The sequence below is a fragment of the Bradyrhizobium sp. Bra64 genome (assembly GCF_024519875.1).
In the GTDB taxonomy this organism is placed as follows: Bacteria; Pseudomonadota; Alphaproteobacteria; order Rhizobiales; family Xanthobacteraceae; genus Bradyrhizobium; species Bradyrhizobium japonicum_G.
Genome location: NZ_JALJRD010000001.1, coordinates 228,435 through 926,856 on the forward strand (window position 1 = coordinate 228,435; position 698,422 = coordinate 926,856).

667 protein-coding genes, 2 tRNA genes, 2 other RNA genes and 14 pseudogenes (1 of these 685 running past the window's edge) are annotated in these 698,422 nt (G+C 64.6%); 368 read left to right on the forward strand and 317 right to left on the reverse strand.

The genetic code is table 11. The features are described from left to right. From NR187_RS01060 to NR187_RS01105, 10 genes are all read left to right on the forward strand, one after another. Positions 1-88: the end of an ABC transporter ATP-binding protein gene (locus NR187_RS01060; RefSeq protein WP_211386233.1), read on the forward strand. It extends 728 nt beyond the left edge of the window; 88 of the gene's 816 nt are visible here — the last part of the coding sequence; the start codon falls outside the window, past its left edge; it ends in the stop codon at positions 86-88. Next, positions 85-903, forward strand: a complete 819-nt coding sequence (locus NR187_RS01065; protein WP_256805523.1) for an ABC transporter permease — start codon at positions 85-87, stop codon at positions 901-903. The genes NR187_RS01060 and NR187_RS01065 overlap by 4 nt, the downstream gene beginning before the upstream one ends. Next, positions 903-1,892: a 2-hydroxyacid dehydrogenase gene (locus NR187_RS01070; RefSeq protein WP_211386235.1), complete on the forward strand. Its 990-nt coding sequence runs from the start codon at positions 903-905 to the stop codon at positions 1,890-1,892. Before NR187_RS01065 ends, NR187_RS01070 begins: the two co-directional genes overlap by 1 nt. After that, positions 1,892-2,599 (forward strand): AprI/Inh family metalloprotease inhibitor, encoded by a 708-nt coding sequence (locus NR187_RS01075; RefSeq protein ID WP_211386236.1) that lies wholly within the window; start codon positions 1,892-1,894, stop codon positions 2,597-2,599. Before NR187_RS01070 ends, NR187_RS01075 begins: the two co-directional genes overlap by 1 nt. A gap of 320 nt (positions 2,600-2,919) precedes the next feature. Then, positions 2,920-3,294 (forward strand): hypothetical protein, encoded by a 375-nt coding sequence (locus NR187_RS01080; protein WP_256805524.1) that lies wholly within the window; start codon positions 2,920-2,922, stop codon positions 3,292-3,294. Positions 3,295-3,536: 242 nt separating this feature from the next. Then, the gene (locus NR187_RS01085) at positions 3,537-5,237 is read left to right on the forward strand and encodes a S8 family peptidase (protein ID WP_211386238.1); all 1,701 of its coding nucleotides are present in this window, start codon (positions 3,537-3,539) and stop codon (positions 5,235-5,237) included. An 11-nt stretch (positions 5,238-5,248) separates the two neighbouring features. Further along, on the forward strand, positions 5,249-6,562 hold the full coding sequence (locus NR187_RS01090) for a hypothetical protein (protein ID WP_211386239.1): 1,314 nt from the start codon (positions 5,249-5,251) through the stop codon (positions 6,560-6,562). A 60-nt stretch (positions 6,563-6,622) separates the two neighbouring features. After that, positions 6,623-8,851, forward strand: coding sequence for an HAD hydrolase-like protein (locus tag NR187_RS01095; RefSeq protein WP_256805525.1), 2,229 nt, complete (start codon positions 6,623-6,625; stop codon positions 8,849-8,851). Further along, on the forward strand, positions 8,851-9,711 hold the full coding sequence (locus NR187_RS01100) for a hypothetical protein (protein ID WP_256805526.1): 861 nt from the start codon (positions 8,851-8,853) through the stop codon (positions 9,709-9,711). The genes NR187_RS01095 and NR187_RS01100 overlap by 1 nt, the downstream gene beginning before the upstream one ends. 107 nt (positions 9,712-9,818) lie before the next feature. Continuing rightward, positions 9,819-10,124 carry a YMGG-like glycine zipper-containing protein gene (locus NR187_RS01105; RefSeq protein WP_256805527.1) on the forward strand — a complete coding sequence of 102 codons (306 nt, stop codon included), beginning with the start codon at positions 9,819-9,821 and terminating at the stop codon, positions 10,122-10,124. A 23-nt stretch (positions 10,125-10,147) separates the two neighbouring features. On the opposite strand, the gene NR187_RS01110 is transcribed toward NR187_RS01105, so the two are convergent. The 4 genes from NR187_RS01110 to NR187_RS01125 all read right to left on the reverse strand — a co-directional run bounded on the left by NR187_RS01110 (position 10,148) and on the right by NR187_RS01125 (position 14,014). Beyond that, on the reverse strand, positions 10,148-10,936 hold the full coding sequence (locus NR187_RS01110) for a DUF4239 domain-containing protein (protein ID WP_211386243.1): 789 nt from the start codon (positions 10,934-10,936) through the stop codon (positions 10,148-10,150). A gap of 27 nt (positions 10,937-10,963) precedes the next feature. Next, complete coding sequence (radC, locus tag NR187_RS01115; protein ID WP_211386244.1) at positions 10,964-11,677, reverse strand: DNA repair protein RadC; 714 nt, start codon at positions 11,675-11,677, stop codon at positions 10,964-10,966. Positions 11,678-11,770: 93 nt separating this feature from the next. Next, positions 11,771-12,589, reverse strand: coding sequence for a type I methionyl aminopeptidase (map, locus tag NR187_RS01120; protein WP_211386245.1), 819 nt, complete (start codon positions 12,587-12,589; stop codon positions 11,771-11,773). A 108-nt stretch (positions 12,590-12,697) separates the two neighbouring features. Further along, positions 12,698-14,014 (reverse strand): mechanosensitive ion channel family protein, encoded by a 1,317-nt coding sequence (locus NR187_RS01125; protein WP_256805528.1) that lies wholly within the window; start codon positions 14,012-14,014, stop codon positions 12,698-12,700. A 211-nt stretch (positions 14,015-14,225) separates the two neighbouring features. Between NR187_RS01125 and NR187_RS01130 the strand changes: the two genes are divergently transcribed. After that, entirely contained in the window at positions 14,226-16,019 is a 1,794-nt protein-coding gene (locus tag NR187_RS01130; protein WP_256805529.1) for a potassium/proton antiporter, read from the forward strand. A gap of 55 nt (positions 16,020-16,074) precedes the next feature. On the opposite strand, the gene NR187_RS01135 is transcribed toward NR187_RS01130, so the two are convergent. From NR187_RS01135 to NR187_RS01155, 5 genes are read right to left on the reverse strand one after another with little or no spacing between them, the layout of a single operon-like run. Then, the gene (locus NR187_RS01135; protein WP_211386248.1) at positions 16,075-16,986 is read right to left on the reverse strand and encodes a polysaccharide deacetylase family protein; all 912 of its coding nucleotides are present in this window, start codon (positions 16,984-16,986) and stop codon (positions 16,075-16,077) included. Between the two features lie 4 nt (positions 16,987-16,990). Next, complete coding sequence (locus tag NR187_RS01140) at positions 16,991-17,788, reverse strand: ABC transporter permease (protein WP_211386249.1); 798 nt, start codon at positions 17,786-17,788, stop codon at positions 16,991-16,993. Further along, positions 17,788-18,651 carry an ABC transporter permease gene (locus tag NR187_RS01145; protein WP_211386250.1) on the reverse strand — a complete coding sequence of 288 codons (864 nt, stop codon included), beginning with the start codon at positions 18,649-18,651 and terminating at the stop codon, positions 17,788-17,790. The genes NR187_RS01140 and NR187_RS01145 overlap by 1 nt, the downstream gene beginning before the upstream one ends. After that, complete coding sequence (locus NR187_RS01150; protein ID WP_256805532.1) at positions 18,648-19,727, reverse strand: ABC transporter ATP-binding protein; 1,080 nt, start codon at positions 19,725-19,727, stop codon at positions 18,648-18,650. The genes NR187_RS01145 and NR187_RS01150 overlap by 4 nt, the downstream gene beginning before the upstream one ends. Beyond that, positions 19,724-20,758 carry an extracellular solute-binding protein gene (locus tag NR187_RS01155; protein WP_256805533.1) on the reverse strand — a complete coding sequence of 345 codons (1,035 nt, stop codon included), beginning with the start codon at positions 20,756-20,758 and terminating at the stop codon, positions 19,724-19,726. Before NR187_RS01155 ends, NR187_RS01150 begins: the two co-directional genes overlap by 4 nt. Positions 20,759-20,948: 190 nt before the next feature. On the opposite strand from NR187_RS01155, the gene NR187_RS01160 reads away from it, so the two are divergent. After that, positions 20,949-21,695, forward strand: coding sequence for a GntR family transcriptional regulator (locus NR187_RS01160; RefSeq protein WP_372702961.1), 747 nt, complete (start codon positions 20,949-20,951; stop codon positions 21,693-21,695). Positions 21,696-21,805: 110 nt separating this feature from the next. Here the strand turns inward: NR187_RS01160 and modC are convergent, their stop codons facing one another. The 4 genes from modC to mepA form a co-directional block, all read right to left on the reverse strand. Further along, positions 21,806-22,468, reverse strand: a complete 663-nt coding sequence (gene modC / locus NR187_RS01165) for a molybdenum ABC transporter ATP-binding protein (RefSeq protein WP_211386254.1) — start codon at positions 22,466-22,468, stop codon at positions 21,806-21,808. Positions 22,469-22,470: 2 nt separating this feature from the next. Beyond that, positions 22,471-23,166, reverse strand: coding sequence for a molybdate ABC transporter permease subunit (gene modB, locus NR187_RS01170; RefSeq protein ID WP_211386255.1), 696 nt, complete (start codon positions 23,164-23,166; stop codon positions 22,471-22,473). A gap of 27 nt (positions 23,167-23,193) precedes the next feature. Beyond that, the gene (gene modA, locus NR187_RS01175; RefSeq protein WP_256805535.1) at positions 23,194-23,976 is read right to left on the reverse strand and encodes a molybdate ABC transporter substrate-binding protein; all 783 of its coding nucleotides are present in this window, start codon (positions 23,974-23,976) and stop codon (positions 23,194-23,196) included. A 518-nt stretch (positions 23,977-24,494) separates the two neighbouring features. Then, positions 24,495-25,439 carry a penicillin-insensitive murein endopeptidase gene (mepA, locus tag NR187_RS01180; protein WP_211386257.1) on the reverse strand — a complete coding sequence of 315 codons (945 nt, stop codon included), beginning with the start codon at positions 25,437-25,439 and terminating at the stop codon, positions 24,495-24,497. Between the two features lie 220 nt (positions 25,440-25,659). On the opposite strand from mepA, the gene NR187_RS01185 reads away from it, so the two are divergent. Together NR187_RS01185 and NR187_RS01190 are read left to right on the forward strand one after the other, a co-directional pair. Continuing rightward, a complete protein-coding gene (locus NR187_RS01185) occupies positions 25,660-25,899 on the forward strand; it encodes a hypothetical protein (protein ID WP_256805536.1) in 240 nt (79 codons plus the stop codon). A gap of 44 nt (positions 25,900-25,943) precedes the next feature. Beyond that, positions 25,944-28,112: an EAL domain-containing protein gene (locus NR187_RS01190; RefSeq protein WP_256805537.1), complete on the forward strand. Its 2,169-nt coding sequence runs from the start codon at positions 25,944-25,946 to the stop codon at positions 28,110-28,112. A 47-nt stretch (positions 28,113-28,159) separates the two neighbouring features. Here the strand turns inward: NR187_RS01190 and NR187_RS01195 are convergent, their stop codons facing one another. After that, entirely contained in the window at positions 28,160-28,822 is a 663-nt protein-coding gene (locus tag NR187_RS01195; protein ID WP_256806191.1) for a hypothetical protein, read from the reverse strand. On the opposite strand from NR187_RS01195, the gene NR187_RS34940 reads away from it, so the two are divergent. Beyond that, positions 28,727-29,086 carry a hypothetical protein gene (locus NR187_RS34940; protein WP_256806221.1) on the forward strand — a complete coding sequence of 120 codons (360 nt, stop codon included), beginning with the start codon at positions 28,727-28,729 and terminating at the stop codon, positions 29,084-29,086. The two genes, NR187_RS01195 and NR187_RS34940, sit on opposite strands and share 96 nt — an antisense overlap. A gap of 34 nt (positions 29,087-29,120) precedes the next feature. Here the strand turns inward: NR187_RS34940 and NR187_RS01205 are convergent, their stop codons facing one another. Both NR187_RS01205 and NR187_RS01210 read right to left on the reverse strand, forming a co-directional pair. Then, positions 29,121-30,275 carry an acyl-CoA dehydrogenase family protein gene (locus NR187_RS01205; RefSeq protein ID WP_256805538.1) on the reverse strand — a complete coding sequence of 385 codons (1,155 nt, stop codon included), beginning with the start codon at positions 30,273-30,275 and terminating at the stop codon, positions 29,121-29,123. A 116-nt stretch (positions 30,276-30,391) separates the two neighbouring features. Beyond that, positions 30,392-30,844, reverse strand: a complete 453-nt coding sequence (locus NR187_RS01210) for a GNAT family N-acetyltransferase (protein WP_256805539.1) — start codon at positions 30,842-30,844, stop codon at positions 30,392-30,394. A 229-nt stretch (positions 30,845-31,073) separates the two neighbouring features. Here NR187_RS01210 and NR187_RS01215 point away from each other — a divergent pair, with 229 nt between their 5' ends. Then, positions 31,074-31,466 carry a VOC family protein gene (locus NR187_RS01215; protein WP_211386262.1) on the forward strand — a complete coding sequence of 131 codons (393 nt, stop codon included), beginning with the start codon at positions 31,074-31,076 and terminating at the stop codon, positions 31,464-31,466. Between the two features lie 47 nt (positions 31,467-31,513). Here NR187_RS01215 and NR187_RS01220 read toward each other — a convergent pair whose 3' ends face one another. Next, a complete protein-coding gene (locus tag NR187_RS01220) occupies positions 31,514-31,783 on the reverse strand; it encodes a hypothetical protein (RefSeq protein ID WP_211386263.1) in 270 nt (89 codons plus the stop codon). Positions 31,784-31,985: 202 nt separating this feature from the next. Here NR187_RS01220 and NR187_RS01225 point away from each other — a divergent pair, with 202 nt between their 5' ends. Both NR187_RS01225 and NR187_RS01230 read left to right on the forward strand, forming a co-directional pair. After that, positions 31,986-32,675, forward strand: coding sequence for an aspartate/glutamate racemase family protein (locus NR187_RS01225; protein ID WP_211386264.1), 690 nt, complete (start codon positions 31,986-31,988; stop codon positions 32,673-32,675). Positions 32,676-32,897: 222 nt separating this feature from the next. Beyond that, a complete protein-coding gene (locus NR187_RS01230) occupies positions 32,898-34,151 on the forward strand; it encodes a serine hydrolase (protein ID WP_249129467.1) in 1,254 nt (417 codons plus the stop codon). A gap of 222 nt (positions 34,152-34,373) precedes the next feature. On the opposite strand, the gene NR187_RS01235 is transcribed toward NR187_RS01230, so the two are convergent. Both NR187_RS01235 and NR187_RS01240 read right to left on the reverse strand, forming a co-directional pair. Further along, positions 34,374-35,147: a Crp/Fnr family transcriptional regulator gene (locus tag NR187_RS01235; protein WP_211386298.1), complete on the reverse strand. Its 774-nt coding sequence runs from the start codon at positions 35,145-35,147 to the stop codon at positions 34,374-34,376. A 218-nt stretch (positions 35,148-35,365) separates the two neighbouring features. Then, positions 35,366-35,560: a hypothetical protein gene (locus NR187_RS01240; protein WP_211386266.1), complete on the reverse strand. Its 195-nt coding sequence runs from the start codon at positions 35,558-35,560 to the stop codon at positions 35,366-35,368. Positions 35,561-35,787: 227 nt separating this feature from the next. Between NR187_RS01240 and NR187_RS01245 the strand changes: the two genes are divergently transcribed. Then, on the forward strand, positions 35,788-37,023 hold the full coding sequence (locus NR187_RS01245) for a sensor histidine kinase (protein WP_211386267.1): 1,236 nt from the start codon (positions 35,788-35,790) through the stop codon (positions 37,021-37,023). An 80-nt stretch (positions 37,024-37,103) separates the two neighbouring features. Here the strand turns inward: NR187_RS01245 and NR187_RS01250 are convergent, their stop codons facing one another. From NR187_RS01250 to lepA, 3 genes are all read right to left on the reverse strand, one after another. Next, positions 37,104-38,333: an MFS transporter gene (locus NR187_RS01250; RefSeq protein WP_256805540.1), complete on the reverse strand. Its 1,230-nt coding sequence runs from the start codon at positions 38,331-38,333 to the stop codon at positions 37,104-37,106. Positions 38,334-38,476: 143 nt separating this feature from the next. Continuing rightward, positions 38,477-38,782 (reverse strand): antibiotic biosynthesis monooxygenase, encoded by a 306-nt coding sequence (locus NR187_RS01255; RefSeq protein WP_256805541.1) that lies wholly within the window; start codon positions 38,780-38,782, stop codon positions 38,477-38,479. Between the two features lie 178 nt (positions 38,783-38,960). Continuing rightward, entirely contained in the window at positions 38,961-40,772 is a 1,812-nt protein-coding gene (gene lepA, locus NR187_RS01260) for a translation elongation factor 4 (RefSeq protein WP_211386270.1), read from the reverse strand. Between the two features lie 114 nt (positions 40,773-40,886). Between lepA and NR187_RS01265 the strand changes: the two genes are divergently transcribed. Beyond that, positions 40,887-42,512 (forward strand): glycosyltransferase family 39 protein, encoded by a 1,626-nt coding sequence (locus tag NR187_RS01265; RefSeq protein WP_256805542.1) that lies wholly within the window; start codon positions 40,887-40,889, stop codon positions 42,510-42,512. A gap of 17 nt (positions 42,513-42,529) precedes the next feature. Here the strand turns inward: NR187_RS01265 and NR187_RS01270 are convergent, their stop codons facing one another. The 5 genes from NR187_RS01270 to NR187_RS01290 all read right to left on the reverse strand — a co-directional run bounded on the left by NR187_RS01270 (position 42,530) and on the right by NR187_RS01290 (position 46,517). Beyond that, positions 42,530-42,847 carry an HPr family phosphocarrier protein gene (locus NR187_RS01270; RefSeq protein WP_256805543.1) on the reverse strand — a complete coding sequence of 106 codons (318 nt, stop codon included), beginning with the start codon at positions 42,845-42,847 and terminating at the stop codon, positions 42,530-42,532. Beyond that, positions 42,844-43,245 (reverse strand): PTS sugar transporter subunit IIA, encoded by a 402-nt coding sequence (locus NR187_RS01275; protein ID WP_007597752.1) that lies wholly within the window; start codon positions 43,243-43,245, stop codon positions 42,844-42,846. The genes NR187_RS01270 and NR187_RS01275 overlap by 4 nt, the downstream gene beginning before the upstream one ends. A 133-nt stretch (positions 43,246-43,378) precedes the next feature. Further along, positions 43,379-43,903 carry an HPr kinase/phosphorylase gene (locus NR187_RS01280; RefSeq protein WP_211386273.1) on the reverse strand — a complete coding sequence of 175 codons (525 nt, stop codon included), beginning with the start codon at positions 43,901-43,903 and terminating at the stop codon, positions 43,379-43,381. Then, on the reverse strand, positions 43,900-45,699 hold the full coding sequence (locus NR187_RS01285; RefSeq protein ID WP_211386274.1) for a sensor histidine kinase: 1,800 nt from the start codon (positions 45,697-45,699) through the stop codon (positions 43,900-43,902). The genes NR187_RS01280 and NR187_RS01285 overlap by 4 nt, the downstream gene beginning before the upstream one ends. Before the next feature lie 116 nt (positions 45,700-45,815). Then, complete coding sequence (locus NR187_RS01290; protein ID WP_007597749.1) at positions 45,816-46,517, reverse strand: response regulator transcription factor; 702 nt, start codon at positions 46,515-46,517, stop codon at positions 45,816-45,818. A 239-nt stretch (positions 46,518-46,756) separates the two neighbouring features. On the opposite strand from NR187_RS01290, the gene NR187_RS01295 reads away from it, so the two are divergent. The 3 genes from NR187_RS01295 to NR187_RS01305 all read left to right on the forward strand — a co-directional run bounded on the left by NR187_RS01295 (position 46,757) and on the right by NR187_RS01305 (position 52,070). Then, complete coding sequence (locus NR187_RS01295; RefSeq protein WP_256805544.1) at positions 46,757-47,491, forward strand: HugZ family protein; 735 nt, start codon at positions 46,757-46,759, stop codon at positions 47,489-47,491. Positions 47,492-47,565: 74 nt separating this feature from the next. Beyond that, positions 47,566-50,160: a CHAT domain-containing tetratricopeptide repeat protein gene (locus tag NR187_RS01300; RefSeq protein ID WP_256805545.1), complete on the forward strand. Its 2,595-nt coding sequence runs from the start codon at positions 47,566-47,568 to the stop codon at positions 50,158-50,160. A gap of 293 nt (positions 50,161-50,453) precedes the next feature. Further along, positions 50,454-52,070 carry a phosphoenolpyruvate carboxykinase gene (locus NR187_RS01305; protein WP_256805546.1) on the forward strand — a complete coding sequence of 539 codons (1,617 nt, stop codon included), beginning with the start codon at positions 50,454-50,456 and terminating at the stop codon, positions 52,068-52,070. A 167-nt stretch (positions 52,071-52,237) separates the two neighbouring features. Here NR187_RS01305 and NR187_RS01310 read toward each other — a convergent pair whose 3' ends face one another. Next, positions 52,238-53,053: an acyl-CoA thioesterase II gene (locus NR187_RS01310; protein WP_256805547.1), complete on the reverse strand. Its 816-nt coding sequence runs from the start codon at positions 53,051-53,053 to the stop codon at positions 52,238-52,240. Positions 53,054-53,147: 94 nt separating this feature from the next. Beyond that, complete coding sequence (locus NR187_RS01315) at positions 53,148-55,664, reverse strand: glycogen/starch/alpha-glucan phosphorylase (RefSeq protein WP_256805548.1); 2,517 nt, start codon at positions 55,662-55,664, stop codon at positions 53,148-53,150. A 205-nt stretch (positions 55,665-55,869) separates the two neighbouring features. On the opposite strand from NR187_RS01315, the gene NR187_RS01320 reads away from it, so the two are divergent. Continuing rightward, positions 55,870-56,115, forward strand: coding sequence for a hypothetical protein (locus tag NR187_RS01320; protein WP_256805549.1), 246 nt, complete (start codon positions 55,870-55,872; stop codon positions 56,113-56,115). Between the two features lie 62 nt (positions 56,116-56,177). On the opposite strand, the gene NR187_RS01325 is transcribed toward NR187_RS01320, so the two are convergent. Further along, positions 56,178-56,357 carry an RNA polymerase sigma factor region1.1 domain-containing protein gene (locus NR187_RS01325; protein ID WP_211386281.1) on the reverse strand — a complete coding sequence of 60 codons (180 nt, stop codon included), beginning with the start codon at positions 56,355-56,357 and terminating at the stop codon, positions 56,178-56,180. A gap of 155 nt (positions 56,358-56,512) precedes the next feature. Here NR187_RS01325 and NR187_RS01330 point away from each other — a divergent pair, with 155 nt between their 5' ends. Continuing rightward, complete coding sequence (locus NR187_RS01330; RefSeq protein WP_211386282.1) at positions 56,513-56,944, forward strand: hypothetical protein; 432 nt, start codon at positions 56,513-56,515, stop codon at positions 56,942-56,944. A gap of 118 nt (positions 56,945-57,062) precedes the next feature. On the opposite strand, the gene NR187_RS01335 is transcribed toward NR187_RS01330, so the two are convergent. Both NR187_RS01335 and pyrE read right to left on the reverse strand, forming a co-directional pair. Further along, a complete protein-coding gene (locus NR187_RS01335; protein WP_211386283.1) occupies positions 57,063-57,830 on the reverse strand; it encodes a DUF2865 domain-containing protein in 768 nt (255 codons plus the stop codon). A 188-nt stretch (positions 57,831-58,018) separates the two neighbouring features. Continuing rightward, positions 58,019-58,582 (reverse strand): orotate phosphoribosyltransferase, encoded by a 564-nt coding sequence (pyrE, locus tag NR187_RS01340; RefSeq protein ID WP_211386284.1) that lies wholly within the window; start codon positions 58,580-58,582, stop codon positions 58,019-58,021. A gap of 211 nt (positions 58,583-58,793) precedes the next feature. Here pyrE and NR187_RS01345 point away from each other — a divergent pair, with 211 nt between their 5' ends. After that, a complete protein-coding gene (locus NR187_RS01345; protein WP_211386285.1) occupies positions 58,794-59,420 on the forward strand; it encodes a glutathione S-transferase family protein in 627 nt (208 codons plus the stop codon). A 138-nt stretch (positions 59,421-59,558) separates the two neighbouring features. On the opposite strand, the gene NR187_RS01350 is transcribed toward NR187_RS01345, so the two are convergent. The 4 genes from NR187_RS01350 to NR187_RS01365 form a co-directional block, all read right to left on the reverse strand. Continuing rightward, positions 59,559-60,194 (reverse strand): LysE family translocator, encoded by a 636-nt coding sequence (locus NR187_RS01350; protein WP_211386286.1) that lies wholly within the window; start codon positions 60,192-60,194, stop codon positions 59,559-59,561. Between the two features lie 117 nt (positions 60,195-60,311). Continuing rightward, positions 60,312-61,163 carry a hypothetical protein gene (locus tag NR187_RS01355; protein ID WP_256805550.1) on the reverse strand — a complete coding sequence of 284 codons (852 nt, stop codon included), beginning with the start codon at positions 61,161-61,163 and terminating at the stop codon, positions 60,312-60,314. Positions 61,164-61,271: 108 nt separating this feature from the next. Further along, positions 61,272-64,319, reverse strand: coding sequence for a DNA polymerase I (gene polA / locus NR187_RS01360; protein ID WP_256805551.1), 3,048 nt, complete (start codon positions 64,317-64,319; stop codon positions 61,272-61,274). 92 nt (positions 64,320-64,411) lie between these two features. Next, positions 64,412-65,476 carry an acyltransferase family protein gene (locus NR187_RS01365; protein WP_256805552.1) on the reverse strand — a complete coding sequence of 355 codons (1,065 nt, stop codon included), beginning with the start codon at positions 65,474-65,476 and terminating at the stop codon, positions 64,412-64,414. 194 nt (positions 65,477-65,670) lie between these two features. Between NR187_RS01365 and NR187_RS01370 the strand changes: the two genes are divergently transcribed. From NR187_RS01370 to NR187_RS01385, 4 genes are all read left to right on the forward strand, one after another. Beyond that, entirely contained in the window at positions 65,671-66,987 is a 1,317-nt protein-coding gene (locus NR187_RS01370) for a UDP-glucose/GDP-mannose dehydrogenase family protein (RefSeq protein ID WP_256805553.1), read from the forward strand. Between the two features lie 142 nt (positions 66,988-67,129). Next, complete coding sequence (hrpB, locus tag NR187_RS01375) at positions 67,130-69,604, forward strand: ATP-dependent helicase HrpB (protein WP_256806192.1); 2,475 nt, start codon at positions 67,130-67,132, stop codon at positions 69,602-69,604. A 128-nt stretch (positions 69,605-69,732) separates the two neighbouring features. Continuing rightward, complete coding sequence (locus NR187_RS01380) at positions 69,733-70,245, forward strand: TIGR02281 family clan AA aspartic protease (protein ID WP_256805554.1); 513 nt, start codon at positions 69,733-69,735, stop codon at positions 70,243-70,245. 188 nt (positions 70,246-70,433) lie between these two features. Beyond that, a complete protein-coding gene (locus NR187_RS01385) occupies positions 70,434-71,933 on the forward strand; it encodes a phosphomannomutase/phosphoglucomutase (RefSeq protein WP_256805555.1) in 1,500 nt (499 codons plus the stop codon). Between the two features lie 14 nt (positions 71,934-71,947). Here NR187_RS01385 and NR187_RS01390 read toward each other — a convergent pair whose 3' ends face one another. The 3 genes from NR187_RS01390 to NR187_RS01400 all read right to left on the reverse strand — a co-directional run bounded on the left by NR187_RS01390 (position 71,948) and on the right by NR187_RS01400 (position 73,418). Beyond that, positions 71,948-72,787, reverse strand: coding sequence for a sterol desaturase family protein (locus tag NR187_RS01390; RefSeq protein ID WP_256805556.1), 840 nt, complete (start codon positions 72,785-72,787; stop codon positions 71,948-71,950). A gap of 9 nt (positions 72,788-72,796) precedes the next feature. Next, a complete protein-coding gene (locus NR187_RS01395) occupies positions 72,797-73,120 on the reverse strand; it encodes a cysteine rich repeat-containing protein (RefSeq protein WP_211381884.1) in 324 nt (107 codons plus the stop codon). A gap of 76 nt (positions 73,121-73,196) precedes the next feature. Then, on the reverse strand, positions 73,197-73,418 hold the full coding sequence (locus NR187_RS01400) for a hypothetical protein (RefSeq protein ID WP_211381885.1): 222 nt from the start codon (positions 73,416-73,418) through the stop codon (positions 73,197-73,199). A 187-nt stretch (positions 73,419-73,605) separates the two neighbouring features. Here NR187_RS01400 and NR187_RS01405 point away from each other — a divergent pair, with 187 nt between their 5' ends. Both NR187_RS01405 and NR187_RS01410 read left to right on the forward strand, forming a co-directional pair. After that, entirely contained in the window at positions 73,606-74,328 is a 723-nt protein-coding gene (locus tag NR187_RS01405; protein WP_256805557.1) for a response regulator, read from the forward strand. Next, a complete protein-coding gene (locus tag NR187_RS01410; protein ID WP_256805558.1) occupies positions 74,328-75,677 on the forward strand; it encodes a cell wall metabolism sensor histidine kinase WalK in 1,350 nt (449 codons plus the stop codon). Before NR187_RS01405 ends, NR187_RS01410 begins: the two co-directional genes overlap by 1 nt. A 3-nt stretch (positions 75,678-75,680) precedes the next feature. On the opposite strand, the gene NR187_RS01415 is transcribed toward NR187_RS01410, so the two are convergent. The 9 genes from NR187_RS01415 to NR187_RS01455 form a co-directional block, all read right to left on the reverse strand. Next, positions 75,681-76,190, reverse strand: a complete 510-nt coding sequence (locus NR187_RS01415; RefSeq protein WP_166068044.1) for an Lrp/AsnC family transcriptional regulator — start codon at positions 76,188-76,190, stop codon at positions 75,681-75,683. A gap of 70 nt (positions 76,191-76,260) precedes the next feature. Then, positions 76,261-77,211: a sugar kinase gene (locus NR187_RS01420; RefSeq protein ID WP_256805559.1), complete on the reverse strand. Its 951-nt coding sequence runs from the start codon at positions 77,209-77,211 to the stop codon at positions 76,261-76,263. Positions 77,212-77,219: 8 nt separating this feature from the next. Beyond that, positions 77,220-78,158, reverse strand: a complete 939-nt coding sequence (nudC, locus tag NR187_RS01425) for an NAD(+) diphosphatase (protein ID WP_256805560.1) — start codon at positions 78,156-78,158, stop codon at positions 77,220-77,222. Positions 78,159-78,168: 10 nt separating this feature from the next. Further along, positions 78,169-78,588 carry an HIT domain-containing protein gene (locus tag NR187_RS01430; RefSeq protein WP_211381890.1) on the reverse strand — a complete coding sequence of 140 codons (420 nt, stop codon included), beginning with the start codon at positions 78,586-78,588 and terminating at the stop codon, positions 78,169-78,171. A gap of 152 nt (positions 78,589-78,740) precedes the next feature. Then, complete coding sequence (locus tag NR187_RS01435; RefSeq protein ID WP_256805561.1) at positions 78,741-79,868, reverse strand: muconate cycloisomerase family protein; 1,128 nt, start codon at positions 79,866-79,868, stop codon at positions 78,741-78,743. After that, a complete protein-coding gene (locus NR187_RS01440) occupies positions 79,865-80,620 on the reverse strand; it encodes an SDR family NAD(P)-dependent oxidoreductase (RefSeq protein ID WP_211381892.1) in 756 nt (251 codons plus the stop codon). Before NR187_RS01440 ends, NR187_RS01435 begins: the two co-directional genes overlap by 4 nt. After that, positions 80,620-81,414, reverse strand: a complete 795-nt coding sequence (locus NR187_RS01445) for an amino acid ABC transporter ATP-binding protein (RefSeq protein WP_211381893.1) — start codon at positions 81,412-81,414, stop codon at positions 80,620-80,622. The genes NR187_RS01440 and NR187_RS01445 overlap by 1 nt, the downstream gene beginning before the upstream one ends. Further along, positions 81,411-82,073 (reverse strand): amino acid ABC transporter permease, encoded by a 663-nt coding sequence (locus NR187_RS01450; protein WP_211381894.1) that lies wholly within the window; start codon positions 82,071-82,073, stop codon positions 81,411-81,413. Before NR187_RS01450 ends, NR187_RS01445 begins: the two co-directional genes overlap by 4 nt. A gap of 174 nt (positions 82,074-82,247) precedes the next feature. After that, complete coding sequence (locus NR187_RS01455) at positions 82,248-83,102, reverse strand: transporter substrate-binding domain-containing protein (protein ID WP_211381895.1); 855 nt, start codon at positions 83,100-83,102, stop codon at positions 82,248-82,250. Positions 83,103-83,284: 182 nt separating this feature from the next. On the opposite strand from NR187_RS01455, the gene ffs reads away from it, so the two are divergent. From ffs to NR187_RS01480, 5 genes are all read left to right on the forward strand, one after another. After that, an RNA gene (gene ffs, locus NR187_RS01460) (signal recognition particle sRNA small type) lies at positions 83,285-83,381 on the forward strand. A 94-nt stretch (positions 83,382-83,475) separates the two neighbouring features. Then, the gene (locus NR187_RS01465; protein ID WP_211381896.1) at positions 83,476-85,290 is read left to right on the forward strand and encodes a DNA polymerase III subunit gamma/tau; all 1,815 of its coding nucleotides are present in this window, start codon (positions 83,476-83,478) and stop codon (positions 85,288-85,290) included. Between the two features lie 24 nt (positions 85,291-85,314). Then, on the forward strand, positions 85,315-85,635 hold the full coding sequence (locus NR187_RS01470; RefSeq protein ID WP_211381897.1) for a YbaB/EbfC family nucleoid-associated protein: 321 nt from the start codon (positions 85,315-85,317) through the stop codon (positions 85,633-85,635). 1 nt (position 85,636) lies between these two features. Continuing rightward, positions 85,637-86,239: a recombination mediator RecR gene (gene recR, locus NR187_RS01475; RefSeq protein ID WP_211381898.1), complete on the forward strand. Its 603-nt coding sequence runs from the start codon at positions 85,637-85,639 to the stop codon at positions 86,237-86,239. A 27-nt stretch (positions 86,240-86,266) separates the two neighbouring features. After that, positions 86,267-86,704, forward strand: a complete 438-nt coding sequence (locus NR187_RS01480; RefSeq protein WP_211381899.1) for a hypothetical protein — start codon at positions 86,267-86,269, stop codon at positions 86,702-86,704. A gap of 65 nt (positions 86,705-86,769) precedes the next feature. Here the strand turns inward: NR187_RS01480 and NR187_RS01485 are convergent, their stop codons facing one another. Continuing rightward, positions 86,770-88,134, reverse strand: a complete 1,365-nt coding sequence (locus NR187_RS01485) for an MFS transporter (RefSeq protein ID WP_256805562.1) — start codon at positions 88,132-88,134, stop codon at positions 86,770-86,772. A gap of 74 nt (positions 88,135-88,208) precedes the next feature. After that, positions 88,209-89,408: a DNA recombination protein RmuC gene (locus NR187_RS01490; RefSeq protein ID WP_211381901.1), complete on the reverse strand. Its 1,200-nt coding sequence runs from the start codon at positions 89,406-89,408 to the stop codon at positions 88,209-88,211. 171 nt (positions 89,409-89,579) lie between these two features. Here NR187_RS01490 and def point away from each other — a divergent pair, with 171 nt between their 5' ends. From def to truA, 3 genes are all read left to right on the forward strand, one after another. Next, entirely contained in the window at positions 89,580-90,104 is a 525-nt protein-coding gene (gene def, locus NR187_RS01495; protein WP_211381902.1) for a peptide deformylase, read from the forward strand. Between the two features lie 205 nt (positions 90,105-90,309). Next, on the forward strand, positions 90,310-91,245 hold the full coding sequence (gene fmt, locus NR187_RS01500; RefSeq protein ID WP_211381903.1) for a methionyl-tRNA formyltransferase: 936 nt from the start codon (positions 90,310-90,312) through the stop codon (positions 91,243-91,245). Then, positions 91,245-91,982, forward strand: coding sequence for a tRNA pseudouridine(38-40) synthase TruA (gene truA, locus NR187_RS01505; RefSeq protein ID WP_211381904.1), 738 nt, complete (start codon positions 91,245-91,247; stop codon positions 91,980-91,982). The genes fmt and truA overlap by 1 nt, the downstream gene beginning before the upstream one ends. Before the next feature lie 43 nt (positions 91,983-92,025). Here the strand turns inward: truA and NR187_RS01510 are convergent, their stop codons facing one another. The 4 genes from NR187_RS01510 to NR187_RS01525 all read right to left on the reverse strand — a co-directional run bounded on the left by NR187_RS01510 (position 92,026) and on the right by NR187_RS01525 (position 96,857). After that, a complete protein-coding gene (locus NR187_RS01510; protein WP_211381905.1) occupies positions 92,026-93,087 on the reverse strand; it encodes an MBL fold metallo-hydrolase in 1,062 nt (353 codons plus the stop codon). 182 nt (positions 93,088-93,269) lie between these two features. Continuing rightward, positions 93,270-95,423 (reverse strand): methyl-accepting chemotaxis protein, encoded by a 2,154-nt coding sequence (locus tag NR187_RS01515; RefSeq protein WP_211381906.1) that lies wholly within the window; start codon positions 95,421-95,423, stop codon positions 93,270-93,272. Between the two features lie 165 nt (positions 95,424-95,588). Next, positions 95,589-96,314, reverse strand: a complete 726-nt coding sequence (locus tag NR187_RS01520; RefSeq protein WP_211381907.1) for an outer membrane protein — start codon at positions 96,312-96,314, stop codon at positions 95,589-95,591. A 222-nt stretch (positions 96,315-96,536) separates the two neighbouring features. After that, complete coding sequence (locus tag NR187_RS01525; RefSeq protein WP_211381908.1) at positions 96,537-96,857, reverse strand: hypothetical protein; 321 nt, start codon at positions 96,855-96,857, stop codon at positions 96,537-96,539. 122 nt (positions 96,858-96,979) lie between these two features. Between NR187_RS01525 and NR187_RS01530 the strand changes: the two genes are divergently transcribed. Beyond that, positions 96,980-97,321, forward strand: coding sequence for a hypothetical protein (locus NR187_RS01530; RefSeq protein ID WP_256805563.1), 342 nt, complete (start codon positions 96,980-96,982; stop codon positions 97,319-97,321). Positions 97,322-97,443: 122 nt separating this feature from the next. Next, a complete protein-coding gene (locus NR187_RS01535) occupies positions 97,444-97,728 on the forward strand; it encodes a hypothetical protein (RefSeq protein ID WP_211381910.1) in 285 nt (94 codons plus the stop codon). A 29-nt stretch (positions 97,729-97,757) separates the two neighbouring features. On the opposite strand, the gene NR187_RS01540 is transcribed toward NR187_RS01535, so the two are convergent. From NR187_RS01540 to NR187_RS01565, 6 genes are all read right to left on the reverse strand, one after another. Then, complete coding sequence (locus NR187_RS01540; RefSeq protein WP_256805564.1) at positions 97,758-98,699, reverse strand: AEC family transporter; 942 nt, start codon at positions 98,697-98,699, stop codon at positions 97,758-97,760. 89 nt (positions 98,700-98,788) lie between these two features. Continuing rightward, positions 98,789-98,998, reverse strand: a complete 210-nt coding sequence (locus NR187_RS01545; RefSeq protein ID WP_211381912.1) for a hypothetical protein — start codon at positions 98,996-98,998, stop codon at positions 98,789-98,791. A 336-nt stretch (positions 98,999-99,334) separates the two neighbouring features. After that, positions 99,335-100,954 (reverse strand): ABC transporter ATP-binding protein, encoded by a 1,620-nt coding sequence (locus NR187_RS01550; protein ID WP_256805565.1) that lies wholly within the window; start codon positions 100,952-100,954, stop codon positions 99,335-99,337. Between the two features lie 2 nt (positions 100,955-100,956). Next, positions 100,957-101,796, reverse strand: coding sequence for an ABC transporter permease (locus tag NR187_RS01555; RefSeq protein ID WP_211381915.1), 840 nt, complete (start codon positions 101,794-101,796; stop codon positions 100,957-100,959). Beyond that, a complete protein-coding gene (locus tag NR187_RS01560) occupies positions 101,793-102,764 on the reverse strand; it encodes an ABC transporter permease (protein WP_211381916.1) in 972 nt (323 codons plus the stop codon). Before NR187_RS01560 ends, NR187_RS01555 begins: the two co-directional genes overlap by 4 nt. 202 nt (positions 102,765-102,966) lie before the next feature. Then, entirely contained in the window at positions 102,967-104,517 is a 1,551-nt protein-coding gene (locus NR187_RS01565) for an ABC transporter substrate-binding protein (protein ID WP_256805566.1), read from the reverse strand. 215 nt (positions 104,518-104,732) lie between these two features. Here NR187_RS01565 and NR187_RS01570 point away from each other — a divergent pair, with 215 nt between their 5' ends. The 3 genes from NR187_RS01570 (at position 104,733) to NR187_RS01580 (ending at position 106,890) form a co-directional block, all read left to right on the forward strand. Continuing rightward, a complete protein-coding gene (locus tag NR187_RS01570; RefSeq protein WP_211381918.1) occupies positions 104,733-105,371 on the forward strand; it encodes a TetR/AcrR family transcriptional regulator in 639 nt (212 codons plus the stop codon). Positions 105,372-105,625: 254 nt separating this feature from the next. After that, positions 105,626-106,288 carry a DUF3313 domain-containing protein gene (locus NR187_RS01575; RefSeq protein ID WP_211381919.1) on the forward strand — a complete coding sequence of 221 codons (663 nt, stop codon included), beginning with the start codon at positions 105,626-105,628 and terminating at the stop codon, positions 106,286-106,288. A gap of 32 nt (positions 106,289-106,320) precedes the next feature. Beyond that, positions 106,321-106,890 carry a DUF2147 domain-containing protein gene (locus tag NR187_RS01580; RefSeq protein WP_211381920.1) on the forward strand — a complete coding sequence of 190 codons (570 nt, stop codon included), beginning with the start codon at positions 106,321-106,323 and terminating at the stop codon, positions 106,888-106,890. A 3-nt stretch (positions 106,891-106,893) separates the two neighbouring features. On the opposite strand, the gene NR187_RS01585 is transcribed toward NR187_RS01580, so the two are convergent. Next, positions 106,894-107,205: a hypothetical protein gene (locus NR187_RS01585; RefSeq protein WP_256805567.1), complete on the reverse strand. Its 312-nt coding sequence runs from the start codon at positions 107,203-107,205 to the stop codon at positions 106,894-106,896. Positions 107,206-107,386: 181 nt separating this feature from the next. Here NR187_RS01585 and irr point away from each other — a divergent pair, with 181 nt between their 5' ends. Continuing rightward, entirely contained in the window at positions 107,387-107,869 is a 483-nt protein-coding gene (gene irr, locus NR187_RS01590) for a Fur family transcriptional regulator Irr (protein ID WP_256805568.1), read from the forward strand. A gap of 18 nt (positions 107,870-107,887) precedes the next feature. Here irr and NR187_RS01595 read toward each other — a convergent pair whose 3' ends face one another. Next, positions 107,888-109,438: a winged helix-turn-helix domain-containing tetratricopeptide repeat protein gene (locus NR187_RS01595; RefSeq protein WP_211381922.1), complete on the reverse strand. Its 1,551-nt coding sequence runs from the start codon at positions 109,436-109,438 to the stop codon at positions 107,888-107,890. 133 nt (positions 109,439-109,571) lie between these two features. Here NR187_RS01595 and mddA point away from each other — a divergent pair, with 133 nt between their 5' ends. Together mddA and NR187_RS01605 are read left to right on the forward strand one after the other, a co-directional pair. Next, positions 109,572-110,360 (forward strand): methanethiol S-methyltransferase, encoded by a 789-nt coding sequence (mddA, locus tag NR187_RS01600; RefSeq protein ID WP_211381923.1) that lies wholly within the window; start codon positions 109,572-109,574, stop codon positions 110,358-110,360. Positions 110,361-110,565: 205 nt separating this feature from the next. Next, positions 110,566-110,988 carry a GFA family protein gene (locus NR187_RS01605; protein ID WP_211381924.1) on the forward strand — a complete coding sequence of 141 codons (423 nt, stop codon included), beginning with the start codon at positions 110,566-110,568 and terminating at the stop codon, positions 110,986-110,988. Between the two features lie 55 nt (positions 110,989-111,043). Here the strand turns inward: NR187_RS01605 and NR187_RS01610 are convergent, their stop codons facing one another. After that, complete coding sequence (locus NR187_RS01610) at positions 111,044-112,597, reverse strand: winged helix-turn-helix domain-containing protein (protein WP_211381925.1); 1,554 nt, start codon at positions 112,595-112,597, stop codon at positions 111,044-111,046. A gap of 404 nt (positions 112,598-113,001) precedes the next feature. Between NR187_RS01610 and pcaB the strand changes: the two genes are divergently transcribed. Continuing rightward, positions 113,002-114,363 carry a 3-carboxy-cis,cis-muconate cycloisomerase gene (gene pcaB, locus NR187_RS01615; RefSeq protein ID WP_256805570.1) on the forward strand — a complete coding sequence of 454 codons (1,362 nt, stop codon included), beginning with the start codon at positions 113,002-113,004 and terminating at the stop codon, positions 114,361-114,363. Positions 114,364-114,475: 112 nt separating this feature from the next. Then, positions 114,476-115,732: an aminopeptidase gene (locus NR187_RS01620; RefSeq protein WP_211381927.1), complete on the forward strand. Its 1,257-nt coding sequence runs from the start codon at positions 114,476-114,478 to the stop codon at positions 115,730-115,732. A gap of 9 nt (positions 115,733-115,741) precedes the next feature. Here NR187_RS01620 and NR187_RS01625 read toward each other — a convergent pair whose 3' ends face one another. Further along, entirely contained in the window at positions 115,742-116,296 is a 555-nt protein-coding gene (locus NR187_RS01625; protein WP_256805571.1) for a hypothetical protein, read from the reverse strand. A gap of 237 nt (positions 116,297-116,533) precedes the next feature. Between NR187_RS01625 and NR187_RS01630 the strand changes: the two genes are divergently transcribed. Further along, positions 116,534-116,989, forward strand: coding sequence for a cupin domain-containing protein (locus NR187_RS01630; protein ID WP_211381929.1), 456 nt, complete (start codon positions 116,534-116,536; stop codon positions 116,987-116,989). Between the two features lie 70 nt (positions 116,990-117,059). On the opposite strand, the gene NR187_RS01635 is transcribed toward NR187_RS01630, so the two are convergent. The 6 genes from NR187_RS01635 to NR187_RS01660 all read right to left on the reverse strand — a co-directional run bounded on the left by NR187_RS01635 (position 117,060) and on the right by NR187_RS01660 (position 122,372). Further along, complete coding sequence (locus tag NR187_RS01635; protein WP_256805573.1) at positions 117,060-118,112, reverse strand: amidohydrolase; 1,053 nt, start codon at positions 118,110-118,112, stop codon at positions 117,060-117,062. Between the two features lie 114 nt (positions 118,113-118,226). Beyond that, complete coding sequence (locus NR187_RS01640) at positions 118,227-118,748, reverse strand: hypothetical protein (protein ID WP_211381931.1); 522 nt, start codon at positions 118,746-118,748, stop codon at positions 118,227-118,229. A gap of 65 nt (positions 118,749-118,813) precedes the next feature. Continuing rightward, positions 118,814-119,626 (reverse strand): MBL fold metallo-hydrolase, encoded by an 813-nt coding sequence (locus NR187_RS01645; protein WP_256805574.1) that lies wholly within the window; start codon positions 119,624-119,626, stop codon positions 118,814-118,816. Between the two features lie 70 nt (positions 119,627-119,696). Further along, entirely contained in the window at positions 119,697-120,056 is a 360-nt protein-coding gene (locus NR187_RS01650) for a type II toxin-antitoxin system VapC family toxin (RefSeq protein WP_256805575.1), read from the reverse strand. Positions 120,057-120,099: 43 nt separating this feature from the next. After that, positions 120,100-121,626 (reverse strand): permease, encoded by a 1,527-nt coding sequence (locus NR187_RS01655; protein ID WP_256805576.1) that lies wholly within the window; start codon positions 121,624-121,626, stop codon positions 120,100-120,102. After that, positions 121,623-122,372, reverse strand: a complete 750-nt coding sequence (locus tag NR187_RS01660; protein WP_211381934.1) for an ABC transporter ATP-binding protein — start codon at positions 122,370-122,372, stop codon at positions 121,623-121,625. Before NR187_RS01660 ends, NR187_RS01655 begins: the two co-directional genes overlap by 4 nt. 263 nt (positions 122,373-122,635) lie before the next feature. Here NR187_RS01660 and NR187_RS01665 point away from each other — a divergent pair, with 263 nt between their 5' ends. The 6 genes from NR187_RS01665 (at position 122,636) to NR187_RS01690 (ending at position 129,490) form a co-directional block, all read left to right on the forward strand. Continuing rightward, on the forward strand, positions 122,636-123,511 hold the full coding sequence (locus tag NR187_RS01665) for a branched-chain amino acid ABC transporter permease (protein WP_211381935.1): 876 nt from the start codon (positions 122,636-122,638) through the stop codon (positions 123,509-123,511). A 5-nt stretch (positions 123,512-123,516) separates the two neighbouring features. Then, positions 123,517-124,668, forward strand: coding sequence for a branched-chain amino acid ABC transporter permease (locus NR187_RS01670; RefSeq protein ID WP_256805577.1), 1,152 nt, complete (start codon positions 123,517-123,519; stop codon positions 124,666-124,668). Then, positions 124,665-125,423 (forward strand): ABC transporter ATP-binding protein, encoded by a 759-nt coding sequence (locus NR187_RS01675; RefSeq protein ID WP_211381937.1) that lies wholly within the window; start codon positions 124,665-124,667, stop codon positions 125,421-125,423. The genes NR187_RS01670 and NR187_RS01675 overlap by 4 nt, the downstream gene beginning before the upstream one ends. 4 nt (positions 125,424-125,427) lie before the next feature. Continuing rightward, positions 125,428-126,216 carry an ABC transporter ATP-binding protein gene (locus tag NR187_RS01680; RefSeq protein ID WP_211382420.1) on the forward strand — a complete coding sequence of 263 codons (789 nt, stop codon included), beginning with the start codon at positions 125,428-125,430 and terminating at the stop codon, positions 126,214-126,216. Between the two features lie 94 nt (positions 126,217-126,310). Continuing rightward, positions 126,311-128,149, forward strand: coding sequence for a long-chain fatty acid--CoA ligase (locus tag NR187_RS01685; RefSeq protein WP_211381938.1), 1,839 nt, complete (start codon positions 126,311-126,313; stop codon positions 128,147-128,149). Between the two features lie 141 nt (positions 128,150-128,290). Continuing rightward, a complete protein-coding gene (locus NR187_RS01690) occupies positions 128,291-129,490 on the forward strand; it encodes an ABC transporter substrate-binding protein (protein ID WP_211381939.1) in 1,200 nt (399 codons plus the stop codon). Positions 129,491-129,661: 171 nt separating this feature from the next. Here NR187_RS01690 and NR187_RS01695 read toward each other — a convergent pair whose 3' ends face one another. Both NR187_RS01695 and NR187_RS01700 read right to left on the reverse strand, forming a co-directional pair. Continuing rightward, positions 129,662-130,786 carry a hypothetical protein gene (locus NR187_RS01695; RefSeq protein ID WP_306235213.1) on the reverse strand — a complete coding sequence of 375 codons (1,125 nt, stop codon included), beginning with the start codon at positions 130,784-130,786 and terminating at the stop codon, positions 129,662-129,664. A 131-nt stretch (positions 130,787-130,917) separates the two neighbouring features. Next, positions 130,918-131,649, reverse strand: coding sequence for a transglutaminase-like cysteine peptidase (locus tag NR187_RS01700; RefSeq protein ID WP_211381940.1), 732 nt, complete (start codon positions 131,647-131,649; stop codon positions 130,918-130,920). A gap of 736 nt (positions 131,650-132,385) precedes the next feature. On the opposite strand from NR187_RS01700, the gene NR187_RS01705 reads away from it, so the two are divergent. Then, complete coding sequence (locus NR187_RS01705) at positions 132,386-140,434, forward strand: FecR domain-containing protein (protein ID WP_372702962.1); 8,049 nt, start codon at positions 132,386-132,388, stop codon at positions 140,432-140,434. A 124-nt stretch (positions 140,435-140,558) separates the two neighbouring features. After that, positions 140,559-142,790, forward strand: a complete 2,232-nt coding sequence (locus tag NR187_RS01710; RefSeq protein ID WP_211381941.1) for a CHASE2 domain-containing protein — start codon at positions 140,559-140,561, stop codon at positions 142,788-142,790. A gap of 177 nt (positions 142,791-142,967) precedes the next feature. Here NR187_RS01710 and NR187_RS01715 read toward each other — a convergent pair whose 3' ends face one another. After that, on the reverse strand, positions 142,968-144,563 hold the full coding sequence (locus NR187_RS01715; RefSeq protein WP_256805580.1) for an ABC transporter substrate-binding protein: 1,596 nt from the start codon (positions 144,561-144,563) through the stop codon (positions 142,968-142,970). Positions 144,564-144,776: 213 nt separating this feature from the next. Here NR187_RS01715 and NR187_RS01720 point away from each other — a divergent pair, with 213 nt between their 5' ends. The 12 genes from NR187_RS01720 (at position 144,777) to NR187_RS01775 (ending at position 157,971) form a co-directional block, all read left to right on the forward strand. Then, complete coding sequence (locus NR187_RS01720; RefSeq protein ID WP_256805581.1) at positions 144,777-146,432, forward strand: ABC transporter substrate-binding protein; 1,656 nt, start codon at positions 144,777-144,779, stop codon at positions 146,430-146,432. Positions 146,433-146,622: 190 nt separating this feature from the next. Then, the gene (locus NR187_RS01725) at positions 146,623-147,576 is read left to right on the forward strand and encodes an ABC transporter permease (RefSeq protein ID WP_211381944.1); all 954 of its coding nucleotides are present in this window, start codon (positions 146,623-146,625) and stop codon (positions 147,574-147,576) included. A gap of 210 nt (positions 147,577-147,786) precedes the next feature. Further along, positions 147,787-148,689 (forward strand): ABC transporter permease, encoded by a 903-nt coding sequence (locus NR187_RS01730; protein ID WP_211381945.1) that lies wholly within the window; start codon positions 147,787-147,789, stop codon positions 148,687-148,689. A 2-nt stretch (positions 148,690-148,691) separates the two neighbouring features. Then, entirely contained in the window at positions 148,692-149,753 is a 1,062-nt protein-coding gene (locus NR187_RS01735) for an ABC transporter ATP-binding protein (RefSeq protein ID WP_256805582.1), read from the forward strand. After that, positions 149,750-149,947, forward strand: coding sequence for a hypothetical protein (locus NR187_RS01740; RefSeq protein WP_018321359.1), 198 nt, complete (start codon positions 149,750-149,752; stop codon positions 149,945-149,947). The genes NR187_RS01735 and NR187_RS01740 overlap by 4 nt, the downstream gene beginning before the upstream one ends. Continuing rightward, on the forward strand, positions 149,944-151,359 hold the full coding sequence (locus tag NR187_RS01745) for an amidase (RefSeq protein WP_256805583.1): 1,416 nt from the start codon (positions 149,944-149,946) through the stop codon (positions 151,357-151,359). The genes NR187_RS01740 and NR187_RS01745 overlap by 4 nt, the downstream gene beginning before the upstream one ends. Further along, positions 151,356-152,333 (forward strand): ABC transporter ATP-binding protein, encoded by a 978-nt coding sequence (locus NR187_RS01750; RefSeq protein WP_211381948.1) that lies wholly within the window; start codon positions 151,356-151,358, stop codon positions 152,331-152,333. Before NR187_RS01745 ends, NR187_RS01750 begins: the two co-directional genes overlap by 4 nt. Positions 152,334-152,427: 94 nt before the next feature. After that, positions 152,428-152,697, forward strand: coding sequence for a GlsB/YeaQ/YmgE family stress response membrane protein (locus NR187_RS01755; protein ID WP_256805584.1), 270 nt, complete (start codon positions 152,428-152,430; stop codon positions 152,695-152,697). Positions 152,698-152,960: 263 nt separating this feature from the next. Then, positions 152,961-154,706 (forward strand): type I secretion system permease/ATPase, encoded by a 1,746-nt coding sequence (locus NR187_RS01760; RefSeq protein WP_211381950.1) that lies wholly within the window; start codon positions 152,961-152,963, stop codon positions 154,704-154,706. Further along, a complete protein-coding gene (locus NR187_RS01765; protein WP_211381951.1) occupies positions 154,703-156,037 on the forward strand; it encodes an HlyD family type I secretion periplasmic adaptor subunit in 1,335 nt (444 codons plus the stop codon). Before NR187_RS01760 ends, NR187_RS01765 begins: the two co-directional genes overlap by 4 nt. Before the next feature lie 111 nt (positions 156,038-156,148). Then, entirely contained in the window at positions 156,149-157,618 is a 1,470-nt protein-coding gene (locus tag NR187_RS01770) for an AMP nucleosidase (RefSeq protein ID WP_211381952.1), read from the forward strand. Between the two features lie 77 nt (positions 157,619-157,695). Next, complete coding sequence (locus NR187_RS01775; RefSeq protein WP_211381953.1) at positions 157,696-157,971, forward strand: DUF1488 family protein; 276 nt, start codon at positions 157,696-157,698, stop codon at positions 157,969-157,971. Between the two features lie 12 nt (positions 157,972-157,983). On the opposite strand, the gene NR187_RS01780 is transcribed toward NR187_RS01775, so the two are convergent. Then, a complete protein-coding gene (locus tag NR187_RS01780) occupies positions 157,984-159,072 on the reverse strand; it encodes a Zn-dependent alcohol dehydrogenase (RefSeq protein ID WP_211381954.1) in 1,089 nt (362 codons plus the stop codon). A 45-nt stretch (positions 159,073-159,117) separates the two neighbouring features. Beyond that, on the reverse strand, positions 159,118-160,902 hold the full coding sequence (locus tag NR187_RS01785) for an acyl-CoA dehydrogenase family protein (protein ID WP_211381955.1): 1,785 nt from the start codon (positions 160,900-160,902) through the stop codon (positions 159,118-159,120). A 222-nt stretch (positions 160,903-161,124) separates the two neighbouring features. Between NR187_RS01785 and NR187_RS01790 the strand changes: the two genes are divergently transcribed. Both NR187_RS01790 and NR187_RS01795 read left to right on the forward strand, forming a co-directional pair. Next, complete coding sequence (locus tag NR187_RS01790) at positions 161,125-161,826, forward strand: SDR family NAD(P)-dependent oxidoreductase (protein ID WP_211381956.1); 702 nt, start codon at positions 161,125-161,127, stop codon at positions 161,824-161,826. A gap of 115 nt (positions 161,827-161,941) precedes the next feature. Further along, positions 161,942-162,772, forward strand: a complete 831-nt coding sequence (locus tag NR187_RS01795; RefSeq protein ID WP_211381957.1) for an enoyl-CoA hydratase — start codon at positions 161,942-161,944, stop codon at positions 162,770-162,772. Positions 162,773-162,835: 63 nt separating this feature from the next. On the opposite strand, the gene NR187_RS01800 is transcribed toward NR187_RS01795, so the two are convergent. Together NR187_RS01800 and NR187_RS01805 are read right to left on the reverse strand one after the other, a co-directional pair. Then, positions 162,836-163,459, reverse strand: coding sequence for a GNAT family N-acetyltransferase (locus tag NR187_RS01800; protein WP_256805585.1), 624 nt, complete (start codon positions 163,457-163,459; stop codon positions 162,836-162,838). A gap of 80 nt (positions 163,460-163,539) precedes the next feature. Continuing rightward, a complete protein-coding gene (locus tag NR187_RS01805) occupies positions 163,540-163,743 on the reverse strand; it encodes a DUF1127 domain-containing protein (protein WP_211381959.1) in 204 nt (67 codons plus the stop codon). A gap of 110 nt (positions 163,744-163,853) precedes the next feature. Between NR187_RS01805 and NR187_RS01810 the strand changes: the two genes are divergently transcribed. Continuing rightward, positions 163,854-164,753, forward strand: coding sequence for a transcriptional regulator GcvA (locus NR187_RS01810; protein WP_256805586.1), 900 nt, complete (start codon positions 163,854-163,856; stop codon positions 164,751-164,753). Between the two features lie 143 nt (positions 164,754-164,896). After that, positions 164,897-166,222, forward strand: a complete 1,326-nt coding sequence (locus NR187_RS01815; protein ID WP_211381961.1) for an MFS transporter — start codon at positions 164,897-164,899, stop codon at positions 166,220-166,222. A gap of 66 nt (positions 166,223-166,288) precedes the next feature. On the opposite strand, the gene NR187_RS01820 is transcribed toward NR187_RS01815, so the two are convergent. From NR187_RS01820 to NR187_RS01830, 3 genes are read right to left on the reverse strand one after another with little or no spacing between them, the layout of a single operon-like run. Continuing rightward, on the reverse strand, positions 166,289-166,702 hold the full coding sequence (locus NR187_RS01820; protein ID WP_256805587.1) for a Rieske (2Fe-2S) protein: 414 nt from the start codon (positions 166,700-166,702) through the stop codon (positions 166,289-166,291). A gap of 27 nt (positions 166,703-166,729) precedes the next feature. Continuing rightward, positions 166,730-167,839: an amidohydrolase family protein gene (locus NR187_RS01825; RefSeq protein ID WP_211381963.1), complete on the reverse strand. Its 1,110-nt coding sequence runs from the start codon at positions 167,837-167,839 to the stop codon at positions 166,730-166,732. A gap of 24 nt (positions 167,840-167,863) precedes the next feature. Beyond that, positions 167,864-168,922 (reverse strand): amidohydrolase family protein, encoded by a 1,059-nt coding sequence (locus NR187_RS01830; protein ID WP_211381964.1) that lies wholly within the window; start codon positions 168,920-168,922, stop codon positions 167,864-167,866. Positions 168,923-169,090: 168 nt separating this feature from the next. Here NR187_RS01830 and NR187_RS01835 point away from each other — a divergent pair, with 168 nt between their 5' ends. Further along, positions 169,091-169,573, forward strand: a complete 483-nt coding sequence (locus NR187_RS01835; RefSeq protein ID WP_211381965.1) for a CinA family protein — start codon at positions 169,091-169,093, stop codon at positions 169,571-169,573. Positions 169,574-169,640: 67 nt separating this feature from the next. Here NR187_RS01835 and NR187_RS01840 read toward each other — a convergent pair whose 3' ends face one another. From NR187_RS01840 to NR187_RS01875, 8 genes are all read right to left on the reverse strand, one after another. After that, positions 169,641-171,113, reverse strand: a complete 1,473-nt coding sequence (locus tag NR187_RS01840; protein WP_211381966.1) for an amidase — start codon at positions 171,111-171,113, stop codon at positions 169,641-169,643. A 90-nt stretch (positions 171,114-171,203) separates the two neighbouring features. Beyond that, positions 171,204-171,734 (reverse strand): cytochrome b, encoded by a 531-nt coding sequence (locus tag NR187_RS01845; protein WP_211381967.1) that lies wholly within the window; start codon positions 171,732-171,734, stop codon positions 171,204-171,206. Positions 171,735-171,951: 217 nt separating this feature from the next. Beyond that, complete coding sequence (gene mbfA / locus NR187_RS01850; protein WP_211381968.1) at positions 171,952-172,923, reverse strand: iron exporter MbfA; 972 nt, start codon at positions 172,921-172,923, stop codon at positions 171,952-171,954. A 67-nt stretch (positions 172,924-172,990) separates the two neighbouring features. Continuing rightward, entirely contained in the window at positions 172,991-174,139 is a 1,149-nt protein-coding gene (locus NR187_RS01855) for an alpha/beta fold hydrolase (RefSeq protein ID WP_306235040.1), read from the reverse strand. 132 nt (positions 174,140-174,271) lie between these two features. Continuing rightward, complete coding sequence (locus NR187_RS01860; RefSeq protein ID WP_256805588.1) at positions 174,272-175,141, reverse strand: MBL fold metallo-hydrolase; 870 nt, start codon at positions 175,139-175,141, stop codon at positions 174,272-174,274. 105 nt (positions 175,142-175,246) lie between these two features. After that, positions 175,247-175,858: a glutathione S-transferase family protein gene (locus tag NR187_RS01865; RefSeq protein WP_211381971.1), complete on the reverse strand. Its 612-nt coding sequence runs from the start codon at positions 175,856-175,858 to the stop codon at positions 175,247-175,249. Positions 175,859-176,001: 143 nt separating this feature from the next. Beyond that, entirely contained in the window at positions 176,002-176,844 is an 843-nt protein-coding gene (locus NR187_RS01870; protein WP_256805589.1) for a fumarylacetoacetate hydrolase family protein, read from the reverse strand. A 197-nt stretch (positions 176,845-177,041) separates the two neighbouring features. Then, a complete protein-coding gene (locus tag NR187_RS01875; RefSeq protein WP_256805590.1) occupies positions 177,042-177,893 on the reverse strand; it encodes an MBL fold metallo-hydrolase in 852 nt (283 codons plus the stop codon). Between the two features lie 133 nt (positions 177,894-178,026). On the opposite strand from NR187_RS01875, the gene NR187_RS01880 reads away from it, so the two are divergent. Then, positions 178,027-178,458 carry a DUF3775 domain-containing protein gene (locus tag NR187_RS01880; protein ID WP_211381974.1) on the forward strand — a complete coding sequence of 144 codons (432 nt, stop codon included), beginning with the start codon at positions 178,027-178,029 and terminating at the stop codon, positions 178,456-178,458. Positions 178,459-178,461: 3 nt separating this feature from the next. Here the strand turns inward: NR187_RS01880 and NR187_RS01885 are convergent, their stop codons facing one another. The 3 genes from NR187_RS01885 to NR187_RS01895 form a co-directional block, all read right to left on the reverse strand. After that, positions 178,462-179,451 carry an NADPH:quinone reductase gene (locus NR187_RS01885; protein WP_256805591.1) on the reverse strand — a complete coding sequence of 330 codons (990 nt, stop codon included), beginning with the start codon at positions 179,449-179,451 and terminating at the stop codon, positions 178,462-178,464. Between the two features lie 84 nt (positions 179,452-179,535). After that, positions 179,536-180,318 (reverse strand): SDR family oxidoreductase, encoded by a 783-nt coding sequence (locus NR187_RS01890; RefSeq protein WP_211381976.1) that lies wholly within the window; start codon positions 180,316-180,318, stop codon positions 179,536-179,538. Positions 180,319-180,501: 183 nt separating this feature from the next. Continuing rightward, a complete protein-coding gene (locus tag NR187_RS01895; RefSeq protein WP_211381977.1) occupies positions 180,502-181,014 on the reverse strand; it encodes a CvpA family protein in 513 nt (170 codons plus the stop codon). Positions 181,015-181,132: 118 nt separating this feature from the next. On the opposite strand from NR187_RS01895, the gene NR187_RS01900 reads away from it, so the two are divergent. Beyond that, positions 181,133-181,894: an SDR family oxidoreductase gene (locus NR187_RS01900; RefSeq protein WP_211381978.1), complete on the forward strand. Its 762-nt coding sequence runs from the start codon at positions 181,133-181,135 to the stop codon at positions 181,892-181,894. 159 nt (positions 181,895-182,053) lie between these two features. Here the strand turns inward: NR187_RS01900 and NR187_RS01905 are convergent, their stop codons facing one another. Next, positions 182,054-183,646, reverse strand: coding sequence for a choline dehydrogenase (locus NR187_RS01905; RefSeq protein ID WP_256805593.1), 1,593 nt, complete (start codon positions 183,644-183,646; stop codon positions 182,054-182,056). 112 nt (positions 183,647-183,758) lie between these two features. Then, a complete protein-coding gene (locus NR187_RS01910; protein WP_256805594.1) occupies positions 183,759-185,228 on the reverse strand; it encodes a coniferyl aldehyde dehydrogenase in 1,470 nt (489 codons plus the stop codon). Between the two features lie 313 nt (positions 185,229-185,541). On the opposite strand from NR187_RS01910, the gene NR187_RS01915 reads away from it, so the two are divergent. The 3 genes from NR187_RS01915 to NR187_RS01925 all read left to right on the forward strand — a co-directional run bounded on the left by NR187_RS01915 (position 185,542) and on the right by NR187_RS01925 (position 187,898). Next, positions 185,542-185,618, forward strand: a tRNA-Met gene (locus NR187_RS01915). Between the two features lie 225 nt (positions 185,619-185,843). Further along, positions 185,844-186,812, forward strand: coding sequence for an FkbM family methyltransferase (locus tag NR187_RS01920; RefSeq protein WP_256805595.1), 969 nt, complete (start codon positions 185,844-185,846; stop codon positions 186,810-186,812). Positions 186,813-187,037: 225 nt separating this feature from the next. Beyond that, positions 187,038-187,898: a L,D-transpeptidase gene (locus tag NR187_RS01925; RefSeq protein WP_256805596.1), complete on the forward strand. Its 861-nt coding sequence runs from the start codon at positions 187,038-187,040 to the stop codon at positions 187,896-187,898. A gap of 334 nt (positions 187,899-188,232) precedes the next feature. On the opposite strand, the gene NR187_RS01930 is transcribed toward NR187_RS01925, so the two are convergent. After that, positions 188,233-188,724, reverse strand: coding sequence for a hypothetical protein (locus tag NR187_RS01930; protein ID WP_211381983.1), 492 nt, complete (start codon positions 188,722-188,724; stop codon positions 188,233-188,235). A 290-nt stretch (positions 188,725-189,014) separates the two neighbouring features. Between NR187_RS01930 and NR187_RS01935 the strand changes: the two genes are divergently transcribed. From NR187_RS01935 to NR187_RS01945, 3 genes are all read left to right on the forward strand, one after another. Beyond that, positions 189,015-192,068, forward strand: coding sequence for an AAA family ATPase (locus NR187_RS01935; RefSeq protein WP_256806194.1), 3,054 nt, complete (start codon positions 189,015-189,017; stop codon positions 192,066-192,068). A gap of 297 nt (positions 192,069-192,365) precedes the next feature. Beyond that, on the forward strand, positions 192,366-193,586 hold the full coding sequence (locus NR187_RS01940; RefSeq protein WP_256805597.1) for an OpgC domain-containing protein: 1,221 nt from the start codon (positions 192,366-192,368) through the stop codon (positions 193,584-193,586). 32 nt (positions 193,587-193,618) lie between these two features. Continuing rightward, the gene (locus tag NR187_RS01945; protein ID WP_211381985.1) at positions 193,619-194,107 is read left to right on the forward strand and encodes a DUF2059 domain-containing protein; all 489 of its coding nucleotides are present in this window, start codon (positions 193,619-193,621) and stop codon (positions 194,105-194,107) included. A 9-nt stretch (positions 194,108-194,116) separates the two neighbouring features. Here NR187_RS01945 and NR187_RS01950 read toward each other — a convergent pair whose 3' ends face one another. From NR187_RS01950 to NR187_RS01980, 7 genes and pseudogenes are all read right to left on the reverse strand, one after another. Then, positions 194,117-195,613, reverse strand: a complete 1,497-nt coding sequence (locus tag NR187_RS01950) for a sugar ABC transporter ATP-binding protein (protein ID WP_211381986.1) — start codon at positions 195,611-195,613, stop codon at positions 194,117-194,119. After that, positions 195,610-196,707 carry a hypothetical protein gene (locus NR187_RS01955; protein WP_256805598.1) on the reverse strand — a complete coding sequence of 366 codons (1,098 nt, stop codon included), beginning with the start codon at positions 196,705-196,707 and terminating at the stop codon, positions 195,610-195,612. Before NR187_RS01955 ends, NR187_RS01950 begins: the two co-directional genes overlap by 4 nt. Next, a complete protein-coding gene (locus NR187_RS01960; protein WP_211381988.1) occupies positions 196,704-198,827 on the reverse strand; it encodes an SMP-30/gluconolactonase/LRE family protein in 2,124 nt (707 codons plus the stop codon). Before NR187_RS01960 ends, NR187_RS01955 begins: the two co-directional genes overlap by 4 nt. Positions 198,828-198,904: 77 nt before the next feature. Further along, the gene (locus NR187_RS01965) at positions 198,905-199,921 is read right to left on the reverse strand and encodes a sugar ABC transporter substrate-binding protein (protein WP_256805599.1); all 1,017 of its coding nucleotides are present in this window, start codon (positions 199,919-199,921) and stop codon (positions 198,905-198,907) included. 40 nt (positions 199,922-199,961) lie between these two features. Then, the gene (locus tag NR187_RS01970) at positions 199,962-200,933 is read right to left on the reverse strand and encodes an ABC transporter permease (RefSeq protein ID WP_211381990.1); all 972 of its coding nucleotides are present in this window, start codon (positions 200,931-200,933) and stop codon (positions 199,962-199,964) included. A 19-nt stretch (positions 200,934-200,952) separates the two neighbouring features. Beyond that, positions 200,953-201,705, reverse strand: a complete 753-nt coding sequence (locus NR187_RS01975; RefSeq protein ID WP_211381991.1) for a TetR/AcrR family transcriptional regulator — start codon at positions 201,703-201,705, stop codon at positions 200,953-200,955. Between the two features lie 215 nt (positions 201,706-201,920). Continuing rightward, positions 201,921-202,648 (reverse strand): annotated as a pseudogene (locus NR187_RS01980) (ABC transporter substrate-binding protein); the annotation flags it as partial. Between the two features lie 247 nt (positions 202,649-202,895). Between NR187_RS01980 and NR187_RS01985 the strand changes: the two are divergent. Together NR187_RS01985 and NR187_RS01990 are read left to right on the forward strand one after the other, a co-directional pair. Continuing rightward, entirely contained in the window at positions 202,896-204,509 is a 1,614-nt protein-coding gene (locus NR187_RS01985) for an acyl-CoA synthetase (protein ID WP_211381992.1), read from the forward strand. Positions 204,510-204,524: 15 nt separating this feature from the next. Further along, positions 204,525-205,532 carry an NAD(P)-dependent alcohol dehydrogenase gene (locus tag NR187_RS01990; RefSeq protein ID WP_256805600.1) on the forward strand — a complete coding sequence of 336 codons (1,008 nt, stop codon included), beginning with the start codon at positions 204,525-204,527 and terminating at the stop codon, positions 205,530-205,532. 17 nt (positions 205,533-205,549) lie between these two features. Here NR187_RS01990 and NR187_RS34865 read toward each other — a convergent pair. Further along, positions 205,550-206,089 (reverse strand): annotated as a pseudogene (locus tag NR187_RS34865) (MFS transporter). Positions 206,090-206,232: 143 nt separating this feature from the next. Between NR187_RS34865 and NR187_RS02000 the strand changes: the two are divergent. The 4 genes from NR187_RS02000 (at position 206,233) to NR187_RS02015 (ending at position 210,694) form a co-directional block, all read left to right on the forward strand. Beyond that, a complete protein-coding gene (locus tag NR187_RS02000) occupies positions 206,233-207,036 on the forward strand; it encodes an MBL fold metallo-hydrolase (RefSeq protein ID WP_256805602.1) in 804 nt (267 codons plus the stop codon). 152 nt (positions 207,037-207,188) lie between these two features. After that, positions 207,189-208,205: an alpha/beta fold hydrolase gene (locus tag NR187_RS02005; protein ID WP_211381995.1), complete on the forward strand. Its 1,017-nt coding sequence runs from the start codon at positions 207,189-207,191 to the stop codon at positions 208,203-208,205. 13 nt (positions 208,206-208,218) lie between these two features. After that, the gene (locus NR187_RS02010; RefSeq protein ID WP_256805603.1) at positions 208,219-209,166 is read left to right on the forward strand and encodes a fatty acid desaturase; all 948 of its coding nucleotides are present in this window, start codon (positions 208,219-208,221) and stop codon (positions 209,164-209,166) included. A gap of 274 nt (positions 209,167-209,440) precedes the next feature. After that, positions 209,441-210,694, forward strand: a complete 1,254-nt coding sequence (locus NR187_RS02015) for an EAL domain-containing protein (RefSeq protein ID WP_256805604.1) — start codon at positions 209,441-209,443, stop codon at positions 210,692-210,694. 56 nt (positions 210,695-210,750) lie between these two features. On the opposite strand, the gene NR187_RS02020 is transcribed toward NR187_RS02015, so the two are convergent. Together NR187_RS02020 and NR187_RS02025 are read right to left on the reverse strand one after the other, a co-directional pair. Continuing rightward, complete coding sequence (locus tag NR187_RS02020; protein ID WP_211381998.1) at positions 210,751-210,984, reverse strand: hypothetical protein; 234 nt, start codon at positions 210,982-210,984, stop codon at positions 210,751-210,753. Between the two features lie 138 nt (positions 210,985-211,122). Beyond that, positions 211,123-212,103 carry a YafY family protein gene (locus NR187_RS02025; RefSeq protein WP_256805605.1) on the reverse strand — a complete coding sequence of 327 codons (981 nt, stop codon included), beginning with the start codon at positions 212,101-212,103 and terminating at the stop codon, positions 211,123-211,125. Between the two features lie 99 nt (positions 212,104-212,202). Here NR187_RS02025 and NR187_RS02030 point away from each other — a divergent pair, with 99 nt between their 5' ends. After that, positions 212,203-212,847, forward strand: coding sequence for a glutathione S-transferase family protein (locus NR187_RS02030; RefSeq protein WP_211382424.1), 645 nt, complete (start codon positions 212,203-212,205; stop codon positions 212,845-212,847). Between the two features lie 16 nt (positions 212,848-212,863). Next, a complete protein-coding gene (locus tag NR187_RS02035; RefSeq protein ID WP_211382000.1) occupies positions 212,864-213,298 on the forward strand; it encodes a DUF6157 family protein in 435 nt (144 codons plus the stop codon). Here the strand turns inward: NR187_RS02035 and NR187_RS02040 are convergent, their stop codons facing one another. From NR187_RS02040 to NR187_RS02055, 4 genes are all read right to left on the reverse strand, one after another. Beyond that, positions 213,299-214,084, reverse strand: a complete 786-nt coding sequence (locus NR187_RS02040; protein WP_256805606.1) for an enoyl-CoA hydratase/isomerase family protein — start codon at positions 214,082-214,084, stop codon at positions 213,299-213,301. A gap of 12 nt (positions 214,085-214,096) precedes the next feature. Further along, the gene (locus tag NR187_RS02045) at positions 214,097-215,206 is read right to left on the reverse strand and encodes a cyclic nucleotide-gated ion channel (RefSeq protein WP_256805607.1); all 1,110 of its coding nucleotides are present in this window, start codon (positions 215,204-215,206) and stop codon (positions 214,097-214,099) included. 102 nt (positions 215,207-215,308) lie between these two features. Then, the gene (locus NR187_RS02050) at positions 215,309-215,527 is read right to left on the reverse strand and encodes a hypothetical protein (protein WP_211382003.1); all 219 of its coding nucleotides are present in this window, start codon (positions 215,525-215,527) and stop codon (positions 215,309-215,311) included. Positions 215,528-215,649: 122 nt separating this feature from the next. After that, positions 215,650-217,083: a TAXI family TRAP transporter solute-binding subunit gene (locus NR187_RS02055; protein ID WP_211382004.1), complete on the reverse strand. Its 1,434-nt coding sequence runs from the start codon at positions 217,081-217,083 to the stop codon at positions 215,650-215,652. A 403-nt stretch (positions 217,084-217,486) separates the two neighbouring features. Between NR187_RS02055 and NR187_RS02060 the strand changes: the two genes are divergently transcribed. Beyond that, positions 217,487-217,834 carry a DUF3307 domain-containing protein gene (locus NR187_RS02060; protein WP_211382425.1) on the forward strand — a complete coding sequence of 116 codons (348 nt, stop codon included), beginning with the start codon at positions 217,487-217,489 and terminating at the stop codon, positions 217,832-217,834. Between the two features lie 276 nt (positions 217,835-218,110). After that, the gene (locus tag NR187_RS02065) at positions 218,111-218,509 is read left to right on the forward strand and encodes a hypothetical protein (protein WP_256805608.1); all 399 of its coding nucleotides are present in this window, start codon (positions 218,111-218,113) and stop codon (positions 218,507-218,509) included. Here NR187_RS02065 and NR187_RS02070 read toward each other — a convergent pair. Both NR187_RS02070 and NR187_RS02075 read right to left on the reverse strand, forming a co-directional pair. Beyond that, positions 218,506-218,829 (reverse strand): YkgJ family cysteine cluster protein, encoded by a 324-nt coding sequence (locus tag NR187_RS02070; protein ID WP_211382426.1) that lies wholly within the window; start codon positions 218,827-218,829, stop codon positions 218,506-218,508. The two genes, NR187_RS02065 and NR187_RS02070, sit on opposite strands and share 4 nt — an antisense overlap. A gap of 5 nt (positions 218,830-218,834) precedes the next feature. Then, entirely contained in the window at positions 218,835-219,533 is a 699-nt protein-coding gene (locus NR187_RS02075; protein ID WP_211382006.1) for a YafY family protein, read from the reverse strand. Positions 219,534-219,646: 113 nt separating this feature from the next. Between NR187_RS02075 and NR187_RS02080 the strand changes: the two genes are divergently transcribed. Continuing rightward, a complete protein-coding gene (locus NR187_RS02080) occupies positions 219,647-219,937 on the forward strand; it encodes a hypothetical protein (protein WP_211382007.1) in 291 nt (96 codons plus the stop codon). Between the two features lie 35 nt (positions 219,938-219,972). Next, positions 219,973-220,701, forward strand: a complete 729-nt coding sequence (locus NR187_RS02085; protein ID WP_256805609.1) for a glutathione S-transferase family protein — start codon at positions 219,973-219,975, stop codon at positions 220,699-220,701. A gap of 314 nt (positions 220,702-221,015) precedes the next feature. Here NR187_RS02085 and NR187_RS02090 read toward each other — a convergent pair whose 3' ends face one another. The 11 genes from NR187_RS02090 to NR187_RS02140 all read right to left on the reverse strand — a co-directional run bounded on the left by NR187_RS02090 (position 221,016) and on the right by NR187_RS02140 (position 230,462). Next, positions 221,016-222,167, reverse strand: a complete 1,152-nt coding sequence (locus NR187_RS02090; protein WP_256805610.1) for an ABC transporter substrate-binding protein — start codon at positions 222,165-222,167, stop codon at positions 221,016-221,018. Between the two features lie 90 nt (positions 222,168-222,257). After that, positions 222,258-222,677: a thioesterase family protein gene (locus NR187_RS02095; RefSeq protein ID WP_211382010.1), complete on the reverse strand. Its 420-nt coding sequence runs from the start codon at positions 222,675-222,677 to the stop codon at positions 222,258-222,260. Between the two features lie 10 nt (positions 222,678-222,687). Further along, on the reverse strand, positions 222,688-223,449 hold the full coding sequence (locus NR187_RS02100; protein ID WP_256805612.1) for an SDR family NAD(P)-dependent oxidoreductase: 762 nt from the start codon (positions 223,447-223,449) through the stop codon (positions 222,688-222,690). Positions 223,450-223,474: 25 nt separating this feature from the next. Further along, a complete protein-coding gene (locus NR187_RS02105) occupies positions 223,475-225,358 on the reverse strand; it encodes a feruloyl-CoA synthase (protein ID WP_256805613.1) in 1,884 nt (627 codons plus the stop codon). Then, positions 225,355-226,164, reverse strand: a complete 810-nt coding sequence (locus NR187_RS02110) for a crotonase/enoyl-CoA hydratase family protein (protein WP_211382013.1) — start codon at positions 226,162-226,164, stop codon at positions 225,355-225,357. The genes NR187_RS02105 and NR187_RS02110 overlap by 4 nt, the downstream gene beginning before the upstream one ends. A gap of 128 nt (positions 226,165-226,292) precedes the next feature. After that, positions 226,293-226,691 (reverse strand): type II toxin-antitoxin system HicB family antitoxin, encoded by a 399-nt coding sequence (locus NR187_RS02115; RefSeq protein WP_211382014.1) that lies wholly within the window; start codon positions 226,689-226,691, stop codon positions 226,293-226,295. A 5-nt stretch (positions 226,692-226,696) separates the two neighbouring features. Then, positions 226,697-226,885, reverse strand: coding sequence for a type II toxin-antitoxin system HicA family toxin (locus NR187_RS02120; protein ID WP_256806195.1), 189 nt, complete (start codon positions 226,883-226,885; stop codon positions 226,697-226,699). Positions 226,886-226,929: 44 nt separating this feature from the next. After that, positions 226,930-227,391: a DUF3237 domain-containing protein gene (locus tag NR187_RS02125; protein ID WP_211382016.1), complete on the reverse strand. Its 462-nt coding sequence runs from the start codon at positions 227,389-227,391 to the stop codon at positions 226,930-226,932. A gap of 12 nt (positions 227,392-227,403) precedes the next feature. Next, positions 227,404-228,723, reverse strand: coding sequence for a TRAP transporter large permease (locus NR187_RS02130; RefSeq protein WP_211382017.1), 1,320 nt, complete (start codon positions 228,721-228,723; stop codon positions 227,404-227,406). Between the two features lie 2 nt (positions 228,724-228,725). After that, positions 228,726-229,235: a TRAP transporter small permease gene (locus NR187_RS02135; RefSeq protein WP_256805614.1), complete on the reverse strand. Its 510-nt coding sequence runs from the start codon at positions 229,233-229,235 to the stop codon at positions 228,726-228,728. Between the two features lie 210 nt (positions 229,236-229,445). Beyond that, on the reverse strand, positions 229,446-230,462 hold the full coding sequence (locus NR187_RS02140; protein WP_211382019.1) for a TRAP transporter substrate-binding protein: 1,017 nt from the start codon (positions 230,460-230,462) through the stop codon (positions 229,446-229,448). Between the two features lie 262 nt (positions 230,463-230,724). Here NR187_RS02140 and pobA point away from each other — a divergent pair, with 262 nt between their 5' ends. Together pobA and NR187_RS02150 are read left to right on the forward strand one after the other, a co-directional pair. Next, complete coding sequence (gene pobA, locus NR187_RS02145; protein WP_256805615.1) at positions 230,725-231,894, forward strand: 4-hydroxybenzoate 3-monooxygenase; 1,170 nt, start codon at positions 230,725-230,727, stop codon at positions 231,892-231,894. 244 nt (positions 231,895-232,138) lie between these two features. Continuing rightward, on the forward strand, positions 232,139-232,558 hold the full coding sequence (locus NR187_RS02150) for a PaaI family thioesterase (protein ID WP_211382021.1): 420 nt from the start codon (positions 232,139-232,141) through the stop codon (positions 232,556-232,558). A 2-nt stretch (positions 232,559-232,560) separates the two neighbouring features. On the opposite strand, the gene NR187_RS02155 is transcribed toward NR187_RS02150, so the two are convergent. Then, positions 232,561-233,445 (reverse strand): LysR family transcriptional regulator, encoded by an 885-nt coding sequence (locus tag NR187_RS02155; RefSeq protein WP_256805616.1) that lies wholly within the window; start codon positions 233,443-233,445, stop codon positions 232,561-232,563. Positions 233,446-233,567: 122 nt separating this feature from the next. Here NR187_RS02155 and NR187_RS02160 point away from each other — a divergent pair, with 122 nt between their 5' ends. After that, positions 233,568-234,203 (forward strand): pyridoxamine 5'-phosphate oxidase family protein, encoded by a 636-nt coding sequence (locus NR187_RS02160; RefSeq protein ID WP_256806196.1) that lies wholly within the window; start codon positions 233,568-233,570, stop codon positions 234,201-234,203. Positions 234,204-234,380: 177 nt separating this feature from the next. On the opposite strand, the gene NR187_RS02165 is transcribed toward NR187_RS02160, so the two are convergent. Genes NR187_RS02165 through NR187_RS02175 form a run of 3 tightly spaced genes read right to left on the reverse strand, consistent with a single transcriptional unit; the run spans position 234,381 to position 237,926 of the window. Next, positions 234,381-235,112 (reverse strand): ABC transporter ATP-binding protein, encoded by a 732-nt coding sequence (locus NR187_RS02165; RefSeq protein WP_211382024.1) that lies wholly within the window; start codon positions 235,110-235,112, stop codon positions 234,381-234,383. After that, positions 235,109-236,878, reverse strand: coding sequence for an ATP-binding cassette domain-containing protein (locus NR187_RS02170; protein WP_211382025.1), 1,770 nt, complete (start codon positions 236,876-236,878; stop codon positions 235,109-235,111). Before NR187_RS02170 ends, NR187_RS02165 begins: the two co-directional genes overlap by 4 nt. A gap of 7 nt (positions 236,879-236,885) precedes the next feature. After that, on the reverse strand, positions 236,886-237,926 hold the full coding sequence (locus tag NR187_RS02175; protein ID WP_211382026.1) for a branched-chain amino acid ABC transporter permease: 1,041 nt from the start codon (positions 237,924-237,926) through the stop codon (positions 236,886-236,888). A 177-nt stretch (positions 237,927-238,103) separates the two neighbouring features. Between NR187_RS02175 and NR187_RS02180 the strand changes: the two genes are divergently transcribed. Next, complete coding sequence (locus NR187_RS02180) at positions 238,104-238,649, forward strand: MarR family winged helix-turn-helix transcriptional regulator (protein ID WP_256805617.1); 546 nt, start codon at positions 238,104-238,106, stop codon at positions 238,647-238,649. Positions 238,650-238,744: 95 nt separating this feature from the next. Here NR187_RS02180 and NR187_RS02185 read toward each other — a convergent pair whose 3' ends face one another. The 9 genes from NR187_RS02185 to NR187_RS02225 all read right to left on the reverse strand — a co-directional run bounded on the left by NR187_RS02185 (position 238,745) and on the right by NR187_RS02225 (position 248,658). Next, positions 238,745-240,028 carry a glycerate kinase gene (locus NR187_RS02185; RefSeq protein WP_256805618.1) on the reverse strand — a complete coding sequence of 428 codons (1,284 nt, stop codon included), beginning with the start codon at positions 240,026-240,028 and terminating at the stop codon, positions 238,745-238,747. A 188-nt stretch (positions 240,029-240,216) separates the two neighbouring features. Further along, positions 240,217-241,446, reverse strand: coding sequence for an ABC transporter substrate-binding protein (locus NR187_RS02190; RefSeq protein ID WP_211382029.1), 1,230 nt, complete (start codon positions 241,444-241,446; stop codon positions 240,217-240,219). Positions 241,447-241,686: 240 nt separating this feature from the next. Next, positions 241,687-242,919 (reverse strand): ABC transporter substrate-binding protein, encoded by a 1,233-nt coding sequence (locus NR187_RS02195; RefSeq protein WP_211382030.1) that lies wholly within the window; start codon positions 242,917-242,919, stop codon positions 241,687-241,689. Positions 242,920-243,039: 120 nt separating this feature from the next. After that, a complete protein-coding gene (locus NR187_RS02200) occupies positions 243,040-244,275 on the reverse strand; it encodes an ABC transporter substrate-binding protein (RefSeq protein ID WP_211382031.1) in 1,236 nt (411 codons plus the stop codon). Between the two features lie 32 nt (positions 244,276-244,307). Beyond that, positions 244,308-245,324, reverse strand: coding sequence for a branched-chain amino acid ABC transporter permease (locus NR187_RS02205; RefSeq protein WP_256805619.1), 1,017 nt, complete (start codon positions 245,322-245,324; stop codon positions 244,308-244,310). 2 nt (positions 245,325-245,326) lie between these two features. Then, positions 245,327-246,205: a branched-chain amino acid ABC transporter permease gene (locus NR187_RS02210; RefSeq protein WP_211382033.1), complete on the reverse strand. Its 879-nt coding sequence runs from the start codon at positions 246,203-246,205 to the stop codon at positions 245,327-245,329. A 12-nt stretch (positions 246,206-246,217) separates the two neighbouring features. Further along, positions 246,218-246,931 (reverse strand): ABC transporter ATP-binding protein, encoded by a 714-nt coding sequence (locus NR187_RS02215; protein WP_008135694.1) that lies wholly within the window; start codon positions 246,929-246,931, stop codon positions 246,218-246,220. Further along, positions 246,928-247,725, reverse strand: coding sequence for an ABC transporter ATP-binding protein (locus NR187_RS02220; RefSeq protein ID WP_211382034.1), 798 nt, complete (start codon positions 247,723-247,725; stop codon positions 246,928-246,930). Before NR187_RS02220 ends, NR187_RS02215 begins: the two co-directional genes overlap by 4 nt. A gap of 66 nt (positions 247,726-247,791) precedes the next feature. Next, a complete protein-coding gene (locus tag NR187_RS02225) occupies positions 247,792-248,658 on the reverse strand; it encodes an IclR family transcriptional regulator (RefSeq protein ID WP_211382427.1) in 867 nt (288 codons plus the stop codon). A gap of 128 nt (positions 248,659-248,786) precedes the next feature. Here NR187_RS02225 and NR187_RS02230 point away from each other — a divergent pair, with 128 nt between their 5' ends. From NR187_RS02230 to NR187_RS02275, 10 genes are all read left to right on the forward strand, one after another. Then, the gene (locus NR187_RS02230) at positions 248,787-250,883 is read left to right on the forward strand and encodes a 3-hydroxyacyl-CoA dehydrogenase NAD-binding domain-containing protein (protein WP_211382035.1); all 2,097 of its coding nucleotides are present in this window, start codon (positions 248,787-248,789) and stop codon (positions 250,881-250,883) included. A gap of 158 nt (positions 250,884-251,041) precedes the next feature. After that, positions 251,042-252,724: a dicarboxylate--CoA ligase PimA gene (gene pimA / locus NR187_RS02235; protein WP_256805621.1), complete on the forward strand. Its 1,683-nt coding sequence runs from the start codon at positions 251,042-251,044 to the stop codon at positions 252,722-252,724. Next, positions 252,721-253,908, forward strand: coding sequence for an acetyl-CoA C-acyltransferase (locus NR187_RS02240; RefSeq protein WP_211382037.1), 1,188 nt, complete (start codon positions 252,721-252,723; stop codon positions 253,906-253,908). The genes pimA and NR187_RS02240 overlap by 4 nt, the downstream gene beginning before the upstream one ends. Before the next feature lie 16 nt (positions 253,909-253,924). Then, positions 253,925-255,115 carry a pimeloyl-CoA dehydrogenase large subunit gene (gene pimC, locus NR187_RS02245; protein ID WP_211382038.1) on the forward strand — a complete coding sequence of 397 codons (1,191 nt, stop codon included), beginning with the start codon at positions 253,925-253,927 and terminating at the stop codon, positions 255,113-255,115. A 177-nt stretch (positions 255,116-255,292) separates the two neighbouring features. Further along, entirely contained in the window at positions 255,293-256,435 is a 1,143-nt protein-coding gene (pimD, locus tag NR187_RS02250) for a pimeloyl-CoA dehydrogenase small subunit (RefSeq protein ID WP_256805622.1), read from the forward strand. 126 nt (positions 256,436-256,561) lie between these two features. Then, complete coding sequence (locus NR187_RS02255) at positions 256,562-257,335, forward strand: SDR family NAD(P)-dependent oxidoreductase (RefSeq protein ID WP_256805623.1); 774 nt, start codon at positions 256,562-256,564, stop codon at positions 257,333-257,335. 107 nt (positions 257,336-257,442) lie between these two features. Continuing rightward, entirely contained in the window at positions 257,443-257,736 is a 294-nt protein-coding gene (locus NR187_RS02260) for an endonuclease domain-containing protein (protein WP_256805624.1), read from the forward strand. Continuing rightward, the gene (locus NR187_RS02265) at positions 257,654-257,836 is read left to right on the forward strand and encodes a DUF559 domain-containing protein (protein WP_256805625.1); all 183 of its coding nucleotides are present in this window, start codon (positions 257,654-257,656) and stop codon (positions 257,834-257,836) included. The genes NR187_RS02260 and NR187_RS02265 overlap by 83 nt, the downstream gene beginning before the upstream one ends. A 293-nt stretch (positions 257,837-258,129) precedes the next feature. Then, positions 258,130-259,635, forward strand: a complete 1,506-nt coding sequence (glpK, locus tag NR187_RS02270; protein ID WP_256805626.1) for a glycerol kinase GlpK — start codon at positions 258,130-258,132, stop codon at positions 259,633-259,635. Positions 259,636-259,812: 177 nt separating this feature from the next. Further along, entirely contained in the window at positions 259,813-260,406 is a 594-nt protein-coding gene (locus NR187_RS02275; protein WP_256806197.1) for an N-acetyltransferase, read from the forward strand. A 222-nt stretch (positions 260,407-260,628) separates the two neighbouring features. Here NR187_RS02275 and NR187_RS02280 read toward each other — a convergent pair whose 3' ends face one another. Then, positions 260,629-261,042 carry a DUF6636 domain-containing protein gene (locus NR187_RS02280; RefSeq protein WP_256805627.1) on the reverse strand — a complete coding sequence of 138 codons (414 nt, stop codon included), beginning with the start codon at positions 261,040-261,042 and terminating at the stop codon, positions 260,629-260,631. A gap of 163 nt (positions 261,043-261,205) precedes the next feature. Between NR187_RS02280 and NR187_RS02285 the strand changes: the two genes are divergently transcribed. Then, positions 261,206-261,835, forward strand: coding sequence for a glutathione S-transferase family protein (locus NR187_RS02285; protein ID WP_256805628.1), 630 nt, complete (start codon positions 261,206-261,208; stop codon positions 261,833-261,835). Positions 261,836-261,851: 16 nt separating this feature from the next. Here NR187_RS02285 and NR187_RS02290 read toward each other — a convergent pair whose 3' ends face one another. The 4 genes from NR187_RS02290 to metF form a co-directional block, all read right to left on the reverse strand. Further along, the gene (locus tag NR187_RS02290; protein WP_256805629.1) at positions 261,852-262,859 is read right to left on the reverse strand and encodes a DUF3592 domain-containing protein; all 1,008 of its coding nucleotides are present in this window, start codon (positions 262,857-262,859) and stop codon (positions 261,852-261,854) included. 88 nt (positions 262,860-262,947) lie between these two features. Then, the gene (locus tag NR187_RS02295) at positions 262,948-263,715 is read right to left on the reverse strand and encodes a hypothetical protein (RefSeq protein WP_256805630.1); all 768 of its coding nucleotides are present in this window, start codon (positions 263,713-263,715) and stop codon (positions 262,948-262,950) included. Positions 263,716-264,189: 474 nt separating this feature from the next. Further along, on the reverse strand, positions 264,190-268,041 hold the full coding sequence (gene metH / locus NR187_RS02300) for a methionine synthase (protein WP_256805631.1): 3,852 nt from the start codon (positions 268,039-268,041) through the stop codon (positions 264,190-264,192). Between the two features lie 6 nt (positions 268,042-268,047). Further along, positions 268,048-268,968: a methylenetetrahydrofolate reductase [NAD(P)H] gene (gene metF / locus NR187_RS02305; RefSeq protein WP_211382047.1), complete on the reverse strand. Its 921-nt coding sequence runs from the start codon at positions 268,966-268,968 to the stop codon at positions 268,048-268,050. Positions 268,969-269,346: 378 nt separating this feature from the next. Between metF and NR187_RS02310 the strand changes: the two genes are divergently transcribed. Further along, complete coding sequence (locus NR187_RS02310) at positions 269,347-270,360, forward strand: LLM class flavin-dependent oxidoreductase (protein ID WP_256805632.1); 1,014 nt, start codon at positions 269,347-269,349, stop codon at positions 270,358-270,360. A gap of 107 nt (positions 270,361-270,467) precedes the next feature. On the opposite strand, the gene NR187_RS02315 is transcribed toward NR187_RS02310, so the two are convergent. After that, the gene (locus tag NR187_RS02315; protein WP_211382049.1) at positions 270,468-271,328 is read right to left on the reverse strand and encodes a prephenate dehydratase; all 861 of its coding nucleotides are present in this window, start codon (positions 271,326-271,328) and stop codon (positions 270,468-270,470) included. 21 nt (positions 271,329-271,349) lie between these two features. Next, positions 271,350-272,090, reverse strand: coding sequence for a 3-deoxy-manno-octulosonate cytidylyltransferase (locus NR187_RS02320; protein WP_211382050.1), 741 nt, complete (start codon positions 272,088-272,090; stop codon positions 271,350-271,352). Between the two features lie 218 nt (positions 272,091-272,308). Between NR187_RS02320 and NR187_RS02325 the strand changes: the two genes are divergently transcribed. The 7 genes from NR187_RS02325 to NR187_RS02355 all read left to right on the forward strand — a co-directional run bounded on the left by NR187_RS02325 (position 272,309) and on the right by NR187_RS02355 (position 281,090). Continuing rightward, complete coding sequence (locus tag NR187_RS02325; protein WP_211382051.1) at positions 272,309-272,863, forward strand: cytochrome c family protein; 555 nt, start codon at positions 272,309-272,311, stop codon at positions 272,861-272,863. 210 nt (positions 272,864-273,073) lie between these two features. Beyond that, positions 273,074-274,963 (forward strand): extracellular solute-binding protein, encoded by a 1,890-nt coding sequence (locus NR187_RS02330; protein WP_256805634.1) that lies wholly within the window; start codon positions 273,074-273,076, stop codon positions 274,961-274,963. A 14-nt stretch (positions 274,964-274,977) separates the two neighbouring features. Continuing rightward, the gene (locus tag NR187_RS02335) at positions 274,978-276,864 is read left to right on the forward strand and encodes an extracellular solute-binding protein (RefSeq protein ID WP_256805635.1); all 1,887 of its coding nucleotides are present in this window, start codon (positions 274,978-274,980) and stop codon (positions 276,862-276,864) included. A gap of 2 nt (positions 276,865-276,866) precedes the next feature. Next, a complete protein-coding gene (locus NR187_RS02340; RefSeq protein WP_256805636.1) occupies positions 276,867-277,976 on the forward strand; it encodes a microcin C ABC transporter permease YejB in 1,110 nt (369 codons plus the stop codon). Next, positions 277,976-279,154 (forward strand): ABC transporter permease, encoded by a 1,179-nt coding sequence (locus NR187_RS02345; RefSeq protein ID WP_211382055.1) that lies wholly within the window; start codon positions 277,976-277,978, stop codon positions 279,152-279,154. The genes NR187_RS02340 and NR187_RS02345 overlap by 1 nt, the downstream gene beginning before the upstream one ends. A gap of 4 nt (positions 279,155-279,158) precedes the next feature. After that, entirely contained in the window at positions 279,159-280,796 is a 1,638-nt protein-coding gene (locus tag NR187_RS02350) for an ABC transporter ATP-binding protein (RefSeq protein ID WP_256805637.1), read from the forward strand. A 96-nt stretch (positions 280,797-280,892) separates the two neighbouring features. Next, the gene (locus NR187_RS02355) at positions 280,893-281,090 is read left to right on the forward strand and encodes a hypothetical protein (RefSeq protein WP_256805638.1); all 198 of its coding nucleotides are present in this window, start codon (positions 280,893-280,895) and stop codon (positions 281,088-281,090) included. A 75-nt stretch (positions 281,091-281,165) separates the two neighbouring features. On the opposite strand, the gene NR187_RS02360 is transcribed toward NR187_RS02355, so the two are convergent. Together NR187_RS02360 and NR187_RS02365 are read right to left on the reverse strand one after the other, a co-directional pair. Beyond that, positions 281,166-282,020: a C40 family peptidase gene (locus NR187_RS02360; protein WP_211382057.1), complete on the reverse strand. Its 855-nt coding sequence runs from the start codon at positions 282,018-282,020 to the stop codon at positions 281,166-281,168. Beyond that, the gene (locus NR187_RS02365) at positions 282,013-283,386 is read right to left on the reverse strand and encodes a M17 family metallopeptidase (protein WP_256805639.1); all 1,374 of its coding nucleotides are present in this window, start codon (positions 283,384-283,386) and stop codon (positions 282,013-282,015) included. Before NR187_RS02365 ends, NR187_RS02360 begins: the two co-directional genes overlap by 8 nt. Positions 283,387-283,587: 201 nt before the next feature. Here NR187_RS02365 and NR187_RS02370 point away from each other — a divergent pair, with 201 nt between their 5' ends. Together NR187_RS02370 and NR187_RS02375 are read left to right on the forward strand one after the other, a co-directional pair. Beyond that, entirely contained in the window at positions 283,588-283,791 is a 204-nt protein-coding gene (locus NR187_RS02370) for a hypothetical protein (RefSeq protein ID WP_211382059.1), read from the forward strand. 228 nt (positions 283,792-284,019) lie between these two features. After that, a complete protein-coding gene (locus tag NR187_RS02375; protein ID WP_211382060.1) occupies positions 284,020-284,832 on the forward strand; it encodes a tetratricopeptide repeat protein in 813 nt (270 codons plus the stop codon). A 63-nt stretch (positions 284,833-284,895) separates the two neighbouring features. Here the strand turns inward: NR187_RS02375 and NR187_RS02380 are convergent, their stop codons facing one another. The 10 genes from NR187_RS02380 to NR187_RS02425 all read right to left on the reverse strand — a co-directional run bounded on the left by NR187_RS02380 (position 284,896) and on the right by NR187_RS02425 (position 293,820). After that, positions 284,896-285,870: a type II secretion system F family protein gene (locus NR187_RS02380; RefSeq protein WP_211382061.1), complete on the reverse strand. Its 975-nt coding sequence runs from the start codon at positions 285,868-285,870 to the stop codon at positions 284,896-284,898. A gap of 9 nt (positions 285,871-285,879) precedes the next feature. Continuing rightward, positions 285,880-286,857: a type II secretion system F family protein gene (locus tag NR187_RS02385; protein ID WP_211382062.1), complete on the reverse strand. Its 978-nt coding sequence runs from the start codon at positions 286,855-286,857 to the stop codon at positions 285,880-285,882. A gap of 16 nt (positions 286,858-286,873) precedes the next feature. Continuing rightward, positions 286,874-288,337, reverse strand: coding sequence for a CpaF family protein (locus NR187_RS02390; protein ID WP_211382063.1), 1,464 nt, complete (start codon positions 288,335-288,337; stop codon positions 286,874-286,876). Between the two features lie 20 nt (positions 288,338-288,357). Further along, positions 288,358-289,626, reverse strand: a complete 1,269-nt coding sequence (locus NR187_RS02395; protein WP_211382064.1) for an AAA family ATPase — start codon at positions 289,624-289,626, stop codon at positions 288,358-288,360. After that, entirely contained in the window at positions 289,623-290,357 is a 735-nt protein-coding gene (locus NR187_RS02400; protein WP_211382065.1) for a CpaD family pilus assembly protein, read from the reverse strand. Before NR187_RS02400 ends, NR187_RS02395 begins: the two co-directional genes overlap by 4 nt. Before the next feature lie 20 nt (positions 290,358-290,377). Next, entirely contained in the window at positions 290,378-291,853 is a 1,476-nt protein-coding gene (locus NR187_RS02405) for a type II and III secretion system protein family protein (protein WP_256805641.1), read from the reverse strand. A gap of 11 nt (positions 291,854-291,864) precedes the next feature. Beyond that, entirely contained in the window at positions 291,865-292,665 is an 801-nt protein-coding gene (gene cpaB, locus NR187_RS02410) for a Flp pilus assembly protein CpaB (protein WP_211382067.1), read from the reverse strand. Between the two features lie 128 nt (positions 292,666-292,793). After that, positions 292,794-293,318 carry a prepilin peptidase gene (locus NR187_RS02415; protein ID WP_211382068.1) on the reverse strand — a complete coding sequence of 175 codons (525 nt, stop codon included), beginning with the start codon at positions 293,316-293,318 and terminating at the stop codon, positions 292,794-292,796. A gap of 121 nt (positions 293,319-293,439) precedes the next feature. Next, entirely contained in the window at positions 293,440-293,586 is a 147-nt protein-coding gene (locus tag NR187_RS02420; RefSeq protein WP_211382069.1) for a hypothetical protein, read from the reverse strand. 69 nt (positions 293,587-293,655) lie between these two features. Next, complete coding sequence (locus tag NR187_RS02425; RefSeq protein WP_027544253.1) at positions 293,656-293,820, reverse strand: Flp family type IVb pilin; 165 nt, start codon at positions 293,818-293,820, stop codon at positions 293,656-293,658. 263 nt (positions 293,821-294,083) lie between these two features. Here NR187_RS02425 and NR187_RS02430 point away from each other — a divergent pair, with 263 nt between their 5' ends. Then, positions 294,084-294,911, forward strand: coding sequence for a sterol desaturase family protein (locus NR187_RS02430; protein ID WP_256805642.1), 828 nt, complete (start codon positions 294,084-294,086; stop codon positions 294,909-294,911). A 154-nt stretch (positions 294,912-295,065) separates the two neighbouring features. Next, the gene (locus NR187_RS02435; protein ID WP_211382071.1) at positions 295,066-295,557 is read left to right on the forward strand and encodes a pilus assembly protein N-terminal domain-containing protein; all 492 of its coding nucleotides are present in this window, start codon (positions 295,066-295,068) and stop codon (positions 295,555-295,557) included. A gap of 140 nt (positions 295,558-295,697) precedes the next feature. Here NR187_RS02435 and NR187_RS02440 read toward each other — a convergent pair whose 3' ends face one another. The 3 genes from NR187_RS02440 to NR187_RS02450 form a co-directional block, all read right to left on the reverse strand. After that, positions 295,698-295,910: a cold-shock protein gene (locus tag NR187_RS02440; RefSeq protein ID WP_007599788.1), complete on the reverse strand. Its 213-nt coding sequence runs from the start codon at positions 295,908-295,910 to the stop codon at positions 295,698-295,700. Between the two features lie 269 nt (positions 295,911-296,179). Further along, positions 296,180-296,467, reverse strand: a complete 288-nt coding sequence (infA, locus tag NR187_RS02445) for a translation initiation factor IF-1 (RefSeq protein ID WP_008131890.1) — start codon at positions 296,465-296,467, stop codon at positions 296,180-296,182. Between the two features lie 23 nt (positions 296,468-296,490). Next, positions 296,491-298,029 carry a DEAD/DEAH box helicase gene (locus NR187_RS02450; protein WP_211382072.1) on the reverse strand — a complete coding sequence of 513 codons (1,539 nt, stop codon included), beginning with the start codon at positions 298,027-298,029 and terminating at the stop codon, positions 296,491-296,493. Between the two features lie 521 nt (positions 298,030-298,550). On the opposite strand from NR187_RS02450, the gene urtA reads away from it, so the two are divergent. The 16 genes from urtA (at position 298,551) to NR187_RS02530 (ending at position 313,163) form a co-directional block, all read left to right on the forward strand. Continuing rightward, positions 298,551-299,873: an urea ABC transporter substrate-binding protein gene (urtA, locus tag NR187_RS02455; RefSeq protein ID WP_211382073.1), complete on the forward strand. Its 1,323-nt coding sequence runs from the start codon at positions 298,551-298,553 to the stop codon at positions 299,871-299,873. Positions 299,874-299,957: 84 nt separating this feature from the next. Further along, the gene (urtB, locus tag NR187_RS02460; RefSeq protein WP_256805644.1) at positions 299,958-301,565 is read left to right on the forward strand and encodes an urea ABC transporter permease subunit UrtB; all 1,608 of its coding nucleotides are present in this window, start codon (positions 299,958-299,960) and stop codon (positions 301,563-301,565) included. Next, a complete protein-coding gene (gene urtC / locus NR187_RS02465; protein WP_211382075.1) occupies positions 301,562-302,734 on the forward strand; it encodes an urea ABC transporter permease subunit UrtC in 1,173 nt (390 codons plus the stop codon). The genes urtB and urtC overlap by 4 nt, the downstream gene beginning before the upstream one ends. Before the next feature lie 6 nt (positions 302,735-302,740). Continuing rightward, the gene (urtD, locus tag NR187_RS02470; RefSeq protein WP_211382076.1) at positions 302,741-303,502 is read left to right on the forward strand and encodes an urea ABC transporter ATP-binding protein UrtD; all 762 of its coding nucleotides are present in this window, start codon (positions 302,741-302,743) and stop codon (positions 303,500-303,502) included. A gap of 3 nt (positions 303,503-303,505) precedes the next feature. Continuing rightward, on the forward strand, positions 303,506-304,201 hold the full coding sequence (urtE, locus tag NR187_RS02475; RefSeq protein WP_211382077.1) for an urea ABC transporter ATP-binding subunit UrtE: 696 nt from the start codon (positions 303,506-303,508) through the stop codon (positions 304,199-304,201). A 32-nt stretch (positions 304,202-304,233) separates the two neighbouring features. Next, the gene (locus NR187_RS02480) at positions 304,234-305,064 is read left to right on the forward strand and encodes an urease accessory protein UreD (protein WP_211382078.1); all 831 of its coding nucleotides are present in this window, start codon (positions 304,234-304,236) and stop codon (positions 305,062-305,064) included. A 24-nt stretch (positions 305,065-305,088) separates the two neighbouring features. Then, the gene (locus NR187_RS02485) at positions 305,089-305,391 is read left to right on the forward strand and encodes an urease subunit gamma (RefSeq protein WP_007605424.1); all 303 of its coding nucleotides are present in this window, start codon (positions 305,089-305,091) and stop codon (positions 305,389-305,391) included. Positions 305,392-305,401: 10 nt separating this feature from the next. Continuing rightward, positions 305,402-305,707: an urease subunit beta gene (locus tag NR187_RS02490; RefSeq protein ID WP_211382079.1), complete on the forward strand. Its 306-nt coding sequence runs from the start codon at positions 305,402-305,404 to the stop codon at positions 305,705-305,707. Positions 305,708-305,799: 92 nt separating this feature from the next. After that, complete coding sequence (locus NR187_RS02495) at positions 305,800-306,276, forward strand: endonuclease domain-containing protein (RefSeq protein ID WP_256805645.1); 477 nt, start codon at positions 305,800-305,802, stop codon at positions 306,274-306,276. Between the two features lie 196 nt (positions 306,277-306,472). Then, positions 306,473-307,012, forward strand: coding sequence for an HD domain-containing protein (locus NR187_RS02500; protein WP_256805646.1), 540 nt, complete (start codon positions 306,473-306,475; stop codon positions 307,010-307,012). 37 nt (positions 307,013-307,049) lie between these two features. Next, positions 307,050-308,765 (forward strand): urease subunit alpha, encoded by a 1,716-nt coding sequence (ureC, locus tag NR187_RS02505; protein WP_211382082.1) that lies wholly within the window; start codon positions 307,050-307,052, stop codon positions 308,763-308,765. 129 nt (positions 308,766-308,894) lie between these two features. Beyond that, positions 308,895-309,194 carry a putative quinol monooxygenase gene (locus NR187_RS02510; protein ID WP_211382083.1) on the forward strand — a complete coding sequence of 100 codons (300 nt, stop codon included), beginning with the start codon at positions 308,895-308,897 and terminating at the stop codon, positions 309,192-309,194. A gap of 14 nt (positions 309,195-309,208) precedes the next feature. Beyond that, on the forward strand, positions 309,209-309,829 hold the full coding sequence (gene ureE, locus NR187_RS02515; RefSeq protein ID WP_211382084.1) for an urease accessory protein UreE: 621 nt from the start codon (positions 309,209-309,211) through the stop codon (positions 309,827-309,829). Next, positions 309,810-310,538, forward strand: coding sequence for an urease accessory protein UreF (locus NR187_RS02520; RefSeq protein WP_211382429.1), 729 nt, complete (start codon positions 309,810-309,812; stop codon positions 310,536-310,538). Before ureE ends, NR187_RS02520 begins: the two co-directional genes overlap by 20 nt. Before the next feature lie 39 nt (positions 310,539-310,577). Continuing rightward, positions 310,578-311,201 carry an urease accessory protein UreG gene (gene ureG, locus NR187_RS02525; RefSeq protein WP_211382085.1) on the forward strand — a complete coding sequence of 208 codons (624 nt, stop codon included), beginning with the start codon at positions 310,578-310,580 and terminating at the stop codon, positions 311,199-311,201. 300 nt (positions 311,202-311,501) lie between these two features. After that, positions 311,502-313,163 carry an HWE histidine kinase domain-containing protein gene (locus NR187_RS02530; protein ID WP_211382086.1) on the forward strand — a complete coding sequence of 554 codons (1,662 nt, stop codon included), beginning with the start codon at positions 311,502-311,504 and terminating at the stop codon, positions 313,161-313,163. Here the strand turns inward: NR187_RS02530 and NR187_RS02535 are convergent. The 5 genes from NR187_RS02535 to NR187_RS02555 all read right to left on the reverse strand — a co-directional run bounded on the left by NR187_RS02535 (position 313,160) and on the right by NR187_RS02555 (position 317,293). Then, on the reverse strand, positions 313,160-313,768 hold the full coding sequence (locus tag NR187_RS02535) for a TetR/AcrR family transcriptional regulator (RefSeq protein ID WP_256806198.1): 609 nt from the start codon (positions 313,766-313,768) through the stop codon (positions 313,160-313,162). The two genes, NR187_RS02530 and NR187_RS02535, sit on opposite strands and share 4 nt — an antisense overlap. Positions 313,769-313,853: 85 nt before the next feature. Next, the gene (locus NR187_RS02540) at positions 313,854-314,996 is read right to left on the reverse strand and encodes an OpgC domain-containing protein (protein ID WP_211382087.1); all 1,143 of its coding nucleotides are present in this window, start codon (positions 314,994-314,996) and stop codon (positions 313,854-313,856) included. A gap of 187 nt (positions 314,997-315,183) precedes the next feature. Continuing rightward, positions 315,184-315,639: a hypothetical protein gene (locus tag NR187_RS02545; protein WP_211382088.1), complete on the reverse strand. Its 456-nt coding sequence runs from the start codon at positions 315,637-315,639 to the stop codon at positions 315,184-315,186. 91 nt (positions 315,640-315,730) lie between these two features. After that, complete coding sequence (locus NR187_RS02550; protein WP_211382089.1) at positions 315,731-316,102, reverse strand: YqjD family protein; 372 nt, start codon at positions 316,100-316,102, stop codon at positions 315,731-315,733. Between the two features lie 78 nt (positions 316,103-316,180). Further along, complete coding sequence (locus NR187_RS02555; RefSeq protein ID WP_256805647.1) at positions 316,181-317,293, reverse strand: AI-2E family transporter; 1,113 nt, start codon at positions 317,291-317,293, stop codon at positions 316,181-316,183. 207 nt (positions 317,294-317,500) lie between these two features. On the opposite strand from NR187_RS02555, the gene NR187_RS02560 reads away from it, so the two are divergent. Further along, the gene (locus NR187_RS02560) at positions 317,501-318,307 is read left to right on the forward strand and encodes a L,D-transpeptidase (RefSeq protein ID WP_211382091.1); all 807 of its coding nucleotides are present in this window, start codon (positions 317,501-317,503) and stop codon (positions 318,305-318,307) included. 17 nt (positions 318,308-318,324) lie between these two features. Further along, positions 318,325-318,978, forward strand: coding sequence for a DUF2865 domain-containing protein (locus NR187_RS02565; protein ID WP_256805648.1), 654 nt, complete (start codon positions 318,325-318,327; stop codon positions 318,976-318,978). 163 nt (positions 318,979-319,141) lie between these two features. Here NR187_RS02565 and NR187_RS02570 read toward each other — a convergent pair whose 3' ends face one another. Continuing rightward, complete coding sequence (locus NR187_RS02570; protein WP_256805649.1) at positions 319,142-321,235, reverse strand: methyl-accepting chemotaxis protein; 2,094 nt, start codon at positions 321,233-321,235, stop codon at positions 319,142-319,144. Between the two features lie 270 nt (positions 321,236-321,505). Here NR187_RS02570 and NR187_RS02575 point away from each other — a divergent pair, with 270 nt between their 5' ends. Continuing rightward, entirely contained in the window at positions 321,506-321,661 is a 156-nt protein-coding gene (locus NR187_RS02575; RefSeq protein ID WP_007599832.1) for a Thivi_2564 family membrane protein, read from the forward strand. Positions 321,662-321,731: 70 nt separating this feature from the next. Here NR187_RS02575 and NR187_RS02580 read toward each other — a convergent pair whose 3' ends face one another. The 3 genes from NR187_RS02580 to cysD all read right to left on the reverse strand — a co-directional run bounded on the left by NR187_RS02580 (position 321,732) and on the right by cysD (position 327,141). Next, positions 321,732-323,897 (reverse strand): malate synthase G, encoded by a 2,166-nt coding sequence (locus NR187_RS02580; RefSeq protein ID WP_256805650.1) that lies wholly within the window; start codon positions 323,895-323,897, stop codon positions 321,732-321,734. A 513-nt stretch (positions 323,898-324,410) separates the two neighbouring features. Beyond that, a complete protein-coding gene (cysC, locus tag NR187_RS02585) occupies positions 324,411-326,327 on the reverse strand; it encodes an adenylyl-sulfate kinase (protein WP_211382095.1) in 1,917 nt (638 codons plus the stop codon). Between the two features lie 19 nt (positions 326,328-326,346). Beyond that, positions 326,347-327,141 carry a sulfate adenylyltransferase subunit CysD gene (cysD, locus tag NR187_RS02590; protein WP_211382096.1) on the reverse strand — a complete coding sequence of 265 codons (795 nt, stop codon included), beginning with the start codon at positions 327,139-327,141 and terminating at the stop codon, positions 326,347-326,349. Between the two features lie 245 nt (positions 327,142-327,386). Here cysD and cysG point away from each other — a divergent pair, with 245 nt between their 5' ends. The 9 genes and pseudogenes from cysG (at position 327,387) to NR187_RS02635 (ending at position 335,081) form a co-directional block, all read left to right on the forward strand. Continuing rightward, the gene (cysG, locus tag NR187_RS02595; protein ID WP_256805651.1) at positions 327,387-328,823 is read left to right on the forward strand and encodes a siroheme synthase CysG; all 1,437 of its coding nucleotides are present in this window, start codon (positions 327,387-327,389) and stop codon (positions 328,821-328,823) included. Then, positions 328,820-329,137 carry a DUF2849 domain-containing protein gene (locus NR187_RS02600; protein WP_211382098.1) on the forward strand — a complete coding sequence of 106 codons (318 nt, stop codon included), beginning with the start codon at positions 328,820-328,822 and terminating at the stop codon, positions 329,135-329,137. The genes cysG and NR187_RS02600 overlap by 4 nt, the downstream gene beginning before the upstream one ends. 11 nt (positions 329,138-329,148) lie before the next feature. Continuing rightward, on the forward strand, positions 329,149-330,804 hold the full coding sequence (locus NR187_RS02605; protein ID WP_256805652.1) for a nitrite/sulfite reductase: 1,656 nt from the start codon (positions 329,149-329,151) through the stop codon (positions 330,802-330,804). Then, complete coding sequence (locus NR187_RS02610; protein ID WP_211382100.1) at positions 330,791-331,306, forward strand: DUF934 domain-containing protein; 516 nt, start codon at positions 330,791-330,793, stop codon at positions 331,304-331,306. Before NR187_RS02605 ends, NR187_RS02610 begins: the two co-directional genes overlap by 14 nt. Further along, positions 331,303-332,034, forward strand: coding sequence for a phosphoadenylyl-sulfate reductase (locus NR187_RS02615; RefSeq protein WP_256805653.1), 732 nt, complete (start codon positions 331,303-331,305; stop codon positions 332,032-332,034). The genes NR187_RS02610 and NR187_RS02615 overlap by 4 nt, the downstream gene beginning before the upstream one ends. A gap of 287 nt (positions 332,035-332,321) precedes the next feature. Next, a pseudogene (locus tag NR187_RS34945) lies at positions 332,322-332,444 on the forward strand (sulfate ABC transporter ATP-binding protein); the annotation flags it as partial. 90 nt (positions 332,445-332,534) lie between these two features. Next, complete coding sequence (locus NR187_RS02625) at positions 332,535-333,038, forward strand: CAP domain-containing protein (protein ID WP_211382102.1); 504 nt, start codon at positions 332,535-332,537, stop codon at positions 333,036-333,038. A gap of 77 nt (positions 333,039-333,115) precedes the next feature. Then, positions 333,116-334,291 (forward strand): patatin-like phospholipase family protein, encoded by a 1,176-nt coding sequence (locus NR187_RS02630; protein ID WP_211382103.1) that lies wholly within the window; start codon positions 333,116-333,118, stop codon positions 334,289-334,291. Between the two features lies 1 nt (position 334,292). After that, the gene (locus tag NR187_RS02635; protein ID WP_211382104.1) at positions 334,293-335,081 is read left to right on the forward strand and encodes a 3-hydroxybutyrate dehydrogenase; all 789 of its coding nucleotides are present in this window, start codon (positions 334,293-334,295) and stop codon (positions 335,079-335,081) included. Between the two features lie 57 nt (positions 335,082-335,138). Here NR187_RS02635 and NR187_RS02640 read toward each other — a convergent pair whose 3' ends face one another. The 3 genes from NR187_RS02640 to NR187_RS02650 form a co-directional block, all read right to left on the reverse strand. Then, positions 335,139-335,963 carry a sulfite exporter TauE/SafE family protein gene (locus NR187_RS02640; RefSeq protein WP_211382105.1) on the reverse strand — a complete coding sequence of 275 codons (825 nt, stop codon included), beginning with the start codon at positions 335,961-335,963 and terminating at the stop codon, positions 335,139-335,141. Positions 335,964-336,160: 197 nt separating this feature from the next. Further along, positions 336,161-337,528: an oligosaccharide flippase family protein gene (locus NR187_RS02645; protein WP_372702953.1), complete on the reverse strand. Its 1,368-nt coding sequence runs from the start codon at positions 337,526-337,528 to the stop codon at positions 336,161-336,163. A 128-nt stretch (positions 337,529-337,656) separates the two neighbouring features. After that, complete coding sequence (locus NR187_RS02650) at positions 337,657-338,496, reverse strand: protein-disulfide reductase DsbD domain-containing protein (RefSeq protein WP_211382107.1); 840 nt, start codon at positions 338,494-338,496, stop codon at positions 337,657-337,659. 142 nt (positions 338,497-338,638) lie between these two features. Here NR187_RS02650 and NR187_RS02655 point away from each other — a divergent pair, with 142 nt between their 5' ends. Then, entirely contained in the window at positions 338,639-339,283 is a 645-nt protein-coding gene (locus tag NR187_RS02655; RefSeq protein ID WP_256805654.1) for a YqgE/AlgH family protein, read from the forward strand. A 189-nt stretch (positions 339,284-339,472) separates the two neighbouring features. Here the strand turns inward: NR187_RS02655 and NR187_RS02660 are convergent, their stop codons facing one another. Together NR187_RS02660 and NR187_RS02665 are read right to left on the reverse strand one after the other, a co-directional pair. Continuing rightward, complete coding sequence (locus NR187_RS02660) at positions 339,473-340,360, reverse strand: TauD/TfdA family dioxygenase (protein ID WP_256805655.1); 888 nt, start codon at positions 340,358-340,360, stop codon at positions 339,473-339,475. A 98-nt stretch (positions 340,361-340,458) separates the two neighbouring features. Continuing rightward, the gene (locus NR187_RS02665; RefSeq protein WP_211382112.1) at positions 340,459-341,238 is read right to left on the reverse strand and encodes an SDR family NAD(P)-dependent oxidoreductase; all 780 of its coding nucleotides are present in this window, start codon (positions 341,236-341,238) and stop codon (positions 340,459-340,461) included. A gap of 112 nt (positions 341,239-341,350) precedes the next feature. Between NR187_RS02665 and NR187_RS02670 the strand changes: the two genes are divergently transcribed. Next, entirely contained in the window at positions 341,351-342,088 is a 738-nt protein-coding gene (locus NR187_RS02670) for an SDR family NAD(P)-dependent oxidoreductase (protein WP_256805656.1), read from the forward strand. A gap of 100 nt (positions 342,089-342,188) precedes the next feature. Continuing rightward, positions 342,189-342,563, forward strand: coding sequence for a CsbD family protein (locus NR187_RS02675; protein ID WP_211382115.1), 375 nt, complete (start codon positions 342,189-342,191; stop codon positions 342,561-342,563). Positions 342,564-342,727: 164 nt separating this feature from the next. Here the strand turns inward: NR187_RS02675 and NR187_RS02680 are convergent, their stop codons facing one another. Continuing rightward, positions 342,728-344,422 (reverse strand): SGNH family hydrolase, encoded by a 1,695-nt coding sequence (locus NR187_RS02680; protein ID WP_256805657.1) that lies wholly within the window; start codon positions 344,420-344,422, stop codon positions 342,728-342,730. A gap of 169 nt (positions 344,423-344,591) precedes the next feature. Then, positions 344,592-345,971, reverse strand: coding sequence for a lytic murein transglycosylase (locus tag NR187_RS02685; protein WP_256805658.1), 1,380 nt, complete (start codon positions 345,969-345,971; stop codon positions 344,592-344,594). Between the two features lie 195 nt (positions 345,972-346,166). Between NR187_RS02685 and NR187_RS02690 the strand changes: the two genes are divergently transcribed. Further along, complete coding sequence (locus NR187_RS02690; RefSeq protein ID WP_256805659.1) at positions 346,167-347,042, forward strand: UTP--glucose-1-phosphate uridylyltransferase; 876 nt, start codon at positions 346,167-346,169, stop codon at positions 347,040-347,042. A gap of 78 nt (positions 347,043-347,120) precedes the next feature. On the opposite strand, the gene NR187_RS02695 is transcribed toward NR187_RS02690, so the two are convergent. Next, on the reverse strand, positions 347,121-348,617 hold the full coding sequence (locus NR187_RS02695; protein ID WP_211382119.1) for a diguanylate cyclase: 1,497 nt from the start codon (positions 348,615-348,617) through the stop codon (positions 347,121-347,123). A 141-nt stretch (positions 348,618-348,758) separates the two neighbouring features. Between NR187_RS02695 and NR187_RS02700 the strand changes: the two genes are divergently transcribed. Beyond that, on the forward strand, positions 348,759-349,022 hold the full coding sequence (locus NR187_RS02700; protein WP_256805661.1) for a hypothetical protein: 264 nt from the start codon (positions 348,759-348,761) through the stop codon (positions 349,020-349,022). A 177-nt stretch (positions 349,023-349,199) separates the two neighbouring features. On the opposite strand, the gene NR187_RS02705 is transcribed toward NR187_RS02700, so the two are convergent. Continuing rightward, positions 349,200-352,076 carry an EAL domain-containing protein gene (locus NR187_RS02705; RefSeq protein ID WP_211382121.1) on the reverse strand — a complete coding sequence of 959 codons (2,877 nt, stop codon included), beginning with the start codon at positions 352,074-352,076 and terminating at the stop codon, positions 349,200-349,202. A 152-nt stretch (positions 352,077-352,228) separates the two neighbouring features. After that, positions 352,229-353,227: an NAD(P)H-quinone oxidoreductase gene (locus NR187_RS02710; RefSeq protein WP_256805662.1), complete on the reverse strand. Its 999-nt coding sequence runs from the start codon at positions 353,225-353,227 to the stop codon at positions 352,229-352,231. A 111-nt stretch (positions 353,228-353,338) separates the two neighbouring features. Here NR187_RS02710 and NR187_RS02715 point away from each other — a divergent pair, with 111 nt between their 5' ends. Beyond that, on the forward strand, positions 353,339-353,530 hold the full coding sequence (locus NR187_RS02715; RefSeq protein WP_211382123.1) for a DUF1192 domain-containing protein: 192 nt from the start codon (positions 353,339-353,341) through the stop codon (positions 353,528-353,530). Positions 353,531-354,096: 566 nt separating this feature from the next. Continuing rightward, positions 354,097-354,606 (forward strand): DUF1465 family protein, encoded by a 510-nt coding sequence (locus tag NR187_RS02720; RefSeq protein ID WP_211382124.1) that lies wholly within the window; start codon positions 354,097-354,099, stop codon positions 354,604-354,606. 162 nt (positions 354,607-354,768) lie between these two features. Here the strand turns inward: NR187_RS02720 and rpmE are convergent, their stop codons facing one another. Next, positions 354,769-354,996, reverse strand: coding sequence for a 50S ribosomal protein L31 (gene rpmE, locus NR187_RS02725; RefSeq protein WP_027530154.1), 228 nt, complete (start codon positions 354,994-354,996; stop codon positions 354,769-354,771). A gap of 206 nt (positions 354,997-355,202) precedes the next feature. Here rpmE and NR187_RS02730 point away from each other — a divergent pair, with 206 nt between their 5' ends. After that, a complete protein-coding gene (locus NR187_RS02730) occupies positions 355,203-357,029 on the forward strand; it encodes an ABC transporter ATP-binding protein/permease (protein WP_211382125.1) in 1,827 nt (608 codons plus the stop codon). A gap of 117 nt (positions 357,030-357,146) precedes the next feature. On the opposite strand, the gene NR187_RS02735 is transcribed toward NR187_RS02730, so the two are convergent. The 4 genes from NR187_RS02735 to NR187_RS02750 all read right to left on the reverse strand — a co-directional run bounded on the left by NR187_RS02735 (position 357,147) and on the right by NR187_RS02750 (position 359,943). Continuing rightward, positions 357,147-357,371 (reverse strand): hypothetical protein, encoded by a 225-nt coding sequence (locus NR187_RS02735; RefSeq protein WP_211382126.1) that lies wholly within the window; start codon positions 357,369-357,371, stop codon positions 357,147-357,149. Between the two features lie 70 nt (positions 357,372-357,441). After that, complete coding sequence (locus NR187_RS02740; RefSeq protein WP_256805663.1) at positions 357,442-357,888, reverse strand: GNAT family N-acetyltransferase; 447 nt, start codon at positions 357,886-357,888, stop codon at positions 357,442-357,444. Then, on the reverse strand, positions 357,888-358,916 hold the full coding sequence (locus tag NR187_RS02745; protein WP_211382128.1) for a peptidoglycan -binding protein: 1,029 nt from the start codon (positions 358,914-358,916) through the stop codon (positions 357,888-357,890). Before NR187_RS02745 ends, NR187_RS02740 begins: the two co-directional genes overlap by 1 nt. Before the next feature lie 4 nt (positions 358,917-358,920). Further along, complete coding sequence (locus NR187_RS02750; RefSeq protein WP_211382129.1) at positions 358,921-359,943, reverse strand: flagellar motor protein MotA; 1,023 nt, start codon at positions 359,941-359,943, stop codon at positions 358,921-358,923. 210 nt (positions 359,944-360,153) lie between these two features. Here NR187_RS02750 and NR187_RS02755 point away from each other — a divergent pair, with 210 nt between their 5' ends. The 4 genes from NR187_RS02755 (at position 360,154) to NR187_RS02770 (ending at position 367,085) form a co-directional block, all read left to right on the forward strand. Beyond that, the gene (locus NR187_RS02755) at positions 360,154-361,173 is read left to right on the forward strand and encodes a cyclopropane-fatty-acyl-phospholipid synthase family protein (protein WP_256805664.1); all 1,020 of its coding nucleotides are present in this window, start codon (positions 360,154-360,156) and stop codon (positions 361,171-361,173) included. 229 nt (positions 361,174-361,402) lie between these two features. Beyond that, positions 361,403-362,596, forward strand: coding sequence for an efflux RND transporter periplasmic adaptor subunit (locus NR187_RS02760; protein ID WP_211382131.1), 1,194 nt, complete (start codon positions 361,403-361,405; stop codon positions 362,594-362,596). A 6-nt stretch (positions 362,597-362,602) separates the two neighbouring features. Continuing rightward, the gene (locus NR187_RS02765; RefSeq protein WP_256805665.1) at positions 362,603-365,761 is read left to right on the forward strand and encodes an efflux RND transporter permease subunit; all 3,159 of its coding nucleotides are present in this window, start codon (positions 362,603-362,605) and stop codon (positions 365,759-365,761) included. Between the two features lie 196 nt (positions 365,762-365,957). Continuing rightward, positions 365,958-367,085, forward strand: a complete 1,128-nt coding sequence (locus tag NR187_RS02770; protein WP_256805667.1) for an AAA family ATPase — start codon at positions 365,958-365,960, stop codon at positions 367,083-367,085. Between the two features lie 32 nt (positions 367,086-367,117). On the opposite strand, the gene NR187_RS02775 is transcribed toward NR187_RS02770, so the two are convergent. From NR187_RS02775 to tkt, 8 genes are all read right to left on the reverse strand, one after another. Beyond that, positions 367,118-367,903: an inositol monophosphatase family protein gene (locus tag NR187_RS02775; RefSeq protein WP_211382134.1), complete on the reverse strand. Its 786-nt coding sequence runs from the start codon at positions 367,901-367,903 to the stop codon at positions 367,118-367,120. 84 nt (positions 367,904-367,987) lie between these two features. Further along, complete coding sequence (locus NR187_RS02780; RefSeq protein WP_211382135.1) at positions 367,988-369,064, reverse strand: tetratricopeptide repeat protein; 1,077 nt, start codon at positions 369,062-369,064, stop codon at positions 367,988-367,990. Positions 369,065-369,072: 8 nt separating this feature from the next. After that, positions 369,073-369,762: a thiamine phosphate synthase gene (locus NR187_RS02785; protein ID WP_211382136.1), complete on the reverse strand. Its 690-nt coding sequence runs from the start codon at positions 369,760-369,762 to the stop codon at positions 369,073-369,075. Between the two features lie 3 nt (positions 369,763-369,765). Then, positions 369,766-370,806: a class I fructose-bisphosphate aldolase gene (locus NR187_RS02790; RefSeq protein WP_211382137.1), complete on the reverse strand. Its 1,041-nt coding sequence runs from the start codon at positions 370,804-370,806 to the stop codon at positions 369,766-369,768. Positions 370,807-371,102: 296 nt separating this feature from the next. Continuing rightward, positions 371,103-372,170, reverse strand: coding sequence for a class II fructose-bisphosphate aldolase (gene fba / locus NR187_RS02795; protein ID WP_211382138.1), 1,068 nt, complete (start codon positions 372,168-372,170; stop codon positions 371,103-371,105). Between the two features lie 68 nt (positions 372,171-372,238). Further along, positions 372,239-373,435, reverse strand: coding sequence for a phosphoglycerate kinase (gene pgk / locus NR187_RS02800; protein WP_211382139.1), 1,197 nt, complete (start codon positions 373,433-373,435; stop codon positions 372,239-372,241). A 153-nt stretch (positions 373,436-373,588) separates the two neighbouring features. Further along, positions 373,589-374,596, reverse strand: a complete 1,008-nt coding sequence (gene gap / locus NR187_RS02805) for a type I glyceraldehyde-3-phosphate dehydrogenase (protein ID WP_211382140.1) — start codon at positions 374,594-374,596, stop codon at positions 373,589-373,591. A 156-nt stretch (positions 374,597-374,752) separates the two neighbouring features. Then, positions 374,753-376,738 carry a transketolase gene (tkt, locus tag NR187_RS02810; protein WP_211382141.1) on the reverse strand — a complete coding sequence of 662 codons (1,986 nt, stop codon included), beginning with the start codon at positions 376,736-376,738 and terminating at the stop codon, positions 374,753-374,755. Between the two features lie 388 nt (positions 376,739-377,126). Between tkt and NR187_RS02815 the strand changes: the two genes are divergently transcribed. The 5 genes from NR187_RS02815 to NR187_RS02835 all read left to right on the forward strand — a co-directional run bounded on the left by NR187_RS02815 (position 377,127) and on the right by NR187_RS02835 (position 379,814). Next, the gene (locus NR187_RS02815; protein ID WP_026232773.1) at positions 377,127-377,447 is read left to right on the forward strand and encodes a DUF4164 domain-containing protein; all 321 of its coding nucleotides are present in this window, start codon (positions 377,127-377,129) and stop codon (positions 377,445-377,447) included. Then, positions 377,444-377,827 (forward strand): cell division protein ZapA, encoded by a 384-nt coding sequence (locus tag NR187_RS02820; RefSeq protein ID WP_211382142.1) that lies wholly within the window; start codon positions 377,444-377,446, stop codon positions 377,825-377,827. The genes NR187_RS02815 and NR187_RS02820 overlap by 4 nt, the downstream gene beginning before the upstream one ends. Before the next feature lie 241 nt (positions 377,828-378,068). Beyond that, positions 378,069-378,230: non-coding RNA, 6S RNA (gene ssrS / locus NR187_RS02825), on the forward strand. 188 nt (positions 378,231-378,418) lie between these two features. After that, positions 378,419-379,012: a 5-formyltetrahydrofolate cyclo-ligase gene (locus NR187_RS02830; RefSeq protein WP_211382143.1), complete on the forward strand. Its 594-nt coding sequence runs from the start codon at positions 378,419-378,421 to the stop codon at positions 379,010-379,012. Continuing rightward, positions 378,990-379,814, forward strand: a complete 825-nt coding sequence (locus NR187_RS02835; RefSeq protein WP_211382144.1) for a TIGR00282 family metallophosphoesterase — start codon at positions 378,990-378,992, stop codon at positions 379,812-379,814. Before NR187_RS02830 ends, NR187_RS02835 begins: the two co-directional genes overlap by 23 nt. A 199-nt stretch (positions 379,815-380,013) precedes the next feature. Here NR187_RS02835 and NR187_RS02840 read toward each other — a convergent pair whose 3' ends face one another. The 5 genes and pseudogenes from NR187_RS02840 to NR187_RS02860 form a co-directional block, all read right to left on the reverse strand. Continuing rightward, on the reverse strand, positions 380,014-381,357 hold the full coding sequence (locus tag NR187_RS02840; protein ID WP_211382145.1) for a c-type cytochrome: 1,344 nt from the start codon (positions 381,355-381,357) through the stop codon (positions 380,014-380,016). Next, positions 381,354-383,522, reverse strand: a complete 2,169-nt coding sequence (locus tag NR187_RS02845; RefSeq protein ID WP_211382146.1) for a xanthine dehydrogenase family protein molybdopterin-binding subunit — start codon at positions 383,520-383,522, stop codon at positions 381,354-381,356. Before NR187_RS02845 ends, NR187_RS02840 begins: the two co-directional genes overlap by 4 nt. Before the next feature lie 8 nt (positions 383,523-383,530). Continuing rightward, on the reverse strand, positions 383,531-383,995 hold the full coding sequence (locus NR187_RS02850; RefSeq protein ID WP_211382147.1) for a (2Fe-2S)-binding protein: 465 nt from the start codon (positions 383,993-383,995) through the stop codon (positions 383,531-383,533). 702 nt (positions 383,996-384,697) lie between these two features. Then, positions 384,698-386,122 carry a methyl-accepting chemotaxis protein gene (locus tag NR187_RS02855; RefSeq protein WP_211382149.1) on the reverse strand — a complete coding sequence of 475 codons (1,425 nt, stop codon included), beginning with the start codon at positions 386,120-386,122 and terminating at the stop codon, positions 384,698-384,700. 190 nt (positions 386,123-386,312) lie between these two features. After that, positions 386,313-388,060: pseudogene (locus NR187_RS02860) on the reverse strand (methyl-accepting chemotaxis protein). 206 nt (positions 388,061-388,266) lie between these two features. On the opposite strand from NR187_RS02860, the gene NR187_RS02865 reads away from it, so the two are divergent. The 7 genes from NR187_RS02865 to NR187_RS02895 all read left to right on the forward strand — a co-directional run bounded on the left by NR187_RS02865 (position 388,267) and on the right by NR187_RS02895 (position 393,482). Continuing rightward, entirely contained in the window at positions 388,267-389,013 is a 747-nt protein-coding gene (locus NR187_RS02865) for a YebC/PmpR family DNA-binding transcriptional regulator (protein WP_211382151.1), read from the forward strand. Between the two features lie 141 nt (positions 389,014-389,154). Then, positions 389,155-389,682 carry a crossover junction endodeoxyribonuclease RuvC gene (gene ruvC, locus NR187_RS02870; protein WP_211382152.1) on the forward strand — a complete coding sequence of 176 codons (528 nt, stop codon included), beginning with the start codon at positions 389,155-389,157 and terminating at the stop codon, positions 389,680-389,682. After that, positions 389,679-390,296, forward strand: a complete 618-nt coding sequence (gene ruvA / locus NR187_RS02875) for a Holliday junction branch migration protein RuvA (RefSeq protein WP_211382153.1) — start codon at positions 389,679-389,681, stop codon at positions 390,294-390,296. The genes ruvC and ruvA overlap by 4 nt, the downstream gene beginning before the upstream one ends. Positions 390,297-390,316: 20 nt before the next feature. Continuing rightward, positions 390,317-391,351, forward strand: coding sequence for a Holliday junction branch migration DNA helicase RuvB (gene ruvB / locus NR187_RS02880; RefSeq protein ID WP_211382431.1), 1,035 nt, complete (start codon positions 390,317-390,319; stop codon positions 391,349-391,351). Positions 391,352-391,499: 148 nt separating this feature from the next. Beyond that, a complete protein-coding gene (locus tag NR187_RS02885; protein WP_256805668.1) occupies positions 391,500-392,417 on the forward strand; it encodes a metallophosphoesterase in 918 nt (305 codons plus the stop codon). A gap of 113 nt (positions 392,418-392,530) precedes the next feature. Then, positions 392,531-392,935, forward strand: coding sequence for a tol-pal system-associated acyl-CoA thioesterase (gene ybgC / locus NR187_RS02890; protein ID WP_249128908.1), 405 nt, complete (start codon positions 392,531-392,533; stop codon positions 392,933-392,935). A 79-nt stretch (positions 392,936-393,014) separates the two neighbouring features. Beyond that, a complete protein-coding gene (locus tag NR187_RS02895) occupies positions 393,015-393,482 on the forward strand; it encodes a nuclear transport factor 2 family protein (protein WP_211382156.1) in 468 nt (155 codons plus the stop codon). Between the two features lie 236 nt (positions 393,483-393,718). Here NR187_RS02895 and NR187_RS02900 read toward each other — a convergent pair whose 3' ends face one another. Continuing rightward, positions 393,719-394,435 carry a type 1 glutamine amidotransferase gene (locus NR187_RS02900; protein WP_211382157.1) on the reverse strand — a complete coding sequence of 239 codons (717 nt, stop codon included), beginning with the start codon at positions 394,433-394,435 and terminating at the stop codon, positions 393,719-393,721. 29 nt (positions 394,436-394,464) lie between these two features. Continuing rightward, the gene (locus NR187_RS02905) at positions 394,465-395,391 is read right to left on the reverse strand and encodes a LysR family transcriptional regulator (RefSeq protein ID WP_211382158.1); all 927 of its coding nucleotides are present in this window, start codon (positions 395,389-395,391) and stop codon (positions 394,465-394,467) included. Positions 395,392-395,542: 151 nt separating this feature from the next. On the opposite strand from NR187_RS02905, the gene NR187_RS02910 reads away from it, so the two are divergent. Genes NR187_RS02910 through NR187_RS02950 form a run of 9 tightly spaced genes read left to right on the forward strand, consistent with a single transcriptional unit; the run spans position 395,543 to position 404,346 of the window. After that, positions 395,543-396,499, forward strand: coding sequence for an N-carbamoyl-D-amino-acid hydrolase (locus NR187_RS02910; RefSeq protein ID WP_256805669.1), 957 nt, complete (start codon positions 395,543-395,545; stop codon positions 396,497-396,499). A gap of 49 nt (positions 396,500-396,548) precedes the next feature. Next, positions 396,549-397,376, forward strand: coding sequence for an ABC transporter substrate-binding protein (locus NR187_RS02915; protein ID WP_211382160.1), 828 nt, complete (start codon positions 396,549-396,551; stop codon positions 397,374-397,376). Further along, positions 397,373-398,230: an amino acid ABC transporter permease gene (locus NR187_RS02920; RefSeq protein ID WP_211382161.1), complete on the forward strand. Its 858-nt coding sequence runs from the start codon at positions 397,373-397,375 to the stop codon at positions 398,228-398,230. The genes NR187_RS02915 and NR187_RS02920 overlap by 4 nt, the downstream gene beginning before the upstream one ends. Further along, a complete protein-coding gene (locus tag NR187_RS02925) occupies positions 398,227-398,991 on the forward strand; it encodes an amino acid ABC transporter ATP-binding protein (RefSeq protein ID WP_211382162.1) in 765 nt (254 codons plus the stop codon). Before NR187_RS02920 ends, NR187_RS02925 begins: the two co-directional genes overlap by 4 nt. A 16-nt stretch (positions 398,992-399,007) precedes the next feature. Continuing rightward, on the forward strand, positions 399,008-399,823 hold the full coding sequence (locus NR187_RS02930) for an ABC transporter substrate-binding protein (protein ID WP_256805670.1): 816 nt from the start codon (positions 399,008-399,010) through the stop codon (positions 399,821-399,823). Further along, entirely contained in the window at positions 399,810-400,694 is an 885-nt protein-coding gene (locus tag NR187_RS02935) for a polysaccharide deacetylase (protein WP_256805671.1), read from the forward strand. The genes NR187_RS02930 and NR187_RS02935 overlap by 14 nt, the downstream gene beginning before the upstream one ends. Positions 400,695-400,702: 8 nt before the next feature. Further along, positions 400,703-401,359 carry an aspartate/glutamate racemase family protein gene (locus NR187_RS02940; protein WP_211382165.1) on the forward strand — a complete coding sequence of 219 codons (657 nt, stop codon included), beginning with the start codon at positions 400,703-400,705 and terminating at the stop codon, positions 401,357-401,359. Between the two features lie 33 nt (positions 401,360-401,392). Next, complete coding sequence (locus NR187_RS02945; protein WP_211382166.1) at positions 401,393-402,976, forward strand: ABC transporter substrate-binding protein; 1,584 nt, start codon at positions 401,393-401,395, stop codon at positions 402,974-402,976. Then, entirely contained in the window at positions 402,973-404,346 is a 1,374-nt protein-coding gene (locus tag NR187_RS02950; protein ID WP_211382167.1) for an amidohydrolase family protein, read from the forward strand. The genes NR187_RS02945 and NR187_RS02950 overlap by 4 nt, the downstream gene beginning before the upstream one ends. On the opposite strand, the gene NR187_RS02955 is transcribed toward NR187_RS02950, so the two are convergent. Beyond that, positions 404,336-405,250, reverse strand: coding sequence for a LysR substrate-binding domain-containing protein (locus tag NR187_RS02955; RefSeq protein ID WP_211382168.1), 915 nt, complete (start codon positions 405,248-405,250; stop codon positions 404,336-404,338). The two genes, NR187_RS02950 and NR187_RS02955, sit on opposite strands and share 11 nt — an antisense overlap. Before the next feature lie 275 nt (positions 405,251-405,525). On the opposite strand from NR187_RS02955, the gene NR187_RS02960 reads away from it, so the two are divergent. From NR187_RS02960 to NR187_RS03000, 9 genes are read left to right on the forward strand one after another with little or no spacing between them, the layout of a single operon-like run. Continuing rightward, complete coding sequence (locus NR187_RS02960; protein WP_211382169.1) at positions 405,526-406,560, forward strand: ABC transporter substrate-binding protein; 1,035 nt, start codon at positions 405,526-405,528, stop codon at positions 406,558-406,560. A 27-nt stretch (positions 406,561-406,587) separates the two neighbouring features. Beyond that, positions 406,588-407,628, forward strand: coding sequence for an ABC transporter ATP-binding protein (locus NR187_RS02965; RefSeq protein ID WP_211382170.1), 1,041 nt, complete (start codon positions 406,588-406,590; stop codon positions 407,626-407,628). Further along, on the forward strand, positions 407,625-408,500 hold the full coding sequence (locus NR187_RS02970; protein WP_211382171.1) for an ABC transporter permease: 876 nt from the start codon (positions 407,625-407,627) through the stop codon (positions 408,498-408,500). The genes NR187_RS02965 and NR187_RS02970 overlap by 4 nt, the downstream gene beginning before the upstream one ends. Then, a complete protein-coding gene (locus NR187_RS02975; protein WP_211382172.1) occupies positions 408,497-409,303 on the forward strand; it encodes an ABC transporter permease in 807 nt (268 codons plus the stop codon). The genes NR187_RS02970 and NR187_RS02975 overlap by 4 nt, the downstream gene beginning before the upstream one ends. 8 nt (positions 409,304-409,311) lie before the next feature. Beyond that, positions 409,312-410,448 carry an FAD-binding oxidoreductase gene (locus NR187_RS02980; RefSeq protein ID WP_211382173.1) on the forward strand — a complete coding sequence of 379 codons (1,137 nt, stop codon included), beginning with the start codon at positions 409,312-409,314 and terminating at the stop codon, positions 410,446-410,448. Between the two features lie 28 nt (positions 410,449-410,476). After that, positions 410,477-410,773, forward strand: coding sequence for a (2Fe-2S)-binding protein (locus tag NR187_RS02985; RefSeq protein WP_256805672.1), 297 nt, complete (start codon positions 410,477-410,479; stop codon positions 410,771-410,773). Further along, a complete protein-coding gene (locus tag NR187_RS02990; protein ID WP_256805673.1) occupies positions 410,770-412,188 on the forward strand; it encodes an NAD(P)/FAD-dependent oxidoreductase in 1,419 nt (472 codons plus the stop codon). Before NR187_RS02985 ends, NR187_RS02990 begins: the two co-directional genes overlap by 4 nt. Continuing rightward, on the forward strand, positions 412,185-413,306 hold the full coding sequence (locus tag NR187_RS02995; RefSeq protein WP_256805674.1) for an FAD-binding oxidoreductase: 1,122 nt from the start codon (positions 412,185-412,187) through the stop codon (positions 413,304-413,306). The genes NR187_RS02990 and NR187_RS02995 overlap by 4 nt, the downstream gene beginning before the upstream one ends. Before the next feature lie 20 nt (positions 413,307-413,326). Beyond that, a complete protein-coding gene (locus NR187_RS03000; protein WP_211382177.1) occupies positions 413,327-413,674 on the forward strand; it encodes a RidA family protein in 348 nt (115 codons plus the stop codon). Positions 413,675-413,778: 104 nt separating this feature from the next. On the opposite strand, the gene NR187_RS03005 is transcribed toward NR187_RS03000, so the two are convergent. Continuing rightward, on the reverse strand, positions 413,779-415,113 hold the full coding sequence (locus NR187_RS03005) for a dicarboxylate/amino acid:cation symporter (RefSeq protein ID WP_211382178.1): 1,335 nt from the start codon (positions 415,111-415,113) through the stop codon (positions 413,779-413,781). Between the two features lie 126 nt (positions 415,114-415,239). Here NR187_RS03005 and NR187_RS03010 point away from each other — a divergent pair, with 126 nt between their 5' ends. Beyond that, on the forward strand, positions 415,240-416,559 hold the full coding sequence (locus tag NR187_RS03010) for a solute carrier family 23 protein (RefSeq protein ID WP_211382179.1): 1,320 nt from the start codon (positions 415,240-415,242) through the stop codon (positions 416,557-416,559). Positions 416,560-416,631: 72 nt separating this feature from the next. Then, positions 416,632-417,468: an SDR family oxidoreductase gene (locus NR187_RS03015; RefSeq protein ID WP_211382180.1), complete on the forward strand. Its 837-nt coding sequence runs from the start codon at positions 416,632-416,634 to the stop codon at positions 417,466-417,468. A 7-nt stretch (positions 417,469-417,475) separates the two neighbouring features. Here NR187_RS03015 and NR187_RS03020 read toward each other — a convergent pair whose 3' ends face one another. Then, entirely contained in the window at positions 417,476-418,408 is a 933-nt protein-coding gene (locus NR187_RS03020) for an adhesin (RefSeq protein WP_256805675.1), read from the reverse strand. A gap of 447 nt (positions 418,409-418,855) precedes the next feature. Between NR187_RS03020 and NR187_RS03025 the strand changes: the two genes are divergently transcribed. The 8 genes from NR187_RS03025 to NR187_RS03060 all read left to right on the forward strand — a co-directional run bounded on the left by NR187_RS03025 (position 418,856) and on the right by NR187_RS03060 (position 428,415). Next, positions 418,856-420,016 carry a YadA-like family protein gene (locus NR187_RS03025; RefSeq protein WP_256805676.1) on the forward strand — a complete coding sequence of 387 codons (1,161 nt, stop codon included), beginning with the start codon at positions 418,856-418,858 and terminating at the stop codon, positions 420,014-420,016. 16 nt (positions 420,017-420,032) lie between these two features. Next, a complete protein-coding gene (locus NR187_RS03030; RefSeq protein ID WP_211382183.1) occupies positions 420,033-420,659 on the forward strand; it encodes a hypothetical protein in 627 nt (208 codons plus the stop codon). An 84-nt stretch (positions 420,660-420,743) separates the two neighbouring features. Beyond that, on the forward strand, positions 420,744-421,550 hold the full coding sequence (locus tag NR187_RS03035; RefSeq protein WP_211382184.1) for an NAD-dependent protein deacetylase: 807 nt from the start codon (positions 420,744-420,746) through the stop codon (positions 421,548-421,550). A gap of 140 nt (positions 421,551-421,690) precedes the next feature. Continuing rightward, complete coding sequence (locus NR187_RS03040; protein ID WP_256805677.1) at positions 421,691-423,775, forward strand: hydantoinase/oxoprolinase family protein; 2,085 nt, start codon at positions 421,691-421,693, stop codon at positions 423,773-423,775. A 2-nt stretch (positions 423,776-423,777) separates the two neighbouring features. Continuing rightward, positions 423,778-425,436 carry a hydantoinase B/oxoprolinase family protein gene (locus NR187_RS03045; RefSeq protein WP_256805678.1) on the forward strand — a complete coding sequence of 553 codons (1,659 nt, stop codon included), beginning with the start codon at positions 423,778-423,780 and terminating at the stop codon, positions 425,434-425,436. Positions 425,437-425,476: 40 nt separating this feature from the next. Beyond that, on the forward strand, positions 425,477-426,475 hold the full coding sequence (locus NR187_RS03050; RefSeq protein WP_211382187.1) for a TRAP transporter substrate-binding protein: 999 nt from the start codon (positions 425,477-425,479) through the stop codon (positions 426,473-426,475). Positions 426,476-426,485: 10 nt separating this feature from the next. Beyond that, positions 426,486-427,079, forward strand: coding sequence for a TRAP transporter small permease subunit (locus NR187_RS03055; protein ID WP_211382188.1), 594 nt, complete (start codon positions 426,486-426,488; stop codon positions 427,077-427,079). Between the two features lie 31 nt (positions 427,080-427,110). Beyond that, a complete protein-coding gene (locus NR187_RS03060) occupies positions 427,111-428,415 on the forward strand; it encodes a TRAP transporter large permease (protein WP_211382189.1) in 1,305 nt (434 codons plus the stop codon). Positions 428,416-428,462: 47 nt separating this feature from the next. Here the strand turns inward: NR187_RS03060 and NR187_RS03065 are convergent, their stop codons facing one another. Then, positions 428,463-429,107, reverse strand: a complete 645-nt coding sequence (locus tag NR187_RS03065) for a glutathione binding-like protein (RefSeq protein ID WP_211382190.1) — start codon at positions 429,105-429,107, stop codon at positions 428,463-428,465. Between the two features lie 115 nt (positions 429,108-429,222). On the opposite strand from NR187_RS03065, the gene NR187_RS03070 reads away from it, so the two are divergent. Beyond that, entirely contained in the window at positions 429,223-429,867 is a 645-nt protein-coding gene (locus tag NR187_RS03070) for a TetR/AcrR family transcriptional regulator (RefSeq protein ID WP_211382191.1), read from the forward strand. Between the two features lie 40 nt (positions 429,868-429,907). On the opposite strand, the gene NR187_RS03075 is transcribed toward NR187_RS03070, so the two are convergent. Further along, complete coding sequence (locus tag NR187_RS03075) at positions 429,908-431,875, reverse strand: methyl-accepting chemotaxis protein (RefSeq protein ID WP_256805679.1); 1,968 nt, start codon at positions 431,873-431,875, stop codon at positions 429,908-429,910. Between the two features lie 133 nt (positions 431,876-432,008). Then, a complete protein-coding gene (locus tag NR187_RS03080) occupies positions 432,009-432,974 on the reverse strand; it encodes a glyoxylate/hydroxypyruvate reductase A (protein WP_211382193.1) in 966 nt (321 codons plus the stop codon). A 144-nt stretch (positions 432,975-433,118) separates the two neighbouring features. Between NR187_RS03080 and NR187_RS03085 the strand changes: the two genes are divergently transcribed. The 4 genes from NR187_RS03085 (at position 433,119) to NR187_RS03100 (ending at position 435,953) form a co-directional block, all read left to right on the forward strand. Then, positions 433,119-433,487, forward strand: a complete 369-nt coding sequence (locus NR187_RS03085; protein WP_211382194.1) for a YciI family protein — start codon at positions 433,119-433,121, stop codon at positions 433,485-433,487. Beyond that, entirely contained in the window at positions 433,484-434,785 is a 1,302-nt protein-coding gene (locus NR187_RS03090; protein ID WP_211382195.1) for an RNA polymerase sigma factor, read from the forward strand. Before NR187_RS03085 ends, NR187_RS03090 begins: the two co-directional genes overlap by 4 nt. 176 nt (positions 434,786-434,961) lie before the next feature. Beyond that, positions 434,962-435,498 carry an SRPBCC family protein gene (locus tag NR187_RS03095; protein WP_211382196.1) on the forward strand — a complete coding sequence of 179 codons (537 nt, stop codon included), beginning with the start codon at positions 434,962-434,964 and terminating at the stop codon, positions 435,496-435,498. Positions 435,499-435,539: 41 nt separating this feature from the next. Further along, positions 435,540-435,953, forward strand: a complete 414-nt coding sequence (locus tag NR187_RS03100) for a VOC family protein (protein WP_211382197.1) — start codon at positions 435,540-435,542, stop codon at positions 435,951-435,953. A 99-nt stretch (positions 435,954-436,052) separates the two neighbouring features. Here the strand turns inward: NR187_RS03100 and NR187_RS03105 are convergent, their stop codons facing one another. The 5 genes from NR187_RS03105 to NR187_RS03125 form a co-directional block, all read right to left on the reverse strand. Continuing rightward, positions 436,053-436,406 carry a hypothetical protein gene (locus NR187_RS03105; protein WP_256805680.1) on the reverse strand — a complete coding sequence of 118 codons (354 nt, stop codon included), beginning with the start codon at positions 436,404-436,406 and terminating at the stop codon, positions 436,053-436,055. A 426-nt stretch (positions 436,407-436,832) separates the two neighbouring features. Next, entirely contained in the window at positions 436,833-437,222 is a 390-nt protein-coding gene (locus NR187_RS03110; RefSeq protein ID WP_256805681.1) for a hypothetical protein, read from the reverse strand. A 242-nt stretch (positions 437,223-437,464) separates the two neighbouring features. Next, the gene (locus NR187_RS03115) at positions 437,465-437,902 is read right to left on the reverse strand and encodes a hypothetical protein (protein ID WP_211382198.1); all 438 of its coding nucleotides are present in this window, start codon (positions 437,900-437,902) and stop codon (positions 437,465-437,467) included. Between the two features lie 34 nt (positions 437,903-437,936). After that, a complete protein-coding gene (locus NR187_RS03120) occupies positions 437,937-438,725 on the reverse strand; it encodes an SDR family NAD(P)-dependent oxidoreductase (protein WP_211382199.1) in 789 nt (262 codons plus the stop codon). A 189-nt stretch (positions 438,726-438,914) separates the two neighbouring features. Continuing rightward, complete coding sequence (locus NR187_RS03125) at positions 438,915-440,579, reverse strand: PAS domain-containing methyl-accepting chemotaxis protein (protein WP_256805683.1); 1,665 nt, start codon at positions 440,577-440,579, stop codon at positions 438,915-438,917. A gap of 327 nt (positions 440,580-440,906) precedes the next feature. Between NR187_RS03125 and NR187_RS03130 the strand changes: the two genes are divergently transcribed. The 6 genes from NR187_RS03130 to NR187_RS03155 all read left to right on the forward strand — a co-directional run bounded on the left by NR187_RS03130 (position 440,907) and on the right by NR187_RS03155 (position 444,241). Beyond that, on the forward strand, positions 440,907-441,269 hold the full coding sequence (locus NR187_RS03130) for a nuclear transport factor 2 family protein (protein ID WP_211382201.1): 363 nt from the start codon (positions 440,907-440,909) through the stop codon (positions 441,267-441,269). Positions 441,270-441,436: 167 nt separating this feature from the next. Beyond that, positions 441,437-441,841, forward strand: a complete 405-nt coding sequence (locus tag NR187_RS03135; RefSeq protein WP_211382202.1) for a YciI family protein — start codon at positions 441,437-441,439, stop codon at positions 441,839-441,841. 58 nt (positions 441,842-441,899) lie between these two features. Next, entirely contained in the window at positions 441,900-442,262 is a 363-nt protein-coding gene (locus tag NR187_RS03140; RefSeq protein WP_211382203.1) for a hypothetical protein, read from the forward strand. A gap of 94 nt (positions 442,263-442,356) precedes the next feature. Then, on the forward strand, positions 442,357-443,097 hold the full coding sequence (locus NR187_RS03145; protein WP_211382204.1) for a TetR/AcrR family transcriptional regulator: 741 nt from the start codon (positions 442,357-442,359) through the stop codon (positions 443,095-443,097). A gap of 121 nt (positions 443,098-443,218) precedes the next feature. Continuing rightward, the gene (locus tag NR187_RS03150) at positions 443,219-443,710 is read left to right on the forward strand and encodes a DUF2852 domain-containing protein (RefSeq protein ID WP_256805684.1); all 492 of its coding nucleotides are present in this window, start codon (positions 443,219-443,221) and stop codon (positions 443,708-443,710) included. A gap of 273 nt (positions 443,711-443,983) precedes the next feature. Then, the gene (locus NR187_RS03155; protein ID WP_211382206.1) at positions 443,984-444,241 is read left to right on the forward strand and encodes a hypothetical protein; all 258 of its coding nucleotides are present in this window, start codon (positions 443,984-443,986) and stop codon (positions 444,239-444,241) included. A gap of 101 nt (positions 444,242-444,342) precedes the next feature. Here NR187_RS03155 and NR187_RS03160 read toward each other — a convergent pair whose 3' ends face one another. Further along, positions 444,343-445,506, reverse strand: coding sequence for an acyl-CoA desaturase (locus NR187_RS03160; RefSeq protein WP_211382207.1), 1,164 nt, complete (start codon positions 445,504-445,506; stop codon positions 444,343-444,345). A 329-nt stretch (positions 445,507-445,835) separates the two neighbouring features. On the opposite strand from NR187_RS03160, the gene NR187_RS03165 reads away from it, so the two are divergent. The 11 genes from NR187_RS03165 (at position 445,836) to ftsH (ending at position 459,372) form a co-directional block, all read left to right on the forward strand. Next, positions 445,836-446,603, forward strand: coding sequence for a serine acetyltransferase (locus NR187_RS03165; RefSeq protein WP_256805685.1), 768 nt, complete (start codon positions 445,836-445,838; stop codon positions 446,601-446,603). A 301-nt stretch (positions 446,604-446,904) separates the two neighbouring features. After that, positions 446,905-447,621, forward strand: coding sequence for a protein TolQ (gene tolQ, locus NR187_RS03170; RefSeq protein WP_018641591.1), 717 nt, complete (start codon positions 446,905-446,907; stop codon positions 447,619-447,621). A 43-nt stretch (positions 447,622-447,664) separates the two neighbouring features. Then, on the forward strand, positions 447,665-448,114 hold the full coding sequence (tolR, locus tag NR187_RS03175; RefSeq protein WP_211382209.1) for a protein TolR: 450 nt from the start codon (positions 447,665-447,667) through the stop codon (positions 448,112-448,114). 3 nt (positions 448,115-448,117) lie between these two features. Beyond that, complete coding sequence (locus NR187_RS03180; RefSeq protein ID WP_211382210.1) at positions 448,118-449,074, forward strand: protein TolA; 957 nt, start codon at positions 448,118-448,120, stop codon at positions 449,072-449,074. Between the two features lie 41 nt (positions 449,075-449,115). Next, positions 449,116-450,465, forward strand: a complete 1,350-nt coding sequence (gene tolB / locus NR187_RS03185; RefSeq protein ID WP_211382433.1) for a Tol-Pal system beta propeller repeat protein TolB — start codon at positions 449,116-449,118, stop codon at positions 450,463-450,465. Positions 450,466-450,704: 239 nt separating this feature from the next. Beyond that, on the forward strand, positions 450,705-453,035 hold the full coding sequence (locus NR187_RS03190; RefSeq protein WP_211382211.1) for a bifunctional diguanylate cyclase/phosphodiesterase: 2,331 nt from the start codon (positions 450,705-450,707) through the stop codon (positions 453,033-453,035). A 191-nt stretch (positions 453,036-453,226) separates the two neighbouring features. Further along, the gene (locus tag NR187_RS03195; RefSeq protein WP_211382212.1) at positions 453,227-453,964 is read left to right on the forward strand and encodes a hypothetical protein; all 738 of its coding nucleotides are present in this window, start codon (positions 453,227-453,229) and stop codon (positions 453,962-453,964) included. Positions 453,965-454,257: 293 nt separating this feature from the next. Continuing rightward, positions 454,258-454,746 (forward strand): peptidoglycan-associated lipoprotein Pal, encoded by a 489-nt coding sequence (pal, locus tag NR187_RS03200; protein ID WP_211382213.1) that lies wholly within the window; start codon positions 454,258-454,260, stop codon positions 454,744-454,746. 207 nt (positions 454,747-454,953) lie between these two features. After that, positions 454,954-456,003 carry a tol-pal system protein YbgF gene (gene ybgF / locus NR187_RS03205; RefSeq protein WP_211382214.1) on the forward strand — a complete coding sequence of 350 codons (1,050 nt, stop codon included), beginning with the start codon at positions 454,954-454,956 and terminating at the stop codon, positions 456,001-456,003. Between the two features lie 82 nt (positions 456,004-456,085). Further along, complete coding sequence (gene tilS, locus NR187_RS03210; RefSeq protein WP_256805687.1) at positions 456,086-457,159, forward strand: tRNA lysidine(34) synthetase TilS; 1,074 nt, start codon at positions 456,086-456,088, stop codon at positions 457,157-457,159. Between the two features lie 290 nt (positions 457,160-457,449). After that, positions 457,450-459,372, forward strand: coding sequence for an ATP-dependent zinc metalloprotease FtsH (gene ftsH / locus NR187_RS03215; protein WP_211382216.1), 1,923 nt, complete (start codon positions 457,450-457,452; stop codon positions 459,370-459,372). A 312-nt stretch (positions 459,373-459,684) separates the two neighbouring features. On the opposite strand, the gene NR187_RS03220 is transcribed toward ftsH, so the two are convergent. Further along, the gene (locus NR187_RS03220) at positions 459,685-460,791 is read right to left on the reverse strand and encodes a hypothetical protein (protein WP_256805688.1); all 1,107 of its coding nucleotides are present in this window, start codon (positions 460,789-460,791) and stop codon (positions 459,685-459,687) included. A 532-nt stretch (positions 460,792-461,323) separates the two neighbouring features. Continuing rightward, on the reverse strand, positions 461,324-462,388 hold the full coding sequence (locus NR187_RS03225) for a transporter (protein WP_211382218.1): 1,065 nt from the start codon (positions 462,386-462,388) through the stop codon (positions 461,324-461,326). 267 nt (positions 462,389-462,655) lie between these two features. Between NR187_RS03225 and NR187_RS03230 the strand changes: the two genes are divergently transcribed. After that, a complete protein-coding gene (locus NR187_RS03230; RefSeq protein ID WP_256805689.1) occupies positions 462,656-463,681 on the forward strand; it encodes an acetylserotonin O-methyltransferase in 1,026 nt (341 codons plus the stop codon). A gap of 177 nt (positions 463,682-463,858) precedes the next feature. Here NR187_RS03230 and NR187_RS03235 read toward each other — a convergent pair whose 3' ends face one another. After that, entirely contained in the window at positions 463,859-464,107 is a 249-nt protein-coding gene (locus tag NR187_RS03235; protein WP_256805690.1) for a hypothetical protein, read from the reverse strand. Positions 464,108-464,435: 328 nt separating this feature from the next. Next, on the reverse strand, positions 464,436-465,926 hold the full coding sequence (locus NR187_RS03240) for a hypothetical protein (RefSeq protein WP_211382221.1): 1,491 nt from the start codon (positions 465,924-465,926) through the stop codon (positions 464,436-464,438). Positions 465,927-466,240: 314 nt separating this feature from the next. Between NR187_RS03240 and NR187_RS03245 the strand changes: the two genes are divergently transcribed. Continuing rightward, positions 466,241-466,405: a Flp family type IVb pilin gene (locus NR187_RS03245; protein ID WP_063201121.1), complete on the forward strand. Its 165-nt coding sequence runs from the start codon at positions 466,241-466,243 to the stop codon at positions 466,403-466,405. Between the two features lie 266 nt (positions 466,406-466,671). Here NR187_RS03245 and NR187_RS03250 read toward each other — a convergent pair whose 3' ends face one another. After that, positions 466,672-468,165 carry a hypothetical protein gene (locus NR187_RS03250; RefSeq protein ID WP_211382222.1) on the reverse strand — a complete coding sequence of 498 codons (1,494 nt, stop codon included), beginning with the start codon at positions 468,163-468,165 and terminating at the stop codon, positions 466,672-466,674. Between the two features lie 289 nt (positions 468,166-468,454). Here NR187_RS03250 and NR187_RS03255 point away from each other — a divergent pair, with 289 nt between their 5' ends. Beyond that, complete coding sequence (locus tag NR187_RS03255; protein WP_211382223.1) at positions 468,455-469,135, forward strand: TetR/AcrR family transcriptional regulator; 681 nt, start codon at positions 468,455-468,457, stop codon at positions 469,133-469,135. 151 nt (positions 469,136-469,286) lie between these two features. Here NR187_RS03255 and pyk read toward each other — a convergent pair whose 3' ends face one another. Together pyk and NR187_RS03265 are read right to left on the reverse strand one after the other, a co-directional pair. Continuing rightward, a complete protein-coding gene (gene pyk, locus NR187_RS03260) occupies positions 469,287-470,723 on the reverse strand; it encodes a pyruvate kinase (RefSeq protein ID WP_211382224.1) in 1,437 nt (478 codons plus the stop codon). Then, positions 470,720-471,307 carry a DUF1036 domain-containing protein gene (locus NR187_RS03265; RefSeq protein ID WP_211382225.1) on the reverse strand — a complete coding sequence of 196 codons (588 nt, stop codon included), beginning with the start codon at positions 471,305-471,307 and terminating at the stop codon, positions 470,720-470,722. The genes pyk and NR187_RS03265 overlap by 4 nt, the downstream gene beginning before the upstream one ends. Positions 471,308-471,488: 181 nt before the next feature. On the opposite strand from NR187_RS03265, the gene NR187_RS03270 reads away from it, so the two are divergent. From NR187_RS03270 to NR187_RS03285, 4 genes are all read left to right on the forward strand, one after another. Further along, positions 471,489-471,791 (forward strand): DUF1244 domain-containing protein, encoded by a 303-nt coding sequence (locus NR187_RS03270; RefSeq protein ID WP_211382226.1) that lies wholly within the window; start codon positions 471,489-471,491, stop codon positions 471,789-471,791. Positions 471,792-471,979: 188 nt separating this feature from the next. Further along, the gene (locus tag NR187_RS03275) at positions 471,980-472,252 is read left to right on the forward strand and encodes a DUF2312 domain-containing protein (protein ID WP_200295726.1); all 273 of its coding nucleotides are present in this window, start codon (positions 471,980-471,982) and stop codon (positions 472,250-472,252) included. A gap of 116 nt (positions 472,253-472,368) precedes the next feature. After that, on the forward strand, positions 472,369-474,135 hold the full coding sequence (locus NR187_RS03280; protein WP_211382227.1) for an adenylate/guanylate cyclase domain-containing protein: 1,767 nt from the start codon (positions 472,369-472,371) through the stop codon (positions 474,133-474,135). 47 nt (positions 474,136-474,182) lie between these two features. Beyond that, complete coding sequence (locus NR187_RS03285; RefSeq protein ID WP_211382228.1) at positions 474,183-474,602, forward strand: DUF1801 domain-containing protein; 420 nt, start codon at positions 474,183-474,185, stop codon at positions 474,600-474,602. Positions 474,603-474,718: 116 nt separating this feature from the next. Here NR187_RS03285 and NR187_RS03290 read toward each other — a convergent pair whose 3' ends face one another. The 3 genes from NR187_RS03290 to NR187_RS03300 all read right to left on the reverse strand — a co-directional run bounded on the left by NR187_RS03290 (position 474,719) and on the right by NR187_RS03300 (position 480,713). Continuing rightward, positions 474,719-476,341, reverse strand: coding sequence for a DUF882 domain-containing protein (locus NR187_RS03290; protein WP_256805691.1), 1,623 nt, complete (start codon positions 476,339-476,341; stop codon positions 474,719-474,721). Between the two features lie 287 nt (positions 476,342-476,628). After that, complete coding sequence (locus NR187_RS03295) at positions 476,629-478,854, reverse strand: L,D-transpeptidase family protein (protein ID WP_256805692.1); 2,226 nt, start codon at positions 478,852-478,854, stop codon at positions 476,629-476,631. 362 nt (positions 478,855-479,216) lie between these two features. Next, positions 479,217-480,713 carry a sigma-54 dependent transcriptional regulator gene (locus tag NR187_RS03300; protein WP_211382231.1) on the reverse strand — a complete coding sequence of 499 codons (1,497 nt, stop codon included), beginning with the start codon at positions 480,711-480,713 and terminating at the stop codon, positions 479,217-479,219. Positions 480,714-480,840: 127 nt separating this feature from the next. Here NR187_RS03300 and NR187_RS03305 point away from each other — a divergent pair, with 127 nt between their 5' ends. From NR187_RS03305 to NR187_RS03360, 12 genes and pseudogenes are all read left to right on the forward strand, one after another. Continuing rightward, positions 480,841-482,793, forward strand: coding sequence for a M3 family oligoendopeptidase (locus NR187_RS03305; protein WP_256805693.1), 1,953 nt, complete (start codon positions 480,841-480,843; stop codon positions 482,791-482,793). Between the two features lie 111 nt (positions 482,794-482,904). Further along, positions 482,905-483,129, forward strand: a complete 225-nt coding sequence (locus NR187_RS03310) for an AbrB family transcriptional regulator (RefSeq protein ID WP_211382233.1) — start codon at positions 482,905-482,907, stop codon at positions 483,127-483,129. Positions 483,130-483,141: 12 nt separating this feature from the next. After that, positions 483,142-483,534, forward strand: coding sequence for a type II toxin-antitoxin system death-on-curing family toxin (locus NR187_RS03315; RefSeq protein ID WP_211382234.1), 393 nt, complete (start codon positions 483,142-483,144; stop codon positions 483,532-483,534). 96 nt (positions 483,535-483,630) lie between these two features. Then, a complete protein-coding gene (locus tag NR187_RS03320; RefSeq protein WP_008546229.1) occupies positions 483,631-483,783 on the forward strand; it encodes an aa3-type cytochrome c oxidase subunit IV in 153 nt (50 codons plus the stop codon). Positions 483,784-483,917: 134 nt separating this feature from the next. Then, complete coding sequence (locus NR187_RS03325; RefSeq protein ID WP_256805695.1) at positions 483,918-485,045, forward strand: Re/Si-specific NAD(P)(+) transhydrogenase subunit alpha; 1,128 nt, start codon at positions 483,918-483,920, stop codon at positions 485,043-485,045. Between the two features lie 11 nt (positions 485,046-485,056). After that, positions 485,057-485,374, forward strand: a complete 318-nt coding sequence (locus NR187_RS03330) for a proton-translocating transhydrogenase family protein (RefSeq protein ID WP_211382236.1) — start codon at positions 485,057-485,059, stop codon at positions 485,372-485,374. Positions 485,375-485,412: 38 nt separating this feature from the next. Continuing rightward, on the forward strand, positions 485,413-486,810 hold the full coding sequence (locus NR187_RS03335) for an NAD(P)(+) transhydrogenase (Re/Si-specific) subunit beta (RefSeq protein WP_211382237.1): 1,398 nt from the start codon (positions 485,413-485,415) through the stop codon (positions 486,808-486,810). Positions 486,811-487,063: 253 nt separating this feature from the next. After that, a pseudogene (locus tag NR187_RS03340) lies at positions 487,064-487,468 on the forward strand (alpha/beta hydrolase); the annotation flags it as partial. Next, complete coding sequence (locus NR187_RS03345; RefSeq protein WP_256805696.1) at positions 487,422-488,903, forward strand: sodium:proton antiporter; 1,482 nt, start codon at positions 487,422-487,424, stop codon at positions 488,901-488,903. The pseudogene NR187_RS03340 and the gene NR187_RS03345, both read left to right, overlap by 47 nt. A 141-nt stretch (positions 488,904-489,044) precedes the next feature. Further along, positions 489,045-490,142 carry a calcium:proton antiporter gene (locus NR187_RS03350; RefSeq protein ID WP_211382239.1) on the forward strand — a complete coding sequence of 366 codons (1,098 nt, stop codon included), beginning with the start codon at positions 489,045-489,047 and terminating at the stop codon, positions 490,140-490,142. Positions 490,143-490,226: 84 nt separating this feature from the next. After that, positions 490,227-490,511, forward strand: a complete 285-nt coding sequence (locus NR187_RS03355) for a cupin domain-containing protein (protein WP_211382240.1) — start codon at positions 490,227-490,229, stop codon at positions 490,509-490,511. Positions 490,512-490,603: 92 nt separating this feature from the next. Then, positions 490,604-491,572: a hypothetical protein gene (locus NR187_RS03360; RefSeq protein WP_256805697.1), complete on the forward strand. Its 969-nt coding sequence runs from the start codon at positions 490,604-490,606 to the stop codon at positions 491,570-491,572. Between the two features lie 26 nt (positions 491,573-491,598). On the opposite strand, the gene NR187_RS03365 is transcribed toward NR187_RS03360, so the two are convergent. Both NR187_RS03365 and rpsU read right to left on the reverse strand, forming a co-directional pair. Further along, a complete protein-coding gene (locus NR187_RS03365) occupies positions 491,599-492,249 on the reverse strand; it encodes a tetratricopeptide repeat protein (RefSeq protein WP_211382242.1) in 651 nt (216 codons plus the stop codon). Between the two features lie 126 nt (positions 492,250-492,375). Continuing rightward, positions 492,376-492,678 (reverse strand): 30S ribosomal protein S21, encoded by a 303-nt coding sequence (gene rpsU / locus NR187_RS03370; protein WP_071909764.1) that lies wholly within the window; start codon positions 492,676-492,678, stop codon positions 492,376-492,378. A gap of 260 nt (positions 492,679-492,938) precedes the next feature. Between rpsU and aqpZ the strand changes: the two genes are divergently transcribed. Next, positions 492,939-493,661 carry an aquaporin Z gene (gene aqpZ, locus NR187_RS03375; RefSeq protein ID WP_211382243.1) on the forward strand — a complete coding sequence of 241 codons (723 nt, stop codon included), beginning with the start codon at positions 492,939-492,941 and terminating at the stop codon, positions 493,659-493,661. Between the two features lie 36 nt (positions 493,662-493,697). Here the strand turns inward: aqpZ and NR187_RS03380 are convergent, their stop codons facing one another. Together NR187_RS03380 and purE are read right to left on the reverse strand one after the other, a co-directional pair. Further along, positions 493,698-494,804, reverse strand: a complete 1,107-nt coding sequence (locus NR187_RS03380) for a 5-(carboxyamino)imidazole ribonucleotide synthase (protein WP_211382244.1) — start codon at positions 494,802-494,804, stop codon at positions 493,698-493,700. After that, complete coding sequence (gene purE, locus NR187_RS03385; RefSeq protein ID WP_256805699.1) at positions 494,801-495,289, reverse strand: 5-(carboxyamino)imidazole ribonucleotide mutase; 489 nt, start codon at positions 495,287-495,289, stop codon at positions 494,801-494,803. The genes NR187_RS03380 and purE overlap by 4 nt, the downstream gene beginning before the upstream one ends. 141 nt (positions 495,290-495,430) lie before the next feature. On the opposite strand from purE, the gene NR187_RS03390 reads away from it, so the two are divergent. Beyond that, the gene (locus tag NR187_RS03390; RefSeq protein WP_256805700.1) at positions 495,431-496,189 is read left to right on the forward strand and encodes a GGDEF domain-containing protein; all 759 of its coding nucleotides are present in this window, start codon (positions 495,431-495,433) and stop codon (positions 496,187-496,189) included. A 59-nt stretch (positions 496,190-496,248) separates the two neighbouring features. On the opposite strand, the gene NR187_RS03395 is transcribed toward NR187_RS03390, so the two are convergent. From NR187_RS03395 to NR187_RS03405, 3 genes are all read right to left on the reverse strand, one after another. Next, positions 496,249-496,500 (reverse strand): hypothetical protein, encoded by a 252-nt coding sequence (locus NR187_RS03395; RefSeq protein WP_211382247.1) that lies wholly within the window; start codon positions 496,498-496,500, stop codon positions 496,249-496,251. A gap of 20 nt (positions 496,501-496,520) precedes the next feature. Beyond that, positions 496,521-496,739 carry a hypothetical protein gene (locus tag NR187_RS03400; RefSeq protein WP_211382248.1) on the reverse strand — a complete coding sequence of 73 codons (219 nt, stop codon included), beginning with the start codon at positions 496,737-496,739 and terminating at the stop codon, positions 496,521-496,523. A 117-nt stretch (positions 496,740-496,856) separates the two neighbouring features. Beyond that, entirely contained in the window at positions 496,857-497,063 is a 207-nt protein-coding gene (locus NR187_RS03405) for a YdcH family protein (RefSeq protein WP_027553252.1), read from the reverse strand. A gap of 330 nt (positions 497,064-497,393) precedes the next feature. Between NR187_RS03405 and NR187_RS03410 the strand changes: the two genes are divergently transcribed. After that, positions 497,394-497,573: a YdcH family protein gene (locus tag NR187_RS03410; RefSeq protein WP_211382250.1), complete on the forward strand. Its 180-nt coding sequence runs from the start codon at positions 497,394-497,396 to the stop codon at positions 497,571-497,573. Positions 497,574-497,779: 206 nt separating this feature from the next. Here NR187_RS03410 and NR187_RS03415 read toward each other — a convergent pair whose 3' ends face one another. Beyond that, a complete protein-coding gene (locus NR187_RS03415; protein ID WP_256805702.1) occupies positions 497,780-498,883 on the reverse strand; it encodes an NAD(P)/FAD-dependent oxidoreductase in 1,104 nt (367 codons plus the stop codon). A gap of 202 nt (positions 498,884-499,085) precedes the next feature. Between NR187_RS03415 and NR187_RS03420 the strand changes: the two genes are divergently transcribed. From NR187_RS03420 to NR187_RS03440, 5 genes are all read left to right on the forward strand, one after another. Then, positions 499,086-501,773, forward strand: coding sequence for an EAL domain-containing protein (locus tag NR187_RS03420; protein ID WP_211382252.1), 2,688 nt, complete (start codon positions 499,086-499,088; stop codon positions 501,771-501,773). Positions 501,774-501,913: 140 nt separating this feature from the next. Further along, entirely contained in the window at positions 501,914-503,374 is a 1,461-nt protein-coding gene (locus NR187_RS03425) for a glycerol-3-phosphate dehydrogenase (protein WP_256805703.1), read from the forward strand. Between the two features lie 75 nt (positions 503,375-503,449). Further along, entirely contained in the window at positions 503,450-504,622 is a 1,173-nt protein-coding gene (locus tag NR187_RS03430) for an ABC transporter ATP-binding protein (protein WP_256805704.1), read from the forward strand. Beyond that, the gene (locus NR187_RS03435; RefSeq protein WP_256805705.1) at positions 504,619-505,533 is read left to right on the forward strand and encodes an ABC transporter permease; all 915 of its coding nucleotides are present in this window, start codon (positions 504,619-504,621) and stop codon (positions 505,531-505,533) included. The genes NR187_RS03430 and NR187_RS03435 overlap by 4 nt, the downstream gene beginning before the upstream one ends. Positions 505,534-505,537: 4 nt before the next feature. Further along, positions 505,538-506,350 carry an ABC transporter permease gene (locus NR187_RS03440; RefSeq protein WP_256805706.1) on the forward strand — a complete coding sequence of 271 codons (813 nt, stop codon included), beginning with the start codon at positions 505,538-505,540 and terminating at the stop codon, positions 506,348-506,350. Here NR187_RS03440 and NR187_RS03445 read toward each other — a convergent pair. The 5 genes from NR187_RS03445 to NR187_RS03465 all read right to left on the reverse strand — a co-directional run bounded on the left by NR187_RS03445 (position 506,283) and on the right by NR187_RS03465 (position 511,797). Next, positions 506,283-507,278 (reverse strand): hypothetical protein, encoded by a 996-nt coding sequence (locus tag NR187_RS03445; RefSeq protein WP_256805707.1) that lies wholly within the window; start codon positions 507,276-507,278, stop codon positions 506,283-506,285. The genes NR187_RS03440 and NR187_RS03445 overlap by 68 nt on opposite strands. Positions 507,279-507,387: 109 nt before the next feature. Then, a complete protein-coding gene (locus NR187_RS03450) occupies positions 507,388-508,239 on the reverse strand; it encodes a carbohydrate ABC transporter permease (protein ID WP_211382258.1) in 852 nt (283 codons plus the stop codon). Then, positions 508,236-509,108, reverse strand: coding sequence for a carbohydrate ABC transporter permease (locus tag NR187_RS03455; RefSeq protein ID WP_211382259.1), 873 nt, complete (start codon positions 509,106-509,108; stop codon positions 508,236-508,238). The genes NR187_RS03450 and NR187_RS03455 overlap by 4 nt, the downstream gene beginning before the upstream one ends. A 66-nt stretch (positions 509,109-509,174) precedes the next feature. Next, positions 509,175-510,560: an ABC transporter substrate-binding protein gene (locus NR187_RS03460; RefSeq protein WP_211382260.1), complete on the reverse strand. Its 1,386-nt coding sequence runs from the start codon at positions 510,558-510,560 to the stop codon at positions 509,175-509,177. A 253-nt stretch (positions 510,561-510,813) separates the two neighbouring features. After that, complete coding sequence (locus NR187_RS03465; protein ID WP_256805708.1) at positions 510,814-511,797, reverse strand: LysR family transcriptional regulator; 984 nt, start codon at positions 511,795-511,797, stop codon at positions 510,814-510,816. A gap of 118 nt (positions 511,798-511,915) precedes the next feature. On the opposite strand from NR187_RS03465, the gene NR187_RS03470 reads away from it, so the two are divergent. Beyond that, positions 511,916-512,989, forward strand: coding sequence for a 4-oxalomesaconate tautomerase (locus NR187_RS03470; RefSeq protein WP_256805709.1), 1,074 nt, complete (start codon positions 511,916-511,918; stop codon positions 512,987-512,989). 54 nt (positions 512,990-513,043) lie between these two features. Next, the gene (gene dctA / locus NR187_RS03475) at positions 513,044-514,429 is read left to right on the forward strand and encodes a C4-dicarboxylate transporter DctA (RefSeq protein WP_211382263.1); all 1,386 of its coding nucleotides are present in this window, start codon (positions 513,044-513,046) and stop codon (positions 514,427-514,429) included. Positions 514,430-514,505: 76 nt separating this feature from the next. Here dctA and NR187_RS03480 read toward each other — a convergent pair whose 3' ends face one another. Next, positions 514,506-516,434 carry an AsmA family protein gene (locus tag NR187_RS03480; RefSeq protein ID WP_256806200.1) on the reverse strand — a complete coding sequence of 643 codons (1,929 nt, stop codon included), beginning with the start codon at positions 516,432-516,434 and terminating at the stop codon, positions 514,506-514,508. 271 nt (positions 516,435-516,705) lie between these two features. Between NR187_RS03480 and NR187_RS03485 the strand changes: the two genes are divergently transcribed. From NR187_RS03485 to NR187_RS03495, 3 genes are all read left to right on the forward strand, one after another. Then, positions 516,706-517,413, forward strand: a complete 708-nt coding sequence (locus tag NR187_RS03485) for a CoA transferase subunit A (RefSeq protein ID WP_211382264.1) — start codon at positions 516,706-516,708, stop codon at positions 517,411-517,413. Between the two features lie 15 nt (positions 517,414-517,428). Continuing rightward, positions 517,429-518,079, forward strand: coding sequence for a CoA transferase subunit B (locus NR187_RS03490; RefSeq protein ID WP_256805711.1), 651 nt, complete (start codon positions 517,429-517,431; stop codon positions 518,077-518,079). Positions 518,080-518,454: 375 nt separating this feature from the next. Next, positions 518,455-519,651 (forward strand): hypothetical protein, encoded by a 1,197-nt coding sequence (locus NR187_RS03495; RefSeq protein WP_256805712.1) that lies wholly within the window; start codon positions 518,455-518,457, stop codon positions 519,649-519,651. Between the two features lie 132 nt (positions 519,652-519,783). Here NR187_RS03495 and NR187_RS03500 read toward each other — a convergent pair whose 3' ends face one another. The 3 genes from NR187_RS03500 to NR187_RS03510 all read right to left on the reverse strand — a co-directional run bounded on the left by NR187_RS03500 (position 519,784) and on the right by NR187_RS03510 (position 522,255). Then, positions 519,784-520,662, reverse strand: coding sequence for an SUMF1/EgtB/PvdO family nonheme iron enzyme (locus NR187_RS03500; RefSeq protein WP_256805713.1), 879 nt, complete (start codon positions 520,660-520,662; stop codon positions 519,784-519,786). A 54-nt stretch (positions 520,663-520,716) separates the two neighbouring features. Continuing rightward, positions 520,717-521,814 carry a copper-containing nitrite reductase gene (gene nirK / locus NR187_RS03505; protein ID WP_211382268.1) on the reverse strand — a complete coding sequence of 366 codons (1,098 nt, stop codon included), beginning with the start codon at positions 521,812-521,814 and terminating at the stop codon, positions 520,717-520,719. 234 nt (positions 521,815-522,048) lie between these two features. Then, complete coding sequence (locus tag NR187_RS03510) at positions 522,049-522,255, reverse strand: hypothetical protein (protein WP_211382269.1); 207 nt, start codon at positions 522,253-522,255, stop codon at positions 522,049-522,051. Positions 522,256-522,448: 193 nt separating this feature from the next. Between NR187_RS03510 and hemN the strand changes: the two genes are divergently transcribed. Further along, positions 522,449-523,801, forward strand: a complete 1,353-nt coding sequence (gene hemN, locus NR187_RS03515; RefSeq protein WP_211382270.1) for an oxygen-independent coproporphyrinogen III oxidase — start codon at positions 522,449-522,451, stop codon at positions 523,799-523,801. 75 nt (positions 523,802-523,876) lie between these two features. After that, a complete protein-coding gene (locus NR187_RS03520) occupies positions 523,877-524,074 on the forward strand; it encodes a DUF1858 domain-containing protein (RefSeq protein WP_211382271.1) in 198 nt (65 codons plus the stop codon). 111 nt (positions 524,075-524,185) lie between these two features. Here the strand turns inward: NR187_RS03520 and NR187_RS03525 are convergent, their stop codons facing one another. Further along, positions 524,186-524,896, reverse strand: a complete 711-nt coding sequence (locus tag NR187_RS03525) for a Crp/Fnr family transcriptional regulator (protein ID WP_256805714.1) — start codon at positions 524,894-524,896, stop codon at positions 524,186-524,188. A 128-nt stretch (positions 524,897-525,024) separates the two neighbouring features. Here NR187_RS03525 and NR187_RS03530 point away from each other — a divergent pair, with 128 nt between their 5' ends. After that, positions 525,025-526,236, forward strand: a complete 1,212-nt coding sequence (locus NR187_RS03530) for an NnrS family protein (protein WP_211382273.1) — start codon at positions 525,025-525,027, stop codon at positions 526,234-526,236. A gap of 2 nt (positions 526,237-526,238) precedes the next feature. Here the strand turns inward: NR187_RS03530 and NR187_RS03535 are convergent, their stop codons facing one another. Then, entirely contained in the window at positions 526,239-527,276 is a 1,038-nt protein-coding gene (locus tag NR187_RS03535; protein ID WP_211382274.1) for an AraC family transcriptional regulator, read from the reverse strand. Between the two features lie 205 nt (positions 527,277-527,481). Between NR187_RS03535 and NR187_RS03540 the strand changes: the two genes are divergently transcribed. Both NR187_RS03540 and NR187_RS03545 read left to right on the forward strand, forming a co-directional pair. Beyond that, positions 527,482-528,102, forward strand: coding sequence for a response regulator transcription factor (locus tag NR187_RS03540; protein ID WP_256805715.1), 621 nt, complete (start codon positions 527,482-527,484; stop codon positions 528,100-528,102). A 171-nt stretch (positions 528,103-528,273) separates the two neighbouring features. Then, the gene (locus tag NR187_RS03545) at positions 528,274-529,953 is read left to right on the forward strand and encodes a mucoidy inhibitor MuiA family protein (RefSeq protein ID WP_211382276.1); all 1,680 of its coding nucleotides are present in this window, start codon (positions 528,274-528,276) and stop codon (positions 529,951-529,953) included. Between the two features lie 56 nt (positions 529,954-530,009). Here NR187_RS03545 and NR187_RS03550 read toward each other — a convergent pair. The 7 genes and pseudogenes from NR187_RS03550 to NR187_RS03580 all read right to left on the reverse strand — a co-directional run bounded on the left by NR187_RS03550 (position 530,010) and on the right by NR187_RS03580 (position 537,503). Further along, a pseudogene (locus NR187_RS03550) lies at positions 530,010-531,364 on the reverse strand (esterase-like activity of phytase family protein). 109 nt (positions 531,365-531,473) lie between these two features. After that, positions 531,474-532,445 carry an MBL fold metallo-hydrolase gene (locus NR187_RS03555; RefSeq protein WP_256805716.1) on the reverse strand — a complete coding sequence of 324 codons (972 nt, stop codon included), beginning with the start codon at positions 532,443-532,445 and terminating at the stop codon, positions 531,474-531,476. A 127-nt stretch (positions 532,446-532,572) separates the two neighbouring features. Continuing rightward, positions 532,573-532,692 (reverse strand): annotated as a pseudogene (locus NR187_RS03560) (carbohydrate ABC transporter permease); the annotation flags it as partial. Positions 532,693-533,041: 349 nt separating this feature from the next. Further along, complete coding sequence (locus NR187_RS03565; RefSeq protein WP_306235220.1) at positions 533,042-533,884, reverse strand: carbohydrate ABC transporter permease; 843 nt, start codon at positions 533,882-533,884, stop codon at positions 533,042-533,044. Positions 533,885-533,933: 49 nt separating this feature from the next. Next, positions 533,934-534,890 carry a carbohydrate ABC transporter permease gene (locus NR187_RS03570; protein ID WP_256805717.1) on the reverse strand — a complete coding sequence of 319 codons (957 nt, stop codon included), beginning with the start codon at positions 534,888-534,890 and terminating at the stop codon, positions 533,934-533,936. 138 nt (positions 534,891-535,028) lie between these two features. After that, positions 535,029-536,372 (reverse strand): ABC transporter substrate-binding protein, encoded by a 1,344-nt coding sequence (locus NR187_RS03575; RefSeq protein ID WP_256805718.1) that lies wholly within the window; start codon positions 536,370-536,372, stop codon positions 535,029-535,031. Positions 536,373-536,459: 87 nt separating this feature from the next. Beyond that, a complete protein-coding gene (locus tag NR187_RS03580; RefSeq protein ID WP_211382282.1) occupies positions 536,460-537,503 on the reverse strand; it encodes a C-terminal binding protein in 1,044 nt (347 codons plus the stop codon). Between the two features lie 251 nt (positions 537,504-537,754). Between NR187_RS03580 and NR187_RS03585 the strand changes: the two genes are divergently transcribed. Then, positions 537,755-539,440 (forward strand): methyl-accepting chemotaxis protein, encoded by a 1,686-nt coding sequence (locus tag NR187_RS03585; protein ID WP_256805719.1) that lies wholly within the window; start codon positions 537,755-537,757, stop codon positions 539,438-539,440. Positions 539,441-539,573: 133 nt separating this feature from the next. On the opposite strand, the gene NR187_RS03590 is transcribed toward NR187_RS03585, so the two are convergent. Both NR187_RS03590 and NR187_RS03595 read right to left on the reverse strand, forming a co-directional pair. Beyond that, positions 539,574-540,551: a tripartite tricarboxylate transporter substrate binding protein gene (locus tag NR187_RS03590; RefSeq protein ID WP_256805721.1), complete on the reverse strand. Its 978-nt coding sequence runs from the start codon at positions 540,549-540,551 to the stop codon at positions 539,574-539,576. 163 nt (positions 540,552-540,714) lie between these two features. Further along, positions 540,715-541,650, reverse strand: coding sequence for a DMT family transporter (locus tag NR187_RS03595; protein ID WP_211382285.1), 936 nt, complete (start codon positions 541,648-541,650; stop codon positions 540,715-540,717). Positions 541,651-541,755: 105 nt separating this feature from the next. On the opposite strand from NR187_RS03595, the gene NR187_RS03600 reads away from it, so the two are divergent. Together NR187_RS03600 and NR187_RS03605 are read left to right on the forward strand one after the other, a co-directional pair. Further along, a complete protein-coding gene (locus tag NR187_RS03600; protein WP_211382286.1) occupies positions 541,756-542,145 on the forward strand; it encodes a DUF1330 domain-containing protein in 390 nt (129 codons plus the stop codon). 224 nt (positions 542,146-542,369) lie between these two features. Continuing rightward, positions 542,370-545,561 carry an adenylate/guanylate cyclase domain-containing protein gene (locus tag NR187_RS03605; protein WP_211382287.1) on the forward strand — a complete coding sequence of 1,064 codons (3,192 nt, stop codon included), beginning with the start codon at positions 542,370-542,372 and terminating at the stop codon, positions 545,559-545,561. Between the two features lie 3 nt (positions 545,562-545,564). Here NR187_RS03605 and NR187_RS03610 read toward each other — a convergent pair whose 3' ends face one another. From NR187_RS03610 to mgtA, 4 genes are all read right to left on the reverse strand, one after another. Next, the gene (locus NR187_RS03610) at positions 545,565-546,239 is read right to left on the reverse strand and encodes a class I SAM-dependent methyltransferase (protein WP_256805722.1); all 675 of its coding nucleotides are present in this window, start codon (positions 546,237-546,239) and stop codon (positions 545,565-545,567) included. Between the two features lie 8 nt (positions 546,240-546,247). Continuing rightward, positions 546,248-546,775 (reverse strand): hypothetical protein, encoded by a 528-nt coding sequence (locus NR187_RS03615; protein WP_211382289.1) that lies wholly within the window; start codon positions 546,773-546,775, stop codon positions 546,248-546,250. A gap of 265 nt (positions 546,776-547,040) precedes the next feature. Continuing rightward, positions 547,041-547,973, reverse strand: a complete 933-nt coding sequence (locus NR187_RS03620; RefSeq protein WP_256805723.1) for a DMT family transporter — start codon at positions 547,971-547,973, stop codon at positions 547,041-547,043. A 163-nt stretch (positions 547,974-548,136) separates the two neighbouring features. Then, positions 548,137-550,653 (reverse strand): magnesium-translocating P-type ATPase, encoded by a 2,517-nt coding sequence (mgtA, locus tag NR187_RS03625; protein ID WP_211382291.1) that lies wholly within the window; start codon positions 550,651-550,653, stop codon positions 548,137-548,139. 201 nt (positions 550,654-550,854) lie between these two features. Here mgtA and NR187_RS03630 point away from each other — a divergent pair, with 201 nt between their 5' ends. From NR187_RS03630 to NR187_RS03650, 5 genes are all read left to right on the forward strand, one after another. After that, entirely contained in the window at positions 550,855-552,123 is a 1,269-nt protein-coding gene (locus NR187_RS03630; protein WP_211382292.1) for an efflux RND transporter periplasmic adaptor subunit, read from the forward strand. Further along, positions 552,120-553,346, forward strand: a complete 1,227-nt coding sequence (locus NR187_RS03635) for an ABC transporter permease (RefSeq protein ID WP_211382293.1) — start codon at positions 552,120-552,122, stop codon at positions 553,344-553,346. The genes NR187_RS03630 and NR187_RS03635 overlap by 4 nt, the downstream gene beginning before the upstream one ends. Then, positions 553,339-554,022: an ABC transporter ATP-binding protein gene (locus NR187_RS03640; protein WP_211382294.1), complete on the forward strand. Its 684-nt coding sequence runs from the start codon at positions 553,339-553,341 to the stop codon at positions 554,020-554,022. The genes NR187_RS03635 and NR187_RS03640 overlap by 8 nt, the downstream gene beginning before the upstream one ends. 198 nt (positions 554,023-554,220) lie before the next feature. Continuing rightward, the gene (locus NR187_RS03645; RefSeq protein ID WP_211382295.1) at positions 554,221-555,513 is read left to right on the forward strand and encodes an adenylosuccinate synthase; all 1,293 of its coding nucleotides are present in this window, start codon (positions 554,221-554,223) and stop codon (positions 555,511-555,513) included. Positions 555,514-555,549: 36 nt separating this feature from the next. Continuing rightward, positions 555,550-557,166, forward strand: a complete 1,617-nt coding sequence (locus tag NR187_RS03650; protein ID WP_211382296.1) for a hypothetical protein — start codon at positions 555,550-555,552, stop codon at positions 557,164-557,166. Positions 557,167-557,240: 74 nt separating this feature from the next. On the opposite strand, the gene NR187_RS03655 is transcribed toward NR187_RS03650, so the two are convergent. The 3 genes from NR187_RS03655 to NR187_RS03665 form a co-directional block, all read right to left on the reverse strand. Continuing rightward, positions 557,241-557,516 carry a hypothetical protein gene (locus NR187_RS03655; RefSeq protein ID WP_211382297.1) on the reverse strand — a complete coding sequence of 92 codons (276 nt, stop codon included), beginning with the start codon at positions 557,514-557,516 and terminating at the stop codon, positions 557,241-557,243. A 261-nt stretch (positions 557,517-557,777) separates the two neighbouring features. Then, positions 557,778-558,008 (reverse strand): hypothetical protein, encoded by a 231-nt coding sequence (locus tag NR187_RS03660; RefSeq protein WP_256805724.1) that lies wholly within the window; start codon positions 558,006-558,008, stop codon positions 557,778-557,780. Positions 558,009-558,045: 37 nt separating this feature from the next. Beyond that, on the reverse strand, positions 558,046-558,288 hold the full coding sequence (locus tag NR187_RS03665; protein ID WP_256805725.1) for a hypothetical protein: 243 nt from the start codon (positions 558,286-558,288) through the stop codon (positions 558,046-558,048). A 145-nt stretch (positions 558,289-558,433) separates the two neighbouring features. Between NR187_RS03665 and NR187_RS03670 the strand changes: the two genes are divergently transcribed. Both NR187_RS03670 and NR187_RS03675 read left to right on the forward strand, forming a co-directional pair. Continuing rightward, positions 558,434-558,859, forward strand: a complete 426-nt coding sequence (locus NR187_RS03670; RefSeq protein ID WP_256805726.1) for a DUF5413 family protein — start codon at positions 558,434-558,436, stop codon at positions 558,857-558,859. 60 nt (positions 558,860-558,919) lie between these two features. After that, positions 558,920-559,462: a DUF4112 domain-containing protein gene (locus tag NR187_RS03675; protein ID WP_256805727.1), complete on the forward strand. Its 543-nt coding sequence runs from the start codon at positions 558,920-558,922 to the stop codon at positions 559,460-559,462. Between the two features lie 94 nt (positions 559,463-559,556). Here NR187_RS03675 and NR187_RS03680 read toward each other — a convergent pair whose 3' ends face one another. The 4 genes from NR187_RS03680 to msrA all read right to left on the reverse strand — a co-directional run bounded on the left by NR187_RS03680 (position 559,557) and on the right by msrA (position 561,524). Further along, the gene (locus NR187_RS03680) at positions 559,557-559,847 is read right to left on the reverse strand and encodes a hypothetical protein (RefSeq protein ID WP_211382302.1); all 291 of its coding nucleotides are present in this window, start codon (positions 559,845-559,847) and stop codon (positions 559,557-559,559) included. 214 nt (positions 559,848-560,061) lie between these two features. Beyond that, positions 560,062-560,226 (reverse strand): DUF3309 family protein, encoded by a 165-nt coding sequence (locus NR187_RS03685; protein ID WP_211382303.1) that lies wholly within the window; start codon positions 560,224-560,226, stop codon positions 560,062-560,064. 108 nt (positions 560,227-560,334) lie between these two features. Then, a complete protein-coding gene (msrB, locus tag NR187_RS03690; RefSeq protein WP_211382304.1) occupies positions 560,335-560,754 on the reverse strand; it encodes a peptide-methionine (R)-S-oxide reductase MsrB in 420 nt (139 codons plus the stop codon). A 59-nt stretch (positions 560,755-560,813) separates the two neighbouring features. Next, positions 560,814-561,524 (reverse strand): peptide-methionine (S)-S-oxide reductase MsrA, encoded by a 711-nt coding sequence (gene msrA / locus NR187_RS03695; protein ID WP_256805728.1) that lies wholly within the window; start codon positions 561,522-561,524, stop codon positions 560,814-560,816. Between the two features lie 246 nt (positions 561,525-561,770). Between msrA and NR187_RS03700 the strand changes: the two genes are divergently transcribed. Beyond that, a complete protein-coding gene (locus NR187_RS03700) occupies positions 561,771-563,468 on the forward strand; it encodes a tetratricopeptide repeat protein (RefSeq protein ID WP_256806201.1) in 1,698 nt (565 codons plus the stop codon). 87 nt (positions 563,469-563,555) lie between these two features. On the opposite strand, the gene NR187_RS03705 is transcribed toward NR187_RS03700, so the two are convergent. The 6 genes from NR187_RS03705 to napE form a co-directional block, all read right to left on the reverse strand. Next, positions 563,556-564,671 carry an ATP-dependent RecD-like DNA helicase gene (locus NR187_RS03705; RefSeq protein ID WP_256805729.1) on the reverse strand — a complete coding sequence of 372 codons (1,116 nt, stop codon included), beginning with the start codon at positions 564,669-564,671 and terminating at the stop codon, positions 563,556-563,558. Between the two features lie 267 nt (positions 564,672-564,938). Further along, positions 564,939-565,580, reverse strand: coding sequence for a NapC/NirT family cytochrome c (locus NR187_RS03710; RefSeq protein WP_211382308.1), 642 nt, complete (start codon positions 565,578-565,580; stop codon positions 564,939-564,941). Beyond that, positions 565,577-566,047, reverse strand: a complete 471-nt coding sequence (locus tag NR187_RS03715; protein WP_211382309.1) for a nitrate reductase cytochrome c-type subunit — start codon at positions 566,045-566,047, stop codon at positions 565,577-565,579. The genes NR187_RS03710 and NR187_RS03715 overlap by 4 nt, the downstream gene beginning before the upstream one ends. Continuing rightward, positions 566,044-568,557: a nitrate reductase catalytic subunit NapA gene (gene napA, locus NR187_RS03720; protein WP_256805730.1), complete on the reverse strand. Its 2,514-nt coding sequence runs from the start codon at positions 568,555-568,557 to the stop codon at positions 566,044-566,046. Before napA ends, NR187_RS03715 begins: the two co-directional genes overlap by 4 nt. Positions 568,558-568,573: 16 nt before the next feature. After that, on the reverse strand, positions 568,574-568,888 hold the full coding sequence (locus NR187_RS03725) for a chaperone NapD (protein WP_211382311.1): 315 nt from the start codon (positions 568,886-568,888) through the stop codon (positions 568,574-568,576). Positions 568,889-568,915: 27 nt separating this feature from the next. Further along, a complete protein-coding gene (napE, locus tag NR187_RS03730; protein WP_256805731.1) occupies positions 568,916-569,101 on the reverse strand; it encodes a periplasmic nitrate reductase, NapE protein in 186 nt (61 codons plus the stop codon). A gap of 280 nt (positions 569,102-569,381) precedes the next feature. Between napE and NR187_RS03735 the strand changes: the two genes are divergently transcribed. The 3 genes from NR187_RS03735 to NR187_RS03745 all read left to right on the forward strand — a co-directional run bounded on the left by NR187_RS03735 (position 569,382) and on the right by NR187_RS03745 (position 571,859). Next, positions 569,382-570,587: an LLM class flavin-dependent oxidoreductase gene (locus tag NR187_RS03735; RefSeq protein ID WP_256805732.1), complete on the forward strand. Its 1,206-nt coding sequence runs from the start codon at positions 569,382-569,384 to the stop codon at positions 570,585-570,587. A gap of 13 nt (positions 570,588-570,600) precedes the next feature. Next, entirely contained in the window at positions 570,601-570,960 is a 360-nt protein-coding gene (locus NR187_RS03740) for a DUF2200 domain-containing protein (RefSeq protein ID WP_211382313.1), read from the forward strand. Positions 570,961-571,076: 116 nt separating this feature from the next. Then, on the forward strand, positions 571,077-571,859 hold the full coding sequence (locus NR187_RS03745; RefSeq protein WP_256805733.1) for a helix-turn-helix transcriptional regulator: 783 nt from the start codon (positions 571,077-571,079) through the stop codon (positions 571,857-571,859). A gap of 227 nt (positions 571,860-572,086) precedes the next feature. On the opposite strand, the gene NR187_RS03750 is transcribed toward NR187_RS03745, so the two are convergent. Then, positions 572,087-572,740, reverse strand: coding sequence for a hypothetical protein (locus NR187_RS03750; protein ID WP_211382315.1), 654 nt, complete (start codon positions 572,738-572,740; stop codon positions 572,087-572,089). Positions 572,741-572,824: 84 nt separating this feature from the next. Further along, the gene (locus NR187_RS03755) at positions 572,825-573,421 is read right to left on the reverse strand and encodes a Crp/Fnr family transcriptional regulator (RefSeq protein WP_211382316.1); all 597 of its coding nucleotides are present in this window, start codon (positions 573,419-573,421) and stop codon (positions 572,825-572,827) included. A 281-nt stretch (positions 573,422-573,702) separates the two neighbouring features. Here NR187_RS03755 and NR187_RS03760 point away from each other — a divergent pair, with 281 nt between their 5' ends. From NR187_RS03760 to NR187_RS03775, 4 genes and pseudogenes are all read left to right on the forward strand, one after another. Next, on the forward strand, positions 573,703-574,869 hold the full coding sequence (locus NR187_RS03760; protein WP_256805734.1) for a cytochrome P450: 1,167 nt from the start codon (positions 573,703-573,705) through the stop codon (positions 574,867-574,869). Positions 574,870-575,033: 164 nt separating this feature from the next. Further along, positions 575,034-575,162, forward strand: a pseudogene (locus tag NR187_RS03765) (ABC transporter ATP-binding protein); the annotation flags it as partial. A gap of 31 nt (positions 575,163-575,193) precedes the next feature. Further along, positions 575,194-575,778 carry a flavin reductase family protein gene (locus NR187_RS03770; RefSeq protein WP_211382318.1) on the forward strand — a complete coding sequence of 195 codons (585 nt, stop codon included), beginning with the start codon at positions 575,194-575,196 and terminating at the stop codon, positions 575,776-575,778. Positions 575,779-575,863: 85 nt separating this feature from the next. After that, the gene (locus tag NR187_RS03775) at positions 575,864-576,019 is read left to right on the forward strand and encodes a hypothetical protein (protein ID WP_211382319.1); all 156 of its coding nucleotides are present in this window, start codon (positions 575,864-575,866) and stop codon (positions 576,017-576,019) included. A 104-nt stretch (positions 576,020-576,123) separates the two neighbouring features. Here NR187_RS03775 and NR187_RS03780 read toward each other — a convergent pair whose 3' ends face one another. Continuing rightward, a complete protein-coding gene (locus NR187_RS03780) occupies positions 576,124-577,272 on the reverse strand; it encodes a M20 family metallopeptidase (RefSeq protein ID WP_211382320.1) in 1,149 nt (382 codons plus the stop codon). A 595-nt stretch (positions 577,273-577,867) separates the two neighbouring features. Between NR187_RS03780 and NR187_RS03785 the strand changes: the two genes are divergently transcribed. After that, the gene (locus NR187_RS03785; protein ID WP_211382321.1) at positions 577,868-578,200 is read left to right on the forward strand and encodes a GYD domain-containing protein; all 333 of its coding nucleotides are present in this window, start codon (positions 577,868-577,870) and stop codon (positions 578,198-578,200) included. Positions 578,201-578,293: 93 nt separating this feature from the next. Here NR187_RS03785 and NR187_RS03790 read toward each other — a convergent pair whose 3' ends face one another. The 8 genes from NR187_RS03790 to NR187_RS03825 form a co-directional block, all read right to left on the reverse strand. Beyond that, positions 578,294-579,679 (reverse strand): sigma-54-dependent Fis family transcriptional regulator, encoded by a 1,386-nt coding sequence (locus NR187_RS03790; RefSeq protein ID WP_256805735.1) that lies wholly within the window; start codon positions 579,677-579,679, stop codon positions 578,294-578,296. A 54-nt stretch (positions 579,680-579,733) separates the two neighbouring features. After that, positions 579,734-580,084 (reverse strand): flagellar motor switch protein FliN, encoded by a 351-nt coding sequence (gene fliN, locus NR187_RS03795; RefSeq protein ID WP_211382323.1) that lies wholly within the window; start codon positions 580,082-580,084, stop codon positions 579,734-579,736. Between the two features lie 3 nt (positions 580,085-580,087). Further along, complete coding sequence (locus NR187_RS03800; RefSeq protein WP_256805736.1) at positions 580,088-580,711, reverse strand: FliH/SctL family protein; 624 nt, start codon at positions 580,709-580,711, stop codon at positions 580,088-580,090. Beyond that, positions 580,711-581,808 (reverse strand): flagellar motor switch protein FliG, encoded by a 1,098-nt coding sequence (gene fliG, locus NR187_RS03805; protein ID WP_256805737.1) that lies wholly within the window; start codon positions 581,806-581,808, stop codon positions 580,711-580,713. The genes NR187_RS03800 and fliG overlap by 1 nt, the downstream gene beginning before the upstream one ends. Before the next feature lie 18 nt (positions 581,809-581,826). Further along, positions 581,827-583,437: a flagellar basal-body MS-ring/collar protein FliF gene (fliF, locus tag NR187_RS03810; protein WP_211382326.1), complete on the reverse strand. Its 1,611-nt coding sequence runs from the start codon at positions 583,435-583,437 to the stop codon at positions 581,827-581,829. Between the two features lie 182 nt (positions 583,438-583,619). Further along, positions 583,620-583,895, reverse strand: a complete 276-nt coding sequence (locus tag NR187_RS03815; protein WP_002714638.1) for a DUF1153 domain-containing protein — start codon at positions 583,893-583,895, stop codon at positions 583,620-583,622. Positions 583,896-584,306: 411 nt separating this feature from the next. Beyond that, complete coding sequence (locus NR187_RS03820; protein ID WP_211382327.1) at positions 584,307-585,017, reverse strand: flagellar hook assembly protein FlgD; 711 nt, start codon at positions 585,015-585,017, stop codon at positions 584,307-584,309. A gap of 13 nt (positions 585,018-585,030) precedes the next feature. Then, positions 585,031-586,665 (reverse strand): flagellar hook-length control protein FliK, encoded by a 1,635-nt coding sequence (locus NR187_RS03825; RefSeq protein WP_256805739.1) that lies wholly within the window; start codon positions 586,663-586,665, stop codon positions 585,031-585,033. A gap of 344 nt (positions 586,666-587,009) precedes the next feature. Here NR187_RS03825 and mnmA point away from each other — a divergent pair, with 344 nt between their 5' ends. The 4 genes from mnmA to NR187_RS03845 all read left to right on the forward strand — a co-directional run bounded on the left by mnmA (position 587,010) and on the right by NR187_RS03845 (position 590,044). After that, positions 587,010-588,191 (forward strand): tRNA 2-thiouridine(34) synthase MnmA, encoded by a 1,182-nt coding sequence (gene mnmA, locus NR187_RS03830; RefSeq protein ID WP_211382329.1) that lies wholly within the window; start codon positions 587,010-587,012, stop codon positions 588,189-588,191. 239 nt (positions 588,192-588,430) lie between these two features. Further along, complete coding sequence (locus tag NR187_RS03835; RefSeq protein ID WP_211382330.1) at positions 588,431-589,069, forward strand: class I SAM-dependent methyltransferase; 639 nt, start codon at positions 588,431-588,433, stop codon at positions 589,067-589,069. Positions 589,070-589,340: 271 nt separating this feature from the next. Then, positions 589,341-589,700: a hypothetical protein gene (locus NR187_RS03840; RefSeq protein ID WP_211382331.1), complete on the forward strand. Its 360-nt coding sequence runs from the start codon at positions 589,341-589,343 to the stop codon at positions 589,698-589,700. Positions 589,701-589,967: 267 nt separating this feature from the next. Next, positions 589,968-590,044: transfer RNA gene (locus NR187_RS03845), tRNA-Met, on the forward strand. 219 nt (positions 590,045-590,263) lie between these two features. On the opposite strand, the gene NR187_RS03850 is transcribed toward NR187_RS03845, so the two are convergent. After that, the gene (locus NR187_RS03850) at positions 590,264-590,533 is read right to left on the reverse strand and encodes a hypothetical protein (RefSeq protein ID WP_256805740.1); all 270 of its coding nucleotides are present in this window, start codon (positions 590,531-590,533) and stop codon (positions 590,264-590,266) included. A 148-nt stretch (positions 590,534-590,681) separates the two neighbouring features. Between NR187_RS03850 and NR187_RS03855 the strand changes: the two genes are divergently transcribed. Continuing rightward, complete coding sequence (locus tag NR187_RS03855; RefSeq protein ID WP_256805741.1) at positions 590,682-590,993, forward strand: hypothetical protein; 312 nt, start codon at positions 590,682-590,684, stop codon at positions 590,991-590,993. Between the two features lie 157 nt (positions 590,994-591,150). Here NR187_RS03855 and NR187_RS03860 read toward each other — a convergent pair whose 3' ends face one another. The 5 genes from NR187_RS03860 to NR187_RS03880 form a co-directional block, all read right to left on the reverse strand. Beyond that, on the reverse strand, positions 591,151-591,384 hold the full coding sequence (locus NR187_RS03860; RefSeq protein WP_256805742.1) for a hypothetical protein: 234 nt from the start codon (positions 591,382-591,384) through the stop codon (positions 591,151-591,153). Then, on the reverse strand, positions 591,384-591,569 hold the full coding sequence (locus NR187_RS03865) for a hypothetical protein (protein WP_256805743.1): 186 nt from the start codon (positions 591,567-591,569) through the stop codon (positions 591,384-591,386). Before NR187_RS03865 ends, NR187_RS03860 begins: the two co-directional genes overlap by 1 nt. 327 nt (positions 591,570-591,896) lie before the next feature. Next, entirely contained in the window at positions 591,897-592,073 is a 177-nt protein-coding gene (locus NR187_RS03870; protein ID WP_256805744.1) for a hypothetical protein, read from the reverse strand. After that, positions 592,070-592,396 carry a hypothetical protein gene (locus NR187_RS03875; RefSeq protein WP_256805745.1) on the reverse strand — a complete coding sequence of 109 codons (327 nt, stop codon included), beginning with the start codon at positions 592,394-592,396 and terminating at the stop codon, positions 592,070-592,072. Before NR187_RS03875 ends, NR187_RS03870 begins: the two co-directional genes overlap by 4 nt. After that, positions 592,396-593,751 (reverse strand): AAA family ATPase, encoded by a 1,356-nt coding sequence (locus NR187_RS03880; RefSeq protein ID WP_256805746.1) that lies wholly within the window; start codon positions 593,749-593,751, stop codon positions 592,396-592,398. The genes NR187_RS03875 and NR187_RS03880 overlap by 1 nt, the downstream gene beginning before the upstream one ends. A 218-nt stretch (positions 593,752-593,969) precedes the next feature. On the opposite strand from NR187_RS03880, the gene NR187_RS03885 reads away from it, so the two are divergent. The 5 genes from NR187_RS03885 to NR187_RS03905 all read left to right on the forward strand — a co-directional run bounded on the left by NR187_RS03885 (position 593,970) and on the right by NR187_RS03905 (position 599,328). After that, on the forward strand, positions 593,970-594,437 hold the full coding sequence (locus NR187_RS03885; protein WP_256805748.1) for a ribbon-helix-helix domain-containing protein: 468 nt from the start codon (positions 593,970-593,972) through the stop codon (positions 594,435-594,437). A gap of 358 nt (positions 594,438-594,795) precedes the next feature. Further along, complete coding sequence (locus tag NR187_RS03890; protein WP_256805749.1) at positions 594,796-596,937, forward strand: hypothetical protein; 2,142 nt, start codon at positions 594,796-594,798, stop codon at positions 596,935-596,937. A 199-nt stretch (positions 596,938-597,136) separates the two neighbouring features. After that, positions 597,137-597,610 carry a hypothetical protein gene (locus NR187_RS03895; protein WP_256805750.1) on the forward strand — a complete coding sequence of 158 codons (474 nt, stop codon included), beginning with the start codon at positions 597,137-597,139 and terminating at the stop codon, positions 597,608-597,610. 354 nt (positions 597,611-597,964) lie between these two features. Continuing rightward, positions 597,965-598,243: a hypothetical protein gene (locus NR187_RS03900; protein WP_256805751.1), complete on the forward strand. Its 279-nt coding sequence runs from the start codon at positions 597,965-597,967 to the stop codon at positions 598,241-598,243. Positions 598,244-599,070: 827 nt separating this feature from the next. Next, a complete protein-coding gene (locus NR187_RS03905) occupies positions 599,071-599,328 on the forward strand; it encodes a hypothetical protein (RefSeq protein WP_256805752.1) in 258 nt (85 codons plus the stop codon). 624 nt (positions 599,329-599,952) lie between these two features. Here the strand turns inward: NR187_RS03905 and fetB are convergent. Genes fetB through NR187_RS03920 form a run of 3 tightly spaced genes read right to left on the reverse strand, consistent with a single transcriptional unit; the run spans position 599,953 to position 602,390 of the window. Then, entirely contained in the window at positions 599,953-600,759 is an 807-nt protein-coding gene (fetB, locus tag NR187_RS03910; protein WP_256805753.1) for an iron export ABC transporter permease subunit FetB, read from the reverse strand. Next, positions 600,756-601,352 (reverse strand): ATP-binding cassette domain-containing protein, encoded by a 597-nt coding sequence (locus tag NR187_RS03915; RefSeq protein WP_256805754.1) that lies wholly within the window; start codon positions 601,350-601,352, stop codon positions 600,756-600,758. The genes fetB and NR187_RS03915 overlap by 4 nt, the downstream gene beginning before the upstream one ends. Before the next feature lie 3 nt (positions 601,353-601,355). Beyond that, complete coding sequence (locus NR187_RS03920) at positions 601,356-602,390, reverse strand: Cj0069 family protein (protein WP_256805755.1); 1,035 nt, start codon at positions 602,388-602,390, stop codon at positions 601,356-601,358. Positions 602,391-602,957: 567 nt separating this feature from the next. Here NR187_RS03920 and NR187_RS03925 point away from each other — a divergent pair. The 7 genes and pseudogenes from NR187_RS03925 (at position 602,958) to NR187_RS03955 (ending at position 609,842) form a co-directional block, all read left to right on the forward strand. After that, positions 602,958-603,191, forward strand: a complete 234-nt coding sequence (locus NR187_RS03925; RefSeq protein ID WP_038949341.1) for a PepSY domain-containing protein — start codon at positions 602,958-602,960, stop codon at positions 603,189-603,191. Between the two features lie 17 nt (positions 603,192-603,208). Then, positions 603,209-604,111, forward strand: coding sequence for a DUF1259 domain-containing protein (locus tag NR187_RS03930; protein ID WP_256805756.1), 903 nt, complete (start codon positions 603,209-603,211; stop codon positions 604,109-604,111). A 27-nt stretch (positions 604,112-604,138) separates the two neighbouring features. Further along, a complete protein-coding gene (locus NR187_RS03935) occupies positions 604,139-604,801 on the forward strand; it encodes a hypothetical protein (protein WP_256805757.1) in 663 nt (220 codons plus the stop codon). Positions 604,802-604,828: 27 nt separating this feature from the next. Next, positions 604,829-605,329, forward strand: a pseudogene (locus NR187_RS03940) (heme-binding protein). Between the two features lie 174 nt (positions 605,330-605,503). After that, positions 605,504-607,972 (forward strand): family 16 glycoside hydrolase, encoded by a 2,469-nt coding sequence (locus NR187_RS03945; RefSeq protein WP_256805758.1) that lies wholly within the window; start codon positions 605,504-605,506, stop codon positions 607,970-607,972. Then, the gene (locus NR187_RS03950) at positions 607,969-609,369 is read left to right on the forward strand and encodes an alpha-amylase family glycosyl hydrolase (RefSeq protein WP_256805759.1); all 1,401 of its coding nucleotides are present in this window, start codon (positions 607,969-607,971) and stop codon (positions 609,367-609,369) included. The genes NR187_RS03945 and NR187_RS03950 overlap by 4 nt, the downstream gene beginning before the upstream one ends. After that, on the forward strand, positions 609,351-609,842 hold the full coding sequence (locus NR187_RS03955) for a hypothetical protein (protein ID WP_256805760.1): 492 nt from the start codon (positions 609,351-609,353) through the stop codon (positions 609,840-609,842). The genes NR187_RS03950 and NR187_RS03955 overlap by 19 nt, the downstream gene beginning before the upstream one ends. Before the next feature lie 293 nt (positions 609,843-610,135). Here NR187_RS03955 and NR187_RS03960 read toward each other — a convergent pair. The 3 genes and pseudogenes from NR187_RS03960 to NR187_RS03970 form a co-directional block, all read right to left on the reverse strand. Further along, positions 610,136-610,931: pseudogene (locus NR187_RS03960) on the reverse strand (IS5 family transposase). 133 nt (positions 610,932-611,064) lie between these two features. Then, positions 611,065-612,078 carry an acetylserotonin O-methyltransferase gene (locus NR187_RS03965; protein WP_256805761.1) on the reverse strand — a complete coding sequence of 338 codons (1,014 nt, stop codon included), beginning with the start codon at positions 612,076-612,078 and terminating at the stop codon, positions 611,065-611,067. 33 nt (positions 612,079-612,111) lie between these two features. After that, positions 612,112-613,071: a tripartite tricarboxylate transporter substrate binding protein gene (locus NR187_RS03970; RefSeq protein WP_256805762.1), complete on the reverse strand. Its 960-nt coding sequence runs from the start codon at positions 613,069-613,071 to the stop codon at positions 612,112-612,114. 113 nt (positions 613,072-613,184) lie between these two features. Between NR187_RS03970 and NR187_RS03975 the strand changes: the two genes are divergently transcribed. Further along, positions 613,185-614,732 (forward strand): winged helix-turn-helix domain-containing protein, encoded by a 1,548-nt coding sequence (locus NR187_RS03975; protein ID WP_256805763.1) that lies wholly within the window; start codon positions 613,185-613,187, stop codon positions 614,730-614,732. Between the two features lie 155 nt (positions 614,733-614,887). On the opposite strand, the gene NR187_RS03980 is transcribed toward NR187_RS03975, so the two are convergent. Next, complete coding sequence (locus tag NR187_RS03980) at positions 614,888-615,217, reverse strand: hypothetical protein (protein ID WP_256805764.1); 330 nt, start codon at positions 615,215-615,217, stop codon at positions 614,888-614,890. Between the two features lie 102 nt (positions 615,218-615,319). Here NR187_RS03980 and NR187_RS34950 point away from each other — a divergent pair, with 102 nt between their 5' ends. The 3 genes from NR187_RS34950 (at position 615,320) to mdoH (ending at position 619,486) form a co-directional block, all read left to right on the forward strand. Next, on the forward strand, positions 615,320-615,655 hold the full coding sequence (locus NR187_RS34950) for a CsbD family protein (protein ID WP_372702954.1): 336 nt from the start codon (positions 615,320-615,322) through the stop codon (positions 615,653-615,655). Between the two features lie 211 nt (positions 615,656-615,866). Next, positions 615,867-617,378, forward strand: a complete 1,512-nt coding sequence (locus tag NR187_RS03990; protein ID WP_256805765.1) for a glucan biosynthesis protein G — start codon at positions 615,867-615,869, stop codon at positions 617,376-617,378. Next, positions 617,366-619,486, forward strand: a complete 2,121-nt coding sequence (mdoH, locus tag NR187_RS03995) for a glucans biosynthesis glucosyltransferase MdoH (RefSeq protein WP_256805766.1) — start codon at positions 617,366-617,368, stop codon at positions 619,484-619,486. Before NR187_RS03990 ends, mdoH begins: the two co-directional genes overlap by 13 nt. 272 nt (positions 619,487-619,758) lie before the next feature. On the opposite strand, the gene NR187_RS04000 is transcribed toward mdoH, so the two are convergent. Further along, complete coding sequence (locus NR187_RS04000) at positions 619,759-621,057, reverse strand: Nramp family divalent metal transporter (RefSeq protein WP_372702955.1); 1,299 nt, start codon at positions 621,055-621,057, stop codon at positions 619,759-619,761. Between the two features lie 166 nt (positions 621,058-621,223). On the opposite strand from NR187_RS04000, the gene NR187_RS04005 reads away from it, so the two are divergent. The 3 genes from NR187_RS04005 to NR187_RS04015 all read left to right on the forward strand — a co-directional run bounded on the left by NR187_RS04005 (position 621,224) and on the right by NR187_RS04015 (position 623,569). Continuing rightward, entirely contained in the window at positions 621,224-622,603 is a 1,380-nt protein-coding gene (locus NR187_RS04005) for a carbohydrate porin (RefSeq protein ID WP_256805767.1), read from the forward strand. Positions 622,604-622,735: 132 nt separating this feature from the next. After that, a complete protein-coding gene (locus NR187_RS04010; RefSeq protein WP_256805768.1) occupies positions 622,736-623,074 on the forward strand; it encodes a DUF1236 domain-containing protein in 339 nt (112 codons plus the stop codon). 84 nt (positions 623,075-623,158) lie between these two features. Beyond that, complete coding sequence (locus NR187_RS04015; protein ID WP_256805769.1) at positions 623,159-623,569, forward strand: hypothetical protein; 411 nt, start codon at positions 623,159-623,161, stop codon at positions 623,567-623,569. Between the two features lie 78 nt (positions 623,570-623,647). On the opposite strand, the gene NR187_RS04020 is transcribed toward NR187_RS04015, so the two are convergent. Further along, positions 623,648-624,067 carry a hypothetical protein gene (locus NR187_RS04020; protein ID WP_038949329.1) on the reverse strand — a complete coding sequence of 140 codons (420 nt, stop codon included), beginning with the start codon at positions 624,065-624,067 and terminating at the stop codon, positions 623,648-623,650. A gap of 274 nt (positions 624,068-624,341) precedes the next feature. Here NR187_RS04020 and NR187_RS04025 point away from each other — a divergent pair, with 274 nt between their 5' ends. The 4 genes from NR187_RS04025 to NR187_RS04040 all read left to right on the forward strand — a co-directional run bounded on the left by NR187_RS04025 (position 624,342) and on the right by NR187_RS04040 (position 627,080). Further along, a complete protein-coding gene (locus NR187_RS04025) occupies positions 624,342-624,542 on the forward strand; it encodes a hypothetical protein (RefSeq protein WP_038949328.1) in 201 nt (66 codons plus the stop codon). A 12-nt stretch (positions 624,543-624,554) separates the two neighbouring features. Beyond that, positions 624,555-624,962, forward strand: coding sequence for a hypothetical protein (locus NR187_RS04030; RefSeq protein ID WP_038949327.1), 408 nt, complete (start codon positions 624,555-624,557; stop codon positions 624,960-624,962). 444 nt (positions 624,963-625,406) lie between these two features. Continuing rightward, complete coding sequence (locus NR187_RS04035; protein WP_256805770.1) at positions 625,407-626,447, forward strand: glycosyltransferase family 4 protein; 1,041 nt, start codon at positions 625,407-625,409, stop codon at positions 626,445-626,447. 120 nt (positions 626,448-626,567) lie between these two features. Beyond that, on the forward strand, positions 626,568-627,080 hold the full coding sequence (locus tag NR187_RS04040) for a PRC-barrel domain-containing protein (protein WP_038949324.1): 513 nt from the start codon (positions 626,568-626,570) through the stop codon (positions 627,078-627,080). Positions 627,081-627,347: 267 nt separating this feature from the next. On the opposite strand, the gene NR187_RS04045 is transcribed toward NR187_RS04040, so the two are convergent. Continuing rightward, the gene (locus NR187_RS04045) at positions 627,348-627,575 is read right to left on the reverse strand and encodes a hypothetical protein (protein WP_038949323.1); all 228 of its coding nucleotides are present in this window, start codon (positions 627,573-627,575) and stop codon (positions 627,348-627,350) included. Between the two features lie 205 nt (positions 627,576-627,780). Here NR187_RS04045 and NR187_RS04050 point away from each other — a divergent pair, with 205 nt between their 5' ends. From NR187_RS04050 to NR187_RS04070, 5 genes are all read left to right on the forward strand, one after another. Then, positions 627,781-628,890 (forward strand): DUF1236 domain-containing protein, encoded by a 1,110-nt coding sequence (locus NR187_RS04050; RefSeq protein ID WP_256805771.1) that lies wholly within the window; start codon positions 627,781-627,783, stop codon positions 628,888-628,890. A gap of 24 nt (positions 628,891-628,914) precedes the next feature. Beyond that, positions 628,915-629,235, forward strand: coding sequence for a hypothetical protein (locus NR187_RS04055; RefSeq protein ID WP_256805772.1), 321 nt, complete (start codon positions 628,915-628,917; stop codon positions 629,233-629,235). Between the two features lie 100 nt (positions 629,236-629,335). Next, entirely contained in the window at positions 629,336-629,470 is a 135-nt protein-coding gene (locus NR187_RS04060) for a hypothetical protein (RefSeq protein ID WP_256805773.1), read from the forward strand. A 57-nt stretch (positions 629,471-629,527) separates the two neighbouring features. Beyond that, positions 629,528-629,890, forward strand: a complete 363-nt coding sequence (locus NR187_RS04065) for a hypothetical protein (RefSeq protein WP_256805774.1) — start codon at positions 629,528-629,530, stop codon at positions 629,888-629,890. 504 nt (positions 629,891-630,394) lie between these two features. Continuing rightward, positions 630,395-631,219 carry a ribonuclease HII gene (locus NR187_RS04070; protein WP_256805775.1) on the forward strand — a complete coding sequence of 275 codons (825 nt, stop codon included), beginning with the start codon at positions 630,395-630,397 and terminating at the stop codon, positions 631,217-631,219. 28 nt (positions 631,220-631,247) lie between these two features. Here NR187_RS04070 and ligD (NR187_RS04075) read toward each other — a convergent pair. The 9 genes and pseudogenes from ligD (NR187_RS04075) to NR187_RS04115 all read right to left on the reverse strand — a co-directional run bounded on the left by ligD (NR187_RS04075) (position 631,248) and on the right by NR187_RS04115 (position 636,379). Continuing rightward, a pseudogene (ligD, locus tag NR187_RS04075) lies at positions 631,248-632,176 on the reverse strand (non-homologous end-joining DNA ligase). Positions 632,177-632,187: 11 nt separating this feature from the next. Further along, the gene (locus tag NR187_RS04080) at positions 632,188-632,751 is read right to left on the reverse strand and encodes an MOSC domain-containing protein (protein WP_256805776.1); all 564 of its coding nucleotides are present in this window, start codon (positions 632,749-632,751) and stop codon (positions 632,188-632,190) included. Further along, positions 632,751-633,089, reverse strand: a pseudogene (locus NR187_RS04085) (DNA polymerase/3'-5' exonuclease PolX); the annotation flags it as partial. The gene NR187_RS04080 and the pseudogene NR187_RS04085, both read right to left, overlap by 1 nt. A gap of 950 nt (positions 633,090-634,039) precedes the next feature. Then, positions 634,040-634,705, reverse strand: coding sequence for a hypothetical protein (locus NR187_RS04090; protein ID WP_256805777.1), 666 nt, complete (start codon positions 634,703-634,705; stop codon positions 634,040-634,042). A 13-nt stretch (positions 634,706-634,718) separates the two neighbouring features. Continuing rightward, on the reverse strand, positions 634,719-635,096 hold the full coding sequence (locus tag NR187_RS04095; protein WP_256805778.1) for a hypothetical protein: 378 nt from the start codon (positions 635,094-635,096) through the stop codon (positions 634,719-634,721). Position 635,097: 1 nt separating this feature from the next. Beyond that, positions 635,098-635,484, reverse strand: coding sequence for a hypothetical protein (locus tag NR187_RS04100; RefSeq protein WP_256805780.1), 387 nt, complete (start codon positions 635,482-635,484; stop codon positions 635,098-635,100). Next, positions 635,481-635,783: a hypothetical protein gene (locus tag NR187_RS04105; protein WP_256805781.1), complete on the reverse strand. Its 303-nt coding sequence runs from the start codon at positions 635,781-635,783 to the stop codon at positions 635,481-635,483. Before NR187_RS04105 ends, NR187_RS04100 begins: the two co-directional genes overlap by 4 nt. A 28-nt stretch (positions 635,784-635,811) precedes the next feature. Beyond that, the gene (locus NR187_RS04110; RefSeq protein ID WP_256805782.1) at positions 635,812-636,111 is read right to left on the reverse strand and encodes a hypothetical protein; all 300 of its coding nucleotides are present in this window, start codon (positions 636,109-636,111) and stop codon (positions 635,812-635,814) included. Next, positions 636,101-636,379, reverse strand: a complete 279-nt coding sequence (locus NR187_RS04115) for a hypothetical protein (protein WP_256805783.1) — start codon at positions 636,377-636,379, stop codon at positions 636,101-636,103. The genes NR187_RS04110 and NR187_RS04115 overlap by 11 nt, the downstream gene beginning before the upstream one ends. 168 nt (positions 636,380-636,547) lie before the next feature. On the opposite strand from NR187_RS04115, the gene NR187_RS04120 reads away from it, so the two are divergent. After that, positions 636,548-637,081, forward strand: a complete 534-nt coding sequence (locus NR187_RS04120) for a hypothetical protein (protein ID WP_256805785.1) — start codon at positions 636,548-636,550, stop codon at positions 637,079-637,081. On the opposite strand, the gene NR187_RS04125 is transcribed toward NR187_RS04120, so the two are convergent. Further along, a complete protein-coding gene (locus tag NR187_RS04125) occupies positions 637,041-637,352 on the reverse strand; it encodes a glucuronate isomerase (protein ID WP_256805786.1) in 312 nt (103 codons plus the stop codon). The two genes, NR187_RS04120 and NR187_RS04125, sit on opposite strands and share 41 nt — an antisense overlap. Before the next feature lie 143 nt (positions 637,353-637,495). Between NR187_RS04125 and NR187_RS04130 the strand changes: the two genes are divergently transcribed. The 8 genes from NR187_RS04130 (at position 637,496) to NR187_RS04165 (ending at position 640,222) form a co-directional block, all read left to right on the forward strand. Next, positions 637,496-637,825 (forward strand): hypothetical protein, encoded by a 330-nt coding sequence (locus NR187_RS04130; protein WP_256805787.1) that lies wholly within the window; start codon positions 637,496-637,498, stop codon positions 637,823-637,825. 123 nt (positions 637,826-637,948) lie between these two features. Beyond that, positions 637,949-638,176: a hypothetical protein gene (locus NR187_RS04135; protein ID WP_256805788.1), complete on the forward strand. Its 228-nt coding sequence runs from the start codon at positions 637,949-637,951 to the stop codon at positions 638,174-638,176. Continuing rightward, complete coding sequence (locus NR187_RS04140; RefSeq protein ID WP_256805789.1) at positions 638,173-638,370, forward strand: hypothetical protein; 198 nt, start codon at positions 638,173-638,175, stop codon at positions 638,368-638,370. The genes NR187_RS04135 and NR187_RS04140 overlap by 4 nt, the downstream gene beginning before the upstream one ends. Continuing rightward, positions 638,367-638,951 (forward strand): metallophosphoesterase, encoded by a 585-nt coding sequence (locus NR187_RS04145; protein WP_256805790.1) that lies wholly within the window; start codon positions 638,367-638,369, stop codon positions 638,949-638,951. Before NR187_RS04140 ends, NR187_RS04145 begins: the two co-directional genes overlap by 4 nt. Beyond that, positions 638,948-639,154 (forward strand): hypothetical protein, encoded by a 207-nt coding sequence (locus NR187_RS04150; protein WP_256805791.1) that lies wholly within the window; start codon positions 638,948-638,950, stop codon positions 639,152-639,154. The genes NR187_RS04145 and NR187_RS04150 overlap by 4 nt, the downstream gene beginning before the upstream one ends. Then, positions 639,151-639,513 (forward strand): hypothetical protein, encoded by a 363-nt coding sequence (locus NR187_RS04155; protein WP_256805792.1) that lies wholly within the window; start codon positions 639,151-639,153, stop codon positions 639,511-639,513. The genes NR187_RS04150 and NR187_RS04155 overlap by 4 nt, the downstream gene beginning before the upstream one ends. Further along, positions 639,510-640,040, forward strand: coding sequence for a hypothetical protein (locus NR187_RS04160; RefSeq protein ID WP_256805793.1), 531 nt, complete (start codon positions 639,510-639,512; stop codon positions 640,038-640,040). The genes NR187_RS04155 and NR187_RS04160 overlap by 4 nt, the downstream gene beginning before the upstream one ends. Beyond that, positions 640,040-640,222 carry a hypothetical protein gene (locus NR187_RS04165; protein ID WP_256805794.1) on the forward strand — a complete coding sequence of 61 codons (183 nt, stop codon included), beginning with the start codon at positions 640,040-640,042 and terminating at the stop codon, positions 640,220-640,222. Before NR187_RS04160 ends, NR187_RS04165 begins: the two co-directional genes overlap by 1 nt. Here NR187_RS04165 and ligD (NR187_RS04170) read toward each other — a convergent pair. Then, positions 640,219-641,094: a non-homologous end-joining DNA ligase gene (gene ligD / locus NR187_RS04170; protein WP_256805795.1), complete on the reverse strand. Its 876-nt coding sequence runs from the start codon at positions 641,092-641,094 to the stop codon at positions 640,219-640,221. The two genes, NR187_RS04165 and ligD (NR187_RS04170), sit on opposite strands and share 4 nt — an antisense overlap. A gap of 362 nt (positions 641,095-641,456) precedes the next feature. Here ligD (NR187_RS04170) and NR187_RS04175 point away from each other — a divergent pair, with 362 nt between their 5' ends. Genes NR187_RS04175 through NR187_RS04185 form a run of 3 tightly spaced genes read left to right on the forward strand, consistent with a single transcriptional unit; the run spans position 641,457 to position 642,794 of the window. Further along, positions 641,457-641,729 (forward strand): hypothetical protein, encoded by a 273-nt coding sequence (locus NR187_RS04175; RefSeq protein WP_256805796.1) that lies wholly within the window; start codon positions 641,457-641,459, stop codon positions 641,727-641,729. Continuing rightward, on the forward strand, positions 641,686-641,937 hold the full coding sequence (locus NR187_RS04180; RefSeq protein ID WP_256805797.1) for a hypothetical protein: 252 nt from the start codon (positions 641,686-641,688) through the stop codon (positions 641,935-641,937). The genes NR187_RS04175 and NR187_RS04180 overlap by 44 nt, the downstream gene beginning before the upstream one ends. Next, positions 641,937-642,794 carry a nucleotide-binding protein gene (locus tag NR187_RS04185; protein WP_256805798.1) on the forward strand — a complete coding sequence of 286 codons (858 nt, stop codon included), beginning with the start codon at positions 641,937-641,939 and terminating at the stop codon, positions 642,792-642,794. Before NR187_RS04180 ends, NR187_RS04185 begins: the two co-directional genes overlap by 1 nt. On the opposite strand, the gene NR187_RS04190 is transcribed toward NR187_RS04185, so the two are convergent. Next, positions 642,795-643,616 carry a hypothetical protein gene (locus NR187_RS04190; RefSeq protein WP_256805800.1) on the reverse strand — a complete coding sequence of 274 codons (822 nt, stop codon included), beginning with the start codon at positions 643,614-643,616 and terminating at the stop codon, positions 642,795-642,797. Between the two features lie 307 nt (positions 643,617-643,923). On the opposite strand from NR187_RS04190, the gene NR187_RS04195 reads away from it, so the two are divergent. The 5 genes from NR187_RS04195 (at position 643,924) to NR187_RS04215 (ending at position 645,570) form a co-directional block, all read left to right on the forward strand. After that, positions 643,924-644,202 (forward strand): hypothetical protein, encoded by a 279-nt coding sequence (locus NR187_RS04195; protein ID WP_256805801.1) that lies wholly within the window; start codon positions 643,924-643,926, stop codon positions 644,200-644,202. Positions 644,203-644,294: 92 nt separating this feature from the next. Continuing rightward, a complete protein-coding gene (locus NR187_RS04200; RefSeq protein WP_256805802.1) occupies positions 644,295-644,702 on the forward strand; it encodes a hypothetical protein in 408 nt (135 codons plus the stop codon). Positions 644,703-644,796: 94 nt separating this feature from the next. After that, a complete protein-coding gene (locus tag NR187_RS04205; RefSeq protein WP_256805803.1) occupies positions 644,797-645,039 on the forward strand; it encodes a hypothetical protein in 243 nt (80 codons plus the stop codon). After that, complete coding sequence (locus NR187_RS04210) at positions 645,039-645,302, forward strand: hypothetical protein (RefSeq protein ID WP_256805804.1); 264 nt, start codon at positions 645,039-645,041, stop codon at positions 645,300-645,302. The genes NR187_RS04205 and NR187_RS04210 overlap by 1 nt, the downstream gene beginning before the upstream one ends. 4 nt (positions 645,303-645,306) lie before the next feature. After that, positions 645,307-645,570: a hypothetical protein gene (locus NR187_RS04215; protein WP_256805805.1), complete on the forward strand. Its 264-nt coding sequence runs from the start codon at positions 645,307-645,309 to the stop codon at positions 645,568-645,570. Positions 645,571-645,611: 41 nt separating this feature from the next. Here NR187_RS04215 and NR187_RS04220 read toward each other — a convergent pair whose 3' ends face one another. Continuing rightward, the gene (locus NR187_RS04220) at positions 645,612-647,108 is read right to left on the reverse strand and encodes a hypothetical protein (protein WP_256805806.1); all 1,497 of its coding nucleotides are present in this window, start codon (positions 647,106-647,108) and stop codon (positions 645,612-645,614) included. A gap of 1,430 nt (positions 647,109-648,538) precedes the next feature. Between NR187_RS04220 and NR187_RS04225 the strand changes: the two genes are divergently transcribed. Together NR187_RS04225 and NR187_RS04230 are read left to right on the forward strand one after the other, a co-directional pair. Further along, on the forward strand, positions 648,539-648,745 hold the full coding sequence (locus NR187_RS04225) for a hypothetical protein (RefSeq protein WP_211382332.1): 207 nt from the start codon (positions 648,539-648,541) through the stop codon (positions 648,743-648,745). A gap of 215 nt (positions 648,746-648,960) precedes the next feature. Then, positions 648,961-649,050: pseudogene (locus NR187_RS04230) on the forward strand (aldehyde dehydrogenase family protein); the annotation flags it as partial. A gap of 4 nt (positions 649,051-649,054) precedes the next feature. On the opposite strand, the gene NR187_RS04235 reads toward NR187_RS04230, so the two are convergent. The 5 genes from NR187_RS04235 to NR187_RS04255 form a co-directional block, all read right to left on the reverse strand. Next, positions 649,055-650,020: an ABC transporter ATP-binding protein gene (locus NR187_RS04235; RefSeq protein WP_256805807.1), complete on the reverse strand. Its 966-nt coding sequence runs from the start codon at positions 650,018-650,020 to the stop codon at positions 649,055-649,057. Next, the gene (locus NR187_RS04240; RefSeq protein WP_256805808.1) at positions 650,017-650,991 is read right to left on the reverse strand and encodes an ABC transporter ATP-binding protein; all 975 of its coding nucleotides are present in this window, start codon (positions 650,989-650,991) and stop codon (positions 650,017-650,019) included. The genes NR187_RS04235 and NR187_RS04240 overlap by 4 nt, the downstream gene beginning before the upstream one ends. 3 nt (positions 650,992-650,994) lie before the next feature. Further along, positions 650,995-651,855, reverse strand: a complete 861-nt coding sequence (locus NR187_RS04245) for an ABC transporter permease (protein ID WP_211382335.1) — start codon at positions 651,853-651,855, stop codon at positions 650,995-650,997. After that, positions 651,852-652,796 (reverse strand): ABC transporter permease, encoded by a 945-nt coding sequence (locus tag NR187_RS04250; RefSeq protein WP_256805809.1) that lies wholly within the window; start codon positions 652,794-652,796, stop codon positions 651,852-651,854. The genes NR187_RS04245 and NR187_RS04250 overlap by 4 nt, the downstream gene beginning before the upstream one ends. A gap of 78 nt (positions 652,797-652,874) precedes the next feature. Beyond that, entirely contained in the window at positions 652,875-654,416 is a 1,542-nt protein-coding gene (locus tag NR187_RS04255; protein WP_211382337.1) for an ABC transporter substrate-binding protein, read from the reverse strand. 321 nt (positions 654,417-654,737) lie between these two features. Here NR187_RS04255 and NR187_RS04260 point away from each other — a divergent pair, with 321 nt between their 5' ends. Next, on the forward strand, positions 654,738-655,616 hold the full coding sequence (locus tag NR187_RS04260; RefSeq protein WP_256805810.1) for a MurR/RpiR family transcriptional regulator: 879 nt from the start codon (positions 654,738-654,740) through the stop codon (positions 655,614-655,616). 103 nt (positions 655,617-655,719) lie between these two features. On the opposite strand, the gene NR187_RS04265 is transcribed toward NR187_RS04260, so the two are convergent. Beyond that, positions 655,720-656,451 carry a DUF3750 domain-containing protein gene (locus NR187_RS04265; protein WP_211382339.1) on the reverse strand — a complete coding sequence of 244 codons (732 nt, stop codon included), beginning with the start codon at positions 656,449-656,451 and terminating at the stop codon, positions 655,720-655,722. Between the two features lie 122 nt (positions 656,452-656,573). On the opposite strand from NR187_RS04265, the gene NR187_RS04270 reads away from it, so the two are divergent. The 5 genes from NR187_RS04270 (at position 656,574) to NR187_RS04290 (ending at position 661,204) form a co-directional block, all read left to right on the forward strand. After that, a complete protein-coding gene (locus tag NR187_RS04270; protein ID WP_211382340.1) occupies positions 656,574-656,834 on the forward strand; it encodes a hypothetical protein in 261 nt (86 codons plus the stop codon). Between the two features lie 342 nt (positions 656,835-657,176). Further along, positions 657,177-660,305 (forward strand): DEAD/DEAH box helicase, encoded by a 3,129-nt coding sequence (locus NR187_RS04275; protein WP_256806204.1) that lies wholly within the window; start codon positions 657,177-657,179, stop codon positions 660,303-660,305. A 93-nt stretch (positions 660,306-660,398) separates the two neighbouring features. Next, positions 660,399-660,593 carry a hypothetical protein gene (locus NR187_RS04280; protein ID WP_256805811.1) on the forward strand — a complete coding sequence of 65 codons (195 nt, stop codon included), beginning with the start codon at positions 660,399-660,401 and terminating at the stop codon, positions 660,591-660,593. A gap of 41 nt (positions 660,594-660,634) precedes the next feature. Next, positions 660,635-660,901 (forward strand): hypothetical protein, encoded by a 267-nt coding sequence (locus NR187_RS04285; RefSeq protein ID WP_256805812.1) that lies wholly within the window; start codon positions 660,635-660,637, stop codon positions 660,899-660,901. 117 nt (positions 660,902-661,018) lie between these two features. After that, a complete protein-coding gene (locus NR187_RS04290) occupies positions 661,019-661,204 on the forward strand; it encodes a hypothetical protein (RefSeq protein WP_211382342.1) in 186 nt (61 codons plus the stop codon). A 498-nt stretch (positions 661,205-661,702) separates the two neighbouring features. On the opposite strand, the gene NR187_RS04295 is transcribed toward NR187_RS04290, so the two are convergent. Next, positions 661,703-663,490, reverse strand: coding sequence for a peptide ABC transporter substrate-binding protein (locus NR187_RS04295; protein WP_256805813.1), 1,788 nt, complete (start codon positions 663,488-663,490; stop codon positions 661,703-661,705). A 517-nt stretch (positions 663,491-664,007) separates the two neighbouring features. Next, the gene (locus NR187_RS04300; RefSeq protein ID WP_256805814.1) at positions 664,008-664,586 is read right to left on the reverse strand and encodes a TetR family transcriptional regulator; all 579 of its coding nucleotides are present in this window, start codon (positions 664,584-664,586) and stop codon (positions 664,008-664,010) included. A gap of 145 nt (positions 664,587-664,731) precedes the next feature. Between NR187_RS04300 and NR187_RS04305 the strand changes: the two genes are divergently transcribed. Then, complete coding sequence (locus tag NR187_RS04305; protein WP_211382345.1) at positions 664,732-666,177, forward strand: MATE family efflux transporter; 1,446 nt, start codon at positions 664,732-664,734, stop codon at positions 666,175-666,177. 6 nt (positions 666,178-666,183) lie between these two features. Here the strand turns inward: NR187_RS04305 and NR187_RS04310 are convergent, their stop codons facing one another. After that, on the reverse strand, positions 666,184-666,570 hold the full coding sequence (locus NR187_RS04310; RefSeq protein WP_211382346.1) for a hypothetical protein: 387 nt from the start codon (positions 666,568-666,570) through the stop codon (positions 666,184-666,186). Between NR187_RS04310 and NR187_RS04315 the strand changes: the two genes are divergently transcribed. From NR187_RS04315 to NR187_RS04365, 11 genes are all read left to right on the forward strand, one after another. After that, the gene (locus tag NR187_RS04315) at positions 666,569-666,757 is read left to right on the forward strand and encodes a hypothetical protein (protein WP_256805815.1); all 189 of its coding nucleotides are present in this window, start codon (positions 666,569-666,571) and stop codon (positions 666,755-666,757) included. The two genes, NR187_RS04310 and NR187_RS04315, sit on opposite strands and share 2 nt — an antisense overlap. 77 nt (positions 666,758-666,834) lie before the next feature. Continuing rightward, positions 666,835-667,617: a MetQ/NlpA family ABC transporter substrate-binding protein gene (locus NR187_RS04320; protein WP_256805816.1), complete on the forward strand. Its 783-nt coding sequence runs from the start codon at positions 666,835-666,837 to the stop codon at positions 667,615-667,617. 126 nt (positions 667,618-667,743) lie between these two features. Next, positions 667,744-668,778, forward strand: coding sequence for a putative FMN-dependent luciferase-like monooxygenase (locus NR187_RS04325; protein ID WP_211382349.1), 1,035 nt, complete (start codon positions 667,744-667,746; stop codon positions 668,776-668,778). Positions 668,779-668,815: 37 nt separating this feature from the next. Further along, a complete protein-coding gene (locus tag NR187_RS04330; RefSeq protein WP_211382436.1) occupies positions 668,816-669,415 on the forward strand; it encodes a CMD domain protein in 600 nt (199 codons plus the stop codon). A gap of 14 nt (positions 669,416-669,429) precedes the next feature. Beyond that, positions 669,430-670,014: an alkylhydroperoxidase domain protein gene (locus NR187_RS04335; RefSeq protein ID WP_211382350.1), complete on the forward strand. Its 585-nt coding sequence runs from the start codon at positions 669,430-669,432 to the stop codon at positions 670,012-670,014. 61 nt (positions 670,015-670,075) lie between these two features. Further along, entirely contained in the window at positions 670,076-671,233 is a 1,158-nt protein-coding gene (locus NR187_RS04340; RefSeq protein ID WP_256805817.1) for an ABC transporter substrate-binding protein, read from the forward strand. 56 nt (positions 671,234-671,289) lie between these two features. Beyond that, the gene (locus NR187_RS04345) at positions 671,290-673,113 is read left to right on the forward strand and encodes an ABC transporter permease (RefSeq protein WP_256805818.1); all 1,824 of its coding nucleotides are present in this window, start codon (positions 671,290-671,292) and stop codon (positions 673,111-673,113) included. After that, positions 673,113-673,961 (forward strand): ABC transporter ATP-binding protein, encoded by an 849-nt coding sequence (locus tag NR187_RS04350; RefSeq protein ID WP_256805819.1) that lies wholly within the window; start codon positions 673,113-673,115, stop codon positions 673,959-673,961. Before NR187_RS04345 ends, NR187_RS04350 begins: the two co-directional genes overlap by 1 nt. Then, entirely contained in the window at positions 673,958-674,698 is a 741-nt protein-coding gene (locus tag NR187_RS04355; protein WP_256805820.1) for an ABC transporter ATP-binding protein, read from the forward strand. Before NR187_RS04350 ends, NR187_RS04355 begins: the two co-directional genes overlap by 4 nt. Before the next feature lie 175 nt (positions 674,699-674,873). Then, complete coding sequence (locus NR187_RS04360; protein ID WP_256805821.1) at positions 674,874-675,953, forward strand: HoxN/HupN/NixA family nickel/cobalt transporter; 1,080 nt, start codon at positions 674,874-674,876, stop codon at positions 675,951-675,953. Continuing rightward, the gene (locus tag NR187_RS04365; RefSeq protein ID WP_256805822.1) at positions 675,934-678,246 is read left to right on the forward strand and encodes a TonB-dependent receptor; all 2,313 of its coding nucleotides are present in this window, start codon (positions 675,934-675,936) and stop codon (positions 678,244-678,246) included. The genes NR187_RS04360 and NR187_RS04365 overlap by 20 nt, the downstream gene beginning before the upstream one ends. A gap of 5 nt (positions 678,247-678,251) precedes the next feature. Here the strand turns inward: NR187_RS04365 and NR187_RS04370 are convergent, their stop codons facing one another. The 6 genes from NR187_RS04370 to NR187_RS04395 all read right to left on the reverse strand — a co-directional run bounded on the left by NR187_RS04370 (position 678,252) and on the right by NR187_RS04395 (position 686,363). Continuing rightward, the gene (locus tag NR187_RS04370; protein ID WP_256805823.1) at positions 678,252-679,763 is read right to left on the reverse strand and encodes an ATP-binding protein; all 1,512 of its coding nucleotides are present in this window, start codon (positions 679,761-679,763) and stop codon (positions 678,252-678,254) included. Positions 679,764-679,940: 177 nt separating this feature from the next. Continuing rightward, positions 679,941-681,005, reverse strand: coding sequence for a ketopantoate reductase family protein (locus NR187_RS04375; protein WP_211382358.1), 1,065 nt, complete (start codon positions 681,003-681,005; stop codon positions 679,941-679,943). A gap of 983 nt (positions 681,006-681,988) precedes the next feature. Beyond that, on the reverse strand, positions 681,989-682,636 hold the full coding sequence (locus NR187_RS04380; RefSeq protein ID WP_211387351.1) for a MarR family winged helix-turn-helix transcriptional regulator: 648 nt from the start codon (positions 682,634-682,636) through the stop codon (positions 681,989-681,991). 844 nt (positions 682,637-683,480) lie between these two features. Beyond that, positions 683,481-684,806 (reverse strand): flagellar protein export ATPase FliI, encoded by a 1,326-nt coding sequence (fliI, locus tag NR187_RS04385; protein ID WP_256805824.1) that lies wholly within the window; start codon positions 684,804-684,806, stop codon positions 683,481-683,483. 36 nt (positions 684,807-684,842) lie between these two features. Then, positions 684,843-685,571, reverse strand: coding sequence for a flagellar basal-body rod protein FlgF (gene flgF / locus NR187_RS04390; protein ID WP_211387349.1), 729 nt, complete (start codon positions 685,569-685,571; stop codon positions 684,843-684,845). Positions 685,572-685,574: 3 nt separating this feature from the next. Continuing rightward, the gene (locus tag NR187_RS04395) at positions 685,575-686,363 is read right to left on the reverse strand and encodes a DUF1217 domain-containing protein (protein ID WP_256805825.1); all 789 of its coding nucleotides are present in this window, start codon (positions 686,361-686,363) and stop codon (positions 685,575-685,577) included. A 142-nt stretch (positions 686,364-686,505) separates the two neighbouring features. On the opposite strand from NR187_RS04395, the gene motA reads away from it, so the two are divergent. From motA to NR187_RS04480, 17 genes and pseudogenes are all read left to right on the forward strand, one after another. Beyond that, a complete protein-coding gene (gene motA / locus NR187_RS04400; RefSeq protein WP_256805826.1) occupies positions 686,506-687,402 on the forward strand; it encodes a flagellar motor stator protein MotA in 897 nt (298 codons plus the stop codon). Next, the gene (locus NR187_RS04405; RefSeq protein WP_256805828.1) at positions 687,399-688,340 is read left to right on the forward strand and encodes a flagellar motor switch protein FliM; all 942 of its coding nucleotides are present in this window, start codon (positions 687,399-687,401) and stop codon (positions 688,338-688,340) included. The genes motA and NR187_RS04405 overlap by 4 nt, the downstream gene beginning before the upstream one ends. Beyond that, positions 688,321-688,635 (forward strand): hypothetical protein, encoded by a 315-nt coding sequence (locus tag NR187_RS04410; protein ID WP_211387345.1) that lies wholly within the window; start codon positions 688,321-688,323, stop codon positions 688,633-688,635. Before NR187_RS04405 ends, NR187_RS04410 begins: the two co-directional genes overlap by 20 nt. Positions 688,636-688,711: 76 nt before the next feature. After that, complete coding sequence (gene fliN / locus NR187_RS04415) at positions 688,712-689,092, forward strand: flagellar motor switch protein FliN (protein ID WP_256805829.1); 381 nt, start codon at positions 688,712-688,714, stop codon at positions 689,090-689,092. 2 nt (positions 689,093-689,094) lie between these two features. Then, positions 689,095-690,135 carry a flagellar motor switch protein FliG gene (locus NR187_RS04420; protein WP_211387343.1) on the forward strand — a complete coding sequence of 347 codons (1,041 nt, stop codon included), beginning with the start codon at positions 689,095-689,097 and terminating at the stop codon, positions 690,133-690,135. 13 nt (positions 690,136-690,148) lie between these two features. Further along, complete coding sequence (flhB, locus tag NR187_RS04425; RefSeq protein WP_256805830.1) at positions 690,149-691,234, forward strand: flagellar biosynthesis protein FlhB; 1,086 nt, start codon at positions 690,149-690,151, stop codon at positions 691,232-691,234. Positions 691,235-691,298: 64 nt separating this feature from the next. Then, entirely contained in the window at positions 691,299-691,700 is a 402-nt protein-coding gene (flgB, locus tag NR187_RS04430; protein ID WP_256805831.1) for a flagellar basal body rod protein FlgB, read from the forward strand. An 11-nt stretch (positions 691,701-691,711) separates the two neighbouring features. Continuing rightward, the gene (gene flgC, locus NR187_RS04435; protein ID WP_014492659.1) at positions 691,712-692,128 is read left to right on the forward strand and encodes a flagellar basal body rod protein FlgC; all 417 of its coding nucleotides are present in this window, start codon (positions 691,712-691,714) and stop codon (positions 692,126-692,128) included. A gap of 2 nt (positions 692,129-692,130) precedes the next feature. Then, positions 692,131-692,460, forward strand: coding sequence for a flagellar hook-basal body complex protein FliE (locus NR187_RS04440; protein WP_211387340.1), 330 nt, complete (start codon positions 692,131-692,133; stop codon positions 692,458-692,460). A gap of 17 nt (positions 692,461-692,477) precedes the next feature. After that, positions 692,478-693,266, forward strand: coding sequence for a flagellar basal-body rod protein FlgG (gene flgG / locus NR187_RS04445; protein WP_256805832.1), 789 nt, complete (start codon positions 692,478-692,480; stop codon positions 693,264-693,266). Positions 693,267-693,279: 13 nt separating this feature from the next. After that, a complete protein-coding gene (gene flgA / locus NR187_RS04450) occupies positions 693,280-693,756 on the forward strand; it encodes a flagellar basal body P-ring formation chaperone FlgA (RefSeq protein ID WP_256805833.1) in 477 nt (158 codons plus the stop codon). Next, complete coding sequence (gene flgI, locus NR187_RS04455) at positions 693,753-694,883, forward strand: flagellar basal body P-ring protein FlgI (RefSeq protein ID WP_211387337.1); 1,131 nt, start codon at positions 693,753-693,755, stop codon at positions 694,881-694,883. Before flgA ends, flgI begins: the two co-directional genes overlap by 4 nt. A gap of 67 nt (positions 694,884-694,950) precedes the next feature. After that, a complete protein-coding gene (locus NR187_RS04460; protein WP_256805834.1) occupies positions 694,951-695,718 on the forward strand; it encodes a MotE family protein in 768 nt (255 codons plus the stop codon). Next, positions 695,719-696,414 carry a flagellar basal body L-ring protein FlgH gene (gene flgH / locus NR187_RS04465; protein WP_211387335.1) on the forward strand — a complete coding sequence of 232 codons (696 nt, stop codon included), beginning with the start codon at positions 695,719-695,721 and terminating at the stop codon, positions 696,412-696,414. Between the two features lie 42 nt (positions 696,415-696,456). Then, the gene (locus tag NR187_RS04470; RefSeq protein ID WP_306235231.1) at positions 696,457-696,900 is read left to right on the forward strand and encodes a flagellar basal body-associated FliL family protein; all 444 of its coding nucleotides are present in this window, start codon (positions 696,457-696,459) and stop codon (positions 696,898-696,900) included. Then, positions 696,897-697,637, forward strand: coding sequence for a flagellar type III secretion system pore protein FliP (gene fliP / locus NR187_RS04475; protein ID WP_211387334.1), 741 nt, complete (start codon positions 696,897-696,899; stop codon positions 697,635-697,637). The genes NR187_RS04470 and fliP overlap by 4 nt, the downstream gene beginning before the upstream one ends. A gap of 242 nt (positions 697,638-697,879) precedes the next feature. Next, positions 697,880-698,422, forward strand: a pseudogene (locus NR187_RS04480) (flagellin); the annotation flags it as partial.

A 698,422-nucleotide genomic window follows, 5' to 3' on the forward strand; every position in this document is an offset into this window, starting at 1 on the left:
ATTTCGCACCTCGGCCGCCTATTCCGACTATTGCCGGCGGGTGTCGGCCGCGCTGGCGCCGTCCTATTCGGGGCAACTGGTGCTATGAACGCGCAAGCGACCGTCACCCCGAAACCGCCCGGCGCACGACGCGCGATCCGCTTCGTGCTCCCCGTCATGGTGTTCGCGGCGGGGCTTCTTGCCTGGGAACTCGTGGTCCGCATCAAGGAGATCCCGCCTTACGTGCTGCCGGCGCCCTCGATCATCTTCCTGACGCTGATCAAGGACTGGGCGGTGTTGTCACAATCGCTCGGCGCCACGCTCCTGACCACGCTTGAGGGTTTCGTCGCTGCCAGCATCGGCGGCGTCGCGCTGGCGCTGCTGTTCAACCAGTCGAAATGGGTGGAATATTCGCTATTCCCCTATGCCGTTGTTCTCCAGGTGACGCCGGTGATCGCGATCGCGCCGCTGCTCCTGATTTATCTGGAGCAGCAGACCGCGGTCGTCGTCTGCGCCTTCATCGTCGCCTTCTTCCCGGTGCTGTCCAACACCACGCTCGGGCTCAATTCGGTCGACCGCAATCTCGCCGGCCTGTTCCAGCTCTATGGCGCCTCGCCACAGCAGACCCTGCGCTTTCTCAAGCTGCCGGCGGCGCTGCCCTACATTCTCGGCGGCCTGCGCATTGCCGGCGGCCTGTCGCTGATCGGCGCGGTCGTGGCCGAGATCGCGGCGGGAACGGCCGGCGCGGGCTCCGGGCTCGCCTACAGGATCGCCGAATCCGGCTATCGATTGAACATACCCCGCATGTTCGCGGCGCTGCTGCTGTTATCGCTGGCCGGGATTGTCATCTATGGGGTGCTGGCGCTAGTTTCCCACCTCGTTTTACGGCGCTGGCATGAGAGCGCGCTTGGAAAGGAAAACTGATGACCACCGGTTCGATTTCGTCCGAAAAGATCGACCTTTTGATCTATGGGCCGGTGCGGCCGATCCTCGAGAACGGGTTTTCCGATCATTTCGTCGTGCACAAGGCCGAGACGCGCGGTGACCTCGAGCGGCTGACGCCGGCGATCCGCGAAAAGATCCGCGGCGTGGCGGTGACCTATCACACGGTGCGCGCCGACAAGGATTCGCTGTCGCAATTGCCGAAGATCGAGATGGTGGCGAGCTTCGGTGTCGGCTACGACCACATCGACGCCAAATACGCGGCCGAGCACAGCATCATCGTCACCAACACGCCCGACGTGCTGACCGAGGAGGTCGCCGACGTTGCGATGGGCCTTCTGATCTCCACCGTGCGCGAGTTCATCAAGGCCGACCGTTACGTGCGTTCAGGCCTCTGGCAGACCCAGAACTATCCGCTCAGCGTCGGCTCGCTGCGCGACCGCAAGGTCGGCATCGTCGGCATGGGCCGGATCGGCCAGGCCATCGCGCGCCGGCTCGATGCCTCGCTGGTGCCGGTGGTCTATCACTCCCGCAATCCGTCGAAGGACGTCTCCTACAAGCACTACCCCGATTTGATCGAGATGGCGAAGGCGGTGGACACGCTGATGGTGATCGTGCCCGGCGGCGCCGCGACCGAAAAGATGATCAACGCCGAGGTGCTCAAGGCGCTCGGCCCGCGCGGCGTGCTGGTCAACGTGGCGCGCGGCTCTGTGGTCGACGAGGCGGCGCTGGTCCAGGCACTGAAGTCCGGCACCATTCTCGCCGCCGGTCTCGACGTGTTCGCGGCCGAGCCGACCGTGCCGGACGAGCTCAAGTCCATGCAGAACGTCGTGCTGCTGCCGCATATCGGCTCGGCCTCGGTGGTGACGCGCAACGCGATGGACCAACTCGTGGTCGACAACCTCAAGGCCTGGTTCGGCGGCAAGGCGCCGTTGACGCCGGTGGCGGAAACGCCGTTCAAGGGACGCTGATGAGAGTTCTTCGGGTCGTCGCACTGGCTATCGCGGCATGTATTGCCGCGATCAGCCTTGCTCGGACGAGCCCTGCATTGGCGCAGGATACGACGACCCTGAAGAAGGAGATGCCCGGGCAGTGGGAGCTCTCGACCACCGAGCGCAGCAAGACCTGTGTCGTCACGCTCAAGGCTGACGCCGCCGCACAAGGCTTCAAGCTCGAACTGGAGCCGGCCTGCAAGGCCACGCTGCCTTTCACCAAGGACATCGTCGCCTGGAGCGTCAGGGGTCTCGACATCGTCCGTTTGCAGGATGCAACCGGTGAAGCCGTGATCGACTTCACCGAGGTCGAGGCCGGCATCTTCGAAGGCCTGCGCCAGGGCGAGGGCGTCTACATCCTGCAGGATCTTGCCGCCGCACGGTCGATGGCCAAGTCGATGGACCAGATGATCGGGGACTGGGCGATGGTGCGCGGCAACGGCCAGCCGGTGTGCGGGCTGACGCTGACCAACACGGAAGCCGGCCAGGACAATTTCCAGGTCTTCCTCAAGCCGAAATGCGATGCGGCCATCGCACAGTTCAATCCGACGCAATGGCGGCTCGAACGCGGCCAGATCATCCTGCTGTCGAAGTCCGGCGATGTCTGGCAGTTCGAGGCCGACGACAACGCGCAGTGGCGGCGCGTCCCCGACACCGCCGATCCCCTGATCATGCTGCGTCAGTAGGCGCCGCGAGCGTGCTCGGCCTGCCACGGTTCGCCCGGCAATGCAGAGCATCGTCCGGAGACGCGCGCTTTGGCGGGCTCCTCACCATGAGGGTCTGATATCTCGCCGCGAAACGCGACCTCATCCTGAGGGCCCCGCCGGAGGCGGGCGTCTCGAAGGATGGCCGCAGGTTATGTCGTCGGCTCGGCACATGTGAAGTGGGTTACAGCGTCGGCAGGAAAATCAGGGCAGGATCGGGACCGCAGGGCGACCGCGCGCGAGGGAACCGGGAGGAAGGCTCCTTCCGTTAGCGATGCGGGAAGTCCGGCAAGGAGTTTTGCATGAGCAGGCGCGTCCTCGCGATCGGCATCGAACCGGGCAATGCGGACTACAGCGCGTTCCCGCAAGTCACGCCCGAGCTCGTGCGCACCTACATCGATGCGCAATTGCTGCGCCTGCGCGATCTCGGCTACGAGGTCACGAGTTGCCTGATCGATCTCGACGCCACGGCGGAAGCCGGAGTCACGGCGGCGCTGCGCGACGAGAGCTTCGGCTGCATCCTGATCGGCGCGGGTCTGCGTGAGCCGAGGGAGCGCCTGCTGCTATTCGAGAAGGTGCTCAACCTCGTCCATCGCCTGGCGCCGAATGCGGCGATCTGCTTCAACACCTCGCCCGCCGACACCGCCGAAGCCGTGCAGCGCTGGATCTACACGTGATGGAGCACGGCGTTCACATCCTTGCAGCGACAGCGTTGGTTCCCGAAAACAGGATTGAAACGACTTGGCGTCCGTGCAATTGTAGCGTGTATCACGACGGGATATTGAGCGTCGCGACATCCGAATTGACATAAGCGGTTTTTGCTTTCGGTCGCCGAAGCGCCGGAAGCCTGATGAATTTCAAAAAGCGCGCGCTCCGCATGTGATGCGAGCACGTGTCTGGATGCGGGAGTAGTTTCCGTATGGTGCGCAAGAAGCCGGCGAGCGAAAAGGCTAGCGACACGAGTGCTAGCGACACAAGGGCTGGCGAGACAAAGGCTAATGCGGGCGATGTCAGGCGAGTCCTGACCAAGACCTCGATCGCGCCCGATCTGCTCGCCGTCATGGATGGCGGCCCGAAGAGGAAGACCGCAGCAAGAGCCGCTGCCGCGGAGCCTACGTTCAAGGTGATCATCGAATTCAACCGGAGTTTTCCGGGGGGAATCGGCGGCGCACGGCTTGTCTTGCTGTGGGCCTACAGCAAGGCGCGCGGGCTGGCGGACCCGGCGGTCCAGATGAAGCTTCTTCCCGCGTTCGGGCCCGCCGCATCCCGCTTCGATCCGTCGCTGATGGCCATGTTCGATCCGTCCGACGATATCGACATCGAGAAGTCGATGTGGACGGATAATTACGTTTTCGCAAGGCTGACCAGCAAGACGATCGGCACTCTCTCGGATTGCAAGCCGGCGGATGTGAGCAGTTCCCAATCGTCGGCAGCGGCTGAGAAGCCGATCGCGCTGATCTACAAGATCTGGCGAGATCACGAGATCAAGCGTTGCGTCTATGAGTCGGTGCGAACGATCAAGTGCGACGCGGCGTTCAATACCTTTCAAGCAGGCGGAAAGGGGATTGTCTGGGCGGTCGCCGATACCGGCATCGACGCAACTCATCCGCACTTCCAGTCGCTCGAAACCACCAAGCTTCCGGATGGGCTCCTGCACAAGGATTTTACGGAGCCGCATCCGAATGATCCCGATGCGTCCCAGGCCGCAGCTCTGACCGATCAGGACGGGCATGGCACACATGTCGCCGGCATCATCGCCGGGCTGACATGCCGCAAGCAGGACAACCTGCCCGGGATCGAGACGGCAATCGCGACAATAAGCATCAGGACGGAGGTCCGGGACAGCAAGGGGAATGTCAGCAAGGTCAATGTCGAGCATAAGAAGCCGATCGCGGGATTGGCGCGCGACTGCAAGCTCGTCAGTCTGAAAGTGCTTGCCGATGGTGAGTCGGGCGATCTCAGCAACCTGCTGGCCGCGCTCGGCTATATTCAGCGCTGCAACGACAACGGACGGAGCCTGAAGATTCACGGCGTGAATCTCAGCCTCGGCTATCCGTTCGATCCCGAATGGTTTGCGGCCGGGCAGAGCCCTCTTTGCGTCGAGGTCGACCGCCTTGTGCACTCGGGGGTCTGCGTGGTCGTCGCGGCCGGCAATGGTGGATACGGTGTCGTCAGCGGCTATTACGGGGCGGCCGAGCGCGCGGCGCACATGGGGACGATCGCGGATCCCGGCAATGCGAGCCTTGCGATCACGGTGGGATCGACCCATCGCGACATGCCCCACACGTTCGGTGTTTCGTTCTTCTCGGCCAAGGGCCCGACCTCGGACGGCCGGATGAAGCCCGATCTGGTCGCGCCGGGCGAGCGCATCGTCTCCTGCGCTTTGATGAAAGGCGCTGCCGCGAACGAGGCATTGTTTCGAGAGGATTCCGGGACCAGCATGGCCGCCCCCCACGTTTCGGGCGCGATCGCGGCCTTTCTGTCGGTCCGCAACGAGTTCCTCGGGCAGCCCGAACAGGTGAAGGACATCTTCGTCGCGGCTGCGACCAATATAAAGCGCCGGCCCGAATTCCAGGGGGCCGGCCTGCTCGATCTGCTGCGCGCTTTGCAATCCGTCTAGGGAGGACGCCCATGAGCAATGTTCCGTCGATTTGGCTGGAGTTTGACGAGAATGGTGCAATCGACGCGGGCATCGCAGCGCAGCTCACGGCATTGCTCGGCAAGCCGGGAATCGAGGACCTGGTGGTGATGTCCCACGGCTGGAAGAACGACAAGAACGATGCGACGAAGCTGTACGGGACCCTCTGGGCGAACGCCGCCGGCAATCTGCCGGCTGGCCGCGCGGACAAGATCGTCGTCGCCGGCGTGCTGTGGCCCGCCAAGGCGTTTCAGACCGACTTCGATGCCGCTGCGATCACGGATGTCGGCACGCCAGGCACGCTTTCCGCTTCCGGAGGCACTTCGGCTTCAGACCTGCCTCAGCAGGAGTTCGACGCGTTATTGGCGGACTTCGCCCGTTTCATGGGGCCGTCCGCGGCGCAGACCATCGCCGCCGCGCGCACCGCTGCCCAGCACTTGAACCCCGACGCCTCGCACGATCTTGCCAAGCAAGCCGCAGCAGCGGCCGGGGTAGATGCACACTCGCCCGACAAGGAACTTCGGGGCGATGCCACCCGTATAGCGCGCGCCGCCGCCGATCGTACCGAGGCACAGTTTCTGCTCGGCAGCCTTACCACGCCACCCGTGCTGAAGCTCGCGCCGAAGGTCGGCGGTGCCATGGGTCTCAGCAGTGCCGTGCATGGCTTTTTCACCGGCGCGCGCGCTGCTGTCGGCCGCTTCCTCAACCAGCTCACCTACTACGAGATGAAAAAGCGTGCCGGCGTCATCGGTGTCAGCCTGATCGACAAGGTTCTTGGAAAGCTCACGCCTTCGCATCCGATCAGGGTGCATCTGGTCGGCCACAGCTTTGGTGGGCGATTGGTCACGGCGGCCGCCAATCGCTGGGCTGCGGTGCCGAATCTGGAGCTGTTTTCGCTCACGATCCTGCAGGGTGCCTATTCCCACAATGCCATGTCTCATCAGGTCGCGGGAGCATTTCCGAACGTGGTCGGCAAGCCGACCGGGCCAATCGCGATCACGCACACCCACAACGACCTTGCGTGTACGCTCGCTTATGCGATCGCATCGCGTTTTTCGCGTGACACCACCCAAGGCGTCGGAGATGCGAGCGACGAGTTCGGCGCGATGGGTGCAAACGGGCCCCAGAAACTCGAGCCGGGCGCAAGCGAGCCCGACAACATCACCCAAGTGTTCGCGCCCAAGCGAGGCAAGGTCAACACGTTCCTGGCCGACGCATATATCCTCAAGACGAACCAAACGGACGCTCACAACAACGTCACCAATGCGGTCGTCGGGCAACTTCTTGCCAGTGTCATCCAGGCATGATCCTGCCGTGAGAAGCCTTGGCATTTTGCGTACGGTCATTCCGCGAAGGTAGGGTGTCTCATGCCAGCATCGCTGCGGGGCGTCATCCTTGATTTCGACGGGCCGGTCTTCGACGGCCGCGCCGCCAGCCAGAAGGCGCTGACAACAACTTTCGATCTGTATGAGCCGACGGTCGGACGGCCCGACATCGCGGTCAATACGTTGCCGCTTTACGGTCCCAATGCACTGATCGCGCTTGCCTACGCAGATATTCCCGCAGCTGCCGCGAAACTTACGGAAATCTGCGACTTCTATCGCAAGACGGTCAAAGCCTGCGAACGTCAGGGCAAGATCGTCAGCGGGGTTCAGACGCTTCTTCAGGATCTCAAGGGGCGTGACATCAAATGCGCGATACTCTCGTCGCGCGAGACGGCCGAACTGGTCGATCTGGTGACCCATTTCGGTCTGCACGGCGTCATCGACGAGATCTGGGGAAAAGATGCGCCGTCGGGCGCCAAGCCAAACCCCGAGGCGGTTCGGGCCCTGGCCGGAAAAATGAACGTCGCGCCGAATGAACTGGTCTACATCGGCGATTCCGATCGCGACTACGACGTCACCCAAGGCACCGGCGTCGCTTACTACCATGCCGCCTGGACCGGCGAGCCGAGCAGTCGCGCCTACACCGGCTGTCGTGCCTTGCTACGCAACGTCGCTGATCTCGAAGCTGTTCTGCGCGACACGCCCGCCCCACAGCTCGGGTCGCACCGGAACATGCCCTCGACCCTGAAGGGCGCCATCCGGGTCGATCGCCTGGTGTTCTATGCCGGCGCCGGAGTTTCCGTCCAATCCGGCATCGGCGGCTGGAATGATCACTACTTTCCGATCCTGCAACAGTTGAAAATGAGCCTGTGGGCGGGGCAAACGACGTACAGCCTGCCGCAATTGCTGCAACTGGTCGCCGCCGAATCGGCGCGCTCGCAAGACGTTTACGAGCGCTTCAAGCAGAGCTTTGCGAACCGCAAGCAAAAGCGGCCGAACGCCTATCATTATGCGATGATGCGGTCTGGTGCGTCGCGGATCTGGACCACCAATTATGATCAGTTGTTCGAAGCCGCATTGGCGAGCGGCAATTTCCCGCACTCCGTCGTGACGGACGACGGCACGCTGCTGGAGAATTTTGCCAACAGCCATCTGATCGTCAAGATGAACGGAGACTTCGAGCACTCCCGGTACGCCAACAATCTCGACTGGGATCTCGTTTTCCTGGAGGAGCAGTTCGATCTGGCCGAACGCCACCGCCGGGAGATATGGCGCCTGTTCGAGGACGATTACCGCAGCAGCTGCATGGTGTTCGTCGGCACCTCCTTCACCGACCCGGCCCTGCGCCGGCTTTTGTCCAGCGCCGCCAAGGCGGTGCCCCGTACCCGTTTCTGGCACCACCTTCTGGTGAAGGCGGCCGAGCATCCTGCCGACCGGATCGTCGAGGCCATGTATGTCGAGAATTTGAGACGCATGCGCATCGAGACGCACCTCTTCAAGGAGTATTCCGACATCGAACGCTGGGTGCGGCAGATCGCCGTGATCGCGAACAGGCCGATCGTCGGATTCGGCGGCACCGCCAAGCAGGAGGACGGTGTGCTGGTGCCGGATGGTGTCCTCGATGGCGGGACCATCACGACGTCCGACATCGGGACGCTCTGTGAACGGATGGGACGCGCCCTGGTGCGGCGCGACTTCCGGGTGACGTCCGGCCATGGCCCCGGCGTGGGCATTCCCGTGGTCGAGGCGGCCTTCGAGGAAAACCCGAGCGCCGCGCGATTCTACCTGCGCAAACGCGGCAGCAGCCAGTTCAGTCGCACCGCGCCGGCGGTGGTGGTGTCTGACGGAGATGCCGGTCGTCCCGACGGAGAGTTCGGTCGCATGCGGGAACGATTCGTCAGCGAGCTCGACGTGCTCGTCGTCATGGGCGGGCCGTCGCGCGAGGGAAAACCATCCGGGACGGAGACCGAGATCAACATGGCATTGGACCGGTCGATCCCAGTCGTCATTCTCAAGCAGGCCGGTGGAAGCGCCGCGCGGCGTAAAGCGGAGATGATGGGCAACCTCGGAGTGACGTATTCCGATCCGAAGGTCGCCAGCCTGGTCCGAAAGGTCAACGAGGAGCTCGATGCGGTCGCGCCCGGGGCATTGCCGGCCTATGTCGACACCACCCTCGTCGATCAGATCGAGGATCTGATCGCGGTCTCGATCGGCAGCGAGGGACGTCGCGCCGGCGATGACGACGGCGTTGCCGACCAGCGGAGATGGTGATGTCCGAGCCGGCGCGGAGCGATCTTGCGAGCGTCATCGCCGATCTCAAGGACTGGTTTCGCGCCTATTCCGTCCACCCGGCCTGCGTCGACGTCGCCTTCATCGGAAACACCAGCGGGCAATATCCATCGACGCCCGGATTGATGGTGGATTTCGACGCTTTTGTTTTCGTCGCGGCGATGAATGACGCGGCCGGCCAACCCCTGGCCGGGCTGCGTGAGCAATGGACCGGCATCTGCAACGCGCGAGGGATTGATTTCGAGCTGCGCATCGTCGAAGGACCCTACAAGCCGCCGGTCGCTGTTCTGCACCGGCCGGTCGTCGTGGTTCATCTCGGCGTCTTCACCGAGCAGCTCTATCTCGCCGCGCCGCCGCTCAAGCGCTGGGCGTGGCGAAAATACATCTGCGAGCGCGAGCCGGGACGTTTGGCCCGCATGGCACCGTCACAACCGACGCTTGCCGAGTTCGTCACCGGCCCCAAGGGCCTGCGCGAGCGATGCGCGGCGATCGAGGCCGGCTCCGTGACGATGACGGAATGGCTGCTGCCCGGCCTGCAAACCAGATCCTTCGTCGTCACGCAGGATGACGCCAACTTCGCCGAATGCTGCTTTGCCTATGCCGCCAATACGGCGCGAAATCACGCCCGGACGCTTGGCCTGGCCGAAGCCGATCAGCTTGCAAATTCCGAGTTCTTCCCCTGGTACGCCGAAGCGGTCTTTCGCTGTCCCGAGCTTGTCGATCTGATGAACGACAAGGCCGCCTGCCGGGATCGAGGCTTCGTCGTGGAGATCGCGCACGCGCGCAGCCTCGCCATCCGCTACATGAGGGCGTTGCAGCAGCATCTGACCCGAGGCGGCTAGCGGACATCTTCCGTCGGGCAGGGGCGGCTCCGCCGGCCATCGGCGATTGTTCTGGTTCGCCTGATCCGCCGCGGCTATGGTGGCCGCGGTGGACAGGAGGGTTGCGGATGCTTCGAGGATTTGGAATCGCGGCATGCCTGGCGGTAGCGATGGCGATGCCGGTGCATGAGGCGGTCGCCCAGGATGCCGTGGGCGGCGCCATCATCGGCGGTGTCGGCGGAGCGATCGTCGGCGGCGTGCTGGGCGGCGGCCGCGGCGCCGCAATCGGTGCCGTCGTCGGTGCCGGCACGGGCGCGGCAATCGCCTCCGAGGGCGAGCGCCGCCGCTCCGGCTATTACGCCTATCAGCGCGGCTGCTACATGCAGCGTCCCGACGGCCGCTATGTCCCGGTCGATCCGCGGTATTGCTACTGAGGCCCGGACGAGGCGCGCGCGCTTCAGCTTTTCGCCGCCGGCTCCGGCATGATCTGGAGCAGCGGCTCCGGCCGGATCGAAATCTGGCCGGCGAACGGCCGGTCATGCGCGGCGATCAGCAGGACCGAGGTGGCGACGCCGGTCGCGAACAGGCCCATCGCAATCGCCGATCCCAGGCGGTTGTCGCAATGAACGAGGCCGATCACCAGCAGCGCGCAGGCCGCCTGGAGATACAGGCACCACCATTTGACCGGATTCACGGCGGCGAGGCTGACGATGATCCGCTGCCGCCGCGCATCCAGCGCCTGCTCCAGCGTGGCGATGAGCTCGCGCTGCACATTCGCCTGACCCGTACCCTGCGGCGTCATCGTGACGACGAGCTGCAGGGCTTCGGCGAGCGGCGGCGGCGTCACCTTCAGCGACACCTCCTGATGCGCCATCATCGGCCATTCCAGCGCGACGGCCTGTTCGACATAGGCGCGCACCAGGCCGCGCAGCTTCGTTTCCTGCTCCGCCGGCAGGCCGGCGGCCAGCAGCACGGTGCCTCGCAGGGCGCTGGCCTCGCGGCTGACCGCGGCGCCGGCGCGGTCACCGTCGCCCCAGACCTGCGCGGCGGTAAAGGCGACGAACAGGCCGAAGATGATACCGAGCACCGGCAGCATGCCCGGCGATATCGCTTTCAGCGATGTCGCGCGCTCACCCGTCGCGGCCAGCGCGACGGCTGCGAAGATGGCCGCGCCCAGAAGATAGGTGAAGCCGAAGATGACCAGCGCCATCAACGGCAGCGGCAGATTGTGCAGCCAGTCGCTCATGCTGTTCTTGTCATGTGATTCGACGATCTAGATCAACCGCATCCCGCGCAAGCTGGCGTGGCCGCTTCTGCCGACGATGATATGGTCATGCACGGCAATCCCCAGCGGCTTGGCGATGTCGATGATGGCCTTGGTCATCTGGATGTCGGCCTGCGAGGGCGAAGGATCGCCTGAGGGGTGGTTGTGCACCAGGATCAGCGCGGTTGCCGAAAGCTCGAGCGCGCGCTTGATCACCTCGCGCGGATAGACCGGGGTGTGGTCGACCGTGCCGGTCTGCTGCACCTCGTCGGCGATGAGCTGGTTGCGCTTGTCGAGGAAGAGCAGGCGAAACTGCTCCTTGTCGGCGAACGCCATGCTGGAGCGGCAATAGTCGATCACCTCGTTCCAGGACGACAGCGCGTTGCGGCTGTTGACCTCGCCCTTGGCGACGCGGTGCGCCGCCGCGGCGATCAGCTTGAGCTGGTGGATCGCGGATTCGCCGATGCCGTCAACCTCGCGCAAGCGCGCGACCGGCGCATGAACGACTTCCGCGAAGGAGCCGAAGGTCTTGATCAGCATCTTCGCCAGCGGCTTGGTGTCGCGCCGCGGCAGGGCCGGAAACAACGCCATCTCCAGCAATTCGTAGTCGCTGAGCGCGTCCGCACCGGCGCTGTAGAAGCGCTCGCGCAGCCGCTCGCGATGGCCGAGATAGTGCGGCGCGTCCTCAGGCTTGCTCTTGTCGTGGTCGGTTTTGGCGGGCATCGGCCGCCAGCATTGCCGGGGACTATCGTTTTTGCAACCGTCAATTGCGGGGGGCAAGTCTGGTTCACGTCCCGCCGGCGAGCCTTTGCAGGCTCACCCGATCTGTTTCTCGCCGTGCCGTTCCGACAGCGTGAAGATCTCGACGCCGGTGGCGGTCACGCCCACCGAATGCTCGAACTGCGCCGACAGCGAGCGGTCGCGGGTCACCGCGGTCCAGCCGTCGGACAGGATCTTCACATGCGGCTTGCCGAGATTGATCATCGGCTCGATGGTGAAGAACATGCCGGGCTTGAGCTGCACGCCTTCGCCGGGCCGGCCGATATGGATGATGTTCGGCTCGTCGTGGAACATGCGGCCGAGGCCGTGGCCGCAGAAATCGCGCACCACGCTCATGCCCTGCGGCTCGACAAAACTCTGGATGGCGTGGCCGATGTCGCCGGTGGTGGCGCCGGGCTTCACCGCGGCGATGCCGCGCATCATCGCTTCATACGTGACTTCGATCAGCCGCTCGGCCTTGCGCGCGATCGGGCCGATCGCATACATCCGGCTGGAATCGCCATACCAGCCGTCGACGATGAAGGTGACGTCGATATTGACGATGTCGCCCTCCTTCAGTGGACGGTCGCCGGGCATGCCGTGGCAGACCACGTGGTTGAGCGAGGTGCAGGTGGAGTAGCGGTAGCCGCGATACATCAGCGTCGCCGGATAGGCATTGTGGCTGAAGGCGAAGTCGCGGACGAACTGGTCGATGCGCTCGGTCGGCACGCCGGGCCCGACGATGTCGGTGAGCTCGTCGAGGCACTTCGCCACTAGCGCGCCGGCCTTGCGCATGCCGGCAAAGGCGCTCGGCCCATGCAGCTTGATCTGTCCGGTCTTGCGCAGGGAGGTATCGGAGGCTTCGACGTAGCTCATGCGGGGCTGGTCTCGATGTCGGCGGAAAGGCTTGAATTCAGGCCCCAATCTAATGATTGCGGGCTTTCGCGCAAGCCAAGGTTCGCCGCCCTGTGCCCGAAAGCGGGCTCAATTCGGGACTTCTACGGTGGTTTCCACCGGCAGTGCGCCGCCGCGGATGCGGATTTCGCGGACGGGATAGGGAACCCGGATGCCCTCGCGCTTGAAGGCGTCCCACAGCGCCAGCATGACGTCGCTCTTGACGCCGTCCATGCCGTCGGGATCGGCGATCCAGAAGGTCAGCGAGAACTTCATCCCGGCTTCCGCGAACTCGGTCAGGATGGAATTCGGCGGCTTGCCCTTCTGCGCGCGCGGATGGGCGGCGGCGGTCTCTGCGGCGAGCTTGCAGACCAGTCTGGGGTCGGCATCGTAATTGGTGCCGAAGGCGATCTTCACCAGCGTGTTCTTGTCGGTATAGGTCCAGTTGACGACCTTCTGCGTCACCAGATCCTCGTTCGGCACCAGGAATTCGCGGCCGTCGCCGGCGGCGACGGAAATATAACGCGTCTTCATCGCGCTGATCCGCCCGGTATTGTCGCCGATGGTGACGAGGTCGCCCGGCTTCACCGATTTGTCGGCGAGCAGGATGATCCCCGAGATGAAATTGGCGACGATCTTCTGCAGGCCGATGCCGATGCCCACGCCGACCGCGCCGGAGAACACCGCGAGTGCCGACAGGTCGATGCCGACCGCGCCGAGCGCAATGACAATCGCGATGGCCAGAAGTCCGATGCGGATGATCTTGACCAGCAGCACCTGCACCGACGGCGTCAGATCGGTGGTCGAATTGATCCGGCTCTCGGCGAAATTGCTGGCGATGTTGGTGAGCCAGAGTGCGATGAGCAGCAGCGCGCCGGCCTTGATCACGAGCAGGGGTGTCAGCCGCAGGCCGCCGAGCACGATCGCGACGGAATCGAGCAGGTCGACCGTCGCATCGAGCTGGCCGACGATGGAGAGCGCCGCGATGAACCACGCGGTGATCGACACCAGCTTGACGATGAAGGCGTTGCGCAGCACCGAGGTCAGCAGCCGGATCGCGAGCCAGGCGAAGCCGAGCTTGGCGGCGACCATCAGGAGATAGCTCCGGCTCGGCCAGGTCGCGTGGTACATCACCACGCGCGAGACGATCACGAGCAGGGTGAACACCGCGGTCGAGGCGCTGGAGACCATCACCCGGACGAAGTGCCGGAGCGGCAGCGGCCAGCGCATGGCCAGCGACGTAATGTCGACGCGGCTGCGAACGGCGGCTTCCGTGGCATAGGCGATGCCGACCGCGGCCAGAATGAGGCCGAATTGCAGGTAGAACCAGGGTGAGGAGATTTCGGCGCCGACGCTGCGCGCGGTGGTCTGCACGAACTCCATGAAGTCTTTGAGGTCCATGTCCATCGGTCTCGTCGGGGAAGCGGGCGGAAGGAATTGATTCGAGGGAGCCGCAGAATCCCACAAAGGCAGCGGCCCGGCCACCGATACACTGCTAAGTGAAGTGCGTTAAGGCCGCAAAATACGGGCAGATTGCCGCGCGCGGGAGAAAATGGGTTGGCGCGCCGGTGTGGCGACGATAAGGATGCAATTCCAGCGATTTTTACCCGGAAGGTGGATGGCTTCCCTCGACTCCGTCAGCATCGCCATATTGCTCGGCGCCGTCCTCGTCATGGCGGGCATCCTGTCGAGCCTGCTTGCACTGCGCTTCGGCGCGCCCTTGCTGCTCGTCTTCCTTGCGATCGGCATGCTCGCCGGTGATTCCGGTCCCGGGCAGGTCCAGTTCGACGACGTCCGCACCACCTATCTGGTCGGCTCGGTGGCGCTCGCCCTGATCCTGTTCGACGGCGGCCTGCGGACACGCTTTGCCAGCATCCGCACCGTGCTCGCGCCGTCCGTGGTGCTGGCGACGGTCGGCGTGCTCCTGACCGCGCTGATCACGGCCCCGTTCGCGAAATACGCGCTCGACCTCAACTGGACCGAGTCGCTGCTGGTCGGTGCCGTGGTGGCCTCGACCGATGCTGCCGCCGTGTTCCTGCTGGTGCACACCCAGGGCCTGCGCCTGCGCCCGCGCGTCGGCGCGACGCTGGAGGCTGAATCCGGCACCAACGACCCCTTCGCGATCTTCCTCACGCTCATGCTGGTCGAATACATCTCGCTGGGGTCGAGCTCGGCCGGGCATGTGGCGATGGAGTTCATCCAGGAGGCGGTGCTGGGCGCCATCGTCGGCTTTCTTGGCGGACGTCTCGTCGTCATCGCGCTCAACAAGGTCGCGCTGCCGCAAGGCCTGCATGCGCCGTTCGTGACCACGGCCGCGCTCGTGATCTTCGGCGGCTCGCAGATCATGCACGCCTCGGGATTCCTCGCGGTCTATCTCGCCGGCATCATCATCGGCAACCGGCCGACGCGCGCGCATAATTCGGTGGTGGCTTTCCTGGATGCGGCGACCTGGCTGGCGCAGATCGTGATGTTCGTGCTGCTCGGCCTGCTGGTGTCGCCGAGCCGGCTCGGCACCAGCGTGCTGCCGGCGGTCGGTGTCGCATTCGTGCTGATGCTGGTGGCGCGGCCGATCGCGGTGTTCGTGTGCCTTTCGCCGTTCCGCTTCAACTGGCGTGAAAAGATCTTCATCGCCTGGACCGGCCTGCGCGGCGCCGTCGCGATCTTCCTGGCGTCGATCCCGATGCTGGTCGGCCTGTCGAAAGCCTATCTCTATTTCGACGTGGCCTTCGTCGTCGTCATCATCTCACTGTTGCTGCAGGGCTGGACGCTGGCGCCCGCCGCGCGCAAGCTGCACGTCGCCTTGCCGCGCGCCGAGCGCGGCCCGCGGCGTGTCGAATTGGACTTGCCCGGCCAGCTCGAGCAGCAGCTCGTCGGCTATCCGGTCCGGCCCAAGAGCCTGTATTTCCGCCGCGGCCTGATCCCGTCCTGGTCCAAGCCGACGCTGGTGATCCGCAACGAGAACATCCTGACGCCGCTGGAGGCCGATCCGATCGCGCCCGGAGACTACATCTATCTGCTGGCGCCGCCGGAAAAGGCCGAGTCGCTCGACCGCTTCTTCGTCGATATGCAGCCGAGCTCGACACCCGATCCGCATCTGCTCGGCGACTTCATGGTCTCCGGCGAGCACACGCTCGCCGAGCTTGCCGAAATCTACGGCGTGAAAGTCGGCGAGGACGACGGCAAGCTGACGCTCGCCGACTATTTCGACGTCCATCTCGACCGCGCGCCGAAAGAGGGCGCTGAGCTTGCGCTGGACGAGATCGTGCTGGTCGCACGCAGCATCTCCGGCGGCCGCGTCAGCGTCGTCGGCCTCCGCCTGCCGGAGGAAGAAGAGACGCCGGCGCCGCTGTCTCGCACACAGGCCCTGCGGCGCAAGCTGGCGGATTTGTGGACCTCGGTAGCGGGGGTTTAGCGCCGTCTTCACCCTCCCCCTCCGGGGAGGGTAAGAGCCGCCAATGCGGCACGACTCACACCCCAGCCGGCACCACTTCCTTCCAATGCCGCGCGATCGCCGCGCGCGGCGCGATCCACGCTGCGCCGCTTCCGGTGATATGCGTGAGAATCCGCTCCAGCGCGCCGATACGGCCGGGGCGGCCGATCATGCGCAGATGCAGGCCGATCGACATCATCTTTGGCGCCGTCTCGCCCTCGCGGCGAAGCCATTCGAAGGCGTCGATGACGTAATCGGCGAAATCCGCGCCGTTGAAGCGCGAGGCGTTGTAATACTGCATGTCGTTGGTGTCGAAGGCGTAGGGCAGCACGAGGTGCTGCTTGCCGGAGATCTCTTTGTAATAGGGCAGGTCGTCATTATAGGCGTCGCTGTCGTAGAGGAAGCCGCCATCCTCGACCAGCAGGCGGCGCGTGTTCGGCGAGGTCGCCGAGCGCGTGTGCCAGCCGACCGGGCGTTGTCCGGTGACGCGTTCGATCGTCGCGACCGTCCTCGCAATGACTTCGCGTTCGTCCGCTTCATCCATCCCGGCGTGGCTCTGCCAGCGCCAGCCATGCGCGGAGACTTCGTGGCCGCGCGCGACGGCGTCGCGCGCCAGCTCCGGCAAGCGCTCGACCGCACGGCCGCAGGAGCTCACGGTGACCTTGACCCCGTGCGCGTCGAACAGGTCCATGATGCGCCACCACGCGGCACGCGTGCCGTATTCGAAATGGCTGTCGATGCAGGAATCCGGGCCGTCGAGCCGATGCACGACCTCGTAGATCGCCTCGTTGCCGGCGTCGCCGTCGTTGACGGAGAACTCCGATCCCTCCTCGAAATTCACCACCAGCGACACCGCGACGCGCGCGCCGTTCGGCCAGCGCGGATTCGGCGGCGTGCCGCGGTATCCGGCGAAGTCGCGTCGTGAGAGAGGATGCTCTGCTTCGCTCATGGGATCAGTCCGAGGTTCCGGCCATGCGGTGCAGGCCGACGACGCGGTCGCTGACGACCAGCAGGATCACTGTGCCCGCGAGGATGAGGGTGGACAGCGCCGCCAGCGTCGGGTCGGGCGCCTCCTCGATATATTGCAGCATCCGGATCGGCAGCGTCTTGGTGCGGACGTCGGCGAGGAAGATCGACACCGGATAGTTGTCGAACGAGGCCAGGAAAGAGAAGATTCCCGCGATCAGGAATGACGGCGCCAGCGCCGGCACCATCACCCGCAGCACGCTGCCGGGATAGGTGCAGCCGAGCGTGCGCGCCGCCTCGATCAGCGTGAAGTCGAACCGCGCAAGCCCCGCGATCATGGTGCGGGCGACGTAAGGCAGCGTGATGACGAGATGAGCCACCAGCAGCGTCGCCCAGGGTGCGGTGAACCCGACGGCGCGAAAGCCCTGCAGCAGCGCGATGCCGAGCACGAGGCCCGGCATCATCAGCGGCGACACCAGCGCGGTCGCGAAGATGCCGGCGCCCGGCAGCTTTCCCCGTGCGATCGCGATCGCCGCGAGCGTGCCGCAGACCAGCGAGATCGCCGTCGAGAACAGCGCGATCTGCAGCGACAGCAGCAGCGACGGCCAGAAGCCGTCGAGCCGCGCGATCCGACCATACCATCGCGTCGATGCGCCCGTCAGCGGCAAATCAAATACCGGCGTCGGCGAGAAGCTCGCGGCGGCGATGACCAGCAGCGGGACGACCAGGAACAGCGCCAGCCCGATCGCCATCACCCAGCAGACGATGATTGCGGTTCGCGTCATCATTTCGGCTCCCGCGACAGGCGCGCGCTCAGCGCGACGATTGCGATCGCGATCGCCAGCAGCACGACGCCCGCCGCAGCGCCGAAGCCGGGTTCACGCGCCAGCAGATAGGCTTTTGCGATCGTGGTCGCGAGCGTCGGGTATTTCTCGCCGATCAGCAGCGTCGGCACCACATAGGCGGAGACCGAGAGCGAGAACACCAGCGCCACGCCCGCGATGATGCCGGGCAAGGTCAGCGGCAGGATCACGCGAAAGAACGTCACGACCGGCGAGGCGCCGAGCGTGGAGGCTGCTTCCGCATAACGCGGATCGAGCTGTGCGACGATCGCGTAGATCGGCAGGATCATGAAGGGCAGGAAGATGTTGACGGCGCCGACGATCAGCGCGGTTTCGGTGAAGATCATCCGGATCGGGTCTTCGATGATGCCGAGCGCCATCAGCGTCTCGTTGACGATGCCGTCGCTGCGCAGCAGGATCGTCCAGGCAAAGGCCTTGACGATGACGCTGGCCGCGAGCGGCAGGAACAGCGTCGCCAGCAGCACCGAGCGCAAAGGCCCGCGGGCGCGCGCCAGCGCGAAGGCGGCGGGGTAGCTGATCAGGAAGGCGATCAGCGTGGTCAAAAGGCCGAGCCGCAACGAATTCCAGATCACGCCGAGATAATAGGGCGTGCCGAGCAGGCGCTTGTAATGCGCAAAGGTCAGCCCGTTGGCGTCGACGATGCTGACGCCCAGCAGCAGCACCAGCGGCAGCGCGAACACGCCGGCGATGATGACGAAGGACGGCAGCACGAATCCAACTGCGGCGAGCCGCTCGCGGTCAACCGCGGGCGCCGACACCGGCGCGGGAAGGGCCGCCTCGGTCATGCCTGCGCCTCCATCGGAAACGCGAAGGTCTCGGCCACAGGCCAGCTCAGGCGAATCTCGTCATGCAGGCGCGGGATCGCGCCGTCACGCCCCGAGAGCTCGGCAAGCAGGCTTTCGCCGGCGCCGGCATCGACCTCGACCAGCGTACGCGAGCCCTGGAACACCACGGAGCGAACGCGCCCCGCCGCGGAGTTGGCTTCGCCCTGTTCGCCCAAGCGAAGCTGCCCGGGGCGCGCAGCGACGATGACGGGGGAGCCTGCCTGGAAATTGCCGAGCGCCGACAGGCGGCCGACCCTGGTCTCGACATCGACTTTGCCGTTGCCTGCCGCCAGGACGGTGCCCGCAATCCGCGTCGACAGCCCGACGAAGTTGAGCGCGAACAGGCTCGCGGGCCGCAAATACAGTTCGCGCGGCTCGGCGAGCTGCTCGATCCGCCCCTTGTTCATGACGGCGACGCGGTCGGACATGGTCAGCGCCTCGTCCTGATCGTGGGTCACGAAGATCGCGGTTGCCTTCACGTCCTGGAGCAGGCGGCGCAGCTCGACCTGCATTTCCTCGCGCAGCTTGCGATCGAGCGCGGAGAGTGCCTCGTCGAACAGCAGCACATCAGGCTCGACCGCGATGGCGCGCGCCAGCGCCACGCGCTGCTGCTGCCCGCCCGACAGCGCCGAGATGCGCCGTCCGGAGAGATGGCCGAGCTTGACCAGCGCCAGCGCGCGCTCGACCGCGATGTCGATCTCGCGCCTGGCCATGCCGCGCACTTTCAATCCGAACGCGACATTGCCGGCGACGGTGAGATGCGGAAACAGCGCGTAACTCTGGAACACCACGCCGACATTGCGCTTGTGCGGCGGCACGTTGGTGATGTCTCGCCCGGCGAGCTCGACCTTGCCGGTGTCGGGCTGTACGAGGCCGGCGATAGCGCGCAGCAGCGTGGTCTTGCCGCAGCCGGAGGGGCCGAGCAGCGTCACCAGCTCGCCGCGCCGGATGGTGAGGTCGATGTGGTCCAGAACCGTCGTCGGCCCGTAGCGCTTGGAGACGCCGCGGACGACGAGATGCGGGCTGCTCTCGCTCATGTCATCTCCTTGCTCCAGCGGTCGACCCACGCGGCGCGGTTCTTGGCGACGAACGCCCAGTCAGGCGCGAACAGCGAGGCGGGATCCGGGAAGCCGGCCGGCGTCGGCGTGCCCTTGTTGGTTGGCGCGACGAAGGCCTTGTCGGCGAGGATGGTCTGTGCCTCCGGGCTCAGGAAGAAGTCGATCACGGCATCGGCGAGATCGCCGGCCGGTGCGCCAGCCACCTTGGCAATGCCTGAGGGCATGGCAAAGCCGCCATCCTGTGGCACGGCGAGATCGACCGGCGAGCCTTCCGCCTTGCGGATCAGTGTGTAGGCGGAAAACTGTCCGCCGATCATCCAGGCCTCGCCCTGCTCCATCAGATTGATGGCCTGCGGCGCGTTGGTATAGACGTTGAGCAGGTTCGCCTTCAGCTCCTTCACCTTCTTGAAGGCGGCGTCGATCTCGTATTGCGCGTCCTTGTAGGGCTTGCCGGTTTCAAGACGCGCGGCCGCGAGCAGAGTCCAGAACCCTTCGGTGTTCGACAGCGACGGCACGATCACCCTCGAGGCATATTTCGCGTCCCACAGGTCCGACCATTTGGCGGGCGCCGTCTTCATGCGCTTGGTCGAGTAGGCGATGCCGGCCCAGGGCCGCTGGTAGTTCGCCCACATGCCGTCCTGATGCACCGAGCCGTCCACGAGCTTGCCGAGATTGGCGATCGACGAGGCCGACATCTTCGTGATCAGGCCGTCGCTGGCTGCCGGCAGCATCACCGGATCGTCCATGATGACCACGGAGATTTTCGGCGCGGCTTTGTCGGCCTGCATCTTCTGGAGATTGGTCAGCGAGTTGGTGCCCTCGTAGAGCACCTTGCAGTCGAGCTTCTTCTCCAGCACCGGAAACAGATCGGCGTTGAAATACTTTGCGGCGCCTGCGGGGCCGCCGATGACGATTTCCTTGGGCGCGGCGCGCAGCCGCGCTGGAGCTGCGATGATCGCGGCAAGGGCCGCGCCGGACTTCAAAACACTGCGTCGGGAGGGGGGGTGCATGGGCATGTCCCGTTTGTTGCGCGTAAAGCTTGCTCCGAGACAGCAGCAAGCACCATGCCAAATGTGCACATTTTTGAGTTCTATAATGAAATCAATGGTCTGAATCCAGGCATGGATTGCCGCCTGCACAGCGGCGCGACAAATGTGCACATTTTTTGGAGGTGACGCTGCGCATCCTTTGGGCCTAGCTATCGCCATGGCGACGCAGCGCAGGCGAGACGGCAAGGCAAACGGCAAGGCCAATCCGGCCGAGGACGAGGCGGTCTATCAGGCTATCCTGCACGCGCTCCTGGAGGGCAAGCTGAAGGCGGGCGTGAAGCTCGCCGAGCCGCCGCTTGCCGACATTTTTGGCGTCTCGCGTGAGCGCATCCGCAAGGTGCTGCACCGGCTGGGTGCGGAGCGGCGGCTGGAGATGATCCCCAATCGCGGCGCCCGCGTGCCACGCCCGACGCTCGACGACGTCCGCAGCGTCTACGAGGCGCACCGCGTGCTCGAAGCCGGCGTGCTGACGCAGCTCGTGCGCCATATCGACGACGCCTTGATCGACAGGCTGACCGCACATCTTGCCGAGGAACGCGCCGCCGCCACGCGCGGCGACCGCGCTGCCTCGGTGCGGCTGTCGGGCGCATTCCACGTCCATCTGGTCGAGGCGCTCGGCAATGCGGAGCTCACGCGCTTCCTCGCCGACCTGCTCAGCCGCTCCTCGGTGATGGTCTCGGTCTATGAGCCCGCCACCGATTCGATCTGCGCGGTGGACGAGCACGGCGCCATCGTCGAAGCGCTGCGCGCCCGCGATGTGGCCCGCGCCATCGCGGTGTCGCGCGAGCATTTCTTGCATGTGGAGAGCCGGCTGCATCTCGACGACGATGCGGCGCCAACGAGCGAGGATTTGGAAAGCGTATTCAGTGCAGTCAAGCCGAAGCGGCGGAAGCGCTGAACTCTCCACACGTCATTGCGATCGCAGCGAAGCAATCCAGTCTGCCGCCGCGAAAAGACTCTGGATTGCTTCACTGCGCTTCCAATGACGAGGATGGGCTACGGACCTTCTCACGTCAGCACCTTGACCCCGCCGAACGACGTCACGCGGCCCTGCTTCAGCATCACGATCTGCGTTGCGAGCTGGCGCAGCTCGGCGACGTCGTGGCTGACATAGACCATGGGGACGTTGGCCTCGTCCCGCAGCCGCACCAGATAGGGCAGGATCTCGAGCTTGCGGCCTTCGTCGAGCGCGCCGAGCGGCTCGTCGAGGAGCAAGAGGCGCGGTTTCGACAGCAGCGCGCGGCCGAGCGCGACGCGCTGGCGTTCGCCGCCGGAAAGTTTTCCGGGGCGGCGGCCCTGCAGCGCACCGATGTCGAGCAGGTCGATGACGCGCTTGTGCTGCGCTGGATCGGGCGCCAGGCGGTTCATCCGCCTTCCATAGTCGAGATTCTGCGCGACGTTGAGGTGCGGAAACAGCCGCGCATCCTGGAACACGTAGCCGATGCGGCGGCGCCAGGTCGGGACGTGGATGCCGGCCGCCGTATCGTCCACGGTCTCGCCGTCGATCACGATGGTGCCGCGGTCGGGCCGCAGCAGGCCGGCGATCATGTTGACCAGCGAGCTCTTGCCGGCGCCCGAAGCGCCGAACAGGCCGATGACACGGCCTTCGCTGGCGAAGGACGCGGACAGCGAGAATTCGCCGAGCTGCTTTTCGATGTCGACGCGCAGCATGGTCAGTTCCCGTGCAGGCGCTGCGTCGCGCGGCGGGCGAACCATTCGGCGGCAATCAGCGCGCCCAGCGCCAGGATCACCGAGACGATCACGAGCCGGCCCGCGGCGGCGTCGCCATCCGGGGTCTGGATCAGCGAATAGATTGCCGAGGAGATCGTCTGGGTCTCGCCGGGAATGTTGGAGACGAAGGTGATGGTCGCGCCGAACTCGCCGATCGCTTTCGCAAAGCCGAGCACCATGCCGGCGAGCACGCCGGGCAGCGCCAACGGCAGTGTCACCGTGAAGAACACCTTGAAAGGAGCCGCGCCAAGCGTCTCGGCAGCCTGCTCGAGCCGGCGGTCGACCGCCTCGATCGACAGCCGCATCGGGCGGACCAGCAGCGGAAACGACATCACGCCGCAGGCCAGCGCCGCGCCGGTCCAGCGGAATGCGAAGACGATGCCGAGATGATCGGCGAGGAAAGCGCCGACGAGGCCGCGGCGGCCAAACGTCAACAGCAGCAGATAACCGGTCACGACCGGCGGCAGCACCAGCGGCAGATGCACCAGTGCGTCGAGCACCGGCTTGCCCCAGAAATCGCGGCGCGCAAGCAGCCATGCCAGCGCAATGCCGAACGGCGTTGCCACCAGCGTCGCGATGACGGCGACCCTGAGCGAGAGCAGGATCGCCGTCCATTCGGCGGGAGAGATGTCGAGCATCAAGTCGTGAACATCAGGTCGCAAAAATCAGGTTGTCGGACTGACGAGGAATTTGAAACCATATTTTTCCAGAATGGTCTTGGCCGCGGTCGAGCGCAGGAAGGCGAGATAGTCGCTGGTCTCGCCCTTCGCGGTGGTGGTCGCGGCGACCGGATAGATGATCGCGGGGTGGGAATCCGCCGGGAAGGTGCCGACGATCTTAACGCCGGGCTCGACCTTGGCGTCGGTGGAATAGACGATGCCGAGCGCCGCCTCGCCGCGGGCCACCAGTGTCAGCGCGGCGCGCACGCTCTCGGCCATGGCGAATTTCGGCTCGGCGGCCTGCCAGGCACCGAGCTTCTCCAGCGCGGCCTTGGCGTATTTCCCAACGGGAACGGACTTGACGTCGCCGGTCGCGATCCTGCCGTCGCCGGCGAGTTTTGCGAGGTCGAAACCTTGCGCGATGGCGACGTTGTCGATCCCTGAATCCTTCGGCGCGATCAGCACGATGCTGTTGCCGAGCAGGTTGACGCGGCTCGGCTCGTCGATGGTCTTCTTGGAGGTCGCATAGTCCATCCAGTCGGTGTCGGCGGAGACGAATACGTCGGCCGGCGCGCCCTGCTCGATCTGCTTGGCGAGCACGGAGCTTGCGGCATAGCTGACGCTAAACTTGACGCCGGTCTTGGCGGTGTAGGCGGCGTCGACCTCGTCGAGCGCGTTCTTCATCGAGGCGGCCGCGAACACGGTGATGGTCTTGTCCTCGGCGGCGGCAGGCGAAAGGGCCGCGAGCAAGACGATGATGGCGGAAAAAAGCACGGAAAGGCGGGACATCGGGAGCGCTCCATGCGCGCATACGCGCGCCAATGGCGCACGCAAGACGGCGTTGGTTGAGTAAGGATTGCGACCGGCGGAAGCGCTGTTCCGACAAGCCCGACCGACTTACGGTCCGTCGGGATATCGCCGGGGAGACCATAACAGGCTGGCGGAACAGGTCAAAGCTGACCTTTGAGGTCAAAGCTGAGCTTTGAGGTCAAAGGAGACCTTTGGTCCCGCCCGGTCTACTCGCTGGGCAGGATCGCGATCGAGATCCCGGGATGCCGCGCGGCTTACGGCCCGGCGGCGGCAGGCAATCCTAGCGCATTTGGGGGTGCGAACCAGCCGTCGCCTTACGCACAAGCGTCGTCCTGGACACGCGAAGCGCTGATCCAGGACCCATAACCACAGGGATGTGTTTTACGAAGACGCGGAGTTACCACTTCGCCCAACAACTGCTCCCTGGAGCAATAGGTCCCCTGAGTTCACAAACGAGTGCAACACTCAAGAGAAGGCCTCTGCCGGGACGACAATGTTTACGGCTTCGCATCGCCCGCGCGCAGCACCACCTTGCAGGCCGCGGGCATCTGCGCCAGCGTCATCGGCGGCTTGGGTTTTGGCGGCTCCGGCGGCGGCTTGGGATGCAGCACCGCGTCGGAGAACCAATAGGCAAGATCGGCAGGCTTGCAGCCTTCGTCCGCGGATTGCGACGGCTGGCCCTCGCATTCGCCGGCGCCCGCCGGGCAGCGCATGCGGATGTGGAAGTGATAGTCGTGGCCCCACCAAGGCCGGATCTTCGACAGCCAGGAGCGGTCGCCCCTGGCCTCGCGGCACAGTGCCTTCTTGATCGCGGCATTGACGAAGATGCGCTGCACCGCGGGCTCCTGCGCCGCGTCGCGCAGCACCAGCACATGGCCCGGCGTGAAAACTTTCGGATCGATGTCGAGCCGGTCCTGCCGCACCATCATAACCGCCGACATCTCCTCGCGTTCCTCGCGCGAGAGCCGATGGTCCGGCATCGGCGTCAGCCAGATGTCGGCATCGAGGCCGATCTGGTGGCTGGCATGGCCGGACAGCGCCGGGCCGCCGCGCGGCTGGGCGATGTCGCCGACCAGGATGCCCGGCCATCCCGCGTCCTTGTGCGCCCTGGCCGCGAGCCGCTTGATCAGCGCGATCATCTGGGGGTGGCCGTAGCTGCGATTGCGCGACAGCCGCATCACCTGCCAATTGTCGCCGTTGACCGGCATCTGATCGGCGCCGCCGATGCAGCCCCTGGTGTAGGAGCCGATGACATGCGCCGGTCCCTTCGAGGGCAGCAGCTTTCGCGCGAACAGCTCCTTGGCGCCGATGGTGGGATCGTTGGGATTGGCAAGCGGCGGCAGCGGCTTCGGATTCATGCTGCCCTTGTCCTGGGCCAGCGCGTCGCCGGCGGCCAGGAGCGTCATGACGAGCAGCAGAGAGACAAGGCGGCGGGGACTCATGCTGACATCCTTATAGCCCAACCCCGCGTCAGGGTTAAGGATCCGGCCCTCGGCAATGCCAGGGCTATGCGAGTCCCCATGCGACCATCCCCATTTCCATGTCGATGTCCATCTCGTCATCCCAAAGTCGCATCCCTGCCGGCCGGTCTTTAAGTGCGCGATAACCCTGTTCCGCGTTGACCAAAATTCGTGCGCGCAGTGAGTAATGCGGACGGCCGGCATGCAATCCCTGGTGAATTCGGAAACGATTCAAAAGCACGCGCAATTTTGCGCCACATTCCTCTTCGATTGCGACGACGGGATGGTCTCGGCGCGCCCGCGGATGCCGGCCGCGCCTCGTAAAAAGGCAAAAAGGCCCGTGTTGAGGACGTTGCGCCCGGCCGCGGCGGCACCAGGATTACTTTTTTTTCAGACACTTGCTCCAAAACTTGCGGCCGCCGGGCGCGACTGGGACGAGTGAAGTTGAGTTTGGGGTCTCGAAAACCAAAAAAGCGAAAGCACAGCGTGTTTGCCAGGGCCGGCCAACGGCCACGCAAGCCGCGCTTCGCGCGCGCGCCTCATCTTCTGTCCGAACGCGACGAAGTTCTGCGCAGCCGCGCCGAGGCGGAAGCCGCGATCGCGGAAGCGCGCAAGGCCCATGAGCGCCTGCGCCAGGCCATCGAGATCCTGCCGCAAGGCATCGTGTTTCTCGATGCCGAGGGCCGCTACGTCCTCTGGAACAAGCAATATTCCGAGATCTACAGCAAGACCGCCGATCTGTTCGAAGAAGGCGCGCGTCTCGAAGACACGCTGCGCATCGGTGTCGCCCGCGGCGACTATCCGGAGGCTGCCGGCCACGAGGAAGAATGGATCGCCGAGCGGCTGCAAAAGCTCTATCAGCCCGGCGCGCGCCACGAGCAGAAGCTGGCGGACGGCCGCGTCATCCTGATCGACGAGCGGCTCACCGACGACGGCGGCGTGGTCGGCCTGCGCGTCGACATCACCGAATTGAAGCAGCGCGAGGCCTCGTTCCGCCTGCTGTTCGACGGCAATCCCGTCCCCATGATCGTCTGCGCCCTCGACGACGAGCGCATCCTCGGCGTCAACGACGCCGCGATCGCGCATTACGGCTACAGCCGCGCCGAGTTCGAGAAGCTGAAGATCCGCTCGCTGCAGGCCTTCGACAGCGAGCCGCCCTGGACGACCGATCCGACCGGCGAGGAGCAGGCCGGGCGTACCTGGAAGCACGTCAAGGCCGACGGCGCGCTGATCGACCTTGCGATCTATTCGCGCGAGCTGACCTATGCCGCGCGGCCCGCGGTGCTGCTGGCGCTGATGGACATCACCGAGCGCAAGCGCGCCGAGGCGCGGCTCGCCTTCATGGCCCAGCACGACGGGCTCACCGGCCTGCCCAACCGCAACCTCCTGCGCCAGCAGGTCGACGAGATGCTGCTGCACACGAGGCGCAGCTCCGACAGGGTTGCGCTGCTGATGCTCGGGCTCGACAATTTCAAGGCGGTCAACGACACGCTCGGGCATGCGGTCGGCGACAAGCTGCTGCGCGGTGTCGCCAAGCGGCTGCGTTCGACCTTGCGCGAGGACGACGCGCTGGCGCGGCTCAATTCCGATGAATTCGCCATCGTGCAGAGCGGTCTGACGCGTCCCGAGGACGCGGTGTTGCTGGCAAAGCGCCTGCTGGAGGCGATTGCCGATCCCTATCTGCTCGACGGCCATTCCGTGGTGATCGGCGCCTCCATCGGCATCGCGATGGCGCCCGGCGACGGCGATGATTCCGAAAAGCTGCTCAAGAGCGCCGACATGGCGCTGTCGCGCGCCAAGCTGGATGCGCGCGGCACGTTTGCGTTCTTCGAGGCCGCGCTCGATGCCAAGGCGCAGAGCCGCCGCAAGATCGAGGTCGAGCTGCGCGACGCGATCCAGAACGACGTGCTGCGGCCCTACTACCAGCCGCTGGTCGATCTTTCCAGCGGCCGCATCACCGGCTTCGAGGCGCTGGTGCGCTGGCCGCATGCCGAGCGCGGCATGGTCTCGCCGGCCGAGTTCATCCCGGTCGCCGAAGACACCGGGCTGATCAACCCGCTCGGCGGCCTGATGCTGCGCCGGGCCTGCCTCGACGCCGCGACCTGGCCGGACGACGTCCGCGTCGCCGTCAATCTGTCGCCGCTTCAGTTCCGCAGCGGCAATCTGCTTTCGGTGGTGACGGACGCGCTGAAGCATGCCGGCCTGCCGGCCCGGCGGCTCGAGCTCGAGATCACCGAGACGCTGCTCCTGGAGAAGAGCGCGCAGGTGCTGGCGACGCTGCATGCGCTGCGCGCGCTCGGCGTGCGCGTCTCCATGGACGATTTCGGCACCGGCTATTCCAGCCTCTCCTATCTGCGCAGCTTCCCGTTCGACAAGATCAAGATCGACCAGTCCTTCGTGCGCGATCTCGGCGCCAACCGCGAGGCCCAGGCGATCATCCGCTCCATCGTCAGCCTCGGCAAAGGGCTAGGCGTCACCATCACCGCCGAAGGCGTCGAGACCGAGTCTGAGCTGAGCTGCCTGCGCGCCGAAGGCTGCGACGAGGGCCAGGGCTTCCTGTTCAGCAAGGCCCGGCCCAACGCCGAGATCATCAGCCTGCTGGCGGCGCAGCGTGGCATCGAGGGGGACGACGAGGATGACGCGCTGGTGGCCTAGGGCGCGCGGATGTCGGCTTGCGTCTTGAGTTGCGCACGGTCGAAAGTTCAGTGACGGACAAGCGATACGGCCTTATGCCCCTCGGCAGCAGCGGTTTCATTGGACCGCACGAATACAAACCGGGATGCCACGGGGATCTGTGCGTCGGCGCTGCCATCCTGGCCGATGAGAATGAGTCCCGCTCCGCCATTGGCCACGTTCAGGATGACGGGGGCGCCCTGCCAGGTCCTGATCGGCTCCATTCCGATGATGAGAAATTCGCCGACCGGCTGGTCAAAATATTGAAGCCTCAGTTGTGGTCCGACTTCAGCCGCCGCCAGGCCGAAACCCAGCTGCTTGGCGCGCGCATAAATGTCCGCCAGCAACGCTGTATCGGTCTGAAAGCCAAGTTCAGCTGCCGAGACCGCAAAGAGCTCGACGCTTGTTTTCGTGGCGCTAAGGGTAAAGGTCGGTCGCGCGAGAATTTCGCCAGCCGAGTTTCCGATGCTGCAACCTGCCGCATCCAATGCGTTACTGAGAGCGAAGAAATTTGCGAACGTCCCGATTTTGACCGTCTTCCACGCGGGGACATCGACGGCGAATCTGATTGGGATTTGCGGCCTGTCAGAGGGAGCTTGCTTGAGCATCAGGTGATTCCGCAGGACATCTCGCGCCGAGCATTGAGCCAGGGCTTCGCTCGCGAACAGGAGCGTGCATGCGGTGCAGAGCATCACAATAATGAGAGTGCCACCATGGTGCCATCCCGGCGAATGACGCCGCACGGCATCGCAACTGACTTTCTCGCCAGCCGTTCGGCCCATAACGGACCTCTCTTGCGCGCATGCAGCGCGCTAAAAACAATTTTGAACGATCAATTCACTATGGTCGGCTCGGTTGACAGCGGAAAAGCTGTCGTTCCGGTGACTATAGAAATTGGTCCGGGAAAAGCCAAGATGGTTCATCGACGGAGGCGCCGGATGGCGAACTCGACATAGGTCAGCGTGGATGCACTTTCGCAACGGGTCGACGTCAGCGGTCCCCTGAAAGGATCATCCTGCCGACGTCCTCGTAATGCGTGTCGCGCGCCTGGATCTGCTGGGCGATGGCGTGCATGTCGCGAAAGCGCCGCTCGAACGGATTGCTGCGGAATACCGCGGTCGCGCCGGCCATGCGATAGGCGGTGTCGACCACGCGCGCTGATTGGTGGATGGTCCAGGTCGCGGCGAGCCTGACAGCGCTGCGATGCACCGCGCTGAACGCGCCGGTCGCAGACAGGTCTCGCCACATCGCGCTTGCGGTCGCATAGAGATACGCGCGCGCAGCGCGCAGATCGCCTTCGGTGCGGCCGATCATGCCCTGAACCGCCTGGTTGTCGCGCATGGCGCCTGCCGCCAGCGACTGATGCTTTCCACGCGCCAGTGCAATCGCGGCGTCCAGCGTGGCGCGCGCGACGCCGAGCGATACCGCGGCAAAGCCGAGGCTGAAGGTCGAGCCGGTGCCGATTTTGTAGAGCGGCCCCTTCTCGCGCAGCGCGGACGGCACGTCACGAAATGTTGTGAAGCGTTCGGGGACGAAGAGGTCGCTCACCTCGTAGGAATCGGTGCCGGTCCCGGCGAGCCCGATCGCCTGCCAGACGTCATGCAGGGTCGCGCTCGCGACCGGAAACAGGATGGTGCGCAGCTCCGGCGATCCGTCCGCATTCTTGCGCGGCGCTCCGTCGGAACCGACGATGCGGACATGCGCCCCGAGCCAGCTCGCCTGCCGCGAGCCCGAGGCGAAATCCCAGCGCGCCGTGACGCGATAGCCGCCCTCGACCGCACGCGCCTCGTGCGCCACCGCGCCCCAGGAGAGGATGCCGGGGGCTGCGTTGAAGATTTCATTCGCAGTGTCGTGGTCGAGTGAAGCCGCGATCATGGCGCAGACGCTGTTTTGGCCGAGACACCAGGCGGTCGACGCATCGGCCTTCGCGATCTCCTCCTGCATCTGCATGAAGATTTCGATGGGCGCCTCGGCGCCGCCCAGGCTCTGCGGCAGCAGCGCCCGGTAGAGCCCGTTGTCGATCAGCGCAGAGACGACGGCCGCCGTCAGCCGCCGGCTTCGCTCGATCTCATCCGCCTCGCCCGCAATCAGCGGTGCCAGTGCGCGGGCACGTTCGACCAGGCCAACTGCTGGAGTTGCGTTCATGCGCGTTTCCTCGCTCATTCTTGGTGTGAGCGGTAAGTGAGGCGATGGTGGTCTATCTGGCCGGAAGGATCAAGCTCACATCGTGGCGCCTGGCCCGTACCCCGTCCACTGACTATTCAGTGGAGCAATCGCTCCATGATGATCGTGCGTTCGTCACCATGATAGCTGTCGTGAACGGAGCTGAACCCAAGCCCGGCGTAGAATGTCTCGGCGGTGACCGAGGATGGAACGGTCAACGACGGGATGTTCCGCTCGCGCGCGGTACGCTCGATCTCGGCCATCAGCAGCTTGCCGATGCCGCGGGCCTGAACCTCGGGGGCGACGAAGACCGTGCGGACGACGCTTCCGTCGAGACTTGCGGTCGCAACGACGCGGCCGCGGAAGGTGGCGACGAAGACGGTGCGTTGTCCGATCAGCCGCCGCACGGCATCCGGGCTGAAGCTAAGCGCGATCCTTGCGATGATCTCGTTCGTATAGTCCTTCGCGTTGGTTTCCCGCAGCGCGCGCAAGATGACGGCGCTGATATCGGCGGCGTCGTCTTCAAGCGCAGGTCGGATCGTGTAGTCCATGATCAATCCGCTTGCTCAGCAGTCGCGCGGGTCCCGAGAGCTGCATTCATGTTTGCGTTTCCTCGCTCATTCTGCCGTGAGCGGTAAGAGAAGCGATGGTGATCTATTTGGTGGACAGGATCAAGGTGGTGCGGTCGTCATTGCGGGGGCGAGACGTCAGTGTCGAAACGCGGAATCTCACGCCGCAACCCGTTGCAGACCAAAACCGGCGGCGTAGACTGACCCGGACATGCCGCAGCACATTGGATACCTTTCTCTTCTGGTCCGCGACTACGATGAAGCCATCGCCTATTTCATCGGGCGGCTGGGCTTTGAGTTGGTTGAGGACACAGAACTCGGCAACGGCAAAAGGTGGGTCCTGGTTGCTCCATCGGGCTCCCTGGAGACCCGTATCCTCCTGGCGAAAGCGGTCACGGTGGAGCAAACGCAACGCATCGGCGATCAAACCGGCGGGCGGGTGTTCCTCTTCCTGCACACAGACGATTTCTGGCGCGACTACGAAGCCTACCGCTCAAGAGGCGTGGTGTTTCGGGAGGAGCCGCGCGTTGAGCCGTACGGAACCGTTGCGGTCTTTGACGATCTCTATGGAAATCGCTGGGATCTCTTGCAGCTGGCGCGATAGCTCGCTTGCAGGTCCATGGCAAGGTCCGGAGCGCCATCGCCGAATGCTCAGCCGTTCGGCAGCCACCATCCGAATATCGCAACGGCGAGGCACGCCACCAGGCAGATGGCCTGATGGCCCATTTCCATCCAGTACCGGACCGGCGCAGTGTCCCGCTGAAAAACCTGCCTCGACCAGTCCAGCAGCCAGACCACGATGTCAGGGCTGAAGGCCCTGATTTTCCTCTCGTTGTAGCCATCCCACAGCATGCGGCCGCAGTCGACGCACAGATAGATCGCGACGATTCGGGCGACGACCTCGCAAAGGAAAAACCGCATGTAGGCATCCGTTTCGTCGTAGCGCGTATCTGTCGGCGCGATACGACGGCCATTGCATTGGCGCGACCTGGTTTGGTGTAGCCGGGTTTGCCGTTGGTTCAATCGCAGCAACGATGCTTCTCAAGCCATTCGTTCCGCATCGTGATGGCAAGCCTCGATGTCTTCGTCTACGATCCGGTCGAGCTATCCGTGGAGCGACGCGATGCAGACGATTGGCCTGATTGGGGGCATGAGCTGGGAGAGCACCGCGCTCTACTACAAGCTCATCAACGAGCGCGTCCGCGACCGCATGGGCAAGCTGCATTCGGCTCCGTTGTTGATGTATTCCTACGACTTTCAGGAGATCAAGGAGATGCAATATGGCGGCCGCTGGGACGAGGCGGCGGCCAGCCTGTCGGAGATCGCGCGGCGTCTTGAAGGCGCCGGCGCGCGTGCGATCGTGCTGTGCACGAACACGATGCACAAACTGGCACCCGCCATCATGGCGAACGTCACCGTTCCCTTCATTCACATCGGCGACGCAACGGCAGAGCGCATTCGGTCGAAAGGCTATCGGCGGGTCGGGCTCCTTGGGACCAGGTTCACGATGGAGGAAGACTTCTACATCGACCGGCTGCGCGCGCATGATCTCGACGTCCTGGTTCCTCCCGCCGAGCCGCGGACCGACGTGAATCGCATCATCTACGACGAGCTGTGCCTCGGAATCGTCTCCGCTTCCTCCCGTGGCCGCTATCGGGACGTGATGGCTGCCCTCGTCGTCGCCGGCGCCGAGTGCATCATCCTCGGCTGCACCGAGATCACGATGCTGGTCGGGCAGGGCGACACGACAGTCGAGACGTTCGACACGACTGCGATCCACGCCGAGACGGCGGCTGATTTCGCGATCGGATGATGGATGTCTCGGTGGCGCGAGAGGTCCGTCATCTGAAGCGCGGAATTCGGCCGACGTCGGCGATCGGCCACATGCTGACACCCTCTACCCGTAATGATAGCATTCCTCTCATTAGCGCCTTGCGGGATTGTTCTCATAAAAGCACCCGCCAGAGCGTGAGAGGAGGCAGGTGCAATGAATTGGGGAGCTCTCAGCAAGCCCCGCGGTTGCCGGGGACTTTTCTTGCCTGTCCTTCTTGTCTCCGCACTCTGGACGTCCCTGGCCTGCGCACAGGACGTCCGAAGCTCGCCCAGCGAGGCAGGACCGGTCTTTTCGGAGAGCGGCCCCAATGCCGAGCTCTACGGCGCGGCGTCCGGCTATCCGGTCGGCACGCGGGGGACCACCACCCAGCTCGACAAGCTCGTCGGGGTCTACAGCCATTTCGGCGAGATCTTTCCCTCGCGCCCGATCGGTCGGGCGACGACGTCCTGGCACTTCAAGCGCGCGCCGGAGCCGGCGATCGCCTACAGTTTCGGTACGGAACGGTTGAGCATCGCGGATTACCTCAAACGCAACCCGGTGACGGGACTCCTGATCGCCAGGGACGACACGATCCTGTACGAGCACTATCAATACGCGCGGACCGACCACGACCGCTTTCTCTCGCAGTCCATGGCCAAGACGCTGGTGGCCATGCTGGTCGGGATCGCGGTCTCGGAGCGACGGATCAAGTCGATCGACGACCCGGTCTCGACCTACGTTTCCGGCCTTGCGGGAACGGAATATGGAAACACCTCCATCCGGGCCCTGCTGAACATGTCGTCGGGCGTCGAATTTTCCGAGGTCTATGACGGGCACGACGACATAGCCCGGCTTGGGCGAGCCTTGTTCGTTGAAGAGCCGAAAGATCCCGCCGTCGTCGTCGCACAATTCAATACAAGAACCGCACCGTCGGGGACCCGATGGCACTATGCCAGTGTGGAAACCGAGATCCTGGGCCTGGTCCTGCGCTCCGCGACGGGCACGCCGGTTGCCGACTATCTCCACGACCGGATCTGGGATGCTATCGGCACCGAAGCGGATGCCTCATGGGCGATCGACGGCAGCGGGCAGGAGATTGCCTTTTGCTGCTTCAACGCAGTCTTGCGCGACTATGCCCGCCTCGCACGGCTGCTCGCACATGACGGCGCCTGGGAAGGTCGTCAGTTGATCCCCCGGCAATGGCTGTTGGATGCCACGACCGTCAGACCAGGCGATAGTCATCTCGCTCCGCGAGTGGCAACACCCTATTTCGGCTACGGCTATCAGGTGTGGCTCCTCCCTGGCGAGCAGCGCAGATTTGCCCTGCTCGGCATCCGCGGTCAGGTCATCCTGGTCGATCCGGCCTCGAAGCTCGTCATGGTGCACACCGCCGTTCGCCAGAAGCCGTCCGAACCGGGAGCCCTCAGGGAGCCGCTTGCGTTGTGGTCCGCCGTGCTGGAACAGCTCGGGAAATGATCTGACAATGCCTTGGACCTCATGACCGCAAATTTGCTCGCTCTTCAGTGTGACGGGTTTGCTTTTTCTGGACATTCACGACACGACCATGTCGGCACGGACCGGTCTCGATCGCCGTTCGAGAGAAGTAAATTCTCGCGGGGCTCGCAAACACTTCGAATGGGGGCATAGCTGTTGATGGGGACCATGCGGAATGCATCGTGCCGAACAGGGCAGGCATACTCAGTCCTTTTCGTACTGGTCGCTTCGGCTTCTGTTGTGGCCCGGGACCGCGGTCGACGGCGGCGTGAGAAACGCGTCGAAGCGTTCTTGCACGATCGCGTAGCATTCGCACGACGCCTTCTCCAGGCCTGGACGATCCAGCACCTGAATCGTTCCCCGCCGATAGCTGATAAGACCCGCGGCCTGCATCGACTGCGCGGCAAGCGTCACGGATTTCCGGTTGGCACCGAGGATCTGAGATAGAAATTCGTGGGTGTAGGGAAGAGCTTCTCCCTCGGCCCTGTCGTGCATCATCAGGAGCCAGCGGCACATCCGCTCTTCCGTCGAATGCATCGCGTTGCATGCGACGGTCTGCTGGACCTGCGACAGCAGCGTTTCCGAATAGCTCACGAACAGATCGCGCACGTGCTCGCTGCTCTTGAATTCATGCTGCAACAGCTGGATGGGACAGCGGACCGTATGCCCCTCGAGTTGAACGATGCAACGGTTGAAGGAGACACGACTATACATGGCGGCGAACAGACCGAACGCGCCTTCGCGGCCGATATTCGCGGTCTCGATCGCCGCGCCATTTTCCAGCACGGTCAACAACGACAGCACGGAGCCTCGGGGAAAATAGGCGTGCTTGAGCAGGCCTCCCGCGTCGCAGACCATGTCGCCAAGCTTGAAATCGACGGGTTCCAGATGAGGATCTAACCGCCTGCGGCTGGCGGGCTCCAACGCGCCCAGCAGCCGATTGCTCCGCAGATCACGGTCCGTCTGCACCTTCGCCATGACAGCATGTCGTTCCGGTTCCGCTTCCTGCGCAATCCGGACAACGGGCATGTCGATGGGAGCGGGTAGGATCGGGATCATCACTTTTGTACTCATTCTGCGGGTGAGTCTGAGCAAAAGCGCTCACTTGCCGGTGTTGGATCACCGCGCTCGATTGAGATGGGTCGACCATCCGGTTCATCCTCAACGACAAGGACGACAGGCCGTGATGATGCTCGTCATTGATCTGAAGCGTCATCGACCCCGGTATCGTCCGTGGCTGGCTCATCCACCTCGCCAGACCAATGCTTCGCCATCCGCAGGCAAAGTTCCTTCAAATCCGGGTCGAGTGTTTCCTTGGCGAGTTGCATGAGGTCCGAAGCCAGGCGCAGGCACTCAAGCTCCAATTTACTATCGTTTTCCGAATCAGGCATGGTGTGCATCGACCTCCGAAACCGGAGGTGAGTGGTCGCACGCCGATGTTGCCGTTGTCGGTGGTCCAGACCACAGAGCCCAAGCCGTACGGGCAAGGACCGATTGGAACCCGGCAGGTGAGCAATTTTGCTCAGCTTCTCCGAAGAAAAGCGGCCACAGTTCCACCGGAGCGCATTGCGGGCTTCTGGCTTCATTGCCGGGCGCGACCGTGTTCGGAGCATCCGTTATGCATGAGGTTTTCATATCGGTCCCGGAGCCGATTGAAACTCCTTCCCGGCTCAGCCGGGACGAACTTGGCTATCGGCTGCGGCAACAGTCGCTGCTCGGCGAATTCGGTCGCACCGCCATGCAGACCCGCGACTTCCGGGAAATCCTGCAACGCGCCACCGAACTGTGCGCAATCGGATTGCAGTCTCCGTTCGCCAAGGTTCTGGAATATGAACCGGATGAAAAGCGTCTGATGGTGCGCGCGGGGGTCGGCTGGGCGCCGGGCACCATCGGTGCCGTCTCACTCGCCGCCGACGTTGGATCGCCGGCGGGCTACGCCTACCAGACCGGAATGACCGTCATTTCGAACCAACTGGAATCAGATGCCCGCTTCCGCACGCCCCGGCTGTTGGCGGACCACGGCATCAGGCGCGCCATCAACGTACTGATAGAAAAGGGCGGAGAAGGTAACGCCTTCTTCGGCGTGCTCGAAGTCGATAGTGCGGATCCCGGCCAGTTCGATCAGGACGACGCCAATTTTCTTGCCGGCTTTGCCGGCCTGCTCGGCATCGCAATCGAACGTCAGCAGGCCGACGCCAGACTTCAAGAGGCGCTCAAGCACCAGGCTTTGCTGACCCGGGAGATGAGCCACCGTGTCAAGAACAGCCTCACGTCAGTCGTGGGCCTGCTCCGAGTCCAGGCGCGCAGCGCGCCATCCAAGGACGTCAAAAATGCGCTCGAAGATGCCAGCTTGCGGGTCTCCACCATAGCCGAGGTGCACGATCATCTTTGGCGCAGTTCGCACATCGGCTATGTCGAACTTGCGGACTTCATGACCGAACTCTGCAAGAAGCTGCGGGGCAACATCGAAAGGCACACGCTGCACTGCCACGCCGATCCAATGCTGCTCGCGGCCGATCACGCAATTCCCCTGGGGCTTTTAATCAACGAACTGGTCACCAACGCGGTCAAATACGCTTATCCGGAAGGAGGCGGCGACATCGAAGTCTCGGCCCGGGACATAAATGGATATTTACACGTCGAAGTCTCCGACCATGGTGTTGGCCTTCCGGAAGCGTTCGATATCGATCAGCCGCGGGCAAGCCTGGGTTTCAAGGTGGTCACGGGCATGGTGAAGCAGCTTCAGGGCCACCTCACGCTTTCAAGAGATCGAAAGGGGACTCGTTTCCTGCTCGATCTGCCTATCCTGACCGGCCCAAAGCAACTCATGCCGAGCCAGCCCGGAGAGGCCTGATTGCAGTTGGTTCGATAGATACGGCAACGACCGACCGGTCACGCCCCGCGATGATGACATCATGCCGGTGTTTTGCCCCGTCAGACCGCGGCGCGGCCCAGGTCGAGCGATTGCCCGCGTTTGGTCGGGAAGCTCAGCGCCACAGCGACGGCGGCAAGTCCGATCGCGAAGGAGCCGGCGTGCAGCCATGTGTAGCGCTGGAAATTGTCGAACACGAGTCCACCGGCCCATGGCCCGAACGCCATGCCGAGGCTGGCAAAGGCTGACACAGCGCCGAACACGGTGCCCATGATGCGTGCACCGAAGAATTCGCGGACCAGCACCGCATAGAGCGGCATCACCCCGCCATAGGCGAGGCCGAAGACGACCGAGAGCGCGTAGAATTCCCCGAGCTGGGCCACGGCGAGATAGGTCGCGATGCACATCGCCTGCACGAACAGGCCGCCGACCAGTACCGGTTTTGCGCCGATGCGGTCGGCAGCAGCGCCCAGCAGCAGGCGCCCGCCGAGGCCGGCGACGCCGGCGACGCCGGCGACGCTGTAGACCGTCACCGCCGTGAGCGGAGCGATGCCGCACACCATCGCATAGGACACCATGTGGAAGATCGGGCCGGAATGCGCGGCGCAGCAGGCGAAATGCGCCGCCGCGAGCGTGATGAACTGCGGCGTGCGCAGCGCCTGCGCCGCGGTCAACTCGACGTCCGGTGCCGTGTCCGCAGTTGCGGGGCCGGCCGTGGCGGGCGCCGGACGCACCAGGAAGCAGGCCGGGATCAGCAGCGCCCATGCGGCGACGCCGATCACCAGCATCGCGGTGCGCCAGTCATAGGCCGTGATCAGCCAGCTTGCGGTTGGGGCGATCGTCACCGGCGACACGCCCATGCCGGCGGAGACAAGTGCCACTGCGAGACTGCGGTTCTTCTCGATCCACGCGCTCGCGAGCGCCATCATCGGCGCGTAGAAGCTGCCGGCGGCAATCCCTATCAGCGTGCCAAAGAAAAGCTGGAACTGCCACAAGCTTGCCGCCTGGCTCGCGGCCACGAGACCAAGGCCCAGCAAAATACTTCCAGCAAGGACCACGATGCGGGTGCCGTACCGGTCCGACAGCGTGCCCCAGAAGAACGCGGCAATGCCCATGCAGAGGAAATCCAGCGTCGCCGCCGCGGACACGCCGGCGCGCGACCAGCCCATCGATTCCGAGATCGGCTGCAGGAAGACCGCAAGCGACAGCATGGTGCCGAAGCCGACACAGGTCATCAGCGCGCCCGCGGCGACAACGACCCAGCCATAGTCGAAGCCTGATGGCTTGCTCATGCGTTTCCTCAGCGCTTTTTGTATTGTTGATGGTGCGCGCGGGGATGGTGACCCATCTGCCGGCAGAGGGCAAGGCTGCCGGCGGCGGGGTTGCGCGTCGCGGCATTTAGAACCCGTGCGGCATGCTGCGGCACTGCAAGATCTCAGTCGCTCTTGGGAGCGTCCGCCATCGGAAGCAGCTCCAGCTTCGCGGATGATTTTTCCAGCAGCCCGGCGTGCGCCGCACGCCGAGGATCATTCCGATAGCTTTGAAAGTCCGCATCGGATGCGAAGCTGACGATATGCATCTCGATGGTGTCGTCGAGATTTCGAAGCCGCCGCTCCAGATATCCGTTGAACTCGGGCAAGAGCGGCAGAACCGCATCCTCGTAGGCGCGAAAGTCCGCGACACCCTCTGCGGGGATTCGGGGGATGAGCACGAGCGTGACTGGGGTGGTTTTCATCGCCACCTGCCGACCGCTGCCATGATGCCACTATGCCAGTGTTTTGCCCGACGCTTCAAGTGCGATTTCGTAAAATCGAAAAACGTAATGCGGACAAGCCCCTCGCTACTGTGCATGGGGTTGTTTTCGCATTTCTTGTTCGAGCCGAGGCCTGCGCGGCCGGAGCGAGGCTCGCGGTGATGCCTCAGCTATCCACCTTCAGCGCGGCAATGAAGGCTTCCTGCGGGATGTCGACCTTGCCGAACTGCCGCATTTTCTTCTTGCCTTCCTTCTGCTTCTCCAGAAGTTTGCGCTTACGTGTGATGTCGCCGCCGTAGCACTTTGCGGTGACGTCCTTGCGCAGCGCGCGGACGGTTTCGCGTGCGATCACCTTGCCGCCGATCGCCGCCTGGATCGGGATCTGGAACATGTGCGGCGGGATCAGGTCCTTCATCTTCTCGACCATGGCGCGGCCGCGGCCTTCGGCGCGGGTCCGATGCACCAGCATCGAGAGCGCGTCGACCGGCTCGTTGTTGACCAGGATCTGCATCTTGACGAGATCCGCCGGCTTGTAGTCGGTCAGATGATAGTCGAACGAGGCGTAGCCCTTGGAGACCGATTTCAGGCGGTCGTAGAAGTCGAACACCACTTCGTTGAGCGGCAGATCGTATTTCACCATGGCGCGGGAGCCGACATAGGTCAGCTCCTTCTGCACGCCGCGGCGGTCCTGGCACAGCTTCAGTACGCTGCCGAGATATTCGTCGGGGGTGAGGATCGTCGCCTCGATCCAGGGCTCCTGGATCTCCGCGATCTTGACCACGTCGGGCATGTCGACGGGGTTGTGAATCGAAATTTCCTGACCGTCTGTCAGGCTCATCTTGTAGATCACGCTGGGCGCGGTCGCGATCAGGTTGAGATCGAACTCGCGCGACAGACGTTCCTGGATGATCTCCAGATGCAGCAGCCCGAGGAAGCCGCAGCGGAAGCCGAAGCCGAGTGCGGCCGACGTCTCCATCTCGTAGGAGAAGCTGGCATCGTTCAGGCGCAGCTTGCCCATCGCCGCGCGCAAGGTCTCGAAGTCATCGGCGTCGGCAGGGAACAGGCCGCAGAACACCACGGGGATGGCCGGCTTGAAGCCCGGCAGCATCTCGGTGACAGGCTTCCTGTCGTCGGTGATGGTGTCGCCGACGCGGGTGTCGGCGACTTCCTTGATTGCGGCGGTAATGAAGCCGATCTCGCCGGGACCGAGCTCGTCGACCTGGGTCATCTTCGGCGTGAAGAAACCCACGCGCTCGATGTCATAGGCCGCGCCCGTGCCCATCATGCGGACCCGGCTGCCCTTCTTCATGACGCCGTCGACGACGCGGATCAGCACGACGACGCCGAGATAGACGTCGTACCAGCTGTCGACCAGCAGCGCCTTCAGCGTCGCGTCGCGATCGCCCTTCGGCGGCGGCAGGCGGGTGACGATGGCCTCGAGCACGTCGGGAACGCCGAGGCCGGTCTTGGCCGAGATCATCACGGCGTCTGACGCGTCGATGCCGATGACGTCCTCGATCTGCTGCTTCACCTTCTCGGGTTCGGCCGCAGGAAGGTCGACCTTGTTCAGGACCGGAACGATCTCATGACCCGCGTCGAGCGCGTGGTAGACGTTGGCGAGCGTCTGCGCTTCGACGCCCTGGCTGGCGTCGACCACGAGCAGGGAACCCTCGCAGGCCGCCAGCGACCGCGAGACTTCGTAGGCGAAGTCGACATGGCCGGGCGTGTCCATCAGGTTGAAGATGTAGTCCTTGCCGTCCTTGGCGTGGTAGGCGAGCCGCACCGTCTGCGCCTTGATGGTGATGCCGCGCTCGCGCTCGATGTCCATGGAATCGAGCACCTGCTCCTTGCCGGCCATTTCGCGGTCGGTGAGCCCGCCGGTCATCTGGATCAGGCGGTCGGCCAGCGTCGATTTGCCATGGTCGATATGGGCGACGATGGAGAAATTGCGGATGTTGGAAATGGGGACGGTCGTCATGGGCGCGGGATACCACTCACATCCCCGTGCGGCAACCATATTGCTGTATTTTCAGGGGCTTTCTTCACGCCAAGCTGATTCCACGCGGGTCCAAAACGCGCTACGCAACGCCTGATGTCCACGACCTCAATCCCGTCCGCCAGGGCGCGCGCGAAAACCCGGGTGAGCTTTGGCCGCTTCCGGGCCTGGCTGGTCGCCTGCGCGACCCGCCCGGAGGCCCGCCTGTGGCTGGTGATCCAGTTCGCCATCCTGCATGCGGTGCTCTGGACCTTCATCCTGATCAATCTGAAGGCGGCGCAGGACGTTCACATGGACGTCGCAGAAGCCTGGGGCTGGGGCCAGAAATTCCTGCTCGGCTATGGCAAGCATCCGCCGCTGTCGGGCTGGGTGGCCGGGGTCTGGTTCATGGCATTCCCGGCGACGGACTGGGCGACCTATGCGCTGGCGATGGCGACCGTCGGCGTCGGCATGGTGATCTGCTGGCTGGTTGCCTTGCGCGTGGTGGACGCACGGCGCGCGTTCCTGGTCGTGGTGATGATCGCGCTCTACCCGATCTTCAATTTCAAGGGTTTCAAATACAACCCCGACCTGCTCCAGCTGGTCACGCTGCCGCTCGTCGTGCTCGCTTATCTCAACGCGTTCGAGAAGCGGAGCTGGCAGTCCGGAATCCTGCTTGGCCTTGCCGGCGCGCTGGCGCTGATGACCAAATATTGGGTACTGACCATGATCGGCGCCATCGGCCTCGCCGCGCTGATCCATCCGGAGCGGATGAGATTCCTGCTGTCGCCGGCGCCGTGGGCGGCAATCGCGACGATGATCGTTGCGATGATCCCGCACGTCGTCTGGCTGGCGCAGGCGCATTTCATGCCGCTGACCTATGCGGGCGATACCTACAGCCTCGAGGACAGCGGCCAGGTGCATGAACTCGTGGCCGGCTATGTCCTGCATAATGTTGCGCTGCTGGCGCTGCCGGTGGCGCTGGCCGCGCTCGCAATGGCGCTGGTGCCGCATTGGCTGCCGCTGCTCACGCGCGCCCCCTTGCGCCTCGTCACGCGCGCCTGGGCGCGTGGTCCCAATCCGGGCGTCAATGTTTCGCAGGCGCTGAACGTCTGGATGATCCAGATCATCGTCGCGGTCGGACCGCCGCTCGGTGCGCTGATCTTCAGCATCTACATGAAGACGGATTGGGGCATCTCGCTGTTCTTCCTAGTGCCTTTGGTGCTGGTCGCGATCCCCGCGTTGCGGGTGCAGAGTGCGGCCCTGTTCAACATCGCGGCGATCTGGCTCGTGCTCAGCGTCGCGACGCTCATGGCCTCGCCCTGGATCGCCGCGCGCGAGATGGCGGCCAATGCCGGCAACACGGCGACCTATGGCGCGCGCTCGGAGCTGGCGCGCGAACTGACGCAGGTCTGGCACGCGCGTTTTGCCTCGCGCTGGGCGGTCGTCGCCGGCACCATGGAATCGATCCAGCCGATGGTGTTCTACAGCCCGGATCATCCGGCCGCGCTGGTGCCGATCGAAGCCTGGGATTCCGGACTGACCTCGCGCGAGGACGTCAAGCGATACGGCTTCATCGGCGTGTTCGATCCGACCGACGGCCGTTTGCCTGCGTTCGAGAAATGGGTGGCCGAGGTCGCACCGAACGCCGAGCGCATCGTGATGACGACGCGCCGCTTCACCCACGGCAGGCCCGGCCCGTCGATGAGCTGGAACATCTACATCGCTGCGCCGGGGAAGTGATCGAGCGCTGCGGAGCGCTAAATCCCTTCCTCGTTGAACTTGCTTTCAACGAGCTCGGTGATCGCCGCGAGCGCAGCGTCAGCATCATCGCCCGCAGCCGCGACCGTGATCGTCGTGCCGGGACCGGCCGCGAGCATCATCAGGCCCATGATCGAGGTGCCGCCGACGGTCTCGCCGCCGCGCGTCACCCAGATCTGCGCATTGAAGCGCTCGACCATCTGAACGAACTTCGCCGAGGCGCGGGCATGAAGGCCGCGCTTGTTGATGATGAGGAGCTCTTTGGAGATCGCGCCCGCGGGCACGCCCGTCCCGGCTTGCGGCGCCTCCTCGCTCATTTGCCGGCGAGCACGCGGCTGGCGATGGTGACGTATTTACGGCCCGCTTCCTGCGCCATTGCGATCGCGTCGGGCAGCGGACGCTCCTCGCGCACCTTGGCAAGCTTCACGAGCATGGGAAGGTTGATGCCCGCGAGGACTTCGACCTTCGGCCGGCTCATGCAGGATATTGCCAGGTTGGATGGCGTGCCGCCGAACATGTCGGTGAGGATCGCGACGCCGTCGCCGGAATCGACGCGGTTGACCGCCTCGATGATGTCGCTTCGGCACAGATCGGAATCATCTTCGGCGCCGATCGTGATCGCTTCGATTTGCTTTTGTGGGCCCATGACATGCTCAAGCGCTGCCTTGAATTCGTCGGCAAGGCGCCCGTGGGTCACAAGTACTAGACCTATCATCGGAAAACTCCTCGCGGGCGCTTTTGGTGCACCGCACGAACGCGCCACTTTGACCATCCAGAGCCCCTGCGCAAGAGGGGATGTTGCGTATCTCCCTGAATCTAGACGGATGGATGAGGGGAGCTGCGCCGGTCTATTCGGTCGCGATAGTGGGGTTCATATGGTTACCATTTCCCTTCAAACAATCGCCTGAGGGGTTAACCGAAGATGAACTCTTGGTAGTGGTCAAGGCCGCAACAACCAGTGGGAGGGGCGAATAGTCGCGGCCGACCGGGATTCGCGGTATTTCGACACCTAAAATGCTTGTTTTCAGGGATTCGGCCGGCGGCAGCCGCTCCGCGTCCGCCGCGTCCAGATCGACCACGAGGCCGACGGTCGCATGCTCCACGAAGTCGCAGCTGCGGATTCCCAGTCCCCGTATCTCGATCAGGCCGGCCAGTATCGGTGCGGGGCGGACTTCAATTTCGCGGCCGACTGTCGCCAGATGGACACGGTCATCACCGACCAGAACGGCCCTTTCGACCACGCCGGTGCGTCCCGCCATGATCAAATCGAAGGCAAGGCGCGACTTGCCGGAGCCGGAGGGCCCGCGGATCAGCACCGCCAAAGTCCCGACCCTGACCGCGGAGGCATGAACGCTGGGGCCGCCGTCGCTCATAGCGCCGGCAGCCTCACCACGAAGCGCGCGCCGACGACGGTAGGCGCTCCGTCCTCGTCCGCCGGGCCGGCGCGGTTCTCGGCCCAGATGCGTCCGCCATGGGCGTCGACGATCTGCTTGGAGATCGACAGCCCGAGGCCCGAATTCTGGCCAAAGCCCTGATGTGGACGGTCGGTGTAGAAGCGCTCGAAGATGCGCTCCAGCGCGTCGTCGCGGATGCCGGGTCCGTCGTCGTCGACGACGATCTCGATCTCCGAGCGGACGCGGCGGCAGGTGAGGCGGACCTTGCTGCCGGGCTCGGAGAACGACTGTGCGTTGGAGAGCAAGTTCGAGACCACCTGCCCAAGCCGCGAATCGTGGCCGGTCACGGCGAAGGCGTCGGTCGGGCTGCGGCCCTCGAAGCGCGTCTCGACCGCGACGTCATGGCCGAGCTTGGTTTCATTGGCGACGGAGACGAGCGTCGTCAGCAGGCGGCGCAGGTCGACCGCGATCGCATCCTGACGCTGCAACTCGGCATCGAGACGGCTGGCGTCGGAGATGTCCGAGATCAGCCGGTCGAGCCGCTTGACATCGTGCTCGATCACCTCGAGCAGGCGCGCGCGGCTGGTCTCGTTGCGCGCCAGCGGCAACGTCTCGACCGCGGAGCGCAGCGAGGTCAGCGGGTTCTTCAATTCGTGCGCCACATCGGCGGCGAACATCTCGATCGCCTCGATGCGGCTGTAGAGCGCGCTGGTCATGTCGCGCAGCGCGCCGGAAAGATGCCCGATCTCGTCGCGGCGGCGCGTGAAGTCGGGAATCTCTATGCGGGCCTTGATGCGGCGGCGGACGCTCTCGGCGCTGTCGGCCAGCCGGCGCACGGGGCCCGCGATCGTGCTGGCCAGCAACAGCGACAGCATGATCATGACCGCGGCGGCGACGCCGCCCACTTTGAGGATGGCGAGGCGCTCGGCGGTGACCATCTGGTCGATGTCGTCGCCCTGCGTCGACAGCATCAGCGCGCCGTGGATGGCGCGCGAGCGCAGCACGGGGACCGCGACCGAGACGATCACCTCGCCGCGCGCATTGACGCGGACCATCGAGCGTTTCTGGCCCTGCAGCGCATCGCTCACTTCAGCATAGCCATTGCCGTTTTCGGGCCCGAGCTCGCGGTAGAGCGGCAGGTCGCCGCGGTTCAGCCAGGTGCGCACCGCGACCATGCCGCGCTCGACCACGCCGGGCTTCTCGGCGGACAGGGGTGGAAGCGGGAACCGCAACACGTTCTCGAGGTTGCGGCTGTCGAGCAGCAGGCTGCCGTTCGGATCGTAGATGCGGGCGCGCGTCTTGGTCGGCGAGATCAGCGTGCGCAGGACCGGCGCGACGCGCTCCGGATTGATAGGAAAATCCAGCGGCGAATAGTCGTCCGACCCGCCATAGGTCTCGCCCGGCTTGAGGTCGAGCAGCCGGTCGGGATCGATCGTGATGGCGTTGGTCTGCACCGTCGCGGAGGCCGCGATCGCGCCGGCGATGATCTCGGCCTGCACCAAGAGGCTCTGCGCGCGCGCGTCGATCAGGCCGGCGCGGAACTGCGACAGATAAAGGATGCTCGCGACCAGCGCGACGAGGCCGGCGAGGTTGAGCGAGACGATACGGCGGGTCAGGCTCGAGAAAGACAGCGCGAAGAAGAATTGCCCGGCGCGCTTCAGCCAGTTCAGTGGGCGCCAGCCTTGCGGCTTGTCTTCGGCGACGTGCTCCGAAACGCCGTCGGATGCGACATCCCCGGCGTTCTGGTTCTCGTCAGGCTGCGTTCGGTCAAGCAATGCTCATGCCCGCGTTAGGACAGCTCGTGCGAAGGTCCCCGCATCCTAGAGCTATCCCGGTCCCGATGGAACGAGAACCGGAGACGCTCTCGACGTTCGTGAAGGCGCGTCGCGCCTCAGGCTTCCTTGAAGCGGTAGCCGACGCCGTAGAGCGTCTCGATCATCTCGAACTCGTTGTCGACCACCTTGAACTTCTTGCGCAGCCGCTTGATGTGGCTGTCGATGGTGCGGTCGTCGACATAGACCTGGTCGTCATAGGCGGCGTCCATCAGCGCGTTGCGGCTCTTCACCACGCCGGGCCGGGTCGCGAGCGCCTGCAGGATCAGGAATTCGGTGACGGTCAGCGTCACCGGCTCGTTCTTCCAGGTGCAGGTATGCCGTTCCGGATCCATGCGCAGCAGGCCGCGGTCGAGCGCCTTGGCGTCGTTCTCCTTCGGCGTGACGGTCGGGTCCTTCGGCGCCGAGCGGCGCAGCACCGCCTTGACGCGTTCGACCAGCAGGCGCTGCGAGAACGGTTTGCGGATGAAGTCGTCGGCGCCCATCTTGAGGCCGAACAGCTCGTCGATCTCTTCGTCCTTGGAGGTCAGGAAGATCACCGGCAGGTCGGATTTCTGCCGCAGACGGCGCAGCGTCTCCATGCCGTCCATGCGCGGCATCTTGATGTCGAGGATGGCGAGATCGGGTTGGGTGGTGCGGAAACCGTCAAGCGCGGAGGCGCCGTCGGTGTAGGTCATGATGCGATAGCCTTCGGCCTCCAGCGCGATCGAGACGGATGTGAGAATGTTGCGGTCGTCGTCGACCAAAGCGATTGTGGGCATGAGCCTCTGCTTTCTGCTTTCCGTTTGGGTCGTGGCTTGAACGGCGAGCAATCCACTGATGCGCCGCATACATGGGTGCCGAATTGGCCTTCGAACCTTGTCACCGAGCAATGCAAGCTGGGCTGAAGTGTGACGAAGTTCCACGAAAGGCGGCAGATTCGCCGCATCTCGACCCATAACCGGGCCCCGGTTTACTCGAAAAAAGGCCCTCCTTGCAACCACCTGACCCGAGAAAGCCGATGCAACCAACCCCCGATTTCGACCCCGGAAAGCTCGCCAGATCGCTGCTCAGGCGGTCGCGGCAGGGCGCTCTCGCAACGTTGATGGTGGCCAGTGGTGATCCCTATTGTTCCCTGGTCAATCTGGCGAGCCATCCGGACGGCTCGCCCATCCTGCTGATCTCGGGATTGGCCGTGCACACCAGGAACATCCTCGCCGACAGCCGGGTCTCCCTGATGCTGGACGAACGGGCGGCGGGCGATCCCCTTGAAGGTGCCCGGATCATGCTGTCCGGCCACGCCGAGCAGGCCGATGCCGACAAGGATCTGCTCCAGCGACGGTATCTCAGTGCCCATCCGTCGGCAGAAGCCTTTGTTTCCTTTAAAGATTTCTCATCCTTCCGGATCCGGCCGACGGGAACCCATCTGGTCGCCGGCTTCGGCCGCATCGTCGATCTCAAGCCGGAGCAGTTCCTCACGGACCTCACCGGCGCCGAGGACCTGCTGGCGGCAGAGGAGGGGGCGGTCGCGCACATGAATGCCGATCACCGCGACGCCATGGGCCTCTATGCCACAAAACTGCTCGGCGCGGCCGAAGGCGACTGGCGCTGCACCGGGTGTGACCCCGAAGGCCTCGACATGCAGGACGGCCAGACCGCATTGCGGCTGGACTTCCCGGAGCGGGTGACTGATGGCACGGCGCTGCGCAAAATGCTGGTCCGCCTCGCCGGCGAGGCGCGCGCCAAGACAGGCTAGCGATAATTTGAACGCTCCCGCCCATCGCCGCGACCCAAATCCGTAATGGTTCGAGGTCGGCAGCGAGGGGGTTCATGACACGCCGTCGTTTGACGCTGATTGCGGGTTTGGCGCTCGCGATCGCTGCATCGCTGGCCACGCCAGGCTATGCCCAGAAGGGCGATCTGTCCACGCAGAGCGCGCGGATCAACGCGCTGAGAAGTGCCGGCAAATATTCGGAGGCGCTACCGCTGGCGCAGGCCATGGTCGCGAGCGTGGAGAAGACCAGCAACATCCGCGATCTCGCGGCCGCGCTCAACAATCTCGGGCAGATCCACGCAGATCAGGGACGCGACGACCAAGCCGAACCGCTCTACAAGCGCGCCATTGCGCTGATGGAGAAGGGGACAGGTCTCGATAGCGTCGAGATCGCGCCCCTGCTGACGAATCTCGCCGCGCTCGATCAGCGGCAGAGTCGTTATGCCGAAGCCGAGCCGCTGTTCAAGCGCGCGCTCGCCGTTCGCGAGAAGGGGCTGTCGCGCGAACATCCCGATGTCGGCCAGTCCCTCAACAATCTCGCCACGCTCTATGTGAAACAGCAGCACTATGCGGACGCCGAGCCGCTGTTTCAGCGGGCGCTCGCGATCTACCAAAAGGCCGCTGGCCCCGAGCATCCGGCGGTGGCAACCGTCCTGAACAACGTCGGCCAGGTCTATCGCGACCTCAACCGCGATGCGGACGCCGAGGCGCCGATCAGGCGCTCGCTCGCAATCCGCGAGAAGGTGCTGGGACCGGATCATCCCGACGTCGCGCGCTCGCTGAACAATCTCGCCGGCCTTTACGAGCATCAGCAGCGCTACGCCGATGCCGAGCCGCTTTATCGCCGCGCGCTCGTCATCCGCGAGCGTGCACTCGGTCCCGATCATCCCGACGTCGCGACCTCGACCAGCAATCTGGCCTATTTTCTCCACGTCTCCGGGCGGAACGCGGACGCGCTGCCGCTAGCGGAAAAGACGCTTCGGGGGGATCGCGCGCAGTTGCGCGTCGTGTTGCCGGTCCTGTTCGCAGCGCGGCAGCAATCGCTCCTGGCCGGCGACACGGCGCTTGACGAGGCCCTCGCCGCGATCCAGCGCGGCACGCAATCCTCCGCCGCTTCCGCCGTCAACAAGCTTGCGGTGCGCCTCGCTGCCGGCAGTGACCTTCTCGCGGAGCTGGTGCGCCGGGACCAGGATCTCGCGGCCGAGTCCGAGGCGCTCGACAAGGCGATCATGACCGCGGTTTCGAAGCAATCGGCCCAACGCGACGTCGCATCGGAGCAGCGCAACCGCGCGCGCATTGCGGCGATCGCGAACGAGCGCGCGGGCTTGCAGAAGAGGCTCGCGGTTGAGTTTCCCGATTACGCCTCGCTGTCCAATCCCCTGCCGCTCACGGTAAAGGAGGTTCAGCCTCTGCTGTCGGCCGACGAGGCGATGGTGCTCTACGCCGTCGTGGACAAGCAGAGCTATGTCATGGCGATCACGCGCGAGGGCGTCGACTGGAAGGCGATTCCACTCGGCGCGGATGCTCTGACGCAGAAGGTGACTTCATTCCGCAAGGGACTCGACGTCGGCAAGGCGCGTGATGCGTCCGGCAAATCCGGATTGTTCGATCTCGGGCTCGCCCACGAGCTCTATGTCGCGCTGCTCGGTCCGGTCGAGGCGTTGATCAAGGACAAGCGCAGCCTGCTGGTGGTGCCCTCGGCTGCGCTGACCGCATTGCCGTTTCATCTGCTGGTCACGGAGACGCCGCAGGCTGCGATCCCGGACACGCTCGAAGGCTATCGCGGCGCCGCCTGGCTGTTGCGGCGTCAGGCCGTCTCGGTGCTGCCGTCGGTGGCCAGCCTGAAATCGCTGCGCGCGTTTGCGCGCAAGGACCAGAGTATAAAGCCGATGACCGGCTTTGGCGATCCGGTCTTCAACCCTGCGCTCGAAGCGCCCGCCGACCGTCGTGCGGCGAGCGGCAAGGTCGCTGCGCGCAGCGTCGCGACGATTGCCTATACCGATTTCTGGCGCGGTGCCGGCGTCGACCGCGCGCGGCTGGCCCAGGCGCTGCCGCAACTGCCTGACACCGCCGACGAGCTGAACGCGGTGGCGAGGGACGTCGGCGCGGCCGAGGCCGACATCCATCTCGGCCGCGACGCCAGCGAAACGACACTCAAGCGTGCAGCGCTTGCTCAATACAGCATCATCTACTTCGCCACCCACGGCCTCGTTGCCGGCGATGTCAAGGGATTGGGCGAGCCCTCGCTCGCGCTCTCCATTCCCGATCAACCCACGGAGCTCGACGACGGTCTGCTGACCGCGAGCGAAGTCGCCCAGCTCAAGCTCAATGCGGATTGGGTTGTGCTGTCGGCCTGCAACACCATCGCAGGCGACAAGCCCGGCGCCGAGGCCCTGTCGGGACTGGCGCGCTCATTCTTCTATGCCGGCGCCCGCGCACTCCTGGTCTCGCATTGGGCAGTGGATTCGGAAGCTGCCACCCGCTTGACCACGTCGACTTTCGAGCTGCTCAAAAACGAACCAAAAATCGGCCGTGCCGAAGCCTTGCGCCGCGCGATGTTGACGTATGTTGATGACGCATCGTCGCCGCGCAACGCCTATCCCGCGATGTGGGGGCCGTTCGCGCTCATCGGCGAGGGCGAGGTACGATAGAACGGCCCGGCATTAGTCTCCGATTGTGCGTCGCAATAACCCTCGGAAACGCCGAAACAAGCGTTTGGTTGCGCGACCATTCGCAATTTTTTGATGCGCCTGCTCAGAGCTGTCATGCGCGACGTTTGGCGCGGTCCTTGAATAAACCAAATCCTGCGGGATCAGCTTGGCAACGCAAGCGTTCATCAGTATTAGGTCGTCCAACCGAGGCCGGGCGGCCTACTATTCACGGTGACCGCGGCGGCGCCAAAGCATGATCGCGCTGAGTGTCGCGGGTTCTAGGAGGATTTTTCGTGCAAGAGACGGGCGTGCGCAACGGTGCCTTCGGTGCCGACAAATTCGGCTTAAAGAATCTCAAACAGGTTCACTGGAACCTCGGCGCACCGCAGCTTTACCAATATTCGCTCTCCGCGGGCGAGGCGGTGCTCTCGGCCGACGGCGCGCTCTGCGCGGACACCGGTGAATTCACCGGCCGTAGCCCGAAGGACAAGTTCACGGTCCGCGACGCCACCACCGACAAGAAGATGTGGTGGGCCGGCAACCAATCGATCACCGCTGAGCAGTTCGAGACGCTGTACCAGGACTTCCTCAAGCACGCCGAAGGCAAGTCGCTGTTCGCGCAGGACCTGTATGGCGGCGCCGATCCGGCCTACCGGATCAAGACCCGCGTCTTCACCGAACTCGCCTGGCATTCGCTGTTCATCCGCACGCTTTTGATCCGCCCCGAGGCGATCGAGTTGTCGACCTTCATGCCCGAGCTCACCATCATCGACATGCCGAGCTTCCGCGCCGATCCGAAGCGACATGGCTGCAAGTCGGAGAACGTCGTTGCGATCGACTTCGCCCGCAAGATCGTGTTGATCGGCGGCTCCTATTATGCCGGCGAGATGAAGAAGTCGGTCTTCACCACGCTGAACTACTATCTGCCCGAGCGCGGCGTGATGCCGATGCACTGCTCGGCCAATGTCGGCGCCAAGGGCGATGCCGCGATCTTCTTCGGGCTTTCAGGCACCGGCAAGACCACGCTGTCGGCCGATCCGAACCGCACGCTGATCGGTGACGACGAGCACGGCTGGGGCCCGAACGGCGTCTTCAACTTCGAAGGCGGCTGCTATGCCAAGTGCATCAAGCTGTCGCAGGAAGCCGAGCCCGAGATCTATGCGGCATCGACCCGCTTCGGCGCGGTGCTCGAGAACTGCGTGCTCGACGAGGACACCCGCGTGGTGGACTTCGACGACGGCTCCAAGACCGAGAACACCCGCTCGGCCTACCCGCTCGACTTCATCCCGAACGCTTCGCGCACCGGCCGCGCGCCGCAGCCGAAGAACGTGGTGATGCTCGCCGCGGACGCCTTCGGCGTGCTGCCGCCGATCGCCAAACTGTCGCCTGCGCAGGCGATGTACCACTTCCTCTCCGGTTACACCGCCAAGGTCGCGGGCACCGAGCGCGGCCTCGGCAACGAGCCGCAGCCGGAATTTTCCACCTGCTTCGGCTCGCCGTTCCTCCCCCTCGATCCATCCGTCTACGGCAACATGCTGCGCGACCTGATCGCCCAGCACAATGTCGACTGCTGGTTGGTCAACACCGGTTGGACCGGCGGCAAGTATGGCACCGGCTCGCGCATGCCGATCAAGGTGACGCGCGCTCTGCTCACCGCCGCGCTCGATGGCTCCTTGCGCAACGTCGAATTCCGCACCGACAAATATTTCGGCTTCGCGGTTCCGACCGCCCTGCCGGGCGTTCCCTCCGAGATCCTCAACCCGGTCAACACCTGGAAGGACAAGGACGAGTTCGACAAGACCGCCCGCGCGCTGGTCGGCATGTTCCAGAAGAACTTTGCCAAGTTCGAAGCCCAGGTCGACGCCGAGGTCCGCGCCGCCGCGCCGGACGTGAAGCTCGCCGCTGAGTAAGGTCGCGCTGCTTGAAATGCGAAAGGGCGGCCGAAAGGCTGCCCTTTTTTGTTTCTTGCGATATCTTTCCGCCGTCATTGCGAGCGCAGCGAAGCAATCCAGAATCCCTTCGCAGTGACAGCCTGGATTGCTTCGCTGCGCTCGCAATGACGAGTTTGTGGAAGCACTCAGGCCTTGAAATACGCGATCTGCGTGCTCGTCGCTAGCAGCCTTCCGTTTGGCGACCACAGCTCTGCGTTCTGGTCGGCGTAGCTCTTGTGCATGATCTTCGAATCGGCGGTCGCGAGCACGCGCGTGATGTCCTCGGTGGCGAGCTCTTCGGCGTCGGTGTGGAAATACGTCGTCAGTGACACCGTGCCGAACGGCACCAGCTCGCGGCGGGCGTGGAAGATGCGGCCGAAGAAGGCGTCCGACATCGACATCAGCGACAGTATGTCGAGCTTGCGCGGCGTGCGGTCGCTGATCCAGATTTTCGAATAGGTGCTGGCGAGCTCGGCCTGCGGCGGACCGATCCGCATCTCGCCCTCGACGAAGCGGAATTCATACTGGTTGGCCCAGGACGCAGAAATCTTGGGGAACGGCAGCGTCTCTTCGAACGGCTTTGTATCCGGATATCGCGCGACCCTGTGCTCCCAGGATGGCCGGCGCTCGGCGAACACCGCGGTGGCGAGCGTCGCGACCTCGCCGCCGCCCTGCGACAGTTCGACGCTCCAGTGCTGGCTGGAGCGGTTGGCCTTCACCAGCCGCACGTCGAGATCGAACGGGCCCTTGGCGATCGGCGCGCAGTAGTTGACGGTCACGGCCAGCGGATCGCCGGCGGCTTGCGGATGGTCGATCAGCGCGCGCAAAATGGTCGCGGCGGTGGCGCCGCCGAACGGGCCGACAAAGGCCCAGTAGTCGTCGCTGGTGTGCCCCTGCCAGCTGGAGTCACCGGCGGTGACGCGGGTGGCGTCGTCGAAAGGGTGCGGGAGCTTGGCGTGCATTTTTCCATCCGGCTTCCAATGACGGACGTCATATCACGTCCGGCGCCGGCTTGTGCAATTACCTCTGGGGTAACCGGTTTCACGCCGCGGAAATTCAGCCCGCGATGTCGCGCAGATCGGGCAGCAACGGCGTGGTCGGATTGACCGGCACGTTCCAGATCTCCTCGGCATATTCGCGAATTGTGCGGTCGGAGGAGAACCACGCCATGCGCGCGACGTTGAGGATGGAGGCGCGCGTCCAGGCCGGCGGCACCTGCCAGCGCGCATCGACATTGCGCTGCGCCTCGTAATAGGAATCGAAATCGGCGCTGACCATGTAGTGGTCGAGATAGCGCAGCGCATGCGCGATGGATTCGAAGCGGCCGGGATCGCCGGGCGAGAACTCGCCGGCGCCGATCGCATTGATGGCGCGCTGGAGCTTCGGCGAATTGCGGATCGTGTCGGAGGCATCCAGCCCCTGCTTGCGCCGGATCATCACGTCGCCGGCTTCCATGCCGAAGATCGCGATGTTCTCTGCGCCGACATGGTCGCGGATCTCGATGTTGGCGCCGTCGAGCGTGCCGATGGTGAGGGCGCCGTTCAGCGACAGCTTCATGTTGCCGGTGCCGGAGGCTTCCATGCCGGCCGTCGAGATCTGCTCGGACAGATCGGCTGCGGGAATGATGATTTCGGCAAGGCTGACATTGTAGTCGGGCAGGAACACGACCTTGAGCTTGCCGCCGATCGCGGGATCGTTGTTGACGACTTCCGCGACGTCGTTGATCAGCTTGATGATCAGCTTGGCGTAGCGGTAGCTCGCCGCCGCCTTGCCGGCGAAGATCTTCACCCGCGGCACCCAATTGCCGTTGGGGTCGTCCTTGATCCCCTGGTACAGCGCGACCGTCTCGATGACGTTGAGGAGCTGCCGCTTGTATTCGTGGATGCGCTTGATCTGCACGTCGAACAGCGCGCTCGGATCGACCTTGATGCCGAGCCGTTCGCCGATCAGGCGCGCGAGTGCTGTCTTGTTGTGAAGCTTGACGCTGCGGAACTTCTTCTGGAATTCGACGTCGCTGGCACGCGCCTCGATCAGGCTGAGCTGGGTCGGATCGTCGAGCACGGCCTCGCCGCAGGTCTCACGCAACAAATCGGTCAGCTTCGGGTTGGCCAGCATCAGCCAGCGGCGGAAGGTGATGCCATTGGTCTTGTTGGTGATGCGGCCGGGATAGAGATGGTTGAGATCGTGGAACACAGTCTCGCGCATCAGGTCGGAATGCATGGCGGAAACGCCGTTGATGCGGTGCGAGCCGACGAAGGCGAGCTGGCCCATGCGTACGCGGCGTCCGCTTCTCTCGTCGATCAGCGAGACCGAGGCGCGGAAGTCGATGTCGCCGGGCGCGCGCGCTTCGGCCAGCGCCAGATGCTGCACGTTGATGCGGTAGATGATCTCGAGATGCCGCGGCAGCAGCCGCTCGAACAGCTCGACCGGCCAAGTCTCCAGCGCCTCGGGCAGCAGCGTGTGGTTGGTGTAGGACAGCGTGGCGACCGTGATCTTCCAGGCCTCGTCCCAGCGGAAATTGTGCAGGTCGATCAGAATCCGCATCAGCTCGGTGACGGCAAGACTCGGATGCGTGTCGTTGAGCTGCACTGCGACCTTCGACGACAGGCTGCGGAGCTGGCCGTCGGAGGACAAATGCCGCTTGATCAGATCCTGAAGCGAAGCGGAGACGAAGAAATATTCCTGGCGCAGCCGCAGCTCGCGCCCAGCGGGGCTCTCATCGTTCGGATAGAGGAATTTGCAGATCGCTTCGGCGCGCGACTGCTCGGCGCTGGCGCTGACATAGTCGCCCTTGTTGAAGGCGTCGAGCTTCAAGGGATCGGGCGAGCGCGCCGACCAAAGCCTGAGCGCGTTGACGTGCTGGCCGCGCCAGCCGACGATCGGCGTGTCATAGGCGAGCGCCTGCACGGTCTCGGCCGGATGCCAGATCGCGCGGTCGCGGCCCTTGTCGTCGACATGCTCGACGCCGCCGCCGAAATTGATGTCGTAGATGACTTCCGGCCGCTGCAATTCCCAAGGGTTGCCGAAGCCGAGCCATTCGTCCGGATATTCCTGCTGCCAGCCCTGATTGATGATCTGGCGAAACAGGCCGAAATCGTAGCGGATGCCGTAGCCGATCGCGGGGATCGACAGCGTCGCCATGCTTTCCATGAAGCAGGCGGCAAGCCGACCGAGGCCGCCATTGCCGAGCGCCGCATCCGGCTCGCATTTGCGCAGCTCAGGGAGCGACACGCCGAGATCGCCGAGCGCGACCTCGAAGATCTTCAGGAGCCCCATGTTGTTCAGCGCGTCGGTGAAGAGACGGCCGATCAGGAATTCAAGCGAGAGGTAGTAGACGCGCTTGCGTCCGGCATCGTAGCTGCGCTTCTCCGCGGACAGCCAGCGATGCACGATGCGGTCGCGCAGTGCCAGCGCTGCGGCCTGGTACCAGTCGTGCTTGGTCGCCATGCCCGCGTCCTTGCCGATGGCAAGGCGGAGCTTCGCCAGGATCGCGCCCTTGATCTCAGCCAACGCGAGTTCGTCGATGGGCTGCCCGGGGGCGGGGAAATTGGGCTGGAACGATGAATCTTGCAAAGCCGTCACTTCCTGGTCGAAGACTACTACTCACCCTACGCATCTTGGCCGTGCCCCGGAACCATCGCTGATGCGGCCGTGCACTGCGCTGGCGTAAAATTATGCAAGGAACGGGCCGATTTGGGAACCCGGAGGAGCACGGAGAAACGAGGATTTGCTGCTAGATTAGCGGCAAATTCAGCCATCAGTGTGGAGGAGACGTCCCATGAGACTTCTGATGCGACTGCCGATCGAAATCGCCGCCGCGGCCCTGCTCGTCGTCTGCATCGCCGCCCCCAGCGCTGCCTTAGCCGCCGGCAAGCAGGGCCGCAGCGCCGACGGCCTGAGCTGCGGCTTTGCCGTCCCGCAAAATGCATCTCCCGCCGCGCGCTGCGCCGCCATCAAGCGCCAGTGCGGTGGGAAGTTTTATGCGAGCGCGTGTGGGGATAGGCTGATGTCGGCAGCGAATTGAGAGAAAGGTCGCGCCAAATTGGCGACGCGACGACGGGCTGTCGGATCCGCGCAGTTGCCTTGCTACGATTGATCGTCCTCAATGAGGTTTATGCCTTCATCGCTCAATGCCTGCATTACGACTTCGATGTCCTCAGGCTCAGTCGTCGCTGACGGCAACAATTCGTTGAGCTGATCAAAGGTTACGGCTCCTGTCCGATGACCAAGCTCGATCGCCTTCCGGATCGCATCTTGCAGTCTCATTCCTCGATCTCCTGTCCCTTGCCTCTACTGAGAGGCGAGAGTCACCAGTTCATCGGAACAAATTAAGAACACTTTAGCAAGTCTTTGATATATCATTGTGATTCGGCGCGTTGCCGACACAATATCTAGGGTCTGTCAGACTTCGCGAGGACTACATGTCCACCATTGCCTTCGATCAGTTTGCCCTTACCAGGATCGCCGATTTCGCGCGGTCGTTGTCGCGGCTGCATCAGGCGGCGCGGCGCCATGCCGTCGATGACGACCAGTTCGACCGCGAGTTCAACGCGGTGTGCCAGTCGATCTGGGGCTACACCATCGACGACATCAGCGACGATCTGTTCGCGGCCGAAGACCATCTGTTCCTCGACACGCTGGACGAAGCGCAAGCGCGCATCTTTGCGGCAGAGCAGGGCTACGATCTCGTCGATGAGACGGGCATGCTCACCGACTGGTGGGGGTTCTGCTGGATGATTTTGGCAGAGAAGCGCGGCCTGCTGACTCAGGAAAACCGCGCTGCCGCGCGCGCGGCGATCGAGGAAAAATATCTGGCGGCGCCGAACGTGATCGGGGTGATCATCGGCAGGTGACCCACCATCCTCCGCCATTGCGAGCGTAGCGAAGCAATCCTGAGTCCTTCCGCGGAGGGATTCTGGATTGCTTCGTCGCAAGTGCTCCTCGCAATGACAGCTTTGTTGCAGACGCGCCTTAATCCAATGCCGCTCTCTTCGCCGGCTTCTGCGTCTTCGGCACCGTCACGTCAGGCAGCGTCTCGCGCACGATCTCCGTGGCCGGCGCATCCCCGGCGACCGTCTCTGCGCGCACCGGCGCCACCTTCATCTCGCCGAGGCGGGCACGGACCTGCGCGGTGAGGCCGGGATAGGAGGCGACCGGGGTGAAGTCCGCAGCCTGGTCGTTGCCGACGCGGATGCCGGTATAGGCAACGAGGCCGTCGGTGGTCGCGATCACGTCGCCGGCTTTGAGCGAGGAGTCCAGCGCCAGATCGACCGGAGCGAGGCCGACCGGCTCGCGGCCGTTGCAGGTGCAGTCGGCGCGCAGCGCCTTGCGGTAGGCGAACGCATTCTCGCTGTCGGCGTAGCGCTCGCCGGTCTGCGATGCGGCGCCGTCGATCGAGGAGCCGAAATAGACCTTCGTCGCGGTGGCAGGACAGAATGCCTGACACATCTGTGCGGGCGAGGCGAGGCCGCGCATCAGCGGAAAATATTTGCCGTCGCAGCTGCGCACGCAGAATGCGGGTCCCGAGCCGCCGGCCGCGGCCGAACGCGTCGGCGGGACGTATTGCGGGGCATTCTGCTGGCCGGTGAAGGGGTCGGCGTAGGAGTTCGCCTGCTGCGGCACCTCACGCTGCGGCCGCTGCTGCTGCATTCCGCCGAAGAAGAAGTCGAACAGGCCTTCGGCCGAAACCGGGGCCGGAGCCGCAAGCAGCGGTGCTGCCAGTGTGGCGGCCACAAGCATCGCGCGACGCCGCCGGCGCGAATGGGACATGACTGTACGCAACGCTTACTCCACCGGACGCTACCGAACCGGCCGGGACCATCAGGTCTCGGCACCGGATTCACCATAAAGCGGGATGGTAAATGAGCGGTTGAGGAGGCCGGTTTCGTGACCCCGGACGCTGCGTTGCACCCGCAACGCGACAGACGTCAGGCCTTCAAAAATTCCGACGCCTTGTAGAGCGAGCGGAACGGCAGGCCGGCCGCACCGAACGTGTCGGTGGCGCCTTCCTCGCGGTCGACCATGGTCAGCACGAGCACGACTTCGGCGCCGGTTTCGCGCACGGATTCCACCGCCTTCATCGCCGAGCCGCCGGTGGTGGTGACGTCCTCGACGATCACGACGCGCTTGCCGGCAAGCGTCTCGCCCTTGGGCAGGCCTTCGATGGCAAGCTTGGCGCCGTGCTCCTTCGGCTTCTTGCGCACGAAGAACGCCGCGATCGGATGGCCCTTGATCCAGGAGATCTGCGCCAGCGCGCCGGCCAGCGGCACCGCGCCCATCTCCAGCCCGCCGATGAAATCGAGCTGGTCATCCTTCAGCGTCTCATAGGTGAGCTCAGCGAGCAGGGTCGCGCCCTCCGGGTCGAGCATGGTCGGCTTGAGGTTGAAGTAGAAATCGCTCTTGCGGCCCGACGCGAGCGTGACATCGCCGCGGCCGAAGGAGCGCCGGCGGATGATTTCGAACAGGCGGGCGCGGGAGGCTGATTTCGACACGGCGGTCCCTCGGGAGCGTTTTTGGAAGTGGCGGAATTTATCCGCGACAGCCGGGACATTCCAGAGGGGGCGTCCCCCGTCAACAGGGATCGGCCATCCCGGTCCGCCGGTTGTGGGGGTGCAACCTTCTGGAGTAGGTGGATGCCGGATGTCTCGGGCAAGAAAACTGGGCAAGAGAACTGAGCAAGAAAACCGGCAAGGAAACGTGGAAATGACCATCGAGCTGCACACCTGGAACACGCCGAACGGCCGCAAGATCTCGGTCGCGCTGGAGGAAATGGGGCTGCCCTACAAGGTGATCCCGGTGAATATCAGCAAGGGCGAGCAGATGGCGCCGGAGTTCCTCAAGCTCTCTCCCAACAACAAGATCCCCGCGATCCTCGACCCCGAGGGGCCGGACGGCAAGCCCGTCAGCATCTTCGAGTCCGGCGCGATCCTGCTTTATCTCGGCGAAAAGACCGGCAAATTCCTGCCGAAATCGCTTTCAGGGCGCATCCCGGTCTACGAATGGCTGATGTGGCAGATGGGCGGCTTCGGCCCCATGCCCGGCCAGGTGCACCATTTCATCGCGCTCGAGAACGAGCAGGACCGCACCTACGGCCTGAAGCGCTACATGGCCGAGACCCGGCGGCTCTACGGCGTGCTGGACCGCCGGCTCGACGGCCGTGACTTCGTCGCCGGCGACCTCTCGGTTGCCGATTTTGCCATCCTGGGCTGGGCATGGCGCCATCCTCGCCACAAGGTTGACCTGGCCGATTTTCCCAACGTCAAGCGCTGGTATGAGGCGCTGATGGCGCGGCCTGCGGTGAAGCGGGGCATGGAAGCAAAGCTGGATTGAGCTGACGGCGTCATCGCCCGCCTTGCGCGCACTTGCGCACTGGGGCGGGCGATCCAGTACTCCAGAGACGGTTGAGTTAGAGCCGAGAAGCTGCGGCGTGCTGGATGCCCCGGTCAAGCCGGGGGACCGCGTCCCCCATCACACCTTCTTCGCTTCGACCACCATTCGCACCGCAAGCCCGGCCAATACCGTGCCCATCAGCCAGCGCTGCACCAGCATCCAGCTCGGCCGGTTTGCCAGGAACAGCGCGATCGATCCTGCCGCGAGCGCGATCATCGCATTGACGCTGACGCTGATCGCGATCTGGATCGCGCCCAGCACCACCGATTGCGTCAGCACGCTGCCGGCGGCGGGATCGATGAACTGCGGCAGCAGCGCCAGATACAGCATCGCGATCTTCGGGTTGAGCAGATTGGTGACGAAGCCCATCGCGAACAATTTGCGCGGGCTGTCGATCGCAAGCGTCTTGACCTGGAACGGCGAGCGTCCGCCCGGCTTAACCGCCTGCCAGGCGAGCCACAGCAGATATCCGGCGCCGGCAAAGCGCAGCGCGTCATATGCAAAGGGAATTGCGAGCAGGAGCGCCGTGATGCCAAAGGCCGCGCATAGCATGTAGAACACGAAGCCCAGCGCCACGCCGCCGAGCGAGACGATGCCGGCCGCCGGCCCCTGCGTGATCGAGCGCGAGATCAGGTAGATCATGTTCGGCCCCGGCGTGAGCACGAGACCGAGAGAGACGAGAGCGAAACCGAGCAGGGCGGAGGTATGGGGCATGATCGAACCGGTGCGGGGGATGGCACGGTTTTATTATGAGCGGGACGGTTGGGCCATCGCGCAATTGCTCGGAGGACAATTCGATTCCGCGCTGGCGCAGCACAGGCCCCGGAGCGCCTATTCCCCTGGGCCCGCCGGCGCCGCCTTGACCGCGCTTGTGCGGCTCTTCTGCCTGGCGGATTGATCGGCTCCGAGATAAGCGTCCATTCGTCCCGACGCGGCCTGGAACAGGCGATCGGAGAACGCGCCGGCGAGCAGGCAAAGAATTGTCACTTTCCAGAAATCGGTTTCGCCGCCGCCCTGGGTTGAATTGGCGAATATTGAAATGAAGCCGGTGAAGAAGAGCCCAATGACGACAACGGACGCGACGCCTCCAAACGCCATGGAAGCCCACATTCGTCCAATGAAATTGCTATCTTCGAGCAATCCCCGCTTCGTCGGGCTGGCAAGGAACTTTGCGATGATCGACATCAACGCTCCAATCGCGCCAAGCGACAACGCGCGTGCCACCACATAGATATTCGAAGTATCAGCCGCAGCAGTTTCAAGCTTCTTTCGGATGTCCAGCTGGTTGGAAACAACGAAGGCTTTCTTGTCCTTCAAATCCCCATATTCGCCATTGAGCTGATCCAATTCGCTGCTCAGCTCAACCATCCTGGTCGCAGCCTCGATCCCAACCTTTGCAATGTCCTCGGCAAGGGCACCGGCGATCTTCATGTTGGCTTGCTTCGCCGTCAACGTTGCCGACAACTCCTTCATGCTGCGCTCTTGCTTCGATATCTTCGTCCGAAGTTCTGCGAGTTTTATGTCGGTGTTGCTTGCGTCCTCGGACAGCGCGGCGAGCGGCCGGCCATATTGATGTAGCGCCAGCAGGTATTCTGGATTGACGACCTTGAAAAGGTTTGGTGTCGCAACGAATCCAACCAGCCCGAGAATGACAAATGTTACGGCGCAAATCGCGGCACGCATCGGTGGCCCCCCCTGGAATGACTGCATCATTCCATTGAATCAGGGCGGCAGCAACCTAGGGGCGTGGAGCAGGGGAGATAGATACTTACGCAGCGCACAATGCGGTGGTCAGTGCGCCTCGTCCCAATTATTCGCAGCGCGCGCGTCGACGTGAAGCGGCACCGAAAGCAGCACGGCCGGGAACGGCGCGTCCTGCATCACGTGCTGGACCACGGGCAGCGTCGCCTCGACCTCCGCGTCGGGTACCTCGAAGATCAGTTCGTCATGCACCTGGAGCAGCATCTGCGCCGACAGCCTCTTCTCGGCGAGCGCGTCCTCCACCCGCGTCATGGCGCGGCGGATAATGTCGGCGGCGGTGCCCTGGAGCCGCGCGTTGATCGCGGCGCGCTCGTTGAAGGCACGCACCGAGGCGTTCGAGGCCTTGATGTCGGGATAGTGGCATTTGCGGCCGAACAGCGTAGTGACGTAGCCGTGGCTCCGGCAGAAGTCCCGCGTCTCGTCCATGTAGGCGCGGATGCCGGGAAAGCGCTCGAAATATTTCTTGATGTAGGCGGACGCTTCCTCGCGTGCGATGCCGAGCTGATTGGCGAGGCCGAACGCCGAGATGCCGTAGATGATGCCGAAATTGATCGCCTTGGCGCGGCGGCGGATCTCGCTCGGCATGCCCTTGATCGGCACGCCGAACATTTCCGAGGCCGTCATCGCGTGAATGTCGAGCCCATCGCGAAACGCCTGCTTCAGCACGGGAATATCGGCGATCTCCGCCAGCAGCCGCAGCTCGATCTGCGAATAGTCGGCGGAGACCAGCTTGTGTCCGGGCGTCGCGATGAACGCGCGGCGGATCTTGCGGCCGTCCTCGGTGCGCACCGGGATGTTCTGCAGATTCGGCTCGTTCGAGGACAGCCGGCCCGTCGTGGTCGCGGCCAGCGCGTAGGTGGTGTGCACGCGATGGGTCTGCGGATTGACATAGGTCGGCAGCGCGTCGGTATAGGTCGACTTCAGCTTCGAGACCTGGCGCCACTCCAGAATCTTCCTCGGAAGATCGTGGCCCTGCTCGGCGAGCTCGTCCAGCACCTGGGCGGTGGTCGACCACGCACCGGTCTTGGTCTTGGTGCCGCCCGGCAGGCTCATCTTGCCGAACAGGATGTCGCCGATCTGCTTCGGGCTGCCGACATTGATCGGCTCGCCCGCGATCTCCTGGATCTCGGCCTCGACGCGGGCTGCGGTCTGGGCAAAGTCGCCTGACAGTCGCGACAGCACCTGGCGATCGATCGAGATGCCGCGCCGTTCCATGCGCGCGAGCACCGCGACTAGCGGCCGCTCCAGGGTCTCATAGACCGTGGTCATGTGCTCGGCGACGAGGCGTGGCTTGAGCACGCGCCACACCCGCAAGGTCATGTCGGCGCCCTCCGCCGACAGCGGCGCCGCCTTGTCGATCGGCACCTGGTCGAAGGTGATCTTGCCCTTGCCGCTGCCGAGCAGCTCGCCCTCCTTCAGCATGGCGTGTCCGAACCAGCGCTCGGCGAGCGATTCCAGCCCGTGCGAGCCGCGGCCGGCGTCGAGCACGTAGGAGATCAGTTGCGCGTCGTCGGTGTTGCGCAAGGTGATGCCGTGCTGCGCCAGCATGACGGCGGTGAATTTGACGTCGAAGCCGATCTTGAGGATGCCCGTCGATTCCAGCACCGGCCGCAGCGCCTCGATCGCGTCATCATGCTTGACCTGATCCGGCGCAAGGCCTGCATCGAACAGGCCGGCGCCGCCGCCGGACTGTTTGTGCGCGAGCGGCACATAGCAGGCATCGTTCGACGCCAGCGCCAGTGCGATGCCGCAAAAATCGGCCTGCATCGGGTCGATGGAGTTGGCGCGGATCTCGACCGCAACCTGGCCGGCATCGTAGATGCGCGCGATGAAGGCGTTGAGCTCCTTGAGCGACTTGACCGCCTGGTATTTGCCGCGGTCGATCGGGAGCTTGCGCAAAGCTTCCTCGCGCGCAGCGGCGAGCGAGATCGGCGCGCCCTTGAGGCTCGCTCCCTTGTCACCCTTGTCGCCGCCTTTGGCAGTTGCCGCAGGACTGGCGAAGAGATCGCCGGAGGCCTCAGGCGATTTAGTCCTGTCGGCGCCGTCGGAGGTCCCGCCGCGTGCTTCGCTGCTATTCGCCGTGTCGGCATCCACATTGGAAGGATCGATCTGCGAATAGTCGGCGACGCGGCGCGTCAGCGTCGTGAATTCCATCGCCTTCAGGAAGGCGATCAGCTTGCGCGCATCGGGCTCGTGCACGGCGAGGTCGTCCAGCGGCACCTCCAGCTCGACCTTGTCGTCGAGCAGCACGAGTTGCCGCGAGATCCGCGCCTTCTCGGCATTCTCGATCAGCGCCTCGCGCCGCTTCGGTTGCTTGATCTCGCCGGCGCGGAACAGCAGCTGCTCGAGGTCGCCATATTCGACGATCAGTTGCGCGGCGGTCTTGATGCCGATGCCGGGCACACCGGGCACATTGTCGGTGGAATCGCCGGCCAGTGCCTGCACCTCGACCACCTTCTCAGGCGGCACGCCGAATTTCTCGATCACCTCGGGAATTCCGATGCGGCGATCCTTCATGGTGTCGTACATGACGACCTTGTCGGTGACGAGCTGCATCAGATCCTTGTCTGACGAGACGATCGTCGTGGTCGCGCCGCGGTCGGATGCCTGCCGCGCATAGGTCGCGATCAGATCGTCGGCCTCGAAGCCGCCCTGTTCCAGGCAGGGCAGGTCGAAGGCGCGCACGGCTTCACGGATCAGCGAAAATTGCGGGATCAGATCATCCGGCGCCGGCGGCCGATGCGCCTTGTACTCGGGATAGATCTTGTTGCGGAACGTGACTTCCGACTTGTCGAAGACAATCGCCAGATGCGTCGGCCGGTTGTCGGCGGGCATGTCGCGCAAGAGCTTCCACAGCATGTTGCAGAAGCCGAGCACGGCGTTGACCTGCAAGCCGTCGGACTTGCGGTTGAGCGGCGGCAGCGCGTGATAGGCGCGGAAGATGTAGCCGGAGCCGTCGACCAGAAAGATGTGGTCGCCCTTGCCGGCCGCTTTGGCTGCGGCCGGTTTGGCAGCGGGCTTGTCAGCAGCGGGCTTGGTGTCGGCTTTGGCGGCGGTCTTCGAGGATGTCTTGGGCATGGCCGCAATGTATGAATTTTTGCGGGCTTTGACAGCCTTGGGAGGGCGATTTTTGGGCTGTTGGCGCGACTATCCCCCGCTGTGATTCCCCGCTATTCAGCCGCCTGCAACACGGGTCCGGCCTTCTTCGGCGCGATCCAGAATGCATCGGGCCGCTCGAACAGGAAATTGCCGCCGAGCCGCAACGCGAGCTGCCAGATCGCGAGCGCCCCGACCACGCCGACGATGGTGACGATCAGCGACACCGTGCCGATATCCGGTATGATTCCCGTGCGCAGCAGCAGCGTTCGCGTGGCGGCCATCGGCAGGAAGAAGGCGAGATAGATCACGATCGAATGCTCGCCGCAGAAGCGGAAGACATTCAGCCGCTGCGCTCGCGCGAGCAGCGTGCCCATCGTGATGATGGCGCAGGCACCGGCAAAGCCGAGCACGAGTGAGATGATCTTCCACTCGCTGGCCCCACACGCGACCAGGCCGGCATTGACCAGCGCCCAGGTCGTGAGCGTTGCGAGCGCCCATGCGGGATGGCTGCGCGCGCGGTCCGACAACGCGAACACGTAGGGCGCGAACAGATAACCGGAATAGAAATAGACGAAGCGCGCGCAGAACTCGTCGATCGCAGTCCAGCCGGTCGAGATACGCGCCGTCTCCAGCGCAGCAGCGACGAGCCAGATCGCAGGCGACGGGATTCCCCGTGTCAATTTTGTGACGACGAAGAAGATCGGCAGAAGGTAGATGAACCAGAGCGTGCCGAACGGCTCGACGAAGGATTCCAGGTACATGAGGCCGACATCGCGCCAGCCTGTTTCCGCCGCGAAGGCCGGGGCCTTGAAGCCGAACTGGATTGTCACCCAGACGACATAGAAATAGGCGAAATGCACCACCTTGCGGTCGAGATAGGTTCGCCATTCGCGGTCGATCACCAATGGCAGGAACAGGCCCGAAATCAGGAAGAAATCCGGCATCCGGAACGGCTTTGCGAAGGCTACGGCGACATGCATGAAACCGGTCTCGCCGGCGGCGAGCTCGACCCCCAATACCGAATGCATCATCACGACCATGACGATGCAGATGCCCTTGGCATAGTCGACCCAGTCGACACGTGCGGCAGTGGAAGCCTCGATGCCTCCGCTCGCGAATGTGCCTGATGGTGCCATGGTGTCCCTTTTCGAGGCGTGTTCCGCCCGGCTCTGTGTGGCTGCGGGGCAGTTTGGCGGCTTGCGGCTTACGATTTCTTTACCGGTACAATTCGTGTGCCGGCTTTTTCCGGGCAGACGGTTCCCTTGCACCGGGAAAATGCTAAACCGCCCCGAATTGGGGTTTCGTTAACCAAGCCAGAACAGGGATTTTCATGCGAATCGCGATGATCGGAACGGGCTATGTGGGACTGGTGTCCGGAGCCTGCTTTGCGGATTTCGGTCACGACGTCACTTGCGTCGACAAGGATGAGAAGAAGATTGCAGCGCTTCATCGCGGCGAGATCCCGATCTACGAGCCCGGCCTTGACGAATTGGTCGCAACCAATGTGAAGGCCAAGCGTCTCGACTTCACCACCGACCTGTCGAAGCCGGTTGCGGATGCCGATGCCGTGTTCATCGCGGTCGGCACGCCCTCGCGCCGCGGCGACGGCCACGCCGATCTGTCCTATGTCTACGCCGCCGCGCGCGAGATCGCGCAGTCGCTGTCAGGGTTCACCGTCGTGGTGACGAAGTCGACCGTGCCTGTGGGCACCGGCGACGAGGTCGAGCGCATCATCCGCGAGACCAATCCGAAGGCGGATGTCGTCGTCGCCTCGAACCCCGAATTCCTGCGCGAGGGCGCGGCGATCCGTGACTTCAAGTTCCCCGATCGCGTCGTCGTCGGCACCTCTGACGAGCGCGGCCGCAAGGTGATGGGCGACATCTATCGCCCGCTGTCGTTGAACCAGGCACCGCTGATGTTCACGGAGCGCCGCACCGCCGAGATGATCAAATACGCCGCGAACGCGTTCCTCGCGACCAAGATCACCTTCATCAACGAGATCGCGGATCTGTCGGAAAAGGTCGGCGCCAACGTGCAGGAAGTCGCGCGCGGCATTGGCCTCGACAACCGCATCGGCACAAAATTCCTGCATGCGGGTCCCGGCTTCGGCGGCTCGTGCTTCCCGAAGGACACCAAGGCGCTGATCAAGATCGCGCAGGACTACGACGTGAGCTTGCGCATCGTCGAATCCGTGCTGGCGGTCAACGAGAACCGCAAGCGGGCGATGGCGCGGAAAGTGAGCCAGGCGCTCGGCGGTAGCTTGCGCGGCAAGACCATCGCCGTGCTCGGGCTCACCTTCAAGCCCGACACCGACGACATGCGCGACGCGCCGTCGATCCCGCTCGTGACCGGCCTGATCGACATGGGCGCGAAGGTCAGGGCGTTCGACCCCGTTGGCATGGAGCAGGCCAAGGGTGAACTTCCCGCCATCACCTATTGCGACGACGCCTATTCCTGCGCGGAAGGCGCCGATGCTGTCGTCGTCGTCACCGAATGGGTGCAGTTCCGCGGGCTCGATCTCGACCGGCTGAAGAGCGTCATGGCTCAACCCGTCGTCGTCGACCTCCGCAATATTTTCCGCCCCGAAGACATGCGTGCCGCCGGCTTCACCTACGAGAGTGTCGGCCGCCCCTCCGCGCAGGGTTGATCGCGACATATGATTGTCATACCCCGCGAAGGCGGGGTATCCAGTAATCCCGATCTTCGCAATGATTGGGACCTCAGTTTACTGGATCACCCGTCCCGGCACGCAATCGCGCGCAAGGCGGGTGATGACGGGACCCAAATACTTGCCCCGCAGCTTCGACACGCCCCTCCCGATCGATGCCGTGCTCGACGATTTGTCGCGCACCCTTGATCAGCATAATGCCGCCGTGCTGGTGGCGCCGCCGGGCGCCGGCAAGACCACGCGCGTGCCGCTGGCGCTGCTCGATGCGCCCTGGGCCAGGGGCAAGAAGATCATCGTGCTGGAGCCGCGCCGCATCGCCGCGCGCGCCAGCGCCGACCGCATGGCCAAGTCGCTCGGCGAGCGCACTGGAGAGACCGTCGGCTATCGCGTCCGCTTCGGCTCGAAAATCTCGCGCGCAACCCGCATCGAGGTGGTAACCGAAGGCATCTTCACCCGCCAGATCCTCGACGATCCCGAACTCTCCGGCATCGCCGCGATCCTGTTCGACGAATTCCATGAGCGCTCGCTCGATGCGGATATGGGTCTCGCGCTGGCGCGCGACGCGCAACTCGGCCTGCGCGAAGATCTGCGTATCCTCGTGATGTCGGCCACGCTGGACGGCGCCCGTGTCGCCAAGCTGCTGGGCGATGCACCCGTCGTCGAGAGCGAGGGCCGCGCCTTTCCGGTCGAGACGCGCTATCTCGGCCGCAAGGCGGATGCTCCGATCGAGCGGCAGATGGCGGATGCGATCGCGTCCGCACTGCGCGCCGATGGCGGCTCGGTGCTGGCGTTCCTGCCGGGCGCCGCCGAAATCCGCCGCACCCAGAATTTCCTCGCCGAGCGCGTGCAGGATGCCAGCATCGAGATCGTGCCGCTGTTCGGCGCGCTCGATGCCGCCGTGCAGGACCGCGCCATCTCGCCGGCGCCCAAGGGTACGCGCAAGGTGGTGCTGGCGACCTCGATCGCGGAGACGTCGCTGACGATCGAAGGCGTGCGTATCGTGGTCGATTCCGGCCTTGCCCGCGTGCCGCGCTATGAACCGGATATCGGACTGACGCGGCTCGAGACCGTGCGCGTCTCGCGCGCGGCGGCGGATCAACGCCGCGGCCGCGCCGGCCGTACCGAGCCTGGCGTCTGCTACCGGCTCTGGGACGAGCCGCAGACCGCCTCGCTCACGCCCTACACCCAGCCGGAAATCTTGAGCGCCGACCTGTCTTCGCTGGTGCTCGATCTCGCGCAATGGGGCGTCGCCGATCCCGCGGCGCTGTCGTTCCTCGACCCGCCGCCCGCGCCGGCCTGGAAGGAAGCCAAGAGCCTTTTGACTGAGCTCAACGCCCTCGATGGCGACGGCCGCATCACCGCGGAAGGCAAGAGCCTGCGCGCATTGGCCCTGCCGCCGCGGCTGGCGCGCATGATCGTGGATTCGCATCGCGCCGGCGAGGGCGAAGCCGCAGCCGAGATCGCGGCCATCATCACCGAGCGCGGGCTCGGCGGCGACAGCGTCGATCTCGAGCACCGGCGCGACCAGTTCCGCCGCGACCGTTCGCCGCGCGCCGCCAGTGCGCGCGACCTGGCGCGGCGCTGGGCCGCGCAGGTGGCGGCGTCGGAAAAGGCGGGGCAGCAGGATGATCTCTCCACCGGCCTGATGCTCGCCTACGCCTTCCCGGATCGCGTCGCGCGCAACCGCGGCAACGGCAGTTTCGTGCTCGCCAACGGCCGTGGCGCTGCCGTGGAGCAGACCTCATCGCTCGCCCGCGCGCCGTACGTCGCAATTGGCGAAATGACCGGAACGGCCGCGAGCGGACGCATCCTGCTCGCCGCGCAAATCACCCAGGACGAGATCGAGCGGCATTTCGCCGGGCATATCGAGAGCGTCGTCGAAATCTCGTTCGATCGCGGCGCGATGGCACTGCGCGCGCGGCGCAAGCGCGCGCTGCACGCGATCACGCTGTCCGAGGCGACACTTGCCGTGTCGCCCTCGGAGGATACCGCGCGCATCTTCGCAGATGGGCTGATCGCCGCGGGCCTCGACCGGCTGCCCTGGTCGAAAGCAGCGAAACAATGGCGCGACCGCGTGATGTTCCTGCGCAAGACGGAAGGCGCGAGCTGGCCCGATCTCTCCGACGACGGGTTGATCGCGCGGCAAAATGATTGGCTGGTGCCGGCGCTCTACGACAAGATCGCGCTGAAGGAGATCTCAGCCGGCGATCTCTCCGACGCGCTGATGGCGCTGCTGCCTTGGGACATGCGCGCGCGGCTCGACCGCGAGGCGCCGACGCATTTCGAGGCGCCGACCGGGAGCGTGCTCGCGATTGACTACGAGGCCGAGCAGGGGCCCACCATCGCGGTCCGGCTCCAGGAGTTGTTCGGCCTCAACACCCATCCCTCGATTGCGGCGGGCAAGGTGCCGCTGGTGCTGGAATTGCTGTCGCCGGCGCAGCGCCCGGTGCAGGTGACCCGCGATCTCCCCGGCTTCTGGCGCGGCAGTTACGCGGCCGTACGCTCCGACCTGCGCGGCCGCTATCCGCGCCATCCCTGGCCGGAGGATCCCGCGAGCGCGCTGCCGACCCGGCGCGTGAAACCGCGCGGGACGTGAGGTTCGCGAAGGCGCATTAACCGTTCGCTCATCCTTTTCGTCAAAATGACACGGGCTTGGCCGTGGCTAAGCTCGCCGGCAGGCGTGTCGCGTGGTGAAATCGAGCTTTCGGGCTCGGAAGTGGTGTGATGCGTAACATAATGATCCTCGCGGCGATCATGATCGGCCTCGGCACCTTCATGGCGCAGATGGCGGACAAGATGAGCTCCGCGTCCGCCACCTCGGTGCCGCGCACGACGGTTGCGGTCGCGGCGAATGCGCCGACAGGCGGCCGCAGCCTGGCCATTTCCCGCGATGGCCGTGGCCACTTCCAGGCCGAGGGCCGGATCGAGGGCCAGCGGATCGGCTTCATGGTCGACACCGGTGCCTCCGTGGTGGCGCTGAACGAGACCTCGGCAGCGCGCTTCGGTCTGCGCCCCTCGCGCAGCGAGTACAACGCCACCGTCTCCACCGCCAACGGCACCATCAAGGCCGCCCGCACCCGCATCGCCATGCTCGACGTCGGAGGCCTCGTCGTGCGTGACGTCGACGCCATGGTGTTGCCGGACGAGGCGCTGTCCGAAAACCTGCTCGGCCTCTCCTTCCTGTCCCGCCTCAAGCGCTTTGAGTACGCCAACGGCCAGATGGTGCTGGAGCAGTAACGATCTCCCAAAGGCCGCTGAGCCCGTATATTTCAAGAAACGTCTCTATTTCGACTGCTCACGGTCGGATTTTGTCCGTTACCAAACTGCCGCAATTATAAGCCATAAGCTGCCATTCCCGCCTTCCGCTGCGGCCTGGCATTCGCTAAGGCTGCATCAATTCCCGCCATTTTCGCGAGACCGTCTCAATGTTCCCCAAGCCGAAATCCGTATTGCTGCCCAACACCTACGCCTTCGAATCCGAGCCCATGGTGAAGGCGACCGGTTTTCGCGAGTACGACGCGCGCTGGCTGTTTCAAAAGGAAATCAACCTGATGGGAATCCAGGCGCTCGGCATGGGGCTGGGCGCGCTGATTGCGGAACTCGGGGTCAAACAGGAGATCGTCACCGGCCATGATTTCCGCGGCTATTCGGCATCGATCAAATACGCGCTGATCTCCGGCCTGATGGCGGCGGGCTGCAAGGTGCACGACATTGGCCTCGCGGTCACGCCGATGGCGTATTTCGCGCAGTTCGACCTCGACGTGCCCTGCTGCGCCATGGTCACGGCCTCGCACAACGACAATGGCTGGACCGGCGTGAAGATGGGCGCCAACCGTCCGCTGACGTTCGGTCCGGACGAGATGACGCGGCTCAAGGAGATCGTGCTCAATGCCGATTTCAGGAACAAGGCCGGCGGCTCCTACCAGTTCCACGAGAACTATCCGGCGCGCTACATCGCCGATCTCACAACCCGTCCGAAGCTGACGCGCAAGCTCAAGGTGGTCGCGGCCTGCGGCAACGGCACTGCCGGGGCGTTCGCGCCGCAGGTGCTGGAAGCGATCGGCTGCGAGGTGATCCCGCTCGACACCGAGCTCGACTATACCTTCCCGAAATACAACCCCAATCCCGAAGACATGGAGATGCTGCACGCGATCCGTGACGCGGTGCTGCAGCACAAGGCCGATGTCGGTCTCGGCTTCGACGGTGACGGCGACCGCTGCGGCGTCGTCGACAACACCGGCGAGGAGATCTTCGCCGACAAGGTCGGCGTGATGCTGGCGCGCGACATGTCCGCGATCCACAAGGACGCGCATTTCATCGTCGACGTGAAGTCGACCGGCCTGTTCATCACCGATCCGGTGCTGCAGAAGCAGGGCGCGAAGACCACCTATTGGAAGACCGGCCATTCCTACATGAAGCGCCGCACTCACGAGGCGGGCGCGCTCGCGGGCTTCGAGAAGTCCGGCCACTTCTTCTTCAACAAGCCGTATGGCCGCGGCTATGACGACGGCCTGGTCTCTGCGATCGCGATCTGCGACATGCTCGACCGCGCGCCCGGCAAATCGATGGCCGATCTCAAGGACGCACTGCCGAAGACCTGGTCGTCGCCGACCATGTCGCCGCATTGCGCCGACGAGGTCAAATACGGTGTCATCGACCAGGTCGTGAAGCACTTCGAGGGCTTGCAGGCCAAGGGTGCCAAGATCGGCGGCCAGGCGATCCGCGACCTCGTCACCGTCAACGGCGTCCGCGTCACGGTCGAGGACGGAAGCTGGGGCCTGGTGCGGGCCTCCTCCAACAAGCCGGAGCTCGTGGTGGTGGTCGAGAGCCCGGTCTCCGAGCAACGCATGCACGACATGTTCGAGATGGTGAACAGCGTGCTGCGTACGCATCCCGAAGTCGGCGAGTACAATCAGAAGATCTGAGCGCCTGCGAGCGCTCAGATCCCCGGTGGGCCGAACAGGGCGCGGAGCTTCGCCCCTGGTCCGCGGGCCTTCCAGGCGTCGTCCAGCATCGCGATCCATTCGCCGAGCGCGATCCGGACCGGATTGAAGGACGGCGTGCCGCCGACCAGGCCGAAGCGGAGCGGCTGGTCCGACGGCCGCTCGGCAAATGTTCCGAACAGACGGTCGAACACGATCAGGATACCCCCGTAGTTCCGGTCGAGACACGGCTCGTTGCAGGCATGATGCACGCGATGATGGCTCGGCGTGTTGAGCAGCCATTCGAGCGCGCCGAGCCTTGGCAAGAATTCGCTGTGGATGAAGAACTGGTAGAACAGGTTGATCCCCAGCATTGCGATGATCGCGAGGGGATGAAAGCCGATCAGCGCCAGCGGCAGGAAGAAGAGGAAGTTGCCGGAAATGTTGCCGGTCCAGCCGAGCCGGATCGCCGCCGTCAGGTTCAGCCGTGTCGTCGAGTGATGCACCGCATGCGTCGCCCACATCCAGCGAATGCGATGCGAGGCGCGGTGCTGCCAATAGTAGAGAAACTCGCTGCCGATGAACAATCCGGCGAGCGCGGGCGGGCCGGCTTGAGCGAAGTCGAACAGGCGGTGCTCGTAGAGGAAGGCAAACGGTACGGCGAGAATGCCGGCTTCCACGGCGCGCAGCAGGTTCTGTCCCAGCGCAACGCCAAATGACGCGATGCTTTCGCGCCAGTCGTGGGTCTCGCGATGCGCGAGCCGGCCGATGCCGTATTCAAGCAGCATCAGGCCGATCGCCGTTGCCAGGATCACGCGCCTGAGCGTTGGATCGAGCAGGAGTGAAGCGTAGCCCACGGCATCCTCCTATTTCGGCGCCACGCCGGCGCTGACGGCGCTGTCCCGGAGCGCCTGTGCGCGTGGCATCGCCTGAGCGCAGGACGCCGCGAGCTGGCCGGCATGGGATTGCAGGCAGGCGAGGATGCGTCCGCCACCCGGCGTGACGTCGCTGCACAGGCGGTCATAGTCGGCGCGGCAGGCCTGCATGACGGCCCTAGCTTCGCTGCGCATTTGCGGCGTGATCTGCGTCTGCAGCTGGCTCTGGGCGAACGCAGAAGTCGAGGCCGCGACACCGAGGGCGACGATGATCGCGGCCTGCGGGACTGCAAGGAGACGGAAAGCCGATGGCATTGTGTTCATCCTTTCTGATCTGGTGGGATTGGCCGCCGCCGCGTGGGGCGGACGCGGCGACGGCCCGGCCCGCGACTCAGCGCGAGACCGTGCCGGTGCGGGTGTAGGTGTTGCCGGCCGGGCCGGTGCGGGTGACGTTGCGCGAGCAGCTTCCGTTGGCGCAGCTTCCCGTCGCAGTGACACTCGACGTGCCGCGGGGACCGCTCGACGTCGCCGACCGCGTCCAGGCATTGGCGTCCGCCGCTGTCGCGACCGAAAGCGCGCCGATGACGAGGGTGGAGAAAATTAGTTTGGTCATGGTCGTCGTCTCCTTGACGTGTGAGGGCTGCCGTGAGCGGGAGCCATGCAAGGAGACTGAGCATGCTGCGTCAGCGCCGCGTGGCCCGGGCGAAACGTTTGTTATGGCTTTGTCCGGCGTGTGTAACGTTGTGTAACAATGGTGCCCGCAGCCTTGCGCGGGCCGCGCGGTAAGCCAGAATGCGGCGATGAACGCGCATCCGGCCACGATCCTCATGGTGGAGGACGATCCCGAGATCAGCCGCCTCGTCGCCGATTTCATGCGGCGCGAGGGGTTCGAGGTTGCTTGCGTCGGCGACAGCAAGGCCATGGACGCGATGCTTCAGCGCCTACGCCCAGATCTCGTGATCCTCGACTTGATGCTCCCCGGCGAGGACGGTCTGTCGATCTGCCGCAGGCTGCGTGCCGACGACCAGATTCCGATCCTGATGCTGACGGCCAAGAGCGAGGAGATCGACCGCGTGGTCGGCCTCGAGATGGGGGCGGACGACTATCTCGCAAAGCCGTTCGGGCCGCGCGAATTGCTGGCGCGGATTCGCGCCATCCTTCGTCGTTCCAACGGCACGGCGGCAAAACCCCTGATCCGCCGCTTTGCGTTCGACCGCTTCGTGGTCGATCTCGATGCACGCAGCGTCGAGATGATCGAGACGGACGCCGCGGCCCCGCAGCTGACCAGTGCGGAATTCGACCTGCTCGGCTGTTTCGTGCAGCGTCCGCGCCGCGTGCTCACTCGCGATCAGATCCTCGACTGGACTCGCGGACGCTCGGCGGAGCCGTTCGATCGTACCGTGGACATGCTGATCTCGCGGCTGCGCAAGAAGCTCGACGGCGCAAGTCCGGGCTCCAATCTGATCACGACGGTACGCAACGGCGGCTATCTGTTCACTGCCACCGTCAAGCAGGTGTCGTGATGCTGCGCGTGACGCTCGCCGCGCGGCTCGCCCTGATCGGACTGATCGGATTTTCGGTGGTGGTCACGGTCGTGGTGGCGATTTTCTACCGGACCACGGTCCACGAGAACGAGCTGACACGGCCCTCGCCAGCGCGACTCGATGCGCTCGCGACGCTCGTCGAGCGCGCCACCTCCGATACGCGGCAGGCCGTGCTCGACGCGGTGTCGTCTCCGCAATTCATGGTGCGGATCGTGCCGTCGGCCGTGCCGGTCAGCGGCGAGACGCCGCCACAGCAACAACAATTGCGCGAGACCTATGCGGCCGGCCTTGCGGGCCGTCCGGTCGAGATTGTGTCGCCGCCCGATCGTCGCATGAGCCGGGTGTTTCCGCGGATCGCGCGGCTGATGGCCAATGCGATCGAGTTCCGTATCGGCCTGCGCAGCGGCGAGATGCTGATCATCGATGCCTATACCCGTCTGCCGGTCACACCGCTCGGGTTGCCCGTCGGCTTCGGCGCGGGCCTGTTCGGATCGATTGTGGCACTGCTGGCGCTGCTCGTGATGCAGCGCGAGACGCGGCCGCTGGCGCAACTCGCCGCGGCGGTCGATCGCGTCGACCTGTCGACCGATCCACCGCCGCTTCCGGACGCAAAGCGCAGCGCGCCGGAGATCCGTGCCGTTATTGCCGCGTTCAACCGCTTGCAAGGTCGGCTCGCTGAAATGCTGCGCGCGCGCATGACACTGGTTGGCGGCATCGCCCACGATGTCAGGACGTTCGCAACAAGATTGCGGTTGCGGGTCGAGCATATTCCCGATGATGCCGAGCGCCAGCGGGCGGTTGCCGATATCGACGACATGATCCGCCTGCTCGACGACGCGCTGCTGTCGACGCGTGCGGGCGCCGGAGGTCTGTCACAGGAGATGATCGAGCTTGCCGCCTTGATTGCTGCGGAAGTGCACGACCGGCGTGTCCACGGCGCAGCGGTCGATCTGGTCTCGGACGAGCGCGCGCAGACGAGCGTCGTGCTCGGCGACCGGCTGGCGCTGCGGCGGATCTTTGCCAATGTCGTCAACAACGCGCTCGCCTACGGCCGTGTCGCGCACGTGCGGACGGCCTTGAAGGATGGGGCGATTGTGGTGTCGATCGACGACGAGGGGCCGGGTATCCCCGCCAGCGAGCGACAGACCGTGCTGGAGCCGTTCCATCGGCTGGAGAAGTCGCGCAACCGCGCGACCGGCGGCGCCGGGCTTGGTCTGGCCGTGGTACGCAGCCTGGTCGAGGCCCATGGCGGAACCATCGAGATCGGCGCGGCCCCGGGCGGGGGCACGCGCGTCAACGTCACGCTGCCGGTGTTTCAACCGGCGTGAGTGTCAGGCGGCGACCACTGCCGGGATCGGCAGCGCGGTGACCGACTTGATCTTTTCCATCGCAAAGCGCGAGGTGACGTTCTTCAGCGGCACGGCGCTGATCAGCTTCTTGTAGAACACGTCATAGGCCTGCATGTCCGCGACCACGACGCGCAGCATGTAGTCGACGTCGCCGGCCATGCGGTAGAACTCCATCACCTCGGGCATCGCGCTGACGGCCTCGGCGAACTTCTTGAGCCAGGCGTCGGAATGATCGGAGCTCTCGACCGAGACGAACACGGAGATGCCGAGCCCGATCTTGTTCTGGTCGACCAGCGCCACCCGCTTCAGGATGACGCCGTCGGCCTCCAGGCGCTGAATCCGCTTCCAGCAGGGGGTCGAGGACAGGCCGACGCGATCGCCGATCTCGGCGACGGACAGGGAGGCATCGTCCTGGAGCACCATCAGAATCTTGCGGTCGATGGCGTCGAGGCGGCGGCTGGTCTCGGGGAGCTGGACAGCAAGATCAGTCATTTGAAGAACTTTGTTCCATTTTGACGGCTGCTTTTCCTCATATAGAGAAAATTCTTCTATATCAAGTCTATTATCTCGGTGGTCCCAGGGGCTTGCGTTCGGAAAGCGGTTGCAAAAGTCCTTCAACTTCAGTGCGTTGCGGGGCGGCCAGACCGCCGCCATGGCGGGTGCATTTCAGCGCCGCCGCTGCCGCGGCGAATCGCAGTGCCTCCCGCATGTCGCCGCCTTCGGCAAGGCGAAGCGTGAAGGCGCCATGGAAGACGTCGCCGGCGCCGAGCGTGTCGATGGCCTCGACCGGAAAGGCCGGCGTCTCTTCGAACTCACCCGCCTCGTTCAGCCAGATCGTGCCGCGCGGGCCGCGCGTGGCGGCCAGGAAGGCCGGCGTCAGCCCGGCCAGGCGCTTCAAGGCCTTGCCGTCGTCGGCGACGCCGGCAGTCTCCCGCACCTGTTCGCTGGCGAACAGCAGATGCGAGGCCGCCCTGAGCAGGTCGTCAGTCCGTGTCATCGCTCGGTCGACGCCGACGATGACCGGAATGCCGCGCCGTCGCGCCTCGTTGCAGAGGGAGGTCGCGAACGCGGCGCAGCGGCTTTCGACCAGAACCGCCGTGCAGTCGGTCAGCAGTACGTCGGCGTCAGGCAGCTTCACGCTCCACAGACCGGGATCGCGAAAGATGGTGAGCGTTCGCTCGCCGGAAGGGTCAATCAAGATTGCCGAGACCGGCGTCGTCAACCGCGGCATGAGCACGATATGCGCGGTTTCGATACCTTCGGCGGCCATCCTTTCGAGAATGAAGCTGCTCGACGTCTCGCCGGGATCGCCCATCGGCCCGGTGAACGTGACACGTCCACCAAGCCGGGCGATTGCGATCGCGGCATTGAGGGCATTGCCGCCGCAGATCTCCGCGAGATGGGTCGCATTCGCCTTGCTGCCACGCGCGGGCACGGCTTCGACACGAAAGGTGAGGTCGCGCACGGGAATGCCGATGCAGAGGATGCGCGGCGCGGTCTCAGGTGGCGCCATCGGCGGTCTCAGCTCTTGTCGTGCACCCATCGGCCAAGCAAATGATGGGCGATGGCGAACGGATGCGGGCCGGCGAGTCCGTCAGGATGCGTCCGTTTCAGCATCAGGGCGGCCTCCTCGCGCGTGAACCAGCGCGCATCCTCCAGTTCGGAATGATCGACGATGACATCCTCGTTCAGCGCCCGCGCGCTGCAACCGATCATCAGCGACGACGGATAGGGCCAGGGCTGGGTCATGTAATATTGCACGTCGGTGCAGCGGATCCCGGATTCCTCGAGGATTTCCCGACGCACCGCGTCCTCGATTGTCTCGGCGGCTTCGACGAAGCCGGCAAGGCAGGAATACATGCCGGGCGGAAACTGCTTCTGACGGCCGAGCAGGCATTTGTCGCCGGAGGAAACGTGCATGATCACGACCGGATCGGTGCGTGGAAAATGCTCGGCCTTGCAGCTCGGACATTCGCGCTTCCAGCCGCCTTCCTTCATCGCGCTGCGGGTGCCGCAATTGGCGCAATAGCCGTGGCGCTGGTGCCAGCTCACCATCGACTTCGCCATTGCGATCGCCGAGAGCTCATCGGGCGGAATCGCGCCCTGCATCGCCATGCCACGCAGCTCGGTGACGGTGTAATCGTCGCGGCCGATCAGCTTCTCGGCGGCGGCCTGCGACAGGCCCATCCCGAACATCGCGGCGCCGTCGCGCAGCCCCAGGAAGACCGTGCCGGGATTGGCGCCGCATTTCAGCGCCTCGTCGATCGACAGCAGCGCGCGCGCGCCTTCGCCCTCGCGCTTCACCAGCAGCGAGTCTCGGTAGACGACGTAGGCGCGCGAGGAGGGCTTCTGCTCCATCGCGAACAGCTTTTCATCGTCGCGGCGCAGATGCGCGGCGCGGTCGAGGATGTTGGTGACGAAGGCCGGCTGTCCCAGCGGAAACGAGTCGAATGCTGACATTCTTGTTCTTTCAACCCAACCAGATCTTGCGGCGAAGCGCGCTGATGAAATTCTGCACCTCGGTGGCGTCATGCGCCAAGGGCTGCATTACACCCCAGACCGGTCGCGGCCAGGCGGCGTCACTGGTGCGGCGCGCGATGATGTGGACGTGAAGCTGCGGCACGAGGTTGCCGAGCGCTGCGATGTTGAGCTTGTCGCATTTGGTGATCTCCTTCAGCGCGCGCGAGACGCGGGAGATCTCCGTCATCAACTGCGCCTGCTGCACCTCGTCGAGATCGATGATCTCGACAGCGTCCGCGCGCCGCGGCACCAGCAGCAGCCAGGGATAATGCGCGTCCTTGATGACCAGCACCTTCGACAGCGGCAAGTCGCCGATGTCGATGGTGTCCTCTTTTAGGCGGGAGTGGAGCGACCAGGCGGGATCGGACATATGGGTTTCCAGCTTGCCCGACGCGATCGGGCTTGTTTGGCCCGACCATACGATACCGAGTTTGATTGGGGAAGGATGAGGCTCCGCAGGGGCCGCATGCACCGTTGTCGTCCTGGCCTTCGACGGGACGACAGCGAATTAGTGGCGGCCTTTTACGCCTCCGCCAGCACCCGTGCATTGGCACGGATCGAGGCCTCGCTGACGCGGATGCCGAGGCCGGGGCCGTCGGGCACCACGACGTGGCCGCCGCGATTGGCGACGCGCTCTTCCAGCACGTCCTCCGTGAGCACGTGATGCGGCATGTAGAATTCGCAGCCCAGCGAGATGCCGGGCGTTGCCGCAATCAGCTGCGTGCCGGCGGCGAGCCCAATGCCGCCCTCCCACAGCGTGCCGCCATAGCCGGGCAGGCCGGCAATGTCGGCGATGGCCATGATCGCCTGCGCCTCGAACAGGCCGCCGGCCTTCATCAGCTTGATCGAGACGGCATCGGCCGCCTCCCGGCGCACCACCTCCATCATGTCGCGGCGATCAAAACAGCTTTCGTCGGCAAGCACGGGTGTTTCCAGCGCCGCGGCGAGCTGTGCCATGACATCGAGATATTTGCGCGGCACCGGCTGCTCGATGAAGGTCGGCGCGAATTCTTCGACATCTCGCAAAATCTTGATGGCACCGAACGGCGCGAGCGCCTGGTTGTAGTCGACGCGAAGATCGACCTTGTCGCCGAACTCCTTTCGGATCGCCTCAAGATGGTCGAGATCCTCGCGATGCGGCTTCACGCCGGTCTTGACCTTGTAGATGACATTGCCATCCGGAACCATTTTTCTCATCCGCTCCAGATCGGCAGCGAAATCGGGATCGGCGATCGAGAACGACAGCGGGATCGTGTCACGCACGCGGCCGCCGAGCAGGTCGGCAACTGAAAGTCCGGACGACTTGCCGACGATGTCGAGCAGCGCCATCTCGATCGCGACCTTGGCCTCGGCATGCCCGACCAGCGCGCGGTCGAGTTCGGCCAGCAGCGCGCGGATACGGCGCACGGGTTTGCCGAGCACGATCGGGCGCAAATAAATGTCGAGCGCGGAGAACGCGGCTTCCGGTGTTCCCGTGAACACCTCCCACGGCGCCGCTTCGCCCCAGCCGATCACGCCGTCGCTGGCCGTGAGCTCGATCAGCACGCGCTTTACCGTGCCCTTGACGTTGCCGACGCCCTGGAGGCGCGCCATCTTGATCGGGCTCTCGATCAGGAACAGCCTGAGACGTGCGACGGTTACTTCTGTCATGTCAGGCCTCCATTGACGTGCCAGACTTGGCCGGTGACGTAGGATGCTTTTGGCGATGCGAGGAAGGCGATGATTTCGGCCACCTCGTCCGGCCGCCCGCGGCGGCGCATCGGGATCAGCGCCTCGGTCGCTGCGATCTGTTCGGGCGACAGCCGGCTCTCGCTCGGCTTGTCCTTGACGATGAGACCCGGTGCGACCGCATTGACGGAGATACCCTCACTCGCGAGCTCGACCGCGGTCAACCGCACCAGAGCTTCGAGCGCGGAGCGGCTCGCGGCCGTCGCCGCGAAAGGCGCGAATTCGGGGCGGATCGCATGTGCCACGAAGGATGACACCGCCACGATCCGCGCGTCACGCCCTGCACGCAGCAACGGCAGCGCGGCGTCGACCAACCGCGTGAATGCCAGTGCGGATTCGTCCATCGCTTGGCGGAACTGATCCGCGGACGTGCCGATCGCACTGCCGCGACGGGCGTGGCCGCCGACCAGAATCAATCCATCAAGCCGGCCGAAGGCCGTTTGCGCGGCGGCGATGGCATCAGTCGCCGCGGCCTCTTCGGCGAGATCGCCGAGGCATTTTGCCACCACAGCGCCTAGCGCTTCGGCCTCCGCCGTAGTGGCGTCGAGTCCCTCTGCGTTCGAGCGCGTGTGCAGCAGCAGCGCAGTGCCGGGCGCCGCCAGCAGCTTTGCGGTGGCGCGGCCGATGCCGCTGGCGGCACCGGTGACGAGATAGGCACGATCGATGTTGGGCATCACGGTGTTGCGTTGGCCGGCGGCAATGCGCCGGTGCGGTGGAAATGGCTGAGGAACGCCCGCGTTGCGGCTTCCTGCGGATTGTCGATCACCTGACGCGCCGGGCCTTCCTCGACCACGACGCCGTCGCGCATGAAGATGAGGCGGTCGGCGACCTCGCGGGCGAAGGCGATTTCGTGGGTCACGATCACCATGGTCATACCCTCCGACGCCAGCTGCTGGATGACAGCGAGCACTTCGCCGACGAGCTCAGGGTCGAGTGCCGAGGTGGCTTCGTCGAACAGCATCACGTCCGGCTCCATCGCCAGCGCCCGCGCGATCGCGACACGCTGCTTCTGTCCGCCGGACAGCGTCGCCGGGTATTGGTCGGCCTTTTCCGCGAGCCCGACCTTGGCGAGCTGCGCACGTGCGAGCCTTTCGGCATCCGCCCTGGTCATGCGCCGCACCGTGACCGGCCCTTCCATCACGTTCTGGAGCGTCGTCATGTGCGGGAACAGGTTGAAATGCTGGAACACCATGCCGGTGGTGGCGCGGAATTTTGCCAGCGTCTTCACGTCGGGCAGCTTCGTGCCGTCACCGAATGCAAAGCGCGTGTCGCCGACGCGGACGCTGCCGCCGTCGGGCGCGACCAGCAGATTGATGCAGCGGAGCAGCGTCGATTTGCCCGAGCCGGAGGGGCCGATCAGCGCCACGACGCCGCCCTTGGCGACGTCGAGATTGATGTTCTTCAAGACCTCGTTGCTGCCGAAGCTCTTGCGCAAGCCGCGGATCTCGATCTTTGACGTCTCGCTCATTCGCTGACCGCCAGTCGCTTCTCGCCTCGCCGGACGAGGATGGTCAGGGGAATCAGGATCGCCGCATAGGCGACGGCGACCGCGGTGTAGGTTTCCAGAGGCCGGTAGCTGTCATGGGCGGCGACCTGGCTCTGGTAGACGAGGTCAGGCACCGCCAGCACCGAAACCAGCGAGGTGTTCTTGAACTGGATGATCGACTGATTCATCAGGGCCGGAATCATCCGCTTGATCGCCTGCGGCAGCACGATGCGCCGCATGCTTTGGCCAGGGGTCATGCCGAGCGCGGCGCCGGCCTCCGACTGGCCGCGGTCGATCGAGATGATGCCGCCGCGGATGATCTCCGAATAGAACGAACCGCCATAGAGCGAGAGCGCCAGCGCCGAAGCCGTGATCGGCGTCATCTCGACGCCGGCGAGGATCGGCAGCGCGTAGTAGAACCAGATCAGCTGCACCAGGATGGGCGTGCAGCGGAATGCCTCGATGAAGGTGAGCGCGAGCATGCGCACCGCCTTGAAGCGCGACAGGCTGCCGAACGCCCCGAACAGGCCGAAGACGACCCCGAGTATGACGATGACCACGGTGAAGCCGACGGTGACGCCGAGCCCGTTGAGAAAGAGCCAGCGATAGCTCCAGAGGATGCCGAAGTCCCACTGATACATGTGTTCTTTCTTGCTTCACCTCTCCCGCTTGCGGGAGAGGTCGCATCGCATCGAAGATGCGGTGCGGGTGAGGGCTCTCTTCCCACAGGGGTTCTCGATTGCGGAGACACCCTCACCCCGCCCCTCTCCCGCAAGCGGGAGAGGGGCGGAACGAGCAAGCCCTGATCTCATCGCTTACAATGAAACGCCAGGCGGAATGTCCGCCTCGGTCACGCCCACCAGCTCCATGTTGGTGATGATCGCATTGCGAATGAAGCCGAGGCCCTTGTTGAAGTCGATCCAGGTATTGACGTAATCGCGCCAGGTCTTGTCGGTCTCGCGGCGGAAGCCGGCGTTCGACGTGGTGGCGAAGATCGGCGTCGGCAGCACGAACTGGCCGAGCGAGGGGTTCTTCTTCAGCACGGTCAGCGACAGCATGGTGATCAGGCACTGGGCGTCGACGCGCCCGGTCTGCAGAGCTGCGGTGGCGTCGTCCGCGGTCTTCAGCCGCGAGATCTGCGCCTTCGGCGTCAGGCGGCTGACGACCTGGTCGTGCGAGGAGCCCTGGTCGACGGCGATCTTGACGTCGGGCGAGTTCAGCTCGGCCCAGCTCTTCGGCTTGAAGTCCTTCTTGCAGAGGATGCCGAAGGCGTTGTTGAAGACCGGCACCGAGAAGTCGATCACCAGCGCGCGTTTCGGGGTCGGGTTCAGGCCGAAGAAGATGTCGATCTTGTTGGACTGCAGGTCCAGCACCGAATTGCCCCAAGTGGTCTCGGTGATCTCGAGCTCGGCCTCCATGTCGTCGGCGAGCCCCTTGGCGATGTCGATGTAGAAACCCTTCCACTGGCCGCTGGCGAGATCCTTCATGTAATAGGGCGCGCCGCCGCCGACGGCGCCGATCCGCATCTTCTTGGTGCGGCGGATGCGGGCGAAGGTCGATTCGTTGGGATCGGCCGCCTGGGCAACGGCAGGCGACGCCAGCGCGCCCGCGGTCACCGCGCCAATGGCGCCAAGCCCGACAATCGATGCAACATCACGACGTGTAACCATTGGGATCAATCGCTTTTCTGGTTGGATGGGGTTCCGGCTGCGTTCATACCAAGGCAGCCTTGGCAGCGAAAGCACAGCCTGTCGGCTGGGCAGATCATGAATTGCCCGGATGCTGGGCAGGCCCCGGCCATGCGGGCGATACCCGCTTGCTTTCCGGCTCTTTTGGCCCCAAATAGGCACCGGGAGATTGGCGGTGGACGAGCCACTCGCCAACCGGGTCAGGTCCGGAAGGAAGCAGCCCTAACGAGGTCCGGATCGGGTCGCTCGTCAGTCTCCTACCTGTTTCTCCGAGCGAATTGCGCCGGCGGGTTTCCCGCCAGCGCGCTCCTTTCCGCAAACGCCGGCCGAAAGACATTTCATTGCGGATCGACCGATGACCGACGCTGGCGCCCCTCCCAATCCCGATAGCGCCGGCCAGGCTGGAACGCCCTACCGGGTCCTGGCGCGCAAATACCGCCCTTCGAGCTTTGACGATCTGATCGGCCAGGAGGCCGTGGTCCGGACGGTCTCGAATGCATTCGAGACCGGCCGCATTCCGCAGGCCTGGATTCTCACCGGCGTCCGCGGCGTCGGCAAGACCACCACTGCGCGCATCCTGGCCCGTGCACTCAACTACGAGATGCCGGATGGTTCGGTGAAGGGCCCGACCATCCACATGCCGACGCTAGGGGTGCATTGCCAGGCAATCATGGAAAGCCGGCACATGGACGTGCTGGAGATGGACGCGGCCTCGCACACCGGTGTCGACGACGTCCGCCAGATCAATGACAGCGTGCGCTACGCGCCGGCCAGCGCCCGCTACAAGGTCTACATCATCGACGAAGTCCACATGCTGTCGACGGCGGCGTTCAACGCCTTCCTGAAGACGCTGGAGGAACCGCCGGAGCACGCCAAGTTCGTGTTCGCCACGACCGAGATCCGCAAGGTTCCGGTCACCGTGCTGTCGCGCTGCCAGCGCTTTGATCTCCGCCGTGTCGAGGCCGACGTGCTGATGAAGCACCTCGCCAGCATTGCCGCGAAGGAAAACGTCGAGATCGAACCCGAGGCGCTCGGCATCATCGCGCGTGCGGCTGAAGGGTCGGTGCGCGATTCGCTGTCGCTGCTCGACCAGGCGATTGCGCATGCGGCCGGCGCCGTGAAGGCCGATGCGGTCAGGCAGATGCTGGGGCTTGCCGACCGCACCCGCGTCATCGACCTCTTCGATTCGCTGGCGCGCGGCGACATCGCGAGCGCCTTCAAGGAGTTCCGCGACCAGTACGACGTCGGGGCCGATCCCATCGTCGTGCTTTCGGACCTCGCCGAATTCGTCAACTTCGTCACCCGCGTGAAGATCGTGCCTGCGACTGCCGACAACGTCGCCTATGGCGAGACCGAGCGCGTGCGTGCGCGGGATTTCGCGTCGAAGATCTCGATGCGCGTGCTGTCGCGGATGTGGCAGATGCTGCTCAAGGGCATCACCGAGGTGCAGGCCGCGACGCGCCCCGCCGCGGCTGCCGAGATGGTGCTGGTGCGCATCGCCTATGTCGCCGACCTGCCGACGCCGGACGAAGCGATCAGGATGCTGGAGCAGAACGATGGCGGCGCGTCGGTCGTAAGCGGCGGCAGCGCCGCGCGCAGCGCGCCCGCCGCGCCGGTGGCCTCTGCGCCGCCTGTTCGCATGCCGACATCGTCGCCGTCCTCGTTCGGCGGTGGCGCCCGCCCACAGATGGCCGCGCCCGCGGCCGACCCGCAGGCCGCGGCACCGGCGCTTCGCATTGCGAGCTTCACCCAGCTCGTCGCGCTCGCCGGGCAGAAGCGTGACCTCATGACCAAGGGCGCGCTCGAAGGCGACATGCGTCTCGTCCGTTTCGAGGAGGGCCGGCTGGAAGTCGCGCTCGAGCCCAACGCCTCCAAGACCATGATCTCCGAGCTCGCGCGAAAATTCGAGCTGTGGACCGGCCGCCGCTGGACTGTGATCGTCTCCAACGAGCAGGGCCAGCCGACGCTGCGCTCGGTGAACCAGGCTGCGAAGCAGGAACATGCGCGCACCGCCGAGGCCGATCCGCGCGTACGGGAGGTGCTGTCGCGTTTCCCCGGAGCCAAGGTCGTCGAGGTCCGAAAGCTTGCGCCCGAGACCCCGGAATCCAATATAAACGCCGACTATGGCAGCGACGATCCGCCGGACGGTTCCGACGGCGACGATCTCTAGAGCCAGTTTCGAGGACAATCACCCATGGCTGATTTTCTAGGCATGATGAAGCAGGCGGCGCAGCTGCAATCCAAGATGCAGGAGATGCAGGACCAGCTTGCCAACGTCGAGGTCGAGGGCATCTCCGGCGGCGGTCTCGTCGCAGTGCGCATGACCGCGAAGATGGACGTCAAAGGCGTCAAGATCGATCCCTCGCTGATGAAGCCGGAAGAGAGCGAGGTTCTGGAAGACCTGCTCGTTACCGCCCTTGGCGATGCGCGCCGGAAGGCCGAGACTGCGATGCAAGAGAAGATGCAGTCGCTGACCGGCGGGCTCGGCCTGCCGCCGGGGCTGTTCGGCCAGTAATATGGGCGCGGTTGCAGGTCCTGAAATCGAGCGGCTGGTCCAGCTCCTGGCACGGCTGCCTGGCCTCGGTCCGCGCTCTGCGCGGCGCGCGGCGCTGCATCTGATCAAGAAGCGCGAGGCGCTGATGATGCCGCTGTCCTCGGCCATGCAGGTCGCGCTGGACAAGGTTCAGGTCTGCAAGACCTGCGGCAACATCGACACGCAAAATCCCTGCACCGTCTGCACCGACCCGAAGCGCGATCCTGCAATCATCGTCGTCGTCGCCGACGTGGCCGATCTCTGGGCGCTGGAGCGGGCAAATGCGACTCAAGGGCGCTACCATGTGCTGGGCGCGACATTGTCGCCGCTCGACGGGGTCGGTCCGCAAGACCTCACCATCGACGCGCTGGTCGCGCGCGCACATGACGCGCAGGTGCATGAGGTCATTCTCGCCCTCAATGCCACCGTCGACGGCCAGACCACGGCGCATTACATCACCGACCTGCTTCAGGACGCCAACGTGAAGGTGACGCGGCTCGCCCATGGCGTGCCGGTCGGCGGCGAGCTTGATTATCTCGATGAAGGTACGCTATCGGCTGCGATGCGGCAGCGCACCCTGTTCTAGCCATCCAGCCTTGACGGAACGGACGACATGACGAAACTTTTCGCCACACGATTGGCTTTGGTCGCGATGATGACGATGCTGGTGACGCCGGCCGTCTCCGCGCAGCAGGGCGACGAGGCGCCGCCGCCGTCCAAGCCCGGCAAGCCGATCAACACCGGCGATGTGCTGTCGGGCGAGTTGAATGCGATGAAAGTGCGCGACGTCAAGAACGCCGGCAAGCGGATTGCGATGTACCAGATCACCTCCGAGCCACGCCGCCTTCCAGCGCCGAACGGGCTTTGCAATCTCGAGACCGGGCCCGAGACCTTCCAGCTCGTTCCCAGCGGTAACGCGCAGGCCGCGCAGCTGAAGACGTTCGCCGGCAAGGAGATCTCGGTCAAGGTCGACGAGGTCGCCTGCGCCAACGATCCCGGCCAGATGAGCGAGGCCGTGATCACGAAGTGGAGCCTGATCAAGAAGCAGTAGGAGCGCGCGCTCCGCTCTCTGGATTGCTTCGCTTCGCTCGCAATGACGAAGGTGGAAGCGTCGACCTACACCCGCACCGGCCCCAGCGCCTCGAAATGCCCGCGTTTCTGCAGCCAGGCGAGCAGCACCAGGCTCGGGATCGCCACCAGCACGCAGATCATGAAGAACAGCGGCCAGCCCGTCGTGTCCGCCACGAAGCCGGCGCCTGATGAAAGATAGGTCCGCCCGACCGCCGCAAGCGCGGTGAGCAGCGCGTATTGTGTCGCCGTGTGCAGCGGGTTCTGGCACAGCGCCGAAAGGTAGGCGACGAAGATCACGGTGCCGATGGCGCTGGTGAAATTTTCGCAGGTGATGGCGAAAGCGAGCGCCCATTGACTGGTGCCGACGAATGCGAGCCAGGAGAACGAGAGGTTGGCGAGCGCCTGCACCACGCCGCCGATCCAGAGGCTGGTCGAAAGCGAATAGCGCCGCGCAACGAAGCCGCCGGCAAAGCCGCCGATCAGTGTTGCGGCGAGGCCAACGCCCTTCACGATCGCCGCATAGTCGTTTCGGGAGAAGCCGAGGTCGATCACGAACGGCGCCGTCATGGTGCCGGAGAAGGCGTCGGTAAATTTGAACAGCACGACGAAGGCGAGCGCGGCGAGTGCGTCCTTGCGCGTCAGGAATTCCGAGAAGGCGCCGGTCGCGGCGTGCAGCACGCGCACGAAGGCGGTCTCGGCCTTTGTCGCAGCTTCCGCCCGCACCGATTGCCCGGGCTCGGTTGCGACGAGCGCCGTGATCGTCCCGATCAGCACCATCGTCGCCATCACCACATAGCCCCACATCCAGGCCGACGTGCGGGCAATGCCGGTGCTCTCGAAGCCCGAGACGATAAACAGCGCGCCCGCGGTCGAGACCAGCATGCCGATGCGATAGGCCGCGACATATGATGCCATGCCGGCGGCCTGCTCGCTCTCCGGGAGGCTTTCGACGCGGAAGGCGTCGACCACGATGTCCTGCGTTGACGACATCGTCGCGACCAGCAGCGCGCCCAGCGCGACGTAGAACGGCGAGCTTGCGGGGTCGGTGAGCGCCAGCAGCAGGATCGCGATGATCAGCAGCAGTTGCGAGAACACCAGCCAGCCGCGCCGCCGCCCGAAAGCGCGGGTGAACAGCGGCACGTGCACCGCATCCACCAGCGGCGCCCACAGGAATTTCAGCGTGTAGGGCGTGCCGACCAGCGCAAATAGCCCGATGGTCTTGAGATCGACCCCGGCCTCCCGCATCCACACCAGGAGCGTCGATCCTGACAGCGCCAGCGGCAGCCCGGAGGAGAAGCCGAGGAACAGCACGATCAGCACCCGCGGTTGCAGGTAAACGGCAAGGCTGTCGCGCCAGGAGGTGGCGGGGGCGTCGGTGCCGGCGGGCGAGGTCGCGTCGGGTGCGGTCATGGGGTGGTGTTAGCAGATTCTGGGGGCGCTGCCTCTTTCCCTCGCCCCGTTCTTACGGGGGAGAGGGAAGTGCCTCACTCCCCCGCCTGGAGCTTCCTCGGGAACAGCTCCGGAGCACCTGTCGCCACCAGGTGCGGGCCTTCGGGCGCATCGGTCTTGCTGAAATCGAGCTCCTCGATTCTTCCTGCGCGCTTCTCGATCTTGTCGGCGGAGATCAGCACCTGGCGGACGTCCTCGTTGGCGTCGGCAAAGTGCTTCTGCAGTTTCAGCACGCGGTCGCGCAGGCGGCCGAGGTCGTCGCCGAGCTTGATCACTTCGGTGCGGATCTGGTCGGCCGCGTCGCGCATGCGCGCGTCCTTCATGATCTGCTGCATCACCTGGATCGCCAGCATCAGCAGCGAGGGCGACACCAGCACCACGCGGGCGCGGTAGGCCTTCTGGATCACGTCGTCGAAACCGTCGTGGATCTCGGCATAGACCGATTCCGACGGCACGAACATCAGCGCCATCTCCTGGGTCTCGCCGGTGACGAGGTATTTTTCCGCGATGTCGCTGACATGCTTCATCACGTCGCTGCGCAGCCGCTGCGCCGCGGTCCGCTTCTCCTCGTCGGTGCGGGCGTCGTGCAGCGCGGTCATCGCTTCCAGCGGGAATTTCGCATCGATGCAGAGCGGGCGCTGGTCGGGCAGGAACACAACGCAGTCGGGCCGCTTGCCGGTCGAAAGCGTGAACTGGAATTCGTAGGCACCCTTCGGCAGACCGTCCTGGACGATCGCCTCCATCCGCGCTTGTCCGAAGGCGCCGCGCGACTGCTTGTTGGCGAGCACATCGCGCAAGGTCGTTACCTGGGTGGTGAGGTCGGTGAGGTTCTTGTGGGCGCTGTCGATGATGCCGAGCCGCTCGTGCAGCGCGCGCAGGCTCTCCATGGTGTTGCGGGTAGAGTGCTCCATGGACTGGCCGACGCGGTGGGTCACCGAATCCAGCCGCTCGTTGACCGCGCGCGCCATCTCGGCCTGGCGGCCGGCCAGCGCCTGGGTCATGGCATCGACCCGGCCCGAGGACTCGCTCTGGGCGTGCAGCATCTGGCTGATGCGCTCCTCGAGCTCGTCGGCCCGGATGGCATTCGCCATCGCGAGTTCCGCGCCGCGCCGCCCTGACCTCGCGATCACGACCGCAATCATCACCAGCAGGATGAGGACCAGGACGCCGAAGCCGATCAGCGCATCGATGGTGCGCACCGGCCAGTCGCCGAGCATGAAAATGGTCTCGTTCATGCCTGTCCTTCTAGCCGATTCGCCTGGCGACACGAACGAATAGCGAACGTTTATGGTTAACTACCCCCTAATTTTCGTGGTTAACGAAACCTGAAGTTTTATGGTTAGCGGATCGTTAACGGAGTTCCCGGCCGGATTGACCGCATCCGGTGCGCAGCTTAAATCGCGGCCATGGCCCTCAGAGAAATCATCATCCTGCCCGACAAGCAGCTGCGTCTGGTCTCCAAGCCGATCGAGAAGGTCACGCCGGAGATCCGCAAGCTTGCCGACGACATGTTCGAAACCATGTACGACGCGCCCGGCATCGGCCTGGCGGCGATCCAGATCGCGCGGCCGCTGCGGCTCATCACCATGGATCTGGCCAAGCCGGACCAGGACGGCGAGACCAAGCCGGAGCCGCGAGTCTTCATCAATCCCGAGATCATCGCCTCCTCCGAGGATCTGTCGGTCTACGAGGAAGGCTGCCTGTCGATCCCCGAATATTACGAGGAGGTCGAGCGGCCTGCCAAGGTGCGCGTGCGCTTCACCGATCTCGACGGCAAGGTGCACGAAGAGGACGCCGAAGGCCTCTACGCCACCTGCATCCAGCACGAGATCGACCATCTCAACGGCGTCCTGTTCGTCGACTATCTGTCGAAGCTCAAGCGCGACCGCGTGATCAAGAAGTTCGAGAAGGCCGCCAAGCGGGCGGAGTGAGCGATTAGTAGCCAGGCACTCCACTCTGCTCCCTCCCCCCTTGCGGGGGAGGGCAGGGGAGGGGGGTAGACCAGCAAAAGGTGCTCCCGATCTGCGGAGTGCAAACAACAAGGCGCCCGCGCTCAAACCGAGAGAGCGCGTCGTGTGGCACCCCCCTCCCTAGCCCTCCCCCGCAAGGGGGGAGGGAACGTATCGAGTTCTTGTCATGCCCCTCCGTCTGATCTTCATGGGCACGCCCGATTTCTCCGTGCCGACGCTGCTCGAGCTCGTCGCGCATGGTCACGAGATTGCGGCGGTATATACGCGCGCGCCGAAGCCGGGCGGACGGCGCGGCCTGCAATTGCAGCCGACCCCCGTCGAGGAAGCCGCGCGAAAACTCGGCGTTCCCGTGCTGACGCCGAAGACGTTGAAGACGCCCGAAGCGCTGGAACAGTTCCGCGCCTTTGACGCCGACGCGGCCGTCGTCGTCGCCTACGGCATGATCCTGCCGCAGGTCATCCTCGATGCGCCAAAGCTCGGCTGCTACAATCTGCACGCCTCGCTGCTGCCGCGCTGGCGTGGCGCAGCTCCCATCAACCGCGCGATCATGGCGGGCGATGCCGAGAGCGGTGTCATGGTGATGAAGATGGATGTCGGCCTCGACACCGGCGACGTCGCCATGGCCGAACGGCTGGCGATCACCGACACCATGACCGCGGCCGATTTGCACGACCGTCTGTCCCGGCTTGGCGCCGATCTGATGGTGCGCGCGATGGCTGCGCTCGCCCGCGGCGGACTTCAGCTCCGGAAGCAGAGCGAGGACGGCGTGACCTATGCTGCCAAGATCGACAAGGCCGAGGCGCGGATCGACTGGACGAAGCCGGCGCGCGAGGTGCTGCGCCACATCCACGGCCTGTCGCCGTTCCCCGGCGCCTGGGCCGAGCTGGCCGGGCTGAGCGAAAATGTGCGCGTAAAAATCCTGCGGTGTGAACTCGCGAAGGGTTTTGGCGCGCCGGGAGCGGTGCTCGACGACCAACTGACGATCGCCTGCGGCGAGGGCGCCATACGCGTCCTCGAGCTCCAGCGCGAAGGCAAGGCGCGCATGCAGGCCGTGGACTTCTTGCGCGGTGTGCCTCTGAAGCCGCCGATGCGGCTGGCTTGATGCCCCGCTACAAGCTCACCATCGAATATGACGGCGCGCCGTTTTTCGGCTGGCAGGTGCAGGAGACGCTGCCGTCGGTGCAAGGCGCGCTGGAGGCCGCCGTGAAGGCGATGACCGGCGCGGATCTGCGCGTCCACGGTGCGGGCCGCACCGATGCCGGCGTGCATGCGCGCGGCCAGGTTGCCCATGTCGACATCGAGAAGCAGTTTCCGCCGGGCCGTTTTCGCGACGGGCTGAACGCGCATCTGCGGCCGCATCCGATCGCGGTGCTAGAGGCCGAGATCGTGCCTGATACATTCGAGGCCCGCTTCTCGGCGGTGAAGCGCCACTACCGCTACCGCATCGTTAACACCCGCGCCAATCTCGCGCTCGATATCGGCCACGCCTGGCGCGTGCCGCGCCGGCTCGACGCCGACGCGATGCACGCAGCGGCACAACACCTGCTTGGCAAGCACGATTTCACGACGTTCCGCGACACCGAGTGTCAGGCGAAGTCGCCGGAGAAGACGCTCGACCAGCTCGACGTGATGCGCGACGGCCGCGAGGTCACCGTCGTCACCTCGGCGCGCTCTTTCCTGCACAGCCAGGTGCGCTCGATGGTCGGCTCGCTGATGTGGGTCGGCGAAGGCCGCTGGACCGCGGACGATCTCTCGGCCGCGCTTGCCGCCCGCAACCGCGCCGCCTGCGGCATCGTCGCCCCTCCGGAGGGGCTGTATCTGATGAAGGTGGACTACTGACGCCTGGTCCCTCCCTGCAGGGAGGGAGAAACGAAGCCAGAGCTCAAGTCGTCCTGAACTGGAGCACGCCGTCCTTGGTTTCGGCCGTCAACCGGCCTTCGACGATCATGTAGTTGACGTGGGCGACGAGCTCGCCGGCGGCAAAACCCATCTGGTGCTCGTCCAACACGTGCTTGTTGAATACGACTGGCACCAGGGCCCGCGAGGTCTGCGGGACCTCGCGGCAGGCTTCCGCGATCAGGCGGCAACGCTCCTCGTGGTGATCGGCGAGCTGCTTGATGCGGGTCTTCAGTCCGTAGAACGGCACGCCGTGGCCCGGCAGCACCAGCACGTCATAGGGCAGCGTCGTGGTGAGGCTGGCGAGCGAGGCCAGATATTCGCCGAGCGAGTTCTGGTCGGGCTCGACCGCCCACACGCTGACGTTCGGCGAGATCTTGCTCAGCACCTGGTCTGCCGAGAGGAACAACTTGTCGTCGGCGCAATACAGCATCACCTGGTCGAGCGCGTGACCGCCGCCGGTGATCACCTTGAAGCGGCGCGTGCCAATCACGACGTCGTCGCCATGCGAGATGCGGCGATAGGACGGCGGCAGCACCGAGACGCGCTTGAGATAATCCTGGCCCCGGCCGAGCAGTTTTTCGGTGAGCGACTCGTCCATGCCGTGGCGGCGGAAGAACAAGCGCTGCGCCTCCTGCCGTTCCTCTGTGCCGCGGTTCTGGTGATAGACCGATTGCAGATACTCGACCTGCGACATCACCAGCGGGCAGCTGAACCGCTCGACGATCCACCCCGCCAGCCCGACATGATCGGGATGGGAATGGGTCACGATAAGGCGCGTGATGTTGACGCCCTTCAGCGGTCCGTCGAACAGCCTGGTCCAGGCCTCGATTGTCTCTTCATTGCCGAAGCCGGTATCGACGATGGCATAGCCGTCGCCGTCGGCGAGCAGGTAGATGTTCACATGGTTGAGGCGGAACGGCAGCTTCAGCCGCGCCCACAACACGCCCGGCTTCACCTCGACGACCTGTTCGGGGCCGGGATGTTGTTCCCAGGGGTAGCGCAGGGCCTCGGCGAAGGACTGCACAATGTCGCTCTTTGAGTTCATGCTACCGACTTAAACCCACTGGCTGCGGCGCGCCAGCCGAAAAAGGACGCGAGCTGGCCGCCGCATGGCGGTCATGCCGGACGGGTTTTTCCGCAGCCCGGATGGAGCGCAGCGCAACCCGGGCCTTTCTCGCTTGCGGCACTATCTCGGACTGCGCTCCGTCCGGGCCATGGGACGGCTGCTTACGCGGCCCGCATATTGTTGAGGAACGCGTCGATCTCTCCGCGCAGCATGTCGGCTTCGCGGCGGAGCGCGTCGGAGGCGCCAAGCACTTCGCTCGCCGCTGCGCCGGCTTCCGCCGAGGCGGTGGAGACGCCGACGATGTTGCTGGAAACCTCGCTGGTGCCGCCGGCCGCATGCTGGATGTTGCGGGCGATCTCGCGGGTCGCCGCGCCCTGTTCCTCGACCGCGGCCGCGATCGTGGTGGTGACGTTGTTGATCTCGCCGATGATCCGGCCGATGCCCTGGATGGCACCGACTGCCGAGGTGGTGACCTGCTGCATGCTGGCGATCTGGGCGCGGATTTCCTCCGTTGCCTTGGCGGTCTGGCTCGCCAGGCTCTTCACCTCGGAGGCGACCACCGCGAAGCCACGGCCGGCCTCGCCCGCGCGCGCCGCCTCGATGGTGGCGTTGAGCGCCAGCAGATTGGTCTGCGAGGCGATGGTCTGGATCAGGTCGACCACGACGCTGATGCGGCTGGCGCTGTCAGCGAGGCTCTGCACCGTGGCGTCGGTGGCGCCTGCCTCGTCGACCGCCTTTCTGGCGATCGCGGACGAGGTGACGACCTGCTTGCTGATCTCCTCGATCGAGGACGAGAGCTGCTCGGTGCCGGACGACACGGTCTGCACGTTGACCGACGTTTCCTCCGCGGCGGAAGCGACCGCGTTCACCAGCGCATTGGACTGGTCGGCGGTGTTCGACATGCTCTGTGCGGTCGTCTGCATCGAGTTGGCCGACTGCGCGAGATTGTCCAGCGCGGAGCGCACCGTGCCTTCGAATTCGGCGATCTTCGCCTCCATGCGTGCGGCACGCTCGGCCTTGGCGACGCGGTCCTTGTCCTGCTCGCTCGCGAGCGCGCGGGCCTCGATCATGCTGTCGCGGAACACGGTCAGCGTGTCGGTCATCGCGCCGATCTCGTCATTGTGCCTGGCGCGCGCGATCTCGGTGTCGAGATCGCCGGCCGAGAGTGACTGCATGGCGCGCTGCAGGCCGGTGATCCGGCGCAGGATGTTTCGTCCGACATAGAGCCAGACGAACAGGGCCGAGCCGACCAGCATGAGTGCGCCGAGGGCCAGCATCGCGGTCGTCGCCAGCGAGATCTCCTGCCGCGCCTGGAAGGTCGAAGCGTTGGTCTCCTTCTGCACGCCGTCGACGAGCTGCTGCACGCTGATGCCGAGGCCGACATTGAGCTTGCGGGTCTCGTCCAGGATGGTCTGGCCGTAGTCGATGGCGTCGAGCTCCTTCTGGCGGATCTTGAACACGCCCGTCTTGCCCTCGCCGAATCCGAACAGCTTTTGCACGGCGTCGCGCACCGCCTGCATCGAGGTCATGTTCGGCAGGTCCTCGAGGTTCGACTTGACGCGGTCGCGCGTCGCCTTGAACTCCTTCTCGATCGCCTCCAGCGTGTCGCTGTTGTTTGCCGAAAGCGCCGCCATCATGTCGGCGGCCATCAGATTGCCGTTGGTGGAGATCGTCGCGACCTGAGCGACGGTGCGGGCGGCCTCGGTGGCGTCATCGGCGGAAACTTCGGCTGCGCCGAGGATCGCGTTCAGGCGCGTCTGTGCGTCCAGCATCGCAGGACCGGCCGCGCCGACGAAGGTGAGCTGTGCCTTACGCAGCGCTTCATATTGCTTGTCATGCTGCGCGCCGGTATCGAGCCGCTCGCGCGCGGCCGACACCAGGCTCTGGGTCGCTTCGTCGATGCTCTTTGCGGTGTCGCGCAGCGCGGTCGCGATCTGCTTGTCGGCGCCGAGCTCGATGATCTCGCCGAGCTTGGCCATGGCGAGCTGCTGGATATTCTTTACGCTCTTGGTGCGCTCGTTCAGCGCCTCGTCCGAGGGCGATGCCAGCAGGCCCGGCCCCTGCGCCGCGAGCGTTGCGCTTTGCGATGCGAGTTGAAGGCTCGCGGAGAGGCGCGGAATGTCGCGCCCGCTCAGATCCATCATGGTGCTGCCGAGATGGTTGAACACGAAGCCGGCGCCGGCCGCGATCACGAGGCCCATGCCTGCGATCACCGCGAAGGCCGTGAACAGGCTGCCGCGCACGCCCCATTTCGGCATCTTGAAGCGAGGCCGGAAGCGGCTCACGAAACGGCCAGCACTGATACGGATCGCCATCGAAATTCCCCCACGCTCTTGCTTCTGTTCTGTGGCCGGCAGTATCGGCAGCGCCGGTTAAAAAATCGCAATTGGGGCAATTGCTTGGGTTCGTTCCGCACAGCGAAAAAAGAAGGGCCGGCAAACGCTGCCGGCCCCTCATCACGATAAGGTCTTGATAACCGTTCAGTAGCGCGCGGCGACCGGGCCGGCCCAATTGAAGCGGTAGTTGACGCCCGCCTTGATGGTGTGGTCGTCGGTGGTGAAGTTGCCGGTGCCCGCCAGCGGGCCTGCGGTGAAGTGCGCGTCGCCGAAATTATAGTACTGGTACTCGGCCTTGGCCGACCAGTTCGGGGCGAACATGTACTCGAGGCCGGCACCGACGGTGTAACCGTTGCGGTGATCGCCATCGATGATGAAGCCGGTCGGCACGCCGCCGACCGTCACCTTCTCGTTGTTGTCCGAATAGGCGTAGCCGCCCTTCACGTAGAGCAGGCCAGGACCCCAGGTGTAGCCGACCCGGCCGGTGATCGAGCCGAGGCCGCGCTGGTCGTTGGTGTAGGCGACGCCGCCCGGAAACACCGCGCCGACGCTGCCGGAGAGCCAGGAATACTGGCCTTCGACGCCGACCACGAAGTTCGGGTTGAACTGCCAGTCCGCACCGGCCTGCAGGCCGCCGAGGAAACGGCCATTGCCGTTGTTGCCGGTGGAGAGGCCGCTGAAATTGTTGTCGCTGGAGAACGCGCCACCGACATGCGCACCGAGGTAGAAACCGGTCCAGTTGTAGATCGGCGCGGCATAAGCCGGCGCGGGCGCCTTGTAGTAATTGCGGTTACCGAGATCGGCGCCGACGGCCGGCGCGGCAGCGCCCACCACGAGCAGCGCAACGGTCGCAAACAGAATCTTCTTCATAGTCCAAACTCCAACACTTAGGTCCCCGGCAGGCGCGCTTTCCGCGCCGTCGTTGGTTTTGCAGATAGCTCGCTTTTGACGAAAATGCTGTCACATGCATGGCACAGCGACAGCCAACCTAACTTATTGGGCTGTAAATGATTTTTGTGCTTAATGTCGGCTTAAGAAATGCTGAAGGAAGGCTTAACTTCGTGCCCCGCAGGTAACTTGTCGCGCCTCTTGTTAACCAAGGCGCCGACGCGCCTCATCGCGCATCTGTTCGCGAAAAGCCGCGCGCTTTGCGGGCCGGTCTTCCTCGCGTACGTCGTGACGATCGAAGATGTCGAACTTCTCCAGGATCGGATAGCGCTCGCTCGCCATCGCGAGCACGCGCAGCACCTTGGTCGCCGACGGCGTCGGGCCGCTCACCTCCCAGCGCCTGATGGTGTCGGCGCCGCCCTTCTCCGGCAATCCGCACAGCCTGGCCATGTCGACCGCGGTGAGCTTGCGCTCGAGGGCGTCGGAGAGGTCGGCGCGGAGTTGCTTCAGTTCGGGGCCGGTCATGCTGCTTGCGTCCAGGGAAGTCACTGAAGGCAATGCACTAGCGCTGATTCGGGTCGATCCGAAGACAGGCGTGATCATGATAGTGTGTCCCCGCCGGTCGAGCGTCAGCGAGGGGAAATGGCATGCCTGTTTTCAAGCTGCCCCTGTCGGGGGATGTCGTCCAGTCGATCTATCCATCGTTTTTCAGTCCTGCCGGCGGCCAGTTCGGCCTCGTCAACATCACGGTCGGGCAATCCTCGGCGCCCGATGTCGAGAAGGACGTGCTGTCGGACGTCGCCGGCTACGGCAAGCAGATCGGGCAAATCGCCGATGCGCTGCTGGCCGTGATCGAGCACCTGGAGGCGAGGCCAGATCAAGCGCTCGCTGACGACAAGGCGATCGCCGCATTCAAGGAACTCATGCATTCGGTCGCGACCGTGAAGGAGCGGCATGGCCGCCATGCCTGCCGGCCGAAGCGGCGGTAAACGCGGTGCGACCATGCTCCGGCACATTTGCGTTCGCACGGAGTTATGATCCTGTGCCCATGGAAATTGCCCGAGGAATGAGCACATGGCACGGGGGGCCGCTAGCAACCGAGGGATCAACCATGACAAGCCTCAAATTCGCCATTGCCGCGCTCATGACGGCCGGGCTGCTCGCCGCGCCGTTTGCGGCTGAAGCGAAGAAGGCCCGATCGAGCCGACATCACAGCACGAGCGTCGTGGCTCCGACCTATCGCGGCGCCGGCGCGCCGGCGGTGCAGCCGGGGGCGTCCTACGGGGCGTCCGGACAGACGGTCGGCACGGTCACAGCGCCGTCGGTCGGAACGTACAATTGGCCGTCGGTCGGCGTGACCAATTCGGTCCCGACCTGGAGCAACACCACGAGATAGAGAACACCTCTGGTGCGAGCCGATGCCGGTCAGCGCGGGCCGGTCGCGAGACCGGAGAGCAAATAGAGCGCGACCAGCAATGTCGCGACCGACAGCATCGTCGTGACCGAGACCGTAGCCGCAACCAGTTTCTCCTCGACCTTGTGCTCGTGTGCGAGCACGTAGACGGTCTTGGCCGTAGGCACCGCCGCGCACACGACCGCGGCGACCGTGTAGAGAGGGCTGAGGGCCAGGACCACACAGAGGCCGTAGACGATCGTTGGCATGATCACCAGTTTCACCGCCGCGAGCGCGAACGATGCCTTCAGGCTCGACCGCAGGCCCTCCAGGGACAGGCCTAGTCCGATCGCAAACAGCGCGCAGGGCGTGAGCGCCGCGGCAATCATGTTCAGGTAGGCCGCGACCGGTGCCGGAATCGGCAAGCCCGTGATCGCCCAGGCGAGACCAATCAGCGTCGACAGGACCATCGGATTGAGCAGGATCTGCTTCACCAGTCCGGCGGAGGACGCGGATGTCCCCCGCGCATCGCGCCTTTCCATCAGGATGACTGTGATCGGAAACATCACTGCCGCCACGAACACCGTCGCGACCGCGGCAGGCAGGACCGCAGGCTGGCCGTAGATCGCATGCAGGATCGGCAGTGCGACGAACCCTGTATTGGTCATCGCCGCCGCCATGCCATGGATGGTGCTGCTGGCGAGATCGTGGTTGCCGCCGGCGCGGACGGTCACGAAGACGAGCGCGAAGCAGATCAGGGAGCCGCCGCCGAAGGCGAGCAGGAAACGCCATTCCAGCAGATGGCGTGCCGGCTCCTGCGCAATCGTGACGATCAGCAGCGCCGGCATCGCCACGTTGTAGGCAAAATGCACCAGGGCATCGGCAAGCGAGCGGGAGAGATAGCCGAGCTCGCCGGCGAGCCACCCGGTGACGATGATCGCGAACACGGGAAGAACGAGGCTGGCGACCTCCATCCGGCATCCCCCTTAGCCAGTCAGCTCGATGCCATCCTAGCTGGGAGATGCGCCGTCGTCACGGTTCAACCGGATCGCAGCCTATGACCTCAGGCGCCCCTGCGGGCCTGTTGGCCGATCACGCAGCGCCATCCGGCGAGGCGCTCGGCCGGATGCTGGTTCATCCATTCGGCGAGCTGCGGCGCACCCATCAGGCACGATTGCATCGAAACGTCGGCGAAGTCGGACGTGGTGACGGTTAGCTCATGACAGTTCGCCGGAGAGGCGAGGTTGCAGAGCACGGCGATGATCTTGATCACGCGAGGTTGCCTCCGTCGCCGCGACGCGCGGTAGCTCCGCCCGACTGCTCGCTCGCCGGATCAGCAGGCGGGAAGATGCTGTCGTAGATCGCGCGCGCTTCTCGAATGAGGCGCTCTCGCTCGCGCTCGGATTTCGAGACAAACCGAATGACTTCGCCCATATTCGCTCCAAACGTTGAACGGCATCATTAGATGATGAATGTCATGCCAAGCATGTAGGATGCCGCTCGCGGCTTTGAAGCCGGAGCAGCGCTGTTGAAGCAATAACAAGCGCGTGACCGCCCCGTTCCTGCGGAAAATCGGCCGAATATCGGGTGCCCGGTAGAACCGGTTACCTCACGCTGCCGGCGCCCGTTCCTTCCGCCCGGGCACGGCCGCCAGCAATTCGCGGGTGTAGGGGTGCTCCGGAGATGCGAACAGCTGTGCGGTCGGCTTCAGCTCGACGATGGCGCCGCGCTGCATCACCGCGATGCGGTCGCAGATCTGGGCGGCGACACGCAGATCGTGGGTGATGAAGAGCATCGAGAGTCCGAGGCGCGCCTTGAGGTCTTCGAGCAGTTTCAGCACTTGCGCCTGCACGGATACGTCGAGCGCGGAGACGGCTTCGTCCGCGACGATGATCTCGGGCTCGAGTGCAAGTGCGCGCGCAATGCCGATACGCTGGCGCTGGCCGCCGGAGAATTCATGCGGATAGCGCTCGAGCGCGCCCGCGTCCAGGCCGACCATCTTCAGGAGATCGCGTGCGCGGTCGAACGCCACCTTCTGACCGGTGCCGGCGGCGATCGGGCCGTCGGCAATGATGTGGCCAACCTTGCGGCGCGGATTGAGCGAGGCAAACGGGTCCTGAAAGATCATCTGGATACGATGGCGCTCCGCACGCAGCGCCTTGCCCGAGAGCGAGGTAAGATCGGTCTCGCCGATCCGCACCGTGCCGCGATCGGCCTCGATCAGCCGCATCACCAGGCGCGCTACCGACGATTTGCCCGAGCCGGATTCGCCGACGAGGCCAAGCGTCTCGCCCTTGAGGATGTTGAAGTTGACCTGGCGCGCCGCATCGACGCGGCGGTCCTCGCGAAACCAGCCGCCCGAGGTGACGTAGGTCTTGTCCAGCCCGATCACCTCGACGGCCCTGGCTTGATCGTCGAGCGGCTGGCGTGCCGGCGGATCCATCGTCGGCACGGCGGCGAGCAACGCCTTGGTGTAGTCGTGCTGCGGCTCGTTGAAGACGGTCGCGGCGGGGCCTTCTTCCACGACCTTGCCATGCCTGAGCACCACGACCTGGTCGGCGATGTCGGCGACCACGCCGAAATCATGGGTGATGAACATCACCGCCATGTTGCGGTTGCGCTGGAGGTTGCGGATCAATTTGAGGATCTGCGCCTGCGTGGTGACGTCGAGCGCGGTCGTCGGCTCGTCCGCGACCAGCACCGCCGGTTCGAGTGCCAGCGCCATGGCGATCATGGCGCGCTGGCGCTGGCCGCCGGAGAGCTGATGCGGATAGGCGCGCACGATGCGCTCGGGGTCGGGAAGGCCGACCTCGCGCGCCAGCGAGAGCGCTCTTGCGCGCCGCTCCGTCGGCGTCAGCAGGCCGTGGGCCTCGAACATCTCCGCCATCTGGTCGCCGATCCGCATCAGGGGATTGAGCGCGGTCATCGGCTCCTGAAAGATCATGGCGAGCCTGCGGCCCCGCAGATCGCGCCAGCCGTCGTCATCGAGCTTGAGCAGGTCGCGGCCTTCGAACTGGATCTCGCCGGAGGCGACGTCGACCGTGTCCGGCAGGAGACCCATCAGCGCATGCGCACACATGGATTTGCCGGAGCCGGATTCGCCGACGACGCAGACGATCTTGCCGGGCCGCAAATCGAGCGAGATGCCGTCGACGGCGAAGTCTCGCTCGGCGCCCTTGGGCAGCGCGATGCGCAGGTTCTTGATGGAGACGGCGGGCGGGGCGGTCATCGTCAGCGTCCCTCCCGCGACAGGCGCGGGTTGAGCGCGTCGTTGAGGCCTTCGCCGATCAAATTGAGGCCGAGCACCGAGATCAGGATGGCGATGCCCGGAAACACCGTGATCCACCAGGCCTGGCGGATCACGGTGCGGCCGGCACCGACCATGTAGCCCCAGGAGATCAGATTGGGATCGCCGAGGCCGAGGAACGACAGCGAGGATTCCAGCAGGATCGCGGTCGCCACCATCAGCGACGCCAGCACGATTACCGGCGACAGCGCGTTGGGCAGGATCTCGCGCAGGATGATCCAGGCGTTGCTCTGGCCGGTGACCACGGCGGCCTGGACGTATTCGCGCGTGCGCAGCGACAGCACCTCGCCGCGCACGAGGCGGGCAACCGGCGGCCAGCTCACCACGGCGATCGAGGCCACGATCGAATAGATCGAGGGCTGCAGGATGGCGACCAGCACGATCGCGAGCGCGAAACTCGGAATGGTCTGGAAAAACTCGGTGAAGCGCATCAGGGCGTCGTCGACCTTGCCGCCGAAATAGCCGGCCATGGCGCCGATCGGCACGCCCACGACCAGCGCCACCAGGGTGGAGACCAGGCCGACCAGCAGTGAAACGCGTGCGCCAAAGATCATGCCGGCGAACACGTCGCGGCCGAGCGCATCGGTACCGAGCGGTACGGTCGAGAGCGTGAACGGCGGCAGGAACGGCCGCTGCACCATGCGCCAGGGCGAGTTCGGGAACAGCATCGGTCCGAACACCGCGACTCCGATCGCGAGCAGCAGGATGACGAGCCCGATGACGCCGCTCGGGCTCTTCAGCATCGATTTCCAGAACTGTTTCATGAGGTGAATTCGATGCGCGGGTCGACCAGGCGATAGACCAGGTCGGTGATGAGGTTGAAGGTCAGGACCATGGCGGAGCAGATCACGAACACACCGAGCAGCAGATTGTAGTCCCGCTGCAGCAGTGCGTCGTACATCAGGCGTCCGATGCCGGGCCAGGCGAACACGGTCTCCGTAATGACGGCGCCGCCGATCAGCGTGCCGGAATGGACGCCGGCGAGCGTCACGACCGGCAGCAGCGCGTTGCGCAGCACATGGCGGCGCTGGATCACGGCATCGGAAAGGCCCTTCGCGCGCGCGGTCTTGACGAAGTCGAGCCGTTTCACCTCCAGCATCGAGGCTCGCGTCATGCGGGTGTAGGTCGCCATGAAGAACAGGCCGAGCGTCATCGCCGGCATGATCAGATGTTTCGCGACGTCGACCACATGGCCAAGGCCGGAGAAATTGGCGCCGACCGTCTCGTAGCCGAAGCTGGGCAGCCAATCCATGGTGACCGAGAACAGCAGGATGCCCATCAGCGCCACCCAGAAGATAGGCATGGCGTAGAAGACCAGCGCGAAGATCGTGATCGCGGTGTCGAGCCAGGTCCCGGCAAAGCGCGCCGCGAAGGTGCCGAACAGGATGCCGAGCACCAGCGAGATCGCGAAGGCCGTCAGCGTGAGCAGGAGCGTCGCCGGCAACCGCTCCAGGATCAGCTTCGACACCGGCGCCTGCTGGCGGAAGGAGAAGCCGAGGTCGAGTGTCACGATGCCCTTGACGTAGATGAAGAGCTGCTCGGGTACAGGCTTGTCGAGGCCGAACTTCTCCCTGAGCTGCTGGACGAAGATCTGGTCGCTGGCCCCGGCCTCGCCCGCCATCACGACGGCGGGGTCGCCGGGCGCAAGCCGGATCAGGAAGAAATTGAGAACGACGATCGCGAGCAGGACGATCACGCCCTTCACGACACGCTGAGCGACGAAGGAGAGCATAATTAGATGGCGATCAGATCAGGTTGAACGCAGCCGCAATCGCGGTGCGCTCCCTCCCCCGCTGGCGGGAGAGGGCAGGGGAGAGGGTATTTCCGCAGAGAGGACGCCGAGTGGAGAGAGCTCTCTCCCGCCGCGCTCTGCGAGCGCGTCGACCTCCCCCGCATGCGAGGGAGGTGAAGCAAGCGTGCGGCGCGAATCATCGCTACTTGTCGAGCCATGCGTCCTTGAAACCGTCATTGACGCCGATGCCGGTGGTGATCAGGTTCTTGACCTTGCAGCGCATGATGGTTGGGAATTGCAATTCGAGCATCCAGGCCACCGGCACGTCCTCGACCAGGATCTTCTGCGCCTTCTCGTAGATCTCCTTGCGCTTGGAATCCGAGGTCGCGACGGCGCCATCGGCGAACAGCTTGTCGATCTCCGGGTTGGAGTAGCCCTCGACATTGTTGAACACCTGGCCCTTGGCGATGGCGCTGGAGACGTAGTTGCGCCCGACACCGAGGGCTGGATCGCCGTACTGGTAGAGATATGTGAAGGCGATGTCGTAGTCCCAGTCGCCGATCTTCTGGTTGCCGCCGGCAACGTCGGTGGCGATCGTCTCGATGTTCATGCCGACGTCCTGGAGGTTCTGCTTCACGGCTTCACCCCAGCGCTGCCAGGTCTCGCCATAGGCGAGCGGCAGCAGGCGGATCTTCTCGCCCTTGTAGCCGGCCTCCTTCAGCAGCGCCTTGGCCTTGGCCGGATCGTACGGATATTTCGGCACGTCGGCGGTGTAGTACTTGATGCTCGAGGCGGACGGGCCGGTCGCGATCTTGCCGAGCCCGTTCCAGATCACGTCCTTGGCGAAATCCCGGTCGATCGCATACATGATCGCCTGCCGCACCCGCTTGTCGGCGAGCGGGCCCTGGCGGTTGTTGAGCCACAGCCAGGCCAGCGGCGAGAAGAACTCCCAGCCGGCGCCGGTGACGCAAGTGTCCTTCAGCTTGGACAGCCGCGGCACGTCGAAGTTCTCGACCGAGCCGCCGGGCAGCACGTCGACCTTGCCGGTCTCGTAGGCCACCGAGCGCGCCGCAGCGTCGGGGATGATCTGCCAGTAGATCTCGTCGATATAGGGCTTGCCCTTTTCGTAATAGTTCGGGTTCTTGACCAGGCGAATGAACGAGCCCTTCTGCCATTCCTTGAACATGAAGGGACCGGTGCCCACCGGCGCGTTGTTGTAAGGGTTGGTCTTCCAGTCGGTGCCTTCATACAGATGCTTGGGCACCATCGGCATCGAGCCGACCTCGAAGATGCCGAGGAACGGGCCGAACGGCTGCTTCAGTGTGAACACCACCGTGTAATCGTCGGGCGCTTCGATCTTGTCGACCTGCGCGAGGTTGTTGCGGGCACGCGCATGCGTTTGCTTCAGCATCTCGACCGAGAACAGCACGTCGGCGGCGGTGAAGGGCTTGCCGTCATGCCAGGTCACGCCCTTCCTGAGCTTGAATGTGTAGGTTTTCGCGTCCTCGCTGACGCTCCAGCTCTCGGCGAGCTCCGGCTGCGGTTCGAGCTTCGGGCTGTAGCGAAGCAGGCCTTCGAAGATGTTGCCCGCCACCATCTGCACCGGGCCGTTCTGGACCATCGCCAGCATCAGGCCGGGCGGCTCGGGCTGGATCACGGCGTTGATCACACCCCCCGTTTTTGGCTCTTGCGCCAGCGCCGAGGCCGTGAGGCCGCAAGCCAGGAGAAGACCAAGCAACACTCGTTTTGGCATGTCGTATCTTTCTCAAACGAGGCCGGCCGCAAGCGCTTCGCACGTTGTGGCGCGCAAAGCTACGGCCGGCCCATCCCAGTCCCCATCCGAGATCGAGGCTCACATAGTCCCGTTCGGCGCCGCAAGATGAAAGTCTCGACAGTGTTCGCACAAAAAATGTACAGCGCGTCCTGTTTTCACTTGATTCATTCTCCTGTCACGGAGACAAGTCCGCCATGGACAATGCCACGCGCTCCGAACGGTCCCGCAACGCTGCGCTCGATGCGGCGACCAGGATCATTGCGCGCGACGGGCCCGGCCGGCTGACGCTCGATGCCATCGCGCGCGAGAGCGGTCTGAGCAAGGGCGGCGTCATGCACCAGTTCCGCACCAAGGAGGCCGTGCTCAAGGCGCTCCTGGAGCGGCAGATGGATCATTTCGAGGAGTTCTCGCTCCGTTATATGGCGAAGGTCAGTGGGACCTCGGCCAATCCCCACCTGGCGACGCAGCTTGCCACCGTACGCGAAGCGGCCACGTCGCCGAATTCCGCAGCGCTGGCGCTTGTTGCGGCCATGGTCGAAAATCCCGGCCTGATGGTGCTGCCGCGCGAGCGTGAGTTGAAGCGGGTGGAGGCGATCAAGGCGGAGGCCGCCGATCCCGAGCTCGCGCTGTTGCGCTGGGCCGCGGCGCGGGGACTGTTGTTGAGCTCGCTGTTCGGCATGTCGCCGCTTGGCAAGGACGAGCACCAGCGGCTGTTCGCGCGCCTGCTCGATGACGATCAGTGGCGTCCTCTCGAAAAGGCGGCGAAGGTCCGCACGGCCAAGTCCGGCGCAGCGCCGGCGGCAAAGGCCGCAACCCCGCGCAAGCGCGCCTGATACATCGTTAACGAATTCCGACCGGCGCCTGCCCAAAACCGCGCCTGCGGCCAAAGGTGCCAGACCGTCATTTTCGCACTTTACAAACCAACTGGTCGGTTTTATAAGCGGAAACACTGAGACGGCCCAAGGCTTCTGAAATGGCCCCGGACGATGCCTTGGGCCGGCAATGGTGAGCGCCGCAGCCGCGTCTGGTCCCAAAACGCGGCTGCGGTCCCCATAGCCCTTGCTGAAAGCCGCTAGAGGAGTCTGGAATGGATCGCTCGATCGCCCTGCGCGGTCCGGGAATGCTGGTGCTTTGCGCGGCCGCGGCCGGCTGCGCCTCGGTCGCGCCCGTGCCCTATTCGGAGATGGCGTCCTCGGCCTACATGGCCCCGGACAAATCGGACGCCTCCGGCCGCGTGCCCTACCGCTATTCCACCCAGGTGGACTGGCGCGCGTACCATAAGGTGATCCTCGATCCCGTCGTGGTCTACCGCGGCAAGGATCACCAGTTCGGCGACATGTCCGACAAGGACAAGGCGACGCTCGCCGCCTACATGCAGAATTCATTCGCCGAGCGGCTGCGCGGCCGTTTCGCGTTGGTGCGCGAGCGCGGACCGAACACGCTGCGGATCAGGCTGACGCTCACCGGCGCCGTCACCAACACGCCGGTGCTCGGCACGCTCTCACGCTTCGACCTCGCCGGCGCCGTCTACAACGGCGTGCAGGCCGCGCGCGACGGTGAGGGGACGATGACCGGCTCGGTCGTCTACGGCGTCGAGATCTTCGACGCCACGACCTCGCGCCTGCTCTCGGCCTACGTCACCAAGCAATACCCGGGCGCCTACGACATCAAGGCTACGGCCGGCTCGCTCGCCGCCGCCACCGCCGGCCTCGACAAGGGCGCCGACGCGCTGATGGCGCAACTCAACTGACGCCGCAATCCACCCAACGAAAGGTGCTGCCGATGAACTTCTTGCTTCGCTTCGTGCTGCGCGTCGCGATCACCGTCGTGATGATGATCATCGGCGGCCGCGCCGGCGCTGCCGCGCCCACTGATCCAAGCGGCACCTGGCTGGTCGAGGACGGCCGCGCCCGCATTCGGCTCGAACGCTGCGGTCCGTCGCGCGAGCGCATCTGCGGCTTCATCGTCTGGATGAAGGAGCCGGCCGACAAGCGCGGCCAGCCTTATCGCGACAAGGAAAACCCTGATGCAGACAAGCGCGCCCGCGCGCTGCTCGGCCACCAGCTCATCATGGGCCTGCAGGCGACGGCAGAGGGGCGGTTTGCCGGCGACATCTACAATGCCGAGGACGGCAAGTTCTACTCGGTCTCGCTGTGGCGCGAATCCCCCGACCGCCTCAAGCTCAAGGGATGCCTGATCAAGTTCCTGTGCCAGACCCAGACCTGGCAGCAGACTCTCGACGTCCAGCCCGGCCAGCTGGTCGGCCTGACCGGCGATCTCAACGGCCCCCGCGCCGACAAGGAATGGGCGCAAGTGCCGGCACCGAAGCCGGTACAGGCGAAGGGGAAGTAGTCTTCACGACGATCGCAGCGCCCGCCGCAACTCATCGAGGGCGTCTGCGAGTTGCTCGCGGTGCGCGATGTCATCCTTGGGGAGGGCAGCGACGCTGCCTGCGAGCTCGCGCAGGATGCTGGCGAGCAGGCCGAAGTTGATGTGCAGATGCACCGACTTGCGTTCGTCGGCCGCGCCCGGATGTTGCAGCACCAGCGCGACGCCGCTCCCGTCGAGCCGTGCCTCGAACCGCGATGAGTGCTCGAAGGTGCCGACATAGAACTTGTCGGGATATTCGAGCGCGATCTCTGCCTTGTCGGGAACCGGACGGGACATGTGAACCTCATCGATGCCTCTCATTTTGGCCGGGAATAAACCGGGCCGCCTTGCGATAGGTCAGAGGCGTCCGCTTCCGGATTTGATCCGGATCAAAGCCAAGTCGCCGTTTCTGCGATCGAGTGGCAACTGGCCGGACGCCGCGTTGCGTGCCCTGGTTCTTTCAGCCGTGAGACGATCGATGGATATGCAGGCCACGACTATCCCTGCGGGCGACGACAGCGGCCCGGACGTCGTCGCGCCGGAGCCGGATGAGGGCGTGCAGCGCTGCCTGCAATTGCTGGGCGATGCCGGTCTGCGCCCGACGCGCCAGCGCCTGGCGCTCGGCCAATTGCTGTTCCTGCGCGGCCACCGGCACGTCACCGCCGAGGGACTCCATGAAGAGGCGATGGCGGCGAACGCGTACCTGTCGCTCGCGACCGTCTACAACACGCTGAACCAGTTCACCGAAGCCGGCCTGTTGCGCCGGATCGCCGCCGACGGCATCAAGTCGTTCTTCGACACCGATACGTCCGTGCACCCGCACTTCTACCTCGAAGGCGAGGATCTGCTGGTCGACGTCGCCGACGGTCTGACCTTCACCAAGCTGCCCGAGGCGCTTCCCGGCCACGAGATCGCGCGGCTCGACGTCATCGTCCATCTGCGCCGGAAGCGCGCGACGTAGGGGCGGCAGGACGATGTTCTAGCGTAATCCGGCCCGCCGGAATCCCTCCAGATAGTGCTCCCGATCGGCCTCATTGGCCCACGGCAATTGCGTCGCGATCCAATGCAGCGAAATGCCCGGCTGGGTACGGCGGAGCTCGTCCAGCGCCGTCTCCGCAAGCATCCCGTCGCCGGTCATGCCGGCTGAAACCGCGAGCACGCGGTAAGCGCCGGTGAGATCGCCGCGGTGGCGGATCGCCTCGCGCGCGAGCGTGATGGCTTCGTCATAGCGCCGCTCGGTGAAGCGCGCGTAGCCGGCAATGCCGTAGTAGATCGCCAGCGACGGATCGCGCGGTGAGAGCCGGATCGCTCTTTGTGCTGCGTCGAACGATTCGCTTGATCGCCCGGCGTAGGACAGCGCCAGGGCGTAATAGCCCTGCGCCAGCGAGAAATTCGGGTTGAGCGCGAGCGCCTGCTCGAACTCGGATAACGCGTCGGAAAGCCTGCGCGTCGAGAAAAAGACGCTGCCGAGCGCGGCATGCGCCCAGGCATCCTCGTGGTCGCAGCGCACCGCGGCGAGCGCGGCAGCCTCTGCGATCGGCACCGTCGTGGCAAGCTCCGCCCAGCCGAGATGTACGCCGAACATGTGGCTTGCCGCGAGCACCGAGAGCGCCTGGCCGTAGTTCGAGTCGATGGCAATGGCGCGTTCGAGCAAGGTCTGTGCGGCCGCGTGATCCTGTCGCGTCACCCGCCAGTAATGCGACAGGGCGCGCATCAACAGGTCCCAGGCGTCAAGGCTTGCGGGAGGCTTACGGTCGGCGCGAAAATTCTCCGCCGCATGGATCTGCGGCTCGATCGCCGCGACGATCGCGTTGGTGATGTCGTCCTGCACGGCGAAGACGTCGCCGAGCTCGCGGTCGTAGCGTTCGGCCCAGAGATGACTGCCGGTGGTGGCGTCGTTGAGCTGTGCGGTGATGCGCACGCGATTGTCCGCCTTGCGCACGCTGCCTTCGACGATGTAACGGACGCCGAGCTCTTCGGCGATCTGCCTGATATGGACCGAGCGTCCCTTGTAGGTGAAGGACGAGTTGCGGGCGATCACCATGAACCAGCGTTGCTTCGATAGCGCCGTGAGAATGTCCTCGCTGATCCCGTCGCCGAAATATTCCTGCGCGGGATCGCCGCTCATGTTCTCGAAAGCGAGCACCGCGATCGCCGGCCGGTCGGTCACGACCCGTGAGGGAGCAGGGCCGGGTTCCTCTGGCGCAAGAGTTGTTGCCCCATCTTCCCGGGCTTCGCCGACGAAACGGAAGCCCTTGCGCGGAATAGTCTTGATCAGCCGCTGCGTTGCGCCGTCGTCGCCAAGCGCCTTGCGCGCGGCGTTGATCCGGCTGTTCAGCGCGGAGTCCGAGACGATGCGGTCGCTCCAGATCTCGCTGATCAGGTCATCCTTGCTGACCACACGGGCACGCTGCGCGACGAGGTAGAGCAGGAGATCGAACACCTGCGGCTGTAGCGGCACGGGGGTGCCGCCGCAGGTCAGCTCCCGCAGATCGCCGTCGAGCACGTTGTTTTCAAAGAGAAATCGCACGTTTCTGTCGTCTCAAGCAAAAATCAAAGTCGTCTCAGGCGAAAATCAACCATCCGCGAAAGCATGGGGACCTCCGAACCGGCATGGTGAGAAGACCAAATAGTGCCGATGCCTCGGCACAACGGAGCGTTCTATGACCCAATTTGAACATCAGGTTTATTCCATCGGCCCGGAGGTTGCGGGCTCACGCATTTTCAAGTTCATCGCCTTTCTATACGGAATTGCGGCATATCTCGTGTTTTTCGTCACTATTCTCTACGCCATCGGCTTCGTCATGGGGCTGGTGGTGCCGAAGACCATCGACACCGGAACCGACACGCCGACGGCCGAGGCCGTCATCATCAACCTGCTGCTGATGGCATTGTTTGCCGTTCAGCACAGCGTGATGGCGCGCCGGCAGTTCAAGGCGTGGTGGACGCAATTCGTCCCCAAGCCGGTCGAGCGCAGCACTTATGTGCTGTTTGCGAGCCTGTCATTGCTGCTCCTGTTCTGGCAATGGCGTCCGCTGCCATCGGTCATCTGGGATGTCGGAAATCCGGATCTTGCCGTGACGGTGGTCACGCTGTCCTTCGCGGGCTGGATCCTGGTGTTCACCTCGACGTTCATCATCAATCACTTCGAGCTGTTCGGATTGCACCAGGTCACCAATCATCTCGTCGGCAAGGAGGAGACGCCGCCACGCTTCAAGACGCCGCTGCTCTACAAGTTCGTCCGCCATCCGATTTATCTCGGTTTCATCGTCGCGTTCTGGGCGGCGCCGGTCATGACCGCAGGCCATCTGCTGTTCGCGGCCGTGACCACGCTCTACATCTTCGTCGGCATCGCGCTGGAGGAGCATGACCTCGTCGATCTCTTCGGCGACGAGTACCGGCAGTACAAACAACGGGTGTCGATGCTTATTCCCTGGCGCAGATCGATATAGCGCTCGCGTCGTTCCGTCGCGTCCGCCGAAAGGAGGATGCGCGGCGGAACGATGACGCGTAACGGACCTTGCCGGACTGCAGTCTTCACGTCCATCGGGGTGATTCCCCCTCATCCCGACGCCTCTCCCCGCATCCGCTTTGCCGAGTTATCGGCGGACAGGAGCGGGGAGAGGAATTCAACCCTTCATCAACGGAGACGACCCAATGAAACATGTCGGAAATTGCTTCTGTGGCGCGGTCACGATCGAGGTCACGGGTGCGCCGGAGGCGATGGGCTATTGCCATTGCCGTTCCTGCCGCTCGTGGTCGGGCGGCCCGGTTAACGCATTCAGCCTTTGGAAGCCCGAGGCTGTGCGCATCACCGAAGGCGCTCAGAACGTCGAGACGTTTGCCAAGACGCCGCTCAGCCAGCGCAAATATTGCCGGAAGTGCGGCGGCCATCTCATGACGAACCACCCGCCACTCGGCCTGGTCGACGTCTTCACCGCCACGATCCCCACGCTCGCATTCGCGCCCGGCGTCCACGTCAACTACGCCGAGACGGTTCTGCCGATGCGCGACGGCCTGCCCAAGCTGAAGGATTTTCCGGCCGAGTTCGGCGGCAGCGGCGAGATGATGCAGGAATAGACTTTCTTCGCCTCTCCCCGCAAGCGCACTGCAAACGGGGAGAGGGAGAAGTCGTTCACATCCCCGCGCGCCGAAACCCTTCCAGATAATGCGCGCGATCCTCGTCCCGCAGCATGGGCAGCTCGCGCGTGATCCAGGCGAGCGAAATGCCGGGTTGGGCGCGGCGCAGGCCTTCCAGCGCCGCAGCCGAGAGCGCGGTGTCCCCCGACATGCCGGCGGCGGCCGTCAGCACGCGATGTGCGCCGACGAAATCGGCGCGTTGTCGCATCGATTCCCGCGCCATCTGCACGGCTCCTTCGTAGTCGCGGCCTATGAATCGAGCATAGGCGGAAACGCCGCAATAGATCGCCGCGAGCGGGTCGCGAGGGCTCAGCCGCAGCGCGCGGCGCGCGGCGGCATCGCCGTCCTGCCACCGCCCCGCGTAGCACAACGTCACGCCATAGAAGGCGTGCGCCATCGCAAAATTCGGGTTGAGCTGCAGCGCCAGTTCGAACTCCGCCAGCGCGTCATCGAAGCGGCGGCGGAAAAGATAAGCATAGGCGAGGCCGTGATGGGCCCAGGCATCCTCGCGATCAGCCTCCACCGCGGCGAGCGCCGCGCGTTCGGCGAGCGGCACGGTCGCAGCCATGTCGGCCCAGCCCATATGCGCGCCGAAGATATGGCTGGTCGCGAGCAGGCCGAGCGCCTTGCCATAGGCGGGGTCGATCGCGACCGCCTTTTCGAGCAGGTCCTGCGCGGCGGCATTGTCCTCGCGGGTGATGCGCCAGTAACGCGACAACGCGCGCATCACGAGGTCCCAGGCATCCAGGCTGCCCGGTGGCTTCTGCTGGGCGCGAAAACTCTCGGCCGTATAGAGCTGCGGCTCGATCGCGGCGACGATCGCCTCGGTGATTTCGTCCTGCACGGCGAAGACGTCGGCAAGCTCGCGATCGTAGCGTTCGGCCCAGAGATGGCTGCCGGTCGAGACGTCGTTGAGCTGGGCCGAGATACGCAGGCGCTCGCCGCTCCGCCTCACGCTGCCTTCGACCACGTACCGCACCCCGAGCTCGCGCGCGACGTCGTGCATGTGCACGGCGCGGCCCTTGTAGACGAAGGAGGAATTGCGCGCGACGACGAAGAACCAGCGAAGTTTCGACAGCGCGGTGATGATGTCCTCGCTGATGCCGTCGGAAAAGTAATCCTGCTCGCGGTCGCCGCTCATGTTGGTGAAGGGCAGGACCGCGATTGCGGGCCGGTCGGGCAACGCGAGCATGGACTGAGTCTGCGCGACGCGGCCAAGATCCGAGGCGACCGCCCCAAGCTGCGTCTGGACATTGCCGACGAAACGAAAGCCTTTGCGGGCGATGGTGCGGATCAGCGCCTGGCTTGCGCCGCTGTCGCCGATCGCCTTGCGTGCCGCATTGATGCGGCTGGTCAGCGTGGATTCGGAGACACTGCGCCCATGCCAGATCTTGTCGATCAGCTCGTCCTTGCTCACCACCCGGTCGCGGTTTTCCATGAGATGGACGACGAGATCGAAGACCTGTGGCTCCACGGCAATGGGAACCTGCTCGCGGCTCAGCTCGCGCAGGTCGGTGTCGAGGAGATGATCCCGGAACAGAAACTGCACGTCGAAAACTCAGACCTCACAATAGGTTCGGCAATGATGAAATCAATATGGATTTCGACACGAAGTCTGTGAGTCTAACGAGAGGTCTGCCCGGTTCACCACGATCGCGTGATGGCAGCCATGCGGTTTTCGGAGGGAAATACAACCGCGACGAGAATGCGACGATTTGAGCCGGATGGCCGCGGGCTACGTACCGGATCGGATCTTCCTGTTCTTGCCGCCGTCACCCTGAGGTGGCCGCTTTCTTCAGCGGCCACCCCGGGATGACGGAGCTGACAACTCGACACGCGCCTGCGAGAGCATCGCACACCACTGAGTGTGCGCCGAACACTGAATGTCCTTTGCCGAACAGGGTGGCCTGCGTAAGCTACCCTTCATACAACACCAACCACGAAGAAACGCCCATGCCCGCTTTTTCCGCCGCGACCACCGTGATCGATTCCATGCTGTTCCGCGATGCCTTCGGCACGCCGCAGATGCGGGAGATATTTTCCGATGTCGCGACGCTCGCGCGCTATGCCGAGGTCGAGGTGGCGCTGGCGAAGGCGGAGGCGAAGTGCGGCGTGATTCCGCAGGAAGCCGCCGATCAGATCGCGGCGCGGACCGACGTTGCCGCGCTCGATTTCGATCTGCTGCGCCAGGAGACCGACGTGGTCGGCTACCCCATCCTTCCGCTCGTGCATCAGATGGTGAAGCAATGCGGCGATGCCGGCCGCTATGTGCATTGGGGCGCGACCACGCAGGACATCATGGACACCGCCGTGGTGCTGCAATTGCGCGCCGGGCTGGATATCGTCGCGCACGACATCGCCGAGCTGCGCAGGATCCTCGCCGAGCTCTCGAAGCGCTACCGCGACACGCCGATGGCGGGCCGCACCCATCTCCAGCAGGCGCTGCCGGTCACCTTCGGCTACAAGACCGCGATCTGGCTCGCGATGTTCGATCGCCATGCCGAGCGTCTGGCGCAATTGAAGCCGCGCGTCCTGGTCGGCCAGTTCGCCGGCGCTGCCGGAACGCTGGCCTCGCTCGGCGACAAGGGCTTCGAGGTGCAGGAGGCGCTCTGCGCCGAGCTGAAGCTCGGCGTTCCCGCCTCGACCTGGCATGTCGCTCGCGACGGCTTTGCCGAGGCCGTGAACTTCCTCGCGCTCGTCACTGGCTCGCTCGGCAAGATCGCGCTCGACATCATGATCATGGCTTCGACTGAATTCGCAGAGGTCTACGAGCCCTTCGTCAAGGGGCGCGGCGCCTCCTCGACCATGCCGCAGAAACGCAACCCGATCTCCTCGGAACTGATGCTCGCCGCGTCCAAGGCGGTGCGCCAGCACGCCGGACTCATGCTGGATGCCATGGTGCAGGATTTCGAGCGCGCCACCGGCCCCTGGCACGCCGAATGGATGGCGATCCCCGAAAGCTTCGTGCTGACGGCCGGCGCCCTGCACCAGGCGAAGTTCGCGCTCGCAGGCCTCGTCGTGGACGAAACAAAGATGAACGACAATCTCGCCATCAGTCGCGGCCTGATCGTGGCCGAAGCTGTCATGATGGGGCTCGCGCCGCAGATCGGGCGGCAGGAAGCGCATGACGTGGTCTATGACGCTTGCAGGCTCGCCAACGAGAAGGGTCTGACGCTGGCGGACGCGCTCTCGTCCGACGCCCGCGTCTCTGTCAGGATCGACCGTGCCGGGATCGAGGCGCTTACTTCACCGAAAAATTACCTCGGCCTTGCTCCCGCCATGGTCGACCGGGTGCTGAAATCGGCAACGCGTTGAAAACCAAAATGCGTGAAACTGCGTATCTCTCCGTGCCGCAAGGTGCTCGCGCACTTGCGCCTTGCGATGCTAGACTTAAATTGGACGAGAGAGCTTCGGCAGAGGACCCCGCATGACTGATCACCGCAATTCCACCACTCCCATCGATCCTGCGAAGCTCGACCGGCTGGCCGAGGTGGCGGTGAAGGTGGGCCTGGGCTTGCGGCCGGGCCAGGATCTGCTCTTGACGGCGCCCGCGATCGCGTTGCCGCTGGTGCGACGGATCGCCGTGCATGCCTACAAGGCCGGCGCCGGCATCGTGACGCCGATTCTCTCCGACGAGGAGATGACGCTGGCGCGCTATCGCCACGGCCACGACAACAGCTTCGATCGCGCCGCCAACTGGCTCTACGAGGGCATGGCCAAGGCGTTCTCGGACAACACCGCGCGGCTCGCCATCGTCGGCGACAATCCGATGCTGCTGTCGGGCGAGGATCCGTCCAAGGTGGCGCGAGCCAGCAAGGCCAATTCGATGGCCTATCAGCCGGCGCTGGAAAAAATCGTCAATTTCGACACCAACTGGAACATCATCGCCTATCCGAGCCCGTCCTGGGCCAGGCAGGTATTTCCCAACGATCCCGAAGACGTCGCGATCGGCAAGCTCGCCGATGCGATCTTCGCGGCTTCGCGCGTCGATCGCGAGGACGCGATGGGCAACTGGGCGAGCCACAATGCGGTGCTGCGCGAGCGCACCAACTGGCTCAACGGCCAGCGTTTTCGCGCGCTCCAATACGCAGGTCCCGGCATCGACCTCACCATCGGGCTTGCCGACGGGCACGAGTGGGAGGGCGGCGCCTCGCTGTCCAAGAACGGCATCAGCTGCAACGCCAACATCCCGACCGAAGAGGTTTTCACCACGCCGCATTGCCGTCGCGTCTACGGCCATGTCGTGAGCTCGAAGCCGTTGTCCTACCAGGGCACGCTGATCGACAACATCGCGGTGCGCTTCGAGGACGGCAGGATCGTCGATGCCAAGGCCTCGCGCGGTGCGGAGGTGCTGAACAAGGTGCTCGACACCGACGAGGGCGCGCGGCGTCTCGGGGAAGTGGCGCTGGTGCCGCATTCCTCGCCGATCTCGCAGAGCGGGCTGCTGTTCTACAACACGCTGTTCGACGAGAACGCGGCATCTCACATCGCGCTCGGCCAGTGCTATTCGAAGTGCTTCGTCAACGGCGCCCAGCTCACGCCGCAGCAGATCGCGGCGCAAGGCGGCAACCAGAGCCTCATCCATATCGACTGGATGATCGGCTCAGCCGAGACCGACATCGACGGCATTCTTGCCGACGGCAGCAAGGTGCCGGTATTCCGCAAGGGCGAGTGGGCGAAGTAGGATTTTTCCTCAGGCCGCCGCGTTGCGCCGCATCGGGCTGTTGTCGATGCTGAAGCGGTTGAATAGCGTCGTGAATGGGCTGCCGTCGGTGGCCCGCACGATGGCGTCGGAGGCAGCCACTGCGTCGTAGAGCGCGCCGACCGGATCGTTCGCCTCCGGCAGGTCGAGCGCGCTGCGGATTTCCTCGCGCGCCTCGTTGACGTCGTCCTCGTCGTCGAGTGTCGCTTCCAGCGCATCCGCCGCGCGCCGCATCTCGGCGAGATCGCCGCCGGTGGAGAATTTCAGGATGTCGAGCCAATAAGGTCGGGCGACGACGAGCTGGACCCACGCCTCGAAATCCTCCGCGATAATTCCCGCGCGGCCTTCCGACGAGACGTAGAGCACGTTCTGCGACGGGAGCAGCACGAACGCGCCGCCGGAGCCGTCACTGCCGATGTGCAGGGGGCTTTCGATGCCGTCGACGGTGAACCAGGTCTCCTCTTCGGCTGCGAAGGAGACATCGAGGCTGCCGAGCCAGGCGACGGCCTCGCTGTTGGCTGCGAGGACCTCGGGAGTGAGGGGCATCGGCATGGCTCCTTTCAGATCGTTCCGCGCATTTTGTCGCACCCCGGAAAAGACGGGTTCATCTGCGCGAAATTGCAGGGAAATCGCGACGTTAACCGCTTCGCATCTGCAACTTGCGGCTGATTGTCGGGGCCCGCGTAAGAAAGAATTAAAAGCCGGCTACTAGCGTTCCAAACATCTTTCGAAACAATCCGAGCCGAGACCCGGCCGGTCATATTATATCCCTTGGGGAGACAGATGTCGCGCGCATTGATTGAAATCAGTAGTTGCAACGTTGAGCTCGAGCTGCGGCCGATCGAGCCGTCCTGGATCATCGAGGGCAATCCGGTATCGCGCTCGCACATCCTGTCCACCAGCGCCGACGGCACCGCTTCGACCATCATCTGGGCCTGCACCGAAGGGCGCTTCAACTGGTATTACGACATCGACGAGACGATCATGATCATGGAAGGGTCGATCGTGCTCGAAAGCGACGGCATGCCGCCGAAGCGCTACGGTCCGGGCGACGTCATTTTCTTCCGCGATGGCGCGCATGCCAAATGGCATGTCGAGGGACACGTCAAGAAGATCGCCTTCTGCCGCAAGACCAATCCCGTGATGATCGGCTTCCTGATCCGCGTCGTCAACAGGCTCAAGCGGATGTTCGTCTCCGCCGGCGAACGCCGCCCCGCCTCGCTGATGGGGGCCGGCTAGTTTTTAAGGACGCTTCCCAGCGGCCACGACGGGAGAGGGGTCGGGATCAATATCCCGGCCCTTTTTCTCGTCATGACGGCCGTTCGAGCCGGTAGACATCGGTCGCGGTCTGTGAGAACAGCGCCGTCTTCTCGGCCTCACTCAAGGGCGCCGCGATGCGCTTGAAGGCGTTGAAGATCACCTGATAGCTGCACTGGCCCTTGTCCGGCGGGAAATTGCTCTCGAACATCGCCCGCGTGGGTCCAAACGCGTCGATGCAGGTCTCGACATAGGGTCGCCAGGCCGCAGCAAGCTCTTCGGATGACGGCGGCCTCTCGCGCAGATGGAAGTCGTAGCCGAGCAGGCACATCGCGAGCCCGCCGAGCTTCACCACCACGTTCTCACACTTCGCGATCTCCTGGATCGACGCGCGCCACTGCGGAAACACCTCCTCGCGCCGCCCCGCAAAGCGGCCGACGCCTGCCGGGCCGCCGCAATGGTCGAGCACGATCCTGGTGCCCGGAAAGGCGCGCGCGAGCCCGGTCAGCTCGTCGATCTGCGGATGGAACAGCCAGGCATCGAAGCTCAGATTCAGCGGTGCGAGGCAGGCAAAACCCTTGCGGAAGGTCGGGTCCTGCAACAGTCTCTTCGGCCGGTTCGCATACATGCCGGCGACGGCGGGATCCTCGTCCCAGGCCGAGGAATGCCGGATGCCGCGGAAACGGCCGTTGCCTGCCGCGATCTCGGCTTCCAGCACCGGCTTCGCTGCATCGCCCAGCAGCAAATTCACGTGGCTGACGATGCCGGCGCAGATCGCGGCCTTGCCGTAACCGCCGCTCGCGCTCATCGCGGCGACGCCATTGGCGAACTCGACCTCGCCGACGGGCTGGAATGCTTCGGGCCCGTGTGCGCGATACATCGAGCGGCAGTCGACGTAGACGGTGGCGACGATGTTGTGGCCCGAGGCGATGTCCGCCGCCATCTCCTCGATCAGATAGCGGTGCCCGCGATTCCAGAGGTGGTGATGGGGATCGACGATCGGCCGAGCCGAATCGATGATCTCCTCCTGATATTGCGCGAGCCAGTCCTCGCGCGGCTCGACGAACAGCCCGCTCGTATTGGCGGGCAGACCGCTTGCAGCCATCGGCGTTCGCTCCTTTTATTCTCTTGTGGTGGGAGCCTAGCACCTCATCTCTTTGCGCAGCAGCGCACGTTGCGCAACCGCGCTCCTCATCGCGAGCACAGCGGGGCGCCGTCGTCAGATACTCCGCCGCTTCGCCCTTACATCGACCACGAGCCGCCAATTGGCTGCGGCGGCCGGCTTGACCTCGCCGAGCCAATGGAAGGAATCGCCGGTGATCTCGGTAAACCTCCAGCGCGTCAGGTCTCCGGCTTCGGTGACGCCTTCCTGCACGATGTCCTCGCCCTGCGGGCGCCCGACCTGCTGGCGGAACACGCTGCGGCCGGGATCGAACCAGGAGATCCTCCACGCATCGATGGTCGGATCGTAGACCCGCAGCGTCGTGCCGTACCAGTTGCCGGCGATCGGCAACGCCGGGCTGCCCGCGAGGCGGGGGATGATCCAGACGTCCTGGACGGCGCGGCCCTCCAGCACCCAGCCAAAATGGATTTCGCCGGCCGCGGTGTGTTTCGTCCCGTCCGGACCGTGGGCGGTGATCTCGGCGTCCCAATCGCCGACGAAGCGGCCGTAAAGCTGCAGCGCCGCCGCGTGCTCTGGGTTCGGTCCGTCCGCGTGCAACAATCTCGCAAAGTCGGTCATGCCGATCTCCTGTCGTGGGGAGAGCAGCACGACCGGCCGGCTGCCGACTTGGAGAAAATTGCGCGTCAGACCCCGTCGAGGATGATCACAGTCGGCTTCGACGGCAGCGCATCCCGGGACATGCGGAAGGAGCGCTCGGTGCGGTGGTCGATCTCGAACTGCTGGCCGGTGCGGCGCATGAAGTCGTCGAGCGGGGTGGCGAAGCGATGCATCGGCAGCACCACCGAGGCGCGCAGCCGCCTGGTGATATCGGAGACGCCGTCGAGCGACATGGTGTAGGTGCCGTCGATCGGCACCATCACGATGTCGAGCCGCCCGATCTGGGCGAAATGGCTGTCGTCGAGCTTGTGGTGGAGATGACCGAGATGGCCGATGCAGAGGCCCGCGACCTCGAAGATGAAGATCGAATTGCCGTCGCGGATCATGTCGGCGCCGGCATCGTCGCCGACATAGCGGCGGATGTCGGTGGTGACGTTGCGGATGAAGGTGTCGCCGATACGTTCCGACACGATGGCCGGCTTGCCGTCCTCGCCCCAGCCATGCAGCACATGGGGAATGCGCTTGTCGGGATATAAGGAGTAGTGCGTGCTGTGCGCGCGGTTCATGGTGACGACATCGGGCAGCCGTCCGACCTGGTAGGCGCCGCTGTAGTCGGTGGCGATGCGCAAGCCGCCAGGCGTATCGATGAAATAGGTGGAGTGGCCGGCATAGGTGATCTCGACCTCGGCCGAGCTGGCGGCCTGCCGGAACGCGACCGGCATGGCGCGCGGCGCCGCATTCGCCATCGCCAGACACTCGCTGCGCTGTGGCTGCTGGGCGAGGGCAGGTGCGGCGACCCAGCCAAGAAACGCGAAGACCGCCAAGATTAGTCGATACATAGCAGACCGTCCGTCACTCAAGCAGCGATCCAGACAGTGTATCGTCGAATCCGGCCGCGGTCATGTCGCGCTAGGGCAGCCGCGCCAATCCGCCGCTTGCCTCGATCAATTTCACGGCCTTCTTGTCGAAAGACACGAACGTGTCGGCCCCAAGCCAGTTTCCTTCGTGGGCAATGACGCCATCGGCAAAATCGCCTCCGGCTTCGAGAAAGGCCAATCCAGCTTCGGCCAACGGGCGATTGACGGTCGCATTGGCGGTATTGAGAAAGTGCCGGATGGAAGCTGCGATATCGTCAGCGGAAATCCTGTAGCCTCGTGAGAGAACCCAGCTCAGCTCACAGAGTGCTGAGATCGAGATGGCCACCACGTCGGCCTTCTTGAGAATGGCTTCGGCTGCCTTGCTCTGCTCGGCATTATCTTCGTAAGGCAAAATGGCCTTACATTCAAGAGAAGGCAGATCTTCTGAAAGGCCCTCACTCCCGCCGCGGGCTGAATTTCCACGTGATGGCGACGAGCCCTGCGGTGATCAGGCCGCTGATGATGCCGGCAAGCGGCAGCGCGAGCAGAAGCGCGGCGCTGGCAGCCCAGCCGATGGAGGAGAAGGCTTCGGCAAACGTCGCAAGCCGCGACGAGGTCTGGCGGCGGCGGAATTGGCTGCGCCGGGCCTGGACCCGGAACCAGAGCTGGATCGCAGTGGCTGAGGCCGCGCTGATGACAACGGCACCGGCACTGACCGCGGCCTGGAGCGGCGAGGCAAGGGCGAGCGCCGTGACCAGCGGGCAGAAGATGACGGCGATCGCGATCAGCACCACCTCGATCTTGGCGCGGGTGACGCCGGATGGTGTCAACGGTGCGGTCGCGACCAGATCGGGCGCGTCCTCGCCCGAGATCGTCAGCCAGGCGAGCCCTCCTGCGAGCTGTCCCGCCGCCATGACGATAACCGGCGTAATCAACGTCAGCGCCGCGGAACTGTCGGCAAAGCTGCGCCAGAGCAGCAGCGCCGGCGGCACCAGATAGAGCAGCTGCATCAGGGTCTGCGAGACCAGCCAGGGATCACGCCAGAGCAGCGAAAATTCCTTGCGCCGCAGCGCCTGCTGCCGCGATCCGCCGCGGAACGGGCGTTCCTTCGCACCTTGGCGACCGGACTTGCCGTAAGCGGCGGCATCGATCGCAGTATCGGCGAAGCGGCCCGAGAAGATCGCCATGACGCTCCCGAGCAGCACGAGGCCGAGCGCCAGAAGCAGCAGCAGCGGCCCACCGTCGCCCATCGCCGCCCGCGCGGGCCACCACCAGAAGCTGTCGACGTCGGGGGCATGGTCAGCCACGCTACCCGAGGTCAGGATGGTGAAGCGCGACAGGGTGCCGTAGGACATGATTGCCGCGACCTGGAGCGCGATCACAAAGCCGGCGCCGATGATCGCGGCCAGGATCTGGGCTATGAGCCGCGTGCGCGCCGGGCCGATCAGCCGGAACAGCAGGATGGTGACCGCAATCGCGACCGCCGCGGCCGACAGGCCCATGGCGACGACGAGGCCGAACGCCGCAAGCCAGCGCGCGCCGCCCCCGAACACCAGCACGTCGATGAAGGGCATCGAGAACAGCAGCGCCATCACCGTGACGGAGAGCGCGATCGCGGCGATGCGCACCGAGAACAGATTGGCCAGCGTCGCGGGCGAGGACATGATGAGGTCGAGATCGGCACGGGCGTAAAACACCCGCGTCACCGATTCGATCGCCTGCGACACCATCAAGGTCCAGGCCAGAAAGATCGTCGCGGAGATCACGATCAGCGCGGATTTGTCGAGCGGCAAATACAGGTCGGCGAACCGGCCGATCACGGCCCAGGCGGGCACGTGCAGCAGCGCTGCGAAGAACAGCAGGCCGATCACCGCGGCACGCGTTCGCTTGCGCCGCCCCCCGGTCATCATGGCGAACCATTCGCGCCAGGCGAGCCGGAGCTCGTGGCGGGCAAACCAGGAGAGCGCGGTCGCCGAGCTCATGCGGCTTCCTGGAGCGTCACCAAGGCGATGAAGAGATCTTCCAGGCTGGTGTCGCCGTGACCGTTCTGCTGGCGCAGCTCGGTGAGCGTGCCCTCCGCAACCAGGCGGCCGGAGGCGATCACGCCGATGCGGTCGGCCATGCGTTCGGCAACCTCGAGGATATGCGTGGTCATGATGATGGTGCAGCCGGCCTTGACGCGCTCGCTCAGGAGACCCTTCACATGGCGCGCGGAGACGGCGTCGAGGCCGGTCAGGGGTTCGTCGAGAATGATGAGGCGGGGATCGTGCACGAGCGCGCCGGCGAGAGCGACCTTCTGGCGCATGCCCTTGGAAAAGCCCTCGCAGCGTTCGTGCCGGTGCGGCTCGAGCCCGAGCGAGCTCAAGAGCTCCTGCGCGACCGGTTCCGAGACCGATGGCGCGATGCCCCAGAGGCCGGCGACGAATTCGAGATATTCGAGCGGGGTGAGCTTGTCATAGATCATGGGCTCGTCGGACACCCACGCCATCACCTGCTTGGCGGCGACGGGATTCTGGAGCGCGTCGATGCCGAAGATCGAGACCGCGCCGGCATCGGGCCTGAGCAGGCCTGCAACCATGCGCAAAGTGGTGGTCTTGCCGGCGCCATTGGGGCCGACCAGCGCGTAGAATTCGCCGGCATGGATGGTGAGATCGAGGCTATCGACCGCCAGGCGGTCAAAACGCTTCGTTAACCCCAGGACTTCCAGCGCCGATCTGTCGGGCTTCATGACGGGCCACACCATCCGGTTTTGCATTGCTCGCGACCATGACCTGAAGATGTTTCGGCACGGTGAATCGCGTTGCCGCAAATTCCGTCATCCGGATTGGACTAAAGGCAAGTCACCGTTTGTTGACAGCGCTTGGCGGTTCAGGCTGAATTGGCGAAGGGACGAATGGCGCTAACGCAGCAAACGACTGCGTAGCGACTGGACACAAGATGCGGCAAGGCGGTCAGGAAGAACCGCCGGTTGTATCGGGAGGATGCGCGGCGATGCTGGATTTCGTTCAGCAGCTGGTCAGCGGTGTTGCGCTCGGCTGCGTCTACGGCCTGATCGCGCTCGGCTTCGTGCTCGTCTACAAGGCCACCGAGGTCGTCAATTTCGCCCAGGGCGATCTGATGATGCTGGGCGGCTTCTTCGCCTTCACCTTCATCGGCATGATGGGGCTGAACTACTGGGTCGGCTTTGCCGGTGCGGTGGCCGCGATGGCGCTGTTCGGCATGGTGGCGGAACGCGTGGTGGTGCGGCCGATCCTTGGCTATCCGCAATTCTCCATCATCATGGCCACGATCGGCCTCGGCTACTTCCTGCGCTCGATCGCCGGCATGATCTGGGGCACCGACGATCTCAAGATCGAGACCCCGTTCAGCCAGGGCGTGCTGCGCGTCGGTTCGCTGGTGCTCGCCCACGACAAGCTTTCGGTGATCGCGGCGACGGTCATCCTCTGCACGTTGCTGTGGCTGTTCTTCAACAAGACCACGCTCGGCACCGCGATGCGCGCCAGCTCCGAGAACATGCTGGCGGCCTATTACATGGGCATTCCGGTCAAGCGCGTGGTGTCGATCGTCTGGGCGATCAGCGCGGCGGTCGCGACCTGCGCCGGCGTGCTGCTGGCGCCGATCACCTTCATCCACTCCAATGTCGGTCTGGCGCTTGGCCTGAAGGCGTTCCCGGCGGCCGTGCTCGGCGGCTTCGGCTCGATCCCCGGCGCCGTCGTCGGCGGCGTGCTGATCGGGGTGATCGAGAGCATGGCCGGCTTCTATCTGGCGGAGGGCTGGAAGGACGTCGCGCCCTACATCGTGCTGCTCGCCGTGCTCTTGCTCAAGCCCGAAGGCCTGTTCGGCCTTCACGTTCGCAAGAAGGTCTGAACGCCATGCGCTTCCTGTTCAAGACGGACTATGAGGACGACATCAGGCTGTTTCCGCATTCGGGCTATTTCGTCTCCTATGGCCTGTTGCTGGCCGTGCTGCTGATAGCGCCCTACGTGCTCTCCAGCTATGTGATGAGCCAGCTCGTCTTCGTCTGCATCTATGCGACCGTCGGCGTGGCGCTGCTGATCTTGACGGGCTTTACCGGGCAGGCCTCGCTCGGGCATGCCGCGTTTCTGGCGATCGGCGCCTACACGGCGGCCTATTTGCAGAAATACAATGTGCCGTTCCCAATCTATTTCCTTGCCGCAGGTGTCCTGACCGGGTTGATCGGCGCGATGGTCGGCTTCCCGGCGCTGCGCTTGACCGGCATCTACCTCGTCATCGCTACCATCTCCTTTGCCCTGATCGTCGAAGAAATCCTGGCGCGCTGGGAAAGCGTCACCAACGGCAATGAGGGTATGCGGGTCAAGGCGGTGTCGTTGCTGGGGGTCACAGTCTCGCGCGACAGTCCGACCTTCTATTTCCTTTGCCTCGCCGTGCTGGTTTTGACCATCGTCGGCACGCTCAATCTGCTGCGCTCGCCCACGGGCCGCGCCTTCGTCGCCATCCGCGACAGCGAGACCGCGGCGCGCAGCATGGGCGTCAATGTCGCGCTCTACAAGGTAAAGTCGTTTGCGATCTCGGCGGCGATCACCGGCTTTGCCGGCGTGCTGTTCGCGCACAAGCTCTCCTTCATCTCGCCGGAGATGTTCACGCTGCAGCTTTCGATCGAGTTCATCATCGTGATCCTGATCGGCGGCACCTTCAGCCTGCACGGCGCGGTGCTCGGCGCGATCTTCATCGTGATGATCGATCCGTTCCTGACCTATCTGAAGGACGACATGCCCGGCATCATCGCCGGCGTCGCCGCGACGTTCGGCGCCGGCACACAGAGTGCCGCGAATGTGCAGTCCAAGGTCGCGGCCTTCGCTTCGCTTAACGGACTGAAGGGCGCGATCTACGGCATTATCATCGTGCTGTTCGTGCTGTTCGAGCCGCTCGGGCTCTACGGCCGCTGGCTCAAGATCAAGCTCTTCTTCCAGCTATTCCCGCTCTACAAGCGCGCCACCTTCAAGCGGCAGAAGATCTACGTGAAATCGGAGCGGAACCGATGAGCTATTTCCGCGCCGAGAATTTGTCGCTGCATTTCGGCGGCCTGAAGGCCGTCGATGCGGTATCCTTCGCGGTCGAGAAGGGCGAGATCCTCTCGATCATCGGTCCCAACGGCGCGGGCAAGAGCTCGATCTTCAACCTGATCTCGCGGATCTACCGGCCGACCTCGGGCCGCATCTTCTTCGAGGACCAGGACATCACCGAAGAGCCGCCCTACGACATCGCCAGGCTCGGCATCGCGCGCACCTTCCAGAACATCGAGCTGTTCGAGAATGCCACCGTGCTCTCCAACCTCCTGGTCGGGCGCCACCGCCATTCGACCACGCAGCTCTGGCAGGAGCTGCTGTTCCTGCCGAGCGTGCGCGCCAATGAGAAGGTGCATCGCCGTCGTGTCGAGCAGGTCATCGAGTTCCTCGATCTCGAGCCCTATCGCGACAAGCTGATTTCGGGTCTGCCCTACGGCGTGCGCAAGGTGATCGAGCTCGCGCGCGCGCTCTGCTCGGAGCCGAAGCTGATCCTGCTCGACGAGCCGTCCTCCGGGCTCAACGTCGAGGAGACCGACGACATGTCGTTCTGGATCCGCGACCTGAAGAACGAGCTCGGCGTCACCGTGCTCATGGTCGAGCATGACATGTCGCTGGTCAACCGCGTCTCCGATCGCGTCATCGCGCTGAACTACGGCCGGGTGCTGACCATGGGGTCGCCTGCCGAGGTGCAGCACCATCCCGACGTTGTCGCCGCGTATCTGGGAGCTTGAGGTGATGGATGCCGCGGTGACACCGGATATCATCCTGAAGCTCTCCAACATCGAGAGCTATTACGGGCCGATCATGGCGATCCGCGGCATCTCGCTGGAGGTGCCGCGCGGCCGGATCGTGACGCTGCTCGGAGCCAACGGCGCCGGCAAGACCACGGTGCTGAAGACCATCTCCGGCATTCTCGATCCGCAGAAGGGCGCGATCGAGTTCATGGGCAGGCCGATCCAGCGCATGGAGGCTGACCGCATCGTGCGGCTCGGCCTCAGCCACGTACCGGAAGGTCGCGAGGTGTTCCCGTTCCTCTCCGTGCGCGAGAACCTGATGATGGGGGCCTATCCGCGTAGGGATCGCGATGGCGTTGCGGAAGACATCGAGCGCGTCTATGGCTACTTCCCACGGCTGAAGGAGCGGATCAACCAGCCGGCCGGACAGCTCTCCGGCGGCGAGCAGCAGATGCTCGCGATCGGGCGCGCGCTGATGAACCGGCCGACGCTGCTGCTGCTCGACGAGCCCTCGCTCGGGCTATCGCCGATCCTGGTGAAGGAGATATTCACCATCATCCGCCGCGTCAACGAGGAGCAGGGCATGTCGATCCTGCTGGTCGAGCAGAATGCCAAGGTGGCGCTGGAGACCGCGCATTACGGCTATGTGCTGGAGATCGGCCGCATCGTGATGAACGATAGCTGCGACCGCTTGATGCATTCCCAGGACATCCAGGAGTTCTACCTTGGCGCCAAGGAAGCGGGCGCGCGAGGCGAGCGGCGCTGGAAAAAGAAGAAGACGTGGCGTTGAGGAAGAACTGGCGCTAAACGGGATTGCCCGTCCGCAACAATAGACCGCCGGCAAGGCAGGCAGTGGAGAGGGAAGCGACGAGGAGGGAACGCGGATGGATCGACCGGCGGTGCTGACGGTCGCTGACACGATCGCGAAGAGCTTTTTGCGCGCCGCTGAAACGCGGGGCGACAGGCCCGCGATCCGCGAGAAGAAATTCGGCATCTGGCAACCGACGAGCTGGCGCGAATGGCTGGAGATCTCGAAGGAGATCGCCTACGCGCTTCACGCCTGCGGCTTTGTGCCCGGCGACGTTGCCTCGATCATCGCCAACGCCGTGCCCGAATGGGTCCACGTCGACATGGGCATCCTGTGCGCCGGCGGCGTCTCGACGGGCATCTATCCGACCGATGCATCGACCCAGGTCGAATATCTCGTCAACGACTCCCGGACGAAAGTGATCTTTGCCGAGGACGAGGAGCAGCTGGACAAGATTCTGGCGTGCCGCGCGCGCTGTCCCTCCCTGCAAAGGATCATCGTGTTCGACATGGAGGGCCTCAGCGGCTTCTCCGACCACATGGTGATGTCGCTCGACGAGTTTCGCGCGCTCGGCCGCAATCACATGGTCGACCGCGAGGCGCTGTGGCAGGAGATGATCGACAGTCGCAGCGCCGGCGATCTCGCTGTGCTCGTCTACACCTCTGGCACCACGGGTCCGCCCAAGGGCGCGATGCACGCCAACCTCAGCGTCACCCATCAGATGCGGCACGCCAACGACTTCATCCCGGCGCGAGAGAACGATGACCGGCTGATCTTCCTGCCGCTCTGCCACGTCGCCGAGCGCATCGGCGGCTACTACATTTCGGTCGCGCTCGGCTCGGTGATGAATTTTGCCGAGAGCCCGGAGACCGTGCCGGACAATCTTCGCGAGGTGCAGCCGACCGTCTTCCTCGCGGTGCCGCGCATCTGGGAAAAATTCTATTCCGCCATCACCATCGCGCTGAAGGATGCAACGCCGTTCCAGCAATGGGTCTACCGCCGCGCGATCGAAATCGGCAATCGCATGGTCGATTGCAAGATCGAGGGTAAAGCGCCGCCGCTGTCGCTCCGTATCGCTAACGGCCTGGCTTATCAGGTCGCATTCCGCAACATCCGCCGCATGATCGGACTCGATCGCTGCCGCATTGCCTTCACCGGCGCAGCGCCGATCGCACCGGAGCTGATTCGCTGGTACCTCGCGCTCGGCATCGACATCCACGAGCTCTATGGCCAGACCGAGAATTGCGGTGTCGCGACCATGATGCCGTCGAAGCGGATCAAGCTCGGTTCGGTCGGCACGGCGGTGCCCTGGGGCGAGGTCGCGCTGTCGCCCGAGGGCGAGATCCTGATCAAGGGCGACTTCCTGTTCATGGGCTATCTGAACCAGCCCGAGAAGACCGCGGAGGCCATCGATCAGCGCGGCTGGCTGCATACCGGCGACGTCGGCACCATCGACAATGAAGGGTTCGTCCGCATCACGGACCGGATGAAGGACATCATCATCACCTCCGGCGGCAAGAACATCACGCCGTCCGAGATCGAGAACCAGTTGAAATTCTCGCCCTACATCTCGGACGCCGTGGTGGTCGGCGACAAGCGGCCGTACCTCACCTGCCTCGTGATGATCGACCAGGAGAATGTCGAGAAGTTCGCCCAGGACCACGACATCCCCTTCACCAATTATGCCAGCCTGTGCCGCGCGTCGGAGATCCAGGACCTGATCTGGCGCGAGATCGAAGGGGTCAACACCAATTTCGCCCGCGTCGAGACCATCAAGAGGTTTTTCCTGATCGAACGCCAGCTCACCCCGGAGGACGAGGAACTGACGCCGACCATGAAGCTGAAGCGCGGCTTCGTGAACAAGCGCTATGCCGCCGAGATCGACGCGATGTATCGCGAGCGCGCGGTGGCGTGACGTGCGCATGCTCCTGGAAGAGTGGGAAGTTTTTCCGACAAGAGGCATGCGCGGAAACAAAGGGATGTTCGTCTGAAGACAGCGAAGGAGTGATGGCCCCCGCCCTTCGCATAATACGGGCCCCAAGGAGAGGAGACGTCAATGTCGAGATCGATGAGAGCGTTCGGCCTTGCGGTGGGCGCGATGGCGCTCACCAGTCTGCCGGCCGCGGCGCAAACCAAGGTCACCAACGAAGGCATCTCGGGATCCGAGATCGTCATCGGCACCCATCAGGATCTGTCGGGCCCGATCAAGGGCTGGGGCGTGCCGGTCTCCAACGGCATGAAGATGGCGGTCGAGGAGGTCAACGCGGCGGGCGGCGTCAACGGCCGCAAGATTCGGCTGGTCGTCGAGGATAGCGGCTACGATCCGAAGAAGGCCGTGCTGGCTTCGCAGAAACTGATCGAGCGCGACAAGATCTTCGCGATGGTGGGAGCAATGGGATCGCCGACCGTGCTCGCCGCGCAGGATATCCTGCTCGATGCGGGGGTGCTTCAGCTCTTCCCGCTGACGGCGGCCGAGTTCACCTTCAAGTTCGATCCGGCCAAACCGCAGGAGCGGCTGAAGTTCAATAACCTGCTGCCCTATGTCGAGAGCACACGCGCGGCGCTGAAATACATGATGGAGTGGAAGAAATTCCAGAAGCCGTGCATCATGTACCAGGATGACGAGTACGGCAAAAACGTGCTCGACGGCTTCAGCCAGCAGCTCACCGCCATGAAGGTGCAGCCGGCCTCGATCACGAGCTACAAGCGTGGCGCCTCCGACTTCAGCGCGCAGATCGCCAAGATGAAGTCCGACAGCTGCGACCTCGTCGTGCTCGGCGCGATCCTCCGTGAGCCCATCGGCGCCATGACCGAGGCCAAGAAGCTCGGCTGGGAGGTTACCTTCCTCGGCGCCACGCCCACCAATGTGATGGAGGTGCCCATGCTCGGCAAGGAAGCCGTGGAAGGCCTCTACGCCGCCGCCCTCTTCGAGATCCCCTACGAGGACACGGCCAAGGGCAAGGTCAAGGACTGGCTCGCCACCTACAAGAAGATGTTCGGCACGGACGCCAACACCCAGGCCATCATCGGCTACAACGCGGTCATGACCTTCGCTTTCTACGCGCAGAAGGCCGGCAAGGATCTGACCGGTCAGAAGATGCTCGACGCGCTGGAATCCGGGGACAAGTTCGTCGACATCTTCAACTCGCCTCCGACGAAGTTCTCCAAGACCGACCATCTCGCCAGCACCATCACCCAGGTGCAACAGGTCAAGGGCGGCCGCTGGGTGCTGGTGAAGGACAATCTGATGTTCTGATCTCTCGCCGCAACGATGGTGCACCCTCTCCCCTTGTGGAAGAGGGTGGCATCGTGTCAGCGAAGCCGGGGGAGGGTCTCTATCCCCACGAACGGTCCTGCGAGTGGAGAGGACCTCTCATCCGGCGCTTCGCGTCACCTTCTTCCACGAGGAGAGAAGGGAAGAAAACACCTACGAGCCCCCGCCCGCAGTGCCCGAGCTCACCGGGGCCAGCGCGTCCTCCCGGCATCGCCAGCCGTCGGCGGCTTTCACGAAGGCGAAGGTTCGCTGGATCCTGAGGCGGCGCGTGACGTTGAAGGCGTCTGCGGAGCGCTCCTTGTTGCCGGCTCCCGGCTGCGGACGACCCGTTCCGGCGTCCCAGCAAGTGCCCGTGCAGATGGTCGCGACCCTGCTGCAGGTGGCGAACGGCGCCAGCACCGCCATTTCGATCTCGCCCGTGACCTGCGCCTCCTGCTCGGTCACATGGCTGTCGATGGCGTAGACGCGGGTGATGCGGAGGAAATTGCCACAGGAATTGGCCGCATGGATTCGCGCGGCGCAGAAGTCGACGGCGTCTGTGTCGGGCGAGCGGGCTGCGACCTGCCGGCCAAACACCTTCTTGGGATCGCCTTTCGCCGCGCCGATTTCGTCGGTCTTGTGCTTCAGATAGGCGGCGAGACAGTCCTCAGCGGATTCGAGCTCTCCGAGCGGGACGTTCTCCTTGCCGACAAGATTGCATTTGCGATCGCGCTCCCGCGTCCACCGGCCATATTCGGCAAAGGCAAAGCGCGACGCGGTCGAATCGAGTTTGCCGATCAAACCGAGCACCTGGCCGTTCAACTCGGTCTCGGCAAGCGCCAGCGACGGGTCCGCACAAATCACCGCGCCCGCGGCGGTGTTGGCCGCGAGACAGTCGAAATCCGGATCGCGCACGATCGCGGCGCGCTCCTCGGTCACCTTGAGTAGACATGCCTTCACCCGGTCGAAATCGCCGGTGCGGATCGCGGTCTGGCCGACGATGCCGCAACCGAGGTTGCGCTGGCGAACCCAGATCGCGTTTTCCTCGATCGCCGGCAAGCGATCGGGCAGGCGGCCAAGCCGCGCCTCGATTCCCGAGTTCAGCTTCTCGGCCGCAGCGGCAAGCTCGGGATCACCGCAGAACAATTGATTGCCGGGGTCGCGGATCTGCTGGCAGTTGTTCTGGGCGAATAGCGGCAGCCTGTCGGCGACGGAGCGGTCGGATGGGCCGGATTGCGCGAGGCCTGGTGCTGCCGGCAAGGCCAGCAGCGCAAGCACAGACAGCACGATGAACCGCATTCCCGTCGCCCCCAGTATGGCCGCGGCCATGCTAGCAGTTCCGGATCGCGCGGCGAAATGGGTTTGTGGTGGGTGGTCGGCACGGGCCTGCAGCCTGGATTCGCTGTGCTCCATCCAGGCTACCAGATCAATCAGCGTGCCTCGTCGGCGACCAGCGATATCCGCACCGGCTCGTCGACATATTTCATCACGGCCGACTGGAAGAGCACGAACAGCGGCTGGTAGCTCCGTGCGGCGTCGTCCTCGACCATTGCCATGCGGCGGTTGTCGAGCATCAGCCAGTGGCCCTCGAGCCGTGCGGCGACAACCGCATGCTCTTCCCCGGCGCGGGTGTCACGCACCACGACGATGCGGAGGTCATCGCTGGCAACGCCCGCGAGCCGCAACGCGGCGAGCTTGGCAATGGCATAGTCCTCGCAGTCGCCGGCGCCGCGCTCGAGGGTCGCGAGCGGCGAACTCCAGACATCCTCGGCACCGTCATTGGCTGCCCGGATGGCGAGGTTGATGGCGCGATTGGTTTCGCCGAGCCGGGCGCGGCCGTCACGGCTGCGGGCCTGGTCGACGATGGCGAGCAGTTTCAGTGCGGCGGGCGAAGCACAATTGTCCCGGTCGCCGTCGCACAGTGCGAGCTGCACCATGTCGTCGTCCAGCTTGGATTTCAGCGCGAGCCATTTCTGTTGCAGGCCGCCGCCGGAGATGGCGAAGGCGAACACGCCGAACGGCTCGGCGGATTTGCGCACGAGGATGCCGGCCCCCGGCGACAGCAGCGTGCCGGCGCGAAGTTCGGCGGCCGATCCGAGTAGGATCAATCCGCACAGGACAAGGATTGCGCGCCAGGCGCGCGAGCGAGCAGCGGTCTCCATCTGACATCCCCTTCCGGCTTCGTCAGGTCCCCCTCGACCTGTGCGTGCCGGGCTTTGTTGCTTTCGCGGAGATAGTGCGAGACGGGCCGTTTTGTTCTGCTTAACGCGCCCGGCTGCGGTCCCAAAACCGGGGGACAGGCTGAAACGGGCCTGCTCGAATTGCGTAAAGTTTTACGATTCGGGGGCTATCGGGGGCTAAGAGGGCACGGCTGCCGCGAATTCGCACCAATTGCAGGCAAAAGTTGCAGGGAACTTGGTTCCGTGCCGTATGGCTAACGACCCGCCATTTCACGGGTTCTGTTAGTTGGATCACAGATCTAGCTCCGTATTTGGCGCAAGATCCTGCGGGGAACCGCGAAAAAAAGATGACAAAAGTATCTATTGTAGAATTTCTACAATAGAACACATGGGGTGACTTGAAATGAGCGAGAATAAGTCCCGCTTTACTTTTCATTATTTCAAAAATTACTTTGACTTCTCTGCGGGTGCCCTGCCGCTTGGGAGCAACGACCGCTTGGTGATGCGAAATCACACAAGCAATAGATGGTTTCGCTAAGGACTTGGTAATGATATGCAAGTTTAGGCGAACGATACTTACTTAAATTTTAACCCTTTTTTTGGTGCCCGGTTGAATTACGCTGGCAAATTTGACGCCGCGATTTCCTTGGACGGCCTGGGTTCCCGCTCGCCCGCCGATGGCCATGTCGATTCCTTCATTGCCAAGGCTCATGGGCATGTGCCGGAAGGCGCGTTCGTCGTTCCCGATCCCAACCTGATCTTTCACGGTGAGTTCAAGCGCGCCGGCGCCGATCTGGTGCTGTCGCATGAGGGTCACGAGTTCGTCGTTCACGATTATTTCAGGGGCGACAAGCGCGCGGCGATCTCATCGCCCGATGGCGCCCATCTCACCGGCGACATCGTCAACGCGCTCACCGGCCACGTCCAATATGCGCAAGCCGCGTCGGGCATCGCCGCCGCGCAGGTCATCGGCCACGTCACCAAGCTCGCCGGCAGCGCCACGGCTATCCGCAACGGCGTCTCGGTCATCCTGAACAACGGCGACAATGTCGAGAAGGGCGATGTGGTCTCGACCGGTGCGGATTCGACGCTTGGCATCACCTTCATCGACGGCACCGTGTTCGGCCTGTCCTCCAATGCGCGGATGGTGCTGAACGAGATGGTCTACGACCCCAACGGGTCGAACAACTCCTCGCTGCTCAGCCTGGTCGCAGGCACCATCACCTTCGTTGCCGGCGAGACAGCCAAGCACGGCGACATGAAGGTCGACACGCCGGTCGCCACCATGGGCATCCGCGGCACGGCCGTGCTGAGCCAGATCAATTTCGTCGTTCCCGCCGGCGGCGGCGATCCGCAGCCGCAGGCGAGCTTCCAGGTTCTGGTCGAGCCGAACGGCACCACCGGCTCCTACATCCTGTTCGACAAGGTCACGCTGCTGCCGATCGCGACGGTCAATCAGGCCGGCCAGATGATCCAGATCAGCGGCGGCAACGTCTCGATCTCCAACGCGCTGATGTCGCCGGACATTCAGAAGCTGATCACGGACGTGTTCACACTGAAGTTCACCGACAACAACAGCAATACCAAGCTGACCACGAACTTCACCGATTCGATCACCCAGACCGGCAACATCGTCGTGATCAAGACGGACACCGGTGCCACCGCGACCGCGACCTTCACGAATCTGAATCAGCCGGGATCGCAGGGCCCCGGCCATGATCCGTCGACCAGCACCCGTGTTCCCGGCCCGCCCCTTTCCCGAAGTCTCGATGCCAACGGCAATGTGACGTCGGCGTTTGCGCTGACCGAGCGCGCGGACAAGACCGGCGACACCGTGGATTCCGACACGGTCTCCGGCCGAATCACCTTCATCGATCAAAACCTGGGCGATCGGCCGACGGTGAGCGTGGATCTCGCCGGTGCGCCGAACTACGTCTACAAGAGCGCCGGCCAGCAGGATGTCACCGGCACGCTCTCTGCGCTTCAGAAGCAGGACATTGCGGCGACGCAGATCCAGATCAACGTCGCCGCCGACGGTGGCAACAGCAACAATGGTTCGGCGGTCTGGACCTACACAATTCCGGACCACGTCTTCGACTTCCTCGCGGCCGGCGAAACCCTGACGCTGACCTACAAGGTCAGCATCAACAACAATTTCTCGGTCAACCCCGAAACGTCGTTCATCGACATCACCATCACCATCACCGGCACCAACGACAAGCCGGTGATTACCACCAGCGTTCCGACCATCACCTTCGAGGGCGGCACCAGCGTGCCGGGTGGCCCGCTCAGCAGCGAGGTGCCGACGACGGGCACGCTGAGCTTCGACGACGTCGATCTCACCGACAAGCATACGGTGTCGGTGGCGCTGACCAGTGCGACCCTGCCCGATGGCACGACTGTTCCGCCGGGTCCGCTTGCAGCGTTCCAGAACGCGATGTCGGTCGCGATCGCAGCCGGTGCCGACAGCACCGGGGACGGCACCGGCACCATCAACTGGTCTCTGGCCGACCTTCCCGTCTACCTTGCCGACTTCATTCCGAGGGGCGAGGTGCTGACGCTGATCTACACCGTGACGCTGACGGATTTGCAAGGCGCCACCTCGCAGCAGACCATCACCGTCACGATCACGGGCACCGATGCGCCTGCCGTGGTGTGGATCGCAACGGAGAAACCCGAGGCTCCCTCCGGAGGCTTCTGGAAAGATGCGGCAAACTGGGCAACCGGCACCGTTCCGACCATCGACGACGACGTCATCGTCATCACCGATCAATTGCACGGCCTGACGCCGTCTTTTCCGGCCACGATCGATGCGGCAGCCTATGCCAAGTCGGTCACGATGAATGATTTTGGCGGTCCACCGCCGCAGCTGATCAACCAGAGCTCGCTGACCATCGCGGGCTCGCTCGACATGAGTGCGGACTCGATCTTCACGAACGCCGCGACTGGCACGATGTCGGTCGGCGGCCTGGCCGAGATCCTGGACACCAGCGTACTCAGCAATGCCGGATACCTGACGCTCAAAGCCGGCGGCGATTTCGCCGTCGGCACCACGATCACCAATTCGGGCACGCTCGAACTATTTGGCGGCACGCTGAAGACGTTGGCCACGATCCACAATGCCGGCGGCACGCTGAAGACCGATGCCGGCGCGACGCTGATCGTCGATGGCACGACGGTCGATGGTGGCACCGTCACCATTCTGGGCACGCTGGAGCTCGAAGGCAGCAGCCTGATCGAGAACGGCACGCTGAACAATTCCGGCACGGTCAACGTCAAGGACACGGCGGAATTCGCCCACGAGACCGTCGCCAACACGCCAAGCGGAACGATCAAGGTGTTGGCGAATGGTTGGCTGATCATCGACCAGGGCTCCGGCGTCACCAATGCCGGCAACGTCACCGTCGATGCCACCGGCAAGCTGACGGTGAACGGCGCAACGATCAGCGGTGCCGGGACTGTCACAGTCAACGGCGAGATCGACCTGACGGGCAACGCCGTGCTGAGCGGCGGTATCCTGAAGAACAACACCACGTTCAATGTCAGCGGCACCGGCAATGCGCTGGATGGCGAAACCGTCACCAATGCCGGCACCATCGAAGTGCTGGCCAACGGTGCACTGACGATCGACCAGGGCTCGACCGTCGACAATTCGAGCGGCACTGTCATCGTTGACGGTAGTGCCGCGCTGATGCTGGATCATGCCACGATCAGCGGCGGCGCCGTCAACGGCAGCGGCACCATCGATGTCACCGGCGCCAGCAAGATCGACGGCGGCGCGACGCTGAGCACGAGCATCGTCACGGCGGACGCCAAGCTGACGCTGGACGGCGTCACGGTGTCGGGCTCGACGATCACCGACAATTCCAGCATCGAGCTGAACAACACCGTCAAGCTCAAGGACGGCGCCAAGATCCAGGGCGGCCCGATCAGCAACAACGGCACGCTGGAGATCGCCGGCGCGGCGACGCTGCTCAACGATGTCCTGACCAATACCGGCCACACCGTCACGGTCGACGATGGCCAGACGCTGACGCTGTCCGGAACCGAGATCACCGGCGGCACCATCAACAATTTCAGCGGCTCGGTCGGCGGTGCGATCGACGTCACCGGGAACAGCAAGATCGACGGCAATGCGACCCTGAACAAGGGCGCCGTCACGGTCGAAAACGGTGTCACGCTGACGCTCGATGATGCGACCGTTGCAGGGAGTGCGATCGCCAATCATGGTGCAGTCAAGGTCGATACGAGCAAGAAGCTGACGCTGTCGGATGTGGGCTTGACCGGCGGTGGGCTCACGATCTCCGGCACGCTGGATTCGTCCGGGGCGACCACGATCACCGATGCTGCCATCATCAACAACGGCCTGATTGAAGCGGTCGGCGGCCTGCTGACGCTTGCCACCGTCATTTCGGCCACCATCGCCAACGCCGGCACGCTTCAGGCCAATGGCGCCGAACTCGACATCGACCATGAGGCCGTCACCAACACCGGCACGCTGGCCGCGATCAATGGCGGCACGCTGAAGCTGATCTCGATGACGGTGACCAACGGCACCGGCGCGGTTTCGGTCGGGGCCGGCTCGACGCTCGATCTCGTCGGTGCAGTCATCGACGGCGGCACGTTGACGATCGCGGGCACGCTGGAATCGACCGGCACGAGCGCGATCAACGACGCCGACATCACCAACACCGGCACGATCACTGTCACCGGCGGCACGCTGACGATCGATCCGGTGACGCTGCACACCATCACAAATTACGCTCTGATCCGGGTGAGCAACGGCGAACTCGACGTCTCCGGCGACCTGATCGTGAATACGGCCGAGATCAAGGCGATCGACCACGGCGTCCTGAAGCTGACCGATGTCACGATCACCAATGGCGGCGGAACGGTCACGGTCGACGCGACGTCGAAGCTGTATCTGTCCGGTGTCACCTCGATCAATGGCGGGTCTCTGACCAACGCCGGCAATCTCTACGGGGTCTCCGGTCTCAACACGATCTCGGCCGCGGTCACCAACACCGGCGCCATCGAGGTCCAGGCCGGAACGCTCAACCTTTCCGGCGGCCTCAGCGGCGTCGGCTCGGTGACCATCGACGACGGCGCGACGCTGGAGCTCGCGGGGGCGACGGCCCAGACCATTACCTTCGCCGGCGGCGCTGATACCCTCCAGCTCGACAAGGCCGCGGGCCAGAGCTTCACCGGCACCATCGCCGGCCAGTCGACGACAGCCGGCACGTTCACAATCAAGGGCGCGGCCGATATCACGACATCGAGCGGCGACGCGCTCGACTTCACCGCGTCGGGCGGCACGAATGTCGCACCGGCCGATATCATGCTCGCACTCACCGGTAAGTTGACGGGCGCGGCGAGCGGCATTGTCGTCACCCAGAACGGCGCCGGCGACATTTCGCTGACGGCAACCGGCGGCGCCATTGGCGGCGCATACGGCATCGACGCGGTCACCCAGGGTGATGGCGACATCACCATCGACGCCGGCGGCATCATCACGGGCAGCGCGATCTACGGCATTCGGGTCCGCAGCTACGGCTCGGGCAGCGAGGCGGTCACGACCGAGGCCGGCAGCGTCATCACGTCGGGCAGCTCCGGCATCGTTGCAGTCAATCGGGCGACGTCCCTCGGCGCAGCGTCCGGCAGCACCATCACCATCAACGCCTACGGTACGATCAACTCCGGCAGCAGCCAGAACCAGAGCGGCAATGCGCCCGCCGGCATCCAGGCCGGCTACAACGGTGCCGCCACCGGCAGCAACGCCAACACCGGCGTGAACGGCTCGGTCGTCGTCAACAACCACGCGAACATCACCGCCGCGGCGGGTTACGGCATTCACGCATATAATTACGGGAATGGCGACGTCACGGTGAACGATGCAGCGGGCACCATGATCGTCGGTGCCGAGGAAGGCATCAGGGCGCAGGCGCTCGGCGGCGGCGCCGGCGACGTCAGCGTGACGCTCGGTGCCGGTGCGTCGGTGACGGGCACCACCAGCTACGGCATCCTCGCCTACAGCATCGATGCGGGCGACATCAGTGTCACCCTCGCAAACGGCGACAGCATCATTTCGGGCAGCTCGGGCATCGTGGCTGTCAATTATGCGACCGCGATTGCCGCCGACGTCGACAGCACGATTTCCGTCGTGGCGCATGGCACGATCCATTCCGGCCCGACCGCGAACTCCGACACCTCCATTCCGGGCGGGATCATCGCCGGCTATAAGCCGGGCGGCACCAGCGCCTTCTCCAACGCAGTCAATGGCGACGTCATCGTCACGAGTGACGCGACGATCGTCGCTGACGCCGGCTACGGCATCGAGGCGTTCACCTGGGGCGCCGGCGATATCACGGTCACGACCGGCGCGACGTCCTCGATCACCGCCGCCACGGGCACCGCGATCGGCGCCTTCGATCACGGCGGCGGCAACGTCAGCGTCACCAACGATGGCTCCGCCACCGGCGCGGTCGGTCTCGCCGCCGTTGCCACCGGTAATGGCGACGTCACCATCGTCAATCATGGCAGCATCACCAGCACGAGCCTGGCCGGCATCAGCGTCACGCAGAACGAGGCCGGCGCGGCCGGCTCGACCCACATCATCAATACCGGATCGATCGTGGCGCCGACCGCCCACGCCGCGATCTATATCCAGGAGAACACGGCCGGCGGCTCCGCGCTGATCGACAATTCCGCCACCGGAACGATCGGACCCGCCGTCGCCTCGACCGTGACCGCCATGACCTACGCCATTGTCGAGACCGGCGGCGCTATCACGATCAACAATGACGGCCACATCAACGGCAATATCTCAGTCGCCACCGCCACGTTCAACAACAAGTCGGGCGGTATCTGGACCGTCTCCGGCAGCAGCGTGTTCGGCAATCTGTCCTCGATCGGTAACGCCGGCGAGATCGATCTCCTCAATGGCGCCTCGGTTTCCGGCTCCGGCCTGAGCATCGCCAATTCCCACGACATCGACAGCTGGGGCACGGCGTCGATCTCCGGCACCATCACCAACACCGGCAGCATCGAGGTCCACACCGGAACGCTGACGCTGTTCGGTTCGCTGTCCGGCGCAGGCTCGGTCAAGATCGAGGCCAATGCGACCCTCGAGGTCAACGCCACGGTGTCGCAGACCGTGACCTTCGAAGGCGGCGGTGCCGAGCTCCAGATCGACACCACGAGTTTTGGCGGGTCGATCGCCGGCTTCGCCGCGACCGACAAGCTCGACCTGTCGACCATCACGTATGATAGCGGGACAACGGCGACCTACGACGTTTCGACCGGCGATCTCGCCGTGAGCGACACCCATGGGCATACGATCACGCTGCACCTCCTCGGCGACTACAGCGACGTCCGCTTCGTCACCAGCAGCGACGGAAGCGGCGGCACGAACGTCGAGCTGATTCCGACCGATCACTGGACCGATGCTACGGGCGGCACCTGGAATGACGCGTCGAACTGGAGCCTGGGCGTGCCTGCGGCCAATTACGACGTCAAGCTCGACGCGCCTGGGACCTATACCGTCGACAGCACGACCAGCGTCACGATCGAAGATCTCACCGTTGCCTCGGGCGTGACGCTGAAGACCGAGCCCGGCACCGTGTTCACGGTGAACGGTGACGTCGTCGACAATGGTCTGATCGAGGCCGGCCCGTTCTCCGGAAACGACGTTTCGAACATCGACATCAAGGGCGACGTCAGCGGCACCGGGGCGATCGAGATCTCCAACAAGGCCGTCGTCGAGATCGAGGGGTCTGTTTCGGGGACGCTGGTCGACGGATCGTTCTCGGGAATCGTCGTCTATTACGACAACGGTCTGGGCACGCTGATCCTGGACCACTCCAGGGATTTCCACGGGCTCATCTCGGGCTCGCCGGCCGGGGCTCCGCTCTCGTCCGGTAACGAGATCGACATGAAGGACCTCGCCTGGACGTCCTCGATGTCGGCGCAGGCACAGTACGATCAGGCCACCAACATCACGACCGTCGACTTCTACAACGGCGCGACCACCATCACCCTGTCGTTCCTCGGCAGGGACCTGAATTGGCACCTTGAGAGCGACGGTCATGGCGGCACCACCGTCTACGATCCGCTTGCCGATTCACCCATGACGATCGAGACCGGTTCGGTGCTGAACCTCAGCGAAGCTTCCGCCGAGGACGTGATCTTCGTCAACGGAACCGGAACCACCGGCACCTTCGCGATCGACCACGCCGCCGACTTCACCGGCGTCATCAACGGCTTTGCCGGTGACGGTACCCTCGCCAATTCGGATCTCCTCGACCTCAAGGACATCGGCTTCTCGAGCCTGACCGGGGTGACCTACACCGAGAACGCCGACCATCTGGGCGGCGTGCTGACGCTGAGCGACGGGACCGATACCGCGATCCTCAAGTTTGCCGGGAACTACAACATCGACAGCTTCGATTTCGCCAGCGACGGCAATGGCGGCACGCTGGTCGTCGATCCACCCACGGGACCAACCCTCGTCGGGACCGACGGGCAGGACCAGTTTACCTTCACGAATTCGACGCTTCCGGTTCAGAGCACGATCCTCGATTTCGAGCTGGGCCAGGACAAGATCGACCTGCAGAAGTTTGCCGGCATCCAGTCCTTCAGCGATCTCGGCATCACGCAACAGGGAGCCGACACTCTGGTCACGCTCGACGATCACCAGTCGATCCGCGTGAAGAATCTTGTGGCGAGCAGCCTGCACGCCAGCGATTTCATCGTCGCGAACCATGCCTGACGGCCATGCCCCCGGTTCGGCTGCGGCGCCTCGTCTGCGGCGGATTCCGGTATCAAAGACATAGCTGATTGCGTATTGTCGCCCGAACATCGGACGAAGGCGGGCTGCGGGAAATTCGGGCGATATGAAACGTCTAAAGATCCTCCGGCGGTGGTTTGCGCGGAAGCTCGGTTTTGCGCGGCTGATGTGCCTGGCGCTGCTGGTCGTGTTTGCCGGCGCTCGCCTATGGGATCCGCCGCCGATCCAGGAATTGCGGCTGCGCACCTTCGACATGTTTCAATTGATCGATCCGCGCCACAAGGCGGCGCGGCCGGTCGTCATCGTCGACATTGACGACAAGAGCCTCGCCAAGCTCGGTCAGTGGCCGTGGCCACGCACGCGGATCGCCGACCTGATCCTTAACCTCACGGCTCAAGGCGCGGTGGCGATCGGCTTCGACGTGGTATTCTCGGAGGCCGACCGGCTGAATCCAGATCTGGTGGCGGGCCAGATGCGTTATCTCGACGACGCCACCCGCGCCAAGCTGCGCGAATTGCCGAGCAACGATCAGATACTCTCCGAAGCGATCAAGCGCTCGCGCGTGGTGCTGGGCGAGACCGGGCAGCCGGCGATCTCGTCCGAGCTCGACAAGACGCTGCCGTTCACCGGTGTCGCGACGGTCGGCGAGGAGGGCGCCGAGCGCTTTCTGTTTGAATTTCCTGGCCTGCTACGCAACGTCCCCGTCATCGAGAAGGTCGCGGCCGGCCGCGGCCTGTTCACGATCAGGACCGAGCGCGACGGCCTGATCCGCCGCGTGCCGATGGTGATGCGAGCCCAGGGCAACATCATGCCCTCGCTCAGCCTCGAGATCCTGCGCGTCGTAACGGGCACGCCGACACTGCTGGTTCGCACCGACAAGACCGGCGTGCGGGCCGTGCGCCTCAAGGGCGTCGAGATTCCGACCGACAAGAACGGCCAGATCTGGGTGCATTACGCCCCCCAGGACCCCTCGATCTATGTCTCGGCGGCCGACGTGCTCGACAACACCGTGCCGCCGAACAAGATCGCCGGCAAGCTGGTGCTGATCGGCACCTCTGCCGTCGGGCTCAACGACATCAAGACCACGCCGGTGTCGCGGGCCATGCCTGGTGTCGAGATCCACGCCCAGGTGCTGGAAAGCGTGCTGAGCGGCGCGGTGATTTCGCAGCCGAACTACGCACTCGGCGTCGAGCTGCTCGCCGCCCTCGTCATCGGCCTGCTCGTCATCATTTTCACACCGAACCTTGGGCCCGTGCGGCTGGTGCTCGCGGGTGCGGCGTTTGCAGTCATCCTGGTCGGCGTGTCCTGGTTCTTCTACGCGCAGTACCGCTACCTCATCGACTTCACCTATCCGCTGCTGTCGACCACGGCGATCTATCTGACGCTGATCTTCGCGAGCTTCGTGCGCGAGCAACGCCAGCGCGTGCAGATCCGTGGCATGTTCGCACAGTACATGTCGCCGGTTCTGGTCGAGCAACTCGCGCAGTCGCCGGAAAAGCTCGTGCTCGGCGGCGAGGAACGCGAGATGACGATCATGTTCTCCGACGTGCGCGGCTTCACCACCATATCGGAAACCTACAAGCACGACCCGCAAGGGCTGATTGCGCTCATGAACCGCTTCCTGACGCCGCTGACCGACGTGATCATCGATCAGAAGGGCTATATCGACAAGTACATGGGCGACGCCATCATGGCGTTCTGGAACGCGCCACTCGACGACAAGGAGCACGAGGTCAACGCCTGCGAAGCCGCGATCCGGATGCTGGAGCGGATCGACGCGGTCAACAAGGAGCGCGAGCAGGAAGCCTCCGACGGCGGCCACGTCTACATCCCGCTCAACGTCGGCATCGGCCTCAACACCGGCATCGGCGTGGTCGGCAACATGGGCTCCGACCTGAAGAAGAACTATTCGGTGCTCGGCGACAGCGTGAACCTGGCCTCGCGCCTGGAGGGGCAGTCCAAGGAATACGGCTTTCCCATCATCGTCGGCTCCAGGACCGCGCTTGCCGCCAAGGACAAGTTCGCGATCCTCGAACTCGACTTCATCATGGTCAAGGGCAAGACCGAGCCGGAAGTGATCTACGCCATCGCCGGCCGCGAGGACGTGATGCTTTCAGGCGCCTTCCAGCGCCTGCGCAACGTCACCATCGAGATGCTCGGCTGCTACCGCGGCCGCGACTGGCAAGGCGCGCTGGACGCCATCGAGCGCGGCCGCAAGAGCGAGGATGCCGACACGCTGGAAAAGCTGTTCAAGCTTTACGAAGTGCGCATCAAGGAATTCCAGGTCAATCCGCCGGCGGAGGGGTGGACCGGGGCATATGCGCTGCTGACGAAGTAGGGAATGTGTGGCTGGATGGCAGCCACACACCCGGTGTCGTCCTGGCGAAAGCCAGACCCATTACCACCGACCGTTGTTTTGCGAAGGCCGGTGGTCAATAGCTTGTCGCCGCAACTACTCCCTGGGGAAATAGGTCCTGGCTTTCGCCAGGACGACGGCAGAGGGTTGCGTGCCCCCTCACTCCACCCCGATCGTGGTCAGGTCCTGGAACCAGTGCTGCGCCTGGACGAACTGCTTGATCTTGGGTGACAGCGCATGCGGGTTGGTGTCGTGGACGACCCACACCAGCGCGGCATCGTCCACGATCAGCGCGTGTGCCTGCGCGATCAGATCGTCCTGCTTGGCAGTGTCGAAGGTCTGCTTGGCCTCGTTGATCAGCGCGTCGACCTTCGGGTTCTTGTAGCCGCCCCAGTTGACGCCGACAGGCGCGATCTGGTCGGAGGCGAAGAAGCGGACGATGGCGTAGAGCGGGTCGGAGGTGACATAGGCGATGTTGTTGGCGGTGATGCCGGCGTTCATCTCGTCGGCCGCGCCCTTGCGCCAATGCGTATAGAGCGTCTCGAGCTCGACCACCTTGAAGTCGATGTCGATGCCGATCTCCTTGAAGCTCTGCTGCAGGAATTCGTTCATCGGCAGCGACAGCATCTGGCCGGTGCCGCCCTGCGCGATGATGAAGGTCGTCTTCAGTGGCTTGGCCTTCGAATAGCCGGCCTCCTCGACCAGCTTCTTGGCCGCAGCCAGATCATATTTCAGCTCGAAGCTCGGCTTGCCGAACCACGGGCTGGACGGATCGACCTGGCCCTTGGCGGGCTTGGCCAGACCGTTCATCAGGCCGACCACCGCCTCGCGATCGATCGCGAGGTTCAGCGCCTTGCGCAGGCGGATGTCGGTCCAGGGCGAGCCCGGCAGCACGCTGAGGTGATAGTTCCAGACATGCGGCGTGACGTTGTCGACGATCTTCATGCCGGCGGCCTTGAGCTGCGGCACGGCGTCCGGCGCCGGCGTCTCGATCAGGTCCACTTGTCCGGCGAGCAGCGCGTTGGTGCGCGTCAGCGCTTCCGGCATCGGCACCAGCACCAGCTTGTCGACCTTCGGAATGCGCTTCTTGTTCCAGTAGTCCGGATTCTTGGTCAGCTCCGCAAGCTCGCGCGGCACCAGCTTGGTCAATTTGAACGGGCCGGTGCCGGAAGGCTGGCTCGCGAACTTGTCCCAGTCCTTGCCGAGCTTCTCGTATTGCGCGGGACTCGACACCAGGAACCACAGCATCTGATAGGGAAAGAAGGAATCGACCGTCTTGGTGGTGATCTCCACCGTGAAGTCGTCGATCTTGGCGTAGCTCGCGACCGAGGGCAGGCGGGTCTTCACCTGCGCGCTCTGCCGCTTGTCGAATTGCGGCGCCTTGTCGTTGAGCACCTTGTCGAGATTCCAGATCACAGCGTCGGCGTTGAATTCGCTGCCGTCGTGAAACTTCACGCCTTTACGAAGAGCGAAGCGCCATTTGGTCTTGTCGGCCTCGTCCACCTTCCATTCGGTCGCGAGTCCCGGCACCAGCTTGCCGGGCCGATCGGATACGTCCATCTCCCAGGCGACGAGCGGATCGTAGATCGTGTAGGCCGTGAACTGATAGGCGCCGGCGCCGCGATCAGGCTGGCCCGTCGTCAGCGGAATGTCCGCCATCGAGATGCCGTAGCGCACCACCGTTTCGGCGCGCGCCGAGATTGCGGAAGCCGCCAGCGCAAGCACGGCGAGACAGATCGTCAGTCGGATACGCATGGCCCAAAGCTCCGAGGGAAAATTCGAGGGAGAAGTTGGAGCCAAACTTGCAATCTTGATGCCAGAATAGGCAGCGCGGTACTTTTGCCTGCGCTTGATCACAAGGACTTGTCGTCGCAGGGGCAATTCGCAGAATAAGTTTCCCCATTGGCACAGCCATTGCATACGATTGCATCAAAATTAATCATCGTAGGCCGGAAAAGGATTGAGTCGATGCTTATCAAGAAGACCACACGCGCGGCGTTGATTGCGGCGCTGGCTCTGACGAGTGCTGCCGCATGGCCGCGCGTGGCCAATGCCGACACCGTGCTGCGCATCGGCATGACCGCTGCTGATATTCCGCGCACGCTGGGCCAACCCGATCAGGGTTTTGAGGGCAACCGCTTCACCGGCCTCACCATGTATGACGCGCTGACCGGCTGGGACCTGTCTTCTGCCGACAAGCCGAGCGTGGTGATCCCCGGGCTCGCGACCGAGTGGAAGGTCGACGATGCCGACAAGACCAAATGGACTTTCAAGCTGCGCCCCGGCGTCACCTTTCACGACGGCTCGCCGTTCAATGCCGATGCCGTGGTGTGGAACGTCGAGAAGGTGCTGAAGCAGGACGCGCCGCAATTCGACGCCAGCCAGGTCGGCGTCACGGCCTCGCGCATGCCGACGCTGGCGTCCGCGAAGAAGATCGACGACATGACCGTCGAGCTCACCACCAAGGAGCCAGACAGCTTCCTGCCAATCAACCTCACCAACCTCTTCATGGCGAGCCCGGCGAAGTGGCAGCATTTTTACGACAAGGCGGAAGGCGCCGACGCCAAGGCGAAGTCGCAGGCCGCCTGGACCGCGTTCGCAAAGGACGCCGCGGGCACCGGCCCGTGGAAGATGGCGAGCTTCACCCCGCGTGAGCGGCTCGAGCTCGTCAAGAACGCGAGCTATTGGGACAAGGCGCGCCTGCCCAAGATCGACAAGATGGTGCTCTTGCCGATGCCGGAAGCCAACGCGCGTACCGCGGCGTTGCTTTCGGGCCAGGTCGATTGGGTCGAAGCGCCCGCGCCCGACGCGCTGCCCGAGCTCAAGCAGCGCGGCTTCAAGCTCTATGCCAACGAGCAGCCGCATGTCTGGCCGTGGCAGTTCTCGCGCGTGGAAGGCTCGCCCTGGAACGACATCCGGGTCCGCAAGGCGGCCAATCTCTGCGTCGATCGCGAAGGCCTCAAGGACGGCCTGCTCGCCGGCCTGATGGTGCCCGCGACCGGCACGTTCGAGCCCGGCCATCCCTGGCGCGGCAAGCCGACCTTCGAGATCAAATATGACAAGGCGGCCGCGCAAAAGCTGATGCAGGAGGCTGGCTTCGGTCCGAACAAGAAGCTGACGGTGAAGGTGCAGACTTCCGCCTCCGGCTCCGGCCAGATGCAGCCTCTGCCGATGAACGAGTATCTGCAGCAGGCGCTCGCCGAGTGCTATTTCGACGTGCAGCTCGACGTCATCGAGTGGAATACGCTGTTCACCAACTGGCGCCGCGGCGCCAAGGACCCCAGCGCCAACGGCTCGAACGCGACCAACGTCACCTATGCGGCGATGGACCCGTTCTTCGCGCTGGTGCGCTTCCTTCAGTCCGGCATGGCGCCGCCGGTCTCGAACAATTGGGGCTTCATCAACAACCCCAAATTCGACGAGCTGGTGAAGAAGGCGCGGCAGACCTTCGATCCCGCCGCGCGCGACGCGGCTCTCGCCGAGCTGCACGCGGCCTCCGTCGATGACGCAGCCTTCCTCTACGTCGCCCACGACGTCGGCCCCCGCGCCATCAGCCCGAAGGTCACGGGCGTGGTGCAGCCGAAGAGCTGGTTCATCGACTTCTCGCTGGTGTCGATGCAGTGAGGTGAGCACGCTGGTGGGGCTCCCCTCCCCCTCGTGGGGAGGGGTTGGGGAAGGGGGGCCACACGGGCGGTCCCCGTGTCGCCACCCCTCTCCCTAACCCTCCCCCACAAGGGGGGAGGGAACTCTCGCATCTCGCGTCCCTTACTCAAGCCCGCGCACCCAATCGTGCGACATCACGTCAGGTTAATCCGTGCTCGCCTATATCGCCAGACGCATCGTCTACGTCATACCGATCGTCATCAGCGTGGCGCTGGTGTGCTTTCTGCTCGTGCACATCACGCCGGGCGATCCGCTGGTCGCGGTGCTGCCGGCCGATGCCTCGCAGGAACTCGCGGCGCAGCTTCGCACCGCCTATGGTTTCGACCGGCCGCTGCCGGTGCAGTTCGGGCTTTGGCTGCTCCGTGCCCTTCATGGCGATCTCGGCAATTCCATCGCCACGGGCCGCCCTGTGCTCGCCGAGGTCATGCGCGCGGTCAGCAATACCGTGACGCTCGCGATTGCCGCCGCCATCATCGGCTTCACGATGGGCATCCTGCTCGGCCTGATCGCCGGCTATTTTCGCGAGACCTGGATCGACAAGCTCGCGACCTCCTTTGCGATCGCCGGCGTGTCGGTGCCGCATTACTGGCTCGGCATGGTGCTGGTCATCATCTTCTCGGTCCAGCTGAACTGGCTGCCCGCGGTCGGCGCCGGGCCCAACGGCTCAAACTCCTGGGCCTGGGACTGGGCGCACCTGAAATACCTCGTGCTCCCGGCGATCACGACCTCGGTGATCCCGATGGGCATCGTCACCCGCACGGTGCGCGCGCTGACTGGCGATATTCTCAGCCAGGATTTCGTCGAGGCGTTGCGTGCAAAAGGCTTGCACGAAACCGGCGTGTTCCGCCACGTCATCAAGAACGCCGCGCCGACGGCGCTCGCGGTGATGGGACTTCAGCTGGGCTACATGCTCGGCGGTTCGATCCTGATCGAAACCGTGTTCTCCTGGCCGGGCTCGGGCTTCCTGCTCAATTCGGCAATCTTCCAGCGCGACCTGCCACTGCTCCAGGGCACGATCCTGGTGCTGGCGCTGTTCTTCGTCTTCCTCAATCTGCTGGTCGACATCGCGCAAGCCGCGATCGATCCGCGCATCAAGCGGGGCTAGCCAATGAGCCCAGCCGTAGCCACACAAAAAGTGCGCTCCCTCCCCCGCTTGCGCGGGGAGGGTTGGGGAGAGGGTGTCTCCTCAATCGAGTATCCCCCAGAGGAGAGAACCCTCACCCGGCGCAGCGCGCCGACCTCTCCCGCAAGCGGGCGAGGTGCACTGCATCCTTGGCATGCACCTATCGAACCAACGTCCATTGGGAGCTAGCCGATGAGCGAGCTTCCGTTGTCTGCCACCAGCGATGCCGCGCTGCAGGCCGCGCCCGCGACCAAGGCGCGCGGCTATTGGGCGACCGTCGGCCGCCGCATCCGGCGCGACAAGGTCAGCATGGTTTGCGCGATGGTGCTGCTGCTGATCTTCCTGTCCGCGGTGATCGCGCCCTGGCTCGGGCTGGAGGACCCCTACAAGGGCTCGATGATCCGCCGCCTCCGCCACATCGGAACGGTCGGCTATCCGCTCGGCACCGACGAGCTCGGCCGCGACATGCTGGCGCGCCTGATCTATGGCGGACGGCTGTCGCTCCTCATCGGCATCCTGCCGGTGATCCTCGCCTTCGGCATCGGCACCTCGCTCGGACTCGTCGCAGGTTACGTCGGCGGCAAGCTCAACACCGCGATCATGCGCACGATCGATGTGTTCTACGCGTTCCCCTCGGTGCTGCTCGCGATCGCGATCTCCGGCGCGCTGGGAGCGGGTATCCTCAACTCCATCGTGTCGTTGACCGTCGTGTTCGTGCCGCAGATCACGCGCGTCGCGGAAAGTGTCACCACCGGCGTGCGCAACATGGATTTCGTCGAGGCTGCGCGGGCCTCCGGCGCGGGACCCTTCACCATCATGCGCGTGCACATCCTCGGCAACGTGCTGGGCGCGATCTTCGTCTATGCCACCAGCCTGATCTCGGTCTCGATGATCCTGGCCGCCGGTCTCTCCTTCCTCGGCCTCGGCACCAAGCCGCCGGAGCCGGAATGGGGCCTGATGCTCAACACGCTGCGGACCGCGATCTACGTCAATCCGTGGGTCGCAGCGCTTCCGGGCGCGATGATCTTTGCGGTCTCGATCTGCTTCAACCTGCTCTCGGACGGCCTGCGCAGCGCCATGGACATCAGGAACTAGCCATGAGCGATACCAACGCTTCCCTCGCCATGCTGGAGCCGATCGAAGACCTTGGCGGCGTCGCGCAGCCGCTGCTCCAGGTCAACGGCCTGACAAAACACTTCCCCGTGCGTGGCGGGCTCTTCGCCGCGAAGCGCACCGTGCGCGCCGTCGACAATGTCTCGTTTTCCGTCGCCAAGGGTGAGACGGTCGGCATCGTCGGAGAATCCGGCTGCGGCAAGTCGACCACCGCGCGGCTCCTGATGCATCTGATGCCGCGCGACACCGGCGACATCATCTATGACGGCATGGCCGTCGGTCAGTCCTTGTCGCTGCGCGAATTGCGCCGCGGCATGCAGATGGTGTTCCAGGATTCCTACGCCTCGCTCAATCCGCGCCTGACGATCGAGGAATCCATCGCCTTCGGCCCCAAGGTCCACGGCATGGCCGACGGCGCAGCACGTGCGCTGGCGCGCGAGCTGCTCGGCAAGGTCGGCCTGGTACCTGCAAACTTCGCCAATCGCTATCCGCATGAAATTTCCGGCGGCCAGCGTCAGCGCGTCAACATCGCGCGGGCGCTGGCGCTGTCGCCGCGGCTGGTGATCCTCGACGAAGCCGTCTCGGCGCTCGACAAATCCGTCGAGGCGCAGGTGCTCAACCTGCTTGCCGACCTCAAGCGCGAGTTCGGGCTGACCTATCTCTTCATCAGCCACGACCTCAACGTCGTGCGCTACATCAGCGATCGTGTGCTGGTGATGTATCTCGGCGAGGTCGTCGAGCTTGGTCCGGTCGACCAGGTCTGGGACCAGCCGGCCCATCCCTATACACGCGCACTTCTTGCCGCGATGCCGTCCTCGGACCCGGACAGGCGCACCGAGACGCCGCCGATCACGGGCGATCCGCCCAATCCGATCGATCCGCCGTCGGGCTGTCGCTTCCACACCCGTTGCCCGTTTGCGGAGCCGCTCTGCGCAAATGCGACACCAAAGCTCACAGCGCTCGATACAATGGGCCACGAGGCCGCGTGCTACATGGTAATTCCGGGTTCAGGCCACAGCCGCGCGCCCAGGGAGAAGACCGCATGACGAGACCGACACCAAAAGAGATCAAGCCGATCGCGCAAATCGCCGGCGTCCCCGTGGATGACGAGATCGCGACGCGCATCTCCAATTCCATCGGGCCGGCCTTCGAGGGCTTTGCGGCCATCGCCGGCACGCTGCCGTTCGATCTCGAGCCCGCGCTCTATCCGATCGCGCAGACGCAAAAGGTGTCGAAATGAGCACCGAGCCTGCATTGATGACGCTCACCGAGGTCGCGCGCGCGCTCGCGATGAAGCAGGTGTCCTCCCATGAGGTGACGCGCGCGCTGCTTCACCGCATCGCGCAATGGCAACCGCATCTCAACGCCTTCATGTCGATTGAATCAGAGGCAGCGTTGAAGGCCGCCGAGGTTGCCGACGCCGAGCTCGCCAAAGGCGAGGTTCGCGGGCCGCTGCATGGCGTGCCGCTCGCGCACAAGGATATGTATTATGACGCCGGCAAGGTCTCGACTTGCGGCTCGCTGATCCGCCGCGATTTTGTGCCGACCGTGACGTCCACCGCCTTGCAGCGGCTGAAGGACGCCGGTCAGGTTCGGCTCGGCACGCTGCATCTCGCCGAATTCGCCTATGGTCCGACCGGCCACAACGCCCATTACGGCCCGGTGCGCAATCCCTGGAACGTCGCGCATATCACCGGCGGCTCGTCGTCCGGCTCCGGCTCGGCGGTCGCCGCGCGGCTGACCTACGCGGCGCTCGGCTCGGATACCGGCGGCTCGATTCGCATGCCCGCGCATTTCTGCGGTGTCACCGGGCTGAAGACCACGGTCGGCCGCGTCAGCCGTGCCGGCGCGATGCCGCTGTCGCAATCGCTCGACACGGTCGGTCCGCTCGCCCGCACTGCCGAAGACTGTGCCCTGTTGCTGGCGCTGATGGCCGGCCCCGATCCTGCGGACTCGACCTGTAGCCACGAACCGCTGTCGGACTATGTCGGCGCGACCAGGGGGTCGCTCAAAGGCCTGAAGATCGGCGTGCCCGCGTCCTTCTATGTCGACGATCTCGACAGCGAGGTCGCGCGCGTGCTGGACGAGACCATCGCGGTGCTCAAGCGCGAGGGCGCCGACATCGTCACGGTCGAATTGCCGGACCAGCGGCAATTGTCGGCGGCAAGCCAGCTCGTGCTCGCGGCGGAAGCTGCCGCCTTCCACAAGCGCTGGATGATCGAGCGGCCCCAGGATTACGGCCCGCAGGTCCTGATGCGGCTCCAGAACGGGCTCGCGGTTCCCGCCATCACCTATCTCGAGGCGATGCGCTGGCGCGGCCCGGCGCTCGCCGCGCACAATGCGGCCACGGCGAAGGTCGACGCGGTGATCGCGCCGGCCTCGCCGGTGCCGGCGCCGACGATCGACGAAAGCGACGTCGGTGGCGGACCGAACGCGCCGGCGCTGTTGCAGCGGCTGACGCTGTTCACCCGCCCGGTGAACTTCCTCGGCCTGCCGTCGCTCACCGTGCCCTCGGGCTTCACCAAAAGCGGCCTGCCGATCGGCATGCAGCTGATCGGCCGCTCTTTCGATGAGGCGACCTTGCTCACCATCGGCGCCGCATTCCAGCGCGTCACCGACTATCACGACAGGCTGCCGAAACTCCCGTCATGACAAAGCTCGTCGAGATTTCAGGCCTCAACATCCGCTTCACCGGCGAACGCACGGTCTATGCAGTGAACGATCTCAGCCTCTCGCTCGGCGACGGCGAGGTGCTGGGCCTACTCGGCGAGTCCGGTTCGGGCAAGAGCGTGACCTTGCGCGCGCTGATGCGGCTGCTTCCGAAGAAGCGGACGCAGATTTCGGGCAAGGTCAATGTCATGGGCCGCGACGTGCTCGCCATGAACGACGAGCAGCTCTCGTCGTTCCGCGGCCAGACCGTGTCGATGATCTTCCAGGAACCCGCGCTCGCGCTCGATCCGGTCTACACCATCGGCGCGCAGATCGCCGAAAGCGTGGTGCGTCACGAAGGCAAGTCTTATGCGGAGGGCAGGGCGAGGGCGCTCGAAATGCTCGAGGTCGTGCGCATTCCCAGCGCGAAGCGTCGCCTCGACGCCTATCCGCATGAAATGTCCGGCGGCATGCGTCAGCGCGCGATGATCGCGCTGGCGCTCGCCTGCCGACCAAAAATCCTGCTGGCGGACGAGCCGACCACGGCGCTCGATGCCACCGTGCAGATCCAGATCCTGCTGTTGCTGCGCGAGCTTCAACGCGAGTTCGGCATGTCCGTCATCTTCGTCACCCACGACATCGGTGTCGCCATCGAGATCTGTGACCGCGTCGCGGTGATGTATGCCGGCCAGATCGTGGAGCAGGGGAGCTTGCGCGACATCGTCCGCAGCCCGGTGCACCCCTACGCCAAGGGCCTGCTCGCCTCCACCATCCACGGCGCCAAGCGGGGGCAGCGCCTCGAAACCATCCCCGGTACCCCGCCCTCGCTGGCCGAGAAGCCCCACAACTGCTCCTTCGCGCCCCGCTGTTCGGTGGCTCAGCCGCGCTGCCTGGAGCAACTGCCCGAGAACGTGGAGATCGGGCCGAGCCGGGCGGCACGATGTGTGTTGGCGGAGCCGGTCCCCGCGCTCTCCTGATACCTGGACGGCAATCTGGCAGCGGGGGAACATTCACACGTCATTCATCCCCGTTCCGGTTCCATAGGACGGTTCACGGAGAGGGACCTCACTTATGTACATTTCCAATGAAGGCCTGCTTGTCATCCTGTTCGTCGGCCTGGTCGCCGGCTGGCTGGCCGGCAAGGTAGTGCGGGGCGCGGGTTTCGGCATCATCGGCGATATCGTAATCGGCATTGCCGGCGCGTTTGTGGCCAGCTTCCTGTTCCCGAAGCTCGGCATTCGCATCGGCACCGGCCTGGTGTCCGAGATCGTCTATTCCGCGATCGGCGCGGTCATCCTGCTGCTGGTGGTGCGGCTGGTACGCGGCGGCGGCCGGTTGTAGCGGCGCCCCGGGTTCAATTGATCAAGATTTCGACCTCTCCCCGCCCGGGGAGGGGTGACATGTCTGCAAGAAAAAGCCGCAAGACTGTGTGATTCCGGACTTGCGCGCGGGGCCATCAGGGGGTGATGTGCCCCCACAGGGGATCGGATTGATTCAGCCGCGTTGGACGAGGGCCGAAAACGCGATGTTAATCCGGGTCGATTACTCCTGAAATTGCCTTTGAAATCAGGGGCTTTGGCCCCCACCCGAAAGAGATCAGACTGATGGCAGCCGTACCCGGCGTTCGTCGCTCAGAACTCGGTGACGCGCTGCGCGCTTGTCGCACGGCGTTTGTCGGCGTCGGCTTGATGAGCTGCATGATCAACCTGCTCTATCTGACCGGGTCGATCTTCATGCTGGAGGTCTACGACCGGGTGCTGCCGAGCCGCAGCATTCCGACCCTGGTCGGCCTGATCGTCCTCGCCAGCTTCCTCTACATGGCGCAGGGCGTGCTCGACATGATCCGCAACCGGATCTTGGGCCGGATCGGCACCGCGCTCGACGAGGCCCTGAACAGGCGTGTGTTCGACACCATCGTGCGCCTGCCGCTGCTTGTCGGCAACCGCAACGAGGGCCTTCAGCCGCTGCGCGATCTCGACAATGTCCGCTCCTTCCTCGGCGGCATGGGACCGAGCGCGTTCTTCGACCTGCCCTGGCTGCCGCTCTATCTCGCCATCTGCTTCGCCTTCCACGTCATGATCGGCGTCACCGCGCTGGTCGGCGCCGTCATCCTGGTCGGGTTGACGCTGGTCACCGAGTTCATGTCCCGCCAGCCGGCGCGCGACGCGATGGGGCTCGCCGCCCAGCGCAACGATCTTGCCCAGGCCAGCCGCCGCAACGCCGAAGTCATGGTGTCGATGGGCATGGCCGGCCGGATGAACCAGCGCTGGAGCGAGGCCAACGAAAAATACCTCGCCGGCAACCAGCGTGCGAGCGACGTCGCCGGCGGTCTCGGCGCGGTCGCAAAAGTGCTGCGCATGATGCTGCAATCGGCCGTGCTCGCGGTCGGCGCCTATCTCGTCATCCACCAGGAGGCGACCGCCGGCATCATCATCGCCGGCTCGATCCTTTCCGCGCGTGCGCTCGCGCCGGTCGATCTTGCGATTGCCCACTGGAAGTCCTTCGTCGCGGCCCGCCAGAGCTGGCACCGCCTGAGCCGTCTTCTGGAGCAGATGCCGGCGCAGACGATGCCGACCCAGTTGCAGGCGCCCACCAGCCGCCTCGCCGTCGAGGGCGTCGCCATGGTGCCGCCGGGCGACCAGCGCCTCATCGTGCAGGACATCACCTTTGCGCTCGAAGCCGGCAATGGACTTGGAGTGATCGGACCGAGCGGCTCCGGCAAGTCGTCCCTGATCCGCGCGCTGGTCGGCGTCTGGCAGCCGGTGCGCGGCAAGGTGCGGCTCGACGGCGCGGCGCTCGACCAGTGGTCGTCCGACATGCTCGGCCGCCACATCGGCTATCTGCCGCAGGACGTCGAATTGTTCGGCGGCACCATCGCGCAGAACATCAGCCGGTTCGACCCCGACGCCATCTCCGACGGCATCATCGCCGCGGCGAAAGAGGCCGGCGTGCACGAGATGATCATCAAGATGCGCGAGGGCTACAACACGCAGGTCGGTGAGCAGGGCACCGCACTCTCGGCAGGCCAGGCGCAGCGCGTGGCGCTGGCGCGCGCGCTCTACGGCAGCCCGTTCCTGGTCGTGCTCGACGAGCCCAATTCCAATCTCGACACCGAAGGCGACGAGGCGCTGACGCGCGCGATCCGCAGCGCGCGCGAGCGCGGCGCCATCGTCATCGTGGTGGCGCACCGCCCGATCGGCGTCGAGGCGGTCGACCAGATCCTGGTGCTGCGCGACGGCCGCATGCAGGCCTTTGGACCGAAGGAGCAGGTGCTCGCCCAGGTGCTCCAGCCGCGCGTGACCCCGCCGGCCCCGATCAAGATCGTCAGCGAAGGCGGAGCCAAGGCATGAGCACGATGGCCATCGGCGGCGCGAAGCCCGCAGCAAAGAGGACCGTGCGGGAATCCATCAGGTTTCACCTGTTTCTCGGCCTCGCGATCGTGCTGGTTCTGGCCGTCGGCCTTGGCGGCTGGTCATCGACCGTGCAGATCTCGGGCGCGCTGATCGCGCCGGGCCAGATCGTGGTCGAATCCAACGTCAAGAAGGTGCAGCATCCGACCGGCGGCGTGGTCGGCGAAGTGCGCGCCCGCGACGGCGACGTCGTCAAGGCGGGCGATGTCGTGGTGCGGCTCGACGACACCGTCACCAAGGCGAACCTCGCCATCGTCACCAAGAATCTCGATGCCGCCCTGGCGCGCACGGCGCGGCTCCAGGCCGAGCAGCGTGGCGTCGACAGGATCGAGTTCCCGCAATCGCTGCTCGATCGCGGCAACGATCCCGACGTCAAGAACCTTCTTTCCGCCGAAACCAAGCTGTTCGACGTCCGCGTCAACGGCCGCGCCGGCCAGAAGGCGCAGCTTCGGGAGCGCATCCAGCAGCTCAACGAGGAGATCGAGGGCCTCTCCGCGCAGGAGAGGGCCAAGGACAAGGAAATCTCGCTGGTGCAGCAGGAGCTCACCGGTGTCCGCGATCTCTACGACAAGCATCTGGTCCAGATCTCGCGCCTGACCACGCTCGAGCGCGACAGTGCCCGCCTCAATGGAGAACGCGCGCAATACATCGCATCGCGCGCGCAGGCCAAGGGCAAGATCACCGAGACCGAGCTTCAGATCATCCAGGTCGACAAGGACATGGTGAGCGAGGTCTCCAAGGATTTGCGCGAGACCAACGACAAGATCGGCGAGCTGATCGAGCGCAAGGTCGCGGCTGAAGACCAGCTTCGCCGCGTCGACATCCGCGCGCCGCAGGACGGAATGGTGCTGCAATCGACCGTCCACACGGTCGGCGGCGTCATCACCGCGGGTGACACCCTGATGCTGATCGTGCCGCAGGCCGACGACCTCCAGGTCGAGGCCAAGGTCAATCCCGTCGATATCGACAAGCTCCAGATCGGCCAGAAGACGCTGCTGCGCCTGTCCGCCTTCAACCAGCGCACTACGCCGGAGCTCAACGGCGTCGTCAGCCGCGTCTCGCCCGACGTCACCACCGACCAGCGCACCGGCCAGAGCTACTACACCATCCGCGTCTCGCTATCCGCGGAAGAGGTCGCCAAGCTCGGCGACTCCAAGCTGATCCCGGGCATGCCGGCGGAAGCCTTCGTCCAGACCGGTGACCGCACCATGCTGTCCTATCTGCTGAAGCCGCTGCACGACCAGTTCATGCGCGCCTTCCGGGAGAAGTGACGCGCTTGCCCTCCCCGGCCCTCCTGGGGAGGATAAGAAGAGCTCGCAATGACGACGCGGGTCTATTCTTGCTATAGTTCGACTCAAAGCCCAGCAACCCGGCGTCGAACCATGCAAACCCCGCCCTCCATCGCCACCGAATCCTTCTCCGACGCGGTCGCGGCGGTCGCCCGGCTCGAAGAGATCTACGAGCGCAACACGAAATTCCTGCGCGACCGGTTCGAGGCCTATGTCAACGGCGAAGCGATCACGGCGCGCATGCGGGCCTATTATCCCCTGGTCCGCGTCACCACCGCGACGCATGCGCGGCTGGATTCGCGTCTCGCCTACGGCTTCGTGGCCCGGCCCGGCGTGCATGAGACCAGCGTGACCAGGCCGGATCTGTTCCGGACCTACCTTACCGAGCAGATCGGATTGTTGATCCAGAATCACGGTGTGCCGGTCGAGATCGGCGAGTCCAGCGAGCCGATCCCCGTTCACTTCGCCTATCGCCGCGACATCAACATTGAGGCCGCCATCACCACCAGCGAGAACTCCGCCGTCACACGGTCGCTGCGCGATGCGTTCGACGTGCCTGATTTGGCCACCATGGACGATGCCATCGCCGACGGCACCTTCGCGCTCCAGCCCGGCGCGCCCGAGCCGCTGTCGCTGTTTCGGGCGGCCCGCGTCGACTACTCGCTGCGCCGGCTCTACCACTACACCGGCACGGACCCCGAATATTTCCAGAACTTCGTGATCTTCACCAACTACCAGTTCTATGTCGACGCCTTCGCGCAGCTCTGCCAGCAGCGGCTTCAGTCCGGCGAAGCCGGCCTCGACGCCTTCGTCGCGCCCGGCAATGTGATCACGCGCAGCGGCGGCGCCACAACGGGCATCGCGCCCGCGCGGACGCCGCAGATGCCGGCGTTTCATCTGGTCGAGCCCGGCTATCGCGGCATCACTCTCATCAACATCGGCACCGGACCGTCCAACGCGCGCAACGTCACGGACCACGTCGCCGTGCTGCGGCCCCATGCCTGGCTGATGCTCGGCCATTGCGCGGGCCTGCGCAACACGCAGCGGCTCGGCGACTACGTGCTCGCCCACGGCTATGTGCGCGAGGATCACGTGCTCGACCGCGAGCTGCCGCCATGGGTGCCGATCCCGGCGCTCGCCGAAATGCAGATCGCGCTCGAGGACGCCGTCGAAGACGTCACGGGCCTCGAGGGTTTCGAGCTCAAGCGCCTGATGCGCACAGGCACGGTCGCCAGCGTCGACAACCGCAATTGGGAGATCAGCGGGCCTGAGGTGATCCGCCGCCTGTCGCAATCACGCGCAGTTGCGCTCGACATGGAATCGGCCGCGATCGCCGCCAACGGCTACCGCTTCCGCGTCCCCTACGGCACGCTGCTATGCGTCTCCGATAAGCCGCTGCACGGCGAGATCAAGCTAGCGGGGATGGCCAGCGAGTTCTATCGCCGCCGCGTCGGGCAGCATCTCGAGATCGGCCTGAAGGCGCTGGAACGGCTCAAGCAGCAGGAATCGGAGCGGCTGCATTCGCGAAAGCTCCGCAGTTTTGCCGAAGTCGCGTTCCAGTAGGGACTAGTACCTCCTTGCGGCTGACAAGCCGGGGAATCCTGGGCATTGTCGGCGCGGGGCCGACCGGACCGTTTTCCATGCCGCTGATGCGCGACAAGATCATTGGTCATGATCTCGAACGGCTGGCCTTTCGCTTCACCATGCTGAGCGAGGGCGACGTCGTACAGTGCCAGATCAGCGACGCCGCGATGGACGAGCTTGCGGGCATGCAGGGCACCGAAAGCAGCGCGCGACAGGCGCAGTTCCTGTCGCTGCGCGAGTCCATCGAGCGGATCGCGTCAGACCTCTACGACGAGGCGCCGCGGGTCAGGGGCCATGTGGTGCGGATCTTTACCCGACATCTGGGACGGTGATCGCGGCGTGCTTTAGCTGTCGAACATGATCACGCTGCGCAGCGTCTTGCCGGCCTTCATGTTGGCAAAACCTTCGTTGATCTCGGAGAGCTTCAGCTTGGCCGAGATCCAGTCCTCCAGATGCAGCCGGCCGCGCAGGTAGAAGTCCACCAGCCGCGGCATGTCGACGCGAAAATGGTTGGAGCCCATCGACGAGCCCTGGATCCGGCGCTCACGCAGGAAGTCGAAGCCGTGCAGCTCGATCTTCTGGCCGAACGGGATCATGCCGACGATGGTGGCCGTCCCGCCCGAGGCGAGCATGCCGAAGGCCTGCTCGGCGGTCTCCTTGCGGCCGAGCACCTCGAAGGAATGGTGTACGCCGCCATTGGTGAGGTCGCGGACCTGCTTCACGACGTCGCCGTCGGCGGGGTTGATGATGTCGGTAGCCCCCAGCTTGGTCGCGAGCTGGAGCTTGGCCGGGTTGGTGTCGATGGCGATGATGCGGCCGGCGCCCGCGATCTGTGCGCCGTTGATCGCGGCCATGCCGACGCCGCCGCAGCCGATTACCGCCACGGTCTCGCCGGCGGTCACCTTGGCCGTGTTCACGACCGCGCCGTAGCCGGTGATGACGCCGCAGCCGATCAGCGCGGCGAGATCGAGCGGCATCTCCTTCCGGATTTTGACGATGGCGTTCTCGTGCACCAGCATCTGCTCGGCAAAGGAGGAGAGATTGAGGAACTGGTGCAGCTTCTCAGGTCTGGACCATTGCATACGATTGGAGACGCCCGGCAGCAGCTTCACCGTCGTGTCGGTGCAGAGCACCGTGCGGCCCGTGGTGCAATTGTCGCAGGTGCCGCAGAACACCGACAGGCAGGTGACGACGTGATCGCCCGGCTTCACGTAAGTGACGTCGGCGCCGACCTGCTCGACGACACCGGCCGATTCATGCCCGAGCACTGCAGGCAGCGGATGCGGGTAAAGGCCTTCCATGAAGTGCAGATCGGAGTGGCATAAGCCTGCGACAGAGGTGCGGATCAGGACTTCGCGTGGGCCCGGCCTCGGCAGGCTGACATCCTCGATGACCAGCGGCTTGTTGACTTCGTGGAGGACGGCGGCCTTCATCGAGCACTCCCTGTCGCGTTTTTTGGTTAGATCGTGGAGTGCAGCCTACGCTGCCAGAACCAGTTCGCCAACCTCGCTCATGCCGGCATCGCGCTCGCCGAGCAGCAGTGCCGCGATCTTCGCTTGCACCGCATTTTCCGTCAGCCGGAACGGATCGCTCGGCGACACCCGATGATCGATCACCAGACGCGACAGCAGCAGCCGGCGCGCATCGCCGCGCATGTCGTGGATGCGATGCGCCTCCCAGGCAAGCGCGACCGCGCTTGCGACATGGTAGAGCAGGCTGGTGGCGCGCCGCGCATCGGCCTCGTTGTCGGCCTTGCCCGCCACCTCGCGCGCAAAGCCGACTGCGCGATCGACGAGACCGCGCAGACGGTCGCGCCAGGCTTGCGGCACGGAGGCACTGTCGTCGAGCCGGGCATGCAGATCGGCCGCGAGCGCGGATTCGGCGCCGTGACGGCCGACCGCGCGCCGCAGCGCATCGATCGCGACGATGTTGCCGGTGCCTTCCCAGACCGAGCCGAGATGCGCATCGCGCAGCAGCCGCGCCGTCGCGAATTCCTCGATATAGCCGATGCCGCCGCGCATCTCGAGCGCATCGCCGCAGACCTTTCGCGCATCGCGCGTGGCGCGGAATTTCAGGGTCGGCGTCAGGATGCGCAGCAGCGCCGCCGCGTCCTGGCTGCCGCCCTCGGCGCGGTCGAGCGCGTCGGCCGTGAGGAAGCTCATCGACAGCGCCTGCTCGACCGGCAGCATGATCTTCAACATCTGCCTTCGGCCGAGCGGCAGGTCGATGATGCGGTTGCCGAACACCACACGGTTCATCGCCACGGTCATCGCGTCGTGGTAGGCCCGACGCATCAGCGCGGTGGATTTGACCCCGTTGGAGAGCCGCGACGAGTTCACCATCTCGGCCATCTGCACAAAGCCGCGGTCGAGCTTGCCGACCGCATAGGCGATCGCGCCTTCGAGCTTGATCTCGCCCGAGGCCATCGAGCGCGTGCCGAGCTTGTCCTTGAGGCGCACGATCCGGTAGTGATTCTGCGAACCGTCGTCGAGGAAGCGCGGCATCAGGAACAGGCCGACGCCGCGCGTGCCGGGGCCGGCGCCTTCGGGGCGCGCCAGCAGCATCACGACCTTGGCGTCGGCGTTCGAGCAGAACCATTTCTCGCCGTGGAGGCGCCAATGGTCACCCTCCTGCACCGCGCGCGTGGTCAGGGTGCCGACGTCGGAGCCGCCTTCCTTCTCGGTCATGAACTGACCGCCCTGCGTCAGCTTGCTCATGTCGGTCTGGGTCAGGCCGTCGAGATATTTTGCCTTCAGCGCCTCGCTGCCGAAATTCGCCAGCAGCTTTGCGCAGCCGTCGGTGACGTTGATCGGGCAGCCCATGCCGAATTCGGTCTGGTTGAACAGGAAGGTGAAAGCGTGCTTGGCGACGACGGGATATTTGTCCGGCCAGCCCATGATGCCCTTGCGGATCGAGAGCGCGTGGATGCCGAACTCGCCGAACGCGGCGTTCTCCAATTCACGATAAGCGGGGTGGTATTCGATCCACTGCACGTCGCGGCCGAACTTGTCGCGCTGGTGCAGCACCGGCGTGTGATGATCGGCGAGCCGCGCACACTCGTCGAGACGGCCGCCGGCGAGCTCGCCGAGTCGATCGAGATGCGGCTCGATGTGACGGAACAGCGCCTCCGGCAGATGGATGCGCAAGAGGTCGGTGAGTGCCGGATCGGCGCGATAGAAATTCATGCCGCTGGTATCGGGCGCTAGCAGTCCGGATGGTGCGGCCGCGACGTGTTTTGGCTGCGCTGGGACCGGCTTCTGCATGATCGTCCTCTTCGTTTCCGCCCGACGGCAATTCTTAACGCTTGCCGCTTGGGATGATGTCGATCATGCTCCAGTCGCGAAAGCGGATAAAGCCGCAAATTGTCGGGGAGGCATGATCGCCGTGAGGGAGCAATTCGCTCTGCGGAATTGTGATCGTCCCGGCTGGTTGTCCGCTCGGCGGATGCATAGATCAGCGGCTTCCCGTCTCCGAGAGATCAGGCCATGGAACACCCGAAATACAAGATCGCCCTCATCGTCGGCGCTGGCGAGGGCTTGAGCGCCTCGCTGGCGCGGCTGCTGTCCGCTCAAGGCATCCGCGTCGCACTGGCCGCGCGAAAGATCGAGAAGCTTGGTGCGCTCTGCAGCGAGACCGGCGCCAAGGCCTATGCCTGCAACGCCACCGAGCCTGAGGAGGTCGAGCGCCTGTTCGGCTTGGTCGAGCGCGAGATCGGCACGCCCGACCTCGTCGTCTACAATGCCAGTGGCCGCGCGCGCGGACCGTTCGTCGACCTCGTTCCGGCCGACGTCGCGAACGCGATCGCGGTCAGCGGCTATGGCGGCTTCCTGGTGGCGCAGCAGGCGGCAAAACGCATGCTGCCGAACAAGCACGGCGCAATCCTGTTCACCGGCGCCTCCGCCAGCGTCAAGGGTTATGCGCAGTCGGCACCGTTTGCGATGGGCAAATTCGCGCTGCGCGGCCTCGCACAGAGCATGGCGCGCGAATTGTCGCCGCAGGGCATTCATGTCGCGCATTTCGTCATCGACGGCGGCATCAAGAGCACGACGCGCACAGAGCCTGCCGACAAGCCGGACTCGATGCTCGATCCCGACGCGATCGCGGAGAGCTATTGGAACGTGCTGCAACAGCCGCGCAGCGCCTGGAGCTGGGAGCTTGAGCTGCGGCCGTGGGTTGAGAAGTTTTAAACGGGCTGCCGAGGGTGGGCGAAGGCGCAGCGCGCCGTGCCCGCCTTCGCGAACACCGGATGCGGAAATGGTGGGCACGCTTCACTTTGCCCACCCGACAAGAGTAGGGAGCGATATGAGCACGGAAACCACCATCGACACCGGCACCAGCGAACTCCTCTGTGTCATCCGCGACCGCGTCGCGGTCATCACGCTGAATCGGCCGGAGGCGCGCAATTCGCTGTCGGACCTGCTGACGCCGGCGCTGCGCACCATGATCCGGACCTGCGGCGAGAACCCCAATGTCGGCGCGCTGCTGCTCACCGGCGCCGGCGAAGCGTTCTGCGCCGGCGGCAACGTCAAGGGCATGGGCGCGCATCGCGATCCGAAGAAGCTGGAGATGTCGCTCGAGGACCGCATCGCCGATCTCCAGGAGCGGCAGCGGCTGCTCACCGGCGCGCTGGTGTCGGTGCGCAAGCCGACCATCGCCGCGCTGCCGGGGCCGGCGGTCGGCGCGGGTCTCGCCATCGCCATGGCCTGCGACATCCGCATCGCCGCGCAATCGGCCTTCGTTGCCACCGGCTATGCCCGCATCGCGCTCAGCGGCGATTACGGCATCGCCTGGCTGTTGACGCGCCTCGTCGGCACAGCGCGGGCGCGCGAATTGATGTTCACCGGCGATCGGGTCGATGCCGCGCGTTGCGAGGCCATTGGCCTCGTCAATCGCGTCGTGCCTGATGATAAATTGCAGGCCGAGGCCTTCGCCCTGGCCAAGTCCCTCGCCGAAGGCCCGCGCCTCGCGCTGCGCTACATGAAGGACAATCTCGACGAGGCCCTCCAGTTCGACTTCGAGACCGCGCGCGACCATGAAGCCGAACGATTGATCCGCCTGACCACGACCGCCGATCACAAGGAAGCCGTGCAGGCCTTCATCGAGAAGCGCAAGGCGGTGTTCACGGGGAAGTAGGGCTTCGCGGCCTGCGTGAGCACAAAAAATGCCCGGCCCTGGAGGACCGGGCTTGCAGTGGTGTCAGACCGAGGCTGAGGGGCTTTCGGCCTGACGGGAAAGGGCGGCGAGCCGCCAGCTCGCACAGGGAATGTCCTTTGGCGCGACCGTGATGTCCTTGTCGAAACGCACCAGCTTCCAGTCGTCCGGATGGTTGACGAAAGCAAAGCCGGAATTGCGGGCGAGCGAGATCATGGCTTCATTGGAGCGCAGCGTGTCGCCGAACATCTGCTCGGCGCCAAGCGCGGCTGCGCGGCATTCAAGATTCTTCATCAGCACGGTGGCGATGCCGTGGCCCTGCCAGCGATCGTCGACCGACAGGCCGAACTCGAGCGTCGCGGTCTCCGCATGCAGCGCATAGCGCGCTTCCGCGACGATGGTCTCGAATCCGTCGACCATCATTGTCGCGACCACGGTAAACCGGTCGCGCTCGCCGATCTCGAGGAACTCGTGCAGCAGGCCCTTCGGCAGCTCGCTGATGGCGCCGAAGAAGCGGTTGTAGCGGGAGCGGGTCGTGAGCGAGCGGAAATAATGCTGAAGCTCGTCGGTATCGCGCGGCTCGACGAAACGAACGCTCACCGCCTCGCCGTGCCGGGTGCGCAGCGCGTCCGAATATTGCTTCAAATCTTCCAGGCGAAGGGTGCTCATGACACGTGCCCCAAAGAGGACCTAACGAAAGAGGGACCGCCGGCGCCCCTGTGATCAGGCGGCGCCGGCCTGGCGGCCAATCAGGCCCGCCAGAAGGGCTTGTCGGCCTCATAGGCGATGTCGGTCCAGGACAGGCCGACATCGTGCAGGTCGCGCGCCGTCCAATTGCTGAGCTCGCGACGGGTCCGGTAGCGCTCATGCCAGACGTGAATCGTCTCGCCGATCTGCTGGAGCAGACCGGCCGCATGATGATTTGTCATCGAATTCTGGGTCAAAGTAGACATTTTCAGCTCCTTGAGCTAAGTTAACCGCTAATATCTGCTTCTCAGTGCGCTGCGACAAACGACAATTTGTACCCTTTCGCATGAAATAACGTCATGCATCCTGCTGCCAGATGACTGCCAGATTGCCCTCCCTGAACGGATTGCGGGCCTTTGAGGCCGCGGCGCGCCATCTCAGCTTCACGCTGGCCGCGTCGGAGCTGAACGTGACCCAGACCGCAATCAGCCATCAGATCCGCAGGCTCGAGGAGGAGCTCGGCATCCGCCTGTTCGTCCGGCAGAACCGCGCGCTGCAGCTGACGCCGGAGGCGCGCGACTATTTGCCGGGCGTCCGTGCCGCCTTCAACGACCTTCGCCTCGCCACCGACCGCCTGCTGCGGAAGGAGGACGACAAGGTGCTGACCGTCTCGACGCTGGCCTCGCTCGCCGCAAAATGGCTGCTGCCGCGGCTGACCGATTTTCAGGAGCAGCATCCCGGCATCGACGTCCGGATCACCACCTCCACCAGTCTCGTCGACTTCCAGCGCGACAATGTCGATGCCGCGATCCGCTACGGCCGCGGCCAGTGGCCGGGCCTGCGCGCCGACTGGCTGATGGCGGACGAGCTGTTTCCGGTGTGCAGCCCATCCCTCCTGCGTGGCGACAAGCCGCTGCGCTGCCCCGAGGATCTCAAGAGCCACATGCTGCTGCACACCTCCAACGCCAACAGCGACGACTGGCGGCTATGGCTGACGGCGGCGGGCCAGCCGGTCGACATCGCCAGGCAGCCCGGCATCACCTTCGACATGATCTTCATGACGATCCAGGCCGCGATCGACGGTATCGGCGTGGCGATGGGGCGGACGTCCTACGTCCAGGACGACATTGCCAAGGGGCGACTGGTGGTCCCCTTCAAGATCGCGCTGCCCGCCGATGCCGGGTTCTACCTGGTCGCGCCGGAGGGCCGCCGCGCGGCGCCGAAGCTCGCCGCATTCCGTGACTGGATGATCGCTGCGACGCGGAATAAAGCCTGAAAAATCATCAGCTTCCGTGGCAAAATCGATTGACTCGCAGCGCCCCGCGCGAGAAGGGGTAGGACAGATTGTCGCAGCAACAATCCGTCGCCTGCCGTGAAGTCAGTTCCCGGTCCGGCCGCATCTTCAAGGGGAGTAATGTCATGGCTGGACCAGCAACCAATCCGCCCGAGATCAAGTCGCGCATCGGCGCGATCCTGCGCGCCACATCGGGCAATTTCCTCGAGCAGTTCGACTTCTTCCTGTTCGGCTTCTATGCCGCCGCCATCGGCAAGGCGTTCTTCCCCTCGACCAACGAAACTGCGTCACTGCTCAACACCTTCGGCGTATTCTGGCTCGGCGCGCTGATGCGCCCTGTCGGCGCGATCGTGCTCGGGGCCTATATCGACCGTATCGGCCGCCGCCAGGGCCTGATCGTCACGCTCGGCATCATGGCCATCGGCACCGTCGTGATCGCGTTCTGCCCGAGCTACGCCACCATCGGGATCGCGGCGCCGGTCATCGTGCTGATCGGACGCCTGCTGCAGGGCTTCTCCGCCGGCGTCGAGCTCGGCGGCGTGTCGGTGTATCTCGCGGAAATCTCCACGCCCGGCAATCGCGGCTTCTACACCTCGTTCCAGTCGTCGAGCCAGCAGGTCGCGATCTTCGTGGCCTCGATCCTCGGCTTCATCCTGTCCGAGGTGATGCCGGCCGACATGGTGGCCGCCTGGGGCTGGCGCATTCCCTTCTTCGTCGGCTGCATGATCATTCCGCTGATCTTCTTCCTGCGCCGGACGCTCGAGGAGACGCCGGCGTTCCTGGCCATGAAGAAGCATCCGACGGCGAGCGAAGTGTTCGCCTCCGCGCTCGCCAACTGGCGCATCGTCCTCCTCGGCATGATGATCGCGATCCTGACGACGACGACGTTCTACTTCGTCACCGTGTACACGCCGACCTTCGGCAAGACCGTGCTGAAACTGTCGACGCAGGACGCGCTGCTGGTGACGCTGCTCGTCGCCGTGACCAATTTCTTCTGGAATCCGGTCGGCGGCGCATTGTCCGACCGCATCGGCCGCAAGCCGGTGCTGATCACCATCGCCTGCCTGTCGCTGGTCACCGCCTATCCGGCACTGCACTGGCTGGTGGCGGCGCCGAGCTTCGGCAAGCTGCTCGCGGTCGAGATGATGTTCTCGTTCTATTTCGGCGTCTACAGCGGCACCATGCTCGGTGCGCTGGTCGAGATCGTGCCGGCGCATGTGCGCACCACCTGCTTCTCGCTGGCGTTTGCGCTCGCGGCTGCGCTATTCGGCACCTTCACGCCATTCGCCTCGACCTTGCTGATCGAGCACACCGGCGACAAGGCCTCGCCCGGCTTCTGGCTGATGTTCGCGGCATTGCTCGGCATCATCGCGGCCTCGGTCGTCTATCGCGGCGGCGGCAGGGCGGTCCCGACGTATGATGCGGTGGTCGAGCCGGTCGCGGGACATTGATGGTCGCTTCGATCATCGTCGACCTTCACCCTCCCGCTCCAGGGAGGGTGTGAAACGTGCGGCTGGCTACAACTCCACCACCACGTAATCGCTCTCGACCCGCACCGTAACAGTCTCGGCGACATACGGCCCCCTCACCACGCTCGCACCCGGCTCGACATGGGCCGGGTACGCCTTCGCGCGGAAGCGGCGGGGATCGCAATAGGACTGGCCGGTGCGGATGTCGAACTCCCAGCCGTGCCAGGGGCAGCGGATGATCTCGCCGAGCCTGGTGTATTCGATCTCACCAGGGTCGCTGGATTGCGCGAGCCCCATCAGCGGGCCCTCGCACAGCGCCGCGCCCTGATGCGGGCAGCGGTTCATCAGGCCGAAATATTCGCCCTTGATGTTGAAGACCGCGATCGGCCGCCCGTCGATCTCCAGAAATTTTCGCGTGCCCGGCGGAAGCTCGTCGACGGGAGCGATGACGTGTCTTGCCATCAGGAACTTGCCATCAGGAACTTGCCATCAGGAAATGCCGTAGAGCTTCTTCGCATTGCCGAGATAAAACGCTTCGCGATTGGCTTCACTGACGCCCGCCGGCAGCACCCGCGACGGCTCGTCATAGTCCCAATGCGGATAGTCGGTCGCGAACAGCAGGCGGTCCCAGCCGATCCAATTGATGACGTCGAACAGATCCTCGCGCCGTTCCGGATCCTCCATCGGCTGCGTCGTCCACCACACCTGCTCGCGGATATATTCGGATGGCGGCCGTTTGACGTGCGGCACCTCGCTGCGCAGCCGCCGCCAGACCTTGTCGAGTCGCCACGCCAGCGACGGCGCCCAGCCGAAGCCGGCCTCGATCATCACCATCTTCAGTTTCGGGAAGCGCTCGAACACGCCCTCTAACACGAGGCTCGCCAGCGCGGATTGCTGGCACTGCGAATGGCCCACCATCTCCTCGATGTAATAGGAAGGCCAGCCCGACGGCGTGATCGGGTTGCCGCCGAAGCCGAAGGCGTGCACGCCGACGGGCAACCCCGCCTCTTCCGCGGCCTGATAGATCGGCCAGTAGCGGCGCTGGCCGAGCGGCTCGACGTTGCGGCTGAGCAGCAGCACCTGAACGAAATTCCTGTCACCGGCGCGCTCGCGGATTTCGGCGGCGGCGGACAAGCCGTCCTCATTGCCGACGACAATGGACGCCTTCAGCCGCTTATCCTTGCTGGTCCATTTGTCGATCTGCCAGTCGTTGACCGCGGAGCACAGCGCCGCCGAGAGCTCGTGGTTGCGGATTCCCTGCCCGGTGTTGAGCGGATTGAGCACGCCCAGCTGTACGTTGTTGGGATCGAGCAGCTGCTTCTGCATGAAGGAGAGCGATGAGCCCTGCGGCCCGCCCTCCGGCGGATAGGCGTCGCGGCGCGAGGCGTTGGGCTGGGCCTTCGGGTAGGGCGGCCCTTCCATCATGCCCTGATAGGCATGGACGCCGTAGACTTCGAGATGATGCTGCCAGCGTTTGGCGAGATAGGGATAGAGCTCGGTGCGGGTCGCGCGGGCCGGATGGATGTCGCAGTCCGCGATCGCGGTTTTGACGGTCAGTGGGGAAGCAGCTTCGGTGCTCTCGCGGAACTGGATATTCATCGCCTTGCCTCCTTTGGCAGCGGGCTAAGTCAGGCGGGGGTAGGTGGCATGCGGATTATCGATCATGATCTTGCGCACGAGATCGGGGGTGAGGCCCTCGGGCAGCGCGTCCTGGCCGTCGAACTGCCAGTGCGGATAGTCGGTGGAGAATAGGACCAATTCGTCCGACTGCATATGATCAAACAGGCGAATTAATGTCGCTTGATCCGGCGGCGCATCAAATGGCTGTAACGAGAAGCGGATGTTGCTGCGCACAATCTCGAGCGGCGCGCGATCGACCCAGGGCGTCTCCATCCGCACCCCGCGCCAGAATTTGTGCAGGCGCCAGAGATAGGGGGAGATCCAGGAGACGCCGGATTCCAGCATCACCATTTTCAGCCGCGGATATTTGGCGAAAACGCCCTCGACGATCAGGCTGGTGAGCTGGGTCTGGAACGCCTGGGCCTGACCGACATAGTCCTCGATGTGGTAGGAACCCCATCCGACCGAGGTCGGCGGATTGTGATAGGCGGAACCGGCATGAATGCCGATTGGGAGCCCCAGCCGTTCCGCGGCCTCGTAGATCGGCCACAGCGCACGCTTGCCCAGCGGCGTGTCGCCCATCACCAGCATCAGCACCTGCACGAAGCGCCTGTCCGGCGCGCAGCGCTCGATCTCGGCAACGGCCTTGTCGATGCTCTGCGTGGGAATCACGATCGAGCCGCGCAGCCGCGGGTCGCGATCGAGCCACTCCTTGGCGAGCCAGTCGTTCAGCGCGCGGCAGAAGGCGGCTTGCAGGTCTTCCGAAAACACCATCTGCACGCCGTAGAGCGGATTGCAGATGGCATGCGTGAACTGGAAGGGATCGAGCACATGGCGCTGCATGTCTTCCAGGCTTTCGCCCGGCTTGCCGCTTTCAGGGCGCCAGTCGGGCCGCGTCGTGATCGGCGAGTTCTGCGGATAGGATTGCGAGACGAGGTCGACCATGCCGCGCGTCGTCACCTGATCGCGCCAATAGTCGTTCAGATAGGGCAGCAGGCTGGTCAGATGCGGCACGGCCGGATGCAGATCGCAATCCACCCCGCCGGCGATCAGGGACGCCATGACGTCTCCTTCACGTTTCCTCGTCACGTCTTGTCGTGGGCGGCGCTCGGTCGCTCCGTCTTGTGGCGGCATTCAAGCAGGCCTGCCCGCCGCCCGCAACTCGGCCAACGGCGCTGTCATATGCTAGGAAGGCTGAGCTCGGTTGCGAGGGAATGAGAGGTCAAAGGCATGAAAGAGCTCGTCGGCATCGCGGAACAGGTCGCAGGCAGACTGATCGCGCGCAAACAGACCATTGCCGTGGCGGAATCCTCGACCGGCGGCCTGATCTCGGCCAGCCTGCTCGCGGTGCCCGGCGCCTCCGCCTATTTCCTCGGCGGCGCGGTGGTTTACACCCGCGATGCCAGACGCGTGCTGATGGATATTTCGGACGACGGCATGAAGGGCTTTCGGTCCTCATCGGAGCCCTACGCACAGCTGCTGGCCGAGCAGATGCGCAGCCGCTTCAACTGCGACTGGGGCCTGTCCGAGACCGGCGCGGCCGGTCCCACCGGCAACCGCTACGGCGATGCCGCAGGCCATAGCTGCATGGCGGTCGCCGGGCCCGCAGCGGAAGTGACGACGCTGGAGACGGGCAGCAACGACCGTTTCGCCAACATGCAGATATTTGCGGCGACAGCGCTGAAATTGCTGCTGAAGACCTTGGAGCGGTGACGTCGCGGCGCCCGCGAAACATCAAGCCCGGATCCAGCAGATATATTGCGCCGTCATTGCCAAGGAACTAGTCATCAAACATCTTCGGCGGCACGAACCCGCCGAACTCGCGTTCGATCAGCCCGGCGAGTTTCAGCGGCGTTCGGTCCTCGAGGAACGGCCCGATGATCTGAACGCCGACCGGCAGGCCGTCCTTCGACAGGCCGAGCGGAACGGCCGTTGCCGGCAGGCCCGGAAGCGTCGCAATGCCGGGCCATGCGAGCTGGTCGGAATAGGGGTAGTCCTTGCCATCGATGTTGATGGTTCGCAAGCGCTGCTCCGGCGAATGATCATGCGGATAGGCTGGCGTCGGCATGATCGGGCAGATCACCGCGTCGAAGCTGCTGAACAGCGCGCGCCATTGTGCGCGTAGGCCGGCGCGACCGCCGGCGTCGAGCACCCAGGCACGGTGACTTGCAGTGATGCCGCGCAGCCGCTCCGCGCCAAGGCTCTGGTCCTCCGGCGACAATTGGCTCGCTCGGGATTGCGAATCCGCCAGCACGTCGGGAAGGAAGAACGCGCCGAGGAACCCGAGCAGCATGCGCATATAAAGCCGCGACGTGTCCGCAAAATCCGGCAGCAGCGCGCTCTCGCGCGCGACCGTCACGCCGGCCTTCGTGAGATCGGTTGCGAGCCTGTCGATCGCGCCGCGCACATCCCGGTCAGTCGGCAGCAATGGATGGCTTTCGATCACCAGGACGCGAAAATCCCGCAGCGACTGATGCCGTGCAACAGGCAGATCGAGTTTGTAGGCGACGCCGGCTTCGAGCGGATCGGGTCCAGCCATAACGTCGAGCAGCAAGGGCAGATCCGCTGCCGTGCGCGCCATTGGCCCGATGACGGCGAGATCGTTGTCGCGCGGAAGGGCTGGAAACGGAGGCGGCGTCTCGCCGCGTGCCGGGCAGAGATTGATGGTCGGCTTGTGAGCGAAGATGCCGCAATGAAAGGCCGGCACACGCAGGGAGCCGCCGATGTCGGAGCCGGTGGCGAGCGCACAATAGCCTGCCGCAAGGGCTGCCGAAGATCCCCCGGATGATCCTCCCGGCGTGCGGTCGAGATCATAGGGGTTGTTCGTGGTGCCGTAGATGTCGTTGTAGCTCTGCCAGTCGCCGAGGCCTACTGGGACGTTGGTCTTGCCGAGGATCACGCCGCCGGCCTGCTTGATGCGTGCCACCGGTAGCGCGTCTTCCACCGGCTTGAAATTCTTCTGCGGAACGAACCCCCAGGTCGTGGGCAGGCCGGCGACGTTGAAGGATTCCTTCACCGTGACGGGCAGGCCGAGCAGCGGCTTCCGTTCGCCGCGCGCCAATGCGGCGTCCGCTTCGCGCGCAGCACCGAGCGCTCGGTCGAAATCCCTGACGCAAATCGCGTTGACCTTGCCGTCGTGTCGTTCGATGCGTTCGATCGCATCCTGCGTGAGCTCTACCGCGGAGACCTTCTTCGCGGTCAGTGCCGCCGAAAGCTCGACCGCGCTCTTGAAACTCCATTCCGATTTGGCCACGGCATTCTCCCGCGCTTTGCTGGACAGATGATGCGCAGTTTTACCTGATGTCGCAACCGCCGTTTGACAGCCGTTGACCTGTGACGAAAGCTACCTGGGCAGCATCCGCTGCATGACACGATCGCGATAGATGAAGATGTGTGCGAGCCCGGCTGCAACGTGAATACCGATGGTTACGACGAGCGCCAGTTCCATGGCCTGGTGCAGGCCGTCGATTGTCCGCCCGGCGGCAGCGTTGTCGGACGCGAGCATCGGCAGCGGCACAAGATAGAAGAGGGAAACAGACCATCCGCGGAAGGACGCAAACAGCCAGCCCGAAATCGTCGTGGCGAACACCAGCGCATAAAGCAGCCAGTGGATCGCCTCTGAGCTCACGCGTTGCCAGGCCGGGAGCGAGCTCTCCGGTGCAACGGGATGGGTAAGACGCCAGAAGAAGCGCAGGGCGGTCAGAGCCAGAACCGTCATTCCGACCGAGACGTGAAACGTCATCCCGGCACCGGGCGTCATGCCGCGGTGCAGGTCCGGCATCAGCCAGCCGATCGGGTATTGCACGACAAGCAGTCCGACAATAAGCCAGTGGAAGATCTTGGCCGGTGTCCCATAGTGAAGTTGGCCCGTCATGAAGTCGCCCGATCCTGCGACAAGTGTCGCTCGAGGGTTGGAAGCTGCATGCAAAGGCATGCGCGAAATGCGTAGCCGTTGATCATCTTCACCACGAGACGATCGGATGCGGGCGTGACGCGCGCGGCCGGCGTGACATCCGCCTCGCCATGGCGGCCGGAGCCGACGCCCATGATCGGATTGACGATGAACTCGTATTGCGCTCCGTCATCGCCGTCTACGCCGCCCCGATCAATATCCCCACCGCCAGCACGATGGCGCCGCCGAGCACGATCTGGAACACAGCCTGGAGGAACGGCGTGTCCATGTAGCGCGCGCGGATGAAGGCGATCGCCCACAATTCGAAGAACACGACGATGCCGGCGATCGCGGTCGCGATCCAGAACGCATTGGCCCACGTGTCCGGCACCAGATAGGGCATGGTGTGGCCGAGCCCGCCGAGCGTCGTCATCGCCCCGCAGGTGAGACCGCGCAGCCATGGCGAGCCGCGACCGGTGAGCGAGCCGTCGTCGGACAGCGCCTCCGCAAATCCCATGCTGATGCCGGCGCCGATGGAGGCGGCGAGGCCGACCAGAAAGGTCTGCCAATTCTGGTGGGTGGCAAACGCGGCCGCGAACAGCGGCGCCAGAGTCGAGACCGATCCGTCCATCAGTCCGGCGAGGCCCGGCTGCACGTATTGCAGCACGAACATGCGGCGGTTGGTGCGATCTTCCTCCGCGCGCACATCAGGGCTGAGGATCTGGTCCGACAGCTTTGCGGCCATCTCTTCGTGGCCTTTCTCCGCTTCGGCGAGATCGCCGAGCAAACGGCGAACGCCGACGTCCTGAGCCTGTTCGGCGGCCTTGACGTAAAAGCGCTCGGCCTGCATTTCCATGGTCTCGACCTCCCTGCGGATGGTGTCGAGCGACAGGTTCTTTGTGAGCCAGACCGGGCGGCGTCGCAGGAAGCCCTTGACGTCCTCGCGGCGGATGGGAGGCAGGTGCGGACCGAAACGCTGCTCATAGGTTTCCAGCAGCATGTGACGATGCCCGCGCTCTTCCTCGGCCATCTGCTCAAAGATCTTGGCGGAATCCGGATAACGCTCGCGGAGATCCTCGGCGAAGGTCATGTAGATGCGGCTGTCCTCCTCCTCGGAGGAGATCGCGACCGCGAGCACCTCGCGCTCGGTCAGATCGGAAAAGTTCTTCACGGCGGCCCTGCTTCCCAAGTTTAGAATAATTCTAAATTATATAGAATGCCGGGGTTCCCCGGTCAAATCACGCCGGGCCGCTCTTCGTCAGGAAGTCGAGCAGCAGACGGCTCACCTCGGCAGGCTGCTCCTGCTGCACCCAATGGCCGGCACCGTCGACGAGGTGGCAGCCGAGCATGTTCGTGCACCCGCGGCCCAGCATCGCTTCGAACACCCCGGGGCGCTGGTAGGTGCCCCAATCCTGCTTGCCCGAGATGAAGCAGGAGGGCACGTCGATGCTGCGACCGGAGAACAGCTGCATCTCGTTATTGAGCATGCCCGACGTGCCGTAGCGGTACCATTGCAGGCCACCCTGGAATCCGGTGCGGCGATATTCGGCGCTGTAATACGCAAGCTCGCTGTCCGGCAGCCATCGATTGGCGGCGATCGCGGCGGCCGAGGGCATCTCCTTCGCAACCGTCTCGGCCATGGTCTCGCCGGCGTCCATCACGTAGTAGGTCGGCAGTTTTGCGAGCTCGCTCGCCGACCATGATGTCAGCGGGTAAGGCTTGTTGTCGGCCCAGTCCGCGCTCTTGTGATGGTAGTAGGCGCGCAGGAAATCATGCACGCCTTGCGGCGCGTGCTGCATGTCGGCATTGGCCGGACGTGTCGAATAGTACCATTGATAGTGCTTGCGCGGACGCGGCAGCGCGGCAAGCTCGCGGTGAACGGGGTCTTCGACCGCAGGCTTCGCCGGCGCGTCGACCCTGCCAAACGGCAACGGCGGCGCGCCGCCGAACGGCGCGCTCATCATCGTCACCGAGCGAAACACGTCCGGACGTATCAGCGCGCACCAGGCCGCGACCGGGCTGCCGAAGTCATGTCCGGCCAGATCGACCTGCTCGTAGCCGAAGGCCGACACCAGGGCGAGCGCATCGTGCACCAGGTTGAGGAGAGAGAAGGGCGCAAGATCGCCGTCGTAATCGGCGCTCCATCCCGTGGTGCGGCCGTAGCCGCGCTGGTCCGGCGCGATCACGTGATAGCCGGCTTCGGCGAGCGCCGGCATCACCTTGCGCCAGGAGAAGGCGAGTTCGGGAAAGCCGTGCAGCAGCAGGATGCAGGGCCGGCCCCTGGTCTCGAAGCCTGCCTCCAGCACATGCATGCGCAGGCCGTTGATGCCGTCGACATAACGCGAGCGGATGCCGGCGGGCAATGGGACGTCGGGGAGATCGGCCATCGTTTCCTCCACTCGGGTGGAATCGCAGGGTGGGCAAAGGCGCGTTTTGCGCGCCGTGCCCACCATCTTTCTACACCGCGTTTGGCATGGTGGGCACGCTTCGCTTTGCCCTCCATACGAGTGCGGACTCTACTAAACCGCCGCGCAAACGAACCCGCTGCCCTTGCGCCGGATCTTGCCCACCGACGGCGACGGGAAATGCGCGGTGCAGCACAGCGTATCGGTGTCGCAATAGCGCTCCAGGAAACTGCGGCGCGTGGTTGCCGCCTTCGCCGGATCGACGTCGAACTTGATCGACAGTTCCGGATAAAGCGTCTGCAACGGCGAATGCATGAGGTCGCCGGAGAACACGGCGTCGTCCTTGCCGCGGCCCATCGTAACAGCGACATGGCCGGGCGTGTGGCCCGGTGTCGGCAGGATGCGGACGTGATCGCCGATCTGGTGGTCGTTGCCGACCACCTCGTGACGCTTGGCCTCGACCACCGGCAGCACGCTGTCGACGAAGGGGGCGACCTCCGCCTTCGCGTTCTGCTCGGTCCAGTAGTCGAACTCCTGCTTGGCGAACACGTAGCGCGCTTTCGGGAAGGTCGGCACCCAGCGGCCGTTCTCCATCCGCGTATTCCAGCCGACGTGATCGACGTGGAGATGCGTGCACATCACGAAGTCGATGTCGTCAGGCGAGAATCCGGCAGCGTTGAGTCCGCGCAGATAGGTGTCGTCGGTCTTCATGTTCCATTTCGGGCGCTGCGGCCGCGGCTTGTCGTTGCCGATGCAGCTGTCGACCAGAATGGTGTGGTGCGGCGTCTTGATCACATAGGACTGGAAACACAGGATCAAGACATCCTGCTCGTCCATCGCCTTCGCCTCACGCATCCATGCGCGGTTCTCGGCCAGCACCTCCGGCGTAAGACCGGGGATGAGCTCCAGCGCCGGGAGGAACGTCGTCTCCTGCTCGATGATGCGATGGATGGTGAGATCGCCGACCGAGTATTTCAGGCTCATGAGAATTCCTGCGAGTTACAAGCATGATCCGGAAAAGTGTGCGGCGGTTTTCCGAAAAGATCATGCTCGAACGGAAAGCTGAAGCGCGATGCGGATCATCGCGTTTTAGCTGGCCGGCGGCACCGAGATCTTGACGGAAGGCCGCTCCAGCATCTTCTGGTGGAAGGCGTCGAGCTTCGGATAGGCCTTGCGCCAGCCGCAATCGGCGAAGCGGAAGTCGGCATAACCGAGCACGCAGACGAGGCCGATCTGCGAGATGTCGAACGGGCCGTTCAGCACGTCGGGCATGTTCTCGAAGCGCGCCATGCCGGTCCAGGCCCGGTTCCAGTGGTCGTCCGACCATGCCTGCCATTGCAGGCCCTGCGGCCGCACCATCTTCTCGTAGCGGCACAGCAGCATGGAATCGAGCATGCCGTTGATCAGGGAATGATTGGTCTTGGCCTTCCAGCGCCGTGGGCCGTAGTCGGGGATCAGGCTGCCGCCGGCCATCTCGTTGAGATATTCGACGATGACGTAGGAGTCCAAGATGACGTCGCCGTCATTGGTGATCAGCACCGGCAGCTTCTTCAGCGGCGTGATGCGCGAATAATCCTCGTTGGCCGTGCCCGGCGCGACGGTCGCGGGCGTGAATTCGATCTTGTCGATCAGCCCGAGCTCGATCGCGGCGATGCGCACCTTGCGGGCAAAGGGCGAGGCTGGGGAGAAGGAGAGCTTCATGGCGCGTATCCAACAATGAAAGTTTTGCTTCGTCATTGCGAGGAGCGAAGCGACGAAGCAATCCAGAGTGTCGCCGCGGAGGGATTCCGGATTGCTTCGCTTCGCTCGCAATGATGTTGTGGCGGGCCGTCGTGGTCGGAGGCTTACGCCCCAATAATCTCCTGGCGCTGCTCGCCGAGGCCCTCGATGCCGAGGGTGACGACGTCGCCGACATTGAGGAAAGTCGGCGGCTTCATGCCGAGCCCGACGCCGGGCGGAGTGCCGGTGGTGATGATGTCGCCCGGCAGCAGCGTCATGAACTGCGAGACATAGGAGATGCACTTGGCCATGGAGAAGATCATGGTCTTGGTCGAGCCGGTCTGGCGGCGCTGGCCGTTGACGTCGAGCCACATCGACAGGTCCTGCACGTCCTTGATCTCGTCCTTGGTCGCAAGCCACGGTCCGACCGGGCCGAAGGTATCGTGCGACTTGCCCTTGGTCCACTGCCCCAGGCGCTCGGTCTGGAAGGCGCGCTCGGAGACGTCGTTGCAGACGCAATAGCCGGCGACATGGTTCAGCGCATCAGCTTCCGAGACATACTTGGCACGGGTGCCGATGATCGCGGCGATCTCGACTTCCCAGTCGAGCTTGGTCGAGCCGCGCGGCTTCTCGACCGCGTCGTTCGGACCGGACAGCGAGGTGTTCGCCTTCATGAAGATGATCGGCTCGGTCGGGATCGCCGCACCGGTCTCCTTGGCGTGGTCGCTGTAGTTGAGGCCGATCGCCACGAATTTCGAGATGCCGGTCACGGGCGCGCCGAAGCGCGGCTTGCCCGAGACGGCGGGCAGCGAAGCGGGATCGAGGCCCGCCAGCTTCTTCAGGGTATCAGGCGAATAGGCTTCGCCGGTGAGGTCCTCCACATGCGCCGACAGGTCGCGCAACTGGCCGGATTTGTCGATCAGGCCGGGCTTTTCCGCACCCTTCTCGCCATAACGAACAAGCTTCATTCTCGTTTCTCCCTTGGGATGGACTGATCGGTTAAATAGCTTCATGGAACAGGGCGGCGGGAAATTCAACCGCTCAAAGCGGGGCGCATTGCAGCCCCCGCAATTCAGGGATCGTAGGGCGGACAAAGGTGCGAAGCGCCGTGCCCTCCAATTCTCGTGGTTGCCCCGGGAATAGTGGGCACGCTCCGCTTTGCCCCCTACGATTGCAGCGCCACGAACCTGAACGCATCCCCGTCCCGCCGGATGTGCCCGGCCGAATAGTGCCCGCCGATCACCAGCGTCGGGCTGTCGGCAAAGCGCGAGAACAATTTGTGCCGGCTGGCCGCCGATTGAGCGGGGTCGGTATCGACGACCGAGCACCAGTCAAGATGCGCCATCTGGCAGGGGTGGTGGGCGACGTCGCCGGCGAGCAGCGCCTGCTCGCCGCCGGACTCGATCAGGACGCTCATGTGCCCGGGACTGTGGCCGGGGGTCGGGATCACGCGGATTTCCTCGCAGAGCCAGTGGTCGCTTGGGATCAACTCGGCCTGGCCGGCATCGACGACCGGCTTCACGGAATCGTTGAACACCGCGACCTTGTCCGGCTCGGCCGTGTAGCCGCGCCAATATTCGTATTCGGTCTTGCCGAACAGGTAGCGGGCGTTGGGGAAGGTCGGCACCCATCGACCGCCAGACAGCTTCGTGTTCCAGCCGACGTGATCGACATGAAGATGCGTGCACAGCACCGTGTCGATGCTGTCAGGGGGAAAGCCCGCCGCGGTCATGCTCTCCAGAAACGGGGTGCTGCGGTTGTTCCAGGTCGGCACGCCGCGGCCCTGCTTGTCGTTGCCAAGGCCGGTGTCGACCACGATGCGACGTGCCGGTGTCTCCACCACCAGTGAATGGATCGACATCTTCAGCCGGCCTTCATCCGTGGCAAAATGCGGCATCAGCCAGGGCAGCTTCCGGATTTCATCATTGGTCGCGGCCGGCAGGATGAAGCGGGTCGAGCCGACCGTCTCCATTTCGACGATCTTCGTGATCCTGACCTTGCCGACCGTCCACGACATGCCCTGCGCCCCCGGATTTTCTTGCTTTCGCGAAAGATGCGGCCTTCCGCGGTCGAACGCAATGGATCATCTGTCGCGATATCGCGTTATCCGAGGAACCCGAACCAGCCAAACGACACCCCAGGGGGAGCCCATGCCAGAGCTTGCCATTTCCGCCGACAAGGTTGCCTTCATCATCGAGAAGGCCCGTGAATTCGACGTCAAGGAAGCGGCGTCCGATCCGGATTCGGGGTCGAATCCGTCCGACGATGACGAGATCGACGTGCTGGAGGACAACGCGTCAGATCCGGTCGCTGGCGAGCTTGCGGGCTTCATCCGGGCGCTGAACGAGGACGAGCAGCTTGATCTCGTCACGCTGATGTGGCTCGGTCGCGGCGACGGTGACGTCGAGGAGTGGGACGATCTGCGTACCCGCGCCGTCGAGGCGCGCGCCGAATACAAGGCGCCCCGGCGCGAAGCGGTGCGGTATCTGCTGGGCGAGCCGATGTTGGGCGATCTGCTCGCCGACGGCATGGACGAGCTCGGTATCGACTGGTCCGACGAGCGGACCACGCCGGTCTCGTAGGACCTACTTGGCGCAATCGACGATCACGGTGCCGAGCTTGTCGCCCTTCTCGACGGCGAGATGAGCCTGCGCGGTCTCCGACAGCGCGAACTGCGCCGCGACATTGTGGATGCGGGGCCCTGCCGCCAGCCATTTCGAGATATCGGCCTGCGCAGCCGCAAGCAGCGCCGGCGGCAGTGCGAACAGCACGAGCGAACGAAGGGTAATGCATTTCTCCATCAGCTCGCGCATCGGCACTGTCGGCGTGCGGTTGCCATTGGTGGCGTAGACCGCGATCGTGGAATTGACGTCCATCAGCTTCAGCGTCGTCGCGATATTGCCTCCGAAATCGACATCGACGACACGGTCGACGCCGCGTCCGCCGGAAAAGGCCATTGCCTTGGCGGCGACGTCCTCGTCCTTGTAATTGACCACGAGATCGGCCCCCGCTTGCCGGGCCTGCTCCCCCTTCATCGCCGAGCTGACGGTTGCGATCACCTGCGCGCCGCCCCATTTGGCGAGCTGCACGGCATAGTGGCCGACCGCGCCGGCACCGCCGGTGACGAGCACGGTCTTGCCGACTATCGGTCCGTCCGCAAACAGGCTGCACCACGCGGTCATCGCGGGGATGCCGAGCGTTGCGCCTTCCGCGAACGAAAGATGATCCGGCAGCGGCGTCACCAGCTGCTCGGCAAGCGCAATATATTCCGCCGCCGTGCCGAAGGCGCGGCCGTTGCGCTGGCCGTTGAACAGCCAGACACGGTCGCCGATCTTGAAACGCGTCACGCCGTCGCCGACCTGATCGACAAACCCCGCGCCGTCGCTGTTCGGGATCACGCGGGGATATTCCATGGTCCGGTAGCTGCCGCCGCGCCGGCCGACATCGGCCGGGTTGACGCCGGAGGCTTCCAGGCGAATGCGAACTTCGCCTGGGCCCGCGACCGGCGTCGCCATCTCACCATAGGTGAGAACTTCCGCCGCCGGTCCTGCCTCTTCGTACCAGACCGCTCTCATCTGGATTGCTTTCTGAGTCTTGGGCAAGCAGGTGCGGCATCGGGAATCCACCTCTCCCCGCTGGGGAGAGGTGTAGCCCTGCCCTCACAGCGTGCCGGGGAAGGCGCCGCCGTCAAGCAGGAGGTTCTGGCCGGTGATGAAGCCGGCCCTCGCGCCGCAGAGAAAGGCGCAGGCATAGCCGAATTCGTCGGGATCGCCGAAGCGGCCGGCGGGATTGAGCTTGGCGCGCTCGGCCAGAACCTGGTCCGGCGTGATTCCGCGCTTCTCGGATTCCCCCTTCGCGGTACTGCGCAGGCGGTCGGTCTCGAACGGGCCCGGCAAGAGGCCGTTGATGGTGACGTTGTTGATCACGGTCTTGCGCGACAGGCCGGCGATGAAGCCGGTGAGGCCGGCGCGCGCGCCGTTGGAGAGGCCGAGGATGTCGATCGGCGCCTTCACCGCGGCCGAGGTGATGTTGACGATGCGGCCGAACTTGCGCGCCATCATGCCGTCCACGGTCGCCTTGATCAGCTCGATCGGCGTCAGCATGTTGGCATCGATCGCCTTGATCCAGTCGTCGCGGGTCCAGTTGCGGAAATCGCCGGGCGGCGGGCCGCCGGCATTGTTGATCAGGATGTCCGGCTCTGGGCAGGCCTTCAGCACGGCCTCGCGGCCGGCCGGCGTCGTGATGTCGCCGACGATCTCGGTGACGGTCACATCGGGATAGGCCTTGCGGATTTCGTCGGCCGTCTTCTTCAAGGCTTCGGCGCCGCGCGCGGTCAGCGTGACGTGAACGCCGGCTTCGGCCAGCGAGATGGCGCAGGCGCGTCCGAGGCCCTTGCTGGATGCGCAGACGATGGCGCGGCGACCTTTGATCCCAAGATCCACTGTTTCACTCCCGTAAATGGCAGGCAGGTTTTAAGACGGCGGCACTCTAGCCAACCTCGACGCCGCTGATAAGGGACGGGCTCGCACCAAAATGCATGCGCGTCGGCGCGGCGATGCAAATGTGCGGGCATGATCCGGAAAAGTGTCCGCAGTTTTCCGAAAAGTTCATGCCCAGACAATGAGCTAGATGCGCCGTTCCTGCTTGAGGCGGTCGATCGCGGAGGCCGCCTCCGGTGGCAGCGACTTGAAGCCCATCTGGCCGGCGGCCGAGAACAGCGGCCGCAGATGCGAGCCGGCGAGGAACGGCGGCTGGCGGTTGGCCGGCACGATCTGGTCGAACACCAGCACCAGCGTGGTGGCGACGAGGCCGACCCTGATCGCGCCGAGCGCGGCGCCGCCGAGCCGGTCGCCGATGCCGGCGTCGCGTATGGTGTCGCTCAGCGCCAGGCGGCCGATATATCCAAACAGCATGCCGACCACGACGAAGATGCCGAAGAACCAGATCCAGTTCTGAAACAGCGGTGGATTCGGATTGCTTGCGACCTGCGGGACGATCAGCGGCATCAGCGCGACGGCGATGGGGGCGGCGAGGAGATAGGCGAGGATGGTCATGGCGCTGCCGAGCAGGCCGGTCCTGAAGCCAAATCCGATTGCAACTGCGAACGCCGCATAGACCGCGAGATCGAAACTGTTCATTGCGAAAGCCCTGCCATGGAACGAATGAACGCTGAACCGATCGTTCCGGTTTCAGATCGTTAAAATCGTCTGTATTGATGGGCTCCAAAAGCGCGGGAACACGTCCAGGGAAATCGTCATGTCAGACCTATTCGACGTCAGTAAAGAAACCATCCTCGTGACGGGCGCGAGCCAGGGGCTGGGGCGGCAATTTGCCCGGGTGCTGGCGGCGCATGGCGCGGCCGTCGCGCTGGCGGCGCGGCAAACGGAAAAGTTGAAGAATCTGGAACAGGACATCCGCGGCAAGGGTGGCCGCGCCGCCGCGGTCGCGCTCGACGTCACAGATATCGCTTCGATTGCGAAAGCCGTCGATGCGGCGGAAGCCGCGCTCGGTCCGATCACGGTGCTGGTCAACAATGCCGGCATCGCGATCGAGAAGCTCGCAACCGAGCAGACCGAATCCGATTGGGATGCCGTAATCGGCGCCAATCTGAAGGGCGCCTATTTCCTCGCGACGGAAGTTGCGCGGCGCATGATCGCGCGCAAGCAGCCCGGCAACATCGTCAACATTGCCTCCGTACTCGGCACCGGCGTGCTGAAGGCTGTGTCGCCTTACGCGATCTCCAAGGCGGGCATCATCCAGGCGACCAGGGCGATGGCGCTCGAGCTCGCCGGGCAGAACATCCGCATCAACGCGCTCGCGCCCGGCTACATCGACACCGAGATGAACCACGCATTCTGGTCGACGCCGCCGGGCGAGCGCCTGGCCAAGCGTATCCCCCAGCGCCGCGTCGGCGCCGAGTCCGATCTCGACGGCGCGATCCTGCTGCTGGCCTCGCAGGCGTCGCGGTACATGACGGGGAGCGTGGTGACGGTGGACGGCGGGTTTCTGCTGAATTGAGCTCTTTCTTCACCTCGCCCCGCTTGCGGGGAGAGGTCGCACCGCATCGAAGATGCGATGCGGGTGAGGGGGAGCCTCCGCAGATTCAACTGCATCCGTCCTCGCGGAGACTTCCCCTCACCCCAACCCTCTCCCCGCAAGCGGGGAGAGGGAGAAGAGCTACCGCATCTCCGCCCGGATCATATCCGCCGCCTTCTCCCCGATCATGATGGTCGGCGCATTGGTATTGCCGCCGATCAGCGTCGGCATGATCGAGGCGTCGACAACGCGCAAAGCCTCGACGCCGTGCACCTTCAGCGACGGATCCACCACGGCCATCGCATCGGTGCCCATCTTGCAGGTGCCGACGGGGTGATAGACGGTGTCGACGCGATTGCGCAGGATGGCGCGGATGTCGTCGTCCGTTCTCACACCGGACGTGAACATGTCCTTCTTCTGCAACGCGCGCATCGCCGGTGTCTCCATCAGCCGTCGCGTGGTCTTGAAGCCCGCGACCATCGTCTCGAGATCCTCCGCCTCGCCCAGAAAGTTCGGATCGATCATGGGGGCAGCGAACGGATCGGTGCTTTTCAGCCACACGCTGCCGCGGCTCTTCGGCCTGAGCAGGCAGACATGGCACGAGAAGCCTGCCTCCTTGTGCTTCTTGCGGCCGTGGTCGTCGAGCATCGCGATGATGAAGTGGAGCTGAATGTCCGGCACGTCGAGGTGGGCCTGCGTCTTCAGGAAGCCGCCACACTCGGCGAAATTGGTGGTCATCAGGCCGCGTCGCTCGCGGCGGTACCGCTGGATGGCGCGGAGCAGGGATGGCAGCCGACCGAGCGATGAATGAACGAAGTGCGGATAGTCGGAGGCGTACACGAACACGAAGTCCGGATGGTCCTGCAGATTGCGCCCGACGCCCGGCAAATGATGCACGACGCCAATGCCGTGCGCGCGAAGCGCATCGCCATCGCCGACGCCCGACAGCATCAGCAGTTGCGGTGACTGGAAGGCGCCGGAGGCGAGGATCACCTCGCGGCGGGCGCGCAGCTGCTTGGTCTGCTTGCCCTGGACATATTCGATGCCGACCGCGCGTCCACCTTCGAACAGGATTTTCGTCGCCTGCGCCCCCGTCTCGACGCGCAGATTCGCGCGCCTGTCCATATGGGGCTGGACGTAGGCACGCGCCGCGCTCCAGCGCTCGCCATTGTGCTGCGTCACCTGGTAGCTGCCGAGCCCTTCGTGGTCCTCGGCGTTGAAGTCCTCGCGGATGCGGAATTGCGCCTCGCGCGCGGCCTGATGGAAGACGTCGTGGATCGGATTGTCCGAGCGTGGTTTGTTGACATGCAGCGGGCCCCCTTTGCCGTGATACGCGCCGTCGAAATCGGTGTTGTTCTCCGAGCGCTTGAAATAGGGCAGCACGTCGGCGTACGACCAGCCGGCATTGCCGAGCGAGGCCCAGTGGTCGTAGTCCCATTTGTTGCCGCGGATGTAGACCATGGCGTTGATCGCCGAGGAGCCGCCGAGGCCCTTGCCGCGCGGTTGATAGCCGATCCGGCCGTTCAATCCCTTCTGCGGCACAGTATCGAAGGCCCAGTTGGCCGCGCTGTATGGCAAAGCGAGCCCGAATGGCGTGGTGATCCGCCAATTGTCGTTTCGCCCGCCGGCATCGAGCAGTGCCACGGATGTCCCTGCATCCTCGGACAGCCTTCCTGCCACCGCGCAGCCGCCGGAGCCCGCGCCCACGACGACGAAATCGAATGTGTCAGTCACCTGGTTTCCCCCATTTGCTTTTTTTGTCGTCAGTGCGAGCGAAGCGAAGCAATCCAGTATCCCTCCGTGGTGACGGTCTGGATTGCTTCGCTTCGCTCGTAATGACGGATAGCTACGACATGAACCGCATCAATTTCTCCAGCCGTGCGATCTTGCCGCCGTAGGGCGGATAGAGGTCGGCGAGGCGGTTGAACCTGGAGCGGTAGAACACCGGCTTCAGCTTGCTGAACGTACGAAATCCCCATTCGCCGTGATAGGCGCCGGTGCCGGACGCGCCGACGCCGCCCATCGGCTGGTTGATTTGCGCGAAGTGGAACAGGCAGTCGTTGACGGTGACGCCGCCGGAGATCGTGCGCGTCAGCACCGTCTCGCGCGCAATCCGGTCCTTGCCGAACCAGTACAGCGCCAGCGGCCGGTCGCGGGCATTGATGAAGGCGATGGCGTCGGCCGGCTCGCGATAGCCGAGCACCGGCAGCACGGGACCAAAAATCTCCTCCTGCATCGCGGCCATCTCTCCGGTCGCTCCGACGATCAGCGTCGGAGGGAATTTGCGGTGCGCCTTCCAGTTCGGATCGTCTGCCTTCGCCGGTTGCAGGATCTTTGCGCCGCGGCTTGCGGCATCGGCGACCAGACCTTCCAGTCGCGCATAATGCCGGTCGGAAATGATGGAGGTGTAGTCCTTGTTGGCGGGGTCGGTGCCGAACATGCGCCGCATCTGCGCGCGCACTTTTTCGGCGAAGGCCTGCAATGCGTGCTCGGGCACCAGCACGTAGTCCGGCGCGATGCAGGTCTGCCCGGCATTGAGCAGCTTGCCATAGGCGATGCGCTCGGCCGCCTCTTCGAGATCGGCGGAGGCATCGATGATGGCCGGCGACTTGCCGCCGAGCTCGAGCGTGACAGGCGTCAGATTACGCCCCGCGGCCTCCGCGACCAGCCGCCCGACCCGCGTCGAGCCGGTGAAGACCAGATGATCGAACGGCAGGTGAGCGAAGGCTTTTGCGACCTCATCCTCCACGCTGGTGACGAGCAACTCGGTCGCGTCGAATCTCTGCCCGACCGTCTCCTTCAGCAGCGCGGAGAAGCTGGGGGCCAGCTCGCTCGGCTTGATGATGACACGGTTGCCGGCTGCGAGCGCGCCGATCGCGGGCGCGAGCGTGAGCTGGAGCGGATAATTCCAGGGCGCGATGATGCCGACGACGCCGAGTGCTTGCGGGATCAGCCGGTTGCGCGCGGGCAGGAATTGCAGCGCGGTGGCGACGCGTTGCGGCGCCATCCAGCTCTTCAGGTGCTTTGTGGCATGCCGGATCTCGCCGTAGACCATCATGGCTTCGGCGATGGTGGTCTCGACCGCCGAGCGGTGGCCGAAATCGGCCGAGATCGCCTGGCGGAAGCGTTCCTCGTTGTCGGCGACGACGGCGCGCAGCCGCGCCAGCCGGTCGAGCCGCTCGGCGAGGTCAGACGCCGGCTCGGTCCGCGACCGCGCGACCATGGCATGGAAGGCGTCCTCGAGGGCCAGCTGCGGGGCGCTCGCTGGCGAATTGTCCAAGGATTGGTTCAAGGCGCGATCCAGGGATCGGTCCATGGGCGTTCTCCCTCTTGAAGCGGCGTTCGCCCCTTGGTTTTGTTGCCGCAAGCTGGCCCTTTGTGGAACTTCTGGCAAGGGCGCGCCAAACCGACCCGAATTTGGTCCATCCGCCTGTCATAAACTCGAAAAAAACGTTCCCGCAGCCCTTTCCAAAGGCAGCCCGGGTTGATAGATACGCCCTGCACCCGACGGGCCTTGCCCGGGGTTGCCTTCCAAGGAAGCCTTTGGGACGGAAGAGCAAGCCACGCGTACAGCGCCGGCCCTCCATCCACCGTCTCCGGCATTTTCGCGAAGGCAAGGCAACGTTTAACGCGGGGTGGAGCAGCCCGGTAGCTCGTCAGGCTCATAACCTGAAGGTCATAGGTTCAAATCCTATCCCCGCAACCAAGATAAGGAAAAGCCCTTGAGAACATTATGTTTTCAAGGGCTTTTCTTTGATCTGATACCGTCAACATTCGCTTGTAGGCGTCCGAACTCAACCAATTGCCATCACTGTTGGAGACCAATCGCATGAAGGGTCTTCGGCATGCCTCGTTTACGCGCGCCACCGAGCCGTCCGACATATCGCGATGACGGCTCGTCGATGGTGGCGGAGGTTGAGGGGAGCGACGGTTGTGGGTCCTCAAACAGCCCCACACACTCCTTGACCGATGTCTGCTTTCCGGTCTGACCTTCACTTCACACGCGTCTATCTCTGTTTTCATGGCTTCACCGCATATGACCAGCAACGAACACGACCTTCTGAATGATCTCATCCAGCCGGCGCGGCTCACCTCGGTGGTCGACGTCGGGGCCAATCCGATTGATGGTGACCCGCCCTACAAGGCGATGCTGCAACGAAGGCTTTGCACCGTCGTTGGCTTTGAACCGCAGGACGCGGCGCTCGCCGAGCTCAACGCCCGCAAGAGCGACCTGGAGAGCTACTACCACTACGTCGTCGGAAACGGGCACAAGGCAAAGCTGCGCCTCTGCCGAATACCGGGAATGACGAGCCTGCTGCTCCCGGATCAGAACGCACTCTCGCATTTTGCGAAATTCGCCGAATGGGGCACCGTGGTCAGTGAACATCCGGTCCAGACCCGCAGGCTCGACGATATTGCCGAAATCCGGGACCTGGATTTCCTGAAGATCGACGTTCAGGGCTCCGAACTCGCCGTCTTCGGAAGCGGACGGCAGAAGCTGAAGCAGGCGGTCGCCATCCAAACGGAGGTCTCGTTTCTCTGCCTCTACAAGGAGCAGCCGACGTTCGGCGATATCGATGGGGAATTGCGCAAGCAGGGGTTCATTCCCCACGCCTTTACGGCGATCAATCAGCGAATGATCGCTCCATTGAGCGACCCGTCCAATCCCTATGCGGCGATGAACCAGTTGCTGGAGGCGGACATCGTCTACGTGCGAAACTTCATGCGGCCAGCCGACATGACGGTCGAGCAACTGAAACATCTCGCAATGATTGCTCATCATTGCTACCGCTCGTTCGACCTTGCCGCGAACTGCGTTCACCACCTGATTGCGCGCAAGGCGATCCCCGACCAGTCGATCCGCGACTACATGGCGTCCATCCAGCTTCCCAAAAGTTGAACCCGACTGCCTGTAAGTATCAGCTTTTGCACCCGGGGCTCTCGCCGTGCTGGTCATCCCCAACCGAACCTCAGGCAGGGCCCGGCATATCGAGACGATCATAGGTCGTCGGAATAAGAGTTCGGCGTTAACCACCGTTAACGGTTCCAGCCTGAGCGAGCTCGCTTCGAAGTTTCTTAAATCTTACTGGGTACCTCTTCCGGGCATAGTGATCCGGGGGAAGACATGGGCAAGCGGGCCAAACGTGGAAAGGCGGAGACGCTCGCACTGCCAATGGCCGGGAGAGTCGTTATTGGCGCCGTGGCCCTTGCCGCGTTGGGGTACGGTTTGCTGTCTCGCCCGGCGAGCGTGCAGCCGACACGGAAGCCGTCCGCGGCCCAGGCCCAGGCATCGTCAACTCCGGTCTACGTGGCAACTCCGGTTCATGCGTCGGCGCCAGCTCCGGCTCCGATTCCGGCGCCGGCCGCTCTGGTCGAACCGCCAAAAGCCGCTGACGGTCCCGGAGCATTGGTTCGGCAGGTGGTTGACTACGCCAGCCGCCAGACCCCGGGCACCGTGATCATAGATACCAAAAACACGTTCCTCTATTTCGTTCTGAACGACGCGCAAGCACTGCGCTACGGCATCGGTGTTGGCCGCGAAGGTTTCACGTGGTCCGGTGAGCAGACCGTGGCCCGTAAGGCAGAATGGCCGGATTGGCATCCGCCTGTGGAGATGGTTGTGCGTCAGCCTTATCTGCCGCGGTTCATGGCAGGCGGTCCCGGCAACCCGCTCGGCGCCCGGGCGATGTATCTGGGCGAGACCGAATATAGAATTCACGGCACCAACAAGCCCGATACGATCGGGAAGCGGGTTTCGTCCGGCTGTATCCGGCTGACCAATGAGGATGTCGTCGACCTTTATGAGCGGGTGAAAGTCGGAGCGAAAGTGATCGTGCTTCCGGCAACCGCTGCCCGCCGACCATTGCAGGGAACGCCGCCCGACGCCGCTTTCCGATCGCCGGACTCGGCATCGCCGTCGAACCGGCCCTCGGCAACTAGCGCGCAGATGCTGTCATCTGGACCGAAGATCGCCGAGGTCCAGTAACTCAGTCCTCCGTCCTCGGTCTGCAACCGGGGACAAGGAGGCAATTCAGGTCGTCGCGCCGGTCAGAACTGCTTGACCTCGATGGTGCCTTCGACCTCCAGCAGTCCAACGGGCATCGGCCGCTCCTGTCATGATTCAGGAGGCAGCGAATCGTACGACAGGCCCATGACGGAGATGGGACAGACGCGACGCGCGGCGACAGCCCTCGGCTGACGCGAAACTGACAGCGACGGTCTTGCCGTGGACCGCCTGAAACAAATGCCTCTCGCGTGCCCGTGAGCGCGCGAGAGGCGATGATGAGGATTCTCCTGATCGAGCCAAAGGCGGCCGAAGATCAGTCCCTGTGCGGACAGACCATCGTCAGATGGAGCAGCGTTGGCTTGTCCGCGCCCTTCTTGTACTCCCACTCCAGCCGGATCTCGTGCCGGTGGGCATAGGCATCGCTCGGCTCGTGGACGATGATGTTGGTCTTCATCGGGATCGGCGGCTCGGAGTTGAAGCATTTCCGGACGCAGGCATCGAGCAGATCGCATCGCGTCAGCGGAATGACGCCCGGCTCATCCCTGGACAGGGGCACCGTGTTCGGCTGGGTGCTGAGATCGAGACGAGCCCGGCCCTTCTCCTTGTGCCAGTACTTGGCGCTTCCCTGCGGCCAGGTCGATGCGGGGTTCAGAATCAGGTGGTACTGGCCGTATTCCAGGGTCGGCAGATCGATGTCGTCCGATGCCTTGAGCTTCGCCACGCTCTTCTTCATGTTCGCCAGCGGGTAGTAATTGCTGTTCATCAAATCCCTGAACGGCTTGCCGCTGTATGTCCTTCCACCCATCGCCTTGTCCTTCGATATGATCTAAGCCAATCAGGGTAACGTGCAGCCCAGCAAAGCTCGTTGGCCAGATCGAAAGCCTTCGGCGCCCCTAGAACGCGCGGCCCCATTCTCGCGCATGCAAAAGCTATCACTCGCGAATGTGCTTCGTCCAGAGAGCCACTGTTTGGTGATGCAGCCATGCTTCTGTGCAAGTTCGATTGCCATGCATTTCCCGATAGGTAATCTTGCGTCAAACTCCTCGCGTGCGCCGGTCGGCCGGGAACGACGCCGTGACCTCTGAAGGCACAGGAATGCACTGCGTCGCGTGTCAATCGACGATCGATCCGGGCGATAGCTGGTGTCCCAAATGCGGGGCGGCCGCACGACGCGCCGATCCTGAAAGCGAGCGCCGCTTCGTTACGATTCTCCGCGCCGACGTGGTCGATTCCACCGGGCTTGTTGCCGAGCTGGAGCCGGAGGAGGCCGTCTCGCGCCTGGAGCCGGCCTTGGCAGCCATGAGGGCCGCGGTACGTCAGTTTGGAGGCATCGTCAGCAAGGAGTTGGGCGATGGACTCGCAGCGGTGTTCGGCGCTCCGATCGCGGACGACAACCATGCGCCATTGGCCTGCCACGCGGCGATCGAGCTGGTCCGGCGGGTCGGAAGCCTCGGCGATCCCGGGCTGCAGGTGCGGGTCGGCCTCCATTCGGGACATGTGGTTGCCTACATGGTCGCCAGCGAGTTTTCCAAGGTCTACGAGATCGGCGGTGCCGCCCAGCATCTCGCCGCGCGGCTGGAGTCGGCGGCCGAAGCCAATCAGATCTACGTGTCGGAAGCCTGCCAGAGGCTTGCGGATGGCCATGTCCGGTTTGAATTTCTGGGCTGCAGGGCGCTGCGCGGCTTCAGCCAGCCGCTGCCGGTCTATCGGGTCGTCGGCGCCAGCGATCTCTCGAGCTGGCGCGTACGACGGGCACGCAGCATTTCAAGGTTCTTCGACCGCACGACGGAGCGGGCCCTGCTGGGCCGCGCCGCGGAATGCGTCGGTGCCGGCCGGCAGACCGTGCTGTTGCTGGGTGACGCCGGCATCGGAAAGTCGCGTCTCGCGCATGAGTTTGCCCAGCAGCTCAAGGCGGATGGCTGGCGCTTGATCGACGCCGAGTGCAGTCCGAACCTCCAGGGCGCGCCATTCAGTACGCTCAAGCGCCTGCTGCTCTCGATCCTGGATGCCGCCGGCAAGGATCCGGACGGTCCGTCTGACCCGCGAAAGGATCGGCCGCTGATCCAGCAATGCGCCCTCGATGCCGTGCTTGATCTGCCGATATCGGAGCCGCAGTGGAACGAGTTGGAGCCTCATGCGCGGGGACGCGCGATTTCCGATGCGAGTTGCGCCATCGTCGAGAGTGTGGCGGGCCGCCGCCGCACCGTGCTTCTGGTCGAGGACCTGCATTGGATCGATCGGGCCAGCGATACCGTCATCGCTGCGATTGCTTCGCTGCAAGTGCCAGGTCTTCTCGTGCTCCTCACCTCCAGGCCTAACGGCATGCCGGTATGGATTGCGCGCTGCCGCGCCGAGGTCGTCGCGATGCGACCTCTCGACGACGATTCGGGGCTGGCCATGCTGGCTGACATGCTCGGCCCCTCCGCGGCGAACGCCGATCTGAAAAGCCGGATCATTTCCCACACGGCCAACGTCCCCCTGTTCATCGAGGAGGTCTGCCGCGGGCTGAGGGACAGCGGAACGCTTCGCGGCCAGTGGGGCGATCTCGCGCTGGTGCGTCCCATCGATGAGCTTGGTATCCCCACCAGCATCCAGGGCGTGATCGCGGCGCGCCTCGATCGCGTGTCGAGGCAGGAACGTTCCGTCTTGCAGATGGCGGCGGCGCTCGGGCCGCGATCGCGTGCCGCAATGCTGCGCAAGCTCGTAGAGTTGCCCGAGAACGTCCTCCAGGATTGCCTTGCGGCGCTCGATCGCGCCGAGCTGCTGGTCAGGATCGACAGCGAGTTGGACGACGCGCTCGAGTTTCGGCACGAGATGGTACGTCAGGTGACGTATGATTCGATGGTTGAAAAGGTGCGCGAAGGCATTCACGCGCGCATTCTCGAGACCCTGGAGGGCGACGGAGCTTACGCCGATGAACCCGATACGCTGTGCTATCATGCGGTGCGGGCCAAGGATTGGCGCAGGGCGTTCGGTCAGGGCAGAAGTGCAGGACGAAAATGTTTGAGCCGCTCGGCCTTTGCGGATGCGGCCAACTATTTCGAGATCGCAATGGACGCGCTCGACAAGACTCCGATGGCTCCCTTGCGGGAGGCCGACGCCATAGATCTTCGCATGGAAGCACGCGCGGCGTTCATCGCGTCCGGTCAGATTGCCGAGTGGCTCGACCTTGGAAAAGAGGCCGAGCGGCGGGCCGACGCGATCGATGATATCGGACGCAAGGTCGCCGCCATGACGGTCAGAGCCGGTGCGCAGAACTTCTATGGAGCGCCGGTCGAAGCGGTTGCGGTCAATGAAGAGGTCGTCCGTCTTGCGGAGGGCTGGGACAATCTGGGCTGGCTCAACCTCGCACGATATGGTCTCGGGCAAGCCTATTTCCTCGCTGGTTGCTACAGTGACGCCGGGCAGACATTGGCACTGGCTCACGCCCAGCTGGCCGGGCCGCAAGCCAGTGCCCCGATCGGGACGACTCCAAGATATCTGCTGCTGCTCTGCTGCATGATGAAGAGCTTCACCCATACCGTCATGGGCGAATTGGATATCGCGGAGCAGCTCCAGCAAGAGGCTGCGGCGATCGCAGCGGAGACCAATCGGCCCTACGACCGCGTCGCGGCCGCCTATAGCGGCGGCTGGCTGATGCTCGGCCGCAACGAGCCGGCGGCGGCCGCTGCCGTTCTCGAGGACGGCTACGTGCTGGCGCAGAAGCACGGCATCCGGCTGTTCGTGCCGGTGCTCGCCTGCCATCTCGGCATCGCCTATCTGGAGCAGGGGCTGTTCGACCGCGCGCGCGGCATGCTGACTGAGGCGCGCGAGGAGGCCAAGGCGGTCGGCTATACCTCCGCGGTGTTGCGCAGCTCGATCTATCTGGCGCTCGCCACCTATCGCCTCGGCGATGTCCAGGCCGCGCAGAACATGCTGCGCGAGGCGCGCAACACGGCGCGGCAGCAGGGGTTTGCCGGGCTCGAGGCCGAGGCCCTGTTCGGCGAAGCCGTGGTGACGCCGTCCACGAGCGAGGAGAGCAGGGCGGCCATTCTCGCCGCCCTGCACGGCACGATCGCAATCGCCTCCGAAAGCGGCGCGCTGCCGCTCCAGCGCAAGGCCGAGGCGATGCTGAACGGGATGCTGGCGCGGGACGACGAGCTGACCTGACCCACTCCGGGCCGGCCGATATCGGCCCGATGCGCCAAATAAATCCCGCAGGCGACGCAGAGGGTTGGCTACTGTGCATGGGGTTGTTTTCGCTGTTTTTGAAGGGTCCGCCATTGTGCAGCGCAGAGGACGGCGCGCCTACGCTGCCTGCTCCGATGACAAAGCCCCTTGCGCGCCCACTAAGGTCGGCTACCGTTGGCCCTGGCCGCACGGCCAGGTGACTTTTGATTCAGTTTTTTTAGCATTCCATTTTGCCGGCGCCGCAACGGCGCGACGCTCACCGAACGAGGCGGGGCCATGATCATACGGGACCAGTCGGCTCTGCTTGCTCCGGTCGAGCGCGATCTGCGGCTCGATCTCTTCCGCGGCATCGGACTGTGGATGATCTTTCTCGACCACATCCCGCACGACGTCGTGGCCTGGCTGACGCTGCGCAATTACGGCTTCAGCGACGCCGCCGAGTTCTTCGTCTTCATCTCCGGCTATCTGGTCGGCTGGATCTACGGGCCGATCGTCGCCGGCGGCTGGTTTCTCGCCGCGCTGAAGCGGCTGTGGCGGCGCGCGGCCGAGATGTACGTCGCCCACATCATGCTGTTCCTGCTGTTCACCGCGCAGATCGCGCGTACGGTCAGGAGGTTCGACAACCCGATGTATGCGGACGAGTTCAACGTTCACAACTTTCTCGACCATCCGGACATCCTGATCGGGCAAGCGCTCTCGCTGCGCTACAAGCCGGTCAATCTCGACGTGCTGCCGCTCTACATCACGCTGGTGTTCGCCTCGCCCTTCATCGTGTGGTGCCTGGTGCGCCGGCCGAACCTGACGCTCGCGGCGTCCGTCGTGCTCCACGCGCTGTCGCGCTGGTTCGACTGGAACCTGGCCTCCTATCCGCCCGGCACGACCTGGTACTTCAACCCGTTCTGCTGGCAACTGATGTTCGTGTTCGCGGCCTGGTGCGGCATCGGCCAGGTCGAGAAGGTCGCCAAATGGGTCTGGTCGAGGACAGTGATGGGGCTGGCCGCGGCGTGGATCGCCTTCGCCCTCCTGATCGTGATGACCTGGCACATCCACGCACTCGAGGCGATGGTCCCGAAATGGATGATCAAGGCGATCTACCCGATCGACAAGACCGACCTCGACATGCTGCGCTTCACGCATTTTCTGGCGCTGGCGATCTGGGTGACCTATTTCGTCCCGCGCCACTGGAAGGCGCTGCATTTGAAATGGCTGCGCCCGGTCATCCTCTGCGGCCAGCATTCGCTGCCGATCTTCTGCCTGGGCGTGTTCCTGTCGTTCTCGGCGCATTGGATCCTGACGCAATACACGAAGGGCGTCTGGGAGCAGCTCGTCGTGTCCTTTGTCGGCATCATGATTCAGATCGGCGCCGCGTGGCTGCTCGACCGCGCCCGCAAGGTGCCGGAGCTGTTTGTGAAGGTGACGGAGGTCGAGGAGCCTGACGAGGTCACGCCGAACAGCGCGACGGCGGCGACCGCCGCCATGGCGCCTGCCAGCCGTTGAAGAAACGCGTCGCCCGCATCGTGGAGAGTTTCATGTCCAAACGTTTGTTGACGATCGCTGGTCTGCTTCTGCTCCTCGCCGGCGGCGCGTCCGCCGAGCCGCCGTCGCCGGAGGCGATGACCGCGGCGCGCAAGCTCGTGGTCACGCTGAGGATCGCGGACCAGTATCGCAACGCGCTTCCGCAACTGCTGCTCAAGCTCAGGCCCGTGGTCGCGCAGGACCGGCCGGAGATCGAGCGCGACTATGACTCGATGACAGCTCCCGGCGCCCAGATTTACGCCCCGTACGTCGCCGCGATGATCGATCAGATCGCCGCCGCTTATGCCGCAACCTTCACCACGGACGAGTTGCGCCAGATCGAGGCGTTCTATGCCCTGCCTGCCGGGCAGAAATATCTGGAGAAGGCGGATGCGCTGGCGCTGGCCAGCGCGCAGATCGGCCAGGACGTCAGCCAGAAGGCCACCGACGAACTGAAGCAGCGCCTCATCGAGGCGCTACGCCAGAAGGGGCGAAAGCCCTGAACAGCCGTTTTAGTGGATGGCGGCGTACATGATCCTCTCCTCCGTCGCGTCCAGCGCGGAGAATTCCTCCACGACCTTGCCCTGGCGCGAGACCAGGATGCGGTCGGAGAGCGCCATGATCTCCGGCAAATAGGACGAGATGACGACGACCGCCTTGCCATCGTCGGCGAGCTGGTTGATCAGCTCGTGGATCTCGACGATGGCGCCGACGTCGACGCCGCGGGTGGGCTCGTCGAAGATGATCAGGTCCGGCTCCTGCACCAGCGATTTGGCGATCACGACCTTCTGCTGATTGCCGCCGGAGAGCTCGACCACCTTGCCGTGGTCGCCGATGGCGCGAACCCTGAGCTTCTCGATCCAGGTCTTGCCCACCGTCTCGGCTTCCCGCCGCGACAGCATCATGCGTCCCCCGGGAAACTTCGACAGCAGGCCGAGATAGATGTTGCGCGCGATCGAGGACGTCTCGAAGAAGCCCTCGACCTTGCGATCTTCGGTGACATAGGCGATGCCGGCCTTGACCGCCGGCGCCGGCACCCGATAGCGCACCGGCTTGTCGTGCAGCAGGATTTCGCCGCCGTGAAAGAAGTCGCGCTTGAGCACGCCTGCGACGATCTTGAACGTCTCGGTGCGGCCCGCGCCGACGAGACCGAACACGCCGGTGATCTGCCCTGCGAAGACCGACAGCGAATTGTTCTTCACCATCGGCGCCATCTTCAAATTCTGCACCGTGAGCACGCGGGCGCCGGCCGGCCGCACGGTGCTCTTCCGCGCGCCGTAGAGTGTATTGGAGAGGTCGCGCCCGACCATGGCCTGCACGATGGCGGCACGGTCGAATTTGGCGGCATCATCGGTCACGACATGCTTGCCGTCGCGCAGGACGGTGATGCGGTCGGCCAGCAACAGGGCCTCTTCGAGGGCGTGCGAGATGAAGACGATCGAGACGCCGCGCTTCTTGAGATCGCGGACGAGGTCGAAGAAGTATTTCTTTTCCTCCGGCGTCAGCGACGCGGTCGGCTCGTCGAAGATGATGACCTTGGCGCGATGCAGGACCGCGCGCGCGATCTCGACCATCTGCTTCTTGGCGGCACCGAGGCCGCCGACGGTCGCAGTCGGCGTGACGTCGAAATTGAGCGATTGCAAAAACTGCTGCGCGGCGATGTAGATGCCGCGCAGGCGGTTGTAGAACCTCTCCTGCCCGAGAAACAGATTCTGCGCCACCGTCATGGTCGGCACCAGGCTGTTCTCCTGGAACACCATGGCGATGCCGAGATTGCGCGCCTCCAGCGGCGTCCGCGGCGCGACGTCCGCGCCATCGACCGTCATGGTGCCCGAGGTCAGCGTCACCACGCCCGCCATCACCTTGGTCAGGGTCGACTTGCCGGCGCCGTTCTCGCCGACCAGCGCGTGGATCTCGCCGCGGCGGAGGTCGAAATCCACCCCGTCGATGGCGGGCACACCGGCGTAGAGTTTCGTGGCCTTGCGCAGCGAGAGTGCGATGTCGCTCATGAGCAAAACTCCTCGGCAAGGCCGGACAGGGACAGTCGCAGCACGCGGCCCGGTCCCTTGGCGATCAGGACGAGATCGCCGCCCAGTTCGACCGCCGCAACGATGCCGTGGTTGACGCCGTCGACCCGGCTGTGCAGCGAATAGAGCGGCTGGCCATCCGCGTTGAGGCGGATGACGAGGCCATAGGACCGCGGCGGCGCCCACGGCTTGATGACACCCATGGTCTTGATGTGCGCGCCCTGCATCGGTTCCTTGAACGAGAGGCCCGAGCGCAGTCGAGGCGCGACCCAGTAGGCCGGATCGATCTCGGCCATCATGCGGCGGCGGTAACCCGGCTCGCGCAGCACGAACTCGATGAGCTGGGTGCGCGCGGTAAAGGCAGTGAGCCAGTAGCCGCCGCCCGCGGCTTTTGTCAGTCGCGACGGATAGACCGGCAGGTGAGCAAGCACGACCTTTGGCGATGCGCCCGGCGTCACCAGAACCAGGCGATGGCGCCAGCTCTCGCTGACCAGCGCGCCGTTGCCATGCGCACACGCGCCGAAGGCGTGGCCGAGCCCCTGCGCGAGAGGCGTCACGACCTTGCTGCCGGGATCCAGCCTGAACACGCGGCCGCTCAGGTTGAGCTCCATCAGGTCGCGCGCCCAGTCGTCGACGCCGCATGTCGCTGAGCCGTCCGTCGCAATCAGCGTGTTGTCGCCCGCCAGCGCGAGCGCGTTGATGGCGTTGAACGCCGTATCGGCGAACGTCACGCCTGGCTGCTCGGCCGACGCGTTTGCGTAGAGATGTACCTCGCGTCCGCCGAGGGCGACGGCGAGGCCGCCGCCGGGAAGGGCACACAGGGCCGAGATCGGCTGCTCGAAGCTCCGGACTTCCGATGCCTGGCCGCCAGTCAGGGACATCAGCCGCTGACCGTCCGCGATGTAGAGGTTGCTTCCATCCGTCGCGAGGTCCTCGGGCGCCTCGCAGGTCAGCAAGGTCTCGGCCGATTCCAGCTTCTGGTTGGGCTTCAGCGCGCCGTCGAAGGACGGCACGGTGATGGTGGCGTCGCCGCGTCCAAGAAAGCGGTTTGCGAACTCCCTGACGGCTGCGATCACGACTGCTTCCCCCACCGCTTGTCGTACTGGACGAAGTTCGGATCGGCATTGTCGAGCTTGTAGCGGCCGATCCGGTTGTTGAGGATGCCGCCGAGATAGAGATAGCCGCGATGCTCGCGCATCGAGGTGATCATCGGATGGTTCTCGCCGCGCAGGTCCCAGAAAGATTCGACGATTTTGCCCTGCTCGTTGAACTTGACCACACAGCCCGTGTTGATGTTGGGAAACAACCATTCGTCGACCGGCACGCGCTTGCCCATGCGGCGGCGGAAGCCGGGCATCTTCCAGGCGAGGTCGAGAGAGGGGCTGCGCATGCCGACCAGTGCCAGCCAGTAATTGCCGTCGGAGGCAAGGTTGATGTTGTCGGGGTAGCCCGGCAGATTGTCCATGACGACCTCGACCTTGCCCTTCTTCGGTCCGGCGAACCAATAGCGCTTGATCGAGCAGCCGAAGGTTTCGGCGAACAGGATCGATTGGCCGTCGCTGGCGACGCAGATGCCGTTGGGGAATTTGAGACCGCGCAACTCGGTGCGGGTCACGCCGGTCTTGGTGTCGTAGGAGATGATGCGGCCGTTGCCGCGCGCCTCGAGGCCGTCGATCGGCCACTCGTCCATCTCGTAACGCACGGTCGCCTCGGAGAAGAAGATCAGACCGTCGTCGGTGATGTCGAGGTCGTCGGCGAGCCGCAGGCGGCTGTCGTCGTTGACCGAGCGCATGCTGCGGTTGGTCTCGTCGGTGGCCTTTTCCACCGTGCCGTCAGGCGTGATGCGATAGAGTCCCATGCCGCCGATGCAGACATAGAGATTGTCCTCGCGGTCGAAGGCCATGCCGAGCGGCTGGCCGCCGATATGGGCGAACACCTCCATCTTCTGATAGTCGGGTGCGAGGAAGCGCATGATGTCGCCGTGACGGGATCCCGCATAGAGGTTGTCGTGGCGATCGAGGATGACGTCCTCCGGCGCCTCGATCCGGCCGAGGCCGATCGACTCGACGTTACGCAGCTTGTCGTTCTGCTCGAACGGGCCGCCTTGCCCGATTTCGGTCGGCGGTGGCGGCGGCAGCGCGTGATAGGTTGGCGCGACATAGACCTTGCTGATGATACGGGTGCGGTTCTTCTGCCAGCGGATATCGACCATGGCCGCGACGAGCAGGATGCCGGCGAGCGCCATCCGGTTGACGCCGCCGCGCGCATTCATGGTCGTCAGGCCGTTGGTGATCAGCAGCACGATCAGAACGCCGACTGCCGATTTTGCGACCGAGCCCTTGCCGCCGCCGAGCGTGATTCCGCCCAGTACCGTAGCCGTCAGCACGATCACCTCGAGCCCGACGCCGATGTCGCCGCCGACGGTGCCGAGCCGGGATGCGAAGAACAGCGCACCGATGCTGGTCAGCACGCCGCTTGCGACATAGCAGAGTGCAATCGTGCGGCGGACGGGAATGCCTGAATTGTACGCCGAACGGCGCGATCCGCCAATCGCCGTGATGTGCCAGCCCGGCCGGAGCCGGGTCATGAAGATATGGCCGACGATGGCGACGACGATATAGACCAGCGCCACGGTCGGAATGCCGAAGACGCTGCCACCGCCGATGAAATCCCAGGATGGGATATCTGGGAAGGCCGATGCGATCGCGTTGGAGTAGCGCTGGATCAGGAGATCGTAGGCCGAGCGGTAGATGATCAGCGTGATCAGCGTGGTGATGAAGGCGCGCAGCCGCAGATATCCGATCAGCACGCCGTTGACGGCGCCGAGCAGCGCACCGCAGAGCAGTGTGGCCGCCACCACCGCCGGGACCGGCCAGTCCAGCACGTCGAGCAGATAAAGCGCGCAGAAATCCGTCAGCGCGAAGATCGATCCGACGGACAGATCGATGCCGCCGACGATGACGACCAGCGCGAGCCCGAGCGCGATGAAGCCGATCTCTCCGGCCTGACGCGCGGTGTCGGCGAGGCTCGCCGGCGACAGGAAATTGTCGATGGATCGGCTGAGCGCGAGGCCGACGATCAGGAGCAGGATGACCGGGATGGCCGTCTCGGTCCATCGCTTGGACAGGATTTCACCGAGCAGATGATCGGGCCAGTAGCGGTAACGCAGGCTTGTCAGGGTGTCGCGCATCGGCATTCCAGAACCTTGCAAGTTTAGGGGCCGCGTCCCGGACGAGCGATCGTCCGGGACGCCTGGGTCTTGCGTCGCGACAGCTATTTCTTGAGGTCGCTGAGGTTCCAGCAGGCGGTCTGGCTGTCGGCGTTCTCCTTGGTGATCGGAATCAGCGTCGTGTATTCCGAGCCCTTGATCGAGCCGGGCTTGACGCCAGACGACAGCAGCCATTTGATCGTGCCCGCCATCTGCGCGGCCTGCGTCGGCACGTCGTAGCTCATGTTGAGATCGAACGCGCCTGATTTCACCAGCTCGCACGCGCCCTTGCGCTCGCCGCCGCCCGACGTCGCCACGAACACCTTGCCGGTGAGGCCGGCTTCCTTGACGGCCGCTGCGGTGCCGATGTCCATGCCGTCCCAGAAGCCGACGATGCCGCAGAGATCGGGATTCTGCTTCAGCACCGTCTGCGTGATCGCCTTGGCCTTGGCGGCGTCCCAATCGGCGGCCTGGCTCGACACCACCTTGATTTCAGGATGCTTGGCGAGCACGTTCTCGACGCCCTTGAGCGTATAGGCGCTCGCGGCCGCCGACAGCGCCCCCTGGATGATCGCGATCTTGTTCGACTTGCCCTCGCAGGCCTTGACCACGGCTTCGGTCTGGCGTTCGCCGATCTCGACCCAGTTGGCGCCAACGAAGGCGGAGCTGCGATAGGCCGAGCCCATGTTGATCTGGATGACGTAGATGCCCTCGTTCTCCGCGCGCTGCAGCAGCTTCGCATAGGTCTGCACGTCGGGATTATGGACCACCATCACCGCCGGCTTCTCCGAGATCAGCGACGTGACGGCTTGTGCGCCGGCATTGGTGTTCCAGTTGGCATCGCGGATCACGAACTTGACGCCGAACGGCTCGAGCTCCTTCTTCAATCCGGCATACCAGCCCTCGGTGAGGTCGAAGTTCATGGCGACCGGAACATAGGCGACAGTCTTGCCGGCCAGTGCCTCCTTGAACGGCTTCTGGAACGGCTCGTCCAAGCCCTGCTGGGCGAGGGCCGGTGCAGTCATGGCCGCAAGGCCCAGTGCGGCAAGGATGGCCTTGGTCGGGCTTCCGAAATGCTTCATTGCTTCCTCCTTGGTTGTGGTTGTCGTTGTTGTCGTTGGTTCAGATGTCGCCCTGTTGTGCGGTTTCTTCGTTGCGTGGATTCAGGAAGGAATCCGTGATGACGGCGAGCAGCAGGACCACGCCCTTGATCAGGTTCTGGCCGGCATAGGAGATGTCCATGATGGTCATGCCGTTGAGCATCGTGCCGATCACGAGCGTGCCGATGACGACGTTCAGCACGCCGCCGCGTCCGCCGGATAGCCCGATGCCGCCGAGCACCACGACCAGGATGACATCGTAGATCAGTGTCGAGTTGAAGACGCGGGTCGGCATCGAATTGACGGAAGCCGCCATCACGAGGCCGGCAAAGCAGCCAATCAGGGCGGTGATCACATATTGCAGGACGATGATCGGGCGGGCCGGGATGCCGGTCACGCGTGCGGCGTAGGGGTTGTCGCCGATCGCGTAGATATAGGCACCCCAGCGCGTCTTGCGCAGCAGGAACGCGACCACGATGCAGGCGATCGCGAACATCCAGATCGACGTCGGAATGCCGAGAACGGTGCCCTGTCCGAGCCGCTCGAAGCCGTCCATACCGGGACTCCACTGCACGACGTCGAGCTGGAACAGCGCAGCCTGCCCGAGACCGGCGAGGAGCAGGCCGGTTGCGAGCGTCGCAAACAGCGAGGGGACTTCGGCGTATGCGATCAGCCAGCCATTGACGAGACCGAAGGCGATCGTGAGCAGTACGGCGGTCAGCAGCGAAGCCGGCAGCGAGTGACCGTTCTGCACCATCTGCAAGACCAGCCCCGGCGGCACCGCCAGCGCTGCGATCAACGAGATGTCGATGCCGCGCCCGATCACGACGATCGCCATGGCAAGGCCGAGGATGCCCAGCACCGCGACGTTCTGGAGCAGCGTCAGCATGTTGTCTGCGGTCAGAAAGCCGCGCAGGAAGATCGAAAACACCAGAAACAGCAGCGCGAAGACGGCGAAGACGATCTCTTGCTGATTGAACCGGAAACGCTTCATCGTTTGGCCCTTCCTGGGACTATGGGTGCGCCATCTGCTTTGGCCTCGCACGTGCCCTGGCGGACGTGCGTCCGTTCGTGCGGTTGCCATTCGACAAGGCGGCGCTCAGGAGGTTGCCGACTCCATCGATGTAGCCGTCGATCGACGTGCCGCGCTTGCGATACTTGGCGCGTTTGACGTACCAGTCCTGGAGCAGCGGCTTGATCAATGACGCCGTGAGCTTGACATGGTCGATCGTGAAGGCGCCGCTGGCGACGCCCTGCCTGAGGACGTCGGCGATGATCTTCTCCGTCATGGCTTCCATGTCGATCGCACGCTGGCGTTCCGCTGGCGGAAAGGACTTCGCCTCCATGAAAGCGAAGACGAACCAGGGCTGCATCGCCTCGCTCATGCGGATGTGGGTCGCGATGATCCAGTCGAGGTGCTTGTGGGCGTCGTCCCTGACGTCGTCGGGGGGCGCTGTCAGCACCTCGGTCGTCGTTGCCGCGACTTCGTCGAGGATCATCGACAGGAGCCTGGGCTTGCTGTCGATATACGTATAGAGGCCGCCCATGCTCAGCCCGGAGGCTTCCGCGAGCTGGCGCAGCGTCGTGGCGTGAAAGCCCTGCTTGTTGGAGAGCGTGAGGGTTGCACCGATGATGCGCGCGAGATTTGCGACGGCGAGACGTGGCTTCTGGACGCGGATGGAGTCGCGATGACGCTCCAGAATGCGCGTGCACAGCGCTTCCGTCGAGAACGCGTTCGTCCAAGGTCGTCGGCGCGCGAGATTCACGCTGCCTCCCTAAATTTCTTCCCGGATCTTGTGGCGATGTTGTTGATCCAGGCGTGGGCTTTACACCCTTGTCGTCATTCCTAGCGCAGAGAGCAGCCATCGGGAAAGGGGGCGGACCAGAATTTTCTGAGAGAGCGCTCGCTCGTTTTTCCGTGCGATGCAATGTCGTGGACCCGCCCTGTCACGGAAGGCAGGTCCACAATGTGTGCAAAGCGTTACTTCACCAGTGGGCAGCCGCCGTCCTTCAGCGGCCGGACAGCCTGGTCGGCGGGGACTTCGGCGAGCAGCTTTTAATAATCCCGCGGACCCTTGGATTCCTCGGGCTTCTTGACCTGAAACAGGTACATGCTGTGCACCATCCGGCCATCATCGCGGAGTGTGCCGTTGTCGGTGAAGGCGTCCTTCACCGGCAGCTCGCGCGTCTTCGCCATCACCGTCTTGGTATCCTTGGTGCCGGTGGCCTGCACGGCTTTCAGATAGTGCAGCGCCGCGCTGTAGGTTGCGGCCTGGTTCATCGTAGGCATGCGCTTGACGCGCTCCAGAAAGCGCTTGCCGAAGCCGCGCGTCTTGTCGTTGAGGTCCCAGTAATAGGCCTCGGTGATGATCAGCCCCTGCGCGAGCTTCAGCCCGAGGCTGTGCACGTCGGAGATGAACATCACGATGGCCGCGAGGTTCTGGCCGCCGGCGACGATGCCGAACTCGCCGGCTTGCTTGATCGCATTGATGGTATCGCCGCCGTTGGCGAGCCCGATGATCTTGGCTCTGGAGGCCTGGGCCTGCAGCAGGAAGGAGGAAGGAGGAAGGAGGAAGGAGGAAGGAGGAAGGAGGAGAAGTCCGCGGTATTGAGCGGATGCTTGACGCTGCCGAGCACCTTGCCGCCCGCGGCCTTCACGACATCGCTGGTGTCGCGCTCGAGCGAATGGCCGAACACGTAGTCGGCGGTAGCCCGGCCGCAAAGGCGGCGCGCGCGATCCGATACATGACATTTCCCCCAATATTTATAGTTGGCGCGCCAGCCTAAAGTTGCCGCGGCGAGGATGCAATTCTTGCGTCATGACGCCAGCGCGCAGGAATTTGACGCAGCCGACAGCGCCGACTACGCTTCGCGCAACTCGAAAAGCGATGGAAGAGCCTGGCGGACGTTAGGGCTCGGAACGTCGCGTAAATTGCAGATCTTGAGGGGAATGGAAATGTCGAACGACACCGCAGCCACCATATCCAAAGCGCGCGAGCATTCCATCGGCGATCTCTTGCGTCGATCGGCGGGCCGCGAGCCGAACAAGCTCGCGGTGAGCTGCGGCAATATCAGCTGGACCTTTGCGGAGATGGACGCGATCTGCAACCGGCTGGGCCGCGGCCTGCTCGCTCTCGGCGTCAAGAAGGGCGACCGCATGGCCGTGCTCTCGCGCAATTCGCACGCTTTCGCCGCGTTGCGCTTCGCGCTGGCGCGGATCGGCGCGGTGCTGGTGCCGATCAACTTCATGCTCAATCCGGACGAGATCAATTTCATCCTGAAAAGCTCCGGAGCCAAGCTGCTCGCGACGGGGCCGGATTTCGTCGAGCCCGCACGCGCCGCAAGCGCGAGGGATTGCGCGGTCGAGAAGATCATCTGGCTGCCGGGCGAGGATCCCGCCACGGCGCCGTCGGGCCTGACCACTTTCGATGATCTTCTTGCCGCCGACGGCTCGTTCCTGGAAGCGTCCGTCGACAGCCGCGACCTCGCGCAGATCGTCTACACCAGCGGCACGGAGTCGCTGCCCAAGGGCGCGATGCTGACCCATGAAGCCGTGATGTGGCAGTACGTCAGCTGCATCATCGACGGCGGCATGAGCGTGGACGACAAGTTTCTGCACGCGCTGCCGCTCTATCATTGCGCGCAGCTCGACGTCTTTCTGGGGCCGCAGATCTATCTCGGCGCCTCCGGCGTCATCACGGGCAAGCCGACCGCCGACAACATTTTGGCGCTGATCCAGGCCCACAAGATCACCTCCTTCTTCGCGCCGCCGACGATCTGGATCGCGATGCTGCGCTCGCCGAATTTCGACAAGACCGATCTGTCGACGCTTCAGAAGGGCTATTACGGCGCCTCGATCATGCCGGTGGAGGTGCTGCTCGAACTGCAGCGCCGGCTGCCCGACGTCAAATTCTGGAACTTCTACGGCCAGACCGAGATCGCGCCGCTCGCGACCGTGCTGCGGCCGGAGGATCAGCTGCGCAAGGCCGGCTCGGCCGGCAAGCCCGTGCTCAATGTCGAGACGCGCGTGGTCAACACGGCGATGGAGGACGTGAAGGTGGGCGAGGTCGGCGAGATCGTGCACCGCTCGCCGCATCTGCTGTCCGGCTATTATAACGATCCCGTGAAGACCGCGGCCGCGTTCACCGGGGGCTGGTTTCATTCCGGCGACCTCGCCACGGTCGATGACGAGGGCCACATCACCGTGGTCGACCGCGTCAAGGACATGATCAAGACCGGCGGCGAGAATGTCGCGAGCCGCGAGGTCGAGGAGATGGTCTATCGCATTCCCGCCGTGTCGGAGGTCGCCGTCGTCGGTCTGCCCGATCCGCGCTGGATCGAGGCGGTGACCGCGATCGTCGTGGTCAAGAGCGGCGAGAGGCTCGACGAAGAGTCCGTCATCAGGCACTGCGCCGGCCAGATGGCGCATTTCAAGGTGCCCAAGCGGGTCATCTTCGTCGACGCGCTGCCCAAGAACCCGAGCGGCAAGCTGCTCAAGCGCGAGCTGCGCCAGCGGTTCGTCGGCGGCGAGACGCTCGACAAGGCGGTCCAGAAGAGCTTCGGCACCTGAGACGGAGCATTTGCCATGAAAGCCTGGCAGGTCGCGCGCGACTGGTCGATCGAGGGGATGGAGTTGGCCGATCTGCCCGAGCCCGCGCCCGGCCCCGGCCAGGTCGCGGTGCGGATGAAGGCGGCATCACTGAACTATCGCGATCTGCTCACGGTGCAGGGCAAGGGTGGAGTCACCAGATTGCCGCTGATCCCGTTCTCGGATGGTGCCGGCGAGGTGATCGCGGTCGGCGAGGGCGTTGCTCGCGTCGTGGTCGGTGATCGCGTCTGTCCGATGTTCTTCCAGTCCTGGATCGACGGGAAGGTCTCGGCGACCAGTCGCCGCTACGCGCTCGGCGGCACGCGGCCGGGTGTGTTGCAGGCGGTCATGCTGCTCGACGCCGAAGGGGTCAGCCGCATCCCTTCGCATCTTTCGTTCCAGGAGGCTGCGACGCTGCCTTGCGCGGGGCTTACGGCATGGCGCGCGCTGTTCGAGGAAGCCAATGTGAAGCCCGGCGACATCGTGCTGGTGCAGGGCACCGGCGGTGTATCGATCTTCGCGCTGCAATTCGCAAAGCTCGCCGGCGCAAGTGTGATCGTGACCTCGTCGAGCGACGAGAAGCTCGAACGCGCCCGCGCGCTCGGGGCTGACCACACCATCAACTACCGCTCGGTTCCGGAATGGGGCAAGGCGGCCTCGGACTGGACCGGCGGCGGCGTCGACCACGTTGTCGAGGTCGGCGGCAAGGACACCTTTGCGCAGTCGCTCGAGTCTGTCAGGGTCGGCGGGACCATTCTCGTGATCGGCGTGCTCTCCGGGTTCTCGCAGCAGATCGCGATCCCGAGCCTGTTCTCCAAGAATTTGCACGTCATCGGCCTCTCCGTCGGAAGCCGCCGCATGTTCGAGGGCATGACCGCCGCGATCGGGCGCAACGGGATGAAGCCAGTGATCGACCGCGTGTTCGGCTTCGATGCCGTGCCCGACGCACTGCGGCTGATGCAGCGGGGCGGACACTTCGGCAAGATCGTGGTGGAGTTCTCCTAGGAGCACGCAATGACGGTCTAATACTTCTTCACGTGCGTCCCGAACGCCAGCCACAGCGCCATCGACGCCAGCCCAAATCCGCCGAGCAGCAGGAAGGTCGGTCCGTATCCGATCCATTGCGCGATCCAGCCGCCGAGCGCGGACTAAGGCTCGCGCCGACGCCTTGCACAGTAACCACTGCGCCCTGGCCGAGATTGATGCGGCCGGTGCCATTGGGGGAGCGCGCGACCATGCCGGGGACGGCTACCGTCTGCAGGCCGGTGCCGATGCCGTCGAGCACCTGCATCGGCTCGACGCCCCACCATCCCGTGACGAAGAAGGCGAGCACGCCACAGCCGCTTGTTGCGGCTGGAATCGATGAAGCCGCCGATCGGCGTCGTGACCAGCATGCCCGCGACATTGCCGATCGTCATGGCGGTGCCGATCAATCCGCTCGCCCAGCCGCGCTCCTGAAGGAACACGCCGACGAACGGTCCGATGCCCGACTGCATGTCGGCCATGAAGAAGTTGACTGCGTACAGGGGCCAGAGACTGGGTGATGAAGGGCGCGATGTCATCGAGACGTTGAAAATGCTCCTGTCGATCAAATGGGTCTCGCGCCACGCGCAGACTGCCAGCCCATTGTGCCGGCGCTGATCGGAATCTAACCTGCCCTCATCGCGTTGGTTCCGACCGTATTTGCAACAGCTGGATGACGACCATGCCTCTGTGGACCTGCGAAACCTGCGGCGCGCAATTCCCGGACAGCGGAAATCCGCCCGCGTCCTGTCCGATCTGCGAGGACGAACGGCAGTTCGTCGGCTGGAACGGCCAGACCTTCATCACGCGCGAGACGCTCTCGGAACGTCACCGCGTGCTCTGGCGCGAGGATCTCGGCCTGTCCGGCATCGCGCTCGAGCCCAGCTTCGCCATCGGCCAGCGGGCGCTGCTGGTGCCGCTGGGAGGCGGCTGCGTCATGTGGGACTGCGTGCCGCTGGCGACACCGGAGGCGATCGCGCAGGTCCGCTCGCTCGGCGGGCTGAAAGCGATCGCGATCTCGCATCCACATTATTATGGTGCGCTCGCCGACTGGAGCGATGCCTTCGGCGGCGTGCCGGTCTACCTGCATGCGGACGACCGCGAATGGGTGACGCGTCCGCATTCATCGATCGTGCACTGGACCGGCGATCAGCATCGGATCTCGGACGATGTGCAGTTGCTGCGCACCGGCGGGCACTTTCCCGGCGCGACCATGCTGCATTGGTCGCGCGGCGCGGATGGCAGGGGCGCGCTGCTCACCGGCGATATCGCGCAGGTGACGATGGACCGCCGCTTCGTCAGCTTCATGTACTCCTATCCGAACTACATGCCGCTGAACGCCGCCGCCGTGCGACGGATTGCGGCTGCCGTCGAGCCGCTGGTCTTCGATCGCATCTATGGTGCCTGGTGGGGCCGCAACGTCGCGGCCGGCGCCAAGGCGGCATTCGCGGCGTCTGTCGCACGCTATCTGGCTGCCATCGCCTGAGCCGGTGCGATCGAATTCTTCTTGCCGGCCGTTAATAAATGGACTAAAAGTACAGTTATTAAGCGTGACGCAACGACGCGTCCGCGAGATCGGCACGATCGATGCATCGTCGGTTCGGCGGCGCGCTGTGCGGCCGCGTGGGAGTTGAACGCATGACGGCGGAGCGCGACTACGAGATTTTCGAGGCCGGAGACGTCACGCTCCAGTCCGGCGTCGTCTTTCCCGCGCTGAGCCTCGCCTACAAGAGCTACGGCACGTTGAACCCGAACAAGGACAACGTCATCCTCTATCCGACCTCGTTCAGCGCGCAGCACATCGATACCGAGTGGCTGATCGGGCCCGCCGGCGTGCTCGACCCCACCCGCTACTTCATCATCATCCCGAACCTGTTCGGCAATGGCCTGTCGTCCTCGCCGTCGAATACCGCCGAACCGTTTCCGCAAGTCACCTGTCACGACGCCATCGCGGTTCAGCACATGCTGCTCACCGAGCGGTTCGGTATCTCGAAGCTCGCCCTCGTTTATGGCTGGTCGATGGGAGCAATGCAGGCGTATCACTGGGCGGCGCTGCATCCCGACATGGTCGAGCGTGCCGCGGTCGTCTGCGGCAGCGCGCGGTGCGCGCCCTATAATTACGTCTTCCTCGAAAGCGTGAAGGGCGCGCTGACCGGCGATCCGGCCTTCCGCGACGGCCGCTTCGTCGAGAAGCCCGTCGCAGGCTATCGCGCCATGGGACGCGTTTACGCAGGTTGGGCGATGTCGCACGGCTTTTACCGCGACGAGGTCTGGCGCGAGGCAGGCTTCACCTCGCTGGAGGACTATCTCGTCCGTGCCTGGGACGCGGCGTTCGCGCGGCGTGACGCCAATGATCTGCTGGCGCAGATCGGCATCTGGCAGAACGGCGATATCAGCCGCTGCACGGCATTCGGCGGCGATTTCGATCGGGCGCTGGCCGCGATCAAGGCGCACATGCTGCTGATGCCGGGCGCGACCGATCGCTATTTCGACGTCCGCGACAACGAGGACGAACTCGGACGTCTCGTCAACGCCAGGTCGGCTGTGCTCCATCCCATTCCGTCACTGCACGGCCACCGGGCCGGCAACCCTGTCAACATTCCGCGCGATCAGGCCTTCATCAAGGCCGAGGTCGCGGAGCTTCTCGGCAAATAGGCGGGCATCGATCATGACCGACGCAACCGTTTCAGAGTCCGGCCATCGCCTGAAGCCGCTGAGCCCGGCAATGCTGCGCGAATTGTCGGTACGCTCCGATCTCAGGGGCGCCGCGCAGAGCCTTGGCCATTACGGCGTGATCCTGCTGGTCGGCGGGCTGATCTGGATGGTCGCCTCACGTCATGGCGTCCTGTGGGCGTTGCCGCTGATGGCTGTGCAGGGCTATGTCGTCGCCTTCCTGTTCATGGCGGTGCACGAGACGGCGCACAAGACGGCGTTCAGGAGCCGCGGCCTCAATCTCGCGGTCGGCTATCTCTCGGCCTTCATCATCGGATTGCCCTACGAATATTACTGCCTGTTTCACTGGGACCATCACCGCTACACCCAGGATCCGGAGAAGGACCCGGAGCTCATCGTCGGCGTCAGGCCGACATCCGACGCGCAACTCGCGATTGCCTATAGCGGCCTGCTCCAGGTTGCCGGCCGCCTCCGGCTGATGCTCGGCCATGCCGTCAGCGGCAAGGTCGTCGTGCCCTGGATTCCCGAGAACCGGCGCGCCATCATCGTGACCGAGGCGCGGGTCTATGTCGCGCTCTATGCGCTGCTGCTCGTGTTGTCGCTGTGGTTCGCCTCAGCGCTGCTGCTCTGGGTCTGGATCGTGCCGCTGATCATCGGGCAGTTCTTCCTGCGGCCCTATCTGTACGCCGAGCACACCGGCTGCGAGCGGACCCGCAGCGCTTTCCAGAACACCCGTACCACCTATACCGCCGCGATCGTCAAATGGTTGGCGTGGAACATGCCCTACCATGTCGAGCATCACGCCTATCCCTCGATCCCGTTTCACGCGCTGCCGAAGCTGAACGGGATCGTCGACGGCGAGATCGTCCATCGCGGCCGCGGCTACCTCAGAACGACGCGCGAAACCTGGGCCTGGTTTCGCAGGCAGCGGCAGGCTAGCTAGCAGCGCGGCCTCTCGCCAACGCCTTTTGCCGGCTTCCGATAGGAAGCTTTACCGCGGGTTCATCGCGCCCGCAGTTCGGGCGGGTCATTCCGATACCGTCTGGTCGATGGCTCCAGAATATTCAATATAATCAGCCGTTTGTAAGCCACAGAATCGTGGCTAATGAATTCTTCCAGATCGGGAAAGTTTTAGGAGTCTTGTATTCACGAGCCCGCGAAGCCCGTCGTTCTAATGTCGAAAGCATCAACGCAGCCGATGTCTGGAGTGATGGGTCATGAGCGCAACGAGAAGCCGCCTTCTGGTGGTTGACGACGATCTGGTGCAACGGGTTCTGATCGGCAAGATCGGGGCGAAACTCGGCTACGAGACCGTCGTCGCTTCCTCTTACGAGGCCGCAACCGAGCTTCTGGCGCGCGAAGCCTTCGAAATCATGGTCCTCGACCTGTCGCTCGGCGAACGCGACGGAGTGGAGCTGCTGCGTTTCGTGGCCGAGAAGAATTTCCGCGCGATGTCGATCGTCATCATCAGTGGCTGCGATGACCGCATCATGAAGGCGGCACGGCGGGTTACGAGCGCGTTGAAGCTGACGCTTGGCGGATGCCTGACCAAGCCGCTAGATCTAAGCCGCCTGCGCAGCGCGCTCGAACGGCCGCGGCGGTCGCCGCTGGCCGCGACGTCGGCCTCGCCGTCGCTCCTGGTCACACCGGAGAGAATTGCGCGAGGCCTCGCCGACCACGAGTTCTTCGTCGAATTCCAGCCGAAGATCGCGCTCCAGACCGGACGGGTCATAGGCGCCGAGGCGCTCGCGCGCTGGCGCACGGACGAGTTTGGCATCGTCTCGCCACTGGTCTTCATTCCAATCGCCGAGGGCGCCGGCCTCATGCGCGGGCTGACCGACTGCATCCTGTCCTCGGCGATGTCGCAGGGCCGTAAGCTGATCGAGCTCAATCCCGGTCTTACCATCGCCGTCAACATCTCGGGCTCGCTCATGTCGGATCTGACATTGCCTGACCGGATCGAGGGGACTCTGCGCCGCGAAAACGTCCCTCCGGCGTCGCTGATCGTGGAGATCACCGAGACCACGGCGATGGCCGACGTCGATCGCGCCAATGACATTCTGGTGCGGCTGCGGATCAAGAAGATCGGTACGGCGATCGACGATTTCGGCACCGGCTATTCGTCGCTCGCGGCCCTGGCGCGGCTGCCGTTCAGCGAGCTGAAGATCGATCAGTCCTTCATCAAGGGCTGCGAATCCGATGACGACATGATGAAGATCGTCGATGCCTCCGTCGCACTTGCAAGGGCGTTCAACATGAAGGTCGTGGCCGAGGGCGTCGAAAGCCAGGAAGCGCTCGAGGCCATACGCCGGATCGGTTGTGATGTCGCCCAGGGATTCTTCTTCGCCCCCTCGCTGCGGCGATCGCGCGCGGAACAATGGATATCGCAGCGCAATTCGCTTGCCGACGATCAGGCCGGATCGGTGACGCTGCAGCGCGGCGTGCCGGCGGCGAGAGCCCTGGCGTACTGAGACGACGAGCCCCGGTCGCGAAGCGACCGGGGCTGCGCCAGCCGATGCAGGCGTGTTCAGTAGATCCCGTACGCGCAGACGTTCACGACGCGGACGCGCAGGCCGTGGCGGGTCTGGACGACGCGCTCCTGGTAGCAATTGTTGACGCCGGTGTTGACATAGACGCCGCCGAAGCCCCAGCCGGGACCCCAGTGATGGTGGAAGCCGTGAGCGGACGCGGCGGTGGGCGCGAGAGCGGCAACGCCGAGCGAGCCGGCAGCGATCAGACCAAGTGCAAGCTTGCGAAACATCTTCATTCTCCAGTGTGGCGCAAAGGCCGTTGTTGTGTCCCTGCTTCTCGGTCGGACCGAAGCGCGAATGCGTTCACGGCGCGGACCGAGAATCGTGTTTCAGGACTGTTTCGTCGGCTGCGGCGAAATACGCCGATATCAGGCTTTACGCGCCGCGCGATACCGCGCGGCCATGGCCTGCGTCATCTCCGCCATCTTCTCGCGGAGGTCGGCGGGCGCCAGCACGTCGGCCTCGGGCCCGAGCCGCAGCAATTCGGCCGCCGCATGCCATGACGTCTTGCCGGTCGGCACTCTGGCGATGCGCCAGCCATCCGCGTCGGCCGTCTCTTCAAGCTGCGTGCGCGCCCTGACGTAAGGCTGGCTCAGCGCATCGAGCAGCTTGACGCCGAACGGTGACAACCGGACGACCGCGACATTGGGATGCATCTCGGCCTCGAGACGCAGCGTTGCGTCGCGCCAATAAGCGGCGAGATCGAAATTGGCGGGACGGTCGAAGCGATCGTCGAGCGCGGTGCAGTCGAGCACGCGCGCGACGCGATAGGTGCGCACGCTGCCGTCGACTTGCCCTGCGAGATACCAGCTGCCGCCCTTCAGCACGAGCCCGAGCGGCGCGACGCGGCGCTGCTTCTGCGCGCGCCAGCTCTGGTAGCGGATCTTGATCAGCGTTCCGCGCAGAGCCGCGCCGGCAATCGTGCGCAGATGCTTTGGTTGCTCCGCCTCGCCGAACCATCCGGGCGCGTCCAGATGAAAACGCTCCTGCATCCGCCCGGCGTCTTCGCGCAGATTTGCGGGCAGCGCGGCCATCAGCTTGTTCTGCGCAGCGATCATTGCCGCGTCGAGCCCGAGCGCCGCCGCCGGTCCCGGCAATCCCGTGAGGAACAGCGCCTCCGCCTCGCTCTGCGACAGTCCGTTCAGCCGCACGCGATAGCCGTCGAGCAGGCGATAGCCGCCCTCTGCACCGCGGTCGGCGTAAACAGGGACACCGGATGCCGCGAGCGCATCGATGTCGCGATAGATCGTGCGCACCGAGACTTCGCAGGCCTCGGCCAATTCGGGCGCGGTGACCTGCCCCTTGGCCTGCAGGGTGGTGAGGATCGACATCATCCGGTTCGCGCGCATGATCCCTTAAACCATACCTGACACAAGATGTCAGGTATGGTCCGCTACAACCGCCATCGCCAGCCGGCCAGATGGAGACCTGCCATGACCAGACCTGCCATGACCGATCCGAACCGCATCACGCTGTATTATTCACCCCAAACCCGCGCCACCGGCACGCGGGTGCTGCTGGAGGAGCTGGGCGCGCCCTACGATCTCCAAATCCTCAACATGAAGGCCGGCGAGCAGCGCGAGGACGCCTATCTCGCCATCAATCCGCTCGGCAAGGTGCCGGCGATCCGCCACCGCGGGGCGCTGGTGACCGAGCAGGTCGCGATCACCATCTATCTCGCCGATTTGTTTCCGCAGGCCGGGCTGACGCCCGCTCTGAACGATCCGCTGCGCGGTCCTTACCTGCGCTGGATCGCCTATTACGGCGCCTCGTTCGAGCCGGCCCTGATCGACAAGTTCATGCAACGCGAGCCGGCGCCGATCACGCAGTCGCCTTATGCCGATTACGACATCATGTTGGGCGCGCTCGAAGCGCAGCTGTCGAACGGGCCGTATCTGCTCGGCGAGCGCATGACGGCGGCGGATGTCCTGTGGGGTGTCGCGTTCAGCTGGACGATGATGTTCGGGATCGTGCCGAAAAAGGACGTCTTCGTCCGCTATGCCGAGCGCATGACGTCGCGGCCGGCTTTCCAGCGGATCACTGCGGCCGACGCCGAGATGGCCGCGCGGCATGCCGCAGCGGCAGTCGGATGAACGATCTGGATTGCGGATGACGAAGCCGATGCACACGACCAACTGCTTCAACACCTTCATCCGGGTCGCTGAAGACTGTCCCGCGCGTGCCGGCGAGGAACCGCCGCTGCGCGCGGGAAAGCCGACCGTGGCCGGCCTGCAATACGAGATGATCGCCAAGGCACCCTACAAGCACACGTCCGACGACGTGATCTTCGCGACGTCCGCGCCGGGACGCGAGCTCGATGTGAGGGCGACGAAGGCGGAGAAGCGTGCGGCACGTGAAGCGTTCTTCTCCCGGGGGCAGGCGTGCATGAGAGCGTCGAGCCTGGGCAAGCGCTTCGGCTGGGGCGTTCATGCCGACAGTGAGGGCCGGATCGCGATTTACGCCGTCGACAGTAAACGCTACCAGGCGCTCGTCCGCGATCCCAAGCTCACGCAGGTGCGCGCGATGCGGTCGAAGCGGGCGTGATCAGAACTTTGGCTCCCGCTTCTCCGCGAACGCCTTGATGCCTTCCTTGATCTCGTCACCGCGCATGCTGTCGCGGTGGCGCTGGTCGGCGGCTTGCTCATCGAGCTCGCCGCGGGCGAATTCGTTGATCGCCCGCTTCATGCCGCGCATCGCCTGCGGCGCATTGCCGGCGAGGACGCCGGCGAGCCTGTCGACTTCCTCGTCGAGAATCTCCTCCGGCACCATGGCGGTGAGATAGCCGATCCGCAGCATCTCCGGCGCGGTGATCTTCTGTGCCGTGAGAAACAGCTTCTTGGCATTGTCGACGCCGAGCCGCGTCACGTAACGCTTGATGCCGCTCCTGTAGTAATGCAGCCCGAGCCGCGCCGCCGGCATGAACATTTCGGCGGTGTCGATGCCGATGCGGAAATCGCAGGCAAGCGCAAGGTCGGTCGAGCCGCCATAGACGCCGCCATTGAGCCGGCAGATCGTGGGCACGCCGAGATCCTCCAGCCGGTTGACCACGACCTCGAACGCCGAGCCCGCGCTCTGCTGCTCGCTCGCGCTGACCGCGCGCTCGGCGACGGAGTTGAGATCATAGCCCGCCGAGAAGGCACGGCCGGTTCCGGTCAGCACCAGCACGCGGAGATCGGGATCGGCCTCGACCCGGTCGAACAATATTATCAGTTCGCCGAGATCTTCAGCCTGGAGCCGGTTGAGATGTTTGGGCCTGTTGAGGCGGATGGTGGCGCGTGCGCCGATGATTTCGAACACGGGGCCGGAGGCCGCCTCGGCGGTATCAGACATTCTCGTCTCCGTTTATTTGTTTTCGAGCGTGCGGCGCCTGGCTTCCGCATCGATGGTCTCGGCGAGATCAGGATGACGCGCCATCAGCATGCGGAAATCGACCAGGTCGAGCACCAGAAGCCGCGACACCTTGGTGGTCGAGACGTTGGCACCGCGCAGATTGTTGCCGAGCAGCGCCATCTCGCCGAAGAACGCGCCGTCGCCGAGCCGTACCTTCTTGCCGGGCAGGTCGACCTCGACCTCGCCGGCGGCGATGAAATACATGCAGTCGCCCTGCGCGCCCTTGCGGATGATCATGGTGCGCGCCGGCAGCTCCATGGTGCGCAGCATGTGGGTGACGTCGGCAATGGCCGCCGGCCCAAGCGCTGCGAAGAATGGCACCTTGCTGACGGATTCCCAGGTCTTCAGGAAATTGTCGCGCCGCGTTTCTGCCGCGAACCCGGTTGCCAGGATGCCGGTCCAGAGGCCGAACACGCCGAGGCCGGAGATCATCACCAGCGCCGCCACCATGCGGCCCAGCGGCGTCACCGGCACGACGTCGCCATAGCCCGTCGTCGTCAGAGTTACGACGGCCCACCACAGCGCGGCGGGGACGCTGCCAAACGTCTGCGGCTGCACGTCCCGCTCGAGGAAATATTCGGCGACCGAGGCCAGGAAGACCACCATCAGGAAGATCACGAGCACGCTGACCAGCGGCCCCGATTCCAGAACCAGTACGCGGCGAAGCTGCCGCAGGCCCGGGATGCCCGGCACCACCTTCAGCACCCAGAGAACGCTGAGCAGCCACGCCGTCCCGGGATCGGCGCCGAGCATCAGCGCGACCGGCACGGCCAGCGCCCCGACAGTATCGACCAGTCCGGCGGAGGAGGACATGTAGAGCGCAAGGCGCCCCGTTCGCGCCATGTGCCGCAGCCGCACCAGCCATTCGAACACGAAGTAGACGAGGCAGGCCCACAGCAGGGTATCCACCCAGCGGTGCGCGGTCTCGTAGGCTGGGCCAACCGTCAGCAGCACCATGCCGAGCACGCCGCCGGCGACGGCCACATAGGCCGCCTTGGTCATGTTGCGGCCGGCCGTGGCGGCCGCGAACTGGGCCAGAGCGGAGATCAGCGGCTTGGACATGCGGGAAGGCGGCTCGGTTTCGTCTGTTGGCGGTCCCGGCTGGAACCTCGGCGCCAAAGTGCCTGCCCGGGCCGGAGCCGTCAACGACGGGCGCGCGTGCCGTTACCTGAAATGCGGCGGCTCGTCATAGCCGCCACGGCTGCTGAAGAACAGCAGCACCATCAAGCCGATGCCGACAGCAATGGAAAATCCGGCCCCCAGCGCCAACGCAACATAGCCTTCCGTCGGAAGCGGCTCACCTTCGACCGCCATTGCCGAATAAGCGAAATATCCAGCTGCAACCAGCATTCCCAGAAGGATGATGATGAGGAGTGTACGCATGGCGCCTTCCCCGGTTGTATCCGGAACCAAACGGTTGCGGGCGGGGACGGTTCCGGGACCAGGCATGGTGACGTGCGGGACATGTCGGCAAGGCGCCGCCGTGTGACCTTTCTGTCGATAGGTCAGGCACTCTGAGCTGTCTTCACCACCACGAGATTGCCCTCGTCGTGCGGCGGCGGGGCTGTGTCCTGGGCGAGCTTCTCGGCCTCACCGGCATGGCGTTTGAGGTAGTCGCGGCGCATACCGATCTCGTCGCGGACGAATTCGTAGCCGAGCTTGAACGTGTCGAGCCCGTCGGTACTGATCGTGCCATCGCGCAAGCCAATGACGGCGCCGCGCAAAATGCCCTCCAGCTCGTCCTGGAGACATTCGAGCTGGTCCAGCGAGCGGGCGTGCTCGATACGCTCGCCGATGTCGAGGATCGCGGTGGCGAGCTCGCTCGCCTTCTCCGGCGCGATCCGTGTGATCTTGGCGTAGATCGCGGCGAAGATCGAGCCGATGACGCTGAGCGCGGCAGCGCCCAGATACATCAGGTCGCTGTACTTATCCATGAACGACTTGGTGTCGTCGTTGATGTAGTCGGCCGCCCCCTGATGCGCCATCACGAAGGAGTCCTTCTCGACGGAGGCAGGCTCGATGTGGGTCGCAAAGCCGTTGTCGAGGCCGAGCGCGGACTTGTTCTCGTAGATGGTACGCGCCAGCTCGCCCGCGGTGGTCGGGGACATCTTCGATTGCGTCACGAGCAGCCATTCCAGGCCGATCGTGTCGAGATCGTCGTCCGGGATTTCCGGCGAAGCCGACAGCGTGCCTGCCGTCAGCGTCTCGTCGGAAATGCCAGGGAATTTGCGCGCCAGCGCCTTGGCTTCGTCGATCGCGTTCAGCGTAAAGCCGCCGCGCCTGGCGGCCTGCGCATAGGCCTTGTCCCGCACCGCCTTCGAGGCGTGGACGACGGCGATCACCGCACCCAAGCCGCTTGCCGGCGCGAACAGCTTGTCGAGCGTTGCGCCCTGCGGCGCCATCTGGATCTTCGCCGCGTCCGGGCCGTCGGGGACGTCGAGGATGCTGCGGACGAAGGCCAGCGAGGATTCGCTTTCTGCGAGGACGGCGACCTTCTTCTTCTTCAGCTCGGCGAGCGACTTGATCTTCTTGGTACCGGGCCCGAGCAGGAGCACGAGATCGTGCTCGAGGATCGCGAGCGTGCGCGCCCGCAGCGGCACCTTGGCGTCGGTGCGCAGCACGGCGAGGTCGGCCTGCTTGCGGTCGAACTGGGCGAGCGCCTTGGCGTTGTCGGCGTTGTTGACGATCTTGATCCGGAAGCGCGAGGCGTTGTCCTTCAGGAGAGCGGCGAGCTTGGCCGCGAACAGCGCCTCGTCGCTGTTGGGGGCGCCGACGGCAAAAGTCAGCGTCTCCGAATTGTGCACCAGCGCGCGGCCGCCCCAGACGGTGGCAAGCGACAACAGCAGGGTCAGCACGACGTAGAGGAAGACCTGCTGCTGATTGGTCTTGATCACCTTGGGGCGTCGGGGCGGTGACGCGGTAGGGCCTTCAGTACTCATGGCAGCACTCTGGCCTTATTCCTTCGGTGGCGGGCGGCTCGCGGATGTGATCGCTGCGGGCGCCCCGTAATTCGTAAAGGTCTGAAAAAAGAACGATATTCTCTATCGGCAATGATAGCGCGCAGGTCACGGAATGCAAATTTCGAGCCGAAGGTAACCTTACTCGCTTCCGCCGCGGCGATTGGTCATCCTATCACCAGTTAGCCACAGTTGGCGATTTTCCGGTTCCCCCGGCTGCATTCCGTCTCGGGAGATGTCATAAATCGCGGGTCTCGGCGATTTGACCGGTCCAAGAAGAAGTTGCGCTGAACGCTCCAATTTTTCTTGTCACGTCAATGAGGGCGTCAGCTTGTCGTTTCCATCCATGTCATCGGCGATTCCGGTCGAAGCGCTCATTGGCTGGATGCTGCTGCTCACCTTCAAGCACGTCATCGCTGATTTCGTCCTCCAGACCGCCTGGATGGCGCACGGCAAGGACCAGAAGCACGGCTGGGCCTTGCCGCTTCTGGTGCACTGCCTGATTCACCTTGCGGTTGCGCTGCCGCTGATCCTGATCGTGGCGCCCAAATTCTGGTTCGTGGCCCTGATCGATTTCGTGATCCACATCACGATCGACCGTGCCAAGGGGTTTGTCTCCGCCAATTTCGGTGTCGATCTTGCGCATCCCTGGTTCTGGACCCTGATCGGTGTCGACCAGGCGCTGCACCATCTCACCGGATTCGGCCTGTCCATGTTCATGGCGGCGAACTGAGGGCGGCTTCCCGCGAAGCGGCTGCCCGGGCCTGCATGGTTCGAGACGGCGCTGCGCGCCTCCTCACCATGAGGGATAGAGTCCTTCAACAGCTCCAGACCTCATCCTGAGGAGCCCGCCGAAGGCGGGCGTCTCGAAGGACTGCCGCGACCGCAGTCCCGGCCGGCGCCTCTGATTCGTGGCCAGCGCGCAAGGACCCCGGGTGACTACCGGGCAGCGTGGTTAACCTTTCATTAGAGAATTGCGCTGCATCCTCGCCGTCGAGGGAGAACTGCAATGTTTTCAAGTCGTGACGCCTTTGAAAGCGATTTTTGCCCGGTCCGCGACGAACTCCTTGGCGAGATGTATCGCGCCAGCGAGAGTGGCCTGCCGAGGCTGGTTGAGAGTGTTTCCCCAGACGCGCGCGCGAAGCTGGCGCTGTTCTGCTATCGCCGCAGCCACCTGCATTCGCTGGCGGTCGCGATCGCAGGCAGCTGCAGCGAGCGCGACCTGATCGAGAACGGCGGCCGTGTCGGCTCGACGCTCTACGCGCTGTCGCGCGAGGGCTTGGTCAAATCCACGCCGTCGCTGTCGGGCGGCCGCAAGCCGATCACGCTGTCCACCAAGCCACTCTCGGTGCTTGCGCCGATCGACGACGAGCTCGACGACGAGATCGGCGAAGCCGTCCCCGCCTAAACGGTCTCGATCACCGGCAGCCCGAATTTCCGCCGCGCCATTGCGCATTCGGCATCGCCCGGCATGCAGGTGCGGCACACCTCCGGCCGAACCGCATAGATGCCGCACGCGGTCGCTTTTCCAATTTCGCCCTGCAAGGCCGAGCAGCGATCGCCCTCGCACCGCATGCCGGACTGGCGGTCGTTGACCATCGTTTCGGGAATCGCGGCAAGCTCCTCGTCGCTTTCGATCGAGAAGCGCGGCCAGTTCGCCGAATAGCCGCAGCAGGCGCCGCAACTCTGGCAACAGCTCGACAGGTCGATGGGGGAGGTCTCTTCCATCGTGCTCATGTGTCCTTTGGCGGGCCCCAGACCAGGCTCTGCCGCCATTTCGCCCGCAGCACGTCGCGACGCTCCGGATATCTCTCGTCGAGATAGCTCGCATCCACCACGCGGTCGGTGCGGAAGCTGCGGAAGTCGCCGCGCAGCTCGCACCAGGCCGCGAGCAGGCGCACCGCTTCGAGATAACCGACCGAGATCGGCCAGATCATGCGTTCGCTGGCGCGACCCTGCTCGTCGCGATAACGCAGCATGATCTTCTTGCCTTCGTGGATCTGGGTGCGCGTGCGCGCCATGTCGAGGCGGTCGGGCTCCCTGTTCCAGCTCGGCCGGGCGCGGCTCGCCGGCTCCAGCACGAAGGGACGCAGGCGCTCAGGCACGGTGTCGGCGATCTTCGCCATCAGATCTTCGGCGGCGCGCGCCAGTGTCGAGTCGGCATGGCCGGCGACCCATTGTGCGCCCAGCACCGCCGCCTCGATCTCGTCGGGTGTCAGCATCAAAGGCGGCAGGTCAAAACCCTTTTCCAGGATGTAGCCCATGCCGGCCTCGCCGCGGATCGGCACGCGCTGGCCGATCAGCGTCGCGATATCGCGATAGATCGTGCGCTTGGAGGTCTCGAGCTCGGCCGCGATCGCGTCCGCCGTCAGCGGCTTACGTGTGCGTCTCAGCACCTGGATGATTTGAAACAGCCGATCGGCGCGTCTCATGACGGATCTCTTGTCGGTGGTGTTTTCAGAAGGCGGCGCGCGGCTGCTGACAGGATGTTGGCAGCAGGGGAGTTCTATACCGGGACAACACATCGACTGAAGGGGATTTGTCCATGATCGTTCCAACCCATTTTGGCCCGGCCGCTCCGTTGTGGCGGACCCAGCCTCTCCAGCTCCAGGCTTTGCAAGTCCGAGCCTGGCGTGCTTGGGCGTTCAGCCGCCTCGTCTCCCTCGATCTCATGGTCGTCGACCTCCGCCTTGCGCTCGCGACCATGGTGGCTCGCTCGTTGGTTCAGGCTGTGGACGCGCTGGCCCGCCACGTCATGGCCCGCGCCTGGCGAGGGGCCCGCTTCGCAGAAGATATCACGGCTGCTGCCACCATGGTGGCAGCAGCCCGTCATTAGGTTCCGTCAACTTTCGCAGGTTCAGGAGAGCTCGCATGATCACGCTTTACGGCTTTGGCACCGGTTTCGGCCTGCCGGAAATCAGCCCATTCGTCACCAAGACGGAGGTGCAGCTCAAGATGGCGGGACTGCCCTACCGGAAGGAGCGCGCGATGCCGCCCGCTTCGCCCAAGGGGCAGCTGCCTTTCATCGACGATAGCGGCGAGGCGGTGGCCGATTCCACCTTTATCCGCGCCCATATCGAGCGCCGCTACGGCTTCGATTTCGACGCCGGCCTGTCACTGGCCGAGCGCGCGCAGGCCTGGGCATTCGAGCGCATGATCGAGCATCACGTCTATTGGGCGCTGGTCGGCGCGCGCTGGGTCGATCCGGTCAACTTCGCCAAGGGCCCGTCGCATTTCTTCGACGGCGCACCGGAGCACAATCGCGAGAAGCTGCGCGAGGATGCGCAATTCCGCGTCGCCGAGAATTACCTGCTCTCCGGCCTCGGCCGCCACGGACCGGATGACGATGTCGATCTCGCGGTGCGTTCGCTGTTCGCGCTGTCGGTGCAGCTCGGCGACAAGTCCTATCTGATGGGCACCAAGCCCTGCGGTGTCGATGCCACCGCATTCGGCGCGCTCGCCGGGATCCTGACGCCGTTCTTCGAATCCGGATTGCGGCAGCGGGCGGAAGGATTTGCCAACCTCACCGCCTATGTCGACCGCATGATGGACAGTTACTATCCAGAGTTCGCCTGGACCCCGCTGCGGCAGGCGGCTTGAAACTCGATGGGATGAGACCCGGCTTGCGCTCCGACAACGGTGCGTTCCCTCCCCCCTTGCGGGGGAGGGCTAGGGAGAGGGGTAGCCCAGGAAAAAGTGCCGGTTGTCGATGATGCGTCAAAGGGCGGGTGCACGACGGATGGAATCCCCGTGTGGCACCCCCCTCCCTGCCCTCCCCCGCAAGGGGGGAGGGAACGGAGAGAGCGGTGCTGTTGGCCGAACTCGATTCGATTTCACGCTGGACAATCTTAAAGCCAAAACAAAAGAGCCGGCCCATCGGGCCGGCTCTCGTCGTCTCGAAACTATCGCTGCGTCTACTTCACCAGCATGTACTTGCCGTTCTTCACCGTGAGCAGGATGCGCGAGCGCTGGTCGAGGCCGTAGCGGTCCTTTTCGGTGAAATTGTAGACGCCCTGGCTTGCGGCCAATTCCTTCTCGGACAGCAGCGCCTGGCGGATCGCTTCGCGGAATTCCGGCGTGCCGGGCTTGGCCGTCTTCAGCGCCACTGGGATGATGCGCTTGAGGATCTCGAACGCATCGTAAGAGTGACCGGCGAACTGGCTGCGGCTGTTCGGGCCGTACTTGGCTTCATAGGCCGAGTTGAGCGCGAGGCCCGGCTTCTTGGTGGCGGCCTCGTCCGGCTGATCTTCCGGGTCCATCACCGGGCCCGAAGCCATCAGCACGCCTTCCGCGGCTTTGCCGGCGATGCGGATGAAGTCCATGCTGGCGGCGCCGTGGGTCTGGTAGATCAGGCCCTGATAGCCGCGCTCGCGCAGCTCGGTCTGCGGCAGCGCGGCCGCGGTGCCGGAAGCGCCGACCAGGATGGCGTCGGGATTGGCGGCGACGAGCTTGAGCACCTGTCCGGTCACCGACGTGTCGGGACGTGCGAAGCGCTCCTCGTCGGCCAAGATCATGCCCATCGGCACGCCCTGGGCCTTGAAGTCGTTGAACCAGAGGTCGCCATAGCTGTCGGAATAGCCGATATAGCCGACCGTCTTCACGCCCTTCGACTTCATATGCTCGTACACAACCTTGCCCATGATCGGGATCGGCTGCGGCATCGACACCGACCATTTCGCGCGCTCCGGGGTGACCGGGAAGGGCGCAAGGCCGAAATGCGGGATGCCGGCTTCGTTGGCGACGTTCGAGACCGCAATCGTCGAAGGCGTAATCGATGAGCCCATGATGATGTCGGCCTTCGATTCGGTAACGAAGCGCCGCGCGTTGGTGGTGGCGGTGGTCGGATCGCCGCCGTCGTCGAGCACGATCACCTTCAGCGGCACGCCGCCGATCTCCTTCGGCACGAATTCCAGCGCGTTGCGTTCGGGAATGCCGAGCGCCGCGCCGGGACCCGTCGTGGTCACGCTGATGCCGATGGTAATGTCGCTGGTCTGGGCCAGCGCGGGCAGCGCCGGTAGAGCAAGCGTTGCCGCAGCGATGGCGGCGGTCAGGTAAAAGCGTTTCATTGATTCCTCCCTTTACGTGTTTCTTTGAAAGCAGAATTCGGGGGGTAATTCAGCCCCCTCTTTTGGCGATGCGGCGATTTAGCTCCAGACCTAGCTCCCCGTGAATTTGGCTACCATTTCCGCCGGGAACGGTGCCGATTTCAGCTTCTCGGGGTTAACGGGATCGCGGCCGACCAGAACGCGGGTCTCGAAACCCTCGATCGCCAGCGCCTCGCCCTTGTAGACGTTGTGCTTCACCTCGAAGCTCGAGCGCTTGATGCTCTCGATCCTGGTTTCGATGGTGATCCAGTCGCCATAGGTCGAGGGGATGTAGAACTTGGCCCGCGTGTCGACCATGGGAATGCCGACCAGGCCGTATTTGCGGACCAGGTCCTGCTTGGAGAACCCGGCGACCTCGAACAGGGTCGAGGTCGAATCGTCGAACATGCCGAAATAGCGCGGGTAGTAGACGATGTTGGCGGGGTCGCAATCGCCCCACTGGATCTGTACGTCGCGCTGGTTCACGAACATGCGTCGCGTCCTATTTCGGCGCCATGCGCAGCGAGCCGTCGAGGCGCACCACTTCGCCGTTGAGGTACGAATTCTCGACCATGTGCAGCGCCAGCGCAGCGAACTCGTCGGCATGGCCGAGCCGGCGCGGGAAGGGGATCGCGGCGGCGAGCGAATCCTGCGCCTCCTGCGGCAGGTTGGCGAGCAGCGGGGTGAGGAACAGGCCGGGCGCGATGGTCAGCACGCGGACGCCGAACTGCGCCAGCTCGCGCGCGATCGGCAGCGTCATGCCGACGATGCCGCCCTTGGAGGCCGAATAGGCCGACTGCCCGATCTGGCCGTCATAAGCGGCCACGGACGCCGTGTTGATGATGACGCCGCGCTCGCCGGTCGCTTGCGGCTCCAGCTTGGACATCTCGGTGGCGGCAAGGCGCAGCATGTTGAAGGTGCCGATCAGATTGACCTTGATCACCTTGTCGAAATCGGCGAGCGCCATCGGGCCGTCGCGGCCGACCACGCGCTTGGCAACGCCGATGCCGGCGCAGTTGACCAGCACGCGGGCCGGGCCGTGGGCCTTCGTGGCCGCGGCGATCGCAGCTTCGGCGGAGGCGGCATCGGAGACGTCGCAGGCCACGGCCACGCCCTTGATCTCGGCGGCAACGGTCTCGGCGAGCTTGGAATTGAGGTCGCACACCGCGACCCTGGCGCCCTGCGCCGCCAACTTTCGCGCGGTCGCCGCGCCCAGTCCCGATGCACCGCCGGTGACGATGGCTGCCTGATCCTTCAACAACATGGCGTTCTCCTGGTGCGATGGTTTCTTAGCCGACCGATATCACACGGTCCGATGGATTGGCAGCGTAGAGCTCCTCGATCAGCGCGCCGCGATGCTCGAGCACCGCGCGCTGGTTGATCGAGCCCTTGTCGGTGACCTCGCCCTTGTCGATCGAGAGCGGCGTGTCCAGCAGGATCGCGCGGGTGATCCGCGTCGAGGAGCCGGTGGCCGCGCCGAGAAAACGGGTCAGCCGTTCGCGAAAGGCTTCGCGCACCAGCCGGTCGCGCGTCGCGACGACGAGATCGTCGGCCGGCAGCGTCGGGTTGATCAGCCGGCAGCCGTCGAGGTCGAGCACGACGAGCGCGGAGACCTCGTCACGGTTGATGCCGGCGATGATGACGTCGCGCACCAGCGGTGCGCATGCCGCAACGAAGCGCGCGCGCAAGGGGCCGACGCTGACCCAGGTGCCGCTCGCGAGCTTGAAATCCTCGCCGATGCGGCCGTCGAAATCGAAGCCGGCGTTGAAATCGTCGGGGTCGGACGGCTTCAGCGCATCGCCGAGCTTGTAGAATCCCTCTTCGTCAAAGGACTTTGCGGTGATGTCGGGCTGGCGCCAGTAGCCGGGCATCACGTTCGGTCCCTTGCAGCGCACCTCGAGCTTGCCGTTGTTCGGCACCAGTTTTGCGTCATTGCCCGAGACGGGCAGGCCGACATGGCCGGAACGGCTGGTGCGCGGATTGACCGACATGAAGAACGGCGCGGTCTCGGTAGCGCCAAGGCCGGTCAGCATCGGCACGCGGTAGCCTTTTTCCTTCACCGCGAGCTCGTCGAGGCTGTTCCAGACGAACGGCGACAACGCCGCGCCCGAAAAGAACATCGCATGCAGCCGGTCGAAGAACTTTGCGCGCAGGCCCTGGTCGTCGCGCAAATAAGGCAGCAGCGATTCATAACCCTTGGGCACGTTGAAATAGACCGTCGGCGAAATCTCCTGGAGATTGCGCACGGTCTCCTCGATGCCGCCGGGCATCGGCTTGCCGGCGTCCAGATACATCGAGCCGCCATTGTAGAGCGTCAGCCCGATATTGTGGTTGCCGCCAAAGGTGTGATTCCAGGGCAGCCAGTCGATGATGACGGGCGGCTCGTCCTTGAGGAAGGCGAGCGTCTCGCGCAGCATCACCTGGTTGGCGCAGATCATGCGCTGGGTGTTGATGACCGCCTTGGGATTGCCGGTCGAGCCCGAAGTCAGCAGGAACTTCGCGATCGTATCGGGGCCGATCCGGCCATGGACCTCGTCGAGATCGGCGCGGATCGGCGTCGCCATGAGGTCGGCGAGCGTGGTGACGTCGCGCCCGGGCACGCGGCCGTAGGACGCGGCGATCTCGGTGCCGAGCGTGACGTTGGCCGCGAGCGCGTCCGCGAACCTGTCGGCGTCCTCGGCGAAGACGAGGCCGGGCGTCAGCAGCTTCATCAGGTAGGACAGCTTGCCGTAATCCTTCGACACCAGCGAATAGGCCGGCGACACCGGGCAGAACGGGATGCCGGCATAGTAGGCGCCGAACGCGAGCAAGGCGTGGTCGATCGAATTGCCGGAGAGGATGACGACCGGCCGCTCCGCCGACAGGCCGCGCGCGATCAGCGCGGAGGCGATGTGGCGGCTCGCGGCGAGCAGCTCGGCATAGGTGATCTTGCGCCAGAAGCGGCCGCCTTCGCGCTCGGCCATGAAGATTCGGTCCGGCGTCGTGTTCGCCCAATGATGCAGGCGGTCGGTGAGGCGGACGGGAAAGTCGCCGAGCGGCTGTTTGGGCCGCAGGTAAATCGTGCCGTCGTCGCGGCGCTCGATGTCGACGACGGGATCGCCGAACGAAATGGGCCGCAGCGGGAAAGTGCTCGCGCCGCGCTCCATGCTGGAAGAGGACGGCTGCGCACTCATGATTTCGGCTTCACCTTTGCGGTCTTGTGCTCGAGGAATTCCCGGATCCTGCGCTTGGCTTCCTTGTCGCTCTGCGCGACCGTCGCCATCAGCGATTCCATGAGGAGACCGGCCTGCGGATTGGCCTCCGCGATCATCGGCAACGCCTGGAGCACGGCGAAATTCGTCAGCGGCGCGTTGGAGGCGACCTTGGTCGCAAGCTCCAGCGCCTTGCCGAGGCCGTTGCCGGCTTCCGTCACATATTGCGCGAAGCCGTAGGAAGCGCCTTCGGTCGCGCTATAGACGCGGCCCGTCAGCATCATGTCCATCATCCTGGCGACGCCGATCAGGCGCGGCAGGCGCACCGAGCCGCCGCCGCCGACGAAGATGCCGCGCTGCCCCTCCGGCAGGGCGAAATAGGTCGAGGGCTCGGCGACACGGATATGCGCCGCGCAGGCGAGTTCCAGCCCGCCGCCGATTACCGCGCCCCTGAGCGCTGCGATGACGGGCACGCGGCTGTACTGGATGCGGTCGAACACCCGGTGCCACATCTGGGAGTGGAGAAGGCCGCCGGTGGCGTCGTGATCCTGCAGTTCGGACAGGTCGAGGCCGGAGGAGAAATGGTCGCCGATACCGTGGATCACGACCGCGCCGATATCCTCGGGCAGGGACGCAAAACATTCGCCGATTTCCAGGATGATGCCGTCGTTCAGCGCATTGCGCTTGGCCGGCCGGTTCAGACCCACGGTCAGCACCCGGTCCGCCCGCTCGATCCTCAAAAGCCCGGAGGCGCCCGCCTCGGCGGTCTCGGCGTTTCCCTGTGTCATTTGCGTCCTTGTCAGAATAGTTATGTTGTATAACGAATTCCGGGGGAGTCAAGAAGCTCCATCCTCGCAGTCGCGAGGGTGAACCGTCAGGCAATCGGTGCCACACGAGCGCAAGATGCGGAAATGCTTCAGGCGGCTTCAGTCATCAGCTTTTTTGCGGCCTGGGCAAGCAGGCCCGATCGTGTGTAGCCGTGGGCTTCAGCGTACTTATCGATCTGCTCCAGGACGTCACCGGGCAACGTGACATTGACGCGTACGATCTTGGGCTGGCCATCTTTCACCGACACCAGAATGGCGACGCCGGAGCGGTTCGTGGGATCCGACATGATGTCTTCGAGCGACGAAGGCTCGGGAATGGCCTCGCCGTCTTCTTCCAACCCTTCAAGATGAAACGCCAGCGCTTCTTCAGCCATGTCCCGCGCTTCATCCAGGGTGGTCCCTGCAGTCACAACGCCGGGCAGGTCAGGAAACGACACGCCGAAATCGCTGTCGGCATCCTTATGGATAAGACCAATATAGTGACGCATGGCGCTTACCTCAGTTTCAGTCCTGATTGCTGTTCAATGCTCTTCAACGTTCCGAGCGCGATGTCTCGCTTCGGATGAGGGACCGTCACGCGGCCCTTTTTGGTCGGATGCCTGAACTGGACGTGGCTGCCCTTCTGAGCCACTTGCACCCAGCCATCGCTGTGAAGGGCCGAAATAATGTCTCGACTATTTATGGTGTGTATTTATACACACTGTAGTGGCGGCGGTCAATGGGGCCTTACATCACCTGATGCACGTCGATCACCACCCGATCAGCATGCCGCGCGGCCGAGCCGACGAAAATGCGCTCCATCAGCCAGCGATACTTCTCATGCCCGGTCTCGAATTTCGGCACGGTGCGGAAATAGATCTGCTTCGGGTCCACCGGCTCGCCGCGCTTGAGTTTTTGCAGCAGCTCGACCGGGCCGAAGCGCATGCCCTTGTTCTCGACATAGACGACGGCGCCGTCGTCGGTCTCGAAGGCGTATTTCGCCTCGAGGTCGATCAGCTCGTTGGGGCGGATGGTCTGGAAATCGGCGCCGAACGGCAGCACCTTTCCGGTGATCGATCCCGTCACCTTGCCGCCGAGGATCGGAATGATGCGGCGAACGCCGATACCGGTCTCTCCGGCAGTGACGACGTCGCCGATTTTCGCGGTGATGGTGAAGACGTATCTGGTGTCGAGCGTGGGTGTGGTCATCGCTTCACCTCCTTATTGCGCCATCATCCGGGTCGGCAGCCAGGTCGCCAGCAGCGGGAAGGCGATCAGGATCACGAGGCGCACCAGGTCCGTCGCCACGAACGGGATCACGCCCTTGAAGATGGTGGAGAAGGAGACGTCCTTCACCACGCTTTTTATGACAAAGACGTTCATGCCGACCGGCGGATGGATCAGGCCGAGCTCGACCGTCATCACGATGATGACGCCGAACCAGATCGGATCAAATCCAAGATGCGTGATCACGGGGAAGATGATCGGCACGGTGAGGATGATCATCGCCATGGCGTCCATCAGGCAGCCGAGCACGAGATACATCACCATGATCAGCGCCAGCACCCCGTAGGGGCCGAGGCCGAGGCCGGTGAGGAATTCGGTGACCTTCTGCGGTGTCTGCGTCACCGTGAGGAAGTAGCCGAAGATCAGGGCACCGATCAGCACGGTGAACACCGCTGCCGCGGTGCGCGTCGCCTGCAGCAGCGACGCCAGGATCTTCTCGCGGTCGAGCCGGCCCGTCACCACGCCGATGATGAAGGCGCCGGCGGCGCCGACGCCGCCGGCTTCCGTCGGCGTGAAGCGCGGCAGGAAGGGCAGGCCGTAGAGGCCGCCGATGACGAACACGAACAGCAGCACCGGTGCCCAGATGTCCTTCAATCCGGCGAATCGCTCGCGCCACGGCAGCACCTTGCCCTTGGGCAGGAAGTCCGGCCGGAAATAGCCGATCAGGAAGATCGTGATCATGTACATGCTCATCGCCAGCAGGCCCGGGATGATGCCTGCGATGAACAGTTTTCCGATGTCCTGCTCGGTGATGATGCCGTAGACCGCGAGCACTGTGGAGGGCGGCAGCATCGCCCCCAGCGTGCCGCCGGCGGCGATCACGCCCGTGGCGAACGACTGCGGATAGCCGAAGCGGCGCATCTCGGGATAGGCGACCGCGGAGAACGTCGCGGCGGTCGCGACCGACGAGCCGCAGATCGCGGCAAAGCCGCCGCAGGCGCCGACGGTGGCGATGCCGAGCCCGCCGCGCAAATGTCCGACGAAACCGTTGGCGGCGCGGAACAGCTCGCGGCTCATGCCGGAATTGCTGACGAACGAGCCCATCAGCAGAAACATCGGGATTACGCCGAACGTGTAGTCGGTGACCGTGCGCATCGAGGTCTGGCCGACCAGCTTCAGCGCCGGCGTGGCGCCGACCAGATAGGAGAAACCGGACACGCCGACGAGGCCCATGGCCATGCCGACGGGCACGCGCAGCAGCATTAGGACGAAGAGGGAAACGAAGCCGAGAACGGCGACGGCATCGGTGCTCATGATTACTCCGTCGCCTTCAGCTTGGGGTCGTGCATGTCTTCGGGATGGAAGATCAACCGGTAGGTGCGGATCGCGATCAGCAGCACGGCGGAGACGTCGCCGATCCAGGCGACCGCGAAGAACGGCCAGGTCGGCATGTGCATGTCGAAGGTCTGGACGTTGTCGTTGTAGGTGCCGCGTACCTTGTCGAATAGCGTCCAGGTCTGCACGGTGACCACGAACAGCAGCACCAGCGTCGCGAACACGTCGATCCAGCGCTGATAGCGCGGCCCGACATTGCCCCAGACGAGGTCGACCGTGATGTGGGTGCCGCGATAGGAGGTGGCGGCGATGCCCCAGAAGATCAGGATGCCGAGCAGCATGCGGCCGATGTCGAAGCTGTCGGGGATCGCGTAGTTCAGCGTGTTGCGCAGCAGCACCGACAGGAAAATGTCGAGCGCGACGATGCCGACGAAGCCGGCCGCGATCCATTCGATCGTGTCGATCACGCGATCCATCCAGGAGCGCTTCATGCGGGAAGAGTCCTATCTAAATTCAGCGACGTTGGGTTCAGCTGTTACCGCGCCGGAGGTGCGCTCCCTCTCCGCTCGCGGGGGGAGGGCTGGGGTGGGGTGCATCCGCAATGAACAATCCCAAAGCGGAGAGAGCCACCACCCGGCGCTTCGCGCCGACCTCACCCGCAAGCGGGAGAGGTGCGGCGAGTGTGTGGCTGCAGCCGGGCGTCACTCCGCCAGCGCGTTGTACTTCTTCAGCGAAGCCTTGAGCTCCGCGAGCGCGGCGTCGGGATCGGCGCCGGCCTTCTTGGCGCCGTCGGACCAGGTCTTGACCAGCGGCTCGGCCGCCTTCTTCCAGGCGGCGGTCTGCTCGCCCGTCAGCTTGTAGACCTCGTGGCCTGCTTCCGCCTTCACCTTGTCGACGCCGGCATCCTCGAACTTGCCCCAGTGCTCGCCGACCACGCCGGCCATTTCGGTCGAGCAGTTCTTGTCGATCGCGGCCTTCTGCTTGTCGGACATCGCATTGTATTTGTCCTTGTTCATCACGAACACGAAGGTCGTGGTGTAGAGCGGCGCGTCCATGTGGTACTTAGTCACCTTGTCGATGCCGAACAGCACCAGCGAGCCCCAGGGGAAGGTGACCGCATCGGCAACGCCGCGCTCGATGATGTCGCGCACTTCGGGTGCGGACGACTGCACATTGGTGCCGCCGAGCGAAGTGACGAAATTCGCCATGGTGGCATGGGCCGGGCGGACCTTCATGCCCTTCACGTCCTCCGGCATCACGATCTTCTTGGTCTTGGAATGGAAGGAGGAGGGCGAGTGGACGAAGGCGAGGCAGTACTTGACGTCCTTCATCTCCTTCTCGGCGTATTTGCGGTACCAGGCGTCCAGGCCCATCGAGCCGCCCTTGGCGTCGGAGATCAGGAACGGCAGCTCGCCGGCGCCGATGATCGGGAAGCGGCCGGGCTGGTAGCCGGGATTGACATAGGTGACGTCGGCGATGCCGTCGCGCGCCATGTCGTAATGGTCGAAGGCCTTGCCCATCTGCTGGGCCGGAAATACCTTGCCCTTGATCGTGCCGCCGGAATCCTTCTCGACCGCGGCCGCCCAGTCTTCCAGCGATTTCTGCAGCGGATGCGAGGCCGGCACCCAATGCGAGATCTTCAAATCGAAGGTCTTGTCCTGCGCGAACGCAGGCGTCACGCTTGCTGCCAGCAGCAAAGCCAGACAGGCTTTTCTCATCACGCGTCTCTCCCTGTTTCGACGGCGGGCTTCGATGGCCCGGTCTCTTTAATTAACATGTTATCTAATTCGCCGGCGCGTTCAAGCCGGAACTGACGCGGCGTGCCGCCGCGCTGTCTACGTCAGCCATTTTGCATGGATTTGTCGCGATGCGGCGACGCGCTCTCCCCTTTTGCCCAACCGTTATATGATATAATTATCGTGCGCGGACGATCGCGACAAGCGACCGTGACGAACCCTACAGGATCGGAAGGAGCAAGTATTGCGGACAAAAGTCGCAATCATCGGGGCCGGGCCGGCCGGATTGTTGCTTGGGCAACTTCTGCACCAATACGGCATCGATAACGTCATTCTGGAGCGGCAGAGCCCGGATTACGTGCTGGGCCGCATCCGCGCCGGGCTCCTGGAAGAAGGAACAGTCGCGCTGCTCGACCAGGTCGGCGCCGGTGCACGCGCGCATGCCGAAGGCCTGCCGCATGAGGGCATCGAGCTCGCCTTTTCCGGCCGCCGTCATCGCATCGACATGAAGGCCGCGACCGGCAAGACCGTCATGATCTACGGCCAGACCGAGGTCACGCTCGACCTGATGAATGCGCGGAAGGCGGCCGGCCTGACTACCGTCTACGAGGCCAGGGACGTGCAGCCGCATGATTTCGACGGCAGTCACCCGCGCGTAACCTACGTGAAGGATGGCGTTGCCCACGCGATCGATTGCGACTTCATCGCCGGCTGCGACGGCTTTCACGGCGTCAGCCGCGCCAGCGTGCCGGCTTCGGCGATCGAGGAGTTCGAGCGGATTTACCCGTTCGGCTGGCTCGGTATTCTCTCGGATACGCCGCCGGTCAGTCACGAGCTGATCTATTCCAACCACGCCCGCGGCTTTGCGCTCTGCACCATGCGCTCGATGAAGCGCAGCCGGCATTACGTGCAGTGCTCGCTCGACGACCACGTCGACCAGTGGCCGGACGATCGCTTCTGGGACGAATTGAAGCGCCGGCTCGACCGGGAGGCGGCCGACAGCCTGATCACGGGCCCCTCGATCGAGAAGAGCATTGCGCCGCTGCGCAGCTTCGTCGCCGAGCCGATGCGCTTCGGCAGGATGTTCCTGTGCGGGGACGCCGCCCATATCGTGCCGCCGACCGGCGCCAAGGGGCTGAACCTCGCCGCGAGCGACGCGCATTATTTGTCGAGCGCACTTCGCGAGTTCTACGACGAGAAGTCCAATGCCGGGATCGATGCCTATTCCGCCAGGGCGCTGGCACGGGTCTGGAAGGCCGTGCGTTTCTCCTGGTGGATGACCTCGATGCTGCACAAATTCCCCGACAACGGCACCATCGGCGCGCGGATCCAGCTCGCCGAGCTCGACTACGTCACGCAATCGCAGGCCGCGATGACGTCGCTGTCGGAGAATTACGTGGGGCTGCCGTTCTAGGACGATGCCGTAGCGAGGTCATAGGGTGGGTTAGCCTCGCGAATGCGTGAAGCGCAGTTCGCTGGGCGTAACCCGCCACTTCTGCTGCCGCGGACACCAAACAGGTGGGTTACGCCTTCGGCGAACCCACCCTGCGGCACAGCCCGTTTCAAACACCCCCGCAAATTCCGTTTAAAACTTTGTAGGCGGTGAAACCGTCATCCACATCGCGTTCAATGGCCGCAGCCACCAACGCGAGACAGCCATGACCTCCACCGACATCCCCGCCGGCTTCGAGCCGCATTTCCGCAAGGCGCCGCTCACCGATCCGTGGGAGCCACTCTATTCCAAAAAGACCGACAAGGGCGTCACCGTGGGATTGCGGCTGGCGACGCCGCACACCAATGCGCGTGGGCTGATCCATGGCGGTCTGATTGCGGCGCTGGCCGATGCGGCCATGGGCTATAGCTGCGCGCAGGCGACGGGATGGACGACGTCGTTCGTCACGATCTCGCTGTCGGTCGACTACGTCGGTGCGGGCGAAATCGGCCAATGGCTAGCGATCGAGGGTGAGGCGATCAAGACCGGCTCTACGATCTGCTTCGCGCAGAGCCTGGCGAAGGCGGACGACACCGTGATCGCGCGCGCCAGCGGCACGTTTCGGGTGGTGCCGAAGAAGGCGTGAACCTACCCAAATCTCCACTCCGTCGTCTCCACCACGAGATCGACGAAGGCGCGCACCTTGGCCGAGAGCAGGCGCGAGGTCGGATAGACGATGTGGATCGGCAGCGCCGGCTGCTCGTATTTCGCCAGCACGATTCTGAGCCGCCCGCGCCGCAGGCCCTCGGCGGCCTGATAGGCCAGCACGCGCGTCACGCCGCCGCCGGCCTCGGCATATTGCAGGGCGGCGTCGGCGCTGTTGCTGGCGAAGCGCGGGTTCGGCGTCACCTCGATGTCGCGGCCGTCCTGCACGAAGCGCCAGTTCGCGGATGAACCGAATGCGATGGTCTGGTGCGTGAGCAGCGCCTCCGGCGTCTTCGGTTCGCCATGGCGCTTCAGATAGCCCGGGGTCGCCACGACGATCCGCCGCATCTCGCCGACCTGGCGCGCCACCAGCGTGGAATCGGCGAGATGGCCGATCCGCACCGCGACGTCAACGGCGTCTTCAACCAGATTGACGAGGTTATCGGACAGCCTGAGTTCGCAGGCGACCTCGGGATAGCGCTTGAGATAGGCGGTCATCACCGGCCCGACATGGAGCCGGCCGAAGCCGACCGGCGCCGACACCACGAGCCGTCCACTCGGCCGGTTGCGCTCCTCCCGCGCCGAGCCGTCGGCCTCCTCGACGTCGGCAAGGATACGCCGGGCGCGTTCCAGATAGCGCGTGCCGACGTCGGTCAGCCTGACCTGGCGGGTGGTCCGCTGCAGCAGCCGCGCGCCGAGATGCTCCTCCAGCGCCGCGATCAGTCGCGTCACCGCCGAGGGCGACAGCCGCAACTTGCGCGCCGCCGGGGCAAAGCCGCGCAGATCGGCGACGGTGACGAAGACATGCATGGCTTCGAGACGGTCCATCCTATTATTGCATATATTGCAATTATGAAGTGTCAATCGGAATGATTGTTTTAGCCGATGGAAGGTCCATTTTTTATGGCGAAAGACGCAGCAACGCGCCGGAATTTTCAGGAGATGTTCCGATGACCGCAGCCCACACATACGCCAGCGACGTGGCCTTCACGCCGGCAGTCAAGTCGATCCAGACCCGTAAGGGCTCGCGCGAGGCCTATGCCCGCGCCGAGCAGCACGGCTGGCGCACTGAGGTCGACGATAAGCTGGCCGGCTTCCTCGCCGAGGCCAACAGCTTCTATTTCGCCACCGCGTCAGCCGACGGCCAGCCCTATATTCAGCATCGCGGCGGACCGAAAGGGTTCCTCAAGGTGCTGGACAAACAGACGCTCGCCTTTGCCGATTACGCCGGCAACCAGCAGTTCATCACGCAAGGCAATCTGACGGAGAATCCCAAGGCGTATATATTTGTCATGGACTATGCCCACCGTCGCCGGGTGAAGATCTGGGGCGAGGCGCATGTGGTCGAGGACGACGCGGCGCTGACGCAGTCCCTTATGCCGAAAGGCTACCGGGCGCGGCCCGAGCAGGTGATCCTGTTCAAGATCGCGGCGTGGGACACCAATTGCCCGCAACACATTCCGCAGAAGTTCGATGCAACGGATGTGGCGACCGCGCTGGCGGCAAGAGATCAGCGGATCGCGGAGCTGGAAGCGGAGGTCGCGGCGCTGAAGGGGGAGGCGAGCTCACCATCCAACGAAAACTGAATCGGCGTGTACGGTGCACTCTCTCCCCTTGCGGGAGAGGGTGGATTCGATGCATTGCATCGAAGCCGGGTGAGGGGTTTCGATCCTCACGAGCGGTTTTGCGAGTTGAGAGAACCCCTCATCCGGCGCTTCGCGCCACCTTCTCCCGCAAGGGGAGAAGGGAAGTTGAGCGGGCGGTTACAACACACTCGCACCTTCGTGCTGGAAGCCGAGATAGCTTGCCGCGACCCGCTCATTCGCTGCGACGTCGCTGGCCTTGCCGCTGAGCACGAATTCGCCGAGCTCCATGACATAGGCCTGGTCGGCGATCTTCAGCGCGGCCTGCGCGTTCTGTTCGACCAGCAGCACGGAGACGCCGCTGGCGCGCAGCTCGGTGACGATGCGGAAAATGTCGGCGACGATGATCGGGGCGAGGCCGAGGCTCGGCTCGTCGAGCATCAGGAGCTTGGGCTCGCCCATCAGTGCGCGGCCCATCGCGAGCATCTGCTGCTCGCCGCCGGAGAGCGTGCCGGCGAGCTGCTTGCGCCGTTCCTTCAGCCGCGGAAACAGGCCGTAGACCCGCTCCATCGAGGCTTTCGCCTTGCTTCTTTCGATGCGGAAAGCGCCGAGCTCGAGATTGTCCTCGACATTCATGGTCACGAACAACTCGCGGTGCTCGGGGACGAGGCCGAGCCCCATCGCGACGCGATCCTCGATGTCGAGCCGTGACAGGTCCTGGCCGGCGAAGACGACGCGTCCCTTCAGCGGCAGAATGCCCATGATGGCCGACAGCAGCGTGGTCTTGCCGGCGCCGTTGGCGCCGACGATGGTGACGATCTGGTTCTGGCCGACCTCGAGCGAGACCGAACGCACGGCCTCGACCTTGCCATAGGCGACATGCGCGTCGGTGACGGACAACAGCGCGCTCATGCCGCCACTCCGAGATAGGCCTTGATCACTTCGGGATTGGTCTTGATCGTGGCGGGCGTTCCTTCGGCGATCTTGGTGCCGAAATCGAGCACCACGATGCGGTCGGCAAGATTCATCACGAAGCCCATGTCGTGCTCGACCAGCAGCACGCTCATGCCGCCGTCGCGCAAATCGCGCAGCAGCGATGCCAGCCGCTGCTTCTCCATGTGGCGCAGGCCGGCGGCCGGCTCGTCGAGCAGCAGCAGCATCGGATCGACGCAGAGGGCGCGGGCGATCTCGACGATGCGCTGCTGGCCGAGCGAGAGCGAGCCCGCAAGCTGGTGCATCTGGTCGCCAAGTCCGACGCGCTCGATCTGGCGGGCGGCCTCCGCGAGCAGCCTGGCCTCGTCGGCCCGGTCGAGCCGCAGCATGGAGGAGATGGGGCCGGAGTGACCGCGCAGATGCGCGCCGATCGCCACGTTCTCCAGCACGGTCATGTCGGGCACCAGCTTGACGTGCTGGAAGGTGCGGGAGATGCCGAGCTTGACGATCTCCTGCGGCGGCGCCTTGTCGACCTTGCTGCCGAGCACGGAGATCGAGCCTGACGTCGCCGACAGCACGCCGGTGATCAGGTTGAACGTGGTGCTCTTGCCGGCGCCGTTCGGGCCGATCAGCGCGACGATCTCGCGGGCCTGGACGTCGAAGGAGACGTTGTTGACCGCGACCACGCCGCCGAACTGTTTGCGCGCCTTTTCGACCTGGAGCAGGACGCTGGATTGTCCGGGCGAGCGGGGGCGCTGCTCCAGTTTCAGCGAGGTGTCGGGCTTCTTGCCGCTCCTGCGCTCGGGCAGCAGCGACATCAGCCAGGGCCAGACGCCGCCTGGTGCGAGTTGCAACAGCGCCACCAGCATGATGCCGAACACGATGGTTTCGACCTGGCCGGAGCCCGGCAGGACAAGCGGCAAATAGCTCTGCAGCACTTCCTTGAGGACCACGACGAGGGCCGCGCCCAGCACCCCGCCCCAGACATAGCCGGCGCCGCCGACCACGGCGATGAAGAGATATTCGATGCCGGCCTGCGCGCCGAACGGCGTCGGGTTCACCGCGCGCTGAAGGTGCGCGTAGAGCCAGCCGGAGAGGCCGGCGAGCACCGCGGCGTGGATGAACACCAGCATTTTCGCCCGCGGCGTGTGCACGCCGAATGCCTCGGCCGCGACGTGGCCGCGCCGGAGCGCACGGATGGCGCGGCCGGTGCGGGAATCCAGTAGATTCATGGTGAGCAGCGCCGAGACGATCACGGCAACCCAGATCGCGTAGTAGATCGAGCCGGGCGAGAGCATCTTGAACGCGCCGATCGACAGCGGCGGGATCGCCGAGATGCCGTCGTTTCGTCCCAGAAATTCCAGCTTGCTGAAGAGATAGAACAGGCCGAGTCCCCAGGCCAGCGTGCCGAGCGGCAGATAGTGGCCGGAGAGGCGGACGGTGACGAGGCCGAGCAGCACCGCCAGCAGACCGCTGACCAATAGCGACAGCGGCAGGGTCAACCAGGGCGACAGGCCGTAGGTCGTCGACAGCACCGCGGTGGTATAGGCGCCGAAGCCGACGAAGGCCGCCTGGCCGAACGAGGTCAGGCCGCCGACGCCGGTCAGCAGCACGAGGCCCATCGCGACCAGGGCAGCGAGGCCGATATTGTCGAGCAGCACGATCCAGAACGGCGGCATGCCGGGCACGAACGGGATCGCCGCCATGAGAAGCGCGAAGACGAGGATGGGAAGCCGGCTCTGCATCTTGGCGTCAGTCCTTCTCTTCCTCGACCGCAGGCGCGGCGAGCGAGCGCAGCAGCAGCACCGGGATCAAGAGCATGAAAACGATCACCTCCTTGTAGTTGGAGGCATAGAAGGACGAGAACGCCTCGACGATGCCGACGAACAGCGCCGCGACGGCGGTGAGCGGGTAACTGACGAGCCCGCCGATGATCGCGGCGACAAAGCCCTTCAGGCCGATCAGGAAGCCGGAGTCGTAATAGAGCGTCGTGATCGGAACGATCATGATGCCAGACAGCGCGCCGATGACCGAGGCCAGCAGAAAGGCGATCTGACCGGACAGCGTGGTGCGGATGCCCGCAAGCCGCGCGCCGAGCCGGTTCACGGCGGTCGCGCGCAGCGCCTTGCCGTAGAGCGTCAGGCCGAAGAACAGCCAGAGCCCGACGATGAAGGCGATGGTGATGCCGTAGACGGTGATGCTCTGGCCGGTAAAGCGCAGCGCGCCGGCGGTGAACGAGCCGGACAGCACGGCAGGTCCGCGCTGGCCTTCGGCGCCGAAGAACAGAAGGCCCAGTCCCTGCAGCGCGAGGTGGACGCCCACCGATGCGATCAGCAGCACCAGCACGGAGGTGTGTGCCAGCGGCTGGAACGCAATCCGATAGAGAAACAGGCCGATCATCGCCACGATCACCAGCGACAGCGCGATGCAGACCGCCACCGGCGGCTTCTGGGCGGCGAAGTAGACGGTCAGCGCCAGCACGATGGCCGGCAGCACGATGTTAGCGACGATGCTGCGCAGGATCAGGCGCCCGTGCAGCGCCTTGCGCGCAGCGAACAGGTCGAAGGCGAAGGCGCCGATGCCCAGCGCCAGCGCGAGCTTTGCCGTCCCCGGCATCTGGCCCGCGGCCAGCGAGGCATAGGTCAGCGCGCCGTAGGTGACGAACTCGCCCTGGGGAATGAGGATGACGCGGGTGACGGCGAACACCAGCACCAGCGCGAGGCCGAGCAGCGCATAGATCGCGCCATTGGTGATGCCGTCCTGCAGCAGGAACAGCATGATGGTGGTATTCAAGACCGGACGCTCCCCCTCGAAGATTAAGGACCGGTCCCCTGATTGTGGTGGATGGTCCGCTCACAGCCATTGAAATACGCTGACGATATTTGATATGGTCCATAACAATTATCAAATATAACTTCAAGGGTGGCGGGCGACCCGTCCCGAATTTAACGGGATTACGAGCACGAGGCGATGACCGTTTCCAAAACCGCTGAAAAGTCCTCTGAAAAGCCCGCCGATACGGCCAAGGGCCGCAAGGACGCGGCCGAGGCCCAAGTCCAGGTTCAGGGCCCGGGACCTGCCGAAGCCCTCCAGCTCGGGGAGCTCTCGGAGCAGCTCGGCTATGTACTGAAGCGGGCGCAGCTCAAGGTGTTCGAGAATTTCCTGCGCTGCATGGCCTCGCTCCAGCTCACGCCGGCGCAGTTCTCCGTGCTGCTGTTGGTCGACAAGAATCCGGGCCGTAACCAGACCGAGATCGCGTCCACGCTCGGCATCCTGCGCCCGAACTTCGTGGCGATGCTCGACAATCTCGAGAGCCGCGACCTTTGCGCGCGGATCCGCTCCACCAACGACCGCCGCTCGCACATCCTGGTGCTGACCGACAAGGGCAAGGCGGTGCTGGCCCGCGCCAAGAAGCTCGTCGCCACCAAGCACGAGGCCCGGCTGAACGAGCTGCTGGGGCAGTCCAATCGCGAGGCCCTGCTGGGGATGCTCTCGAAGATCGCCAACGAGTTTTGAGGCGGGGCTGTCATCGCCCGGCCTCGACCGGGCGATCCAGTACTCCGAGACGGCTGTGACTCATCGATAGGCCGCGGCGTACTGGATTCCCCGCATCAATCGACCAGGATCACCCTGATATCGTTGACGTTGGTCAGCGTCGGCCCCGGCAGCAGCAGATCGCCCGTCGCCTCGAAGAACGTGGTCGCGTCGTTGTTGTCGAGATAGGCCTGCGGCTGCAACTTCTGCGCCTTCATCTTCGCAAACGTCGCCGCGTCGATCAGCGCGCCGGCGGGGTCGGTGGGATTGCCGGCACCGCCGTCGGCGCCGTCGGTGTCGCCGGCGAGCGCGGAGATGTTTGGTGTGTCCTTCAGCAGGCCGGCGAGCGCCAGTGCGTATTCCTGGTTGGGACCGCCGCGCCCCTGGCCGCGCACGGTCACCGTGAGCTCGCCGCCGGAGAGGATGGCGACGCGCTTGCCCTGCGCGCGGGCCTGCAGCGCCAGCCGGACGTGATCGGCTGCGACCTCGCGGGCCTCGCCCTCGAGATCGGCGCCGAGATCGATCGTCTCGTAGCCGGCCTCTTTCGCGAGCTTCACCGCCGCGTCGAGCGACTGCTTCGGACGCGCGATCAGCTCGAACTGCGCGCGGGCGAAGGCGGCGTCACCGGGCTTGCAGCTCTCGTTGCGTTCATCGTCCAGCGCGCGGCGGACCGCATCGTCGACGTCGAGCTTGTACCTGGCGACGATGGCGCGTGCGTCAGCCAGCGTGGTCGGATCGGGCACGGTGGGACCGGAGGCGATCGCGGAGGGATCGTCATGCGGCACGTCGGAGATCGCCAGCGTCACGATCCCGGCGGCATTCTTGCCGGCGCGCGCCAGCCGCCCGCCCTTGATCCGCGACAGATGCTTTCGCACGACATTCATCTCGCCGATCGGCGCGCCGGAGCGCAGCAGCGCCTTGTTGACCGCCTGCTTCTGCGCGAAGCTGATGCCCTCCACCGGCGCGATCCAGTTCGCCGAGCCGCCACCGGTGAGCAGCACCAGAAGCAGATCGTCCGGCCCGGCCTCGCCAGCGAGCGCGAGCGTGTCGGCCGCGCCCTTCAGGCCGGCCTCGTCGGGCACGGGATGACCGGCCTCGACCACGCGGATGCGGCGCGTCGGCACGCCGTAGCCGTGGCGCGTGGTGGCGATGCCGACGAGGCGCTCCGGCGCGAGCTTGAGCGTATCGAGATAATGCCGCTCGGCGGCGGCGGCCATCGCGGCCGCGCCCTTGCCGGCGGCGAGGCAGATCACGCGCCCCCGTGGCGCGGGGCGCAGATGCGGCGCCAGAATTGTGCTCGGATGAGCGGCGGCGACCGCGGCGTCGTAGAGCGCGCGGAGCAGGGGACGTCGGTCGGTCATGACGAAAGGCCTTGGGCGGACAGAAGAGATCGGCGGCAAACGTTGCTCACATGCCTACCGCATCATGCGCCAGAGCGTAAGCCGGCTTTGCCATCATTCGATTGTGCAATCGCGTGATCATAATCGCTGCGCAAGCAAAAGCCCCCTGCGATGGTTCGCAGGGGGCCTGTTGTCGTCGTGTGAAGCGGTCAGCCGCCGACGTCGGCGCTGATCACGTCGCCGAACAGCTCCCACTTCTCGCCCTTGAATTTTTCCAGCTGAAGTTGGCTGATCGGTGCGAAGTCGGTCGGGGAGGTGTTGATCTGAATACCCGGCAGCAGCAGTTCGGTGCGGAAGTTCTTCAGGCCGGCCGCGTGCTTCATGACGTTCGCGCGGGTCAGATCGTCACCGCACTGCTTGAGGACCTGAACCAGCGTCTGCGCGACGGCGTAGCCGACGATGGTGCCCTTGTCGAGCTTGTCGCCCTCGGGGAAGTACTTGTTCATGAAGGCCAGGAAGTCCTTCATGCCCGGGTCGTTCGCCCATGCCGGATCCGACGCGTCCTTCAGATAATCGGCGGAGATGATATCCTGGCCGTTCTCGAAGCCGGCGGGCTTCATCACGCTGCCGACGTTGGCGGAGACGTTGTTGAGGAAGTGCAGCGGCTTCCAGCCGATCTCGGCATTCTTCTTGATCGCCTGCGCCGCGAATTTCGGCGTCGTGATGTTCATGAAGACGTCGGCGCCGGTCGACTTCAGCTTGACGATGTGGTTGTCGATGGTCGGCTCCGACGTCTCGTAGCTCTCTTCCATGACGATCATCGACGCGGCCTTGGCGCCGAGACCGTCCTTCAGGCCCTTGAGATAATCCTTGCCGTAATCGTCGTTCTGGAACAGCACGGCGATCTTGGCGTCCGGCTTGTTCTTCAAGAGCCACCTTGCGTAGATCTGCGTCTCGCTCTGGTAGTTGGGCTGCCAGCCCATGGTCCAGGGGAAGTCCTTCGGATCGTTCCACTTGGTGGCACCGGTGGCGACGAAGAGCTGCGGCACCTTCTTCGAGTTCATGTATTTGTGGATCGCCGAGTTCGGCGGCGTCCCGAGCGAGTTGAAGATTAACAGCACCTCGTCGCTCTCGACCAGCTTGCGCGCCTGCTCCACCGTCTTCGGCGGCGAGTAGGCGTCGTCGTAGCTGATGAAGTTGATCTTGCGGCCGTTGATGCCGCCCTCGTCGTTGATCTTCTTGAAATAGGCGGCTTCGGTCCGCCCGATGATGCCGTAGGCGGAAGCTGGTCCGCTGTAGGGCATGATGTTGCCGATCTTGATTTCGGTGTCGGTCGCGCCGGTATCGTATTTCTTCTGGGCCGATGCAGTGGAGGCCGTGGCCGCAATGAGCGCAAGCGCCATTGACGCGGCCGCAAGTTTGCCGGTGACAGCGGGCATTCCTATCTCCCTATTTTCTTGGTGTGTGTGCGCCCCTTTTCTTGTCTTGATCGTTTTTGGCGACGCTGCCCGCAATTCAATACGATTTGGCCAAGGCGTTCAACAGAAAGCCCCAGCGCCGGCGCCGCAGGGGCTGCTTCTTTAGTAGTCAGGAGGGGCGCCCGCCCGTGTGCGACTGCGAGAAGGCGCAGCCGTCTTGAGTTGATTAACCAAACGCCGGCGATTTTGAGTTGCGCCGCTTCAATGCCCGAGCTCGCTCGAGATGATATCGCCGAACGGCTCCCATTTCTTGCCCTTGAAGCGCATCATCTGGAGCTGCTCGATCGGGGCGAAATTGTCGGCTGTGGTGTTGATCTTGATGCCGGGCAGCAGCGTGTCGGGTTCGAAATCCTTCAAGGAAGCCGCCTGCTTCATGACGTTGTCGCGGGTGAGGTCGTCGCCGCACATCTGCAGCACCTTCACCATGGTCTGCGCGGCGGCATAGCCGAACACCACGGCGGCATCGAGCTTGTTGGCCTTGGGGTCGTATTGCGCGATGAAATTGTAGAACTTCTTCATGCCGTCGTCGGCATTCCACTGCGGGTCGGAGCCGTCCTTGGTGTAGCTCGCCGACAGGATGCCCTGGGAGATCTCGAGGCCCGCCGGTTCGAGCACGCCGCTGACCGAGGTCGAGACGTTGGAGATGATGTGGACCGGATGCCAGCCGATCTCGGCCGCTTTCTTGATCGCCTGTGCTGAGAATTTCGGTGTGGTGATGCTGATGAAGACGTCGGCGCCCGCGGCCTTCAATTTCACGACGTGCTCGTCGATCGCGGGCTCCGAGGTGTCGTAACCGTCTTCCAGCACGATCATCGAGGCCTTGGGCCCAAGGCCGTCCTTCAGTCCCTTCAGATAGTCCTTGCCGAAATCGTCGTTCTGGTAGAGCACGCCGATCTTGCCGTCCGGCTTCTCCTTCATGATGTACTTGGCGTAGATGCGTGCCTCGCTCGCGTAGCTCGGCTGCCAGCCCATGGTCCATGGATATTGCTTCGGATCGTTCCACTTCGAGGCGCCGCTCGCCACGAACAGTTGCGGCACCTTCTTCTCGTTCATGTATTTGCGGATCGCGCCGTTGGTGGAGGTGCCGAGCGAGCCGAAAATCAGCAGTACCCCGTCGCTCTCGACCAGCTTGCGCGCCTGCTCCACCGTCTTCGGCGGCGAGTAGCCGTCGTCGTAGGAGATGAACTTGATCTTGCGGCCGCCGATACCGCCCTCGGCATTGATCTTGTTGAAATAGGCTTCCTCGGCCTTGCCGATCGCGGCATAGGCGGAGGCCGGCCCGCTATAGGGCATGATGTTGCCGATCTTGATCTCGGTATCGGAAGCGCCGCTGTCGTATTTCTTCTGCGCCAGTGCCGGTGCCGGGCTGCCCATCGCAGTGCACAACGCGAATGCGGCCAGAACGGCCGCAACCTGAAATCGAACGGCAGTCATCTTTCTCCACCCGGAACGGATCGGCGCCGCATTGAACAAAATTGACGGCGGACGTCAACAAAAAGCCCCCGCGATCGTTCGCGGGGGCTTCTCGATGTGTTGGATTATTGCGTCAACGCGTCACTCGGTGGCGATGTCGCCGCTGATGATCTCGCCGAACAGTTCCCACCTCTCGCCCTTGAAGCGCTGCATCTGGAGCTGCGCGATCGGGGCGAAGTCGGTGGCGCCGGTGTTGATCTTGACGCCGGGCAACAGGGTGTCCGGCGTGAAATCCTTCAAGGACGCCGCCTGCTTCATGATGTTGGCCCGGGTCAGATCGTCGCCGCACATCTCCAGGACCTTGGCCAGCGTCGATGCTGCGCCATAGCCATAGATCATGCTGGTGTCGGATTTGTCCGCGCCCGCCATGTACTTGTCGACGAACTCGTTCCACTTCTTCATGCCGGGGTCGTTGTTCCACTGCGGGTCCGTGGAGTCCTTGGCATAGGCCGCCGACAGCACGTTCTGCGCAGCCTCGAAGCCGGCCGGCTTCATCACGCTGCCGACCGAGATCGACACGTTGGTGAGGATCTGCAGCGGCTTCCAGCTCAGCTCAGCGGTCTTCTTGATGGTCTGGGCCGCGAACTTCGGCGTCGCGTAGATCAGCAGCACGTCGGGATTGGCCGCCTTGATCTTGACGATGTGGCCGTCGATCGACGGCTCCGACACCTCGTAGCTCTCTTCCATGATGATCATGGACGCTGCCTTGGCGCCGAGCCCGTCCTTGGTGCCCTTGAGGTAGTCTTTGCCGAAATCGTCGTTCTGGTAGAGGATCGCGACCTTGGCGTCGGGCTTCTCCTTCAGAAGCCATTTCGCGTAGATCTGCGCTTCGCTCTGGTAGGACGGCTGCCAGCCCATGGTCCAGGGGAAGTTCTTCGGGTCGTTCCACTTGGTGGCGCCGGTGGCGACGAAGAGCTGCGGGATCTTCTTGGCGTTCAGGTACTTCTGGATCGCGCTGTTCGAGGGCGTGCCGAGCGGGTTGAACACCACCAGCACCTCGTCGCTTTCGACCAGCTTGCGGACCTGCTCGACGGCCTTCGGCGGCGAATAACCGTCGTCATAGGTGACGAAGTTGATCTTGCGGCCGTTGATGCCGCCCTTGTCGTTGATCATCTTGAAATAGGCTTCTTCGGTCTTGCCGATGATGCCGTAGGCCGACGCCGGACCGCTGTACGGCATGATGTTGCCGATCTTGATCTCGGTATCGGAAGCGCCGGTGTCGTATTTCTTCTGGGCGAGTGCTGCGCCGGAGGTGAAGGTGATGACCGCCGTTGCCGTGACCAGCGCAGCGGTTCGCAGTGTTCTTTCAAAAAGCAATTCGGGTCTCCTTGGCTTCAATTAACGGGTCGTCAGTTCTTTCTGAGCCGGCCGACGAGCTGCTGGCCCATGATCGCGACCTGCCTTGCGCCGTGCGGCACGAGGTAGATGACGAAGAACAGGAGGACGCCGAACACCGCACCGGAGAGGCCCTTCGAGATGCCTTCCGCGATATTCGGGACGAAGATGATGAAGGCGGCGCCGACGATCGAGCCGGGCAGCCAGCCGACGCCGCCGACGACCATACCGAGGAACAGCTGGATCGAGAGCGTGATGGTGAAGCTGTCCGGTGCCACGAATTGCACCGCGATTGCACTGAGGCCGCCGGCGACGCCGGTGATGCCCGCGGAGACGCCGAAGGCGAGCGTCTTGTAGAGCGCGACGTTGACGCCCATCGCGGAGGCCGCGATCTCGTTGTCGCGGATTGCCATGAAGGCGCGGCCCGAGCGGGAGCGCAGCAGGTTCACCGAGAAGATGTAGATCGCAAGCACGATCGCGAGCGTGAAATAATAGAGCCACATGTCTTGCGACATCGGCAGGCCGAATGGCGCGTCGGGCTTGGTCACAACGAGGCCCTGCACGCCGCCGGTCCAGTGCTCGAGAAAGTTCAGCTTCAGGAGCTGCGGCATGGCCGTGGCGAGCGCGAAAGTTGCGAGCGCGAGGTACACGCCGGACAACCGCAACGCCGGCTGGCCGAACAGGAAACCGAAGCCGAAGCAGAGCACGCCAGCGATCGGCAGGCAGAGCACGTAATTGATGTTGAACGCCTCCATCATGACCGCGGTGACATAGGCGCCAACGGCGTAGAACGCGCTCTGGCCGAGCGAGAACTGGCCGCTGCCGCCGGTCAGGATGTTCAATGCCAGTACGGCGAGCCCGAGATACAGCAACTGGGTCAGCTGGAAGATGATGAAGTTCTTGGCGAACAGCGGCACGGCCAGGAGCAGCAGCAACACCACAACCGAGGTGCCGGTGCCCAGAGTCATGGCCCGCTTCGGAACCGCCTCGATGGCCGGGGCTTCCGTGACGACGTCTTCTGCTGTGCTCATGATCAAACTCGCTTGACGATTTGCCGGCCGAACAGACCAGCGGGTTTGACGACCAGGACGGAGATGATCAGCGCGAGCGCGATCGGGAGTTTCAGCTCGTTGCCGACGCCGGGGATGTAGGTGCCGGCGAGGTTTTCGAAGATGCCGACGAGGAAGCCGCCGACCACTGCGCCGAACGGGCTGGTGAGGCCGCCGAGCACCGCCGCGGCAAAGCCGTAGATCAGCACGCCGCCCATCATGTTGGGCTCGAGGAACACGACCGGGGCGATCAGCATGCCGGCGATGGCGCCGATGGCGGACGCCATGCCCCAGCCGAGCGCGATCATCCAGCTCGTGTTGATGCCGACCAGGCGGGCCGACTCAGGCACCGAGGCGGCCGCGCGCATGGCGAGGCCGATCCGCGTGTACTGGAAGAAGAAATAGAGCGCGAGCAGCAGCAGCACGGTGACGCCGATCATACCGGCCTGGTGGGTCGAGATCAGCTGGCTGCCGAGGAACGGCGAGGAGCCGAACGGGGTCGGATACTGCTTGATGGTGAAGTCCCAGATCAGGCCGGCCGAGGAGTTGATGATCGCATACAGTGCGATGAAGCCCGCGACGTTGGTCAGCACCGGCGCCTTGGCGAGCGGCTTGAACAGGATTCGCTCGATCGCGATGCCGCCAATGAAGGAGAACACCAGCGCGATGATGAACGCACCCCAATAGGGTATGCCCCATTGCATCAATTGCCAGGAGATGAAGGTCGAGAACATCGCCATCTCGCCCTGCGCGAAGTTGAGATGGTCGATCGCCTGGTAGATCATGACCACGGCCAGCGCCATGCAGGCGTAGATGGCGCCGGTGGATATCCCGGCCAGCACCTGGTTGGTGAAAAGCTCCATCGTGCCGGCTCCTCAGTAGCCCAGATAGGATTTGCGGATTTCTTCGTTGTTCGCGATGTCCTTGGCATTGCCCGACATCACGATGCGTCCGGTCTCGATCACATAGGCCTGGTCGGCGAGCTCGAGCGCGAGCTGGGCGTTCTGCTCGACCACCAGGATCGACACCTTGTCCTCGCGGTTGATCTTGCCGAGGATGCCGAACAGGTCGCGCACCACGAGAGGCGCGAGGCCAAAGGACGGCTCGTCCAGCAGCATCAGCCGCGGCCGCAGCATCAGGGCGCGGGCGACCGCGAGCATCTGCTGCTCGCCGCCCGACAGCGTGCCGGCCTGCTGGGTGTGCCGCTGTTTCAGCACCGGGAAATGGGCATACATGCGCTCGATGTCGGAGACGATGCCGGCGCTGTCCTTGCGGGTGATGGCGCCGAGCTGGAGGTTTTCCTCCACCGTCATGGTGGTGAAGGTGCCGCGGCCCTGCGGCACGTGGGCGATGCCGAACCGCACGATGCTCTCGGTGGAGCGGTTGTTCAGCGGCTTGCCGTCGAACTCGATCCCGCCGGTCGAGCGCACCATGTTGCAGATCGCGCGCAGCGTGGTGGTCTTGCCGGCGCCGTTGGCCCCGAGCAGCGTCGTCAGCGATCCCTCGTTGAGCGAGAAGGACAGGCCGTGGAGCGCCTGGACCTGGCCGTAATAGGCGCGCAGGTCCTTGACGTTGAGCAGCGTCGTCATTGGTCCTTGCTCCCGAGATAAGCCTTGATGACGTCGGGATCCGCCTGCACCTGGGCCGGCGTGCCTTCCGCGAGCTTCTTGCCGAAGTTCAGCGCGACGACGTGATCGGCGATCGACATCACGAGGCCCATGTGATGCTCGACCAGCAGCACCGTCATGTGGCGGTCGTCCCGGATGCGGCGAATGAGGTCACCGAGCACATAGACTTCCTCATGGTTGAGGCCGCCGGCCGGCTCGTCGAGCAGCAGGATTTTCGGATCGGCCGCGAGCGCGCGCGCAAGCTCGACGCGCTTCTGCGTGCCGAAGGGCAGGCCGGACACGACGGTGTGGGCGACGTCCTCGAGTTTGAGATAGGCCAGGATCTCGTGCACCTTCTCGTTGACGCTGCTCTCGCTGCGCCGGACCCACGCGAGCCTCAGGGAGTCGCTGATGATGTCGCTGGAGGTCTTGGAATGGGCGCCGACGCGGACGTTGTCCATCACCGAGAGATTCGGAAACAGCGCCACGTTCTGGAAGGTGCGGCCGATCCCGATCTCGGCGATCCGGTGCGGCGGCCGCGACAGGATGCTCGCGCCTTCCATCAGGATGTCGCCAGACGACGGCTGGTACAGCCGCGAGAGGCAGTTGAAGAGCGTGGTCTTGCCGGCGCCGTTGGGGCCGATCAACCCGAGAATCTGGCCCTTGTGCATGTCGAAGGACACGCCGTTGAGCGCAATGATGCCGCCGAACACGACGCTGACGTCGTGAACCGCGAGCAAGGGCGATGTCCCCTGCGCGAGCTGTGCCTGCGTCATCTCGTCTCGCCCACACTGTTGAGTGGGCAAAGGGGCGGTGTGAACCGCTCCCGGCGACGACAAAGGCTATCTGATCCCCTCGGCCACACGCGCAACTTTCCCTCCTGATTTCAGCTTTTTGCTGACGTCTTTTTTGGAATGCGGCATCAGACCCCCAAGTGCCGCTTCGATGTTCCTTACCATCGCAAGCAGACGCGGTCCAATGTCGTTGATCAAACGCTCTTCCGTGAAACGGAATGCGGGCGCCCCGCAATTGAAGGCATAGGGTCCGGTTCCGTCGTTCAGCTTCAGCGCGACTCCGGCTGCGCCGATGTCGTCATGCCAGTCGCCGACCGAGATCGCGAAACCGTATTTCGCGACGGTTTCGCCGGAACGCTCCAGCCCATCGCGCATCTTGGGCCAGCGGCTGCCGTAATGTTCGCGCAGGACACGCGACAGTTCTGCGCGATCGTTTTCGTCGAGCGCCCAGAAATAGGCCCGGCCCATCGCGCTGGTTGCAATCGGCACACGGGAGCCGACGTCAAGTTGAACGCCGACCGTTTCGCTGCCGCGGCTTTGCCCGAAATAGATCATGCTGTGACGGTCGCGGCCGCCGACGGCAACGGCGCCTCCCGTCGAGCGCATCATGTCTTCGCGAAACGGTTCGGACAAATGCCGAACACCGAGATTGGCCAACGCAGCGTATCCGAGCGCCATCGCGGCCGGCGCGAGCTGATACTTCTCGAAGCGGGGAACCGGCGTCAGATAACCGAGCTTCGTCAACGTATAGGTCAGCCGCGAAACCGTCGGCTTGGGCAGATTGGTGCGGGCCGCGATTTCCTGGTTGCCGAGGAGACCGTCGCTGGGTTGAAATGCGCGCAATACGTCTAGTCCGCGGGAAAGCGCGACGACGAAATTCCGATCGGTCGCGGCCTTCTTTGCTGTACGCTTCATCCCTGATCTGCTTCTTGCGCGGAGTCGTTGACAAGTCACGTGCTTCAAAATAACCCTGCCGTCAAGATGCGGAATTAAATTCCGCAGTGCGAAATCGAACAAAAGTTACCCCACCAAGGAGGGACACCGTGAGCGAAGTGGTCAAGCTTGAGCGTCATGATGAAGTCGGGATCGTCACGGTCGACAGCCCTCCGGTGAATGCGTTGAGCGCTGCGGTCCGCGGCGGCATTTTGGAGTGCGTCAAGGCTGCGATTGCCGATCCCGCCATCAAGGGCATCGTGCTGACCTGCGCCGGCCGCACCTTCATTGCCGGCGCCGACATCACCGAATTCGGCAAGCCGCCGAAGCCGCCCGCCCTCAACGACGTGCTGTCCGAGATCGAGAACTCGCCGAAGCCGGTCGTGGCCGCGATTCACGGCACCGCGCTCGGCGGCGGGCTCGAAGTCGCGCTGGCCTGTCACTTCCGCGTGGCGGTCAAGGAGGCAAAGCTCGGCCTGCCCGAGGTGAAACTCGGCCTGTTGCCGGGCGCCGGCGGCACCCAGCGCCTGCCGCGTGCGGTCGGGCCGGAACTCGCCGTCAAGATGATCGTCGGCGGCGATCCCATCGGTGCGGCGGAAGCGCTCAAGAACGGGCTGATCGAGGAGATCGTCGAGGGGCCGGCCTCCGGCGGCGAAGCGTTCGTCCGCAAATTGCTCTCCGAGAAGCGTCCGCTGCGGCGCCTGCGCGACGACGATTCCAAGATCGCCGCCGCCAAGGCCGACCGCTCGATCTTCACCAATGCGGTCGCCGCGATGACCAAGAAGTCGCGCGGCCTGGAAGCGCCGTTCGCGGCGGCCGACGCCGTCGGCTACGCCATCGACCTGCCGTTCGACGAGGGCCTGAAGAAGGAGCGCGAGGGCTTCTTGAAGCTCGTCGCCAGCGACCAGTCCAAGGCGCAGCGCTATGCCTTCTTCGCCGAGCGCGAGGCCAGCAAGATCGCAGGCGTGCCTGAGGGCACCAAGTCGCGGCCGGTGAACCGCGTCGCCATCCTCGGTGCCGGCACCATGGGCGGCGGCATCGCGATGTCCTTTGCCAATGCCGGTGTTCCCGTCACCCTGATCGAGACCGGCGAGGAGCAGCTCAAGCGCGGCATGGGCATCATGCAGAAGAACTGGGAAGCGACCGCCGCGCGCGGCGGCATTCCCGCCGATGCGCCCGCCAAGCGCATGGCGCTGATCAACGGCGTCGTCGGCATCGAGAACGTCGGCGATGCCGACCTCGTCATCGAGGCCGTGTTCGAGACCATGGCGGTGAAGAAGGAAGTGTTCGGCAAGCTCGACCAGTACGTCAAGCCCGGCGCCGTGCTCGCCTCCAACACCTCGTATCTCAACATCGACGAGATCGCGAAGTCGACCAAGCGCCCGCAGGACGTGCTCGGCATGCATTTCTTCTCGCCGGCGAACGTCATGAAGCTGTGCGAGATCGTGCGCGCCGACAAGACCGCGCCGGATGCGCTGGTCACTGCCGTGACCATCGCGCGAAAAATCGCGAAGGTGCCGGCCGTGGTCGGCGTCTGCGACGGTTTCGTCGGCAACCGCATGCTGGCCCAGCGCGGCAAGCAGTCGGAAAAGCTGCTGTTCGAAGGCGCGCTGCCGCAGCAGGTCGACGCCGTCGTGACCAAATTCGGCATGCCGATGGGGCCGTTCGCGATGGGCGACCTCGCCGGCCTCGACATCGGCTGGCGCTCGCGCAAGGATCGCGGCATCAAGTCGGAGATCGCGGACGCGCTGTGCGAAGCCGGCCGCTTCGGCCAGAAGACCGGCAAGGGCTATTACAAGTACGAGGCGGGCTCCCGCTCGGCGCTGCCCGATCCGGAGGTCGAGAAGCTGATCGACGAGACGCTGCTCCGTCTCGGCCGCAAGAAGCGGGCCGTCAGCGACGAGGAGATCCTCGAGCGCATGATGTACCCGATGATCAACGAGGGCGCGAAGATCCTCGAAGAAGGCATCGCGGCGCGGCCCTCCGACATCGACGTGGTCTGGCTCTACGGCTATGGCTGGCCGATCTATCGCGGCGGCCCGATGTTCTGGGCCGACAGCGTCGGCCTCAAGCACATCGCCGATCGCCTCTCCTTCTACGCCAAGGAGACCAACGACAAGAGCCTCGAGCCGGCGCCGCTGCTGAAGAAGCTCGCGGCCGAAGGCAAGACGTTCGCCTCGCTCGCGGCCGCGTCGAAAGCGGCGTAATGGTCGCTTCGTCTCAACCTTCGTCATTCCGGGATGCGCCGCAAGGCGCAGGCCCGGAATCCATAACCCCAGTTGGCGATTATGGATTCCGGGCTCGCGACTTCGTCGCGCCCCGGAATGACGGTCTGTGTTAGTTGCTCGCTCAAGCAATCAAGAAAATGACCCATCCCGGCGAACAGTTTTATCCCGAGGGCGTGTGCTGGGACGACACCATCGTCCAGGGCTCGCTGCCTGATCTGCTGGCGAAGGCCGCGGCCGAGTACGGCCCGCGCGCCGCGCTGGAATTCCGCGACCGGCCGATCACCTATGCCGAGCTCGCCGCCATGGCCGGGCGTGCGGCCGCCGCGTTCCTGCGCGCCGGTTGCGGCAAGAACACCTCCGTCGCGCTGTTCCTCGGCAACACGCCGGACCACCCCGTCAATTTCTTCGGCGCGCTCAAGGCCGGCGCCCGCGTCGCGCATCTTTCGCCGCTCGACGGCGAGATCGCGCTGACGCACAAGGTCTCCGATTCCGGTTCGCGCCTGCTCGTCACCTCCAACCTCGCGGCGCTGCTGCCGACGGCGCTGAAGTTTCTCGAGAAGGGCCTGATCGATCGCCTGGTCGTCTGCGAGGACGACAATTGGGGCAAGGTCGGCACGCCGCAGGCGCCGATCCCCGATGATCCCCGCATCGTCACCTTCAGGACCTTCGTCGAGGGGGCGACCGCGCCGGCAGAGTGGCCGAAAGTGACCGCCGCCGACGTCGCGCTGCTGCAATATACCGGCGGCACCACCGGCCTGCCCAAGGGCGCCATGCTCACCCACGGCAATCTGACGTCTGCGGTGTCGATCTACGACGTCTGGGGCAAGCCGTCACGCGCGGCGCGCGGCGACGCCATCGAGCGCGTGATCTGCGTGCTGCCGCTGTTCCACATCTATGCGCTCACCGTCGTGCTGTTGTCCTCGCTGAGCCGCGGCCATCTGATCTCGCTGCATCAGCGCTTCGACGTCGAAGCGGTGATGCGCGACATCGAGGTCAAGCGCGCGACTTATTTTCCGGGCGTGCCGACGATGTGGATCGCGATCGCAGCCCTCCCTGATCTGGACAAGCGCGATTTCTCCTCGCTCGCCACCATCGGCTCCGGCGGCGCGCCGCTGCCGGTGGAGATCGCCAACTTCTTCGAGCGCAAGGTCGGCAAGAAGCTGCGCAGCGGCTGGGGCATGACCGAGACCTGCTCGCCCGGCACCGGCCATCCGCCGGTTGGCCCGGACAAGCCCGGCTCGATCGGCCTGATGCTGCCCGGCATCGAGCTCGACGTCGTCGCGCTGGACGATCCGACCCGCGTATTGCCGCCGGGCGAAGTCGGCGAGATACGCATCAAGGGCCCGAACGTCACCAAGGGCTACTGGAACAAGCCGGAGGGTTCGACTGATGCCTTCGTCGACGGCCGCTTCCTCACCGGCGACATCGGCTATGTCGATACCGACGGCTATTTCTTCCTGGTCGACCGCAAGAAGGACATGATCATCTCCGGCGGTTTCAACGTCTATCCGCAGATGATCGAGCAGGCGATCTACACCATTCCCGGTGTGCACGAGGTGATCGTGCTCGGCATCCCCGACCAGTACCGCGGCGAGGCCGCCAAGGCCTTCATCAAGCTGAAGCCCGGCGCAAAGCCGTTCTCGCTCGACGAGCTGCGCGCGCAGCTCGCCGGCAAGGTCGGCAAGCACGAGCTGCCGGCCGAGGTCGTGTTCGTCGACGATCTGCCGCGCACGCCGGTCGGAAAGCTGTCGCGCCACGAGTTGCGCCAGCAGCAGAAACCGTCACAATCCACGCCACTCGCATCAGGAGGTCGTTCTTGACCGACGCCGTCATCGTTTCCACCGCCCGCACCCCGATCGGCAAGGCCTATCGCGGCGCACTCAACGCCACCGAGGGCGCAACCCTGCTCGGCCACGCCATCGGCGAGGCCGTCGCGCGCGCCAAGGTCGACCCGAAGGAGGTCGAGGACGTCGTGATGGGCGCAGCGCTCCAGCAGGGCGCCACCGGCGGCAACATCGCGCGCAAGGCGCTGCTGCGTGCCGGCCTTCCCGTCACCGTCGCCGGCACCACGATCGATCGGCAATGCGCCTCCGGCCTGCAGGCGATCGCGCTCGCCGCGCGCTCGGTGATCTTCGACGGCGTCGAGATCGCGGTCGGCGGCGGCGGCGAGTCGATCTCGCTCGTGCAAAACGACAAGATGAACGGCTTCCACGCCCAGGACCCCGCTCTGCTCAAGATCAAGGGCGAGGTCTACATGCCCATGATCGACACGGCCGAAATCGTCGCCAAGCGCTACGGCATCTCGCGCGAGAAGCAGGACGAATATTCGCTGGAGAGCCAGCGCCGCACCGCGGCCGCCCAGCAGGGCGGCAAGTTCAAGGACGAGCTCGCGCCGATCACCACGCAGATGGCGGTCACCGACAAGGCGACCGGTGCCGTCTCGTTCAAGGAGGTGACGCTGTCGCAGGACGAAGGTCCACGCCCCGAGACCACGGCCGAGGGCCTTGCCGGCCTCAAGCCCGTCCGCGGCGAAGGTTTTTCGATCACCGCCGGCAATGCCAGCCAGCTCTCCGACGGCGCCAGCGCCTCCGTGATCATGAGCGACAAGGAAGCGTCCAAGCGCGGCCTCAAGCCGCTCGGCATTTTCCGCGGCTTCGTCTCCGCCGGCTGCGAGCCGGACGAGATGGGCATCGGCCCGGTCTTCGCGGTGCCGCGGCTGCTCAAGCGCCACGGCCTCACCGTCGACGACATCGGCCTCTGGGAGCTGAACGAAGCCTTCGCGGTGCAGGTGCTGTATTGCCGCGACAAGCTCGGCATCGACCCTGAGAAGATCAACGTCGACGGCGGCGCGATCGCGGTCGGCCATCCCTACGGCATGTCGGGCGCGCGCCTGACCGGCCACGCCTTGATCGAAGGCCGCCGCCGCAAGGCCAAATACGCGGTCGTCACCATGTGCGTCGGCGGAGGCATGGGCGCGGCGGGGTTGTTCGAGGTTTTGCAGTAATTCACAGGAGGATCCGATGGATCTCGCATTCACGAAAGAAGAGCAGGCGTTTCGCGAGGAAGTGCGGTCATTCTTCCGCGACAACGTGCCGCCGGACACGCGGCGCAAGCTGGTCGAGGGCCGCCACCTCTCCAAGGACGAGATGGTGACCTGGTGGCGCATCCTCAACAAGAAGGGCTGGGGCGTCAGCCACTGGCCGAAGCAATATGGCGGCACCGGCTGGACATCGGTGCAGCACTACATCTTCAACGAGGAGCTGCAGTCCTATCCGGCGCCGCAGCCGCTCGCCTTCGGCGTCAGCATGGTCGGCCCCGTCATCTACACTTTCGGCAACGAGGAGCAGAAGAAGCAGTATCTGCCGCGCATCGCCAATGTCGACGATTGGTGGTGCCAGGGCTTCTCCGAGCCCGGCTCCGGCTCCGATCTCGCTTCGCTCAAGACCAAGGCCGAACGCAAGGGCGACAAGTGGATCATCAACGGCCAGAAGACCTGGACCACGCTGGCCCAGCACGCCGACATGATCTTCTGCCTCTGCCGCACCGACAACAATGCCAAGAAGCAGATGGGCATCTCCTTCATCGTGTTCTCGATGAAGTCGAAGGGCGTCACCGTGCGCCCGATCCAGACCATCGACGGCGGCGCCGAGGTCAACGAGGTGTTCTTCGACGACGTCGAGGTGCCTGTCGAGAACCTGATCGGCGAGGAGAACAAGGGCTGGGATTACGCGAAATTCCTGCTCGGAAATGAGCGCACCGGCATCGCCCGGGTCGGCGTCTCCAAGGAGCGGCTGCGCCGCATCCGCGATCTCGCCGGCAAGGTCGAATCCGCCGGCAAGCCGATCATCCAGGACGCCGCGTTCCGCGAGAAGCTGGCGGCCTGCGAGATCGAGCTGAAGGCGCTCGAGCTGACCCAGCTGCGCGTTGTCGCCGACGAAGGCAAGCACGGCAAGGGCAAGCCCAATCCGGCCTCGTCCGTGCTGAAGATCAAGGGCTCCGAGATCCAGCAGACCACCACCGAGCTCCTGATGGAAGTGATCGGCCCGTTCGCTGCGCCCTACGATGTGCACGGCGACGACGGCTCGAACGAAGCCATGGACTGGACCGCCCAGATCGCGCCGAGCTACTTCAACAATCGCAAGGTCTCGATCTACGGCGGCTCCAACGAGATCCAGCGCAACATCATCGCCAAGGCCGTGCTGGGGCTGTGATCTTCTCCTCTCCGCGGAGGCGGGGAGGGCAATTCTTCCACCGTCATTCCGGGGCGCGACGAAGTCGCGAGCCCGGAATCCATAACCACCAATCGGGATTATGGATTCCGGGCCTGGCCCTTCGGGCCATCCCGGAATGACGACGCCAAATAGTCCGGGTACGAGGAACCAAAGAACATGGATTTTGATTTGAACGAGGAGCAGCGGCTTCTCAAGGACAGCATCGACGGCCTGCTGACCGATTCCTACGATTTCGAGAGCCGCAAGAAATACATGAAGGAAAAGGGCGGCTGGAGCAAAGCGGTCTGGGGCAAGCTGGCCGAGCAGGGCCTGCTGGGCCTGCCCTTCGCGGAAGCCGATGGCGGCTTCGGCGGCGGCGGCGTCGAGACCATGATCGTGATGGAAGCGCTGGGCAAGGCGCTGGTGCTCGAGCCTTATCTCGCAACCGTCGTGATCGGCGGCGGCTTCCTGCGCCATGCCGGCACCGATGCGCAGAAGGCGGCGCACGTGCCCGGCATCGTCGATGGCAGCAAGACGCTGGCGTTCGCCCAGCTCGAGAAGAACTCGCGCTACGATCTGTTCGACGTCACCACGACCGCCAAGAAGAAGGGCGAGGCTTACGTCATCGACGGCGAGAAATTCGTCGTGCTCAACGGCGAGAACGCCGACACGCTCGTCGTCACCGCGCGCACCAGGGGGGATCGTCGCGACAAGACCGGCATCGGCGTATTCCTGGTGCCCGCGAACGCCAAGGGCATCACCAAGAAGTCGTACCCGACCCAGGACGGCCTGCACGCCGCCGACATCAGCTTCACCGGTGTCGAGGTCGGCAGCGACGCCGTAATCGGCAATCCCGAGGACTCGCTCGCCCTGATCGAGCGCGTCGTCGACGAGGCCCGCATCGCGCTCTGCGCCGAGGCCGTCGGCCTGATGGACGAGTCGCTCAAGACCACGGTCGAGTACATCAAGACGCGCAAGCAATTCGGCGTCGCGATCGGCTCGTTCCAGTCGCTGCAGCACCGCGCCTCCGACATGTTCGTCGCCACCGAGCAGGCGAGATCGATGTCGATGTTCGCGACCATGGCCGGTGATTTCGAGAACGCCAAGGAGCGCGCCAACGCCATCGCCGCGGCCAAGGTGCAGATCGGCAAGTCGCTGAAGTTCGTCGGCCAGCAGGCGATCCAGCTCCACGGCGGCATCGGCATGACCATGGAGGCGAAGATCGGCCACTACTTCAAGCGCCTCACCATGATCGAGAACTCGTTCGGCGACACCGACTACCACCAGCGCCGCGTCGCCGATGGCGGCGGGTTGATCTAGGTCTCTCCACCGTCATCGCGAGGAGCACTGGCGACGAAGCAATCCAGACTTTCTCAGCGGAAAGATCCTGGATTGCTTCGCTCCGCTCGCAATGACGGAGTACGCGGCGTCAGCGAGGCAACAACAATGAAAAACACCCCGTTCGATCTCACCGGCAAGGTCGCCGTGGTCACCGGCTCCAGCCGCGGCATCGGCCGCTCCTCCGCCGAGCTGCTGGCAAAGCTCGGTGCCAAGGTCGTGGTGTCCTCGCGCAAGGCCGAGGCCTGCCAGGAGGTCGCCGACGGCATCAAGGCGGCCGGCGGCGATGCCGTCGTCATTCCCTGCAACATCGCCCGCAAGGCCGAAGTCGAGGCGCTGATCGCGGGCGCAACGAAACACTACGGCAAGATCGACATCCTCGTCTGCAACGCCGCGGTCAATCCCTACTACGGCCCACTGCTCGACATCACCGACGAGGCCTTCGACAAGATCATGGGCAGCAACGTCAAGAGCAACATCTGGCTCTCGGCGCTCGCGATCCCGCAGATGGCCGAGCGCGGCAATGGCTCCGTCGTCATCATCTCCTCGATCGGGGGCCTGCGCGGCTCCACCGTGATCGGCGCCTACGGCATCTCCAAAGCCGCCGACTTCGCGCTGTGCCGCTCGCTCGCCGGCGAATGGGGCCCGAAAGGCGTCCGCGTCAACTGCATCGCGCCCGGCCTCGTCAAGACCGACTTCGCCCGCGCGCTGTGGGAAGACGAAGCCAACCTCAAGCGCCGCACCGCCACCACGCCGCTCCGCCGCATCGGCGAACCCGACGAGATCGCCGGCGCCGTCGCCTACCTCGCCTCGGATGCGTCGAGCTTCATGACCGGCCAGACCATCGTCATCGACGGCGGCGTGACCACGGCCGCGGTGTAGCTCTCTTTCACTTGCAATTTTGCCGCGAGCGCGCTCCACTTTACTCTCCCCTGAAGGGGGAGGGTCGCTCGCGCGAAGCGTGAGCGGGGTGGGGTGAAGCCACGGCAATGGTCTCCACATCAATACGCCGCGCCGCCGCGAAGAGGTTGAGGGCAAATACGACGCCGCATGAACGGATGCTTTGGCGCGCCATCAAGGAAATGCCGATCGAAGGCTCGCACTTCCGACGACAAGCACCGATCGGTTCTTGCATTGTCGACTTCTTCTGCCCGGCAAAGCGCCTGATCATCGAACTCGACGGCGGACACCATAACGAAGATGAGACGGCCGACCGAGATCGTGCACGGCAGAGCTGGCTCGAGAACGAAGGGCTATCGCGTCATTCGCTTCTGGAATTCTGAGATCACAAGCGATCTGACCGCCGTGCTCGAACGCATCCATGTCGAACTCTACGGATCGCGTGAGGCGGAAACAGCGCCCCTGAAACATCGCCGAACATAATGTTTCGAGCCCGCTTCTCTTACCCTCCCCTGGAGGGGGAGGGTCGCTACGCATGCAGCGCAGCGAAATGCGTAGCGGGGTGGGGTGACGGTCTCTCCGCGTCGAAAGCCGCCCGTGTGGAGAGATCACCCCACCCCGTCTCACATTTCGGTTCGCTCAATGCGAGCTTACCCTCCCCCTCCAGGGGAGGGTAAGCGCCTCTCGGCTTGACCTTCCCCTGCCAATCCCCTTTTCTTGGCGCGACACAATGATCCCTCTCGGGACAACGCCAAGAAAACGCCAGGGTAGCTACCATGTCTTTCGTCCTCGCCATCGACCAGGGCACCACCTCCTCGCGCGCCATCGTGTTCCGCAGCGACATTTCCATCGCGGCCCGCGCGCAGCAGGAATTCCCGCAGCATTTCCCGGCCTCGGGCTGGGTCGAGCACGAGCCGGAGGACATCTGGACCTCGACCGTGATGGTGTGCCGCGACGCGATCGAGCAGGCCGGCATCGGCGCAAAGGACATTGCCGCGATCGGCATCACCAACCAGCGCGAGACCACCGTGGTGTGGGACCGCGCCACGGGCCAGGCCGTGCACCGCGCCATCGTCTGGCAGGACCGCCGCACCGCCGACATCTGCGCCAAACTGAAAGCAGAAGGCCGCGAGCCGGTGATCTCGCAGAAGACCGGCCTGATCATCGATCCCTATTTTTCCGGCACCAAGGTCGCATGGATCCTCGACCACGTCCCCGGCGCGCGGGCGCGTGCCGCGCGCGGCGAGCTGATGTTCGGCACCGTCGACTGCTATCTGCTGTGGCGCCTCACCGGCGGCAAGGTGCACGCCACCGACGCCACCAACGCCTCGCGCACGCTGCTGTTCAATATCCACACCGGACAGTGGGACGACGAACTCCTGGAGATCATCGGCGTGCCGCGCTCGATGCTGCCCGAGGTGAAGGATTCCTCCGCCCGCTTCGGCGAGAGCGTGCCTGATCTCTTCGGCGGCGCCATCGCCATCTCCGGCATCGCCGGCGACCAGCAGGCCGCGACCATCGGCCAGGCCTGCTTCCGCCCGGGCATGATGAAGTCCACCTACGGCACCGGCTGCTTCGCGCTGCTCAACACCGGCACCACGCCGGTCGTCTCGAAGAACAAGCTGCTCACCACGGTCGCCTATCAGCTCGCGGGAAAACGCACCTACGCGCTCGAAGGCTCGATCTTCGTCGCGGGCTCGGCGGTGCAGTGGCTGCGCGACGGCCTCGGCATCATCAAGCACGCCGCCGAGACCGGACCTCTTGCCGATCAGTCCGACTCGATGCAGAGCGTCTATCTGGTGCCGGCCTTCGTCGGCATGGGCGCGCCCTACTGGAATCCGCGCGTCCGCGGCGCGCTGTTCGGCCTCACCCGCAACACCGGCCCCGCCGAGCTCGCGCATGCCGCACTGGAGAGCGTCTGCTACCAGACCTTCGATCTCTGGGCCGCGATGCGCGCGGATTGGCCGAGCTCGGAGACCGCCAGCGTCGTGCTCCGCGTCGACGGCGGCATGACGGCGTCCGACTGGACCATGCAGCGCCTTTCCGATCTGCTCGACGCTCCGGTCGATCGCCCCGTGATCCAGGAGACCACGGCGCTGGGGGCCGCCTATCTCGCCGGCCTCGAGGCCGGCGTCTATCCCGAGCCGACCAAATTCGCCGACAACTGGCGCCTCGAGCATCGCTTCAAGCCGAACATGAGCCAGGCGACGCGCGAGCGGAAGCTCGCGGGCTGGGCGCGTGCGGTGAAGGGCGTGCTGGCGAGTGATGAGGGGGAGGGGTAGCGGCACACGCTCTCTCTCCCTGTCATTGCGAGGAGCCCTTGCGACGAAGCAATCCAGACTGCCGCCGCGGAGACAGTCTGGATTGCTTCGCTGCGCTCGCAATGACGGCGTGTGGCGCTGCTGCCGCTCCTCAAACGGCACCGTCCTTCGACCCAATACGAAGGGAAGCAACCAACCATGATCCTTCCCGATGGCTATTCCGACGTCCCCGCCGGCAAGATCGCCGCCGTCGTCACTCATCTGGAGATGACCGCGCGCCCCTCACGCCGTGACGATCCGCCAGGCGCGTGGACGCTGCGCAGGGCCGATGCCCCCGCGCTTCATTGGTATCGCGATCTCCATCGCCGTGTCGGCGAGGAGTGGTTGTGGTTTTCACGGGCGCGCATGAACGACGCCGAGCTCGCCGCAATCATCCATGCACCGGGCGTCGAGATCTATGCACTTGTCGTGGACGGCCGCGATGAAGGCCTGTTGGAGCTGGACTTTCGCGAGGCCGGCCAATGCGAGCTGGTCTATTTCGGCGTTACCGCGCCATTGATCGGGACGGGCGCGGCCCGCTTCCTGATGAACCGCGCGCTGGAGCTCGCGTGGTCACGCGACCTCCGCTGCGTCTGGGTGCACACCTGCACCTTCGACCATCCGTCCGCCGTTGCGTTCTATCAGCGCTCCGGCTTCCGCGCGTTCCGCCGCCAGATCGAGATCGCCGACGATCCGCGGCTTGATGGCACAGTGTCGCGCAATGCGGCGAGGCATGTGCCGATTATTGAATAGTCTGCGGCCTACCCCCTCACTGTCATTGCGAGGAGCCCTTGCGACCAAGCAATCCAGACTGCGCCCGCGGAGAGGTTCAGGATTGCTTCGCTACGCTCGCAATGACGGAATGCATTGCGGCCGCGCCGCCCCTCGACCCGACGGTATCGCAGCCCGGATGAGCGAAGCGACATCCGGGGCTACCGCGCCCACATGTCGCTCCGCTCATGTGTGCTTACAAACTCAAAACACGTCCTGCTTCGCCCTTGCCAGCGAAAATCCCCGCTGCATCGCGTTGAAGCATGTCAGCCCGGTCTGCTCCGACCGGCAGGTAAATCCGCCGCGTTGCCACACCTCGCCATAGGCGAGCACCGGCAACGACGGATCCATCACCGTGTCGCCGGCGCAGATGCGTCCCGCGGCTCCCTTTGCGCTCATCTCGAAGGCGTTGCCCCATTCGAGTTCGCAATCGGCGGGCCGGCGCGGGCGGCTTTCCAGGTTCATGATGTCGCAGCGAAGAACGCCCTGGCCGTTATCGGTGAAGAACTGGCAGGCGATGTTCTTCGACGGCGTCTGGAAGCCGATCGGGCGGTCCTGCGTATGGGCGATGGTTGTTGCGATCAAAAGTCCGGAAATGCCAGGCAGCAGATATCGCATGAGATCGCGCCTCGGTCCGAAATCGTCATGCCCGGACTTGAACCGGGCATCCATCCTTATCCTATAATGACCTTGTGAAGAAGATGGATTGCCGGGCCTTCGCCGCGCCGAAGGGGCTTCGGCCCGCAGGCGGGGCAAGCCCGGCAATGACGAGAGGTGACCCATGTTCCTGATCGGCCAATACGACTCCCCCTTCGTCCGCCGCGTTGCGATCGCGCTGAGGCTCTATGGGCTCGCCTTCGAGCACAGGCCGTGGTCGACCTTCGGCGATGCCGACAAGATCGCGCCCTATAATCCGCTGCGCCGGGTGCCGACGCTGGTGCTCGACGACGGCGAGTCACTGATCGAGAGCACGATCATCCTCGACTATCTCGACGAACTGGTAGGGCCAGAGAGGGCGATGCTGCCGCGAAGCGGCGCCGAGCGGCGGAAGCATCTGCGCATCTGCGCGCTCGCCTCCGGTCTCGGCGACAAGGCGGTGAGCCTGCTGTACGAGCGCGTGCTGCGGAAGGAGCAGCTTGCGCTGTGGGTCGAGCGCTGCGAGGCGCAGATCGCGGACGTTCTGAAAGCGCTGGAGGCCGAGCGCGCCAAGGTGACGACGCCGTACTGGCTGGGGATGCGCATCGGCCACGCCGATGTCGCGGTGGCCTGCGTCGTGCGCTTCACCCGCGAGGCGCACCCGCTTCTGTTCGAGGCCTCGTGCTATCCGGCGCTGTCGGCTCACGCCGACGCCTGCGAGGCGCTGGCGCCGTTCCGGGAGATCGTGCAGCCGCTGGCACCGCCGAAGGGGTGAGCCGCATCACACGCCGCTACGCGAACCCGACCTTGATCAGGATCGTCAGGAAAAGGCCGCCGACGATCGCGCAGACCGCGGCACCGATCAGCGGACCCAGCGCGCCTTCCCGGCTCGCAGGCTCCAGCACCGCCTGTCCCGGCTGGTCCGGATCGTAATAGACGTTGACCTTCTGCCCGGGACGATATTTCGCCGCGGCCTTTTCGGCGACCTCGCGCAGCCCGGAGATCATGGTGCCGCCCCAATCGACTTCGGTGCCGATGAAGTCGCGCTTGCCGACCCTGTAGGCGTAGCGCAGATCGATCTGATAGCGGTGTACAAGCTTTGACGTCGTCGGTTTATCGTCGTGGTCGGTCTTCTCCTCGATGATCTCCTCGATCACATCGCAATGCGTGACCCTGCCCGACGCGGTCGGCCAGCGCAGGCTGGCGCTCGCCAGCCGGCGCGTCCGGACATACTCGGCGACGCAGAACATGCCGCCCACGAGCACGATGATCGGCAGCGCAAACGCGAACAGCGGAACGCCGTTGTCGGCGTAGAGAACGTGGCCGGCGAGCGAATGCGCGGTCAGGGTGGCGGCGATGACGCCGAACACCATCGTGAACGCCACCAGCGCCGCGACGTTCTGCGCGGCAGCAGGTTCGAGCAGCGCCTCGGTCGGTTGCCTCGGATCGACATGGACGTCGACATGCGCGCCGACCGGATATCGTCCGGCCAGTTTTGCGGCCAGAACCCGCGTCGTGATGACGGGGCCGCCGACAAATATCTTGTCGCTTTCCAGCTCCTGGCCGCCGGCCTGATAGCGATAGCGGATGATGGGCCTGGCGTCGTTCCGATCGTCCGAGGCGTGCGCCGAGGGCTGGTCGACCCGGGAGACCGTGATGATGCCATCCACCTTGTCCCAGCTTCGCGCGGCTTGCATCCGGCCCCGCATGCGGACCAGGTTGAACAGCGTCAATCCAAACAGCAGCACGGCGATGCCGGCGGCGATCTGTGTCCACATCAATTGTTGGGCGTTCAGCATCCGATCCCCCTGATCTTCGGCGGCGACCGCCATTGGTCGCGGCGAGCGCGCGTTGCGTTCACGGCAGGGGTGAGGTGCGGCGTCGATCCTACTTCCGCGTACAGGGCTTGATCTCGCCCGTCGCGTTCTTCAGGACGATCGGGCTCGGCGACAGCCTGATGCCGAAGAACAATTGGGAGCCGGAGACCTTGTCGTCCGAGCCTTGGTGTGCCTCCAGGTCGAGCTTCGCCGCGATCTCGGAGGTCAGCTTGGCCTTCTCCTCCATCGAGATCTTGTTGTGGTATTTGATCTCGTAGACGACGTCGGCTTCCAGCACGGACCGCGTCTGGCAGACGACGCCCCCGCTCGAAATGTTCTGGGTGACCGCGTCCTCGCATTCGGCCTTCAGCAATGCATTCCGGGTCGAGATCAGCGACTCGTCGGAAATCAGCAGGATGTTGGCATTCTCGAGCTTGAGGTGGATCGAGTCGACCTGCTGCATGCCGGCGACGGCGGACAGCTTGTCCCTGACCTGCGCGGACACGTCGAGATTCTTCTCGAGCGACTGCTTGAGGTCGCGGTCCACGGTCGGTGATTTCTGGATCTTGCCGGTCAGCAGCGCGGGATCGACCTCGCAGGTCGGATGCAGCTCCAGCCGGCCGTTGGTGAGATATTCGATCGTGTTGATCGTGCCGGGGCCCCCGAACGTGCTCGGCGGCACCACCTCGAAATATCCGGTTTCGGAGAGGATCGCCGTGATCGTCTGCTTCTTTCGCGGAAATCCGACCCAGACCGCGACCATCACGAGGGCCAGCGCGACAAAGACTCCACTACCAAGCCAAAGCCATTTGCGGCTTGCTACTTGCCTGGGCAGCACAACTGACTTCGCTCGCCGCATGGCACGTAGCCTTTCGGACAGTCCGCCGAGGCAATCGTGGGCAGCACGACAAGAACGATCGCGGCGACGAAGAGTGCAATGAACTGCTTCATATGTTCGACCCCAAGCAAACCGTCGGTTTGAAGGTAGTAGACCGACAGCGTAGCGAATCAAGGTTGAGCGGACAAGTGATCGAGTTCACAAGCTGCGGGTTCCCGCGAGCGAAGTTATGTCTGTTGCTTGTGAGCCGGAGGTCCGGATGCCGCCACTTGCTCCGTCATTGCGAGCGCAGCGAAGCAATCCAGACTGTCGCCGTGGAATGCGTAACGGCCGCAGCAGGCGATGATGGAATATTACAGGTGTTTTGCCCGACGGAGCAAGCCGTTTCGGCAAGACCGAAAATCTATCGAGCTTTTTCAACCCGATCCCTACTGTGCATGGGGTTGTTTTCCCGCTTTTTGCCCTGGAGGCGGGCTATCCCGCCCCCGCGCGCTTTTTCTGCCAGACGAGATGCACCGCGCAGGTGCAGCCGGGCGGATGCGAGGCAAGCTCCTTCGACGTCTCGTCGTTCGCCGGCGTCGCCGTAAAGGCCTTGTCGGGCGCCTGCTGCGACGGGATGTAGTTCAAGACCGGCGCGAGCCAGCGCTCGGTCTCCGCCACACTCATGCCCTTGCGCGCGGCGTAGTCCTCGACCTGGTCGCGCTCGATCTTGCCGACGCCGAAATAATAGCTCTCGGGGTTCGCGAAATAGAGCCCCGACACGGAAGAGCCCGGCCACATCGCAAAGCTCTCGGTCAGCTTTACGCCGGCGGTCGCCTCGGCGTCGAGCAGCTCGAACAGCGTCGCCTTCTCGGTGTGATCGGGCTGGGCGGGATAACCGGGCGCGGGGCGGATGCCCTGGTACTTTTCGAGGATCAGATCGTCGGGCGACAGCGCCTCGTCCGGCGCATAGGCCCAGAACTCGCGGCGCACGCGGGCATGCATGCGCTCGGCGAAGGCCTCGGCGAGGCGGTCGGCCAGCGCCTTGCACAGGATCGAGGAGTAATCGTCGTTCGCCATCTTGAAGCGGTCGGCGACCACATCCTCGCCGATCCCCGCGGTGACGACGAAGCCGCCGACATAGTCGGGCACGCCCGCAGGCGCGACGAAGTCGGCGAGCGCGGCGTTGAAGCGGCCTTCGCGCTTCTCGAGCTGCTGGCGCAGCGTGTGCAGCGTCGCGATGCTCCTGGTCCGGCTCTCGTCGGCGTAGAGCACGACGTCGTCGCCGTCGGCATTCGCCGGCCAGAAGCCGACCGTCGCGCGTGCCCGGAACCATTTCTCCTTGACGATCAGGTCGAGCATTTTGCGCGCGTCGTCGTAGAGCGAGCGCGCGACCTCGCCGACCTTGGCATCGTCGAGGATGGCCGGAAAACGCCCGGCAAGCTCCCAGGTCTGGAAGAACGGCGTCCAGTCGATATAAGGCACGAGCTCGGCGAGATCGTAGTCGTCAAAGCTCCTGGTGCCGAGGAAGGTCGGCTTCACCGGCCTGTTCGCCGCGAAATCGACCGGCACGCGGTTGGCGCGCGCCGCCGCCAGCTTCAGCCGCTTCTTGTCGGCCTGCGCGCGCAGATGCGCATCCGAGATTTTTGCGTATTCGGCCCGCACCTCGGCGGCGTAGGCGTCGCGCTTCTCGGGCGACAGCAGCGAGGAGGCGACGCCGACGGCGCGGCTGGCGTCGTTGACATGGACGACGGGACCGGCGCGGTAGCTCGGGTCGATCTTCACCGCCGTGTGCACCCGGCTCGTCGTGGCGCCGCCGATCAAGAGCGGCAGCTTGAGACCTTCGCGCTGCAATTCGCCGGCGAAGAACGCCATCTCGTCGAGCGAAGGCGTGATCAGGCCGGACAGGCCGACGATGTCGGCCTTCTCCGCCTTCACGGTCTCGACGATCTTGGCGGCCGGCACCATCACGCCGAGGTCGATGACCTCGAAATTGTTGCACTGGAGCACGATGCCGACGATGTTCTTGCCGATGTCGTGGACGTCGCCCTTCACGGTCGCGAGCACGATCTTGCCGGCGGAGCTCGATCCCTCGGTGCCGATGCCGTTGGCGAGGTTGCGCGCCTTCTCCTCCTCCATGAACGGCATCAGCCAGGCCACCGCCTGCTTCATGACGCGCGCGGATTTCACCACCTGCGGCAGGAACATCTTGCCGTCGCCGAAGAGATCGCCGACCACGTTCATGCCGGCCATCAGCGGGCCCTCGATCACGTCGAGCGGACGCTTCGACGCCTTGCGGGCTTCCTCGGTATCCGTTTCGATGAACTCGGTGATCCCGTGCACCAGCGAATGCGACAGCCGCTTCTCGACCGGCCATTCGCGCCAGGCCAGATCAGCTTCCTTGGTCTGGGTCTTGTTGCCGCGGAATTTTTCCGCCAGCGCCAGCAGGCGTTCGGACGCGCCCGGATCGCGGTTGAGGACGACGTCTTCGCAGGTCTGGCGCAGCTCGGCATCGATGTCGTCATAGACGATCATCTGCCCGGCATTGACGATGCCCATGTCCATGCCGGCCTTGATGGCATGATACAGGAACACCGAATGCATGGCTTCGCGCACCGGTTCGTTGCCGCGGAACGAGAACGACAGATTGGAGACGCCGCCCGAGATGTGCGCGCCCGGCAGGTTCTTGCGGATCCAGCGCGTCGCCTCGATGAAGTCGACGCCGTAATTGTTGTGCTCCTCGATGCCGGTTGCGATCGCGAAGATGTTCGGATCGAAGATGATGTCTTCCGGCGGAAAGCCGACGCGGTCCACCAGGATGTCGTAGGCGCGCTTGCAGATCTCGGTCTTGCGCGCGAACGTGTCGGCCTGGCCGGCCTCGTCGAACGCCATCACCACGACGGCCGCGCCGTGGCGGCGGGCGATCCCGGCTTCGTGAATGAACTTGTCCTCGCCTTCCTTCATCGAGATCGAGTTGACGACCGGCTTGCCCTGCACGCATTTCAGGCCGGCCTCGATCACCGAGAATTTCGAGGAATCGACCATCACGGGGACGCGGGCGATGTCGGGCTCGGCGGCGACGAGGTTCAGGAAGGTCACCATCGCCGCTTCGGAATCGAGCAGGCCCTCGTCCATGTTGACGTCGATGATCTGCGCGCCGTTCTCGACCTGATCGCGCGCGACCTGCAGCGCGGCCGTATAGTCGCCGTTGGTGATCAGCTTGCGGAAGCGGGCCGAGCCGGTGACGTTGGTGCGTTCGCCGACGTTCACGAACGGGATGGCGTCGGTCAGGATGAATGGCTCGAGGCCGGAGAGCCTCAAGCGCGGCTCGATCTCCGGCACGATGCGCGGCTTGTGCGGCGCGACGGCTGCCGCGATCGCCGCGATATGCTCCGGCGTGGTGCCGCAGCAGCCGCCGACGATGTTGACGAGGCCGTCGCGCGCGAACTCGCCGACCAGGCGGGCCATGTATTCCGGGGTCTCGTCATACTGGCCGAATTCGTTGGGCAGGCCGGCATTGGGATAGGCGCAGACCAGCGTGTCGGCGACGCGGCCGATGTCGGCGATATGCGCGCGCAAATCTTCGGCGCCGAGTGCGCAATTGAAGCCGATGGTGACGGGTTTGGCGTGCCGCACCGAATTCCAGAACGCCTCCGGCATCTGGCCCGACAGCAGGCGGCCGGACTTGTCGGTGATGGTGCCCGACACCATCACGGGCACGTCGATGCCGCGCGCTTCGGTGATCTCGGCGATCGCATAGAGCGCCGCCTTGGCGTTCAGCGTGTCGAAGATGGTCTCGACCAGCAGCAGGTCGACGCCGCCGTCGAGCATGCCGTCGATCTGCTCGCCATAGGATTTGCGCAAGTCGTCGAAAGTAACGGCGCGGTAGCCGGGATTGGAAACGTCGGGAGAGATAGAGGCGGTGCGGTTGGTGGGGCCAATCGCGCCGGCGACGAAGCGCGGCTTGCCGTCCTCGGCCTCGACGCGCCGTGCGGCATTGCCGGCAAGGCGGGCGCCTTCGCGCGCCATCTCGTAGACGATGCCGGTGAGATCGTAATCGGCCTGCGCGATCGAGGTCGTGGAGAAGGTGTTGGTGGCGACGATGTCGGCGCCGGCGCGCAAATACGCGGCGTGGATGTCCTCGATCGCCTGCGGCTGGGTCAGGATCAAGAGATCGTTGTTGCCGCGCAGGTCGCGATGAAAATTCTTGAAGCGCTCGCCGCGGAAGGCGGCCTCGTCGAACTGGAGGTTCTGGATCATCGTGCCCATGGCGCCGTCGAGCACGAGGATGCGCTCGCGCGCGGCATTGAGCAGGGCGGTACGCTTCGGAGAGGTGGGTACGGTCATGTTGTCTTACGCCGCCTTCTGCGCGCTCTTGGCGCGGATGCCGAGCAAATGGCTGATCGCGAACACGAGATCGGCGCGGTTCATGGTGTAGAAATGGAAGGTGTCGACGCCGTGCTTGGCGAGCTTCTGCACCTGGCCGGCTGCGACGGTGGCAGCCACCAGCTTGCGGGTCTCGGCGTCGTCATCGAGGCCCTCGAATTTCGCGGCGAACCAGTCCGGCACGGAGGTGCCGGCACGGGTGACGAAGGCTCTGGCCTGCTTGAAATTGTGCATCGGCATGATGCCCGGCACGATCGGGATGTCGATGCCGCGGGCGCGGACGCGGTCGAGATAGCGGAAGTAAAGGTCGTTGTCGAAGAAGACCTGCGTGATCGCGCGCGCAGCGCCGGCGTCGACTTTGGCCTTCAGCGTGTCGATGTCGGCGTCGAAGTCGCGCGCCTCAGGGTGCTTCTCGGGGTAGGCCGAAACCGACACCTCGATGTCCGCGTGCCGCGTCTTGATGCCGGCGACGAGGTCTGCGGAGCTCTGATAGCCGTCGGGATGGCTCGAATAGGGCGTGCCGATGCCGCCGGCGGGATCGCCGCGCAAGGCAACGATGTGGCGGACGCCGACCTCGTGATAGCGGTCGACGATCTCGTCGATCTCGCCGCGCGAGGCGCCGACACAGGTCAGATGCGCGGCCGGCAGCAGCGCCGTTTCCTTGAGGATGCGCGAGATGGTCGAATGGGTGCGCTCGCGGGTCGAGCCGCCGGCGCCATAGGTCACCGAGACGAATTTCGGGTCGAGCGGGGCCAGCCGGTTGATGGTGTCCCAGAGATTGCGCTCCATATCTGCCGTCTTGGGCGGAAAGAACTCGAAGGAGATCGCAGGACGCTTCAGGTACCCGTCTTGCCCGTCGGCTTGGGCGGGAATCGTCGCGTTAGTCATGGCACCACTCACTCCAATTTCAGGCGACCGGCGGTCAGGTCCAGCTTCGAAGGTCCAAGATAGGGCAAAGGCGGCTTGATCGACAGCCCATCAATGATGGGAAGTGGCCCACTTCACACGTATTATGTTGAATTTTAGCTCCTATCCGCTATATCGTGGGATGGTCACCGATCCATAAATATATCAGTATTGCAATACTTTATTGGATCTTTGGATGCTTGACGAGGCAACTAAGGGTGTGGGCCACGTGAATTTCTGATGATTGAGAGGTCGCTTGTCCCAACCATTCGCTAAGGGCGAGCCGGCCTGCCGCCCGCACGTCAGATCTGCGCAGCCTGCCCATTGCCGCCGCGCTGCCCTCCACTACGTTAACGCGCGATGATCCCGCTCTCAGTCCTCGACCTCTCCGTCGTCACCACAGGCACCAAGCCCGCCGCGGCGCTGCGCAACAGCATCGATCTGGCGCGCCATGTCGACGGGCTCGGCTATGTCCGCTACTGGCTCGCCGAGCACCACAATCTCGCTTCCGTCGCGAGCCCTGCGCCCGACGTGATGATCGGGCAGATCGCGGCGGTGACGAAGCACATCCGCGTCGGCTCGGGCGGCGTGATGCTGCCCAACCACGCCCCGTTGGTCGTGGCCGAGCGTTTCAAGATGCTGGAGGCGCTGTTTCCCGGCCGCATCGATCTTGGCCTTGGCCGCGCGCCCGGCACCGATGGCGCCACGGCGTACGCGCTTCGCAGCCGGCTCGATCGCCGCGAGGGCGACGATTTCCTGGAGCGGCTGCACGAATTGATCCTGTGGCAGACCCGCGAATTCCCTGCTGGGCATCCCTACCACAACGTCGTCGCGATGCCCGACGACACGCCGTTGCCGCCGATCTGGCTGCTCGGCTCCAGCGATTATTCCTCGGAATTGGCGGCGCAAGTCGGCATGGGCTTCGCCTTCGCCCATCATTTCGCGTCCCACGACGCGATCGATGCGATGGTGCATTACCGCAATCGCTTCCAGCCCTCGGCCTGGAGTGCGAGCCCGCGCGCGATTCTCGCGGTCGCTGCTATCGTTGCCGATACCGACGAGGAGGCCGAAAAGCTAGCCACCTCGTTCGATCTCAACCGCCTGCGCCGCGACCGCGGCCAGTATCTGCCGTTGCCGAGCGTCGAGGAGGCGACGGCCTATCCCTATACGGCGTCCGAGCGCACCTCGATCCTGCGCAACCGCTCGCGCCTCTTCGTGGGCAATCCGGCGACGGTGCAGAAAAAGCTTCAGCCATTGATCGATGCCAGCAAGCCGGACGAGTTGATGGTGATCACGGCGGTCTACGACCACGACGCGCGAAAGAGGTCGTATTCGCTGCTGGCCGAGGCGTTCGGGCTCAGAGCGGCCGCGTAAACACTATCGTGCCCCGGACGCATCGCCCTTCAGCGGTGCGCCGCAGAGCCGGGGCCCATTGGAGCTTCTGGATCCCGGCTCGCGCTCCGCGCGTCCGGGACACGATTTCAATCCTGCTGCGTCTCGCTGAATGTCGCGCGGAACGGATGCCCCGGATACACGCCGACGATGCGGAATTCGCGCGAGAAGAATTTCAGTTCCTCGATGGCGAAGGCGAGGCCCTTGTCCTCGGGGTGGCCGTCGACATCGGCGTAAAACTGCGTGGCGAAGAAATTGCCGTCGACCATGTAGCTCTCGAGCTTGGTCATGTTGACGCCGTTGGTGGCAAAGCCGCCGAGCGCCTTGTAGAGCGCGGCCGGCAAATTGCGCACCCGGAACACGAAAGTCGTGACCAGCGGACCTGAGCCTTGCGCGGCCCATTTCGGTTCGCGCGCCAGCACCACGAAGCGCGTGGTGTTGTGCGCCTCGTCCTCGATATCCTCGGCGAGGATGTCGAGGCCGTAGATCTGTGCGGCGAGGCGCGAGGCGATCGCGGCGACGGTCTTGTTGTTGCGCTCGGAGATGTCGCGGGCGCTGCCTGCGGTGTCGGCGTGCACGATCGGCTTGATGCCGAGCTTGCGGATGATGCGGCGGCACTGGCCGAGCGCATGCACATGGCTCTCGACGCTCTTGATGTCCTCGAGCTTGGTCCCCTTCACCGCCATCAGCTGGTGCCGGACCGGCAAGAACCATTCGCCGATGATGAAGAGGCCGGAGGCCGGCAGCAGATGATGGATGTCGGCGACGCGGCCCGCGACCGAATTCTCGATCGGGATCATGCCGAGATCGGCCTCGCCCGAAGAGATCGCCGACAGCGCGTCTTCGAAGGTGGCGCAGGGCATCGGCTCGGCGTCGGGATAGGCTTCGACGATAGCGATGTGGGAATTGGCCCCAGGCTCACCCTGGAATGCGATTTTCATCTTGCTCATGCTCGGCTTTGTAACAGCGGCTCAGGATTTGGAAAGGATGCTGCGCGCGGTCTCAAGGTCCGCCGGCGTGTCGACCCCGCGGGGCACGGTATCGACGATGGTAAAGTCGATGCGCATTCCGGCTTCCAGGGCCCGGAGCTGCTCGAGCTTCTCCTGTAATTCCAGCGGCGAGGGCGGCAGCGAGACGTAGCGCTCTAGCGCGGCGCGGCGGTAGGCGTAGAGGCCGATATGGTGGTAACGCGGTCCGTCGCCGGTCGGCGCCGTGGCGCGGGTGAAATAAAGTGCGCGCATGCGCCTGCCACCGAGCGAGGTCCCGATCGCCTTCACGACGCTCGGTGCGAGGTCCTCCTCCTGGGTGTGGATCTGCGAGGCCAGCGTCGCGATGTCCACGGCCGGATCTTGCAGCGGCGGCAGCACCTCGCGGATGTTGTCGATCGTAATGGTCGGGAAATCGCCCTGGAGATTGACCACGATCTCGGCCTTGCCGTCCGGATCGAGCTTCTGCATGGCCTCGTGGATACGGTCGGAGCCGGAGGGGTGCTCCGGGCGTGTCATCACGGCCTCGCCGCCATGGGCAGTGACGACCGAGGCGATCTCGGCCGTGTCGGTTGCGACCGCCACCCGGCCGATTCGGGCGGCTTCGGCGCGGCGCATCACGTGCACGATCATCGGCAATCCCGCGATATCGGCGAGCGGCTTGCCGGGCAGGCGGGTGGCGGCCATGCGGGCCGGGATCAGCACCAGGATGCGGGGATCGGTCATCGGGTCAAGGGCCTGGAAACGGGGCGTTTTCCGCGCCGAGAAATGGGGTGGGGACGGGCCTGAAGCCCGCTCGCTTATACGGGTTGCCAGACCCCGGGCAAACCGATATCTCAATGGCAAAACTCGGGGAAACAATAAGGAATGTTTGATTCTCCCGAGGCTCGTCCTGGCGGCCGTTCGGCCGCTGTTCCTTCTTGCGGTGTGGGGCCTGGCCGGAAATGGACTCTTTCGAACTGAACAAGATTCTCGGTGCCGTGCTCGGCACCTGTCTGATTCTGCTGGTGACGAGCTTCACCGCGAGTGCGCTGTTCTCGCCCAAGATGCCGGAAAAGCCGGGCTTCGAGATCGCCGTGAAGGAAGACGCCGGCCACGGCAAGGAAGGCGGCGCTCCTGCCGCAGCCTCCGAGCCGATCGAGAAGCTGCTCCAGACCGCCTCGGTCGAAAAGGGCGCCTCCGCCGCCAAGAAGTGCGGCGCTTGCCATACATTCGAGAAGGGCGGCCCGAATCGCGTTGGTCCGAACCTCTTTGGCGTCGTCGGCGACCATGTCGGCGAGGGCCGTGGCGGCTTCAACTTCTCGGCCGCGATGAAGAGCAAGGGCGGCACCTGGGATTTCGATGCGCTCAACAAGTTCATCGCAAATCCCAAGGCGGCTGTCCCTGGCACTGCGATGGGCTTTGCCGGCATCCCGAAGGATAGCGAGCGTGCCGACGTGATCGCTTACCTGAACAGTCTCTCCGACAGCCCGAAGCCGCTGCCGACCGCGGCAAAGTAGGTTTCTCGGCATTGAGCTGGACTATGCGGCCAGGCTGAAAAGCCTGGCCGTTTTCATATCCGGGCCTCGCGGTGACGTTATCGGGGCGTTTGGCCGCATTGGATGGAGCGGCCGGGCTTCCAAGATGAGGAAAAAGCAACATATTCCGTCGAAACCTCGCCTATATTGGGACCTTAAAGGAGTAGCCTCCTTCAAGACAGGAATGTTGATTTGGCCATTACCCGACGCGATCTCCTGCTCACCGGCACTGCTGCCGCAGCGCTTCCCGCCCTCGGTGTTCCCGTTGTTGGATCGGCGCAGGCGCAGCCGGCGAGCGAACTCCCATGGCGCCACGCGCTGTCGCTATTCGGAAAGGTCAAGTACCCCGCCGACTTCAAGCGCTTCGACTACGTCAATCCGGAAGCGCCCAAAGGCGGCGTCGCGCGCCAGATCGCCGTCGGCACCTTCGACAATTTCAACATCGTCGTTTCGGGTGTGAAGGGGCAGGTCGCCGGTGCCGTGGCGTTCATCTACGAAACGCTTCTGACACCCTCGCTCGACGAAGTTTCGACCGAATATGGCGCGCTGGCCGAGGCCGTCAGCCACCCCGCTGATTTCTCCTTCGTCACCTATCGTTTGCGGCCGCAGGCCAAATGGCACGACGGCCAGCCGGTCACCCCGGACGACGTGATCTTCTCGCTCGATTCCTTTAAGAAGCACCACCCGATGTACTCGGCGTACTACAGCCATGTGGTGAAGGCCGAGAAGGTCGGCGAGCGCGAGGTGAAGTTCGTGTTCGATGCGCCGGGCAATCGCGAACTGCCGCAGATCGTCGGGCAGCTCACGGTCTTGCCGAAGCATTGGTGGGAGGGGACGGACGCGCAGGGCCGCAAGCGGGATGTCTCCGCCACCACGCTTGAAGTGCCGCTGGGTTCGGGTCCCTACAGGGTCAAGGAATTCGTTGCCGGACGGTCGATCGCGCTGGAGCGCGTCAAGGATTATTGGGGGCGCGACTTCGCCGCCAATGTGGGCCGCAACAATTTCGACGAGATGCGCTACGAGTATTTCCGCGATGCCACCGTCGCGATCGAGGCTTTCAAGGCCGATCAGGTGGACTGGCGCACCGAGAACAGCGCAAAGAACTGGGCGACGGCCTACGACTTCCCGGCCGTGAGCGAAAAGCGCGTGATCCTCGAGGAGTTCGCCAATCGCAGCTCGGGCGTCATGCAGGCTTTCGTGCCCAACCTGCGCCGCGCCAAGTTCAAGGATCCTCGCGTGCGTCGTGCGCTCAACTGTGCGTTCGACTTCGAGGAGATGAACAAGCAGATCTTCTACGGCCAGTACAAGCGCATCAGCAGTTATTTCGACGGCATCGACGAGCTCATGGCGACCGGCTTGCCGCAGGGCAAAGAGCTCGAGATCCTCGAGACCGTCCGCGCCGAGGTCCCGCCCGAAGTCTTCACGACGGCCTACACCAATCCGGTCGGCGGCAGTCCGGAAGCCGTGCGCGACAATCTGCGTGAGGCGCTGCGCCTGTTCAAGGAAGCCGGCTACGAGGTGCGCGACCGCAAGCTGGTCGATGTCAAGACCGGCGCTCAGTTCTCCCTGGAGTTGCTGAACTCGGATCCGAGCTTCGAGCGGATCACGCTGTTCTACAAGCCGTCGCTGGAACGGCTCGGCATCGCTGTCAGCGTGCGGACGGTCGACCCGACTCAATACGAGAACAGGACCCGCGAGTGGGATTTCGACATCGTCACCAATTCCTGGGGCGAGTCGCAGTCGCCGGGCAATGAGCAGCGCGAATTCTGGTCGTCGAAGTCGGCCGACATCCCGGGGTCGCGCAACATTGCCGGCATCAAGAATCCGGCGATCGACAAACTGGTCGAGCGAGTGATCTACGCCACGGGGCGCGACGATCTCGTCGCGGCAACCAAGGCGCTCGACCGCGTGTTGCTGTGGAACCACTACGTCGTGCCGCAATGGACCTATTCGAAGGTCCGCACCGCCCGCTGGGATCGTTTCGGTCGGCCGGCGGAGTTGCCCAAATACGGGCAGTCGGGCTTCCCGTTCATCTGGTGGTACGACGCAGACAAGGCGGCGCGGATCGCAAAGAAGTCGTGAAGGACATCCCCCGCATGACGCAGATGTCACGCCGCCATGTGCTAGCCTTCGGTGTCGGCGGTGCCCTCGGTGCGTCCCTTGGAGCGCCGCTGTTGCGCGGCGCGGCGGCGTCGGAAGCGGGGACCGAGGCGCACGGCATCTCGGCGTTCGGCGATCTCAAGTACCCGGCTGACTTCCGCCATTTCGACTATGTCAATCTCGACGCGCCGAAGGGGGGCACGTTCTCGCTGATTCCTTCCGTGCGCGCGTATAATCAGTCCTATCAGACCTTCAACTCGCTCAACGCCTTCATCCTGAAAGGGGATGGCGCGCAAGGCATGGACATGACGTTTGCGCCGCTGATGCTGCGCGCGAATGACGAGCCGGACGCGATGTACGGGCTTGCCGCCAGATCCGTGCGGATATCGCCGGACAGGCTGGTCTATCGCTTCACGATGCGGCCCGAGGCGAAATTCCACGACGGCGCCAAGCTCACTGCGCACGATGCTGCGTTTTCGCTGACCGCACTGAAGACCAAGGGCCATCCGCTGATCATCGTGCAGCTGCGCGACATGGTCAGCGCGGAAGCGATCGACGATGCGACGCTTGTCGTGACCTTCGCCAAGGGGCGAGCACGTGACGTTCCGCTCTATGTGGCGAGCCTGCCGATCTTCTCGAAAGCGTATTATGCGTCCCGGCCGTTCGACGAAACGTCTCTGGAGATCCCGCTGGGCTCGGGTCCGTACAAGGTCGGCAAGTTCGAGGTCAATCGCTACATCGAGTTCGAGCGGGTGAAGGACTGGTGGGCCGCCGATCTGCCGCCCTGTCGCGGTAGCTATAATTTCGACGTCGTGCGCTACGAATTCTATCGCGACCGCGATGTCGCCTTCGAGGGGTTCACCGGCAAGAATTATCTCTACCGCGAGGAGTTCACCTCCCGCATCTGGGCGACGCGCTATGACTTCCCCGCCGCGAAGGATGGTCGCGTCAAGATGGAGGTCGTGCCCGACGACACGCCGTCCGGTGCGCAAGGCTGGTTCATCAACACGCGGCGTGACAAATTCAGGGATCCTCGCGTACGCGAGGCCCTGATCGATGCCTTCGACTTCGAGTGGACCAACAAGACCATCATGTACGGTGCCTATGCCCGTACGGTGTCGCCGTTCCAGAATTCGGACCTCATGGCGAGCGACGGGCCGCCGTCACCGGAGGAGCTCAAGCTGCTGGAGCCTTTTCGCGGCCAGGTTCCCGACGAGGTGTTTGCCGCACCGTTCACGCCGCCGGTTTCGGACGGCTCCGGGCAGGACCGCAGCCTGCTGCGCAAGGCGCAGCAATTGCTGAGCGAGGCCGGCCTGCCGATCAAGGACGGCAAGAGGGTGCTGCCGAACGGCGAGATCTTCAGGATCGAATTCCTGTTGGACGAGGCTTCGTTCCAGCCGCACCATGCGCCCTACATCAAGAATCTTGCGACGCTCGGGATCGAAGCGAGCGTGCGCCTGGTCGATGCCGTGCAACACAAGGCGCGCCAGGAAGATTTCGACTTCGACATGACGATCCAGCGCTTCAGCATGTCGGCGACTCCGGGCGATGCCATGCGCGCGTTCTTTTCTTCGCAGGTCGCCGCAACCAAGGGCTCGTACAATCTCGCTGGCGTCGCCAGCCCTGCCATCGATGCCATGATCGAGAAGATCATGGCGGCCGACAACCGCGAGGAATTGACCGTCGCCTGCCGTGCCTTCGACCGACTGTTTCGCGCCGGCCGTTATTGGGTGCCGCAATGGTATAACAAGACGCACCGGCTGGCTTATTGGGATCAGTTCGGTCATCCGCAGAAGCTGCCGCGCTATGCCAATGGCGTCGGCGCCCCCGATATCTGGTGGTCCGACCCCGCCAAGGTCGCCAAGCTCGAGCAGGCAAAATAGCCATGAGCGCCTATATCGCCCGCCGCATTCTCCTGATGATCCCGACCTTGCTCGGGATCCTCTTCGTCTCCTTTGTCGTTGTGCAGTTCGCGCCGGGCGGCCCGGTCGAGCGCGTGATCGCGCAACTCTCCGGTGCCGACACCGGCGGCAGCTCGCGCATTTCGGGCGGCAGCGACTTTGCGCAGCGCGCCCCGGGGCAGTTAGGGGCCGGCGGCGATGCCATCAACTCGAAATATCGCGGTGCGCAGGGACTTGACCCCGATTTCATCAAGAAGCTGGAGGTGCAGTTCGGCTTCGACAAGCCGGCACCGGAGCGCTTCGCGCTGATGGTATGGAATTTCGCCCGCTTCGACTTCGGCAAGAGCTATTTTCGCGACGTCAGCGTGCTCCAGCTCGTCAAGGAAAAGTTGCCGGTCTCGATCTCGCTCGGCATCTGGCTGACGCTGCTGACCTATCTGATCTCGATTCCGCTCGGCATCCGCAAGGCGGTCAGGGACGGCACGCGCTTCGACACCTGGACATCGAGCGTGCTCGTGCTCGGCTATGCCATACCCGGCTTCCTGTTCGCGATCCTCCTGATCATCCTGTTTGCCGGAGGCTCGTTCTTCAACTGGTTTCCGCTGCGCGGACTGACCTCCGACGGCTGGTCGCAGTTTCCCTGGTACTGGAAGATCGTCGATTACTTCTGGCATTTGGCGCTGCCGCTGATCGCCATGGGGCTCGGTGCGTTCACCACCATGACGTTCCTGACCAAGAACTCGTTCCTGGACGAAATCCGCAAGCAATACGTCATGACGGCGCGCGCGAAGGGCTGCAGCGAGAACCGGGTGCTCTATGGCCACGTCTTCCGCAACGCGATGCTGATCGTCATCGCGGGCTTTCCCAGCACCTTCATTCACGCCTTCTTCTCGGGCTCGCTTCTGATCGAGACGATCTTCTCGCTGGACGGACTGGGGCTGCTCAGCTTCGAGAGCGTACTCAACCGCGACTACCCCGTGGTGTTCGGCACGCTCTTCATCTTTTCGCTCGTCGGCCTCGTGGTCAACCTCATCTCTGACCTGACCTACATGTGGATCGATCCGCGGATCGATTTCGAGGCACGGGAGGTCTGATGACGCTGACCGCCCCTACCCCGATCGAAACCACCGCGAAGTCGCCGCTCGGCGATGCGGTGCCGATCACGCGCAAGCCGTTCGTGCCGTCGCCGCTCAACAGGCGGCGCTGGCAGAACTTCAAGGCGAACCGGCGCGGCTTCTGGTCGCTCTGGATCTTCATGATCCTGTTCGTGGTGTCGCTGTTCGCCGAGCTGATCGCAAACGATCGGCCATTTCTGGTGAAGTATGACGGTCATCTCTACTGGCCGGCCTTCGTCACCTATTCGGAGACGACTTTCGGCGGCGATTTCGAAACCGCGGCCGACTACCGCGATCCCTATCTACAGAAGCTGATCAAGGACAAGGGCGGCAGCATCGTCTGGCCGCTGATCCGCTACTCCTACGACACCCACAACCTCGATCTGCCCACGCCGGCCCCCTCGGCGCCGACCTGGATGCTGACGGAAGCGCAGTGCAAGCCGGTCGTCGAGAAGAAGGGCCTGAAGAGCTGTCGCGACCTCGAATACAACTGGCTCGGGACCGACGACCAGGGCCGCGACGTGGTGGCGCGGCTGATCTACGGTTTCCGCATTTCGGTGCTGTTCGGCCTCTGCCTGACCATTGTCTCCTCCGTCGTCGGCATCGCAGCCGGCGCGGTGCAGGGCTATTTCGGCGGCTGGATCGACCTGCTGTTCCAGCGTTTCATCGAGATCTGGACCGCGATCCCTTCGCTCTATCTGCTGCTGATTCTGTCGTCAGTGCTCGTGCCGGGCTTCTTCGTGCTGCTCGGTATCCTGCTGTTGTTTTCCTGGGTATCGCTGGTCGGACTCGTGCGCGCGGAATTCCTGCGCGGGCGCAATTTCGAGTACATCCAGGCGGCGCGGGCACTCGGGGTTTCCAACGCCGTGATCATGTTCAAGCATCTGCTGCCGAACGCGATGGTCGCGACCATGACGTTCCTGCCGTTCATCGTCTCCTCGTCGGTCATGACGCTCACGGCCCTCGATTTCCTCGGCTTCGGATTGCCACCCGGCTCGCCGTCGCTCGGCGAGCTGCTGTCGCAGGGCAAGTCGAACGTGCAGGCGCCTTGGCTGGGTTTCTCCGGCTTTTTCTCGGTCGCGATCATGCTGTCGCTTTTGATCTTCATCGGCGAAGCCGTGCGCGACGCCTTCGATCCGCGCAAGACCTTCAGGTAAGTCGATGGACGCGATCAACCAGCCCCTGCTTGCCGTGCGCGACCTCTCGGTAGCCTTCCACCAGGGCGGCGCCACCACGCTCGCGGTCGACAAGGTTTCGTTCCAGATCAGGCGCGGCGAGTGCGTGGCGCTGGTCGGCGAATCCGGTTCCGGCAAGTCGGTCAGCGCGCTTTCGATCCTGAAACTGCTGCCCTATCCCAACGCGTCGCATCCCTCGGGCAGCATCCGCTTCAAGGGACGCGAGCTGATCGATCAGTCCGAGCGAGAGATGCGGGAGATTCGCGGCAGCGACATCTCCATCATCTTCCAGGAACCGATGACCTCGCTCAATCCGCTGCACACGATCGAGGCGCAGATCGGCGAGATCATCCAGCTGCACAATCCGACCAGCAATGCGCAGGCGCGCAAGCGGACGCTGGAACTGCTGACGCAGGTCGGCATTCCCGAGCCCGAGACGCGGCTGAGCAGCTATCCGCACCAGCTTTCCGGCGGCCAGCGCCAGCGCGTGATGATCGCGATGGCGCTCGCCAACGAGCCGGACCTGCTGATCGCGGACGAGCCGACCACCGCGCTCGACGTCACCGTGCAGGCGCAGATCCTGGCGCTACTCGCCGATATACGCGCGCGGCTCGGCATGAGCCTGCTCTTCATCACCCACGATCTCGGCATCGTGCGCCGCATCGCCGACCAGGTCTGCGTCATGAAGGGCGGCGAGATCGTCGAGCAGGGACCGGTCGAGCAGGTCTTCAAGACCCCGAAACACCCTTATACGCGCGACCTGCTCGCGGCGGAGCCGAAGCCGGATCCGGCGCCGCCGCAGCCGGACGCGCCCGTGGTGATGTCAGCCGACGATCTGAAGGTATGGTTTCCGATCAAGCGCGGCCTGATGCGCAAGACGGTCGGCCACATCAAGGCGGTCGACGGCGTCAGCCTCGCCGTGCGCAAGGGCGAGACGCTCGGTGTCGTCGGCGAATCCGGCTCGGGCAAGACGACGCTGGGGCTCGCACTGCTGCGGCTGATCTCCTCGAACGGACGCATCGTGTTTCTGGGCAAGGACATCCAGGGCCTTCGCTTCAAGGAGATGCGGCCCTTCCGGCGCGACATGCAGATCGTGTTCCAGGACCCGTTCGGCTCGCTCAGCCCGCGCATGTCGATCGCGGACATCATCGCCGAAGGTCTTTCCGTGCACCAGCCAAAGCTGTCGCGCGAGGAGCGCGAGACGCGCGTCGTCAAGGCGCTCGAGGATGTCGGGATGAAGCCGGACACCCGCTACCGCTATCCGCACGAGTTCTCGGGCGGGCAGCGCCAGCGCATCAGCATCGCGCGGGCCGTGGTGCTGGAGCCGGATTTCGTCGTGCTGGACGAGCCGACCAGCGCGCTCGACATGTTGTTCCAGGCGCAGATGGTTGACTTGTTGCGCGAGCTCCAGCGCAAGCGCGAGCTCACCTACATGTTCATCTCGCACGATCTGCGCGTCGTTGCCTCGCTTGCGAGCCATCTCATCGTGATGCGCGGCGGCAAGGTGGTCGAGGAAGGCCAGGCGGCCGAGCTGTTCAAGAACCCGAAGACCGATTACACGCGCGCGCTGTTCGCGGCGGCGTTCCGGCTGGAGACTGCTGGGAACGGGTCGGTCGCAACCTGATCCTGCGTGATCGCAATCACGGCGGCTGAGCGATCGCTGCGACATCCTGTGCGCATGGTCGTGAGACGGTCTCGCGGCAGCGACAGGAGTGCAGAGATGACATCCAGTGCAATCGACGCGCAAGCGACGTGTGAGCTATCCGCAGGCGAGCTCGAGCAGGTTGCCGGTGGCGGCGTATGGACGACAGGCCCCGGCCGGAACTACGAACCGCCCCCGCCGCTGCGCGTCGAGAATGCACCCCAAATGGGTGGTGGCGGCAATAAGCTGAACCTGCCGCACTTGCACGCATTCTAGTCTAGGAGGCATACGGTGAGATGGATGGAGCGGACGATGGACTTCGTTGCGCTTTACCCATCCTGCGGCATGACTCTACAGCCGCTTGATCGCGATGATTTCGCTGCCTGCCTGCTTGATTCGCGCGATCGCCGGTCCGATCGGCTCGATCGCAGTGGCCATGTGATGCGCGTTGGCGTGAACGATGGTGCTGCCATCGCGGACGATGGCGACATGGCCTTTCCAGAAGATCAGGTCGCCGCGTTGCAGCTTGCTGCGCTCATGCGGTTCCAGCGCGCGGCCGAGACCAGCGTGTTGCATGTCGCTGTCGCGCGGGCAGCCGATGCCCGCCGATGTCAGCGAGACCTGGACCAGACCTGAGCAATCGATACCGAAACTGCTCTTGCCGCCCCAGAGATAGGGGGTGCCGACAAAGCGCTCGGCGACTGCGACGAAATCCGGCTCGCGATGATCGAGCGGGGCGAGATGGGTCTTCGGCAGATATGCCCCGTCGCGCGTGACGGCGAAACTGCCGTCCTCGCGCGCGACCGCGATCTTCGATCCCAGCAGCAGCGTGCCGGCCGGTGGCAGCTTGATCGAGGGGCCGGGGAAGGCGAACGTCCGCAGCGCGCTGACCACGTGGGTCGGAGCGGCCGAGGGCTTCATGAGCGCCGCGTCCGGCAGCCAGCCGACATAGCCGTCATCGGAAAGCTGCCCCCAGGCCCAGCCTTCGCCGTTGCGATCGTAGACCGTGACCCGCTCGCCGCGTAGCGCCTCAGTCATCAGCATCGCGTTCGACGACGGCTGTTCGCGCATGGGCGCGATCGCCTCGACTATCTCGAACTCCTCGCCCGTGACGAAGCGATCGGCCGGCACCTTGCCTTCGAGATATTTCGCGGCGATGTCACCCCGCGCCGGTGTCAGCCTAGGATCGTTTCGTGGATCATGCATAGCGCTCGCTCAGCAATGTGTAGATAGCGCGCGCGGCCTGGCACTCGCCGCCCTCGGGACGCGCCGGCTTTGCCGATGGCGTCCAGCCATAAATATCCACGTGAAGCCAACTCTTGGCCTGCTCGACGAAGCGCTGCAGGAACAGCGCGCAAACGATCGAGCCGGCGAAGCCGCCCGAGGGCGCGTTGGTGATGGTGGCGGTCTTGGAGTCCAGCCACGCATCGTAAGCCGGCCACAGCGGCATGCGCCACAACGGATCGTTCTCCTTCGCCGCGCAGCGCGCGACGTCGGCGGCAAGCGTCTCATCATTGGTGTAAAAGGGCGGTAAATCAGGCCCTAGCGCGACGCGTGCGGCGCCGGTCAACGTGCCGAGATCGATCAGCAGGTCGGGGCTTTCCTCGTCGGCCAGTGCCAGCGCGTCGGCGAGCACCAGGCGCCCTTCCGCGTCGGTATTGCCGATCTCGACCGTGATGCCCTTGCGCGAGGTGAAGATGTCGAGCGGGCGGAAGGCATTGCCGGCAACCGCGTTCTCGACCGCCGGGATCAGCACGCGCAGCCGCAGCTTCAGCTTCGCATCCATCACCATCCGCGCCAGCGCCAGCACGTTGGCGGCGCCGCCCATGTCCTTCTTCATGATCAGCATGCCGCTCGACGGCTTCAGGTCGAGGCCGCCGGTATCGAAGCAGACGCCCTTGCCGACCAGCGTCACCCTGGGATGAGCCGGATCGCCCCAGCCGATGTCGATCAGCCGCGGCGCGCGGTCCGAGGCCATGCCGACGGCATGGATCAGCGGAAAATTCGCTTTCAAATCCTCGCCGATGGTGCAGGCGAAGCTTGCGCCGAATTCGGCGGCGAGATCCTGCGCGGCTGCGGCCAGCTCCTCCGGCCCCATGTCGTTGGCCGGCGTGTTGATGAGGTCGCGCGCCAGCATCGCGGCATCCGCCATGCGGTCGATCTCGGCCGCGTCGACGCCGTCGGGCGACACCAGGCGGACCTCGGGGCGATCCGCCTTGCGGTAGCGGGCGAACCGGTAGCTGCCGAGCGCGAAGGCGAGTGCGGCGAGCCGTGCATCGTGCGGTGCATTGGCGAAGCGATAGATGCCCGGCGGCAGCAGTCCGGGCAGGGCGCCCGGCCGGAACAGGTCGCGCGATCTTGCGGCCGCGTCCTCGATGCCGAACAGCACTTGCGCGATCGCGCCGTCGGGCGCGGGCAGGGCGAGATAGCCGCCCGGCTTGGCGGCAAAGGCGTTTGCTGCGGCGAACTGACGCTGCGCCGGCGGCAGCGTCTCGGCGACCTGATCCCAGCTCGACTTGGTGACGAAGGTGATCGGGGTGGCGGTGGACGACGTCTCGAAGACAGAAGGCATTGGCGGGTCCGGATCGTCAGATCAAACGGGTCATGCGAACGGACGAGACTTCGCAGAGTTTCGCGGCGGCCGCAATCGGCTTTGCTATCACCGCCCGGTGAGCCGCTACTCGCAGCAAGGGTGCCATGCTAGGTTCCGGCAACGGCCACAAGGCGCCAGATCGCCGGCGGCCGACGACGAAGCCGCCGGGGAGGGAATGCAATGGAATCTGTGTGGAGCATGGTCACATTCATCGGCCAGGCCGTCGAGGCGATTTTCGGCTATGTCGAGCACCATCATTGGATCTTCGCATTCCTTGCCGGTGGCTACGTCCTCTACCTCCACGACCGTTCCGTTCATGCGCGCTTCGATGCGCTCGACAAGCGCATCGACGAAATCCGCAAGCGGCTCGCCATCGAATATTGACTGGGCGAGAGCATCATCGGGCAGGCCAGTATCCATGTTGGGAACTGCCGTTCACGTGAGCGCGGCCACGGGACAATGTGCTCGGCCTCGATCCGGGGCTCCGCGGCGAGTCGCCGCCGCGCACGCCGCCATGACAGGCGCGGCCATCCGGCGTTAACCGGCCGTTAGGGTTAACAGTCTATTGCTGGCGCGTTCGGCTCGATCAATCGGCTCGAGAGTCAAAGCGTCATGCGTCAACGGTTCAGTCTTGCACGGCTTCTTGCGTCCACCTCGCTGGTCGCGGCGGTGGCCATGGGCCTCGGCGGCTGCACGGCGATGTCAAAACTGTCCGACGTCACGGGCTCGATCGGGCCGCATGCGGAGGCCGCTCCCGCCGATCCCGCACGCGCCGTCGACGTCTATGGCGAGCGCTACCGTGCCAATCCCAAGGACGCCGACGCGGCCCTCGCTTATGGCCAGGCCTTGCGCGCCAACGGTCAGCGCGCCCAGGCTGCCGCCGTGCTCGAGCAGGCGACCATTGCCAATCCCGGCAACAAGGCGCTGCTCGCCATGTACGGCCGTGCGCTCGCCGACAACGGCAATTTCCAACAGGCCTTCGACGTGTTGTCGAAGGCGCATTCGCCCGACAACCCGGATTGGCGCCTGCTCTCGGTGCAAGGGACCGCGCTCGATCAGATGGGCCGTCATGATGAAGCGCGTTCGTATTATGCGAGTGCGCTGAAGATCGCGCCCGGCGATCCCGGCGTGCTCTCCAATCTCGGCCTGTCCTATATGTTGTCGAGAGATCTGCCGAAGGCAGAAGACGCGCTTCGGCAGGCCTACGCCTCGCCGCGCGCAAACGCGCGGGTGCGTCAGAATCTCGGTCTGGTGGTCGGTCTCCAGGGCCGATTCGCCGAAGCCGAGACCATCGTGAAGGCGGACCTGCCGCCCGACCAGGCCGCGGCCAATGTGGCCTATCTCAAGGAAATGCTGACCCGCAGCGACGCCCCGCGTGGCGGGCCGAAGCGGACTCCGGTCGCCTCGCTCCGCCAGCCCGACTGATCACACCTGACCGTCTCGATCGTGGAGCCGCCGGCGCGAGCCGCGCGCGGCCCACGTTCTATGTCATTGCATCTCGGAGATCTTGATGCCGGTCGGTCCGAGAATGACGACGAACAGCACGGGCAGGAAGAACAGGATCATCGGCACCGTCAGCTTCGGCGGCAGGGCTGCAGCCTTCTTCTCGGCCTCGTTCATGCGCATGTCGCGATTTTCCTGCGCCATGACGCGCAGGGAATGCCCGAGCGGGGTGCCGTAACGCTCCGCCTGCTGGAGCGCGAGACAGACCGACTTGACGCCCTCGAGCCCGGTGCGCCGTGCCAGGTTCTCATAGGCGACCTTGCGATCCTGCAGATAGGACAATTCGGCCGTGGTCAGGGTGAACTCTTCCGACAGCGCGATCGACTGGCCCACGATTTCGGTTGCGACCTTCCGGAACGCCATCTCGACCGACATGCCGGATTCGATGCAGATCAGGAGAAGGTCGAGTGCATCGGGGAAGGCGCGCTTGATCGAGAGCTGTCGCTTGGAGATCGCGTTCCTGAGGAACAGCATCGGCGCCTGAAGGCCGAGATAGGCCGCGCCGACGCAGATGCCGATCTTGATCGGTATCGACTGCTGCATATGCGCAATCAGGAACACGTAGACGACGGACCCGACGAACAGCACCATCGGGGCGACCATGCGGGCAAACAGGAAGGTGACGTAAGGCGCCTGGCCGCGATAACCCGCCATGATGAGCTTGTCCCGCGCGGCTTCCTGCGCGAGCCATTTGGTGAGGTTGAAGTCCTCGACGACCTTCGAGACGAGTTGCTTCGGCGTCTGGCGCAGCGAGACCTTTTCGCTCTTGTGGAGGCGTTCGCGCTCGCGCTGCCGGATGCGCTCACGCTCGCTCGCCACGGCCTTCATGCGCTTGGAGAGGCCCTCGCCGGCGAATAGCGGCATCACCAGCGTGTAGACGGTGGCGCTGGCGGCGATGGCCGCCAGCAGCATGGTCATGAAGCGGACGTCATGTAGCTTCGAAACGAGAAACTCAACCATACTGCACCGTCAGAAATCGAAGTTGATCATCTTCTTCATCACCATGATGCCGATACCCATCCAGACGACACAGCAGACCAGCATGAGCTGGCCGGTAGGATGGGTCCACAGCATCGAGATGTAATGTGGCGTCGTGAGATAGACGAGGAACATCACGATCGGCGGCAGCGAACCGATGATGCCGGCCGAGGCCTTGGCTTCCATCGACATCGCCTGGATCTTTTCCTTCATCTTCTTGCGGTCGCGCAGCACCTTGGAGAGGTTGCCGAGCGCTTCGGAGAGATTGCCGCCTGATTTCTGCTGGATCGAGATGACGATGCCGAAGAAATTGGCCTCCGGCAGCGGCATGCGATCGTAGAGGCGCGAGCAGGCCTCGCCGAGCGGCATGCCGATCGCCTGCGTCTCGATGATCTGGAGGAACTCGCCGCGCAGCGGCTCCGGCGCGTCGGCGGCGACGACCTTGATCGATTCGAACAGCGGCAGGCCTGCCTTGATGCCGCGGACGATCACGTCGACCGCGTCGGGCAGCGCCTTCAGGAATTTGGCTTCGCGACGCTTCTTCAGGAAGCCAAGCGCCCAGCGCGGCAGGCCGAAGCCGCCGGCAAAGGCGAGGCCGGCGGCGCCGAGCAGGCCGCCGCCGACGAACATGGCGACTGCGAACAGCGCGCCCGCCACGACGGCGGACACGATCCAGAATTTCTGCGGCGTCCAGTCGAGCCCTGCCTGCGACAGCCGGACGTTGAGCGGAACGCTCTTCTCCTGCTGGCGCCGTGCCTCGAGGTCCTTGAGCGAGCTCTCGACCTGCTCGCGGCGCGAACGCTGGCTCTTCTCGCTCTGCTTGGCAGCGGGTGCGTCGGCGCGCGCGATCGAGGCGCGGCGACCTTCCGCCTTTCGCTCTCCGGACAGGAGCGGATAGAGGAACACCCAGGCGATGCCGCCGACGGCGGCGGTGGCGAGGAAGGCGAGGGCGAGGACCTGCATGTTCATGGCTGTGCTGACCTGCTCACGTCGTCGGCGCGACTTCCGCGGCGTCGAGCGCAGCGGCAAGGCGTTTCTCGTCGCCGTAATAGCGGGCGCGCTCCCAGAACTTCGGACGGCCGATGCCGGTCGAGCGGTGCCGGCCGATGATCTTGCCGTTGGCGTCCTCGCCGACCATGTCGTAGAGGAAGATGTCCTGCGTGATGATGGTGTCGCCTTCCATGCCCATCACCTCGGTGATGTGGGTGATGCGGCGCGAGCCGTCGCGCAGACGCGCCGCCTGGACGATGACGTCGATCGAGGCGCAGATCATCTCGCGAATTGTTCGCGACGGAAGCGAGAAGCCGCCCATCGTGATCATGGATTCGCAGCGCGACAGCGCCTCGCGCGGATTGTTGGCGTGCAGCGTGCCCATCGAGCCGTCATGGCCCGTGTTCATGGCCTGGAGCAGGTCGAACGCTTCGGGTCCGCGGACCTCGCCGACGATGATGCGTTCGGGGCGCATACGCAGGCAGTTGCGCACGAGCTCGCGCATGGTGACCTGACCCTCGCCCTCGATGTTGGGCGGCCGGGTTTCCAGCCGGACCACATGCGGCTGCTGAAGCTGGAGTTCGGCGGCGTCTTCGCAGGTGATGACGCGCTCGTCGTGCTCGATGTAGTTGGTCAGGCAGTTGAGCAGCGTGGTCTTGCCCGAGCCCGTGCCGCCGGAGATCAGCACGTTGCAGCGGACGCGGCCGATGATCTGGAGGATCTCGGCGCCTTCCGGCGAGATCGCGCCGAACTTGACGAGCTGATCGAGCGTCAGCTTGTCCTTCTTGAATTTGCGGATGGTGAGCGTGGGGCCGTCGATCGACAGCGGCGGCACGATGGCGTTGACGCGGGAGCCGTCAGCAAGGCGCGCGTCGCAGATCGGCGAGGATTCGTCGACGCGCCGGCCGACCTGGCTGACGATGCGCTGGCAGATGTTGAGGAGCTGCTGGTTGTCGCGGAAGCGGATACCGGTGCGCTGGATCTTGCCGGCGACCTCGATGTAGACGGTGTTGGCGCCGTTGACCATGATGTCGGCGATGTCGTCGCGTGACAACAGCGGCTCCAGCGGACCGTAGCCGAGGACGTCATTGCAGATGTCGTCGAGCAGCTCTTCCTGCTCGGCGATCGACATCACGATGTTCTTGATCGCGATGATCTCGTTGACGATGTCGCGGATTTCCTCGCGCGCGGATTCCGAATCGAGCTTGGCGAGCTGGGCAAGGTCGATGGCTTCGATCAGCGCGCCGAAGATGGTCGCCTTGACCTCGTAATAATTGTCCGAGCGGCGGGCATCCATGGTCGGCGCGGGCTTCGCCGGGGCAAGCGGCGGCGAGGCGACGGCCGGGGGCGGCGGCGCGCGCGACACCGCGGGCGCCGGAGCCTGGATAGGCTCTGGCGCCACGGCGCCGGGCTTCGGGGCCCGAGAGTCGGTGTCTGTTCCGCTACGCTTACCGAACACTTAACAGCTCCATGCGGCGGCTATTTTCCCCGCAACTTCTCAATCAGGGGTGAAAGCAGGGACGACTTTTGCTTCTTCGTCTCGCTGCGGCCGGTCAGCCGCTGGGCGATCTGAAGGAACATTTCGATCGACTTGTGGTTGGCCGAGATCTCCGCGATCATCTGGCCGTTATTGGCTGCCGAGCCGAAGATCTGCGGCTCGAACGGGATCGAGACGACCGGCTGGCTCTCGATCGCCTTGGCGAACTCCGCTGCGGCGATCTCGGGCCGTTTCGGCACGCCGACCTGGTTCAGGCAGTAGAGCGGCGGCCTGTCGTTGGGGCGCGCGGCCTTCAGGAGATCGAACAGGTTCTTGGTGTTGCGCAAATTGGCGAGATCGGGCGCCGCCACGATCAGAATGTCGTCGGCTCCGATCAGGGCGCGTTTGGTCCACCCGGTCCATTGGTGCGGAACGTCGAGCACGATGCAGGGCATCGTGGAGCGCAGCGTGTCGAATACGGCATCGAAGGCGTCGGTGCCGAAATCATAGACCCGGTCGAGCGTGGCCGGCGCCGCCAGCAGGCTGAGGTGGTCGGTGCATTTCGACAGCAGGCGGTCGATGAAGGCGGTGTCGACACGGTCGGGCGAGAACACGGCGTCGGCAATGCCCTGGGGCGGGTCCTGATTGTAGTCGAGCCCGGCAGTGCCGAAGGCGAGATCGAGGTCGGCGACGACCGCGTCCATCGCGAGATCGCGCGCGATCGCCCAGGCGACGTTGTGGGAAATGGTCGAAGCGCCGACGCCGCCCTTGGCGCCGACCACCGCGATGATGCGGCCGACCGCCTTGGCTTCGGGGGCCGAGAACAGGTTGCAGATCGAGCGCACGACGTCGATCGCGCCGACCGGCGCGAGCACGTAATCGCTGACGCCGCGGCGCACCAGCTCGCGGTAGAGCGTGACGTCGTTGATGCGGCCGATCACGACGACCCTCGTGCCGGCGTCGCAGACGGTTGCGAGGTGGTCGAGCCCGCCCAAGAGGTCGTTGCGCCCGTCGCTCTCGAGCACGATCACGTTCGGCGTCGGCGCCGAGCGGTAGGCTTCGACCGCGGCGGCCATGCCGCCCATCTGGATCTTCAGGTGGGCCTTGCCGAGACGGCGATCCTCGCCGGCCGACTGGACCGCGGCAGCAGTTTCCACGGTCTCGCAGAAGGCCTGGACCGAGACGCGCGGCGCAGGCGCAATATGCTCCTCGACCGGCGTGGGAGCCGCGTCCGGCTGCTCTTCGGGTGTCTGGCGAGCGTAGCTGATCATTTGCCGGTATCGCTGAGTTTGGCCCTGTCGGCTTCCGGATAGGCAACCGCCGTCGGCACGCCCTTGCGATATTTCTCGAACGCAGCGGTGCGCCGCGCCGTGTAGGACGGCGTTTCGGGACGCGGCTGCTCGAGGTCCGAGGGATTGTCGACCATGGCTGCGAGGTTGCGCTGATAGGCGCAGCCGTAATTGTAGTATTCCTTGTTCTCGAACCAGCCCTTGTTCTTCATCGAGGGGCCGATGTCATCCGGCCATAGGCCGCAGGGGCCCGCGACCGCGGCGATCTTGGAATAGGTCAGCCGGATCGGTGGCAGGAAGCGCTTGTCTTCCGGCTGATAGGGGCGGGCGATGATGCCACGTGGCGGAACCCCCGCCGCCGCCAGCATCGCCTGAATTTCATGCATCGACTCGGCGACCGGACGCGCGTTGGGCGTACCGGCCGGCACGTCGATATGGATGGCGCCGGTGCCCTCGTGCAGCCAGGACGATGCCACACCCATCACGTCGGCGCGCTGCGCCGCGGTCAACCCGCCGCGGGCGTGGCCGACGAAGACGACGATCGAGCGGTTCTGCTCCTCGATCGCGATCGGATGACGCTGCTTGTAGCTGTCGGGAATGGATGCCGTGACCGCTTCGTCGTGCTGGCAGCCGCCGAGCGCGAGCGCGATGCCGACGAGCGCGCCACCGAAGCCGATGGCGCGTCTGCGAATCTGGGGTGGTGTTGTGGTCATAACGAAGTCCCCGTTCCGCTTTAGTCGGTGATGAAGCCGTAGGTGCCGCGGTAGTTCCGGGCCGGTTCGGTCCGGCCAGGCACGCCGTAGATTCGGTTGATGTTGCCGAGCAGCTCGACTTGCGGATCGGGAGGCGCCGAGAAGCCGTCATCCGGCCGCGACAGATCCTTTTGCGCCACTGCGCGAACGATATAGGGCGTCACGATCACGACCAGCTCGGTCGCGTTGTTGACGAAGTCGCGGCTGCGGAACAGCGTGCCGAGGACCGGCAGCTGCATCAGGCCCGGCAGTCCGCTGATCGCCTGCTTGGTCTGCTGCTGGATCAGGCCGGCCATCGCCATCGCGCCGCCGGAGGGAATCTCCAGCGAGGTCTCGGCCCGGCGGGTCTTGATCGAAGGCACCGTGAGCGAGTTCACCGAGGTCGAGGTCACGGCCTGCGACAGTGTGATCGCATTCTCGTTCGACAGTTCCGAGACCTCGGTCATCACCCGCAGGCTGATCTTGCCTTCGGTCAGAACGACGGGGGTGAAGTTGAGCGAGATGCCGAACTTCTTGAAGCTGATCTGGGTGGTACAGACATGCGTCGTGGGATCGCACGCATAGCCCGCCGGCACCGGGAATTCACCGCCGGCGATGAAAGTCGCCGACTCGCCGGAGATCGCGGTCAGGTTCGGCTCGGCCAGCGTCCGGATCACGCCGGCGGTCTCCATGGCGCGCAGGGTAGCCTGCACCGACGGGGTCGCGCCGAACTTCGTGGTCAGACTGTTGCCGTCCACCAGATTCTTGCCGAGAGCGGTAAACGGGTTGGAATTCGAGAAGCTCACCACGGACGTGCCGTAGTTGAGGTTGGCGGTAAGGTCGATGCCGAGCTGCTTGACGATGTTGCGCGCGACTTCCGCGACCGTCACCTTGAGCATGACCTGGTCGCGGCCGCGGACCACGATCGAATTCACGACCTTGTCGGCGCCGCCGGCGAGGCGCGCGGCGACATCGTTTGCCTGCTGCGCTTCCAACGGGTTCGCCGCAGTGCCGGTCAGCACGATGCCTTCGCCGAGGCCGTCGATCTGGATGTCGGAATTGGGCAGGATCTGCTTCAGCGCGGCCCGCGCGCCGTTGAGGTCGCGCTTGACCGCGATGTCATAGGCCGCAATTTGCTGGCCGGCGGAATCGAAGAACACGATGTTGGTCTGCCCGACCGCGGCGCCGATGATGTAGGCGCGCTGCGCCGAGCGGACCACCGCATTGGCAATCTTGGGGTCGGCGACCAGCACGTCCTTGATGTCGCGCGGAAGGTCGATCACGATGGACTTGCCGATGCCGAGCGAGAGGAATCGCGCGTTCATCTGGCCGTCGGCCGCGACCGGCGCCGCGGGCCGGTAGTCGGCGGCGACCACGGGGGTCAACACCGGGTTGAGTGCCAGCGCGAAGGCGGCCGAAAACGACAGGGCGCGGACCATTGAGGTTCGCATCGTCGCAAGCTCAGCCCTGCATTTCATATCGCCTGTCCTCATCGTGTCTTCGCCGTCTGACTTGGAATGCCGTAGCGGATGATCGAGACGCCGTCGCGCTTCTGCGTGGATTCATCGAGCGTGATTTCGCTCATCTTGACGTCGACGATGCTGCGCAGTGCCAGCGTCAGCGTGCCGCTCTGGCGCGCGGCGGAGAGCGTCGCAGTCTGCGCGGGGTTGAGCTCGAGGGTGACGGTCTTGCCGACCACCGCATTCTGGCCGTCCTTCTCCTTCGGCGCCTGGTCGATGGCGAGGACGCGGATATTGGCCAGGATGATCTCGGACGTGACGAGATCGGGAGCGCCGCTGTTCTGGTCCGGATTCTTGAGACGGCGTGTCAGAAGCACGTCGACGCGGTCGTTGGGCAGGATGAAGCCGCCTGCACCGCTCTCGGGCGAGATCTCGGTCGAGATCGCCCGCATGCCGGTGGGAAGGATTGCCGCCATGAAGCCCGAGCCTTCGGCCTTGACCAGCTTCTGGTCGCGAATCGGCTCACCCTGGATGAAGGGCGAACGCGCGATCGAACCGGTCACCTGGGTCGCGCCCTCGGGACGCTCGTTGCGGCGGATGAAGGTGGCGCTGGCGGTCGCGGCCGGCCAGGTCTGCCATTGCACGTCGTCCGGTTTGACGGTCTGGCCGAGTCCGATGTCGTTCTTGGCCACCAACACGTCGACGGTCGGAAGCTGCGCGACCGGAGCCGCCGGAGGCGGCGCAGAATTGTCCGAGCCGCTCGCCAGGTACGCGGCGACGCCGCCGGCGCAGATGGCGACCGTCAGGACGACAATGCGTGCCCTATTCATACGCTTCACTTTCCAACTAAACGCCGCGACGCTGCCGCCGCCGTAATCGGCAGTTGACCAGCTATTCGTCAAAGCATGGTTAATGAGGCGTATCTAAATCGCCTTAACGCCGGGTTTACCCGATGCGTTCAGCGCAGTGCGAGATGGGCAAGGTCGATCGCCTTCACCCATTCGGTCTCCGGGTAAACCATCAGCGCGCTCATCGCGAGCGCGATACCGTAGGGAATGCCACTCTCCTTGGCGTGCAGCCGTGCGAGCCAGGCCTGGCCCGCCAGCCCGTAAGGCAGCGGCCATTGCCGGAACTGGAGCAGGAGCAGCGTCAGCGCCCCGCCGAACAGCGAGGCATAGAGCAGGAAGTTCATCAGCTGCGCGAAACCGAACCAGAGCGCGACGGATGCCGCGACCTTGGCGTCGCCGCCGCCGACCCAGCCCATCGCAAAACAGGTGAAGGCCGCGACCAGGACGAGCGCGCCTGCGCCGACATGGCCCAGCAGCTCGTAAGGTGCCATGCCACCGGCGAGCGCGAGCGCGAAGAAGCCGGCGACCAGCGCCAGCGACACGCGGTTCGAGATCGTCATCGTGAAGAGATCGCTCGCGGCGGCAAACGCGATCAGGGCAGGGAAGAGCAGAAGGCGCGCAAGGTCGAGGATCATGAGCTGCGTCTTGAGGCCTGGGTTTGCCTGGGAGCTGGCGTCGCCGGATGCTAGCCCGCAGTGCTAAATAAACCGACAACGGCGATGCGGTCTTGCGGGGCGGAACTCGCCGGTTGCGCGCTCACCAGAGGCTGGCAATGCGCGCGGCGAGCGCGGCCGTCGCAAGCAGAAGCGCAAGGCAGACCCAATAGGCCGGCGAGCCGGTCCGAGCGTCCTGCGCCTCGTTCGCCGCGACCGCGGCATCCGTTCTGTACTCGTGCAACGCCACTGGAACTTGCCGTCTTGAAAAACAAAGGCCCCGGGAGCTCCGGGGCTTTTGCCGTCGTTCGTCGGTCGCTTACTTCAGCGAGGTGCTGATCGAGGTGAACTTGGTGTTCAGCGTGGTGCCGAGATTGTTGACGACGGTGATGATGGCCAGTGCGATACCGGCGGCGATCAGGCCGTATTCGATGGCGGTGGCGCCGGATTCATCCTTCGCGAAACGCGCAATCAGGTTCTTCATGAACAAAACTCCGTCTGGGTTGGATCGCCTCGTTCGGCGCTGGACTTGACGGGATGAACATGAGAGCGAGCTCTTTCGGTAGAGTTAATTCGATCGGGCAAACCCCCTTGCTTCGCGGTGCTTTTGGCCAGAGTGAATTTCGCCTTAAGGCGGCGGTTGCAATTCGTTCCGGTTCCCGATGTGCAACAAGCGCAGTGCCGGCTTCACCGGTCCTTAAATTTAGCGGAGTACGCGTAAACCAGCCATTTGGAAGAGAGGCGACGATGTCGAGCCTGCCCATGCAAGTCGCCCTGATGCTCGGCGAGACCATCGCCAAGGTGATCCCCGTCACCTTCGTCCTCGCGATGGTCTTCACCGTGCTCGAGCATTTCTGGGCCTGCAATCCCGGCGCGCCCTGGTGGCGCAAGCGGGAGATCGTCACGGACATCTGCTACTGGTTCTTCGTTCCGGTGTTCGCACGCACCATGCGGATCGGACTTCTGATCGTCGGCGCGAGCCTTGTCTTCAACATCCATGATGCCGACGAGCTCATCGCCTTCTACGACAACGGTCACGGCCCGCTGTCGCTGTTGCCCCTCTGGGTTCAGGCCGCGCTGTTCCTGGTCCTGTCCGATTTCATGCTGTACTGGCTGCACCGGCTGTTCCACGGCGGCGGCTTCTGGAAGTACCACGCGATCCATCACTCCTCGGAGGAGATCAGCTGGATTTCGGCCGCCCGCTTCCATCCCGTCAATCTCGTGCTCGGCTCGATCGGGGTCGACGTCGTGCTGCTGATGGCCGGCATTTCCCCGAACGTCATGATCCTGGTTGCCCCGTTCACGACCTTCCATTCGGCCTTCGTGCACGCCAACCTCAACTGGACCTTCGGGCCGTTCAAATATCTGCTGGCGACGCCGGTGTTCCACCGCTGGCACCACACCTCGCTCGAAGAGGGCGGCGACACCAATTTTGCCGGTACCTTCCCGATCTGGGACGTGCTGTTCGGCACTTTCCGCATGCCCGAGGGGCAACTGCCGCAGGATTACGGCAAGGACGAAGCCACCATGCCGAAGGAAATCGCAGGGCAGCTCGCCTATCCGTTCCGCCGCTAGGGCTTTATCGAGAGCCACAAAACGCCGGTCCGTTCAAACAATAGTCCGCGAATTTGCGGAACGTTCACGAATTGAGGGCAGGTTAACCGGGTCGGGCACCGGCTCCGCTGTATCGAATCGTTCTGCCGGTTTGTGACGTCCCGGGAGTAAGAGTATGCGTAAAGAACTGCGCCGTCATGTGCGCGTCTGTCTTCTGGTTGCGACCGCGGTGCTGGCATCGCCGGCTGCCGGCCTTGCCGAATCCACCGCCGATACCATCGCCGTCAGTGTCGACCAGGCCAAGCTGGTGCGGCTGCCCGGGAAGGTGGCGACCATCGTGGTCGGCAATCCGCTGATCGCCGACGTCACGCTCCAGCCCGGCGGCATGATCGTCGTGACCGGGAAAGGCTACGGCGGCACCAATTTCATTGCGCTCGACCGGGGCGGCGAAATCCTGGTCGACCGCCAGATCCAGGTCGAAGGTCCGAGCGACCGGCTCGTCACCGTCTATCGCGGGGTCGAGCGCGAGTCCTATAGCTGTATGCCGACCTGCCAGCGCCGGGTCACGCTCGGTGACAGCGATGCCTACTTCAACAACACGATGAGCCAGGCCGGCACGTTGAGCAACAATGCCAGCGGCGGTGCCGGGGGCGCCAAGACGAACTGACACAAGACGAGCTGACAAGACGAACGAACGGGTCGTGCTGAATTCCGCGGGCAGAAACCGCAATGAAAAAGGCCGGGCATCGCGCCCGGCCTTTTCTTTTGACTTGTTCGCTCGAGCCGATCGGGGCCGAAAGCGGTAGCTCAGCCGGCCGAGCGGAGGTTGTCCGCTGCCGACTTGCCGGAACGGCGGTCGGCCACGATCTCGTAGGAGATCTTCTGACCTTCGCGCAGCGTGCCGAGGCCCGCACGCTCCACAGCGCTGATGTGGACGAACACGTCCTGGCCGCCGTCGTCGGGCTGGATGAAGCCGAAGCCTTTGGTCGCGTTAAACCACTTCACGGTTCCCATGCTCATGGGGGTAGTCCCTTCTCAGATAACACAATGTCAGAGCCCGCTCGCGCGGACAGGTTAGATCGAATTTTTGGAAGGGTCGTCAGCGTGTCTGAACCGGCTGTACCGGTGGATGCTAATGTCGTCCGGCCGAAAATCGATTAATTCATTTTATTGGAAACAGGCCCTCAAAACAATCCTGACGTGCACGATTTTTTGATCCGCCGTGGAGTCCACGGCGGATCAGCATACAGGTTAGAATTTTAATTCCGCGCTCGCGCGCCAAGGGGCCGTTAACGGCGGCGGAACTGGCCACCGCGCTGTCCGGGACGTGGAGGTCCGCCCACACCGCTCGGACGTTCGTCCTTGTGGCGGAAAATCAGCCGGCCCTTTTCGAGGTCATAGGGCGACATTTCCACCGTCACGCGATCGCCCGCCAGCGTCTTGATGCGGTTCTTCTTCATCTTGCCGGCGGTATAGGCGACGATCTCGTGTCCGGCATCGAGTTGCACGCGGTAGCGGGCATCGGGGAGGATTTCGGTGACCAGTCCTTCGAACTGGATCAGCTCTTCCTTAGCCATGAATTTCTCCAGGTCGTGGACGGCTAGTGCGAATGGGGTTTGCGGTTCGGTTGGCTGTTCGGCCGACTCTCGCGGCGCAAAAAGGCAACGCCTTGTATCCCATCAGGCGCCCCGGCGCTATGCGCGGAACGCTGTTCCGGACGGCCGTTTGGCGAAGAATGCGCCTTGCCGCCGGAGCGGCCGCGACGAGATGCCTTCGAGCCGTTGGGGCCACCGCCGGGGCGGCCGTCAACATGCCTGGCGTCGCCATGCCGTCCTTCGCCGGGCCTTCCGTCGCCCTGCTTGCCGGCACTGTGGTGGCGCCCGTCGGCATGCCTTTCGTCGGCGCGCCGTCCGTCACCGTGCCGAGCGCCTTGCGAACGCTGGCCGGGGCGGCCCGGCCGGCCCTGTCGTTGCTGCGCCGGGGGAGGACCTGCATCGCGGCGGCCGGCGTCGGTGCGATGATCCTCGCGCGACAGCGTCACCTTGATCAGCCGCTCGATGTCGCGGAGATAGCTGAGCTCCTCGCCGCCTGCGACCAGCGAGATGGCGGTGCCTTCGGCGCCGGCACGCGCGGTGCGGCCGATGCGGTGCACGTAGGTCTCGGGCACGTTGGGCAGGTCGAAATTGATGACGTGAGTGATGCCGTCGACATCGATGCCGCGGGCGGCGATATCGGTGGCAACCAGCGTGCGGATGTCGCCGGAGCGGAACTGGGCGAGCGTCCGTTCGCGATGGTTCTGCGACTTGTTGCCGTGGATGGCGCTGGCGGCGATGCCGGCCTTCTCAAGGGTTTTCACCACCTTGTCGGCGCCGTGCTTGGTGCGGGTGAAAACCAGTGCGCGGTTGACCGGCTCCTGTTTCAACAGCTGGGCGAGGAACGCCGGCTTCGCGGAGAAGTCGACCTGGATGATGCGCTGCTGGATGCGCTCCACGGTCGAGGACACCGGAGTCACCGCGACGCGGGCGGGATCACGCAGCATGGCGTCGGCAAGCTCGGCGATGTCCTTCGGCATGGTGGCCGAGAAGAACAGCGTCTGCCGCTTGATCGGCAGCTTGGCGACGATTTTGCGGATGTCGTTGATGAAGCCCATGTCGAGCATGCGGTCGGCCTCGTCGAGCACGAGGAATTCGACGCTTCCAAGCCTCAAGCCGTTGCTCTGCACGAGGTCGAGCAGGCGGCCGGGAGTGGCGACCAGCACCTCGACGCCCTGCATCAGTGAGCGGACCTGACGCCCCATCGGCACGCCGCCGATGGCGAGTGTCGAGGACAGGCGGACGTGGCGGCCATAGGCGTTGAAGCTGTCGAGGATCTGGCCCGACAGTTCGCGCGTGGGCGACAGCACCAGGACGCGGGCCGTCTTCGGCTGCGGCTTGATGCGGTTCTCGAGCAGGCGGTGAAGGATCGGCAGCGCGAAGGCCGCGGTCTTGCCGGTTCCGGTCTGGGCGATGCCGACGACGTCACGGCCGGTCAGCGCGGTCGGAATGGTCTGGGCCTGGATGGGGGTGGGGGTGACGTAGTTCTCGTCGGCGAGAGCACGGGAGATGGGTTCGGCGAGGCCGAAGTCCTGAAACGAAGTCAAAAGGGGGTTCTTTCCATGTCAAAAGCGGGCGCCCGGCGCATTCGGCGCGGCGCGCGCAAAAGGGTGTCGTGAAGACACCTGCGTGTTTGGGGTGTCGGATGGCTTGATGGGATGGGGCAAGCCAGACGCCCGTAAGGGCTTAAGAACACGCGGCTCGCAACGGTCTCTTGATTCGCAAGAGGCCTCGCGCTCCATATGGAACATCGAAGGGGCGCTTTCAAGGCAAGTCTGCCGCAAACCGCGATTGCGGTGCAGAAATAGTTATGCCGGAATTTTAGCCAGAGTCCGCAATTTGCTCATAAAATAATCTGCCTGCCGCTTTCGCATACATTTAAATTGCCCATCGTTTAGGCGAAGCGGTTGCGGCGAAACTTTGTTTTAGATCGATTTTATAAACAAAAACAATGGTTTGAGTGGTGTTTACTCCATGGCATGGTTCTTGCGAATCCGTTAATCGCAGGCGGCCGTGGGGCCGTTTCGCAGCGTCTTTTTCACGTCTGCGTCAGGGAGATGAGATACTCATGCTTAACAAATCCACTCACGATATAGCGGCGTCATTTAGCCGCCGCGGCGTGCTCGCCGCGACCGCCGGACTGATGCTCGGTCTGGCTTCATTGACCGGCGCCAAGGCCGCCGACGACACCATCAAGGTCGGCGTGCTTCACTCCCTCTCCGGCACCATGGCCATCAGCGAAACCACGCTGAAGGACACTATCCTCTTCCTGATCGATGAGCAGAACAAGAAGGGCGGCGTGCTGGGCAAGAAGCTCGAAGCCGTCGTCGTCGATCCCGCCTCGAACTGGCCGCTGTTCGCCGAGAAGGCGCGCGAGCTGATCACCAAGGACAAGGTCGCGGTCGTGTTCGGCTGCTGGACCTCGGTGTCGCGCAAGTCGGTGCTCCCGGTCTTCAAGGAGTTGAACAACATCCTGTTCTACCCCGTGCAGTACGAGGGCGAGGAGAGCGAGCGCAACGTGTTCTACACCGGTGCTGCGCCGAACCAGCAGGCGATCCCCGCCGTCGACTACCTGATGAAGGAAGAGAAGGTGAAGCGCTGGGTGCTCGCGGGCACCGACTACGTCTATCCGCGCACCACCAACAAGATCCTGGAAGCCTATCTGAAGTCCAAGGGTGTCGCCCAGGAAGACATCATGATCAACTACACGCCGTTCGGTCATTCCGACTGGCAGACGATCGTGGCCGACATCAAGAAGTTCGGCTCGGCCGGCAAGAAGACCGCGGTGGTCTCGACCATCAACGGCGACGCCAACGTCCCCTTCTACAAGGAGCTCGGCAACCAGGGCATCAAGGCGAAGGACATCCCGGTGGTCGCGTTCTCGGTGGGTGAGGAAGAACTCGCCGGCATCGACACCAAGCCGCTGCTCGGCCATCTCGCCGCCTGGAACTACTTCGAATCGATCAAGACCCCGGCGAACGAGAAGTTCATCAAGGACTGGCAGGCCTACACCAAGAATCCGAAGCGCGTGACCAACGACCCGATGGAAGCGCACGTGATCGGCTTCAACATGTGGGTGAAGGCCGTCGAGAAGGTGAAGTCGACCGATCCGGACAAGGTGATCGACGCGCTTCCCGGCATCGAAGCGCCGAACCTGACCGGTGGCGTGTCGAAGATGCTGCCGAACCACCACATCACCAAGCCGGTGTTCATCGGCGAGATCAAGGGCAACGGCCAGTTCGACGTGGTCTGGAAGACCCCGGGTCTCGTTGCTGGCGATGCCTGGTCGAAAGAGCTCGACGGCTCCAAGGACCTGATCGGCGACTGGGTCGGCAAGAAGTGCGGCAACTTCAACACCAAGACCAACAAGTGCCTCGGCTCGGGCTCCTGATCCGGACCTGACGCTCCGTTACACGATCGGAGAAGGCGGCGATCCCGCCGCCTTCTCCACTCCTTTCTGCCGGGGTCATTCACAGTGCCAGCCCATTTGTCCGCCCGTCTCTGCACCTTTGTCCTCTCGTTGTTCCTGATCGCGTTCGCACTGCCGGCCTTTGCCGGTCCGTTCGAGGACGCCGTCGCCAAATTCGCCAACGATGATTATTCCGAGACGGAAGAGGCGATCGGCGTGGTCGCGAGCAGCGGCAACAAGCTGGCCTTCCCCATCATCAGCGCGCTCCAGGACGGCCGCCTCATGGCCGATCCTGACAGCAAGAAGGTTTACGTCACCGGCGCCGACGGCAAGTCGATCGATGCCGCAACCGGCGAGCCGGTCGCCAGCGTTCCCGACAGCGCGAGCGCGGTCCGCCTCAACAACCGCCTGCGCCGCAGCGTCGACGCCGCGGTCGGCAGCCTGACGCTGCAGTCGCCGGATCTCGGAGTGCGCCTCCAGGCCGCGCAATCCGTCTTCAAGTCGCATGAGGAGACGGCGCTCGAAGCCGTCGACGGCGCGCTCGCCAAGGAAACCAACCGATCCGTCAAGGCCGCGCTGGTCGATGCCCGCGCGGCAATCCTGTTGTTCAAGTCCGACGCCACCGAGGTCGAGAAGCTCGAGGCGGTCGCCACCCTCAAGGCGCGTGGCGACCAGGAAGCGCTGGCGCTGCTCACCGGTATGGGCGACCAGCCGGCCTCGGTGACCAAGGCGGCCGCCAGCGCGATCGGCTCGATCCAGAGCTCGCTCGCGGTCTGGTCCATGGTTCAGAATGCCTGGTACGGCCTCTCGCTCGGCTCGGTGTTGCTGCTCGCCGCGATCGGCCTCGCCATCACCTTCGGCGTGATGGGCGTGATCAACATGGCCCATGGCGAGATGGTGATGATCGGCGCCTACACCACTTTCGTGGTGCAGGAGGTGATCCGCACCAGCTATCCCGGCCTGTTCGACTATTCGCTGCTGATCGCGGTGCCGCTCGCCTTCCTCGTCGCCGGCGCGATCGGCGTGCTGATCGAACGCAGCATCATCCGCTTCCTCTATGGGCGTCCGCTGGAGACGCTGCTCGCGACCTGGGGCCTGTCGCTGGTGCTGCAGCAGGCGGTGCGCACCATGTTCGGTCCGACCAACCGCGAGGTCGGCAACCCCTCCTGGATGAGCGGCGCGTTCGAGCTCGGCCAGATCACCATCACCTATAACCGCCTCTGGATCCTGGTCTTCACGCTCGCGGTGTTTGCGATCCTGCTCGCGATGCTGCGCTATACCGCGCTTGGCCTCGAGATGCGCGCGGTGACCCAGAATCGCCGCATGGCGGCCTCGATGGGCATCGCGACCTCGCGCGTCGACGCGCTGACCTTCGGGCTCGGCTCGGGCATTGCCGGCATCGCCGGCGTGGCGCTGTCGCAGATCGACAATGTCAGTCCCAATCTCGGCCAGAGCTACATCATCGACAGCTTCATGGTCGTGGTGTTCGGCGGGGTCGGCAATCTCTGGGGCACGCTGGTCGGCGCCTTCACGCTCGGCATCGCCAACAAGTTCCTGGAGCCGGTCGCCGGTGCCGTGCTCGGCAAGATCGCCATCCTTGTTCTCATCATCCTCTTCATTCAAAAACGCCCGCGCGGCCTGTTCGCGCTCAAGGGCCGTGCGGTGGAAGCATGACCCCTCACATGCTGACGCGATCGCTGGACCGCGGCGCGACCATCTTCCTCGCCATCGTCGTGGCCTGCGGCATCCTGATCCCGCTCTCCAACCTGCTGCTGCCCGCGGGCTCGTTCCTGCAAGTGCCAACCTATCTCGTCGCGCTCTGGGGCAAGTACGTCTGCTACGCGATCCTCGCGCTCTCGATCGACCTGATCTGGGGCTATTGCGGCATCCTCTCGCTCGGTCACGGTGCCTTCTTCGCGCTCGGCGGCTACGCGATGGGCATGTACCTGATGCGGCAGATCGGCACCCGCGGCGTCTACGGCAACCCGATCCTGCCCGATTTCATGGTGTTCCTGAACTATTCGAAGCTGCCCTGGTACTGGTACGGCTTCGACATGTTCTGGTTCGCGGCGCTGATGGTGCTGGTCGTGCCCGGCCTGCTCGCCTTCTGCTTCGGCTGGCTCGCCTTCCGCTCCCGCGTCACCGGCGTCTATCTGTCGATCATCACGCAGGCGATGACCTACGCGCTCCTGCTCGCCTTCTTCCGCAACGATTTCGGCTTCGGCGGCAACAACGGCCTCACCGACTTCAAGGACATCCTGGGCTTCAACGTCCAGGCCGAAGGCACCCGCGCCGCGCTGTTCGCGCTGAGCTGCCTGGCGCTGATCGCAAGCTTCCTGATCTGCCGCTCCGTGGTGTCCTCCAAGCTCGGCAAGGTCCTGATCGCAATCCGCGACGCGGAATCGCGCAGCCGCTTCCTCGGCTACCGCGTCGAATCCTACAAGCTGTTCGTGTTCACGTTGTCGGCCTGCATGGCCGGCGTCGCCGGGGCGCTCTATGTGCCGCAGGTCGGCATCATCAACCCATCCGAATTCGCGCCGGGCAATTCGATCGAAGCGGTGATCTGGGTCGCGGTCGGCGGCCGCGGCACCCTGGTCGGCGCGGCGCTCGGTGCGGTCGTCGTCAACTACGCCAAGACGTTCTTCACCTCGGGCATGCTGGCGCCGTACTGGTTGTTCATGCTGGGCGCGATGTTCATCCTGGTGACGCTGTTGCTGCCCAAGGGCATCGTCGGCACCTTCAACGCCTGGTGGGATCAGTCGAAGGAGAAGCGCGCCGCCGCCGCGACGACCGCGAGCGCAGCGGCGGAAGACGGCATCACCGAACCCAAGATGGCGGAGTAGCCGGTCATGAACGTCATGGACACCCGCGCGACCTCCGCGATGCTCTACCTCGACGGCGTGCACGTCTCGTTCGACGGCTTCCACGCCATCAACAATCTGTCGCTGACGCTCGCGCCCGGCGAGATGCGCGCCATCATCGGCCCCAACGGCGCCGGCAAGACCACGATGATGGATATCATCACCGGCAAGACCAAGCCCGACGAAGGCACGGTGCTGTTCGACGGCGTCACCGACCTGACGCGGCTCGACGAGACCCGTATCGCCGAACTCGGCATCGGTCGCAAATTCCAGAAGCCGACCGTGTTCGAGAGCCAGACCGTGCAGGACAATCTCCTGCTCGCGCTCAATGTCGATCACAGCGTCAAGGGCACGCTGTTCTGGCGCGGCAGCAGGCCGGAGTCCGAGCGCATCGACAAGGTGCTGGAGACGATCCGCCTCACCGAGGCGCGCAACCGCCTCGCCGGCAGCCTCAGCCACGGCCAGAAGCAGTGGCTGGAGATCGGCATGCTGCTCGCGCAGGATCCGAAGCTGCTGCTGGTGGACGAGCCCGTCGCCGGCATGACCGACGTCGAGACTCATCTGACCGCAGAGCTGCTGAAAGAGATCAACAAGACCCACACCGTGATGGTGGTCGAGCACGACATGACGTTCGTGCGCGAGCTCGGCGTCAAGGTCACCTGCCTGCACGAAGGCACGGTGCTCGCGGAGGGAACCATCGACCAGGTCTCGTCCAACGAGCGGGTCATCGAAGTGTATCTGGGGCGCTGAGCAATGCTTGAGGTCAAGGACATCAACCTGTTCTACGGCGCGGCGCAGGCGCTGCGCGGCGTCTCGATCGCCGCAGAGCCCGGCAAGGTCACCTGCGTGCTCGGCCGCAACGGCGTCGGCAAGACCTCGCTCTTGCGCGCCATGGTCGGGCAATATCCGATCTCCTCGGGTGCCATCGTGCTCGACGGCAGCGACATCACGGCCCTGAAGCCCTATGAGCGGGCGCGCAAGGGCATCGGCTTCGTGCCGCAAGGCCGCGAGATCTTTCCTCTTCTGACGGTCGAGGAAAACCTCAAGACCGGCTTCGGTCCGCTCAAGCGTGAGGACAGGCACATTCCGGACGACGTGTTCTCGCTGTTCCCGGTGCTGCAAAGCATGCTCGGCCGGCGCGGCGGCGATCTCTCCGGCGGCCAGCAGCAGCAGCTCGCGATCGGACGTGCGCTGGTGATGCGGCCAAAGCTGCTGCTGCTCGACGAGCCGACCGAGGGCATCCAGCCCTCGATCATCAAGGACATCGGCCGCGCCATCTCTTACCTGCGCAACCTCGGCAACATCGCCATCGTGCTGGTCGAACAATATCTCGACTTTGCCTGCGAACTCGGCGACAGTTTCGCCGTGATGGATCGCGGCGCGGTGAAATTCGCCTGCGATCGCTCCAATCTCGACCCGGCCGAAATCAGCCGCCAGATGGCCCTGTAGGCTATTTCTGCCGCGACCGGCTGGGGAGGCGGATGCGCAGCGACGTTTTAGTCACGTCTGGGGATTTCGAGGCGAACCGTGCCCGCGGCGCGGTGCATTTCGACGTGCATGCGCGCGATGGCGTGACGCGGCGCGGGACCTTGCATGAGTCCGGATCCCTGCGTGTGCGCTTTCCCTCGCCGGAAGGCGAGGGGCTCTCCGGCGTGTTCGTCAACACGGCCGGTGGCGTTGCCGGCGGCGACATTTTCGATGTCGACATCGTGGCGGGCGAGGGCTCGCGCCTGACATTGACTACGGCGGCGGCCGAGAAGGTCTATCGTGCGCCCGGGAATGCGGCGCAGCTCAGTATCGCCCTGAAGGTCGCTGCCGGCGCGCATCTCGGCTGGCTGCCTCAGGAGACGATCCTGTTCGATCGCGCCCGGGTTCACCGCAGCTTCGACATCGAGCTCGATGATTCCGCCTCGCTCGTGCTTTGTGAAATCGTCGTATTCGGCCGCACCGCCATGGGTGAGCGGATGGAGCAGGGCGAGTTTGTCGACCGCTGGCGGCTGCGTCGTGGTGGCAGACTGGTGTTCGCAGAGACCGTCAGGCTCGACGGCCATGTCGGCGCAAAACTCGGGCGGTCCGCCGTTGCCAGGGGTGGTGCTGCGATCGGAACGGCGCTGATCGCGCCCGGTGACGAGGCCCTGGTCGAGCGCATCCGCGAGGCGTCGGATTCCTTTTCCGGCGAGGTCGGAATCTCGGCCTGGAATGGATTTGCAATGGCGCGGTTCTGTGCCCAAGATGCGGCGCGCCTGCGGGCCGACATGATGGCCGTGCTGGCGCGCACCAGTGCGGCGCTGCCCCGGCTCTGGTTGAATTGAAGTGTTGAACGGAAGAGATTTCGCATGAACCTGTCTCCCCGCGAAAAGGACAAGCTCCTGATCTCGATGGCGGCCATCGTGGCCCGCCGCCGGCTGGATCGCGGCGTCAAGCTCAACCATCCCGAGGCGATCGCGATCATCTCCGATTTCATCCTCGAAGGCGCGCGCGACGGCCGCACCGTTGCCGAACTGATGCAGTCCGGCGCCCAGGTCCTCACGCGTGATCAGGTGATGCCGGGCATCCCTGAGATGATCCACGACATCCAGGTCGAGGCGACGTTTCCGGACGGCACCAAGCTCGTCACCGTGCACGAGCCGATCAGGTAGGAGCGAGAACATGATCCCCGGCGAACTCTTCATCCAGGACGGCGAGATCGAGCTCAACGCCGGCCGCAAGACCGTGACCTTGACGGTCGCCAACACCGGCGACCGCCCGATCCAGGTCGGCTCGCACTACCATTTCTTCGAGACCAACCCGGCGCTGAAGTTCGACCGCAGGAAAGCCCGCGGCATGCGCCTCGACATCGCCGCCGGCACCGCCGTCCGCTTCGAGCCGGGCCAGACCCGCGACGTCCAGCTGGTGGCCGTGGCCGGCAAGAAGACGATCTACGGATTTCGTGGCGACGTCATGGGGAAGCTGTAGGGCAGGTTGAGGCGAGCACAGTGATCTACAGTGAGGTGAGCACGGCTGTCTCGCTCCCTCCCCCCTTGCGGGGGAGGGTCGAGGAGGGGGGTATGCCACACGACGAGGTCTCTCCACTGCAAAGAACCCGCGCCAAACGACTGAGGCGCGAGATGACTCGCGCTGAGACGTTGCTGTTGCGTCACCTGAAGGCCGATCGTCTTGCGGGCCTGGCCTTTCGCCGTCAGACCCCCATGGGCAATTACATCGCCGATTTCGTCGCCCATTCATGCAAGCTTATCGTTGAGCTCGATGGTGAGAGCCATGTGTTCGAAGAACGTATCCGGCACGATGAACGGCGCGACCAATGGTTCGCGTCGCGTGGCTATCGTGTGCTGCGTTTCACCAATGACGACGTGATGAAAAATCTCGAGGGCGTCGTTCTCTCCATTCTCGAGGCAGCGGAGCCCGTGGCACCCCTCTCCCTAACCCTCCCCCGCAAGGGGGGAGGGAACCCTTCCACGGATGCGTCCCTAACTAGCGACGATATTTATCCTTCTGCTTCTCCACAGACTGAGGAGAAGCCATGACTCAACGTTGTGCGGCGTGTGCATTCGGTTGTCAGGCTTTCATTCGTGGTGAGGTGAGCACGCTATCCAGGCTCCCTCCGCCCTTGCGGGAGAGGGTTGGGGAGAGGGGTCTGCCCCGGGCGCTGACGGAAGCGACGGGGCAATTTCGTGCAGCGCGCATTTGCAGCGCGCGCGGACATGGAGTCCTGTGACCGCCATGCTGTCGCCAATCCGCCTCATCTCCGAAGCCGCCGAACTTGCCGCGCGCCGTCACAACGGAATGGCGCGCAAGGGGCGCGGCAACGAGCCCTACATCAACCATCTCGCGGAGGTCGCGAACCTGCTCGCGACCGCGACAGATGGTGCGGATGCCGAACTGGTCGCGGCCGGCTGGCTGCATGATTCGATCGAGGACACCGAAACCACGCGCGAGGAGCTCGCGCAGACATTCTCCGAACGTGTCGCCTCCCTTGTCGTTGAATGCACCGACGATATGAACCTGCCAAAGCCGGAGCGGCGGCGGCATCAGGTGCTCGATGCGCCTAAGAAATCGCCTAGCGCCAAGCTGATCAAGATCGCCGACAAGATCAGCAATATCGGCGCGCGCGTCCATTCCGATCCGACGGCCGAGGAGCGTGACGACCTCGTCGACTACACTGACTGGGCCGAGCAGGTTGTCGCCGGTTGCCGCGGCGGAAACTCCAGGCTCGATACGACATTCGACGATATTGTGCTCACAGCGAGGGCTTCACTGTGAGCGCCGAACGACAATTCAAACGCAAACGGGGCTTGTGATGTCCGTCAAGATCAAACGTTCCGTGTATGCCGACATGTTCGGCCCAACCACCGGCGACAAGGTCAGGCTCGCCGACACCGATCTCATCATCGAGGTCGAGAAGGATTTCACCACTTACGGCGAGGAGGTGAAGTTCGGTGGCGGCAAGGTGATCCGCGACGGCATGGGCCAGTCGCAGGTGACGAACAAGCAGGGAGCGGCGGACACCGTCATCACCAATGCCTTGATCGTCGATCACTGGGGCATCGTGAAGGCCGACGTCGCGATCAAGGACGGCATGATCGCCGGCATCGGCAAGGCCGGCAATCCCGATATCCAGCCGGGCGTCACCATCGTCATCGGCCCCGGCACCGACGTGATTGCTGGCGAAGGCAAGATCCTCACTGCTGGCGGCTTCGACAGCCACATCCATTTCATCTGCCCGCAGCAGATCGAGCACGCGCTGATGTCCGGCGTCACCTCGATGCTCGGCGGCGGCACGGGGCCGTCACACGGCACCTTCGCCACCACCTGCACCCCGGGCCCGTGGCACATGGGCCGGATGATCCAGTCGTTCGATGCGTTTCCGGTCAATCTCGGCATTTCGGGCAAGGGCAACGCCTCGCGCCCCGCGGCGCTGGTCGAGATGATCAAGGGCGGCGCCTGCGCGCTGAAGCTGCACGAGGACTGGGGCACGACGCCGGCCGCGATCGACAACTGCCTGTCGGTCGCCGATGATTACGACATCCAGGTGATGATCCACACCGACACGCTGAACGAATCCGGCTTCGTCGAGGACACCATCAAGGCGTTCAAGGGCCGCACCATCCACGCCTTCCACACCGAAGGCGCCGGCGGCGGTCACGCACCTGACATCATCAAGGTCGCCGGGCTCAAGAATGTGCTGCCGTCCTCGACCAACCCGACGCGCCCCTTCACCCGCAACACCATCGACGAGCATCTCGACATGCTGATGGTGTGCCACCACCTCGATCCCTCGATCGCGGAAGATCTGGCGTTTGCCGAGAGCCGGATCCGCAAGGAAACCATCGCCGCCGAAGACATTTTGCACGATCTCGGCGCGCTCTCGATGATGTCGTCGGACTCCCAGGCCATGGGCCGCCTCGGCGAGGTGATCATCCGCACCTGGCAGACCGCGGACAAGATGAAGAAGCAGCGCGGGTCGTTGCCGCAGGACAAGGGCAAGGACAACGACAATTTTCGCGTCAAGCGCTACATCGCCAAATACACGATCAACCCCGCGATCGCGCACGGCGTCTCGAAGCTGATCGGCTCGGTGGAGAAGGGCAAGCTCGCCGATCTCGTGCTGTGGTCGCCGGCCTTCTTCGGCGTCAAGCCCGACTGCATCGTCAAGGGCGGCATGATCGTCGCGGCCCCGATGGGCGATCCGAATGCCTCGATCCCGACGCCGCAGCCGGTGCACTACCAGCCGATGTTCGGCGCCTTCGGCAAGGCGCGTACGGCCTCCTCCGTCGTCTTCACCTCGAAGGCGGCGATCACGGGAGGACTCGCGCGCAAGCTCGGTATCGACAAGAAGCTCTATGCGGTCCAGAACACCCGCGGCAGGATCTCGAAGAAGAGCATGATCCACAACGACGCCACGCCCAAGATCGAGGTCGATCCGGAGACCTACGAGGTCCGCGCCGACGGCGAACTGCTCACCTGTGCCCCCGCCGAGGTGCTGCCGATGGCTCAGCGATATTTCATGTACTGAAATAGCGTCTCAACGCATGCCTCCGGAGGATGTCCCGGGGGCCGGCTTTTCCGGTTTTGCGTTCGATCCCGCATGGTCTAAGGTCCCGCCCGGTATCTTAATCCAGAAGAAAAGCCGGGAGGATTTCTCGTGATCTACGTCGTTGCCACCTTGACCATCAAGCCCGAAACGCGCGCCGAATTCATCGCAGCCGCTACCGCCTGCATCAAGGAGACGCGGAAAGAGCCCGGCAATATCGCCTATGATCTGCACGAGAGCGTCACCGATCCCGCCAGGATGGTGTTCGTCGAGCAGTGGGAAAACGCCGAGGCGCTGGTGCCCCATCGTGCCATGGAGCACATGAAGACGTTCGGCCGCGTCGCGGTGAAGTGTTTTACGGCGCCGCCGAAGATCGAAGTGATCACGCCCGAGAAGGTCGAGACACGGTAACGGGGTAAAAGCGCATGATCCGGGCAACGCAGGTCAGGGGACAGTACCGCTTCACGGAGGCGCCGGCTGATACGGTAGTGCTCGATTTCGACGATCGGCACCGCCGCCGCATGGCGATGACGGGAACGCGGGGGCTCGAATTCCTGCTCGACCTGGAGAACGCCGTCGCCTTGCGCGGCGGCGATGCGCTGGTGCTGGAGGACGGCCGGCTGGTCGAAGTGGTCGCCGCGCCCGAGCCGCTGCTCGAAATTCGTGGCCACGATCCGCACCACCTCATCCGCGTCGGCTGGCATCTCGGCAACCGCCATCTGCCGACGCAGATCATGGCCAAGGGCCTGCGCATCCGCCGCGACCACGTCATCGAGGCCATGGTGAAAGGCCTCGGTGCGCGTGTGATCGAGATCGATGCGCCGTTCGATCCCGAAGGCGGCGCCTATGCCGATGCCGGCCACGCGCATGGGCACGACGACCATGCCCATCACGACCACGATCACCACGATCACGGGCACGATCATCACCATCATGATCATGCCGCGCATGACCATGGCCACGATCATCATGCTCATGACCACGACGAGCATTGCGACCACGGCGACCATCACCACGGCCACAAGCATGCTCATGACCACAAATGAGCCGGCCGGCGCCGGTGATCTCGCAGAGCGCGAGGCGGCGGCGCTGTACCGGCTGATGACCTGGCTGTCGCCGGCGTTCCCCGTCGGCGGTTTCTCCTATTCCAGCGGCATCGAATGGGCGGTCGAGGCAGGCGACATCACCGACACCGCCACGCTGGCGGACTGGCTCGATGCGATGCTCGGCGATGGCTCGGGCTTCTGCGATGCGACGTTTCTGGTCCATGCCTATCGCGCCACTGAACTGGGCGAGGACGCCACCTTGAGCGATGTCGCCGAGCTCGCCGCCGCCTTCGTGCCGTCGCGCGAGCGGCAGCTGGAGACGACCTCGCAGGGACGCGCCTTCATCGACATCGCCCGCGCCGCGTGGGATGCGGAAGGGCTGGATGCAATGGTTGCGGCATGCCGCACGCCACTGGTCTACCCGGTGGCGGTCGGCGTCGTTGCCGCGATGCACGGCGTGCCGCTGGCGCCGACGCTGCACGCCTTCCTGCATGCGCTGGTCTCGAACTGGATTTCCGCGGCCAGCCGGCTCATTCCGCTCGGCCAGACCGACAGCCAGCGCGTGCTGGTGAGGCTGGAAGCGGCCGTCGCCGCGACCGCCAATCGGGCGCTGAATGCGGCGTTGGACGACCTCGGCAGCGCGACGTTTCGCGCCGATCTCGCCAGCCTGCGGCACGAAACGCAATATACGCGGCTGTTTCGATCATGAGCGGCATGGCCTAAAATCAATCAGGAGAGAGCGAGTTACATGTCTACTTCTCACGGCCCCTTGCGTGTCGGCGTCGGAGGCCCGGTCGGATCGGGCAAGACCGCGCTGATGGACCTGCTCTGCAAGACCATGCGCGAGCGCTACGACATCGCGGCGATCACCAACGACATCTACACCAAATGGGATGCGGAATTCCTCGTGCGCTCGGGCTCGCTGACGCCGGACCGCATTGCCGGGGTCGAGACCGGCGGCTGCCCGCACACCGCGATCCGCGAAGACGCTTCGATGAATTTGGCCGCGGTGGCGGACATGCGCGCGAAATTCCCCGGACTCGATCTCGTCCTGATCGAATCCGGCGGAGATAATCTCGCTGCCACTTTTTCCCCGGAGCTCGCCGACCTCACCATCTACGTCATCGACGTCGCGGCCGGCGACAAGATCCCGTCCAAGGGCGGCCCCGGCATCACAAGGTCGGACCTCCTTGTGATCAACAAGATCGACCTGGCGCCCCATGTCGGCGCTTCCCTGGAAAAGATGGAGACGGACGCCAGGCGCATGCGCGGCGAGCGTCCGTTCGTCATGACCAACCTGAAGAAGAGCCAGGGCCTCGACCGCATCATCGGCTTCATCGAGGCCAAAGGCGGCCTGAAAAGGGGCAGCTGACGGACGCGACGACTTAACGCAGGCGTTTCGCTTCGTTAACGCCCTGGCGGCAGTGCCGTCCACGGAACAAATTTTCGACACGGCGATTAACTACCTCCGGTGCCCGGGGAGCCAATCCGTCCCGGCCGGACCATCGGCCGGACGGATTAAGCTTCTCAGGCGACCCAAGTTGCGTACTGATGCCTCCTCCTTCATTATCTCCGCCACCGGGGGTCACCCTGTTTCGGCACCTGGCCGTTCGAACGGCGTTCATATGCTCCGTGCTTATTGCCGACCTCCTGCGTTCGCCTGAGTAGTCGCGTGGTCCGGCTGGGATTCATCATCGGCTTCATCGCTCTGCTCGGGGTCTTGCTCTCCGGGCTTGCGGCCTATCGCGTCCACGACCAGGAGCTGGCGCTGGACCGGATCGCGCTGGCGCGTGCGATCGACGTCCATGCGAGCCTGGTCCAGGACCGGCTGACCGAGCGCGAGCTGCTCGCACGGGTTGCTTCAGGCCTGTTCCGGGCGCCCTCGGTGCTCAAGCCGAACATGCTCGAGCCGCTGCGCTCGGCCATCTACGCCTTCAAGACCGATTTCGTGGTGGCCGGCTGGGTCGCTCGCCTGAAGCCGAACGAGCTTGCCGCGGCGCAGGCCGCCATCGCCAGCGCCGGTTTTCCCAATCCGCAGATCCGCAGCTATGACGACAAGCCGATCGACCCGGCGAGCGTCACCCAGCCGATTGACGTGCTGTTGGACCTCGAACCGCGCAGCAACGAGACCAAGGCGCTGCCTGGCCGCAGCTACGACCAGGATCAGGTGCGCAGCGCCATGCTGACGCGCGCCAGGGTCGAGAAGAGGTCGGTCGCCTCGGACCCGATTCCGCTGCTGCGCAGCGGCGGGCCGATCGGCGTCATCGTGGCCGCTCCCGTCATCCCCGAGGGTGCGACTGAGCCGGCAGGCTTCATCACCTTTTCCTACGAGCTCGCCTCCCTGATGCTGACCAACGACGACATGTCGCTGTTCTCGGTCGCGCTGAAGGATCCGCGCAGGGACGGCGGCGAGCTCGTCGCCAATGATCAAGGCGTTGTCTCGGACCGCATGACGGCGGCGGACGGACCGGCGCCGTCGGCGACGCGCACGGTGAGCTTCGGCGCTCGCGACTGGCAACTCGGCTATTACGCCAAGACCAACTCGGCGCGTCGCGCCGAGCAGACCGCGATCATCGTGGCGGCGATCGGCTTTGCGATCACCGCGATGGTGTGCGGCCTGTTCGGCTATGTCGCCTACAACAATCTGCGGCTCAGCCGGGAAATCCAGGTGCGGATCGGCTTCGAGCGCCGGTTGACGGCTGTGATCGACGAGCTCAACCACCGGGTCAAGAACATCCTGGCGGTGATCCAGTCGATCGTGACGCGCACGCTGCGCCACGGCTCGGACATCGACGTCGCGCGCGAGCTGCTGATCGGCCGCATCCACGCCATGTCCAACGTGGTCTCGCTGCTCAGCGAGAGCCAGTGGCAGGGCGTCAAGCTGAAGGGCCTGTTCGAGGCGCGCGCCATCCCGCATGCCGACCGCATCGCGGTCACAGGTCCCGACATCGCGGTCAGCGCGCGGGCGGCGCAGAGCCTGTCGCTGCTGTTCTTCGAGCTCGCCTCGCACTCCGATGAGGGCCTGTCGCTGGTCGGCAAGCACCCGCACATCACCGCGAACTGGACGGTGACGGGCGAGGGGACCGATGAGGTCTTCCATTTCCGATGGGAGGAGTTCAACACCAGCGAGGCGACGCGCCGCCCCGATTCCGATTTCGGCCTGATCCTGCTCGACCGCGTCGCCCCCGAGGCGCTCGGCGGCACCGCCAAGCGCTATTTCACCGACGTCTCCTACGTCTACGAGCTGACCGCGCCGATGGAGACGGTGGTCGACATGTCCGAACGCGACCGCACCGACAAGATCTCTGCACCGGTCCGGCCGGTGCGGAGCTAGCTCTTCGGCCGCAACACGAGGTCAACCAGAGCCCGCGCGTAGGCCGGCGTGATCGGCGCGATGCCGAAGACGTAGCGGTAGAACAGGCCGCCATAGATCGCGTCGTAGATATCCTGGGGCGGTCCTTCCGCGCTGATGCTGCCGTCGCTCTGGCCCGCGGCGATCATCTCGATCAGCGCGTCGCGGCGGAATTGCAGATAGCGGGCGTAGAACAGCTCCGCCGAGCCGGTCTTGGAGATGCATTCGGAGATGACGGCGAGCTGGACCTTGCCGAACTCGCCCTGCAGTGCTTCGGCGTAGGCCGCGGCATGGCGGCGTGCCCGCGCGGCGGGGCTGCCGGAGCTTGCTGGCGGCAGCGGCAGCATCTGCGCGGCATGATGGAGGAAGGCGTCGATCAGCAGCGCCTCGCGGGACGGCCACCATTTGTAGATCGTCATCTTGGAGACGCTGGAGTGCCGCGCGACCGCGTCGATGGTGGTGGCGGCAAGGCCGGTGGCGGCCATCAGCGCATAGGCGCTTTCGAGAATGGCGTTGGTGGTCTCGATCGATCGCGGCCTCCCGCGCCGGGGCGCGCTGTCAGCCTCGTCACCCCCGCTTTTCGCCATCGCCACGTCCGGTCTCCTCACGCAGAGTCACTCGGAATAGCGCAGCCACGGCCTTCGGCCTAGCAGAATCGCACGATTATGTGAGCTATGCCTGCTGCCGCAGCGCCGCAGGCAGGTCCTGCCGTCTGGACCAGGCGATGTAATAGGCGACCGCAGTCATCGCGGCGAAGCCAGCGATGCTCACCGCGATCTGCATCACCACCAGGTTCGGGCCTGTGATCAGGATGAGATGCCCGGCGAAGGACAGGAAAACGGCGGCGCAAAAGACGGCGAGCCATTCTTCTCCGCAAGTGATCACCGCCTGAAGCGGCTTCAATTGCAGGCCGGGATGATCGGCCGGAATGAGATGGGTCGCAAGGAAGGCGAGCGCGAGGAAGTGGACGATGCGGTAGGGCGCGAGGTTTTCCTTGTCGGTCGGCGCGATGCTGTCGAGGACGACGTCCGGCAGATAAACCGACAACGTCGGCGAATGCCGCATCAAGGTGAACGCCATCGCGAATACGAGATAGCTCCCCGCGAGGATCCGCAGCCAGGACATGCCGCGCAGCGCCCGCCCGGGCGCGCCCGTCACGGCGAACCAGCCGCCCAGCACCATCAGCATCTGCCAGCACAGCGGATTGAAGGTCCATTCCTGGTCCGGATAGACCCGGAAATTCCAGTCGAACCAGCGCGCGGCAAGATACAGCGCGACCGATGCGCCGAGCGTCAGGTTCGGCCACCGCAACAGCCCCCACAGCGCAAACGGAAAGAAAGCCATCAGCGGGATCATCAGCTGCAGCAGGTCGAGGTTCAGCGGTTCTTCCTGCAACACGAGGCCGCGGACCAGGGTGCGCAGCGGGTGGTCGAGAATGCCGGAGATGTTGTATTCGTGGATGATCTCGGGCGCCATCGATTGCGAGGCGACATAGGCGATGGTGTCGATATAGATCACGAACAGCACGACATAGGCGGCGTAGAGCCGCCAGACGCGGCGGAAGATTCGCGTTGCCGCGACGACATAGCCGCGCTCCAGCGCCATCCTGCCGTGGATGATCGCGACGCCATAGCCCACCACGAACACGAACAGATCGGCTGCCCCGCTGAAGCCGAAATTGCGCAGCGTCAGCAGGTTGACGACGTTGTTCGGGATGTGATCGACGAACACCGACCAGTTGGCGATGCCGAGCGTCAAATACAGCCTGGCGTCGTGATGGAATGCGGCGAGGTTCGCCTTGACGGACGGTTTCATTGAGTAAAATAGCTTTGGGAATCAGGGTGATGCTTTTACCGGCAACCACCTGCCTATCCGAGTAGCGTTTGCGTGAGCAGGGCCGGATTTGTCCCCGGTGGCGAAAAATTGCGCAGGCCCCCCCCCCGAACTTGCACGAACCCGCTTATTCGACGCTGCGGCGCAATTTTCAAACGCGCTCTGACCGCTACTCGGCGGGTTCAGCCGACGTCTCGTCGGGTACGCCGGCGCGGCTGGCCATGATTCCCAGGGCGACGCCGCCGATCGCCAGGATCGGCAGCAGCCGCTTGACCCCGATGGCGCGAGCGATCTGGAGTCCCGTTGCGAGCAGCATCGGGTCCGCGAGCATGCTCTGTGCCGCCGACTTCGCGGCGCGCTCGGCCGCGATGTGAGCTTGCTTGCGCAACTGACGCTTGTAAGCCCAATAACTCAGCGCCGCGGTCAGGGTCAGGAGAAAGAAGACGCCGGCACCGGCGAGGCAGGCCTGCACCGGACCATATTTTTCCAGCACCGAGATGAAGGCCGCTGCGCATAGAAAGCATGTGGTGATGAAGAGAGCGAACGCCGCGCCCGCAGCGAGCGAGGTCAGCCGCACGGTTGTGCCGGTAGATGCGCTGATCCCGTCGATGATGCGCTGAAACATGGCCTTGCTCCTCAAATCCCCACAAGCCTGGTCGTCGCAACCGAGCCCCGGCGGCGCCGCAGCGCCGCCGTCTCGAAATCGATTTGCGACCTCAGCGGCGCCAGACCGCGCCGATCAGGAATCCAATTCCGAGCGCAAGCCCGACGGTCGCGAGCGGCCGCTGCGTGATCGCGTCCTCCAGCGTCTCCTCGATCGAGCCGTAGGCCTCCTGTGCCGCGTCCATCATCGCGCTGCCGCGCTCCGACACGTCGTCGATCGCGGAATCCACGTTTTCGCGCGCCTGGCGGTAGCCGCGGCGGGCCTGCTTGCTGGAGGAGTTGGCAAAAGTATTGAGCGCGTCGGTGATCTGATCGGTGAGGGCGGCGATATCGCTTTTCACGGCTGCTACATCCTTCTCGAGGCGTTCTCTGGTGGCTTTGTCGGTCCAGTCTCTCATCCCGGCTTCGGCATTGGTCGTGGACATCAGGAGCTCCGAGCTGTTGACGGCTGAGATAGCCGGAAAACGTTTCGTCGTCGGGTAAGTTCCGTTCGCGGAAACCAGTCAGTCCTGCGGAAGCTGCGGCGAATCCTGCGGCAGCAGATGCTCCTTCAGGATCAGGGCGACGATCAGCAGCGGCGACGATAGAAACGCGCCCATCGGGCCCCACAGCCAGGTCCAGAACGCCAGCGCGAGCAGCACGGCGAGCGCGTTGAGCTCCAGCCGCCGGCCGATGATGGTCGGCGTGACGAAATGTCCCTCCAGGAAGGTAAGGCCGCCGAAGGCGAGCGCCGCCATCAGGCCGCCGCTGACGGTCGGGAAGGTGACAAGTCCCACCACGACCAGAATGACGAACATTGCGACCGGTCCGATGATCGGAATGAAATTGAGGGTGGCCGCGAGGGCGCCGAGGCCGGCCGGATTGGGCATGCCGGTGAGTGCGCAGACAATGCCGGCGGCGACGCCGACGCCGACATTGATGAGGGTCACGGTCAGGAGGTAGTTGCCGAGATGGACTTCGATCTCGTTGAGGATGCGCAGGGTGCGCAGCCGTGCGTCATGATCGCCGAAGGTCATGATCATCGCCCGCCGCAGATCGCGCCAGCTGGCGATGAACAGGATCAGGGTAACGAAAAACAGCAGGAATTCGGTAAAGGTCGGTGACAGGAATTCGATCGTCGGCTGCACCCACTCGAATTTCGGCATTTGAAGGCTGGGCAAACCCTCCGAGCCGCCGAGCATCGCCTGCAGCTCCCGCCACAGCGCCAGCGGCCGGTCGAACACGTGCAGCTTGTCCTTCAACTTCGCGCCGAGTTCGGGCAGGCGCGAGCTCCATTCCATCGCAGGCGAGGCGATCAGCGCGACGACGAAGCCGACCAGGGTGGTCACCGCGATCACGATCAGCGCGGCGGCGAGCCCTCGCGGCACTTTCCGCTTCTCCAGGAAGGTCGCCGCCGGCGAGAGCATCGTGCCGGTAACGAAGGCCATCACCACCGGCAGAAAGAACGCCCTTCCGACATAGAGCACCGTGACGATTGCGATGAGGAGCAGCCCGGCCAGCGCGAATGCGACGAATTCGGTGCGGCGGATCACCGGCGGAAGTTCGCCCGGTCTCTCGGGAAGCGGAGTGCCTTCGGCATTGCCGGGAATGGGACGTTCGCTGGGGAGGACGCGCACAATGCTTCTCCGGCACGGAAACTACGGTCGGCGCCCATCGACGCCTAAGGAACGTGCGAGCGCGGCTCCGGTTCCATCGCGGCTTCGTGAAGGGACGATCGCTTGACTGTGACGCGGCTGCCGCATCCCGCGGCGGAACTTGTAGCGGCTCGGCCGCGTTTGATGGAAAGCGCATCACCCTGATGCAGGCATCCTACGGGGCAGCCCATGACGAAGTTCTCTGCAGTCCGACGCCGCTTTTCGCCGCGCCGCATCTCCGCTCTCGCGTTCGCAACCGCCTTGCTGGCCGTGCCTTTCGGCGCCGCAAGCGCGCAGACCCTCGGCTATATGCCGATGCAGCCTCAAGCCTATTCGCCACAGGCCTATCCGCAGGATCAGGGCTATTCAAGCCAAGGTTATGCAAGCCAAGGCTATGCAAGTCAGGAATCGCAGGCGCCCGACGAGGATGCCGCGCTTCCCGATCGCCTGCGCAAGCAGATCGTCAGCTTCGACCGGAGCGAGCCCGCCGGCACCATCGTCATCGATACCAACAACACCTATCTCTACTACGTGCTCGGCCAAGGACGCGCCATTCGCTATGGCGTCGGCGTCGGCCGCGAGGGCTTCACCTGGTCGGGTGTGCAGAGCGTCAGCCGCAAGGCGGAATGGCCGGACTGGCATCCGCCGGCCGAGATGATCGCGCGCCAGCCCTATCTGCCGCGCTTCGTCGCAGGCGGCCCCGGTAATCCGCTCGGCGCGCGTGCGATGTATCTCGGTTCGAGCGAATACCGCATCCACGGCACCAACGATCCCACCACGATCGGCAAGTTCGTCTCGTCCGGCTGCATCCGCATGACCAACGAGGACGTCACCGACCTGTTCAGCCGCGTCAGTGTCGGCGCCAAGGTCGTGGTGCTCCCGAAGAACGCCCCGCTGATGGCGAAAGGCAGCGATCCCGTGCGCAAGCGCTCGCCGGTGACGACGCTGCCCTCGGGCCGGCAGGCTCTGAACATTTCGACGTCGGCCGTGAACTGAGAGTTGAGTGAGGTCACATGAAGAGACGTTCGATCGGCAGACTGGCCGGCGGCGCGGCGGCGTTCCTCGCCGTCGCCTCCTTCGGCCTCGCGCTGACGCCGCCGGCGCATGCGGAGGACTTTTTCTCGGCGCTGTTCGGCGGCTTCCGCGGGCGCCCGGCGCCGGAGATCCGCATGCCGTTCCCGACCGATGACATGCCGCGTTACGACACGCCGCGGCAGCGGACCTCCTATGGTGGCGGCACGGCCTATTGCGTGCGCGGCTGCGACGGGCGTTATTTCCCGGCGCAGGGGAATGATGCCGAGAGCAAGGCGCAGTCCTGCAAGAGCTTCTGCCCCGCTTCCGAAACCTCACTGGTCTATGGCAGCGATATCGACGACGCCACGACGGACAAGGGAAAATCCTACTCCGACCTGCCGAACGCCTTCCGGTATCGCAACGAGATCGTGGCGGGCTGCACCTGCAACGGCAAGGATCCGGCCGGGCTCGCCCAGGTCAAGATCGACGCCGATCCCACCTTGCGCAAGGGTGACATCGTCGCGGGCGCCGACGGCCTGGTGGTCGCCAGCCGCAATGCCAACGCCAGCCGCGGCGTCGCAATGAACTTCTCCCCGCTGCCGGATTCGGTGCGCGCAAGATTCCGCCAGGTGCCGGTGGTGGCGAAGGAGTAGGCCCCACCGTCGTCCGGGCGAAAGCCAGGACCAATTACCCGAATGCCGATGTGGCGCGACGCCGCTAACCACCAGCCTACCTCTTGCAGAGGATGGTGGTTATGGGTCCTGGCTTTCGCCAGGCGAAAGCCAGGACGACGCCGAGCGTGTCGCTGACGCAGCCCTACGCCGCGCGGATCTTGCCGAGGAAGTCGCTGACCTCATGGCCGAGCTGGCGGCTCTGGCTCTCCAGCATCTCCGAGGCGCTCTTCACGTTGTCGGCGGCAGCGGCGGCAGCGTCCGCATCGGCTTTGACGCCGGTGATGTTGTCCGAGACGTTCTTGGTGCCCTGCGCCGCAAACTGCGTGCTGCGGGTGATCTCCTGGGTCGCCGCGCCCTGCTCCTGCACGGCGGCGGCAATCGCGGTCGCGACCTCGTTGACCTCGCCGATGATGCCGCCGATGGTCTGGATCGCGTTGATGGCCTCGCCCGCGACCTTCTGGATGTCGGCGATCTGCTCGGAGATTTCCTCGGTCGCCTTCGCGGTCTGGCTCGCCAGCGACTTCACCTCGGAGGCGACCACGGCAAAGCCGCGGCCGGCTTCGCCGGCGCGCGCCGCTTCGATCGTGGCGTTGAGCGCGAGCAGATTGGTCTGCTGTGCGATGGTGTTGATCAGGCCGACCACCTCGCCGATGCGCCCGGCGGACTTCGCCAGGCCCTGCACGGTGCCGTCGGTCTCGCTTGCCTGCGTGACGGCGCGGCCGGCGATGCCCGCGGCATGCGCGGCCTGCTGGCTGATGTCGTTGATTGAAGCCGAGAGCTCTTCGGCGGCGGCGGCGACGCTGTCGACGCTCATGGAGGCGTCGTTGGAGGCCTTGCCGGCGACCTGGACGCGGTCGTTGGTCTGGCGCGGTACCGCGGACAGGTCGCCCGAGGTCTTGCGCATCTCGCCGGAAGCCTCGCTCAATTCGCCCAGCGTCTTGCGCACCGCGCCCTCGAATTCGCCGACATAGGCTTCGACCGCGCGCTGGCGCGCGACGGCGTCCGCATTGCGCTCGCGCTCGTGCTCTTCGATCTTGAGCTTGTCGGTCGCCTGCTGCTTGAAGGTCTCCAGCGCGCCTGCGAGCGCGCCGATCTCGTCGTTGCGGTCGAGATAGCCGCTGTCGACGGCAAGGTCGCCGCCGGCGACCTTCAGCATGGCGTCACGGATGGTGTTGAGCGGAGTGATGACGCGGCGGCTGACCAGCATGATCGCGCCGACGGCAAGGCCGATGGCGAGCGCCAGAAGTGCGAGCTGCATGACGAGTGCGCGTTGAGCTGCGTCGCGCTGTTCCAGCGTATGGCTCTTGGCGGCGTCGAGCGCGGTTTCGGCGACGGCAACCGCGGCGGCCAGACGGCCCACCGTCACCGGTGTCCATTGGTTCGCCGTCATCTCGGCCTTCTCACCCTTGGCAAGCGTATCGGCGAGGCGATCACGGAGCGCCAGATATTGCGGATCGAAATAGGCGGTCTTGACCGTCGCCAGGGCGGACGACAGTGCGGGCGGGAGCTGCATGCCCGACGCCGACAATTCCAGCGCCTTCCACATTGCGGCGGTTCCGCCGACGAATTGGGTATAGGCGAGGCGGGCCTCCGGCGCCATGCGGCCGGCGTTGAGTCCGGTCGAGATGATCAGCGACGCTTCGCCCCCGGTATTGCGCAACAGCCAGGCGCTCTGCTTGATCGACAGCAGCTGATCGATCGCCGCATCCTGGTGGTTGACGGTGGCGGCCAGGACGTTCGAGAGCTTGTCCAGTGTGTCCAGCAGGCCCTGCGTCGTCTCCATATACTCCTTCGGCAGGCCTGCGCGGCGCTGGTCCTTGGGCTTGGCGACGTCCTCCCAGAACTGCTTCTGCTCCTCGGTCAGCAATTTGAAGAGGCGCGCGAGCTCCGGCACCAGCGTGCCGGACTGCGGAAAGTCCATGGTCGGCAGCAGCTCGACCGCGCGTGCCATCGCCGGCATCTGGGCGTCCCGGATCGAGCGCAGATATTTCTCGATCTCGCCATCCATGGGCACGGTCGCGTTCAGCAGGCGGTTGGTGGTCGAGCGATCGGTGCGCAGATTGTGCATCGCCTTGAACAGATCGGCGGAGGCGTCCGCGATCCGCGAGATGCGATTGGCAGTCTGGAGGCGATCCCACGACTCATGGGCCGTCAGCGAGAGCGCGATCACCACGCAGATCGACGTAATCGCGATCACCGCCTTCAGCAGCACGGATACGGTCAGACGATTCAGCATCGAAGTCCCCCAAATTCCCATTGCAAAGTTCGTGAAGACGCCCGGCAACATCGACAAGCGGGGGCGCGGCAGATCGGCAATCGCATGCCGTTGCCCCTCGGGGGGCCAAACGGTTTCTGCATCTGAAAGGAAAAGGGTAAAGTTTTAGACAGTTGGGCTGGCGGTAGAAGTACGTATTTACCAAAAGTTGCAATGGGTTGCCCGAATGGAACCGGCGCGCGAGATAGGCGTTAGGATATCGTTAGCAATCTGCCTGAAGGGGGCCTCGCGATGCTGGTCGGCGTACTCGTCACCTTTCTCGTCGTCATTCTCGTGCTCTATCTCATCAACATGTTGCCGATGGACGGCCGCGCCAAGCAGATCGCGCGCGTTGTCGTCATCATCATCGGCATCGTGTCGCTGCTGAAATATCTCGCAGTGTTTTAGCGGGGCTTAGGGTCCCCAAACAAAAAAGCCCCGGCGTGAGCCGGGGCTTTTGGTGTTTGCGTATCCGGGCTTAACCCGCTGCCTTGGCCTCGCGGCGGCGGGCGGTCAGGATGTATTCGGTGTAGCCGTTCGGCTGCTCGCGGCCCTTGAAGATAAGGTCGCAGGCGGCCTTGAAAGCGACGCCGTCGAAGGCTGGCGCCATCGGCTTGTAGATGGCATCGCCGGCGTTCTGCTTGTCGACGACGACCGCCATGCGCTTGAGCGATTCCATCACCTGCGCTTCGGTGATGACGCCCTGGTGCAGCCAGTTGGCGAGATGCTGGCTGGAGATGCGCAAAGTGGCACGGTCTTCCATCAGGCCGACATCGTGGATGTCGGGCACCTTGGAGCAACCGACGCCCTGGTCGATCCAGCGCACGACATAGCCCAGAATGCCCTGGCAGTTGTTGTCGATCTCCTGCTTGACGTCATCGGGCGCCCAGTTCGACTTCGACACCGGAATGGTGAGGATGTCCGACAGTTTCGCCCGCGGCCCGCCCTTGGTCAGCTCCTCTTGGCGCGCGGTGACGTTGACCTGGTGATAGTGCAGGGCGTGCAGCGTCGCCGCGGTCGGCGAGGGCACCCAGGCGGTGGTGGCGCCGGCCTGCGGATGAGCGAGCTTCTGTTGCAGCATGTCCGCCATCTTGTCGGGCGCGGCCCACATGCCCTTGCCGATCTGGGCATGGCCGGGCAGGCCACAGGTCAGGCCCATGTCGACGTTCCAGTCCTCGTAGGCCTTGATCCAGGCCTGCGCCTTCATCTCGTTCTTGCGGATCATGGGACCGGCTTCCATCGAGGTGTGGATCTCGTCGCCGGTGCGGTCGAGGAAGCCGGTGTTGATGAACATGATGCGCTTGGAGGCGCGCTGGATGCAGGCCTTGAGGTTGACGGTGGTGCGCCGCTCCTCGTCCATGATGCCGACCTTGAGCGTGTTCTCGGGCAGGCCCAGCATCTTCTCGACACGGTCGAAGATCTCGCAGGTCAGCGACACCTCGTCCGGGCCGTGCATCTTCGGCTTGACGATATAGGCCGATCCCGTGCGGCTGTTCTTGGTCTTCGAGTTGCCCTTGAGGTCGTGGATCGCAAGCAGGCCCGAGACGGCGGCATCGAGCAGGCCTTCCGGAATCTCCTCGCCGGCTTCGTCCAGCACCGCGTCGGTGAACATGTGGTGACCGCAATTGCGCATCAGCAGCAGGCTGCGGCCGTGCAGCTTGACCTCGCTTTTGCCGTCCGGCGTCTTGTAGCTGCGGTCGGCGTTGAGCGCGCGCGTCAGCGTCTTGCCGCCCTTCTCGAAATCGGCCGACAGCGTGCCGTTCATCAGGCCGAGCGTGTTGCGGTAGACCAACACCTTGTCTTCGGCATCGACGGCGGCGACCGAGTCCTCCATGTCGAGGATGGTGGAGACCGCCGATTCCATGATCATGTCGGCGACGCCGGCCGGATCGTCCTTGCCGATCGTGCTGCTGCGGTCGATCTTCACTTCGATATGCAGGCCGTTATTGGCGAGCAGCACCGCGCTCGGCGCGGCCGCTTCGCCCTGAAAGCCGGCGAATTGTGCGGCGTTCTTCAGCGCGGTGGCGTTGCCGCTCTTGAGTTTCACCGCGAGCTGGCCCGCGACGATACTGTAGGCGGTGACGTCGGTGTGGCTGCCGGTCGCGAGCGGCACGGCGGCATCGAGGAATGCCTTGGCCTTGGCGATCACCTTGTCGCCGCGCGCCTTGTTGTAACCCTTGCCGCTCTCGGAAGGATCGTGCGCGATCGCGTCGGTGCCGTAGAAGGCGTCGTAGAGCGAACCCCAGCGCGCATTCGCAGCGTTCAGTGCATAGCGCGCATTGGTGAGGGGCACGACGAGCTGCGGGCCGCAGATCTTGCCGATCTCCTCGTCCACATTGGCGGTCTCGACCTTCTGCGTCGCAGGTTCAGGGACGAGATAGCCGATCTCCTTCAGGAAGGCGGTGTAGGCGTTGAGGTCGAACGCCTTGCCCTTGTTGGCGCGGTGCCAGTCGTCGATCTTGGCCTGCAGCGTGTCGCGGAATGCGAGCAGCGACCTGTTCTTCGGCCCCAGGTCCTTGATGATGGCGGCGAGTCCGGCCCAGAACGCATCCGGCGCGATCCCCGTTTTCGGGGCCGCTTCCTTGGCGATGAAATCGAACAGGACGGGAGCGATCTTCAATCCGTGGGCGTCGACGCGTTTCATGATGGTCTTTCTTGTTTGAAATGGCTGTTTTTGGCTGCTTTTGACCCGACAGCAGCAAAATGCGCCCACTGGGAGCGGCTTTCGGCCCTATTAGCCCCAAAATCGGGGCCGTGAGAAGGCCCCCGACGCCTGTCAAAATGTCAAGAAGGGGGTGGCCGGACCCGCGCTGCCTGCAGTTTGCGCACGGTGAATGCGGCTGAGCACACTCGGCTCCCTCCCCCGCAGGGTCAGGGCTATCGCCTATGACAGCGAGAGGTTTCCGAAAGAGCTCGGCCCGCATGGTTCGAGACACCCGCTTTGGCGGGCTCCTCACCATGAGGGTCTGATATCTCACCGCAGAACGCCACCTCATCCTGAGGGCCCGCCGTAGGCGGGCGTCTCGAAGGATGGGCCGCAGGCAAGCTGCCCGCCACGCTTTTCTTCATATGCGATAGCCCTGCCCCGCAAGGGGGGAGGGAACGCAGTTGAGCGTGCGGAGAATGCGCGATGTCGATCGAGGGAGCGTGCGCCCCCTCAAATATTGGCGGCGAGGTCCACGACCTCGTCGAACAGTACGCCGGTGGTCTTCAGCATCTGTTCGATCTCGTCCGCCGCCTCGGCGACCGTCCGCGACGACGTGTCGATCACGAGTTCGGCGGCCTGCGGCGCCTCGTAGTCGTTGCCGATGCCGGTGAACGAAGCCAGCGCGCCGGCGCGGGCCTTCTTGTAGTGGCCCTTGGGATCGCGCTCCTCGCAGATTTCGGCCGGCGTTGCCACGTGGATCTCGCGGAACGCGGTGTCGGCGATGCGGCGCGCGGTGGCACGGTCCTCGCGGGCCGGCGAGACGGCGGCGACGATGGCGACGTGGCCGTTGCGGGCCAGATGCGTCGCGACTTCGGCAAGACGACGGATGTTCTCGCTGCGGTCGGCGGCGGAGAAGCCGAGATCGCTGTTGAGCCCGGCGCGCAGCGTGTCGCCGTCAAGCAGGATCGGCGAGCCGCCATTGGTGAAAAGCCGGCGCTCCAGCGCCTTGGCCAGCGTCGATTTGCCGGAGGCGGGCAGGCCCGTGAGCCAGACCACGGCGCCGTTGTGCTGATAGCGCGCGGAGCGCTCATCCAGCCGCAGCGCGGATTCCACCGGCACGATGTCGACCGGCACGGCGCGCTGGCCGGCGTCGACCGACAGCACCAGGCCGCCGCCGGCGATACGGCCGGAGACCTCGATCACGAGGCGGCCGGTGCGCGGATTCTCGGTGTAGGGATCAGTTGCGATCGGATTGGACAGGGAAATGTCGATCTCGCCGACATGGTTGCGGCCGATCGCCTTGTTCTCGACGCTCGACAGCTCGCCGGGATCGACCGCCTTCTCGATCGCGACCACGGTGGCGCGACTTTCTTTCGGCCCGCAGCGAACCAGAAGCTGATCCCCCTTGGCGAGCGGCTTGTCGTGCAGCCAGAAGATCCGCGCGCGCAGCCGGCGCGTCTCGCGCGGGGCGGCGCTGGCATGGGCGATGATGTCGCCGCGCTCGACGAACAGCTCGCGGTCGAGCGTGATGCCGACCGAGCGGCCCGCACCCTGACGTCCAGCGACCGGCGTCACCGGCCAGCTCTCGACCGTCTTGATCTTGGCGATCTTGCCGGCCGGCATGATCACGATCTCGTCGCCGGCGGTGAGGCTGCCGGATTCGATGCGGCCCGCGACGATGCGGCGGTCGTCGAATTTGTAGATCGCCTGCACCGGCAGGCGCAGCGCCAGCGCTTCCAGCGGCCGCGCTGGCTCGAGCCGGTCCAGCGCCTCGACCACCGTCGGTCCGTTGTACCAGCCGATACGTTCGGTGCGCTCGGCGACACCGTCGCCGTCGCGGGCCGAGATCGGGATCACTGCCGTGGGCTTCACGCCGAGTCCCTGCAAATGCGCGGAAATCTCGTCGCTGATCTCCTTGAATCGCGCGGCGGAGAAATCGACGCGGTCCATCTTGTTGACGACGATCGCGACCTGCTTCACGCCCAGAAGATGCAGCAGATAGCCGTGCCGCCTTGTCTGGTCGCGCACGCCTTCGAGCGCGTCGATGATCAGCACCGCACCGTCGGCCTGCGAGGCGCCGGTGATCATGTTGCGCAGGAATTCGGCGTGGCCGGGCGCGTCGATCAGCACGATGTCGCGTGAATTGGTGCGGAAGCGGATCTGCGTGGTGTCGATGGTGATGCCCTGGTCGCGCTCGGTCTGGAGCGCATCGAGCAGGAACGACCATTCGAACGGCATGCCGCGCCGGGCGCTGACCGCCTTCAGCATTTCGAGCTTGCCGTCGGGCAGGCTGCCGGTCTCGTGCAGGAGGCGCCCGACCAGCGTCGACTTGCCGTGGTCGACATGGCCGACGATGACGATCCGGACCTGGGGACGCGTGGTGCCGTTCGGGGTGGCAGGCGAAGCGGGGGTGACGATCATGTTCATAGCCGCATTGCGTCCTTGATCAGAGATAGCCGGCGACGCGGAGGCGCTCGAAAGCGTCCTCGGTCTCGTGGTCGAGCGCGCGGCCGGCACGCTCCGGGACCTTGGTCTGTTCGAGCTCGATCAGGATCTCGTCGATGGTCGATGCGGTTGAAGCGACCGGATTGGTGATGTCCTGATCACCCAGCGAGCGATAGCGCTTGCCGTCCTTGGCGAGATACAGCGGGATGATCGGGATATTCTCGCGCTTGGTGTAGGCCCAGATGTCGGCCTCGGTCCAATGCAGGATCGGATGGATGCGCAAATGCGCACCCTGCGGCGGCGAGGCGTTGAAATGGTCCCAGAATTCCGGCGGCTGGTCGCGTACGTCCCAATTGCCTTCGAGCCCGCGCGGCGAGAACACGCGCTCCTTGGCGCGGGTCGCTTCCTCGTCGCGGCGGATGCCGGCGATCAGGCCGTCGAAGCCGTATTTGCTGAGCGCCATCTTGAGGCCCTCGGTCTTGCGCGCGGCGGAACGGGCGGCCGGCGGCAGCGTTGGGTCGACGGCATCGATGGGCGGGCAGGGCTCGACGCGCAGGTCGAGATCCCATTCCTTCCCGTAATGGTCGCGGAAGCGATACATCTCCGGAAACTTCTTGCCGGTGTCGACATGGAGGGCCGGGAACGGCAGACGGCCGAAGAACGCCTTGCGCGCCAGCCAGATCATGACGTTGGAGTCCTTGCCGAGCGACCACAGCAGGGCGATCTTCTTCAAGCGGGCAAAAGCCTCGCGGAAGATGTAGATGCTCTGGGCCTCGAGCTGGTCGAGATGGTCCATGCTCGGGGCAAGGTCAGCAGAAAATTCTCGCGCGTGCGCGCGCTCGGCCGGGGCCGGGCTGCTCAGTCCGCGAGCAGCGGGATTGTCCTTGAGAAGATGCATCTCTGCCACTTTGCGTTTGGAGGCGAAAATTCTATAGTTGCGATGCGAGAGAGAAGAAAAAATTTTCTCTTTGCGCGCTCGAAACGACACATATATAGAAAATAATTCCAGTCAACCCCGGATGTGGGGGAAGCGAGTATCGCATGCGGTTCTTGCCGGTGTTTCTCGATCTCAAGGCCGGTCCGGTGGTCCTCATCGGCGCGGGCGAGCTTCTGCGTGCCAAGCTGCGCGTGCTCGCCGCCGCCGGTGCGCGCATCCGCGTGCATGCGATCGACGGCAATCACGATCTGGGCCTCGGTCCTGACGATGCCGCGCGCATCGACATCGCGGCCGCCGATCCGCTGACCGCCGATCTCTCGGGCGTCATCGCCGTCGTCTGCGCCAGCGCCGGCGATGTCGGCGTTGCGATGTCAGTCCGCGCCAAGGCGCTCGGCCTGCCCGTCAACGTCATGGACGATCTCGAACATTCCAGCTTCATCTTCCCGGCGATCGTCGATCGCGGCGATGTCGTGGTCGCGGTCGGCACCGGCGGCACCTCGCCGGTGGTGGCGCGGCGCGTGCGCGAAAAGATCGAGGCGCTGCTGCCGGCGCGCATCGGCGAACTCGCCGAGTTCATCGGCGGCTTTCGCAAATCCATCAACGAGCGCATTGCCGAGTTTCCGCTGCGCCGCCGCTTCTGGGAGCGCGTCATCGACGGCCCGATCGGCGCTTCCGTGCTCGCCGGCCGCAAGGGTGAGGCGGATGCCGCGCTCAAGGCGATTGCCGATCCGTCTGCGTTCGCGCGTGCCGGCAAGCCGGAAGGCGCCGTCGCGCTGGTCGGCGCCGGGCCCGGCGATCCGGATCTGCTCACCATCAAGGCGCTGCGCGCGCTCCAGGATGCCGACATCGTCTTCCACGACGAGCTGGTCTCGCCTGAGATTCTCGACCGCATCCGCCGCGACACCACGCGCGTTGCGGTCGGCCGCCGCGTCGGCAAGCCCGGCATCGGCCAGGACGCCATCAACAAGCGCATGATCGAGGCCGCGCAATCCGGCCAGCGCGTGGTGCGGCTGAAGGGCGGCGATCCCTTCGTGTTCGGGCGCGGCGGCGAAGAAGTCGAAGCGCTGCGCGCAGCGGGTGTCGCCTATTCGATCATTCCCGGCATCACCGCAGGTCTCGGCGGCGCCGCCGATTTCGAGGTGCCGCTCACCTACCGCCATGAAGCGACCCGCATCACATTCCTCACCGCGCACAAGGCGCGCGACGCCGAAGTCGTCGACTGGTCGACGCTGAACGATTCCAGAATGACCGTCGTGGTCTACATGGGCATGACGGCTGCCCCCGCCATCCGCGCCGGCCTTTTTGCCGCCGGCCGTTCGCCGGAGACGCCGGTCGGCGTGTTCGCCCGCGTCACGCGCCCCGATGCGCAAGGCGCGATCGGCACGCTTCGCGACCTGCCCGAGCTCGTGCGCCGGACCCATGGTGGTCCCGCCATTCTCATCATCGGCGACGTGGTCCGGCATGCCGGTTCGCTTCGCCGCGAAACTTCCGAGAAAACCCCGAAGCAAATCATCTCTGACCTATTGGATGCAGCCGAATGACCTCCCCGCTCGAACAGAAGAAGATCAAGATCGCCGGCCCCTCGGTCGTGACCGCCAACCGCACCTGGGACGGCATCGTGGTGTACCGTACCGCCGCCAGGAGCTGGTCCGCGGAGCTCTCGGAAGCCGCGATCGTGCGCAACTCCGACGAGGCGAAAGCGTTGCTTGCCGAGTCGGTCGCCGATGACGTCGGTGCGATCGGTCCCTATATCGCACCGGTGCAGGTCGGCGCGGACGGCAAGATCGAACCCGGCAATCTGCGCGAACAGATCCGCCGCACCGGTGTGACCATCGGACAGCCGGCCCAGGTTTAAGGCATTCTCTTATGTACGCTTACGACGAAATCGACCGCACGCTCGTCAACGAGCGCGTTTCGGAGTTCCGCGACCAGGTGAAGCGCCGTCTCTCGGGCGAGCTCACCGAGGACGAGTTCAAGATCCTGCGGCTCCAGAACGGCGTCTATCTGCAACTGCACGCCTACATGTTCCGCGTCGCGATTCCCTACGGGACGCTGGCGTCGAACCAGTTGCGGGCGCTCGCCCACGTCGCGCGCAAATACGACCGCGGTTACGGCCATTTCACCACGCGGCAGAACATCCAGTTCAACTGGATCAAGCTCGCCGAACTGCCGGACGCGCTGGCCGATCTCGCCGAGGTCGGCATCCATGCGATGCAGACCTCCGGCAACAACATGCGCAACGTCACGTCGGACCAGTGGGCCGGCGTTGCGCCCGGCGAGATCGAGGATCCCCGCATCTGGTCGGAGCTGATCCGTCAGCACACCACGCTGCATCCGGAATTCTCGTTCCTGCCGCGCAAGTTCAAGATCGCGATCACTGCGTCGGACCACGACCGCGCCGCGATCAAGATCCACGACATCGGGCTGAAGCTGATCAAGAACGAGAAGGGCGAGACCGGCTTCGAAGTGCTGGTCGGCGGCGGTCTCGGCCGCACGCCGTTCATCGGCAAGACGATCAAGCATTTCGTCCATGGCCGCGATATTCTCAGCTATATCGAGGCGATCCTGCGGGTTTACAACCAGTACGGCCGCCGCGACAACATCTACAAGGCGCGCATCAAGATCCTGGTGCACGAGCTCGGCATCGAAAAATTTTCGCGCGAGGTCGAGGAGGAGTGGCAGCACATCCGCAACTCCTCGCTCCAGATCGACGACGAGGTGATCGAGGACATCCGCTCGCGCTTCACCTATCCCTCTTACGAGAAGCTGCCGCACAATCCCGACGAGCTGCGCCAGGCCGCGGCCGATCCGGATTTCGAGGCATGGCGCAAGAACTCGGTCGCCCCGCACAAGAACCCGGGATACTCCATCGTCACGATCTCGCTGAAGCCGATCGGGGCGCCTCCGGGCGATGCCACAGCCGAGCAGATGGACGCGCTCGCCGATCTCGCCGACAAATATTCCTTCGGTGAGATTCGCGTCGGCCACGAGCAGAACCTCGCACTGCCGCACGTCGCCAAGCGCGACCTGCCGGCGCTGTGGAAGGCGCTCGACAAGCTCGGGCTGGCGACGCCGAACGTCAATCTGATCACCGACATCATCGCCTGCCCGGGACTGGATTACTGCTCGCTGGCGAATGCGCGCTCGATCCCGATCGCGCAGGAGCTGACGCGGCGCTTCGCCAACCACGAGCTGGCCAATCTGATCGGCCGGCTGCACATCAACATCTCAGGCTGCATCAACGCCTGCGGCCATCACCATGTCGGCCATATCGGCATTCTCGGCGTCGAGAAGAACGGCGAGGAGGTCTACCAGATCACCATCGGAGGCCGCGCCGACGAGAGTGCCGCGCTCGGCAATCTGATCGGTCCCGGCGTCAAGTTCGACGAGGTCGCCGACGTCGTCGAGGACATCGTGGAAGCTTATCTGGCGCTGCGCGAGCGGCCCGAAGAGCTGTTCATGGACACGGTGAAGCGCCTCGGCGTCGAACCCTTCAAGGAGCGCGTCTATGCCACTCGTTAACGGCGGAAAGATCGCCGACGACAGCTTCGTCAAGCTCGCCGTCGACACGCCGCTGCCCGAGGGCGGCGACATTCTGGTGCCGGCCGAACGTTTCGTCGGCGAGGCGGATGCATTGCTCGAGCGGGCCGGCAAGGTCGGCGTGATCTGGCCGAACAATCGCGACATCGCCGAGCTGGTGCCCTATCTCGGCAAGATCGCCGTCGTCGCGCTGGTGTTCCCGACCTTCCGCGACGGGCGTGCCTACAGCCAGGCGCGGCTGCTGCGCGAGCGTTACAATTATCGCGGCGACTTGCGTGCCACCGGTCAGGTGCTGCGCGATCAGTTCGTGTTCATGCTGCGCGCCGGCTTCGATTCCTTCGAGGTCAAGAAGCAGGCCGATGCGGAAGCCTTCATGCAGACCGCCAAGCGCTATTCGGTGTTCTATCAGCCGACCGGCGACGGCCGCATCACCGCGCTGCACCGGCGCATGCAACTGCGTCACTCCGAAGGTGTCGGCACATGAACGCGATCGCACCTCCGGTTTCGTCGACATCCGTCTCTGCGCTGCCCTCGGCGGATGAGCTCGATCGTGCCCTGCGCGATGCCTCGCCCGCCGAAATCATCGCTGCTGCGCTCAAGACGGTCGGGCGCGACAAGCTGGCGCTGGTGTCGTCCTTCGGCACGGAATCGGCGACGCTGCTGAAGGTCATGGCCGACGTCGATCCTGCGATCCCGGTGATCTTCCTCGACACCGGCTGGCTGTTCGAGGAAACGCTGGCCTATCGCGATACGCTGATCGCGACGCTGGGCCTGAAGGACGTCCGCTCGATCAAGCCGGCAGAGGAGACGCTGTCGCGCGACGATCCCGACCGCGATCTCTGGTTCTCCGATCCCGACGCTTGCTGCCGCATCCGCAAGGTGGAGCCGCTGGCGCGCGCGCTGAAGCCGTTCGATGCGTGGCTCAACGGCCGCAAGCGTTTTCAAGGCAATGCGCGCGCCGACATTCCGGTCGTCGAGGACGACGGCGCGCGGTTGAAGTTCAACCCTTTCGCCAACGTCTCGCGCGAGGAACTCGAGGCTCTTTTCGTCCGCGCCAAATTGCCGCGTCATCCACTTGCGGCGTCCGGTTTTCGCTCGGTTGGGTGTATGCCTTGCACGAGCAGAACGACCGAGGGCGAAGACGAGCGCGCAGGTCGCTGGCGCGGCCGGGCCAAGACGGAATGCGGCATCCACACGATGAAGACTTCGTAGCAAAGTTGCGCTGCCGCGCCGCGAACAAGAAAATCCGGTTCCGTTGACTCGAGCGCGTTTCGACCCGAGTTATGCCTGCATGTCTTCGCTGACTCCAAGTCCTCGAAGTGAACGGAGATGGACAAGATACGTCGTATCGGTCCGCTCGCTGCAGGACTCCTCGTGACGGGTTTGCTGGCCGATGCCGACCTGCAATATTGGTATACCAAGGCAGGCCAGGAGATCGCGGCGCGCAACTTCTACCGGCCGCGCGATCCCGAGATCGCTAAAAACGCGAAAACTCCGTTGCCGAGGTCGCGCTGTCGGGCGGGGAGACCATCGAGATCGACGCCCCCCGCGGCCGGCAACTGCGCGCCGGCGACACGATCGGCCTGGAGCCCCGCCGCTACCGGATCTTTGCGGGCGCCTGAGCTGCCACGTTGGGTCGAATTTTCTTCAAAATTCACCTTTCAGCCACGGTTGGTATGCAACAACGGCCCCTCATTTGGGGGCTTCCGACCATGCGCGCTGCGGCCGCAATTCTCATCACTTTGCTGCTTGCCGGCTGCGCCGGCAATGAAGCGCCGGTCCAGCAACCCTCGATGTATGCCGACATGGCGGTTCCGGGCTCCAAGCTCGATGCACAGGCGGCCGCGATCATGATTTCGCAATACCGCCAGAACAACGGGCTCGGCACCGTCGTCGTCGACCCCGATCTGATGCGGCTCGCCGAATCCCAATCGCAGGCCATGGCGGCGGCCAACAAGATGGACCATGACGTGCGCGCGCCGCTGGCCAAGCGACTGGCCGCCGGCAGCTATCCCGCCACCGTGGCGGTCGAGAACGTCTCGGCCGGCTATCATACGCTGGCGGAAGCGTTTTCCGGCTGGCGCGACTCGCCCCCGCACCGCGCCAACATGCTCAAGAGCGGTGTCACAAAATTGGGCATAGCGGCGGGCTATGCTCCCGGCACCAAATACAAGGTGTTCTGGACCATGATCCTGGCCTCGACTGATCCCCGATAAGCCAGACTTGATCCCGGATGCATTGACGCCGCGGCGATCTGTCGCCACGGTCGCTCGCCATCTGCTATTGTTCCAGCATGATCGATCATAGCCCGGAAGTCGCAACAGTCCCCGCGAATGCGCAACGCGTCCTGGTTCTCCAGGGCGGCGGCGCGCTCGGCTCCTATCAGGCCGGCGCCTATCAGTCGCTGTGCCATTTCGATTTCGAGCCCGAGTGGGTGGCCGGCATCTCGATCGGCGCCGTCAACGCCGCGATCATTGCCGGCAACGAGGGCCCGACCCGCGTCAAGCGGCTAAAGGAATTCTGGGAGATGGTTTCCGCGCCGGTGCCGTGGAAACCGATCGGCAAGAGCGACCATAGCCGTGAACTGTTCAATTCGACCAGCGCGGCGCTGATCGCGACCTTCGGCGTGCCCGGCTTCTTCACGCCGCGCGTTCCGCCCGCGCCGATGTGGCCACCCGGGAGCCCGCAGGCCGAAAGCTATTACGACACTGCGCCGCTGAAGAAGACGCTGGAGCGGCTGGTCGATTTCGATCGCATCAACGATCTGAAAACGCGCCTGTCGGTCGGCGCGGTCGGCGTCACCTCGGGCAACTTCAAATATTTCGACAATTACGAGTTCAGGAAGCTCGGCAAGAAGATCGGCCCCGAGCACATCATGGCCTCGGGCGCGTTGCCGCCGGGCTTTCCGTCCGTCGTGATCGACGGCGAGCATTATTGGGACGGCGGCATCGCCTCCAATACCCCGCTCGATTACGTGCTCGATGCCGAGGTCGATCGCGACATGCTGATCTTCCAGGTCGATCTGTTCAGCGCGCGCGGCGATCTGCCGAATTCACTGCTCGAGGCCACCGAGCGCGAGAAGGACATCCGCTTCTCCAGCCGCACGCGGATGAACACCGACAAGAACAAGCAGGTGCACAACGCCCGCAGGGCGGTGCGCGACCTGATCGGCAAATTGCCGGATTATCTGAAGAACGACCCGTCCGTCGAATTCCTCGCCAAGATCTCGCGCGAAAGCACCGTCACCGTGGTGCATCTGATCTATCGCAGCAAGAACTACGAATCATCGTCCAAGGATTACGACTTCTCGCATGTCGCCATGGTCGAGCATTGGGAGGCCGGCGTGCGCGACGTGCATCTGTCGATGCGCCACAAGGATTGGCTCGAGCGGCCGCAGTCCGGCGAGACCATGGTGACCTACGATCTCACGGGGGACGTCACCGCGCCCCCGCCAAAAAGGAGCGAATAATATGGGTAGTCTGTCAGGCAAGAATGCCGTCGTGACCGGGTCGACCAGCGGCATCGGGCTCGCCTATGCGCGGGGCTTCGCCGGCGCCGGCGCCAACGTCGTCATCAACGGGTTCGGCTCGCCCGAGGACATCGAGAAGGAGCGCGCCAAGATCGAGTCCGATTTCGGCGTGAAGGCGGTCTATTCTCCTGCCGACATGACCAAGCCGGCGGAAATCGCCGGGATGATTGCCCTCGGCGAGAAGAGCTTCGGCTCGGTCGACATCCTCGTCAACAATGCGGGCATCCAGTTCGTTTCGCCGATCGAGGAATTCCCGCCGGAAAAGTGGGACCAGATCATTGCGATCAACCTGTCTTCGGCCTTCCATGCCATTCGCGCTGCCGTCCCCGGCATGAAGAAGAAGGGCTGGGGCCGCATCATCAACACGGCGTCGGCGCATTCGCTGGTCGCCTCGCCCTTCAAGTCGGCCTACGTGTCGGCCAAGCACGGCATCGCCGGTCTCACCAAGACCGTGGCTCTGGAGGTCGCGACCAACAAGATCACCTGCAACTGCATCAGCCCCGGCTATGTCTGGACGCCGCTGGTGGAGAAGCAGATCCCCGACACGATGAAGGCGCGCAATCTGACCCGCGAGCAGGTCATCAACGACGTGCTGCTCGACGCGCAGCCGACCAAGGAGTTCGTCACCTCCGAGCAGGTCGCAGCACTCGCCCTGTTCCTGTGCAGCGATGACGCCGCGCAGATCACCGGCACCAACCTCTCGATCGACGGCGGCTGGACCGCGGAGTAGGGCTTTCGGATCGGGTTACGAAAACGGCGGGAGCGCGATGCTCCCGCCGTTTTTCGTTCAATGGCTCCAGGCCAGCGCCGTCACGAACGCCGATGACAGGTTCAGCTCCGCGAAGATGATCTTGCCTGCGACCACGGCGAGCACGCAGGCAAGGGCGATGCGCAGTACCGTTTCCGGCACACGTGTCGCGCTGAAGCTGCCGACGATGATGCCGGGCAGCGAGCCCAGCAGCAGCACGCCCATGAGAGCCCAATCGACATCGCCAAGGGCCCAATGTCCGATGCCGGCGACCAGCGTCAGCGGCACCGCATGGGCGATGTCGGAGCCCACGATGGTCGCCATCGGCAGGCGCGGGTAGAGCAGCAGCAGCACGGTGACGCCGACCGCGCCGGCGCCGACGGATGAAATCGAGACCAGCACGCCGAGCACGATGCCGGTGATGACGGTCGCGATCGCGGTGGTGCGGTCATCGACCTGCTCGAGGCGCCGGCGACAGCGCTCCATGATCGACCTGCGGAAGATCAGCGAGGTCGCAGTCAGCAGCAGTGCGAAGCACAGCACGAGGTTGACGAGATTGCGCTCGGAATCGCTTTTGAGGTCGAGCTTCCACAGCACGAGCAGGGTCAGTGCGCTCGCCGGAATGCTGCCGCAGGCAAGCCGCAGCACCGCCGGCCAGTGCACGCTGCGCGACCAGCCATGCACGACGCTGCCGCCGGTCTTGGTGGCGGCGGCATAGAGCAGGTCGGTCCCGACGGCGGTGGAGGGATGGACGCCGAACAGCAGGATCAGCAGCGGCGTCATCAACGAGCCGCCACCCACGCCGGTCATCCCGACAAGCAGGCCGACGCCAAAACCGGAGGCGACATAGAGCGGATCAATCATGCCTTTTGAATCTTAGGTTTATCTCGTCGATTGGGCAATACGACGTAGAATGAACTTTCCCTGTGGCGCAACTGCTTGGGTGCAATAAGAAGAATCGTGCTGCCGCCCGTGAACAGGCAGGAGTTTCGCCGCGTTCATCGGCATGGCGCGAAACCGTTGTTCCCCAGGGCAAGCGCCGAAAGAGCAGTACGCTGGACCTATTTTCCGAACGCCAGCACGTGCAGGCCGAGCCGCTGCCGCACGATCCAGAACAGCAGCACCGTCTCGAAGCAAAGCGAGATCGAGGTCGCGGCCGCGGCGCCGTGGCCGCCGTAGCGGGGCACCAGCGCGATGCAGAGCACCAGGTTCATCACGAAGGCCAGCGCATAGGCCAGCGCGCAGATCTTCTGCTGGCCGAGCATGTTGAGCAGACGTTCCACCGGCCCGATCGCGGAGCGGACCACGAGGCCAATCGCGGCGACGAACATGATGTCGTAGCCGACGGTGAATTGCGGCCCGAACAGCCAGAGCAGTGGCTTGCCGAGCGCGAGCAAAACGATCGTCGCCGCCAGCGACGGCCAGAACGTCCAGTTGATGGCGTGCGCGACATAGGCGGACAGGCGGGCCTTGTCGCCGAGCGCATTGTATTCGGCAAAGCGGTGCGCGGTCGTCGCCGACATCGCGTAGTGGATGAACGACACCAGCGCCAGCGTCTTCACCACCGCGAAATAGACGCCAACCTCGTCGGAGGGGCGGAACTGCTGCAGCACCAGCACGTCGGTGTAGGACAGCAGCAGGTAGAAGCTCTCGACCAGCAGGATCGGCAGCGAAACGGCGAGCCAGCCGCGGATGTCGTAGGCCTTGGGGCCCTGCTCGATGTGATCGGCGAGCCTGCGGTTCAGCACGACCATCTGTCCGGTCATGGCGATCCACACCGCGCCGGCGCTCGCGGCCATCGCGGCGACCGCGCCCAGATGATAGCCGAGCAGGAAGGCGCTCGCCGTGATGCCGATGATCAGGGCCTGGCGGATGATGAATTGCGGCATCAGGCCGAGCTGCATCCAGTCATGCGAGCGCGCGATGCCGTCCTGGGTGTTGGCGACGACGAAGGCGGGCAGCGTCATGCAGCCGATATAGAGCGGCAGCACCTCGGCCGGATTGATCCAGGGCGACAGCAATTTGACGATGCCGGCGAGGCCAAGCGACACCAGCGCGGAGACAGCGAAGGTCAGCCAGCGGCTGCCGGAGAGAAAGCCGCGCAGCAGCGCATGCTCGCCGCCGGTACGATACTCCGGGATGATTTTTTGCGCGGAAGCGGAGATGCCGAAGTCCATCATGCTGCCGAGCAGCAGCACCCAGGTCCAGACATAGACATAGACGCCGTAGTCGGACGTGCCCATCCAGCGCGCGAGCAGGACCTGCGAGAAATACGCCAGGCCCGCGCTGATGACGCGGATGATGAAGATGGTGCCGGCCAGACGCCGCGTCAGCGACGCCTCGCTCGAGCCGCCCGTGAGCTTGGCCCGCAGCCGCGCGATCAGCCCGGCCGGTCCGGTCGTTGCGGGGTCTGCATCCATCACGGCCAATTCGAACAGTCCCCGGGGCGCACGCGCATGCCGCGGCAGGCTTGCCGCAGCAGCCTTTGGAATTAGCAACCATTCGTTAAGATTCTGTTGGGCGGGGCAATACCCCTCGCGCTAGGCCGGGACGACAACTACTCCAGATTCATATTGAATTCGTACGATTTCTCCGGCCCGACCAGCGTGAATTTCAGCGCCGCGCCGTCGGGCTTGGCGCCCGGCGGCAGCCCGTCGAGCTCGAACGAGAAACGCTTCACGCCGGGCGGGCTGGGCTCGACCGGCGCGGGAATCGGCAGCGACCAATCCGGCGTCGGGCCTTCCACGTACAAATTGACGCCGCGGCTGTCAGGCACGACCACGTCGACCACCACGTTCTTGGGTCCGTCGCGCCTGATGTCGCGGATGGTGAGCGGATTGGGATCGCCGACATTCGCGGGTTTCGGCACGGTGTCGAGCGCTGCACGCAGATTGGCGTCCTCGGTCGAGGCGACGTTGTTGAAACCAAGCTCGGCGCTGGCCTCGACAGGAATGCAGAGCTTCTCGCACACCGCGTAATTGATCTCGGCGCGCAGCGTCACCGGCTTGTCGGCGGCCTTGGCGACGATGCGCAAGGGCAGCACGATCTGGTCGTGATAGCCGATCGAATGGCCGCCTGCGCCGTCGTCGAACTTCTGCGGCGCCGGCCACATCACGGTCACCGCTTCGACATTGTCTGATTTCGAGAAGTCGAACCGTGGCGGGACGCCGGAATCGCCGGGCATGCGCCAGTAGGTTTTCCACCCCGGCTGGATCTGGAACGCGATACCGCCGAGCAGGACCGCGCCGCTGCGCGATCCTGCGAGCAACCGCACCGCGGAATGTCCGTCGCGCTGCCACGGCGAGGAGTCGTCGGCACGGGCTGCGATGGCCAGCGACGACGCAAGCAGGGTTGTCACGACGCCAACCGCCGCACGCAGGGGAACTCTTGTCAGCATGGCACGTCTTTACAGGGGCGTCCCGAGGCAAGCCATTGAATTGCTTGTGATGGATGCACTTCAATCAAGTCCCGGCAAGCCTTGATTTGACAGCCGCCCGGCCCGACATCAGGATAGGAATTGAAACCGGAGTGCTTCACCGATGGCTCCCACAGGCAAGAGGACGGGCGAAAGCACCCGCAAGCCGGCCCCCGCGCTCCCGAGTACGGCGGGTTACCTCGATGGACGGTTGCTGATCGCGATGCCCGTGATGGGCGACGAGCGCTTCGAGCGCTCGGTGATCTACCTCTGCGCCCACTCCGCCGAAGGCGCCATGGGCATCATCGTGAACCACCCGGCCGGCAGCATCGACTTCCCCGAGCTGTTGCAGCAACTCGGCATCATCAGGAAGGGCGAGCACATCAAGCTGCCGGAGAATGCCGAGAGCATGAAGGTGCTGCGGGGCGGTCCGGTCGATACCGGCCGCGGCTTCGTGCTGCACTCCAGCGATTTCTACATCGAGAACGCGACGCTCCGGATCGACGACGGCGTCTGCCTCACGGCCACCGTCGACATCCTGAGGGCGATCGCCAACGGCTCCGGCCCCAAGCACGCCATCCTCGCGCTCGGCTATGCCGGCTGGGCGCCGGGCCAGCTCGAGACCGAAATCCAGAGCAATGGCTGGCTGCATTGCGATGCGGATTCGGATCTGATCTTCGGCGACGACGTCGATGAAAAATACGGCCGCGCGCTGCGCAAGATCGGCATCGATCCCGGCATGCTCTCGAACGAGGCAGGGCACGCGTAGCTCTGTGGCTAGTGACGATCTCACGGCCGTCATTGCGAGGAGCGAAGCGACGAAGCAATCCAGAATCCTTCAGCGATGACAGTCTGGATTGCTTCGCTTCGCTCGCAATGACGGAGTTTGTTGAGGCGGTCCGCTCTCGTTGTCGGTATCCTCCGCTGTTGTCTCGGCCTTCGCCGGTGAATGCCGCCTCTACTCCGCCGCCTGCTGCTGCACCGTCGGCTCCGTCCCGGCCACCGTCGCGCGGCGCATGTCACGGGGCTGGGACTGATCGTAGCGGCGGACGCGGTGCATGGTCTGGCGGTTGTCCCACATCACGAGATCATGCAGCTTCCATTTATGCACGTAGACGAACTCGCCTTGCGTCGCGTGCTCGTTGAGGTCGCACAGCAAAAGGCGGCCCTCCGGCACGCTCATGCTGACGATCTTGCCGGCATGCGATGACAGATACAGCGACTTGCGGCGATGAACCGGATGGGTGCGCACGAGACGTTGCAGCACCGGCTTGAACATCTCCTTCTCGTCGTCGGTATACTCGGTGAAGCCGAGCGAGCCCCGCGAATACATCAGCGAATGCTCGCAGACGAGGTCCTCGATCTCCGTCTTGGTCTCGTCGTCGAGCGCGTCATAGGCGGCACGCATGTCGGCGAATTCGGTGTTGCCGCCCTTCGGGTTCACCACGCGCGCCGACAGCAGCGAGAATTTTGCCGGGATCGGGCGGAACGAGCTGTCGGAATGCCACAGGCAGTTGCCGAGGTTGAACAGATGCGCCCGGCTGTCCTTCGCCAGTGGCTTGCCGTCCTTGCCGAGATTGGAGACGTCGTTGAGGCCCGACTGGAGCCGGTAGTCCTTTTCCTTCGTGACCGTGCCGCCGCGTGCGTCCTCGCGCTGGCCGAAATTCAGCGCGAAGGCCATCTGCTGTTCGTCGGTGATGTCCTGGTCGTGGAACACCAGCACCGCATATTTGTCCATGGCGGCCTCGACTTCGCGGGCCTCGGCCTCGGTGAGAGGCTTTCGCAAGTCGAGGCCCGAAACCTCGCCGACAAAATGTTTCTGAAGCTGCCGGATGGCGATCGTCATGACGTTGTCTCCCGCGGACCGCGAGCGGTTGGTCCCGCTCTGTTGAGGAAAAAGCTACTCCGGCGGCCGGCGATGTCAACGCTCGGTGCGCATGGCTCTCACGCGTTGCGCGCCATCAGGCCGCCGTCAACCGGGATCACCGCGCCGGTGAGGAAGGACGCCGCCGGCAGGCACAGGCTCAGCGTCATATGCGCGACCTCCTCGGGATCGCCGTAGCGGCCGAGTGCAGTGCGGCGCTTGGCGTAGATGGTCTTGTGCTCCTCCGAGATGCGGTCGGTGATGGCGGTGCGGATCGGCCCCGGGCAGATGCAGTTCACGGTGATGCCCTCGCGGCCGAGCTCGACCGCGAGCGAGCGGGTAAGGCTTGCGACGCCGCCCTTCGCCGCGGAATAGGGGCTGTGCAACGCGGTGGCGCCGAGCGCCTCGGTCGAGGCGATGTTGACGATCCGCGCGCACTTCGATCGGCGCAGATGCGGCAGAGCGGCGCGGATGATGCGTGGATGCGCCGTCAGCATCACCGCGATGCCCCTGGCCCAGGCATCCTCGTAGGCCTCGTCGTCGATCGCGACGCGCACGGAGATGCCGGCATTGTTGACGACGACGTCGAGACCGCCGAAATGCGCGGCGACGTCGCCGACCACGCGCTTGATCTCGCCGGCGTCGGCAACGTCGAGCTTCCACGCCTTCGCTGCTCCGCCGGTTGCCGAGATCTCCTTGGCGACAGCATATGCGCCTTGCTCGTCATGATCGGTGACGGCGACGCTGGCGCCTTCGCTTGCGAACACGCGCGCGGTCGCGCGTCCCATGCCGCTGGCCGCGCCGGTGACGAGAACGGTCAGGCCCTTTACGGATCGGCTGAGCTCCTTGAAATCGGACATGCTGTTTCCTCGCGGCGTGCTTGTTCTTGTTATGATTGACAAGGCTGGCATCGATCCGCAGACAGGTCAAACAAGCGAGACAAAAGGCGCGCAGAACAAAAGGGAGGCCGCGATGACGAACGAGCTGGATTTCTCGGGCAGGCAGGTGCTGGTCGTCGGCGGTTCCAGCGGCATCGGCAACGGCATCGCGCAAGCCTTTCGTGTCAGGGGCGCAGCCGTTGCGGTCTGCGGCACACGCGCTCACGCAACGGAATATTCAGCCGAGGAAGGCTCCGATCTCACCGGTCTTTCCTACGCGCAGCTCGACGTCGCCAATGCCGGCGCGATCGAGGCGTTCAAGCCGTCCTTCGACAAGCTGGATGTCCTCGTGCTCGCGCAGGGCGCGGTGCTCTATCGCCGCGGCGAATTCGAGATGGATGGCTTCCGCAAGGTCGTCGAGGTCAATCTGATGAGCCTGATGGCCTGCGCCACGCGATTTCATTCCATGCTGCGGGATGCGCGGGGATCGCTGATCATGGTGTCTTCGACCGCGGCCTATCATTCCACCATGGGCAATCCCGCCTACAACGCCTCGAAGACCGGCGCGGTCGGATTGACGCGGACGCTGGGCGAGGCCTGGGCCGAGGACGGCATCCGCGTCAACGGCATCGCGCCCGGCCTCGTCGACACCAAGATGACGAAGGTGACGACCGACAATCCCAAGCGGCTCGAAGGCGCGCTGGCGCGCATTCCGCTGCGGCGATTGGGCACGCCGGCCGACATGGCGGGCGCGGCCCTGTTCCTGGCGTCGCCGCTGTCGTCCTACATCATCGGCCAGACACTGGTCGTCGATGGCGGGCTCATCCTGTAGCTCATCCGGCTAGACACTCACCCGCATTACACTTTCGCAAAGACTTGGAACTGTGCTGCTCCTGATCGGTTACTTGGGCTGACCCCGGAGGAGGAGCATCATGGATAAAGATCGGATCGTCGGATCGGCCAAGGAATTCGCTGGACGCGCGGAAGGCGCTGTCGGAGATCTGGCCGGCGATGCGCAGACACAGGCGTCGGGCAAGGCGCGCGAAGCCGCCGGCACCGTGCAGAATCTCTACGGCCAGGCCAAGGACGCCGTACGCGACGCCGGCGAAACGGCGGCCGGCTACGCCAAGGACGCCTACGAGAACAGCGGCGAGACTTTCCGCGACGGCACGCAGGCAATTAGCCAGAAGGTGCAGGACAACCCGCTTGGCTCGTTGCTCATCGCCGGTGGCATCGGGTTCGCACTCGCGCTGCTGATGTCGCGGCCCGCCCGCCGCCCGCCGCCGCGCTGGCGCTACTACGGCTAAGCCGACGCTCGATAACCAAAGGGCCCCGGACGCAGGGCGGCCTGGGCGATGCGTAGCATCGTCCGGAAACGCCGCATTGCTGAACCGGGGCCCATTCTTTTTGGGAATGCCGCATATGCCGGGTCCCGACTCTGCGCAGCAGCGTTGCGGCGCGTTCGGAACAATTACCTGAGCACTTCCGCCGATCGTCCGACATTGCCCGGTGGACGCGGGATCGCGGGGTTCGGATTGGGATTGCGCGGCCCCGGCGCCAGTTGACGCGGCGGGGGCGGCGGGGGCGGCGGGGAGCCGAAGCCGAAGAAATCACGCATCGATGGCGCCGCCTGCGCCGGCTGCTGCGGCACCGGCGGCTTCTTCGGCGCGAGCTTTGGCGGCGCGATCGCTGCGGCCGCACCCGGCGTGCCGCCGTCGGGCGTCGTCACGGCCATCGGCGTATCGCCCTTGGCCTGCTCGCGGCCGACTTCGCGGCGCGGCCAGGCATAATCGTCGGCGCGGCCAGCGGGCGGGGCCAGCGGCTCGCCCTTCACCATCGTCCTTGCGGCGAGCGCATCGACGGCGGCGGGACGCGAGCCCGGTCCGCCCAGCAATTGATCGGTCGAGATCGAGGCCGCAACCAGCGGCACGATCGGGCCGGCCAGCGGCCGCGGCGCCGGCTTGCCGGGCTCGGCGCTGGTGTCGGGCGTACCCGGTTCGCTCGGCAGCGCGATCGGGCCGGACCGTCCCGCGAGCAGGCGCGTGATCTCGCGCTCGACATAATGGGCGAGCTTGCGCGCGCCGGGCTTGGTGAAATAGACGCCGTCATAGCTGCGGAGCTGACGGATCTGGCCTTCGAAGTCCGGCCCCTTCTGCAGGAAGCGGCCGGCCTCGTCGACAAAACCGTCCCAGACGTCGACATAGGTGATGCCGGCCTTGGCCGCGCCTTCGCGATAGAGCGAATCCAGGAACAGCATGTCCGCCGTGCCCTTGGGACCGCGGATCGCGGGCAGGCCGACCCAGAGCACCGGCACGCCCCTGGCCTTGAGAACGTTGGCGAGCTCCTCGATCTTCTTGCCGTAGAGCTCGACCCAGCGCTCGTCGCGGAATTCGTAGAGACCGTTCGGGTTGCGCGCGGTCTTCTCCGGCGCGGTCGCAGGCGCGTCGGCGTTGTCGGCATCGTCCTGCGGCAGGTCGGTGTCGGCCGGCTTGTCGTCCGGCTTGGCGGCGGTGTCGGGCTTGGCATCGCCGGGCTTGTCCCCTGGCTTGCCTTGCGGCTTGGCGCGTGCGCCCTTGTCGTTCTTCTTGTCCTTGTCCGAGGCCTTGTCCGTTTTGTCGGGCGCAGCCTCGCGGATCGCGATGCGGTCGTTGAGGCCGAGCATGACGACGATGACATCGGGCTTCTCGGTTTCGAGAATGCCCTTGGCCGCAGCTGTCCAGTCCGAGGGCTCGCCCTTCGGCTGGTACTTGATCAGGCCTGAGGTGGTCCTGTGCTTGCGGATCACGCCCATGTCGGGCTGTTCGGTGTAGGCGTCTTCGAGTCCGTAGGCGAGCCAGTCGGCCATGGCGTCGCCGATCACGAGCACGTTCTTGTCGGGGATGGTGTCGCGCTTGGCCGGCGCCGGCGCGCGCGAAAAGTCCTGGCGCGGGGCTTGCGGCTGTTGCTGCTGGAACGGCGCGAAGAAGTCGCCGCCGAACCAGCCACCGCCACCTCCGCCGTTTCGTGGCGGCGGGGCAGAGCGCTGCGGCGGGCCGCCGAAGCCGGGGAAGTTGAAGAACTGCGCCGAGGCCGGTCCCGCGACCGACACCAGAATCGCAAGCGCCGTCCCCAGCGCGATCAGCGGGCCGGTCTCGGTCAGCGCCTTGAAAAGGGACTTCTTCGACATGCGATCTCGGGCACGCGCAATGGGGATTGGAAGCAGCTCGATATAATAACGGAATCAGGCGCCAAACGGGCAGATTCTCTTTCAGATTCTCGTTGATACACCGGGGAACAGTCGTCCCCGTCAAGGCTGCCGGCCAAAATCCCCGTTCAGGGTTACTTTCGGCGCGATTTTACCGCCCGCGCAGCCGGTCCAGCACGTCGGAGGAGGCAAAACCGTCCGCGGGGACCCCGATCGAGGCCTGGAAGTTGCGCAGGGCCTCCCGGGTCTGGCCGCCGAACTGGCCGTCCGGGGTGCCCTTGTAGAAGCCGCGCTGGGCCAGCAGTTGCTGGAGTTCCAGCCGCTCGGTGCGTGCCAGCTCCCGCTCCTGGCGCGGCCATGGCTGCACGAAGGGCTGCCCCCCGCGCAGGCGGTCGGCGAAATGCCCGATCGCCAGCGCATAGGCCTCGGCCGGATTGTACTTCATGATGACGCGGAAGTTCTGCAGCATCAGGAAGCCCGGCCCCTGCGCGCCGGCGGGCGCCAGCAGATAGGCTTTCTCCGCCGGGTGCGTGAACGGCTGGCCCGCCGGACGCTTGAGCCCGAGCTTCTCCCATTGCGCGAGCGTCATCGCCTTGGCGCGGTCGGCCAGCATGTAGTTGAAGCCCTGCGGCACCACGACCTCATAGCCCCAGGTCTGACCGGACTGCCAGCCGTCCTTCTTCAGATTGTTGGCGGTCGATGCGATCAGGTCGGAGGGATTGTCGACGACGTCGCGCCGTCCATCGCCGTCGCCGTCGACGGCAAAACGCTTGAACGCGGTCGGCATGAACTGGGTCGGGCCGAAGGCGCCGGCCCAGGAGCCGCGCATCTGTTCAGGGCGTAGATCGCCGCGATTGACGATCTCCAGCGCGGAGAGGAATTCGTCCTTGAAGTAAGCCTGGCGGCGGCCGATGCAGGCGAGCGTCGCCGTCGATTGCAGCACGCTGCGGTCGCCCATCTGCGTCGAGTAGTTGGATTCGATGCCCCAGATCGAGGCGACGATATAGCGGTCGACGCCGGTGGCCTTTTCGGTGGCGTCGAACTGCGCCTTGTACTTGGCGAGCACCTCGCGGCCCTTGGCGAGGCGGTTGTCGTTCACGAGGATGTCGAGATAGTCCCAGATCGACTTGGTGAACTCCGGCTGTGAATCCATCAGGTCCATGATGCGCAGGTCGGGGGCGAGCCCTGCGGTGAAGCGCTGGAAATTCTCCTGCGTGATGCCGCGCCGTGCGGCATCGGGCCACATCGCAGCGACGCAATTGTTGAAATTGCCGGCAGCCTCGCGGATCGCGGCGGCCGTCATCAGCGGATGGCCGGAAGCGCCGTCCTCGCCGCTCCAGGGTTGAGCGCCGCCCGGCGGAGCTTGCGCGGGAGCAGGGTTCGAGCCGGAGAAAATCCCGCCGAACAGGTTCGACAGGCCGTTCTGCGCCTGTGCCTGAGCGCAAGCCGGCAGCAGCAACGCGGCCGCGATCATCGCTCCGCTGGTCACAAATCCAGCACGTTTTGCCAGCCCTGCCATCGATTGCATCATGTCCAACCCGTCGACCTGAAAATCCGCCTTCAGGAGGCCCGGTTACGGTTGCCAATAGCTTAACAAAGGTGAAATTTTGGTGACGGGCTTTTTCTCAACTTCGCAAGGACGAGGCCCCACATCCGCCTTTGTTAGCGGCTGCAAACAAGCTAGCAAGATGCCATTGCTCCCTTCCTCAGGTATTCGATCGATCCCATGAAAATTCGCAAAGCCGTGTTCCCTGTCGCCGGCCTCGGCACCCGCGTCCTGCCCGCCACCAAGGCGATGCCGAAAGAAATGCTGACCATCGTCGACAAGCCGCTGATCCAGTACGTCTATGACGAGGCGAAGGAGGCCGGCATCGAGCATTTCATCTTCGTCACCGGCCGCAACAAGAACGTCATCGAAGATCATTTCGACAAGATGTACGAGCTCGACGCCACACTCGCCGCACGCGGCAAGAAGACCGAGCAGGAGATCCTGGCGCAGAACCAGCCGGAGGCCGGCGCCGTCAGCTTCACCCGCCAGCAGGCGCCGCTCGGTCTTGGTCATGCGGTCTGGTGCGCGCGCGACATCGTCGGCGACGAGCCGTTCGCGGTCGTGCTGCCGGACGAGCTCGTGCTCAACACGCCCGGCTGCCTGAAGCAGATGATCGAGACCGCGTCCGGGCTCGGCGAGAAATCCAACCTCATCGCGGTCGAGGCGGTGCCCGACCATCTCACCCATCAATACGGCATCTGCGGCGTCGGCAAGCGCACCGGCAAGATGTTCGAGGTCGACGGCATGGTCGAGAAGCCGGCCAAGGGCACCGCGCCCTCCAACCTCTCGATCACCGGCCGCTACATCCTGCAGCCGGAAATCTTCAAGATCCTGGAGACCCAGGAGCGCGGCGCCGGCGGCGAGATCCAGCTCACCGACGCCATGATCGGGCTGGCCAGGTCGCAGAAATTCTATGGCGTCGAATTCGAGGGCGAGCGCCATGATTGCGGCTCCAAGCCCGGCTTTCTCCGCGCCAACATCGCCTACGGCCTGAAGCGGCCGGAGCTGCGCGAGGGGCTGATCGCGGAGATGAAGAAGTATCTGGGAGAGTAGTGCTCGCTACATCCTCTCGTCATTGCGAGCGAAGCGAAGCAATCCAGAATGCATCCGCGGATGTGTCCGCGGAGAACCTCACGCCACCAGCGACAGCTTCGGCAGGGTCGCGATCACCGACTGGTTGCGGCCGCCGGCTTTCGCCGCATAGAGCGCCTTGTCGGCGGCGGCGACCAGGATCGGCCAGTCCGTGCCGCTCGCGGGAACGAAGCTGGCGACGCCGCAGGAAACCGTCGAACTGGTCTGGTCGTCGGACCAGCCCTGCACCTTGACGCGGATCGTCTCGGCGACCTTGAACGCGTCGGTGGCCGAAATGTTCGGCAGCAGCACGGCGAATTCCTCGCCGCCATAGCGCGCCGCGCAGTCGCCGGCGCGGCTCACCGAATCGGAAATGCAGATGGCGATGCCGACCAGCACCTGGTCGCCGGCCTGGTGGCCGAACGTGTCGTTGTAGGCCTTGAAGTGATCGGCGTCGATCATCAGCAGCGCGACCGGCGTCTTCTGGCGCATCGCGCGGCGCCATTCGACGTCGATGACCTGGTCGAACTTGCGGCGGTTCCTCAGTCCGGTGAGCGCGTCCGTCGTCGCCATCTCCTCGAGCTTGCGCTCGGCCTCGGCGCGCCGGCCGATCTCGCGGGCGAGCACCAGCGTCGAGGCCAGCATGAACAGGATCAGCGCCAGGACCACGGCACCGATGCGAACGGCTTCCTTCTGCCAGAGCTCGAACACGGCCGCCAGCGGCTTGCCCGCCACCACGAACAGCGGGCCGGAGCCAGTGCTGCGCACGTAGAGGCGCGGCGTCGCGTCCACCGGGCCTTGGCCCTCATAGGCTCCGCCGGCCTTGAGATTGTCGGCCTTCCAGCTTTGCAGCGCCGCGAGATTCTTGCCGATCACGTCGAGGTCGAACGGCCGCCGCATCATGATGGTGCGGTCGCGCTTGAGCACGGTGATGGTGTCACTGGGATCGAGGTTCAGCCGCTCGAACAATTCGTGGAAATAGCTGAAGCGGATCGAGCCGGCGACGACGCCCATGAAGCCGCCGTCGGCGTCGCCGATGCGCCGGCTCAGCACGATCGAATAGGCCCCCCGGAACAGCATGGGCCGGCTGATGAAGAGCCCGGCTTCGGGATTGTCGCGATGGACCTTGAAGTAGTCCTCCTCGCTCCGGTTCTCCGGCGAGGGATCGAGCGTGGAGGCATCGACGGTCAGCCTGCCCTCGGCGTCGAACACCTGGATCGCGCCGAAATGCCTCGCCGTCGTCGCATGGTCGAACAGGATCAGGTGGCGGATCGACTTCGAGACCGTGGCGAGCTCCGGCAGCAGCATGCCGCTGGCGACGGCCTTCAGGGACAAATCATAGATCTCGATGTTGCGGCTGATGTCGGAATCGATGGTCGTCGCCAGGTTCTCCAGCGTCTGGCGGGCAAGCGCCTCCTCGCCGCGGCGCATGTCGAGCATCACGTTGACGCAAATGGCGGAAAAGCCGATCACCGTCACCACGGACGAGATGATCAGCAGCTTCGCCGAAATCCGCCACGGCCGCCGGGCCATGGCGTCGCGCCATCCAGACAACATCGTTTGCTCCCGACATTAGTGGATGCGCCCGAAAGCTTGAGTAGTGTTTAAGGCGGGACGACGCTGCCGCAATGAGTTAAGAAACGGTTTATGAGACCCACGGTTTTAGGCAGTCTCATGCGAGCGGACGAGAGGACGGTTGTGAACGACTACGACGCCTTGCGCGATTATCTGATGCGGCAGAAGCAGGCGGAATTCGTGCTGACCTATGAACAGATCGAGGAGATCATCGGCGCGGCCCTGCCGCGCGCGGCGAATCGTGCCTCCTGGTGGGACAGCCTGCGCAGCCCCGACGTCCAGATGCCGCAGCGCGAAGCCTGCCTCGCCGCGGGCTTCGTGGCGATGCGGATGCCGGACGGCCAGAGCGTGCGGTTCACGAAGCGGAAGAGCGACCGGCGGCGGTGATATTGATGAGGTTCGCTCTTCCCCTCTCCTCGTGTGGGAGAGGGTGGCTCGCCGCGAACCGGCGAGACGCGTGAGGGGTCTCTCTCCGCAAGCCAGCCTCTAACCTCTGAATTTGCCGATACCCCCTCATCCGGCGCTTCGCGCCACCACAAGGGGAGAAGGGAAGAGAGAGCGAGGCTAGCTCGCTGCTTCCAGCCGCACTTCCGTCAGCAGGCGCATCGCGGCGTCCGCGTCCATCGGCTCGCCGAAGGCGAAGCCCTGCGCGTATTCGCAGCCCATCTGGTAGAGCTCGACCGCGTCGGAATCGGTCTCGGCGCCTTCGGCCACCACGTCCATGCCGAGGTCGTGCGCGAGCGCGATGATCGACTTCAGGATCACCGGACGGGTGCCGCGGTTGGTGGTGCGCACGAACGACTGGTCGATCTTGATGGTGTCGAACGGGAAGCGCTGGAGATAGGCCAGCGAGGAGTGGCCGGTGCCGAAATCGTCGAGCGACAGGCCGGTGCCGAGCTCGCGGATGCGCGTCAGCATCTGCGCTGCATGCTCCGGATTCTCCATCACCAGCGATTCGGTCAATTCGAGCTTGAGCGTGCCGCGCGCCACCGAGGAGCGCGACAGCACGGTGCGGATGTCGTGGATCAGATCGTGGCGCAGCAATTGCCGCGAGGAGACGTTGACGGAGGCGAAGATCGGCTCGCGCGAGCGCATCGCGCGCTGCCAGATCGAGAGCTGCTTGGCGGTCTGGTCGAGCACGAACATGCCGAGGTCGACGATCAGGCCGGTCTCCTCCGCGATGGTGATGAATTCCGACGGTGCCATGCGCCCGAGCTTGGGATGATCCCAGCGGCACAGCGCCTCGAAACCGGCGATCGAGCGATCCTCCAGCCGCACGATCGGCTGGTACAGGATCGTGAGCTCCTGCCGCTCGATGGCGCGGCGCAGTTCGCTCTCCAGCGTCAGCCGGTCGGTCTTGCGCGCGCGCATCGCCGGCTTGTAGACGTCGATGCGGTCGCCGCCGATGCGCTTGGAATGATACATCGCCAGCTCGGCGTCCTTGATGATCTCGTCCGTGAGCTGAACCTGCGGATCGGACAAGGCCAGGCCGATCGAGGCCGTGAGAAAGATCTCGCGGTCGTTGAAGGCGATCGGCGCGCGGATGGTCTTGCGGATGGTTTCGGCGAAGGCGGTGATGCGGGCCGGGTCCTGTTCCGACAGCAGGATCAGGCCGAACTGGTCGCCGGCCATCCGCGCCAGCGTGTCCTGCGGCTTCAGGATGCGGGTGAGGCGGCGGGCGAGCGTCAGCAGGATCGAATCGCCGACCGCGATGCCGACGGAATCGTTGACCTGCTTGAAGCGGTCGAGGTCGATCACCATCAGCGTCGGCCGCAGCGTCGGCATGGTCTTGGCGAAATGCGCGACCGCACCCAGCCGGTCCATGAACAGCTTGCGGTTGGGCAGGCCGGTGAGGTTGTCATGCACGGAATCGTGCAGCAGGCGCTCCTCGGCATTGCGCAGCTCGGTGACGTCGGTGAGGGTGCCGACCACGCGCGAAACCTCGCCGTCGGAGCCGACCACCGGGCGCGCCTTCAGCGCGAACCACATGAAGTGACCGTCCGGCGTGCGCAGGCGGAAATCCTGCACCAGGCGGCCGCGGCGCTGGTCGAGCACGCTGTCGAGCGCGGCGCGGAAGCGGTCCTGGTCGAGCGGATGCAGCACTTCGAGCCATGAGGCCGCCGGGCCTTCCAGCGTGCCGCGCTTGAGGCCGAGCAGGGCCTCGGTCTCGGGACTGGTGAAAACCTTGTCGGCGGAAACGTCCCAGTCCCAGATCAGGTCGCCGGAGCCGGCCAGCGCCAGCGCCCGCCGCTCGATGTCGGAGACGACGCCCGTCGTGGCGCCGCCGCCGGCAAAGGCGTGCTGCATCACCGTGAAGCCGATCAGCATCACGATCAGCACGAGGCCACCGAGCAGGGCAGGGCCGACGATATCGTTGGTGACGGAACCGGCGACCGTCATGCCGGCCGCGATCACCCAGACCACCAGCAGGAACCAGGTCGGGATCAGCAGCACGGCGCGGTCGAAGCCGTGGGTCGACAGGTAGACGATCAGCGCGAAGCCGGCGAAGGCGATCAGCACCAGCGAGATGCGCGCGATGCCGGAGGCGACGGCCGGATCGAACAAGGCGAGCGCGACCAGGGAGCCCAGGAAGGCGAGCCAGCCCACTGTGATATGGGAATAGCGCACGTGCCATCGACTGAGGTTGAGATAGGCGAACAGGAACACCAGCAGCGTTGCCGCCAGGATCGCTTCACCTGCCGCGCGCCAGATGCGCTCGGCGTTGTTCGACATGTCGAGCACCTTGCCCCAGAAGCCGAAATCGACGCCGATATAGACCAGCACGGCCCAGGCCAGCGCCGCGGCCGCCGGGAACATGATGCTTCCCTTGACCACGAACAAGATGGTGAGCACGAGGGCGAGAAGCCCGGAGATGCCGATCACGATGCCCTGGTACAGCGTGAAGGAGTTGACCTTGTCCTTGTAGGCTTCCGGTTCCCACAGATAGAGCTGCGGCAGCTTGTCGGTGCGCAGCTCGGCGACGAAGGTGATGACGGCGCCGGGGTCGAGCGTGACGCGGAACACGTCGGCGGTCGGGCTCTCCTGCCGCTCCGGCCGGTCGCCGGTCGAGGGCGTGATGGTAGCGATGCGCGACAGCCCGAGATCCGGCCACAGCAGGCCCGAGGACACGATGCGGTAATGCGGGGCGACGATCAGGCGGTCGAGCTGGTCGTCGGTGTTGTTGGCGAGCGCGAACACCACCCAGTTCTGGCCGCCCTCGCGGGCGCGCACCTCGATGCGGCGGACGATGCCGTCGGTGCCGGGCGCGGTGGAGACCTGGATGCGGTCGGCATCGCTGCGCTGGTGCTCGAGCACGCCGGTGAGGTCGATCGCGGGCGCGTCACCGCGGACGCTGACAGCGTCGAGCGCGCGCGCCGGGGACGCGGCGACGAGAATCATGAGGCCCAGCGCGATGGGCGCGAGGCACCTGATCAGACGCAAGGTCAGTTCTCCGCGTTCGACGCAAACTTTGAATGCAAGGCTGGCACGTAAAGACGATTCAGACCGGACGGAATGGGTTCGGTGCGTCGCGATAGATGCCACGAAAGCGAGGAAAATCAAAGGGTTTCCGCCTGCGCCTGTGGGCCAGCGGCCTAGACCTCCAACACAATTTTGCCAATATGTGCGCTCGTCTCCATGCGGCGGTGCGCATCGGATGCCTTTTCAAGCGGGAAAGCGCTGTCCATCAACGGTTTGACGCGGCCTTCGCGCAAAAGCGGCATCACTTTCGCCTCGATCGCGGCCACCATTGCCGCCTTGTCCGCATTAGTACGGGGGCGCAGCGTCGAGCCGGTATGGGTCAAGCGCTTGACCATCACCCTGGCGATGTTGACGCTGACCTTGGGCCCGTTGAGGGTTGCGATCTGCACGATGCGGCCGTCGACCGCGGCGGCGTCATAATTGCGGTCGACATACTCGCCGGCGACCATGTCGAGGATCAGATTGACGCCGGTGTTGTTCGTCTCCGCCTTCACCACGGCGACGAAGTCCTCGGTCTTGTAGTTGATGGCGCGATCGGCCCCGAGCTTGAGGCAGGCATCGATCTTGTCCTGCGATCCCACCGTGACGAACACCTTCGCGCCGAATGCCTTGGCGAGCTGGATTGCCATGGTGCCGATGCCCGAGGAGCCGCCATGGATCAGCAGCGTCTCGCCGGCCTTCAGGCCACCGCGCTCGAACACATTGTGCCAGACCGTCATCAGGGTTTCCGGCAGCGCACCGGCTTCCTTGATCGACAGCGACGGCGGCACGCTCATCGCATGGCCGTCCTGCGCGATGCAGTACTGCGCATAACCGCCGCCGGCGACGAGCGACATCACCTTGTCGCCGATCTTGTGCCGCTTGGCGTTGCTGCCGACCGCGACCACTTCACCGGCGATCTCGAGGCCCGGCAGATCGCTGGCGCCGGGCGGCGGCGGATAGGCGCCGGAGCGCTGCGCGACGTCGGGCCGGTTGACGCCGGCGGCCTGCACCTTGACCAGGATCTCGTCCGGGCCGGGCTGCGGCACGGCGCGTTGTTCCGGCACCAGCACCTCCGGTCCGCCGGGCTTGGAGATGGCGACCACGGTCATTTGCGCGGGCAGCTTGTCCATGATGTGTCCTTGAGCAAAGGTGCAGAATGCAACGAGGCCATTGCTTAGCCAGCGCGGCGCAGGCTGGCAACCGCCTCAACAAGGTCCCGCGCGAGCGCAGGAGGAACGAGGATGGCGACGGAAGACGACGACCGCCCGCGCAAGAAGATCAGCCACGAGATCGGACAGGATCTCTCACTGTTGTCGGTCGAGGAACTGACCGAGCGCGTCGGGTTACTCAAGACCGAGATTGCAAGGCTGGAAGAAGCCGCCGCCAAGAAGCGCGCCTCGCGCGATGCGGCCAACAGCGTGTTCAAGTCGTAGGACTCGCGTGTCCCGGACGAGCAGCGTCGCACTCCCTCCACGTCATTCCGGGGCGGCGCGGTAGCGCCGAGGCCGGAATCCATAACCACACGCCGTTGAAACGGGCAGGCTGACAGAGGCGGGCCATTCCATCCGCTTGTGGTTATGGATTCCGGGCTCGCGACTTCGTCGCGCCCCGGAATGACGGCCGAGAGGAAACACCATGGCAAGCCACTCGGCCATTGACCGACATGGCTAACGAACTCTCAAAAAATTTGCGCGTTTACTTCACATTAAGCTTTCGGGTTTATGACTGGAACTGTCCTCGTTTGGACACCGAGTGGCTCCTGTCCACTCTGTTTGACGCCTCCCTGTTATCAACTTTAAAAGCCGCCGGTATTCCGGCGGCTCTTTTTTTGCGCCCACTCCGCTTTTTGCGTCTCGCCACGGTTGAACTCCGAGGAAAGACCCGCGGAAACCATATCCGCGCTTGTCGCTGGACTCGGCGTCCCGCCCGCGCAATGATTTGTTCATCATAAGCCGGCGCCAAGCCGGGCAGTTAGACAGTTGCGTAAGGGGCGTTAACCATGGAACGTTTGCAAGCCGACGGCGCTCTCGTTCAACTCAGCGAGCGGTTCACCAATTCTGCGGCGTTCGGCGTCCTGTTCCGCGAGGGCATGGACCTGGTCGAAGAGACCGCCGCCTATCTCGACGGCGCCGGCCGCAACGAAGCCAAGGCGCTCGACCGTGCCGTCAGCCTCACCTATGCGACCGAGAGCATGCGTCTCACCACCCGCCTGATGCAGCTCGCCTCGTGGCTGCTGCTGCACCGTGCGGTGAAGGAAGGCGAGATGACGCTGAGCCAGGCCAACCGCGAGAAGACCAAGGTCAAGCTCTCCGCCGCCGATCCCGGCCCCACGGATACCATCGAGAAGCTGCCCTTGCAGCTCCAGGAATTGATCAACCGCTCGATGAGCCTCCAGACCCGCGTGCGCCGTCTCGACACCACCATCCACACCCCGCCGGCGGATCACCTCGCGATCGGCAATCCGCTGGTGCCGCACCTCAACGCGCTGAAGGCCGCGTTCGAGCGGTAAGCCTCCCGTCATTGCGAGCGAAGCGAAGCAATCCAGAAATCCCTCCGCGGAGGGAGTCTGGATTGCTTCGTCGCAAGAGCTCCTCGCAATGACGAGACCTCCCAAAAACAAAAACGCCCCCGGTTCTCCGGGGGCGGTTTCGTCTCCGGCCTTGCGGCCGGATCAATCCTTTTTGAGGAAGCCCGAAAACTTCTTCTGGAAGCGCGAGACGCGGCCGCCGCGATCCATCAGCTGGGCGTTGCCGCCGGTCCAGGCCGGATGCGACTTCGGGTCGATGTCGAGGTTCAGCGTGTCGCCTTCCTTGCCCCAGGTCGAGCGGGTCAGGTACTCGGTTCCGTCGGTCATCACGACCTTAATCGTATGATAATCCGGGTGAATTTCGGCTTTCATGGCAATTCCTCGGCGCCCGGCGCCTCGCTTGAGTGGCTATCGAATGACGGATTTGGCGGCTCTATACCCCACGGGCCCCTGTAAAACAAGCCGTTGTGGGGACTTGAGAACCGGGCCGGCCCCTAAGGGACATCCCGGATTTGCCACTGCCGCTCGCCCGGCCTATCTGGAGCGGGCTTCTTCTTTTTCCTTTTGGTCGGGATCTCATGAGCGCAGTCGAACGGCTTGAAACCGGGCCCGCGGAAGCCCCATCGATCGAAGCCGAACTGATCGAGGCGCCGGCGAAGAGCCGCGCGAAGCTGCGGCCGCTGCTGGCGCTCGCGCCCTATGTCGCGCGCTATCGCGGCCGGGCGGCGCTTGCTTTCGTGGCGCTGACGATCGCTGCGCTGACGACGCTGCTGGTGCCGGTCGCGGTGCGCAGGATGATCGATTTCGGCCTGACGCCTGAAGGCATCGAGCTGATCAACAGCTACTTCTCGGTCATGATCGCGGTCGTCGCCGTGCTCGCGCTCGCAAGTGCCGCGCGCTACTACCTCGTGATGACGATCGGCGAGCGGATCGTCGCCGACCTCAGGCGCGACGTCTTCGCCCATCTGCTGTCGCTCTCGCCGGCGTTCTTCGATTCCGCGCGCAGCGGCGAGCTGATCTCCCGCCTCACGGCCGACACCACCCAGCTCAAATCCGCCGTCGGCGCCTCCGTGTCGATCGCGCTGCGCAACCTGATGATGTTCTTCGGCGCGGCGGCGATGATGGTGATCACCAGCCCGAAGCTGTCGGGCTTCGTGCTGCTGGCCATTCCCCTGATCGTGCTGCCGCTGGTCGCCTTCGGGCGCTGGGTGCGGCGTCTGTCGCGCAATGCGCAGGACACGCTCGCCGAGGCCTCCGCCTATGCCGGCGAACTGGTCGGCGCGATCCGCACCGTGCAGGCCTATACCAGCGAAGGGCTGGCTGCGAAGCGCTTCGGCGGCGAGGTCGAGCAGGCCTATGAGGCCGCGCGCACCTCGACCCAGGCGCGCGCGGTGCTGACCGCCATCATCATCTTCATCGTGTTCGCGAGCGTGGTCGCGATCCTCTGGATCGGTTCGCATGACGTGCTGAGCGGCGCGATCTCGCCGGGCCGGCTAGGCCAGTTCGTGCTCTATGCGGCCTTTGCCGCCGCCGGCCTCGGTCAGCTCAGCGAAGTCTGGGGCGAGGTCTCGGCGGCGTCCGGCGCTGCGGAGCGCTTGTTCGAGATCCTGCATGTGCAGCCCGACATCAAGGCGCCCGCGTCGCCGCGCGCGCTGCCGGTGCCGGCGCGGGGCGAGGTCGGCTTCGACCAGGTCAGCTTCGCCTATCCGGCGCGGGGCGATGTCAAAGTGCTCGACGCCGTGTCGTTCACCGTGCGCCCCGGCGAGAAGGTTGCGATCGTCGGCCCGTCCGGCGCCGGCAAGAGCACGATCTTTCATCTGCTGCTGCGCTTCTACGATCCGCGCAGCGGCGCGATCTCGCTCGACGGCGTGCCGGTCAAATCCGCCGATCCCCGTGATTTCCGGTCCCGCATCGCGCTGGTGCCGCAGGAATCGAACGTGTTCGCCGCGAGCGCCCGCGATAACATCCGCTTCGGCCGGCCCGATGCGACCGATGCCGAGGTCGAGCGCGCCGCCGAGCTCGCGCACGCTGCCGAGTTCATCCGCCGCCTGCCCGAAGGTTTCGACACCCCGCTCGGCGAGCGCGGCGTGACGCTGTCCGGCGGCCAGCGCCAGCGCATCGCGATCGCGCGCGCGATCCTGCGCGATGCGCCGCTGCTGCTGCTGGACGAAGCCACCTCCGCGCTCGATGCCGAAAGCGAGACGCTGGTGCAGACCGCGCTGGAAGAGCTGATGCGCCACCGCACCACGCTGGTGATCGCGCATCGCCTCGCCACCGTGCTGTCCTGCGACCGCATCCTGGTGATGGATCAGGGCAGGATCGTCGAGCAGGGCACGCATGCCGAGCTCGTCGCCGCGAACGGGCTCTATGCCAGGCTGGCGAGGCTGCAGTTCGAGGGGGCGTGAGGCGGCGCCTCATCCACGGATCCTAAACCGCGTCGCCGTCCGCGCAAGCCGTTGATCTCGTGGTCATCGGCTACTGTGCATGGGGTTGTTTTCGCAAATTCTGTTTTGGCCGTCCGATTATCGGCACTTCGGCGAAAGCGTCGGCACGTTCGGCCACGGCCAGTTCTTCCAGCTCCCGTCCTCACTGACGCAGGCCGTTGCGGCAGGGCTGCCCGGCGCCGGCTGGCTTGTCGTCTTGGCCGGCGGAGCGAGGCGCTGGTCGACATAGCTCGTCGACACATATCCGGCGACGATGACGCCGAGCAGGACCGAAGACCCCTTGGCCAGATCGCTCAGTTTCATCGCTCATCTCCATCCGCCTGCAATCGGCACAACGAATAGCGGGCGTGTTGGGATCCCGGCGTGACGGGAATCACGCCCGCCAGATCATCTTCAGCACCGGCCGGCCCGAGGTCGGGTTCACATCGTCGCCGGCCTGCCCAAAGCCGTTGCGCTCGTAGAAGCGGATGGCGCGGCTGTTGTCCTTGTTGACGAGCAGCGTGATGCCCGACGGCGACAGGCGTTTTGCCTCATCCACCAGCAGCCTTGCCGCGTCCGAGCCCCAGTGGTCCGGATCGACCACGAGCTGGTCGAGATAGCCGTCGCCGTCGATGGTGACGAAGCCGGTCAGCGTGCCGTCCGCTTCCGCGACCACGATCGAGGCCTTCGGCACCAGATCCTTGCGCCAGCGCTCGCGCCACCAGTCCAGCCGCGCGGCGAAGTCGATCTGCGGATAGGCCTGCTGCCAGGTGCGATGCCAGAGATCGATCGAGGCGGCCTCGTCCTCGGGACGGTAAGGGCGGAGGTGAAGCGCACTCACTACCGCTCCGTCAGCTTCAGCTCGATGCGGCGATTGCGCTTGTAGGCTTCCTCGGTGTTGGCGGTGTCGAGCGGCTGGAATTCGCCGAAGCCGGCCGCGACGAGGCGCTGGGCCGGCACGCCGAGCGAGATCAGGTACTGCACCACCGAGATCGAACGGGCGGCCGACAGGTCCCAGTTGGACTTGAAGTTGGGGCCGTTGACCGGGCGCACGTCGGTGTGGCCGTCGACGCGCAGCACCCAGGGGATCTCGTTCGGGATCTTCTTGTCGAGCTCGATCAGCGCGGTCGCCAAGGTGTCGAGCTCGGCGCGGCCTTCGGGCAGCAGCACCGCCTGTCCGGTGTCGAAGAACACCTCGGACTGGAACACGAAGCGGTCGCCGACGATGCGGATGTCGGGGCGGTTGCCGAGGATGGTGCGCAGGCGGCCGAAGAATTCCGAGCGGTAGCGCGACAATTCCTGCACGCGCTGCGCCAGCGCCACGTTCAGGCGGGAGCCGAGATCGGCAATGCGGTTCTGCGATTCCTTGTCGCGCTTCTCGGATGCATCGAGCGCCTCTTCCAGCGCCGCCAATTGCCGCCGTAGCGCGCTGATCTGCTGATTCAGCACCTCGATCTGCGCCAGCGCCCGGGCCGAAACCGCCTTCTCCGAATCCAGCGCCTTGCCGAGCTCGCTGGTCTTGCCCTGCGCGTCGTTGCCGGCGGCGGCGAGCCCGTCATAGAGGCCCTTGATGCGGTCGCGCTCGCTCTCGGCCGAAGCCAGTCCCGCCTTCAATTGCGAGACCTGGTCGTCGAGCGTGAGCTTGCCGAGCTTCTCCAGCGACAGCAGCTCGTTGAGCTGCGCGATCTTGGCGTTGAGCTGCTCCAGCGCCTTGTCCTTGCCGGTGACCTCCTGCGACAGGAAGAACTGCACGACCAGGAAGACCGACAGCAGGAACACGATCGACAGCACCAGCGTCGACAGCGCGTCGACGAAGCCGGGCCAGTAATTGAAGGAGGTATCGCCGCGGCGGCCGCGCGCCAGAGCCATGTCGCTAACCCTTCTCGGGCTGGCGCGCGATCCGCTCCAGGAGGCGCCGGATCTCGCGGTTCTGCTCGCCCTGGCCGTCGGCCCATTCGCGGATCATCTGCTGCTCGGTGCGCATGTGCGAGACCAGCGCCTGGATCGCTTCGGCGAGGCTCGCCATCGCCGCCGTGGTGCCGCGGCTGGCACTGCCTTCCTCGAGCACGGAGCGAAGCCGTTCGACGGCGGCCTGAAGCTCGCCGCTCGCAACTCCTCCGCCGCCACCGGCGGCGACGGCCACGTCGCCGCTGCCATATTCGCGCACGGTGGTGGCGAGCCAGTCTTCCAGGTCGGTGTAGAAGCGGTTCTGCGCCTGGCTCGATTGCAGGTCGAGGAAGCCGAGGATCAGCGAGCCGGCGAGACCGAACAGCGAGCTCGAGAACGAGATGCCCATGCCGCCGAGCGGGGCGGCGAGGCCCTCCTTCAGCGTGTCGAACAGGGCGCCGGAATCGCCCCCGACCTTGAGCCCGTCGATCACCTTGCCGACCGAGCCGACCGTCTCGATCAGGCCCCAGAAGGTGCCGAGCAGACCGAGGAAGACCAACAGGCCGGTCATGTAGCGGGAGATGTCGCGGGCTTCGTCCAGGCGGGTCGCGATCGAATCGAGCAGGTGCCGCATGGTGGTCTGGGTGATGGTCATCCGCCCGGTGCGCTCGCCGCCGAGAATCATCGCCATCGGGGCCAGCAGCTTGGGGTGGCGGGCGGGGGCGAGGCCGGGATCGGCGATGCGGAAATTGTTGACCCAGGAGACCTCGGGATAGAGCCGGATCACCTGGCGGAAGGCCAGGATGATGCCGATGAACAGGACGCCGCCGATCAGGGCATTGAGCCCGGGATTGGCGAAGAAGGCCTGGATGATCTGCTTGTAGAGCACCACGCCCACCAGGGTGCACAGCACCAGGAAGACCAGCATCCGCACCAGGAAAACGCTGGGTGAGGAGAGCTTGGTGTATTCGATGTCCATGGGGGAGCGGGGCGAGGCGCCTGACGGCATGGGCGGTATCATCCGTTACGAACTTGCTTGCGGGCGCACTATGGCACAGCGCCGGGCCAAAAAAAGCGCCGGATGTGCGGATTTCAGGGGGAGGCGCGGAACCCAATGCTGAAACCGCGCTTTGATACCTGCGTATTCTGCAGAACTTCGTCATTCCACCGGCTAGGCTCGGATTTTTGGACCCCTGCCGCCCAGAGACAGGTTGGTTGCATGAGCGTCGTTTCCGCGATCATGGGGACTGCCGAACGCGTGCCGCTGCCGGATGTGGTGATCCGCGCCGCGATCCAGCGCCTGTGCTCGCGCACGGCCACGCGCCTGTCCGCGCTGGGCGCGGCCGACGATGCCGCCTTTGCCGGGCGGCTGATGCTGCGGCCGATCGCCGAGGACGCGGATGCCGGACCTGACGATGTGCCCGCGGCGTTCTTTGCAAAGGTGCTCGGTCCCAACCGCAAATACTCCTCCTGCTTCTACAAGACCAACGCGACCACCTTGCGGGAGGCGGAGGAGGAGGCGTTGCGCCAGACCGTCGAGCATGCCGCACTCGCCGACGGTCAGACCATCCTCGAGCTCGGCTGCGGCTGGGGCTCGCTGTCGCTCTGGACCGCGCGCCGGTTTCCGCACGCGAAGGTGACGGCGGTAACGAACTCGCAGGCGCAGCGCGCCTATGTCGAGGAGGAGGCACGGCTGCGCGGTCTCATCAACCTGCGCGTGGTCACCGCGGACATGAACGTGTTCGCGCCCGAGGGCCAGTTCGACCGCATCGTCTCGGTCGAGACGTTCGAGCACATGTTGAACTGGCGCAAGCTGATGACGCGCGTGCGGTCATGGCTCGCGCCCGAGGGGCGCTTCTTCATGCACATCGTCGCCCATCGCTCCGGCTCCCATCTGTTCGACCGCGCCAATCGCGACGACTGGATCGCGCAGCATGTCTTCACGAGCGGGTTGATGCCGAGCCATCACCTCGTCAGGCAATTCGAGGACATCTTCACGGTCGAGAAGGAATGGTGCTGGAGCGGTACGCATTATCAGCGCACCGCCAACCACTGGCTTGCCAATTTCGACGCGCATCGCGAAACCATCGAGGCGGCCTTGCGGAACGTCCACGGCGAGCAGACCGGCCTGTGGATGCGGCGCTGGCGCTGGCTCTTCCTCGCGACCGCGGGCCTGTTCGGCTACGCCGATGGAACCGAGTGGGGCGTCAGCCAGTACCGGATGAAAGCCGCCGGGTAATTGCGATCTTCTGTCGCAGCACGCGCCGATGGAATCGGACTCACAATCGGGTGAGACATAAAAAACGCCCTGACTTCAACACGATAGGCCGTGTGACATTGAGCCGCCCGCAACATGCGTTGCGTTGCAGCAAGTCCCTTCTATTTTGACGGCATCAGCCGCGTGCGATTGCCCAGAACGGGCCTCGCGGAGTGAGTTCAGTTTCAACAACATCGGGGCACCCCATTTCATGTCAGGACTTCGCGCGCGATCGGCATGCGTTGCAATGATGCTCGCGGCCCTTTCGCCGCTGCTCGCGGGCTGCGATGAATCGAGCTCGGCCATCTCGGCCTATCAGCCGGCTCATCCCGACGTCAGCATTGTCATCGTCAAGCCGCAGCCGCGCGCCGTGGTGCGCGAGCTGCCGGGCCGCATCGCACCGACGCGGGTCTCCGATGTGCGGCCGCGTATCTCCGGCATCGTGGTCGAGCGTCTGTTCCGCCAGGGCAGCGAGGTGAAGGCCGGCGATCCACTGTATCGCATCGATCCGCGTCCGTTCGAGGTCGAGGTGATGGCCAACGAGGCCGCGCTCGCCAAGGCCGAGGCCGCATTGATGCAGGCCAAGCAGCAGGCGCACCGTATCGCGACGCTCACCAGCCAGCGCGCCGCGCCCGAGGCCGAGAACGAGAAGGCGGTCGCGGCGGAGCGCCAGGCTCATGCCGAGGTCGAGGGACGCAAGGCGGACCTCGCGCGCGCCAAGCTCAATCTCGACTACGCCACCGTGCGTGCGCCGATCGACGGTGTCGTCGGTGCGGCTCTGGTCAGCGAGGGCGCGCTCGCGGTCCAGAACGAGACCAATCTTGCCACCATCCAGCAGCTCGATCCGATCTATGCCGACTTCACCCAGTCGGTGAACGAGCTCAACCAGCTCCGCCGCGCCTTCGAGAGCGGCGACCTCGAACGCATCGCCGCCGATGCTGCCAAGGTGCGCCTCGTGCTCGACGACAACACCATTTACTCGCTCGACGGCAAGCTGTTGTTCTCCGAGGCCAAGGTCGACGCCCACACCGGCCAGGTGACGCTGCGCGGCGAATTCCCCAATCCCAAGCGTGAGCTGCTGCCGGGCATGTATGTCCGCGTCCGCATCGACCAGGGTCTTGATTCGGACGCCATCGCGGTGCCGCAGCAGGCGATCCAGCGCAATGGCGGCGGGGGCAGCGAGGTGTTCGTCGTCAAGGACGACAGCCACATCGCGGTGCAGCCGGTGCGCACCGGCTCGGTGCAGGACGGCGTTTGGTTCGTCACCGAGGGTCTGAAGGCCGGCGACAAGGTCGTGGTAGAAGGTTTCCAGAAATTTGCCGCCGGCGACAAAGTCAAGCCGCAATCCTGGTCGGAGGCGGATGCGACCGCGGACAACCGGCACGCCCAGAAGCTCACGCGGTAATACGTCATGGCGAGCTTCTTCATCGACAGGCCGATCTTCGCCTGGGTGGTCGCGCTGTTCATCTGTCTGGTCGGCGCAATCGCGATTCCGCTGCTGCCGATCGCGCAGTATCCGATCATCGCGCCGCCCTCGATCTCGATCTCGACCAGCTATCCCGGCGCCTCGCCTGAAAACCTCTACAACAGCGTCACCCGGCTGATCGAGGAGGAGCTCAACGGCGCCTCCGGCATCCTCAATTTCGAATCGACCAGCGACTCGCTGGGCCAGGTCGAGATCATTGCCAATTTCCAGCCGGGCACCGATACCAGCGCAGCCTCGGTCGAGGTGCAGAACCGCATCAAGCGCGTCGAGGCGCGGCTGCCGCGCGCGGTGATCCAGCAGGGCATCCTGATCGAGGAAGCCTCCAGCGCGGTGCTCCAGATCATCACGCTGAACTCGACCGACGGCAGCCTCGACGAGGTCGGCCTCGGCGACTTCATGATCCGCAACGTGCTCGGCGAAATCCGCCGCATCCCGGGCGTCGGCCGCGCCACGCTCTATTCGACCGAGCGCAGCTTGCGCGTCTGGGTCGATCCGGCCAAGCTCGTCGGCTATGGGCTGACCGCCGACGACGTCAACAAGGCCATCGCCGCACAGAACGCGCAGGTCGCCTCGGGCAGCATCGGCGCCGAACCGTCGACGTCGAGACAGCGCACCTCCGCGCTGGTGCTGGTCAAGGGCCAGCTCTCGTCCCCGGACGAATTCGGCTCCATCATCCTGCGCGCCAATGCAGATGGCTCGACCGTGCGCCTGCGCGACGTCGCGCGCATCGAGGTCGGCGGCCTCAGCTACCAGTTCAACACCCGCCTCGACGGCAAGCCGACCGCGGGCCTCTCCGTGCTGATGTCGCCGACCGGCAATGCGCTGGCGACCGCAAGCGCGGTCGAGGAGAAGATGAAGGAGCTGTCGCGCTTCTTCCCGGCCAACATCTCCTACGAGATCCCCTACAACATCACGCCGGTGGTCGAGGCCTCGATCAAGAAGGTGCTGTCGACGCTGGTCGAAGCCATCGTGCTGGTGTTCGTGGTGATGTTCCTGTTCCTGCAGAACATTCGCTACACCATCATCCCGACCATCGTGGTGCCGGTGGCGCTCCTGGGCGCCTGTACCACTCTGCTGCTCGCCGGCTACTCCATCAACATGCTCTCGATGTTCGGCATGGTGCTCGCGGTGGGTATCCTCGTCGACGACGCCATCGTCGTGGTCGAGAACGTCGAGCGCATCATGGCCGAGGAAGGCTTGCCGCCGAAGGAGGCGACGCGGAAAGCGATGTCGCAGATCACAGGCGCCATCATCGGCATCACGCTGGTGCTGATGGCGGTGTTCGTGCCGATGGCGTTCTTCCCCGGATCGGTCGGCATCATCTATCGGCAGTTCTCGGTGACCATGGTCGCCGCGATCGGCTTCTCCGCCTTCCTGGCGCTGTCGCTGACCCCGGCGCTGTGCGCCACGCTGCTCAAGCCCGTCGAAGCCGGTCATGGCCATGCCAAGAGGGGCGTGTTCGGCTGGTTCAACCGCATGCTCGAAGGCGGCAAGGAAGGCTATTCCCGCACCGTCGGCTTCTCGCTGAAGCGCACCGGCCGCTTGATGCTGGTCTATGTCGCGCTGCTCGCCGGCCTGTCCTGGGCCTTCGTCAATCTGCCCGGCGGCTTCCTGCCCGTCGACGACCAGGGCTTCGTCACCACCGACGTGCAGACGCCGTCGGATTCGTCCTACGGCCGCACCGAGGCCGTGATCGAGAAGGTGGAGAAATATCTGGCGCAGCGGCCCGGCGTCGACAACGTCACCTTCCTGACCGGCTTCAGCTTCTCCGGCCAGGGCATGAACACGGCGCAGGCCTTCATCACGCTGAAGGACTGGTCGGAGCGGGGCCCGAAGGAATCTGCCGCCGCGATCGTCGCCGACATCAACCGCGATCTGTCCTCGTCGATCCGCGATGCAAAAATCTCCGCACTGCAGCCGCCGCCGATCGACAATCTCGGCAACTCCTCTGGCTTCTCGTTCCGTCTCCAGGATCGCGGTCAGAAGGGCTATCCGGCCCTGATGCGCGCCGCGGACCAGTTGATCGCGGAGGCCAATGCGAGCCCGGTGCTGCAGAAGGTCTATGTCGAAGGCCTGCCCGAGGCCGGCGTGGTCAATCTCGTGATCGACCGCGAGAAGGCCGGCGCCTTCGGCGTCACCTTCGAGGACATCAACAACACGATCTCGACCAATCTCGGCTCGAACTACATCAACGACTTCCCGAACCGCGGCCGCATGCAGCGCGTCGTGGTGCAGGCCGATGCGCGCGACCGCATGCGGACCGAGGACATCCTCAACTACAACGTCAAGAACAGCCGCGGGCAGCTCGTGCCGTTCTCGTCCTTTGCCACTGTCGAATGGGCGCGCGGCCCGACGCAGATCGCCGGCTTCAACTATTATCCGGCGGTGCGCATCTCCGGCGAAGCCAAGCCCGGCTTCACATCGGGCGATGCCATCGCCGAGATGGAGCGGCTCGCCGGCAAGCTGCCGCGGGGCTTCGGCTATGAATGGACCGGCCAGTCGCTGCAGGAGAAGCTGTCGGGCTCGCAGGCGCCGTTCCTGCTGGCCCTCTCGATTTTCGTGGTGTTCCTGTGTCTGGCCGCTCTCTACGAGAGCTGGACCATTCCGCTCGCGGTGCTGCTCACGGTGCCGCTCGGCATCGTCGGCGCCGTGATCGCGGCGATGCTGCGGGGCTTGCCCAACGACGTCTATTTCACCGTCGGCCTGATCACCATCATCGGCCTTGCCGCCAAGGACGCGATCCTGATCATCGAGTTCGCCAAGGACCTGCGCAAGGAGGGCAAGCCGCTGGTCGACGCCACCATCGAGGCCTGCCGCCTGCGCTTCCGCCCGATCCTGATGACCGGCCTTGCCTTCATCTGCGGCGTGCTGCCGATGGCGATTGCGCATGGCGCCGGCGGCGCCAGCCAGCAGGCGCTCGGCTCCATCGTGATGGGAGGCATGATCGCCGTGGTGATTTTGGCGTTGCTGATGGTGCCGGTGTTCTTCGTCTCGGTGCAGCGCGTGCTGGCGGGGGATCGGGAGCCGAAGGCGGCTAAGGAAGGCGAAGCGTATGGGCCGCCGGCGCCAGCGCGGCCGGGTTAACCTCCGTCGTCATTCCTGGCGCGCCTCTTGGGCACGAGCCCGGAATCCATCGCCCCACCCTGTATGCCGATCAATGGTTTTCGGGCTCGGCTTGCTTTCTCGGGGTCGTCAATCCAGACTGCATCTCTGGATTGAAGGGGCATGTCGCCGCACCGCGCGGCAAATGCACAGACGGCCCGCCAATTGAGAGCATGTGATGCGTCTGACCGACATTGCGATCACCAATTATCGCTCCATCCGGCGGCTCTCCATTCCCATCCATCCCCTGTCCGTGTTTGTCGGTGAGAATGGTGTCGGCAAATCCAATCTCTACAAGTCCCTGTCGCTGTTGCGCGACGCGGCAATCGGGCAGATCACGCGGACGATCGCCGACGAGGGCGGCTTGAATTCGGTCTGCTGGTCGGGCATCCGCAAACGCGGCGAGGATGGGCGACTGCAATTATCGGCGAGATTCGATCGGCTGAGATATTCCATCGAGATCGGATTTCCCAGTCCGGCATCGGCGGCGTTTGCCGGGGAGCCGATGATCAAGGAAGAAAGCATCGAGGCGACGCAGGGCAAGCGAACGGTTCGCTTGATGGAGCGGAGGAATTCGCTCGTCAGCATCCGCGACGACAGCGGCGCATGGGTCAACCACAAGGATGCGGTGCTGCCGTCCGAGCCGGCGCTGGCGGGCTTTTACAACGGCAAGGAATGCCCCGAGATCGATCTGATCAGAAACGCGATGCTGGGCTGGCGCTTCTATCACGATTTCCGCACCGATCCGGCATCGCTGATCCGAAAGCCCTGCCTGGCGATCACGACGCCCTCGCTTAGCGCTGATGGAAGCGACCTGGCTGCGGCCCTGGCGACGCTTTACACCATTCGCGGAGACGCCACCGATTTGCAGGACGCAATCCAGGATGCCTTCCCGGGCGCCGAGCTCCGCGCATGGGAAGAGGGCGGCCGGTGCGAATTCGCTCTTCAACTGGCGGACATGCCGCGGCCGTTCAGGGCCCACGAACTCTCCGACGGGACGCTGAAATACATCTGCCTGCTCGCGGTGTTCATGGGCTACCGGCTGCCGCCGTTCATCGCCCTGAACGAACCCGAGACCAGCCTGCATCCGTCGCTGCTGTCGCCTTTGGCCCGTCTGATCGCCAAGGCATCAAGCCGTGCCGACATCTGGATCGTCACCCATTCGGAACAGTTGATGGAAGCCTTGCGAAGCGAGAGCGCGGTCCCGCTCCGCCGCGTGATCAAGTCAAACGGCGCCACGAATATCGAGGGCCTGACTCTCGGCGGCGAATATCGCGAGGAGGAGCCGGAGGATGACGACTCTTAGCCGTTGCGCATCGAGCCGTCGCGCGACCGCGCCTACTTCCGCAAAATCTTCACAAGCTCCCCGTGCACGAACTCGTTCCCGCACACGACATGCCCGGTCACGACCGGATCACCTGGCGTGTCGATATCCGTCACCGTGCCACCCGCTTCGCGGACCATGATCAGGCCGGCTGCGACGTCCCAGGATTGCAGATTGCGTTCCCAGTAGCCGTCGAGGCGGCCGGCGGCGACGAAGGCCAAATCGAGCGAGGCGGCGCCGAAACGGCGCAGGCCGGCGACGCGGTCCTGGATCGCGGTCATCTCGCGGCGGAATTCCTCGTGGTCGCCGCGGCCGATATGAGGCAGGCCGCAGGCCACCACGCATTCGTTGAGCTGGCGGCGGCCGGCGACGCGCAGGCGCTGGTCGTTGAGGAAGGCGCCCTTGCCGCGTTCGGCGATGTAGAGCTCGTCATTGGCGGGGTTGTAGATCACGCCCGCGATGATCGTGCCTTCGCGCGAAAGACCGATCGAGATCGCGAATTGCGGGATGCCGTGCAGGAAGTTGGTGGTGCCGTCGAGCGGATCGACGATCCAGGTGTGGCTCTTGTCGCTGCCCTCGCGCATTCCCCCTTCCTCGCCGATGAAGCCGTAGCCGGGCCGGGCCTTGGCGAGGTCCTGGTAGAGGATCTCCTCGGCGCGCTTGTCGGCGAGCGAGACGAAATTCGCCGGCCCCTTCAACGAGACCTGGAGATGCTCGATCTCGCCGAGATCGCGCTTGAGGCTGCGGCCGGCGCGGCGCGCGGCCTTGACCATGACGTTGATAGTGGCGGAATACAGCATGTGCTCTGGTCTTGATCGGGGGAAATGGCGCGAAATCGCGCCTGTTTGAGGGATGGGGTGCCCTGCGAGGGGCCCAACGTCAAGTCATTTGGTCCCGAGCCATTTCCTGGCGGCAGCCTCCGCCTTGGCCCGGTCCTCGGCCGGCAGATCGGACAATTGCTTGTCGAGCTCCGGATCGCCCTTGCCGCCGGTCTTGGCCACCAGATGCCATTTAAAGCCCTCGACCTTGTCCACGGGCGTGCCCATGCCATTGATCAGCACCCAGGCCAGCCGGTTCTGCGCGATCGCGCTGCCCTGGCGGGACGCCTTGCGGAGCAGTGCTACGGCTGCCGGCTCGTTCTTCGGCGTGCCGGTGCCGTTGAACATGGCGATGGCATATTCGACCTCGGCATCGACATTGTCGGCCAGCGAGGCGGCCTGGAGCAGCCGCACCGACCGTTCCGGGTCCTTCGGCACGCCGGTGCCTTCCTTGTAGAAGGTCGCGAGCGCATATTGGGCCTCGGGCAGGCCCGCATCGGCGGCCTGGCGCAGCAGTTCGGCGGACCGCTTGACGTCCTGCGGCAGGGTCTGGCCGTCGAGGTAGAGCAAAGCGAGGTTATAGGCCGCCTTGGGCTCGCCGAGCTTGGCGGCGGAGGCCATCAGCTTCACCGCCTCGCCCTTGTCGACCGGGCCGCCACGGCCGGCGATGCGCATCATGGCGAGCGCGAACATCGCCTCGCGGTCGCCGGCGTCGGACGCACGTTTGTACCATTCGAGCGCCTTGGCGTAGTTGCGGCGGATGCCCATGGCGTTGGAATAGAGCTCGCCCAGCATGGTCATCGCCTTGGGATCGCCTGCTTGAGCGCGGGCAGTGGCGAGCTCGAACGCGGTCTTGTACTGGCCGCGCTGGTAGGCGCCGAACACCAGATCGACGTTGGAATTGTCGGTCGGAGGCGCCGGGATCACGGTCGGGGCCGGGGACGGCTGGGGGGAGGCCGAAGGTTTTGGTGCCGGCGCCGCTTCCTTCTTCTTGGTGATCGTATGAGGCGTGGCCTTTGGCTTGTCCTTGGCCTTTTCGGCCGAGGGACTCGGCGTTGCCGCGGGCGGCGTGATCTGGAGCTGCGCGGCCGCGGGCGCCGTCAGCAGCAGCGTGGCCAGCATGGTGATGCGCGGGAGCTTCATGTTGGGCGCTAGCCGTGCTCCTGGCCCGCAGGATTTTTGCCCGCAAGCGCGGTCGCATGGGCCTTCTTGATCACAGCGTCCACCTCGACCAGCGCGGTCCCGGGGCCGCGCGGATCGGCCCAGATGAACTCGCCGACCAGCACGAAATCGGCGCCGCTGACCGCGAAGTCATGGGCTTCGTCGATCGAATTGGCGAAGCCGACGCAGGGCGGCTCGAACAGCTCCGCCCACCAGTCCAGCCGCTCGGCAATCGCCTGGGACGACGGGCGCTGGCCTTTCCCGTCGGGTTCGCCGAACAGCACGTAGTCGGCACCCATCTCGCCCGCATCCATGGAGTGGTGCCGCGTCGTCAGCCCGCCGACGCCGGCGATGCGATCGGGCTTGAGCGATGGCAGAGCCTCTTTCAGCGCGGCGATGCCGGGCAGGTGCGCGCCGTCGGCGCCGCCGCGTGCGACGAGCTCGGCATGGCCGTCGACGAGCAGGGCTGCACCCGCTTTCTGCACGACCGGCGCCAGCGCCTTGATGCGCGAGATCATGGTACGCTGGTCGGTCTCCTTCAGCCGCAGCAGCACGGCCGCGACGTCGGCGGAGCCGAGCAGGCCGGGCAGCTCGGCCAGAAGCGAAGCGGGATCGTCAACGATGGGCGTCGCGAGATAGAGGCGCGGCGCCGGGCGCGGCGGAGGCGATTTGTTCGACAAGATCTAGGCTGCCTTCTGTTCCAGGCTGCTTTGCCATTCGCCCCTGGAGGCGAGGCCATTCATGCGGGCGCGATGACTGAATGCGTGCTGTCCGGCTGCGACATTCTCGGCCTTGCCGGACCAGGCCTTCTGCGGCGCGGCCTGCAGTGCCCGGCCGTAGGAGAAGGTCAGGCCCCAGGGCAGCGGGCCAAGCTTGTGCATGGCGTTGAGATGCGCCGTTGCCTCTTCGTCCGACTGACCGCCGGAGAGGAAGGCGATGCCGGGCACCGCCGCGGGCACGCAGGCCTTGAGCAGCCGCATCGTCTTCTCCGCGACCTCCGCGACGGAAGCCTGCTTCGCGCATTTCTTGCCAGAGATCGCCATGTTCGGCTTGAGCACCATGCCTTCGAGCGCGACGCGCTGCACGCGCAATTCCTGAAACGTCTTGTTGAGCACGCGGCTCGTCACCTCATAGCAGCGATCGATGTCGTGGTCGCCGTCCATCAGCACTTCCGGCTCGACGATCGGCACGATCTGGGCGGCCTGGCACAGCGCCGCGTAGCGCGCCAGCGCATGGGCGTTGACGCCGATCGCGGTCATCGAGGGAATGCCCCGGCCGTCAGAGCCGCTCGCGATATCAATCACCGCGCGCCATTTGGCGAAGCGCGCGCCGCGCTCGTAATATTTCTGCAGGCGCTCGGCGAGCTTGTCGAGCCCGACGGTGACTGTTTCACCCGGGCACATCGGCAAGGCTTGCGTGCCCTCGTCGACCTTGATGCCGGGAATGGCGCCGTTCTGCTCGATCAGCTTGACCAGGGGCGTGCCGTCCTTCGCGTTCTGCCAGATCGTCTCGTCATAGAGGATCACGCCGGAGATGTACCGGCTCATGGCTTCCTTCGAGCGGAACAGCATCTCGCGATAGTCGCGGCGGTTCTCCTCAGTCGATTCCACGCCGATCGCGTCAAAGCGCTTCTTGATGGTGCCGGAGGATTCGTCGGCGGCGAGGATGCCCTTGCCGGGCGCGACCATGGCGGTCGCGATCCTGTTGAGCTCAGTCAGATTCATCGAGAGGTCCTCCCAAAACGATTCTGCCCTTGCCCGTGAAAATAGACCGTTCTCGGGCAAATGCCGAGTTAACGTTCGTCGCAGGGTAAAGGGGGGAGGTCGGGTGGGGTAAGTGTTAGGCCGGTCGGGCGGCTCTTCGCCCCGCTTGCGGGGAGAGGTCGGATTTTACGCGCCGCGTAAAATCCGGGTGAGGGGGTACAGGTCTATCGATAGGGCGCAACTCGCGGAGAGAGCCCCTCACCCCGACCCTCTCCCCGTAAGAACGGGGCGAGGGAGGGATAGAGCGTGCGCCTTGCTTAAGCCACCTTCGGGGCGAGCTCGCCCTTGGCGTAGCGCTTGGCCATCTCGGCGGTGGTCAGGACCTTCTTGATCTTGGAGGCCTGGCCGGCCGTGTTGAATTCCTGGAGCCGCTGCTTGCACAGCTTGGTCATCGCCTCCATCGCGGGCTTCAGGTATTTGCGCGGGTCGAACTCTTCCGGATTGTCCTTGAGCACCTTCCGGATCTGGCCGGTCATCGCCATGCGGTTGTCGGTGTCGATGTTGATCTTGCGCACGCCGTGCTTGATGCCGCGCTGGATCTCGGCCACCGGCACACCCCAGGTCGGCTTCATCTTGCCGCCATAGGCGTTGATGATGTCCTGAAGATCCTGCGGCACCGACGAGGAGCCGTGCATGACGAGGTGCGTGTTCGGCAGCTTGCGGTGGATCTCCTCGATCACGTTCATGGCGAGGATGTCGCCGTCCGGCTTGCGGGTGAATTTGTAAGCACCGTGAGACGTCCCCATCGCGATCGCGAGCGCGTCGACCTGGGTCTCCTGGACGAACTTCACGGCCTCGTCCGGATTGGTCAGGAGCTGGTCGTGGCTCAGCTTGCCTTCGGCGCCGTGGCCGTCTTCCTTGTCGCCCATGCCGGTCTCGAGCGAGCCGAGCACGCCGAGCTCGCCTTCGACCGAGATGCCGCCGAGATGGGCCATGTCGGTCACCGTCTTGGTGACGCCGACATTGTAGCTCCAGTCGCCGGGGGTCTTGCCGTCGGCCTTGAGCGAGCCGTCCATCATCACCGAGGTGAAGCCGGCCTGGATCGCGGTCATGCAGGTCGCGGCCTCGTTGCCGTGGTCGAGATGCACGCAGACCGGAATGTGCGGATAGATCTCGGTCACGGCATCCATCATGTGCTTGAGCATGATGTCGTTGGCGTAGGAGCGCGCACCGCGCGAGGCCTGGATGATGACGGGCGCGTCGACCTGGTTGGCGGCGTCCATGATCGCCAGCGCCTGCTCCATGTTATTGATGTTGAAGGCCGGTACGCCGTAATCGTTCTCCGCCGCATGGTCGAGCAATTGACGCAACGTGATCCGAGCCATCTGTCTTTTTCTCCCGTTTGGGCCTGCAAGGCTGACTTGAAAGGCCGACTGATTACTTGATGCGCAGCTTACTTGACGCGCAACACCTCGACGCCGGGCAGGGGCTTGCCTTCCATCCATTCAAGAAATGCGCCACCGGCGGTCGAGACATAGGTGAAGTCACCGGCCACATGGGCCTGGTTGAGGGCCGCGACGGTGTCGCCGCCGCCCGCGATCGAGATCAGCTTCCTGGCCTTGGTGCGCTCGGCGGCATGCTTTGCGGCCGCGACCGTGCCGCGGTCGAACGGCTGCATCTCGAAGGCGCCGAGCGGTCCGTTCCAGACCAGCGTCGCCGCATCGTCGATCGCGGCATGGACCCGCACGATCGATTGCGGGCCGACGTCGAGGATCATGCCATCGGCCGGGATCGCATCGAGCCCATAGGCGTGCGACGGCGCATTGGCCGCGAAATGATAGGCGACGGTGGCGTCGACCGGCAGGATGATGGCGCAGTTGGCGGCTTCCGCCTTCTCCATGATGCGGAGCGCGGTGGCGGCGAGATCCTTCTCGGCCAGCGACTTGCCGATGCCGACGCCCTGGGCGTGCAGGAAGGTGTTGGCCATGCCGCCGCCGATCACGAGCGCGTCGACCTTGGTCACGAGGTTTTCGAGCAGGTCGATCTTGGTCGAGACTTTCGCGCCGCCGATGATCGCGATGACCGGCTTGCTCGGCGAACCCAGCGCCTTCTCCAGTGCGACGAGCTCGGCCTGCATGGTGCGGCCGGCATAGGCCGGCAGCTTGTGGCCGAGGCCTTCGGTCGTGGCGTGGGCGCGGTGCGCGGCCGAGAACGCGTCGTTGACCCAGATGTCGCCGAGCTTGGCCAGTTCCGCGACGAAGGCCGGATCGTTCTTTTCCTCTTCCTTGTGGAAGCGGGTGTTTTCCAGGCACAGGATGTCGCCGTCCTTCAGCGCCGCCACGGCTGTGGCCGCGGGCCCGCCGATGCAGTCATCGGCGAAAGCGACGGGCTTGTTGACGACCTTCGCCAGCGCCTCGGCGACGGGCTTGAGCGAGTCCTTGGCATCGCGCCCCTTCGGCCGGCCGAAATGCGCGAGCAGGATGACCTTGCCGCCCTTGTCCGAGATTTCGGTGATGGTCGGCGCGACGCGCTCGAGCCGGGTCGCGTCGGTGACGCGCCCGTTGTCCATGGGCACGTTGAGATCGACGCGCAGCAGCACGCGCTTGCCCTTCACGTCGACGTCGTCGAGGGTGCGGAATTTGTTGGTCATCGGACGCTTCCTTGTCCCGGGCGCTACTAGCGGCGCAAAGCGCCGCTGTGCAGAACCGGGACCCACGTTGCAGCGAGTCCCGCGGTTGAATGGGTCCCCGGCTCTGCGTCGCAGCGTTTCACGCCGCGACGCGTCCGGGACACGAGAGCGGAGTTAGATCACCTTCGCCAGCGCGACGGCGGTATCGGCCATGCGGTTCGAGAAACCCCACTCGTTGTCGTACCAGGACATCACGCGCACCAGCGTGCCGTTCTGCACCTTGGTCTGGTCCTCGTGGAAGGTCGAGGAGTGCGGGTCGTGGTTGAAGTCGATCGAGACGTTCGGCGCATTGGTGTAGCCGAGGATGCCCTTGAGCTGCTGCTCGGAAGCGCGCTTCATCGCCGCGTTGATTTCCTTCACGTCGGTGGCGCGCTTGGCGATGATCTTGAGGTCGACGACCGAGACGTTCGGGGTCGGCACGCGGATCGCGACGCCGTCGAGCTTGCCCTTCAGCTCGGGCAGAACGAGGCCGATCGCCTTGGCGGCGCCGGTCGAGGTCGGGATCATCGACATCGCAGCCGCACGGCCGCGGTAGAGATCCTTGTGCATCGTGTCGAGCGTCGGCTGGTCGCCGGTATAGGCGTGGATGGTGGTCATGAAGCCGGTCTCGATGCCGACGAGGTCGTTCAGCACCTTGGCCACCGGCGCGAGGCAGTTGGTGGTGCAGGAGCCGTTGGAGACGACCAGATGATCCCTGGTCAGCGTCTCGTGGTTGACGCCGTAGACGATGGTGGCGTCGGCGCCGTCGGCGGGCGCGGAGACCAGCACGCGCTTGGCGCCGGCGGTCAGGTGCGCGGAGGCCTTGTCCTTCGAGGTGAAGATGCCGGTGCATTCCATCGCGATGTCGATGCCGAGATCCTTCCAGGGCAGCTTCGAGGGATCGCGCTCGGCGGTCACCTTGATCTTGCCGCCTCCGACGCTGATCGTGTCGCCATCGACGGTGACGGTGCCGGGAAAGCGGCCATGGACGCTGTCGAAACGGAGCAGATGGGCGTTGGTCTCGACCGGGCCGAGGTCGTTGATGCCGACGACCTCGATGTCCTTGCGGCCGGACTCGGCGATAGCCCGCAGGATGTTGCGGCCGATGCGGCCAAAACCGTTAATTCCAACGCGGACTGCCATGTTTCGTCTCCTTATGACCGTTCAATGACGTTCGTCATGCCGCACAACGCGCTTAGCGCGCCTGCGAGGGTTTTTTAGGGCGGACGCCCGGTTCGGCCGGACGGTGCTTGATCATATGAGACGTTACCTAGTCCTTTTTTTTGGCAAGCTCAACTCTCAGGAAACGCGCTTCAGCACGGCGTTGACCGCAGCCTCGGCGGTGATGCCGAAATGCTTGTAAAGCTCCTTCGCCGGACCGCTTTCGCCGAAGGAATGCATCCCGATGAATTCGCCGTCCTGGCCGATCACGGCATCCCAGCCCCAGCGCACCGCTGCCTCGATCGCGACCTTCACCGGCGCGTTGCCGACGATTGCGGCGCGCTTGGCCTCTGGTTGCGCTAACAACAGCTCGAGCGAGGGCACCGAGACCACCCGTGACGCGATGCCGCGCTCGGCGAGCTGCTTCTGGGCGGCGACCGCGATCTCGACCTCGGAGCCGGAGGCGAACAGCGTCGCCTTGGCTTCGCCCTGGGCGGCCACCAGCTCGTAGGCGCCCTGGGCGCAAGGCGTGTCGTTCGGCGCATTGGTGCGAAGCTGCGGCAGGTTCTGCCGCGTCAGTGCCAGCACGGTCGGGCCGTCGATGCGGTTCAGCGCGAGCTCCCAGCACTCGGCGACCTCGATGGAATCGCAGGGGCGGAACACGCGCATGTTTGGGATGGCGCGAAGCGCGGCGAGATGCTCGACCGGCTGATGGGTCGGGCCGTCTTCACCGAGGCCGATGGAGTCATGCGTCATCACGTAGACGACGCCCGTGCCCATCAACGCGGCAAGCCGCATCGCGGGCCGCGCATAGTCGGTGAACACCAGGAACGTCGCGCCGTTCGGTGCGAAGCCGCCATGCAGGAAGATGCCGTTCATCGCCGCGCACATGCCGTGCTCGCGGATGCCGTAATGGATGAAGCGGCCCTTCGGCGTCTTGGCCGAGAAGGCGGTCGCCGACTTCGCCTTGTTGTTGTTGGAGCCGGTGAGGTCGGCCGAGCCCGCCAGGAATTCCATCGGCATGGCGCCGGCGATGACTTCGATCACGGCTTCCGAGGATTTGCGGGTCGCCGCAATCATCGGCTTCTCCAGCAGCTCCTTCTTGTAGGCGCGCACCGCCTTGGTCAGCGAGGCCGGACGCTCGTGGCGCAGGCGGCGCTCGAACTCGGCGCGCTTGCGGCTGCCGAGCTCGCCGAGCCGTCCTTCCCATTCCTGGCGAGCCGCCACGCCGCGGCTGCCGGCTGCGCGCCAGGCCTTGAGCACGTCATCGGGCACCGAGAACGGCTCGAGCGAGATGCCGAGATTTTCCTTGGCGGCCTTGAGCTCGTCGGCGCCGAGCGCCTCGCCGTGCACCTTCGACGTGCCGGCCTTGTGCGGCGCGCCGAAGCCGATGGTGGTGCGGCAGGCGATCAGCGTCGGCTTGCCGGATTTTTTGGCGCGGGTGATGGCGTCGGCGATCGCGGCCTGGTCGTGGCCGTCGATTTTCTCCGCGGCCCAGCCCGCGGACTTGAAGCGCTTCACCTGGTCGACGGAATCGGAGATCGAGGTCGGGCCGTCGATCGAGATGCCGTTGTCGTCGTAGAGAACGATCATCTTGTTGAGCTTCCAGTGCCCGGCCATCGCGATCGCTTCCTGCGACACGCCTTCCATCAGGTCGCCGTCGGAGGCGAGCACATAGGTGTGGTGGTCGACGATCTTCTTGCCGAACTCGGCGGCGAGCATCTTCTCGGCGAGCGCCATGCCGACCGCGGTCGAGATGCCTTGCCCGAGCGGGCCGGTGGTGGTCTCGATGCCCTTGGTGCGGAAATTCTCGGGATGCCCCGGGGTCAGCGAGTCGACCTGGCGGAACTGCTTGATCTGGTCCAGCGTCATTTCGGAATTGCCGGTCAGGTACAGCAGCGCATACAGCAGCATCGAGCCGTGCCCGGCCGAGAGCACGAAGCGGTCGCGATCCGGCCAGCTGGGTGCGGCGGCATCGAATTTCAGGAACTGCGTGAACAGCACCGTGGCGATGTCGGCGGCGCCCATCGGCAGGCCCGGATGGCCCGATTTCGCCTTCTCGACGGCGTCCATCGCAAGGCCGCGGATCGCGTTGGCCATACGGGAATGATCGACCTTCGTCATGTCTGAAATCCGTCTGATATGAGGCGCTTGTGGCGGTATTCGCCGCGCCGGAAGGAGCCTTTCGGCCGCTGGGGTCGCGGCTGGGGATAGCATCTCGGTTCCGGGAGTCCAAGGCAATCAAACGCCGGTTTGGCCGCAAAAGTTGCTTACGGCATGATCCGGAAAAGTGGCGGGCCGGTTTTCCGACGAGATCATGCCCGAGAGGAACTGCTGGATCGGGATGAATCTCATCCCGATCTAGCAGTGCATAGTTTCGCGGCGGCGTTGCGCTTGGCTAGCTTGCCACGTAAATTTCTGCTTCTAACCGCTTGCCGAACCGAGTCTTTTGCCGGACGGCAAGCCCCAGGGTAAAGGCCACCCATAGGCCACAGGTTCCGCCGCTGACTGCATGAACGATCGCGTTTCCAACAGCTCTGCCATGACGGAGTCCTCGGCCGTCGAGATCGAGATCGCGACGCGCAGGCTCATGGCGGCGCTCGACTCGCTCGAAAGCGCTGTGGAGCGTCGGCGCGATGCCGATCGCGACGAGAACGAGCTCGCGGCGCGGATCCAGGCGCTGGGCGCGGACCGTTCACGGCTTGCCGATGAGCTCGACGGTGCGCTGGTCAAGGCGCGCAAGCTCGAGCGCTCCAGTCGCGAGATCTCCGATCGGCTGGATTCCGCCATCGTCACGATACGCTCGGTGCTCGATACCGGAGAGGACGGATGAGCCACATCAACGTCACCATCAACGGCCGGCAATACCGCATGGCCTGCGAAGAGGGCCAGGAGGTGCGGCTGCTCAAGCTCGCCGAAAGCCTGGAGACGCGGATCCAGTCCCTGCGCGGAAAATTCGGCGAGATCGGCGATGCCAGGCTCACCGTGATGGCGGCGCTGACCGTTTGCGACGAGCTGGTCGACTCGGGCAATCGCATCCGCACCATGGAGCAGGAGCTGACTGAACTGCGGGATTTCCGCAATGCCGCCGTGGAGCGCGCCAGGATGACGCAGACCGCGGTGGTGAATGCACTGAATGCCGCCGCCGAGCGCATCGAGAAGTCGACCCAGGTCCTGAACCGGACCGTCGGCAACGGCATCGCCATCGGGTAGGGGCGCTGCTGCCACACGGGTGGTGCGCTCCCTCCCCCGCATGCGGGGGAGGGTTGGGGAGAGGGTGTCTCCACGATCGAGGACCCCCAAGAGGAAAGAGCCCTCACCCGCGCCTTCGGCGCGACCTCTCCCGCAAGCGGGAGAGGTTAAGCGAGCCAGCGGCGCGAGCAACCAACCCAAATATCATCGCGCCCTATGCGCCGGGCTGGCGATTCGTCAGTATCGTTGTTACATTGCCAAAGCGAGGCTGCGACGCGCGTCCGGAGCCATAATATCCCCGGGGCCTTATCGATCCTTTAGGGAACTGTCCCTGGCCGAGCCCGTGGGCTCGGACATATGGTGCCCACCTACTTTCGTAGGGAACTCCGGGATCGAGTGCTTCAACGGCGTTCGCGGCTTCGCACTGTTGCTTCCTTCCGGTTCGTGCCTGTCGAAATGACTGCGGCCAGTTCAGTAGGTGTCATGCCCCGGCCCGCTCGGGGCATCCAGCACGCCGCGGCCCTTGTGTGAATCACCACCGCCTCTGGAATGCTGGATCACCCAGTGCGCAAGGGCGCACAAGACGGGTGATGACGTGGGGGACCAAAGCACATGACCACCAAATCCGAGCTCCGTGCCAAGGCCCTCGCGGCGCGCGACGCGCTGAGCGAGAAGAAGCGCGCCACGGCCGCAACAAAACTCGCCAGGCGCGGGCTGCCGTTCAAGCTCTTGCCGGGCAGCATCGTGTCCGGCTATTCGCCGATCCGCAGCGAGATCGATCCGATGCCGCTGATGAAGATGCTCGCCGAGGAGGGCGCCAGGCTCGCGCTGCCTTGCGTCACCGCGCGCGGCCAGTCGCTGGTCTTCCGCATCTTTCATCCGAACGACCGCTTGATGATGGGCCCGCTCGGCATCCCCGAGCCGTCGCCGGCCGCGGCGGAAGTCGTCCCCGACATCATGCTGACGCCGCTCGCGGCCTTCGACCGTCTCGGCCATCGCATCGGCTATGGCGCCGGGCACTACGACCACACCTTCGCGCATCTGCGCAAGGCCAAGACCATCGTCGGCATCGGGCTCGCTTTTGCAGCGCAAGAGATCAAGGCGGTTCCGGCACTAGCCCACGACGTGGCGCTGGATTATGTGTTAACGGAATCGGACGTGTTCGATTTCCGGAGTTCTGAAGTTGCGCATTCTCTTCGTGGGTGATGTCGTCGGTCGTAGCGGCCGCAACGCCATCGCCGAATATCTGCCCGGCATGGTCAAGGACTGGTCGCTCGATTTCGTCGTCGTCAACGGCGAGAATTCGGCCGGAGGCTTCGGCATCACGGAAGCGATCTATCAGGAGTTCCTCGATGCCGGCGCCGACGCGGTGACGCTCGGCAATCACTCCTGGGACCAGCGCGAAGCCCTCGTGTTCATCGAGCGCGCCGAGCGCCTGGTGCGGCCCGCGAACTATCCGCGCGGCACCCCCGGCCGCGGCGCCGCCCTGGTCGAGACCAAGAACGGCAAGCATGCGCTGGTCGTCAACGCATTGGGCCGCGTCTTCATGACCCCGTTCGACGATCCCTTTGCAGCATTGGAGCGCGAGTTAGGGGCCTGTCCGCTCGGCATTGCGGCAGATGCCATCGTCGTCGACTTCCATTGCGAGGCGAGCAGCGAGAAGCAGGGCATCGGCTTCTTCTGCGACGGCCGCGCCAGCCTTGTCGTCGGCACGCACACCCATGTGCCGACCGCGGACCACCAGATCCTGTCCGGCGGCACCGCCTACATGACCGATGCCGGCATGACCGGCGATTACGATTCCATCATCGGCATGCAGAAGGAAGAGCCGCTGCGGAGGTTCACGTCGGGAATTCCGTCGGGCCGGTTCGAGCCGGCCGCGGGGGCGGCGACGCTCAGCGGCGTTGCGGTCGAGACGGATGATGCGACGGGACTCGCGTTGCGGGTCGCGCCAGTGCGCGTCGGCGGCAGGCTGGAGCCGACGACGCCGAAATTCTGGTTGAGCTGAATTCCTTTGCGGCACTGACGGTGCACCCTCGCCCCTTGTGGGAGAGGGTGGCTCGCCGCGTGGCGGCGAGACGGGTGAGGGGTTCTCTCCGCACGCGAGTCTCTCACATTTGAATTCGCGGACAGAACCCCTCATCCGGCGCTTCGCGCCACCTTCTCCCACAAGGGGAGAAGGTGCGGTGGTGTTCGCGGCGAAAGATTTACTCCGCCGTCTGCTCCCGCAACTCCGCGACATCCTTCGCCGTCAGCTTCGAGCCCTTGGTGCCGAACCTTCCCGTCACGTAATTCGCCACCGCGGCGATCTCGTCGTCGGTGTACGCGTTGCCAAACGCCGGCATCGACAGCGCGCCGTCGGGCGTATGCCGCTTCGTCCCCGAGATCACGATCTGCGCGACGTTGGTGGCGGCGGGGTCGTTGACGGCCCAGGTGCCGGTGAGCGTCGCCATCGGCGACACCGGGCTCTCGCCGCTCCAGCCGTGGCAGCTGGCACAGGCGCTGGCGAACACCTTCTTGCCGCGCGCATCCGCCGTGACGCCGTCCTTGTGCGAGGCGGGCGCGACGGGAGCCGTGGTGGCGGGCAGATCGGGCGAGGGCTGTGGCGGCACGCTGCGCAAGTAAGCAACGATGCTGCTGATGTCTTCGGGGGCGAACTGGCTAAAACTGTGGTCGACGGCTTCGCCCATCGGACCCGAGGCCGAGCCGTGGCCAGGTGCGTGGCCGAGCGACAGATACGAGACCAGATCCGCGTCGCTCCAATTGCCGAGGCCGGTGGCCCTTTCGGAGGAGACGTTGAAGGCACGCCAACCGGCGGTAATGGCGCCGCCGAACTTCCTGCGGTTGTCCAGCGCGAAGCCGAGATTGCGCGGTGTGTGGCACTCGCCGCAATGCGCCAGCGCTTCGGCCAGATACGCCCCGCGATTCCACTCCGGGCTCTTCGAGGTGTCAGGCGCAAAGCGCGTGTCCGGATTGAACACGGCCGACCAGACAATCATCGCCCAGCGCTGGTTGAACGGGAACGACAGCGTGTTCTCGGGCGCCTCGGCGCGCACGGCCGGCAGGCTGAACAGATACGCCTTCACCGCCAGCACGTCCTCGTCCGTCATGAAGGTGTAGGACGTGTATGGCATCGCCGGATACAGCCGCGCGCCGTCGCGGCGCTTGCCGTGCTGGACCGCGCCCAGGAAATCCTGGTCGCTGTAATTGCCGATGCCGGTGTCCTTGTCCGGCGTGATGTTGGTCGAATAAAGCGTGCCGAACGGCAGCTTGAAGGCGAGACCGCCAGCATAGTCCTTCTCGCCGGGCTTGGTGTGGCAGACCATGCAGTCGGCCGCCTTGGCGAGATATTCACCGCGCTCGACAAGGCTTGCCTTTTCGAGTTTGGCCGGCACGCCCGTGGGCTTGCCGGCGCGATAGTCCGCCAGCGCCACTTTCGTGCCGCCGGCGAAGTCGAGCGGACCGGGTCCGCGGATGATCCAGACGCCGAGCGCTGCCACGACGAGGGCGATCACGATGAGGCTTGTGAGAATACGCATCTTGCCGCTCATGCCTTCTTCCCCGCAGCCAGCAATTTCCGATCGATCGGCAGGCGCCGCAGCGCCACGCCGGTTGCGGCGTAGATCGCATTGCGCAGCGCCGGCGGTCCCGCCGTCGTGCCGGTCTCGCCGATCCCGCCGGGTGCCTCGCCGCTCTTGACGACGTGAACCTCGATCTTGGGTGTCTGGTTGATCCGCAACATCCGGTAGTCATTGAAGTTGGATTGCTGGACGCGACCCTTTTCGATCGTGATCTCGCCGTAGAGCGCGGCGGTGAGGCCGAAGATCAATCCGCCCTCGACCTGGGCCACGATCGTATCGGGATTGACGGCGATGCCGGTGTCCACCACCGAGGTCGCACGGCGCAGATTGACCTCGCCTTGCTCGTCGACCTCCGCTTCCACCACCGTGGCGATGAAACTCCCGAAAGACGGCTGCAGGCACACGCCGCGCCCGACGCGCGCCGGCAAGGGCTGCCCCCAATTGGCTTTCTCTGCAGCAAGATTGAGGACGGACAGGAAGCGCGGCTGATTGGCCAGCATGCCACGGCGAAACTCGACCGGGTCCTTGCCCGCCTTGCGCGCCAGTTCGTCGATGAAGCACTCGACCGCAAACACGTTGTTGTTGGGGCCGACCCCGCGCCAGAATCCGGTTGGTATCGCCGGCGGCTCTGCCCGCACATATTCGACGTGGACATTCGGGATCTCGTAGGGCACGTCCGTGGCGCTGTCGACCGCGTCGATGTCGATGCCCTTCTGGAACGCCGGAGGCAGCCAGCGTGCGATGATCGCAGCGCCGGCGATCTTGTATTTCCAGCTGGCGATCTTGCCGCCCGACAAGGTCGCTGCGATCGTGTCGCGATAGACCGGTCGATAGACGTCGTGCTGAATGTCTTCCTCGCGGGTCCACACCACCTTGACCGGACCCTCGACCTGCTTGGCGATGCGGACGGCCGCGACCACCATGTCGGGCTCGAGCTTGCGGCCGAAGCCGCCGCCGAGCAGGTGCTGGTTGACGGTCACCTTCTCGATCGGGAGCCCGGCGGCCTTGGCCGCCTCCGACTGCACGCGCGCCATGATCTGCGTTCCGGTCCAGATTTCGCAGGAGTCGGGCTTGCAATGCACCGTGGCGTTCAACGGCTCCATCGTTGCGTGCGCGAGGAACGGCAGCTCGAACGAAGCCTCGATCTTTTCGCCGGAGGCGAGGCCCTTGGCGATGTCGCCGGTGGATTTGGCGACCACGCCGTCCTTTGCGCTGGCGGCGCGCAAGTCTTCCCAGATCGCTTTCGAATCGATCTTCGCGTTCGGTCCCTCGTTCCACGCGATGTCGAGCGCATCCAGGCCTTTCTTCGCCGCCCACATGTGATCGCCGACGACTGCAACGAGATCGTCGAGCACGACGATCTGCCGCACGCCCGGAATCTTCCTGGCGGCATGGTCATCGACCTTGCCGACCTTGCCGCCGAAAACCGGGCACTGCGCCAGCGTTGCGAACTTCATGTTCGGCACGATGGCGTCGATGCCGTAGACCGCCTTGCCGTTGACCTTCTCGGGCGTGTCGAGCCGCTTGAACGGCTGGCCGATATAGACGAAATCCTTGGGGTCCTTGAGTGGGACGTCCTTGGGCGGCGTCTGGCCGCTTGCGGCAGCCGCAAGCGCACCATAGCCAAGCGTCCGGCCGCTCGCCTTGTGGGTCACCTCACCCTTCGACGTCGTGCAACTGGCGGGATCGACGCCCCATTGCGCGGCCGCGGCCTGCACCAGCATGGCGCGCGCGCTGGCGCCGGCATCGCGCAGCGGCTTCCAGAACGCCCGGACCGACGTGGAGCCTCCGGTCGCCTGAATGATGAAAATGGGATTGCCGTAAAGCTTCTCGTTGGCGGGTGCGTGCAGCAGCTGGACCTTCGCCCAGTCGGCGTCGAGTTCCTCTGCCAGGATCATCGAGACCGCGGTGTAGATTCCCTGTCCCATCTCGACTTGCGGCATCACCAGCGTCGTCAGACCTTCCGGGTCGATGCGGATGAAGGCATTCGGCGCGAACTTGTCATCGGTCTTGTCCTCCGGCTGCACCGGTTCGTTGACGGCGGCGCGGAGCGGCAGATGGAAGGCGAGCAGGAAGCCGGTGGCGAGGCTGCCGGTCAGAAGCGTGCGGCGGGAGACGCTGTTGTGCGCATTCATGGCGGACCTCACGACTGACGGCCGTTGGCGGCCTGCTTGATGGCCTCGCGGATCCGCACATAGGTGCCGCAGCGACAGATGTTGCCGGCCATGGCGGCGTCGATGTCGGAATCATCGGGGTTCGGCGTTGCCGCCAGCAGCGCGGCCGCCGACATGATCTGGCCGGACTGGCAATAGCCGCACTGGACCACTTCGGCCTCCAACCAGGCCTTCTGCACCTTCGCGCCCGCCGGCGTGGTGCCGACATGCTCGATGGTGGTGATGACGCGGTTCGCGACGGCGCTGACCGGCAGCACGCACGAGCGCACCGCCTTGCCGTCGACATGCACCGTGCAGGCGCCGCACTGCGCAATGCCGCAGCCGAACTTGGTGCCCGTCATCCCGAGGATGTCGCGCAGCACCCACAGCAGCGGCATGTCCGGTGGCGCGTCGAACGATTTCGTTTCGCCGTTGATGGTGAGAGTAGTTGCCATGTGCATCCCCTTGCTCGGCGATCGCTTGCGGCGATCATCTCGGCGAATTTTTCCGCGCGACCATAATCATAACGACGCGAAGCGATGAAGCGTCGAAATTCCCGGCAATGCATATTTGCGCGGGTAGCGCGTCAGGCCATGACGTTCACGAATTTGTGCGGCGATCGCAGCAACGGTTTTGGGCTAATTGATATGATAATCGTCATGTTTTGACGCTTTTTCGTCGTGCATGCCGTTGGTCATCGCACTCGATCGTGCGAACGCGCAAAATCATGCGAAGTCGAAACTCGTGCGATTCGAAAAGTCGGGCACGACACATCCTCGCTTGCGGCCATCCTTCGAGACGCCCGCCGACGGCGGGCCCTCGGGATGAGGATCGAGTGTGCGGACGCAATTTGAAGAGCACCAATGCCAATCAGCCTCATCCTGAGGAGACCGCGAAGCGGTCGTCTCGAAGGACGAGGCGCTTGCTCAGGCCTCGCCAAGCGCGAATGCGATAGACCCACCTTGCGGGCGAGGGCCTGTGGCGGCGCATGTTAAACTTCGGAATACTAGCAATATGCGCCTGTGTTGCCCGACGAGTCAAGCTGCGTCATGGGCTGCCGGCGCAAGTCGTTGATCTCCCACGCTGCGGCTACTGTGCATGGGGTTGTTTTCGAGCTTTTTGCTTCAGGGACGTCGGAGCGCCATCGCCAGCAACCGTCAGCTCTGCCGGAAGCCCATCCGGAAAGCGCCCCAGTGCTTGCCGCGGATCATGATCGGTGAGGACAGATCCTTCATCAGCACGAACTGCCCGCCGCCCATGTCGCGGCGATAGGTCTGGAGCAGGAACGGCTTGGTGTTGGCCGCGACCTTCTTCACCGCGCGGTCGGTGAACAGGCGGCGATTGCGGCAATTGGCGTTATTCCAGACCGGGTCCTTGCCCTGCGGCAGGCGGTAGTTCGGATTGTGCGTCGGCAGATAGCCGCCCTTGGCCCAGGCGACGCAGAACACGATGCGGGAATCGGATTTCTGGATCGGGTCCTGGATCGCGGGAAGCACGCGGTCGGTGAAGTCGACGTAGCTGGTATTGTACTGCTTGGGATCGGTGCCGGCGATTTCCCGGTAGTTCTCGTCCATGAGCTGGTCGAGCGAGATCTCGCCGCGGTCGATCGCGGCCTCGAACTCGTCCGAGATCCGCTTTGCGGTCTCGACGACGACGCGAATCAGCGGCGCATCCGACGTCTCGACGCCGCTGTCGGCGATCAGCGCGATCAGCGCTTCGGACGTGTCGAGCAATTTTGTCACGCGCTGATCGGCGTTCTTGAGATCGCGCGAGGAGAGGTCGACGCCCTTGGCGAGCTCGTTGAGCTCACCGATGACGATGTCGCAGTGTCCGAGATTGGAGGTCGCCGCGCGCGTGACGCTGCCGATCTCCGCTTCCACGGAGGCGAAGCCCTGCTGGACCCGCGAGATGATGCCGGAGATCTGCTGGGCGCCTTCGCCGGCGGTCTTGGCGCGCTGTGAGGCGTCGCTGCTCTCGCCGATCAGGCCTTCGATCTGGCCGTCGAGATCGCGCACGGTGTCGGAGATCTGATGCGTGGCCTGGCGGGTGGCTTCCGCGAGGTTCTTCACCTCGCTTGCGACCACCGCGAAGCCGCGGCCGGCATTGCCGGCGCGTGCCGCTTCGATGGTGGCGTTGAGCGCGAGCAGATTGGTCTGCTTTGCGATCGCCTCGATCGAGCCGGATACCTTCGCCACCTGCGCCAGCGCCGAGCCGACGGCGCTCAAGCGCGCCTCGATCCGCTCCACCGCCGCGACGAGTTCGGCGATGTGGCTGACGGCGGTGTCGACGGCGCCGCGCGACTGCGCGATCTCGCCGACCGCCGCTGACGTGGTCGATTGCACCGCCTGCGATGCATTGGCGATGTCGTGGTTGGCCGAGACCATCGTCTCGGCGGTCTTCTGGAGGTGATGGAACCGTTCCGACTGGTTCGAGACGCGGTTCGCGACTTCCTGGACGTTGCCGGCAATGTCGGCGAGTTCCACGCCGAGGCCGCCGATGCGGTCGGCGAGCTGATCGATCAGCCGCTCGGCGAGTGTCCGGTTGGAGCCGGTGTCCAGTACTGCAAGTTGTACGACGGACATGTCTTGAGAGTCCTCCAGTCAGAGCCGTTCGCCGGCTCACCGCGGCATTCCCATTCCAATCCCAACCCTAAAGGATGATTCGCGACCGGCGTCTTGCCTGAGCGTGCACTCGGGCACAATTCGCGCCCTGTTTCCTAGGATTGAGCATGAACTTGTCGAAAAAACGCTGCATGGTTTTTCGGGTCGTGCCCTAGAGCTTGTAGGCCGTGCGAAATCCACCCCAGTGCCGGCCCTGCACGCGGATCGGGACGTCGATCTCGCGCATCATCACCGTGTTCCCGTTGCCCATGTCGCGCGCATAGCTCTGGATCAGATACGAGCGCAGGTTGCGCGCGGCAGCCAACCCAGCCGGATCGTTGAACATCCGCCGGTTGCGGCTGTTGGCCGTGTTCCAGGCGACGTCACCCGGCCGCTGCGGATGCGATAGATCCTGTTGTGCACCGGCAGGAAGCCGTTGCGATCGACCATGGCGCAGAACGCCATGCGCGGGTCCTTGGCCAGGAAGGCTTCCTGGAACGAGGGCAGCGCGCGATCGGCCCAGTCCAGATATCTGGTGCGGTATTGCTGCGGATTGGTTGCGGCGATCTCGGCGTAATCGGTGTCGAAGAGGTCGTCGATCCTGACGTCGCCGCTTGCGATCGCCTGCTCGAAGATCCCGGTCAGCGCGTTGCCCGCCTCCATGGCACGGGTGACGAACTCGGTGTTTTCTTCGTGGATCGACCAGAGCCTGTCCTCGATCTTCTCGTTCAGCTCGGCATTGGGACCGACGAATTGCGCGCGGGCGCCCGCCTTGGATTGCTCGACCACGCGAAGGCGGCAGGCGCCGACGTCTTCGAGCGTGCCTTCGATCATTGCTTGCGGTGCAAGGCGGCCCGCCTCCGCGCCGCCGATCAGCACGCCGTCCATCGCGATCTCGTAAACCGGCCATACGCCGCGCGCGGTTTCGAGCTTGAGATGGCAGGGCAGTCGCTCGGTCTTGCGGCGATCCTCGTTCTCGCTCTGGCGGAGCAGCACGGCGCAGCGCGATTTCAGTTTCTGCGCGAATGCGGTGACGGCCTTGCCGGCGCTGGCGACGTTCTCGCCGTGGGTCTCGGCCGCCTTGGTCGCAGCATCGATCTCGGCCGCGCTTTCGCCGACCGAGATGATGAACTCCGACGCGCTTGTCGCGTTGCCGGAGACCTCGCTGGTGGTGGCGTTCTGTTCGGCGACCGCGCCGTTGACGGTCTCGAACACCGGGCGGATTGCCTCGATGGCCTGCGAGATGCGGTGGACGGCATCGGCTGAGCCGGCCGCGTCGCGCTGCAGCGCGTCGATCTTTTTGGTGATCTCTTCCGTCGCGCCCTGGGTCTGCACCGCGAGTGCCTTGACCTCGGTGGCGACGACCGCAAAGCCTTTGCCCGCAGCCCCCGCACGCGCGGCCTCGATGGTCGAGTTGAGCGCAAGCAGCGTCGTCTGCCGCGCGATCTGCGCGATCAGATTGACGACGTTGCCGATGGCGGCCGAGGACTCGCGCAGCCGATCGACATTGGCGCGGGCTTCCTGGGCTGCGGCGCTGGCCTCGTCGGCCAGCTTGCCGGCCTCGCGAACCTGCGCCCCGATCCCCAGCGCCGACTGGGTGAACTTGTCGGCGGCATGGGCAAAGGTGGAGGCGGTCGACTGCGCAGCGTTGGTCCGGCCGGTCAGGGCATCGGTGCGGTCGCGAATGGCGGCGAGCGTCGTGGCCGTCGCCTCGGCGCCGCCAGCCACCGAATTGGCGGCACGCTCGAGCTGGCGAATCATCGCTCCAAGCTCGAGTTCCAGCAGTTCCAGGATTTCCTTGGCAGAATCCGCGTCGACGGCCGCAGCGGGTTCGGAATTGGCCGCAGGCTGCGCAGCCTGCGGGGCTGCCGCGGGCGCAGTCATGTCCGGCAGACGCTTCCGAAATAGTCCGAACGCCATCAGGTCTCTCTTGTCGGGGGACGGTCCGACGCTATTTTCGCAGGCTGGAATGAAATCAGGGTTAACGAAGCCTGACATCTAGGCACAAGACAGTAAGGTGTTACCTTAAAGTCGTAGAGCCTCTTTCTTTCCGGTGGGGGCGCGGCTTATAACGCCGCGCTTCCCACGCTCATCTTTTGGCGCACGATTCCTTAGAGAAGACACGCATGGCCGGACATTCCCAATTCAAGAACATCATGCACCGCAAGGGGCGGCAGGATGCCCAGAAGTCGAAGCTGTTCGGCAAGCTGGCGCGGGAAATCACCGTCGCGGCCAAGCTGGGGACACCCGACCCCAACATGAACCCGCGCCTGCGCGCGGCGATCATCGCGGCGCGTCAGGAGAACATGCCGAAGGACAATATCGAGCGCGCGGTCAAGAAGGCGCTCGGCAGCGAGGGCGAGAACTACGACGAGATCCGCTACGAGGGCTACGGTCCCGGCGGCGTCGCCGTCATCGTCGAGGCGCTGACCGACAACCGCAACCGTGCCGCTTCCGACATCCGCTCCTTCTTCACCAAATCCGGCGGCAATCTCGGTGAAACCGGCTCGGTCTCCTTCATGTTCGACCGTACCGGCATCGTCGAGTACGACCGCGGCGTCGCCTCCGACGACGCGGTGCTGGATGCCGCGATCGAGGCCGGCGCCGACGACGTGATCTCGGGCGAGAACGGCCACGAGATCTATGCCTCGACCGAAGGCTATCGCGACGTCGCCAAGGCGCTGGAAGCCAGGTTTGGCGAGCCGCGCAAGGCCGCGCTGATCTGGAAGCCTCAGAACACGGTCGCGGTGGACGACGAGACCGGCGAGAAGCTGCTCAAACTGATGGACCTGCTCAACGAGCACGACGACGTCCAGAACGTCTATGCCAATTTCGAGGTGTCGGACGCGCTGATGGCGAAGATGGGCGGGTAGGGCGATCAGGGCGATCGCGTGGACGGTGCGCTCCCTCGCCCCGCTCTTGCGGGAAGAGGCGAAGAGCAGCCCCCCGCTTTCCCCTGTTACTTCCGTTCTGTTTCTGTTTCGCTCCAAGCAGCCAGCCGCTATCACTGGCCCATGACTGCGCTCCCGATTCGTGGCCCCATTCGCATCATCGGCATCGACCCCGGCCTGCGCCGTACCGGCTGGGGCGTGATCGAGGCCGAGGGCAATCGTTTGATCTATGTCGCCTGCGGCTCGGTGGAACCGCCGGACGATCTGCCGCTGTCGAACCGGCTGCTCGCCATCCACGAAGGGCTTGCGGCGGTGCTGTCCGATCACAAGCCGATGGAAGCCGCCGTCGAGCAGACCTTTGTGAACAAGGACGGCGTCGCGACGCTGAAACTCGGCCAGGCGCGTGGCGTCGCCATGCTGGCGCCCGCGATGTTCGGCATCAGTGTTGCCGAATACGCGCCCAACCGGGTGAAGAAGACGGTGGTCGGCGCCGGCCATGCCGACAAGCAACAGATCGCGATGATGCTCAAGATCTTGCTGCCCAAGGCCGATCCGCCGTCCGCGGACGCCGCCGACGCGCTCGCCATCGCCATCACCCACGCCCATCACCGCCAGAGCACGGCGCTCAGGTTGAAGGTGGTGGGGTTATGATCGGCAAGCTCAAGGGCCTGATCGATTCCTACGGCGAGGATTATGTCGTCCTCGACGTCGGCGGCGTCGGTTACCAGGTGCATTGCTCGGCGCGCACGCTCCAGCATCTGCCGGCGCCCGGCGAGGCCGCAGTGCTGTCGATCGAGACTTATGTCCGCGAGGACCAGATCAAGCTGTTCGGCTTCCGCACCGACCAGGAGCGCGAATGGTTTCGCCTGCTCCAGACCGTGCAGGGCGTCGGGGCCAAGGTCGCGCTGGCCGTGCTCGGCACGCTGGCGCCGTCCGATCTCGCCAACGCGATTGCGCTGCGCGACAAGGCCGCGGTGGCGCGCACGCCGGGCGTCGGTCCCAAGGTGGCCGAGCGCATCGTCACGGAGTTGAAAGACAAGGCGCCGGCCTTCGCCAATGTCGACCCGGCCGTCGTGCACCTCGCCGGTGCCATCGACGACCAGCGCGCGCCGCGCCCGGTGGCGGATGCGATCTCCGCGCTGGTCAATCTCGGCTACGGCCAGCCGCAGGCCGCCGCCGCGATCGCATCGGCGTCGCGCAGCGCCGGTGAGGGGGCGGAGACGGCGCAGCTGATCCGGCTCGGGTTGAAGGAGCTGGCGAAGTGAGCGATCCCAAGGCCAACCGCATGGTCACGCCGGAGCGCCGCAGCGACGATGTCGGCGACACCGCGTTGCGGCCGCAATCGCTGTCCGACTTCGTCGGCCAGCAGCAGGCGCGCAAGAATCTCTCGATCTTCATCGAGGCGGCGCGCAAGCGCGGCGAGGCGCTGGATCACGTGCTGTTCGTCGGTCCGCCCGGCCTCGGCAAGACCACGCTGGCGCAGATCGTCGCGAAGGAACTCGGCGTCGGCTTTCGCGCCACGTCAGGCCCCGTGATCGCCAAGGCCGGCGATCTCGCCGCGCTGCTCACCAACCTCGAGGAGCGCGACGTGCTCTTCATCGACGAGATCCATCGCCTCAGCCCCGCGGTCGAAGAGGTGCTCTATCCCGCGATGGAGGATTTTCAGCTCGACCTCATCATCGGCGAAGGGCCGGCGGCGCGCTCGGTCAAGATCGAGCTGTCGAAATTCACCCTCGTCGGCGCCACCACGCGCGCCGGGCTGCTCACCAATCCTTTGCGCGATCGCTTCGGCATTCCGGTCCGGCTCAACTTCTACACCATCGAGGAGCTGGAAAGCATCGTTACCCGCGGCGCGCGCGTGCTCAATGTCGGCATGAGTGCTGACGGCGCCAACGAGATCGCGCGCCGCGCCCGCGGCACGCCGCGCATCGCCGGCCGCCTGCTGCGCCGCGTGCGCGATTTCGCCTCGGCGGCCGATGCCGACGAGATCGACCGCAAGATCGCCGACCACGCGCTGAGTGCGCTCGAGGTCGACGCCGCGGGCCTGGACGCCATGGACCGTCGCTATCTCACGACCATCGCGACGAACTATGGCGGCGGCCCGGTTGGCGTCGAGACGATGGCTGCCGCGCTCTCCGAGCCGCGCGATGCCATCGAGGACATCATCGAGCCCTATCTCATCCAGTGCGGCTATCTCCAGCGCACCCCGCGCGGCCGGCTGCTCACCTCGCACGCGTTCCGCCATCTCGGCATTGCCGAACCGTCGCGCGATGCCGCGGCGCAATTCGGCTTGTTCGGCACCGACGAGGCCGACGACTGATGCGCACGTCGCGGGCGCCGGATGTCATGAACTTCCGGTAATCTTTTGTGCAGACAGCCTGCACGGAGATGCTATCCGTCTGCACGAGCGCACCCCAATTCCGCTCCAATCGGACCGCATCACCAAAGCGTATCATCACCGGGCCGCCATGATCACGCGCCGTCATTTCTTCCGTTCCATCGGCGGCCTGTCGGCCCTCGGCGTCTCGACCGGGGCCTATGGCGTCGGCGTCGAGCCGCTGCTGCGGCTCGACGTCACGCGCTATCATCCGGCGCCGCGGCAGTGGCCGGCGGATTTTCCGTTGAAGATTGCGGTGATCGCCGACATCCATGCCTGCGATCCCTGGATGTCGCTGGAGCGGATCGAAGCCATCGTCGATCGAACCAACGCGCTCAACGCGGACATCATCGTCTTGCTCGGCGACTACGTCGCCGGTCTGCACCAGGTCACGCGCATCATTCCGGCGAGTGAATGGGCGAGAGTGCTGGCTGGCCTGAAAGCGCCGCTCGGCGTTCATGCCGTCATGGGCAATCATGACTATTGGGTGGACAGGGCCGTGCAGCAGGCAGGGCACGGACCGACCATCGCCCACCGCGCGCTGGAAGCGGCCGGCATTCCCGTCTACGAGAACGACGTCGTGCGCCTGATCAAGGACGGCCGCCCGTTCTGGCTCGCGGGCCTCGGCGATCAGCTCGCCTTCCTGCCGGCGCGGCGCTTCCAGAGCATAGGGCGCTTCGGCGCCGACGATCTCAACGCGACGCTCGCCAAGGTCACCGACGACGCGCCGGTCATCCTGCTTGCGCACGAGCCCAACATCGCGCCGCGCGTGCCGGCGCGCGTCGCGCTGCAACTGTCCGGCCATACCCATGGCGGCCAGGTCCGCCTGCTCGGCTGGTCGCCGGCGGTTCCGCCGCAGCACGGCGTCCGGCTCGCCTATGGTCATGTCCGGTTGAAATGCGACGTCATCATCTCCGGCGGCCTCGGCTGCAGCATCATGCCCGTCCGATTCGGCGTGCCGCCGGAAATCGTCGAGGTGACGCTGGGGCGGGGGCCGGCGATGGCGTAGCCCCGCTTGCGCGGCCGGCCGTTTTTGCGCAAAACGGACCGGTAGCGAAATGCGAAGAGGCTCGCGACGTGACAGCTCATCTCGACGGCGAGATCCGCGACGGCCGCCACCACATGCAGGTCCGTGTCTACTACGAGGATACGGATTTTTCCGGCATCGTCTATCACGCCAACTATCTGCGCTTCATGGAGCGCGGGCGCACCAATCATCTGCGCCTGATGGGCGCCGAGCAGCAGGCCCTGTTCGAGCAGCCTGCGACGGAAGATTCCGGCTTTGCCTTCGTGGTGCGCTCGATGCGCCTCGATTTCATGAGGCCGGCGCGCATGGACGACGTGCTCGACGTCGTGACCTGGCCGGTCGCGGTGAAGGGCGCCTCCATCATGCTGGCGCAGGAGGTGCGCCGCGGCGAGGAGGTCCTCGTGAAGGCCGAGGTGCGCGTCGCCTTCATCAGCGGCGGCCGCGCCCAGCCGATCCCGAAATCGATCCGCGCCTTGATGAAGGCTGATCTGATTTCGTGATTGCCCGATAGGTGATCGTCTATCGACTCCGGCGCCCGTGGCGATAGATTTGCGGTCCCGACCAATCGATGAGGCTATCATGTCGCGCCCGCCGCTGCCGCCCTTCACGAAAGAGACCGCCGCGCAGAAGGCGCGCATGGCCGAGGACGCCTGGAATTCGCGCGATCCGGTGCGCGTCTCGCTCGCCTATACCGAGGACAGTTGCTGGCGCAATCGCTCGGAGGTGTTCCAGGGCCGCGAGGCCATCGTCGCCTTCCTCACCCGCAAATGGGAGAAGGAGCACGACTACCGCTTGATCAAGGATCTCTGGGCCTTCGACGGCAACCGCATCGCGGTGCGCTTCCAGTACGAATGGCACGACGCGTCCGGCCAGTGGTATCGCTCCTATGGCAACGAGCAGTGGGAGTTCGACGAGCACGGCCTGATGCGGCGCCGCGAAGCCTCGATCAACGACATCGCGATTGCGGAGAAGGATCGCCGGTTTCACTGGGCCGCGCCAGGGCCAAGGCCGGCGGATGTAGCGGGGTTGGGGACGGATCCGTTCTGACTACCCACCACCCCAATTGCTCTTGCCTTTTGCTTTTGGGAAGTCCTCCCAGAACCACATAATGCCTAACGCCGCCACGAAGCCGGCGGCCATTACCATCCAGCCTTTCCATCGAAGTGCGAAGAATAGGAGATAGACTAGAGCTCCCAGCCCTACGACAATTAGGGCGAGTGCAACGATCAGGCTTATCGTTCGACGAATTGGGCTCATTCCTATCCAGCCTCAAGCGTAGTCCGCTACTTAGGCGATGTGCGCCTCGCCAGAAACCTCGTGATCGCCCCGCCAAGCTTCGCGCTATCCAGCGGCTCGGCAAGCGACGCCCTCGCCGTTGCGACAACATGCTCCGGCGCCTTGCCGTCGCGCAGCGCGCAACAGACTTCCGCGAACTCCACGTCGAACTCCGGATGCGGCTGCACCGACAGGGTCGTACCGTTGGCGTAAAGCAGGCCGGCGTGCGGCGTGAAGTCGGACGAGAGGATCGTCAGCGCGTCGTTCGGCGGCTCGATCACCTGGTCCTGATGCGATGCGGCGATTGCGACCGCCTCCCCCTCGACGACGCCGTTCTCGGGCAGCACCTGATAGACGTGCCGGCCGATGCCCCAGCCCTTCTCCGACTTGCGCACGGTGCCGCCGAGCGCCTGCGCGATCAGCTGATGGCCGAAGCAGACGCCGACCATCGGTGTCTTGCTGGCATAGGCGGTGCGCACAAAATCTTCCAGCGGCGCGATCCAGTCGAGCCCGTCATAGACGCCGGCGGCCGCGCCCGTGATCAGTACGGCCTCGAGCTTGCCCGGATCGGGCAGCGCATCGCCATTCGGGATGCTGACGATTTCGACCGTGGCGGTCGGGTCCTCGGCGCGGACCATGCGTTCGAACATGTCGGGAAACGAGCCGTGCTGCTCGCGATATTTTGGCGGGACCTGTCCGGTCTCGATGATGGTGATGCGTGCCATGTGCCCTCAGGTAAAGACGTTGCGCAAGCTCAGTCGCTTTCTGCCCCATGTTGCTGGTGCGGCGCTGCGGGCTCCAGCAATGCGCTTTCCCTGCGGACCTCGCCGAGAAAGGCCTTTGCCAGGCGCGACAGCGGCTCGGCTTCCGACCATAGCATATAGGCCACCGTGCGCGTCGTCGGCGTGAACGGCCGGACCACGAGGCCGCTGCCGCCGTTCTGCCGCGGCGAGAAGGGATCGACCACCGCGGCGCCGACGCCTGCGGCGGCGAGCACGCAGGCCGTGTTGCAGTAACGCACCTCGACGGTCGGCCGGAACGGCGCGCCGGCGCGGGCAAAGCCGTCGCGCACGGCCTCGCCGAGCCGCGTGCCGCGCTCCAGCCCGATGAAGGGCAGTCCGGAAAGATCGGCGGCCGAGATCACGGGCCTATCGGCAAGCGGATGCTGCGGCGGCAATACGCAGACCATCTCGCCGGTGTGCACCACCTCATGCGCGATGCCGGGATGATGCGTCAGGCCAAGCGCGAAGCCGAGCTCGGCGACGCGGCTCAGCACGCCCTCGATGATGCCCTCATAACGCCGCACGTCGAAGAACACGCGCGTCTCCGGGCGACGGCGCAGGAAGCCCGACAGCGCGGAAGGGATGATGCTGTAGGCGAGCGGCGGCGTCGCCACGATCGAAAGATGCCCCGAGCGGTTCTCGCGCAGATCGCGGACGCGGTTCTCGAGCTTGGCGTGCAGCGCGAAGATTGCCTCGCTCTCCTTGTAGAGTGCCATGGCTTCCGCGGTCGGAAACAGCCGGTTGTTGACGCGCTCGAACAGCGCAAAACCCGCCTGCGCTTCCATCGTCTTCAGCGCATTGCTGACGGCAGGCTGCGACAGCGCCAGTTCGTCGGCCGCGGCAACCGTTGTGCGGTGGCGGATGACGGCACGCAGGATCTCGAGCTGGCGCAGGTTCATATCACTGCCGATTATACTCAGGGCCAAAAGATCATAGCAGAACGAATTGATTTTGTAGCCCCGCTTCCGCGTAATGACCGCGGATTTGCACGTTGCATCAAAGGGTTCATTCGCCCATTGAGGCAGCACTGCGCACAGATTGGAGGCAATCTTGGTTCGTGTCCTTCGCGCCGCCGCAGCACAGATGGGGCCGACGCAAAAAGCCGATACGCGCGAGCATACGCTTGCGCGCATGATCGGCCTGCTGGACGAGGCCGCCGGCCGCGGCGCCAGCCTCGTGGTGTTTCCCGAGCTCGCCTTCACCACATTCTTCCCGCGCTGGCTGCTCGAAGGCGACGAACTCGATAGCTATTTCGAGCGCGGCATGCCGAACCCGGCCGTGGCAAAACTGTTCGACCGCGCACGCGCGCTGCGCGTCGGCTTCTATGTCGGCTATGCCGAGCTGACGCCCGACGGTCGCCGCTATAATTGCGCCATTCTGGTCGATCGCGACGGCGAGCTGCTCGGCCGCTATCGCAAGGTGCACCTGCCGGGCTCGGTCGAGCCGCGGCAAGGTGCGCGCTACCAGCAGCTGGAGAAGCGCTATTTCGAGTATGGCGACCTCGGCTTTCCCGCCTTCCGCGCCGGCTCGACGTGGGCCCACGCCATCATGGGCATGATGATCTGCAACGACCGCCGCTGGCCGGAATCCTGGCGCGTGCTCGGCCTGCAGGGCGTCGAGCTCGTCTGCATCGGCTACAATTCGGCGGCGTACGATCCCAATGGCGGCACGACGGAAGACGGAACGCTCCGTACCTTCCATTCGACGCTGGTGACGCAGGCCAACGCCTACATGAATGCGACCTGGGCGATCTCGGTGGCGAAAGCCGGCGAGGAGGACGGCTCCGGGCTGATCGGAGGCTCCTGCATCGTCGATCCCAACGGCCGTATCGTCGCGCAGGCCGCGACGCTCTCAGATGAGGTGATCGTCGCCGACGTCGATCTCGACCTCTGCCGCCAGGGCAAGGACAAGATGTTCAACTTCGCCGCCCATCGGCGGCCCGAGCAATACAGGGTGATCACCGAGCGTGCCGGCGTCATCGAGCCGGCCGTCCTCGACGCGGACTGACCAAATGGCACGGCGCTGGCAACGGAAGAAGATTGGCAAAGGAGTTGATATGACACGCCTCTCGCTTTCTCTCGGTCTTGCAGCGTTCGCTGCCGTCGCCTCCGCGCAGGCGGCCGAGCTTCCCGCGGAAATCAAGCAGGCGGGCACGCTGCGGCTGACCGTCAATTCAACCTACGCGCCGATGGAGTATCGCGATCCCGCGACCAACGAATTGGTCGGGCTCGACATCGATCTGGCCAACGAGCTCGCCAAGCGGCTCGGAGGCCTCAAGATCGTCTGGAGCGAGACGCCGTTCGCCGAGCTGATCCCCTCGCTCCAGACCAAACGGGCCGACTTCATCATCTCCGGCATTTCCGACCGTGCCTCGCGGCGCGAGACTGCCGATTTCGTCGATTACCTCGCGACCGGCCCGCAGTTCTTCGTGATGGCGGAGAGCGATTCCAAGGCCGCGACCGATCTCTGCGGCAAGAAGGTCGGCACCACGCGCAGCACCAGCTTCCCGGTCGAGATCGAGAAGTGGAGCAAGCAGAACTGCGAGCCGGCCGGAAAGCCGGCGATCCAGTACGTGCCCGGCGAGAACTCGATCGACGTCCGCAACCAGCTCAAGCAGGGTCGCATCGACGCCGCCGTGCAGGGCAGCGAGACGCTGCCTTATGCGCAGACGCAGGAGACCGGCAAATACCGAATTGTCGGTGAGGCCTTCGCCAAGGGCTATCAGGGCATCATGTTCCGCAAGGACGATGCGGCCCTGCGCGAGGTCGTGACGGAGAAGCTCGCCGCCATGATCGCCGACGGTTCCTACAAGGCGATTCTCGACAAATGGGGCCTTGGCGCGAACGCGGTCGCCCAGCCCATGCTGAACGCGGCGCCGCAATGAAGCCAGCGCCGGCACTCGCGGAGGGTTTCCCCGACTTGTCGGGGATGCAGATCGCGCGCGAGCCGCACTGGTTTCGCTGGGTCAGCGCGGCGCTGATCGTTCTCGTGCTAGCCGCGATCGCGCGCGCGTTCGCCAACGGCCAGATCGAATGGTCCTATGTCAGCCGCTTCCTGACCGCAAAGGTCATCCTCGAAGGCATCGTCAACACCATGGTGATGGCGGTGCTGGCGATGGCGCTCGGCATTTTCCTCGGCATCGTCGTGGCGGTCATGCGGCTGTCGCCCAATCCGGTGCTGAAGACGGTCGCGGCCGGCTACACCTGGCTGTTCCGCGGCACGCCGCTGATTTTGCAATTGCTGCTGTGGTTCAATCTCGCGCTGGTGTTTCCGACCATCGGCATTCCCGGCCTGTGGTCCGCACGCGCCGTCGACGTCATGACGCCGTTCCTCGCCGCGTTGCTCGGGCTCGGCATCAACCAGGGTGCCTACACGTCCGAGGTGATGCGCGCCGGCATGCTGTCGGTCGATATTGGGCAATACGAGGCGGCACAGGCGATCGGCATGGGACGGCTGCGCGCACTGCGGCGGATCGTCCTGCCGCAGGCGATGCGGGTGGTGATCCCGCCGCTCGGCAACGAGTTCATCGGCATGGTGAAGGCGACCTCGCTTGCGAGCGTCATCCAGTATCCGGAGCTGCTGCACAACGCCGAAAACATCTACTACGCCAATTCGCGCGTGATCGAGCTCCTGATCGTCGCCGGGCTCTGGTACCTGCTCGTCGTCTCGATCCTGACGCCGCTCCAGATGCTGCTCGAACGTCGCTTTGCCCGCGGCACATTGCAGTTTGCGCGATGACAAAACCCCTCGTCGCGATCCGCTCCGTAGCCAAGAACTTTGGCGAGTTTCAGGCTCTCAGAAGCGTCTCGCTCGACGTCTGGCCCGGCGAGGTGATGTGTCTGATCGGCGCCTCCGGCTCGGGCAAGACCACGCTGCTTCGCTGCATCAACCAGCTCGCGGCGATCGATGCCGGCGGCATCTGGCTCGACGGCGAATTGCTTGGCGTGCGCGAGCAGGGCGGGCGGCTCCATCGCCTCACCGAACGGGAGATCGGGCGGCAGCGGCTGAAGACCGGCATGGTGTTCCAGCGCTTCAACCTGTTCCCGCACAAGACCGCGCTGGAGAACATCACCGAAGGTCCGCTCCAGGTGCAGGGGCGCAAATCCGACGAAGTGCGTGCCGAAGCGCTCGAACTGCTGAGGCGGGTCGGATTGTCGGCCAAGGCGGACTCGTATCCCGCCCAGCTTTCCGGCGGCCAGCAGCAGCGTGTGGCGATCGCGCGGGCGCTGGCGATGAAGCCGATGCTGATGCTGTTCGACGAGCCGACCAGCGCGCTCGATCCCGAGCTCGTCGGCGAGGTGCTCGCCGTCATGAAGGAGCTGGCGAAGAGCGGCATGACCATGATGGTGGTGACGCACGAGCTGGGCTTCGCCCGCGAGGTCGCCGACCGCGTCGTCTACATGGACCAGGGCGCGATCGTCGAGCAGGGGCGCGCCTCGGATGTATTGGGTGCGCCGCGCGAGGAGCGTACGAGGGCATTTCTTTCGGCAGTGATCTAGCAATGGGGACATGTTGATGAAGAGACTTTTCGTTGCGGCGGCGCTTTTCGGCGCCATGAGTGTTCAGGCTTTGGCGGTCGAGCTTCCGGCGGAAATCGTCAAGCGCGGCAGCATCAAGGTTGGCATCGTGCCGAACTATCCGCCGATGGAGTTCCGCGATCCCGCGACCAACGCGCTGTCCGGGTTCGATGTCGAGCTTGGCGAGGCGATCGGCCGCAAGCTCGGCGTCAAGATCGAGTGGCAGGAGACCAGCTTTGCCGAGTTCATGCCGTCGATCGCGACAGGCCGGGTGGATGCAATCCTGTCGGGCTTCACCGACTATGCGAGCCGGCATGAGACCGCGACCTTCGTCGATTATCTGCGCAGCGGTCCGCGCTTCTTCGTTCAGCAGTCTCGCGCGGCCGAATTCAAGGATGCCGCCGCGCTCTGCGGCAAGAAAGCCGGCGCCAGCCGCCGCACCATGTTCCCGGCGCAGATCGCGGCCTGGAGCGAGAAGAACTGCGGCGGCAATGCGATCGTGTTCGTCGGCACCGACGGCTCGGCCGATGCCCGCACCCAGCTCAAGCAGGGACGCATCGATGCCGCCGTCCAGGGCGACGAGACGCTGCCCTACATCACGGATCAGGAGCCCGGCGCCTATGTGCCGATCGGCCGGACGCTTGCGCAGCAGTTCACCGGCATTGCCCTGCCGGTCAAGGAAAAGGCGCTTCACCAGGCGATGCTGGAGGCCGTCGATGCGCTGATCGCCGACGGCACCTATCGTACGCTGCTGGCGAAGTGGAAACTGAGCGATAACGCAATAGAGAAGGCGACCATCAATGCTGGACAGTAAGGCACTCCAGAGCATCCCGCTCGTTCCGGCCAACACGGCGGATCCCGCGCCGGACTATCCCTGGCCGACGCCGTACAAGTCCGCGATGTTCCTGTCGTTCGACGTGGATGCGGAGAGCGCCTGGACCAGCAAGGACGCCGTGCACGCCCAGCGGCTCATTACCATGAGCTATGGCGGCTACGAGGCGCGCGTCGGCACGCCGAAACTTCTGGAGCTGCTCGACCAGCTCGATCTCAAGGCGACGTTCTTCGTCACGGGATGGTCGGTCGATGCGCATCCGGCGATGGCTGAATCGATTCTCAAGGCCGGCCACGAGATCGGCCATCATGGCTATCACCATCTCCTGCCCGATCCCGGCGATCCCTGGATCGAGGAGGAGCTGGAGCGCGGTTTCGAGGCGCTGAAGCGCCGGCTCGGTGTCAAGCCGACCGGTTATCGCGCGCCTTATGGCGAGTTCACCGAGGAGCTGCGGGTGGCGCTGGTGCGCCACGGCATCGTCTACACCTCCTCGTTCCGCGACGACGTGCGGCCCTACCGGCATCGCCTTGCCGACGGCAAGCCCGGCACGATCGAGCTGCCGGTGACCGCGAGCTATGACGACTGGATGCACGGCCTGTCTGCGCGCTTCAGCCCGCGCTCGATCTTCCCGAAAGAGCATGTGCTGTCGATCTGGAAGGACGAGCTCGACGAAACCAGGGACTGGGGCGCGATGGTGACCACCGTGCTGCATCCGCAATGCAGCGGCCGTCCGATGCGGCTGCGCCTGCTGCGCGAGTTCCTGGCCTACGCAAAATCCTGCCCCGACGTCTGGATCACGACCGGCGAGAAGATCGCGGAAAACTTTCTGCGCCACGAGGCCGGTAACCGCTAGGCAGCCCCATGACCCGCCGTCGCATCCTCGTCATCAACCCCAACTCGTCCGCATCGGTGACGGCGGCGATCGACGACGCGGTCGGGCCGCTGCGCATTGCAGGTGGGCCTGACATCGAGGTGGTTGGCCTTGCCGAGGGCCCGCCCGGCATCAGCTCGCAACGCGACGCCGACAGCGTCGTGATGCCGCTGGTCAACCGTGTGTCGCGCGACGATGCGGATGCCTTCGTGCTCGCCTGCTTCAGCGATCCCGGCCTGCATGCGGTGCGCGAGGCGGCCGGTGGCCGCGCGGTGCTGGGCATTGCCGAATGCGGCATCTTTCGCGCGCTGATGCTGGGCGAACGCTTCGGGGTCATCGCGCTGTCGCCGTCGAGCATCCGCCGCCAGCAGCGCATGGCGCGGGTGATGGGCGTTGACGGCCGCTACGCCGGAAGCTGGTCGGTTGGTGCGAGCGCGGCGGAGACCGCCGGCGCCGACATCCGGGGACGCCTCATAGAAGCCGGCCGCGCGCTGGTCACCCAATGCCGCGCCGATGTCGTCGTGATGGGCTGCGCCGGCATGGCCTCGCACCGCGCGGCGATTGCGGAGGCGATCGGCGTGCCCGTGGTCGAGCCGGCGCAGCAGGCGGTCGCGGCCGCGATCGGCGCGGTCTTGCTCAACACGTAAAACGCCATTGATGCAGTCCAGGAGCCCCTTGTAATGCCGATCTCCCGCCGTTCGCTCCTCGGAGCCGCCGCAGCAATGCCGGCGCTGTCGCTGCCGAGCATCGTCCGCGCCGAATCCCAGACCACTCTGCGCTTCATCCCTGTCATCGACCTTGCCTTCGTCGATCCCATCTATTCGACCGCGCAGGTGTCGCGAAACCATGGCTTCATGGTCTACGACACGCTCTACGGCATGAGCGCCTCGCTCCAGGTCTCGCCGCAGATGCTGTCGGGCCACGCCATCTCCGGCGATCAATTGCAATGGGACCTCAGCTTGCGCGATGGCCTGTTCTGGCACGACGGCGAGCGCGTGCTGGCCCGCGACTGCGTCGCCAGCATCCGCCGCTGGGCCGCGCGCGATGGCTTTGGCGGCGAGCTGATGGAGGCAACCGCCGAGCTGATCGCAGCCGACGACCGCAGCATCCGCTTCCGCCTCAAACGCCCGTTTCCGCTGCTGCCGCAGGCGCTCGGCAAGGCCGCGATCAACGCCTGCTTCATGATGCCGGAGCGGCTGGCGAGCCAGGACCCGTTCAAGCCGCTCACCGAAGTCATCGGCAGCGGTCCGTTCCGCTATCTCGCCGACGAGCGCGTGCAGGGCGCACGCAACGCCTATGCCAGGTTCGAACGTTATCAGCCGCGCGCCGACGGCAAGCCGGATTGGACCGCGGGCCCGAAGATCGTGCATTACGACCGCGTGGTCTGGACCACCACGCCCGATGCCGGCACCGGCGTCGCCGCGCTCCAGACCGGCGAGCAGGATTGGCAGGAGACCACGCCGCACGATCTGCTTCCGATCATCAAGGCCGCCGGCGATATCGAGACGCGCATCCTCGATCCCCGAGGCTATGCCTGCATGCTCCGCCTCAATCACCTCCAGCCGCCGTTCGACAATCCCGCGATCCGCCGCGCGCTACTCGGCGCGATCGATCAGTCCGCGTTCATGACCGCGGTCGCCGGCACCGATCCCGCCTACCAGGTATCGCCGATCGGCTACTTCGCGCCGGGAACGCCGATGGCCAGCGAGGTCGGTCTCGACGTGTTCCGCGGCCCGCGCGACTACGCCAAGGTCAAGGCCGATCTGAAAGCCGCCGGCTACAACGGCGAGAAGATCGTGCTGCTCGTGCCCACCAATTCGCTGGCGCAAAAACCGCTCGGCGAGATCGCGGTCGATAGCTTGCGCAAGGCCGGCATGAACGTCGAATATGCCGGGCTCGATTTTGCCGTCGTCCTCCAGCGTCAGCTCAAGAAGGACCCGATCGGGCAGGGCGGCTGGAGCGCCGCGGTCGGCAACTGGCAGGGTATCGATTGGCTCAACCCCGCCGGCAACACCAACATCCGCGGCGAGGGCAAGGTCGCCGGCTGGTACGCCAGTGAAAAGATGGGGCCCTTGCGCAGCCGGTGGCTGGCAGCCTCCGAGCTTGCCGAGCAGCAGCGCATCTGCCGCGAGATCCAGGCAGTGGCGTTCGAGGAAATCCCCTATATTCCGATCGGCCTGTACAAGCAGCCGACTGCCTATCGCAAGGCCATCACCGGCATTCTCGACGGCACCGCCGTCTTCTGGAACGTACGCCCCGCATGAGCACGGTCGCAATTTTCGGCAGCTATGTGCTGTCACGGAAAGACGGCGCGCAGGACGTTCTGCGCGACCATTGGGTCCTCGTTGAAGGCAGGAAGATCGCCGCAGTCACGCGCGATAAGCCGCAGGCGGACCAAGTCTACGATCGTCCTGGCCGCTTCGTGCTGCCGGGCCTGCTCAACCTGCACAATCACTGCTTCAGCGAGGCGGTGGCGCGCAGCCACAGCGAGGACGGAAATGGCCGCAAGAACAACCAGAGCATCGTCTACACGGTGCTGCTGCCGCTGACCAAGCGCGGTGCCGAGCTGCTGTCCGCGGAAGAGCGCATGGCGGTAGCGCGGCTCGGTATCCTCCAGCTTCTGAAGGGCGGCGCCACCACGGTGATGGAACCGTTCCGCAACTCGATCCCTGAAATGTTCGATGCTGCCGAGGAGATGGGGATCCGCTTCTACGGCGCGCCATATCTCTTCTCCACCTCCGATGCCAAAGCAGGTCCGGACGGCGTCGTCCGCTATTCCGGCGATGACGGCACCGCCGACATGGCGACGTGGGACGCGCTTTACCAGCGCTGGAACAATCGCGGCGACGGCCGCATCGGCCTTGCGATGAGCCCGCACGCCACCGACACCTGCAGCCCGGATCTGCTGAAGGCTTGCGCGACGCGTGCGCGCGAGCTCGGCGTGCCCATCACCACCCACATGGCGCAGAGCCGCGCCGAGGTCGAAACGATCGGCCAGCGCTATGGCGGCCGTACGCCGGCGCAATATCTCGACTGGCTCGGCTTGCTGGCGCCCGATCTCATGGCGGCGCACTGCATGTTTAGCAGCGATGACGATCTCAAGCTGATGGCCGCGCGTGGCATGACTGTCTTGAATTGCCCGCGCGTGTTCGCGCGCGCCGGCGTCACCGCCGCCTTCAGCCGGTTCGCGGAGCACGGCGTGCGCACCGTGGTCGGCACCGACGGCTACAACATGGACTTGCTCGGCGAGCTCAACGCCGCCTCGCTGATCTCCAAGATCACGTCGCAGCGCGCTGATGTCGCCAACTCGCCCGAGCTGATCGAGGCAAACACGGCCGTGGCCGCCGATGTCATCAAGCGGCCTGATCTCGGCAGAATCGAACCCGGCGCGACCGCCGATCTCACCGTGGTCGATCTCACTCACCCGCATCTCCAGCCGCTGTTCGATCCGCGCCGCGCGCTGATCGCGCTCGCCAACCGCGCGAATATCGACCAGGTCATGGTCGACGGCCGCGTCCTGGTCGATGCCGGACGTTATCTTGGCGCCGACGAAGCGGCGATCACGGCAGCCGGAACCGCGGCGATCGGCAAGATCTGGGACCTGCCGGAGGCGCAGGCCGCATTCAACGGCTGACGGCTGGCTCATCGAATTCGGCGAGAGCCTTGCGCATGGTCTCGACCAGATCCAGCGCCACCGGCGAGGGGCTGCGCTGCGCCGGAAAGACCGCCGAGAACTCGAAGTCTATGCGCGGCAGGAAGCGGCGCACGACGACGCCGCGGGTGGAGAATTCCTGCGCGGTGAAGGGATCGCAGATCGCAACGCCAAGCCCCGACGACACCATGCCGCACATGATCTCCGACAGCGCGGTCTCCACCCGCAGCACGCGGCGGACGTCGTGACGGTGGAAGATCTGGTCGACGAGGTGCCGGCTCGACGATCCCGCCGACAGCGAGATGAACGTCTCGCCCTCGAAATCGCGCGGCTCCAGAACTTGTTTCTCGGCGAGGCGATGACCCGTCGGCAGCACCGCGACGCGCGCCGGCGCCGGCAATCTCTGGCTCGGCAAGCCGGAATGCGCGATCGGCACCTCGGCAAAACCGACGTCACACTGGTTGTTCAGCACCCAATCGACCACGATCGGCGAGATCACGCCGAAGAAGGCGAGGTTGAGGTTGGGTCGCTCTTTCAAAAAATGCCCTGTGAGCCGTGGCAGATAGCCGTTCGACAACGCCGGAAGTGCGGCGATCCGCAGCGAGCCGGTGCGGCGGCCACGGATTTCTTCGGCCGCCGCCGTGATGCGTTCGAGGCCGACAAAGGAGCGCTCGACTTCGGTATAGAGCGCCATCGCTGCGGCGGTCGGCACCAGGCCAGTGCCACGCCGCTCGAACAGCTCCATCTTCAGCAGCGCCTGCAGGTCGCGCAGCAACCGGCTGACCGCCGGCTGTGTCACGGTCATTAGCGCCGCCGCCTCGGTGACGCTGCCGGTCAGCATGGTCGCGCGGAAGGCCTCCACCTGCCGCGAATTGATCCGGGCCATCTCAACTTCCATTCATAACATTTAGGCATGCAGATGGTGCCATTATTCATTGGACGATGGAAGCCAGGGTTTGCGATCTTTTTCATCAGAGCTGGAGACAGCCCGCTTTTTCGGCAGGTTGGAGGGGTTCAAACCTCCGGATCGGGCGAAAACCGTCGAGCAGGGGCCGGAGCCCTGATCGGAGTGGGGTTTGCGCGGAAGGAAATGCGGAAGGCGCTTCGGCTCATGAGACTTGTCGGCACGTCACCTCATCCCGGTATTGGAGATCGGTCCCTATGAAGACTTTTCGCCTTTTGACAGCGGTCAGCATCGCGGCGCTCGTCGCCGCTCCGTCGGTCGTCTCGGCCCAGCAGAAAACGCTCTATGTCGCCGGCTATGGCGGCTCGTTCGAGAAGACCATTCGCGACGAGGTGATCCCGACCTTCGAGAAGGAGAACGGCGTCAAGGTCGAGTATGTCGCCGGCAACTCCACCGATACGCTGGCCAAGCTGCAGGCGCAGAAGGGCAACCAGCAGATCGACGTCGCCATCGTCGACGACGGCCCGATGTACCAGGCGATCCAGCTCGGCTTCTGCGGCAAGCTCGAGGGCCTGCCGGCCGATCTCTACGACACCGCGCGGTTCAAGGACGATCGCGCCGTCGCAATCGGCATCGTCGCCACCGGCCTGATGTACAACACCAAGGTGTTCGCCGAGAAAGGCTGGGCGCCGCCGACTTCCTGGAACGATCTGAAGGATACGAAATACGCCAAGCAGCTGGTCATTCCGCCGATCAACAACACCTATGGTCTCGAAGCGCTGGTGATGCTCTCGAAGATGAACGGTGGCGGCGAGTCCAACGTCGATTCCGGCTTCAAGATCTTCAAGGAGCAGATCAATCCGAACGTGCTCGCTTACGAGCCGTCGCCGGGCAAGATGACCGAGTTGTTCCAGTCCGGCCAGGCCGTGATCGCGGTGTGGGGCACGGGCCGCGTGCAGAGCTTTGCCAACACCGGCTTCCCGGTCGACTTCGTCTATCCGAAGGAAGGCGCGGCGACGCTGCTGACGACGGCGTGTCCGATCACCAAGCCCAATGCCTCGCCGCTCGCGTCCAGCTTCGTCAAGATGCTGCTCGACCCGAAGATCCAGCTCGTGATGCTGAAGGAGTATGGCTACGGCCCGGTGCTGAAATCGGTGGTGATCCCGCCCGAGTTCGGCAAGATGGCGCCGATCGGCGAGCGCGCGGCAAAACTCTATAATCCGGACTGGACTGTCATCAACGAGAAGCGCGAGGAGTGGACCAAGCGCTGGAATCGCGAGGTCGAGCGTTGATCTGAGCGTTCGCAGCGGAGACAGCGCATGGCCTATCTCGAGCTCGATCGGGTCGCAAAACAGTTCGGGGCGCAGACTGTGGTCGACGACTTCAGTCTGTCGGTCGGGAAGGGAGAGTTCATCTCCTTTCTCGGCCCCTCCGGCTGCGGCAAGACCACGACCCTGCAAATGATCGCGGGCTTCCTCGATCCGACGCGCGGCGCGATCCGCCTCGAGGACAAGGATCTGACCGCGATCCATCCGGCCAAGCGCGGGCTCGGCATCGTGTTCCAGAGCTACGCGCTGTTTCCGCACATGACGGCGGCGGAGAACGTCGCGTTCGGCCTCGAGATGCGCAACGTGCCGCGCGCCGAAACGGCCGAGCGTGTCCGTGCCGCGCTCGCGATGGTGGGCCTCGCCGGTTACGAGGACCGTCATCCGCGCCGCATGTCCGGCGGCCAGCAGCAGCGCGTCGCACTGGCGCGTGCGCTGGTGATCAAGCCGAGCGTGCTCTTGCTCGACGAGCCGCTGTCAAACCTCGACGCAAAACTGCGCGAGGAGATGCAGATCGAGCTGCGCCAGATCCAGCGCACCATCGGCACCACCACGATCCTGGTCACCCATGACCAGAACGAGGCGATGTCGCTGTCCGACCGCATCGTGGTGATGAGCCAGGGCCATATCGAGCAGATCGGCACGCCGCAGGAGACCTATGAGCGGCCCGCCTCGGCGTTCGTCTCGCAATTCCTCGGCAAGACCAACGACTTTGCCGCGACGATCGATCGGACCGCAACGCCGGCGCGGCTGGTGGCGGGCTCCTGGAGCGCGCCGGCTCCGGCCGGGCTCAACGGTCCCGCCACTGTCAGCATTCGTCCTGAAAGAATCGGCTTTGGCGACGCCGGCCTCAGTGCGAAAATCGTCACCCGCATCTTCCAGGGCAATCACTGGCTGTTTCAGTGCGAGAGCGAATGCGGCCCGGCGATCGTGATCCGCCAGAATGATGGCCAGGAACAGCCAATCGAAGGCGACACGGTTCGTCTCGCCTGGCGGCCCGAGGACATGAGTGTGCGTGCGAGGGTTGTCGCATGAGCACGGCCGCCGACGATCGCAGCGTGCGTGCGCCCTGGGTGCTGACCGCGCCCGCCTTGATGCTGTTCGTCGGCGTGCTCCTGATCCCGCTGGCGATGACCGTGATGCTGTCGTTCCACGATTGGGGCCAGTACAAGGGCATCGAGCCGGTCTTCATCCTCAAGAACTGGCGCGAGATCGCGACCGATCCCTATTACGCCGAGATGTTCTGGCGGACGTTTCGGATCGCGATCCTGACCACGCTGCTCACGGCCGTGCTCGGTGCGCCCGAGGCCTACATCCTCAACCGCATGAGCGGTCGCTGGAAGAGCATCTTCCTGCTGGTGATCCTCGGGCCGCTGCTGATTTCCGTGGTGGCGCGCACGCTCGGCTGGGCGCTGCTGTTCGGCGGCAACAACGGCCTCGTCAACAAGCTCTTGATGTCGGCCGGGCTGATCCGCTTCCCCATTCCCTTCATGTTTACCGAGACCGGCATGGTGATCGCGCTCGCGCATGTCATGATGCCGTTCATGGTGCTGTCGGTGTGGGCAGCGCTGCAGCGGCTCGATCCGCAGATCGAAAATGCCGCGCTCTCGCTCGGCGCGGGCCCGATCACCATTATTCGTCGCATCATCATGCCGCAGATCATGCCGGGCGTGCTGTCCGGCGCGATCATCGTGTTCTCGCTCTCGGCCAGCGCCTTTGCGACGCCCGCCATCATCGGCGGCCGCCGGCTCAAGGTCGCCGCGACGCTTGCCTATGACGAATTTCTCAACACACTGAACTGGCCGCTCGGTGCGGCGGTCGCAACGCTGCTGCTGGTCGCGCTGGTGTTGATCGTCGTCGGCAGCAATGCGCTGATCGAACGCCGCTACGCCGAGGTGTTCCGATGAGACGGAACGGCCCGTTGGCGCTGATCTTCCACACCATCTTCGTCATCGTCATGGTGGCACCGATCCTCGTGGTCTGCCTCGTCGCCTTCACACCCGAGGGCTTCCTGTCGCTGCCGACCAACGGCTTTTCACTGCGCTGGTTCAGGGCCATCGCGAATTATCCCGAGTTCATCCACGCTTTCTGGGTCAGCCTCGGGCTCGGTGCCCTGTCTTCCTTCGTGGCTCTGCTGTTCGCGGTGCCCGCGGCGCTCGCGATCGCCCGCTATCGCTTCCGCGGCCGTGACGCGCTGGCGGCGCTGTTCCTATCGCCGCTGATGATCCCGCATGTCGTGCTCGGCATCGCCTTCCTGCGCTTCTTCACCTCCGCCGGGATGGGCGGCAGCTTCGCCGCGTTGATCATCGCGCATGTCATCATCGTATTTCCGTTCGCGCTGCGGCTGACCCTCGCGGCCGCAACCGGCATGGACCTCTCGGTCGAGATGGCCGCGATCTCGCTCGGTGCCGGCGGCTGGACGCTGTTCCGCCGCGTCAGCTTGCCGCTGATCCTGCCCGGCGTCATCAGCGGCTGGGCGCTCGCCTTCATCCAGTCCTTTGACGACCTCACCATGACCGTCTTCCTCGCCGCACCGGGCACCGAGACGCTGCCGGTGCGGATGTTCCTCTACATCCAGGACAACATCGATCCGCTGGTGACGTCGGTCTCGGCCTGCGTGATCGCGATCACCATGACCGCCCTCATTCTGCTCGACAGCTTCTACGGGCTCGACCGTGTGCTCGCCGGCAAGGGCGATACGGGACGATAGGAGAACTCATGTCAGGGGAATACGACGTCGCCGTGGTCGGCGGCGGATTGCTCGGCTCCGCCATCGCCTGGGGCCTCGGCCGGCTCGGCAAGCGCGTCGCCGTGCTCGACGAAGGCGATATCACCAAGCGCGCCTCGCGGGCCAATTTTGCGCTGGTCTGGGTCCAGAGCAAGGGCCTCGGCATGCCAGCCTACACGATCTGGACTGTGCAGGCCTCACAAGCGTGGGGAAGGCTTGCATCCGAACTGAAGCAGCAGACCGGGCTCGACGTCTCTCTTCAGCAGAACGGCGGTTTCCATCTGACGCTCGGCGAGGACGAATTCGGCCAGCGCACCGAGCTGGTCAAGCGCATGCACAACCAGACCGGCGCGGCCGACTACAAGATGGAGATGCTCTCCGCATCCGACGTGAAGAAGTCGTTGCCGCTGATCGGGCCGGAGGTCTCCGGCGGCAGCTATTGCCCGCTCGACGGCCACGTCAATTCGCTGCGCACGTTCCGTGCGTTCCACACCGGTTTCAAGACATTCGGCATCGACTATTTCCCGGAGCGCCCGGTCTCGGCGATCAGCAAGAGCGGCGGTGAATTCCGCCTGACGACGCCGAAGGGCGAGCTTCGTGCCGCAAAAATCGTGCTCGCCGCCGGCAATGCCAATCAGACGCTGGCGCCGATGGTCGGCCTCTACGCGCCGATGGGCCCGACCCGCGGCCAGATCGTCGTGACCGAGCGTACCATGCCGTTCCTGCCGCACCCACTGACGACGATCCGCCAGACCGACGAGGGCACGGTGATGATCGGCGATAGCAAGGAGGACGAGCTCGACGATCGTACGCTGAAGCATTCGATCAGCGCCGTGATGACCGATCGTGCCCAGCGCATGTTCCCGCATTTGTCGCGGCTCAACGTGGTCAGGAGCTGGGCCGGCATCCGCGTCATGCCGCAGGACGGATTCCCGATCTACGACCAGTCTGAAACGCATCCCGGCGCCTTCGTCGCCTGCTGCCATTCCGGCGTGACGCTCGCCTCCAACCACGCCTTCGAGATCGCACGGATGGTGGCGCAGGGCGCGCTCGAGCCGGAGCTGGTCGGCGCGTTCTCGGCCAGCCGCTTTGGCGGTGCGGGCGCTGCGAACAATAGCGGCTACTAGAGATACTGAAGGAGCCATGAGGCATCCCATGTTTAGACGATCCGAACAGGACAAACGCCCGCAAGTGCAGATCTTCGTCGATGGCATCGCCGTCGCGGCGCGCCAGGGCGACACCGTCTCCGCCGCGCTGCTGGCGTCCGGTCGGGACGCGCGACGTTCCACGGCAGTGAGCGGCGCGCCGCGTCTGCCTTATTGCATGATGGGCGTGTGCTTCGACTGTCTCGTCACCATCGACGGGGTCGGCAATCGCCAGGGCTGCCTCGTGCCCGTCGCCGAGGGCATGCAGATCGAGATCCAGAAGGGCAAGCGGGAGATCGGAAAATGACTGTGGCTCCCAAGCGCGAAGCCTACGACGTCGTGGTGATCGGTGCCGGGCCCGCCGGCCTCGCCGCGGCTGCGACCTCCGCCGAAGCCGGGCTGTCGACGCTGCTGCTCGACGAGAATGTCGGCCCGGGCGGCCAGGTGTTTCGCGCCATCGCTTCCACGCCGGTGACCGAGCGCAATCAGCTCGGTGCCGACTATTGGGTCGGGGCTGATCTCGTGCAGGCGCTGCGCGCGAGCAGTGCCGAAATCATTCATCGCGCCATGGTCTGGAGCCTCGACCGCAACCTCGAAATCGCCGTCTCCGTCGGTGGGGCCTCGGCCTTCGTCAAGGCAAAGCGCGTGATCCTTGCGACCGGCGCGCTGGAGCGGCCGTTTCCGATTCCCGGCTGGACGCTGCCGGGCGTGATGACCGCGGGCGCGGCGCAGACGATGCTGAAATCATCGGCGCTGGTGCCCGATGGCCGCACGGTGATCGCGGGGCAGGGGCCGCTGCTCTGGCTGCTCGCCGCGCAGATCCTGCGCCTCGGGGGCCGGATCGACCGCATCCTCGACACCACCGAGCGCGGCAATTATTTCGCGGCGCTGCCGCACGCCTTCGCTTTCCTGACCTCGCCCTATTTCGCCAAGGGCCTGTCGATGATGCGCGAAGTGAAAGCGAAGGTGCAGGTCGTGTCAGGCGTGACTGAGCTGTCGGCAGCCGGCGACGGCCAGCTCGCGAGTGTGAGCTATGTCGCCGGCGGCGAGCGCGAGACCATCCCCGCGGATTTGCTGCTGCTGCATCAGGGCGTGGTGCCGAACGTCAATCTGGCGATGGCGGCCGGCATCGAGCATGGCTGGGACGAGCTGCAATTGTGCTGGTCGCCGGTGCTCGATGCGAGCGGCAATTCATCGGTCGCCGGCATTGCGATTGCCGGTGACGGCGCCGGCATCGGCGGCGCGAATGCCGCCGTGGTGCGCGGGCGCATCGCTGCGCGGGCGGCGGTAGAAGCCTTGGCCCCCGCGGCTGGCGCGAAGCTTCCCGCGATGGCGACGCTGCGTGCCGATCTCGCCAAGGCCGAGCGCGGACGTATCTTCCTCGACACGCTGTTCCGCCCGTCACCGCAGTTCCGCATTCCCTCGGGCGACACCATCGTCTGCCGTTGCGAAGAGGTAACCGCGAAAGACATTCTCGATGCCGTCGCGATCGGCGCCACCGGGCCGAACCAACTCAAGGCCTATCGCCGCACCGGGATGGGCCCGTGCCAGGGTCGGCTCTGCGGCCTCACCGTCACCGAGCTGATGGCGCAGGCGCGGGGCAAGACCCCGCAGGAGATCGGCTATTACCGGCTGCGCGCGCCGGTCAAGCCGATCACGCTGGCCGAGCTTGCCGCCGTCCCGAAGAGCGAAGACGATATCAAGGCGGTGGTGCGCGGATGACCCAGAACGTGGATGCGATCGTCGTCGGCGGCGGCATCCACGGATGCTCCACCGCGCTGCATCTGTGCCTCGCCGGCCTGAAGCCGGTGCTGATCGAGAAGGACTATGCCGGCCGGCATGCGTCCGGCGTCAACGCCGGTGGCGTCCGCCAGCTCGCGCGGCACATCCCGGAGATCCCGCTCTCGATCCGCTCGATGGGAATCTGGGAGAAGATCTCCAATCTCCTCGACGACGATTGCAGCTTCGAGAGTCACGGCCAGGTGCTCGTCGCGGAAAACGAGGACGAGCTCGCGGTCTGCCGCGCGCGTGTGGCCGAACTCAACGCGCTCGGCTTCACCCATGAAGAGCTGATCGACGCGACTGAACTCCGGCGTCTCGTGCCTGCGGTCGCCGAGACCTGTCCCGGCGGCGTGGTCTCGCGCCGCGACGGCGCGGCCAATCCGGCGCAGACGACGACGGCGTTCCGCCGCAAGGCCGAGCAGCTTGGCGCCACCGTGCGCGAGGGCGTGGCGGCCAGCAACATCCGGCACAGCGACGGCCTATGGCATGTCGATGTCGGTGCCGAGAGCTTTGCCGCGCCGGTGCTGGTCAATGCCGCCGGCGCCTGGGCCGGCAAGATCGCTGCTGATCTCGGCGAGCCGGTGCCGGTCGAGACCGTGGCGCCGATGCTGATGATCACCTCGCGCGTGCCGCATTTCATCGATCCCGTCGTGATCCTGCGCGGACGAAAACTCTCCTTCAAGCAATTCTCCAACGGCACCGTGCTGATCGGCGGCGGACATCTGGCGAGGCCCTTCCAGGATCGCAACGAGACGGTGCTGGACTGGAAGAGCCTTGCAACCAGCGCCCGCACCGTGTTCGAGCTGTTTCCGGTGATGCGCGATGCGACCATCATGCGCGCCTGGGCCGGCATCGAGGCGAAGATGAAGGACGACATCCCCGTGTTCGGGCCGAGCGTGCGGCACAAGGGCCTTTTTCACCAGTTCGGCTTCTCGCTGCACGGTTTTCAGCTCGGCCCCGGCGCCGGCGCCGTGATGGCGGAGCTGATCGTCAATGGCGGCACCCAGACCAGGATCGGCGATCTCGGCATCGACCGCTTCCATCCTTCCACGCTCTAGCAACAAGACAAGAGGACATCATGAGCATCACCCGCAGCATCCGCACGCCCATCATGCACCGCGCCGTCGAGGCCAACGGCTTCGTCTTCCTCGGCGGCACCATCGCCGACGACACGTCCGTGTCCATGGGGGACCAGACTCGCAACATCCTCGGCAAGATCGCCGGCTATCTGAAGGAAGCGGGAACCGACAAGAGCCGCATCGTCAGCGCCTCGATCTTCGTCACCGATCTGTCCAAGAAGAAGGAAATGGACGCGGCCTGGACCGAGTTCTTCGGCGACGATTTGCCGACCCGCGCCACCGTCGGCGTCGCCGATCTCGGCGGCAGCGCGCTGATCGAGGTGGTGGTGACCGCGCTCAAGGGTTGACGACAGCCGTTCGGATTGTTCGGCCGAATGGAGCGATTGTGCCCGCCAGAGGCGCTGCGTGCCAACGGCGGGATCATCCGATCTCGCCTCCCGGTCCGTACGGCCTATGCTGCCGCGCTGCCCCCCGGTTCGAGCGCCTCACCCATCTCCAGCGGATGGGCCATGGTCTCGTGCAGCGCATCGCGGTCGAGCTCGCCTTCGGAGATGCTGATGACGACGCAGGCGACGCCGTTGCCGATCAGATTGGTCAGCGCGCGGCATTCGCTCATGAACTTGTCGATACCGACCAGGATCGCGATCGACTGGATCGGAATATCAGGCACGATCGAGAGCGTGGCCGCGAGCGTGATGAAGCCGGCGCCGGTGACGCCCGAGGCGCCTTTCGAGGTGATCATGGCAATACCCAGAATGCCGAGCTCCTGCCAGATCGTCAGATGGGTGTTGGTCGCCTGCGCCAGGAACAGCGTCGCCAGCGTCATGTAGATGTTGGTGCCGTCGAGGTTGAAGCTGTAGCCGGTCGGGATCACGAGGCCGACCACCGAACGCGAGGCGCCGAGATGCTCCATTTTCTGGATCATCTGCGGCAGCACCGTCTCCGACGACGAGGTGCCGAGCACGATCAGCAATTCGTCCTTGATGTAGGCGATGAAGCGCAGGATCGAGAAGCCGGCGAGGCGCGCGATCGCGCCGAGCACGACCAGCACGAACAGGATGCTGGTCAGATAGAACGTGCCGATCAGGGCCGCGAGGTTGAGCAAGGAGCCGAGGCCGTAGGCGCCGACGGTGAACGCCATCGCGCCGAAGGCACCGATCGGGGCCGCGCGCACGATGATGCGGATGATGCCGAAGAACATCTTTGCGGCCTTGTCGATCGCTTCCGCGATCGGCTCGCCGGCCTTGCCGAGGAAGGCGATGGCGAAGCCCGACAGGATCGAGATCAGCAGCACCTGCAACAGATCGCCGCGCGCGATGGCGCCCAGATAGCTGTCGGGGATGATCGCCATCAGATGGGCGACGATGCCTTCCTCCTTGGCCTTGGTGACGTAGGTCGCCACCGACTTCGGGTCGATCGTGGCAGGATCGATGTTGAAGCCGTGCCCGGGCTGGAGCACCTCGCCGACCAAAAGGCCGACGGCGAGTGCGACGGTCGAGACCGATTCGAAATAGATCAGCGACTTCAACCCGACCCGCCCGACGCGCTTGAGATCGCCCATCGAGGAGATCCCGTGCACCACGGTGCAGAAGATCACCGGCGCGATCATCATCTTGATCAGCGCAATGAAACCGTCGCCGAGCGGCTTCAAGGCCTTGCCGAGATCGGGATAGAAATAGCCGATGAGCACCCCGAGCGCGATCGCGATCAGTACCTGCACGTAGAGGATCTTGTACCAGGGCTGATGCCGGCGATGGATGGCTGGCTGGATTGCGAGTTGTGTCATATTGTATGCCCCGGAACGTATTGATCTTGCATGATTTGCATCATGTGATGGCCGTCGCAGAAGCGACAATCACATTTTTGTCTGTTCGCACGAAGATCGATCGCTGCACCGCAACTGGGGGGGAAGATGTCGATCGCCACCGGCTCGGACGAGCAATCACAGGGCTATTTCCCGCGTTGGAAGCTGAAGACCTCCGGCGTGATCATGCCCGAAGAGCGGCTGCCATGGGGCCAGACCGTCGTCTCCGGTCTCCAGCATTGTGTCGCAATGTCGGGCTCAACGATCATCGCGCCGCTGCTGATGGGGTTCGATCCCAATGTCGCGGTGCTGTTCTCCGGCATCGGCACGCTGATCTTCTTTGTCATCGTCGCGGGGCGTGTGCCGAGCTATCTCGGCTCGAGCTTCGCGTTCATCGCCGTCGTCATCGCCGCCACCGGCTATGCCGGGCAGGGGCCGAATCCGAATCTCTCCGTCGCGCTCGGCGGCATCATTGGCGCCGGCGTGCTCTACGGTGTGATCGCGCTGATCGTGATGTGGTCGGGCGTCGGCTGGGTCGAGCGCCTGATGCCGCCGGCCGTCACCGGGGCCGTGGTCGCCGCGATCGGCCTCAACCTCGCGCCGGTCGCGGTCAAGGCGGTGAGCGCCAATGCGTTCGATACCTGGATCGGGCTCGCGACCGTTTTGATGATCGGCGTGGTTGCAGTTGCCGCTCCCGGCTTGTGGCGCCGCCTGCCGATCATCCTCGGCGCGATCGGCGGATATGTCTTGTACCTGCTGTTCGCGAACGGCCTGGGCTTCGGCAAGCCGGTCGACTTCGCGCAGCTCTCGGCCGCGCCGTGGCTCGGCCTGCCGAATTTCACGGCGCCGAGTTTCCATGCCGATGCGATCTTCCTGATCGCGCCGGTCGCGGTCATTCTGGTCGCCGAGAACCTCGGTCACATCAAGGCCGTCGGCGCCATGACGGGCCGGAGCCTCGATGACTATCTCGGTCGCGCGCTGCTCGCCGACAGCCTCGCGACCATCGTGGCGGCCTGCGGCGGCGGCACCGGCGTCACCACCTATGCCGAGAACATCGGCGTCATGGCAGCGACGAAGGTCTATTCGACCTTGCTGTTTGGCTTCGCGGCCACGGTGTCCATCCTGCTCGGCTTCTCGCCGAAATTCGGCGCGCTGATCCTGTCGATCCCGGGACCCGTCATCGGCGGCCTCTCGATCGTGCTGTTCGGGTTGATCGCAGCGATGGCGGGCCGGATCTGGGTCGAGAACAAGGTCGACTTCGCCAATCCGGCGAACTTGATCACGATTGCCGTGGCATTGACGGCGGGCGCGGGCGATCTCACGCTCAAATTCGGCGCGTTCACGATCGGCGGAATCGGCACCGCAACCTTTGGCGCCATCATCCTGTACCAGATCCTGACCTCGCCGCTTGCCCGGCGCGCCGAATGAATCGCAGCGATGCGCTGAGGGATGGAACAAAAAGCCGGTTCCGTCGATGATCAGGCATCCCGGAGAGAACTCATGCCACAAACCGATCGATCGACCTCGTTTCATTCGCGCCTCGTCGGCCAATACGCGCTGGTGACCGGCGCCTCACAAGGCATCGGCCGCGCCGTCGCCATCCGGCTCGCCCAGGAGGGCGCGACCGTCGCCATCAACTATGTCGATCATCCCGAAAAGGGGGAAGAGACGCTCGCGCTGGCACGCACGGCATCGAGCGATCGCGGCCACGGCAGGCTCGATCATGTCGTCGTCGGGGCCGATGTCAGCAGCGAGCAGGACGTCGCGGCAATGTTCGAGACCATCCTGGCGCGCTGGAGGCGCCTCGACTGCCTTGTCAACAATGCCGGCTTCCAGCGGGAATCGCCGAGCGAGGCGCTCGACATCGAGACCTACCGCCGCATCATCGACGTCAATCTCAACGGCGCCGTGCTTTGCGCGCAGAAGGCGCTCGCCCATTTCGTCGCGCGCGGCGGTGGCGGCAGCATCATCAACTGCACCAGCGTGCACCAGATCATCCCGAAGCCCGGCTATCTCGCCTATTCGATCAGCAAGGGCGGCATGGCCAATCTGACGCGAACGCTGGCGCTCGAATTCGCCGGCCGCGGCATCCGCGTCAACGCGGTCGGGCCCGGCGCGATCGACACGCCGATCAACGCGGCCTGGACCGGCGATCCGGAGAAGCGCGGCGTCGTCACCAGCCACATTCCGCTCGGCCGCGTCGGCACGCCGGAGGAGATCGCCGCCGTGTTTGCCTTCCTCGCCTCGGATGAAGCAAGCTACATCACCGGGCAGACCATCTACGCCTGCGGAGGCCTGACGCTGTTTCCCGAGTTTCGCGACAATTGGGCGAGCTGAAGCGTCGCTAGAACTCGCCGCCGATCCCGACATAGGCGGTGTGTTCGGTGCCGCCGCCATTGCCGTAGCCGCCGACCACGCTCAGCGGCATCGCGGTGTGGAGGCGATGGGCGAAGCCGAAGCCGAAGCCGCCTTCGCCGTGATAGACCGAGCCACGCATCTGCCAGGTGGTCTTGCCGGGGGCCGAAGGCATCGGCGCGCTTGCGGTTGCGACCGCCGCCGCGATGCCGCGCCGCGCCTCGGTACGATTGTCCCAGATCTGGGACTGCAGCCCGGAGAGCTGCGACTGGAAGCCTGACGACATGCTGCTCAGCTGGCTCATGTTGACGGCGTCGGTCGGATTGATGCCCGCGGCGACGTTGGTCAGCCGCCGCTCGTTGCCGGCCGTGCCGAACGACACGGTGTTGGGAGCGCTTGCCACCGACCCTGCGCCGATCGCGACCGAGTTTGCCCCCAGCGCCTCTGCTCCGGTTCCAAAGGCACTCGCAGTCGCGCCGTTGGCAATGCTATTTGCGCCCACAGCCGTTGCGTTGATTCCGATCGCCTGACTGGAAGAGCCCGTTGCGGTTGCGTTGTCGCCGGTCGCTTTGCTAAGGGATCCCGTCGCGGTTGCATTCAGGCCGGTCGCATTGCTGAAAAAGCCGGTTGCTGTCGTGCTGTCGCCGATCGCGGTGGCCTGGCTGCCGAGCGCGGTCGCGGCGCCGCCAGTGGCTATCGTGTTGCCGCCGATTGCCGTGGCAAGGAAGCCGGTTGCGTGACTGAATTGACCAACCGCCGTGGCAGCCGAGCCGTCCGCATTGGCCTGTTCGCCGAAGGCTGCTGCACTGGGGCCGTTCGTCGTGGCAAGGCTTCCCACCGCCGTCGCTTCACCCGCGGGGCCGTTGTTCACGCCGCCACCCGCCGCGTAGTCGGCGGCCGCTGCCGCATCGGCCGCCAGCAACGGGACCGCCGCGGCCGCGAGGACGAAACTTGCTGATACAAGGCGACGGACGACGTTCGCGCGACGTACCGTGGACCCCACGCTCGCGCGTTTCCGCTGGCCTGCATGGCTCAGTCGGCGAAGCAACCTGAATGACATTCCTTGACGCCCCATTCATCGTTCGCTCCACGGTGCGGAAGGAGCGCCGGGAGCGCATCAACCGTTGGGTTGAAGGCGGCTCGATAGCGGCATACGGCGGCTGGTTTTCTGTCTTGTGTTGCAGAATTGCCTGCGTCACCCGGGATGCATTTCGGCAACAGCCCCGTCCAAAAGCGGCAACCAGAAACCGGCAGTGCTTCGACTTCAACCGAACGGTTGATGTCCGGCCTGTCGCCTTGGCCCACATTCGCGGCGGCCGTATCCGGCCACCGATCGGGACAGACCCGACCTCTGGACCTGAGAGCGCAAATGCCTTCTGCGATCATTAAAGCGATGCTTTGTTTAACCAAAGCCCTGGCTGCAGCCGTGGTGCTCGCCATGTTCGTCTTGACGCTTGATCTTGCGCCCGCCGCTGCGCAAGGGGTCTGCGGCGCGGCGGTAACAGGCACCGCGCTCGGTTCTGCGCCTGGCGTCGGCGCCGTCGCTTGCGGCGGCCAAGCGAGCGGTAACGGCAGCGTGGCGATCGGCCAAAGCGAGGCAACGGGTAACGCAAGCACGGCAGTCGGTGGGGCCAGCAAGGCGGACGGAACGGGCGGGACGGCAAGCGGGTTCCTCAGCACAGCGTCCGGAGTCTACAGCACGGCGACCGGCATCGGTACCCTAGCAAGCGCTGACTACAGCACGGCCACCGGCGGCTATAGCACCGCGGCGGGCGTTGGCAGTACCGCGATGGGCGGCGGCGACGGAGCCGGAGTCGGCAACGCGGCCACCGCTTCTGGCATTTACAGTATCGCGATCGGAGGCGGTGGTGACGGAGCCGCTGGCTTGGGCGCGCAATCGTCCGGTGACAGGGCGATCGCGATCGGTCTTGCCAGTGTCGCGTCCGGGGCGTCCTCGACAGCCGTCGGAAATGGAGCCAGCGCTGCCTCGAGCAGCGCGACCGCGATCGGCACTGGCGCCTCGGCCGGTTTCACGAACTCCACCGCCATCGGCTCCGGCGCGACGGCGACGGCCGCCAACCAGGTCGCGATCGGTACGGCAAGCAATACCTATCGCCTGGCCGGCGTCGCATCCACCGCGAGCCTTGCGGCGCAGAGCGGGCCGGTCTCCTTCGTTACCACCGACGCCGCCGGCAACCTCGCGACGTCGAGCTTCAACCCGGCGAGCATCACTTCACTGCAATCGCAGGTGACTTCGCTGCAGTCGCAAGTGATGGACAACCGGCTCGAAGCGCGCAGCGGCACCGCCGTTGCGCTCGCGGCCGGTTCGATGCCGGCCCTGCAAGCGGGCCGCAAATTCGCACTCTCGGCGGGCTACGGCAATTTCGAGGGCGCCAATGCGTTCGCCCTCGGCGCCACGGCGCTGCTCTATGACGGCAAGAGCTATGCGATCATCGCCAATGCCGGCGGCGGCATCGGGCTCGAGCGCGACGTTGCAGGCGGGCGTGGTGCTGTCTCGATCCAGTGGTAGGAAGAACGCATTCGCCATGACGCTGCGTCGGTTGAGTGCGGGCCTCGGGCTTGTGATGCTCGGGCTCCTGATTCTGGGGGCGGTGACGACATCTGCGCAGCAGACGCCGCCGCCGTCGCAGTCGCAGTCGCATCAGGCGTCATCCCAGCAGCAACAGGCAGCCAAGCCTGCGAACATCGACCGTAACGGCGTGCTGATGCTGATCCGCTCGACGCTGCTTGCGCTCGATCACGCCAACAAGACCGGGAACTACACCGTGCTGCGCGATCTCGGCGCACCGGGTTTCCAGGTCAACACCGCGGCGCGGCTCGCGGAGATCTTTGCCAAGCAGCGCGGCGACAAGCTCGATCTCTCCGGCGTTGCCGTCATCGATCCGCAATTGTCGCTGCTGCCGCAGATCGAGCCGAACGGTCTGCTGCACATGGCAGGATTTTTTCCGTCAGTGCCGTCGCAGGTGAATTTTGAGCTGCTGTTCGCGCCGGTCGACGGACAGTGGCGCGTGTTCGGCGTGTCGTTGTCAGTCGGTCAATCCGCACCGGTGGCGCCTGCCACGCCCGAAGCTGCGCCCGGCAAGGCCGTCGTCTCGCACAAGCAATCCGCGCCGGCGAAACCGAACCTGTCCTCGAAGCCGCCAACGCAATGATCGGAACGCAAGGGTGATGCGGGTTGCTCAAAGAGGCATCCCGGTGATCTGGCAAAAGCGGGTTGCGCAGACTACATCTTCGCCATGACAAATGCGCCGCTTCAGGATTTCGTCGCCCGCCACGAACGTCTGTTCGTGCTGACCGGCGCCGGCTGCAGCACGAACTCTGGCATTCCCGACTACCGCGACAGCCACGGCAACTGGAAGCGCACCCAGCCGGTCAATTTCCAGGCTTTCATGTCCGAAGAGCGCACGCGCCAGCGCTATTGGGCGCGCAGCCTGATCGGCTGGCGGCGGTTCGGCCAGGCGAGGCCGAACGATGCGCATCACGCGCTGGCCCGGCTCGAGGCGAACGGGCGCTGCGGGATGCTGTTGACCCAGAACGTCGATCGGCTGCATCAGTCCGCCGGCCACCGGCAGGTGATCGACCTGCATGGCCGGCTCGACCTGGTTCGCTGCATGGGTTGCGGAGCGAAGACGCCGCGGAGCGAATTCCAGGAGACGCTGGGCCGCGCGAATGCGGAATGGCTCGCGCTCGACGCCGCGGATGCGCCCGATGGAGATGCCGATCTGGAGCACGCGGATTTTTCGTCGTTCGAGGTGCCGGCCTGCGAGGCCTGCGGCGGCATCCTCAAGCCCGACGTCGTATTCTTCGGCGAGAACGTCCCCCGCGAAATCGTCGCCACCGCGCAGGATCATCTGTCGCAGGCTGACGCGATGCTGATCGTCGGCTCATCGCTGATGGTCTATTCCGGCTTCCGCTTCGTGCAGGCTGCCGCGCAGCGGCAGATCCCGATCGCTGCGGTCAATCTCGGGCGCACCCGCGCCGACGATCTGCTCACGCTCAAGGTCGAGGAGCGCTGCGAAGCGGCGCTTGCATTCCTGCTCTGAACGCGCCCAAGGCGAACATGCCTTGCCTATTGCATAGGTGCCAAGCAGAATAGCCGGACGCGGCATGTTCTCGTCATCCATGGCACGGAAATTGCTGCGCTTTCGACCCCAGTCTTGACGATCAGCACGGAGAATTTGGAATGCTTGAGGGAGCCGAGGTGCGGCTTGCCGTCGATATCGGTGGCACGTTCACCGACATCGTGCTGGATTTGGGTCGGGACCGAAGAACGCGCAAGGTATTGACGACGCCGCAGCGCCCCGAAGAGGCGGTCCTGGACGGGATGCGGCTCATTCTGGCTGACGCGCGCGCGCATATCAGCGACATCGACGTCTTCATTCACGGCACGACGCTGGCGACCAACGCGATCATCGAGCGCCGCGGCGCCAAGACGGCGCTGGTTGCGACCGAAGGCTTTCGCGACGTGCTCGATATCGGCACCGAGAGCCGCTACGACCAGTACGATCTCACCATCGACAAGCCGAGGCCGCTGGCGCCGCGTTCCCTGCGCTTCACCGTGCCCGAGCGCATCGACGCCCACGGTGCCGTCCGCCTCCCGCTCGACGAAGCAGCGGTGCGCGCGCTCGCGCCAAGATTGCGCGCGCTGAACGTCGAGAGCGTCGCCATCGCCTTCCTGCACTCCTACGCCAATCCCGAGCACGAGCGCCGAGCGGCCGCGATCCTCGCCGAGGAGATGCCCGGCACCTCCGTGACGGTGTCATCGGCGGTGTGCCCCGAGATCCGCGAATACGAGCGCACTTCCACAGCGGTCGCCAATGCCTACGTGCAGCCGCTGATCGACGGCTATCTCGCCCGCATGGCCGAGGCGTTGCTGGTCGAGCAGTTCCGCGGCGCGATCTATCTCGTTACCTCCGGCGGCGGCGTCACCTCGATCGAGACGGCGCGGCGCTTTCCGGTGCGCCTGGTCGAGTCCGGCCCGGCCGGCGGCGCCATCTTCGCGGCGCAGATCGCAGCAAGGCTCGGCGAGAGCAAGGTGCTCTCCTTCGACATGGGCGGCACCACCGCAAAGATCTGCCTGATCGAGAAGTACCAGCCAGAGACCTCGCGCGTGTTCGAGGTCGATCGTGCCGCGCGCTTCCTCAAGGGCTCCGGCCTGCCGGTGCGCATTCCCGTGATCGAGATGGTCGAGATCGGCGCCGGCGGCGGCTCGATCGCGCATGTCGATGCGATGAAGCGCGTCACCGTTGGGCCTGAGAGCGCGTCGTCGGAGCCGGGGCCGGCCTGCTATGGCCGCGGCGGCCAGCGTCCGGCCGTGACGGATGCGGACGTTGCGCTGGGCATGATCGATCCCGACGCCTTTGCGGGTGGCACGATCAAGCTCGACCCGGAGCTGTCGAAACAGGCGCTGCTGCGCGCCGTCGGCGAGCCGCTCGGCCTGTCGGCGGAAACCGCAGCCTATGCCGTGCACGAGGTCGTCTGCGAGAACATGGCGAGCGCGGCGCGCGTGCACGCGGTCGAACGCGGCGAGATCGTCGGCCAGCACACGCTGATCGCCTTCGGCGGCGCCGCGCCGCTGCATGCGGCGCGTGTCGCCGAGAAGATCGGCGTCTCGCGGGTGATCGTGCCGTCGAATGCCGGCGTCGGCTCGGCGGTCGGGTTCCTGGCCGCGCCCATCGCCTATGAGCTGGTGCGTAGCCGCCACGTCCGCCTCGACGATTTCGACACCGAGGCGGTCTCCGACCTCTTGCAGGAAATGGCGACCGAGGCACGCGCCCTCGTCGAGCCGGGTGCGGCGGGCGCGCCGGTGCGCGAGCGCCGTGCCGCCTTCATGCGCTATGTCGGTCAGGGTCATGAGATCACGATCGAGCTGCCGAACCGGCGGCTGAATTCGGCCGATCTCGCCGGCCTGCGCCAGAAGTTCGAGGCGGATTATTCCGCAATGTTCGAGCGGTCGATCCCGGGCGCCGCGATCGAGGTGTTGAGCTGGTCGGTGCTCGCGACCACCGATGCGCGCAATCCGGTGCGCGTTGCCGACGTGGCGCGCAAGCCTGCCGGCAAGGCGTCCGGCAGCCGAAAGTTCTTCGACGGCCGGGCCGGGGAAGTGATCGAGATCCCGCTCTATCGCCGCGAGGACATGGCGCCGGGTGCGACCATTGCGGGCCCCGCGGTGATCGCCGAGGACGAAACCTCCACCTTCGTCTCCAACAGTTTCGACGCCCATATCGATGGTGCCGGCAGCATCGTCATGGAACGGAAGGCGGCCTGATCATGAGCAAGCCAAGCGGAACGAGCCTGATCGATCTCCAGATCATGTGGCACCGGCTGATCGCCGTGGTCGAGGAGCAGGCACAGGTCTTGCTGCGCACCGCATTCAGCCCGATCGTCCGCGAATGCGGCGACCTCTCGGCCGGCGTGTTCGACCTAAAGGGGCGGATGCTGACGCAGGCGGTGACCGGTACGCCCGGCCACGTCAACTCGATGGCGGAATCGGTCAAGCATTTCATTGCCCGCTTCCCGATCGAGACGATGAAGGAGGGCGACGCCTACATCACCAACGATCCCTGGATGGGCACCGGCCATCTCAACGATTTCGTCGTCACCACGCCCTGCTTCAAGGACGGCAAGCCGGTGGCGCTGTTCTCCTGCACCAGCCATCTCATGGACATCGGCGGCATCGGCTTCGGGCCCGACGCCACCGACGTGTTCATGGAAGGGCTCTACATCCCCATGCTGAAGCTGATCGACCAGGGCGTCGTCAACGAGACGCTGATGGCGATGATCCGCACCAACACGCGGCTGCCGATCGACACCGAAGGCGACACCTATTCGCTCGCCGGCTGCAACGACGTCGGCTGCGAGCGCCTGGTCGAGATGATGAGCGAGTTCGGCATCGACACGCTCGACGAACTCGGCGACTACATCTGCGACCGCTCGCGCGAGGCCGTGCTCGCCGAGATCGCAAAATTGCCGAAGGGAAGCTGGCACAACACCATGGTCGTCGACGGCTACGACACGCCGGTCACGCTGGCCGCGACGCTGACGATCTCGGATACGGGCATCCATGTCGACTTCGACGGCACCACGGGCGCCTCGAAGTTCGGCATCAACGTGCCCCTATCCTACACCACGGCCTACACCGTGTTCGGCCTCGGTTGCGTCGTCGCCTCGCAGATCCCGAACAATGCCGGCTCGCTCTCGCCGCTGACGGTGTCGGCGCCGGCTGGTGCCATCCTCAATGCGCCGAAGCCGGCGCCGGTGGCCTCGCGCCACATCATCGGGCAGATGCTGCCCGACGTCGTGTTCGGCTGCCTGCGCCAGATCATTCCCGAACGAGTGCCGGCGGAAGGCACCTCGTGCCTGTGGAATCTCAACGTGCGCGGCCAGACCCGTTCAGGCGCCGGCGGCAATTACGGATTCTCGATGGCGGTGACCTCCAATGGCGGCACCGGCGCGCGCTTTGCGAAGGACGGGCTGTCGGCGACCGCCTATCCCAGCGGGGTGCGCGGCACCCCGGTCGAGATCGCGGAAACGCAGACGCCGCTGATCTTCTGGCGCAAGGAGCTGCGCCCGGATTCCGGCGGGGCAGGGCGCACCCGCGGCGGCCTCGGCCAGATCATCGAGGTCGGCAGCGGCGTCGATGCGCCGTTCGACATCCTGGCGGCATTCGACCGTATTGATCATCCGCCGCGCGGTCGCGACGGCGGCCTTGACGGCGAGGCTGGTTATGTCGGCCTGAAGTCCGGAAAGAAGCTGCGCGGAAAAGGCTTTCAGCAGGTGCCGCCGGACGATCGCCTGGTGGTGCTGACGCCGGGCGGTGCCGGGATCGGCGATCCCCGGGAGCGCGCGCCGACAGCCGTCAACGACGATGTCGAGAGCGGCCTCGTATCTTCAGACAATGCAGTTGCAGTTTATGGGTCCGCGCGGTGACGAGCCGGGAAGCTTGCGCGCTAGCGAACGGAGAGAAGAGATGATCACGCGACGGAATTTCACCGCGGGCGCAGCGACCCTGCTTGCCGCGACCCAGATCCCCACCCGCGTACGGGCAGCGACGGTGAGTTGGGACATGTCGACGGTCTGGCCTGACGGCAATTTCCACACCCAGAATGCGTTCGCCTTTGCGGCAGAGGTCAAGAAGCAGACCGAAGGCGCGGTCGCGATCACCGTGAAGGCCGGCGGCCAGCTCGGCTTCAAGGGCCCCGAGCATCTGCGCGCCGTGCGCGACGGTCTGGTGCCGCTCGCCGACGTCCTCAACATCCAGCAGGTCGGCGACGAGCCCTTCATGGGCGTCGAGAGCATTCCGTTCCTGTGCGGCTCGATGGACGAATTGAAGGTGCTGCACAAATATGTGCGGCCCGAATACGAGAAGGTCGCCGCGCGCAACAACCAGAAGATCCTCTACATCGTGCCGTGGCCGACGCAGTACCTGCATCTCAAGGTCAAGGTCGCCGACGTCGAGGGTCTGAAGAACATCAAGATCCGCGTGCCCGACAAGGGGGCCGTCGACATGCTGGCCGCCATTGGCATGGCGCCCGTGATGATTCCCTGGGGCGAGACCATTCCCGCGCTGGCCTCGGGCGCAGTGTCAGGCGTCTCCACATCTGCGGTGTCGGGCGTCGACGGCAAGTTCTGGGAATTCCTGAAATACGTCTACCCGACCAACCACGTCTGGTCTTCGCAGATGCTCACGGTCAATCTCGACTCCTGGAAGGCGCTCAGTGCGGATCAGCAGAAGCTCGTCGCGGACATCGCGGCGAAAATGGAGCCGGGTTTCTGGGCGAACTCGCTCAAGGCCGACGTTGACAGCCTCAACCGCCTGAAGGAAGGCGGCATGGAGGTGGTGCCGGTCTCGGAGGCGATGATCACGGACATCCGAGCGAAGACCGCGCCGCAGCTCGACGCCTTCCTCAAGCGCGTGCCGGCGGCCGACAAGCCGGTGCGGGCCTATCTCGCCGAAATGAAGCGCTGAGGGCATCACCTTGGTGAGTATCTCGCCCGAAGCTCCGCAAAGCCTCAACGCAGCGGCGCCGGCGCCGCTGCGCATCCTGCTCGACGGCATCGACCGTCTCGGCCGGCTCGACGGCTGGATCGGCGGCGGCTGCCTGCTGTTGCTGACGCTGTTGATGCTGTGCGAGGTCGCCACCCGCTTCCTCTCGAACTTCCTCTCCTTCTTCCCGCCGACCATCTCGATCGCGTGGGAATATTCCTCCTACCTGATGGCAGCGTCCTTCACCTTCGGCGCCGCCATGACGCTGCGCGTCGGCGGCCACATCCGCGTTGTCCTGCTCCTGAAGAACGTTCCCGCGCCGTTTCAGCGCGTGATCGAGATCCTCTCGGCCGCTGCCGGCTTCGCTTTCATGGCGTTCCTGACCTCGGCCATGGCAAAATTCGCCTGGGGTGCCTTCATCCGCGGCCAAGTCTCGACCTCGAGCGATACTCCGCTGTGGTTTCCGCAAGCCGTCGTCGCCTTCGGCATGCTGCTGCTCACGCTGCAGTTCCTGGCGCGCGCGATCCAGGCCACGCTCGGCCTGCCGCTGGAGGATCACCGCATGAAGGCCTCGCCCGTCGAATGATCGTTTTGCCCGCTACCGGATTCAAGATCGCATGACCATCGAAGTCGTCGCCCTGTTCGCGATCCTGTTTGCGCTGCTGGCATGCGGCGTGTGGATCGGCCTCACGCTCGCGCTGACCGCCACGCTGCTGCTGGCGATGTTCCGCTCGATCCCGCTCGACAAGCTGCTGCCGCAATATGCCTGGAACATCCTGACCACGCAGGAGCTGCTGGCGCTGCCGCTGTTCATCCTGATGGGCGAGCTGCTGTTTCGCACCCGCCTGTCGCGCTCGCTGTTCCAGGGCCTCGCGCCCTGGGCCGGGCTGCTGCCGGGCCGCCTGCTGCATGTGAACGTGATCGGCTGCACCATCTTCGCGGCGATCTCCGGCTCGTCGGCCGCGACGACGCAGGTGATCGGCCGCATGTCGCTCAACGAGCTGACACGCCGCGGCTATTCGCGAGATATCGCGATCGGCTCGCTCGCCGGCGCCGGCACGCTCGGCTTTCTGATCCCGCCGTCCAACATCATGATCATCTACGGCGTGCTCGGCGACGTCTCGATCTTGAAGCTTTTCACCGCCGGCGTCTTGCCCGGCCTCTTGCTGGCCGCCACCTTCATGGGCTGGGTGATGCTGCACACGACCTTCAACCGCACGCTGGTGCCTGAGTCGGAAGCAAAGCTCTCGCAGGTGTCGTGGGGCGAGCGTTTCGCGGCGCTGAAGGATCTCGCACCGGCGCTGTTCCTGATCGCCTGCGTGCTCGGCTCGATGTATGGCGGGCTGGCGACGCCGTCGGAGGCTGCCGCCGTCGGTGTGCTCGGCGCGGCGCTGGTCGCCTGGGCGCAGGGCTCGATGTCGCAACAGGTGGTGCGCGACGTGCTGATCGGATCCGTCGTCACCTGTTCGATGATCGCGCTGATCGTGCTCGGCGCCTCGATCCTCGGCAACGCGGCCGCCTTCCTCGGCATTCCGCAGGCGGTCGCGGCCTTCGTCAAGGGCCTGGGGCTGTCGCCCTTCATGCTGATCGTGGCGCTGATCGTCTTCTATCTTGTCCTCGGCTGCTTCCTCGACGGCTTCTCGATGATCGTGATGACGCTGCCAATCGTGCTGCCGATCGTGAAGGGCGCGGGCTTCGACGAAATCTGGTTCGGCATCTTCATCGTGCTCGCGGTCGAGATGGCGCAGATCACCCCGCCGGTCGGCTTCAACCTGTTCGTCATCCAGGGCCTGACCGACGATGGCCTCGGCTACATCGCGCGCGTCACCATGCCCTACCTCATCATCATGGTCGGCTTCGTGCTGCTGCTGACGCTGTGGCCCGGCATCGTCACGATCCTGCCAAGAGTGCTGTACGGATAGCGCCGCCCCGGCCGTGAGGCCGGGACAGCGTCTCGATCGTTCAGTCCTTACGCCGCGGCCTTCTTCCGCGCCTGTTCGGCCTTGTACAGCTCGAATTCCTCTGCGATCGCCTTCGCAACCGACGGCCGCTGGCGCAGGCGCTCGTAATAGGCCTTCACGTTCGGCCATTTGGCGAGCTCGATCGGCGGCGTCGCCATGGTCCAGTTGATGACCGTGACGAGATAGGCATCGGCGACGCTGAAATGGTCGAGCAGGAAGTCGCGCCCCTTCAGGTAGTTGTCGAGATAGTCGAGCCGCGACAGGTTCTTCTCCAGCGCATACGCCTTGGTTTCCTGCGGCGCCTTGCGGTCGAGCACGGGGATGAACAGGCCCTTGTGCAGCTCGGTGCCGATGAAGCAGAGCCATTGATGCAGCCGGGTGCGATCGATGCCCGCTGCCGCGCCGAGCCCGGATTGCGGGAAGCGGTCTGCGACATATTGCAGGATGGCGGCGTTCTCGGTCAGCACCACGCCCTCGTCGGTGCGCAGCGTCGGCACCAGGCCGATCGGGTTCACGGTGCGGAAATCGGTGCCGTCGTTCAGCACTTTCTTGGTCGGCGGATCGACTTCGAGATAGTTCGCCTCGGCACCGGCTTCGTACAGCGCGACGCGGGTCGCCATCGAACAGGCGAGCGGCGAGAAATAGAGATCCATCTGTAGCCTCCTTGGGCAATTCCTCGATGTGACTTTTGGATGTCGCTCAACCTGGCCAGATTGATTTTTGTACTGTCTTGCATAATATAAGGCGGGTCAAGGATTATTTTGCGAAATGGTACAAAAATCGAAACCGCCAACTGCTGCCGGCGAACCCAAGCGCCGTGGGCGTCCGCGCACTTACGAGCCCGAGATCGCGCTCGGCAAGGCGCTCGACCTGTTTCGCAGGCAGGGGTTCGCCGCGACCTCGCTCGACGATCTCAGCGAAGCCACCGGCATGAATCGCCCAAGCCTCTACGGCGCCTTCGGCGACAAGCGTGAGCTCTACATCAAAAGCTACCAGCGCTACCGCGAGGAAGCGCGTGCCTCGATGGTGGAGATTTTTCGCCAGGAGATGCCGGTGCGCCAGCGGCTGGAGCGCATCTTTGCCTCCGCGCTGAACATTTATCTCTCAGGCGAAACCGGCCCGCGCGGTTGCTTCACGGTGGTGACGGCGGCATCCGAAGCCGTCGGCGATCCCGAGATCCGCGCGATGGTGCTCGATGGCCTGTCGGAGCTCGACAAGGCGTTTGCGAGCTGCTTCCGCCGCGCAAAAGAGAAAGGCGAACTGCCGGAGAGCGCCGATCCGGCCGTGCTGGCGCAAGTCGCGTCCGCAACCGTGCACTCGATCGCCATTCGTTCGCGGGCGCGGGTGTCGCGGAAGGATCTGGAAGCGATCGTCAAGGGCGCGATCGACGTGATGGTGGGCGCTAAATCCTGAGCCGGGATGACGGCGAGTATGCGGCGCGATCCCGCGCCCGCTACGCCGCGCGGATATGCGCCAGGAAACGATCCACCTCGTCGCGCAGCCGCTGCGACTGTTTTGACAGCTCGATCGCCGAGCCCAGCACTTCCTGCGCCGCCGTACCGGTCGCGGCGATGCCGGCGGTGACGCCCGCGATGTTCTGCGAGACCTCGCCGGTGCGGGCGGCTGCCTGCTGGACGTTCTGCGCGATCTCCTGTGTCGCCGTGCCCTGCTGGCCGACGGCCGCCGCAATGGCCGCCGAAATCTCGTCGACCTGCTGGATCGTCGCGCAGATCGACTGGATACCGTCCACCGCGCCGGTCGTCTCGCCCTGCACGGCCGTCACCTGCGCGCCGATCTCCTCGGTCGCTTTCGCGGTCTGGGTCGCCAGCGCCTTCACCTCGGAGGCGACCACGGCAAAGCCGCGGCCGGCTTCGCCCGCGCGCGCCGCCTCGATGGTCGCGTTGAGCGCGAGCAAATTGGTCTGCCCCGCAATGCCGTTGATGAAGGAGACGACGTCGCCGATCTTCTGCGCGGCATCTGCCAGGCTCTGCACCCGTGCGTTGGACCTTTGTCCATCGCTGGCGGCCCTGCCGACGACTTCGGTCGCATGCGCAAGGCGGCGGCTGATCTCGGTCATCGACGACGACAGCTCTTCGGCAGCGGCTGCGACCGTCTGAACGTTTTCCGATGCGAGGGCCGAGGCCGACGATACCGTGCCGGTCTGCTGCCGCGACTGCTCGACGATGGCCGACATCGAGCGCGCCGTGTGCTCCATCTCGACCGCGGCCGAGGAAACCGTGGTGACGACGTCCCGGATGCTGGCTTCGAAATTGTCGGCGAGCGCGGCGAAGACGCGCCGCTTCTCCGATTCGGACCGGGCCTTGGCCTCGAGCTGATCGGCCTGGAGCCGATTGAAGTTGACGGCGTTGTCGCGGAAGACCGCGACCGCCTTCACCATCTCACCGACCTCGTCATTGGCCTTGCTGGTGGGGACGGCGACGTCGAGGTGTCCGTCCGCGAGCTCGCGCATCACGCGTGTGATGGAGAGGATCGGGCGCGAAATGCTGCGGGCGATGAGATAGCCGACGATCGCGGCGAGCACGAGCCCGATCGCGGCGATGCCGAATGCCAGCAGCCAGGCACGGTCGGCGGAGGCCACATAGTCGGCATTGTCCATCACCAGCTCGACCGCGCCGAGCGGCTTGCCGGAAAAATCCTTGATCGGTCCGAGCAGCGCGGCCACCGGCGTGGTGTCGAGCCTGGCCTGCCGGACCGTGAAGTCGCCGCCGGTGGCGCGGCCGTAGTCGGCAGCGTCGAAGAAGCTCTTGCCCTTCAGCGTGCCGCCGAACAGCTTGAAGCCCGCGCCGTCGGCGAGATGGAAGGCGACGTCGACATGGCGGTTGGTCTTGAAGTCGTCGAGGAAGGACTGGCCGAAGGTCAGGCCGAACTCCACCGAGCCGAGATGCTTAGCCCCTTGCGCGATCGGGACCACGCCGCGGATACCGAGCCCGGCCACGCCGCCTTCGAGGCCGACCACGACCCTGTGCTCCTGGTTGGCGACGACGACGGTCTTGCGGAAGCCGGACAAGTCGTCGCCGAATTTGGCGGGCTGATGCACGCGCAGGAACGAGGTCGCCGGCGCCACGTGGAACTGGAACTGATCGACGCCGTACTCCGACTTGGTTGCGGCAAAGACCGGCCCGAACAGGCCGATCAGGGCGTTGCGATCCTGTTTGGCCATTGCGTCCTGCGTCGCCGGCATCGCGGCGACGATGGCGCTCATGGCGGCGGCGCGGTGGGACTCTTCCGCGATCCGCGATTGCAGCGCGTCGTAATGGCTGCGCAACTCGCGCTGGTCGGCGCGGTCGATGATCCCTGAGATGATCCACATTGCCCCGAGCACGGCAAACAGGGCGGTCGCCGCCGCCGTCACCGCCAGCGCAACCGTAATCCGCATCCTGAGGCCGAGGCTCGTCCGCATGTCCGACTCGTTCTTTGACTGTTGGTAAAGAACGACTATCAACTTCTCGCTAAGAGAGGATGAACGGGATACCGGCGGAGCGGTGTGCTTGTGGGGTGCCGGCTATCGGCCAAGGCCGCATCGCCGGCGAGCCCTAATACCCCCGCGTCCGGTCCACGACGTTCTCCAGCGTCCCGCCCGCCTCGAACCGGGCGATCTGCTCGGCGACATAGGCCGAGATTGCGTCCGCATCAGTGTCGGCGGCGTTGTGCGGGGTCAGCAGCACCTTCGGATGGGTCCAGAACCGGCTTTCCTTTGGCTGCGGCTCCTGCACGAAGACGTCGAGTGAGGCGGCGCCCAGCGTACCGTCGTCGAGGCAGGCCAGGATGTCGGCCTCGTTCTGCAGGCCCCCGCGGCCGGCATTGATCAGCACGGGCGCGCCGAGCGGGCTCTTGCGGTTGAGCTTGGTGAAGACGTCGCGGTTGAGGATGCTGTGCGTATCGGGCGTCAGCGGCAGCAGGCTGACGAGGATGTCGGTCTTGCGCAGGAACGCATCCATTCCGGCCGTGCCATGAAAGCACTCGACGCCTTCGATCGTCCGCGGGCTGCGGCTCCAGCCGGCGACGCGGAAGCCGAGCCGGCGCAGCACGTCGGCCGCATCGGCGCCCAGCGTGCCCAGTCCCATCACACCGACCGTCACAGCGCTCGCCGGCCACTGATATTGCGGCTCCCAGCGCTTCGCGCGCTGCGAGTCACGCAGATAAAGCTCCTGGCGGTGGTGCATCAGCACGTGTAGCACGACGTATTCTGTCATGCGGTTGGTCAGATCGGGGACGGCGACGCGCACCAGCGGCACACCGGGAAGGCTCATGTCCGCCATCAGCGCATCGACGCCGGCGCCAAGATTGAAGATCGCGCGCAGATTGGGGAATGCGCCGAGGTCGCCCGGCACCGGTTTCCACACCGCGGCGTAGTGCACCTCGGCCGGATCGAGCCCGGCATCCGGCAGCAGCACCACGCGGCGGCCGCCGCAGACGGCATCGAACCGGGCCTTCCAGCGCTCGGGCAGCCAGTTCTGCTGCGTGCTGTTGATCAGGACGGCCAGTGTGCCTTTGGTCATTCGAAGTGCCTCGCCGGGTTCCGCTCAAGAAGGCCCTCCTTGGCACGATCTGCCGGATTTTTCTTGCAAATTTTTTCCGCAGCCCTGTCGGGGCGGGGCATATTGGATCGTCTTCAAAACAAGAGTTCGGGGAAGGTACTGCCCATGCTTTACGCGATCCTTTGCTATCACGATGAAGACTTCGTCGGCTCCTGGAGCAAGGACCAGGATGAAGCCGTAATGAAGAAGCTCGCCGTGGTGCAGGAAGGTCTCGCCAAGCAGGGCAGGCTCGGTCCGGTGGCGCGGCTGCTGCCGACCACGGCCGCGGCGACGCTGCGCAAGGAGGACCCGCCGCTGGTGCTCGACGGGCCCTATGCGGAGACCAAGGAGCAGTTGCTCGGCTTCTACATCGTCGACTGCAAGAGCCTCGACGAGGCGCTCGACGTTGCGCGCGACCTCGGCTCGGCCAATCCCGGCGGCGCCTATGAGGTGCGCCCCGTCGGCGTGTTCAGGCCCGGAGGAAATCTCACGTGAGCGAGGCCGACACCGCCTGGATCGAGACCGCGCTGACCTCGGCGCGACCGCAGGCGGTAGGCGCGCTGCTCCGTTATTTCCGCGATCTCGACACCGCCGAAGAGGCCTTCCAGAACGCCTGCCTGCGCGCGCTGAAGACCTGGCCGCAGAACGGGCCGCCGCGCGATCCCGCGGCCTGGCTGATCCTTGTCGGCCGCAACGTCGCGATCGACGAGGTGCGCCGCGCCCGCAAGCAGACGCCGTTGCCGGAGGACGACCAGGCCATCTCCGACCTCGACGATGCCGAAGGTGCGCTCGCCGAAAGGCTCGACGGCTCGCATTACCGCGACGACATCCTGCGGCTGATGTTCATCTGCTGCCATCCAGGTCTGCCGGCGACGCAGCAGATCGCGCTGGCGCTGCGCATCGTCTCCGGTCTCACCGTGAAGCAGATCGCGCGCGCCTTCCTGGTTTCGGACGCGGCGATGGAGCAGCGCATCACGCGCGCCAAGGCGAAGGTCGCGGAGGCCGGGACGCCGTTCGAGACGCCGGGCGCGGTCGAGCGCTCCGAGCGGCTCGCCGGTGTCGCCGCGATGATCTACCTGATCTTCAACGAGGGTTATTCGGCCAGCGGCGACACCGCAGAAATCAGAAAGCCGCTCTGCGAGGAGGCGATCCGGCTGGCGCGGCTGCTGCTGCGGCTGTTCCAGAGCGAGCCGGAGATCATGGGGCTCACCGCGCTCATCCTGCTGCAGCATGCCCGCAGCGCCGCGCGCTTTGCCGCGGACGGCACGCTGATCCTGCTGGACGACCAGGACCGTTCGCTGTGGAACGGCACCATGATCGCGGAAGGCCTCGCGCTGATCGACAAGGCGATGCGCCACCGCCGCAGCGGGCCCTACCAGATCCAGGCTGCGATCGCCGCGCTGCATGCGCGCGCAGCAACGCCGGAGGAAACCGACTGGGCCCAGATCGACCTGCTCTATGGTGCGCTGGAGGTGGTGCAGCCCTCGCCGGTGGTGACGCTCAACCGCGCGGTCGCGGTCTCCAAGGTGCGCGGACCGCAAGCCGCGCTCGACCTGATCGAGCCGCTGGCGCCGAAACTCGCCAGCTACTTCCATTTCTACGGCGTGCGCGGCGCCTTTCTGATGCAGCTCGGCCGCAGCGACGAAGCCCGCGTCGCCTTCGACCGCGCCATCGCTCTCGCCAACACGTCCGCGGAAGCTGCCCACATCCGCATGCATCTCGATCGCCTGATCCGGGACAGCCAGCCGAAGGGCGCCAATGGCGGCGCCAGGCAGGGCGCGAAGGCGAAGTAGGCATACCGTCTCCGCCGTCATGCCCGGCTTGTCCCGCGCATCCATGCCCTCCGCCGGCACCGGGAACGTTGATGGCCGGGACAAGCCCGGCCATGACGGTCTTCAAAATTATTCATTTCGTCTTGTCGGGCGCAACCGGCTCTCTTCGTCCTAAGCCCGTATCCAGGGAGCCATTCATGCTGAAAGCCATTGCCATCATCGCCATCCTGCTCGCGGCCGGAATCGTGAGCGTACTCGTCTTTGCCTTGACGAAGCCCGACACATTCCGCGTCGAGCGCAGCCTCGCCGTGAAGGCGCCGGCCAATGCGATCTATCCCCTGGTTGCCGATTTCCATCGCTGGACGGCCTGGTCACCCTATGAGGGCCGCGATCCCGCGATGAAGCGCAGCTTCGGCGGAACTGCGGAAGGAAAGGGCGCGACCTATGCGTGGGACGGCAACAACAACGTCGGCTCCGGTCATATGGAGATCCTCGAGGCCAGTGCGTCGTCAAGGCTTCGGATCAAGCTCGATTTCGAGCGTCCCTTCGAAGGCCACAACACCGCGGAGTTCACCTTTGTGCCGCAAGGCGATGCCACATTGGTCACGTGGGCGATGTCCGGCCCGGCCCCGATCCTGTCCAAGGTCATGCAGGTGTTCATCAATATGGACACCATGATCGGCAAGGATTTCGAGGCGGGCTTGGCCAGCCTGAAGAAGCTCACCGAGAAGTAGCACCCTCACGGCCCAAGGAAGCGAAGAAGAGGAGAGAAACGATGCTCAATCCCTATCTTTTCTATCAGGACACCTGCGAAGCGGCGTTCAATTATTACGCCAAGGCTCTCGGCGGCAAGATCGAAGCGATGATGCGTTCGTCGGAGGCGCCGCCGGACATGGCGGCCGCGCCCGGCCGCGAGAAGACGATCATGCATGCGCGTATGTCGCTGCCCGGCGGCAGCGTGCTGATGGCCTCGGACGCGCCGCCCGAGCATTTTAAGAAAGCCCAGGGCTTTTCGGTCTCGCTGACGGTCGCGGACCCCGCGGAAGGCGAGCGCAAGTTCAACGCGCTCGCCGATGGCGGTAGCGTCACCATGCCCTTCAGCAAGACGTTCTGGGCCAAGGGCTTCGGCATGTGCGTCGACAAGTTCGGCATTCCCTGGATGGTGAACTGCCCCGCCGAGGGAATGTGACGGACGCGATCGCCTGACGCGCGAACAGGTCATCCCTCTCTTTGCCGTTGCGGGAGAGGGAGACTTGTAACGTGCGGCGGATCCGGCCCGCGTGCTCGCTCAGCGGACCGACCCGGTTACGTCGATTCCCGGTGACGGGGCTGACGGAACGCAGCGAGGGCAGATCACAAGCTTGGTGCCGAGCTGCCTGTCGTTTTCCGCTTCGATCTCGTCATGGACCACCCACCACGCCTCGGAGTACGGGCGCAAGGTGCCGAGCACTCTTTCCCGCTCCTGGTTTGAATTACGTTCCACAGGAGCTTGGCTCGCCACACGACGCTTTGTGACAGAGGGTCGATTCGGATCCTGACCGAGGCCGTCCCATGCAATCGGACGGCGCTCCTGCGCAGACGCGACTGCGCATCCCATCAGCGTTGCGCAAAAAGTAAGCAAGATGAAGCCGTGTCGCATCATGGCGGACCCCTGGTGCGGTACGCGACACACAAACTCCGCATGCGGATACTTGCATCGTGACCGTTAAATGGAACCTAAGGGAAACGCGTGGCCGGAATGGCTGAATATGATTCTTGCTCTGACATCACATTGCGAGAGCAGTGCGGCCGCTTCGTGAAATGATGTGGACCGCATCGCACAACAACTGGCGCAATATTGGGCTGTGAACCCCGAGACAGAATCGCTAATAATTTCTTCATAAATTCTACAAACTGGGGTGGGCGTAACTTGGAAGGGAGCGACCGATGGCGGCGGCGCTACAAATCAATTTTGCACTTTGGGGCATGCTCATCTGCGCGAGTCTGGAATTGGCGCAGGCGATCCAGAGGCTCTATTAGGGCCTGACCAGGCGCGAGACCGGCGCAATCTTGCCAGCCCGCTTGCGTGCTAGCTCACGAGCAGTGCGATGAGCGTGAAGCTGACACTTGCGATCACGATCATCGAGACGATGTAGTTGCGCGGCTGAGCCGTACGCGCGGGCGGTTGCTGCCGTCGCGGTGGCTCGCTGATTTGCCGGACCGGCTCCGTCGGTGCGCCCCCGGCCTCTGCGCCCGAGCCGATATATTTCACATAAAGCTCGAGCAGTCGCAGCTCGGACGCCAAATCCATCAGGCCCTCGCGGTCGCGCCGCGACAGCAATTCGAATTCGACGGTTTCTTCGGAGCTCAGTTGGCCAAGGACGATGCGTCCCCGGTCCGAGAGGCGGTAGTGGAAATCGAGGGGCTGCATAGCCTGCGACCCGTTTGAAAATGAGTAATCCCGAAAATGCGGAGCCATCGTAGTCTGCGACCACTGCTGGGATTGTGACGGCCCCGCGGCCATCGCGATCCGGCAGCGGCCTCAATCTGGACGGCACCATCATAGAGATTCAGGAAAGGCCGGAAACCGCATAAATTTGGCAGGCATTGCGAAGCGCTTGAGCGAATTTGGCACCCGCAGAGCCGGAATATCGCGAGATTGCCTAATCGTCGGACAGCGGCGGATGCAACATGGTCAGGCTGCGCGGACTCGCCTGATCCTCACCGGCAGCGCGGATAGATTGCGGCGAGGTCGCGCCCCTTCAACAAAAGCAGCCGCGACGAGAGGCCACCGCGGCGGCTGATCCAGTCGCGCACCGGACCGGGATAGGCTTCCAGCACCGCGTCGGATGCTTCCGGCTCGGCATAGAAGCGTCCATGCCGGTCGACCGAGCGCGCTGCATGGAAGCCGAGCACGGCCCGCTTCGTGACGCAGATGCGCTCACCCGGCACGATGCTCAGCACCAGCGTGCAGGCGGAGAGGCAGGGACCGTCGATCACCACGCGCTCGCCGCTCTCGCGCACCTTCTCGAACAAATCGAGGAATGGTCCGACCCGTCCGCCCGGCGACTGGATGATGCGGATTTCGGCTGACGCCGGTGCCGAGGCGAGGATGGTCGCTGCGAGCGTCAGGGCTTTGAGCAGGAACACGCGTCGCATGGAGCACTCCACAAGCTTGATCCCTGCAAATAATCTATCCGTTCCGGCGCTGCCCGCGCAACGTCGGCAGGCCGATGCCCGCCGCATCGAAGCCGCCATCGACGGCCAAAATCTGGCCGGTGATGTAGCTCGATCGGTCCGAGCACAGGAAAAAGATCGCTTCAGCGAGTTCCTCTTCCAGGCCGTAGCGGTTGAGCGGAACGGCGTCGTGATAGTCGGCGCGGATCTCGGGGGTGTGTACCTGCTTCGCCATCGCGGTGTCGACCGGCCCCGGCGCGACCGCATTGACGCGGATGTTGAGGGCGGCGAGCTCGACCGCGAGCTGCTTGGTGAGATGCGCGAGACCCGCCTTGCTGGTGCCGTAGGCCGAACGCAGTGTCGAGGCGCGCACCGCCGAGATCGAGGTGATGTTGACGATGGCGCCGCCATTGCCGTCGCGCATCAGCGGCACCGCCGCCTTGGTGCAGAGGAACGGGCCGGTGAGGTTGACCGCCATGATCCTGTTCCAATCGGCGTCGCTGGTCTCCAGCACCGGCGCGAACACGGCGACGCCGGCGTTGTTGACGAGGGCATCGAGCCGGCCGAAGCGGCTCATGACCGCGGCCATCGCAGCTCCCACGGCCGCTGCGTCGGAGACGTCGCAGGTGATCGCCAGAGTCGCCTCGGCCTGGCCGATCCCGGCGACCGCGCGGCCGAGCAGCTCGCCCTCGACGTCGAGCAGCGCCACGCGCCAGCCCTCGGCCAGGAACTTCTTCGCGGTCGCAAGCCCGATGCCGCGCGCGGCTCCGGTGACGAGGGCGATTTTTTGCGGGGCTTGCGGCATCGGCTGATCTGTCCTGTGTCGAAAAGGCTGGTCGTGCGTGAGCACGCCTTCCTTTTACTTCGCTTTCATGCCGGCGAGGAAGACCAGATCATACCCCTCGAGCGAATGCGTCTGCGCGGACGATCCACGTCCGTCACCCTGCGAGGCTCACCGTGCTGCGCACGGCGAGTGCGGGTGCACAGTTCTTGCCTATGACAGCTCCGCCGAGGCGCGCTGCATGTTGGCCGACATGTCCGAGGTCACGATGCTCTGCTCCTCGACCGCGGCGGCGGTGGAGGCGATGAACTCGTTGACGCCGGCGATCGCAACCTTGATCGCGGTGAGCGAGCTTGCCACGTCGCCGGAGATGGTGTTCAGCGCGTCGATCTCGGAGGTGATGGTGTCGGTTGCCTGCTTGGCCTGGTTGGCGAGGCTCTTCACCTCGGAGGCGACCACCGCGAAGCCGCGGCCGGCCTCGCCCGCGCGCGCCGATTCGATCGTGGCGTTGAGCGCGAGCAGGTTGATCTGGCCGGTGATGCCGGAAATCATCTCGACGATGCCGCTCATCGCCTGCGCCGCCGTGTTCAGCCGCTGCGCCTGGCCGTCCGCGGCCTCGACGCGGGTGGTCGCGACCTTGGAGGTCTCGCGCGACTTCGCCATGGTTTCGGAGATCTCGCGGATCGAGGCGCTCATCTGCTCGCTGCCGGCCGCGACCGCCTCTATCAGTCCGCGCGCATTGTCGGCCTTCTTGCGGCCGATCGCCTGCGCGGTGATGTCGGTGGCGTATTTCACCACCTTGTACGGCCTGCCGTTGAGGTCGAGGATCGGATTGTAGGAGGCCTGGATCCATATCTCGCGGCCGCCCTTGGCGATGCGCTTGTATTCGGCGGCCTGGTATTCGCCGCGGTTGAGCGTCTCCCAGAACTGGCGGTAGGACGCCGCGTTCTTCTCATCCGGCTCGACGAACATGGAGTGGTGCCGCCCCTTGATCTCCTCCAGCGAATAGCCCATCGCCTTGAGGAAGTTCTCGTTGGCGGTGCGGATCGTCCCGTCCATGTTGAACTCGATCACCGCCTGCGATTTCTGGATCGCGGCGAGCTGACCGTCATTGTCGGCCGCCTTCATCTTCTGCGCTGTGACGTCGGTTGCGAACTTGACCACCTTGAACGGCTTGCCGGTCTCGTCGAGGATCGGGTTGTAGGTCGCCAGGATCCAGATCTCCTTGCCGCCCTTGCCGAGCCGCTTGTATTCGGCAGCCTCGAACTCGCCGCGGTTCAGCTTGGCCCAGAACGCGGCATAGGCCGCGCTGGCGCGGTCCTCGGGCGTCACGAACATGCTGTGGTGCTTGCCCTGGATCTCGTCGAGCGAATAGCCCATCGCGCCCAGGAAGTTCTCGTTGGCGGTGAGGATGGTGCCGTCCATCTTGAATTCGATCACGGCCTGCGCACGGTTGACTGCGGCGATCTTGCCGGCATCCTCCATGGTCTTGACCTTGTACGCCGTGATGTCGGTGGCGAACTTGATGAAGCTGATCACCTTGCCGCTCGGGTCGCGCAGCGGCGCGTAGGAGGCGTGGACCCAGACCTCCTTGCCGTTCTTGCCGAAGCGCTTGTATTGCGTGGTCTGGAATTCGCCCCGGTTCAGGCTGGCCCAGAAGTCGCGATAGCGGGCGCTCTCGCGTTCGGCCGGGCTGACGAAGATGCTGTGATGCTTGCCCTTGATCTCCGAGAGCGTATAGCCGCTCATCCTGAGGAGATTTTCATTGGCATCGAGAATGGTGCCGTCGAGGCCGAATTCGATCACGGCCTGCGAGCGATCGAGCGCTTCGACTTCCGCGATCGCGTGTCGGGTCTTGCTGCTTTGGAAATTGAACACGTGATGCTCCGCGCAATGTTCTTCGGAGCGAAGCGGCGGGGTCGCCGCGCCGTCGCGCCTGCTTAGAAAAGTTGCACGAGCGTGTTGAGCAATTGTAAACCCTTGCAGCAGTTTGCGCCTGTTCCGTAGTTCCACGTGCGCGGCCATGTCGCTCTGGTTGCAGGCATTCCGGATTCATGTGCACAGCGGAGTTCATAGGCCGGGCAGTATTTGTACGGAGCAGATCGCAATATTTTTCGCGTCGCGGTGCCCGGAATACTCGTGCGCGATGTCGGCTCGGCCGCGCCTCGATCGTCTTCAGGACGATGTTGCTCACGGAACAAATCGATGACCGACCCCGAGCGCCTGATTCGAGACCTCTTCGCCGCCTATCTCGGCAACGACCGGCAACGGGTCGCCGACGCACTGGCGGACGATTTTCGCTTCACCAGCCCGTTCGACGACGACCTCGACAAGGCGGCCTATTTCGGGCGCTGCTGGAAGGACACCGGCTGGATCGCGCGGCACGACATCGAGCGGATTTTCGTCCGGGGCGACGAGGCCTTTGTCACCTATCTCTGTCTGGCGACGGATGGCAGGAGCTTTCGCAACACGGAGTTCTTCAGCTTCGCCGGCGGCAAGGTTCGCCGTATCGAAGTCTATTTCGGCGCTGCCCGGCAGGATGGGCGCTTCCTGCCGCAGTCGCGCTAGCGGCCGGCGCAAAATAATTCCCGACAGCCTGTCGGTTCCGTCAGGGTTGGTTCGTCTTGCAAGTGAGGGCTGGAGGTGAGGGCAGGCGGCTCGGGCCGTCGCTCCCCGTCCTTCCGGAGTGGCGCCTCGCCGTGCAACCCGGACGACAAAGCAAGCAAGGAATGCTCATGCGATTCATGATGCTGATGATCCCGCTCGGCTACGAGACCGCGCCGCCCGACGTTCAACTCGATCCCGAGCGGGTCGCGGCGATGATGCGCTACAACGAGGTGCTGAAGGACGCGGGCGTGCTGATCACGCTCGACGGCCTGCATCCGCCGTCGATGGGCGCGCGCGTCTCGTTTGCGGCCGGCGAGCCGCTCGTGACCGATGGTCCCTTCACTGATGCCAAGGAAGTTTTGGGCGGCTATTGGATGATCGAGGTTGCCTCGCGCGCCGAGGCGATTGCCTGGGCCAGGAAGTGCCCGGCCTCGCCGAACGAAATCATCGAGATCCGCCAGGTGCAGGAGATGAGCGACTTTCCGCCCGACCTGCAGGAGGCCGCCGCCGGTTTCGGCGATCTGAAGAGGTAACCACAGCGGTCGCGAAGAAATCGCGGCTTCGTCAATCCATCAACAAAGGAGAGAACCGATGAGCACCGACACCTATCTCGCCGTTTTCCTCGGCAGCAAGACCAGCCCCAAATGGGCCGCGTGGAACGCGATGCCCGAGGCCGAGCGCAAGGCGAAGGAGCAGGCGGGCATTGCGGGCTGGAAGGGCTGGGTCGAAAAGCACCAGGGCGCGATCCAGGCCATGGGAGGTCCGCTCGGCAAGACCAAGCAGGTCGATGGCAAGGGCATCGCCGACATCGCCAACGAGATGGGCGCCTTCACGGTGGTGCGCGCCGCGTCCCATGAAGCCGCGGCGAAGATGTTCGAGAACCATCCGCACTTCGCGATCTTCCCCGGCGAACGCGTCGAGATCATGCCGGTCCTGCCGATCCCGGGCGGCTAGGACTTCGGCCGTCGCCCCGGACCGGGAGAATACGGTTAACCATCCCGGTCGCCGCTAGTGACCTTCGCGCCCGGCTCATGTAAAGCTCGTTCACATGAGCTGGCGCAAGGAGCAGCGCCGCGCCGAGCGCGGCTATCACCACGGCAATCTGAAGGAAGCCCTGTTGCAGGCCGCCCTCGGGCTGATTGCCGAGAAGGGCGCAGCCGGCTTCACATTTGCCGATGCCGCGCGCATGGCCGGCGTCAGCGCGGCAGCCCCGTACCGGCATTTCCGCGACCGCGACGAGCTGCTGTCCTCGATCGCGCAACGCGGTTTCGAGCAGTTCGAGGCGCGCCTGACCGCGGCCTGGGATGACGGGCGGCCCGATACCGTCACGGCGTTCGAGCGTGTCGGCCGGGCCTATCTCGCCTTCGCACGCGAGGAGCCCGCGTTCTACAATGCGATGTTCGAATCCGGCCTTCCGGTCGATGCCAATCCGGCGCTTCAGGCCGCCAGCGAGCGGGCTTTCAACATCATTCGCGCCGCGGCCGAGCGCCTGGCGGCGCTGGCGCCGCCGGGCACGCCGCGGCCGCCGGCGATGATGATGGCGCTGCACATCTGGTCGATGGCGCACGGCGTTGCCTCGCTGTTCTCGCGCGGCGATGCTGCGCGGCGCAAGCTGCCGATGTCGCCGGATGAGCTGCTCGAAGCCGAGGTGCTGATCTATCTGCGCGGTCTCGGTTTCCCGACCGACCGCCGTCCGCCGGCCAAGAGCGCCGAGCCGCCCCCGGTGCCGCCGGAGGCATCCTCCGGTTCCGGCGTGCCGCCCGGCGGTCCCTGGGGCAAGCCGAAATAAAGTTGCGCAAATAATTCCGAGACCCTGTCGGGCGGCCGGCTTGACAAAATCGCGGGATGATTTAGCTATGTAAATGTTATTTACATTCACAACGGCACTGTTGCCGTCATGGAGATGGGAAATGGCCTACACCGCTGATGTCAATCGCTGGCGCGGCCCTTCGGACCAAAACCAATACTACGAGCGTCCCCGCATGCTCGACACGCCATGGCATCCCGGCTGGATCGCCGTGACCATCCTCGGCTTCATCATCTGGTGGCCGATCGGACTCGCCCTTCTCTTTTTCACACTCGGGAGCAGAAAAATGGGTTGCTGGAACCACCAGGATCGCTGGCAGAACAAGATGGAGCGGATGCAGTACAAGATGGACCGCATGCGCGGCCGCATGGAGCGCCACGGCTTCGGTTTTGGTTTCGGCCCGCCCTCGAGCGGCAACCGCGCCTTCGACGAGTACCGCACCGAGACGCTGCAGCGGCTCGAGGAAGAGCAGGTCGAGTTCAAGAACTTCCTCGACCGCCTGCGTCACGCCAAGGACAAGGAAGAGTTCGACCAGTTCATGGCGCAGCACAAGACGCGTCCGACCCCGCCGCCGACCGATCAGCAGCAAGGCTGATCCGGGGACCTCTCAAAGCCTTCAGGCACATGCCCCCAAAGTCCTGATGGCCCCGAGCCGCCCGCCTGCGCATCCCGCAGGCGGGCGGTTTGGTTTTTCACCTCGCTCCGCGTGCGGGGAGAGGTCGGATTGCATCGCAGATGCAATCCGGGTGAGGAAGTACAGGTCTCGCGACGATCTCATACGGGGAGTGGGAGCCGATAGAACCGGATCAGCTCGAGCCCCGACTAAGCCCTGAGCGCGCGCTTTGCTCGCGCATCCACGGGTAATGCCATGACGAACGCCGGACGCAAGCCGATCGGGCAGCGGATCGCTCTTCTCGAACGCGCGTCTGCGCTGTTCGACCGGTACGGTGCATCGGTGCCGCTCGCGATCGCGTTCCTCAACGGATGGCCGACGGAGATCAAATTCTATCCGGAGCTTGTGGTCGGCAACGCGTGGAAGGTTTTTCTCAGCCTCGCCCTCTACCAGCTCGCTGCGTTCGCGCTCAGGCGCGCCATCTCGTTCGCGGCACCGGACCTTGCCCCATGATCCTGCTCCGCGATTTCGCGCTCTTCGTCCTTCCCGTCCTCGTCGCGGCAGGCGGCTGGCTCTATGCGCTCAGCCTGCGCCGGCAGACCCGGCCGTGAGGTTCAGCGCGCCGTGGCGAGCTGCGCGCGAACCGATGTCAAAAAGTGTTCGTAGGCATGGTCCACGATCTCGTTGAGTGACCGCGTCCGCGCGAACATCGCCCTGGCCTCGGCGAGAAACTCGTCGCGGGTCGGGATCGCCGGCAGATGCAGATGCGTCAGCGCGTCGACGCCTTCATGCGCGCGATTGAGGATGTCGTGCAGCGTCGGCAATTGCATTTGGGCGAGGTCGGCCCGGCGCCGCGCCGACGAAATCGCGTGCGCGAGTTTCTGAGCATCGAACCGGGCGGCAAGCTCGCGCGCCGCCCGGTTGATGACGCGTGCGCCGAGCGGCTGCTCGTTGCGCAGCACCTGTTCGGGCGGCGCCTTCATGTTCCAGACGACGCCACACCAGGACAGGACCTTCAGGATGTAATAGGTCACGTCGATTTCCCACCAGCGAAAACCTTGTCGCACGCTGCTCTGGTAGGCGTGGTGATTGTTGTGCCAGCCCTCACCCAGGGTGAACAACGCCAGCAGCCAGTTGTTGCGGGAATCGTCGCCGGTCACGTAGCGCTTGCGTCCATGCACGTGGGCGAGGGAATTGATGCAGAAAGTCGCGTGATAGAGCAGCACCGTGCTCCACAGGAAGCCCACGACCAGGCCCGACCAGCCCGCAACCAGGAAGCAGAGCACTGCGAGCACGATCGCCGGCAGCAGTTCGAGCCGATGCAGCCACATCAGCTCCGGGTAACGCGCGAGGTCGCCGACCTTCACGAGGTCGGTCCCGTCGTGCTCCCGATAAAAGATCCAGCCGAGATGGCTGTACAGGAAGCCGCGGTGTCGTGGGGAATGCACGTCGATTTCGGTATCGGAATGCAGATGATGGTGTCGATGCTTGGCCGCCCACCACAATACGCTCTTCTGCGCGGTGCTTTGCGCAAGGCAGGCCAGGATGAACTGAAACACCCGGCTGGTCGCAAAAGCCCGATGGGAGAAATAGCGGTGGTAGCCTGCTCCGATCGCAAACATGCGCACGCCATACAGTGACACGCAGATCGCGACGGCCTGCCACGTGATGCCCGTCCAGACGGCCGCCACGCAGCCGAGATGGACCAGCACGAACGGTATTGCGGAGGGGTACATGACGTCGTCGTGCTGGTCGTCGGCGGGCGCGTTGGGCGACATGTCTTGGCGTAACCTTTCTTGGCATGACCTTGGGTGAGGGATCCGGAATTCGTTGCGGCAGCGCCGAAGGCCGCCGGGTACGAAAAACCCGCGGATGGCGGACCATCGCGGGGGCTTGAACGAGATGTTTTGCCTGGACATCCCCGGCCGAAGCAGAGCTGGCCTGAAGTTCGCCGGACTATATGGTCCCGGCTGCCTGGCATGCAAGCTCGTAGCCTCACGGAGGGGCTGCGGCATGTTGCTCGGGGGTACCAATCGTGCCGCCGGCGCGGCGTGGCGCGCGGACGGCCCCCGGCCTATATTCGAGACGCGAGAAGAAAGAGGCGGCGATGACGGCGGTTGCGACCTCGGCGAACGAGAGTCTCTGGCAGAAGATTCGCGGTGAGGCACAACGTGCGATCGCGGCCGATCCTGTCTTTGGCAGATCCCTCGCCGATACAGTCCTCGTCCATGACGATTTTGCTGCCGCACTGGCCGATCTGATCGGGCGCAGACTAGGCGGCTCTGCAGCGGAGCGAGCGCGCTTCACGGCCTTCGCCCTCGATGCCTTCAGCGACTCGCCGGACCTGATCGAGACAGCCGGCCGCGATTTGCAGGCGATCGCGATCCACGATCCCGCCATCGCCGAGCTGTTGCCGCCACTGCTGCATTTCAAGGGTTATGTCGCGCTGCAAGCCTGGCGCGTCTCGAACTGGCTCTGGCACCGCGGCCATGTCGATGCCGCCCTGCTGTTTCAGAACGAGTCTTCAAATTTGCTGCAGGTCAGCATTCATCCCGCCGCCAGCATCGGCGCGTCGGTCTATCTCGACCATGCCACGGGTATCGTGATCGGCGCGAACGTGGTCATCGGCGAGGGGACCACCGTCCTCCAGAATGTCAGCATCGGCCGCAGCAGCGAAATGCCGGCGCGCTCGCCCCGCATCGGCCGCGGCGTCTATATCGGCGCCGGTGCGGCCATTCTCGGCGATATCAGCATCGGCGATTTCGCCAAGATCGGTGCCGGCACGGTCGTGGCATCGGACGTGCCGGCCGGCTGCACCGCGGTCGGTATTCCCGCGCGGCTAACCAATTGCCCCGAGCCCGCCCCGGCGCAGTGACCCAACTCCCTGCGTTGCCTACCTTTCCGCCAGCCAAATTCGTCCGCGGTAACCCCGCATTAACTATCGCCGGGCTCTGGTAATTGCGGACAATCGCGCCCAAAGCTGCGGTCAAGGCCCATAGTTTTGACATCTTGGCAGGGAATGCAGGCGGCCGGCTTTGGACGAGCCCTGCACCCCAGAAAGACAAGGCTTTGAGCGGGCTTGCCGGCCACGCCGGTTTGTAGCGCGGCTGTTGGGGAACCGGCGGCCATTTGCTGGCCGGGACATGAGGTACGATCGCCTTGAGAGGATACCGCTTATGAATCCGGCCGACGTGGCTCAGTCAGCCCTTCCGGTTGCCGCTTCCGCGGACGTGTCGCTGATCGCGCTGTTCTGGCAGGCTCACTGGATCGTGAAAGCGGTGATGCTGGGACTTCTGTCCTGCTCGGTCTGGGTCTGGGCGATCGCCATCGACAAGATCTTTCTGTTCGCCCGCACCCGGCGTTCGATGGACCGCTTCGAGCAGGCGTTTTGGTCCGGCGAGTCGATCGAGGAACTCTATCGTACGCTCTCGGCCAAGCCGACGCATTCGATGGCGGCCTGCTTCGTCGCGGCGATGCGCGAGTGGAAGCGTTCGTTCGAGAGCCATGCGCGCTCGGTCGCAGGCCTTCAGATGCGCATCGACAAGGTGATGAACGTCTCGATCGCGCGGGAGGTCGAGCGGCTGGAGCGGCGTCTGCTGGTGCTCGCCACTGTCGGCTCCGCCGGCCCCTTCGTCGGCCTGTTCGGCACGGTCTGGGGCATCATGTCGAGCTTCCAGTCGATCGCAGCGTCGAAAAATACCTCTCTGGCGGTGGTGGCCCCCGGTATCGCCGAGGCGCTGTTTGCGACCGCCGTCGGCCTTATCGCCGCCATTCCTGCCACTATTTTCTACAATAAGTTCACGTCCGAGGTGAACCGGCAGGCCCAGCGGCTCGAAGGTTTCGCCGATGAATTTTCAGCCATCCTGTCGCGCCAGATCGACGAGCGGGGCTGACGGACGGCATGTATAGTGTGAAGGGCAATTTGGGCACCAGACCATGGGCATGAACGTCGCGAGTTCGTCCGGAGGCGGCGGGCGCCGTGGCCGGCGCAAGCCGGTCGTGGCCGAGATCAACGTCACGCCGATGGTCGACGTGATGCTGGTGCTGCTCATCATCTTCATGGTGTCGGCGCCGATGTTGACGGTCGGAGTGCCGCTCGACCTGCCGCAGACCCAGGCCAAGAGCCTCGAAAACAACGACCAGAAGCCGATCCAGATGTCGGTCGATATCAAGGGCAAGGTGTTCATCAACGATGCCGAGATCGCGATCAACGAGCTGATCCCGAAGCTGAAGGCGATCACCGACGCGCGCGGCGGGCTCGAGGAGCGCATTTATCTGCGTGCCGACAAGAAGGCGGATTACGGCACGGTGGCCAAGGTCATGGGCCTGTTGTCCGGCGCGGGATTCAAGAAGCTCGCCCTCGTTACGGAAGCGGATCAGGGGTAAGCGGTGAAGGTGAAGGTCGACAAGACACTCGTTGCGTCGATTGCCCTCCACGTCCTCGTGCTGGGATGGGGGCTCGTCACCTTTAGCAGCAGGGCATTCGTGCCGGCGGAAGAGTCGCTGCCGATCGACATCATCTCCACCGACCAGCTCGCGCAGATGATGTCGGGGCAGAAGACCGGCGACAAGAAAGAGCCGAAGCCCAAGGTCGAGAAGATCGCGGAGGCCAAGCCCGAGGAAGACGCCGTCGGCAAGGTCACCGAGAAGAAAGAGCTGATCAAGACCAACTCGACGCCCGAGCCGCCGCCAAAACCGGTCGAGAAGCCGGTCGAGAAGAAGCCCGAGCCGCCCAAGCCCGTGGCGGAAGCCAAGCCGAAGGAAGAGCCGAAGCCGCCGGAAAAGAAGCCTGATCCGGCCAAGGAAGATCCGATCGCCGAACTGCAGAAAAAGCTCGAAACCAAGAAGCCGCCGCCCAAGCCGGAGCAGAAGGTCGCGGCGGTGCAGCCGCAGCAGCAGCCGAAGCCCAAGGAGCGCAGCTTCGATCCCGCGCAGATCCAGCGTGACCTCGACAAGCGCGCCGCGACCCGGCACGAGCTCGCCGGCTCGACGCTGAATGCGTCGGCCTCGCTGGGATCGACGATCGGAACGGCCGCCAACAACGTCGCGACCTGGCGGGGTGCGTTCCAGGGCGCGGTGAAGCGCTGCTTCACGCCGACCTATAACGGCCAGGACGCCGATCAGTACGAGGCCGACATCGACATTCCCATGAAGATCGACGGATCGCTCGCGTCCGAGCCGGTCGTCGTCGCGGTGAGAGGGCCGTCGCGCTCGATCGCCCAGGCTGTGGCCGAGAGCGCCAAGCGCGCCATCGTGCAGTGTCAGGTCTATTCGTTCCTGCCGAAGCAGCAATACGAGAGCTGGAAGCTCATTCCGATGACTTTCGGCCTGAAAGACATGTTGTGACATCCGAACAAAAGAATTTTGCGATGAATGACGTTCGATCGATGAACCGCCGCCGCTTCATGACCCTGACCGGATCGACGCTCGCGATGCTGGGGGGCGGACAGGCCTTCGCCCAGCAGCCGCAGGGGCGGCTCCGCATCGATCCCACGGAGTTTCGGCCGATTCCGATCGCGATCACCAACTTCGTGCCGGGCTCACCCGCCGACGGCGACGTCGGCAACGGCGTCACGCAGGTCATCACCAACAATCTGAAGCGCTCGGGTTTGTTTGCCCCCGTCGACCAGGCCGCCTTCATCGAGCGCATCAGCAACATCGACGTCGCGCCGCAATTCGAGAACTGGAAGACCCTCAACGCGCAGGCCCTGGTCACCGGCCGCATGACGCGGCAGCCGGACGGCCGCCTCAAGGCCGAATTCCGCCTGTGGGACGTGGTCACCGGCCAGCAGCTCGCCGGCCAGCAATATTTCACCTCGCCGGAATATTGGCGCCGCATCGCCCACATCATCTCCGATCAGATCTATGAGAAGCTGACCGGCGAGAAGGGCTATTTCGACAGCCGCGTGGTGTTCGTCGACGAGTCCGGGCCGAAGGAGCGCCGCGTCAAGCGGCTCGCGATGATGGACCAGGACGGCGCCAATGTGCGCTATCTGACTCGCGGCGCCGACCTCGTGCTGACGCCGCGCTTCTCGCCGAACTCGCAAGAGATCACCTACATGGAGTTCGGCCAGGGCGATCCGAAGGTGTATCTCTTCAACATCGAGACCGGCCAGCGCGAGATCGTCGGCAATTTCCCGGGCATGACCTTTGCGCCGCGCTTCTCGCCGGACGGCCAGCGCGTCATCATGAGTTTGCAGCAGGGCGGCAATTCCAATTTGTTCGTGATGGATTTGCGCTCGCGCTCGACCACGCGCCTCACCGATACGCCGGCGATCGACACATCTCCGTCCTACTCGCCGGACGGCACCCGCATCTGCTTCGAGTCCGATCGCGGCGGCAGGTCGCAGATCTATGTGATGGCGGCGGGCGGCGGAGCTGCGCAGCGCATTTCCTTCTCCAAGGACGACACCAACGCCACCTATTCGACGCCGGTATGGTCGCCGCGCGGCGACTACATCGCCTTCACCAGGCAGGGCGGCGGACAGTTCTCGATCGGCGTCATGAAGCCGGACGGCTCCGGCGAACGGCTGCTCACCTCCGGCTTTCACAACGAAGGCCCGACGTTTTCGCCGAACGGCCGCGTGCTGATGTTCTTCCGCGATCCCGGCGGCAGCGGCGGGCCGTCGCTGTTCTCCGTCGACATCTCGGGCCGCAACGAGCTGAAGGTGCCGACGCCGGGCTTCGCCTCCGACCCGGCATGGTCGCCGCTGTTGTCCTCGACACAGGGCGGCTAAGACATCGCGTCTCCAGACACGCGATGTTTCCGAAAAAACGCGCCGATTTTTTCGCGTTCGGCGGAGAATGCAAGGTTTCCTTCACCTTGTGCCCGGCAAGGCCTGCCTAGCTGCTTGATATATCAGCAGAAATGGGTTCGCTATTGCCGAAAAACAACCCGACCTTAACGATGTTCCCTCAGAAAGGCTTCATCTGGCTTGGGTAAAAGTACGCGCTAAACAGGACGCGTAGCAAGCCGATGCAGCTGGCCGACCAGAAGCAGAGCGATCGAGACGAGCTGGAGCCGATACTCTACGCCGCTCTCGTCAACTCCATGGTGCAGAATTTCTGGGCGATCTTCCTCGGATCGGCCTGCACCGCCGTGGCTGCGGTCATGACTGCCTTGAAGACCGGCGACGTCCTGCTGTGGCCGATCGCGTTTCTCATCATCGCCATCGGCACTGCGCGCGCGTTTCAGATGCGGCGCTACGAAAACCGGATCCCGGCCCTGACGTTTGCAGAGGCCAAGCATCTGGAGCCGCGCTATTGGTTCGGCGCGCTCGTCTATGCCGGCATCATCGGCCTGTGGTGTTTCGTCGTCATCTTCAACAACGACGACGCGGTCGCGAACATGCTCTGCGTCTCCGTCACGGTCGGCTACACCGCCGGCGGCGCCGCCCGCAATTACGGCCAGCCCCGGGTGATCCAGTGGCACGTCGCGCTGGCCTGCGGTCCGATGTCGCTCGCCTTGATGCTGCATGGCGGGTTCTACTATATCGGGCTCGCGATCCTGCTCGGGCTGTTCTTCATCGCGCTGAAGAACATCAACCTCGGCCTGCATGCGATCTTCGTCAAGGCGCTGACCTCGAGCTTCCGGGAATCCGCGCTGGCGAGCCAGTTCGACACCGCGCTCAACAACATGCCTCATGGCCTGTGCATGTTTCGCGCCGACAGCCGCCTTGCGGTGATGAACCATCGCTTCGGCGAGCTGATGGCCTTGCCTGAAGATCTGGTCAAGCGCGGCGCCACCGCCGCCGACATCGTGTCGGCCTGCGTCGCCGCGCGGTCGATCTCGGCGGACAGCGGCAACCAGATCATGGCCGAGATCGAACACGCGCGGATCTGCGAGATCGTCACCGCCGACCCGGACCCCTCGCGCGGCCGCACGCTGGCCTGGACGTTCCAGCCGATGGCCGGCGGCGGCACCGTGCTGCTGCTGGAAGACATCACCGAACGCACCAACGCGGAAGCCCGCATCAGCCATCTTGCCCGTTACGACGAGCTGACGGCGCTGCCCAACCGCGTCAGCTTCCGCGACGAGATCGAACGGCTGCTGGCGATTTCGCACAATTCGGAACGCCTCTCGGCGCTGCTGTTCATCGACCTCGACCAGTTCAAGCAGGTCAACGACACGCTCGGCCATCCCTGCGGCGACCAGCTCCTGTGTGCGGTCGCCAACCGGCTGCGCGAGATGCTGCGTCCCGAGGATTTCGTCGCGCGCTTCGGCGGCGACGAATTCGTCGTGTTCCAGCAGAACATCGCGTCGCCCGAGGACGCCGCCGCGCTGGCGCGCCGCATCGTCGAGCGGCTCAGCGAGCGCTACCGCATCGACAATCACCTGGTCGAGATCGGCGCCAGCGTCGGCATCGCGCTGACCGCGCCGGACGGCGTCAGCGCCGATACGCTGCTCAAGAACGCCGACATGGCGCTGTACCGCGCCAAGGCCGACGGCCGCGGCACCTTCTGCTTCTTCCGCGACGAGATGGCGGCGACCGTCGAGGCGCGCCGCATTCTCGAGCTCGATCTGCGCAAGGCGCTGGCCAACGAGGAGTTCGAGCTGTTCTACCAGCCGCTGGTCAATCTGAAGTCCGGCAAGATCACCACTTGCGAGGCACTGCTGCGCTGGAATCATCCGGTGCGCGGCACGGTCTCGCCGGTCGACATCATCCCGGTCGCCGAGGACATGGGCCTGATCGTCGATCTCGGCCGCTGGATCCTGCGCCGCGCCTGCATGGAATGCATGAAATGGCCGGACGGCGTCAGCGTCGCCGTCAACTTCTCGCCGCAGCAATTCCACCAGCGCGACGTCCTGAGCGAAATCCGCTACGCGCTGGAGGTCTCGGGGCTTCCGGCGCACCGGCTCGAGATCGAGATCACCGAATCCTCGCTGCTGCGCAACACCCAGCTCACGCACGACATCCTGTCGCAACTGCATGCGCTCGGCGTGCGCATTTCGCTCGACGATTTCGGCACCGGCTATTCGAGCCTCAGCTATCTGCACAATTTCCCGATGCAGAAGGTGAAGATCGACCGCTCCTTCCTCGAAGGCATCGACACCGACCGGCCGCTGACGCTGCTGCGCGGCGTGGCGCGGCTGTCCGCCGATCTCGGCATGTCGGTCGTGGTCGAGGGCATCGAGACCAACGAGCAGCTCGAGCTGATCAGCGCCGACGGCACCGTCTCCGAGGCGCAAGGCTATCTGTTCAGCCGTCCGGTGCCCGCCGTGCGGATGCGCCAGCTCCTCAACGCCTCCTATGGACGGCGCGGCGACGGCCTGCTCCAGGTCGTCGGCACGCGCTCCTTCGCCTGACGCCGCTTCGCTGAATTTCCTGTCGTTTCAGTCTGTTGCCGGGCACCGTAGTCCTACGGGTGATTAACCCTAACCCTTCGATTGCTTTGCATACTTGTTAAGGAGCTGTTAATAAATGATCACGCGCGCGCAGGTTGTCCCGCAGGAGTTGCCTTGGGCAGCGCGTCGTGAACGGTGAGTAAGGAGTTGGAATGCAGTCCTCAGCCAGAGCGGTCATTTCGGCTGTTGGACGAGGGGCGGAACTCCTCACCGACGTCGACTATCATCTCGCAGAGACGTTTGCCGAGAAGGAGGAGATCTACAATCTCCGCTACCGCGCCTATCTGCGCGAAGGCGCCGTCAGGGAGTCGGCGGACGCACGGGTCACCGACCGCTATGACGAGCTGCCGAACGCGTGGACCTTCGGTGTCTATCTCCACGGCGAGCTCTGCAGCTCGGTGCGCATCAGCGTGCTGACCTCGGAATGGCGCGAGTCCACCTCGGCCGACGTCTTTCCCGATATTCTGCTGCCACGGCTCGACCGCGGCGAGGTCATGATCGATCCGACGCGCTTCGTCGCCGATCCCGACCAGGTCAAGCGGGTTCCGGAACTGCCCTATTTGACGACGCGCCTCGCCTACATGGCCTGCGAGCATTTCAATGCCGATCTGGGCCTTGCGATCGTGCGTCCCGAGCATCAGGCCTTCTACCGGCGGGTGTTCCTGCACGAGACCATCGCCGAGCCCCGGCTGGTTCCGGGACTGACCAAGCCGTTCGGGCTGATGGCGGCGGACTTCCCGACCTTCCGCAAGAAAGTGTTCGAGCGCTATCCGATCATGCGGTCCACCGCCTTCGAGCGGCGGATGCTGTTCGGGCGCGGCGGCCAGCGCGAGGTCCCGCAGCGGCCCGTCCCGCAGCCGGTGCTGGTGGCGGACGCCGCTCACGCCTGAGGGCGGGCTGGGCATGTTCCGAGGCCGCCGCCTTTCGGCGGGGGGCCCCGGTCGCCTGACATATCCTCGGGGCCCAAAATTCCGGCAGGATCCAGCGTTTTTGCCGGCCGGCGCGGCTTGCCTTCACCCTCGCGCCACATTTACAACCCATTAACCATGACGGTTGCTTTTCGCTGGTTGGGGGCATTTGACCGGCTGAGGCAAGGTTCCGTCAAGGTTGACGGAACGTTCGCTTAACCAACCCCCTGTAGACCGGACAGCAGTGGACTGAACGTGAGCGTGGAGGCTCCGGAATGAAACATCCTATGCGTATCCTCCAGGGATTGAAGCTGGTCGCGGTGCTTGCCGTCGCGCTGTCGATGGGCGCCTGCGCCAACAAGAACTCTGCCACGGATGCGATGGCCAATGCGGCGACGCCCGGAAGCCAGCAGGATTTCGTCGTCAACGTGGGTGACCGCGTGTTCTTCGAAAGCGACCAGACCGATCTGACCCCGCAGGCGATCGTGACCCTGGAGAAGCAGGCCCAGTGGCTGCAGAGCTACCCGCGCTACAGCTTCACCATCGAAGGCCATGCCGACGAACGCGGCACCCGCGAATACAACATCGCGCTCGGCGCCCGCAGAGCCCAGTCGGTGCGCTCGTTCCTCGCCTCGCGCGGCATCGACCCGAACCGCATGCGCACGATCTCCTACGGCAAGGAGCGGCCGGTGGCCGTCTGTAACGACATCTCCTGCTGGTCGCAGAACCGCCGTGCCGTCACCGTGCTGAACGCGAGCTCCTGACGCTCAGTCAGGTCCCTGGCGATTGGTCAGGCGCCGTTCATCTTCAGAAACCGAATATGCCGGCGCCCCTCTCGGGCGCCGGTTTCGTTTCAGCGATCTGTGACAGAAACCCCTTTGTTCCAGTCACATTTTTGGCGTACTCCACTTCAATGTGTGGCGCGTCGAATGATCCGTCGCAGGCCATTTCGCTTTCGTCGTCAGGGCAAGATGTCATCCAGATTCAAGGCAATTACCGGCACCGTGGCGATCGCCGCGCTGCTCTCTTTCGGCTCGCCCGTCTTCGCGCAATCGGATGATGCCGACCCCGAGATGCGGATCGAGCGGCTGGAGAACCAGCTGCGCCAGCTCACCGGCCAGAACGAGGAGCTGCAATACCGCAACCGCCAGCTCGAGGAGCGGCTGCGGGCGCTCGAGGGCGGCGCGCAGGCTGCGCCCGGACAGGGCCAGCCCAACGTCGCGGCCATGCCGCCCGCGCAGGCCGCGCCGGCCTATCGCCAGCAGCCGCCGCAACAGCAACCGGCCCAGCCGAATTACGAGCAGCCGCAGATCGCCTCGCCCGCGCCGATCGTTCAGGAGCCGCCTGCGCCCGGCGCGCCCGGCAGTCGTCGCCGCGGCGATGCGTTTGACCCGAACCAGAATCCCGGTGCCCCGGGTGCGCCGCGCGCGCTCGGCGGCGGGCAGCAGCCGATCGCGGCAGGTGGTGGTCAGGCAGCCGCGCCCGGCGGGCGCGGCTACGGCGAGCCGCTCGATCTCTCCAACAATGGCGGCCGCTATCCGCAGGCAGCGGCCCCCGCGCAGCCCGCTTATCCGCCGGCCCAACAGGGCAATCCCGCGCCATCAGGCGGCACGGGCCTTGCGACCCTGCCGCCCTCGGCCACGCCGCGCGACGAGTTCGACCTCGGCATCGGCTACATGCAGCGCAAGGACTACGCGCTCGCCGAGCAGACCATGAAGAACTTTTCGCAGAAATTTCCGAACGATCCGCTGCTTGGCGACGCGCAATACTGGCTCGGCGAGAGCTATTTCCAGCGCCAGCAATACCGCGACTCCGCGGAAGCCTTCCTCGCCGTCACCACCAAATACGACAAGTCCGCCAAGGCCCCGGATGCCCTGCTGCGGCTCGGCCAGTCGCTGGCCGCGCTGAAGGAGAAGGAGGCCGCCTGCGCCGCCTTTGGCGAAATCGGCCGCAAATATCCGCGCGCCTCCGCCGGCGTCAAAGCGGCCGTGGACCGCGAGCAGAAGCGGGTGAAGTGCTGACGCGTAGCGTTTAAGTCCTGACAATGCTGACGGCGCTGCGCTAAACATTGCAGCATCCGCTTGCGACCGTCAGGGCCGCGTCATGTCAGACGACGACAATTCACCGATCTCGGCGCGCGCGGCGAAGCAGCTCTTCGCCGAGCTCAAAGGCGCGCCGGCACTGGTGCTCGCGGTCTCCGGCGGGCCTGACTCCGTTGCCCTGATGTGGCTCGCGGCGCGCTGGCGGCGCGGCCTTGCGCGCGGTCCGCATCTCACCGTCGTCACCGTCGATCACGGCCTGCGGCCGGAAGCGGCGCGCGAGGCGCGCGAGGTCAAGCATCTGGCGACCGGGCTCGGCCTGACCCACCGGACCCTGCGCTGGCGTGGCGCAAAGCCGGAGACGGGATTGCCTGCGGCCGCGCGCGAGGCCCGCTACCGCCTGCTCGCGCAGGCTGCGCGCAAGGCCGGCGCGAGCCATGTGCTGACCGCCCATACCCGCGACGACCAGGCCGAGACCCTGTTGATGCGTCTTGTCCGCGGCAGCGGACTTGCCGGACTGTCGGCGATGGCCCGCCTCACCGAGCGCGACGGCGTCGTCCTTGCGCGTCCGCTGCTCGATGTCCCGAAGTCGCAGCTGGTCGCGACCCTGCAGCGGGCCAAGATCGGGTTTGCCGATGATCCCACCAACCGCGACACCGCCTTCACCCGGCCGCGGCTGCGCGCGCTGCTGCCGCAGCTTGCGGCGGAGGGCGGCGACGCCCGCACGCTGGCCCGGCTCGCAGGCAGGCTGGCGCGCGCCAATGCGGCGGTCGAACTGATGGTCGATGGCGCCGAGCGCTTCCTTCAACTCCGGGCGCGCGGCGATGCGCCGCAGGCGGGCGTTCGAAGCTTCGAGGCCCAAATCTTTTTCGAAGCCCAAGCGTTTGCCGCCCTGCCGGAGGAGGTCCGGCTGCGGCTCCTGCTGCGGGCGGTCAATGCGCTCGGCCATGAAGGGCCGGCGGAACTGGGCAAGGTCGAAACCCTGATGACAGCGCTCGACCAGGCCATGGCTGCGGGGCCCGCGGCCGCAAATGGCCGGCCGGTGCTGCGACAGACCCTCGCGGGAGCCCTGATCAGCCTTGCCGGGGGGCGTATCCACGTCGCGCCGGCGCCGGCCCGGCGGCCCAAGGGGCGCTGAGCGCGGATCACGGGAGCTGAGCGCGGATCATGGCACCGGCCGTTTCGGTGGCGCGCCGTCAGGCCACCTTAACCAGGCAGGAAAAACCCCTGTCAGGCCGCCATTATTTCAGCGGGAATCGCTCTAAGATGGGATAAATAGTCCCATCTCGTTCCCTTGGCAGCGACCGGGGCGGCACCTAAATTGTATGCGTCCAACCGAGAGGATTCCTTGGGATTTCCTCGTACTGCCCCAACTAGCTAACCGCCCAAGGATCAGGCCGCGATCCGCGCGACCACGAAGGAAGATCGATGAACGCCAATCTGCGCAATTTCGCCCTCTGGGTCATCATTGTCTTGCTGCTGTTGGCGTTGTTCACGCTCTTCCAGAATCCGGGTCAGCGCGCCTCCTCGCAGGACATCGCCTTCTCCCAGCTCCTGAGCGAAGTTGACCGCGGCAACGTGCGCGACGTCGTGATCCAGGGGCCGGACATCCACGGCACCTTCACGAACGGCTCGAGCTTCCAGACCTATGCGCCGAGCGACCCGACGCTGGTGAAGCGCCTCTATGACAGCAAGGTGCAGATCACCGCGAAGCCGCCCGGCGACAACGTGCCGTGGTTCGTCTCGCTGCTGGTCTCCTGGCTGCCCTTCATCGCGCTGATCGGCGTCTGGATATTCCTGTCGCGGCAGATGCAGGGCGGCGCCGGCAAGGCGATGGGCTTCGGCAAGTCGCGCGCCAAGATGCTCACCGAAGCGCATGGCCGCGTCACCTTCGAGGACGTCGCCGGCGTCGACGAGGCCAAGCAGGACCTGCAGGAGATCGTCGAATTCCTCCGCGACCCCGGCAAATTCCAGCGCCTCGGCGGCCGCATTCCGCGCGGCGTTCTGCTGGTCGGCCCTCCCGGCACGGGCAAGACCCTGATCGCGCGTGCGGTCGCGGGCGAAGCCAACGTGCCGTTCTTCACCATTTCCGGTTCGGACTTCGTCGAGATGTTTGTCGGCGTCGGCGCCTCTCGTGTGCGCGATATGTTCGAGCAGGCCAAGAAGAACGCGCCCTGCATCATCTTCATCGACGAAATCGATGCGGTCGGTCGTCACCGTGGCGCCGGTCTCGGCGGCGGCAATGACGAGCGCGAGCAGACGCTGAACCAGCTGCTGGTCGAGATGGACGGCTTCGAAGCGAACGAGGGCGTGATCCTGATCGCCGCGACCAACCGTCCCGACGTGCTCGATCCCGCGCTGCTGCGTCCCGGCCGCTTCGACCGCCAGGTCGTGGTGCCCAACCCGGACGTCGTCGGCCGCGAGCAGATCCTCAAGGTTCACGTCCGCAAGGTGCCGCTGGCCCCCGATATCAACCTCAAGACCATCGCGCGCGGCACCCCGGGCTTCTCCGGCGCCGACCTGATGAACCTCGTCAACGAGGCCGCGCTGACCGCCGCCCGCCGCAACAAGCGAATGGTGACGCAGGCCGAGTTCGAAGAGGCCAAGGACAAGGTGATGATGGGCGCCGAGCGCAAGTCGCTCGTCATGACCGAGGAAGAGAAGCTGCTGACGGCCTATCACGAGGGCGGCCACGCCATCGTCGGCCTCAACGTCGTCGCGACCGACCCGATCCACAAGGCGACCATCATTCCGCGCGGCCGCGCGCTGGGCATGGTCATGCAGCTGCCTGAGCGCGACAAGCTGTCGATGTCGCTGGAGCAGATGACCTCGCGGCTCGCCATCATGATGGGCGGCCGTGTCGCCGAAGAGCTGATCTTCGGCCGCGAGAAGGTGACCTCCGGTGCGTCCTCCGACATCGAGCAGGCGACGCGCCTGGCCCGCATGATGGTGACGCGCTGGGGCCTGTCCGAGGCGCTCGGCACCGTCTCCTATGGCGAAAATCAGGACGAGGTTTTCCTCGGCATGTCGGTGTCGCGCACCCAGAACGCGTCGGAAGCGACGGTTCAGAAGATCGACACCGAGATCCGGCGCTTCGTCGAAGAAGGCTACAACGAAGCGACGCGCATTCTCACCGAGAAGCGCGCCGACCTCGAAGCGCTCGCCAAGGGCCTGCTCGAGTTCGAGACGCTGTCCGGCGACGAGATCGTCGATCTGCTCAAGGGCAAGAAGCCGAACCGCGAATCCGTGCTCGAGCCGACCACGCCGCGCGCCTCCGCCGTGCCCCCGGCCGGCAAGTCGCGCCCGCGGCCCGATCCGGATCCCGGCCTGGAGCCGCAGCCGCAGGCGTAATCGCAAGCGGCAGATGAAATTGGAAAACGCGGCGGACACGCCGCGTTTTTTTATTGTCGATGACGAGTTACGAGTGTGGACACTTTCGGCGCCTCGTCATTGCGAGCGTAGCGATGCAATCCAGACTGTCACCGCGGCAGGATTCTGGATTGCTTCGCTACGCTCGCAATGACGGAAGAAAAGTAGCGTGGGCAAAGGCGCCCAGGCGCCGTCCCCGCCATCCCGCGTCCGCTGTTCCGACGATAGCAGACAACATAACGGGCTCAACGTGGTCCAGCTAAGGGCCAATAGGCGACCTAGGTGTCGTGCTCCTCATTTAGCTGGCAACCTCACGCTGGCGAGATCGGTGCCCACGATGATGTTGCCGGTGTAGCCGCCGTCCTCGGCGGCTTTCCGGTAGTCCTGCTCCGTCAACGGGCCACCGGGGACCTTCACGGTCCCCTGAGTAGGAGCACCGAGTGACGGCGCGAGATGGGTGAGCATGAGGTACTTCACCCCGTCGTGTTGAGCCATGGCACCGAGATCGGTCGCATTGCTCTGGCGATAGTAGACCGGAGGCGGCGCTCCACTGCCTCTTTCCGGCGAAAGCACGGGGTGGATGGTCGTATGCACGATGATATCGGCACCCTTGGCCAGCTTCTCGACTTGATCCGACGTCGAGGTCTTGCGCGGCGGAGCCTGCACGTCGTTGGATGCGTCCCCGCCAATCACCACGCTGCCGGCCGGCGTGTCGACGCGATAGGCTGCAGAACCCGGGATGTGCGTCGTCCGGATCGCGCTGACCTTCACGTCACCTGACGTCCAAACGACTTGTGCGTCGTCCTTTGGATCGAAGGTGACAACCTTCATCCCCGCAACCGGACCGGCTGCGTCGACGAGGCCCTTCATTTCGGCGGCCCGGTAGGCGGTCTCACCTGACTGCTCATAGGCGTCGTCGATATGGGCGACAAATTTGCTGCAACTCACGGTGAATCCAAGCTGCGATTTCTCGTCGGTGCTGCAGACGACGTCGAGCTTCGGGCCTTGAGGGACGCCGAAGAACCAGCGCATCTGCACGATATCGGAGAATCCCTCCGTATGGTCCGAGTGGATGTGTGTGAAGAAGACGCCGTTGAGCTGCGCGGCCTGGACGCCGATTTGCGCCAGTCTCATGAGCGTTCCGCGGCCGGCGTCGAACTGCATCAGCACGGACCTGCAGTCGTTTGTGTCGTCACCGTACCGCACGAACGTCCCGGGCCCGGCGAGGTCGTTGTAGGGCGGCGGACCGCTGGTGCCGGTCAATGTGACGACCATGCAGGGCGCGGCCTGCGCACCTGTCGTGGCGACGGCCGTTGCCATGAACAGGAATGCCATCGCGGATAACAGCTTGCGCATTATGATCCTCTCTCTGCCCGACACCAATGTCAGCGGCAATGTCATTGGCTTGCAGGCATGCGCTGCAAAGGAACGAGACGCCCCATGGTCCGGAGCTGATCCAACGATTTGCCGTAGCAATCGAGCACAGTCGCGCGATCCTTGGGTGGCTCCAACACGTGATCTGCATTCAAGGTCGCCGTGTGCAGGCCCGATAGGTCGCGGTACCATTTCCGTTGATCGTATTTAGGTACCCCACCGTCCAGGTCTGGGACTTTTGGCTGTAGCAAACGATTCCGAGAGGAATATCGGCAGGCAATGTTTGGGCGGCAGATTCCGTCGCCAGCGTAGCCAACAAACTGAATGCCACAACAGATAAGGAAAATTTGGGCACGATCCCTCCTCGTAGGTCCGGACGCCGCGCGAGCCGTCCGCTTGGACCATCTATAAGAGGACTGCCTCGGGCTAATGTTGAGATAACTCAAGGAAATCGATGCGTTTGAATCGCAGCCAGATGCTCTGCAAGCGGCAGCACGCGCCCCATGAATTCAACGTCGCTGCTTCCTACCCGGCGTCGTCGAACAAGGTAGATCGATCCTTATTTCGTCACCATGTGGCGAGTCGGCGTGACCGTGCTCGTCGGCGGCGCAGGTGAGATGGAGAACGTCAGCCAGGTATTCCAGCCCGACGGCCGGTTCGCCGCGTCAAATTCCCCATAGGCTTTCACGTTCAGATAGCCCTGCATGTCTCCGACCGGAAACAGGTAGCCGAATTGCGGACCTACGCCCAACACGCGCGAGCGGAATGACCCGAGAATAGGGTGCTGACCGGAATCGTCGGTGACCTGCTGATAGGCATATCCGACGAAGCCCACGAACGCGTGCTTGGAAAGAAACTTCGATACGCCCCAGTCGAAATGGAAATCGACGCCGCTCTGGTACTGCGTGTCTGGGTTCTTGAAATTGTAGGTGAACCCGGCGACGCCCGAGAATTCCTGCCCGGTAGCGGGATCGAGATACGTGTAGCCGCCGCCGCCATCGATGGCGCCGTGACCGATGCCGGTGTTGGCCAGACGGGTCGGTTGGTAGTCTCCGACGGGAATGTCGCCGGTCGCATAGGTCATCCAGTTGTGAACGCCGTTGTGCCACTTCAGCGACATCACTGGATAGAGATCGCCGACCGACACAAGTGTGTCCGAAAGACTGCCGGTCCGCGTCGTGCCGAACGGGCCGACGTTGGTGGTCAGCGTTCCATCGATGCCGACTGCGCTTCGCGCGAATGTGCCGGTGAGACCCACGGCCAATTGTCCACCCAGCACTGGCGTGGCGAACGTATAGGTCGGCGCCAGGATCAGAATGTCGGCTTGCGCATTGAGGCTTGCGTTCAGGTTGACATTGACCGTCGCCGGAAGTTTGCCGACCGTGATTTCCCGCGATGCAGCGACACCACCCGAGCCTGCGACGGAGGTGTGGTAATAAACCGTGCCTAGCGACCAACCCGGTGTCATCGGCAAGGCCGCGAGGCTGCCAAACTGACCCGGAAGCCAGAACGAAATGCCGTTTTCATCGGCCCTGGCGCTTTCAACGGAGGCGGCAAGAAGGCCAGCGCTAACGAGACAGGCTGTCAGCCATGCACCTTGTGATCTAGAACCGGCGCGTTGCATTCGTCCTCCAAGTCTTCGTCCCTATTGCCGGTTATTCCCGCATGATTTGGCGTCGCAAGGCAATGCCGGCGGTCCGATAGGTCCAAAGGACATCCGCTGTGGCGCATTAATGTCACAAGTCTCCGCTGTAAGAGGCGCAATCGCGCACCTCATTACCTGCGCCAAGAGAGCTTCACCTCTGATGAGCACATCGGAGATGGGGCCATTGGCTGAAGTAGCCCGCTCCTGGATTGTCTTGTATGTTGCTCGTCTTTGAGGGGAGTTGTTATGGCAGTTACCGGGCCGGACGAACCTCCGCCGCACATTCAATTAATTCAAATGGGTCGTGCCCACGTCGTCGCGAGAACGGTCTACGCGGCGGCCAAGTTGGGGGTGGCAGATCAACTCGCCTCCGGACCGAAGACCGCTGCACAACTTGCCGGACTGTTGCACGTACATGCGCCTTCATTGCACAGGCTGATGCGTGCCCTGGCGAGCCTCGGCATTCTGACCGAGCGCACAGGACAACGCTTTGCCCTCACCGCATTGGGTGAGGCGCTGAAAACCGGCGCGCCCGGCTCGGCACGAGCATCCGTAATTTTTTCCGGCAACCCGTCGTCTCAAAGTGGTTGGGACCACGTTGTCTATTCCATTGAAACGGGACGGCCCGGGTTTGAAAAGGCGCAGGGCGTCGCGTTTTTCGACTACCTTGCTCGTCATCCCGAGGAAGCATCGCTATTCAGCGAGATGATGGTCGGCATCCATCATCAGGAGCCTGCTGCGGTTGCTACGGCTTATGATTTCTCAGTCTTCAGGACCATTGTCGACGTCGGCGGCGCGACCGGCAACATGCTGGCGGCTGTCCTCTCTCAACATGCCGGGCCGCGCGGCATTTTGTTCGACCGGCCGCACGTTGTGACCGATGCACCAAATTTGCTCAAAGCCAGAGGCGTGAGCGACAGAGTGATGATTGAGCCTGGCGATTTCTTCAAGGGCGTCCCCGCGGGCGCCGACGCCTACGTCCTTTCGCACATCATCCACGACTGGAATGAGGATCAGTGTCTGACTATCCTCGGCAATGTCCGCAAGGCAATGAATTCGGTCGGGCGTCTGCTCCTCGTTGAAATGGTACTGCCCATCGGCGACATCCCGCATCCAGGGAAGATGCTCGACATGACCATGCTCGTCAGTATGGGAGGTCAGGAGCGAACCGAAGTCGAATACGCGTCACTCTTGAGCAAGGGAGGTTTCCGACTAACCCGGGTCGTGCCGACCAATTCGGCTGCGAGCATCGTGGAGGCCGTGATCGCTTAGGCGCGAGCGATATTGGCTGCTGGGGCCGCTTCGGGTCAAAATGCGAAGAACTCAACCTGAGCAAATCTTGTCCGCCATGCCTCAACAAGCGGACCTCGTGGAGCGATGCTGCCACTTCGCCGAAGGGCCACAAGCAGACGAAGAAAGAGGCTGATGTTGTTGTTTAGGCGGGGTCCGCTATCGCTCTGGCCAAAGACCACTGGCTAAGAGTTTGCAGACAAAAAACGCCGCCACAAGGTCGAGTGGGATGGTAAGCAAAGCAATTGGAAGCGAAGCCAGATATCCCTCACCGCAATTTCCGCCCGAACCACCGCCATGGCAGGTAATTGTTGGAAAAAATGCGATGAGCGCAAACAGGCCGATCGCAGTGACGACTGTGAATGCCGCGATGATCGTGCCAGCGATAAGCCGTTTGAGAAGCAGCATTAAGTCTGGCAGACTTGGTCGCGTAAGCTTGATTAGTAAAGCTCGTCTCACTTCTTCAGTCTGCGACTTTCGCCACGCCAAAGTTACGATTACGACGAACGCGAGTAGGGGCGAGACGAGCCCGATGACGCTAACGATGGACGCAACGGTTAAGTGCATCTCCCTATGCTACCACTGTCAGCTTTAACCGGTTGTAAATTTCAGCAAAATGTAACCTGGCGTAGTGGGAGGCGCCAAGACCGCTATGGGTCAACTGGCGAAATGCCCGGCGTGCCTGCTCAAGTCCGCCTCACATTTGAAAGCGGACATCTGCCCGGAGCTTTCGTCCTCACTTCGGGGTCGTCGCCACCGCGCCGTCCGCATTCTCCCGCACATGGATCACCGCGATGTCGTCGGCATAGATCCGCTTCCAGCCCTTGAGCTGGTCGAGGATCTGCGGGCCCGGCGCGTCGGCAACCAATAGCGTCGCATCGATCTTGTATTCGTCGAGCAGGCGCGGAAGCAGCTCGGGCTGCTTGCCCTCCGTCGCCTTGAAGAAGTCCATGACGAATTTCTCGCCGTAGAGCTCGGCGCGGCCGTCGACGTAGACAGGGATGCCGCGCGAGATCAGATAGCCGCCGAACTGATAGGCGTTGAAGACGCGCTGGACCTTGCGTTGTTCGAGCAGATCGACCGCCGCGGCCGGCGTCTGCGCCATCGTGAAGGCGAAGCGGTGGTGCCTCATGTAGAGCGAGGTCGAGGTCCAGCTTGCGGCCACGATCATCAGCGCGCCGAGCGCGGTGACATAGCGGGCCGGCCAGCGGTCGGCACCGGTTGCGTCCGGCTGCGGGCGCGAGGCCAGCTGGCCGAGCGGTTTTGCCAGAACCAGCGGCACCAGGAAGGCGAAGGCCTCGATGCTCCTGACATGGGTCAGTGCGCTCCAGGTCAGGAACAGGATCAGGAAGATCCTGGGTGCCGAGAGCACGAGGCCGCGATAATAGCCGAATGCGATCAGGCCGAGCAGGGCGCCTTCGAACGAGCTGAAGGTGGCGAAGTTGGCCGGCATCCATTCGAAGATCAGCGAGAGCAGCTCGCCGAGGCTGAGGATGTTGGTCGCGCCCAGCAGCGTGCGCCAGCCGTAAGGCGTGCAGCAGCTCGCGGCCAGTGCGCCGATGCCGAACAGAACCCAGCGAAGGAACAGCGAAAGCCGCCGACCCTTCTCTGCATGCTCGACCGCTTCGAGCGAGATCGGGCCGATCAGGGCGAGGCCAAGCACGAAGCCGCCGTGCAAATTCGCCCACAGCGCCATCAGCGGCAGCCAGGTCCAGGACGGCGCGCGCCTGCGATCGGCGGCCGCCATCAGCAGGCCGACCCACGCCACCATGACCGGCAGCGCCAGGATGTGCGGACGCGCCAGGACGTGATGCTGCGACAGCAGCAGCGCCAGCATCGCAAACAGCACGGCGCGCGGCGCCTCGATCTGCGCGTCGAGCAGATAGACGAAGATCGCGGCCGTGAGCGCGGCGCCCATCGCGGTGAGGATGACGGGACCCGCCCAGTCCCATTGCGCGTAGGAAAACGCGAACATGGCCTGCGAGAGCCACGACGTCGAAATCCACGGCGCGCCCGGCCGCGTGAAGGAATAGATGTCCGTGTACGGCATGGCGCCGTGATCGAGGATCCATTGCCCGATCTTGATCTGCCAGAACGAGTCGGAGTCCTGTAGCAGCGTGTCGCCGACATAAAGGAAGAACAGATAGGTGCCCGCTCCGACGCATAGAGGCACCAGGGCTCTCGCGCGGCTTTGCATCGCGATGCTGTTGGCAAAGGAAAGGGACATGCCGCCTCGTCGTTCCGTTATTCTTGCCGTTGTTCTTGCCGTAGTTCTTGCCGGGTTCGTCGGCAGTGGAGCACGGCGGACATAACTTCGGGTAAATCCGTCTGGCGGGCCGGCTTCATGTCCGGATCATTTAACCGGTTGTTTTAGATTTCGGTTTACCATCGGCGAATACGTGCAATCCGCTCTGTGTTTACGCAGTCGAATTAACTGCGGCGCAATTCTTTGTCACTACGTTCGGTTCCATGGTCGGGCGGCGCTGGGAAGCCGGAATGACCAGACCAGTTGTAGCCTCGTGTACTCTTTGGGAGCAGTCTATGAAGAACCTCGTTTCGCGTTTCATGAAGGACGAATCCGGCGCCACCGCCATTGAATACGGCCTGATCGCCGCCGGCATCGCGCTGGCGATCATCACCGTCGTCAACAACCTCGGCACCACGCTGAACACCAAGTTCACCTCGATCTCGACCAGCCTCAAGTAAGGCCGGACGAACCGGGAATTGAGAGAGCCCCGTCCTGGACGGGGCTCTTCTTCTTTTGTGCGGAGAGTTTGCGAGCCGGACGACCGCGCGAGCTTCCCGCAATGTGACATCGACCGTGTGAGCGCTCGTCGTCGCCGCGTGGCCATGGTCCGCTACGCCGCATGGGTCTCGGCAAATCTCCGTCCTGAACCGATTTGGCCTGGAGGACGCGGCGAAGCCCTCGCGCCCGCGCAAGGGCCGCGCGAGTTAACGCCTGATTTCGTGCCTCATCGCGATGTGGAGGAGGGCTTCGCCGCTGCGTCGTCGCGCACGTGGACCACGGCAATGTCATCCGTGTAGATCCGCTTCCAGCCCGGCAGATGGTCCATGATCCTTGCGGCGGGGATCCAGCCGTTCAGCAGCGTCGCGTCGATCTGGTAGGTGTCGAGCAGGCGCAGCAGGGTCTCCGCATTCTTGCCCTCGACGGCGTCGAAATAGTCGAGCACGAACTGCTCGCCGTACAGCTCGGCGCGGCCGTCGATGAAGGTCTTGACGTTGCGCGAGACCAGATAACCCCCGATCGGAGCGGTGCTGAAGATGCGCTGTGCGTGGCGCCGCTCGAGCAGGTCGACCGCGGCCACGGGAGACTGGTTGCCGATAAAGGCATACCGGGTCGGCGTGGCATAGGACCGCGTGATGCTCCAGGCGGCCGCGACGATCGCGAGCGCCGCGATCGCGGTCACTGCAAAGGAGGACCGCGCTTCGGTCCGCGCGAGCGCGGCCGCTCTCGTCACGCCCAATTGCTCGGCGAACGGCTTTGCCAGCACGAGCGGTGTCAGCAGCGCAAAGGCCTCGATGTTTCTGACGTGGTTGAGTGCCGCCCAGACCAGGCCGAGCAGCAGGAGAATACGGGTCCATGGCAGCACCAAGCCGCTGTAAAAGCCGATGGCGATCAATCCGAGCAGGCTGGCGCCAAACAAATCGAACGAGCTGAAATCGGCCGGCATCCACTCCCAGATCAGCGAGAGCAGCTTGCCCAGGCTGAGGATTTTCGCCGATGCGAGCGGCGTGTTCCAGCCATAGGGCGTACAGCAGCTTGCGGCGAGCGCAACAACGCCGAACAAGGCCCAGCGCGAGGCCAGTGCAAACCGGTCCTTGCGATCGGCGGATACGATCGCATCGAGGCCAATCGGTCCGATCAGGACCAGTCCCATGACGAAGCCGCCGTGAAGGTTGGCCCACAGCGCCATCAAGGGCAGCAGCAGCCAGGAGGGCGCGGTGCGCCGGTCGGCGGCCGCCAGCAGCCCGCCGACAAAGGCCACCATGACAGGCAGCGCCAGCATGTGCGGGCGGGCGAGAAAGTGGCCGATCGACATGAAGAGAAGCGGGGTGACGAGCAGGAAGGCGCGCGCGGGCTCCAGATAGGGCTCAAGCAGATAGACGAAGATCGCCGCGGTCACGCCGATCGCGAGCGAGGTCAGGATCACCGCGCCCGACCAGTTCGACGGCTCGTAAGCCAGCGCGAACAGGACTTGCGACAGCCAGGAGCTCGAGATCCAGGGCTCGCCGGCTCGCGTGAACGAATAGATGTCGGTATAGGGCAGTGCGCGGTGCTCGAGGATCCATTGCCCGATCGTGATCTGCCACAGCGTATCGGAATCCCGCAGCATGATGTCGCCGATGCCCAGGAAGAAGAGGTAGACGCCGGCGCCGATGCAGAGCGGCAAAAGCCAGCGCGCAACGCCGCGGACAGGCAGGCTGCTTGTGATCGAAATCGACATGGCACTCTCGGGGCTGAACGACAACGCGCAACAGCGCGCGAGCATCGGCACCTGAGCATGATCGCTTTTAAGTTGGGGTAAACCGGAGCGTCGCGCGGCCGCCGCGCCGTGCAAGGATGCGTTTACCTGCGCACCTGCGCCTCGGAGCTGCGTGGCGCACATATGCTGATTTGCATCTTGTCATGCGCCGTGAATAGTTGTTCAGTTCTTGAGGGCGATTTGGGCGAAAGTGAAGAAGCATCCGGCCGGGCTTTGCACGGGACCGGGAGCTGGGGACAGGTAGCGCGCCATGGTTTATCGGCGGACGCATCAAGTTGTTAAGCGCCTCGCGGCCCGACGGAGCGCCATTCTGGCGGCCGCGCGTGAGGCGGCGTCGGAAGGGGGCATGGCCGCCGTGCAGATCGCGCCGGTGGCGGTCCGGGCCAATGTCGCGGCGGGCACGGTCTACCGCTACTTTCCCTCGAAGGCCGAGCTGATCTCCGAATTGATCGCCGAAGTTTCCCGCGACGAGCTCGCGGCGATCCGCCGGGCGGCCGATGCCGCGCCGGGGCCATCCTCGGCGCTGGCGGCGGCGGTGACCACCGTGGCGGTCCATACCCTGTCGCAGCGCAGGCTGGCGTGGGGCATCGTGGCCGAGCCTGTCGACGTCGATGTCAGCGCCTCGCGCCTGGCCAGCCGCCGCGAGATCGCCGGCGAGATCGCCTCGCGGATCGACGCCGCCGTGCGTGCCGGTCACCTGCCCGCGCAGGACACCGCGCTCGCCGCCACCGCGCTGCTCGGTGCGCTGCAGGAGGCCCTGGTGGGTCCGCTCGCGCCCGATAATCTCGAAGATCCAGCCCGGATGCGCGATGCCGTGCAGACCGTGACGCTGCTGGCGCTGCGTGCCGTCGGCGTCATGGACGCCCGCGCCCGTGGTCTTGTCGTGCAGCAGACGTTGCTGCCGGCGGCGAAAGCGCTGGTCGGGGCGTAGAGCCCGGGCAGGCCGGGGCTGGAGGCCTGATCGCGCTCAGGCCATTGGCTGAGCGCGTCTTTTCGGGAAACCCAGGCAACTTCGCCGGACCAGCCGGCTACTGTGCATGGGGTTGTTTTCGACGTTTTTGTCTTGCCGCGTGCCGGCGGACCTAAATATCGGCGCCGCCATCGGGGCCGACCGAGGCAATGCGCACCATGTTGGTCGTGCCGGGAATGCCGAGCGGCACGCCGGCGACGATCAGCACGCGCTGGCCGGCGCGGACGAAGCCGTCGCGGAACGCGATCTGGCCGGCGCGGCTCACCATGTCGTCCTGGTCGCGCGCATCTTCCGCCACCACGCAATGCACGCCCCAGACCACCGCAAGCCGACGGCCGGCGGTGATGTTGGGCGTGATCGCCACGATCGGCGGCTTCGGCCGCTCGCGCGCCACGCGCACGGCGGTGGAGCCCGAGCTGGTCCAGCAGATCAGGGCAGGCAGATCCAATGTCTCGGCGATCTGCCGCGCGGCGTCGGCGATGGCGTCGCCGGCGGTGGCTTCCGGCGCCGGGCGCTGAGCTGTAATGACGGAGCGGTAGATCGGGTCGCGCTCGACCTCCTCGCCGATGCGGTTCATGGTCGAGACCGCCTCGACCGGGAATTTCCCGGCTGCCGATTCCGCCGACAGCATGATGGCGTCGGCGCCCTCATAGACGGCGGTGGCGACGTCGGAGACCTCGGCGCGGGTCGGCACCGGCGACTGGATCATCGATTCCAGCATCTGGGTCGCGATCACCACCGGCTTGCCGGCGCGGCGCGCCATCCGCGTCATCTGCTTCTGCAGGCTCGGCACGCGCTCCAGCGGCAGTTCGACGCCGAGGTCGCCGCGCGCCACCATCAGGGCGTCGGAGACCTCGAGGATGTCGGCGAGGCGGTCGATCGCCTGCGGTTTCTCGATCTTGGCCATCACGGCAGCGCGGCCGCGGATCATCTTCTTGGCCTCGATGACGTCGTCGGCGCGCTGCACGAAGGACAGCGCGATCCAGTCGACGCCGGTGACCAGCGCCGCCTCGAGGTCGGCGCGGTCCTTCGGTGTCATCGCCGAGACCGGCAGGTCGGTGTCGGGCAGGCTGACGCCCTTGCGGTCGGACATCCGGCCGCCGACCACGACGCGCGTCACCGCGTGTTCCTTCGAGGTCTCCTCGGCGATCAGGCGCACCTTGCCGTCGTCGAGCAGCAGCGAATGGCCCGGCCGCAGCGCGGCCAGGATCTCCGGATGCGGGAGCTGGACGCGGGTGGTGTCGCCCGGCGTCTTGTCGGAATCCAGCGTGAAGGTCTGGCCGTTCTGGAGCTGGACCGCGCCCTCGGCGAAGGCGCCGAGCCGCAGCTTCGGCCCCTGCAGGTCGACCAGGATGCCGATCGGCCGGCCATAGCTGCTCTCGACGTTGCGGATCGTCGCCACCAGCTCCCGCATCTTGTCATGCGGGGTGTGGCTCATGTTGATGCGGAACAGGTCGGCGCCGGCCTCGAACAGGCGGCGGATCATCGCGAGGTCTGAAGAGGCAGGTCCCAGGGTCGCGAGAATCTTGATACGGCGAAGACGCCTCATGGCTTATTTCCAGGCGGGGGTGGCAGGCCGGGCGAGCCCGGGGGGGTAGCACCGGGCGGGCCATTGGGCAAACCCGGAACGCCGCCACCCGGACCGACGGGGCCGGGCATGCCGGGCAAGCGCTGCTGTTGTGACGGCTGCTCATTGGCGTCGGTGAGCTGCACCGTCCAGGCCCGCTGCTCGCCGGTATCGACCTCGAAATAGCCGGTCCGGTCGTAGCCGCGCGCCAGGCAATCCTCGGTGCCGCGGATGGTGAATTCCTTGTCGCGCGAGCACATGAAGGCCTGGCCTGACCATTCGCCGCCGCGGTCGTAGTCGATGGCGTAGATGTAATAGAAGCGGGCGACCAGCGTTCCCCGCAGCAGGGTCTCGCAGGAGCGGGAGGAGATGTTCCACCAGCCCTCGGTGGTCCAGCCCTCGGCATCCTTGTAGCCCAGCGCGATGCCGACCCGGCTCGATGTGTTGTTGCAAAGCCGGAAATCGGCGGAGGCCGGGCTGGCCCAGAGGCACAGCAGGCCAACCACCAGCACCGGGACCAACCGGGCGAGCAGGCGAAGGGGGGAGCGGGGAGATTCGGCGATCATTGTCGCGGAAGCTATATCAGATCATTGACGATTTGGCGTAGGGCCCAGGGAACGGCCCCAAAGCCGGGTTCGAGCTCCGTTTGACCCGCGATATGGCAAAATCTGTGACAAGGCCCCACCTGATCCCGTAATGGTGACCACCATCCGGGTCAGTCCAATTCGCAAGCCGAGGGATCCAGCCATGGCAATCGACGACAAAACCAGAACGGAGCTCGAGGCCGCCGCTTTCCGGCGCCTGGTCGATCATCTGAAGACGCGGACGGACGTCCAGAACATCGACCTGATGAATCTGGCGGGCTTCTGCCGCAATTGCCTGTCCAACTGGCTCAAGGATGCTGCGGACGCGCAAGGCGTGCCCTTAAGCAAGGACGAGAGCCGCGAGGCCGTCTACGGCATGCCCTACGAGACCTGGAAGTCGAAATACCAGGGCACGGCCACGGCCGAGCAGATCGAGGCCATGAAGAAGGTCCATCCCGGGCACTGAATTCGCGCGGCCTGAGTCGCACCACACAACAGCTTTCTTCGCCTTGCCGAAGGAAGGTGTGGGCGCGCTGTGGACGAGCGCGATGCTTGCTTGAACGCAGGGGACACCAACCCTAAGGGTCTACCCAGCACGCGCGGTGACGGATGCCGGCGTCACCTCGTTTTGCCAGTTCCATTGGGAGTACCAAGATGGCCACCTCCGCCGCCGTCCGCGACGACGAGCCCGCGACGAAATTTGCCAAGGACCAGCTCAAATCCATCATCGAGCGCATCGAGCGGCTGGAGGAAGAGAAGAAGGCGATCTCCGACGACATCCGCGACGTCTATGCCGAGAGCAAGGGCAACGGCTACGACGTCAAGGCGCTGCGCGCCATCGTGCGGATGCGCAAGCAGGATCCCAACGAGCGCGCCGAGGCCGAGACGATTCTCGAAACCTATATGCAGGCGCTGGGGATGATCTGAGGCGATGAGGCCGCTGCGTCAGCGGTAGGAGGACCTCGTCCCGCCGCAATTTGCAGCGCACCCGGCTTGGGCAAAATCCGCACGTCTGCTAGAGTGCTCGGTGAAGGGACCGAGCAATGGACGTGCCTGGACCAGAGCGCAGGCTCGCAGCCGTCCTCGCGGCTGACATGGTCGGCTTTAGTCGGCTCATGGAGGTGGACGAGGCTGGTACGCTCGCACGCCTCAAGACCCACCGGATCGAGCTCATCGATCCGGCCATTGCCAAAAATCACGGCCGCATCATCAAGACGACGGGTGACGGCATGCTCGTCGAATTCCATAGCGTCGTCGACGCCGTGCTGTGTGCCGCTGAAATTCAGGGCCGGATGGGGCGACGCAATGCCGACGTCACGCCGCCGCGATGGATGCAATTCCGCATTGGCATCAATCTGGGCGACGTGATCGTCGACCAGAACGATATTTTCGGCGACGGCGTCAACGTCGCGGCACGGTTGGAGGCACTGGCCGAGCCTGGAGGTATCTGCATCTCGAGCGCGGTGCGCGACCAACTCGGCCAGCGCCTTGATGGCGTTGCATTCGAGGATATCGGCGAGCAGAACGTCAAGAACATCGCCCGTCCAATCCGCGTCTACCGGATACGGCTGGAGGAGGGTCCGGCAAGCACGCCAGTCGGCACGAAGGGCACTGCAAAGACGACAGGCAAGTCGAAGAAGCCGTCCATCGCGGTGCTGCCCTTCGCCAACATGAGCGGCGACCCGGAGCAGGAGTTCTTTGCGGACGGCCTGACCGAAGACATCATCACCGAGCTTTCACGCTTCCACGACCTGTTGGTGATCTCCCGCAACTCGACCTTCGTGTACAAGGGCAAGGCGGTCAAGGTGCAGGACGTCGGCCGCGAATTCGGCGTCGATTATGTCATCGAGGGCAGTGTGCGAAAGGCCGGAGATCGCGTTCGCGTCACCGTACAGCTGATCGATGCGGAAACCGACCGGCACATTTGGGCCGAACGCTACGACGGCGAGCTCAGAGACATCTTCGCCATCCAGGACGAGATGACACGGGCGATTGTCGCCACGTTGCCCGGCCGCGTCGAGGCGGCGACGCACGATCGGGCGAACCGCAAGCCCACGGACAACATGGCGGCCTATGAATGCGTGTTGGCCGCCAAGGTCTTGCATCATCGTTCCAATCGCGAAGACAATGCGCGGGCGCAACTTCTGCTCGACCGGGCGCTCGAACTCGATGCGAACTATGCTCACGCACACGCGTGGAAGGCGTGCGTCCTGGGCCAGACCTGGGTCTATAGCTGGTGCGCGGATCGCGAAGTCACCTTCCAGAAGGTCGCTTCAGAGCTGGAGACCGCGCTGGTCCTCGACGACAATGACAGCGACGTCCACCGCATCCTCGCGGCGCTCAATCTGAACCGCGACGACCATGACAAGGCCACCTACCATCAGGAGCGGGCGCTTGCGCTCAACCCGAACTACGACTTGGTCGTGGTGCAACAGGGCGAACTCCTGACCTGGTTGGGCCGACCTGAAGAGGGCGTCGACTGGATCAAGAAGGCGATGCGGCTCAACCCGTATCACCCGGAACGCTTCTGGAGCCATCTCGGGCGCGCCTATTATTGTGCCGAGAAATACGCCGAAGCCGCCGAGGCCCTCTCACGGATCACACGCCCCGATCACACCCATCACGCGTTCCTTGCGGGCATCTTCGCGCAAATGGGCAACGCAATTGCCGCTGGCGCGCACGCAGCCGAAGTTCTCAAGCGTGAACCGGCATTTTCGGTGGCCAATCATCTCTCTACCCAGCATTATAAGCGCGACGTAGATCGTCAGCGCTACGAGGCGGGCCTTCTCAGGGCAGGCCTGCCGGCTTGATCCGGCGCGCAGCGGAGACCGATTGGCGATCGATCGAGAGTGAGAACGTGACTGAGCCGCTGTTGCCGCGCGAGGTGAGCCGGGCCTTCGACGACTTTCCATTGCCGATCCGCCGGCGCCTTCTCGACGTGCGCAAGCTCATCTTTGCGACAGCCAAGGCGCATGGCGACGTCGGTCCGCTGACCGAGACGTTGAAATGGGGCGAACCGGCCTATCTTACCGAGCAGTCCGGAAGCGGCAGCACCATCCGGCTCGGCCGCGTAAAGGATTCCGAGCACGCCGCCATTCTGTTCAATTGCAGGACGACGCTGGTCGATACGTTCCGCGAGCGCTTTCCCGATCAGTTCGAATATCGGCAGACCAGGGCGTTGTTGTTGCCGATGTCGGGCAAGCTGTCCACGCAGCCGCTATCGGTCTGTCTATCGCTAGCGCTCACGTATCATCTGGATCGGCGGCGGAAGCGCTAGAGCATGATCCGGAAAAGTGCGAAGCGGTTTTCCGAAAAGATCATGCTCAAACAAGAACCTAAAGCGCGATGACGATTCATCCCAATCTCATCGCGCTTTAGCATCGCTCCAAGACGTCAGCGCAGCGAAGCCGTCCGCATGACGAACGACGTCGTCTCGAGCTTTGCGGTCGCAGTGCCCGTGAAACTGTCGCAGGACATGCCCTGCATCGGATCGTCGACAAACCCCACGGCGATCACGGACTGCGGCTTGACGAAGTAGGCGCGCATTGCGGCGGTGTCGAGCTCGCCCATCAGCGTGACGGACATCGCGCGGCTGGCGCTCGGCGACAGCATCACGATCTTGAGCCAGATGCTCTCGCCCTTGGCCGCGGAGAGCCGGGTCGCGGTCGCGACCATGCCGTCGATGCGCTTGCCGACCACCGTGTTGATCTCGGTCGCGGGCGCAAGGTTGCGCGCCGCGGAGGCGGGGCGACCGGAGCGCGGGATCGGCGCGGAGGCAGCGACGACGTTGGCGCGGTCGACCGGCGATGCGGACGCCGGCGCATAGGCCAGCGCCTGATAGGCCGCGTTGGAGACGCTCGCGGTTGCTTGCGGATCGGTGGCGGAAGCAAGCGCCTGACGTGCCTTCAGCGCGGCGATCTGCGCCGGCGTCGCCTGCTGCGGCGTGGCCGGGGTGTCCCAGAAACCGCGGGCATTGATGATGTCGGCGGGGGTCTCGGGCTTGCTGTCGGCAGGTCTGCCGGCTGCCGGCTTGTCAGCCACGGGCGCGGGCTTCGGCCTGGGCGGCGCGACGATCTGCGCATCGGCCGAAGCGAGCTGGATCGTGGCGGCCACTGACGGCTTGGCGCGCGGCGTCGGCACCGGATCGGCGGGCCTGGCTGCGGCGGCGACCACGGTCGGCGCGGCTGGCTTCGCGCTCGCGGCGGGCGCGCCCTCGTCATCCTCGTCGCTGCTCGTGGCGGCCGGAGCCGACTTGCCCCTGAATAATGCGGCAAAGAAATTCGGCTTGCTGCCGGAATCGTCGCCGCTACCGCGGCGCTCGATGTCGGCCTTGGCGAGCTCATAGCCCTTCAGCGGCGTGCCGTCGGCCGGGACATGCACCGTGCGGCCGTCCGGGAAGACGCGGGCGAGCTGGTCATGCGTCATGCGCGGCCAGTGCCGGATGCTGCCGGTGTCCAGATGCACGAAGGGCGAGCCGGAGGTCGGATAGAAGCCGACGCCGCCGCGCTGGAGGCGCAGTCCGGCGAAGCGGATCTGCTCCAGCGGCACGTTCGGAATGTAGAAGTCCATCGCATGCCCCAGCATGTGCTGGCTGAAGCGCGCCACACCGGAGGAGCGGCGGCGGAGCATGGCGTTGGTGGCAGGGGAGCGGTAGGAGGAGATGATCTGGATCGGCTGCTTGGCGTCGACGTCGCGATAGACTTCCCAGAGGATGTCGAAGAGGTGACGGTCCATGACCGTCTCGTCCTGGGTGCGCCAGTCGCGCAGGAAGTGGTTGAGCTGCTTCAGCGCCGTTTCGTCGTAGCGCCCTTCGCGCTTGAAGGTGACGGTGAGGTCTTCGCCGGAATGGGTGTGGTGGAACGAGAGCGTCTTGGTTTCGTTCAGCGCCGCCGCGTCATGAACCGAACCCGCGGCAGCAAACAGCAATACGGAAGCAAGGCCGATCCGGGATCCGGCCTTCACTCCCGCATGGGACAACGACAGCACAGCGAATTGGCGTGCGAGACCAGTCAGCACGTTAGAGCCCACCCAGTCGACCAGCGTTCAAAATGGACTCTCCCGCCAACCCCGTTAGCGCGCGAAAGAGGATGAACGCTTTGTTAAAGCGAGAAGGTTAATTTGAGGTTGACCTTCCCGCCCCCAAACCAAGTCAGAATACGAACCTAACCGGCTGAGTGTGGCAAAAAAACGCCCGCTGCCCGAGGTCGGATGGAGAATGGTTAACGTTAAGCGACCCCATCCAGAGGATGAGGTCGCTGATTTTATTGCAGAATTTCAAAAAACAGACGCCGGGCCGGCCCGGCTCAGCGGGTGAACACCCGCTGTTGCTGCGTACGGCGGCCGACCGGAGCCGGCGGCGGCGGGGTCGTCGGAGCCCCGAACAGCCGCTCGAAGAAGTTCGGGCCGGACGAGCCGAAGCCGCCGCCGTTGTTGGCCACCGCCACGCCGGGCGGCAGCGTCGTCGACGGACGCGAATAGCTGGGCTGGGAGTGTGCCACCACGTTCTCGAGATCCTTGCCGCGGCCGTTCTTCAGGATGTTGATCATGGTCGCGTCGCGGCCATAGACGTCCTTGCGGAATTGCAGCTTGCCGGCGTCATCCACGAACGCGGTCTGATAGGTGATGTTGACCGGGATCGGGGTCGGGAATTTCAGGTCGACCTCGCTCTTGCCGTACATGCTGCGCACGCGCTCCGGCGTGTACTTCTCGTTCGGCATGGTGATGTTGAGCAGGACGGAGGCGTACTGATCCGGATTCTGCACGCGCATGCAGCCATGGCTGAAGGCGCGCTCGTCCCTGGCGAACAGGTTCTTGTCCGGCGTGTCGTGCTGATAGACCAGGAACTTGTTGGGGAAGTTGAAGCGGATGCGGCCGAGCGCGTTGGCTTCGCCCGGCGGCTGCGAGATGTGCACCGAGCCGTCGCGGTTCTGCTCGAGCTTGAGGCCCATGCGCTGCAGCACGGTCGGGTCCTGCTGAAGCGCCGGCAGATATTCGTTGTAGACGATCGAGGGCGGCACGTTCCAGGTCGGATTGACCGTGATGTACTTCATCGTCTCGGTGAGCAGCGGGGTCGCGTGCGTGCCCGGCTTGCCGGTGACGACGCGGGTGGTCCAGACCTGCTGGCCGCGCTGCATGACCTTCAGCGTGTAGTCGGGAATGTTGAGGATGACATAGGCATCGCCCAGCGAGGGTACGCCGAGGTCGCGCGGCAGCCAGCGCCAGCGCTCCATGTTCACCTGCACCACGTCGATCTGCTTGTCGCGCTTCGGGGTGTTGATCGCCTTGACGGTTTTGTCGTCGAGGATGCCGGTCGCCTTCATCTCGGCGCTGGTCTGGAATTTCCGCACGGCTTCGGCGACCGTCGCGTCATACCGGGTGTCGCTCGCGTTCTCGGCGATGCCAAGTTTGGCACGGAGCTGCGGCACGCGCGGATCTTCGACGACGATTTCAGCCTGCTTCTTGCCGCGGGCCGGGGTGTATTTCAGCGCGGGACCATCGGCGATCTCGATCACCGGGCCGTTGCCCTGGCCGCGGAGCTCCGCGAGCTTGGCCTTCAGCTCCTTGTAGAGCTTCTGCGGCGGGTTGTAGCTGTCGAGCGCAGCGGAGGCGTCAGTCGCGGTCGTGATCTTGGCGAGCACCTCGTTCGGGTCGACCGGATGCTCGGGATAGAGGATGTCGCCGCTGACCTGCGACCAGTGCATGCGGCCGCTCTGGGCCTGGCGCGCATAGTCGAACATGCTGGCGGTGAGCTTGAGCTCGGCATCGGCGAGCGCGTCGGGGCTCGTCGCGGCAGCGAAATCCGGCACCGGATAGTCGGCCGGGTTGAGGCCGTCGGAGGCCGCGTCCTTCAGCCGCGCGATCACGCCCTTGGCCGCAGCGGTCAGGCTGCCGGCTTGCGTCCAGACCGGCGCGAAGTCGCGTGCGCCGTAGAACTTCTCGACGGCGGCGCGCTCGTTCTTGCGGTCGAAATGGCGCGAGGTCTTGGCGCCGATGATGTCCTTGAGCTTGTCGGCGACCGGCTGGTCGGCGGCGGGAACATTGCTCGCGGCCTTGACCGGCTCCGAGGCCGGAGCAGCTGCCGTGGCGGGCGCGGCCGGCGTTGTGGTCGCGGTGTCGGCCTTGGCAGGCTCAATCTTGGCAGGCTCAATCTTGGCAGGCTCGGTCTTCGCTGGTTCAGTCTTCGCCGTCTCGCTCTTCGGCGCCTCGGCAGGCGTTGTGGCGACGTCGGAAGGCTTGGTCTCGACCTTGTCCGGGGCCGGTGCGGCTTCCGCCTTGACGGGCTCCTTCGCAGCTTCCTTGGCCGGTTCCTGAACCGTGGCGGTGGCGTCGAGCTTGATGTCGGAGGCGGTCGGAGGCGGGACGTTTGCGGGCTCGGGGCGCGGGATCGCGGCTTCGATCGCAAGCTCGGCAGCGCTGCTGCGCGCCTGATCCTGGGCCAAGGCTGAGCTGGCCGATACCGTGAGGAAGGTCGCAGCGACCGTCATCAAGACACGGTCGAGGCCTGCACGGTGGTTCAAACAGTCACGCATTGTGTCGCACCCCTCGGGTGAACTGTCCCTCGTGGAACAGCTTCGTTATCGTCTATTGAGCTTCGGCTAAACTGCGCCGGCCTCTCGAAAGTTGCACGCCTGCACGCAACGATTCCTACGGAGACGAATCCTACGCAGACGATATACAGGCCCCGATTTCGCAGCCAGCGCTACCCGGGACAACTCACGACAAACTGACTTCAAGGAAGCCCGTTTGCAACGGATTGTGCGTCTCTGCCACGCGCTTTTCCCTGTGTCTGTCACTTCCAAGTCACGGTTCACGCCGCAGTCGAATTCTGTCGTCATGCGAACGGCTTACAGTCGCCGCGCACCGGCCGAACGAACCTCCGTTCGCATCAGGCTCAGTGCGTCTCCTCACCGCTTTTGCCGCCATGGCCGGGAACCCCGGCCTCGTCGAGTTTGCGGTAGAGGGTGGACCGGCCGATTTTGAGGCGGCGGGCGACCTCGGACATCTGGCCGCGGTAATGCGAGATCGCGAAACGGATGATCTCGTTCTCAATCTCCTCCAGCGGGCGGACGTCGCCGGTCGCGGTCAGCATGGGGAGGGTCCCCGTCAGGGGGAACGGCGCAATCGGTATTTCATTTCCTGACACCACGGAGGGCGCCGCGATCGGCTCGAGCATCAGCGGCGCGGTCGGAATCTCCGTCGCGTGATGCGGCTGCGACGTGAGAAGGGGGAAGTCGGCAAGGCCAAGCTGGTCACCGTCGCTCATGACCACGGCGCGGTAGACCGCGTTTTCGAGCTGGCGGATGTTGCCGGGCCAGTCGAGCTGGGCCAGGTGTGCGACGGCCTCGCCGCTGATGCCGGTGATGGGACGGTTCTCCTCGGCGGCAAAGCGCGCCAGGAAATGCCGGAGCAGATGCGGGATGTCCTCGCGCCGGGAGCGCAGCGAGGGGATCGTCAGCGGCAGCACGTGCAGGCGATAGAACAGGTCTTCCCGGAAATGTCCCTGTTTCACCCGCTCCAGCAGCCTGCGGTTGGTCGCCGAGATGATGCGGACGTCGACCTTGACCGGTTTGCGTCCGCCGACCGCCTCGACCGCGCCTTCCTGGAGCGCGCGGAGCAGCTTGACCTGCGCGGCCAGCGGCAGCTCGCTGACTTCGTCCAGAAACAGCGTGCCGCCATGAGCTTCGACGAACTTGCCGGTGTGGCGTTCGGTGGCGCCGGTGAAGGCACCCTTCTCGTGACCGAACAGGATGGACTCGACGAGGTTGTCGGGGATGGCGCCGCAATTGACCGCGACGAACGGCTTTGCCTTGCGCTCGCCGCTGCCATGGATGGCGCGCGCGAACATCTCCTTGCCGACGCCGGACTCGCCCTCGATCAGCACGGGGATCGACGAGCCTGCCGCCTTCTGCGCGGTCCGCATCACGCCCGCCATCGCCTCGGCGCGGGTGATGATATCGGAGAAGGTCAGCCGGCCCTCGCGGCTGTGACGGATGCGCTGCAATTCGCCCTTGAGCGCGGATGCGTTGAGCGCATTGCGCAGAGAAACCTGAAGCCGCTCCAGGCCGACCGGCTTGACGACGAAGTCGGCCGCGCCCGCGCGCATCGCCGAGATCACGTTGTCGATGCCGCCATGGGCGGTCTGCACGATGACGGGGATGCTGAGGCCCGCTTCGCGGATTTTCGCCAGCACGCCCATGCCGTCGAGCCCGGGCATCACGAGATCGAGGATGACGCCGTCGATGGCCGGTGCGTCAGGGGCGGTGAGGGCGGCGATCGCGGCGTCGCCGGAGTCCACGACGACCGTCTCATAGCCGCATTTCTGCACCATGTTCTCGACCAGCCGGCGGGCTACAGCGTCGTCGTCGGCGATCAAAATACTGGCAGCCATGGTGTTCCCCGCACGCTACTACTATCTGTCTCGAATCGGGGCACTCTGGCCGAAGCCGATTAACGCACTCTTAAACCTTGATGCCCCCGCCCGCCGTCGCGATTGTTGAACACAGGTTTCCCACACAATGAATTCGCGCTCCAAGTCTGCCGTTAAAAAGCCTGCTCTCAAGAAGCCCGTTCCGAGCAAAGCCGCCGTCCGCAAGCCGAGCACCAAGAAATCCGCTGCCAAGGCAAAGCCCTCCAAACCTTCACGCGCCGAACCTTCACGCGCCAAATCTTCACGCGCCAAGCCTGCGATCAAGACCGGCAAGCTTCCGGAGTGGAACCTCGCCGACCTCTATTCCGGGATCGATGCGCCGGAAGTGGCGCGCGATCTCGAGAAGATGGATGCCGATTGCGTCGCGTTCGAGACCGACTACAAGGGCAAGCTCGCGACAGGCACAGCAAATGAAGATGGCGGAAAATGGCTCGCGGGCGCCGTGCGACGCTATGAGGCGATCGACGATCTGGCCGGCCGTCTCGGCTCCTATGCCGGTCTCGTCCATGCCGGCGACAGCGTGGACCCTACGATTTCAAAGTTTTACGGTGATGTCTCTGAGCGGCTGACGACCGCGTCCACGCATCTGCTGTTCTTCGCGCTCGAGCTCAATCGTGTCGATGACGATATCTTGAACCGTGCGATGCAGGCCGCCGAGCTCGCGCACTACCGTCCCTGGATCGAGGATCTGCGCAAGGAGAAGCCGTATCAGCTCGACGACAAGCTCGAGCAGCTCTTCCTGGAGAAGTCGCAGACCGGCTATTCCGCCTTCAACCGGCTGTTCGACCAGACCATCTCGGGCTTGCGCTTCAAGGTCGGGGCCAAGGAGCTCGCGATCGAGCCGACGCTCAATTTGTTGCAGGACCGCGACGGCGCCAAGCGCAAGAGCGCTGCGGAAGCGCTGGCCAAAACCTTCAAGGCCAATGAGCGCACCTTTGCGCTGATCACCAACACGCTCGCCAAGGACAAGGACATCTCCGACAATTGGCGCGGCTTCAGGGACGTCGCGGATTCTCGCCATCTCAACAATCGCGTCGAGCGCGAAGTGGTGGATGCGCTGGTCGCTTCGGTGCGTGCGGCCTATCCAAAGCTGTCGCATCGCTATTACGGGCTGAAGGCGAAGTGGTTCGGCAAGAAACGGCTGGCCTATTGGGACCGCAACGCGCCACTGCCGTTTGCGGCGACCGACATCATCGGCTGGCCCGACGCGCGAAGCATGGTGCTCACGGCCTATCGCGGCTTCTCGCCGAAAATGGCCGATATCGCCGAGCGCTTCTTCACCGACCGCTGGATCGATGCGCCGGTGCGGCCCGGCAAGGCTCCGGGCGCCTTCTCGCATCCGACCACGCCGTCGGCCCACCCCTATGTGCTGATGAATTACCAGGGCAAGCCGCGCGACGTGATGACGCTTGCGCACGAACTCGGCCATGGCGTGCACCAGGTTCTGGCCGCCAGGAACGGCGCGCTGATGGCGCCGACGCCGCTGACGCTGGCCGAGACCGCAAGCGTGTTCGGGGAGATGCTGACTTTCCGCCGGTTGCTGGCGCAGACCAAGAGCGCAAAGCAGCGCCAGGCGCTGCTCGCCGGCAAGGTCGAGGACATGATCAACACCGTGGTGCGGCAGATCGCGTTCTATTCCTTCGAGCGCGCGGTCCACACCGAGCGCAAGAACGGCGAGCTCACGGCAACGCGGCTTGGCGAGATCTGGCTCTCGGTGCAGGGCGAGAGCCTCGGGCCGGCGATCGAGATCAAGGCGGGCTACGAGAACTACTGGATGTACATCCCGCACTTCATCCATTCGCCGTTCTACGTCTACGCCTATGCCTTCGGCGATTGTCTCGTGAACTCGCTGTACGCCGTCTACGAGAACGCGGCCGAGGGTTTTGCCGAACGCTATCTCGACATGCTCGCCGCCGGCGGCACCAAGCACTATTCCGAGCTGCTGCGGCCGTTCGGCCTCGATGCCAAGGATCCGAAATTCTGGGACGGGGGGCTGTCGGTCATCGCAGGCATGATCGATGAGCTGGAGGCGATGGGCTGAGGGCGGGGGGCTGGGCTCAGTCCTGGCGCCAGCGGAAGGATAGTAAAACATCTGTTGAACTTCCGTCCGACCGATGTTATACAAATGTATAACGCGAGCGGGCGTGAAGTCATGAAGATCGAGATCAGGAAAATCGGCAATTCGGATGGTCTGTTGCTGCCGCGCGAGTTGATGCAGCGGCTCGATCTCAAGCGTGGACAGCAACTCCACATCGTGGAATTGTCCGGCGGTGGTTTCCAGTTGTTGCCGTATGATCCCGATTTCGAGCGGACGATGGAAATCGCCGACGAGATCATGGACAAATATCGCGACACTCTCGCGGCGCTCGCGAAGTAAGGGCTCGTTTAAATGAGCGAGCCCGAGGAGCCGCTCTGGATCACCTACGAGCAGGCTGTGGCTATTCATGGTCGACAACTCCGGCGCTTTGGCGGTGCGCCTGGATTGCGCGACGAAGGAATGTTGCGTTCAGCGTTGGAGCGGCCGATCAAATGGCGCTATGAGCAGGCCCCGCTGGAAGAGCTTGCTGCGGCATATGCATTCGGTCTTGCGAAAAACCACGCATTCGTCGACGGTAACAAGCGCATCGCCTTCATGGCGTTGATGGTCTTCCTCCACAAGAACGGTGTTGCCTTCAGTCCCGATCCTGCGGAGGCGACCACCATCATCCTCTCGCTCGCCGCTGGCGAAGTCAGCGAGCAGAGCCTCACTCGCTGGATCCGCGACAATCTGGATTCCAAATGACCTGATTTGCGTGAAACCGCGCCTGGCCGCCGTTGCCCTGCCCGGCGGTTTGCGCTATTGCCAGCCGGGAATTCGACTTTCGACGGGGGACAATCCATGGCTGACCATAGCGAAGTGGCCTACACCACGGCCGACGGCAACGACTACGTTGCCCACGAGCAGACCTATGAGGGCTTCATCAAGCTGGTGAAGTACGGCACGGTTTCCGTCGCGCTCATCGTGATCCTGATGGCGATCTTCCTGACCTGATCCATCGCCTACCGCACCGCCAGCGTCGTCGGTGCCCAGAAAATTTGCAATCAAGCCGGATTGAAAACCGGTATCCAACGTTGCGGGAGTGACGCTAAGTTGCGTGCGCGCTTTTCCGCGTCGCCGGAGGGCCTATGAAGATCGCCGTTGCCAAGGAAATCGATCCGTCGGAGCCGCGCGTCGCCGCTTCGCCTGATACGGTGAAGAAGTTCAAGGCGCTGGGCGCCGAGATCGCCGTCGAGCCGGGCGCCGGTCTCAAGTCGGGCCTGCCGGATTCCGAATTCACCGCGGTCGGCGCCACCGTCAGCGCCGACGCGCTGAAGGACGCCGACATCATCATCAAGGTGAAGCGCCCCGAAGCCTCCGAGCTTTCGCAGTACAAGCGCGGCGCGCTCGTCATCGCCATCATGGACCCCTATGGCAACGAGGCCGCGCTGAAGACGATCGCCGATGCCGGCGTCTCCGCCTTCGCGATGGAATTGATGCCGCGCATCACGCGCGCGCAGGTGATGGACGTGCTGTCCTCGCAGGCGAACCTTGCCGGCTACCGCGCCGTGATCGAGGGCGCCGAGGCCTTCGGCCGCGCCTTCCCGATGATGATGACCGCGGCCGGCACGGTGCCCGCGGCAAAAGTGTTCGTGATGGGCGTCGGCGTCGCCGGCCTGCAGGCGATCGCGACCGCGCGCCGTCTCGGCGCCATCGTCACCGCGACCGACGTGCGGCCCGCGACCAAGGAGCAGGTGGAATCGCTCGGTGCGAAATTCCTCGCCGTCGAGGACGAGGAATTCAAGAATGCGCAGACCGCCGGCGGCTACGCCAAGGAGATGTCGAAGGAATATCAGGCCAAGCAGGCCGCGCTCACCGCCGAGCACATCAAGAAGCAGGACATCGTGATCACGACGGCGCTGATCCCGGGCCGGCCCGCGCCGAAGCTCGTCAGCGCCGAGATGGTCAAGTCGATGAAGCCGGGTTCGGTGCTGGTCGATCTCGCCGTCGAGCGCGGCGGCAATGTCGAGGGCGCCAGGCCCGGCGAGGTCGTCGACCTCGATGGCATCAAGATCGTCGGCTACACCAACGTCGCCGGCCGCGTCGCTGCCTCGGCCTCCAGCCTCTACGCGCGCAATCTGTTCTCCTTCATCGAGACCATGGTCGACAAGAAGGAGCAGAAGCTCGCCGTGAACTGGGACGACGAACTGGTCAAGGCCACCGCGCTGACCAGGGACGGCGCCGTGATCCACCCGAACTTCCAGCCGAAAGCTTAAGGAGAGCCGCCATGGAGCACATTGCACAGGTCGTCGACCCCTTCGTCTTCCGGCTGTCGATTTTCGTTCTCGCCGTCTTCGTCGGCTATTTCGTGGTGTGGTCGGTCACGCCCGCGCTGCATACGCCGCTGATGAGCGTGACCAACGCGATCTCCTCGGTGATCGTGGTCGGTGCGCTGCTCGCCGGCGGGGTTGCGAATGTTTCGAGCGGCTCGGGCTGGGCCCGAGCCTTCGGCTTCGTGGCGCTGATCTTTGCCTGCATCAATATCTTCGGCGGCTTCCTTGTCACCCAGCGCATGCTGGGGATGTACAAGAAGAAGGCCAAGTAAGCGTCACCTCGGGGTGAACTGGCGAATGGGGACCTGAGATGAGCGCCAATCTGTCTGCAGTCTTGTATCTCGTGGCGGGTGTGCTGTTCATCCTGTCGCTGCGAGGTTTGTCGAGCCCGGCCACGTCGCGCCAGGGCAATTTGTTCGGCATGATCGGCATGGCGATCGCGGTCGCCACCACCCTTGCCAACCATCCGCCGGCGGATGGCCTTGCCTGGCTTCTCGTCATCGTCGGCATCGCGATCGGCGGTGGCATTGGTGCGGTCGTTGCGCGCCGCGTGCCGATGACCTCGATGCCGGAACTGGTCGCCGCCTTCCACTCGCTGGTCGGCATGGCTGCGGTGCTGGTCGCCGCCGGCGCGTTCTACGCGCCCGAGGCCTTCGATATCGGCAGCCCCGGCAACATCCATCCGCAGAGCCTGGTCGAGATGTCGCTCGGCGTCGCCATCGGCGCGCTGACCTTCACCGGCTCGGTGATCGCGTTCCTGAAGCTGTCCGCGCGTATGAGCGGTGCGCCGATCATCCTGCCGTTCCGCCATGTCATCAACATCGCGCTTGCCGTGGCCCTGGTGGTCTTCATCGTCGGCCTCGTGCTGACCGGCAGCGCAGTGGACTTCTGGCTGATCGTCATCATCGCGCTGGCGCTCGGCGTGCTCATGATCATCCCGATCGGCGGCGCCGACATGCCGGTCGTGATCTCGATGCTGAACTCCTACTCCGGCTGGGCCGCGGCCGGCATCGGCTTCACCCTCGGCAATTCCGCGCTGATCATCACCGGCGCGCTGGTGGGCTCGTCCGGTGCGATCCTGTCCTACATCATGTGCCACGCGATGAACCGGTCCTTCATCTCGGTCATCCTTGGCGGCTTCGGCGGCGAGACCGCCGCAGCGGGCGGGGCTACGGGCGAGCAGAAGCCCGCCAAGCTCGGCTCGGCGGACGACGCGGCCTTCATCATGAAGAACGCGCAGAAGGTCATCATCGTGCCCGGCTACGGCATGGCGGTGGCGCAAGCCCAGCATGCGCTGCGCGAAATGGGCGACATCCTGAAGAAGGAAGGCGTCGAGGTGAAGTACGCCATTCACCCGGTCGCCGGCCGCATGCCCGGCCATATGAACGTGCTGCTGGCCGAAGCCAATGTGCCCTACGACGAGGTGTTCGAGCTCGAGGACATCAACTCCGAATTCGCGCAGGCCGACATCGCCTTCGTGATCGGCGCCAACGACGTCACCAATCCGGCCGCCGAGGAGGACAAGACCTCGCCGATCTACGGCATGCCCGTGCTCCAGGTCTGGAAGGCCGGCACCGTGATGTTCATCAAGCGCTCGCTGGCTTCGGGTTACGCCGGCATCGACAATCCGCTGTTCTATCGCGACAACACCATGATGCTGCTCGGCGACGCCAAGAAGGTCACCGAGAACATCGTCAAGGCGATGTAGCGCCAGCGCGTCGCATGGCACGCCGCTCACGAGGCGGCGTGCGGCTGGGGTGACGTTCCAGCGAGACTCCAGCCCGATGTCATGTGGCCCGATGTCATGAAATGGCTGCGGAGCGGTGCCAAGTCCTGAACCGGGGACCGGGCCGCATCGTCATGACCATGGTCAAGTGGATCACCATCCTGCTCGTGACCGGCTATTGCGCCGGTCTTCTCGTGCTGTATGTCAGGCAGCGCGGGATGCTGTTTCCGATCCCGCCCGTCGCACCGCGCGCTACGCGGCGGAACGAATCGTCGCCTGGGGCTTTTCGCTCGGGACGGGCGTGGCAGTCGCGATCGCCTCGGAGCATCTCGCTGGAAAACTCATCCTGGAAGCTCCCTATACGTCGACGGTCGACGTTGCAGCTTCGACGTTCTGGTTCGTTCCGGTCCGCCTGCTGATGCGCGATCCAATCCACTCCGACGACCGCATCGCGCGCGTCACTGTGCCGCTATTGGTCATGCATGGCACCAATGACCTTGCCATTTCGATCGTGTTCGGAGAGCGTCGGTTCGCGCTCGCGCATGAACCGAAGCAGTTCGTTCGCTTTGCGGGCGGCGGACACGACAATCTCGATGCTTTCGGTGCGATCGAAAAGGCGAGGCGCTTCATTGCTTCCTAGGCGGCCTGTTGTTTGGCGCGGGACCGGTTTGATCACCGCGATCCTTGTCGTGCTGCTGCCGCAGCACGCATGGGCGGCGACCGGGCTCGACGGCGCGGCGATGCGTTGGCCCTACGCGCTGCCGTTTGCCGGCCTGCTGCTGTCGGTCGCGCTCGGGCCGCTTTTGTTTGCAAAATTCTGGCACCATCATTACGGCAAGATCGCCGCGGCCTGGTCGCTGCTGGCACTGGCCTTGCTCGTCATCCTTGCCGGGAGCATGGCGACGCTGGCCGCGCTCGTTCACGCCATGCTCGCCGAATATCTCGGCTTCATCGTGTTGCTGTTCTCGCTCTATGTCGTGGCAGGGGGCATCCTCGTCACGGGCGACATCAAGGCGACGCCGGCGGCGAATGCCGGCATCCTCGCGCTCGGCACGCTGATGGCGAGCATCGTCGGCACCACGGGGGCGGCCATGATCCTGATCCGCCCCTTGATCCGCGCCAACCGGCCACGGCGCCACAACGCCCACGTCGTCATCTTCTTCATCATCCTGGTCGCCAATGTCGGCGGCGCGCTGAGCCCGCTCGGCGATCCTCCGCTGTTCGTCGGCTTTCTGCACGGCGTCGACTTCTTCTGGACCACGCGGACCATCTGGCTGCAGACGGCGATCGTCGCCGGACTGCTGCTGGCGATCTTCGTCGCCGTCGACGTCTGGCACTTCCGCAGCGAGCCGCCGCCGGGCGATACAGGTCCCACCAAGCCGGTCCGAATCCGCGGCCTCGTCAACCTGGTGCTGATCGCAGCCATCGTGGCGAGCCTCTTGGCCTCGGCGATGTGGAAGTCCGGCGTCGCCTTCGACGTTCTCGGAACCACGATGGAGCTGGAAGACATCGCCCGCAACGCGGCGCTGCTGGCCATTGCGGCCCTGTCGGTGTGGCTGACGCCGGAGGAGCACCGGCAGGCCAACGGCTTCACCTGGGAGCCGATCCGCGAAGTCGCGAAACTGTTCGCCGGCATCTTTGTCGCGATCATCCCGGTTATTGCGATGCTCGATGCCGGCCATCACGGCGCGTTTGCCTGGCTGTTGTCGGCCGTGACCGCGCCGGACGGCACGCCGCGCGAGGTTGCCTATTTCTGGTTCACCGGCCTGATGTCGGCGTTCCTCGACAATGCGCCGACCTATCTGTTGTTCTTCGAACTCGCCGGAGGCGACCCGCAAGTGCTGATGCATCAGCTTTCGGGCACGCTCGCCTCCATCTCCATGGGCGCGGTCTATATGGGCGCGCTCACCTATATCGGTAATGCGCCGAACTTCATGGTGAGCAGCATCGCCAGCGAGAACGGCATCGAGATGCCGAGCTTTTTCGGCTATCTCCTGCGCGCCGGTGCCGTGCTGATCCCGCTGTTCCTGCTGCTGACGCTGCTGCCGGTCGCGCCGATCCTGCACTGGCATTGAATCTGCCGCCCGATTTGCTACTGCTCGGCTGAGGTGCGATGAACTTTCATCGCACCTCAGCCTTTTTCGATCGAGCATGATCTTTTCGCAAGACCGCGGCACACGTTTCCGGGTCATGCTGGACATAATTGGAGCCGATGGATGAGCGCGCATGATCCGATGCCCCGGTCGGCCTGGGTCTTTCCGGCACTGGCCGTGCTGCTGTTCGCGGCCGTCAGCGCCACGGGCTACGTGTTCACGCTGTCGTTCGGCGGGCTCGTCTTCGCCCTCGTGCTCCTGGTCATCCTGTTCGGCACGGTTTTCGCCGCGGTTCATCATGCCGAAGTGATCGCCGAACGGGTCGGCGAGCCCTATGGCACCCTGGTGCTGACGCTCTCGGTGACCATCATCGAGGTGGCGCTGATCACCACGATCATGCTGGGCGACAAGCCTGCCCCGGCACTGGCGCGCGACACCGTGTTCGCCGTGGTCATGATCGTTTGCAATGGCCTCGTCGGGCTGTGCATCTTCATCGGCGGCCTGCGCTATCGCGAGCAGGGTTTTCAGCTCTCGGGGGCCAACGTCTATCTCAGCGTGCTGTTCGCGCTCGCGACCATCACCCTGATCATGCCGAACTACACGACCACCACGCCGGGCCCGGTCTATTCGGCGGTTCAGCTCGGCTTCGTCGACGTGGTCACGCTCGCGCTGTATGGGGTGTTTCTCTACACCCAGACCGTGCTGCACAAGGATTACTTCGTCCACGAACGGGCGGATGGTGGGAGCGGCGAGGCGCATCCGTCGGGCCGGACCCTGGTGCTCAGCGTCGTGCTGCTGCTGATTGCGCTGCTGGCGGTCGTGCTGCTGGCCAAGAAATTCTCCCTGGTGGTCGATGCCGTCGCGGCCAGGATCGGCGCGCCGCCTGCCTTTGCCGGACTTCTGGTCGCGCTCCTGATCCTGATGCCGGAAGGCGTCGCAGCGGTCTCGGCGGCCCGCAAGAACGACCTCCAGAAGAGCATCAATCTCGCGCTCGGCTCGTCGCTGGCGACGATCGGGCTGACCATCCCGGCCGTCGGCGTCGCCACCTACGCGCTCGACAAGGAGCTCGAGCTCGGCCTCAGCGACCAGGGCAGTGTGCTTTTGCTCCTGACTTTCTTCCTGAGCATGCTGACCTTCGGTACAGGCAGGACCAATGTCCTGTTCGGGCTGGTCCATATGGTGGTATTTGCCGTCTACGTGTTCATGGTTTTCGTGCCCTAAAGCGCGGTCGCGCTTTAGGCTATTGTCTGGGCATGATCTTTCCGGAAAACCTTCTTTCCGGATCCTGCCGTAAGGAGAGTTCCAATGCTTGCCGCCAAGTCAGAGGTTCAGGTCGACAACGAGCAGGTTCGGGTGACCGAGTGGCGGCTTGCTCCGAACAGCGCCACCGGGCATCACACCCACGGCATGGACTACGTCATTGTTCCCGTGGTGGCGGGGGAGATGACCATCGTGGCGCCCAATGGCGAGCGGTCCAGGGCTCAGCTCGCGGCTGGAAAATCCTACTTTCGCAAGGCCGGCGTCCAGCACGACGTGCTTAACGAAACCGCAACCGAGATCGTGTTCCTTGAGATCGAGCTGAAGCCGTAAGTCCGGCGTTACCCTTTGCCATCGATCCGTCGCAGTTGATCCCTTACAATGCCCCAAAGTTCCCGCATCAGATCGCGCGGGGAGTGGCCGGAATGCTGAAATACATCGCTAAAATCTCGATGGATATCTTCCCTTCGGTGCTCGCGACGATCATCGGGGCGTACATCGTTAATCATTACATCAACGCCAAGCCGGCGGCGGATGCGCCCGCGGCCGTGATGGCGCCCGCCGATTCCGGCAAGAACGGCAAGCCCGCCGCTGTGGCCAACCTCCCGGCACCCGGCGTGAAGGCGAAAGGCATCTCCGAGAAGAGCATGATGGACAAGCCGGCGGCCGAGAAGGCTGCCGACCACTCGGGTGCTGAGCCCAAGACGGCTGATAAGACGGCTGATAAGTCCGCTGATAAGTCCGCTGACAAGACGACCGAGAAGGCTATTGCGGACGTGGCACCGGCCGAGGCTGCCCCGCGCGGCAAGCCGTCCGCGCGCGAGAAGGCGCTCGCCAAGTCAACCCCGTCCGTCACTGCGCCTGCTCCCGCCGCCCCGGTGGTCGAGGCCAATTCGGCGGCTGCCGCTCCGGCCGCGACGCCCGACGCCAACGATCTCGTGCGTGCGGCGATCGAGCGCCTGCGCAAGTCGCCTGAGGGCAAAGCCGCCGAGGCCAAATCAACCGAGACCAAGTCGTCCGAGAAGGCCCCTGAGTTTGCGGTCCGGGACGCGGCCCGCACCCCGGAGGTGCCGCGTGTCGTGGCGACGGAGCCGTCCATGGTGCGCCCCTTGCCACCGCCGATCACGGTCTCGACCCCCGCACCTGAGGCCTATGGCAATAACGACTCGTCGCAGGCACCCCCCCCTTACACGGCCTCGGTCGGCGGCGAGAACCCGAATCGGCTGACGCCGCCGGCTGACATTCCCGTCCCGATGATCGCCCCGCCGCTGGATCTGCGCGCCGATGCCGGCGCGTCCATGCCGAGGCCGAAGACCAATGTCGCCGACGACATGCTGTCGGGCGTCAAGTCCATGTTCCATTCCGTTCTGCCGAAGAGCGTCACCCCGGATTAAGACGGCGCCGGCGCTGCGCCAAGTCGTCAGCCGCCGACGCGGGCGAGGCCGCTGCGCGCGGTGTCGTCGCGCGGTCGGAGCGAGACTGCCTTGGTGTAGGACGCGGCCGCCTTGGTCCTGTCGCCCAGCCGTTCATAGGCCTGTCCGCGCGTGGTCCAGACCTGGGCATTGAGCGGATCGGCCTCGGAGGCCTCATCGAGATCGGCCGCGGCCTCCTTGACCTTGCCGAGGGCGAGGTAGCTGGTGGCGCGCCCGAGCAGCGGCTCCACCTTCTGCGGGTTGAGCCCGCTCGCCGCGCTGAAATCGGCGATCGCGAAGTCGTGCTGGTTGCTGCCCTGATAGATCAGGGCGCGGCCATAGAGCGCCTGCGCATTGTAGGGATCGAGCCCGACCGCGCGATTGAACTCATCGAGCGCGGCCGCCGTCTCGCCGGACTTTGCCAGGGCCTGGGCCTTTGCCGTAAGGGCCTGGGCTTCGCTGACGTTGCCGGGGCTGACGGCGCTCTCGGCGGTGGCGGCCGCCTTGGGCGCCTCCTGTGGCTTGTCCTTCTCCGGCATCAGCGATCCCAGGTCGAAGGAGCAGCCGCACAGCACCATCCCTAACAAAGCCAGCACGAGCGGCGGCTGCCAGATCTGGCGTAACCGCGCCAAGCGGTGCTCGGGGAAAGGGGAGGCCATCTACGGTTCGCTCGCGCTCGTGCCGCATCGGTAGTGCCCTGTCCCAGAAAGGCACCCCTCACAAAACAATAACGCGGGCCTGGGGCCCGCGTCATCGAAAACTGAAGTCTTGCTAAACCCGGTAAATCAGCGCGGTCCGCGCGGACCTGCACCTGCACCCGGGCCGCTACGACCACCGCGATCACCGCCGGGACCGGCGCCGAACACCGGCTTCGGCTTCATCGGCAGCAGGCCTTCGCGCTGGAGCTTCTTGCGGGCCAGCTTGCGTGCGCGACGCACGGCTTCGGCCTTTTCACGGGCCTTCTTCTCGGAGGGCTTTTCGTAGTGACCGCGGAGCTTCATCTCGCGGAAAATACCCTCACGCTGCATCTTCTTCTTCAGCGCCTTGAGGGCTTGATCGACATTGTTATCGCGAACGAGAACCTGCACGCGGCATCCTCTTCAGTGGATCAGATTTGAATTCTGGTAAGTCAAAGGGGATGGCGAAACGCACAAGCCCTTAACCTTGAGGGCGCGGATGTATCAGACAAAACGTGGGATGTCCACCGGCCAAGCGGGCTTTCGGGCCAAGTTCAGCCATTAAATGAGGCAAAAATAGCTCCGCGCGGCCCCGATTTGGGAGATTCGACGCCAAGGGTGGGGCCGTTTCCGGAGCTTCGTTCCGGAATCTTTGAAAGCAGGGGACGACCATGGATATGAAAAAATACGCGGCCGAGGCTATCGGCACCTTCTGGCTCACATTCGCAGGTTGCGGGAGCGCGGTGATCGCAGCCGGCTTTCCGCAGGTCGGCATCGGTCTGGTCGGTGTCTCCCTCGCATTCGGGCTGAGCGTGGTCACCATGGCCTATGCGATCGGGCACATCTCCGGCTGCCATCTCAACCCGGCTGTCACCGTCGGTCTTGCGGCCGGCGGGCGTTTTCCGGCCGGACAGATCCTGCCTTATGTGATCGCGCAGGTGGCCGGCGCGATCGTGGCCGCGTGGCTCCTCTACATCATCGCAAGTGGAGCTCCCGGCTTCGACGTCACCAAGGGCTTTGCGTCCAACGGTTACGATGCCCATTCGCCCGGCCAGTACAGCATGATCGTGTGTTTCCTCACCGAGGTCGTGATGACCATGATGTTCCTGTTCATCATCATGGGCGCCACCCACGGCCGGGCGCCCGTGGGCTTCGCGCCGCTGGCGATCGGGCTCGCACTGGTGATGATCCATCTCGTCAGCATCCCCGTCACCAACACCTCGGTGAACCCGGCACGCAGCACCGGTCCCGCACTGTTCGTCGGCGGCTGGGCGACAGCGCAGCTCTGGCTGTTCTGGGTCGCGCCCCTGATCGGCGGCGCGCTGGGCGGGGCGATCTATCGCTGGCTCAGCGAGGAGCCCGCCGGCATCGTCGCGGGCGCAAAGACGGCGTGATTGCAAAGCGGGATCGCTGCATCTGCTGCGGTCCCGTTACTTGCCTTTCGTCGGCCTGACCTCGGTGACGTGGCCCATCTTGCGGCCGGGGCGCGGTGCACCCTTGCCGTAGATGTGCACCGTGGCGCCGGGCACGGACAGCCACTTGTCGTAGTCGTTGATCTCGTCGCCGATCAGATTGGTCATGGTGACCATTTCGCCATGGCGCACGGGCTTGCCGAGCGACCAGCCGGCGATGGCGCGGATGTGCTGCTCGAATTGCGAGACGGACGCGCCGTCGAGCGTCCAGTGTCCGGAATTGTGCACGCGCGGGGCGATCTCGTTGACCAGCACCTTCGGGCCGGTGCCATTGGCGAGCACGAACATCTCCACCGCGAGCACGCCGACATAGTCGAGCGCGCTGGCAATCTTGCCGGCGATGCTGCGCGCTTCTTCCGCAAGGGCGTCCGGTATGAGCGCGGGCGCGCGCGATATCTTCAGGATGTGGTCGCGGTGCTCGTTCTCGGTGACGTCGAAGCATTCGACCTGACCCGTGGCCGAGCGCGCGGCGATCACGGAGATCTCGCGCTCGAACGGCACGAAGGCTTCCAGGATAGCCTGCTTGGTCCCGAGGCTGGTCCAGACCTTGGCGATGTCGTCGCCCTCGCGGATGATGGCCTGGCCCTTGCCATCGTAGCCGAAGCGGCGGGTCTTCAGCACGGCCGGGAGGCCGATCCGGACGATCGCCTCGCGCAACGACGCGACGGACGTGACGTCGGCATAGTCTGCGGTGCCGATGCCGAGCCGCGTCACGAAGTCCTTCTCCGCGAGCCGGTCCTGCGTGGTCTCCAGGACCTTGCGGTTGGGCAGCACCGGGCGGCGCGCGTCCAGCACCATCGCCGCCGCGGACGGCACGTTCTCGAATTCGTAGGTGATGACGTCGACGTCGTTCGCAAACAGCTCGAGTGCCTCGACATCGGCATATTCGGCGCAGGTCGCGTTCAGGACGACGTCGAAGGCCGGCGAGTCCGGATCGGGCGAGAACACCTGGCAGCGCAGGCCGAGCCGCGCCGCCGCCATGGCCAGCATCCGCCCCAATTGTCCGCCGCCGAGGATTCCGATGGTGTCGCCGGGTTTCAGCTTCACCTGCTTCGAGTCGGTCACGCCTTGTCCTCCGGGCGCTCGGAAACCGCATCGGTCTGCGCCTTGCGCCAGGCGACCAAGCGATCGGACAAAGCCGGGTCGGACAATGCCAGCACCGAGGCCGCCAGCAGGGCCGCATTGATCGCACCGGCCTTGCCGATGGCGAGGGTGCCGACCGGGATGCCCGCGGGCATCTGGACGATCGAATAGAGCGAATCGATGCCCTTGAGCGTCCTGGATTCGACGGGAACGCCGAACACGGGCAGTTCCGTCAGGGCCGCCGCCATGCCGGGCAGATGCGCAGCGCCGCCGGCGCCGGCGATGACGACCTTGTAACCGGCCGCCTTGGCGCCCTTGGCGAACGTAAACAGCCGGTCGGGGGTACGGTGGGCGGAAACGATGCGGGTGTCGGCGGCAACGCCGAGCGCGGCAAGCGTGTCGGCTGCATGCCGCATCGTCTCCCAGTCCGACTGGCTTCCCATGATGATGGCGATCGGCGCGGTCATGACGTCAATTGTGCCCAAAAAATAGAAGGATAGGCCAGATTAACGGTTCCGGCCGGCGGCTCGCAAGGCGATGGCAAGGAGAAGGGAATGCACTATCCTGTCTTGGTGAATCCCCGCAAGCCTTCATTGAGCAGGAAGCCCATGAAGAAACCAAAAAGGGCGAACGCTGCGAAGGCCAAAAAGAGCCCGAAGACCAGCGTCAGCCGCTCCAAAGCCGCCCCCAAGCGTCTTGCCAAGAGTCCTGCCAAGAGTCCTGCCAAGAGTCTTGCGAAGCCTCTTGCCAAGCGTCCGGCCAAGGCGGCGCGGCGCGAAGCGTCGGCCGACAACGGCGCCAAGGTCGTCCGCGGCCTGCGGAGCAAGCTCAAGCAGGCCCTGCAGCGGGTCGCGGAACTCGAGGCGGCCGCCGACACCGATTTCCTGCTCGAGATTCCGAACCGTCGCGGCTTCGAACGCGAGCTCGCGCGCGCCATCGCCTACATGAAACGGTATCGCGCCAGCGGCGCGCTGATCGTGCTCGACGTCGATCGTCTGAAGCCGATCAACGATTCCTTCGGTCATGCCGCAGGCGACGAGGTGCTGAAGACGATTGCCACTGCGCTGAAGCGGCAGGTCCGCGCCTCGGACGTGGTCGGCCGGCTCGGCGGCGACGAGTTCGCGCTGCTGCTCTGGAACCTCAGCGAGACCGACGCCAAGGCGAAGGCCGCGGCCTTCGAGCAGGCAATCGACGAATTGTCCTTCGTCTTTCGCGGTCAGCATGTGAGCGCGGGCGCCTCCGCCGGCGTCGCGCTGCTGGGGGCGCAGTCAGACGCGAGCCGCGCCCTGGAGGAGGCGGATGCCGCTATGTATGTGCGCAAGGCGCACCGGCGGCACGAGCCGCGGATCAGGCTGGTCAGCAGCTGATCTTACAGCGTGGCCAGATATTCACTGCGTAGCCAGGCCTTCACAGCGTGGCCAGGTCTTCACAGCGTGGCCAGGTCTTCCGGCACGTTGCCGAATTTGCGCAGCAACGTGGCGTCACCGAATTCGCCGGTCATCGGATCGCCGCTGCGGCTGAACGCGACGGCACCGATGTGGCCGGGACCGCGCGACAAGATCTCGGCGCGCCGCAACGCGGCCGTCGAGCTCTGGCATTCCTCGGCGGCGCCCGCCACCGGCGATCCGTCGGTATCGATCAGGAAGGGCATTGCAACGTAGTAGGTCACGTCCGACATGGCGTTGCTCCGAGCTTGGATCAGGCGGCGCTGCTGTTGCTCCGCATCTTGCTGCGCGAGGTCTCCGGAATGCAGCCGGCGGAAATCGCCGCCTGCAATTCCTCGAGTTCGGCCTCGAGATATTCATTGGCCATGATCAGCGCCTTGATGGTGCTGCGAAGATTGCCGTCGCACATCGCGATCGCCTGATCGCAGGCTTGTTCATAATGGCCGTTGTCGAGAAGGGCGGTTGCCGGCATCTGCTTTTCCTTGGGCGGTTTCCTGGGGGCATAGGGCTCCCGGATGTTCTTATTTTGTTCTTTTGGAGTCAAGCGGATTCACATGCGGCGAGCCGCCGCAAAAATTGTCCCTGTGGATCAGGCGATGATGTCGGGCGTGATCTGGTCTTCGATGAACGCGATACGGTCGCGCAACAACAGCTTGCGCTTCTTCAGTCGCTGCAACCGCAACAGGTCGGGGGCAGGCGATTGATGCAGTGCATCGATCGCCGCATCGAGATCTCGGTGTTCCTGCTGCAACCGGGCGAGTTCGGCTTCGAGCTCGCGCTCGTCTTCATTGGTCATGTCTGCGGTGGCCGAAAAACCGAAAGGCGTGAGATTAAGGCTGTGGATGCCCTGTGGAAATTATCGTCCTTGCGCGAGGTGATCGCAAGCGATCTGCGAGCGTTGCTCGCCGATCTCCCGCAAGATATTTCTGCGGTTCGCTACGGCACCGCGCAAGCACATTGATATCATGGATTTTTCCCGTGTGGTTCCATTACTCACGGTTCGTTACATATGAATTTTCAAAAATGACGCTGCGACGACGGATACCCATCGACAGAACGAAACGGTGATGTAGACTTCCTTGTCCGGATCGAATCCTGAGGTTCACCCCTACCGAGGAGGTTTCGAATGACAATTCAGGCACATCTCGTTGAATTGGAACGGAAGCACAAACTTCTGGAAAACGAATTGCACGAAGCTCTCGTGCACCTTTCAACAGACGACCTGCAAATTGTTGAGTTGAAGCGCCGGAAGTTGTTGGTCAAGGATCAGATCGAGCGTCTGAGGCACGGCGACACGCTCCACTAGTACCCCCGCAACAGCGTAGAGTTTGATCGCACCCTTTCAGGCAGGGGTGAGTGTTGTTGCGCTCATCCCTGCGGGAAGGTTCGAACCGTGCAAGGATCTTTGCGCGGCGCCGAGAGTCGTTTCCGATGGAATCGGAACGGGGCTCCAGCTTCGGTTTGAACGTGTGTTCCCTCCGCGCACCGGTATCCAATTCGCTCGAAAGCGCTCTATGAATTCGCGAGCTCGGCGACGTGGTCCGCGATCGCGAGCGATGACGTCAGTCCCGGGGACTCGATGCCGAACAGATTGATCAGGCCTTCGACGCCGTGATCGCGCGGGCCCTGCATCAGGAAATCCTGCGTGGCCACCGCCGGCGGCACGATTTTCGGGCGGATGCCCGAATAGCTCGGCATCAGCGCGCCGTCTGGCAGCGTCGGCCAGTATTTGCGGATCGCCGGGTAGAAGCGCTCGGCGCGCGACGGGTCGACCTCGTAATCGATCGTCTCGATCCACTCGACGTCGGGGCCGAAGCGTGCCTGCCCCGCCATGTCCAGCGTCAGATGCACCCCTAGCCCGCCGGGCTCGGGCACCGGATAGATCAGGTGCGAGAACGGCGCCCTGGCGTTGCAGCTGAAGTAGTTTCCCTTTGCGAAATAGGTCGGCGGAATCCGGTCCAGCGGCATGCCGTCGATGTTGCGCGCCACCGTCGTTGCCGAGAGCCCCGCGGCGTTGACGAGGAGGCCGCATTGCAGCGTCATCGGCGCTTCGCCGCCCGCCTCGATCTCGATGGCGCCGGCGGTCGCCTTGGCGCGGATCAACGGGGTGTGAAACGCGAAGGCGGCGCCCGCTTCCTCGGCTTCACCGCGCAGCGAGAGCATGTAGGCGTGGCTGTCGATGATGCCGGTCGACGGCGACAGCAGCGCGGCGTCGCAGGCGAGCGCCGGCTCCAGCGCGCGTGCCGCCTCGCCCGCGAGCAGCTGCATGTCGAGCACGCCATTGGCCTCGGCATGCGCCCTGATCGATTGCAGCTTCTCGGTCTCTTTCGGGTTGGTCGCGACGATCAGCTTGCCGCAATTCCGGTGCGGGATGCCGCGCTCGGAACAGTAACGGTAGAGTGCGTGCTTGCCGCTGACGCACATGCGCGCCATCCAGCTCCCGGCGCGGTAGTAGATGCCGGCATGGATCACCTCGCTGTTGCGTGAGGAGGTGATGGTGCCGATGGCCTCGGCTTCCTCGAGCACGATCACCTCGCGCCCGGCCTGCGCCAGCTTTCGAGCCACCGCGAGCCCGACCACGCCGGCTCCGATGACGATGCAGTCGACCCTATCCATGGTTGTGCGGGACGTTTGCCGGAAGCGGCGGTGGCATCGGGCCTGGAAACGCCGGTGCGGGGGCGTTTTCCGTTAAGCAAGCATTTATCATGTCAGGGCAATTGCCGTATTTGACGTCACATTTTTCCGTTGCGCTTACAGGCGTTTACCCGATCCAAACCCGCGAGGCCAGACAATCCGACGTTGAAATCGCGGGTGGCTGATGGTTGAGAAGAACTGGCACGTGGGCAGCGCGCTTCCGATTGCGGTGCAGGCCGTCGTGTGCCTGGCCGCTGCGGTCGCGCCCGCGCGCGCCTCTGCCCTCTTGGGCAGCTTCGCCCCTCCGAGCTATCTCGACAAGCTAGACCCCAACGTGATCTGGGAAGCCCTGATCGCGGGCGTCGTCGTCTGTTCCTTCCTCGCCGCGGTCGCGCTCTGGATCCATTCCTCGCTGCGCCGGACCAGGCGTTTGCAGTTGCGGCGCAATGCCTTCGTCTCCTCCGCCATGAACAATCTCAACCAGGGCGTGGTGATGACGGATGCGCAGCGGCGCATCATCTTCTGCAACGACCGCTATCTCGAGATTTACGGTCTGGCGCGGTCCGATCTCTGGACCGGCATGAACGGCTACGAGCTCCTCGAGCTGCGACGCAAGCGGGGGGTAATCGGCGGCGCCTCCGACGACGAGTTCTACGAGAAGGCGGCGAGCACCAACGGCCTGATTACCGAACTGCCGGACGGGCGCGCCATCCTGGTCAAATATTTCGTGCTGCCCAACGGCGGCTCGGTGGCGACGCATCTGGACGTCAGCGAGCAACGCAGACTGTCGCGACAGCTCGCCTCCACCAAGCAGTTCCTGGAAACGGTGCTGGACAACGTGCCGGCCTGTGTTGCCGCGAAGAACATCGAGGACGGGCGCTACATTTTCGCCAACAGCGCCTATGAGCGGTTCTGGGGTTTCTCGCGCGACCAGGTCGTGGGCAAGAACGCGCGCGAGCTGTTCGCGCCGAATTCGGCGGCCAGCATCGAGGCGACCGATCGCGCGGCGCTGATCGCGCCCGCCGGCCAGTACCGCAACGAGTTCGAGGTCGAGCGCGGCGCGACCCAGCGCATGGTGGCCTCGATACGGATCGTGGTCCGCAACGAGAGCAACAAGCCTGAATTCCTGCTGGTGGTGTTCGAGGACATCACCGACCGCCGCTCGCTGTCGCAGGAGCTGGAGAGCACGAAGAAGTTCCTCGAGCTCGTGGTCGACAACATCCCGGTGGCGCTGATCGTCGAACAGGTCAAGGACGGCCGCTATCTGCTCGCCAACCGCAGCGCGGAGACGATCCTCAACCGCAGGCGCGAGGAAGCCACGGGCCTGACCGCGTCCGACATCTTCAATCCCAAGGAAGCCAAGCTGATCATCGCGCGCGACGAAGCCGCGATCAAGAAGCGCGGGATGATCACCGAGGAGCATCCGATCTCCACCAAGGACGGTCTGCGACTGTTCCTCACCCGCCGCGCCACCGTGCTGAACGACGCCGGCGAGCCGCAATATCTGATCAAGACCCACGAGGACGTCACCGATCGCCGGCAGACCGAGTCGCGCATGGCGCACATGGCCTACCACGACGGCCTCACCGATTTGCCGAACCGTGCGGCTTTCCTGCAGGCGCTGACCCAGATGATCGAGGCCTGCGAGGGCACCGGCGAGGAATTCGCGGTTCTGTGCGTCGATCTCGACGGCCTCAAGGAGGTCAACGACGTCTTCGGTCACGCGCTCGGCGACAAGCTTCTGGTCGAGGTTGCCCAGCGGCTCCAGGACTCCGCGCGCGGCGGCGTGGTGGCGCGCCTGTCCGGCGACGAGTTCGGCCTGATCATCGACGGCAAACAGCCCGAAGCAGGTCTCGCACTGGCACAGCAGATCGGTGATGCTGTCGCCGAGGACTTCCAGATCGACGGCCGGGCGGTCCGCGCCGGCGTCACCACCGGCATGTCGATCTTCCCGCACAACGGCGCGGACGGTGCCTCGCTGCTGGCCAATGCCGGCGCGGCGCTGTTCCGTGCCAAGCAGAAATCGCGCGGCACGATCAGCCTGTTCCAGCCGGAGATGGACCAGCAGATCCGCGATCGCCGCGTGCTGCACCAGGACCTCTCGATGGCGATCAAGAACGGCGAGCTCTCGCTCGCCTTCCAGCCGCAGGGAGCCGCGGGCCACAGCGTCGCGGAGAGCGAGATCATCGGCTTCGAGGCGCTGGCGCGCTGGCAGCATCCGGTGCGCGGCCAGGTCTCCCCGGCCGAATTCATCCCGATTGCGGAGGAAAGCGGCCTGATCGTCGAGATGGGCGAGTGGATCCTGCGCGAGGCCTGCCGCGAGGCGTCGTCCTGGCCGAAGCCGCTCCAGGTCGCGGTCAATCTGTCGCCGGCGCAATTCATGCACGGCGACGTGGTCGGGCTGGTCCATTCGATCCTGATCGAGACGGGCCTTGCACCCGGCCGGCTCGAGCTCGAGATCACCGAGGGCGTGCTGATCGAGGACTTCGACCGGGGCCTGGCCCTGCTGCGCCGGCTGAAGGCGCTCGGCGTGCGCATCTCCATGGACGATTTCGGCAGCGGCTATTCCTCGCTGAGCTATCTCCAGGCGTTCCCGTTCGACAAGATCAAGATCGACCGCGCCTTCATCATCAATCTCGGCCGCAACCCCCAATCGGCCGCGATCGTGCGCGCCGTGATCGATCTCGGCCATGGCCTGGACATGTCGATCGTCGCCGAAGGCGTCGAGACGATCGAGCAGCTCGCCTTCCTCGCCAAGGAGGGCTGCGACGGCGTGCAGGGCTACCTGCTCGGCAAGCCCCTGCCGATCGGGAAATATGCTGATCTCGTCGGCCGCGCCGAGGCCATGGAGCTTGCGCTCAAGACCGGTTAGAGCGTTTTCGAGCGAACTGAATACCGGTTCGTGTCAAGAAAACGCGTCAGAACAAAAATCTAGAGCCCGTTCCGATTTCATCGGAACGGAAATGGCTCTAGGGATGAGAGCGTTTCGCTTCGCTCCCTCTCGACGGTTTCATGGCAGATTACGACCTTGCGATCATCGGCGGCGGCTTGAATGGTGTCAGCCTCGCCCGCGATGCGGCCGGCCGCGGCCTGCGCGTCATCCTGTTGGAGCAGGGCGATCTCGGCGGCGCGGCATCGTCGGCGACGCCGCGGCTGATCCACGGGGATCTGTCGGTCCTGGAGCGGCGTGGCTTCCGGCGGGTGCACCGGGCGCTCGCCGAGCGCCGGACCTGGCTCCGGATCGCTCCGCATCTGGTCCGGCCGATGCGCTTCGTGATTCCGGCACATTCCGACGAGCGCCCGCCATGGTTATTGCGCGCCGGCCTGTTCCTCTATGACGGGCTGACGAACCGGAGCGGCCTGCCTGCCGCGACGACCCTCGACATCACGCATCATCCGGTCGGTAACGCGCTGAAACGACCATTCGGCACGGCTTTCGAATATTCGGACTGCGTCGTCGACGATTCCCGCCTGGTGGTGCTCACGGCCCTGGATGCGGCCGAGCGCGGCGCCGCGATCCGGACCGGAGCACGTTGTGTGCGCGCCGATCGAACCGACACCTGGCGGCTCGCGGTGGTCGATCGCGGCCACCGCCGCACGATCACGGCCCGGGCGCTCGCCAACGCCACCGGCGGCTGGACATCGATGGTCGCGGAGACCGTGCTGCGGCAGCCGCGGCCCGCCATGGCGGCGATGCAGATGAGCCAGATCATCGTCCCGCGGCTGTTCTATTCCGATAACGTCTACGTCTTCCAGAACAGCGATGGACGGCTGATCTTCGCGAGCCCGCTCGAGCGCGACTTCACGCTGATCGGCACGGTCACGCATGATTTCACCGGCGATCCCGCGATCGTCGCGATGCCGGGAGCCGACGTCAGCTATCTCTGCGAAGCGGCCAGCCGCTATTTCCGCGAGCGTGTTGCCCCGACCGACGTGGTCCGGTCGGTCTCAGGCGTCAACCTGACGCTGGCGTCCGCGCGCCGACGCGATGGCACGACGCTGTTCCATGTCCGCCGGCGCAAGGCGCCGCTGATCACGACGTTCGGCGGCGACGTCACCACCTCCCGCCTGCGCGCGGAGCGTGCGCTGACGAAGTTGACCAAGTTCTATCCGATGTCGCCGCCCTGGACCGCTGGATCGGCGCTACCGGGCGGAGATTTTGCTTGGGATCGTTTCGACACCGAGGTCGATCTTGCGCGCGACCGCTGGCGCTTTCTCTCGGAGCCGCAAGCCCAGCGCCTCGTCGGGTCCTACGGCTCGCGGCTATCGGCTGTGCTCGGTGAGGCGAAGTCCCGCGACGAGCTCGGCCCCGCCTTCGGCCCCGACCTGACCGGTGCCGAGGTGCTTTATCTAATGAGCCGCGAATGGGCACGCTTTCCGGAGGACATCCTGTGGCGCCGTTCCAAGCTCGGCCTGACCATGCCGGAGGCTGACCGCGATGCTATGACGGCGTTCATGGCGAATGTGATGTGAACGATCTGCCCCGAGCCGGTTGAGCAAAGGCCGATCCGCCGCTAGCGTGCGGCGGAATCGGGGTTGGCAGGGACCATGGCGGAAGAGTTGCCCGGAACGGACGTCGCGGCGGATGCGGCTGGCGCGGATGCGCCCCCTGCGGCGGGCCAGCCGCTGTTGCGCATCGAGGGCGTCGCCAAGACCTTCGGGACGTTCCGGGCCGTAGACGGCGTCTCGCTCGACATCAAGGCCGGCGAGTTCTTTGCGCTGCTCGGGCCCAGCGGCTGCGGCAAGACCACGCTGCTCCGCATGCTCGCCGGCTTCGAGGCGCCGGACGAGGGACGCATCCTGCTCGGCGGCAAGGACATTGCGCAGGCGCTGCCGCATGAGCGGCCGATCAACATGATGTTCCAGAACTACGCGCTGTTTCCGCATCTGTCGGTGCGCGATAACATCGCCTTCGGCCTGAAGCGTGCAGGCATGGCGCGCGCGGAGATCGCCAGCCGCGTGGCCGAGATGGTCGCATTGGTGAAGCTCGAAGGACTCGAGAAGCGCAAGCCCGACCAGCTCTCCGGCGGCCAGCGGCAGCGCGTGGCGCTGGCGCGTGCGCTGGCGCGCCGTCCGCGGCTTCTTCTGCTGGATGAGCCGCTCGCAGCGCTGGACAAGAAGCTGCGCGAGAGCACGCAGGACGAGCTGATGGAGCTGCAGCGCCGGCTCGGCATGACCTTCATCATCGTCACCCACGACCAGGAGGAGGCGATGACGATGGCGAGCCGGATCGGCGTGATGAAGGCCGGCAAGCTCGCCCAGGTCGCCAGCCCCCGCGAACTCTACGAGGCGCCGCGCTCGCGCTGGATCGCAGAGTTCGTCGGCGACATCAATCTGTTCGACGGCGAGTCCAAATTGCGCGACGGTCATCGTCTGATCATCGGCACGCGCGATGCGGGTGCGCTGGTGGTGGCCGAGCCGCGCGAACCGGTCGGCGCGGGAAAATTTTCGGTCGCGATCCGCCCCGAGAAGGTCAAGCTGTCGCGCCGCGGCCCTGTGAGCGAGGCCGGTCATGAAATGGCGATCAACCGACTGGACGGCGTGATCGCGGACATCTGCTATCTCGGCGGCACCACCACCTACAAGGTGAAGCTCGACACCGGTGGCATGATGCAGGCGTCCGTCGCCAACAGCGCGCGCCTCGATGTCGACGCCTACAGCCTGAACCAGCACGTCGTCGCCTGGTTTACGCCCGACGATTGCGTGGTGCTGCCGTCATGAGCTCCCGTCGCATCTTCGCGCGGCCGGCGCGGTTTACCGCCATTGCGCCCTATGTCTGGATGGTGCTGTTCTTCCTGGTGCCGTTCGGCTTCGTGCTGAAGATCAGCCTGTCGCAGACGGCGATCGCGCAGCCGCCTTACGAGCCGGTGTTCGACCTGGCGGCGGGGTGGGGAGCGATCAAGGCCGCCTTTGCCGCGCTGTCGCTCGACAATTTCAGGCTGCTCGCCTCCGACGACATTTACCTGTTCGCCTATGAGCGCAGCCTCGCCGTCGCCGTCACCGCGACCGTGCTGTTGCTTCTGATCGGCTATCCCATCGCTTACGGCATGGCGCGGCTGCCCAAGCGCTGGCAGGCGGTGGCGATGGTGCTGGTGATCGTGCCGTTCTGGACCTCGTTCCTGATCCGCATCTATGCCTGGATCAACATCCTCCAGCATGACGGCCTGCTCAACCGGATCCTGCTGGCGCTGCATCTGGTCAGCCAGCCGGTGGTGTGGCTCTCCACCGACAGCGCGATGTATATCGGCATCGTCTATTCCTACCTGCCGTTCATGATCCTGCCGCTCTACGCCACGCTCGCGAAGATGGAGCCGATGCTGGAAGAGGCTGCCTCCGATCTCGGTGCGCCGCGCTGGCAGGTGTTCTGGCTCGTCACCTTTCCTCTGTCGCTGCCCGGCGTCGGCGCCGGCGTGCTGCTGTGCTTCATCCCGATCGTCGGCGAGTTCGTCATTCCGGATCTCCTGGCGGGCTCCAATTCGCTGATGATCGGCCAGACGCTGTGGCTCGAATTCTTCACCAACAAGGACTGGCCGGTGGCATCCGCCGCGGCGATCGTGCTGCTGGTGGTGCTGCTGCTGCCGCTGCTGCTGTACGAGCGGCTGCAGAAGCGACAGCTGGAACAGGGGCGCTGAGGCGATGCGCAAGGTCTCTCGCCTGTCCCGCTTCAACGTCGCCTCACTCGCGCTGGGTCTGGCCTTCCTCTATCTGCCGATCCTGATCCTCGTCATCTATTCCTTCAACGCCTCGCGGCTGGTGACGGTGTGGGGCGGCTGGTCGCTGCGCTGGTATCACGAGTTCTTCAATGACCGCGCCATGATCGAGGCGGCCTGGATGAGCTTGCGGGTGGCCGTTTCCTCCGCGACCATCGCCACGCTGCTCGGAACGCTCGCGGCCGTGGCGCTGTCGCGCGGAGAGCGCTTTCGCGGCCGCACGCTGTTTTCCGGCATGCTCTACGCGCCGCTGGTGATGCCGGAGGTGATCACCGGATTGTCGCTGCTGCTGCTGTTCGTAGCGCTGAACGCCGAGCGCGGCTTCTGGACGGTGACGATCGCCCATACCACGCTGACGATGTGCTTCGTCGCCGTCGTCGTCCAGTCCCGCCTCGGCTCGCTCGACCGTTCATTGGAAGAGGCCGCGATGGACCTCGGCTGCGACCCGATGCGCGCGTTCGTCGCCGTCACGCTGCCGCTGATCGCGCCCGCGATCGTCGCCGGCTGGATGCTCGCTTTCACGCTGTCGCTCGACGATCTCGTGATCGCGAGCTTCACCACCGGCCCGGGCTCGGCGACGTTGCCGATCCGGATCTATTCGGAGGTGCGGCTGGGGGTGAAGCCCGAGATCAACGCGATCTGCACGCTGGTGATCGCCCTGATCGCGGTCGTCATCGTGATCGCTTCGCTCGCCTCGAAACTGTCGAGCGCGCAGGGCGAGAGCGCGGCGCCGCTGTAGCGGTCCGTGCAGCGTGCCATCCACGCGCTGAGCCTTGTATCGCCGCACCGAGCTGCCGCAGCGCAAGGCTGTCGAGCGGAAATTCGAGCAGGATGTGGATCAGGCTCAGCGCCAGCAGGAAGGTGAAGCCGAACGCGTAGTCGTAGAAGTACAGCGCGGTGGAGGCGGCGCTGGCGGCGGCCATCGCTGCCAGACGGGCCTTCGGCACCGCCGTCCAGCGGATCACGTCGGCTTTGATGAACCAGTTGAGGTAATGGTAGGTGTAGACGAAGGCGAGCAGGCTCGTCAGCCTGGTGTCGAGGACAAGGCCGGGCACGCCGAACAACCTGCTCAGGGCCGGGCCGACATTGCCGAAATAATCCTGTCCGACGCGGGCAAAGCTCGCGATCCGGATTTCGGCGGTCGGCGGCAGCAGCAGGATCGTGGCGAGCGCGCCGACGTAGACGGCCACCAGCGCGGCCTGCACGCGGCTACCGGACCGGTAGGCACCGAGCACCATGAAGATCAGCGTGAACAGGCAGACGTGGATCAGGGTCGGAATCAGGATGCCGATGACCGCCAGTGACGACCCGCTCGAATACATGATCGCGGACAGCGCGATCGCCACCATGAACAGCAGCATGCTTTCGATCGCGGAGGCGGTCGCCGCCAGCATGGCGCACACGACCAGCGCGCCCCACATCGCGAAGCCGAACCAGGAGGCATTGTCGATCAGGGCCGCGACCACGGCGAGGATCGCGAGCGCAGCCGCGATGCCGCGGTGGGGCAGGTAGTAGCTGCGGTCGTGCAGCCAGGAGATCTCGGTGAAGTAGTGCGCCGGGCCGAGCACCACATAGGCCAGCAGCAACAGCTCGAACGGCACCACATAGGCCGCCGCGAGCGCCAGCAGCATCAGGCCGAGATGGATCGCGTCGTTGCCCCGCATCATGACGAGCCCTTGATAGGGCTCGAAGTCTAGAGCAGGCGTGGACAACCCGCAATTGTCCACGCTATCGCTCGATCGCCCTGCTTGTGGCGACCCGTTGCGTCCTGCTGCGTCAGGACTTCACCGCACCTGCCGTCAGCCCGCCCACCATGTAGCGGCGGAAGGCATAGTAGATCGCGGCCGGCGGCAGCGCGTAGATGAAGCCGGTGGTCATCAACAGCTCCCACGGCGAGTCGTCGGCGGCGAGGAAGTTGCCGAGCGCGACGGGAAGCGTGATATCGCGGTCGTTCGACAGCAGCAGGAACGCGTAGAGATATTCGTTCCAGGCGAGCAGCACCGCATAGGTGCCGATCGCGACCAGCGAGGGCATCATCAGCGGCAGATAGATCAGGCGGAAGATCTGTGGCGTGGTCGCGCCGTCCATCACGGCGGCTTCGTCGAGCTCGACCGGCAGCTTGTCGGAGGCCTGCTTCAAGACCCAGATCGCGTAAGGTGAGGCGATCGTCACCATGGCCAGGATCAGGGACCAGTGATTGTTGAGCAGGCCGTAAATGCCCATGGTCCTGTACATCGGCACGGCGAGGAACGCCGCTGGAATGAAATAGGTGAAGAGCGCGAGGTTCATGACGACGCGTCCGCCCGGCACGCGCAGCCGCGAGATCGCGAATGCGGCCGCAGTCGCGATGAACAGCGTCAGCACGCCGACGGCGGCGGCGATGACCATCGAATTCCAGAACTGCAAGTAGAAGTCGCGAAGGAAATAGTGTTGCTGATGGAACACGATCGAGAAGTTGTGCAGCGTCGGATGGTCCGGCCACAGCTTACCCGAGAACGCGTCCTCCTTTGGGGAGATCGCGAACAGGAACATGTGATAGATCGGGATCATCGTCCACAGGAAGACGGGAATGCCGATCAGCAAGAGCCGCGCTTCGGTCGCGACTTCGCGCAAGGTAGGGAGCTTCATCGCGACAACCGTTTCATCATGAAGTACACGAGCGGCAACACGAACGGCATCGCGCAGACGATGGATGCCATCGCGAGCGAGAGCTGGTCGAGCCGGAGATAGCGGATGCCGAGCGTGGCCAGCACATGCGTGAGGTCGGCCGGACCGCCGCCGGTCAGCAGATAGACGCTGTTGAAGTCGCCGAGCGTCCAGATCATCGAGAGCAGCGTGCAGGTGATGTAAAGAGTCTGCATCGACGGCCAGGTGATGAAGCGGAATTTCTGCCACCAGCTCGCGCCATCCACCTCCGCGGCCTCGAACAGATCGTGCGGTATCGCAAGGCGTCCGGTGATCAGGATCAGCGTCCAGAACGGCAGCGACTTCCAGATGTGGACACCGATCGCCATGGCCAGCGCCACGGTCGGATCGTTCAGCCAGTTCGGGCCGTCGTCGCCGGTGAACTTGAAGATGAGTTGGTTGACCACGCCCCATTCGGGATTGAGCATGAAGCGGACCGACAGAATGGTCGGGATCGACGGCACCGCCCAGGGCAGGATGAACAGCACGGAAAGCCATTTGATCCAGGTGCGCTGCTGAACGAAGAAACCGGACAAGAACAGCGCAATCAGCATCTTGATATTGATGCCGATGACCAGGAAGACCAGCGTGTTGACGGCGGCGCGTGCGAAGACGGGATCGTGATAGAGCGCGACGTAGCTCGCGGGATGGCGCGCCAGCCACAGCCCGTAACCAACGGGGTAAATCACGAAGGCGCAGAATACGAGGAGATAAGGGGCGAGCAACACGATGCCCCAGACCTGCGCCGGGGTTAGCCGTGCCGACAAGGGCGGCGCGGCCATTGCATGATCGCCAGAAAGCGTGATCGCCATATCGGATACCTACCGGAAAGCGGCCGGCCGCGGTGTCACCGCGGCCGGCCCGACTCGCAATTTAGATCAACCCGCGACCTGCTTGATGCGGGCAATCATTTCGTCGACGGCCTTGTCCACCGGCACCTTCTCGCTCACCACCCGGTTCATCGCCTTGGCCCAGACGTTCTCGTTGTTCAGGATCGTGAACTTGTAGTTCTTGGTGAAGTCGAACGGCAGCGTTCCGCCAGTGAACTGCGCATAGACCGCTTTGCGATGCTTGTCCGCCTGCCAGAACGGGCTCTGCTGACTCGCCGTGGTTACCGGGAACCAGCGGCCGAGTCCGCCTTCGACATAAGGCCTGAGGTTTTCCTCCTGGAGCAGGAACTTGATGAATTCCTTGCCTTCCGCCTTGTTCTTGGAGGCCGTGAAGATCGCGCCGGTCTTGACGTCGGAGCGATACTTCATCGGCGAGCCGTCCGGCTTGTTGGGAAAGCCAGCAGTGATGATGTCCTGCTCGTAGGCCTTCTTGCCGGCGGCGCGCTGTTCCGGGGTCAGCGCCGGGTTGGTCGAATCCTCGAACCACTTCGCCGCGATCGAGATCGTGAAGTTGTGGGTCATCACGATTGTCTTGTTGTGGAAGGCGACGTTGTTGTCGGGGTCCTTCCATGTCGTGGAGGAGGGCGGCGTGCAGCCCCTGATATAGGTGTCAGTATAATCCTTCATGGCATGGATCAAGCCGTCACGCACCTTGGGATCGTCGACCAGGAGCTTGCCGTTGTCATCGACGAGCTTGACGTTATAGGCGTCCATGAACGTGTAGAAAGACTGGAAGGCGTCGGTGGATTCCACGCCCATCGGCTGGCCGACGGCGTAGATGCGCTGGCCCGTCGCCTTGCGGATTCCCGGCTGCACCTTGTCGCACCAGAACGACCAGTAATCCTCCCATTTGGTCGGAATGTCGCTCTGCTTGAAGCCGGCCTTCTCCAGCATGTCGTTCCAGATGTTGACGTGCATGGTCTGCTGCTTCAGGGGGAAGCCGTAGTAGGCCCTCTTCTTGGCAACGTCGTCATAGAGCAGCGCCGTCTCCAGCGTGTTCGGCGCAAAGGCCGACTTCATCGGCAACAGGATGTCGGACAAGTCCTCGAGCTTGCCCTCGAACGCCCATTTTCCCGCCGCCTGCACGTCGTAGGAATCGGAATAGGCGACATCGGGCACGGTACCGGAATCGAGCGCCGCCACTGTCTTCGGTATCATGTCCTGAACGGCGTATTGCGACAACTCGACCTTGATGCCGCTCTTGGCCTCGAATTTCTTGATTGTCTCCAGCAGGGCGTCATCTTCGGACTTGTAGAAGCCCTTCACCCACCAGACCGTAATGGTCTTCTGCTGAGCAAACGCGGGTGCGGCGGCTGCAAACAGCCCGACCGCGGCGACCGCGAGTGATAGTGCGCCAATAACTTTGGATTTCACGTTTTTCTCCCTCAAGCCGCCGGTGTTTTAGCCGGTCGACAAAACTCTAGCGCATGGCCGTCAGCCGATCTAGCGGCTTCTTGTCAGACCTAGGTCGTGGGTGTCGGGCGAAGGAAGATGCTTAATGCGTGCATCGATGCAATCGCCGCATCAATTCGCGGCAATCAATTCAGCTTGTGCGTGCTGGCTTCGCCCGACCATCCGCAATTCCACATACCTGCTCGCCGCCAGCGTTGCCCGCTTCGCCGGCGAGCTACCGGCGTTTCCCCTTCCGGTCGGTCAGGACGGCATTCGAACTTGCCTCAGCGGGGCGGTTCCGCGGCTTGCCGTGCCCGCTGGCTCGGGAAGGAGAGCGCCATGCCTCGAGGAGCATCTTGAGAAGTTGGCTGGCATGAGGGGATAGCGTCGCCCCGCGCCTGCGCACGATTCCGATCGTCCTCGACACGTCCGGCTCGATCAACCGAATGGTGTGAATGATCGGATGGCCGGCGGCTGGCGTCGCCAGCCTCGGTAGCACGGCGACGCCCAATCCCGCTTCGACCAAGCCAAGCGAACCGGAGAGGTGAGCGACTTCGTACGTCCAGTTGAGCTGCAAGCCGTGCCGTGCCATCGCATTGTCGATCAACGCGCGATTGCCGCTGTTGCGGCCCACCGTGATGACACGGTGCGGCACAATCTCAGACCAACTCACCTGCTTGCGCGATGCCAATGGATGGTCATGGCGGCAGGCCAGGACGAAAGGGTCTTCAACCAGCTTTTCAAATTCAATTTCGGCATGCGAAGCGCCAATGAAATTGATGCCGAAGTCGGCTTCTCCGCGCGCGACCGCTTCCAATCCTTCATTGGCGCCGATATCCAGAATCCGGATGCGAATGCGCGGATACGCTTCGGCGAACCGGCCGATCGCGCGCGGCAGGAAATAGAATACCGCCGTCGGCACGGCAGCCACCGAAACCAGACCCGAACTTCGCGCGCCGATATCCTGGATGGCCAGCACCGAGGTTTCGAACTCATCGATGAGGCGGCGCACCTTCGGCAGGAAGTCGCGGCCCGTCATGGTGAGATTGACGTGGCGCGTGGACCGTTCGAGCAGCGGCGCGCCAAGGCTTTCCTCCAGCTTCTGAATGCGCCGGCTCAGCGCCGGTTGTGACAGGTTCAGCGCCTTCGCGGTGCGGACGAAGCTGCCCATCTCCGCCACGGTGATGAACGCCTTGAGGTCGAGCAGTTCTGCATTCATGGGCAGGCTCCGTTGTACCGATATACGGAATAATACTTCAGATATTTGCATTTCACAAAAGAGTTCGGACGGGGGATGGTCTGGTTCGAGCAAAGATGTCCGGGAACGGAAGGGCTCCATGAACGATCAGATCGCTATTCCCTGTGTGGTGATGCGCGGAGGCACCTCGCGCGGGCCGTTTTTTCTGGCCGGCGATCTTCCGGCCGATCCCAGGCTGCGCGACGCCATCCTGCTGTCTGTCATGGGAGGTGGGCACGATTTCGGGATCGACGGCATCGGTGGTGGCAACGCCGTTACCAATAAGGTCGCGATCGTCGGACCGGCATCGGTGGCAGGCGCCGATATTGACTACCTGTTCGCCCAGGTGCGGGTTCGTGAAGGGATCGTCGATACCTCACCGAACTGCGGGAACATGCTGGCGGCGGTAGGGCCGTTCGCAATCGAAGCCGGCCTGGTCGCCGCGGCCGCAGATCGCACCCACGTGCGCATCCATAATGTCAACACCGGCAAGCTGATTGACGCGACGGTTGCCACCCCCGGCGGGCGGGTAACCTATGAGGGCGAAGCGCGGATCGACGGGGTACCGGGAACGGCCGCGCCCATCGAACTGTCGTTCCCCAACGCGGCCGGCGCACGCACCGGTCGCCTGCTGCCGACAGGACGTCCGGTCGATCGCATCGAAGGGATCGACGTGACCTGCATCGACGCAGCCATGCCCGTCATGCTGGTCCGCGCGGCCGATCTGGGATGGACCGGCCGTGAAGCACCCTCGGCCTTCGCCGACGGCGGCTTCCGCGCGCGGCTCGAAAACCTGCGCATTGAGGCCGGTCGCCGGATGGGCTTCCCGGATTCCGCGTCAATGGTGATTCCGAAGCCGGTTCTGATTGCGCCCGCGGTCGGGGCGACGTTGAACACCCGCTACTTCATGCCGCACGACTGCCATAGCGCGCTGGCCGTGACCGGCGCTGTCGCGATCGCGACTGCGTGTGTGACGCCCGGAACCATTGCTGCAGAGATGATCGGACCGCTGGCGCCGCCGGTGACGATCACGCTTGCCCATCCCTCCGGCCAACTCGTGGTTCGGTTGGAGCCCGGCCCGGTTGCCAGGGTGCAGCGGACAGCCCGGCGAATCTTCGAGGGCCACGTCTTCGCCCGCCGATCGCACCTGCCTCATTCGGTGCTGGCGGCCTGAAGCCGGGTCGCTCTCAAAGCCGTCAAAAAAATCAGAGCCATGGGAGAAACGAGAATGCAGAAGCAAGCGCTGGCCGGGCCCGCGAACAGCGAGCCGCGAAAACCGTTCTACCGGATTCTCTACGTCCAGGTGCTAATCGGCCTCATGCTGGGCGTCCTCACCGGCCACCTCTGGCCTGAATTTGGCGCCGCGCTGAAGCCCTTCGGAGACGGCTTCGTCAAGCTGGTCAAGATGATGATCGCGCCGATCGTGTTCTGCACCATCGTCAGCGGCATCAACAGCATCAGCGATTCCCGGGAGATCGGTCGCACGCTGGTGAAATCCATGGCGCTGTTTTACCTGCTGACCGTGCTCGCACTGCTGGCCGGCCTGATCGCCGTATCGCTGATCCAGCCAGGCGTTGGCATGCATGTTTCTGTCAGCACGCTGGATCCCTCGGTGGCCGCGAAATTCACCAAGCAGGCAGGTGCGACCGGATTCGCGGACTTCGTGCTGCACATCATCCCGCATTCCTTCTTTGGAGCGTTTGCCGATGGCGAAGTGCTGCCGGTTCTGCTGGTCTCGATCCTGATCGCCTTCGGCCTGAGCCGTGCCGGTGATGGGGGTGTTGTGGTGACAAAGGCAGTCGACTCGTTCTCACAGGTGCTGTTTGTATCCTTCGGCTTCATCATGAAGCTCGCCCCGCTCGGTGCCTTTGGAGCGATGGCGTTCACCGTGGGCCGCTACGGCGTCCGTTCGATCGGCTCGCTAGGACTGCTGATCCTGACATTCTATGTCGCCTGCTCCCTCTTCGTGGTCGTCGTGCTCGGTACTCTGGCTCGGCTGAACGGCTTCAGCCTGTGGAAGACCATTCGCTACTTCAGGGAAGAACTGCTGATCGTGCTCGGCACGTCATCGTCGGAGCCGGCGCTGCCTGGGGCGCTGCGCAAGCTGGAGCAGCTCGGATGCCGGAAAGGCGTGTCGGGGCTCGTGCTGCCGATGGGCTACTCCTTCAATTTGGACGGCAGCGCCATCTATCTCACGCTGGCTTCCATCTTCATCGCGCAGGCCTGCGACATTCACCTCTCGTGGGGGCAGATTGCGGCGATGCTCGGGCTGATGCTGCTGACGTCCAAAGGCGCGGCCGGCGTCACCGGCAGCGGCTTCGTCGCGCTTGTCGCAACGCTTTCCGTCATGCCGGATCTGCCCGTGACCGGCGTGGCGCTGCTTGTCGGCATCGATCGTTTCATGTCGGAGGCGCGGGCGCTGACCAGCATGATCAGCAACTGCGTCGCAGCCATCACCGTTTCGCTGTGGGAGGACGCTTGTGACCGCGAGGTGTTGGCCCGTGAACTGGGACGCAGCGGCACTTCCAACGCTGCGGCCGGATCGAAGATCGGCGGGGCAGCAGTGGTGCAGGGGGACGAAACCTGGATTTCGACGACGCAATCGGCCGCTTAACTCCACCCTTGGGATGAAATCGGCCGCAGTATTCAGCGCAAGCTACCAGGAATCTGACTAAGTGATGTCTATCAGCCTAGTTGGATTTGGCGCCTTCCTTGGCGTTCTCCGCCGTCGGCGAGTCTGCCGGGGCGGGACGCTTGGCGGTACCGGTGATGCGCTCGATCGCGGAGCGCACGGCGTTGCCCCCCTTGCGGTCCTTGAGCATGTCGAGCAGGGGTGCGGAGGCAGGCGAGCGGCGGATCAGGCTTTCCGGATCTGGGAAGATCAGGGGATCGTCCCAGGGGCCCTGCACCACGAAGGGCAATTCGAAGCCCGAGGCGCTGTTGAGGCTGGCCACGCCCTTCATGTCGTATTCGCGCGTCGGCACCGAGGCGGTGCCGGTCATCGTGATCTTCGCCGCAGGTCCCTCGACGCGGATGTCCTCGGCGGTGGCGACCCCGTCGGAGAATTTCACCGCGATGGTGAGGCTGTCGTAAGGGGTCGAGCCGTTGCGGAAATTGCCGCCGCCGGACAGCGGCCGCCGCTCCAGCCGCTTCAGGAGCTGTTCGGCATTGAAGCCCGAGATCGCGCCGTCATGCCCGGTCACGGTGGCGCTGCCGTCGAGCGACTGCACGAGGCCGAACGGGCTCGAGCCCGAGGCAACGAGGGAGACGTTGATGTTGCCGCGGCCGGACAGCTTGTTGAGGCCGAACAGCTCGGAGGCGCAGGCCTGGAGGTCGACGTCGGTGAACTGGAATTGCGCCTTGATGTCGGCGACGGTGTCGGAGCGCGCGATGCCGAACGAGCCCTTGGCGATGCCGCCATAGACCTGGGCCTCGCCGACCGAGAGCGCCAGTGTGCCGTTGCGCAAATTGGCGCCGATCGCCGTGCGGCCGAGCTTGGTCGGCCCGACCGTCAGCTTTGCTGCCGACAGGCGCATGTCGAGGTCGGTGGTCGACAGGGCGTTGAGATCGAACAGCTGCCTGTTCCAGTCGCGCGCCCCGCTCGCGAGCAGGCGGAAGGTGGAGATATAAGGTGTGAAGTCGAGTGCGTCGGCGGCGAGCGTCGCCTGCAGCGTCTGCCGGCCGTTATTGGCGTAGGTCATCACGCCCTCGGCGGTGTTGCCGTCGAGCTCGACATTGACGTTGGTGAGCGCGATCGAGGCGCCCACGACATTGGCGCGCGCCTTCAGCGCGAAGCGGCCGAAACCGCCGCTGCCGGGTTGCGGCTGGCCGGTCCAGCGCAGCGCGTTGCGCAGGGACGGGCTGTCGATCGTGAGCGTGCCTTCCATCATCGGGCTGGTGCGGTTGGCGACGCTGCCGTCGAAGGCGAGCTTGAGCGGGGCACTGGCGATCCGCGCCTTCAGGCCGGAGCGGTCGCCGGAGAGGGCGGCGACGAAATCGGCGAAGCTGATCGAGCCGTCGACCCGTTCGCCGCGCCAGTCGAACTGTCCGGTCGCGGCGAAGGAGCGCGAGATGGAGGGCCAGGCCAGCGACAGGTCGATGTCCTCGAACTTCTCGGTGCCGTGGGTGGCGGTGTCCTCGTAGTTGAGCACGCCGTCCTGGATCCGGATCTCGGAGAACGACACCTGGTTCTCGGCGCCGGGCTTCATGGTGCGCGCGATGGTCTGGATGAAGGGCGTCCAGTTGCTCTCGCCGTCCGGCTGCAGGCTGACATGGATGCGCGGCCGCAGCAGCGTCAGGTCGGCGATCTCGAAGCGTTGCAGCAGCAGCGGCAGCAGCCGCAGGTTCGCGGTGAGCACGTCGACATGGAGGGCGGGATCGCTGGTGCCGCCGCCCTTCAGGCCGACGTCATGGAAGGAGATGTAGCTTGCCGGCAGCAACGAAATGTCGATGGCGCCCGCGACATTGAGCTCGAGCCCGGTGACGTCGCGGATCTGCGTTTCCACCGCCTTGCGCAGCGCGTCGCGGTTGATGAGCCAGGAGGTCGCGATCAGGGCGATCAGCGCGAGGCCGAGCAGCGCCGCGATCGGCGTCCCGAGGCGCTTCATTCCTTGGGCCATGGTCAATGGCGTGTCCTGATCGGGTTGGTCGCTGGAGCCGGAAGGCGGGCCGGGAAACCTGCGCGCCCACGCCCAACCCCCGCAACTTGATGGGTTTTCTTGTCGCTTTCAAGGCCGCGTGCGGTTCTGCCCACGGCGTGGGCAGCTTCTATCACTCGCCTGCCGGGCGGAGAACCCCGTATCATTGACGGCTTCGGACGATTTCGCCTAATAATCGCCGCCAATAAGGCGCGACGCCTGCAAGCCGAAGGTTCACTCGAAGGTTATTTGCATGAACAAGGTCTATCCCGACGCCAAGTCGGCTCTCGCGGGCGTTCTGAAAGACAACATGATGATTATGTCGGGCGGCTTCGGCCTCTGCGGCATCGCCGAGGAATTGTCGGACGCGATCCGCGAGTCCGGCGTCAAGGGCCTGACGGTGGTCTCCAACAATGCCGGCGTGGACGGCATCGGGCTCAGCCGCCTGCTGGAAACCCGGCAGATCAAGAAGATGATCTCGTCCTATGTCGGCGAGAACAAGCTGTTTGCCCAGCAATTCCTCGCCGGCGAGCTGGAACTCGAATTCAACCCGCAGGGCACGCTGGCCGAGCGCATCCGCGCCGGCGGTGCCGGCATTCCGGCCTTCTACACCAAGACCGGCGTCGGCACGCTGATCGCCGAGGGCAAGGAAGTGAAGGAATTCGACGGGCAGAAGTACCTGATGGAGCGCGGCCTGTTCGCCGATCTCGCCATCGTGCACGCCTGGAAGGGCGATACCGCCGGCAACCTGATCTACCGCAAGACCGCGCGCAACTTTAACCCGATGATGGCGACCGCCGCCAAGGTCACGGTCGCCGAGGTCGAGCACCTTGTTCCGGCGGGTGAACTCGATCCCGACCACATTCACACGCCCGGTCTTTTCGTAAAGCGCATCGTCGAGGTCGGCACGGCCAAGAAGCGCATCGAATTCCGCAACACCCGCCCGCGCACGGCAGCTTGAGATCAGGAGAGTAAGATGGCCTGGACCCGTGAACAGATGGCCGCGCGCGCCGCGAAGGAACTGCGTGACGGCTACTACGTCAATCTCGGCATCGGCATCCCGACGCTGGTCTCGAACTACATCCCGGACGGCATGGACGTCAGCCTCCAGAGCGAGAACGGCATGCTCGGCATGGGCCCGTTCCCCTATGAGGGCGAAGAGGACGCCGACCTCATCAACGCCGGCAAGCAGACCGTGAGCGAGCTGCCGTCGACCTCGTATTTCTCGAGCGCGGATTCCTTCGGCATGATCCGCGGCGGCCACATGGATCTGTCGATCCTCGGCGCCATGCAGGTGGCCCAGAACGGCGATCTCGCCAACTGGATGATCCCCGGCAAGATGGTCAAGGGCATGGGCGGCGCGATGGATCTCGTCGCCGGCGTCAAGCGCGTCGTCGTGGTGATGGAGCATTCGGCCAAGGACGGCGCCAAGCTGCTGAAGCAGTGCAATCTGCCGCTGACCGGCGAGCGCGTGGTCGACATGGTCGTGACCGACCTGGCCGTCTTCACCATCGACAAGCACGGTGACGGCGGCATGGCGCTGATCGAGCTGGCCGAGGGCGTCACGCTCGACGAGGTCAAGTCCAAGACCGAAGCCGAATTCCGCGTCGCGCTGAAGAACACCTAAGGTCTTCGCGAAGGGGCGCGCATGACGATACGGTCTGCGCGTCCCGACGACGCCGGTTTCATCGTCTCCGCAATTCTGTCCGCGTAACGCGGACCAACGCGGCGCGGCTGGTTCGACATTGCCCTCGGCTGGCCCGATGCGCAGTGCCGCGACGTCATCGCGCAGATCGCTGTCGCCCGTACCGGGCCCTGGTGGCACATCTCATGAATGTCGCCGCGCGGGCAGGTCGCTCGCAATGACGGACGGGAGCCACCGACATTGCTCCCCCTTCTCGCACGTCAGAATGGCATCAGGGCCTGAGCTGTTGAGCTAGATCAATCGCATATGGCGCGGTCAGCATAATTTTCCTCAGCAGACTTCCTGAGTGAGCCAGAATTGATGCGCCGCGATCGTGTGTTGCCGGATTTTGGCGAGTTCTCACTCGTCCTGGGCGGCCCGCTCTTTCAGCTTCTGCGTCGGGCACATCTGTCCGACGACGCGATGACGCTGGTGCGCCAGCGCATCGTCGTGTTCTCGTTGTCGGCTTGGCTGCCGCTCTTGATCCTTTCGGCGTTGGACGGCAAGGCGTTCGGTAGCAGCGTGAGCGTGCCATTCTTGCTGGACCTCGAAGTCTATACTCGGTTCCTGGTGGCAATGCCTCTTTTGGTCGTCGCCGAGCTTGTCGTGCATCACCGCATGCGATTTCTGGTCGTCGAATTTCTGGAGCGAAATCTGATTCCCGAGCACGCCATTGGGCAATTCAAGGCCGTCATTGCTTCGGAGTTTCGATTCCGAAACTCAGCGCTCGCCGAGGTATTGCTTCTCGGAGTTGTGTACATCGCCGGCGTCATGATCATTTGGCGTCACTATTTCACGCTCGATGCACCGACATGGTATGCGAGCCCCGTCGCCGCTGGCTCTACGCTCTCGTTTGCAGGAATCTGGTACGGCTACGTCAGCTTGCCGATCTTCCAATTCCTGCTGTGCCGCTGGTATTTTCGAATATTCATATGGATGCGCTTTCTCTGGCAGGTCTCGCGCATTCGTTTGAGCTTGGTGCCCACGCATCCCGATCGTGTCGGCGGCTTGGGGTTTCTATCCGAGACGGTCTATGCGTTTGTCCCGCTCCTCGTTGCGCACGGCGCATTGCTGGCGGGATTGCTCGGCAATCGCATCTACCACCTGGGAGCTACGCTGCCTTCTTTCATGCTTGAAATCGTTGTCCTGGTTGTCTTTCTCATATGCTTGATCCTTGGTCCCTTCCTCGTGTTCTCGCCGCAGCTTGCTCGGGTGAAGCGCATCGGAAAACGCGAGTATGGCTCGCTCGCAGAACGTTACGTACGGGAGTTCGATGAAAAGTGGCTGCGCGATGGCGCACCTGCCGAGGAACCCCTGATCGGCAGCGCCGACATCCAGTCGCTCGCCGATCTCGGCAACAGCTACGAGATCGTGCGGACGATGCGCGTCATGCCTTTTTCCAAGGAAGCGATCCTCCAGCTCGCGGCCGTAACGGTCGCGCCGTTAGCGCCGCTGGTGCTCACCATGATGTCGTTGGAAGAGATTTTGAAGAAGCTGATCGGGATATTGTTCTAAAGCGCGATGAGACGGAGATGAATCGTCATCGCGCTTCAGGGTATTGTTTGAGCGTGACCTTTTCGAAAGTCTCTTCGCGCTTTTCCGGATCATGCTCCAGCATCCTGGATGTCCGTCGCAACCAGTTGGCCCTTACGACCTCGCCGCCCACGCCTTGCTCCATCGCGCCGACACGCTCGCGACCCACGACGGCTCTTCGCGGACTAGGCGGAAGCCGAGATTGGCGGGTGGCACGCCTTGTGCGCAGCCGCCGGCGCGGGCGTCGCGGATGAAATCGGTGACGTAGGCGCGGTGCGCGCCTTCGGCGACGCGCACGCCGCAGTTCACGGTCGGGCGGCCGGCATTGCCGGCCTCGTCGACGCGCGAGCGCACGAAGCAGGTCGAGGTCCACTCCCAGACATTGCCGGCGAGATCTTCGATGCCGTGCTCGTTCGGGCCGACCTTGCCGAACGGATAGGCCGTGGTGTCGAACGGATCGCTCTCGGATTCGCGCTCATAGCGGCTGATCCAGCGTTTCGAGGGATCGTCCGCGTCGACGGTCACGCCGTCGTCCTTGAACCGGGCTCCCGCCGCAAAGGCCCATTCTGCGTCGCTCGGCAGGCGGTAGTGGTGCCCGGTCTTGCGCGACAGCCAGCCCGCATAGGCCTCGGCATCGTGCCAGTTCACCTGCAACGCGGGCCGATCGGGGGCGATCGCCACGCCGCGATCGAGCGCGCGGCAGGCGCCGTCATGCACGCACATCTGATAGTCGGATGACGAGACCTGATGTCGCATGATGTGAAGCGGTCGCTCGAAGCGCATCGCGCGCAGCGGCGCTTCCGCCTGCCGCCCGGCACGCGTGAAATCGCCGGCCTCGCGATAGGACAGGCCGCCCGGCGCGACCCTGACGATGACGGGCTCCGCCGCCGTGCCGCGGACCGCCATGTCCGAGACCAGCGGCGCCACCGCGATCGGCCCTGCAAGTCCGGCAGCGCAGGCCAGTACCAGTTTCAGCTTGAATGCGATCAGCATGGTCGTCCCCCGAAAGGAAAAAGGGGCCGGTGATCCACCGGCCCCTTGTCGCGCTTAGTTGGTGTTCGGAGCCGGTATTTCCACAGGCGCCTTCACCTGGGTCATCAGATCGTCGTTCCACTTGCCTTCCACCTTGAAGTGCGCGGTGGCGCCGAGGTCGGCGGCCTCGATCAGATTGTGCGTGACATAGGCGTAGATGCCGGGCTGCATGAACTTGTACATCGCAGCTCCCGCCGAGCCGCCGCGGATGAACCAGGTCTCGAGTCCGACTTCGGGTGCATTGCCGAATTTGCCGGTCTCCCAGACATAGTCGCCATGGCCGCCGATCAGATGCGGGCGGCTGTCGCGATTGGCCTGCGAATGCACGATCAGCACGTTCTCGCCGACATTGGCGGTGAGCGCATTCTTGCCGGTGAGCGCGCCGGCCTTGCCGTTGAACACGACATGGGAGGGGATCAGTTTCTTCATGACCTCTTCGGTGTCGGTGAAGGCTTCGCCCGGCGAGTCGTAGGACTTGAAATTGCCTTTCTCGTCACGCGGTACGTACATGTCCTGCTCGCCGATGTAGTAGACCTTGTCGTATTTCAGCGCGTGACCCTTGCCGTCGTTCAATCCGTCGCGCGGCAGCACCATCACGGCACCGTTCATGCCGGAGACGACGTGCCAGGGGATCATCGGGCCGCCGGGTGCGCAGTGATAGACGAACACGCCGGTCTTGGTCGCCTTCCAGCGCAGCACGACCTGCTCGCCGGGATTGATCAGGGTGAGCGCGCCGCCGCCGAGCGCACCGGTCGCGGAATGGAAGTCGATGTTGTGCGGCATGGTGTTGGTCGCGGGATTGACCAGCGTCGTTTCGACGTAGTCGCCCTCGTGTACCACCATCAGCGGTCCCGGCATCGAGCCGTTGAAGGTCATCGCCTGGAAGGTGGTGCCTTTCTCGTCGATGACGACCTTCTTCTCCTCGATCGTGAGCTTGAACTCCACGATCTTGGGACCTTGCTTGGTCGCCTGCTCGTGCGCGTGGACGAAGGGCGGCGCGACCAGCTCGACTTTCTGACGTGGCAGTTTGAGATCATCGGCGGCCAAAGCGGGGGTCGCCAACATCAGCGCGGTCACGGCGGCGCTGATCAATGCGGCTCTGCGGGTGAACATCGGAAGCATCCTTCATGTGAAAGGGTTTTGATGACGGATGCAGTGTGCGCCTGTTGCGGCAAGGGTGTTTGCGCTGCGACAAGCTTTGGCCGGATTCGCCTCCGGTAAAGTCCCAAAGACATTTGCCGAAGATCTCATCGGCAATGCGACGGACGCCTCGCGCGACGTCGGCCGCGCCGGCAGCAAATCGTTCGCATGTTCAGATGCGCACGATCGTGAATGCATGGCCGTCGATTAGTAAAGCTGGATCGCAATCCAGACCAGGCCCCAGACCGCGAGTGACAATGCGGTAAGGACCGCAGCCGTAATCGTCAGGATCCGGACGATATGACCAGCGCCGGCGGCGGGCGTTGCGGGCACGGGCTGGTAATCGTCGAAACGCGGAATGCGGCCGCGAACGCCGGTGAGCCAGAGAACGAGATCGAGCACGAACGGCGCCAAGGCTTGTCTCCAAAGAATGGCTTATATCCAGGTAATGGCTTGTCGCCAGGGAACGTGATTGGACGCCACCATGGCTCCGATCCGACGCTCCGACTTTGAGCGAGCGCAAGGTGCCCGGTCCGAAAACGGGTAATCCAGTGCCATCGGCATTTGCCGCGCCATTGCGCGGCATGAATTTACGAATGGGCAGGACATGAGGACTGATCTCGCAGCAAGCTATGGCGAGGAACGTCTGCCGCGCTACACGAGCTATCCGACCGCACCGCACTTTTCGACCGCGGTCGGTCCGCAGACTTATGCAGAGTGGCTCGCCAGACTCCCGGCGGGAGCCAGCGCATCGCTTTATCTGCACGTGCCGTTCTGCCGCGAAATGTGCTGGTATTGCGGCTGCCACACCCAGATCGTCCGCCGCGACGAGCTCATTGCGGCCTATCAGCGGACGTTGCGCAGCGAGATCGCGCAGGTCGCAGAGACCATTGGTCGCCGCATCAGGGTCGAGCACATCCATTTCGGCGGCGGCACGCCGACGATCATGGCGCCGGAGGCCTTTGCCGAACTGATGGCGGCGATGCGCCAGGCTTTCTTCGTGCTACCTTCGGCCGAGATCGCGGTCGAGATCGATCCCCGTACATTGACCGCCGGCATGGTCGAGGCCATGCGGCTCTCCGGCGTCAATCGCGCGAGCCTTGGTGTGCAGAGCTTCGATCCGGTCGTGCAACGTGCGATCAACCGCGTGCAGAGCTTCGAGCAGACGGCCTGCGTTGTCGACATGCTCAGGAGCGCCGGGATCGAGGGACTCAATTTCGACCTGATCTACGGGCTGCCCCATCAATCCGTCGCCTCGTGCCTGGATACCGTCCGACGCAGCCTGGCGCTCGCGCCCGATCGCTTCTCGGTGTTCGGCTACGCGCACGTGCCTGATTTCAAGAAGCACCAGCGCCTGATCAACGAGGCCGTGCTGCCCGACGGCCTTGCCCGCCACGACCAGGCCTGCGCGATCGCCAACGCGCTGAAGGAGGCCGGTTACATCCAGATCGGTCTCGATCATTTCGCGCGGCCCGGCGACGCCATGGCCGTGGCGTTCGAGGAACGGACGCTGAGGCGCAATTTCCAGGGCTATACCACCGACAAGGGCGAGGTTCTGCTTGGTTTCGGCGCGAGCGCGATCGGACATCTGCCGCAGGGCTATGTCCAGAACGAGGTGCAGATCGGCGCCTATGCGCAGAGCATTGCCGCCGGCTGCCTCGCCACCGCCAAGGGTTATGGGCTCACCGACGACGATCGGCTGCGTGCCGACATCATCGAACGCATCATGTGCGAGTTCAGCGCCGATCTCGGCGACATCTGTGCGCGCCATGGTGCAGAGGCAGGGGCGATGCTGAAATCGGCGTCCCGGCTGAAGCCGCTGATTTCTGACGGTGTCGTGAGGCTGGACGGCGACCGCATCGCAGTCGCAAAGGATTCGCGCTTCCTGGTCCGCAGCGTCGCGGCCGCGTTCGACGCGCACCTGGATCCGGGAAAGCAGTTGCATAGCAGGGCGGTGTAGTTCTCGCGCCAGCTTGCGCCTCGACAAAGAAACTCCGGCCCGCTCCGCTATCGTCGGTCCAGAACGGAGTTGTCCATGCCTTTTGATTCCGACGATCTGGTCGATGACATCATGCGCACGGCGCCGCACACGATCCGCGTGTTTCTCGCCTTCAGGATGGCTTGTGTCGGCTGTCCAATCGCAACGTTCCACACAGTGGATGACGCCTGCCGCGAGCATGGCATCGACCGCGACAAATTCCTCGCTGCGCTGTGTGATTGCGTGCCGGCGTGAAGCGGCTTGGAATTCGCGCGGGTCGCGCGCGGATTCCCGGGTGAGGGATAGCTTCGCCGCAAGCGGAGCGCCTCTCACCCCGAGCTTCAGGGAGACGTCCCGGTGCTGCTCTCAGGCCGCGCCGCTGTCGGGGTTTCGCTCCGCCAGAACGACGATCCCATGCGGATCGCGCAGGATGATGCGCTGGCGGCCGCTCTCGACCAGGCCCTGCTGTTCCCAGCCGCTCAGGATGCGGCTGACGGTGTGCAGCGTGGTGCCGGTCATCTGTGCGATGTCCTGGCGGCTGATCGGGAAGTCGATCTCGATGCCATGGTCGAGTTTTTTGCCGGACTGCTTGGCGAGCCGCAGCAGCGCATGCGCGACGCGCTGCTCGACCTGCTGGGTCGACATTTCCAGGATTCGGGTGTGGCTCTCCTGGAGCCGCGCGCCGACGGTCTGAAGCGTGTTGGCGGCGAGCGAGGGAAACCGCTCGACCAACCGCGGCCAGGCGGAAGTCGGCCAGATCAGCACCACGCTGTCGTCGACCGCGATCGCAGTGGCCGGATAGCGCGAAGCTCCGATCGCCATCGCGAGACCGAACGTTTCGCCCGGCGCGACATAGCGGACCACGATCTGCTCGCCGGTCGGCGTGGTCTTGGCCGCGCGGACATGGCCGTGCAGCAGCAGGAAGAAGGATTGCGCGTCCGCGCCCTGCTCGAAAACGGCGCTGTTCCTGGAATAGCGCGCCGAGCGGGCCTCGCGCAGGATCTCCTCGAGGTCCTCCGGCTTGACGCCCCCGAACAGCGGCAAATGCGCAACCAGCGATGCGTCGACCTTGGCCATTCTGCCTCCTTGGCACTCGGGAGTGTGATGGCACCTGCAATCGCCTGGCAGTTTGCGATAGCGCAAAACGGGCCGGGCGGGCGGCAGTATTTTTCCAGGCAACGATCCGAATTCACAGGAGTAGTCCCATGGCTGGCGCCCGATCCCGCACCTTCGAGGGCTGGCCGCTGTTTGCGAACAGCTTTCGGCCCTTTTTCCTGCTCGGCACGATCCAGGCCGGGCTGTCGATCCTGGTCTGGCTGCCGATGTTCTATGGCGAACTGTCGGTGACATCCGCCTTCGCGCCGCGCGACTGGCATGTCCACGAGATGCTCTACGGTTTCCTGCCGGCGGTGATCACCGGGTTTCTGTTCACGGCGATCCCGAACTGGACCGGGCGGCTGCCGATCCAGGGTACCTCGCTGGGCGCGTTGCTGGTGGTCTGGCTCGCCGGCCGCGCTGCGGTGACCTTGTCCGCCGATGTCGGCTGGGCGTTTGCGCTTGTCGTCGATGCCGCCTTCCTGACGCTGGTTGTCGCGGCCGCAACGCGCGAGATCGTCGCCGGCGGCAACTGGCGCAATTTGCCCGTGGTGGTGCTGGTGCTCGTGCTGCTGACCGGAAATGTCGCCTTTCATCTCGAAGCCCACTTCGAGGGCGCCGCCGATGTCAGCATCCGCGTCGGCATCGGCGTGGTCGTGCTGCTGATCTCGCTGATCGGCGGCCGCATCATCCCGAGCTTCACCCGCAACTGGCTGGTCAAGTTCAATCCCGGCCGCCTGCCGGTGCCGTTCGGACGTTTTGACGGCGCAGTGATCGGGTGCAGCGCGCTCGCGCTCATCGCATGGATCGTGGCGCCGCTGAATGCCGTCACCGGTATCGTGATGGCGTTCGTCGGTGTGTTGCATCTGGTGCGGCTTGCGCGCTGGGCTGGCGACCGCACCACCCGCGAGCGGCTGCTCCTGATCCTGCATGTCGGCTATGTCTTCGTGCCGATCGGTTTCCTGCTGCACGCCTCGGCTGCCTTCGGCGCGTTGCCGCCGAGCGCGGGGATTCATGCCTGGATGGCGGGCGCGGCTGGGACCATGACGCTCGCGGTGATGACGCGCGCGAGCCTCGGCCATACCGGGCAGGCGCTGACGGCATCACCGGCGACCCAGGGCATCTACCTTGCGATTATTGTGGCGGCGCTGGCGCGTGTCGCTGCGGTGGTGTTGCCGGCGCACAGCGATGCGCTGCTGCACATTGCCGCCTGCGGCTGGATCGTCGCGTTCCTCGGCTTTGCCATCGCGTTCGGCCCGCTGCTCGCCGGCAGTCGCCGGCGCGCGCTCGCGGTCATCGGCGTGCCCGCTCCGGCACGCTGATCCTAAGCCGCGCTCGCCGAGGGCACCTTGTCCGGCTTCGGCAGCGGCCGCACGCCACGCCGCCATTCGGTGATGGTGCAGCCGAAATGGCCGCGAAACCAGCGGGCCATCGCGCTCTGTGCGGAGAAGCCAAGCTGTCCGGCGACATCCGCCAGCGGCCGGTCGGGGTCTTCGATCAGCTGGATCACCAGATCGGCTCGCTGCGCGTCGAGGATCGCGGAGAAACTGGTGCCGGCTTCGGCAAGGTGTCGGTGGATGGTGCGGCGGGTGCAGGCGAGGTGCTCGGCAACACGTTCGACTGTGCAGTCACCGCTCGCGAGCAGGATGCGCACGACCTCGTCGACCTTCTCCTCCCAGCTTGCCGGCCGGGTTTCGATCGCCTCGATGCGCTTGCGCAGATAGCTCGCGATCAGCGGATGCGCGCTCGGGATCCGGCGCTCCATGTCGTGTGCCGACAGCAGGATCGAATCGTCCTCCGCGTTGAAGATCACACGGCAGCCGTAGAACTCGCGGTAGCGCTTGCGGTCGTGCGGCGGGGGATAATGCAGATGCACTTCCTGAGGCCGCCAATCGCTGCCGAACAGCGACTGGATGATGCGGTGGACGCTGCCGAGCGCCATGTCGATCGACTGGCGTGGTGCGGTCGGCTGCCGGCCGCGCAGATGCAGCGTGACGGTCACGGTCTGCTTGTCCCTGATGACGTCGAGCTTCATGCCCTCGTGATGGACATGGATGAAGCGCGAGAACGCCTCGATGGCTTCGCCGACGGTCGCCTGTTCGCGCACGATCAAACCGACCGCGCCGAAATTGGTCAGTCCGCCGCGCTCGGCAAGCCGCAAGCCGAAATCTTCGGCCCCGGACGCCTCTGCCGACAATTCAAGCAGGCGTCGGAGACCTGTGACAGCGATAGGCGTATCGGGCTTGTCGAGGCAGGCCAGCGGCAGCCTGACCTTGCGCATCATCTGCTTCGGGTCGAGTCCGACCGACCGGGCGACCTCCGGGTAATAGCTCAAACCTGCGCTGCGAATGAGGTCGGCCATGCGAACCCTTCCGGTCAGCCATTCCCGCAGATGTCCCGAAATGTAAAGTTTCTGTCCCGATCCGTCAAATCCGGGAACAGGGCGGAACATACATATCGGAAACCGAAGCACTGGCGGGAATGCCCGTGCTCACGACGGCACGAAAGGGCGATGGGGCCCGCGGCCGTCTCGGGCCATTTGACCAACACATTATTGGATCGGGATTATGCCGGGGAACATGGTTTCCAAGGGTGAGGTATTCGTCATCGACACCGACGCCGCCTCCCGCGAACAACTTTCAAACGCGCTCCAACAGAGCGCCTATGACGTGATCTGCTTTGCCGACGGTGCGTCTCTGCTCTCGGAAACCAAGGCGCGGATGCCGGCCTGCGTTCTCCTGGAACTGCCGCCCGATCGCGCCGGCCTCGACGTGCTCAAGCGCCTGCGCGAGGAAAACTGCATGGCGCCGGTGCTGGTGACGTCGGCGAACGGCAGCATCGCCATGGCGGTCGACGCCATCAAGCGCGGCGCGGCCGACTTCATCGAGAAGCCGTTCCGCACCCATGACATCGTCGGCCGGATCGACGCCGCCATCGACGAGTTCGCGCAGCCCGGCTCGAACCGGCAGCGCTGGCTGCCCGGCTGCGAGCCCCTGACCTCGCGTGAAGGCGACGTGCTCGAACATCTCGCGGCCGGCCTGACCAACAAGGAGATCGCCCGGCGCATGCATCTCAGCGCACGGACGGTCGAGGGCTACCGCGCCGGCATCCTGAAGAAGGCCGGCGCCAGGAACGTAACCGATCTGCTCCGCCGCATCTTCGGCCAGGGTTCGCCCACACAGGCCTGAAGGGTTGGCCGCGGAACGACGATGCGTTCCGGGGCCATGGTGCCGCCGCAGCGGCGCCCCACGGAAACCCCAATCGAACCAGTTCCTTCCCTGCCGCGTCTCACCACGATGGCGAGGCATCTTTTCGCGCGTCCGGCTGGCGGCGCAGCGATACCGGCAGGGAGGAATTTCATGCGCACCATCGCGAAATATCTGGCGACGACGAGCCTGGTCCTGGTGACCAATGCGGTCGCGTTGCCGTCATGGGCCGCCGATGTGGACGCCACATCGGCCATCGACACCGTCACCGTCTATCCCGACGGCGCCACCGTCACCCGCATCATCGCGCTGGACCTAGCCTCCGGCGACTCAACGCTGGTCGCCAAGGATTTTCCGCTCTCGCTCGATCCGTCCTCCCTTCGTGTCGAGGGCGAGGCGGGCGCCAAGCTGACCATCGGAACGATCGATGCGCGGCCGCCCCGTGCCGCGCCGCCGGTCAACCTCTCCGAACTCGACAAACGCATCGAAACGCTCAAGGACGAGCGCGCCGATTTGCAGGGAGCAATCGATGCGGCGGTCGCGCGGCGCAAATTCGCCCAGCGCTTTGCCGAAGTGTCCCCTGTCGGCCTCGGCGAGAAAGGCGAGGCCCGTCCGATCACCGAATGGCGGGCGGCGTTCGGCGCAGTCGGTGAGGAGATCGCGACCGCCGACACTGCGATCCGTGACGCCACGCGAAAGCAGCGCGAGATCGATCGCCAGATCGCGCAGCTGGACGCCGAGCGCTCCGCCAAGCCGCCAAGCAAGCTCGAGGTGCGGATCGACGTCGCCTCGGCAGCAGCGACCAAGGCAACGCTGCGGGTAACCTACGCGGTGCGCAATGCCCGCTGGATGCCGCTCTACGACGCCCGGCTCGACACCGGCGCCAAGGACCGCAAGCCGCAGCTCGAGCTGGTTCGGCGCGCCGAGGTGACGCAGTCGACCGGCGAGGACTGGTCGAACGTCACGCTCGGCGTTTCCACGGTCCGCATCGGCCGCGGCGGCAGCGCGCCGGAGCTGAACTCGCTGGTTGCGCAGTATCCGCAGGTGCCGAAGCCGCGGGCGCTGGGGTCGGTCTCTGATACCGCAATGCCTGCGGCGGCGCCAATGCTGCAGCGAAAGGTGGAATCTTTCGCGGCCAAGGCGGCCGACGATATCCGCGAGCGCGCCGACGAGCAGCAGGCGGTTGCCGAGATCGGCGGCTTCCAGGCGACATTCAAAGTTCCCGGACGTGTCAGCCTCGGCGCCGCCGAGGGCGCCAAGAGCCTGCGCATCGCTTCGATGAACGTGCCGGCCGATCTCATGGTGCGTGCGGCACCGGTGATGGACCCCACCGCCTTCCTCGAAGCCAGCTTCAAGCAGACCGACGACACGACGCTGTTGCCGGGCAAGGTCGCAATCTATCGCGACGGAATCTTCGTCGGCCGCGGCAAGCTCTCGGCCTCGGCCAAGGACGACATCGTGCGGCTCGGCTTCGGCGCCGACGACAAGGTCAAGATCGAGCGCGCGGTGCTCAAGCGCAACGAGGGTTCGGCCGGCCTCCTGGTCACGACGTCGAAGACCGACGAGCGTTCGTTCAAGACGACTATCCGCAACGGTCACGACTTCCCGATCAAGGTCGCAATCGAGGATCAGTTGCCGGTGAGCGAGAACGAGGACATCGTCGTCGAGATGCTGCCCGCGACCACCCCGCCGACCACGAGCAACATCCGCGACCGGCGCGGCGTGCTGGAATGGTCGTTCGACGCCAAGCCCGGCGAGGCCCGCGACATCAATTTCGCCTGGCGCATCCGCTGGCCGAAGGACAAGAGCATGGTGATCGTACCGGCGGGTTAATGACGGCACGCCCACCTCCCCCCGCAAGGACGGGGAGAGGTGGGCAAAGCAATCGATTACTCCGCCTTCAGGAAGTCCGCGACTTCGAGCAGCATGAACTCGTTGTCGTCGGCCTTGTTGGGATCGCGGCTGGACGAGAACGGCAGATTGTTGTCGTTGCCGACGATGATATGGGTCTCGTCGACGCGACGACGTTCTCGATGGTGAAGAACGGGAAGGTGTAGACGCCGTCGTTGAGGGCTTTGCGCGCCTTCTTGTCGGGGTCCTGGATCTTGATCAGGTCGATATAGCCGACCTCGCGCACGGGTTTGCCGACATTGGCGTCCGAGAGCTCGATCTTGTAGACGCGCTTGAACTTGGCGACGTCGGGGAAGCAGTTCTCGCCGCGGGTGCCTTGCGGGCAGGCCTTGTCGGCCGTGCCTTCGCCATTGTCGCGCTCGATGACGAGGCCTGAGGCCTGATCGATCATGTTGAAGTCGCCGATGGCGTTGCCGTTCTGCTCGAACACGTACTGCCAGTAGCGGCCGGTGAATTTTTCGGAGGCGACGTCGAATTCGAGGATGCGGGAGGCTTCCTTGCCGTCGACCTTTTCCCAGTCCTTCTTGTCGGCGTCCCACAGCGGGCCTTCGAGCAGGCCGTAGAGGAACTTGCCGTCCTTGTACGAGGCAAAGCCCTCATAGCCCTTGGAGCGTCGGAGGTTGACGTTGGTGTAGGTCGCGCCCGGTGCGCCGGGCGTTGCCACCGCCCAGTTGTCGGGTGAGCGCACCGGCTTGCCGTCGGCCACGGTCTCGAACAGCCCGAGGATCTTGCCGGTCTTGTCGGCCTTCAGGATGTAGGGGCCGAACTCGTCGCCGATCCAGAAGGTGTCGCCGATGATCTGGAAACCTTCGGTGTCGAAGTCCGAGCCGGTGAGGTAGCGCGTCTGCGTGTCCTCGTGCACGATGCGGAACGGCACGCGTCTGTCGGGATCGTGCAGGAACACGGTTTCCAGTCGCTCGATCTTGTCGCTCGCCCAATCCATCTTGTAGCGGTTGAGGTACAGCATCGAATCCGGCGAGTTGGCGCGCGCGCCCATGCCGTTGTCCGTGATCACCCAGAAGCTGCCGTCGGGCATATGCTTGATGCCGGAATGGCCCTGGAGCGGCTGGCCCTTGAACGGCAGCGACACGCCGGTCGGACGCTCCGCGGACTTGCCCATCACCGTGCCGAGCGCATCGACGCGCTTGCCGGTGGTGTATTTGCCGGAGGTCTTGAGATCGGCGGGGGCGTCGGCCGGCGCGTCGATGAACGTGGCGGCCAGCATCACCACGTGGCCGGCGAGCTTGGCGGGAAATTCGCCTTCGCTCTGCGCGAGCGCGGCGCTCGCGGTGAGAATGATCGTTGCGACGGTGCCAAGAAAAGTCGCGCGCATGAGCGTCTCCTGTTATCGGAGGCCGTCTTATGCGGACCGCACATTGCAGTTTTGTGATGCCGGGCGAAACGCCGCAGGGTTATGCTATTCCTTTACCGCGCGCTGCGCCTCACGCGGTCTCGTAGACCAGTCTGGTGAAGAAACCGGGGTCGATCAGAAATTGTCCCCACCTCGCGTCGAACGCTTCTGTCGGCTTGGCGGCGACCGTCTCGTCGCGTGTCCTTCCCTGCTTCTTGAGATTGCCGACATTGTCCCTGATAGCGGCCAGCATGTCGCGGAATTCCTGCAGCTCGGCCTTGTTGCTTACGGGCTTGCCGTGACCGGTAATGATGATGGTGTCGTTGTTGGCGGCCGCCAGATTGGCGTCGCAGGCCGCGATCATGCCGCCGATGCTGCCGCCAGTCGAATGGTCGATGAAGGGGTAGATGCTGTTCCAGTAGGTGTCACCGGCGTGAAGAATGTTCGCCTCGGCAAATACGACTGAGATGTCGCCATCGGTATGAGCCGGACCGTTATATTTCAGCGCGATGGATGCGCCGTTGATCTTGAGATGATGCTCCTTGGCGAAGACCTCCGTCGGGACTGCCTTCGTCGCGAGAGGCAGGAAATTGTAATCCCAGTCTTCGACCCGCTGAATGCTGGAGAGATGCTTGCGGGTATTTTCGTGCGCAATGATCTTCGCGCCCGCGGCGCTCAGCCATTCATTGCCGTCGGCGTGGTCGAAATGCCAGTGCGTGTTGATGAGATGCGCGATCGGCTCGTTGCCAAGCTCGGCTAGTGCCTTGCTGAGCTGCGGGCGCGAGACGCCGATGCCACCGTCGACCAGAAGCTTGCCGTCAGGTCCCGTGAGCACGGCGATGTTGCCGCCGGATCCTTCGAGCACGCTGATGTTGTTGCGCAGCTTGTAAGTTTTGATCGGTGACGTCGCCGCGCTGTCCTTGATCAGGCTGACGAGGCCGCGGGCCTCGGCGTAGGCCTGTCGGGGGCTGAGCCATCCGCCTGTGGCGGCGAACGCAGCGGCGCCGACGCAACAGAAGCAAAATCCGCGTCGCGACATTGAATGGAGATTTGGCGCTCCCATGCGAATCTCGCTTTCCGGGGCGAGTCTCGATGGCACCACGGTCGCCCTGCCGATGGTGCGGCAAAATGCGACCAAGGCGGACAGCAGTCTATCAGGATTGCACGATCAGTTTCCGTGCGGTGGCCCGCTACTCCTTCACAGCGCCGGTCAGCGACGACACGTCGTAGTCCACGAGCCGCGACTGGAAGATCGCAACCGGCAGCGAGCCGAGCAGCGATCCTGCCATCAGCGCACCCCATTGATAGACGGGCGCAGTGCCCGGGGCCTCGCATCACCTGTCGAGCGTTATCCGCCGTAACACGGCTTGCCGGCCATCTGCATTGCGCGGCTGCACCGGGGCAGCTTTTTGGTCTGTGGTTGCTTGCTATTCTGTTTGGTTGCGCTTGAGCTGCCAGTCTGGGCCTGCACGCTGGATGTGGCAGGGATGACGAACAGAGTCGCAACGACAATCAAAGCCAATGTCTTCATGTCAAATGCTCCAGAAAACAATGTGCAATGGCCTGGAGCTTATGCATGAGGCAGGCGCGTGTAAGAACGGCGCGAATCGCGCCAGACGTGTTTCGGGCGGTGCCGTTGAACGCGTTCCCGGAGCTTGGCTACTCCTTCACCGCGCCAGTCAGCGAGGACACGTAGTAATCCACGAACAGCGAATAGAAGATCGCAACGGGCAGCGAGCCGAGCAGCGAGCCCGCCATCAGCGCACCCCATTGGTAGACGTCGCCGGTGACGAGCTCGGTCAGGATCGCGACCGGCACGGTCTTGTTGGCGCCGCTCTGGATGAAGGCGAGCGCGTAGATGAACTCGTTCCAGGACAGCGTGAAGGAGAAGATGCCGGCCGAGATCAGCCCGGGCACCGCGAGCGGCAGCGTGATCCGGCGCAGGATCTGGAGCCTTGTGGCGCCGTCGACCAGCGCGCATTCCTCGAGCTCGTAGGGAATCGACTTGAAATAGCCGATCAGCAGCCAGGTGCAGAACGGCACCAGGAAGGTCGGATAAACCAGGATCAGCGCCATCGGTGAGTCGAACAGGCCGAACTGCACCACGACGGTCGCGAGCGGGATGAACAGGATCGACGGCGGCACGAGATAGGCAAGGTAAATGCCGAGGCCGACATAGGGGCTGCCGCGGAAGCGCAGGCGCTCGATCGCATAGGCGGCCAGCGTGCTCGCGATCAGCGACAGCGTGGTCGAGCCGACCGCGACCAGCATCGTCGTCCACAGCCAGCGCGGATAGGCGGTGTCGAACAAAAGGTGCTTGATGTGCGCCAGCGTCGGCGAGGTGATCCAGAACGGATTGTGCTCCTTGTAGTTCATCAGCTCCGCGTTCGGCTTGAACGACGTGATCGCCATCCAGTAGAACGGAAACAAGAGGATCAGCACGAAGCAGCCGAGCGGCAGGTAGATCATCATCAGCCGCCGCAGCCCGGAATCCCAGGCCATCGTGTCCGGCGCCGCCTTGGCGTCGGCGACGGACGGTTGGGCGACGGTATCAGTCATTGCTCTCTCCCTGCTGCCATTTGCGGCGCGCCAGGCCGAAATAGGAGAACAGCGTCGCGAACACCAGGAACGGGATCATCGACACGGCGATGGCGGCACCTTCGCCGAGCTCGCCGCCGGCAATGCCGCGCTGGAAGGCCAGCGTGGCCAGCAGATGGGTCGAGTTGCCGGGGCCGCCGCGGGTGATGGCGTAGACGAGCTGGAAATCGGTGAACGTGAAGATGATCGAGAAGGTCATGACGATCGCGAGGATCGGCATCATCATCGGGAAGGTGATGTAGCGGAAGCGCTGCCAGGCGCTGGCGCCGTCGAGCATCGCCGCCTCGTAGAGCGAGGGCGAGATGGTCTGCAGGCCCGCCAGCAGCGAGATTGCGACGAAGGGAATGCCGCGCCAGATATTGGCGGCGATCAGCGAGAAGCGCGCCGGCCAGGGCGAGCCGAGGAAGTCGATATTGGTGCTGCGCACATGCAGCACGTCGACCAGCAGGTAGGAGATGATCGAGAACTGGGGATCGTAGATCCACCAGAACGCCAGCGCCGACAGCACCGTCGGCACGATCCAGGGTAGCAGGATGATCGCGCGCAGCAGGCTCTTGAACGGAAAATGGTTGTTGAGCAGCAGCGCCAGCCAGAAGCCGAGCGCGAACTTCCCGAAGGTCGCGATTCCGGTGTAGACCACGCTGTAGAACACCGCGTTCCACCACAGGGAATCGGTGAGCAGGTACTGGAAGTTCTCGAAGCCGACGAAAACGCCCTTTCGTCCGATCGTGGTGTCGGTGAAGGCAAGCCAGATGCCGAGGCCGAGCGGATAGGTCAGGAACACCGCGAGCAGCCCGATCGCGGGCGCGAGACACATCACGACCAGGAACGGCTTGTAGTCGAACAGGCGGACCAGCCAGGACGGCTGCCGGTGTGCCAGGGCGAGAGGGGGAAGTGTGGTCACGGACATCGGTTTTTATTGTCCTGTCTGCGAAAGTCACCACGCCGTCATTACGAGCGAAGCGAAGCAATCCAGTCTGTCTCCGCAGTTGCAGTCTGGATTGCTTCGTCGCTTCGCTCCTCGCAATGACGGCCGTTGCTTCCGTCGTTACTTCTGCCGCCGGAAGTACCGTTTGCTGCGCTGCTCGGCTTCCGCGGCCGCGGCTTCCGGCGTGGCAGCGCCGGTCGCGACGGACGCGAACATCTGAATCAGCACGTAGTCGGCGCTGACGGCGCCGGTCGCCGTCGATATCGGTCCCGCGTAACCGTCATAGTATGTGCTCTTCATTGTGTCCTTGAACAGCGCCACCTTGGGATCCTGCGACCACACGGCGGCCTCGGCATAGGCGGCCAGCGGCTGCGACCAGTAGCCGGAATTGGCATTGAGCCACGGCTCGTACTGGTCCTTTTCCAGCATGTATTGCAGGAAGGCCTTGGCGGCATTGGGGTACTTGCTGTGCTTGAACACCATGGCGTTCAGCGTCAGGCCCGCCATCGGCGAGACCTTGGCCACGCCCTTCGGCAGCAGTTGATGCTCGCTGTCCTCGGCAATCGCCTTGGTCGCCGGATCGTTCTTCAGCGAGAAGTACAGCGAGACGCCGTTGGCGGTCAGCGCGATCTCCTGCGCGGCATAGGCGCGGTTGTTGCTGACGTCGTTCCACGACGTCGTACCCGCGATGAAGGTCGGGTAGAGCTGCTTGACCCAGTTCAGCGCCGCAATCGTCTCCTTGCTGTTGATGACGACGTCGCCCGCTTCGTTGAGCAAGGCGCCGTTGTGCGACCACAGCGCCCAGCTCGCGAAGCCGTTGCCGTCGCCCTTGGCGTTGCCGAGCGCGAAGCCCGCCGGTTTGCCGGCCTTCTGGAGCTTCTGGCACAGGTCGAGGATGCCGGCATGGTCTTCCGGCACCTTGTCGAAGCCGACCGATTTCAAAATCGACTTGCGGTAGATCAGGGGGCCTGCGGTGGCGCCGAACGGCAGTCCGATCCAGGCGTCGCTCTTGTTCTTCTTCCCGTAGCGCTGCGCCAGGGGCAGCCAGCCGCCGTAACGCTTCCCGACATAGTCGGCCACGTCGGTCAGTTCGATCAGCTTGTCGATATAGATGTGCGGCGCATCGGAGAAGCCGATGATGATGTCGGGGCCGGCGCCGGAATTGGCGGTCACCGCGGTCTGCTGGTTGATGTCTTCCCAGCCGACGAAGTCGACCTTGACCTCGACGCCGGTTTCCTTGGTGAACTTGGCCGCATTGGCGCGGAACACGTCCTCGTCGGCCTGGACGAAGCGTACCGGCCGCAGCATGCTCAAGGTTGCGCCCTTTTCGATCGGCAGTTTCGGCGCGGGGACGTCCGCGGCCTTGATCGCGGATTGGGCGTTCGCCGGAGCACCGGTTGCCGCGATGGCCGCAGCGGACAGGCCCAGCGCCAAGGCATCACGACGTGTGATGTCGTTCCTCATCAGATCCTCCCTGTTATGTCTCCCTTCCCGGCGTTGATCGCCGGTGAAGGGCCTTGATGGTCCTCGACGCTCTTTGCGCCGGCCGCCTTAGCTGTTCGGCCCGCGGTCCATGCTGACGGGTTGCCAGCGGCGGAGCGCGGTGTCTTGCAGCACCGACGGATTGACGCAGCTTACCGGCCACATGCCCTGAAGCACCAGTGACAATTCGTAGCCCACCCGGCGCTTGCGCGCCTCGTCAAACCGTGCCGAGGCTGAGGCGACATGGGCGGTCAGGGTCACGTTCTCCATGCTGAGGAGGGGGTTGTTGTGCGAGGGCGGTTCCTTCTCCAGCACATCGAGGGCGGCATGGGCGATCCAGCCCTCCTGCAGCGCTTTGATCAGGCTTTCCTCGTCCACCGTGGCGCCGCGGCCGGTGTTGACGAAGACCGAGCCCTTCTTCATCTGCCGGAAATGCTTCTCGGTCAGCATGTGATGCACCTCGGGCCGGGCTGGGGCGTGCATCGACACGAAGTCGGATTGCGACAGCACCTCGTTCAGCGTCGCCGGGATGACGCCGTGGTCGTACATCAGCGTTTCCTGGATGAAGGGATCGTAGGCCATCATGCGCAGGCCGAACGGAGCGGCGCGCTTCGCGACTGCACGCGCGACGCGTCCGAACGAGATGAAGCCCAGCGTCTGACCCATCAGCCGCGGGACCTTCAGGAGCGCCGGCCGTCCCTCGGCCCAGCGGCCGCTGCGCACCATCTTGTCCTGCTCGACCAGGCGGCGGAATCCAGCGAGCAGCAGCATCATGGCATGGTCGGCGACCTCCTCGATGAAGGTGTCGGGGATGTTGGTGACGGGAATGCCGCGGGCGGTGGCCGCCTTCACGTCGACGCTGTCGACGCCGACCGAGCCGAGCGTGATCACCTTGCAGCCCTCCAGCGCGTCGATGATGGTCTTGGTGATCGGGATGCCCTTGGCGTAGATCGCGTCAGCATTCTTCGCGGCGGCGATGAATTCGGCCTCGTTGGCGGGCGCCTCGACGATCTCGGCATCGATCGGATCGAGCGCCTCGCGCTCGTAGGAATAGTCGCTGCCGGCGACCGTGAAACTCGCGCCCTTCGGCGTCACCACCCTGTATTTCGGCATGTCCTGCTCCCGATCCGGTTTCTTGTTGTGACCCGCGTTCGCACGGGCCTTTGCGTCTTTTACGCGAAATCGATGCCCTTGCGTACAATTCCCGGTTGTCCGAACGAGGATAAATTTCCCGTTGTCCTTGCGTTTTCCGGGCTTCTACGGAGGTACGTAAGTAACTTGCTAAGGCCTCTCGCACTAAAAGTTGATTCGATTTCTACCGATCTGGTCGCGTGCCCCATCCCATTATTTGCCGGAGCTATCCCGTGAAATTGAGCAATCTGAAGATCGCCCCCAAGCTCGGCATTCTGGTCGGCGTCACCTTGTTCGGTCTCTGCATTTCCGGGGTCCTCGCCGGATACCTGATGAAGCAGGAGATGGTGAACGCGCGTATCGATCAAGCCAAGGCGATCGTGGAGATGGGACGGAACTACGCCGCCGCCCTCAGGAAGCGGGTCGACGCCGGCGAACTGACGAAGGATGCGGCCTTGGCCGAACTTCGCCGTTACGGCAACGCGATGACCTACGACAACGGCTCGGGCTATCTGTTCGGCACGTCCTATGACGGCATCACCCAGCTCGCGCCCGATCCGAAGCAGATCGGCACCAACCGCATGGATGTCGTGACCAATGGTCGAAAGCTGTCGACCGAACTGATGGACGGCGTCAAGGCCAATGGTTCGATCCTGCTGTATTATGAATATGTGAAGCCCGGTCAGGAGAAGCCGATTCGCAAGCTCGGCTACGCGCTCGCAGTCCCCGGCTTCGACATGTATCTCGGCACCGGCGCCTATCTCGACGACATCGACGCCAAGATGGGCCCGGTGTTCTGGCTGCTCGGCCTCGCCTTGCTCGGTATCGTCATCGTCGCCGGAAGTGTTGCCTGGCTGATCGGCCGCAGCATCAGCCGTCCGCTGGTGCTGCTCGGTGCCCGCATGAAGGATCTCGCCGACGGCAAGCTCGAAGGCGACATCCCCGGTGTCGGCCGTGGCGACGAGGTCGGCGCGATGGCTTCGACCGTCCAGATCTTCAAGGACAACGCGGTCCGTATCCGCGAAATCGAGAAGACCGAGGCCGATGCCAAGGAGCGTGCCGCGGCGGAACGTCGCAGTGCCATGGAAGGTATCGCCAGCGACTTCGAACGCAGCGTCAACGGCATCGTCCGCTCGGTCTCCTCGGCCGCGGCTGGCATGCAGAGCACGGCGCAGTCGATGACCGCGACCGCGAGCGACGCCTCGTCGCGCGCCGCCACTGTCGGTGCCGCCTCGCAGAAGGCCTCCGGCAATGTCGGCACGGTTGCCGCCGCCGCCGAAGAGCTGTCGAGCTCGGTTGCGGAAATCTCCCGCCAGGTCACGCGCTCGACCGAAGTGGCGAGCCGCGCGGTCAACGATGCCGAGCGCACCAACGCCACGGTGCAGGAACTCTCCACCGGCGCCGAGAAGATCGGCGAGGTGGTCAAGCTGATCCATTCGATCGCGGCGCAGACCAATCTGCTCGCGCTCAACGCCACCATCGAGGCGGCGCGTGCCGGCGAATCCGGCCGCGGCTTCGCCGTCGTCGCCTCCGAGGTCAAGGCGCTCGCCAACCAGACCGCGAAGGCGACCGAGGAAATCTCCGCTCAGGTTGCGGCAATGCAGACTTCGACCAGCGATGCCGTCGCGGCCATTGCCGGCATCACCCAGACCATCGCCGAGATGAGCGAGATCACCGCCGGCATTTCCTCGTCCATCGAGCAGCAGGGCGAGGCAACCCGCGAGATCGCCCGCAACATCCAGTCGGTCGCGGCGGGATCGAACGAGATCAACGCCAATATCGGCAGCGTCACCTCGGCCGCGGAAGCGACCGGCACGGCGGCCACCGACGTGCTCACCAACGCCCGCGAGCTGGACAGCCAGTCCGGCGCGCTGCGCAGCGCCGTCGACGGCTTCCTCGCCAAGGTGCGCGCGGCTTAAATCTCGCGATGAATTCGCAGGGTGGGCAAAGGCGCGCAAGCGCCGTGCCCACCTTTTCTTTTCGGTTCGTTGAAATGTCGGTGGGCACGCTTCGCTTTGCCCATCCTGCGGCGCCGCGGCGCGCATCAGCCCATTACTGCTTCTCGATCCCCGCATCCCGGATCAGCTTTTCCCACAGCACGAGCTGCTCGTTCACGAAGGTGCCGAGCTGCTCCGGCGTGCCCGAAAACGCGTCCATGCCGAGTGTGGCGAGCTGGGCCTTGATCTCCGGCTTCTCGACGATCTTCCGGATCTCGGCGTTGAGCCGCGTCACGATCTCCCTGGGCATGCCGGCCGGGCCGAAATAGCCCTGCCACGACGAGATGTCGAAGTTCGGCACGCCGGCCTCCTGCATCGAGGGCAGGTTCGGCACAAGCGGCGAGCGGTCATTGGTGGTGACGGCGAGCGCGCGCAGCGCGTTGCCGTTGACATGCGGCAGGCCGGTCAGGATGTCCACGAACATCATCGAGACGCGGCCGCCCATGACGTCGTTGAGCGCCGGCGGCGAGCTCTTGTAGGGTACGTGCAACAGGTCGAGCCCGGCATTGTGCGCAAAGGTCGCGCCCGACACGATCGCCGACGAGGAGCCCGAGGCGTAGCTCAGCTTGCCCGGATTGGCCTTGCCATAGGCGACGAGCTCGCCGACGGTCTTCGCCGGCAACTCGGGGTGAATCACCAGCATGAACGGCAAATCGCCGGTGCGCGCGATCGGGGTGAAATCCTTGACGGGGTCGTAAGTGAGGCTCTTGAGCAGATAGGGATTGGCCGAGTGCGTGGTGTTGGTGGTCACCAGCAGCGTGTAGCCGTCGGGCGCGGCGCGCGCGACATAGGTCGCGGCGATCATGCCGTTGGCGCCCGCCTTGTTCTCGATCACGATGCCGACCCCGAGCGCCTGCGACAGATGCTGCGAGATCAGCCGCGTCGTGGTGTCGGTGCCGCTGCCGGCCGCGAACGGCAGCACCAGCGTGATGTTGCGGCTCGGCCAGTTGTCGGCTTGCGCGCCGGTTGCGGCGGCGAGACACAGCGCGGCCGCGCCGGCGTTGCGCAGGGCTCGGATCAGTGATGACAGCATGTCTGGACGTTCCCTCTTTTTGGTTGGCGGGGAACCTAGCCAATCCACATCAAAACCGGAAGACGCGATTGACCTGCTCTCGTGCCTTGGACGCGGCGCAGCGCTTCTTCAGCGGTGCGCTGCGCCCGGGACACGAGACTTGTTGTGCGTCCGCGGCGTGGAATTACTTCACCGCGGAGCCCTGGCGCGAGGCGATCACGACGCCGGCGAGGACCAGCGCGTAGCCGATCAGGTGGAACGGCTGGAGCTTTTCGCCGAGCAGCAGGATCGCCATCGCCGAGCCGAACACCGGCACCAGATGGAAGAACGGCGCGGCGCGGTTAGGCCCGATCAGCGCCACGCCGCGATTGAAGAAGAGGTAGGCGAGCGTCGAAGGGAAGATCAGGATGTAGCCGAGCGTCGCCAGCGTCACCGCGTCGAATTGCATGACGCGGCCGCTCCAGGTCTCCCAGATCGCCGTGGGCAGCAGCATGAACGCGCCACAGCAGGTGGTGAAGGAGAGGAAGGAAAGCTGATGGACCTTCGGCCGGCGCGGGATGAAGGCGGAGTAGAGCCCGAACGCCACCAGCGAGGACGCGAACATGAGGTCGCCCCGGTTGAAGCTGATGCTCGCGAGCGCCGCGAAATCGCCGTGCAGGATGATGACGAGCACGCCGAGAAGCGAGATCGCGATGCCGGCAAGCTGCGCGCCCGTCAACCGGACGCCGAACAGCACCAGCGACCACAGCGCCACGAACAGCGGTCCGGCCGACTGGATCAGCAGCGCGTTCAACGCCTCCGTGTATTGCAGCGCCCAGTACGAGATCGCGTTGTTGAACGCGAAGCCGACCAGCGACAGGAACAGCATCAGCGGCAGGCTCTTGCGCAGGTGAGGCCAGTCGCGCTTCAGATGCGGCCAGGAGAACGGCAGCAGGATCAGGAACACGCCGAACCAGCGGATCGTGGTCACCGTCAGCGGCGGGACATGCGCGCCGACATGGCGCGCGAGCACGATGTTGCCGGCCCAGAACAGCGAGCTCAGGCTGAGCAGCAGGTAAGGCTGGTTGTTGAGCCAACTGGCCGGATTCGAGGGCGGTGGCGCGGGCGAGGCAATCGTCATTGGCGTCGGATGCAACCTTGCGCCGGATTCCCGTCGTGACACAAGTCACGGCGCCGCAATGCTACAATGCGTGCATGATCTGAGGAGGCGTCTTTGGCGGTCAATATGTTGAACATCGCGGGCCTGCAAGGGCTCGACCAGCGTGCGCCGGTGGTGATGCTGAACCTGATGCGCTTCCACGAACGCTCGCGCGACGGCGACGGTTCGGGCTGGGAGGCTTATCTTCGCTACAGCGCGATCACCGTGCCCATGATCAAGGCACGTGGCGGCACGCTGCTCTGGACCGGAGACGCCAAGACGGTGGCACTCGGTCCGCAGGATGGCAACGATTGGGATTTCGTCGCGCTGGTCTCCTACCCGTCGGTCGCGGCCTTCCTCGACATGATGACGTCGGAGGCCTACGAGCGTGACGCCGATCCGCACCGCGTCAACGGCTGCGCCGAGCATGTGATCGTTGCGACGGAGCAAGCCTATAGTAAATTCAGCGCCGGCTGATCCTGCCGGGCTCGCGGACCATGCGTGCGTGTTTTATCTATAGTATGCAACCCTTGGACGCGACTTCGGCGCAGTTGCGCGCCAAATGTGAACTATTCGGTTGCCTGGGGGTGCCAAAGATGGTGCCTTTAGCCGGTGAGCGCGCATGACGGGCATTGCAGGCCCAGCGTGACGCGTTGCGGTGCTGCTTCCTCCTGGTCGATTATTGCTTCGTTGGGGATCAGATGCTCTGTGAGCGTTGTGGCGGTGACAATCCGGCGACCAATCGCTTCTGTCACGGCTGCGGTTCGGCTCTGCCGATGGCCTGCTCCGCCTGCAATCATCTCAGCCCGCCCGGCTCGGGTTTTTGCGGGGCCTGCGGCGCGGCCCTGAATGCCGCGAGCAGGCCAATTCCGGCAGTGGCGGGGCATTCCACCAGGCCGATTCGGGGCGAGCTGAAGCAGGTGACGGTGCTGTTCGCCGATCTCGTCAGCTCGACCGAGATCGTTGCCGGCCTAACCGCCGAAGATGCCATGCAGCGTCTCAAGCCCGCGCTCGATTCCATGTGCGATGGCGTGGAGCGGTTCGAAGGCACAGTGGTGCGAACTCTCGGCGATGGCATCCTCGCCTTCTTCGGCGCACCGCGCGCGCAGGAGGGCCACGCCCTGCTGGCGTGCGAGGCGGCGCTGGCGATCCGCGACGCGTTTCGTGCGCGCGATGATGCCATGTCGGTACGCATCGGGCTGCATTCCGGCGAGATCGTCGCGGATGCTCCGATCGTCGACACGGTCACCGAGCACGGCGCTTACGGGCTCACCATTCATCTCGCAAGCCGCCTGCCGGCCAAGGCGGAACCGGGTGAGATTTGCCTGACCGACGAGACTTACCGCCTGGTGCGCTCGTTCTGCGATGTCGGGCCGCTCGGCCGTCATCGCCTGCGCGGTGTGCCGGAGCCGATCGAACTGTATCTTCTCAAGAACCTCAAGCCGGCGGTCGCCAGCCAGCAATTCCGCGGCGTCGCCCTGGCGACGTTCCGCGGGCGCGAGCGGGAGATGGCTCTGCTGCAGCGGACCCTGGCGGCGGTGGAGACCGGCAGCTCGCGCGTCACCGGCATCGTCGGCCCGCCCGGGACCGGCAAGAGCCGGCTGTGCTACGAGTTCGCTGAATGGTGCCGCGCGCGTCACATTCCGGTGTTCGAGGCCCGGGCGCAGCCCTATGGCACGGCAACGCCGCTGCAGCCGGTGCTGGAATTCTTGCGTTCGACCTATTTCAACGTCTCGCCGGACGACGAGCCCGATCTGGCTGTGAAGCAGATCGCCACGCGCCTCGCCGAGCTCGGCTCGACCTTCGAGGCGGACCTCTGGCTGGTCTGCGATTTCCTCGGCATCAGGCACGGCCAGGGCCCACCCTCCTGGCTCGGTCCGCGCGCCCGCAACGTTCGTCTGCTGGATATCGTCCGGCACATGATTCGCCAGCGCGGCGCGTCGGCGTCGGTGATCATCATCGAGGACCTGCATTGGCTTGATCAGGCGAGCGAGGAATTCGTCGCAACGCTCGTCGACGCGGTGATCTCGACCAAGACGGTCCTGATCGTGAATTTCCGGCCGGCCTATTTCGCGCCCTGGATGAGCGGTCCGCTGTACCAGCAGATCGAGCTCGCCGAGCTCTCGCCGACGGATACGGACGATCTCGTCAACGAGCTGCTCGGGCCGGGGGACGAGCTTCTCGACGTACGGCGGCGCGTCGCCGAGCGCAGCGGCGGCAATCCGTTCTTCGCCGAGGAACTGATTCGTTCCCTGGTCGAGCATCTGGCCATCGTCGGCGAGCAGGGCGGCTACCGGCGCGGCATCTCCGGTGTCTCCGACGTGCTGCCGCCGACCGTGCAGGCCGTGATCGGCGCGCGGATTGATCGGCTGGCGCCCGGCGATCGCGACCTCCTGCACACGGCGGCGATCATCGGCAAGGAGTTTCAGCTCGCGGTCCTGCAGAGCGTCGCCAACCTGCCCGCCGCTGAACTCGAGGCGACGCTGGCCCGGCTCTGTTCCGCCGAGATGCTCCAGGCGCGCAGCGGCGAGGACGGCCAGGGCTATAGCTTCCGTCATCCCCTGATCCAGGAGATCGCCTACTCGACCCAGCTCCGCGCGCGGCGCAGCCTTCTGCACGCGCGGGTGGCGCGCGCGATCGAGCAATTCTATCCGGAGCGGCTCGAGGAGTTCGCAGCGCTCCTGTCGCACCATTTCGAGCAGGCCGGCGAGGTCGACGCCGCCGCCGAATACGCCGCGCGCGCCGCGCGCTGGATCGGCTCGACCAGTCCGGCAGAAGCGATCCGGCATTGGCACAAGGTGCGCGCGCTGAAGGGGGGACAGAAGCGCAGTTCCGCGGGCGATGTGCTCAGGATCGCGGCCAGCAGCCAGATCGCCTGGCTAGGCTGGCGCGAGGGCATGACGTCGGAGGACGCAAGGCCCTTCATTCAGGAAGCGTTGGAATGGGCGCAGGAGATCGACGATTCCATGATCCCGCTCCTGTTGTTCGTCGAAGGACGGATCGCGGGCGCGAGCGGCGGGCAAGCCGATGCCTATGTCAACACCGTCAGGGAAGCCCTGGCGCTGACGGAATCGCGACAGCTCACCAGCCGCGCTGCGACGCTCAATGCCTCGCTCAGCCAGGCCTATGGCTGGGCCGGCCTTTTGCGCGAAGCCCTGACGGCGAGTGATGCGGCGCTCGCCGGTGTCCCCGGCATCACCGAGTTCGAGCACCAGTTCCTTGGCTACAATGTCGAGCACTGGATCCTCGGCTTGCGCGGCCGAATTCTCGTTCGTCTCGCCCGTTTCGACGAGGCGCGGCGGTGCTTCGATCGCATTCTCGCCATCGATCCGACGCTGATCGATCCGACGGTGCAGTTCATCGCGCATCTTGGGCATGTCGATCTCGCCTGGTGCCTTGGCGATTCCGCGATGGCCTCCACCCATGCATGGCGCGTGATCGAACTGGCGACGCGCCAGGCCAGTCCGTATTTGCGCGCCTATTCGCTGGCCTGCATCGGCACGGCGCAGGGCATCGCGCAGAACTATCAGGCCGCAATCCTGTCGTTGACGGAGGGCGTCGAGTTCGTGCGCGCGGCGCGCGTCGCCATGGAAATCGAACCGGAGATGCTTGCAAGCATCGCCGACTATCAGCTTCGTTCGGGCGCCCACGCCGCGGCCATCGACAAGGCGCGGGAAGCGATCGCGGTGGCGCAGGAACGGCACGCCCGACTGCCGGAATGCCGCGCCACCATCGCGCTCGCCGCCGCGCTGGCGGCGAGCAACAACCTGGATCACCTCGGCGAGGTGGCCGTCCTCGTCGATCGGGCCGAGGCCTTGATCGAGCTGACGGGGGCGGGCATCTACCGGCGGCTGCTGGAGGAGACGCGACGACGGCTGTCGGTCGGTGCGTGAAGGCTAGACTTTCCGCACGATGAGCGTGAACTCCATCAATCCATAGCCGTCGTGCACCTCGGCAGTGGCATTGAACCGGCTGGCGCAGTAGCGCGCCCAGGATGCGGCGTCGGTGGTGTAGAGGCCGCGGCGGGCGGGCGCACCTGGCGGCCGCTTCATGAAATTGACGCCGAAGCCGCGCCTGGTGGTGCGATGGAGGTCATCGAAGCTCGCCGCGATGAACTGCTCCCAGTCGTGCTGCGGCTGATCCTGCGCGACGTTGAAAATACCGCTGGCGACCGCGTAGTCGGCTATCCGGGGGCTGTTATGGCCAAGCGCGAAGGCGGTGTTGCCGCGGTCCCGCCACAGCCGCCGCGCCCGCCGAACCATCGCATCCGACACGTCGATGCCGAGATAGTCCACCGCGCACCCGCCATGCCGGCGGCCGAGATAGGCGATCAGCGCGCCATAGCCGCAACCGAGATCGTTCAGCGAGAAGGGCGATGCGAAGTCGCACAATTTCAGGAGCTGGACGAAGCGCATCTCCTGCGTGGCCTGGCAGGTCCAGTCGACACCGTTCGGTGTCGCGCCGAAGCGTGCGACCTTCGCCGAATAATAGGCGGCGATGCCGCTGTAGATCCGGGCCAGGTCTCCGGCGCCCGGAGAGGCTGGCTCCCTTGCGACAACGGCGGCGCGCATCGGCCCGCCTATTTCTTCGGCTTCTTCTTGCCCTTGCCCTTGTCCTTGCTTCCAGGCGGGACCTTGGGCGCCATCGGCACCGAGATCGTGAGATAGGTTCGCTCGATGTAGAAGATCGGGTTGTCCTCGCGAACCACGACCCGCAGTCCGTAGCCGCCGGTATCGCGGGAATCATGGGCCTTCATGAAGCAAGGCAGCGGCGACTTGCGCGCAAAGTTCTTGATCAATGCGTTCACGATGCGCTGGTCGCCTGTTTCGCCGTCCTGGTCCGATGGAACCTTGGCCAGCCAGGCCAGCACGCTGTACCACCGGTTCTTTGCACGGTTGTTGTTCAGGCCGCCCAATCCGAGCAGCTTTGCGCTCTCGACGAACGGCCGTCCTTGCTGGAAGATTTCGAATTCGTCCTGCAGGGCCTTGATTTCGGACACGCCCCCGGCGGTCAGTTCGAGATCTGTCTGCTCGGGACCAAACCTCAAATTGAAGAGATCGAAAAGCGGACCGATATAGATATCGTCCTCGGCCATCAACGCGCCCATACCACTCTCCCTGACAATTGCAGTTGGGTTATTGGATCGGGAAGCCAGCAATGGGGATATTGAACCTTGGTCCCGGACAAATTGCAAGGAAGCGGGAGGGGTGTCGGCCTACTTCTTCCGCTCAACGCGCTTTCTGCCCCTCCAGTGTCAACCCATCCACAGCGGCGCGGCACGCATTGCGACCGCACAGCGGGTGGCGGCGGGGCTGCTCGGCATCACGGCGCTCCGCATGGGTGCGGCGCGCTACCTTTGAAGACGAGCTAGACTAGCTCGCCTGCTTCCTCGACGCCGCGAACACGCCCGAGAGCACCAGCGCGAAGCCGATGAAGTGGAACGCCTGCGGGTGCTCGCCGAGGAAGACCATTGCCATGATCGAGCCGAACACCGGCACCACATGGAAGAACGGCGCGGCGCGGTTGGCGCCGATCAGCCGGACGCCGCGATTGAAGCAGAGATAGGCGAGCGTCGAGGGGAACACGGCGACATAGAACAGGGTGAGCAGGTTGGGCCCGTCGAGCTTCATCACGGGACGCGCGTAGAGTTCCCAGATCTCCAGCGGGATGAGACAGGCGGCGCCGGCGCCGAAGGTGAAGGCAAGGAACGACAGGCCGTGCATCGGCGGGCGCTTCAGGCTCAGCACCGAATAGAGTGCGAAGATCAGCAGCGCGACGATGAAGATGAGGTCGCCCTTGTTGAAGTCGATCTTCGACAGGGTGGTGAAATCGCCGTGCAGGAGAATCGTCAGCACGCCGCACATCGACAGCAGCACACCAAAACTCTGCGCGCCCGTGAGCCTGATGCCGAGGATGACCAGCGACCACAGCGCCACGAGCAGCGGCGCGGCCGACTGGAGCAGCAATGTATTGAGCGCCTGGGTATGCTCCAGCGCCCAATATTGCAGCGTGTTGAAGGCGCCGATGCCGGTGATCGAGAGCGTCACCATCAGCCCGAGCCTGCTGCGGATGGCGGGCCAGTCCTGCGCAAGATGTTTCCAGGCGAACGGCAGCACCAGCAGGAAAGCGAAGAACCAGCGCAGGAAGGAGAGCGTCACCGGCGGGATATGGCCGGCGGCGAGCCGCCCGACGATGGCGTTGCCGGCCCAGCACAGCGCGGTGATGCTGAGCAGGAGGTAGGGCTGGTTGGCGATCCAGTTGTGGCCGGATGTCTCCGCGCGCGTGGTCTGGCCGGTGGCGGACATTGTGATCGTTATGGCCCCGCGTCATGCGCCGAGGCCCCGGCCCGGCGATGTCCGGGCCGGCTCATAGCCCGGCCAGCTCAAAGACACGGAAATCTGCCTGATATCAATGGGGCACGACGCATCGCGTCCATGCGCACGAGCGGCGGCGGGAACCGGCGACCGTTCATCGCTTCCGCAACGCGCGGATCGCAAGCGGCTTCAACAGCTCGGCACAGGCGAGATAGACCACGACCAGCAGCGCGACGCCGGCCATCATCATCGGTGGCGGTGCAACAAAGCCGAACCAGGCGCCGACCGGCGTAAACGGTACGATCATCGCGACCAGCAAGGCGATCAGCGAGGAGGCCGACAGCACGGGATCGGGCCAGTTGCGCCAGGGGCGGCCGTTGGTGCGGATGATGAAGATGACCAGGATCTGGGTCGCCATGGATTCGATGAACCAGGCGGTGCGGAATTCGTCCGGTGAAGCCTTGAACAGATAGAGCAGGGCGCCAAAAGTCAGGAAGTCGAACACCGACGACAGCGGCCCCATGATCGCGGCGAAGCGCGCCAGCCGCCTCATGCTCCACACCTGCGGCTGCGCGGTCGCCTGGCGCGAGACCTGGTCGAAGGGAATGCCGAGCTCGGAGAGATCGTAAAGCAGATTGTTGAGCAGGATCTGCGTCGGCAGCATCGGCAGGAACGGCAGCGCCATCGAGGCGATCGCCATCGACAGCATGTTGCCGAAATTCGAGCTCGCGCCCATGCGGACATATTTCAGGATGTTGGCGAAGGTGCGCCTTCCTTCCTCGACGCCGTCGGCCACCACTTCGAGGTCGGAGGCGAGCAGGATGATGTCGGCGGCAGCCTGGGCCACGCCGGTCGCACCCTCGACCGACAGGCCGATATCGGCGACCTTCAGCGCCGGTGCGTCGTTGATGCCGTCGCCGAGGAAGCCGACCACCGCGCCGCTTGCCTGCAGCGCCTTCACGATGCGCGACTTCTGGTCGGGCGCGAGCCGGCCGAAAGCGTCGGCCGATTGCACCTGCACGGCCAGCGCATCGTCGCTGAGCTCGGCGATGTCGGCGCCCGACAGCACGCGCTCGGCATTCAGCCCGACCAGGCCGGCGAGCCGTTTCACCACCACGGGATCGTCACCCGACAGGACCTTCAGGCGGACGCCGCCCGCCGCGAGCCGGGCAATGGCTGCTGCAGCCGTCGGCTTCGGCGGGTCGGCGAAGGCGCAAAGGCCATCGAAGACGAGTCCGGTCTCGTCCTCGGTCTCGACCTCGCGGGTTGCGCCGGTCCAGGGACGCGAGGCGATGGCGACGCAGCGCAGGCCTTCGCTCGCGAGCTGATGCACGCGCGCCAGTGCAGCGGCTCGCGCGTTGCCATCCATCACGCCGCTGCGCTGCGTCGTGCACAATTCGAGCACCGCCTCGGGCGCGCCCTTGACGATGAGCAGTGCGCCTTCAGGACCGGTCGCGAGCACCGATCCCAGCCGCCGCGAAAAGTCGAACGCCTGCCTGCCGGCAAGCGTCCAGCCTTGCGCGGCATCCGGCTTGCCGGCAACCAGCGCCGCATCGAGCGAGCCGCGATCGCCGCCGAGTGCCGCGGCGATGGCGCCGAGCCGCGCGGCACGGGGATCGTCCTTGCCGTCGGCATCGAGGCTCTTGGCCAGCGTGATCTCGGCCGAGGTCAACGTGCCTGTCTTGTCAGTGCACAAAACGGTCATGGCGCCGAGGTCGTGGATCGCGGCGAGGCGCTTGACGATCACCTTGCGGCCGGCCATGCGCAATGCGCCGCGCGACAGCGTCACCGTGGTGATCATCGGCAGCAGTTCCGGCGTCAGCCCGACCGCGAGCGCGACGGCGAACAACAGCGAGTCCATCACCGGGCGGCCGAACACCACGCGGACGGTGAGCACGATCAGCACCAGCGCGAGCGTGGCGCGCGCGATCACAAGTCCGAATTCGCGCAAGTCGCGTTCGAACGGCGAGGGCGTCTGGGCCTCTGCCAATGCAGACGCCGCCGCCCCGAACACGGTGTCGCGCCCGGTGTACACGACGAGCGCAATCGCCTCGCCGGTCTGGGCCACCGCGCCGCGAAACAGCGCATTCGACGTATCGTCGGGATCGGCGCATGGTCCGGCGCGTTTCTGTACCGGGTAAGGCTCGCCGGTGAGCGCCGCCTCGCCGGCGGTGAAGGCGGTGCTCTGAAGGATCAGCGCATCCGCCGGGATGATGTCGCCGGCACGAACGCGCAGGATATCGCCGGGGACGACCTGCTCGACGTCGATCTGGCCGAACGCGCCGCCGCGCTTGACCTCGGCCTTCAGCGCCACCGATCGTCGGAGGATATCCGCAGCCCGGACCGCGTGGCCTTCCTGGATGGTGTCGAGCCCGATCGAGAGCGTCAGGATCAGGACGATGATGAGACCGCCGATCTCGTCGCCGGTGAGCATCGAGACGATGCCGGCAAGCAGCAGGATCAGAGACAAGGGCTCCAGCAGCCGGCGCAGGATCGCGTGCATCGCGCCTTCGGTGCGGGGCGGCGCGTCGCTGTTCGGCCCGAAGCGCCTGGCGCGCTCGGAGGCGTCCGCCGCAGCCAAGCCTGTGAGCCCGCAGCCCAGTCGCTTGCAAAGCTGGTCAGGTGAAAGGCGCCAGAAATGGTTGTCGGCGTGCGCTGGACTGTCCGGCAAGGCGAGGCTCCCGCTTCATGGCGTCTCGTTGGAGGCAGATGCCTCGAAATTCGGGGTAGCCTGTTGACCTGCCGCAATCTGGGATGCCGGGGGGCGGGCTAGCTTTGCCGGCAATCAAGCCCGGCCTTCGCCAGGGCGACAATCGAAATCGAGATAAGGACGAATCCGCCGGCCGGTTCGGCGGGATTCGGATGGCGTTTCATGGTCGAGCACGCAATGGTTCTGCCGCAGCACAAGAGCCGGTTCTCTGTCGCGGCGTTGTGGTCGGGATTTCTCGGTCACAAATGGTTCATTCTCGCGGTCGTCGTTCTGCTGGGCTTTGCGGCCTGGCAAAGCGTGCGTGCGGTCCTCGGGCCAGCCGTCGTGGTCGATCCGGTCAAGAGCGGCCGCCTGGTCGAGACGGTGGTGGCGAGCGGCCATGTCGAGACGCCGTTCCGGGTCGAGATCGGCAGCCAGCTCACCGGCACGGTGCAGGATGTGCTGGTGCAGCAAGGTGAAAAGGTCACCAAGGGCCAGCCCCTGATCTCGCTGGAAGCGCGCGAACTGAAAGCCAGCGTGGTGCAGGCGCAAGGTGCGGTGGCCCAGGCCGAAGCGCGCATCAGGCAGCTCGAGGAATTGACGTTGCCTTCGGCCAACGAGGCGTTGACGCAGGCCAAGGCGACCCTGCGCAACGCCCAGCAGACCTACGACCGTACCGCGCAGCTCGAACACAACGGCTATGCCACGCGCGCCGCGCTCGACGATGCGCAGAAGACCCTCGACGTCGCCCGCGCCCAGATGCGCTCGGCGGAATTCCAGGTCTATACCGCAAGTCCCGGCGGCAGCGACTATGTGATGGCGCAGACCCTGCTGAACCAGGCTCGCGCCAATCTCGACACTGCCGAATCCCGCCTCGGCTACGCGACGATCGCCGCGCCCCGCGACGGCGTCCTGATCACGCGCAGCGTCGAGCGCGGCACCGTGGTGCAGCCCGGCAAGGCGCTCCTCGTGCTCGCGCCGGCCGGCGACGCCCAGCTCGTCATGCAGATCGACGAGCGTAATCTCGGCAAGATCGCGCTCGGGCAGAAGGCGATCGCCTCGGCCGACGCCTATCCGGATCGGCGCTTCGCCGCCGTGATCACCTACATCAATCCCGGCGTCGACATTTCGCGCGCATCGGTCGAGGTGAAGCTGACGGTCGCCGACGCGCCGGACTATCTGCGCCAGGACATGACGGTGTCGGTCGATATCGAGGTCGCCGCCCGGGACGATGCGCTGATCCTGCCGTTGCGCTCGGTGCACGACGTCCTGTCGGCCAACCCCTGGGTGCTCGGCATCAAGGACGGTCGCGCCGGCCGGCGCCCGGTGAAGATCGGCCTGCACGGCAACAGCCATATCGAGATCGTCGACGGCCTCGCCGCCGGCGACGTCGCGATTCCGCAGAGTTCCGGCGTCCTGACCGGGCAGCGTGTACGGCCTGTCCTGCAATGAACCATTGGCTGCCGATCGAGTGGACCATGGCGGTGCGCTTCCTGCGCGAAGGCCGGCTACAGACCATCTTCATCATCGGCGGCATATCGATCGGCGTCGGCGTCATCGTCTTCATGTCGGCAATGCTGGCGGGGCTCCAGGCGAACTTCATCAAACGTGTGCTGACGTCGCAGCCGCAGATCCAGCTGCTCGCGCCGGATCAGATTGCGCGCCCGCTGCGCAACGGTCCGGGCGAGATCGAGGATCCGGCGGTGCAGCGTCCGAGCCAGCGGGTGATCTCGATCGATCAATGGCCGAAGATCAGGAACCAGATGCAGGCGATGCCCGAGGTGGTCGCGGTATCGCCGACGATTCTCGGCTCGGTGCTCGCGATCCGCGGCGACGCCAGCCGCTCGGTGAATCTGTCGGGCATCGAGCCGGACTCCTACTTCAAGATCGTCAAGGTGCCCGACTATATCGTCGCCGGCGAGCCCCGCCTGACCAGCGAGGACGTCATCGTCGGCATCGAGCTCGCGAGGGAGCTGGGCGCGAGCGTCGGCGACAAGCTCAACATTCGCGCCGCGTCCGGCGCCACACGCGTGCTCACGATCTCCGGTCTCGTCGACCTCGGCAACAAGAGCGCCAACCAGCGCATCTGCTATGCGGCCCTGCGCACCGCGCAATCGCTGCTCGGCATGATCGGCGGCATCACCACCATCGACATCACGGTCAACGACATCTACGCGGCCGAGAACATCGCCCAGCGCATCCAGGCCGCCAACGTGGTCGAAGCCGACAGCTGGATCAAGACCAACGCGCAGTTCTTCAGCGCAGTACAGGCCCAGCAGAACACCAACACCCTGATCCGCCTGTTTGTCGGGCTCTCGGTCGCATTCGGCATCGCGGCCGTGCTGGTCGTCTCGGTGATCCAGCGCTCCAAGGATATCGGTATCCTGCGCGCGATGGGGACGTCACGCGGCCAGGTCCTGCGGGTGTTCCTGATCCAGGGCGGGCTGCTCGGCTTCGTCGGCTCGCTGTTCGGTGCCGCGATGGGCGCCTTCGCGCTGGTCTATTGGCACTCGGTCGCACGCCAGGCCGACGGCACCGAATTGTTTCCGCTGATCCTGGAGCGGAGCCTGTTCGCGTACACGGCGCTGCTCGCCACCGTCACGGGCCTGCTGGCCGCGATGGCCCCGGCGGTGCGCGCCGCCAAGCTCGATCCGGTGGTGGCGATCCGTGGCTAGCGTAATCCTGAAGCTCGAACGGGTGTGCAAGGCCTACAATGTCGGTCTGCCGACGGAGACCGAGGTGCTGCACGACATCGACCTCGAACTCAATCATGGCGAGTTCCTGGCGCTGATCGGCCCGTCCGGCTCCGGCAAGAGCACACTGCTCAACATCGTCGGCCTGCTCGACCGGCCGACCTCGGGCCGGCTGCTGATCAAGGGCCAGGACACGGCTGTCCTCGGCGATACCGAGGTCACGCATCTGCGCGGCCACACCATCGGCTTCGTGTTCCAGCACCACTTGCTGATCTCGGCCTTCACGGCACGGGAGAACGTCATGATGCCGATGCTGGCAGACCGCGGGTATCCGTCTGCGGAGATCGAGGCGCGGGCGGACCGGCTGCTGGCGCAAGTGGGTCTGGAGAAATTCGCCGGCAACCTCGCCAACAACATGTCGGGCGGCCAGCAACAGCGCGTGGCAGTGGCGCGCGCGCTCGCCATGAGCCCCGACCTCGTTCTGGCGGACGAGCCGACCGGCAATCTCGACACCAGATCGGCCGATGCCGTGTTCGAGCTGATGCGGCAGGTCAACCGCGACAGCGGCACGAGCTTCCTGCTGGTGACCCATAATATGGATCTGGCCCGGCGCTGCGACCGCATCATCGAAGTGGTCGACGGCCGCATCCGGGCCTAACGTCGTAGAGCCCGTCTGACAAAGCGGATTTTTAGGGGATATCAAGGGCTTGGATAGGGCATTGGGCCCCGAAAAAGCCCCGTTCTTGCTTGCTTACAGAGGCCGCATCCTTTATCCGGGTGGCTGCCTCGCGTTGGAGCGGCCCCGGCCGTGATTGGGCTGGGCGCATCTAACAGATTGCATAGGGATTACCCGCGAATGGCCAATGTTGTCGTCGTCGGCGCCCAGTGGGGCGACGAAGGAAAGGGCAAGATCGTCGACTGGTTGTCGGAGCAGGCGGACATCGTCGTCCGCTTCCAGGGCGGCCATAACGCCGGCCATACCCTGGTGATCAACGGCAAGACCTACAAGCTCGCGCTGCTGCCGTCCGGCGTGCTGCGCGACCAGAAGCTGTCGGTGATCGGCAACGGCGTCGTGTTCGATCCCGCCGCCTTCCTCGACGAGGTCACCAAGCTGCGGTCGCAGGGCGTCGCGGTCAGCCCGGACAATCTGCGGGTCGCCGAGAACGTCACCCTGATCCTGCCGCTGCACCGTGAACTCGATGCCTTGCGCGAGTCCTCCAACGCGGCGACCGCGATCGGCACCACCCGCCGCGGCATCGGCCCGGCCTACGAGGACAAGGTCGGCCGCCGCGCCATTCGCCTGATGGACCTCGCCGATCTCGACACCCTCCCGCACAAGATCGACCGGCTGCTGGCGCATCACAACGCTTTGCGCCGCGGCCTCAATCTGCCGGAGTTCGACGGCAAGGAGATCCTGAAGGAGTTGACCGCGTTCGCGCCGCAATTGCTGCCCTATGCCGAGACGGTGTGGCGGCTGCTCGATATCAAGCGCCGCGAAGGCAAGCGCATGCTGTTCGAAGGCGCGCAGGGCGCGCTGCTCGACGTCGATCACGGCACCTATCCTTACGTCACCTCGTCGAACACTGTGGCGGCGCAGGCCGCGACCGGCTCGGGCCTTGGCCCCGGCGCGGTCGGCTATGTGCTCGGCCTGTGCAAGGCCTATACGACCCGCGTCGGCCAGGGCCCGTTCCCGACCGAGCAGGACAACGAGACCGGCCGCAAGATCGGCGAGCGCGGCCGCGAGTTCGGCACCAATACCGGGCGTCCGCGCCGCTGCGGCTGGTTCGATGCGGTTCTGGTCCGCCAGGCGGTCCGGACCTGCGGCATCAACGGTCTGGCGCTGACCAAGCTCGACATCCTCGACGGCTTCGACACGATAGAGGTCTGCACCGGCTATCGGCTCGACGGCAAGGAGATCGATCATTTCCCGGCCGGCGAGGGGGCCCAGGCCCGGGTCGAGCCGATCTACGAAACCATCGAGGGCTGGAAGGAGCCGACCGCGGGTGCGAGGTCCTGGGCTCAGTTGCCGGCCCAGGCCATCAAATATGTCCGCCGGATCGAGGAATTGGTGGGCTGCCCGGTGGCGCTGCTTTCCACCAGCCCCGAACGCGAGGATACTATCCTGGTGCAAAATCCGTTCGAGGCTTAACGATATCTTACCGGGACGTGCGCTAGTTGAGTTGAAATGGCTGATTATTATCCGCTGATCGCCCGCGCTATTGCCGCCCTGGACCCCAACGCTCCCGGCGAAAGCCGTCGCGCGCTCTATGAGCGGGCGCGCACGGCGCTGATCGCACAGCTGCGCAGCGTGCAGCCGCCGCTCTCCGAATCCGAGATCACCCGCGAACGGCTGTCGCTGGAAGAGGCCGTCCGCAAGGTCGAATCGGAAGCTGCCCAGCGTGCCCGCGAAGCCTCGCGCCCCGGTGGCGGCACGCGCAGCGGCGGCAGTGGCGATGCCTTCCGCCGTGCCAGCACCCGCGCCGCCGATGGCAACTCGCCCGCCGCCCAAACCGCTGCCCCGCCGCGCGCTCGTCCGGCCCCGCCGCCGCCGCGCGCCGACCGGCCGTCCTTCAACGTCGATGACCAGGGCGATGCCCAGCGTCCGCCGCGCGCCCCCCGTTTCGACGCGCCGCGCCAGCCGGGTCCTTCGGCCCCGCCGCCGATGCCCGAGCCGCCGGCGCCTGCCGGACGTGATCGCGCCGGTGGGCGCCGTTCCCCGGACATGGGATCCGCGCCGCCGCCTGCACCGGGTGTGCGCGGCTTCCGCGACATCACGGCCGACGCCAACGATCTCGGCGGTGCCGCCGCGCAGGCCAACCGTGCCGCGCGCCGCACCTACGCCAACGTGCCCTCGCCCTCGCCGGAATTCGACCGGCTCGAGCCGAGCCTGGAGAATCGCGCCGCCGGGGTGGACGCGCCGTATTCCTACGACGAATCGATCGAGGAGGCCGAGCGCTACGCGCCGCAGTCGCAGCCGCCGCGTCCGCACATTCCGGTTCTCGACCGCGATCCCAAGAAGAAGCGCGCCCGCACCGGCTCCGTATTTCCGTTCAAGAGCGCGATCGCCGTCGGCATCGTGCTGATCCTGGTCGGCGCCGGCATTCTCTGGGGCAAGCAGCTGGTCCAGACCGCGAGCGGCCTGCTCAAGTCCTCGCCGACGCAGGTCGTGGAAGCGCCGAAGGATACGTCCCAGCCGCAGAGCAAGCCGAAGATTCCGGATCGCGTCGGCCAGCCTTCGGCCAGCGACCAGCCGATCGCGCCGGTGGCGCAGAAGGTCGTGCTCTATGACGAGGATCCGTCCGATCCGAAGGGCAAGCAATATGTCGGCTCGGTGGTGTGGCGGCTCGAGCCGATCAAGGCCTCGGGCGCCCAGAAGGCCGACGTCGCCGTGCGCGCCGACATCGAGATTCCCGACCGAAAGTTCAAGATGACGATGTCGTTCCGCCGCAACACCGATTCGTCGCTCCCGGCGAGCCACACCGCGGAGCTGACCTTCATCCTGCCGCAGGATTTTCCGGGCGGCAGCGTCTCCAACGTGCCGGGCATCCTGATGAAGTCGAACGAGCAGGCCCGCGGCACCCCGCTCGCAGGGCTCGCGGTCAAGGTCACCGACGGCTTCTTCCTGGTCGGCCTCTCCAATGTCGACGCCGACCGCAGCCGCAACGTTCAGCTCCTGAAGGAGCGCTCCTGGTTCGACGTGCCCCTGGTCTACGCCAACCAGCGCCGCGCCATCATCGCCATCGAGAAGGGCGCTCCCGGCGAGCGCGCCTTCAACGACGCGTTCGCGCAGTGGGGCGACTAGGGTAGCTGATGTTCACCTCTCCTTCCGGAGAGGTGAACTGACCTCTCGACGATCCAACCGAAATTGAACCGCGCCTATTGTGCAGCCGCTTCCCGCTTGCGCGATGTTGCTGCGGCTGCGTGCTCACGGTCCATCACGGCGCGGCAGCCGGGGCTGACCTGCGCCTTTTTCTGCACCATGCACGACCGGATCCTCGGGATGTCGGGGATCTCGCTGGAGCACAGCCGCATCGCGTCGCCCGAGCACATCTGCTGCGCTTCGGACGAGAAGGCCTGGCCGGGTGATGTCTGGAGGGTGATGGCGGCGGTGGCGACGGCGAAGAGAGTTGCGATTGTCTGGTAGCGTGTCATGCGGAATGCGTCCCCGAGTTCCGTGGGCTTGAGCCACTTGGTTTTTGGGGCGCCGCACGCGGCTTGATCTGCCGCATGTTACAGCCTTCACGCCGGGAACATTAATCCCGCATGTGGTCGCTCGATCTCTCGTGATGTTCGAATCGAAAAGTGCTGCGCCGCCCGAGCGAAGTATGCGCCATTGTCACGCAGCTGCAATGGCAAGCCAAAAGGATTTCCCGATTGTTGCGCGCACGTCACGCACAATGCGGGCGCGCGCGATCAGGTCAAACGATCGGAGGATACGCTCGCTTGTTCGGCGTCGCTCGCGCCAAGCGCCGCGGGATGCTCCTCGACCGCCGTCACGCCCTTGGCCGTGAGCTCGAACAGGTCGCCGTCCTTCATCACATAGCCGTCGGCGATCAATTGTCCCACCTTGCCTTGCCGATCGTCGGCGAAGGCGACCGATTGGCTGATGTCCCTGAGGATCGAAAGCTGTTCGTCGCGCAACATGGATTCACTCTCCGTTCACCGGGAATGGTTCCGGTCCTCACATGCCGTGACTCTGGAACACCTTGCTGCACGACTTCGACAGTTTGGCCCGGTTGGCCTGCAGACAGCCCTGCACCGCGCCGTCATTGCCGAGGTCCTTGCGGCAGAACCGCGAAGCGTCCCGCGAACAGGCCTGCTGCTCCTGCGGCGAGCCCATATGGCCTTGTGCGAGAGCAGGCGCGTTCGACAGGCCGCTCAGGGCTGCCAACGCGATCGTCGCCAGGAGAAATTTGCAGGCCATCGGCGGCTCCAATCTGACAAAATGGATATTCAGGTCCTGTCTGAACTCGTCGCCTTGCCGCTTGTTCCCCCGGGGGTAGAGCGCCCCCCGCTATTCAAGGTTCCCGCGGCGCTGCTATAACACTGGCGAAAGGTGAGGGTGCTCGATGAAACGCTATCTGGTGTTTGCGCTGGTGGGCCCGTTCGTGGGCGGGTTTCTGCTGCTGCTGACGACGACCTATCAGTCCGGCTATTGGGCCCAGACCAATCTCGCCGAGGTCGGCAAGCTGTTCGCCGTGTTCTTCAAATCCCTGCAGTACAGCTATCTGTTCGGCTTCCTGCCGTCGCTGATGATCGGCGCGGTCGACGACATCCTGGTGCACATTCGCCGGATCGGCCCTGTGCTGCGGATGCTGCTGGTCGGCCTGTTCGCCTTCGTCCTGGCCTCGCTGACCTACAGCTCGCGCGGACCGGATTCGGGCGCCGTGCAGTTCATCCTGTACGGCCTCGTCGGCTTCGTGCCGGCCGTGATTTCATCCTGGCTCGTCCATCGATATGTCGAGGAGCCGCAGCCGGTGGCCGCGCCGACCTGAGCGCGCGACGTTCGCCCGCACACTGCAACCTCGGCGGCCTATCGGCGTTTCCTCCAGGCGATGACCATGCCCGACGACGACATTCTTGCTCCGCGCAGGCCTCCTTCGGAAGGCGGCTCGCGCGCGTCTTCTGCGCGCACCGGAGCGCGCGGGCCGATCATCGATCAGGAGGGCCACGAGATCCGGCCCGAAACGCTGGAGCAGGGTTTCCGCGAATTTCGCTTCGAATTCGGTCAAGGGAGCCCGTTCGGCAATCTGACGCGCGAGCAGCGGATCGCGCGGCTCGAGGCGATCGCAAAGCTGCTCGACGTCGCCTTCATCCTGCCCGGCACCAACATCCGCTACGGCATCGACGGGCTGATCGGGCTGATCCCCGTCGTCGGCGACATCATCACCACCGCGATCTCGCTGTGGCTGGTTCGCGAGGCCCGCGCCCTGGGTGCGCCCTGGTACATCACCGCGCGCATGCTCGGCAACGTGGCCGTCGACGGCGTGGTCGGCATGGTCCCGCTCGCGGGCGATGCCTTCGACGTCATGTTCCGCGCCAACATGCGCAACGTGCGGCTACTCCGGCGCTGGCTCGACAAGCAGCCGCGGATCTGAGCTCCCCCGGAAACGCGAAAAGCGCGACGGCCCTTCGGACATCGCGCTTTCAACGCACATCGCAATGCTTGCGAAACTTAAGGCTTGCGAAAACTTACGCCGCGTCGGCGTCGGTGGTCGCTTCCACCGGCTTGGGGCGGCGGGGCAGCGGGAAGGCTTCGCTCTCATACAGCGAGCGGATGCCGTTCTGGTCGAAGCGCGCTTCCTCGACCTGCAGATAGGCGCCGTTCAGCGAATCCGTCGGCAACTGCTCCATCGCGAACTGCACGGCCTCGGCCGCGGTGCCGAACCGGCGATAGGTGAAGCCCGCACGCTTCTTCTTGCGGATCGCGGCGGGGAAGAGCTCGGCGGAGGTGTTGAAGTTGAACGGACGCAGTGGACGCATGGTCAAAGACCTCGTGATCTTGTCTGGGGCTTTAAGCGCGTGGGGTTTTGACGGGCTGCGGCCACGATCGGGTGGGCCCGCCGCACATGTCATTTTCGCCCTCTAATATAGGCCGATTTGACAAAATTGCGACCCCTGCGATGGGAGATGATGAATCCGCGCATGGCAGCCCCGCAAGAGAAATAAACCAAGCAAATTCAATGTCTTGTTTGGTTTACAACTTGCCGAGCAGCAATAGGACGACCAGCACCACCAGCACGAGGCCGCCGATCCCCATGCCGGAATGGCCCATGCCATAGCCATAGCCGCCGACCCGGCCGGACATGCCGCCCAGAAGATAAATAATCACCAGGATGATCAGGATGGTCCCGAGCGACATGGCATCCTCCCTCGCGGCCGCAGCAACGCGATGATCGGCCGCACCGCCACAGAAGGAAAGCACATCGCGGCGCCGGGTTCCATGGCGGAACCCGGCGCCGCGCAGCGCTTATTTCGGCTCGAGCTTCAACGCCGCCGAGTTGATGCAGTAGCGCAGGCCGGTCGGCCCGGGACCGTCAGGGAAGACGTGGCCGAGATGGCCGCTGCACTTGGAGCACAGCACCTCGGTGCGGATCATGCCGTGGCTGACGTCCCGCTCCTCGTCGACATGGCTCTCGACGGCGGGCTGGGTGAAGCTCGGCCAGCCGCAGCCGGAATCGAACTTGGCATCGGACTCGAACAGCACGTTGCCGCAGCCGGCGCAGACATAGGTGCCGGCACGGTGGTCATGCTCGTACTCGCCGGAGAAGGGACGCTCGGTCGCCTTCTCGCGCAGCACGGCATACTGCATCGGCGACAATTCCTGCCGCCACTGCTCTTCGCTCTTGAGGACCTTGTCGTCCGTGGGTTTCGTCCTGGTGTCGGGCATGGGTCTCCCGTTTTTTTCGGTGATCTCGTTTTCAGTGATCTTGTTCAGTGATCTTGCGATCAGTTGGTGGCCTTGCTGGCGCTCACCAGCGTCGGCTTCTCGATGTAGTTATCCGCGAACAGCTTTTTCAGGTTCTCGACCTTCGGGAGGTCGTTGTAGGCGATGTAGGGCTGGTTCGGGTGCAGCGTCAGATAGTCCTGGTGATAGGCCTCCGCCGGATAGAACGCCTCGAGCGCCCCGACCTTGGTCACGATCGGCTTGCTGAAGACCTTGGCGCCGTTGAGCTGGGCGATATAGGCCTCGGCCACCTTCTTCTGCTCGTCGGAGGTGGTGAAGATCGCCGAGCGATATTGCGTGCCGCTATCGGGGCCCTGGCGGTTGAGCTGGGTCGGGTCGTGCGCCACCGAGAAGTAGATCTGGAGGATCTTTCCGTAACTGATCTTCTTCGGGTCGTACTTGATCTCGACCGACTCGGCGTGGCCGGTCCGGCCGCTCGAAACGGTCTGGTAATCGGCCGTCGCCTTGGTGCCGCCGGCATAACCGGAGACCGCGTTGACGACGCCCGCGGTGTGCTGGAACACGCCCTGCACGCCCCAGAAGCAGCCGCCGGCGATCACGGCAGTCTGGATTCCGGTTGCGGGTGCTGAATCCACGGCGGGAGCCGGGATCACGACCGCATCCTCTGCGGCCCGGGACGGCATGGTGTAAGCCAGCGCCAAAGCTGTGGTTGCGGCGGCGGCGAGCAAGGACAGGAGGGCGGGGCGGCGCATGGTGGATCCTCTTTCGGAAGGCCTGCAGTCTAAGGCGGTTGGAGCCGGGCGAACAGCCTGCCCGGCATTTTCAGACATCTGAGATACGGGCCGGCCGGGCCATTGTTACGGCCTGACGGACACGGGTCCGTGAAGAAGGCCGCTCAGGACAGCGCGGCTTTGCGAGGCGGGGAACTCCGCGCTAGATGAACCGGCGCGATCGATGGTCGACTTGGAAATGTGATGGCTGGAGCTGGTCCGAGAAACATGCTGCGCGTCGTATCCCTGACCCTCGTCGTCATGTTCGCCATGCTGGCCGCCTGGAGCCCGATCGCGGCCGCCGATCCGCAAGCCGGCGACGACCTCGCCACCTGCCATGACCGCCAGGCGGAGACCAAGGCCCGCGCGACGGCCTGCGACAACCTGCTCAACGCCGACCGCGTCACCGGCAAGGACAAGGGCATCGCGCTCTCCGTGCGCGGCAATACGCTGATCAACAAGCGCGACTACGTCCACGCGATCGAGACCCTGTCCATGGCCGTCGACCTCGATCCCGACAATGTCGTGACGCTCAACCTGCGCGGCCTCGCCTATGAGCGGACCGGCCAGGACGACCTCGCGATGGCGGACTACAACCTCGCGCTCCAGAAGCGCCCGACCTACGGTGTCCCCTACAACAACCGCGGCGTCATTCATCTGCGCAGGAACGCGCTGCAAAGCGCACTCGAAGATTTCAACCTGTCGATCAGGTACGCGCCAAAATTCCTGCTCGGCTGGACCAACCGCGCCCGCGTGCGCACCCTGATGAAGGACTATGACGGCGCGATCGCGGATTTTGCGGAAGCCGAAAGGATCGATCCGAACGCGCCGCAGATCGCCGGCAACCGCTGCATCACCTACGGCATGATGGGCAGGTTCGATCAGGCCTTCGCCGACTGCGACGGCTTGATCCAGAAGCAGCCGAAGAACCAGTACGCGCTCAACAATCGGGGCGAAGTCAACCTCATGAAGGGTGACTTCGATGCCGCGTTGAAGGACTACAATACGGTCATTCAGCTCAACCCGAACAGTGTGCGCGCCCATTCCGGCCGCGGCCAGATCTATGAGCACAAGCATGATCTCGGCCAGGCGCGCGCCGACTATCGCGCCGCGGCCTATTCGCTGACGAAGTTCGACGAGCTCGACGTCGCGCGCGCACGCGCCAAGGCGCAGGAGCGGCTCGCCGCGCTGACGCCGCAGGCGCCGGCCGGGTCCACCGGGCGCCGCGTGGCGCTGGTGATCGGCAACGGCGCCTACAAGAACGTCCATGCGCTGCCCAATCCGCCGCGCGATTCGAAACTGATCGCGAGCGTGCTGCACGATCTCGGCTTCCAGACCGTGATGTCGACCAGCGACCTGACCCGCGACAAGTTCTTCCAGGCCTTGCAGGCCTTTGCAGCGGAAGCTGAGAAGGCGGACTGGGCCATGGTCTACTATGCCGGACACGGATTCGAGATCGGCGGCGTGAACTATCTGGTGCCGGTCGACGCCAAGCTTTCGGCCGACAAGGACGCCGAGACCGAAGCCGTCGCGCTGGAGCAGGTGATCGCGGCCGTCGGTGCCGCGCGAAAAGTCCGCCTCGTGGTGCTGGACGCCTGCCGCGACAATCCGTTCGCGCCGACCATGCAGCGCACGCTGTCGCTGAAGCTGGTCGACAAGGGCTTTTCCAACATCGAGCCCGGCGCGGGCTTCATGGTGGTCTACGCCGCCAAGCACGGCGAGACTGCGATGGACGGCGACGGCAGCGCCAACAGTCCCTTAGCCACCGCGCTCGCCCGCGACGTCAAGGAGCCCCGCGTCGAGATCAGAAAACTGTTCGACATCGTTCGCGACGACGTCTGGGCCGCGACCAGGCACGGCCAGCAGCCGTTCACCTACGGCTCGCCGCCGGGGCGCGAGGATTTCTATTTCGTCGCGGGGAAGTGAGGGCTGCGTCGGGATGCGAAAGCCGTGCGTCTCAAAAAGGGTGGGCACGGTGCCTTGCGCATTTGCCCACCCTGCGCCACCGGCGTGTCACACCACGATGCTCAGCCTTTTCGCCGCCCGCGTGATGCCGGTGTACAGCCACCGCGCCCTCGACTCCTGGAACGCAAAGCTCTCGTCGAACAGCACGACGTCGTCCCATTGCGAGCCCTGCGATTTGTGCACGGTCAGGACGTAGCCGTAGTCGAACTCGTCATAGGGCTTGCGCTGCTCCCAGGCGATCGCCTCGACGCCGCCTTCGAAGCAGTCGGCACGCACCGAGACCTTCGTCACCTTGTGCCCGAGATCCTCGTCGGGTGACAGCCGCATGCTGAGGATGCGCGATTTCGAGCGCGAGGTGTTGCGCGATTTCACGCGCCACAGGCCGCCGTTGAACAGGCCCTTCTTGCGGTTGTTGCGCAGGCACACCAGCTTGTCGCCGGCGACCGGGAAGACGTCCTCGATGTTCTGCCGCTGACGCACCCGCATGTTGTACGCGCGCCTTGTGTTGTTGCGGCCGACCAGGACCTGGTCGGCGCCCATGACGCGATCGGGATCGAGCTCCTTGCGCGACACCACCTCGCTCTCGCCATAGCGGCCGATGTCGAGCTCGCGCCCTTCGCGGACGTCCATCGACATCCGCACGATCGGATCGTCCTGGGCCTGGCGGTGCACCTCGGTCAGCATCGCGTCGGGCTCGGTGTTGGTGAAGAAGCCGCCGCCCTGGATCGGCGGCAGCTGGGCGGGATCGCCCAGCACCAGCAGCGGGCAGTCGAACGACATCAGGTCGCGGCCGAGTTCGGCGTCGACCATCGAGCATTCGTCGATCACGATCAGCTTGGCTTTGGATGCCGGCGCGTCGTCCCACAGCTCGAAGCTCGGCTGCTCCTCGCCGGATTCACGGGCGCGGTAGATCAGGGAGTGGATGGTGGAGGCCTCGTCGCAGCCCTTGTTGCGCATGACGAGCGCCGCCTTGCCGGTGAAGGCGGCGAATTTCACCTCGCCGTCGACGCCCTCGGCAATGTGCCGCGCCAGCGTGGTCTTGCCGGTGCCGGCAAAGCCGAACAGCCGGAACACCGGCGGCGTGCCGTTGCGGCCCGGTTTTGCCTTGAGCCAGTCGCCAACGGCCTTGAGCGCGGCGTCCTGATGCGGGGTGAAAGTGGCCATGTCTGTCTTGAGGAGGGGGGCGAAACGGAGCGATTCGCCATCCACAAAACTAACCATTCGCCCCGCTGGTTCAAGCGCGGGGCCATCGCATTTCAAGGCCGTTGTTCGCGGCCCATCCTTCGAGACGCCCGCCTTTTTGCGGGCCCTCAGGATGAGGGCGGAGTGCGCGGCGGCAGTTTCGGCAGGCGAGGTGCCGCCTAGCCTCATCCAGAGCAGACCGCAAAGCGGTCGTCTCGAAGGACGAGGCGCGCGCTCAACGGATCGCCCCTACTGCCAGCCGGGAACGCCGCGCATGTCGGGCAGATGGTGGGCGATGCCCTTGTGGCAGTCGATGCAGGTCTTTTCCTTGGTGAACAGGAAGCGCTGGTGCGCCACCGAGGCCCGCGGCGACTGCTTGGTGATGTCCATGGAATCGGCGCTGTGGCAGTTGCGGCATTCCAGCGAATCGTTGGCTTTGAAGCGCGCCCATTCATGCGCGGCGAGCTCGAGTCGGTGGTCCTGGAATTTCTCGCGGGTGTCGATCGTGCCGAAAAGCTTGCCCCAGACCTCCTTGGAGGCCTGCATCTTGCGCGCGATCTTGTCGGTCCAGTTGTGCGGCACGTGGCAGTCCGGGCAGGTCGCGCGCACGCCGGAGCGGTTGGAGAAGTGGATGGTCGACTTCAGCTCGGCGAAGACGTTGTCCTTCATCTCGTGGCAGCCGGTGCAGAACTTCTCGGTATTGGTCAATTCCAGCGCGGTGTTGAAGCCGCCCCAGAAGATCACGCCGGCCGCAAAGCCCGCCAGCACCAGCACGCCGAGCCCGAACACCGAGCTCGGCCGGATCAGCACCTGCCAGAGCTCCAGCGCGAAATCCCGGCAGCGCGGGATGAAGCCGCGCTTGGCTTTTGGCTCGTCAGCAGTCGTCGTCATCGCCGGCCACCCGGACTTGCACGCGACAGCAAGGTGTCGATATCCGTAAAATCGTTGCTGACGGGCGGCGTGGCGGTGTTCTGCGGCACGTGGCATTCCGTGCAGAAGAAGCGGCGCGGCGAGATCGAGGCCAGGAACTGGCCGTCGCGGTCCATGAAATGCGTGATCGAGACCATCGGCGCCTGCGATTCGGCGATCCGTGCCCGCGCGTGGCAGGACAGGCATTTGTTGCCGTTGAGGTCGATCTGGTAGCCGTCGATCGTATGCGGGATCACCGGCGGCTGCTCCGGATAGTTGCGAACCTCTCGCTCGGACGTGTTTCGGTTCGGCAGCATCGGAGGCGCCGGACCCTCTTCATTGAGCGGGGTCGGACCGCGCAGGCCCGATGTCACCGTCTGCGCGGTCAGCGAGCTCGCGCCTGCGGCGACCGCGACCGCGAGCAGGGCGATTGCAAATCGTTTCATCATGACAGGTTCACCCGCTCGATGCGCACGGCGCATTTCTTGTAGTCGGTTTGCAGCGAGATCGGATCGGTGGCGTCGAGCGTCACCTTGTTGATCAGCTTGGATTCGTCGAACCACGGCACGAACACCAGCCCGCGCGGCGGCCGGTCGCGGCCGCGCGTCTCGACCCGGACGCGGATGAAGCCGCGGCGGGAGACCACCTTCACCTCGTCGCCGCGGCGGATCTTCGCTTCCTGCGCGTCGTCGGGATGCATGAAGCACACGGCCTCGGGGAAGGCCTTGTAGAGCTCGGGCACCCGGCGCGTCATGGTGCCGGAATGCCAGTGCTCGAGCACGCGGCCGGTCGAGAGCCAGAACGGATATTCGTTGTCGGGCGATTCCGCCGCCGGCTCGTAGGGCAGGGCGAAGATGCGCGCCTTGCCGTCGGGATAGCCGTAGAACTGCACGTCGGTGCCTTGCTTGACATAGGGGTCGCTGCCTTCGCGGAAACGCCATTTGGTTTCCTGGCCGTTGACGACAGGCCAGCGCAGCCCGCGTTCGCGGTGATAGGTGTCGAACGGCGCGAGGTCGTGGCCGTGGCCGCGGCCGAAGGCGGCGTATTCCTCGAACAGGCCCTTGTGGACGTAGAAGCCGAACGCCTTGGACTCGTCGTTGAGATAACCCTGCTCGATGTCGGAGACCGGGAACTTGTCGACCTGACCGTTCTTGTAGAGCACGTCGAACAGCGTCTTGCCGCGTACGTCCGGCTTCTTGGCGATCAGCTCCTCGGGCCAGACCTCCTCGATCTTGAAGCGCTTGGAGAATTCCATGAGCTGCCAGAGATCGGACTTCGACTCGCCCGGGGCAGCGACGAGCTGATGCCAGAACTGCGTACGCCGCTCGGCATTGCCATAGGCGCCTTCCTTCTCCACCCACATCGCGGTCGGCAGGATCAGGTCGGCCGCGAGCGCGGTGACCGACGGATAGGCATCCGAGACCACGATGAAATTGTCGGGGTTGCGGAAGCCCGGGTAGGTCTCCTCGTTGGCGTTGGGACCGGCCTGGAGGTTGTTGTTGACCTGGACCCAATAGGCGTTGATCAGGCCGTCCTTCAGCATCCGGCTTTGCAGCACGGCGTGGGCGCCGGGCTTGTCGGGAATGGTGCCCTCCGGGAGCAGCCAGATCTGCTCGGCCTTGGTGCGGTGCTCCTTGTTGGTCACGACCATGTCCGCCGGCAGGCGGTGCGAGAAGGTGCCGACCTCGCGCGCGGTGCCGCAGGCCGAAGGCTGGCCGGTCAGCGAGAACGGGCTGTTGCCGGGCGAGGAGATCTTTCCGGTCAGAAGGTGGATGTTGTAGACGAGGTTGTTGCACCAGACGCCGCGGGTGTGCTGGTTGAATCCCATGGTCCAGAACGAGACCACCTTGGTCTTGGGGTCGGCGTAGAGCTCGGCGAGCGCCTCCAGCCGGTTCAGCGGCACGCCGGACATTTCGGCCGCCTTCTCCAGCGTGTACTCCGACACGAACTTTGCGTACTCGTCGTAGCTCATCTCGGTGGAATCGTTGGCCTTGGCCGCGCCTGTCGCCTTCTTCTGCAGCGGATGCTCGGGCCTCAAGCCATAACCGATGTCGGTCTGGCCGCGCCTGAAGATGGTATGCGCGGCAACGAAGTCCTTGTTGACCCGGCCGGTCTTGATGATGTGGTTGGCGATCGCGTTCAGCAGATAGAGATCGGTCTGCGGCTTGAAGATCATGCCGATGTCGGCGAGGTCGAACGAGCGGTGCTCGAAGGTCGAGAGCACGGCGACGCGGACATGCGGCGCGGACAGCCGGCGGTCGGCGAGGCGCGTCCACAGGATCGGATGCATCTCCGCCATGTTGGAGCCCCACAGCACGAAGGCGTCTGTGGCCTCGATGTCGTCATAGCAGCCGGCCGGCTCGTCGATGCCGAAGGTGCGCATCATGCCGGCGACGGCGGAGGCCATGCAGTGGCGCGCATTGGGGTCGATGTTGTTGGTGCGGAAGCCGGCCTTGAACAGCTTCACGGCCGCATAGCCCTCCCAGACCGTCCACTGACCGGAGCCGAACATGGCGACGCCGTTCGGCCCGCGCTTCTTGATCGCCTCCTTCCACTTCACCTCCATGATGTCGAAGGCTTCGGTCCAGCTGATGGGCGTGAATTCGCCGTTCTTGTCGTACTTGCCGTTCGTCTTGCGCAGCATCGGCTGCGTCAGGCGGTCGTGGCCGTACATGATCTTGGAGAGGAAGTAGCCCTTGACGCAGTTGAGGCCGCGGTTGACCTCGGCCTTGGTGTCGCCGTGGGTGGCGACGACGCGGTTGTCCTTGGTCGCGACCATCACCGAGCAGCCGGTGCCGCAGAAGCGGCAGGCGGCCTTGTCCCATTTCAGTTCGGCGACGTCGCGATCAGTGACGAGGTTCGCGGCGAGCGCCGGGACTGGCATGCCCGCGGCGGCGGCCGCGATCGCGGCGGCCTCCAGCTTCAGCATCTGGCGGCGGTCGAGCTTTGGTGATGTCATGATGGCTCTTCCTTGCTCAGGCGGTTTCGATGGCGTGGAAGACGAGCGCCGCGGAGTAGACGTCGGGCAGCGACTGGATGGTGTTGAGCAGGGTGCCGAGGCTGCCGGAATCCGGCGCCTCGGTCACCACGACGAGCTTGCCGCGTGGATCGCGGCCGTGGATCTCGCAGCCGGGAAGGGCGGTGATCGCGGCTTCCAGATCGGCGAGACGCTCCGGGCGGGCCTGCACGATGATGCTGGCGATCTCGCAGCCGGGGGGCGCGACGACGCGGTCGGCGCCGAGCACCCGGCCGGTGATCAATGCACGGCGGTTGTATGCGGTTTGGGCCATGATGCCTGTCTTTCGCTGTTCGAATGATCAATGCGGGGAAGGCGGCGGGCCGGGAGGGCCGGCGAACATCTGGTAGATCCAGACGCCGAGACCGTAGGAGCCGACCGTTCCGACCGCGAGGACGGGCATCAAGATCGCGGTCAGGAACAGGAATGCGAAAATCTCCATGCGCTTACGGCGCACGCGCGATGTCGCGTCGTCAGGGGCCGACATATCCGGTCTCGTCTGAAATGTGGGGATTGGGACGGCATCCGGGCCGTTACCTTGCTGCATTTTAGATGCAGCCAAGCCGCTGTCGCGTTGATCTGGATCAATCTGCGAGGTCGCCGGAATGTCGCAGCCCGGCTTCCTGGGCAGCGCCGGACTGCCACGTGGGCGCGAAGAATCGTTCTCCCGCGCGGCGGAATTGCTGCTCCGTAGACAGCGCCGCCCCGCTCATTAAGATGCCTGCAACAAAAAATAAGCGGGCAAGAAACTTGGGAGAGACGGCGTCATGAAGTTCGGCATCTTCTACGAGCTGCAACTGCCACGGCCCTGGGTGGCCGGCGACGAGCTGAATCTCTACCAGAACGCGCTCTCGCAGATGGAACTCGCCGACAAGCTCGGCTACGACCACGCCTGGGTGGTCGAGCATCACTTTCTCGAGGAATATTCGCACTCGCCATCACCCGAATCGTTCCTCGCCGCCGCGAGCCAGCGCACCAAAAACATCAGGCTCGGCCACGGCATCCTCCAGCTCACCACCAACCATCCGGCGCGCGTTGCCGAGCGTGTCGCAGTGCTCGACCTCTTGTCCAACGGCCGCTGCGAATTCGGCATGGGCGAGAGCGCCTCGATCACCGAGCTGACGCCGTTCGGCCGCGACATGGAAACCAAGAAGGAGGTGTTCGAGGAGGCCGTGGCCGCGATCTTCCCGATGTTCAAGGACGCCGGCTCCGAGCATCACGGCAAATATTTCGACATCCCCCTGCGCAACGTCGTGCCCAAGCCGGTGCAGAAGCCGCATCCGCCGCTGTGGATGGCGTGCTCGCAGCTGCCGACCATCGAGCGCGCGGGCCGCCACGGCTTTGGCGCGCTCGGCTTCCAGTTCGTCAGCGCGGATGCCGCGCACGCCTGGGTGCATGCCTATTACAACGCGATGACCAAGCGGCTGCAGAAACTCGCCGACTACGAGATCAACCCGAACATGGCGCTGGTGTCGTTCTTCATGTGCGCGAAGACCGACGAGGAGGCGCGTGCGCGTGCCGACGGCGCCACCTTCTTCCAGTTCGCGCTGCGCTTCTACGGCGCCTCGCAGAACCGCCAGCGTCCCGCGCCCTACACCGTCAACATGTGGGACGAGTACAACAAGTGGAAGCGCGACAATCCGGAAGCGCAGGAGGCCGCGCTGCGCGGCGGCCTGATCGGCTCGCCCGAGACGATCCGCAGGAAGCTGAAGCGCTTCCAGTCCTCGCACATCGACCAGGTCATCCTGCTGAATCAAGCGGGCAAGAACAGCCACGAGCACATCTGCGAATCGCTGGAGCTGTTCGGCCGCGAGGTGATGCCGGAGTTCCAGAACGATCCGGCACAGGCTGTCTGGAAGCAGGGCGTGATGAGCGGCGAGATCAAGCTGGAAGAGATCGACACCGAGGCTTTTTCGGACCGCTACGGCAAGCTCGCCATCAACGTCGCGCCGGCGAAGGCTGCGGCGGGGTAGGGGACTGCTGATCGTGGCAAAACACCGGATTTATACGACGAGCTTCGCAAGCGTGTACCCGCTGTACGTTGCGAAGGCAGAGAAGAAGGGACGGACCAAGGCAGAGGTCGATCAGGTCATCTCCTGGTTGACAGGCTATGGTCAGAAGGAGCTGGAAGCTCAATTGAAAGAGAAGACGGACTTTGAAACCTTCTTTGCGAAGGCCCCAAACATCAATCCGTCGCGAGCCCTGATCAAAGGCGTGGTTTGCGGCGTCCGGGTCGAGGATGTCAAAGAACCGACGATGCAGGAGATCCGCTATTTGGATAAGCTGATCGACGAGCTGGCCAAGGGAAAAGCAATGGACAAGATCTTGCGGAAAAGTGGTTCCTGAGCCGCCAGCCTTCGTCCACCTCGTTCGGCGGCGTTGCGGGAGATACCCGACGACCCCGCCTTCCTCCGCGCAGCCATCGCTGATAAACCCTAGGCAAACGCGACAGGGAGAGAACGATGCGCCCTCACGGAGCGCCTGCAAATCCGGCGGCCGGCGATGTCGCCTCCGCGGTCCTCGCCATCGGCCGCCCCGATTTCCCAAACGTGCTGATCGATACGCTGCGCCGGCAGGCCGATGTCGGCCATTGCATGGTGTTCGCGCTGAGCCGGGCCGGCGCCGCACACTGCCTGCTCGATGCCGGCAACATCCCGATCGGCGGGGATCTCGGCGCCGCCTATGCCGGGCAATTTCACGAATCCGATCCCAACCGCGATGCGCTGTTCGAAGGCGAAGGCGGCGCGCCGATCATGCTGCCGGCGTTCGCACCGCGCATGTACGGCGCCCGTTATCGAAAGATATTCTTCCACGATTCCGGCATCGTCGACAAATGCGCGGCTGCGATCTGGACTGGCGACACTTGCTTCTACGTCAATTTCTACCGTATCGCCGCGCAGGGCCGCTTCAGCGTCGCGCAGCGCCAGCGGCTGGAGACGATCGCACCGGCGATCGCGGCGAGCATCGCGCGTCATTTTCAGGAGAAGGCAACGCCCGAGCAATCGCTCGCCGTTTTATTCGCAACGCGCGCGCCGCTTTCCGGTCTCACGCCGCGCGAACGCGAGGTCTGCCGGCGCATCCTCGAAGGCTTCAGCTCGGAGGCGATCTCGCAGGCGCTCGGCATCAGCCTGCATTCGACGCTGACCTATCGCAAGCGCGCCTATGAACGGCTCGGCATCTCCTCGCAGAGCGAGCTGTTCGCGATCGTGCTGCAACTGCTCGCCGGGCCGCGCAGCCTGAACTGAGGATTGGATCTTCCCATCCGAATTCAGCACATGGTCGGCAGGCTGAGGCGCTTTTGAGAAGCCACAAAACAGAGCTGAACACGCTGGCGCGGATGTCGCCAGCGTGAACCGCATGAGGCGTCTTGGCTAGAGCATGATCCGGAAAAGTGCGAAGCGGTTTTCCGAAAAGAACATGCTCAAACAAGAACCTGAAGCGCGATGACGATTCATCCCAATCTCATCGCGCTTTAGTGGGCGAACTCGCTCTTCGCCATCATCAGATGGTGCCGCTGGTGGTGTGCGCCCTGCACCATGATCCCCATGAAGCCCAGCGCCTTGAGCTTGACGACTTGCCTGGCGTCCGTGCTTGTGACGATGAGCTTGACCCCGTTGGGCAAGTCTTCCGTTTTGGCGTTCCAGCCAAGCTGGCTGAGTTCGTGTGTATGCGCGGGGACCATACGCTTGATCGCATCAAGTGTGCGGCCCTCTCCGGTCACGGCGATCTCAACGCCGTCATCAAGATTGCGCTGCGCAGCCGTCGCGCGCATCGTAACCTCGTCCATATCGATCAGGTGCTCACGTAGCGCCGAGATGTTCACTTTCGACCAGTCGGTCGTCGGATCGGCATCGAGGATACTTACGACTTCCTGGATCGTACCGAACGCTTCTTGCCCGGGCATGATCGGCTGACCGGTCGTTCCCGTCATGCCGTGCCGATGCATCCCATTTTGCATGTCGTGCATCATCGGGCCACCCTGCTGCATCATGGGATGCTGCTGATCAGGACTTCCCGAATTCATCTGCTCATGCATACGGGTGTGGTTGGGCATCTGAGCTGCTGCGTACGCAGTCGCGGCAACAATCGCGACGCCGGCAAGGCCGGACTTCCATGACCATGACATGATCGACCTCATTCCTGTGCGCGCCCTTGTTGCCTGAATATGCCATTGAGGCCGCATCCGCATATGATCACGATCATATCTTGATCACGCCAATGGCTTCGACAGCCTGATTTTTCCCTTAAGTCTTTCGATTTCACCGGCGGCCGCCATGTCGGCCAGTGTTCGGTATAACGCCTCATGGGTAAGGCCGAGCTCGCCCGCCAGGTCTTTGAGGGTGCCGGTCAGCTTGACATTGCGTCCGTCGGCTCCGGTATTGAGAGCCAGATAGTGCCGGACACGATCACGGGCCGAGTGAATGTTTCGCTGTTCAACGCGCGTACGCAGCTTCATGACCTGGCGAGCGAGCATCGCCATGAAGGCTTGTGCGGTTTCCGGGTTGCGCTCGAATTCGGTCAGCACTATCGCCTTGGGATAAAGGCGAACGACGGCGTTGGTCGTCGCAATCGCATCGCAGTGATAGGCTGGCGCGAAAAGCGAGGCTTCAGCGAGGGTTTCACCAGCCACGGCAACATGAAGCAGCGCCTCGCGCCCCGCGCGGTCCACGCGAACCAGCCGTAACTTGCCGGTGATCACCTCGTAGAGCCCGACAGTCCGCTGCTCCGAGCGAAATAGAACTTCTCCGGCCTTGAGCGCGCGCTCAACTCCAGCAATCCGAACATTCCGTGAGAGCCAGTCCGCCATATTGGTCGCCTTGTGGCCTCGTCACCTATCTAATATTGCTTCAGGGAGCACCGACGAACCCTAGACCAACGCGCGGCAAATGTCCGTAGTCGGCCCTTCGTTCGCTTATGCGTTTGCCGATGTCCGGGGTTGTTGGCCATGCCGAACTCGCTATCGCGACTGCCTGTTATCCGGCTCGTGACGACACGCCCGACGCCGTCCGTCCCTATCCCTAGGGACAGACGCCGGCCCCCGATTTCGCTAGTCTGGCCTGGAAAACACGAGAATCCAGGGAGGCCGCCTTGAGCACCGCGCCACGCATCGACATCGACCCGGCCGCATTCTGGGCCGATCCCTACCCGATGCTTGCGCGGATGCGGAAAGAAGCACCGATCGTTTTCGTGCCGCAGCTCGGCTCGACGCTTTTGACCAGCCGCGACGATATCTCGATCTCGGAGAAGCAGATCGACGTGTTTTCCTCGCACCAGCCCGCGGGCCTGATGAACCGGCTGATGGGCCACAACATGATGCGCAAGGACGGCGAGGCGCATCAGGTCGAGCGCCGCGCGATGTTTCCGACGGTGTCGCCGAAGACGGTGAAGGCGCACTGGACCGCGCAGTTCCAGGCCCATGCCGACCGCATCATCGACAGTATCGAACCGGGGCGGATCGATTTCATGCGCGACTTCGCGCTGCCGTTCTCCGGTGAATGCCTGAAGTCGATCACCGGCCTTACCAACATCGGCTTCCAGGACATGGATGCGTGGTCGCAGGGCATGATCGAGGGCATCGCCAACTACGCCGGCGATCCCGCCGTCGAGGCGCGCTGCCATGCGGCGACGTCGGGCATCGATGCGGCGATCGACGACATCCTGCCGGTGATCACGAAGAATCCGGACCAGAGCATTCTCGGCGTGCTGCTCGCCTCCGGCATGCCGATGGAGAGCGTGCGCGCCAACGTCAAGCTTGCGATTTCCGGCGGCCAGAACGAGCCGCGCAAGGCCATCGCCGGCACGATATGGGCGCTGCTGGCCCATCCCGCGCAGCTCGATCTCGTGCGCAGCGGCGAGGTGTCGTGGTTGCAGGCGTTCGAGGAATATGCCCGCTGGATCTCGCCGATCGGCATGTCGCCGCGGCGCATCGCAAAGCCGTGGTCGATCCGCGACGTCGACTTCGAAACCGACGAGCGCGTGTTCCTGATGTTCGGTTCGGCCAATCGCGACGAGAAGCATTTTGAGCGCGCCGACCAATTTGATGTGAGACGAGACACGTCGAAAAGCGTCGCCTTCGGCGCCGGACCGCATTTCTGCGCCGGCGCCTGGGCCTCCCGCGCGATGATCGCCGACGTCGCGCTGCCGACCGTGTTCGCGCGTGCCAGGCAGCTCGAGATTGCCGATGACGAGCCGGTGCGGCTCGGCGGCTGGGCGTTCCGCGGGCTGCAAAATCTGCCGGTGAAATGGCTGCATTAGTCCGGCAAGGCCCGGCCCACCCCGAACGCCGCCATGATGCCATCTTGCCCCTGTTTTGCCCGACGTGTCAAATCGACTTCGGATAATACGTAAGTCGTTGTTTTCGCGGGCCCGGCTACTGTGCATGGGGTTGTTTTCGGGATTTTTTGAGTCCCGGGCCGGGCGAGGAGGGCAGGATCGCCCATGACGTCGTGGTTAACGCAGCCCGGCCGCGGGAGCACGGCTCCGCCGAGCTTGCCGGCCTCGAAGGCTCCATCATGGGCTACCTTTTGTCGGCGGATGATCGTACCTAAATAAGGGGAACCCCCGTTCGGGGACCACGCCATGAATGTAGTGCCTCGCGATCTCATGACCGAAATCCCCGTCTCGTCCGCCGATTTCCGCGGCGCCATGCGCCACCTCACCGGCGGCGTCAGTGTCATCACCGCCGGGCGGGGCAAGGACATTACCGGCATGACGGTGACCTCGGTGACCTCGCTGTCGGTCGATCCGCCGACACTGCTGGTCAGCATCAACCGGGATGCCTCGTCCTTCCCGCTGATCCGCCGCTACGGCGCCTTCGGCGTGAATATCCTCGCGGCCAACCAGCTCGACGTTGCCGAGCGCTTCGCCGGAAAGGGCGGGCTGAAGGGCGCTGATCGTTTCGCAGGCAGCCGATGGGTGACGGCGGTCTCGGGTGTTCCGCTGCTGGTCGGCGCACTGTCCGCCGTGGATTGCGAGGTCGAGGAGATCGTCGAGCGCCATTCGCACGGTATCTTCATCGGCCGTGTCAGGGACGTCAGGAATTCGACCCGCAATGCCGCGTTGGCCTATTGGCACGGCCAGTATGTGGCGGTCGACCCGGACGAAGAAGACGCGGCCACGCTAGCCGACGTCAGCGTTCCCGCGCGCGGCCGGCGCGGCGTTTGATCGCCGCCCCCAGGCTGGCCTTTTTTCCCTCATCGCTCTAGAAGCGCGCTGAGCCTTCCATCCGGGACGGCCATGGAGCGGAACCATGAAGCGCGTCGCGATCCTCGCCTTCTACGCCATCGGCGCGCTGGCGATCGCGTATCTCGCGCTGTTTGCCTATGCGACCTTCCGCGGCGAGCCGATCGTTCCCGGCGACCCCATCCACATCTTCCGCAAGCCGGACGCGCCGAGCTATTCGTAGAACTCGGCGGGTCTCGCAGGGTGGGCATAGGCGCACCTGCGCCGCGAGAAGTTGGTGGGCACGCTCCGCTTTGCCCACCCTTGCAATAGCTACGGCACCGTCATTCACCCCCGCAGAATCGCCAGCGCGAGCGCCTGCGCGCGCGGCACGATGCTGTCGAGCTCGAGATATTCCTCCGGCGTGTGCGCGAGCCCGCCGACCGGGCCGAGGCCGCAGATGGTCGGCGTGCCGACCGCGGCGGTGAAGCCGGAATCGGCGCAGCCGCCGGAGAACTCGCCCTGCAGCGTGGTGAGGCCGGCCTGCCTTGCCGCCGCCTGATAGCCTTCGAACAGCGCCTTCGAGGCTTCGCTCTGCACCACCGGCACGAACTCGCCCTTGATCGTCAGCGCCGCGCTGGTGCCCGGCACGTGGGAGGTCGCGACGATCGTCTCGATCGCGGCCATCACCGTGGCCCGGTCTGAAGGATCGACATAGCGCATGTCGATCTGCCCCTCTGCGTAGGGTGCGGTCGTGTTGACGGACTGGCCGCCCGAGACGAGGCCGACATTGAGCGTGATGCCCTTGTCGAGATCGGTCAGTGCATGGATCTGCACGATCTTGTGCGCGAGCTCGCCGATGGCGCTGACGCCGGCGGCGAAATTGGCGCCGGAATGCGCGGCTTTGCCGGTGATGGCAAGATGCATGAAGATGCCGCCCTTGCGGCCGGTGACGATGTTGCCGGTGGGGCGGCCCGGCTCGGAGTTGAACACGGCGCGCGCGGCGCGTCCCTCGCGCTCGATCACGGGGCGGGACGAGGGCGAGCCGATCTCCTCGTCCGAGGTGATCAGCACCTTGATCGGATGCGGGCTGCCGCCGAATTTATGGAAGGCGGTGGCAACGAAGATGTTCATCACGACGCCGGACTTCATGTCGGCAACGCCGGGACCATAGGCGCGGGTGCCTTGGATCGTGAACGGACGCCGCCCGGCCTCGCCCTTGCCGAACACGGTGTCGCGATGGCCCATCAACAGCACCGGCTTCTCGTTGCTGCCGGGTTTGGCGACATCGGCATGGATCGCATCGCCGAATGTGGCGTGGCTTTCGCGCCGGAACGGAATGCCGTGCTCGGAAAAATGCCGCTCGAACCGCGCTCCGACCGCATCGACGCCTTCCTTGTCATAGGATCCGGAATCGATGTTCACGACATCGCGCAAGAGATCGATCATCGCCTGCCGCTGCGACGCCAGCCAATCCGTGATTTGAGCTTCAGACATGTATATCCTCGCATGGTTCTCACGCGGGGTTATAGAGCCTTGCGCCGGTGCGACCTAGTCGCCGGATGCGGTGCCGCCATGTGTTCGCCCCAGTAGCCGGATCGAGCGATGCACAACCTTATCGGTTTGGCTCCGCCATCGCTTCCACACCGCAAAGCTGCGTTGCGACGGTCAGCGCGCCGATGAAGATGGTCCACGACGAGTTCTTCATGGCATGCCCTTTCGATGTGAAGGACGTCTCGCGAGGCATGAGGCTTTGGCCGACATCACGTCGCGCCGATCGAGGACGCTTGCGATCGTGCGGTACTTCGATTGTGAACTGCTTCACTCGGCGCCCCGCGGCCGGACCGCCGAGAAGCAGATTGCTCCCGGCCGGCAGAATAGCGGCGCTCCTGATGGGTCCGCTTGGCTTACCGTTCGCGCGGCATCGTGGGGTCGGCTATAGTCAGCACAAGCTGCCAGTTGGACGTGCCGAAGTCCGTAGCTCGATTTTCAAGGCAGCTCGCATGCCGTCGGCAGGCCATGCCGTGCTCTCGTTTCAGAGCGGCTTCTCTAGGGCTGCATTCTCATTGCTGTAACCTCGACGGAGAGAAACATGCCGTTGTTCATCTCGTACGTCTCATACTCGAATTCCGGTATCAAGGGACTGGTCGACAAGCCGGCGGATCGCACCGCGGTCATCGGCGCGATGGTCGAGAAGGCCGGCGGGAAGCTCCAGGGAGCGTTCATGACGACCGGCTCGCATGACGCGTTGCTGGTTACCGAGTTGCCCGACGGGGCGGATGCCGTCGCCATCGGAATGGCCGCCGCTGCAAGCGGCGCCATTGCCAAGATCGAGACGGTACGCGCCTGGAAGATGAGTGAGTTCAAGACTATCGCGGAAAAGGCCGCGAAGCTTGCAAGTACCTACGTGCCGCCGGGCAAGTAGGTCGACGCGAGCTCAGCTTCGAGATGAAGCCAAACGCCGTGGCCGGGTCGTCCCGGGCATCCATGCGTTTCGCATGAATGCCGGGCGCCGGGCTCATGCGCCGACCATCGGCATCCGCGGATACTCGCCCGGCGTACCCGCGGGCGTGATCGGGATGCCGCCGTCGGAATATTCGTTGAGCTTGTTGCGCAGCGTCCGGATCGAGATTCCGAGGATGTTGGCGGCATGGGTCCGGTTGCCGAGGCAGTGCCTCAGCGTCTCCAGGATCAGGTCGCGTTCGACGTCGGCAACCGTGCGGCCGACGAGAGCGCGCGTCACCTGCTCGGCGGCCATGGTGGCATGCGCCACGGCCGGTGGTGTCTTGGCTAGGTCAAGGCGGTCGCCGTCCGGGGTGAGGATGGCGTCCGCCCCGATCTCGTCGCCCCGCGCCATCAGCACCGAGCGGTGCATGGTGTTTTCGAGCTCGCGGACGTTGCCCTGCCAGCGGTTGGTGGAGAGCACGCGGCGCGCTTCGGCCGAGATCGGGCGCATCGGCACGCCGTTGGCTTCGGCATATTTCTTCACGAAATGCTGGGCGAGCTCGAGGATGTCGAGGGGACGCTCGCGCAGCGGCGGGATCTTCAAATTCACGACGTTGAGGCGGAACAGCAAATCCTCGCGGAACGAGCCTTCGCGCACGGCCTCGGCCAGATTGCGGTTCGAGGTCGCGATGATGCGGATGTCCACCGGCACGGGCTTGGTGCCGCCGACGCGGTCGATCACGCGCTCCTGGATCGCGCGCAGCAGCTTCGATTGCAGGCGGACGTCCATCTCCGAGATTTCGTCGAGCAGCAGCGTGCCGCCGGTCGCCTCCTCGAACTTGCCGATGCGGCGGGCGATCGCGCCGGTGAAGGCGCCCTTCTCGTGGCCGAACAGCTCGGACTCCAGCAGGTGCTCGGGGATCGCGGCGCAGTTGATCGAGATGAACGGGCGCTTGGAGCGGGTCGAGCGGGTGTGTACGTAGCGGGCCAGCACTTCCTTGCCCGTGCCGGATTCGCCGGTGATCATCACCGAGGCGTCGGAGCCGGCGATCTGCTGGGCGAGCTTGACGACCTTCGCCATCGCCTCGTCGCGATAGACCAGCTCGCGAGAATCGTTGGCGACCGCGGCCAGCACCGCGGCGATCAGCTCGGGATCCGGCGGCAGCGGGATGTATTCCTTGGCGCCGGCATGGATCGCGGCGACCGCGGCGCGGGCGTCGTTGGTGATGCCGCAAGCGACGATCGGAGCGTGGATGTGCTCGGCCTCGAGCCGCATCACGAGGTCGCGGATGTCGAGGGCGACGTCGACCAGCAGGAGGTCGGCGCCCTTGCCGCCGCGAAGCACGCGCATCGCCTGCTCGTGATCCTCGGCATGGGTCACGGTGGCGCCGTTCTCCATCGCGATCTTGGTGGCGGTGGTGAGCTGGCCCTTCAATGTGCCAACGATGAGAAGCCGCATGTCAGTCTCCTGTCCGTCTAGTCGCGCTGCCGCGCGTCATTCCCTATTTTCGCTTTACGCGCGTTCGGTCTTGATGATTTCGGTCATGGTCACGCCGAGCTTGTCCTCGACCAGGACGACTTCGCCGCGCGCGACCAGCTTGTTGTTGACGTAGATGTCGATGGCCTCGCCGACGCGCCGGTCGAGCTCGAGCACGGTGCCGGGTCCGAGCTTCAGCAGCTCGCTGACGTCCATCTTCGAGCGGCCGAGCACGGCGGAGACCTGCACCGGCACGTCGAACACGGCTTCGAGGTCCGCGGCGGCGCGCGCCGCATATTCGTCCTCGGTGTAGCCGACGTCGGTGCCGGTCGGCGGCATCGGGCCGTTGAGATCGGGCAGCGGGACCTGTCCGTCGGTGTCGCTCATGGCTTAGCTCCCCCTGCGGGACGCAACATAGCGTCCCACCATTTCGTCGATCTTGGCCGCGATGGCGCCGCGTTCCAGTACGACGCCGCCATCGGCCCATTCGATCCGGCAGTCGCCGGTGGCAATTTCAGGCTCGGCCAGGATCACGAGCCGGCCTTCGAAGCCGCTCTGCTTGGCGAGCCGTTCGATCTTCTCGCGCGCGGCCTCGTAGAGCGCATCGTTGATGCGGACGACCAGATGCGGCGTCGCGACGAGATGCGAGAAGCAGTCCTTGACCAGCGCGACGATCTCGCCGAGCGGCTCGGCGGCGACCAGATCGGCGCACAGCTTGCGCGCCACCGCGACCGCGACGTCGACCGCCTCGGTCTCCATCTTGGATTCGATGTTGCCGATGCCGGAGGCGATGCTCCGGATGGCGATGTTGATCTCTTCCATGGCGAGGGCGACGCGGCGGTCGCTCTCGGCCTTGGCTTCGCGCTGGCCGGCGGCAAAGCCGTCCTGATAGGCGCGCGCCTCGGCTTCGGCGATCTTCTGGGCGATCTCGGCCGCGGTCGCGGCCTTCTCGCGCGTCGTCCGCTCGGGCGTGGCGAAGTCGGTATCGAACAGGAATTTTGCCGGAGCCGCCATCAATACACCAGCTCGTCGTCGGCGCGGTTCTTGGTCAGCATGATCTCGCCCTTGGCGGCGAGATCCTTGGCGAGGTTGACCAGCAGCGCCTGGGCCTCGTCGACGTCGCGCAGCCGCACCGGCCCCATCGCCGCCATGTCGTCTTGGAGCATCTTGGCCGCGCGCGAGGACATGTTGACGAAGAAGAAGTTGCGGACGTCCTCGTTGGCGCTCTTGAGCGCCACGCCGAGCTTGTCCTTGTCGACGTTGCGCATCAGGGTCTGGGCCGAGCCCGAATCCAGCTTCACGAGGTCGTCGAAAGTGAACATCAGAGCCTTGATGCGCTCGGCCGATTCGCGGTTGTCCTCTTCCAGCGAGGTGATGAAGCGGGTTTCGGTCTGGCGGTCGAAATTGTTGAAGATCTCCGCCATCACCTCATGGGCGTCACGGCGGCGGGTCTGCGACAGGTTGGACATGAATTCGGTGCGCAGCGTCTTCTCCACGCTCTCGATCACCTCCTTCTGCACCGCCTCCATCTTCAACATGCGGTTGACGACGTCGAGCGCGAGGTCCTCCGGGAAGATGCCGAGCACGCGGGCGGCGTGTTCCGGCTTCAGCTTCGACAGCACCACGGCGATGGTCTGCGGATATTCGTTCTTGAGATAGTTGGCCAGCACCTCTTCCTGCACGTTGGAGAGCTTCTCCCACATGTTGCGGCCGGCGGGGCCGCGGATCTCGTCCATGATGCCGTTGACGCGCTCCGGCGGCAGGTATTGCTGCAGCAGCCGCTCGGTGGCGTCGAAATTGCCCATCAGCGCGCCGGAGGCCGACATGCGCGAGACGAATTCGAGCAGCATGTCCTCGACGGTGTCGACCTCGACGGTGCCGAGGGTCGACATCTCCAGCGAGAGCTGGCGCACCTCGTCGTCGTCGAGCAGGCCCCAGATCTTGCCGCCATACTGCTCGCCCAGCGCCAGCATCAGGATCGCGGCACGCTTCGGTCCGACCAGTTGCTCGGCCGGCTTGCCGTCCTTGGACCGGGTGTTGGCACGCTGACCGAGCGTGGAGATCACGCTGGTGATGTCGTTGCTGTTGGCGTTTTGCAAGGCTGCGGCCATGTCAGATCACTTCTCGAATCATTTCGCGGGTTCGCTCAGCCACTGGCGGATGATGGCGACGGTCTCGTTGGGGTTGCGCTCGGCAAGCTCGCCGACGCGATGAACGGACTGGGCGTGGACCTGGCCCTGGATGGTGGCGACGTCGATCGCGCTGGCGGCGGCGCTCGGAAGCAGCGGCTGGCCGGCCGGCGCGGCCTCGTCGCTCGAGGCCGGGCCGGTGAGGACGCCAGAGATGGCGGCGGCGACCTCGTCGGACGCCAGGATGCGCTTGACCAGCGGGCGGATCACCAGGAACAGCACGACCAGGCCGAGCAGCATCATCACGCCAAGCTCGACGAAGTACATGACGTCGTCCTTGGTGAACTGGAGCATGCCGAGGAAGCCCGAGGGCTCCGCGATCGGGGTGCTGGAGGGGGCATCGGCAAAGCGCAGATTGACGACCTCGACCTGGTCGCCGCGCTTCTGGTCGAAGCCGATGGCCGAACGCACCAGCGTGGCGATGCGGTCGAGCTGCTCCTTGGTGCGGTCCTGGTAGGTCAGATCGCCCTTGTCGTTCTTGGAGTAGATGCCGTCGACCAGCACCGCGACCGAGATGCGGTTGACCCGGCCGGCCTCGGTCACCTCGGTCTTGGTGGTGCGGGAGATCTCGTAATTGTTGGTCTCCTCGCTCTTCTTGCTCTGGTCCTTGGCCGCGACGCCGCCGTTCTGCTGGTTGCCCGGCAATTCGTTGTTGACGGTGACCTGGCCGTTGTTGTCGGCGGTCATGCTCTGCTCTTCGCGAGTCTGGCTCGAGCGCAGCACGCGGCCTTCGGGGTCGAACTTGTCCGAGGTCTGGGTGATCTTGTTGAAGTCGAAATCGGCGGAGAGCTGGACCCGGGCGCGCCCCGTCCCCACCACGGAGGAGACGATGTCCTCGACCTGCTTGCGCATCCGCTTCTCGAAGGCGGTGCGGCGCTCGTCGCCGATCTGCTGGTCGGGATCGGTCTGGGCGCCGTCGGCGAGCAACTGGCCGGCCTCGTCGACGATCGAGACCCGCTGCGGCTTCAGCCCGTTGACGGCCGAGGCGACGAGGTGGCGGATGGCGCGGATCTGCTGGGCTTCGAGCGCGCCGCGGACCCGTACCACGATCGAGGCCGACGGCTCCGGCGCCTCGCGCGAGAACAGCGGGCGCTCGGGCAGCACCAGATGGACGCGGGCGGCCTGGATGCGGTCGATGGCGCGGATGGTGCGGGCGAGCTCGCCTTCCAGCGCGCGCAGATGGTTGATGTTCTGGACGAAAGAGGTGGTGCCCAGCGCGTCCGACTTGTCGAACACCTCGTAGCCGACGCCGCCGCCCTTGGGCAGGCCGCCCTCGGCGAGCTTCATCCGCAGCCGGGTGACTTTGTCCTTGGGCACCATGATGATGCTGCCCTCATTGCGCAGCTCGTACTGGATGCCCTGGCGCTCCAGGTCCTTGATGATGCCCGAGGAATCCTCGACGCTGAGGTCGGTGAACAGCGTCGTCATCTGCGGCGTGGTGACACGCATGATGACGAACGCGAAGAAGCCGATGAGCGCGGCGGTCACCGCGATCATCGCCCCGAACCGGGCGGCTCCGATACCCTTTAAGAAGTCCGCAAGACCTTGCAAGCAACCGCCCCGACAGATTCGGCTGCTTTCACTGGAAAGGCCGACTGGGCAATTATTGCCTAGGTGATGGTTTCGATATGGTTAACGAAGGTTAAGAGGTCGGACAAAAGTGGCGTCATAAAAAAAATCGGCCTCGCGGGGCGAGACCGATTTTCGTCAAAAGCCGCAGATTTCCGGATTGCCTACTGGCGATATTGCTGGATGCGCGTGGTGCGAAGACCCGCCAGACCGTGCTGGTCGATGGAAAACTGCCAGGAGAGGAATTCGTCGACCGTCAGGGTATAACGGCTACAGGCCTCCTCGAGGGACAGAAGCCCGCCACGGACGGCGGCGACGACTTCGGCCTTGCGGCGGATGACCCAGCGTTTGGTGCCGGGTGCAGGCAGGTCCGCGATCGTTAACGGACTGCCGTCCGGCCCGATGACGTATTTTACCCTCGGGCGATGGGGTTCTGTCATGGCGTACTCACAAACTCTCAACCACTGAACTCACTCAGGAACCCTACGCGTGCCGGCTTAAAAATCCGCTAAGCCTAAGGCATCAATACAATTCTCGTTGAAACTTGCGGGAACACGACCGGCTTGGCGGGCTGGAGACATGATCTCGGCCGGCCAAGCGGGCTCTTCGTTAAGACTTTACTAACGAACGAGGCCTCGCGCGACGCTGCAAGGCCTCTCAAGGTCGTCCCGGCCTGGTGCGCAATTGCGCTCGGGGGGGCCTGGACCCATACCGCGTGATCTATCGATTGGACGCAGGTAGCAGTACTTAGAATGAATTCCTAATCACGCGTCTTCGCCAAACTTCTTCCTGTGGTTATGGACCCGGCTTTCGCCGGGATGACACCGCGTGTGTGGCGTGGGCGCGCGTCTTTAATTGCTGGCCGTGGCGATGATACTCTTGACCTGACTCAGGGTGTAGCTGGCGCCGTCGATGGTGAGCAGCGGCGGCGACTGGGTCAGGTCGACGGACGACACCGTGCCCTGCACTTGCGCGGCGATGCCGACATTGTTGTTCGCCACGTCCTTGCCCGTGGCCGAGATCGTGTACTTGCCGTCGGGCCATTGCGTGCCGTCATTGCCTTGGCCGTTCCAGGTGAACGGAACGTCGGTGCCGGCACCGGCGGTGTACTTGCCGGTGAACACGGTCTGGCCGCTGGCATTGGCGACGGTGATGTCGACGGTCGAGTCGCTGGGGACGTTGAGATGCCAGGTCACCGACGAGTTCGTCATGGTCGCGGTGGTGCCGTCGACCAGGGCGGTCTTGCCGACGAAGCCAAGCGCCTGGGTCGCCTGCGTGGTCTGCTGCAGGGTGACGAGCTGGGACAGCGAATCGTTGGTCTTGAGCTGCTGCTCGACGCCTGCGAACTGCACCAGCTGCTGGGTGAACTGGTTAGTGTCGAGCGGATCGAGCGGGTTCTGGTTCTGGAGCTGCGTCGTCAGCAGCGTCAGGAAGGTCTGGAAGTTGCCGGCGAGCGTCGCGCCCGTGGTCGAGCCCAGGGAATTCGACGAGGATGACGACGATGATGTCTGCGTCGTTCCCGAGACGACGGAAGGCGCGGTGGCGGCATTCGTGGTGGTCATGGTCGAATACTCCTCACACTCTGATGTCGACGCCGCTGCTCGAACCGAGCATGCGGCCGTAGCTGCGCCCGACCGGTGCCGCGGGACCGGCTTCCTCGTCGCTGATGATCAGGCGGCGGGCGTTGCCGCCATTGTCGTTGTTCTGGCCTGAGTTCTGGCCCGACGAATTCTGGTCGCGCAGGCTGAAGGACAGCCCGTTGCTGCCGGTCTTGAGACCGGCGTCGTCGAGCGCGCGCTGCAGTTGCGGCGCGTCCTGGCGCAGCATCTGCAACGTCTCCGGCTTCTCGACGGTGAGATGCGAGGTGACCTGGCCGTTGCGGTCGACATTGATGCGGACGTCGATACGGCCAAGATCGATCGGATCGAGGCTGATGTCGAACCGGGTCTTGCCGGCACGCGCGGCCGCCGCGATCTCGATCGGGACGCCGCTGATCGGCACCGCCGTGTTGGTGGCCGCGGTCGCGGTGAGCGTTGCGGTCGATGCGGTCGCCGTCGAGGTCGTATTGGTCAGCGGCGCCTGCACGGCGGAGGCCGCCTGCGCGCTGGTATCGGCCTGCGTCGCGGCGGCCTGCGTTGCCGCATGCGCGTGCGTGGCCGGCGTGCCTTGTGCCGCATCGGCGCCGCGGTCGGCGGCACCGGCCTTCGCGTCAGCCGCTCCAATGTCGGCCTGCGGCTTGGCGGCCTGCGGATGCGCGGCGTCGGCGGTTGCGGCCGTCGTCGGCGTTTGCGTGGCGTTCGCCTTGCCCGCATCCTGGCCGATATTGGAGACGTCGCCGGCGCCTGGCGCGGTGGCGACGGCCTTGAACGAGGTCTTCGGCGTGCCCTGGTCGACGGCGGCGATCAGGCCGCCCTTGGTCTTGGCGTCGGTCGCGGACGCATCGGTCGCGCCGGTGGCGGCATCGGCCAGTGTCGCCGACGTCTCGGCATCGACCTTGGCGCCTGCAGTCTTGGCGCTCTTGTCGCCCGGCGTAGCGGTATCGGTCTTGGGGCCGGCAATCTGCGCCGCGATGGACGCGCTGGCGGCGATGCCGGCGGCGGCGATCGTCAGCGGCGAAGAGTCGGTGGCGGCCTGGGTCGCGGCCGCGCTGGGATCGACCGGCACGACCGGCACGGCGACCACGATCGCGTTCGGATCCGGCACGGCGGCCTGCGCCGCACCGGATTGCGCGGCTGCCGCGGCATCGACGGCGACGGCGAGCCCGTCCGTGCCTTCGGTCTTGTCGGCCTTGGTCTCGTCGGACTTCTCCGAAGCCTTCCCTGGAGACTTGTCCGACGCCTTGTCCGACGCCTTGGCGTCGGAGGTCTCGGCCTTGTCCTTGGTCTTGCCCGTCGCATCGCGCGTGGCATCGTCCTTGGCGGGCGCGGAATTCTCGGTGTCGTCGCTGGCCTTGCGCGGCGGGGAGGCATCGGTCGAGGAAGTATCGCGCGGGCTCCTGTCCGAGGCGGACGAGGACGAATCGGTCCGGCGCGGCGCGGTGTCCGGGTTGGAGGACGCCGCGTTCTCGGTGACTGCCTGGGTGTTGCTGTCGACCAGCGAGCCGAAGGAGTCGCTCGCGGAATTGTCTTTCGGTGCTTGCGAGCGGGCAGGCTTTTGCTGCGCGCTCGAAACCTGCACGCTTGCGGCGACATCTGACGTACGACCGACCACAGGCGACCCCTCGGAAACATCTTCGGCATAAGGGGTAGCAAGGAGCGGGCCAGCCCCTCTTTGATGTATTTTATCTCGTAAAATCAATTACTTGAGGAAATGGAGCGGCCGCCGCGCAGCCCTTCGCAACCCCGCCATTTCTGCCTCCCCGGCAAGAATTGCCCTAAGGCGGCGGCGTGCGTGATTGCTTCACCGGAATGCCGCCTATATTAAAGAGACAGCTCTCAGCTGCTTTCGACCGGGCAAGCCGTGGCCTTCGGGAACTCTTGGTTCCCGGGGATCGCCGGGTGTCCCGTCCCGAACCAGCGGATCGCCAACACCGCCGTCACAACGCTTGCAGGCCCATGCTCAACAGTCTGGATCTCGAAGGCCGTCCTGAGGACACCAGGGTCGTCGTTGCCATGTCGGGCGGCGTCGATTCCTCGACGACGGCTGCGCTGCTCAAGGCCGAGGGCTACGACGTCGTCGGCATCACGCTGCAGCTCTACGACCATGGCGCGGCGACCCATCGCAAGGGCGCCTGCTGCGCCGGCCAGGACATCCACGACGCCCGCGACGTTGCCGCCAAGCTCGGCATTCCCCATTACGTGCTCGACTACGAGGACCGTTTTCGCGAATCCGTCATCGACAATTTCGCCGATTCTTACGCGCTCGGCGAGACCCCGGTGCCGTGCATCGAGTGCAATCGCAGCGTCAAATTCCGCGACCTGCTGAAGACCGCGCGCGAGCTCGGCGCGCAGGCGCTCGCCACCGGCCATTATGTCGCCTCGCGCCGCCGCGACGACGGCTCGCGCGCCCTGGTGTGTGCGGCCGATGCCGATCGCGACCAGAGCTACTTCCTGTTCGCGACCACGCAGGAGCAGCTCGACTATCTGCGCTTCCCGCTCGGCGACATGACCAAGCCCGAGACGCGCGAGCTTGCCCGCCGCTTCGGCCTCGCCGTCGCCGACAAGCACGACAGCCAGGACATCTGCTTCGTGCCGACGGGCCGCTACACCGACATCATCACCCGCCTGCGTCCGAACGCGATGGATCCCGGCGACATCGTCGATCTCGGCGGCCGCGTGCTAGGCCGCCACAACGGCATCGCCAATTTCACCATCGGCCAGCGCCGCGGCCTCGGCATCGCGGCAGCCGCGCCGCTGTTCGTGGTGCGGCTGGATGCTGCGAACCGCCGCGTCGTCGTCGGCCCGCGCGAGGCCCTGAAGATGCACCGCATCGTGCTGCGCGACGTCAACTGGATCGGCGGCGGCGACATCGACCGCGCCATCGGCGATGGCCTCGAAATGTTCGTGCGCGTGCGCTCGACCCGCGCTCCGCAGCCCGCGTGGCTGCGCGGCGGCAACGGCCATTACGAGGTCGAGCTCGTCGCCGGCGAGGAGGGCGTCTCGCCCGGACAGGCCTGCGTGTTCTACGACGCAGCCAGCGGCCAGGCCCGCGTGCTCGGCGGCGGCTTCATCCAGAGTGCCGCGGCGAAGATCGCGAGCAATGCCGCACGTCCGCTCGCCGAAGCCGTGCGCGGCTAATCCATGAGATCGGACCGCACTCTTGCGACACCGGAGTTGCGCCCCCTCTCCCGCCTGCGGGAGAGGGTAGGGGAGAGGGGTCTCTCCGCTCGCGATATCTCGCGAGAGGAAAAAACCCTCACCCGGCGCGACGCGCCGACCTCTCCCGCAGGCGGGAGAGGTGCAGCGAGTTCGGGGCAAGACCTCATTCCACCAACAATCACGACACTCTAAGAAATTCCGGGGCGGGGCAGGGGGACATGGCAGCAGACATCTCGCGGGCCGGGGTCGAGAAGGCCTATGGCCGCTGGGCGCCGGTCTACGATCTCGTGTTCGGCAAGGTGTTCGACGCCGGAAGGCAGTCGACCATCGCGGAGGCCGACCGCATCGGCGGCCGCATCCTCGACGTCGGCGTCGGCACCGGGCTCTCGCTGTCCGATTATTCGCGCACCACGAAGATCTGCGGCGTCGACATCTCCGAGCCGATGCTGCGCAAGGCGCAGGCGCGCGTGCGCGCGATGCGCCTCAGCAATGTCGAGGTGCTCTCGGTGATGGACGCGAAAAACCTCGCCTTCCCCGAAAACTTCTTCGACGCCGTGGTCGCGCAATACGTCATCACCGCCGTGCCCGATCCCGAAGGCACGCTCGACGAGTTCGTGCGCGTGCTCAAGCCCGGCGGCGAGCTGATCCTCGTCAACCACATCGGCGCCGAGAGCGGCCCGCGAAAGCTGTTCGAGCTCGCCTTCGCCCCCATCGCCCGCCGTCTCGGCTGGCGCCCGGAATTCCCGTGGGCCCGCCTGGTCGACTGGGCGTCGAAACATGGTGGCATCACGCTTGCCGAGCGCCGCCCGATGCCGCCGATGGGGCACTTTTCGCTGATCCGCTACCACAAATCGTGACTGCAAACGGCACCGGCCGTGCGCTTCTCAGGGCGGCCGCATTCGAGAGTGGCTTCCCCGCGGCACATCCTTCGAGACGCCCGCCTTTGGCGGGCCCTCAGGATGAGGGTGGAGGACTCGGCACCGCCTTCAACGCCGACTGCGCAGCTGAGCCTCATCCCGAGGAGACCGCGAAGCGGTCGTCTCGAAGGACGAGGCGCTTGCCCGGTCGTCCCCGATCACATCGCATTTCGGCGGGGAACATCGACCCCGACCCGCGCATTTCCCTTCCATGCGCAACCCATCGAACATCATCCTGGCCAGCCTCCTGATCGCCGCCTCAGGCAGCGCGATCGCGCAGGCTCCGCCCGCCCCGGCGACGCCGCCGCAAGCGACCGCGCCGCCATCCCCGCAACGCAGCCCCGGCTGCGCGCCCTCGGACCGGATGACCACCGCTCCCGACGGCACCACCACAACCGGCCAGTCCCGGGAACCGCTCGGCGACAAGCTCGCCAAGACCGACGGCGTGCTCTGCCCGCCCTCCGGCGTCGACCCCGAGATGCACGCCCCGACCCCCGAGACCGGCGGCAACACCCCCGTCATCCCGCCCCCCGGCAGCCCCGGCGGCGACCCGACGGTCCGGCCGAAATAGGGATTTTTCGCCGCTCCGCGTTGCTTCGCCTCTCCCCGCCGGGGAGAGGCCGGAAACCGCGCCAAGCGGGGGACTCTCCGCGAGTCTGATTTGGGAAATGAGCGAATCCGGCGCTGAAAGCGGCCGCTTTTCCACCCGCCCGGCGACGTGTCCCGCCGAAGCCTTGCATAGGCGGAAGGCGGACCACATTGCTTGACAGCCCGCCGCCCCCTTCCTTATATGCCGCGCGTTCGCGAGATCGGCCGTAACAGCCGTTCGCGACCCTGTGGCGGGGTAGCTCAGCTGGTTAGAGCACGGGAATCATAATCCTGGGGTCGGGGGTTCGAGTCCCTCTCCCGCTACCAACCTTTCAATGAATGAAATCAAGCTCTTGGGCGTAATCGCCAAGGGCCTTTTTCTTGCCTGCGGCGGCACCAAATCGCTCCTGTACCCACTTCTGTACCCAAGGATTCGCCGGCGCGGCCGATGCGACTTCTTACACCCGCGGTGCCGCGGATGCGGATTTCTCCACCACGATGCGGATTTTTACACCTCGGCGCCGAGTTCAGCTTTTTCTGCCGACGCTATCCGGAGTTCGGTTTTTTCTGCGCAGGTTCGGCTTTTTCTGCAGGCGGCGAGTCCTTGCGCTTCGGCACGCGCCGGCCGCGCAAGTAGCCGCGCGATGCCTTCGCGTAGACGTCCGACAGCTCCTGCTCGAGCGCCGAGTTCATGACGATCAGCGCGCGCACCGCATCGACCGGATCGCCGCCGCAGGCTTCGATCGCCAGGGCGACGGCGGCCTCCAGCTCGGCGGCCTGGTCGACGACGGGTTGCTGCTCGACGGGGTCGGCCATGGCGAAGGATTCCTGATTGACGGAGAAACCATCTTGTTCTCTATACGTTCTCCGGTCAATTGGAGTCTCGCGTATGGCCGGAAGAAGGTGTGCGGAGTGGCGTTTCCCGACGCCGAAGCAGCAGCGCGCGGAGGAGACGGCGCGCCGCTTGGCCGAGGCGCAGCGGCGGCACGTTTCCGCCGACGACGAGGAGGCCTGGTGGGCGTCGGTACTGTCGGATCCGCGCGCCGAAACCCGGAAGCCGATCGGCCAGCGCTCGCTCGCCGAGATCAGGGCCGCGGTGCTCAAGGTCGAATGCCTGAAGTGTTTCCGCGTCGTCCAGCTCGCGCGCGAGGAGGCGCTGCGGCGCTACGACGGCGGCAGCTTATGGAAGGAAGTCGCGATGCGCCTGCTCGCCGACGGCTGCGCGCATCGCACCGGGCGTCACGAAGAGGACGGGTGCTGGCCGGATTTACGCTGAATGCATGCGGGCGCCTGATCGCGCAATTCGTCAAGCGTGATTTGTCCCGCTACGTACGCGTCAACGAGCTCGCCTCCTCCTGACGACACAACACCATCGCAGGCGGTCGCCGCGTCGAGGAGAAAGCACCACGCTCTGAAGGCGCTGCGAGCTGGCATCACCACACCCTGTATCTGTGTTCGGTCAGCAGCGTGTAGGCTAAGGCATCGCCCATCGTCGGCGTCGGCACGTCGATGTCCAACATAGTGTCGAGCCTGGACATCTGCGCCTGCTTGATGATCGCCTTCCGGCGCTCGATCACGTCGTCGACCGTGCACGTCCAGGCGTCGATCTCCGGCGCCGGCGGCGGCGTCATGGAGCTGCTGTCGAACAGGCGGCGGTCGGCGTGCATCAGGTGCGCCTCTGGCGCTTTGCAGCGTCCATTCGCTTCAACATGTCGGAGAGATCATCGACCTCACCTTGGGTGGATCCGCTCGCGAGCTTCCTGTTGCGGTAGGCATGCAGCTTGGCGATGTCGGAGTCAGGGTGCGCTGCGCGCGCCATGATCTCGAGTTCTGCGTCAGACAGGTGGTCCATGTCAGCCTCCGTTTGAAACGGGCGTCACGCCGAAGCATGACGCCCGAGTGGCCCCGCCTCCGTGGCGGCATTGCCCGCTTGCGCAGGCGTCGGGATCGAACCGAACGCTTCTCACCAGATCTCGGCCAGCGAGGCGGAATTGAACCGCACCAAGCTCGATCATGTCGGGAATCATCGCGCGCGCCCCGACAAGGACGAAGCGAAATCTTGCGCCGGCGTCCCAAATCCTTCTTTCCGGTCCCAAATCCTTCTTTTGGGGGCCGCTAAGTCCCAAATCGTTCTTCGAAAACTTCGCACATGATGGGAAGCTAACTCGTCTTCGGTATCCTACGGGGCCTGCCACTGGGCCTCTGTGAGCACCGCGACGCGGGCTCCGCCGAGCGCTTCCGAGACCGCGCGCTCGATCTGCGCCAGCGTGTTCCGCATCATGCCGCGCCGCTCCACAACGATGATCAGGCGACCGTTAACTACCTCAGAATGCACAACTTTCACCGGCGCGTTCATTCGCTGTCGATCCCGTCTACGCCGATCTCATCGCCGCGCTGCTCGCCCAGCACGTAGAGCCTATGCGCCGTCCGGACGAAGAGGCCCTTGCGGTCGAACCAGTGCACGGCGGCGGTCGTGATCGTCTCGCCGTCCTGGTAGTCAGGGTGCTTCCGCGCCTCGCCGTGGACGACCAGCTTATATTCTTTGCCCAGCGGCCGGACCTCGGTCGACCAGTGCTCGATCGTCGGCGCGCGGAGCATCTCGAACGCCGACGGCACCTCGCCGAGCGTGTAGGCCTCGAGGTCGCGGGCCAGGTCTTCCTTCCATCCTGTATTCGACATCAGTGCCTCATCTGGCATTGTTCACGCGCCTCAAGGGTCGCCGCCACGATCTTCTGCAGAGCGCGCATCGAGAAGCCGCGGGGCTCCCAGGCCTTCGCCATGACCATCAGCTCGTCAGGCGCGAACGGCGCCACGGTGCCGGCCCACTCGTCTCCCTCTTCGAGCAGCATGGCGTCGACGATGCTCGCCGCGAGCAGCGGCAAGTCGACCAGGCGCGGCGCCGGCACCTTAACGATGCGGAAGCGATCGCGCAGGAAGTCAGGCAGCACGGTGACGTCGTTCGCCGTGCAGAGGTAGCTGCAGGCGTCGAGCCGAAGCTCGCAGTCAAGGCTCTGATCGCGGTAGCGCGCAGCCGTTTCGGATTCAAGGAAGGGGGCAAGCGACGTCATGAGGCTGCCGTTCTGCGAGCCGACCCTGGTGCATTTGTCGACCTCGTCGATGAAAATCAGCGGGTTGGCTGTCCTGCTCGCCAACACGGCGCGAGCCGGCACGGATGCCTCGGTGTTGCTCCAAGCCTTGGACGTACCCGAGAAATGTCCATCGGCGGCACCGGCGCCATCGTATCTGGTCACGTGCTGCAGACCGATCGCGCTGGCGAGGCGGCGCACGAAACGGCTCTTCCCGGTGCCTGGCTGCGATAGCAGGATGGTATTCTTGAATTTGATCGGCTCGCCTTCGCGCAGATCCTTGAACAGCACGCTGATTGCCGCCGAGGCGTGCGGAAACTCATACGACAGGCGCTTCCGCGCCTCGGCAAGGTTGCGAGCGCAGACCAGCGGCAGCGGCTTGTCGAGGATTTCCTGGAACGGCTTGTTGTGGTTGTTCAGCCGCGTAGCGCGTGCAGCCGGCATCACCGTCATCGTCGGGCCGTCGTACGGCGTCCTGAAAAACTTCGACACGTCGACCGGCTCGAACGCTGGCACCGGCGCCAGTGCACTCTCCTGCATGATCTCGCCCGCGAGCACGGCCGCCGCCAGCGCGAACGGAGAGCGCTTCTCTTTGACGTAGTCGCCGCGGCCGGCGGCCCACCAGACGCGAAGCCTGTCGCGGACGTCGCCGTCGTCGTTGGCGCTTAGATCGGCGGCGTCGAGCACATGCTGGAGCTGCGGCAGCACGGCGCGGAATGAGGCGGGGTAGCTTGGCCGGCAGTTCAGCATGGACCAGGCCAGCGCCAGCTCGCCCGACTGGCGGGTGCCTAGCCTATAGAGCTCGTCGACGGTCTCGATGATCTCGTCCTGCACGGCCTGGCGGTTGCCACAGACATCGAGCAGGCGCTGCGCGCGCTCGGCGCCGAGGGTTTCCTCGGAGAGCGAGTGCAGGATCCCGAACGCATCGTCCCAGCGTCTCTGTAGCAACAAAGACAGCGCAGGATGCCCCGAGGGCGGCGGCGCTCGGCGGGCGCCGGACTCTGCTCGGTCCTCGGCGATAAGGCGCAGCAGCTCTGCGGTCTTCTTGCCTCTCGACGAATCCTTGGAAGCCATATATCACCTGTGCCGAGTTGCCACCATTGGGCATCCTTGTGCGCACAAAGATGCACTAAAAGCAAAGGTTCGGCTACATCATGGTTACTGGATTGCCAAAGAACAGGAAGCTCCGCCGCAAGCCGGGCCCGTCCGCCCGCGACGACGGCGAGAACCGCTCGGAGCGCATCACGCTCCGGGCCCACGACGACCTGCTCAAGCTTCTGAGCCTGCGCGCCGACGAGTCCGGCGTCTCCCGGTCCCACTACATCGAGCGGCTGCTGATCAGATGGCTGACCGCCGACCCTCGCAATCCGCAGCTCGACGCCATGGGCCGGGTCAAGCCTGGCACGACGCCGTACGACCTACGGACCCGCGATCCTCTGAAGACGGCATCACGTTGGCAGCAGTTTTCCACAGCTCACGAATTGCTGTTCGGGATGCATCCGCCGAAGGACTGGTTCGAAGATGCCGATTCCTACTGGCCCGCGCCGGTCGGCGGGCACACGGAGCCGGAAGGAGAGGCTACCGATCCGGCGGACCGTCCCATCGACAACCAGCACCGCCTGAAGCGGAAGTGAAGCTTCTGACAATTCGACTCTTTGACGTTACAAGAGTCGTAATGTCGTTTTTCGAGAAATCGCCGCGTTTACAGCGGCTTGATTTTCCGCTGCATCTCGTCTGACGCCATCATATCGACGTTCAAGACTCGAATTGTCGGCTGCTCTGACATCGCTCCATACAATTCGAGTCTCGAAACGTCGTTGGCCGAGATGAGTCCGACCACGGACTCATCTGCGCGTTCCAACCGTGGCTCCGAGGCCTCGGATGCCGCCGGCGGCCGGCCGTCCTCAAGGATTCGCGCCGGTCGGCGCTAGTCCGACGATGTTCCTTGAGACTTGCGCGCGTCCGGTCTATGCTGTTCCCTGGATAGCTCGCATGGACACCGCCAACACCAGTTCCGAATCCTTGACGCACGCCTCGGCGGGCGTAGATTTCGTTCGACATGTCGCAGGATTCGCCAGCTTCGAGTTTCCGGATCGCTCGGAAGCCGGCCCGACGCCGGCCGAGGTGGTCTCCGGCATCGTCGATGCGGTGAAGGCTCTTAAAAAGCCGAAGCGCGTCCCGGGTCCTCGCAAGAGTGGCCCTGGCACCGAGAAGCGCGACCCGAAGAAGCGCAGCGCGGCCGGCTTCGAGGCGCGCAGTGACGAGGTCGCCGAGGACCGCAAGCTGGCGAGAGAGGCCCGCGCCAAGAGGGAGGCCCAGCGCGAGCTCGACGAGGCGAAGGCCCGTGGCATCACGCCGAAAGAGCTGGCGGCGGAGAAGGCGGAACAGGCGCAGCGCGAGTACGAAGCCGCCGACACGGCCATCCGCCAGGGCTATGCCACGCCGGAACAGGTCAAGCTGGTCTACGACGTTGAGCAGGCGCAGTTCTTCGCCAAGCGACGCGCCGAGGAATGCACCCGCAACGCCGCCGGCGCGTTCGTCTGGCCCGGTGGCGTGGTCGGCACTTCGGGATGCTACCGCGCGCCCTTCCAGAAGAAGGGCTTCAAATCGAGCCTGCACCACCACTACAAGCGCTTTGCCGCGTCCTGCGGCCGCCCCTATCGCCGCAACCTGCTCGCCGGCGACCGCAAGGACGGATGCTGGCGGCACTCGAAAAAGGTGTTCGCGCTCGACAGGATCTACGCGTTCTTCTGCGCGGTCTGCTTCGACATGTGGCGCATCGACATCGACCGCGATTTCGCTTCCTACGACGAGTTTAGGTCCTGGATCGACCATATCGTCCGCGAGCACAATCTGCCATGCGCTCCGCATATCGCCTGCTGGATTCCGGACGACCGCCGCCCCGGCCAGGTGCTGCACCCCCACTTGTATTTCATCCTGCCGGAAGGGGCGGCGGTCTGGCCGCACTCCGAACAGAGCCAGCACGACAAGCTGAAGTCCGTCATCGTCAAGACGCAGGAAGCGTTCGGCGGCGACCGCGGCGGCAACTCTCACCCATACTCGGGCAAGAATCCGCTGAGCTGGCTCGTCGAGAGCCGCATCGTCGAGCCCGAGCGGATGCCGGACCTCCAGGAATGGTTCGAGGCCGTCGGCGGAGCGTTCGTTCCGAACAAGACGCTCCCGGGCCTCGCCGCCGCCGCCATGGAGGCTGCGGCCCTGGGCGAAGAGAGCGGCGGATGGTTTCCGTGCGTCCGCGAAGCCGCTTTCGCCATGGCGAAGGAGATCCACAACTCCGGCAGGGCCAAGCTCGCCGACCGCAAGGGCTTCGCCGGCCAGATCGCCACGGCGATCACGGATCCGCTGACCGCGGCGCTGCGCCCGAACGCCGACCAGGCCGCGAAGCTGGCCGCCCTGATCGTGCGCGTCACCAAGCACACGGCCGAGACCTTCGATCCGAGCAAGATGGACAAGAAGGGCCGGCGCCGGGGAGCAGCGGCACATCTGATCGAGTCGGTCATGACGCTCAAGGAGCGCTACGCCGTCGGCGGCGAGTTCTCCGGACCGGTGCGCATCGAGAAGACGGTCGAGGCCCTCGCCGAGGCCATCCGCCTCGATATGCTCTGCGGCCGGGATCCGACCGCCGCCGACATCAAGGCCAAGGGAATCCGCTGCGGCAAGACGGTCGACCGCCATTTCGATGCCGCCTATTCTCTCGCGAAATCGAGGATTCCCGCACCGAGGACGAATGCGGGCATGCCCGTGGAATTAAGGGCGCTGTTTCGGAGTAACCCTGGCTTTCCTGCTGATATCCTGGCCCCCGGCCAAGCCGCGGCGCCGGTCTTCGCCGTGAGGTCCAACCCGCCGGAGGCCTCAGCACCGGCAATCCGGGACAAAACCATCGATCCTGACCCTGCCGACCTCGTCGGAACGACCGGTGCTGACGAGTTCGACTTCATCGTCGACGCGCTCCGTCGCATCGAGCACGCCAAGCGTCGGCGCCTGCGGCCCTCCGAAGTCCGCGCCGCGACGCAGTCCCGTCAGCCGGGCTCGCTCCTCGCAGCCTTCATGGCCTCCGGGGTCAAGCACTTCCATCGGTCGATCAAGAATCCCGTGCTCCGGTCAGCCGTGGCATAGCCTCCGGGCCTCCGGCGCAACGCCTTCAACCTTCCATCTGATCGTCGAAGACCCCGTCGGGCAATGCTGCAGAGCCTGCGGCGCGCATGATGCGAAGCCTCCGGCCCCATGCTCTCTCCTGATGTTGACCCTTGCCGCGTAGCCCCGGATAACCATGGGCGAAGCCGATCGGTCAGCCGGTCGGGACCAGGAGGCAACGATGGCAACGATGAGACGCAGACTGACCCCGGAGGACGTCGACACGATCGCGGAGCTCGACGCAGCCAAGGGCAGCTACTTTCAGAGAGACCCGGATCGAGCAGACAGCCGTTTCGTGAAGCCGCGTCGACGGCAGCCGGTCGAGGTAAGCAGAGCCAAGGCGCGTCTGCGAACAGCAAGATGGCGTAGCGAGATGGACCGGCGCAAGGCTCCGACAGTCGAGCAGGTGGGCATGGCGCTCGCGACGGCGCTGGCGACCACGTCGTGGAGCGACCGGCTGACGCAGCTCGACTACGACCTGCTCAGCAGGGCGCTTGACGACCTGCAGGCGAGGGGGTTCAGCATCACGGAAACCCGGAAGACGCTGCGTCGTCTGCGCATCAAGCTCGTCGACCCCGCCGACCGTGCCGGCGAGGAGTCCGAAGGCTGCGGTCCGCCGATCTGGCAGGACGACGCGAGCAAGCTGCCGTTCTAAGCGCCGCAGACCCGTCAACATTTCATAGGATTGACCGGAGTAGATCCGCGGGCGATCGTCAGCTCGCGAAGTTTTCAGGCAGCGAGGTCAACCCCCCGCTGTTTGGGTTGACAACCTTGAAGCCCCGCCGGCGATGAGCCTCCGGGGCTTCTTTTTTTCGACGACGCGTCGCTTGCGGTGTCGACCCTTGTCGGAACGGGAGCGATCGTACGCTTTGCCGGTCGCGAGCTATCCACTCTGACCGCACCCGAAGCCCCGCAGCACTCACCCCCGGTGAGACCCCCTGCGGGGCTTCTCGCAATCTGGCATGTCGACCGGATCGTTTGCTGACGCTGTCACCGGTGACAAATGCGCATGGTCAGCACGCGCAAGCGCACAGGCAAGGACAGGACAGCGGCTTACTGGGCACGCCTCGCGGAGTCGCGAGAGCCCCCGGCCTACGTCGTCGCCAACGCATGCCTATCCGCCGTCATCGAAGCCGGGATGAACGTCGAGACCGGTCTCGACCCGGCGCTGTTCATCGAGCGCGCTGCGGAGACCGTCATCGCCGACGGCAAGTTCAGCCAGGAAGGCTTCGACAACGTGCTGGCGCGACTGACGCAGCCGGGCAACCAGCGCTGGAGGCTGGCATGACGGCGCCGAAGCCCCGCACGCCGATGACCGCGCTCGGCGCCCACGTATACGGGCGGCTCGGCGCCGTCTCGATGTCGAGGCGAGCGCCGACAAGCGCTTCCGCAGCGACCTCAAGGCCCGCAACGTCGTGGTCGCCGACCTTACCGACGGCGAGTGCGCCGGCACATGTCACTTGCTGGCTCACAAGTTCGCAGGCAGATCCGGGGCGAGGGCCGCGAGATCAAGCCCGAAGCTATCTGTTCCGGCGACAGGCCGACCAGCCACCTGTTGCATGACGAGCTGGGATAGTCCCGATGCCGTTGGTCATGTTCGTCCGCGCCTACGTCATCGCTGGATGTGGATCATGTTCTCGAGGTCGAGCCGAGTGTGCGTGCAGTCGAGTCCAAAAGCAGATGCTTGAGTTGGCCTGCATCTAACGGCCGCTTGACGCAGCGCCACACCATGCTCCAGGCTGGTGCCGATCATCGGGGCGTTCTTCTCGAGATCTCTCACGACCTCCCATTCGCCGAAACTTCCTTCGGCCGGGGGCTACGCAATGAAGCGCCAAACCCTCCAAGGTTTTCCACAACAATTGGCGATGCCTGCCAGGTCCGCGCTTTGGCTCCTCAGAGACGAATTTAACCATGCTGCCGACGTCTCCCTCGAGTCGGTTCTTCCTTGCGTTTAGGATCGTGCTTTACGCCGACGAGAAGGCCCGTCCCGAACTCTTTAAAGCCCCGCGATCATGATGGCCTTGATCGACTCTGCGAAGGCTCTCGACGGGCCCGCTCAAGTCGCTGCATGAAGACATGGCTTCGATGGTCGAAGCGAGCACAGGAGTATCAGTAATGTCTGAATCGCGGTCTGACGGCGTCCAGCTCGATATGTTTCACCCCTTCGAGATCATCAAGACGAGTTCTCGTCGTGTCATCGTTCGCACGACGGAGGATGGCTATGGGATCAAGACCCGCGTTGACCGGCTGTGCGAGCACTTCGGGGGCCGTTATGTCGACGAGGAGAAGGGTTACAGCATGACCAAGTCCGGCGTCGCCAACATGGAGGCGGCCTACGCAGCAGGCGCCAAAGCGTTCTTCTGGTTGCTGTAGTGGTCCCGCGAGTCCGCTCCGACGGACGCGGTTTGAAGCGTGCAACTGTCGATCTGTATGACAGGAAGCCATCAAGGACTCACGGCACGATTGCTCGGCGCCGTGAATCCTAAGAAGGCGGCCTCTTCTCTCACAAACGTAGCTCGGAAGGCCTCGGTCGCGAAATTGAAGCCGAGTCGGGCGCTGGTCGAGGTGGGAGGCGTGAACTTCTGGTGACAGTCCTCAAGATCCTCGCGGCGTTTGCCGTGATGGAAGACCTCAAGAGGGTATGGCGATCCTATCGACCAGCGGCGGACTCTGACAGCGCGGCGAGCTAAATCGAGATCACTTGTCGTCGATTGGGCCGCCCTTCGCCATTCGCGTTGGAGCCGGCCGAACGGTTGGCCACGCCGTCGAAGGTTCGGCCATTCTCTGGGCGCATCCTTCTTTGCGCACTGTGGCGGAGAGAGTGGGACTCCCATCCCCCATGCCGCGATTGCGCAAAAACAGCCGAAAAAGAAGGATTCCCGAAAAGCCCGGCCGAATTTTGTGACCACCGCTGTGTACCACCGCGACGGCCATTTCGGCCGTCAATCTCGGACGATTTCGAGACGCTTGAGGTCGCCGGACGGCCTGACCGTTGCTCTATCCGGACTTCCCGGCCTCTATGCGATCGAGACGTAGCCGGTGTCTATGGTCGGTAAGCAGGCGAGCGCCTCCAAGGACGGCCGCCAGCGTTCCCAGGCCGGTGCCGCCGGCGATCAGGAACATGATCAGCAATTGATATTTGACCGCATCGACCGGCTCGACGCCGGCAAGGATCTGGCCGGTCATCATCCCGGGCAAAGAAACGAGGCCGATCGCCGCCATGCTGTTCACGATCGGCATGAACCCACTTCTCAAGGCGTCCCGTATGATCGGCAGCATTGCTTGGTGTCGGCCGCCGCCTAGCGCCAGACAAGCTTCTACGGCGGCCCGTTCGCGCACCAAGCTGTTCGTCAGCACGTCCAGGCCAAGGCTTATTCCGGTCATGGTGTTGCCCAGCATCATGCCCAGCAGAGGCAGCGCATAGCGCGGGTGATACCAAGGATCGGGGCGTAGCTCCGTGAGGAGCGCGAATATCGTGACGGTGCCGGCGGCGACTAGCGTGCATGTCGCTCGCAGACCGTACTTCCAGACCCCCCTCAGGCGTCGCTTCTGCCGCGCGACGATCTCCCGCGAGGCGAAGAGAACCATGACGAAGGCGGCGAGTGCGGTCCAGAGCGGCGAGACCGCGGCAAACAGGAACGTCAGCACGTATCCGACGAGGACGAGCTGAACCACCATTCGGACGGTCGCGATGGCCAGTTGCTTCTCGAGCTTGAGGCGGAGAACAAGAGAGAGGACGCCATCCATGACAACAAGGACCGCGGGTAGGACCAGATCGCCGTACGAAAGCTGAATGTACGTCACGGCCGGCTTTCCTTGATGCCGCCGTCAGGGCCCATCGCGAAAATCCTTGATCCGACACGTCGCGCTTGAGCGTCATCGTGGGTGCTCCAGATGACGCTCGTTCCATCCGCGACACGTTCGGCAATCAATGCCTCGACGGTGGCGGCGGATGCAGAGTCGAGCGCCGAAGTCGGCTCATCCAGCAGCAGGACGCGCGACCGCAGCATCAGCCCCCGCACAAGCCCCAATCGCTGTCTCTCGCCCGTGGAAAGTCTCTGAACCGGCCAAGGTCCGCAGTCGCCCGGAAGGCCAAGACGCATGACCAGCGGTAGTGCATCATCCCAGGCCGTGAAGTGCTCCTGCACGATGTCGGACCACCAGCCGGGCTCGGCGGCGAGATAAGTCACTTGCTTTCGCCAGGCGGGCGCGAACACCGCCTCCCGCGGCGTTCCGTCAAGCTTGACCGCCCCTTCGTTGGGGTCGAGGTCCGCGATCGAGCGAAGCAGCAAGGTCTTCCCGACGCCGGATGGTCCCTGCAGGGCGACGCATTCGCCGTCCTGCAGATCGAATGACACGGAGATGTGCAGGCGCTTGAGCCCGCTGACCGTCAGCATGCGTCAAAGCTTGAGCTTTAGCCGGTCGGCGACCCGTCGGGCGATCTCCGACGGCGCCTCTGCCGGGTACGGATGCACCGAGCTGACATTGATCTCGCCGAGCACGTAGCTGTCGCTCCCATCAGGCTGGACGGGGCCGAGCATGAAGTCGGCGTCCCAGATCGCCGGCAGGTCGCTTGGCGCGATATCGAGCAGCGAGGTTAGCTGCAGCGTCCACTCGTCTTCCATCAGCCGACGCAGCCGCTGGAAGCGCGGGTCGGCGTTGGACGTGTAGAGCCGCGGCCCGGCCGCGGCGCGCGCGGCCGGCGACTCCACCAAAGCTTTGACCTTGTGGTGACCGAAGCCGGCGCAGCGGTCGCCGGCCATGTAGCAACGCACGACGCCCTCATCTAACCGGGGCTGGAACGCCTGGTCGACCACGCTGCCGTTCTCGAAATACTCCGCACAGCGGCGGAGAAAATCGTCCAGCGTCAGTTCCTCCGGCGTGTCTTTGGTCGCTTCCAGCGCCCTGATCATGGATGAGGTCGCCAGCTTCTCGACCTTCCAGACGCCCTGGCCACCGTTGCCTCGGTTGCGCTTGATCACGCGTGGGCCGGAGGCGAGCCGCGACGGCAACTCGGCACGCATCGCAGCGGCGGTTTGGTACAGCGCCATGTCGCCTCCCCAGCCCATGGAGCGGGTGCGATAGAGGACCTCCTTGGTGCCCATCTTGAGGATGACGTCCGGGTGGGCGCTCACCCAAACTCCTTGCGCGGCGACGTCGCGCAGCAGGGCGTCGAGACCGGCGCGGTTGCGGCCGTCTTGGATGGGGTTGACCCAGACGAGTACGCCGTCAACCGCGAGCAGTTCTTCGCGGGCGGCCTCCGCAAAACCCTCGTCGTAAATCACGGGGCGCCCCTCGATGCCGACGGCGGCAAGCGCATCGAATACGTCGACGAAGCGGCCGCTTTTCGGGGTGGCATCTCGACGCGCGGCGGCGTCTCCTCGCGAGAGGATGGCTACCGTGCGTCGGGCGGAGGAGTGTTCTTCGGTGTCCATGCGCGAGCTCCACGTGTTGCGTGCTGCGCAGAGCTTGGACCGAAGTCTCGCCGGGAGTCTGCTTGATCCCGCCCCGGCACTCTACGTGAGATCGCGTGGATCCTTCAAGCGGCGGTTTTCCGTGGCGGGCGCGTTGACCCGGCGGTGAGGTCTTTTCCGTTCCGGACGGCGGTGAAATTTTCGTGACGGTCGGTTTCACGCGCCCGAGCGATCGCGGGTTGACAGCCTCGCCGAGTGAGTTTTTAGTCGCGTGACGGGGATATGCGATCTCCCCGCGAGGCGTCATGCTCAAGAATCGCGTCCTGATCACCAAGGGCGCAGCATGTCAGCATTGTACACCTACCTTTCACCCGACAAACTTTCTCGATCGGTAGGCTCGGCGGTCGCGCTGGGCCGGCTCGCGGCTTCGCGCGGCGTTCGCGCATCGAGCGGGTGAACCCAGGTCTTCTCCTACACGACCGACGTTGCCGCGACGCGATCAAGAGACGCACGACGGGCCGGCCAGAAAGGTCAGGTGAGGCCGGAAGCAGGACTACTTCTGGGGCTGGGACAACCAGGAGATCAGACATGCGAACATCTACGATCTATCAGGTAGCGATATTCGTGGCGCTTGCAGCGGGACTCTCGCCTGCCCGCGCCCTGACCCAAGACGAGTTTGTCGCCAAGATCCAGGCGGCCGGCTACTCGCAGGTGACCGACGTCAAATCAACCGCCGAGGGCATCACCGCCAAGGCTGTGAAGGACGGCAAGCCGGTGACTCTCGTCGTCGATAGCAGCGGCCAGATCAAAGAGCGGAACTGAGATGGAGGACGCGCACGATGAAACGCAAAATCTGGTCCCTGGCCGCGAGCGGCCTCGCTCTCGCCTACTTGCCCTTCGTCTACGTGGCACGCGCGCAAGCGATCGATTGGCAAAAGGTCGACGAGACCCTCGGCCGGAAGGCCGCGGTCTCCGATGACGTCCACCGCTACGGCTTTCCACGCAGCGACCTTTCGGTGACCCTCGACGGCGTGACGATCAAGCCTTCGCTGGCGCTTGGCGGATGGGTCGCCTTCAAACCTGGGCACGGTGGCGCCATGGTCATGGGTGACCTTGTGCTGCTCGAGACCGAAATCAATCCCGTGATGGCGAAGATGATCGCCAGCGGTCTCGAAATCACAGCCGTGCACAATCATCTGCTGCGCGCGAGCCCGGCGACGTTCTACATGCACCTGGCCGGCCACGGCGCCCCCCTCAAGCTGGCCTCGGCGATCCATGATGCGCTGGCTGAGAGCACGACGCCGCTGACTATCGCGGCCCCCGCGAGCCCGCCGCCTGCCGTGGACCTCGATACGGCGAAGCTCGACCAGATCATCGGCGTTAAAGGCCAAGCAAACGGCGGGGTCTACCAGTTCAACGTGAAGCGACGCGACCCGATCACGCAAGACGGCATGCCGCTGACGCCCGTCGGTCCGATGGGCGTGGCGATTGGCATCAATTTCCAGCCGACCGGCGGCGGGAAGGCCGCCATCACGGGCGACTTCGTGCTGACGGCCGACGAGGTCAACCCCGTCATCGTGGCGCTGCGGACACACAGCATCGAGGTGACGGCGCTACACAGTCACATGCTCGATGAGCAGCCGAGGCTGTTCTTCATGCACTTTTGGGCGAATGACGACGCGATCCGGCTTGCCGAAGGCTTGCGCGCTGCCCTGGACAAGACGGCGAGCACGAAGAACTGAGGCGAAGATCGCAAAGGAGGCGATCCGATGTCCTACCGGGCCAAGCCGCTGCTCGCCCTAGCGTTCATGTCGATCTCGTTGATGGGAGCGTCCGCCATGGCTCAGACCGTGAATTTCGATGACGCTCCCGCGGGAACGTCGCCTGAAGGTTGGATCCTTACGATGACTGGCCGAGGAGAGGCGAACTGGACCGTTGAGCCAGACCACACGGCGCCGAGCAAGCCGAACGTCCTCAAGCAATCCGGCAGGGCGACTTTCCCAGTGGCTCTCAAAATGGGTACCGACATCCGCGACGGCTTCGTCGAGGTGAAATTCAAGGCGGTCGCCGGCTCCGAGGATCGCGCTGCGGGACTGATCTGGCGCGCGAAGGATGCCGACAACTACTACGTCGTCCGGGCAAACGCTTTGGAGAACAATGTCGTGCTCTACAAGACGCTCAACGGCGTTCGAACGTCTCTGGATATCGCAGGTCGCAAGGGCGGATATGGCATGAAAGCGCCCGTGGCCTCCGGCCAGTGGCACGTGTTGCGCTGCGATTTCACAGGAACGCGGTTCAGGGTGACGTACGACGGACGGCAGTTGTTCGATGTGGAGGACGCCACGATCTCCCAATCGGGCATGATCGGCCTGTGGACCAAGGCGGATAGCGTGACCCTGTTTGATGATCTGACGTATGGTGAGGTCAAATAGGTCCCTGTCCCGTTGCCGGAGATAACCATGAACACTCGACCCCTGATGGTCGCGACTGCCTTGGTGATCGCTTCCGTCTGCCCGCTGCGGGCAGAAGAAAACTTGGTCGCCTACAAATCACTCGCTCCAGAGTTGGCATTCGATCTTGCACGCGCCGCGTTGAATAGCTGCCGCTCCCGGGGATTCCAAGTCGCAGTCGCCGTGGTCAAATCGTTTCGACGTGACGCAAGTGATGCTGCGTGATCGCTTTGCAGGTCCTCACATGCCACCAACGGCGGCAGGCAAGGCTTGGACGGCCGCGTCGTTCAGGACCAGTACGACTGAGCTCAATGCGATCAGTCAACCCGGCATGATGCAGGCGGGCATTCGCCATCTTCCCGGAGTAGTCATCATAGGAGGGGGACTGGTGGTCGAAGCCACCGGCTCGCTGGTCGCAGCGGTAGGTGTCTCCGGAGCTCCGGGGGCGACGCTGACGAAGCGTGCGCGAGGGACGGCATCGACGCCATCCGCGACAGGCTGGAGTTCTGACCTGGATATGGAGCGGCTCCAGTATCGTAGATTGGAACCTGACCCAATCGCCAGCGAGGCCCCTCCCGCTGCGACGCTAGAAGTGAGAGCAATCTGTGAACTAGCTCATTTTAGATTGAAGGAGATCGTGCCCTAACAGGAAGGCGAGTTCGAGGATTGCACCAGGAGCGGGCAATGGCGATCACCACCGAAAGGACCTCGTTCACCAAAGATATCCAGGGCCGCTACCTCTGCAACAACCTGGCCGAGGTTGATGCGTGGAAATCCACAGGCGGGCGACCATTCGATTTCATCATCGTGGGAGGCGGTACGTTCGGCTCGGCTATCGCCGAGCATCTGTGGTTCCGACAGAAGCAGAGTGGCGGCGGATTGCGGACACTGGTCGTAGACGCCGGGCTGTTCACCGTTCCTGAGCACGTCCAGAACACGGGGATCCAGGGGTTCGGCGATCCGGCCAATCCATTCTTTCTGGACGAAAACTTGCCGCAGCCGGAGCCGCCACGCAACGAGGTTTGGGGCATTCCTTGGAAATCGACTATTCCCTTCAAGGGACTGGCGTATACACTCGGAGGCCGATCACTCTATTGGGGCGGTTGGTCGCCTCGTCTTCTGGACGAGGAGATGTCGGGTTGGCCGGCAAATACCGTAGCCGATCTGAACAGCCGCTATTTCGACGAGAGTTCGCGGCAGATCGGTGTCGACGAGGCGAACGACTTCATTTTCGGCGAACTGCAGAACGCGCTTCGTCGTCAGCTCTTCGATAATTTGTCCAGCGTGCCTGGTGCGATTACGCTCGACGCGCTCCCGCCCTCGCCGCTGCTGAAGCCCGGCGCGGACCCCGCACAGTTGCTCGGTCTGTCGTCGAGTGGCGGGCTTTCGCAAAACGACCTGCTGAACATGCTAAAGCTCGAAGCGCCGCTTGCCGTACAGGCGCGCCCGCCACATGCGGGGTTCTTCCCGCTCAACAAGTTCAGCGTCGTTCCGCTGCTCATGAAGGCGGCGCGAACCGCGGCGAGCGATTCCAACGGCAATGATTCCGTCAAGGAATTCATGGTGCTGCCCGATACGCATGTGCTGACACTGCGCACCGTGCCGACCGCGGCAGGGACATGGCGCATCTCCGGCGTCGAGACGAGCCGCGGCCCGATTGACCTGGCTCCGGGCGGCGCCGTCATCATGGCGCTCGGCACGATTGAGAACGCGCGGCTCGCTCTGGCGTCGTTCGATGCCACCGGACTTCCAACCCTGCCGCTCATCGGCAAGAACCTGATCGCTCACCTTCGCTCGAACCTCGTTATCCGCGTGCCGCGCTCGGCGATTCCCGGGCTTTCGTCGGCGGTGAACGAACTGCAGACCGCGGCCATGTTCGTGAAGGGCCGGGCGACGCGCCCAAATGGTGACCTGATCGGTCACTTTCACCTTCAGATTGCTGCGAGCGGCGGCGGCAATACCGTAGGCGGCGAGGACGAACTCTATCGCAAGGTGCCGGACGTCGACTTCTACGACCAACTGCGGACTTCGACCGATACGCATATCGCAATTGCAATCAGGGGCCTCGGAGAGATGGAGCCGGCCGACCCGGCCGATCCCGCCGCTCATCCAAGCCGGGTCGATTTGAGCGCGCGCACCGACGAATACGGGGTTCGTCGCGCATCGATTGCGCTAACACCGACACAGCGAGATTGCGATCTTTGGGCCGCTATGGATGCGGCAATGCAGAAGGTCGCCGCCACCTTCGCCAGCGGGCAGCCGATGCAGGTGCTCCAAAGCAACCAGGACGGGCTCGGGACGACGCATCATGAAGCCGGGACGCTTTGGATGGGCACCGACCCGGCCGCGAGCGTCACCGATGGCAACGGACGCTTCCATCACACTGAAAACCTCTATGCGGCAGGCCCCGCGCTGTTCCCGAGCATCGGCTCTCCCAACCCCATGCTGACCGGGATCGCGCTGTCGCGCCGCACGGGCGACTTGATCATGGCGCCGCCACCTGTCGTGGCCGATGCGGGCTTCGAGACGCTATTCGACGGTAATACTCTTGGTGACTGGACAATGTCGACGATCAGCAACCAGCCCGGTCGGAACGACCCTGGCTCGTTCCGGGTTCGGCGCGGTGTGCTCGAGACGCGAACGGGAACGGACCTTGGGCTCCTCTGGCTGAAGCGCCCCACGCCTCCTCGCTACGTTCTGCGGCTGCAATGGATGTTGACCGCGCCCGACGACAATTCGGGTGTCTTCATCGGCTTCCCCGACCCTCGAAACGAAGGTTACGACAACACAGCCTATGTCGGCATCAACTTCGGCTTCGAAATTCAGATCGACGAATTGGCCCGACCGGACAGGGCACCGATCCACAGGACAGGTGCAGTCTACTCCTTCAAGGGGCCGACCGACGGTCCGCTGACTGTCCATCCTGTCGGAGAATGGAACAGCTATGAAATCACCGTCGATGGTGCGGACATCACCGTCGTGCTGAACGGGCAGACGGTAAACATCTTCCATTTTGCCGGCGATCCGCAGTCTCCGCGCCGCGGTCTGCCGTCGACCGCGCAGGACCCGCGGTTCATCGGCCTGCAGACACATACGGGCCGAGTGCTCTTTCGCAACATCCAGTGGAAGCCGCTGGAAGGCGCTGTGGCATGAACTTGATGCCACTCGGATCATTGGGCGCCGTCGAAACACACGGAACGGTGACGTTCGGACTGTGGCTCCCCTGGGTGTCGGCGGCCGACGGCGACGTCGTCACCGTGAAGATCATCCATGAGGCAGATCAGTTTCTCCAGGCCTTTCCGGCTCGAGAGTTCCAGCTTACGCACAGTGTTCGTCCGCCGTATGGGGACTTCTGGTCGGCCACCGTACCCATCGCCGGCACGCTGCCCGCAGTGCCGGGCTCAGCTTGGGGCAATCCGGGCCGCTACGTCTATCGCTACACGATCACGAATCCGAGCGTAGGCACGATCGACTGGATCATTGATCCCTTCGCACGCGAGTTCGGTGTCGGCAAGCAATCCGCCTTCACCCTGGGCTATGAGCCCTACGTCTGGAGTGCGGGCGAGGCGCAATGGCGGACGCCGGCGCTGGCAGATCTGATCCTCTATGAGGTGAACATCGCCGAGTTCGGCAGCGACCTCAATCGGGCCCGCGGCTTCGCGGCCTACCTAGCTGACCTCGGTATCAACGCCATCGAGATCATGCCGCTGTCCAACGTCGGCAACTCGGTCGACTGGGGCTATCTGCCGATCGGCTATTTCGGCGTCGACGAGCGCTTCGGCAATCGGTTGGATTTCCAGCAATTGGTCGACATTTGCCATCAGCACGGGATCGCGGTGATCGTGGACGTCGTCTATGGCCATACGGGCGTGGATTTCCCGTACTACGACGCCTACACGCGGCTGCGGTACCGCGACAATCCGTTCATGGGGCCGTTTGCCAAAGACTACTTCAGCAATTTCGGGAAGAGCACGGACTTCAATCGGGAGATCACGCGCGACTTCTTTTTCACGGCCAATCACCATTGGCTCGAGGTCTATCACGTCGACGGCTTCCGCTACGACTGCGTCCCGAACTACTGGGACGGGCCCATGGGCGTGGGTTATGCAAGCCTCGTCTATGAAACGCACCAACTGACCAAGGCGAACATCGCGTCGGGTCGACCTTACTGGAGCCGCTTCGACGCAGGAGCAGGCAAGCCGCTGACGCTGGTGCAAATGGCCGAACAGCTCGAAGCCCCGAGGAAGTGCTGCGCTCGACCTATTCCAACTGCACGTGGCAGAACGGCACCTACGGCGCTGCGCGCGCGGTTGCCCATGGGGATCGCGGCCGGCTGGCCGACCTGGGTCTGCAGCTGGGCCTCTTCGGCTACCCCGACCGGGAGACGCTCAACGGTGACGAGATCCCCAAAACTGCACTTCAATACGTCGAGAACCACGATCACGAACGCTTCCTTTGCAATTTCGGGACCTCCAATCCCGACGAAGCCGTCAATCCGCTGTTCGCCGAGGGCGACCGAACACTCTGGTACATGCTGCAGCCCTATTTGATCGGCCTGCTGATGAGCAAAGGCATTCCGATGCTCTGGCAAGGCGAGGAATTTGCCGAGAACTACTTTCTGCCCGACTTTGGAATGGGCCGCGTCTCCCTGCTGCGGCCGATGCGATGGGATTTCTTCTACGATGAGTCCGGCCGACCCATCGTGAGCCTGATCCGCAGGCTGCTGCGGATCAGGCGGCGACGCGACCACATTCGTCAGGGCACGTACTTCTTCTTCAACGATTGGGATCGCTATCAGCAGTTCGGAGTCCTGCTGTTCGCGCGCTATGCAGCCACCCAGTACACGTTGGTCGCAATCAATCTCAGCGACACCGGCCGGACCGTCCCGTTCTGGTTTCCGATGGGAGGTGACTACGTCGAAGAGCTGCATGGCGGCGCTCTCAACCTGAGGAACGTACTTTCGTTCCGGCGAGTAGATCTTGATATCCCGTCGCACTATGGACGGATCTGGACGCTGATGTAAGTGCGGCTACTGCCCTCACCCAGTTCACGGCAGGGTCGATTACCGATCGACGCGCTCTCAGTGGCAGCTGATCTGAATGCGGCCGAACTTCTAGGAACGATTGGGATCGTTCACATGGCACGATCGCCCATTGATGGAGGTAACTTAGGAAGCCGCAGATTTGCTGTAGCGATCTTCTCACATGCCCACTCTGAGCTCCGCAGCGGGCATATCCGCGCCAAGCGGGCCTTCATGTTCATGCAAACGCCCGCATCTCCTAAACAGCCAAAGGCCTCGCGCAAAAAAGAAGCCCCCTAGGACGCGGACTCATTAAGGCCCAGCCATAGCCTGATTGACGCGAGTTGAACGAAGGCAAGGTAGTTGGCGGCGAGCCTGTCGTAGCGCGTCGCCACCCGGCGACATTGTTTGATCCTGTTGAAGAACCGCTCGACCCGATTGCGAGCCCGGTAGAGGTAGGGACTGAAGCAGATAGGATCGCTGCGATTTCGGCGGGATGTTGGCCCACGCGCCCTTCTTCATGGCAAGCGCTCTGATCCAGTCGGCGTCATAGCCCCGGTCGGCAAGCAGCATTGACCCGGACTTCAGACGAGACAGCAGTTTTCCCGCAAGTCGAACGTCGTGGGCCTCGCCGGGACTCAACGCCAGCCGTACCGGCAGACCATTGCTGTCGACCACCGCATGAATTTTGCTCGTCAAGCCGCCGCGTGACCGCCCCATCGATTGGCGCTGGTTTCGCATGATGCAGGCTCCATGCTGATGCACGCGGACAATCGAGGTGTCGATCATTTGGACAGCGGCATCATGAGCCGCGGCAAGTGCGTCTATGATATGGCTCCAGACCCCAGCCCTCCGCCAGCGAACGAAGCCGTTATAGCAAGTGGTGTACGGGCCGAACGCCTCAGGCAGATCGCGCCAGGGTGCTCCCGATCTCAAGACCCAAAAGATGCCGTTTAGGACACGACGATCGTTTACCCGAGGAACGCCACGCGGCTTGTTGGGCAACATCGGCTTGAGGGCGGCCCATTCAAAATCGGCAAGTTCATGGCGCATGATTCGAGGCTCCAGCTTGACAGCTTGAATCACAGGCATCTGACCAAACACAATGCGCCTAGTTTGCCTCCCGTCACTGCTGCTTTTGGAGCGGAGCGGACATCAACCAAGGGACTATCCGGCTGGATCGGTCAAAATGATCCTGAGCCCGCACCGGAAGATATGGCGCCGCCTATTTTTCGCCGATGATCATGGAGTTGCCACCTGGAAGGTGGCGAACCATCGTCTTTGTGAACCCGGCCGAACGCATCCATCCGGTGCAATCCGTAGCCGTATATCCAAACCCACCCGCCGTCCAAAGGAGCATGTTGAGAGAGGAGAGCAAGCCAGTTGTGCTTGTGCGCCGGTCGTCATCGATAAGCATATCATAGACGATGACAGCCCCACCTATCCGGATCGATTGATACGCCTTGTCCAGCAACATCTTCTTGGCTTCAAGGTCCCAATTGTGGAGGACGCGACCCAAGACGATGACATCGGCCTGAGGCAACGGATCCTTGAAGAAATCGCCTCCCGCGAAACTCACTCTATCAGCGACGTTGCGTTCGAGCGCGTACTCCTCGAATGCCGAGCACAGCATCGGGAGATCGAATCCGATCGCGCGGACGTGAGGATGCGCCAAAGCAACCTGGACCGGCAGGCCACCTTGAGCGGTGCCGACATCGCAAAGTGTCTGATAATTCTCCCAGGGGAACTGGTGAGCGATACCTTGAGCGGCGAGCAAGCTGCCAGACGTCATCGCGGTGACGAAGGTCCGGAATCTCGCTGCGTCGTTGTACAATGACCCGAAGTGATCCTGGCCATGCGTTTCGGCCGCCGGGTTGCCGGTACGCAGCGACTGCGTCAGCGATCCCCATAATGCGTATTCGCGTCGGTTGTACTGGTCGAAGCTGGCGCCGAGATAAGTCGGCTTCGCTCGGTCTAGATAAAAATCGCTCTCCTCGCTATTACGATATCGCCCTTCGTCGTCTCGCGTCAGAAGACCAGTCGCGACGAGTGCATCGAAGAAGTCGCGAGCCGCGCGACCGTGGACTTGAATGCGGCCGGCAAGATCCCTGGCATCGAGCGGGCCGGCTGCAAGCTCCGTAAACACTCCGAGTTCGACCGCGCTCAAGAAGACTTTCGCCTGTCGATAGGCGCTGCCGATCTCGAAAAGCCGATCCGTACGCGGTTGCTCGCGGGTCATGGGGATTTCTCCTTCTCGATGATTTGCGCGTCCCTATCGCGGCGCCGCCTGTGTGTAACGGGCGAGCGCGGCGCGCTCGTTCATGACGATCTTTTGCAGTTCTGCCGGAGAGGTGACGCGCACCCGCATGCCGATCGCACTGAAGCGTCCCGCCAAGTCCGCGTCCGCGCCGATCACGTGCAGGTCGGCGCCGATGCGTTCACGTAGCTCCACCGACATCCCGCGGGGCGCGAAAAAGCCAAGGAACGCTTCGTATTCGAGCTCCGGGAAACCCGACTCGCGCGCCGTGGGAACGTCCGGCAAGAAGGGTGATCGTTGACTATTCGTGATCGCGATAATCTTGATCTTGCCGGTTTGCGCCATCGGCAACTGAGTCGCGAGGGCAGCAGCATAGAATTGGAGTCGATCTTGCGAGAGGTCCTGCATCGCCATGCTCACCTCTCGGTATGGGACACGCGGGAGATCGATGCCGGCGCGCTTCAAAAAACCCGGCACCAGATAGTCCAGACTGCCGGGAGTTCCGCTCCAATTGAACTGCCCCCGCTTGAGGCGCGCCTGCGCGACGAATTCGGACAGCGAGCGTGTCGCCAGGGAAGCAGGCACCGCTATCGCTACGTAGACTTCAGCGGCAGCCGCAACCGGCAGCAGATCATCAGGATTGTACGGAAGGCTGCCTGCGTGCGCGAGCAGGTTGCTCGTGAGCGGTCCCCCGTTCGTATAGAGGAGAGTATGCCCATCGTTCGAGTTGAGCACCGCGGTCGCGGCGATGATGCCGTCGGCGCCTGGACGATTTTCGACGATGACGGGCTTCCCCCACCGCTCCGCGAGCTTTTCGGCGAAAGGACGCGCCGTGACGTCGCCACCGCTGCCAGGCGGAAATGGCGTGATGATCTTCACGACTTGGGTAGGCCACGACTGGGCTTTGCCCGGAAGCGTGGTAAACGACAGGGCGATTGTTGTCAGCAGTCCCAAAGCCAAATGCGTGGTGCGCATGACGGAACCTCCTCGTCCCGATCGCCGGCACGGCGGTTTGTCGGGCTCGATGGACACTACGGCGCGATACCCTTAAGGTCCTTGTTTCAGGGTCTGAAGAGTTCTGAACAGGCATGGCGTTCAATCCGAAACCGGATCGAGACACTGTTCGATTTGGAAAGTTTGTGCTGGATCTTGTCGACCGGCGGCTGACCTTTTCGGGACAGCCCGTCAAGCTCTCGAGCCGGGCGCTCGATATCCTCTGCGAATTGGCTTTGGTCCCAGGCGAGGTTGTGAGCAAGGATCGCCTGATGGAAAAAATCTGGGCGGGCCGCGTGGTGGAGGAGAACGCTATCCAGGTGCACGTGTCCGCATTGCGCAAGGCACTCGAACTCGGAAGCGCCGGTCACAGCTACGTCGTTACCGTTCCGGGACGAGGTTATCGCCTGGTGGGGGTCGAGAATCGTCCCGACACGCTCCCGTATTCGAACTCCGGAGACATCCCGGCGCGCGGGACCACGGTCGCCGTGCTGCGGTTCGCTAATCTCAGCGGGGATTCCAGCCAGGATTACTTCGCCGACGGTATCGTAGAGGACATCATCACGGGACTGTCCCGTATCACCGGTCTATCGGTGGTCGGCAGCACGTCGAGCTTACTGTTCGAAGCCGGCTCCGGCGACCTGGCAAGTATCGGGCGGAAGCTGGGGTGCCGCTATCTCGTGCAGGGGAGCGTGCGCAAGGCCGCCAATCGCATAAGGATCACGGCGAGGCTGGTCGAGTCCGACACGGGTGTCGCATTGTGGGCGGAACGGTACGATCGCCGGTTTGATGATATTTTCGAGGTTCAGGATGCCATTGCGATGAGCCTGATCGGGGCGCTCGAACCGAATCTACGCAAGGTCGAGATCAGCCGCGTTCGACGAGAGCGACCCAACAGTCTCGATGCCTATGACCTCGTGTTGCGGGCACTCTCCTCAATGCGCACGACCATGCCGACGGGCGCTGGTGAAGCCATTCCGCTATTGGAGAAGGCGTTGGAACTGGAGCCCGATTATTCGGCGGCCCAGGCACAGTTGGCGCGATGTTTTCAGATCAGATTCAGCCGCGGTGGACTGAGCGAGGCCGATCGCGCCACCGCCGTCCGCTATGCTCGCGCTGCGACGAGAGGTGATGACGCGACCGCGCTCGGTGCTGCCGGTCTGGTGATCTGGTTCGCTGACCCTGACTTCAGTGACGCGTTCGAGGTGTTTCGCCGGGCCCTGTCGATCAGTCCTTCAAATATCGTTGCCTTGGGGAACAGTGCATTCGCGCATGCGTTCATGGGCGACCGCCAAAGTGCGCTTGAACTGGCGCAACACGCCCTCGAGGTAAGCCCTTTCGATACCCTGATTGCTCATATGGCGATCGCGGTGACTGAGCTTTATGCCAATCGGTTTGATGAAGCTCTGAAGGCAGCGGCTCGCGCAGTCGAAGCCAATCCTTCATTCAGTGTGCCGCACGTCCTTCAAACTATCGCCCTGGTCCGGCTCGGTCGAATCGAAGAGGCGAGATCGGCCGCCGAACGTGTCTTGAACCTAGACCCGACGTTCACGATGCCAGTATGGTCGGTCACCGTACGGAAAAACCCTGCCGTTTTCGATCCAATGGCGCAGGCGTGGAGCGAGCTCGCTACTCGCAGTTAACGTCTGCGCATGCCAAGTGCGACATATTGCGCCACCTCATGATCTCGGCCGCTTTCGGAGCGAAGCAGACAGGTCGAAATTAATGAGTACGCGCCCTAGTGTTCTGGCGGGCTTCAGTCTGATCGCAGCCGGTCCTTTCTTAGGCGACCTCGACGCTACTTCTTCGGCGCAGAGCCGTCCTTCAAAGAGGCGTCGTAGTCCGCCTGCGAGCTATTGATGTGTGATTGATTGCCAGACGCACTGCTACCTGTTGTCGCCCCGACTGTGTTGGTTGTCTCCCCCGGCGCATGAGAAGCCGCGCCGGGCCGGTCCTGGTTGCCGACATAGCCCGATTCGCCGGAATTACGGGTTTTGATACCCTTATCAGCTTCGGTCTGCACGTTTTGAGCTGCTCCGGATTGCAACGTCGGCCCTGTTTGCTGGGCTTTAGTAGCTATCGGCATGATTGGAAGTGCGAGAAGCAATGCCGCAGACAAGTATCGCATGGCTATTCTCCATCTAGGCCCCGCCGCTTCGTCAACGCGCGCATTCCAGAAGATTTCCGCCAAAATTGATCAAAACTTGCGACTGCATGGCTGACACTTTCCGTGCAGAAACTGGCAGGAAAGAAGCAATCTCCGTCCTTTGTCCACCGCTACAGCCAAGTCATGCTGCCAATCGCTTCGCGTCGCGCAGGAACGACCACGCGTCGGTTTCGTTGTGCTCGCTCTATGGACGAGAAGGGAAAGATCATGGACCGTGAACATGTGAAGGGCGCCGCCGACAAGGCGAAAGGCGCGATCAAGGAGGGGGCTGGCAAGCTCACAGGAGACAAGGACCTGCAAGCCGAAGGCAAGATGGATAAGGCCAAAGGAGCCGCCCACAACGCTGCGGGAGACGTCAAGGACGCCGCAAGAGAAGCCGCTGACGCACTCAAGAAATAGACACAAGAAGAAAGATCTGAAACTAGCCGCCGCAGCGCGGCTCTTTTCTTTCTCACTTTTTGCGGGACTGCAGGTTGGAGGCAGCGCCGCCCGCAATGCGCAAAACTCCATCTTGTCGTGGCAGACACTTTGCCAGTGATGGCGGGGCGGTGGAACTCGCAGGCTCGGCGGCCGTTACCTGCCGCGACAGCAGTAGCGAGTAGGAGAGCCCGTGAACCGACGCCAGCTTGTTCGAGGGTCGGCGTTGCTGCCGGCGGTGCTGCTCGCTGCGCGGAGTGGCTTCGCCGCAGCTGGACCGCCGGAGGGCGCGTTCAGCTCTTCCACTGTGAGAGACCTCGCCCGTGCGTTAGCGAGCAAGCCGTACGAAGCGCCCGACGAAAAGCTGCCGGGCGGCTTGAAGGACCTAGACTACGATCAGTACCGTTCAATCCGCTTCCTGCCCGATCGCGCGCTCTGGCGCAGCAAGAATCTTCCCTTCCAAGCGCAGTTCTTCCATCGCGGCTTCTTCTACAAGAACCGCGTGAACATCTTCGAAGTCGCGGACGGAAAGGCCAGCGAGATCAAATACCGCAAGGAAGACTTTTCCTTCGGCGAGAAGGTGCCGGCGTTTGAGGAGACAGATCTCGGCTTCGCCGGCTTCCGCATCCACGCGCCGATGAACCGCCCTGACTACTACGACGAGGTCTGCGTCTTCCTGGGCGCGAGCTACTTCCGCGCCGTCGCCAAAGGGCAGACTTACGGGCTTTCCGCCCGCGGCCTTTCGATCGATACCGGCGAAGCCAAGGGCGAGGAATTTCCGCTCTTCAAGACGTTCTGGCTGGAGCGGCCGGCGCCGGGTGCGACCTCGTTGGTGATCCATGCCCTGCTCGACAGCAAAAGCTGCGCCGCGAGCTATCGATTTACCGTGCGTCCGGGGGACACGACGGTCTTCGACGTCGAAATGTCGGTCTACCCGCGCGTCGAGATGCCGCGCGCCGGGCTCGCGCCCATGACCAGCATGTTTTTCTACGGTCCGAACGACCGCAACGACATCGATGATTTCCGTCCCTCCGTTCACGATTCCGACGGGCTCGCGATCTTCAACGGCAAGGGCGAAAGCCTGTGGCGGCCGCTCAGCAATCCCCGTGACCTCCAGATCAGCACCTTTCAGGATCTCAATCCGCGCGGCTTCGGCCTGATGCAGCGGGAGAGAAACTTCTTCGCCTACCAGGACATCGAGTCCAGCTTCGAAAAGCGCCCCAGTCTCTGGATGGAGCCGATCGGGGATTGGGGCGAGGGCGGCGTCACGCTGTTCGAGATCCCGACCAAAGAGGAGGTCCACGACAACATCGCTGCGTTCTGGCGGCCGAAGAACCCGCTGCAGGCCAAGGGCGAACACAACTACACCTATCGGCTGCATTGGGGGCCGGATAGTCCGAAGCCGCATTCGCTGGCCCGCTTTACGCGAAGCGGGATAGGGGCGCGGGGCGAGGACGCACGCCTGTTCGTGCTCGATCTGCTCGGCGATAACCTCAAGGGCATCGATCCGGCGGGTGTCAAAGGCGTGGTCACGGCGGAGAAGTCCGAGGTGAAGAACATCGTCACGCAACCCAATCCCTACACCGGCGGCTGGCGGCTGAGCTTCCAGTGCCAGGTGAAGGGAGAGCCGATCGAGCTGCGGGCGTTTCTGACCGAGGGCGACAAGCCCTTGTCGGAAGTCTGGGTCTACCGATGGGCACCCTGAACACGGCGCCCCGCCCGGTCGCCGGCGACATCACGACGCAGCGGCTGTTGCCCGGCGAGTCCCCGCTTTCGATGGCTCCTGGCGACCTCGGGAAAGGCCGGGTCCTCGACCGCGTTCCTGCGGCGGTAGGCCCCGCGATGGCCTGGCGACGCGGCGTCATTCTGCTCGCGACAGCGGCGCTCACGGGGGCGGGCGGTTATGAGATGTATCGCGTGCTGGAGGTCGGCGGCGTCACCGTCCTCGAAGCCATGGTGCTGGCGCTCTTTCTGATCCTGCTCGCCTGGGTCGCCTTTTCATTCGCCTCCGCGCTGGCGGGCTTCTTCCTGTTGCTCGCCCATCGCCCGGGCGCCTTCGCGCCGGACGCGGAACTGCCTGCGATCGCAAGCCGCACCGCCATGCTGCTTCCCACTTACAACGAAGACCCGCACCGACTGACGGCACGACTTCGTGCGATCATCGAATCCTTGGAGGCGACCTCGCACGGGGAGTTGTTCGACTGGTACGTCCTGAGCGACAGCACCGATCCGGACATCTGGGTCGCCGAGGAAAAGGCGCTTCTCGCGCTGCGACAGGCTGTCGGCGTGCCACGCCTGTACTATCGTCATCGGGCCGAGAACACGGCCCGGAAAGCCGGCAACATCTCCGAATGGATCACGCGATTCGGCGCCGTGTACGACTTCATGATCGTGCTCGACGCCGACAGTCTCATGAGCGGGCAGACCATCGTCCAATTAGTCCATTCCATCGAGACCAATCCAACCGCCGGGCTCGTCCAAACGCTCCCAATGGTCGTCAATGCGCGAAGTCTGTTCAGCCGCGTCCAGCAATTCGCGGGCCGCCTGTACGGACCGATGATCGCGGCCGGCGTCGCCTGGTGGCACGGCTCGGAAGGCAACTACTGGGGCCACAACGCGATCATCCGCGTGAAGGCGTTCGCGGAAGCTGCGGCGCTGCCGCAGCTTCGGGGGCCCAAGCCGTTCGGCGGGCACATCCTCAGCCACGACTTCGTCGAGGCCGCGCTGATGCGGCGGGCCGGGTGGGGCATCTACATGCTGCCGATGCTCGGGGGAAGCTACGAAGAGGTGCCGCCTTCACTGCTCGATTTCGCGGCGCGCGATCGGCGGTGGTGCCAGGGCAACCTTCAGCATCTCGCAGTGGTGCCCGCTCGCGGCCTCCACTGGGTATCGCGCCTGCATTTCATGGTGGGGATCGGAGCCTATCTGACGGCGCCCCTTTGGCTGCTGTTCCTCATGCTGGGGATGCTAATCTCACTGCAGGCTCGCTTTGTGCGTCCGGAGTATTTTCCGAAGGGCTTCTCGCTGTTTCCGACCTGGCCGGCCCAGGATCCCGTGCTGGCCATCTGGGTGTTCGTCGCCACGATGGGACTGCTGCTGCTGCCGAAGCTGCTCAGCCTTGTCCTTGTCTGGCTACGGCGCGCGGAGCGACGCCAATTCGGCGGGGCTTTGCGGACCTTGGCCGGAGTTTTGGCGGAGATAGTGGTCTCCGCGCTGATGGCGCCTGTGATGATGATCTTTCAGTCTATCGCGGTCATCGAGATTCTGGCTGGCCGCGATGCCGGCTGGCAGACGCAAAGGCGCGACGACGGTACGGTGGAGCGCCGGGAGCTGTATCGGAAATACGGCGTCCCGACCCTGTGCGGCGTTGCGATGGCGGCGAGCGCTTACGCCGTTTCGCTGCCGCTTCTGCTCTGGATGTCGCCGGTGATCGTCGGGCTGCTGTTCGCCGTGCCCATCGGTGCGCTGACGGCCAATCCCGCTTCCGGCGAACTGTTTGCCACCCCTGAAGACCGGGAGCCGCCGTCGGTCTTGCGCCGGGCCAACGAATTGAGCGCGGCGGCGGATGTCAGCATTAAACCCGCTCTTGTGGCGCTGCGCGAAGACTCCGAGTTGCTGGCCTTTCACGCCGCTCAGCTGGCGCCTCCTCGCGCCGTCCGGCCTGACACGGTCGACGCGAACCTGGTGGTCGGGCGCGCCAAGGTCGATGCCAGCGATACTTTTCAGGAGGCCGCCGCGCATCTGTCCTCGCGAGAGATTTTCTCGATCTTGAACGACGGCACGGCGCTCTCCACCATTTTGCAGAAGCAATGACGGCGAGCGTCTGCGCGCCGGCTGGTATGGCAAAGCGCTGCGTCGAAGGCTTCGGTCATCGCCTGACCTGATGCTCTTCACGCCTGAAGGACCGACGGTGATCCCAAGGTTCTCGGGTTACAGGATGTAGAAAAGGCAGTCCAATGCAGCCCCGAAGGGACAAGTCCAGCAGCAGCCTTCGCTGAGGTCGGCAGGACCTTTGACCGGGGCGCAAGACGGCCTGGCAGCCCTTTCTGACGCCGGAAGCACGATGCGGTCGTCTCCGTGCGGGATTACGACCACACCATCGAGCAAGCCATGCCCATGATGCACATGAACATAGCTGCGGTCGCGACCCAGCCCAGCCAATAGACTGGCCCCGAAACCATGAGATCGCCCATCACTGATTTCCGCCGGACCAGCAGCATCATGACGGTCATGATCGGCGCAGCCAGTATGCCGTTAATGACGGCACTCCAATAGAGCGCCTTGATCGGGTCAAGCGCCGTGAAGTTGAGCCCGACGCCAAGCGCGACCGATAGTGCGAGTACACCATAGAACGCAACCGCCTCCTTCGGCTTTCGCGACAGGCCGACCGGCCACTTGCGACCTTCTCCGATAGCGTATGCTGTCGAGCCGGCGAGCACCGGGATCGCAAGCAGGCCCGTTCCGATGATGCCGAGCGCAAAGATCAACTCGGCCATTGCCCCCGCGACGGGCCTCAGGGCTTCTGCCGCTTGGGCCGACGATTCGATGTCGGTCTTTCCGGACGCGTGCAACGTTGCCGCCGTCGTCATGATGATCGCGATGGCGATGACGTTCGACACTGCCATGCCGACGAGCGTATCGATCCGAATTCTTTTGACCTCCTCGTCCTCCTTCTCGGGCTCGCGCTTGAGCGGCTTCTTGTCGGGATCGATCCGCTGCTCCTCGGCTTCCTGGGAGGACTGCCAGATGAACAGATAGGGCGAAATCGTCGTGCCGAGGATCGCGACTAAAGTCGTCAGAAAGGGCCCATTAAATTCGATTTTCGGAATTAGGAGTCCATTCAGCGCCTCGCCCCAAGGCACCTTTGCGAGGAATAGGGCGATGACATAAGCGAGCAAAACGAGCGTCAGCCATTTCAGGATCGCCACATAACGCTCATACTTGAAGAAAATCTGCGCTATGACGGACACCGCGCCGAAGACTACGACGTAAAGGGTGCCAGGTCCGCCGATCAGAAGCTTGAGCGCATCGCCCATCGCCCCAAGGTCGGCGGCGACGTTGATCGTGTTGGCGACGAAGAGCAGCACGATCATGGACCAGATAACGGGCGCGGGGAAATTTCGGCAGACATTTCCGGCGATGCCGTGACCAGTGACGCGTCCGATACGACCCGAGATCTCCTGGATCGCGGCCATCAGCGGATAGGTGATCAGCATGGTCCAGCCAATGCCGAATCCTAGCTGAGCGCCAGCCTGGCTGTAGGTGCCTATACCGGATGGATCGTCGTCGGAAGCGCCCGTGATGAGGCCGGGCCCCAGGCGCTGCAAGAAGCTGTCCTGATCTTTATTCTCGACCGGCTTCTTGCGCGTTTTCCTCCTCGCCACTTAGTCGCTCCTCGCTGCCTTGGATCCGATTCCGGAACTCATAACGTCCGTGCAGGCCTATTGGTTCGGCGTGTGCAGTTTTGACCACCAGACCAAGTCGGCATGGACTGCAAAGTTGTAACCACGTCCAAAACCTGCATCATGCTGTCATGGTTGGATGGGTCACATGCGTCGTCTGTTGATTTTGCTTGGGGCATCACTGCTTTGTGGCGTCGCACTCGCTCAAGAGGACAAGAAGACCGACGACCTCAAGCCCGCCGATCCTGATACCGGCGAAAGTACCGTGCAGGAGACGACGCTGGGATTGCTGCCCAATCCCTTCGAGAGACAGGGCGTCAAGTTTGCGGTCACTTACATCGGCGAAGTTCTGGGCAACCCGTCCGGAGGCGCAAAACAGAGTGCCGTGTACGAGGATCGCATTAACTTCGCTTTTGATGCCGACCTCGAGAAGCTGGTCGGGCTTAAGCAGGTCACCTTCCACGCGAACGTCTTTCAGATCGACGGCGGCGGACTGTCCCGAGGTTCGTTGTTCAATTTCATGGATGTCAGCGGAATCGAGGCGCTGCCGACGACCCGTCTCTATGAGGCCTGGTTCGAAAAGAAATGGGGCGAGAAGATCGCGCTCAGGGCGGGACAGCTTGCCGCCGATACGGAATTCATGACGTCGAAGTACACCGACGTCTTCACGAACGCCTCTCTCGGTTGGCCGGCCGGTCTGTCGCTCAATCTCCCGAGCGGCGGTCCTTCGCCGCCGCTTGCCGCCATGGGAGCACGCCTGCGTGCCGACTTGAGCGACAATCTCTCGGTGCTGGGCGCCGTATTCGACGGCAATGCGGCTGGCCCGGGCTTCAACGACCCGCAGCTACGCAATCGCTACGGCGTCAATTTCCGCGTGAATGATCCGCCTCTCGTTCTCTACGAAGCGCAATTGCAATGGAACGCGAAGAAGGGTGATCCCGGCCTCGACGGCAAGCTCAAGCTTGGCGGCTGGCGCCATTTCGGCAGCTTCACGGACCTGCGCTTCGATACGACAGGCCTTTCGCTGGCGGATCCAGCGAGTTCGGGAACGCCTGCCGGCATCGCAGGCGACTACGGCCTCTACGCCGTGTTCGAACAGAAGCTCTTTCGCGTCGGCCGCGACGACGATCGCGGTATCGGCGTATTCGCTCGCGGGTCCTATGGACCGTCCGATCGCAATTTGATCGATATCTACGCCGACGGTGGCCTCGAGTTCATCGGGCTGTCCGACGCGCGTTCCCACGACAAGTTCGGCATCGCGGCTGCTTACGCCCATGTGTCGCGTCGCGCGCAGGCACTTGATCGGGACTTCCAGTCGACCTCCGGGCTGCGATGGCCGCTGCGGACTTCAGAAGAGCTCCTGACGGCCGTCTACCAGTACGAAGTTCAAGCCGGTCTGACGATTCAGCCGAATGTCCAGTTCATCCGCCGTCCCGGTGGAGGCGCCACGGATCCCCTCGGGACATCGGCCGGGAGGCATCTCAAGAATGCGACCGTTGTCGGATTGCGGTCGGTCATCAAGTTCTGATTTCACCATGGCTCTATCCGCACGGCTCGCGCCATCATTCCGGGAAAAATAAGCAATCATCCTGCCGTTTCCCGGAACCTTGCCATCATTCCCGGGTTCTCGGATGCCGCATATGGCGGCGAGGAGAACAACATGAACAAGCTTCTATTGACGACCGCGCTGGCGGCGCTGATCTCGACGAGCGCGATGGCGCAGTCGACCGTCGTCACCACCACCGGCACTGGTCATGCGGCCGCCGTGCAGATCGAGCCGGAATACCGCACCAAGATCCGCACCTACGTTACCGAGCATAAGGTTCGTCCGGTGCAGCAGAAGATCGTGGTCGGCCAGCCTGTGCCGCGTGAAGTCGAACTCGAGGCGGTGCCTGCCGACTGGGGTCCTTCGCTTACCAAGTACCGCTATGTCTACTCGGGCGAGCGCGTAATGCTGGTCGATCCGTCGACCCGTACGGTCGTCCAGGAGATCGAATGAGTTTCCCGGCGGGTTGCTGATCGCAGCGGCCCGCCACCCATCCGGCCCGGCCGATCCCCTGATTTCATTTGCGAGCGGCCGTACATGCCGATTCTGCGCTATTTCGTCTTCGTCGGCGGGTTCTTGCTGGCGCTGCTTTTCGCTGCGGATCGGTACCTGCCCACACCGGTCGAAGCCGCCGCCCTGGCCGACCCCGACAGGACCATCATCCGCATAAAATCGGCGAGGAGCATCCCGGAGAAGATTGTCTTCGACACCAGCCAGCGGGCCGAAGCGCCGATTCTCGCGCAGGCCGACCCGGTCCCGGAAGAGCCGCTGCGAGAAGCCATGGCCGCCGTGCCCGCAGCACCCTCCGGCGAGACCCGAAAGGAAGCGCCGGCCCGCGCTGCGGCGGTCCTCACACATCCGAAGCGATCGGCAAAGCTGCAGAAGCGAACATCAGACAAGCGTCTCGCCTTCGAGCGGACCGATCCGTTTGCCGGCAGATGGTGGTGAGCGGAAGCGTGACTGGGGTTAAGGAAAAAGGCCGCTCCCTCGGCGTGCGGCCTTCGTCGCTTTCACGTGCGCCCGCACTCACCAGTGGCGGTGGTGCCGATGCCAGTGATGACGAACGACCGGATAGGACCCACGATAGTAGGCGTAGGCAGGGCGAACGACGCGGCGATAGCGATGACCGTAGGACACCGGCGCAGTGTAGTAGGTCGTGGTGTAGCCGCCGCCCCAGCGATAGGGCTCGTCGTATCCGTAGTCGTAGGCGTAGGGACCGCCATAGTAGCCGGCCCCATAGTAGCCAGGGCCCCCGTAGTAGCCATAACCCGGTCCCCACCCATATGCCGAAGAGGCGAGGCCGCCGATCACGGCACCCGCGACGAGGCCGCCCGCGATGCCCGGGCCCCAGCCGCCTCGCCAGTGAGCTTCGGCAGGGGCCGTGGTGGCTACCGAGGCGAGACCAAGGGCGCCGACCATCAGCGCCGACATTGCAATCTTCTTCATTGAGCATCCTTTCAAGTTATTCGTGCGCCCCACCGACAACGGGAAAAAATGGCAATGGTTTCGCTCGCCCGGCGGCGAGCCGACATCGGCGCCTGGGCAGCTTCGCTCGAGAGGATCGAGCTTGGACCACAACAGCAAGTCCCGGTTGGGTTCTCTTCATGTTGCGTCGCGGAAGCTCTCGACGGCCTTTCGCTTGATGTGACCGCGTTAACTTTGTTGAGTTCACCGTACAGCGTTTCCGAGTAGACTAACTCTTCTTGCGTTGGGGGTTCCCATGTTCGATCCGGCCACGACCGCGCTCTTGCGCGCCGTCTTCGACGAGGTCTGCGAGGACGTCTCGCGCCACGAAACCGCGGCACGCACCCATGTTGCCTCGAGAATGCTGGAAGCGGCCACCGACGGCGACACCTCGCCCGAGAGGCTGAAGCAGGTCGGACGCGAGGCACTCCACGACGCGCCGACGACGGGACGATAAGGAGAAGGCGGGGTGAACTTCCAGGTCACCGTGCTCAAGATCCTGGTGAGCTATCCCGATGGATTCGCCGTCATGGCGGACCTCAAACGCGACATGGCGATCCTGGCGACGAGCGGGCGTGACTGGGCGGACCGCACCAAGCGCCTGGCCGCTCGCGTGCCGGAGCTCGACATCTTCTCGCAAGGACTGGTCGAGCGTCTGAATGGCGGATGGCGAATAACGGAGAAGGGCCGATCCGTGCTCGAGCTCATGGAAGCCAAGCCTGCCGAGCCGAGGACAGAGAGCCCGGCGCCCGCCGTTGATCCGCCGGCATCAAGTCCAGCGGCGTCCCCACCTCTCGCCGCCAGGCGCTCTGGCCGAAGCCAGCGGCTGCAGCGCCGTCGTGCGGCACGTGAGCGGGCCCGCGCAAAAGCTTGCTGAACGCGCGCTTGTCCGGTTCGCGAGGGTAACCGGGAAAAACTGGAAACTTTTGCTGACCCTGACGAGTTGCCAGCGATCGGATCGGTCGCCGGGAGCATGCAGATGGTCGACGAAGTCGTCTTGAAAAATGCCACGGAGACCGCCTGGACGGCGTATCGGGCACGGCACCCCGACGTCGACGCTCATGATGGCCGACGCTGCCTTATGGAGCGCTACCTGCATCGGAGATGGGAAGAGCGACAGAGCGACACCGAAGACCTCGCGACCTTCGGAATAGCCTACCTACACCGGCTCCCCAAAGACGAATGTTGACGTGCATGAAAATACTTGTCGCGCGCGTTGCCAACGGAAGCACACGGCCCAGTTGGACGCTGCTCGCGATTTCCTTTCTCATTTCCGCAGTCCTTGTGGTTGGCTTGCGCAGCGCATTCGGGGCCTAGCTCGATGCGGATCGCCCAGCTTGCCCCTTTGGCCGAGAGCGTTCCTCCGAAGCTGTACGGCGGCACCGAACGGGTGATCGCCTGGCTGGTGGACGAACTGATCAATCTCGGTCACGACGTCACCCTGTTCGCGAGCGGAGATTCCAGCACAAAAGCCAAGCTCCACCCCGCATGGCCGCGCGCGCTGCGCCTGGGGCGGCGGGGCGCCGATCCGAACGCCGCCTGCGCGCTGCTCATCGAGGCGATAGCCGAGCGCGCGCGCGACTTCGACGTCATCCACTCCCATATCGACTGGTTGCCGCTGCCGGTCCTGAGACGCACGGGAGTGCCGTTTCTGACGACCATGCACGGACGCCTCGACCTTCCCGGCCTGGCGGACGTGATCGGCGCTTTTCCGGAGGCCCCCTTCGTCTCCATCTCCGACAACCAGCGCCGTCCGCTTCCGGATGCGAACTGGATCGCGACGATCCCCCATGGGCTTCCCAAGGACCAGTTTCGACCGTCGTTCGAAAGCGGTTCGTATCTTGCGTTTCTCGGACGGCTCACGGCGGAAAAGGGGCCCGAAGATGCGATACGCATCGCACGCGCCGTCGGGATGCCGCTGCGGATTGCGGCTAAGATACCCCGGGCGGAGACGGCGTACTTCAAAAAGAAGCTGGAGCCGGAGATAGACGGCAAGGAGATCAAGCTCGTCGGCGAGGTGGACGAAGCCCGCAAGGAGCCTTTCCTCGCGGGGGCTGTCGCGCTCCTGTTTCCGATCGATTGGCCGGAGCCGTTCGGTCTCGTCATGATCGAAGCGATGGCTTGCGGTACGCCTGTGATCGCATACCGCTCCGGATCGGTGCCGGAAGTGGTCGAGGACGGCGTCACCGGCTTCATAGTCAATGGCGAGGAGCAGGCGATCGAGGCGGTCGGGAAAGCGGGCCTGCTGGATCGGAGTAGGATCCGCGCCCGTTTCGAAGAGCGATTTGCAGCCGACCGTATGGCCCGCCGCTACGAAGAAAGCTATCGCGAGCTGGTCGCTCGCGGAGGCTGTCTCGCCTGAGGCGCATCCGAGCGCGCAGGATCGAAGTGATCGTCGCACGTTCCGATCTGGGAACAAGCGGCAATCATACGCGTTGGGGCGGGCATCCGAACGGGTGCGTCACCTGGAGGAGAAAATTCGATGAAAAGCTTTCTTGCCGTCGCTCTGCTGAGCACTGCCGTGATCGGCGGCGCCGCGTTCGCGCAATCCGCTCAGCCGGCCGACCGCGCCGCGCCGGCGGCCACCGCACAACCCGCCGACAAGATGATGCTGAAGGACAATTGGCGCGCTTCGAAGCTCATGGGCCTGAACGTCTATAACGAGGCCAACGAGAAGCTGGGCGACATCAACGAACTGCTGGTCGACAAGAGCGGCAAGATCAATGCTGTGGTGATCGGTATCGGCGGCTTCCTCGGGATGGGCGAGCACGACATCGCGGTCTCGATGGACAAGCTGAAATTCGTCGAAGAGCCGGTCCGGACCAGCTCGACCGGCAACTCGACCACTACGCGCGAGACGACGACCACCGGCGCGGCTTCGACTAGCACGACAAACCGCAACACGAACGATTGGGTCCCGGACCACGCGGTGATGAGCGGCAACAAGGAGCAGCTGAAGGCGCTGCCGCAGTTCAAGTATTCGGACTACAACTGAGGGACCAAGCATTCTCGGATTGAGGGGCCCCCATCGGAGGCCCCTTTTTCTTTGAGGTTCGATCACGCCCGCCAAACAGAAACGGCCCGTCCGGGGAGACGGACGGGCCGTTGGTGCGAAAGCTAGTAGTTTAGTGCATATGAACCAGGAAATAGCCGACGCCGCCAACAACGAGAACGGCGGGAACGGCCCAAAGAATCAAAACGGGCATTTTCTCCTCCAATTGCTGTCAGTAGGTCGCGGGCCTGTCGGCCCGCGAATGGTCGCTTACTGCTCGGTGCAGACCTTGGTGGTCTTGACAGCCGACTCGGCCTCGACCTTGGTCTTGTAGACGCCATTGCCGACAACCGTGGTGGTGGTCGTGGTCGGCTTGCTGTCGACAACAGTGCACTTCTTGGTGGTCGCATCGCGCACGATGTAGAACTCGGCGGCGCTGGCGGCCTGGGTGCCGAGGGCGAAAGCGGCGAGCGCGCCGCACACGATCAGCTTCTTCATGATGTCCTCCTCAGTGTTCGCAGGTAGTCACTGCCAACGGAGATTCTTCGTCGAAGTTCCGGTTGTTCCCGCCCACTAACCCGTCGTGCCATTTCGCTACAGCACGAATTATCCGGCCTGCGGAAGAAATTGCCGAATTTTCCCGAAACGGAACCGAGACCGGCCCTTCGGGTTAACCGACGTCTGCTTTTAGGAGGTTTCAGAGATGAACAAGCGTTTATTCTTGGCCACGACCGCTGCCGTCGCGATCGCGACCTCGGCCTTCGCTCAATCTTCGCCGAGCACGTCGAGCTCCACCCCGTCCGCGACGCAGCAGCAGAAGGACTCCACATCGACGCCGTCCTCTTCGACGTCGACGCCGTCGAATTCGTCAGGCTCGGCTCAGACCAATCCTTCGAGCAACTCGGCTCAGACCCAGTCTCCGTCGTCGACCGGCCCGACCGCCGGTAGCCAGCCGTCCAATTCCGGGACAGGCACCAACACCACGCAGGCGCCCGCCTCGGGCAACTCGACGAACCAGGCCCAGACCAATCAGCCGTCGAACCAGTCCACGACGCCGTCCAACCAGGCGCAGACCAATACTCCTTCGAACACGAACAACCAGACGCAGAGCGCCAATCCGCCGTCCTCGACCAACAACCAGGCGCAATCGCCCTCTGGTAGCGGCTCGACCAACACCGCCCAGCAGCCGAGCAATCAGCAGAACACGGCGGATCGTTCGTCGAACACCAACGTCAACGCGTCTGTGAACATCAACGACCAGCAGCGGACCCGCATCAGCGCGTCAATCTCACACCTGAACGTGCAGCCGCTCACCAACGTGAACTTCTCCCTGTCGGTGGGCACCGTCGTCCCCCGCGACATCCGCCTGCAGCCGCTGCCGGCAGAGGTCGTCGAGATCGTGCCGCAGTATCGGGGCTACAACTTCGTGCTGGTGAAGGACGAGATCGTGATCATCGAGCCCTCGACCTACAAGATCGTGACGGTCCTGCCGTATTCCGGCCGTTCGACGGCGGCGGCGCCGGCGCGCACCGAGCAGCGCAAGGTGACGTTCAGCGACCGCGATCGCGAGGTCGTGCGCAAGCACGCCAAGGCGCGCCCCGTCGAGCGCGAGAAGCGGGTGACCACCGGCAGCTCGGTCCGGACCGAGATCCGGACCGGCGAGCGCGTGCCCGAGGGCGTGGAGATCGAGGCCTTCCCCGAGGAGGTCTATCGGGATGCTCCGACCCTTCGCGAGTACCGGTACATCAACCGGGACAGCCGCACCTACATCGTCGAGCCCCGTGAGCGTCGCATCATCGAAGAGATCGATTGATCTCGCAACCGAAGGAGAACAACCATGAAGACCATTGTGTTGGGAGCGCTCACGGCGACCCTGATGGCGGCGTCCGCGAATGCGGCCCCGCTCGCGCCTGCGGCCATCGCGTCGGCCGAGCTCGGTAGCACCGAGCAGGTCCGGCTCGTCTGTAACGAGTATGGCCGCTGCTACCGGACCCGCGGACCCCGCTATGTCCAGCGCTACTACGACGGGGACGACGGCTACGTGGTCCGCCGGAGCTACGGCTACTATGGCGGCGGTCCCGGATACTACGACCGCGGCTACGGCTACTACGGCGGTGGTCCGAGCATCGGGTTCAGCTTCGGCACCCGGAGCTGGTGATTAGTGAAGGGCCGCTCTCCAAGCGGCCCTTTCGACACGGATATCCTATGGCGGTGTTGAGATGTCTGCTGTTGCAAGGCTATTGGATCAGAAAGAGCAGTTGCGGGCTCGACTCGCGGCCGATCCCTGCCTGAACGAGAGCACCGAGATCCAGGCCCTTCTCGGCAAGATCGAGACCGCGCTGAAGCTGCTCGGCGGCCATGATTCAGCCACCGCAGACAGAACCTCGCGGTAGGATGCGTTTAACCGGCGCTTCGAGCGAATGAAGGCCCCAGCTCGGGGGCAGGGGGACTTGAGCTGGGGCCAGTTCGGGGTTCGCCCCTTGGGGCAGGGGCTTCAGGAAAACTTGGCATGCGTGCTAACGTTCCTCCGGGCGCAGCGAAGTTTCCCGTCGTATTGCGGACCTCGCTGGCCTAGGGGGGCAATCAATGGCCATCTACCGGATCTGCAAAACTCGCCCCTTGGGCCCGAAGAGATCGCGCGTCTATCCAAAGCCTACGAACAGGCGCTAGGCACCATCGGCCTCAAGGATCGCGACGACCCTCTCACTCAGATGATCGCCAAGAAGATCATTGAGATCGGGCAGACCGGGCTCAAGGAGCCGCAGGAAATCTGCGGGCGAGTCGTCGAAGACTTGGGACTGCCCAAGGGATGACGCCACAAAAGGCGTCGCGGTCTTCGGCAGTCCAACCAGGCCAATTGGCGCAACCGGCTCGGCCTATCCGCCCTTGGACGACGGATACGTACCACAGAGGTTGAGAACGTCTGTATCATTCGATGGTCGGTCGATCCGCCCGCGTCGGTTTCCGCCGGACTGAAGATTGCGGAGCGGCGACGATCAGCAGCCGTGGCATCACCGAGGAGCGGCATGAAGCTGTGATCCGGGCGGGATCGAAAACTTCGGGTCGATCCCAGAGTGCGAAGTACCCTGGGCCGAGGCTCCGCTATTTCTAAAGGATGAACGCACCCGTTGGTTCTCAGGCTGTGGCTTGAATGTGAATTTCGGCAGGGTAGAAGATCGGGGCGTCGGATGAGAGCCGGCTCGGTTCCTTCTGCAAGGCGCTGCGCAGGCGATGAGGACCGGTACAGACTGAATTCAGACAATCGCCACAAAGATCACCGACACGCTTCCCACAGGTAGTCCCTTTTGAAGCTCGTTATGTCCCAATATTCACTCGAGATACTGCGCCGGCGCTATGTCGTCGAGAAAAGGCCGCTCGAGGCCAGCGTCGAGCAGATCTTGCGCGCCGACAGCCGCGCGGGAGCCCGTGCCATCCTGGCCTCGATCGATAAGCGTCGCTTCGAAAACAGGTCGGAAGGGCAGCGCCTCCGCAAGATGCTCAGCTTCGAAACCTCTCTCTGGGAGAGCGGCCTTCATGCCGTGGCAGGCGTGGACGAGGCCGGAATGAGCCCTCTCGCCGGGCCGGTCGCCGCCGGCGCCGTGATCCTGAAGCCCGGCACGCGGATAGTTGGAATCGACGACTCGAAGAAAGTGGACGCTGCGGCTCGCGAGGAACTCGCGGTGGAGATCAAGGCGAAGGCAGAGAGTTGGTGTGTGGCGTTCGCCGAAGTCGAGGAGATCGACACGATCAACATCTATTGGGCGGGCATTCAGGCCATGCAGCGCGCGGTCAGGGGACTGGGATCGACGCCGCAGCACTTGCTGATCGACGCGAAGCGGTTGAAGGAAATCGACATCCCGCAGCAGGCCATCATCAAGGGCGACGCCAAGTCCGCCAGCATCGCTGCCGCCTCCATCCTCGCAAAAGTCGAGCGCGACGCGGTCATGCGGACGCTTGACGAGCGTCACCCCGGCTACGGCTTCGCGGATCATAAGGGCTACCCGGTGCCAGCTCACTATGAGGCGCTCGCCAGGCTTGGTGCATGCGCAGCTCACCGTCGGTCGTTCGGACCTGTACGCAAGGCTCTCGGGTTGCCGCACCTGCCGCCGTGGCCTTCTGCAACCGAGCGCGAAGCAGGCTGACCCCGTCGGACGTCTCTTCTCGGCGGCGCTATTTGCGCGACCAACTCTTCTCGCGAACCACATCCTTGGCCTTCTTGTCAGACCGCAGGCCGAGATAGACCGGCTGGCGCAGCTCGCCCTTGCTGGTCCACTCGGCGAACTTCACTTCCGCGACCAACGAAGGACGCACCCAGGTAGTGACGCCCTCGTCCTTCACCTTGACAGGAAAGGGCGACTTGGCTGTCTTGAGCCTCATGAGCTTGCCGTGAAGCTCTTCGAGAACCTGGTGGCTGAAGCCGGTGCCGACGTGGCCGATGTACCGCCACCCATCGCCTTCACGCACTGCCAACACCATGGCGCCGAAGAAGGGCCGGGTCCGCCTCGGCGCCGTGAAGCCGGCGATCACGACCTCCTGCCGCTGCGCAGTCTTCACCTTCAGCCAATCGGCGGTCCGGCGTCCGGACGCATACTGGCTGTCGGTCCGCTTGGCCATGATGCCTTCGAGATGTCTCCGCTCTGCTTCTGCGAAGAACTTCGTTCCGTTGCCTTTGCGGTGGTTGCTGAACGCGATCAGCTTGTGGCGCGGCAGGATGGCTTTCAGCCGCTTCTTGCGCTCGAGGAGCGGCAGCGCGCGCAGGTCCTCACCATCTGCGAACATGAGGTCGAACGCGCAGTACAAGAGCTTGGCCTCATGGCGCAGGGCGTTCTGAAGCAACTGGAAATGGGATGCGCCGTCCTTGCCGATCGCGACGAGCTCGCCATCGATCACGGCATCCGTCTTCACGCCCTCGAGTGCTTTCGCGACCTCCACATAGGAGTGCGGCTGTGGAGTGCGACCCGACCACGCCGGATTTCCGCGACCATGCGGAAACCATCGAATTTGTCCTCGAAGACCCACCCAGGATCGTCGAACGGCGCATCCGTCAGCGTGGCCAGCATGGGCTGTAGGCGGTAAGGCAAGGTCGATTTTCGGGCCATGGCAGGGCTCTCTACATGGCCGGCAACGGCCGAAACGAGGAGGATGGAAGGCGAACCCGCGCGCTGTCGCCGGCCACGACCGCTCCCCCGGCCCGGACCACGCCCAGCACCCCGGATTTGAACGGAGGGCCCGTTTCCGCCGACGAGAGCATCTGTCGCTTCAGGCCGGCCCGGAAGCGGTCGATGAGGACACAGGGTGTCCGGAGACCGGTCAGCTCGACGATTGCCGAGGGACCCAACTCGATGAAGCTGCCGAGCGGCATCCGCTCCAAGTCGAGGCCAGTCGTTGTGATGTTCTCACCCATGTCCCCGGCTGCGACTTCGAAGCCGGCTTCCGAGAGGGACGCAAAGAGCTCGGCCGGGATCAGGTGGACCTGCCGGAGATTGGGTAGGCGTGGCCTGCGGCGGGCGAGATAGCGGTGTCGGACGAAAGGGCCGGCGTGGGCGTCGCCTTGGACGCCGTGGCCTTCCACCAGAACGATGCGGTTCTGGACTGGTTTGCTGAAGTGGTGCCCAGGGTCGGCGGCGACCGCCGCCACCTTTCCCTCAAGCGAGAGATCGTGCGCCTGCGGCATCAGGCGGCGCGGGCGAGCGAGCGCCGCTTCTGGCGAAAGTAGCGCGTGATCTCCGGAAGCGTCATCGCGTTGAGGACCCGGTCGGCAGGGACGCCGCCCTTCCGGGCCATCAGGACGCCCCAGTGCATGTGGTCGAGTTCGGGGATCGAGTGCGCGTCCGGATTGATGCTCAACATGCAGCCGAACTCGAGCGCCGCTTGGTGCCAGCGCCAGTCAAGGTCGAGCCGCCATGGGTGGGCGTTGATCTCGACGACCACGTCGTGCGTGGCGCAGGCCCGCAGCACCTTCTCGACGTCGATTTCGTAGCCGGGCCGCCGCTGCAGCTGTCGTGCAAGCAAAGGTGCTTAAAGTCCTTGTTCGGCGCCATTACTTCGCAACAACATCCACTGCTTTTCGACGTCAGGCATCAACGAATGCCCATGTCGCAGAACCAGCCCTAAGGAGTCTCGCCCGACCACCCGAACGGTCGGTTGAATTAAGTCGTATTTGATAAGTGCGTCAGTGACCTCTTTCGCGCAGTTTGCGGGCTTACCGCTCGCGATACGCTCGAAAGCAGCAACTGCATCTGATAACAAGCGATCACAGGGATGATTTGATGCTCTCATGTTGCTTCCCAAGGGGCTGGTCCGAGTAGCGTCGCTCTTGATCAGACGAAAGGCAAGTCGATGCATCTAGAATTGCAAAATCATCGCATCCGCTTGTCAATCTGAGTTGGTGAGAAGTAGGAGGTCCCAGCCTGGATCTCCTTGTCGATCGACGGCGGCGCCGGCGGTTTCCGCAGGGAGAAGCCAGGCGGGAGAATGGCCTTGAAGTCGGCGGATCGTCCACCGCGCGATGCGCCTGCTGGAGGGCGCCGGCCGCTAATCCGTTTTCTGCAGGGGACCCCTGATCCAATCCCGTTTCTGCGAGACAAATGCGTTTTCTGCGTGGGAACCCCGATTCGATCCGTTCTCCGCGGGCAGCACGGAATCAGGCTTTCTCTGCCGGCGTCATCCGGAATCATGCTTTTTCTGCAGCCGTAAGGGATGTTCTGCGGGCTCCGGCGCGCGGGATGTGACATTCTTGGGTCAGGAGCGCGATCGTGACCCAAGAATGTCACATCCCGCCGGCTGCTTGCGCCTGGATCCCTGGAAGGGAACCTGATTTAGCTTCCCATTATCGCACGGTATCTTACCCGCATTCTGCCGTTCGATGCCTTGGGGCGTCACCGGTGATGCCGTCACCCGTGATGCCATTATTGGCGACGCCCCCCGTTACTACCTAGCTCGGGTAACGAACGATTTGGATCTCACGTCGGCGCGTTCGCCGCCAGCCAGGCGTGGCCGTGTTCGGTGATCTTCCACTCGAATTCGTACCAGCGATCCTTGCGCGGCGGCAGCGTGCCGTTGCGGGCGATGAAGACGCACTCGAGCAGCGGCCGGATCGGCCTGGCCGTAACCTTCTCCGGCGCACCGCCTGGATGGGCCAGCGTGAACGACGACCAGTCGCGGCCGCGCTCGCGCAGCACGGCGCCGGCGCGCATCGCCACCAGGAGGGCGCGAGCGCTCGGGATCAGGCGCTCGGTCGGCGAAGCCGGCTCATACTCTGGCTCCGGCTCGCGCAGTTTACGATCCAGCCACGGGTGGCCCGTGAGCTCTTCCCAGTGCGGCAGCGGGTTGTATGCGTCTACGCCTTCCGGGAGCGGCTTCCAGTGCGTCACCGATAGCCCCGCCATTCCCAGGATCGGCTCTTCCTTGTTGTCCGGAGTCCACCAGAAGGATGTTTCGTACTTCCCGCCGCGGGCGATCACGCAGCGGTAGTTGAAGTATGTGTTGATCGCTGCGGCATAGACGTACCGGCGATCGTAGACGTATTCCGACAGCGGTCGCCAATCGTCGCCTAGTAACAAGCGAGCGGTCTTCGAGTCCGAGTTCTCCAGCTTCGCGAGCTGTTCGCTGTCGTGCCAAAGCTTCATGCCAGCTCTTCCATCAGCGCCACCGCTTCGGCGGATCGTACGGGATGCTCTCCGGGTCGAGGTACTGCGGCGCCGGCTTGCGCACGTACGTCGGCGGTGGCGGGCGCTTGACGGCGGTCGGCGCCGGCGGCGCAGCCTTCAGCGGCGGCAGCGGGCCTTCGCGCTTCGTCGTCGGCTTGACCGGCGCCAAGGGCCGCGGCGGCAGGCCACCGGGCCTCGGGGCGCTGGGCATCGGCGGAAGAGGCCGCGCGAACGACGGCGGCGGCCTGGTCGGCGCCGGGGTCAGCGGCGCGGTGATGCGCCGTCGGCCATCCTCGTCATCTGCGGAGACCGTCGGCACCTCTACGACCTTCGCCGGCGCGGGCCGGCGCTGCGGGAATCCTCCGACCATGCTATGCGGCCTCCTTGTTGGGGCGGAGCGCCAGGAACAGCGCCTCCTGGACGAGTGCCTCGACCTCGTCTTCGTACACCTTCCTCGCGGCCAGCCGGACCTCGAAGCGACGGTCTGCGCTCTCGGACTCGAACTTGCGGGCGGCGCGCTCGAGCGCGTCGGCCTCCCCGCGGAGCGCGGCGGCACGGTCGTGCATGGCCCACGCGACCATGTCCTCGGTGATGGCGACGGCGTTATCCGGGAGCGCGCTGTTGTCGACGAGGCGCAGTTCTCCGCGCTCGAGCATGAACAACTCCTCGCCCTTCCTGCGCCATGACTTGCCGTAGATCAGCTCCAGCGCAGCGACCACGCGGTGCCAGAGATCGGTGTTCTGCCGTCGGCGGTTCATACTATATCTCCCGTGTAGCCGCGCGCTGCGGCCTTCGCCGCTTCCTTCCTGCCGACGCCGTAGCCGTCGATCCAGCAGCCGATCAGCTCGACGATCATCGCATCTGGAAGGTCTCCGGAGCGAACGAACATGATCTCGCCGGCTGCATTGCGTACGCTGAACCAGCCGCTCTTCGGGTTGCTGCTGAAGAAGCTGCGGCGAATGCTGTACTCGCGGCCGAAAACGGTCAGCGTGCGATCGCACGAACGACGGCAGCCTCCGGCTTGCGATGGTTTGTCGAGATTGATCACGTCGGACATCAGAACGCCCCCCAGGGAAGATGACGGTTCATCTTGCAGCGGCTGCAGATACGGAGCCCTTGTCGGGGCTCATGAACATCTTGCCGCAGCCGTCGCCGAGGCACCGGCGCAGCTTGACGTCGTTGCCCGTGACGGCGAGGCCGAGATAGCTGGCCTTCGTCCAGATCGCCGTCGTCGAACGGCCCATCTTCGCCGCGATGGCGCGAACATTGCTGCCGGTCTCCGCATAGAGATCGGTCAGCTCGTCGATGTCGGCCTCGCTCCACGGGGCCTTCGCGTTCGGCGCGACGACGGCCGGGACGCTCCATTCGAGGAGATCAAGCTGCATCGACGCCTCCCTTGCGCAGGGCGAGGAGGCGGTGGCGCAGCTTGGTCAGCGCCATGCCACGGGCCGAGTTGGCGTCGCGCTCGCGGTCGATGAGATCGAGCATCTCGCCGTCGAGGTCCCTGTCCCGCTTGCCGCGGCCGATCCGGTACTCGAAGAGCTGGCTCCGAGACATCTTCAGACCCCGGGCGAGCGCGGTCGTCCAGCCGCGGCCGGCGCCGTAGAGCGACGATCCGACGATCTCGATGCGCTGGGGAAGCGTTGATTTCATGGGCTTCTGCACTGCTTGCGATTCCTTGCGAACGGATAACAACAGATGCGTATGGCGGACATTATGCGTCCGGCCGCCGGCATTTGTCAACCGGGGCTCCGAATCCTTCCGTTTTGACAATTGCGGGCCCCGGCCTTTCCATGGGGGCGGGAAAACACGGAGGAGACCATGCTGCGATCCATCTTTTCGTCCATCGGTGCCGCGCTGCGGAGCGCGTTCGCCGTCATCCGCCAGGTGCTTTCGATCCCCGGGCGCCTGTTCGCCGTGCTGCTCGGCGGCTCGATCGAGACGCCGCCGGAGCCCGGCTCGAGCGAGCTGGTGCAGAGCCTGCGGGCTGAGCTAGACGAGACGGAAGACCGCACGCGCCGAGACGCCGAGACGATGGCTGCGATCATCTCGGCGTGGTGCGCCGACAGCATGCTCGCCGGCCACCCGCTGCCTGCGCCGACGCCGCCCAGGGTCTCGCGCGCGGTCTCCAACTGGCTCCCCGGCCTGCTGCGTGAGGAGTGCGCCGAGATCGTTTGCGCTGGAAAAGAAGCGGTTTCCGCGCATATCGAGGGCATTCGCTCCATCCAGGGCGTGCGCCCCGTGCAGCGCCTGGAGGCGGTGTCGGCGTGGCCGCCGGCGGCGCCGGTATTCGCGGAGCCGCCGGGCTTCTTGTCTATCGCGATGGGGCTGCGCGACGCACCGTCGCCGACCTGAGGAGCAGGCGGAGCTTCGCGTTCTCCGCCTGCAGCTCGGCGTTCTCGGCCTTCGCCTCGGCTAGCTCCTCGCACTTCTTGTAGCGCAGCAGCTCGCTGAGGTTAAACGCGGTCTTCAGCTCGTCGTGCGTCCAGCGCTCGCACGCCGCACGGTTGGCCTGCACGACGGCTTGCATGCCGCTGACCAGGGCGCCGGCCAGGAGGCCTGCGCCGGTGAGGGCGCCGGCGGTGAACGCGACGCTGTTGAAACCGGTGTGACTGTCGCCTGCCATTGTCGCTACCTCGCTTGCTGAAGGACTCGTCCGGACACTAATTGTCCGACATAGTTGACATTCGCACGACAAGATGGTAACGAAATTAAGATGGTCGATGGCTTTTTAAGCATTCGACCGATTTCCAGACGGGAGAGGCACCCATGACGGACGCAGACAAAGAGAACCTTGCCGCCGGCGCGATGTCGGCCGGCGTCGACCTGACCGCTCCGACCGTCGAGACCGTGAATGCGAAGGTCTCGGAACTGATCCAACACATCGAGCAACTCAGGCTCAGCACAGAGACGAGCCATCTTCTCGACTACGCACGAAGCGCGGCCACCAACGTCGCCCACTACGTGGTGGAGCACCTCAAGATGATCGAGTCCCAAGCCAAGGCCGAGATCGCCGCCGTCGAGGCTAAGCTCGACGAGCGCATGACGTCGACCGACGTCGCCGCGGCCGGCGCCGCGACCTCCGCCATCGCTGGCTGACCGTGGCCGCCGCGCCCGACATCGACGACCCCCTCTACGTCGTCACGCGCGGCGTAGAGGGCGACGTCATCGTGCGCTGGAGCGAGATGACCGACGCCGAGCGCGAGCAGGCGTGGCGCGAGTATGAGCGCGCGTTTGGCGCCGAGAAGGATTGCCGACCCCACGTTCCCGCGCGGCCGCGTCGAGATCCGCAAGGACGAGGCTCTGATCGCAATCGCGCCGACCATCGAGGCGCTGGTCCTCATCAGCCACGCTCTCGTCGTTGGAGAGGAGCTGCGGGCGCATCCTAACACCATGCCGCACGTGAAGCGCTGGATCATCGCGGACGCACGACGGAGGGCTGGGCTGTGAGGCTGCATTCGAACGACCAGATCGCCGAGGGCCACGTGCTCGTCATGCAGCCCGGAGAAGTCCTGCTCTGCAGGCTCGCGGAGCTGATTTACGAAGCCGGCGCCGGCGACGACGACACCGACATGCACGTCAACCCGTCGGACTTCGCGGCGGCCAAGGCGATGTGGTTCGAGGACAAGGGGAGTGTTCAGTGACGACCTGGTTCATTTCAGATCCCCACTTCTTCCACGCCTCGCCGGACAAGCCTGACGGCATCATCCGCATGTGCCCCAAGACCCGACCCTTCGCCAACGGCCGCGAAATGATCGAGGCGATGGCTGCGTCCTGGCGGGCGATGGTGAAGAAGGACGACGACATCATCTGCCTTGGCGACTTCGCTCATCGCGCCGATCCGGCCGCCCTGCGCCGGCTGTTCGATTCCTTGCCGGGCCGCAAGACGCTTGTAATCGGCAACCATGATGGGCCCGAGACGCAGGCCTTGCCATGGGCCCACGTCAAGGACATCGCGTACGTCAGCGTGGAATCGACGAAGCTGGTGCTCTGTCACTATCCGATGCTGTCATGGCCTGGTTCTCGCAAGCCGACGACACTCCAACTCTACGGCCATCATCACGGAAAGATCCCCGGCAACCAGCAGAGCTGCGACATCGGCGTCGACGTGTTTGGTCCGGCGCCACTCAGGCTCAACCAGATCAAGGCCTACATGGCGACGCTGCCTCCGCGCGTGGATCCCGAGGGCGGCGATGATCTCGACAACGATGGAGTGAAGCCGTGAGCGCCCCCGCCATCGACCGCGGCTACTGGTGGGTCTCGCGTACCGACGGCTCGGGCCGCGAGATCGTGCTGGTGACCGGCACCGGCGTCGAGTCCACGCAGACCGTCGAGTTCATCCGTGCGGGCTTCTCGTCCGTCGCCCGCGCCAAGGAAAAGGGATTCGTTTTCGAGCAGCGGGTGCAGAACCCGGAGGAGGCGAAATGAAGACGATCGACGTCATCATCGAAGAGCTTAAGCGCCAGGACAAGGATGGCGAGGTTTTTATTCGCCTCGGCGAAGACGGTGAGCCGACCGATGACCCCAAGTTCTTCTTGGTGGACGGCAACGTCGACCTGATCGCGTTGGCAGCGGCCGTTGATGCGGCACGCTTCAGGCCGGTGTCGCAAGAACTCGTCGACCGTCTCAACTCGACCGGCAAGCTGCCATTCGAGGTAGCAAGGTTTGCTTCCGTTGGAGAGATCGCCGTGAGGGACTACCCAGGCGCGCTCCGGCATCCGAGCGCAATGGAGCACAAAATGATCCTCGCGGTGCTCTCAAACATCAACCCGAAGGAGCCCGCATGACCGCCACCCACACCATCTCCGAGCGCGTCGCGATGTTCGCCGCCGCTCTCGTCTCAATCGCCGTCGCCGGCTTCGTGACGGCGACCATCCTTCCGATCCGGCGCGTGCTGACGCAGTCCGACGCCGTGGCGTCGATCGGTCTGCTGCTGGCGGCCGCGCTGCTGTCGCTCGGCGTCGCGCTGATCGTCGACGGGCGCCGGAGGCGGCGGGCGTACGGCGGCCTCGGCTGGACCCTGGCGTTCAATGAGAATGGCGACGGTACGTGGACGCCGATCGACGAAAGCAACAACCAGATCGAATGCGAGGTAGTGCGCAACGTGGACGGGTCTTCGTCCCTGCGGCCGATCATGGATCGCGTTGCCTACATCGACCCGCTCTCCGAGCTGCAGCGCCACCTCACCGACGCCCTGTCCGTCATGCTCCGGCATCCGGAGCTGACCGTCGACGCCGCCACGCTGCGCCTGCTCGGGCGCAAGCCGCCGCGGACGCGCGGCAAGGACGGCCGGTTCAAGAGCGGGAGGGCGTGATGTCCGATGCCGTGGAGGCCCGCGCCCGCGAGATATGCATCGCACGCCACATCGATCCCGACGCGTACGTGATACGCGCGCCGGCGGGCACGCGCGCATGGAGCTACTTCCGGGAAGTCGCGATGATCGATATCGAGAGGGCGAAGCGGGCCGCTGATCCGCAGATGGAGTTGCCCCTCTAGTCCTCCGCCAGCCCCTTGAAGCTCGGGTGCCTGAGGTACCCGTCCGCGGTGATGTCGCGATATTCGACGTGGGCGACCAGCGTCGGCTCGACGGCGCGGATGTGCTTCTTCGCGAACAGCTTCGTCTTCGGCGGCGGCAGCGCGTCCAGCCGCCGGCGGAGGTCGGCCGAGACCTTCATCGTGAAGCCGGTGCCGACCTTGCCGACGTAGGTCAGCTTATTGCCGTCGCGGCGGGCGACGTGCAGCGCCGCGATGCCGCCCATGGCCGGCACGAAGCCGACGATCGGGAAGGTCTCGCGCTTGCTGGTCTTGATCTTCTGCCAGCTATCCGATCGGTCGCCTGATCGGTACGGCGCGTCCGCGCGCTTCGAGACGATGCCTTCCCAGTTCAGGCGCTCCGCGCCGGCGAACATCGAAACCCCGTCATCCATATGCTCGGAGTAGAGCACGGGCGCGGCCAGCTTGTGCCGCTGCATCAGCTCCTGCAGCAGCCGCTTGCGTTCGCGCAGCGGCACCTTCCGCAGGTCGTGGCCGTCGAGGTGCAGCAGGTCGAAGGCGTAAAACAGCATCCTGTCGTACCGGCCGGCGGCCAGGTCGGCCTGCAGGGCCCCGAAGTCGGTCCGCTCGCCGACGACCACGACGATCTCGCCGTCGATGACGGCCTGGTCGATGCCGGCGCCGGCCAGCTCGGCGGCGATGGTCGGGAAGCGCTTCGTCCAGTTCAGGCCGGACCGCGTGTAGACCTTGGTCCCGTCGGCGGAAACGTGGGCCTGGGCGCGGTACCCGTCGAACTTGATCTCATGGATCCAGTCGGCGCCGGCGGGCGGCTTGGGCCGCAACGTGGCGAGCTGGGGCGGGATGAATCCGGGCATCGGCTTCGGGAGGGCGCTCTCTGGTGTAACGAAAATAGGACAGGAATCCGCTTCTGTCCTATTTTTGTTACGTCTGGCGGTAAGGAATTCAGGGTCGCGATCGCTTTTGGCCCTGATTTTCTTACGTCGGGCCGGGGGTACATTCGCGGGCTCGGCAGCCGGTTTCGGCCTGCCGTTGTACCCACTCGGACCTGAACTCTTACGCTTACCTGCCGCCATTGGAGTCCGTAGATAAGGACTCAAGCCCCTGATTTCGAAATCTTTTTGATGGATAAGTCCGGTTATCCGGACATTGCCGGGTTGCCATCGGGAACCGCTACCGCCACGATTCGGGCGCGATTCGTTCAACCGCAGGTAACAGCATGGCCGACGCTCCCGAGTTCGCCACCTGGCTCCCCGTGATCGGGAGGGCGCTGGCGCGCCTGGCGCTGTCCAAGGCCGCCGAGAGCGACCGCGACAAGTTCCGAGACGTGCTGGCCCGCGTCGACTTCCTCGAGGCGCTCGGGCTGCCGGCGAAGGACGCCGCCGAGGCGGCCGGATCTACGGCGGCATCGGTCTCCGAGCTAAAGCGACAGCGCAGGAACAAGGGCAATGGCAAAAAAAGCAGCAAGAAAAGCGCGGCCCGCCGTCGCTGAGGCGAACGGCGAGGCTGGCGGCACGACGGCGCTCGACAAGATCGCCGGCCTGCTGGCGCTGATCTACACCAAGGACGTCGACGACAAGGACGCGGCCGCGCTCAAGCTCGACGCCGTCGGCTTCTCGGCGCGCGAGATCGCCGGCATCCTCGACGTCGGAACGAACTACGTGAACGTCGCCCGCCACCGTAAGGCCAAGGCGCGCTAGTGGCACGCATCAACCCGGCACTGATCCATCGCCTTGCGCGCGACATGCGTATCACGCCGAAGGCGGTCTACCCGCACATCACGCGCGTCGCCAACGAGACCATGCTCGACCGGCATCATGCCGCGCTGGTGCTGGCGGCGAGGCTCGACATCAACCTGAACAAATACTCGACCGCGGCGGAGCGGGCGGAGATCCGCGGGCACCTCGGCGGCGGCCGGCCGCGGGATCCGGAGGCCGCCCCAGCACCCGCCGAGCCGGCCAGGCGGCCGGCAGCTCCGGCGAAGAAATCGAAGCGACCGACGCGAGGCAAGACGATCTTCGTCGTGCACGGGCGCGACAACGCGCTGCGGGAATCCATGTTCGCTTTCCTGCGCTCGCTCGGGCTCGAACCGCTCGAATGGGACCAGGCGCTGCGCCGGGCCCGCCGCGGGGCGAATCCGTTCGTCGGCGACGTGATCGATCGCGTCATGGATCAGGCGCAGGCGGTGCTGGTGATGTTCACGCCGGACGACCTGGTGCAGCTCAAGGATGTGTTCGTCGACAAAAGCGAACGCAACACCGAAGGCCGGCAGCAAGGTCAGGCGCGGCCGAACGTCCTGTTCGAAGCGGGCCTCGCGATGGGACGGCATCAGGAAAAGACCGTCTTGCTGCAGATCGGCGCCGTGAAGCCGTTCTCCGACATCGGCGGCCGACACATGCTGCGCTTCGACGGCTCTCCGGGCAGCCGCAACAACCTCGTCGGCCGGCTCGAGATGCTCCGCTGCGATCTCGACACCGATGGCCGCGACTGGTTGCACGTCGGCAACTTCACGCCGACCGAGCGCAAGCCGGCCAAGAAGAAGCGCGCCAAGCGCTGATCACTGCTGCTTCGCGATCACGAACACGATCGCGAGGAGGATTCCGACTGCCCAAGCGAGCTTGACGCCCCAGGACGATGCCTTCTTCTGCGGGATCGGTGGCGGGCCGCCGGACTCATCCATCGCCGCGCGGATCGTGTCTTGCGCGAGCTGCTGCCCCAGCTTGTAAGCGGGATGATCCTCCTTCGGCGTCTCGCCCGGAGGTCTCGGTGGCCTCGATCGCAGCGGCGGCACCTCCTGCCAGCCGAGCTGGGTGATCTTGCCGGTCTCATGCTGCGGCGAGTCCGATTGCCTCTCGACCTCGGGGACCATGTACCCGACCACGTCGCCGCTGGGCGGCGTGTGCCAATCGAATTCGTGAACCCATAGCGTGGTGTCGAGCAGCAGCGTCAGGACCGTGACCCGCCCGGACGAGTAGGCGCGCTCGAGGTCGTCGAAGGCATCCTTCGGCACGTAGCATTCGATATAGAACTGGGCGTCGTGGCCGATCTCCCAGTCGAACGGCAGGTAGCCGATGCTGGCGGTCCAGTAATACTTCTCCTTGTCGACAGGCCGCAGCGTGAACGGCACCGAATTGGTGCGTGAGCCCGCCAGGCCAGCGACCTCGATGGCGTCGCCCTTCTCGATGATGGCGGTGCCCCTGATGCGCTCGCTCGGCGTCGCCTTCTCTTCGTAGACTTCGTAGTAGCGATGGTAGGTGACGTCGTGAACCTCGATCGAAAACGAGCGGATCATGCCCTGGATGAAGGCGTGCTTGTCCCCCTCGACCTCGAGCTTCCCGCCATCGCGAATCCTGGCCCGCGGCAGCTTCTTTTCGTCCATGGCACTACTTCCCCCCAGCAGCAGCGCAGGCTACAGGGCCGCGGCCGTGATGCAACACGAATCCGCCCTGTTGATATCGTGGAGAGCGGCCGCGCCGATTGCCCAGTATATTGGGCATTTTCGCGCTTCGTTCTCCGAAATGCCTACTATAGCAGGCAAATTAACCATCGATGGGAAGCTAAGGATTCTTCGCGCGCCTGATTCTTCAATCCTGTCAACAAATTATCTATTGCATTCTCCTGAACGGTAGACATGCTGTCTACTACTGACGGCGCGATGACCGCGACGTCGAGAGGAGACGGCATTGATGCCAAAGATCGCCAAAATCAGCCTAGACCTGCTCTATGACGAGGGCGACGCCGACCTTATCGTCGCGCGCGTTCGCCGCTTGGCCAGCCTACATCGCGCCATCCCGATCGGCACGATCGACGGCACTATCAAGGACCTCGCGACTGCGATGCAGTTCGTCCTCGAATGGGCCGCGGCGCAGAGCGTCTCCCGCGACATGTTCCGCGTGGTTGGCAGCGAGTGCCTCACACTGGACAAGGACGCCGACCGACGAGCGGCTACCCCGGCCCAAGTCTAAGCCCTCACCTAACATCCACCTCACGCCCGGCGGCTTCGGCCTACCGGGCTCGTGGCGTCAGAGCCGGCCGTCGCCGGCGACAGGAGTCAGCAATGCTCACGTTCGACCAGTTCAAGGAAAACGGCATCGCCCGCGCCATCGTCAACAGCCTCGGCCCGGTCGCCGGCGCCGACGACCAAACCACGTGGCTCGATGTCCTCGACCGGGCCGTCAGCTTCGACGACTTCCGCCGGAACGTCATCGCCAGGAACGGCGCCCTGCGCGGAATGCGGCACTTCGTCGACGCCGTAGACGCCGCGAGCGGCGCGGCCATGCTCTCGCAAGCGCAGTTCAATCTGCTCTGCGCCTTCTGCTGCATGGTCGACTTCGGCCACGTCGCGGACAGGCTTGTCGAGAAGCGCAAGGTGCAGGGCGGCGTGTGGGCCGGCATCTACGCTTCGATGGATCGGCCCTACGCTAAGGTTCTTGCCACCATGATCCGCGAAGCTGCGGTCGCCTGAACGCAGTCACATCGACCTCACGCCCGGCGGCTTCGGCCTACCGGGCTCGGGGCGTCAGAGGGCGCCGCCGTCGCGGCGCCGAAAGGAGGGAATCATGTCGATCCGCAACCCGAGGCAAGCGCGCGCCGGCAACCGCGCGCGCTTCAGCGTCCCGCCGCCCGTCAGGAAGGGGCTCTTCAGGTACGTCGCCACGCTGCATGACCGCGTCGACGCCGACTTCAACGGCCTGGAGTTCAGGGCGATCACCGCGCGGCGCGCTCAGCTCGCGGCCTGCCGTCACGCCGAGTTCGTCGTCAACCGCGAGGCCGTCCACGGCTTCGACTATTCGGCGCTGTGATGGCGAAGCTCTCGCCGCGCGCCGCCCGCATCAAGGCCGCCGCCGTCGTAGCGTACGGTCCGCGCGGCCTGACGAAGCTCGCCAAGGCGGCCGACATCTCAAAGCAGATGATGTCGTTCATCACCACCGGCGCGAAGCCGGTGAGCGATGACGTCTATTTCAAGGTCGCCGAGGCGCTGCTGAAGGAGGCCGCGCGCATGCACAAGTCGGTCATGAAAATCGAAGAAATGGCGGGCAAGATGTTCGCCGAACTGGAGGAGTGAAGTGATGAAGACCAACACCATGACGTTTGCCGAGGTCGTCGCGGCGTTCGAGGCTGCCGGCTTCTGGGACCACGGTGAATTCGGACTTGTGACCTACGCGTTCGAGACCGCTTCCGATGGTACGAACGTCCAGGTTGTCCAGAGCGGCGCGGAGATCATGACGTTCCGGCTCGATGCCGACTGGTGCCTCGACGTGTGGACGCGCGAGCGGTTCAACGAGCAGCTCGCCCGCAAGGTGGGGTGGGCGCGCAAGAGCATCGCCGCCTGAGGCGGCGCTTCCGCCATCAGGCGGGTAAACCGAGTGCGTTCTTATCCTGAAATGGCCCCTGGCTGCGAAGCCGGGGGCTTTCGTTTGAGCTTGCTCTTGCGACGCTCCTCGCGGGGTGCCGGCAGCGTGCCGCCGGCGGCGACGTACGCGGCCACCACGGCGTCCGCCCAAGCCTTCATGCCAGCCGCCTTTTCGTCCATCCGCTGGTCGGTCAGATAGACATCCCTAGTGACTGCGGCCGCTTCGTTCGGATCGTCCGGCAGCGTATGTGCCAGCACCAGCGACGACACCACGCCAGATACCTTGTCGGCGATGAAGTCGCCCATGGCGCTGCGGACCAGGTGCAGCGAGAAGTGCGGTAGACCATCGAGAGCGCCGGCCGCGCGCATCCTGGCGACGTGCCGGTTCAGGCTGTTCGGGTAGACCGACACGTCGTCGTTGTCTGGATTGCGGCCGTAGCGCCTCGTCGACGCGAACACCCATTGCGAATCCCATTCGCCGTGCTCGTTGGCGACGAGCTGCGTGTAGTCCGTGATCGAGCCCGAGGCGATGCTTCTGACGACGGGAGGCAGAGGCAGCCAGAATTCCGTCTTTGCCTTCATGGCCGCCGGCGGCCAGACGGCGCGCCCCCAGCCCGGCTCGCGCAGCGGATCTTGCTCGAGGAAGTCGTCGCGGCGGAGCTGCACGGTCGACGCCCGCCGGTTCGCGGTGAGGCAGACCCACCAGAGCCCGAACCGAATGCCGGGCGAGATCTTGTCCCTGGCGGTGCGGCCGGCGCAGTAGCGCTCATGCGCGGCCAGGACGCCTGCGATCGCCTTCACGTCGAGCTCGGTCTTACGTTGCCGATGCACGGCGCGGCGCTTCTCGATCGCCTGCATGGTCGCCGGATCCGGATCGCCGCCGTCCAGGTGTTCCCACCACCTGACGGTGCCGACGACGAGACCGCTTTTCACCCGCTTCTTGTTCGCTGCCCACGTCATGGCGGCCTTGAAATAGGAGACGTTCTTCTGCCGCTGCCGGTGGCTCTCGATGGCGTCGCGGGCGGCCTCGATGGTCGCCTCGTCGAGCGCAGTCAGCAGCTTCGGATGCAACGCCACGAAGGACGGCTTGGCGAAGGCCAGGCGGACGTCGTCGCTGGTTCCCTTCGAGGGCGGCTTCTTCCGGTTGTTGATCCAGCGGTCCTGCGAGATGAAGGCCTGGTACTCGCGGTCGAGATCGCCCCAGGTCCAGCGGGGCGGCGCGCCGTTGGCGGAAACGGGGGCAGGAGCCTTGCCGTAGCGCTTCTGCGAGTAGACATCCGTGGCGCGTTCGCGCGCCGCCTTGACGGAGAGGTAGTCCGGGTGCCGCTCACGCACGTCGCCGATGGTGATCAGCGTTTTTTTCGCGCGCACCATCCATTTGACGCTGCCGCCCCGGCGCCGGAGCTGCAAATAGGGGAGAAGGGTGTCGGCCCAGATGTCGACGCCGTCGTCGCCGGCCGCCGCCTTGGTCGCCTCGTCGACGTGCTTCTTCTTGATTTCTACGCGCTGGAAGCCCATGCCAATCTGTACCCACCCGTGTACCCACCCATCGCAAGGATTCTCGACGGCGGAAAGGGGTTCAGGAGCAGTTCTGCGGCCACTTTGACGGCTAAATCCTTGAAATAGTTAACGGCGGATGCCTGAGAGCGCAGAATACCGGAATCATAATCCTGGGGTCGGGGGTTCGAGTCCCTCTCCCGCTACCAATCATATCTGTCAAATCTCCATTTGTAGCACTCTGCAATTCTTCCGGAGGCTTCGCTGCCGTAGGCCGAGATTACGGCCGGCCAGAACATCACTCTTAAGTTGCGGTTGCAATATTTGCGCGGAAAGCCATGCCGCCAGTTTGATGTACTGACAGTGGTGCCTACCAATAGCCCTTGCTGACAGAGTCCTTGCGCTCCGATTGCTAGAGCTCTCTTCCAATCAGCGAGACCTGCCCCTTGCTGTTGAGGTGGCAGGGAAAAGCCATGCTGTTCATACAAATCTCTTATCCACCGCTCGAGCGTGCTAACGCAATCTCGAGGAAAAATCTCTCGACCTTGCGCATCGAAGCATCCGACTGAGCGAATAGTCGTTCTCCATTGCCCGTCGGGCAAAACACCCACCACCCCGTCAATCACGTCTCGCAAAAATATTCCACTTTACCGAAATTCGGTTTTGGCGTATGTGTCGTCCATCCCGGCTCAACCTTGAGGGGCGATCTCGTTGTCGTCTTGTTCGCGAGCCGGGCTTGCGGTGGACGCGGCAGCGTCGGCATGAGAGGTGCGGGCAGGGCGGGTAGTCCCTGTGAGCTTGCGGCCGCGTGCGGACGAGCGGCGCTGTCAGGTTCGTCTCGCCTGTAAGTTTCCGGCTCCGTCGACAGGGTCGGGAAAACTGCGGCGAAATGGCGGGCCGTGCGTACGGCAAAACCGTGTGGTCCTGGCCGTCGTTGCTACGGTCAAGCTTTCGCGGAGGTGTGTGCGAGCCCAACCGGGCGGACAGCATCGTCAATTCGCGAGGGCGAGGGAGGCCAGAACGAACTCGGCTCCCGGGAGAGCACGGCATAAGCCGTCCAACCATCGCGCAGGGAAGGCCGAGTGATTGGCACCACCTGTATGCTGCTGTGCGGACTTTTTGCGCTACATCTTCGCGCAGCGGACCGTGGGTGCGAGGTCAGCACCCGGCCTTCCCTGCGCCCTCTTGGCTTTCAGAGGGTGGAGTGACCAGGCAAAGCTCGGGCGAAACGCGCCGCGAGGAGGCGAAAGTGTGTTCGCGAGCGATGAATCGCTACCGGGCGCGATCTCTCATCGAGCCTCGGTGGCGATCGGCGCCCCAAGCTTGCCGCCGAACAACGCTGCACCCAATTGCCGAGCCGAATTGGTCATGCGCGCGCATTCAATGTGGTTACATTGCGTCACAGCATGCTCTACGATAGAGCCATCGTGGATGACGTTGGAGGTAAGCACATGTCATACGCCTATAAGCCGAACGAAGAGGTTCGCCACCAGCCGCAAGGTCCACAAGGACGTGCCGCAACCGATCCAGCAATGGTTTACACCATCGTTCAATGCATGCCCATCGAGGCAGACGGACGTCTTCGATACCGTATCAAGAGCAAGTCGGAGAATGTCGAGCGGGTCGTAACGGAAGATCAGCTGTCGTACTTTCAGTGATCTGGCGCGCTTGAGCCGCGAATTGCGGCGACGGTCCAGGCATGCCTGCTTTTCGGCATGCCCTTCGTTTCAGAATATCTTCCTCGTAGCTTGAGTCTCTTTCGTGCACGTCACTCGCGTTGCGGCCCCTTGCCGATGCGATTGGAGTCGTCGTCCCGTGAGCATGGAAATCATCCTGGTCCAGACGATCCATCTTTACCGGCGCGGAGAACAAGATGGCGGTCGCCCAGGAGGAAGTGTTCGGACCCGTTCTGTCGATCATTCCTTTCGATACCGAGGAGGAAGCGATCGGCATCGCGAACGAGCAGGTTATACGTTGTGGCAGGCGATTGTTCTACCATCCGTGCCGGCAGACCGAAGTTTTGGCGCATCAACGAAGCAGCGGTCGCTGGCTAATGGACATCGCGGTGCATAGGCGCAGCCGCGCGGTCGTGTGAAGAGGCTTGGCGGTTCACCCATTTCGATCGCGCCCAGGATTCGCTTTGAAGGATCCGGCTTCGGAATTGCTGCGACCAACGCGCGCGTGTACGGATGGAGCGGTTGATCCAGGACAGTCCGTGTCCGGGCGTGCTCCACGATCCGGCCCATATACATGACGGCGACGCGGCTGCTGATCTGTCCTATCACGCCAAGGTCGTGCGAGATGAAGAGCATCGACAATCTCAGCTGGTCACGCAGGTCCATCATCAGATTGAGCACCTGCGCCTGCACGGAAACGTCGAGGGCCGAGACCGGTTCGTCCGCGATGATGATGGACGGCGTGGGAAGAATGGCGCGCGCGATTCCGACCCGTTGCCGTTGCCCGCCGCTCAGTTCGTACGGATAGCGAGCGGCGAAAGACGGATTCAAGCCGACGGCCGTCAACGTGGCAGCTATGGCTGCGCTGCGCTCGGCACGGGTCTTGAAGAAGCCGCTGATATCGCCCGCCTCCGCCACCGAGTCTCCAATTGCGCGCCGTGGGTTGAACGATGCGTTGGGATCCTGGAAAACCATCCGGACCTTCAGGCGCATCTCGCGGAGACTGGAGCTGCCGGCTCCGATCATGTCGGCTCCATTGAATCTGATGGTGCCGCTGTCGGGCCGGACCAGCCCGACGATGGTTCGGCCCAGCGTGGTCTTGCCGCACCCCGATTCGCCGACGATGCCGAGGACCTCTCCTTCGGCCAGCGACAGCGACGCACCATCCACCGCTTGCACCCGGTATTTCCGACCGGCTCGCCTGGCACTGAAGGAAACCATGATGTCCCGGACGTCGAGGATGGCATCTCCGCTCATGGCACTTCCCCGCCGCCCAGCGGGAATGCGCAGAGCACCTCGTGTCCTTGGGAGACCTCCATGCGAGGCGGGGTCGCCACGCGGCACAGGTCGCGCACCGCTGCGCAGCGCAAGGCAAAGACACAGCCGGCAGCGATCGTACCCGGCACCGGCGGCTGACCTGAAATGGTTGGCAGCCGGCGCGCGCCGGAATTTCGCGACGGCATGCAATCCATCAGCCCACGGGTGTAATGGTGACGCGGTTTCCCGAACAGCTGATCGACCGCTGCGGTTTCCACGATCCGGCCGGCGTACATGACAGCCACGCGATCGGCGAGCTGCGCAACGACTCCCATGTCGTGGGTAATGAACAATATTGCCATATCGAGGCGATTGCACAGCTCGCGCAAGAGCCCGAGAATCTGAACCTGTATGGTGACATCCAGCGCTGTGGTCGGTTCATCGGCGACCAGCACCTGCGGCCTGCAGGCCAGCGCAATCGCGATCATGACCCGCTGGCGTTGACCTCCGGACAGCTGATGCGGATATGCCGACAGCTGCATTCTCGGGTCGGGCATGCGCACCAGCTCGAGCAGTTCGCACGCACGGGAGAGGGCCGCCGCGCCCGAAATCCCCTCATGTACGCGCACGGCTTCGGCGATCTGATCGCCGATCCGGCGAACCGGATTGAGTGAGGTCATCGGCTCCTGAAAGATCATTGCCATGCGGCCGTGGCCCGCTTCGACACGTTGCCAGGGCTGCAACTGCGTTACGTCGCAGCCCTCCAACAGGACCTCTCCGACCCGGACCCGGGGACCGGGTTGCGGCAGCAATCCCATGACCGCAAGCGAGGTCATGCTCTTTCCGCAGCCGGACTCGCCGACGAGACCGAGGATCTCGCCTTTGGCCAGTCCGAAGGACACGCCCGCGACGATGTCGACCGGTGCGGTTGCCGGTCCCACTGACACCGTAAGGTCGCGAACACTCAGCACGGCCTAACCCTTCTCACCAAAGACCTGACGGAACCGCGGATCGAGTCGATCGCGCAATGCGTCGCCGACCAGGTTCAGCGAGAATGCCGTCGCCACGATCATCATGCCCGGGAAAATGAGCAGCCACGGCGCACGCGTGATGAAGGTGCGCGATTCCGCCAGCATGTTGCCCCAGCTTGGAATCTCCGGCGGGGCGCCAAGGCCCAGGAAATCGAGTGAGGCCGCGCCAAGCTGCGCGAAGGCGAAGACGAAGCTGGCCTGTACGAGAAGCGGTGAGACCAGGTTCGGCAAGATGTGCCGACTGATGAGCCATACGGTTCCGGCGCCCATGCTGCGGGATGCCTCGACATAGGTTTCCGCGCGCAAGCGTAGCGTCAGACCGTAAACGATGCGCGTTGTCGTCGTCATGTAGCCGAGCCCGATGGCCAGAATGACATTGGCCACGCTCGGGCCCAGGATGACAATCAGACCAAGTGCGAGCAGCAGAGTCGGGAACGCCATCAGCACGTCGACCATGCGCATCAGCAGGTGACCTAGCCGCGGGAACAGAGCGGAAAGTACGCCGGCCGGAACGCCTGTGGCGAGGGCGAAGACGACCACGCCCGAGCCGATCAGAAGTGCCATCCGTGCTGACTGAATGGTGCGTGACAGGGTATCCCGGCCGAATTGGTCGGTGCCGAACCAATGGGTCACGTTCGGGGGCGTCAGACGGATCAGCGGATCGATGGCGTACGGATCGTAAGGCGCCAGCCAGGGTGCGAAGGCCGCGGCGAGCACGGTCGCCAGAAGGACCCCGAGCCCGGCCAGCGCGATCGGGCGAGCGATGAACGGCCTGAGCCACAAGGTGGCGCTGTTGGTGCTCATTGGAGTTCGACCCGCGGATCAAGCAGACGGTAGCTCAGATCGACGATCAGATTGACCAGGAGATAAACCACGACGATGACGAGGATGACGCCCTGGATCACCGGGTAGTCTCGGCGGAGGATCGACTGAACGACGAGGCGGCCGATGCCGGGCAGGGCAAACACGGTTTCGGTCACCACCGCTTCGGACAGCAGAGCAGCGAAAGTGAAGCCGAATGCCGAGACGACCGCCAGCAGCGCATTGCGCCAGATGTGGCGGCGCACGACCTGCCAGGGCCGGATTCCCTTTGCACGCGCCGTGCGCACGTAGTCCTCGCGGGAGACGTCGAGCATGCTGGCGCGCGTCAGCCGCAGGATCAGAGCAGCGTTCGGCGCCGCAAGCGCCAGGCTGGGGAGGACGAGATAGCGCAGATTGACGACACCGCCTTCGAAGATCGACGGATAGCCGGAGCTCGGAAACCAGCCGAGCCAGGCGGCAAAGATCAGGATCAGATAGAGCCCGACCCAGAACGTGGGTATCGAGGCCACCAGCATCGCCGCGCCGGACAGTCCCTGGTCGAGCCACGTGCCGTGCCGGACGGCTGCAATCATGCCGATCGGCACACCGATGACCGCAACCCAGATCATCGTCATGGTGGCGAGCAGGGTGCTGGTCTCGGCACCATCGGCAATCACCGACAGCACCGGCGCCTGGAAGAAGATCGAGCGCCCGAGGTCGCCCTCGAGCACATGTCCGGCCCAGTTCAGATATTGCAGGATGATCGGTTGGTCGAGACCGAGTTGGTGTCGCAAGGCGTCGATCTGGTCGGGGGTGGCGGTGTCGCCGAGCAGAACATAGATGGGGTCACCCGGCACGATATGGATGAACGCGAAGATGATGACGGACGCTGCCAGCAGCGTCACCGCCGTCGTTCCTGCGCGCTTGAGTGCGTAAGACCACATGTGATTATGCGGCTGTCAGCGGCAACGATGCGCGCCGGCGCCGGCGCTCGACAGTCCTCGCGGCCTCATTGCCCGTCCTTATTTCGTGGACACGTTCCAGAAGACGGGACCGTTCGGGTTGAGTCCCTTGAGCTTGGGAGAAGCAATGTCATAGGTGTAGGCATCGCCTACTTTCATGACCGGCACCTGTTCGTAGATCAGCGACTGGATCTTGTCCCATGTCGATTTCCGCGCGGCTGGATCGGTCGTGTTGATCAACTCAGCCCGAAGCGAGCCGATCTCGGGGCTGTCCCACCAGCCGGGATAGCTCGCATTCAGGAACGTCAGCAGCAGCGGGTCGGGCGCGAACGAATGGTGGGTGACGAAGATGTCCCACTGTTCCGGCTGGCCGCGCATCTTCAAAAGGGTCGCCCAATCGACGACCATCATCTGAACATTGATTCCGGCGTCGGCCAGCTGGCGGGTGAAGACTGACGCTTCGTCATAGTGTGCCTGGTAATTCGTCGAGACCAGCAGGCGGATCGGCGTTCCCGTGTAGTCCGCCTCCTTCGCGAGCTCCTTGGCCTTCTTCGGATCGTGGGCGCTGTAATTGGAGACGCCATCCGTCGAGTACCAGGGCGTGCCCTTGGGAAAGATCGATCCCTCGGCATTCCACAGGTCCTTGGGACCGAAGGCGACGCGCAGCGCCTGCGACTTGTCCAGCGCGGCCTGGATGGCGCGGCGGAGCTTGTAATTGTCCTTCAGGATCCCCTGCTTCGAGTTCATGAAGAAAAGGCCGAAGATCGGCGCGTTCGTGCGCTGCACCTGAACCGATGGGTCTTTGCTCAGGGATTCGTACAGATCGCCGGAGACCATTTCCGCATAGTCGTAGTCGCCCGCCTGCACGCCGCTCACGCGCGTGCCGACGTCAGGCACCGGAATGAACCGGATCTTGTCGAAGCCGGCGACGCGGGCACCGGCAAAGCCGTCGCCCTTTTCCTTCACCGGCTTGTAGCCATCGAACTTCTCCACCTCGACATAGCGGTTCGGCCGCCATTCCACGAACTTGTAAGGCCCGGTGCCGATATAGTCCTTCTGCTCGATCGGCCGGTTTCCCGCGTTGGCGGCTATCTCTTCCGGATAGATCGCAAGGCCGCCATTGACGTCGGCAATGAGAGCTTTCCAGGCGCCGTTCGGCGCTGACAATTTCAGCGTGACTTCATACTTTCCGGTTGCCTCGACTGATGTGGCCGCGGCCATCAGGAGCTTGCCGCGAGCACCGAAATTGCCCCATCTCGTCATCGAGGCGACCACGTCCTTCGCAGTCATCTCCTTGCCGTTGTGGAAGAGGACGCCTTCGCGGAGCTTGATGACGATGGTCCGACCGCCGTCTTCCGTGCGATCGCTCTCGGCCAGCATCGGACGCGGCGTGTAGGTCGAGTCCAGCGCATACAGGGTCTCGAAGATATGGCGGCCGATGACCGATGCGACGTCGGCCGTCGTCAGCATGACATCGAGCGGCGGCGGTTCTCCGATGGTGGCTTCGCGTAGCAGGGTGGCGGCATTGGCCTGCGCAATCAGGAACGACGCGGTGGCCAAGCCGACGACGCCACGCATCAAGACACCTGGACCGTATCTCATGATCGCTTCTCCCGCCCTGTTGAGCCGCCTGCTTCCGGTGCAGGGGGATGTGCCTTTCAGCTGTTGGTTCTGACGGCACGCTATTGCTTGTTTGAAAGTTACATATAGAATTCGGCAATTATCAAGCAGAAAATGCTACTCTTGATAACGGCATGCCGATATGGGTTTGGTCAATGCTGAAGGTTTCTTACGGCAGCTTCGTGCCAAGGGCGCGGGTTGATCTGACCTGAGGAAGAGCGGGCAATGCCGCGTGCAAAGCGAAATGACCCGGCGAGAGCCCCTGGTGCAGCGGTCTCGAAGCCACCCGGCGACGACAATGTCGTGGCCGGCGACATCATCTCCCTCATCAGGCAGAGCGCTCCGGGCCTCAGCCCGTCGGAGCAGCGCGTTGCCACGGTGCTGCTCGCCGATATCGAGTTTGCCGTTCACGCCAGCAATTCCGAGTTGGCGCGCCGGGCGCGCGTCAGCGAGCCGACGGTCACCCGGTTCAGCCGTTCCGTTGGCTGCCGCGGCGTCCGTGACCTCAAGGTGAGGCTGGCTCAAGCAATGGCGGTTGGGCGAATTTACGTTGAACTGCCCCCGCATGTCGGGACGGATCTGGCGCGCCCCGCGCTCTGGCGGTCGGTGTTTCAGGAAATTCGCCGTGCCATTGCCGCGGTCGAGGAGGGGCTTCGGAAGGAGGACATCGAGAGGGCTGCCGCAGCCATCTCCCGCTGTTCGAAACTCGCGGCGTTCGGCGTGGGGGGTGGTTCGACCCTTGCGGCGGCGGAGGTTCAGAACCGGTTCTTTCGTCTTGGCATCGCCGTGTCCCACGCCTCCGATCCGAGGTTGATGCGCATGATCGCAGCGACCTTCGGGCGGGATGATGTCGTCGTTGCCATCTCGACCACGGGTGAAGCGAACGAAGTGATCGAGGCAGCCAGTATCGCCAGGCAATACGGCGCCTTGGTCGTCGCAATCACCAAGCCGCAAAGCAGGCTGGCTTCAATCGCCGATATTGCGCTTGGCGTGCACGTGCCCGAAGCGCCCGACGCGCTCAAGCCGACGGCCTCGCGCTATGCGCTTCTCGCCACCATCGATCTGCTCGCCGCGTCCACGGCCTATTGCAAGCCGCTCGAAGCCCAGGCACGCATGCGGCGGATCAAATACGAGTTGCTGAAGGGGAGCGACGGGGACGCCAAAGGGCCGCTGGGAGACTGAAGCTTGGAGGATGGGGATGCCGCCTCCTGCGCTCGCTATGACGATGTGGAAAAAGCGAGTGCCACGCCCCATCGTCACGGCACCGACGATGTCGCCGCCTCGCTTACGCACCCGCCGCGACACCGAGGCGGCCGATGCCGGGAAGCTTCAGCGCCGGACGGCGGATGTCGAGGCCGAGCACCGCGCCGAGAAAGTTGATCTCGATGCCTTCGACCCAGCCGATGGTCATGCCGAGATAACCCGACAGCGAGGCATAGAGGCCGGTGCCTGATGGCGTGATGCCGGCCCAGCGTCCGCTGTAGGGATAGTCCTTGCCGATCGCGGTCGGCGGCAGCACGGCCCGCAGCTCGGGCACGGAATCCAGCGCCGCCTGCACGAAGGTGTTGGAGTTCGGGCCCGGCCAGGCATTGTAATCGCCATAGGCGCGGAACCTGTAGGTCTCGATGACGTCGCGGATCTTCGGGATCAGCGCTTCGGCCCGCGCGCCGTCGACCGCGACCACCGTTTCCGGTATGGCGCCGAACCAGCGGCCGTCGGGCGCAAAGCCGTTGCTGCGGATCGGGTCGCCCCACGCCGTGTAGTCGTAGCGGCTGTAGGCCGAAGCGTCCTTCTCCTTGACGACGATCCAGGTATGGACGGCAAAGATGCTGCGCCAGCGCACGGTGCGCGCGGCAAAGACGCGGATCAGCGCGTCCGGATTGCTGGAGGCCGGCGGCAGCAGGCCGGCGCTGGAGCGATCCGCCATCTGCCAATTGCCGCGGCCGTCGCCGCGCAGATAATAGCTGCCGGCCGACACGCCGATCGGCAGGAAGATCAGCAGCAGAAAGAGAATCAAGACTTTCCTCAAGGGTGAATGGCGCTTCAAGCGGGACGATGCAGTGAATATAGTTCGCAGGCGCCCTCGCGCCAGCGCCGTCCCGCTCTTGCATTCGCAACGTGCGGCCATATGTTGCTGCCATGAGGAAGTTGTCACTCGTCGAGGACCAGGCTATCCAGGCGCGAATCGCGTTCATCGCAGGCGCCGAGACGTTCGATCGCCTCTTCCTGGGCATCCGCTTCGACGAGGTCGACGGCAACCTGCTGTTCGCTGTCGCCAGGGACGAAGACTGCGCGTCCGAGATCGAGGACGAGTTCTCGCACCATCTCGCCGTGGTCGCGTCGCACATCCTCGCGCAGAGCGTCGATGTGGTCGTGGTGCTGCCGAAGGTGCTGCAGTAGGATTCTGCGCCTTCAGGGCGCTTGCCTTCGCCTTGCGTCTCTGCTTTCCAACGCCATCGCAAAATTGTAATGACCTCATCGAGCGTTTGGGGCCGTATTGCGTTGTCGAGGGAGCTCGACCGGATGGCTCGTCATCGCTCTATTCTGCCTGCCGACAAAGATGGATTGAAATTGGCGCCCGCCACGAAAACCCGCGCCGCGAAAGGCGCGACCAGGACCAAAGCCAGGACTTCCAAGGATTCCAGGAATTCCAAGAATTCCAGGGATTCCGCGGGGGCGAGGAATTCCATGAGTTCCAGGAATGCGACGCGTTCCGCGATCGCGTCCTCGTCGCCGCTCGGCATGCTGGCGCTGCACCTGCTGGAGCAGTGGAGCAAAGCCGGCCGCGACGGCCTCGTCTTCCTCTGCGACGACGAGAGCCGGGCAGAGCGGCTCGGCGGCGTGATCCATGGGCTCGATCCTGAAGTCGAGGTGCTGGTGTTTCCGCGCCTGAACACGCTGCCCTTCGACGGCCTCGAGCCGTCCCGCGAGATCGCGGGCCGGCGCAGCTCCGTGTTGCGGCGTCTCGCCAAGGCTAAAAAACCCGTCTTCCTGGTCTCGACCGCGGAAGCCATCATGGAACGGCTGCCGCTGCCGGCGAGCTGGTCGAGGTCGAGCCTCACGCTGAAGGTGGGCGCGGCCTATTCGGAAGCAGAGCTGGAGACGCGGCTGGAAGGGCTCGGCTACGATCTCGACGAGGAGGCGGAATATCCCGGCGGCGTCCTGTTCCATGGCAAGACGTTCGAAGTGTTTCCCGCCGGCGCGCTGGCGCCCTTCCGGATCGAGCATTCCGGCGAGACGATCCGCAAGATCGTCGCTGTCGATCCGATCGAGCACGAGGTGGTCTACGAGACGAAGGAGTTGATCGTCGACGCCATGTCCGAGCGGATCGCGCTGGGCGCCAAGCGCGGACAGCGGGCGACGCTGCCGGATTATTGCAGCCGCGCGCGATGGATCGCGGATGCCGGGGTGTCGGCCCACGCCGAGAGCTGGCTGGGCACGATCGAGGAAGCCGCGGGCCGCAGGGACGCGGAGCGCGAATATCTCGGGCAGGCGGACTGGAAGAAGCTGAAGAAGCGCATCAGCGTGCTGCCGCGAAAGGCCGCCTTCACCTCGACGCCCGAATTCTCCAAGCTCGCCTCGCCGCGCAAGGCGCTGCGCGCATTCGTCGCCGACATGCAGCGCGCGGGATCGCGGCTGCTGTTCGTCGCGGCGATCGAGGACGATTTGCGCGCGATGGAGCGCATGAGCGGCATCAAGGCGGAGCGCCTTGCCGATTGGAGCGAGGTGGCGAAAGGAAGAAGCCGCGAAGGCGCGCTGCTCGCCGATTTCGATGCGGGGTTCATCGGCGTCGGCCGCAAGCCCCTTGTCGTCGTGACCGCCTCCGACGTGCTCGGGAGCCGGGCTCATCATCCGCAGCCGATGGCGCGCGCCTGGAATCCGGCGTTCGATCATCCCGACGTGCCGGAGAAGGGCGCCGCCATCATCCATCTGCAACGCGGGCTCGCCGTGCTCGATGGCTTGCAGACCCTCGACATGGGGAAGGGATCGCGGCGCGAGATGATCAGGCTCGCCTTTGTCGCAGACAACGCCGTGCTCGTTCCGCCGTCCGATCTTGCGGTGATCTGGCCCTATGCCGGTGAGCCCGGCAAGCTGGCGCTCGACAAGGCGGACGGCAGCACCTGGTGGGCGCGGCGCACCGCGGCGGAAGCCGAAATCCAGGTGGCCGCGAAGGCGCTCGCCAAGCACATCAGCCAGCGGCGCCGCCGCCGTGCCCCCAAGCTGGTGCCGCCGGGGGCTGCTTACGAAAAATTCGTCGCGCGCTTCCCCTATTTTCCCACGGTCGACCAGGCTCAGGCGATCCAGGACGTGCTCGACGATCTGGCGGCGGGCCATCCCATGGACAGGGTGGTCTGCGGCGATGTCGGCTTCGGCAAGACCGAGGTGGCGCTGCGGGCGGCGGCCGCGGTGGCGCTGTCGGGAAAGCAGGTGGCGATCGCGGCGCCGACGACCGTGCTGGCCCGGCAGCATGTCGAGACCTTCCGCAAGCGGTTCGGCCCTCTCGGCATCGAGGTCGGAAGCCTGTCGCGGGCCAATTCAGGCCCCGAGACGCGAGAGACCAAGGAAGGGCTGCGGCGCGGCCGGCTGAAAATCGTGGTCGGCACGCAGGCGCTCAGCGCCAAGGACGTGAAGTTCGCCGACCTCGGCCTCGTCATCATCGACGAGGAGCAGCATTTCGGCGCGGCGGAGAAGGCGAAGCTGTCGGGCCTGGCCAAGGGTGCCCATTCGCTCTGGATGAGCGCGACGCCGATCCCCCGCACGCTCGCGGCGGGTCTTGCCGGCTTCAGGGATCTCAGCGTGATCGCCTCTCCGCCGGTTCATCGGCTTCCCATCGTGACCAGGATCGCGCCGCTGTCGGAGGCCGCGATTGCCGCGGCGCTGCTGCGCGAGCGGAGGCGCAACGGGCAGAGCTTCCTAATCTGTCCGCGCATCCAGGATCTGGAGCCGATGCTGGCACGGGTGCAATCGGTAGCGGGCGATCTGCGCATCGTCTGTCTTCACGGCAGATTACCCGTCGAGGACATCGACGACCGCATGATGAGCTTCGTCGACGGCGAAGCGGATGTTCTGCTGGCGACCAATATCGTGGAAAGCGGTCTCGATATTCCGCGCGCCAACACCATCGTGGTGTGCTGGCCGGAAAAGTTCGGCCTGGCGCAGCTGCATCAACTCAGGGGGCGGGTGGGACGCGGCGGCACGCGCGCATTCGCCCATCTGCTGACGGAATCGACCTCGGAGCAGTCCGAGAAGCGTCTGGCGGTGCTGGAGGAGTTCAGCAAGCCGGGTGCCGGCTTTGCCATCAGCGAGCGCGATCTCGATCTCCGGGGCGCCGGCGATCTGTTCTCGGAACAGCAGTCCGGGCACGTCCAGGTGTTCGGACCCGTGCTCTACAGTCATCTCCTGAAGCTGGCGTCCGAGCGCGCCAGCGACAACGGCACCGATCTGTGGGTGCCCGATCTCAATCTCCCGATGGCCGACATGCTGCCTGCAGGTTACGTGCAATCGGAAGCGGTTCGCCTCGAAATCTATGGGCGCGCTGCCAGGTGCCGAAGCGACGACGATCTGGAAGACCTGGAGGAGGAGATCTCGCGCCGGTTCGGCAGGCTGCCGCCGGAGGCCCGCGACTTCTTCGCAGCCGCAAGACTCCGGATCGATTGCAAGCGGCGCGGCATCGTCAGGCTGGATGTCGGACCCGAGGCCGTCGCCGCGACGTTCCTGCCGGGGCGGCTGCGGAAATCCAGGGGGACGTCCGAGGGGAAGTCCGAGTCGCGGTCGCTCCAGCGCGACGGCGACCGCGTCGTCTACGCCGGTCGCCGAGACGAGGATGCGTTCAGCCGGGTCGAGGAATTCCTTGACCTGCTGGACGCCTGAGGCAGGTTTGCGCTGTCAAGGCGTCGATAATGGCAATGGAACGCTGCCCGGCCCCCGGCTGTTCCATTCCCGTGCCCAGATCAGGAGGATCGAATGAGCGAAGCAGCGGATCATCTTGCGGGCCTGCTCGGACGAGCGGCGATAGACGTGTGGGGCGACATGCCTCGCGACATCCAGGAAGCGCTGTTCGAGGCCGCCATGAAGGGACGTCCCGCGGAGCGGGAAGAGCTCGCGCGCCTGCTGCACGAGCGGCATCCCCGCACGCTTCATCCGGCGCGGCCCGGCTGAGGCGACGGCAGGAACGATCACGCGGGAAGCCGATTGGTAAATTGCGCGATGCGCTGCAAACGGGTTTGCAAGAATCCCGCGGGCCGCATCGCTCGACCTTGAGGCAAACTCGTGAGTCGATCGGCGTGACTGAGATGATCATCGGAAAATGGTACGACCCGATCTCGCAGCGATGGATCGTGCCGCGCGAGGCTCGCCCAATGGCGACCCATTCGCCTTCCGGCGCGAAGAAGGTACCGGACACAAGCAAGACGGGCGAGGCGGAGCGGATCTGGCACCTGCTGGTCGATTGCTGCGCGGGCGGTTGATGCGCCTTGAAACACTGCTCGATCTGTTCACATGTGAACAGAAGCGCCGCGAATTCTCCCTATCATCGGTACACCACGACCTCCGTTCGTGGAGTGCCATGACAGGGAGACCCGATCGTGCTCAGGCGGCGTCGCGTTCAGCAAACCACCAGCCTTCAGGAGCGGCTTGCGGAGTTCGCCAGGACGATCCGCGAAAAGGCGGAGTCCTTGCCGGACGGCAAGGAGAGGGATGAGCTGTTGAAGCGGCTGCGAAGCGCCGACACCGCGTCAACCCTCGACCGTCAGTTTACCGGCAAGGACTGAGCAAGGACTGAGCATGATTGGTTTCGCTCGGGCTCGCTCATCTATGCGCGACTGAGGAACTCTTGTGCGGGATCGAGGCTTGAATCTGCGGGCCAGCGTCGCCGCCGATGGCTGGTCTGCACGGTCCCGCCTCCAAAGCCCCGCATACCCCCCAAGGTGGGGCCGTGCCTCACGGCAGAAGATGCAATGCCTGAGCCCGGCCGAGCAGGACATCAGAGAACGTGCGGACCGATTGTGTCGGCCGCAGCACGTCGCTGCCTCGGTCGATAAAAAAGCCGCCGAGTTCTTCACCCTCGCGGCTTCAGAGTCCGTAGCTGTTGATCGCCTTCCCAGCATCGTGCGTACCGCCGTTACCTTGTTTGCGGCCATGCCCGGTCATTCTAGGCGAAGGCGTCCAATTCGACTGTGATCTGAAGCACAATCGCAAAATCGATGTCGCAAAGCGAGCGTCAGCGCCGACAAGCGCAGAGCACTCGCGAAATCCACGACGTTCCACCGTCAGGTCCGATACCAGCTCGCCAGATTCCAGGTCGTGACGTCCCACCCCGAGATGTCGGCCATGAGGTTGTTGACGCCGCCGCCGACGATGTTGCGCGAGAGCAGCGGCACCAGCACGTTGGCCTCGCAGAAGATCTCGTTGACCTTGATCAGCAGCGCGGCGCGCTTGACCGGATCGAGCTCCTGCTGCGCGGCCTTGTAGGCCTTGTCGGCCTCGGGATCGGACCAGCGCGAGATATTGCGGCCCAGCCATTTGTTGTCCTTGTTGGCGATCTCCCAGGAGACGCACTGGTTCAGGAACCGCTCCGGGTCGGGCTGCGGCTGCGTCGTGTTGTACATCTCCATGTCGGCATAAAACTTCGAGTAGGTGTCGGGGTTGCCGACGTCCGACGAGAAGAACACCGAGGCGGTGACCGCCTTGATCTCGATCTCGATCCCGGCCTTCTGGCAGGCCTGCTTGATGATGGCCTGCGTCTTCTGGCGCGGGGCGTTGATCGAGGTCTGGAAGACATATTTGAGCTGCTTGCCGTCCTTGGCGCGGATGCCGTCCGCGCCCTTCGTCCAGCCGGCCTCGTCCAAAATCTTGTTCGCCTTGTCGGGGTCGAACTCATATTTCAGCTTGCTCGACTTGAACCGCGAGGGCTGGTTGACGAAGCTCGCTGTCGCGATGCCGCCGCGGCCGTAGATGAATTTCTGGATCGCCTCGCGATCGATCAGGAGGTTGAACGCCCGGCGCACGGCCGGATCGGACAGCGACGGGTGCTTGGTCTTGGTGCTGGACCGCTCGCCGTCGACCTCGGTCCCCGGATCCGTCGTGTTGAGGATGATGAACTCGACGCCGCCGGAGAGCGTGAATTCCACCTTGCCTTTGCCGCTGGCCTCCATGCGCTTGAGGACCTCGTCCTCCACCAGCAGATTCCAGGCATAATCGTATTCGCCGGTCTGCAGCACCGCGCGAGCGGCGGAGACCGCGTCGCCGCCACCCTTGACCTCGAGCGTGTCGAAATGCGGCTGGTTCTTGACGTGATAGTCGGTGTTGCGTTCGGCCCTGATCAGATCGCCCGGCTTGAACTCGATGAATTTGTACGGGCCCGTGCCGACCGGCTTCAGATTGCCCGGTGCGTCGCGCGACTTCGCGCCGGCATAGTCGGCGAAATGATGCTTTGGCAGGATCTGGCCGACCGAGCCGACGAAGGGGTCGGCCCAGAACGGGGTCGGCGCCTTGAAGATCACCTTGACGGTGTGATCGTCGATCTTCTCGACCTTGATATTCTGGTAGGACCCCGTGGTGTAGGCGGCGGTCGCCAGATCCGCGGCGTAGGCCCAGGTGAAGACGACGTCGTCGGCGGTGAAGGGCTTGCCGTCATGCCATTTGACGCCCTGCTTCAGCTTCCAGGTCACGGTCGTGCCGTCAGGCGAGAGGCCGCCGTTCGCCTTGGTCGGAACCTCGGCGGCGAGGCAGGGGATGAGGTTGCCCTCCTTGTCCCAGCCGGCGAGCGGCTCGAAGAAGATGCGCGAGGCGACCTGGTCCTTGGTGCCGATCGCGAAATGCGGATTGAGCAGCGTTGGTGCCTGCCAGATCAGGATCTTGAGCGGGCCGCCGCCGCCGGCCTTGGTCGGTTTGTAGTCAAGCGTGGCGTCCGCCATCGCCACGTCGTTCCAGCTCAGGATCTGGCTCGCGATCGGCGCGGCGATCCCGACCGCCGCCATCGTCTTCATGAACGAGCGCCGCGACAGCGTGCCTTGCTTGACCTCCGCGATAAGCCCGCGAATCTCGTTCTCGTTCATCGGATGACCTCCACCGTCGCAAAGACAAGTCGCCACTGGCATGCAAGTACCGTGCACACTAGCGCAGGATGTCCGGGGTCGTGGAGTCAAAGTTGAGGTTGTCGGTTTGAAGGAGGGCGTACTTGCGATGAAACGCCGCAGGGCGCGTGCAGCTCTGTCACCGTCACCCTGAGGCGCTTGCCCTGCGGCGCAGCCGCAGGGCAAGCCTCGAAGGGCGACGGCCCGGCTGCATCCCGGCCATTCGTCCTTCGAGGCTCGCAGTGCAATGTCTCTGCATCCACTCGCACCTCAGGATGACGGAACCAACATTGCGCAGCGTAGCGGAGCTGGACCGCCGCCTGAAGCATTCAGGCGGCGGTCCAGTGCGAGCTAACTGAACTTGGGGAAGTTCTAAGGCCGCGCCGGAACGCTAACCCGGTCGCCGCGGACGCCTCAAGTTTCATAATGTTGCTCCGGCCGGAATTTCATTGCAGTCGCCGGGAAAATGCCACACATGACCATCGGGGACTCGAATGCGTCAACGTCCATTTGCAATCGTCAGCGCTGTTCCAATTGCGTTCTCGAGAATTTCCTCCGACAATTGCCCGTCGCTCACCGCGCGTGACAATTGCAGCGCGCCGACCATGGCCGCGTAGACCGAAATCGCGCGTCGCCGACGGTCCGTAGCCGAGCCATCCGGCATCTGCGCCGCCATCAGCGCAATGATCTCGGACGTCTTTCCGGTGAATGCGTCACGCGTCGCCTTCGGATGCCGCGCGATCTCGGCAACCAGTGCCGCAGTCGGGCAACCGGTGCCGGCGTGTTCGCGATGACGCGGGGAGAGATAGTCGCGGATCGTCGTCTCCAGCGCGACGCCGTTTGCGAGATTGTCCTTGTGCTTCTGCTCGCGCCGCTCCAGCGCGTCGAGCACCACCGCGCGAACCAGATCTTCCTTGGAGGCGAAGTGGGTGTAGAAGGCCCCGTTGGTCAGGCCGGCCTGCGCCATGATGCCGGCGAGGCCGACCGCGGCGATACCGCTCTCGCGGAACTGCGACGAGGCTACATCGAGGATATGCCGCCGCGTCGTGTCCCGGTGTCCCTTGTCGTAGCGCGCCAATTCCGCCTCCTGCGACCCGATCGCCGCCCGGCCACAAAATCGTGAGGGCCGTCCTATTGCATTACGATCATAATAATACATTATAGTCACAATGCAAAGGGGCGGCCGATCGGTCGTGCCTTCAGGGAACCACAGGACCGTACCCATGTCAGTCGAGGATGCCGCCGCGCCGGCCTTGTCCGCCACGCAATTCGTGGCCCACACCGCGGCGCCGCTTCGCCAGGTGGCGGCATCGGCACCGAGCGCCGCGGAGCAAAGGCGTGCGGCGTTGCTGCATGCGCCGATCCTGCCGACGCTGCTCAGGCTGGCGCTGCCGACCGTGACCGTCCTCGTCGCACAGACCGCGGTCAACATCGCGGAGGCCTATTATGTCGGCTATCTCGGCACCGATGCCCTCGCCGGCGCCGCCCTGGTGTTCCCGATCTTCATGCTGATGACCATGATGTCGAATGGCGGCTTCGGCAGCGGCGTCGCGTCCTCCGTCGCCCGCGCAGTCGGTGCCGGCCGCCGCGCTGACGCCGAAGCGGCGCTGTTGCATGCCGTGGTGCTCGCGATCATCGCCGGCGGAGTGTTCACGCTGGGCGTCATCGTCGGCGGTCCGCATCTGTATCGTGCCCTCGGTGGCACCGGCTATGCGCTGGCGGCGGCGACCACCTATTCCAACTATCTGTTCGCCGGCGCCATACCGGTGTGGATCGTCAATCTCCAGGCCGCAGCGCTGCGTGGCTCCGGCAATGTCAGGGTGCCCGCACTGGTGACGCTGGTCGGCGCGATCGTGACCATTCCGGTCTCGCCGGCGCTGATCTTCGGGTTCGGGCCGATCCCGCGGCTCGGCATCGGCGGCGCGGGCGTCGCCTTCGGCCTCTATTATGGCGCGGCGATGTTGTTCCTGCTGCGCTACATGGCCTCTGGCGCCACCGGCCTCAAGCTGCACATCGTGCCATTGCGTGCAAAGATTTTTGGCGACATGCTCAAGGTCGGCATCCCCACCGCGTTCAACGCGGTGCTGACCAACCTCACCGTCATCCTCGTTACCGGCGCGGTCGGCCTGTTCGGGACCTCCGCGCTCGCCGGCTACGGCATCGCCTCGCGGCTCGACTACATCATGATCCCGCTGCTGTTTGGCATCAGCACGGCGACACTGACCATGGTCGGTGTCAACATGGGCGCGGGCCAGCCGGCGCGGGCGCGGAAAATCGGCTGGATCAGCGGCCTCGTCGGCATGATCATGACCGGCACGATTGGCCTCCTGGTCGCGATTTTCCCGGCCGCCTGGCTGCACCTGTTCAGCCATGACGCGGACGTCGTGGGCGAGGGTATGACTTACCTGCGCATCGTCGCACCAGCCTATGCGGCACTCGGTTTTGGCTTCGTCACGTCGTTCGCCGCCCAGGGCACGGGCCGCGCGATGGGCCCGCTGGTTTCGTCCGTCGCGCGCATCCTGATTGCGGCGGGCGGCGGCTGGATCGCGGTGGCGGGCTTTGGCGCAGGCATGGCGGGGCTTGCCACCATGGTGACGGTGTCGCTCGCTGCCTATGCCGCCATCTGCGTCCTGATCATGCTGTCACCGGCGACGTGGCGGACTGAGTAAAGAGGCTCACTGGAGGCCGGCAACGCCGACGGCCAGCGCCGACAGCAGCAGCAGATTGCTCAGCAATTTGAGCGGCGTGTTCGGCTGCGCCAGCCAGCGCGAGACCTTCTCGGAGAAGGACAGCGCCGGATCGGCGAACAGTTGCTCAAAGCTTTGCCCGAAGAAATGTGGAAATTTCGGTCCGAGCCACGGCGTCACCAGCGCGTGCAGGGTTGACGCCATCGCGACGAAGATGGCGGCGCCAAAGGGTTCGCCGACGAATTCGGCTGCGTCGATCAATTTCATCGTCAGCGCGACGCCGGAAAAGAACGGCACACCCTGGAGCAGGACGTAGAGCACGAAACATTCGCGGCGGTTCCGGCCTGTGAGCTTCGGAGCGGTGAGGGTGGTCATGGCTGATCTCCTGGCTGAATTGGTTTCTGTGATGCCGCCATTTTCGCTCCCCGGCTGTCACTGCGCCGTGATGCGCGTCACGCTTGCGGACGGCGTCGTCGTCGCCGTGAATTCGTTTCTCGTCGGGCATCGAATGGAGAAGGTGTTTGCCGCTGCCCGCATTCAATATGGATTTCCATTTCATTGATTTCGCAGCGTGGAGAAGCGAATACGGTTCCAATCGTTGCCGATGAGTCATGAAGACGCTGAGTCGCGGAGACCAAGATGTCGTTTCGTTCCGCCCTGATCCTTTCCGCCATCCTCGCCGCGTGGTCGGCGGGCGCCTCGGCCGAGACCATCAAGATCGGCGTGACGCCGGAGCCGCATGCGCAGATCTTCGAGGCGGTGAAGCCGATCGCGGCCAGGCAGGGCCTCGACATCCAGCTCATCGAGTTCTCCGATTATGTCGTGCCGAACGCCGCGCTCGACGCGGGCGAGATCCAGGCCAATTCGTTCCAGAACCAGCCGTATCTGGACAACCAGAAGGCCGATCGCGGCTACAAGATCGAGTCGGTGGGCCTGACCGTGAACTTTCCGATCGGCGTCTATTCCAAGAAGCACAAGGCTTTCGCCGACATCCCCAAGGGCGGCAAGGTTTCGATCCCGAACGATCCGACCAATGGCGGCCGCGTTCTGCTGCTCCTGCGCGACAAGGGCGTGATCAAGCTGAAGGACGGTACGGGCTTCAAACCGACGGTGCTTGATATCACCGAGAACCCCAGGAAGCTGAAATTCATCGAGGTCGACGCGGCGCAGGCGCCGCGCGCGCTCGACGACGTCGATGCCGCCGCGATCAACACCAACTACGCAACCCAGGCGGGCCCCGATCCGGTCAAAAATCCGATCCTGCGCGAGGACCCGATGGGACCCTATGTCAATTTGATCGCCATCCGTACGGCGGACAAGGACAAGCCATGGGTCAAGATCCTCGTCGAAAGCTACCACACGGCGGAGGTCAAGGATTTCGTCCTGACCAAGTTCAAGGGCGCGGTGCTGCCGAGCTGGTAGGCAGTCTGCCCAGCCAAAGCCCAGCGCAGGGGGAGTGATCTGGCGGGCAGCCTTGCACAATGCCCGCTTGTCTGGAGCCGCGGCAACCGACATCATCGGGGCCCATCCTCGCCCGACAGGGGTCGTATGAAACGCTTTGCAAACCTGAAACGCCTTGGGTTCTTCACCCGGCTTCTCGACGAGGCCCCGCCCGCCGATCGCTACCGCTTCGCGGCCGAGCAGATCGTGCGTGCCGAGAAGGCGGGCCTCGATTCCGCGTGGATCGCCCAGCATCATTTCCACGAGCGCGAGGGCGGCCTGCCGTCGCCCTTCACCTTCCTTGGTTATGTGGCCGCGCAGACCTCGCGCATCCGTCTCGGCACCGGCATCGTCACCTTGCCGCTCGAGAATGCGGTGCGGGTGGCGGAGGATGCCGCGGTGCTCGACCTGCTCTGCAATGGCCGGTTCGAGCTCGGCGTCGGCACCGGCGGCAACCCGTCGGCCTTTGCCGCCTTCGGCCTCGACAGCGCCCGGCGCAACGAGATTTTTGCTCGCAATCTGGACGTCGTTCGCACGGCGCTGGTCGGCAAGCCGCTCGACGGCGGCGATACGATCTATCCGCAGCGTCCGCAATTGGACGGCCGGATCTGGCAGGCGACGTTCTCGGTCGCGGGGGGCGCCCGTGCCGGCAAGGCGGGCGACGGCCTCTTGCTGTCGCGGACCCAACCCCGGACCAGGGGGGCGCCGAAGGCCACGCTTGCCGAAATCCAGAACCCGGTCATCGACGCCTATCTCGAAGCGCTGCCGCCGGGACGCGAGCCGCGCATCATGGCCTCGCGCAGCGTCTTCGTCGCCGACGACCATGCCGAGGCGATGCGTCTCGCCGATATCGGGCTGCGGCGCGCGCTGCCGCAATTCATGAAGGGTGGTCACCTTCCCCCAGGCGAGACCCTGGAGGAGATGATCACGGCGTTCGACACCCATGTCGGCGCGGCCGACCAGGTCATCGCCTCGCTCCGCGCGGACGCGACGCTGGAGCGGGTCACCGATCTCGTCTTCCAGGCGCATTCGGTCGATGCGCCGCATCCCTATATCCTGCGCTCGATCGAGCTGGTCGCGGAGAAGGTTGCGCCCGCGCTGGGCTGGACCCGGACGGCCCCCGATGTGGCTCTGGCAGGCTGATCGACATGAAACTGGTTGCGTTGCACGAGGCTGAATGATGGGAACGAAGGATATCATCGATACGCTCGCCGGGATCGAGCCGGGCTCGGCGCTCGACGCCATCCGCGGCCGCCGCGTGCAGGCACGCGAGAATGCACAGACAAGCTATCTTTCGCTGTTCGAGCCGATCGACGCCAGCGATTTTTCGCTGGTGGAGCGTGCGGCGGTCGCGTTCTTCGTGATCGGCCTTCACCGAGAGCTTACCGTGGCCGCTTTCTATCGGGCCAAGCTCGCGGCGGCCGCCGATGGCGCGCGTCTGGTTGAGGCGGTCGAGGTCGAAATCGCGCGAGGCGAGACCTCGGGCCCGTACGGCGCCTTTCCGGCGGGCCCGCTGTCGGTGGAGAACAAGGCCGGGCTGATCTATCGCGTGAGCGCAGAGCGCGGGCCGGACCTCGGCGCCCGGCTCGTGGCGGCGTTTGAGCATGCGCACCTTCTGGTGTTCCGGCCGCGCGATGCCGCATCGTCCGACATGAAGGCGTTGCTGGCGGCGGGCTGGTCGAATACCGGCATCGTCACCTTCTCCCAGCTCGTGGCGTTCCTGTCGTTCCAGGTGCGTGTCGTCAGCGGCTTGCGAACGCTCGCAGCAGCGAACGCGTAAGAGGAGACCGCACCATGAGCCCTGCAAGCACAGTCAACCCGCCCGTCGTCTTCACCCAGGACGAGCTCGGCTGGGTGTCGTGGATCGATCCACTGCCCGAAGCCGAGTTGACCGAGCGGCATTTCGCCGGCCTCGTCGATCGCGCCCGCGCCAAATCGGAATACTTTCGCCTGCTGGTGCGCGATCCCGAGGTGCTGGAGGCCCGCACCAAGACCGACAAGGACATCTTCTACAACATCGCCGACGGCCTGCCGCGTGCCGAGCGTGAGCTCGCGGCCGCGGCGACCTCGCGCTACAACGGCTGCATCTATTGCGCCTCCGTGCATGCGCGGTTCGCCAGCACCTATTCCAAGCGCCGCGACGACGTACAGCGGCTACTCGACGAGGGCGTCGGCGCCGATCTCGGCGAGCGCTGGAATGCGGTCGTCAAGGCGTCGGTGGCGCTGGCCGCGACGCCGGTTGCGTTCGGCCCTGACAATGTCGATGAGCTGCGCCGTGCCGGCCTCGACGATGCGGAGATCGTCGACGTCATCAACGGCGCCTCGTTCTTCAACTGGGCGAACCGGCTGATGCTGTCGCTCGGCGAGCCCTCGAAATAGGCAATCTCACCGGCATGGAAATTGCTGATTGTTTCAACACCTGACAGGATGGAGCCCCTGCATGAGCAACATCGATCGTCGTACCCTGGTCAAAAGCTCGCTCGCCGCCATGATGGCGGGAGCAGCATTCTCGCGTACAGCCTTCGCGCAATCGTCCGAGCCGATCCTGCTGGGCGTCAGCGGTCCGCTGACCGGGCCGAACGCACAATATGGCACGCAGTGGAAGCAGGGCTTTGATCTCGCGCTCGACGAGATCCAGGCGGCCGGCGGCATCAACGGCCGCAAGCTCGCCTACAGCTTCGAAGACAGCCAGAGCGATCCGCGCCAGTCGGTGGCGATCGCGCAGAAATTCGTCTCCGATCCCAGGATCGTCATGGAGCTCGGCGACTTCTCGAGTCCCGCTTCGATGGCGGCCTCGCCGATCTATCAGCGCGGCGGGCTGGTGCAGTTCGGCTTCACCAATTCTCATCCCGACTTCACCAAGGGCGGCGACTTCATGTGGAGCACCTCGGTCAGCCAGGCCGACGAGCAGCCGCTGCTGGCGGCCTATGCCGTCAAGCGTCTCGGACTGAAGAAGCTCGCAGTGCTGCATCTCAACACCGATTGGGGCCGCACCAGCCGCGACTATTTCGTCAAGGCGGCCAAGGAGAATGGTGCCGAGATCGCGGTCACCGAAGGCTACATCGCGGAAGAGCGCGACTTCCGCTCCACGCTGGTGCGTGTCCGTGATGCAAACCCGGACGGGCTGATCCTGATCTCGTACTATTCCGACGGTGCGCTGATCGCGCGTCAGGCGCGTCAGGTCGGGCTGAAGCAGGTGATCTGCGCCGCGAGCTCGGTCTACTCGCCGAAATTCCTGGAGCTCGGCGGCGAGGCGGTCGAGGACGTCCATGTCGGCACGCGCTACTTCCCGGAAGACCCGCGCCCCGAGGTGAAGAAATTCATCGCGGGCTTCAAGAAGAAATACAACGGCCAGGAGCCCGATGCGTTCAACGCCTACTCCTATGACGCGATGAACATGGCGGCCGCCGTGATCAGGATCGGCGGCTCCGACCGGCGCGCCATCCGCGATGCCTTCGCGAAAGTGAAGGACGTATCGAGCGTGATCTTCGGGCAAGCGACGTTCGACGTCGAGAGCCGCCGCGTCAAGGGCGCCATGAATGCCGAGCTCGTCGTGCGCAAGGGTCAGTTCGCGCTCTGGGATGGCAAGCCGACCTGACATGATGGCCGGAGCGGGCGCTCCGGCCGCTTTTCTCTCTACGCGGTGACAACAGCGTGTCTTCCTGGCTCGACTACACGATCAACGGGCTGATCGTCGGCAATGTCTACGCTCTGGTTGCGGTCGGGCTTGCGCTGATCTTCGGCGTCAGCCGGCTGATCAACTTTGCCCAGGGCTCGATCTATCTCGTCGGTGCCTATATCGGCTGGGTCGCGGTGGTGCAGCTGCATACGCCGCTGCCGCTCACCATCATCGTGGTCGCGGTGGCCGCCGCGCTGGTCGGGCTGGTCATCGAGCGGTTCGGCCTGCGGCCGCTGCAGAACTCAGTGCGCATCGCACCGCTGCTCGCGACGATCGGCATCAGCTTCGTGCTCGATCAGCTGGTGATGCTGACCTTCTCGCCCAACCCGCGCGCGCTGCCGAGCCAGTTGCCCGATGTGCGTTTCCAGGTCGGTGGCGGCACGATCGGGCCGCTCGATCTGCTCATTGCCGGCGTCGGCATCACCAGCGCGCTGCTGCTGTTCGTGTTCCTGCGCTATAGCAAGCTCGGCTGGGCGGTGCGCGCGACCGCGCAGGATCGCGATGCCGCGATGCAGATGGGCGTGGACGTCAACCGCGTCAATCAGGCGGTGTTCGGCATTGCGGCTGCGCTCGGCGGCGTCTCCGGCCTGCTGGTCGGCATGTACTACAACCAGATCGACACTGCGATGAGCCTGCAGGCGACGCTCAAGGGCGTCGTCGCCGAAGTCGTCGGCGGCGCCGGCAACGTGCCGGGCGCCGTGATCGGCAGCCTGCTTCTGGGACTGGTCGAGAGCTACGGCGTCGCCGTGTTCGGCACCAGCTACCGCAACCTGTTCGCATTCCTGCTGCTCGTCGTGGTGCTCGTGTTGCGCCCGAACGGATTGTTCGTGAGCGCACGACAGGCGCCGCCCGAGCCGCTCACCGGCACCTTCATCGCGCCGAGCCGCCCGGTGCGGATTCCACGCTGGGCGCTGCTGGTCGCCGCCGCTGCGTTTGCGATCCTGCCGCTGTTTCCGGTGTCCTTCTATGTGCTCCAGACCCTGATCAACGCCTGGCTGCTCGGCATGCTCGCGCTCAGCCTGACGCTGGTGGCGGGAACGATCGGCCAGGTCTCGCTCGGTCACGCGGCGCTGCTCGCGATCGGCGCCTACACCTCCGCGCTGCTGTCGCTGAATTTCTCTGTCCCCGTCGGCCTCGCCATCATCGGCGGCGGCCTGATGAGCGCCGCGCTCGGCACCGCGCTGATCTCGCCGTCGTTCCGTCTGCGCGGGCACTATGTGTCGATCGCCACGCTCGCGATCGGCGAGATCGTGTCGCTGGTGATCCTGAACTGGGAAAGCGTCACCCGCGGGCCCATCGGCATCTCCGGCATCCCGCCGTTGGCGCTGTTCGGCTATGATCTGATCAGCGCGACATCGATCTACTGGTTCAGCTTCATCGTGATGGTCGTGCTGGCTTTGCTGCAGGGCCGGCTGCTCGGCTCGCATCTCGGCCGCAGCTTTCGCGCCATTCGCGACGACGACATTGCTGCGCGCGCCTATGGCCTCAGCCTGAACCGCTACAAATCGCTCGCCTTCATCTTCGGCGGGTTCGCCGCCGGCGTCAGCGGCGGCATCGCCGCGCATCTCTATTCCTACATCAACCACGAGACCTTCAACACGCAGCAATCCATCCTGGCGCTGACGGTCGTGATCCTCGGCGGTCTCGGCAACGTCGTCGGTGCCATCGTTGGATCGGTGGCGCTGGTCGGCCTGCCCGAAGTGTTCCGGATCGCGGCGGAGTATCGCATCCTGATCTACGGAATCGTGCTCCTGCTGCTGGTGCGGTTCAGGCCGCAGGGCCTGTTGGGGACGATGTGATGGCGGAGCAGCACACGACCATGCTGTCCCTGCGCGGGCTGACGCGCCGCTTCGGCGGCCTCACCGCCGTCAATGCGATTGATCTCGATCTCGCGAAGGGCCAGCTCGTCAGCATCATCGGCCCGAACGGTGCCGGCAAGACCACGCTGTTCAATCTCGTCACCGGGCTCGATCGGCCTGACGCCGGCGAGGTCCGCTTCGAAGGCCAGGACATCACGGGTCTGTCGCCGGAACGGCTTGCGGCCGGAGGGATCGCGCGCACCTTTCAGCTGGGCCGAGTCTTCGGAAATCTCAGCGTCATGGACAACGTTTTGATCGGCGCCCACACGCGGCTGCGCGCGGTCAAGCCGGCGGTGCCGCTGATCGGCCCGCTGCTGGAGCTGGGATTGGCGCTGCTGCGTCCCGCCAGTGTCAGGGCGGAAGAAGAGCGGCTGCGCGAAGAGGTGAAAGCCATCCTCGCGCGCTTCGGCGAGCGGCTGCTGCCGCGGATCGACCAGCCTGCCTACAGCCTGTCCTACGCCAACCGCCGCCGCGTCGAGATCGCCCGCGCACTCGCGCTGAAACCGCGCCTGCTGCTGCTGGATGAGCCGACCGCCGGCATGAACCCGACCGAGACCGCCGAGATGCAGGGCCTCGTCGCCGAGCTGAAGGCGGAAGGGCTGACCATCCTCCTGATCGAGCACAAGCTGGAGATGGTGATGCGGCTCTCCGACCGCGTGATCGTCATGGACGAGGGCAAGAAGATCGCGGAAGGTCCGGGCGAAGTGGTGCGTGGCGATCCCAAGGTGATCGAGGCCTATCTCGGCCACGGCCTGTCGGGGAAGGCTGAGCAGGAGAGCGCGGCATGACGACGAGCGCAGCCGAGCCGCTGCTGGCGCTGTCCAACGTCAATACGTTCTACGGGCAGGCGCAGGTGCATTTCGATCTGTCGATCACGGTCGGCCGCGGCCACATCGTCTGCCTGCTCGGCGGCAATGCCAGCGGCAAGTCCACGACGATGAAGATCATCCTCGGTCTCGTGAAGCCGCGATCAGGTGACGTGACGTTCGATGGCGCCTCGCTGCTGGGGCTGACCACGCCGCAGATCGTCCGCCGTGGCATCGCCTCGGTGCCCGAGGCGCGGCGCCTCTTCGCCGACATGAGCGTGCGTGAAAACATCCTGATGGGCGCCTTCGTGCGCAACGATCACGAGGCGATCGCGCAGGATCTCGAGAAGATGCTGGGGCTGTTTCCCAAGCTCGGCCAGCGGCTGTCGCAGCGCGCCGGCTCGCTCTCCGGCGGCGAGCAGCAGATGGTCGCGATGGCGCGCGCGCTGATGAGCCGTCCCCGGATGATCGTGATGGACGAGCCGACCATGGGGCTGTCGCCGCTCTATGTCGATCGCGTGCTGGAGCTGATCCGCACCATCAACCAGGAAGGCGTCTCGGTCTTCATGGTCGAGCAGAATGCCAGCCTCGCACTCGAGATCGCGCACGAGGCCTATGTGCTCCAGACCGGCAAGATCGTGCTCTCCGGACCGGCGCGCGCGTTGAAGGACGACCCCCGCATCCGCGACGCCTATCTCGGCGGCTCCGAGGCGGCCTGATGCAATGCGCTGACCTCTCCGCCTCGTCATGGCCGGGCTTGTCCCGGCCATCCACGTCTTAACTCCGGGCACTCCTGCAAATTCGCATATACGGTCATCAGGACGCAGCCGGGGCTGGTCAGTATGATCATTCTATGAAATTATCATACTGCTGGCGCGATGGCGCGCGGACGGAATGATTGCTGTGTCGAAATTGTCCTTGCGGGCGGTCGAGCCCGGTGTGGTGCTGCTGTTCGGCGGGCTCATCGCCGCCAATATCGCAGCGTGGATGTGGGCCTTCGCTGCTTTCGGTGACCGGCCGACGGTGATGGCGACCGCGCTGCTCGCCTGGGTGTTCGGCCTGCGCCACGCCGTCGATGCCGACCACATCGCTGCCATCGACAATGTCGTGCGCAAGCTGATGCAAGCGGGCGGCACGCCGCGCAGCGTCGGCCTTTATTTCGCGCTCGGACATTCCACCGTGGTCGTGGTCGCGACCATGCTGCTTGCGCTGGGCGTGGTGAGCCTCGGCGGCGACAGCCTGCTGCGGGAAATCGGCGGCTTCATCGGCACCTCGGTGTCGGCGCTGTTCCTGCTGGTGATCGCGGCCATCAATCTCGCTATCTTCGTCAGCCTGTGGCGGACGCTTCGTATCGCGCGCGAGCAGGGCGTTCACGACGCCGAAGGCCTCGAGGCGCTGCTTGCCAGCCGCGGCTTCCTCGCTCGGCTGCTCGGCCCGATGTTTCGCCTGGTGACAAAGCCGCAGCACATGTATCCGCTGGGATTCCTGTTCGGGCTCGGCTTCGATACCGCGACCGAGATCGGCCTGCTCAGCATCTCCGCCGGTGAGGCCGCGCGCGGCGCTTCGTTCGCCGATATCCTGGTCTTTCCCGCGCTGTTCGCCGCCGGCATGGCGCTGGTCGACACCGCCGACTCCGCGCTGATGGTCAGCGCCTATCGCTGGGCCTTCGTCGATCCCTTGCGAAAGCTCTGGTACAACCTCACGATCACCGGCGCCTCCGTCGCGGTGGCGCTGTTGATCGGCGGCATCGAGGCGCTTGGCCTGATCGCGGATCGCCTCGGCCTGTCCGGCGGCGTGTGGACGCTGGTCGATCACCTGAACGGGTCGCTTGCGAATGTCGGCTTTGCCGTGATTGCGCTGTTCGTTGTCGCCTGGCTCGTCTCGGTCATGCTCTATCGCCGTGTGTTTGCAGGCGATCGGCACCGCGCCGCGCCAAGGGTCCTGGTATGCACCGATGCGACCGAGGCGGCCTGATCTCGGTCGTCGCTGCGGCGCGCTGACGGCACTCCCGGCCTTCGTCCTTCTCGCGGATTGCGACAGGGCCTTGGCGCAGAGCAACGGTGCCTCGCGCGAGCTGCCCGCGATCCAGGTCACCCGCGGCGAGACGCCGCGTCACAAGAAGCCGCCTGTGCCGCGACGCGCCGGCAAACCGGCGGTGGACGGCAGCAGCGTCGCACAGCCGGCGCCAACGCCGCCAGCGGATGTCGCCGGTGTCGCCTCCGGCGCGAAAGGCGCGCCCGGAATGGCGAGCGAGCTCACCGTCTCCGGCGACGCGGTCAACGCGCGCCCCTTCACCCGGCCGGGCGAGGCGCTCGAAGCCGTGCCGGGGCTGATCGTGACCCAGCATTCCGGCGAGGGCAAAGCCAACCAGTATTTTCTGCGCGGCTATAATCTCGATCACGGCACCGATCTTGCGATCACCGTCGACGACGTCCCCGTCAACATGCGGACCCACGCGCACGGCCAGGGCTATGCTGATCTGAACTGGCTGATTCCGGAAACCGTCGCCGCGATCGACGTGCGCAAGGGGCCGTATTTCGCCGACGAGGGAGACTTCGCCTCCGTCGGCAGCGTGCGTATCGGCCTGATCGACCGAACCGAAAAGGGTCTCGCGCAGGTGACCGCCGGCAGCTTTGGCTATCGCCGCCTGCTCGGCATGGACTCCGCGACAGTCGGCGATGGCTCGCTGCTCGTCGCCGGCGAGCTCGGCACCTATAACGGTCCCTGGGACAATCCGGACAACGTTCGAAAGCTCAACGGCCTCGTGCGCTACAGCCAGGGCACTGCGACCGATGGAGTCTCCATAACCGGTATGGCCTATGTCAATAAATGGAATTCGACGGACCAGGTGCCGCAGCGCGCGATCACCAGCGGCCTGCTCGACCGCTTCGGCTCGGAAGATCCGAGCGATGGCGGCAACACCAACCGCTTCGCGCTCTCGGCCCGCGTCGCGCAGAGCGACGATCTCGGCTCGTGGAAGGCCAACGCTTATGTCGTGAAGAGCCAGCTCGATCTCTTCAACAATTTTACCTACTACCTCAGCGATCCCATGCTCGGCGACCAGTTTCACCAGCACGACGACCGACTGATGGCTGGCGCCAACATCTCGCGCACGCTGAACGGCTCGTTGGCGGGCCTGCCGATGCAGACCACCTTCGGCCTGCAATCGCGCTATGACGCGATCGACCTTGCGCTCACCAACACGTTCCAGCGCGGATTTCTCGCCAACATCCGCAGCGACAAGGTCGGCGAGGGCAGCGTCGGCCTCTATGCCGAGAACACCGTGCGCTGGGCCGACTGGCTCAGGACCACGATCGGCTTCCGCGGCGACTACTACGCCGCCGATGTCACCTCGCTGTTCGATGCCGGCAATTCCGGCCGTGCCGACGCCGCGCTCGGCAGCCCGAAATTCCGGATGGTGCTCGGCCCCTTCAACCAGACCGAATTCTTTCTCGGCGCCGGCACCGGCATGCATTCCAACGACGCGCGCGGCGCGACCACGACGGAAGACCCCGGCGATGCCTCCACAAGGCTGACGCCGTCGCCGCTGCTGGTGCGCACGCGGGGAGCGGAGGTCGGCGTCCGCAGCAGAATTGTTCCCGGCCTCGACAGCTCGCTCAGCCTGTTCATCCTCGACCAGGATTCCGAGATCCTGTTCTCAGGTGATGCCGGCGACACCTCGGCGACCCGCGCCAGCCGCCGCTACGGTTTCGAATGGACCAGCCATTATCGCCCGCGATCGTGGATCGATATCGACGCCGATCTCGCCATGACGCATGCGCGCTTTCGCGGCACCGACAGCGAGCAGGCGGAGGTCTACGCCTCGCTGGCCGGCTATCCAGAGGCGCAGATCGGCAATGCGCCCGGCAATTACATTCCGAATGCGCCGGCGATGGTGGCCTCGGCCGGCGTCACGCTCGGCGAGAAGACCGGCTGGTTCGGGGCCTTGCGCTGGCGCTATCTGGCGTCGAGCCCGCTCACGGAAGACAATGCCTTCCGCTCCTCCGCGACCAGCATCTTCAACGGCCGCCTCGGCTATCGCATCGACAACGGCTGGCGCGTCCAGCTCGACGTGCTCAATCTCTTCAACACGCAGGCGAACCAGATCACCTACGCTTACGGTTCGCTGCTCAAGACCGACACGCTGTACAATCTCTGCACCGGCGGCGTCGCACCGACGGCGGTCTGCCAGAACGGTGTGATGGACTACGTGCTGCACCCGGTCGAGCCGCTGACGTTCCGCCTCACCGTAGCCGGAGCGTTCTGAGCATATCAGACGGAGGCCGCGCTCGGAGCCGGCTCCGCCGGCAGATCGTCGCCATTGGGATCGCCCGGCGCCGTGGCCCAGGCCAGTTCCACCAGCGTCACGAACCTGCGGCCGGCGCCATCGAGCTGGCACACGATCAGCCCCTGCTCCTCCATGTAGCCGAGCAGGCGTTGTGCCCGGCGCAGGGAGTGCGAGCCGTAGGCGCGGGCGATCGCGGCATCGCCGGGGCAGGGCCAGCCTTCCTTCGCCGCGCGCGCGATCATCATGAACACGCCCTGCATGTCGTCGGGCAGGATCGAGGCACGCAGCGAGACGTCCTGCCAGGCGTCGTCCTCGGCATGCTCGGCGCCGAGCCCGGCGCGTGCGCGTGTCAGCATGCGGCGGAATTCGGTGAGGTCGGGCACCGCGGAGCCGAGGCCCTCGATGCGGCAGCGAACCACGAACTCCTGATAGAGCACGCCGACGGCGCGGAACCCGGCATCGGGCGCCGCGAGTACGGCGCGCAAGGTACGATCGACGCGCTCGCGCCGCTCCGCGAGCTCCTCGGCGCTGATCGGCACCTCGACCGCCTCAGGCCGGATCTCCGGCGCGGCGGCTTTCGCGGCGCGAAGCTGTTCGAGCAGGTCCGGCGCGGGCCGGCGCTGTGGGCGGCTGGCATCGGGCGGCGGCGCTGCCAGGATCACGGCGCGCATATCCTCGAGTGAGGCTTCCGGCATCGGCATCAGCCGCGGCGTCGAATTGCGCGCGTGGGTGTCGGTCGGACCGATGTGCAAACGCAGGGGACGGCGCGACAGCGCGGGACCAAGCGCCATGAATTGTCCGCGCTCGAGATCGCGAAAGGCTTCGGCCTGCCGCCGCTCCATGCCGAGCAAATCGGCGGCGCGCGCCATGTCGATGTCGAGGAAGGTCCGCCCCATCAGGAAGTTCGACGCTTCCGCCGCGACGTTCTTGGCGAGCTTTGCCAGCCGCTGGGTCGCGATGATGCCGGCAAGGCCGCGCTTGCGGCCGCGGCACATCAGATTGGTCATCGCACCGAGCGAAAGCTTGCGCGCTTCGTCGGAAACTTCGCCGGCGACCGCCGGCGCGAACAGCTGCGCTTCGTCCACCACCACCAGCATCGGGTACCAATGGTCGCGGTCCACGTCGAACAGCCCGCCGAGGAAGGCTGCGGCGCGGCGCATCTGGTTTTCCGCGTCGAGCCCTTCGAGATTGAGCACGGTGGAGACGCGATGCAGCCGTGCGCGCTCGCCGGCGACCTGAAGCCCGCGCTCGGTGTGATCCTCGGCCTCGATCACGAGATGACCGAAATGCTCGGCCAGCGTGACGAAATCGCCTTCCGGGTCGATGATGGCCTGCTGCACCCAGGGCGCGCTCTGTTCCAGCAGACGCCGCAGCAGATGCGATTTGCCGGAGCCCGAATTGCCCTGCACCAGCAGACGGGTCGCCAGGAGTTCCTCGAGGTCCATGGCCGCCGCGGCGCCCGCCGCAGTCTGCCCCATCTCGATCGCAACCGTCATGTCCCGACTCAAATTCCCATCATTCGCGGACAGGGGCTTATCAACCCCGTCGCGGCGCGTCGAGCGCCACGGCGCGAATCATGCGTGTTGCCCACGGCGCAGTTCAGGCGCGATGTGATCGCCGTAGAAGTGCGGGCTGGAACGCTTGGGCGGAGCTCTTGAGCCGGGAGCGGCGCGCTACTGCGCGCCCGATCCGCCTTGCACGATCTTCTCGTTCAGCTTCAGGTCCACGGTCTCGACCGTGCGATCAATCTCGGCATTGGGCGTGCCGAGCTGATGCGAGATCAGCTTGACCAGCAGGTCGACGCGCTCGATGAAGGGGGCGCCGCTCGCAACCGCGCGCGCGGCCGATGACGGCTTGAGCAGGCTTTCGGCGGCCTTGGCGTATTTCGCGAACGGCACCTGGTCCTGCGGGTCGGCGCCGAGACGGCGGGCGATCGCGTCGACATGGTCGTAGATCGTCTGCGAGCGCGCCAGGTCGCCGTGCACGGCGTCGCGGATCGACTGCGGCTCGTGCGGCGTGATGCAGCGATAATTGCCGGTGAGCAGCATCGACCATTTCGCCAGCGGCACGAACAGGGACGAGAACACCTTCAGCTTCACCGGCACGTCATGGCCGTCGAGCGTCACCGCGTCGATGTCGGCTTCGAGCTCGCGCAGCACCTTGTTGTGCTTCTCGTCGGCGAAGACCGATGCCTTGAAGTTGGTGGGCAGGCCGACGTGAAGCACGTTCGCAGCCTCTTCCGGCGGACGGAAGGCCTGCGGGTCGGGCGAGCACAGCGTCACGAGCCCCGGCTCGAAGCGCTCCCACACCTGCGCATTGGTGTAGGCCTCCTCGAGATCCATGTCTGCGAGCGAGGGGATGCGCTTGAGATAGGGCAGCGGCGGCATGTTCATGATCGACAGGCACGGCAGCTTCGCCGCAGCGATCCTGACCATGAGCACGCGCACGGTGTGGTTGGTGTATTGCGGCTCCTGCATTGCAAGGCCGACCATGTCGTAGCGTGAGAGGTCGACATTGGCCGGGGTCACCGCGTCGAGCTTGCCGGGCAGATCACGCGAGAAGATGGCCCGGTGCACCGCCTCGTCGCGCAACTTGATGCGGACCTCGGTACCGTCGCGGTTGATCAGTTCCGCGGTCTTGGCGCGGCAGACCAGGGTCACGTTATGGCCCGCCATCAGCAGCTTCGTGCCCAGCAGCGAGCCGTAGGAAGCCCCGAGAATCAGAATGTTACGCGCCATATTCCGTCCCTTTGAAAATGTGTGTGATTTTTGAGCCCCGGCCGTCATCCGCGGGCGAGTTTCCGGCATGTAAAGCGAAGTGCCCTGGGATGGCAACTGGGATAATGCATACAAGGGGCGCCCCTATCGTCCGGAGCCGGGGGACCGAGGGAGCGCTCGCTCCGCATCGACCTTCCCCGACTGCGCTTCGCTCCGTCCGCGCTACGGGCTCTTGCTGTGTCGTCGTTCTGTCAATCCGCTTGCGTAAAAATATTCTTCTTTACCGAAATTCGGTTTTAGCGTATGTGTCGCCCATCCCGGCTCATCCTTGAGGGGCGATCTTGTGGTCGTCATGTTCGCGAGCCGGGCTTGCGGTGGACGCGGCAGCGTCGGGCACGAGAAGTGCGGGCAGGGCGGATTGCTCTCCGTGAGCCCAAACGTCGTGCCGACGAGCGGCGCTGTCAGGTTCGTCTCGCCATCAGGTCGGCGGCAACGTGCACAAACGTCGTCGAAACCAATGGTGAACAAGCGAGCCGTGCGTACGGCAAAACCGTGTGGTCCTGGCCGTCGTTGTTACGGTCAAGCTCTTGCGGATGCGGCATCGCGTCAACCGGCGCGGTGTCGGCGACTTTCGCTGGAGTGAGGGAGGCCAGAACGAACTCGGCTCCCGGGAGAGCACGGCATAAGCCGTCCAACCACTGCGCAGGGAAGGCCGAGTGATTGGCTACACCTGTATGCTGCTGTGCGGTTTTCTCTGCGTGTGCTTTTCGCGCAGCGGACCGCGGGTGCCAGTCGGCACCCGGCCTTCCCTGCGCCCTCTTGGCTCAAAGAGGGTGGAGCGACCAAGCAAAGCTCGGGCGAATTGCGCCGCGAGGATGCGAAGGCGTGCCTGCGATTCAAGATGCGAGTTGGAAGAGCATATCTGCCGCCTCATGCCCCGTCATTGCGAGCACAGCGAAAAAATCCAGACTGCCACGAGGGATTCTGCTCCGTCGTTGCGCGTCTCACCCCTGGCTCGCCATGCGTGTGCGGTCGAGGTGTCCCTCGATCTTCGGGCGGTCGCGGGTACGCTCAAAACTGGTGCAGAGCAGTTCGGTCTCCTCGAGCGAGACCGGGGCGCGATACAGCCGGCACATGAATTCGGCCGTTGTGCGCCCCTTGCCGGCACCCGGGCCGGCGCCGGGGCTGCGTTCGGCGAGAAACATGCAGTCCCGGCAGATGCTGGCATCGAGGCGTTGATGTGCTGCGTCGAGGTGATTGAGGATCTCCCGCAGCGAGTCGCGCAATCTCACGCACTCGTCCGTCCCAAGCGCCGTGACTGCGTTCAGCACGTGATTGATCGGATCGTGCTGGTTCAGGCATTTCTCGCCCTGCGCGGTGACGTGGAGCACGACGGACCGCTTGTCCTCGTGCGACGGCTTTCGCACGAGGTAGGACTTGCTCTCCAGCGTCTTCACGATCTGCGATGCGGTCGCCCTAGTGGCGCCGATGAAGCCGGCCAGCGCGGACGGTGTACGCGAAAACCGGTTGGCGCGGCCGAGAAAGCGCAGTGCCATCCATTCCCGATCGCGCAATCCATGCTGATTGCCTTCGAAATACCAGGCCCTCGCCGCCTGAACCAGCAGCTCCACGGCTTCTCGTGCCACTGGCATGAATTTACCTCGTCCCCGGAGCTTCGTCTGCGGCGTCCCGAAGCCGCCATGCGCCCAGGCTCTCGAATTCTTCGAGGGGCGTCAGACGATTTGTGGCGTCCAAAGAGCACGTCGCGCCCGGGTCTTGCTCGAAGGCACGGACTGCAGCGGACACGACCGGGACCAATGGGCGTCGCGTCGTCAGGAGCAAGAGATTGCGTCGCTGATGGCATGCCAATGGCGTCGTCGCCGCACGGGAGCCCGAGTTGCCGTCGCCAGCAGACGATGGATCGGAGAAGTTCAACCGAAGCCCCTGAAGTTCAAGTCACACGCAGACGTTTCTTATCTTCCATCGAAACGATGAATGAGCTTCTCAACAAAATCAAGTAGAGACACTCTCGGAGACTGGATGTCTCTGCAATCGAATGTAACGTTCAAGACAATCCCGCTCTTCGGGACACATGATGGTGAACAACGTTCGACGAGTTACATGCACTTAACTGTGCGACGGTTTGATTGCACGGCACTTTGTTGTCTGTCGTTGATGCAGGTTGATCGAAGCTTGTGCATGATGACGCTGTGCTTCGGCACGTCATCCACAACCTGTGCGTTCTGACGGAGAATCGCCAAGGGAACTCACAGGAATTGCACGTTGCGGTTGTTGCGGCGCGGATCGAGTAATCGCCGGCCCCGTCGCTTCGGCATCAGCTGCCCCGATTCGCTCAACCGAACGGTGGAAGCGCTGGCGATGGAAACCGGTGGCGGCTGCGCGCGCATGCGCCGGGAGCGTGGCGGCATGCGCAATTGCCTGTCGAAACAATGAGCAAGGCGCGATTGCGGGGGCGCCGCGCGCCGTCTCGTCCTGCTAGTCGCCCCTGAGCATGTCCCGGAGCTCGCGGAAGGGATCGGCGCTTGGCGGAGCCGAGGCGTCCTGCCGCATCGCGCCGTAGATTCTCGGAACCATGTCGACCGCCTGATCGAGACCCGAATCACGTCCCGACTGGTATCCGCCCATCAGGCGAAGGTCGCGCGTGTCCTCGTATTTGGCGATCATGGCGCGCAGCTTGCTCACCAATTCGCGCTCCTCGGGATCCCAGACGTTATGGGCGAGGCGGGAGACCGAAGCCAGAACGTCCACGGCCGGATAGCGCGCCTGGTCGGCGATGTGGCGGCTGAGCACGATGTGCCCATCGAGTGTGCTGCGGATGGTGTCGGCGATCGGCTCGTTGTAATCGTCGCCGTCGACCAGCACGGAAAAAATCCCGGTGATCGTCCCGGATCCCTCCTCGCCAGGTCCGGCGCGTTCCAGAAGGCGCGGCAGATCGGTGAAGACGGTGGGTGCATAACCGCGCGCCACCGCGGGCTCACCGGCCGCAAGCGCGACCTCGCGGGCGGCATGGGCAAAGCGCGTGATCGAATCGACCATGAGCAGGACCGATTCGCCGCGGTCGCGGAAATATTCGGCGACCGCCATGGCTGTCTTCGGTGCCAGCCGCCGCATCATCGGGCTCTCGTCTCCCGTCGACACGATCGTGACGGCGCGATGACGGTCGGTGCCCAGCACGTCCTCGATGAACTCGCGCACTTCGCGGCCGCGCTCGCCGACCAGGGCCAGCACGACGGTGTCGAAGCCCTGGCTGCGGGCCAGCATCGCGAGCAGCGTCGATTTGCCGACGCCGGACCCGGCAAAGATGCCGACGCGCTGGCCGGCGCAGATCGGGGCGAACAGGTCGATCACGCGCACGCCGGTGCGCAGCGACTTGTGCACGCGCGCGCGCTTCATGGCCGAAGGCGCCTCCGCCTCTGCCGAGACCGCACGCGATCCCGGCGTCAGCGGGCCTTGCCCGTCCAGCGGCGCCCCGAGCGCGTTGATGACGCGGCCCTTCCAGCTCGGATCGGGCGCGAAGGACAGGGGCGGCATCCGGTACGCGACCGAACCGAGGCCGCCGGCGAATTGCCGATCGAACGGCTTGGCGATGATGCCCTCGCTGTCGATCCTGATCACCTCGCCGATCTGGGGCTTGCCGCCGGAGTTGACGCCGATCAGTTCACCGAGCCTGACGAAGCGCGACAGGCCGGAGACGCGGAAATGCGTCGGGGCGATCTCGGAGATCGCGCCGCTGACGCTTGCCAGGGGAGTGCTCTGCTGAAGCTCCAGCAGCGCCCACTCGAGTTGCCGAAGAGCGTTCAAGGAAACCGTCCAACCTCATTGCGCGCGAGGCGCAGTCTACTTGCCGGGTTCGCCCAGCGTCCGGATTGCGTTCTGGAGCGAGCTCTCGGTGCCCTCGATCATCGAATTGGTGCCGTCGAAGGCGCGCGAAGCTGCGATCAGCTTCGTCAATTCCATCATCGGATTGGCGCCGGAGCCCTCGACATAGCCTTGCTTGAAGCCGTCGCGCGAGAAATCGGCGATGGCGGTCGCAGGCCGGTCGGGCGTGACGCCCGAATTGCCGTAGCGGTCGAGATTGGCGTCGGCGGGAATGTTGAACAGACCGATGGTGCCGATCTCGTTGTTGTCCTGGGTGATCGCGCCGCTGCGCGCGATCGAGATCGGCCCGCCGTTCGGATCGAGCGTGATCGGCGCGCCGCCGGAATCGATGACGGGAAAGCCGGCCACGGTCTGAAGGTCGCCGTTGGGCGCGATCTGGAGGCGGCCGTCGCGCGTATAGACCGTTCCGTTCGGGCCGGCGAAGGCGATCCAGCCCTGTCCGACCACGGCGACGTCGAGCGGGTTGCCGCTCTCGGTGATGCTGCCTTGCTCGCGCGAGATGATGTTGTCGCCGGGCGAGGAGAAAGCCACCGGGTTCGCCCCCGCCCTGGACAGCACGGTCTCGAATTTCACCACGTCGGTGCGGAACGCCGCCGTGTTGACGTTGGCGACGTTGTTGGCGATCGTCTGGAGGCGCTTTTCGAGGGCGACCTGCGCCGACAATCCCACATAGAGAGCCGATTGCATGACTTACCTGTTGAACCGGATGTTCTGAAGGGTCGTGAGGAGGTCCGTGTCCATGCTGGCCGACGCCGACGCGCCGCCGATCAGGACCAGCGCGGGGTTGGTCGAGCTATCGCTCTGCGCCTGGGTGGCATCCCACATCGCCGCGAAGCGCTGGACGAATTTGGTGACCTTGGTCGGGTCCTGGAAATCGGTGAGGTCGATCTTGTCCGTTATCATCTTGGCCTGGGCATCGATGTCGGACGAGCTGATGGTCGACGACCAGCCCATTGCGGTCTGGACGACCTGCGTCAGCGCCCTGTCGGCGAGGATCTGGTAGGCATTGGTGATCGTGGACGCCTTGCGGGTGAAATAGAGCGCCAGCCGCAGGCCTTCGTTCTGATCGCCGGCTTTCTGTTCCATGGTCTGCGTGACGTACTGGGTCGCCGTGCCGGTCGTGGCCTGGGTGCTCTGGGTCGCCTGGTCGCCGAGGGCGGCGAAATTGAAGGCCGTGGCGAATTCACGGTAGCGGGTGTCGGAGAGCTTGTTGGCGAACGCGTCCTTGTCCGAGACGCCCTCCGTCAGCACCTTGCGCATGAACGCCTTGGCGTAGGTCATGTCGCTGAGGCCATAGGCCTTCATCGCATAGGAGTAGAGGCGATAATCCTTCAGGAAATCGTCGATGGTCTTCACGCTGCCGATGTGGCTGAGGAAATAGTCGGTGTCGCGGCTGACGTCCGGCTGCGTCGCGACCTGCGTCAGCGACTTGCCCATGTCCTTGGTCAATCTGGTGTAGTCCGCGATGGTGGATAGCATGACACACGCCCCTCTGGCCGCCCTTGCGGCACCGTCCCAAGCTGCCGTGAATTGCTTGTGCGAGGCTGGCGACCGGATAGCCAGCTCCACGCAAGGCTCGCCGACTAGATATTCCCGATGGGATCGGTGATGGAGCGGCGCGTTGGGCAGTTTCGTGGGGATCGTCATCACGGTAGCGGCACTGCTGGGCGGATTTGCCGCCATGGGCGGGCATCTCGCCGTGCTCATGCAGCCGTGGGAGTTCGTGATCATCATGGGCACCGCGGCCGGTACCTTCATCATGGCCAATCCGTGGAAGGTGGTCGCCGATACCGGGCTGGCGTGCGTGCAGGCTGTGACGGGGGCGGTGCCCGGCCAGCGCTACTATCTCGACCTACTCGGCGCGCTGCATGCCCTGATGCGGGAGCTGCGGGGCAAGGGTCGTAACGAGGTGGAAGCGCATATCGACGACCCGGCCTCCTCCGAGATCTTCAAGGCGTTCCCGAGCGTGCTCGGCGATCCGTCGCTGCTCCAGTTCATCTGCGACTACGTCCGCCTCATCATCATGGGGAATGCGCGCACGCACGAGATCGAGGCGCTGATGGACGAGGAAATCCACACCATCGTGAAGAGCAAGCTGATGCCCTACCATGCGCTGGTGGTGGTCTCGGAGGCGCTGCCTGCGCTCGGCATCGTCGCCGCAGTGCTTGGCGTCATCAAGGCCATGGGCGCGCTCGACCAGTCGCCGAAGCTGCTGGGCGGCTTCATCGGCGCCGCCCTGGTCGGCACCTTTGCCGGCATCTTCCTGTCCTACGGCCTCATCTCACCCTTCGCGCTGAAGGTCAAGATGACGCGCGAGAAGCGTTGCCGGCCCTACATCATCGTCAAGCAGACGCTGCTGGCGTTCATGAACGGCGCCATGCCGCAGATCGCCGTCGAGCATGGCCGCAAGATGATCTCGAGCAACGAGCGGCCGTCGATCGACGTCGTCGAGAACGAGACGATTGCGGGTCCCAAGGCCGTGGTGACCGAGGCTGAACCCAAGGCCGCCCGCGCATGATGATGGAAGACCTCGACGTCGATCAGCGCAAGCAGCTGCCGAACTACCTGCTGGACGCCGCCGGCATCTCGATCGAGCGGATGCCGATGCTCAATGTGATCTTCGATCGCATGGCGGCATCGTGCACGGACAGCCTCCAGCCGATTGCCGGAACGCCGTGCTATTTCTCCGTCAATGGCATCACCAACGACCGCGTCGGTGACATCATCAAGGACTACGAGGCCAACGCGGTTGCGGCCGTGCTCTATGCCGAGCAGTGGGACTCCCGCATCATCATCATGCTCGACCGCGACTTCGTGTTCACCATGGTCGAGGCGATGTTCGGCTCCGACGGCGCCGAGCCGCCGCTCGACGTCGAGCGCACCTTCTCGAACATCGAGATCCGCCTGGTCCAGGCGCTGTTCGAGCGGTTCGCCAAGGCGCTGCAATCCGCCTTCGCCGGCACCTCCAACGTCACCTTCCGCGTGGAGCGGGTCGAGACCGCCATGGCCTCGCTGGCGATCGGGCGGAGCGGCAACATGTCGATCTGCGCGAACATCATGTTGCAGGCGCTTTACCGCGGCGGGCAGATGTTCCTCATCATTCCGCACTCCGCGCTCAACCCGCTGAGGCAGAAGCTTGCCACCGTCGTCGTCAGCGACGGCCGCGCAGCCGATCCGCGCTGGCGCGAACAGATGGAGAGCGAGGTTCATCGCACCGAGGTGACGCTGAGCGCGGTGCTCGACGAAAAGATGATCTCGCTCGGCGACGTCGTGAAGTTCCAGGTCGGGCAAGTGCTCGAGCTCGAAGCCACGCCGCGCACGCTGGCGCGGCTCGAGAGCAACAACCAGGTGCTGTTCTGGTGTCAGATCGGCCAGCTTGATGGCTATTACGCCATGCAGGTGGCAGATCCCGTCGATCAGAAACGGGAGTTCGTCGATGATATCCTATCTCGTTGATGCGGTGCTGCTGATTGCGCTCGCCTTCACCAGCATGCGGGTGACCCGGATGCACCGCGAACTTGCGCGGTTGCGCAGCTACCAGGGTGAATTCTCGACCATCGTCCACGAGACCGCGGGCGCCTTCGACACGGTCATCACCGCCGCCCACGATTCTACCGCAAATCTCGGGCGGCTCGCCAGCGTGCTGAGCACGAAGATCGACCAAGCCCACGAGGCGATCGCTGCGCTCGACGCGAGGAGCGGGCTCGCATCCACGGTGACCGCGGGCGGCGCCGACGTGAACAAGCATTGAAGTCGAAGCCGGCGGAACAAATACGATCGGAACGTCGCGGCGCTCCGGGAGCGGAAATACCAAGAGGCGATACCAAATGGCGCAATCCTTCGACTACGAGTCAGCATCTGCAACCGACGAGGGGCATACCGACACATCTCCGCTGGAGCGGCTGGCGGAGATCGCCGCGCGCACTGCCGAGGAGACCGGCAAGTTCGCCAATGTCGATGCCATCCTGCGCATTCCCGTGACCATGCAGGTGGTGCTGGGTTCGGCCACCATTCCGGTGGCGAACCTGATGAAGCTCGGCCGTGGCGCGGTGGTTCCGCTCGATCACCGGGTCGGCGAACCCGTCGACGTCGTCGTCAACGGCCGCGTCGTCGCCCGCGGCGAGGTGGTCGTGGTCGAAGAGGACAATTCACGCTTCGGCGTCTCGCTCACGGAGATCGTCGGGCCGCTAGGGCAGGGTGATAGCTGACCATGGCGGCACAGGTCGGCATCGCCCCCATCAAGCAACGAGGCGTTGCCACGCTGGGCGGAACGGAAAAGGTCGCGGCGCTCCTGCTCGCCATGGGCCGGCAGGCGGCGGCGAGCGTGCTCGCGCAGTTCGAGCCGCAGGATATCCGTATCGTCACCAAGGCCGCCGCAGAACTGCGGCCGATCACGGCGCAGGAACTCGAGTCGATCGTCGAGGAGTTCGCCCAGCAATTCTCGATGGGCGCCAACATCCTCGGCACCCTCGGTGGCCTGGAGGCCGTGCTCGGCGACGTGCTTCCCGCCGACCAGGTCTCGGCGATCATGTCGGATCTGCTCGGCAATTCGAGCCGGTCGGTGTGGGACCGTGTCTCGTCGGTGTCGGAAAACTCGCTCGCCACCTATCTGTCCAAGGAACATCCGCAGACTGCCGCGCTGATCCTGTCCAAAGTCAAGCCGGCCTGTGCCGCCAAGGTCATGAGCCAGCTGCCGTCGAGCCTGCGCAACGAGCTGATGCGGCGCGTGCTCAGCCTCAAGCCGATCGTCGACGACGCCATGAAAGTTCTCGAGAAGACGCTGCACGAGGATCTGACGCTGAATTTCGCCCGCAACCTCGGCGCGGACACCTATGCCCGCGTCGCGGACATCATCAACAAGATGGAACGCGGCCACATCGAGGACATGCTGAAGAGCCTGTCGGAGAAGCGGCCGAAGTCGGCCGAAGTGCTGAAGGAGCTGCTGTTCACCTTCGACGACGTGATCAACCTGGCGCCGAAGGCGCGCACCATGATCTTTGACCAAGTGCCGACCGATCGCATCGTCGTCGCGCTGAAGGGCACCGACAAGCATTTCCGCGAGCTGATCCTGTCTGCGGTCGCCTCGCGCGTCCGCCGCGTCGTCGAGCACGAACTCGCCATCGGCGAGCCGTCGAACCAGCGCGACGTGCTGGAGGCGCGCCGCGTCATCACCGACCTCGCGCTCGACCTCGCGGAGAAGGGCGAGATCGAGCTCAACCCCGAACAGGAGGATGAGCTGGTCTTCCGCTGACCGCTGAACGGGCATGGCAGAAACATCCGATCAGGAGAGCAAGACAGAAGAACCGACCGAGAAGAAAGTCCGCGATGCGCTCGAACAGGGCAAAATCCCGGTCTCTCGGGAGGCGTCGATCTTCGCCTCGATGGCTGCGCTGATGGTGATCCAGGCGTTCCTGATCGGCCAGGGCGTGCAGCAATTGACGCCGACGCTGATGGGCTTTCTCGACGATCCCGACGGTTTCCCGCTCGGCACCGGGGCCGACGCGCTCAATCTCCTCACCGTGGTAGGGCTTCAGGCATTGCGGTTCCTGGTGCCGCTGGTCGTCACCCTGGCGGTGTTCGGCCTTGCAGCCTCGCTGCTGCAGAATGCGCCGCGCGTCGTGCTGGAACGCATCATGCCGGACCTGTCGCGAATCTCTCCGCTCAAGGGCTGGAGCCGGCTTTTCGGAGCGCAGGGTCTCGTCGAGTTCGCCAAGTCGCTGTTCAAGCTCGCCTCGGTGACCGTCGTCGTCGCCTTCGTGCTGCGCTCGTCGGAAGCCAGGGCGTTCGAGGCGATGTACACCGATCCGGTCGCGCTTCCCGAGATGATCCTCAACATCGCGATGCGGATCGTTTCGACGATCTGCATCGCGACCATCGTCCTGGTCGCGATCGATCTCGCCTGGTCGCGCTTCCACTGGCGGCGCGACCTGCGCATGACCAAGCAGGAGATCAAGGACGAGCACAAGCAGGCCGAAGGCGATCCGCTGATCAAGGCGCGCCTGCGCTCGCTGGCGCGCGACCGCTCGCGCCAGCGCATGATCGCCTCCGCATCGCGCGCAACGCTGGTGATCGCGAATCCGACGCACTTCGCGATCGCGCTGCGCTACAAGCGCGAGGAAAACCCGGCGCCGATCGTCGTGGCCAAAGGCATGGACGTGATCGCGCTGAAGATCCGCGAAGTCGCCGAGCAGAACCGAATTCCGGTGATCGAGAACAAGGCGCTGGCGCGCGCGCTCTACGAGGCGGTTCAGGTCGACCAGGTCATTCCGGCGGAGTTCTTCCGGCCGGTTGCCGAGATCATCTACTTCCTGCAGTCCAAGCAGGCGCCGCGGACCGAGAAGGTCCAGTAGAATCCCGAGGACGGCTTCTGCTCCATCAGCCTGACGAAAGCTTGCCGCCATAAGCTCTCTCCGAATGGACCAGAATGGGACTGCCGTGGGACCGCTTTATCTCTTCGAACTCGCATCGTCGCAGGCGCGGTACCTCGAACTCCGCCAGTCGACCATCGCTACGAACGTCGCCAATGCCAATACGCCGGGCTTCAAGGCGCGCGACGTCGAACCGTTCAACAAGGTGCTCGACAGCATGCCGGTTAGGCTCGCGACGACGTCGCCCTCGCACATGCAGTTGTCTGCAGCCGAGACCGACACGCGGAAGATCGCGAAGAAGGACAGCTGGGACGTGGTCCACTCCGGCAACTCCGTCAGTCTCGAGCAGGAAATGATCAAGGGCAGCGACGTCAGCCGCGACTACTCGATGAACTCGGCGGTGGTGCGGTCGTTTCACCGCATGCTGCTGTCGAGCGCGAAGAGCTGAGGTGAATTGACATGCTGGACTCACTGCAAGCCTCATTGACGGTCGCGAGCTCCGGGCTCGAAGCGCAGTCGACGCGCATGCGCATCGTCTCGGAAAACCTCGCCAACGCCACGTCGACGGGACGCACGGCCGGCGCCGATCCCTATCAGCGCAAGACCATCACTTTCGACGCCGCCATGGACCGCGCCTCGGGCGCGCAGCTGGCGAAAGTCAAGGAGATCGGGGTCGACACCACGCCGTATCGCGTGGAGTACGAGCCCGGGCATCCGGCTGCCGACAAGGCCGGCTACGTCAAGCTGCCGAACGTCAACATGATGATCGAGATGGCGGACATGCGGGAAGTCAATCGGTCCTATGAAGCCAATCTCCAGGTCGTGAAACAGGTGAGGTCGATGCTGGGAATGACCATCGACCTGTTGAGGAGCTGACAATGCTTGAGGCGATTTCATCCACCGCGGTCTCCGCCGGGCAGGCGGCGAGCCGTGCAACCGAGACGCAGTCCATCGCGCCCACCGCTCCGACCGCGATCCAGTCCACCGACGATGTCGGATTCGAATCAGTCATGAAGCAGGTGACGACGGACGCGATCGGGACGCTGAAGGCGGGCGAAGCGGCGTCGATCTCGGCGATGCAGGGCAAGGAATCGACGCGGCGCGTCGTGGAGGCGCTGATGTCGGCCGAGCAGGCCCTGCAGACGGCGGTCGCGGTTCGCGACAAGGTCGTGCAGGCCTACCAAGAAGTCGTCCGTATGTCGATTTGACCTGAAGGAATGACATTGTGAAATCGCTCGCCATCGCGGCCACGGGCATGAACGCCCAGCAGACCAACATCGAAGTCATCGCGAACAACATCGCCAACATCAACTCGACGTCGTACAAGCGTGCGCGCGCGGAATTCACCGATCTGTTCTACCAGATGGACCGCATGCAAGGCGTCGCGAACGTCAACGGTTCGTCGCCGATCCCGGAAGGCGCAAATCTCGGCCTCGGCGTCAAGTCGGCGGCGATCCGCAAGCTGCACATCCAGGGCGCGCTGACGCAGACCGGTAACCCCTACGATCTCGCGATCAACGGCCGGGGCTGGTTCCAGGTGCTCGGCCCGAACAACGAGGTGCAATACACCCGTGCGGGTTCGTTCAACACCAATGTCAACAGTCAGCTCGTCACGACCGACGGCTACCTGCTGGATCCCGCTATCACAGTGCCGCAGGGAACGGTCCAGGTCACGGTCAACCAGACCGGACAGGTGTTTGCCAAGCTTGATACGGAAGTGAACCCGCGGCAGATCGGTCAGCTCAATCTGGCCAACTTTGCCAACGAGGCCGGCCTCGAACCGCTGGGCAGCAATCTCTATCGCGAGACCACGGCGTCCGGCACGCCGGTCGTCGGTCTGCCCGGCGATGCCGGCTACGGCAAGATCAACCAGCAATATCTCGAAGCCTCGAACGTCGACCCCGTCAAGGAAATCACCGAGTTGATCTCCGCCCAGCGCGCCTACGAGATGAACGCCAAGGTCATCCAGGCTTCCGATGAAATGGCTTCGACCGTATCGAAGGGCCTTCGCTAGTTCCGGTGTGTCCATGTTGAACAGGGTGGGCCTGATCGTGCGCGGGTTGGCCGCCGTGCTGCTGCTTCTCGTCTCGGCGCAGGTCGCTGCGGCAGAGGAGAAGCGGCTTCCCGTGCCGGCCGTCTCGATCCGCGCCGGCGAGCTGATCCGGGACGACATGATCACGGAACGCGCCTTCGCGCCGAACTTGCTCGGCGTTGCCATGTTCATCGAGCAACGTCAGATCCTGGTCGGCCGGATGGCGCGCCGCACGCTGCTGCCCGGCCAGCCGATCCCGACCAATTCGGTGGAAGATCCATGGACCGTCGCCCGCGGCGCCATGGTCAAGGTCGTGGTGGAAGACAGCGGCCTGTCCATCGTCACTTACGGCTCGGCGATGCAATCGGGTGGGGCCGGTGCGCTGATTCCGGTGCGAAACACCGATACGGGCGTGATCATCAGGGGCGTGGTCCAGCCGGACGGCACCGTCAAGGTCGTGGACGGGTCATGACGAGATTCCTGCTTGCCCTCGTCCTCCTCGTTTCGGCCGCCAGCGCCCAGGCCGCCGTTCGTATCAAGGACATCGCGGATATCAAGGGACTGCGCGAGAACCAGATCGTCGGCTACGGTCTCGTCATCGGCCTGAACGGCACCGGCGACACGCTTCGCAACGCTCCGTTCACCGAGCAGTCCCTCCAATCGATGCTCGAGAACATGGGCATCAATGTCAGGAACGAGACCACTAGCACGAACAATCCACCGCGTCCGACGACGCTGCGCACGCGCAACGTCGCCGCCGTGATGGTGACCGCGGACCTGCAGCCTTCGATCGGTGCCGGCGAGCGCATGGACGTGACCGTGTCGTCGCTCGGTGATGCGACCTCGCTGCTCGGCGGCACCCTGGTGATGACGTCGCTGCGCGCGGCGGACGGCGCCGTCTACGCGGTCGCGCAGGGAGCGGTTACGGTCGCCGGTTACAGTGTCGGAGGCCAGGCCCAGAACGTCAGCCAGGGCACGCCGACTGCCGGCCGCATTCCGAACGGCGCGCTGGTCGAGCGCGAGGTGCAGGGAAGTCTCCACGAGATGGAGTTTCTGGTGCTGGAGTTGAGGAACCCCGACTTCGTCACCGCAACACGAATCCTCGACGCCATCAACCGCTTCGCGGGCGGGCGCTACCGCGCGCAGATCGCCTTTGAGCGCGACTTCCGAACCATCGTGCTCTCGAAGCCGCGCCATATCGGCCCGGTCCGCTTCCTGGCCGAAATCGGCGAGCTCACTGTCGAGCCGGACACGCCGGCGCGGGTTGTGATCAACGAGCGCACCGGCACGGTGGTGATCGGACGCGACGTGCGGATATCGACCGTTGCGGTGACGCACGGCAATCTGACGGTCCGCGTCACCGAGCTGCCCGTGGTGTCGCAGCCGGCGCCGTTCTCGCAGGGGCAGACGGTGGTCGTACCACAAACCATGGTCGAGGCCAACGAGGCCGGATCGCAAGTGGCGATCCTCAGCGGCGTCGACCTCCAGCGCCTGGTGCGTGGGCTGAACCAGATCGGCCTGAAGCCATCCGGCATCATCGCGATCCTCCAGGCGATCAAGACGGCCGGCGCTCTCCAGGCCGATGTCATCGTGCAATGATGCACAAGCGTCGTGCAAGCTTGGTCGCTCAATGCTGAGGTCTCGACCGAGAATCGTACGCGGCCCGATGTTGAAGCTGGATCACAACGCCAAACTCCTCGTCCTGGTCGCGGCCTCGATGCTCGCGAGCGCCTCGCCCGTGCTTGCTCTGGACGAGGCCAAGCCGTCGAAGCCGCTCAACCTGCTGTCCTTCGCGCGCGCCCGCGCGCCCGGGCCGCAGAAGCCGAATCCGCCGGCCTCGGTCGACAATGCGTCGGTCCGGGCGACGGCGTGGGCAGCCGAAGACTCCGGTCCCGCCGTCACGGGAGCTGTGCCGGCTTCCGAGAAGCCCGCACCGGCGCCAGCACCCGCAGCCGCGCCGGTGCGCCCGGCCAAGCCCGGCAGCGTCACGGCGCCGCCGAAGCCCGCGCCGGCACAGGCTGCCGTGCCTGCGGACAGCGAAGTCGCTCTGTTCTGCAGCAATGTCACCGACCCCACGGTCGATGCGAGGCTGGCCTGGCAGCTCAAGGAGTTGGAGAAGGCCGAGATCCAGCTCCGCGAGCGGATCGCCGAGGTCGAGGCAAAGCGGGCCGAATACGAGAAGTGGATGGCGTTGCGCGACGACTTCCTGAAGAAAGCCGAGGCGCAGGTCGTCGAGATCTATTCGCGCATGAAGCCGGACGCCGCGGCGACGCAGATCGCCGGCATGGCGGACGAGACGGCCGCGGCCGTGCTCGCCAAGCTCAGCCCGAGGAGCTCGAGCGCGATCTTCAACGAGATGGATACGGCGCGCGCGGCGCACCTCGCCGACCTGCTCGGTGGAATGCGTCGCGTGGATGACGGAAAGACCAAATAGATGAAGAATCTGATCCTCATCCTGCCGCTCCTGATGCTGACCGGATGCATCGGCGATCCCGCCGAGATCCTGACCGGCCCGAGACTGTCGCCCGTGGGCAGCGGCCTGCGGGCGCAGGCCGATCCGATCCCGGTGACGCCGCGCATGCGCACGCCCGTCAGCTATCGCTCGACCTGGGACGACGGCACGGATCTCTATCGCGATCCCCGTGCCCGGCGCACCGGCGACGTCGTGACGATCATCATCTCGATGCAGGACAAGGCCAAGCTCGACAACAAGACCGATCGCTCGCGCGATTCGCAGATCAAGTTCGGGCTGGACTGGCTGATGGACGTTGCTGGATGGCAAGACAAGGGCTCGACCAGCGCCAATCTGAACACCAACACCCAGATCAAGGGGAATGGTCAGATCGATCGTACCGAAGACATCAAGCTGTCGATTGCCGCCATCGTCACCGACGTGTTGCCGAACGGCAATATGATGATCAGCGGCTCGCAAGAGTTCAAGGTCAACACGGAGATGCGCGTGCTCAACGTCGGCGGCATCGTGCGTCCGCGTGATATCTCGCGAACCAACACCATCTCCTATGAGAAGATCGCCGAGGCGCGCGTCTCCTATGGCGGTCGCGGAAATCTGTCTGACGTGCAGCAGCCTGGATGGGGACACCGGATCTATGACGCCGTGGCACCATTCTGAGACTCGCGCCGGTCGGGCCGCGCCGCGAAGGCAGGGGACATGATGCGCCTGATTGCGGCCATCGTAGTGCTGACCCTCGTCGCGATCGGCGCCGGCGCGCTCGCCGGCCTGCATCTGTTCGCGGCCGCCGAACGCGTCGCCGATGCGAAGAAAACCGCCACGCCGCCGCCGATCGCCTCGATCTACGCCGGAAGCGCGCGGCTCAGGAAACTGTCCCCGATCGTGACCAATCTCGGCGCGCCCGCCAACAACTGGGCTCGTATCGAAGCCTCCATGGTGACCGAGAGCATGAGCGACGAGGATGCCGGCATCCTGGCGGCCCATATCAGCGAGGACATCGTGACGTATCTGAGGTCGGCATCGGTTGGACAGTTCGAGGGCGCGCGCGGGCTCCAGCATCTGCGCGACGACCTGATTGAGCGCGCCAACATCCGCTCGTCGGGCAAGGTCCGCGAATTGATCATTGAGACATTGGTGATTCAGTGAGATTGAAAGTCCTGCTGCTCGCGTTGGTTCTGGTCGTGCTGCCCGAGGTGGCGCTCGCCCAGATTCCGGACCTCAATTCGCTGCTGCCGCCCGGAAACGGCTCGACCAGCGGCCGGATCATCCAGCTGATGGCCCTGATCACGGTGCTGTCGGTGGCGCCGGGACTGCTCATCATGGTGACGAGCTTCACGCGGTTCGCGGTGGCGCTGTCGTTCCTGCGCGCCGGCCTCGGCCTGCAGACCACGCCGGCCAACCTGGTGCTGATCAGTCTCGCGCTGTTCATGACCTTCTACGTGATGGCGCCGACCTTCGACCGTGCCTGGGAGACCGGCGTCCAGCCCTTGATGAAGAACGAAATCTCGGAGGAAGAGGCCTACCTCAAGATAACCGATCCGTTCCGCGAGTTCATGCTGGCCCATGTCCGCGACAAGGATCTCCAGACCTTCGAGGCGCTGGCCGCGGAGAGCTTTCGCAAGAAGTTCGACGACAAGCGCATCGACATGCGCGTCATCATTCCGGCCTTCATGATCTCAGAGCTCCGGCGCTCGTTCGAGATCGGATTCCTCATCATCCTGCCGTTCCTCGTCATCGACATGATCGTGGCGACGCTGACCATGTCGATGGGCATGATGATGATGCCGCCGACGATCCTCGCGCTGCCGTTCAAGATGCTGTTCTTCGTGCTGATCGACGGCTGGAATCTGTTGGCTTCCGGACTGGTGCGGTCGTTCTCGTAAGAGCCGCGATCGCGGGTCGTAGGCCGGGTATGGTTAGCGAAAAGTAATATTAACCATATGATATTGCTAAGCAATTCAAGCCGATCTTAATCTGCGGGCAAGATTCGGCGTGCTAGCAATGCGTCACGGCGGGTTGGACCCCACCCACGTCAGTCCAAAGGCATGATGCCGCCCCTCCGTACCGGTGAAAGCCCGGTATGTCCCACGTGAAAATGTAACGCGTACATAAAGGGACATTCGCAATGTCAAGCCTGCTTACGAACTCGACCGCCATGACGGCGCTCCAGACCCTGCGGTCTGTCAGCTCGCAGCTCTCCACCACGCAGACCCGCATCTCCACCGGCCAGCGCGTGGCGACCGCTTCGGACAACGCCGCCTATTGGTCGATCGCGACCTCGATGCGAGCCGACAACGCCGCGCTCTCGGCAGTCTCCGACTCGCTCGGTCTGTCGTCCGCGACCGTCGACACCGAATATACTGCTCTGACCACGGTTATCGGCGACAAGGACTCCGGCCTGACCAAGCTGCAGTCGCTGCTGGTCGAAGCCAAGACGGCAGGTATCGACCGCAGCAAGATCCAGGCGGACGTCACCCAGATCCAGCAGCAGATGAAGGCTACAGCCAATGCGGCGACCTTCAACGGGGTGAACTGGCTGAGCACGACGACCGGCACCACGCCCACGAGCTTCAGCCTCGTGTCGTCGTACTCGCGCGTCGGTGGCACGCCCACGATCGGCTCCATCACCGTGACGACCGCCAACTACTCGCTCTACACCAGCACGCAG

What these genes read in the sequence shown, in the direction of transcription:
- NR187_RS04420 (WP_211387343.1), top strand. Translation starts at nt 689,095, where the DNA reads ATGGCGGCACAGGTCGGCATCGCCCCCATCAAGCAACGAGGCGTTGCC.
- NR187_RS03395 (WP_211382247.1), bottom strand. Translation starts at nt 496,500, where the DNA reads ATGTCGGACGTGACCTACTACGTTGCAATGCCCTTCCTGATCGATACC.
- NR187_RS02600 (WP_211382098.1), top strand. Translation starts at nt 328,820, where the DNA reads ATGACCTCCCCGCTCGAACAGAAGAAGATCAAGATCGCCGGCCCCTCG.
- NR187_RS03670 (WP_256805726.1), top strand. Translation starts at nt 558,434, where the DNA reads ATGAAACGCTATCTGGTGTTTGCGCTGGTGGGCCCGTTCGTGGGCGGG.
- cpaB (WP_211382067.1), bottom strand. Translation starts at nt 292,665, where the DNA reads ATGAATAGGGCACGCATTGTCGTCCTGACGGTCGCCATCTGCGCCGGC.
- NR187_RS04270 (WP_211382340.1), top strand. Translation starts at nt 656,574, where the DNA reads ATGAGGAAGTTGTCACTCGTCGAGGACCAGGCTATCCAGGCGCGAATC.
- NR187_RS01065 (WP_256805523.1), top strand. Translation starts at nt 85, where the DNA reads ATGAACGCGCAAGCGACCGTCACCCCGAAACCGCCCGGCGCACGACGC.
- NR187_RS02095 (WP_211382010.1), bottom strand. Translation starts at nt 222,677, where the DNA reads ATGTTCGTGAACCAGCGCGACGTACAGATCCAGTGGGGCGATTGCGAC.
- napA (WP_256805730.1), bottom strand. Translation starts at nt 568,557, where the DNA reads ATGACATCACCAAAGCTCGACCGCCGCCAGATGCTGAAGCTGGAGGCC.
- NR187_RS03450 (WP_211382258.1), bottom strand. Translation starts at nt 508,239, where the DNA reads ATGAAGCTCCCTACCTTGCGCGAAGTCGCGACCGAAGCGCGGCTCTTG.
- NR187_RS02320 (WP_211382050.1), bottom strand. Translation starts at nt 272,090, where the DNA reads ATGACCGATCCCCGCATCCTGGTGCTGATCCCGGCCCGCATGGCCGCC.
- NR187_RS01270 (WP_256805543.1), bottom strand. Translation starts at nt 42,847, where the DNA reads ATGAGCGAGGAGGCGCCGCAAGCCGGGACGGGCGTGCCCGCGGGCGCG.
- NR187_RS03685 (WP_211382303.1), bottom strand. Translation starts at nt 560,226, where the DNA reads ATGTCGCTCGGGACCATCCTGATCATCCTGGTGATTATTTATCTTCTG.
- NR187_RS02995 (WP_256805674.1), top strand. Translation starts at nt 412,185, where the DNA reads ATGACCCAGAACGTGGATGCGATCGTCGTCGGCGGCGGCATCCACGGA.
- NR187_RS03455 (WP_211382259.1), bottom strand. Translation starts at nt 509,108, where the DNA reads ATGGCGATCACGCTTTCTGGCGATCATGCAATGGCCGCGCCGCCCTTG.
- NR187_RS02695 (WP_211382119.1), bottom strand. Translation starts at nt 348,617, where the DNA reads ATGTTGTCTGGATGGCGCGACGCCATGGCCCGGCGGCCGTGGCGGATT.
- NR187_RS01965 (WP_256805599.1), bottom strand. Translation starts at nt 199,921, where the DNA reads ATGAAGCATTTCGGAAGCCCGACCAAGGCCATCCTTGCCGCACTGGGC.
- ruvC (WP_211382152.1), top strand. Translation starts at nt 389,155, where the DNA reads ATGACTGCGCTCCCGATTCGTGGCCCCATTCGCATCATCGGCATCGAC.
- NR187_RS03605 (WP_211382287.1), top strand. Translation starts at nt 542,370, where the DNA reads ATGCTCTGTGAGCGTTGTGGCGGTGACAATCCGGCGACCAATCGCTTC.
- NR187_RS03865 (WP_256805743.1), bottom strand. Translation starts at nt 591,569, where the DNA reads ATGGACCACCTGTCTGACGCAGAACTCGAGATCATGGCGCGCGCAGCG.
- NR187_RS04470 (WP_306235231.1), top strand. Translation starts at nt 696,457, where the DNA reads ATGCGCCTGATTGCGGCCATCGTAGTGCTGACCCTCGTCGCGATCGGC.
- NR187_RS04155 (WP_256805792.1), top strand. Translation starts at nt 639,151, where the DNA reads ATGAAGACGATCGACGTCATCATCGAAGAGCTTAAGCGCCAGGACAAG.
- NR187_RS02275 (WP_256806197.1), top strand. Translation starts at nt 259,813, where the DNA reads ATGATCCTTCCCGATGGCTATTCCGACGTCCCCGCCGGCAAGATCGCC.
- NR187_RS03110 (WP_256805681.1), bottom strand. Translation starts at nt 437,222, where the DNA reads ATGGCTCCGCATTTTCGGGATTACTCATTTTCAAACGGGTCGCAGGCT.
- NR187_RS01635 (WP_256805573.1), bottom strand. Translation starts at nt 118,112, where the DNA reads ATGGCTGCAAGCGGTCTGCCCGCCAATACGAGCGGGCTGTTCGTCGAG.
- fmt (WP_211381903.1), top strand. Translation starts at nt 90,310, where the DNA reads ATGCCCCTCCGTCTGATCTTCATGGGCACGCCCGATTTCTCCGTGCCG.
- NR187_RS02150 (WP_211382021.1), top strand. Translation starts at nt 232,139, where the DNA reads ATGACCTCCACCGACATCCCCGCCGGCTTCGAGCCGCATTTCCGCAAG.
- NR187_RS02945 (WP_211382166.1), top strand. Translation starts at nt 401,393, where the DNA reads ATGCCGATCTCCCGCCGTTCGCTCCTCGGAGCCGCCGCAGCAATGCCG.
- NR187_RS03045 (WP_256805678.1), top strand. Translation starts at nt 423,778, where the DNA reads ATGAGCAAGCCAAGCGGAACGAGCCTGATCGATCTCCAGATCATGTGG.
- NR187_RS02755 (WP_256805664.1), top strand. Translation starts at nt 360,154, where the DNA reads ATGAGCGTCGTTTCCGCGATCATGGGGACTGCCGAACGCGTGCCGCTG.
- NR187_RS04205 (WP_256805803.1), top strand. Translation starts at nt 644,797, where the DNA reads ATGTCGATCCGCAACCCGAGGCAAGCGCGCGCCGGCAACCGCGCGCGC.
- NR187_RS02000 (WP_256805602.1), top strand. Translation starts at nt 206,233, where the DNA reads ATGCCTCTGTGGACCTGCGAAACCTGCGGCGCGCAATTCCCGGACAGC.
- NR187_RS01520 (WP_211381907.1), bottom strand. Translation starts at nt 96,314, where the DNA reads ATGAAGAAGATTCTGTTTGCGACCGTTGCGCTGCTCGTGGTGGGCGCT.
- NR187_RS01095 (WP_256805525.1), top strand. Translation starts at nt 6,623, where the DNA reads ATGCCAGCATCGCTGCGGGGCGTCATCCTTGATTTCGACGGGCCGGTC.
- NR187_RS03780 (WP_211382320.1), bottom strand. Translation starts at nt 577,272, where the DNA reads ATGTCTGAAGCTCAAATCACGGATTGGCTGGCGTCGCAGCGGCAGGCG.
- NR187_RS01080 (WP_256805524.1), top strand. Translation starts at nt 2,920, where the DNA reads ATGAGCAGGCGCGTCCTCGCGATCGGCATCGAACCGGGCAATGCGGAC.
- NR187_RS02965 (WP_211382170.1), top strand. Translation starts at nt 406,588, where the DNA reads ATGGCCTATCTCGAGCTCGATCGGGTCGCAAAACAGTTCGGGGCGCAG.
- NR187_RS04355 (WP_256805820.1), top strand. Translation starts at nt 673,958, where the DNA reads ATGACGACGAGCGCAGCCGAGCCGCTGCTGGCGCTGTCCAACGTCAAT.
- NR187_RS02400 (WP_211382065.1), bottom strand. Translation starts at nt 290,357, where the DNA reads ATGACCACAACACCACCCCAGATTCGCAGACGCGCCATCGGCTTCGGT.
- NR187_RS02115 (WP_211382014.1), bottom strand. Translation starts at nt 226,691, where the DNA reads ATGCGTCACTATATTGGTCTTATCCATAAGGATGCCGACAGCGATTTC.
- NR187_RS03715 (WP_211382309.1), bottom strand. Translation starts at nt 566,047, where the DNA reads ATGATGAAACGATTTGCAATCGCCCTGCTCGCGGTCGCGGTCGCCGCA.
- NR187_RS02840 (WP_211382145.1), bottom strand. Translation starts at nt 381,357, where the DNA reads ATGAGCGGCAAGATGCGTATTCTCACAAGCCTCATCGTGATCGCCCTC.
- NR187_RS01865 (WP_211381971.1), bottom strand. Translation starts at nt 175,858, where the DNA reads ATGAAGCTCTCCTTCTCCCCAGCCTCGCCCTTTGCCCGCAAGGTGCGC.
- NR187_RS02640 (WP_211382105.1), bottom strand. Translation starts at nt 335,963, where the DNA reads ATGATTGATCCGCTCTATGTCGCCTCCGGTTTTGGCGTCGGCCTGCTT.
- aqpZ (WP_211382243.1), top strand. Translation starts at nt 492,939, where the DNA reads ATGGATATGAAAAAATACGCGGCCGAGGCTATCGGCACCTTCTGGCTC.
- pimA (WP_256805621.1), top strand. Translation starts at nt 251,042, where the DNA reads ATGACCCATCCCGGCGAACAGTTTTATCCCGAGGGCGTGTGCTGGGAC.
- nirK (WP_211382268.1), bottom strand. Translation starts at nt 521,814, where the DNA reads ATGTTCACCCGCAGAGCCGCATTGATCAGCGCCGCCGTGACCGCGCTG.
- NR187_RS01205 (WP_256805538.1), bottom strand. Translation starts at nt 30,275, where the DNA reads ATGAACGCAACTCCAGCAGTTGGCCTGGTCGAACGTGCCCGCGCACTG.
- pal (WP_211382213.1), top strand. Translation starts at nt 454,258, where the DNA reads ATGAAACATCCTATGCGTATCCTCCAGGGATTGAAGCTGGTCGCGGTG.
- NR187_RS03295 (WP_256805692.1), bottom strand. Translation starts at nt 478,854, where the DNA reads ATGCGTGACTGTTTGAACCACCGTGCAGGCCTCGACCGTGTCTTGATG.
- NR187_RS04255 (WP_211382337.1), bottom strand. Translation starts at nt 654,416, where the DNA reads ATGAGATACGGTCCAGGTGTCTTGATGCGTGGCGTCGTCGGCTTGGCC.
- NR187_RS03220 (WP_256805688.1), bottom strand. Translation starts at nt 460,791, where the DNA reads ATGACATTGCCGCTGACATTGGTGTCGGGCAGAGAGAGGATCATAATG.
- rpmE (WP_027530154.1), bottom strand. Translation starts at nt 354,996, where the DNA reads ATGAAAGCCGAAATTCACCCGGATTATCATACGATTAAGGTCGTGATG.
- NR187_RS01265 (WP_256805542.1), top strand. Translation starts at nt 40,887, where the DNA reads ATGTCCACGACCTCAATCCCGTCCGCCAGGGCGCGCGCGAAAACCCGG.
- NR187_RS02715 (WP_211382123.1), top strand. Translation starts at nt 353,339, where the DNA reads ATGGCGACGGAAGACGACGACCGCCCGCGCAAGAAGATCAGCCACGAG.
- NR187_RS02260 (WP_256805624.1), top strand. Translation starts at nt 257,443, where the DNA reads ATGGTCTCCACATCAATACGCCGCGCCGCCGCGAAGAGGTTGAGGGCA.
- NR187_RS01320 (WP_256805549.1), top strand. Translation starts at nt 55,870, where the DNA reads ATGAGACTTCTGATGCGACTGCCGATCGAAATCGCCGCCGCGGCCCTG.
- NR187_RS02045 (WP_256805607.1), bottom strand. Translation starts at nt 215,206, where the DNA reads ATGTCCAAGCCGCTGATCTCCGCTCTGGCCCAGTTCGCGGCCGCCACG.
- NR187_RS02895 (WP_211382156.1), top strand. Translation starts at nt 393,015, where the DNA reads ATGTCGCGCCCGCCGCTGCCGCCCTTCACGAAAGAGACCGCCGCGCAG.
- NR187_RS03900 (WP_256805751.1), top strand. Translation starts at nt 597,965, where the DNA reads ATGGTCAGCACGCGCAAGCGCACAGGCAAGGACAGGACAGCGGCTTAC.
- NR187_RS01565 (WP_256805566.1), bottom strand. Translation starts at nt 104,517, where the DNA reads ATGCCAAAACGAGTGTTGCTTGGTCTTCTCCTGGCTTGCGGCCTCACG.
- NR187_RS03530 (WP_211382273.1), top strand. Translation starts at nt 525,025, where the DNA reads ATGGCTGGCGCCCGATCCCGCACCTTCGAGGGCTGGCCGCTGTTTGCG.
- NR187_RS03860 (WP_256805742.1), bottom strand. Translation starts at nt 591,384, where the DNA reads ATGCACGCCGACCGCCGCCTGTTCGACAGCAGCTCCATGACGCCGCCG.
- NR187_RS03010 (WP_211382179.1), top strand. Translation starts at nt 415,240, where the DNA reads ATGTCGATCGCCACCGGCTCGGACGAGCAATCACAGGGCTATTTCCCG.
- NR187_RS01935 (WP_256806194.1), top strand. Translation starts at nt 189,015, where the DNA reads ATGCACTGCGTCGCGTGTCAATCGACGATCGATCCGGGCGATAGCTGG.
- NR187_RS03315 (WP_211382234.1), top strand. Translation starts at nt 483,142, where the DNA reads ATGAGCGAGCCCGAGGAGCCGCTCTGGATCACCTACGAGCAGGCTGTG.
- NR187_RS01300 (WP_256805545.1), top strand. Translation starts at nt 47,566, where the DNA reads ATGACACGCCGTCGTTTGACGCTGATTGCGGGTTTGGCGCTCGCGATC.
- NR187_RS02195 (WP_211382030.1), bottom strand. Translation starts at nt 242,919, where the DNA reads ATGACTGCCGTTCGATTTCAGGTTGCGGCCGTTCTGGCCGCATTCGCG.
- irr (WP_256805568.1), top strand. Translation starts at nt 107,387, where the DNA reads ATGGATATGCAGGCCACGACTATCCCTGCGGGCGACGACAGCGGCCCG.
- tolR (WP_211382209.1), top strand. Translation starts at nt 447,665, where the DNA reads ATGGGCATGAACGTCGCGAGTTCGTCCGGAGGCGGCGGGCGCCGTGGC.
- NR187_RS03040 (WP_256805677.1), top strand. Translation starts at nt 421,691, where the DNA reads ATGCTTGAGGGAGCCGAGGTGCGGCTTGCCGTCGATATCGGTGGCACG.
- NR187_RS03480 (WP_256806200.1), bottom strand. Translation starts at nt 516,434, where the DNA reads ATGGCCCAAGGAATGAAGCGCCTCGGGACGCCGATCGCGGCGCTGCTC.
- NR187_RS01880 (WP_211381974.1), top strand. Translation starts at nt 178,027, where the DNA reads ATGCCAGAGCTTGCCATTTCCGCCGACAAGGTTGCCTTCATCATCGAG.
- NR187_RS01825 (WP_211381963.1), bottom strand. Translation starts at nt 167,839, where the DNA reads ATGAATATCCAGTTCCGCGAGAGCACCGAAGCTGCTTCCCCACTGACC.
- NR187_RS04190 (WP_256805800.1), bottom strand. Translation starts at nt 643,616, where the DNA reads ATGGACGAAAAGAAGCTGCCGCGGGCCAGGATTCGCGATGGCGGGAAG.
- NR187_RS01240 (WP_211386266.1), bottom strand. Translation starts at nt 35,560, where the DNA reads ATGCCTGATTCGGAAAACGATAGTAAATTGGAGCTTGAGTGCCTGCGC.
- NR187_RS01445 (WP_211381893.1), bottom strand. Translation starts at nt 81,414, where the DNA reads ATGAGCGAGACGTCAAAGATCGAGATCCGCGGCTTGCGCAAGAGCTTC.
- NR187_RS01800 (WP_256805585.1), bottom strand. Translation starts at nt 163,459, where the DNA reads ATGAGCACCCTTCGCCTGGAAGATTTGAAGCAATATTCGGACGCGCTG.
- NR187_RS03980 (WP_256805764.1), bottom strand. Translation starts at nt 615,217, where the DNA reads ATGCGATACTTGTCTGCGGCATTGCTTCTCGCACTTCCAATCATGCCG.
- NR187_RS01440 (WP_211381892.1), bottom strand. Translation starts at nt 80,620, where the DNA reads ATGCCCAACATCGATCGTGCCTATCTCGTCACCGGTGCCGCCAGCGGC.
- NR187_RS01685 (WP_211381938.1), top strand. Translation starts at nt 126,311, where the DNA reads ATGGATCGACCGGCGGTGCTGACGGTCGCTGACACGATCGCGAAGAGC.
- NR187_RS02370 (WP_211382059.1), top strand. Translation starts at nt 283,588, where the DNA reads ATGGAATCTGTGTGGAGCATGGTCACATTCATCGGCCAGGCCGTCGAG.
- NR187_RS02170 (WP_211382025.1), bottom strand. Translation starts at nt 236,878, where the DNA reads ATGCAGAGCCGGCTTCCCATCCTCGTCTTCGCGCTTCTCATGGCGGCG.
- NR187_RS02155 (WP_256805616.1), bottom strand. Translation starts at nt 233,445, where the DNA reads ATGGACCGTCTCGAAGCCATGCATGTCTTCGTCACCGTCGCCGATCTG.
- urtC (WP_211382075.1), top strand. Translation starts at nt 301,562, where the DNA reads ATGACCCCTCACATGCTGACGCGATCGCTGGACCGCGGCGCGACCATC.
- NR187_RS02975 (WP_211382172.1), top strand. Translation starts at nt 408,497, where the DNA reads ATGAGACGGAACGGCCCGTTGGCGCTGATCTTCCACACCATCTTCGTC.
- tilS (WP_256805687.1), top strand. Translation starts at nt 456,086, where the DNA reads ATGTCAGACGACGACAATTCACCGATCTCGGCGCGCGCGGCGAAGCAG.
- lepA (WP_211386270.1), bottom strand. Translation starts at nt 40,772, where the DNA reads ATGACGACCGTCCCCATTTCCAACATCCGCAATTTCTCCATCGTCGCC.
- NR187_RS02110 (WP_211382013.1), bottom strand. Translation starts at nt 226,164, where the DNA reads ATGACACAGGGAAACGCCGAGACCGCCGAGGCGGGCGCCTCCGGGCTT.
- NR187_RS03500 (WP_256805713.1), bottom strand. Translation starts at nt 520,662, where the DNA reads ATGCTGATCGCATTCAAGCTGAAACTGGTACTGGCCTGCGCTGCCGGA.
- NR187_RS01455 (WP_211381895.1), bottom strand. Translation starts at nt 83,102, where the DNA reads ATGGTTACACGTCGTGATGTTGCATCGATTGTCGGGCTTGGCGCCATT.
- NR187_RS01415 (WP_166068044.1), bottom strand. Translation starts at nt 76,190, where the DNA reads ATGACTGATCTTGCTGTCCAGCTCCCCGAGACCAGCCGCCGCCTCGAC.
- NR187_RS04070 (WP_256805775.1), top strand. Translation starts at nt 630,395, where the DNA reads ATGTCCCAATATTCACTCGAGATACTGCGCCGGCGCTATGTCGTCGAG.
- NR187_RS04405 (WP_256805828.1), top strand. Translation starts at nt 687,399, where the DNA reads ATGATGATGGAAGACCTCGACGTCGATCAGCGCAAGCAGCTGCCGAAC.
- NR187_RS01420 (WP_256805559.1), bottom strand. Translation starts at nt 77,211, where the DNA reads ATGGCGCCACCTGAGACCGCGCCGCGCATCCTCTGCATCGGCATTCCC.
- NR187_RS03140 (WP_211382203.1), top strand. Translation starts at nt 441,900, where the DNA reads ATGAGCACCGACACCTATCTCGCCGTTTTCCTCGGCAGCAAGACCAGC.
- NR187_RS02560 (WP_211382091.1), top strand. Translation starts at nt 317,501, where the DNA reads ATGACGAAGTTCTCTGCAGTCCGACGCCGCTTTTCGCCGCGCCGCATC.
- NR187_RS01185 (WP_256805536.1), top strand. Translation starts at nt 25,660, where the DNA reads ATGCAATCCCTGGTGAATTCGGAAACGATTCAAAAGCACGCGCAATTT.
- NR187_RS03965 (WP_256805761.1), bottom strand. Translation starts at nt 612,078, where the DNA reads ATGACCCGCGAGCAACCGCGTACGGATCGGCTTTTCGAGATCGGCAGC.
- hemN (WP_211382270.1), top strand. Translation starts at nt 522,449, where the DNA reads ATGAGGACTGATCTCGCAGCAAGCTATGGCGAGGAACGTCTGCCGCGC.
- NR187_RS02080 (WP_211382007.1), top strand. Translation starts at nt 219,647, where the DNA reads ATGATCGTTCCAACCCATTTTGGCCCGGCCGCTCCGTTGTGGCGGACC.
- NR187_RS04380 (WP_211387351.1), bottom strand. Translation starts at nt 682,636, where the DNA reads ATGCCAGTGGCACGAGAAGCCGTGGAGCTGCTGGTTCAGGCGGCGAGG.
- NR187_RS02625 (WP_211382102.1), top strand. Translation starts at nt 332,535, where the DNA reads ATGCGCGCTGCGGCCGCAATTCTCATCACTTTGCTGCTTGCCGGCTGC.
- dctA (WP_211382263.1), top strand. Translation starts at nt 513,044, where the DNA reads ATGCAGAAGCAAGCGCTGGCCGGGCCCGCGAACAGCGAGCCGCGAAAA.
- NR187_RS02005 (WP_211381995.1), top strand. Translation starts at nt 207,189, where the DNA reads ATGACGGCGGAGCGCGACTACGAGATTTTCGAGGCCGGAGACGTCACG.
- NR187_RS02085 (WP_256805609.1), top strand. Translation starts at nt 219,973, where the DNA reads ATGATCACGCTTTACGGCTTTGGCACCGGTTTCGGCCTGCCGGAAATC.
- NR187_RS03610 (WP_256805722.1), bottom strand. Translation starts at nt 546,239, where the DNA reads ATGCGCGCCGCCGTTGTCGCAAGGGAGCCAGCCTCTCCGGGCGCCGGA.
- tolQ (WP_018641591.1), top strand. Translation starts at nt 446,905, where the DNA reads ATGAATCCGGCCGACGTGGCTCAGTCAGCCCTTCCGGTTGCCGCTTCC.
- NR187_RS03950 (WP_256805759.1), top strand. Translation starts at nt 607,969, where the DNA reads ATGAACTTGATGCCACTCGGATCATTGGGCGCCGTCGAAACACACGGA.
- NR187_RS02885 (WP_256805668.1), top strand. Translation starts at nt 391,500, where the DNA reads ATGATCACGCGCCGTCATTTCTTCCGTTCCATCGGCGGCCTGTCGGCC.
- NR187_RS04130 (WP_256805787.1), top strand. Translation starts at nt 637,496, where the DNA reads ATGACGGACGCAGACAAAGAGAACCTTGCCGCCGGCGCGATGTCGGCC.
- NR187_RS01805 (WP_211381959.1), bottom strand. Translation starts at nt 163,743, where the DNA reads ATGTCTACTTTGACCCAGAATTCGATGACAAATCATCATGCGGCCGGT.
- NR187_RS03700 (WP_256806201.1), top strand. Translation starts at nt 561,771, where the DNA reads ATGCTGCGCGTCGTATCCCTGACCCTCGTCGTCATGTTCGCCATGCTG.
- NR187_RS04295 (WP_256805813.1), bottom strand. Translation starts at nt 663,490, where the DNA reads ATGAACGAGAACGAGATTCGCGGGCTTATCGCGGAGGTCAAGCAAGGC.
- NR187_RS02125 (WP_211382016.1), bottom strand. Translation starts at nt 227,391, where the DNA reads ATGACCACACCCACGCTCGACACCAGATACGTCTTCACCATCACCGCG.
- NR187_RS01275 (WP_007597752.1), bottom strand. Translation starts at nt 43,245, where the DNA reads ATGATAGGTCTAGTACTTGTGACCCACGGGCGCCTTGCCGACGAATTC.
- NR187_RS03325 (WP_256805695.1), top strand. Translation starts at nt 483,918, where the DNA reads ATGAAGATCGCCGTTGCCAAGGAAATCGATCCGTCGGAGCCGCGCGTC.
- NR187_RS02140 (WP_211382019.1), bottom strand. Translation starts at nt 230,462, where the DNA reads ATGAGAAAAGCCTGTCTGGCTTTGCTGCTGGCAGCAAGCGTGACGCCT.
- NR187_RS03160 (WP_211382207.1), bottom strand. Translation starts at nt 445,506, where the DNA reads ATGTCGCCCAACGCGCCCGCCGACGACCAGCACGACGACGTCATGTAC.
- NR187_RS02405 (WP_256805641.1), bottom strand. Translation starts at nt 291,853, where the DNA reads ATGAAATGCAGGGCTGAGCTTGCGACGATGCGAACCTCAATGGTCCGC.
- NR187_RS04095 (WP_256805778.1), bottom strand. Translation starts at nt 635,096, where the DNA reads ATGGTCGGAGGATTCCCGCAGCGCCGGCCCGCGCCGGCGAAGGTCGTA.
- NR187_RS01515 (WP_211381906.1), bottom strand. Translation starts at nt 95,423, where the DNA reads ATGGCGATCCGTATCAGTGCTGGCCGTTTCGTGAGCCGCTTCCGGCCT.
- NR187_RS03400 (WP_211382248.1), bottom strand. Translation starts at nt 496,739, where the DNA reads ATGCCGGCAACCGCCCTTCTCGACAACGGCCATTATGAACAAGCCTGC.
- NR187_RS02340 (WP_256805636.1), top strand. Translation starts at nt 276,867, where the DNA reads ATGAGCGCCTATATCGCCCGCCGCATTCTCCTGATGATCCCGACCTTG.
- NR187_RS03255 (WP_211382223.1), top strand. Translation starts at nt 468,455, where the DNA reads ATGGTTTATCGGCGGACGCATCAAGTTGTTAAGCGCCTCGCGGCCCGA.
- NR187_RS04250 (WP_256805809.1), bottom strand. Translation starts at nt 652,796, where the DNA reads ATGTGGTCTTACGCACTCAAGCGCGCAGGAACGACGGCGGTGACGCTG.
- NR187_RS01670 (WP_256805577.1), top strand. Translation starts at nt 123,517, where the DNA reads ATGCGCTTCCTGTTCAAGACGGACTATGAGGACGACATCAGGCTGTTT.
- NR187_RS02605 (WP_256805652.1), top strand. Translation starts at nt 329,149, where the DNA reads ATGTACGCTTACGACGAAATCGACCGCACGCTCGTCAACGAGCGCGTT.
- NR187_RS02500 (WP_256805646.1), top strand. Translation starts at nt 306,473, where the DNA reads ATGCTGTCGCCAATCCGCCTCATCTCCGAAGCCGCCGAACTTGCCGCG.
- NR187_RS03785 (WP_211382321.1), top strand. Translation starts at nt 577,868, where the DNA reads ATGCCGTTGTTCATCTCGTACGTCTCATACTCGAATTCCGGTATCAAG.
- NR187_RS02255 (WP_256805623.1), top strand. Translation starts at nt 256,562, where the DNA reads ATGAAAAACACCCCGTTCGATCTCACCGGCAAGGTCGCCGTGGTCACC.
- NR187_RS02820 (WP_211382142.1), top strand. Translation starts at nt 377,444, where the DNA reads ATGAGCCACATCAACGTCACCATCAACGGCCGGCAATACCGCATGGCC.
- NR187_RS02790 (WP_211382137.1), bottom strand. Translation starts at nt 370,806, where the DNA reads ATGAATCTGACTGAGCTCAACAGGATCGCGACCGCCATGGTCGCGCCC.
- NR187_RS03275 (WP_200295726.1), top strand. Translation starts at nt 471,980, where the DNA reads ATGGCCACCTCCGCCGCCGTCCGCGACGACGAGCCCGCGACGAAATTT.
- NR187_RS04105 (WP_256805781.1), bottom strand. Translation starts at nt 635,783, where the DNA reads ATGTCCGACGTGATCAATCTCGACAAACCATCGCAAGCCGGAGGCTGC.
- NR187_RS03645 (WP_211382295.1), top strand. Translation starts at nt 554,221, where the DNA reads ATGGCCAATGTTGTCGTCGTCGGCGCCCAGTGGGGCGACGAAGGAAAG.
- NR187_RS02040 (WP_256805606.1), bottom strand. Translation starts at nt 214,084, where the DNA reads ATGTCTGATACCGCCGAGGCGGCCTCCGGCCCCGTGTTCGAAATCATC.
- NR187_RS01930 (WP_211381983.1), bottom strand. Translation starts at nt 188,724, where the DNA reads ATGGGTGGAAGGACATACAGCGGCAAGCCGTTCAGGGATTTGATGAAC.
- NR187_RS03870 (WP_256805744.1), bottom strand. Translation starts at nt 592,073, where the DNA reads ATGAACGCGCCGGTGAAAGTTGTGCATTCTGAGGTAGTTAACGGTCGC.
- NR187_RS03145 (WP_211382204.1), top strand. Translation starts at nt 442,357, where the DNA reads ATGAGCTGGCGCAAGGAGCAGCGCCGCGCCGAGCGCGGCTATCACCAC.
- NR187_RS01070 (WP_211386235.1), top strand. Translation starts at nt 903, where the DNA reads ATGACCACCGGTTCGATTTCGTCCGAAAAGATCGACCTTTTGATCTAT.
- NR187_RS04005 (WP_256805767.1), top strand. Translation starts at nt 621,224, where the DNA reads ATGCGTCGTCTGTTGATTTTGCTTGGGGCATCACTGCTTTGTGGCGTC.
- NR187_RS01760 (WP_211381950.1), top strand. Translation starts at nt 152,961, where the DNA reads ATGGCAGCCGTACCCGGCGTTCGTCGCTCAGAACTCGGTGACGCGCTG.
- ftsH (WP_211382216.1), top strand. Translation starts at nt 457,450, where the DNA reads ATGAACGCCAATCTGCGCAATTTCGCCCTCTGGGTCATCATTGTCTTG.
- NR187_RS03970 (WP_256805762.1), bottom strand. Translation starts at nt 613,071, where the DNA reads ATGCGCACCACGCATTTGGCTTTGGGACTGCTGACAACAATCGCCCTG.
- cysC (WP_211382095.1), bottom strand. Translation starts at nt 326,327, where the DNA reads ATGAACATGATCGTCACCCCCGCTTCGCCTGCCACCCCGAACGGCACC.
- NR187_RS02495 (WP_256805645.1), top strand. Translation starts at nt 305,800, where the DNA reads ATGCCACACGACGAGGTCTCTCCACTGCAAAGAACCCGCGCCAAACGA.
- NR187_RS01875 (WP_256805590.1), bottom strand. Translation starts at nt 177,893, where the DNA reads ATGTCGTGGACGGTCGGCAAGGTCAGGATCACGAAGATCGTCGAAATG.
- NR187_RS04220 (WP_256805806.1), bottom strand. Translation starts at nt 647,108, where the DNA reads ATGGGCTTCCAGCGCGTAGAAATCAAGAAGAAGCACGTCGACGAGGCG.
- NR187_RS01940 (WP_256805597.1), top strand. Translation starts at nt 192,366, where the DNA reads ATGATCATACGGGACCAGTCGGCTCTGCTTGCTCCGGTCGAGCGCGAT.
- NR187_RS03925 (WP_038949341.1), top strand. Translation starts at nt 602,958, where the DNA reads ATGCGAACATCTACGATCTATCAGGTAGCGATATTCGTGGCGCTTGCA.
- NR187_RS02765 (WP_256805665.1), top strand. Translation starts at nt 362,603, where the DNA reads ATGGCGAGCTTCTTCATCGACAGGCCGATCTTCGCCTGGGTGGTCGCG.
- NR187_RS03330 (WP_211382236.1), top strand. Translation starts at nt 485,057, where the DNA reads ATGGAGCACATTGCACAGGTCGTCGACCCCTTCGTCTTCCGGCTGTCG.
- NR187_RS01580 (WP_211381920.1), top strand. Translation starts at nt 106,321, where the DNA reads ATGAACTTCTTGCTTCGCTTCGTGCTGCGCGTCGCGATCACCGTCGTG.
- NR187_RS03975 (WP_256805763.1), top strand. Translation starts at nt 613,185, where the DNA reads ATGGCGTTCAATCCGAAACCGGATCGAGACACTGTTCGATTTGGAAAG.
- NR187_RS02265 (WP_256805625.1), top strand. Translation starts at nt 257,654, where the DNA reads ATGAGACGGCCGACCGAGATCGTGCACGGCAGAGCTGGCTCGAGAACG.
- NR187_RS03555 (WP_256805716.1), bottom strand. Translation starts at nt 532,445, where the DNA reads ATGGGAGCGCCAAATCTCCATTCAATGTCGCGACGCGGATTTTGCTTC.
- NR187_RS03245 (WP_063201121.1), top strand. Translation starts at nt 466,241, where the DNA reads ATGAAGAACCTCGTTTCGCGTTTCATGAAGGACGAATCCGGCGCCACC.
- NR187_RS03225 (WP_211382218.1), bottom strand. Translation starts at nt 462,388, where the DNA reads ATGCAACGCGCCGGTTCTAGATCACAAGGTGCATGGCTGACAGCCTGT.
- NR187_RS04235 (WP_256805807.1), bottom strand. Translation starts at nt 650,020, where the DNA reads ATGAGCGGAGATGCCATCCTCGACGTCCGGGACATCATGGTTTCCTTC.
- NR187_RS03650 (WP_211382296.1), top strand. Translation starts at nt 555,550, where the DNA reads ATGGCTGATTATTATCCGCTGATCGCCCGCGCTATTGCCGCCCTGGAC.
- tolB (WP_211382433.1), top strand. Translation starts at nt 449,116, where the DNA reads ATGAACCGCCGCCGCTTCATGACCCTGACCGGATCGACGCTCGCGATG.
- NR187_RS02650 (WP_211382107.1), bottom strand. Translation starts at nt 338,496, where the DNA reads ATGCTGACAAGAGTTCCCCTGCGTGCGGCGGTTGGCGTCGTGACAACC.
- NR187_RS02665 (WP_211382112.1), bottom strand. Translation starts at nt 341,238, where the DNA reads ATGTCCGATTTCAAGGAGCTCAGCCGATCCGTAAAGGGCCTGACCGTT.
- NR187_RS04200 (WP_256805802.1), top strand. Translation starts at nt 644,295, where the DNA reads ATGCTCACGTTCGACCAGTTCAAGGAAAACGGCATCGCCCGCGCCATC.
- NR187_RS01745 (WP_256805583.1), top strand. Translation starts at nt 149,944, where the DNA reads ATGAGCACCGAGCCTGCATTGATGACGCTCACCGAGGTCGCGCGCGCG.
- NR187_RS02315 (WP_211382049.1), bottom strand. Translation starts at nt 271,328, where the DNA reads ATGAGCAAGATGAAAATCGCATTCCAGGGTGAGCCTGGGGCCAATTCC.
- NR187_RS01400 (WP_211381885.1), bottom strand. Translation starts at nt 73,418, where the DNA reads ATGACCAAACTAATTTTCTCCACCCTCGTCATCGGCGCGCTTTCGGTC.
- NR187_RS01155 (WP_256805533.1), bottom strand. Translation starts at nt 20,758, where the DNA reads ATGCACCCCCCCTCCCGACGCAGTGTTTTGAAGTCCGGCGCGGCCCTT.
- NR187_RS01640 (WP_211381931.1), bottom strand. Translation starts at nt 118,748, where the DNA reads ATGACCGACTTTGCGAGATTGTTGCACGCGGACGGACCGAACCCAGAG.
- NR187_RS03065 (WP_211382190.1), bottom strand. Translation starts at nt 429,107, where the DNA reads ATGGATCTCTATTTCTCGCCGCTCGCCTGTTCGATGGCGACCCGCGTC.
- NR187_RS01510 (WP_211381905.1), bottom strand. Translation starts at nt 93,087, where the DNA reads ATGAACTCAAAGAGCGACATTGTGCAGTCCTTCGCCGAGGCCCTGCGC.
- NR187_RS04025 (WP_038949328.1), top strand. Translation starts at nt 624,342, where the DNA reads ATGTTCGATCCGGCCACGACCGCGCTCTTGCGCGCCGTCTTCGACGAG.
- NR187_RS03435 (WP_256805705.1), top strand. Translation starts at nt 504,619, where the DNA reads ATGAGCTCCCGTCGCATCTTCGCGCGGCCGGCGCGGTTTACCGCCATT.
- flhB (WP_256805830.1), top strand. Translation starts at nt 690,149, where the DNA reads ATGGCAGAAACATCCGATCAGGAGAGCAAGACAGAAGAACCGACCGAG.
- NR187_RS03000 (WP_211382177.1), top strand. Translation starts at nt 413,327, where the DNA reads ATGAGCATCACCCGCAGCATCCGCACGCCCATCATGCACCGCGCCGTC.
- NR187_RS01925 (WP_256805596.1), top strand. Translation starts at nt 187,038, where the DNA reads ATGGGCAAGCGGGCCAAACGTGGAAAGGCGGAGACGCTCGCACTGCCA.
- NR187_RS02215 (WP_008135694.1), bottom strand. Translation starts at nt 246,931, where the DNA reads ATGACGACGCTGCTCAACGTCAAGGACCTGCGCGCCTATTACGGCCAG.
- NR187_RS01245 (WP_211386267.1), top strand. Translation starts at nt 35,788, where the DNA reads ATGCATGAGGTTTTCATATCGGTCCCGGAGCCGATTGAAACTCCTTCC.
- NR187_RS02780 (WP_211382135.1), bottom strand. Translation starts at nt 369,064, where the DNA reads ATGAAGCTCCCGCGCATCACCATGCTGGCCACGCTGCTGCTGACGGCG.
- NR187_RS02575 (WP_007599832.1), top strand. Translation starts at nt 321,506, where the DNA reads ATGCTGGTCGGCGTACTCGTCACCTTTCTCGTCGTCATTCTCGTGCTC.
- polA (WP_256805551.1), bottom strand. Translation starts at nt 64,319, where the DNA reads ATGCCCAAGACATCCTCGAAGACCGCCGCCAAAGCCGACACCAAGCCC.
- NR187_RS01310 (WP_256805547.1), bottom strand. Translation starts at nt 53,053, where the DNA reads ATGCACGCCAAGCTCCCGCACCCTTTCGACGACGCCACCCGCGTCACC.
- NR187_RS02520 (WP_211382429.1), top strand. Translation starts at nt 309,810, where the DNA reads ATGCTCATGACCACAAATGAGCCGGCCGGCGCCGGTGATCTCGCAGAG.
- flgH (WP_211387335.1), top strand. Translation starts at nt 695,719, where the DNA reads ATGAAGAATCTGATCCTCATCCTGCCGCTCCTGATGCTGACCGGATGC.
- NR187_RS03575 (WP_256805718.1), bottom strand. Translation starts at nt 536,372, where the DNA reads ATGAGGAACGACATCACACGTCGTGATGCCTTGGCGCTGGGCCTGTCC.
- NR187_RS03835 (WP_211382330.1), top strand. Translation starts at nt 588,431, where the DNA reads ATGGCAGCAGACATCTCGCGGGCCGGGGTCGAGAAGGCCTATGGCCGC.
- NR187_RS01075 (WP_211386236.1), top strand. Translation starts at nt 1,892, where the DNA reads ATGAGAGTTCTTCGGGTCGTCGCACTGGCTATCGCGGCATGTATTGCC.
- NR187_RS02440 (WP_007599788.1), bottom strand. Translation starts at nt 295,910, where the DNA reads ATGAGCATGGGAACCGTGAAGTGGTTTAACGCGACCAAAGGCTTCGGC.
- NR187_RS02540 (WP_211382087.1), bottom strand. Translation starts at nt 314,996, where the DNA reads ATGAAACCGTCCGTCAAGGCGAACCTCGCCGCATTCCATCACGACGCC.
- NR187_RS03060 (WP_211382189.1), top strand. Translation starts at nt 427,111, where the DNA reads ATGACCATCGAAGTCGTCGCCCTGTTCGCGATCCTGTTTGCGCTGCTG.
- NR187_RS02020 (WP_211381998.1), bottom strand. Translation starts at nt 210,984, where the DNA reads ATGTTTCGCAAGCTTGCACTTGGTCTGATCGCTGCCGGCTCGCTCGGC.
- NR187_RS01735 (WP_256805582.1), top strand. Translation starts at nt 148,692, where the DNA reads ATGAGCGATACCAACGCTTCCCTCGCCATGCTGGAGCCGATCGAAGAC.
- NR187_RS01470 (WP_211381897.1), top strand. Translation starts at nt 85,315, where the DNA reads ATGGCTGATTTTCTAGGCATGATGAAGCAGGCGGCGCAGCTGCAATCC.
- NR187_RS02730 (WP_211382125.1), top strand. Translation starts at nt 355,203, where the DNA reads ATGAGCGCAGTCGAACGGCTTGAAACCGGGCCCGCGGAAGCCCCATCG.
- NR187_RS01740 (WP_018321359.1), top strand. Translation starts at nt 149,750, where the DNA reads ATGACGAGACCGACACCAAAAGAGATCAAGCCGATCGCGCAAATCGCC.
- NR187_RS02815 (WP_026232773.1), top strand. Translation starts at nt 377,127, where the DNA reads ATGAACGATCGCGTTTCCAACAGCTCTGCCATGACGGAGTCCTCGGCC.
- NR187_RS04020 (WP_038949329.1), bottom strand. Translation starts at nt 624,067, where the DNA reads ATGAAGAAGATTGCAATGTCGGCGCTGATGGTCGGCGCCCTTGGTCTC.
- NR187_RS03850 (WP_256805740.1), bottom strand. Translation starts at nt 590,533, where the DNA reads ATGGCCGACCCCGTCGAGCAGCAACCCGTCGTCGACCAGGCCGCCGAG.
- NR187_RS02165 (WP_211382024.1), bottom strand. Translation starts at nt 235,112, where the DNA reads ATGAGCGCGCTGTTGTCCGTCACCGACGCGCATGTCGCCTATGGCAAG.
- NR187_RS01380 (WP_256805554.1), top strand. Translation starts at nt 69,733, where the DNA reads ATGCGTAACATAATGATCCTCGCGGCGATCATGATCGGCCTCGGCACC.
- NR187_RS02050 (WP_211382003.1), bottom strand. Translation starts at nt 215,527, where the DNA reads ATGCGTACACTCCTCATCATCATCCTTCTGGGAATGCTGGTTGCAGCT.
- NR187_RS02480 (WP_211382078.1), top strand. Translation starts at nt 304,234, where the DNA reads ATGCGCAGCGACGTTTTAGTCACGTCTGGGGATTTCGAGGCGAACCGT.
- NR187_RS04050 (WP_256805771.1), top strand. Translation starts at nt 627,781, where the DNA reads ATGAACAAGCGTTTATTCTTGGCCACGACCGCTGCCGTCGCGATCGCG.
- NR187_RS01150 (WP_256805532.1), bottom strand. Translation starts at nt 19,727, where the DNA reads ATGAGCGAGAGCAGCCCGCATCTCGTCGTCCGCGGCGTCTCCAAGCGC.
- NR187_RS04225 (WP_211382332.1), top strand. Translation starts at nt 648,539, where the DNA reads ATGTCATACGCCTATAAGCCGAACGAAGAGGTTCGCCACCAGCCGCAA.
- NR187_RS03365 (WP_211382242.1), bottom strand. Translation starts at nt 492,249, where the DNA reads ATGGCCTCCCCTTTCCCCGAGCACCGCTTGGCGCGGTTACGCCAGATC.
- NR187_RS02415 (WP_211382068.1), bottom strand. Translation starts at nt 293,318, where the DNA reads ATGATCCTCGACCTTGCGCGCCTTCTGCTCTTCCCTGCCCTGATCGCG.
- NR187_RS01385 (WP_256805555.1), top strand. Translation starts at nt 70,434, where the DNA reads ATGTTCCCCAAGCCGAAATCCGTATTGCTGCCCAACACCTACGCCTTC.
- NR187_RS03360 (WP_256805697.1), top strand. Translation starts at nt 490,604, where the DNA reads ATGCTGAAATACATCGCTAAAATCTCGATGGATATCTTCCCTTCGGTG.
- NR187_RS02935 (WP_256805671.1), top strand. Translation starts at nt 399,810, where the DNA reads ATGCTGGACAGTAAGGCACTCCAGAGCATCCCGCTCGTTCCGGCCAAC.
- NR187_RS03755 (WP_211382316.1), bottom strand. Translation starts at nt 573,421, where the DNA reads ATGGCGGACTGGCTCTCACGGAATGTTCGGATTGCTGGAGTTGAGCGC.
- NR187_RS03230 (WP_256805689.1), top strand. Translation starts at nt 462,656, where the DNA reads ATGGCAGTTACCGGGCCGGACGAACCTCCGCCGCACATTCAATTAATT.
- NR187_RS01585 (WP_256805567.1), bottom strand. Translation starts at nt 107,205, where the DNA reads ATGTCCCGTCCGGTTCCCGACAAGGCAGAGATCGCGCTCGAATATCCC.
- NR187_RS01815 (WP_211381961.1), top strand. Translation starts at nt 164,897, where the DNA reads ATGGCTGGACCAGCAACCAATCCGCCCGAGATCAAGTCGCGCATCGGC.
- NR187_RS03895 (WP_256805750.1), top strand. Translation starts at nt 597,137, where the DNA reads ATGGCAACGATGAGACGCAGACTGACCCCGGAGGACGTCGACACGATC.
- NR187_RS03540 (WP_256805715.1), top strand. Translation starts at nt 527,482, where the DNA reads ATGCCGGGGAACATGGTTTCCAAGGGTGAGGTATTCGTCATCGACACC.
- pgk (WP_211382139.1), bottom strand. Translation starts at nt 373,435, where the DNA reads ATGACCAACAAATTCCGCACCCTCGACGACGTCGACGTGAAGGGCAAG.
- pcaB (WP_256805570.1), top strand. Translation starts at nt 113,002, where the DNA reads ATGCCCGCTTTTTCCGCCGCGACCACCGTGATCGATTCCATGCTGTTC.
- NR187_RS01605 (WP_211381924.1), top strand. Translation starts at nt 110,566, where the DNA reads ATGAAACATGTCGGAAATTGCTTCTGTGGCGCGGTCACGATCGAGGTC.
- NR187_RS02970 (WP_211382171.1), top strand. Translation starts at nt 407,625, where the DNA reads ATGAGCACGGCCGCCGACGATCGCAGCGTGCGTGCGCCCTGGGTGCTG.
- NR187_RS01345 (WP_211386285.1), top strand. Translation starts at nt 58,794, where the DNA reads ATGACCATCGAGCTGCACACCTGGAACACGCCGAACGGCCGCAAGATC.
- NR187_RS03935 (WP_256805757.1), top strand. Translation starts at nt 604,139, where the DNA reads ATGTCCTACCGGGCCAAGCCGCTGCTCGCCCTAGCGTTCATGTCGATC.
- radC (WP_211386244.1), bottom strand. Translation starts at nt 11,677, where the DNA reads ATGCCCGCCAAAACCGACCACGACAAGAGCAAGCCTGAGGACGCGCCG.
- NR187_RS04245 (WP_211382335.1), bottom strand. Translation starts at nt 651,855, where the DNA reads ATGAGCACCAACAGCGCCACCTTGTGGCTCAGGCCGTTCATCGCTCGC.
- NR187_RS03120 (WP_211382199.1), bottom strand. Translation starts at nt 438,725, where the DNA reads ATGCCGCAAGCCCCGCAAAAAATCGCCCTCGTCACCGGAGCCGCGCGC.
- NR187_RS03240 (WP_211382221.1), bottom strand. Translation starts at nt 465,926, where the DNA reads ATGTCCCTTTCCTTTGCCAACAGCATCGCGATGCAAAGCCGCGCGAGA.
- urtA (WP_211382073.1), top strand. Translation starts at nt 298,551, where the DNA reads ATGCTTAACAAATCCACTCACGATATAGCGGCGTCATTTAGCCGCCGC.
- NR187_RS01690 (WP_211381939.1), top strand. Translation starts at nt 128,291, where the DNA reads ATGTCGAGATCGATGAGAGCGTTCGGCCTTGCGGTGGGCGCGATGGCG.
- NR187_RS01710 (WP_211381941.1), top strand. Translation starts at nt 140,559, where the DNA reads ATGAAACGTCTAAAGATCCTCCGGCGGTGGTTTGCGCGGAAGCTCGGT.
- NR187_RS03085 (WP_211382194.1), top strand. Translation starts at nt 433,119, where the DNA reads ATGCTTTACGCGATCCTTTGCTATCACGATGAAGACTTCGTCGGCTCC.
- NR187_RS01250 (WP_256805540.1), bottom strand. Translation starts at nt 38,333, where the DNA reads ATGAGCAAGCCATCAGGCTTCGACTATGGCTGGGTCGTTGTCGCCGCG.
- NR187_RS04080 (WP_256805776.1), bottom strand. Translation starts at nt 632,751, where the DNA reads ATGCCGCAGGCGCACGATCTCTCGCTTGAGGGAAAGGTGGCGGCGGTC.
- NR187_RS04360 (WP_256805821.1), top strand. Translation starts at nt 674,874, where the DNA reads ATGATTGCTGTGTCGAAATTGTCCTTGCGGGCGGTCGAGCCCGGTGTG.
- NR187_RS01435 (WP_256805561.1), bottom strand. Translation starts at nt 79,868, where the DNA reads ATGACAGAAGTAACCGTCGCACGTCTCAGGCTGTTCCTGATCGAGAGC.
- NR187_RS04335 (WP_211382350.1), top strand. Translation starts at nt 669,430, where the DNA reads ATGAGCCCTGCAAGCACAGTCAACCCGCCCGTCGTCTTCACCCAGGAC.
- NR187_RS01135 (WP_211386248.1), bottom strand. Translation starts at nt 16,986, where the DNA reads ATGAGCGAAGCAGAGCATCCTCTCTCACGACGCGACTTCGCCGGATAC.
- NR187_RS02660 (WP_256805655.1), bottom strand. Translation starts at nt 340,360, where the DNA reads ATGACGATCGCCATCCGGCAGCTTCAGAAACATTTTGTCGGCGAGGTT.
- NR187_RS03335 (WP_211382237.1), top strand. Translation starts at nt 485,413, where the DNA reads ATGAGCGCCAATCTGTCTGCAGTCTTGTATCTCGTGGCGGGTGTGCTG.
- NR187_RS01795 (WP_211381957.1), top strand. Translation starts at nt 161,942, where the DNA reads ATGAGCACGGAAACCACCATCGACACCGGCACCAGCGAACTCCTCTGT.
- NR187_RS01330 (WP_211386282.1), top strand. Translation starts at nt 56,513, where the DNA reads ATGTCCACCATTGCCTTCGATCAGTTTGCCCTTACCAGGATCGCCGAT.
- NR187_RS03840 (WP_211382331.1), top strand. Translation starts at nt 589,341, where the DNA reads ATGCGCAACCCATCGAACATCATCCTGGCCAGCCTCCTGATCGCCGCC.
- NR187_RS01790 (WP_211381956.1), top strand. Translation starts at nt 161,125, where the DNA reads ATGGAACACCCGAAATACAAGATCGCCCTCATCGTCGGCGCTGGCGAG.
- NR187_RS02580 (WP_256805650.1), bottom strand. Translation starts at nt 323,897, where the DNA reads ATGAAACGCGTCGACGCCCACGGATTGAAGATCGCTCCCGTCCTGTTC.
- NR187_RS04035 (WP_256805770.1), top strand. Translation starts at nt 625,407, where the DNA reads ATGCGGATCGCCCAGCTTGCCCCTTTGGCCGAGAGCGTTCCTCCGAAG.
- NR187_RS04330 (WP_211382436.1), top strand. Translation starts at nt 668,816, where the DNA reads ATGGGAACGAAGGATATCATCGATACGCTCGCCGGGATCGAGCCGGGC.
- NR187_RS02190 (WP_211382029.1), bottom strand. Translation starts at nt 241,446, where the DNA reads ATGCCCGCTGTCACCGGCAAACTTGCGGCCGCGTCAATGGCGCTTGCG.
- NR187_RS02385 (WP_211382062.1), bottom strand. Translation starts at nt 286,857, where the DNA reads ATGAACATGCAGGTCCTCGCCCTCGCCTTCCTCGCCACCGCCGCCGTC.
- NR187_RS01295 (WP_256805544.1), top strand. Translation starts at nt 46,757, where the DNA reads ATGCAACCAACCCCCGATTTCGACCCCGGAAAGCTCGCCAGATCGCTG.
- NR187_RS03415 (WP_256805702.1), bottom strand. Translation starts at nt 498,883, where the DNA reads ATGGATAGGGTCGACTGCATCGTCATCGGAGCCGGCGTGGTCGGGCTC.
- NR187_RS01700 (WP_211381940.1), bottom strand. Translation starts at nt 131,649, where the DNA reads ATGGAGACCGCTGCTCGCTCGCGCGCCTGGCGCGCAATCCTTGTCCTG.
- NR187_RS01355 (WP_256805550.1), bottom strand. Translation starts at nt 61,163, where the DNA reads ATGCGTGCCGCGATTTGCGCCGTAACATTTGTCATTCTCGGGCTGGTT.
- NR187_RS02375 (WP_211382060.1), top strand. Translation starts at nt 284,020, where the DNA reads ATGCGTCAACGGTTCAGTCTTGCACGGCTTCTTGCGTCCACCTCGCTG.
- NR187_RS04120 (WP_256805785.1), top strand. Translation starts at nt 636,548, where the DNA reads ATGCTGCGATCCATCTTTTCGTCCATCGGTGCCGCGCTGCGGAGCGCG.
- NR187_RS01465 (WP_211381896.1), top strand. Translation starts at nt 83,476, where the DNA reads ATGACCGACGCTGGCGCCCCTCCCAATCCCGATAGCGCCGGCCAGGCT.
- NR187_RS04110 (WP_256805782.1), bottom strand. Translation starts at nt 636,111, where the DNA reads ATGCAGCTTGATCTCCTCGAATGGAGCGTCCCGGCCGTCGTCGCGCCG.
- NR187_RS02035 (WP_211382000.1), top strand. Translation starts at nt 212,864, where the DNA reads ATGACGAAGCCGATGCACACGACCAACTGCTTCAACACCTTCATCCGG.
- NR187_RS02670 (WP_256805656.1), top strand. Translation starts at nt 341,351, where the DNA reads ATGACGAACGAGCTGGATTTCTCGGGCAGGCAGGTGCTGGTCGTCGGC.
- NR187_RS01655 (WP_256805576.1), bottom strand. Translation starts at nt 121,626, where the DNA reads ATGAGCTCGGCGACCGCGCTCTCCTGGTTTGCCCGCCACGAGCTCCGG.
- NR187_RS04375 (WP_211382358.1), bottom strand. Translation starts at nt 681,005, where the DNA reads ATGGCGCGTAACATTCTGATTCTCGGGGCTTCCTACGGCTCGCTGCTG.
- NR187_RS02355 (WP_256805638.1), top strand. Translation starts at nt 280,893, where the DNA reads ATGACATCCAGTGCAATCGACGCGCAAGCGACGTGTGAGCTATCCGCA.
- NR187_RS02855 (WP_211382149.1), bottom strand. Translation starts at nt 386,122, where the DNA reads ATGTCCGTCGTACAACTTGCAGTACTGGACACCGGCTCCAACCGGACA.
- NR187_RS03095 (WP_211382196.1), top strand. Translation starts at nt 434,962, where the DNA reads ATGCTGAAAGCCATTGCCATCATCGCCATCCTGCTCGCGGCCGGAATC.
- NR187_RS01395 (WP_211381884.1), bottom strand. Translation starts at nt 73,120, where the DNA reads ATGCCATCGGCTTTCCGTCTCCTTGCAGTCCCGCAGGCCGCGATCATC.
- msrB (WP_211382304.1), bottom strand. Translation starts at nt 560,754, where the DNA reads ATGCCCGACACCAGGACGAAACCCACGGACGACAAGGTCCTCAAGAGC.
- NR187_RS01525 (WP_211381908.1), bottom strand. Translation starts at nt 96,857, where the DNA reads ATGACCGGCCCCGAACTGAAGCAACTCCGCGCCGACCTCTCCGACGCC.
- NR187_RS04320 (WP_256805816.1), top strand. Translation starts at nt 666,835, where the DNA reads ATGTCGTTTCGTTCCGCCCTGATCCTTTCCGCCATCCTCGCCGCGTGG.
- flgI (WP_211387337.1), top strand. Translation starts at nt 693,753, where the DNA reads ATGACGAGATTCCTGCTTGCCCTCGTCCTCCTCGTTTCGGCCGCCAGC.
- NR187_RS02750 (WP_211382129.1), bottom strand. Translation starts at nt 359,943, where the DNA reads ATGCCGTCAGGCGCCTCGCCCCGCTCCCCCATGGACATCGAATACACC.
- urtD (WP_211382076.1), top strand. Translation starts at nt 302,741, where the DNA reads ATGAACGTCATGGACACCCGCGCGACCTCCGCGATGCTCTACCTCGAC.
- napE (WP_256805731.1), bottom strand. Translation starts at nt 569,101, where the DNA reads ATGTCGGCCCCTGACGACGCGACATCGCGCGTGCGCCGTAAGCGCATG.
- NR187_RS04115 (WP_256805783.1), bottom strand. Translation starts at nt 636,379, where the DNA reads ATGAAATCAACGCTTCCCCAGCGCATCGAGATCGTCGGATCGTCGCTC.
- NR187_RS01370 (WP_256805553.1), top strand. Translation starts at nt 65,671, where the DNA reads ATGCGAATCGCGATGATCGGAACGGGCTATGTGGGACTGGTGTCCGGA.
- NR187_RS03165 (WP_256805685.1), top strand. Translation starts at nt 445,836, where the DNA reads ATGACGGCGGTTGCGACCTCGGCGAACGAGAGTCTCTGGCAGAAGATT.
- NR187_RS04440 (WP_211387340.1), top strand. Translation starts at nt 692,131, where the DNA reads ATGCTTGAGGCGATTTCATCCACCGCGGTCTCCGCCGGGCAGGCGGCG.
- NR187_RS04210 (WP_256805804.1), top strand. Translation starts at nt 645,039, where the DNA reads ATGGCGAAGCTCTCGCCGCGCGCCGCCCGCATCAAGGCCGCCGCCGTC.
- NR187_RS03890 (WP_256805749.1), top strand. Translation starts at nt 594,796, where the DNA reads ATGGACACCGCCAACACCAGTTCCGAATCCTTGACGCACGCCTCGGCG.
- NR187_RS03955 (WP_256805760.1), top strand. Translation starts at nt 609,351, where the DNA reads ATGCTGCAGCCCTATTTGATCGGCCTGCTGATGAGCAAAGGCATTCCG.
- NR187_RS03390 (WP_256805700.1), top strand. Translation starts at nt 495,431, where the DNA reads ATGAAGAAACCAAAAAGGGCGAACGCTGCGAAGGCCAAAAAGAGCCCG.
- NR187_RS01770 (WP_211381952.1), top strand. Translation starts at nt 156,149, where the DNA reads ATGCAAACCCCGCCCTCCATCGCCACCGAATCCTTCTCCGACGCGGTC.
- NR187_RS01195 (WP_256806191.1), bottom strand. Translation starts at nt 28,822, where the DNA reads ATGCTCTGCACCGCATGCACGCTCCTGTTCGCGAGCGAAGCCCTGGCT.
- NR187_RS03445 (WP_256805707.1), bottom strand. Translation starts at nt 507,278, where the DNA reads ATGATGCGGGGCAACGACGCGATCCATCTCGGCCTGATGCTGCTGGCG.
- NR187_RS04410 (WP_211387345.1), top strand. Translation starts at nt 688,321, where the DNA reads ATGATATCCTATCTCGTTGATGCGGTGCTGCTGATTGCGCTCGCCTTC.
- NR187_RS02010 (WP_256805603.1), top strand. Translation starts at nt 208,219, where the DNA reads ATGACCGACGCAACCGTTTCAGAGTCCGGCCATCGCCTGAAGCCGCTG.
- NR187_RS01280 (WP_211386273.1), bottom strand. Translation starts at nt 43,903, where the DNA reads ATGAGCGACGGCGGCCCCAGCGTTCATGCCTCCGCGGTCAGGGTCGGG.
- infA (WP_008131890.1), bottom strand. Translation starts at nt 296,467, where the DNA reads ATGGCTAAGGAAGAGCTGATCCAGTTCGAAGGACTGGTCACCGAAATC.
- NR187_RS04215 (WP_256805805.1), top strand. Translation starts at nt 645,307, where the DNA reads ATGAAGACCAACACCATGACGTTTGCCGAGGTCGTCGCGGCGTTCGAG.
- NR187_RS01550 (WP_256805565.1), bottom strand. Translation starts at nt 100,954, where the DNA reads ATGACCGCCCCGCCCGCCGTCTCCATCAAGAACCTGCGCATCGCGCTG.
- NR187_RS02335 (WP_256805635.1), top strand. Translation starts at nt 274,978, where the DNA reads ATGACGCAGATGTCACGCCGCCATGTGCTAGCCTTCGGTGTCGGCGGT.
- metH (WP_256805631.1), bottom strand. Translation starts at nt 268,041, where the DNA reads ATGACCGTACCCACCTCTCCGAAGCGTACCGCCCTGCTCAATGCCGCG.
- NR187_RS04280 (WP_256805811.1), top strand. Translation starts at nt 660,399, where the DNA reads ATGAGCGAAGCAGCGGATCATCTTGCGGGCCTGCTCGGACGAGCGGCG.
- NR187_RS03015 (WP_211382180.1), top strand. Translation starts at nt 416,632, where the DNA reads ATGCCACAAACCGATCGATCGACCTCGTTTCATTCGCGCCTCGTCGGC.
- NR187_RS02135 (WP_256805614.1), bottom strand. Translation starts at nt 229,235, where the DNA reads ATGAAGCGCTCCTGGATGGATCGCGTGATCGACACGATCGAATGGATC.
- NR187_RS01450 (WP_211381894.1), bottom strand. Translation starts at nt 82,073, where the DNA reads ATGTATCAGTGGGACTTCGGCATCCTCTGGAGCTATCGCTGGCTCTTT.
- NR187_RS02060 (WP_211382425.1), top strand. Translation starts at nt 217,487, where the DNA reads ATGCTGCTGCTCACCTTCAAGCACGTCATCGCTGATTTCGTCCTCCAG.
- NR187_RS01730 (WP_211381945.1), top strand. Translation starts at nt 147,787, where the DNA reads ATGAGCGAGCTTCCGTTGTCTGCCACCAGCGATGCCGCGCTGCAGGCC.
- NR187_RS02635 (WP_211382104.1), top strand. Translation starts at nt 334,293, where the DNA reads ATGGGTAGTCTGTCAGGCAAGAATGCCGTCGTGACCGGGTCGACCAGC.
- flgA (WP_256805833.1), top strand. Translation starts at nt 693,280, where the DNA reads ATGTTGAACAGGGTGGGCCTGATCGTGCGCGGGTTGGCCGCCGTGCTG.
- NR187_RS02485 (WP_007605424.1), top strand. Translation starts at nt 305,089, where the DNA reads ATGAACCTGTCTCCCCGCGAAAAGGACAAGCTCCTGATCTCGATGGCG.
- NR187_RS01830 (WP_211381964.1), bottom strand. Translation starts at nt 168,922, where the DNA reads ATGGCGTCCCTGATCGCCGGCGGGGTGGATTGCGATCTGCATCCGGCC.
- NR187_RS02030 (WP_211382424.1), top strand. Translation starts at nt 212,203, where the DNA reads ATGACCGATCCGAACCGCATCACGCTGTATTATTCACCCCAAACCCGC.
- ybgC (WP_249128908.1), top strand. Translation starts at nt 392,531, where the DNA reads ATGCAGGTCCGTGTCTACTACGAGGATACGGATTTTTCCGGCATCGTC.
- NR187_RS01675 (WP_211381937.1), top strand. Translation starts at nt 124,665, where the DNA reads ATGAGCTATTTCCGCGCCGAGAATTTGTCGCTGCATTTCGGCGGCCTG.
- NR187_RS02075 (WP_211382006.1), bottom strand. Translation starts at nt 219,533, where the DNA reads ATGAGACGCGCCGATCGGCTGTTTCAAATCATCCAGGTGCTGAGACGC.
- NR187_RS04135 (WP_256805788.1), top strand. Translation starts at nt 637,949, where the DNA reads ATGAGCGCGCGTTTGGCGCCGAGAAGGATTGCCGACCCCACGTTCCCG.
- ruvA (WP_211382153.1), top strand. Translation starts at nt 389,679, where the DNA reads ATGATCGGCAAGCTCAAGGGCCTGATCGATTCCTACGGCGAGGATTAT.
- NR187_RS01225 (WP_211386264.1), top strand. Translation starts at nt 31,986, where the DNA reads ATGCAGACGATTGGCCTGATTGGGGGCATGAGCTGGGAGAGCACCGCG.
- NR187_RS03345 (WP_256805696.1), top strand. Translation starts at nt 487,422, where the DNA reads ATGCTTTCGGTGCGATCGAAAAGGCGAGGCGCTTCATTGCTTCCTAGG.
- NR187_RS02435 (WP_211382071.1), top strand. Translation starts at nt 295,066, where the DNA reads ATGCGTAAAGAACTGCGCCGTCATGTGCGCGTCTGTCTTCTGGTTGCG.
- NR187_RS03425 (WP_256805703.1), top strand. Translation starts at nt 501,914, where the DNA reads ATGGCAGATTACGACCTTGCGATCATCGGCGGCGGCTTGAATGGTGTC.
- def (WP_211381902.1), top strand. Translation starts at nt 89,580, where the DNA reads ATGGCCCTCAGAGAAATCATCATCCTGCCCGACAAGCAGCTGCGTCTG.
- NR187_RS03150 (WP_256805684.1), top strand. Translation starts at nt 443,219, where the DNA reads ATGGCCTACACCGCTGATGTCAATCGCTGGCGCGGCCCTTCGGACCAA.
- NR187_RS02425 (WP_027544253.1), bottom strand. Translation starts at nt 293,820, where the DNA reads ATGAAGAACCTGATTGCGCGTTTCGCGAAGGATGAATCCGGCGCCACC.
- NR187_RS01960 (WP_211381988.1), bottom strand. Translation starts at nt 198,827, where the DNA reads ATGCCGATGCGCGACACCCTGACAAGCCTGCGTTACCGCTACTGGCCC.
- NR187_RS04055 (WP_256805772.1), top strand. Translation starts at nt 628,915, where the DNA reads ATGAAGACCATTGTGTTGGGAGCGCTCACGGCGACCCTGATGGCGGCG.
- mddA (WP_211381923.1), top strand. Translation starts at nt 109,572, where the DNA reads ATGACCCAATTTGAACATCAGGTTTATTCCATCGGCCCGGAGGTTGCG.
- NR187_RS01535 (WP_211381910.1), top strand. Translation starts at nt 97,444, where the DNA reads ATGACAAGCCTCAAATTCGCCATTGCCGCGCTCATGACGGCCGGGCTG.
- NR187_RS03155 (WP_211382206.1), top strand. Translation starts at nt 443,984, where the DNA reads ATGACGAACGCCGGACGCAAGCCGATCGGGCAGCGGATCGCTCTTCTC.
- pimC (WP_211382038.1), top strand. Translation starts at nt 253,925, where the DNA reads ATGGATCTCGCATTCACGAAAGAAGAGCAGGCGTTTCGCGAGGAAGTG.
- NR187_RS03440 (WP_256805706.1), top strand. Translation starts at nt 505,538, where the DNA reads ATGCGCAAGGTCTCTCGCCTGTCCCGCTTCAACGTCGCCTCACTCGCG.
- NR187_RS04460 (WP_256805834.1), top strand. Translation starts at nt 694,951, where the DNA reads ATGTTGAAGCTGGATCACAACGCCAAACTCCTCGTCCTGGTCGCGGCC.
- NR187_RS02130 (WP_211382017.1), bottom strand. Translation starts at nt 228,723, where the DNA reads ATGAGCACCGATGCCGTCGCCGTTCTCGGCTTCGTTTCCCTCTTCGTC.
- map (WP_211386245.1), bottom strand. Translation starts at nt 12,589, where the DNA reads ATGAGCTACGTCGAAGCCTCCGATACCTCCCTGCGCAAGACCGGACAG.
- gap (WP_211382140.1), bottom strand. Translation starts at nt 374,596, where the DNA reads ATGGCAGTCCGCGTTGGAATTAACGGTTTTGGCCGCATCGGCCGCAAC.
- fliN (WP_211382323.1), bottom strand. Translation starts at nt 580,084, where the DNA reads ATGAGCGACACCGACGGACAGGTCCCGCTGCCCGATCTCAACGGCCCG.
- NR187_RS02710 (WP_256805662.1), bottom strand. Translation starts at nt 353,227, where the DNA reads ATGGACAAGCTGCCCGCGCAAATGACCGTGGTCGCCATCTCCAAGCCC.
- NR187_RS02760 (WP_211382131.1), top strand. Translation starts at nt 361,403, where the DNA reads ATGTCAGGACTTCGCGCGCGATCGGCATGCGTTGCAATGATGCTCGCG.
- glpK (WP_256805626.1), top strand. Translation starts at nt 258,130, where the DNA reads ATGTCTTTCGTCCTCGCCATCGACCAGGGCACCACCTCCTCGCGCGCC.
- NR187_RS01950 (WP_211381986.1), bottom strand. Translation starts at nt 195,613, where the DNA reads ATGAGCGACATCGCACTCTCGCTGCGCAAGGCCACGAAACTCTACGCC.
- NR187_RS01990 (WP_256805600.1), top strand. Translation starts at nt 204,525, where the DNA reads ATGAAAGCCTGGCAGGTCGCGCGCGACTGGTCGATCGAGGGGATGGAG.
- NR187_RS04045 (WP_038949323.1), bottom strand. Translation starts at nt 627,575, where the DNA reads ATGAAGAAGCTGATCGTGTGCGGCGCGCTCGCCGCTTTCGCCCTCGGC.
- NR187_RS02690 (WP_256805659.1), top strand. Translation starts at nt 346,167, where the DNA reads ATGAAAATTCGCAAAGCCGTGTTCCCTGTCGCCGGCCTCGGCACCCGC.
- cysG (WP_256805651.1), top strand. Translation starts at nt 327,387, where the DNA reads ATGCGGTTCTTGCCGGTGTTTCTCGATCTCAAGGCCGGTCCGGTGGTC.
- NR187_RS04165 (WP_256805794.1), top strand. Translation starts at nt 640,040, where the DNA reads ATGTCCGATGCCGTGGAGGCCCGCGCCCGCGAGATATGCATCGCACGC.
- NR187_RS02865 (WP_211382151.1), top strand. Translation starts at nt 388,267, where the DNA reads ATGGCCGGACATTCCCAATTCAAGAACATCATGCACCGCAAGGGGCGG.
- mdoH (WP_256805766.1), top strand. Translation starts at nt 617,366, where the DNA reads ATGGGCACCCTGAACACGGCGCCCCGCCCGGTCGCCGGCGACATCACG.
- NR187_RS02565 (WP_256805648.1), top strand. Translation starts at nt 318,325, where the DNA reads ATGAAGAGACGTTCGATCGGCAGACTGGCCGGCGGCGCGGCGGCGTTC.
- NR187_RS01110 (WP_211386243.1), bottom strand. Translation starts at nt 10,936, where the DNA reads ATGAGCGACTGGCTGCACAATCTGCCGCTGCCGTTGATGGCGCTGGTC.
- NR187_RS03815 (WP_002714638.1), bottom strand. Translation starts at nt 583,895, where the DNA reads ATGACAGAACCCCATCGCCCGAGGGTAAAATACGTCATCGGGCCGGAC.
- NR187_RS01885 (WP_256805591.1), bottom strand. Translation starts at nt 179,451, where the DNA reads ATGAGAGCGGTCTGGTACGAAGAGGCAGGACCGGCGGCGGAAGTTCTC.
- NR187_RS01860 (WP_256805588.1), bottom strand. Translation starts at nt 175,141, where the DNA reads ATGAGCCTGAAATACTCGGTCGGCGATCTCACCATCCATCGCATCATC.
- NR187_RS01325 (WP_211386281.1), bottom strand. Translation starts at nt 56,357, where the DNA reads ATGAGACTGCAAGATGCGATCCGGAAGGCGATCGAGCTTGGTCATCGG.
- NR187_RS01215 (WP_211386262.1), top strand. Translation starts at nt 31,074, where the DNA reads ATGCCGCAGCACATTGGATACCTTTCTCTTCTGGTCCGCGACTACGAT.
- ybgF (WP_211382214.1), top strand. Translation starts at nt 454,954, where the DNA reads ATGTCATCCAGATTCAAGGCAATTACCGGCACCGTGGCGATCGCCGCG.
- NR187_RS03595 (WP_211382285.1), bottom strand. Translation starts at nt 541,650, where the DNA reads ATGACGATTGCCTCGCCCGCGCCACCGCCCTCGAATCCGGCCAGTTGG.
- NR187_RS02220 (WP_211382034.1), bottom strand. Translation starts at nt 247,725, where the DNA reads ATGACGCAGGCACAGCTCGCGCAGGGGACATCGCCCTTGCTCGCGGTT.
- NR187_RS01570 (WP_211381918.1), top strand. Translation starts at nt 104,733, where the DNA reads ATGGACAATGCCACGCGCTCCGAACGGTCCCGCAACGCTGCGCTCGAT.
- NR187_RS02015 (WP_256805604.1), top strand. Translation starts at nt 209,441, where the DNA reads ATGAGCGCAACGAGAAGCCGCCTTCTGGTGGTTGACGACGATCTGGTG.
- msrA (WP_256805728.1), bottom strand. Translation starts at nt 561,524, where the DNA reads ATGCGCCGCCCCGCCCTCCTGTCCTTGCTCGCCGCCGCCGCAACCACA.
- NR187_RS03705 (WP_256805729.1), bottom strand. Translation starts at nt 564,671, where the DNA reads ATGGCCACTTTCACCCCGCATCAGGACGCCGCGCTCAAGGCCGTTGGC.
- NR187_RS02160 (WP_256806196.1), top strand. Translation starts at nt 233,568, where the DNA reads ATGACCGCAGCCCACACATACGCCAGCGACGTGGCCTTCACGCCGGCA.
- NR187_RS01715 (WP_256805580.1), bottom strand. Translation starts at nt 144,563, where the DNA reads ATGCGTATCCGACTGACGATCTGTCTCGCCGTGCTTGCGCTGGCGGCT.
- NR187_RS02285 (WP_256805628.1), top strand. Translation starts at nt 261,206, where the DNA reads ATGTTCCTGATCGGCCAATACGACTCCCCCTTCGTCCGCCGCGTTGCG.
- NR187_RS03655 (WP_211382297.1), bottom strand. Translation starts at nt 557,516, where the DNA reads ATGACACGCTACCAGACAATCGCAACTCTCTTCGCCGTCGCCACCGCC.
- NR187_RS01365 (WP_256805552.1), bottom strand. Translation starts at nt 65,476, where the DNA reads ATGGCACCATCAGGCACATTCGCGAGCGGAGGCATCGAGGCTTCCACT.
- NR187_RS02940 (WP_211382165.1), top strand. Translation starts at nt 400,703, where the DNA reads ATGACCCGCCGTCGCATCCTCGTCATCAACCCCAACTCGTCCGCATCG.
- NR187_RS03790 (WP_256805735.1), bottom strand. Translation starts at nt 579,679, where the DNA reads ATGCGGCTTCTCATCGTTGGCACATTGAAGGGCCAGCTCACCACCGCC.
- ruvB (WP_211382431.1), top strand. Translation starts at nt 390,317, where the DNA reads ATGGTCACGCCGGAGCGCCGCAGCGACGATGTCGGCGACACCGCGTTG.
- NR187_RS02570 (WP_256805649.1), bottom strand. Translation starts at nt 321,235, where the DNA reads ATGCTGAATCGTCTGACCGTATCCGTGCTGCTGAAGGCGGTGATCGCG.
- NR187_RS01490 (WP_211381901.1), bottom strand. Translation starts at nt 89,408, where the DNA reads ATGAACGAGACCATTTTCATGCTCGGCGACTGGCCGGTGCGCACCATC.
- NR187_RS03250 (WP_211382222.1), bottom strand. Translation starts at nt 468,165, where the DNA reads ATGTCGATTTCGATCACAAGCAGCCTGCCTGTCCGCGGCGTTGCGCGC.
- NR187_RS02680 (WP_256805657.1), bottom strand. Translation starts at nt 344,422, where the DNA reads ATGTCGAAGAAGTCCCTTTTCAAGGCGCTGACCGAGACCGGCCCGCTG.
- NR187_RS03265 (WP_211382225.1), bottom strand. Translation starts at nt 471,307, where the DNA reads ATGATCGCCGAATCTCCCCGCTCCCCCCTTCGCCTGCTCGCCCGGTTG.
- NR187_RS02830 (WP_211382143.1), top strand. Translation starts at nt 378,419, where the DNA reads ATGACCACCAAATCCGAGCTCCGTGCCAAGGCCCTCGCGGCGCGCGAC.
- NR187_RS03735 (WP_256805732.1), top strand. Translation starts at nt 569,382, where the DNA reads ATGAAGTTCGGCATCTTCTACGAGCTGCAACTGCCACGGCCCTGGGTG.
- NR187_RS02685 (WP_256805658.1), bottom strand. Translation starts at nt 345,971, where the DNA reads ATGATGCAATCGATGGCAGGGCTGGCAAAACGTGCTGGATTTGTGACC.
- NR187_RS02655 (WP_256805654.1), top strand. Translation starts at nt 338,639, where the DNA reads ATGGCTCCCACAGGCAAGAGGACGGGCGAAAGCACCCGCAAGCCGGCC.
- NR187_RS01530 (WP_256805563.1), top strand. Translation starts at nt 96,980, where the DNA reads ATGCCTGTTTTCAAGCTGCCCCTGTCGGGGGATGTCGTCCAGTCGATC.
- NR187_RS03470 (WP_256805709.1), top strand. Translation starts at nt 511,916, where the DNA reads ATGAACGATCAGATCGCTATTCCCTGTGTGGTGATGCGCGGAGGCACC.
- NR187_RS03775 (WP_211382319.1), top strand. Translation starts at nt 575,864, where the DNA reads ATGAAGCGCGTCGCGATCCTCGCCTTCTACGCCATCGGCGCGCTGGCG.
- modB (WP_211386255.1), bottom strand. Translation starts at nt 23,166, where the DNA reads ATGCTCGACATCTCTCCCGCCGAATGGACGGCGATCCTGCTCTCGCTC.
- NR187_RS02950 (WP_211382167.1), top strand. Translation starts at nt 402,973, where the DNA reads ATGAGCACGGTCGCAATTTTCGGCAGCTATGTGCTGTCACGGAAAGAC.
- fba (WP_211382138.1), bottom strand. Translation starts at nt 372,170, where the DNA reads ATGGCTCGGATCACGTTGCGTCAATTGCTCGACCATGCGGCGGAGAAC.
- NR187_RS03565 (WP_306235220.1), bottom strand. Translation starts at nt 533,884, where the DNA reads ATGGCCTGGGATTCCGGGCTGCGGCGGCTGATGATGATCTACCTGCCG.
- NR187_RS04015 (WP_256805769.1), top strand. Translation starts at nt 623,159, where the DNA reads ATGCCGATTCTGCGCTATTTCGTCTTCGTCGGCGGGTTCTTGCTGGCG.
- NR187_RS03025 (WP_256805676.1), top strand. Translation starts at nt 418,856, where the DNA reads ATGCCTTCTGCGATCATTAAAGCGATGCTTTGTTTAACCAAAGCCCTG.
- metF (WP_211382047.1), bottom strand. Translation starts at nt 268,968, where the DNA reads ATGACTAACGCGACGATTCCCGCCCAAGCCGACGGGCAAGACGGGTAC.
- NR187_RS01775 (WP_211381953.1), top strand. Translation starts at nt 157,696, where the DNA reads ATGCCGCTGATGCGCGACAAGATCATTGGTCATGATCTCGAACGGCTG.
- NR187_RS02675 (WP_211382115.1), top strand. Translation starts at nt 342,189, where the DNA reads ATGGATAAAGATCGGATCGTCGGATCGGCCAAGGAATTCGCTGGACGC.
- NR187_RS03750 (WP_211382315.1), bottom strand. Translation starts at nt 572,740, where the DNA reads ATGTCATGGTCATGGAAGTCCGGCCTTGCCGGCGTCGCGATTGTTGCC.
- NR187_RS01765 (WP_211381951.1), top strand. Translation starts at nt 154,703, where the DNA reads ATGAGCACGATGGCCATCGGCGGCGCGAAGCCCGCAGCAAAGAGGACC.
- NR187_RS02900 (WP_211382157.1), bottom strand. Translation starts at nt 394,435, where the DNA reads ATGGCACGCATCACCATCATCGAGACCGGACAGGTCCCGCCAAAATAT.
- NR187_RS01630 (WP_211381929.1), top strand. Translation starts at nt 116,534, where the DNA reads ATGTCGCGCGCATTGATTGAAATCAGTAGTTGCAACGTTGAGCTCGAG.
- NR187_RS03355 (WP_211382240.1), top strand. Translation starts at nt 490,227, where the DNA reads ATGCTTGCCGCCAAGTCAGAGGTTCAGGTCGACAACGAGCAGGTTCGG.
- NR187_RS02720 (WP_211382124.1), top strand. Translation starts at nt 354,097, where the DNA reads ATGGAACGTTTGCAAGCCGACGGCGCTCTCGTTCAACTCAGCGAGCGG.
- NR187_RS02280 (WP_256805627.1), bottom strand. Translation starts at nt 261,042, where the DNA reads ATGCGATATCTGCTGCCTGGCATTTCCGGACTTTTGATCGCAACAACC.
- NR187_RS03270 (WP_211382226.1), top strand. Translation starts at nt 471,489, where the DNA reads ATGGCAATCGACGACAAAACCAGAACGGAGCTCGAGGCCGCCGCTTTC.
- NR187_RS01290 (WP_007597749.1), bottom strand. Translation starts at nt 46,517, where the DNA reads ATGCCCACAATCGCTTTGGTCGACGACGACCGCAACATTCTCACATCC.
- NR187_RS02630 (WP_211382103.1), top strand. Translation starts at nt 333,116, where the DNA reads ATGATCGATCATAGCCCGGAAGTCGCAACAGTCCCCGCGAATGCGCAA.
- NR187_RS02745 (WP_211382128.1), bottom strand. Translation starts at nt 358,916, where the DNA reads ATGGCTCTGGCGCGCGGCCGCCGCGGCGATACCTCCTTCAATTACTGG.
- NR187_RS02290 (WP_256805629.1), bottom strand. Translation starts at nt 262,859, where the DNA reads ATGCTGAACGCCCAACAATTGATGTGGACACAGATCGCCGCCGGCATC.
- NR187_RS03525 (WP_256805714.1), bottom strand. Translation starts at nt 524,896, where the DNA reads ATGGCCAAGGTCGACGCATCGCTGGTTGCGCATTTGCCGCTGTTCGGG.
- NR187_RS03590 (WP_256805721.1), bottom strand. Translation starts at nt 540,551, where the DNA reads ATGCTGTCATCACTGATCCGAGCCCTGCGCAACGCCGGCGCGGCCGCG.
- NR187_RS03545 (WP_211382276.1), top strand. Translation starts at nt 528,274, where the DNA reads ATGCGCACCATCGCGAAATATCTGGCGACGACGAGCCTGGTCCTGGTG.
- tkt (WP_211382141.1), bottom strand. Translation starts at nt 376,738, where the DNA reads ATGACGAAGGTCGATCATTCCCGTATGGCCAACGCGATCCGCGGCCTT.
- NR187_RS03465 (WP_256805708.1), bottom strand. Translation starts at nt 511,797, where the DNA reads ATGAATGCAGAACTGCTCGACCTCAAGGCGTTCATCACCGTGGCGGAG.
- NR187_RS04340 (WP_256805817.1), top strand. Translation starts at nt 670,076, where the DNA reads ATGAGCAACATCGATCGTCGTACCCTGGTCAAAAGCTCGCTCGCCGCC.
- NR187_RS02210 (WP_211382033.1), bottom strand. Translation starts at nt 246,205, where the DNA reads ATGGAGCTTTTCACCAACCAGGTGCTGGCCGGGATATCCACCGGCGCC.
- NR187_RS01665 (WP_211381935.1), top strand. Translation starts at nt 122,636, where the DNA reads ATGCTGGATTTCGTTCAGCAGCTGGTCAGCGGTGTTGCGCTCGGCTGC.
- NR187_RS03600 (WP_211382286.1), top strand. Translation starts at nt 541,756, where the DNA reads ATGTTGAACATCGCGGGCCTGCAAGGGCTCGACCAGCGTGCGCCGGTG.
- NR187_RS01220 (WP_211386263.1), bottom strand. Translation starts at nt 31,783, where the DNA reads ATGCGGTTTTTCCTTTGCGAGGTCGTCGCCCGAATCGTCGCGATCTAT.
- NR187_RS01405 (WP_256805557.1), top strand. Translation starts at nt 73,606, where the DNA reads ATGAACGCGCATCCGGCCACGATCCTCATGGTGGAGGACGATCCCGAG.
- NR187_RS01945 (WP_211381985.1), top strand. Translation starts at nt 193,619, where the DNA reads ATGTCCAAACGTTTGTTGACGATCGCTGGTCTGCTTCTGCTCCTCGCC.
- NR187_RS02395 (WP_211382064.1), bottom strand. Translation starts at nt 289,626, where the DNA reads ATGATCAGCTACGCTCGCCAGACACCCGAAGAGCAGCCGGACGCGGCT.
- NR187_RS02345 (WP_211382055.1), top strand. Translation starts at nt 277,976, where the DNA reads ATGACGCTGACCGCCCCTACCCCGATCGAAACCACCGCGAAGTCGCCG.
- flgC (WP_014492659.1), top strand. Translation starts at nt 691,712, where the DNA reads ATGCTGGACTCACTGCAAGCCTCATTGACGGTCGCGAGCTCCGGGCTC.
- NR187_RS03410 (WP_211382250.1), top strand. Translation starts at nt 497,394, where the DNA reads ATGACAATTCAGGCACATCTCGTTGAATTGGAACGGAAGCACAAACTT.
- NR187_RS04125 (WP_256805786.1), bottom strand. Translation starts at nt 637,352, where the DNA reads ATGGCAGGCGACAGTCACACCGGTTTCAACAGCGTCGCGTTCACCGCC.
- NR187_RS03660 (WP_256805724.1), bottom strand. Translation starts at nt 558,008, where the DNA reads ATGTTGCGCGACGAACAGCTTTCGATCCTCAGGGACATCAGCCAATCG.
- NR187_RS04365 (WP_256805822.1), top strand. Translation starts at nt 675,934, where the DNA reads ATGCGACCGAGGCGGCCTGATCTCGGTCGTCGCTGCGGCGCGCTGACG.
- NR187_RS02090 (WP_256805610.1), bottom strand. Translation starts at nt 222,167, where the DNA reads ATGAAACGCTTTTACCTGACCGCCGCCATCGCTGCGGCAACGCTTGCT.
- NR187_RS03080 (WP_211382193.1), bottom strand. Translation starts at nt 432,974, where the DNA reads ATGACCAAAGGCACACTGGCCGTCCTGATCAACAGCACGCAGCAGAAC.
- NR187_RS01105 (WP_256805527.1), top strand. Translation starts at nt 9,819, where the DNA reads ATGCTTCGAGGATTTGGAATCGCGGCATGCCTGGCGGTAGCGATGGCG.
- modC (WP_211386254.1), bottom strand. Translation starts at nt 22,468, where the DNA reads ATGCTGCGCGTCGACATCGAAAAGCAGCTCGGCGAATTCTCGCTGTCC.
- NR187_RS04195 (WP_256805801.1), top strand. Translation starts at nt 643,924, where the DNA reads ATGCCAAAGATCGCCAAAATCAGCCTAGACCTGCTCTATGACGAGGGC.
- NR187_RS01845 (WP_211381967.1), bottom strand. Translation starts at nt 171,734, where the DNA reads ATGACGGGCCAACTTCACTATGGGACACCGGCCAAGATCTTCCACTGG.
- NR187_RS03800 (WP_256805736.1), bottom strand. Translation starts at nt 580,711, where the DNA reads ATGGCGGCTCCGGCAAAATTCCTGTTCGATACCGACTTCGCCACGCCC.
- NR187_RS04350 (WP_256805819.1), top strand. Translation starts at nt 673,113, where the DNA reads ATGGCGGAGCAGCACACGACCATGCTGTCCCTGCGCGGGCTGACGCGC.
- NR187_RS03570 (WP_256805717.1), bottom strand. Translation starts at nt 534,890, where the DNA reads ATGTCCGTGACCACACTTCCCCCTCTCGCCCTGGCACACCGGCAGCCG.
- NR187_RS01680 (WP_211382420.1), top strand. Translation starts at nt 125,428, where the DNA reads ATGGATGCCGCGGTGACACCGGATATCATCCTGAAGCTCTCCAACATC.
- NR187_RS03930 (WP_256805756.1), top strand. Translation starts at nt 603,209, where the DNA reads ATGAAACGCAAAATCTGGTCCCTGGCCGCGAGCGGCCTCGCTCTCGCC.
- NR187_RS01620 (WP_211381927.1), top strand. Translation starts at nt 114,476, where the DNA reads ATGACTGATCACCGCAATTCCACCACTCCCATCGATCCTGCGAAGCTC.
- NR187_RS01560 (WP_211381916.1), bottom strand. Translation starts at nt 102,764, where the DNA reads ATGCTCTCCTTCGTCGCTCAGCGTGTCGTGAAGGGCGTGATCGTCCTG.
- NR187_RS01755 (WP_256805584.1), top strand. Translation starts at nt 152,428, where the DNA reads ATGTACATTTCCAATGAAGGCCTGCTTGTCATCCTGTTCGTCGGCCTG.
- NR187_RS01645 (WP_256805574.1), bottom strand. Translation starts at nt 119,626, where the DNA reads ATGTATCGACTAATCTTGGCGGTCTTCGCGTTTCTTGGCTGGGTCGCC.
- ureC (WP_211382082.1), top strand. Translation starts at nt 307,050, where the DNA reads ATGTCCGTCAAGATCAAACGTTCCGTGTATGCCGACATGTTCGGCCCA.
- NR187_RS03620 (WP_256805723.1), bottom strand. Translation starts at nt 547,973, where the DNA reads ATGTCCGCCACCGGCCAGACCACGCGCGCGGAGACATCCGGCCACAAC.
- NR187_RS03070 (WP_211382191.1), top strand. Translation starts at nt 429,223, where the DNA reads ATGGTACAAAAATCGAAACCGCCAACTGCTGCCGGCGAACCCAAGCGC.
- NR187_RS02615 (WP_256805653.1), top strand. Translation starts at nt 331,303, where the DNA reads ATGAACGCGATCGCACCTCCGGTTTCGTCGACATCCGTCTCTGCGCTG.
- NR187_RS03075 (WP_256805679.1), bottom strand. Translation starts at nt 431,875, where the DNA reads ATGCGGACGAGCCTCGGCCTCAGGATGCGGATTACGGTTGCGCTGGCG.
- NR187_RS02925 (WP_211382162.1), top strand. Translation starts at nt 398,227, where the DNA reads ATGACAAAACCCCTCGTCGCGATCCGCTCCGTAGCCAAGAACTTTGGC.
- NR187_RS02930 (WP_256805670.1), top strand. Translation starts at nt 399,008, where the DNA reads ATGAAGAGACTTTTCGTTGCGGCGGCGCTTTTCGGCGCCATGAGTGTT.
- NR187_RS03235 (WP_256805690.1), bottom strand. Translation starts at nt 464,107, where the DNA reads ATGCTGCTTCTCAAACGGCTTATCGCTGGCACGATCATCGCGGCATTC.
- NR187_RS01140 (WP_211386249.1), bottom strand. Translation starts at nt 17,788, where the DNA reads ATGACGCGAACCGCAATCATCGTCTGCTGGGTGATGGCGATCGGGCTG.
- NR187_RS02310 (WP_256805632.1), top strand. Translation starts at nt 269,347, where the DNA reads ATGATCCCGCTCTCAGTCCTCGACCTCTCCGTCGTCACCACAGGCACC.
- NR187_RS02960 (WP_211382169.1), top strand. Translation starts at nt 405,526, where the DNA reads ATGAAGACTTTTCGCCTTTTGACAGCGGTCAGCATCGCGGCGCTCGTC.
- NR187_RS01900 (WP_211381978.1), top strand. Translation starts at nt 181,133, where the DNA reads ATGTCAGACCTATTCGACGTCAGTAAAGAAACCATCCTCGTGACGGGC.
- NR187_RS03945 (WP_256805758.1), top strand. Translation starts at nt 605,504, where the DNA reads ATGGCGATCACCACCGAAAGGACCTCGTTCACCAAAGATATCCAGGGC.
- cysD (WP_211382096.1), bottom strand. Translation starts at nt 327,141, where the DNA reads ATGGACCATCTCGACCAGCTCGAGGCCCAGAGCATCTACATCTTCCGC.
- NR187_RS03035 (WP_211382184.1), top strand. Translation starts at nt 420,744, where the DNA reads ATGACAAATGCGCCGCTTCAGGATTTCGTCGCCCGCCACGAACGTCTG.
- NR187_RS04275 (WP_256806204.1), top strand. Translation starts at nt 657,177, where the DNA reads ATGCTGGCGCTGCACCTGCTGGAGCAGTGGAGCAAAGCCGGCCGCGAC.
- NR187_RS03420 (WP_211382252.1), top strand. Translation starts at nt 499,086, where the DNA reads ATGGTTGAGAAGAACTGGCACGTGGGCAGCGCGCTTCCGATTGCGGTG.
- NR187_RS02920 (WP_211382161.1), top strand. Translation starts at nt 397,373, where the DNA reads ATGAAGCCAGCGCCGGCACTCGCGGAGGGTTTCCCCGACTTGTCGGGG.
- NR187_RS01625 (WP_256805571.1), bottom strand. Translation starts at nt 116,296, where the DNA reads ATGCCCCTCACTCCCGAGGTCCTCGCAGCCAACAGCGAGGCCGTCGCC.
- recR (WP_211381898.1), top strand. Translation starts at nt 85,637, where the DNA reads ATGGGCGCGGTTGCAGGTCCTGAAATCGAGCGGCTGGTCCAGCTCCTG.
- NR187_RS03635 (WP_211382293.1), top strand. Translation starts at nt 552,120, where the DNA reads ATGAACCATTGGCTGCCGATCGAGTGGACCATGGCGGTGCGCTTCCTG.
- NR187_RS03030 (WP_211382183.1), top strand. Translation starts at nt 420,033, where the DNA reads ATGACGCTGCGTCGGTTGAGTGCGGGCCTCGGGCTTGTGATGCTCGGG.
- NR187_RS01855 (WP_306235040.1), bottom strand. Translation starts at nt 174,139, where the DNA reads ATGGCCGATCTCCCCGACGTCCCATTGCCCGCCGGCATCCGCTCGCGT.
- NR187_RS03665 (WP_256805725.1), bottom strand. Translation starts at nt 558,288, where the DNA reads ATGGCCTGCAAATTTCTCCTGGCGACGATCGCGTTGGCAGCCCTGAGC.
- NR187_RS03195 (WP_211382212.1), top strand. Translation starts at nt 453,227, where the DNA reads ATGCAGTCCTCAGCCAGAGCGGTCATTTCGGCTGTTGGACGAGGGGCG.
- NR187_RS02070 (WP_211382426.1), bottom strand. Translation starts at nt 218,829, where the DNA reads ATGGAAGAGACCTCCCCCATCGACCTGTCGAGCTGTTGCCAGAGTTGC.
- NR187_RS01430 (WP_211381890.1), bottom strand. Translation starts at nt 78,588, where the DNA reads ATGTCCGATCCCGCCTGGTCGCTCCACTCCCGCCTAAAAGAGGACACC.
- NR187_RS03305 (WP_256805693.1), top strand. Translation starts at nt 480,841, where the DNA reads ATGAATTCGCGCTCCAAGTCTGCCGTTAAAAAGCCTGCTCTCAAGAAG.
- NR187_RS03675 (WP_256805727.1), top strand. Translation starts at nt 558,920, where the DNA reads ATGACCATGCCCGACGACGACATTCTTGCTCCGCGCAGGCCTCCTTCG.
- NR187_RS02735 (WP_211382126.1), bottom strand. Translation starts at nt 357,371, where the DNA reads ATGAAACTGAGCGATCTGGCCAAGGGGTCTTCGGTCCTGCTCGGCGTC.
- flgF (WP_211387349.1), bottom strand. Translation starts at nt 685,571, where the DNA reads ATGCAATCGGCTCTCTATGTGGGATTGTCGGCGCAGGTCGCCCTCGAA.
- NR187_RS03405 (WP_027553252.1), bottom strand. Translation starts at nt 497,063, where the DNA reads ATGACCAATGAAGACGAGCGCGAGCTCGAAGCCGAACTCGCCCGGTTG.
- NR187_RS03580 (WP_211382282.1), bottom strand. Translation starts at nt 537,503, where the DNA reads ATGCCGAAATACAGGGTGGTGACGCCGAAGGGCGCGAGTTTCACGGTC.
- NR187_RS02490 (WP_211382079.1), top strand. Translation starts at nt 305,402, where the DNA reads ATGATCCCCGGCGAACTCTTCATCCAGGACGGCGAGATCGAGCTCAAC.
- NR187_RS01145 (WP_211386250.1), bottom strand. Translation starts at nt 18,651, where the DNA reads ATGACCGAGGCGGCCCTTCCCGCGCCGGTGTCGGCGCCCGCGGTTGAC.
- NR187_RS02025 (WP_256805605.1), bottom strand. Translation starts at nt 212,103, where the DNA reads ATGCGCGCGAACCGGATGATGTCGATCCTCACCACCCTGCAGGCCAAG.
- NR187_RS04395 (WP_256805825.1), bottom strand. Translation starts at nt 686,363, where the DNA reads ATGCTATCCACCATCGCGGACTACACCAGATTGACCAAGGACATGGGC.
- NR187_RS03130 (WP_211382201.1), top strand. Translation starts at nt 440,907, where the DNA reads ATGACCGACCCCGAGCGCCTGATTCGAGACCTCTTCGCCGCCTATCTC.
- NR187_RS03905 (WP_256805752.1), top strand. Translation starts at nt 599,071, where the DNA reads ATGTCTGAATCGCGGTCTGACGGCGTCCAGCTCGATATGTTTCACCCC.
- NR187_RS03770 (WP_211382318.1), top strand. Translation starts at nt 575,194, where the DNA reads ATGAATGTAGTGCCTCGCGATCTCATGACCGAAATCCCCGTCTCGTCC.
- NR187_RS04090 (WP_256805777.1), bottom strand. Translation starts at nt 634,705, where the DNA reads ATGAAGCTTTGGCACGACAGCGAACAGCTCGCGAAGCTGGAGAACTCG.
- NR187_RS01835 (WP_211381965.1), top strand. Translation starts at nt 169,091, where the DNA reads ATGAAAGAGCTCGTCGGCATCGCGGAACAGGTCGCAGGCAGACTGATC.
- mnmA (WP_211382329.1), top strand. Translation starts at nt 587,010, where the DNA reads ATGCTCAACAGTCTGGATCTCGAAGGCCGTCCTGAGGACACCAGGGTC.
- NR187_RS01985 (WP_211381992.1), top strand. Translation starts at nt 202,896, where the DNA reads ATGTCGAACGACACCGCAGCCACCATATCCAAAGCGCGCGAGCATTCC.
- NR187_RS02360 (WP_211382057.1), bottom strand. Translation starts at nt 282,020, where the DNA reads ATGCATGATCCACGAAACGATCCTAGGCTGACACCGGCGCGGGGTGAC.
- NR187_RS01125 (WP_256805528.1), bottom strand. Translation starts at nt 14,014, where the DNA reads ATGGACATGGACCTCAAAGACTTCATGGAGTTCGTGCAGACCACCGCG.
- NR187_RS01695 (WP_306235213.1), bottom strand. Translation starts at nt 130,786, where the DNA reads ATGCGGTTCATCGTGCTGTCTGTGCTTGCGCTGCTGGCCTTGCCGGCA.
- nudC (WP_256805560.1), bottom strand. Translation starts at nt 78,158, where the DNA reads ATGTCAGCATTCGACTCGTTTCCGCTGGGACAGCCGGCCTTCGTCACC.
- NR187_RS03280 (WP_211382227.1), top strand. Translation starts at nt 472,369, where the DNA reads ATGGACGTGCCTGGACCAGAGCGCAGGCTCGCAGCCGTCCTCGCGGCT.
- NR187_RS01085 (WP_211386238.1), top strand. Translation starts at nt 3,537, where the DNA reads ATGGTGCGCAAGAAGCCGGCGAGCGAAAAGGCTAGCGACACGAGTGCT.
- NR187_RS01555 (WP_211381915.1), bottom strand. Translation starts at nt 101,796, where the DNA reads ATGAAACAGTTCTGGAAATCGATGCTGAAGAGCCCGAGCGGCGTCATC.
- flgB (WP_256805831.1), top strand. Translation starts at nt 691,299, where the DNA reads ATGGACCAGAATGGGACTGCCGTGGGACCGCTTTATCTCTTCGAACTC.
- NR187_RS03745 (WP_256805733.1), top strand. Translation starts at nt 571,077, where the DNA reads ATGCGCCCTCACGGAGCGCCTGCAAATCCGGCGGCCGGCGATGTCGCC.
- fliG (WP_256805737.1), bottom strand. Translation starts at nt 581,808, where the DNA reads ATGGCCGCAGCCTTGCAAAACGCCAACAGCAACGACATCACCAGCGTG.
- NR187_RS03630 (WP_211382292.1), top strand. Translation starts at nt 550,855, where the DNA reads ATGGTCGAGCACGCAATGGTTCTGCCGCAGCACAAGAGCCGGTTCTCT.
- NR187_RS01780 (WP_211381954.1), bottom strand. Translation starts at nt 159,072, where the DNA reads ATGAAGGCCGCCGTCCTCCACGAAGTCAACAAGCCGCTGGTCATCGAG.
- NR187_RS01910 (WP_256805594.1), bottom strand. Translation starts at nt 185,228, where the DNA reads ATGGACCGATCCCTGGATCGCGCCTTGAACCAATCCTTGGACAATTCG.
- pimD (WP_256805622.1), top strand. Translation starts at nt 255,293, where the DNA reads ATGGATTTTGATTTGAACGAGGAGCAGCGGCTTCTCAAGGACAGCATC.
- NR187_RS03490 (WP_256805711.1), top strand. Translation starts at nt 517,429, where the DNA reads ATGGCCTGGACCCGTGAACAGATGGCCGCGCGCGCCGCGAAGGAACTG.
- ureE (WP_211382084.1), top strand. Translation starts at nt 309,209, where the DNA reads ATGATCCGGGCAACGCAGGTCAGGGGACAGTACCGCTTCACGGAGGCG.
- NR187_RS03920 (WP_256805755.1), bottom strand. Translation starts at nt 602,390, where the DNA reads ATGGACACCGAAGAACACTCCTCCGCCCGACGCACGGTAGCCATCCTC.
- NR187_RS04325 (WP_211382349.1), top strand. Translation starts at nt 667,744, where the DNA reads ATGAAACGCTTTGCAAACCTGAAACGCCTTGGGTTCTTCACCCGGCTT.
- NR187_RS03710 (WP_211382308.1), bottom strand. Translation starts at nt 565,580, where the DNA reads ATGACGACGACTGCTGACGAGCCAAAAGCCAAGCGCGGCTTCATCCCG.
- NR187_RS02365 (WP_256805639.1), bottom strand. Translation starts at nt 283,386, where the DNA reads ATGCCTTCTGTCTTCGAGACGTCGTCCACCGCCACCCCGATCACCTTC.
- NR187_RS01350 (WP_211386286.1), bottom strand. Translation starts at nt 60,194, where the DNA reads ATGCCCCATACCTCCGCCCTGCTCGGTTTCGCTCTCGTCTCTCTCGGT.
- NR187_RS02055 (WP_211382004.1), bottom strand. Translation starts at nt 217,083, where the DNA reads ATGAGTACTGAAGGCCCTACCGCGTCACCGCCCCGACGCCCCAAGGTG.
- modA (WP_256805535.1), bottom strand. Translation starts at nt 23,976, where the DNA reads ATGTCCCGCCTTTCCGTGCTTTTTTCCGCCATCATCGTCTTGCTCGCG.
- NR187_RS02100 (WP_256805612.1), bottom strand. Translation starts at nt 223,449, where the DNA reads ATGTTGTTGAAGGATCAGGCAGCCATCGTCACCGGCGGTGCATCGGGA.
- NR187_RS02545 (WP_211382088.1), bottom strand. Translation starts at nt 315,639, where the DNA reads ATGTTTCAGCGCATCATCGACGGGATCAGCGCATCTACCGGCACAACC.
- NR187_RS03320 (WP_008546229.1), top strand. Translation starts at nt 483,631, where the DNA reads ATGGCTGACCATAGCGAAGTGGCCTACACCACGGCCGACGGCAACGAC.
- urtE (WP_211382077.1), top strand. Translation starts at nt 303,506, where the DNA reads ATGCTTGAGGTCAAGGACATCAACCTGTTCTACGGCGCGGCGCAGGCG.
- NR187_RS04175 (WP_256805796.1), top strand. Translation starts at nt 641,457, where the DNA reads ATGGCCGACGCTCCCGAGTTCGCCACCTGGCTCCCCGTGATCGGGAGG.
- NR187_RS03135 (WP_211382202.1), top strand. Translation starts at nt 441,437, where the DNA reads ATGCGATTCATGATGCTGATGATCCCGCTCGGCTACGAGACCGCGCCG.
- NR187_RS01410 (WP_256805558.1), top strand. Translation starts at nt 74,328, where the DNA reads ATGCTGCGCGTGACGCTCGCCGCGCGGCTCGCCCTGATCGGACTGATC.
- NR187_RS04315 (WP_256805815.1), top strand. Translation starts at nt 666,569, where the DNA reads ATGGCTGATCTCCTGGCTGAATTGGTTTCTGTGATGCCGCCATTTTCG.
- NR187_RS01235 (WP_211386298.1), bottom strand. Translation starts at nt 35,147, where the DNA reads ATGGCGAAGGTGCAGACGGACCGTGATCTGCGGAGCAATCGGCTGCTG.
- mepA (WP_211386257.1), bottom strand. Translation starts at nt 25,439, where the DNA reads ATGAGTCCCCGCCGCCTTGTCTCTCTGCTGCTCGTCATGACGCTCCTG.
- NR187_RS04180 (WP_256805797.1), top strand. Translation starts at nt 641,686, where the DNA reads ATGGCAAAAAAAGCAGCAAGAAAAGCGCGGCCCGCCGTCGCTGAGGCG.
- NR187_RS01480 (WP_211381899.1), top strand. Translation starts at nt 86,267, where the DNA reads ATGACGAAACTTTTCGCCACACGATTGGCTTTGGTCGCGATGATGACG.
- NR187_RS02550 (WP_211382089.1), bottom strand. Translation starts at nt 316,102, where the DNA reads ATGTCCACGACCAATGCCGAAGCCGGGATGAGAGACTGGACCGACAAA.
- NR187_RS01100 (WP_256805526.1), top strand. Translation starts at nt 8,851, where the DNA reads ATGTCCGAGCCGGCGCGGAGCGATCTTGCGAGCGTCATCGCCGATCTC.
- NR187_RS02350 (WP_256805637.1), top strand. Translation starts at nt 279,159, where the DNA reads ATGGACGCGATCAACCAGCCCCTGCTTGCCGTGCGCGACCTCTCGGTA.
- NR187_RS02380 (WP_211382061.1), bottom strand. Translation starts at nt 285,870, where the DNA reads ATGGTTGAGTTTCTCGTTTCGAAGCTACATGACGTCCGCTTCATGACC.
- NR187_RS03300 (WP_211382231.1), bottom strand. Translation starts at nt 480,713, where the DNA reads ATGGCTGCCAGTATTTTGATCGCCGACGACGACGCTGTAGCCCGCCGG.
- NR187_RS02185 (WP_256805618.1), bottom strand. Translation starts at nt 240,028, where the DNA reads ATGACCGACCGACGTCCCCTGCTCCGCGCGCTCTACGACGCCGCGGTC.
- NR187_RS03310 (WP_211382233.1), top strand. Translation starts at nt 482,905, where the DNA reads ATGAAGATCGAGATCAGGAAAATCGGCAATTCGGATGGTCTGTTGCTG.
- purE (WP_256805699.1), bottom strand. Translation starts at nt 495,289, where the DNA reads ATGACCGCGCCGATCGCCATCATCATGGGAAGCCAGTCGGACTGGGAG.
- ureG (WP_211382085.1), top strand. Translation starts at nt 310,578, where the DNA reads ATGTCTACTTCTCACGGCCCCTTGCGTGTCGGCGTCGGAGGCCCGGTC.
- NR187_RS04160 (WP_256805793.1), top strand. Translation starts at nt 639,510, where the DNA reads ATGACCGCCACCCACACCATCTCCGAGCGCGTCGCGATGTTCGCCGCC.
- NR187_RS03050 (WP_211382187.1), top strand. Translation starts at nt 425,477, where the DNA reads ATGATCACGCGACGGAATTTCACCGCGGGCGCAGCGACCCTGCTTGCC.
- NR187_RS03915 (WP_256805754.1), bottom strand. Translation starts at nt 601,352, where the DNA reads ATGCTGACGGTCAGCGGGCTCAAGCGCCTGCACATCTCCGTGTCATTC.
- NR187_RS01785 (WP_211381955.1), bottom strand. Translation starts at nt 160,902, where the DNA reads ATGCAGAAGCCGGTCCCAGCGCAGCCAAAACACGTCGCGGCCGCACCA.
- fliN (WP_256805829.1), top strand. Translation starts at nt 688,712, where the DNA reads ATGGCGCAATCCTTCGACTACGAGTCAGCATCTGCAACCGACGAGGGG.
- NR187_RS02205 (WP_256805619.1), bottom strand. Translation starts at nt 245,324, where the DNA reads ATGAGCACAGCAGAAGACGTCGTCACGGAAGCCCCGGCCATCGAGGCG.
- NR187_RS03615 (WP_211382289.1), bottom strand. Translation starts at nt 546,775, where the DNA reads ATGGGCGCGTTGATGGCCGAGGACGATATCTATATCGGTCCGCTTTTC.
- NR187_RS01750 (WP_211381948.1), top strand. Translation starts at nt 151,356, where the DNA reads ATGACAAAGCTCGTCGAGATTTCAGGCCTCAACATCCGCTTCACCGGC.
- NR187_RS02535 (WP_256806198.1), bottom strand. Translation starts at nt 313,768, where the DNA reads ATGGCGAAAAGCGGGGGTGACGAGGCTGACAGCGCGCCCCGGCGCGGG.
- NR187_RS03350 (WP_211382239.1), top strand. Translation starts at nt 489,045, where the DNA reads ATGAGCGCGCATGATCCGATGCCCCGGTCGGCCTGGGTCTTTCCGGCA.
- pyk (WP_211382224.1), bottom strand. Translation starts at nt 470,723, where the DNA reads ATGAGGCGTCTTCGCCGTATCAAGATTCTCGCGACCCTGGGACCTGCC.
- NR187_RS04310 (WP_211382346.1), bottom strand. Translation starts at nt 666,570, where the DNA reads ATGACCACCCTCACCGCTCCGAAGCTCACAGGCCGGAACCGCCGCGAA.
- NR187_RS01895 (WP_211381977.1), bottom strand. Translation starts at nt 181,014, where the DNA reads ATGAACAGTTTCGATCTCGCGGTCTATGCGGCGTTCGCAGTTGCAATC.
- NR187_RS02915 (WP_211382160.1), top strand. Translation starts at nt 396,549, where the DNA reads ATGACACGCCTCTCGCTTTCTCTCGGTCTTGCAGCGTTCGCTGCCGTC.
- NR187_RS04100 (WP_256805780.1), bottom strand. Translation starts at nt 635,484, where the DNA reads ATGAACCGCCGACGGCAGAACACCGATCTCTGGCACCGCGTGGTCGCT.
- NR187_RS01810 (WP_256805586.1), top strand. Translation starts at nt 163,854, where the DNA reads ATGACTGCCAGATTGCCCTCCCTGAACGGATTGCGGGCCTTTGAGGCC.
- NR187_RS03535 (WP_211382274.1), bottom strand. Translation starts at nt 527,276, where the DNA reads ATGGCCGACCTCATTCGCAGCGCAGGTTTGAGCTATTACCCGGAGGTC.
- NR187_RS04370 (WP_256805823.1), bottom strand. Translation starts at nt 679,763, where the DNA reads ATGACGGTTGCGATCGAGATGGGGCAGACTGCGGCGGGCGCCGCGGCG.
- NR187_RS03485 (WP_211382264.1), top strand. Translation starts at nt 516,706, where the DNA reads ATGAACAAGGTCTATCCCGACGCCAAGTCGGCTCTCGCGGGCGTTCTG.
- NR187_RS02770 (WP_256805667.1), top strand. Translation starts at nt 365,958, where the DNA reads ATGCGTCTGACCGACATTGCGATCACCAATTATCGCTCCATCCGGCGG.
- NR187_RS03005 (WP_211382178.1), bottom strand. Translation starts at nt 415,113, where the DNA reads ATGACACAACTCGCAATCCAGCCAGCCATCCATCGCCGGCATCAGCCC.
- NR187_RS01335 (WP_211386283.1), bottom strand. Translation starts at nt 57,830, where the DNA reads ATGCTTGTGGCCGCCACACTGGCAGCACCGCTGCTTGCGGCTCCGGCC.
- NR187_RS04040 (WP_038949324.1), top strand. Translation starts at nt 626,568, where the DNA reads ATGAAAAGCTTTCTTGCCGTCGCTCTGCTGAGCACTGCCGTGATCGGC.
- NR187_RS03430 (WP_256805704.1), top strand. Translation starts at nt 503,450, where the DNA reads ATGGCGGAAGAGTTGCCCGGAACGGACGTCGCGGCGGATGCGGCTGGC.
- ligD (WP_256805795.1), bottom strand. Translation starts at nt 641,094, where the DNA reads ATGCCCGGATTCATCCCGCCCCAGCTCGCCACGTTGCGGCCCAAGCCG.
- NR187_RS01130 (WP_256805529.1), top strand. Translation starts at nt 14,226, where the DNA reads ATGGCTTCCCTCGACTCCGTCAGCATCGCCATATTGCTCGGCGCCGTC.
- NR187_RS04010 (WP_256805768.1), top strand. Translation starts at nt 622,736, where the DNA reads ATGAACAAGCTTCTATTGACGACCGCGCTGGCGGCGCTGATCTCGACG.
- NR187_RS01210 (WP_256805539.1), bottom strand. Translation starts at nt 30,844, where the DNA reads ATGGACTACACGATCCGACCTGCGCTTGAAGACGACGCCGCCGATATC.
- truA (WP_211381904.1), top strand. Translation starts at nt 91,245, where the DNA reads ATGCCCCGCTACAAGCTCACCATCGAATATGACGGCGCGCCGTTTTTC.
- NR187_RS01660 (WP_211381934.1), bottom strand. Translation starts at nt 122,372, where the DNA reads ATGAAGCCCGACAGATCGGCGCTGGAAGTCCTGGGGTTAACGAAGCGT.
- NR187_RS03520 (WP_211382271.1), top strand. Translation starts at nt 523,877, where the DNA reads ATGCCTTTTGATTCCGACGATCTGGTCGATGACATCATGCGCACGGCG.
- NR187_RS03820 (WP_211382327.1), bottom strand. Translation starts at nt 585,017, where the DNA reads ATGACCACCACGAATGCCGCCACCGCGCCTTCCGTCGTCTCGGGAACG.
- NR187_RS03115 (WP_211382198.1), bottom strand. Translation starts at nt 437,902, where the DNA reads ATGCGACGCGTGTTCCTGCTCAAAGCCCTGACGCTCGCAGCGACCATC.
- NR187_RS02850 (WP_211382147.1), bottom strand. Translation starts at nt 383,995, where the DNA reads ATGGCAACTACTCTCACCATCAACGGCGAAACGAAATCGTTCGACGCG.
- NR187_RS02325 (WP_211382051.1), top strand. Translation starts at nt 272,309, where the DNA reads ATGGACTCTTTCGAACTGAACAAGATTCTCGGTGCCGTGCTCGGCACC.
- NR187_RS03875 (WP_256805745.1), bottom strand. Translation starts at nt 592,396, where the DNA reads ATGTCGAATACAGGATGGAAGGAAGACCTGGCCCGCGACCTCGAGGCC.
- NR187_RS01540 (WP_256805564.1), bottom strand. Translation starts at nt 98,699, where the DNA reads ATGGAGGTCGCCAGCCTCGTTCTTCCCGTGTTCGCGATCATCGTCACC.
- NR187_RS02990 (WP_256805673.1), top strand. Translation starts at nt 410,770, where the DNA reads ATGACTGTGGCTCCCAAGCGCGAAGCCTACGACGTCGTGGTGATCGGT.
- NR187_RS02775 (WP_211382134.1), bottom strand. Translation starts at nt 367,903, where the DNA reads ATGCTGTATTCCGCCACTATCAACGTCATGGTCAAGGCCGCGCGCCGC.
- NR187_RS01485 (WP_256805562.1), bottom strand. Translation starts at nt 88,134, where the DNA reads ATGACCGCACCCGACGCGACCTCGCCCGCCGGCACCGACGCCCCCGCC.
- NR187_RS02065 (WP_256805608.1), top strand. Translation starts at nt 218,111, where the DNA reads ATGTTTTCAAGTCGTGACGCCTTTGAAAGCGATTTTTGCCCGGTCCGC.
- NR187_RS03680 (WP_211382302.1), bottom strand. Translation starts at nt 559,847, where the DNA reads ATGCGTCCACTGCGTCCGTTCAACTTCAACACCTCCGCCGAGCTCTTC.
- NR187_RS01575 (WP_211381919.1), top strand. Translation starts at nt 105,626, where the DNA reads ATGGATCGCTCGATCGCCCTGCGCGGTCCGGGAATGCTGGTGCTTTGC.
- NR187_RS03725 (WP_211382311.1), bottom strand. Translation starts at nt 568,888, where the DNA reads ATGGCCCAAACCGCATACAACCGCCGTGCATTGATCACCGGCCGGGTG.
- NR187_RS03100 (WP_211382197.1), top strand. Translation starts at nt 435,540, where the DNA reads ATGCTCAATCCCTATCTTTTCTATCAGGACACCTGCGAAGCGGCGTTC.
- NR187_RS01820 (WP_256805587.1), bottom strand. Translation starts at nt 166,702, where the DNA reads ATGGCAAGACACGTCATCGCTCCCGTCGACGAGCTTCCGCCGGGCACG.
- NR187_RS02610 (WP_211382100.1), top strand. Translation starts at nt 330,791, where the DNA reads ATGCCACTCGTTAACGGCGGAAAGATCGCCGACGACAGCTTCGTCAAG.
- NR187_RS01870 (WP_256805589.1), bottom strand. Translation starts at nt 176,844, where the DNA reads ATGAAGCTTGTTCGTTATGGCGAGAAGGGTGCGGAAAAGCCCGGCCTG.
- NR187_RS01090 (WP_211386239.1), top strand. Translation starts at nt 5,249, where the DNA reads ATGAGCAATGTTCCGTCGATTTGGCTGGAGTTTGACGAGAATGGTGCA.
- NR187_RS02905 (WP_211382158.1), bottom strand. Translation starts at nt 395,391, where the DNA reads ATGAACCTGCGCCAGCTCGAGATCCTGCGTGCCGTCATCCGCCACCGC.
- NR187_RS02845 (WP_211382146.1), bottom strand. Translation starts at nt 383,522, where the DNA reads ATGAATGCGCACAACAGCGTCTCCCGCCGCACGCTTCTGACCGGCAGC.
- NR187_RS03105 (WP_256805680.1), bottom strand. Translation starts at nt 436,406, where the DNA reads ATGATGCGACACGGCTTCATCTTGCTTACTTTTTGCGCAACGCTGATG.
- NR187_RS02955 (WP_211382168.1), bottom strand. Translation starts at nt 405,250, where the DNA reads ATGGCCCGGATCAATTCGCGGCAGGTGGAGGCCTTCCGCGCGACCATG.
- NR187_RS01970 (WP_211381990.1), bottom strand. Translation starts at nt 200,933, where the DNA reads ATGAAGCGTTTCCGGTTCAATCAGCAAGAGATCGTCTTCGCCGTCTTC.
- NR187_RS03190 (WP_211382211.1), top strand. Translation starts at nt 450,705, where the DNA reads ATGCAGCTGGCCGACCAGAAGCAGAGCGATCGAGACGAGCTGGAGCCG.
- NR187_RS02225 (WP_211382427.1), bottom strand. Translation starts at nt 248,658, where the DNA reads ATGAAGCGTACAGCAAAGAAGGCCGCGACCGATCGGAATTTCGTCGTC.
- NR187_RS01720 (WP_256805581.1), top strand. Translation starts at nt 144,777, where the DNA reads ATGCTTATCAAGAAGACCACACGCGCGGCGTTGATTGCGGCGCTGGCT.
- NR187_RS02430 (WP_256805642.1), top strand. Translation starts at nt 294,084, where the DNA reads ATGTCGAGCCTGCCCATGCAAGTCGCCCTGATGCTCGGCGAGACCATC.
- NR187_RS02980 (WP_211382173.1), top strand. Translation starts at nt 409,312, where the DNA reads ATGTCAGGGGAATACGACGTCGCCGTGGTCGGCGGCGGATTGCTCGGC.
- NR187_RS02180 (WP_256805617.1), top strand. Translation starts at nt 238,104, where the DNA reads ATGACCGTTTCCAAAACCGCTGAAAAGTCCTCTGAAAAGCCCGCCGAT.
- NR187_RS02985 (WP_256805672.1), top strand. Translation starts at nt 410,477, where the DNA reads ATGTTTAGACGATCCGAACAGGACAAACGCCCGCAAGTGCAGATCTTC.
- NR187_RS04305 (WP_211382345.1), top strand. Translation starts at nt 664,732, where the DNA reads ATGTCAGTCGAGGATGCCGCCGCGCCGGCCTTGTCCGCCACGCAATTC.
- NR187_RS02105 (WP_256805613.1), bottom strand. Translation starts at nt 225,358, where the DNA reads ATGAGTGCGCAGCCGTCCTCTTCCAGCATGGAGCGCGGCGCGAGCACT.